The organism is Altibacter lentus (assembly GCF_000746845.1).
GTDB classification, from domain to species: Bacteria; Bacteroidota; Bacteroidia; order Flavobacteriales; family Flavobacteriaceae; genus Altibacter; species Altibacter lentus.
Genome location: NZ_KN050846.1, coordinates 1,434,069 through 2,356,814, shown reverse-complemented (window position 1 = coordinate 2,356,814; position 922,746 = coordinate 1,434,069). Strand labels below are relative to the sequence as shown.

Below are 922,746 nucleotides of genomic sequence, written 5' to 3'. Positions count from 1 at the left end.
CCCGTTTGGAAAGGGTTGTGTCCGGATCCGAATCTGTTGTTCAAAGACCCCGAGCTTGTAACACGCTATCCTGCCCTTCAAGAAGACCTTATCCACTTCAGAAAGGAACATTTGGGCAGAAGTTTGAGTCTGTCGTACGATTCCCCGCTTCATATTGTTCGGGGTCAGGGTACATACCTCATCGATGTTTGGGGACGAAAGTATTTGGACACGGCCAACAATGTGAATCACGTAGGGCATCAACATCCGAAAGTAGTAGCGGCCGGCCAACGACAAATGGCTGTCCTTAACACCAACACCCGGTATCTGCATGAAGCGATCGTTCAATATGCTGAAGCCCTCTTAGAAAAGCTGCCAAAGGAGCTTTCGGTATTGCATTTTGTCAATTCGGGGAGCGAGGCAAACGAACTGGCAATTCGAATGGCCAAAGCCTGCACAGGCGCGAAAGACCTGCTCGCAATTGAAGTGGGCTATCACGGAAATACCAATGCAGTTATCGACGTGAGTTCTTATAAATTTGATGGAAAAGGCGGAAGCGGAACACCCAAAAACACGCACATCTTGCCCTTGCCGGACCCCTTCCGTGGAAAACATACCGAAGCTAATTGCGGCGTCCGTTACGCCGAGTATGCAAAGACAGTCCTCGACCGGCTAAAGAATGAAGGAAAATTTATTGCAGGTTTTATTGGAGAATCTATGATAAGTTGCGGCGGCCAGATTGTTCCTCCTAACGATTATTTTCAGAAAGTGTACAGGTATGTAAGGGAAGCAGGCGGTATTTGTATTGCCGACGAAGTACAAACCGGTTTTGGAAGGATGGGTAAGACCTTTTGGGCTTTTGAACTGTACGATGTGCTTCCCGATATCGTTACCATGGGCAAACCGGCCGGCAATGGACATCCCTTGGCAGTAGTTGCCTGCACACGTGAAGTAGCAGACAGGTTTGATACGGGGATGGAGTTTTTCAACACATTTGGCGGTAATCCTGTGTCCTGTGCGATTGGTCGCGCAGTACTGGAAGTGATCGAAGAAGAAAAACTACAGGAAAACGCTCTGGAAACAGGCGGTTTCTTAAAAAATGAACTTCTCTCGCTTCAAAAGGACTTTCCAATCATAGGCGATGTACGGGGCGAAGGGCTCTTTCTAGGTTTTGAATTGACCAATTCAAAAAAAGAACCGTTACCGGAACATGCTTCATATTTGACGAACAGAATGAAAGCATTGGGTATTCTCATGAGTACCGACGGCCCGGACCATAACGTGCTGAAAATAAAGCCCCCAATGATTTTCAGTAAAGAAAATGCTCAAGAGCTTATTTTCAGACTAAAGACTGTTTTTGCAGAAGACTTTATGCTGGCGTTTTAAATAATAGGTACCTTACTTTGAATTCTAAGTGGTCAAAAATTCATTCTTTTTTCTTTATCAGATATGCATAGGCTTCCATCCCTTTGGTATATTCAAAAATAACCTTTAAGACTCCAATTACGGGAAGTGCGATAATGGCGCCTACCATCCCCCAGAGCATCGAAAAAAGTATGATCCCGAATACGGTGATAAAGGGGTTCAGATTAGTTTCATCACCAATGATCCAGGGTGTAAGAACGTAATTCTCTATAAGCTGCGCTGCCGAGATCACGCCGATAACAATAAGCGCCGGCGTTGTCCCGGAGTAGAGATATGAAAGGATCACCGCCATACCTCCGCCTATAATATTTCCAACATACGGAATGATAGAAAAGAGCGCTGCAAAAACTGCTAAAAACAGAGCGTACGGAACCGAACCCAAACTAAAACCCAAATAATATATTCCGAAAAGAAAGATCATAATCTTACCTTTCCCCAGAAGATATCTACTTATGATCTTTGAAGATCCCTTCAAAATTGAGGTCATGGCAGCTGGGTTTGAAGACAGTTTCTTAAAAAAATCAATAAACATATTTTTCTGCAGCAACAACAGAACTACATAAACGAAGACAATAAGCGATTGTGACAGTAGGTTCATAACGCTCGACAAAAAAGAACTGGCAAGACCTTCTGCCTTTTGTACCAAACGCTTGTTGTTCTCAATATAATTTTGATAGTCCCAGTTCAACCGTTGGTTGGCCCATTCGGAGAGATTGTTCAGCTTAAGGCTTGCTTTGTCTTTGATGGTAGGCCAATCATCGGCAATATTGCTTATTTGTGAACCGATAAGCCAAGAGAGTAGAAAAAAAATAATAATCATCAAGACAAGGGACAAGGTTATGGACAACCAGTTGGGCAGCCCCCATTGCTTAAATTTTTGTGTAGGCTTATCAAGTAAAACGGCAACAATAGCCGCAACCAACAGCGGCATCAAAAGACTTTCTCCTATATAGCAAAGCGTTAAAAGACCCCCTACAATCAATAGTGTTTTTATTACGTAGCTACCGGAAATATTTATTTTGGAATCGTTCAATACAGCGTTTTTTGATTAACTAATTAGTGTTTTTCCCTTGGGCGTTACGTAAATTTAGCTGAATTTTTCCTATTCTCCTTCCGCTGAAAATATTAATTTTAAACGCATTACCCATTAACCGCAAAAGTTCCCTCTATGAAAAAACTACTCTTACTTTTTGTTTTAATTTCTACGATGAACGTCGTTTCACAAAACGAAGCCCATGATAAAAAAGCGATCCTTTCCGTATTGAAGACACAGGAGAAGGCCTGGAACAGTTACGATCTTGAAGGATTCATGCAAGGCTACTGGAAGAGTGATTCGTTGAAATTCTATGGCAGCAGTGGTCTCACCCAGGGCTGGCAGCAAACCCTTGAGCGCTACCAAAAGGGATATCCTACCCCAGAGCATTCGGGAGAATTGACATTTACAGTTCAGGACATTTCAAAGATTGATGAAGGAAGCTACTGGGTGATGGGGGCTTACGATTTAAAGCGGACTGTGGGTGACGCCAATGGGGTCTTCATTATCATTTTCAAGAAGATCGACGGGGAGTGGAAGATCGTAGCCGATATGTCCTGCTAACAAAAAAGTCGCCACAAGGGCGACTTTTTAAAGGTTATGTTCAGGTTATTATTTGGACAATTCGGCTACCAAGGTATAAATGGAGTCTCCGTGTACGGGAGTAAAGTATTTTCCCATTTTCTTGCCCCAGGCTTCGCGTTCGGCTTTATCGGGCCAAGCCGCTTCATACAGTTCCGGTAACTTTTTTAACATCATGTCAAGATCGGCCAATGAAGTAACAAAGAAAGCTTCTACTACTTCGGTCCTATCTGATCCCCAAGCATGCACAGCCGGGTAATACCCTTTAATGTATTCATTCTTGTTGATCACATTCTTAACATCCTGGGCGTGCAAAGTGTTGAACTCTTCTTGAGTGCCGTCTTCCGGAAATGCAAAATGACTTCTTCTTACATACAATAAGAGGTCCTCTGTATTGTTGGCGGGCAAAGGTTTTGCATTAGGAAGTGTCGCATAGATCTCATCGGAATGTTCATGCGAATAATAAGCCTCTCTTTTCTTTAAGAAAGCCATTCTGGCTTTGTCATCGGGCCATGCCGCTTTTGCCAGTTCCTCGTTTCGAGCTGCTGCTTTTCCCATGGCTTCCCAGTTGGGATAGGATTGAACGTACATCAGTTCAGAATTGTCCTCGGTAAAGAAGTGTAGGTAAAAGGAGGCACTCATTACATATTCATTCTTCATGGTGACCTTCTCCAAATACTCTTTTTCTACTTTTTTCCATTCGTCCATATCAAAGGATTCATTGTCCATATTCCAATGCATGGTGGTCACCGAAAGGAATTCGGGACGGGCATTATTGTTTTGGGCTGCGGCCCACGTCATACTGAATACTAGCAATACGCTGGCAATAATCTTGTAAAAAGGCTGGGTTGTTTTCATGCTGTTTAATTTTGGTTAGTATAGAATTATTAATTGTTACAAAACAAAATAATTCGGGGCATGATTAAAGCAACGATAAATGAAGAGGAGGTAGCGTTTGGGATAACTGATGTTAAATGTACATATAATATACTTAATTACAGTAAGTTATGCTCGCTTAAAGTACTGTGTCAGAATTTTCGGTCAGGATGAAACGCATCTAGAGGGATGGAAAGGGGTTTCTCTGAAAGCATTTCAGCAACCAGCTTACCCGTTGCCGGTGCCATACTCCACCCCATCATGGCATGACCTGTCGCTATGGTGAGATTCCTGCACTTATGAGATTTCCCAATATACGGACGGCCATCCGGGGAGACGGGCCTCAATCCGCAAGCGGCTTCTTTCTGTTCACTTATAGGAACTTTTACATTAGGATAATAGGTGCTTACTGCCGAAGCAATGGCTGCCACCCGTTCGGGACGAATGGTATGATTAATGCCCGCGATCTCCATCGTTCCGGCATACCGTGTAAAACCATTCATAGGAGTAATGGCTACCTTGGCCTCGGCTAATATGGACGGGATGGTAATTCCCGTAGGCTGATAGGAGTTGATACGATAGCCTTTCCCGGCCTGCAAGGGTATTTTTATTCCTAACTTCTTACTGAGTAACTGACTCCACGAGCCTGCTGCAAGAACAAACTCATCAGCCACCAACGTACGTTGATCTGTACGAAGCGAGATGATCGAGTTCCCTTGCGTATGCAGATCCAAAACTCGTTCCTGCTTCAGGAATTGTACATTATTGAGCGTGAGATAGTGCTTTAGTTCGGTCATGAACTCTTGAGGCGTGGTGTGCCAGTCGCATTGGTAGTGGGTAGCTCCCACAATATCCATGTTGACATTGGGTTCCATCGCTTTTAACTCCTGCAACGAAATGCTTCTCGCTTCCAGTCCTTCTTCGGAAGCGGTCTTAACAAGTTTCAGCTCCTTTTCGAGCATCGCATACGTCTTGCAAAGCATAAGCAGTCCTTTATTTTCCAGTTGAAATGTGAACCCTTCCGAAGCTCTAATTTCAGAAAACAACCGGCTGCTTAACAAGGTGATCTGCTTGATAGCCTTAACCGAGCGCTCCACATTACTATGAGAACAGGACTTATTAAAGGCCCAGGCCCAATCCATAAAACTCTTTTCTAACCGAGGTTTTATATAGAGCGGACTGCTGGTATTGAACATCCACCTCAGTCCTTGTTTCACCACGCCGGGTGCAGCAAGCGGAATGATATGACTGGGACTCACGTAGCCTGCATTTACATAGGACGCACCAAAATCCATCGCCGATTGATCGATCAATGTGACCTCATGCCCTTCTTTTTGAAGAAAATAAGCAGTACACAGGCCTATAACCCCGCCCCCTATGATGGCAACGCTTTTCATCTACTAGATTACAAAATTATTCATAGTTCTTTTTTATAAGATGAATAATCTGTTGTACGCCACTTTCTTCTGATAAAATTAGATAGTATATTCCTTCTGAAAGATTTTCTAATTCAAGCTTTGTAATAGCATGGTTTATATAAGTCTCCTTAAAAACGGTTTGTCCCAGAGCGCTGATTATTTCAATATCCAAAAACTCTTCTTGATCATTTTCACTTTTTACATACAAGGTATTCTGAAAGGGGTTTGGATAAACAATCTTTTGTTTTCCGATAAAATCCTGAACACCTAAAACTTTATCAGCATATTCTGCGTAATCTCCATTGGGAAGGTTTAATGTTAAGTACAGTCCTTCATCATTATTATCCACTATTATAATACTGTAAGTAAAGGTTTCTAAAAGATTATCTAGAAAGAAATTGAAGTAAACACCTTCAAAAATGCTATTTACAGGATTATTGCATTCTATCAATGTTTGGTTCAATCCATTTAAAAACTGAAAAGAAGTAAACGGATCAACAGCTTCGATATCTCCAAAAAGACTATTACAAACACTGGTTGTAAAATGATCACTTACTTCTGAAAAAGTCAGAGGTACCGATGTTAATTCATCATTTGTAGGAGGATGATAAATTGTTTCGTTTACCTTCATTTCATAAAGATACCATTGAACATCATACAATAATGGTTCAATTTGCGCGTGGGTACAGTTGTAGTAAAGAACTACCAACAACAGAGGATATAGTTTCTTCATACAGAGTGAGTTTATATTAAAGATAGCAAAAAACAATTAAGTTTACTTTAACTCCTCTTGCACTTTCTTCGGAAGTTTGGACACAATCAAATCGTAGGAATGGTCGATCAGTTCCAAGAGCAGATCGTGGGGCAGGTTACTGTCGATCAATACCGTATTCCAATGAATCTTGCTCATGTGATATCCGGGTAAGATGAGCCCGTCGTACTCCTCCCGAAGCGCCACAGCACGTTCGGGGTCGCATTTCAGATTGGCCTGAGGCGGTAGTCGTTCCAGTCCGCAAATGGTAAAGATCTTGCCCATTACCTTAAAGACTAGGGTCACATCATCAAAAGGAAAACTTTCTGTTACTCCTTTCTTCGACAAACAATACTCGCGAAATTCTTCCACATTCATCGTTACTTGATTTTATATCCTAAGGCAGGTGCATCATCAAAATATATTACCAGATTCTCTCCTCCAATCTCCAACGGCACATCAAACTGAAGTCGCGTCCCGGACTTCTCCATATCCCGGACCGGTTTTTTTTCGCCACCAAAAGAATAGGTCACCGTGTCCGGATCCACGTTCGCAATGGTGAAAGAGACCACATCGAAGTACTCTTCCGAATAAATAAGTCCGCTAAGTGGTTGTTCTACGTCATTCATTGTGAGCTCTTCCAGTATAATGATAGGCATCTGGGCAAAGACTTCCTTCGAGATTAGCCGGTCCATGAATGCATCTTCGTACATATCGGGGTAATGTGTCTTAAAGAAAAGTTCGGGAGGTGTCTTGTAAAAAAAATAAGATGGTTCTTTTATAAATTTGCCATTGTAACGACCGGCACCCCAGGTTGGATCGAACAGATAAGGTGTTCCGTCGAGCGTTACTACATTCCACATATGGACTTTAGCAAAAGGCCTTCCAATATCATTAAAATTCGTTTTAATGTCCCCTCGCACCAAATAATTAGGTATCCCCTGCAATTCGCAAAGCTTTTCGAACAACATGGCATAGCCTTCGCACACGGCGATCCCTTTTTGAAGCGTTCTCTCTATGATCTTCTCCCGGGTCTTCTCCTCCTTCTCGTTGCGTTCCCTATAATTCTTGAACGTGAAGTTGAACTGTTTGTATTCATCGGGTTCATAAGCAATATTCTGAATGATCCAACTGTAAATGGCACGTACCTTTTCCTCATCGGTAGTGAAATCACGCGTAATAAAACGAGAAAGTTCTTGTGGTGTGTCCACACGTTGCGGGTACAATAAAATGGTAGCATCGATACGCTCGTAATCCTGTGCAATGCTCATAAAAGCAAGGCAACACATAAAAAGAGACACTATGTATCGAGCGCTGTTCATTTTATGCTGAAGGGATCTGTTTTGTGTTTTCTGAAGTTTCCAGAGCCGAATAATCCAGTTTCCAATTAATGGTCTCGACCAAGGTCTCCATCAGTTTAATGGTCTCAAGTGCCTGATTGGACGCTTCTTGAAACAAGCCACTTTCCGGAACTTTATCGATAATGTGTTGTTTTGCTTCCCTATTGATCTCGGTGAGATCAGATGCGGTAAACGGATTTGCCCAGCCTTCTTTCTTGTCGTAGTATTTGAAATCGGTTTCGATGGTAAGCATTTCGGGTTGGGGAAAGTTGGTCAATGTGATGGTTCGGGTTTGTGTATCTGCCGACATCTTGATCTTGGTAAGGTCGAAGCCAATATGAGCTTTGGCGTCGATCAGGATCAAGGCTTTCTTTTTTCCCAATACAATATTGAGCCATTTATCCTTTACATTCTCATAATGATAGATCTCCGAAAAATCACCTTCTACGGTAATGAACTTACAAACACTTCGAATCTTTTCCATGAGGATTACAGACTGGGTCGTTGTCTTCTCTTTCTTCCTGTTGCGTGAAAACCCGGAAAAAAGAAAATAGGCAACAATCGCTCCGGCGGCCAATCCTATAAATAGTAATTCCATATTATTTCTTTCCTATTGTTCCCAAATGGGTGTGTTTAAAACTATCTTGATATTTTAATCCGTAGCCAAAAACCCGGTCCATACTGGCATGAGCAAACATGATAACGCCTACTAATGTATAAAAATCTCCTAACAACATCATCCCCAATAATATAAAGGCAGTCGCAACAGCCTTATGGTGCAGAAGGTTATACGTGAGGGCTCCTGTCTTCGGACCAAACACATAGCCCAACATGCCAATGTCCGGAAGAAGCAACAGCAAAGGAAACCAATACCATGCATAGTCGAGCCATGAAAAGAACAAGACTCCCAATGCAAATTGTGCTATTTCTTCAATTCTCAAGGTTGTTTTCATTTAAAGTAGTTTAAACAACACCGGTTTACTTGGTGCTGCGTCGTTGTGAAAAGAAGCGATCTGTAAATTCAACAGGTAGGCGCCATCGGCAACAGCATTGGGAACATAGATGAATTCGGTAATGGTTGCATCATAACGTGGGGCTTCCGGGTAATTCCAAAACGCTTTGTGAGCCAGCAGTTTTCCTTCGTCCTTTTCTTTGTCTACCGAAGGAAGATCGATAAGCAGGTGTTTCACCCCCAGTTCTCTAAGATAGGTAGCCGCTTCTTCGTGCAAATACGGCCAGTTGGTATGTGAGTAATGTCGTGTTCGTTTTGAAGCAGTATTCGGAAGGGTGCGCAGTACAAGTGCTTCAGGGTGTTTCCCTTCCAGCAGGGTCCTTAGCTCCTTAGCGGGAATGATCTGGTCTTCGCCCACCGTTTCCGGCGCTACGGAAATTACTTCGGCAAAAAAAAAGAAATTTGTCAACGCATCGTTCACCGAATGAAATGTTTCTGAAATATGCCCCACACACTCGGTATGGGTCCCATGGGCATGGGGATTGAAATAAATATTGTTGAAATTCACCGAAGCTCCTTCGCTCACCTTCCCTACCCACTTATCCATAGTAACAGGTTCGATGCTTGGAGCATCCAGATACCAGGCCAAAGGATTTTCGGAAGAACCCTTTAACACCATAGAGATATCCAATGGTTTTGACAGGTCGACCGTAACCAGCTGCTCGCCCTTCTTAAATGTTGCTTTCAAGTTGTTGTTTTAGGAATCTAAATTTACTAAGAATAAACCGGATGCGATTCCATCACTCAAGAATTTTCCCTTTCTGCTAATTTTCAGGAAGGGTGGCGACAGCAGCAACAATCCTTCATCCATATATTCTTTGGCTTGTTGCAAAACATATTCACGGTATTTCAAACCGAAAAGTGTCTCGATCTCCGCTAAAGAAGCCCCTTGTTGTGTTCGCAAGCGGGTCATCACATATTCGTTGTATTTATCCCTCGTGGAGAGCTGTTCCCGCTCCAGTGGCAGGTCGCCCTCAAAGATCTTTTGAATATATTTAGCGTTATTACTCACATTCCAACTGCGGGTATCCCCGTTGTAACTATGTGCCGAAGGCCCTATCCCCAAATACGGTTTTCCATGCCAGTACGCAGTATTGTTCCTGGAATGAAACCCCTTTAATCCAAAATTCGAGAACTCATAATTCGCGTAGCCGGCTGCTTCGGTGCGTTCTACGAGCGCTTCGTAATGTGCCTGCGCCACGGCATCATCTACCGGAGCCACAACCCCTTTTTTTATAAAAGCTTCCAAAGCTGTTTTTGGTTCCACCGTAAGGGCATAGCAGGACAGGTGGGGTACCTCAAGGGAAAGTGCCGTTTGCAGGTTTTCCTCCCAGCGTTGAAGGGACATCCCCGGAATGCCATAAATGAGATCGATGCTGCAATTGTTGAAATACCGTTTTGCAAGTTCGATACTTTTTAATGCTTCGGAAGCGTTGTGAGCGCGATTCATAAGCTTCAGGTCTTCCTCAAAAAATGATTGAACCCCGATGCTCAAGCGGTTGATGGCCGTTTCAGAAAGTTCTTTCAGGGTCGCTTCGGAAAGGTCGTCGGGATTGGCCTCAAGGGTGATCTCGGGATCCGGAGTTACCACATAATGCTCGTAAACGACGGAAAGGATGGTTTGCAGTTCGGTTTTAGATAAGAGACTTGGTGTCCCGCCGCCAAAGTAAATCGTTTCAACCGGTTGTGGCAATTCGCTTTTCCGAAGCACCAGCTCTGTATGAATCGCCTTTAGTAGCTCGTCCTTTTTCTTTAGGGACGTTGAAAAATGGAAGTCACAATAATGACAGGCTTGCTTGCAAAAAGGGATGTGTATGTAAATGCCTGCCATGAGAGGAATTATTGGATGTGGTTCAGGTGTTTTTACTGTATTACTGTGGTTCTATTTGTCAATACGGCCTTCGTTCTGCTTCACGAAGGCTGCCCAGCCGGTATAGCTCTTCCCGATCTCGGTCTTACCCGAATTGTAGAAATGACACACCGCAGCCGCCAGACCATCGGTGCTGTCCAGGTTCTTAGGTAGTTTTTCTAATTGGAGCAGGCTCTGGAGCATCTTTGCTACTTGTTCTTTACTGGCATTCCCGTTCCCGGTGATAGCCATTTTGATCTTTTTTGGTGAATATTCGGTGATGGGGATCTGCCTGGAAAGTCCCGCAGCCATGGCCACCCCTTGTGCTCTTCCCAGTTTTAACATGGATTGTACGTTCTTTCCGAAGAAGGGTGCCTCAATGGCGATCTCATCGGGATTGTGGGTGTCGATCAACTCAATGGTACGTTCAAAAATGAGCTTTAGCTTCAGGTAATGATCGTCGTACTTGGTAAGGATCAACTCGTTCAATTGCATAAAATGCATTTGCTTTTTTACCACTTTTATAAGACCGAATCCCATGATAGTGGTTCCGGGGTCGATCCCTAAAATGATTTTTTCAGAATTCATACACCAACAGCTTGCTTGTAAAACGAAACCAAGTAAAAAGTAGTACTTTCGTTTTTAATGATCCGCATTTCAGACAAAGCTAAACAATATCTGCTTGCAGCCCTAAAAGTTTTTATTCTTGTGGCCATCTTTTGGTTTATCTACACGAAAATAACCGCCACCGATTCACAGACACTGGAAGCTTTTTCGAACAGCATGCGAGGCAAAGCATTGTGGGTCCTACCCTTGTTCTTAGGTCTGGCGGCCCTTAACTGGTCGCTGGAGATCCTTAAGTGGAAGACGGTCATACAACCGGTACAAACACTTTCTTTTCGGGAAGCGGCGCAGCAAAGCCTTACAGCCCTGGCCGTATCTTTAGTGACCCCCAACCGCATTGGAGAATACGGTGCGAAGGCTTTTTATTTTCCTCCAGAAAAGCGAAAACAAGTGTTGCTGCTCAATTTTGTGAGCAATACCGCTCAAATGGCTGCCACCGTGTTCTTTGGAAGCATTGGAATGCTTATGGTAGCTACTACCTACGATCTCTCCTTTTCTACCCCTCACCTTCTTGTTTTCGCCATGGTTTTCTTGGTTCTTATCCTAGTGGGCTGGTATCTGAAAGAACGGGAATTGCTTATTAAAGGGTTCTCCCTTTTCAAGGTGTGGAAGTACATCAAAAAGATACCCTATTCCATAAAGCGGAAGGTAGTTGTTCTCTCTGTGCTGCGGTATTTGTGTTTTTCATATCTGTTCTTAAAATTGCTCCGTTTCTTTGAGGCAGACCTGTCGCTATCCCAGGCCTATCCACTTATCTTTGCCATGTACCTTCTGGTATCGGTCATTCCCACCATCTTTCTGTTTGATGTGGTGGTGCGCGGAGGTGCCGCCTTGTGGCTCTTTTCCATGGCGGGAGTTCCCGAACTCACTGTTCTTTGCACGGTTCTGGCCATGTGGGTCTTGAATTTTGTACTCCCTTCTATTCTGGGAAGCTATTTTTTATTCACGTACAGGAATAGAACATGATACTGGTCTTTATATGTATTGGCTTAATCTATCTCATTAGTTTGGGACTCTTGCTCATTGGCAATTTGCAGCTGGGTGTGTTCTCTTCGGAAGCAGTTACCCCGTTGACCCGCTTTTCGATCATAGTTCCGTTCAGGAATGAGGAAAAGACACTTCCGAAGCTTGTACGTACTTTTCAGCAGCTATCCTATCCGCCGGACCTGTATCAGTTGATCTTTGTGGACGATGCTTCGGAAGATGCTTCAGTATCAATGCTGGAAGTGATGCTGCAGGATCGATCGAGACAACGGGCCCCTTCTTTGATTCTTTCCAACGAGCGTCACAGTAGATCTCCAAAGAAAGATGCCATTACCACGGCCATTTCCGAAGCCAAGCACGAATGGATCATCACCACCGATTCCGATTGCTCTGTTCCAAAAGGGTGGCTGGACACTTTCGATGCTTTTATACAACAGAACGAAGCCCGGCTTGTTGCAGGACCTGTACGTTATGAAACGAACGGAACTATGGTCCAAAACTACCAATATCTGGACGCACTAAGCCTTCAGGCAGTTGCCATGGGGAGTTTCGGGCTGGGACACCCTTTTTTGTGCAACGGAGCCAATCTCGCCTATCACAGAAAAGCTTTTGAAAGCGTTGGAGGATTTGAAGGGAATGACCATATCGCCAGCGGAGATGACCTGTTCTTATTAGAAAAGATCCAACAGGCCTTCCCAAAAGAAGTCCACTTTCTAAAGTCCCCGGAAGCGATCGTCACGACACAACCCGAAACAACCTGGAGCGCAGTTATGGCCCAACGCATTCGCTGGGCATCGAAAACGGCCCATCAAAAGAGCATGGAGTCCAAAGCACTGGGAATTATTGTGTTTCTCACAAATCTTCTTATGCTGGCAGGCCCTGTTCTCTGCTTGTTCAACAGCGCATGGTGGCCGGGATATATATTTCTTTTGAGCACAAAATTGGTCATAGACTACGTTGTTTTGATACGAACCGAGCGTTTCTTTGGGCAACAGACCTCAGCAGGACGATTCTTACTCAATGCGCTCCTTTATCCTATGGTTACTGTTACCGTTGTATTTGGCAGCATCACCGGCTCGTATACCTGGAAAGGGCGTTTGCATAAAAAACATGTAAATTGAATTAATTTTTTACCTTTAGCAGTACTAAATCAAGCCCTTATGAAACACCTACCGCTCCTCTGCCTGTTCTTAATGCTTTTGAGCTATCCTGCACTACAGGCGCAACAAAACTATACCGTCTCGGGAACTACCTATAGTTTGAAGACCGAGGTGGAAGGAACCCTTACACTCCTTTGGAACACCATCGATGGTGAATATCGTTACTTTTCAAAAAAGGGGAACGACATTGTTGAACTTAAGAATACCAAGACTGACGGTGACTATCAGGAAGAATATAAAGAAGTACTGAGATCGCAGACCGCAGATGCTGTGGTAGCTGTGGAGGATGTAAACCTCACCCTTCCCAGTTTACGTGCTTTCTTTATTGCTTATAACAAAAAAATAGACCCTACCTATTCTGTAGAAACCGTCTCCATTCAATTAAAAACCCGACTGGGAGGTTTTGCCGGATTGTCGAACAACGCCTATTTTTTCAATCCCGACAATAGCTTCTTACCTGTTTTGGGTGTGGAATTCGAGATCATAGACGAGGTGCGATTGCGGCGGCATGCCATTGTGTTTCAGTTTCGGCAACTTATAAGCAGTTCAGATTATGACTTCTCTTCCTCGCAGGTTTCTTTTAACTATCGCTTTAAATTCATAAAAACAGATCGGTTTGATGCTTTTATCAACGCCAAGCCGGCTGCCTTCACGAGCATTTCCAGAAATCAGATATTGGTGGAAGGAGAGGAAGTGACCACCTTCTCCGGCGGAAGTGAATTCCAGTTCCCCGGTTCTTTTGGGATTGGATTTGACCACGCCTTGGGGAACGGATATCTTACCTTTCTGTTCAATGATGTAGTGGCGATCAATCTTGACGACAACGGAGAGTTTCCCTTAGAACTTACTTTAGGATATAAGTGGAATCTATAATTCCTGCGTTTTAACGATAATGGGCAAGGTGAATTCAGTTTTTACCGGAATCCCCCTTTTGTAGGCAGGGGCCTCTAATTTTATGGCATCGATACTTTGCTGGATCCAGCCTTCCAGCTTGGGGAATTCTGCCTTGATGACACTATCGATCTTTACGGTATCCACGGTTAAGGTCGCATTCCTGTTTACCGCAAAATCCAGGAACAGCGTATCGTTCAGGTCCTGTAATGCCTTCATTTGTTTGGTGTAGAGGTATTCGTAGATCTTGGCAGACAAGGTACGTTCAAAACAACTCTTTTGCTGCAGTTTTTCGGTTTCGAGCTCGCATTCGGTAAAGGTGGGATATTGATCCACCTCTTTCCAATCGATCGTACGCACTTCTTCTTCGTAAAATGTTTCCGTAGAGATCTTTTCAGTTTCGAAGAACTGGCATGAAGAAATTAACGTAACAAGGACAAGAAAGTATGGATAGTTTTTTATCATCGCAATACAACTGCTTTCGAAATTACGAATTTTACCGAAACTATGCCTTTCTACCTGTGTGCTTTATTTCAATGAATTTGTATTTTGCAGGACCTAATCCGTTTTCATGGACCTTCTTCTTCTCGCTATTGGCTTTCTATTGATGTTCGTTGGTATTGCGGGCAGTCTGTTGCCTGTAATTCCCGGGACTCCTGTAAGTTGGCTGGGACTACTGGTGCTGTATCTCGCGCCGGGTATGACCTTCGACTGGCTCTTTATTATCCTAACCGGTGTGGTAGCCATAGGTATCTATATTCTGGATTATATCATTCCTGCCGTTGGTACCCGGAAGTTTGGCGGCAGTAAGGCCGGAGCCTGGGGAACTACCATTGGATTGCTTGTTGGTATCATTGCCCCTATTCCCATGGGTATTCTCATAGGACCTTTTGCCGGAGCTCTCATAGGTGAGTTGGTATTTAACAAGACACAAGGAAAGCAAGCCTTTCGGGCGGCGGTTGGTTCTTTTATAGGATTCCTGGCCTCCACTTTTATAAAATTCATGGCCACCCTGGTGTATTTAGGATTATTCCTCTACAAAGTCTGGGTACATTGGGACGTGTTCTTTTAGACCCATTCCGTCTTTTCTTCAATAGACGAATTTCGGAAACCTTCGGAAAGCGGACCGTCGTATTTTCCCATAAAGAAAAAACCCAGACAACGTTCTCCCTCTGACAGCGGGACGATCTCCTCCAAGGAATGAATAGCCGCAGGGGAACTCCAGTACGCCCCAATATTAAGTTCATGCGCTGTGAGCCACATGTTCTGTACCGCCATAGCGGTAGCGGCCACCTCTTCCCATTCGGGAACGGATGCGGCAGGGTCGCGCTGCATGCAAATGGCAATGACGCAACCCGACTGCAAGGGTTTTTGCAGGGTCTTGTTGTGTTTAAATTCTGAAAAGTGGGATGCGGTCGCCCGATACTTTTCTCCCAGAAACGCACTTAACTTCTCTTTCGCAGGTCCGTAGAAGACCTTAAACCGCCAGGGTTCGGTGCGTCTGTGGGTGGGTGCCCAGTTTGCTGCCTCTAAGACTTGTTGTATCTCCTCCTTTGTGATTGCTTCGGTGTTGTACTGTACAGGAAAAACTGCACGTCGGTTGCGGATGGTATCGTGAATCATAGTTGCCTTTTTTGAATCGGAAAGATACTAAAAAGTGAGCAGGCTATCTTTGAAAGGTAGGTACTTCAAAAAGAATGTGCTGTTGTTTGAGCACGTCCACCACCAGCGCAAAATCTCCTTCCATTGCGTTTACTGAAGCAGGTTGGGTGAAAAGGGACTCGATGTGCTGCTTCATGTCTGCATTGTGATATTCCAGCAGCAGTTCGTTCTCCCCCAGGGTCACAAGGCAGTCGTTCTCTGTGAAGTCGAAGGTGGCCTGCGGATTGACCCGCAACAGCTCTTCCTGTTCGGGGTAGGCACGTTGTAATACTTTGTACAATGCTTCCAGTACCCGGTCTACCGTGACCGAGTTGAGGCAGATCTTATGATCGCAATTGAGGATGACATCGTAGTTGCATCGAATGGCACAGACCCCTTTCTTTCCCCAGATCAACTCATTGTGTTCGGCAAAGCTTCCCCAGCTTCCCGGTCCGGTGGGACCATAGATCCCTACCGAAGGCACATTAAAGGCCCCCGCTACGTGTGTGATCCCGGCGTCGTTCCCTATATGGAACAGTGCTCCTGCCATGGCCTCGCCCACGTCCAGCATACCCCCGGTCACAAAGGACACATGCGGCAGCTCTTTGGTGAAATACTGAGCGAGATCGGGATCGTCGGGGCCCATGATGACCTTGCAATCCAGATGGGGATAAATGGTTGCGAGACGTTCTATGAGTGCCGCGAACTTATCGGTAGGCCAGATCTTCAGTAAGAAGCCGGCACCATGATGCACAACAAAGTAAGGGTTCGTGGAATCCTTCTTGCTTTTAAAGTAGGGGTAGCGTTCCAGATGGTTATCGATGTCCTTGTGCAGCTTGGCCGCCGTATCGATATAATGCTGAATGGCGTGTTGCTTCACCTTTTTATGGGTGGGATATTTTAAAGCGTGTGGCAGGTGGTACCCGCGAAATGCCGGATAATTCCCAAATTCGTAGATGTGGTCATACCCATCCTCCTGTTCCCGTACTTCCTTTTCGTTCACCACCTTGATACCGGGCAGGTGTTTGGCAAAGAAGTCCACCAGACGGGGTGCCACCGCGAAGTGTAAACTCCCGGATACTTCCTTGATCTTATAGATCGCCGGAATGGCAAAGAAGATATCTCCCAGTCCGCCGTAACTCTTATAGACCAGTACATTCCCCAGAGAAGGTGCTTTGGAGGACGCTTCAGAAGTGGTCAATATCCCTTCCACCGATTTCCAAAAGACCTCGGGAGCCTGTTCCATTTCTTTTTTGGCCTGTTCCTTGTCGTTCGGATAAAAATCGAAAGAGAAGGTCCCTACCCTGTCATTAGCGATCATCTCACAACCGGAGAGGAAGGCTTCCGCGGCGAGTCTGCCGGAAGGTTCGGGCCATACCGGTTTGCAGAAAAAGCGTTTGGTCTTTCCGAGGATGTCGAGCACTTCTTCATTGGAAACAGGATCGTGAAAGCTCATATTCTGTGGCATCTCCCGTCGCAGGCGGTTCCTTCCGTAGACAGTAAAACGGGTCTCGGGGTGTTCTTCGGCGTAGGTGACAAATTCGTGTCCGCCCTTTAAATAATTAAGGTCTCCGAAAAAAGGAATGGTATGGTCCTGCTTTTCTTCCGAAGGGTTTAAAAGCGACACTTCTACCGTAGGCGGCATGATCAATTTACTGGTTACCGCTTCGCCATAGAATTCGTAATGTGACTGGAAGTGTTTGGGGGATTGAAAGACATTGAGACGAGCGTTGGCGAAAAGCTTTCGGAACCAGTGGAACTTATCGGGGTGGCAGCAACTGCGAACGTTTCGGTCGACGGTGCAGAGGATATTACGCCGAATGCAGAAATTGTAATCGTATTCTACCTTCACGTAGGGCGTTTCGTTTTCAACCAGGTGTTGTACCAGTTCCAGTTCGAAGGTACAGCGGGAGGTACTGTTCAGAATAACAAGATCGGCTTTTTGGATATGAGATTTGGTATCTTCCAGATCCTTAAGGTAGTCCAGCAAGACCGTATGCCCCCGCTCCTCACCCAGGCGGATCAATTGTTTTATGGTAAGTTCGGCGCCTCTTGGGGTGGCCAGGCCGGTGTCATGTAAGAATAGAACTGTGCTCATGCAAACGCAATAAAAAGGACACTCCACTCATAAGAACAGGGATGCTGTACTGATAAAATGGACTGTCCCGTTAGAAATATATCTTCCGATTATAGTTTTTCGAAGACGAGGATATCGGTTCCGCCGCCGCCGCCACTTACGTCACGGACCTCCACGCGGGTGGGCTCTACACTAAAGACATCCCACTCGTCATTGAACTCATCGAACGGTGAGCCGCTAAAGGCCAGGTTCAACTGTTGTCCGTTGCTGCTTACCAGCCAGACACCGTTATTGGTGTTCGACCCGTTGGTAGCCACCACATTATTGGCGGTCATGAAATCGACGTTGTAGCCTGCATAGGTGGCCGTTTGGTCGCTTCCGCTGTCTATATACATCTGTACAAACCAGGTACCGTCCAACAGAATATCGATCAATTCCTGAGCGTCTCCGTAATAGCCGTCGTCATAGTAGCCATCATCATAATAGCCGTCGTCGTAATACCCGTCATCGTAGTATCCATCGTCGTAATAACCGTCGTCATAATAGCCATCGTCATAATAGCCATCGTCGTAGTATCCGTCATCGTAATACCCATCGTCGTAATACCCGTCATCGTAATAGCCGTCATCGTAGTAACCATCGTCGTAATAGCCATCATCATAATACCCATCCCCATAATAGCCATCGCCATAGTAGCCGTCCCCGAAGAAGTCTTCGGAACTTTCGGGCGTACAAGAGGTAATGAGATGGCCTGTTATTGACACTGTAGAAACTGCCAGTAAGGCCTGCCCCGATTTCTTAATAAATTTTCTGCGTTTCATATTGTGTGTTGTTGGGTCCCTTTTTGAACGGGTTAATCGTCGTAGTAACCATCATCATAATAGCCGTCATCGTAATAACCGTCGTCGTAGTAGCCGTCATCGTAATAACCGTCATCATAGTAGCCGTCATCGTAGTAGCCATCATCATAATACCCATCGTCATAATACCCGTCGTCGTAGTAGCCATCTCCGTAATAGCCGTCGTCAAAGAATGTATCGTCGTCTGAACTACAAGAAGCGATAAGGCTTCCTGTAATTGAAATGGTGGTGGCGGCTAGGAGCGCCTGTCCCGATTTCTTAATAAAATTACGTCTTTTCATGTTGTGGCCTTTTTATAAAGTTACATAAAAATAAGATCACTTTCAAATACGGAGCTTATCCCTATATACGTACAACAGTTCAACTTGCGTTTACCCTACCCTCTTTTTTAAAATTTTTTTCGTTATAGAAGGTGAGGCTACACAAAGCGCAGCAAAAAAACGTTAGAAAGCTACTCTCCCGCCCATTCCTCCAGCAGTGGCAGGTTGTTGATGGTCTTATAGACCACTAAGGGATCGAGGCCCAGGTATTGGGAGAGTTCACAGACCGTCACGGCCTGATGTTCATTTTTACCGGAGTGTTGCTTGATGGATTGAATGATCCTTCGGGCGGAGCGCTCTCCCTTGCCGGTAAGCAAGGAGACGTCGGTGTGGTAAATACAAATGCGTTGTTGTCTCATGTCTTTCTTTTTTTAGGATGCCCATCCATTGGGGCGGTGGATCTGCATCGGGTGAAACTTCATGGGGCTTGTCGCATATACTATGCACGCATAGAACAAAAAACGTTTGTCTGAACCCCTTTCGTATAAATTTTAACACATTCTAGAATTTTCGTACAGTTTTAAGGTCTCTGAAGGCCATGTTAGGTATGAGGGGTTTTTTAGTGTATCACCTACATGTCACATCGTGTTAAGCCCTTTTCTGACGCGGCTTTCGATCGTACACTGCCTTCTATTGCAGCCGCCTTATGACCGATGTTCACCTTGCTTACAGCCAAGGTATAGCCGAAGTATACCCGAATTAAAGCCGAAGTAAAGCTGAATTAAAGCTGAAGTAGTAGGTTTTTGTTTTTAACCAGTTTTCTTCTATTATTCAACTTTCTTTTATTCATGCGTTTATATTGCTTTTTAAAGGAATTCATGAATGCTTCGCATTTGCTGGTATAAAAGAAATAGTGCCTTCCTCTCGCTATGCTCGTCGGAGGCAGTCGAAAAGTACCTTTTTTCCTTTTACTCGCACTTTTTGATTTGATATTTCGGTGCTCGTGAATCTTCGATTTCATAGGCATTTTGAAATGCTCACGCATTCCAAACCAATGCAAAAACTCGGCGTTCGCTATGCTCACTGAATCTCCGAGCTTTTTTAAAATGCCTTCCTCTCAGTGCCTTTGGCACCTCGTCGGAGGCAAGGCTGATAAAAAGGATGTTCTTCAATTAATCATTTAGATGTCACTTCGAGTGATGCGCCGGAGGTGCATTGTATCGAGAAGTATTGTTTTTTTTTATTTTTTATTTTCTTTTTTTGCTCCTCCAAAAAAAGAACGAAAAAAAGGAGGCCTTTTACGAGGAATTTCCCGGCCTTTGATGCCGGGAACCGCCCCCAAAACTCCGCGTCAGCCACCGGCGGTGGCCTCCTGGATCTCGAAGTTTTGTGTGCATATTCTGGCGTAAAAGGGTTGTCCTTCGTATCGTAATATTCAAACTAGATAAATATTCTTACTTAGCAATAAAAATTAAAGCTAGCTGTTTAATCCGAAGTACAGAAAAAACCATTCCATTCACTCTTCACCACTCACCATTCATCACTCACCACTAACCATTCACCAATCACCAATCACCATTCACCAATCACTACTCACTCCCCGGGGGTAAGGTGGGGATAGCCTGGGGATAGGTATTTTGGAAAAAGCGGTCAAAAACGGACAAAGTGACCAAAAACGGACAAAAACGGACAATAGTGGACAATTCCGGTAAAGTGTGTCCAAAAGCGGCCAAATCGGACAGGGGTGTTTGGATGTTTGAAAATGCCGTTCTATGTTTGACCTGTTGGTGTTCGAAAAAATGCCCTGTTCGGGAGGGTGCTGCAGACTCCTTTTGACATGGCATTCGCACACCGGCATTTATGTTTAACTTTTAAATCCTAGAAATTATGGGTACACAAAAAAGTTTTATCAAGTTAGAAGGAACCTTTGATGATCTAACGTTCTATGAGCGAAAAGGAAAGCAACTGGTTCGGAAAAAAGGAAGTTTGAACAAGCAACGTATCGAGAACGATCCGAAGTTTCAACGGACTCGTGAGAATATGAACGAGTTTACAGGGGCAGCCTTGATGTCGATGACCTTGCGGAAATCGTTGGGTTCGTTGATCAAAAGGATGGGTGGCACGACCACTTCGGCCCGACTGACGGGGCTCTTTAGGCGGATGAGTTCTAAGGGACCCGGGAAACGGGGCAGGCGTTCCTTTATCATGGGGGCGAACAAACCGTTGTTCCACGGCTTTGAGTTCAATAAAGAACGGGCGTTTGACAGTGTGTTTTCGGCACTCTATGATGCGCCTTCCATCGACGCAAACCGCTCTGTAGTGACCTGGACGGTGCCGGCCTTTGAGATGGAGACCGAGCTGAAACTGCCGGAGGGTACCACCCACTATCAGTTTGTATTGGCCACCACCTTGTTGAGTGACCATGTGTATGATGATGCGTTCCAGGCGTATGTTCCGGTGGAACCAGAACTGAACGGTAGCCGACAGGTGACCTTGGGGGAATTGCTCCCGGCGGATGTGACTACCACGGAGGAAGCAATCCTGACCACGGATCTGGGGCTGACCGAGGCGCTGCCCGATACGGTGGTGTCGCTGAGCGTAATTGGCGTGCTCTTCTTCCAAGAGACCGCCGATGGCGAGTATTACCCCTTACAGGGGGCACAATCCCTAGCGATCGCTACGATTGCTTAGTCATGATGCGAAAAGGGGCGGGAAACCGCCTCTTTTTTTGTAATTAATAAATTTTTCTGAAGCTAATCTTCATTACAAGATATATCTTAATGTTAAAAGTATATTCTAAGAATTTACAATTGCTAAAATATAATCTCTGATAGTCACAAAATCATTATTCTCAGCATTTAACCATCGTTGTAAAAACTGCCTTTGAACACTTAAAATAGTCTCTGCATTGCTTCCTCCCTGAATCAGGTCGGAAACGAAAGCGAATTTTTGCTTTGTTACTTGAATGGTCATGAGTTCTACCAGCTTCTGTTCTATTATTGTGTCATCCTGGATAACTCCTTTGATCAGGGCTTCTGCGAATACATCGTTCCAAATAATATCCTCTGGAATTTGCTTTGGAAGATAGAAGACGTTGGACAAATAATAGTCCAAAAATAATTTCTGTAATTCCAGTTGTTGGGGTTGATTTCCTGCTCCTTGGCTGCCATCAACAGAAAACTTAATCTCTTCACCGGTTTGTTCTCGAATCTTTGATTTGAGATTTTCAACAGTTAAGTCAGCCATTGGAATAGTTTTCCAGTCGAGATGTGAATTCTCTGGCTGTTGATCTCCGTCAAAGAACACGAAGTCCTGCGAATTTTGTTCTCGACAAAAGACAGTGATAAAATCTTTTTTGATCACGGATTCTCCACCGGGATTGAACTTTACATTAAATAGATTTTCCGTTTCCTCACCCATTTTACTCAATACCCCGGAAACAATTTCCTGTGCCAGTACATCTTCCACAACAATGTTCTTTCGGTTTTCAATCGGAAATTCGATGTAAAAAAACGCTTCTTCAGGGGTAAGGTTTTCTTTTACCAAGAACCTTCCATTTCCGGGGTTCTGATAGAACACCTTTATCGCCTCCTTAGGAAGACCTTTTACAATGGATGGTGAATGACTGGTTAACACCACTTGGTGTTTTTTGCTCTTGATTTGGTTGAGTAGGAATAATTTAAGTCTGGTCTGCGCTCCGGGGTGTAATGATACTTCCGGTTCGTCCAATAATATTAATGAATAGCTTTCTGCAGCTAATACTTCCCTAACCAACCTTACCACGGCAATTTCACCGCTTCCCGCAACAGCCTCCGAGTATTTGGCAAAATTAGTTTGAAACAGCACGGAATAACCTTCGTTTCTGAACAGCTCATGTAAGACCGAAAGTCCGCTTACATATTGTCTTCCTAAAACAAAGGAAATCCATTTGAGCTCATTAGCTGATAGTGTCTCTAAGGGATCATTTAATGCTCTTGTTTTGGAGTTAATTATGGGCTTCTCACCTGTAAATATTTTGTTCAGAGAGGATGATCTCCCTCTTAGGTATTCTTGTTTATTTCTCGCTCGGCTAAATTTTAGATTACCAAAATAGAAATATTTATCAAAGGCGCTTAACTCTGAACGAAAATCAAGGTAAACTACATTTTTGACAATGGGACTATCTCTCTCATTTCGATTACTTCTCGTCCCCATTCCTGCCCATGCCAAGGGTCTGCTGGTTTCCCAATAATTCGGATCGTTTTGCCTCTTAATTCTCGCTTTAATTACCTCTTTGGTTTGTTTGCCTTCCTGAAATGAGTACCAAAAGGAATGTCGCTTACGCTGTTCATCATAATAATTTACGGGATCGACTTTGGTATCGAACCAAAATTTATATGGAGTGTATCTGTCAGGTGCTCCATAGAGGGCATGTAAACAAGAACTCTTGCCACAACCGTTTTGACCGATAAACACGGTCAACGGGAAATCAAAAGTTATCCGTGTATCGATTTCTATGTTACGGTAAAAGGGGAATTGGATGAAATCAATGTATCGTTGAAATTGATTTCCTGACTTGATGTGTTTTATTGTCTCTATCAGTGTGTATAATTCGCTCACAATTTTGGTTACTAGATAATTTGAGCCAATGAAACACCAACCCTGGCAGGGTAGCTTAATGCCTTATTGGCAATACGTTGAGCAAAATTTTCCTTAATACGACCCAAATGTTCCAATTCGAACCATTCGTTTTGATAACACACTTTTGAAAGACTACCAAGCTTAGGAGTTCTAACGTACATTGAAAACGGTTTACATTCGCCCCAATCTATACATAATATTCCATCTTCCAAACGTAAATAGGAAATATACTTTCCTTCAGCCTTTTTCAAGGAATTTAAATAACTTTCAATTACTGTTTCATATCTTACAAAAAAGTATTGTCTTTTTATCTTAACTGGATCGGCACAATCACACAACGGAGTGATGCACATTACATATTCAATGGTGTTATTCCCTTTTTTGAGTTTCAACACATCACCGAAACTCAATAGTTCTTCGCCCTGCGGGTTAAATCGTAATTGATTGTAGAAATTATTGAGCTTAACAAGAGCCTCTTGAAATATAAGTTCGGATTGGATTTGCTGTTCAAAATCATTTACCTTACTGTCGATATTATTGTTAGCCTTATATTCTTCCAAAGTTGAGTACAATGTAGGCTCATCGGTACTAAGAAAGTGTGTAGCTTGATCTACCCATAATTCCCTTAAAAATTCGTAGAAAGCATCTTTGGGTTGGATGTTTTGGTGGTGATAGAAGAATGCTGTTTCGTCTATTTCGTCCAATTCCTTTCCAATGAAGCCGGAGCCTTTGCGAAAGGCATTTCGCATTTCCAAGCCTAGGAGGGTTAGAAAGATATTGTGCTCATCCACAATGGAGTTTTTAAACTCTTCATAAAAAAGCTGTTCTTGAATTGAGTCTTTATTAGCAATAGCTATAATCGTATTATTCACATACAAACGCCAGTTGTCGGATTCGGTCTTTCTAATGCGAATTCTGTGTGTAATCTCGCAAATTGGAATGGATTGTTCTTCAAAAGCATAAGCCAGGGCAGCGAAAGAACGACCTAAGTCTCCTGTAATTTCCCTAACCCCATTTCTGATTTGTTGGAAATCTGAAAATGACTCTTTCAGATAATCCAGTATCTGTTTAGTTAGTTCACGCTTTTTTGTAGAGTCGGTTGAGTAAAGAATATATTCCCTGAACAATGGGTTCAGGACTGCAATTACTTCTTCTGAATCCAAGCCTTCCCCATCACAAAAACCGATGAATTGCTTCCTTATGACGCTAAGCTCGGCACCGGTTAATTTTATGCAGTACCCGAAGTAGTACAGTACGGGAAAAATAATCTTGTCAATAAAAGCATTTGGGTTGGTATCCGTATAAATACAGCAGAAATGCAGGCTGTTGGTTTGTACAGCTTCCTGAAGTATGGCGAAGGTATCCGAATAGGTATCTTGATTTTTTCGCAGTTGCCAGTCCAAAATGAGGAGGTCTCTATTGTTAAACAGAAAATTTGCTTTCGTTCTCCATTCATTGCCAAACCGGTAAAAGGACAACGTGCATCCCCTTTCTTCGAATGGGGCTATGAGGTTGCTATAGTCCAAAATATCGGGATCGGTTTTAGCTTCAAATGGCAGGAGCACTCGATCATCAATAAAAATGGCCGACTTTATCGAATTCTGTAGAATAGTCGAAGCAATTGTGTCAAAATTAGGATTCATGATTTTCTTCGTAAATAAGGAAACAGGCTCCGTCCAATTGATTGTATTTCGGATCCTGTGTCGCGGTTATTTCATAGCCAACACTGTTTAGAGTCGTTTTAGCCAAGTACAAACCTATCCCTCGACCTTTGGGTCGCCTTGAGAAGAATGCCTTGAATAAATCTCCTTCTTTTATATAAACCTCGTCAATAGGTTCTCCAGAATTGGCAATTACAATTTTATTATCGATGAAGTCGAAAAGGAGTTTACGATCTTCAACCGAATTGAGCCAATATACTGCATTGTTGATTACATTAATAAAAACAGGTTTTAGAATTGACTCATATGTAAAGAATGACGCCTTTAAAAACACAGGAGTACCGACCACATGAATTTCTTTTTCACGGAATTCTTTCCCAAAGAATTTTTCTACATAATCAAATATATCCTGCCCGGAAATATCTTTTCGTATTCGGTTAGTGGTGCGGTAGAGTGGAGTGAGTAGCTTGTAGTTATTTTCCAGATGTTCGAATGTGGTTCGAAGAAGTGCGTATGTAGTTGCACTATCTTCTCCATCAATAACGAATCCCTTCATGGCGTCTATGATCTTCGCTAATTTCGAATAAAGGGCGTTAAACTGATGGTCAATGATTTCTACGGCAATCCCCAACTGAGCCAATTCCTGTGTTTCCTGCCATTTCTCTCGCAGTTTGAGAAATTCCAACTTATAATAACCTACCAATGCATCTTCATCCAGTCCTATGGACAAGCGCGAAAGGTGTTCTACAAAGGGCTGTATTCGATCTTTTATGCGCTGTGATCTGCTTTGATGGATTTCCTCTATTGCCTTTAGATTGGAATATATTATTTCTCTATTTGATGTGGCAGGTTGAATCACTCCATATTCTTTTCTAAAAGCCTCCAGTTCATCGGATTTTTCTTGATGAAATTCGGCTTGCAGACGATTGAAAGAGATCTGAAGTTGTTCTTCGTATTCCTGAATGATGGATATCAATGCTTCTTCATAGGCTGCAAGTTTGCGTCGGAATTCGGCTAACAACTCTTTTTCTTTAAGCTTACCTTGCGCTTTCACAATAACGGCATTCGCATGGCTAACTGTTTTGCGCTCTATAGACTCTCGTTGCTTTCGGTAATCGTAAAGTTGTTTGCGCTGAGAATCATTAGGAATAAATTTCTTGGGTGGTTCAAGCTGAAGCTCGTTTATTTTGATTTTGATTTCATCAATCCGAGCCAAAATATTTTCTATCTTCTCATATCCTTCGAATAATTCACCAGTTTTTTTCTCAAGCTCCTCTGTTAACCGATTGAGTTCATTTTGTAACTCTTCAAGTTTATTAGGATACGCTTTAAGGTTTGCGACAAACTGCTTACGTTCTTCTTTCTCCCTCTCTTCTTCCTGCTTTTGTTGCTCAATTTTCTCTTGTTGCTCTGTTTTTATATCAAACTCAGCTCTTTTACCGTAGTACTTTCTAGCAAGGTCAATGAAGAAGAATACCAAAGTAGCTTTAAATTCTCTGTAGGCCTTATTATTGATAAGCCCTTCCCGTCCTGCCTTGTCAATCAATCGGCTATTTTCCTCCCGAGATAGTTCAATGTACCCCCACATTCTTCGATAACTGAAGAAATAATGACCGGCTCCTCTGGTTCTTCGTTCCTCAAATTGTAAAAAATCCCAATCTTTGCGGCCATAAGGTAAAATCCTGAATCCATCTCTATATAGATATAACCCGCCAACACGATCCAGTTTGTCATTCATCTTTTTGTATAGCTCCGGGTTCAAAAGTGTTGGCTGACCCGCCCCGGGAATGGATGCAATTTTAATATGGAAAGGTCCAAAAGAGGTCTTTGCCTTTTTTTTGTTTGGTTTAAACAAATGGTTTTTCACCTCCTCATTGTAGATTTTCAGATTACCGGTAAATACACCGTAATCATCAAAAGAACCTTCAATCAAGTGATCGGCATATTTAAAATCCTCGTGATCAAAAAACTCCCGTTGGTGAATGAAATCCGTTGGTATTTCGGAATCATAAATCAGAAAGGAGGTGTCAAAAACAGGCTTTTCTTCCTTGAACACATTGGACATACCAGATAACCCGGAGCGAATGAATTCGATAGTGTCCTCATTTTCTTCATCGGGCTTTGCATGATTCTTTAGAAAATGCAATTGATCGATGGGATCAAAAACCACAAATTTAGTACCATGTGCGGTATTGGAACATAGCGGCTCGATTACTTCAGATAGAAAGTACGTTGGCACCTTAATGTTACCCAAATCTTTCAGTATTTCAGTCTTTAGATCAGGTTGTTCTTCCCACTTTTCCTGCCTTGGATCATCATCTTTTAAGGGGAAGTTATTTTTGTAGTCCATTAGTAATTCTTTCCAAGCAGAATCAAATTCGGAAGCATCTTTGATAGGCCGTATGGGTATTTCGATGTCATCAATGTAGAGGTGATAGTTTTCCAGTATGCGCCAATCAAAAAACAATGCCTGTAGCGGTTCATTAATTTTCTTGGTCAACATTAGCATTTGATTTCCCAAATACGCCACTGATAATCTCCCTATCCCTTTCTCGCCGGTTGGCATCCGTGGGGTTTTGTTTAGCGTAGCTAACGAAGGCTTTTCAGGAATAGTTTTTCTTGTTTTGGAGTCGGTTCCTAAAACAATCCATTTTTCAAGAATGTCGGAATTCGACATACCTACTCCATCATCGCTTAAGACAAAAAAAGGTGATTGTGTGTCTCTATAACCAGAAAGAAAGAGACTTGCACTTAAATGATCGCCATAGGCGTCGTATCCATTCTTCCAAAGTTCGGTAATGGCGGTCGGTAGGTCGGCAATTTGGCCTTTCCCCAAAAGTTCTACTGCTCTTGCCTTTGCTCTAAATTTTGCCATTCAGTCCAATGTTGTAATAAAGAATTTCCAATTGCCTCAGCCAATTTAGGAGGAACAGCATTTCCAATCATTGTAGCAATTGCGCCTTTGTTTGGTGAATAAAAGTTGTAATTCAACGGGAAGGACTGAAGCGTAGCACCTTCTCTTAAAGAAAGTGCTCTGTCCTGTTCAGGGTGAGAATATCTTCCAGTACTGGTGTAAATAAACCTTGTTGTCAGAGTAGGAGCAGGTCTGTTCCAATGCAAGCGACCATAGACATCATAATGACCATCATGATTTTTGTAACACTCTAGCTGAAGTCTCTCATCATTCTCCCAAGCTTTCCGGCTACCCCCGTTTTTAGGTGTTCTTTGAACACGCTCTAAGTTCAATGGAGATAACTTGGAAACAGAATGAATAAATTTTGATTTATCTTCATTTCCTGCTTTAACAGCTGGGAAAATCTTGTAGTCTCCAATAGCATCAGAAACGCTCACGGTATTATCCTTGCTCCTAACTTGTTTTGGCAACTGTACCTTCGTTAATCTGCTTGCGATAAGTACAAATCGCCTTCTATTTTGAGGAACACCGAAATACTTAGCATTTAAAATTTTCTGATCGAAGGAATAACCTTCGCGTCTTAATGCTGACTTGAACTTATGAAGGGGACTGCCCTTCTTAGTTTCAAGCCCAGGGACATTTTCTATAAAAACAAAACCGGGTTTGTAATAGAGAACAAATTCTTTAAAATCATCTAACAGAAGCCTTCCTTTCTTAGACTTTGTCTTATCCGATTTAAGATTAGAGTAATATTGACAAGGGCTACAACCTACAAACACCAAGTCGTCTTGATTGGTGAAAATAGGTAATAAATCCTTCAAACTCTCTGGAGCCAAATTAGAAACATCCTTATTCAGAAATTTCGCTTGATTATTTTCCTCGTATGTTTTTTCAAACTGTGGGTCTATGTCTATCCCACCTAGAACTTCAATTCCAATATTCTTAAACCCACATGTTACCCCTCCTGCTCCACAGAAGAAGTCAACTACTTTTAAAGAGGACTGGTTTTTTATGCCTTTTTTAATTTTTGTCATCAACTAAAGTTAGCAAATATTAAGTTTAAGATTATTATAATGCGAATTAGTTTGTTATCTGAGGTAAAAATTTGTTGGAATTTATAAAGACATTACTAATTCTTTTCACTTCCACAAGACAACATTTTTAAATAAAATTTATATCGAGTAAATAGAATCTATCAAGTCACTTAATATCGACTCAAATGTACAAAATGTAATGTATTTATTCACTTCTGGCGATATTTTATCTCATTGGAATTTTAAATGTACTTATGACACTATAAAATTGGGGCATACGTTTCCCTAAACATGCTAAAGAAAAGTATTGAGTTTCCTCTTGTAGCGAATACTACGATAACATGAATCAACCCGTCTAATTCGCATTTACCAAGCACCATTATTCCTCTACTAAAAGATTTTTATGGCATAATAAGGAAGTGTATGTGATTTAGGCTATACGGTTTATTTGTCTTTTACAATGACTAAATAAACTTCAAGCCTAAAAACGTGAAACAAATTTTTTTGCTATCTTGTAACAAAGTTACTCTCTCCCAATTAGTTAAAACTCCCTAATAATAGTAGGATGTATTTCAACATATCCTTTAAAGATGGTAAAAACAGTAGTTAAATAATTAATCTGTACTAATCTTTAAAACCAAAACTATGAGGAAATTTTTTCTAATTATCATGTCGTCAATTTTTTTATTGGCTGCAGAAATGAATGCACAAACTAATATGTTTGCATACACAACCGTGGATGTGTTCAACGCTAATGGGCAGAATCCACATGACTTTATATTTTCATACGATGTTGTCAATGGATTTCATTCCTGTGTTAACAACTTTGAAATTGTTAGCAATGTGGATTATCAGACTGTTTTTAGGTATGAAATTTATTTAAACGGAGAACGGGTCTATATAGGGTCTGCCAATGTAGCACCGTTTGGCAGCGTATTTTTTAATGACGCTTTTAACTATTGTAATTCTCTAAATGCAACTGTGAGGGTAAATATCATTTAGAGACCTAACTCCCTAATTATTAAGTTTTGATGCACTACGCTATTAAAAATTGTGCCCTTAATGTATACACTACCCTTTACGGTTCTTCAATAACCGTCTAGTAAAGGTTGCTTGCGGGATTCCTATGACTACGCCAATCCATGCCTTTCTGTTATTTCCTGAATAGAATTATTAAAATCCTGCCTATATGGGACACAAGAAAATTCCGTTCCCAAGCAGGCTACACCCTATGTATTATCTCCTCAATTCTCTTTCCCGGAGGTCGTGGTGATGGTATAGAGGTGAAAGCGTTCGGTATTGGCATCTGCATAGTAAATGATCGACCTGCCAAGGTCCAAGGTGAGGCGTACATCGGGGCCTTCGCCCAGATAGATGGTAGTGTCGTCGCGTTTTAAGAGTTTAAAGGTCCGCTCATTGTCGTTGTTTATTTCCACCCATTCCGTGGCCGACAGCTCTTTAAAATAGCCGCCGTCATACGCTACGCGCGTCACGTTCCTTCCGGTAAGCGGCTGTGCCTTTACCACCGTCTCCACCACGTCCGCCGGTTTGTTCTTAGTTGTTGTCTGGCTCTTCTCATTGGTCGTACTTCCATTGGATGTTCCCTCCCCGGAGGTGGTGGAGGCTGCCGGGGTAGTGCCATCGACCGTATCTATGGCAGTTGTCGTTCCGGCATCCCCGCCCATGGCCTTTAGGAAGGAGATGCGATCCATGGCTTCGTCCTGATGCGGACAGGGTGCATATAATTCGATATGCCTGCGTAGGGCCGCCAATTCGTTGAAATCTTCCCCACCGGACATTTCAGTTTCCAGTTCGGTCCAATCTGACTTACACAATGCCATTTTATCTGTGCCTTGTCCGGAAGTGAAATGGTACACCGCCCATATCGCTGCTACGGCGAGGAGGGCGATCCCTATATAGAGAAAAGGCTTTCGGGAGGCGGCCGCGGAGGGCGTCGCTTCCCTATGTATGGGTGCATTTTGTACTTGGGAGGGCGTGGCGACCCCGGGATCGGCTGTTTTTGAAGTGCCCGTTGTTTTTTGGGTTTCGGCCACCGTTTTGGCCAGGGTGGATCCTTCGGCTACAGGGGCCACTTTATCACGATCCAGATCCAGAGCCGCGATCAACACTTTCATCCCGTCTTCCGGATTCTGACTGAAATCGGCAAACTGCAAGCGCCGCAAGCGAAAGGGGACGTCACACTCTTCCAGCAGTATGGGCAGCACTTTTTTACCCTCTTCCAGGGCGTACGAAACTTCATCCATCACGTTATTGGATTCCACAGAAGCTTTGGATAGTACCACCATGAGGACATCTGAGGCAGACAGTGCCTGCTCAATGGACTTGTCCCAGCGCTCCCCTGTTTTAATGTCTAACTGGTCCAGCCAGACCAGGGCGCCGGCATTTCGGAGTTTCTTTGCGAGTTCGAGTACGAAGTCGGAGTTCTCTCTGGAGTAGCTAAAAAATACGTGATGCTTGTTCATAGGTGTCTTATTTATGAGCCTTCTCCCCTTGTATCCGTCGCGGAGGCATAAGGTATCTACTATTCTGAAAACAGAACGTCATGTCCGCTCCCTTTTTTTTAAGTGCGAGGGTCTCTTAGAATGGCAATCTATTTCAACAGAAAGCGATTCCGGTTGAAAAAGTTACGATAAATATCTCATTAATAAGTAGTTTACAAAAAACTTGCCCTTGGTGGATGAAAGGTCCCGTCTTCTCCCACCAAATTGTCATTGGTTTTGACACCAACTGTGGGAATTGGCACTCCTATGTGTGCCTTCACCACCCGGCAGATATCTAACGATCTCATGAGCTTCCGGTGTGCTTTTACGCAGCATCCTATAAAACCGTACGATTCTTAATTTGAAATAACTTCAGTATTTATCACTTATCTGCTTGAAATACACTACCTTACAACTATACTACACAAAAAACTAACTAAACCAACAGATCATGAAACTTTTCAACACACCTTTAGCGTTTGTGATGGTAATCACACTCGTTCTTATGTCATCGTGCAAACAACCGGAAGAACCGAAGGTTGTATTCCCGGAAAATGATATTCCGGTAGGGGCAACCACCGATGAAGCCTTAGAAGCCTTTATGAAAGGCTTACAACTATACGACGAGGGAGATATCGTCAATGCCCGGCCTCATTTTAAAAAAGCCGTAGCGCTGGACCCGGATTTTGTGAGCGGACATATGTATGTAGCGTTTACCAGTAGTTCGAATAAGGAATGGGCAGAGAACAGGGATGCGTTCCTTGCGATGCGCAATAAAGGAAGTGAGGCGGATCTTCTAAACATGGACCTGCTGGAAGCCGGTATGGCCGATGATTCTGATAAAGAGCTAGAAATAGTTACTACCATGGTCACAAAGTATCCTAAGTCGGCCAGGGCTCTGGATTATTTAGCGGGCTATTATTCGGGCCGGGATAATGAGCCAAAGGCCAGAGATTTATGGAAGCAGGCCATTGAACTGGATTCCAGTTATACTCCGGCCGTCTCCATTCTTGGCAATTCGTATTTGTTTATCTCCCCAAAAGATTTTGAGGAAGCACAGCGTTATATGCAAATGTGGGTGCATAAATTGCCGCAAAGTTCGCAGGCCAGAATTGGATTGGGTGATACGTATCGTGCGCAAAACAATCTTGAAATGGCCCTTGAAAATTATGAAATGGCTGCCAAACTGGACCCAAAGAACGAAGTTGCACATTCAAAAGCGGGGCATGCCAATACCTTTATGGGGCACTATGATCTTGCACGGCAAAATTTTAGAGATGCCCGGGCTGTTAGTGAGTTTGGCACCGGTTCTTATAACTTCGAAGCTTATACGTACCTGTATGAGGGGGATCATAAAAAAGCATTGGCCTTTCTTGAGGAAGGGGCAAAGATGTTCGATTCTATGGATATTCCCGAGAGCAATAAAAATGGGGTGAAAATGGGATGTGTTTCAGATTGTGCAATGATCGCGATGCACTATGGTGATGGCGAACACCTCAAGGAATTGGTGGCTATGATGAAACCGATGTCCGATCAAATTAGCCGTGAAGTAAACAGTCCTATTACAACCAAGTACCAAACCGCATCTATGCATTACTGGGACGCTATTGTGTCTGCCACACAAGGTGACTACAAAGAAGCTTTACTGAAAGCCGATGCCATCAAAGAGATCCTGAAGGATGTAGATAATCCGAATAGGTTCAGATTGTATCATCGGGTTCATGCCGTGGTTAATTACGAACAAGGTAATTACGAGAAAGCGCTCGAACATCTAGCGACATTGAATGAGGATAATGTCTATGTTCAATACATGATGGCCAGAACGTATAAGATGATGGGTGACGAGGCAAAAGCTATGGAGTTATTTAATGAAGTTGCTCATAATAATTTCAACAGTGTGGCGTATGCGCTTGTTCGCAATGAAACAAAAGAATTGATCGCTTCAGCCAACTAATATTACCGTATTTCCTTAACAATTTTGTTAGGTAAATTAGTGATTATATTGGAAGTTAGCCTTCTTGAATTAACGTTTGAGAGGGCTAGCTTTTTTTTGGTATGGCGGCGGGGTTCCTTCGACTACGTGAATCGAAGATTCGCTGTCTCACTAAATAAAAACCTCACCATTAATAGGAAAAGTCTTTTTTAGTATGTGTTTATTATATTTTTCTTCGTAATAAATCTCTTGCGGAATGATGTATCGTCAATATATCAATCCGATCATTATCAACTACTTTATAAATAATTCTATAATTACCTTCAATCAACTCTCTAATATTCTGTTTTTCAATCTCAGGAACAATTTTTCCGGCGTAGCTTCGAGACTTCAAAACTTTTGTCCGTGATTTAATTCTAATGACTTGAAATCTTGCATACTTCTTTGAGTCTTTTGAAATATACTCAGCAATATTTTTTAAATCAGTGGTAGCCTGTAAAGTCCAATTTATTCGAACCATTTTTCAATCTCATTATCCAAATCTGATTCTGAAATAGTTTCTCCATTCTCAGATTGAAGATTACCGCGTTCAATTTTTTCAACTAGTATTAATCGTTCAACAAGTTCATCTATCGAAAATTCCTCGGGAAAATTTTCAATCTGTTCTTTCAATTTTGATTTCGTCAACATATCATTTTCTTTATACTACCAAAATACGAATTATATCTAAATAAAGTTGCCGGAACAGTTCTTCTCTTACTTGTATAATATAGTATCTATCTGTTCATAATATTTGATTTATGGTGACTATTGATGCGCTTAAGCTTAAAACAGATGAATTTTTTGATACTTTTTGGTGTTTGGATGTTAATCGTCCTGTTTGGTCATCACCATGGTATTTTAAAGGTGAATTGCCCCATAATGAACGAAAAGGCTGTTATGCTCTTTTACTGGGTAATGAAGTGACCTATGTTGGGTTAGAAATAGGTAAAAGTTATGGTGGCAGCGGATTAGGTTCTAGAATAAGCCATAGGGACAACACAACTTCACTATTATCCGCCGTTATCAACGCTATTGTGGATAAAAGATCCCGCTTGCAGCGGGATTCCTTCGACTACGTGAATCATAGATTCACTGTCACGGCAAGGCTATAAAAGATTGAGATCCCGATAGCTATCGGGACAACACAACATCTTAATGCTTCACGATCGTGTTATTTTCAGAATGATTAATTATTCCTTTTAAGCTAACACCTATGGAATTGTTTAATAGATCTTTTGGATTACTATCAATTGATAAGGATTCATAGGCACTAATTCGATCGAAATTAGTAAGATGAAATTCACAGAACAGCTCTGTATTTAATGATTTATCTATTGTCCCTTCTAACTGTCCTTTGTCCAAAAGATCTTTTATAATTCCAAAAATTATTTTGTTGCGATTTTGGTCATAAACTTTATAACTATCAGCATAATATTTTTTTAAATCTAAGTAAAAAGTAGGAGTCACTTTCATTAGGTAATTTAATGCATATTCATAAATCTTTTTTATCTTTTGGATTGAGGAAATATTATCATCTATTATTTTGGTTATAGCTGTAAAGTGTAATTTAAAAAGAAATTGAACGACCTCCTTTACTAATTCTTTTTTTCCAGTAAAATGTATGTACAATGTTTTTTTTGAAATACTCATTGTTTCAGAGATATCATCCATTGTAACCTGTTTTATACCATAAACTTCAAATAATTCAAGTGATTTAATAATTATTTTATTTTGAGGATTCATAAGATTTAAAATCGTGAATAGGTTGTGCTTATCAAGCGATATTAACTAACTAGTTTATAACTATTAAATAATCCGTCAAACGAGAACTTTCCACTACCGAGCATAAACAAAGTTAAATAAACAATTAAGTAAAGAATTCCCAATTCTTGTTTTACAAAAGGATCATTGCCGTGAATTACAAGCACAGCTGTTAACATAGTTACTATCAAGGGAATCGTCGCAAACCTTGTTAATAAGCCTATAAGAAGTAAAATTGAACATACAACTTCTGCAAAGACTGCTAAAAGCAATGAAATAGTTGGACTCATTCCCATAACACTTGGAAATTGAATATCACCAATAATCAACATTTCTAGTTTTGGAATGCCGTGACCCAGCATCAATAATCCAATTCCAACTCTTAAAACCAATAATGTAAAATTTACTGCACGTGACTTAAAATCAATAGTATCCATCATTTATAATTTTGTTGTTCTAACCTATTTTAACAGAAGTCATTGTAAGTGCTCCACCAACAGGTTTATCGTTAAATAATTCTATAGTTTCATTTTCTTCTTTTAATGCCAATGTATATAACAGAGGCATATAATGTTCTGGTGTTGGGATAGCTAAATCAAAGGCCTTCCCTTGTGATTTATAGTCTATAAGACTTTGATGATCTCCATTTAATATAAAACGTTTCATCTTTTCATTCGCTTCAATAGTCCAGCTATATCCGAATTCTTCATTGAGCCTGTTCCATTCCACTTTACGTAGGTTATGAACCATATTTCCACTTCCAATAATTAAAACACCTTTATGACGTAGACTGTTAATTTCTTTTGCCAACTCATAATGGTATTTGGAGGGCTTCGTATAATCAATACTCATTTGTATAACAGGAATGTCTGCATTAGGATATAAATGTTTTATAACGCTCCAAGCCCCATGGTCAAGTCCCCATTTATCGTCAAATCCTACGTGTGTGCTATTAATGATATGTTTCGTTTCTTTTGCCAATTCCGGACTTCCAGGAGCGGGATACTGGACATCAAACAGAGCTTGAGGGAAGCCTCCAAAATCGTGAATAGTTCTTGGGTTTTGCATAGCGGTAACATAAGTCCCGTTGGTTTCCCAATGTGCCGAAATACAGAGTATCGCATTTGGTCGTATCAGCTCTTTTCCTAATTGTCTAAAACTTGCCACAAATTCGTTTTCTTCAATAGCATTCATAGGGCTTCCATGACCCAAGAATAGTACAGGCATTTTTCCTGTACTATTCATGGAAGAGGTCATTTTATTTAAATCTTTCAAAGTCATACTGAAGCCTAATAATGGTAATAGCGCCATGGATTTGACAAATTGTTTTCTATCCATTTCATGGATTATTATGACACTTGTTTTACAAATTGAACTTCTGCATTAACCTTAATTTCATTTCCAACCATAACACCACCGGCTTCTAAAGCCGCATTCCAGTTTAATCCAAAATCTTTTCGGTTAAGTTTTCCATTAATGGAAAAGCCTGTTTTTTCATTGCCATAAGGGTCTTTCATAAAACCTCCAAATTCGGTGTCTAATGCTATTTCTTTGGTAGTTCCTTTTATGGTTAAGTCACCAATTAATTTGAATTCGTTGTCATCAATTTTTTTTAGTGATGTACTCACAAATGTGATTTCTGGATATTGCTCAACCTCAAAAAAGTCGGGACTTTTTAAATGTGCATCTCTGTCATCATTATTTGTTGAGATAGAAGTGGCATCAATATTTACATTAAAATTGGAAGACCTAAAATCTTCTCCGTCAATGGACGCATCAAAAGTTTTAAACTCCCCCTTTACGTGAGAAATCATAAGGTGTTTTACCTTAAAAGTTATTTCACTGTGTGCCGGGTCTAATACCCATTTTGTCGCTTTCATAATATTTGTTTTTACGTTAGTAATCTGATACAAAGATAGTTCCTGCAGGAGTCCTAGTATTATAGTTTTAGGTAATTGAATTATAGAATTAGGAAACCAGAATATTTTGACCCATCTTTAGAGTGACATTATTACCCTCACACACTTTTTCGCTATATTATATTATTTATAGACTTCCTCTAAATATTCATAGATGGGTTGTGTTTTTCTTTTTAGTACAGTTTCCAAATCATTAGATTGTTGATCAAACTCTTCATTTGCTATGCCTAAACTAAATGCACTTAACATACCAATTATTGAAACTGGCATGTCTAATTCTGTCATTTTTGTCACAAATTGAGAATTAGTTAGGGATATATACTCAATAGGGACTTTAACAATTTTAGAAATGGTCGCTGCAATATCAACAAAGTTCAATTTTTCGCTACCGTTAAACTCTAAAATCTCATTTTCATAATTAGTTAAATTCAATAGAATATTTACTGCTGCTTCTGCAAAATCATTTCTTGGCGCAAAAGCAACAGAACCCAACCCAGTTGGTAAATAAATGGTTTTAGATTTCAACAATTGTTCTTTATCCCCAATAAACATTTTAATTACTTCAGAATATAAATTATGTTTTAATATGGTGTACGTAATTCCGGATGCTTTGATCCATTCTTCAGTTTGTTTGTGTGACCCAACGACTGTGGCTAAAGGAGCTGTTTTACTGTCATCCTTTCTGACAGTGCTTGTGTATATAATATTTTTAATACCAGCACTTTTTGCAGCTTCTACAACATGCTTGTGTTGTGGTAAACGGTTTTCGATATCATTTCCTGAAACAAAATATAACACCTGTATATCATGAAAGGCAAGCTTTAGACTAGCCAAATTATCATAGTCAGCAACTCTCACATCAAAGTTTTTGCTTTTATATTGTTTTATCAATTCCTCATGTTTGTCTCTTAACAGTACCGCTATATTTTTAGCATATATTTTTTCCGCTAAAAATTTCACAACACTTTTTCCTAATTTTCCCGATGCTCCAGTTATTAAAATTTTTCTCATCATTTATTATTAATGGCTTGCATGTTATTAATTTCCTAAATGTTTATTTTATTTGAATGAAAGGGCCGCAAATCAACCAACGCATGTCATCAAACAAAGGCTGCGGATAGATTTAAAACTAACTACGAGGCTGACATTAAACTAATCAAACCCATACACCCTTATTAACTGTAATTAGTTAGCGACCCTAATAATTATGCGTTCATTCCTCCATCAATTACCTGCGTGGTGCCAGTAATAAATTTACTTTCTTCACTTGCCAAAAATTGAACGAGTTGTGCAATTTCAATCGGGTCTGCGTATCTTCCTAATGGAATTGAATTTTCAAAAGTCTTCTTCATTTCAGTAGCATCATCAGGATTATAGCCAGCTTCCAACGAGCGCATCATTCTATTATCAACAGGCGATGGGTTGATGGTATTTACACGAATTTTACGTGGAGCCACCTCTATTGCAAGGTTCTTCATCATTCCTACGACAGCGTGCTTACTTGCGATGTAGGCTGTGACATTCGGACTGCCTGCAATTCCTGCAACCGAGGCTGTAAGGATCACACTTCCACCGTCATTCATCTTTGGCAAAACGTACTTATTTCCAAGAAAAACACCCTTCACATTGACGGCAATCACTTTGTCAAATACATCCTCCGGATACTCTACGGTTGGTTTCACTACGCCTTCAATGCCGGCATTATTAAAGAATATATCTATGTTGCCAAATGCATTGACGGCTTCAGTTACATAGCGTTTTACATCTTCTGACTTGGTAACATCGGCTGCAGCATATTTAATGTTTTTACTTCCTAAATCATCTGCTACCTTTTTTAGTGAGTCCTTATTGAGGTCTACCAAAAAAACTTTTGCACCCCGTTCTAAAAACAGTTTGGCTGTTGTTTTTCCAATACTGCCAGCGCCACCAGTTATAATGGCCACTTTATTCTCTAATCGTTTCACATCTTTTCCCATAATATATATTTTTATGTTATTACTTTTTAATGAAACAAAGTTCGTAATTAGGGTAGTGTTATAACTTACACTTTTAGGCAGGAAGATTGTAATATTGGGAAACAGAAGGTCTAATAAGTCATTCCCACGGTTAAAAACACTTTGAATTTTAGGTAGTGGTATAAATTGACTATTGTTGAGTAATTTTAATTATTTAAGTTTCCTTTAGTAAACTATACTATTTGATATGCTTATCAAGTTTCGAAACCAGTTCGGCTGATGTTGTATCCGCATAAATCCCATAAGCATTTACCAATAAACCTCTCGCATCGTATAAGGTGGAGGAAATAGCATATAAAATGCTCTCATTGTCAACATCAGACATTTCTTGAAAACGATGTACCTCATCAATTTCAAATTCATCAGGTTTAATTTTCAAATGGTTTGTCATGCTCTCAACACTATCGCTTTTTAAATTGAAGTTGATAGTGTAGCCTCTTTGAGTTAAATCGTTGATCGCTTCTGTTAAGGTTCCGTATGCTTTCATTGTATTAATATTATACAATTAAATTACTCTAAAAACATTCATTAGGTAAATGCATGTCTGTTCTTACAATAGGTTCTATAAATTGAACAGGAATAATACATATTCCTGTGTATTCATTACAGTACTCCGGGTATTTAGTATATCTAGGTTTCATAACATATAGCATAATCACAGGCTATATAAATTGCCATTCTTGGTTACTGTTTTTTTTAGTTGTTTTTTACTGCTCAACGATTCAAGAGTTTGCTTCGCTACGAGAATGTTGATATTTGACAATTCCGCATATTCCTTCACTGTGAGTGATGGATAATGGGCCATCAAATTGTTCAACGAATCATCATAGAAGTTTTTCTTACTTGTGGGTAATAGCTTTTTAATAGCCATCTCATAATCCGTGTAAGGTTTTGACCCGTATATAAGTTGTTCATTGCCATCTTCATCTATAAAAATGATTGTTGGAAATCCACGAATGCCTAATTGACGGCCAAGTTCCAAATCCTCAAGAAAATCTCTTTCCGCAATTCCGTTTTGATAATCTTTTTTCAATTGATTCACGTCCAACTGTGAGTAAAGTGCCGCTTGTTTAACATGTTCCCATTTGGTAATGTTCTTCTTCTCAAGAAACAACAGTTCGCGCAGTCGTCGCAAAAATACTATTGCCTTTTGGTCGTCCTGCAGCTGTGCAGCTTTAAAAGCTGTCGAAGGCGGATAAGAGGAATACAAAGGGTCTTCCAGCCATACATCACCATCTATAGGCATTTGTAAATAATAGCTGACTTCGTCCCAATGCTGCGCAACATCTTCCGGTTTACCAATACCACCGCTGTTATAATTCCAGTCGGGTAATAAACCACCCATTCTATACTCAAAGTTAAGTAAATGTCCATACTCTAGTTTTAACTTTCGCAATTGAGGTTCTATGCCCCAACAGCTTGAGCAGATGGGATCTGTATAATAAATCACACGAACGGGCTTCAATACAGCCTTAGTGGCTTCTACTTTTTGAGAGTTAGGCGGAACAGCAGGAACTTCACAAACACCAGTATCTGGGTCACAAATCAGTGTATTTTTTATTTCAGATTTCATAGATTACGATTTTCTAATTATTATTTAAATCTTTTGGTATTCATTTACAAAAACGGGTTATTTATTTATCTGGATAAAACCTTGATTTTAGCATACTCTTTTCTACTATGCCGGTGAATAATAATATGCCTGCTAATATTAGTAGAAAGTAGAATGAAAATCCTGTCAATTGCCCTGTTAAAACTATTAATATTAAGAGAGCTGAAATGAAATATCTTACATACACGTCTTCTTTACTTATCTTTTGGATTCTAAAATTTTTCATAATTTCTAAATTTAAATTCTATTAAACTTTTATTTGTTTACAAATTTATTTAGAATGATTATGCTTTGTATTACACTTTTCGGTAGTAGAAGTGTAACTTTAGGAAGTTAAAAGACTTCTCATCTCTTCCCTAAATTCACCGGGTGTCTGTCCAGATTTTTTTTTGAAGACATTCGAGAAGTAAGAGTTTTCATTATAGCCCAATTCGTATGCTATTTCGGCGATGGTTTTGTCGGTGGAAGTTAATAAGTTCTTGGCTTCAATTAACTTCCTGGTTTCAATGATTTCAGACACACTTTGTTGAAGAATATTTTGGCAAATTAAATTAAGATTCCGAGCGCTCATAAATAGCTTTTCTGCATAGAAACCAACACTTAAAGGACGGCGAAAATTTTCTTCTAAAATAGAAAGAAAATTAGTGAACGTTTCATTTTGATTTGTAGAAATAACTGCACTCTGTTGCTGCTGTTTTTCTGACATTACAATCGATATAACAGCATTAAGCAAGTGACGAATAATGGAAAAACTAGGGTTTGCTATTGTTAATTCATTATACATCATTTCAGTCAAAACTGGTAGTCGTCCCGTAAGTCTTTCAACAGGCCAAAAAATATTGGAATTGTTATGAAAGGCGGCGTAGAGTTGAAAAATAATTTCAGCCACAAATTCACTGTGGAATCTTATGACCCAAACATCGCACTTGCCATCTTTTAAAATTGGTTTTACTCTATGAACCTTACCTTTACTTACAAAACAAACGTATGGAGCGTGAACAATTGTAGTCTCAAAATCAATAAAATGTTCTATAGAACCATCCATGCCGATAAGAATTTCTTCAAAATCATGAGTATGAGGCTCGTTACTTGATGAAGCAACTTTTACTGCATCTTCAGTATTAAACCTAAATATCTTTATCGGCTGCTCCATTTATATATAATTGATTCATCTGTCAAAGACTAAATTTACAATTTTGGAATTATTTCTTTACTTCTTTGCTATAGTAATTGAATTATTATAATTCATAATATTATGTAAAATAAAAATTATCATCAAATCCATTTTTTTATCTCCATCGATACTTGCTTAATTTAATGTACATCCTTTTTTTAAGTTGCGTAAATTCTTGAATGAAAGCAGAATTGACATCTCGTTTTTTTTCATGCTCTTTTGCCCGAGTTACATTGTATTCTTTTTTTCCGAATTCATATTCCGTATTCAGTTCTTGTTCATATCTGCAAAGAGTTCCCATTAATAACGTGTTCTTTCGGCGTAAACCCTGAAGATCAACGGTGATAGAATTATCCTTAATGAGCTGCTTATCAATAAGTATTAAATAACCTAACTCAACATTAATGCTGGATAGTGTATCAATCCACTGGCTCAATTCAATAAGATCTTTTTTGATACAAAGTCTTCTATGAGCGTTTGCTCGAAATGTTAATTCGATTGCCAAATGACACTATGTTTGGGTAGTGAGATTCAGTAACGTAAATCTGCCCTGCACCTTACTAAAAAATTCATCCTTTAATCTTCTATATTTATCCAAATGGTATAAATAGCTTCTTCTGTAACTTTCATGCTCATTAATATATGCCATGTCACACTGGGTATCTTCACACTCTATGATTTCGCTTCTTGCGTTCATATATTTATATAGCGCAGATAATAATGCATCATTTTCATTTTCTTTCTTCTGAAATTTTTGTCGTACTTCTATATCCTCCAATCGTTGGTCCAGATTTGTATTACAAAGGCCAATTAAATTATTTAGCTCTTTCTTGATGTATTTTAGATGATTGATCCAGTTGTCCAATTCAATCGAGTTGATCTTATGTGTTACGTCAATATCAGAATCGTGACTGTATATTTCATTCTGAAAGGTTTCCATAGTCTAATTTTTATAAAAAGATGTTTCAATTTTTTTTTTCTTTTCATTTTGTGTAACTGTTACAATCCTTATTTGCTGTTTGCCAGAAGGAAAATCCCATTCTATGGTATCTCCTTGTGAATAACCAAATAGTGCTGCCCCCATAGGGGTAAGGATGGAAATTTTATCCTGCTTGGTATCTTTTTCGGAAGGGATGACCAACTGAAGTGTTCTTTCCCAACCATTTTCCGAATACACCATAATTTTACTATTGAACCGAATTACATCCTCTGGCATTTCCTGCTCATCTACAATTTGGGCATTCCTAAGTTCCTCGCTCAACCGTTGGAGTGATTTCTGAGTTTCAAAATCTTCTGCATAGCCAGATACATTGAGTATGCGTTTTAAGTACACATATTCTTTTTTTTCTAATATTAAGCTTCCATATTTCATGATGTTCATTTTTAAATTTTATTATTAAGGGAAAATCCCACGTTGGATATAGGCTTTTTCTATACGCTTTATAGCGATACAATACGCTGCTGTCCGTAAATCAATTCCTTCCTTTTGTGAGTATTCATAAACCTTATCAAAAGATTCTTTCATCTTCTTATCCAGCTTAATCATTACATCGTCAAGTTGCCATAGCTCTCCATTACGGTTCTGTAACCACTCGAAGTAACTTCCAATCACCCCACCTGAATTACAAAGGATGTCCGGTAATATAGAAATACGACGATTTAATAAGATTTTCTCACCTTCGACATTGGTTGGTCCATTGGCACCTTCAGCAATAAGACGGGCTTTTATTTTGGGAGCATTCTCCTTGGTGATTTGATTCCCGAGTGCGGCTGGAATACAGATATCACATTCAGAAGAAAAGAATTTATCACCGTCGAGATCAAAAGCCTCTGGAAATCCAGCAATACTTCCTTTATTCGCTTTTGTATAATTGAACAAATCCTCAACGCTAATTCCATTTGTATTTCTTATGCTACCGTAAGCGTCCTGAACTGCTACTAACTTAGCGCCTTCTTTTTCAAGAAAATACGATGCCCAATATCCTACATTTCCGAAACCTTGTACAATAAATTTCTTATTTTTAAGAGATTCATTATTACGGTCAGCCCAGAATTTGATATTTAAGAAAACTCCGTAGCCCGTTGCACGATCACGACCTTCAAGACCACCACTACCCTCGGGTTTACCTGTAACCACGTGTTGATTTGCTGTACGTTCAGCAGGCGGTCTTGTGCTCATATAGGTATCTGCAATCCAAGCCATTGTTTGGCTGTTAGTATTAACATCGGGAGCCGGAATGTCGTGTTCCGGACCTATGTTATCCGCAAGCGCAAAAGTGAATCGACGTGTAATTCGTTCTAATTCGCCTTGTGAATATTTTGAAGGATCCAGTTGGATTCCACCTTTACCACCACCATAAGGTACTCCAGCAAGGGATGTTTTCCAGGTCATCCACATTGCAAGCGCCCTAGCTGCCTCGATATCTACGGTTGGATGGTAACGCAACCCCCCTTTATAAGGGCCCAATGCGTTGTTATGCTGTACTCTGTAGCCCGTAAAAATTTCGACCTCACCACTGTCCATTTTGACTGGAAAATGCACAACGATCTCATTATTGGTAATACTCAATATCTTTCTGATATTTGGATGAAGCTCAATGTGATCTGCGGCGCTGTTAAACTGCTCCATCACATTATCCATCATACCTCTGACAGGCGCTTGCTTCTTCTTCTTCTTATTATTTAATTCTGCTGCTATAGTTGTCATAATTATAAATCGTTTAAAGCTGATTTTTTTTAGTTGTGGTTATTTAAAAAGACGATTGACAATACTTCTCTCTCGATACTTTTCTATGATATACTTGTTCGTTGGTTTTTTGGTTTTAAACTTTTGAGAAGCCTTGCATGCTATTGTTGATAGTGCATTCATAATATTATTATTTAAAATGGATTGATTATTAAGTCTCTATTTCTTAAATGACGCTTGCTTGTAAACCTATATGGGCTTGTCCCAAGGGTATTAAATTTTAGTTTTTTTTGTTCTTCGTTCTTACTAACTAGGAAAATTTTTAATTCGTAAAAAATCATTTCTTTTGTTTTCTAATGTTATGCCATTGCCATTTCGGGCCGGTCTTTTTTATCATTTATAAGTGCGATCTCAACTCGTGTTTCGGGTGCTAATTCGTCGTACTCACTACAAGACCACACTTGATTCTTTGTATTGGTGATTACGCAATATTCCCTGTGGATGCAAGTAGGACAAATATTGAATGTGTTTGTTTTCATAGGACATTGTTATTGTTTATATATCTTATGCCAAACTGTATGCCAGTGATTGTGCCAGAAATGTACATAATCACTAAAACCCTTATTGAATAAGGGTTTTAGTGATTATTAGAGAGCAATGGTCATTGTATGACCCGGGGCGTAATTCCCCAACTGAGTGAAAATGAACCGATATTCAAGTGTTATAGATATACAGGAAATTTAATTAACCCAGTGATTGAAATACGCAATATGCGTTGTGATCGACTGTCGCTGTCAATTATGATTTGTCTCGAAAAACTAAAAAAGACTAAATATGAATGAACTTACCGCCTCTTTTATTTTTTTGTTATTAGCAGCCAAAGTTTGAAGAATAGTTGGTGATGCTAGTGCCGGTATCATTAGTAGAGTAACGAGGGTAATTTTGTCTGCCGTTCCTGTAGCAAATATTACAGATGGAATTAAAGAATCATTTAACTTCTAATAATTGTTTTATTTCAGAGCCTATAACAATGTCATATTAATAATTCGAATCCTATATACTTACGATTAGCCCTGGAGTTTTTGCCGGATAGTCTTTCTATCGATTCCAAGTATCTCGGCTGCCTTCGTTTTATTATTATTAGTTGCGTTGAGGACTTTTTGAATATAACGTTTCTCAATTTCTTTTAAAGGAAGTAATTCATCCTCGGGAAAGTCTATCGTGAATTTTAAGGAATCGGGTAGGTGCTCCACATCTATTATCCTATCACACATAATAACAGACCGCTGAATCACATTTTCCAATTCACGAATATTCCCAGGCCAATCATAACGTTGTATAATAGACGAAGCTTCTGGACTTATTTTGATAAATCGGTCTTTATATTCAACACCATACTTAAAAAGGAATTTCTCCACCAATAAAGGAATATCTTCTTTACGCTCTCTAAGGGGGGCAACGTCGATCTCAACAACCGTAAGACGATAAAACAGATCTTCTCTAAAAGTTTCTTTTTTAATCATTTTCTTTAGATCGCTATTGGTTGCAGCAATGATACGCACGTCAATCTTTTCTGCCTTTTGAGACCCTACTTTTACGACTTCTTTTTCTTGAAGCACGCGTAGTAATCTAGATTGAACCGCGGTAGAAGCATTTCCTATTTCATCCAAGAATATAGTGCCGCCGTTTGCTGCCTGAAAAAATCCATCACGGTTTTTTTCAGCTCCTGTGAACGCTCCTTTGGCATACCCAAATAATTCGGACTCCAATAAATTTTCAGGAATACCGCCACAGTTTACGGCAATAAACGGTGCTCTGGAAAATTTACCCTGATAATGTATAGCCCGTGCAACTAATTCTTTTCCTGTACCACTTTCGCCTTTGATAAAGATGGTAGCTTTGTTATCCTTAACACGTTCTATGATCTGGATTACGTCATTAATCTTTTCAGAATTACCTATGATTTCACCATACCCTTTGTCTTTCTGAATCTGTTGCTTTGATAATTCTGTTTTGGTGTCGTGTTTATTTATTAAAGATTTATCGATAGCTTGTCCCAATTCATCCTTGGTAAAAGGTTTGGTTAAATAGGCCACCACACCAGACTTTATGGCAGCTAAAGAATCTTGAACGGAGGGATAGCCCGTTACAACGAGTTTAGGTAATTTGGGATAATGTTCTGATACAAATTTGATCAGCTCCGTGCCATCGATCTCTGGCATTTTCAGGTCTGTAATTAGCAGATCAATTTTCGTGTCTTTTAAAATTTGAACGGCTTCCTTTACCGAAATCGCCTTGTATGTATGATAGTCCCAAGATTGCAAGTGCCGTTGCAATAATTCTAATATATTGATATCGTCATCTACTATTAATATGTTCTCTTTTTTAAGTTGCATAACTGTTACAAAGTAATTAAGATTTTGGGAGTTTTACGGTGAAGGTAGCCCCTTTATTTGGGTTGTTTTCTACAACTATGGCCCCGTGGTGGCTTGCCACAATCCCATGAACAACGCTCAAGCCCAATCCTGATCCATCTCCGGTTGGTTTGGTGGTGAAAAAGGGTTGAAACACTTTCTCCAAAGCTTCATTTGAAAGTCCAACACCTTCATCAGTTATTTTTAAGACAATGTCATTATTTATCTCGAAAGCTTCTATGGTAACGATTCCATTTTTCGGTGAGAAGTAAATTGCATTAATTGTCAAATTAAAAATAATTTGAGTTAGTTGAATGATATCTGCTCTTAAAAAAAGTTCTTCATCCTCAATTTTTACGATATATTTTACTTCAGCTTTTTTGAAGGAGGCATCAAGTAGCGCAATAGCACTTTTGATGCTTGGAACAATATTGACTATCTTCATCTCCTGAGGCATTTCGCAAGCAAAAAACATTAGTTTTTTAACAACTTCACGAGAAAAAATAGCATTCTGGATAATTTTATCTATATCATCTGTTGCTCGATTATCTTTGTTTAGGTCATCCTTCAATAATTCTGCGAAGCCAAGAATATTGGCGAGGGGGGTATTTAATTCGTGTGCAATACCAGCGGTAATCTCACCTAAAATTCCTAGCCGATCTGCCCGCTCCATCTGTCTTTTTAAAGAAGTTTCATTTTTCTGGATTTCAATACGCTCCAATAAGTTGCCTAATTTAATTGCAACGTTGTCCAATAAAGGTTGCTCTTCGTTTAGAAATGAAGATTTCGAACTATTGTGAGAAGCTACAATCTTACCTTCAATTTTGTTGAAAATAGTAAGATTAGCCGTAACACTATTTTCAAGATTAATTGCCCCTGTTTCATAGTTAAAGATCGGTGTTTCTATAGCTATCTCAGTTTCGCTTGGAAATTGAAATCCTTTTTTTAAACTCAACGCAATAGCCCGTATCGTATCCTCAATTGCAACCGCATCTGTGTTCGCGATGATGGATGAGACTTCATACAGACATGTAAGCTCTTTGATCCGCTCATTTAAAGCTTCTTCGGTACTATTCATTTTGAAATTCACTTTTTGAATTAAAACATCACTACTTTTTCAACTTGTAGTCATATAATAAGATAATTGTCATAAAAGGTGTCCTATAAAAATTACTCTTTATAATTTAAAAGTCGTAACAGGCAACTGTGCGCTGTTGGCAAGTTCTTCAGAAATACTTCCTTAAAAAATGATTTAGTCCTTTTCTTGCATGGGTACTTACTATTATACAATCTGCATTAGTCGCTTCGGCATATTGAATTAAACCATCCTCAACAGGATGCCCGGTAATAAGCTGAACCTTTTTGGTACCACCTGCTCGAGCAAATGCATTTCGTTTTTCAATAAACTCTTTTGAACTTATGAATCCATTTTAAGATCTATTAACATATACCGAGTTGACATTACTCTCTAATGTGGAAAATAAATTTACTGCTTTTTTATAAGCAGGAATGCTTTCTGCCTCCAAACTTGTGGCGTAAACTACAATTTGTAAATTAAAATCTTTGGGTTCTGTCTTAACAATTAGCACATGAGTGTTGCTATTTCGAACCATTTTTTCGGATTTGATCCAGCAAATTTAACATCCTGTGGAGTAAGACCTTGGAAGCCCATTATAATTAAATCTGCGCATACAGCTTTAGAAACAAGATCTTCTTCGTTGTAAACCTTATAACGCTAAATTAGAGGTTCGACTGTTACTTCTTCTAGATAACCTTTTTCCAAAAATTGTTTAAATTTCTTTTTTGCCAGTGCCGATAAAAACAGCATTTCTTTTCTGTTTTCTGAAGTAGACTGAGAAATTAAAGAATCGGAAAGCTCCAACATATGAAGCACATGTAGCTTTGTATCGTATTTCTTGGCTAAAATGGCACCGGTTTGCAATGCAAGCTCAGATTGTTGCGAAAAGTTGATTGGAATGATGATGTTTTCATTATAGATATATTTTAAAAATCAAATTATTTGTCCTTTTTCAGAACGATATTTCTATACGGGAATGGAATTTCTATACCTTCTATGTCAAATCGTTTTTTAATACTCTCCAATACGGCATATCGCAATAAAAATGCGTCAGTATAATTTTTTGTCCATGCCCATGCTCTTAGGGTAACCGAAAAATCATTCAGGCGTATAACAGCCGTTTTAACAACTGGAAGCCTTTCTTTTTTTTCAGCTTTCGTGCGATTATCGAAGATAAGGGGGTAATTTTCACATTCTTCTTGCATTATACTTTTTGCTAAATCTATATCGCTATCATATGAAATACCGATCTCAATACGCTCACAACATTTCTTTTCAAGCAAGTCATAATTAATTATCTTCTCTTGGTTAATTATAGCATTTGGAATAACTATCATTTTATTCTCAAAGTTTCGAATAATCGTATGACGTAAGGTAATATCGATTACAGTACCCACCATTATATCCGTAATCTTTATCACGTCCCCAACCTTAAATGGTTTGAACAATATTATGAATACACCTCCTACAAGGTTAGATAAAGCCTCTTGAGATGCGACACCAATTATTATTGCAATTACACCTGCACCACCTAATAGAGCTTGCGCCAAACCTTTAAATGAAGGAAAAGCCAGTAGGATTAATAGAAGCCCAAAACAATAAATACCAAATACAGCGAGATACCGCAAAAACTTGAAATTTGTAGGGTCGTCTTTGATTTCAATTTTATTTTTTATGCCTTGTTTAAACCACAAATTGACCGTGGTTGCAGCTACAATTGTTACTACAGCTATTATTCCCAAATAAAGGACCAAGTCAAAATGACCTCTTAAGGCATCATGCTCTTCTTCTGGGATTATTATAAAACCAAGTGATATCACACCTAAGACCAGCCATAAAGCATTTAGAATTCGTTTAATCATAGTTACCGGAGTGGCCTTTTCGTTTGGGAATTTAAGACGTTCCTGTTTTAATAGCCATTTATGTAATATTTTGGTTAAAAAGTGAAGGAGTACAACGAGGATAATAACGACTGTTGCCCAGATAATGTCTGATTTGTGTATGCTGAAAAATTCTTCCATCTGAAATTAATTATTATATAATTTTATTTACTTAGTAGGCAACTCCATCGACGTTAATCAAATGTAATTTTCAATCCGCATGCCAACTAATTAATAGATTGAACAAAATAACATAAAATCCTGTTTTACAGTGCTATAGTAATAAAAGTAAACAAAACTAAGACGACGGATCGGGGAGTAATGTCCCAAATGATACTTTTTTCCTCAGTAAATCAGGCTATAAAAGATTGAGATCCCGCTTGCAGCGGGATTCCTTCGACTACGTGAATCATAGATTCACTGTCACGGCAAGGCTATAAAAGATTGAGATCCCGCTTGCAGCGGGATTCCTTCGACTACGTGAATCATAGATTCACTGTCATGGTAAGGCTATAAAAGATTGAGATCCCGCTTGCAGCGGGATTCCTTCGACTACGTGAATCATAGATTCACTGTCATGGTAAGGCTATAAAAGATTGAGATCCCGCTTGCAGCGGGATTCCTTCGACTACGTGAATCATAGATTCACTGTCACGGCAAGGCTATAAAAGATTGAGATCCCGCTTGCAGCGGGATTCCTTCGACTACGCGAATCGAAGATTCGCTGTCATGGTAAGGCTATAAAAGATTGAGATCCCGCTTGCAGCGGGATTAGTTCGACTACGTGAATCATAGATTCACTGTCATGGTAAGGCTATAAAAGATTGAGATCCCGCTTGCAGCGGGATTAGTTCGACTACGTGAATCGAAGATTCACTGTCTCACTAACAAAAAAAGCCCGTCTTCTCAGACAAGCTTCTCATTGGTAATCCTATAAAGGATTTAACCACATCCCGATAGCTATCGGGACAACACAACATTTTAGTTGCGGTCTGGACGAGACTCGAACTCGCGACCCCCTGCGTGACAGGCAGGTATTCTAACCAACTGAACTACCAGACCAATATTCCAATCCGTTGCCGGACACCAACTACAGTTGGTCTTATGGATATTGTTGCTTTCAATCTCGGGACAAGGTCCCTTGCTATCATAGCGGTGGCAAATATACCACTCCATTTCATTATGACAAACAATTTTTTTAAAAAAATAGTGTAATTTTTAATTTGGGCACACCTGCTTCCCTATTTCCTTCATAATGAGCCCTTACTCCCTATCCGAACTTCTGCCGTTCGACCAGATAGGTGGTGAGGATCTTGTTGAAGGATTCCTTGATATCGACCGCCACATACTTGATGCGATACTGCCCGCACTTTAATTTGAGATCACTGAAATACTGCGCCACCGCTTCTTCATAGGACGCCTTGATGGTATCGGCATACAAATTGACATGGGCACCGGTCTCTACGTCTACAAATCGCTTGGGGCGGTTGTTGAAATCGAAGTGGATCTCCTTCTCCTTATCGTAGGTGTGGAAGAGTACGACTTCGTGTTTGTTGTACTTTAAATGCTGAAGGGCCTCAAAGAGCTTTTCTTCTTCGGCGTCGCTCTGAAACATATCGGTGAACAGGAATACCAGCGAACGTCGCTTCAGCTTTTCGGCAATGAGGTGCAAATGGGTGTAGGTCCTGGTAGGGACCTGCCTGCGTGTTCGCGTCAAGGCTTCGGTTAATTGATGCAGCAATAAATGATGGTGGCGCTCGCTCCCCTTTTCCGAAGCATAGAACTCATACGTATCGCTGTAAATACTCATGCCTACCGCATCCCGTTGCCGTTTTAAGAGGTTCATGATGGCCGCACTTGCCAGTACCGAAAACCCTATCTTGTTCAACGACCCGATCCCAAACTGCTTTACAGGCGGATAATGCATGGAGCTGCTGTTGTCCAGGATCAAATGACACCGTAAATTGGTCTCTTCCTCATATCGCTTGGTATATAGCTTGTCGGTCTTGGCGTACAGCTTCCAGTCGATGTGCTTGGTACTCTCACCGTTGTTGTAGATCTTGTGTTCGGCAAATTCGGCAGAAAACCCGTGGAACGGACTCTTGTGCAAACCGGAAATAAACCCCTCCACTACCTGCGTGGCGAGCAGCTCCAGATTCTTGAAGCCGGTAATTTCGTTTATTTCCTTTTCGATGTTCATTTAATGGTGAGTAGTGATTAGTGATTAGTGAATAGTGATTAGTGAATAGTGATTAGTGAATAGTGATTAGTGAGTAGTGAGTAGTTAAGCGTTCGTTTTTCTTATATAGTTTCGGGTTCCTAAAAGTAATTTGCGTACTGAAACGATTCGTTCATCAAGTTCTTTATCTTCTTTACTATATCCCAAGCGCATCGCTAGCAAGTATTGAGTTTCTACTTCCGACCAAGAGCCTAGCGCAATATTTATAAACTGTAAAAACTCTTTATTCCCTTTCCTTGCAGCACCTTCGGCTATATTAGACGGAACTGACACAGCCGCTCTTCTTATTTGATTTTTAAGGCCATAGGTTTCTTCAGATGGAAATTCATTACTGATTATATAAATCCTTTCAACCAGATCCATACCCTTATTCCAAACATTCATTTCCTTATGATCCATAAAAAAACTGTCATATTATCCAATCACCCTTCACCATTCACCATGCACCCGAAATTGCTTTCTGCTTACTTAGCAATCTTATCCACAATACCATAATCCACACTTTCCTTTGCGCCCATCCAGTGGTCGCGGTTAAAGTCCTTCATCACTTTTTCGAAAGTCTGTCCGCAATTATCGGCGAGGATCTTGGCACTCAGCTCTTTGGTTTTAAGGATCTCCTGGGCTGTGATCTCGATATCACTGGCCGGTCCGCGTGCACCGCCGCTGGGCTGATGGATCATCACCCGTGCATGAGGCTGTATGTACCGCTTCCCCTTTTCCCCGGCACTAAGCAAAATGCTTCCCATGGAGGCTGCCAGACCCGTGCAAATAGTCGCTACGGGACTCTTTAGGCTTTTCATGGTGTCGTAAATGGAGAACCCGCTGGTCACGTAACCTCCCGGACTGTTGATATAGAATTTTATTTCGTCGTGATTCAGGGAATCCAAATACATGAGCCGGTCTACAATGTGTTTGGCACTCTTATCATCGACCATCCCCCATAAGAAGATCTTTCGCTCCTTGAGCAATTGCCCGTCGATGGTATCCTGAACCTTAGTTACTTTTTCCATAGAATTGTGCTTGTGTTAATGCTGTTGAAAATTAAAAAAGGCTCAGCATACTGCCAAGCCTTTTAGAACTTAATTTCTTTCTTTTTCTATAAAAGTGAATCGATCGCTTCGGCATAGACGTTCTTAGGTGCAACACCTACTTGTCTGCCTACCAGTTCTCCGTTGTTGAACACCAACACGGTGGGGATGTTCCGCACCCCGTACTTGGCGGCAAATTCCTGGTTGGCATCTACGTCTACCTTACCAACGACAGCCTTGCCGTCGTACTCTTCACTTATTTGATCAATGATGGGACCTACCATACGACATGGACCACACCATGCTGCCCAAAAGTCTACCATCACTGGTTTATCACTTTTTAAGACCGTTTCTTCAAACGTTGCGTCTGTTATTTCTAAAGCCATTGTATTGATTTTAAATTGTTACACAAAAATAAGTAAAAAAACCCCGAAAGCGTACCGCCTTAACATTAGTTTAGACAATAGCGGTATTCCTTTTTATTATGCGGGCTCTCGCGATGTCGCTCGACCGGGCTTTCCGCGCTACACGCCTGCCCTCCTACACGCCCCAATCCAGGCGGGGTAGCCCGCTCCAATCCCTGCCCGGATGTTTTCCAGACGGGCCTGCCCGATCCCAACCATAACACCCCTTCCTTTGAAGGAAGGGGCCGGGGGATGGATGTCCCTAATTCAGCTTATACCGTACCTGCTCTTCCTCCAGAGCACGTAGCAGCTCTTGCGAGATGGCTACTTTGTGTTTCCTGCTGGGCATGTTCAACTTTACCTGGTCTTCTACCTCGTAGATCACAAAATGCAATTGCTTGTCTCCTTTATGTGCTCTGAACAGGTCCTTCAAATGCCGGATGCGTTCTTCCTTCAATTCCTGAACAGGCATCTGTATGGTCAACTTTTTTGCCTGACTTTCCATGACATCATGCAACATTTGCATGTGATTGTATTGCAGTCGGGGTTCTCCCTGTTTCCCGGTATCTCTGTTCACCCATCCTTCTTTTACAAACACACGGGCATGGATAAAACTGTTCGGCACCAGGAAATGTCGCCATTTAAGGTATTCCTCCCCAAAGATCTTGAACTCAAAACTATCGTCGTAATCTTCCACGGTAAAGATCGCCCAGCCTTTCCCGGCCTTGGACTCCCTGTGTTGTACATCGGTTACGATACCGCCAAAACACAACTCCCGGTTCACGAACAGTTCCAGATGGTGGAAGTCGGATACCCGGCAATTGGTGAAATTCTTCATCTCGGTCTTAAAGTCATCCAGCGGATGCCCCGAAATATAGATCCCAACTACTTCTTTTTCCTGTTTTAATTTCTTCATGGTGCCCCATTCCTCACAGGGCGGTACTTCGGGTTCCGGGATCTGTACCTCACTGGCATCCCCGAACAAACTTACCTGAGCAGAGTTCTGTGTTTCCTGATACTTCGCCGCATAGCGCAATACCTTTTCCACGAACATCACACCGTCGCCGTCGTCGTGCAAATACTGGGCGCGGTGGGTGTCGAAACTGTCGAAACCGCCCGCCAATGCCAGGTTCTCGAATGCTTTCTTATTGGCTGCCCGAAGATCGATGCGTTTGGCAAGATCGAACACCGATCTATATTTTCCGTCCTTTCGTTCTTCCACGATGGTGGCAACGGCATTTCCGCCCACGCCTTTTATCGCGCCCATCCCAAACCGAATGGCACCCTGATCGTTCACCGTGAACTTGTAAAAGGATTCATTCACGTCGGGGCCCAGTACCTGTAATCCCATACGGCGGCATTCTTCCATAAAGAAGGTCACCTGCTTGATGTCACTCATGTTGTTGGACAGCACCGCAGCCATATACTCGGCCGGGTAATGGGCTTTCAGGTAGGCTGTCTGGTAGGCGATCCAGGCATAGCATGTAGAGTGCGATTTGTTGAAAGCATAACTCGCAAAGGCTTCCCAGTCCTTCCAAATCTTTTCCAGTTTTTCGGGATCGTGGCCTTTGGCAGCCGCCTGTTCTATGAATTGCGGCTTCATCTTGTCCAGCACCGCTTTTTGCTTTTTCCCCATCGCCTTCCGAAGCACATCTGCCTCACCCTTGGTGAAGTCTGCCAGTTTTTGTGACAGCAACATCACCTGCTCCTGGTATACGGTGATCCCGTAGGTCTCTTTTAAATATTCTTCCATGGCCGGCAGATCGTAGGTGATCTCTTCCTCTCCGTGCTTTCTGCGGATAAAGCTGGGGATGTATTCCATGGGGCCGGGTCGGTACAGCGCGTTCATAGCAATGAGATCGGCGAAGACCGTTGGTTTGAGGTCCTTCATGTGTTTTTGCATACCCGCCGATTCGTACTGAAAAATCCCTACGGTCTCTCCGCGCTGGAACAATTCGAAGGTCTTTGCATCGTCCAGCGGAAAGGTATCCGGGTCCAGATCGATGTTGTGCTTATGCTTCACTAGTTTCACCGTATCCTTAATAAGGGTAAGGGTTTTTAGTCCCAGGAAGTCCATTTTCAGCAGCCCTGCACTCTCCACTACCGAGTTGTCGAATTGCGTTACATACAAGTCTGAATCCTTGGCCGTGGCAATGGGTACGAAGTTGGTGATATCGTCCGGGGTGATGATCACACCACAGGCATGGATCCCGGTGTTGCGCACGGATCCTTCCAGGATTTTCGCCTGATTGATGGTCTGTGCTTCCAGATCGGATCCTTCAGAAAGGTTCAACAGTTCGTTGACCTTGGGCAATTCATCACTTCGGAATTTACTTCGCAATTCCTGATCGCTCAAACCAAAGATCTTGTTCAGCTTGGTCATGTTCGGAATGAGCTTCGCGATCCTGTCGGCATCGTTCAACGGAAGATCCAGTACCCGCGCCGTATCCCGAATGGACGACTTGGCCGCCATGGTACCGTAGGTTATGATCTGTGCTACCTGATTGCTTCCGTATTTCTGAATCACATAGTCCATGACACGGCTACGCCCCTCATCGTCAAAATCAATATCGATATCGGGCATGCTCACCCGGTCCGGATTCAGGAAACGCTCAAAAAGCAGGTCGTATTTAATGGGGCAGATATTGGTGATCCCCAGACAGTAGGCCACGGCACTTCCTGCCGCCGATCCCCTTCCCGGTCCTACCGAAACATCCATCTTACGGGCCTCGGCAATGAAATCCTGTACAATTAGGAAGTAGCCCGGATAACCGGTATTGGCAATGACATCCAGCTCAAAATCCAATCGCTCCCTGATCGCTTCGGTAAGTTCTCCATAGCGCTTTTTGGCTCCTTCATAGGTAAGATGCTTCAAATACGCATTCTCCCCGCGCTTGCCGCCATCGGCATCTTCGGCATGTAAGAACTCTTTCGGGATCGCGAAATTAGGCAGTAATACGTCTCTGGCCAGCGAAAACGAATCGATCTTTCCAATGATCTCCGAAATACTGCTAATCGCCTCCGGAAGGTCCTTGAACAACTCCTTCATCTCTTCCTGAGACTTGAAATAATACTCCTGATTGGGGAGTCCGTAGCGGTACCCCCGCCCCCGCCCTATGGGCGTGCCTTGTTTCTCACCGTCCTTAACACACAACAGAATGTCGTGGGCATTGGCGTTCTCTTTTTCGATGTAGTAGGTATTGTTACACGCCACCAGAGGCACCTCGTGCTTTTTTGAGAATTCAATAAGTACGGTATTTACCCGGTCCTCATCCTCCTGATTGTGACGCATGATCTCCAGGTAGAAATCATCCCCAAAAGTAGCTTTCCACCAGAGCAGCGCTTCCTCTGCCTGATGCTCGCCTACATTCAGGATCTTACTTGATACTTCCCCGTACAGGCTGCCCGACAGGACGATGATATCTTCCTTGTATTTTTCAATAACGGTCTTATCGATGCGTGGCACGTAATAAAAACCGTCGGTATAAGCAATAGATGCCATCTTCGCCAGATTGTGATAGCCGTTCTTATTCTTTGCCAGTAGTACGATCTGGTAGCCGTTGTCCTTGTGCGATTTGTTGTTATGGTCCTCACAGACAAAGAACTCACAGCCTACGATCCCTTTTAAAGCCTTGTGCTGTTCTTCTTCAGGAAGACTGCTGTTGTAAGTGTTCACCGCTCTTACGAAGTGAAAAGCACCCATCATATTACCACTGTCGGTCAATGCAACGGCAGGCATTTCAAACTTCACCGCCGCATTCACCAGGTCCTGTGTACTGGAGGTGGATTGCAGAATGGAGAATTGTGAATGATTGTGCAGATGTGCAAAAGGGGCTTCTTCCAGCACCGCGATATTCTCTTTGATCTCTTCGGAAGAGATCTCCACAGTTTCAGACTGTGCCTCTAACTGCTGCCGGATCTTCTTGGAAGCTTTCTTCAGGTTGATGTGCTCCAAACCCAGAAGCTCGATCGCTTTCGGATTCGCCTTGCTGAACTTTTCAAAATAATCCGGTTGCACGTCCAGTTCTTCAGCCGTATAGATCCCGCGGCGCACCAATTCCAAAAAACAGCGTGTGGTAGCCTCTACGTCTGCCGTGGCATTGTGTGCTTCTGCGAAGGGTTCGCTAAAGAGGTACTCATGCAATTCGGTGAGGGTAGGCAACTTGAACTTTCCGCCGCGACCTCCCGGAATCTGACACAGCTGCGCGGTTGTTTCAGTACAGGTATCTAGCACCGGATAGTTAGGCAATGGATTTTCCAGTGAGAGGCGCAAGAATTCGGCCCCCATGATATTGAGGTCGAAGCCTACATTTTGACCTACCACAAAGGTCGTTCTGGCGAGTGCTTCCGAGAATTTTTCAATCACTTCGGCTAAAGGGATACCTTGCTGTTGCGCAAGTTCGGTAGAGATCCCGTGGATCTTTTCGGCATCGAACGGAATATTGAATCCTTCCGGTTGCACCAGATAGTCCTGATGTTCCACGATGTTCCCCATCCCGTCGTGAAGCTGCCACGCTATTTGAATACATCGCGGCCAGTTGTCGCTGTCGGTGAGCGGTGCATTCCAATTCCGGGGTAAGCCGGTGGTTTCGGTATCGAAGATCAAGTACATGCTAGGAAATTTGTGTGGTTGCCTGAGAAAGTAAAAATAGAGAAATCACACAAGAACAGGAAGTAAAGTTATACACAGTTTGGTGCTTTTATAAACAAAAAAAACCGAGCTGTAGCTCGGCTTTTCCTTTTCATAGCTGTATCGCTTAGGATACGACTACTTCAAAATTCTTGGCGCTTTGCAATGCTGACTTAATACTTTCACGCTGCTTTGTCAGCAAGTTCTGCGTCGTTGGCGGAAGGGTGATATCGTTAATGATCTCATCATATTCTTCCACCGCTTTTTCTTCACCACGCTGAACTTCGTTCAAGATCGCTTCCTCATCGTTTGAAGTGAAGGTAGACTTTATGTCCATCCACGTACGATGCAAATCGGCGGTGGTGCTTGTCCCTTTTTCGGGAGTTTCACCATAGTTTCTGATCTCGGTCTTTAATTCATGACCAAAATCGTAGCGGTTTTGCGCCTGCGATTCGAAAAATTGCTTCAATTTGGAGTTGTCCACAATTTCGGCAGCTTTCTTGTATCCTTTTTCAGCGTCGTAATTCTTTTCTAATAATTGATTCAACTTATTCGACATTTTCTCTGTATACTTCATCTTCAATAGTTTTTTAAATTCTTGCGAAGAAAATTTGTTTTTCTATCAAAACCGAATCTTCGCTCTTCGTTGTTTCGATATACCTCAATATACCGTAAATAAAGGGCTTACACAAATAATTAACCCAAGCTTAAGAGGTTTTAACAGAGTTTAACCTTCGCTTGGGTTGTTATTGAAATGGAGTAAATTCTCTACCTAATAAGAGACGTTGAACTGACCTACGGTCACACTGGCAGAAGCCGTCTCGAACGAAAAAGTTCCTTTAATTTTTTTAGCGGCCGTATCGTGTTCGATCACAATAATGTTACCGGAAACGGCTGTTTCCTGATCGCCACCTGCAGCATAACTGGCGCCAAAACCGGGTGTTCCGGGCAGCGGATAGCTTCCGGCAGTTACGTCAAAAGGCATTCGGAGGGTAAGCGTTGTTGAAGTAGACGAACCTGTAACAATAATGTTATTGCCTGTATTGGCAGCGGCCACGTTAAACGGACTAAAAGGCACATCGTTAATCCTTGCCACAAACGTTCCCGCATTGGTCGCAGGGTCATCTGTGGAGGCTACCGGGAAGCGGACTTCGAAGAAAATCCCTTTATTTACATTCACGGTATCAATACCCGGAAGGATGGCCTCAAAGTTAAACGATCCCGATAATGTCCCGCAGGAAAGGCAACGGTCACTTAACACTATTTCACCGGAACCACCAATCTCGGAGGTATAAAAATTTCCATTCCGATCCTCGAACGTGGCATAGTTAGGCGTTCCTTCCCCTACGGGATACACACCTAATTCGGCTTTTCGAATATGAAGGGTAAGTGTCTCGAATTCGGTGATCCCTACAATATCAAAAGATTCGTCCTCTTGACTGGGGATTGCTCTGGCGTCATTCGCTCTAAAGAAGATATCGTCAATCTCTCCCTGCAAGGCAGGGGAATTGGTCTCGGTGCTTTCACACCCAACTAATGCGAATGCTGCTAAAAAAAGTACATAAATGTGTTTCATAGTGATTTGGGTCATTATGGGTTCGTCACAAATGTAAAATAAAAAGTTTAATCTATTGAATTTCAGAAAAAAATTATACTATCTTTGCCGTCCTTAATTATAACCGGGGTCGGGTACCCCAAAAATTAATTTTTATGCCTGTAAAAATAAGATTGCAAAGACACGGTAAAAAAGGGAAGCCTTTTTACTGGATCGTAGCGGCAGATGCCCGCTCAAAAAGAGATGGTAAATTCCTTGACAAATTAGGTATTTATAATCCAACAGTTAATCCTGCACAGATCGAGATCAATGTAGACAGTGCAGTACAATGGCTTCAAAACGGAGCACAACCAACCGATACCGCTCGTGCGATCCTTTCGTATAAAGGTGTGTTGCTTAAGCATCACCTTGCCGGAGGTGTTCGTAAAGGTGCGTTGACCGAAGAACAAGCAGAAGAGAAATTCAATGCCTGGTTAGAGGAGAAATCGAAAGCGGTTGATACCAAGCGTTCGAAGCTTTCAGACGCTAAAGAAAAAGCGAAGGCCGAAGCGATCGCTGCCGAAAAAGCAGTAAATGAAAAACGTGCTGCCGAAGCTGCTGCTGCCGAAGCTCCTGCGGAAGAAGAAGTTGTTGCCGAAGAAGCTACTGCTGAAACGACTGAAGAAGCTACTGCCGAAGCAACCGAAGCTCCAGCTGAAGAAGCTGTGGTGGAAGAAGCTCCTGCTGAAGAGAAGAAGGAAGAAGAGTAATTTTCTAACGATGCAAAAGGAGAAGTGCTTCTACTTAGGCAAGATCGTTAAAAAATATAGCTTTAAGGGTGAGTTACTTATCAAGTTAGATACCGACGACCCCGAAGAATTTGTTGAAATGGAATCAGTTTTTGTGGAAGTACACAAAAATCTGATTCCATTTTTTATTGAAGAGAGCTCCCTACACAAATCGGAGTTGCTGCGCATAAAATTTGAAGATGTAGACAGCGAGGCCGATGCCGACGCCCTATTGGGCGCAGCACTTTACCTGCCGCTCACAGCCTTACCCAAACTAACCGGCAATCAATTCTATTACCACGAAGTTATTGGTTTCACGATCTCCGACCAGCGTTTCGGAGTTATCGGTACTCTGGTTTCTATCAACGATTCCACCGCCCAAGCGTTGTTTGAGATCGATCACAACGGAAAAGAGGTGCTCATCCCTATCAATGATTCCTTTATTAAAAAAGTGGATCGAACCACTAAGTCCATTCTACTGGACGTTCCGGAGGGTCTTATTGAGTTGTACCTATAGCATGTCCAAGCCTTTTACATTCAAACAATTTACAGTCCAGCAGGACCGCTGTGCCATGAAGATAGGTACCGATGGCGTATTGTTAGGTGCCTGGACCCCGGTTACGCCCGATACCGCATCTATCCTGGACATTGGCGCCGGCACCGGCATCATAGCCTTGCAGCTCGCACAACGCAGCCATGCCCCGCTTATCGATGCCATTGAAATAGACGAAGCAGCTTATGAACAGTGTGTGGAAAATTTTGAAGATTCCCCCTGGAGCGACCGCTTGTTCTGTTATCATGCGGCCTTTGATGAATTTGTGGAAGAAATGACAGAGGAACGTTATGATCTTATCGTTTCGAATCCGCCATTTTATTCTGAAGATTATAAAACTGAAGACAGCGCCAGGGATACAGCGCGTTTTTCTGAAGCTTTGCCTTTCGAGCTCTTGTTGGGCGGAGTATCTCAACTTTTGGCGGAAGAAGGCACTTTTGCGACCATTATTCCGAAGAAGGAAGAAGAACGATTTATTGGTATCGCTTCAGAAAGGGGTCTTTACCCAAAAAGGATCTGCCGTGTACGAGGCACTTCCGAAGCAGAAGAAAAAAGAAGCCTGATGGAATTTTCCTTCCGAAAAAAAGATCCTATCCATACTGTCCTTGTTATTGAAAAAGAACGCCATTGCTACACGGAGGACTATAAAAATCTCGTGCAGGACTTTTACCTAAAATTATAACCGACTCCTTTTAGAAAACGGGATGCTTCTCCCTTACAAAAAGGGGTCGCCTTTTCCGACGTCTCCTGACCCAATTACAGCAGTCAAGTTGTGAAAGATTTTTAGAGATTTGAAGAGGTTATTCCTTGGCAATCCCTAAATTTGTGCATCCAAAAAAAATTTAGATGAAACCTGATTTATTTGAAGCTCCGGATTACTACAACATTGACGACCTGCTTACCGAAGAACATAAATTAATACGGGATGCAGCCCGTGCCTGGGTAAAGCGCGATGTGTCTCCCATAATCGAAGAAGCTGCACAAAACGCAGAGTTCCCAAAGTCGATCATTCCCGGCTTGGCTGAGATTGGAGCATTTGGCCCTTATATTCCTGAAACCTATGGTGGTGCGGGACTGGACCAGATCTCCTACGGATTGATCATGCAGGAAATAGAGCGGGGCGACAGCGGTGTACGTTCCACAGCTTCGGTACAATCTTCGTTGGTGATGTATCCTATTTGGAAATATGGTACCGAAGAGCAGCGTAAAAAATATTTACCAAAGCTCGCTACCGGCGAATGGATGGGATCCTTTGGATTGACCGAACCGGACCATGGTTCCAACCCCGGCGGTATGGTGACGAACTTTAAGGATGCCGGTGATCATTACCTGCTAAACGGAGCCAAACTCTGGATCTCGAATTCTCCTTTTTGCGATGTGGCCGTGGTGTGGGCAAAGAATGAAGAGGGACGTATTCACGGATTGATCGTGGAACGTGGTATGGAAGGATTCAGCACCCCCGAAACCCACAACAAATGGTCGCTTAGAGCCAGTGCCACCGGAGAGTTGATCTTTCAGGATGTGAAAGTGCCAAAAGAGAACCTGCTTCCTAATAAATCCGGTCTGGGAGCCCCGCTGGGCTGTCTGGATTCGGCTCGCTATGGTATTGCCTGGGGAGCGATTGGTGCAGCGATGGATTGCTACGATACGGCACTTCGCTATGCCAAGGAACGTATACAGTTTGGGAAACCTATTGGAGCGTTTCAGCTTCAACAAAAGAAATTAGCCGAAATGATCACCGAGATCACAAAGGCACAACTGCTGGCCCTTCGATTGGGACAATTGAAGAATGAGGACCGGGCGACTACGGCACAGATCTCCATGGCAAAGCGTAACAATGTGGAAATGGCCATTAACATTGCGCGAGAAGCACGTCAAATTTTAGGCGGAATGGGGATCACAGGCGAATATTCCATTATGCGACACATGATGAATCTGGAAAGTGTGATCACGTATGAAGGAACGCATGACATCCATTTGCTTATCACCGGTTTCGATATTACCGGTTTGAATGCATTTAAGTAGAAAGTGACCTTTAAAGAACAGGAAAAGGCTTCAGCAATGAGGCCTTTTTTTATTTTGGTATTTCATATTCAATTCAAATTGTATCTTTAAAGAAACAATTTGTATGTCCTCACAGAAAAGATTCAGTCGTGCCTATAAAAATGCCCGTCGCATCTCTTTTTCAGATACTTCCAAATTTATCATCTTTAGTGATTGTCATCGCGGGGACAACAGTTTTGCAGATGATTTTGCGAACAACCGAAACATTTACTTCCACGCATTAAAACATTATTACAAAGAGGGGTTCACTTATTGCGAATTGGGTGACGGGGACGAACTTTGGGAGAATATAGAATTCAAATCGATCTTCGAAGCACATCAAAACGTCTTTGACCTTCTTCGGCTGTTTTATAATGAAGAACGACTCTACCGGGTTGTGGGAAACCACGATATGGTCTATTTGAACGATCGTTATGTGGAGAAGCACCTTTACAGCTATTTCGATAAGGTAAGCGGTAAGGATGAACCTTTGTTTCCCGGACTTTCCTTTACGGAAGGATTATTACTGAAGCATGAAGAATCCGGTCAGGAAGTTTTTATGGTCCATGGCCATCAAGCCGACTGGATGAACTATCACGGATGGAAGTTCAACCGATTTATGGTGCGGGCCTTATGGAGACAGCTGCAGATCTTTGGCATTGGTGATCCCACCAGTCCTGCAAAGAATTATAAAGAGCTTATTAAAGTGGAGCGGCGTACTAAAAAATGGATCATCGACAACGAAAACCTTTTTACCATTACCGGTCATACGCACCGCCCTCGTTTTCCCGAACCCGGAGAAATCGCATATTTTAACGATGGTAGTTGCGTACATCCCCGAAGCATTACCGGACTGGAAATTGAAAATGGTGCTATCTCCTTGATAAAATGGAATATTGCGACCACAGAAGATGGTACGCTTAAAGTAATACGAATTTTATTGGAAGGGCCACAACGGTTGTCGCATTACAACACCGAATGAACCACGACCTAGGCTTCAGGCGCCAGTTGCACTTTAAGTCCTTCCATTTCAGGTTTTATATGAATTTGACATCCTAACCTGCTATTGTCCTGTACGTTGAATGCTTCTGCTAGCATCAAGTCTTCATCGTAGCTCATTTCGGGTAACTCGTGATCTGTCAATACATAGCATTGGCAGGAAGCACACATGGCCATACCGCCGCAAATACCAATGGTTCCTTCGGGAGCTAGTTCATAAGAACGAACAATTTCCATTAGGTTCATATTCATATCGGTAGGGGCATCTACTTCGTGAGGTGTGCCATGGCGGTCTATGATGGTGATTTTAATGTCCAAATTAAGTTATTAGGAGTTAGGGGTTAGGAATTAGTCATTGATTTAATTAAACCGTAAAGCATTCTTGATATTTCATTCGACATTTCAATTAACGTATCTGCAATATCACATTGCAAATAATTTAATTTCTTTGATAAATAGAGCATCGATCTTACTTCGCTATTTGAAGCTAATGCAATGTATAAAAATCTTACAAAATCTGCATTTGAACCTCTTTCAAATCCTTCAGCAATATTATTTGAAATGGATACTGATGCCCTTGTAATTTGATCTCTGAATCCAAAATCTTTAGAAAGATTAAAATTTTTATAAATTGAAACAGCTAAGTTTTGAGACTTTTGCCAAGCAATTATGTCTTCAAATTTATGTATAGACATTCCCTTTTTTTATTACCTAATCCCTATCTCCTATAGACTAACCCCTGCTTTCTTAATCAATAGACTTTATTACAGCTTTCGGAGCCTCTTTTTTACTTCCGTCAAATCCTTCCACTCCGCCTACGGTGGTATATTTCATTACATAGCGTTTCTCGGGGAAAATACGTTGGTATGCACTTTGACACATCAATGTCGCTTCGTGGAATCCACAGAGAATAAGTTTGAGTTTCCCCGGGTAGGTGTTCACATCACCAATGGCGTAGATCCCAGGAATGTTTGTTTGGTAATCGAGGGTGTTGTCTACTTTAATGGCGTTCTTTTCTATCTCTAAGCCCCAATCGGCTATAGGGCCTAGTTTAGGTGCCAATCCGAATAACGGAATAAAATGATCACAGGATCTATTAAATACATCTGCGCCTTGTTTTATCGATACGCCTTCCACTTTGCCATTTCCTACAATATCGATAACCTCAGCCGGCGTGAGTAACTCGATACGCCCAAGATTTTTAAGTTCCTGGACTTTTTCTACACTATCCAACGCACCCCTAAACTCATTTCGACGATGGATCAAGGTGACACTCGCAGCGATATCGGTTAAAAAGATACTCCAATCCAAAGCAGAGTCACCGCCTCCGGCAATGACCACGTCCTTTCCCCGGTAGATCTCAGGATCGCGAATAATGTACTCTACTCCTTTGTCTTCATAATCTGAAATATTGGTAATGGGTGGTTTTCGCGGCTCGAAACTGCCCAGGCCTCCTGCTATCGCTACAATGGGAGCGTGATGTTTTGTTCCTTTGTTTGTTGTAACAATAAAACTGCCGTCTTCCGTTTTTTCAATGGTTTCTGCCCGTTCTCCCAGGGTAAATCCGGGTTGGAACGGTTCAATTTGTTTCATCAAATTCGCGACAAGTTCTCCGGCAAGTATTTCAGGAAAAGCCGGAATATCGTAGATGGGTTTTTTGGGATAGATTTCGGCACATTGTCCGCCGGGCTGTGGCAGTGCATCAATCAAATGGCAACGCAACTTGAGTAAGCCGGCTTCAAAAACAGTAAAAAGACCCGTAGGTCCTGCTCCAATAATAAGTATGTCGGTTTTAATCATGCAATAAATAGGTCATTTAACAAAGGTAAAAAGCAATTTGAAGTTGGTACGTGACAATTATCAGTTTACTTCCACATTCACCACTTTTTCAATTTGAGGCGCATGCTTCTTAATGGTCATTTCCACACCGCTTTTCAGTGTCATCTGGTTGACCGAACAACCCACGCAGGCCCCTTGTAATTGGACATGTACAACAGTTCCATTTTCAATGGACAACAAGGATATATCGCCTCCGTCACTTTGTAAAAAGGGGCGGATCTCATCCAGCGCTTCCTGTACCTTTCCGGTTAATTCTTCCTGTGTCATATTATTTTTTTACGGCGCTACAACCTGCCATGGTCGTTATTTTAATTGCTTCGGTTGGGGGTAATGATTCGTTTCGTCGTACAGTCTCTTCAACCACATTTTTTGTTAGCCGTTCAAAGGCCTCTTCCAAAGGTGTTGCGGTCTGCAAGGCTGCCGGGTGTCCTGCATCTCCTGCTTCCCGAATGCTTTGAACCAAAGGTATATCTCCTAAGAACGGGACATCAAGATCGTGGGCAAGGTTCTTTGCGCCCTCTTTTCCGAAGATATAATACTTGTTTTCCGGCAACTCTTCGGGTGTGAAATACGCCATATTCTCGATGATCCCCAATACAGGCACATCGATATTTTCTTGCTGGAACATGGCCACACCTTTTCGGGCATCAGCCAAGGCAACGTTTTGTGGCGTACTTACCACTACGGCACCGGTAATGGGCAGCGATTGCATGATACTTAAATGAATATCACCCGTTCCCGGAGGAAGGTCGATCAACATAAAGTCCAGTTCCCCCCAGGCTGCATCAAAGATCAACTGATTTAAAGCTTTTGCGGCCATAGGGCCTCGCCAGATCACGGCCTGATTTGGTTGTGTAAAGAACCCTATAGAGAGCACCTTGACCCCGTAATTCTCGATGGGTTTCATTTTACTTTTTCCATCCACATTTACCGACAGCGGTTTTTCCATGGCTACATCGAACATGATGGGAATAGAGGGACCGTAGATATCGGCATCCAAGATTCCAACTTTAAAGCCCATTTTTGACAGGGTCACAGCCAGATTCGCCGTTACCGTAGATTTACCCACTCCTCCCTTTCCGGAAGCAACAGCGATAATGTTTTGAATCCCCGGAATGGGTTTCCCTTTTATTAAATTAGGGTTTTGAGGTTTTGCAGGTGCTTCCACTTTAATGTTCACTTGCACCTTGGCATTTCGATCTACTTTTTCATGGATCGTTTTGATCACATCGGCCTCTGCACGTTTTTTAATATGAAGTGCCGGCGTGGATAGCTTGAGATCCACGATCACCTCATCTGCAAAGGTTACCACATTCTGTATAACACCACTGTCAACCATATTCTTCCCGTCTCCGGCAACACTAATGGTTTCCAATGCACTTAAAATCTCTTTTTTTGTAATACTCATATTCTTTTCTTCTTCATAAAATCTTAGCCTCGCTTTGTGATGCTTGCTAATATACAATCGAACCCGCCGGCACTATTTATAGCACTTCGCTGCGCCAAGTAAGAATGCCTAATTTAGATTCATTCTAAGTGCAAATATAACAGGAAAACTTCAGATTATGAAAGCGATGGATTGAAATGATTTATACCATAATAGCCGACCTATTGGAACAAGACATATTACTAATTTTTGAAAAGTAAGACCCGATTACAATTCCTTAGCCGGATCCCAAAACAACTGTTCAAAATTTTGGATCTGATTTCCCCGTACTGAAATACCTTCGCTCTCCAATAATTGTTGCATCAGGTTGGTTCCTTCAAAATGATGTTTGCCGGTGAGAAGTCCTTTTCGGTTCACGACGCGGTGTGCCGGGACATCTTCTTTCCCGCCGCTGGCGTTCATAGCCCAACCTACCATTCGAGCACTTCCCGAAGCGCCCAGGTGTTTCGCAATGGCTCCATAGGAGGTGACCCGTCCGTAGGGTATCTGGCGGGCAATATGGTACACTTTTTCAAAGAATCCTTCCTCCTTCATTAGAAGTCATTTAAGATCTTGATCGCTGTGATCACCGAGATAACGGCCGTGATGAATCCTATAATGTAATTCATATTGACGGAAAGTCGTCCCTGATCTTCTTTTCTTCGGAAGTATTGCACGTAAATTAAAAGCATGACAAAGGTTCCGATCCCTGAAGCGACTACGGCTGCCCATAATTCCATGGTTGTAAATTCGAACCACCCAAAACCGGCAAAGGTAACACTTATATAGACCCAATACGGAAGCGGCAGTAAGTTGAGAGCACCCAGAAACATGCCCGAAAAGAACCTATTGGTCTTAGATTTATTCATGTCTTCGGGAAATTCCCGCCGGGTATCTTTTGCTATAAAAAAGAAGAAGATGGTTATACAAATAAAGATCCCCAGTGCTACCTTTTGCAGCATATCCACAATTTCGGGGTTCATATCCAGATAACGTGCGAACAATAAAGCGATATAGGTCTGTATCATGACCGTAACGCACACCCCAATAGAGAACAGGAGTCCTTTCTTACGCCCCTCATTCATACTGATCTTCGCTGCCGACATGTTTAGCAATCCGGGGGGGATCACGCCAACAAAAGAGGCTAAAAAACCAATAATGAAGTTTAAAATAAGCGCCATTCAAGCTAGGTTGGTGGTGTGAATATAAACAAATTTACGTGGATGTGAATCTGAACTTAATGTAGGTGATCTTTTTATCTACCTCCAGATACTGACTTTCATAGAAGGTTTGGATCCTGGTAACTTCTTCCGGAGTATGGTCATTCCCGTACACATCGTGATGCGCATACAGTATCTCTTCTTCCAGTCCTTGCAGGAGACCCAGCGTATAGCCGTGCATGAACTCACTATCGGTCTTTAGGTGTACGATCCCTTGTGGCTTAAGGATATTCTTGTATTTCGTTAAGAATTCCCGATTGGTAAGCCGGTGTTTGGTACGTTTATATTTGATCTGCGGATCGGGGAAAGTGATCCAGATCTCATCTACTTCATTTTGGTCGAACACATGCGTGATCAGCTCGATCTGCATACGCAAGAAACCTACATTCTTTAGATCGTTTTCCAGCGCGGTCTTGGCACCTCGCCAAAAACGAGCCCCTTTAATATCGATGCCAATAAAGTTCTTCTCGGGATATTGTCGTGCTAAATTAACTGTGTATTCTCCTTTGCCACAGCCCAGCTCCAGTACAATGGGATGATCGTTCTTAAAGAAGTTCTTGCGCCAATTTCCTTTTAGTCCGTGGGTATCTTGAAAGATCTCCTCACGGGTTGGTTGAACGACATTTGCAAAAGTCTCATTTTCCTTGAACCGTTTTAATTTATTCTTGCTGCCCACTGTGGTAACTATTTCTTATTCTTACTTTATGAATTGGTAAAATTAAGGAAATATTGTACGGCGGCTATTATACGTACCTTTGTTTTTATGGTGAATACCAAAACCATTCTAGTAGCACCTCTTCACTGGGGACTGGGTCATGCAACACGATGCATTCCCATAATTCGGGCGCTACTGGAGCATGGGTACAGGGTAATGATCGCTTCAGACGGACCGGCTTTGCTATTGCTTCAGAAGGAATTTCCACAACTCCCTTCACTGGAATTACCTTCCTATGATATCACCTACCCTAAAAAAGGAGCTTATTTTAAATGGTCCATACTTTCGAAGCTACCCCATCTTCGGAAGACCATCTCCGCAGAAAAGAAATTGATAGCAACTTTGGTTGCTGAAGGAAGGATCGACGGACTTATAAGTGATAACAGGCTTGGCGTTCGCAATAAGAACATCCCTTCTGTTTTTATCACGCACCAGCTGAATGTATTAAGTGGTGATACTACCTATTTTAGCAGCAAACTGCATCAAAAAACCATCAAAAAATTTACGGCATGCTGGGTGCCCGACGTCGCTGAAAGTCCCAATTTAAGCGGAAAGCTGGGACACCTCAACGACCCGAAGTTTCCCGTTACCTACATTGGCCCCCTAAGCCGTATGCAACAAAGGGATCTGCCTGTCAAATACGATATTCTTGCGCTTCTCTCCGGCCCCGAGCCCCAGCGGTCGTTACTGGAAGAGATCTTAGTGCGCGAACTTCAGGATTGCGGAAAGCGTGTACTGGTAGTCCGGGGAAAAGTTGAGGCCGTTCAAAAACGAAAGACTATAGAAACGCTGGAGATTGTAAATTATATGAATTCTTCGGAACTGGAAACAGCGATCAACCAAAGTGATGTAGTGGTCTCTCGCAGCGGGTATACCACCCTCATGGATCTTGCAGCGCTTCAGAAAAAAGCATTCTTCATCCCTACTCCGGGACAGTACGAACAAGAATATTTGGCAAAACGCCTGAAGGAACAAGGTCTTGTGCCGTGTTGTAAACAGGAACGATTTACTGCGGCTAAATTATTGAAGATCCCGTTCTATAAAGGCCTACAGGAATTTAAGCCGTCAGCTAACTTTAAAGAACTATTTCGACTTTTCGAGGGTGAATGAGAATTCTGAGCCCACGCCAAACTGACTTTCGACATAGATCTTTTCGCCGTGTGCTTCCACGATATGTTTTACGATGGAGAGTCCGAGGCCGCTTCCGCCTTCCTTTCGGGAGCCGCTTTTGTCTACACGATAGAATCGTTCGAACAACCTTGGAATATGCGCTTTCTCAATTCCCTCGCCATTATCTGTCACCCGAACGATCACTTTATTTCGAATGAGACCTTCAATACTTACCTCCGTGGTACCATCCTTCTTCCCGTATTTTACGGAATTTACAATAAGGTTGGACAGTACTTGCTGGATACGTTCGCGATCTGCATTGACAAAGATGGGTTCTTTGTATTCAATATCGAACACAAGGGAGATATTCTTCTTTCCGGCCTTCATCTCCAGAAGATCGAACACATTCTGGATCAATTCGATAATATTGAAGTCTTCTTTATTAAGATTAAGGTCCCCTACCTCCAACTTCGTGATCATGTCAAGGTCTTTGATAATATAGATAAGACGTTCCACTCCCTTGTTTGCCCTTTGTAAGTACTTTTTACGAACCGACTTGTCCTTCATTGCACCATCCAGCAAAGTGAGAATATAGCCTTGCACTGTGAAGAGCGGGGTTTTAAGTTCGTGAGAGATGTTTCCAATGAACTCTTTACGATAATTCTCCCGTACCTTTAGACCTTCAATCTCCAGTTTCTTGTCGTGGGCAAAACGCTCCACCTCTTTGGTAAGCGATTCCATATCGGTCGTAATCCGTTGCGGGCTCAGCGTACTGGCATCCAACAGTGTGACATCATCATAGATCTTCTTGATCCGTTTGTAAATAAAGCGCTCTACCCTATACTGAATGGTAAAAAAAGAAAAAACATAGCACACCGCGGCAAATCCTACAAGAAACCAGTAATTGATACCTTGGTAGAAATAAAAAAAGACACCCATGGCGAGTGTCAAGAATAAGGTGATAGCTGCAGAAGTGTAGGCAGCGAACTTATATGTTTTTTTAAAGATCCCGGCCATTAAATCACAAACTTATACCCTACTCCCTTCACGGTTTTGAAACGATCGTCTCCTATTTTTTCACGAAGTTTACGTATATGGACATCTATTGTACGGCCGCCAACAACCACTTCATTTCCCCAAACACTATCAAGAATGTCTTCTCGTTTAAAAACCTTTCCCGGTTTCGAGGCAAGCAGCGCCAATAATTCGAATTCCTTTCGCGGGAGAACGATCTCCTCTTTTCCTTTAATGATCTTGTATTCCTCTCTATTAATAACCAGATCCCCTAATTTCATCTTGGCCTCTTCTTCTTCGGGCTCCTTGAATCTACGTAAAAGTGCTTTTACTTTACTAATAAGTACTTTAGGCTTTACCGGTTTAGTAATATAATCGTCGGCACCCGCATCAAAACCGGCCACCTGCGAGTAATCTTCGCCTCGTGCCGTCAAAAAAGTAATGACCGTTTCGGAGAGGTCCGGGATGTTTCGCAATTTCTCACAGGCTTCGATGCCATCCATTTCGGGCATCATCACATCCAAGATGATTAAATGAGGTTTGTGCTTTTTGGCCTGAGAGATCGCTTTTACGCCATTTTCGGCAGTGATCACTTGATACCCCTCTGACGTTAAATTATATCCAACGATCTCTAAGATATCCGGTTCGTCGTCGACCAATAGTATTTTTGTGTCTTTCCGTTTCATTTATAGGTTATCTTTTTGAAGTGTTAAAGATACTATTTATTAATTTTCACCATTCTGGTATCATCATTGTTAACGATTACATAACATACTAAAGATACTCTTTTTCTAAGAGGAAGTAACAGCAGTGTTACCGAATCGTTAAACTCGCCAAAACACAGGAATTTTAACAAAAAGAAAGGAATACAATTATGTATCTTTGCACCAAATAAAAAACAATCTAATGATGAAAAAAATTACTTTATTGGCAGCGTTTTTTGCGAGCGTTGCTTCTTTTGCACAAATTGCCGGCACTAGTTTTGAAGAACCGGGAATTTTCACCGTACAATACGTTGACACCGGAGATGCCAATGTTGCGCATGACCTGGTGAACAATCCAAATGAGCCTTTTGTAGATTATACATCCGCAGGAGGTGAACTTGGCTTCAACGCGAGATATGAACCCTATGACACTCCCAGCGATGGTCTTACAGATGGGGATTTTGTAGGTGTTACCGACTTTGCACCTTCTTCTACAGTGGGTTATACCGATGGAGTACAAGGATACCAAATTAGCGATGCCGACGGAAACTTCATCCTCGAATTTGATACTGTAGATCTTACAGGAACCACCACACCGGGACTTACATTAGATTATGCTCTATCGATCAACGGCGATGGCACCAACGGAAACTACGAAGGAGACGGAACTGTTAATGAATCCGGTTCAGACAGACTTCGTATTTACGTAAAGGATCTTACCAACAGCACAGAGATCGATATTCTTGATTCAACAGGAAGTGATCTTGATGACTTTGTACCTACTGACAGTGGTACCGGAAATTACATTGTGGCATGGCAAACTGGAACTGCTTCATTGTTGCCAAACACTACGGTTCAATTGGTCATCGAAGCCCGTATGAATGCAAGTGGAGAAGCTTTCTTTTTTGACAACATTCAAATAAGTGGCCTTTTAGGAACAGCAGACGCGCAGGAAAGTCAGTTTTCCATGTACCCTAATCCTGCTTCAAATTTTGTGAACATCGCTTCAAAAATTGCGGGAGCGAAGCAAGTTTCAATTTTCGACGTATTAGGGAAGCAAGTAATAAACACTACCCTAACCAACGATCGTCTGGATATTTCTGCTTTGGACAGCGGCGTATATATCGTGAAAATCAAACAAGGAAATGCCAGTACTACCAAAAAATTGGTTGTTCGTTAAGGCATAGTATACCACAATAATTTAAAAAGCTTCTGTGTTCGCAGAAGCTTTTTTTATTCCCTATTTTTGAATGAAATTTTCAGGGATCTGTCGTATGCTCGAACAAGACATTTTTGCTATTTCTTCTTCGGAAGATTTCACAGCAGCCGCACTGCGGGTCTTTCAGTTTCAGTATGACAACAACAGTGTTTACCATGAATTCTGTGAGTATATGAAGGTCAAACCTGAAGCTGTTAGGTCGGTAACGGACATCCCGTTTCTCCCCATACAATTTTTTAAAAGCCACAGAATTATTTCCGAAGGTTATTCGCCGCAAGTCACTTTTACAAGCAGCGGCACTACCGGTGCTACAGTAAGTTCACATTATGTCGCCAAAACACAGGTATACGAGACTTCGTTCACAAAGGCTTTTCAATTGATGTATGGCGAAGCGTCTCAGTACGCAATTTTGGCATTGCTGCCTTCCTATATGGAGCGAGAGGGTTCTTCCCTTATCTATATGGTAGACCATCTTGTTAAAAAGAGCCATCATCCCGATAGCGGGTTCTACCTTCATGATCTTTCAGCACTGGCTGCAAAGATCGAATACTTGGAAGCAAAACAACAGAAAACGCTTCTTATTGGCGTTTCCTACGCCTTGCTGGACCTTTTGGAACATTATTCATTTTCGTTGGAGCATACCGTGGTAATGGAGACCGGCGGGATGAAAGGCCGACGTCAAGAAATGGTCAAGGAAGCGCTGCACGATCAGCTAAAAAATGGATTTGGTGTCTCAAAAATACACAGTGAATACGGGATGACAGAACTGCTTTCTCAAGCTTATTCCAAAGGACATGGCATCTTTGAATGCCCTCCATGGATGCAAGTTTTAACCCGCGATCCCGAAGACGCCCTTACCCTAATCCGCGGTAAGACGGGAGGCATTAACGTCATCGATCTCGCCAACTTGTATTCCGTTTCGTTTATTGCCACTCAAGATCTTGGAAAAATACATGCAGACGGGTCTTTTGAGGTATTGGGAAGGTTCGACAACAGTGATATTCGCGGCTGTAATCTAATGGTGCTGTAATGAATAAGCCTGCCCGCACATCGCCTCAAGGCTGTCTCTGGACATTATTGGTCATGGTCATCTGCGGGATCGTCTTTAGCGGTTTACAAATAGCGACCCACTTCCCACCATTTTTAAACGTTATTATTGGATTGCTGGTTGGTATTGCAGTTACGTACAGCTTTTTGGGGAAACCAAAAATTAAGCGTGTGCTTCAAAATTTCCTACTGGTTTTTATTGTATTCATAGTCCTGAAAACCCTGTTTGGAATGCTCATTGATCTGTGGGGGGCGCACAGGGAGGATTTGACGTTCACTTCAGAAGAAAAAGTGCTGCAAACCACAATAGTTGAAGGCACTGACACCATTCCTGTATTCTCCAGTATCCGAAGATGGACTGATAACTACGGAAATTCTTTTGAAGGAGATCTCACCGTACGAACCAACGATTACTATGCCTTAAAAGACTATATCGCCAATTACCGAAGCAGTACTCGTGGTAATTTTTGGGGAAATCTTTACGACCATATTGAACGCAAGGATCGTCCCGGCCTCGATCTGGTGATCCAGAATTTTGAACGCATCCGTGCCGAACGAAACCTGAATCAGATGGAATTTGCCGAAATGGTGGTCAGCTGTATTCAGGACATTCCTTATGCCTTCGTTTTTTCACAGGAATGCCTTCCGGCCGACAGATATGAATCGTCCATTAAGGCAATACTGGAACAATGCCCTCAATGCTGTATTGGGAATATCGCGTATGGCATACAAAATCCGGTCTCTTTCATTCAAAATTTAAAAGGGGATTGCGACACACGCACGGTATTAATCTACTCCATCTTAAAATATTTTCAATACGACGTCGCCATTGCCAACAGTGACTTCTATAAACACTCGATCCTCGCGATCAATTTACCTGCCAGTGGTTTATTTAAGGTCCACAACGGAAAGAAATATATCTTGTGGGAGACCACCGCCCCCTATTTTCAGGCCGGTTATTTGTCTCCAAATTTCGACGACGTCACACATTGGAATATTGTACTAACCAGTAAATAGCACACTATGAACACACAACTTTTCACCCTTGCACTTTTGGAGATCCTCCTGTCGATCATCATCACAGTACTGATCATCTTTATCTCCTACAAATTGTTAAAACGCCTTTTCTTTAAACAGGAAGAACTCGCAGGAAGTAATCTTTCGTTTACCATATTTACCTCGGGAATTGTCCTTTCCATAGGTATTATTTTAAGCGAGATCCTTCCATCGATCACCAATGTAATACGATTGTCACTAAATCACGTGGATACGATAGACGCGATCACTGTAGCAAAATATTCGGGAGTCTATCTATTTATTGGTTTTATCATGGCGGTCTTTATCAATTTGACCGTTTTTTTCCTCTTTTCGATTCTAACAAAGGGAGTGAACGAATTCAAAGAGATCCAGAAGAACAACCTCTCTGTAGCCATTATGGTTGTTGCAATCTTGATAAGTATCACACTAATTGCCAAAGATAGTATTGCGCTGCTTATAAGCGCATTGATCCCGTATCCCGAGGTTACAAATTTTTTGTAAAACCGTTGTAAGGTTTTTACCGTATATAAGACCAAATAACTGTTATGATAGCAAGTTAAGCTTGTTCATAATTTTGGTTGGTTAGTTAATGTCGAAAATCCTTATTTCTCTTGAAATAGGGATTTTCTTCTTTTATACGATTATACGGTTATACGGTTATACGGTCTTAATGATAAAATAGTTTTTCTTCCCACGCTGAAGCAACACGAATTGACCGTTAATTAAGTCTTCGCTCCTAATTGTATATCCTTCGGAAACTTTTTCCTTATTCACCGAAATAGACTGTTCCTTAAGGGCTCTTCTTGCTTCGCCGTTGGATTTTAGGAAACCGGTGCGCTCGGCAAGTGCGCTAATTATATCAAGTCCTTCTGCTACTGTTGAAGCTTCGACCTCTCCCTGCGGCACACCTTCAAAGACGTCTAAGAAGGTTGCCTCATCCAGTTGTTTCAGCTGGGCAGACGTGGCACGTCCAAAGAGAATTTCCGAAGCTTGTATCGCTTTTTCCAAGGCTTCCTTCCCGTGAACGGTGGTCGTTACTTCTTCGGCCAATCGCCGCTGTAATAATCGAAGGTGAGGGGCTTCAGCATGTTCTGCAACAAGCGCCTCTATGGTGGGCTTATCAAGAAAGGTGAATATCTTTATATATTTTTCGGCGTCTTCATCACTGGTGTTCAACCAATATTGATAGAATTTATAGGGAGATGTACGCTTGGCGTCCAACCACACATTACCGCCTTCACTTTTACCAAATTTACTGCCGTCACTCTTTGTGATCAAAGGACAAGTTAGTGCAAATCCTTTGCCTCCGGCGATACGCCTAATCAGCTCTGTTCCGGTGGTGATATTTCCCCATTGATCGCTCCCGCCCATTTGCAAGGTGCAGCCTTGTTCCCGGTACAAATGCAAAAAGTCATATCCCTGCACCAACTGGTACGTGAACTCTGTAAAAGACATCCCTTCTGTAGCGTCACCTGAAATTCGATTCTTTACGGAGTCTTTCGCCATCATATAATTGATGGTAATATGTTTTCCCACATCCCGGATAAAACCAAGGAAGGAGAAATCCTTCATCCAATCGTAGTTGTTCACCATGACCGCTTCATTAGGAGCTCCCGACGAAAAGTCGAGAAACTGCGAAAGCTGCGCGCGGACACATTCTTGATTATGGCGCAAGGTAGCTTCATCCAATAAATTTCGTTCGCTGGACTTTCCAGAGGGATCCCCGATCATTCCCGTGGCGCCACCTACTAACGCTAAGGGCTTGTGGCCACAACGCTGATAGAAGGCCAATAGCATGATGGGCACCAAATTACCTATATGAAGGGAGTCTGCAGTGGGATCAAACCCCACATAGGCAGCTCGCATTTCCTCCATGAGATGAGCTTCAGTATCGGGCATCACATCGTGGACCATGCCACGCCATTGTAGTTCTTCGACGAAATTCTTTACTTGCATTTTTCAGACTTTTGGCAAAGATAGTCGGAAGCTTTAAAAGAGGAAAGCGTATTGCAAAAAAGAGTATTTTCGTAACATGATATTAGTAACCGGAGGCACGGGCTTGGTAGGTTCACATCTGTTGCTGGCATTGGTGCAGCAGCAACAACCTGTTCGTGCGATACACAGGACTTCCAGCGACCTCAATGAGGTGCGCAAGGTGTTCCGGTACTTTAGCCACGAGGCCGATGCACTTTTTGAAAAGATCGAATGGATAGAGGCCAATATATTGGACATCCCGGCCCTTACGGATGCATTTCAAGGAATCACCAAAGTATACCATGCTGCGGCCTACATAAGTTTTAATACGAAACATTATCGCAAACTGAAGAAGGCCAATGTCGAGGGAACAGCCAATATCGTTAATTTCTGTCTGGCAAACAACGTCACAAAATTATGTTATGTGAGTTCGGTCGCCACGTTAGGTTCCAAAGCAGGAGGGCTTATTGATGAAACCACTTTCTGGAACCCGGAAGCAAAAAATAGTGTGTATGCCATTACAAAGTACGGTGCCGAAATGGAGGTTTGGCGTGGCACCCAAGAAGGACTGCCTGCGGTGATTGTGCATCCCGGGATCATTTTAGGAGAAGGACACTGGTCCTCCGGAAGCGGAGCCCTGATAGCGCGTGCAGCCAAAGGATTAAATTATGCTCCCACGGGCGGAATGGGAGTAGTAGACGTAAAAGATGTAGTACATGCTATGATTGCCCTTATGGATGGCTCGTTCCGGAACGACCATTTTATTCTGGTAGGTGAGAATGTAACGTATCGAACATTACTAACAGATCTGGCGGTACGCTTCGGAAAGACCCCGCCACAAAAAAAACTGCCCAGATGGATCATGCTCGTGTTATCGAAGCTGGATCGGCTTTCGGCATTGCTATTCGGCACAAAAAGAAAGCTTCCCAAGGCTACGGTACGTTCTATGTACAAGGAATCGTATTACGATGCCTCTAAGCTTGTAAAGGCATTAGACTTCCGGTTCACACCTTATGCAGCAACCCTAGATCGCATCACTGAAAACTATTCTTCCGGCGGTAAGGAATCTGATGCCACCGGTTGAACGAGTGTTTGTTCCTGTTTCACACTATCGATCTTTTGCTGAAAGCCCTCTTCTTTCTGAAACACTTTTTGAAGGCTATCTTTCTCTTCTTTAATGTCCTGTAATCTCGATTCAACCTTTGTAAAAAGATCGATATAGCCATTGAGATTGGCCGTATAATAAGCATTGCTCTTCACAAACTGAAGACTGTCTATAGCATATTTTTTATAGAGGATGGAATCCAGTTTAATGCCGCTCTCGTTGATGGTTTGTACACTAATACTACGTGCGGCGTTCATAAGATACGCATCGACAAATATGTCTACCATTTTTTCTTCAGAAATAAGGTCGTCGGGACGTTCGGGGCGTTTAACATCCTGGCAGGCCATAGACATAAGAAGAACTAAGAGCGCGAAATACCTCATTTTCCTCTGTTGAAAGTTAAACGTTCACCCAGACTTCTGTTAGGATATTTTCCATTCTCATAAGCGATCACTCCATTAATGAGCGTGTGCGTAACTCGCGATTTGAAGGTCGTGCCTTCAAAAGGCGACCAGCCACATTTATACCCAAGGTTATCTTTGTTCACCGTCCAGGGGGCGTTGGGATCCACAAGTACCAGATCTGCCTTATACCCCTTTTTAATATACCCTCTATCTTTTATTTGAAACAGGATCGCCGGATTATGCGCAGTCTTTTGAACAATTTTTTCTACAGAAATCCGACCCTTGTGATGCATTTCAAAAAGAGCCTCCAGTGCATGTTGCACCAACGGCCCTCCTGAAGGAGCTTTGGTATATACAGCTGCCTTTTCTTCGATAGTATGCGGCGCATGGTCTGTAGCGATCACATCGATTCGGTCATCATTCAGCGCTTTCCACAAGCCATCGCGGTCCTTTTCGGTCTTGATGGCAGGATTCCATTTTATCTTGGTGCCTTTCGCTTTATAATCGGCATCGGTGAACCAAAGATGATGCACACATACCTCGGCTGTGATCTTCTTCTCTGCGAGAGGTTTCTTATTACTGAACAGCTGAGTTTCCTTTTCGGTAGAAAGGTGAAAAACGTGAAGTCGGGCACCGGTCTTCTTAGCTAAAGCGACCGCCTTGGAAGAGGATATATAACAAGCCTCCTCACTTCGTATCTTTGGGTGCATCTCAATAGGGATGTCATCACCATATTTTTTCATATAGGCTGCCAGGTTCTTTTGAATCGTCGCTTCATCTTCACAATGAACCGAAATAAGAAGTTTGGTCTTCTTGAAGATCTCTTCGAGGACCTTTGGATTGTCCACCAGCATGTTACCCGTGGAAGATCCCAAGAATAATTTTAGCCCCGCAACCTTTGTTTCATCTACTTTTAATATCTCGTCCAGATTGTCGTTGGTACCGCCGAACATAAACGAGTAGTTGGCCCATGAAGTTCGTGCCGCAATATCAAACTTATCTTCTAAAAGTTCAACAGTTGTGGCTTGTGGCACTGTATTGGGCATCTCGATAAAGGAGGTGATCCCTCCGGCGACTGCCGCCTTTGATTCGGTCTCGATCGTGGCTTTATGGGTAAGTCCGGGTTCGCGAAAATGCACTTGATCATCGATCATTCCGGGAATAAGGTACATCCCGTCTGCATCGATCACCTTAGTGTCGCCGGATTTAACGCTAATGCTGTTAGACACTTCCACGATCAAATCCTTTTCTACAAGGACATCCCCTCGAAAGATGACTCCTTCGTTTACAATATTTGCATTCTTAATTAAAATTGGTTTCATTGAAAATCGTACCTCTTAAACAAGCTTTTAAACTTCATTTTTATCACTCCAAAAATTGCTTCGGAAATAATCCCCCCGCTCATTTTTGATTCTCCTTTGGTTCTATCTGTAAATACTACGGGAATTTCCACGATCTTAAATTTCCGAAGATGCGCTTTAAATTTCATTTCGATCTGAAATGCGTAGCCTACAAACTGAATATTGTCCAGATTTATTTTCTGAAGGACTTCACTTTTATAACATACAAAGCCAGCCGTCGTATCGTAAATGTCCATCCCTGTAATGATGCGCACATATTTGGAGGCCAACCATGAAAGCAAAACCCTGCTCATGGGCCAATTGACCACATTCACTCCTTTTACATAGCGCGAGCCAATGGACATGTGATATCCTTCCTTTGCACAAGCATTATACAGTCGTATTAGATCGTTTGGGTTGTGCGAAAAGTCGGCATCCATTTCGAACATATATTCGTACGATCGTTCCAAGGCCCATTTAAAACCGGCAATGTACGCCGTCCCCAATCCCATTTTCCCTGAACGCTCCAGCATGTGGAGCTTATTAGGAAACTCATGCATCATGGATCGGACTTGTGCTGCGGTTCCATCGGGAGAGTTGTCATCGACGACCAAAATATCGAAAGCACGTTGTAAGGAGAAAATATTGCGAATAAGCCGTTCAATATTTTCGATCTCATTATATGTGGGTATTACCACCACAGCTTTGGACATACTCCCTTTTTTTTGAGCAAATGTACCCTTTTTTGCGCAAAATTATGTGAAGGAAAATCTAATTGCGCCGTTTCGGCGAAATTAAATTTGCTGTACCTTTACTTGAAAATTGGGTATGGATTACATCGAGCGGAATTTCGTTTCACAAGATTGGATCATCGTATTAATGGTGATCTGTCTCGTGCTTTACGCCCTGGCCAAATATCTATATCCCAAACGTTTTGAGGAATTTATAATGCTGCCTATTACCAACAAGTATTTTATGGTGCAAGGCAGAAACGACGAGATCAACCACCCATTTAACTTACTATTGCTTGTAACTCAAGTGGTTTCAGTATCTCTTTTTATATTTCTTCTAATTCGCATCAACAGCCCTAAGGTACTACAAGAGAATCCCTGGCTGTTCCTTCAAATTTGTACCGGTTATGTTGTTTTTGTGGGCATTAAGTTCGCCATCGAGAAGATTATTGGGAATATTTTTTCAATCGATGCCTTGGTAAATAGCTATTTATATCAAAAATTAAGTTATAGAAACCTTATCGCCATACTTTTTTTTATGGCAAATCTTGTCTTCTATTTTGTCTACCTCCCCTCGTCAACAGTGTTGCTCATCTTCGTTTTGGTCGTTTTGGCCTTAAACAGTATTGCCCTGTTTTACAGCTACAAAACAAACGGAAACACGATAATGCGTAATTTCCTTTATTTTATTTTGTATCTTTGCGCACTTGAAATTTCACCGTATATCATCCTCTATAAAACGTTGGTATGATCGGAAAAACCAAAAATCCAGTTGTCTATGAAAGTGAAAACTATTTTAGTTTCTCAGCCCGAGCCTAAGGTTGAAAACTCTCCCTATTTCGATTTGATTGAAAAACAGAAGGTTAAAATAGATTTCAGGCCTTTTATACATGTTGAAGGAGTTTCAGGTAAAGATGTTCGCTCCCAAAAAGTTGATCTCACAAAATATTCTGCAGTAGTACTTACAAGCAGGAATGCAGTAGATCATTTTTTCAGAATCGCTGAAGAATTACGGTTCAAGGTGCCGGACACGATGAAATATTTTTGTCAGAGTGAAGCCGTGGCTTACTATTTGCAAAAGTATGTAGTCTACAGAAAGCGTAAAATTTATGTTGGGAAACGTACGTTCACCGAGCTTTCTCCCTTGATCAAGAAATACAAGAACGAGAAATTCTTACTGCCTTCATCCGACAAGTTAAAGCCGGAAGTTCCCATGGTTCTCAACGAACTTGGTGTAGACTGGAAGCAGGCAACCTTTTACAAAACTGTAGTTAGTGACCTTTCCGATCTTCGCGATGTCTATTACGATATTCTGGTGTTTTTTAGTCCCAGCGGAATTGAATCGTTATTACACAACTTCCCCGATTTCAAACAAAATGAAACACGTATTGCGGTCTTTGGAAATACAACTGTGAAAGCAGCTACTGAAAGTGGTTTGCGAGTAGACATCCAAGCACCGACCCCGGAAACACCATCTATGACCATGGCATTGGAGAAATATATTAAGGAAGCAAATAAGAAATAACCATTTACGTACTGAATAAAAAAAGGCTCCGGATTTCTATCCGGAGCCTTTTTTTATTCAAATTATAGACCAGTTAATTTATAGGAGCTCCCGAAAGTATTTCGTCATTCGCAAATTCTTCGAACTTTTTGAAATTCTCTTTAAAGGAAGAGGCCAGTTCCTGTGCCTGGATATCATAGGCTTTCTTGTTTTTCCAGGTCTCCTTCGGATTTAGCACTTCATTGGGAACGTTAGGGCAGGATTGCGGCACTTGAAGTCCAAAAATTGGATGCTGCTCGTACGGCACATCCTTCAGATCACCATTAAGCGCTGCCGTGATCATCGCACGGGTATATTTTAATTTCATTCTACTTCCCACACCATAAGGGCCCCCGGTCCAGCCGGTATTGATCAACCAAACATTTACGCCGGCATTCTTCATTTTCTTGCTTAGCATTTCCCCGTATTTCGTAGGGTGCAACGGCATGAACGGAGCTCCGAAACACGCTGAAAAATTTGGTGTTGGCTCATTGATCCCTTCTTCGGTACCTGCTACCTTAGCCGTATAACCGCTTATAAAGTGATAGGCCGCCTGTCCCGGTGTTAGCTTGGAAATAGGAGGCAATACCCCAAAGGCATCGGCTGTTAAAAAGAATATGTTCTTAGGATTTTCACCAATAGACGGCTCCTGTATATTATCGATGTGATAAATAGGATAGCTCACCCGTGTGTTCTGTGTGATGGACGTATTGGCAAAATCCACATCCCCTTTTTCATTGAGGATGACATTTTCAAGAATCGCACCCGGTTTAATCGCGTGATAGATATCCGGTTCATTTTCTTCGGAGAGATTGATCACTTTGGCATAGCATCCGCCTTCAAAATTGAAAATTGTATTCTCTGCGGTCCAACCGTGTTCATCATCACCAATCAATTTGCGATTCGGATCTGCAGAAAGCGTTGTTTTTCCTGTTCCGGACAAACCAAAGAAGATAGCTGTTTCACCATCGTCACCCACATTTGCAGAGCAGTGCATTGGCATTGTGTTCTTGTCCACAGGAAGTATAAAATTAAGTGCAGAAAATATTCCTTTCTTGATCTCACCGGTATAGCCCGTACCTCCAATAAGGGCGATCTTCTTTGTGAAATTAAGGATGGCGAAGTTGTGCTGTCTTGTTCCATCCACTTCGGGATCGGCTTTAAATCCGGGAGCATTTACAATAAGCCACTCGGGGTCGAAGGATTCCAATTCAGCTTCCGTTGGTCGCAGAAACATGTTGTGCGCAAACATATTCGACCAAGGGTATTCTGTAATCACTCGAATGTTTAAACGGTATGCATCATCGGCACAAGCATAACTGTCTCGTACGTAGATTTCCTTTTCAGAAAGATAATCGACCACTTTATCGTATAAAGCGTCGAACATGTTCGTAGGAAAGGGAATGTTGATATTTCCCCACCATACTTTGTCCCGTGTGACATCGTCTTTCACTATAAAACGGTCCTTTGGAGAACGCCCGGTGAACTCTCCAGTATTTACTGCGAGGGCTCCGCTGCTGGATTCTACTCCCTGTCCTTTTTGAATGGTTTCGTTATGAAGTTCTTGTGAAGATAATTGATACTTAACTTTTGCATTTTTGATCCCGTATTGATCTACGGAAATCATTTTCGTAGTTTGGTTTTTACCGACCATAACTTATTTTAATTGTTGTGATACAAAAATAATAAAACTACTACAGATTCATCCTTTAAAAAAACATAATTATCCCGACTTGATTGTTAATAAACCATAGCACCATCGAATCCATCCTGAAATTAACAACAGACCTCCCAATGGCGTTACCGGCCCCAGAAAAGAAACAGAAAATGGCAGTACTGCTTTCAAGGCCAAGACATAGATAGAACCCGAGAACAATACGATTCCCAGGATGAAGAGTCGAAATACCCATTTTCGAGTGGCTGCCGGCACTTGAGTGGCAAAGCCAAGGATTAATAACGCGATGGTATGGTACATTTGGTAGCGTACCCCGGTCTCAAAAGTTACCACTGCATCCGTTGGTACAAAATTTTTTAGTCCGTGGGCACCAAAGGCGCCGATAGCGATTGTAACAGCCCCCAAAAGGGTAGCTGTAACCACAATTTTTTTATCGAAATCCCGCATTAATTAAACATACAATTAGTACTTTCGCTTCGTAACATATCTACTACAAAGTTAACGAAAAACCTACGGATGAGAAACATTTTGATAATTGGAGCCGGCCGTTCGGCAACAAGTTTAATTCAATATTTATTAGATCGATCTGAAGCCGAAGAACTCTTTATCACTATTGGTGATATTTCTATACAGAACGCTCAAAAATTCACAGATGGTCATCCCAATGCCCGGGGGATCTTGCTGGATGTATTTAATGAATCTCAGCGCAGGCGTGCGGTAGAGAACAGCGACCTAGTGATCTCCATGTTACCCGCGCGTTATCATATTGAAGTAGCAAAAGATTGTATTGAATTTGGAAAACATCTGGTGACTGCTTCCTATGTAAGCGACCAGATGCAGTCGTTGGATACCCGAGCGAAAGCAAAGGGGCTGGTGTTCATGAACGAGATTGGACTAGACCCGGGAATTGATCACATGAGTGCCATGCAGGTGATCGATCGCATTCGGGCCAAAGGAGGAAAGATGCTGTTATTCGAATCCTTTACAGGCGGATTGATCGCTCCCGAAAGCGATGACAACCTTTGGCATTACAAGTTCACCTGGAACCCTCGAAATGTCGTACTTGCAGGACAAGGCGGCGCTGCAGAATTTATTCAAGAAGGGACGTATAAGTATATCCCCTATCACCGTTTGTTTCGAAGAACAGAGTTTTTAGATGTAGAGGGACATGGTCGTTTCGAGGCGTATGCCAACAGAAATTCTTTGAAATACCGGAAGGTATACGGACTGGAAGATGTGCTCACCCTCTATCGAGGAACCATTCGACATGTAGGGTTTAGTAAGGCCTGGAATATGTTCGTTCAACTGGGAATGACGGATGACGATTATACCATCCCCAATTCGGAAGCACTTTCCTATCGGAATTTTGTGAACCTGTTCCTGCCTTATTCCCCAACCGATTCGGTAGAACTGAAATTACGTCATAATTTGAAGATCGATCAAGATGATCTTATGTGGGGAAAACTGGAAGAGTTGGATATCTTCAATTCAGAAAAAAAGATAGGCATTAAAGATGCAACTCCGGCGCAGGCCCTTCAAAGGATATTAGAAGATAAATGGACCTTGAAAGCAGATGATAAAGATATGATCGTGATGTACCACAAATTTGGGTACGAATTGAACGGGGCCAAATATCAAATTGACAGTAATATGGTGATAAAGGGGGACGACCAAAGTTATACTGCCATGGCAAAGACCGTTGGATTGCCGGTTGCTATCGCCGCGTTAAAAATATTGAACGAGGAGATCACAACGCCCGGAGTACAACTACCCATCGCTAAAGAAGTCTACGAACCTATACTGAAAGAGCTGGAAGATTTTGGCATTAGTTTTACTGAAAGTGATGTGCCATATTTAGGTTACAATCCGAATAATGTTGCAGGTTAAGAACTAACCGCTTCGAGCATTCGCCACAGGCGAAAACACAACGCGCAAAGGATGTCCTTTGCGCGTTGTGCGTTTTTCACTTTGTGAAAAACACTCGAACCTTCGTCCTTATCGTCTGCCTAAGAAAATACTAATGAAGTACAGTAAAGTAGCCAAAGATCCCAATGCAGAAACCACATAGGTGCGTGCCGCCCATTTTAAGGCATCTTTCGCTCCGGCATGCTCTTGTGGCGTCACCATATTGGCACTTTCCAGCCACGCAAGCGCACGTTTACTTGCATCAAATTCCACCGGGAGTGTAATGAATGCAAACACAGTGGTCAATGCAAAAAGAAGTATCCCTATCAAAAAAATGGTGTTTCCAATAAGCGAGCCTGTAACCGAAAGCACTAAGCCTGCCATGATCACAAAATTTGAAAGCTTGCTTGAGATACTTACCGCCGGTACGATCGCCGATCGCATTTTCAACCAACTATAAGCAGTAGCATGCTGAACAGCATGCCCGCATTCGTGTGCTGCCACGGCGGCTGCAGCTGCATTTCGCTGCATGTATACCGGTTCACTGAGGTTCACGGTTTTTTTCGCGGGATTATAATGGTCTGTAAGTTGTCCTGCAACCGAAATCACTTGTACATCTTGTATGCCATTGTCGCTCAACATCTTCTCTGCGATCTCCTTACCGCTCATGCCGTTGCGCAAATGGACTTGCGAGTATTTTTTAAATTTACTCTTCAGTTTGTTGCTTACATACATACTCACCAAAAAGATGATCCCAGCTAATATATAATATCCAATCATTGTATTTTTTTGTTTTAAATGTACAAAGGGAATAGCAAAAAGTGTGCTAAAATTTAGCCAACAATATTTACAATCTTTCCGGGTACGATAATCACCTTCTTTGGGCTGCGACCCTCCAGATAATGGGCGGTCCTTTCATGTGACATGACGGCAGCCTCGATGGCATCCTTTGATAAATCCAAAGGTAATTCCAGCGTAAAACGCATCTTTCCGTTAAATGAAATAGGGTACTCTTTGGTACTTTCTACCAAATGAGAAGGCTCGAATTTTGGAAAAGAAGCTGTTGAAATGCTCTTACTGTGCCCTAATTTCTCCCATAGCTCCTCGGCAATATGCGGCGCATAGGGTGAGATTAGTATTAAAAGTGGCTCCAGGATCTCCCGGGAAGTGCATTTTTGTGCCGTGAGCTCGTTCACAGCGATCATAAATGTCGATACTGAGGTGTTAAAACTGAAATTCTCAATATCTTCCCGCACCTTTTTAATGGTCTTGTGGAGAGTCTTCAAGTTTTCTTTGGTAGCTTGTTCTTCGCTTACAAAAAAAGTATCGTTGGAACTACTGTGGTATAATTTCCATAATTTCTTTAAAAAACCATGAACACCGGTGATCCCGGCAGTATTCCATGGTTTGGCTTGTTCCAATGGTCCTAAGAACATCTCGTACATACGCAAGGTGTCTGCTCCATACTGACTGCAAATATCATCGGGATTCACGACATTGTACTTGGATTTGGACATTTTTTCGACCTCGCGAGCCACTTTAAAAGATCCGTCTTCTTCAGTAATAAATATAGCATCGGCAAACTCAGGTCGCCAGGCTTTAAACGATTCGATATCTAACTCATTTTGAAGATTCACAAAGGAGACATCGGCATGTATTGGCTGAATTTCTTCGCCACTATACTTTCCTTTAGAGATAAACGTATTTTTTCCTTCTATGCGATACACAAAAGCGCTTTCCCCAAGGATCATTCCCTGATTGATCAATTTCTTAAAAGGCTCTGCTACCGGTAATACCCCGCGATCGTACAAGAACTTTACCCAGAACCTGCTGTAGAGCAAATGCCCTGTGGCATGCTCGCTTCCCCCTACATACAGATCGACGTTCTCCCAGTATTCCATTGCTTGTTGAGAAACCAAGACATGATTATTTTCGGGATCCATATAACGGAACATATAACAGCTACTTCCCGCCCAGCCGGGCATGGTATTCAATTCCAGTGGAAATACTGTTTTATGGTCGATCCGGTCGTTAGACACCACGGCACCCGCATTTTCATCCCACGCCCAAACCTCTGCACGTCCCAAAGGGGGTTCTCCATCTTCGGTGGGGAGGTATTTTTCTACTTCCGGAAGGGTGAGCGGCAAGTGCTTTTCCTCAATTAATTGGGGTAACCCATCCTTATAATACACAGGAAAGGGCTCACCCCAGTAGCGCTGTCTGGAGAACACGGCATCTCGCAACCTATAATTGATCTTACCTTCTCCTGCACCCTTTTTCTCAAGTGCTTCGATCACGCGCTGTGTCGCTTCAGCATAGGACAAACCATCAAGGAAATCGCTGTTGGTAATAATGGTATGCTCTTTATCAGAATAGGCTTCTTCAGAAATATCCACATCCTTGAAAATATTCGGGATAGGAATAGCAAAGTGCTTGGCAAAGTCGTAATCACGTTGATCACCACAAGGAACACTCATAACGGCACCCGTTCCGTAGCCTGCCAAGACATAATCCCCTATCCATACAGGAATGGCCTCTCCACTAAAAGGATGCTCCGCATAAGCCCCCGTGAACACTCCGGTAATGGTTTTTACGTCTGCCATACGCTCCCGTTCACTTCGCTTTGACGTAGCTTCTATATAATCTTGAACCGCTTGTTTTTGATCCTCGGTAGTGATCTTAGGAACCAACTCATGTTCCGGCGCCAAGGTCATAAAACTAACGCCATAAATTGTATCCGGTCGTGTGGTAAAAACTTCGATACTTTCGTTGTGATCCTTTACTCTAAAGGTTACGGTTGCTCCTTTTGAACGTCCAATCCAATTGGTTTGTGAGTCCTTTAGGGGTTGCGGCCAGTCGATCGATTCCAAGCCATCCAACAATCGTTGTGCATAGGCTGTAATACGCATGCTCCATTGTTTCATACGCTTTCTAACCACAGGATAGCCTCCGCGTTCGGACACGCCGTTCACGATCTCGTCGTTGGCCAATACGGTTCCCAGTTCTGGACACCAGTTCACTTCGGTTTCGGCAAGATAGGTAAGGCGGTATTTAAGTAGTTCTTTTTGTTGTGTTGCTTCGGAAAAGCTTTTCCATTCTTCGGCTGTAAAGCTTCGAACACCGGTATCGCAAGCAGCTTGAACCTCTCCGCTTCCTTTTTCAGAAAAAATAGCCCTCAGTTCTTCAATGGGGCGCGCCTTGTCTGAAGCCTTGTCATACCAGCTCTCAAACAACTGCATAAAGATCCATTGGGTCCATTTGTAATAATCGGGATCGGACGTGCGCACTTCTCTGCTCCAGTCGAAGGAGAATCCTATCTTGTCCAACTGCTCTCTGTATCGGGCTATGTTCTCCTCTGTGGTCTTTCTAGGATGCTGATCGGTTTGAATGGCATACTGCTCTGCAGGAAGTCCAAAGGAGTCATACCCCTGCGGATGTAATACATTAAAGCCTTGATGACGCTTATATCGCGCATAGATGTCACTGGCAATATACCCCAACGGATGTCCGACGTGAAGCCCTGCCCCTGAGGGGTATGGAAACATGTCCAGCACGTAATATTTGGGTTTTTCGCTGTTATTCTCGGCGTGAAATGTCTTATGTTCTGCCCAGTATTTTTGCCATTTGGCTTCGATAGCGTTGAAGTGATAATTGCTCATGCGTCGTTCTATATGTATGCCTCCGGTTGGCGTAAGGCAGGTGCAAATTTAAGCCTATTGTACGAAAGACAAAAGTTTAAACGTTACATACTTGCAGATGCAAAAATCATTGTATTTTTACATCAAATTCCCGCAACACTATGGCTTCTACTTTTGAAAAGTATCAAAAACGCAGACTCATCTCTTCCTACTTTTCCGTAGTGATAAGTATATCGCTTGTATTGTTCTTACTCGGGTTGTTGGGTCTTTTGGTTCTTAATACTAAAAAAGTAGGCGATCATTTTAAAGAGAAGATCGCCCTTACGGTCTATTTGAAAGATACTGCAAAAGAAGTGGAGATCACCCAGTTAAAGCAGAGTCTGGCGATGGCCGAATATACAAAATCGGCAGAATTCGTATCGAAGGAACAAGCTGCAGAGGAACACAGTGCTACCATTGGAGAGAATTATATGGAATTTCTTGGGTACAACCCACTTCAAAACAGTATCGATGTTCATATCCTTGCCGACTTCGTCTCTCCCGAAAAGCTGGAGGACATCAGCAACGAGATCATGACCAAGGATTTTGTAGACGAAGTGTTATACGATAAACCCCTTATTGAACTGCTCAATGACAATGTAAAGAAGATAAGCCTGTGGATCTTAGTGATAAGCGGCCTGTTCACTTTTATCGCAGTGTTGTTGATCAACAGCTCGATACGCCTTTCGGTTTATGCCAAACGATTTACTATAAAGACCATGCAAATGGTGGGAGCTACCAAACGCTTTATTCGGCGCCCTTTTATTTGGAAAAGTGTAAAACTGGGAATGATCGGGGCGGTAATAGCTATGATTGGAATGGGTGTTGTATTATACTACTTGAACAAGAACTTTCCGGAGTTACAATTATTAAAAGATGAGCTCTTGCTGGTAGTTCTGTTTCTGTTCGTTTTCCTTATGGGCCTTTTTATTACCTGGATCAGCACGTTCTTTGCAACGCAACGTTTCTTAAATCTTCGAACGGATGAACTCTATTATTAGAAATCTGTTCCTTTTAATAGCAATAGCTTTTCTTCTGAAAAGTTGTATCATTCATGATCCAAAGCCTGAGGGATGCGATGTGGTGACCATAACCGTTACCGAGATCGCTGAAGGCTCTTCCTTTGATATCGTATTGAAGGATTCCGGCTCCGACTACTATTACATTAACCGTGGACTGGAACGAGGGCTTACTGCAGAAGGACTGAAAGAAAAAATATTACATAAAAGTGTTACCTTGCACCTGCCAAAAGTTGGTGTGATACAAACAGAGCATATTGCTCAACTGGCCCTGAATACTAATATTCTGTATACAGAATTTTCGTCAGTTACACCTCAACGCACAAATTAGTTTACGTCATGGGAGAAAAAAAGCGGAAAGAAGAAGCGAGAAAAACAGAATTCATCTTTGAGAAGAAGAACTATGTGTTCATGTTGATTGGCGTTGCCTTTATCACTCTGGGTTTTATCCTTATGACAGGCGGCGGTAGTGACGATCCCAATGTCTTCAACCCGGAGATCTATAGCTGGCGGCGCATTCGTTTAGCACCTGCGCTCATCCTTATTGGTTTTGGCATTGAAGTCTACGCAATCCTTTTGAATCCCCATAAGAAATAAATTGCTATGGATGCATGGGAAGCCATCGTTCTTGGCATTGTACAAGGATTTACCGAGTTTTTACCGGTCTCTTCCAGCGGGCACTTAGAACTGGGAAAAGCCATTCTGGGTGACACATCCTTACCGGAAGAAAGCCTTCTTTTTACCGTGGTACTCCATTTCGCCACTGCGTTGAGCACAGTGGTTGTCTTTAGACGAGATGTTGTAACCATTGTTAGCGGTCTGCTTAAATTCAAGTGGAACGAAGAGACACAATTTACAGGAAAGATCGTCCTTTCTATGATCCCGGCTGTTGTCATTGGTGTGTTGTTCGAAGAAGAACTGGAAGCTTTTTTTGGAGGTAATATCGCCTTTGTTGGCGCCATGCTCATCGTTACCGCCATCCTGCTCTGGTTGGCAGATCGCGCAAAGAATACCGGCAAAAAAGTGAGTTTCAGTAATGCATTTATCATTGGAGTTGCGCAGGCGGTCGCAATGTTACCGGGAATATCCCGCAGCGGTGCTACCATTTCAACCTCTGTTTTGCTGGGCAATGATAAAAGCAAGGCAGCCCGATTCTCTTTCTTGATGGTTGTTCCTCTTATCTTCGGAAAGATCGCAAAGGATCTTCTGAGCGGGGAGCTCACATCCGAAAGCACCAACTTCACCACCTTGGGTCTTGGATTTATAGCCGCTTTTGTGTGTGGATTGATCGCCTGTACCTGGATGATCTCACTGGTGAGAAACAGTAAGTTAAAATATTTTGCAGTATACTGTGTGATTGTTGGGATCGCCGCTATTGCAGTTAGCTTTGTGTCATGATGACCGCGGAAGATTACAAGAACGGACAGGTGCTTTTATTAGACAAGCCGCTGGAATGGACCTCCTTTCAGGTGGTCAATAAAGTACGTTGGCTTATTAAAAAGGAATTTGGGTTAAAGAAGATAAAGGTAGGTCATGCCGGCACGTTGGATCCCCTAGCCACGGGACTCTTGATCCTTTGTACCGGAAGCTTCACTAAAAAGATAGACACCTATCAAGCACAGCATAAAGAATATACCGGAACCATTACCTTAGGTGCTACCACTCCCAGTTACGATCTCGAAACGGAGATCGATCGAAGGTATGACATTTCGGAGATCACTTCAGAAAAAATAAAACAAACCACCCTACAGTTCCTGGGCGAGATCGAACAACAGCCTCCGGTCTTTTCAGCATTGAAAAAAGACGGAAAGCGCCTGTACGAATTTGCAAGAGCCGGCGAGGAAGTGTCCGTCCCTACGCGTAAGGTTCATATCTCAGAATTTGAAATCACAAAAATCGAGCTTCCGCAGGTGGAATTTCGCGTAGCATGCAGCAAAGGAACCTACATTCGGTCTTTGGCGCACGATTTTGGCAAGGCACTTGAAAACGGCGCCTATCTATCGGCTCTTAGACGAACCAAGATCGGTGATTTTTCGGTGGAAGATGCGCTGTCATTGACGGCTTTTGAAGAGCGGTTTAGCCGTTAAAATAGACTTAATTTTCAGGCAGTTGTAAGGTTTTTCAGATAAAATTTCAGTACTTGCATTCATGAATTTCAATTATTCATATCGGGCTTTTTTAATTACTTCTTTGCTGTTCGGTATACTTTTCCTTGGTATGTACAGTATTAAATTATCTCGCTATACCGAAAAGGAGGAAGAGCAGATCGATATCGAATATGCTTTGGAAGAGCTATTACTGGAAGAATTAGAAGAAGATTTGGCGACCACCGCCCCCGAGCGGGTAAAAGTAGAGACCAATAAGGCCTATAATGAAGCAGAAAAGTTCATTGCCAATCTAGAGAACAGTCGAGAAACACCTGAAGAGACCACCGAAGAGAAGTTACAAGCCATGAACGAAGCTATTGGGGTTGCCAACAACTTCAACAATGACAATGAAATAGCAAAAGCCAAAAAAAGAATAAAGGATGCGCAAGAAAAAAGTGTTCTGGAGAAAAATAAAAAACCCAGAAGCAGCAGTGGCGCAAGTAGAAGAACTACGATCTCGTACAGTCTAAAGGATAGAACGGCCCTGCTACTTCCCAATCCCGTTTATACGTGTGAAGGCTTCGGAAAAGTGGTGATCTCCATCGAGGTAAATGAATTGGGAAGAGTGACCAAAATGAACTATAATAAAAGTGCCTCAACCACTACCAATGAATGCTTGATCGACAGTGCTCTTGAATATGCACGCGATGCCCGTTTCACAACGGCTTCGGGTATCGAAAAACAGCTGGGCACTATTTCGTATAATTTCCCGGGACAGCAATAATAGTATTTCTTAATAAATAGTATCTTTCTACCACTTTTATAAAATTCGAATGAATAAACAACGCTGTCCTTGGTGTGGGGATGACCCCTTGTATGTTGCGTATCATGATACGGAGTGGGGTGTGCCTGTCCTGGACGATGCTACGCTGTTCGAATTTTTAATTTTAGAGACCTTCCAGGCAGGTTTGAGCTGGATCACTATCCTTCGGAAACGCGAGAATTTCAGAAAGGCATTTGATGGTTTTGACTACAGAAAAATCGCCCGATATGGTGACAAAGATATTGAGAGGTTGCTTCAGGACGAGGGGATCATTCGGAATCGCTTGAAAATAAAAGCATCCGTAACCAATGCCATCGCCTATATGCAGATCCAAAAAGAGTTTGGAAGTTTCAGTACCTATATATGGGGATTTGTAGATGCCAAACCCATACAAAACAGTTATAAGAGTATAAAAGAGGTTCCGGCAAACACTGTACTAAGTGATCGCATTAGTGCCGATCTTAAGAAAAGGGGATTCAAGTTTGTAGGTTCTACCGTTGTGTATGCTCACATGCAGGCTACCGGCATGGTGAATGACCATTTGGTGGATTGCTTTCGCTATACGGAAGTTAACGCTTAATTGTCCTCCTTTTCCACCGTAGATAAATATTCGTTACTAGCAAGCGATATCTTTAATGCTTTTAACGTCTGCATGTACCGAAATTTTAAGGTTTCATCGGTGGGTTTTTCTACTTCAAAGAGTTTCTCAAAATACTTCTTTGCATTAAAGTGATCGTTCTTAAAGTAATACGCATTGGCTAGTTCAAGATAGATAAACGGGGTGCCGTAGCCTTCTTTTACTACTTGCTCATAAACAATGGTCACATCAACATCTGTATTGACATCAGTTTTTCGCTCGGTTGTAGCTTGTGCGTTGGCCGTACCGGAGAAAGCGATAATAGCCAGAAAAATAAGTAGTTTTGAAGCGTTCATAATTTAGGGGCTTTAAATTATTGAGGGTAAATATGTTATATATTTTAGAGTTTCGCAAATAAAATCGATAAAAAGCGTGCTTTTGTTCCATTTACCCTACCTAAAACAAAAAGCACCGCCCTTTATTGCGGTGCTCTTCATCTTTTGTATTTAGGGTAATTTATAGCTTAATCACTTTTTTGGTGACAGTGCCAAATTCTCCTTGAAAGGTTACGAACAATGTTCCTTTCCAATTAGCATTTAGATCCAATGAAATGGTTCCGTTGCCGTGGTCGATCGTGGTCTCATACAACCGTTGCCCTAGTATATTATGAATGGTAATTTTAATGGCTCCCGGGATATTGTTTAAATTAAAAGAAACGGCATCCCGGGTAGGATTTGGAAATGGTGCTGAGATATTATTGTAAGCCCACTCTGACACTCCTAAAATTCCAACATTCATAGTCCAATAGCCCTGAGGTGCTACCATTGGTCGTGTCATTGTCTTTCCGGAATTTGCTTCTGCAAAAATATAATATTCAATCGCCGAACTACCAACACTTAGATTCGCTGTCCAGTTATCTGCGCTTACCAGACTCATAGGAACTTCGCTATAGGAAGAACTTCCTTCTTCTCGCCAAAAAACCTTGGCATTCGAAATCCCGGAAGCGTGTTTTATCATAGCGTCTATACTCACGGTGCTGTTTTGATTTGCCTCATCAATGGGTTGGTGTACGATCCATAGTGGGTTCTCAACACCAATAGTATGTGTAATACAGTGAATGGCTCCTAGCTGCGAAATAAGGTTCTCTCCGGAGTTATCCACGTCGATCCCTACGATGTTGTATCCGGGCATTAGTTCCTGCCAATACGCCAATGCCGGACCATCTACCTCGGCACGATACGTAGGGATAATAATAGATTTGTTTACAAAAACTGCGTTTGTAAAGGTGCGGTAATAGCCACCGGTGTCTGGGTAATTACCGCCGGTACTGGGAGGTGCAGGAATCCATTTTACATCGTACGGAGTTCCGAACGCCGATTGAAAATTATTCAATACATACTCGATGTTCTGCTCGATTTGCGGACCGTCTGCCACGCCATCAGGATACTCACTAACCAGTAAGGTCTCTTCATCCAGCAACTTCATGTGCATATCGATATGATGAATCCCGTCGTAAGGAAGCGTTTCCATCTTCACGTACCGCTGAATACCCATATAATCTTCCATGATAGCATCGATCTGAGCTTCGGTCTTGGTAGAAACACCGTAGGGGTTTCCGGCCTCATTCTCTTCGAGGATCAATTCCGAAGCAAAGGCATTTCCTAGACCATCAGACATGAAATTTCCTCCGGTATTGACTAGATCATTGGTTCCGGAATCGGTCACGTAAATGGGCAAGCCTACCAAATTAGCATGCGCCAGAGGCATTACGTTGTCGTTGGGACGCGGACGGTTGTAGATCCAGTCGGTCAAGGAACGTTCACCCACATCGTTCGAGTAGATCGTATTTCCCGCATAATCGCGAATCCAGATACTATCCCAATCTTCATTCATAAAAATCACATTCGTAAGGTCGATCCCTCCTGCAGTAAGAAAAGAGGCTACAGAAGCCTGATTTTGTGTTGTGATGACCACTTTACATTCATTGACCCCTACGGCCACGATCTGCCTCAAAATATTCTGGAATCCGGGCTGCCAAGTGATCAACAGGTATTCTACCTCCTCCCACTCGGCCATGGTACGCACGGGACCGGTTGGTGGTGGTGTTTTTTTTGCCTGTGAAAACTCAAATTGAGAAATAAGCCCTTTTTCATTTTCTGAAAGTCCCTTGGGAAGGATCGCTTTCTCCTGTGCTTGCAGCTGCGGCGCTGCGATTGCTAATACGAAAAATAGAAGTAATGAGGGGTAAAAATGTTTCATTATAATTGTAATTTTATGCGGTACGAATATACTTTTTTTCTGAATGTATTCCTCAAAACATTGATACCTTAACAGTTGAGATAGTCTAAAAAGGCTGCTCTTGGGATCTCTACAGCTCCCAACCGCTCTAAATGTTGAGTGTAAACCTGACAATCAATCAAATTGTAGTGTTTCGCCTTTAATTCTTCCACTAAGAAAAAGAGAGCTACTTTTGAAGCTTCAGAAACCAGACTGAACATACTTTCTCCACAAAAAACGCCAAATTCGGGAAGGTCAACACCATACAAACCTCCTGCCAACTGTCCTTCATACCAAACTTCCATCGATGTAGCATGTCCTAGTTCGTGTAATCGTGTGTAGGCTGTTGTCATTTCTGAAGTGATCCAGGTGCCGTTCTGCCCGCTTCGCTTTACAGTGGAACACTGCTTGATCACCTCGTTAAAAGCGAGATTTTGGGTGCAGCTGAATTTTTTACTTTTTAATACCTTCCGAAGACTTTTTGAAACCTTTAGATCGTTAGGAAATAACACCATCCTTGGATCCGGACTCCACCATAAAATAGGGCTTCCGTGCTCGTACCAGGGGAAAATACCCGATCTATAGGCCCGCAGTAAACGCGCTGTGCTCAGATCACCTCCCATGGCAAGCAGGCCATCTTCTGTAGCTTCTGTCACGCCGGGAAAGGATAAAGATTCATCTAGAAAATACATTGCAATCGGTGCTGAAATTGTGTTAAAAATGTTATATCGGTTTGAAATCCAAAAAAAAAATTCAATCTTGGGACACTTTTTTGATCCAAAATTTGTTCATCATTGTTATAAATATCAAAAAGGGAATCTAAGCCACCTGACTAACCTCGCAACTGCGGGGTTATTCTTTTTTATAGCAACCACAACCCTAAAAGAAATACCACACTACCCACAACCATTAACAGTAATGTAAACGGAAGTATGTCCTTTGCTTTCAACTTCGTGATGCCTAATAATGGTAACGCCCAGAACGGCTGCAGCATATTCGTGATCTGATCCCCATAGGCCAGTGCCATTATCGCTTTTGGCAATGGCACACCAAGACGTAACGCAGATTCTATTACTATGGGCCCTTGAACAGCCCACTGTCCTCCTCCGCTAGGCACAAAGATATTGACCAATCCGGCACTAAAAAAGGTAAAAATAGGTAAGGTCGTACTCGAAGCAATAGACACAAAGAAATCGGCTATTTCGATCACCATCCCACTTTCCCGCATGATCCCCATGATCCCAAAATACAACGGGAATTGGATCAAGATACCGGAAGCCCCTCGAATGGCTTCTTCAAGGGCGTTGAGAAAATTCGAAATACTGCCATGCAACACCAGTGCGAGGCCAAACATAAAGAAATTGAGCAGGTTCGGGGTGATCGCAAAATCTAATACTTGTGGGTAATACTGGTAGCACAAAGCAGCGAGTACCAAAAAGCCAAAAACTACACCAAAATACTTCGACCGATCGATACGGTTCGAGCTATCGATTTCATCTGCACTAAGTTTCGATTCAGAATAAATGGGTAGATAGGTGGCCTGTGTTCTTACTCGTTTCGCCAGAAAATAAAGAAACCCGGGTAGGATAAATAATAAGCTTCCAAACAACAACAGGTTTGAACCGCTAAAAATAGTTTCACTAAATGAAATGGAATCCGGCAAAACACTTATAAAGGCAGCGTCTCCCACACCGTCCATAAGGCTGGCGAGATGTCCGTTCTCTGCAACCTTTAAGGGCGCCGAACCACTCATCCCTCCATGCCATATCATCAATCCCACGTAACCGGAAGCGCCCACCAAAGGGTAATTGATTTTAAATCCTCTTGTTTGCGCTGCTTCCGCTACTTTACGCGCCATGATCGCACCAAAGATAAGTCCCAACCCCCAGTTAAAAAACGAAACAAGCATGGTTGCCACACTTACCATGACAACCGCAGAGGAGGTACTATTCACCCTATCTGTGAGTGCTTCAATAAGGAAACCCATTGGTTTACTAAGCACAAGAATATGCCCTAAAACCAAAATGAGCAACATTTGGTATGCGAAAACCAGCAGCGCCTCATTCCATATACCGGTTTCCCAATAAGACAAGATAGCAAGCGCATGGGATTCGTTAGCAGGAGCTTCAGTAAAGAAGTAAGCCAAACCCATAGTGACCAATGTTAACAGGATCGCTATAGAAAAGGGCGAAGGTAAAAACCTGCTAAAAAGCACTTCTATGGATCTTGTTAGTTTCATTCCTGTTAGGACTATATGGAATTATACAAAGAACCCGCCAAAAGGCGGGATGTGTAAGCTAAACGCTGTGATGTTTAAAAGGGCAGATCGTCGTGATCTTCTTCGTTAAGTTCATTGGCCGGCTCAAAGGCATCCACAGGTGGCATTGGCGGCATGTTGCTTGCGGAAGCTCCGTCCATTGCTTCCACTCGCCATCCTTGAATGGAGTTAAAATATTTTACCTCACCTTGAGGGTTGGTCCACTCCCTACCTCTTAGATTAATACTCACTTTTACGTTTTGTCCAACTTGAAAATTATTTAAAAGATCGGTCTTGTCCTGAACAAACTCGATCATGATGTGTTGTGGGTATTGCTCTTCGGTGGTGATAACAAGCTCTCGCTTTCTAAACCCGTTGTTGCCATAGGTTTTTGTATCATCTATCATTTTAATCTTTCCTTGTACTTCCATGATGCTTTACTTTAATTTACTAGTTACTATATTGCTTTTTTTATTCTGAAATTTGACTACTGCGATACCAAAACCTCCCATGCTTCTGAAATAGCTCCGTTGCACAAGAACGTCTGCGCTTTCCTGTGTGCTTCTTCTGAAGCATTTACGAAACGTTCCGCTGCTTCCGGCAAGGATTCGATATTTGCTAACATTCCCAGATCATTTCCGGTTAATATCTTACTGCTTCGAATGGCTTGAGGCAAGGCATCCACACCAATTCCCATGGTTGAAAGCGGCTTCGGAACCTCAAAGAGACCTTCCTTTGCCCTGCTGTACCAGTTGCCGCCCAGACGCGCTACCGTATCGATCTTTCTAGGATCAATCTTTCCGTCATCATCAAGAATATCTTCATGTATATGCAGCTTCACTACTTCACAGATCACCAGATTTCCGGCACCACCGTCTGTTCCCAATGCTACCACATTTATCACCTTGCACTCCATTTGCACAGGTGCTTCGGCAACTCGCGGAGCTTTGACCACTTCCGAAGGTATTTCAGAAAAACCTGCCTTTACAAACTCATTCACCCCTTTTGGATACTCTGTGGAGGACAACGACATTTGCTGTACCATTGCGTAGGACACGATATTGATCACCACTTCATTGGTTTCGAGCACATTTTCCAGTGTATGTTTGGTAGAATTATCGCGTACACGACGTGCCGGCGAGAAGATCAATACCGGCGGATTCGCACTAAAGACGTTAAAAAAACTATAGGGTGAGAGGTTTACATTTCCGTCTTGGTCTACGGTACTCGCAAAACAAATAGGTCGTGGTGCCACCGCTCCCAGCAAGTATCCATGCAGGCTTCCAGTGCTAATGTCTTGTGGATTAATAGATATCATTGCCTGCAAATGTACCCAAAGTAACTAGCTTGTAAAAATTTGATCACACAATAATATTAACATATTTGCTTTATATTTAAAACCTAATAGTACGTATGCTCTATGCTAAATACAACTGCCTTTACCCGCTGGTTTTTTATTCTTGTCTCTGTCTTTATCATTACACTCATCCTTTGGAATACCTATGCGTTCTTTAATCAGCTAAAAGAAAGTGAACGCGGAAAGATGCAGATATGGGCTTCGGCGCAAGAAGAGCTCCAGACCAGTGATCTGGGCAGCGGCGAGATCAACAAGATCGTATTGGAAGTGGTGCAAAGTAATTCGACCACTCCTATGATCGTTTATACACATAAGGAAGACTCTTACAATGTTAGGAATATTGTTGAAAAAGAGATGGATTCGGCCAAGCTTCGCGAACACCGAAAAAAATTGACTGAGCAGTTCGCTTCCGAATATAAGCCGCTGGAGGTAACGTATAATGGAGAACTACTCCAAACCATATATTACGGCAACTCTCCTCTTATCAATAAATTAAAATACTATCCCGCCGTTCTTATCCTTATTATTGTTCTCTTTTTCGTTGCCGTTTATTTCTTCTATCAAACGTCTCGCTCTGCAGAGCAAAATAAACTCTGGGCCGGAATGGCGAAAGAAACAGCTCACCAAATTGGGACACCGTTATCATCCCTAGTGGGTTGGACAGAGATCTTAAAATCGGAGCAAGTAAATCCGGAATACGTGGTTGAGATCGAGAAGGATATCGACCGGCTTCGAACCATTACAGAGCGATTCTCTAAGATAGGATCTATCCCAAAATTGGAACGAAAGGATCTGGTTACCGAAACCCGCACTTCCTTCGACTATTTAAAAAGACGAAGCTCTAAGTTGATCCATTTTGAATTGGAAATCTTGGATGAACCGGTATGGGTTCAGTTGAATTCACAGTTGTTTAGTTGGACCATAGAAAATCTTGTAAAAAATGCGATCGACGCCATGAAAGGAAAAGGAACGATTCATATCACTATTGAAAGTGGGTCGAAATATGCGTTATTACGTGTGAGTGACACCGGGAAGGGAATTCCTAAAAAACATTTCTCCAAAATCTTTCAACCCGGATTTACAACGAAAAAAAGAGGATGGGGATTGGGTCTTTCCCTGGTAAAACGTATTATTGAAGAATACCATAACGGACGAATACGCGTTCTAAAAAGCACACCCGGCGTTGGGACCACCATGGAAATCTCGCTACGTCTGCATTCTTAATATGAAAAAAACATCCCACGTACTACATACCGCCAGGATCGCAAACAATTGCCCCGAATGCTATGCCAGCAATGGGCTGGAATTTACATTCAGTCAAGAGGTTATTGAAACGAAATGGTACAAAAAAGCAGAAAAAACGATTGCAGAGACATTGTATTGTCACACCTGTAACAGCACCATTTATCCTGTTACTTGGAATGATGATATAGAACGGGTACATGAATATCACCAAAAGTTGGTGGTTCCCCATACCACGGGCACACATCTCACATCGCTGACGTATATATTACTATTGGCAGGGATCGTGATCGTAGCCGCAGTGGTCTACTTGCTTATACGTTAAGTAATATTGTGCTTTATCTTTTCGGCGAGTGCTTCAAATTCTTTAGGAGTCATGGAAACTTTACGCCCAAAGGTCATGTCCTTCATTTCGTTAATAGGAATAAGATGTACATGTACGTGAGGAACCTCCAAGCCTATAACAGCCATTCCAACACGCTTACAAGGTACAGTCTTTTCGAGCGCTATGGCTACCTTGCGTGAAAATTGCATGAGTTGTAAGTACATGTGCTCCCCAAGATCGAAGATCTTATTTACTTCCTCCTTCGGAACACATAAGGTATGTCCCTGTGCATTGGGGTTGATGTCGAGAAAGGCAATAAAGTTCTCATCCTCTGCCACCTTGTAGGCAGGTATTTCGCCTTCGATTATTTTTGTGAATATCGTTGCCATATTAATCTCTTGAAATTTCCAGGATCTCAAACTTCATCACGCCATTCGGAACCTGGATCTCTGCCATTTCACCTACTTTTTTTCCCAGCAGCCCTTTTCCAATGGGAGAATCTACAGAGATCTTTCCACTCTTTAGATCTGCCTCACTTTGGGCTACCAATTTGTACTGCATCTCCATGCCATTGTTCTGGTTCTTTATCTTTACTTTGGAGTGCACCAACACCTTGGAAGTATCCAATTGAGATTCGTCAATCAACCGAGCGTTGGCTACGGTCTCTTCCAGTTTAGAAATACGCATCTCGAGCATTCCTTGTGCCTCTTTGGCGGCATCATATTCGGCGTTCTCGCTTAGGTCTCCTTTGTCACGTGCTTCGGCAATGGCCTGAGACGCCCTGGGACGTTCCACATCACGAAGCTGATCCAGTTCGTCTCGCAGTTTTTTTAATCCTTCGGCAGTATAATAAGATACTTTACTCATAACTTCATCGTTTGTATAACACCAATCTCACGTTGCAGTGATATTCCCTCTGCTTTCAAGTTTTTCAGCATCGTTCAAGATAGGGAATTAAAAAAATCCCATACAGGACGGGATTGGTTACACAAATATACTAAAAATTTAATTTTCGCCGTTTTATTGTACCTTCGTACCCACAATTTTTAAGCTATGAGACCCTTACTTTTTCTTGCAAGTTTTTTACTCGTTTTCACTTCTTGCAAAAAAGATGAGGGGGTTGACGATGACAACCCTTATCTAATCGATCCTTTAGTGAACCTCAACCTTAACTTGAACCTTCCCGAATACAATCCGTTGCGATTTCCCGGAAATAGTATTGTGATCAATCAACAGGGAGTTAAAGGAATCGTGGTCTATAATGTAAACAACGACCTGTATACTGCCTTCGACCTAAGCGATCCTAATCACACCCCTAATTCTTGTTCGCGCATGACCCTGGAAGGGATCATTGCCACCTGCCAGTGCGAAGATGATAATAGCTACGATATTGTCACGGGACAGCATCAAAACAATGAAAATCTCTATCCCATGCAGCAGTATTTGGCGCAGCGTTCGGGAAATAATATTTTGATCTCAAATTAGAATTTTACCGTAGCGCCTATCAAGAAATTGAATGTTGCTTGCGGATAATAGCCCGCTCCTTCTACTGTGGTAACAGTTCCCGGGACCGAAAAATCATCGTCATAGGTAAAGTAATATCCATTCGATACATATTCCGTATTGAAAAGATTGTTTAATAATGCCGAAAAAAGCACCTCGCGCACCCAAGGCAACTGCTTAAGTGTATAGGTTATGTTGAGGTCGTTCACAAAATAAGCATCCAGTTTAGAGACAGGACTTTCGGTATTTCCCATATACTGTGTTCCCACATATTTTGAAAGCAGGGCTAACTCCAACGACTCCACAGGCTTATATGCTAATCTGTTGGCTGCTATGAGTGACGGACTAAACGATATCTCTGTATTTCCGAGGTTTACCAGTGCACCATCGAGCGATGTCACAAAATCTACATTCTGGTTTTTGCTTATCGCCACATTGGGCTGCAGGCTTAGCGCTTCGGAAAGTGCGATCGATGCATCCATCTCGAGTCCGAGCCGGTAACTTTTTCCGCTGGTCGCCCTAATAGGTGCCCCTACATCATCCAAGGCACCGGTAAGCACCAATTGATCTTTGTAGTCCATATAGAACAGGTTGCTGTTAATCACTAGTTTTTCTGAAACATACCGCCATCCCAATTCAATATCGTCCAACTTTTCGGCTGTAAAGATCCCTTGTTCAAAATCACTTCGTCTGGGTTCTCTGTGGGCTCGACCGTAGGATGCGTAGAGCTGTTGTTCTTGTGAAAGTTTCAGGGATACACCGGCTTTCGGATTAAAAAACGAATAGGTTTCGTCTACCGCCAGCGGAACTTTTTCTGAAGTCAAGCCCGAAGTAGTGTAGCTCAGGAATCTACCCTGAAGGTCCCCAAATACACTCCAAACATCGTTTAACCGCCAGGTCGCTTTCGAAAAAATCGTGAATTCATTTTTGTCTCCTTCACCAAAATAATAGCGATCCCGGATCTCACTTTCACTGGCATAGCGTGCCCAGATCACCTCCCCAAAATGATCACCGTCATACAGACTAAAGAAGGCACCCGTACTTATATCCCAAGTGTTGTCCTTGTAATTGACATTCGCATTTATGGCATAGAAGTCATTGTCCAGCCAGCGACGACGAATAAGATCTGTGGAATTAATAGAATCAACACCTATGGAAATAGGCTCAAAATCGTAAAAGGCAAAATCTTCATCTTCCTTGTATTGTTCAAAATAACCCCTTCCGTAGGTATAATTGACTGCCACATTACTGCTCCATTGATTGTTGAAGCGTTGGTTCCAGAGTACTTGAAAATGATCCTGTGCATAGTTGTCTACTTCATTGTCGTAAAAACGTACAGTGCCATCACTATCGGTGTACATTCCTGCCGGATTATACGTTCGGTCATTCTCTAAGGTTTCAGCATCGATACCATACCAGGCCTGATAGGTCTCTTCGCGACCTCCAAAAGTAATGGCTTTTATAAGGGTATTATGGTCTGTAAAAGCAGCCTGAAGGAAGTACGATTTAAGATCAGATCGCGCCCTGTCTATATACCCGTCAGATTTAATTGTTGAAAGGCGTCCTGCGATCTCGAAATGGTCATTGAGCAGTCCGGTACTGAACTTTACCGTGTGCTTTCGGGTGTTATAAGAGCCAAAAGAATTCGCGATCTCGCCAAAGGACGTTTCAGAAACAGCATCGGTCAACACATTTAAACTGGCTCCAAAGGCACCGGAACCATTCGTGGAAGTACCTACGCCGCGTTGCAGCTGTAAACTTTGTACGGAGGAAGTAAAATCCGGTAGGTTTACAAAAAAGGTCCCCTGACTTTCGGCATCGTTAAAAGGAATGCCGTTGAGAGTGACATTGATGCGGGAAGCATCACTACCCCGCACTCTAATATACGTATAGCCAACACCCGCTCCGGCATCGCTGGTAGTAACCACCGAAGGTAAATAATTAAGCATATAAGGAATATCCTGACCAAGATTTCTTGGTTCCAGCTCTTCCTTTTCGATATTAGAATGCGTAATGGGCGAATCGGCTTTAACACGAACCGCCCTTACTAATACTTCTTCCAATGGTTCCACTTTTGTAGTGTCTGTAACTACTTCTTGAGCCATTAATGTAGTAGAAATGGTCAATAAACTTAATAACAAGGTAAAATTCTTCATTCGTAAATAAATTGTACGAATAAAAGGGGCGTTATTCTATGGTTAAATATTGATAATGATTTCGCATAAAAAAACCTATTAGAACCAAAATGATCTAATAGGGGTATATCATGCAGACACTTGGTGTCCTATTCCCTTGGCAGCATTATCCGCCCAGGTTCATTGGGTATAATCTCAGCTTTTTCTATTTCGGAACAGAAACAAAATCGGCACCCCTTTGAGATGTGATACAAAGATAAGGTTTTACTCTAATCTAGGAGGTTTCCTGTTCGATTTTTTTAGCGCCTGCTCCTTTTTGGTCTTCAGTCGGCGCTCCATGGCACTTTTTGATGGTTTTGTCTTTTTGCGCGGCTTTGCGACCTTAAGATGCTTCTTCAAAAGCGCAATAAGTCGTTCGATCACAAGTGCTTTGTTCTTATGCTGACTTCGGGTTTCTCCGCATTGCAACTGTATGGCTCCTTCTGAAGAGATTCTCGATTCCAATTTCTTCTGAAGGCGTTCCTTTTCTATGGAAGTCAATGCTTCCGAAGCAATTATATTAAAAGTGACTTCTACTTTCGAAGCAGTTTTATTGACGTGCTGCCCTCCGGGCCCGCTACTTCGCATCGCTTTAAAATCGCACTCTTTAATGAGTTTTTCAGTGTTCATCAGGCATTAGGTCGGTGCTCCTTTTGAAGGAGGTCATTTACTGTTTTCACAGGGTTAAAGGTCGATAACGGGACTTCAACAAATGCGGTGTTCCATTGCGCCATGCCCCCGTTCCACAGTCCCGGTAATTCGAGTGCTTTCAATAACTTTCCATGTTGCGACTTCGTAGCGATAAATCCTGCTTTCGGGTCTGTGAACTTCGTAAGATCAAACTTCTCCCCTTTGTAATTTTTCAATCCACATACTATATCCACCGGATTAAAATGGGTCGCTTCGTTCACGATCGCTTTTTGTCTTGGATCATCCAGATCGATTTGAGCCATTTCCACGATCTGCAGGGTGGTATTACCTGTTTCTGACTTCACCCAAAAAGGACCGCCGCCGGGAGCCCCTGTATTACGCACCACGCCGCACACACGGAGAGGCCTGTTTAAAATGTATTTTAACTCCTGTATGGTCTTGGGAATATCCTTAATGCTTAACTCGTTCCAGAGAAAGGAGCTGACCTCTTTAATTGATTCTTCGCCGTTCTCCTGCTCAAAATATTCCAAATAGCTAAAGATTTTTTGTTGCAGCCAAAGAAGTTTTCCGGCAAGTACTTTCTTAAAATAAGCGATCTGCTCGACATATTCTTCGGCGACCACGTTATCAATGTTCTTTATAAAGACAAGATCGGCATTTACTTCATTCAGGTTTTCCAGCAAGGCTCCATGACCGGAGGGCCGAAGGATCAAATTGCCTTTATCATCCCTAAAAGGTCTGTTCTCTTCGGTCACGGCAATTGTATCGGTTTCTTTTTTCTGAAACGAATACGAAATGTGGAACTGTGTTTTGGTCTTTTTACTAACCCGCTTTTGAATGTTGTTGAATTCCTCCTTAAAATAACCTACATGCGCTTCGCTAAAGGTAAAGTGCAGGTAGGCATCATCTTTTGACGATGCATAGTATGCACTCTCGTAGAGTTGTTCTTCAAAAGCTGTGGTAGCATATTTAGTATACTTGTGAAAAGGGATAAGACCTTTGGGAAGATTCCCAAAATTAAGTCCGTCCCTTTCCAGCATTGCCTTTACAAAATAGTAGCAACGCTGCCCCTTTTTACAATGTTTGTAATCCGGATAATTATGACGTATGACCTTTCTAACATCGTTGACAAAAGCAAAGTCCTTGAGGGCGTTCAAGAAAGTGGTCAACTCCTTACGCTCCCCTTCCTTTAAGTATGTATTGAGCTTTTCGTTTTTGGGATCGTAGGTATCCAAAAATTCGTGCAGAAACTGGAACATGCGAGTGGCCGCTCCAGATGCAGGTACAAATTTAACGATCTCTAATCCGTCCTTTTCGGCTTCGTACCGCGCGATCAATTTTTCCTGGACATTTTGCGGTATAACCTCTATTCCGTTGCCTTTGGAAGCTGCAGTGATGATGTGAACCGGAGGAATCCCTCTAACAAAGGTTTCCAGTTGTTTCACTACAGCATCAACAGTAAGTCCATGGTCCTTTATTTGCTGTAGGTCTTTATTTGTGAGCATGCTATGTAGTTTCCTTCAATAGTTTTTCAATTAGTTCAATAGCGCTTTGCAAGCGCTGAGTGTTGGAACCTCTTAAAATTGTATAGGGGAGACCTTGGTGTTGAAGTTCGGTTTCAAAAATACGAAATAGAGTTGACCTGTCATGTGGTCTGTCCCGCAAATTATCGGAAACCCACGGGGTATCAATATAGGTGAGAAAATAATGCTCATAATGGTTTTTTATTGCATATTCTTTAATGAGCGGAGGGCAAAAACCATCGTAGTAATATTCCGAATACACCTTGATCTCCAGCAAATTAGTATCACAAAAGAGCAACCTATCGGCTTCTTTGGCCGCCTTGTTTTCGTAACTCATCTGCCCTTCAGCAATAGGTAAAAGATCGTCTTTTGTAATCTTCTCTTGCTGCTGCTCCCACTTCTTTTCTAAGTAGGTTCGCATATATTCGGGCACCCAACGCGTATTGTAATGAGCTGACAGTTGTTTTGCCAATGTGGTCTTACCCGTGGATTCGGGACCGAACAATACAATTTTTAAGCAGTCTGAAGATTCTTGTTCAAGTGTTTTTTCCATGCCAGATAACCGTAGATTGCGATAATGGTAAAGATAAGATACTGAAAACTGGTAAACGTAAACCCTTTATAGAAATACAACGGCACCGAAATAATGTCGCCTACGATCCAGTAGATCCAATTCTCTATCTTACGTTTGGCCATAAGCCACATTCCCACAAAGAAAATAGCCGTAGTAAGGGTATCGACATAGGCTGTCCAGTGGTTCCATTTATCGAAAGCGGTATACACCAGATACACGAAAACAAGCGTTGCCAGAAAGATGAGAAGTGAATATTGCTTTTCTTGGCTCGTTGTTTCAGAAATGGGCGTGACGTGCAAAGGATCTATTTTCCGGGTCCATATATACCACCCATAAACGCTCATGATAAAATAGTATCCGTTGATCATCATATCCCCGAGCAGGCTCCACTTAAATAGCAGGTAGACAAAGATAGCAGTGCTTATCATTCCGGTAGGAAAGACCCATATCTTGTTCTCTTTTGAAAACCACACCGAAAGGAACCCAAAGACAACCGCAATGATCTCGAGAACAATGTCTATGGGTGCGTAATCTGAATATTGACCAAAAAGAAATTCAAAAATGGGGTTCATATCCACTTCTATCGGATTTTACTATTTTTATGTAGAGTAGTCCGCGCTCTACCGCTTCCAGCGCTGTTTTGATCTCCTTCTGAAGCACCTTCATTACGGCATCGTAATCTCCATAAACCTGTGTGCTCAAAGGATTCTCTAAAACGGTCAACCCCGATTCGCGTAGTTTTTTGATAAATTGAATGATGGCAGGTTCAAAATCATCCTGTAAGGGTGTAAGGGTAAGTTCTACTGAAATTTGCATTGTATTTTTATTGTTATGTTTGCTTGGTACTTGTCAACTTGATCACTTAAAATGCGTTTGGCCTTTCTTATGTCTTTTCAAACGCGGTCCCCATTACTACAAGGTCGGCACCGGCCGCAAAGGCCTTTTCGCGTTCCTTGGCAGTGCGAATACCGCCTCCTACAATTATGGGGATCTGAAGCATTTCTTTAACGGCAGAAATCACTTCGGGTTTTACCGGTTCTCTAGCCCCACTCCCCGCCTCCAGGTAGATCACTTTTGCCCCCATATAGGCTCCGGCCAAAGCGGTGTGGACAATTATTTCCAGTTCGGTCTGCGGCAAAGGTACGGTATTCGTCACACGTGCCACTGCAGATTCGGTCCCTCCGTCCAGTAGGATGTAGCCGGTTGGGATGATCTCCAGGTTGGATGTTTTTAACTGTGCAATGGATTTTACCTGCTGACCGACTAGATATTCGGCATTTCTACCGGACAATAAGGACAGGAACAGCAAGGCATGGGCCGAGGGAGTGATCTGTGTGTGATCCCCGGGAAATAAAAAGATTGGCAGCGTACTGTGTTGCTTCAGTGCGAGCACGGTTGCTTCGGTGTGACCGTTAGTGACACTGCTGCCTCCTACAAAGAGATGTGTGGTTTCTTCCGGAAGGGTTTTCAGAAAAGAAACTGTATGAGAAAGATCGAACTTGTCAGGGTCCACCAGTACGGCCAAACATTTGTGACCTTCGGCAATACGGGTGAGCAAGGTTTGATAATGCTTTTGCGTCATGGCATGTTCTCTTCGGCAATTAAGGCATAGGCCATTGTGAAGCCTTCAAATTCCAAGAACCATACACAATAGCGTTCTTTTTTGTCCTCAAAACGTACATTGGCAGTAGAATAGAGGTCCTCTAAGTGGAAATCCTCTACATAAATATGTTGCAGAAAGCTCACTCCGGGTCGGGCAAAGCTTTTGTAAAGTGATTCCTTGGCACCCCAGACCATGGTAAGTTTTCGCATGATGGCATCATCATTGGCAAGGGTCCTGTATTCCTCAATAGGCGTGAATTTGTGTGCGATCTTCAGGATCTTGGCACGTTGCTTCTCTATATCGATACCCACTTCGGCAGAACTGATAATAATAGCTGAAAAGATGAACGAATGGGTTATGGATATATGCTTCCCGTCGCTAAGATGCGGTTTTCCCAATGCATCATAATACAGGTCATGGTCTGTATATCCTTCTGCTGCGAGCAAATGTCGCACACTCATAAATCCACGACGGTGGAGGTCGCTTTTCATGTTGTCCACGCGTTCTCTACAATGTTTTGTAAGGATGATCCCTTCGGAAAGTTCTTCGAAGGATTCTTCGATCTTCCAAATGAGCACTTTAGTGCCGGAATCAACTGTTATAGTTTTGTAAAGTGGCATGATATATTGCGGATAATGTGTATTTTTGCAGTCCGAAAAACCTTCGGAAACGTATAAAATATAAATTCAAATATAGTAATATGTCTACTAAAACAGTGCCTTACACGGCGTATAAAGTAAAAGATATTTCCCTTGCAGATTGGGGGCGTAAAGAAATTGAACTGGCCGAGGCAGAAATGCCCGGATTGATGTCCTTGCGTGAAGAATACAAAGATGAGCAACCTCTAAAGGGAGCTCGTATAGCAGGGTGTCTCCATATGACCATCCAAACAGCTGTTCTTATCGAGACCTTGCAGGCATTGGGAGCAGAAGTAACCTGGAGCTCTTGTAATATCTTTTCAACCCAAGATCAAGCCGCTGCTGCGATCGCTGCAGCCGGAACTGCTGTGTATGCCTGGAAAGGTATGACCGATGAAGAGTTTGATTGGTGTATCGAGCAAACCTTGTTCTTCGGGGAAGACAGAAAGCCTCTTAACATGATTTTGGACGACGGTGGAGATCTTACCAATATGGTCTTTGACAAATATCCTGAACTGGCCAACGGCATTAAAGGTTTATCTGAAGAAACCACTACCGGCGTTCACCGTTTATACGAGCGTATGAAGAACGGAACCCTTCCTATGCCCGCTATTAACGTTAATGACAGTGTCACCAAATCGAAATTCGACAATAAATACGGGTGCCGGGAAAGTGCTGTAGATGCTATTCGTCGTGCTACTGATGTGATGCTTGCAGGAAAACGCGTGGTTGTGTGTGGGTATGGAGATGTAGGAAAAGGAACTGCCGCTTCTTTTAAAGGAGCAGGCTCTATTGTGACGGTGACCGAGATCGACCCGATATGCGCCCTTCAAGCAGCTATGGACGGATTTGAAGTAAAACGTCTTGAAACGGTTGTAGGCAATGCAGATATCGTGATCACAACTACCGGAAATAAAGATATTGTTACTGGCGAGCATTTTAAAGCAATGAAGGACAAGACCATTGTTTGTAACATTGGTCATTTTGATAATGAAATTGCGGTGTCTTGGCTGAAGCAGAACTACGGAAGCTCGAAAGTGGAGATCAAACCACAGGTAGACAAGTATACGGTAGACGGAAATGATATCATTCTGCTTGCTGAAGGACGTCTGGTAAATTTAGGTTGTGCCACAGGTCACCCAAGTTTCGTAATGAGTAACTCCTTCACCAACCAAACGTTGGCCCAGATCGAACTTTGGAAGAACAGTGACAACTACGAAAATAAAGTGTATATGCTTCCGAAGCATTTGGACGAGAAAGTAGCGAAATTGCACCTGGAGAAAATTGGGGTGGAACTCACCGAACTTCGTAAAGAGCAAGCCGATTATATTGGCGTGGAAGTAGAAGGACCTTTTAAACCCGAATACTACCGATATTAGACTAAATAATTAGTTTTAAATTTTGAACCCTCACTATTAAAAGTGAGGGTTTATTTTTTAATTAGTGTAACTCCGGCACGTTCATTAGTTTCTAAGTTTGTAAGTGTTCGAATAAAATTTTTCGAATCTATTATTTCAATTCGAACAGTATTAGGGGCTGAAGTTCCCACATTGAGTGCAAGCACTTCAATAAGAGTTGTCTCATCTTTTAGATCAATCATTATCGTTTTTTTCTTTCGAGTAACTGTGAAGTTGTCGAGCACCTTGCTTCCAGCAATTGCAAGATCAATTCTATCACCATCTTCCTTTCCGGCATCGTAAATAACCAATGTCACTTTTTGATCTTTCGTAAAAACACTGAGTGTTTCTCCTTTATTAATCAAATTCATACTTAAAGTGTCCAAAGTTTTTTTCATGTTAATACGATCTTTATCTTCTTGTTTTACGAAAATACTTCTATCGATTTTTCGATCTACTTTCTCGGCCCGTTCCACTATTCGCTCAAGATTTGCTAGTTGAATCTCTCCATTAACACATTCTTCTCCATTATTATAAAGACCTTTAAATGTTCCTTTGATTTGTTGCCGTTTATTAATTTTCTTTAATCTCCCCGTGAAATTAACATAACAAAAATCAGCTTGAGTAATCGATGATTTTGTATAAATGATTCCACTTTCCTTGAAGATAAGTAAATTCTCAGCATCATTAAAAGTTCCTGTAAGTAGTGATTTTGTTTCATGGGGCCCATTCAAATCGGTTATAGAGTGGCCAGTGATGAATCCATTATTTTCAGAAAAGATAATTTTATAAGAAATTAATGAGCTATCACTTAATTTGATAACCCCCAGATATTCATTATGTTGTTGAGCAAATAATGTAACATAAGAAAGTAAAAAGAGTATTAGGCACAGATAACGTTGCAACATTTGTAAAAATTATTTTTATCTTCACAAGATAACTATAAAACTAAATAATTATGAGATTAAAAATTATTCTTTCTATGCTTGTTATGGTAATGACCTATAGCTCCAGTTATGCGTCCTTTCCAGTTCAGCGAACTGTTACTTCCGCAGACACATCGGTAATGACAACTGTCGCCGATGAAGAAAAAACGCCTGTGTCTCCAGCTGCTACATCTGCTGCTTCAAAACAAATGTCGACAGCGTTGTTGCTTTGGTTTTTTCTTGGTGGTTTTGCGGGACACCGATGGTATTTGGGAAGTCCTGTAGGGTGGAATATTTTATTTATTCTAACTTTTGGAGGACTCGGTATCTGGTGGATTATTGATGGAATAGATATTATGACGGAAAAGTACCCCGGTCTTTAATTTTTGATAAAAAAACCCTCAACACATGTTGGGGGTTTTTCTTTTAGAATAGTTCCGGTTTAGTTTCCAACTGCGGTCATTCCTTATCTATAGTCATAGACCTCTTTATTGATCTTCGCCAGTCCTTCTTCGCGTGGTGTTGTAGGGTCCAACTTGATCTGCTCTCCGTTTGGAAGGTGATATACGATCAACCCTTCTTCAACAGAAGATAATTTGATCAATTCTCCGTTCTGCTTCACAGCATTCCAGGATTTTTCAGAAGGCTTATAAACAAGGTCCACACGTTCTCCTTTACGTTTCCCGTCGAGGATCTCGATCTCAAAGCGGTTCTTGCTGGCTTTCATCTCAAGCTTCGTGCCTTTGTGTTCTACGATCTGTGTTTCATACTCTCCTTCGGCCATGGCAATAGGATTACTCCCGCTCCAAAATTCGATCACGTTGAAGATCAGCACATCTCCAACAAAGAAAAGGGAATAAACAGGGATGATATTCAATCCCCAAAAAACCAGGTTGTTTACAAATTTACTGTCGCTTAGGTCGTTGTTCCAGTCCTTTAAATTGTTGAAGGCGCTAAACGAACCTAAACAACTTGAAAATAGTACTGAAGATGCCAGGGCACCACACATAATAAGTTTTCTCATAATAATTGGTTTTATAGATTATAGAATCAAATTACAAAAAATAGGGACCCGTGCTATTGGTTATAACATTTTATTAACCATATAGAATAGCAGTGTTAAGGTCAATAAAATGCTCAATAAAGAGGCAACTCCTGCGTTATCAATTAGATCTAAGTACTATTTGTGTTACATGAAACCGTTTTACCTCATCTTTATTTTTAGCTTTTGTATTCTTAATACACCAATAAGCAGCTTCGCCCAAGCTACGGGAAATAAATCGCTGAAGCCGGAAAAAGGAAGTACAACAACAGGTCAGTTGGCGAGAGCTATCACTAAAAATGCAATCTCAAGTGAGGAAAAAGCATTGGCAATTTTTAAGTGGATCGTGAGAACGATCGATTACGATCATGAATTGAGCGCAAGTACTACCCTGCAAGAACGCATATATACTTCAGAAAAAAATATTATCAAGAATGCCTTGGAACGTAAAAAAGCCCTTTGTGGCGGATATGCCTTTTTATTTCAAGAACTCTGTGCACAAGTAGGAATTTCTTCGGAAGTGATCCACGGTTACACCAAGCAGTATTCTTCCCAAGCAAACAGAAATAAAGTAAACCACACATGGAATGCGGTTAAATTAGATGGGAACTGGTATTTACTGGATATTACCTGGGCCAAAAGTCATGGAAGTGGCTATGAGCCCGATACATTTTGGTACCGCACAGCACCAAAGGATTTTATCTTTACACATTACCCCGAAGACACCAAATGGACCTTATTACGGCATCCCATCTCCAAAAAAGAGTTTGAAACACGTCCCGCACACTAAGACCTTATCCCATAAAAAAAGCCCCAATACAAGATTGGGGCTTTTTGTTCTTTAAGAAATACAATTCTTATGCTTCAGCATTAGGAATGATAGAAACATAGGATTTGTTATCCTTCTTCTTGGTGAATTTCACAACACCGTCCACTCTGGCGTGTAACGTGTGGTCTTTTCCACCATATACGTTCTCACCGGGATGGTGCGTATTTCCTCGTTGTCTTACGATGATATTTCCTGCGGTAGCAGCTTGACCACCAAAGATCTTTACGCCAAGGCGTTTCGATTCTGATTCTCTACCGTTCTTAGAACTACCAACTCCTTTTTTATGAGCCATTTTCTTTCGGTTTTATGTTCCCGTATCGCTACAGGATGTGTTATACAAAAGCCGGAACGCTTATTTCTCGATCCCGCCGTCTAATTTTTCTTGTAAAGCAGTCAACTCGTCCCATTTTCCTTCAGCCGCCAACTTAGCCTGTTTTGGCCAAGTATCTGTCACAAGATGTGACAAACGTGAGCTTGCTTCGGTAAGGATCTCTGCGATCGCTTCTGGTTTTGCCTTTGCTACTTTCGCAAAAGTGTCCAATCCGGCATTGACCATTGCTTCAGCAGCCTTTGGTCCAACTCCTTCGATCTTCTTTAGATCATCGGCCTTATCTGCTTTTTTTGCAGCAGCTTTGGGAGCGGCAGTTTTGGTTTCTTTTTTAGGTTCAGCCTTGGCTTTTGCCGGTGCTGCCTTTGTTGCTTCTTCTTTCTTTGGAGCTGTTTTTTTCTCTTCCTTCGCTTTTGAAGTAGTAGATTTCTTTCCTCCTGAAGCTACAATGCTTTCAATAACGATCTCAGAAAGGGATTGTCTATGACCATTTTTCTTCTGGTATCCTTTTCTACGTTTCTTTTTGAAAACGATAACTTTGTCACCTTTAAGGTGTCTAACGACTTTTGCTCCAATAAGAGCGCCGTCTATAGCCGGGGCGCCAATAGTGATCTTGTCACCGTCACCTACCAAAAGGACATTGTCGAACTCGACCTTGTCACCTTCATCGGTAGCTAAACGATTTACAAAAACCTTCTGGTCTTTCGCAACTTTTACTTGCTGCCCTGCTATCTCTACAATTGCGTACATAGCGTAATCGATTATATAATTAGTTATACAAAGCTTTCACTAATCCAGTAAAAGCGTTTTTCTCACCAAAGCGAACAGTGCTCGCAAAGGCGGGTGCAAATATAATTCTAATTAATTAAACCGCAAACAGTTTCTTTAAAATTAAAGGGTGTGATTAGGATTTGGTATTCCAGGATTCTTTAAGTAATTGCATAAACGCCAATGTAAGGACCAATGTGGTTGCAAAGCCCATGATCACCAAAGACATAATTACAATAAGACTCCCTTTATTGTAGCTCAATCCCCAAGAATCTAGAATGGCCTCGGCAAATTGGGTGTCGATTTGGAAGATATAAAGCGACATGAACGCGGCAAAAAGAACAGTAGCAATACCGCCTGAAAAAAGCCCGATCTGAAATCCTTTTTGGTATTTGAAATTCGTTTTATCTGTCTTATATGATTTCATGGCCATCAAGATCCCGGCGCCAAAAATAACGCCATTGGCAGCACTTAAAATTGGATATTGATGTAAGCCTAAAAGTTTGGTCAAAAGAAAGTAGGCAATTAATGCAATGGCGATTCCAATTCCGTATTTTATATAATATTTTCCCATAATTTGATGCTTGTAAGTGGTATAAATTTCGGGAAAATATTTCAGAATGGCGGGCCAATTAAAATTTTATTAACCTTTTCCGAAGAAATTTAGTCATCCAAAATTGCAGCAAAACACGAGCTAGACAAGGCTTATTCTTTCCATGTAAGCGTTTCCATTAGATGCCGGATGTCATTCCGAAGATACACCGCTGCCGGATAAATGGAGTCGAAATTAGGCTTTGATTTGAAGTAGAGAGATCCCGTAACAAAATGATTAACACTGTCGGTAGCATAGAACTGCGCCTGAGTCGCAGCATTTCCGTTAATGGTGTATAACATCCCGTAGACCTTGTTATCCGGATTCACAAATAGTTTTTCGGGGATGTCTACTGCTTTAATAGTGTGGTCGTACGTAAGTTTTTGAGCATCATACAAAAGAGAATCCAAGTTGTTGTTCTTCACTTCTCGATACGACAAATAGATGGTCGCATTCATGCCGGGATATTCTAAGTTCAACCAGCAATTGTTCTTGAGCACAAGCGATGCCTGCTTATTCATATCAAACGTATAGGGACACGCAACTCCCGCGTCTTTATAGTTTGGAGCAGGATATTCCAGCCGGAGTGCGGCGCTGGGTTTAACCACAACAGTGTCTTCGCACGAACTGAAGAGGATAAGAGCAATAAGTAATAAAAGAGAACGCATGCTGTTAGTTTATGGATAATTTCACTTGTTTGATACGCTTGTTGTCAAACGCTTCTATGGTAAACGCATAATTGTGAAATGTTATTACCTCGTCCTTCTTCGGAAATCCTTTCGATATCTCCAAGAGGAATCCGGCAAGCGTTTCAGACTCTCCTTTTTCTTCTTCAAAAAGCTGATTGTCTTCCAGTTCGATCACTTTGTAAAAATCCTTTAAGGGGGTCTTCCCTTCAAATACAAAGGTGGTCTCATCCAATCTGGAGAAGATAAGGTCTTCATCGTCAAATTCGTCACTTATCTCCCCTACGATCTCCTCAATGATATCTTCAAGAGAGATCAAACCACTGGTTCCTCCATATTCGTCCACAACAATAGCAAGGTGCATTTTCATATCCTTGAATTCATTGAGCAAATCATCCAATTTTTTATTCTCGGGGACGAAGTATGCCTCTCGTTTTAACGTGGTCCAATCCAATATCTTGCGATCTATAAATGGCATGAGGTCCTTGACATATAGAATCCCGGTAATGTTATCGATACTATCCTTATAAACGGGTATACGGGAATATCCTCGTGCGATAATATCCGGCATGATGTCCTTAAAGGGAGCCTCTTCATTTAGGGCGAAGATCTCCATCCTTGGCTTCATCACCTGCTTGGTATCTGTATTTCCGAAGGTAACGATTCCTTGCAGGATCTTTTGCTCTTCGTGGGTGGTGTCTTCTTCTCTGGTTAACTCCAAAGCCTGTGACAACTGGTCTACACTAAGATTGGATTTTTGCTTCCCAAACTTTGCATGTATATAAATGGTGGCCGCCCGCATTGGCAAACTTAACGGAGCAAACAATGTATCCAACACATTTAAAGGATACGCCATCAATACCGCAAATGAGATCCTGTTCCTGCTGGCGTATACTTTGGGAAGGATCTCCCCGAATAATAAGATAAGAAAAGTAGCAACCCCGATCTTTAATAAAAATACCGAGTCGATCTCAAAATAATAGAGATTCAATTTGTAGTTAAGCCCCTGGAACCAAACCGAACTAAGAGATTCGAACAAAAGGACGATAGCGATATTTATGGAATTGTTTGCCACAAGGATCGTGGCCAGTAGTTTCTTTGGTTTCGCGAGCAACCGTTCTACGATGCTCAACTTCTTAGTGATTGCCTTGTTCTCATTGCCTTCAAAATCACTGGTGGTCAACGAGAAAAAAGCCACCTCGGCCCCCGAGATAAGGGCAGAGCAAAGCAACAGTAATAACAATAGAACAATACTGGTTATATGGACAGCACTTACTAAAGGAAGAAACAATAAACTAGGAGGCTCTAGATCCAAGGTGTTGGTATTCGTTAATAATTAGAACGGAAGATCGTCATCTTCCTCTCCAATAGGAGCTTGTTGTTGGGTATTCTTTACATTTGAAGTCTCCGTAGCGCTCTGTGAATGTTGGTTTGCAGATGAGCCGGAATCATTCGATTCGCCTTTAGGAGTTAAAAACGTAAAATCGGTACATTGTATTTCGGTGCTGTACCGCTCATTTCCTTGATCATCTTGCCATTTTCGGGTCTTTAGTCGGCCCTCAACGTAAATCTTATCACCTTTTTTTAGGTATTTCTCACAAATTTCAGCGGCTTTATTTCGCACCACAATGTTATGCCATTCGGTATTGACCACTCGTTCGCCTGTGGTTCGATTGGTGTAGGATTCGTTAGTAGCCAGTGGAAATCTCCCGATACTGCCGCCTCCCTCAAAATAGTGCATTTTTACGTCATCACCCGTATGCCCAATTAGCATTACCTTGTTTAATGTCCCACTCATGATCTTCTAATTTTTAGATTCGTACAAAGGTATAGTATGAGTTTTAAATATAGGACTTTTTTCAATTTTTCATGCCGGAAAAATTTGAAATGAAATTTTCAATAAGCACAGGAACTGCGTAGTCGTCCATGCTTGAAATAGCAATAGCATTCGCTGGTATTTGTAAGCATTCCACGATCCAAAACCACGTGTACAGGTGTTGATGCGAAAGTTTGTGGACCACAGGCTCATTATTATACAGTGAAATAGCGGTTATGTTTATTTCTTCTGAAATAGAACGATACCCTTCCAACGATTGCAATTGCTTCAGCGTTACTTCTGAAGCAGTTTCAATAAGAGGAAACTCATACAACTGCTGCCAGATTCCTTTTTGTTTACGCTGTTGTAATATGGTTTGTCTGTCTTCAGAAAGAATGACCATATAGTTGAAATACCTTTTTTTGATCGTGCTTTTCTTCAACTTCACAGGCAACAGACCCACCTTTCCCGTCTTGTACGCCTCGCAACGGTCGCTGAATATACATGTTTGGCAAACCGGATTTTGAGGAACACAATATTGAGCGCCAAATTCCATGATCGCCTGATTGTAAGTACCGGGCTGTGAGGGGTCCAACAACGCCTGTGCCAGCGTTTTGAAGTCTTTAATGCCCTGAGTAGAATTAATAGGTGTTTCCACTCCAAAAACACGGGAAAGGACCCTGTACACATTCCCGTCGACTACAGCAGCAGGTTCCGAATAGCATATAGAAGCAATGGCACTGGCCGTATAATCTCCCACTCCTTTAAGCTGCAAGAGCTCCTTATAGGTTCCGGGAAATGCACCCTCCAGATCGTGCACCACAAACTTGGCCGCAGCGTGAAGATTGCGAGCTCTGGAATAATACCCTAATCCCTGCCATAATTTTAAAATTTCGGCTTCATTGGCTTCAGCAAGCGATTCTATTGTAGGAAATGCCTTAATAAATTTTAAATAGTACGGAAGTCCCTGGGCAACACGTGTTTGCTGTAGTATTATTTCAGAAAGCCAGATAAAATACGGATTGGAAGTGGTACGCCAAGGAAGCATTCTTCTATTCTGTAAATACCACGCTATGAGTTTGTTAGAAAAAAAAGGGGAGATTTTTGGCATTTGACAAAATTAGCCTTTATCTAATTATAATTTAACGGTTTATGGTTTGAATTATTGATTTTAAAATTCTTATATTTGCCCTCTTGAAAAAATAAACCTAACATAATAATTAAAAAAAGTAATAGAATGACGAAAGCAGATATCGTAGCGAAAATTTCAGAGAAATTAGGAATGGAAAAAGGTGATGTTCAAGCTACAGTAGAAACCTTTATGGACGAAGTGAAGAATTCTCTTGAAAGTGGAGACAATGTATACTTAAGAGGATTTGGAAGTTTCATTATTAAGAAAAGAGCCGAGAAAACCGGCAGAAATATTTCAAAGAACACAACTATTAAGATCCCCGCCCACAACATTCCGGCGTTCAAACCTGCAAAAGTATTTGTAGAAGGCGTTAAAACGAATGTTGAAGTAAAATAATAATAACCGTTCGCAACGTGTGAACAACTAAAAAAAGTTAGTATGCCTAGTGGTAAAAAAAGAAAAAGACATAAGGTAGCAACGCATAAGCGCAAGAAAAGAAGACGCGCGAACCGCCACAAGAAAAAGTAGTTTTCCAACTACTTTTTTCGTTTAGAAAAAATACCCGGCTGCCGCCGGGTATCTAGAAAACGTTCTTTGAAAACGAGATCATACCGCTTTTTTACCTTAAAGCTGTTGGTTTCAACGGGTTTTTTCCTACAATATGTAGGAACTATTAAAACCTGTGATAAAATTTTGTTTAATCCATTTGTCCCGATAGTTATCGGGATGGATAAAAATTAATTAAAAGTGAACTACGAATTATTCATTAGATCCAGTTCACAAGAAGTTGATTTTGCCCTTTTAAAAGATGGAAAACTAGTCGAATTAAATAAAGAGGAAGAGGACAACAAGTTTTCGGTGGGAGATATCTATCTCGCTAAGATCCGAAAAACCGTCCCCGGTCTAAATGCCGCATTTGTGAATGTGGGTTACGAAAAAGATGCTTTTTTGCATTATCATGATTTGGGACCAAAGGTTCTTTCTCTTTTGAAATTCGTAAAACGTGTAAGCACAGGTAAACTTAAAGAGTACTCTTTAAAAGATTTCCCATTTGAAAAGGAGATTGATAAGAATGGAGGCATTAACGACGCCCTTAAATCCAATCAATCTATTCTGGTACAAATCGTAAAAGAACCCATTTCCACCAAAGGACCCCGTATTAGCTCCGAGCTTTCCATAGCCGGTCGATACATTGTGTTGGTCCCTTTTTCCGATCGTGTTTCTATTTCTCAAAAAATAGAATCCAATGAAGAAAAAGAACGGTTAAAACGCTTGATAACAAGCATTAAACCAAAAGGATTTGGCGTTATTATACGCACTGTGGCAGAAGGCAAAAAAGTAGCAGAACTGGATAGAGATTTACAAAATCTCACAGATCGCTGGACAGCGATGTGTAAAAAGCTACAAGGGGCTCACCACCCAAGTAAGGTGTTGAGCGAATTAAGTAGAGGAACTTCGATGATTCGAGATGTATTCAACGATTCATTTTCGGCAATACACATCGACGACGAAACCCTTTATTTACAAATAAAAGATTATGTGCAAGAGATTGCACCTAATAAAGAGCATATCGTAAAGTATTATGACTCCAAAGTTCCCATTTTTGAAAAATTTGGGATCGAGCGTCAAATTAAAACTTCTTTTGGAAAAACGGTCTCCGGCAGTAAAGGAGCCTATTTGGTCATTGAACACACGGAAGCCATGCACGTCATAGACGTAAACAGTGGTAACCGAAGCAACAAGTCCAAGAATCAAGAAGACACTGCGCTCGAAGTAAATATGATCGCCGCCACCGAAGTGGCACGACAATTACGCTTACGAGACATGGGAGGAATCATAGTTGTCGATTTTATCGACATGGGCAATGCCAATAACCGTAAAAAACTCTACAATCACCTGCGTGATGAAATGAGCGATGACCGGGCAAAGCACAAAATCCTTCCGCCAAGTAAATTTGGATTGATACAAATTACACGCCAACGTGTGCGGCCCGAGATGAACATTAAAACTCGCGAAGAAGACCCTAACAATATTGGAGGGGACGAAAGCAGCGAGATCGAAGCGCCAATCATAGTGGTCGATAAGATCAACGAAGAGGTGAAACGCCTGTTCCAAAAAGACTATAAAAAGATCACGCTCAATGCGCATCCTTTTATAGCGGCCTTTTTAACAAAAGGTTTTCCATCTGTGCGAACCAAATGGTTCATGGAGCACAAAAAATGGGTGAAAATTCAACCTAGAGACGCTTACACGTATCTTGAATATCATTTCCACGATAAGAACGGGGAATTGATTCACTAATAATAGACCCTCCTTTGCATTAGCGATGGAGGGTTTTTTTATACCCCTTTTTTTAGTAAAAGCATACGGGCGTTCCCCCTCCGGCGTTACCACTTGGTCGGGGTCGGGTCATCCGCTGTATCGCTCCTTCCCGCCTGCGGCGCAAAGGAGAGGATGCCGCTGCTACCCCTAACGCAACCCATACGATCCGGCAAATAACGGTAACCACTATAGTCATAGTTTCCGGAACGCTGTAAAAAAACGAAATGATGTAACTTTACAGGGTGAAAACCTATAAAACATATTCACTTACTGAAGCGACCCGGCGTATGGAACGCTATTGCGCTTACCAAGAGCGTTGTCATAAAGAAGTACATACCAAGCTTCAAGAGATGCGTATGATCCCGCAAGCCATCGACCAGATTATCCACCATTTACTACAACACAACTTTTTAAATGAGACCCGCTTTGCCCTGGCGTTCGCAAGAGGGAAGTTCCGTACTAAAAAATGGGGCAGGAAAAGAATCGTCAACGAACTGAAACTTCGGGAGATCTCACAGTATAATATAACCCTCGCGCTTCGGGAGATCCCCGAAATCGAATACCTTTCAGCTTTTCACGATCTCGCCGAAAAACGAATAAAGCAGCTGGCTTCAGAAAAAGACCTTCAGAAAAAGAAAAAAAAAGTAGCCGACTACCTATTCTATCGCGGCTGGGAGAGCGATCTGGTGTACGAGAAGATACGGGAACTTATTCCTAAATGATCCCCAACTTTCTGTGAGTACGCTCGATAGCCTTCTCATTCTTGGCGTCGATCCACGCTTGTCCTTTAAGACGTCGCATCACATTGTCATAGTGACGCATAAAGAATATATTGTACAGCGCCTTTCCTAAATTTTTGGGATTGCGGGCCAGGGCTCGCAAGCTCATCGAGAATCCCGGTGTTAGGTATCGCATATAATGCCAATAACCTTCCGGCATGTACAACACATTACCGTGTTCAAGATGCGTGATATAGCCTTCGGCTTTTTTCAGTGCCGGCCATCGTTCGAGATCGGGATCGGCAAAATTGATATCTTCTCGGGTGATCAAGGAATGTGGGATCTTGTACAAATAATCATTCTGGTCTTGATCAAAAAGGATCACCTGCTTCTTTCCGTGGAAGTGAAAATGAAAGATATTCGCCAGATCGATGTCGTAATGCATAAAGGTATAGCTGTCCTTCCCGCCAAAGAATAGCATAGGAAGCCCTTTTAATAGTTTTAGTCCGAAATCGGGATACGTAAAATCCTTTTGAAGTTGTGGGACCTCTTTAAGGATGTTCCAAAGGAAAATTCGGTATTTGGTAGGCTCCTTCTTTAGCAGCGCAATATAATCGCGCATCTTCATTGTTGCATGCGGCTCGTTGAACCCATCTTTGTAATCTACGGGTCTGTCATCGTACAACGGGACGGTCTTATCGCCTGCCGTTGCTGCCATATAATCAAGATCCCATTTGGAAAATGCAGGCCAGTCTTCAATAAAACGTTCGATGACTACAGGTTTTTGCGGCTTAAAATAGTGTTTCAGGAATGCTTCCTGGGTAATGGTTTCTACTCTGTCTATTTCCTGTAATCGCATAGTAAAATTAAAAGCCCAAAATTACAAAAGTTAACCCTAACGTGATGTTAATTTAATAAATCATCATGATCGAGCCATACAATTCATTTATAAACATAAAAAAAGACCGATGGTTCACATCGGTCCTTTTAAAAATCATACCAAGCAACATTTAATTATTGGTTGTTATAACCAGAGCTGTAGTCCATTCGCTAAACCCATCGGTTCCGCAATTGGCTCGTACATAGATCTCGTAGGTGGTAGAAGGTGTTAAACCGTCAATCCGGTAATTACTTTGTGAGGTAGCTTCCACTGTCCCAGTTCCTGCAGGATGGCCCACAGGACCATAATCCACTTCCCAGGCAGTCTCATTGTTCTCGTCCCATGTAATATCGATAAATGTTGATCCAATTTGCGTGCGTTGCAGATTGGTAGGCGCATTACAGGTTACTACAGGTTCTGATGTGATAAATTCCTTACTTATATACTCACTAAAGCCGTTGCTTCCGCAGTTATTCCGAAGAAACACAGTGTAGGACGTTGACGGCATCAACCCATTGATCAAATAGCTGGTTTGTGAGGTGGACACGACGGTTCCCTGGCCCAATTGAAAACCGGTAGGACCGTATTCAAATTGCCAGGCCGTTCCATTGGTGGCATCCCATTCAAAAAAGATGGAGGTACTGTTTATTTGTATGGAGGTAAGCGAGGCAGGGGTAGCGCAATTGGCATTACCGCCATCATCATCTTTATTACATGAGATCACAGCCAGAGCCATGAATGCTAAAAAAAGGATTTTCTTCATAGAATGTTGTTTTTGTTGCTTCTTAAACGGAAGGAATACCGAAATATTTAAAACTGATGTAAATTATATAGAAATTATTTTGAAGCTTTTGCCTTTTCGCGAGCTTCTTCATTTCGATCGATACTGTGACCGGGGCGCGTCCATCTGGGCTTTTCTCCAAGAGGTTGATGAACAGAAGATGCTGCTTCTACCGTTTCCGGTTGTGCCTTTTTTACAAAAGGTTTTTGTGGAACAAGCCCCAAGGTCTTGAACATTTCCATATCCTCATGAACATCGGGGTTGGGTGTGGTTAACAATTTATCTCCTGCAAAGATGGAATTGGCTCCTGCAAAGAAACACATGGCTTGACCCTCTCTGCTCATTTGGGTGCGCCCGGCCGATAACCGCACTTGTGTGTGTGGCATTACTATTCGGGTGGTAGCGACCATCCGGATCATCTCCCAGATAGAGACAGGCTCGATGGCTTCCATGGGGGTTCCTTCTACAGGAACAAGTGCATTAATGGGAACGGATTCAGGCTGCGGACTTAAAGACGCCAATGCGACCAGCATGCCCGCACGGTCATCGAGTTTTTCTCCCATCCCAATAATACCCCCGCTGCAAACCGTAACATTCGTCTTCCGTACATTCCCAATAGTGTCCAACCGATCTTGATAAGCCCGGGTCGAGATAACATCTTTATAATAATCTTCGGAAGTGTCAAGGTTATGATTGTAGGCATAGAGTCCTGCTTCGGCTAATCGCTTTGCCTGATTCTCTGTGATCATTCCTAAGGTGCAACAAACCTCCATATCCATTTTATTGATGGTACGCACCATTTCCAATACCTGATCGAACTCCTCGCCGTCCTTGACATTTCGCCAAGCAGCTCCCATACATACTCTGGAACTTCCGGAAGCCTTCGCACGCAGCGCCTGTGCCTTGACCTGTGACACGCTCATTAGGTCATTCCCTTCTATATTCGTGTGATAGCGTGCCGCTTGCGGACAATAGCCACAATCTTCGGGACAACCCCCTGTTTTAATGGAAAGCAGCGTGCTCACCTGCACCTGATTAGGATCGTGATATTGACGATGTACGGTTGCAGCTTTGTACAACAATTCCATCATAGGTGTATTGTAGATGTCCAGTATTTCTTCTTTGGTCCAGTCGTATTTGATGTCGCTCATAGATTCAAAAATAATTAAAAATAGAAAAGTAAATCATGGTTTGGATATAATTATACTAACAGCATTTCCTCCAAAACCTACAGCATTGACCATCACACTTTTTAGCGTTGTTGGAGCATGACGTTGATTGGCAAAAAAAGGGTTTTCAATAAATCTATTGTGTTTCAATAACATCACAGCCAACTCCAAGCTTAACATGCCGGACGCCGCAAATGTATGTCCCACAAGCCATTTGTTGGACGTAAGCAAGGGCAGCTGCTCCTTAAATACAGCGCTAATCGCATTGTACTCGGCGGTATCGCCCTGTACCGTGCCCGGTGCGTGCATCACAATACAATCAACGGTTTCCAGCGATGCTTTTTTAAGAGCCATGCGCATGGATTGTTGAAAACAGTCGGCATCCTTGGTAATTGAACTGTTGTGGGTAATTATTTCTGAAGCAATCCCGTAGCCTTTCACAACCGCTTGAGTGCGTTGTGAAATTCCTGTTTCGATCACTGCGACAGCCGCCCCTTCCCCGAGGACCATGGTGTTTTTTGTTTTCTGAAGTCGCAAGGATTCGCACGCCATTTTGTTCGTGGAAGCAGAATACAATCGAAGCGCCTGCATTTGCGCAAATGTGAACGGGGTGAGTGCAGCCTCACTTCCACCCACTACAAACGCATCTGCCATACCGGCCCGCAACCAGGCGATCCCGTTCAACAGTGCATGCAATGCTGTAGAGCAAGTGACCGAATGTTCAATTTGTACACCTTTGGCACCCAAGTCCTGCCCTACCCAAGACGAGATGTTCCCTAATGTGGTCGTGGGTGAAGTATAGGTAGAAACCGAATTTTCCTTAAGAAATGAACTATGATACTGCTCAAACAATTGTGTCGCCCCACGTGAAGATCCAATGTTGATACCCGTATTCTTTTCTGAAAAATGCTTTGGAAGTACAGCCTTTCTAGCCGCAAGAATTGCAAACAGTACCGACCTATCTACCTTTTTATATCTCGGATCTTGCTGAAGAACCCGCAATTCACGGTCTGCTTCCGAAGCGATCTCCGAAACCCATAATACGGAGTCCCCAACAGCCTTTTGTGTAAATAATGGTATTGCGTCTCGATAGCTTTTCCAAACTTCTTCAGAAGAAGACCCAAGGGCAGAGACTGAAGCAATGCCGGAAATTGAAATAGGGAGTTCCAAATTTTTGTATTTTGGCACAAAAATAAGGGTTCTCACTTTTTAATCAACCTTAATTGTACATTAAAATGGACGAAACGATCGATCACCGAAATTGGTTTCAGCGCAACTGGAAATGGGCCGTTCCAACGGGAGGCTGTCTGCTTATTATCATCCTTTTTATTGCCTTCGCCGGCACCATGATCATGGGCGTTACCTCTCTCTTTTCAGATTCTGATCCGTATAAAGAAGGCGTGGCCAGAGCACAAAGTAACCAAGCAGTGACTGCCGCCTTAGGAACTCCGGTTGAAACCTATGGCATGACCAAGGGAAGCATCAATTATAAAAACGGCGATGGACACACCAACCTCGAGATCCCCATCAAGGGACCAAATGGTAAGGGTATTTTAATGGTAGTGGCCGACAAATACACTGAAACTTGGGAATACAGTGTCATGGAGGTCATCGTGAACGATACCGGGGAGAAGATCTCGTTACTGGAAGATACAGAGGCTTTAGACGAGTGGTAAACACGATTCAATGGCATCGTAAATCTGTTCCAGTTGCCGGTTGGTGATAACGAAAGGGGGCAGAATGTATATGGTATTTCCCAACGGACGAAGGAACACTCCTTTTTCCATAAAATGATCGAACAATTGGTTGCGAAGCATTCCATATCGATCTGTTGCAATGTTCAGGTCCATGGCGAAGATGATTCCCAGGGTACGGACTTCCGCTACCTTTGGATGATCCTTTACACGTGCGGCAAATTCAAGATGTCTATTACGTATGCGCGCTCTGTCATCTTTTATGGCTTCGGAAGTAAGTAGTTCCATGCCGGCAATCGCAGCGCTACAAGCTAAGGGATTGGCACTATAAGTGTGGGCATGGAAGAAACCCTTCGCAATAGTATCATCTAAAAAAGCATTGAAGATCTGCTGCGTACAGGTGGTAACGCTCATAGCCGCAATTCCTGCGGTAAGTGCTTTACTTAAACACATAATGTCCGGCGGAATGTCAAGATACTCTGAGGCAAAATTCTTCCCGGTCTTACCAAAACCTGTCATTACCTCATCGGCGATACACAATACCTCATGGTCCTTAAAAAGCTTCAGCAGTTTTTCCAAACCTTTCTTGTCGTGAAACTTCATTCCTGCCGCACCTTGCACTAACGGCTCGTAAACAAAGGCAGCACAGGCATGAGTGGCCAATAGTTCCTTTACACTTGTTAATAGTTCTTGCGGTTCTTCGGTTTGGGGGGTTGGGATACGGATCACCTTCAGAAAAAATTCTTCGAACGGACCGTTGTATACCGAAAGCCCTGAAACACTCATTGCTCCAAAGGTATCACCGTGAAATCCTTCCTCGAACGCAATGAGAGTATCCCGTTTCTCTCCTTTGTTATAATGGTATTGTAACGCCATTTTTATTCCTGCCTCCACAGCTGTAGAACCATTGTCGTTAAAAAAAAGCTTTTGCTGATTTTGCGGCAGAATAGCCATGAGCCGTTCTGAAAGTTGTACTGCCGGTTCGTGCGTAAAACCCGTAAAGACCACTTGGTCCAGTTCTTTAAGCTGCTTTGAAACGCTTGTAATAATAAGGTCGTTACAATGACCGTACATTGCCGTATACCATGATGCGATCCCGTCAATATATTGGTTTCCATCCTCATCCCACAATAAAGCACCTTTTGCTTTCACGATAGCAATGGGAGGTGCCGCAGTTTGGTGCTGTGTTAGCGGATGCCAGATGTGCTTCTTATCTCTTTGCTGTAAGTTCATGATTAAAAATTTCTGCGTAGTCCAAAACGACTCGTGCATCCATGTAAGGTTCTGTGTCGATACGTCCCAAAATTCGGACTCCGGTCATTTTTGAAATAACCTCCTCTGTGGTTGGTGTTTCGGGCCCGTTAAAGATGATCCCAAAAATGGAATATTTTCGCTTTTTCAGGGCCTCAATGGTTAACAACGTATGATTGATACTTCCCAATTCGTGTTTGGACACCACGATCACCTGATCTGTTGGAAGAATGAGATCCATGATGGTGTCACGATCATTCAAAGGGACCAGGACACCCCCGGCACCTTCGATCACGAGCGTATTCTTCGTTTTTGGGCGTAGAATACTTTCGGTATGTATGGCAAGCCCGTCGAGAGCCGCTGCCGCATGCGGACTCATAGGTGTATTCAAGGCATAGGCATTGGGATGAAAGATCGTTTTTTTATTGCTTACCAGGCGTTGGACCGTTTTTGCATCACTTGCATCCAGATCTCCTGCCTGTATCGGTTTCCAGTAATCGGCGTGAAGAGCCTCCGTTACAATGGCAGCTGCTACTGTCTTGCCTACGCCTGTTCCGGTTCCTGTGATAAAAAAACTTGTATTCATGCTGTAAAAATAGCCAATAGTTCTAGGACCTGCGCTATTTCTTCCCTCGAATTAAAACTATGAATACAAAAGCGCAGCCGCTCTTTTCCTAAGGGAACCGTTGGCGACAAAATAGGTCTTACGTCAAAGCCCTCCTTGTGTAACTCAACTGCAACTGCTTTCACTTTTTCATTTCCCGGAAGGAGATAACTGTGAATGGCAGATTCGCTTGGCAGAAAAGAACCGGAGCCTCCATTCGCTTCCACAAGGGTGCGAAACAAAGCGATGTTGGATTGCAACTGCAATATGGCCGAATGTTTCCGATCCTTATAAGTTGACGAAAGCGCTTCATACGCTGTTTGCACCGTCGCTACCGAGTGAGGAGGTAAGGCCGTGGTATAGATAAAACTTCGTGCGAAATTGATGAGGTAATCGCAAAGAGCTTTACTGCCAAGGATAGCAGCGCCATGACACCCCAATGCCTTTCCGAAGGTCACGATACGAGCAAAGACAGAACTTTCAAGCTCGTATTCCTGGACACTTCCAAAACCGCATCCTATCACACCAACTGCATGCGCTTCGTCAACGACCAATAGAGCGTTCGAGCTGTTACAAATATGTGCCATGGCAACAAGGTCGGGACTATCGCCATCCATTGAAAAAACAGCTTCGGTCACCACATAGACCTGCGTGCCTTCCTTTTTATGTTGGTCTAACAAACGCTCTAGATCGGTACTACTATTATGCCGAAACTTAAATGCCCTGGCATGACTTATCGCAATCCCCTCTCGAATAGACGCATGGGAAAGTTCATCGTAAAGGATTACATCGCCACGTTGCGGCACACAACCTAAAAAACCAACATTGGCATCATACCCGCTATTAAAGAGCAGGGCGGCTTTGGCCCTGTGGACTTTGGCTATATAAGCTTCGGTTTCTGTATATAAACGATGGTTACCGGTAAGCAGGCGGCTTCCGGTTGCCCCATTGATCTCCAAACTCTTCTCGTACAGCAATTGGGAAGCGCGTTTAAAGATCGTTTCCGAAGTACTAAAACCCAGATAATCATTAGAGGAAAAATCTACCAAAGGAGCATCTCCTCCTAAACTTCGCAAGGAATGATCGGTTTTACGCTTGTTTAATTTACGCTGAAGTTTTTCCGGGAGCATGAGCCAAAGATACTAAAGCTACCCAAAAGCAATTGAGGAAATCTGCGCCGAAACACCAATTAATTTTGAACGACACTTCTAAATAAAATCATTTGAATTTAGTAACTTTAAATTAGTATCCTTGGTTATGGAAATATACGAGTTTGCCATTCGAATAGGTTGTGCCATTGGCGCAGGGCTTCTTATAGGTATTGAACGTGAGTACAAGAAAAAGAGTGCCGGGCTAAAAACCAATATGCTGGTCTCATTGGGCGCAGCAGTCTTTATTTTGCTTTCCCTTCGTTTCATGGGTGAGGAGCATGTTGATATCACCCGTGTGTTAAGTCAAGTGGTGATCGGGGTGGGGTTTTTAGGAGCCGGAACCATTATGCAACGCGGGAAAGACATCTATGGGCTTACCACAGCGGCAACCATTTGGTGTAGCGCGGCTGCGGGCTGTATGGCAGGTTTCGGGCTCTTTTGGGAATTGGGCATTTTAACCGCTGTTGTTGTTCTCATTAACTATGTGTTCGGCATCATCGACAGTAAGATTGGTAAAGATAAAAATGATGATTCCTAAAGCCTTACCACAGCCATGATTCACTATACCAGGGTCACTCGAAAAGCGGAGCTCGAGCAGATCCTTCAGCTTCAGTTACAGAACATGCCCGCAGCCCTTTCTTCCGAAGTGAAACAAGCCGAAGGCTTTGTTACCGTACAACACGATCTGGATCTCCTTACGCGCATGAATGATCGCTGTGCACACATCGTTGCGAAAGAGCAGCATAAGATAGTGGGATATGCGCTATGTATGCACCCACACTTTCGGGAAGAGATCGAGGTGTTGAAACCTATGTTCACCGAAATTGACCGTGCCTTTGGAGCAAATACTCCATATATGATTATGGGCCAAATTTGTATTGACAAGAAGTACAGGAAGCAAGGCATTTTTAGAATGCTCTACAAGACTATGCAAGAAGCTCTTTTACCGGAATTCACTACCATAATCACAGAGGTGAATACAGCCAATTCTCGTTCGATACAGGCACACTATGCCGTGGGCTTTAACAAATTATCTGTTTACGAATCTCAAGGGGTGCGTTGGGAATTGATCGCACTAACAAAAAACGCTCCCTAAAAGAGAGCGTTTTTATTACATAAGATCGTGAATGATGCCGATTAATCTGCCAATACGATCACTTTATTGTCTTTGCACTCAACCGTTCCGCCGCTGATCTCCAAGGTCCATTTTCCCGAACTGTCTTTTTGGAACTTGTTCTCAAATCCTTCGGCAATAACCGGATTTCCCTTAAACGTCACTTTTCCTTCTTGTAATAAAGAAACAATAGGGGCGTGATTGTTCAACATTTGAAAAGATCCTTCCACTCCCGGTACGGTTACCGATTCTACTTCACCGGACACGATAGAGGCTTCGGGGGTTACAATTTCTAAGTACATTTCTTCTGTTTATGAATTTTTAGGCTTCTGCCAACATCTTTTCTCCGGCCTCGATCGCTTCTTCGATAGTACCTTTCAAGTTAAAGGCTGCTTCAGGAAGGTGATCCAATTCGCCATCCATGATCATGTTGAATCCTTTGATGGTCTCCTTGATATCTACCAATACTCCAGGGATACCTGTAAACTGCTCAGCTACGTGGAAAGGCTGCGACAAGAAACGTTGTACACGACGTGCGCGACCAACGGCCATCTTATCTTCTTCAGACAATTCCTCCATACCAAGAATAGCGATGATATCCTGTAATTCCTTATAGCGTTGCAACAACTCTTTTACTCGTTGTGCACACGCATAATGCTCTTTTCCTAAAATATCTGCCGTAAGAATACGCGATGTTGAATCCAATGGATCTACCGCAGGGTAGATACCAAGTTCGGCGATCTTACGAGACAATACGGTAGTTGCATCCAAGTGGGCAAAGGTAGTTGCCGGTGCCGGGTCGGTAAGGTCATCTGCAGGTACATATACCGCTTGTACCGATGTGATCGATCCTCGCTTTGTTGAAGTAATACGCTCCTGCATGGCACCCATCTCGGTTGCCAATGTTGGTTGGTATCCTACCGCAGAGGGCATACGACCTAAAAGAGCCGATACCTCTGAACCTGCCTGGGTAAATCTAAATATATTATCTACAAAGAAAAGTACGTCCTTCCCTTGTCCGTCTCCCGCTCCGTCACGGAAATATTCTGCAATCGTCAATCCTGAAAGGGCCACACGAGCACGTGCTCCGGGAGGTTCGTTCATCTGCCCGAATACAAAGGTCGCTTTCGATTCTTTCATAGCAGACTTGTCTACTTTTGAAAGGTCCCAACCTCCGGCTTCCATAGAATGCATGAAATCTTCACCGTAGCGAATAATCCCCGATTCTAACATTTCACGTAATAAGTCATTTCCTTCACGGGTACGTTCTCCAACACCTGCGAATACCGAAAGACCTCCGTGTCCTTTTGCAATGTTATTAATAAGTTCCTGGATCAATACAGTCTTACCAACACCTGCTCCACCAAACAATCCAATCTTCCCTCCTTTTGCGTAAGGCTCGATCAAATCAATTACCTTGATCCCGGTGAACAATACTTCGGTAGAAGTAGAAAGGTCTTCAAATTTTGGTGCTTCACGGTGAATTGGCAAACCGTTGTCTCCGGCTTTTGGTAAGTTCCCAATTCCGTCGATAGCATCTCCAATTACATTGAACAATCGGCCGTACACCGCTTCCCCAATAGGCATCTGGATAGGAGCACCCGTTGCCACAGCATCCACCCCGCGGCTCAAACCGTCGGTAGAATCCATAGAGATCGTTCTTACCGTGTTCTCACCAATGTGGGATTGAACTTCAAGAATCAATAAATTCCCGTTGTTATTTACTTCTAACGAATCGTAAATCTTAGGAAGCTCTGCTCCGCTTTCAAACACAACGTCCACAACCGGACCAATAATCTGTGCAACTTTACCTGTAACTTTTGACATGAGAAACTATTTATTTTTTAGTTATCCAAGGGCATTAAAAGCCCCCTGATTTTCAACGGTGCAAAGATAGTTCTTTCTCTTAGAAATATGCAATGGGAAAGCGGAATTTTTTAATGCAATTATTTGGCGGGTTTCTCCTTGTCTGCCGCCACAGCCTTGTCCAAGGAGAACCGCGCTATTCGCTGTATCCCATCGCCGCTGTCGCTTTGTGGGGATGCCGCTGCTATCGCTACCCGGGTCTGCTTCTACAAGGGCTCGCAATAACTTCTTACCTTGTCTTTAAACAGCGTTATAAGTGCTGCCATGTGCGGATCGGTTTTAGGAATGGCCCGCCCGTCGATCTCCACCACAGGTGTTAATTCTCCCATAGTGCCCGTAGCAAAGACACCATCGGCATTGTACATTTGAGACAGGGTAATGTCCTGCTCAAAGATCTCAATATCATTTTTTTGGCACAGTTCCATGACCGTAGCTCTCGTAATTCCCGGCAGGCAGGCGTGTGCGTAGGGCGTAAATACGCTACCTCCCTTTACCATAAAAAGGTTACTCCCGTTGAGCTCGGCTACAAAACCTCGGTCATCCAGCATGAGTCCGGCGTCCTTACCTGCTACATTGGCCTGTATCTTCGCAATGATATTGTTCAGTAAATTGTTATGATGGATCTTACTGTCTAAGAATTGCGGCGCATTACGCCGCTGGCTTGTACTTATTACTTTGATCCCCGAGTTATTGTCGTAGACCAAAGGTTTCCACTCTGCAAGCACGATAAGGCAGGAACCGCTTTGGTTCAATCTTGGGTCCATCCCGCTGGTGATCTTCTCACCTCTGGTAAGTGTCAATCGAATATGGGTCTCATCGGTCATTCCATTGGCTTCCAGAGTTTCGCGTATCGCTTTTTTAATGGTCTCCTTTGACGGAATATCGGAAAAAGCCAATGTCTTGGCACTTTCCTGAAGACGGGTGAGGTGCTTGTTCAAACAAACAATTCCTTCGGGATAGACACGCAGCCCTTCCCACACGGCATCACCTCCTTGTACACTGCTGTCGAAGACAGAGATCTTCGCTTCCGCCCGGGGATACAGGCGATCCTTTATAAAGATTTGTATCGAATCGTTCTTAGGGTTGGAGGTCTGGAGCATGGGTATCGTTTTTTAGAATGTAGTTTCTTAAGGTGTTGTAATAAGGCATGGCTTCGGCCAGTAGTGGTTCAAATCGTTGCGGCAGCGGTTGTGTACTGCTCTTTTGTAAGGTGAATCCCGTGGAATTATGAACATTTTCATACCAATGGGATGCCCAAATGCCATCCTCGGGAATGCCTCCTTTGGGCCAGGAAAGCATAGCCCTCTCAAACGGAAGTTTCAGTGTTGCACACAGTTTCCGAAGATATCTTTCAGGAGCCTTTAAAAGCTCATCACTATCGATCACGATGGGAGTTCGGTTGTTTTCTTTAAGATATAAAAATAATTCTGCAGCCTTCTTGATACCAATATCCTTCAATCCGGGTTCTTTTATCACCTTTGAAAAGGAGGCGATGAGCTTTTTAGGATGCCGGATCAGGATCACATTGTTCCAATTCAAAATAAAGGAAGGATCGGACTGTAAATAATGATGCGCCATTCCTTTTACAAAGACGTGAGACTTGTAAGCAAGCTGGTCAATGCCATGGATTATCTTGGTATCCTCCAGCTCCATAGTACGGAGAATCTGTGCTTCGGCCGGATGGGAAACAACTTCTTGGGCGTGTTGCAAATAATAGCCATAGAAAGGTTCGTCCAGCACCGTACAGTCACTTCGCTGTGCAAAAGCATACATGATCGCCGTAGAAAGGTTTCGGGGTCCGGAAATGAGATTGATGACAGATTTCATTCCGATAAAAATAATATAAAATGCGGGAAGTTTGGTGCTGTATTCTATTTCGGGTTCTTAGTGAGGTTGTCTTCAGAAAAACAGCTAAGTTCCAAAGTGGTGAGCAGCCTCCTTTTATTCAACCGTTACAGACTTTGCCAGATTTCGCGGCTGGTCGACATTTCTACCCAGCATGACTGCAATGTGGTAAGACAACAACTGTAAAGGGATTGTGGTTACTAATGGCGTTAAGGTTTCCGGGGTAGGTGGAACTTCCATGATATAATCGGCCATTTCTTTAACCGTTGTATCACCCTCGGTGACAACGGCAATGATCTTTCCTGCACGTGATTTGATCTCCTGAATGTTACTTACCACTTTTTCGTAATGGTTGCTGTTAACGGCAATGACCACTACCGGCATGTGCTCATCGATCAAGGCGATAGGCCCGTGTTTCATTTCGGCGGCAGGATAGCCTTCGGCATGGATATACGATATCTCCTTTAGTTTTAAAGCACCTTCCAGCGCCACGGGAAAATTATATCCTCTCCCTAAATACAGGAAGTTTTTGGCATTTTTAAAGATCTCGGCGATCTTTTGGATGTTCTCATCTGTTTTTAACGTCTCTTCTACTTTGGCAGGAATAAGTTCCAGTTCCCGAAGATGAACCATATAATCCCTATGGGAAATTGTTCCTTTTTTCTTGGCCAGTTTCAAAGCGATCATGGTCAATACTGTGATCTGTGTCGTGAATGCTTTGGTCGACGCCACTCCAATCTCCGGACCTGCGTGGGTGTATGTACCGCTGTGGGTCTCGCGGGAAATCGTTGATCCCACGACATTACAAATACCATACACAAAAGCACCTTTCTCCTTAGCAAGTTTGATGGCCGCCAAGGTATCGGCTGTTTCGCCACTTTGTGAAATAGCGATCACGACATCTTTTTCAGTAATGATAGGATTGCGGTATCTAAATTCTGAAGCGTATTCTACTTCAACAGGAATGCGTGCCCAATCTTCAAAAATGTATTCGGCTACCAGTCCTGCGTGCCACGATGTCCCACATGCCACCACAATGATCCTGTCTGCCTGAATGAACTTTTCGATATAATCTTCAAGCCCTCCTAATTTTATAATGCCCTCATTAACAAGCAAACGACCTCGATACGTATCTTTAATTACCGAAGGTTGTTCGTAGATCTCCTTCAGCATAAAATGATCGAAGCCTCCTTTTTCAATTTGTTCAAGATTTAACTGAAGCTCATGCACATAAGGAGCTACCAAGGAATCATCCTTGATCTTTCGAACTTTTACGTCACGTCCCAGGCGAATGATCGCCATCTCCTCATCCTCGAGATAGATAGCATTGTTTGTAAATTCGATAAAGGGTGAAGCATCACTTGCTACAAAAAATTCGTCATCCCCTATTCCAATGGCTAGCGGACTACCTAGTTTTGCTACAACGATCTCATCGGGTTTGTTCCTGTCAAATAAGGCGATCGCATACGCTCCCACCACTTGATTGAGTGCGATCTGTACGGCCTTACCCAGTTTTACCTTTTCCTTTTTCTTAACATCTTCAATAAGGTTTACCAAGACTTCGGTATCGGTATCAGAGGTGAACGAATACCCTCTGTTGAGCAATTCTTTTTTAAGCGCAGTGTAATTCTCGATGATCCCGTTGTGTATAATTACCAGGTCACCACTGTTCGAGTAATGTGGATGCGAATTGATATCGTTTGGCACACCGTGGGTTGCCCAACGCGTATGACCCATTCCTAAATTTCCTTTGGAAGAGATTGATCTTTCAACTTTTTCTTCCAGATCGGAGACCTTGCCTTTTGTTTTACACAGCTGGATTTCGGACCCGTCAAAAAGTGCGATCCCGGCACTGTCATACCCTCTATATTCCAAACGCTTTAATCCATTAAGCACAATGGGATAGGCATCTCTTTTTCCAATATATCCAACAATTCCGCACATGACGTTCTCTTTTAGTTAGGCTTCGTATAGAAGATCTGAAGTTTCAGCCTTTTATCTGAATTGGTTGTATTATTCCCAAACAGAACTGTCCCTTGAGGCGACAGTATTGTGGCTGCAGGAACCTTATCGATTCCCGGTGATTGTGTATTTTCCAGATCCTGAAAATCTGTCACCAACACATTTTGTGTGACCATAAGTCCTAAAGGCACATTCAAGGAATCTCTTCGTATGAGGTTACTCAAATGTGTAGTGATTCGGATTTTATAGAAATCCCCGTTCTCATCACTGCCGCGCTCCAGCCTACCCAGGTGGTCCACAACAGCATTGACAGGTTCTTCGCCTATGGTAGGATCGAAATCGTAGTCTGCAAGCAATGTTCCTTCCGTAATATTAAACAGCACAAGTCTTTCCGGCTCTGTGGCTCCTCCCGGGATCTTCGATTGATTTACGTAGAATATGAGATTCGCTTCGTTGATCAACCAGTTTTCCAAACGCAAGGAATCCAATTCGTCCGGGACTCCGTTCTGCCCGTCTACCAGGACTCCGTCCAAGATCTTTTTGTTATCGATGTCTCCGAAAAGTTCGATCACCGAAATGATCCCATCCCCGCCTCTTAGGTACAGGTTCTCTTCTCCATTTTCAACATCGGGAGTGATCAATTGTGAAGCGATAACAGGATCCAGCTCATTATCGAAGGTGTTGACGTTGATCCCTTTAAAAGATAATTCGAAATCGGCATCATTGCGCTCTGCGTCTGGATCTGCGCCAATAGTTTTAAAGGTATACTCCAGTGTTATTCTGGCGGCAGCCGCATTGAAAAGGAACAGACTCCCATCATTATTTGGTGAAGAAACTTTAAAATAGATCCCTCTGAAATAATTCTTGAAATTATTATTGTTCAAAAGTTCCGGTTCGCCTTCTTTGTCGATAATCTTTTCTTTAAAGAACTCAATGGGCAATTCTACTCGAAGTCCGGGAGGCAGACGTTCTTCCTCATCTTCTTCGGTTTCCGGATCGTCCTCTACAGCTATAATTTCATCGGCACTAGGTGTAAATTCCTCGACCATCCCGATGACCGGACCTAAGAATTTTTCAAATAATGGTCCTTGATTCGAGTAATACTTCTGGGGTACTTCAAAATTTGTGTTTGGGTCGAAGTCCCGCAAAAAATAATTAGACTCATAGAGCGTGATATTGATTGGGGCATCTCCGTATACCGAATCCAGCTCGTAGGTAGTGACATCGTTTGACACGGTGCTGGTACTAAAGAATGGAATATATAAAAATACCTTTTCCAGTTCGGTGCTATCGCCAAACTCAGGATTTGGCACTTCCATGGTCACTTGAGACAACAAATTAATGGTCGATCGACCGTATACCTCGTTGTTATAGATCCCTAACTGGTAGCTGGGTAAATTGTTGGTTTGCACCGGAAACAGTTTTCTGCTGAAGGATACCAAGTTGTCTGTGACATACAGGTCTGAATTGAAGTTCTGTGCCCCAATAATTTCAGAATTGATTGGCGACAGGTCCTCTTCACAGGAAGAAAGGGCAATTATAGATAAAAGGATTGCCGTTAATTTTGGCAATAAGTTCTTGATATTCATGTGCAATTTTGTGTGTTATACCAATACTTTCGATTGGTAAAAATCTAAATACGCCTGGGAAAACTCATCCATATTGTGATAGTTTAACACAGGTTTTTCAATGGTCTTGATAAATTTGTTCAATTCCTCGGGAATCTCTTCAGAACCAACGATAACAGCGTCTGAGTTTCGAACAGCTACCTTCATCATATTGACGTAAGTAGGGTCTTTCAGTTCTGCCACTGCTTCTTCGGGGATCCCATCGAACTTTATTTTTTCAATAACTTCCTTATCTAACGTATCATCGAATCCCTGATTGTATAGTGAAGTAACTATTTTACTGTTTTCGAACAATGGCTCGTTATCGTAGTAATTGCGAAGGTATAATGGCAGAAAGGACGCAAGCCATCCGTGAACATGGATAATGTCCGGGGACCAGTTTAATTTTTTTACCGTTTCAATGACTCCTTTGGCAAAGAAGATGGCACGTTCATCATTATCGGAAAAGAAATTACCGTCCTCATCGGCGTAGGTTGCCTTACGTTTAAAATAGTCTTCGTTATCTATAAAATAGACTTGCATACGCTCTTTGGGTATGGACGCTACTTTAATAATGAGTGGCATATCGATGTCGTTGATCACCAGGTTCATACCCGAAAGCCGAATCACTTCGTGCAGCTGGTGTCTTCGTTCATTGATGTTTCCGTAACGTGGCATGAAGATTCGAATTTGACCTTCATTATTGTTTACCATCCTTGGGGCTTCAAACGACATTGAAGAAATCTCGGTCTCCGGCAAGTAAGGAATTACTTCAGAAGACACATACAAGATTCTCTTTTCTTTCATCTATTTACGTATTTTGTTTCGGTTATATGAAAAGAATCGAAAGAAAAAATCATCCAACAAGAGGATGTTTGCTTCCGAAGAAATCCTTCATAAAAAATTTATTGTTTTTGGCTTTACCCTTAAAAACACGCAAAATTACGAAAATTTATGAAGATTGTCCTTAATATCTTAATTTTGCTCGCTCTTAAAAAAGATTTATGAAAATCTATACACACGGTGCCGAACTCAAAAATGCACTATTGGAAAACGGCGGCAGAGGCTCTATTGGCTTTGTCCCTACAATGGGCGCATTACATCAAGGACATCTGGCGCTTGTGCAAAGAGCTTTGAAGGAGAACTCACTTGTGGTAGTGAGTATTTTTGTAAATCCTACCCAATTCAACAACACGAAAGATCTTGAGACCTACCCAAGGAATCTTAAGGAAGATGTCGCTCTTTTAGCAACACTTTCCCAAGAAATTATTGTTTTCGCTCCAAACGTTGAAGATATCTACCCTAACAAGATCACATCCAAATCCTTTCGATTTGGCGGGTTAGAGGTCGTGATGGAGGGAAAACACAGGGAAGGCCATTTTGATGGTGTGGGAACTGTGGTAAACGCCTTGTTCGAGATTGTTCAGCCAACGAACGCATATTTTGGAGAAAAAGATTTTCAGCAGTTACAAATTATAAAAAAAATGGTCCGGCAGCAGGAGCTCGATGTCAACATAATAGGTTGCCCCATCGTGAGAGAGCCCCATGGTCTTGCCATGAGCTCCAGGAACAAGCGATTGTCGCCGGAACAGAGAAATGAATCGGCTTTAATTTTTCAAACTTTGAAAGAAGTTAGGAAAAAGTTCGACTCACATACAATTCCTCAGCTTAACAAATTGGTTGCGGAACGATTTTTGAATAACGCCCATTTCCGGTTGGAGTATTTTGAGATCGCCAACGAAGCTACGTTGAGAACGGCGCAACGAAAGCTTCCGGGAAATACTTACCGCGCATTTATTGCAGTTTTTGTAGGACCCGTGCGTTTAATAGATAATATGCCGTTAAATTAATACCTTTGCACCATGCAAATACATGTAGTAAAATCTAAAATTCACAGAGTCAAAGTTACAGGTGCCGACCTTAACTATATTGGCAGCATCACCATAGATGAAGATCTTATGGACGCAGCGAATATTATTGAAGGTGAAAAAATACAGATTGTCAATAATAACAATGGCGAGAGATTTGAAACCTATGCCATCCCGGGAACCCGTAATAGTGGTGAAATAACATTAAACGGTGCCGCTGCTAGAAAAGTGGCTCCGGGCGACATCCTCATTCTAATCACGTATGCAATCATGGAGGTAGAAGAGGCTAAGAAATTTAAACCTGCACTAGTGTTTCCTAACGAAGAGAATAACTTATTGACCTAATATTGAAAAAGTCTGTCACTAAGTTCCTTAAGATCGCAATACCACTGGCATTAGGGATCTTTCTTATCTGGTACTCCTATTCAAAGTTTACGCCAGAACAGCTTCAAGAGATCCAGGTACATTTCGAGAATGCCAATTACTGGTTTATCTCATTCGCTGTATTCTTAGGGTTATTAAGTCACGTATCGCGTGCGTATCGCTGGAATTTTATGCTGGAGCCATTGGGATATCAACCTAAATTGGCCAATAACTTTATGGCAGTCTATATCGCCTACCTCATGAACATCTTTATACCTAAGAGTGGTGAGGTCTCACGCGCCGTGGTATTGAGCAAGTATGAGGACGTACCTTTCGATAAAGGGTTCGGCACCATTATTTCTGAAAGGATTGTCGACCTCATCTTTCTGTTCGGTTTTACAACAGTAGCACTTATGCTTCAGTTTGATGTGCTCTACGCGTACCTCACTGAGATCATTCCGGCAAGAAAATTACTTGTGGCCCTACTTATCATGTTGGGCTTGTCAGCACTATTTTTATTGTTTCTGAAGTATTCCAGATCCTTACTTCAGCAAAAATTAAAAAGTTTCTTCAGCGGATTGAAAGAAGGCGTGTTAAGCATTCTAACCATGAAGAAGAAAGCTATGTTTATCCTTCATACCTTCCTTATCTGGGGACTATATCTTCTTTCGTTCTATGTAGCGACCTTCGCCCTTCCTGAAACCTCAAACATTGCCATGGGAACGATCATTATCACCTTTGTGGTAGGGAGTTTCTCATTCGCTTTTACCAACAGTGGCTTTGGGTCTTACCCGTTCTTTGTCGCCGGCATTCTGGCCGTTTTTGGAATCGCAGAGACTGTGGGCACGGCTTTCGGATGGATTGTATGGACCTCTAACATTGCATCTATTATCTTCTTCGGCGGTCTCTCATTTATCATGTTGCCCATTTATAATCGGGTAGGAAAGTAGTACGACTTCGGACATACAGGAAATTCAAAATTTAGTATCTTTCGATCCTTAAAATCTCCATTGTATGAAGAAATATGTCCTTATATCACTTTCACTATTAGTAGGATTCGCATCGCTGGCGCAATCGAAGATTCTTTACGAAGAATTCAATTCATCGAAACTTGCCGAGTCCAGACGACTTAAAATACAACTGCCACGCGATTATGAGACCAATACTGAAAAGGTGTACCCAATTATCATCGTTTTAGACGCAAATTATCTGTTTGAACCTGTAGCGGGAAATGCCGATTACTTTGCCTATTGGGAAGATATGCCCGAATCGATTGTGGTAGGCATCATGCAGGGCGACAGCAGGTACGAAGATTGTGATTACGACGACACCAATTTTCTACCCGCCGATAAAGGAGCCGATTTCTTCGAGTTTGTAGGTCTGGAGCTGATCCCCTATATCGACCAGAACTACCGTACAGCTAAGTTTGCCATTGCCGTAGGACATGATTTTACAGCAAACTTCATCAATTATTACCTTTTTAAAGACCCGCCATTGTTCAATGGTTATATCAACCTTAGTCCCGATCCTGCTCCCATGATGATCGATCGTCTTGCCGAGCGGGTTCCCGCCATCCCTTCTAAGATATTTTACTATTTGGCCACCGGCACCGACGATATCAAGGACCTGATGGAAAACGCCGAACGTCTCAACGCATTGCTTAAACCTCAGGCGAGTAAGGAGTTTAACTACTATTATGATAATTTTGATGGTGCAACGCACTATTCGCTGGTGGCCCGTGCGATCCCTTCAGCAATGGAAAAGATATTTTCGGTATACCGCCCTATCAGCAAACAGGAATATACCGATAAGCTGTTGAAAATGGAAACTCCCATCCATCAATATCTGGTAGATAAGTATAAGACAATAGAAGATCTTTTTGGTATCACAAATCCTATTCGAGTAAATGACTTTATCGCAACCTGCAAAGCTGCTGAAAAGAAAAAACAATGGGAATCGCTTCGTGAGATCGCCATCTTGGCACAGCGACAATATCCCAATACCGTTCTGGGAGATTACTATATGGGTCGCTATTATGAAGAGACCGGGGATGCCAAGAAAGCCATGCGTACGTTCCAAGGGGCCTATGACAAGGAGGAAGTAGATTTTATCACTATAGATATTATGCTCGACAAAGCAGATAAGATCAAAACCGATTTTGGGTATTAGTGTCTGTAGAGCTCACTGTTAAAAGAAAAACCCTCCAAAAGCAACTTGCTTTGGAGGGCTACATCTTTGGTTAATCAGTCTATTTTACTCCTCAATAAAATACCGTAATCGATAGTGCTAAGATAATAGAAATCTTAGTCATTCGGTATACGTGAAACTACGTAATTATTACGTAGCCACTCGTATCTACTAAATTTCAAGAATGGTATTTTTGTGCGCCAATGCCCACCGCGTCAAAGCATTAGTACCCCCTTCCAACTCAAGTTTCGTAATGATGTTGCTGCGGTGCTTTTCTACGGTTCGGGAGGAAACAAAAAGATTTTCGGCTATCGTATTCGTATTAATCTGTTGCGCGATAAGCTTTAAAATAGTTATTTCTGAAGGAGTAAGTAATTGTAGTTTTTTTATCTCTTCCGAAGCATTTTTAAGGGTAAGGGCGTCAAAGGACATACTGAAATATTCTTTATCGTCAAGAACGGCTCTAATGCAGTTTTCAATTTCTGTAAACGAGTCCTCCTTCAATAAGTAGCCATTGATATGTAAGGCTTTGGCCTGTGTAATGTATTCGGTTTCCTTGTGAAAGGAAAGAATGATAAATTTTGTACTTACGCCTTTATCCTTGGCCGTTTTTATAACTTCAAACCCGGTGAGTAAAGGCATGTCAATATCCAACAGCCCGATCATGGGTTGATGCAATAGTATCAATTGCAACGCTTCCATCCCATTGGTTGCTTTGCCTAGGATGTTGTAGCCGCAATTTTCCAACTCGTCGTGTAATCCGGCGAGCAGCAGCGGGTGGTCATCGGCTATTACTATAGAAATATTCTTTTTAATCACGTCTATGTTGGAATTTCAAGGAATATGGTGGTTCCTGTGTTTGGCATACTGTCTACACGCAATTGTGATTTCAGGATCTTGGCCCGTTCCAAAATGGTTTTCATCCCCAAATGCTGTGTACCATTTAATTTTTCTGAATACGAAAACCCTATACCATTGTCTTTAATGATCGCTTCAATGTGGTCGGATTTTCGTTCTATGGTGACAGAGGCTGCTTTCGCATCGGCGTGTTTTACCATATTGTTCAATACTTCTTGAATGATCCTGTACAAATGTAAGGAAGCTTCTTTAGAAAGGAGGTCGTCAATATTCTCTATTTCATTGGTAAAGAATATATTGGTGTTGGCATCTACCTCATTGATCATCGACTCGATCGCCTTCGTTACCCCTAACCGTTCTAAATTGGCAGGGTAAAGCCCGCGAGAGATCATTCTAAGTTCTTCGAGCGTACTTCCTGCCAGCAGATCCATTTCCGGATCTTCTTTCATCTTTGTCTTTTTAGTAAGCAACATCAACTTTTGGCCTACGCTATCGTGCAGTTCTCTGGCGACACGCGTGCGCTCCTCTTCCTGAGCCCGTATAAGTTCGTGTGAGAATGATTCCTGAAGCCGCCCTCTTCGCCTGGCTGCATTGCGCGACCGAATCAAAACTACACCTGCGAACAAGGTAAATAGACCAAATCCCCCAAACCACAACCATTGATTCTGCAGCCTGTTCTTAGTCGCTAAAAGTTCAATGTCCTTCTTCTGAGAAGCGATCTGTGCATCGCGTTTACCGGTTTCATATAAGGTTTGATAATAAGATAATGCCTTTGTTTTTTGAATGCTGTTGATGGAGTCCTTTATTCTTGAAAAGTTCTTGAAATGAACAAAGGCTTGCTCCTTATTTCCCATTGCCTCGTAGGTATCAGCCAGGAACTTCTCTGCCCCTTGGATCTCTTCGTAGTGGGTTCCTTTCTGTTTAATCTCCAAATGCTCCTTCCCATAAGTAAGTGCCTGGCCATACTTGTTTTTTGCCAAAGCGATATGTTTTAGTGCATCCAAGTAGGGCTCTCTGTTCCTTCCCTGTGTAAATTTCTCTGGCGCAACTTCAATAGCCGAAAGAAAATCATCTGCCAGTTCCAAGCTATCCACTTCGGCATAAGCGATCACATGAGCCGCTAACAGCCCGGGGGCATAGTAATCAGGATTACGCGTTTTTTGTGAAGCTTCCAGTGCTAATTTCAAATTGGCGATACGTTCTTCGTGTCTTTCTTGTTTTCGAGCGTCTGTTGCAGCATTATAATAGAAGGAAACGAGATGTGCATAGCTTTGTATTTTCTGCGCTAACGCAATGGCTTCATCCCGTTCTGCCTTTGCCTCTTGAAAGAATGCATTTTGACCGTACAGGATGGATAAGGAGTTCTTAGCGCTTATGCTGTTGAATGTATCCTTCTCCTGCGCAAAGATCTTACCGGCCTCCTGCAGTACCTGTGATGCTTCAGAAAAATCACCCAAGAAACTAAGAGTGCCTCCCTTGTATAGTTTGGCAAGCCCAACGTATTTTAAATTATTAGCCTTTTGCGCATACGTTTCCGCCAGGTCATAATAGTAAACAGAGGTCTTGTGGTCTTCTAGGAAATAAAAGCTGTCTGCTCCTTCCAAATAGTATTTAGCTAAGGTATTGGCGTCCTTGATCTTTCTCGCCGTAGAAAGGAATTCCTTAAATATTTTATTCCCTTTTTCGGGATCTCCTGTAATATTATTCTGAAAGTAGATACGATTAGCCATGTGCCATGTAGCTATCCGCAGCGAGTCTATGGCTAGTGCGTGTTGTACGGTCTCTGCAACGATGGTGTCGCTTGTGAAGGTGGTTTTTGAAACAATATAAGTAGATAGACTATCCAGCAATCGAAGTTTTTCTCCTCCTTTGACTCGTTGGATTTGAGAGGTAAGAGAACGAACTATTTCTTCGGAAGGATTTTCTTGTGCCCTCATTGAAGTGAGGATAATAAATACACAAAAAAGTAATCCTACTTTCATCATAAGGCAACCAATATTCCTGTAAATATAACTATTTTAGCACTAGATTATGGGGAAGACAAAAACTACTTTTTTCTGTCAGAATTGCGGCGCACAGTTTGCCAAATGGCAAGGTCAATGCACCTCATGCAAGGAATGGAACACCATTGCCGAAGAGGTGATTCAAAAAGCTGAAAAATTTGTTTGGAATACGCAAGAGAGTACCTCAAAACGTGTTGCCAAACCGCAACGCATCTCAGAGATCTCGGCACATTCCGAAGCACGGCTGGACACAAAGAACAACGAACTCAACAGGGTATTGGGCGGCGGAATAGTTCCCGGTTCCCTTACACTTTTGGGCGGTGAACCCGGTATTGGAAAAAGCACATTAATGCTTCAGATCGCCTTACAACTTCCTTTTAAAACGCTGTACGTTTCGGGAGAAGAAAGTGCACAACAAATCAAGATGCGGGCGGAACGGATTCAGCCTAACGCCACCAATTGCTATATTCTTACAGAGACCAAAACGCAGTTGATCTTCCGGCAGATAGAAGAGGTACGCCCGGATATTGTAGTGATCGATTCTATTCAAACCCTGCATTCCGAGGCTATTGAAAGCAGCGCCGGGAGTATCTCGCAGATACGTGAAACAACGACCGAACTTATAAAGTTTGCGAAGGAAACCGATACGCCTGTAATTCTAATTGGTCATATTACCAAGGACGGCACCATTGCCGGGCCTAAGATCCTGGAACACATGGTGGATACTGTGTTACAATTTGAAGGAGACCGCAATCATATTTATCGCATTCTTCGGGCCAATAAGAATCGTTTTGGAAGCACCAACGAATTGGGCATTTACGAAATGCAAGGAAACGGTCTGCGCGAAGTTTCAAATCCATCAGAGATTTTAATTTCCAAGAACGAAGAAGACCTAAGCGGAACAGCCATTGCGGCAACTTTGGAAGGAATGCGCCCGCTCTTGATCGAAATTCAGGCATTGGTAAGTTCTGCCGTATACGGAACCCCTCAACGAAGTGCAACAGGGTACAATGCCAAACGACTCAATATGATCTTGGCAGTGCTTGAAAAAAGGGCCGGCTTTAAATTAGGAGCGAAAGATGTCTTTTTAAATATTACCGGAGGGATCACAGTAGATGATCCTGCGATCGATCTTGCTGTAGTTGCTGCGGTTCTTTCTTCCAATATTGATGTCGCCATAGACAAGACCATGTGTTTTGCTGCAGAAGTGGGACTCGCCGGGGAAGTTCGCCCCGTCACCCGGGTGGATCAACGTATCCTGGAAGCAGAAAAACTGGGATTTACCAGTATCGTTATTTCGAAGTATTGTAAAGTAGAGCGAAAAGATTACGCCATTAACATTCTTAAAGTTTCCAAGGTTCACGATGTCGTCCATCATCTTTTCGGGTGACATCGTTTTAACAATTCTTTGTGTCTTCTAAACCATTGTAGCAAGTATCTTTAGTTTTTACTAAAGCACTTCTTATGGCACTTTTCCGAAAAATCAAGCAAACCATTTCTCTTTTACGCAATGTTGATCTCGATGCGCTGGGTAAGATCTCTCAAAAAATAGATCTCCCACAGGTAATGGCCGCGGTTGGTGAACTCGACGACCGACAGTTACAGGGATTGATGAAGATGCTGAAAAGCCAAAGCAAGAAAGGACAACATAAACTACCTCCTATAGATGGTGATTTTTATGACCTGAGTTTAAAATTAAGTCCGGAGCAAAGAGAGATCCAGTTGAAAGTGCGCAATTTCATGGAAGACGAGGTTAAGCCCATTGCAAATGATTTCTGGAATCGCGCCGAATTTCCCCACCACATTATCCCAAAAATGGCCCAGCTTAATATTTGTGGCATGGCTTACGAAGGCTACGGCTGTCCGAACCAGACGTTCTTAATGGAAGGCATTATGGCTATGGAACTTGCCCGTGTTGATGTTTCCATATCTACATTTTTTGGCGTTCACAGCGGATTGGCAATGGGGTCTATTTATCTCTGCGGAAGTGAAGCGCAAAAGAAAGAATGGCTCCCAAAAATGCAACGCATGGAATGTATCGGCGCATTCGGACTTACGGAACCGGAAGTGGGATCTGCTGTGGCCGGCGGACTAGGAACCACCTGCAGGCAAGAAGGTGATGAATGGGTCTTGAACGGCCAGAAGAAGTGGATAGGGAATGCGACCTTTAGTGATGTAACTGTCATCTGGGCGCGGGATGAAGTTTCCAATAAGGTGAAAGGATTTTTGGTGCGTAAAGACACTCCGGGATTCACTGCGGAAAAAATGCAGGATAAAATGGCACTTCGTACCGTTCAAAATGCGCTTATTACGTTGAGCGATTGCCGTGTAGCCGAAGCAGATCGCCTTCAGAAATGTGACAGCTTTAAAGACACTGCCAAGGTGTTGAAGATGACACGTGCGGCGGTAGCATGGCAAGCTGTAGGTTGCTCACGCGGAGCTTATGAGAGCGCATTGAAATACACGAAAAAAAGAGAGCAGTTTGGAAGACCCATTGCCTCCTTTCAGTTGATCCAAAATCATCTGGTAGAGATGGTCGCCAACCTTACGGCAATGCAAACGCTTTGCTTTCGCCTTTCAGAATTACAGGACCAGCAGCTATTGACCGATGAACATGCTTCACTGGCCAAAGTGTTTTGCAGTATGCGTACCCGAGATGTCGTGAGTCGGGCACGCGAAGTGATGGGCGGAAACGGCATCCTTCTGGAATATGATGTAGCCCGTTTCGTGGCCGATGCAGAAGCCATATACTCCTACGAAGGGACCAAGGAGATCAATTCCTTGATAGTAGGAAGAGCCATTACAGGGTACAGCGCCTTTGTAAGTTAAGGTGCAGGATTGGGGATCGATGCATGCACGGCGTTGATGGCTTTTATAGTTTCTTCGGTAAGGCTTACAGAAATGCTTTCGATATTCTCTTTTAACTGTGTCAAGGTCGTGGCACCAACAATAGTAGAAGTGACAAAAGGCTGCTGCCTTACAAATGCCAGGCTCATTTGAGTGAGACTCATTCCGTATTGCTGAGCGATCTCTTGATACTGCCTGGTGGCTTCAAAGGACCCTTCTCCATGATATCGTGAATAGTTTGGAAACAGGGTAACCCTAGCATGCTGAGGAGTCGCACCGTTTAGATATTTCCCGGTGAGCATCCCGAAGGCCAAAGGGGAATATGGCAAATACCCAAGTTTTTCTCTTAGAATCACTTCCGATAGGCCAATCTCATCCCTTCTGTTCAACAAGTTGTATGCGTTCTGTATCGAGACCATTTTTGGCGCTCCCTTTCGTGCCTCCTCCATATAACGCATGGCTCCCCAGGGTGTCTCATTGGACAGTCCCAAATATCGTATCTTACCTTGTTTCACATAAGATTTAAGGTGCTCCAGAGTTGCAGCGATCGAATCTTCCCATGCCGCGTCATGTACGTAGTCCCGGCTGCCAAAAATATTCACTGTGCGTTCCGGCCAATGCAGCTGATACAGATCGAGATAATCGGTCTGAAGGCGCGCTAAACTCTTATGCAATGCATCATCTAACGCTGTTTTACTAAAAGACAGGTCTTTTCGAATGTGTTCAAAAAAACGATTAGGACCCGTAATTTTAGATGCCAGAATTACCTTGTCCCTCTTCCCTGTCTTGGCGAACCAACTTCCAATAATACGTTCTGTACTGCCTTGGGTCTTTGGATTACCGGGTACCGAATACATTTCGGCAGTATCGATAAAATTCACGCCGTTCTCTAATGCCAGATCTATTTGTGAATGGCCTTCAGTTTCAGTATTCTGTTGGCCCCAGGTCATGCTGCCAAGACATATTCGGCTCACTTTTAAGCTGGTATTAGGCAGTAAAGTATATTGCATAGTATCGCCTTTTTATGGCTACAACTCGTTTAACAATTTTGAGATCTCATCCAGTTTTGGTGTCAAGATCACTTCAATACGGCGGTTCTTAGACCTTCCTTCTGAAGTAGTATTGGTCGCAACCGGAGCAAACTCTCCTCGACCGGCTGCTGTGAGGTTGTCTTTTGGAATACCGGAATTTTCAGTAAGAATATTTACAATGGCAGTCGCTCGCTTGGTAGAAAGATCCCAGTTGTCGCTTATGTTCCCATTACCTCCGTAAGGTACATTATCGGTATGACCTTCAATGAGAACAGCGATCTCCTTGTTCTGGGCCAATACCTTGCCCAATGCTACTACAGCTTCTCGTCCCCGTGCATTCACAGCCCAGCTTCCACTTTCGAACAACAATTTATTCTCCATGGAAACATACACCTTGCCATCCCTTTGTTCTACGGTGAGACCATTGCCTTCAAAATTAGTCAGTGCCGCAGAAATGGCCTCTTTAAGGGACCTCATCTTTGCATCTTTGGAGGCAATGATCGCCTCCAGTTCTTCTACTCGTTGTGATCGAGCTGCGAGGTCTTTTTTAAGTTTCTCCAATCGCTCATTTTCCAGCGCCAAAGCTTTTTCCTTCGCTTCCAGTTGCGTCAACAATTCTCGGTTTAAGGCTAAATTATCGCTAAGCGCACTGGAACTGTTTGCCTCAAGCGCATCGTACGATTCTTTAAGGCGGTTATAGTTATTTTGACACGCGGAAAGATCCATGGCCAATCTGCTTTTTTCGGCATTCAGTTCTTCAATCCTGTCTTTTAAAAGATCCACAGAATACACCTTTCCATCACTGGCGGCATTGTCCAATTGTGCCATCAGTGCTTCGTTCTCGGCTTTCAACATATCGTAACGAGATTTAAGATCGTCGTAGATCTTTGATGAGACACAGGAGCTCGTGAGCAGCAGGACGGAAATTCCAAAAATTCCCTTCAGAATCATTTTCATAATAAGTATTTAAGTAGGTTTATAAAATAGTTCGAGCGTGTAATCATAATACTCCGGCTGAGAGATCCCTTGTGCGTAGTATATATTTTTAGCTTCATTATACCGAGAAAGATAAGCCGCATCGATTTTAGCATGGACCGCATCTTCTTCTGGAACCTTCTTCCCCGTAACATTCAGAACGACATCTCCAAATTTTAATTGTCCTACCCCTTCTTTCAAAAATGCCGTATACCAGCTTTTTTCACTTTTGTTCCAACTTCGCGCAAATACCCTGCCGCTAACGGCGACCACCCAGATCTCCAAGAAGGTCTGTCTTTCAAGTCCTCCTTTTATCTCTGTATAATTATGCATATTGAGGTGTGCAAAAAATTCGTCCGGAAAATCCATCGTATCTATAAGGATAGTTCTACTAAATGCGGACAATGATCACTGTGATAGGCATCCGGTAATATAACAGCTCGTTTAAGTTTATCTTCCAAAGGTTTTGCCACCATGTTGTAGTCGATACGCCAGCCTTTATTGTTCGCACGTGCGTTGGCGCGATAACTCCACCACGTATAATGATGGGGTTCCTTGTTGAAGTGCCGAAAGGAATCTATAAATCCGCTTTTAATAAATCCGTCTATCCATTTACGCTCTACAGGTAAAAATCCCGATACGTTCTTGTTGCGTACAGGATCGTGAATATCGATGGCTTCGTGACAAATGTTATAATCTCCACAAATAATCAGGTTGGGGATTTCCTTCTTCAGGGTATCTATATATTTCTGAAAATCTGCCATGTAGGTGAGCTTATGATCTAAACGGTCCAGATTCGTACCACTTGGAAGGTATAAGCTCATTACTGAAACCTGGTCAAAATCGACACGTAAATTTCTTCCTTCGGCATCCATATATTCAATCCCGGTCCCATACTCTATATGGTTGGGTTTTATTTTTGAAAAGATCGCGACACCGCTGTATCCTTTCTTCACGGCACTAAACCAATAGTGGTAGGGATATCCCGCCGCTTCGATAGCTTCAACCTCTACTTGATCGAAATTTGCCTTAGTTTCCTGAAGACAGATCACATCGGGGTTGGCCGCCTGCAACCATTCTAAAAAGCCCTTTCGCATTGCGGCTCGAATGCCATTCACATTGTATGAGATAATCTTCATATCGTATCCTTCTTTATACCGCACTAAATTAAATAACATTGTATTTTTACAAGGAACATCGGCAAAAAGATTTTAAAAAACAATCAACAAAATAAAGTAGGCTGTGTTTAGTTCTATACCTAATGAAGTACTATCTTACTCTTATTCTCTTTGCAGTGACCTACACGGTGGTTGCTCAAGACGTTACTTCCAATTACAGGAGTAAGAAAGTAGCAGTTCAAGATACGATACAAATAGACAGTGTAAGCATCAATCCCAGCCGTTTCTATGTGGAAGGTGTTGCCGGCGCAACGATCGATTCGGTGATGTATAGGGTTGATTACAGTAAGGCACGGCTCATTCTTTCCGAAGCAGCCCAGACAAGTGACTCTATCACGATTCATTATTTGCGATATCCAAAATTCTTAGTACAAGAGTATTATGCCTTGGACCCTAAGATCATATCCGAAAGTACAGGAAGTATCGAAAAACTGTATTCTTTGGATCAATCCAATCAACAAGACGCTTTTACTCCTTTTGACGGATTGAACACCGTTGGTAGTATCTCCAGAGGCGTCACGATAGGAAACAATCAAAATGCCGTGGTAAATTCTGAATTGGACCTGCAAATCACAGGTCAATTAAGTGATAAAGTATCTATACGAGCATCCATACAGGATGCCAACATCCCCACTCAAGAAGGAGGTTATTCCCAAAGTTTAGATGAATTTGACCAAATATTCATTGAACTGTATAGTGACGACTGGAACATTCGAGCCGGCGATGTAGACCTTCAAAACACAACGAGTTACTTTGCCCGGTTCAACAAAAAGGTACAGGGGATCTCGCTGGGCGGAACGCTCACACATAACGATGGGTCCAGGACCACTGCATTTGCAGCCGGTGCACTCGTGCGCGGGGTTTTTGCCAAGAGTAATTTTGTGGGGCAGGAAGGAAATCAAGGCCCATATAAACTTGTGGGGCCTAATGGCGAGCTTTTTATACTTATTGTATCGGGTAGTGAGCGTGTCTACGTGAACGGTATCTTACTAACACGTGGCGAAAATGAAGATTATGTGATCGACTATAATGCGGGTGAGATCAAGTTTAACCCTATCTATCCGATCACAAACAACATGCGGATCTCGGTAGAGTATCAATACACCGACAGGAACTATACTCGTTTTATAGGATATGGGGGAGGTAGCTACAGCACCGACAATCTGGATATTGGTGTGTATGCCTATTCTGAAAACGATGCCAAGAACCAACCTTTACAACAAAATCTTTCAGAAGAACAGGTTACCATCCTGCAAGCTGCCGGAGACGATCGTGATAATATGACCGCTCCTTCGGCCGTGCCGGATACCTTTTCAGAAAATAAAATCCTTTACAAGAAGGATATTGTTGATGGTGTCGAGATTTTTGTATTCTCGAACGACCCTGAAGATGAGTTGTTCAACGTTCGATTCACTTTGGTGGGCGCCAATATGGGTAATTATGTAATAAGCGACGCTAGTGCCATTAGCAGGATCTTTGAGTACATTGCGCCCTTAAACGGCATTCCCCAAGGTAATTACGAGCCAATTATTCAATTGACCGCACCTACAAAGCTGCAAATTGGGGGATTAAAGGGAAACTACCATCCTTCTGAAAAAACCATACTTGATTTTGAAGTAGCGGGAAGCAAGAACGATCTCAATTTGTTCTCGTCGATTGATGATGGCAATAACGATGGTTTTGCGGGTCGTTTAGCGGCAAAACAAACGCTCTTAACAACAACCGATACGTTAAAGATAGACGGCTTTGCTTCGGCAGATTATATTAATCAAGATTTCCGAAACATCGAGCGCGTCTACAACATCGAGTTCAACAGAGACTGGAACCTTATTTCTCCCATGGGCGACCAATCCTTCATCATTTCGGGTGTTGAAGCCTTTCACCCAAAACACGGTAGCGCCCGTTATGAGTTTCAGCAACTGGATTTTTCAGAAAATTATTCCGGCTCTCGTCATGTAGGAAGCACGAACTTACGATTCGATAAACTACAGGTCTATTCGCAGGGGAGTTACTTAAAAGGCACCGGAGATTCGTTGGAGTCGAAATTTGCCCGGCTTAATTCCTTGGTGACGTATTCTATGAAAAAATCTTGGTTGGGCGGAAAAATTGCCTTCGAAGACAATGAGGTTAGTATCGTACAATCTGACAGTCTTTCGCCCGTGAGTCAGAAATTTAGGTCGTATGAAGTGTTTTCAGGCGTAGGCGACAGCACTAACATCTTCGTGGAGGTGGGTTACAGAAGACAATCGAATGATAGTTTGCGCCAGAATTTTTTACAAAAAGTGAATAGTTCCAATACATACTTTTTGAAATCACGACTGATCAACGGGCAGGATGCACAGCTCTCGGTATTTGCCAATTACCGTATTCTTAAAGATGAATTTGGAGCCAAGGAAGATGAGAAATCCTTGAATTCCAGAATTCTTTACAATCAGAGTATATGGAACGGAGGCGTTAGTTTGAATACCGTCCTGTCTTCCAATAACGGCGTGATCCCAAGACAGGAATTCACGTATGTAAAGGTAGATCCGGGACAGGGTATCTATACGTGGAATGACTATAACAACAATGGTATTCAGGAATTAGATGAGTTTGAGATCGCACAATTTCAAGATGAGGCCGAGTATGTTCGGATCCTGTTGCCTAACCAGATTTTCTTGAAGATCCGTCAGAATCAATTTAGCCAGATCCTTACACTCAACCCACGCTCGTGGGAGAACAAAGAAGGCTTCAGGAAATTCCTTTCTCATTTTTACAATCAAACCTCCTACATATTAGACAGAAAAGTACAGCGAAGGAATGACGGATTTAACATCAATCCTTTCGAAGACGGTGGTGACGATCAATTGGGCTTGGTCCTTAACTTTAGAAATGCTTTGTTCTTTAATCGCGGGAAACAACACTATACAACCAGTTATACCTATATAGCTACATCCAGTGATAATTTGCTTTCGCTGGGACTTCAGAAGAACCGACTGGAAAGTCATCAACTGGCGTTCAATCATAAAATATGGGAAAGCTGGTTGGTGAATCTACGAAGTTCTCTGGGTTCTACTGAAAGTACTTCAGAAAATTTTGGATCACGAAATTATACTATTGACAGCTATGAGCTTGCTCCCAAACTATCCTACCTTCTTAATGCCCAGACGCGATTTGACGTTTTTTACAGTTACGGGAACAAGGATAATCAAGTAGGTGACATGGAGGCGCTATTACAGCAAAAAGGAGGGGTTTCTTTTGGATACAGCAATGTAGAGAAGATCTCGCTCAATGGAGAATTTAGCTATATTGAAAACACTTTTGACGGAAGCGCCTTTTCCCCGGTTGCATACCAAATGCTGGAAGGACTTCAGCCCGGTACTAATTTTACCTGGAACTTATTACTTCAAAAGCGTATAACAAAATATCTTGATGCGAATTTGTCTTACTTCGGAAGGAAAAGTGAGACCTCCAAAACTGTACATACGGGAAGTATACAACTGCGTGCCTTCTTTTAATAAAAAAACCCTCAATCGCTTGAGGGTTTTGATTACATAAACAATTACTTCCGAAGCAATTAACGAACGATCAATCGTTTTGCACTTCCGTATTGATTGTTTCCAATTCGAACGATATACACGCCCGTAGCTGCATAAGACATATCCAGATCATAAAAATATCCTTTACCATCCACATTGTCGAGTCTGTAGCTTAACAACTTTTGACCTAATAAATTGGTCACAGTAAAGGTCATGCGTTCAGTTACGGTAGTAGTAGGAAGTTGGATTTGGAATTGATTGTTCCCCTGCTCAAGAATCACCAATTCGCTATTATCGATGAAATTATCATCCAGTCCTAATGGAACATCTTCACATAGTTGAAGTGACCAGCTATTAAGAGTTCCTCCATCAATATTGGCATCATCTGTAATTTCCAGGGTCCAGTCTCCAAGAGATGACAACCCATCAAAATCTGACAAGTTCCCTTCCGGCTGGAAGCTACCTGTAAACGGTGCTGTTCCCGTGGTTATGGATGTAGGTGCTTCATCGTCAAACACAGTGTTTATCATGTTGTCTCCGGATCCGCCATTATCTGTAGAAAGTTCCACACGAGTTCCGTCCGGTCCTTCTAGGAAGATATCCAGATCTCCCGTAAAAGTATGGTTGAGATTAATCGTTACATTCACATCATTAATAGTCACATCATTCGCAATGCTAATAACCGATTCGGTTACACTTCCTCCATTGGGTCCAATAGGCATAGAAGTTGCATTGGTCTCTGTATTACAGGACAAATTAATAACCTCCTTAGTAGTAGCATCATTTGTATTGTCACCATCTGCGGCCAATTGAGTGCTTGACTCAATGTTGTATGTGCCTGCCGCCGAAAGATCTGCCAATGTAGCAAACGTATAGGAAAGAGTTGCTCCCGGAGCGATCGGTCCCGCAACGGTTTCAACTACCGGCGTTCCTCCATTGATCGAGTACGACACGTCAAAATTAGATTGCGCCGCAGTTCCGAAGTTCTCCATCGTGATCGTTACGGTCTCGTTTCCAAGCCCTTCTCCTGTATTTGGAGATGTTATAGCTGTTGCTCCAATATCGGCCGCAAGAATATGAGTGATGTTCTCTGTGGTGCTATTATTGGTGTTGTCCTCATCACCCACAAAGTTAGTTGCTACAGTCACTTCATAGGTTTGACCTTCGGTCGACATATCTACGGTAGCTGTAAATGTATACTGCGCTGAAGTAGAAGATGGAATGGTTCCTGCAAATACTTCGTTTGCCACCAAACTTCCATCGACCGTTAACGATAAGGGAATATTTGATTGGTCGAGCTGTCCATAATTAAATATGGTAACCGTTATCTGTTCGGCGTTGGAAAGATCGCCATCCACCGGGCTATCGATGGAAACAGCACCAAGATCAATGTTAAAATTAGGTGCGATCTTGAAAACTCCCACTACATCCTTTCTTCCGTTATTCATATATTCATTGATAAACCAAAAGGTCTTGTCATCGTCTGGGTCAATATCGATCTTGCTGTAATCCCCGTATCTTAATCCGGGAATGTTAGCATTTCCGTTTGCGATAAGCTCTTCAGCAATAGTCATGGTATTAAGTGGATCGGAAGCGAAACGCCCTGTGTAGTATGAACTTACACGAACTGTTGACGGCGTAGTTGGTCCGGACATAGAAGAATATCCCATTCCAATATTTCCTTGGATGTCCATCATCATACTCGCATGCCAAGCATGTCTCCCATCGGGTGCGGTATAGGTTCCCTCTTGGTGGATCGTCCATGGTTGGCCGTCCCCGGCCTGGCGAAGTTCGAACCATCGCACACCGGCTAATTCTCCGGCAGAGGCATCGGTATCAACCACAAAGTTAAAGACAGCAGAGTTGTGCCCGCCAAACTTTCTGAATTGCGCTTGATTCATGATCGTTGCCTGTAATGCATCGATTGCGATCCCACCGCCCGGTTGTGTAAGGTTGGAAAAGCTTCCTCCATCGAACACAGAAATAAAAGGGGTAGTATTAAGTTGATTTGGCGCAGAAACTGTTGAGTTGGCAGGTGTATTCCAATCCACATCGATCGTCCATACTTTAATATGATCTTGTGTAACACCGGCCCAAGCATCATCCTGAAGGTAGATCACAGGAAGGCCTCCCGGAGCAGGCATATTGTCATCGGTCACATTCAATGCTTGTGGACTATAGAAACCACTGGTGGCAATTCCGGGAAGGTTAAAACCCTGAATTCCTGCAGCAGGATTTCCAAGAAGCATTTCGTCACGCTCCATCGCCCAAACCTTATTTGAAGATGAGGTATTATCGGTTAAATAGTACCCATCACTCCAAACCGATAATTTTTGGTAGTCATTGATCTGACTAATGGTATAAACGAACCATCCGTCGTTGATCGGGTCCGGCCCGTCTGATACCGCTATTTGAGCACCGGCTCCTAAGAAACTTACCACCCATCGATCGGCAGCTTTGTCGTAAGAAACTGTTAGATCACAACATCCTCCTGAAGGAAATATCGCAGGATTGGGTGATGTCTGTGGCAAAAGCTGATTTCCAGATTTATCATAAATAGTAAATCCCGTATTGAATACTACGAGTACATGGTTGGGTCCAACGGCCAGTGAAGGATCGGTTGGCTGTGAGCTTGAAGAAGCAGCATCGAATACAAGGATAGGTGCTTTTCCATTAATCTTTTGTGTGAGGGGATGTTGATTGCGAACAAAATAGTCGTCTTCTGTTTGTGCATCTTTCCCGATAATAACTTTGTTTCCGGAAGCTCTACCGTCTTGTGCTTCTTTGTCTGAAACTTCGGCTGGTTTTAATTCGGACATTCTTGAGGCGATCGAAGGAACATATTCCATCGAGCTTACCTTACCGGAGTAGAATGCTCCCTCCGATTGAATTTCTTGCGCTTTTACCATAAAAGTAATGGCAAAAAACATCAAGAAAAGAGAAATTTTAGATTTCATAATTTTGAATTTAATAATTACAATTTTAAGATTTGTTTAAGAAACCAAGATACTACCAATTTCTGAAATCTCCATACAATTAATTTACTATTCTAAAAATGCAATAGCCTTATTTAAAAGGACTTAACGGTTCTTTTCCCTATCAATCAACTAGAGATTTTTGAAATAAGTTATATTGCCTCGGCAGGAATCTTGACATTTGATCAAAAAAAAAGAGCGAAGGAATTCTTCGCTCTTTTTAAAACTAAAACTAATGTTGTAACGGAAGGACTACTTCACGATAATCTTTGCAGATTTTTCGAAAGATCCGCTTCCCATTTTTACAAGATACACACCGCTTGCAACATATGACATGTCAAGAGAGTACGTAAACTTGTTTCCTTGATTTACTAAATTATTAAATGCCAGGATCTTTCCGTTAATATCATACACGCTAATAGGTAATACATCGCGGTAAGATGTATTCAACAAGATCTCAAATCTCTTATTATCGGTAGAAGAAATGATCATTTCAGCATTTGCAATTTCAAGATCGGAAACAGATAACACCTCTTCATTACGAACATTCTCTGCATAGTAATCATTATCGGTAAAATTATCTCCTGCCAAATTTGTGTTGGTCTCTATTCGGTACAGTTGATTTGCACCAGAAAGATCTGCTTGCACTGTGAAGGTGTAGGTGTCTGTCGCACCGGCAGCAATAGAACCGGTATAGGTTTCACTTACCAAAGCTCCTCCATCCACACTATAGGTTACAGGAATACTTGTTTGTGTTGCGGTTCCGTAATTTTTAATTGTAACGGTAATATCTTCCGCATTGGTCAATGCCCCACTATCCGGAGTAATATTAACAATTGCAACATCGTTAGCCGGCAAGGTATTTTCTAAATTGAAAGCCCCTACGATATCTCTTCGGTTTGAATTGAAATATTCATCAATAAACCAAAAATCTCTTGCATTGGAAGGATCTACTGTTAAGTGAGTATAATCTGCATAACGAAGATTATTGTTGTTTCCGGATCCCTGACCAATTAAACCTTCGGCAAAGGTCATTGTTCCTAATGCATCTCCTTGTAAACGGCCCGTGTAACGAACTGAAACACTTTGAGCAGTACTTACCGAGCTATATCCTAATCCGATATTTCCGTAAATATCCATTGCCATACTTCCTGCAAAGGCATGTCTTCCGGCCGTTGGAGTTATATAAGTACCTTCTTGATGGATTGTCCAAGGCATCCCAGAGGCTGTTTGGCGCAATTCATACCATCTAATCCCAGCTAATTCTCCTGCCGTAGGATCTGTATCTACTACAAAATTAAATACAACAGAGTTATAACCATCAAACTGACGGAATTGGGCTTGATTCATAATTGTAGCCTGCAACGCATCGATATCGGGTCCGGATGGCTGACTTAAATTTGAAAAAGATCCGCCGTCAAAAACACTTATAAAATCTGCTGTTGTCAATTCCTGAGCAGCCGAAATAGTTGAATTCCCCGGGGTATCCCAATCAACATTTATCGTCCAGATCTTCAAGTGATCATCACCTACACCAGACCATGCGTCGTCTTGTAAATAAACTACATTGAAGTTTCCGGGTTCGGGATGTGACCCACCCGTGTGGTGAAAGCCTTGCGGACTAAAGAATCCACTTGTTACAATCCCTCCTAATTGAAAGCTTTGAAATTGTGCAGGATTTCCTTCCAGCATTTCCTCGCGCTCCACTGCAAAGACTCTGCGTGTTCCAATATTGGCAGTTACATAATAACCGTCAGGCCAAACAGAAAATTTTGTATAATCCGGAAAACTCCCGGTCCCAAAACCTGTAGTATATACATACCAACCATCATTAACCGGATCCGGACCTTGAGATACGGCTACGTTAAAACCATTTGGAGAGGCGTCAAATTCTGTAATAAGAAAACGATCGGCCATTTCATCGTAGATTACAATAGGATCCCCGATTGCATTCCCGGGAAAGATAGTAGCTAATGATGCCTCCGGAGTTAATGGATTCCCGGCTTTATCAAAAATTCTGAATGCCGTATTCCATGCAGCCACGTAGTGATTTGGCCCTACTGCTCCTGTAGGGTCAGATGGAGTTGCTTGTGAGATATCTGCCTCGAAAACGAGGAAAGGCGCTCGTGTATCACGGGTTCCGTGTGTGGTCTGTACAACAGGGTCCGGACCCATAGATCCTTTTCCTGGCACTACACTATTACCGTATTGTCTTTTAGGACGACCCTCTTTAGGTGTGTTGTCTGCAGCAATGAAGGTTCCATCGCTCATTTGCTTGGCGATGCTAGGAACAAGAATAGGGTCTGCTAAAAACCCTGTGTCGGTTGCTCCCGAATTCCCCGTGTCTTGAGCAGTCACGGATAATGTACATGCCGCCATTAGCAGTACAAAAAAATAGTTTTTTAGTTTCATTAGAATGATTTTTTTGAATTTATAAACGTTAAAAAGTTCATAAAAATAGTCATTCCGTCGCTTTTAAAAAAGAGAAAACTTCTCTATTTTATTGTAGCCAAGCCTTATATGAAATACTATTGTGAATTTTTTCTGAAATTTCTGAAATAGCAACGCGCTCTTGCTCCATGGAATCTCTGTGCCGAATAGTGACGGTCTGGTCTTCTTTAGTTTGATGATCTACTGTAATACAAAAGGGTGTTCCGGCTGCGTCTTGCCTTCTGTAACGGCGACCAACAGCATCCTTTTCATCGTATACAACATTGTAGTCCCATTGTAAAGAATCGATAATGGACTGTGCAATTTCAGGCAGGCCGTCCTTTTTCACTAGCGGTAATACTGCCGCTTTCACCGGAGCTAGGATAGAAGGTATCTTAAGAACCGTACGAGTGCTTCCGTCTTCTAAGGTTTCATCTTGCAGTGAAGTACTTAGCACCGCTAAGAACATACGGTCCAAGCCTATAGAAGTCTCTACTACATACGGCGTATAATTCTTATTGAGTTCGGGGTCAAAGAACTGCAATTTCTTTCCGCTGTATTCTTCGTGCGCTTTCAAATCGAAATCGGTTCTGGAATGAATTCCCTCTAGTTCCTTGAAACCAAATGGAAAATTAAACTCAATATCAGATGCTGCATTAGCATAGTGCGCCAATTTCTCATGGTCGTGAAAGCGATAGTTTTCGGCTCCTAAACCTAACGACAGGTGCCATTTCAATCTGGTTTCTTTCCAGTATTCGTACCATTTCATTTCCTCTCCGGGACGCACAAAGAACTGCATCTCCATTTGTTCAAATTCACGCATCCTGAAAATAAACTGTCTTGCTACGATCTCATTTCTAAAGGCCTTTCCTGTTTGGGCAATTCCAAATGGAATCTTCATCCTTCCCGATTTCTGAACATTCAGGAAATTCACAAAAATCCCCTGTGCTGTTTCTGGTCTTAAATATAGATCTGTAGCACTCTCTGCAGAAGCTCCCAATTTTGTTCCAAACATGAGATTGAACTGTCGCACTTCGGTCCAGTTCTTACTTCCTGTGTCGGGATCGGCTATTCCCAATTCTTCTATAAGCGCCTTGACATCGGCGAGGTTTTCAGAATCCAAAGAGCGCGCCATGCGCTCCAGGATCTCACGTTGCTCGGTCTTGTACCGTATAACCCTTTCATTGGTTGCGACGAACTGTGCTTCATCAAAGTTGTCTCCAAATCGCTTTCGGGCCTTTTCAATTTCCTTCTCAGCTTTCTGATTCAACTTTTCGGCATAATCTTCGATCAAAACATCGGCACGATATCTCTTTTTAGAATCCTTGTTATCTATAAGCGGATCGTTGAACGCATCAACGTGACCGGAAGCCTTCCAAGTAGTGGGATGCATCAAGATCGCAGCATCGATCCCAACGATGTTTTGGTGCAGGTATACCATACTTCGCCACCAATATTCGCGAATGTTCTTCTTTAGTTCGACACCATTTTGGGCATAATCGTATACCGCGCTCAAGCCGTCATAAATCTCGCTGGATGCAAATATGAATCCGTATTCCTTTGCGTGGGAGATTACTTTTTTAAATTGATCTTCGTTGTTTGCCATAGCGCAAAAATAAAAAAACCGCTACGATAACATCGTAGCGGCTTCTCTTTTTTAAATCAATTTTTTTTACTTGAGTTCCATAGTGGTCGTTGCCACTTGTTTTGGACCATCGAAAACGTTGATCACATAGCGCCCTTCAATGAGATCTGCCTCGGTTGCGTCCACCAAGACACACACATCAAGTTCTTCATTCTCATAGAACACTTTGGTGCTCTCACTATAGTTTAACATTCCGTTCTCAAATTCCAAGGTTGCCTTTTTACCCAATAAATTGTTACGTGGATTGATCACTTGAACATATAAGGTACGGTCGCCTCTTTCGGCAATAGGATTGGGTGTTAGGGTGAAGCAAGCACGTACTTTGTCGGCACGACTCGATCTTCTCGTATCCACCACCTTACCGCTACTTCTCACGATCACAGCCTCTCCACGAAGGTCTACAGCGTTTACCACAGAACCTTTTTTAATGGTTTCTGCCATAGCTACGTTCTTTTCATTTACAGAATCTACCACCTTAATAGTATTGCTTAGTACTACATTGGTGCTGTCACGTTCCAGCGCTAGCATCTGGTTGGCCGCAATCAAACTGTCGGCTCTCTTAAATAACATCTTGCGTTCTTCCTTAAGTCTCCCTACTTCAGCTTTATACCTTTCGATCAAGCCAACATTGGCCTCCATTCCTTTAACAGAGTCAAGTAAGACCTCGATTCTGGCACGTGCCGCTAACAGGTCTTTGTCCTTAAGTTCATTGTCTTGGATGATCTCATCGTAATTGGCGATAAGCTCTTCCAGTTCGGTTTCAATTTCTACCTTTTGTTTCTCTAGCCCGGTTACCGTATTTTTACTATCGTTGTAAAGGGTAACAGTGTACACAGCTAAAGCGATTAATAATGCAGAAAGCACACCAATTAAAACTTTAAATTTAGTGCTATTGGTTTCTGTGGTCATAATGTATGGTTTATAATAGATTTAGTGGGTAAAAGTACTACGAGAATCAACACCGAAACGTTTACGAAATGGTAAAATATATTAAATTATGTTAAATCTCTTGTTTCCAAAGGTTTGTGCGGCCTGCAAAAACACGCTATTACGTGCCGAAAAAATCCTTTGTGTACAGTGTTTACACAGCTTACCGCTGGCTTGTCACCATCGCAATGCCGACCCGACAATGAAGAACGTATTCTACGGACGTATTCCATTGGAGCAAGCCACCGCTCTACTGAAATTTGAGAAAAGAGGGCGTACCCAGGAAATCCTACACCAATTGAAGTATAGGGGACAACAGGAAATAAGTTCCTTTTTTGGTATGTGGCTGGGAGCAGAGCTCGGGGAGCTCGATGCATACCGATCTGTCGATATGGTCATACCCGTTCCTTTACACAAACAAAAATTACGAAAAAGAGGTTATAATCAAGTGGCTGGTTTTGGAAAAGCGATCGCAACTTCTCTACAGGTGCCTTATCGGGATGATATTCTACTAAAGATATCTAAAACTAACTCGCAGGTTTTTAAACAACGCTTCACACGCTTTAGCGGTGAAGCGCTATTTACCGTTAAAAATACCGAAGCGCTTACCAATAAACACATTTTATTGGTTGATGATATTGTGACAACAGGTGCGACTTTAGAAAGTTGTGGTGAACAATTGTTAAAAGGTTCGGGGGTGAAACTTAGCTTGGCGACCATTGCTATCGCATAAAAATACCTATTTTTGTCTTGCTATAATTCCATTCGTGTGAAACACCGCCTGCTCTACATTCCCATCCTTATTCTATTTCTACTGTCTTTTGTACAGTGTGCCAAAAAGGGAACTCCTTCGGGGGGTGCCAAGGATACGATCCCTCCTGTACTTTTAAGGGCCGTTCCCGAAAATTTTACTACGAATTTTTCAGAAAAGGAGATCAGGATCTATTTTGATGAATATATTAAACTGAAGGACCTTCAGAAAAACCTCATCATCTCTCCTCCTTTAAAATACCAACCCATCATTTCTCCTCTAAGTACGTCAAAGTACATTAAGATAACGCTTACCGATACACTTCTTGAAAACACTACGTATTCCATCAATTTTGGCAAAAGCATTGTAGACAACAACGAAGAAAATTCCTTCGATTATTACAAATATGTGTTCTCTACAGGTGCTTATATCGATAGTTTAACTGTTTCAGGAAAAGTGGAAGATGTTTTATTAGGAAAGGCCGAAACACCTACCACCGTATTGATGTATGAAGCAAACGAGGCATTTAAGGATTCGCTGATCTTTTCAGAAAAACCCATGTATATAACAACGACGCGGGACAGCACGAATACTTTTGAACTTACCAACGTTAAAGAGGGAAATTACATCCTCCTGGCCCTTAAAGACAGTAACAACGACTATATTTTTCAGCCTAAAACGGATAAGATTGGCTTCGCAGACAATGTGATCTCTGTTCCTAAAGATACATCGTATACACTTCGTTTGTTCAAAGAGATCCCTGCCTATCGTTTGGAGCACCCAAAGCACGAATCTAAACAGCACATTATTTTTGGTTTTGAAGGGGTCATTGACAGTCTTACGATCGACCTGCTTTCTACAGTTCCTTCCGATTTTAAGAGCACAATGTATAAAGACCCGAAGTCCGACACACTCCATTATTGGTTCAAACCTGCGGTAGCCGGCGATTCTCTGGTATTCCTTGCAAAGAACAGAACGGTAGTCGACACGATGACTTTACGACTCAAAAATCTCTATAAGGATTCTCTCACTGTCAATGCTTTGAACACCGGAACGCAGGTTCCGCAAGATAGCTTGCTGTTGCAGGCAAACACCCCACTAACTGCTTTGAAATTGGAAGAAATTTCTGTTTTTAATAGCGATTCTATATCGATCCCGGTTACAGGACGATTAAACAAAAGGAACAATCAACTAGCCCTTTTCTTCCCTAAGACCGAAGAACAAACCTATACTATAAGTGTTCTGCCCGGTGCGATCACTGATTTCTACGATAAAGAAAATGATAGCCTGTCGTATATAGTACGTACAAAAGCAGCATCAGATTATGGAACCCTACGGCTTACGGTGCAGAATGTCCCGCCGCAGCCTATTATTGTTCAACTTGTGAACAATAAATTTCAAGTAGTACGTGAATGGCCGCTGGGTGAGGACCACACGGTATATTTTGACTATATCCCGCCGGCTGTTTACTATATAAGGCTCATCTATGATGAAAATGCTAATGGGAAATGGGATGCCGGAAGTTTTTTGGATCGTCGCCAACCCGAAAAGGTCGTCTACTATCCATCTCCTTTGGAAATTCTTGTGAACTGGAGCTTGAACGAAACTTTTACGTTAGAGTAAAGTGATCTCTGTCTTGTAAAAACTGAAGGTGTTCCCGGTGCTTCTGCACATGTTCCTTTTCTAGGATTACCGTTGCAACGAACGCTTTCTCCGGCTCCGTTTCCAGCATGGACGCACCCAACACATCGTAGACCCCGCTATGCCCGGTATAGGCGTGTCCGTTTCCGTCTTCTCCAACACGGTTCACTCCTATACAATACGCCATGTTCTCAATAGCACGTGCCTTTAACAAAGCATCCCACGCAGCAATTCGTTTGGCCGGCCAATTTGCCACGAAAAGGAGAACATCGTAATCTTCTGTATTACGTGCCCAAACCGGAAAGCGCAGATCGTAACAGATTAAAGGACAAATCCTGAAACCTTTATAGTCTACGATAAGACGTTTGCCGCCTGCTGTATACGTTCTATGCTCGTTGGCAAGCGTAAAGGTGTGTTTTTTATCGTAGGTTTCATAATCCCCATTGGGAAGCACGAAGAAAAGCCTATTAAAATAATTTCCGTTTTCTGAAACGATCACGCTCCCGGTAACGGCAGCTCCTGTATTTTTGGCCTGCTGCTGCATCCATTCCAGCGTTTCCCCATTATTAGGTTCCGCCAAAGTTTTCGCTTTCATAGAGAATCCGGTAGTAAACATCTCGGGCAGCACGATAAGGTCTGTCGCTTCTGAAAGTGCCTCTATCGTTTCTGAAAACATGCTGCGATTAGCCCTCGCATCTTCCCAATGAAGACTTGTTTGTATCAATGTTACTGAAAGTGTTTCCTTTTTATTCATACGGCTGAAGAAGTGTAATTATTTCTTGATGCTGTTGCATCTTTGCGTGAGTTAATGCCGAATTCCCGCGATCATCGGTGATGGACGGGTCGGCTCCATGATGCAACAGCAGTTTTACGAGATCGGTTTTGGCAAAGGTAACTGCAAAGATAAGCGGTGTAGCCCCATTGGAGTTAACTGCATTAACATTAGCTCCGTGTGCAATGAGCTTTTGAGCCAACGGAACAAATCCTTTGAAGCATACGCCCATAAGCGCCGTGTTTCCCGAAGCATCGCGTGCATCGACATTTTGAGCATGCTTCAGCAGTAATTCTGTAACTGCTTCAGCATTGTAATACGTCGCCAGTAATAGCGGTGTGGATCCCCTTGCATCCTTTTCAGAAATCAATTGCGGCATCATGGTAAGGAGCTCTTCTACTTTCGTGGTGTTTCCTTCGCGTATGGCATTAAAAAATTCATCTTTCATATACCTTAAAAATAAGCAAAGAAAGCAACATGCATCGCTGTTGCTTTCAGAAAAAATATAAAATGCAAGCTCTTCACACTAGATGTTTACTGCTTTCCGGTTATTTAAGATCAAAGCGGTCGAGATCCATGACTTTCGCCCAAGCCGCTACAAAATCGTGCACAAACTTTTTGTTTGCATCGTCACAAGCATATAGTTCGGCCAACGCACGAAGTTCTGCGTTCGATCCAAAAATTAGGTCAACGCGTGTTCCTGTCCATTTTTTCTCTCCTGTAGTTCGGTCGCGCCCTTCAAACAGGTTTTGATCATCAGAAACGGCCTTCCAAGTGATTCCCATATCCAAAAGATTCACAAAGAATGCATTGTTCAAGGTGTCTGTTTCCTTGGTAAATACCCCGTGAGACGAGCCATTGGAATTTGTGTTGAGAACACGCATTCCCCCGACTAATACCGTCATTTCGGGAGCGGTCAATGTTAAAAGCTGCGATCTGTCCACCAAGAGCTTCTCGGCAGCCACCCCGTAACTATCTTTTAAATAGTTTCTGAAACCATCGGCACGCGGTTCCAGTGCGTCGAAGGATTGGGCATCGGTTTGCTCTTCCAGTGCATCTGCGCGCCCCGGAGTAAAGGGAACGGACATGTCGAAACCGCCGTTCTTAGCTGCTTTTTCTATGGCTGCACACCCTCCCAGTACAATGAGGTCTGCCATAGAAACGCCTTTGTTATCTGTCGCACTAGAATTAAATTCTTCTTTTATCTTCTGAAGCGTTTGTAGTACTTTCGACAGCTGTTTTGGGTTGTTGACCTCCCAGCCGTTTTGGGGTGCGAAACGTATACGGGCACCATTCGCTCCTCCGCGCTTGTCCGAGCCTCTAAAAGTAGAGGCAGAAGCCCATGCGGTCGAGACTAGTTCGGTAATGGAAAGACCGGATGACAAAAGTTGATCCTTTAATTTGGAAATATCTCCCTGAGTGATAGTTTCGTAAGAAGGTTTTGGAATGGGGTCCTGCCAGATCAATTCTTCCTTCGGAACTTCGGGCCCTAAATATCGATCGATAGGTCCCATATCACGGTGTGTTAACTTATACCAGGCACGAGCGTAGGCATCTGCAAACTCATCGGGGTTTTCATAAAAATGTCTTGAGATCTTCTCGTACGTAGGGTCCATACGGAGCGAAAGATCTGTTGTTAACATGAACGGCGCATGCTTCTTTTGCGGATCGTGAGCATCCGGAACGGTGCCGGCTCCTGCATTATCCTTCGGTTTCCATTGATGTGCTCCTGCCGGACTCTTAGTCAATTCCCATTCATACTCAAACAGGTTTTCAAAATATTTGTGGCTCCATTTGGTAGGCGTATCTGTCCAAGCGCCTTCGATCCCACTGGTAATAGTGTCGGCTCCTTTTCCTGTTCCGAAGGAATTGTTCCAACCCATACCCATGTTCTCGATACCTGCAGCAGCTGGTTCGGCTGCTACGTATTTTTCGGGATCTGCGGCTCCGTGGGTTTTTCCGAAGGTATGCCCTCCAGCAATAAGTGCTACGGTTTCATAGTCGTCCATCGCCATACGTCCAAAAGTTTCCCGAATATAATGTGCTGCTTCCACAGGATCCGGATTTGCGTTATGCCCCTCGGGATTTACGTAGATCAATCCCATGTGTGCCGCCCCTAACGGACTTTCTAATGTTTCCCCGGCATATCGGGATTCATTTCCTAACCATTCGGTTTCCGAACCCCAATAGACATCTTCTTCAGGTTCCCAAACATCTTCTCGTCCTCCGGCAAACCCGAACATTTCAAGACCCATGGATTCGTGCGCACAATTTCCTGCCAGAATGAGCAAATCGGCCCACGAGAGTTTTTTTCCGTATTTCTTTTTGATCGGCCATAATAACAAACGTGCTTTGTCCAAATTGGCGTTGTCCGGCCAACTATTGAGCGGTGCAAATCGTTGCTGTCCTGACCCACCCCCACCACGACCGTCGTGAATACGATACGTTCCGGCACTGTGCCACGCCATACGTATAAAGAACGGGCCGTAATGACCGTAGTCTGCAGGCCACCAGTCCTGACTGTTGGTCATTAGTTTGTAGAGATCTTCCTTCACCGCCTTTAGGTCAAGGGATTTAAATTCCTTGGCATAATCGAAGTCCTCCTCCATAGGGTCTGACTTTGGAGAGTTTTGACGCAGGATATTCAAGTTCAGGAGGTTAGGCCACCAGTCTCTGTTACTAGTCCCGCCACCGGCTGTTTGATTCAAGTCACCACTTAAAAATGGGCATTTTGCTGTTGATTCGTTTACATCCCAAGCCTCTCCCTGAGGGTTTCCGTTGTTATTTCTTTTAGTATCCATAGCTTACACTTATAATTTTTGAAATCGATAGCTATAAAGTTACCAATTCCTAATTGTAATGCCTAATACTTACATTGGATGTTTTAATTTTAGAATTGAATTTACTTATAGTGTGGTTATCATTATCATACAAAAGTCCCTAGATCGCACTCAAGATCCCGGCTGCTTCTTTTAGGGTATCATCGGTTTTTGCAAAGCATACCCGTATTTGGCGGAAGTCTGTTTGGTTTTCGTTAAAAGCTGAGGTAGGAATGGTCGCGATCTTGTGTTCTTTTGTAAGTCTTTCGGCAAAAGCGCGATCCCCTTCTGAAGAAATTTCAGAAAAATCCAATAATTGAAAATAAGTACCTGTTGACGGAATAAACTTAAAGCGGGAATCCTGTATCAACGATAAAAAAAGGTCGCGTTTTTTTTGATAAAAGGAAGAAAGTTCTAAGTAGTGTTTTGGCTCTTGAAGGTATGTGGCAAGTGCTTTTTGAATAGGATGATTTACACAGAACACATTGAACTGATGGATCTTTTGAAATGCTTTCATAAGCGGCTGCGGTGCTGCACAATATCCCATTTTCCATCCGGTATTGTGAAAGGTCTTGCCAAACGAAGCTGTGATAAACGTACGTTGTGAAAGGGCTTCAAATCGAGCAGCGCTTTGGTGTTGATGCCCGTCGAAAATAATGTGTTCGTATACCTCATCGCTAATAACCCAAATATTATGTTTTACGGCCAGTTCTTGAAGTTGGAGCATATCATTTTCAGAAAAAACCATTCCGCTGGGGTTGTGCGGTGAGTTAATAATGATCAATTTGGTCTTACTTGATATTTTGTTTCGTACCTCTTCCCAATTGGGGGTGTAGGAAGGCGCCTTGAGTTGAACCGAAACAGGTTTACCTCCAAACAAACGTATTACCGGATCATACGAGTCGTAGGCCGGAGTGAACAAGATTGCTTCGTCGCCAGACTGGATCACTGCGGCTATAGCGACAAATAATGCTTGTGTTGCTCCCGCAGTTATTGTGATCTCTGAAGTAGGATCATATAATTTATGATGTAGCGTTTCTGTTTTTTTTGAGATCTCTACACGCAATTGAAGGTCTCCCGGCATTGGAGCATACTGATTGTTTCCTTGATTCATCGCTTGTGACACAAGATCGATAAGTAAAGGATCGCTATCAAAATTGGGAAATCCCTGCGATAAATTGAGTGCTTTATGCTCGGTGGCCATTTTGCTCATCACTGCGAATATGGAGGTTTCAACGGTAGGAAGTTTTTGTGGAATCATACTTTTATAATTAGATAACTTGATAAATTTCAAGTGTTAAAACATACACTTTTTTATTGAAATTCTAGAAAAAGTGTATCTTGCCATCCCCAAATGTACTTAACCAATGAAGAAATATTGTTATTTCTTGTTGCTTTCTGTTGCCCTATTTTCCGCTGGCGGAGTATCTTCTTTATACGGGCAAACGAACGATCCTGATGCCTTAAAGAATAAGAAAGAGCGTTTCAAGATGCTCATGGATTCGTCGAATATTCATTATAACAATGGAGATTACCGTAAAGATCTCGCATTGAATTTCGATCTGCTGGAACTTGCGTTCGAGATCAACGAACCCTATTACATTCACAAAGGATATCGCAATCTGGCCTACGACTATCTTGTACTTGGAGATACGCTCCTGGCGAAGGAAAGTTTTGAAAAAGCTGAAAAACAAGCCCTGTTATCAAAGAATGATACCGTTCGTGCCCTTACCTATATGGACTTGGCGAATATCTATACGATCACCGGAAGTGGCCCTGAAGCAGCTTTCGATTATCATGACAAATCGATCGATCTATTCGAAAAATTAGAGGATTCCGCAGGACTTGCAAAAGCCCATTACAATGTAATTCTCACGGCACTGGAGGTTGACGAACTTACCTTGGCCTATACGCACATTATCAAAGCCCGCAAACTTATTCCATTTGGGGATGCTTCCTATGCCGCAAGTCTGGATAATTTAATGGGGCAATATCATTACTATAAGGAAAACTACGAAATGGCGAATACCTATTTCAAGAAAGCGATCGCTCAGGCCGAAAAGGAGAAACACAGTATCGTCCTTGAAGATGCTTATTATTACTACAGCGAAAGTCTCTTGGAGCAGGGCAATTACAAGGATGCCTTTACTGCACGACAGGAATATGAGGATTATTTGAGCATCAATCAGCAAAAAATAATTTCTTCAAACATCGAAGCTGTATCCACCAACCACATTGTAAAAGAATACCGAACCTATGTTCAACAGGCCGAAGAAAAGGCTGCGCTACAGGCCGAGATCGTAGCGAACAAGAGCACCTTGAACAATGTGTTACTTATCGCATTCTGTTGTTTCCTCGTTTTATTTGTTGTTCTCTTTCTGGCCTTTCGGAACAGAAAACAATTAATTAACGAATTGAAGCTTAAAAATCAAGAATACCTGAAAGCTAAAGAAGAAGCCGAACAGCTGTCTCAAGCCAAGAACAAGTTCTTTTCTACCATTAGTCACGAGCTTCGTACCCCCTTGTACGGTGTTATCGGGCTTACCACCATCCTGTTGGAGGATGCATCTCTTAAAAAACATTTAAAAGATCTGAAGTCTCTAAAATTCTCTGCCGATTATCTTTTGGCATTGATCAACGATGTCCTTCACATCAATAAGATAGAATCGCAGACTTTAGAAAACGAATTTACCGCTTTTAATCTTCGGGATTTAATCAAGAAGATCTCGTCTTCATTTGAATACATGCGAGTTCAGAATAACAATGAGATCCATATTCATATTTCCGAATCGGTTCCGGAAGTTATTTACGGAAACTCGGTGCGATTATCGCAGGTTCTTATGAACTTGATCGCAAACGCCTGCAAGTTCACCGAGAACGGAGATATCTATGTGATCGCCGAAACAACGAAAAATACACCGGATACTGCCGCTATTAAATTTTATATCCGTGATACCGGGATTGGAATTCCTTCCGAAAAGCAGGAACATATATTTGAAGAATTCTCACAGCTCAATACCGATAATTACAAATATCACGGCACCGGATTGGGGCTACCCATCGTGAAAAAATTACTCCAAATGGACCAGGCAGAGATCACTTTAAAAAGTGATGAAGGGAAAGGCTCTCTTTTTGTCTTTACCATAGAATACAAGATTGTTTACGAGGAAGAAGTTCAAAATAAGATTGAAGAGGTCATTGATGTATCGCTTTTAAAAGGGAAACACATACTGGTCGTTGAAGACAATCGAATCAACCAAACCGTAACCAAAAAGATTCTAGAAAAGAACGATATGCACTGTAGTATTGCCGAAAACGGTCAAATAGCCATTGACGCGTTGCAGAATACTCACTACGACCTCATTCTAATGGACATCAATATGCCTATTATGAACGGGATTGATGCGACTAAAGAAATTAGAAAATTCAATACCACGATCCCTATCCTTGCACTTACTGCCGTAGAAGTTGAAGAAATACGACATTCTATCTTTGAATGCGGAATGAACGATATTATTGTAAAGCCCTACGACATTACTCGTTTTATTCAAACGATCTACCGCAACCTTACCGACGTAAATATCTCGGTTTCCGGCACACCAGAATTAAAGGCTATGTAAGTCTATCCTTTTAAACTGGCACTAAGATATTCCCGGTTCATTCGAGCGATATTCTCCAAAGAGATACCTTTTGGACATTCTATTTCACAAGCGCCGGTATTACTGCAGTTTCCAAAACCTTCTTTGTCCATTTGCTCCACCATATTCAAAACACGGGTGGTGGCTTCCACCTTCCCTTGCGGCAAAAGTGCAAACTGACTCACTTTAGCAGCCGCAAACAACATAGCACTTGCATTCTTACACGCAGCCACACAGGCGCCACAACCAATACAGGTAGCAGCCGCAAAAGACTCATCGGCGTCTTCCTTCTCAACCGGTATGGCATTGGCATCTATGGTATTTCCTGAGGTGTTCACCGAGATAAACCCTCCTGCTTGCTGGATCCTATCAAAAGCACTTCGGTCCACAACCAAGTCTTTAATTACCGGAAATGCCGTGGCACGGAATGGCTCAATGACAATGGTATCTCCATCTTTGAACATACGCATGTGCAATTGACAGGTAGTTATAAGGCGGTCCGGACCATGCGGTTCCCCATTAATCTGCAAAGAACAGCTTCCGCAGATCCCTTCTCTGCAATCATGATCGAACACAACGGGTTCCTCCCCTTTTTCAATAAGATCATGATTCAATACGTCCAACATTTCCAAAAAGGACATATCCCCATCGACTCCATCTAAGGAATAGGTTTGCAAGCTTCCTTTTGCGGCGGCGTTTTTTTGACGCCATATTTTAAGTGTCAGTTTCATAATGGTTATTTATAGGAACGCGTTTTTACTTCAATATTTTCGTAGTCCAGATCTTCCTTATGCAAAACAGCATCACTAGGTTCTCCTTTGTACTCCCAGGCTGCCACATACATATAATTCTCATCGTCGCGTAAGGCTTCTCCGTCTTCGGTTTGGTATTCTTCCCTAAAGTGACCGCCGCACGATTCATTGCGGTGCAACGCGTCTTTAGCGAACAATTCTCCTAACTCCAAGAAATCGGCAACACGTCCGGCCTTTTCAAGTTCGGCATTCATTTCGTTCATTTCGCCGGGAACTTTCACATCCTTCCAGAATTCTTCCCTTAATTGTTTTATTTCTGAAATTGCTTCTTGAAGATCTTTGGCATTACGGGACATACCACATTTATCCCACATGATCTTTCCTAAACGCTTATGAAAATAATCAACCGGTTTCGAACCATTATTTTGTATCAACTTTTCAAGTCGTTCCCGAACGTTCTTCTCTGCCGCTTCAAATTCCGGCGATTCGGTAGAAATTGAACCGGTTCTAATGTCTTTAGAAAGATAATCACCTATGGTGTATGGCAATACAAAGTATCCATCTGCAAGTCCTTGCATTAATGCTGAAGCTCCCAATCGGTTGGCTCCATGATCGCTAAAATTGGCTTCTCCGGTCGCATAACAACCTTCAATGGTGGTTTGCAGATTGTAATCCACCCAAATACCGCCCATGGTGTAATGTACCGCCGGATAGATCATCATTGGGGTCTCGTACGGATTTTGATCTACGATCTTTTCATACATCTGGAATAAGTTACCATATTTGTTCTCTATGGCCTTTTTCCCAAGTTCTTGTACTTCGGCATCGGAAGGGTTGTGATTTCCTTGAATGGCAGCTTGTTCTTTTCCATAGCGTTCAATAGCAGAGGCAAAGTCCAAATATACCGCTTCACCTGTCTTATTCACTCCAAATCCGGCATCGCAACGCTCCTTTGCGGCTCTGGAAGCAACATCACGCGGCACGAGGTTTCCGAAGGACGGATACCGTCGTTCCAGATAATAATCGCGTTCTTCAGCAGAGAGATCGGTTGGTTTTTTCTTTCCTTCCCGGATCGCTTTGGCATCTTCTAGTTTTTTGGGCACCCATATACGGCCGTCATTCCGAAGTGATTCGGACATTAAGGTTAATTTAGACTGGTGTTCCCCGGATACCGGAATACAGGTAGGGTGAATTTGTGTAAAACAAGGATTTGCAAAGTAGGCACCTCGTTTGTGGATCTTCCAGTTAGCCGTTACATTGCTCCCCATGGCATTGGTGGAAAGGAAGAATACATTCCCATAGCCGCCGGATGCGATCACCACTGCATGAGCCGAATGACGTTCGATCTCGCCGGTTACCAGGTCCCGTGCAATGATCCCTCTGGCCTTGCCGTTCACAACAACAAGGTCCAACATTTCATGTCTGTTGTAGGGCTTGATCTTCCCTCGGTTTATCTGTCGGTTCATGGCAGAATAAGCTCCCAAGAGCAATTGCTGCCCTGTTTGTCCCTTGGCATAAAATGTTCTGGAAACCAAAACTCCTCCAAAAGAACGGTTGTCGAGCAGTCCGCCATACTCCCGTGCAAAAGGCACTCCTTGAGCGACACATTGATCGATGATGTTTGCCGAAACCTCAGCCAAACGATATACGTTTGCTTCCCTAGAGCGATAGTCGCCTCCTTTTACCGTATCGTAGAAAAGTCGGTAGGTAGAGTCTCCGTCCCCTTGATAGTTCTTAGCAGCATTGATCCCTCCTTGTGCGGCAATGGAATGCGCACGACGCGGCGAATCCTGATAGCAGAATGTCTTTACATTATATCCCAACTCTGCCAAGGTAGCAGCTGCGCTCCCTCCGGCCAGGCCCGTTCCCACAACAATCACATCTATGTTTCGTTTGTTGGCCGGATTCACCAGGTTGATCTTGTTCTTATGATTTGTCCACTTATCGGCTAAGGGTCCTTTAGGTATTTTGGATTCTAATATCGACATAGCATTTTTTTTAGTGGGGTAATTGATTAAAATGATGGTACAGGGCAATAAAAATGAACCCTAAAGGAATGGCTACTGCAAAAACCTGTGTAAAGCCCCGCAGTGCTTTTGAATACTTGTTGTTGAACCCGACACTCTGGAAAGCAGACGAGAACCCGTGCCAAAGGTGAAAGATCAACAATATAAATGCCAACACATAGATTCCTACCCTTACTGGACTTTCAAATTTATGAACTGTTTCGGCATAATACCTGGTGGCGTCTTCGGGATGGGATTCTATATATTTATGGACCATTTCCGGGATCCAGAAATCGTAAAAGTGCAGTCCCAAGAAGGCCAAGATTACCAATCCGGAAATGATCATGTTCCTAGAGGCCCAAGTAGAGTTTGTGTTTCCGTGGAATTTCTTATAAGAGATCGCACGAGCATTACGGTTACGGATCTCAAGAATAAAGCCCATCACAAAATGGAACACGACTCCAAAGATCAAGACCGGTTGTAATATAAATTGCACCAAGATGTTGGTTCCCATAAAATGGGACCAGCTGTTAAATGTGTCAGGCGCGATAACCGATGTAAAATTGATAGTAAAATGCTGGGCTAAAAAAAATACAAGAAACAAACCCGAAAGTGCCATAGCAACTTTTCTGGCGATTGAAGAGGATAGTATTCCCATTATGGTTTTCTTTTCTAGAATTTACATGACAAAAATACGGCTGCTTACCCTTTTAGCCAAACATTCGCATTTCTTTTATTGATGATAGTAGCAACAATTCTTATTTAACTTCCAAATCGGTTTGTGCCGATCTGCCCCCTACTTCCACTACAACCGTGTAACTGCCCTTAGGCAGGTAATAGTTGCCATTTTCGGCTTTACTTACTTTTGTTCCGGCTTTGTCCAATACTTTTATTCCTTTTTCTGAAAGAGTTAGATCGTAGACTTCCACATTGATCCCTTTGGCAGCGGCTCCTGTAAATTCCTGAATCACTTTTCCGGCTTCTGTTTCAATTCTGAAGGAGACTTCACCGGCTTGAGGCGCATAATATTGCAGGGTTACTGATGGTGTATATGGCTCGCTCCAAGGACTGAAGCTTCTTCCCCAGCGTCTGGATGACTGAACCGGTTCAATAGTGCTCAGCAATACTTCAGCACTGTTTTGAGCATTCATGCGTTGAAGGAGCGATATATCTGCAATATAGATAGAGCGTCCGTGTGTCCCCACAACCAGATCCTTTGCCTCCGGCTGAACGACCATATCGTGAACGGCCACATTAGGCAGTCCTTCAGAAAAAGGTGCCCATGTGCCTCCCTTGTCAAAAGAAACGTAGGCTCCGTTGTCGGTTCCTAAATAAAGAACGTTCTCGTTCACAGGATCTTCACGGATCACGTTTACAGGAGACGCAGGCAAATTTGCTGAAATATCCTTCCAGCTATTTCCGTAATTCTCGCTCACATATACGTATGGTCTAAAATCATCCCAACGATATCCGTTCAATGTCACATAGACACGTTCCTTTTTATGGGCCGAAGCAATCACTCTGCTCACCCAAAGATCTTTTGGGAAGCTAGTGGAAACATTCACCCAATTTCCACCGGCGTCTCTGGAAACATATACCATACCGTCATCACTTCCGGTGTATAATAATCCGAATTGGAATGGCGATTCACTAATGGAGGTGAGGGTTCCGTAAGCAACATTCCCCTGCTTTCCACCCTGTGTAAGGTCGCCGGAAATTGCCGCCCAATCATTCCCCTGATTCATACTTCGCATAAGTTTGTTTCCGCCTAAATAGAGTATGTCTTGATTATGCGGACTGAGCAAAATAGGCGTTTGCCAATTGAAGCGATAAGGACTTTCTCCCAGTTCGTGTTTTGGCTGAATATAGGTAGTTTCATTCGTGTCGCGATTGATTCGGTAGTAATTCCCAAACTGAAACCCTGTATAGACGATTGCACTGTTACGGTTATCGATCTGTACCTGCATGCCATCTCCACCCATGATCGACTCGTAGGGATATTGACCACTTTGCTGCCAGTACGGGCTTGCTTCATATTCATGCGAGCCAACCCATACGCCGTTATCCTGTAACCCTCCGTATACATTATACGGTTGTTCGTTGTCCACATTAATGGCATAAAACTGTCCCACGGCAGGCGTATTGTTCTTGATCCAGGTAGCGCCATCATCGTAACTTATATTTATCCCTCCATCATTCCCGTCGATAAGATGGCCAGGCTGCTTCGGATTGATCCACAGCGCGTGATGATCGGCATGTACGTTATCGGCATCGATAGAAGTAAATGTTTTTCCACCGTCCTTCGACTTGAGGATAGGGACTCCATAGATATAGATGCCGTCCTTATTCCCGGGGTCTACATGGATCTTTCCGAAGTAATATCCATAGGAATAATAAATGCCGTCCAAATACCCCTCGTGGGTCTTCTCCCAGGTCGAACCACCATCGGTACTTTTATAGACCTCTGCTCCAATCACCGGAGTATCGAACAACAGCGAATTGGCATCTTCCAGATACTTCGCCAGATCGACCGGTTGGACCGTCCCACCGCGCACCATATTCTTTACATTTTCTGCTCTGTATTTCTCTTGAAATCCGTTCATGCGCAAAAATTGATTGAGCTTATTATTGTCCAGGTTTAAGAACTCAATTGAGGTCATGGTTTTAAAATCGTCTTTGGTCAAAATGTCAGAACTTTCTTCGGAAGCTGTATCATCGTCTCGCCGCGCCTGATTATCGTGAATTGCGTATACCGTGTTGGCATCGTAAATAGCAAGTCCGATACGCCCTACACCGTCCCCGGTGGGAAATCCACTGCCCGCAACCGAGACTTTTGTCCATGTATTTCCGGCATCGGTACTTTTATAGATGCCGCTTCCGGAGCCGCTTCCGGTAAAATTCCAGGCCTTTCGGTCTTTATCCCAAGCCGCAGCATACATTAAATTATAGTTTGAAGGATCTCGAACCACCTCTATGATACCGGATTGGTCATTAACAAACAAGGTTCGGTTCCAGGTCTTCCCGCCATCTACTGTCTTGTATATCCCACGCTCGTTATTTGTTGAGTAGAGGTGTCCCACAGCGCCCACAACAATCTCATTGGCGTTTTCAGGATTGATCAAAATACTGCTAATATGGTGAGAGTCTTTCAATCCCAAATTTTCCCACGTCTTTCCATTGTCAGTCGTTCTTAATAAACCTATTCCTGCGTAGGACGAGCGGGAGGCGTTCACCTCTCCCGTTCCTACATACAGGATATTGTTTTTCCAGTCCATGGAGACACTTCCTACATTTTGTGTGGGGCTATTATCTAAAATTGGTGTGAAACTGGTTCCGTTGTTCTTTGTATGCCAGACACCGCCACTTGCATACCCTACATAAAATTCGATAGGGTTGTCGGGGTTCACGGCGAAATCAACCACCCGTCCACTCATGACCGTTGGGCCAATATTCCTGAATGGAAGATTCTTTACAATGGAATTTTGTGTGGCGCTTTCCTTTTGCTGAAGCGCATTTTCCACTACTGAAGCTGGCGTAGCAGGTTGTTGGGCAAAGGTGTAAACAGAAAGAAAACAGGCAAACAGAAAGGATCGTTTTTTCATCGAATGGAATTTATAAGGCGGAAATTACTGAAATGCCTTTGCTTGGCAAAATTTAGTTTAGAAAAAGACGGTGGTTTAGGGACAATTAGTCTTGCGAACTACTTTTTGCTGTGATCCTTGTATAAAGAAGAAAAAATCTTCTGAGGTATCCTGGGATCCAAAGACATCCATCCCCTAACCCCCTCCTTCAAAGGAAAGGGAACGTAGCCCCTCTTCAGAAGAAGAGGTTTGGGGGGAGATGTAAAAAATCCTTCATTTCTGAGCTCTTTTAGGTACTCGTATAAAATTTTTTGAGGTATTAGCAAGTAGTGGTATTATTTCTTTTAATTTTGAAGAAATTCAGAAGTACAAATAATGAAATACAACCCGATCAACCGTCAATTATTTATCAAGAACCGAAAGAATTTTATGGCACAAATGAAGCCTAAAAGTATAGCGGTGTTTAACAGTAATGACCAATATCCTATTAGTGCCGACAGCACTATGCCATTCCAGCAGCATCGTGACATCTTTTACTTAAGCGGTGTGGATCAGGAAGAAAGTATTTTGCTCCTTTTTCCCGAAGCTGCCGATGAAAAAAATCGTGAAGTATTGTTCCTAAAAGAAACGAACGAGCATATTGCAGTGTGGGAAGGAGAAAAACTCACCAAGGAACGTGCTTTGCAAGTAAGCGGTATAAAAACTGTGTATTGGCTTAAAGAATTCGACAAAATATTCTTTGAATTGATGACACAGGCCGAGACCATCTATTTTAATACTAACGAGCACTACCGGCAGGCTGTCGCCACTGAAACCCGTGAGGACAGGTTCATTAAAACGACAAAAAATAAATTCCCGGCACACAGTTGGGCAAAAAGTAATCCTATCCTGCAACGCCTCCGATCGATAAAGGACTCGATTGAGCTGGAGCTAATGCAGCAAGCATGCGACATAACAGAAAAAGGGTTCCGACGTATACTTTCCTTTGTAAAGCCCGGCGTGTGGGAATATGAGATCGAAGCAGAATATATGCATGAATTCCTTCGAAATCGATCCAAAGGATTTGCGTACACTCCCATTATTGCCAGTGGCAATAATGCCAATGTGCTTCACTATATAGAGAATAACCAGCAATGCAAGGATGGGGACCTCATCTTAATGGATGTAGGTGCCGAATATGCCAATTACAGCAGTGACATGTCCCGTACTATCCCCGTTAGCGGGTCCTTTACCAAACGACAACGTGAAGTCTATAATGCTGTGAATCGCGTAAAGAATGACGCGACCAAGATGCTCGTCCCGGGCACCCTGTGGAAAGAATATCATGTAGAAGTAGGAAAATTAATGACCTCAGAATTGCTGGGTCTTGGCCTGTTGGACAAAGCCGATGTAAAGAATGAAAACCCCGATTGGCCTGCTTACAAAAAATACTTTATGCATGGCACCTCGCATCATATTGGGTTGGATACCCATGATTACGGTATATTATGGGAGCCTATGAAACCAAACATGGTCTTTACCGTGGAACCCGGCATCTACATCCCGGAGGAAGGGTTTGGCATTCGCCTGGAAGACGATGTGGTTATACGGGAAAAGGGAGAACCTTTTAATTTAATGCGAGAAATTCCTATTGAAGCCGAGGAGATCGAAGAGATCATGAACTCCTAGCACCGGAAGTCACTCATTAGGCTTCTTTTTTTCTGATGAGACCGATTAGGCCGTTCGTGAGCAGGAAGGCTATGGTTGCAGGTAACACCCATCCCAAGCTATACGTTGCCAATGGAATCCAGGATTTTAGGGATATTACAATTGCTTCAGAATTGATCGATTGTAAAAAATCGGGTATGCTGAAAAGTAGCGTTGTGATGGTCACTACCCTAAATACCGTTGCACTTGCCCATTTCTTCGGAAGGGCATTCAGTATAATCAAAACAATGGTCACGGGATAAATGAACATTAATGCGGGAACCGCTACATCGATTATATAGGCTACATTAAATTGCCCAATTATCACGCCTAAGACACATCCCAATATACCGGTAATCGTGTAAGCGATTTTTGAACCGCCAACTATTCCCTTCACGAAATCGGCCGTTCCCGTTACAATTCCAACGGCCGTGGTAAAGCAGGCAAGCGCCACCAAAACTGCCAGAAATGCGGTGCCAATAGATCCCAAGGTGTTCGTACTTAGCAAGGTGAGCAATTCGGTCCTGTTTTCTATGAGTACCGTGCCACTGTGTAATGCGCCTAAAGCTATAAGTCCTCCATAAATTAAGAAAAGTCCTATTCCTGCGAGTAATCCTGCCTTGGCGATCATCCCCTTCTTTTCTTCGTAACTATACTTCCCCTGAATGGCAAAAGAGATCACAATTACACCTCCCACGACCACGCCGCCAATAGCATCGAAGGTTTGATAGCCTTCCAAAATTCCTGCCGCAAGTGCATTATCAAAAATTGATGCGCGCACCGGAGCGACGTCAACAAAGATGCCAATGCCAATGATAAGAAGCAAAATAACAATGATAAGCGGTGTAAGAAACTTACCTATAATGCTCAAAATTTTATTTCTGTTCAATACAAACAAAAGTACCAATCCAAAATACAAGGAACTCATGGCTAAAGGCGACATGGAAAAGTATGGTTGTATGGCCATTTCGTAGGTGACCGAGGCAGTTCTTGGAGAAGGCAGGGATACTGAAATAGCATAAATTAAGATTGCATAGACCAACGCAAAAAAGGGGGATACTTTCTTGGCAAAATCCAATAAGGTTCCTTGTAAACGTGCATGACCGTAGATAGCAAGGATAGGGATCACTACAGCAGAGAATGCAAAACCAATGGCAACCCACACCCAAGCCTCGCCCGCATTATAACCTAAAAAAGGTGGAAGGATAAGATTTCCGGCTCCAAAAAACAGAGAGAAAAGTGCAAAAGCAGTAACAAAGGTTTGCTTGCTGTGTTTCATTAGCAGATATTTGTTCGCCGAATATAGAAAAATGAAGCTGAAGTTTCATCATACCTCTCTTTTTTATACAGTAACAGGTCGTGGTCCGGCCATTGTCCTGCTCCACGGTTTCTTGGAAAGTGGCAGCATGTGGCAGCAGCTTGCTCAGATACTTACCAAAGAACACACCGTGATAGTCATCGATCTGCCGGGTCATGGCAAGAGCGGTGTTGTGGACGAGATACACACGATGGAACTCATGGCAGAGGCGGTTCATGACATTGTAAAGCATCTTGGCGTAACCTCTATTTCAATCCTTGGACATTCCATGGGTGGCTATGTTGCATTGGCTTATGCTGAATTGTTCCCTTCGGAAGTGGAAGGCCTCATTTTATTAAACTCCACTCCGGCTGAAGACTCCCCGGAACGAAAGGCAAACAGAGATCGGGCCTTAAAAATGCTGCATGACACACCTAAAGTATTTATTCGAATGGCGATTGCAAATCTTTTTGCTGAAGAGGACCGTTTTCAATATGCCTCGGCGATAGAACAGCTAAAGGAAGAAGCATTGCAGTTTCCGCTGGAAGGAATCACCGCTGTGGTAAAGGGAATGCGCGATCGAAAGGACCGCACCTCCGTACTGAGGCAGTTCGCGGGACCAAAGTACATGATTTGTGGCACGAAAGATCCTATTGTACCGCTGCCCATTTCAGAAATACTAGCGAAACACTGCCATACAGAACTCATAAAAGTTGTAGGAGGTCACTTACTTTTAACTGAAAATTATGACGAAATAATTAAAAAGATGCATTTCATCGATTTTTTAAGCTTTTAAACGATTTTTATAACTTATTTTCATATATTGGTCATAACAAAAAAGCCAATCTGATGAAAAACACTTCCCCAAAAGCGACGATCTCTCTACTCGGCGTGCTCTGTACCACCTTTGGTCACGATTATATAGTGACCCGAAAAGTAACCAACCATATCAACGAATACAAATGCACCAACTGCGGCCGTGAAGTCACGGAAAATCAAAGTGGCAAGCTGGAAGCATTGACACAAAAGATCAAGGAAGTCAATACAAACGTTGCCGAATTCTTTCAGAAGCGAACCAACAGGGTTTCCCTACATTAGTATGAAGCAATTTTCATGTAAATGGAAAGGACATCGTTTTTCTCTCATTAAAAAAGAATCCCATTTATTTCCTGAATACGAGTGCACGATATGTAAGGCGCAATATACCAAAGATGGTTATGGGCGCATGGTTCGACTTACAAGCTTTTGGATTGAGAACCACCAATATTTTGAATCCTTCGTATCGAAACAGAAGGCCTTCTAATTAGTCTTCAGATTGCAGCGCATTCCATCCGCGCGCTACCAAAGGGATTTTTGTTTGCGCACGTGTAATAAGGTGTATGCCTTCCTTTTTATGGGTCATGTGACCAAGTACTGTTAAATGCGGATTTGCCTTTATCTTCGGAAAATCTTCCGTAGCAATTGTAAAAAGTAACTCATAATCCTCTCCTCCGCTTAGCGCTACTGTAGTGCTGTCTAAATGAAATTCTTCGCAAGCACTTATTACTTGGGGGTCCAGTGGTATTTTTTCTTCGTAGAGATTACACCCCACGTCTGACTGTTTACACAGGTGAAGCACTTCCGAAGAAAGTCCGTCACTAATGTCGATCATAGCCGTAGGTTGCACGTCAAGTTCCGCAAGTAATTTTGAGATATCCTTTCGTGCTTCAGGTTTAAGTTGGCGTTCTATTAAATAGGTATACGCGTCGAGATCGGGTTGTGAATTAGGGTTCACTTTAAAGACCTCCTTTTCACGCTCCAATACCTGAAGTCCAAGATACGCCGCTCCCAGATCTCCGGTAACTACTAAAAGATCGTTCTCCTTGGCTCCGCTTCTGTATACAATTCGCTCCTTGGGTGCATGTCCAATAGCTGTGACACTTATAAGAAGTCCTGTAGTCGATGAGGTAGTATCCCCTCCAACCACATCTATATTATAGATCTTTGCCGCCGTAGCGATACCCGCATACAATTCTTCCAATGCCTCTACCGGAAACCTGTTGGAAACGGCGATCGACACAGTGATCTGGGAAGCTTCAGCATTCATGGCGTATACATCAGATAAGTTTACGATAACTGCCTTATATCCCAAATGCTTCAGCGGAACATAACTCAGGTCAAAATGCACACCTTCCACGAGCAGATCGGTAGTGACGACCCATTGATCGTTCTTTTGCGAGGCTATTACAGCCGCATCATCGCCTATACCTTTCACCGTGGTTTTTTGAGAAATAGAAAACTGTTTGGTAAGATGGTCAATAAGACCAAACTCTCCTAATTGAGAAATATGGGTTTTACTTGGGTCTTTACTTTCGAGCATATAGCTTGTATTATGTAGGGACAAAAGTACAGTTTCACCTTTAAAAAACGATCAAAAAAGCCTGAATTCAATGGTCTAGTAAAATAATAGGGTGTTATTTTTTTTAAAGTAATGCAATTAGTAACTATATAAATTAGTAGTTTTACGTTCTTTACTATAGAAAATGAAGCAACTTTTACTCTTGGCTTTCGTACTATGCAGTACGGCAGCACTGGCCCAAACCCCGTGTATTGGCGGATTGGCGGGCTCATATCCTTGTAATGGATATGATTTACAATCGCACATCCCCTTATCAACAATGAACACTACAGGAGCCAATGATTCCTGGGGGTGGATTGATCCGAACAATAATGATGAATACGCTCTTGTTGGTCTGGAAGATGGAACGGCTTTTATTGACATCTCCAATCCAAATGCTCCTGTATATTTAGGGAAACTACCAACACAAACCAGCTCCAGCCAGTGGCGAGATATTAAGGTCTACAATAATTATGCTTTTATCGTAAGTGAAGCCTCGGGTCATGGAATACAGATCTTCGACCTTACTCGCCTTCGAAACGTGAGTAATCCGCCTGTCACCTTTACCGTCGATGCCCATTTTAACGGTTTCGGAAGTGCTCATAATATTGTTATTAATGAAGATACGGGCTACGCCTATGGGGTAGGGGCCGACACCTACGTAGGCTCACACTTTGTAAACATTCAAGATCCTTTGAATCCTATAGATGCCGGCGGGTTTAGCGGAGATGGGTATACCCACGATGCGCAAGTGGTTACGTATTCGGGCCCGGATGCCACCTACTTGGGACGCGAGATATTGATAAGCAGTAGTGGTTCAGATTCTGTTGTTTCTATTGTTGATGTTACCGACAAATCGAATCCGCAAAGTATCGCCACTATTTCATACAGCAATGTAGGTTATACCCACCAAGCTTGGTTCACTGAAGATCAGCGATATCTATTATTAGGAGATGAGTTTGACGAATCGGCTGTAGGTTTCAATACACGAACCATTGTTTTTGATCTTTTGGATCTGGACAATCCGGTAATGGATTTCGAATATTTTGGCCCCACTGCGGCAATCGATCATAATGGGTATGTGGTAGGGAACACCTACTTTCTTGCGAATTATTCTGCCGGAATGCGAGCCATAGACATAAGTGGCATAGGGTCCAACAGTATGAATGAGATTGGATTCTTTGACACCTACCCTTCCAATAACAACGCCAATTTTAGCGGTGCCTGGAATGTATATCCTTTCTTTAACAGCGGAAACATAATGATCTGCGATAGAAGCGGGGGATTTTTTTTGGTGAAATCCTCATCGCCGGACACGACCGATCCCGTTGCTGTGTGCCAGAACATCACCATCGCTCTGGATATAAACGGAGAAGCCGTTGTCAATCCTGCACTTGTGGATGGAGGTTCTTTTGACGACAGTGGTTTCTTTACCTTACAACTTAGTGAAAATACATTCGATTGTTCGCAAATAGGACCACAGGCTGTAACCCTTACAGTGACTGACCCTTCAGGAAATACAGACAGCTGTACGGCGACGATAACCGTGGTAGATGATCTCGCTCCTCAACTGGACTGTCTCTCGAATGCTACCGTAGGATATGATCCCGGAGCGGATTATTACACACTGCCGGATTATGCGCTTAACGGAGACATCACGGCAACTGACAATTGCGATGGCACTCCCAATATTGTGCAAACTCCTTCAGCCGGAACCCAATTAACGGAAGGAACCTACACTATCAATTTTGATTCGAGCGATTCCGCTGGCAACAGCAATAACTGTTCTTTTGTACTTACTGTACAGGAAATATTGACTGTCGATGATTTTTCTTTCGAACGTGGCATCACCATCTTTCCGAATCCCGCAGCAGAGACTATCACGGTTGGGTCGCAGCATATCCCCATTACCTCAATTAAAGTTTTTGATGTCACCGGAAAACAAGTGTATTCACAATATAACATGGGCACATTAAGTGAAACGGTCGCTATAGACTCTTTTTCAAAAGGTTTATACTTTATTACTTTAAATGGCTTGGTGACAAAGCGGCTTATAAAAAAATAATCAACATTGTAAATTATAAAATTTTTAACGACTAAGCGTAGTGAAATACACTATCTTATAAGAGTTTACGTTCGAAATAACGTATATTCGCTCAAATTTAACTCTCAAATACATCATGAAAAAATTAGTACTCCTTTTAATTTCCTTTTCAACAGCATTAACTTTTGGACAGATCCCGTGTAATGGTGGGGTTGCCGGTGGATTCCCTTGTGACGGATACGATCTGCAATCGACCATTTCTCTAGCTGAATTAAACGCTAGTGCAGGTAACGATTCTTGGGGTTGGACAGACCCGGATACCGGGAAGGAATATGCGTTGGTAGGATTAAACAATGGTACGGCGTTTATTGACATAACAGACCCTATTAATCCTATCTACCTAGGAAAATTACCAACACACACCAGTAACAGCACCTGGCGGGATGTTAAAGTGTACTCCAACCATGCTTTTGTGGTGAGTGAAGCGGGGGGTCATGGAATGCAGGTTTTTGACCTTACAAGACTACGCACCGTGTCAAACCCTCCCGTAACCTTCAGTGAAGACGCTCATTATGACGGATTTGGCAGGGCTCACAACATTGTAATTAATGAAGAAAGCGGTTATGCATATGCCGTAGGAACGTCGGGTTTTAATGGAGGTCCACACTTTGTAAATATTCAAAACCCTACAAACCCTGTTGGCGCAGGAGGATATAGCACGAATGGATATAGTCATGATGCGCAGGTAGTTACCTATAATGGTCCTGATTCAGACTATACAGGTCGTGAAATTTTAATTGGGAGCAACGAAGATGAGATCGCGATTGTCGATATCACCGATAAAAACAATCCGCAAGGCATCTCAACCATAAGCTATTCGAACGTAGCCTATACACACCAAGGCTGGTTTACCGAAGACCAGCGGTTTTTTATCGTAGGTGATGAATTGGATGAACTGAACATTGGTGGCTCCACCCGAACTATTATTTTCGATTTCAATGACCTTGACAACCCGGAATATCATTTTGAATACTTCGGAAATACCCCTGCCATAGATCACAACGGATATGTGAGAGGGAACAAATACTATTTGGCCAGTTACAGAGCAGGGATGCGTGTGATCGATATTTCGGATATAGAAAACAAGAATATAGTGGAAGAAGGTTTCTTCGATAGCTATCCAGAAGGAAATAGTGCAAGTTTTGACGGCGCATGGAACGTGTATCCATATTTTGCCAGCGGAAATATTGTTATTAGTGATATTGACCGTGGATTCTTCTTGGTAAGAGATCCTAATTTCTTAGGTGTTAATGACCAAGAATTTGCAGATTTCACAATGGTTCCCAATCCTGCAGATACTTATTTAACTATCTCAACCAATGAGACCCCTATCAATAACATTGAAATCTATAATCTTTTAGGGCAACATATCATCAACAAAGAAGTAAATAATACCGTATCAGAACGTTTAGATATCTCAGCGTTGCCTTCAGGTACGTACCTCATCACAATCAACGGAACCACTACGAAACGATTGCTTGTGAAGTAAACCCCCATACATCATGCTATTTAAAAAGAACCTACTACCTAGTTACCTCGCGCTAATTGCGATAAGTGTCTTCTATTCTTGTAATAAAGATGAAGGCCCTGCCGAACCAGATCCTACAGGATTCCTTGGTGAAATCGACTTCGTTAGAACCTATGGTGGATCTGGCGAAGACGACGCAACCTCTATGGTGATCGCAAACGATGGTAACTATGTGTTATTGGGCTATACCGACAGCAACGATGGAGACATCACAGATAAGACCGGGACAGATTTTGACTACTGGGTGACCAAAATAACTCCCGCCGGAGAATTACTTTGGAGTAAAACCTATGGGGGCTCCGATGATGATAAAGGCGCGAATATTTCTAAAACGTCTGACGGAGGCTACCTATTAAGTGGTTATAGTTCCAGTGCAGACGGCGATGTGTCTAACAATGCCGGATTTCAGGACTATTGGATCGTAAAAATAGACAGTCAGGGGACACTCATGTGGGACAAGAGCTATGGGTTTTCCGGTGTCGATCAGTCCTTTGATGCTTTTCAAACTAATGATGGCGGTTATTTTATCACCGGATTTTTAGATGTTACCGCCAGTGGCGGTCAGGGAAATGATGACGGAAGAAACCCCCAACACGGTGTTGGTGAATTCTGGGGAATAAGACTGGACGCAAACGGAAATACCATTTGGAGACGTTACTTTGGAGGAACAAACAACGACCGAAGCTATGGAGCAGTTCAAACAGCCGATGGCGGTTTCTTAATGACAGGGTCTTCAGAAAGTGATGATTTTGACATTACCGATAGTAAAGGTTCGTACGATTTCTGGGCTGTTAGATTAAACAGCGCCGGAGATAAATTATGGACAAAATCTTTTGGCGGAAGTGAAATCGATATAGGCTATGCCATGAGCCATTCGAACGACGGAAATTACATCATGGTAGGTGATACCCGAAGTTCTGACGGTGATGTGACGAATCCTTTAGGAAATGCCGATGCCTGGGCTGTCAAGTTCAATGATGCCGGGACCCTTATCTGGCAAAAAACGTATGGCGGATCCCAATTTGAGTCGGCACGAAGTATTGTCCCTATAAGCAACGGAAGATATGTGGTTGCCGCCTCTACCCGCAGCACAAATGGAGATCTTACGGCCAATGTGGGACTAAATGACGCGTGGACCTTTATTATTAACGAGCAGGGAGGAATCGATTTTCAAATGTCTGTAGGTGGCTCTAAACTGGATTTTGCCAATAAAGCTATGGAAACTGCCGATGGTAAATTGGTAGTTATTGGTAATTCTGAAAGTAGTGATGTTGATATCCCACAAAACCGCGGAAAGATTGACCTCCTATTTATCCAAATAAAATAATCTTATCTAATATTCAATTAAAAAAAATGAAAAACATTGCCCTCTTAACCTTGATCGTCTTGGTAGCTTTTGGCTGCAATAATGACGATGACGCGACTCCAACACCGGCAAGTGTCGATCTAAGATTCACTCACAATTGGGACGGAGATGCTATTGAGAATTCAGACTTCGATCAAATACAATACACCAATGCCCACGGTGAACAATTGAGTCTTTCAAAACTGGTTTATCTTATTTCTGATGTAACTTTCACAAATTCAAACGGAGTGGCTTTCGATGCAGGTGATTATAATCTAGTGAACGTGCGTGAACAGTCTAATCTTACCTTTACTCCCAATGTACAGATCCCGCCGGGCGATTATAACGTTACCTTTACTTTTGGTTTTGATGACGAAGACAATATAGACGGTGTGTATCAAGATCTTAACTCCGCAGACGGAGGATGGAATGTACCTATGATGCTAGGTGGCGGTTATCACTATATGCGCATGGAAGGAAAGTTTATCGACAACACATCTGCCGAAATTGGTTACGCATACCACACCATACGTGCGGCCGATACGAGTACGACACCGGTGACAACACAAGATACTTCTTTTGAAGTTGATCTTGGCACAGTATCTATTGGTAATGATACCGAGATTGAAGTGAAGATGAACGTGGCCGAATGGTATAAAAATCCCAATGAGTGGAACCTGAACGATCTGCACACCGTATTGATGCCTAACTTCATGGCTCAGATCATGATGTCTCAAAACGGAACTTCTGTCTTTAGTAGAGGCGCCGTGACACAAAATTAAAAAATCTTTACAATGCGCTTTTTAGCACTGTTCTTTATATCAATACTATGTTTCGCTTGCACCGAATCTGACGATACGGGACCTTCTTATGAGGCTACACCAAGTCCTTTGGAAATCCCACAGTTGTTTCGTGATAAGTTGATTCCTCCTGTCGTTCCTGCAGATAATCCGCAAACGGTTGAAGGAATTGCGCTAGGCAAAAAATTGTTTTTCGACCCTATTCTCTCTGCCGACAGGACTCAGGCGTGTGCCACGTGTCATAATCCGCAGAACGCCTTTTCAGACGAAAGACAATTCAGTATTGGTATCGATGGTATTGCAGGAAACCGCAACTCCATGCCAATATTCAATATGGCCTGGAACTTTAACGAGCAGTTTTTCTGGGACGGGAGAGCCACCTCTTTGGAAGCCCAGGCTTTAGAACCTGTCACAAACCCTATTGAGATGCACAACACCTGGGAAAATGCTTCTGCCAGTCTTTTGGCAGATGCAGAGTATCCCGAATTGTTCGAAGCGGCCTTCGGAACAAGAACCATAAACAGCGATCTGGCCACAAAGGCATTAGCGCAGTTCATGCGAACCCTGATCTCCGCAAATTCAAGGTTCGACCAGCATCTTTTAGGAACATTGGAGCTGACCCCTTCCGAAGCTAACGGACTCCAAGTATTCATGGACGAAAGCAGAGGGGATTGCTTTCACTGTCACGGCAACCCGAACAACCCGTTGTGGACCGATAATATCTTCCATAATAATGGTCTTGATGCCACTATTACCGATAAAGGAAGAGGAAACGTAACCGGCGACCCACGTGAATTTGGATTGTTTAAAACCCCTTCGCTTCGGAATTTGGCTTACACCGCACCGTACATGCATGACGGTAGGTTTGCGACTTTAGATGAGGTGATCGATCATTACAGTGAAGGACTTGTTTATTCTGAAACGATAGATCCACTTATGAAAACCGTGGCTGAAGGCGGCGTACAACTCACAGAACAAGACAAAGCCGACCTGAAAGCATTCTTACTTTCACTATCGGACCCGTCGTTTATAAATAACCCGGATTTTCGGGCTCCGGACTAATAATTAGATATATGTTACCACAACTCACAAATCCTTTTTCTAAGCGCTGAAAAAGGATTTGTTAATTATTAGCTAAATCTATAATAGTATAAGGCATATTTCGTAATGAACTATGGTTAAAACGGGCATTTACCGTATATTTGCACTCTAATTTAGAACAAATCTATATAAATAAATGATAAAAGTTAGTGAATCAGCTAAGTCCAGGATCTCACAATTAATGCGAGAGGATGGCTATGAAGTAGACAATGACTTTGTACGCGTAGGTGTAAAGAGTGGTGGTTGCTCCGGCTTATCGTATGAGCTTACTTTTGACAAAGCGTTGAGTGAGACCGATAAGCTTTTCGAGGACGCCCCGGTAAAGATCGTGGTCGATAAAAAAAGTTTTTTATACCTCGTAGGGACCACCTTGGAGTATAGCGGCGGCCTCAACGGAAAAGGATTTGTTTTTAACAACCCGAATGCCAACAGGACTTGCGGTTGTGGAGAAAGTTTCTCATTATAAAAATGTGCTGAAAAAGGAATATGGGTAAGTTTACTGAAGACGATTTAAAGAAAGAACTCGAAACCAAGGAGTACGAATACGGATTTTATACCGATATAGAATCTGAAACATTTCCTGTGGGGTTGAACGAGGAGATCGTTCGCGCCATTTCAATGAAGAAGGAAGAACCGGAATGGATGACCGAATGGCGTTTGGAAGCCTTCCGCTACTGGCAGGCCATGGTCGAACCGGATTGGGCAAATGTGACCTATGAAAAGCCTAATTTTCAGAATATATCATATTATTCTGCTCCCAATAAAAAACCTAAGTACGATAGCATAGACGAGGTAGATCCGGAATTACTGGAGACCTTTAAAAAGCTGGGGATCTCTCTTGAAGAGCAAAAGAAATTAGCAGGTGTGGCTGTCGATATCGTCATGGATTCGGTTTCGGTAGCAACAACTTTCAAAAAAACACTGGCTGAAAAAGGAATTATTTTCTGCTCTATTTCCGAAGCGATAAAAAAACATCCCGAATTAGTAAAGAAATATATTGGAACGGTGGTTCCGCAGCGAGACAATTTCTACGCTGCTTTAAATAGTGCCGTATTTAGTGATGGTTCTTTCTGCTACATTCCGAAAGGAGTGAAATGTCCCATGGAACTGTCTACTTATTTCAGAATTAATCAAGCAGGAACAGGGCAGTTTGAAAGAACCCTGGTCATTGCCGATAAAGGGAGCTATGTGAGTTATCTGGAAGGATGTACAGCGCCGAGTCGGGACGAGAATCAATTGCACGCCGCCGTTGTAGAACTGATCGCTTTGGAAGATGCCGAAATAAAATACTCAACCGTTCAAAACTGGTATCCCGGAAATAAAGAAGGAAAAGGCGGAGTGTACAATTTTGTGACCAAACGCGGAATTTGCGAAACCAATGCCAAGATCTCTTGGACACAGGTAGAGACAGGAAGTGCCATTACGTGGAAATACCCAAGTTGTATCTTAAAAGGGGATAATTCCATTGGAGAATTCTATTCCATTGCGGTGACGAACAATTTTCAGCAGGCAGATACCGGCACAAAAATGATCCATCTCGGCAAGAACACTAAAAGTACGATCATTTCTAAGGGGATCTCAGCCGGAAGATCGCAAAACAGCTACCGAGGTTTGGTTAAGATTAGTCCCAATGCCGACAATGCCAGAAACTTTTCTCAATGTGATTCTCTGTTAATGGGGAACAAATGCGGAGCTCATACTTTCCCGTATATAGAAACAAAGAATAAGACCGCACAAGTAGAGCATGAAGCGACAACCAGCAAGATCGGGGAAGACCAGATCTTCTATTGCAATCAACGTGGCATCGATACCGAAAAGGCCATAGCTCTTATTGTAAATGGATTTAGCAAAGAAGTGTTAAACAAGCTTCCCATGGAGTTTGCCGTGGAAGCACAAAAATTATTAGAAATAAGCCTGGAAGGCTCTGTTGGTTAACTTATGAAAATTATGAAAAAAATCATTTTTGTTATCGCCTTATCAACGGCGTTCATTTCTTGTAAGAATTCTGAAGAAAAGGCTCCTGCCGAAACTACCCCTGCGGTAGAAACTGAGTCTGTAATAGATAATGAAGGACGGCCTAATATTTTGTATAAGGGGGAGTTTATTTATTTAACTGATGGTGCCGTATTGAAAGGGGAGAACTTCATTTTTGGGGTGAAACTAAATGAAAAAGCCTTTGAACTCTCAAAAATGGTAGCCCCCATAAAAAAAGATGAATTTGATATGGTTCCCGTTGTCGTAAAAGGAAAAATGGGAAGAAAACCAGAAAATGAAGAAGGATGGGAACAGGTGTTGACCATTACCGAAATTGTTAGTGTTAGCGATACCCCTGCCACTCCTGATGTTAAAATAGAAGCAAAGAAAAACTAAATATGTTACACATTAATAATTTACACGCCGGTGTCGAGGGAAAAGATATTTTGAAGGGCATCAACCTGGAAGTAAAAGCCGGGGAAGTCCATGCGATCATGGGTCCCAATGGCTCCGGGAAGAGTACTCTGGCCTCTGTAATCGCCGGAAAGGAAGAGTTTGAGATGCACAAGGGTGCCATCACGCTAGAAGGTGAAGATATTTCAGAATTGGACCCGGAAGAACGTGCGCACAAAGGAATCTTCTTGTCATTCCAATATCCGGTAGAGATTCCGGGTGTGTCGGTCACTAATTTTATCAAGACTGCTATCAACGAAACACGTAAGGCTAAGGGACTCGAAGATATGCCTGCCGCCGAGATGCTAAAAATGATAAAAGAGAAGGCCGATATGTTGGAGATCGACCGTAAGTTCTTATCCCGGTCCTTGAACGAAGGATTTTCGGGAGGTGAAAAAAAACGTAATGAGATCTTTCAGCTGGCCATGATGGAGCCTAAACTTGCGATCCTGGACGAGACCGATTCGGGCTTGGACATCGACGCCCTTAAGGTTGTGGCCAATGGGGTCAACAAATTGAGAAGCCAAGAGAATGCCGTAGTGGTCATCACGCATTATCAGCGTTTATTGGATTATATCGTACCGGATTTTGTACACGTACTAATGGACGGCAAGATCGTGAAATCCGGCGGAAAAGAATTGGCCTACGAACTGGAAGAAAAAGGATACGACTGGATTAAAGAAGAAGTGAACGCCTAAGCGTACTATGAAGCAGCAAACACTATGAGTTTAAAAGACAAATTACTTTCCTCTTACCTCGCCTTCGAAGACAATTTGGAGCAGGACTCTCCTATTCATGATCTTAGAAATGAGGCTATTAAAATTTTCGAATCGAAAGGATTTCCATCGAAAAAAGAGGAAGCCTGGAAATACACTTCGCTTAACGCCTTGCTGAAGAGCGATTACAGTGTTTTTCCCAAGCAACTAGAGCGTTCTATTGAATTCAAGGAAGTTAAAAAATATTTCCTTCACGATCTCGATACCTATAAAATTGTATTCGTCGATGGTGTATACAGTTCGTTCCTTTCCGAAACGACACACGACAAGCTAGATGTGTGTTTGATGTCTTCGGCATTGAACAAAGCAAAATACAAACCCGTAGTTGAAGCGTATTTCAATAAAGCTGCCAAGCAAGAAAGCCTTACAGCACTCAATACTGCTTTTGCAAAAGAAGGAGCCTATATCCACATCCCGAAACATAAGGAGGTAGAGAAACCTATCGAGATCATTAATTTCTCAACAGGAAATGAAGCTGCCGTCTTCCTGCAGCCGCGTAATTTGATTGTTGTGGGCGAAAATGCCCATGTACAGATTATAGAACGACACCAAAGTCTTTCTGAAAATGAGGTTCTCACTAACTGTGTTACCGAAATCTTTGCTGAAAAACGTGCCCATGTAGACTACTATAAGATACAGAACAATGTGGCAACCGCCTCCCTTATAGATACAACCTATATTTCGCAGGAGCGTGACTCAGATTGTAACGTACATACGTTTTCATTTGGAGGCAAGCTCACACGTAACAATTTAAATTTCTATCAAGAAGGTGAACATTGTAATTCTACACTAAAGGGAATTACGATACTTGAAGACAATCAACATGTGGACCACAATACTTTGGTTCACCATATCGCACCCAATTGCGAAAGCCATCAAGATTATAAAGGAATATTTGGCGACGCTTCTACAGGCGTCTTTAACGGTAGAGTGATCGTTGAGAAGGATGCACAGAAAACAGATGCTTTTCAGCAAAACAATAACATCCTTATTGATGACAAAGCAACGATCAATGCAAAACCACAACTAGAGATTTTTGCAGACGATGTAAAGTGCTCGCATGGATGCACCATTGGCCAATTGGATGAAGAGGCAATGTTCTACATGCGTTCTCGAGGCATTGGTAAGAAAGAGGCCCGTGCCCTGCTTATGTATGCGTTTGCCAACAACGTATTGGAAAGTGTAAAAATACCGGAACTAAAACGACGCATCAACAAGCTTATTGCAAATAAGATTGGGGTAAGTTTGGGCTTCGAAATTTAACCCTAAAACCTCAGTTATGGCGTTGGACGTCCAGAAAATACGAGCCGATTTCCCCATCTTGAAGCGCCAAGTGAACGGGTACCCATTGGTCTATTTGGACAATGCAGCCACCTCTCAAAAACCTCAGATGGTTATTGATGCCATTGTAAACTATTATTCTCACTACAATGCCAACATTCACCGAGGCGTGCACAGCTTGTCTCAAGAAGCGACCGACGCATATGAGGCCGCGCGAAAAAAAATACAACAGCATTTTGGTATTCAGCATGCTCACGAAGTGATCTTCACGGCCGGTACGACTCATGGAATCAATTTAATAGCATCAGGATTTTCATCGCTCTTAAATAAAGGAGACGAAATCATTGTTTCGGCGTTAGAACATCATTCAAATATAGTCCCGTGGCAAATGCTATGCGAACGTACAGGAGCGACCTTGCAGGTGATCCCCATGAATGAGGATGGAACCCTTGCTATTTCTGATTACAGCAAGATCCTTTCAGAAAAGACCAAACTGGTATTTGTCAACCATATTTCAAATGCGCTGGGAACCATCAATCCAATCGAGATCATCATACAAAAAGCGCACGAAGTTGGTGCTGCCGTTCTAATTGATGGCGCACAGGCCTGCTCGCACGTTAAACCTGATTTTGCGGCGTTGGATGTTGATTTCTATGTAACCTCCGCACACAAAATGTGCGGCCCTACCGGTGTAGGCGTTCTTTACGGAAAGGAAACATGGCTTCGTAAATTACCTCCGTATCAAGGCGGTGGAGAAATGATAAAAGAGGTTTCTTTCGAAAAAACCACCTATGCCGATCTTCCACATAAATTTGAAGCGGGAACTCCAAACATTGCAGGAGGTATTGCGTTTGGCGCGGCAATTGATTATCTTAACAGTATTGGTTTTGATGCCATCGAAGCACATGAAAAATTTTTGCTGGAATACGCCACCAAGAAGCTTTTGGAAATCGAAGGTTTACGCATATACGGAACAGGCACAAAAAAGACCTCTGTGATCTCCTTCAATATTGAAGGCATACACCCGTACGATATTGGTACGATTGTAGATAAATTAGGAATCGCGGTACGCACCGGACACCATTGTGCGCAACCTATAATGGATTTTTATAAGATTCCCGGCACAGTGCGGGCATCTTTCGCTTTTTACAATACAAAAGAAGAAGTAGACCGGCTGGTAGCAGCTGTGTCGAAAGCAAAACAAATGCTCACATAAAAAAAAGAAAATGAAAACACTATCATTAGTAATCGCATTCGCCCTCTCATTCGCAATCATGGGGTGTGACGAAACAAAAAAAGTAATAGACGTGGCTGGAAATGTTCAACTTTCGGGGGTTTACAACATCACTTCGGTGGATGGGATCTCCGTTCCCGGAAATTCAGAAAAAAATGTATTTATTTCGTTCGCAGCCCTGGACAAGTCCGTTCGTGGAAACACAGGTTGTAATACATTCTTCGGAAATTACACCTTGGACCTCTATGCACTATCGTTTAAAGACATTGCTGTAACCGAAATGGCTTGTGAAAAACCAGTTATGGACATTGAACAAGGCGTATTAGCAGCACTCCGAAACACGGGTTCTTACGGTCTTCAGAATAACGTTCTTACTCTTTATTCCAAGAATGACCGAAGTGTACTTTTAACAGCACAAAAAGATACGAAAGAAGCGAATTAATTATGACTATTGAAGCCATACAAGAAGAATTGATCGATGAATTCGCCATGTTCGAGGACTGGATGCAAAAGTATGAATACATGATCGAGTTAGGCAAGACCCTGCCCCTTATCGACCCGTCTTTAAAGACGGAAGATAAGTTGATTAAGGGCTGTCAATCTAAAGTATGGTTGCATTCAGAATTGAAGGATGGAAAGATCGAATTCACTGCCGACAGCGATGCGATTATTACAAAAGGGATCGTAGCGATCTTGGTGCGAGTGTTTTCAAAACAATCCCCGGAGGCTATTTTAACAGCCGACACTTCCTTTATTGATGAAATAGGGCTAAAAGAACACCTATCCCCTACACGGGCCAATGGATTGGTATCCATGATCAAGCAAATGAAACTGGATGCTATCGCCTATCAAACCCAGCTAAATACTTAAACTATGGAAACAACACCTATTGATACTACAGAATTAGGAGAAAAGATCGTAAAGGTCTTAAAGACCATTTATGACCCTGAGATTCCTGTCGATATATATGAATTAGGCCTTATCTATGATGTGTTTGTCAATGAGGACGCCGAAGTTAAGATCTTAATGACCCTTACAACTCCAAACTGTCCTGTCGCCGAAACTCTTCCGGTTGAGGTAGAAGATAAAGTAAAGTCGATCAAGATGATAAAAGATGCCGAAGTTGAGATTACTTTCGACCCGCCTTGGACTCAGGACCTTATGAGTGAGGAAGCCAAATTAGAACTCGGAATGCTGTAATGGAGAAGGAAATAATAAATAGGGTCGCAAACAGCAAACTAATCACTATTGATCTCGAAGCATATTATCCCGCAGGAAACCGCATTCAAATAGATATCGCTCCGTGGTTATTGGAAGGTATCGTTTTAAAGGAAAATGACTTCCGAAACCATGTTTCAGAGCATAATTGGTCGCAATACAAAGATTGTTTTGTGGCCCTTTATTGCAGCACCGATGCGATCATTCCCGGTTGGGCGTACATGTTGCTTAGTATCGCTTTGGCTCCTTATGCCAAGAAGGTCACTGTAGGTTCTCTCGACATGCTGGAAACGGCTATCTTTTCAGAGATTGTTGGTGATCTTTCGGTTGAGGAATATAAAGATAAGCCGGTGATCATTAAAGGCTGTTCCCATAAGGCCATCCCTCCGGCTGCTTATACGCTTCTTGCTCAAAAGCTTCAGCCTATTGCAAAGAGCATTATGTATGGTGAGGCGTGTTCGTCTGTACCGCTTTTCAAGAAAAAGCGTCCTTAAATCGATTCTCTGCACGACGCTTAATAACATGCTATTTAGAGGCTATTTTATTTCAGAAAGTAAAAAGAAAAAGTATTTTTGTTTTACCAAAATCTAAACAATGAAAAAACTTACATGCTTGTTTCTCCTGTGTGTGCCAATATCACTTTTCGCTCAAGGAGCTGAAGAGAAAGAAGTTCCAAAGGATGGTTGGACAAAAGGAGGGAATATTTCATTACTGTTTAGCCAAGCGGCATTTAATGAAGAATGGACCGGCGGAGGCACATCAAACTATGCGGCCAATTTAAACCTGACGTATGACTTCAATTACAGAAAAGGACCATTAGTTTGGGATAATCGTATCATTGCAGATTACGGGGTGACAAAAACAAAGGAACAGGAGTTCACACGAAAAACAAACGATCGTTTAGAGTTGAACTCCGTTCTGGGGAAACAGATAAAAGAAACCAATTGGTACTACTCCTATTTTTTGAATTTTAAAACCCAGTTTACCTCCGGATACGAATACGGAGAAGATGTAAATGACAATGAAATACGTACCGAAACCACTAAGTTCTTATCCCCCGGATACCTTCAAACAGGTCCGGGACTTCTATGGAAGAAAAACGATGATCTTAGCGTGAACATATCTCCCGCTACTGCCAAACTAATCTTTGTAGATAATGCCTTTACAAGTTTACCGGGTTATGAAGACGGCGATTACTTTGGTGTGGATATGGGAGAGTCCACCCGTTTTGAGTTTGGTGCCTCTATAAACGGATATGCTAAATTTGACATAATGAAGAATGTAACTGTGGAGAATATTCTTAACTTGTATTCAAATTATTTGGAGGACCCCCAGAATATTGATATTGATTACACCCTTAATCTAATTATGGCCGTCAACAAATTTATTACCGCCAATGCAACATTTCAAGCAATATATGACGACAACGCGGTACAGGCATTTCAGATCAGGGAAGCACTGGGAATAGGTGTAACCTATGGTTTTTAACTTCAAAAAAATTGAATGAGCAGTAGCGCTATATGAACCGATCGATGTTTTTATATCTTTGGTTAGTTAGTCTTCGAAAGGTTCATGCTACAAATGAAAAGCCGTCATCTCTGACGGCTTTTCTATTATAATTATTCTGTGTATTCATCATACAGGAAATGGTTATAAGGGAACCTACTTACGTGGATCTCTTTCACCTTTTCATAAACAAGACGTCTAAACTCTTCGAAATTTTCCTTTTCCAGTGCTGAAATAAAGATGGCTTCGGGGTTTGCTGTATGCATCCAAGTACGTTTCCAGTCTTCCAGCGAGTAATGTGCCTTGGTCCTTTCGGTCATCAGGTCATCTGCTTCGATGGTTTCAGGTTCGTAAGCATCAATTTTGTTAAAAACCATGATCGTTGGCTTATCGGCACTTTCAATTTCATCCAAGATCTTATTTACCGAGGCTATATGATCTTCAAACGACGGGTGGGATATATCGACCACATGTAGGAGGAGATCGGCTTCTCGAACCTCATCCAAAGTGCTCTTAAAGGACTCAACCAATTGAGTGGGTAGCTTTCTAATAAACCCTACGGTATCTGTCAACAAGAATGGTAGGTTGCCAATAACTACCTTACGAACAGTAGTATCTAAAGTAGCGAACAGTTTGTTTTCTGCAAAAACTTCACTCTTACTAATAACGTTCATCAATGTAGATTTCCCCACATTAGTATATCCTACCAAAGCCACGCGTACCAAAGATCCCCGGTTACCGCGTTGCACCGCCATTTGTTTGTCTATTGTTGTGATCTTCTTCTTTAACAATGCGATTCGGTCGCGAACGATCCGACGGTCGGTTTCTATTTCGGTTTCTCCCGGACCACGCATTCCAATACCCCCTCGTTGTCTCTCTAAGTGGGTCCACATACCTGCCAGTCTAGGCAATAAATATTCATACTGTGCTAATTCTACCTGAGTTCGCGCATAACTGGTCTGAGCGCGTTGCGCGAATATATCTAATATGAGATTGGTACGATCAATGATTTTACATTGAAGGATCTTCTCTATGTTCTTTTGCTGAGCGGGTGATAATTCATCGTCGAAAATTGCAACGCCAATATCGTGCGCTTCTACAAATTGTCGCACTTCCTCGAGTTTCCCTGTACCAATAAATGTTTTAGGGTTAGGCATTTCCATCTTCTGCACAAAACGTTTCAGTACCTCCCCTCCGGCAGTATAGGCTAAAAATTCCAGTTCGTCCAAATACTCCTTAGACTTGTCCTCATCCTGCTGTTGGGTGATAAGGCCAATGAGTATGGTCTTTTCGTAATCTAATTCGGTTTTTTCAAGCATATCCTCAATTTCTTTCACAAAGGTACAAAACACATTGCACTGCTTTTTTGTATTTTACATGCAATTAACAGTCGTTGCATGGAAACTCCTTAGTATAGAATCCCAACCTACACCATGAGTAAGTTTAAGGAAATTGATAACTATTTAGTATTATCACCACACGGAAATGCTTCACTCCTCTTATGGTAGTTTAAATTATTATGAGAATAGAAATCCTTTTGATTAATTTTATTTTTCACAACTCTATTCAAGAAATTCAGGAATTAATCCGCTAGAACATATCTCAGATCTTAACTTACACAATTTTAGGTTGTTTGCAGGAGACAGAGAGTGAATCCTTTTAGAACTTTTACAGGAAGAAAATATTTGGCAGGAAATAGTGATCACTTTATGGCCTGCACCGCTTGTACATTTCATGAAAATTAACGTATATTTAACACGGCTTTAATCGGAAAATTCTTGCGGTACGTCTAAAAAATATCACAAGAATTTTATAATTGATAAAATTATATAATTTAGTGCGCAATAACAACCAACCTCAACTATATGGATTTACTTTTATCCCCTAAATTAACTTCTAACCTTTCCAAAATGTTAACACATAACACCATGAGTGCTAAAGCCTATTTAGCGCTTTTTTTATTTTTTACAACAGCACTTACTTTTGGTCAAACCACTGTTGATTGTACCGCAAGTCCGTTGAACAATACGTTTTGTTATGCTAATAATGACAATTCATCGTTCGTATTCCAAAGTTCCAATGGATTTCCTCTACGTATTGTATTTAATTCGGGTACCGTAGAGAATAATTTCGACGAGGTGGTGATACTCGATTCCAATGGGATTACCGACCTTAATGAAGAAACTCCTTATGGAAATAACGGTGATCTTACGGGATTGACCTATACTTCTTCAGGAGATACTATTACATTAATGATTACATCGGATGTGTCGAACAGCTGTCAGTCCGGCGGGCAGACCGCCTGGGACTATGATGTTTTTTGTACTACCTGTCTTAATCCTGAAGTAAACTTTGCTGCGGAAGGAAATTGCGATGGTGACGGCGAGTTTTTTATCAATGTTGACGTTACGGATTTGGGCTCAGCCTCAGCTCTGGAAATAACAGACGATCAAGGATCCACGCCTGTAAGTGCTCCAGGTACGGGTACATATCAAATTGGGCCTTATGTGCCTTTCACCAATGTCACTGTCACAGTGACGAATTTGGACGACACCAGCTGTGCTGTTAGTAGTGACCCGCTTACCTTTGTTTGTATAAGTGACGGAGGTTGTGAACTACTTAATGCAGGGCCGGATGTAGTACTCTCCTGCGAAACGCCTTGTACCGAACTGGAAGCAGAGATCATTGCCGTCCCACGGCTAACAACTTCTTCATATTTAGTTCAAGGACCTATATGCGATCTTCCACCTGTTTCCGGTGGAACTCCTACAAACTTGGTCATTGATGACCGATGGAGCGATGTCATCACGATCCCCTTTACCTTTAATTATTTTCAGAATGATTATACGCAACTGGTAATGGCTGCAAATGGCCAGATCTCGTTCGATACCTCACTGGCCAACCAATTTAACGGATGGAACAGTGCCCCGGAAGATCTTCTACCGTATACCGATAGCAATTTCCCACTAAATACAATTTATGGGGCTTTTCATGATTTGAATCCTGCGGTGAACCCGGATCCGGCAAGAATCAACTATTTTGTTACGGGAGAAGCTCCGTTCCGGATTTTTGTGCTCAATTTTGATAATGTCCCTCATTTTGGAAGTTCTTGCGATAGTACTTTTTTCACGACGCAACAAATCCTTCTGTATGAATCCCTGAATGTAATTGATGTAAATCTTATCAACAAGCCAAGCTGTCCGGGTTGGAATGAAGGATTGGCTACCTTAGGTATCATGGGGAATGACTTAACCGAGTTTAGTGTGCCGCCGGATCGTAACACAGGAGTATGGGAAGCAACGAATGAAAACTGGCGTTTTGTACCTAACGGGCAGCCTACGGGTGCAAGTTCTTTCCAGTGGTTGGATCCAACTGGAGCAGTCATTGGCACATCACCTAGAATCACTGTGTGTCCAACCGAAGATACCGTCTATACCGCAGTGCTTACTACCGAACTTGAAGACGGCTCAACCGAAGTACGTATGGATGACGTGCTTGTTGAGCTCGAACTCTCCTTCGCTATTGAAGTGACACCGGATGTACAGGCGTGTGACCAAGAATCGGCAGATCTTTCTGTAACAGTTAGCGGCAGTGGCGCCCCCAATGCAACGATTCTTTGGAGTACTGGTGAAACCACCCCAACCATCACTGTAAGCCAATCCGGCGATTATACTGTTACGGTAACCGTCGAAAATTGCAGCCTTGAAAAAACGATCAATGTTCAGCTGGAAGATAGTCCGGTGATCGACCTGGGCGCAGATATCGAAACCTGTTTCGAAGAACCTGTGATCTTGGATGCCTCTCCTACTAACTTCGATCCCGCGACTGCTACTTATGAATGGAGCAAGGATGGTGTTGTTTTAGCTTCAGAAACCGATGCCACACTGGTGGTCACCGAATTGGGCGAATACAGTGTTGTCGTAACAGTTGGCTTCTGCTCTAGTACCGATAGTATTTTGATAGAACCCCGAAGTGACCTTGAGGTTACGGTAGGTGACGACTTTAAAACCTGTGCCAGCGATATACGAACCATCACAGCTAATACAGATGAGACTGACGTTTCCTACCAATGGCTACTAAACGATGAACTTATTCCAGGGGAAACCGGAAGCAGTATCGAAATTTCTTTCGAGCCGAATACCGTGGGAACACAAACCTATACGGTGATCATTACAAAAGGTGATTGCACCGGCACCGATAGTGTAGATGTCACTCTTTACAATATTGGTCAATGTGTGATTTCTGAAGGGTTATCTCCAAACGGAGACGGGATGAACGATTGTCTTGATCTGGAATATCTGGTCGATCGTACCGGAGCTTTTTCAGTAGAAATATTTAATCGCCTGGGAACAAGCGTTTATACTCAATCCAATTACTTGAACGAATGGTGCGGACAAGACAATAACAATGCCCAATTACCCACAGGCACTTATTTCTATGTTATTAAGTTCGATCAACCCGATCAAGAATTCGGTGCCGTGAAAAGTGGTTGGATCTACCTAAATACCCAATCTAATTAATACCGAAAACGAATGAAAATAAAACTATTGATTCTAATATGTTTGAGTTCCTTCATCACACAGGCCCAATCGATTGTGGTCAATGATGTGAACGATCCTCAAACAGATCTTTCAGCCGAAGCACTCATTCAGGAAGTACTGGTAAGTGGCAGTTCCTGTGTGGATATCGAGTTGACAAATTTGGCTGATAACCCCGACGGAGCTTCCAATATCAATGAACGCAGCTGGGGTTATTTTAGAGATGGAGGTTCTAGTTTCCCTTTTTCTGAAGGGATTATCCTTTCCTCCGGATTTGCCGTAAGTGCCGAAGGCCCTAATGATAATACGGGAACATCAGACGGGAGTTCTTTGGACTGGCCCGGCGATGTTGATATTGAAGCGATTTTGAATAATCTCTACGGAACCACGGTGGATACCAATAACGCAACCGTATTTGAATTTACCTTCAGCTCAAGCCTTACGGAGATCGATTTTGAATTTATATTCGCTTCGGAAGAATATGAGGACCAATTTGAATGTAGTGACCTCTTTAGAGATGGATTTGTATTTCTTCTGAAGGGTCCCGGAATTCCGGATGATTCCGGCGCTCCGTTCGGTGGAACAAATATCGCTGCCATCGAGGGGTCCAACAATGTCTTGGTGAGTACCGCCACAATTCACTTAGATCCGGCAGATGACCCCGTAAACGGGTTTCTATGCGGCGGAGAAGTCCCCGGTGTAAATTACTTTCCCGAGTTCTATGTAAGTAATGATAATGACAATACCAATGATGTGCCTATTCAGTTCGACGGACTTACGGCCTCATTGACAACTGCAACCGTAAGTATTGTACCAAACGAGATCTATACCATAAAATTGGTGATCGCCGACAGAGGAGATGCTTCATTTGACTCGGCTGTTTTCTTAAAGGCAGGAAGTTTCAATATTGGAAATGTAGACCTGGGAGACGATATCTTATTGGGCTCCGGTGATGCCGTTTGCGAGAATACCGAAGTTACCTTGGACGCAGGTTTTGTGGACGGAGGTACCTACAAGTGGTTTAAAGACGGTGTTGAAATACCTAATGAAACAAACCAAACGCTTGTAATAACCGAGACCGGATTATACAGCGTAGAGATCGAATTGAACAATTCCGAATGTGTATTAAACGACGAGATCCTTGTAGAGTTCTTTCCAAATCCTGAATTCGACCTGGGAGATGATCGCCTTGTTTGTGAAGATGAGACCATCATTTTAGACGCTACGGTAACAAATCCGGGCGAACTTTCGGACCTAGGCTACAAATGGTTAAAAGATGGGGTGGAGATACCGGGAGAGACTAATAGTACACTTGAAGTTTCAGAAACCGGAACCTACAGTGCTGTTGTCACAGGAAATGGTTGTGAGATCACGCAAGAAGTTTTTGTAGAGAAGATAGTTTTCACCGTAGATATTGGAGACCTCATCGAACCCTGTGGCGATTCCAGTTATGAGATCGTCCCTGTGATTGTAGGTCAAGATCCTGCTAACGCAACCTATGTGTGGAGTACAGGTGAAACAACTCCTACTATTACTGTAACCGAAGACGGTGTCTACAGCGTGGAAGTTACTATTTTTGGGTGTGTGGAAACAGATGATGTGACCATAAACTTTAGAACCCTTCCCGAAGTAGAATTGGGAGAAACCATTATTAAATGTGCCCAGGATGTGGCGATCTTGAATGCGACACCTATTAATGCCGATCCAAATTCAGTGACGTATACATGGTTCTTGGATGGTGGTGTAATTGAAGGTGCAACTGGCACCATGCTGGAGGTTACCGAAGCCGGGATCTATACCGTAGACATTAATGACGATGGTTGTATTGGCTCTGATTCGATAGAAATAACTTTTTACGACAATGAGAATTGTGTGATCACCCAGGGGATATCCCCTAACGGCGATGGTCAAAATGACTTCTTGGATCTTACCTTCTTGGACGATAAAGAAGACATTAAAAAACTCTCCATTTTTAACAGAGACGGTCGCATTGTATATGAAAAGACAGAATACATAAACGAATGGACCGGAAATACCACAGACGGAGCAGAACTTCCTGTGGGGACGTATTACTATGTCATCGAATTAAATGCTAACGATCCGGTAACCGGATGGATCTATCTAAACAAATAACCAACTAATAATAAAACAATCTAGTATAATGAAAAAACTATCGCTATTAGTACTCTTAGTAAGTATACTGTGTATCGATTATGCTTCGGCTCAGCAAGACCCGCAGTATACACAATATATGTACAATATGAATGTGGTCAACCCTGCCTACGCAGGAAGCAAGGAAAGCTTATCGGTCACAGCTTTGTACCGTAAACAATGGTCTGGATTTGAAGGCGCACCAGAGACCATCACCTTTGCAGCACATTCTCCCATAAGCGACAAAATAGGCCTGGGACTCTCCGCCATTAAGGACGAATTAGGCCCTATTAAAGAAACCAACGTATTCGCAGACTTTTCCTATACTCTACAGGTAAGCGAAAGCCTTAAACTGGCTCTGGGATTAAAGGCAGGAGCTACGTTTCACGATGTGGGATTGGTGGATCTAGAGCTACAGGATCCAAACGACCCGTTCTTCTCTCAAGACATTAATAACACCTATCCCAATGTGGGGGCAGGAGCCTTCTTATACGCAGAGAACTTCTATTTGGGTCTTTCAGTTCCTAATTTATTGAACTCTGTTCATTTGGACGAGAATGGAATTAAGTACGGAAGTGAGACCAACCATTACTTCGCTACAGCAGGTTATGTGTTCCAGGCTTCAGAGAATGTAAAGATAAAACCTTCGGTTATGGTGAAATCGGCTTTTGATGCGCCGGTATCATTCGATGGGAACCTCAATGCACTATTTTATGAGAAATTTGAAATAGGAGCTTCCTATCGACTGGACGATTCATTTAGTGGACTCGTAGGATTCCAGGCGACTCCGGCCATTCGTATAGGGTATGCTTACGATCATGTCGTTTCAGATATTAACGTAGTAAGTGATGCCTCTCACGAGATCATCCTAACATTCGACCTTATCTTTAACAAACGTGCAATGCGTTCACCCAGATACTTCTAATCACTAATTTAAGTTCATTCAAAATGAAAAAAATATATACATTTCTCTTACTTATAGTGGTCAGCACTACCGTGGCCACGGCACAGAATAAAGACACTAAAAAAGCAGACGATCTGTACGATAAACTATTGTACACCGATGCCGCCGAAGCATATCAAAAATTGCTGAAGGATGGAAAAGCCGGACGTTACGTGTTCGAGCGTTTGGGAAACAGCTACTATTATTTAAATGATACTAAAAAAGCCGAAACCTACTACCGCCGCGTCGTGAAAGGCAAGGACGTAGATGCCGAAACGGTCTACAACTATGCTCAGGCCTTGAAAGCCAACGGTAAATACAGCGATTATACTACGTATATGCAGCAGTTCGCCGAAATGAAACCTGGTGATTCCCGCGCAATGGAGTTCATGAAGAGTCCAAATTTTGTCCCTACACTGGCAGAAACCGAAGCAAAATTCTCTGCAACAAATTTGAAGGATATCAATACCGAATATTCAGAATTTGGAGGGACCGTTATAGGAAAGACCTTCTATTTCTCATCTGCAAGAAATACCTCCCGAAAAAAATACGGGTGGAATGAAGAGCCATTCTTGGATATCTATAAAGCCGATATCGTGGGAGGTACTGTTAAAAATGCCACTTTAATTGAAGGCGGTGACCTCAACACAAAATACCATGAAGGCAATGTGGCTATTTCACCGGATGGCAAACGTATGTATTTTGACAGAAACGATTACTTTAACGGCGATTACGAGACCAGCGAGAGCGGGATCAACCAGATCAATCTGTACTACGCCGAAAACATTGATGGTGTATGGCGTGGAATCCAATCGGTTCCCTTCAATAACAGCGAATATTCTACAGGACATCCGGCCCTTAGCCCTGACGGAAATACACTTTATTTTGTAAGCGATATGCCGGGCGGGAAAGGAATGAGCGACATCTACAAGGTCGCCGTAAATAAAGACGGAAGCCTGGGAACACCTGTTCGGTTAGGAGATCATATCAATACGGAAGGAAAAGAAGTATTCCCTTCTGTGGACAGTAACGGTACCTTGTACTTTTCCAGCAACGGCCACATGGGAATTGGAGGACTGGACGTGTTCGCCGCAGAAGCTTCAGGAAGCGATTTTGGAGCACCTAAAAACTTAGGGAATGGTGTGAACAGTGCCGACGATGACTTTGCATTTACATACGATCCTGCTACAAAAGAGGGATATGTTTCCTCCAACCGTAAAGGCGGAAAAGGAAGCGATGATATTTACGCCGTAAAGGAGATCGAAGTCCCTTGTATCGTCACGATCAACGTTCAAGTAATGGATGAATATACAGACACTCCAATAGCTGGCGCACGTGTTGATCTCTATGACGCTTTTGAAAACAAGATAAGTTCAAAAACTACCGGCGATGACGGAAAGGTTGACTTCTTGGCTGAATGTGATAAAGAACATGTGGTACAGGCATTGGCAAAAGGATTTGAACCAAATGCCATTACAGAAACCAAAGGAACAGATAAAGAGGTTCGAAACAGTATGATCGAATTGCGTCCAATTGAAGCCATTATCGTAGACGACAAAGTACAATTGGATCCTATCCTTTTCGACCTTGGAAAACACAATATCAAGCCACAAGCTGCCTTCGAATTGGATAAATTGATCGCGATCATGCAGAAATATCCAAAAATGAAAATTAAAGTTGAAGCGCATACCGACAACAGAGGAAATGATGTTTCCAATCTGGAACTATCTGAACGCCGCGCTCAAGCCACTGTGCAGTATGTTATTTCAAAAGGGATAGATGCAAGTAGAATTAGCGGTGAAGGATTTGGAGAGACCAAACCGGCCGTTGACTGCGGTACCAACTGTAGCGACGCCGAATACCAAAAGAACAGACGTTCCGAATTTATAATCGTGGAACGCTAGGTCATTTTCAACTAAATAACCAACCATCAACCAAAACCCCTTCGTAATTGAAGGGGTTTTACTTTTACGGACTTCACGTATAGCTCCTTTACTTTTTCTGAAAGGAATTGCTTCAGCTGTTTCCGGCTGTTTCAGAAACGGGAAAGCGGAAGTGACTTTTCTATTCTTCTGAAAAGACCCTCCAAATACTAAACTGCTTCTGTTTCCGAAGCATTACACATCCGCAGAGTAGTCTGCTTTAAGAATAGAGACCTTCAGAAAAAGCATCGCATAAAAAAACCTCCCTAACATGGGAGGTTTTAATTTTATAATGATCGAGTGTTTAGTTCGAACGAATTTCGATCTCATCAAGCTCGTAGGTTCCGTCAAACTCTGCTTCACCACTACCCGTGTACTTCCAAGCAATGTGCCCGCTTCCTGTGATACAGGACAGGTCTACATTTCCTGAGGTAAACCAGTCACCAAAGAACTCTCCGTCTGCTACAACATAAGCATCGGAAAGCAAGCTCCAGGTAGCCGAGGTGATGGTTGCAGGATTTCCGTCCCAATCATTTGAGAAAAGGACTTCCAGTGTGCTACCGTCACTAAAACTGTTGGAGGTTTTAAAGGTTATGGTTTCACCGTCCTGAGCATCGAAATTAACTTCAGGAGTGATCAACCATCCTATAGATGCATCGTCACCACTGTTAAATGAGCCCATACGTGCAGAGATACCTAAAGATGCATTGGTCCCATCGTCGAAATATGCTTCCCACGTTTCGGTTCCCGCTTCAATATAATTGGTCCAACCGTTGCCTGAAATTGGCGACCCTGTACTTTGTGTTTCGAAAAAGTCACTAAAAAGCACATTGGAACCAACGCTGGATACAAGTCCACAATTCACCTCCATAGGATCGCAACGTTCGGTGCTGTCAAAATTAATAGCTGACGGCTCGTTTACAGTAACGTTCAACTCATCCCCGAAGAAATTATATGTCAACAATCCGTCCAAGGTACCTCTCCCGGTTGGGAGTAACAACGATTTATAATCGGCGAAGGTAGAAGTGCTAAAAATAACGGTTGCGCCAGTTGCGCAACTTTCTAATAGTCGTTCCCCGTCAAACTGATCATCAGGTTCTGCAGCAAAGGTCTTTGGATCTGCTCCAAGTACTTCGTTACGGTTAAACTGTACGTCGTTTAAACGAATGTACAGGTTTGTCAATTCTGCATTAAAATCGTTGATTGAAAGTGGCAACGGCACAATTTCTTTAACTTCGGGATCTCTGGTGATCACGTCGAACAGATTGGATTCTGCGATCTTCGCAACATCGTTCCCGTCACGAACGCCCAGTGCCAAAACACCACTGTCGAAAGCAACACTTAAGTTCTCTAACTTCACGAATACTTTTCTCCCAAACTCGTAAGTGGTAAACAATGGATTGACATCTGCCAATACCTTAACACCCGCATTTGGATTTTGAAAATCGTTTTGAAGAACAAGTTCTTCGAAGAAATTTCCTGCTTCATCACTGGAGATCACGTACCCAACAATGTATTTGTCGTTATCGGGATTATCTTCATTGAAAGTAAGTATATTGTTTCCGTTACTATTGATCTCTTGTTCCAAAAGGTCGCGTAATGTTGCGATCTCGATCACTTTTGTTTGATCTATTGTAACCGGCTCAATCTCTTGAGAAGGCACATCAAATTCGTCATCCTTTACACAAGACACTACAACTACCAGTGCCAGGATAAGGGTAAAAAGTTTATAAATATTTGCAGTTTTCATTAGGTATAATTTATTTTTTATTTTAATTAGAATCGAACGTATAGGTTAACATAATAGGTAGTTCCGTTTCCAAAGAAGTAACGGGAACCAAATACCGGGGTATCGCGTTTGCTTTCTTCCAAAAGCGATCGGTAGTCTGCATTACGGGAATCTTCAAATCCACCTGTAATGTATTCTTCTCCAAGGATATTGTTGATTGTTGCAAAGAACCCAACATAATAATCTTTGATCTTCCATGATTTCCCTCCCACAACATTAAAAAGCATGTAATCATCGAACTCTTCTTGTTGTAATAAGGTACGAGCTATCTCCTCATCGTAATCGTTGAAAGGTTGTCCTGCGAAATCGGTCGTGAACCCGGCAGATCTTCTCAATGTACTTACATCAATATACGCATTTGAAAAATAATTTCCGGTAACGCCCACCCACCAGAAATCAGGATCGCGATATTCAAAACCTAGCTGATAGGCTCTTTCCGGGCCTCCTGCTACATGGTAGTTCTCCAAGTTTGTTGTCCCGTCACCAAAGATTAGTTGTCCGTTGTTGATTCCCGGAACGTTGTTCACGCCTAAGAAATCTTCCGAAGTAAAATACTGGTTTGGATTGTTTGTGTACACATTTTGTCCCACAGATGCAGCCGCTTTCAGTTTTACGGTAGTGGTCACTTGTGCTTCCACGCCCAGTTCGGCTCCAATACGGCGACTTTCGATACCCGTGATAATTTCCTGTAGAAACGCAGCCCCGTCTTCTGTGCCACGAGCCGATTCAGTAAAATAGAAATTAATATCGGTTTGATCTGCAATGGTGTTGTAGTAACCTGTTAATCGCGCCTTTACCAAAGGAGAACGATAGATATAACTCGCATCTACATTTTGGATCTTTTCGGTCTCAATTCCTACAACCACATCGTTATTTTGTCTCGCATTGCTAAAAGTATTTCGCAAATTAGGTGCTTTGGTCAAATACCCTGCATTAAAATCCAACAAATGGCGTCCTGTGATCTTGTAGGTAAGACCTCCTTTAACCCCGTAATCGGTGAAACTAACTTCTTCGCTGGGGCCAAAAGATGCAGCTCCGGGGAAGTTCCCGTTCTCGAATAATCCAACACGTTGATAGCTGGTTTGTCCGGCTGAGGCCGCCACGTAGAAGTCGACAATGCTGTACTCGAACTGAGCTTGTGCAAAACCGGAGATCACGTCGGCATTAAGATCGTAGTTGTATTTATAACGATCTCCTTCTTTTACGATCCTGTTAGGATTTCTAAGGTCACTCTGCGCAATGTCTGTAACTACTTCATTGCTTTCTCCTTCTGCAAAGAAGTCCACATCCAAATAACCGGTCCCTCCCAAAAGGTCCTTCAACTCTGCAAAGTTCTCGCTTTTTAGATTGCGGTAGTTCACTGCACCGTTAATAGTGATATTTTCTGAAATACGTGTATTCAAAACAGAATTCACGCTCAACTGAGTATCGTCATTTCGGTCATTTTGAATCGCGTAGATTGAATTTCCGCCATTTGCTGAAGCAATAGCATTGGCACGATACAGTGACTCCCAATCCAGTTGCCCGTCATTAATGAATTCCTGTTCTGCCTGATACGCTAATTGATAGTCGTAAGCCGAAGGATTCTCGAAACGCAGAAAATAACTTGGCAGTCTTTGGTAATAATTTCCGAAGGGATTACGAGCCCCACCTATATACGCATTCTGTCCGTTGATCGTAACGAGACGGGTTCCTCCGTTATCGATACGGGTGTTCCCCACTTTCCCAAACTGATAACCAATATTGGTGTTAAGTGTTGTATTCTCTCCCAGGTTCCAGTAATGGTTTAACATTAATACTGGTTCTTCTATCTCACGAATTCTACTGTTGCGAATCTCTCCGTCTTGATATCCCCAGTTAGGATTATATCTAATTCCTTTCAGGTCCCGAGCCTCTTGTGTGATCGCTGTAGAACGACCTCTTCTGTTTGGTGTATAAAACCCTGTAAAGTTAAGACTATGGTTTTCGTTGATCTTTTTTTCTACAGAAGCAAAGAACGAATTGGCATCGTAGAGGGTCCCGTCTTGGTACCCTTCATCGCCAAAGCGACGTGAAGCCAATACCGAATACGCCCATCCATCTACACTAAGACCACTGTGATAGGATCCCATCACCCTGCCTTCATAACTTCTGTTGGCCATGGCATATGAAACGCGTCCGCCTTGACGGTATTGAGAAGCTCTCATAATAATGTTGGTCGTCCCGGCAACGTCTCCAAAGGCATAATCATTTGCCTTTAAACCCATAGAAAAGACCCGGTTTCGTTGTACATCGTTCAATCCTCCCCAATTCCCCCACTGTGGGCGACCGGTGAATTGCTTGTTCATTTCGATCCCGTTGATCAATACTTTCCCATTGGCATTGTCTAACCCTCTTGGGTTAAAAAAAGTAGCGCTAAAATCGAAAGCAGCCGCATTTAGGAAAACATCATTAGAGGCCTGTAGTAGTCCTGAGATATTAAAAGAAGTTCCCTCGTCCTGGTCGAGCTCGTTGTCGCTAAGGCTTATAATCCCTATTTGTGCCTCTACTTCGGTGAGATCCACTTCCAGAAGAATAGGATCTAAATTTACTGTTGCACCGTTCTGGACAGTAATTGGGATACGCTGGGTAATATATCCATTCTTGTTCACGACAAGAACCTGCTCTCCTTGAGGGATATCGGTTCCTGAAATAGTGAAGAGACCTTCCGCATCGGTCATGGTATTGTAAATACTTCCCAAAATGCGAACTTCCACATCGGGAATAACCTCGCTGGAATTGGTATCCACTATTCTTCCTTTTACGATAGCATCTTGTGCAAGTCCCGAAAAACTACAGAAAAATGCCACGCATAAAGTAACAATGAGTTGTTTCATTCGTAATTTTTAAAATTTGTTATTAAGAAATCATTATAAATCGCGTGCAAAACTACATTTTTTAAATGAAATTCCTACTTTTGGCGCGGCAATTGTAATGAAATTTACACAAACTTAATATCACGCTTTAATGAAGTTACAATATCTATTTATTACCCTATTCTTAGTGTCAATAACCCTTGCAAGTGCTCAAGAGAAGAAGACTTACAAGGTGAATACCATCGCATTTTACAATGTGGAGAATTTATTCGATTTTGAAGACGATCCCCTCACTTTTGACGACGACCGAACTCCAACAGGAAAAGATCATTGGACCGAAGAAATCTACAATGCGAAATTAGCCAATATGGCTCAGGTCATTTCTGAAATTGGAAGTGATGTCACGGGCACGGCTCCTGCGCTCATAGGTGTTTGTGAAACCGAAAACAGAAAAGTTTTGGAGGATCTTGTAAATCAAGAGCCTTTAAGACAAAAGGATTACGGGATCATACAATTCGATTCTCCCGATCGCCGGGGAATCGATGTAGCCCTTCTGTACCAGAAAAAATTGTTCACACCCACCAACTACGAAGCTGTTCCCTTATATATTTATGATGATAATGACACTACGAAACGCGTTTATACCAGAGATCAATTGGTGGTAAGCGGTATGCTGGATGGCGAGAAGATCCACCTCATCGTAAATCACTGGCCTTCCAGAAGTGGCGGAGAGGCCCGTAGTCGTCCAAAGCGCATCAAGGCTGCCCAATTGAACAAAAAGATCATCGATTCGCTGTTTAGTGAAGACCCTTATGCCAAGATCATTACCATGGGGGATTTCAACGATGATCCTACCAGCCCGAGTGTCAAGGAGATCCTTGAAGCCAAAGAAGATCGGGAAGAAGTTAAGATTAAGGAACTTTACAATCCTATGGAAGAAATGTATCGAAAAGGATTAGGAACACTTGCATGGCGGGATGGATGGAATCTTTTTGATCAAATGATCGTTTCTTCCGAATTACTTAAGAAGGATTATTCATCTTATCGCTTCTATAAAGCCGGAATCTATAATAAGACCTATCTTGCCAATCCAAAAGGACGTTATAAGGGATATCCGTATCGAAGTTATGCCGACGGAGGTTATACCGGAGGGTACAGCGATCACTTCCCTGTGTATCTGTATCTCATTAAAGAGGCCGAAGACGAACCTGCAAATGACTAAAAGAAAAAACGCTCCTTACGGGAGCGTTTTTGGTATCTAAGCAGTAAATCGATCCGGAAAATGCTTTTCCAGGATGTCGTACAGTCTATCTCTGGTAAGCGGTTTGTTCTCAAACCGATTGATGTTTGGGTTTTGAGATGCCTTGACGCGGTCTTCCTCGCTGCTGGAAGTCGTCAACATAGTGATCACTATCCCTCCTTTTTTGTCGATATGCAGATCTTTATAATGCTCTAAAAACTCCCAGCCGTTCATGCCGGGCATATTGATATCTAAAAAGATAAGATCGGGTTTGGGATATTCCTTTTCAACCAATGTTGAGAGATATTCCAACGCTTCCTCTCCTGAGTATTTAATAATAATCTCTTTGGCTACATTTTCCTTTTTAAGCAGTCGCTCATGGACGAAATTATCTGATTCAGAATCGTCGATGAGAAGAATTTTTTCTAATCTGTTCATATCACGAAGTTAAATCTTTTTTTAGAATAACCATAAACGAAGTACCCTCCCCTTCCTTTGAATCCACTGAGATGATCCCGCCGTGCAGTTCGGTGATTTTTTTGCAAAAGGCTAACCCGATTCCTTGGCCGCTATAGACTGTTTCACTGTGGAGACGGGTAAACATATCGAATATTTTTGTTAGGTATTTCCTTGGGATACCTATGCCATTATCTCTAATTGTTATTTGATAATTGTTCTTCGATTCGTAAACTTCAATGTGAATAACTGGCTTTCGGTCTTCAGGAACAAATTTTAAACTATTCCCTATAAGGTTTGAAAATAGTTGTTTCAGCTCGATACGGTATCCTTGTAAGGTGGGTAATGCTTCGGAATGGATCACGGCGCCGCTTTCTTCAAAACGCTGCGAAAAGTCTTTTTTAATATTCTCTAAAATAATATTGAGGTCCACTGTTTCTATTTCACCCGATCTTCCAATCCTGCTGTATTGCAGCAAACCATTGATTAGGTTGCGCATACGGGTAGTCGCGCCTTTGATAAATTCGAAATAGGTATGTGCCTCTTCGTCTAACTTTTGGGCATAATCTTCTTCAAAAATGGTCACAAAATTATCTACTGTACGCAAGGGTTCTTGCAAATCGTGGGAAGCGATATAGGCAAATTGGTTGAGTTCTTTGTTCTTTTCCTGAAGCTGTTCAATGAGTTGTTCATTAATAGCCATCTGTTTCTGTCGTAATTCGATCTCAGTATTCTTTAGATCGATCTCTTTATTAAGGATTTCATTCGCCTTGTTGAGTCGCCCCACAATAGGAATTAATTGCCCTTTAATACGCGAGAGGCCATACACCATATAGCCAATTCCCAAAAGCACTAATATAATTGTAGCGTAATAATAAAGGTTGAAATTTTGATTCCTCCCGGCGAACATTTCCTCATTAAGATCGAGCATATTATCGACCTGATACGCAATATCACTTTTAAGTTGCAGGCGCGAAGGAGAAGTTACAATTGCCACCGCTTCCTCTTGATTTCCACTTTCAAAGAGAAGTAGTAAACGTTCCATCTCTTCTTGTTTTAAACGAAAGAGCGAGTCCAGTTGATAGGCATTTTTCTTTTGCCGATTATTCAAAGAAGCACTCTCGATAAGATCCTTTATTTTGACCGTAGCGAATAAGTCGGCTGCTTTGTATCGCTCTTTATTGACCTTTTCACCGGTTATAAGGAACGTCTTGTTTTTGCTTTCTGCGTCCTTTATAGCTGCGTGTGTTTCCAAAATTTTATTTCGCACTTCGGAAACCCTTAGAAGCCAGTTCTGAGACTGATAGCTCATCACTAAGATTACTCCCAGTAGGACAATGATCCCTAATAATGTTAAGAGATTTAAGTAGATGGATTTGACTATTTTTTTTGCGTGTTTTCTATGCATAGGGCAAACTAGCGTGAAAAGAGGCGTTTAAAATAATTGATAATCCCGGGCTTTTTTTCTCCTTTCGCTCCGTGCTGTCTAAAATAATCAGAATTTTTGTGATAAGAATCGGTTTCAACCCGCTGTTTGCTGATCTTTAAAAGTGCGTCCTTCTTTTCCTCCAGCAAACGAACAAACAGTGGTTCCAGCTTTTCATGCAATTGATCCATAGGATCTTTCAGAAAGAATCCCGAAGCACCTTTTTCAATAAGTGTTTCGGCACTTTCTTCTACTTTAAGCTGTCCGGTAATTACGATCACGGGGATGATCGCATTGTAATCCTTTATGATCTCGATGACATCAAAGGCATCAAAACCATTCAAATTGAAATCACAAAGAACAAAATCGGGTACATACGACTTCAACGCATTGATAAGGGAAAGTTGGGAATCTGCAAACCGAATCTCAGGGTCCTCACACGCCTTCTTAAGTTGCCGTTGCAGCAAGAAGGAGTCGGAGACCATGTCTTCCACGACTAGAAAATTAATCTTTTGTTTAATGGGCATACTCTTGTATTAGGTTGTTACTCCTAAATTACCTCATTTCTCACTGCCGTTATGCAAAAATAAGCACGTTTACTAGCTTATTTCCTAATTTATTTCTCCTTATTAATTGAACCATTGTTGCCAAGGAATCCGACTTAACATAAGTACCAATCCTAAAGCGTAGAAAATAGATAACATCTTGAACTTTGGCTTAGAAACCAGTTTCTTTTTGTGTTTTGAATAGCCAATAGTGATGAGTACTACAGTAATGATCATAATAAGCGGATGTTCCACTGCGTAAAGTCTGAATTCTGAATTTTTCATTACCGCACCCATGCCATTGTTGGATATATTCTGAAGGCCCAAAGGTGATATAAAATAGAGGATAAGACCTATCAAGAACTGAAGGTGCGTCACGATCAAGGCAAATAGTGCGATCCTAAAGTCCTTCGGATTGTATTCCTTGTTCCCTACATAACCCGCCAATGCGTTGATGGTAGCAATGAGCACTACAAAAAGAACGAGGTACGCCCACCAGGAATGAATTAGTTGAATGGTTGTATACATGGTGTTTTTGTTTTGAGTATCGTAAAGATAGTTCATATTTATAAAAGAACCGCTTCTTTCTCAAGAAGCGGTTCTTAATTAATCAATACGTCTTTTTACTAGAAATCGTACCGTAAGCTTGCATTATACGTTCTTCCTATTCCGAAGAAAATTCCAAATGCATCTTGCTGACTGATATATACCTCATTAAAGAGATTGTACACATTCCCGCGGAACGTAAGCTTGTTGCTTCCAAACAAGAATCGATAGGTAAGTCCGGCGTCTACCAAATTATAGGAACGTAGACGTTCCGGTTGATAGGTCATTCCTGCTTGCGCCGCTTCGATCACATCGCTTGGGTCCACAAATCCATAAAGATCTGCATAGATATTATAATCGGCGTCCACGCTTAGACCATCGGTAATGTTCCAGCTGGCTCCTGCTCCAAACGAAGTTTGTGCAGCGTTCCCCACTTTCGTTCCTGAAAGATCCAGCGTTCCGCTTTGAATGAATGCTCCTGTATCGTCGTTTTGACGGGTGAAAGGCGTTGATCCTTCAAACTTCCAGTTACCAATAGAACCAAAACCACGTAATTTCCAGCCTCCACCATCGGGACGGTATTCAAAATCGAATTCAACTCCTTGGTGCAACTGCGTTACGTCGGTATAACGATCGGTAAAACCAATAGGGTTATCCGGATCTGAGCTGTCTACACCCCCATTAGCTAAGAAACGATTACCCCATTCGGTTCTGTATATATCAAGGTTCAATCTAAAGTTTTCATTTTGAAAACGATACCCCCCTTCAATTCCGGTAATAGCTTCGTTGTCAACTTCCGGCTGGGCCAAGGCATTACTATTTCTTATATCGGCAAAGATATTGTCTAAGTAAGGCTGACGCGAATAATATCCGGCATTTGCAAAAATAGAGTGGTTCTCGTCAAAAGCATAGCCAACACCACCCTTCAAATTGTATCCGGTCTTGTTGAGCTTTTCAGACTCCCCTAACCCATCGGGAGATGCTTCAAACCGACCTTCTCTCTGGAAAGACTGGTTGGAAAATGCCCCTTGAAAGAAAGCAGAGAACCCTCCGCCAGTGTATTCCACTTGTCCAAAAACTCCTTGATAATTGATGTCTTCTGAATAGTCGTACGCAACACGTTCTTCTTCAGGAGCAAAATCGCTTAAGGCACTCCACGGGTCTGCGCCATACTCGTTAGTCAATACCCTGCCGTTATCCATAAAACCGGTCAAGCCCAGCAGATCATGAATTTGTCTAAAGTGATCCCCATGATATAAACGCACATCGAACCCTACGTTGAATGACCAATTCTCATTGGCTTCATAATTTAGATTAGAAAGTGCTCCATACCAGTTATGGTTATTAACGGACGCACGGATAAGGCGCGAGCCACTACTTTCTCCAATCCCATTCTCTGCATTTGCAATGTTATTTGCCACTAACTGGTCGAAATCTACCTGCCCAAACTCATTTCGTGGTGTCGATGCACGACCCAGGTCTCCGGTTCCTCCTCCACGTCCCCAAGACGCATACAGCACCGTGGAAAGATCGGTTTTTTCGTTGATATCAAAATCCCAATTCAAGTTAAGTACGGGTTTATGGTAATAATTTCTTCGGAAGGTTTCGCGGGTTCCGTTCAAGAATCCTGAATTCCCGTTGTATTTCTCACCGTACAATGCATAATCTTCCAGTGATTTTGAAAAGTTCTGGTCGTGATACTGTGGTGCTCCCGTGATCAAAAAGTTGAACGCGTGTTTATCGTTAGGCTTGTATCCTACTGAAAACAAATAGTTTTGACCTTGTCCTGCCGTTCCTTCAGCAAACTTTCTGTGTGCCTGCCAATAGTCCAAAAGAAACGAGAACGCCCAGCCTTTTTCATTAAGGCCGGTATCGTAAGCTGCCGTTCCTTTAAAGTAACTGTCATTACCTGCCAAGAAGCGTGTAAAACCACCTTGTTTCTTGTCGGTCGTTTTAGAGATAATGTTTACTGTACCCCCAACAGAAGAGATGGCCAGTTTTGAAGAACCCAAACCACGTTGGATCTGGATCGCATTGGCAACATCTGCCATCCCGGCCCAGTTGGACCAGAAGATACGACCGTCTTCCACACTATTGATGGGTTGACCATTTAACAGATAGGCAGTATTCGTATCGTCAAATCCACGAAGAAATACTTGGCTATCCCCAAAACCTCCGGCCTGATTGGCAACGTAGACAGAAGGAGTGTTTTTCATAGCTTCTGTAAATTCTACGTTACCCGTCGCTTTCGATTGGATCTCTCTGGCGGTAATGGTTGAAACAGCCACCGGTGTTTTGCGGTCGTCTGCCAAGTCGATAACCCCACTCCCTACGATCACGATCTCACCCAATGCATCAGCGTCGAGTTCTATCGAAATATTTCCTAGATTGGCAGTGCCGTTCGTCAAGGTATAGTTTACCTTCTTAGGTGCATAGCCCACAAACGAGATCGTTATTGAGCCTTGATCCTTAGATACATCCAAGGTGAAGTTTCCGTCAAAATCGGAAACAGTTCCGTTTAATGTGCCGGTCTCTACGATATTGGCCGTAGGCAAAGCATCACCGGTCTCATTGTCAATCAAGGTCCCGGAAACGGTTCCTTGAGAAAAAGCAGTAACACTGCCTAATAAAATAATGATGAGTAAGAATTTTTTCATGCGTGTTAGTTTTGGTTACAAATTTTGCGGCAAAAGTATCTCAAAAACAAACATCTTTCACCATTTGAAAGGTTAAGAAATCAACAATAAAAAATCATTGATTAAAAGTAGCATGAAATAGGTAAGATATTAATTAACAGTAGTTTAATTAATAACAAGGTTATCAACAAATTGGCTGAGTGTCTAATATTCAATACAATCCAGTTGGTCCTTTAACGGGTGCATGAACTGAAAATAATCCTCGTGATATTCTGCAGGAAGTGGTTTAGAGAAAGGCAAGTCTTCTTTAAATGGGTCTACTTGTTTGCCGTTTTTCCAAAAACGATAACAGACGTGCGGGCCTCCGGTATTTCCGGTCATCCCAATCCATCCAATCACGTCCCCTTGACGCACATATTCTCCCACGCGAACATTTCGCTTCTTCATATGCAGGTATTGGGTTTCGAACGTGCTGTTATGCTTGATCTTTACATAATTCCCGTTACCCCCGCGATGTTCCGATTTGGTCACTGTGCCATCGGCAGTAGCTAGGATGGGTGTTCCTAAAGGAGCAGCAAAATCGGTCCCTTTGTGAGGTCGTAATTTATAACCGTAGTATTTAATACGTCGGTTCAAATTGTATCGGGAAGAGATCCTGAAGTTGAATTTAATAGGTGATTTTAAAAATGCACGACGCAGATTATCTGCTTTATCATCGTAATAATCGGCAATATTATTGATACTATCGGTTTGGTAGTTGAAAGCATAAAGCGGCTTCCCTCGGTGTTCAAAATACGCAGCCTTAATATCCTCCAAACCTGCCGAGATGGTGTCATTGATAAACTTTTCGGTATAGACTACTTTAAACCGATCTCCTTCCTGAAGGTGGAAAAAGTTAACCGTCCACGCAAAGATATTCGCCAAACGGTCTGTCATATACGGACTTAAATTTCGATCCTGCATGGTTTCAGAAAGCGAGCTAGTGATCACTCCCGAAGCTACACGTTCTTCAAATCGAATGGGTTTTGTATCATTATAACAATTCACAGAATCGCGAAAATCCACGACCGCAAAATCTGTCTTGTTCTTTTCGTAAATAAATACTTGGGTCGTATTCAGTGAGTCTTTTGAATTGAGAAGTACGTAGGGTTTTCCAACCACGATACGCCGTACATCAAAACTATCCTTGAACTTGTTCGCTACTTCAAAAATCTTTTGTTGAGGCACCCCATTTGCATCCAAGATCACGCCAAAGGTATCACCGGGGCGAATGGTGTCGCGTATCACGTTGAAATCGTTGAGCGTATAACCGTATTCTTCAATGAGGGGGATCTCTTCAATTAGTTCTTCTTCGAGGATATCATCTTTGGTCGACTCGCAACCAATAAAAGCGAAAATTAGGGGGAGTAGATATGTTAGTTTCTTCAATTTCAGTATTCTTTTTCTTTGCTATACATTCTTTCCCCAATCTTTTAATTCCTGCTCGGTCCATACTTCGGGGAAAAAGATGCGCCGCTGGTATTTTGGATGCATGTATTTGGTCCATTCGCTCCCTCCTGTTGCTTCTACCGCCTCATTATTCATGTTTAAATACTTATTGGCCGTATTGTAATGAGACATTACCCATGTAACGTTGACCGTGTAATCATAATGACGCATCGCATCCCTTAATTTTGGGTCCTCTTTTACTTCTTGAGGGAGCTCTTTAAATTTTGCGTACAAATTTATAGTATTATATTCTTCTGCAAAGGTTATAAATTCGTTTTTATACTTTTCTTCAAAAGCCTTTAATAAATACGACTTTTTTCCGGTTTTGTAATCTTTTCCTGCAGCTTGCCAGTAGAGATGTTCCAGTGCATGCTCAAAGGGTGTGTTTCGATCGATGGTTTCCCGAAAACGTGCGTCGATCAAATTGATGAGATCGGTGGATGCGAATTCGATCTTTCTGTATTGTGCACTCTGAAAACCACTGGCCGGAGTCAAGGTAGTTCGAAATTTCATATATTGTTCTACTTCCATTCCTTCCCCCATAATGGTGAAGGATGAAGTGAGCATATCGAAATAACGACTGATACGCATCAATTTAGTCGAAAAGAATGAGGCCGTTATCTTCTTTGTATGGGCCACCTGGTTGATCTCCCAAAGGATCATCTTGAACAAAAGCTCATTGATTTGATGGTACATGATAAACACCATCTCATCGGGCAAGGTGGTGCGTTGCGTCTGTAGGTTTAAAAGGGCATCGGTTTGGATATAATCCCAATAGGTCATGGGTTTACCATACAACAGACCTTCTAAATGCGTATCTAGATCCTGGCCTATTGCATTGTATTTGGCATCGAGCTGTTCCAGTAATTTTTGGGTCTCGGGGGTTATCTTCATAGATTAGTCTGCAATAATTTTAAACGGATGTTTTAATCCCTTAAATTGAATTAATGTTGCTTTTAACGAGCCTACAGCAAGATCGGCCTTGATGAGCATTGGCATTTTGTTTTCATCGTCACTCACCCACACCGTCAAACTCTCCTTCTCTTTAAAAACCCTTCCTGCTTGCACATAGGGTCGAAAGATTAGACACTGCACTTTCCCAAAGGTAGTTTTTAAGGTTTCTCTGCCCAAAAATTTTAATCGAAACTTGTAATTCTCTTTATCGAAGAACATGTCCATATCTACGGTGTCGCCTTCCTGCAAATTACTTACGTCCAAATTATTTCGCAAGTAGTAAAAAGAAGATACCATGTCTTGGGCGTTCTTCGGAAAGGAAACTAAGTCCTTTTCATTATGTTTTTTATTATATACCAGCGCTTTATTGGTATCGTGATTGAAATCGATCTGAATGTCCTTGGTGTGCCCCCCTTCGTCGATCTTTCTAATAAACCGATAGGGGATATCCTTCTTCTTATCCACATAGGATTGGTAATAATCTTCTACCGGAAAGAACCACTTGGACATACCTATGGTATGACCTTCTCCCTTGATATGATAGACCTCTTTACCGTTTAGGAAAGCATTGTCGACTCCCAATGTGGCATAGCCTGCTGTAACAAACCCATAATGTACCCGAAACTTGAACCATTCCCCATTATCATAGGCTTTGTTCTGGGCCATCACGGTCCCGACCGTACAGAGAAGTAGTATTATAAGTAGCTTTTTCATAGATTTGGGTCTTTGGTACTTTGTAGCACATACAACATCTGTTCCAAATTGGAGAACCTCACCTTACTAGACGATGGGATTTTAATATTGTTACATCGTGTTATAGCGTTCCACGCTGCGCTTGCTCTCGCTCTATAGACTCGAATAAAGCCTTAAAATTACCGGCGCCAAATCCTTTGGCTCCCATACGCTGAATGATCTCAAAGAACAGAGTAGGCCTGTCCTCCACAGGTTTTGTGAAAATCTGCAACAAATAGCCTTCCTCATCGGCATCGACTAAAATAGAGAGCTTTTGAAGTTCCTTCAGGTCTTCTTTCATAACATCCATGTGAGCTCCCAGGCGTCTCGGGATATCATCGTAATACGCTTGTGGTGGTGGCGGTAAAAATTCCACCCCTCTGTCTTTTAGTTGGGCAACGGTTTTTATAATATCATCGGTAGCAACAGCAAGGTGTTGTACACCTGCACCTTCATAGAAGTCCAAATATTCCTCAATCTGAGATCGCTTGGCACCTTTTGCAGGTTCGTTGATCGGAAATTTAATACGTCCGTTCCCGTTGCTCATCACTTTGCTCATAAGCGCAGAATATTCGGTGTGTATTTGTTTGTCGTCGAAGGATAAGAAATTCACAAATCCCATCACCTCCTCATACCATTTTACCCAGGTGTTCATTTGGCCCCAACCCACATTGCCTACCATGTGATCTATATATTTTAAGCCCGTGGGTGTTGGGTTATAATCGCTTTTCCATTCTCTAAAGCCGGGAAGGAAGGTTCCTTTGTAGTTTTTCCGTTCTACGAACATATGGACCGTTTCTCCATAGGTATAGATCCCTGCTCGCACCACTTCCCCGTTCTCATCCTTCTCCACGGTTGGTTCCATGTAGCTCTTAGCACCTCGTTTGGTGGTTTCCTCGTATGCGCTTCGAGCGTCGTCTACCCATAAGGCGATGACCTTAACACCATCTCCGTGTTTCACGATGTGGTCGTTGATTGGTGAACTGCTGTTAAGTGGTGTGGTAAGCACCAAACGAATCTTGTCCTGTTTAAGAACATAGCTCACGCTATCTTTGGAACCGGTCTCCAAACCTTTATATGCATACGACTGAAAGCCGAATGCTGTTTTATAAAAGTGTGCCGATTGTTTGGCGTTCCCTACATAGAATTCTACGTAATCTGTTCCTAAAAGCGGCAAAAAGTCCTCCGCTCCTTCAAAGATCTTTTCCAATCCGTAGTCTACTGATTTTATTTCTTTACTCATTGTCCTTATTTTAGATTCAAGAAGTAAGAAAATGACTTGGTAGTTTATTTTGAAAAACCGATGGTCATTTTCTGAAATCTAATATTTTTTCTTGAATTCGTGTTTACTTTTCTTGTGTATTATATTTTCGATTAAAACTATAATTAGCTCTGTTTCAAGTTAAAATGACGGCCCTAGTGCTAATATTTTAACTCTAGCGCCTAGCCCCGATTGAAGCGGCATCCTCCCAACACAGTTGGGAGATACAGCTGAAAGCGGGAAAAAGCTCCTAATGCTTATTCTTCAAGCCATGATTGGTAATAGGAGTCATCGGCTATCGATAAGGCTTCTTCGGTTACTTTTAATGGTTTGAACGTGTCGACCATAACAGCTAATTCGTCGGTCTTTGTCTTTCCTATACTTCTTTCGGTGGCTCCCGGATGCGGTCCATGGGGTATTCCTGCGGGATGTAAAGAAATATGCCCGGCATCAACATCGTTACGGCTCATAAAGTCGCCATCGACATAGTACAGGACCTCATCACTGTCTATGTTGCTATGGTTGTACGGGGCCGGGATGCTCAATGGGTGATAATCGTACAATCGCGGAACAAAACTACATACCACAAAGGCATCGGTCTCGAAGGTTTGATGTACCGGTGGCGGTTGATGAATGCGTCCCGTGATTGGTTCGAAATCGTGGATAGAGAAGGCATACGGATAGTTATACCCATCGTATCCCACTACGTCAAAGGGATGGCTCGCGTATACCATTTCAATGATCTCATCCTGTTTCTTGACCTTTATAAGGAAATCTCCGTTCTCATTATTGGTTTCCAGCACTTCCGGCTTTCTAATATCGCGCTCACAAAAAGGGGCGTGCTCTAACAGTTGTCCAAACCAGTTGCGGTAGCGTTTTGGGGTATAAATAGGTCTGTTCGACTCTACTATGAACAAGCGGTTATCCTCCGTATCGAACTCCATTTTATAGATAATCCCTCGTGGCACTAGGAGATAATCCCCGTACTTAAACTCAAGATTTCCCATATGGGTGCGTAGGGTTCCGGTGCCTTTGTGAACAAAGATGAGCTCATCTGCATCGGTATTCTTGTAAAAATACTCGGTTTGGGAATGTCTGGGAGCGGCCAGAATGATATTACAGTCACTGTTGGTGAGAATCACCTTCCTGCTTTTAAGATAATCGTTTTCCGGGGGAACTTGAAACCCGCGAAACCGGTACGATTGTATATTGTTAGGCTTTGCGACCTTTGGCGCGATGCTGTATTGGTCTTTAATCTCTTTTACCTGTGTTGGGCGTTGTTCGTGATAGAGGTTGCTATACATCCCATCGAAACCGATCGTCCCGAAAAGTTGCTCGGCATAGAGGGACCCATCCGGTTTTCGAAATTGTATATGTCGTTTGGGCGGTATCTTTCCCAAGCTGTGATAGAAAGGCATATTGTGTTGATTTACTACACAAATATCGGAAAAATAACGCGGAGTTTTGGTAAGATTTTATTAAAACCTGAATCCTACACTTACGTACCAATTGCTTTCGTCTAACTCCGGTGAATAGGCGTATTTAACCTCCATAGGACCCAGGAAGGTTTCCAGACCGTACCCCAATGCAAACCCACTGTAATCCACCCCATCGATCCATTGGCCGGTAGTAAAGAGACGGTCTCCCACGTTGGCGATGTTCCCCGAAATATTGAGATGGTTTTTTTTGAAGAGTTCATAATCCAGCGTAAGTGTGGATTTCAAATAAGTATCACCGCGTAAGCTCATTGCTTCATAGCCATAGAGTGAAATGAGGTTGTTCAAATTCCTGAAACCGTATCCCCCCACAAAAAAATCTAATGAATTGGTCGTTGAGCCACCTATTTTAAATCCGCCTTCGGTAGAGACGATCATTGAAAATTTGGGCGTAAAAGAGGTAGCATACGCCATTTTAGCTTTGGAGATGGAAAATTGATCGAAGTTGTTATTAATACCTTCAGCAAAGACGTAGAGGTGAAAGTCTCCCTTAAAGAAGAGCCCATCGTTTGGAAAATAACTATTATCGAAGGTGTCGTATTTTAGATAACCGTAGGCACTAAAGTAGTTGGTGTTCTCGAAAATAGTTCTTGGGTTGTTCTGGTCGTCTATCCCGATCGTCTCAGAAAGGTAGCGAAGCCATTTGTGCTCTACCCCCATTCCTAAAAGAAAGGTTCTTCGGAACAGCGTTTCTACATATACCTGATTGGTAACGTCGCCATATTTTAGCGAGATCTGATTAAGTTGTGTGTCGGTAGGCGAAATGGATTCATTGGTGATAAAGTCGATAGGTACGTCTTTATCAAAAAAACTAAACCTTGAGTTCAACCCGATGCTCCAGTAATATCCCTTATCGATATAATAGTCGAAGTTATACCGGATGTTGTCCCCAACGATGAAATCGAAGGAAACGATGTCATTATTTGTAAACAATCGTTTTCTTGTTACGTTGATAAGAGCAGCCGTTCGAAACAGGTCGTCGTAATGAGCTCCTAATCGCAGCAAGGTGTTCGATGCACTTTCACGCAAATTGAGCAGCACACTTGTTTTACCATTCTCATCCTCTTCGAGACGATAATTAATGTCTTGGAAATTTCCTGTTGCCGATAGGTTATTGATACCTTCATTAAAGCGTTTATAGGATGTCTTCCCCGGTGTAAAAAGTTTCAGTTTTCCCAAAACATAACTTCGTGTGTAATTTTTAAGACCCTCGATCTCTACATTCTTGATATATAACGAATCCCTCGTAACAAAATCTACCGGTTCTCTAAGGTTCCCTTTTTGACGGGCGGCAATCTCCAGTAGCTCCTCCCTGAAGGATTGAGCTTCCCGCTCCCCGGCAGAGACAATACTGTCTCCTTGATTAAACGCTACTACAGTGAATTCATCGATATTGGGATGTATGTAGATGTCGGTACGTTTTCGCTTCTTTGCCATATCGTTGATGGTGCGGTAATTATTAATTTGTACCAGCACATCGAAAGCCGATTTAAGTTTATCCCTGCTACGAAGACTGTCTTGAACATCTACTCCAATCACAATATCGGCTCCCATGGCGCGTACCTCATCCACAGGATAATTATTGACCACCCCGCCATCCACCATGAGAACACCATCGATCTCAACCGGACTGAACAGCGATGGCAAAGCACCACTGGCAGTGATCGCCCGGGGCAAGTAGCCCTTATTAAGGATCACTTCTTTTCCTGTCTCCACGTTGGTCGCCACACAGAAGAACGGAATGGGTAATTTATTGAAATCTTCTATGGTACTTACATGGGCTGTCAATCTAGAAAGTAGATTGTAGACATTTTGACCTTTTGAAAGTGCGCTGGGAAAGGAGACCTGAAATTTGTCGAACGGAAGGGTCAATGCGTACTTTTCGGCTTCGTCCTTCTCATAAAAGGTTTTTGCGCTACGCGGAATCTCATCTTGGATCAATTTATCGAAATCGGTATTGTTGAAGATCGAATCCAATTGTGTCGCACTATACCCCGAAGCATATAAAGAGCCGATGATTGCTCCCATACTGGTGCCGCCAATATAGTCGATGCGCACCCCTGCCTCTTCTATTACCTTTAAGGCTCCAATGTGAGCCAAGCCCTTGGCACCGCCGCCACTTAGCACCAGACCTACTTTAAGGTCTTCGTTAGCTTCATTCTGCGCTACAACCCATCCTGAGAACAGGATACATACTATAAGAAGGAGTTGTTTCATGCTTGTGTTTGAAAGTGAGTAATTATCTTTTTTGCCCGGCTCGCCCCTACTACAGCGGCCAGATCCTCAAAACTGGCTGAGGCAATACGCTTTGTGCTCTTAAACTTTTGAAAGAGTTCTACAACTGTTTTTTCACCTATCCCCGGAATACTTTCTAGCGATGTGTTCAAGGCTTCCTTACTGCGTTTATCTCTGTGAAAGGAAATTCCGAAGCGATGTGCTTCATTTCGCAATTGTTGAATGATCTTGAGCGTCTCCGATTTTTTATCGAGGTACAATGGGATGGGGTCGTCCGGATAGAAGAGTTCCTCCAATCGCTTCGCAATCCCTATGATCGCAATCTTGCCTCTCAATCCCAAAGCATCCAAACTTTTTAATGCAGATGACAATTGTCCCTTTCCTCCATCTATGATGATCAATTGTGGTAAAGGTTGCTCCTCATCCAGCATTCGTTTGTATCGCCTGTAGACCACTTCTTCCATCGATGCAAAATCATCGGGGCCTTCTACCGTTTTTATATTGAATTTACGGTAATCCTTCTTGCTTGGTTTCCCGTTCTTGAAAACCACACATGCCGCCACAGGATGTGACCCTTGAATATTACTGTTATCGAAGCACTCTATATGTCTTGGCTCTTCCGATAGCCGAAGATCCTTTTTCATTTGCGCCATGATACGTTTCTCATGCCTGTCTGGATCGACGATCTTGGCTTGTTTAAAGCGTTCCATGCGATAATATTTGGCATTTCGAAGGGAGAGGTCTAAAATCTGTTTTTTATCGCCTGCTTTAGGAATGTGAACCTTTACTCCTTCTTCAACCGTAATTTTAAACGGCACGTAGATCTCCTTGGATTGTGAATGAAAACGCTGCCGCAATTCTATCACTGCCAGCTGCAACAATGCCACGTCTGATTCATCCAAACGCTTTTTGATCTCCAAGGTATGAGACCGAATGATCGCCCCAAACGATAACTGTAAAAAATTAACATAGCCATAGCTCTCGTCTGAAACGATAGAAAAAACATCGACATTATTTATTTTGGGATTGACTACTGTGGATTTCGACTGGTAGTTCTCCAAAATATCGATCTTCTCCTTGACACGTTGAGCATCTTCAAATTTCAGTGCTTCCGAATAACTTCTCATTTGTTTTTTGAATCGCGAAAGTGATTCTTTAAAATTACCCTTAACGATGTTTCGGATCGCCTCTATATTTTCGTTATACACTTCTTCAGAAAGTAATCCTTCACAAGGACCCAAACAATTTCCCAGATGATACTCGAGACAGACCTTATATTTGCCGGCACGAATTTTTTCTTCAGCCAGATCGTATGTACAGGTTCGCAAAGGATACAATCCCTTTATGAGGTCCAAGAGGGTGTGAACCGTTTTCATGCTGGTGTATGGCCCAAAATACTCAGAACCGTCTTTGATGAGCCTGCGTGTAGGAAACACACGAGGAAAACGTTCGTTCTTGATACAGATCCACGGATAGGATTTGTCGTCCTTGAGCATCACGTTGTACCTGGGCTGATACTTTTTAATGAGATTGTTCTCCAGAAGTAAAGCGTCTGTCTCTGTGGCAACAACAATGTGCTTAATATTCTTTATTTTCTTTACCAGTAAGCGCGTACGGGCGTTGTCGTGTTGCTTTGTAAAGTACGAATTGACCCTCTTTTTAAGGTTTTTTGCCTTTCCCACATACAGCAGCTTTTCATCCTTGTCGTAATATTGATATACCCCCGGAGACTCGGGGAGTGTAGAAATTTGTAAAGGTACAGATGCCTCGGCCATAGCTCAAAGATAGAAGCTATTTTGCTTTTTTAACAAGACCGTGGTTGTATTTAATGTTAAATGTGGGTTAAACCGAGCCGTGACAAAGACACGCTAAACAATCACGCTGTTTTTTTGTTAAATTGCACCGGCTAAACAGGACACATGAACATAGCGATCTTATCCCGGGGCGGTAACCTCTACTCCACCAAAAGTCTTATTCGCGCTGGCGAAGCAAGAAATCACACGATGGAAGTTCTAGACCCGGACTTGTTCCAGTTATCAGTAGAAGAGGGTAATGCAATGCTCTTATATGATGACGAACCAATTGACGACCTTCATGCTGTGATCCCACGTATTGGAGCCTCAAATACCTACTATGGCAGCAGTCTGGTAAGACAGTTTGAAGCCATGGGGATTTTTACCGTGGTAGCAGCCGAGTCTATTTTACAGTCTCGAGATAAATGGACAAGTTTTCAAATCCTTTCAAAAGCAGGGGTTGCTGTACCTAAGACGGTGCTGGTGAATTCTATAAATTTTGAGTCCCAACTAAACTGTTTTCAAAACGAGCCCATTATTATAAAATTGCTGGAAGGGACTCATGGTCACGGTGTGATCCTTGCAGAGAATGCCCATACCGCATTAGCGACCATTGAGACCTTGCATACAACCGGCGTTAAGTTTCTTTTACAGGAATTTATTGCAGAGTCCAAAGGAGCCGATGTGAGAGCTATCGTTGTGGATGGCGTCGTGGTCGCCAGTATGAAACGTCAGTGTAAAGAAGGAGATTTTCGGTCAAATTTGCACCGCGGGGGTTCCTCTGAAGTGATAAAATTAACGTACGAAGAAGAACATCTTGCACTGCGCGCGGCCAAAGCATTGCGATTGGGTGTTTGTGGTGTCGATATTCTCCAATCGCAGCGAGGCCCGCTGGTCTTAGAGGTCAATTCAACACCCGGTCTGGAAGGTATTGAAACGACTACCGGGAAGAATATCTCAAAAAGCATCATTGGCTATATCGAACGGAATAAGCGATAATTTTTAAATGAAGGATGCTGAAGAAGTCATGTCGCTGCTCAAAATTGGAAGTACATTTTAGTATCTTGCCCTTTAATAAATAAAAAAAACCTTTGAAACGAAAAATTGGCAGAATTGACAAAGCAGATTTTCCCTCGCTCAATCTGTTTGATATAGAAGTGAAGATAGACACCGGAGCGTATACTTCCACGATCCACTGTAAGAATATGGTGGTTGAGGATAACTATTTGAAATGTGTATTCCTCGATGAAGAACATCCGGCTTATCATGAAAAAGAGTTTATTTTCGATCAATATGACGTGAAAGTAGTGAAGAGTAGTAATGGGCAATCTCAGGCTCGGTACCGTATTTTAACCGATATAACGTTGTTTGGAAAGACATACCCTATTTTTCTTACCTTGAGCGACCGGGAAGAGATGCGTTATCCGGTGTTATTGGGTAGAAAATTTTTGACGAAACGATTTGTGGTGGATATTAATAACACCAATCTTTCCTATAAACTAAAAATGAAAAATGAACATTAAGATATTATCTGCAAATCCGCATTTGTATTCTACCCAACGGCTTGTTGAAGCAGCAAAGAAGCGAAAACATGAGGTTGATATTATTAATCATACCAAATGTGATATTGTTATTGAAAAGAAGAATCCCTTTATTATCTACAATGGAAAAAAGTTAGATCATACCGATGCCGTCATCCCTCGTATTGGTGCTTCTGTCACTTTCTACGGAACGGCAGTAGTGCGTCAATTTGAGATGATGCGTGTTTTCACCACCACCGAATCTCAAGCCTTGGTGCGATCACGCGATAAACTGCGAAGTTTACAAATACTTTCCCGAGCTGGACTTGGGCTGCCAAGAACGGTCTTCACCAATTATTCCAAGAATGTGAAAGAGATCGTGGAACAAGCCGGAGGTGCGCCGGTCATTATCAAATTATTGGAGGGTACACAGGGAATTGGAGTGATCCTTGCAGAGACCCGAAAGGCTGCCGAATCTGTGATAGAAGCATTCAATAATTTACAAGCGCGTGTGATCGTACAGGAATTTATTAAAGAAGCCGGGGGAGCAGATATTCGTGCCTTTATTGTGGATGGCCAAGTGGTAGGAGCCATGAAGCGTCAGGGTAAAGAAGGTGAATTCCGATCCAACCTACATCGCGGCGGACAAGCAACTGTCATCGAACTTAGTGATGAAGAGGAGATCGCAGCCCTAAAAGCGGCAAAAGCAATGGGATTGGGGATCGCAGGTGTCGATATGCTTCAAAGTGATCGCGGGCCCTTAATTTTAGAAGTAAATTCATCACCGGGTCTGGAGGGTATCGAGAAAGCTACCGGAAAAGACATCGCGACCACTATTATAAAATATATTGAACGACACGTATAATTATGGCTACAAAGGGCAATAAGGAACTTAGTATTCTTGGTCACACCATTGGTTTGGGTGAAAGCAAGACCATCGATTTCAGTATTGCCAAATTGTACACTGCCACCAAGGTAGAAATACCTGTTATCATTGAACGCGCTAAAATTCCCGGACCTGTGGTGTTATTAACGGCGGGCATTCATGGAGACGAGATCAATGGTGTAGAGATCGTACGACAGATCATCGCAAAAAAAATGAACCGCCCAAAGAAGGGAACGATCATTTGCATCCCTATACTCAATATTTTTGGATTTCTCAACGCAGATCGTGCATTTCCGGACGGTCGTGACCTAAATAGGGTCTTTCCGGGGACCAAAACCGGTTCTTTGGCAAGTCGCGTGGCTTATCAGCTCACCAAAAAGATCCTTCCTCATATTGATTACTGTCTGGATTTTCACACAGGAGGTGCCAGCAGGTTCAATGCGGCTCAAGTGCGAGTACGACCACAGGACGAAGAGTTAATGCAACTGGCTAAGGTCTTTAGTGCTCCGTTCACCGTACTTTCTGCCAATATTGACAAATCCTTCAGAACGACCTGTGCAAAGATGAATATCCCTATTTTACTGTTTGAAGGAGGAAAATCACAGGACAGCAACAAGCACATAGTGCGACAGGGCGTTGAAGGAGTGTTAAGGTTCCTCAATCATCTGGAAATGTTAAATCCGAAGCATGCCGTCCCGGAAGTAACTTCAGAAACCGTTCTTATTGAAAAGAGCAAATGGATACGCGCCCAAAAGAGCGGATTGCTTCACGTAAAGATCGAATGCAATAAACTGGTCCAAAAAGATGAGTTCCTTGCGACCATAACAGATCCTTATGGAACCAAACGGTTCAAGGTTCGTTCTCCCAATGAAGGCTATATTATAAATGTGAATCACGCCCCCATTGTACATCAAGGAGATGCGATCTTTCATATTTCCACAATAGATTCGGCGACAAGACCTCCGGAAGAAATGGATCACGAATGAGCAAAGAAGAGCTTCGACATACGTATAGACGGCGTCGCATGGCGCTTACTTCCGAAGAAATTGAAACCCTAAGCATGGCCATTGCAAACAACTGTCTCAAACTTCCTGTTTGGGAGAAGACCTATTACCATCTTTTTCTTTCTATTACTGAAAAAAAAGAAGTGAACACCGAATACTTGTTGCATATTATTCAAGGTAGGGATAAAAGTGTGATCGTCTCGAGATCTGATTTTAGATCGGGGGACATGAAGCATTTTCTGCTTCAGGAAAATACGCCACTGCGCATTTCCCCTTACGGTATCCCGGAACCCACCGAAGGTATCGAACTCCTGCCACATCAAATAGAAGTAGTGTTCGTTCCCCTACTGGCTTTTGACAGGCAGGGGCATAGAATAGGGTACGGCAAGGGGTTTTACGATCGATTCTTATCTCAATGCTCCACTCGGGCCATTTTTGTAGGACTTTCATTCTTTGAACCGGAAGCTGAGATCTTTTCAGAACCCACGGATGTGTCCCTTCATTTTTGCGTGACCCCGGAAAACGTCTATTCATTTAAGAAAACGTAGTATATTTATCTACATCTAGCCGCTTCAATATGGAACAAACTCATAATCGCGTGCAGCACCCCCCCGACAATAATTTAGTTTGGGGCATCTTATGCACCGTCCTTTGTTGCATTCCATTTGGTATCGTTTCTATTATCAAGGCCAATAAAGTGAATCAGCTATGGATGATGGGAGACCATGAAGGAGCATACAAAGCGGCTCGTGCCGCTAGAAATTGGGCCTTATGGGGTGCTTTGCTGGGCCCTGTGCTCATTATATTCTTTTATATTGTTTTCTTTGTGATCTATGCAGGCATCCTCTTTACATCCTATTAGGTTTTATAAAACAGTCTTGTTATTTGCATTGCTGGCAGGAATATTATTGGTGTACTACTCGTTTGACCCGTCCGAACATGCATTCTTTTTACCCTGTCCCTTTCATTATTTAACCGGGTTTCTCTGTCCCGGGTGTGGGTCACAACGTGCCATCCATCAATTACTGCATGGCCACATTGGACTCGCCTATAACTTGAACCCTTTGCTTGTACTTTCATTACCCTTTTTAGCGTATGGCATCTACAACAAAGTTTATAATTATCTTTTTAATACCCAGCGGCGTATCTCGCTCTTTTACAGCAACATATTCATTTACGGCTATACTGGATGTATTCTGTTTTTTTGGATCTTCAGGAATATAAGGGCTTGATCGTTTTGTAGGAGCTTGTAGGAATTTTTGAAAGATTTTACCTACATGTAATGAAAATATTGTTATATTTCGCCTCTGAAATCTAACTAATTAATGAATTTTTTGGCTCAAAAGAGAAGTAAAATTCTCATTAAAGATATCCAGAATACCCATAGACCAACGCCCCCGGTTGATGATTTCTACTATAAGGAAATCGCTCAATTGACGGCGGCAGGCGGTTTTAGTGTAGACTTTCAGGAAAAAACAAGTTTTCTCGATCCCGAAGCAAGACGTATCCTTCGCACACCTTCAGATTACAGAGCCTCTCTCAACGGGGCATTGGAGTTCTTCGCTGAAGATCACAGAGAAGCTGTACTAAAAGCATTTCAAGGAGCTGCAGCCGGAAAGTCGTATAAAGGCACAATTAAAATGCTCACCTACGATAAAAAAGAATTTTGGGCTCGAGCCATTGGCAAAGCAGTATTTAACAGTGCAAATGAAGTTATCGGATTTCGAGGTGTTTTTCAAGACATTTCTGAAGCAAAAGAAAAAGAGCTGGACCTGGAAAGTTCATTGAAGGTGATTGAGTCACAAAACACACGCTTATTCAATTTTGCAAATACCGTATCGCACAACTTACGATCGCATGCGAGCAACCTTCAGCTAACCGCCGAATTATTAGCTTCTGCCGAGTCTGTCGATGAAGAGAAGGAGTTGAAGCAAAATTTGAATGAAATTTCAGAAAATATTACAACTACCATTCGTCACCTCAACGAAATAGTCGCGATACAGGTAAAAGCAGGAGATGACAAGAAAGTAGTTTCCTTTCGGGAAACCCTGTTGCGCGTTATGCACGCCATTCAAAATCTGATCTTCACAACGGAAACGGAGATTTTCTCAGACTTTTCTGAAGTACCTGAGATCCCGTATATTCCTGCCTATATGGAGAGCATCTTTCACAATCTTATTACCAATGCCATAAAGTTCAAGCATCCCCACCGAAAGCCGGTGATCGATATTTGTACCTATAAGGACGAAGAGGGTCACACCCATCTTATGGTAAAGGACAACGGTCTGGGAATTGATCTGGAACGGTTTGGAAGTAAGCTATTTCACATTTACGAGACCTTTCATTCCAAAGAGCATGGGGCCGGCGTAGGGCTCTTTATCACTAAAAATCAAGTAGAGGCGTTGCAGGGCGTCATTGAGGTAGAAAGTACAGTGAATATTGGTACTACATTTACCATTCGCTTTGCTCAATAAACTACAGACCTTACACTTCCCTCCTTATTCCTGTGTTGACTCCTCTGTCTCCTTTTTGGTGGGAAAAGCGCGTTTATTGAAAATAATAAGTAGCGCCACACCTATACTGATACTGGAATCGGCGATGTTGAATACCGGTTCGAAGAACGTAAAATAATCACCTCCCCAAAATGGGATCCATTCGGGTAAATATCCCTTCCACAGCGGAAAATACAGCATATCTACCACCTTTCCATGAAAAAGGGTTCCGTAACCCCCGGCTTCGGGCATGAAGGCAGCAACCTGATGGTGGCTGTCACCAAAGATGATCCCGTAAAAGACCGAGTCGATAATATTCCCGAAGGCTCCTGCAAAGATCAAGGAAACAGAGACAATGAGTATGCGTGAGGCATGCTTTCGTACAGCATCCCACAGCCAATATCCAATCCCTACGATGGCTACTAATCTAAAGAGCGTTAGAAACAGTTTTCCGTAGGTCCCGGGAATCTTAGCTCCCCAGGCCATCCCCTCATTCTCAACAAAGAGAATACGAAACCAGTCGAACACCCTAATTTCTTCTCCTAAAACAAAGTGAGTTTTTATATAGACTTTTGATATTTGGTCAATCAACAGGACCAATAGAATGATGATGGTAGCTTTTTTTAAAGACATTGCAGGTTTTAATTATGTCCAAGGGCCGATTTCGATTGGGCGGACAAAGTGCACAAAAATAGTAATATTATTTGGTTTGTAGCAGTTGAATTGTGCCGGTGCGACTTTCGGCATTGATCTTATAGTCTCCCGTTGTCGGAAGTAAGTTAATCACCTCCCCTTTTTTAGAGACAGCCGTGCCGGAAACGCCTTGTGTGGCATAGACCACAATAGCACCCGTTAAGGTTTGCAGTGTGGCATTTCCCGTAAATTGCAACAGTTCACAATCGCCTTGCTCCAGTGCGACCTCTAAATGGGTAAATGTCCCAACGGCCTTCACAGATGCCAACGCCGAATGTAGTGATACCCTAAGTTTTTTAGGCACCTTAAGCACCATTTCAATTCCCAATACCTTATGAGCCGCCAGTTTATCGTTCTCAGGAACAAAATACGGGGAATATCCTGTGGACAGATGTAAGACCCCTGCTTCCTCCGTTGCTTCGATCAGGACATTTTCAAAGGTTTCTCCTTCAATGGTGGTTATCAAGTTGATAGTATTGATTTCTTCGGAAAGGATCTGCACTTTATAAACCACATCGCTCTGTAAGATCACACTGTGAATCCCGGCCACATCCCATTCTTTTTGAAGCATCTTTTGTGCGGTCAAAGCACTTGTGATACTACAAAAAAAGATGATATAGAAGACTGTTCGGATCATAAAAAAAGCCCCGAGAATTTACAGGGCTTATTATTGTGTTGTTGCAATATAATTATTTTTGCATGTTCTTGGCCTCAATGCTCAAAGTGGCATGCGGAACCAATCTGAGACGGTCCGGATTGATCAATTTTCCGGTAACACGACAAATACCATACGTCTTGTTCTCAATACGCACCAAGGCATTTTTAAGATCTCTAATAAACTTTTCCTGACGGATCGCCAATTGCGAATTTGCCTCTTTGCTCATTACTTCGCTTCCTTCATCAAATGCTTTGAATGTTGGAGAGGTATCGTCGGTTCCGTTGTTGCTGTCGTTCTTGTAGGAACTCTTGATCAACTCAAGCTGTTCTTTTGCTTTTTCGATCTTTTCCTGAATTAATTTCTTGAATTCCGCTAACTCAGCGTCGCTGTATCTATTTTTAGTTTCTTCTGCCATGATTTAATGTTTTTTAATTCGTAACCGGGTTGCGATATCGTCAAAAGCAATCTCTGTACCATTGCTTATCTCGTCTTCAAATTGCAATACCTCGGTCAAGGTTTCTTGTTTAATATACTCTAAATTCTGCGTTACCGCAGTTTCTAATTGTTTTTCTTTCTGAAGGATGACATCCACCCTGTCTGTCACTTCAAAACCAGAGTCCTTTCGCATGTTTTGGATACGATTTACCAACTCTCTGGCAATGCCTTCATTTCTTAGATCCGGTGTAATGGTGACGTCTAAAGCTACCGTAATTCCATTGGCGTTCGCAACCAACCATCCTTCAATATCCTGAGATCTAATCACTACATCGTCGAGGGTCAATGTAATATTTTTTTCGTTAACAGAAAGTGATATTTCTCCTTCTTTTTCTAAGATTATTATTTCCTCCTGACCAAAATTGGTGATGGCCTGTGCTACCATTTTCATATCTGGACCAAAACGAGGCCCCAGTTTCTTGAAATCTGGTTTTATCTCTTTGACAAGGATTCCGGAACCCTCATCGATCAATTCGATCTCTTTGACATTCACTTCAGACTTTATAAGATCTGACACTGCCTCGATCTCCTTTCTAGATGCTTCGCTCAATACCGGGATCATGATCTTCTGCAGTGGCTGCCGCACTTTGATCTTCTCTCGCTGTCGTAACGATAATACCAAGGACGATATTGTTTGTGCCTGCTGCATTTTATGTTCCAAGGCACGGTCTATATAAGACGCATTTGCCAACGGAAAGTTACTTAAGTGTACAGATTCTTCTCCATTTCCTGTAATTCCGGAAGTAAGGTCCTTATAAAGGCGGTCCATAAAGAACGGTGCCACCGGAGCTCCTAGTTGTGCTACCGTGACCAAACAGGTGTATAAGGTCTGGTAGGCAGATATCTTATCGTCTCCATAGCTGCCCTTCCAAAAACGTCTTCGGCTAAGGCGCACATACCAATTGCTCAAATTTTCTTGTACAAATTCACTAATGGCCCGAGTTGCCTTGGTAGGCTCATAGTCGGCGTAGTATTCGTCCACGCGTTGCACCAAAGTATTCAATTCTGAAAGGATCCAACGATCGATCTCCGGGCGTTGTTCCATAGGAATATCTGCTTCAGAATAGTTAAAACGATCCAGATTGGCGTACAAACTGAAGAAACTATAGGTGTTGTAAAGTGTTCCGAAGAACTTATTACGCACCTCTGAAATACCGTCGCTGTCAAATTTTAGATTGTCCCACGGATTGGCATTGCTTATCATGTACCATCGGGTGGCATCCGGTCCATACGTATCTAATGTATCGAAAGGATCGACAGCATTGCCAAGGCGTTTTGACATCTTTTGACCGTTCTTATCTAACACAAGCCCATTTGAAACAACATTCTTATAAGCCACATCGTCGAAAATCATCGTAGCAATAGCATGAAGTGTATAGAACCATCCCCGAGTTTGATCCACCCCTTCTGCTATAAAATCGGCTTTACGCCATGTTCCTTCCACCTTTTCTTTGTTCTCGAAAGGATAGTGCCATTGTGCGTACGGCATGCTTCCGCTATCGAACCAAACATCGATCAGATCGGCTTCTCGTCTCATGGGGGCACCACTTTCAGAAACCAAAACGATCCCATCCACAATATTTTTGTGAAGATCTACCTTTTCGTAATTCGCTTCAGAGAAATCCCCAACCACAAATTCTTTAAAGATATCGGACTTCATCACTCCCGCATCCACGGCTTTCTGCATTTCGGCTTTCAATTCCTCAACACTGCCTATAATCTTTTCTTCTTTTCCGTCCTCGGTACGCCATAAAGGCAATGGGATTCCCCAGTAGCGTGAACGCGATAGGTTCCAGTCGTTCGCATTGGCAAGCCAATTTCCAAAACGTCCTTCTCCTGTGGCCTTAGGCTTCCAGTTGATCTTTTCATTGAGTTGGTGCATGCGATCCCTGAACTCTGTAACCTTAATAAACCAAGAATCCAGCGGATAATAAAGGATAGGTTTATCGGTACGCCAGCAATTTGGGTAACTGTGCGTATATTTCTCTACGTGGAAGGCCTTATTGTCAATCTTTAATTTGATGGCCAGTTCTACATCAACACTTTTTTCCGGGATATCCTCCTCGTTATAATATTCATTCTTAACGTATTTACCGGCAAACTCGCCCATCTCCGGTCGGAATTTCCCTTGCAGATCGACCAATGGGACCAGTGCTCCGTTCTCGTCTTTCACCAGTAGCGGCGGGACTTCGGGTGTTGCCTCTTTCGCAACCTTTGCATCGTCCGCACCAAAAGTAGGCGCCGTATGTACAATTCCGGTACCATCCTCTGTGGTTACAAAATCTCCGGCAATCACCCGAAACGCATTTTCGGGCGTATGATACGGTTGTGCAAAATCCAAAAGTTGTTCGTAACGAATTCCAACAAGATCGATCCCTTTGAACTCCGCTGCAATAAAATAAGGGATCAGCTTATCACCTTGTTTGTAGCTTTCCAGAACCTCTTGGTTGGGCTTTTCTTCGTACTTATTACCAAACTGCTTGGGCACCAAACTTTTTGCCAACACTACATTGATAGGCCGGAAGGTGTATTGATTATAGGTTTGTACCAGCACGTAGTCTATTTTTGGTCCCACCGTTAAGGCCGTATTGCTGGGCAAGGTCCAGGGAGTGGTCGTCCATGCCAGGAACCATATATTGTTTGAAACCTCCGCAAGGAAATTTGGTAAGGTCTCCGGAACGGCTTTAAATTGTGCCACTACGGTAGTATCGGTGACATCTTGGTAAGTGCCGGGCTGGTTGAGCTCATGAGAACTAAGACCGGTACCTGCTTTGGGAGAATACGGTTGGATGGTGTATCCTTTGTAGAGCAGCCCTTTATCGTAGATCTGTTTCAACAACCACCAAACCGTTTCCATATACTTGGACTTATAGGTAATATATGGGTCTTCCATATCTACCCAGTAGCCGTACTTTTCGGTTACTTTGTTCCACACATCGGTATACCGCATCACTGCCTTTCTACAAGCTTCATTATAGGCTTCTACAGAGATCTTCTTGCCAATATCTTCTTTGGTGATCCCCAACTCTTTCTCAACCCCTAGTTCAATGGGGAGCCCGTGTGTATCCCAGCCGGCCTTTCGGTCTACTCTATATCCTTTTTGTGTTTTATACCTGCAGAATATATCCTTGATGGCACGTGCCATAACATGATGGATTCCCGGAAGTCCGTTTGCAGAAGGTGGTCCCTCAAAGAACACAAAAGGTTCGGCCCCTTCGCGAATGGAAATACTCTTCTCGAAAATGTTCTCACGTTTCCAAAAATCGAGTACCTCTTCACCCAGTTTGGGGAGGTCTAAGCCTTTGTATTCTTTAAATGTTGTGCTCATAAACGTTGCTGCTTCAATAAAACTTGTCTCCTTTTGCAGACAGGCTGCGAAATTACGGAATTTTAAAGAAATAGACTATCCCATTTTAAACATGAATGTTACGGTTTTGTAAAAAAGTATATCTTTAAGTCGTTAACGATCCTTTTGTGAAAAAAATCCTTCTTGTTGCCCTACTCCTTCCCCTTTGCCTGCATGCTCAGGAATATGTTGATCTAATCCGCATCGGGTATGGACAGACCTTCAACAATACCTATGTGGATGCACCGGGAAACACTTTTGTAAAGTCATTCGAGGCCGACATCACCCTTCCGGTCGTTCTTAATGAAAAACATGCATTTATTACCGGAATTGCGTTTAGCCGTAACAATTTGCAACTCTATCCTAAAACCGATGCCGATATATTCTACTTTGGCGTAGGTAAAAATAATTTTGCTTCCCTCTACAGCACCACACTCAAGCTGGGATTAGCCTCTGCCTATAACGATGTATGGAGCAGTACCATTGTATTACTTCCCAAGATCGCATCGGATTATGAAAAGATCACGGGAGACGATTTCTACTTTGGCGGACTCGCTCTACTGAAATATCAAAAGACCGAAAATCTTAAATATCGCTTCGGGTTCTATGCAACTTCTGAAGCATTTGGGCTCTTTACCACGCCTATTGTGGGATGGTACTATTTGAGCCCTAGTACGAAGTTTGAAATGGACATGTCCCTTCCCATCGCTGCAGACATTAGTTACAGTTTCGATACCGTATCTGTTGGATTGGATTATTTTGGGATAGGCCGAAGCTTTCGGCTATATGGCGAAACAGAGACCTCTCAAGCCTATGTAGATCTTAGCTCTTTGGAATTTGCGAGTTACGTGCAGTTCAACACCCTTCAGAAACAAGTATTGCTTCGCGCAAAATTTGGCTATTCCAGTAATAATTTTGAAGTATATCCAGACGGAGAAACCATCGATCTGGGGCTCTCCGCCTTCAGCTTTGGAGACGATCGCACCCAGCTAAATCCCGATCTGAACGGAGGGTTTTTCTTGAAATTTGAAGCTATTTATCGCTTTTCAATCGCTTCAGAAGAAAATGAAGAAAACCTACCTCGCGAAGACAATTGATTTAATATAATTTCAATTTCTTATCTTTGGGTAAACTCCCCTTACTAATGCTGATTAATTTGAAGAATGAAATCTGGAAGGATTACAAAAAGCCTTTCTGGAGACCCAATGAAATTTATAAAATATCGAACCACGGACGCGTCCTTAAGTTTAAATCCGACCCTGACGGAAAGCTTTTAAAACCCTATATTCTTGGAGGTTACGAAGTGTTTTCGGCAATGAAGAAGAGCGGCAAGACCGATCTGGTTTATGTACATCGCGCGGTAGCAGCGCTTTTTCTTGAAGAAGAAGAAAAGCCTTACGTAATTCATAAGGATTTCGATAAAAGGAATAACCTGCCTGCAAATCTGGCTTATGTCGATAGAAAGGAGCTGGCGGCGCATAACAAAAAAAATCCGTTGGTGATAAAGGCCAAAAATAGAGCAAAACTAAACCCTAAATATTCAAAATTAAGCCCCGGAAAAGTACGAATGATAAAACGTAAGATCTTCGACCCCAACCGTAAGACCCGAATGCGCCTTATTGCAAAGCAGTTTGGGATCTCCGAGATGCAGCTCTACCGTATCAAATCGGGGGAGAATTGGGGTCATATCGATTATTAAGTATGAATAGGACCTGTCCCGAATGCGGCACTAAGATCATTGGCCGCGCCGATAAGAAATTTTGTAGTGATGCGTGCCGGAACGCGCATAACAATTCCCTTAATAAGGACAGCAAGAACCTCGTTCGAACCATCAATAACCGCTTGCGAAAGAATTACCGTATTCTGGAAAAACTCAATTCAAAGGACAAGACCAAAGTCACCAAAGAACGATTGTTACGAGTTGGATTCAGTTTCGATTATTTTACCAGCATTTACACAACCAAAACCGGTTCTGTGTACTACTACCTCTACGACCAGGGGTATCTCGCCTTAGATAATGACTATTATCTGCTGGTAAAGAATGAAGTTTTCCAGTAACAAACCAATAGCAAATTAAAATTTTTAAAAGAATATTTCAATTTGTGTCATATTGTTAGGATTCCTTACTATATTTGTTTGCGATCTTGCATTAACTTAAAATTTTTAATCATGAGTAAATCTGTTTTTTATCACGCCGGTTGTCCTGTATGTGTTAGCGCAGAACAAGACATTGTCAATTTAATTGGTGAGAACCATATTGAAGTCGTTCACATTGGCGAAAATCGATCCCGAATTAACGAAGCCGAACGCGCTGGTGTGAAGTCGGTACCAGCGTTGGTAACCCCCAACGGAAACGTACTTCACATCAATTATGGCGCATCCATTGAAGATGTAAAAGCCTAATTAACCAATTATTTAATTAGGAATACTAACTTTGCCTGTCGGGTAATCCTTCGACAGGTTTTTTATGAGCAAAAGTCCCTTTAATCCTGAGTATCAAAATGATGATCTATCGAACAAGGTCATTGCGGGTCTTGAACGTATTTCTGAAACATTCAAGAAATTATTATGGGAACAAGCGAAACAACTAAAAGTAAGTCCTATTCAGATCCAACTGCTCATCTTTATCGCCTATCATAAGCAGGAACTTTGCAACGTTAGCTATTTGGCCAAAGAATTTAACGTGACCAAACCCACAGTGAGCGATGCCGTTCGGGTCCTTGTGGCAAAAGGGTTGATTCTCAAAAATTTTTCGTCCAGTGATAACAGAAGCTATTTTGTGGAACTCACCCCACTGGGGAAATCCTTTGTAAAAGAGACAGAGCATTTTGCCAAACCATTACAAGATCTCTTTGACAAAAAAGAATCTTTTGAACTGGAGAAGCTCTTTACCACCATAACATCCTTGATCTATCAATTGAACAACAGTGGTATCTTAACCGTTCAACGCATGTGCTTTGGGTGTAGGTTTTATGATTCTACTTCAAACCGAAGTTTTTGTAATCTTCTTCAAAAGGAACTGAAACCCACTACAATTAGGCTGGATTGCCCGGAATTTGAAGAAAAAACGTAAGTTTTATCGTACCATTTCCCCAATCACACGATAAAAGATACCCCTGGATTTATTATTAGAAGTACCTTTTACTTCCAGGTCTGTCCCTTTAACTTAAGTGCGGCTTTTAACACATCTTTCTGGCTTATAAGACCTACCAGCTTGCCATTCTCCACGATAGGGAATCGCCTGTGGCGGGATTCCAGAAATTTATTGGCTGCATCAAAAACATTCATATTCCCGTCGATGGTTTCAACATTCTTCGCCATGTGTTCCCCCACCCTCACGTCTTCCATGGGGTGATTGTAATAGCGGCTCTCACTAATCTGCTTCATACAGTCTCCTTCTGAAATGATTCCCACTAGCTCATTTTTAGTGTTCACAACGGGCCCTCCGGAGATCTTTTTCTTGATGAGTGTTTCCATGACCTCCAAAACCGATTGATCTTCTCTAAAGGTGGTGAGATTCCTGCTCATATAGTCCGACACCGTGATATTCTCACTACTCCCTTTTTTAGGTTTGGCTCGACGCCCCATAAAACTTTTAATTCCCATACCTTTTTTATTTATGCCGTTCTAAGATAATGATTTTGCAACAATTTCTTCTGAAATGTTTCTGAAGGGTAGCTAACTTGGCTTAAAATTGTACTTTTAGTACAACTAAAACTCCACCGATGAAAAAATTCAGTGCCGTTATTTCCCTACTCCTCATTCTAGGTCTCGTTTATTTTAGTTTTTACAGTTTGATGCCTCGCAGTGGTACTTCTGCTACCATTTCTGAAACCAAATTCTCTACCCAGCGGGCTATTGTGCCTCTCAAAGAAATAAGCAAAGCGCCCCATTATGTTGGCTCCGCCGAACATGAACGCGTTCGGTTGTACCTCATCGATCAATTGCGTGCATTAGGAATGCAAGTGGAGGAACAATCGGGTTTTGTACTGCAAACAGATGGCAGAAGCCTTGTAAAGCCCACAAATATCCTTGCGAGAATTCCCGGGTCGGGTTCGGGAAAGGCTCTTCTTTTATTGTCTCATTACGACAGTGCTAAAGTCCCTTCTTATGGCGCAAGTGATGCCGGTAGTGGAGTGGTTACCATACTCGAAAGTCTACGGGCTTACCTTGCCGGCGGTGCAACCCCAAAAAATGATATCATCATCTTATTCTCAGACAGTGAAGAATTGGGGTTGGACGGAGCGGTTCTTTTTGTGAAGGAGCATCCTTGGGCCAAGGATGTGGCCCTGGTGCTTAATTTTGAAGCACGCGGTAGCGGCGGACCCAGCAATATGATCTTGGAGACCAACCAGGGGAACGCTAATTTAATAAAGGCCTTTGCCGAGGCCAAACCCGAATATCCCGTGGCTTCTTCACTCATGTACAGTATCTATAAGATGCTTCCTAACGATACCGATTCTACGGTGTTTCGCGAGGAAGGAGACATCGACAGTTTCTTCTTTGCGTTTATTGATGATCACTTTGATTATCATACGGCGAATGACACCGTTGAGAACTTAAACGAGAATACCCTGCAACATCAAGGAAGTTATCTTCTGCCCTTGTTGCAGTATTTCGCAGATGCCGATCTCGCTTCATTGAAGTCCAATCAAGATCATGTCTACGTTAATTTTCCATTCTTGAAACTAATCCATTATCCTTTCTCTTGGATTCTAAGTATGTTATTGATCGCCATTGCAGGATTCTTTATCCTCCTCTTTTATGGAATGATGAAAGGAAGGATAACCGGAGCCGCCATTGGAAAAGGCTTTATAGCACTTGTCGTAGGTCTTATTGCATGCGGTGTTCTGGGATATTTTGGCTGGCAGTTGTTGTTAGTGCTGTATCCGCAGTACAATGAGATCCAGCATGGCTTTACGTATAACGGCCACACCTATATCGCTTTTTTTGTGCTGCTATCTCTGGCCATACTATTTGCGATCTACCGGAAATGGGGCAAAAAACAGGAAGCCGCAGGCCTCTTTGTAGCTCCCCTAACTATATGGCTTGTAATAAATACTGTGATCTTCTTATACCTAAAAGGGGCTGCCTATTTTATCATTCCCGTTTTTTTTGCACTCCTGTCCTTTTGGATGCTTATAAAACAGGAGAGACCCCATCTTCTATTACTCACGCTGCTGGCGACACCGGCACTCTTCTTTTTTTCGCCGCTCATTCAATTCTTTCCGGTGGGACTTGGTCTAGAAATGCTGGTAATTAGTTGTGTATTCACAGTTTTAACCTTTGGTCTTTTGGTTCCAGTATTCCATTTTTACAGTAAAAAGCGTCTTCTTGGCATCGTGTGTCTTGTGGTTGCCATTGGATTTTTTATAAGTGCCCATCTATCCAGTGATTTTTCTGAAACACGACAAAAACCGAACAGCCTGGTCTATTACCAAAATGCCGATGACAACACGGCTTATTGGGTTACCTACGACCATCTGCTGGACCCTTGGACTAAAGGATATTTAGGAGAATCGCCAACCGAAGCTTCTACGTTTATCAGCAATGCTGCCGGAAGTAAATATAACACCGGGTATTCGTTTGCTGCGGAAGCTCCTGAAAAGGACATCGCTTCCTTCGAGATCCAATTAAAGCAGGATACACTTATTGGAAATGAGCGGAATGTGTCGTTTACCTTGGTTCCGAAGCGGAAGATACATCAACTATTGCTTTTTGCCGATACCACGCACGTATTCAAGAAATTGGTTTTCAACGGAAAAAATGTTGCTCCAGATAGTACCGGGTATGCTTTTGGCACACGCGACCATAACGGACTTTTACGCTATTTTCTGGCCAACAATGAACCTTTAGAGGTTTCGTATGTTTCAAACAGTCCTTCTGTTGAATTTACCGCCTTGGAGTATTCTTACGATCTACTGGAGCATCCGCAGTTTAGTATCCATAAGCGCACAAAAAACATGATGCCCAAACCTTTTGTGGTTACAGATGCGATCGTGGTTAAAAGAAGTTTTAATATAGATTCGCTGCCTGCCAGAAATGTAGATTCGGTGTCTTATCAAATACAAGTGCCTTATGAATAATGCGATCGCCATTGCAGGTATGGGCTGGTTAGGTCAAGCATTCGCACATCATCTTATGGTATTGGGTTACCGCGTAAAAGGTTCTGTGACCATGGCCGAAAAAGCAGCCGAAATGCAAAGCAGGGGATTTGATGTCTATCCTGTCGAGATCACCGAAAGCGGCGTGCGAGGAGAAGCGCAGGCCTTGTTAGAGGGGTGTAGGGTGTTATTTATTATGATACCTCCCGGCTTACGCAGAAATGCAGGTGCCGATCATGTGTTAAAAATGCGTCATTTCCTGCAGGAAGTCGAGCGTTCGGGGATTGAAAAAGTGGTCTTGGTAAGTAGTACTTCGGTATACGATGATCGTCAAGGGATTGTGACCGAAAAAGTCCTTCCCCGTCCCGCAACCGATTCTGGCAGACAATTGTTTCAAGTGGAGCAATTGTTTTTCAATGCGCCCTTTCTTTCCACCACCATCGTTCGGTTTGGGGGTCTTTATGGCGGAAGCAGACAGCCGGTTCGATATTTGGCGGGGCGAACCGAGCTCAATGATGGTGCTGCACCCGTAAACTTGATCCACAGGGAGGATTGTATCGGGATCCTTTCAGAAATTATCAAGCAAGAAGCCTTCGGACATGTGTTTAACGCTGTTGCACCCCAACATCCTACTAAAAAGGAGTATTACACTCAAAAGGCAAAAGAATTACAATTGGAACCGCCGCACTTTTCAGAAGCGAACCCTGCTGAAGTCTATAAACAAGTAGATTCTGTAAATGTTCCGCATCGGTTGCGCTATGTATTTAAACACAACGTATAAAAAAAAGGACCTTGTTACAGGTCCTTTTTTATTTCAGTTTAAGAATAATTACCAGATACGTACGCGGTCTTCAGGCTTTATGTACATGGCATCCCCTTCTTTAATATCGAATGCTTCGTAAAAAGCGTCGATATTCTTTAAAGGCTGCGTAGCGCGGTACATTCCCGGAGAATGCGGATCGGTCTTAATTTGTGTTTCAAGGGCTTCATCACGCTGCTTGGTGCGCCAAACGGTCGCCCAGCTCATAAAGAAGCGCTGCTCCGGGGTAAAACCGTCGATCTTGCCCGGTCTTCCGTTCTTGGCATAGAACTTCTGCAGTCCGTCATACGCACCTAAAAGTCCGCCAAGGTCTCCAATATTCTCTCCGGATGTAAATTTCCCGTTGATGAACACACTATCCAATACCTCAATACGGTCATACTGTTCGGCCAGTTTATTGACACGACCTGTAAAATTCTCAAGATCGGTCTCTGTCCACCAGTTCACCAAATTCCCATCGGCATCAAAACGAGAACCGCTGTCATCGAAAGCGTGCGAGATCTCATGTCCGATCACTGCTCCGATTCCGCCGTAGTTCACAGCCTCATCTGCTTTATAATCGTAGAAGGGCGGTTGCAAAATAGCTGCGGGGAATACGATCTCATTATTGAATGGGTTGAAGTAAGCATTCACTGTTTGTGGTGACATCCCCCACTCGGTACGATCTACCGGCTCATCAATACGGTCCAAGTTGTCCTTTAGACCCCATTGGGCTACAGCTACCATATTATCATAATAGGTATTCCCGGGAGTCACCTCCATAGAAGAATAGTCCTTCCACTTGTCCGGATAACCAATTTTTACTGTAAACTTATCCAACTTTTCTATGGCTTTTACTTTGGTGCTGTCGCTCATCCAGTCCAGTGCGTTCACACGATCCTTGAAAGCATCGATCACGTTAGCGATCATAGTTTCTGCCTTGGCTTTAGCCTCTGGCGGGAACATTTCGTCCACGTATAATTTACCAAGTGCTTCTCCTACCGTGTTGTTTACCGTAGCTAAAGCACGTTCGTTCGCCGGACGTTGTTTTTTCGCGCCACTAAGATATTTGCTGTAGAATTCCCAGTTTGCCCTTTCGATATCGGTTGTAAGCATTCCTGCAGCATTGTTGAGGGTTTGCCAGCGCATTACTGTTTTCCATGTCTCGATATCCTTTTGTCCAAAGGTGTTTTGCACCACTTTCATGTAATCGGGTTGCATCACGATAACGGTATCCAGTTCCTTGGTTACGCCAAGATCCTTGAAAGCCTGTTCCCATTGGATCGCCGGCACCATTTTTTGAACCTCGGTCATGGAACGCGGATTGTTGAAATTTCTAAAATCACGGCTCGCTACTTTGTCCAGACGCGGCACTGCCAATTTGGTTTCGAAGGCCAAAATGGTTTCAGCTTGTTTACGGGCGTCAGCCTCATTATCCCCTAAGAATTGTAGCATGCGTGTAATATGATCCACATATTTCTCACGGATCTCTACCGATTTTGGGTCGGTGTTAGTATAGTAATCACGCTCCGGTAATCCTAAACCGCCCGGTGTGATATAGGCAGAATTGATTGCGCTGTTGTTAGGATTTGAGAACGCAGCGATCCCGAAAAAGGGCTGAGAAACCTCAACTGCATGTTCGGTCATGACCTTTTGGAAGTCGGCAACGGTCTTGATGGAAGCGATCTTGTCCAGCGCAGGTTGCAATGGTGTGATCCCCGCTTGGTTTCTCGCTACGGTGTCCAGTTCGGTTTCAAAGATCATCAAGGCTTTAGCCTGGTCGGTCTCCGGTGCGTATTTGTCGCTTTTTTGTGCCTTATCGATAAGTGCCAACACATCGTTGTCTGTCTTTTTCCGAAGCACATTAAACCCGCCCCACCGCACTTGGTCATCGGGAATTTCGGTAACTTTCATCCAGTTCCCGTTTACATAATTGTAAAAATCGTTTTTAGGGCTCACCGTGGTATCCATATTGGCCAAAATGATCCCTCTCGGCTCATTGTCGACTTCGGCCATCTTCTTGTCCTTATCGCCACAAGAACTTACAGCTACAGCGATCAAGGTTGCTGCTACGCCCGTTGTTAAAATGTTTGTTTTCATTAGTTGTAGATATTTATTAGTGGTCATACCTGTTATTGGGTACTTATAAAATTGTGATACTTTTTTCTGAAAGCATATCCTTCAAAAATCCGTTGAAGGATATGTCATTTTTTTGGTCCGTTTGTTACAGCTTTACTGATTTTTATCTCGAAGTTCTGCCTGATAGACCGAGTCTAAAAAGCGTTGTTGTTTCTTTAGTTCCTGCTCCTCATTCTCTTTTCGTTGCAGATCGATGGCGTCCTTTTGAAATTTTTCGTTGATCTGAAGGATGAGATTACGCACCGAGGTGTTCATTTCACGAATGGCACGGGCCGCCTGAGTAGAATCCACGATGGTCCTATGAAACACCTGGTCCAGCATTTTAGCACGGGTACGAACAACCGTCAACCGCGCGAGAATACCGTTCGTGTTCAATGTATCGGGGATGGTCTTTGAAAGTGAGTCTGAAAAGATCACCAGCTGCTCACTGGCCCCTCGTAGCTTTTCCAGATTTGCCCCGTTGATGGCCTTTACATCGTATTCGAAATCTTCAAATGCAGGCCATTGCATGGTAATGGATCGTGCCTTATCGGTTAAGACCGGAAAGTTAAAATTCTCTATCCCATACGACCGTGTTGCATTCTGAACCGGATTTTCTGTCATTTCTTCCCCTTCCGAAGCAGAATTACATGCAGTAAAAAGCAACGCACTTAAGATAAATAACCTTAGAAAAATGGGGAAACGCTTCATTATCATTTGGTAAAGGAGCACAAATATAGCAGTTCTTTTGGCAATCAAAAGTTATTTTTTGAAAAGAAAACCTTCGGAATATGCCTATATTTATCGGCTTAAATCACATTTCAGCATGAAAAAGAGAATTTTGATCATTGGCGCTTCAGGACAAATTGGAACAGAACTTACCGTATCTCTTAGACAACGTTACGGCAACCATAAAGTGATTGCCAGCGACATTGTAGAAGGAGATGCCGCCATGCTTGCCGATGGTCCTTTTGAGATCCTGGATGCTATGGATTATGATGCCGTACAGGATGTGGTAATGCGCCATGAGATCACAGAGGTGTACCTAATGGCTGCCATGCTCTCTGCCACAGCCGAGAAGTTTCCTATGAAGGCCTGGAACCTCAATATGAACTCCCTTTTTAATGTTCTTAATTTAGCACGTGACAAAAAGATAGAAAAGATTTTCTGGCCTTCCAGCATTGCCGTTTTTGGTCCAACTACGCCAAAGACCGATACGCCACAACGCACGGTTATGGAGCCTTCCACGGTGTACGGGATAAGCAAACAAACGGGCGAGCGATGGTGTGAGTATTACCACAAACGCTTTGGGGTAGACGTGCGCAGTATTCGCTATCCCGGGCTAATTAGCTATACGGCACCTCCGGGCGGTGGCACGACAGATTATGCCGTGGATATCTACCACAAAGCACTAAAACATAAGAATTATGTGTGTTTTTTAAAAGAAGACACCACGCTGCCCATGATGTATATGGAGGATGCCATTAAAGCAACGGTTGGGATCATGGAAGCTCCTGCCGAATCGATAAAGATTCGCAGTGCTTATAATTTGGCTGCTTTCAGTTTTAATCCTGAAGAGATCGCTGCGAGCATCCGCAAACATATTCCCGATTTCAAGATCTCCTACGAACCAGATTTCAGACAGGCGATCGCCGATTCCTGGCCTCAAAGCATCGACGACTCCGAAGCAAGGAAAGATTGGGGGTGGTCCCACGCCTTTAGTTTGGAAGAAATGACCGCAGTGATGCTTAAGAATTTAAAAGCGGTAAAGTCGGTGTAAGAAGTTATCGCTTGCCTCGTATCTTTTTATCCCACCAGACATACCCGCCAAAGAGCACTACACTTACTGCCGATCCCCAGATAAGTCCGTTTTGCAAGCTGTCGGTGCTTCGCCCCATGATGGCCACGAAGATGGTGAGCGGAGTGATCCCCAGCATGGTGGCTCCTATAAATTTCCAGTAATTCATTTTTAAGATGCCCGCTACAAAACTAATGGCATCGTTCGATAACAAGGGGTTGAAGCGAGTGACGATCACGGCCCAGAAGCCATAATCCTCTATAAAGTCTTCAATCTTGTCTTCAGTCTTTGGACCTATCAATTTGCTCACAAGTATCGGCCCAAAATAACGCCCAATCCCATAACCTACTGTTGAAGCAGAAAAGACAGCGGCGTAAACGATTACGCTTCCCCATATAGGACCATAGGCCAGGATGGAGACCACCATAAGTGCAATGGAAGGGATCACCAAAAGAAACATTTGTACGATCATGGCCAATATGAGCACTACCGGACCCATCCAGCCAAAACCGTCTACCCATTCCTTTATGCGTGCTTCATCCTCACTGGTAAGTACATTCCAGGCATTGTTAAGAAAATGCTGCACCTCAGGTATTAAAAAATAAGAAGCTGTCAATACCAGTACAATGCCAAGGGAAATGTACAAAGGAGCTTTACTCTTGGTGACCGAAGTAGAATTTGAAGAATCTTTAGACAAGGTGTTTAAATAATTTTCAGGGAATATAAAACAAAAATCCCAACCTGAATAAGGTTGGGATTATGCTCCTCTTCTTGGGCTCGAACCAAGGACCCTCTGATTAACAGTCAGATGCTCTAACCAACTGAGCTAAAGAGGAAGGTATTTTTCGCTTTAGCGGATGCAAATATAAATTATTTTCTAAGGGCTACAAAAAGATTTGATATTTTTTTACCCTCCAAAGATGGCGCGGTAAATATCATTTCCGTTGGCAAACAGTACAAGTGCGATCAATAAAAAGAAGCCCACCATTTGTGCGTACTCCATGAACTTATCGTTGGGTTTTCTCCCACTTACCATTTCGTACAACAGGAACATGACATGTCCTCCGTCCAGCGCCGGAATAGGCAGCACGTTCATAAAGGCCAGAATGATCGAAATTAAGGCGGTGGTGTGCCAAAAGGCAAGCCAGCTCCATTCGCCGGGAAACAAGTTACCAATAGCACCAAAACCTCCTACTTGCGTAATTCCCTCCTTTGTGAATACATATTTAAACTGCTTCACATAATCCTTTAAAATATTATACCCGTATACCGTTCCCCCTGTGATACTCTCTCCCAAACCATAGGTGAGTTTGGTGCCTCCCGTTTGAAGTTCTTTACCAAAATTATTGATACCGATGACCCCGTTTTCATTAGGTGTTACACGCAATGTGTCCAGAGCACCATTTCTGGAAACAACCAATGTATTCTCAGCCTCTTTGAGCAACGCATTTTGAAACTCGTGCCAGTATTCTACCTTTGTATCGTTGACCGAAACAATACGGTCGTCCTTTAAGAATCCTGCCGCTGCTGCGGGATAGTCCGGGTCTACAGTGTCGATCACTGCCTGACGCATGGCCTGGAATGGTACCATGACCCCCTTCTTGAACATTTGTTCGCCTATGTCTTCGGGAATACTCAAGGTTTCAACAGAACCATCTGTACGTTTTACGGTTACTGAAGAGACATCTCTTAAAAAAAGGTATTTGTTTATATCTGTAACATTCTGAAAGTCGTTGCCGTTTACCTTTAAAATATTATCCCCATCCTCAAATCCTAGCTCTTTGAACTCCTGGGCTACCGCAAATCCTTGTGGAAGGTCTTCTACGGTGGTAATATCTCTTCCGTAGAAATAAAGAATGCTGGCGTAGATCACAAAACCAACAATAATATTAACGGTTACACCTCCCAGCATAATAATAAGTCGCTGCCAGGCCGGCTTGCTTCGAAATTCCCAGGGCTGCGGTGGTTGTGCCATTTGCTCCTTGTCCATACTTTCGTCGATCATTCCGGAGATCTTTACATACCCTCCCAGTGGCAACCATCCAATGCCGTAGACCGTTTCTCCTATTTTCTTCTTGACCAAAGCGAATTTTACATCAAAGAAGAGAAAGAATTTCTCAACGCGAGTCTTGAATATCTTTGCAGGAATAAAATGTCCCAGTTCGTGCAGAACGATTAATATAGATAAGCTTAGTAACAGCTGAAGGGCTTTCACCACAAATGGACTCATAGTCTTAAAAATTAAGGCACAAAAGTAATCTATTCTACCTTGTTAAAAAAATTATTGGCAGCTTGGCATAGGTCGTTTCAAACTTTAATACGTTACATCCTTCAAAAAAGTATTTTAGGTAGTAATTTTGCACAAAATTGTGTTTGAAGATGCTTCAGTTCTTTGCTAAATATAAATTCTTCGGGGTGGTTCTCCTGGTGCTTTCGGCGATTATCATCACGATCATCTATCATATCCTTAAACCAACGGTTGTCCTGCCGGTATATCAACCTTCGGAGGTGAATGCCGAATTGGTCGACAGTACCCTTCAGCATGTAAAAAAGTACCACACCATTGCAAATTTTGCCCTTACAAATCAAAACGGGGAGCGCATCACGCAAGAAGACTATAAGGATAAGATCTACGTTGCCGATTTCTTTTTTACCACCTGCCAGACCATTTGTCCCATTATGACCGATCACATGGTCCTTATCCAGAAAGAATTGCAGAATGATGCCGAAGTATTATTGCTTTCCCATACCGTGACTCCGGAGATCGATTCTGTGCCGCAACTTAAGCGGTACGCAGTGGAAAAAGGAGTAGACGATGCGAAATGGAATTTGGTCACGGGCGACAAAAAGCAAATTTATGATCTGGCGCGTAAATCGTATCTGGCCGCAAAAGACAATCCGTATAGCCCGGATGACCTTATACATACAGAGAATTTTGTACTTATCGACTCCAAAAAACGCATTCGGGGCTTCTACGACGGAACCAATCCCGAAGCCATTTCACAGCTACTGGAAGACATCAAAATCCTTAAGAAGGAAGATTGATCTTTTTTGGACTGAAAATGTTTTTCCAACTGCCTTTTTTCTGTTACTTTTGCCTTGTTTAAAATCAATCTAAATAAACTTAATGCTAACGATCGCCTCATTGAAAAAAGGTCAACGCGCTGTCATCAAAGAGTTTTCGGTGGAAGTAGTACCATTGAAACTCTTGGAAATGGGATGTCTTCCCGGCAATGAAGTGTTTTTAGTGCAAACAGCTCCTTTTCAGGATCCTATGTACTTAAACATCAACGGCAGTCACCTAGCCATTCGAAAAGAAACGGCCGCACAGATTGAAATTGAATTGATACCTTAATGGCCCGACAAATAAATGTTGCTCTTATTGGAAATCCGAATACGGGAAAGACCTCTGTGTTCAACAGACTTACGGGTCTCAATCAAAAAGTGGGGAACTATCCCGGGATCACGGTAGAAAAAAAGCAAGGGGTTTGTAAATTGGATCGTGGCCTAAAGGCTCATATCCTCGATTTGCCCGGCACCTACAGTCTCAATGCTTCCTCTTTGGATGAGAACGTCGTTATCGAACTTCTGCTCAATAAGAACGATAAGGATTTCCCCGATGTGGCCATTGTAGTGGCAGAGATCGAAAACCTAAAACGGAATTTACTCCTTTTTACTCAAATTAAAGACCTTGGAATTCCAACCATCCTTGCCATCAACATGAGCGACAGGATGAAACGGAAAGCGATCACCTTAGATATAGAACGCCTGGAAGCAACTCTTGAAACCAAGATCGCACTTATTAGTTCACGTAAGAATCTAGGTTTCGAGAATCTCAAGGACCTTATCACCAATTACGGTCACCTATCTACCGCTCCCTGTGTGAATGCATCGTCCATTGCTCCCGAATATTTTGACCGATTGCGAAAAGCTTTTCCGAAGCAAGACCTGTACAAACTCTGGCTGGTCATAACACAAGATGTGAACTTTGGAAAATTAGACCGACAGGAAATGCAGGGTGTGGCCACTTTTCAAACCGAATCGAAGAGCAATTTGAAACGGCTTCAGCAAAAAGAGACCATTGCCCGTTATCAATTTATAAATAACGCTCTTAAGGAAACCCTTACGGTAGATACTGCCAACGCTAAGGACCTTAGAAGCAGATTGGACCGCATTCTTACCCATAAAGTCTGGGGGTATGTTATTTTCTTCGGAATCTTACTGCTTATCTTTCAAGCCATCTTCGATTGGAGCAGCTATCCTATGGACTTTATTGACAGTTCTTTTGCGCGTTTTAGCGAATGGACCAAAAATTCGCTTCCTGCGGGAGATTTTACCAGTCTCATTGCCGAAGGTATCATTCCCGGTCTGGGAGGTATCGTGATCTTTATTCCGCAGATCGCCTTTCTTTTTCTGTTTATTTCTATCCTGGAAGAAAGCGGGTACATGAGTCGGGTGGTCTTCCTTATGGACCGGGTCATGCGACGCTTTGGTTTAAGTGGAAAGAGCGTAGTGCCCCTGGTCTCCGGAACAGCCTGTGCCATTCCTGCCATCATGGCCACTCGAAATATTGAGAACTGGAAGGAGCGTCTCATTACCATTTTAGTAACACCTTTTACCACTTGCTCTGCCCGTTTGCCGGTCTATCTCATTATCATTGCGCTCGTTATTCCCGATCAACGCGTCCTCGGTATTTTCAGCCTTCAAGGACTCACCTTAATGTTTTTATATCTATTAGGCTTTGCTTCCGCGATCTTTTCGGCCTATTTGTTGGATCGTATCCTAAAGATCCGCAGTAAGACCTTCTTTGTCGTGGAGATGCCCAACTACAAATTGCCTATGTTCAAGAATGTAGCCATTACTGTGGTTGAAAAGACAAAATCGTTTGTATTGGGAGCCGGAAAGATCATTCTAGCTATCTCTGTGATCCTATGGGTACTCGCCTCCTATGGCCCGGGTGATTTCAATAATGCTGAAGCCATTGTGACACAGCAACTGGAAGGCACGAATCCTTCCGAAGAAGAGATCGAAACACACATTGCTTCCTATAAGTTGGAGCATTCCTACATTGGGATCCTTGGAAAAGGAATAGAACCGGCCGTACGCCCCCTTGGGTACGACTGGAAGATCGGGATTGCCATAGTAAGTTCTTTTGCCGCAAGGGAAGTATTTGTGGGAACCCTTGCAACCATCTACAGTGTGGGAAGCGAGGAGGAAGAGACCATAAAGAATCGTATGGCAGCAGAAGTGAACCCGGTACTGGGTACTCCGTTGTTCAATTTTGCGAGTGGTGTTTCGCTATTGCTGTTCTATGCCTTTGCCATGCAATGTATGAGTACGCTGGCAGTAGTTAAAAGAGAGACCAATAGTTGGAAATGGCCGTTGTGGCAGTTGGTGGTTATGAGCAGCATAGCCTATGTGGTGGCACTGGCAGCCTATCAATTTTTAAAATAATATCTTTGTAGTATGCAAACTATTCTAGTACTTATTACATTCTGTTTGGCGACCGGCTACTTATTAAAGAAGTTCGTCTGGAATCCTATTTTTGAAGGACGCCAAAAAACACCGGGAACTTTAGACGGTGGTAAGACCAAATGCGGCAAAAAAGATTGCGGTTGTCATTAGGATCAGCGCATTTTTTCAGAAACCAATAACACATACGCACGGTCACCGTTATCTTCACTGGTAGGGTACGGCTGGACGGCTACGGCTTCCAAAACGCTGGTATTGGTGCTGTAAATTTCTGTAACTTCCACTTCCCCGGGTTTGGTTGCTCCCAGCAATAATTCTTTTAGAAATGCCGTCTTTTGATCTACTGCCACTCCTATTTGAAGTCGGATGCGTCCCGCCCAAATGCAATTAACATCTTTGGGACAGCGAGAATCTTCGAGAACTTCCCTGAATGTGATCGAAATATCTCCTATATGAACGGTTTCTCCCAACGGAACTTTAACGGCAATGGTGGGAACTTCTACGGGTGTTTCCGTTTGGGCATTTAATAAAGAAGTGAGCAGAAAGGCACTTAGCAAAAGTATTTTTTTCATAGTGGTAAAATTTACGTTTAAAGATACGATCTAAACATTAACCGCGAAAAAGAAAGAAATCATCTTTCATGGTTTCAATACGTTCATCTTTATTGGTAAGAATGTATTCGAGTGCACGTTGTGTAAAATCGTTCCCTTTCGCCGTGAGTGAAACTATTTGGCCTTCAATGGTGATCATATTATTCTTGAGGGCAAGATCTACAACTGTTTTCGATCGCACCTTTTGCCAATTGATATGTTCATTTAAATGGTTGAGGTGCCGTTCGTTTTCTTCGGAATGATTGTTCAAGTGAAGTAAAAACGTAATGAGAGAAACTTCCGTGCGTTGTTGTTTCTGTCGGTAGAGTACGGCCAACAGCCCTTTTTGAGGTGCAAAGAGGTAGACGCCCAGAAATAGCAAGCCCAGCACGGTTGTCATAGAACCCGAAATGGAAGCATCCAGTAGATGTGCTACCCAATAGCCGCCAATAGCGGCAAAAATTCCGAAACCTATGGAAAGAGCGATCATGCGCTTCAAGTCACTGGTGAGTAAATATGCCGTTGCCGCCGGTGCAATCATGAGTGCGACCACCAAAATGGCTCCTACAGCATCAAAAGCCCCAACTACGGTAACGGATGACACCGACATCAAACCATAATGCATAATGACCGGCGAGATCCCCAAAGCCGAAGACAACCCGGCATCGAAGGTACTTACCTTTAGTTCTTTAAAGAATAGAAATAACAGGCTTACAGTAATCAAAAGGATGCTTCCCATAAGCCAAAGCGACTTCGGACCTACATCCATTCCCGATATAATAAGTCGGTCAAAAGGCGCAAAGGCCAGTTCCCCTAAAAGTACAGCATCAATATCCAAATGCACATCATTGGCATTCTTTGCAATAAGGATCACTCCTATGCTAAAGAGGGCCGGAAATACCAGACCTATAGCGGTATCTTCCTTCACCAGCCCCGTCTTTTGGATCGATTCCACCAGAATAACGGTAATAACGCCTGTAATAGCAGCCAACAGGATCAACAACGGAGAGTTTAGGTCCTGTGTGATAAAAAACCCCGCAACAATCCCGGGAAGGATAGAATGACTAATGGCGTCACTAATAAGTGCCATTTTCCGAAGGACTAAAAAAACCCCGGGGATCGCACAGGCAATGGCGACAATAGCGGCTATTAATTGTATTTCGAGCTGCGGACTAGTCATGCGTTTTGTTATAAAGGTTCATCGCTTCATTGAAGCCCTTACTGGTTAAAGCCCACTGTTGTCCATTGATGGTGATCCATTCCTTATCCTCCATTTGCTGAAGGGATTTTTTGGTGAACCCTTGAAAATTGTTAAGAATCCGAATGGCATGCGGGTGTGAGATGTTGTCGTGTGTTTTGGCGATCCCGTACATAAACTGAAGCGTTTTCTTTAGCTGAAGATCCTTTCGGTTATTTCTGAAACGAATCTCTCTAAAGAATAAGCCTCTTCCCGGGGAAAATATAAATGAAAAAACAACAAAGACTGTTGCCACGAGAACGATCACAGGTCCCGTAGATAAGTTATTCTGACTCGCGCTAATGGCCGTGCCCAACACCCCGGAAAGAATCCCAAAGATAGCCGCCAATAAGATCATCATACTTAAACGATTGGTCCATTGTCTGGCGGCGGCGGCGGGAGCCAATAACATGGCACTCATTAATACCACGCCAACGGTTTGCAAGCCCAGCACAATGGCCAGTACAATAAAGAAAGTAATCAGCACATCAATGAACTTGGTGTTAAAACCAAGTGTTTTGGTATAATCGGCATCGAAGAGCAATATTTTAAACTCCTTCCAAAAGAGCAACAAGATACAGAGACTAATGCCTGTAACGATCAGCATTAGGCGCACATCATCCTCAACTAAGGTTGCCGCCTGCCCGAACAGGTATTTGTCCAATCCTGCCTGATTGGCATTGGGTTGTTTCTGAATAAAGGTAAGTAACAACATCCCGAATCCAAAGAACAGAGAGAGTACAAGACCCAGTGCTGTATCACTTTTAAGGTGGGTTTTGGACACCATCCCCTTGATCCAAAACGTTCCGATCAATCCACTCACCAAGGCTCCCAGCAATAATATATTGGTATCCTTGGCTCCTGTGATAAGAAAAGCCAAAGCGATGCCCGGCAAAGCTGCGTGTGAGATCGCATCGCCTAAAAGGCTCTGCTTCCTAAGCACGGCAAAACTTCCCAACATTCCGCAAATGGCCCCCAGTACCGCTGTCCCCAAAGTGATGGTGCGAAGGGTGTAGTCGGTAAAAAGAAGTTCGAAATATTCTGTTAGGCTCATACAAGATTCCTAATTAATGTTTCAGCTTTAAACGTTAGAGGCATAATCTCAAATAAAAGCTGCAAGACAATACGTCAAATAACACAACGCCGCCCAATTACTTCATTCTTTACTTATTAATAGCCACCTTATAATTTATGCCGTACGTCTTGGTCAAATTGTCGTCGTTAAAGATCTCCTTTACGGGGCCGGTTGCTATTTTCTTTACATTCAAAAAGGTCACCCAGTCAAAATATTCGGGGACGGTTTGTAGGTCGTGGTGCACGACAATAAGGGTCTTTCCGGCCTTTCGAAGTTCCTTTAAGATATTAATAATGGCGATCTCGGTGGTTGCATCCACCCCTTGAAACGGTTCGTCCATAAAATAGATGGCAGCATTTTGGACCAATGCTCTTGCCAAAAAAACACGCTGTTGTTGACCGCCACTCAATTGACTTATCTGTCGGTTCTTGAAAGAAAGCATGCCTACTTTTTCCAAGGCTTCCAGAGCTGCTTTCTTTTCTTTTTGACCGGGTCGTTTTATCCATCCCAGACTCCCATAGGTCCCCATCATCACTACATCCAGTGCGGTTGTAGGAAAATCCCAATCCACACTGCCTTTTTGTGGAACATAGGCTACTAATTTTCGCTGTTCTTCGTAGGGCTTGTCATAAATGGAAATACTGCCCGCAATAGGTTTGATGATCCCCAAAATGGCTTTTATCAAGGTAGATTTCCCCGCACCATTGGGGCCCACGATGGCCATGAGTACCCCTTCGGGTACTGCAAGATCGATATCCCAAAGCACCGGCTTATAGTTGTAAGCTACGGTTAGGTCATCGACTTGAACGGCGAGTGGAGTCTTCATCTATTTAAGTGAATTAACAATAGTGTTCACATTATAACGAAACATACCAAGATACGTTCCTTCTTCGGTGCCGGCATTGCCAAGCGCATCGCTATACAAAGAACCGCCTATGGTCACTTGGGCACCCTTGGACAATACGGCTTGCTGCAGTGCTTCAATAGTCCTTCGAGGCACAGAACTCTCCACAAAGATAGCTTTCACATTCTTTTCGATAATAAAATCAGATAGCCGCTGTACGTCCTGCACTCCGGCTTCGGTGGCCGTAGAAAGACCCTGCAGCCCTACCACTTCAAAATCGTATGCCTTTCCGAAGTAATTAAATGCATCGTGCGCTGTGACCAGAATACGTTGTTGCTTCGGAAGTGATTCTATCGTGGATTTGATCTCAGCCTCCAGTTCCTTCAATTTTTTGATGTAGTTCTCTTTGTTCTTCTGAAAGGTTTCGGCATGCTCTGAATCGGCTTCAGAAAGTATTTCGGCAACCTTTTCGGCAAATTGAATATAATACTGAATGTCAAACCATACATGCGGATCGAAATTGGAGGCAAAATATTCAGAACCGATCAAAGTATTTTTGTCCAAATATTCGGCCAGTGCGACCTGGGTCTTATTTTGTGTCTCCATTTTCTCAAAAACCTCAACCAACTTCCCTTCCAGATGCAAGCCGTTATAGAAAATGATATCGGCATTGTAAAGTTTGGAAACATCGCCCTCACTCGCCTTATAGAGATGCGGATCCACACCTGCGCCCATAAGACCTTGAACGTTCACCGCATCTCCTCCAATATTCTTAACCAAGTCGGTGATCATGGTCGTTGTGGTCACAATATTCAGTTTATCGGACGACTGCTTTGTCTCTTTGCAGCCGAAGAAACCAATAATAAGTAAAAGTAAAAGAACTCTTTTCATAATAATTAATTTGGTAATCGTATGCTTAGGCCCGCGCTTAACAAAATGTCTTGTCCATCGGTAATACTTCTTCCCACTGTGGCATCCAGTTGAAGGTTGGATGCTGCAAGAAATGTGAGTCCCGCATCCCAATAATGATTGGCTTTACTGTCTTCGGGGAGATCACCGTATACTTCGGCATACAGGGCCCATTGTTCCGTTAGTTGATAGCCGTACACCAACGTATACACATAAGCAGCTTCCGGGCTGTCATTACCCCATTGGGCACCAATATTATATGCGAGTCCGGCGCGTTCTGTTAAGGTATGTGCCATGGAGAACCGAAAATCGACTCCTGTTGTTTCGGGACGATAGTCATTTCCTGCCGTGAATGGGAGGTAGAGATGTCCCAAAAGGCCAATCTCTGGAAGCCAACCATTTTCTTCGGCAATTTCAACCTTCATTCCTAGCAGCAGCGGCGAGAAACCTGAAAGCACATTTTGACCTTGCACTGAATCGGTCGTGGTTCTAAATTCTTCAAAATTCCACCCCAGCCTTAGCTCAAAATTCTTTAGCACTCCGTAGCGAAGCAGTGTAGTATTATAGCCCAAGGTTTCCATTTGCATTGCACCTTCATCAAAAGATTCATAAAAGGCTCCGGTCTCAATTTGAAGCATTGCTTTAGGTACCGTATTAGGAGATTCGGTTGCATCCGGTCGGTCGGTTATCATTTCTGAAACGACCCCCTCTTCTTGGCATACTAGCTGTAAAGTAGTAAGGCTTAAGAAGCAAAATAACACTGTTCTTAGGTTTTTCATTTTAATTGGTCTGTACATAGAGATTCTCTGCTATCTTTTGGGAAATAAAGAATTGATCACTGCCCACCTGAATGATCATGGAGCCATCGAAGAATTCCTTACCAAGGACTTTTATTTTAGTTCCGATACTTATCTTACGTTTATCCAAATACTGAAGGAATTCACCACTTGATTCTTTCACTCCTACACATACACCTCTTTGGTTCTTTTCACATTCGGAAAGCAATTTCTTTTCGGTACGTTTTACATTTCCATGCTTATCGGGTATAGGATCCCCATGTGGATCGAAATCCGGACTGCCCAAGAATTTATCTAAACGGACAATAAGTTCATCGGACTGGATATGCTCTAATTGTTCGGCGATCTCATGAACCTCATCCCAGTGGAAATTGAGTTTTTCTACCAGGAATACCTCCCACAACCGATGCTTCCGGATGACATTTGCGGCGATCTTACGCCCCGTGGGCGTGAGCAGGGTTCCTTTGTATTTCTTATAGGAAAGTACTTCCTTTTCGGCCAATTTCTGTACCATGTCTGTCACCGAAGACGGCTTGGTATCCATACGTTCGGCGATAGCATTGGTACTTACTTCCCCCTGGTTCTCGTGCTCCAAATGATAAATAGCCTTTAAATAATTTTCTTCTGCTAATGAAAACATAGGGCAAAGGTAAAACTATTTTTCTATTTATACTATAAATATTTTTACCCTTGTCTAAAAATATAGATTAAAAGGAGCTTGCACAGGACATTTGAACTCTCATTCCTTTATTAAAACCCGCGTTCCTTCTGAAGTTGTTCGTACGCTTCCTGAACCTTTCGGAATTTCTCTTCCGCCCCTTGCTGATAAGCTTCATCCATATGTTGCAGCTTATCCGGATGATATTTTTTGGCCATGGTACGGTAAGCGGCCTTGATCTCATTGATAGACGCTGAAGGATCGATCTCCAGGATCTTGTAGGCACGATCGGGGTTTTTGAAGAACATGGCCTTGATGCTTTCAAAATCAGGATGCTGAACCCCCAGGAATCCTGAAATTCGATGAATCTCCTGCACCTCCCGATCGGACACATGCCCGTCGGCATTCGCAATACTAAACAAAAAATGCAGGATCTGTAAACGAGACTCATAGCGTGTTCTGGAGCGAAGTAACGTACAAATATTACTTGCAGAGATCTGCCGCTTTTTGATCACGTCATTAAATACTCTAAAGGTCGCATTGGCGCGCTCTGTTCCGTATGCCTGTACGAAATACTGACGCACATAATCCAACTCACTCTGGTTCACAGTGCCATCTGCTTTGATAACAAGAGATGCCAGAGACAATAAATTCAATTCAAAATCGGCAGGAGAAACATGATCCCTCCGTTGTTGTTGGAAGACTTGCTGGAAAGAGCCGCCACCGGTTCTTTTGCTGGTGAGATTGTCCAATAGACTTCCAAGTAAAAACCCCAGAATAGCTCCGGGAAAACGAAAAAAAGTATAGCCAAGAATGGCTGCGATCCAACGAATCATGTATGTGTAATTTCAATAAATAAAATGCGACCAAAGATAACCAATTCAACAGAGAGTTTTGACCTTGTAAGCTGCTAAGATCCCCTTAAAATTGGTTATCTTTGCATTAAATTTGTTACACAATTAAAAGTTAAATACTATGTATCCACCAGAATTAGTAAAGCCCATGCGAGAAGACCTAACAAACATAGGTTTCAACGAGTTATATACTGCCGACGATGTAAATGCAGCCTTGCAGAAGGAAGGAACCACTTTGGTGGTGGTCAATTCGGTATGTGGTTGTGCTGCTGCTAATGCACGCCCGGGAGCAAGGATGTCACTTCAAAACGCAAAAAAACCAGATCATTTGGTAACTGTATTTGCAGGGGTAGACCGGGAGGCTGTAGATGCAGCCAGAGCACAAATGGTTCCATTTCCTCCAAGCTCACCTTCCATGGCTTTGTTTAAAGACGGGGAATTGGTTCACATGCTTGAACGGCATCATATCGAAGGCCGACCCGCCGAAATGATCTCCGAAAACCTTAAAGGCGCTTATAACGAGTATTGTTAATAGACTCCAGCCTATACATAAAAGACCACCGCTCTTCCAGTAGGTGGTTTTTTTATATTTTTATAGCACCATTGATCCTCACTCAGGTATGAAACAAGCATCCAGAATATTGAGCTATCCGTTCTCGGTAATCTTTTATTTTTTTTTCGGTCTCAACCTTCTATTGTTTCATCCCACACAATGGATCTGTCTTCATTTTTTTGGATATCAAGCGCATAAAAGCAGTGTAGATTACTTCAATTGGTGGATCCTGAGATGTTTAAATATCTTGGGGACTCGATTTACTATGAACCTTCATACGAGTATCCCTAACAATCTTCCCATTATTATCGTTTCTAATCATCAAAGTATGTGGGATATCCCGCCCATTATATGGTATCTTCGTAAGTACCACCCAAAATTCATCTCGAAAATTGAACTGGGCAAAGGAATTCCTTCCATATCATTTAATCTGAAACACGGCGGAAGTGTGCTTATTGACAGAAAGAACCCAAAACAAGCGACAGAACAGATCATTAAGATCGCCAAATATATTTCTCACTACAACCGAAGCGTTGTCATATTCCCCGAAGGCACCAGAAGTCGTGATGGCAATCCTAAACCATTCAAGCGCCGCGGCCTCGAGACATTGTTTAAATATGCCCCCGAAGCGTATGTGCTTCCGATAAGTGTTAGCAACTCATGGAAATTACAACGTTATGGGATGTTTCCTATGCCTTTGGGTGTTCGATTGAAATTTATAGCACATCCTGCCATTAAAGTTTCCGACTATAACACGAACGAATTGATCGACAAAGTTGAAACCATTATCAATTCGGGTGTTGAAGTTTAAGGTTCATCGAACAATCTTAGTTGTGGCTTTTTAAGGGATTGGTAAAGTGTGGTATTTAATGGAGCCATAGGGCCTTGCTTTAGATATTTTTTCTTGGCCAGTTCCATTGTATCCTTGATTTGCATGGCAAAAGTTCCTTCGCCGCGCATGCGCCTTCCAAATTGGCTGTCGTTTAGCGTTCCTCCGTGGCATTCTGCGATCTGATTCAATATCCGCTCTGCGCGATCCGGAAGGGATTTGTGGATCCAATCGGTAAAGATCTCTGCAATCTGTCCGTTGAGCCTAACGACCGTATAGGCCACATCACGAGCTCCAAGTGTCGCTACTTCTTTTACCAAAGGCAAGATCTCATGACTGTTAAGGGAAGGAATGATGGGTGCCATCATTACACGCACCGGGATATTATTTTCTGAAAGTACTGCTACTGTCTTTAATCGTTGTGCTATGCTTGCGGTTCTGGGTTCCAATAAGCGTCTGGTAGCTTCAGAAAGGGATGTAATGGAAAGATTCACCTGAATTAAATTGTCCCTGGCGAGTTCCTTTAAGATATCAAGGTCCCGAAGAATGAGGGAATTCTTTGTGATGATACCCACCGGATGTTTCTTTTCTAAAAATACTTTCAGGCAGTTTCGAGTGATCTCAAGCTTTCGCTCTATAGGCTGGTAACAATCTGTATTCCCCGAAAAAACAATAGGATGTGCCTCCCATGATTGACTGTTCAGTTTCTCTCGCAATAACTGGGCAGCATTGCGTTTTACCAAAATAACCCTTTCAAAATCCAAGCCTGCACTGTAGCCCCAATACTCATGACTGTTTCGGGCGTAGCAATAGACGCAGCCATGTTCGCACCCCTGATAAGGATTCGCAGAATAGCCCATCCCTACATCGGGGCTTTCCACTGTGTTCACCAGTGATTTTGGGAAGACATCAATATATTTGGTTTTATTGGGGTCTGCCACCTCTTCTTCAGCATGACAAAAATTCAAAAAATCATCCCGAATTTCGTGATGATGCTCGAAAAAGCGGTTATGAACATGTTTTTGGGCACCCCGGCCTTTTATAGAATCTTGGGACATGAATATTGTTTGAGTATGAGCATTCAAAAATATTCATAATTTGGAAATATTCCTATTTATTTTGGAATTACTCCAAGTTATTTTCCAGGAAAATTAGCTTTACGTTTCTCCAGAAATGCCTGTGTCCCTTCTTGAAAATCGGCCGTCCCAAAACACTTTCCAAACTGCGTAATCTCTTCTTCAAAACCGTTCTCCCCGTCTTCATAGCCTGCATTAATAGCAGTAATAGCAGCTGCAATGGCTACGGATGAATTACGCATGATTTTTTGTGCGATCTTTTGTGTAAACTCCATAAGCTCATCGAGGGATGTAACATGATTCACCAGCCCATATTGGAGCGCCTGATGTGCATCGATCATACCGGCAGTCATGATCATTTCCATCGCCCTTCCTTTGCCTACCAATTGAGGAAGCCGTTGCGTACCTCCGTATCCCGGAATAACACCCAAAGAAACCTCGGGTAACCCCATCTTGGCATTTTCGCTGGCAATCCTAAAATGAGCAGACATCGCAAGTTCAAGGCCTCCGCCCAAGGCAAAACCGTTCACGGCAGCGATGACAGGTGTGGAAAGATGTGCGACAAAATCAAACAATTTCGCTTGGCCTTCTGCGGCCAATCGTTCTCCTTGTGCCACCGAAAAATCTGCAAATTCGCTAATATCGGCTCCGGCCACGAAAGCTTTTTCGCCACTCCCGGTAAGGATAATAACTTTTATGCTTTTGGCAGCATCTGCCTCTTTTAAAGCATTATGTAGTTCTTTGATCGTAGCGCTATTGAGAGCATTGAGCTTGCTGGGCCTGTCGATCGTGATGATAGCAATTCCTTCTTTTTTATCGAAACGAATATTTTCGTATGTCATGGTAAAAGTTTTTGGTGGTATTTGATTTTTTGTCTTCTAAAATTACTATAATTTTCTGGGGAATGCTACTTTAAAGGTGGTTCCTTTTCCTTCTTCAGAATCAAAATAAATGGTTCCCTCATAGGTTTCAACAATCTTTTTTACCATGCCCAGTCCAAGTCCCATTCCGCTGGTTTTGGTAGTAAACTTTGGTTCGAACACCTTGGCTTTGTTTGCCTCAATAACCCCTATTCCGTTGTCTTGCACCGTGATCACGGCATTCGCTCCCTCGGGATAGACATGAACTTCAATACGTGGATGCTCCGGGGCACGCTGTTCTATGGCATGTATACTATTCTTGACCAAATTTGTAATCACACGAATAAGTTGTGTTCTGTCGAATTTAGCAATGAGATCTTCTTCTTCGGAAAAGAAATAGATATAATCTTCATTGAAGATATCCAAAGCGAGTTTGGTAATTTTAACGACATTCAAAGTCTCATCCTGCTGGGCCGGCATCTGCGCATACGTTGAAAAAGCCGAAGCAATAGAACTCATCGTATCGATCTGTTGAATAAGCGTATTACTGTATTCCTCTAATTTCTTTACTACATCCGGATCCCCGGGATCGAATTTTCGCTGAAAGCTTTGTACCGTAAGTCGCATTGGGGTTAAGGGGTTCTTTATTTCGTGTGCCACTTGCTTTGCCATCTCTCTCCACGCAGCTTCCCTTTCGTTTGCCGCCAATTGGGCTGCACTGCTCTCCAACTCGTCGATCATACGATTATACGCATTTACGAGGGTAGAGATCTCTTGGGTAGTATCGTTGATGAGTATACGCTTATTGCGCTTGTTAAGGCGCGTCTCGGTGATCTTTTGACTAATGGCGTTGAGCGATCGGGTAATGTATTTGGACAGAAAATAGGAGATCGCAATGGCAATAAGCAACATGAAAATATATGCATACCCAAGCCGTGTTAGATTTTCTTTTAGCTCCTTGTTTAAAAAACCGTCATCTTCTATATAAGGGAGGTTTAGGATCGCCAGCGGCTTGAAATAGCTGTCGGTGATATACGAATACGAAGACTGATATTCCTGACCATCTTCAGAGAATTGCTCTACAAAATGTTTTGTCGGTGAGTTTTCCAAAGCCTCTATCACATAATCGGGTAAGGTCGTATCTGTAGTGTCCTTATAAAAAGTTGCTTTGGAAGATTTAAGCAGGTTCCCTTCCAGGTCGTATAGATACAGTTCAAGATTGTGTATGTTCTTGATCTCGTAGATCTTATCTTTAAAAATCAAAGGAATGTTCTCGGTATCTACAGGATAGGTTGTGGTCTTTAGGGCATAATTTATATTCTCACGAATGGCAGTTTCCTTTCGCAACAAACGCTCCCGATGATAATCTTCGGCCTCTTCACGATATTGGTAGATGGTTACGGCCGCAATAAGTATGGATGCGCCTATTACAATAAGCAGCATAGAAAGAAAGATCCGGAAACGTAAGGATTTGGTAAATCTCATTATTGTTAATATGTTTCAGAAAGATAACAATAATTACACCAAAGCGGTTTCTCTCTTGCATTGAACCGGTCGGGAAAGAAACGCAACAGAGAATTTTCAGCATTTCTCATTCGCTATCCTCGTTGCGTTCCCGCCATCTTTTGTAGAAGCGATATCCCAGCATAAGGAGGAGTGAAAAGAGCACGATGCCTACTACTCCGTAGATCCAGTTCACTGCATTTTTCAGAATCACCAGAAAAACGACCGCAAAAAGAATGATCGTAGCCCCTTCATTGAACAGTCGCATAAAGCCGGACGAATAGCGAACCTTATCCCTTTGAAGCTCATTATAGATGCTGTGACATTTAAAATGGTAGAATATCAAAGCTATTACAAATCCGAGTTTTACCTGCATCCAAGCATCGGTAAAGTAAAAAGGACGCAGTGCGATTACCCAAATGCCAAACCCCAGCGCTAAGATCATACTAGGCCAGGTGATGATGGTCCAAAGGCGTTTGGACATGAGTTTAAGCTGCTTGCCAAGGATCTCCTTTTCCGGAGATGCCTTATGAGCCGCCTCTATTTGATACACAAAAAGCCGGACGATGTAGAACAATCCCGCAAACCATGTAATCACAAAAATGAGGTGCAGCGATTTTATATAATTGTATTCCATTATTCCTTGGCTTCTTCAACAAACAAATAATTTAAATTCTGGGCGTTGAATGCATCGTTGAATTCCTTGATCTCGTTGGATACCAAGGTTTCGAATTTCAGTAGTTCTGCATCGATCTGCTGTGTAAGTTCATTCTTTACTGCAATATCCTGCCGAGTTGGTGGAAAATCATCCATCCCTACCAAACTATTTAAATGCGCTAATTTATTTGTAAGTCTTATCGGAAAATTGAGGGGGTCTTGTCCACTCTGATTTTGTGTTTGATACAATGCCTTTTCTATATTGCCAAACTCCTCACTAAGCGATTTTGCCTTTTCCACTAAGGACTGCACGGACTTATTGTCTTTGTATTGTTTCTGAAAGGCTTCCAGTTGCTCATTGATCTTTCGTATTTTCTTGATGGACTTATGGGCCTTGTCTACCGTTGCATTGACATCTGTAATAAAATCGAATTGTCGCTGCATCCCCTCTTGATCGGTTTCGGCATTTGCATCCGGCAGGATCGTGAAAGACTGTGATTGCATATCATCCCCTACTTCCAGAACCACTTTGTACGTTCCCGGCACTGCCTGTGGAGCTTCAGTACTGGCCCACCACAATATCATACCTTTGAGTCGTTCTGCGCCTTCGCCGCGAAGGTCCCAGATATGGAGGTTGGCCCCTTCTTTTACCTTCAACTTGTCTTCGTTGCTTTTTGTACTGAAGGTCTTGATGGTATCATTCTTTGCGTTGAGATAGCTCAATCGTATCTCTTTTTCTGAAGGATCCTTCACATAGAAATACGTCATCACTCCGTTAGGGTGATTCATTCCGCTGGTAAGAGATCCCGAACGTGAATTTCCATCCATACGGTATGTATCCTTTGGTTTGAACAGGAATACATCTTTGTCTTTTGCACTAGCCAATTGATGGATAACGGTAAGATCATCAAGGATCCAAAGGCTTCTTCCCTGTGTAGCAACAATAAGGTTATTATCCTTCAGCGCCAGATCGGTGATTGGCACGATGGGCAAGTTAAGCTGAAAAGGTGCCCAGTTGCTTCCGTCATCAAAAGATATGTACATTCCGGTCTCGGTGCCGGCATACAGCAACCCTTTTCTTTTTGGATCTTCCCGCAGCACACGGGTAAAATGTTCGGCGGGAATTCCATTCGTGATCTTCTTCCAAGTCTTTCCGAAGTCATTAGTTTTGTACAAGTAAGGGGCAAAATCCCCTGTCTTATACTTGGTGCCTGCAATATAACAGGTTCCTGCATCGAACACCGATGGTTCCACACTATTGATCATCATCCACTCCGGCATACCCTTGGGAGTTACATTCTCCCAGGTCTTTCCGCCGTCACGGGTAACATGCACCAGACCATCATCACTTCCCGTCCAGATGACCCCCGGAGTCACCGGCGATTCGGCTGCGGCAAATATGGTTCCATAGTATTCTACCGAAGTGTTATCCTGAGTGATGGGCCCTCCCGAAGATTTTAGTTTGGTAGGGTCATTGCGTGTAAGGTCCGGGCTCATCACATCCCAACTTTCTCCCTCGTTCATAGTGCTGTGCAAATGATTGGAAGCTGTGTACAACTTGTTCGGGTCATGGGGCGAAAAGAAGATTGGAAAATTCCATTGGAACCTGTATTTCATGGCTTCCGCTCCATGTCCCATGGGATTGTCCGGCCAGACGCTAACACTTCTCACCGTACCCGTCTCATGGTTGTAACGGGTCAGGAAACCATCGTAACTTCCACCGTATACAATATCATTATTTTCGGGGTCTACCGCTATATGAGCACTTTCTCCACCGGCGGTAGATTCCCAATCATCTTCATCAATACTCCAGCCCTCATTTCGGTGTTTGATGCGAATGGTGGAATTGTCTTGTTGGGCAGCATAAATTCGATAGGGAAATGAATTATCTGTGGTGACGCGGTAGAATTGTGATGTAGGCTGATTGTAGTAGGTGCTCCATGTTTCGCCGCCATCGTAGGTGACCTGTGCGCCTCCGTCGTCACCAATGATCATTCTATTGGGGTTCTCCGGTGCGATCCACAGGTCGTGATGGTCGCCGTGTGGTGCATTGTAGGTTTCGTAAGTTTTCCCTCCATCGGTACTTTTGTGATAATTGACATTAAGTACGTACATCACATCTTCATCAACAGGATCGGCGTAGATACGTGTGTAATACCATGCTCGTTGTCTCAGTTTGCGTTCACTGTTTACGTGATCCCAGGTCTCTCCGCCATCGTCACTTCTATACACCCCGCCTTTATCTTTATTTTCAACTATGGCCCACAGCCTGTCACTATTGGCCGGAGACACAGTGATCCCAATGATCCCTAGCGTATCGGTTGGGAACCCCTTATTCTTTGATATTTCTTTCCACGTCTCTCCACTATCGGTACTCTTCCACAAAGCAGAACCGTCTCCCCCACTACTCAAACTATAAGGTGTTCGCTGTACATTCCAGGTGGAGGCATACAAGATGCGCGGATTATTAGGGTCCATGATAAGGTCTACGGCTCCGGCTTGTTCATTGGCAAAAAGTGTTTTCCGCCATGTCTTTCCCCCATCGGTGCTTTTATATACGCCCCGATCTTGTGTAGGTTTATAAATATTTCCCAGAACTGCGGCATATACAATGTTATGGTCTTTTGGGTGTATCGCTAAACGAGGGACATGCCTACTTGTTTCAAGACCCATTTGCTTCCAGCTCTTACCGGCATCTTCAGATTTCCAGATCCCGTAACCGGATGAAACGTTTCCTCGCACAGTTTTTTCCCCTCCACCTACATAAATCACATTTGGATCATCGGCAGCAACTTCGATGGCTCCTATGGAACCTCCAAAATAACCGTCGGAGATATTCTTCCAGTGTCTTCCTCCATCTTTTGTTTCCCAGATTCCGCCGCCTGTTGCTCCAAAATAAAAAAGATTCGGTTTGCCGGGAACGCCTGTCACCGCAGCACTTCTTCCGCCACGGAAAGGTCCAATAAGCCGGTACTCCAAAGCATCGTATTGTTGGGAATTGTAGGTTTGTGCTGAAATCTTTTCAGAAGGGATTCCGAAGCAAAGAAAACAAAGAAAAAGGACACATTTAAAGAGATATCGATTCATAAGAAGCATGTAAAAAAGTTTGTTTAAAGATAATAGTTCCCTTCGGTTTCAAAAAATCTATACGATCATTTTCCGCACTTCACGATTCAAATAATAACCGGTCACGATGGTCGAGAGCACATCGGCAATAGGGAATGAGATCCAGACGCCCCAAACGCCAAAATATTGTGGTAGTATTAAAACCAAGGGAATGAGGAAAAAACCTTGTTTTGTTAAACTAAGCAGCAGGGCTGGAATTGCTTTTCCAATGGCCTGAAAATAAGAGGCTCCAATAAGCTGGATCACGATTACGGGAGTCGCAGCAAAGACCCAACGCAAAGCATCGGGGGTGCGCTGTAAAATCTCCGCGTTGTTCGAAAGGGTTTCGGCATCCAGTCCTTGGTTGTTACTAATAAAAATGGAAACGATATCGGTTGGAAAGACCATGATAATGGCAAAAATGAGCAGCGCCAGGGCTCCGGAGTATTTAATGGAAGTATTGATCGATTCGCGAACGCGTTGATATTGTTCGGCTCCGTAATTGTATCCCGCTATAGGGAGAAATCCTTGATTGACGCCAATTACAGGGAACAGTGCGAACATGAGCATCCTACTAATGATACCGTAGGTAGCTACATCCAATGCATCCCCGTGGGTGATCAACACATTGTTAAGAAGAACGGTCATCACGGCGATGGTTCCTTGACGTGCCAAGGTTACAAAGCTCAAGCTGCTAATTTCGGAAACCAGTCTTTTGTGGAGGGTAAATGATTCCCAGCGAAGTCTGAGTTCACTTTTAGCAAAGAAAAACCACAAGATAAACACAAAACATACGGCATAACTAATAAAAGTAGCCCAAGCAGCACCTTCCATGCCATAGTCCAAAACGTTAATAAGAATATAGTCCATGAATATATTCCCGATGGCAGGCAGCATCATGGCATACATTGCGAACTTTGGTTTGCCTTCGGCGCGGATCACATTATTGCCCATCATACACATGGCCAACATAACGATACCATAGAGCACGATTCGATAATAGACCAGCGCCAGGTCCTTAAAGGACTCATCGGCACCAAAGAATTCAATAAGATCGTGTTGAAAAATAAGTCCGAGTACAGCCAACAAGCCAGAACTTAAAAAAGTAAGTGTGATCTGGTTTCCGAAAACCCGAAGCGCTTTTTCTTCATCCCCCGCGCCTAACGCTCTGGATAGCACGGAGCTTCCTCCAATTCCTATAGAGAGCCCAATGGCCCCAATGAAGAACGTAATAGGGATCACTACGGTAATGGCCGAAATCGCCAAAGGACCGATCCACCTTCCAACGAAAATAGTATCGACGATCATGTTCAACGACATGACCAGGATCCCAATGGAGGCAGGTACCGCCTGACGTATCAATAGTTTACTGATAGAATCTTTACCAAGCGTATCCGATCTCCGTTCGTTGGCCATTAAGCAATTGCTGATTTAACATCCACGATGCGCCATTCATCTATCCAGCCGGTAAGAACCTCTGCCCAGTCATCGCGATCGTTCAAACAGGGTATGGTCGTAAATTCCTTACCCCCTACCTCGTGAAAGATCTCTTCGCCTTCCATAGCGATCTCCTCTAAGGTCTCCAAGCAATCACTAACAAAGGCCGGTGTTACAACAACCAGTTTTTTGATTCCTGCTTTCCCCATTCGTTCAATGGTACGATCTGTATAAGGTTGAAGCCAAGGATCAAATCCTAAGCGCGACTGGAAGGAGGTAGAGAATGTCCCCGGAGTGAGATCCAATTTTTCGGAAACCAAACGAGTGGTCTCATAACACTGGTGGCGATAGCAGAACTGATGCGCCGGAGAGGGCATGATACAACAACTATTGTCTATGGTACAATGCGATTTAGTAATATCACTTTTTCGTATATGGCGTTCGGGAACCCCGTGATAACTAAAAAGGAGATGATCGTATTCTATGTTAGTTAATGTTTCTGAAATGCTTTTCGATAACACATCAATATACTCGGGTTTGTGATAGAATGCCGGTAGGGAGGTGATCTCTAACTCCGGAAAGAATTCTTTTTTAAGCGCAGCAATGGCAACTTCGATCGTTTCGGTTGTAGCCATGGCAAACTGAGGATACAAAGGTGCTACAAGTACATCATCTACCCCCTGGTCCACCAATTCCTGAAGCCCTTTTTTCAAGGTCATACTGCCATAACGCATGGCCAAGGCAATAGGTGCTGTGGTCCGGGCCTGTATTTTTTTCTGAAGCCGTTCTGAGATGACAATAAGCGGAGAACCTTCTTCCCACCAAATACGTTCGTAAGCAGCAGCCGATTTTTTGGGTCGTGTGTTCAGGATGATTCCTCGTACCAACAAGATACGAGCCCACCGAGGAACATCAATGACTCTTGGATCCATTAAGAATTCATCCAGATATCTTTTAACATCCTTCGGGTTGGTGCTGTCGGGTGAGCCGAGATTTACAAGGAGGACTCCTTTCATGGTACTATTCTTTATTTCGGAACAAAATTAGTTTTTAAAAATTCAAGCGTCAAATCGCACACCTATTAAATACCAATCTGCCCATTAGTTATTTTTATGCGGTAAGGCTCATCAAGTATTTTTTTGGAGTGGTCCCAAACCGTTTTTTGAAAGAGGCTATAAAATGACTTGCCGTACTGTACCCTACCTTCAGTCCGACTTCATTCACGTTGTGATTCCCTGACGCCAAAAGCTGTCTGGCCACTTCCATCTTATAATCGAATAAAAAACTAAAGACAGAATCGCCATAGATTTGTTTGAAACCCTCTTTTAATTTGTTAATGGGCAGTTTGATCTCTTCGGCCAACTCCTGTAAGGTAGGGGGCTCTGCCATTCGTGCAATGATAATCTCCTTCGCCCTTTTTATTTTAAGTACATTATCCTCATCTGCCAAAAAAGGACATTGCTCCACGTTCGCTTCCGCAGGGCGATTGAAGTACAAGCTAAGTAATTCGTACGCCTTGGCTTTAAAATAGAGCGGTTTGATGGATGGATGTAAGTTGTAATTCATCAATTGATTCAACACAATTGCCATAGAGGGTGATATGGTAGCATCTTTGTAATACTTCCTATCCTTATTCTCATCACTTAAAAAGTGAATGTAGTTAGCTTCTTTGGAGAAAAGACTGTGGAATTTCTCAATAGGTAACAACATGGAAAGCACCCAGGACTGACTGTTCACCCTAAGGTCTAGGGGAAGATCGCGTTGCGGATTATACAACAACAACGAGCTGTCCTCTTGCAAGGGCAGGCTGTACGTCCCCTCGTTAAAGCTAAAGTGTGCAGCGCCCTTTACACAAAAATGAAACTGAATGAAGTGAGCCCCGATCTCCCGGGTAAACACTTGGCTGTCAATAGTTTCATTGTTAAATTTTAGTATAAAAAAACTAGTATCTACCGATACTTCTTCATAATAACTTTGAGCGACATTTTTTTGTACTTCCATACGGTGGATAAGCTATTTTATTTAGAATCTCTCTAAATAAAAAATGATCTAAAAATTGTTAGAATCGCGAATTTACAGCATAAAAACATGACAAATATCAGTTTTTAGGCAATTTTAACAGCCAACGACATAATTGATACCGCTGGCGTTATTTTTTAAGTTAGATTGCGATTACATTTGCGCCATCAGGTATGAAAAATAACGGTATAAAAACATCTTCGCTTTCTTCGGAAGGGAACTTTTATGCGATCGGGTTAAACTATAAGAAGGCCGATGCAGAAATTAGAGGACACTTTAGTATTTCTGAAGAAGCTCAGGTCAACATGCTTACCCAAGCCAAGGAGGAAGGCATAGTATCTTTGAGCGTCATTTCTACGTGTAATCGAACCGAGCTCTACGGAATTGCCCAGCATCCCTTTCAACTTATAAAACTCTTGTGCCAGCACACCAATGGTACGGTAGAGGAGTTTGAGAAAGTGGCATATATTCACAAGAACAAGGATGCGGTGAGCCATCTGTTTAAAGTTGGTACCGGTCTGGACAGTCAGATCCTTGGCGATTTTGAGATCATTAGTCAGTTGCGCAACGGGTTTCGACGTTCCAAGAGCATGGGTGTGATGGATCCTTTTTTAGAACGTTTAGCCAATGCCGTGATCCAGGCCAGTAAACGTATTAAAAATGAAACTGAGATCTCTACCGGGGCTACTTCAGTGAGTTTTGCCGCAGTACAATACATTATGGCTCGTGTTCCTTATGTTTCAGAAAAGAACATTTTACTCTTCGGAACCGGAAAAATTGGACGAAATACGTGTGAAAACCTTATAAAACACACCAAAAACGAACATATCACCTTAATCAACCGTACAAAGAACAAGGCCGAAAAGATCGCCGGAAAGTTTAATTTGGTTGTAAAAGATTACGCGAATATTCAAAGTGAGATCGCACAAAGTGATATTCTTATTGTCGCCACAGGAGCACAACATCCTACCATTTCAAAGGAACTGTTATTCTTAAAAAAGCCATTACTTGTTTTGGACCTTTCCATTCCGAAGAATGTTTCAGAAGACGTTACCAAGAATCCTTTGGTCACTTTGGTCCACTTAGACAATCTTGCTTCCGTAACCGACAAGACCTTAGAAAGACGGGCGCAGCAAATCCCTATGGCAGAAGCGATCATAGAGGAAATTATGACCGATTTTAACAATTGGGCAGAGAACAGGAAATTCGCTCCTACTATTAAAGCTTTAAAATCGAAGCTGGCAGAGATCAAGGCCGGTGAGATCGATTTTCAGCGAAAGAAAATCGATAATTTCAACGAAGAACAGGCCGAGATCATTAGTAACAGGATCATCCAAAAGATCACCACACATTTTGCCAACCATCTTAAGAACGATTCCATCTCCACTCCGGAGAGTGTCGAATTGATCAAACAAGTCTTTCAACTTTCAACCGCAGAGGCGTGAACAAAACCATTCGAATTGGAACAAGAGACAGCCAGTTAGCTTTATGGCAGGCTGAAACGGTCCAGTCACAATTGCAGGAGCTGGGCTATACTACGCAGTTGGTTCCTGTAAAATCGACCGGCGATCTCGTTTTGGACAAACCTTTATATGAGATGGGGATCACGGGCATCTTCACCAAGACGTTGGATGTTGCTATGCTGAACGGAACAGTAGATATCGCAGTTCACAGCATGAAAGATGTTCCCACCATATTGCCAAAAGGAATCGTACAAACCGCTGTTCTGCAGCGCGCTTCCTCAAAAGATATTTTGCTTACAAAAGGGGCTTTCAATGCAGAAGCTCCTGCCACAATTGCCACAGGAAGCCTTCGCCGAAAAGCACAGTGGCTCCACCGTTATCCGCATCATAAAGTGGTGGATCTACGCGGGAATGTAAACACTCGATTACAGAAGCTGAAAAATGAGCCTTGGCAAGGCGCCATTTTTGCGAAAGCAGGTTTAGAACGAATTGATTTGCTTCCTAAAGATTATATGCCCTTAGACTGGATGGTCCCTGCTCCGGCGCAAGGTGCCATGGTCGTGGTTGCCCTTGAAAAAGATACCTTCTGTCGCGATGCCACAGTACAACTTAATCACAAGGATTCAGCCTTGTGTACTCATATTGAAAGAGAATTCCTCAATGTTTTGGAGGGCGGCTGTACGGCTCCTATAGGTGCGTTCGCTCAAATTTCAAACACTACGTTACGCTTTAAGGGGGTGCTATTCTCCTTGGACGGTACGACCAAAATAGAGATCGAAAAAGATGCCGAAATAGAGGCTTGTGATCACTTCGGAAGGAGATGTGCAGAAGAAGTATTGAAAAATGGTGGGGCGGAATTGATGAAACAGATAAAGAATGAGTCAAAATAATGGTACCATACTTTCTACGAAAAAACTTTCGGTCGCTCAAAAAGAATTGTTCTTGGGGGCTGGATTCGGATTGGTGGAATACAATGCCATAAAAATTCAAATTTTAAACTTTTCTGCACCCAAAAGTATCAAAAATGCCATTTTTTCAAGTAAAAATGCCATAAAAGCGATAAAAATCCATCGCCCTGACCTTTTTGATAACAACATTGAAAATTGTTTTTCCGTAGGTGAATCGACAACGATGCTTTTAGCCAAAAATGGGCAAAAAGTGACTAAAACAGCTCAATATGCTTCAGAATTAGCCGAATATTTAGTAAAAACCCACAAAAACGAAGCGTTTTATTTTTTCTGCGGAACAGAACGCCTCGAAGAACTTCCTGCAACCTTGAAAAAGGCGAAAATGACCCTTTTTGAGATAAAAGCATATAAAACTGAGCTAAATTTGAAGCAATTCCATCAAAATTTCGACGGAATCCTGTTTTTTAGCCCGAGTGGGGTTCGAAGTTTCGTGCAACAAAATGAATTGAGCACCGGTATTGCGATCTGTATTGGAAAGACGACCGCTTCCGAAGCAAAAAAATATACAGAACACGTTGTAGTGGCAACTACAACTTCGGTGGAAAGTGTGATCGCGAAAGCGGTAAAAACCTTAAAAGAATTAGAAAAGAAGTAATTACAATATGATTAAGAACGATCTATTTTTAAAAGCGCTTCGCGGTGAAACTGTGGACCGACCTCCGGTTTGGATGATGCGACAAGCCGGAAGGTACCTGCCGGAGTTTCAGGAAATAAAAGCCAAATACGATTTTTTCACGAGGTGTCAAACCCCTGAACTTGCTAGCGAGATCACGGTGCAGCCTATTCGCAGATACGGCATGGACGCCGCTATTTTGTTCAGTGACATCCTAGTGATCCCACAAGCGATGAACATTCACGTAGAGATGAAACCGGGTGTAGGTCCCTGGCTCCCGGAACCTATCCGTTCTCAAAAAGACCTGGACAGGGTGATCGTACCGGATATTAATGAGACGCTTGGCTACGTCATGGAGGCTATAAAAATGACAAAGGAAAAATTGAACGATGAGATCCCGTTGATCGGTTTTGCCGGTAGTCCGTGGACCATTCTGTGCTATTGTGTTCAAGGGCAGGGAAGTAAGAATTTTGACAAAGCCAAGGAATTTTGTTTTACACAGCCTGCGGTTGCACACGAACTGCTTCAAAGAATCACAGATACGACCATTCACTACCTAAAAGAAAAAGTGAAAGCAGGAGTGAATGCTGTTCAAGTGTTTGACAGTTGGGGAGGCATGTTATCGCCCACCGATTATCAAGAATTCAGCTGGAAATATATCCAACAGATCATTGATGCTTTAAAAGACGAAACCCCGGTAATAGCCTTTGGAAAAGGGTGTTGGTTCGCCTTAGATACTATGGCCAAAAGTGGTGCCGCAGCTCTGGGTGTCGACTGGACCTGTTCTGCCCGCAATGCCAGATATCTAACAGGCGGTAACATTACATTGCAAGGAAATTTCGATCCCACCAGATTGTTCAGCCCTCCTTCAGAAATAAAGAAAATGGTTACACAAATGATCAATGACTTTGGAAAAGACCGTTATATCGTAAATCTGGGGCATGGGATCCTGCCAAATATTCCTTTGGAAAATGCCGGGGCCTTTATAGAAGCCGTAAAAGAGTATAAGGCTGAAGTGTGACAATTTGGGCGCGCATACAAAAATTGAGTATAGGCCAACTATGGAAGTTGTCCCTTCTTTTTTTAAGCAGACCGCGCTTAATTGGTCCTACCCTGCGTGCCACGCGAAAAACCATGGACATTTGTGACAGGTTGTATGGAAAAGCACATCATAAGAGCACAAAAGGAAACGCATTTCGACATGCCCTTTGGAATTATTTGATCTGCCATGAACATTATAAAATAGCCGAAAACAAACAAAAAGCAGTCGTTTGGGCAAAAAAAGTGACAACTTTATATGAAAAAGTGACTCAAAACGCAATTATCGACGAAAAAATGGATTTACACAATAATGAGATAGGACGCCGTGAATTCCATTCCAATATTCTGTTAAAACAAGAAGAAATAGTATCTTTTTTCTCTGAAAAAACCCAAAAAGCAGTAAAAATTACCCCCGAAAGCAGAAATTACCCCAAAAATGAATTGGTTTACATCGTAGAATTATGATCCGAAACATCTTAAAAGGTATACAGGCATACCGAACGGCTTGGCCGCTCATCAACAAACTAAATCTGTGGCGCTATTTCGCTGTCCCCATGGTCATTAGTTTTTTTACTGCATTGCTCATTGGATTTTCGGCATGGGGGCTTTCGGACAATCTGGGAGCATTCCTCTCTTTGGCCTGGGTGTGGGAATGGGGTGCAGAAGTCGTTCGTACCATAAGCGAAATACTGGCAGCAGTGCTCATTGTTGCCTTAGGACTTATTTTATACAAACATATTGTCATGGCGATGAGCGCCCCTTTTATGTCTCCTGTTTCTGAAAAAATTGAAGCGCATCTCATGGGCGTAACGCATAGCCACAGAAATACCGGTAATGCGAGTCAGTTATGGCGAGGAATAAGGATCAATGTTCGAAATTTAGGCATGGAGCTACTCCTTTCTATCCCTATTCTTTTGCTGGGCCTTATCCCGGTAATAGGCGTTGTTGCTGCCTTCCTTCTGTTTTTGGTTCAATCCTTCTATGCCGGCTTCGGAAATATGGACTACACTTTGGAACGTCATTTTTCCTACACCGAAAGTATACGCTTTGTCAAGAAACATCGTGGAATTGCCATTGGGAACGGGATCGTCTTTATGGCGATGTTATTCATCCCTGTGCTTGGAATTATCCTTGTGCTTCCTTTATCGGTTACGGCAGCTAGTACAGAAACCATTGCTATCTTAAGAGAACACGAGCGGTTTTCTCCTAATAAGTCCACACAAAACCTACCGAAATGAAAGAACAATTTGTCGCATACATACGCTCCCTTCAGGATACCATAACTACTTCACTTGAAGCGATTGATGGCGTTGCTACGTTTACCGAGGATCCTTGGGAGCGACCCGATGATAGTTCCGGACTTAACACCGGAGGGGGCGGTGGCCGAAGCAGAGTGATCGAGAACGGTGCCGTGTTTGAAAAAGGCGGGGTGAATATTAGCGAAGTGCACGGCAAGCTGCCGGAATCCATGCAGCAGTACTTTGGTGTGACCAACGCCGACTTCTTTGCGTGTGGATTGAGTTTAGTCCTCCATCCTAAGAATCCTTTTGTTCCCACCGTACATGCTAATTGGCGGTATTTTGAATTATATAGCCCAGATGGCAGCATTGTAGAACAATGGTTTGGTGGCGGACAGGATCTCACCCCCTATTATATTTTTGAAGAGGACGCAAAGCATTTTCACAGTGTGTGCAAAGCGGCCTGCGATAACCATCATCCCGATTTCTACGAACAATACAAAAAAAGATGTGATACTTACTTTTACAATGCGCATAGAGAGGAGGCCAGAGGGATTGGCGGTTTGTTCTTCGATTATTTGAAAACAACCGATGACATGAGCATGCAAGATTGGTACGCCTTTGTGACAGAAGTGGGTAATAGCTTCTTAAAAAGCTACGTGCCAATTGTGGAAAAACGAAAGGAGCTCCCTTATTCTGAAGCGAACCGCAAATGGCAAGAGATACGACGAGGACGTTATGTAGAATTTAATCTCGTTCACGATAAAGGAACGTTGTTCGGACTAAAGACCAACGGCCGGATCGAAAGTATCTTGATGAGCTTGCCTCCTGTAGTGCAGTGGAAATATAACAACCATCCCGAACCGGGCAGTGAAGAACAAAAATTAGTAGAAGTACTGAAACATCCGCGTGAGTGGATCGATTAATAAAAATGGCCATGTGTTTGTTCTCCCCGGAATCAATCCTTTAAGGATCACATGAACAGATAAAAAAACAATTATTATGTACCCATTAAGAAGAAACAGAAGATTACGAACCTCCGAAACCATTAGAAGTCTGGTACGAGAGACTATCCTTTCACCTAAAGATTTCTTAGTTCCTCTCTTTGTAGTGGAAGGAAAAGGCATCAAAGAAGAGATCGCGTCCATGCCTAACTATTACCGGTACAGTCTGGACCTTTTAGCACACGAGGTGAAAGAGCTGGCTTCGCTGGGATTGAGCTCGGTGCTGTTGTTTGTAAAGGTTCCCGAAAAGCTTAAAGACAACACCGGAAAAGAAGCCCTCAACGCCGAAGGACTTATGCAACGTGCCATAAAAACCGTGAAAGACGCAGTCCCGGACATGCTGGTAATGACCGACGTGGCCTTGGATCCGTATTCACAATTTGGCCATGACGGGATCGTTTCCGAAGGAAGTATCGTGAACGATGACACCAATGCAGTCCTTGCCGAAATGGCACTTTCGCATGCAAAAGCCGGTGCCGATTTCGTTGCGCCCAGCGATATGATGGACGGGCGCATCTTTGAAATTCGCTCACTACTCGAAGATGAAGGATTTCACGATACAGGTATCATGAGCTACAGCGCTAAATACGCCTCGGCATTTTACGGGCCTTTCAGGGATGCGTTGGATTCGGCGCCGGTGAACTTACAACATGTACCCAAAGACAAGCAAACCTACCAAATGGATCCCGCCAACAGGAAAGAGGCGATCAAAGAGACGCTCATGGACATACAGGAAGGCGCCGATATCGTAATGGTTAAACCCGGGTTGTGCTATTTAGATATTGTACGAGATATTCGTGAGGCGGTAGATGTTCCCGTAGCAGTTTACCAAGTGAGTGGGGAATACGCCATGGTAAAGGCTGCCGCCCAGAAAGGATGGTTGGACCACGATGCGGTGATGTTAGAACAACTTACCGCTATTAAAAGAGCCGGAGCCCATGTGATCGCTTCTTATTTTGCAAAGGATGTGGTGAAATTATTGTCCTGATCCGGTTTCAGCAGTTTTGGACATATTTCTGCGGAAAAGGATACAATAATTTTGTATGTTTAGAAGATGAAACATATTTTTCTTTGCCTCTTCATGAGCTGCGGAATGGCTCTTTTTGGCCAACAAACCACGGTAAAGACGGCCTTTCTCGAAAAATGGGAAAACTCTAAAGACTATCTGCTGGCCATAGCCGAAATCATGCCGGAAGACCAATACAGTTTTAGCCCTACCGAACGACAAATGACGTTTTCGGAACAGTTGCTGCATATTAAAGGGAATATGGACTGGCTCTCTACCACCTATTTTACTGAAAAGCCGTACCTAAGACCCGAAGCTACTGAAACACCCAGTAAAGAAGAGATCGTTGTATTGCTTACCGAAGCATTTGAAACCGTGTCGATGGTACTTCAAAATACCCCAGACGATGCCTTGGAGGAAGTCGTAACGTTTTTCAGCGGGCCCAAAAGTAAATTGCAGATCCTCAATCTGCTTCAAGACCATGTCACGCACCATCGCGGACAATTGATCGTATACTTGAACCTCAACAATATAGCCCCGCCGCCGTATATAGGTTGGTAACCTCTGGAAACGTAATATTTAGCAAAACTTTTACATTCCGAATTGGTTTTTCACATACATTTACCGCGTGAAACCGAAACAATATTTTAGCTTTTTCATACTGTTGTTCGCCCTATTGGGAAGTACAACATCGTGGAGCTATTCGTTGCCTGTAAATGCTTCGGAAGGGCAATTTGTTTCTGAAGCAGATTCGTTCAAGGACTTTCCTGCCAAATCCCTTACCATAGAGCATCAACTGCTTTCTGAAGGTTCTCAAACCACTTCAGAAGAAAGAATTGGTTCCCTTGTATGGTTTTCAGCAAATGAAAGTCTTTCAGAAAAAGAATTCCGAAACAGTGTTATAGCTACGTCTTTTTTTCATACTCAAGACCGGCGTCGTTTGCTTTCACTTCAAATTTTTCCTTTCCATTTTTTTTGGTGATCGTTGAAAATACCATTCGTCATTCCCGGTAAGGGAATACCGGTTGTGGACCTTATCCATAACTAAAATTCAACATAATTCACTATAAATTCATTCAAAATGGAAACAAGTTCTGTCATTATTGACATCATTCTACTATCAATTATTATTGTCCCTTTAGCGTTTTTAGTTATTTATACCACCCGTGGTGAAAACAAGGCTAAAATGAGATTAGAACGCCTTTGTAAGGAAAAAGGCATCAAGTTATCAGCCTTTGAAATTAACGGAGATACATTATTAGGCTTGGATACTGAAGGAAAAAAATTGATTACTTCACACCGAAAAGATATAGAAAAAGAGTTTCAGGTGATCGATCTTCAAGAACTCAAAGAATGCCGCTTAAAGACCATAAAACTATCTAAGCATACCTTGGACTGGGTGGGACTGGAATTACTTTCAGCTACCATTAAAAAAGACATTCCTTTTTATCTTGAAGAAGATGAAGAAAGCCCTTCCACGGATTCTTTGGTGTGTTTGCAACGGGCAACCAAGTGGGAAAAGATGATAAAACCCCTGCTAAAAGCATCCTAAACGAGGAAAAGAGCGGTAAATACCGCTCTTTTTTTGTAATTAACATTCCATTATAGTATAAAAGCGTTTAAATCTTTAATTTAGTCGAAACTTATATTATAGCAATGACGTTACTTATCGTATACGCTTTACTCTCTATTTTCTTTTCTTTTTTGTGTTCCATACTTGAGGCGGCATTATTAAGCTTCACGCCTACGTTCATAAGGGTGAAAACACAAGAAGGCAAGGGCTATGCGACCACATTGGCGAATTTCAAAAAGGATATCGATAAACCGCTTATTGCGATCCTTACACTTAACACCGTGGCACACACGGTAGGAGCCATCCTGGTAGGTGTTCAAGCCGAAAAACTTCCTTACAAGATAGATGTATGGGGCGTCAATATCGTTGGAATCGTTTCGGCCATCATGACATTGCTCATCTTAATTGTTTCAGAGATCATTCCCAAGACCATTGGCGCTACGTATTGGAAACGACTGGGTCCTTTTACGGCAATTTTTTTGAATGTTATCATATTCCCATTAAAGTATACGGGGCTCCTTTGGTTGTTGATGCTTACTACAAAGGTGATTGGGAAATCGGCACATGTAAGCACGATGAGCCGTGAGGAATTTATAGCCATCACCGATGCTGCAGAGCAGGAAGGCGTATTTGAAGAGAATGAAAGTGCCGTTATCAAGAACCTGCTTATTTTCAAATCGGTTACGGCTAAAAATGTAATGACCCCATTCCCGGTGGTCACAAGCGAGGACGAGTCCATTACCTTAAGCGAGTTCCATGAATCACATAAAAATCTGCGGTTCTCACGAATTCCTGTTTATAAAGAAAAAAGTCATAACATCACCGGCTTTATACTTCGGGATGACCTGCTCGAAGAGATCGTGGAAGATCGCGGGAGCAAGACCCTTAGCGACATTAAACGCGAAATGAACATTGTACAGGACGATACTCCTATTCCCAATTTATTCGACACCTTTATAAAAGAACGCGCTCATATTGCCATGGTTGTGGATGAATTTGGTAATACGACCGGGATCGTGACCATGGAAGATATTATTGAAACCTTGTTAGGTCTGGAGATCATGGACGAAAGCGACGCCATAGAAGATATGCAGGCACAAGCTAGAAAGAACTGGGAGCGCCGTGCACAACGCATGGGCATACAATTACAGGATCCCAATCTAGAAGAGAACGAAGAATGAAAACCGGCTGGCTCGAAAGTCCGATAGGGCTATTACAATTAAAAGGTACTGCTTCGGGGCTTGCCAGTGTTTCTTTTGTTTCCGCTTCGGAAGGGATAGCTTCGGAAATTCCTTCGGAACTGGAAGAGGCAGCACAGCAACTTTCGGCGTATTTCGCAGGAGAACGCACTCATTTTTCGATACCGCTTGCGCCGGAAGGGACCGTCTTTCAGAAAAAAGTATGGCAATTACTTAGCCGGATTCCCTTCGGAAAAACAGTTTCCTATCAAAGTATTGCCAACCAACTTGGTGATCCTAAAGTAATACGTGCGGCTGCCGCAGCCAACGGAAAGAATCCTATCGCTATTGTGATTCCATGTCACCGGGTTATTGGAAGTGACGGTTCGCTAACAGGCTATGCCGGTGGTTTGGACCGAAAAAAGTGGTTGCTGGCACATGAAAATCCCGTAAAGCAAACGTCATTATTCTAAGCAAATGAAAAGATTCCTTCTTTGGTTTGGGGGTATTTTAACAGTAATGATATTGTTGTTATTTATAACCGATTATAACTATATCTTAAAGGGCGTTCGGGTAGTGTATCTTACAGGACATACCACAGCGTTTATTGATGATCATGTATATTTTGTGAACGACACGATCCCTGCCGGTGTTGCACCACAGCCGTGGCCAAAACATTCCGTGTACAACGAGGTGTCCCCCACCGAAAGGCTTTCAGAAATAAACAAAGCCTTGGGAACTGTTGCTTTTTTAATTATAAAGAACGATAGCCTTTGGTACGAAAACTATGCCGAGGGTTATGGCCCTACATCCCAAACCAATTCCTTTTCCATGGCCAAGAGCATTACATCGGCCTTGTTGGGAAAGGCTATAAAAGACGGGTATATTACAGGTCTCGAACAGCCGGTCTCCCACTTCTTTGAAGAATTCGAGGGTAGCCGTTTGACGGTCGGGGACCTCTCCTCCATGTCCTCCGGACTCGATTGGGACGAATCCTACACCAGTCCCTTTAGTGTGACCGCTCGTTCCTACTACGATGATGATCTGGCCGAGACCATTCTTTCTTTACAAGTAGTGGACACTCCGGGAAAAAGTTTCAACTATTTAAGCGGGAACACTCAACTGCTTGGGATGGTGATAGAAAAGGCTACCCAAAAGCGCTTAGCACATTATCTTTCTGAAAGTTTTTGGATTCCCATGGGATTTGAGCAACCGGCCTTATGGCAGGTAGATGATGCAACACATCAACTGGTAAAATCGTATTGTTGTATCGCCGGGAATGCTCGGGATTTTGCACGATTCGGTAAGCTGTACAGTGATCATGGGCGTTGGGACGGTAAGCAACTGTTAGATTCCTCTTTTGTAGCGCGGTCGATCGTTCCCAGATTTGAAGAGAGTCCCGAATACGGCTATGGCTTTTGGCTGAGTGATCATTTGGACAAAAAGAGCTTCGTGATGCGAGGCATATTAGGGCAATATGTCATCACAATCCCAGAAGATGATCTTATTATTGTTCGTTTGGGACATGACCGCGGAGAGAAAAACGAGTTGCCTTTTAGTCAAGATTTCTACACATATCTGGAGGAAGTCTATAGAATGATCGGGCTCAATTAGATTTTTTTGTATTTTTAAGGTAGCAACTTCCCTTTTATTTTTCGCATCATGATCACACGCCTCCATTTGGAACATATCCTATTTTTGGATATAGAGACCGTTCCACAACACGCTCAATACGATGAGCTCGACGCTACGGCCAAGTCTCTTTGGGAATTAAAAACACAATATCAACGCAAGGATGAGTTTACGGCCGAAGCTTTCTATGACCGTGCCGGAATCTGGGCAGAATTTGGAAAGATCGTTTGTATTTCTGCGGGATATTTTATTCTAAAAGGTGATGTCCGGCAATTTCGTGTCACAAGTCTTCACGGTGAAGAAATCAAAATTTTAAAGGATTTTAAACTGCTTTTGGAGTCTCATTTCAATAAACCTCAGCACGTATTGTGTGCGCACAACGGGAAAGAATTCGACTTCCCCTACATCGCCAGGCGCATGATCATTCACGGGATACCGTTGCCGTTCAAGTTGGATCTCTTCGGAAAAAAACCATGGGAAGTTCCACATCTGGATACCATGGAACTATGGAAGTTTGGCGACTATAAAACCTTCACATCGCTGAAGCTTATGGCGTATGTTCTTGGCATTCCGTCACCTAAGGACGATATCGACGGAAGTCAGGTTCGCGATGTGTATTACAATGACCGGGATGTCGATAGAATTATTGAATACTGCGAAAAAGACACCATTACCGTTGCTCAAATATTTTTAAGACTTCGTAATGAGCCGTTATTGAATGAGGATGAGATACGCTCTGTGTAATCCATTTTACATCTCAAAATGAAGAAAATAGGCTAGTTCCTCCTTTTTTTTGTAGTTTTAGGGCTCATTTATAAAACGAAGTTATGAAAGAGATACATTTTTCGGCTAAAAGAACAGCGTTGGTATTGAGCCTATGTGCTTTTCCCTTGTTTTTTGCCTGTAAAGAAGATTCTAAAAAAGAAAATCCTGCTACTGAAACTACTTCCGAAGCAGCTGTAAAAACAGAAGCTGTGACTCCAGCCGGCGATGGTGATGTTGCTTTAAATCCGGCCCACGGGCAACCGGGACACCGTTGTGACCTTCCTGTGGGAGCACCGTTAAACGCAACCAATGTCAATACGACAACCAAAAGCCAATCGCCATTGTTGGATAATTCAGGTTCCGGTGAAACAACCGCAAAGGTTAATCCGCCACACGGACAACCGGGTCATCGTTGTGATATCAAGGTTGGTGATCCACTTTAATTCAAACTACTCATAGGATAAGAGAAATTACCATCCTTAAATAAAAAACCCCTTGATGTACATCAAGGGGTTTTTTGCTATCTGAACGTATCATCATTCTTTTATGAAGCGCTCGATGAATTTTTGATCACCTGCGTTCACTTCAATGATATATGCTCCTGTTTGTAGTGCCGATACGTCAATAGTATTGATAAATGCACCTTTTAAGATTACTTGTCCCACAAGATTGTAGATCACGTAATCGGTAGCAGTTGCTTGCAATACCTCAACATTCAGCAATCCTCTCGTTACAGGGTTTGGATATATAGAAAATAGCCCTTTAGCATCCGGAGTGTTCCCCTCTGTCGCTAATGGAGATTCTCCGGCATCGTCATTCGAGTTGTTTCCTGCTCCAATCACAACCGTATAGTCTTCTACTTCCCCATAGGTGAAGGATTCACAAGCGGTAGGAATTGCGTTGTACTTCATAGACACTCGCATTCTTGTTGGCCCAACTGAAGCTCCTGCCGGAACGGTAAAGGATCCCGAAATAGGTGTCGCCGTAGACGCCGCTCTAGAATATACAAGTTCGTTAGCATCTCCAAAATCACCGTCTCGGTTATAATCGATCCAAACAGCGTAGCCTTCAGCATAGATCGTCCCGGTCCAAGCAGGAGTGATCGTTATGGTGTTGCTGGAATTCAAATTGGTAGATAAAGAGGTAAAATCTCCATAGCCGCCTGCTGAAGCTCCAGTTGCATTGTTAATGCTTCCCAGTTGTACTCTTTGGATGTATTCATCGGAAGTATTATTCCCGTTAGAAGCACAATATCCGGTTGGCGGAACCAATCCTGCCGTTAGTGAGATATTGTCTATAGCAATATCTGCCTGCCAGGTAGAACCGGTAACACGGTTAAATCGCAACTGAACACTCCCTCCGGTATATGCGGCTAAGTCTATATTTGCATTCAACCATGCATTGCCTTTGTTCCCGGTCTGGCTCCAAATACTGGTCCAGCTTGCACCGTTGTCATCACTTGCCTCCAGAGCGATACTTCCCATATCGTTTGCTCCATACATATGATAGCTGAAATTAAAACTCGCAGCAGTTTCACCGCTTAGGTCATAACATGGAGAGTTCAAGATCGCACGTTTATTTGGGTAATTTGGGGACGAAGCTTCAACATACATATACCAAGCCCCGGCTGCACCGTTTGAAGGACCTGTATTACTGGAAGGCGTTCCTCCGGAATCACGTGTCCAATTGATATCATCGGCTGTAGATTGCGTCCATGCACCCAGTCCGCTTTCAAAACTTTCAGTATAAGGGAAGCCGGTTATACCGCCGCTACAACCTCCTGTACTTCCACCTGTGGTGGTAATATTTACCGTATTGCTTGCTGCGGAAATGTTCCCTGCAGCGTCTTTAGCCCGTACGCTGAAAGAGTATGCCGTTCCTGCCAATAAGCCGGTAACCTGAGCTGATGTCCCGGTAACAGAACCAATATTCGTAGCTCCTTGATACACGTCGTATCCGGTCACTCCCACATTATCTGTGGATGCATTCCAGGACAGATCTACAGTTGTATCTGTAATATTAGAAGCCGACAAACTTGTTGGAGCCGAAGGCGCCTGGGTGTCCGGCGGCGTATTTGTGGTTACATTTACGGTATTGCTATAACCCGAAACATTCCCGGCGGCATCGCGTGCACGCACACGGAACGAATACGCTGTAGCAGCTGTGAGACCCGTTATTTGAGTCGAGGTTCCGGTCACTGTTCCCAAGTTCGTTGATCCTTGATACACGTCGTAGCCGGTCACTCCCACATTATCTGTAGATGCATTCCAAGATAGGTTCACGGTCGTTTCGGTTACACCCGAAGCTGATAGTCCTGTAGGATTAGACGGTGCTTGCGTATCCGGTGTCGCACCCAAAATGTTCACAGTATAGTCCTCAACTTCACCATAGGTAAAAGTTTCGCACGAAGTTGGAATCCCGTTGTATTTCATTGAAACACGCATCCTAGTATTTCCATCTGCAGCAGAAGCAGGAATTGTAAAACTTCCGCTCACAGGTGTACTTGTAGTTGCGGCCAGGCTCCATACTTGTTCTCCGGAATCCCCGAAATCACCATCCTGATTGTAGTCTATCCAAACGGCATAGCCTTCAGCATATACAGTCCCCGTCCAGGTAGGTGTCACAGTAATCGTAACATTATCCGATTTCGTAAGGTTCGTACTTATATTTGTGAAATCTGAATATCCGTTCCCCGAACCACTGCTATTATTAATAGTTCCCAGTTGTACACGGCTAATATATTCGTCATTGACATTGTTCCCTTGTGAGGCACAATAGTTAAGCTGTACCTGAGTGGTGGTAAAGTTTACAGAAGCCGAATATGAAGAGGTCGTTCCGTCGTTACATTTGCTTCGTACTTGTGCTTCGTAAGAGGTCTCGGGATTCAATCCGTTCAAAGTAGTGGAGGTTGACGCTGAAGCAACAACAGTCCAAGGACTTGTTCCTGTTACTCTGTATCGCACATCGTATGTTGCAGCCGATACTGCGTCATAACTAATTATGGCCGAGTTCGATCCAATTCCGCTTACATTCACATTGCCCGGAGTCGTTGCGGTACACACAGCGCCACTGTCAATGATACCGGTAACGATCAAACTGTAATTCTGGCTTCCTCCGCTAAGGGATCCTTTGTGAGTGATCGTAATGGTATAAGTTCCCGAAGCATTCGCCACCGAAATTCGTTCAAAAGGATCCACGTTGTTATCCCCCAGTCCATTCGTAGTAACGCCGGTTAAACGATATGGAAAGTAGGTGGTACCGCCCTTAGAGACACGTATATCAAGGTCGTTTACCAAACGAGGAGTGTTGGAATTGGTTTGTGTGGTGGCTGTTCCGGCAGGATCGGTCCAGGAGATGGAAGCCATCAAGGCATTAACGCCGTCTGAGTCTACGTTAATAGTATACGTTTGTCCTGCAGTTAACGTCAATTCTTCGATTTTAGAATTTACCCCTTCGGCGGTGATCGCTTCGGCTGCGCGCTTGGCGTTCAAAAGTCCCCATCCGTAAACAGCATCAGGGCCCGTAGGTCCTGCATCATCTGCCGTATGTAGTGCAAGCCCTTTTAAGGTCGCTGCCCTCATATAATTTCCGAAGGTATTATTTGCGTGTTGTTGTAATAGCAAAAGTGTTCCTGCTACGTTGGGGGAAGCCATGGATGTTCCAGAGATGGTTCCGTAGGCCGAATTGCTCGAATCGTAGGTTGAGGTTACTGAAGTACCGTTTCCGGTAATATCCGGTTTAATACGGTAATCGTCGGTGGGACCTTCACTACTGGAGCTGCTAATGGTCACACTTACTAAATTACCACTACCATCGATATTGGCATCCTGACCGTTTGCCACTACCAGATTATTCTTGGAAGTGGAATGACCTGTAAGTTTATCATATGCCGAATTACCATCCAGTGGGGCGCCGTTGTAACTGTTGTTGTTCCCGTCGTTCCCGCCTGCCACTACCATAAGGTAATAAGGTGCGTTATACATGATCTCATCCCAATCGCGAGATTCGGTGATATAAGCTCCAAAATAATAGTCGGGAACCAGATCTGAGCGATACCCGTAACTGTGGTTGGATAGTAACATCCCTGCTGCCGCGGCAGCGGTTGCTTCTGCTTTATCGTCATTCCACATGTACCCGCGTACACGTGAATGCGGTGCCATTCCTTTGGCATTCGCTTGTACCCCCGAAGCTGTAATGGTTCCGGTTACGTGTGCCGCATGGTAATTGAGTTGCGTACCTCCTTCGGAAGCAGCATCTTCTACAGTAACACGGTTGGTCCCGCCGGGGCCATCATATTCCTGGTGGGAAACGCGTGCGTGACCTCCGTCCCATACATAACAGATCATGCTTTGGCCGTCAAGCGAAAGACCTAGTCCGCCGCCACTATTTAAATAATTCGCCCTGGTGGAGATCGCAGCATTCACGTTGAATGTACGGTAATAGATAGGACTCCCGTCCGGAGCGATGTACTGAAGTTCTGCAATGCCCCCGTCCGGAAGGACCATACGCTGTTGTAAGTTGCGCTGTTGGGCGATGGTGACTGCCTCCTGCTTTTGTAAAGTTGCTTTGGAGCGTAGTGTGTTTTCCAGTTGATCCAATGCCTGAGCATCGTATCTGCTGGTGATCTTTGCTCGCTCTGTAGGTGTTTGGGCAAATAGCATCCCACACGTTAAGAGTGCCGAAGCGACTAGAAATTGCTTCGGAAAAAGAAGTTTTGTTCTCATAATGTTAGGTTTGTTTTAAATTAAACATGTTCGTGATCTATTTACAGAAATTAAAGTCGAATAAAAAGCAATATTTTTGACACTATGCTTTCTAATTGCTAAGGATAGGGAGTATTTATAAATAAATCCGTACGAAAAAAGGAATTTAATTACGAAATTAAAAATCTTTTCGACAAACTACATTAAGAATTTATTAACAATGAACTATTTAGCATGTAAAACCCTATGGTTTTAGTGGGATACTTCAAAATTTTAAAGTGTGACCATAAAAATCCTATCTTTGGTTCAATGTTGCAAAATCCACTATTAGCAGTACGGGACCTGTCTGTTTCCTTTGGCCCTAAAAAGTCCAAAGTGACTGTTATTCATAACATTTCTTTTGATGTTTCTGAAAATGAGATCGTTGGAATTGTAGGCGAATCGGGGTCGGGTAAATCGGTTACTTCTATGGCCGTGATGGGGCTCCTTCCCAAAAAAACCGCACAATGTACCGGCGAAATAATCTTCAACGGAAAAGATCTGTTGAAACAAGATGCTAAAGCGCTGCGTAAATTAAGGGGTAAGGAGATCGCCATGATCTTTCAGGAACCCATGAGTGCGTTAAATCCTTCGCTCACCTGTGGGTTTCAAGTTTCAGAGATCCTTCGGCAGCATGAGAAGTTGAGCTTTTCCGAAGCAAAAAAAGAGACCATTTCTCTATTCGAGAAAGTAAAACTTCCACGACCTCGAGAGATTTTCAGCAGTTATCCGCATCAAATTAGCGGGGGGCAAATGCAACGCGTCATGATCGCCATGGCTATTGCCTGCAAACCGAAATTATTGATTGCCGACGAGCCAACGACCGCTTTGGACGTCACCGTACAAAAAGAGATATTATTATTGTTAAAATCGCTTCAGAAAGAGACCAATATGAGCCTCCTTTTTATCTCTCATGATCTTAGTCTTGTGTCGGAGATCGCAGACAAAGTGGTTGTCATGTACCAAGGTGAGGTTGTAGAAAAAGGAAGTGTAACGCAAATTTTTAAAAGTCCTCAAAATTCTTATACCAAAGCATTACTGGCCTCGCGACCTACACTAAACAAACGCTTGGCAAAACTTCCCACCATTGCCTCATTGGCGAATAAAACATTTGTGCCTTCCGAAATAACGCCGCAGCAACGCGCTATGCGACATAAGGAGCTCTATACCAAAGAACCTCTCTTAGAGATCCATAATTTAGAGAAGGTTTACTATAGCAATACGGGGCTATTTCAGAAAAAAAGAATTGTAAAGGCCGTGGATGGGGTGAGCTTTAAGGTCTTTGAAGGAGAAACCTTAGGACTGGTGGGCGAATCGGGTTGTGGAAAATCTACTTTAGGAAAAGCCATTTTACAATTGGACAAGGCTACAGCGGGAAAAATACTATATCGCGGGAAATCTCTTTTAGAACTTTCAAATACAGATATTAGGAGGCTGCGAAAAGAGCTTCAGCTTATCTTTCAAGACCCCTATTCTTCCTTGAACCCCCGAATACTTATTGGAGAAGCATTAATAGAGCCTATGAAGGTACACCGTATTGGTCGCGACAAAAGGGACCGAAAAAAGAGGGCCCTCAATTTGTTGGAACGTGTGGGACTGGACGAGTCGTACTATTACCGATATGCGCATGAACTTTCCGGTGGGCAGCGACAACGGGTAGGAATTGCCCGTACCATTGCCATGGAGCCAAAACTGGTTATTTGTGACGAATCGGTCTCGGCTTTGGATATTTCGGTACAAGCACAGGTGTTGAATCTACTAAATGAGCTAAAAGATGATTTTGGATTCACTTATATCTTTATCTCCCATGATCTTGCGGTAGTTAAATATATGGCAGATCAACTAGTGGTGATGAAAGAAGGCGCCATTGTAGAAGTGGGTGATGCCGACGAGATCTATGCCAATCCTACCCATGCCTATACCAAGAGATTGATCGAAGCCATCCCGAAAGGAATCTAATATGTAAAAAAAAAGCCCCGTTCTAACCTCACAAAGAACGGGACTCACTATTTGAATCATGAAAGATTCGGGGGTAATGTACTCTCTAAAAAATTACATCAATAAAAAAACTTTTTTCGCTACGTACAATACATTTCGCAAGAGACGCATGGTACTTTTAATTGAACTTATAACGGGTTTCATAAGTAGGTTATGTTAGTTACGATTGGGACTGCTAAGATGAAAACTTTTTTAAATAAAAACGATTAAATGCATTATTATTCGATGTAATGCATTTTATTTTAACATTAATGAAATACTATTAAGGTTTTTCTTACATTTATGAAATAAAAAAACCAATGTTCTCACATTGGTTCTCCTTCTTTTTCAGTTGTTTAAAAGGCGATTTCGGGAATGGTCCCTTCCACAATAAGGTCTCCCTCGGTAGCTTCTTTAATTTGTTCCACGGTCACACCCGGTGCCCGCTCCAATAATTTAAAGGTATTGTCTACGATTTCAAGAACGGCCAGATCTGTAACGATCTTCTTAACGCAGTTCACTCCCGTAAGAGGAAGGCTGCAGCTCTTTAGCAGTTTTGATTCGCCGACGCGGTTGGTATGCATCATGGCCACAATAATATTCTCTGCAGATGCTACCAAATCCATTGCTCCGCCCATCCCTTTCACCATCTTTCCGGGTATCTTCCAATTGGCTATGTCTCCATTTTGAGCTACTTCCATAGCCCCCAGAATGGTTAGGTCGACGTGCTGACCGCGGATCATTGAAAAGCTCATGGCAGAGTCGAAGAAGGATGCACCGGGTAAGGCGGTGATCGTTTGTTTCCCCGCATTGATAAGGTCTGGGTCTTCTTCGCCATCGAAGGGGAACGGTCCCATACCCAAAATACCATTCTCACTCTGAAACTCGACTTCAATATCATTGCGTACAAAGTTCGCAACTAAGGTTGGTATTCCTATTCCAAGGTTCACATAATAACCGTCCTTGACCTCTTTTGCGATACGCTGTGCGATCTGTTCTTTGGATAAACTCATCTTTACTTTTTTCTTACGGTTCGTTGTTCTATTCGCTTCTCATAATGTTCGCCCTGGAATATACGTTGCACAAAGATACCGGGGATGTGAATGTGATTAGGGTCCAGTGTGCCGGCGGGAACAAGTTCCTCAACTTCGGCTACAGTGATCGCTGCGGCACCACACATATTCGGGTTAAAATTGCGTGCGGTCCCTTTAAAGATAAGATTGCCTGCTGTATCGCCTTTCCATGCTTTTACAAAGGCAAAATCGGCTTTAAAGGCATGTTCGAGAATATGCATCTTACCGTTGAATTCTCTAGCTTCCTTGCCTTCTGCTACTTCAGTTCCATAGCCCGCAGGAGTATAGAATCCGGGAATCCCGCTCTGTGCTGCCTGGCAACGCTGCGCTAGTGTTCCTTGAGGGATGAGCTCTACTTCCAGTTCGCCACTTAACATCTGTCGTTCGAATTCGGCGTTCTCCCCAACGTAGGAGGAGATCATTTTTTTAATTTGACGCTTCTGAAGTAATAGCCCCAGTCCAAAATCATCCACCCCCGCATTGTTGGAAATACAGGTAACGTCTTTTACGCCGCGCTTCACAAGTTGCGCGATCGCATTCTCGGGAATACCGCTAAGGCCAAAGCCTCCCAGCATGAAGGTCATACCATCTGCAATACCTTCGCATGCTTCGGAAACATTGGCAACCGTTTTATTGATCATATTCGTAATTTTTTCTGAAAAAACCTCCGGCGAAAGGCACCGGCAGATCTGTTTAATATTTTATAAAAATACTGAAATTGCTTCAGAAAAACCCAGATTAGAAACGTCCATTTATAAAAAACCCGATCGGGAGATCGGGTTGCTAATTTTTTCAGAATTACTAGAAATCCAACTCGTCGGGAATGCCTTCCACATCCGAATTCCCTTCCCGGAATGCACCACAATCTGTAATAATGGAAAGATTGGACGGTCTTGGGAATCGACCGGTAGAAACCCCCAGCTCTTCATTTTCGTAGCATTTACGCATATAGATCGCCCATATAGGGAGGGCCATTGTTGCTCCTTGCCCGTAAGCGGTCGATCCAAAATGTGTCGCACGGTCTTCACCACCAACCCACACCCCGGTTACCAAGTTGGGAACCATGCCCATGAACCATCCATCACTATTGTTTTGGGTAGTTCCGGTCTTTCCGGCTATAGGGTTTTCAAATTTGTACGGATATCCGGTAACGGCATTCTTATATACGGCAGCACCTTCACGCCCCGAGCCTCGTAATCTGCTTCCCGATCCTGCTTGTGTGACACCCTCCATAAGACTAACCGTAACGTAAGCAGTCTCATTTCCAATGACGTCCCGTGTCTCCGGAACATTTTGGAACAAGACTGTTCCGTTTTTATCTTCAATGCGAGAGATCAACGTAGGTTTTACATACACCCCTTCATTGGCAAATGTGCTGTAGGCTCCAACCATCTCATACAATGACACGTCTGGTGTTCCCAAAGCAATCGATGGGGCCACCGGCATGTCATTTGTATCCACATCCATCTTCTTGACAAGGTCGATCACCGGTTGCGGACCTACCCTGTCGATCAAGCGGGCTGTAACCGTATTAATGGATTGTGCCAAGGCACTGCGCAAGGAGACCATACCCCCGTATCCTCCGCCGGCATTTTTGGGGGTCCAAGGTTTTAGCAATCCGTATTTACCTGCCGGTATGGTATACATGGTATTCGGCAAGGTGTCACAGGGTGACATGTGCATTTGATCGATCACAGTAGCATAGACAAAAGGCTTAAAGGTAGACCCAATTTGACGCTTGCCCTTCTTTACCATGTCGTATTTAAAGTGCTTATAATTAATACCGCCAACCCACGCTTTTACTTCGCCAGTTTGTGGTGTCATAGACATCAAGGATGCCTGTAAGATGGATTTGTAGTACCGAATGGAATCCATAGGCGTCATGGTTGTATCGATATCACCTTTCCATGAAAAGATGCTCATGGGTGTTTTCTTTGAAAAACTCTTTATGATCTCTGCTTCAGACTTACCTTGTGCTTTCATCACTTTCCATCGATCACTTCGGCGCATGGCAGTATTCAAGATCATTTCGGTCTCTTCGGGAGTAATGTCCCGAAATGGAGCCGTCTTGTTCTTCTCGTTCTGCTTGGCAAATTCCTTTTGAAGGTTAGCCATATGCATGGTCACCGCTTCTTCGGCATATTCCTGCATCTTAGAGTCGATGGTAGTATAAACTTTTAGACCGTCGCTGTAGATATCGTAGAAGGACCCGTCACTTTTTGGATTTTCTTTAATCCAATCTGCCATGAACGCTCGGGCATACTCCCTAAAGTAAGTAGCAATACCTTCGTCGTGCCCCTGTGGTGTGAATTTGATGTTGAGGGGTAATGCCTGCAATGAATCTTTAACTTGTTCGGTTATGTAATCGTATTTGGCCATTTGTGCCAACACCACATTCCTGCGATTGCGAACCCCTTCCGGATTACGACGCGGATTATACAGTGAAGAGTTCTTGAACATCCCAACCAGAACCGCCGATTCTAATGTCGTAAGGTCTGAAGGATCCTTTGCAAAATAGATGTTCGCCGCCGATTCGATACCAACCGCCTGATTAAGAAAATCGTATTCATTGAAATACATCGTGATGATCTCCTCTTTGGTGTAGCGTCGTTCCAGGCGGGTTGCGATGATCCATTCCTTTATTTTCTGAATACCACGCTCTAATTTATTCCTAGAGACCTGCTCCGTAAAGAAAAGTTTTGCCAACTGTTGTGAGATCGTACTGGCACCTCCTTTTGAGCCTAAGAATGCTACTGCTCGAACGGTACCGCGGGCATCGATCCCGGAATGATCGTAAAAACGTACATCCTCGGTGGCGATCAAAGCGTTAATCAAGTGGTCCGGAAGCTCCTCATATTGCACAGGCGTACGATTCTCCTGATAGAATTTTCCAATCACTTTCCCGTCCGAAGCAATGATCTCTGTGGCCAAGTTCTTTTCAGGATTCTCTAAGCTGGTTTCATCGGGAAGACTTCCAAACACCCCCCAAGAGGCGAGTAAAAATATCAATAATACCAATAAGAGGAAGCCTCCAAAGATCTTCCAAAACGTTTTAATATGACGCTTTTCTTCGGGTTGCACTGCTGTTTTCTTCTTTGTGGATTTCTTTGCCATACGATCGTTACTGTTGGTTGGCCTCTTCTATACTATAGCCAATATCTGTAATGCCCTCTAGTTGGGTAACGCCTTCCACATCACCGTTATTGCGAACTGCATGTGTTATAGTTATGTTATAATTGCCTTCTTCTTTAAAAGAGACGTTCTCCTTATACCACAGCTTGTTGTCTTTCACACTCCCAATGCCTTCTCCTAACCAGCTACCGTCGGGATTTGCCATGCGGTACTCCAATGTATCTACCAGTGTCTTGCCCTGCGGAAATTCCATAGAGACGATTAAAAATATGTTATTGAAAGGATAATCGTTCGTGTTCCGAAGCTGCAAAAAGACGTTGTATCTTTTAAGGGAATCCAGTTGTGGGATGTTAAAAGAAACCGCGTCTGAAGCTTTCCAGTATCCCGGCAGATTCTTTGTTTCGCTCACCATTGTGTCTGAACTACAGGAAGCGAAACTTACAATACACAATAATACAATTAGAAATCTAAGCATTCTTTTTCTTTGTATTTCTCTTTCTATTCTTGTTTTTGTTCGGGTTTTGTTTGTTGCCCTGATTTTTATTCTGCCCCTTATTTTGATTTTTGGATCGACTGCGTTTCTTGTTTCGTGAACGCTTAGGTCTGTCGAAACGCGTTAAACTGTCTTGACCTACGACATTGCTGTAGATCTCCTCTTCGGGTTTTTCGATATCAACAATAAACTCTTCGAGACTGGCAACTTTTTTCCCTTTCTTATTAAGTTCAATGATCTCATTGACCTTATCCAAATCCAGCGGATGCCAATTCATGCCTTCCTTTTCGTAGGCATACCAAAGCATGCGTTTAAAGATATCTGATTTTTGACACACGGCGGCACCTTTTTCGGTGAAGAGTTTTACGTCACTCTTCGGAAACTCTTCCAGCGCCTCCAGATAGGTATCCAGTTCATAATTGAGGCAGCATTTTAATTTCCCGCACTGTCCCGCTAATTTCTGCGGATTCAAAGATAACTGTTGGTATCGCGCAGCTGAGGTGTTCACCGATCGGAAATCGGTCAACCAGGTAGAACAGCACAATTCCCTTCCGCAAGAGCCAATGCCTCCCAAACGCGCGGCTTCCTGACGAAAGCCTACTTGTTTCATTTCAATACGGGTACTGAAAGCACGGGCAAATTCCTTGATCAATTCCCTGAAATCCACGCGCTCCTCGGCGGTGTAGTAAAAGATCACTTTCGAGCCGTCTCCCTGAAATTCAACGTCGGAGATCTTCATTTGCAATCCTAATCGAATTGCGATCTCACGCGAACGCTTTTGAACCTCTGCTTCCCTGTCCCGTACTTTTTGCCACATGTCTATGTCCTTTTGAGAGGCTTTCCGGTATATCTTGGGCAATGCTTCAGGATTGGGATTCTCCTTTTTCTTTTTCATCTGTACACGCACCAGTTCGCCGGTAAGTGTTACGATACCAATATCGTGACCGCTGGTTGCTTCCGTAGCTACTACATCACCAATACTTAACGTTATCTTTTCGGGATTTTGATAAAAGTGCTTACGGCCGTTCTTAAAGCGAACTTCAACGCCGTTGAAAGGTTCCTGATTCCCGGGAAGTGACATGTTGGAAAGCCAGTCGAACACCGTTAATTTATTGCAGCCATCCGTTCCGCAAGTACCATTGTTCTTGCATCCCTTTGGCTGACCATTGGCACCCGTGGCACAGCTTGTACAGCCCATATTTTTTATATATAGCTCTTTTTCAGAAGAAAAGAGACGTAGATTAAACATTCTATTTAGTAGGTAAAGATACCTATATTAATTCTGAATTCTGAATTCTGAATTCTGAATTTTCACGATCCCTCTGAAACTATCGCCTATTTTTTGAACTTTAGCTTTTCTGAACGACCCTTTTTAAAGATCTTATTGCTGTTTGGAATGCCTTGACGAAGTCGTTTTTGCTCTTCATAGGGCAATTGGATGATTTCTTGACAATCTGCAGAACAGCAATTTTCCATTTCTGAAGCACATGATTCGCATTGAATAAAGAGCAAATGACAAGCCTCGTTCGCACAGTTGGTGTGTGTGTCGCAGGCTGCACCGCATTGATGGCATTGTGCAATTACATCTTCTGTGATACGCTCACCCCTGCGGTGGTCGAATACGAAGTTCTTTCCAATGAATTTATTCTCCAGGCCCTTGTTTTGCACCTGCCTGGCATACTCAATAATACCACCTTCCAGCTGATAGACCTGTTTGAACCCTTTGTGTTTGTAGTAGGCACTTGCCTTTTCGCAACGTATTCCTCCGGTACAGTACATCACCAGTTTCTTATCTTCCTTATGGTCTTTTAGGTCGGCTTCGATAATATCCAGAGAATCTCTAAATGTATCCACATCGGGGGTAACCGCATTCTTAAAATGCCCGATCTCACTTTCGTAGTGGTTTCGCATATCGACGAGCACGGTATCGGGATCTTCGATAAGCCGGTTGAAGGTTTCGGCATCGACATGCACGCCTTTGTTTCGAACATCAAACGTATCGTCATTGAGGCCATCGGCCACGATCTTATGACGCACTTTTACTTTCAGTTTCAAAAACGATTTCAGGTCGTGCTCAATGGCAATGTTGAGTCGGACGTCTTTCAGAAAATAAATACCGTCCAGGAATGCCTTAAATTCATTGAACCTTTTTGCCGGCACCGAAAGTTGCGCATTGATCCCTTCATGGGCCACATAAATGCGTCCCAGGACCTCCATAGCGTCCCAAGCTACAAACAAATGGTTTCTAAAAAGGTGTGGATTGCCAATTTTGGCATATTGATAAAAAGAGAGGGTGAGTCGGTCTTCGCCGGCCTCTTCCAATAAGGCTTCCCGCTCTTTTGCACTTAAGGTATTGTACAGTTGCATGCTATACTAATTTTGAGTGTAAAAGAATTAGATTTAAAAATCATGCAAAAATACCACTTTCTGTGTTGTTGACAAAAAACCCTGCAAGCGGTTTTTTCCTTTTGGGGCAGACCTAAAGAAATGTTACCTTAGCTGATTAGATTTCTCACTAAATATTTTTGAATTCATGAGCACCGAAAAAGACGCAAAATTAAAAGCACTAAAGCTTACTTTAGATAAGTTAGATAAGACCTACGGAAAAGGCACAGTCATGAAAATGGGTGATTCGGCCGTACAAGAGGTGGAAGTGATCCCAACCGGCTCTTTGGGCCTTGACGTAGCCTTAGGCGTAGGAGGGTATCCGCGTGGACGGGTGATCGAGATCTACGGACCGGAATCTTCCGGTAAGACCACATTGACCCTGCACGCGATCGCGGAAGCACAAAAAAAAGGAGGCATTGCCGCATTTATTGATGCAGAACATGCCTTTGATCGTTATTATGCCGAGAAGCTGGGCGTGGATATCGAGAACCTCATCATCTCTCAGCCCGACAATGGAGAACAGGCGCTGGAGATCACCGACAACCTTATAAGAAGTGGCGCCATTGACATTATTGTGATCGACTCGGTAGCTGCATTAACACCAAAAAGTGAGATCGAAGGAGAAATGGGAGACAGCAAGATGGGACTGCATGCACGTTTAATGTCTCAGGCTCTTCGGAAATTGACAGGCTCTATAAGCAAGACCCATTGTACCGTTATCTTCATCAACCAATTGCGCGAAAAGATCGGGGTAATGTTTGGAAATCCCGAAACCACTACCGGTGGAAATGCCTTGAAATTCTATGCATCGGTACGCTTGGACATTCGACGATCTACTCAAATAAAAGACACAGACAGTAACGTAAAAGGAAACAAGACCCGAGTAAAGGTTGTAAAGAACAAGGTCGCGCCTCCCTTTAAAACAGCTGAATTCGACATTATGTACGGAGAAGGGATCTCTAAAGTTGGAGAGGTGATCGATCTTGGGGTTGATTTCGAGATCGTTAAAAAAAGTGGTTCCTGGTTTAGTTATGATGAGACCAAGCTGGGACAAGGTCGCGATGCCGTAAAAGCTCTGTTGCTGGACAATCCGGATCTTATGGAAGAACTGGAACAAAAAATCAAAGAAGCCATCAAAGCTTTGAACGCATAAATTTTAGGTTGGCACGCAACCCTTTACACCATTCGGCATCTACGTACTGTAGAACCCTCAATTATTATGGTTGCCCGTGCGATACTGTGTGATTACTAATAATTTTAGGTACTGCATTTGACTTTAGACGAGCTCATACTACAATGTAAGAAGCAGGATGCAAAGGCACAAGGAGAACTTTATAAACGCTATTCGAACACGTTGTTCTCTATTTGCCTGAAGTATTCGCCCAACCATGCTGAAGCTGAAGACAGCCTACAGGATGCGTTTCTTACCATTTTTAAAAAGATTGAGCAGTTTAAGGACAAAGGTTCTTTTGAAGGTTGGATGAAACGGATCACCGTGAATACAGTGCTTCAAAAATACCGCAAACAACGTGTTTTTGACATACCCAACGAGGAGCAACTGGAAGCCGCAGAGGAAGAAATAGAAGATGCCGGTGTTCCTTTGAACTTTTTGCTGAAGATCATTCAAGAATTACCGGATAGGTATCGGCTGGTTTTCACCATGTATGTTCTGGATGATTATTCTCATAAAGAGATCGCAGATATGTTAGGAATCTCAGACGGAACGTCTAAATCAAACCTGGCAAGAGCACGAATGATATTAAAGACAAAGATTGAAACCTATAACACGGTAACAAAAGCAGAATAAATTGAATGAAAGACAAAAAGCACATAGACGAGCTTTTTAAAGACCGCTTTAAAAATTTTGAAGCAACCCCTTCCCCACGCGTTTGGGAAAATATCCAGGCGCAATTACAAGAGGAGAAAGAGGACCGCAAAGTCATTCCTATTTGGTGGAAAGCCGCCGGGGTGGCAGCTTTGCTTGCCTTGCTGTTGACCATAGGTAACGCTGTGTTCGACCCCTTTGCTCCTACTACAAGTATTTCTTCGGAAGAGACCTCGGTGCCGGAATCAACCGATGTTGAAACCAAGAAAACTCCCATCTTAAAGGATGCCCCGTATAAAGAAGGGATCGCAACCGAAGCATCTTCACTTCCTGAAAACAATAATGAAACTTCAGAAAAAGAAAAGAAAAAAGCGGTGAATGCGACAAAAGACCCTGCTTCAATTACTGCGCGGGAAGCGGTGGCAACGACAACTGCTTCAGAAATACAAAAGAATAAAAAGAAGAACGCTATAACAGACCCCCGGATCGGGCAAGATACCGAAACTGTAACCGCAGCCAAAAAAGAAAAAGAAGCGATCGCAACTGTTTCAGAAAAAGAAAAGACAACTCAAAAAATAGCCGAAAAGAATGACCCGCTCATTAAAAAAGAGCTGAAGATCGACGATGCGACTGCGATAGGAGTTACAGAAAAGAATACCAAAGAAGCCGGTGATAAAAACACTTCCGAAGAAACAAAAACCGAAGAGATCAAAAAACGCTCGTTGCTGGATGCCATCAATGAAAAGGACAGCGAAGAAGCGGTCGTTGACACAAAGAAAGAAGCAACCGATCGCTGGGACGTTGCTCCCAATGTGGGACCTGTTTATTACAGTAGTATTGGACAAGGCTCTTCCATCGACCCCTCTTTTTCAGATAATGCGCAAAGCGGCGATGTGAATCTAAGTTATGGTGTGCAAGTAAGTTATGCCCTTAGCGATCGTTTGAGTGTTCGCTCCGGTATAAGCAATGTAGACCTAAGTTATGCAACCAGTGGTCTGGAACTGGGAACAGGTCCTGTTTCTTCAGCTCTGAGATCCATAGACTACGGCGGGCGGCAAACAGTCCTTATTGCCGTGGATAAAGGCACCCTCGGAATGACCTCCGAAGGAGGAAACCCCTTGGACAACGTTACACCTAAATCGACTATGGGCGAGGTAGAGCTAAGACAGAACATTACCTATTATGAGGTTCCCTTAGAACTGAAATATGCCTTGTTAGACACCAAATTAGGTGTGAATGTAATTGGCGGGATGAGCACGCTGTTTTTAGGAAATAATGACGTATCGGTGCAAGCCGGTGATTTTAGAGATACTTTGGGGGAAGCCAACAATCTATCTTCTGTAAGTTTTACCACGAATGTGGGGATTGGCTTCGATTATAAAATAAGTAAAAAGCTAAAGTTTAATATTGAGCCTATGTTTAAATACCAGCTCAACCCGTATACAGATTCGTCTGTAGATTTTAAACCCTACTATGTAGGTGTTTACAGCGGATTGAGTTTTAAGTTTTAGGTTAGTTTTTTAGTTGGTTAGGTTTGGAAATACCAAACAATGATGACAGAAAAAACCGTTCTTCGCCATAGAACGGTTTTTTTATACCGTTGGTTTTTGCAGCTCCTTTAGAATAATGTTTCGGGTTTGCTCTCGCAGCATCCGACGGTCCTCCATCTCCAAGATCCCTGTGGGTATGGTCTTATGTACCTTCACGCGCATCCGTCCCGGGCCTGCTTTAAGAGAGGTAAAGCGATAGGAAAATCGTTTTTGGTTATCATGAAAGGTCATTGGAGCTATTGCGATATGATGCTCTATTGCCAGTCGAAACGCCCCATCCTTAAATGTATCAAGTAGCAGGTCTTGAGAATCGTCGGGTACACCGCCTTCCGGGAATATACAAACCCCCAACCCTTGATTGAGTTTGTGTTGCGCCTGCTCAAACACTTCTTTTCTGCTTTTAGGACTGTTCCTGTTCACCAAGATACACGTACGCTTATAGAAGAATCCGAATAATGGGATTTTGGCCAATTCCATCTTCCCGACAAATACAAAGGGGTTCTTAGTTACATACAGCATTAGCATAATATCTGTCATAGAGGTGTGGTTAGAGACAAATACATAGCTCTTTCCTCGCTCGTAACGCTCCTCGCGACGTACTTTAGGGTAAAACCCCATCCCGAACAAAATCAAAATCGCCCACAGACGAGCCAATTTGAAGAAAAAAGGGTACCACGACTCCCTTAAAATACTAACTAGTAATACAGGAAAAAGGACAATGATAGGAACTGTGACCAACACATAAAACCAAATGCGATAGAAAAAGTTAAAGATGTGTCGGAGTACGATCATAGAAGGTCAAAAATAGTGATTTGGAACAGGAGAATAGGCGAAAAAAAGTAACTTTGCCAAAATTTAAGCAAGAACCATGTCCAGAATACTCACCGGGATACAAAGTACAGGAACTCCGCATTTGGGAAATTTATTGGGAGCTATCATACCGGCTATTGAAATGGCCAATGATCCTAAGAACGAATCCTTCTTATTTATTGCGAACATGCATTCTTTAACACAGATAAAGGATGCAACTACCCTAAGGACCAACACGTACAGTACGGCTGCAACCTGGTTAGCCTTTGGACTTGATATTTCAAAGACCGTTTTCTATCGCCAGAGCGATATTCCGCAGGTCACGGAACTCTCGTGGTACCTTAGTTGTTTTTTTCCGTATCAACGTCTTACACTGGCACATTCGTTCAAGGACAAAGCCGATCGATTGGAGGACGTAAACGCCGGATTGTTCACTTATCCAATGCTTATGGCAGCAGATATCTTGTTGTATGATGCCGAAATAGTTCCCGTAGGCAAGGACCAGTTGCAACATCTGGAAATGACCCGAGATGTAGCCTCTCGATTGCATGCACAAATGGGTGAAGTATTCGTCCTTCCTGAAGCAAAAGTACAGGAACATACTATGTTGATCCCCGGCACTGATGGGGAAAAAATGAGCAAATCGAAGAACAATATCATCAATATCTTCTTGCCGGACAAACAGTTGCGCAAGCAAGTAATGGGCATAGAAACAGACAGTACGCCGCTGGAATCCCCTAAGAATCCCGATACATGTAATGTGTTCGCTATTTATTCCCTTTTAGCGACACCGGAAGCAGTTGCAGAAATGCGCAAAAAGTACGAAGCCGGAGGATACGGGTATGGTCATGCCAAACAAGCTTTATTTGAACTTATCACCGAACGCTTTTCCGAAGAACGTAAACGTTACACCTATTACATGGAGAACCAACAGGAGATCGAGAATGCACTGCAAGTAGGAGCCAAAAAAGCAACTTCGGTTGCAGAAGGCGTCTTGCAAAGAGTGCGAACTGTACTGGGGTACTAGATCACTTCAAACATTTTCCCCGGTAACGGTCTCACAACCCCTTTTAGTTCTAATTGCAGCAGTAAGGATGCTGTTTGGTGGGTAGGCAACTTACATTCCAGAGCAATCAGGTCTAATCCCTCCTTTTCTCTCGTTTTTAAGAACTGATGTATCTTGTTCTCATCGGTGGTAAGATCTACAAATAACTGGGTTTGGCGAGGTTTCGGGGCAGGTACCTCCAACGCCCAGCCTAACATATAAACAAGGTCTGCTGCCTGGGTGAGCAGATGTGCCTGTTGAGATTTGATGAGGTTATTACAACCCTGACTTTGAAGGTCGGTCGCACGGCCGGGAACGGCAAATACCTCACGGTTGTATGAGTTGGCGATATCTGCTGTGACCAAGCTGCCGCCTTTTTCGGCAGATTCGATCACCACCGTAGCTTCACTAATACCTGCAATAATGCGGTTTCGCTTTAAAAAGTTTGTGCGATCAAAAGCGTCACAGCTCCAAAATTCGGTGATGAACCCTCCGTTCTCTTCTACCATTTTCATATACTTCTTATGCGTCTTGGGATAGATCTGTTCAAAGCCATGTGCTAAACAGGCTATGGTTTGAAGGCCACAGTCCATGGCCATTTTATGTGCCTCAATATCCACCCCATAGGCAAAGCCTGAAACAATAACAGGTTTTAAGGGCGCCAGTTCTTCGATGAGCTGTGCGCAGAAGCTGCGACCGTAGGCAGTAATGTTTCGGGTGCCCACGATACTCACGATATGTTTTTGCTGAAGATCGATATTTCCTTTGTGAAAAAAAAGAATGGGCCCGTCAAGACAGTGCTTTAATCGTGTGGGGTAGCTTGTGTCCTGAAAATAACTGAAGGAAATTCCTTGCGTTTTCAGGAATTGTAACTCTTCTTCGGCCTGATCTAAAAATTCTGCTTCCCGAAGGTCCTTTATTTTATGAGCTCCAATCCCGTCGATCTTGAGAAGCCGATGTTTCTTTTCTTTGAAAATACCTTCCGCAGAACCAATAATATGGATTAATTTTTTTGCAGAAGCGTCCCCTAAATTTGGAATGCGTTGAAGGGCAAGCGTGTACCTTAATTCGTTTTCAGATAGCATATGGAATGTTTAAACGAACCGGGGAGTCTTTAAAAATACGAAAAATCTGTTGTTAATAAGTTAGCGAAATTCTCATTGAATGAAACTCAAAAAAAAATTAAGTTTGTTATCGATGCAGTTGACAACCTACATAAACGATTTATTGTACCGTTATGAATGTGTGATCATTCCCGGGTTCGGGGCATTCTTGACACAATATCATTCTGCGCGTATTGATTCTGAAGACCATACGTTTTATCCACCGGGAAAGACATTGGCTTTCAACAGACAGCTACAAACCAATGACGGACTGCTTGCCAGTTATGTGGCTTCAGTAGAAGGTTGCAGCTACGAAACAGCACTTCAGAAGATCCGAAACTTTACCGGCAAACTCTCTTTACAGCTTTCCGAAGGTGAGACCGTGGTGCTTCCAAAAATTGGCGAATTTGAGTTAAACACGGAGCGTTCCGTTCAATTCATCCCCAGCGATTCAGAAAATTATAGTGCAGCCTCGTTTGGGCTAAGCTCCTTTATCTCTGCGCAAATCTCTCGTGACGTCCATAAAAAAGAAGTGGTCAACAAGGAAGAAAAGGCTCCTCTCGTGCTCTCGACAGAAAAGAGAACCGCAGTACCGTACCTGAAATATGCTGCCATCGGGCTTATCGCTGTGGCACTTTCAGGCTTTGGCGGCATGAAATGGTATGAGAATGAAGTCCAGAAACACAATTTCGCCGAAAAGCAAAAAGCCAATACGCTGGTTGAGAATCAAATTCAGGAAGCCACTTTTGTGATCGAAAATCCGTTGCCTACTTTAAGTCTCACACTCCCGAAGGAGACAGGGAAATATCATGTAGTAGCCGGTGCTTTCCGCATAGAAGAGAATGCAGCAAAAAAAATACTTCAACTTACTGATAAGGGATTTACCCCGCGGCTAATAGGCAAGAACAGATATGGCCTCCACCAGGTGATCTACAGTAGTCACGAGCAGCGACTTGACGCCTTGCGTGCGCTGTATACTATTCAGCAAACAGAGAACAAGGACGCTTGGTTGCTCGTACAAGAGCTCGATTAACCACTTTTCTTTTACATAACTATTTTTAGCTCTAAGGGAAATACTACCTTTGCAAAAAAATAGCTAGAATGGAACCAAAAACACCTAAAGAATCCCGAACTGTTATTACAGACCTTGTCCTCCCCAGCGAGACCAATCCCATAGGGAATATGTTTGGAGGCGAACTTCTGGCTCGTATGGATCGAGCTGCTAGCATTGCCGCGAGAAGGCATAGCCGACGCATCGTCATGACCGCTGCTGTAAATCATGTTGCCTTTAACAAAATGATCCCCCTGGGAAGTGTGGTAACGGTAGAAGCTCATGTTTCCAGAGCTTTTAACAGCTCTATGGAGGTTTTCATGGATGTTTGGATCGAGGACCGCGAAAGCGGAAGGCGCAGTAAGGCCAACGAAGGTATTTATACCTTTGTTGCTGTAGATGAAATGGGAAATCCGGTACCTGTACCTCAATTAATCCCCGAAACCGATCTGGAGAAAGAAAGGTTCGATGCTGCACTGCGAAGACGGCAACTAAGTTTGGTCCTTGCGGGAAAATTGAAGCCAAAAGAAGCCACCGAGCTTAAGGCATTATTCAAATAGGTTCTGCCACACTTATGTAGCCCTTTAGTGGTGTCAATCTAGCTGTTAGCTAGCGTTTTATTTTTACTTCCCTACTAGGAATTAACTTTTTTTCTTGTGGTTTTTTTAACACAATTGAATATATTTGAAATTCTTAAAAATTTCTTAACCGTGCATGATTCATTCTGCATTAGATAATTAAAAATGATTCCTATGAAAAAAAGTACAAAATCAACAAGTTTTACATCGAGATTTGTTGCAGCTATGGTGATGCTGTTAATGGTGTCACTGTCCTTTGCTCAAAACCCGTATGCCATTCAGTTACAAGGGGATGCCATTGAGATTCCTGAGAATATTTCAACATTCCAGTGGAGTGACATGCCTGACTCGGCAAGGTTAAATGATGGATATGTAGGATGGATTCAATTTTTTCAAACCCCAACGCAGCAAATTCAAAATGATTTTAAAGCGCGTGGCTATCAGTTATTGAATTATATCCCAAACAAAGCGTATTTGTTTTATTTCCCTTCTGAAGTTTCTGTAAGTTATCTTCAAAATCAAGGGGTGCGATCCATTGTACCTGTGGTAAGCAGTTTCAAGCTGTCTACTGCCTTAAAAAATCCTCCTTATGAAGATTATGCCATGGACGGTGATAACATCTTGGTGACCTTAGTTCACAATAAGAATGTAAGCACAAACTATGTTATTCAAGATTTGGCACAAAAACAAATTGCGCTTGTAGCGAGATTAGGGAACTCAACTAATTTAGAGCTTTCTATTCCTAACAATTGTTTGAATGAACTTTCAAGCCTTCCTTATGTAGAATGGGTTGAATTGATTGCTCCTCCTGCAGTGCCTGAAGATATTCGTGGTAAAAGCCTTCATCGTTCTAGTGGTTTAGACACTCAAACTACTGCCGGACGCAATTATACCGGTGAAGGAATAGGAGTAATGGTAAGAGATGATGGTCGTGTAGGACCCCATATTGATTTTGAAGGAAGAATCACTAATTATACAAATTCCACAGCGGGTACGCACGGAGACGGAGTTGCCGGAATCTTATGTGGTGCGGGTAATATTTTTCCGTATCGAAGAGGAATGGCAGCAGGAGCCGATCTTCACGTTGTAAATTATATTTCAAGCTTTTTGGATCCGGCAACCACTAATCTTATAAATGACGGAACGGTTCAAATTACTAATTCATCTTATGGAGATGGTTGTAACGATGGTTATACCACGCGTGCAAGAACCGTTGATATGCAAATGAATACAGAGCCTACCTTATTACACGTGTTCTCGGCAGGAAATTCGGGAACTTCAAATTGTGGATATGGTGCCGGAAGTGGTTGGGGAAATATTACCGGAGGTCATAAGCAAGGAAAAAATGTTATTGCAACAGCAAATACAGATTACAGAGGTGTTTTAGAGAACAGTAGTAGCCGAGGTCCGGCAGCTGACGGACGTATTAAACCCGATCTTACCGCAAACGGGCATTTACAAATTTCTACAGCGCCTAATAATTTATACCAGACCTTTAGTGGAACCTCGGGAGCTGCTCCAGGTGTTGCCGGAGTTGCAGCTCAACTTTATCAAGCCTATGCGGATGCTAATGGTGGAACACTTCCTCCTGCCGCGCTTATTAAGTCGGCAATGATGAATACTGCCCAAGATAAAGGAAATGCGGGTCCCGATTTTCAGTTTGGATGGGGTATCATCAATGGTCTTCGTGCCGGTTTACTTATTGAGGACGGTCGATTCCTTTTAGATGATGTGACTCAGGGAAATAGCAATTCTCATACTATTGCAGTTCCTGCCAATACAAAAGAAGTACGCTTTATGGTATACTGGAACGATCCTGCCGGAGCAAACGGCGCAAATCCTGCTTTGGTAAATGACTTAGACATGATTGTAACAGATCCGGGGTCTACAGATCATTTCCCGTACATATTGGATTCCACGCCCAACGCGGCTGCTTTAAATCAACCCGCTACAAATGGTATTGACCATTTAAATAATATGGAGCAGGTTGTGTTGGACAATCCGGCTGCAGGAAATTATACCGTAGAAATTACAGGTTTTAACGTTCCTGTAGGTCCGCAAGATTATGTTATAACATACGAGATCATCACAGATAATCTGGTAGTGACCTATCCAAATGCCGGAGAAAAGTTTCCTTCTGGAGTACCAAGAACAATTCATTGGGATGCTGTAAATACGACTGCATCCTTTGTAATCGATTATTCTATAGATAATGGTGGAAGCTGGACAAATCTTGGAACCGTGCCAAACTCACAACACTATTTCGACTGGACCGTTCCTGCTGAATTGAGCGGAGAAGCTCTTGTACGTGTAACAAGTGGGGCTTTTCAGGATGTAAGCGACGGAACGTTTTCAATAGCACCGCTGGTTACCGGTCTGGTACTTACGGAGGTATGTCCTGACAACACAGCCTCATTCCAGTGGAACCCGATAGCCGGTGCTGAAATGTACGATCTGTATATTTTGGGAACAAAGTATATGGAGGTCGCTGGAAGCACTTCCAATACTGAGATTACCGTACCTGTGGCTGATTTCGATGATACGATCTGGTATGCGATCGCCGCTAGAAGTACTACGGATGGCTGGGAAACTGAACGAAGCGATGCCGATGATTATGCAGGAGGTGTTTTAAATTGTGTGCTTTCGGTAGAGGAATTTGCTGCAGATGCGATCTCTATGTACCCTAATCCGGCAACGAACGAAGTATTTATCGCTCTAAAAGAAACCCTTTCAGAAACATTAAGTGTTCGTATCGTGAACAGTTTGGGACAGCAATTACAACAGGTAGAACGTGCTCCAAACGGATCGAACGAGATCTCATTAAATGTATCTCAATTGCAAACAGGATTGTATTTCGTGACCATCGAAAGTGGTACTCAATCGACTACCAAAAAGTTACTTATTGAATAAGAATAGTATAATAATTATTGAAAAAGGGCTGTTTATAACAGCCCTTTTTTTTTACATCTGGAAGACCCAATCGGCCGGGTTCATTCGATCCCTGTTCTGGTAGATCAAGAATTTTAAAATTGTTTTTCCTGTGGCTGCATTGGTATAGACCGTTCCAATATTCTGTTTGGTACTTACTTTGTCTCCTTTTTTTACAGTTATATTGATCAAATTATTATATACCGTAATATAACTTCCGTGTTGGATATACACAGCCATATTGGCGCCCTTTAATTGCTGTATCTCCATTACTTCGCCGTTAAAGACAGCTCTAGCTTTTGCATTCGCTTCGGTAGCGATCTCCACACCACTGTTAAACGTAGTTACATTGGCTAATTGCGGATGTTGCTGTTTCCCGTACCGCCTTACAACGACACCCTTTTCTACAGGCCAGGGAAGTTTCCCTTTGTTATTTGTAAAACTTGCGGCCAACGCCTTGGCTTCGGCTGTAAGGGCGAAAGCCGTTGAAGACGTCTTTACAGCAGTTGTGGTAATAGATTCTTTATTCGATTTAGCTATGGCAGCGCGAATGATCTCTTCGATCTGTCTGTCGATGGCATCGGCTTCCTTTTGTTTGTCACGAATCTGCCTGGAAAATGTTCCCTCTTCTTTCTTGAGTGAAGCAATAAGTTCTTGATGGTCTTTTTTTTCACTATTCAGTTTTTCTCGTGCCAATCGGTTTTCTTCTATCAAGACCTGCTTTTTTTGTTTTTGTTCGGTTAGGTCCTTGTTCAAAATTTCAAGTAAAATAGTTTTCTCCTTGATACTCTCTCCTTGTTCTTTACGGTGTTTTGCATACTGCTTCATATATTGCAATCGCTTGTAGGCTTGTAAAAAGTTTTCCGAAGACAACAAAAACATGACTCTGCTCTGTTGCGATTTGCTCTTATAAGACTTATTGATCATCGCAGCGTAATCCTCTTTTAACACTTCCAACTCGTTCTGCAGCTCGGATATTTTTGTACGATTCTCATTGATCTCACGCGTTAGAAGATTCGCTTGTTGATTGGTCACCTTGATCAAATTCTCCCGCGCAGCGATGCGATGATTCAAATCCTCCACGTTGGTGAGAATGGATTTCTTCTTTCCTTGTGTCTTAAAGAGCAGCGAATTTATTTGCTTGATCTCTTCAAGAATTGTTTGCCGTTTTTCTTCGAGCTGTGCTTGTTTATTAGGCTGTGCTATCGCACTCCATCCTGTAAGTATACAGAAAAAGAAAAGCCCTAAAATGACCTGTTTGTTCATACTTTATAACTGAATTTCTTCATACCCTTCCGGAATAGTAAACGGAAAACTTAGCGAAACATTGAGGTCGATGTCTTTATAATTAAGTTCGATCTTTGTATTTGTGTCTTCTTCCGAAGCATTTATTAGAATATCAGAAGGATAAAAGTCATTTCCTATCTGTTGATACTCCCCATACCGAATAGTGAGCAACCGCTTTTCTGAAGGCTGGGATAGCGACCCCGATGCCACTTTATAATTCTGTGGGTGTAACAGCAAATAATGTATAAAATCCAAAGGTTGTTTCTTAGGGGCCACCTGGTATTTATTTTGATACACCTTGGAAGTGTAGGTGGCAGTATCAACGTTAAAAATAGACTGTCCCAAAAGGATCGCTTGTGCCTTCTCAAAATTGATCTCGGTTCCCAGCCATGTACTCAACAAGGAGAAATCTCCGTCAAAATAGGTGTTCCCAATGGTTTCATAATAACTAACGCGATCCGGGGTGATTAGCACTTTGGACAAAGTGATCCCTAGTAAAGAGGCCTTGATCCAAATGGTCTTATCCTTTTCCATACGCAAGCTCACGGTAATACTTTGCAACTTACTGTCGTCCTCGTACACCACTTGAAGTCGTGCCGCAAGGGTTGAGAAGTTAGGCGAAGCCATTTGGTGTGCAGCCATGATTTCCTTGACCGAAAGAGCAGCATTGGCGTTGTTACCGGCTCCTGCTCCTTTTCCTGCCCCGCAGGAACTTAGTAAATAGACGCAAGCAACTAAGAGTATAAGTGGGTACTTCATAGCATTAATTAGTGTCTTTAACTTGAGCGGCCTTTGTCGCGAATGCATCTGCTTTCTTTTGATCCCCTTTTTGGGAATACGCTATGGATAACTGCTCATAATAATCCTTTTCCATTTTTGGATCGTCTAAGAGGTAATCCAACCCTGTTTCCAGTTTCTCAATGGCTGTATCAAGATTCCCCAGTGCAATATTCGAGACACCGCTTACCAAGTATAAAAGGGGTTGGGAAGGAAATATCTCTAAAGCGTCCGCACTTAAGGTGGCGGCTTCGTTGTGTTTTTCAAACTGAATTTGCAGGAGTAAGGTGTTTTTGAGCAAATTGTAATTGTCCGGGTCCCCTTGTACACCTTTCTCATAGAATTTAAGCGCCGTTTCCCGCATCTCTTTGGAAAAATAATACCCTCCCAACTGTTCGTATACCTTAGCGTTATTTTCTGAAGAGAACAAGGCCACTACAGCATCCAGGTCTTTTTCATATTGAGGGTTGGTATTCACAAAATTTAGAAAATCACTTAGAACCCTGTACTTACTTTCATTGTCAATCTCTGAAGCTTTAAAGACAATTTTCATCGAGTTTAGTGCCTCTGTAGTTTGTTGTTTATCTAAATAGAACTTATAGAGCGCCAGATGTACCAGTTGTGAATCAGGTTTGTTCTTGAGCAATTCCTGAGCTGTTTCGAAAGCTTTTTGGGAGTTTCCCTGATCGCTGTATAAAAAGATCAAATTAAGATAGTCCTTTTCGTTCCTGGTATTGGCGATAACCTTTTCTTCCAGCTTTTCAATCTGCCCTGAAGTATCTCCGGTTTCACGATAGATCTGAGAGCGCAGCGCGTCGCGATAGTCACTCTCACCCCAAGTGTCATCCAGTTCATCCAGTACCATAAGTGCCTTGTTATATTGCTTGGTACGGGCGTACAGATTGGCCAGATCTTCCTTGTAATCGTCGTCATAGACCGTAAGCTTTTGTACCAATGGGATCGCCGCCTGATAATCCTGCTCGAGATAATAAAGGTCATAGAGAGCTTCGAGTACATCCAAGCGATCTCCTTCCGATCTCAATACCTTGTTGAAATTAGCCTCTGCTTCGTCATAACGCTTTAATTGGGTAAGGTTCTTTCCCATTTCAAAGTAGACAACGGCCTCGTTCTGGGCATCCTTTTGTGCCGCTTTTTCGGCCTTTGCCAATGCTTCTAGGGCCAGTTCATAATTCTCTATCCCCTTTTGCTTTAAAGCTTCAAAAAAATTCTCTTGAAATGCGTCACTTACATTGCCCAGATCATCGGTGGGTTGTTCGTCGGTTTCAGTTGGGATTACCTGTGCAAAAAGGAACTGCGGAACTAAAATAATTCCGAAGAGAAAAAAATACCAAATGTTGCCGTACTGTTTCAAAGTGTTGTTTGCGGTGTCTTCTTACTGTCTCAATTAATTTCTAACCTTTTGTTCCGGATTCTCCTGAAACCTATACTTATTGTTTCAATTCGCTATAATCCCCAATACTAACATTGTTGAATTTGCCATCGAAGGTTGCATGATTCCCTATCATTGCATTATCTAAAGTAGCATTTTTAACCACTGCGTATGTTTGGATTATACTATTTTTAACGTTACTATCCTCAATTATTGTGCCCTCTCCAATTGAAGCAAAGGGGCCCACGGTACAATTTTTTAAAGTTACTTCATCCCCAATAAAGCAAGGTTCTATAATGGTGGCATCCTGAGATCTGATTTTATTGGAGATTAGGACTTCGCCGCGTTCTGCCAAAAAGCCCAGCATACGCCGATTCGTCTCTACCGTTACTTCCTTATTGCCGCAATCCATCCACTCGTCTACCGTGCCTGTTTTAAATACTTTTCCTTCGGCCATCATCCTTTTGATACCATCATTGATCTGGTATTCCCCTCCGTTAAGAATATTGTTATCCAAAACATGTTGAAGTTCTTTCTTTAGGTCTCCCACCTCTTTAAAATAGTAGATTCCTATAACGGCCTGGTCGCTCACAAATTGAGTGGGTTTTTCTACCAACTCGGTGATCTCATTACGTTCGTTAAGATTGACAACACCGTAGGCTTCCGGATTTTCTACTTTCTTTGTCCAGATCACACTGTCTGCATCTTTATCAAGATCAAAGTTGGCCTTTATGAGCGTATCGGCATAAGCGATCACGGCAGGCCCCGATAGTGACGGTTCTGCGCACATGATGGCATGGCCGGTTCCTTTTGGATCCAATTGTCGATAGATGCTAGCTTTTGCCCCCAGATCATTTGCTAATTGTTTTAAACTCTCGACCACCTCTTCACCAAAGAATGCAGGATCACCCAAGATAAATGCGATCTCTTCGATCTCTTCTTCCAAGACGTTTACAATATCGGCTACTAAACGATGAACAATAGGTTTTCCTGCTACCGGAATAAGAGGTTTTGGAACCGTTAGAGTGTGAGGGCGAAGGCGAGAACCGCGACCTGCCATGGGAACAATGATCTTCATTACTGTATTGTAGGTTTAATTATACGTCATTATTTCAATCCGGTACTGCCAAATCCTCCGGATCCTCTTTCTGTTTCTTCCAGGACTTCTACTTCCTCCCAATTGGCACGTTCGTGTTTGGCAATGACCAATTGCGCGATCCGTTCTCCATTCTCAATGGTAAAATCTTCGTTGGATAGATTCACCAGGATCACGCCTATCTCTCCGCGATAATCAGCATCGATGGTTCCCGGTGAATTAAGGACCGTGATTCCCTTTTTCGCAGCCAGACCACTTCGTGGACGCACCTGAGCTTCATAGCCAATGGGAAGTTCGATAAACAAACCTGTCTTTACAATTGCGCGTTGCAACGGCTTGAGTGTGGAGGGCTCAGGAACACTGGCTCTTAGATCCATTCCTGCGCTGAAAATAGTTTCATAAGAAGGCAAGGCGTGTTGCGATCTATTTATAATTTTAATCTTCATCGGTTCATTATTCTAAGTAGTTCTTTTTTTTCAGCAAAAAAGAGCACGGACAAAAATACCAATAATAATACAGTCCCTATGATTAAATCTCCGTCAAATACATAAAAGGAAAGTGCAGAAAATCCAATGGACAACAGCAAGTAACCTCCTATTCGTTTTAGGTTGTAAGGGATCGCATAGAGTCGTTGCCCAAAAACATAAGATAGGACCATCATGCTACCGTACGCTGCGAGTGTAGCAATGGCAGACCCTATATAGCTTATATAGGGAATTAAAACAAAGTTGAGAACAATGGTCAAAATCGCTCCCACCACCGAAATATACGCTCCAAATCGTGTCCTGTCCGTGACTTTGTACCACACCGAAAGATTGTGATAGATGCCTAGGCATAGGTTCGCCAATAGGATGATAGGTACAATGGATAGCGCTTCCCAATAATCGGGGTTGGTGATCAGAATCCGCTTAAAGAAGTCTATATAAACAACTACGAACAACATGATAAGGCTCCCGAAAACCGTGAAATATTTGGTGATAGTCGCATAGGTACTCTTTGCGTTTGCACTGGCAGCATGATTGAAGAAGAAGGGCTCGATACCAAGGCGAAAGGCTGTGGCGAATAAGGTCATGAAGACACCTAGTTTATAGCAGGCGGCATATACCCCTACTTCTGCTTCGGCGATAGCTTCTGGTAATAAATATTTCAGCAGGATCTTGTCGAAGGCCTCGTTCACTGAAAAAGCGATCCCAGCAATGAGTACAGGAAATGCATATTGGAGCATTCGTTTCCAAAGCAGCGTATTAAATTTGAACCCGATACGCACATACAGCGGCAACAAGACGAGCAGCGTGATCGCGCTGGCGATAATATTTGCGATAAACACGTACATTACTTTGTTTTCTTCAGAATAGATGTCATTCCAAAAAGAGGCAGGATCTCCTTCGGCCCATCCGGGAAGCATTAAAAAGAAAAAGACATTGAACCCAAGGTTTATAAGCACATTGAAAATCTTGATCACTGCATATCGGGTAGGCCGCTCGTTGGCACGAAACCAAACAAAAGGAAGAACGGCCCATGCGTCGAGCGCCAGGATCAAGAGACCATATACTACATATTCAGTCTTGAACTCCAGTAGCCGGGCCAAGGGTTCACTAAAGAAAAGCGACAGCCCCAAGAACAACAGTGTTGTTACGGTAAGCGAAGTGAGGGCTGTAGACTGAACGAGATCACGTTGAGCAGATTCTTTGTTAATAAAGCGAAAAAAAGCCGTTTCCATTCCATACGAAAGAAATACGTTCCCCAAGATAAGATAGGACATGATGGTCGCATAGACCCCAAATTCTTCCGGGACCAGTACCGACGTATAGAGCGGGACGAGTATAAACGCCAGCGCGCGAGGCAGGATCGTGGCGAGGCCGTAAATAAAAGTTTGTTGAAATAGCTTTTTAAAAACGCTCAAGAGCTTAGATATTTGAACACAAAAGTATTGAAATTACACTTGTGATACGAAGAAATGTTAAGGGGTGTTCTTCGTGTTGCTTTGGGGGTAGGCAAGCATGGGTTTTTGCTCTATTTCTGAAATAAGTGTGTATTTAACTTCCCCTTGTTGCAAATACCCTATCACGGCTTCATCGTCCTTTAGATCGAATGGAAATGCCTTAGGCGGACTGTTCTTTGCTTCCTCGAGCGGGTCACTGTCCATAATAACATCCCCACGAACCATGTTTGTGAAATACCCAACATATTTGTTCCGGTTTTGAGGTGAAAGCTGTGCATTTGTTTTCTTATTTCTGAAGAAGAATGTCTGTATCACAACATCCTCTGAAAATGTTTCGAAGGTAATATGAAGTTGAATACCAGAGCCTCCTTCCGGGATTCCGGCAGTCCATGGCTGCGAATATGCCTCTAAGATCGAAAACGGCGGATCTTGGGTTAGTACATACGCTGAAGCTTCCTTTTTCGTGCTTTTACAACTATACAGGCCAGGTGCTATTGGAAAAAGGGTTAAGAAGTAGATAAAAAGGTGTCTATAGTTCATGCGATCGGATTCTTATTGGGAACATTGCTTCTGTCCCTAAAGATACAAAAAAGCCTTCTGTATAGAACAGAAGGCCTTTTCACATAAAGTAGGTCGTCTATTGTTAACCCGCTAAGGCTTCGGCTCCACCAACGATCTCCAAGATCTCATTGGTAATAGCGGCCTGACGTGCTTTGTTATATTGTAATTTCAATGCATCGCGTAATTCGGTTGCATTGTCTGTTGCCTTGTGCATGGCAGTCATACGAGCTCCGTGCTCACTCGCCACACTGTCACGCAAGGCCTTAAAAAGCTGGGTTTTCAAGCTCTTCGGAATAAGACCTTCTACAATGGCTTCTTTGGAAGGTTCAAAAATATAATCGGCCGAAGAAGTACTTGTTTCTGAAACTTCCGGAGGAAGAATGGGCAAAAATTGCTCTTTCATTACAAGTTGTGTCGCAGCATTCTTGAAGTGGTTGTATACCAGAATGATCTTGTCGTAACTTCCGTTTGCGAAAAGTTCCATCAATTTTTCAGCGATATCGGCTGTCGCTTCAAAGGAAAGGTCATCAAAAATTCCGTTATTATTTTGATAGATGGTCCCGGTCTTTTTCAAGATATCGTTCCCTTTCTTTCCCAAAGTCATAAAATCGACCTGCTTACCGGCATAGGTTTGGGCAGCCAGCTGCTTTGCTTCCTTTACGATATTACTGTTGAAAGCTCCCGCCAAACCACGGTTTGAAGTAATCGCCACAACCAAGACCTTCTTCACTTCTCGCTGATCGGAATACTTACTTCCCGTATCGCTGTCTAACGTAGCGCTAAGGTTTTGTAGTAATTCCGTAAGCTTTTCAGAATAAGGGCGCATAGCGGTAATGGCATCCTGTGCTTTCTTCAACTTGGCAGCAGATACCATTTTCATGGCACTGGTGATCTGCATTGTTGATCCTACCGATGATATCCTGTTTCTTATTTCCTTTAAATTCGCCATGTTTCAATTATGAATTGTGAATTAAGAAGTATGAGTGTTCATACTTCTTAACTCTGCATTCTTAATTATTTTTTATATTTCGCCGAAAGGTCAGCTGCTACGCTTGATAACACATCGATCACTTCATCGGTAAGCTTTCCGGCCTTCAAGGTGTCGAGGGTGTCTCTGTGTTTGGCATTCAACATTTCCAGATAATCTCTTTCAAATTCCTTCACTTTCTCTACGGGAACATTTCGCAACAAGTTTTTTGAACCTGCATAAATAATAGCGATCTGATCTTCTACGGTATAAGGATCGTTCTGAGCCTGTTTCAAGATCTCTACATTACGTCTTCCTTTTTCAATCACATTTAAGGTTGCAGCATCCAAATCACTACCAAATTTAGCAAACGCTTCCAATTCACGGAACTGTGCCTGATCCAGCTTCAAGGTACCGGCTACCTTCTTCATCGATTTGATCTGTGCATTACCTCCCACTCGAGATACTGAAATACCTACGTTAATCGCCGGACGTACCCCTGCGTTAAAAAGATCGGATTCCAAAAAGATCTGTCCGTCGGTAATGGAGATCACGTTGGTTGGAATATAGGCCGAAACGTCTCCTGCCTGTGTTTCAATGATAGGAAGTGCTGTTAATGATCCTCCTCCTTTAACCATAGGCTTCAATACTTCCGGAAGGTCGTTCATTTCTTTTGCGATATCGTCATCGGCAATGATCTTAGCCGAACGCTCCAACAAACGGGAGTGTAAGTAGAAAACGTCTCCTGGATACGCCTCACGTCCCGGTGGACGACGAAGCAACAACGATACCTCACGATATGCAACCGCTTGCTTTGAAAGATCATCATAAATGATCAATGCAGGACGACCCGTATCTCTAAAATACTCTCCGATCGCCGCTCCGGCAAAAGGAGCATATACCTGCATAGGTGCAGGGTCGGAAGCGTTTGCCGCAACAATAGTTGTATAGGCCAAGGCTCCTTTTTCTTCCAATACGTTAGCGATGTTCGCTACCGTAGACGCTTTTTGTCCAATCGCAACATAAATACAATAAACAGGCTCTCCTGCATCGTAAAATTCCTTCTGATTCAAGATGGTATCGATACAAACGGTCGATTTACCTGTTTGACGGTCACCAATTACAAGCTCACGCTGTCCTCTACCAACAGGGATCATCGCATCGATAGATTTAATACCTGTTTGTAACGGCTCGGTTACCGGCTGACGATAGATTACCCCAGGTGCTTTACGCTCCAGTGGCATTTCGTAAGTGTCTCCGGATATAGGTCCCTTTCCGTCGATAGGCTGTCCCAGGGTGTTTACAACACGCCCTACAATACCTTCTCCCACTTTAAGAGATGCAATTCGCTGCGTACGCTTTACGGTACCGCCTTCTTTGATCTCCTTAGAAGGACCTAACAATACCACCCCAACGTTGTCTTCTTCCAGGTTCAAAACGATCCCTTCAAGACCTCCTTCAAATTCCACAAGTTCTCCGTACTGTGCATTTGAAAGTCCGTAAACGCGAGCAATACCGTCTCCTACGGTTAATACAGTTCCTACTTCGTCTAATGAAGCGGTTGCTTCAAAACCTGAAAGTTGTTGCTTTAAGATTGCTGATACTTCAGCTGGTTTAACTTCTGCCATGTTGTTACATTATAGGTATAGTCTCTAGCTTGATCGCCAAATGACTACAATGATTTACTAAATTCTCTTTTTAAATTTCCTAACTGATTCGCGATGCTTGCATTGTACTGCAAATCTCCCACCCGAAGAATAAATCCTCCAATGATAGACGCATCAATTGAATTCTCGAGAGTAACACTGTCGCTCCCGGTCAATTCTTTTACTTTGGCCAATACTTTTTTCTTCAATTCTTCCGAAAGGGGTACGGCTGTGGTCACTTTAGCAACCTTCACTCCTTTAGAGTCGTTGTACAGGGCGATATAGCTTTCGGCCACGGCGTCCAGAGTTTCAATCCTTTTGTTATCCACTAATACCTTAATAAGGGATTTGGTTTGATCGGATTGGGCCGAAAATATTTTAAGTAAGGCCTCCTTTTTGTCGGATGACTTTACTACGGGGCTCTTGAGCACCGCACGTAATTCTTTACTGCCTGTAATGGTCGCGTGTACAGATTGCATATCCCCAAAAACCACATTGGCAAGATCTGCCTCGTTGGCCTGCTGAAGGACTGCTTTTGCGTATCGAACGGCTGCTCTGTTACTCATTTTGGCTTAGTTTAAAGTTGCATTATCAAGCATGTTACGAACCAATTTCAATTGCTTTTCATTATCTGAAAGTTCGGCCTTAACGACTTTTTCGGCAATTTCTATTGAAAGACTGGCCACCTGCTCTTTTAATTCTGAGATCGCAGCTTTCTTCTCGCTCTCGATCGCTGCTTGAGCGTTGGTAATTATCTTGTTCGCAGCTTCTTGCGCTTCATCTTTGGCATCGGCGATCATTTTGGCTTTGATCTCGCGTGCTTCTTTCATCATCGTCTCACGTTCTGCACGTGCACTTTGAAGCATCTTTTCATTATCTGCCTGCAGATTGGCCATTTCTAATTTTGCTTTTTCTGCCGAAGCTAATGCATCTTTAATGCCTTCTTCACGTGCATTAACAGCGTTTAAAATAGGTTTCCAAGCAAATTTGCGCAGCAACAAAAGCAGTAACACAAAAATGATGATTTGCCAAAAGAAAAGTCCGAATGAAAAGTCGTTAACTAATTTTTCCATATTTATGCCCGCAAAAGCGGGTATCTTTTTAATTCAACGTAATGACTAAATTTTTTAACAAACAGCTGTAACCAACCGTCACAGCCGTTTGTCAATTTTTTTGATTACCCTGCGAAAATCGCTGCGAAACCAATACCTTCAATAAGCGCCGCTGCAATCAACATCGCTGTTTGAATCTTTCCGTAAGCCTCAGGCTGACGTGCGATCGCTTCCATAGCTTTCCCACCGATCATCCCGATACCGATACCGGCACCGATTACTGCTAAACCTGCTCCTACAATAGTTGGAATTGTCATAATATATATATTTAAAAATTAAACACTCGTAATTATAAATGCTGGATTTCACCCTCGTGCTCTTCGTGATGCTCGTGGGATACACTCGCAAAACCGAAATAAAGGGCTGCCAACATGGTGAAAATATATGCCTGTAGCAATGCGACCAATAATTCAATAAGCATGATTGCAAATGCTAGTCCGAAGGACAAGGGTCCGCCAATCCAACTTTTGAAAATAAATATCAGCCCGATCAAGCTCATCATTACCACGTGCCCCGCTGTCATGTTGGCATACAAACGGATAAGCAGTGCGAACGGCTTAATGAACATTCCTAAAATTTCAATTAATACTAAAATTGGATATAAAGCCACTTTACCATACCAAGGCAAGCTTTTACCTAATGGATCCACTATATGTAGCCAATAATCTTTAGTTCCAGTAAAAGTTGTAATAAAAAATACAATTATAGCCAAAGCAGTGGTAACTGCAATGTTTCCGGTAACGTTTACACCAAGTGGCGTAAGGCCGAACATATTCAAAAACCATATAAAAAAGAATACGGTTAAAAGGAATGGCATGTATTTTTTGTATTTGTTCTCCCCGATGTTTGCAATAGCAATATCATCACGAATGTAAAGCACAACAGGCTCGAAAAAACGGCCAATACCGCGTGGAATACTTCCGTTTTTCGCGTAGCTTTTTGCAAGGCTGCGGAATAACCATACAAGTAAAAGACCAACCACAAGCATCATTAAAACACTTTTGGTAATTGAGAAATCTAAGGGTCGAACGTTTGTTGGATGATGCGATTCATCATAATTGATGGTTCCGTCAGCATCAGTCCTGTATATTTTGCTGTGGTAAAGTTTGTAGTAGTTTCCGTTTGACTCAACCACGCTTTTGCCATGATCAAATTCAGAAGACATAAAGGTGTGAAGCCCTTCATCCCAAAGAATGACCGGAAGTGGAAAACCGTAATGGTGGGTTTCTCCAGTTTCTTCATCTGTGGATCCGAAAAGATTAAAATCATGCGAATCCATCAGGTGGTGGTTTATAAATTCCTTTATTTCTTCTTTCTTGGTTTTAGTGGCCGGTAGGATTTCTTTAGCCTCCTTCACGTGCTCATCTTGTGCCACAGCAGAAAACGAAGTGATAAACAATAAAACTGAAAGTATTCTAACCAATGTGTTTCTTTGCATTTCCGAACAAATTAAAGTGTCCTTAAAATCGGTGCAAAAATAGGGTACTTTCGGAGAAAGAAAAAACTATTTTATTTCTTTTTTTTCCGCAAGAGCTAATCAGAATAAGACTGATTATTAAGCAGTTTCGAGAGATAGTAAACTTCAGAAATGAGACATAGAGCGTAAGGCACGAAAAACGCTGCAAATTCAACCCTTCCCATGGTATCGTCTTGTTGATAGAACGGATAGAAAAACAAGAAGAATACTAAAAATTTTATTCCGCTTCCCAGCATGAAGATAAAGCCGGTATAGGATGATTTTTTGTTTAAATTGGATTTCACCAACCATAAAATGATGGCGGCAAGCGCAAAATTGATGAGATAGGAAGGAATAATTCTTGCTTCGAACAGGGGAAGATCCAAATAGTTAAGAAGTCCAATATGAATAAAAAAAGCAATGAGCAATAATACAAACAGCACCCCAAGAAACACAATACCTTTACCTGTCATGTTCACCTTATGAATTCAACCGGTTGGTTTGTTTCACCACCAGAAAAAGGGAAATACCAACCCCGGCCAGGGTACAAACAATGGTGAAAAGTCTGCCGTCACTATACTGGCTGTCCAACCATTTTCCCAATTGCACAAAAAGATAGATGATGACTCCCATTTCAAGCGCTATGGCTGAAAGAATGGCCCATCTTTTTAATGAATTCTTTGGGTCTTTGGAAGGTTCCGGACTCACTCTGTTTTCGATTCTGCCTTAACCGACTGTACGCGCTGCGACCTGTCGAAAGGATGGTTCTGACCTTTGATATCTTTGTCGAGAGTGATGTTGGCTTCTGCTCCCAGACTCTTTTTGGTACTGCCCTTCATAGCGCATGTTGCATTAAAAGTGGCTCCGGGCTCTACCGCAAGTTTTCCTACTACTACCTGTCCCTCAATATGAGCCGTTTCCTTTAAGGATAGTGTGCCAGAAACGTGTAGTTCGCCTTCAAATCGACCCTCGATATCTGCGTTCTCACAGGTGAGCGTGCCATTGATGAATCCGCTTTTTCCAATCACTACTTTAGAAGGAGTGTTCACATTACCTTCAATTGTCCCGTCAATTCTGAAAAAACCCTGAGACTGGATGTCGCCTTTTAGTTTGGTTCCTTCATTAATACGATTTTGTCCTGTGGTGGGTTCATTCATACTCTTCTCTTTTTTGTCTGAAAACATAGTCGTTACTTTTGGGGATTACTATTCTTCTCTTCTTCTGAACTTCGGTTCAAATAGTCTTCGAGATTCTTATGAATCTGAATGGTCTTATAATTAGGTGTTGCTATTTCAAAGTAAGGTCTTTTGATCTTGTACTTTTTATTCTCCTTTAATATCTCTGCAAATCCTTTGCTGCCCATCTTGGAATTTAGACCATGAATAATCACAAACAGAGTATTGGGGTCGTAATAGTCAATGGAGGTGCTTAAGTTGGTATACCGGTACTCTTCGATGGCGCCGTCCAGCTTCTCTTTTAAGGCTTCCGCAGCTTCCTGTTCTTCTGAAGCGAACGTATAGACCGCTTTCCAGCTATTACTTTCTTCTTCGGGAAGAAACTCTTTATTGGCAAGCGTAGGCAGAATAGTGGCATAAATAAGCTGTGCTTGTTTTCCTTCTTCAGAATTAGGATAGTTCAATGAAACGTAATTCAAGGCTTTTTTATATGCTTCAAAACCATCCTTTCGAGCAATGGCTGTTGCTTTTAGCATTTCAAGTTTCGGAACAATATCATTCCCATTATAGAGATCTATATAGTCGTCACTGGTATCAATAACGTATTGATACTTCCCTGCCTCAAACTCTTTATACAGTGCCTTGTACTTAAACTCGGGGCTGGATTCGTCGGTTGCCAATTGCGTATTAGGATTCTTTAGAATTTCGGCATATCGCGAATTAGGGTGATTGTTAATAATGTCGTTCTTGTACTGGTCTGCCAAGTCGGTCTGTTCGGTTTGGTTATATATCTTGTACAAGTTATACTTTGTTGGAAGAATCAATCGTTCTTCCGGATTGAGCGTTAGTAGTTTCTCCAGACGATTTGCAGCAAGGCCGTATTCCTTGAACTTTTCCTTGTATATCAATCCTAATTGGTAATATGCAAAATTACGATCCTTTGCTAAACTATCGATCACGGTTTGATCGGTTGGGATCTTCGAAATATAGGTTTCTGGCTTGAACAATTCACTTTCTGAAATCACCACTGCCTCTACAACAGCTTCCTCTTCATTGCTAATGCCTGTTGATTGCTTGCTGGAACGTCTCCAGTTATCTTCCAGTTTTCGGTCTCCCCAGGTCTTTTTGAACTCTTGTCGTCCAAAGGCCAAGGTGGTGGTGTTATAGAAATAAAAGGAGCCTCCTGCCTGTGGGTTATTTCCAGAAGCTTTTCCCTGTTTCTTATAAAACTCTTTGTTGGCAAACGCTTTTTCCTGTTTCACATTAGCAATGGAATCAGCGATCGCTTTTTCTTTCAGCTCCTTAGTGTATTCAGTAAAATAGGCCAATTGCTGAGCCTCTGTCATATTAGCAAGCTGCAGTATACTATCATTGGTAGTGGCGATGTCCTCGTACTTGATCACATCGTCCAAATTCTCACGCTTCTTCTTCACACGACGCCAGGGACGCGTGTTTTCCTCCAAGAAGGTAAGGGTGCTGTCGTAATATGCTCCTGCGTTCTTATATTCGGCTGCATCAAAATTGATCTCTGCCAAAGTCTGGTAGTTCACAGATTGAAGCACGCGATCTTCCTTAAAATTCTTGATGGATTTATTGTAGAACATCACAGCCGTGTCTATATTCTTGGTGCTGCGATAATATTCCCCCATCTGGTTATAGATCTTGTCCAGAAAAGGCCGATTCTCGCGGTTCTTCTCAAGGTCTTGTAGTAACTCCAACAACGCAATTCGGTCCTCTTTGTCGTAGTTAAAATTCTTTGCTTTAGCGATGTAAGCGTTGATCATATATGCCCTTGGCGATTTTCTGTTGAGCTCGATCACTTCATCGAAAGCCAGGTTCGCACTATCCTTTTGCCCCAAGTGGTTGTACAATTGCCCTTTGATATATGCATAGCGTCCTTTTAGTTCATTGTCTTGCACGTATTCTGAAGCCATTTTAATATAGGGCACTGCTTCCTCTATAGAATCTAAGTTGATATATGCCTGTGCCATGATAGCAGCTCCGTCTGCCAATTCCTCATCGTCCAGATCGGCATTCTTGAACATATCCTGAAGCTCTTCCAGAGCTACATCCTCGTTCTTTAAGCGAATGTTGGTCTTCGCTTTCCACACTTTAGCACGGTTGATATTGTTACTGGTGGGGTATTTATTCAGAATAAAATTAAAAGCGTCCAATGCCGGCACGAACCGCTGATCGTAATAGCGTGATTTTCCCAATAACATATACGCTTCATCGATCTGTGGATTATATTCCTTACCGTCAATATAGATAGCGTGTTTTTGGATCGCTTTAGCCGATTTCTCCTCGGCGCGATTAAAGTCGGGGTTCTTAGAATCTCCCGGCAACATCGACTCTTCATCGAGCTGAATACGCTCGACGGGAAGGATCTCCCAAAAGTTATCGCGATAGGTAAGCGCAAGTTGCTCTTTCCCGTTCTCGAACGCTAACTCTCCATTGTATAATGTGTTATATTCGGCGGTCACCGCATGAAAATTGCGGCTCATAAAGGTGTTTTTCTTTCTGGAACAAGCTGTTAGCACAACCACAGCCAGCAAAATAAGTGTAATGGTATACTTCCCTTTCAAAATACTTTCAGTTTATATGATACTGTAACTTAAAAGCTTCGGTTTTAGTATGTAAAAACGCAGCGGAAGCGTAAAAATACGTTTCTTTTTAATATCTCATGGAGATTCGGTTAAAAAATCAATAAGAATCAGTGCTTCGGAATGAAAAGGACTATTTTTTGGAAGCACCTCGCCTGTACCTATTTTATCACGCTAAACCTATTACCTAATAGTGAGTTTTAGTACTTTTGCCAAAAATTTTACTATGAGTGCCTTCTATGCGTTACGTGTTTCAGAAATACAACAACAAACCCCCAATTCTGTGTCCGTTACTTTTAAGATCCCTGCCGAACTAAAAGAAACGTTTCAGTTTGAGTCCGGACAATATATTACCATAAAACACATGGCGAACGGAAAAGAGATGCGAAGAGCATATTCTATTTGTAATGCTCCGGGTGGCGATACAATAACTGTAGGGATAAAAAGAGTGGAAAATGGAGCCTTTTCGGTGTATGCGAATACCCGGTTAAAAGAAGGTGATATGCTGGAGGTAATGCCCCCAGAAGGGAAGTTCGTTCTTAATCCTCATCCTCAGTCCCAACATCATTATGCCGCTTTTGTGGCTGGAAGTGGGATTACGCCGGTGCTTTCCATAATTCGTACTGCACTTATAGAAGAACCCAACAGCACCTTTGTTCTTGTCTACGGAAACCAAACCTTACGAGAGACGATGTTCCACAGTGAGCTTTTATCACTTCAAAAACAATATCCCGATCGATTCTATTTACAGTTCCTCTACAGCCGAAAGCAGGAAGAGAATGCCATGTTTGGAAGGATCGAACGGTCTACGGTAAATTTTGTCCTGAAGAACAAGTTTAAAGACCGAAATTTTGAAACCTTTTACCTTTGTGGTCCCGAACCTATGATCGATGCTGTTTCGGCGGTGTTAAAGGAGCATGGGGTGAACGAAAAACAAATACGCACGGAACTGTTCTCCACTGCTGAAAAGGGACTGCTTCTTGAAAGTCATGATGGCAATACTACCTTGACTGTTACAGTAGACGATGAAACACAAACCTTTGTAATGCCTCAAAAGAAGTCGGTGTTGGAAGCTGTCCTGGATCAAAAGATCGATGCCCCGTACAGTTGCCAGGGAGGGATCTGCAGCACATGTATCGCTCGTATCGTTGAAGGCAAGGCCGAAATGCGGAAAAACCAAATTTTAACAGACAGTGAGATCGCAGAAGGTTTGATCTTAACCTGTCAGGCACATCCATCAACCCCCACGCTGGTGGTGGATTATGATGATGTGTAAGGAGCACTGAGGAATTAGAGCCGCGTCTTTTCTGAAGTAAGTTTATGGATTATAGCAACTCTTTGATTTTTGTGACAATCCGATCCGGAGCAATTGTTTCCATAGCATTTTCATACGCCGAAGGATATTTGTTCCCGTAAACCGATGTAGGGATCTTTGGATATTTGGAGCGGTCTGCCAACAACTGATTGGTTTCCGGCTGCCGAAAAGGAACGAAGCCGGCATACGGATGGGTCACGCCCCATAAGGTTATCACCGGAATCCCGAACATGGCCGCCAGATGCCCATTGCTGCTGTCCATGGAAAGCATAAGGTCCAGATTAGAAATGAGTGCAAGCTCCTCTTCAATGGTCAATTTACCTGCCACATTCGTGACACTGGGAAATAATAACGCCAAAGTGTTAAGGTCTGCGATCTCTTCTTTACCGCCACCAAACAAAAAGATGCGATACTTTTCACTTGCATCCAGCTTCTTTACAACATCCTTCATAAGCTCGAAGGGGTACACTTTGCTTTTATAGGCTGCAAAAGGTGCAATCCCTATCGCTTTTTGAGTGTGATTTCCCATAATGTCGTGTAATCGGGAGGTAAGCGGTTTACGCTCCGGGAAGACCTGTGTTTGGAGATCCAAAGGATATCCAAGTTGCGCAAAAACATCGGCATACCGTTGATGCGTGCTTTTTAGTGGGGTAAGGGCTGCTCCCTTTGCTTTGATCAATTTCTTCTTTTGGGCACGACCTTTATTTAAAGTAGCCGTTCTAACTCCCATGGCCCACAGGTATTTAGTGATAAATTTTGAACGTATCACATTGTGCAGATCGGCTACTGCGTCAATGCCGTTACTTTTCGCATCGCGGGCCAGATGAAAGAGCCCCAAACCTTTGTGTTTTCCGTAGACATCTGCCTCTAAAACCTCCACATTCGGGATATCATCAAAAAAAGGTTGGTAGAAAGGACGAGTAAGTACGGTGAGCGATACATTGGGATAGGTCTGTGCAAAGGTGCGAAGTACAGGAACGGTCATGGCCACATCCCCCATGGCAGAAAGGCGGATGACCAGTATGTGCTTGGGTTTAGACATGGTTGTTTTCAGCAGCAAAAAAAGGATTTATTTTTCTCCCCGTAATACAGGATTAAGCTCGTCGTCGTTGTACATTTTCATTTGTTTGTACACCTTCATATATTTTCTTCCGTGTGCAATATCGTCCAATAACTGGTCGATGGCAGTACTTAAGTCCACGCGTTGTTCCAAGAGGACGTTCAGTTTTGTTTGACACGCTTTTCTATGTGCTTCGGAAGCAGAGTTTCTGGTTGCTTCTTCGTTCATGTGATAGATCTTTAATGCCAAAATGGACAGCCTGTCGACACCCCATGCCGGACTTTCGGTATTGATGCGTGCATTTTCCTGTACCGAAACATCCTTGTACTTTTCCAAGAAATAACTGTCAATATATTCGACCATATCGGTACGGTCCTGATTAGAGGCATCGATCAATCGCTTCAATTTCAAGGCGGCTACGGGATCGATGTTGGGATCCCGAATAATATCCTCATAATGCCATTGAACTGTGTCGATCCAACACTTTCGGTATAACAAATGCTCCAAAAGATGGCTCTTCTCGTTATACGGGTTGGAAAATGGTTGTTCTACGGTATTCACAACATGATAGGTTGTGATCACTTCAGAAAAGATTTTATTGGCTTTTTCGCTAAACATAACTACAGTGTTCTATATTTTCAATACTAAAAAACGGACCCATTGGCTTCGAAAACCAAATTAAATACGGCCCTTGTGAAGGTGTATACCGATCCGCCCACAAAGGTATCATATTTTGTGAAAGTACGGGAATAGGGAGTGCTAATTGCTTATAAGAAGAAGAATAGTACAACAGGAAGCAGAACCGTTAAGGCCACAAGCAATTCTTTAAACCAAAACTCCTTTAGGTGTTCTATGTAGTTGGTAATAATTATGGCAGCCGGTGCCAATAGAAAAAGAACTTCGGCTCCCGTCTTTACGGGGCTGGCAAGGGCCATGACAATTGCGACTCCTGCCATAAAGACCATGAGCAAATAGTTGGGCCGCTCTTTTTTTGATACCGAAGAAAAAGAGATCACGCGATACACCCCTGTCCAAACCATAAGCGTAAGCAGCACCGTGGTAGGAATTAAAATCGAGGCTGAATTATAAATAGAAAAATCGAAGCTTATACTCTTGCGCCATGAGAAATACCAGTCAAAAGAATCATCCCACAAATATTTATAGGCAGTAACTACTATAAAGACTCCAAAGAACCCGACCAGCGGAATAAGCGTGTGTTTATAGGTAGTGTGCTTTTTCCGAAGGATGGCAATTATCAGTACGGCAAAGAAAAGAATGGCATAAAAATAGAAAAAGGCACCTATTGTGATCCAAAGGGTCGCATCCAGCACTTTCTTTTCGGTGTTCTTTTCAGATTTTAAGCTTAGAATCCTTCGCGTGGCGAGTAACAAAAAAACATTGGCAAGAAGTATATCTACTTCAGAAAAAACCGCAGGAAACATTACTAAAAAGCAACTAAAGAACAAGATCCCGTACGTGTTGGAGCGTGTGAGACCGTTTTTACGAATGATAAAATCTACAAGTAACATTGAAAAAATGCAAAGTACAATCACCACTATCGAACGAAGGGCAAAGGACCAGCTAAAAACCTCAGGAAGCCCATGAAGCAGGGTCACTAAGCATCCTAAGAATATAAAGATCCCAAGCAATAAATAATTCACGGGATTAGATTTGCCAAAAAAGCTTGTAAGCATGAAGGGTAATTTATACTTTTGCGTTATAAATATAAAGATATGACTTGGAAAGGGTTTTTTGAAGGAATACAATCATTTGCTGAAGATGTTTTGTTTTTACCCTATGATGCCTTGCGTTTAGGTGTTGATAGCTGGTGGATTTCTAATATCGTGAGTTGGTTGTTGATGTTAATTGGCGTTGTTGCCTTTATCTACTGGATGGGTCAATTGAAGAAATTCAATGACAATGGTGAGGAAGATAAAAGTTCGACATCTCATTCATATCTAGGATAGATCAAAACCGATATCGGTTCTATAATACATCCTGTCAAAAGATAGTTTTTCTATGTTTTGGTAGGATTTTTTTAGCGCTTTTCTGAAATCACTATCCAAAGAGGTTACTGCGAGAACCCTGCCCCCGTTCGTTACCACCGCTCCGTCTTTTACAGCCGTCCCCGCATGAAAGACGATTGAATCTTCAACAGAGGAAATACCTGAGATCTCCTTCCCTTTCTCGTATGCCTCCGGATATCCTCCCGAAACAACCATCACTGTGGTCGCTGCCCTCGCATCGACTTCAAGTGCAATACGGTGCAACTCCTTACGGTAAGCGGCTTCTAACAGATCAACGAGATCGGTCTTTATTCTGGGCAAAACGACTTCGGTTTCCGGGTCTCCCATGCGTACATTGTATTCGATCACATACGGCTCATCCCCCACTTTTATAAGTCCGATAAAAACAAAACCCTTGTAATCGATTTTCTCTTTTTTCAACCCCATTATGGTAGGTTTTACTATGCGCTCCTCTATCTTGTTCATTAAGGTAGTGTCTGCAAAAGGCACCGGCGAAATGGCTCCCATCCCTCCTGTGTTGAGACCTTTATCTCCTTCTCCTATTCGCTTGTAATCTTTGGCCGTAGGAAGAATCTTGTAATCCTCACCATCGGTGAGTACAAAAATTGACAGTTCTATCCCGTCCAGAAATTCTTCAATGACCACCGTATTACTTGCATCACCAAATTTTTGATGTGCCAGCATATTTTCCAGCTCCTGTTTGGCGTCATTGATGTCTTGTAGGATCAATACACCTTTTCCGGCAGCCAGTCCATCTGCTTTTAGAACGTAGGGAGGTTTTAAGGTGTCGAGAAATGCTTTACCTGCATTCAATGATTCCTTTGTAAAGCTGGCATAGGCAGCTGTGGGAATGGAATGTTGCAACATGAATTCTTTGGCCCGTTCCTTACTGCCTTCGAGCAAGGCTCCCCGTTTTGAAGGACCGATGAGCAGTATGTTTTTTAAGGCTTCTGTTTCTGAAAAATAATCGGCTATTCCTTGTACCAAAGGATCTTCGGGACCTACCACCACCATGCCTATGTCGTTCTTTAGTACACATTCCTTAATAGCCTCGAAATCGGTTACAGAAATGGGCACATTGGTCGCTATTCTTGCCGTTCCGGCATTTCCAGGTGCGACATAAAGTGTATCGCATCGATCACTTTGTGCGAGCATATAGGCAAAGGTATGTTCTCTTCCGCCAGAACCAAGTACTAATATATTCATGTTGTCAAGCCGTTTAATTCGGTTCAAAAATACGGGATTTTTATACGTTAACAATGATGGAACTGTCCTTTTCGAAACGCATCCGGTCATCCTAATTTTAGAAAAATAGCCGGATGTCTTTTTTTCGATATAGAGTTTCAGTACCTTGAGCTATTAATACTTTTTTCGGTTGAATCTTTTCGAACTTACGTTACGGTTAAAAGGTTTTCCCATTGCGGAAGCTAAAAAGCGATTGGCGAAGATCCAAGACATCTCCACAGACGATTATCCGACTTATTTGTCACGCCTAAAAAACGATATCGTCGCATATCATCAACGGGAAAATCCATGGTATCAAGAGTTTGCCGGATCCCGGCCTTTTACCGATTGGAACAGTATTCCCATACTTTCAAAAAAAGACTTACAACGACCCCTTACCGAACGCTTATCACATGGTTTTACACCACAGAACGTTTATGTCAATAAAACTTCAGGATCGAGCGGACATCCCTTTATTTTTGCCAAAGATCGGTTTTCTCACGCGCTAACCTGGGCAATTATCATGGACCGGTATAAAGGTCACGGCATTGTGTATTCACAATCGTTGGAAGCCCGTTTTTACGGGATACCGCTGGATCGCAAAGGATATCGCAAAGAGCGTTTGAAAGATTGGTTAAGCCGCCGCTATCGCTTTCCGATCTTTGACCTTTCAGACATTAAGTTAGAGGGCTTTCTGGAATCCTTCCGAAGAAAACAATTCGATTATATCAATGGCTACACAAGCTCTTTGGTGCTATTTGCAAAATTCCTTCAGAAAAAAGGAATTCACCTTAAAGATGTATGTCCGTCGCTGTGTCATTGTATCGTAACCAGCGAAATGTTGTTCGATGAAGACAAAGAACTGTTGCAACGTGTCCTTGGCGTGCCTGTCATCAATGAATATGGTGCCAGCGAATTGGACCTCATCGCATTTACCGGTATAGATAACCGGTTTTTAGTGAACAGTGCTTCGCTCTTCGTGGAGATCGTAGACTCGAACGACCAACCCGTGCCTAACGGTACAGCTGGACGCATCGTGATCACCTCTTTGTATAATCGTGCGCACCCCATGATTCGCTACGATATAGGAGACACAGGTATATTAGCTGCGGAGAGCACGCTTAAAACCCCTGTATTGCAGCAACTCATTGGCCGAACGAATGATGTTGCGATGTTGCCTGACGGAAAGACCATCCCCGGACTTACCTTTTACTATGTCACTAAGAGTGTGATAGAAGACGATGGCAATGTAAAAGAGTTTGTCGTGGAACAGACCAGGCCTTCCACCTTTAAAATAATATATGTTTCTGAAAGACTTTTGAAGGATGAGGAGATCGATACGATTAAGAACGCGTTGCACCAATACGTAGCACCCCAGCTCACCTTGGAGTTCGAGCGTGTTCCGGTGCTCGACCGAAGCAGCCGGGGTAAGCTGAAACAATTTAATACCTTGCTGAAGTAGTCACTGCTGTGCTTATTTCTTATTTTTGAACCAATAACGAACAGAGACCTCAATGAGAATTACGATTGTCGCCGGTGCACGTCCCAATTTTATGAAGATCGCTCCCATTATTCATGAGATCGAACGGCAGCAGGAAGCCGGGGCGTCTATATCGTATCGATTGATCCACACCGGTCAGCACTACGACTCCAACTTAAGCGCAACATTCTTTGAGGAGCTCAATATTCCTGTGCCGCATCAAAACCTGGAAGTTCATAGTGGTACCCAGGCAGAGCAGACCGGCGGAATTATGGTAGGATTCGAAAAAGAACTGGAAGAAAATCCTCCCGATCTTGTACTGGTGGTAGGCGATGTTACGTCAACCATGGCCTGTACCTTAGTGGCAAAGAAAGCTCATGTAAAAGTTGCACATGTAGAAGCAGGAATTCGTTCAGGGGATCGATCCATGCCGGAAGAGATCAATAGAATTGTTACAGACAGTATCACAGACTATTTCTATACAACTTCCCAACAGGCAAGCGAACATTTACAAAGCATAGGGACTCCGAAGGAGCAAATCCATTTTGTAGGCAATGTCATGATCGACACGCTAAAGAACAATCTACATCGTATCAAAAAACCCTCGTTTTGGGAGGGACTGGCCTTGGCGGCTAATGAGTATTACGTCCTCACGTTGCATCGCCCTTCCAATGTGGACGCTTTGGAGGCTTTCACTTCACTGCTTTCACATATTTTAAAGAATGCCAACGGTGCGCCGGTAATCTTTCCTGTTCATCCCAGAACTCAAAAATTATTGCGTGACACTTCCATGTCCTTTAAAAATTTACACTGTATAGAGCCACAAGGGTATCTGCACTTTATCTATCTGGTAAAACACGCCAAAGCCGTGCTTACCGATTCCGGGGGAATCACCGAAGAAGCCTCCATTCTTAACATCCCGTGCCTAACCTTTAGGGACAGCACCGAGCGACCCGAAACGATCACGCAAGGAACCAACACTTTGGTCGGTACAGATCCTGAGGCCATAGACAGAGCGTTTCGCACGTTGGAAGCCGGCCAATGGAAACAAACACAGCCCATTGAAAAGTGGGATGGAAAAGCTGCACAACGTATTGTAACGCATATCTTGCAATGCTATGACCACTAAAGACATCTTACTTGTCACAAACTATTTCCCCCCGGAAAAAGGAGCTGCGGCCAATAGAATGGAGTCCCTGGCGTATGCGTTAAAGAATGCGGCATACCATGTTCATGTTGTGTGTCCTTTTCCTAATTACCCTTCTGGCACTGTTTTTAAGGACTTCCGCGGAAAGCTATACCAAAAGACCGAAATGGAAGGAATGGTGATCCATCGCCTGTGGGTATGGCCCAGCAACTCAAGCAACAAAGTAGTGCGCTTGTTGTCCATGCTCTCCTTTGCTGTAAGTTTAAAATTATTTTTTCTTCTGAAGAAGCTTCCAAAAAAGATACTCATTCAATATTCACCCGTGTTTGTTGGGTTCACGGCTGTGTTTTGGTCATGGTGCTTTCAAAAACGAATTATATTAAACATATCGGATCTCTGGCCTCTTGCAGGTTTGGAAATGGGATTGTTAAAGAAAGGGTTCTACTATTCCATTCTGGAAAAGATGGAGCGTTTTTGTTACCGCAAAGCGCATTTAATCTTGGGGCAATCTGAAGAGATCCTGCAACACGTGGCTGTATTGGAGCCAAAGAAGAAAAGCTTCCTCTACCGGAACATTCCCGACTTCTCTGTTCCCGAAATTTCAGAAAACGATGGAAAAAGCACGATATCTCTCGTTTATGCGGGATTACTTGGGTTAGCGCAAGGAGTTAAGGCTATTTGTGAAAAAATTACTTTTCCTGAACACGTTACATTTCATATATATGGTTCCGGTCCGGAGGCTAACAGTATTAAAAACGCATCGTACAACCAAGTGATATATCACGGAGAAATATCGAGAGCAGCACTTCACAGCGTAATCTCCTGTTATGACATGGCATTCATTCCATTGACCAGCCGTATTTATGGTTCGGTTCCTTCAAAGATATTCGAGTATACACGTTTGGGTCTGCCTGTACTTTATTTTGCAGGGGGAGAAGGTGGTGATCTGGTGCGTGATCATGAACTGGGCTGGGTAATTCCTGTGAATAATATACAAGAGCTTCAATCTTTTATAGATTCTCTTTCTTTTGAAACACTACAAAAGCATCCAAAAACAGCGGTTCAGGAATCCTCTGTATCGGCATTTCAATTTAACAAGCAAATTGAGGCACTCATTCAGGCCATTGAAGCCGTTTAATACGCCTTCTCTTCGCCTCGCAAGGCATTGTAAATCGTTTGGAAAACAACTTTTAGATCTAAGAACATAGACCAGTTTTCGAGATAGAAAATATCGTACTTCACACGGTTGATGATATCATTATCACTTTCCACTTCTCCACGATACCCACTTACCTGCGCCAGACCTGTGATCCCCGGCTTTATGAAGTGGCGTACCATGAACTTATCGATACGTTCGGCGTACATGTGGGTGTGGCTTACCATGTGAGGTCGGGGGCCGACCACAGACATATCGCCCTTGAGCACGTTAATGAATTGCGGCAGTTCGTCTATACTGGTCTTTCTAATAATTCTACCCACGCGCGTAATACGTTCGTCCCCTTTGCGCACCTGGTGAATGTGGGCTAACGGATTGGGCTTCATAGAACGAAATTTATAGCAATAAAACTCCTGATAATCCAGACCGTTTCGGCGTTGTTTAAAAAACACCGGCCCCTTGGATTCCAGCTTTATGATCAATCCCAAAATGGGGGTGAGCCACGATAGAATCCCAACGATCACAATTAACGATAAGAGGATATCGAAACTTCGCTTAATAAACTTATTGAAAGGCTCGTCCATAGGAATTTTCCGAAGGGATAAAATGGGAAGAAAACCATAATAGCTAAAATCCAGCTTCTTGCTGTAGATCTCTTTATTATCCGGAAGGAATTTTAGTATCCGTAGGTTATTATCGGCAAAATCGATGAGTTTGATAAGGTCGCGGTTGCTTATTTGTGCTACGGAAGAATAGATCTCTTCGATCTTGTTCTCAATAATATAATCGAAGCAATCTTCGATGGTGGTCTTCTCCGGGCCGTGTAAATCGAACGTATGTTTTAGTTTATACCCATACGAAGGATTGTCGTTGAAAAATTTGCGTAACTGGTCGGTTTTTTGATTCAGCCCAATAATCACTACCTTTCTGGAATTACCTCCCAGCAACAATCGATACTTTTTAAGCAGGTAGTAGATAGTCAGTTTTACTATGGAGATCAAGAACATGGCCAACGCCACGTATTTTAAGATATCTATGGGTCTATTGTCCAGATCCTTATAAAAGCCAAAGAAGGAAAAAACAATTAAGAAAAAGACCACTCCCTGTTTTCCAACAAGCGACATGATCTTGGTCACGTGTGTAAAACGATATATTTCGTAGAAATTGGATTTAAGCGACAGGATGATCCAGGCAATGCTTACTAGCAAAACATATTTGATAAAAGGAATGGAATACCCAAAGAATTGATAGGCCAGAATATGAATGATGGCCAAATCGATCCCATATGAGATAGGTCGCAGAAATCCTGAATATCTTCCTCTTTTAAATAACATTGCTATTGCCTAATGTGCTTTGAGAAATCCTTATGTTCGCTTTTGAACAATTCTTCTTTTGAAAGCTTCTTAAAATATTCAAATGTTTTTTTCATCCCATGTTCTCGAGACACCTTTGGCTCCCATTGAAGTATTTCTTTCGCTTTACTAATGTCCGGCTGGCGCTGTAAAGGATCGTCTTTCGGGAGTTCTTTATAGACGATCTTTTGCGATGAAGCGGTAAGTTTCAATATTTCTTTTGCAAACTCCAGGATCGTAATCTCATGCGGATTCCCGATGTTTACAGGCAGACTGTAATCGCTTAAAAGCAATCGATAAAGTCCTTCTACCTGATCATCTACATAACAAAAAGATCGGGTCTGACTTCCATCACCGAAAACGGTAAGGTCTTCTCCGCGTAACGCCTGTCCTATAAAAGCCGGGATCACGCGTCCATCGTTGAGCCTCATTCTAGGGCCGTAGGTGTTGAAGATTCGGGCGATCCTTGTTTCAAGTCCGTGAAAGCGGTGATAGGCCATCGTAATGGATTCCTGAAATCGTTTCGCCTCATCATAAACGCCACGAGGTCCAATGGTATTTACATTTCCATAGTACGCTTCGGTTTGAGGATGTACAAGCGGATCTCCATACACTTCCGAAGTAGAAGCGATAAGGATACGTGCCTTCTTCTCCTTTGCCAATCCTAAAAGATTGTGAGTGCCGAGAGAGCCCACCTTCAATGTTTGGATGGGAATCTTTAAGTAATCGATGGGGCTGGCAGGCGATGCAAAATGCAAGATGTAATCCACCTCCCCGGGAACATGCACAAACTTGGTAACATCGTGGTGATAGAACTCGAAATCCTCCAACTTGAAGAGGTGTTCGATATTTTTAAGATCTCCGGTAATAAGATTATCCATTGCGATAACCTGATATCCCTCTTCGAGGAATTTGTCGCATAAATGAGACCCAAGAAATCCTGCCGCTCCTGTGATTAAAACTCTTTTCTTCATTGATGAATTGCTTTCCTGCCAATTGATATATAGGTAAATCCTTCTGCTTCCATATCGTCTACATTGTAAAGGTTTCTACCATCAAAGATGACCGGATGGCTCAATCGTTGCTTCAACTCCTTATAATTTGGTGTTCGGAAGATACTCCACTCTGTGCAGATCACCAAAGCTTCAGCATTATCCAGAGCCTCGTACATAGAGGCTGCATAGGTAAGCGTGTCTCCAAACTGCTTTTTGATATTTGGCATGGCCTCTGGATCGAACACTGTCAATTGCGCCCCTTGATCGAGTAGTGCTTTCATAATATCGATAGAAGGAGCCTCACGCACATCGTCGGTTTCCGGCTTGAAAGCAAGTCCCCAGATCGCTATTTGTTTTCCTTTTAGGTCGTTTTTAAAATAGGCTTGAATTTGCGGAACTAATATCGTTTTTTGTCTGGCATTCACCTCAATCACGGCATTTAAGATCTTAAAATCATAAGCCTCATCTCTCCCTGCCTTTTGAAGTGCTTTTACATCTTTAGGAAAGCAAGATCCTCCATAACCGATCCCGGGAAATAAAAAACGCTTCCCGATACGGCTATCGGCTCCAATTCCGGCACGTACTTGATCCACATCGGCTCCTACTTTCTCGCAGTAGTTGGCAATTTCGTTCATGAAAGTAATCTTGGTGGCAAGAAAGGCATTGGCGGCATATTTTGTGAGTTCTGCCGATTTCTCATCCATAACAATAATAGGGTTGCCGGAGCGTACAAAAGGACTGTAAAGCTTTTGCATCAATTTGGTGGCCCGTTCACTGCTGGAACCAATAATAATACGTTCTGGCTTTAAGAAATCGTCCACCGCAAAGCCTTCACGCAAAAACTCGGGGTTGGAGACCACGTCAAAATCACAACCGGCACGTTTCGCAATCACCTCCCTGACCCTATCGGCAGTGCCTACTGGAACCGTACTTTTATCTACAATTACTTTGTAATCCTTAATTAATGCACCAATTTCTTCGGAAACATTCAAAACATATTTAAGATCTGCCGACCCATCATCTCCTTCGGGAGTAGGAAGGGCAAGAAATATAATATCACCATGTTCAAGGCCTTCAGCCAAAGAAGTGCTAAAGCGCAATCTGTTGGCTTTAATGTTTCTTTCAAAAAGGATATCTAAATGTGGTTCATAAATAGGAACGACCCCGGCGCGCATTTTCGCAACCTTTTCTTGGTCGATGTCAACACATATAACCTCATTACCTGTCTCGGCGAGGCATGTTCCTGTCACCAAACCAACGTATCCCGTACCAATTACTGCTATTCTCATTCACTTGATCCTCTTACTACTTTACGGGTTCACGTTCTTTTAAAAACCCAATAAAAGCAAATGTTAGTAAAAAAATGATGGGTTGATTTGCACTTATAATAAACCCGCTGGCAAAAAAGCCTGCTATTAAATAGATAACCAACATGCCTATTAAAAAGGTGCCGGCGTTAAAAAACCGCATCATATCTTTTAAAAGCCACGCAAAAATACATATACCTACTATCCCAAAAAAGAAATAAATGTCAAAAAACTCCATTTCAGGTCGGTGGTTGTAGAATTCTGAGCCGCCTAGAATGTAGTTCAAAAAGCTCCATTTTGGCAAGACAACCTGGGAGATGGTATTGGACAATTCGATATTTCGGGTACTTGTAATACTTGTGATCAATCCCTGTTCGTGGTAAATCTCTACCAGTACTTTAAATTTATCGGTTATAAAACTACTTATCGCCCTATAAAAAACAACGCCCAAACAAATAATACCCACAAGGCCAATCCAAAACCACTTTTGCAGATACCGCTTAAAATAAAAAAAGTCGAATGCTAAAAGCAAGGGAAAGAAAAAATACATTTTCTTGGTTCCAAGCAGTAAGGAGCAGGCTACCGCTATAATTAATTTATAAGGTTTGCAGGATAGAAAGAGCGTTTTATAATAGTAAACCGCGATCATGAACATGAAATAGAAACTCGCCTGATTGTTCGAGTTGTAAATCCCCATGTAGCCATAGCGCTTAAAGCTAATGTAGGTGCGGAACACATGCACGTCGAAAATGGCGCCAACGATCATAAGACCGCAATTGATGAAAAAGAGTATTTCAAAAAACCGAAATAGCTTGTTGACTTTTTCCTCGCTCTTCAGCAAGGGAGCGAATATTAAAAACGTGATAGGTAAGAACAAGAGCCTGGACAGATAGACCAAATTCTCTCGAATGCGATACACGTATGCGCTGGTATCGTTGATGACAGCTTGGGACAGCAAGAAGGTAACGATCAAGACTCCAATGGCATACAACAGATAACGACTACGTTTCTCTTCTTTATACATTCTGAAAAAATAGGCGAGTACCACACCGTAGCACGCTAAAACAAATCCTTTTGAAATTGCCGTATACCGAACAAAATTGTCGTGTGAATTTAAGGCCAACTTTCTTGAGATGTCCCCAAACAAGAAGATGATCAAGGTCGCAATAAAAAGATAAAAGAGCACTTTTAAACGCTTGTCATCGATTGAAGCTAGGGTCATTTGTTAAGGATTTGCCGTAAGGCAAGGTAAAAAAATTTCGTGTTAGTGTACAGATACCGCCTAAACATTCTTTTTGGCTCCATAATGAGTCGATAAAACCATTCGAGTCCGCTTTTTTGCATCCACAGCGGCGCCCGTTTTATTTCCCCTACAAATACGGGAAAAGCACCCCCCACACCATAGAGTGTGGCATTGATCTTTTTACTGTGTTCAAACATCCACCGCTCCTGTTTTGGACAGCCCAAAGCCACAAATACCATGTGAGTATTAGAGGAGTTTATCCTTTCTACATAGACCTCATTATCCCAAGTCGCATTGAAGGGAGGAGAAACGGCAAACGTAATCTCAATATTCTTAAATTGTTCCCTCACTTTCTTTTGGAGTGCTTTCAAGACCTCCGGTGTTGCACCCACGAAAGCAACCTTTAGCGATTCTTCATTGCACCGTTGTAACAAATATGGAAAAAGATCCATTCCCGCTATGCGCTCTTGAGAAACTCCGTATAGCAACTTAAACATTTTGGCCACCGGAGTCCCGTCCGGAAAAGCCATGGTTGCAGAATTCACCACATGCTGAAAACCGGTGTCATCATACCCTTCGATGAGCATGTGTACGTTGGTAAGACAAACATAGCTTGGCGTATGCGATTTAGCGAGCGCCAGGAGGTGAGGTGTTTGTTCTTCAAGACTTCCTTGATTAATGTAGGATCTAATTATTTTCCGCTTCATGGGTCGCTAGAACTTCTTTATAGATGTGCATCAAAGAAGTGTAATTTTTCTCGTGAGTATATTTTGCTTCAAATTTTCTTCGGGCGTTCTCGTAGTATTTCAAAGCGTTATTTTGTTCAAAATATTGTATCGTCTTTCGAAGGTCTTCAGAATTGGAGACCTGAAAGAGCTGTCCGTCCAGGCCATCGTCTACGATACTATTGATGTTGTCTATGTTTGAAGCTATTACAGGGGTGCCGGCAGAAAACGCTTCAATAATGGTATTTGGCAGTCCTTCGAAGATAATAGAGGAAAAAACCAGTGCTTTGGCATGTCTTACTTTCTCACGCACCACCGAAGCGGGCTGTTGTCCCATAAACTGAATTGTAGTATTGGCACGTGCTTTAAGCTTCAATTCCAGTTCCCCCGTTCCTAAAATGAACAGTTTTAAATGAGGAAGTTCATTAAAGGCATCGATGAGAACCTCAACTCCTTTTTCTTCTGAAAGACGCCCCACAAATACATAGCCATCTCTTTCCTCTGGTGGAATGATCGCATGCGATGTGCCATCGGTGCTGTTGGGTTTTACAGCAATCTTATCCGGCTCCACACGTAGTGCTGAGCTGGTTATCATCTTTTTTGCGAAAGGCGTAAGTACAATGAACTTGTCTACCGTCGCGGCCCAAGTGCCAAAGACGTTGTGAGCGAACAAGGAAGCCGAGAGGGTTGCAGATTTAAGATAGGAGTCTTTAAAACATTTGTGCTGAATGGCCGGAAAGGGAAAGGTTTTGTTCTTACACTTTATACACACTTTGTGATCTCTTAAGAACATGGCATTAGGACATATCAAACGGTAATTATGCAGTGTCATTACCACCGGTATCCCCTGTCGCTTTGCCACATACAAAATGCTGGGAGTGGCTTTGTAGAAAAGATTGTGCACGTGAATAAGGTCCGGTTTAAATACTTCTAATTTCTTTTGAAGGATTTTTGCCGAAGAAGTGTTGTAAATAAGTTGTAACGGATTTACCGACGTATTGTCGAAAAAAAGGCGTTCGACCTCTACCCCATGGGACTTTAGGATCGCATACTCATTTTCGACCACCGTGTCCTCACCGCCGTCAAAATGGTATGTGTTATGTATCTGAAGAATCCGCAAGTGCCTCTGTATTATTAGTATATATGAATGTGCTAAAGAACGCCAAAAATAAAACTCCTGCATTAACCTGCAAAAAAGATTCGGTCATTCCGGAGGCTACAAAGGTTGCTATAAAAATAAGATACAGGTAATTTTTTTTGCGTTTTGCCGTCCATGCCGTATAGATAATAAACAGAAGGAACAAGAACAGCCCTATGAGTCCGGCCCGAACCGCGGCCTGCAAAAATATGTTATGAGCATGAAATGTTTTTCCTGCCACCAATAACTGATTTCTCATGTATACCTTATAGCAAAGGGTAAGTTGATCGATCTCATCTCCCACACCTACTCCCATAACAGGGTCATTCGCTACCACTTTAACAGCGCAGTCCCAAATTAAAAGGCGCATTCCGGTGCCCCCCCAATAACTATCCTCGGGACTTTCCTCGTTTTCGAAATTATATACTTCGGTCCAGCGCTCTTCAAAAGTTTGGCTGTTGAGCAGAAAAAACGTACACCCCGCCACAACAGCAACGACCACAGTAGTTGGAACTAAAAAATTGCGATGTCTTACAGCAGAGTATAAAGCGAAAGCAAAGAGAAACAGTGCCGTAACGAAAATAGACGTCCGACTTCCTAAGACCAACAAAGCCCCCGACAAGAAGACCATGAGCACTATGATAGCAATAGTATACTTTCTTTTGAATCTAAAGGACATATCTACAAAAAGCATATAACTACAGGCGATCACAGCAAAGGAGGCATATAGTGACAGCGAAAGATACTGAATGCTTATAACTGCTGTGGAAAGGCTGTTCCCTACCAGGTATTGCAATCCCTGCTCGGAATCTTCAAAGTAGACAGGAAGCTGTTTCAGAAGTGAAAGGAGGACTAAAACAGCCACAGAAGTGCTAAAACCCAGTAGTATAGCGTAAACGGTTTTCTTTGACAATGTGTAGGGCAGGGTAAAGAATAGTACAGGGAAAAACAGTAAAAATCCTTGCATGGTAAGTTTCCGTTGAAAGAAATCTACATTTTCAGAATAAAAAAAAGTAAGTAGGTACCATAAGAAATAACCTATGAAAATAAGGATTGCACCTATTCGCTTTTTAGATAGTGTAAGTTTTCCTGTCGCCAAATGAAGCAACCAGAACAAACCTAAGAGCCCCACCACAATGTTGGGTATTGCCGGTCCAAACGGCAATACGACAGCAAAGAGGAGCAGCAATAACCCCCATATCTTACGATTCAAGAGTTGGTACATCTTCTTTATTTTGAGAATTTAGCAAGTCTACTTCAATAAGTTTTACCATGAGCAGCATAGGAAATACGATCTCTATCACTTCCAGATAGTACTGAAACAAGAATAAAATAAGACAGTAATAAAAGATAAACTTCACAAAATTGGATGTTTCTTTCCTGGTGGTGGCCTTTCTTACCCTTCGTATGCTTGAAAAGAACAAGAAAAGGATTATCGATCCAAAAATAAACCCATACTCCAAAAGTACGGAGACGAGCGATGAGAATGGCTGATTTCTTGTACCGTCATTCCACATGGTATTGGCCAGATACTTCCTGTTCAATATCGGGAGCACATAATCGTGGTGATACTCGGTTTGATAATTAAATAGTTTTTTATAGGTCTTATTCTGAATAAAATCGCCATTGAGATAAAATGCCACCCGGCTGTTAAAAGTACCCGGCGAAGTCCCTAAGAAGAAGACTTTAGCATCACTGAAGAACAACCGTCGAGAACCGTCAAGAAAGGTGATGTAACGAGGGATATAGGTTCTGCGGTGTTCTTTCATCTTCTCGATCTCATATTTGTAATCGTATTCTTCAAAAATGAGTTCGGCGTAGGCAATATTAACCCTTATGTACTTAAAATTGGCAGGGTTAATAAGATAGACCACCGAAAAGAAACTTACGGCAATAAATACGATCTTGAGCGTGGTCGCTACGTTCTTCAGCAAATAGGGTAAAATGACCAATCCGAAAGCGATCACATAGATAAAGAGGCCTTGTCCGTAAAAGCCAAGGATCCCGCAAACAAAGAAAAAAGCAAAATTCTTATACTTCTTTTCGAAGAAATAGTAAGTCGCCATCAAAAAATTAATGACCGATAAACTGTGAGAACCAAAGCCCCCCTTACCGTACAATCCGGTGAACACATCTTCAGGATAATCTGCTGTTGCCAAGACCAGAACAGCATAGATGGCGGCCGAAATATTGACGATTACCAGAAAATAGGAGAATATTTTAATGAAGGATTTAAAGTAAGCCTTGTCTTTAAAGATATCCCGCTGCACCGGTTTGGCCGTGGCAAATATCAACGTAGTAATGATCAAATAGAGTGAGAAGACGAGGTTGTAAATAAAAAACCCTTCAATGATCATAGAAATAATTCCGGCAACTATAATAGCCAAACACGCCAGACCTACGGTTTTATTTAGGCGTAGTTTCAGCAGCAAAAAAAACAGAAATACAAGGATGGGATATGTAAACAGCAGTAGCGGCCTGAACAAGGTCAAACACAAGAAAGTTACTACGATAAATAAAAATTTCACGTGTACTGTTTTTGATTATTGGAACGCTACATCAAAAAAGTTAAGTTTGAATATCCTTCCTTCCTTGGCGTCACATACCATTCCAAGCCGAATCTCCTCAAATCTAAACTGTTCAAGCTTTATTTCACGCATAAAGACCAATTTACCTTCCCCGGGAACGCTTTTAAGATCCATATTTACCAAATGGTTGCCCTCTTTTTTGGGATATGCGTGAAAAAAGAGAAAACATGTGTTGCGATACCGCTCTGTATTTCCTTCATAGACGGCCTTTAGGGTGATTACAGAATCTTGTCTTTTATAGGTAAGTGACTCTAGTCGCACTTCTTCTTCCTCAAAAATATAAGGATGTTCAATAAGGCTGTTCTCTTGGGTTTCTTTATTGTATTCGTCAATTGTATATAAAGAAGTATCGTAAGGTTTTCCTCCTTGGCAGGAAACAAACAGTCCTATAAGGAAAAACAAAAAATACTTCATAGTGCGAATATAAGGATTAGCTTTTTTTAACCTTACCAATAAACAAATGTCTGTTGATCTCTAATTCTTCGTCCAGGTGGTATTCAAAATGTGATGAAAACGCCTCTTTAAACCACTGGACCGTATAAAAATCGGGTACAGGAGGTGTGGTATTGAGGTCTCCGGCATACAGCCCAAGCGGCATGAATTCTACCACTACATACCTATCGGCTAAAGATTCAAGTATATTAAAGATATGTTTTAGACCTATCTCCTGGGTTAAGATAAGATGGTGTGTAACGGCCAATGCCATGACCACATCTGCCTTAATGCGGTCTTGAATCCTGGCATCGGTAATACGGCCGTTAGGGCGCACAAAATCGTATACCAGGGGCAAAACATTATTAGATCCTTTATTGTTCTTGTATATCGCATCTACCGCATTCTTATCATAATCGGTGGCGATCACTCTTTCTATCTGGGAATTTGCCAACAGATGGTTCGCAAATTTTCCCTGGTTGGAAGCCAGTTCTATAAGGCTTTTGGCATCTTTTAGATCACTGTTAATAAGTTGAGTGATGCGTTGGAACCGTTTATTGGTGGCAGGGTCGATCTCATTGTGATAGTTCATCCAATAGGATTCGAATTTGCTGTTCTTTAGCCCTTTCATCAAGCGGCGCGCCTTTTTGATGCTGAAAATATTCTGAAAGTTATTCTTGAAGAAAAGAATGTACTTGCTGTATTTGTGCTTGCCAAACTTTTCCACGACCCGAAAGTGTCTTGCGTTGGCAAGTTTTCTGGCATTATAGTAGAATTTGAACACCAGATTCGACAACCACGATCCAAAGAATGTCGCGTACTTAAACCGAAGGTTGAAAAAATCCTTCTCGCTATAGTAGCCGTGAAACAACTGTATGCTTTGCGGCAGGTCTGAATACCCTTTGGTGTAGAGGTACGTGGGAATGTAAAAGGCGTTGTAAAAGCTTAGGTAGCCGGTCCATGATCTTCCGTCGTTGGGATCCCTTCTGAAAAAGCTTCCGAGGTCGATAAATTTTGGTGTCCCCATGTCGAATACCACGTTATGGGAATGGACATCAAAAAGTTCAAAATTATAGGATTGTGCAATTTCAGAAATATCCAACACCGTGTTTGCAGCGTCCTTCAGCATAGAGAACGACCATTCATAAGGATAATTCCAAAAAGATACTTTTTGATGCTCTACCACCAGGTTAAATCCTTCGATCTTAACATCGGAGATCCACGAGTTGATAAGAAGATCCTTCTCGATGAGCTCTTGCATCATCCCGCTGGAGAACATCTCTTGCACCTGCGATTCGAAGGGTGTATTGATCGCGCGAAAAACACGGTCCTTGTAAAAGAACAGCTGGCATACTTTATCAATTGAAAAGCCCACTGTCTTTAAATCCTTCACTTTCAACTCACTTTCTAAAATGGCTTTATCCATGTTCTAATCTTGAAAAAATGTAAGAGCGAATACGTTTGTAAATAAAAGTTCGCTCGTGTACTCTTAAATAAATAATTTACAAAATACCCCGATATTGAATAAGAGACCAACGTTGCGTAAGCCGCCCCGGTGAGACCGTACAATTCAATAAAATAGATATTAAGTGCAATATTAATAACTGCTCCAATAATAAGTCTAAGGCTTGCAAATTTCTCCAAATTCTCATTTAAATAATAACTCCAAGAACCATTACTTAAAAACACAAAGACAATCGACCAGATGTAAATTATCACGACCTCAACACTTTCCGCGTATTCATTTCCAAAAAGGAAGGTCACGATAAAGTTTGCAAATATCGTATACAATACTGAAACAACGATGGCAATTTTCATTAAAAGGTCATATAATTGCTGCAAACGTTCTAAAAATTCCTTTCTACTTCGTTTCCGAAGAGCTACCAAGGTAGGAAACACAGACTGTGTGATCGCTACAGTGACGAAAAGCCAGATACTGCTCAGTTTTACAGCCACACTGTACAGACCAACGGCTCGTTCGTCTAAGATCTCCTTGATCATGACCTGATCTATCTTAAAGTACAAAGCCGCAGCAATGGCTCCAATGATTAAAAACCAGCTCTTTCTTAGCAGATACTTAGACATGTCAAAACTAAACTTCCATTTTAAAGCTGAAAGTTTTTTATAGGAATAGCTTAGCAACAATCCAATGGCTATTAACACAGCCTCCCCTACGTATACATAGGCAAAGTTAATAAGGTCGGCCTGTGTGAGAATGAGTGTCACTTTGGCCACAGCAGCTATTCCCACAGCGACACTGTTGGTAATAACCACATATTTACTTTTTATTTTACTTTGAAAATAATAGTCGATACCGCTGAAACTCTTAAAGAACACAGAACAGGCGATAATTAACACTATACTGTTGGTAAGCGCATCGTTGTCGAGCCATTGTAGTGTGGTCCAAAGTAGTGCTAGCATGATCGCAAAGCCAACTATACGCAGAACAAAGGTTGTCCCAAGGATCTCATTTTGCCTTGGTATGTCTTTGACCAACTCCCGTACCACTATTTGATCTAAACCCATAGCCGCAACTGCCGTAAACAGATATACCATAGACTCGGCATAGCTCAAAACACCAAACTGCTCTGGTCCAAGGTATCTTGCCAACCAGATACCAATAAAGAAGGCGTCGAGAATTCGCAAACCTTTCTCCATAAGAAGCCATGCCGTATTTTTAAAATACTTGGCGTAGCGTTGGTTTAAGAAAGAAAGGTTGCTTAGCATCGTTATTTTAATGAAAGAGGTCCAATGTTAAGGGGTGGCTGTACCACTTCTAATGTTTCGGCATTTTGAAAATATAAGAGAATTGTTTCATAATCGGTGATTTTTGATGCAGGTATCTCAAAAATCAAATATTTGGTTCCATCCAATTCCTTTAAAGCAGGGCGGCCATACCAGATGTTTCGATCGCGATCTTTTAATTTTGCTTCATTAGATAAGTATCGCTTCTGAGTCTTAACTGGTTTCCCATGAAACTGAACTATATATTCTTCTCCGGTTATTTGTAAAGGTGTTTTGAGCTCTAAAATGATCTTGGTAACTGTGGAGGGCTTAGCATGGACATAAAACTTTGCTATCTTCAGACTATCCCAAACAGTATATTCGACTTGGGTAGCGGGTAGTCTGTCCATTAACTTGGGTGTTTTTAGTACGTATTCAAAGTTTTCACTTTGATTTCGCATCCAGATGCTATCGTTTCGACGGTCCTTAAATGTAAAGTCCTGTTCTTTAAGGTAGGATGCAAAAAACAAAGAAACTTTTTCTGCTCCAATGGAGTTGACATGAGCCACATCTTTGAAGTCTGAAAATTCCAAAGGTAAAGCGACGTATTGTTTATTAAAATTTAAATATGGAATGTCCAGGCTATCGCTCATTTCTTTGATTGCGGCTGTAAACTCATAGTAATTGCCATTGGGATCTTTATACCAATCCAGGTAAGGTGTAGAAACAAACATAAGCTCCACATTCTTTTCGGCTGTAAGACTGTGAATCTGCAGTATTAGTTCTTTCACTCGTTCCGGCAAAGAACCGGATACAGTGTCGTATACAAAAGTTTTAGTGTTGAAATCTCTAAAACTATTCTTGCTCTCGTCTTTCACGTGATGGCCGGGGTTATTCGTGTAGCCTCGAACAAATTCTGCCGCGGCCTTCGTATTGCCATTCCTATTAAAAAGTTTGTCGTTCCAGTCTTTATGATTTCGAATTGTCGGACTTAATACGCTGGAAAATTCACGAATTGAATATATTGACCTTAAATACTTCAATTTTTTCAGATTATTTTCCAGATTATCAAAAACTTCCAACTGAAAACCTTTGGCGGTGGGAGCATTGAGGTGATAGTTATTCCCCGGAAATACGTCCAACACGATTAACTTAGGATTATACCGCTCTAAGATATCGCTTAATAAGAAGGCTGTGGTCTCAAGATTCTGTGCCCCGCTTCCTAAGTTTATACTGTTCAGGTGTAACTCTTTATCGATAATTTCGGGATTGAACGCTGTGAATACATGAGAGCTTCCGCAGAAAAAAATATCCACCTCGTCCGCCTCATAGCGATCCAGTTCGCGCATTGTTCTGTTAAAATGCGTGTCGGTAAGGAACAATCGATCCATTACACCCAACAGAAGCACCAGAACGATGATCGTGAAAAGCGTAGATTTTAAGAGCAATTGTTTCATTAGTAATTAAAATTGAAAATAAATAAATTCTGATACTTGATCGTCTCCATAAATACCAAACAGAAGCAGAGAGAACACAACTACAAGGTATAAACTCCAACGCACATAAATGGGTCGGCGTGCAATATAATGCGCCATTGGTTTTGTTCTATGCCTAAGCTCAAAGAGCACCAACAGCACAATCAAAACTAATAATAAATATATTTCTGACTCCGCCAATCCCATCGTGCCCAACCCCCCATGAAAAAGTTTTCCATAATTTAGATCGACACTGTTCCTTAAGATTAGACCAGCCTCTCGCAAACTTTCCGCTCTAAAAAACACCCATGCTACACAAACAATAAAAAAGGTTACTAGCAAGGACCCAAAGGCGTATAGTTTGCTAAGTTTTAATTTCTGAAAGCCGTTCTTTAAATTCTCCCTTTGTTTCGTAAATGCTTTTTCCAGTACGATGATCACGCCGTGTATCGCCCCCCAGATCACGAAGGTGAAGGCCGCCCCGTGCCAAAGTCCGCTCACTAGAAAAACGATGAATAGATTTGCATAGGTCTTATAGGTTCCTCCCCTGCTTCCGCCCAGTGGAATGTACACATAATCCCGAAACCACGTAGACAGGGAAATATGCCAGCGCCTCCAGAACTCGGTGATGGATTTGGAGAAATACGGACTGTCGAAATTCTTCATTAGATCGAAGCCCATGGTGCGCGCGATCCCAATGGCAATGTCACTGTATCCCGAAAAATCGCAATAGATCTGAACGGCAAAAAAGAAGGTGGCGACAACCAATTGATAGCCGTCATAACTACCGGGGTCGCCATATACCTGGTTCACAAGTATCGCTGCACGGTCTGCTATCACCATTTTTTTGAACAACCCAAAAGCCATCAATAACAAACCCGATTTTACCTGATGGTAATTGAACTTATACGTTTTAAAGAACTGGGGCAATAGATGCGATGCGCGTTCAATAGGCCCGGCAACCAACTGCGGAAAAAATGCAACAAAAGTGAAGAAAGCCAATGCGTTGTTGGTAGGCTCTAATTTTCGTTTGTAAATGTCTATGGTGTAACTAAGCGTTTGAAAGGTGTAAAAGCTAATCCCTACCGGAAGGATGATCTGAAGAGGTGCAACTTCTAGGTCCTGTCCAAATAAGCGGAATGAGTCGACAAAGGATTCTATAAAGAAATTAGCATATTTAAAATAGGCCAGCAGACCAATATTCACCGAAATGCTGGTCCAAAGTAAAACCTTGCGCCTTGTGTTGCCGGTAGCTTTGTAAAGATACTTACCAACAAAAAAATCTACCAAGGAGCTAAAAGCGATCAAGAACAGGAACCGCCAGTCCCACCAACCGTAGAAGAAATAACTGGCAGCCAGAAGGAAAGCGTTGCGAACCGTTAGGTGTTTTGCAAATGTCCAATACAGCAAAAACACAACCGGAAAGAAGAGTGCAAAGTCTAAGGAGTTAAAAAGCATAGGTTACTCTTTTGCTAAGTACCATTCATACATTTTTTGAATGCCATCCTCCAACGCCACCTTGTGTTTCCATCCAAGCGCGTGCAATTTTGTAACATCTGTTAACTTGCGCAGCGTACCATCCGGCTTGGAGGTATTGAACTTGAAATTCCCTTGAAAGCCCACCGTCTTTTTAATGATCTCTGCCAGGGCTGCAATGGAAATGTCTTCTCCGGTTCCAATGTTGATATGTGTATTGCGTATTTCTGAAGGATCTTCGATCACCTGTTTAAAATCTACTTCTTCCATGATATAAACACAGGCATCAGCCATGTCTTGTGACCATAAGAACTCACGTTTGGGCCTTCCGGAGCCCCAGATCTCCACACTATCTTCAGAAACACCAAATTGTTGTAAGATCTTTTCCGCTTCCTGAAAATTAGGAACCCCCAGATCGTCCAGAATTGCCTGTTTGTTATTTTCTGAAAGTAACTTCGCCAAATGGATCTTTCGGATCAACGCCGGAAGCACATGTGATTTTTCAAGATCGAAATTATCGTTGTAGCCATATAGGTTGGTTGGCATTACTGAAATAAAATTCGTTCCGTATTGAATGTTATAACTTTCACACATTTTTATTCCCGCGATCTTGGCGATCGCATAGGGTTCATTGGTGTATTCCAGGACATTGGTAAGCAGTGAAGATTCCGGCATAGGCTGCGGTGCCTCCTTTGGGTAGATACACGTGCTGCCTAAAAAAAGCAACTTTTTAACACCATGCCGATAACTCTGGTGAATGACATTGTTCTGGATCATCAGATTCTCGTATATAAAATCGGCCCGGTATACATTATTCGCCACTATCCCTCCTACTTTGGCTGCGGCCAGAAATACATAATCGGGTTTGTGTGTCTTAAAGAAGGTCGCAACGGCCGTTTGATCTGTTAGGTCCAATTGCGCATGTGTTCTGGTGAGTATATTAGTATACCCCCGGGCATTTAACGCCTTTACAATGGCGCTTCCTACCAATCCTCGATGTCCTGCCACATAATAGGTTGCATTCTTATCCATAGGCTTCTATTCGAAATAGTTCATGATCTTATAGCCGCCATCTTTTAAATAACTTTCTTTTCGCATCAATTTAAGGTCCCCGGCCATCATCTCGTCGACCAAGCCCTGAAGTTCATATTGCGGTTTCCAGCCCAGTTTTTTGTACGCCTTGGTTGCATCCCCTATTAAAAGATCCACTTCGGTGGGTCTGAAGTACTTTTCATCAACAGCAACTACTTCCTTCCCTATCTCAAGTGTGTATGCAGGATCGTTACATTTTTTTACAATTCCTTTTTCTTCCACGCCTTCCCCGGTGAACTCAAGCTCCACGCCTATGTGCTGAAAGGCCATTCTAACAAAATCCCGTACGGCCGTGGTCTTTCCGGTAGCGATCACCCAGTCTTCGGCTTCATCGGCCTGCAGGATCATCCACATCATCTTTACATAGTCCTTTGCGTGTCCCCAATCTCTTTTCGCGTCGAGATTTCCTAAATACATCTTATCCTGAAGACCTAAAGCAATACGTGATGTGGCGCGCGTAATCTTTCGCGTAACGAAGGTTTCTCCCCGAATGGGAGATTCGTGGTTGAACAAGATCCCGTTACAGGCAAACATATTATAGGCTTCCCTGTAATTTATTGTTGCCCAGTAAGCATACAGTTTGGCGACGGCATAGGGACTTCTTGGGTAGAAAGGAGTCGTTTCGGTTTGTGGTACTTCCTGTACCTTTCCGTATAATTCGGATGTAGAGGCTTGATAAATTTTTGTCTTCTTCTCTAAGCCTAGTATTCGTATGGCTTCCAGTATTCTCAATGATCCCAACGCATCGGTATTGGCCGTGTATTCCGGCATCTCAAAAGAAACCTGCACGTGACTCATTGCCGCAAGATTATAGATCTCGTCCGGCTGTACTTCTTGTATGATTCGGATTAGGTTGGTACTATCGGTAAGATCCCCGTAGTGTAAAAAGAAGTTTTGGTTCTCAATGTGCGGATCTTGATAAAGATGATCGATCCTGTCTGTATTAAAAAGCGAAGATCGCCTCTTGATCCCATGTACAATATAGTCCTTCTTTAATAGGAATTCGCTTAAATAAGCCCCATCTTGACCGGTTACCCCTGTAATTAACGCTACTTTCTTGCTCAAAATCTTACTTTTTCTATCGGTTGTTAAAAAATGAATGCCTTATAGGCATTCCTGCACAAAATTACAATAATTATTGTGTTAGTTAGCCCTTTGCTGATCTGCAATGAGCTTTTTCAAACTCACTTTCCAATGTGGAAGTATTATATTTCCAATGGCTTTTATCTTTTCCTTGCTCAATACACTATACACCGGTCGACGGGCCTTTGTTGTAAAGTGATCCGTACGCTGTAAGTGAACATCGCTTTCTGGGTATTCTTCAAAAATCATTTCGGCAAAATCAAACCAGGTAGCTTCTCCTTCATTGCTCAAGTGATAACACCCAAACGGCAGCACTGCATCTGTTATAATTTGCAGGCTCACCTCCGCAAGAACATTTGCATTGGTAGGCGTCCCGCGCTCGCCGATTGTAATGGTAAGGGCCTTTTGTTCATTCGCCAACCGCAACATCGTGGTATAGAAATTCTTACCGTATTGCGAATACAGCCAGGATGTTCTAAAGATATAAGCATCGGCTCCCGATGCCGTGATGGCAACTTCTCCTTTGCGTTTTGAAGCTCCGTACACATTGATTGGATTTGTAGGGTCTGTTTCGGTATAGGGTGTCCCTTTACTACCATCAAAAACATAGTCTGTAGAAAAATGCATCAAAGCCATGTTCTGTTCCTTACAGATAGCAGCCAGATGTCCCACCGCAATATGATTAGTGCGGTATGCCGCTTCAGGGTCTTCCTCTGCTTGATCGACGGCGGTATAGGCCGCGGTATTGATCACTAGGTCGAAACTATGGGTCTCTAAAAATGCTAAAACCGCTTCCGGGTCATCAATATCAAGTTCATCTCTGGTCGCCAAGTAAAGTTCAAGTTCGGGAAACCGGTGTGCCGCATCTGCGATACAGCGTCCTAATTGTCCGTTTGCTCCTGTTACCAGTACTTTTTTCATCGAATCACCTCCTTGAAGGTAGGAAGTTGCAGGTCTTTTTCTGAAATGATCAAATCTTCCTTGGGAAGATGCCAATCCAGCGATAAGGTTGCGTCATTATAGATGATACCTCCTTCGGAAGCCTTATCGTAATAATTATCGCACTTGTATGCAAACACCGAAGTTTCAGAAAGTGTTACAAAACCGTGAGCGAAACCTTTTGGGACGAACAACTGTTTTCCTTCCGAAGCATTTAAGATCATTGAAAAATGCTTTCCGAAGGTTTTAGATTCCTTCCGAAGGTCCACCACGATATCCAATACTTTCCCTTGTAACACCCGCACCAATTTTGCCTGCGCACCATTCCCCACCTGAAAGTGAAGCCCGCGCAGTACCCCGTATTTTGAGGTAGACTGATTGTCCTGTACGAAATTAATCGTAAGACCCGTGATGTCTTTAAACGTCTGTTGATTGTATGTTTCTACAAACTGCCCCCTTTCGTCCTTAAAAACAGGCGGAATGAGTATAAAACAGTCTTGCAAAGGTGTGTGTTTCAGTTCCAAATCGTATTACAATTGCATTAAATGTTTGCCGTAGCCGCTTTTTAACAAGGGTTTGGCCAATTCGATGAGTTGTACTTTAGAAATAAAGCCCATTTCGTAAGCAGCCTCTTCAATGGCTCCAATTTTAAGTCCTTGCCGTTCTTCGATCACCTCAACAAATTGTGCTGCCTGCATGAGAGATTCGAATGTTCCCGTATCCAGCCAGGCAGTACCTTTATCCAAAATACTCACACGCAATTTCCCGCTTCTTAAATAAGCGTTGTTCACATCGGTGATCTCGAGTTCGCCCCGTGCGCTGGGTTTGATGTTCTCTGCGATCTCGATGACACTATTGTCGTAGAAATAGATGCCGGGTACGGCATAATTTGATTTAGGTTGTTTGGGTTTTTCCTCTATCGACAACGCTTTTCCGTTACTGTCGAAGGCCACAACGCCATAACGTTCCGGATCGTGCACATGATAGGCATAGATGATCCCGCCATCGGGATCATTATTTGCCTGAAGGAGTTCTTTTAGGCCCGACCCGTAAAAGATATTATCTCCTAGAATTAGAGCTACCTTGTCTTTCCCTATAAAATCCTTTCCAATAATAAAAGCTTCTGCCAGCCCATTAGGTTGTGGCTGCTCGGCATAGCTGAATGTACAACCAAATTTGCTGCCGTCACCAAGCAGTTTTTTAAATAAGGGAAGGTCTTCCGGTGTAGAGATGATAAGAATTTCGTGGATACCGGCATACATAAGTGTTGATAGTGGGTAGTAGATCATGGGTTTGTCGTATACAGGCATTAATTGCTTGCTCACGGCAAGGGTGATGGGGTGTAAGCGGGTTCCGGAGCCACCGGCTAGGATAATTCCCTTCATAATCTATCTGTGTTTTTTAGGTACCATTGTACTGTCTTTTCAATACCGCTTTCAAAATTCTCTTTCGCCTGCCAGCCTAACTCGTTTTCAATCTTTGTAGCATCGATCGCATAGCGAAAATCATGACCCGGACGGTCACTTACAAAGCTAATCTGTTCTTTATACGGACTTTCTTTTGGTTTTAACCGATCCAGCAGGTCGCAAATGGTGTGAGCAATGTAGAGGTTTTCACGTTCATTTTTACCACCAATATTATAAGTTTCGCCCAAACGTCCTTTTTCTAACGCAAGATGGATACCGGTGCAGTGGTCCTTTACATACAACCAATCCCGCACATTCTTGCCATCGCCGTAAATGGGGATAGGCTCTCCAGCCAGGGCCTTGCGAATAATAGTAGGGATCAACTTCTCCTTGTGTTGGTGGGGACCGTAGTTATTGGAGCAATTGGTAGTCACAACGGGAAGCCCATAGGTGTGGAAATAGCTGCGCACTAAAAAATCGGATGAAGCTTTTGAAGCACTGTACGGACTGTTGGGTGCGTAAGGTGTTTTTTCGGTGAACTCTCCTGTCTTACCTAGTGTTCCGTAGACTTCATCGGTAGAGATGTGCAAAAAACGTGCATGTTCGAAATCGTTCTTTACTGTATTGGGTGCTTCCATCCAGGTCTTATAGGCGGCTTGCAGTAATGTAAATGTCCCCACAATATTTGTTTGAACAAAAGTGCCGGGCCCCGTGATGGAGTTATCGACATGAGATTCTGCAGCAAAATGGATGACTTTGGAGAATTGATGTTCTTCGAATAATGATTCCACCAAAGGAGCCTCACAAATGTCCCCCTTAATAAAATGATATTTAGAATGAGCGGCAATGTCCTCCAAATTTTTCAAATCCCCAGCGTAAGTGAGCTTATCCAACACAAAAACAGAGTCATTTGTGTTTTGAAGCGCATAGTGAACGTAATTTGAGCCAATGAAGCCCGCACCCCCTGTAAGTAAGACTTTGTTGTTATTCAAAATTAATTTTTAGTTGCGCCTAAATGGATATTTAACATTTTTGAACGCAGATTTTTATTGTTTTTCGGCTTCGTTGGTTTCGGCTATTCCCTTTACCTGAATATAGAGGTATCGAATAAATGCTGCTAAAAGAAACAAGGAAACCAAGAAAAAAGGATAAAGGAATTTTAATCTTCCATCGGTGAATGCGCGAACCTTCACAAGATCTGCATTGCTTAAAAGCACTACAGAATCTGTACTTTTTAAGAGTTCTGATTCGAGCATTTCCGTTTCTGTTTGCAGTTCCAGCTTTTTATCAAAAAGCTTATCAATCTCCATATTCTTTTCAACGACAAACTGCGCCGGAAGACCTGTAATGCTTGGGCGATCCTTTGCAAAGCTTTCAATAACCGCATCTATTTGAGATAACGTACGTTGATTGGCTACGATCCTATCCTTTACGTTTTCAAAATAGATTGCTCCCATTTCGGCAACAAGTTTATTTGCATTTATATAGGCTATGAGCTTATCCACCACATCCGGAGTGGCAGCAGGACCTGCGATTATTTCAATGCGGTGGTATTTGTATTCTTCAAGAAATGCCTGCGACTCCAGCATTTTTTCTTCTTCCTCTTCAAAAGGAACCACATCTACAAACACATCAAGACTTCTGTTATTTACCTCGTCGTATTTGTCTATCAAGTTATTAATATTTACAACTGGTGTTGATACCACAGCGATCAACTCGTTCCGTCCTTTATCAAAGCCATGCGCTTGTAGAAACAGAGAGTCCTTATCTTTAATCTTTCTATCTAATTTTTCCAGCGCATTATAAGCGTAATTTACGTTGTCGTTATTGATTTGAACAAGCAGTGTCGATTCTTTATAACTGCGTTTGTTGGCATCGGAATAAAATCCCCAGGCTGCGCCAATTATGATCAACACCACAACCACGATCCAAAATTTCAAAACAAACTGAAATGCCCGGAACAATAAGACCAAGCTCTTTTTAAATGTATTGGAAATAAATTCTAATACCGCCTTTAAATCCAATTCTTCAGACTTGTAATTCTCGTTATTCATAGTGATTAGTTTTTACTTAAAATTTGTTTTAATATTTTGTCGGTTATTAAATATGTAGGCTTCACTCCTGTAGTTCCCAGACCCCCTGAAGCAAGGGTACTCCCTGTTTCCAAAGGATTATCGGAAGCGTAATACGCATAGCGCACAGCAACATTGGAGTTTATGCTGCTTCGTATCTTAGAGGCGGCCTGTATCGCTTTATGATAGTGTGCTCCTTCCATTTCAAGTCCAATGACATTCCAGGTGGAGTTATGGAAGAACTTTAAAATATCTCTGTTCTGAAGGGAGGTCCCCAGTACGGTGATCATGGCTCCTGTACATACATGTACGTCATCGTCTTCGAACATAGACTTCTTTAACTTGTTTTTAAACGGATAATTGTCCGCTGTGCCTTCAAAGACGTGAGCGGATGGGATCATAATGTCACCTTTCCCGCCTTCCAAGATACCCGCTTTTCCCATAATCGAAATAGAGGCTACATTAAGAAAATAGCGTGTTTTATTCTTTTCGTAAGGTTTTAACAGTTCATCCATACTTTCATAGGCCTGTTCTCCAAATGCATAATCCATCACAATAATTACAGGTTGAGAATCTGCGGAAGCATTAGTGTTTCCAGGCAATTTCGAGGTATCGACAATCTGGACATCAATGTTTGTCCCGCTGGTATCTTCAATAAAGGTCATCCCGTTCTGCAACGCAGTCTTGGTTACTTTTTCACGTAATTTGACATTGGTGCTCTTACTTAGAGATTCAAATATCTCCAAAGGTTGCTTTTTCTTGAATTCTGAAGCCAAGGCTATGGGTGCATACAGACTGTTCATAACACTGTGCATATTTGCACTAATGATGTGAAGTGGTCGTGCGAGTAACCCTTTCTCATCGAGTGTTCGCTTAATATCCAAAGCCCAACGTTCGCCGTGGATATGATGGCCCAGACGCTCCCGAAGCACAGGACTGAACGTTATGATTCTTTTATTGTCGTCAATAACTTCTTCAATAGCAAATTTCCCTAAATAATAGATAATACTTAAAAACCTGTTTTCATCTTCACTACATGCAAATTTGGGGTAGATATCGTTCACTTCTTCAAACGTCCTGCCTAGAAAGTTTGCGGTGTGCGTGAGAGCAATCTCTTTGTCGTTCTGACTTAACTCCCCTTTCTTTAAAATGGCTTCTTCAAGTTTCTTCCAATCCCGTATCACATCACCCTTATCATTGATAAGTACCTGCTTCATGATCTTGTGGGACTCGATATAGAGAAATGTAAGGTGTGTGAGAATATCATATATCTCAGAACGTCCTCGTGTGATCTCTATATTCATCTGCTCTTCATCGATGCGGTAGCAATTTCGGCGTCGTTTTGCAGGAATAATCGCCTTAAAATGTGACTTCTTATATCCTTCATCGCTTGTAAGATTCACGAATCGGCATTCTTCTATACCGTAGGGCAGGCGGTCCATGACATACAACAATCCCTGAAGTTCTATTTTCTCTTCGGCAATAGAGCCATAGATCTCAGGTCGAAGGATAAGCAGTGCTTCGCGCAAGGTTTCTCCGGAAACTCCCATGGGTTTATAATACCCCCGATTAAAAAGGTGCCGCATGGTAATGTACATGCGCTCTATAGCCCCGGAACTCTCTTGGGCTCTTGTTCTAGTATGGGTATTGAGAGATTTCATGCTGCTGCAAATATAAACTAATTTTAACCTTGCATCTTTACAAGTTCGTCGGCTATCTTTCGATCATTGGACAATCGGGGAGTTTTGTTCTGACCTCCCAATTTCCCTAGTGATTTCATATATCTTGTAAAACTGTCCTTAGACAAAACCGTTATTTTTAATGGCTGAAGGACACCTCCATTAATCAAATCCTCGTAATAGCTGTTTTGCGCCTGCATCGACGCATCTATGACTGCTGCGACCTTCTGAAGCTCTTTCGGCGGTTCCTCAAATTCTATAAGCCACTCATGGTACGGTAATTCTCCTGTTTCGGGAGTGGTTTGCGGAGCTACGGTAAATTCAGAAATAGAAAAGCCAAATTGATCCATAGCTACATTCATTGCCTCCTCAACCTCTTTCCCTATCACGTGCTCACCAAAGGCCGAGATAAAATGCTTGATGCGTCCGGAGACAATGACCCTATAAGGCTTCAGCGAGGTGAATTGCACTGTGTCACCCACGTTGTAGGCCCACAAGCCGGCATTGTTAGACACGATCATAACATAATTGACATCCGTCTTTACGTCCCCGATCGTAAGGCGCGGAGGATCGTTATCAAAAAACCTTTCAGCCTCAACAAATTCGTAAAAGATGCCCGAGTCCAACAGTAGCAGCATTCCTTTCTGGGATTGTGAATCCTGAAAGGCAAAGAAGCCTTCACTGGCCGGATAGAGCTCAATGCTGTCCACACGCCGTCCAATTAATTTTTCGAACTTCGCCCGATACGGCTCGTAGTTAACCCCTCCATAGATGAACAGCTGAAAGTTTTCAAAGAGGTCTCCTACCTTCTTGTTCGTTGCTAGCTGAAGGCGTTCAAAGTACATCTGTACCCATGAAGGTATCCCGCTAATCACTGTCATGTTCTCGTCTTTTGTTTCCGCAACAATAGCATCTACTTTGTCCTCCCAATCTTCAATACAATTGGTCTCGAAGGTGGGAAGTCGGTTTTTTTGCAGGTACCCGGGGACATAATGCGCAGCGATCCCCGAAAGTCTTCCCAATTTTATTCCGTTCTCTTCTTTTAGCTTTGGGCTTCCCTGAAGGAAGATCATTTTACCGTCCACAAAACGTGCATTGCCTGTTTCATAGATATAGCATAAGATCGAATTTCGTGCGGCCTCAATGTGGTTGGGTATTGAAGCTTTGGTGAGGGGAATGTATTTGGCTCCGCTCGTGGTTCCGGAGGTTTTAGCAAAGTAAAGTGGTTTCCCCGGCCACAGGATATCGGGCTCCCCTTTTACCACCCTATGGATATAGGGAGTCAAATCTTCATAATCTCGTATTGGCACCTTCGTTGCGAAACTTTCAAAGCTTGTGATCTTTGCAAAATCATGGTCTCGTCCAAAAGCAGTATCCTTGGCGGTGGCGATTAGTTCTTTAAAGACCTTTTGTTGGGTCTCTATAGGTCGATGTGACCATTTGTGGATTCTACGAACCACATTACGCGCAAACAATTTAGCAGCAAAGGATTTTAACGACATAATTGTTTAATCAAAATCTATGAAATTAGTGGGATTGATGGGATAACCGTCGCTCCATAGTTCAAAATGAAGATGCGGTCCAGTAGAAAGTTCTCCTGTGTTCCCTGCAATGGCAATCACTTCCCCCGCTTTCACAAGTTCTCCCTGCTCTTTGTTGAGAGAAGCATTGTGTTTATAAACTGAAATCAAGTTGTTGGAATGCTCGAGAATAATCACGTAACCCGTTTCTGCAGTCCAGCTGGCAAAGATCACGGTCCCGTCTGCGGTTGCTTTTACGGGAGCGTCCTTTACAGTAACGATATCTACTGCGAAATGCTTCTGCTTAGGGTCATATCCTTCAGAAATAGCTCCTTTGGCAGGCGCGAAGAGTGCAAATCGCTTTTCTGCTCCGGTTATCAAGGGATTGTATTTATCCTCTTGAATTACTTTTTCCCGCAGTAAAGAATCCTCTCGGGAAGCCGAGAGCTTTATTTTAGAAAAATCCTGGTTGGCTGCTTCGATAATAGAATCTTTATTAAAATCGACCGTTTTAACGTCTCCTGTGAGCACTTTTCGTATTGAGGCAAGGTATTGTTCATTTACATTGATAACCTGCTGCAGAGAGTCTGTTTTAAAGGTTAGATCGGTAGCTCGCTTCTTCAAAGTAGTAGAAGAATAACCGGGAATGTATTCTCTTAAGGGAGTAAAAGCGATGATAACCGTAGTGACTGTTATCAAGAAAACCGCGAAGATCGTGCTAAATACAAAGACGTTTAAGCGATTTAGCTTGAAGGAGAAACGTTCTTCAAAAGTATCCTCATTAAGCACCACTAAGCGGTACTTGTGCAATAACTTCTTTTTAATCTTTTTAGCGCGTTGCTCTTTTTTTGCCATTGCCTTTACTTCTTGATGCAAATATAAAATAAAGTCCAGCGTCCCCATGCTAAACTTAGACTGAAAACGTTATATCTAAGTAATTCTTGTTACATTTGCCGTATAAATTTTATAGAAATGAATGCATTAGTACTCCCTTTAGCCATTGGCCCCTGGCAAATCGCCTTAATCGTAGTGATCGTGTTATTGTTATTTGGAGGACGTAAAATCCCCGAATTAATGCGCGGTTTGGGAAGCGGAATCAAAGAATTTAAAGACGCTTCTAAAGAAGATAGTGATGATAAAAAGATAGACGAAAAGAAATAAAATCCTTGTCGATTCTTATACAAAAAAGCCTGCTCATTACAATGAGCAGGCTTTTTTTGGCCCTTACTTTATTTTGGCCGACCTCAATATGGCTTCCAACTCGAACTGGAGGTCCCGTTTTGTTTCAGAAGGGGCATAGGTGAAGCCCTCCATGATAAGATATCTGTCGTTGGCCTCATCCCGTATAGCATAATTTAAAAAGGGTCCGGCCATATATTGATCTTTCACCTCCCAGGTCCCTTTGGTCTCATACGCAAACTTGCCATCGATCTCGCTGTTGAATAAATAAGGAGCATAGGCTTCCTCGGTAATAAATCGGCCTTCGTCCTCCACAGGTAAATAACCTGCGCCTATAGAGTCCCTGATCTTGATAATGTCGCTCACTACGGAATCCTTACCAATAAGCCCCATAGGAACCTCATATATGATGACATTTGTACTTCCGGACTTCAGGTCCTTACGAAACCAATAAAAGTCGTCAGTGGCAAGGGCCGTGCGGTAAGCCGAAGGCATTTTAAGAGAAACTCCCAACCTATCTTGAAGCGAGTCTAACTTCTTTAGCGAGATGTTGATTCGTCTTTGCTTTTCTGTGATCTCAGATGATTTAAAAGCCTCCAATATCTTATTTTTATTCTCCGTGATAAGTTCTGCCAGACGCTGCGGTGACTTTGCGGTTACAAAAACCCCTGTTTGTGGCTTGGCGTAGGGATCCTCCTTTATGGTAACTTCTTCGGCTGCACCAAGTGTCACATGCAAGAAAATTCGGTTCTTTCGTGCAAAACCGGTGTAGGTAGACGGCGGCATTTGATTGATGGAGTAGAGAGGCTCTTCTTGTGGGAGCCCATCTGCAGGCGCCGCCAAGAAATCCCTAATCACCCCGCCAACATCACCATTCCAGAGATCATTCTCGATGATCACTTGAAGCGAATTGATATTTCCCAGAGACTTAGGTAGAAAAGAAGTGTCCTTTTTGCCGTTATTATTGCATGAGAGCAGAATAAACGCAAAAAGCACTCCTAGAGATAACGATTTCATTGTAATTGATTTTGAAGGGAACTAACCTTGAGAAACCCTTAGTTTCATTCCCGGTTTTAGTTTCGTACCACTAATATCGTTCCATTTTTTTATATTCTGAACGGTAACGCCTGGAAATTTTTGTGAAATACTCCATAAAGAGTCTCCGCTTCGTACTGTGTACATCTCTACTTCTCCCTTTGCCGAAGCTTTTGCCTGGGAGATACTTCCGGAAGAGGCGGTCTTTTTTGTGTGGATGGTAAGCCGTTGTCCAACCTTTAAACGGTTGCTTCGCAGTCCGTTCCATCGTTTGATCTGACTCACTGATACACCGTATTTTTCGGCGATCCTGCCTAAATAATCCCCGCTACGTACGCGGTACTGAACACTATTGGATTCTTCAAAGAATTCAGGCAGCGGTTTTTCTCGGTCATTGAACTCTTTTTCAGCAAAAGCATAAACTGCCTCTTCATTGGCAACGAACTTTCCAACGGCATCCAGAGGCAATCGCAACACATAATTTTCATTTTCAATAAAAGGGATGATATCCAGCTTATACGACGGATTTAAAAACTGGAGTTCCTGCAGATCGACATTTGTGATCTTAGCCACCTGCTCTAAAGTGATCATGCGTTTCACGTGAAGAGTATCTGTAGCAACATAAGGAATGGCCGGGCCTTCACTTGTAAAGCCATGCTCTTTGGCAAACTCGAATATATACATAGTGGCCAGGAACGCCGGAAGATAACCTGCCGTTTCACGGGGTAAATGATGGCGAATGTTCCAATAATTCGTGTATCCGCCTGCACGACGCAATGCTTTTGCCACATTTCCCGGACCCGAATTGTACGCAGCTAAGGCCAGGTCCCAGTCACCAAGACTGTTGTACAGGCTTTTTAAATATTGACTTGCCGCTTCTGTAGCTAATAGAGGGTCGGATCGTTCGTCAACATAGGAGCTTACTTCCAAGCCATAGATCTTTCCTGTATTGTACATAAACTGCCAAAGCCCGGTGGCGCCTACCCGTGATTTTGCTCTTGGATTCAAGGCAGATTCGACGATCGCCAGGTATTTTAACTCCAAAGGAAGGTTGTGCTTGTCCAATGTCTCTTCGAACATTGGAAAATAGTAATCGCTCAATGCCATAAGTCTTCCCATGGTTCTTCTGCGATTCTTCAAGTAGTGTTTGATGACACTTTCAAGGGAAGGATTGTATTCTACATTAAAAGGCGTTCGGGCATTGAGTTGTGCCAACCGTTCTTTCAATACTTCGGTGGGTAGTTCTTCATATTCAACCGCTTCATAGGTTTGATTGGTTATGGTTCCGTAGACATCCTCGAATAATTCGGACTTATAGAGTTCCTGAAGCCATAGGCTGTCTACTATTCTGGCGCGTTTAAGGTCTTCCAACGCGAATACAACAGTATCCTTGGTCTTGGTAGCCACTACGGTAGTAGGCAACTCATCTGAAATTTGCTGCACCGTTATGGAATCGACAATTTGGATCTTCTTTGTCTTTAAAGAAGACGTTGTATTTTTCTCTTGGCCATATAATACTGCACCGACCAACAGAAACAACACAAAGGGGATGAATGTTTGTTTCATAATGAAAATAACGTAGGTTATTGGGCAAAATTTTGCTAAAATTAATGAAATGAGGTTTCTAGGCAAATTTTTAACACTCCAAACCTACTCATGTATCGCTTTTATCCCGGGTAATTCTTTGCCTTCCAGCATCTCCAACATCGCTCCGCCACCGGTAGACACATAACTCACTTTGTCACTAAAATTGAACTTTTTCACTGCCGCCACGGAATCCCCGCCGCCAACCAGCGAAAACGCACCATTTCTTGTGGCTTCGGCAATAGCCTCCCCCAATGCAATGGTTCCTTGAGCGAAAGGTTCCATCTCGAAGACACCCACCGGGCCATTCCAAAGAATGGTCTTGGATTGAGCGATAATCTCGGCAAACAAATCGTTGGTCTTAGGTCCTGTGTCCAAGCCCATCCAGCCCTGTGGGATGTCGTTTACCGGATCGATCTCTGTACTTGCAAATTCTGAAAAACTATCTGCAACCACGGCGTCTACCGGCAAATGTACCTGTACCTTTTTCTTTTTAGCTGCCTGTAATATTTCCAATGCCAATTTTTGCTTGTCTTCCTCCACCAACGAGCTGCCAATACTGCCGCCCTGCGCCTTGATAAACGTAAAGGCCATACCACCGCCAATAATTAAGTGGTCTATGGTGTCCAATATACTCTCGATGATGGTGATCTTAGAAGAAACCTTAGCACCGCCAATAATTGCCGTGACCGGTGATTCACCGTGCGTTAAGACTCTTTGTACATTCTCAATTTCTGATGCGAGCAATAATCCGAAGCATTTATTCTTCGGAAAGAAATCGGCTATGATCGCTGTAGAAGCGTGTGCTCTGTGTGCTGTTCCGAAGGCATCATTCACATAAATATCTCCCCATTGCGATAATTTTTTAGCAAAATTCCGATCTCCTTTTGTTTCTTCCTCATAATACCGAAGGTTTTCCAGCAGCAGGATCTCTCCGGGTTGCAGGGCATTCACTGCTTCTGCAGCTGCCGGACCTATACAATCTGAAATGAATTTAACCGTCACGCCTAGTATTTCAGATGCACTTTTTACAATATGTTGCAGTGAAAATTCGGCTTCCTTGTTCTTAGGCCTGCCAAGATGTGACATGAGAATACAACTGCCGCCATCCTCAAGAATCTTGATGATCGTGGGTTTTGCCGCCTCGATTCGGGTTGCATCGGTTACCTCCATATCGTCATTGAGCGGGACATTGAAATCTACCCTAATAAGGGCCTTTTTATTCTTAAAATCGAAGTCATTTACTGTTTTCATAGGCGCTATTTACAGCTGCAAATATACAGTATTGCAGACTCTTTTGTACTAGTAAAATTTGCGTAGTTTTGTGCATGGATTTTTCCGAAGTTATTGGTCAGAAGCACCTGCACTCACATCTTATTAAAACCGTTGAGAATGGTCGTGTTCCTCACGCTCAATTGTTTGTTGGTAATAGTGGAAGCGGCCTTTTGCCAATGGCGATTGCGTATGCACAACACTTACTTTGTCAAGCCCACGAGCCTGGTAGTATTGACCGGCAACATTGCAAGCAGAAAGTTGCTAAATTGGCACATCCCGATCTTCATTTCGTATACCCTGTAAACACGAACGATGTTGTAAAGAAGAATCCTGTTTCGTCACTTTTTTCTGAAGAATGGCGTGCTTTCGTTCTTTCGAATCCTTATGCATCGCTATTCGATTGGTTCCAAACGCTCGGCATAGAGAACAAACAAGGGAACATCAATGTGAGAGAAGCCGAAGAGATCTCCAAACGACTCTCATTAAAAGCGTATGAGGGTGGCTATAAGGTTATGATCATTTGGATGGCAGAGAAAATGAACACCGAATGTGCAAATAAGATCCTGAAGCTGGTGGAAGAACCCCCCGAAAAAACAGTCCTTTTACTCCTTACGGAGCAAGAGGAACAGATCCTTGCCACTATAAGGTCTCGTTGTCAAAGGCTGCATTTCCCGCTGCTTCCCGAAGAACAAATTGCCAAGGCGCTACAGACCAAACATGCGGTTTCAGAAAATGTAGCAAAGAAAATTAGTCGTCAATCTCATGGCGATTTCAATAAGGCGCTACACCTATTCCAACAGGATGGGGACGACAAGGTTTTTGAAAAATGGTTTGTACAATGGGTGCGAACGGCATTTAAAGCGAAGGGTAACAAGGGGTCTATCCATAGCCTCATATCGTGGAGCGAAACCATTGCTGGAGAAGGCAGAGAAACCCAAAAAAAGTTTCTCACATTTTGTTTAGAGCTTTTCCGGCAAGCCATGTTACAGAATTATAAGGCAGACAGCCTTATATTTTTCGAAGCGCAAGAACCCGGGTTTTCCATTCAGAAATTTGCTCCCTTTATTCACCAGAATAATATTTATGCTATCACACACGCATTGGAAGATGCGATTTATCATGTAGAGAGAAACGGCAATGCAAAAATTATTTTTACAGATCTCTCCATCCGGCTTACACGCCTTATTCATGCCCCAGAGCAAGTATAGGTATTATTTATTGTATGACCCACAAGCATAAGATCGCATTATTATTGTTCGGGCTTTATTTACAAGTTTTCTCGGGCTTTCTTTCATCGGACTATGAAATAGTCTTTACAAGCCCTAAAACAGTCTTAAAAGAGCTTAAAATCCCTATTTAGCCTTTCGATAACAGTAAATCAAGGAAGAATATTCCTTTGTTCTCCAAGCTGAGATATTAGATCGCAATCCAATTAAAAAAGGTCGAATTGAAAAAGACATCTTTTGTCTTTTATATTTTTCAGAAAGAAGGCTTACATAAAAGGAATCAAAAAGCATTGGCCTCACTTTTTCTAAATTCATTTCTTCCGAAAATAACGTCCGCATAGAATCACGGGAAAAATGCCACAAATGTCTGGGGGTATCATACGCTGCCCAAAACGACCCATAATATCGTGCATCGAAAGATCGGTAGTTGGGAACCGCAATAATCAAAAAACCTCCTGGCGCTACCAACGATTCGATTTTAGCAATAGTGTTCTCAAGGTCCGGTAGATGTTCCAAGACATGCCATAAGGTTACAACCTCGAACTGGTCTCGCGTAATTGCATCCCAGGTCTCAAGAAGTTCAATATTCTTTTGAAGGGATAATGCCCTGGCTGTTTCATTTGGCTCGACTCCCATTACATCCCATCCCTTACTCTTCGCTGCTTTTAAAAAATCTCCTGTGCCCGCACCAATATCTAGTAATCGTCCCTTGTCTTTATACAAGGAAGAGATCAAGTTTACTTTTTTACGTAGTGCGTATTTTTTTACTATTTGATATATGCTATCGAGCCAACTCGATCTGCTGTCCGTATGGGAAATATAATCTGAGCTTTCATAATACCCGGAAAGTTCTGAAGCATCCGGCTGCGGATGCGTGAAGAGTACATCAAGCCGGGTGTCGTGTCGAATCTCGAAAGGTTCCCCCGTAACAAGATGGTCTTTGGTGCGGATAAAAACAGAAGTGTCCTTTTCTTTAGAACTCATAATTTTTAGTGTTCCACGTGAAACATACCACCTAGCGCCCCATATATACTAGCATCACAGAAATATCATTTGGAGACACTCCGCTAATTCGGCTTGCTTGAGACACGGTGGTTGGTTTGATCTGTGTTAATTTTTCCCTGGCCTCATACGACAGCGATTTAAGGCGGGAGTAGTCAAAATTCTCCGGTATCTTTATGCCTTCCAACCTATTCAGTTTATCTGCATTGTTCTTTTCTTTTTCTATATACCCTGCGTATTTCACCTGAATTTCGGTTTGCTGAAGCACCTCGTGATCCAAATCATTTTCTAACACATAGTGTTCTACTTCCTCAATTGTCCTCATATCTTCCATAGTAATATTGGGTCGGGAAAAAAGTTTGAACATCTTATCACTTTGGGTAACCAATGCGGAATCCTTTGATTCCAGAATGGGGTTTATTACTTCGGGCGCAACGCTGGTCTCTTTAAAGAACTGAACAAAAGCTTTTGATCTGTTCTTCTTCTCTTCCATCTTTCGCATTCGTTCTTCTGTAGCCAGTCCTATCTCAAAGGATTTAGGTGTAAGTCTGAAATCGGCATTATCTTGACGCAACAAGGTTCGATACTCGGCACGGGAGGTGAACATTCTGTAGGGCTCTTCTGTTCCCTTTGTTATAAGATCATCCACTAACACCCCAATATAGGCCTCGTTTCTTTTTAAAATAAACGGATCCCGTTCCTGTACTTGCAAAGCGGCATTAATGCCGGCCATGAGTCCTTGAGATGCAGCTTCTTCGTATCCGGTAGTTCCGTTGATCTGTCCGGCAAAAAACAATCCCGAAACAATCTTGGTTTCCAGGGTGTGTTTTAGTTGTGTGGGCGGAAAGTAGTCGTATTCTATTGCATAACCCGGCCGGAAGAACTTGACATTCTCGAAACCGGCCACCTCCCGTAATGCTTTAAATTGCACATCTTCGGGCAAGGAGGTCGAAAAACCATTAACGTAATACTCTACGGTATCCCAGCCTTCAGGTTCTACAAACAATTGATGGCGGTCCTTATCTGCAAAACGATTGATCTTATCTTCAATTGAAGGACAATATCTCGGGCCAATACTTTGGATTGCTCCATTGAACATTGGAGATCTATCGAAGCCCTCCTTTAATAGTTCGTGTACATGAGTACTGGTGTAGGTCATATGGCAAGGACGCTGTTCTTTTAAAGGTTTTGTGCTGTCCAGGTATGAAAATTTTTCAGGGTTGTCATCTCCCGGCTGTACGATCATTTTCGAAAAATCCAAAGACCTTCCGTCAACGCGTGGCGGGGTTCCCGTCTTCATTCTGCCCGCGTCAAATCCCAGGTCGACCAGATCTTTTGTGATTCCGGTAGCAGCACGTTCACCGGCCCTGCCTCCTCCAAATTGCTTTTCACCAATATGGATCAATCCGTTTAAAAAAGTACCATTTGTCAGCACCACGGTCTTTCCTTTGACCTCAAGTCCCAAAGAAGTTCTTACGCCGGTAATGCGATCTCCTTCCACCAAGATCCCCGAAACCATCTCCTGATAAAAATCCAGATTCTGGGTTTGCTCCAGCATGATGCGCCAAGTTTCAGCAAACCGCATACGATCACTCTGTACTCTAGGACTCCACATAGCAGGGCCTTTGCTTTTATTGAGCATTTTAAACTGGATGGCCGTTTTATCGGACACTATTCCACTATAACCCCCCAGGGCATCGATCTCACGAACGATCTGGCCCTTAGCAATTCCTCCCATAGCGGGATTGCATGACATCTGGGCAATATTTTGAAGATTCATGGTGATAAGCAAGGTCCTTGCTCCCATATTCGCTGCGGCGGCCGCTGCTTCAGATCCTGCATGCCCTCCTCCTACTACAATAACATCATATTCCTTTTCAAACATATTTCATATAGTGTTCCACGTGGAACATTTTAATTTTAAATCACCTTTAATTTTAGGGCTGCAAATATACTGTAAATTCCTTAGAATCAACGCGTTAAAATTATAAAAACTTGATTATCAGACAACTATAAGAAGGTTCTGGACGCAAGAGCTTCTGTTTCACGCGCCCGCATCTTTTCCTGTTGTGGTTTTGTCTTGTCCTTATACCCGCACAAATGAAGTATGCCGTGTATCATCACTCTGTGCAGCTCATCTACAAAAGAATCGGAGTATTGTGTTGCATTCTCCCGCACCCGCTCTACAGAAATATAGATCTCCCCGTGCAGTTGTTTCCCAAAACTGTAGTCGAAACTAATAATATCTGTCAATGTATCATGATCCAGATATTCAAGATTTAGACGCAACAAATACGAGTCATCACAAAAAACAAAAGAGATATCTCCTTCTTCGCAACCTTCAGCGACAATTATTTCAGAAATCCACTTTTTTACCTCTTCGGGCTGTGTGATATCGAACCGGGTTTCAGAAAAAAAATCAATCATCTTTTGACTTAAAATAAAGCTGTACCTTCTCTTTATATCCCTGTCGCAAAGGTAGTGACTCTCTATTGAGAATCTCAGTCGCATTAAAATACTTCTTTACCTCATCCGGATTCAGGCGCAGTGTGTTTTCAAAGCTGTTTCTGTTGGTGCGTGATTCGCGACGCGACTCCTGTCCTTGTTCAAAATCCGCCTTATCTAGTTTTAATAGTTCGTATTTCAGATTAAGCATCTTTTCGAGTGTACGTTGATTGAAGCCTTTATCCAGCAGTTGTTGTTCGATGTCCTCCATCTTTCGAAGCAGTTCTCCTCCCCTTCCGTTCAGACCTTCTTTGCTTAGTTTGTCCTGCAGCTGTTGCCGCAAAAGCTGTTGTTGTTTATAAATCTCATAAAGTTCGCCGTTCATATCTTCGGTGTCTCCTTCACCGTCGCCATTTTCGCCCTTGCTGTTGCCGTTCTTACCATCTTTACCATCACCGTTACCCTCACCGCTACCTTCTCCTTGTCCTTCTCCCTCACCCTGACCCTGGCCCTCTCCTTCTCCCTGGCCTTGACCTTTTCCATCTTTTCCTTTTTGCATTCCTTCTTTCATCTTATCCCCCAAACTTTCCTGCTTTTGAATAATATCCGGCAGTTGGAATCCGCGACCCTGACCTTCTCCCTCACCTTCTCCTTGTCCCTGCCCGGAACCGGACCCCTGCATTTGCATGGCATTCTGCATCGTGTTCAGCAATTCACTTAAAAGTATCGCTAGTTCGTTGGCGCCGGTTACGGTGTACTGTTGACTGGCCAAGCCCTGCCGCATCTCGTTCTCTGCAAGCCGTTCTAACGCCTTGTCCATGTTGTATTGAACTTCAGTAAGAGATTCATTAATCGCATTACTGATCATTGGTTGTCTTAACGAAAGGCTAAACAAGCTGTCATCGATATGCTGGAAATTTTGCTTTAGATCGTTTTGTATAGTAAGTTTTTTTCCGAAGATAGGATTGCCGTAATCTGTTACTTTGAAGGCTTCCATTAAATTTTCCTGTTCAAATGAAAAAACCACCAAATTATCAAGGATCTGCCGAAGCATTTCTACATCTTCCTGTATAGTTTCCATTTGCCCCGACTGCATCTGCATTTGCATTTGCTGTCCCATTTGTTTCATTTTCTTGCCTGCGTTTTTCTGATTTTGTGAGGCACCCTTCTTGTCCTGTTCTTGTAATTTATCTGAAGCTTTTTGCTGTTCCTCATCTACCTGTTTCTCTCCAGATTTATCCTGAGGAATGTCCATAGGGTTCTTTAAAGCTTCGTTCTCCTTTTTAAGGGCATCCATCTCCTTCTTATAGGCCTCGAACTTTTCGTTGAGTTCCTCTTGCTTCTCCTTGGTATTCTTGTCTTCGGGAACATCTGCCAGCTTTTCCTGTTCCTCTCCTAGCTTATAGATCTCTTCTGCCAGCTTTTCTGCTTTTTTGGTAACATAATATCGTTTGGTCAATTCTAACAGCTGCTCCAAGTTCTTCTCTTGATTCTTATTTTGTTTCGCTAATTTTTCAAGTTTCTCTGTAAGATCCTCCTTTCTAATCTTTTCTTGAAGTCTTTCCAGCTCTTCCAGAAGTTTTTCATTCTCCTCCAAACGTTCTTCGTTCTCCTCCAGGCGTTCCTTTAATTGTTCTTTAAATGCATCCTTTTCTTCATTCTCCGGCTGAAAGTTCTCTAAATTATCCTTTAATTCTTTGGAGAAATTCTTCATCATCTGCTCCTGCTGTTTTTGTTTTTTAATAAAGTTCTCCAGCTTCTTTTTATCATTCCAGTTGAGCTCGTTCTTCTCTTTTTGGGTCTTTGAAATGTCCTCCAGTTTTTTTTCTTGATCCTTAAGCTCTTCTAACGACTTATCCAGCCCTTTAATAGAATTCTCCTGATTTTGAAGCTGTTCATTCTCCAGTTCATCTTGGGTAAGCTTCCTAAAGGAGTATACGGCAGATTTACTTGATTTAAAATTATGGATCGCATCATTATCGAACACTTCAAAATAATATTCGTAAGCCACCCCTTCGGTTAGTGAAAGTGTCCCCGGAAATGTATGAACAAATTGTTCGAAGTTCGATCTGTTCAACGGCAATTCGCTTGTCTTCTTTAGTTCTTCCTCTCCTTCAGGATAATATACGAGTCTAAGCTTTGTAAGACCGTAATCATCACTTACTCTGCCCAAAAAGAAGTACTGCTGCGAATCTGTACTATCTTGCTTAGACTGAACCGTGATCTCGGGATATTCATCCTTGATCACCCCTAGTGTAAAAGCAAGATTCTCGTAATTTTTAAGTTGACTGTTGGAGGTAGTGATGGCATAATCAAGTTTTGAAAAAACCCCTTTATTAAAAGAAAAGCGTTCCTTGTCTCCCTCAAAGGTATAGACCGTATCCTTGGTTTGAAGGTGAACGGAGCTCGTGTGCTGTGTTGCTACCTTCCATGTAACACGTGTCCCTTCAGGAATCGTAGCATTTCCGGTACTTTTCAATATTTCATCGCGCTTTCCTGTATACGCCGGATAGTCCAAAACCATTTCAAACCCTGTAAGAGAAGGTGTTTTGACCACAACCAAGGTGTATTCTCTGGAAGTGACCGAGTTGGCCGACACAGTAAAGTCTATGGCTTCTAAAGGCTGTAGGAATGTATATTCAAAATGTCCGGGTGCTGTTTGTTGCAGATAGTAGGTCTCATTATTATAGGCAATACTGGCGTTTTCCGGAACCAGCGTTCCTTGAGCACGCACTTTTAACGTAAAGGGTTTGTTCTCAATGGCCTGCAGGGTGTCATTCAAAATAAAAAAAGAAAATGGCGCGGGGGGCTCGTAGGCCGTATCGTAATTTACAACCCGCTTATAGCTGTTGGAAAAAAGACCTTCCTCTCCCAAGAGAGAAACCAAAATAAAAATAAGCACCGGTATGGCTGCATACTTCAAATATTTTACATTCTTCTTGAAGTTAACTGCGCCCGCAAATGGAATGGGCTGTAATGCTGTTGCTTTTTGGTCGATGCTGGCGGCAAGTAATTCACTCTCCCGAATGTTTCGGTTTAGCTGAATTACATTGAGAAGCTTGTCATTTACCTGTGGAAAATGACTTCCGATAATCTTGGAGGCTTCTTCGTGTGAGATTCCCTGTTGAAGCCGAAACAATTTCGCTAGAGGAAACGCAATAAACCTTATAAAAAGCCCTATTTCTACGCCCACAAAGGTCCAAAACAAAACTGTACGCCCGTTGGGACTCAACCATAAAAAATATTCAACCAGCAGTGTGATCAAAAAATACAAGACGCCAATGGCAAAAAAGAGAATGCTTCCCTTGATCAACTCATTGGTGTAGTATTTTTTAATAAACTGTTCCAGCTTTTGCTGAATAATGCTGAATGAACTCATTCGATGGGTGTATAGTATCAGAACTTCGAAAATACAATATTATTTTGTATCAAAAATAGCTCCAAATTGCCCCAATTCCTGAAGTATCTGAAATATCTTTTCAAACTTACCCTTCCATTTACATATTCCCGGTACATTTTACCATCCTCGTATCATTTCCACTGCGATAACTCCAGATAAGAAGGAGGTGCTTCCCGTGGTTGTTCTCTTACATAATTAGTACCTTTGTGCCTTTAATAAAGTTAACCCAAAAAAGATCCCGTAGCTTCGGGAAATATCTATGGCCAAAAAAGTTCGTGTACGTTTTGCTCCCAGCCCTACCGGTCCCCTTCACATTGGAGGCGTCCGCACCGCTTTGTTCAATTATCTTTTCGCTAAAAAACACGGAGGAGATTTTCTGCTTCGTATTGAGGATACAGATCAAACCCGTTACGTAGAAGGTGCCGAAGCCTATATTGCGGAAGCCCTGGAGTGGTTACATATCCCTTACGACGAAGGGCCCGGTAAGGATGCCGGTTTTGGTCCTTATCGTCAAAGCGAACGCAAGCACCTCTACAAACAATACGCCGATGCCCTTATAAAGACCGGTGACGCCTATTATGCATTCGATACCGCCGAAGCATTGGATGCGCAGCGCAGCGCACACGAAGCAGAAGGGAAGACATTTATCTACAACTGGCACAATAGAGCAAAACTAAGCAATTCATTATCGCTTTCTCAAGCAGAAGTTCAAACAAAACTTAACGCCGGTGAGCCTTATGTTGTTCGTTTTAAATCCCCGGAAAATGAAATCCTTCATTTACGAGATAGTATTCGGGGTACTATGGAAATAGATACCAGTATCCTGGATGATAAAGTATTGTTTAAAAGTGACGGAATGCCCACCTACCACCTAGCCAACATCGTTGATGATCATCTTATGGAGATCACTCATGTGATCCGTGGTGAGGAGTGGCTGCCATCCCTAGCATTACACGTACTGTTGTATCGTGCTTTTGGATGGGAAGCACCTCAGTTCGCACACCTGCCGCTTATCCTTAAACCGGAAGGAAAAGGGAAATTGAGCAAACGAGACGGTGATAAGATGGGCTTTCCTGTATTTCCTTTAGCCTGGAAAACGGACGAAGATGAAGTCTATTCCGGTTATAGGGAAGACGGATACCTGCCGCAGGCTGTCGTGAACATGCTTGCCTTCTTAGGCTGGAATCCCGGGACCGAACAGGAGATTTTTAGTTTGGCAGAACTTATAGACGCTTTCGAGCTCGAGCGCGTTAATAAGGCAGGCGCAAAGTTTGATCCTGAAAAGACCAAGTGGTTCCAACACCATTATTTTCAAGAGTTGGACGATGCAATCTTATTGGATATGTTTACCGGCTTTTTGAAGACGAAAAATGTTGCGATCCCAAGCAACCTTTCTACCATTGTATCGCTTCTGAAGGAGCGTGCTACCTTCGTGCCGGATCTTTGGGAACAAGGCAGTTTCTTTTTTGAGGCTCCTTTGTCCTATGACGAAAAAGCTTCGGTTAAAGCATTTAAACCGGGCACGCCCGAAATTCTTTCAGAAATTATCGCGCTTTTAAAAAACGAAACTGACTTCTCTGCCTCACGTCTTTCCGATACTATTAAAGGATGGATTACACAAAACAATATTGGGTTTGGCAACGTAATGATGCCTATGCGACTTGCATTGGTGGGTGAAATGAAAGGACCCGATGTATTTGAGATCGCAGCCATCCTGGGTAAGGATGAAACCATTCGCCGACTTGAAGCTGCAAAGAGCTCGATTGCTTAGAAATAGAGGATCGCTGCGATGACTATGGTCGAGCTGTGACCTTCGAATTCAGACCCATTGTTCTCGATCTCTTTATCATTGAGATTGTCAAGCATGTTGGTCACCCCATATTGATAATGTGCGCTTATACGAAAACTTTCCAGACCGCCGGTAATTCCACCCATAAGATGAAAATTAATCTTTGAAATATCTTCAATATCCCCTGCGGTAAGGGTTTCATAGCCGCTCACAACATAATCCTCAAAGCTGTCATCTTTTAAGTTCATTTTGCCGTTGACATTAAGCAATGGACCAAATTCCAAACTCAGATGATGCTTTATGATATTGTAGCTCCCCAAAAAATTGATCTGTGCCGATTGAATAATATATTCTAAAGGGCGTTGCTGAGCGGTGGTTGGTATACCTGCGCTAAAAGCATTGATCTTTACGGTATTATTGTAAAAGTTAATACCATAAATAAGGTCGAAATTATTACGGAAAGAGCCACGTGTTGTGAAACCTACCATGAATCCTTCTCCCTGACCAGTATCAAAATTATCCGTATTGATATCAAAAAGGGTCAAACCACCATTTAGGCCTAATCTGTTGTATTCTTCGTAGTTTCGTTGACTGTGAGCTTGTTGAATAATAAGTGTAAAAAAAGTAACAATAAGTAGGTTTTGCAGACTCATAATTAGGTTCGGTTGATAAGGGGTCAAAAATAGCTTTAATTTCGTATCTTCAACGAACTTATTAATTTAATATTTCAAACAACAATGGGTGGTTTTTTAATTTTAATGGTTCCGATAGGAATAGTTCTTTTCTTTTTATTGTTGTCCTCCTTCTTTACTGTAAAGCAGCAAACAGCAGCTATCGTGGAGAATTTCGGTCGCTTTAGTAGCATACGTAACTCCGGATTACAATTCAAGATCCCTGTGGTACAGCGTATTGCGGGACGCATCAATTTAAAGATCCAGCAATTGGATGTGTTGGTAGAGACAAAAACAAAAGATGATGTTTTTGTACGCCTTAAGATCTCGGTACAATTTCAAGTGATAAAAGAGAAAGTTTACGATGCTTTCTACAAGCTTGAGAATCCGCACGACCAGATCACTTCTTACGTGTTCGACGTGGTGCGTGCTGAGGTGCCTAAAATGAAACTAGATGATGTTTTTGAGCGAAAAGATGATATTGCCATTGCGGTAAAACAAGAATTGAACGATGCCATGATCAATTATGGATACGACATCATTAAAACGCTGGTTACAGATATTGATCCGGACGTACAGGTAAAGGCCGCCATGAACCGTATAAACGCGGCAGAACGGGAAAAGGTCGCCGCAGAATATGAAGCAGAAGCAGAACGTATCAAGATCGTTGCCAAAGCAAGGGCCGAAGCAGAAAGCAAGCGCTTACAAGGACAAGGTATTGCAGATCAGCGACGAGAAATCGCAAGAGGACTGGAAGAAAGTGTTGATGTGTTGAACAATGTGGGGATCAATTCACAAGAAGCTTCTGCTCTTATTGTAGTGACCCAGCATTACGATACCCTTCAATCGATTGGGGAAGAGACCAATACCAATTTGATCTTGCTTCCAAACTCCCCTCAGGCAGGAAGCAATATGCTAAATGACATGATCGCTTCGTTCGTGGCAAGCAATCAAATAGGAGAACAAATGCGCAAGGAGAACGAGGCAAAGGGTATTGGCAAAACCACTCGTAGGAAAAGAACACCGCCGCCGCCCCGAGCTGCCGAAGGCGATGATTTAAAGTACTAAAGAAAAAGCCCTTTTAAAAAGGGCTTTTGATATATATAAAGGGAAGCGTTCGTAAACTTACTCTTCCTCGTATTCCTTTTTCTTTACAGGTTTTATCCCCACTAATAGATCCACCATTTTAAGTACAAAGGCTTTTTTAGCGATAGAGGCCACGGTATTCGCTATTAGGTTGAAAGGAGAAAAGGTTTCAGAAACAGTATCTTTTGTTTCAGAAAAACCCAGCTTCAGCTCTTCTTTGTCAATTTGCGACTTAAGCTTAAGGTATTTAAGGTCCCTGTCTATTTCTTCAAAAGTAGTGTATCGTCTCATAAGCTCTCCACGGGTTGATTCTTTTCCAGTTGTTCCAATTCACTTTCGGCCATTTGTTTGGGCGTAAGGTCGTCTTCATCGTAGAGAAGCACAGAGAATTTATAGAGCATTTTTCGTTCAATTGTTTTCCTTCCAAAAGCATACATGAGGATAAGGATCACCCCATAAAAAGCACCAACGATAAAGAAGCCAACAGAAACTGTTCCTATACTGTTCCCTATTAGAAAGGCGGCCCCAACTGATAGAAAAAGAAGAACAAACAGAAAAATGCTTCCGAAGACCAATAAGTTCACCAACGAGATAGCTCCCTTCATGGAAGATTTAAATAGGCGGAGTTTATAGTACTCCGCCGTACTTATTCCATATTCCTGGAACTTATCGCTTATTCTTTCTAAGCTATTGGTGAGACGCTCGAAGGCCATCTTATGCTGTTACTTTTTTGGCTGTGGTTTTGGCTTTAGCCTGTGTGGTTTCCTTTTGGAGTTTCGCATTTTGTCTGCGTAGTGCTTCCAATTTGTCTTCCATTGCAACCAAGATATCATCGGCCTTATAGCTGGCAGAAGATAAGGTGTCTTCTAATTTCTGTTCGAAACTAAGTCGTGCCTGCTGCGCCTTTGTACTTAAGTTGCTGGTTGTTTCTTTGATCTGTTTGTTGAGTCTCTTCTGAGCTTTTTTGGTTTCCTTGCTGATCTTACTGCGAGTTTTTGATCCCTTATCCGGTGCATATAAAATTCCAATACCTGCTCCAATTGCAGCTCCGGTCAATAATGCTAATAAGGTTTGTCCTGTATTCGATGCCATAGTTATACTTGTTTTTAAATTGTTACTATTTAAATTGTCTCACAAAGTTACTTATAGCATCAGCTATTCGCTGTTAATAACCGGTTAATAGTTGATTTGCAACACACAAAGAAATCTTAAAATGATTCTTTTTTAGCCAATTATTCTTAAAATTAATCATAAAATAAATGGAAAGACACACTTTGGCATCTTTCCATAACTTTTAATGTGGAAGAACTATCAGGCCAGCTTAGCCCAAGAATCTCGCAGGGGAACTGTTCTATTAAAGACCAATTTATCTTCGGTACTATCCCGATCTACCACGAAATAGCCTAATCGTTGAAACTGAAAGCTTTCTTCGGCTTTCGCGTCTTTAAGGCTGGGTTCTACGTAGGCGGTGATCACCTGCAGCGATTCCGGGTTAATAAATTCCATAAAATCCCTATCCTTGTGAGCATCCGGAGCCGGCTCGGTGAAGAGGCGATCGTACAGTCGCACTTCGGCCGGGAGGGCATGAGCCACGGAGACCCAGTGTAGCGTTCCTTTTACCTTACGCATGGAAGCTTCGGTACCGCTTCCGCTTCGGCTTTCGGGATCGTAGGTGCAGTGGATTTCTGTAATATTCCCTTCGGAATCCTTTACTACCCGTTCCCCTTTTATAATATAGGCATTCTTCAGCCTCACTTCTTTGTCCAAGGTAAGCCGAAAGAATTTCCTGTTTGCTTCCTCCTGAAAATCCTCTCTTTCAATAAATAATTCCCGTGAAAACGGCACTTTGCGGCTACCGGCAGATTCGTCCTCCGGATTATTTTCGGCTTCCAGCCACTCTGTTTCACCTTCGGGATAATTGGTAATGACCAATTTCACCGGATCCAGCACGGCCATAACGCGAGGGGCCTTTTTATTGAGATCTTCACGCACATTGAACTCCAGATGGGAAACATCAATTAGGTTCTCTCGCTTTCCAACACCAATGCTGTCGGCAAAATTCTTTATAGAATCTGGTGTATAGCCGCGACGACGAAGCCCCGAGATCGTGGGCATACGGGGATCGTCCCAGCCGCTTACAACACCTTCCTCCACCAGTTTGGCAAGTTTGCGTTTGCTCACCACGGTATGACTTAAGTTGCGGCGTGCGAATTCACGTTGTTTGGGTCGTAATTTGTCGGCATCGTACACTTGATCCAAAAACCAATCGTACAACTCTCTGTGCGGCAGGAACTCCAGGGTACAGAAAGAATGTGACACCTGTTCGATATAATCACTTTCTCCGTGCGTCCAGTCGTACATAGGAAATATCTTCCAATTCGTACCTGTGCGGTGATGGTGTTTATGAAGTACTCGATACATAACGGGGTCGCGCATTAGCATATTGGATGAGGCCATGTCTATCTTCGCGCGCAGCACGTGTGCTCCTTCTCCCACTTCACCGTTCTTCATTTTCTCCAGCAATTCTAAATTTTCTTCTACAGATCGATCTCTATAGGGGCTTGCCGTTCCGGGTGTGTTGGGAGTTCCCTTTTGTTGCGCGATCGCTTCGGAAGTTTGAGAATCTACATACGCCTTGCCCTCCTTGATCAATTGAACGGCCCAATCGTAGAGCTGCTGGAAATAATCTGAAGCATAACACTCCTCAGCCCAAGTAAAACCAAGCCATTCGATATCACGCTTAATAGCATCTACAAATTCTTGTTCTTCCTTTGCGGGGTTGGTGTCGTCGAACCGTAGATTGACGGGTGCGCTGTATTTCTCTCCCAGTCCAAAATTCAAACAGATAGAAGAGGCGTGGCCAATATGTAAATACCCATTGGGTTCCGGGGGAAATCGAAAGCACAGATCACTTTTGTTGTGCGTTGTTCTTAAATCTTCTTCTATGATGTGCTCAATAAAATTGAGGGATTCTTTTTCTTCGGTCATAGTATAAAAAATATGTGCAAAGTTAATGAAAAACAACCCCTCAAACGCATTCCGTTGGCTCAATTTTCGGCGGTAGGAAGCTTGGAGAGTGGAAATTTCTATCTTTGCACAAAACTTGTTTATGAGCACCATTCGGTTAAAGAACATTAAGATCTATGCATTTCACGGGTGTTTGGTCGAGGAAGAGAAAATTGGTAGTGATTATCTGGTAAATCTCGAAGTAAAGGCCAATTTGGTAAAGGCGGCTACTACAGATCATTTATCGGATACTGTTGATTATGTGCATCTTCAGAAAATAATAAAAGAAGAAATGTCCATACGCTCTAAGTTGTTGGAGCACGTGGGACAACGCATTATTAATGCTATCTTTTCTCAACTCCCCTTGGTGGCGGGGGTAAAAGTAACCGTGGCAAAAGTGAACCCTCCTATTGGCGGTGATGTGGAGGAAGTAAGTGTCACCATGAAATCTGAACGGTAAATAGGTTTTTATAGGAATTTTCAGTTTAATCTTTTTATATTTGCCGAACCTATTTTGGGTAGAAGGGCATCATGGCCGAGTGGCTAGGCAGAGGTCTGCAAAACCTTCTACAGCGGTTCGAATCCGCTTGATGCCTCGAAAGAACCTTCAGTTATCGCTGAAGGTTTTTTTATTTAAAGTCTTCCACCGGAGGAATGGGGTTGTCTACAGGATGACCCTGCCCCGGAATGCGCTCCAGACCCGCTTTTACCTCATTAGGGAAGATCCCCTGAAGAAGGAGAAGGACACCAAAACCAATGATAAGAATACTCACCCATTTTTTGGTTTTAAAGATAAAGCGAGGGGTCATCTTGCTTTTAAGCTTCTTTGCAAGAGTTATTTTCAGTAGATCTGTAGCAAAAAAAGTAATGAGAACAGTACTTAAAAACAGGAGTACGCCGTTATCAGAAGAGGTAAGGGCGTTTGCCATGATGATAGTCCCAATCCACCCTGCCAACACCCCGAAATTTACAAAATTAAGCAAAAAGCCTTTCAGAAAAAGACCGCTTAAATTCTTCTTCACCTTGACTGCATAATGCTCTCTTGCGATCTTGATAAATGATTTAGCCGTTCTTATATAAGAAATAATCCCATAAGCGATCAATACAGCACCGCCAAAAATAAGCAGCCCCGGATCATCCTTTACTTTTTCCAGGATCTTACTGGTACTGTAATACGCAATGAGAATAAAAATGATATCGGCAAAGATGGCGCCAAGATCAAAGAACAATCCTGCTTTGAAGCCTTTAGTGATACTGGTTTCAATGAGTGTAAAAAACACCGGTCCTACTGCGAATGCAAGTAGAAATCCATAGAAGGCGGCGTACCATAAACCATCAAACATAGACAGTAAAAGTACAAATTATTTTATCCTCTATTACGAGGTTGGTACTCCTTTCGATGTCCCAGCATGGTAAAATCCAAATGTTTCTTTACAAGGTCTGCATTTTTCACTCTTACATATACTTCATCTCCAAGACGATACACATTCTTGGTGCGTTGTCCAATAACGGCATATTCATCTTTATCAAAGGTATAACGATCATCTTTTAGATCTTGAAGACGCACCATTCCTTCACATTTGTTCGAGATAATTTCTACATATACGCCCCATTCGGTCACTCCGGAAATAACCCCCAAGAACTCTTGGTCCTGATGGTCTTGCATATATTTTACCTGCATGTATTTAATACTGTCCCGTTCGGCATTGGAGGCAAGATTCTCCATATCACTCGAATGGCTGCACATCTCTTCGTACTTGTCTTCCTTAGCCGATTTTTTACCATCTAAATACTGTTGCAAAAGTCGGTGAACCATAACATCCGGATACCGTCTTATAGGCGATGTAAAATGTGTGTAATAATCGAATGCCAGTCCGTAATGCCCAATATTATTCGTGGTATAGATCGCTTTACTCATAGACCGAATCGCCAGGGTATCGACCAGATTCTGTTCTTTTTTGCCTTGAACGTCGTGCAGCAATTTATTAAGTGACGCTGCTGTAGTACTACGATTCTTGGTATTTAATTGATACCCGAAGCGTTTGATTATATTTTCCAGGGCTGCTATCTTTTCATCGTCCGGTTCATCATGAACACGATAGACAAAAGTCTTTTTCTGACTTTGTTTTCCCACGAACTCTGCCACACTCCTGTTTGCCAAGAGCATGAATTCTTCGATCAACTTATTGGCATCTTTACTTTCTTTAAAGTAGACCCCTTCCGGATTGTTCTTTTCATCTAAGATAAATTTAACTTCTACCTTATCAAAAGATATCGCTCCTTGACGCATTCTCTTTTGCCGAAGGATCTTTGCGAGCCGGTCCATTTCCAGGACTGCTTCTGCAATCTCTTTTTTAACGGTATAGTTTTTATTGGTGATAGAAATTTCCGAAGGGATTGTATGAGAATCAGCTTCAGGGTTTTCTATAATATGCTGTGCTTCTTCATAAGCAAACCGGGCATCGCTGTAAGTCACCGTTCTTCCGAACCATTGTTTTACCACTTCAGCCTTAGGTGTTATTTCAAATACAGCAGAAAAAGTGTATTTTTCTTCGTTAGGTCGTAATGAACAAGCGCCATTGGAAAGAATTTCAGGAAGCATAGGAACCACCCGATCCACAAGATACACAGATGTAGCGCGTTCGTAGGCCTCATCGTCCAGAACAGTACCCGGTCTAAGGTAATGAGATACATCGGCTATATGGATACCGATTTCATAATTTCCATGTTCGAGTTTGGTAAATGATAAAGCATCATCAAAATCCTTCGCATCTTTAGGATCAATGGTAAAGGTGAGATCCTTACGCATGTCACGTCGTTTATCGATCTCTTCTTGATGAATTTTGGTATCTAATTTATTAGCATACGCTTCAACTTCGGGAGGGAAGTCATACGGGAGTCCGTATTGAGCCAAAATAGAATGAATCTCTGTATTATGCTCTCCCGGCATCCCCAGTACCTTCAGTACTTTTCCATAAGGAGAATCGGCTTTTTCCGGCCAGTCTTCCATAGCCACTAGCACCTTTTCACCGTTCTTTGCATTTCCAATATTCGCTTTCGGAATAAAGATATCGGTATACATTTTATAATCGGTCACTTCCACAAAAGCGAAGTTTTCCATCACCTGGATGGTACCTACAAATTCGGTTCGTTTCCGCTCTAAGATCTTAGTGACCTCCCCTTCGGTCTTTCCTCCTTTTCTTCGCTTAAATACATATACCTCTACAGTATCCCCTTGCAATGCTTTATTGAGGTTCTTGTTCTTTACCAGAATATCTTCTTCCAGCTCTTCCACGATCACATAACCTTGACCGCGACCTGCAATGTCCATTTTACCGGTATAATAATTTTGAGATGGTGTTATTATATATTTACCGCGTTCCACCTCTTGAATAGTTCCTTTGCCTTGTAATCCTTTTAGTTTCTTGATGATCTGGTTACGACTGCTGGCATCATCCATTCCCAACTTTGCTGCTATCTGTTTGTAATTATAGGGTTTGGAATGGTCCTTTCTAAGGATGGCTAAGATACTTTCTGTAAGTGCTTCTATTTTTTCTTTCTTTCTTTTTTTATTCTTCTGAGGCATGGTTATCTATTAATGATGGTAAAAGTACATTATATAAAGCAATCAACTTCCCTTATTCACAAAGATTTAGTACCTTGGTAAGACAGCATCCTACATGATGAAAAACTTTAAAACCATAGCAATATTTACCTTTCCAAGCGAATATACCGTCTTACGGCATTTACTGGAACAACAGGAAATAAGGCACGTTTTTCTTCATGAAACCATGATTGGAGTGCTTCCTTTCCATTCCAACGCTTTTGGAGGGATCCGACTTCAAGTACATGAAGAGGACATCCCTAGCGCACAAGAGATCATCAATAAGCTCAACGATACTTCCTCACTACATATCGTTTAAATCTTCTTATCAACATTAATTACATATACATTTTTTCTTTTTTAAAATTTTAAAATAAAATGATGATGATGATAGCTTGTTGATATGTACAATAACTTTTATCCAATTGTTTTTGTATTTAAGTTATCGCTATTTTTTGAAGGGTTATCAACAGCTTTTAAGCTATCAACTCGTGTGATTTTTAAGGTTTTATTCGATGTCATTAACAACTGTCAACAAACACTATTGACAGTTATATTTTAATAAGATTTTAATAAGAATTTGTTAGGAATCGAAAAATGAAGTCTCATAAAACTAAGATAAAACACGACGCTAAAATTTGCATACTGTTTTAAAAAATCGACTATATACAAGTATTAAAATCTTGCAAGTTTTTTTACTGAATTTCTACGAACAAATATGAACATAGTTATTAACTTTATGTTTAGGTAAACATTAATAAATAGTAAACTTCAAGATTTACAATATCTTTGAAAAAAATACAGGCCATGAAAATAGCTATTGGAAACGATCACGCGGGAACCGCTTACAAGAGAACAATTGTTGAATATCTTCAAAAGGAAGGCCATGAGGTGATTAATCACGGCACAGATTCTAATGACAGTGTGGATTATCCCGATTTCGTCCATCCCGTTGCAAAAGATGTAGAAGCCAAAAAGGCCGATTTTGGGATCATTATCTGCGGAAGCGGTAATGGTGCAAACATGACGGCGAACAAACATCAAAATGTGCGCTCTGCGTTGTGCTGGACCAAAGAGATCACCGCTTTGGCTCGCGAACACAACAATGCCAATGTATTGAGCATTCCGGCTAGATTTACCAGTGAACCACAGGCTTTGGACATGGTAAAAACCTTTTTAAATACTGCTTTTGAAGGAGGAAGACACGAGCGTCGCGTCGCTAAAATTGCATGTTCGTAAATTTACGAGATGGATCATTCGCATGCCGCACATACCCATTCCCAGGACCTAAAAGGAAAAAAGCTCCTTTTATCCATTCTACTAAACATTATTATAACCATATCTCAGGTGATCGGTGGATTGCTCTCCGGCAGTCTTTCACTGTTAAGTGACGCCCTGCACAATTTTAGCGATGTACTTTCCTTGATAGTAAGCTATATTGCAGATAGATATTCAAAAAAAGAAGCCTCATTAGATAAGACCTTCGGTTATAAAAGAGCAGAGATCATCGCAGCGTTCGTCAATGCCGTTTCTTTGCTAATTGTTGCGGCCTATCTTATTTATGAAGCCATCCTTCGGTTTTTGGATCCGCAAGAAATCGAGAGCGACTTGGTTATTTGGTTGGCGTTGTTAGGAATTGTCGCCAATGGTTTTAGCGTTCTGTTGCTTCGGAAGGATTCTAAGGAAAACATGAATATGCGTTCGGCCTATTTACATTTATTTACAGATATGTCTGCTTCGGTTGCCGTATTAATAGGCGGATTGCTCATGATGTATTTTGGATGGTTCTGGGTAGACAGTGTGCTTACGGTGCTTATTGCTGTTTACCTGTTATTCATGGGATATTCCCTTCTGAAAAGTTCTTTCAGTGTATTGATGCTTTTCACACCTGAAGCTATAAATCTTGAAAAGATCAATGATGCGATCACTTCTTTTTCAGAAATAAGGAATGTACACCACATGCATGTATGGCAACTTAACGAGAATGAAACACATCTTGAGGCACATGTAGAATTTATTCAGGACATCACCCTGTCTGAGTTCGATGTAATATCAGACCGCGTTGAGGAAATGCTCTATAATAAGTTTGGTATCAATCATGTAAATTTACAACCAGAATATGAACGTGACGATCCAAAAGACATCGTTGTACAAGATTAATCCATGGAGATCACTGTAAAGACCTTTGAAGAGCTCACCGTTCCGGAACTATACGATCTTCTGCAACTGCGCAGCGAAGTGTTCGTGGTCGAACAAGATTGTGTGTATCAAGATATTGACGGAAAGGACCAGAAGGCGCTTCATATTATTGGAAGACATGACAACAAGCTTGTTGCCTATACACGCTGTTTTCCGCAAGGAGTGTATTTTAAGGAAGCGGCCATTGGAAGGGTGGTGGTGGCACAATCCTACAGAAAATACGGCTATGGTCACGAGATCATGCAAGCTTCGATAGCGGCTATAAAAAATAGGTTTGAAACAGAAAGCATTAAACTTTCAGCACAAACCTATCTTATAAAATTTTACGAATCCCACGGATTCACCACCACCGGCGAGGGATACCTTGAAGATGGTATTCCACACATTGCAATGGTTACAACTTAATTAAATTCTTTTGAAGGTTAAGGTCATCCAGCATTTCGTTCGTGAACTTGTAGTGGCCGCGACGTGTAATAATTCTAAATCTTTCGTTTCGCATTCGGGTTAAAACATCCAGAAAACGCCACTTCGACTTTAACAGTGTGGGCTTCTGAGATTTCAAACTAACCTCAAAATAATGCTTAATTCCGGCACGTTCTGCGACGATATCCGGAGTGATAATTTCGTCACTTCCCTTTTTTCGATACGACTTAGGAGTCTCGTAGCCTTCAATATCGGCCTTGATATTCTCAAAACCTTTGCTCTCTAAATACGTTACAGAATGTTTGATAACTTCTGTACTTTCTGCTTTATCAACTTGTACCATAACTCACAAAATACGTAGAAAAGAGGAGAATCCCTGTTAATGGGGTGTTAAGACTTTTTTGAGACCACACGCTTATTGAACGGAATTCGCAATTGAACTCCAAAATTCTCATCATCGGTATGGTCCGAAATGTCCAGTCCATATTGTATGTCGTCTACATTCTCATAGCTAAAAGTACCAAACATTCGATCCCATATCGACAGCATATTTCCGTAATTGGTGTCGGTCCAAGGAAGTTGATAATGATGGTGGAATTTATGCATATTTGGCGTCACTATAATGTAGCTCAATGTTTTATCCAGCCACAACGGCATACGAATGTTCGCGTGTGTAAAATAAGTAAATAACACGCTTAAGATCCTGTAGAAAAAATAAAATGAAATGGGCATTCCCATAATAATGACCGCCAGTAAGGCAAAAGATTCCCTAAGGATAAAATCCAAAGGATGATGTCTCGTTCCTGTAGTGGCATCCACATGCTTATCGCTATGATGCACGATATGCAATCGCCAAAGCGACGGAACTTGATGTAGCAAATAATGAACTCCGTATTGAGCGATAAGGTCCAAGACCATGATCGCCAGCAGGAGTTCTGCCCAAACAGGCAGATCAAAAAGATGTAATATCCCAAATTGATTGGCATCCAGCCACACGAAAATACCTACTGTTAGAATTCCGAAAACGGCATTGATGATCATCACTAGGACCAGCAATAGCATATTGACTTTGGCATGCTTCCATTTCTTGTACTTTTTTACAACCAGCGCATAATAACCTTCCAGAATCCAGAAAACCGCCAAGCAAAAAAATACCCATCCGGCTTTCATCCAGATGGGCATGGTTTCAAAAAAATTCAAAAAGGAATCCACTTTTATTTCAAGATGTTTCTATATCTGTTTTCATTGGACAGAACAGCGATCGCCTCTAAAATTTCAGGATTATTCTCTACCTGATAATTGTAAAGACCATCCCGATAAAAATAGCGCTTCAGTATTTCATCACTCAACAATGATTTGATCTCTGCTTTTTTTGCTACGATTGCTTTGTCCTTGGCTACTTCAATAGCCGCCATTAGCGCGTTATAACTACTGTTGATCTCCTTCTTAAGGTCATCATCTTCCGAGCGTCGTAATGCTTCGGCGAATTCCTTTTCGGTCTCTGTCTCATAGCTGAAATTATTTTGCTTCAGAAACGATAGAAAATCCTGAAAATCGGATTCAGAAAAAGTAAAGTTTTGCCAATCAGCCAACTGGTGACTATAATAATACTTAGTAGCGTAATTGAATATTACATTGTCTTTTAATAAAGCTGTAGTAATTGGGCTAAAAACGGCTGTTTCCACTTGTACATCGGGCATGATCCCACCCCCGTCATACACAGTGCGTCCGCCCTTGGTCTTAAATTTATTGTACTCTTTGGCATCTACCCTAATAGGATCGCCATTCTCGTCCCGGTTCCAATAATCCAGTGCTTGAATGCAACGCCCGCTGGGAGTGTAATATCTAGAAATAGTAACTTTTAGTTGTGTCCCATAGGTTAGTTTTTTAGGACGCTGTACAAGTCCTTTCCCAAAACTGCGCGCACCTACCACCACAGCGCGGTCCAGATCCTGCAGTCCCCCGGAAACGATCTCGCTGGCCGAAGCACTGCGACCATTCACCAGCACCACCAGGGGGATCTCAGTATCTATGGGATCCTGCATGGTCTTGTATGTCTTATTGTATTTTTCAATCACCGATTTAGTGGTTGTAATCACTTCTCCTTTCGGAACAAAGAGGTTTACGATATTGATTGCCTCATTAAGTAATCCGCCGGGATTTCCTCGCAAGTCCAAAATAATTTTTTTCGCGCCCTGTTCTTTCAGGTCTTCCAAAGCCGCTTTGGTCTCAACGGTCGTTTTGCGGTTGAAGGTGGTAAGTACGATATAGCCAATATCATTATTGATAAGCTTGTAATACGGGACTGCCTTTACATCTACAGCAGAACGTGTGATTGTTGTTGTGTTGGTTTTTCCTTGGCGGAGGTACGTAACCTCCACGGTCGATCCCGGTGCACCTTTCAGCAATTCGCCCGCATCATCTTCAAAATCGGCGAGACGTACATTACCAATTTTAATAATCTCATCACCCGCTTTTAGACCGGCCTTATCTGCAGGATAATCCTGATAGGGCTCTACAATAACGATCTTATCTTTTTCTGAACGCGCAGCTGCACCAATTCCCGTATACACGCCGGCATTGTTGATTCGCGCATCCTCGACGGCTTGCTCGTTCCAATATACCGTATACGGGTCCAGGTCCTCCAACATGCCCTTAATGGCTTTATCCATAAGAATGGCAGGAGTTACTTCGTCCACATAATTCATATTCAACTCCTTAAAGAGGGTTGTAAAAATTTCGATCTGTTTTGCGATCTCGAAGAAATCGCTTTTAAAACTTGCAGTAGAGACCAGAATACCAATTGCTAAAACCGGAATTAAGAGTCTTTTTTTCATCATCTTCATGTTAGTTCTTTTTTCTTCTTCGTATAAATCTACGGATTATCAATAGCGCCACCAAAACGATAAGGAATAAGGGCCATAGGTATAACAAACCTAAAAAGAAGATCGAGATACCGTCCCAGCCGCCTTTAAGCGCATTCAACATCTTCTGGCCGTACGATTGGGTAATACCTGTTTCTGAAGTGAGCTTATAGAATTCAATATGTATGGTGCTCATGGAAACACGACTTTGCAGGTATTGTAAACGTCCCTGCTTAGCTTCTATCTCCTCCCGAATGTTAGACAGTTCACGTTCAATTTCCAACATTTCCTTCACGTTCTTTGCCTGTTTCAGCAACTCGAGATAGCGGGTTTCCAGTTCGCGTTTCGCCTTGAGACGGGCTTCCAGATCCACAAATTCTTCGGTGACATCCTGTCGAGAAATATCCCGTTGATCGAAATAATCAACCCCTTCAGAAATACCATCGATAAACGATTGAAAGTGCTCCGTTGGCACACGCACCGTCATGTTCCTAAAAATGCGATTGTAGCCTTTCCCGCTATTGTCGTTCTGCACGATCGCCTTGAATTGTTGCGCCAGCTGAAGCACCTTCTGGTGCGTCTCATCCGGTTGTTGGGTCTCAAAAACAAGCTGGGCCGTTTTAATGATCTTTTGTTCCTGAACTGCTGTATTTTCTGAAATAGCTTCGGAAACACTTATTTCTTCAGCCATGGATACATCTTCGTAATCGGCCGCTTTGCTTTCAGCTTTCTCAAAACTGTCGCTCTCTCCGGAAGGCCCGCCGCAGGCCATAAAGAATAGAATTAAAAGGAAACTAATTGCTTTCATCGATGATCTTGTTAAGAATCGTGCGCATGGAACTTTCCAGAAGCACGTACTGTGGTTTATCTTTACTAATGTATAGAAATAACAACGCAAATTTTGGGCCGTTATTAGCGGCTAGCAGCTGTTTTTGAAGCCGATAGGCTTCCCGAAGCTGCCTTTTTATTCGATTTCGCTCCACAGCCGATTTAAAATTTCGCTTAGGAACCGCAAAAGCCGCTCGATTGGCAGCAGCTTCGGAGAGGGGCATATAGAAGGCCTTCAAGGGAAATTTTGTGACGGAGCGCCCCTCCAAAAACAGCACTTCGATGGCTTTTCGGCTTTTTAGTTTTTCGCGTTTTGGGAAACGAAGGTTCATCCTATAAATGTACAATAATACTGTATAAAAAAACCCGAATCAGAAGAACCGGGTTTTCATGTGAATTTTAAAAAAATTCTTATTCCATTCCGAAGGAATTATTCTTCGGATTGATATCTGCCATGCGCTGTGTAGCATCGATCACCATGATCTGTACTTTTTTACCATTGGTGATCTCAAATTGATATGTTGGATACGCCCACGCCCAATCCGGAAGTACGGTCCAATTTATTTGCGGAAACGGATTGTCCTTTTCGGCACGTGCCATCTGCAACGGAATATGGAAGACTTGTTCAGACCCGTCTTCGTAGCGTACATAAAGATCGATAGGCATTGGCATTAAGCCGATACGCTCTAGTTGAACGGTCGTTTTTCCATTTTCTTCAGAAACAGAACTAATTGCGTAATCAATGGTATTCGTGGTCTGCGTCCAATCGGTTAGGTACCAGTCTAACTCGAACCCGGACACTTTTTCGGCCACACGAATAAAATCGTTTGGCGTAGGATGCTTAAACTTCCATTCGCTGTAATAGCGCTTTAATGTTTCTTTTAAGTGTGCTTCACCAATAACATAGCCTAATTGTGCGAGGAACACAGCGCCTTTGCTATATGCCGAAATTCCGTACGCACGATTGCTGTGGTAACGATCTGCATGGGTAGATTGAGGCTGCTCCTTTCCGCTGGTCGCCAAAAAGCCATACCCTCTATAAGAACCGGCCTGCGGATTAGGATTCTTTTGATCCATAACAACATTCATTGCCTCATCAGAGATATAGGAAGTGAAACCTTCATCCATCCATTCGTGTTTTGCTTCGTTTGTTGCCAACAGGAACTGGAACCAGCTATGCGCCAACTCATGGGCGGTAACGCCTACCAGACTTTCAAATTTTCTTTCACCGGTAATTAAGGTACACATGGCATATTCCATACCACCGTCACCTCCCTGGATCACAGAATACTGCTTGTAGGGATAGGGGCCAATATGCTCGTTGAAAAAGGCGAGCAGCTCTGCAGTTTTAGGCTGAAGGTTCTTCCAGTTCTCCTTGATCTCCGGGTTGTTCTTATAAAAGAAATGCAGGTCGACCCCATTTGGACCTTTGTAAACATCATGAATGTATTCATCGTCTGCTGCCCAAGTGAAATCATGAACATTGGGAGCCACAAAATGCCACGTATATTTTCCATTCTTAGGCTTCATGGTCTTTTGGCCGGGCAGTTGATAACCATGACCAATCTCTGCGGGATTCTGAAGGTAGCCGGTCCCGCCAATAGTATAATCGGCATCAATAGTGATCTTAACATCGAAATCTCCCCATACCCCGTGGAACTCACGAGCAATATAAGGGTCAGCATGCCATCCCTCAAAATCATATTCTGCCATCTTAGGATACCATTGCGTCATGGAGAGGGCCACGCCTTCACTACTGTTTCTGCCGCTTCGGCGTATCTGCAAAGGTACTTGAGCATCCCAAACCATCTCGAAGGTTGTACTTTGTCCCGGCTGGATGGGCTTGTTCAACTGTACTTCCAGCACCGTACCAACGACTTCATACGTAAGTGCCATCCCATCTTGTGTTAATGAAATAAGCTTAATGTATCCTATTTCCGAAGGAGACAACTTCGAAATTCTATCTTTTACGCGATCATCGGGATCGGCGATGGTGCGCGAGCGCACGTCCATTTCACTTCCCGGCTGAAAGGCATTAAAATAAAGATGGTAGAACACACGGTCCAATGTATCGGGGGAGTTGTTCGTGTATACGAGATTTTGTGTCCCTTTGTATTGATAGGTTTCTACGTCCATATCAATGGTCATTTTATAATCGACCTTTTGTTGCCAATAGCCCAATGTGTTTTGAGATACGGCAGTTGTGACGATCAACAACGCAAGTACACTTCCAAATAACTTCTTCATTATCGAGACATTTTATCTGCCATGATCAAGGCGTTATACAAATTCACCATTTTACCTCCTTTAGAGATATTCGTGAAATTATCGGTATTGGAAGGGTCGCCGCCCAATACAACAGGGGTCTTAGAAGACAGACCGCTGTTCATAAGGATATCTTTTACTTGTTTTGCTGAAAGATTTGGGTAGTAAGAACGTATCATAGCTGCTACTCCGGCGACAGCAGGAGCGGCCATTGAGGTGCCCTGAAGGAATTCGTAGGTGTTTAAGGGTGTTGTAGACCAGATCTTCACACCGGGAGCAAACGCATCTACGTTCGATCTTCCGTAATTTGAAAAATCTGCTATCAGCTCACTTCCATAATCATAATTAAGCGCTCCAATAGTGATAAAAGTTTCACCCATTTCGGCTTCAACACCTTTTTGGTCATTAGGATACACTTGAATGGTGTCTAGGTTATACCCTTCATTTCCGGCAGCGTTCACGATAAGTACGTCCTTGTCTGATGCATATTTAATAGCATCCCAAACCCATTCCGGGTGTGGTGAATAATATTTTCCAAAACTTGTGTTGATTACTTTCGCACCGTTGTCTACCGCATAACGAATGGCTAAAGCGATATCCTTATCGTATTCATCACCGTCCGGAACGGCACGTACTACCATAATTTCTACGTTCTGTGCGATTCCATCCATGCCTATGCCATTGTTTCGTTGGGCTGCAATAATACCCGCAACGTGGGTTCCGTGTCTGGCATCTTCTTTTTTAGGATCCGGCCCGTCCACATCTGCATTTCCGTATACCCTGTCATTGATATCGTTAGGATCATCGCCCAAGACCGTTCTAAAATCTTTTTCAAGATTAAAGTGTGTGTCCAGTCGGCCACCAAAGTAGTCAATGCCGCTTTTAAGCTCTTTCATAACAGCAGGCACAGATTCCCCAAATCCGAGCATTTGTGTAAGCATCGCGATTTGTTGTTGCTCTTGAGCCGATGGGTTTTGGATAGCCGCTAGATCTTCTTTGGTGTAGGTTTCTTTCCCAAGTTTTTTACTCATGGTTTCATGTGCAGGCGCTACTTGCGAAAGAATTTGCTCGTATTGCATCTTGTTGGCCAGCGCCTGTTGATATTCTTTTTCATATTCTGCCTTTGCTTTTTGAAACAATATGAAATCTGCACGGTCTGCTGCACTAACAGAAGCTTCGGTCTTACCTTCAAACTTAGGCCCCAATTTTTTTATGTAGCGAACATACTCCATGTTCTCTGCAACAATATCGCCAAGGAAATTCCATCCGTGGATATCATCTACATATCCATTGTTGTCATCATCGATCCCATTCCCGGGAATTTCATCATCATTTACCCAAATAATATTTTTTAGGTCTTCGTGTTCGATGTCAATTCCGCTATCGATCACCCCGACGATCACCGTTTCACCTTTGCGTTTCGGCAATAATTCGGTGTAAGCTTTGTTCACGCTCATTCCGGGGATGGTGTCCGTTAAAAGGTCTGCGGAGCTCCATGATTTTAATTGTATGTCGGTTAGGGGAGCCGATTTCAAAGGAAGGGTGTCAATATTCTCAACCGGTGTTGCAATAATGGGAGCAACACTGCTTCCGCAGCTGCTCAATAGGATCGCTGCAGTAGCAGCGATTAAAGGCATTTTAAAGATTTTCATAGTTTCAGTTTAATTAAAAATATCAGAACAGTGAAACACTTGGTCCATTCGGACGCCTTTATCGGTATGTTTTACTGTGATTATTGGATTGTGAGCGTCGTGCTCTAAAAATAAATAATAGTTATGGTTTGCCGCAGCAGTTAAAAACTTTTCTTTTTCAGGTAAGGTTAGCAATGGCCGGGTGTCGTATCCCATTACAAATGGTATTGGTATATGCCCCGCTGTTGGCAATAGATCTGCCATAAAAACGATGGTTTTTTCTTTGTATTTTATATGAGGGATCATTTGCTTATCGGTGTGTCCATCTGCAAAGAAGATACCAAAGTCAAGTTCATTCGCTTCAGCAAAGTCCGAATCGGTATCTGATACAAATTTCAATTGTCCGCTTTCTTCCATTGGAATAATATTTTCCTTTAAAAAAGAAGCTTGCTCTCTGCGATTGGGCTTAGTTGCCCATTCCCAATGCCGTGCGTTGCTCCAGAAAGTAGCATTTTTAAAAGCGGGTTCGTAGCCGGTGCGTTGTTTGTTCCATTGTACACTTCCGCCGCAATGATCGAAATGAAGATGCGTCATAAAGACATCTGTAATATCGTCGCGATGAAACCCGATCTTTTGCAAGGAAGTGTCCAGATCATGATCTCCCCAGCGATAGTAGTAACCAAAAAATTTTTCAGATTGTTTATTCCCCATGCCTGTGTCAATAAGCGTGAGCCTGTCGCCGTTTTCAATGAGCAAGCATCGGGCCGCAATATCGATCATGTTATTGGCATCGGCGGGATTTGTCTTGGACCACAGTGTTTTTGGAACTACGCCAAACATGGCACCTCCGTCCAATTTAAAGTTTCCGGCTTCTACAGGGTATAAATTCATTAGGCATTAAAAGAGACGCAAAATACTAAAACCGTTAGAGAATGGTGACTTCGGAATAAATTAATTATACTATTTTTAACAAAAACTTAGCGTTTAACCGAAGCGAATGCGCTTTATTTACCAAAATCAAAAAATATGCTCGAACTAGCCGGAATTATCATCCTGGGAATCTTGGCTCAATGGGTCGCCTGGAAGTTTAAAATTCCCGCCATTTTACCGCTTATCCTAATTGGCCTGTTTGTAGGTCCCATATCAACGCTTATTTCGGAAGATGGCTCCCAATGGATAAAACCTATATGGGATGGCAATGGATCGGGAGGTGGATTGTTTCCGGGAGAGAATCTTTTCTATTTTGTTTCCCTCGCTATTGGGATCATATTATTTGAAGGCGGACTTACCTTAAAGCGTGGAGAGATCTCCAAGGTAGGACCTGTTATTGGAAAATTAATAAGCCTGGGATCTGCTGTTACATTCGTAGGTGCAGGAATTGCCGCACATTATGTATTCGGATTAAGCTGGCGCGTTTCTTTTCTCTTTTCAGCCCTTATCATAGTTACCGGACCTACGGTAATCACACCTATTTTACGAAACATTCCATTGAAGAAGGATGTTTCTGCTGTTCTAAAATGGGAGGGGATCCTTATCGATCCTATTGGGGCCTTGGTCGCAGTATTGGTCTTTGAATTTATTAGTGTTGAAGGCGATTCCGGATACACAAAACAGGCGCTCATGGAGTTTGGAAAGATCATCGTGATCGGTTTTGCTTTTGGGGTCTCCGGAGGATTTGCTTTATATCAAGCGGTTAAAAGAAAGGTCATTCCACATTATCTGCTCAATGTAGTGTCCCTTTCTATGGTGTTGCTCATCTTCGTTGCGAGCGACCTCTTTGCACATGAGTCGGGATTGCTTGCTGTTGTAGTAATGGGAATGTTTCTGGGAAACAGCGACCTACCAAACTTAAAGGAGCTTCTGTATTTTAAAGAGTCACTAAGCGTGCTGCTCATCTCTATTCTGTTTATTTTATTGGCGGCCAACATTAGCTTAGAAGACCTGCTTTTGGTATACAATTGGAAAACAGCCATCCTTATAGCTATCGTGATCTTTGTACTGCGTCCCTTAGGGGTATTTTTGAGTACGATAGGTTCATCCCTCAAGACCAACGAAAAGATCTTTATAAGTTGGGTAGGTCCTAGAGGGATCGTGGCAGCGGGAATCGCTTCACTTTTTGGGACGAAGCTCGTAATTGAAGGCGTAGCAGGAGCTGAATATATAACCCCATTGGTTTTTGCCGTGGTTTTGATAACGGTTTTGTTAAATGCCACTACGGCACGATTCTTCGCTTCGGTGGTAGGGGTGTTTTTAAAGACTTCCGAAGGAGTTATGATTGTGGGCGCTTCAAAGGTATCAAGGCTCATTGCCACATATCTTCAAAAGAACGACAGGCACGTAGTATTGGTGGACTCCAACCGAAACAACGTCATGATGGCCAGAGAGCTGGGTCTCGATGCCATTACGGCGAACATTTATTCTGATGACCTTACGGACAACATTGAACTAAATGATGTAGGTTACTTATTGGCCATGACCGGAAACGACGAGATCAATAGACAGGCCATCAATCGCTTCGGAAAGGTTTTTGGAGAGAATGGAACCTATCGCCTTCTAACGGCAGAGGAGCTAATGAATCCCAACCAAAATATAAATGGCGAAGGAATCTTTTCAAAAACACATGATTATATTAAGTTTACCGAGGTGGCCAGAGATTTTCCTTCTATCCAAGAGATCCCTGTGGATTCTGAAAATCAATTCATGCGCATTCTGGGAATTATTGAAGATGCCGAAAATGCGATCGCTCTGTTTTTAAAGGATGCCAAAGGGAAGATCGAACTGATCAAAGATGCCTCCAGCATGCAAGTATCAGAGGATAGTAATTTGGTGTATTTAGGTAAACCTATGGATTTTGAGGACGTTATTAACGCAACGAAAGACGAAGCTGAAATAAAAACAAAGAAATAAAATGACGCACCCCCACGTTAGCCATGTAGTAACACTTTTATTTTGAAAAACACCTTTTTTATATTGCTTTTTTTCCTGATGGCTTTCTCCTTGTGGGGATGCAAAAAGGATGACGGAAGGGCTTGTACCACCTGTAATTCTCCTCAAACCGCCAACTTTGAAGTTTGTGATGATGGCGATGGAAACGCCACTGTTAACGGCGAAAATACCGGAACTTCTTTTGATGTGTATATTGCAGATCTCGAAGCCGCCGGAGCGACCTGTGGCGGCTAGTCGTTTAGCTTCAGGACGGCCATAAATGCCTCCTGTGGAATCTCTACATTACCAACTTGACGCATCCGTTTTTTACCTTTTTTCTGCTTCTCAAGAAGTTTTCGTTTTCGTGAAATATCCCCGCCATAACATTTTGCAGTTACATCTTTCCGAAGCGCTTTTACGGTTTCACGAGCAATGATCTTAGCACCAATCGCCGCCTGAATAGGGATGTCGAATTGCTGTCTGGGGATCAATTCCTTTAGCTTCTCGCACATTTTCTTACCAATGTCATACGCATTGTCTTTGTGCAACAAGGCCGAAAGCGCATCTACCCCATTTCCATTTAACAAGACGTCTACTTTCACCAACTGCGATGTTCGCATTCCAATAGGCGAGTAATCAAAGGAGGCATATCCGCGCGAAACGGTTTTAAGGCGGTCGTAAAAGTCAAATACAATTTCAGCCAAAGGCATGTCGAAAGAAAGCTCAACACGCTCGGTAGTGAGGTATGTTTGATTGGTTATCTCACCTCTTTTCTCAATACAAAGCGACATCACGGGACCAACATAGTCGGATTTGGTGATGATTGTCGCCTTTATATATGGTTCTTCTACTCGATTTAATGAGGAAGGCTCTGGAAGATCCGAGGGATTATTGACTAGAATTATGGTGTCCGGCTCCTTGTTTGTGTATGCATGGTACGATACGTTGGGCACGGTGGTAATCACCGTCATATCGAACTCGCGCTCTAAACGCTCTTGAATAATTTCCAAGTGCAGCATTCCCAGGAAACCGCAACGGAATCCGAAACCTAAGGCCGCAGAACTTTCGGGGATAAACACTAAAGATGCATCGTTAAGCTGCAACTTTTCCATCGAAGCCCGAAGCTCTTCATAATCTTCAGTATCAACAGGATAGATACCCGCGAATACCATGGGTTTCACATCTTCGAAACCTTCAATCATGTTGGTCGTTGGGTTCTTAGCGTCGGTAATCGTGTCGCCCACTTTTACTTCTTTCGCTTCTTTGATCCCTGTGATGAGGTATCCTACATCACCGGTTTTTATAACTTCTTTTGGCTGCTGTTTAAGTCGAAGTGTACCTACTTCATCTGCATAATAAGACCTGCCGGTAGCCATGAACTTTATATGCTGCCCTTTTCTAATCTCACCGTTGAGTACACGAAAATAAGTTTCAACACCACGGAAGGGATTATAAACAGAATCGAAGATGAGTGCTTGTAAGGACTCTTCCGGATTTCCTTTAGGGGCGGGGATTCTTTTTATTATAGCTGCTAGGATCTCATCGATCCCAATTCCCGTCTTTGCACTGGCCGGAATCACCTCATCGGCGTCACACCCTAAAAGATCTACGATATCATCGGTAACCTCTTCCGGATTGGCGGAAGGAAGATCCACCTTGTTCAACACAGGGATGATCTCAAGGTCGTTTTCCAAGGCTAAATATAAATTTGAAATGGTTTGCGCCTGAATACTCTGCGCAGCATCTACTACCAATAAGGCTCCTTCGCAGGCCGCTATCGAGCGGGAAACTTCGTACGAAAAATCAACGTGACCCGGGGTGTCTATTAAATTGAGAACGTAAGACTCCCCTTCATACACATAGTCCATTTGAATAGCATGGCTCTTAATGGTAATACCACGCTCGCGCTCCAGATCCATGCTGTCCAGCAATTGATCCTGTTTTTCGCGACTGGTCACAGAACCTGTTGCATCCAGCAACCTATCGGCCAAAGTGCTTTTACCGTGATCGATATGTGCGATAATGCAAAAATTTCGAATATTCTTCATAGCAATTCGTCTCAATTCGTTTGAGGCTGCAAATATAACTTAAAAAGACAGGAATATTCAATTAACCTTGTTTTCAGCTTAAAAATCTGAATATAGGATAATTCCTGTTAAAAAAAAATGCCATCTTTGTAGTGCAGCGGTCACAAATTCCACAACCATTTTTTAATACCCTTTCAATTATAATCAATTATGCAGGCTGCACCCTAACATGAAAGCAATTAGATCTTTTATGGTATTTTTGCTGTGTTCGATTCCCCTCTTCGCACAAGAGTATTCGGTTTCGGGGAAGGTGGAGAATGCTTCAGGGGAACCATTGCCATATCTTACCGTATTGGTTTTTTCAGAAAATAATACAACAATACCTTTTGCCGGGACCACCTGCGATGAACAAGGAACGTTTGTCATCACGAACCTGGCTGCGCAACCATATAGGATCACCTTCAGTTTTATTGGCTATGAAACGCAAGAGCAGTTCTTTGAACTCTCGAATAATACGACACTTCCCACCATAACAATGAGAGAAGCTACCGAAGCGCTGCAGGAAACTGTAATCACAGGAAGAAAGCCAATGCTCCAAAAGGAGCAGGGAAAATTAATCTTTACTGTGGAGAACAGTTCGATTGCCACCGGAAATACAATGGAACTGCTTAGCAAAACACCTAGCGTGTTGATCCTTCAAGACAAGATCACCATAAAAAACATGCCGGCAACTATTTATCTTAATGGAAGGCGGGTTTATCTATCTGAAACGGAAGTAGCCTCTTTCCTTAGAAACATGGATGCCTCAAACATAAAAAGCATTGAAGTGATCTCCAATCCTTCCGCAAAGTATGATGCCGAAGCTGTTTCTGTACTGAATATTATTACCGTTCGGCCAGTTTCAGTAGGATATAAAGGCTCTGTTGAAGGGCGGTATGAACAAGCTGTATACGCTAAATATTCGGTGGGTACTTCTCACTTTTATAAGAACGATTGGTTAGACCTTTTTGGAAGCTATAGCTTTAATCCAAGAAAAGAATTTAAAGAACAGTTTGATGAAATTCGCTTCTTCAATGTAGATGAAATCACCACCCGCTCTTTTTGGGAAACAAACTTCACAAGGACTACCAATTCCTATGCCCATCATGGTAATTTGATTGCAGATATCACACTCAATAAAAGAAACTCCTTCAGTATTGCTTCTAACATCTTCATTTCTCCAAATACGGCCTACCACAACACCGTATATGCTGAACTATTCAATGCACAAAGACAATTGGATTCAACCTTCCGAACAACAAGCGATTTGGAGAATGATCAAAAGAACCTGTCGTTCACTGCAGAGTATCGTGCGCTTTTGGATGATACAGGAACAAGCCTGACCACCACTTTGAATTTTATTGTTTACGACGACCAGCAGCACCAAAGTGTATTGACCAACTACTTTCTGCCGAATGGCAGCAGCCTTCGAAGCAATAGTTTTTTTACCGATGCCTTGCAGGACAGTGACATCGCAACCGGCGCCATCGATTTGAAAGTTCCCGGTGAATCACAGGAGTGGGAAACAGGTATAAAATACTCTAATATCGATTCGCAAAGCGGACTCGATTTTTTTAATACAAACAATAATGTGATGGAGTTCGATCCGGCCCTTTCCGACGAGTTCACGTATCTAGAATCCATCTTCGCCGGCTATATCAATTTTTCCAAACAATGGCAAAAATGGGATCTTGTTGCAGGCCTTCGTACAGAGGTTACAGCCGTCGAAGGAGATTCAAGATCTCTGGGTCTTGTGAACAATCAAGAATATCTAGAATTTTTCCCGTCCCTTTCCTTGCAATATACTGTAAACGACTCGAATTCTTTAGGCGTTAGTTTTGCACGCCGTATCGAACGACCACGATACCAAAGCCTAAACCCATTTAAATATTTTTTGAACGAAAACAATTTCAATGGAGGTAATCCAAATTTAATGCCTGCGATCGACTCCAAATTCACCATAAGCTATAATTATAAGAGCAAATGGTTTGTCGACGTCTATTATCACCATACAGACAATGCCCTAAGTACGTTGCGGTTTCAGGACAATGAGAATTTTGTGATGCGAACTGTCGACGCCAATCTCATTGAGGATTTTCAATATTCTCTGGACATCCTGCATGTTTCCTCACCTTTTCCCTGGTGGTACCTTAGCGCCTATCTTTCCGGATTTTATTTTGAAAATGAATTCTTTGCGCTAGAGAGCCAACAGGAAACGTATTCTAACAGCACATATGGTTTTTATGGGAACATAAACAATAATTTCACCTTGTCCAAAGATAAGAGCTTTACCGGGGATGTTACGGCGTTCTACTTATCCGATTTCATTTACGGCTCGTATGATTACGGCAACCAATTTTCCTTATCATTTTCGCTTCGGAAGTCATTTTGGGAGAACACAGCGAGTGTTAGCGCAGGAGTTTCGGACGTTTTCAACACCTACAATGTACCCGTCTTTTCAAATTATTACAACCAGCAAAACAGCTACTTTGCCAAACCCGAATCACGGTTGTTCCGAATGAGCTTCAAATATACCTTCGGAAATGCACGACTAAGGGATAATAATCGCGAAAGTAAACCTGAAGAAACAGACCGACTGGAGAAGAACTAACCGCTCCCAATTTCAGAAGTACTAAAAAAACAAAGTAAATTCCTTATTTTTGCAGCAGCTATGGCAAAGATAGGTACCATTGACGTGGGAGACTTCCCCTTACTACTCGCTCCTATGGAGGATGTGAGCGACCCCCCATTTCGAGCACTTTGTAAAGAACAAGGAGCCGATGTGGTGTATACCGAATTCATCTCTTCAGAAGGACTTATTCGAGACGCAGCGAAGAGCGTGATGAAGTTGGATATCTATGAGAAGGAGCGACCCGTCGGGATCCAAATCTTTGGTGCCGTTCTGGACTCTATGTTGCAAAGCGTCGAGATCGTTGAAGCGAGTGGCCCGGACATCATCGATATAAATTTTGGTTGTCCCGTGAAAAAGGTTGTGAGCAAAGGCGCAGGGGCCGGAATTCTAAAGGATATCGACCTCATGGTTTCTTTGACCGAAGCTATGGTAAAGCATACCAAATTGCCTATAACGGTAAAAACGCGTTTGGGTTGGGACCACGACTCTATACGCATTGTAGAAGTAGCCGAACGCCTGCAGGATGTTGGTTGCAAGGCACTTTCCATTCACGGTAGAACACGCGCACAAATGTACAAGGGAGAGGCAGACTGGGCACCCATTGCCGAGGTAAAGAACAACCCGCGAATGCACATTCCTATTTTTGGGAATGGAGATGTAGATTCCCCGGAAAAAGCAAAGGAAATGCGAGATGTATACGGACTTGACGGCGCCATGATAGGCCGTGCTAGTATTGGTTATCCGTGGTTCTTTAAAGAAGTAAAGCATTATTTTGAAACAGGAGAACACGCTCCTCCACCTACCATGACAGAGCGCGTGGCTGCTGCGAGGAGACACCTTCAAATGGCTATTGATTGGAAAGGGGAGCAACTGGGTGTTTTTGAAACCCGACGTCACTATACCAACTACTTTAAAGGAATTCCAAATTTCAAGGAGCATCGAATGAAGATGGTCACAAGTGACGATGCCGCTTCGGTCTTTGAAGCGTTCGATGAAGCTCTTGCATTATTTGGCGACTATCAGTTTGCCTAATTAAGAAGTTTTTCTCTAACCCTGCCAGAAGCGATCTTAGAAGCGATCAAGCCCAAGATCGTGATCGTAGCAAAAACCACCACCACATTTATCAGTTTTAAAGAGACGGGATAGGGAAGGGTGGCCGTAATATTAACAAATTCGAACTGTAGTTGCGCACCTACGGCAAGTACGCCGAGCAGAATTCCCAGCAGTCCGCCAAAGGTGGTCAACAGGGTGCCTTGTAAAAAGAATATTTTTCGAATATCCCGTAGTGTAGCACCTAAATTATACAGCGTTTTAATATTCTTCCGTTTATCAAGGATCATCATAATGATAGAACCTATCACGTTAAAAAGCGCAATAATAAGTACCAAGGTGAAAATGAGGTAGACGGCAATATTCTCAGTATTCAACATTTTATACAGGGCGTCGTTCTGTTGTATTCTATTCTTGATGATTATTTCTTCTGAAAATAGCGGCTTCAGTTGTTCACGAATGTTTTCTTCGGAAACCCCCGGAAGGAGTTTCAACTCTATCGACGACACCGCGGCACTATCCATTTGAAGCAATGTCCGCGCGAATTCGATATCGGAAAAAACATATTTCGAGTCCAGATCTTCGTTCACCTGATAGACACCGGACACTACGACCGACTGTTTTGTAAAGGCATTGGAAGGGTCCAGCGCATTGATCTGTCCGGTCCCCGGTGTTGGCACATAGATCTCCAAAAGATCGATGTAATCTTGAATACCAATGGAAAGTTTGGCGGCGGTTCCTAAGCCTATAACGACTTCCGGCTCTCCATGCGCTAACCAATTGCCAAAATACAATATGCTGTCAATAGGATTTACGGACTTATAGTTTGTGTCGGTTCCTTTTATATAGGCAATATGATTTTTTCCTTTATACTGAAGAAAGACACGCTCTTCAATAGTTTTTGAATAAGAGGCTACACCCAACATTTCCTTTAATTGCAGCTCTTTTTCTTCAGAAAAGGAAAGCGTCTTTCCCCGCGCAGGAAAGATCTTAAGGTCACTGTCGAACACATTTGTGAATTGTAAACTGAAATCTTTTAGTCCCGAAAATCCTGAAAGGACTATAAATAACGACATCGCTCCAACAACGACCCCAACCGCAGCGATACCGGTTATAATATTGATGGCATTATTGCTGCTTTTTGAGAATAAGTACCGCTTTGCGATGTACAAAGGGAATTTCACCTTAACTCTTTTTGCGTTTGGGTAAAATATTTGGATTTTCAATAGGGTTTTCGTCGCCTTTTACTGCTTTTTCAATTCGCTCTATGTATTCCAAGGAGTCGTCATTATAAAACTGGAGATCGGGCATTTTGCGAAGCTGGTGCCGCGTGAGTTGCGCAATTTGATGTTTGATCTTTGCCTTTAACACATTGAGATCCTTGGTGACGCCTTCGGCTTTATCTGCAGGAAACACACTCACATAGACCTTAGCAATTGAAAGGTCGGTTGTAACGGTTACTTTGGATACTGAAAGGATGATTCCCAACTGTCCTGCTTCCCGAAGCATGCTCTGTAATACATTGGCGAGGTCGTTTTGTAGAACGCCTGCAATTTTCTTCTGTCTGTTGCTTTCTTCCATAATACAAAAGTAGCATATTTAAAGGTTTGATATTTTTTTAATTAACGATACATTTACAATTATGAAGAAAATAGAACATCTTGGGATCGCGGTAAAAAATCTTTCCGAAGCCAATGACACCTATTCACGGTTATTAGGAAGCACTCCATACAAAACAGAAACAGTAGAAAGCGAAGGGGTGAACACATCTTTTTTCGTTTGCGGCGAAAGTAAGATTGAGCTTCTAGAAGCTACAAACCCAAATAGTCCCATAGCAAAATTTTTAGAAAAGAAAGGGGAGGGGATCCATCATGTAGCTTTTTACGTAGATAATATTGAAGCGGAAGTAAAGCGATTAAAATCGGAAGGGTTTCAAGTATTAAACGAAACGCCCAAACGCGGCGCAGACAATAAATGGGTTGTCTTTGTACATCCAAAGTCTGCGAACGGAGTACTGGTGGAGTTGTGTCAGGATGTGGATCCTATTGATCGATAACCTAATAATAACCTAAAATAGTTTTGCATTAAAAGCAAAGTGTTTTACATTTGCAGACTGTTTTAGGTCCCATAGCTCAGCTGGTTAGAGCACCTGACTCATAATCAGGGGGTCCATGGTTCGAGCCCATGTGGGACCACTTTTTTGTTTTTGGGCGCTAATTAAAATAGTGATTTTGAGATTTATAGTGCTTTGAATTTGCCCGAAGGCTGCGTTGAGCGAAGTCGAAGTGAGCCCATGCGGGACCACTTTAATTTAGACTCAGTATAACTAAAAGTATAATTTGGTCGCTGTCCTTTTTGTAAAGTCGGGAGCTACAAATCACAATCTAAGAAGTCCGTGAGGGACTATTTTTTTTGGTGAGCGTTATTTGAAGCCATGGAATTTAAAAGGATCGAGAAACCTAGAATAGCAGGAATAATTTAATAACTTGCAAATATTGCGGGAATAGTTCTCGATAAAGCATGTTATTTATTCAAAACGAAGCAATTAAATTAGAAAAATTGAGTTAATAAGTTTTGGATAAATTGAATTTTTATTTGATGTTAAAAAAAAATTATTACATTAGCCCCTGAATATGCGACCCCAAATCGTCATAAAAACCATCATGGTACTTTGTTTACTTACAAGTACCTCTATGCTTGCACAGCTTTCGGGCGGTGACTCAGGCACACCCCCTCCACCCAAAACCCCACCACCAGAATTACCTTTGGATAGCGGAATTATACTATTGCTTCTGGCAGGAATTTTTTATGGGGGTTACGTTGCTTACACACGATTAAGGTCTGCTAATAGCCGCTCATAAGTCGCTTTACGTATTTCCCGATCACATCAAATTCCAAGTTTACAAGATCTCCTTTTTTCAGCAAATTGAAATTAGTGTGATGATATGTATAGGGTATGATGGCCACACCGAAAGAATTTTTCTTGGCATCCACCACTGTGAGACTTACTCCATTAACAGTGATCGACCCCTTCTCTATGGTTAGATTCCCCAGCGAGGCATCATATTCAAAACCAAAATACCAACTACCATTCACTTCTTTTATTTCTGAACAAACGGCTGTTTGATCCACATGTCCCTGAACAATATGGCCATCTAAACGGTCCCCCAATCGCATGGCACGCTCAAGATTCACTTGACTGCCCAACGTGAGGCGACCTATGTTGCTTTTGTCTAAAGTTTCTTGTACTGCTGTAACGGTATACGTTTCAGGAGAAAGATCCACAACGGTAAGACACACTCCATTATGCGACACACTTTGATCGATTTTTAAATGAGAACTTAGCTCGCTTTTAACTTGTATATCCAAATTTCCATCCTTAGGGGAAAGGTTGGAGATTTCACCGATTGCTTCAATAATTCCTGTAAACATGCTTACAATTAGTTACATTTGTATTGCAAAAGTAACAATAAAATAAAGGGATTTACTACGAATGAATAAGCAAGATAAAATTGTACTGGGAATTTCAATAGGAGATTTGAACGGCATTGGAAGTGAAGTCGTACTCAAAACTTTTGAAGATTCTCGGATGCTGGAATTTTGTACTCCGATTATTTTTGCATCAGTAAAGCTAATGTCCTTTTTCAAAAAAGTGTACGAACTGGATATTTCTTTTCATGGCATTGATACTGTAGAAGATGTGGTTCACAAAAAGATAAACGTATTGAATGTTTGGAAAGAACCGGTAGATGTCGAATTCGGAAATGACGACAAGAAAATGGGGGCCTATGCTTTACAATCTTTGGAAGCTTCGGTTGCAGCACTCAAGGCGCAAAAGATTGATGTCTTGGTTACCGCACCTATAAATAAATCGAATATCCAGTCTGAAACATTTACCTTTCCGGGACATACAGATTATCTCGCAAAAGAGCTGGAAGGCGAGAGCCTTATGCTAATGATTTCCGAAGGACTTCGCGTTGGGCTACTCACAGACCACGTAGCAGTGAAAGATGTTTCCAAAACAATAACCCGAGAACTTATAGAGAAAAAAATCAATATTATCCACCGAACATTGATTCAGGACTTCGGAATTGAAAAACCGCGCATTGCCGTTTTGGGCATTAATCCACATGTGGGGGACAACGGAGTTATTGGGGATGAAGATGACAAGACCTTAATACCTACATTGGATAATCTGCGTAAAAACGGGAAGATAGTTTACGGCCCTTATGCAGCCGACAGTTTTTTCGGTTCTGGGAATTATAAGAATTTCGATGTAATTGTCGCATCGTATCATGATCAGGGACTTATTCCTTTTAAAACCCTTGCTTTTGGCTCGGGGGTAAATTATACCGCAGGACTAAGTCGAATCCGGACCTCCCCCGATCACGGGACAGCCTTCGATGTAGCAGGTAAGAATCAAGCCAGCCACGACTCCTTTAGAGAAGCAGTCTTCGCCGCCATCAATATCTACAAACAGCGCAACGAATACGAAGAAATAGCGAAAAATCCGCTGCAAACAAATCGTAGAAAACAGCTTTCAAAAAAGAAAGGATAAATTATTTTCCTATTCAATTAATTTTTTATCTTTGCACCCGCCTTATTGCTAAGGTGAAAGCGTAAAATTGGTGTGATCATGAAGGAATTGAAAGAATTTACCATCCCTTTCGTGGGATTGAAATTAGGAGAACATCACTTTGATTTTACCATCGGCCCTTCGTTCTTTGAGCATTATGAGTATGACGAATTTAATGACGTAGCCATTAAACTCGATGTTGTATTGATCAAAAAAACAACTTTATTGGAATTTACACTGTCTTTTAACGGATATGTAAATGTCTATTGTGATAGCACCAATGAGCCCTATGATCAGGATATTTCCGGAGAATATCATTTTGTGGTAAAATTTGGGAATGAATACAACGACGAAAATGAAGACCTGTTAATACTTCCGCATGGAAGCTATGAGGTAAACATTCAACAATATGTGTATGAATCTATTGTGTTGGCATTGCCGGCGAAAAGAATTCATCCGGGTGTTGAAGATGGAACATTAGAAAGCGACATACTTGTTAAACTTGAAGAATTAAGTCCGAAGGAAACAAAAGAAGAAAAGGCTCCCGAAGGTGATGAAACCGATCCACGATGGGACTCATTAAAAAAACTATTAACGGATAAATAAAATACAGTAATGGCACATCCTAAGAGAAAAATCTCGAAAACCAGAAGAGATAAGAGAAGAACGCATTACAAAGCAACAGCTCCTCAAATCGCAACCGATCCAACAACCGGAGAGGCTCACTTGTACCATAGAGCACACTGGCACGAAGGTAAATTATATTACCGCGGGCAGGTAGTGATCGATGCTACAGAAGAAGTCGAGGCATAATTTGCTTCCATATAATCTTTACAGACTCTCACACTCATGTGAGAGTTTTTTGTTTTTTCCAGGTTAAACTTCAAAAACAACCTCTTTTTGAGCCGTTTTTGATTAAATTTTAGTAATTTTCATTCCTTTTAAAGGGTTTCGACCAATTACCGAATCTAATTCAAATATATGAGTACAATCACAGCAGCCATCACAGCTGTAGGAGGCTATGTACCGGACTACGTTCTCACCAATAAGATCCTTGAGACGATGGTGGATACCAATGACGAATGGATTACCACAAGAACAGGGATTAAGGAACGCAGGATTTTAAAAGATAAAGATAAAGGCACCTCCTATTTGGCAATTCAGGCTGCCAAAGACCTACTCGCTAAAAGCAATACCAACCCTAAGGATATAGATATGGTCATTATGGCAACGGCAACTCCGGATATGCCCGTTGCGGCCACAGGAGTGTATGTTGCTACAGAAATTGGCGCAACAAATGCATTTTCTTTCGACCTAGTGGCTGCTTGTTCCAGTTTCTTGTATGGAATGTCTACCGCCGCCCGCTACATTGAGTCCGGGAAATATAAAAAAGTATTATTGTTGGGTGCCGATAAGATGTCTTCTATTATCGATTATGAAGACCGAACCACCTGTATCATCTTTGGTGACGGAGGAGGCGCATTGCTGTTTGAACCCAATACTGAAGGATTTGGAGTCTTGGATGAATATCTTCGAAGTGACGGTATTGGAAGGCAAAGTTTAAAAATTGATGCCGGGGGCTCTTTGTTACCTCCTTCGGCTGAAACCGTTGCCAAAAAACAACATTTTGTCTTTCAAGACGGGAAAACTGTATTTAAATTTGCAGTGTCGAACATGGCAGATGTAAGTGAGAAGATTATGGCACGCAATAACCTAAGCGGGGATGATGTCGATTGGCTGGTCCCGCATCAAGCCAATAAACGTATTATTGATGCCACTGCAAAACGCATGAGACTCCCGGAAGAAAAAGTGATGATGAACATCCATAAGTATGGGAATACTACATCAGCAACACTTCCACTTTGTATAAGAGATTACGAAAAACAATTAAAAAAAGGCGATAATCTTGTCTTTGCTTCTTTTGGAGGCGGATTTACCTGGGGCGCCGTCTATGTGAAATGGGCGTACGACCCAAAATAAAACAAACAGAACGATAATAAACACCAAAATTATGGATTTAAAAGACATTCAGAATTTAATAAAGTTCGTGGCCAAGTCCGGAGCTAGTGAAGTGAAACTAGAGACAGACGATGTAAAAATAACCATTAGAACAGGCAGCGAGAGCAAGGGAGAAACGACCTATATTCAGCAAATTCCCACCATGGCGGCCCCACAACAAACTGCACCGGCACCAGCCGCTGCACCTGCGGCCAACACTGCAGCCCCAGCAGCTCCTTCAGACGAATCTTCAAAATATATTACCATCAAATCACCTATAATTGGAACATTCTACCGAAAGCCGTCACCGGACAAACCAATGTTCGTTGAGGTGGGAAGCAACATAAATGCAGGTGATGTATTATGTGTGATAGAAGCAATGAAGCTTTTTAATGAGATAGAAAGTGAAGTTTCAGGGAAAATTGTTAAAATATTGGTTGACGACGCTTCTCCGGTAGAGTTCGATCAACCGTTATTTTTGGTAGACCCTTCGTAAATTGTCAAATCCCAAATCCTAAAGATTAAATTCCGGACCATACCTGGTATTTACTGTTTGCGGTTTGAAATTTCAATGAATTATGTTTAAAAAGATATTAATAGCAAATAGGGGAGAGATTGCACTGCGTATTATTCGTACCTGTAAGGAAATGGGTATTAAAACCGTGGCAGTCTACTCTAAAGCCGATGAGGAGAGCCTACATGTTCGTTTTGCAGACGAGGCCGTTTGTATTGGACCGCCACCCAGCAGCGAAAGCTACCTCAAGATTTCAAATATTATCGCAGCGGCAGAGATCACAAATGCCGACGCCATCCACCCGGGCTACGGGTTCTTGGCAGAAAATGCAAAATTCTCCAAGATATGTGAAGAACACAATATTAAGTTTATTGGTGCTTCTCCCGACATGATCGAAAGAATGGGGGATAAAGCAATGGCGAAGACTACCATGCTGGCTGCAGGAGTGCCCTGCGTTCCGGGTAGTGAGGGAATCATCCCGGATTTTGAAACCTGTAAAAAGTTGGCCAAAGAAACGGGATATCCGGTTATGTTAAAGGCCAGTGCAGGTGGTGGTGGTAAAGGAATGCGTGCCGTTTGGAAGGAAGAAAACCTTCAGGCAGCGTGGGAATCAGCACGACAAGAAAGTAAAGCTGCTTTCGGAAATGACGATATGTATATGGAAAAGCTTATTGAAGAGCCTAGACATATCGAAATTCAAGTAGTAGGGGACAGTACAGGAAAAGCCTGCCATTTGAGCGAACGTGACTGCTCCATTCAACGCCGTCATCAAAAATTAACCGAGGAGACGCCCAGTCCGTTCATGACCAAAAAGCTTAGAAACGACATGGGAATGGCAGCTGTAAAAGCAGCAGAATACATTAAATACGAAGGAGCAGGAACTGTAGAATTTCTTGTGGACAAGCACCGTAATTTCTACTTTATGGAGATGAATACCCGTATTCAAGTAGAACACCCTATCACAGAACAGGTGATCGATTTCGATTTGATTCGGGAGCAGATTCTTGTGGCTGCTGGCGTTCCAATCTCCGGAAAGCATTACACTCCTAACTTACATTCTATAGAATGTAGGATCAATGCGGAAGATCCTTATAACGATTTCCGTCCTTCACCCGGAAAGATCACCGTGTTGCACGCACCGGGAGGACATGGGGTTCGTCTGGACACGCATGTGTATGCAGGCTATGTCATTCCGCCTAATTACGATTCAATGATCGCTAAGCTTATTACGACGGCTCAAACTCGCGATGAGGCGATCAATAAAATGAAGCGCGCATTAGACGAGTTTGTGATCGAAGGAGTAAAAACAACTATTCCATTTCATCGTCAGCTAATGGATCACCCCGATTATGTCGCGGGGAACTACACCACAGCTTTCATGGACAATTGGAAAATGGACGCTCCCGAAGAAGAATAATCCCGTATAATATTTCTAATAAAGAGCACCAAATCCATAAAAAATGATGGATTTTGGTGCTTTTTTGGTCTAAACAGGCCATTTTTTGTCCCTTTATCCATATTTCCAAGAAATAAGGATGCTTAAAAATAAGTTTTAATACAGTATCTTCACAGAGGACATATCGTAAATTAATTTGAAAATGAATCTTTCTTATTGGGAACGGAATACCTGGCTGCAAGAAATTGACCATGCGATAATTGGAAGTGGTATCGTAGGGCTAAGTTGTGCTTTAGCACTTCGGAAAAAGAATCCAAAAGCCAAGATCGTTGTCTTCGAGAAGGGATCTCTGCCCAGTGGAGCAAGTACTAAGAACGCCGGATTTGCCTGCTTTGGAAGTGTTTCAGAAATTTTGGAAGACCTTAAAACACATACCGAAACCGAAGTACTGCAATTAGTCAACGATCGTGTAGCGGGGCTTGAATTACTTCGAGAAACACTTGGGGATAAACAACTCGATTATGTCCAACATGGTGGATATGAGGTATTCACAAAGGATGATCCCGAATTATATGAAGAGTGTCTTATAAAGTTGCCTTACATTAATGAACTACTAAAAAGCGTGTTTTTGTCCAAAAATGACATATTTTCGATAAAAAACAATGAATTTGGCTTTAAAAACGTCCAAAATAAACTTATTTTCAATCAATTTGAAGGTCAGTTGGATACGGGACAAATGATGGTAACGCTGCTTCAAAAAGCCTCAAAAGAAGGGATTTTAGTGCTAAATTGTTCAAAAATAGAGTCATTTGAGCAAAAAAATGGTGAAATACTTCTAAAAACATCAAATTCTGAAGATATTTCAGTCGCATCCTTGTTCATCGCAACAAATGGTTTCGCAGCGCAATTTATGAATGATGATGTTCAACCGGCCCGAGCACAGGTTTTAATTACCAAACCTATAGCCAATCTTACGCTGAAAGGTACGTTCCATCTTGATAAAGGATACTATTATTTCAGAAATATTCAGAATAGAATCCTCCTAGGTGGAGGCAGGAACTTAGATTTCAAAGCCGAGGAAACTTCCGAAGCAGGCCTGACAGCGCTAGTGCAAGACCGTTTGGAAGAATTACTCGCCACAACCATCATTCCTGACCAAACGTTCGAGATCGACACACGATGGAGCGGTATCATGGGCGTTGGCGGCCAGAAGAAACCTATTCTAAAGGAGTTGTCACCTAATGTCTATTGTGGTGTTCGTCTGGGGGGCATGGGAGTTGCCATTGGTAGTTCCGTAGGACAACAATTAGCTAATTTGCATCATACATGAAACGATTTTTTAGATGGATTCTCAAAGGTATTGGATGGTTTGTTGTGCTCACCGTCCTTTGGGTACTATTGTATGGAGCCTTACCCGTACCCTATACCCCGTTAATGGGTATCCGTACTATTACGGCCGAAGAAGGATTAGACACGAAACACGATTGGGTGCCGCTTACGCAAATTTCACCTTACTTACAATTAGCCGTGATCTGCTCTGAAGATCAAAATTTTACAAAACATAACGGATTTGACGTAGAATCTATTAAAAAAGCATACGAAAGTAATAAAAAAGGGAAAAAGCTAAAGGGTGGAAGCACCATTTCGCAGCAAACAGCAAAGAACGTTTTTCTATGGCCTCATAGAAATTGGTTCCGAAAAGGGTTGGAAACATATTTTACTTTTTTGATCGAGACGCTTTGGACAAAAGAACGAATCCTTGAGGTATATCTAAACAGTATTGAAATGGGAAAAGGGGTCTACGGAGCAGAGGCAGCAGCGAATTATTGGTTTCGTAAACCGGCAAACAAACTTGGGCGTGAGGAAGCTGCCGCAATTGCTGCAATCCTTCCGAATCCGCAGAACTACAAGGCAAACCCAAGATCAAGATACATTCAAAATAGAACGACTTGGATTGTAAAACAAATGCGGAATTATGGTACTTTTGACCTAAAAGAATAAGACTTGAAATGACCGTGATAGAACTTAAATCTGCCCTAAGGGATCAATGTGTTCTCGTAGTGGAAAAGCGATTTCAGAAGATAAAACAATCGATTACCGACATTGAAGAATCTTTGTTGGAGGAGTCGAAGAACAGCAGTGGAGATAAGCATGAAACCGGCAGGGCCATGCTGCAGATAGATCGCGAGAATGCAGGCAAGCAGCTACAAGAGATCGAGAATCTTCAGTCTTTGGTCAAAAAAATTGACGTCAAGGCAACTTCAGATTATGCCCGCTTAGGAAGCCTTGTCTATACCAATCAAGGTACTTTTTTTATTAGCATTTCCATTGGCGCCGTAGAGGTAAATAAAACAACCTATTTTTGTGTCGCTCTTCATTCGCCTATTGGAAACTTCCTCTCCGGAAAGCGCAAAGAGGATAGATTTACATTCAACGAAAAAGATTATACAATTTCAAGTATAAAGTAAGCTAACGCCATCGTTGTTCTGTTTGTGTCGCATCCCAGATCTTTATTTTCAGGATGGCGGCCATGTCCTTAGCCATGGCGAACGCTGCATTGGAATCGTCTGACACATACGCCTCGATGTGTTTATTGGAGGCGTAAAACAAATTTACTTTATAGACTTCAAACCCCATGTGGGCTTCGGCAGTGATCACGCGTGCTCTGCTGGTCTTTTGCGTCTTAAATACCGAAACATACTCAATGGCAGGCAGCGGTCTCCATTTGCCAAAATCAAACGCCAAGATGGAGTGTAATTTTCTGTACCGCATTTTTTCAAGATCAAGCTCAATACCTTCTATATACGAGAGGCGTAATGCAGCACCTAAAAGCACAATGCCAAAGAGGGTTCCTTCATAGAACAGATAGACCGCTGCAATTGAAAGCACGATGGAAAATACAATTTTTGCAGGGGAGAGGGAAGGTAGATTTTTATAAGTCAATGGTGCTGTTTTTTTAATTCTTATGAGATCTGCTTTTTTGATTCTACCGTAATAGCAGATCCTTCAGCTAACATTACAGAGATCGGTTCTTGTTGATTGAGCATGGCAAACGCGGGACCGTAATTGGCGGTAAAATCAATATTACTTTCAAATGTAAGGATGGGATATTGAAGCCATCTGGGGTGTGTTACTTCGTACTCGTTCGTGGTATGATCGTTCACTTGTGCGTACCCCCAATAATGCTCGGTAATAAATTCGGCTTCACTTCCGGGTTCGATAGGTTTTGCGTTAGCTTCGGCAGTGCCTTGCAAAAACTGCCAACCACTATTCAACCGCCAATGGTAAGATACCTCCAGATGGCTTTTGTCCTCGTTCCATACATGCTTCATAGGATGTGTCTCATAGCGTTCCTTGTAAAAAGTGTTGGCCACCCAGGTGATTGCAGGTTTTGGAACGATCTCTTTCACGAAAACAACACCTCGCTTCCATTGACCCATTTCTTCTCGCTTTACGTAGAATCGCAGGTTTACCTCTTCAAAAGTAGTGTGATACGGAATTTTTAAACCGCGCAACCGGGTATTTACAAATAGAAAACCTACCATACTTACATAGCAACGACCTTTCCATAGGTCTAACTCGGTGCCAAAAGGAAGGTATTTTGTAAGTAGCGAAGGAGGAACCTCATAATTCGCCAAGAGCAATTTGCGCCATTCTGCAGTTAAAAAAGACATATTACGAAATTACGTCCTCTAAAAGGAATGATTCTACATCCAAGTCTTTATCTGTATGCAAAACGCTTACATCACCTGTGGTTTCAAGGATCACGGCCTTTGCCTGTTGAAGACTTAGCACGTTTGCTTCGCGAAGTTTACCCCGAAGCTCATCTTTGGTGACTTTGCTTCGTTTCAAGTTATCTTCCAAAAAGGCTCCGTTCCGCATGAGCAGGATGGGGGAATTGTCCAATGCATTTTGAGCAGCGTTACTTTTAAATTGCAGCAACGAAATAAGATAATTCAAAAAATATAGCAGACCAATAAGCAGACCGCCCACCAATAATTTAGGATTGCCGGTTCCAATACTCATAGCAAACAGATTTCCTATGGCAATGGTAGTGATAAATTCAAAGCCGGTCATTTTACTAAAACTTTTTAGTCCGAAGAACCGCGTGTACAAAATTAGAGCACCATAAAGGAGCAGTGTTCCTAACAATACAGAAGCTAATGACTCCCAAGAAAGATCTTTCGTAAAGTACTCCCAGCTCATAATATTTTATGTTGATATGAACTTAAAGATACGGATAATGCTGCTAGAAAGTGCCAAATCCAAAACAATCTTTATACCGGTCAATTGGGTAAGTATCTCTTCGGAATGGGGGTTTCCGGGGTTTCCGGCGTCCAATAAATGTTCACGACCCACCATCGATCACCATCGTGAAATAACTGTATGCTATTAATACCTCGCATAAATGGCGTCTCATCTGTTTCAGAATAATAGGAAGCGTAAGTGCTAAACACATGGGCAATGTTGCCGAAATGCTCTTCTATGCGAAAGATTTCTTTCTCGAAGAAGCCATTGTCCAGCAGCCACTGTTCGGACGCGGCGATATACGCTTCCGGGGTCATGTAACGCAACGAAGAAACTCCGCTGGCAGCCTTTCCGGTTGGGATGAGCTTTGCTTCGGAAGCAAAGAGAAACCGGAACAATTCCCAGTCTCGGTTATCTCCTTTTTCTCCTGAAATCACTGCGTATAACGCCGTGATCGTACTTTCAATGGTTTGCACTTTTTCCAGGTACTTTGGATCGTTCTTTTCTTGGGCCCACAGAGAACCGGCGGCCAACATAAGGAGAGTAAAGAAAATAAAGATTCTATACATGATATCGAAGATAAAGTGATGTCTCGGGCTCAATGGCTTCTGAATGAGTAAACCAAACGATCGTGTCCTTCATTTTTGACTGAACGAGATGATAGCTACCCTTAAAGTACGATTTTTTTACTACAACCTGAAGCGGGGTGGCCGACTGGCAGGGAATTAATTGATGGGGGAGAACGATCCTCACTGTTTCGGAAGCAGTTTCCGAAAATAACACCTTTTCGGGAAGTTCGGAAAAGTCCCCAAAAAACCCCGCCTGATAGGCTGTCTTAAGTGACTTAAAGAGTGTTTGGGGTGAAGCGATCCTGTCTAACGAACCGTCTTTCAGTATAAGGATCCTGTCTGAATACGTTAAGGCTTCTTCAGCATCATGGGTGGCTGTGATGCAGCTAATACCGTTCAGCTTTAAATAGGCAAACAAATTTCGTCGCAAGGTATTCTTTCGGAAAGTGTCAATATTGCTAAAAGGTTCGTCCAACAAAAGCAGCTGGGGGGTATTTGCCAGCGCCTTTGCTAAGGCTACCCTTTGCTTTTGTCCGCCGCTAAGATGCTTCACCATTGTCTTTTCGAATCCCACGAAATCGACTACCCTTAGTAACTCTTGGATGCGCGCATGGTCTTCTTCCTCTTCAAGCCTTGTGAGGTGACTGCCCACATTTTCCCATACGGTGCTAAAGGGCATGATATTGAATTCCTGAGCTACCAGCTTTATAAAAGCCTCCCCGGGAATAAGATGATGCTTAGGCCCTAAAAGAGGGGTTTCGTTCCATGAAAGAACTCCTTTTTCAAGGTGTAATAAGCCATAGATGATGTGTAAGAGCGTCGATTTACCACAACCGCTTTCTCCCAGCACGGCAAGATGTTCTCCTTTATTTAATTGAAAAGAAATATCCTTCAGAATTTCTCTGTCTGAATAGGAAAAGGATTCAATGGCGACGTTTAACATGCTAGATGATAAGAAAAGGTTGTTAGCTTTCCTAAAAAATAGAGAACTAACAACCTTTTTTAATGAGTTCTTAAGGGTTTATTCCTTCACTTTGTCATTCACCTTTTGCGGGAGTACCTCGTAGCCCATATTATAGAGTGTAAACCCAAAGATATCGGCGTATTCTTCTATGGTCTTACTAATTGGGGTTCCGGCACCGTGTCCTGCATCGGTTTCGATTCGAATAAGCACAGGATTATTTCCTGCTTGTTTTTCTTGAAGTTCGGCAGCATATTTGAAACTATGTGCAGGAACCACACGGTCATCGTGGTCACCCGTTGTCACTAATGTGGCGGGATATTCCACACCTGCTTTTACATTGTGAACAGGAGAATATCCTTTTAAATATTCGAACATTTCTTTGCTGTCCTCTGCGGTGCCGTAATCATACGCCCATCCTGCTCCCGCAGTAAAAGTATGATAGCGCAACATATCCATAACACCTACGGCAGGTAAAGCCACCTTCATGAGGTCGGGACGCTGTGTCATGGCAGCACCAACCAAAAGACCACCATTGGATCCCCCACGTACCGCAAGATAATCCGGGGAGGTATAGTTGTTATTTATTAAATACTCTGCAGCAGCGATGAAATCGTCAAAGACATTTTGTTTTTGCATCTTGGTCCCTGCCTTATGCCATTCTTTGCCATATTCCCCACCACCACGCAGATTGGGAACGGCGTAGATACCCCCCTGTTCCATCCAAACGGCATTGGTAATACTAAAGCTGGGGGTTAATGAGATATTAAATCCGCCGTAACCGTATAATATGGTGGGGTTTTTACCATCAAGCTTCAATCCTTTTTTGTGTGTTATGATCATGGGAACCTTTGTTCCGTCCTTAGATGTATAGAATACCTGTTTACTTTCGTAATTTTCGGGGTTGAAATCGATCTCAGGTTTTCTGTACAGTTGAGAAGTACCTTTTTCAATATCGTATTTGTAAATGCTTCCCGGGGTCACGTAATTGGTGAACGAATAGTATAGCTCGGTTTCGTCTTTCTTCGCACCAAAGCCTCCCGCACTTCCCACACCGGGAAGTTCTATTTCTCGAATACGTTTTCCGTTATAGTCATATTGATATACCTTAGAGACGGCATCTACCATATATTCGGTAAAAATGTAACCACCTCCGGTGGAGGCAGAAAGCACATTTTCGGTTTCAGGGATGATCTCGACCCAGTTATTAGGGGTTGGATTGTCAGCATCTGTGGTAACGATCTTCTGGTTAGGTGCATTGAGGTTGGTTACAAGAATAAGCTTCGTTCCTATATTGTCTAACACAAACGTATCACTGTCTGTATGGTCCAGAATGGTAACAAATTTGCTGCCGGGGGTTGACAGATCTTTTATATACAGTTTGTTCCCCGAAGTTGAGGTCTTGGCTGTTACCACCAGATATTTATTGTCTTCGGTGACATATCCATTCACATAGCGGTGTTTTTCCGAGGGAACACCACCAAAGACCAATGCATCATTTTGTTGAGGAGTGCCTAGTTTGTGGTAGTATAATTTGTGTTGATCGGTCTTGGCAGACAGTTCGCTTCCTTCGGGTTTGTCGTAGCTGGAGTAGTAAAAACCATCGTTACCTTTCCAGGAGAGGCCGCTAAACTTTATATCCACCAAAGTATCTTCAACCACTTCTTTAGTTTCAGCATTCATTACCAAGATCTTGCGCCAGTCGCTGCCGCCTTCGGAAATACTGTAAGCCGCTGTTTTCCCGTCTTCAGAAAAACTAAGTCCGCCAAGGGAGATCGTCCCATCCTCTTTAAAGGTATTCGGGTCTAGAAAAACTTCTGCAGTATTAGGATCCTCGCCAGTTTTATATCTATAGACCACATATTGGTTTTGAAGTCCGTCATTTTTATAAAAGTAGGTGTACTCTCCTTCTTTAAACGGAGCTCCTACTTTTTCGTAGTTCCATAATGACGAGAGCCGCTCTTTCAATGCTTCCCGAAACGGAATATTATCCAAATAGTCAAAAGTGACTTTGTTCTGTCTTTTTACCCAGTCCTCTGTTTCAGCACTTCTATCGTCTTCAAGCCAGCGATACGGATCGTTCACATCTACACCAAAATAGGTGTCGACGGTGTCAACTTTTTTGGTTTGCGGGTAAGTCACAGCAATGGATTCTTTTTTAGTTTCTTCTTTACAGGCCACAAAAATAAGTGCCATAGAAAAAGGGATAAGATATTTGTTCATCTTTTTAAATGGATTAAGAGCCGTAAAAATAGTAAAAACTACTCGTTCAAACAGTTATAATACTGTTAGAACCTTAAAATGGGATGTAATTTTAGCTAATACTGAAACAATGGGCGGTAGGCACGCCAATATTTATAAATAAGGATCGCATTAAAGACCGAGATCACAATGGCTACAATGACATCTGAAACATCCAAGAACAAATGGAAGAGCAGAATATTTATAGAGATAGGCGCAAAGAGGATCAAGGCAAAGGGAACCCATTTATTGATCAACAACAGAAGACCTACGGTGATCTCTAGGATCGCCACTACATAAAAGACATAGCCCGAACTCTTAAGAGATTCTAAAAAGTTTGCTGCCGCATTAGGCATTTCGAACATGGGCATAAAATCGATGAACTTATTCAAACCGAAAAAGAGAAGAATGAGACCCAAAAGTATGCGAAGGATTTTAGTAAAAGTTGAATTCATAGGGATGGCGATTAGTGTTAAACAACTAAATATAAACAAAATAAAAACACGCAGTGAATTTGTGTGCTGCGTGTTATACAAATTTTATAGCCTATATCAACCTATACCAGCGAATTTGCCACTAGATATTCGGCGATCTGAATGGCATTGGTCGCCGCTCCTTTGCGCAAATTATCACTCACGATCCACATATTAAGTGAATTTGGCTGCGTTTCATCCCGGCGAATACGGCCAACGAACACATCGTCTTTATCATGTGCGTACATGGGCATGGGGTAGGTGTTCGTATCCGGATTGTCCTGTACGGTTATCCCGGGGACCTCATGAAGGATGGATCGAACCTCGCCGAGTTCAAAATCGTTGTGAAACTCTACATTCACTGCTTCACTATGGCCGCCGGCAGTTGGAATTCGAACTGCGGTAGCCGTTACCGAAAAGCTTTTATCATCTAAGATTTTTTGCGGCTCACGTGCTAACTTCATTTCTTCTTTGGTATAGCCGTTGTCCTCAAAAACATCACAATGGGGTAATGCATTCTTGTGTATAGGATAGGGATAGGCCATTTCACCCTTAATGCCCTGTATTTCGTTTTCAAGTTGGTGTACGGCCTTGAGTCCGGTTCCTGAAACCGACTGGTAGGTAGAGACCACCACGCGTTTCATGCGGTATTTTTTATGTAACGGAGCAAGTACCATCACCATTTGAATGGTGGAGCAATTAGGGTTTGCGATGATCTTATCATCTTTAGAGAGAAGGTGAGCGTTTATCTCAGGAACGATCAATTTTTTTGATTGATCCATTCGCCAGGCAGACGAATTATCAATAACGGTTGTACCTGCAGCCGCGAATTTTGGCGCCCATTCAAGCGACGTCTCTCCTCCGGCCGAGAAAATCGCGATGTCCGGAACTGCGCTCACTGCCGCTTCCAAACTTACGATGGTATGTGGTTCCCCTTTAAAAACGACCTCGTTCCCAACAGATTTTTCCGAAGCAACAGGAAGAAATTGTGTCACAGGAAAATTGCGTTCTTCCAACAGTTTCAACATTACGGTTCCTACCATTCCGGTGGCACCTACCACAGCTAATTTCATACGTATTTCAATTTGGATTCAAAAATACAGCTTCGCAAGAAGAATTTTCAGAATAAAATGCAAAAAAAGACCCTTCTCCGGTCAGGAAGAAGGGTTTGGTTAAAACTATGTAGTGTAGCGGTCGCTAACGGTTATTTTTTTCTCAATTCGTCACGAATTTGCATCAATAGTTCTTCTTGAGTAGGCCCGGCAGGAGCAGCGGGTGCTTCTTCTTTCGGTTTTTTACTCTTATTATATGCTTTAACGATCATGAAAAGTACAAAGCCAACGATTATTAAATTAATAAGTGCATTCACCCATTTTCCCCACATGATGGCGTTTTCGGGTTTTTCTATGGTTCCATCGGCGGCAACGATAGCTTCAGAAAGCACAACCTTAAGGTCGGAGAAATCAACACCTCCCGTAAAGTGACCTACGATTGGCATCATAATATCGTTAGTAAATCCGGAAACTACGCCTCCGACAGCCGCGGCGAGGATAACGGCGACCGCTAGATCTATGACGTTGCCGGTCATGATGAAATCTTTGAATTCTTTTAACATGTCTTGATGGGTTTAGAGTTAATATCGACTAAGTTAATCAAAATTGTAAGTTCACATACAATAAGATGGACACAGCGCTCTATTTTCGATAAACGACTCGTTTTATTCGTTGAGAAATGGCTGTTAACAGTTCGTAGGGAATGGAACCAATAGCCGCAGCGAGTTCTTCGGCGGTAGGATTATTACCAAAAACGATCACCTCATCGCCTTCTTTACACTCGATGTTCGTTACATCCACCATGATCATATCCATACACACATTCCCCACGATTGGGGCTTTTTTACCATGTATGTTTACCCACCCTTTACCTTTTCCATAGGCTCTGCTAATACCATCAGCATGACCAATGGGAAGCGTAGCCGTCCTGCCGGCCTTTGAAGTAGTGTGTCCCATATTATAACCCACATTTGCTCCCTCAGGCAGCTCATGGATCTGTGATATCACCGTCTTTAGGGTTGCCACGGGAGTGAGATGTGTTCTTTCCTTTGGGTCGTTTCCAAAACCATAGAGTCCAATACCGCTGCGCACCATATCGAATTGTGCTTCGGGGTAATTGAGAATACCCGAAGTATTTAAAGTGTGTAACAACGGACGGTAGCCAATGCCTTGGATGACTGCTTCAGAATGATTTCTGAAAGCTTCAATCTGCCGAAGTGTAAACGTTCTTTGCTCCTTATCTTCGGTGGCCGCCAAGTGAGAGAACATGGAGCGTACTTTTACTGAAGCTGTTTCTGAAAGTTTTTCGACAATGAATTCGAGGTCCTCTTTTCCGAAGCCTAACCTATTTAAGCCTGTATTGAACTTAAGATGGATGGGATATTCCTTTTGCTGTTGTTTTTCGGCAAAAGCAATAAAATCGGTGAGCATTTTCCGCGAATAGATACTGGGTTCCATACAGCGCCGTACGATTAGATCGAAATTAGCAGGTAACGGGTGGAGGACCAATATAGGTGTCTCGATAGCCCCGTCGCGAAGTACTTCACCCTCCCAGGCATACGCTACGGCAAAATAATCGATGCCCAAAGCAACAAGTTCCTTGGCCACAGCAACACTGTCGCTTCCGTATCCATAGGCTTTTACAACAGCCAGCATCTTTGTTTTCGGGGCTATTTTAGAGGTAAGGTAACGGTAGTTATCGCCCAACGCGGTCAGGTCGATCTCCAGAAGGGTTTCGGTAGCTTTTGGCATGCTTAGGCTTGCTTTTTTGAAGGGATTTCTTCGGGATCCTTCACTTCGATCTTACTTACTTTTTCTCGAAGCATCGCTTTAAAGTACGCTGCCCTGCTTAGTGGTTCGTACTCTTCGGTCTCACCCAGCAGCACCAGATCATCGCTTTTTGATTTTCGATAGCTGTAATTGGCAAGATTTCCTGTTCGCGTACAGACGGCGTGTACTTTGGTCACATATTCGGCAGTGGCCATAAGCGCGGGCATCGGTCCAAAAGGGTTTCCCTTGAAATCCATATCCAAACCGGCGACGATCACGCGAACACCCCTGTTTGCAAGGTCATTACAAACTTTAACGATCTCGTCGTCAAAGAATTGAGCTTCATCGATCCCAACGACATCGCAGTTATCTGCCAAAATAGGAATATTCGCTGCGGCAGGTACGGGAGTAGACCGAATCTCATTGCTATCGTGCGAAACGACCATGTCTTCATCGTACCTGTTATCGACATTGGGCTTAAAGATCTCCACACGTTGCCGTGCAAATTTTGCACGTTTTAAACGCCGGATGAGTTCTTCAGTCTTTCCCGAAAACATCGACCCGCAGATCACCTCAATCCATCCGAATTGTTCTTTTTGATTTACAGTATTTTCGAGAAACATAGGTAAATTTTAGACGAAAACAGAAATAGTTGACGTTTACATAAAGGTTGCGTAAATTTATAAAAACAAAATAGAGAATAAGAGATTAATTTCAAAAGTTATGAAGAAGAAGCTGTACGAAGAGATCAAGACCTTGGCGTCACAAATTGCATCGCAGGATGCTTCCTTGGCAACAACAGGATTGAAGAAAAAAGTTAGAGAATTGTATGAAAAATTAATGGTCTTAGAGTATTTAGAATCTCAAATTGATGAAGGTTTTGAGCGAAGCAAGAAAGAAGGACTCGACTCTAAGAGCTTTCGCGAGGAGAACTGGTTTAAAGAACCCGAACCTGTTCCACAACCTGAGAACAAAGAGGAGCTTATCGAGCCTCTCATTGAAAAAATAAAGGACATTGTCGCACAAATGCCCGAGGAGTCGCAAGAAGTCGATGAACTTTTGGAGGAAGTAACGCCGAAGCCAAAATACATGAAAAATGATCTTGAAGAATTTGCACAGGCATACCAACAGACCCCCACATTCGAAAGAAAGGAACCTACAAAAGGAGGTGAGATCCCAAAGAAATCCTCCAATTTGGTTCCGGATGCCGGTATTACAACACACAGACCTCGGTCGTTAAACGATTCCGTCCCTCAGGGGCTTAGTATCGGACTTAATGATAGGTTGGCATTTGTCAAGCATTTGTTCAACGGGAACTCTGAAGATTATACCAGAGTCCTTTCCCAGATCAACACCATGAAATCCTTTGAGGAAGCCGCTACGTTCATAAAAGGAAAGGTGAAGCCCGATTATAACTATTGGCTTGAAAAAGAAGAATATTCAGAGCGCTTCATGCATCTTGTTGAAAAAAGTTTCAATTAATACGAATGGGAAAACTTTATATGGTACCAACGCCCATTGGCAATCTAAAGGACATGACCTTTCGGGCGGTTGAGGTATTAAAAGGGGTGGATCTCATACTTGCTGAAGACACCAGAACAAGCGGTAAATTACTCAAACATTTTGAGGTAGGCACCCAAATGCATTCTCATCACATGCATAATGAACACAAGACCACGGAAGGTATTGTAAAAAGAATAAAAGCAGGTGAGAACATTGCACTTATAAGTGATGCCGGAACCCCTGCTATTAGCGACCCGGGCTTCCTCTTAACGCGTGCTTGTGTGGAAGCAGGCATAGAAGTAGATTGTTTACCGGGAGCGACCGCTTTTGTGCCTGCGCTTGTAAACAGCGCTTTGCCGAACGATCGTTTTATATTTGAAGGCTTTTTACCAATAAAGAAAGGACGGCACACTCGACTTCAAGCCATTTCCGAAGAACAACGAACCGTTATCTTTTATGAATCTCCTCACAAATTGCTGAAAACACTGGCGCAGCTCATCGAGTATGTAGGTGAAGACCGGCCGGTTTCTGTTTCTCGGGAGCTTTCAAAACTCCATGAAGAAACGATACGAGGAAGCGTTAAAGAGGTGCTTCAACATTACACTGAAAGGCCCCCTAAAGGAGAACTTGTTATCGTATTGGGAGGAAAAAAATAATGCAAACCTTACTAAAGGACATACGGGCTTGCGAGATATGTAAAGCACATCTGCCGTTAGGACCACGACCCGTAGTGACTGCCCATCCCGAAGCAAAGATCGCTATTATTGGTCAGGCACCCGGAAGGAAAGTCCATGAGACCGGGATCCCTTGGGATGACCCTAGCGGAAAACAGCTGCGGAATTGGTTGAATGTCACACCCGAAGTATTCTACGATCCAAAACAAATTGCACTTATTCCTATGGGATTCTGTTATCCGGGTAAGGGGCGAAGTGGGGATGTTCCACCGCGACAAGAGTGTGCCCCTCAGTGGCATTCGGCGCTACTGCCGCTACTGCCTAATTTACAGTTGACACTTTTGGTGGGGATGTACGCCCAACGATATTATTTGAAAGCGAAAGCGGCATCAACACTTACAGAAACGGTAAAGAACTATAAAGAATATCTCCCGCATTATTTACCATTACCGCATCCTTCACCAAGAAATCGATTCTGGTTGTCTAAAAACCCTTGGTTTAACGAAACGGTGCTGCCGGAATTGAAACGACGGATAAGAGAAATAATACAGCACTAAGATCCAACCAAAGAAAACAGCTGCCTACGCATGCTTTCCTTTTTCCCAGCCGTGTTTGCCAAGGTATTGTTCGCCACTATCTACGGCGCCTTCTTCAATGGTAGTTCCCATCGAATCATTCCATCGGTTTAAGTAGCCGAACAAAGAAATAACGCCTAACATCTCAACGATTTCACCTTCATCCCAGTGCTCATACAACCTTGTTTTAATGTTCGCATCCACAGCATTTGGAACCTGGGACGCTGCCAGTGAAAAATCCAGAGCCGCACGTTCTGCTTCACTAAAGGCCGGATGGGTACGGTATTCCCAAATATTATCCAACTGTTCCTGCTCGGCACCGTAGCGTTCTGCAGCGCGAATGGCATGAGCCTGACAATACCGGCAACCTGAAGCATTACTGCTCACCCATGCGATCATTCGTTTTAGGGCAGAGGTGACGCGTCCTTCATTAGCCATGACTGCTTTGTTCAGATTAATAAATGCCTTGCTAATGGCAGGACGGTGTTGCATGGTAAGCACACTGTTAGGGCAAAAGCCTAAGGTCTCATTAAAAAAAGCTGCAAGGACCTTGGTCTCTTGATCGTGGTCGGGATCTAAGGGTGTAACGAGTGGCATACTATTTTTTGAAAGAATTAGTCTACCAAATTACGAACATCTTTCCATACAAAAAAGCTGCAGGACACCAAAGTACGAATGCCCCACAGCTCAGTCAACAAAAACAATCTTTTATCGGCAAAACAACACCCGATCCCAGATACCTTGGTGTTGTGTTTCACCGTTGGTCAATAACAGGGAGGCGTTTAGCCGAATCTCATAGGCACACTTCTTCAATGCCCCGAAGTTTCCGGTATAGCTTGAACTGCCGTGAGCTTCTTCCCCCGGAGTTGGGAATACGATAGGGTCGAAGGAATTTGAGGCTCCTTGTCCGAAGAATTGCAGTGATACATCGCCGAGGTTCGGATTTGCAGCGGTGTAGTTTACCGTGATCGAATTAGTGATCTTATTACAACCGCCTCCTATCAATTCCTGAAGGTCCAACGTGGCGATCCCCAGCTCCTTACTGCTTGTGGGTAGCCAAGAACCTCCTTGCGGAACATTGTCGTAAAGTGTATTGAAAATGGCTAAGGGACGGGAAAAACCGGCGGTGACCTTAGTAGCATCGTTTCCTAATTCCCGTTTCCACATACGCAATGCAAAATACCGGTTCTTCTCTAATGGTGCGGCACTGTTCCCGGGAGTGAGTCCAGACTTGTCTACGGTTCCACTCGCTAGATTGTTGGAGATAAGCTTTATCAACGATCCATTAAAGTGGATGTTAAAGCCACTTCCCGAATATTGCGGTGCCTGTATCCAATTTCCGTTGAACTGCACTTCCACTTCGTTCCCTGTGGGAGTTGGAGCACTCGTTCCATGAATTACATAGGACTCGTGCTTTATCACCGGAAAGAATTGCGTTAGGCGCGTAGCGATCTCGGTTTTGGCAATATCGGCAGGTGTAACATCTTTCCAGTTAGCTTCGGGAATGGTTCCAACATCAACCGAAGGGCTGTTCACTTTTGCATACTGAAATTTATACTCCACAGCTTGCCCGTTGAGCTTTTGCGATAAAGAACCCCGAAGGTCCAAAGTGCTGTAGAACGCTTGGTTGTTCAACCCGGCATCGGCTTTTCCGGTAGTTCTTCCCGTAGATGGGTCGATATTCAACACAGGATGATACTTTCGGGCATATCCAATTTGATAAAAAGCTGCCGGAGGATCCAACGGTGTGGTAGGAGCATCTTTCAAACATAGTTTGACACATAAACAATTACCTACATTCTTTCTGCTTGATTTTTGAGCTTCGGAAGGATTTTCGGCATAAATTTCAGATCCGCCCACGGAAAATTTGAAATAGATGTCGGGACCGTTATCAAAGCTGAAAGGAGGTGTGGTTTCCACATTGATCCAAGGCGACAGAAACGTCTTCTTAAAATCAATAGAGCGATAGTAAATACAGAACCTTCCATTGCTGTCTGTCGTGGCACTTCCTAATCGGTCGTCGGTTATAATATCATCGTCCATAGCGATAACCTCAATTCCGGGCAGCGGTTCTTGAGACTCACAGTTTCGAAGTGTTCCACAGATCACCCAAATGTCCAGTCGCAAAAGAATATAACACCAGATACGACGCAACAGGGTGTAATTGAAGCCCGCCACCAAACCATTGTTGGTTTCACGCCACTTGGGTTGAATAATATCTAATAACATGGCAAACGGTCGAAATCCTTTGGGTGGTTTGGTACTTTCCTGACCATATTCGGGAATAGCATCGTAATAAACAACAACCGCAATAAGTCCACCATTATAGCCGGTCTTTTTTGGATCGATGCTACATTCGTATGCGCCTCTTGCGTCTGTAGTGGTTTCTGCAATAAGACGTTTTTCACGGTCCTTAAGGTCTTTTTCTTCAAATACTTGAATAAGTTCTTTGCTTTGAGCAGCGGCATAGGCCGTTGAAGCATTGGTCTCTTCTTCCAGTTGGTACAGGCGTACCTGTGTAAATGGAAGGGGTTTCTGTTGATCGTCGCAAATTGCACTGTGTAATTTGCCTTTTAAAATGTAGTTCATGATATGGGTTTTATAAATGAATAAAAATACTTTTATGAACTGCTAAACTACACTCATTAGGTGCTGTACAACTACATGAAACAACTGATTATATGACAATTAAAACCTGTATTTTCTTGTAGGAAAAACCCTCAATCCGTGAATGATATTTTTTATATCCATTAGGAAAAACCCTTTTTTCATTTAGATTGAAAAGGATTTTTGTAATTTTATACAGCTCCCCAATAATCGCTTCGAGAATACATGCGCTGGACCTTACAACCAAAACCACCCACTCAAAAAGTTGAGCAGTTAGCCAATGCCCTAGGGGTTGAAAAACCAATCGCTTCGCTATTATTACAACGTGGCATTGAGACCTATGACGATGCGAAGAAATTCTTTCGTCCAAGTTTGGAGAACCTACACGATCCTTATTTAATGACGGATATGGAGAAAGCTGTTTCACGCATTGAAATGGCTGTAGAAAACAAAGAGAATATTCTTATCTATGGAGATTATGACGTAGATGGCACTACAAGTGTGGCCCTTCTTTCATCCTATCTATTAAGTTATTATCCCAATGTTGCCACCTATATTCCCGACCGATATGATGAAGGCTATGGTGTATCGTATCAAGGTATCGACTTTGCAGCCGATAATGATTTTTCTTTGATCATTGCCCTAGATTGTGGTATCAAAGCATTGGATAAAGTGATTTATGCTTCGGAAAAAAACATCGATTTTATTATCTGTGATCACCATCGTCCCGGTGATGCTCTGCCAAAGGCGGTAGCTGTGCTCGATCCGAAGCGTGATGATTGTAACTATCCTTATAAGGAACTATGTGGTTGCGGGGTAGGCTTTAAATTGGTACAAGCACTCGCCGCCCGAAGGAATCAAACGATTGAAGATCTATTGTTATATCTGGATCTGGTCGCGACGGCTATAGGGGCCGATATCGTACCCATAACAGGTGAGAACAGAATACTGGCCTACTACGGTTTAAAAGTGATTAACTCGAATCCGCGTACAGGCTTTAAAGCCATTCTTCAGCAGGTAAAAAAAGAAACGCTGAACATCACAGATGTGGTCTTTATTTTGGCTCCGCGCATCAATGCAGCGGGCAGGATGAAACACGGCAATCATGCGGTTAGATTACTAACGGAAACCAACGAGGCTCTTGCCGAACGTTGGGCCGGGGAGATCGAACAGTTCAACTCCGACCGTAAGGAGGCCGATCAACAAATCACCGAGGCGGCACTGCTAAAGATTATAGAGAACAAGGAACAGGACCGAATGACCACAGTTGTCTACGACGAACATTGGCATAAGGGAGTCATTGGTATTGTGGCCTCACGACTTACCGAAACCTATTACAGGCCCACCTTGGTTTTTACAAAAAGCGGAGATAAATTGGCAGCTTCGGCACGCTCGGTAAGGGATTTTGATGTGTACAATGCATTGGAGGCCTGTGCAGCGCATATAGAGCAATTTGGCGGACATAAATATGCTGCCGGGCTTACTCTATATGAAGCGGATTATGAGAAGTTCAAAGCGGCTTTCGAAGCGGTTGTTGCTCAAACCATTGACCCAAAACTTTTGATCCCGGAGATCCGTATCGATGCAGAGGTCGATCTGGAAGATATTACCCCAAAGTTCTATCGCATTCTAAAACAGTTTGCTCCATTCGGACCGGGAAACATGACCCCGGTCTTTATGTCGCAACATTTAAAAGATACAGGATGGGGAAAATGTGTTGGAGAAGACAAAACACACCTTCGGCTTACTGTGAGACAGGGAAACTCCGCTCCATTCACCGCAATTGGTTTTGGAATGGCAGACAAACAGGACGTGGCATGTTCAGGGGATGTATTCAAGGCAGCATATACCATCGACGAGAACGAATGGCAGGGGACGGTAACGCTTCAGTTAAAATTAAAGGATATTATTCCGTAAATTCTTTCAATTGCAGGGAATTGCCGTCAAATTCGCCATAAGTATAATGTGAGATCCAATCGCCGAGATTGATGTAGGTGGCTTTTTCAGAAAGGCGAATTTCCATGGGAAGATGGCGGTGTCCAAATATAAAATAATCGTAATGTTTTGCTTCGAGCTTCCGCTTTGCATACTGTGCGAGCCATTCCTCATCTTCACCTAAGAATTTTTTGTCCTCATCACCCGAAATCAATTTGTTCTTTACTGAAAGATACTGCGCGAGACGCATTCCAAGTTCGGGATGGAACCAACGGAACAACCAATTAAACACGGGGTTCGTAAAGACTTTTTTCATGCGTTTATAGCCCTTGTCACCCGGACCTTTACCGTCTCCGTGACCGATCAAGAACACCTTTTCATTAATAACAAATTCTTTGGGCTCCCGAAAGGTGGGAATGTTCAATTCTTTTTCAAAATAGTCGCGCATCCACAGATCATGATTGCCAACAAAAAAATAGATAGGGATGCCTTGGTCGCTCAATTCTGCAAGTTTGCCTAACACACGAACAAATCCTTTGGGAACCACAGTCTTATATTCGAACCAAAAATCGAAAAGATCACCTAACAAAAAAATAGCTGCGGCATCATCTTTTACCATGTCGAGCCAACGTACAAACTTCTTTTCGCGCGGAAGGCTTTCTGCCGGTGTCGGTGCGCCAAGGTGGTTATCGCTCGAAAAATAGATTTTCTTTCCGTGTGGGATCTGCATAGGTCAAAGATAGAGAAAAAAGCTCCTTTGGAGCATATTAAATGGAAAGGGCATGGAAGGGCACAGCTATTATGATCTACTCATTGTCAGACGCGAACCATTCCGCATAACTGGTCGCCGTTTCCTGAAGCTTCAAAGAATGCAGTCTGATTGTTTTGGGAAGTCTTGTCTTGATCTTTTCGGCAAAATCGATCACCATCATTTCACTCGTAGGTTGATAGTTCACCAGTAACACATTGTGTCCGCGATCCTGAAGCTCATTCGCCAATTCCACATGTGGGGTGTTCTTGTTAAACACGGTTGCATGATCGAATACATCCACGATCTCCTCCTTAACGATCTTTTTAAGGTCACTAAAATCGATCACCATCCCGTATTTTACGTTTCCGGTGTTGGAGATGGGGGTTCCAATAACTGTCACGGATAACCGGTAGCTGTGGCCATGTACATTACGGCATTTCCCGTCATAACCGTAAAGGGCGTGCCCGGTTTCGAAAGAAAATTGTTTGGTGATTCGTATCTTATTCATACAATGGGTTTGTGGGCAAAGATACAGCATTTCCAAAAATCAACATTTTTAGTTTTCGAATCGTTTTCTGAAGTATATTTGCCGGCTTTTTATACGTTATGACACAGGAAAAAGAATTGTTTGAGCAGCTGGATTTTGTTGAGAATCCGATATTTGAATCCATTATCACCCAGCTTTTAAAAAAGAAGTATGCGATCGTGGATGATTTTTTCGATGCTTCGGAAGTGATCACGCTTCGTGAAGCACTTTTGGAAACGTACGAAATTAAAGGATTTAAGAAGTCGGCTATTGGGAATTGGGTTCAGGAAGAGGTTGACAAGACCGTACGCGGGGATTTTATTTCATGGATCGATGAATCGAAAATGACACAAGCAGAAGAAGTATTCTTTCAGAAGATAAATACATTAGTGAATTACCTTAATAAAACGTGTTTTTTGGGGATCTTTCAGAAAGAGTTCCATTATGCCATCTACCCGACAGGAACCTTTTACAAACGACATTTGGATACTTTTAAGAACGATGACAGGCGAAAACTATCCATGGTGTGTTACTTGAACGAAGCCAATTGGCCCGCTTCCAATGGTGGAGAACTAACGTTGTATCCTACAGAGGATGCACTTGATATCCTACCGTTGCCGGGGCGTATGGTGATCTTTGAAAGCCAAACGTTAGAACATGAGGTAAAGGAGGTAAAAGCCTCACAACGCCTTAGCATTACAGGGTGGTTAAAAACCCGATAACTAGCGTTTCTTGAACTTTTTATAGAGTACCACGACCACCAATAAGATACCGATCACTAAAAAGAGTCCGGGGCCGCCTAAAAATCGTAAAACATCCATATCGCTTTTTTTGTAAATGTATCAATTTTGCGAAAGCGGGCGATATTTTCTATTGAACTTTATAAATAGCGCCACAGCCCTGTACCCGATCCATATTAAGATCGCACCCCAAATACCCAACAACCCCCACTCCATGAAACGGGAAAAATATAGAAAGGGGACAAACCCTAGGAAGGTAGCTCCTATAAGTACGTTTCGCAGGTATTTCATTTCACCCAGCCCTTTAAAAATCGCATCCAGCGTAAAAGCCAGTGCATTGATTGGCTGACTTATCAATACCATAAAGAACATTCCATAGAAGATACTTAGCACTTGAGCATCCTTATTGAACAAAAGGCCCAATTGCTTGTAACACAAAAGCCCTATGAGCACCAGGAACACAGCTACGCCAAGATTGTAAAGATTGACACGTTTCGTAAGTACATATAATCCCGAATAGTCCTTTGCGCCCAATAATTTTCCGCCAAGGATGTTTCCCGCGGCACCATAACCGTCAATAAAGAAGGCGGAGAACAACCAGATATTAATTGCGATAGCATGGGCGGCAATATATTCTTTTCCTAAACCGGTGGCTTCTCTTACAGCCAGTAATAAGGCAATGTTAAGTGCCAAGGATCGTACAAAGAGATTAAAGCTCATGGACACCAAGCGACGAATCTCCGGGTGGAGCGGAAACTGCAATCGCAGCGAAACCGTTGTTTTCTTCAGTAAAAAAATAAGAGCTAACAATGCCATAACCCCTTGAGAGATTAGACTTGCCCATGCAGCACCTTTAATGCCAAGTGCCGGAATATACTCTTCAACACCGTACACCAGGATAAAATCCAATGCTATGTTCAATGCGGCGCCTAATGTAGCAATGATCATGGGCCAAAATGTGTTCTGTAGACCTCGAAAGAGTCCAAATACAGCAAAGGTGAACAAGGTGAGCGGGAAACCCCAAACACGAATGTTGTAATAATCGATACTGTATTGTAAGATAAGACCTTCAGCATTGAGCAACGTAAAAATCTCCTCTACAAAGAAATACGTGGAGCATAGCACAATAAGACTTAACGCAATATTGAAATAGATCGCCTGGGCAGGAAAGCTATCCAGATCACGCAGCTTACCGGCTCCAAGGTTTTGTGATACAATGGCCGAAATGGCACTGCGGCTTTGCGCAAGAATCCAAATGAGCATGGAAAGAAAAGATCCCACAATACCCACTGCAGCTAGCGACTCTGTGCCAAACTGCGGAATGTTCCCTACAATGGCAGCATCGGTGCTTGACAAAACCGGTTCTGCGATACCCGATAGAATGGCGGGTACGGCTAATTGCTGGATGCGTTTAAATGAGATGTTGGTCCTTTCCATGCGAAAGCTGCAAAATTAGCCATTCAAGACCAATTCATAGCAATAAAAAGGCGCATCACTTTGTTTCGGGAAATAGATGGAGCCCAATCGGGTGTAACCGCGTTGCTCGTAAAACCGTTGATTTCTTTTATTTAAGCTGAACGTGTCCAGACGTACAGAAGCGACATGATCCACTTTCGCTTTTGTTTCGGCGAAGTCCATAAGCTGTTGCGCATGCCCCCGGCCTTGATGGGAAGGATGCACCGCCAGTCGATGTATGTAATATTGATAAGTGTCCTGTGTTAGCCATTGCACATCATTATATTCCGAATCTTTTTCCGAAGCGATACAAATACAACCAATCACTTCATTTTTTTCGAGCAGGACGTATAACTCCTTTTGATCCAGGTCTTTCTGAAAGGCTTCAAGCGAGGGATATTCTTCATTCCACTGAAAGATCCCCTGCGCCTGCATATGCGCCGCACACGCCTGTGTAATTGTTATTATTTTCTCAATTTCTGAAGGTTTCGCGTGCCGTATCATATTTAAGATTTAATTTTGCAGCAGGTTCCGTCATTGGAAGCGGATGATTAAAGATAACCGAATTGGAAAAACGATGAAAAATATTTTGGTGCCCATTGGGTCTTCGGAAAACTCAGTAAGCAATTTACAATATGCCATTGATCTCGCAAAGGTGGTTGATGCGACCGTTTATGTGGTTTCGGTTTTTCAAGAATTGTCCAGAGTGGGCGGACTTTCTAAAGTGAATACCTTACTAAAGGAAGCTTCTGAAGATCGTTTGGAGGAAGTACTGTCTAAAGTGGATAAGAAGGGTGTTCCTGTGATCGCCCACCCCATAAAAGGAGAGGTCTTGGAAGGCATCAACCGTGTGAACCAGCAAATCCCCATTGACCTTATGGTTTTGGCTCCTCGAAGCAACTCTATTAAGGAAGGTGTCTTTTTAGGAAAGACCTCAGGCAAGTTGCTAAAGCAAACCAATCTCCCAATATTGGTAGTTCCCGAAGGGGTTTCATTTTCGGCTCCAAAGAAGATCCTGATGGCGTTTAAGAATGGCAATTTCGAGAACGATCAATTGCTGGAGCCACTTCAAAAATTCATACGTCAATTTGGAAGCGAAGTACATGTACTTCACGTAGAAACTCCGGAGAGTACGCCGGAAATTCTGGAAGTAACTAATAATTTGAAGCAACTGCAATCCTCGTACACCCAAACCGAGAATGCGACGACCTTTCAAGCGGTTCTGGAACATTTTCAGGGATTTCAGCCGGATATGATCTGTGTAGTGCGAAGAAAACGCGGATTCTTTAAGAAGTTATGGGAAAAGAATGAGATCATGAAAAAAGAATTTCATACAAGCAAACCTTTATTGGTTTTACCCGTACAAGATTAAAAAATTTATTATTTTCGCAGTTCTAAGTCGGGGGATTAGCTCAGCTGGCTAGAGCGCTACGCTGGCAGCGTAGAGGTCATCGGTTCGACTCCGATATTCTCCACTGAATAAAAAAAGCAACGTGAACACGTTGCTTTTTTGTTTTTATAAGGATATGTAGCAGCGTTTTGCACAATACCTCTGCACGGGAAACCTCCGGAAAGGCGGTAAAATATGTTTACTGAAAGAACTCAATTGTCTTCTCAACGGCTAGGGCCATGTCTTTTGGAAGTTGGTTTTTGTCCCAAGGATGGCTTGATCCAAATACATGATCGGCTCCATCGATTATGTGCAATGTACTTGCAGGATTCCATAGCTGTAAACGCTGAGCTTCTTTTACTGAAACGGTCGTATCCTCGGTCCCGTGAACAATAAGCATTGGTTTGCTAAGGGCGGCAACTGCTCGTTGAATGGTGAGGCGTTCTTCATGCGCCATAAAATCTTCGTAGAATTGCCAGTCATGCGGCATTTGTTGTTTGGTGCGTGCGTTCTCAATGTGGGTGCGCCCTGTGATCTTCCATTGTTGAAAAGCTTCGGTGTTTTCCTGAAAGCGTACCTTGAAATCGCTTACACCTGCCCAAGTTGCCACTTTTTGAATGCGCGGGTCTTCTTCAGCTTTAATAAGCGCGATTCCGCCACCTCGACTGTGTGCCAAAAGATGGATCTGTTCAAGGTCTACCGGCAGATGGTTCTGTCCTTCAGTAACTATAAAATTCAATACCCGATCCAGATCTTCTAATTCTCGGGTAAAATTATTTTGGGCAAATGCTTCCAGATCAGGAAAATCAATAGGCTGGGTGACGGTGCCCCCATTGTGTGAAAAATTAAATTTGAGAAAGAAGAACCCGGCTTTCGCAAAAGCTTCTGCTACCAGGTGCCAAGCACCCCAATCTTTGAAACCTTTGTAGCCGTGACAAAAGACGACCACCTGCTTAGCATGGCTTGAACCGTCGTGGTATATATCATACAAAATGGGTTTTTTGTTTTTTAAAGGAAGGATGTTATTCTTTTCAATATGCATACGAATCAATTTCTTTTTCGGTAAATGGAATATTGGGATCACAGATCTCAAAGATCAATTTATTTAACTCTTGGGTGAAAGATTGAAGGACTTCTTGTGTTATTAAAAAATCCTTTTGCTGACTTCTGGGTGAGGGTTTTGTAGCGAAGGGAAGAAAACCGCTCCCAAGATTCTTAAACGAAATAATCCCTGCGGTTCCTTTGGTTATAGGGTTTTCGTCATTAAGCATCAAGGCATAAGACAGCACTTGCAGCGCTTTACTATATTTATAGTCGGTTGTGATCGCTTCCCAGTCGACTACTTCCAGTTCCCCTTGCCGCACAAGACCTGTCTTATAATCCACAATACGCAGCGTGCCGTCATATTCATCGACCCGATCCACTTTTCCGCCAATATGTATGGGGAATTCAAGTCCAGGGACGGTGATAGGCACATTAAGGTCGTTTTCTACGGCGATTAATTTAATGTGGTGCCCGTTTTTTATTTCTGAAATTTCAAGGCTGATAAAGTTATGGATATATCGTTTTGCAACTTCAAAAACAATAAGGTTCTTACCGCTTGAAAAATCTCCTTCTTTAAAAGTTTTCTTAAACTGAAGCCTCACTTCGGCATCGATCTTCTCTTTGGCTTCGGTAAGGTGCTTGATCGTAAGCAATTGTCCAATAAGAGGACTGTACAGTTCCTGAAGGGTATCATGCACGATCGTTCCCAAAGTGTTCGATGCGACCGTCTCCTCGATCTCCTGAAACTCATTGACCTTAAGAACTTTTTGATAATAGAAATCCAGCGGGTTGCGAACGTAGGCAGCGAGCGCCGAGGGAGAAAATCCCTTAGCGGCTATGGCGCGTATCCGTTCGATGACCTCTGGTGTCTTGGCAATAGAAATAAGCGATCTGGGAGTTGTTTTCACTACCGGAGAAATACTGCTTTTTCTAATTGTGTGTTGCGGTTGTTTTTCGAGATCGAGTTGTAAGAGAAAGCGGCTTTTTTCGCCTAACGACAGCCCATCGGAAAACGAATTATAAAGCAGCGTGATATGTTGGGCACGGTGCAATAAACGGTAGAAATGATACGTATAGATCGCATCCTTTTCGGTATAAAGCGGTAAATTGAATTGTTTTTTAAGATCGTAAGTAATGAACGAGGCGTTGGATTTTCCTGAAGGGATGATGCCTTCATTTACAGACAGCATGATGACACGTTCAAAGTCCAGAACTCTAGTCTCCAATACGCCCATGACCTGCAAGCCGCTATAAGCATCTCCCTCAAAATCTAAGCTGGTTGTGGCTATAAGCTCATTAAAGAGCCGCTGCACTGTCTTACAGCTTTTAAGATGCGGGAACGCTTTGTTCAAGGCACTAATCTTTGTAAAAATTGTATGGATATGAAACAGAACGATGCGGTCGAGCCGATTCGTGCGCTCAGCATCTTTAAGACTGCCGATAAGAGTCAGACATGCATCAATGGCCTCACGGCTCTCATTTTTCCAATCTCCGAAAAGCCAATCTAAAAAAGCACGGTCTTCTTCATGCGCAAAGGATTTTAGGCGTTGTAAGGAAAAATGTGTAAGGTTCGATTGGACGATCTGTTCGATTATTTCTCTTGATCCTGAAATTAATTTGCTGACAAGAGGATCCTGGATGAGATTGATCACATCTTTATAATACAGCGTATCTAAAGACTTTGTGTGCAGAAGCAATAAGGAATCAAAAAACAAGGCTGCAGGGAACGAACGCAGTGGAGCACCCATTGTTACGTTTATACTAGGTACGGAAGCAGGGAGCGAGTGTAAAAGGGGAAGAAGGAGTGATTCGTCTGCGAGGACAATGGCCGTTTTGGAAAGCTCTTCTTCCGAAAAATCTTTCAGAATGGATGCTACGTATTTTACCTGTCCTATGTTTTTTTGAGCCTCTACAATATGAATGTGCTTAGGGGACGTGAAATTATCCTGGATGGAAGTAAATTCATTTGTTTTGAAATAATTCCATGATGATTTATACCTCCTTAGAAACAGCGAAGCACTGTGCTTTTTATCATTCATGAATACTACATCTGCATCCCAATAGATCTCAGACGGACCCTGGGTGAGTAGTGCTTGGATAATTTGTTGTTCGGCTGTGTTTAAGGCGTTGAAGCCTATAAATATATGCGGTTTTGATGCGTGTTTGGATAGGTAGAATTCTATATCTTCAGCTGCTTTGCGATACACGAGACCTTGATACCCTATACCATCCTTCAACAGTTGTTGGGTAAGGGACTCATAAAAATAAGGCAATTGCTCCCAAAATTTTAGATATGCATCAATGAGCGGTGTTTTTTCTTTGTCGACGTTCCATTTTTCCAGGGATTTAATGCTACCGAGGTAACTGAAAAAGGGAGCGGGATCCACGAGATACCGGTCGATCTCATTGAAATCATTCAGCAGGGTGGTTGCCCACGAAGAATAAGACTCGAAGTTTTCCTTTTCTGAAGCAGTATCGATGCTAAGATAGGCTTCAAAGCTTCTGAAGAGAAGTTCGGTACTATCGACGATTTTAACATCGGATAAGGTTTCAATAAATTCTTCAATACTTATAATCGTTGGCGCAAAGGTTGTCGTCCGGATTTTTTCCCGAAGGTAATTTTTAAGAAATCCTCCTGCGCGCTTACTGGGAAGAATTAGGGTTAAGGCCGCGAGATCCTCGTGTTTTTCTATAAGGGTATCAAGCGTTTCTTCAAGAAATGTTTGCATACCACTAAAATAAAAAACGCCTCCGTAAAAGGAGGCGTTTCTTCAGTATTTAATTAGCGTGTTTTCTTACTTGTTCAAAGAAATCTCAACACGTCTGTTTTGCTGTCTTCCGGCTGCTGTATTGTTTGTAGCAACTGGTCTTTCTTCACCGTAACCTTCAGAAGTCAATCTGTTGGCTGGCATACCAATAGTGGTTAAGTATGTCATAACTGAAGATGCTCTTTCTTTAGAAAGCTTCATGTTATAAGCATCAGAACCTCTACTGTCTGTGTGACCTTCAATGTGGAATACTGTGTTCGGGTATTCCTTCATTACGTCTGCAATGCTCTGAAGTGCAGAGTAAGACTCTTGACGGATGGTCGCTTTGTCGTAATCAAACAAGATCGTTTTAGAATACTCATTCAATTGCTCAATTACTTCTACAGTAACTTCAGGACAACCGTTGTTAGCTACAGTTCCAGGAACATCAGGACACTGGTCGTCTTTGTCAAGTACACCGTCACCATCTCTGTCTTGGTAAGGACATCCGTTGTTAGCTTTTGGTCCAGCTTCGTTAGGACACTCATCCTCAGCATCAGTGATACCATCACCGTCAGCATCTGGACAACCATTTAAGGCAGCGATACCGGGAACAGTAGGACATGCATCTTGAGGATCTGGGATTCCGTCACCGTCAGTATCAGGACATCCGTTGAACTCTGCTAAACCAGGAGTGTTAGGACATGCGTCATTTCTATCTTCAATGCCGTCACCGTCGGTATCAGGACATCCGTTGAATTCTGGTAAACCAGGAGTTTCAGGACACTCATCATCTTGATCGTAGATTCCGTCACCATCGGTATCTTTTCCACCGAATTTGAACATGATACCAGCAGAGTGCTGGAAATGCTGGATACCATAGGTATCTTCGAATGCATACTTATACGTAGACTGGAAGTTCAATGCAATGTTTTCAGCAACCCAAAGACGGACGCTGGCAATACCATTTGCAGTACCAAATCCAATATCGTCTACCCAAGTATAACCACCACCAACACCGATAGATGGATCAAACCATCCACCTTCGCCGTTGATCAAGTCTCTAAGACTGTACTTGATCTCACCGTCGGCAGAGTAATACGTTAAATCGTCAACGCGTACGTCACCGATCTTGTCAATTTTGTTAATTGCTCCAGCAGCAGTGAAGGTAAATCCACCTCCAATGTATCTACCAATAGATACTCTGGAAACAGAAGGCAAGATGCTCCAGTGGTCGTTTACGTTAAAGTACTCATCAAAGAGTTCTCCTTTTACGGCCATTCCGTTGATCATTGATGGAAGCCTTCCTTTGTCGTCAATACCAACTGGGTAAACATCAACAGCGTTTACACCAACTTCTACTGCCCAAGGATTGTTTTCGTCTTGTGCGTTTGCTAACCCAACTCCTAGTAACAGGAGAGTAGCAACAAAAAAAGTGTTAAGATGTTTCATATTCGATTGTTTAATTTTTAAGTGTTAATTAGAGCAAAAGTAAGTTGTTAAAACTTATAAACAAAAGCAAATCTATTAAAATTTTCACAAATACAATGCTTTAGGAGCGCAAAAAAAGGGCGTTAGCCTTTAATTATTTCCAGTTCTCTTCCCACTTTTTTGAATGCCTTTATCGCCTTGTCTAAGTGTTCTTTTGTATGTGCTGCGGAAAGTTGCACGCGTATACGTGCTTTTCCTTTGGGAACCACGGGATAGAAGAAGCCTATTACATAGATTCCTTCCTGCAAAAGCATATCTGCCATATTTTGAGAAAGTTGTGCATCGTACAACATTACAGGAACGATTGCCGAATCACCGTCTATGATATCAAAACCGGCATCTTTCATGCCTTTTTTAAAGTAAGCAGTATTTTCTGCCAGTTGGTCCCTAAGGCTTGTGTCATTCGCCAGCATGTCGAATACCTTAATTGATGCACCCACAATTGCAGGAGCCAAAGAATTGGAGAATAAATAGGGTCGTGAACGTTGCCTTAGGATCTCAATAATCTCTTTTTTGCCCGTTGTATAACCTCCCATAGCTCCTCCTAAGGCTTTTCCAAGAGTTCCTGTAATAATATCGATCCTGCCCATCACACCTTTTTCTTCAAGGGTGCCCCTGCCGGTTTCCCCAATAAAGCCTGCAGCATGACACTCATCGATCATCACCATGGCATCGTATTTTTCTGCAAGATCACAGATCTTGTCCAAAGGCGCTACCAGGCCATCCATAGAGAACACACCGTCGGTAACAATAATCTTAAACCGCGCTCCTTTTTTATTGGCATCGATCAATTGTTGCTCTAAATCCTCCATATTGTTATTCTCATATCGATATCGGGCGGCTTTACACAGTCGCACCCCATCTATAATAGATGCGTGGTTCAGTGAATCTGATATGATCGCATCTTCGGGACCTAGAAGCGGTTCAAAAACCCCACCATTGGCATCAAAGGCAGCAGCGTATAAAATGGTATCTTCGGTTTGATAAAAATCGGCGATCTTTTGTTCCAAGTCCTTATGGATGTCTTGTGTCCCGCATATAAAACGAACAGAGGACATCCCGAAACCATGCGAATCCAGAGTATCTTTCGCTGCCTGGATCACGTCTTTATGAGACGATAGACCCAAATAGTTGTTTGCACAAAAATTGATCACTTCCTCGCCGGTGCTAATTGTAATTACTGCATCTTGAGGTGAAGTGATAATACGCTCCTTCTTATAAAGACCGTTGTCTTTAATCTCTTGTAATTCTTTATTTAAATGGTCTTTGATTTTTCCGTACATAATGCATTGTTTTTTGGTAGTACAAAGTTAAAGTTTATTTACGAGTATCTCTGTTTCTGAAGCATAAACCAGCAACTTTTCAGTAACCTTAAATTGCATTGCTTCCAAAGCCGAAGCATAGTTCAGCAACTGATATTCGTGCGATTCAAGAGGTGTACCCGTTTTGTAATCTACAAGACTTACCGATTGATTTGAGTATATGTTCAACCGGTCCGGACGCACCAGTTCACCCGTTTGAGTAATGATCTCTCTTTCGGTTACCACTCGTCCATTGCCGGCAGCAAACAGATGCTCAAGTTGTGGATGACCAACAATGGCTGTCACCTGCTCTAGGAGAAGATCTATTTGTGCTGATGGAACGACAGACCGATGTCTCATTTCCTCGAACACCATCGCAACATCTTCTTGAGTTTTGATCTGTGCCATAGTATCGTGTAATAAATTTCCTGAAAAGAGTGCAGAAGCTGCATCGGTACCCCATAAGCTTGCATCACGCGAAACAACAACGAGGTCATGCTCTTCGGGAAAATGAACGGGGTAGGATGCTTTTACCGGTTTTTCGGAAGGGGGTATAGTGGCGGCAACGGATCTTTTTGGAGATCCAATGGTCACGATTGCAGAAGAGTCACTGTAGCCATGATGCGCTTTCAGAAATGCAGCAAATAATTGATTGAATTTTGTAGGGCCTTCCTCTTTCATAGCCGAAGGAGCTGTAGCGAAGACGTATAATTGTTCTATGGCTCGGGTAAGCGTGACGTAAAGCAAATTAATATTGTCTAACTCTAGCGTGTTCCGCCGTTCTTCATACAACTCGGCTCCGTCATTGGAGTAGGAGGCAACTTCTTTTTTGAAATTGATATAGACCTCGTCAAACTGTTGGTCTTCCCATGGATACCACGCTTTTGCGTTTTGTTCTGCATAAAGATCAACATCGGCATAGGGAAAAATCACTACCGGAAATTCCAGTCCTTTCGATTTGTGAATGGTCATGACCTGAACTGCCTGTACGCCGCTACTTGCAGGCAGTCCGGCAGTTTCCTTTTTAGAGTCCCAAAACGATAAAAAAGACGCTTTCCCGGCCTGTGGTTGTTGCTGAAATTCAAAAATGAGGTCCATAAAGCCAAAAAGATAGCCGTTGTCTTCGGTTGCCAGTTCAAAATTTTTGATGATGTATTCGCAGGATTCATACAAGGATAAGGAAGTGATCGCCTCAAAACTGAAGAAGATCCCATAAGTAGCGAGTTTCTGCTCAAACGAATAGGTGTCGAGTTTTAGAAGTGACCTGAAAAAGCGGTGTTTTTCTTCAGAAATCTTAAAATGCCCGTATAAGAAATTAAGTAAAGCCACCTTTGCCTCTTCATTGGCAGGATGCTGATGCATGGTTAACGTATTCACTAGACATTGAACAACAGGGGAAGTCGCCAGCAATAATGTTTCCGAAGAGATCACAGGAATATCCCGTTCCATTAAATAGGCAGCCACGGCAACACCCTCTTTACGGGTGCGGGTGAGAACGCAGATCTCCTCTTTAGCAAAACCGTTGCCAAGCACCTGTTGTATGGTTTCAAAAACCTTACGACCGTACAATTCGTGTTCTTCTTCTTTGTTTTCGGCTTCAATAAATTCAAATTGTATAAGTCCGCCGTCTTTACGCGTATACTTTTGCTTATTCCCTTGGCGGTATAATCCGGCATAGGAAGGTTCTCCCAGAAACTCAGCTATAAAACTAAAGAAGGCATTATTAAAAGCTATAATATTGGAGCAGCTTCGGTAGTTGGTATCCAACGACAGGACATTTTTTAAACCTCCGGCAAACGGATTTTCATTATTATACAGATCAATGAATTGTTCGGGAAGGCCTCCCCGCCATCTGTATATGGATTGTTTTGCATCACCCACCAGCATTAAAGTACCCTGTGTTTCTTCAGAATTTTGTTGTGATAAGGCATTATCGATCAATGGAATTAGGTTTTGCCATTGCATCGAAGAAGTATCCTGAAACTCATCAATAAAGAAGTGTCTGTACTTTTCTCCTAAACGCTCATAGATAAAAGGAGCCGGCTGATCTTTTATCTCATTATGAATTAAAGAATTGAACTCAGAAATAAGAAGCAGGCCTCTCTCTTCTTTAATAGCGGCCAGTTCTTGATTCACCAAGTTTATAACCGATAAAGGGGTGATGTTTTGAAGGATATTGCTCAATGCCAGATACGTATGTACCTGTTGTTTTGTGAGCTCAAATGATTCGATAATTTTTGGAGCAATAGCTTCTATCACGGGAATAATTTCCGGCGAATCCTTTATGACCCTTGTGGGGTATAACGGCTTTTCCCCTAATTCTTCCTGCCATTTTGTACCCCATGAAACCGAGGTGTCACTATTTGCCAGTTTCTGAAAATGTTTAGGCAGATAAGACCTGCTAAAATCATCAAATTGCAATCCGCTTTCTTCAATAAGCTGTAAAATTTCCGAAGCCGTCTCCACTAAAGCCGATTCCACTTTGTGTTGTTGGGCGAGCAATCGCTTTTTAAATTCATTAAAGTCTGTAAGTGACTTATCTTTAAGTTTTGCCACATGAGGCGCATCATTTTCGTTGACAATAACTTGTGAAGCGAGGGCAATATCCTTCGCAATATCCCAGGACTTGTCATCGTCTATTTTTTCTAAAGCGAAGTCGAGTAGTACACGGGTGATGAGCGCATCTTTTCCGGCCTTGGTGATAAGCTGGTCCACAGCTTCGGAAAGAAGTTGTCCTACCTCGAGACTTACTTCAAAATTTTGAGGAAGCTTCAGGTCACGAGCAAACGTTCGCAGTAACTGATGGTTGAAACGGTCGATGGTCACCACATTAAAACCGGCGTAGTGGTGCAAGAGATGCGTAAGGATGTTCGAAGCGCGGCGGTTTAGTTCAACGATACTGAGGCCTGTTTCATTCGCAAGTTGCAATAACATGGCAGAAGGTGAAGTAACCGCTTCCGAAGCGGCGAAAACGATCAAATTATCAATGATGCGTTCTTTCATTTCGGCCACGGCCTTGTTTGTAAAGGTAATGGCAAGCAAATGCGCATAGTAACCTTCGTTCTGCGACAAAAGGAGTTTTTTCAAATACTCCTTGACCAGAGTAAAGGTTTTACCACTTCCGGCAGAAGCATCGTAAATAGTGAATGAATGGTCTTGCAATAGATGTCTTTTCCACGAAGATATTAAAAAGCCAGTCGATACGAATGCTGCTATCGATAGAATCTATACTGAAATAAAAATCTTATAAAATCTATAACACTTTTCCGTTTTTTTAATCCGTACTTTTGAGGTAGTTAGTTAAGTAAGAACCAAAAAAAGAAACTATTATGTCTTTCGAATTACCAAAATTACCATATGCTCATGATGCACTTGAGCCACATATAGACGAAAAAACCATGAAAATACATCATGGGAAACACCACCAAGGCTATACTGACAAGTTAAATGATGCCATTGACGGAACAGACATGGAAGGTAAGACGATCGAAAATATTTTGATCAACCTAGACATGGAAAATAAGGCTGTACGGAATAACGGCGGCGGCTATTACAATCACAGTTTGTTTTGGGAAGTGATGTCTCCTAACGGAGGAGGAAGCCCCTCTGGAGAATTGGCAACAGCCATTAACAGCGCTTATGGAAGTTTCGAGGACTTCAAAGAAAAATTTGCAACGGCAGCGAAGACACAATTCGGATCCGGATGGGCTTGGTTGTGTGTTCATAAAGGAGGGAAAGTAGAAGTATGTTCTACTCCAAATCAAGACAACCCATTGATGCCCGGCATAGGATGTGGAGGAACACCTATATTGGGACTGGATGTGTGGGAGCATGCCTATTATTTAAATTATCAGAACAGACGCCCAGATTACGTAGAAGCTTTCTTTAACTTGATCAATTGGGAAGAAGTGGGTTCACGATACAAGAAGAATAAATAGAACACCCGCTCCATATATATAAAGCCGCTTTGCCAAAGGAAAGCGGCTTTTTTTATTACGTTAATTCTTTAAAGAATAATAGAAACGAAGACGTTCCAAATTAAAAAGGGTTGAGATATCAGTTTAGGCTTCCCACAAGCAGTTTTGAGGTTATAAACAACTCGCCATTCTTTTTAGTATAATGAAAAATTACAAAAAAGAATTGGCTCGTTACCCCTCCCGATAACTATCTGGATTTGGGGCATAAAAAAAGGTAAACAAGTGTTTACCTTTTTTTGCCCCAAATCTACCATGAACTTAACCTACTTATGCTATGGTATGGGTCAAATATATAGGATAATTTGATTGACAAATTCAACTTTTAGATTAAGAGCAAATATTTTCGTTGAACAGCACCCTCTTGTGTGATAAGTCCTATAAAGTTGCTAGGATAATAGGCAGCTTCGTATACATTTTAATGAATGATTGGTGATCAACGGTCATAGTGCTATCGCTTTTAAAAGTATTTCCGGTATATCTAATATAGCGCATATATACCCCGAAGTAATTGAAATTGTAACCGGCTCGCACTAACAAAGAAGTTCTAATATGAACCGTGGGGTAGCGCAATGCAACTGTTGTAAGATAAAGTTTAGTTGTATGAGAAAGGTACCCCGAAGTAATTGAAATTGTAACCGGCTCGCACTGACAAGAAAGTTCTAATATGAACCGTGGGATAGCGCAACGCAACTGTTGTAAGATAAAGTTTAGTTGTATGAGAAAGCTACTCCGAAGTAATTGAAATTGTAACCGGCTCGCACTGACAAGAAAGTTCTAATATGAACCGTGGGATAGCGCAATGCAACTGTTGTGAGATAAAGGTTAGTTGTATGAGAAAGGTACTCCGAAGTAATTGAAATTGTAACCGGCTCGCACTGACAAGAAAGTTCTAATATGAACCGTGGGATAGCGCAATGCAACTGTTGTGAGATAAAGGTTAGTTGTATGAGAAAGGTACCCCGAAGTAATTGAAATTGTAACCGGCTCGCACTGACAAGAAAGTTCTAATATGAACCGTGAGATAGCTCGCCACCCCGTTGCGATTTGGATAAAAATAAAAAGGTAAACCGAAGTTTACCTTTTTGCCCCAAATCTTACCATGAACTTAACCTACTTATGCTATGGTATGGGTCAAATATAGGACAAATAAAACTACTAAATACAGATTTTTCCTACTTTTGGATAAAGTGATTTTTATATTCGATTAACGGCAACTTTTGTGAGGTTTTTCTGCAAATTTTAGCCTAATAGGCACGCTCAGGGTTCCCTTCATAAAAATTAATGTAAGCTTTATTGACGACCCGATTTCCGCCGGGAGTAGGGTAATCACCCGTAAAATACCAATCTCCAAGGTTTTTAGGACACGCCTCATGAAGGTCGCTTACCGATTGGAAGATAAGTTTCACCTTTGCATTAATGGTTGCATCGCTAATGATCTCAGCGATCTTGTCCGATATCTCTTCATCACTAAACGGGGCGTAGAGCTCTTTCACGTGATTGATCACTTCGGTGTCCTGAAGTTCCAGTTGTGCTTTGCACTTGTAGTAAATCTCTTCTACAATTTTAAAAGTACCACGATCCTTATGTAGCTCGAGTGCGGCATTAAAAGCGACAAGATGCTCCAAACGAGCCATATCAATACCGTAGCAATCCGGATAGCGTATCTGGGGAGCCGAAGACACAACAACAATTTGTTTCGGATTCAAGCGGTCCAGCATCTTAAGAATACTCTTCTTTAAGGTAGTCCCTCTAACAATACTATCGTCAATGATCACCAAATTATCGGTAGGTTTCACAACGCCGTAGGTAACATCATACACATGCGCCACCAGATCGTCCCTGCTACTGTCGTCTGTAATGAAAGTACGCAGCTTTACATCCTTGATCGCGATCTTTTCGGTACGGATTTTATGGGCCTGAATCTGTTCCAAACGGGCGGTAGACAGATGACCTTCCTCGCGTAGGATAGCTTCATTCTTTTGTTTGTTCAGCTCGTTCTGTGCAGCATCCAACATACCGTAGAATGATGTTTCAGCTGTATTCGGAATAAAGGAAAACACAGAGTTTTCGGTATCGTAATTAATGGCCTCCAATACTTTAGGCATAACGAGGCGTCCTAGTTCCTTCCGCTCTTGATAGATCTCTGCATCACTTCCGCGGGAAAAATAAATACGCTCGAAGGAGCAGGATTTGCGCTCCAAAGGAGCTAATATTTCTGAAGTAGAAAAACTACCGTCCTTTTTTATGATAAGTGCGTTGCCGGGTTCAATTTCATTAATAGACTCGAATGGAACGTTGAACACGGTTTGAATGGCGGGTCTTTCTGAAGCCACCACGATCACTTCATCGTCCTTGTAATAATAAGCGGGTCGAATTCCGGCCGGATCGCGTAAAACGAACGAATCACCGTGACCCAATAACCCGGCCATGGCATAACCTCCATCCCAGTTTTTAGCCGATTTCCGGAGAATCTTTGTAAGGTTCAAATGTTCAGCAATATAAGGAGAGGCCTCGATCTTGGTCATTCCCTTCGCCTTTGCTTTTTTGTACAATTTCCGAACTGCATCGTCCAGGAAATGACCTATTTTTTCCATGACCGTCACCGTATCTGCCTTTTCCTTGGGATGCATTCCTAACTTGATGAGGTTGTCGAAAAGTTCGGTGGTGTTCGTCATGTTGAAGTTACCGGCAATAATAAGATTCCGGTGCATCCAATTGTTCTGTCTTAAAAAAGGATGAACGTTCTCAACGCTGTTAATTCCGAAGGTTCCATAACGCACGTGTCCTAAAAAAAGCTCTCCGATATAAGGAATGTGTTTTTTCTGTGCTGCAACATCTTCTTTGAATTCGGGATGCATTTTAAACTCTAAATTGATACGCTCGTTGATTTGGGCAAATATATCCTGAATGGGCTGTGCCGCATTTGAACGTACTCTGCTAATGTATCGCTCTCCGGGATTTACATCCAGTTTGATGCTCGCAAAACCGGCACCATCCTGCCCGCGATTGTGCTGCTTCTCCATCATCAAATACATCTTGTTGACACCATAGAAGGCCGTTCCGTACTTTTCCTTATAGTATTCTAACGGCTTAAGGAGTCGAACCAGTGCAATTCCACATTCATGTTTTAAAGCGTCGCTCATAGTGTGTTCCCGGTATTAGTAGTAAAGCTACAAAAAAAGCCCTGTAATTTCAGGGCAGCTTGTTATGTGAGTTGTATATCGAATTGTGTTAAACTTTTAAACTGTTGGATGCGCTGGTGTACTTCTTTCTTCGGAAGGTCGATCATACGTTCTGCCCCAAATTTCTCCACACAAAAAGAAGCCAAAGCCGAACCATAGATAATGGCTGTCTTCATATTCTCGTAGCTGTAATCCCCGGTTTTCGCCAAATAGCCCGAAAACCCTCCCGCAAAAGTGTCGCCGGCTCCTGTAGGATCGAAAACTTCTTCTAAAGGCAGGGCGGGCGCAAAGAACACATCGTCCTTATGAAACAACAATGCGCCGTGTTCTCCTTTCTTGATTACCACATATTTTGGTCCCATGGCCATGATCTTTTGTGCAGCGACCACCAATGAATATTCTCCGGTAAGCTGTCGCGCTTCTTCATCATTAATAGTGATAACATCTACTTTGGCAATCACTTGCAGTAATTCCTCCAAGGTGTTATCCATCCAAAAATTCATAGTGTCTAACACCACAAGCTTCGGATTGTTCATTTGGTCGATAACACTCAACTGAACTAACGGATGTAGGTTTCCTAACATTACAACCTCTGCATCCCTGTAGTCTGAAGGAACATTGGGGTTGAAATCTGCCAATACATTCAACTCTGTTACCAAGGTATCCCGGGAGTTCATATCATTGCGGTATTTCCCGCTCCAGAAAAAGGTCTTTCCTTCTTCCACAACCTCCAGCCCCGAAACATCCATGCCGTGGTTTGAAAGTAAATCGATGTATTCCTGCGGAAAGTCTCCGCCCACAACAGATACGATGGCTCCGTCCACACCAAATTGAGACGCGGCTAATCCTATATAGGTGGCAGCTCCTCCTAAAATTTTATCTGTTTTTCCAAAAGGGGTTTCAATGGCGTCGAACGCTACGGTTCCAACGATAACAAGACTACTCATACACAGCTTTTAAAAGAAGGTGCAAAGATACAGTTTTGTCTACAGAAAAACTAACGGTTACAGCGGATTACTTTCTCCCAAAATCGGCAGGGATTTCCCCCCAGGCTTTGGTTTCCCATTTCACGATCTTCGTGCTGTACGAATTATTCTTTAACCATTGTTCGGCTCGAGAGACAAGCTCAAACAAATAAGCATTCTTTGCAGTTTGTTTCAGCTTGGTATTGCACTTTTTACGTTTCACCCATCCCATGGCAATGCGCGAATCTGTGTAGATCATTCGGTCGCTCTTTTTTTGTTTCAGAAAAGCGAGTCCGTGTACGATCGCAAGAAATTCTCCAATGTTATTGGTTCCCTGCTGAAACGGCCCCTGATGAAACAATTGCTTGCGCGTTTGTGTATCTACACCGCGGTATTCCATTTTTCCTGGATTGCCACTAGAAGCCGCGTCCACAGCAATAGAATATAAATTGGGATCTCCGATCCTTGCGCGTTCCACGGGGCTGAGGGTTTTCTTTCGGGCTGTTTTTCCTTTATAGTCGGCGTATTCTTTATCGAAGGCAATTTTTGCTTCTGCCAGTGTAGAGAAGGATTTATACTGAGCACCTTTTACTCCTTCGATAGCGCGCTTGCATGCTGTCCAACTGTTGTAGATCCCTGCAGGATTCCCATACCACACCACATAGTATTTTTGAGTCTTTTTAGCCATGTTTTGGAGGAGAATGAGGGAGTGGAGGGGTCTGGGGGTTCAGTAACAGGCCTTCGATCACTTGAGGGAAATGAACACGCTCCAGTTGCTGTACTTTTTTGGCGACAGTTTCCGGATTGTCTTCTTTTGAAAGGGCCACGCTTTTCTGAAAGATGACAGCGCCTTCATCGTACTGTTCGTTCACATAATGTATCGTGATGCCTGTAACAGCCTCTTTATTGGCTACCACGGCTTCATGAACATATTTCCCATACATTCCTTTTCCGCCATAGTTGGGCAGGAGCGCCGGATGGATATTGATCACTTTGTGCGGAAATTCCTTCAGAATGTGTTCCGGAAACTTCCATAAAAAACCCGCAAGTACAATAAGGTGAGGTTGCAGTTCCTTTAAGGTTTGAAGCACTCCGTCTTCAGAAAGAAGAGAGGCTTTACTGAAAAATAAGTTTTTGACATTCAACTCTTTAGTCAGTTCCAAGACCTTGGCATCCTTCTTGTTTGAGAGGACAAGAACAACCTCGGCGACTTCTCCTTGCCGGAAGTACTGAATTATGTTTTGAGTATTGGTACCCTTACCTGAAGCAAAAATTACAATGCGCTTCTTCATGAAAAGTTTCTTTGGACGTTTAAAGAAGTAATTAATCTAATAAATAACAAAAGTAAGGTAATAGGGTTTTACTTCGCCCAAAATTGTTTAATTTGGTGATACATTTTAGGTATTAAATAGTGTTTTAAATTAAAAAATTTTATTTTTGCCACTTATAATTAAATTTAAAAAACAAGAATTATGTCAGACATTGCATCAAGAGTAAAAGCGATTATCGTGGACAAATTAGGTGTTGACGAAAATGAAGTTGTGAACGAAGCGAGTTTCACAAACGATTTAGGAGCCGACTCTTTAGACACGGTTGAGCTTATAATGGAATTTGAAAAAGAATTCGATATTCAAATCCCAGACGATCAAGCTGAGAACATTGCCACAGTAGGTCAAGCAATTTCATATATCGAAGAAGCGAAATAAAAAACTTCTTCTATGGAATTAAAGCGAGTTGTAGTTACTGGTCTTGGAGCCCTTACCCCTATTGGAAACAATATATCTGAATATTGGGACGGATTGAAAAATGGGAAGAGTGGCTGTGCGCCTATAACGTATTTTGATATTGAAAAATTCAAAACAAAATTCGCTTGTGAAATCAAAGATTACAATCCAGAGGATCATTTTGACAGGAAGGAAGCCCGAAAATTAGACCGTTTCGCCCAATACGCACTCATCTCATCCGATGAAGCTATCGTTGACGCAGGAATTAACCTCGATATGGTAGATAAATTTCGTGTAGGAGTGATCTGGGGAGCGGGAATTGGAGGTTTGAAAACCTTTCAAGATGAAGTAATAAATTTTGCAGAAGGGGATGGAACGCCACGTTTCAACCCCTTTTTCATTCCTAAAATGATCGCCGATATTGCTCCCGGTAATATTTCGATCAAACACGGTTTTATGGGACCTAACTACACCACGGTCTCTGCCTGTGCTTCTTCTGCCAATGCCATGATCGATGCACTTAACTATATTCGGTTAGGACATTGTGATATCATTGTCACGGGCGGAAGCGAAGCAGCGGTAACACCGGCAGGAATGGGTGGCTTCAATGCCATGCATGCACTATCTACAAGAAATGAAAGCCCCGAAACAGCCTCAAGACCTTTCGACGCTACCCGCGACGGATTTGTACTGGGGGAAGGAGCAGGAGCACTTATCCTTGAAGAATATGAACACGCAAAAAAGCGTGGGGCGAAAATCTATGCCGAAGTGGTTGGCGGAGGAATGTCCAGTGATGCCTATCACATGACGGCACCGCATCCCGATGGAATTGGGGTTGAGCGTGTAATGCTTAATTGTCTTAATGACGCCGGAATGAAGCCGGAAGATGTTGATACTATCAATACTCATGGAACTTCTACTCCTTTAGGTGATGTAGCCGAGTTGATAGCGATAAGTAAGGTGTTTGGCGATCACGCAAAGACCATCAATATCAATTCTACAAAGTCTATGACAGGTCATTTGCTAGGAGCAGCGGGGGCTATTGAAGCGATCGCATCCATCCTGGCCATGAAACATAGTTTGGTTCCTCCTACCATCAATCATACTACCGTCGACGAATCTATTGACCCTTCATTGAATCTAACGCTAAACACAGCTCAAAAGAGAGAGATTAAAGTGGCCATGAGTAATACCTTCGGATTTGGAGGGCATAATGCTTGCGTCCTCTTTAAGAAAATGGATGCCTAATTTCCCTCCATGGCCTCAATAAAGAACATATTTAATTCTCGTGTCGAAAAGCACGGGGATTTTTTTTATGCCATAAAAAAAATTCTAGGGTTCAAACCCAGAGATATCAACATCTATAAAGAAGCCTTTACCCATCGCTCTACCAACGAAAAGAACAGTGATGGTCACTCCCAAAATTATGAACGACTTGAGTTTTTAGGCGATGCCATGTTAGGAGCGGTGATCGCTTCACATCTCTTCAAAAAAGTGCCGGGCGGGAACGAAGGATATTTAACCAAAATGCGCTCCAAGGTGGTAAGCCGTGAACATTTAAATGAACTGGGCCGGGACCTTAATCTTATTAAATTTGTAAAGACCACCATACCTACACAACAATTTGGAGGAAATATACACGGGAACGTATTTGAAGCACTTATAGGTGCCATCTACCTCGACAGGGGATATCCCTACTGTGAAAAGTTCATCAACAAACGGGTGATCAAACCGTATGTGGATATTGAAAAGCTGGAAGGGAAAGTAATAAGCTATAAAAGTTTGTTCATCGAGTGGTGCCAAAAAAACAAAAAACGTTTCAAATTTTCGATCTACGAAGATACTGGGAAGGATGCATTAAAGCACTTTGCAGTAAAACTGCTTCTGGAGGATGAGGTCGTTTCAAAAGCCAGGGCAACTTCCAAAAAGAAGGCCGAAGAACGCGCCGCAAAACGCGCCTATTTTAAACTTCAGAAAAAAATTGACCGCCAGCGGGAATAATCTTTTTGAATACGCTGCAGATACCGTACTTTTATAGCTCGCACAGCTATGGTACATCACAAACTGGTTCTCGAAGATGATTTTAAGGAAACCTATTCCTTATTGGCCATTCACTGCAGTGAAGAAGCCTATAAGGTGGCCTATTTGATCAATCAATTTGTGGGTCTCAAATTACAAAGGAACAACCGCGATCTCGAATTTTCGAATAACGGACTTGAAGTATCCTTCCCGCGATTTATTTATGACAATGAAGAGCAGTATACTACCTACGATCTGGTCGCCAATAAATGTCGTTCGGTGGTAGCTAATGTGCACAGCTCGGGAGGGTTGTTTACCGAAAATGCTTCGGAAACAGTGACAACCCGTTTAATCCCTGAATTTAAAAAGGTAGATTATTTTCTGAAGATCATTTCCGATTTCGAATTAATTCCGCTTCGGAAACTCATTTCAGATATCAATGAAATAAAACAAGTGATTTCAGCCTATCCCGTAGATGTGGACTCGGTGAAATCCAAACGAAACTTAATATTCGACTAATGCCTACAGAGAAGAAAACAAAAATTGTCGCAACCCTTGGCCCGGCATCAAGCAGTAAAGAAGTGTTAAAGAACATGATCTTGGCCGGAACGAACGTGTTCCGTGTGAACTTTTCCCACGCCGATTATGACAATGTTAAGAACACGATCAAGACCATTCGTGAGCTGGGGAAGGAGCTGAAGATCTCACCGGCCATTCTAGCCGATCTTCAAGGTCCCAAACTTCGAATTGGCACCATGAAGGAGGAGGTTGTGGTAGAACCGGGAGACGAGCTCTTCTTTTGTACAGGAAAGGAATTTGAAGGAACACGCTCCAAGGTCTATATGAACTATGACGATTTCCCTAAAGATGTCAATCCGGGAGAGCGTGTCTTACTGGATGACGGGAAGCTTATCTTCGAGATCCTAGAAACAAATAAAAAAGATGAGGTGAAAGTGGTGGTGATACAAGGAGGCCCGCTGCAATCGAAAAAGGGAGTTAATCTGCCCAATACTAAACTGTCCCTGCCGGCGCTTACTGCAAAGGATAAAAAGGACGCCATTTTCGCGATCTCCCAACAGGTAGATTGGTTGGCGTTGTCTTTTGTGCGAAGTGCAGACGACCTTAAAGAACTACAAGCGCTTATCGAAGCACACAGTGAGTATAAAATACCCATTATCGCTAAGATCGAGAAACCGGAAGCTGTGGAGAACATAGATAAGATCGTCGCTTATTGCGATGGTATCATGGTGGCTCGTGGTGACTTGGGCGTGGAAGTCCCTGCCGAAGAAGTGCCGCTTATCCAAAAAGAACTGGTACTTACCGCAAAAAGGGCTCGTATCCCCGTGATCATCGCTACCCAAATGATGGAGACCATGATCACCTCCTTGACACCTACCCGCGCCGAAGTGAACGATGTTGCCAACTCGGTAATGGATGGGGCCGATGCCGTGATGCTTAGCGGCGAAACCTCCATTGGACGTTATCCGGTGGAAGTGATCAAGACCATGTCCAACATTTTGAAGAACGTGGAGAACTCGCCTTTAATACGGGTACCCCAAGAACCACCCCACGTAAGGACCAACAGGTACATCACAAAATCTATTTGTTATCATGCTGCTCTTATGGCCAATGAGATACAGGCACGAGCCATTTGTACTTTGACCAACAGCGGGTATACAGCCTTTCAGATATCGGCTTGGCGACCCGCGGCGCATATTCTGGTCTATACGTCCAACCGACGTATCCTTTCCAGACTCAATCTCTTGTGGGGAGTAAAGGCCTTTTACTACGACAAGTTTGTAAGCACCGACGAAACTGTAGACGACGTAAACAGGATCGCCTTTGAAAGCGGTTTCGTTTCCAAAGGCGATTATTTGATCAATCTTGCAGCCATGCCCATTGTTGAAAAAGGAATGGTCAATACACTGCGGGTGTCGCAGGTGAAGTAGCTTAATCCGCTACATCTGTTCGCTCTAACTTCATTGCATCTCCTTCTTGGGAAATGGTTACCGTATACCCAAACCCTTCGGTGCGATAGCTATAGATAATTTTTTCCAGCTGGTCATTTTCTCTGTTCACGAGAAGTTGACTGGTCCATACCCCACTTTTGGGTTTGGTCTCTTTGACGACCTCTTCGTTGCTGCCTTTCGGCTCCGGAAACGCGAACTCAGTTGGGATCTCGAACAACTGTTTAGCAATATAGAACGCCTCGTGCCACTGTGTGGTAGGAAGGAGCAAGCTGGCTGTATTTGAAGGATTGCTAGCCGTACCTCCGGTGGTTTCAGAAAAGGAAACCTTAGGAAATTGTTCTTTCAATGCTTCGGCGTAGGCTTTGGGCTTCATGTCCTCGTCGGGAGGAAAAAAACGGGACAAGTAGCCGTTAAAGGCATAACCGGAATGCTGATTGTATTCTACTTCATGCATACCGCCTTTAATACCTCCTACGGTCATGGTCGTTTCTTTTTCTTCGGAAATAATTTTCACCTTGGTCCCGTAAGGCATGACAGCAAGTTTCTCACTGTTTAGATTATTGTGCTGTCTAAGGGTAAGTCCGCTGGAAGCGGTAACATAAAGGTATTCGGGACTTGTCTCTTCTGAAGCTTCAGCGACAGCAAGATCTTCCGGAAGGGCTTCTGTTTCAGATTTTGTTTCGTTCTTGCAGGCGAAGAAGGCGAAGGTAAGGACCAACGCAACGATGGGAAATGCTACTTTTTTCATAATTCTGTGGGTTTCGTTACTATTAAATATTAAGTAGTCCTTGTCTCATCTAGAATGCTAATTTTAATTGTACATCAATGGTCTTTTCAACAGGAACCTTCGAAGATTTTTTCTCCTCGTTGTTGAGGTTCGACAAGGATATACCCAACAAACGTACCGATTCTTTCATTTTTTCTTGGAATAACAAATCTTTAACAGTCTCCATGATAAGGGATTGACTCGAAATATAAAGCGGGAGCGTTTTACTTCGTGTTTGGAGTGTAAAATCACTGTACTTTATTTTTAATGTTATCGTCTTTCCTGCCACTTTACTCTTGCGCAACCGCCGTTCCACTTCTGCTGCGATCTCTTCCAGGCGCTCCAGCATAAAGACTTCCGAAGAGATATTCTCATGAAAGGTACGCTCTGCCGCCAACGATTTTCGAGTGTGTTCGGGCTTTACTTTGCTTTTATGGATGCCCCTTGAAACATTGTAATAGTAGTTCCCGCTCTTCCCGAAATGTTCTTCCAAGTATTCCACCGACTTACTTTTAAGGTCCTTTCCCGTGAAAATGCCCAAGCGATACATCTTCTCTTTCGTTACTTTTCCCACCCCGTAGAATTTTTTGACATCCAATTGTTCCAGGAAAGGAACAACCTCTTCCGGAGGGATCGTTTTTTGTCCGTTGGGCTTGTTGATATCACTGGCGACCTTGGCGATAAATTTATTGATCGATATCCCGGCCGAGGCATTCAACCCTGTTTTCTGCTTGATCTTCTCCCTAATTTCCTGCGCAATGAGCGTAGCACTGGGATTTCCTCTCTTGTTTTCTGTTACGTCCAGATACGCTTCATCGAGCGATAGCGGTTCTACTAGATCTGTATATTCCAAGAAGATACTGCGAATGATCTTTGAGACTTCGTGATACCGTTCAAAATTAGATCTTACAAAAATAAGTTCGGGACATAATTTTTGCGCCAACACACTGCTCATGGCACTACGAACACCGTATTTTCTTGCTTCGTAACTGGCTGCGCTCACAACGCCACGTTTCGAACTGCCGCCAACAGCAATAGGTTTTCCTCGCAGCTCAGGCCGATCCAGTTGTTCTACACTGGCGTAGAACGCATCCATATCTACATGAATAATTTTTCGTATGGGAAGCACCATCTCCATCCCATAAAATTATAATATCTTAGTGAGATACAATTCTCAAACGATCAGTTAATGTCAAAAACTGCTATTCTCTTAGGGGCTACCGGATTAACGGGAGGTATCTTATTGGATTTCCTTCTGAAAGACGACACCTTTAATCAAGTGAAGCTCTTTTCAAGAAGCCCCGTTGTGCACAAGGACCCTAAAATTGAAGAGCACCTTGTCGATATGTTCAACCTCGAGGAGCATAGCGATTCTTTTACTGGAGATGTGGTTTTTTGCTGTATAGGGACTACCCAGGCCAACACACCCGATAAAGAGACCTACAGAAAGATCGATCACGGAATTCCGGTCACCGCTGCGAAGCTGGCAAAAGAGAATGGTATCGATACCTTTGTAGTGATCTCCGCTATGGGTGCCGATGTGAAAAGCAGTGTTTTTTATAACAGAACAAAAGGCGAAATGGAACGAGATGTATTGTCTAAAGGAATTCCCAACACCTACGTGCTTCAGCCATCCCTAATTGGTGGGGATCGTGATGAAAAACGTACGGGAGAACGAATGGCTCAATTTTTTATGGGAACCTTTGGATTCTTAATTCCGAAGAAATACAAAATAATACAGCCCGAAACTATTGCAAAGGCCATGCAGCGCCTTTCCAAGAGTGAAGCTGCCGAAACACGCATCACCTCCGAAAGAATCAAGGAAATTGCCAATGGTTGAGATCGAACGTAAATTTTTGGTCACTTCGGAAGCTTATAAGAAAGAAGCCTTTCGCAAAGAGCGAATTGTCCAGGGATTTTTGAACACACACCCCGATCGAACGGTTCGGGTGCGCATCAAAGGACCACTTGCCTTTCTTACTGTTAAAGGCAGATCGAATGCAGCGGGTACCATAAGATCCGAATGGGAAACCGAGATTTCCCTGCCAGACGCACAACATTTGCTCACGCTGTGCGAGCCCTCTATTATTGAAAAGATCCGTTTCGAGGTGAAGGTTGGAGCCCATATCTTTGAAGTGGACGAATTCCTGGGAGCGAACGAAGGATTGTCCATTGCCGAGATCGAGTTAGAAAGTGAAGACGAAACGTTTGCAAGACCTGATTGGTTAGGGGCAGAAGTAAGCGGTAAAATTCAATACTACAATTCACAACTAAGTTTGAAACCTTTTAAATTCTGGAAATAGTGAGACGATTCTTTATTCTTATACCAAGCACTGTGATACTTTTATTTACAGCCTGTAAACAAGAGTTTGATCCTTCAAAAAAGGCGAACACACTCCATAAAGTTTCAGCAGATACTGTCGCAACCGAAAACCAAAGATCGGTTGCAGCAGTCAAAAAGGAATTAACGACCCGGGGGTATCAGGTGTTCGATTATATAGATGCGAAAACGGGAGATACAACCTTAATGCAACAGTATTTTATCGCTTTCCTAAAACGGGGGCCCAACCGTTCACAGAACAAAGCAGAATCCGACAGCCTACAGGCCTTGCATCTTGCACATTTGGGGCGTATGTACGAAGAAGGCTATGCCGATATTTCCGGCCCTTTTGGGGATGACGGAGAGGTGCGGGGCATCACGATTTACAATGTACCAACCTTGAAGATGGCCGATAGTCTTGCCAATATGGATCCAATGGTAAGAGCAGGGAGACTTGTTATCGAGGTGCGTCCTTGGTGGGCGGCCAAAGGTTTTCCGCTGCGTTAGAGCGGGGCGCTATGAATTTCAATTTGCTGTCTAACGGTGTTTCCGTCTTGATCGGTTGCTGTGAGCATGTAGGTGCCGGGCGTGGGTGCTACGGCCAATTCGTGAAAGGTAGTGGTAGCCCCTATATACGAATTGTCAAGATACCAGTATACCACAGAATCGGGGATACGATGTGCCAACTTAAAGATCACTTCGTTCACTTTTTCATCAAATCCTTTAGGAAGGAGAACCGCTTCATTTTTCTTCGGAAAAATAAAATCCATGGTTTTTTCTCCTTCTTGTATACAGTTTTCGGTGAAAGAGGGCAGAGGCCGGTATTCGGGATGCAACGGGGCGTAGTAATACTCCATAAGCGGTGGCAGCACGAACCAGTTCTTCTGAACCATGTCTTCTAGCGCATAACACGATGTATTAACCTGTAAATTTTCCGAAGCATTTAAAAAAACCTGTTGATGGTAACTACAACTTTGGGTACGCAATCCCGCCTGTGGGATCCATTCTTTTTGAACCACGTCACAGTAGAACCCTGCTAGATGCCCGCTTTTTTCACACACCGAAACTTCGATGAGCGCATCGTAGGGCACCGTAAAATCATTGCTAGAGGGAAGGACATTCAATACATCAAACAGAACAGGTGCTGCCGCTTGAATTCCCGTGAGTCCCGGGCGCCCTTCCCCGTCGGCATTTCCCACCCAAATCCCGATTGCGTATCGGGACGTCACCCCCACGGCCCAGGCATCCTTAAAACCAAAGCTCGTTCCGGTTTTCCATGCGATTGGCTGTGAGTTACTAAAGAAATTCCAATTGATCTCACCTTCCGGACGATTGACCCCCTGGAGTGTTTTAAGAGTATGGTAAATGGCGCCTGCGTCAAAAACGTGAGGTTTCGCCTGTTTTTTTCCGAAGGGAATCATACCCCCCTTTATATAGATAGGTTTAGAGAATTCTCCGGCTCGGTATTCACTGGAGCTTTGGTTGAAATACAAAAGGGTGGAAGCCATGCCGGCATACGCATTGGTGATCTCCCACAAGGAGCTTTCGGCCCCTCCTAAAATGAGAGACAAGCCATAAAAATTGGCAGGACGATCGATACCATTGAATTGAATTTTCTTGAGTTGTCTGTGAAAACGTTCCAATCCAAACTCCCGAAGCATTCTCACTGCCGGGACGTTCAACGATCGGGATAAAGCTTCAGAAGCAGGTATGGCACCGTGAAATTTCTTGTCGAAATTTTCGGGATTATACCCATTAACGGTGGTGGGAATATCTGCGACCATTGTATTTGGTAGCATTTCGCCGGCATCTAGCAAAGCAGCATACAAAAAAGGCTTTAATACACTCCCCGTGCTTCGGTTTTTATCAATAATGTCCACATAATTATGATGCTCCAAAGATGTGGGAGCATTCCCTACATACGCTAATACCTCCTTTGTATTCACATCCAGAATGAGGATGGCCAGATTGTGAATTTGATTTTGTGATAGCGTATAATGATGTTCTTGTGCAATTCGATTCGCTTTGCGCTGAAGGGAATATGAAAGCGTGGTTGTAACAAGTTCTCCGGGATTCTCTTTCCGAAGTCGTTCTGTAAGATGAGGTGCGATTTCCGGAAGGAGGAAAGGTTTTCCGGGAAGGGATTCTTCCAATGCTAACTCGTAGGTGGTTTGATCTATGATCTCTTTCTGAAATAATTTCAGTAATAGACGATCCCTTTTCTTGCGCAACAAGACTTCATTCTTTCCCGGGAAGATAAGTGACGGGGCATTGGGTAGAACGGCTAAGGCCGAAGCTTGTCCCCAACTTAGCGAATGAGAAGGGATGCCAAAATAGCGCCACGAGGCTGTTTCCAACCCTACCACATTTCCGCCGAAAGGTGCATGTGAAGCATAGAGATTCAATATTTCTATCTTGGAATAACCGGCCTCCAAGCGGGTGGATTGAACGATCTCGATGAATTTTTCGGTGTAACTTCTTTGTGTGTTCTTTCGCGACAGTCTAATAACCTGCTGGGTGATCGTACTGCCTCCCCTACGGTTGTTGGTAGTGAGATTTTGCCAAAACGCTTTCGCCATAGCAACAGGATTGAAACCGGGATGCTGATAGAAATATTCATCTTCAAAGAGAAGGATGGCTTGCTCAAAGCGATAGGGAACTGAGTCCATTTTTGGGAATCGCCACTGGCCGTCCTTTGCGATCCGTGCGCCCAGCATCACCCCTTCTGAACTTTCTATTACAGTGGCCGTTGGATCATGGAACAAGGGTTTGGGTAAACAAAAGAGCCAGACCAGGAATACACAAAGGAACAAGAGGATCTTGAGCTTGTGTTTTTTAATAAAATAGCCTGTATGTAAGCGCTTGCTTTTCACAAAATCAATGCTTTATTGTGAGACCGTTACCCACATGCCCTTGTTTCGTGCATAATACGTATTATCGTACATGGCTTCCACCTGAGTTCCCGGCAAATAATAGGTGCCCAGATACGATGCATTGAGCTTCACCGTAAAGGTCTTAGATTTCTTTGCATCGAGATCAAAATAGAAATCTACACGATCATCCCTTATATCGACATAGCGGGCAGTGCCCTGGGCCCCACCTCCCAACCGGGTAAAACTGGTATTTACGATTTCCCACCCACTGGGAAAGATCTTTGTAAGGGCGACATGTTGTATGGGATCATTGGAAGTGTTGGTAACAACTACTTTTGCAGTGATCTCCGTAGCTTGTCTTAGATCTGATATATCAAGCGGTTTGCCTTCTCCGTCCAAATAACCGGACTGTATGCTCAAATTTCGTTTTTCGGCCAACTCTTCTCCAAGAGGAAGTTTCCCTTTTTGAATAAGGGTTACATAAACCACATTGCCTTTTTGGTTGGTCACCTTAACCAAATTGTTTTCCATAGCAATTCCAAGCGTTCTTTGTGCAACTGCTTTATCGGTTTTTATGGTGACCGATTTTCCGTTTTGAGTGTATGTTAGCTCTAGTGCTTTTCCTCCATTCTCTTCTACCATTTTCGCCATGGCCAATAATCCGTATGCTGTTTCCTGCGTACTGTACCATTGCTGTGACGATAACGACCTGGCTAAAGATACGGCCAGATCACGTTGGGCAGGATCCTTTAAAAGGACCATGGTTTCCAAAGCCATGGCACTATTTCTAAACGGAGATCCATACGTATAAGCATCGTTGCGATCGGGTTTAAAATTGATATTTGCTGTACCGGCGATCTGTTTTGCCACTTGTGCTTTTCCGGCGAGGGCATACGCAGCTGCCAGACGCCATTTCGCATCATTGCTGAGTCGATTGGATTCTCTTAGCCGGTTCATGGCGGCCAGTTCGGGTTTTCCGGCCAAGGCTAGGGTATATAGGCGGTACGCTTGTGTTAAGCTGGAATTGTAGCGTGTTTCGCTGTTGCGCCATTGCCGGGCTTCGTTTTGCTGAAAGCGCAGCCAATTACTCATAAAACTTATAGGCAGTGCATACCCTTTTTGCTTTGCTTCCAGCATAAAATGACCCACGTAGTTTGTGCTCCAGGCATCACTTTCCCTTTCTCCGGGCCAATAACTCAATCCGCCGCTGGTATTTTGATAGGCACCTAATTTTCTGATCGCAGCCTCCACATTTTTTTGGATCTCCTGTTTTTTATCGAAGGTGATATCAAATACATCCCCAAGGAACAACTGTGGAAATGCAGCTGAAGTCGTTTGTTCAACGCACCCATGCGGATAGCGGATAAGGTACTCCATCCGTTTCGCGAAATCCATGGGAGGAAGTGTAGAAAATTCCAGCAACGCTTCGTTGCTCCCGGCCACCCCAAACGTGTCGTACACAATATCTTTTGATCCGTTTTCTGAAAGCGTATAGGACACTGCTTTTTGAGAGATGGGATTGGGATTTTCAATATCTATCTCCACCTTATAGCTTGCGGTCTCTCCATTTCCGGAAGCAGTGACCTCAATCACCTGAACCGTATTGGTGGGAAGTACTTCAAATTCAAAAGCCACGATCTGCTCACCCGGTTCTTGAAAGGAAATACGTTGCTGTGTGCCGTTTATAGGGCGCAGTCCGTCACCAACTTTAACGCTAACGGAAGCATTCTTCACTTTGGGTTCCATCGCAAACACCGTGACCGGCAGGGTGACTTTTTCTCCCGGCGATAGTTTCCGTGGAAGCGAGGCAAGTACCATTAGTGGTTTTCTAACAGGAGTTGTGACATCGGTTTTTCCATAGGCACTGGTTTTGTTGTTCCCGGCAATAATCATAGTGCGTACAGAACCCACATAGTTGGGCATAGTAAGCTCATGTTTGGCCTTTTGCCCTGCTTTAAGCTCGAACGGACCCAAGTAGGTAACCACCGGCTTGAAACGATCTGCCTTTCTGTTCTTGGCGCCCGCAGCAGCATCTCCTCCGCCAATTGCATATATAGAATTCACACTACCGGAATACGCTCCAATCACATAGTCGTAGCAATCGAACGTTTTTACGCCCAAGGCTTCACGAGTATAAAAAGCTTCATGGATCTTTGGTGTTTCGAAACGAGTAAGATCTAAAAGACCTTCATCGACCATGGCCAATGTGTAGGTCATGGCCTTGTTTTTTTCTTCGGAAACGGTCACTGTAAATTTTTCTTTGGGTTTGAGAACCTTTGGAACCACCAATCTTGGGTTCAGTATGGTCGACGGGTCTTCAACCAACAAAGGTATAACGCCATACAACCGTATAGGAAGATCATTCTTTGTCTGTTCGTGCGGCTGAAGCAGCGATATATTCACATATACATTTGGAGCCATCTCCTTTGTGATTTTCACCGCCGCTTTGGTCTCTCCTTTTTTGGTTTTGATCCATTGCGTGGAAAGGACTTCGGTGCCATTCTCTATGCTCAAGAGCGCACGTCCTTCACTACCTGAAGGAAACGATATAATAGCTTCATCTCCCACGACGTACTTTTCTTTATTTGCTGAAAAAACCAACATCTTGGCACTTTCGGCATCTCCGTCCATGGGAGCATTCCACCAATTCTTATAAAAATAAGCAATCCTGCCTGTGGCATGTCCCGATGCTTTATCGATCACCCGAATAAGGTAGCGGCCACCATCATCCTCAGGAATATTGAGCGTGAACTTTCCTTTGCCGTCATTTCCGGTGGTCACCATCATCTCTTTAACAGGGCGGTGCACTGTGGCTGTTTCATATCGGGAAAGATTGTCATCGCCGCGGTTCCACCACCATCGCCATTCGATGCGAAACACCTTCACTTCCAGTTCTCGATTAGCGGCGGGATTTCCCTGAGCATCTACCGACATAAGGTCAAAGACCGTATTGGCACCTGTGTCGTATGAGCCGTAGCGCTGAGTTTCAGGAGAACGCAGTCCCACAAAATGGCTATAAGGGGCAAGATCCTTAGAGAAAACATCGATGGAAAAATCGCCCCCGCCTTCAAATATTTTGGTGAGAAAGGTAGCTTGCAACATGCCGGGAGCCTTATCGCTGAGTTCTATTTTTTTTGAAAAATCGACAATCCCTTCCGAAGAAAGCTTGCTATCGAGTACAGGAATCTCGACTTCATTAAATTCCCGCACCGGATCGTTAAAGGTGTACTTGGTAAACGATTTAAAAGCACTTTGAGTGCTTCTTAAGGTAGCGGTCATCTCGATCTTCAAGTTTCTGGCAGGAGCACCATGAAGCCAGGACCCTGTGGCTTTTCCGGTTATGGGTTCATTGGCCTCCAAAATGGCGTCGTCAAAATCCAGCTTGATCTTAAGCCTGTTGGGTTTAATGGTCGCCACTTTTAGTGTTCTGTTAAATGTAGCACCGCCAACGGTAATGAGGGCATTCCAATTACCCGATGGAGCAGCAGTTTCGGTCTTAATGGGGAAATAATAGAATCCGTTCACGGGATTTCCTGCAATATCACGATGCACTAATTTTCCGCGGGCATCGGTAACTTCCAGTGTAACAGGATGTTCTTTTGGTAACGGATTATCTTCGTCATTCAATACAAAGGTTAAATGAATACTGTCGCCGGGACGATAAACGCCTCTTTCTGTGTAAATAAAGCCTTTAAGTCCGCGTTGCAATTGCTGCCCCGAGACGTCAAAATTACTTAAAGAAAGAGCATTGCCATCTTCCAATTTGGCATAAGCGTAGTGATCGTCCTTTTGGGCCACTGCAAAGGCAACCGTTTTATTACTGTCATATAATGTAAGCCCGTCGCTTTCGGTGGTGATGGTTTCAATAAGTTGTTGTTGAAAATTGTATAATTTTATTTTCACGCCACCTTCCGGAGCCGTAGTAAGTAAATTGGTAGCTGCAAAATGATAGGACCTGTTATTGCCTTTTTTAACGATAAGTCCAAGATCACTGCCCAGTACATTTGCACTTACAATGCGGTCTTCATTATAATAGGCTTCGTGACAGGGATTATCGCGCTGTTGCCAGTTATAGGTAAAATTGCGCCAACGGTATATTTCATTATCCCAGTAACGTTCCTCGCGTTCATCTTCATCACCGGAAAAATTATCGGCATAGTCCTCTTCGTAATAATATTCCTCCTCTTCTATTTCATTATTCTGCGATTCGCTATTGGCACAATCATACAAACTGTACTCCTTAGAAAAACTTAGCTCTATGCGATACAAGGCACCCGGGTCTGCAGCGAAAAAATCGGATAGATTAATAGCATACGCCTTCCACAATCCATTAGTGCCAATACTGTTTTCCTCAAGGTCGATGGTCTTTTTAGCGACCCTTCTTCCCACACGGCGGATGTCGTAATAGTTGGGATTATTGAGATTAGATGCCTGCAAGAACTGAAGCATGTTGTTCTCAAAAATCTTCACGACCCTTACATCAACAGCTGTTAGATTCACTGCTTCAAAATAAATGGGGGTAGCGGCAGCGTTTGGTAAGATGCTTCCGCTGGACAAAAGGCGCACGGCAGGTTTTAACTGTTCGAACGAAACTAATTCAGAAAACTCTTTTTTCAGTGTAAGTCCTTCGGTATTTTTTATGCCTTCAAAAACCGTTACCCTCACTTCTCCTATTACCCTGTTAGTAGGATAGACGTGTAATAGATTTCCATCTACCTCAAAGCGCAGTTCACTGGCATTCTCTATAGTTATTAAACCCGCAAAATCCTGCTCTTCTTTTATAGGATCTGAAAAATTAATAGACAGAGAAGCTTGAGGAGCGACCGTACTCTTTAGATCCACCACTTTAAAATTGTTTCTTCCGGGAATAGGGAAGGTGGTGCTTCCTTTAGCGTCGCTGTCAATGGGGTCGCCGTCCCAGCGTATCTTTATGGCGCTGTCCTCTGCGGTTCGTTGAATGCTGTCTATAATAAAATTGAAGAATGTGGCCTGCCCCTCTACAGCAGACCATTTTATAGAAAGCTTCTTTTTCCCCTGGATGGCCGTCACCAGCTCCTTTGCTTTAGCCGGCGAGATAACATCGGAGGTTTGCAAGGTCCCTTCTAAATACTGCCATTGTTTGCTGTACGATTGAAGTGCCGAAACATCGACCTTAAAATTAGGAGTAATCGTTTTAAAGCTAAAGACATATTCCCGAAACTCTTTCTCTATATCCTCATAGAGTTTGTGGAGTTTGACTGAGACAGTATATTCGGTGTCGGGCTTGAGATATTCTGAAGGTTGAAAAACAAGGGTTCGACCATTCTCTATTGTAAGCACTCCTTCGGTCTTGGGAGTGATCTTTAGATAGTCTGAAGGGATCTCCTGTGTGACCTCATATTGCTGAAGCGGTTGTGCCAGCTCGATGCGTATGGGAGTTGTAATGGACTGATTTCCGTAGGTATTATAAGCAATATAGTCTTTGAACTTAAACAGATTATCAGTTTCTGAAGTATCATTTTTATCGCCGCAGGCGTAAAGTAAAAGTAGGGCGAAGATGAAAAATAGACGATGCAAAGCATTCATACACGATGGTTTAAAAGAGAAACTTAAAGTTACAAAAAGGGATGTTCAATAAGTATTCGATCGTCATGTTTTATCATGAGATGCTTTCACCCCAAAGTCTTATGACTTCGAATTTCTAAATTGAACGGTAAAGGAAGGTGGAGGTCTTTGAACGTTAGTAGCGCCGGATATCGTATAAGGAATACCGCAATTTGTGAATAGTTTAACAGCGAAGTACCATCAAATAGAGTTCGTATCGCGTTGAAATGCGTATTCCCGTTCCACTTTACAAACACGCACGGTGTATGAATCGTACCAATGGGATTTCCCCAATTTTTGAGCTTCAGTATGTGCCAGATTAGATTTCCAATCTCTTATTGCATTCAGGTCTTTCCAATAGCTAATAGTTATTCCTATCTCACTTCGCGCATGGTCCATCCCTAAATAACCTGGCTGGCGGGCAGCAAGTGTTTCCATGGCTTCCGCCATCTCGGTATAGCCGGCTGTATCGGTTGAATGCCGACTGGTAAAAATTACTGCGTAATACGGAGGGGTCATTTATTCGTCTTTATAAATACCAATTATAAGTTCTCCTGCGGCATTCATATGAGCGCGGTACATTCCGGCGGTATTAAATTCCATAGCTACATTCCCGTGTTTATCTATGGAGACAATGCCGCCGTCGCCGCCTAAAGCGGGTACCTTTTTCTGAATGACCTCGGCAGCGGCTTCCTGCAAGCTTAATCCCTTGTATTCCATTAGCGCTGAAATATCATGGGCTACCATGGCGCGTATAAAGAATTCTCCCCAACCTGTAGAAGAAACTGCACACGTAGCGTTGTTTGCGTAGGTTCCTGCGCCAATGATAGGAGCATCTCCAATGCGATTCCATCGTTTATTGGTCATACCCCCTGTGGAGGTGCCTGCTGCTAAGTTACCGTTCTTATCCAGAGCGACGCAACCCACTGTTCCAAATTTTGAATCTTTTATAAAGGGATCTGTGAACGCCGTCTTGCCGTCGTGGTCCAGTTCGGTCTTCTCTTTATCTTTTATACGTTGCAGCGACTGGAAACGGTTCTCTGTATAAAAATAAGTAGGGTCCACGAGTTCGAAACCCCGTTCCTGGGCAAAGGTTTCTGCCCCTTTTCCGCTAAGCATTACATGTGGTGAATCGTTCATTACCGCCAAGGCCAGATCGATAGGATTTTTTACCCGTGTCACTCCGGCAACGGCTCCTGCGTTCAATGTGGCGCCATCCATTACCGATGCGTCCAACTCATTTATGCCTTCGTGTGTAAACACGGCGCCTTTTCCGGCATTGAAAAGAGGCGAATCTTCCATGATATTAATGGTTTTGGTCACGGCCTCCATTGCAGTGCCTCCTTGCCTCAAAATTTCATGTCCAACACGAATAGCCTCTTCGAGTTTCATTTTATACGCCATTTCTAGAGAATCACTCATATTTTCCTTAAGAATGGTACCCGCGCCTCCATGAATAACGATCCCAAAGTTTTGGGAAGGATTCTCTGACTTATCTGTTAAATTGTCAGAAATTTCTGAGCTATTTGATTGATTTTTACAGCTAAAAAGCAACAAAAAACCGATTAAAAGTGTTAAAGTTTTGAAATTCTTCATATTATGAATTTAGGTAACTAAGATAGCGCAAAATCCTTTGTTTTCCGAAGCTGAAGCGAATAATTGTTGTAGGAAATTTTAATCATTTCTACATAAAATATCGACAAAAAGCACAATAAGTTCGACTAAATGCATTTTGTGTAAGAAAATTTTCTATATTTGAAGCAGCATCATGCCCCAAATTTGATGCCCCCCGTATTATGAACCTACTTAAAACCGGCCTATTGGCTATGGCATTTGTATGCTTTGCTACCTCTTGTCAGAAAGATGAGGGCGTTGCACCCGAAGAGATCAATTATTCTATCGATCTTAATCTCGCTCAGGAAACAGACTGGGTGATGGCAGAGGAAATCTTGGATCTTATTAATGCACACCGAAGATCGATTGGTCTTTCAGACATTCAAAAAGACCAACAATACGCTTCGGCCTATGCGGTCGATCATACGCAATACATGATCGACATCGAACAGATCAATCACGATAATTTTGGAATCCGTTCTCAGGCGCTAAAGCAAAGAGGCGCTCAAGTGGTGGGTGAAAATGTCGCTTATGGTTATGAAACAGCGGCCAGTGTGGTAAGTGCCTGGCTTAATAGTGAGAGCCATCGTAACATCATTGAAGGCAATTATACACACTCCGGTTTTGGTGTCATGCAATCAGATAAAGGACGTTACTACTTTACACAACTTTTCTATAGAAAGTAAAAGAAATCATTTCTTTTTCTTTTAAAGCATTTGCCGTATTTTTATGCAACTCATAAATATACGGCTATGGCTATTAAAGGACCTTTCAATTTAAATAAATGGGTAGAAGAAAACCGGGATCTGCTCAAACCTCCTGTAGGTAATAAGAATCTCTATACAGATGCCGGTGACTATATTGTCATGGTCGTGGCCGGACCCAATGCACGGAAGGATTATCACTATAATGAAACGGAAGAACTTTTCTATCAACTGGAAGGAGAGATCGAGGTACATGTGCAGGACGAAGGAAAAAAGCGTACTATGAGGCTTGGCCCCGGAGATATGTATCTACATCCGGCAAAAGTGCCACACTCTCCGGTTCGAAAGGCCAATTCCATTGGCTTAGTAGTAGAAGTTAAACGTGCCGGAACCGATGCCAAGGACGGATTGCTTTGGTTTTGTGATAATTGCAATAACAAACTGTATGAAGTATACTTCCCTTTGGATGATATTGAGAAGGACTTCCTAAAACACTTCAAGAAATTCTACGGCAGCAAAGAGCTGCGCACCTGCGATAATTGTGGTGAAACAATGGAAGCCGACCCGCGATTCACGCAAGACACATAATCCTGCTCAAAGTCCTTCGGTTTCATTTTACAATCTACGGCATATTGTGTACCTTCGCTGCTCACAAAATAGCGAATAAAAAACATACAATTTATGTCAACTGTAGCAACCTCTTTCGGGATTGAAGAAGCCCTGAAACAATTAGGAATTAAAGAAGTAAATAAAGGAACCTCCACCGGGAACGATTGGTTCTCGAACGGAGAAGAAATTGCTTCTTACTCTCCGGTAGATGGGAACTTAATAGGAAAGGTCACCACCACCTCAAAAGACGATTACGAAAAGGTAATGCAAGCGGCAACCTCCGCTTTTAAAACATGGCGTGTCATGCCCGCACCGCAGCGAGGAGAGGTCGTTAGACAATTTGGAGAAGAACTTAGAAGGCTTAAAGAACCTCTTGGTAAACTGGTTTCCTATGAAATGGGGAAAAGCTATCAGGAAGGTCTGGGAGAAGTACAAGAAATGATCGATATCTGTGACTTTGCAGTTGGACTTTCCCGGCAGTTGCACGGGTTAACAATGCATTCTGAACGTCCCGGACACCGCATGTACGAGCAATACCATCCTTTAGGTGTGGTAGGGATCATTTCGGCATTCAACTTTCCCGTAGCAGTATGGGCATGGAATACTGCGCTGGCTTGGATCTGTGGTGATGTTTGTGTTTGGAAACCCTCAGAAAAAGCACCATTGTGTGGTGTTGCTTGCCAAAGGATCGCTGCAAGTGTCTTTAAAAAGAACAACCTTCCGGAAGGTATTTCTTGTTTGATCAATGGCGATTATCGTGTAGGAGAATTTATGACCACCGATAAGCGAATACCCCTTATTTCTGCAACAGGCTCCACCCGAATGGGAAAAATAGTAGGCAGGACCGTTGGTGAGCGTTTAGGGAAATCGTTACTGGAACTAGGAGGTAATAATGCGATTATCGTTACACCCGATGCCGATATAAAGATGACGGTCATTGGTGCTGTCTTTGGCGCCGTGGGAACTGCCGGTCAGCGATGTACTTCAACCCGACGTTTGATCATTCACGAAAGCATCTACGATAAAGTTAAAGACGCAATCGTTGCGGCCTATGGACAATTGCGAATAGGAAATCCTTTGGATGAGAACAACCACGTGGGACCGCTTATCGATACAGATGCGGTGAAGATGTATCAACAAGCATTAGATAAAGTGGTAGAAGAAGGCGGAAATATAGTTGTAGAAGGCGGCGTGCTTCAGGGTGAAGGCTACGAAAGTGGCTGTTATGTAAAACCTGCGATCGCCGAAGCAAAGAACAACTTCAGCATTGTACAGCATGAGACATTTGCTCCTGTATTGTATTTACTGAAATACAGCGGCGATGTTGAGAATGCGCTCGAGATCCAGAATGGAGTGAACCAAGGATTATCCTCCGCTATCATGACCAACAACCTAAGAGAAGCCGAGCGATTCCTTTCGCATGCGGGAAGTGATTGCGGGATCGCAAACGTGAACATTGGAACCTCGGGTGCCGAGATCGGCGGTGCTTTTGGAGGAGAAAAAGAGACCGGTGGCGGACGCGAAAGTGGAAGTGATGCCTGGAAGATCTATATGAGACGCCAAACGAATACTATTAACTATACTACAGAATTACCCCTGGCGCAGGGAATCAAATTCGATCTGTAAAGAATATTTTGGAAAATAGCAATGAAACCGCTTCTTAGGGAGCGGTTTTTTTATACGTTTTAAACTGAAAAAGCGTTCTATTAGGACAAATATGAAACGCGTATATCTCATATTACTTCTTGGTAGCCTTATGGCGTGCTCTAAAAGCAACACCGATGATGCCATTACGTGTACCGAAGAATTCGTCTACGGTTTAAATGTAACGGTACGTGATGCCAATACCGATGTGCTTCTTACCGATGCTGAGGTTACCGTACAGGCACAAGACAATGATTATAATGAAATGCTGGAGTTCAATGCAGTTGTCTTCTTGGGAGCGGGCGAGCGACCCGGAACATACACATTAACTGTGGCAGGGATTAATTATGAAACTTTTATTAGCGACCCCGTTGCCATTGCCCTTACAGAGGACGAATGTCATGTGGTGCCTCAAGCCATTGAATTACGCATACAGCCCAATTAATTTCTTCCTTCTTCTTCAGGGTACAGCTTCCAGACAGGATCGCTTTGCCAGACTTCTTTTGTCGTCACATCCATAACAGATAACGGTCCTTTGAAGGCCGCACCGGTATCTATGTTCCACACATTGGCAAAGCGCAACGGCTGGGTCGAACCCATTCGGGTAGTAGGCGTATGGCCAATGTAGATCTCGGAGAATAATTTTAAGCGCTTCGGATAGCGATCGGATTCCGGGTGGATGTTAGGATCTAAAGAAGAGGCCATTTCCCAAAGTGTGCGATCCCAATAGACCGTATTGGGATAATACTCATGCTCTGGGCCGTGCAAATTTGTGAACCCGGCGTGAAGAAATAATCTGTTCTCTCTATCAACCCAGTAATTCCGAAGGTCTTCTAAAAATGCAATATGTTTTTTTATGGTTGCGTCGGAAAGATTTGCATAGCTTTTTTTACTGGATTCGCCTCCATGGAGTAACCACGTTGGATTGTTGTCGTCGTGCTTCAGAAAATTGTATAACAATTCGTCATGATTTCCTCGCAGGAAAAGACAGCTGTGTTTTTCGGCAAGATCGATCAAAAAGGAAATTGTTTCCGAAGATTCACTCCAGCCATCCACATAATCACCCACAAAAATGAGTTCATCTACCCGAGAGAGCTTTACCCTTTCCAGTACTTGTTCCAATGCGCGTAATCCTCCGTGTATATCTCCAACAACCAGTGTTCTCATCATTGTAAAAATAATACAATGAGTGCAAGAACAAAAAGGATAGCAAGCACAAAAAAGAATATTTTCCAGAAGGAATACGGCCGTTGTCCCGAAAGTACGCCGGATTGCCCATTTACGAAGAAATTGTAGCGTTTGCCTTTATATCTATACGCACTTATATACACGGGAAGCAGAATGTGTTTAAAGGTTTCTTCGCTTAGCGTCATGTTCAAGGAAGATACTTGTTGTGTATCGCCGCCAATATCACGTCGTACCCAACGGTGAGCGATCTTCTTTGCCTCTTCATTAGATTCAACATGGCCTTCCAATAAGGGGATGGTGTATTTTTCGGTGACAAAACCTGCGAGGTAACTGCTGTCGAAATCCTGTAATTTACTAAGGTCCCATCGGGCGATCTTTTGCGGGATTACCCCACTGCGTTGTTGAGAGGCCTTAATGAGGGTGTCGTCCACAAATCCGCTGACATTTCCCGAAACCGGAGTCCATCGTGTGCGTCTTTCCTGTCGCATACGCGTCACCGTTTTTCCATTCACCGTGGTTGTATACGGAACACTCACATAATAGTAGTCGCCTCGCTGACCGCTATATTGGGCATAGAGCTGCGCATCAAAGGTCCAGTAGGGCGCATACAGACCTTTGGTATTTTGAGGATCGATCGCAGCTTTTTTAAGATTGTTAGGGGCAAACCAAAGGCCGTCTACCCATTTTTTAAAACGGCGATGGGCTTCCTGTTGGTCGATTTGAAACGGTAAGACCGCACCGGGAACGATCCAGTCTTCCTTGTACATATCCTCAATGATGAGCGGGGTACTGCAATACACACAATGCAGCGATTTATAATTTTCTTCCACATGTTGGTTAGCGCCGCAATTCTTACAGTGCAACATGGTGATGGTTTCGCTGTGTGAGGCTGTTCCCAAAGCTTCCAGATAAGGTTTCAATTCCAGCTCTTCAAAACCGCTTTCGGAAGGAGGGATCTGTTGTGTATGCCCGCAGTAAGCACACTCCAGTTCTGTGGTACCGGGGGCATATACCAGTTCTGCACCGCAATTGATGCAGGATTTCTTAAGCTCTGATTTTTGTAAAGGAGTGTCTTGCATTTACTTTTTAGAGAACGTCTCCGCAGGCATCATGGATAGGTAAACAAATGATTGTATCACGTTTGTGATTCCTACCCAATATGCCTTTGGAACAGTATAACCATCAATTATTATCCCGGTAGGGGCGGTGGCGTATTTCCGCCCAAGAAAGCTTTCAGTTCTTCCACTTCGCTTAACGCTGTCCAGTTTTGCATTCCCTGTTTCCACACAAGCGTATCTTTATTCACGGTGCGGTTGGCGAATAAAGTTTTTAATTGTTCAAAAGAGACAGGCCCGGCCTGCTGGCCGTTGCTGGCATAGTAGTATTGCACCGAAGCCGGCATTGGCGGCGGCATAGCGCCCCCTTGTTGCATGGGAACTTGTTGTTGCCCTCCTATTTGCGGGTTCATCATTCCACCCATTTGCTGTGCGAGCACGAACCCCATCCCCATACCCATTCCGGCGCCGGCGGTTCCTCCTTCGTTTGCAGCTGCAGCCTCGATCGCCTTAGCGGTTTTAAATTTGGTCAATTTGTCAAGATCCAGCTTGTCGATACGGCTGTATTCAAAGATCTCCTTTTTGAGATCTTCGGGCATGGAAACATTTTCGATGTAGAATTTTTCCAGTGAAATACCAACACTCTTAAATTCCGGTTGCATCACTTCTTTGCAGGTTTCGGAAAGTTCGGTTGTATTTGCCGCGTAAAGTTCGATGGGCAGATTGGCTTGGCCTACTGTATCTGTGAAACGAGTGGCGATCAAACTCTTTAAATGTTCATTGATCTCAAAATTGGTAAAGTTATTGTCGGTACCAACAATGTCGACGATAAATTTACCTGCATCGTCAATTCGGAAGGCGTAGGTTCCAAAGGCCCGTATTTCAACCAAACCGAAGCGTTCATCCTGAAGTGTAATTGGGTTCTTTGTCCCCCACTTTTCATCTGTGAAGAGGTGAGTGTTTACAAAGTAAACTTCTGCTTTGAACGGACTGTCAAAACCGTATTTCCAACCTTTAAGCGTGGTTAGGATAGGAAGGTTTTGAGTGTTCAACGTATAGGTACCCGGTTTAAAGACATCGGCAAGTTGTCCTTCGTTCACAAAAACGGCCGTCTGTCCTTCACGGACTATAAGTTTAGCGTTGTTCTTTATTTCGTTCTGGTAGCGTTCAAAGCGATGACAAATCGTGTCATCGGTATAATCCAGCCACTCAATGATATCAATAAATTCGTGACTTAATTTTTCTTTGATCTTGTCGAAAATGCCCATGAGAGTCTTGCTTTTAAAGTTGGTGATTAAAGATAGGAAATTTCAATGCAACAAAGGTTAACTGTACTTTACCTTCCGAAGGATTCGAACTGTTTCCTTAAACGATTGGTATACATTTCCATTAATTTGTTTCAAATAATCTTTGGCTTCGTATAATTTTTCCTTGGCATCGCTAAAATCATTCAGATAACATATAAGATAGGTTGCCGGTAAACTTTGCAGATCTTTCTCTTCGGAAGGAGATAAAGGTATCTTCTTCTGAAGCTTCCGAAGCAAGGCATTGTTTGCATTGTAGATGTGAAACAGGGTTTTCTTGTTAAAGCGCGGGGGTTCAAAAATAAGTTTGGAGTCGATCTGGTGCGAACCGTTTTCTTTGAAGGTTATTGTCACCTCTTCCAAAGGATAGTATTTAAATTGATTGTTCAAGCCTAAGTGAACATACTCTGTGATCTTGAACTCGTCTTCAGAATAGACAATACTCACCTCATCCAATGCCGAATAGAACAGTCGAACCTGCTCATTGATCAATTCTATGTCTACTCTGGAGTAATAGGTGTTCTCTTTTACCTGTTTTGTGTAACCTGCCCAGCACACCACAAAAAGCTCTTTAAACACTTTGTAATGCGATTCCAGGTCGGCATGACGATGATTAATGAAATCGATGACCCCATCAAGTGTTAGTTCGATGTTGTTTTGTGCATTGGTCTCTATAGAGTTCACGATCTCGGAATTGACGTCCTCGATCACAATGTCAAAATTTTTTGGCATTGAGATACTGCCATCACGTAAAAAAATGGAGCCGCCCCAATACTTCCAAATATTCTTGCGCAACGAGGTAATTTTTCCGTTGGGTCGTATCGTGACCAATCCAACCACTTTGTCTTCGGGCAAATGAGGAAAGGCAACATTTTCGTAGACTATTAATGGCGCATGGGTAAGGTACGCATTAACCAGGTTTTGGATCTTACTATCGTCAAAGAAATCCACGCCACGGATCTCGTTGGTCTCATCCTCGACCCCAATTACTATGTACGAATTGTTCTTTGGGTTACTATTGCTTAATGCACAAATATGCTTTAAAAACTTCGCCTTGCCTTCTTTGCTTCCCAGATCGATGCTTCGCTTCTTGTCATAAAAACTGCTCTCATCGTTATGAGCAAGTAGATTTTTAATTAAGAGGCGTTTGTTGATCATTGGAAATATGTGTTTACTCGCTGCAGCGTAACATTTAAAAGTTATTCTTGCCGCTTATTTACAATTGTGCTACTGGCCTGGTCCAGACACATTACGGTAAGATCTGCGATGTTGACGTGAGGTGGTCGGGTGATTGCAAACCAAATAACTTCAGCAATGTCTTCTGCTTGTAAGGGCGTAAATCCTTTGTAAACATTTTCGGCGCGTGACGTATTTCCCTTGAACCGTACTTCGCTGAACTCGGTCGCTACCAAACCCGGATTGATAGCCCCTACCTTTATTCCTGTACCATTGAGATCTAACCGCATCCCTTGATTAATGGCATCCACCGCATGTTTGCTTGCACAGTATACATTGCCTTTGGGATACACCTCTTTCCCGGCGGTAGACCCGATATTGATAATATGGCCTGTACCTCGTTCGATCATTTTCGGGAGGATAGCCTTGCTTACATAAAGCAATCCCTTTACATTAATATCCAGCATAGCGTCCCAATCTTCTGTATTCCCATCCTGAATGGGATCAAGCCCGTGTGCGTTTCCCGCATTGTTGATAAGGAAATCTATTTCTGAAAAAGGATGCGGAAGGGACCCTAGCAATTCAAAAACGTCGTTTTTATTACGAACATCGAAAGACAGAAGATGAACCTGAGTGTGTTTGCCCACTTCTGAAGCGATCTCTTTTAAACGGTCTGTGCGTCTCCCACAGAGAATTAGATGTACACCATTTCTGGCAAAGAGCCGGGCGGTCGCAAGACCAATTCCCGATGTGGCTCCCGTGATAAGTGCTGTTTTATGTTTCATGCTCAATTTTTTCCTAAATGTAAAATTTCTTTAACATTTTTTAAAGTTAATTGGCAGTTAAATGCAGAGTTAATCATTGTTAACGACCGAGCGATAAACCCCATATGGAGTTAATTTTATACCTGTCTTGCTGTTGTAGCGAAGATTATGAAGATCACAATGACGGGATAACACCCATAACCTAAAAGATAAAGCCATGAAATTTATATTCAACCTTATAGCACTTACATTTATTGTAGTTGCGGTAAATGTATTCGACTTTGCAAAAAGTGAATTTCTTTCAGAAGAAGATAATAGCATAGAGCGAGTACCAGCTAATGAAGAGGACACTCCCACAGACGGAGCCATTTTGGGAAGCATAATAGCGCCCGATGCTCAGGTTGTGATCAAAGGTTCCAACGGGGAAGAGAAAATTATTGGAATGGCCGATTCCAACGGAGAATTCTTTATTAATGGATTCGATGCGGGAATCTACGACATCATCATAAAAGCACTCTCAAAAGATGAAATAAAGACCTATACTTTTAAAGACGTAGAAATTCGCACCGGAGAAGTTACCGCACTAGGAACCGTAACTTTGGAATAACAATAGGAAATACTAAGAAGACAAGGGGAAATAACATATTTCCCCTTTATTTATTTTAACCAATTATTAACAGGATTTTTATACAGAAATCTCCAATTTGCGTGGTTGTTAGAAACCAGATATATACCGCTAGATTTTTGAGTATGGAACAAACAAATACTGCCATGGATATTGGCGCATTGAATGAGAAAATTGAGAAGGAAAGTGCTTTTGTCGACATCCTGTCCTTAGAGATCAACAAAGTAATTATAGGTCAAAAACACATGGTGGAGCGATTGCTCATCGGTTTGCTTGGTCAAGGTCATATCCTGCTGGAAGGAGTACCCGGGCTGGCAAAGACTTTAGCAATTAACAGTCTGTCCAAAGCTGTACACGGCTCGTTCAGTCGCATCCAGTTTACGCCCGATCTGCTTCCCGCAGATGTGGTGGGAACTTTGATCTACAATATGAAGCTCAATGACTTCAGCATAAAGAAAGGACCCATTTTTGCCAATTTTGTACTTGCCGACGAGATCAACCGTGCTCCTGCGAAGGTACAATCGGCCTTACTTGAGGCCATGCAGGAGAAACAGGTTACCATAGGGGAGACCACATTTACCTTAGACAGGCCTTTTCTTGTAATGGCAACTCAAAACCCCATTGAACAGGAAGGAACCTATCCCTTGCCCGAAGCGCAAGTAGACAGATTCATGTTGAAAACGGTCATTAAATATCCACAGATAGCCGAAGAGCAACTTATTATTCGCCAAAATCTAAAGGAAGGATATGAGACCATAAATCCGGTAGTAACACTCGAACAAATAAAAAGAGCACAGGCATCGGTTCGTGAGGTCTATATGGATGAAAAAATTGAAAAATACATTCTCGATATCATTTTTGCGACACGTACTCCCGAAAATTATAGGCTCTCCGACCTGAAACCACTTATTAGTTTTGGGGCTTCTCCTCGGGGAAGTATCAATCTGGCCATGGCTGCAAAATGCTATGCCTTCATAAAACGCCGCGGATACGTGATTCCCGAAGATGTTCGTGCCGTTGTTCACGATGTATTACGTCACCGTATAGGGATCACCTATGAAGCTGAAGCAGAGAATATCACTTCGGAAGACATCATCAATAAGATCGTAAACGAGATCGAAGTACCGTAGCAGGTAATTCAAGACCGGACTTCGGCAGGCAGTTTTTCCAATTGCTATTTTATGATGGATTATAGAACCACCAATAAGCACCTCCAACCGCTTACGAAAGAAAATGGACACGAAAGAGCTTCTTAAAAAAGTACGAAAGATCGAGATCAAAACACGTCGGCTTAGCGACCACGTCTTTGGTGGCGAGTATCACAGTACCTTTAAGGGGCGAGGGATGACCTTTAGCGAAGTGCGGCAGTATCAGTTTGGAGACGATGTGCGCAATATAGACTGGAATGTAACGGCACGTTATAACGAGCCCTTTGTAAAGGTCTTCGAAGAGGAGCGGGAACTTACCATGATGCTCTTGGCCGACATTAGCGGTTCTGAATTCTTCGGAACGGATACGCAGTTTAAAAATGAGATCGTAACCGAAATCGCCGCTACCCTTGCATTTTCTGCAATGCAGAACAATGACAAAATAGGACTTATCCTGTTTTCAGATACCATAGAATTGTTCATTCCTCCTAAAAAAGGAAAGTCGCATGTCCTGCGTATCATACGGGAACTACTGGAGTTCAAACCTCAAAGCAAAAAGACCGACCTCGCTCAGGCACTTAAGTATTTAACAAACGTGATGAAAAAAAAGGCCATTGTGTTTGTTCTGTCCGATTTCATTACCGATGGTTATAAGGACACCTTAAAGATCGTGGCGGGCAAACATGATGTTACCGGGATACGCGTTTATGACAAGCATGAGGAGTTCATTCCTAATCTAGGGATGGTGAACATGCGGGATGAAGAGACCGGAGAACACCTTTGGGTGAATACTGCGTCTAAAGCCGTACGCAATTCTTATTACACTTATCACAGAGATCGCGTAGCGTATTTTGAAGACGCTTTTCTGAAAAGTGGCGCAGGTGCATTGAGTTGCCGGGTAGATGAAAGTTATGTAAAAAAATTATTAGGCTATTTCAAGCGACGCTAAATGACAAGAGGAACACTCCATATAAAACATGAATTGTCCCGAAACATCCTTCGGGCTTTCTTATGTGTCCTTCTGTGGATCACGGCACAAAATGTTTCGGCTCAAGTTCGGTCTTCTGTAGATAGCACTTCCATTAAAATAGGCGAGGAGATTCAATACACCATCGAAGTGGTTGCAGACACCACCGATCTGGTGGTATTTCCCAAAGGACAAACCTTCCTGCCCTTGGAGGTGATTGAATCCTATAAGATCGACACTACTTACGAACAGGCAAAATACAGGCTCATAAAAAAGTATGGACTTACCCAATTCGATTCGGGATCGTATACCATACCTCCACAGCGGGTGGTTATTAACGAAAGGACAGCTGCAACCGACTCCCTTCGTATTGAAGTTCGGGATGTTGCGGTAGATACCACCCAGCAAAAGATGTTCGACATCAAACCGGCCATGGATGTAGCAGATGCACCCTACGATTTTCTGAAAGTCTTGTATTGGCTGCTTCCGTTTTTACTTTTACTTGCGGTTTTGGGCTATGTGTTCTTCCGAAGAAAAAAAAGGAAAGAGGCCGAAGTAAAACAACTTCCTCCGTATGAAGAGGCAATCGTAGCTTTAAAAGCGTTGGATCATTCCGATCTTCTGAAGCAAAACAGATCCAAAGAATACTATTCGCAACTTACCGAGATCGTTAAGCGGTATCTCGATCGGGAAGTAGATGATGCGGCTCTGGAAAGTACGAGTGACGAGCTGATCGCGCGCCTTCAGTTGCACAAGGATGCAGGACATTTTGATTTCGACACTGAAACGATCAAGCATCTGGATGACGTATTAAAACGAGCCGATCTTGTAAAGTTTGCGAAGATGCAACAAGCTACGGGACAAGCCGAAGCCGACAGGAAAACGATAGAATCTATCATTACCGAGACCCATGAGGTGATCCCTGAACCTTCGGAAGAAGAACTGCTGCGCAACGAGGCCTATGCCGAGGCTGCAAGAAAAGAAGCGAGATCCAGAAAGAGAAAACGACTTATTGGGATTGCTGTCATGGTAGTCTTGGTGACCATCACGGTGAGTGGAGTTACACAGGGATGGGGAACCATGTGGGAAAACCTCTTTGGTACTGAAATGAGCGAACTGGCCAAGGGGCGGTGGATAAAAAGTGAGTATGGCAACCCTGCTGTCATTATAGAAACACCGGAGGTATTGGTTCGTAAAGAACTGTCTGTACCCGATGAGGTGAAGGATGTCGTGAGTGCTTCTCAGTATTTTGAGTTTGGCAACAAAGATGTTTTCTATATTTCTGTAAACACAACTACTTACAATTCAAAAATGATAGAAGATGAGGACATGGATCTGGATGTGGCCTTAGAAGGGGGGTTAAAAGGAATCGAAGCTCTGGGAGGGATCAATATTGTCACCAAGACCGAAGAATTTTCCACAGATAAAGGCATCACAGGACTTAAGGCATACGGCGAATTTGAATTATCGGATAAAAAGGATAAGAAAATTGAATACGAAATGCTGTTGTTCAAACAAAACAAGGGACTGCAGATCATTACGATAATCTATGAGAAGGATCTCAAACATGCCGAAAAGATGAAAGAACGCATCGTGCGATCTGTAGAACTAGAAATTATGGAGGGAGCGTCATGATGGGGAATAATTTCGAGTTTGTAAATCCGCAGTTCTTTTGGCTTTTATTGCTTCTGCCTTTATTGATAGGATGGTATCTATGGAAGCGTAAACAGCAAAATGCAGCTTTACATATTTCAAGCATCAAAGGGTTTAAAACCAGTAAAAATTGGCTTGCACGACTGCGACCCTTGCTTTTCATTCTTAGAATGATCGCCTTGGCCGCCATCATCATTGCCATGACCCGCCCTAGAACAGTGGACGAGTCTACCCGCATAAAGACCACCAAAGGAATTGATATTGTCATTGCCATTGATGTTTCTGCGAGTATGTTGGCCAGAGACCTGCGGCCTAATCGGCTGGAAGCTCTAAAGACAGTCGCTGCTAGATTTATCAATGACCGCCCCAACGACCGTATAGGCTTGGTAGAATACGCGGGCGAAAGTTTTACAAAGACGCCCTTAACCAGTGACAAGAGCATTGTACTTTCGTCTTTAAGCAGTATAAAGTATAATACCATAATAGAGGGCGGAACTGCCATTGGAATGGGACTGGGAACCGCAGTGAACCGTTTAAAAGATAGTCGTGCTAAAAGCAAGGTCATCATTCTTCTCACCGATGGAGTGAATAACAGCGGGGTGATCGATCCAAAGATCGCTAGCGAATTGGCTGTTGAATTTGGTATAAAAGTGTACACAATTGGATTGGGGACCAACGGCATGGCCCAGTCTCCCATCGGGATCCGGCCAGACGGCAGCTTTCAATACGGTAGCGTACAGGTGGAGATCGATGAAGAACTTTTAAAGGAAATAGCCAAAACCACGGGGGGACAGTATTTTAGAGCAACAAGTACTTCCAAACTGGAGGAGATCTACGAAGAGATCAATAAATTAGAAAAGACAGATATAGAGGAATTCAAATACCGTAACTACGACGAAAAATTTAGACCATTGGCCCTGTTAGCCTTTGGATTGCTGTTTTTTGAACTGTTGTTGCGCTACACGATTTTCCGAAGTTTTATTTAAATGAAAAGAAAGTGTATCAATTAGACGCATCCGCATACTTTTATTTGCTAGCCGCTATTCCTGTGGTGGTTCTGCTATTTTTGTTGGTGCTTTTATGGAAGCGAAATACACAACGAAAATTTGCAGACCCCACCTTATTGCAGAAATTGAGCCCGAACAAATCAGTGTTTAAGTCGGTGTTAAAAGTACTTATGGTTTGTTTAGCCCTTGTCTGCCTCAGTTTTGCTTTGGTAAACCCTAAAGTGGGGACGAAGCTGGAAACAGTAAAGAGAGCAGGAGTGGATGTGGTCTTTGCACTGGATGTCTCCAAAAGTATGCTGGCAGAGGACATTGCCCCCAACCGTTTGGAAAAATCAAAGCAACTTGTCACTCAGATCATCAATAGTTTGGCCGGAGATCGTATTGGGATCATTGGCTATGCTGGAAGCGCATTTCCGCAAGTGCCCATCACAACCGATTTCTCTTCAGCGAAGCTGTTCTTGTCCTCCATGAATACCGATATGGTCTCTTCACAAGGGACGGCCATCAATGAAGCGATCGAAATGGCCCAGACCTACTATAATGATGAAGAACAGACCAACCGCGTACTCTTTATTATTAGCGACGGGGAAGATCACGAAGGCAATGTGACCGGTATCGCAGAAGAAGCAGCGGCTATGGGGATACGAATCTATACCATTGGCGTGGGAACGGTGGAAGGCGGCCCCATCCCGATCAAACGAAACGGTACGCTACAGTACTATAAGAGGGACGAAAATAACGAACAGGTGATTACTAGACTAGGGGAAGCAACGCTTAAGGAGATCGCGGCAGAAGCAGACGGAGAATATATTGACGGCAGCAACACCAAGGAAGTGGTTGACACAGTGACAGCAATTCTTAACGGAATGGACAAAAAGGAATTTGAAGCCAAGCAATTCACCGATTTCAAGGACCAATTTCAGTGGTTTTTGGGAGGGGCATTATTTTTGCTGTTACTGGATGTACTGTTTCTAGAACGTAAGACAGCATGGGTAAGGAAACTGAATTTATTCAATGAAAAGAAATCCTAAAATAATAAGAAGTATGTTTTTTTCTGAAAAACGATCCGGGCGAAGCCTGTTCTTTTTCTTCGGAATGTTCTTCATGACATTTTATGGAGCGGCGCAAGTAGATAAAGAAGAGCAAAAATTGGTGCGAGCGTCACAAGAGTTTTTAAGCGAAGCCTCCAAAAATATGAAGGAGGATAATTTTCCAATGGCCGAAGCAGACTATCGCAAAGCGATTGCTTTGAATCCTGTAGATGAAACCGGAAAATACAATCTGGGGAACGCATACTACAACAAAGCCTTTAATTCGGAAGCTATGAACCGCTTCAAACAAGCGGCATCGGTTGCGACCACCAAACCCGAAAAACACAAAGCATTCCATAATCTGGGGAACACGTTTATGAACGCCAAACAATATAAGGAAGCTGTGGAAGCGTATAAGAATGCGTTGCGCAATAATCCTTCCGATGATGAAACGCGCTATAATCTGGCCCTTGCAAAAAAGATGCTCGAGGAAGAACAAAAGAATGGTGGCGGGGACGATGATAATAAAGAAGATAATAAGGACCAACAGGACCAGGAGAATAAGGACAACAAGGATGATCAAGGGAAAGATCAAGAAGGAGACGACAGCGAAGATAAGAAGGAGCAGGACAAAGGCGATCAAAAAGACGAAAATAAAGACGGGGAGGATAAGGAAGATAAAGGAAAACCCGAACAACCTAAGGATGGTGAGGGAGAAAAAGAACAGCCACAGCAGCAACAGCCGGTTCCCGGACAACTTTCCCCACAACAAATAAAGAACTTGTTGGAAGCAATGAACAACGAAGAGAAAAAGGTCCAGGACAAGATCAATGCAACAAAGCAAAAAGGAGCAAAAGTAAAATCGAATAAAGATTGGTAGTGATGAAGATCAAAAAAGGTATCTACATTCTATTTTTCCTCCTTAGCTGCGGAATGCTTCAGGCACAGGTGCAGTTTGAGACCAAGGTGAGTAAGACACGTCTCGGGATCAATGAGCGGCTGCGTGTAGATTTCGAAATGAATCAGGACGGGGATAATTTCAACCCACCCAACTTTCAAGGTTTTCGCGTCGTGGGAGGTCCTAATCAGGCGATTAGTAATTCCTATATCAACGGGAAACGAAGCTACTCCAAAACATACTCTTATTTTCTATCACCACAATCCAAAGGAACCTTTACCATAGGTCAGGCCACAATCGAGATCGATGGAGAGACCTACAAAACAACCCCGGTTCGGGTGGAGGTGACGGCGGCGGTAGAAGTACCAAAGGACGGTAATAACGCCGAATATGTAGCGAGTGAAAACGTACACTTGGTCGCAGAGGTGAGTAATTCTAACCCCTATCTCAATGAAGCGATCACTGTAACCTATAAAATGTATGTCTCCCACGATGTGAGTATTACCAGCAGCTGGCGAGAGATCGATACGCCCAAGTACGCCGATTTTTGGAGTCAGAATATCGACAACCAGGGAAATTTCAAGATATACGAAGGCAAATACGAAGGAAAGGATTACCGCTATGTGATTCTAAGAACCACGGTGCTGTATCCGCAAAAAACCGGAAAACTCGATATCGAACCGCTTACGCTGGACGTGCCCATAGACGTGCAGAGCAACAGACGTGATCTTTTTGGACGTCGTTTGATGACGCGAGTCAACAAGACCATCTCTGCCGGAAACCGAACCATTAATGTAAAACCCTTGCCTCTTGAAGGTCGTCCAGACACCTTTACCGGTGCCGTGGGGACCTATAATTTTAATGTAAGCGCTAACAAGACCACCTTAGATGCTACTGAATCTCTGGAACTCACAGTAAAAGTTTCGGGAGAAGGAAATATCAAGTTGTTTGATTTTCCTAGTCTGAAACTCCCTTCGGCGCTGGAAGTGTATGAGCCGGAACGTTCGGAGAATGTACGCACGACCGCTTCGGGCATGAGTGGAAGTATTAGTGAGGTCTATACGGTCGTTCCCCAGTTCAAAGGCAATTATCCTATTCGGCCTATTACTTTTTCGTATTTCGATCCGAATACGCAGCAGTATACCACGCTTTCTTCCGAAGAGATCGTACTCAATGTGGAGAATGGACCGCTCACGGCCGGAGGCACCACTCCTTCTGAAGGGAACAATGGAAAAAAACCCGTGGTGCTTTCAAAAGAACAGTTTAAGTACATACAGCTTTCTGCGAATTTGCAGCCTATGAACGAGACCCCTTATTTTAAGTCTTTGTTATTCTGGTTGCTGCTGGGAGGCCCCTTATTGTTGATTCCAATATTTATCCTTATCGGCAAAAGACGCAGTGCACGCTTACAGGATGTAGAGGGCAATCGCTTAAGGAAAGCAGATCGTCTTGCCAAAAAATACCTCGCTGAAGCTAAGAAGCACATGCAGGATAAGGCGGTGTTTTATGAAGCCATGGAACGAGCACTTCACAATTACCTTAAAGCAAAACTCAATATTGAAACAGCCGAGATGTCTAAAGACAGGATCGCTCAATTATTGGAGGAACGAAATGTTTCAGGGACAACCATTTCGAGCTTCAGAGAATTGCTTAAAAGTTGTGAATTTGCACGATACACACCGGCTTCCAGTGGCACGATTCAACAAGATTACAATAAGGCGGTGGAAACACTTTCAGAAATTGATAAACAAATTCAGTAAAGAGGACATCCCATGAAAAAGATTCTAATAGTTCTTATGGTTCTTATATCGATCTCGGGCTTGGCTCAAAACGATGCGCTGTTCGACCAAGGGAAGGAATTGTATAAGGCTGAAAAATACCAAGGTGCGTTGGATTCGTGGATGAAGATACTTGAGAGGGAGCAACATTCGGCCTCTCTATATTTCAATATTGCCAATGCCCATTACAAGCTCAATAATATCGGGCCGAGTGTCTATTATTATGAAAAGGCACTTCAACTGGATCCCAACGACAGCGATATTAAGAACAATCTCGCTTTTGCAGAAAACGCCAGGATCGACGTAATAGAACCGCTGCCTCAAACCGTGTTCAAGCGTTGGTATCAGCGCATTTCCGGGATCATGAGCTTTGACGGTTGGGCCGCAACAGCCACGGTGTTTTCCATACTTTTTGTGCTATTGTTCCTCGCCTATTATTTTTCGGTTTCAGAACGAAGAAAACGTCTGTTCTTTACAACGGCCATCGCAAGCATCTGTGTTGTTTTTGCAACTTTGGTGTTGGCTTTTAAAACCTACGATGATGCGCAACGGTATCGTCCGGCCATTATTTTTGCTGAAGAGACCGAAGTGCGTAGTGAACCTACCATGGGGAGTGAGCCAGCTTTTTTGCTCCATGAAGGAACGAAGGTAATGATCAGAGACCGTGAAGGTGACTGGTTCCGTATCTCTTTAGCCGATGGGAAGGACGGGTGGATTCCCGCCTCCGAATTGAAGGAACTGTAAAACTTAGGCTTCAGGAAGCGCTTCTTCTTCCTGCTCTGTTTCGTAACGATCCACTTCTCTTAAAATATGCGGAAGCACCATGGGAGCCAAGGACGCTATGGGTTCATATAAGACAGATTCGGCTTTGCGCTCTTCAGAGATCACATATCCGCTTAAGCTCGAAGAGGCACTCACGAACATGAACACGACACTAAGGATAAAGGCGTAGGCCAATGTACTAAAGATACCTCCCAATACTTTATTAATGATACCCAACATGGCAAAATCGGCTATCTTGGTAAGGAACTTGCCGGCAAGAGAGATCACAAAAACGATCAAAAGGAAGGTCACGGCAAAAGCAACTAATTGTGTGGTTTGGGGACCCCAATCGAACCATTGCGAGATGTGGGCCGCGGCGAAGTCTGAAAAATACAAAGCACCGTACACTCCCGCCACGATACCTACAAGCGATGCCAAGGCTACAAACAGCCCTTTTTTAAAGCCGGAAAAGAAACCCATGATTAAAATAATCCCTAAAATGATATCGACTATGTTCATACAAAGTATTTCGGCTAAAGATACAAAAACTGTTTCGCAAGAAATGTATCTTTGCAGCTGCAAGGGAATGAGAGGCAAAAGCTTCTTTGAAAATATAGAATATGGCACGAGATGAAAAATTGAGAGAACGCTGGGAAGGGGTCGTCTCACTGCTTAGTAACCGCTTTGCCGATGGACAACCACTGGACCTCGACGCCGTTATTTACCTGGTGGGAGTTCAGGAATTGGGGCAGTTGCACCGTAAATTTAAGAAAGACGAAAAGCTGAACCTCATGCACATCGCTATCTGTAGGTTGTTAGAGCCTTTTGGATATTACGAATTCGACTATTTCGACGAGCAGGGATGGCCACATTACAAGATCGTGGAACAGCTACCGCCTCTTAAGGCAGGAGAACAAAGTGTATTGATGAAAGAAGCCATTGTCCAGTATTTTTTAGAAAAGGAAGTGATTGAATAGAAAATAAGTAGTTTTGCGCTGCTGAAGTATACGCAGGATCATGATTGAAACGATAAAAAAACACATTGCCGAAGTAGAGAAGTTCTCTGCGGCCAAAAAGGAAGAAATTGAGACCTTCCGAATTAAATATTTAGGAAAGAAAGGATTGCTTAACGAATTCTTCGCCGAATTCAAGAATGTGCCCAACGATCAGAAAAAAGAATTCGGACAGGTGATCAACACCTTGAAAACAGCTGCTCAGGAGAAGGTGAATGCCTTGAAGGAAGCACTGGAGAACTCTCAGGAAGTGGTGGGAGCGTATGGTGATCTATCGCGCCCGGGAGAACCTATTGCTTTGGGATCTCGTCACCCTATTTCCATTGTAAAGAACAAGATCATCGATATTTTCTCGCGTATTGGGTTCAATGTTTCTGAAGGTCCGGAGATCGAGGATGACTGGCACAATTTCACGGCGCTCAATCTTCCCGAGTATCATCCGGCGCGCGATATGCAGGATACTTTTTTCATCCAAACAAACCCAGATGTGTTGCTGAGAACACACACATCTTCGGTGCAGGTGCGTTATATGGAGAACAACAAACCTCCTATTAGAACGATCTCTCCCGGTCGTGTATACCGTAATGAGGCCATTTCGGCACGCTCACACTGTTTCTTTCATCAGGTGGAAGGCTTGTACGTTGATAAAGGAGTAAGTTTTGCCGATTTGAAGCAGACCTTGCAATATTTTACTACTGAAATGTTTGGCAAATCGAAGATTCGCTTACGCCCTTCGTATTTTCCCTTCACCGAACCAAGCGCCGAAGTAGATGTTTATTGGGGACTGGAAACGGAAACCGATTATAAGATGACCAAAGGTACCGGCTGGCTCGAGATCATGGGTTGCGGTATGGTAGATCCAAACGTACTGGAGAACTGTGGGATCAATTCGAAGGAGTATTCGGGTTTTGCCTTCGGAATGGGGATCGATCGCATCGCCTTGTTACTTCACCAAATACCGGATATTCGCATGTTCAGTGAGAATGATATTCGATTTCTGGATCAATTTAAAAATGCCGATTAATACCGAACAGGGCATCGTTTCATGAAAAAGGATATTGATTTTCACGTCGCACAAAAGATACAGATCGTTGCTGTTAAAGAATGGGACAAGGATTTTCTTGCACAGCACTGGAATGTCTATCTGCTCAATCTGCGCGAGGATACCATAGAGACGGTTTTAGTACTATCTCGCGGGAACAGCAGTGATAGAAAAACATCCACCCTGCGTCACGGACTCGGAGATATGGCCGGAAATACTGCGTCAAAAGTTGAATTGATCACAGACGAAGTCCTGAGCTTTAAAAACGAATATCTGGTAACTTTCTTTGCCGAAGGAAAATTGTTTGAGCGCTCCTTTACATTTCTACCCAATACCATTTCCGAAGCGACCAAAACACCCATACAGTTATTGGATGCACACGGAGTTGTCGCTACTTAAGTAAGTTTGTCGGTAAGTTTTTGAAAGACTTTTTTCGGATTCTTGTTTTCGTATAGTATACCGTAAACGGCATTGATAATTGGGGTCTTCGCCTTTTTCTTACCTTTTAGCTGGTTGAGGTTATATGCACTCTTGGTAGCATAATACCCTTCGGCCACCATGCTCATTTCCATTTGTGCGCTCTTGACCGTATACCCCTTGCCAATCATATTTCCGAACATCCTGTTTCGGCTAAAGACCGAATAACCCGTCACCAAAAGATCCCCTAAGTACGCCGAATCGTTGATGTCGCGCTTCATTTTGTGCACTTTCTTCACATAGCGCTTCATCTCCCGTATGGCATTGCTCATCAATACACTCTGAAAATTATCGCCATAGCCCAGACCGTGAGCGATCCCGGCAGCAATGGCATAGATATTCTTCAGCATGGCCGCATATTCGGTGCCGATCACATCGTCGCTGGTAGAACACTTAATATAGTCGCTGCTTAAATACTGTGCCACGATCTTGGCTTTCTCCTCATCGGCCGAAGCGATCGTCAAATACGAAAGTCGTTCCAGCGCAACTTCTTCGGCGTGGCAAGGCCCTGTGATCACACCAATATTATGAAAAGGGACGTTGAGATGGGTATTAAAATGATCGCCAACGATCAAACTCGTTTCGGGGACGATTCCTTTTATGGCTGAAAACACCACCTTCTCATCCAGCGAAACCGTTAATTTTTCGAGTTCGGTGTGTAAAAAGGCCGATGGGATCACAAAAATGAGGTAATCGGCATAAGAAACCATTTCATTGATATCATTGCTCAACCGAAGCTGCTTCAAATTGAATTCGACCGAGCTTAGATAATTGGGATTGTGCTGTTGTTTTTTGATGTGCTCCAGCGCGTATACGCTTCGCATGTACCAGCCAACTTCGGTGAGGTTCTCACAAAGCATCTTTACGATGGCCGTAGCCCAGCTTCCGCCGCCAAAAACGGCAAATTTTGGTGTGTTCGACATAAAGGAAATTTCAGTAATTCAAAAATAAGCAATAATAATGGATTGTATATAGCTGAAAAACAGAGGATTAAAATTTTGGCATAGCTTTTGGAATTTGGTTTAACGAATATTTAAATACAACGTTATGAAAAAACTTAAAGTAGTACTCGGATTTATGATGCTAACCATCCTCTTTACTTCTTGCTACACCGAAGTGATCGTAGAAGATCCCTATGTGGATGAAGTACCTTCCATAACGTTAAGCGAACTGGTTTCTTCCTACGAATTGTGGTACGTCGATATCGACAGGGCTACAGGAAGCAGCTATATCCCCTTTTTGCAAAAAGCATTTACCGTTTCATTCCGAAACGGAACACTCATGGCCAATAATAATTTAGTGGGTATTGGCGATCAGGGAAACGGATTCGGGATACCGGTGGGTTATTACGACACCTTCGATTTTATTTTGGATATAGACCACGACTTGGACGGGTTCTATTCCTTTGATGTTACGCAATTGAGCAATAACGAGATCGAGCTGTATTTTCCGCAGCAAAACGTATCGTACGTATTGGTGGGGTATCAACGAAGCAACTTCGACTACAATGCATTGTTCTACGATAATATCCATTATTTCCTGCAAGAATACGTCACCTGGGAAAAGACCTTTACCAGCGATTACGGAAACTTGAACGAGTTCGACAATGAAAACTTTGTACAGTTCCTGCCGGGAGGCGGTGACGGGAACTTCAGAAGCTCTCAAGACCCGAACGGGACAGACATTAACAATATTTATTGGGACTATGAAGGGATCTATAACGTGGACGATGTGCCCAACGACCGTTACCTGAAATATTTAACATTGGATTATGATTATCTGGGCAATGAATACTTCGATCTTAACGTTATAGATGACAACACGATCGAGTTATTTCACGATGCTTCGGGAACGCTCTACCGCTTTAGAGGCCGCGGATATATTCAGTATAAGAATAAAGACGGGAAGTTGCGGGAATCGAAGGCAACCATGGCCAAACAGATGAAGAAGATCAGTAAGTTCTAACACTAAAACGCATTGTAACCGCAATGCACAATAATACATCAACCCGTTAGGGAACAAACAATTTTTTGGTTGGTTATTTAGTTGAGGCCACAGGCTGCGAAGCATTACGCACGCAGCCTGTCCGGCCGAAACTATTAAGATGAAATTTTACATTTTCTTGCAAGTATAAATGAATGCCGCTCCAAAGGCAGTTTACCGGTGGAGCGGTATTGTTTTTTTGTATATTTATTTTTTCTCCCCTTTGACTGTTGATATAATTCCTTTAATTAATTTTAATTTTTTGCTTTCGCCTATGAAAACTTCAATTCTTTTGATGTGTTGTTTGGTTGTATCAACTATAACATTCGCCCAATTTGGTCCTCAGCAAATAATATCTTCTAACGTAGATGGTGCTCAAGCTGTTATTGCAGGCGATGTAAACGGAGATAGCGATATAGATGTTTTCTCGGCATCTTATTTTGACAATAAGATAGCATGGATGAGAATACGGGACAAGGGGTCTTTGGCTCTCAGCAAATTATTACCACCGATGCTGACCAAGCGAGGGATATTGCTGCGGCCGATATTGATGGTGACGGTGATTTGGATATTTTTTCAGTATCTCAAAATGACGGAAAGGTTGCTTGGTATGAAAATACAGACGGGCTTGGAACTTTTGGTCCCCAACAATTAATAGGTACTATCTCAATAGGGGTATTATCTCTCTCTGCCGCAGATTTTGATAGCGATACCGATATTGACCTTGTTGTGGCAAACGCAAGTACTGATACTGTGACCTGGTATGAGAATACCAACGGACAGGGAGCTTTTAGCGGCCCGCAACTTATTTCCAATACACTTGACGGACCTATTTCGGTCTATGCCGCAGATCTCGACGGGGATCTGGACCAGGATGTGGCAGTTGCTAATTTTACGGGTGACAGTATCGTATGGTTTGAGAACACTAACGGGCAGGGAACCTTTGGTCCGGCACAGGTCATTTCTTTAAATACAATAGCGGCCAGAAATATTAGCGCTGGTGATCTTGACGGGGACGGGGATATAGATATTCTATCAGCTTCTGAAGGAGATAATAAGATAGCTTGGTATGAAAATACCGATGGCATTGGGATTTTCGGAGCTCAACAAGTTATAGATATTGTTACTGGCAATGCGGCTTCGGTATATTCTATAGATTTCGATGGGGATAGTGATTTTGATGTAGTTGCAACGACCACTAATGCTATTGTTTGGTATGAAAACTTAGATGGGTTGGGTAATTTTAGCTTGGAACAATTGATTGATAACAGTGTGTCATTTGCATTTTTTGTTTCTGCTGCTGATCTAGATGGCGATAGTGATATGGATGTACTTTCTGGAGACGATAATGGTGTATTTTGGTACGAAAACCAACACCCTTTAGCAGTTGCCGATCATGAAATAGTGCCTATACGCTGGTATCCCAATCCCACAAGCGGGTTGGTTTATCTTCAGCATGAACCGGGGATACACATTCGTTTTTTTACACTTTTCAATACCTTGGGACAACGCATTTTAAGGGAAGATGGCATAACAGTGTTAGATCTTTCTTCTCTGGCGAATGGAGTATATTACGTAACTGTAGCAACCAATACTGGAACGATAACCACTCAATTGGTAAAGGAATAATTATTTATAAAAATTCATCTCATCCAGATAGGTCCAGACATTGTGCGGGAGCAAGGGGCGTATGTTCTTTCCGGCTTTGATCCCTTTTCGAATAAAGGTGGACGATACTTCAACAATGGGAGCTGCGACCCTTGTGATCCGGGGATGGTCCACAAATGCCGTTTCCAGAGTTCCTTCCGAGATTCTGGGATAGACGTACAATGCATACCGTTCTAAAATAACTTCGTAGTTCTTCCACTTATGAAACCCTTTCAGGTTGTCCTCGCCCATGATCAAACTGAAGTGATCCTCGGGAAATCGTTCTTCCAGATGTACCAGCGTGTCTACGGTATAATTGGGTTGCGGAAGGTCGAATTCGATATTGCTGGCCTTGAGTTTGGGGTAATCTTCCACGGCAATGCGCACCATCGCGAGACGATGGATGTCGTCGAGCAGCGTTTTCTTTTTCTTATGCGGATTGTGCGGCGTCACCACCAGCCATACCTCATCGAGATCACTAAACTCTACCATGTGATTGGCCAGGATGAGGTGTCCCACATGAATAGGGTTGAACGTACCAAAATACAGCCCGATGCGCTTTTCCGTTGTCATTCGCTTGCTTCGGAAGGGGTTTTTTTCTGAAGGAAATCGGCCACCAGATCATGCGACTCCTGCAGTGCCTTCTTCAAATTGTTGTTTTCAATGATATAGTCGAACTGGGGGGCGGTCGCCAATTCTACCGAAGCTTTTGCAATGCGCATATTGATACGCTCGTCACTTTCGGTCTTTCGTTTCTTTAACCGGATCTTCAGCTCGTCGATACTGGGGGGCTTCACAAAGACCGCCAGCGTTTGTTCGGGATATTTCTTCTTAATACGCAAACCGCCTACCACGTCAATATCAAAGATCACATTCTTTCCCTGCGCCCAGATGCGTTCCACCTCGCTTTTTAATGTTCCGTAGAAATTATCGCGATATACTTCTTCCCACTCGAGAAAATCACCGTTCTTGATGTGTTGTTTAAAATCCTTCAGACTTATAAAATAATAATCTTCGCCGTGTACCTCGTCGCCCCGGGGATCCCGCGAAGTCGCCGACACCGAAAAATCCAGATTGAGATCTTCCTGTTGCAGTAAATATTGTACAATAGTCGTCTTTCCACTTCCGGAAGGCGCCGAAAAAACAATTAATTTTCCTCCTTTTTTCATTACAATACGTTGAGGGCTTGTTCCTTGATCTTCTCCAGTTCATCCTTCATTTGTACCACCAATTGCTGCATGGGAGCGTAATTTGCCTTGGAGCCTATCGTGTTGATCTCCCGACCGATCTCTTGCGAGATAAAACCCAGTTTCTTCCCGTTGGAATCGTTGGACCGAATGGTTTCGGTAAAATAATCCAGGTGGTTCTTTAAGCGCACCTTCTCTTCGGTGATATCGTATTTTTCCAAATAATAGATCAACTCCTGCTCAAAGCGATTCTCGTCCACATCTTCTTTTAGTTCGCTCACTGCTTTGCGAAGACGCTCCCGTACATTTTCAATACGATCACCGTCCATGTCGATGATCTGTTTCAGCAAAGCCGAAATGTTCCGGATGCGTTGTACAAAATCTGCTTCCAGCGCACGTCCTTCGTCACTTCTGTATGCATTAATTCCCACCAATGCTTCATGGATGGCTTCAAGGATGGACTTATACTCTTCTTCGTCGATCTCATCCCGCTCTGTTTTAAGCGCATCGGGCATGCGAACGGCCATTTTCAATAATTCCACAGGATCACCGTCTACCACTTGAGCCAGCTGTTTGATATATTGTTTTACAACGGTCTCGTTCACTTCGGTATTAGTGGCCTCTCCCGTAATCTCAATAAAGAGATTAAAATCGACCTTCCCCCGGGTGAGTGCACTCGAAAGCTTGTTTCGCATGTCCAATTCTTTTTCTCGATAGGAAGAAGGAACCCTAACATTCAGGTCGAGGTTTTTGCTGTTCAACGATTTTATTTCAACCGTGATTTTCTTAGAGGGCAATTGTATCACCGATTTGCCGTAGCCGGTCATGGACTGGATCATAGAGTATGTTTAAAGGAGCAAAGGTAATAATTTTAGGTGGGCGGTACAGGACTTCCGGCACTTAATGAGCGAAGCGATTCAATTCTCTTGGAGAAATTGTAATGCCCTATTTTCGCTGTAATAAGCGTCATTGGTTTGGTGAAACCCAACGTGTCCGCCATGTTCGGGGGATTCCAGATAGATGTTACCGTTGTTGTTGGCAATTGCTGTTGGATAACAGTCCGGTGAAAGGAAGGTATCATTTTTTGCGTTCAGTAAAAGAACGGGGATGGTTATCTTCGGAAGGAATTGCAGGCTGCTGTTCTTTTGGTAATATTCATAGGCATCCTCAAAGCCGTGAGCCGGGGCAGTATATAGGTTGTCAAAATCGAGTAATGACTTAATTTTCTTAAGTTCCGAAGAGGTCATTCGTTCCGGAAACTGAAGCATTTTCGTCTTGTACTTCTTTTTCAAGTTGTAAAGGAAGGAAGTTCTGTAGACCCAATTGTAAAATTGGCTGAGGGACTCCAGAGATCCTTCTAAGCTTAAAGGTGTGGAGATGGCCACTCCTTTCTTTAATTGCTTCGGAAGGGTGTCACGTTCTCCTAAATACTTCAGCATAAGATTTCCTCCCAAACTGAAACCAATAAGAGCGATCTCATCGTAGCGGTCTAATGCTAAGATGTGTTGAAGGATAACATGCAGGTCCTGGGTAGTTCCGGCATTGTAAGAGGGATACAGAAGGTTAGGCTCGCCACTGCAACCTCTATAGTTCATGGCAACCACATCCCATTGATGTTTTACGAGCATCCGGGCCTGTCCTTTCATATACGTACGCTGGGCATTCCCTTCCAATCCGTGAAGTAATACAGCTACTTTCGAAGCGGTTGAGGAGGCGTAGGACCAATCAATATCCAAAAAATCACCATCCGGAAGATCGATGCGCTCCCGTTGTTGGACCAAAGTTGGAGATGGCCGAAGCTTCGCCGAATAAATGGTAGAAAAATGACCATTTCTGAACAAACGAGGAGCAATGTAAGAACTCTTTACTAAAGGCATGGAAAGCACTAATTTTAACAGAATCTAAACAAAAGAGCGCAGTTTAGAAGGCGAAAGTAGGTTAAATTTGCAAAAAAAAGAGCCATGTATACAAAAGAGTTTGAAGTGCGATGGAGTGATGTAGATGCCAACAGGCATTTGCGCAATAGTGCATATATTGATTTTATGAGTCATACCCGTATGAGCTTCTTTTTAGAAAAGGGTTTTGGGCAGGTTCAATTGGCGAAAATGAACCTGGGTCCTGTTGCACTGCACGAGCACATGTATTATTTTAAAGAAGTTTTTCCCGGAAAACCCGTGCGCGTATCGTTACAACTAAAAGGAATTTCAGAAGACGGTATGTTCTTCGAATTCTTACACAATTTCTATGATCCCAACGGGCGTAATTTGGCACGCTGTGAAATGTTAGGCGCATGGATCGATCTTACCACTCGCAAATTAACGCACCTCCCCGAAGATCTGTTCCATTACCTAGAAGGTTTGGATCACACAGATGATTTTAAGATTCTCACTAAAGAAGATACCAGAAAATATGGACAAACTCCGGTAGATTTTGGGGCTATACCGACAAAATAAAACTATTGAACTTTATTTTTTTGGTGTTGAACTGATGTCCATTTGGTCAATAATCCACTTTAAAACATGCGAATAGCTTTCCATGGTTTTCACCCAGTAGGACTCACTATGAACCGTGTGAAAATAGGTCATTTGTTGAACGACTTGCATGTAATTGTTTTGTCGTAACCAAATGAAATTGCTAAAAATAGTATCTGCAGAGAAAGGATTCAGTTTTTCCTTTTTGGACAACTCATGATTTATCAAGAAAGATTCTTTATTTACAAAGTAATTTGAATCATTCATAAGTGATAAAAAGCGGTTGGATTTATTCATCATAAATGCGTAAGAGATTAATTTTTGTAGAAACTTGGGGCTATTAAAGAAAACAGTATAAAGGAATTTTAATCGTGGTGTTGTACTCACCTTCCTTCCTTTTAAATGTTCTTTAAAAATGTCAAAATCGATACGCCTATCAAAATCTTCAAAATTGAAATGTGGCAAGATCATTCCATTAGCAGGACAGTAGAAAGTATTTTCTTCCCATTTGTGGATTGAATATAACGCATCAATAAAATTTTTATCAAAAAAATTATCTGAATCTAAAAGAATAAGCCAGTCGTTTTTGGCATAGGAAGCAGCAATGGCTTTATTTTTATAGCAGCCTCCCGAATTAACGGTATTTCTATGAATCTTAATTTTAGGAGCGTTTAATTCTCCTACTTTGCGGCTTAACTCTTCAAAATCATCACTGCCGTCATCCGATATAACGATATCGTCAACACGCTCGTCGAGGATGGGATAGCGAAGCGCATCCTGAATGAAATTTGCAGAGTTATAACAAGGGATGGCGATGGATATTTTTCTTTTCTCGATAGCTGGCATTTCTCTCCGAATAGACCTAAATATAGGGGAATATTACGAAGTAATCGGTCTGGAATTCCAGAACCTACGCGTTATTCTGAAATATTTTTCACCCGATGTGTTTAATTGTTTGATTTGTAGAACTTAAGAAATTCTGGGTTTTCGTGTCGATAAGAAAACCCCGATAAAGATCAATGCGGCCGCAAGTACACGCAAGGGCGTAAGTGTGTCAGATCCCACCAAGACCGCAATCAGTGTAGCAAGCAGTGGCTGTAAATAGATAAATGCCCCAATGGTGGACGGACTCAATTGTTTTAATGCGTAGATATTAAAGAGATAGGTAAGCACTGTGGTACAGATCACCACGAAGCCCAATCGCCAGATCGAGCTCCAATCCAGTGCGCCCCAAGCTACGCTAGAAAACTCTTGGATACCAATTGGGAGGTTCATAATTACTGCGAACAGAAAGAACAATTTCATAAGAGTGATGGAACTATACTTTGCTACCAGAGGCTTCACTAAGATAAGATAGACCGAATAGGATGCTGCATTCACAACAAACAACAAATTTCCTAAAGGAATGTTGGGAGCATTGGGTTGCATTTTGAGTCCGAAAAGGATCAACAATAGAGCACCTGCCAGCCCAAGACCTATCCCAATAGATTTGAGCCAGGTAATTCGTTCTTTAAGAAAGATGGCCGAAAGAATCAATAACAGTACCGGAGCCAGAGTTATCACTACCGAACTGTTTATTGGCGTAGACAAGCTCAATCCTTTAAAGAACATAAGCATGTTAAGGACCATTCCAAAAAAGGCACAGGCCACTATGCGAAACCAATCCCGGCGATCGACCTTTTCCGAAGGTAGAAAAAGGCTTATCGCCCAAAACACCAAGGCTGCTCCCGATACGCGAAGCAGTATAAACCCGAAAGGCTCTATCACGTGCGGCATTAGCCCTTTGGCGATGGTATGGTTGGCACCATAGATAGCACTTGCGGCTGTCGCTGCAAGTAAGGCAAGTACGCGTTTGTTCATCAATGCTTCTGTACAGATTTTTTTGCCGCTGCTATGGTCTTTTTACTATTGCCAATAAAAATTTGATCGTTATTGACCAACACAGGGCGCTTTAAAAAAGTATAATGCTCGAGCAATAAGTTTTTAAAATCCTCTTCCAGCAAGCCTTCCTCTTTGAGGTTTCGCTCTTTATAGAGGCGCGCCCTTTTACTAAAAAGGTCTTCATAGCTGCCTGCGAGGTTGTACAGCTCTTCTAATTCTTCTTCGGTGATGCCTTGAGTTTTGATATCCTGTTTAATGAAGGACTGCGGAAGTTCCAGTTCGTCTAAAATGCGTTTGCACGTGTCACAGGAAGAAAGGTAATAGATCTTTTTCATGACTTAATTTTTAAGTAAGTTTCGGCTTCTTTTCTTGGAATTAACACTTCAATGGGACCGGCGGCATAACTCGCGATGTCGTATTGATTGTATCGTAAAATTATGTGTTGGTCGGTAATACCAATATATTCGGGCAATGTAAATGTATCGTTCTCAAACCAGAAACCTGTAGTGTTTATATTTTCTGAAATTGGGATGCCGTTCGCTTCACGGAACTTTTTCTCAGCGAAAGCCTTGAAACCGTTGAGATCTTTAAAGAGTGCTTCGGAAGAAATTTCTGCTCCCGTTAGCGGATCTACATGCAGAAAAATAGTACTCCCATACCCGTGAGCCCCGCCGGTGAACAAATAGTTTTTCAGTTCGAAAGAAAGAAGATGGGGAGCGTGAAATGTTTCGGTCACCGAAACATTTGCAAAATAGGCGGCACCCATATCGGGAAATTCTGCACTGTGAATTCGGTACATCTCAATAAAATGAGTAATGGCTTCAGCAACAGTTGCGGCCTTGGGCTCCTCTTCGGGATCTCCCAAGTTCAGTGCCTTAATTATAAAAGTTTCGATCTTTGTATTGATAGTTTCAGCAATAGAAGACTCCCCCGAAACGATCACGTAGCTCACGGTTACTTCCGGACAAAACGCATCATCACACACGGCGACGTCTGCTTCCGTAAGATTGTTTGGGCTAACAGTGAGCACATTCTCTTTAGCACAACTCAAACCCATAAGGGACCACAGTAAAACGACCAAAGATTTGTTATTCATTCGTTAAAAATACTATAGATTTATTTATCATAACGGAATCATGTACTTTTGTTTTTCAAAATTGAAATTTATGAAGTTTAATACCAAAACAATTCACGGTGGGCAGGAACACGACAAAGCGTATGGCGCGGTCATGCCCCCTATCTACCAAACAACAACCTATGCACAATCAACCCCCGGAGGGCATAAAGGGTTCGAATATTCACGTACCCATAACCCTACCCGTTCTGCCTTAGAACGTGCCTTTGCAAGCTTGGAGAACGGAGATCACGGGCTGGCTTTTGGAAGTGGTTTGGCTGCCATCGATGCAGTGATGAAATTGTTAAAACCCGGTGATGAGGTGATCTCCACGAACGATTTATATGGAGGTAGTTATCGCTTGTTCACAAAAGTGTATGAAAATTTCGGCATAAAGTTTCATTTTATAGGAATGGAGAATGCCGCGAATATTGCAGACTATGTGAATGAGAATACCAAGCTCATTTGGGTAGAAACACCAACCAATCCAATGATGAATGTCATCGATATCAAGGTAGCGGCGAACATTGCCAAAAAACACGATCTGCTGTTAGCAGTGGATAACACGTTCGCAACACCATATCTGCAAAGACCGCTGGATCTGGGAGCCGATATCGTTATGCACAGTGCCACAAAATATCTTGGAGGACACAGTGATGTGGTGATGGGTGCTTTGGTCGTGCGTGATCAAGACCTGGCAGACCGATTGTACTTTATTCAAAACGCGAGTGGAGCTATTTGTGGCCCTCAAGATAGTTTCTTGATGCTACGGGGCATTAAAACACTGCATGTTCGAATGCAGCGCCACTGTGAGAATGGAAAAAAGGTTGCAGAATATTTACAAAACCATCCAAAGATTGAGAAAGTTTATTGGCCGGGATTCGAAAGCCATCCCAATCACAAGATCGCAAAAGAACAGATGGACGATTTTGGAGGGATGATATCCTTCGTGACCAAAGGCAATAATTACGAAGAGGCCATTCGTATTGTGGAGAATTTAAAGGTCTTTACACTAGCGGAGAGTTTGGGCGGTGTGGAAAGTTTATGCGGTCATCCGGCAAGTATGACCCATGCCAGTATTCCTAAGGAAGAACGGGAAAAGACCGGAGTGGTCGATTCGCTTATTCGACTGAGTGTAGGGATCGAAGATGCCGATGATCTCATTGATGATCTTAAACAAGCCATTGGCTAAGTCCAAGACGCATCTATCAAGACGCATCTATAATGATAAAGCCCCGAAATTTCGGGGCTTTTTATATAAAGTGAATTTTTTAATCGAGGTAATATATGTAACCAATGTTGAGCCAGTAGATCCAATCATTCGCTTTGTTTTCGGGAACTTCTACCACCTGGTTGTTCTCGAAAGACGGGTTTAGTCCATCCACCCAGTTAGAAAAGTAATATTGCCAACGGCTGTCGAGCATTAGATCGCTCAAAGGGGTTAATTTATAACGAATCCCTACGCTCATAACCACAGACCACGTGGAGTCACTCTCTTGCTGAAAGGAGTTAAAATACTTTCTCGGAGTGGTGATAGGCGTGTTTAGGGGGCCTAATTCGCTATACACCTCGGGATCATAATTTACCCAGTGCACACCAAAACTGGCAAACGGAGCTATCTTATAGCCACCGGCTGCAAAATCACGAATGCTTAACGGAAAATATTCTAATTGAGACCCAATATCAAATACGGTGGTAGAGCCTTTCATGGCTCTAAGTTGGTCGGCAGTAATACTTGTTTTGTCCGGATCTACCCATTTTCCAAGGTGTTCCAAATTGGTTTTGTGATAATCGATTTCATTTCGTAACTTAAAATGGTCATTGAAATACGTATCACGGGTATAACAGTTACAATCTGCGCGGTATGAAAAGTTTAGGTAGTGAATCAATCCCACGCCAAAACCGATATTTCCTGAATTGGTTTCTAGGTCGTTACGTTCTCCAAAGTCGGAATAAAAGGCAACAGGTCCTGTAATGATCCCAACCTCGTGGGAGAAGCCAAATTGGCTGTAAACTTCCTGCTTACAAAGCATCAAGAAGAAAAATACCAACAGCAATATTCTGGTATTCATTATGTTTTCGGTTTAGATTGAGACGTAACAAATATATAAAAACATCTGTAACAGAGAAATATTCTATTGTTTTTTAGTGTATTCGCAAAAAAAGCATTCGCTTTTTTGCCATATACATTATATTTGTTCCCTAAATAACGAAAACCTCGAAGATTAAGTATATTGAGTGGAAAGAACGTGATATTCAAGGAATAACGAGGATCCTTATTTTAAACGATTTTTTATAAATAGTAACAAATACAAGCAGATGAAACAAAGCATTAAAGACTTCATTTCCTACGTAGAAAAGTCCAATCCCAATGAGCCTGAATTCATGCAGGCCGTTACCGAAGTAGCCGAAACTGTTATCCCGTTCATAGAAGAGAACGAACAATACCAAAACAAGATGTTACTGGAGCGCATGGTAGAGCCGGAGCGAACCATTATCTTCCGTGTACCATGGACGGACGACAATGGTGACGTACAAGTGAATCGCGGGTATCGCGTCGAGTTTAACTCGGCTATCGGGCCCTACAAAGGAGGATTGCGTTTTCACCCATCGGTTAATTTAAGCATTTTGAAATTCCTTGGTTTTGAACAAACCTTCAAGAACAGCCTTACCACACTGCCTATGGGTGGTGGAAAAGGAGGATCGGATTTCAACCCAAAAGGGAAAAGCGACAATGAAGTAATGCGCTTTTGCCAAAGTTTCATGACCGAGTTGGCCCGTCATATTGGACCAAATACCGATGTTCCTGCGGGAGATATTGGTGTTGGAGGAAGAGAGATAGGATATATGTTTGGACAATACAAGCGCATTCGAAACGAATTTACCGGAGTACTTACCGGCAAGGGAAGGTCTTACGGGGGATCGTTGATTCGTCCGGAAGCCACAGGATACGGAAACGTATATTTTGCTAAGAACATGCTGGAAACACGCGGCGAAAGTTTCAAAGGAAAGACCGTTGTGATTTCCGGTTCCGGAAATGTAGCGCAGTATGCTGCTGAAAAAGCCATGCAATTTGGAGGAAAGGTGGTGACATTTTCAGATTCATCGGGATATATTTATGACGAAGAAGGAATAAATACCGAAAAGCTAGCCTTTGTTATGGAGCTGAAGAATGTGAAACGCGGAAGAATTAGCGAATACGTAGACAAGTATCCTTCAGCAAAATACCATGAAGGAAAACGACCTTGGGACGTATTGTGTGACATCGCATTACCATGTGCTACTCAAAACGAGTTGAACGAAGCTGAAGCAAAAACATTGGTAAACAATGGTTGTACCTGTGTGGGTGAAGGAGCCAATATGCCATGTACCCCGGAGGCCATTGCAGTGTTTCAGGATGCAAAGATTTTGTTCTCTCCCGGGAAGGCATCAAATGCAGGTGGTGTAGCTACCAGCGGGTTGGAGATGTCTCAAAACTCACTTAGATTAAATTGGACCGCCAAAGAAGTAGACGAACGTTTACATGCTATCATGAACGATATTCACGCGGCTTGCGTAAAATACGGAAAAGATGGTGATGGGTATGTGGACTATGTAAAGGGAGCTAATGTGGCCGGATTTGTGAAAGTTGCCGATGCAATGCTTGCTCAAGGCGTTGTTTAAGAAGCAGCATAGTTTTAAAAAGGAACTAATTTTCATTCTAATACATTCAAAAAAAGGCTGTCTAAAAAGGCAGCCTTTTTCATTCCAATCCTGCAATAAATAGTATTTTAGCATGTTATACTATCTGAAAAAACAATACCATTTATGAAGTATTTTGCTTTTCTCTTCCTCACCTTGTTTTCCGCAGTAAGCACAGCGCAAAATTTCGAAGACCAATGGGAAGGATATTTTTCTTACGCTTCGGTAATAGGAATTTCACAAGGAAATGGCAAGATCTATGCCGCTGCAGAGAATTCGGTGTTTCATTACGATTTAGGTTCCCAGGAGCTACAAACAATTTCCAGTGTCAATGGACTTTCTGCCGAAGCGATCTCGACGATCTATTACAGCGAGAATTTTGGAGTCCTCGTTGTGGGGTATGAAACAGGTCTCATTGAAATTGTAATCGACGGGGAGGACAATGTACTTTCAGTAGTAGATATTTTAGATAAACAGACCATACCGCCTAATAAAAAAAGGATCAACCATTTTAATGAGTACGAAGGGAACCTTTACATTGCGGCAGATTTTGGAATATCTGTCTTCGATTTAAGTGCATTGGAATTTGGAGACAGCTACTTTATTGGTCCGCTGGGAACTCAAATAGATATTAACCAAACTACCGTTGTAGGGGATTTTATCTATGCGTCCTCATCGCAGGGCGGGGTATTACGAGCTTTGGTTGACAATCCAGATCTAATTGATTTTGAAGAATGGTCTACGGCTATCAGTGGTTTTCATCGAGGGGTACAAGGCTTGGGAGATAAGGTGTATACGCTTCGTAATGACAATGCGGTATTAGAACTTTTTCCGGGAGGAGGTTTTGTAAATGTGGGAAACTTCAGTGAAGCCGTAGTTGGTTTCACAACGGTAAATGATCTGTTGACAATCACTACTACCAATACCATTCAAGCCTATGCAAATGGTTTTGTACAACAGGCTGCAGTCAATTCGGTTCCGGGATTCGAGTATGAATTACAAGCAGGAATTGCTGTTGATAACAATTTTTATTTAGGAACTACCCAGATTGGAATGCTTCAAGTGCCTTTTGGGACGAATACTGGAGAACAGATCTTGCCCGGCGGCCCTCTTTTAAATCGCCCTTTTGCGCTGGATGTAACACCGGGCCAAGTATGGGTCGTCTACGGAGATATTGATGTAAGCTATAATCCATTTCCCAGAACACGAGAGGGAATTAGTAATCTGCGTGAAGAAACATGGACGAATATTACGTATGATGACTTGTCTGCAGCGGTGGGCGGGGAGATCAACGATTTAGTTGAAGTTACCATTAATCCTTCTAATACAGATGAAGCTTGGATATCTTCGTTCGAGAGAGGACTGCTGAAAGTAACGGGTCTGGAGGACTTCTTACTTTACAATCAAAATAACAGTCCGTTGGAGGAAGTTTTTGTACCTCCGAACAATGATAATGCGGGAATACGTGTCTACGGTTCAGATTTCGACCGAAGCGGTAATCTTTGGACCTTGCAATCCTTTACAGACGATGCGCTCATAAAAGTATCTCCGGGAGGACAATTTCAAATTATAGATGTATCTACTATAGTGGACGGAGACAATGAAGTAGGATTCAGCGATCTTAAAATAAGCAGAGAAGGCTATGTGTTTTTTGGGGCTTCAAAAACCGGATTGATAGGATATAACCCGGCAAACGGACAGTTCAATAGCATTAGTGACGATGTTGGAAACGGGAACTTGGTTAGTACAGATATTCGCAGCCTTGCATTTGATAATCAAAATCGTCTGTGGATAGGATCCACAAGGGGGCTTCGTGTACTTTTCAGTGTTGGGAACTTCTTCAATGACGAAGCCAACAACGATGCGCAGCCCATCATCTTCCTGGAGGATGGCGTCCCGCAAGAACTGCTCTTTCAGCAATCGATCACAGATATTGAGGTAGATGGTTCCAATAATAAATGGATAGCAACGAGTACCACCGGGGTTTTCTATTTATCGGCTAACGGACAAGAAACCCTGCTTCGTTTTACTAAGGATAATTCGCCTCTGCCTTCCAACGGGGTCCAGGATATCGCTATTGATCCTTTGGACGGGACAGTATATTTTGCAACGACCAATGGCTTGGTTGCCTATAAAGGAACCTCCACTGCTCCTCGCGATAACCTCGAAGAAGTCTATGTTTTTCCTAATCCTGTGCGCCCCGGATTTAGTGGCAATGTGACCATCGACGGACTTACTGCGCGAGCGAATGTCAAGATCACCGACATCGAAGGAAATCTGGTCCATGAAGACACCAGTGAAGGAGGAAGTATACAATGGGACACGACCGCTTTTGGCAGATACAAGGTGGCTTCGGGTGTATATTTAGTCTTGATCACTACCGACGACGCCCTGGAAACCAAAGTGTCGAAAATCATGATCATTCGCTAATGGTTCTCACTACCCGCGCCATTGTACTTTCCGCTATAAAATATTCCGAAGCCGACCTTATCGTAAGTTGCTTTACCGAGCAAAGCGGACTAAAAAGTTATTTGCTTCGAGGGGTGTTAAAGTCAAAGAAAGGAAAACTGAAAGCATCTCAATTTCAGCCCTTGACACAGCTTGAACTGGTTGCAAACCACAGGAACAAGGGATCGCTTGAGCGTATTCAAGAAGCCAAAGTGTCACACCCTTACCGGTCGCTACACACCCATGTGGTGAAAAGTGGATTGGTATTGTTTCTTTCTGAAATACTTCGCAACAGCATTCAAGAAGAGGAACCAAACAAAGAGCTTTTTCAATATCTGGAACAATCACTCCATTGGCTGGATCACCATGACAGCATTGCAAATTTTCATATTCTGTTCCTCATTAAACTTAGTGCTTATTTAGGCTTTTATCCCGATGCCTCATCGATTGACCTTCACTATTTTAACTTAGCTGAAGGTAATTTTCAGAAAAACGCTTTTGGAGTGTATTCAGAAAAAGGCCCGCAAATAGCTACATTCAAGGCTTTCTTCGGCATAGATTTTGATGCACTACCGCAAATTAAATTGACCAAAAAAGAACGGGCCGAAACGCTGGATTTGGTATTACGGTATTACCAACTTCATATACAGGGTTACAAACAACCGAAATCTCTTTTGGTACTCAACCAACTCTATTGAATTTATGAACCGATCCTTACTCTTAACCGTATTTCTTTTATCCTTTTGCGCAGCTACCGCACAAACCATTCAAGTGCTAGAAAGTGACTCACAAGAACCCATTCCCGGGGTGGCAGTCTATAATACCGGTAAATCAAAAAGCGGAGTGACCGATTTTGACGGGATGGTGGATATCTCGGCGTTTTCAGAAAATGAGGTCATCTTTTTCCAACATATTTCGCATCTTAAGACATCTGTTACTAAGAGTAAAATTATAGCTTCAGATAACAAGGTATACATGACCACCGACGCCAGTAGCCTGGAAGAGGTAGTGCTTTCGGTATCAAAATTCGGCTTAAAGAAAAAGGAACTGCCACAACAGATCGTGACCGTTACCTCCGAAGATATCCAATTTCAAAACCCACAAACTGCCGCCGATCTTTTAGAAAACAGCGGACAAGTCTACGTGCAGAAAAGTCAACTTGGCGGAGGTAGCCCAATGATACGTGGATTCTCCACCAACCGTTTGTTGATCACCGTGGACGGAATTCGATTCAACACTGCGATCTTTAGAGGGGGCAATGTGCAAAACGTTATCTCCATCGACCCGTTCGCAGTAGAACGTACCGAAGTAGTACTAGGTCCCGGCGCTGTGGTATACGGGAGTGATGCGCTGGGCGGGGTGATGAACTTCTATACCAAACGACCTAAATTTTCTTTTGAAGATGGGATGTCTTTCAGTGGAAGCACCACCGCAAGATACGCTACCGCCAATGAAGAAAAAACAGGACACGTCGATTTCAACATAGGTCTTAAAGAATGGGCTTTTCTAACAAGTGTTACTTACAGTGATTTTGGCGATATGCGAATGGGGGAACACGGACCTGACGACTATTTGAGGCCGGAATACGTGGAGACTATAGACGGTACAGATGTAGTGATCACAAATCCCGATCCTAGAGTACAAGTGCCCACGGGATACGACCAGATCAATGCCATGCAAAAAGTGCGTTTTATGCCTTCGGAAAAATGGGACTTCGGCTTGAATCTTTTTTATACAACCACAAGCGATTATTCGCGATATGATCGATTGATACGAAGAAGAAACGGAATGTTGCGTTCTGCGGAATGGTATTACGGCCCACAAGAGTGGCTGGCAGGAAATCTGGAAGCCCGTAATACTGCTTACGAGGGCGGGATCTATGATGAGAGTATCATCACAATGTCTTATCAGCGGTTTAAGGAAAGCCGAAACGATCGTGACTTCGGGGAACCAACACTTTTTGAAACCGATGAAACGGTTCATGCCTACAGTGCTGCCTGGGATTTTGAAAAAGACTTCAGTAAGGGAAAGTTCCACTATGGGTTGGAATATGTATATAACAAAGTGAACAGTAACGGAAGCCAGACCGATATCACCACCGGGATCTCTCAACCTGATGCCTCACGCTATCCGGACGGCGCTACTTGGCAAAGCATCGCAGCGTATAGCAGCCTTCAGTATCAATTGGCTGAATCACTCTCGTTTCAAGGCGGCCTGCGATATAACCATATATTACTGGACGCTACATTCGATGAGAGGTTCTATGACTTTCCATTCGACGATGCCAACCTAAGCACAGGGGCATTGACCGGAAGTGCCGGGCTGTCCTGGCAAGCCAGTGAGATCCTGCGTTGGAAAGCAAACTTTTCCACTGCATTTAGAGCACCCAATGTAGATGATGTTGGAAAGATCTTCGACAGCGAACCGGGAAGTGTGGTCGTGCCTAATCCGGACCTCAAACCGGAATATGCATACAATGGTGAACTGGCCGCTACACTGTCTTTTGATAACGTAGTGATCATTGAGTTGGCAACATACATGACCGAACTAAAGGACGCATTGGTCCGCAGGGACTTTAGCCTGAACGGACAGACCCAAATCGAATATCAAGGGGAGTTGAGTGATGTACAGGCCATTCAGAATGCTGCAAAGGCAGAGATCTACGGATTTGAAGCGGGAATTGAAGTGAATTTCACACCGCACTGGAAATTGTCTTCTCAATACAATATTACCGATGGGTACGAAGAAGATGACGATGGAAGTCGAAATCCCATTCGTCATGCAGCACCACAATTTGGAAATACACGGCTCACTTTTGCAAAGGACAAATGGAAATTCAATGCTTCGGCAGAATACAACGGACAATTCGACTTTCAGGATCTGGCACCCAGTCAGGCGGCGAACGACTTTCTATATGCCAAGGATGCATTCGGAAATCCATATTCACCGCGATGGTATACCTTGAATCTAGCAGCACAATATGCCGTTACGGAAGCGCTTCAGTTAAATGCGGCTTTAGAGAATATCACAGATCAGCGTTACCAGCCTTACAGTTCCGGCATCACGGCTCCCGGCCGAAACTTGATTGTAGCGGCAACCTATGCATTCTAAGGAATCCTTAAAAGAGAAATAACGCTATCTTTGCCGCTCTAACCACTTTTTGATTGTTATGAGATGGATCACGCTTGACGATTTTATAGATATTTATTCAAAAGTAGCCCAGCGTGGAGGTGATTTTTTCCTGAGTAAATTTACACTGGACAAAAAATCCAGAACCAAAAGTGCCTTTGATGATACCTTTATACAATCCTCGAATTGGTGGATCATTCCGAAGGTGCGCAAACGCTGGAATACGCTTATTACCGGTGATCCGGATATCAACTATAAACAACATTTTATCGCTAATTATTGTCAGGAGCGCAGTGATCTTCGCCTCTTGTCCCTTGGCGCCGGCACCTGCTCCCACGAACTAGAATTGGCACGATACCCTCAGTTTGCAGAGATCGTTTGTGTAGATCTTGCCGAAAACCGTTTAGCACAAGCCAAAGAAATAGCAGAAGCGCAACAGCTTTCCAATATCCACTTTGTGGCAAGTGACCTCAATACGTATCCTTTTGCCGAAGAATATTTCGATATCGTTCTCTTCAATGCTTCGTTGCATCATTTTGAACAGGTTGAGAAACTGCTTACATCACAGGTGAACAAAACATTAAAACCCAACGGATATGTAGTGATCAACGAATATGTGGGGCCTGATCGCCTGCAATACCCTAAATATCAAATAAAGGCGATCAACAACGCTTTAAAAAGTATCGATCCCGAGTATCGTAAACGTTTTAAGACCCGTTTTCCAAAGAATCGCTATTATGGCAGTGGCGTTTGGCGAATGATCATGGCAGATCCCAGCGAATGTGTAGACTCGGCAGGGATATTACCTGCCTTACATGCTCATTTCATCACATGCGAAGAAAAAGGGTACGGCGGAAATATCCTTATGAGTGTTTTAAAGGATATCTCGCACCACTTTGTAACGCCAACGGTGGAACAGGAAGCGATGCTTCAAAGGTTGTTCGACCTGGAAGATACCTATCTCACATCCCATGACAGTGATTTCGTGTTTGGGGTGTATCAAAAGAAGTAACCATTTAATTTTTAGTTTTTCTGAAAAGGGATGTACTACAGCCTTTTCTTTAAAGCACATCTTCAATAATGGCATCGACCACCTCCGGATTGAGAAGGGTGGAAATGTCGCCTAACCGGTCAGTTTCACCGCAGGCGATCTTCCGAAGGATACGCCGCATGATCTTGCCGGAGCGTGTCTTGGGTAAACCTTTGGTAAATTGGATCTTATCCAGCTTGGCAATAGGGCCTATATGCTCGGTGATGATCTGGTTGATCTCCTTCCGAAGATTAGCAGGGTCCCGTTGTTCTCCGGTTTCCTTCAGAATAACAAAACCGTACAACGCATTTCCTTTAATTTTATGCGGAAATCCCACAATAGCACTTTCGGCAACAGCCGGATGTTCATTAATGGCGTCCTCGATGGGTGCGGTCCCCAGATTATGACCGGAAACAATAATAACATCGTCCACACGGCCCGTAATACGGTAATATCCCGTTGTGTCGCGCAAAGCACCATCCCCGGTAAAGTAATAGCCTTTAAAAGCAGAAAAATAAGTATCCTTATAGCGCTGATGGTCTCCCCAGATGGTTCGCGCCATGGAAGGCCACGGAAACCGAATGCACAATCGCCCACTCACCGAATTGCCGCTTAACTCATTTCCTATTTCGTCCATAAGGGCGGGTTGGATCCCGGGTAAGGGTAAGGTAGCAAACGTGGGGATGGTTGGAGTAGCATGGGGAATAGGAGAGATCATGATACCTCCGGTCTCTGTTTGCCACCATGTATCCACAATAGGGCAACGCTTTTTCCCAATATTGTCATTGTACCAATGCCAAGCTTCTTCATTGATAGGCTCACCCACGGTGCCTAAGATCTTGAGGGAGGAAAGGTCGTGGTTTTCAGCAAAATCCAATCGCTCTTTAGCCAAGGCCCGAATGGCCGTAGGAGCCGTGTAAAACTGATTTACTTTATGCTTTTCCACAATAGCCCAAAACCTGCTCCAATCGGGATAGGAGGGCACTCCCTCAAAAAGTACGGTAGTGGCTGCGTTTGCCAAAGGCCCGTAGACAATATAGCTGTGGCCTGTGATCCATCCTATATCGGCAGTGCACCAATACACATCCTTTTCTCTGTACTGAAATACATTTTTGAACGTATACGCACTGTATACCATATATCCTGCAGTGGTGTGTACCATTCCCTTGGGTTTTCCGGTCGATCCCGAAGTATAGAGTATAAAGAGAGGATCTTCGGCATCCATTGGTTCAGGTTCACAGTGATTTGAAGCGCTGTCGAGTAACGGTTGTAGCCACATATCACGGTTTTCTACCATCGGTATTTCTGAATGGGTGCGCTTGACCACGAGAACGGACTTTACGCCTTTACAGCTTCCCAGTGCCTCATCCACAATAGCTTTAAGGTCTATGGTCTTTTCACCTCGGAAAGCCCCGTCGCTTGTTACTACCAAAGTACAGTCGCAGTCATTGATACGGGTTGAGAGCGCCGTAGCCGAAAATCCTGCAAATACCACCGAATGGATCGCACCGATGCGTGCACAGGCTAAAAGCGCTACGGCCAACTCTGGTATCATGGGAAGGTAGATACAGACCCTGTCTCCTTTCTTAATTCCTTGATCCTTGAGGACATTGGCAAATTTACAGACCCTTTTATGGAGTTGTTTATAAGTAATATGCTGTGATGTTTCAGAAGGATCGTTGGGTTCAAAGAGGATGGCTGTTTTCGATCCGTGTGCATACAGGTGCCGATCGATACAATTTTCGGTGATGTTGAGTTTGGCGCCTTTAAACCAATTCACCCGAGGCACCGTTAGATCGAAATCAAGTACCTGCTGCCAACGTTCCTGCCATACAAAATTCTCTTCGGCTATTTCCTCCCAAAAGGTTTCAGGGTCCCGTACCGACTTACGATAGACTTGAAAATATTCTTCCAGATTTTTAATATGGTAATTACTCATGAGGCTCCAAAATCTATAATTTCCTCTAAGATAGCATTTTTTGAAAAAGATATTTTTTCTGAAGAAGTATTTGTAAATAGCAGAAAAACAATGATTAAAAAGGCATCTATATACATTAGGGGACAAAGAAAAAACCACCTCATCCAGCGAATAGGTTAAAGAAAATTTTTAAGGTTGGTAAGGTAGGTTTGTAAGAAAAATATCGTTTATTACGACAAAGTTGTTACCTTTGTGAAAAGAAAAAGGGAGCATCCCGCTAAGAATAACTCCCCTTTTGTTAGTAATCTTTGGCTTGTTTAGGTCATTTCCTTATGAGAGAAAGCCTAATTTAACTTGCAACCGTTATATGTCTGACGGTCTTTTGATTACCACTTGAAATTTTGGGAGAAGGAGTTTTGGAAGCTCCTTCGCTGTTTTAACTTTACACCTTATTAGTTTTGGAAGCTAATAAGTTTCCCGGTAAGCTATCTACAGTTTTTCCCTTATATTTTTAAGACCACTCTTTGAGTGGTTTTTTATTGGTTTTATATAGTATACTGATTAAAGCTTTTTTTGTTTTAATTTCATCAAAAATATATTTAAAAAACTGAAAAATAAAACGCTATAAGGTTGATTTTTATGTTTTTATTTCTCATACTGCCAAATCTTGGATTATTAGTTTTCATCTTCATCTAAAAATAAGTCTAATTGGTCGCCATGAGCAGGATATGCTCTTTCAACAAGTGAAACATATTTTTTCCAAGAAGTAGATGCTTTGGCAAGAGCTATGAGTCCCCCAAAAAATTCTCTAAGTTTTGGTTCTCCTATTTCATCTGTTAAAAAAGAGAAGTGCTTATGCTCTCTATAACCTTTATCGTTTTTGGGATTTATTATTTCTAATTCCTTTAATAATCCCGGAGCCATTCTATCATAAATATATTTGTTTGTCCATTTGCCTAAAACGCTTGGTCTTTTTTGAGCGTTTTCTGGCTTCCATTCCCATCCATTCAGCCTAAACCATTGTTTGTAGAGTTCAAGAGGAAATGTAACCTCATATTTTTTTGCTTCTTGCAAAAGAAATTTGTCTAAAATCTGTTGCAAGGCATTTTTTACTCTTACATCTTGATAGCCTGTCGCCTCGTCTACTAAAGCCTTTATTCCAATATTAGACAATCCAATAAGAAGTATTTCGCTCGCCCTTGCTAAAGGAAGTTGGCTGTTTGTAATTTTTTTAAATTCCCTTGCATCTAAATAAACTTTGCAAAGCCTTGGAAGTATTTCGGCATTGTATCCTTCAGTTAAATTGCCGTTTTTTGAAACGTATTCTATTGGGTTGAGCACCGCCTCTAAATCCTCGTCAATAAAGGGCTGAAGGTTTTTTGCGTCAATAAAAGCGGGCCTGTTGAGCACCCTTATATCATCCTTTGCTCGACCTCTTTTTGTTCGTCCAAATGCTTTAAAAACAGCCGATTGTGTTATTATTCTTGTTTCGTCATCTAAAACAGCAACATTTAACTCTCTTTTACCAATATTTATCTTCCCTTCATGAGTTGCTTTTAAAAGTTTATTCTCTTTCATAGTTGTATATTTTTTGAATTAAAACATCCTGCTTGACAACGCTTTCTTTAATTTTATTTGACATTCTTAAAGCTGTATCTTTAGTGACACCTAATTCGTTCCCTAAGTTTCTTAATGAGATGCTCATGTTTGTCCCAAGAATTAAATGTATTAGATAAAACCATTTTTGCAGGTCTACTTTTGTTTTGTGCATTGCTGTATTGACCGTTACTCTGTAAGATATATTACACGTATTACAATGGTATCTATTATCCTTTATTGGGGTTTGACTATTTGAAAGACAATAAGGGCATTCGGGTTCTCCATTCCATTTTAGCTTTTCTAAAAATCTAATACAACTATCTTCATTCGGAAACTTTTTATATATATCTTCTATTGTCATTATTAATGGTAGTGAAATTGAAAACAAATTTAAGTAAAAAATCACAACTTTACTACCATTAACTATGACATACAATATTTTTTTATTATATTTGTAGAGTAAAATGTTAGAAACCATGAATTTCAAATCACTACCACAGCTTTTAGACTACTTTAAGGAAGAAAGTACTTGTATTGAATACTACGAAGGTATAAGATGGGGTGGTAATCCTGCTTGTCCTCATTGTGGTAGCTTGAACCCTTATAAAACTACAAGAGGGTATAAGTGTAGTGATAACGAGTGCTACAAGAAGTTCACTGTTAAGGTAGGAACTATTTTTGAAAACTCTAAAATCTCATTTAGAATATGGTTTGCAGCGATCTATTTAGCTACTTCTCATAAAAAAGGAATCTCTAGCGTACAATTAGCTTTAGATTTAGGAATTACGCAAAAAACAGCATGGTTTGTATTGCATAGAATTAGAGAAATGCTGAAAGAGAAAGCTCCGAAAATGTTAGGCGAGAAAAATATGGTAGAAATCGATGAAGCCTATATCGGTGGCAAAGAAAAAAACAAGCATACGAGTAAAAGTCGTTCAGATGTATACCCACATTTGAAAAACGACGGGACTCCTTATGTCCCTAAAACTATGGTAGTAGGGCTTATTGAACGTGGGGGAGATGTAGTGATTAAGAAAGTTCCTAGAGCCGTTAATTACGAAATTCAGCCCATCATTGATAAGCATGTAAAAGCGGGTTCAGAGATTCATACAGACGAAAGCCATGTTTACCGCAATCTAGGCATTACCTATGACCATTCAACAGTAGTACATTCCGCTAAACAGTATGTAGTAGGCAATGTACACACCAACACCATAGAGAACTTTTGGAGTGTTTTAAAGCGTGGTTTGTATGGCGTGTATCACCAAGTAAGTGATAAGCATTTTGAGCGTTATTTAGACGAGTATGCAGCGAGGTTTAATACTAGAAATTTGACCAATCAAGAGCGTTTTGAGAATTTCTTAGTTCAAAGTGAAAGTGTTTTGAGATATAGGGATTTAATAAAATTTACCTAAGTGTGTGAAATTTTAACGCTTTGATAAGAAACACTTTATTAAATACCCAGTCTTAGATAATGTTAGCAAAACTCATTATTTATGTGGCATAAAAATTGTATGTTTAATATAAATTTAATACTTTTGCGCACTCTTATATAGATTTTTTTTCTATATTTAGAGTAGGGAAAAACTAAAACTTTTAATTATGGAAATTCGAGTTGATACTAATGGGACCATTCGTCTAGTTTCGGATAAACCATTGTCAGAGGAAATAAGAGCTAAAATCGTTAAGCGATTAGAGAATAAGAAGGAGACGTTAGATCAAATGACCGCTGATTATAAAAGTGGCAGATTTGACGAAATCTTTAAAACTATTTAGAATGCATTTATATTCAGAACGTGAGAGCCAAAATGGCTCTCATTTTTTTATTAAATCAAATACAGAATGTCAATACCTTCTTTTAATTAAGTCTACTGAAGAAGAGTATGAAGTAGATTTTTTAGAAAATCATATTCAAAACGCTATTCTAAACAAATTTACCATTGATAACTTTCCTAAATTTTGTGAATGCGATGAGTTAATATTGACAATCAGAAAGATTATATTCAATCACGTTAAAAATAATGATGTTGTTGTAAAAATAGAATTTGAACAGAATAATTCTAGAAGAAAGATAATTGACAAGTACTTTAAAGATAGGCCGTCATACATAAATGGTTTAACTCATATTGTCAATGGGAATGCGGTGTACTATTTCTTTAGCAATAAGAATATTGATTCAGCAGACCTTATAAAAAGCCTTGTTTCTGAATTTAACCCCCCAGAGGATAAAAATGACGAGGAAGAATAAAGAAAAATATAAAAAACCTAAGACTAAGGAATTACCTTTAAAAATAAACACTTCATTAGATGACGTTTTAAAAGTTTCCATCCCTAAAAAGAAGGAAAATAAATAGTATTGCATTTGGGAAAGCCCTTAATTGTAGTTCACATTTCTACAGGATGCAACCCGTTCTTACACTTAAATTACCAAAACTTGAATAGACTTTAACTAGCGTTCTGTGAAAATAGGTAGCAGTAAAGGGTACTAATCTCTTTGAAGTTAAAAAAGTTTTACTTTCCAAAAAAAATTCATCCGAATTTCTCTAAAGCCTTGTTTCTAGGCTTGTCCCCTAATGTATATAGATGCCATTAAAAAGTTTACAAACGCTTACAAATAACTATAAACGATAGTAAATACGTACCAACCGACTCGTTTTGGGAAGCTGTTTCATATTTGCAGTGTTGAATCGTTGGAGTGACATTATTGTGTACAGGTAATACAACTGGTGACGATTCAGGCTAAAAAGATCCGGGAGACACCCGGGAATTATCTTAACTGTTTAATCTTTAAATTTTAGAAATTATGAGCACACTTAGAAACAAAGTACAGTTGATTGGAAACTTAGGAAATGACCCCGAAATCCTAACCTTGGAATCCGGGAAAAAATTGGCAAAATTCAGTATTGCCACCAATGAGAGCTACAAGAATCAAAAAGGCGAGCGGGTTACCGACACCCAATGGCACAATGTCGTTGCCTGGGGTAAAACTGCCGAGATCGTAGAAAGCTACGTGACCAAGGGAAAGGAAGTGGCCGTGGAAGGAAAATTGACCACCCGCTCCTGGGATGATAAGGACGGCAACAAGCGATACACTACCGAAGTAGTCTGCAACGAGCTGTTACTGTTAGGAAGTAAGTAATAGTTCCTATTATGTAAGGAAAACCCCCGCTGCTATCTGCTGCGGGGGTTCTTTATTTAAAAGAAGAGTTCTTGCGCCAAACGGAATGTGTTTGCATGGGCTTCAATGATCGTCTTTATTTCGGGGGAATAGCCTCCGCCCATGCTTATTTGAAGCGGAATGTGATGTGCTTTACAAGTTTCAAGCACGTACCTGTCACGCTCTTTGCAGCCTTGCAGGGAACAACTCAACCGACCTAATTTATCGCTTTCTAAAATGTCTACCCCGCTTATGTAGAAAACAAAATCGGGTTGCTGTTCTTCTATAAGTTTTGGGAGTGTTTCTTGTAGGATTGAAAGATAAGCTTCATCATTGGTACCATCGGGCAGCGCAATATCCAGATCACTTTTTTCCTTTCGGAAGGGATAATTACCTGCCCCATGCATGGAAAAGGTGAAAACAGAAGGATCATCTCTAAAAATCACTGCAGTTCCGTTTCCTTGATGAACGTCCAGGTCTACGAACAATATCTTTTTTACTCTTTGATTCTGCAATAAATAACGTGCGGCAATTGCCTGATCGTTAAAAATACAAAATGCTTCGCCATGTTCCGGATATGCGTGGTGTGTCCCTCCGGCAATGTTCATGGCAATGCCATTTGTTAGCGCATGTTCACTACCTTCAATAGTTCCTTGTGTGATGACATATTCCCTGTTAACAAGGGCTTCAGAAAGTGGAAAACCTATTTTTCTAGCTGCTCTTTTATCCAAGGTAAGATGTTGCAGATCGTGTAGATAGCTCGCTGAGTGTACGGCCAGAATCGCCTCGTCTGCACTTCGGGACGGTGAAAAAAAATTGGCCTCCACACAGGTGCCTTCGTGCAGCAACTGGTCGTGTAACAGTTCGTATTTAGACATCGGGAATCGATGTCCTAAAGGCAGGTTGTGTTTAAAAATAGGGTGATACGCTATTTTGAGCATCAATTGATCGTTGCCCCGTTTTCAATGCCCTCCCCATCCGGATTGACAAACATGAGCTTGCCGTCCGGAGTTTCCGTCATAAGGATCATTCCTTCACTGTCTACCCCCCGCAACGCTCTAGGCGCCAGATTGACCAAAACAGTTACTTTTCGTCCAACGATCTCTTCCGGGGTAAAACTTTCGGCGATACCCGAAACGATGGTCCTCACGTCAATCCCGGTGTCTACTTTAAGCACAAGTAATTTCTTCGCTTTGGGCATTTTTTCGGCTTCCAGAATGGTTCCTACCCGCATATCGAGTTTTGTAAAATCATCAAACTGTATGGTCTCTTTTTGAGGTGTCACATCTTTTTTGGCAGCTTCATTCATTTTTTTACTGGCTTGAAGTTTTTCTAATTGTTCTTGAATTTGTTCGTCCTCTATTTTGCTGAAAAGCAATGTGCCTTTTCCAATAATGTGCTCCGGTTTTAACACGTTTTGATCTTTTGAAACCGAATCCCATGTGTGTGCGCTATCACCTTCAGAAAGACGAAGCATGGCTTTTAGTTTTTCCGAAGTAAAAGGCAAAAAGGGCTCGCTTAATACGGCTAAAGCAGAAGCCACCTGTAAAGCGACGTACATCACGGTTCGCGTTCGGGCTTCATCTGTTTTAATGGTCTTCCATGGTTCTTCATCGGCCAGGTATTTGTTCCCCAACCGGGCAACATTCATCAATTCCTGTTGCGCTTCCCGAAAGCGGTAACGCTCGATAGAACTGGCTATAACAGCCGGATAGGCCCGGAGCTCTTTCAGGGTTTGCGTGTCTGCTTCAATAAAGGTAGTAGGCTGCGGCACCTTGCCTTCATAATATTTATCGGTAAGCACCATGACACGATTGATGAAATTTCCGAAGATTGCCACCAACTCATTGTTATTACGGGCCTGAAAATCGTTCCACGTAAAATCATTGTCCTTAGTTTCCGGAGCATTCGCAGTGAGTGTATAGCGAAGCACGTCCTGCTGATCCGGAAATGCTTCCAGATATTCGTGCAACCACACCGCCCAGTTCTTGCTGGTCGAGATCTTATTTCCTTCTAAATTGAGGAATTCATTGGCAGGAACATTGTCCGGGAGGATAAAACTACCTTCGGCTTTGAGCATGGCAGGGAAGATGATGCAATGAAATACAATGTTGTCTTTTCCTATAAAATGCAATAATTTGGTTTCGCTGTCCTTCCAGTAGGGTTCCCAGTCTTTTCCTACTTGCCGGGCCCATTCTTTGGTAGCAGAGATATATCCTATGGGAGCGTCAAACCAAACGTAGAGAACTTTTCCTTCGGCACCTTTCACAGGAACGGGAATACCCCAATCCAGATCGCGCGTGACCGCCCGAGGACGAAGTCCGTCATCGATCCACGATTTGCATTGTCCGTAGACATTTGTTTTCCAGTCCTTTTTGTGGTCTTGTAAGATCCACTCTTTTAACCAGGATTCATATTGGTCCAACGGCAAGAACCAGTGTTTCGTTTCTTTGCGAACCGGTTTGTTACCGCTTATCATACTCTTCGGATTGATAAGATCGGTAGCGTTATGAGAGGTGCCACAATTTTCGCATTGGTCGCCATAGCTTTCTTCAAAACCACACTTGGGGCAAGTTCCCACAACAAAACGATCTGCTAAGAATTGACCGGCTTCCTCGTCGTAGAGTTGCTCTGTGATCTCTTCAATGAATTTGCCGTCTTCGTACAGTTTTTCAAAGAAGGCTGAAGCGGTATCGTGGTGTATTTTTGCAGAAGTTCGCGAATAATTATCGAAGGAGATCCCAAAGTCGTTGAAGGACTTTTTGATGATCGCATGGTATTTATCCACTACCTCTTGTGGAGTGATTCCTTCTTTTTTTGCTTTTATGGTAATAGGAACACCATGTTCATCACTCCCGCATACAAAGGCAACATCATTGCCTTGCATTCGTTGAAAACGGGCATAGATATCGGCGGGAACATAGACGCCGGCTAAGTGGCCAATATGAACCGGGCCGTTGGTATAAGGAAGTGCTGCGGTGATCGTGTATCGCTTCGGGTGCTTCATAAAATCTTTCTGAATGCCCCATTTTATTCGGGCAGCACAAAAATAAGGATTTTATCTTCGGAAGCGGTTATCTGTAAAGAGAAAAGTCTTCTGTTCTTAAAGTCTTTCCGAAGCCTTCTTACTACTATTTAATAATTAGGGATGCACTGTAAAATTGACCTCCCAAAGCGATTCGGTACAGATACTGGCCGTAACTCATTCTGCCCTTAACCGCAGCTTTCACATCGATACGATGCCTCCCCGAAAATAGTATCTCATTCTTCAGTGTGGCTATTTCTCTTCCGGTTATATCATAGAGTTTGATATCCACATGGGCCGTAGCGGGCATGTGAAGCTCGATGTAGGTACGGTCATTTTGGTAGACACCCGCATGCGACAGACGTGTTGTATTACCAAAGTCTGTAACAGACAAGCTCTCGCAGGAGAGTCCCAGATCGAGATGCTCGTACGTTTGATTGAGTAAGATGGTACTCACTACCGAAGGATCCAGACAGAACCAATCGGTTAAAACGGTGGAATACACATCGCGAAAATCGGTTGAAGGAAGGAGGTTGTCATTGTTGTCCCACACACTCAAATCCGGATGTTCCCCTACAAATCCGCTACCGTTCAAGCCGGGCCCGAACAGCATTACCGGAGAAGCAGCACCGTGATCTGTCCCGTTGGAACCATTCTCGTAAGGGCGACGCCCAAATTCGGAAATGGTCATGGCCAACACATTGTTCTGCATTCCCGTGGCCGAGAGGTCGTCAAAGAAATTCTTCATCGAATCCGCAAGATCTTCCAATAGGGTTCTATGGTCGTTCACCTGATTGGCATGGGTGTCGAAACTACCAAGGGTCACCATATATACTTTGGTGCCCAATCCTCCTTTGATCATTCGTGCAACGATCGCCAGTTGATTTGCCAATTGTTCATCGGCATAAGCGACATCGTTGTTCGAGGCCATATAGGCATCGTTGATCACGCCGGCATACGTAAAGGTGGTATTGGCAGTAGCCCGCATAAAGAGAAGTTTATCGCCGTATACGCAATCCGGGATGTCGAGGACATCGTGCAAACTTCCGTTTTGTGCTACATTGGCCAACTGGGCAGGATTTGCGACCGAAAAGGCATAATTACTATTTACCCCGTCAAAGATGAGGTTGCCTAAGCTTCCAATTTGTACTGCCGGAGGTGTTTCGGGTGGATTGATGAGGTAATCGGGATACAGGTCTTCAAAATAACGACCCCACCAACCGGTGGGCTCAAAATTAATATCGTCTGTAGAAGCCCAGATTTCCGAAGAACGAAAATGGGACAAATTCTGTTGCGGATAACCCACGCCGTGGATCACTTTCATATTCCCGTCACCCCAAACCGACTGCAAACTGTTCATATAGTTAGGAAGGGCGAAATCTGCATTTAGATTGAACAGGTCCGAGGTGTTATGTTTAATGGTTGGGCGAAGGTTTGCGTATGTTGCATAATCGTAAACAGGGACAACGGTATTGAGGCCGTCGTTCCCTCCTTTTAGTCGTATAAGAACCAGAATATTTTCATTCTCACTTTGAGATAAGGCTACGGAAAGCGGAGACGGCTTTGAAGCCGACACAGCACTATTGGCAAGTACCATGCCGCCGGCGCCCGCGAGTCCCAAAGCTTGTATAAAGGAACGTCGGTTCCAGGTAGCATGCTCTTGTTCGTGAACCTTTTTATCTTTCTTTGAAGCAGAAGGACTTTTAGGGATATGGTCATGATCACACATAGCAGTAGTTATTTAAGTTGAAATTCGGGCATGCGAGCAATATGCTTTAACAGCAGGAAGACTTGATAGGGCGCCTCGGACCAGCTGAGGTTCCAGATACCATCGTCATAGTAATTTTGAGGGATCTCCCACTTGAAAATGGTGGTTGCGATCGCATAATCACCTAGCGAATGCAAAGGTTTGGCCATAAAATGGTCTACCAGTACTTGCGTGATAAAATCAGGATCATTGCTGTCGTTAGTCAGGTCTCTTGCGAGATCGGTAAATGTAAAGTCGTACCCATTGTAGAAAAGATAATCCAGATATACTTCCATGAGTTGCCATCGGCCGGTGAGTGTGGACGTATTGATCCAGGTCTCATCCCTTTGCCAGCCTGAAACATCCGGCGGATCAAAGAGTTCTTGGCCCATAAGTCCCGCATAATAGATAAAAGCATCCATGATGGAATCGTCGTAGAAAAAACCTGTCTCGTTCGCGAAGGTGAACATGACGTCGAATGGGCTTTTAATCACAACTCCCAGCACGCGTTCATCAAAAAAATGTTCACTTTTAAACAATTGTTTTAAAACGGGTACCAATTCGAAATTATTCGTGACAAAGGTTTGGGCAAGCGGAATAATAACATTCTGTTCTACTATGGCGTCCACATCTGGACTCACAAAGAATTTATAGAGTTTTCTACAAATGTTTGTAGCGATCTCTGTACTGCGCTCCTGAAACAGGATGTTGATTACGTCCTCATAACCCCATGGCCCTGTTTGTCCGAAAATGGTCTTGTTTCCCGCATCGTGCGTGATCGCATCAAAATAGATGGCAGCTCCAGGTTCGCTCCAGTGATTATATCCTGTCAAGGCTCGGGATGTTTCGGTGATATCGGTTTCGGTGTAGCCGTTGCCCTCTCCCAGTGTGAACAGTTCGAAGAGTTCGCGGGCATAATTCTCATTGGGGTTGTTATTGGTATTCTCAAACCCGTTAAGATACACGAGCATGGTGGAGTTGATCCCTATAGCTTGTACAAAATCCTTGAAATTACCCAGACAGTGGGTTTGTAGAGTGTTGTAATACTGAAACAAATAAGGGGCGTAAAAATAGGTTTCGAGTTCTGTGACAAAATGATTGGCCCAAAAAAAGGTGAGTCTGCCTCGCAGTTTTTCTGAAATGAAATCGTTGCCGGTCTGTACACGCCAATCTTCGATGTATTGATTATTTTCAGCTTCGTAATTGGTGAAATCACTCACGGCATAATACCCCCAAACGGGTGCCGGGGTCACAGGCAGGCCGGCGGCGGTATCGACCAAGGAATCGATAAAATCCCCTGGGCTCATAGCCAAAACAGCATCTATTTCCGGTTGCGGGGCACCAAAACCTAGGCGTTTAAAAGCATGTTTTACTTTACCGGTGTTCCAAGGATTGGCTCCGCTGGGAACGTAAGGAATAAGGGTCGACGCATTGCAGGAGAAGGTAGCAATCGTTTCCATAGGCGATAGGTTTTGCAGGTTTGAGGCTTCTAAAAATACTGAATTATAGCCTTTTGAGTCCAATCATGTATAATTTTAACTAAAAAGTTTGTCGATTAATTGCACGGAAAAGTAATTTTAACACATGCAAACACCTCAATATTTGTCCCCCGGTGATCGGGTTGCTATCGTGTCAACCGCCCGTAAAATAACAGAGAAAGAATTGGATCCTGCCTTGGACCTTCTAAAAAAATGGGATCTCGAGGCTGTTTTAGGGAAGAGTATAGGTGCCGAAGCCAATCAATTTGCCGGAAATGATGAAATTCGCGCGGCAGACCTTCAGTGGGCGTTGAATGACCCTTCCGTAAAAGCGATCTGGTGTGCCCGGGGTGGCTACGGAACGGTACGCATTATCGACAGCTTGGATTTTTCAGCATTTAAAAAAAACCCTAAATGGATCATTGGCTACAGCGATATTACGGTCTTACATTCGCACATTCACAAGATGGGGATCGAAACGCTGCACGCTCAAATGCCGTTGAATATTGAAAAGAGGTCTGAAACATCCCGACAAAGTATTCGCGAGGTACTTTTTGGAAAGGAGTACTCCATTGCATATGCTTCGGAAGAGTCCTTAAACCGTCCCGGCAGGGCGAAAGCGCAACTGGTTGGTGGAAATCTATCGATACTTTATTCTCTCTGCGGAAGTGCTTCAGCAATAGATACACTGGACAAGATCCTGTTTCTTGAAGACTTAGACGAGTATTTATATCATATCGACAGGATGCTTCAGAATTTAAAGAGAAATGGAATGTTGGGGCATTTGGCCGGTTTGATCGTTGGAGGAATGAGCGATATGAATGATAATTCGGTACCTTTTGGGCAAACCGCAGAAGAAATCATACGGGAAGCCGTTTCCGAATACGACTATCCTGTTTGTTTTAATTTTCCGTCGGGACATATAGAAGATAACAGAGCCTTGGTTTTGGGAAGAGAAGTAGATCTTGTTATCACAAATAATAAAATAACATTGAGTTTCATCTAAAAAGCATTCTTGCCTTTGCGGGCAGTACTATGGCCACACACAACGAACTTGGAAAGATTGGAGAGCAACTGGCAGTAGAACACTTGCTGCGCAACGGCTATGCGATTTTGGAGCGAAATTTTGTATTTGACAAGGCTGAGATCGATATTGTTGCACAAAAGGAGGCAGATACCGTTGTGATGGTGGAGGTAAAGACCCGAAACAGCGATTTTTTTGGGGATCCGCAGGAATTTGTCACAAAAAATAAAATTAAACTATTGGTTAAGGCCGCAAACGAATACATGATTAGCAATGAGCTTGACCAGGAAGTTCGTTTTGACATTATTGCGGTGTTAAAAAATGAAAAGGTTGCAAAGATCCAGCATTTTGAAAATGCATTCTATCATTTTTAACACCGGTACTTTTAATTAAAAATCCTTTACAATTTAGCTCACCAGATGTTCTGGTGCCTTCATTTTAATGAATGATTCAATTTTATAGAGCAGAACGATCTGCAGAAGCAAGGCAGGGATCAAGAATATTAATCCGAGTAATACCGTAAAAATAAGTATAAAAAATACACCGCTTGCAATTTCCAAGCCTCCGGCTATCTGTGGCACTATCCCCATGGGTTTATGCAGACGGAGTAGTGCGAATCCAAAGATAAAACTTCCAATCCCGCGAAAAATGGATTGTGTTACCAAAACATATTCCATATAGAACGGTTCAAAATACAGGGATGCCATATCGTAACCATAAAACAGGATCGTGGTACCTATCAAGAAATAGGCGCCTATTTTCAATAAATAGTTATTGAAGAGGCTCCCGCTAATAACAAATCCCCACATAAAATAGATGTACGCCAGCATCACAATGAATTTCATGCTTATATATGCTGCCGGAGATAGAATAAGTTCATTTTCATAAAACCGTGCATAGTCCACGGCAAATTCCACAAATCCTGAAAGAAAATAAATAAGTCCGCTAATCCAGGCCAGTTTTATATAAAATGCTGAAACCCCAACCTCTCTATGTATAAAATTCTCTTCATGGGAAGGAGGGTCGTTTAGATTTTCCAAATTTTCACCTAAGGCATTCAGAATTGTTTTTAAGGTGAAACTTCTTGGGGTCACTTCCCCGGCTTCAATGCGTTGAATGGTTCGCACATTGATGTTGCACTGCTCAACCAGTTCTTCTTGAGTAAGCCCTTTTTGCCTGCGCAGTTCCAAAATTTTCTGACCAAGTTCGGGTTGTTTCATCTGTGTAAAATTTATGAAGCAATAGTACGATAGGAGTAAATATACTGCAATATTTTTAGGAGAATTTCACCCGACATTCACCCGACATTTGTTTTGTGGAAGGAATTAAACCGAAAAAGATTCGAAAGTCTTTAATGCCTTTTCTACCGAAGTAATACGATCGAAGGTTAATAACAACCGTAATCCATTTCGGGTTTCCTTTTCCTTCATCTTTACAGTTTGCGAATGACTTTGCACATATTGCAATACTTTACCAAAATTCGCGCTTTGGTAATACGCACTTTGTTGATCCCTTACAAAGTAACCTACCATTTTACCTTTTTTCAAAACCACCCGCTCTAGTCCCATGGCGATAGCAGCCCATTTGATTCGAACACTATCCAGCAAATCTTGTGCTTCTTCCGGAAGCGGACCAAACCTATCGATCACGTCACGCTCAAATTGTTGCAGATCTCTTTCAGTTTTCAACTCATTGAGCTTGGTGTAGAGGTTGAGTCGTTCGGTAATATTATTTACATAATCGTCCGGGAAGAGCAATTCGAAGTCGGTGTCGATGACCACTTCTTTCACAAAATTCTTTTTCTCATGTTCGGTGCCGGCATACAGGTCTTTAAACTCTTTTTCTTTTAGCTCGTCGATCGCTTCTGAAAGGATCTTTTGGTAGGTTTCAAAACCAATCTCATTGATAAAACCGCTTTGTTCACCACCCAGAAGATCGCCTGCGCCACGGATCTCAAGATCCTTCATGGCGATGTTTAGACCGCTGCCCAATTCGCTAAACTGCTCCAGCGCGGTAATGCGCTTTCGGGCATCATCTGTCATGGCCGAATAGGGTGGCGTGATAAAATAACAAAAAGCTTTCTTATTGCTTCGCCCTACACGCCCACGCATCTGGTGGAGGTCGGAAAGACCAAAATTATTGGCATTGTTGATAAAAATAGTGTTCGCATTAGGGACGTCCAGACCACTTTCAATAATGGTCGTAGAGACCAACACATCAAACTCATTGTTCATAAAGGCAAGCATGAGGTTTTCAAGCTTCTTGCCATCCATTTGGCCGTGCCCTATGCCCAGCTTGGCATCGGGGACCAGGCGTTGTATCATACCTGCTACTTCTTTAATATTTTCAATGCGATTGTGTACAAAGAAAACTTGACCGCCACGTGAGATCTCGTAGCGTATGGCGTCTCGTATGGTTTCTTCGGAAAAACGTATCACATGGGTCTCGACCGGATAGCGGTTGGGAGGGGGTGTGGTGATGACCGAAAGGTCACGCGCGGCCATTAAACTAAACTGAAGCGTTCTTGGAATGGGCGTTGCCGTAAGCGTTAAGGTATCTACATTCTCTTTTATGGTCTTCAATTTATCTTTAACTGCAACTCCAAATTTCTGTTCCTCGTCAATAATAAGCAATCCAAGATCTTTGAACTGCACCGTTTTGTTTACGAGCTGGTGCGTGCCGATCACAATATCCAGGGTTCCGTTTTTAAGGTCTTCCAGAACTGTACGACGTTCTTTCGCGGTACGAAAACGATTGAGATAATCCACCCGAACGGGCATTTCTGCCAAACGTTCCGAAAAGGTCTTGTGGTGCTGAAAGGCCAGAATCGTAGTAGGCACAAGGACAGCTACCTGCTTTCCGTTATCGACCGCTTTAAAGGCTGCACGTATGGCTACTTCGGTCTTTCCGAAGCCTACATCCCCGCATACAAGACGGTCCATGGGTCGCTCGTTCTCCATGTCGCGCTTCACATCCTCTGTTGCAGTCACTTGGTCCGGCGTATCTTCGTACAGAAACGAGGACTCCAGTTCCAATTGCAGATAGGAATCAGGGTCAAAGGCAAACCCTTTCTGTAATCGTCGTTTTGCGTAAAGTTCAATCAAATTGAAAGCAATTTCCTTAACGCGCGTCTTGGTTTTTTGCTTCAGTTTTTTCCATGCGGCACTTCCTAATTTATAGATTTTAGGAGCCGTACCGTCCTTACCATTGTATTTTGAGATCTTATGAAGCGAATGGATGCTGAGGTACAAAATATCGCGTTCTCCATAAATAAGCTTTATAGCTTCCTGTTGTTTGCCTTCAACATCTATTTTTTGCAACCCCCCAAACTTGCCTATTCCGTGGTCAATATGGGTAACGTAATCGCCTACTTCAAGATTGGTGAGTTCCTTGAGTGTGATCGCCTGTTTCTTGGCATATCCGTTCTTAAGCTGAAATTTATGATAGCGCTCAAAGATTTGATGGTCTGTGTAACAAACCACTTTGTTGTCATCATCAATAAAGCCTTGATACAATGGGAAGACCACCGTTTCAAAATGCGCTACTTTTTGTTGAGCATCCTCAAAGATGTCATGGAAGCGTTGCGCTTGTTGTTCACTGCTGCAAAATATATAATTGGTATACCCATTAGAAGCTTTGGTGTTCAAATCCTCAATAAGAAGATTGAATTGTTTATTGAAGGAAGGCTGCGGCCTTGTATGAAAACCTATCAAACCGTTAGTTGCAGGACTTTTCCCGGTCGAAATCACTACGTTAGTAAACCTCTTCAATTGCTCATTCAAGAGGCCCGATGTACAAAATAGCTCCTGGGGTTCACTTTGTTTGATTTCGCCTTTCGTTTCTTGATAGGCTACCGCAGCTTTTTGAAAGAGCGTATCGATGCTGTTGCTTAGCAGCTCTTCATTTTTCAGAAAAACAACCGTTTTGGAAGCGATATAATCTAAAAAACTCTCCCGTACACTCAAGGAGGTTGCGCTTTCATCCATCCTCTTATTTTCCACATTGGGAATAATGGAGATCTTTTTTACCTGTTCCAGTGAAAGTTGAGTCTCCACATCGAACGTACGGATACTGTCGACCTCATCTCCAAAAAATTCAATGCGATACGGCTCATCATTACTAAAAGAGAAAACGTCCAGGATCCCACCACGTACGGAGAACTCCCCCGGTTCTGTGACAAAATCGGCGCGCTTAAAATGATAGGCAAAGAGCACTTCATTCACAAAATCGATGGATAGGGTGTCGTTCAAGGCGATCTTAAGCGTGTTCCTTTCCAGTTCCTTTCTGGTGACCACCTTTTCGAACAAGGCTTCGGGATAAGTAACGATAAGCGCTGGTTTCTTTCGTGAGTTGATACGGTTGAGCACTTCCGAACGAAGCAACACATTGGCGTTATCGGTCTCTTCTATTTGATACGGTCTGCGGTAGCTTCCGGGATAGAACAATACATTCTGATCGCCTAACAAATTTTCCAGATCATTGAGGTGATAGGCGGCTTCTTCCTTGTCATTCAGAATAACCAAAAAAGGGAGTTCTGTTGCTTTAAATGCAGTCGCGATCACTAAAGATGTTGCTGAACCTACCAGACCGGTAATTTCGGTTCTTGCTTGAGAACGGGCAATAGCTTCCTCCAGTTTTCGGGTGGCCGAAGACTGTGAAAAAAGGGTAGAGACGAGTGCTTTACTCATGGTCGGCAAAGATAGGGTGTTCCGCTTTTTATTTACAAGTTCAAAAGAATATTTATCATTTTACTAACACTATTCTCAAGAGGCATTCCCTACTTTTAAAAAATGAGTATAAAGGAATTTGACGTTTTTGTCATTGGTACCGGCACAGCCGGAAAGAGTGTTGCATACGATTGTGCTGCGGAAGGAATGACCGTCGCCATTGCCGACAACCGAGAATTTGGCGGCACCTGTGCTAATCGCGGTTGCGATCCGAAAAAGGTGCTGGTGGGGATCACGGAAGCTTTGCATATAACGAAGAATCTTACCGGGAAAGGCATTACTTCTGTGCCCAAGATCGACTGGCAGGAGGTGCAAAATTTCAAAGCCGGTTTTACAGATGCTGTCCCTGCGAGTACAGAAAAAGCCCTGCGCAAGGCAGGAATAACCATGTATCATCAATCGCCGGTTTTTATAGATGAACAAACACTTTCGGTGGAAGGAAAGGCCGTAAAAGCAAAGAAGATCGTGATCGCAACGGGGCAACAGCCTTTAGAATTGAAGATCCCCGGAAGAGAACACCTTCAAGTAAGCGATGACTTTCTAGAATTGGCTGTGCTTCCGGAAAGTATGGTGTTCGTGGGTGCCGGCTACATTGGGATGGAATTTGCACACATTGCGGCACGCTGTGGGGTAAAGGTGACCGTCATAGAATTCAAAGAGCGACCTTTGACACCTTTTGAAGGAGACATTGTGGAACATCTTACAAAAGCTTCGGAAGCATTGGGGATCGATTTTGTTTTCAATGCTGAAGTAACTGCCGTGGAAAAACTACGAAAGAATTACCGTGTCCATTTTCAGAAGAACGGAAAAAAGCAGTCCCTTAAAACCCGAATGGTATTTAACACCGCCGGAAGAGTACCGTCTATTGCAGCACTTGCGCTCGAAAAGGGGAACGTTGCATACGAAAAGGGCGGTGTTTCCGTGAATGCGTTTCTACAAAACACGACCAATCCCAACGTATATGCTTGCGGAGATGTTTCTGCGAGCGGGTCCTTAGCACTAACCCCTACGTCTTCCCAGGAGGCGCGCGTTGTGAGCTTCAATATTATAAAAGGGAATACTACCAAAATGGATTTTCCGCCGGTACCTTCGGTGGTGTTCACCATTCCGCAGTTGGCGAGTATCGGACTCACAGAAGCTGAAGCAAAAGATAAAGGTTACGACATTCGGGTGGAATACAAAAGTGTACCGCATTGGTACAATGCCAAACGAATCAATGCAGATGTTTATGCCTATAAGACCATTGTCGATACCAAGGGCGATCTCATTCTTGGGGCACATATTATTGCACCTCACGCTGCCGAAATGATCAATTTATTTGTATTGGCACTTTGCGGTAAATTGAAGCCGGAGCATTTAAAGGCCATGATATTTGCCTATCCTACATGGGGGAATGATATCAAGGGGATGGTGTAATTCAGTTTACAGCGCTGCGTAAACAGGATATTAATTGCTGTAAATCGTCCTCGGTATTGTACACATTCGGGGAGACGCGAATCGCTTTTCCACGATAGGAAACCGAGATATTTTGAGCCGCGATACGTTGCTTCAAATTAGGGATGGACAATTCACCTTTGGTATAGATTCCGAAGAGATGCTGCGCTCTGAATTTGGGATCTTCAATATAAAAATACTTCTTCGGAAGCGTTTTCAAAACATCTTTCGTGATATTCCTGCAATAGTCCTGAATGACTTCCGGGGTCCATTCCAATAACTGACGAATACCTTCTGAAAGCATTGGCACCAATATAAAATTACTCGATTCGCCTACATCGAAACGCGTAGCCTTGGCTTTAAAGCGTTCGTTATAATTCACGAGATTGGAGAAATTCTCACTGCCTTCATGGTTCATCCAATTATTCTCGATGGGGATCCCCTCATAGAAGCGCTCCCCATAGTAAGCGACTCCCAAACCATACGCTCCTAATAACCATTTATAGCCACCGCTAATGAGAGCATCGGGAGCGATATCTTGCACCGAAAAAGGCAAGGCACCTACACTTTGAGTGCCATCCACAATGAGATAGGCGTTTACCTCGTTGGTGCGTTTTCGAAGCAGGGAGAGATTAAATAAGGTCCCGTCGGCCCAATGAACATGAGGCACGGCAACTACTTTTGTTCTTTCTGTAACAGCTTCCACTAAAGCTTCGTTCCAACGCTCGGCCCTGCCTGTTTCCACAGCCGGTGCAGTAACTATCTTGACCAGTACGCCATGAGAGGCCTCGAGTTGCTTCCAGGCATAATAGTTACTGGGAAATTGTTCCTGAAGGAGTATGATCTCATCACCTTTTTCAAAAGTAATATTTCGTATCACATTGGCAATCCCGTACGAAACAGACGGGATGATGGCAATCGCTTCCGGATCGGGAGCGCTAATTAGTTGCGCAAATCGTTCTTTCAATACCCTCTTTTCTGAAAAGAAATCGGCTTCAGAGATCTCGTAAGGGCGGTTCTTCTTTTTAAGATTTTCAATTCCGATCTGTGTTACCGATCTTAATTGAGGTGACATGTAGGCACCGTTGAGGTATATGTGATCCGGATCGAGATCAAAGCGGTCTTTTTGTTGGGCTATCATGAACGTTTTCGGTATTGAGAATATTTGATAATAGGGCTAGTATCGCGATTTTTAAATCCGTGTATACTGCTGCTCCCAAAAAGTACGGTTGCTACAAGAATGGCAGTATATGAAACTTCTTCATGAGCGCCCCAATTCGCTACGGCGATTGCCGCTAAGGCCCAAACGCCTACTAGGGCGAATTCGCGCATATTACGGCTCCAGGTGACCCAGAGATTGATACACCCTGCAATGCAGATCATGATAATTGCCCAAGTGCTTTCGGAAAATCCAAAACCTTCCCATCCTATTTTTACGAGATAAGCCGAAACATTCGCAATACTCGCTACTGTTACCCAGCCGCTGTAGATCACAAAAGGCCACCACAGGAAGGCAATGACAGATATAGGCGCATCCCACAGCTCCATATCGTTGTTAAGTACGATACGGATCAAGGAGTATAACAGGACAAATATGCACAGTACAGAAAAATTGATATAACCGTATAACCAAAAGATCACCCAAAGGCAATTTGCTATACAAGAAAGTACAAACCACCAACCTGTCTTTAAAATAAAAGCGTCGTCCCTAACGGTTGTAAAGAGACTTCTGCTTTGATACACAATAAACCCGAAAAGAAGAAGATAGATCACTCCCCAAATAGCAAAGGCGTAACCCGCTGGTGTGAAGAGGGTGGTAAGTGATTCTGAAACCGCTCCAATCGTGGTGTTGTTGATAGCTCCTGTGTTTGAGGCATAATTGACCAAAACAGTTGCCACAAAGGCAATGATATTTCCAATTTGTAAGGCTCTTTTCATTTTTTTTCACTTTAAGGGTTAGCTGAAACACATACAACCTGACCTTCAACGATTGCATATACAATGTCTTCCGGTTGCGGACGTATAATATGCTTTCCTGTAAAGGTACCAAAAGCCGGCAAAATAAATTGTCCTTTTCGTTTGTAGAAACATGCTAATTTAATGGATTGCCGCCCTACTCCCAGCAGTCGAATTCCCGGATGGACATGTCCTGCAATATTGAACAAAGCCTCGTTTGCCGTGGGATGATGTGTAAAGAGAAAATCATCGAGACGCAACTCATCCCTCACTTCCAGACCCAAATCCTGATATAAGTAGGAAGGAATGATATCATGATTGCCGCTTACCAAAATAATCTTTGCTTCTGTTTCCTGCACCCATTTTTCAAATTGTTTCCATTCGCTATTCTTTCTGCTGTGGAAAAGGTCACCCAAAAAGCAAACAGTCTTGGGAGAATAGATTGCCACGACATCACGTAGTTTTTGGAAATTTTCTTCTGAAGATTTCAATGGAACGGCAGCACCGTGTTTTCTGAAGTGGGTCACTTTTCCAAAGTGAACATCGGCGATCAAAAGCATATTTTGGCGTTCCCAGTAAACTGCCCCGCTTGGGTGTAGTATAAATTCCTGCTCGTGTATGTAAATCGATGCGGTCATTTTTCGAGTTGAAGGGTCATTCGTTTGATCCGGTCGGCTAATTTTTCGGAAGATAACTTTTCCCGTAATCGATCGGTAATGATAGGAAAACTAAATGGAGTTGGTTTCATACACGGCTTCCAAACGATGGTTTGCGTATTGATGCGTTCCAGGGCCTCTCGAAGTCGCCCTTCCTCCAACTGATGCTCGAAAGTTTCTCGAAACGCTTGTAAATACAGGAGGTTATTGGGTTCATAGTCTCTAAATACATCAAACAACAATTGAGAATTGCTTTGAAGGTGTTTGGTTTTAATGGTTTTGTTAGGGTATCCTTGAAAGACCATTCCGCTTATAACTGCAATATCCCGAAATTTTCTTCGGGCAAGTTCTGTCGCATTGAGACTCTTTTGTAGATCGTCAAAGAGGTAATCTGCAGAGAACAAATTATTATCAATTATTTGCTGTATGTCTATGGGGCGATCGCTCAATAGCTCAAAACCATAATCGTTATAGGCTAATGAAAAAGTAACGGGCGAAAGCAAACTAATACGGTAAGCCAGCAATCCGCTCATAGCTTCGTGAACAAACCGGCCTTCAAAGGGGTAACAGACACAATGGTATCCTTCTCGGGTTTTAAAACTTTCGATTAAAAACTCATGGGCTCCGGGAACAACCGATTCGCGACGTTGTCGTTTAAAGATAGGTTCCAGCGCCTTTAGTTCTCGGCTTTGAGCAGGGCGTTCTTCAGCAGCCATCGGCACACTGTTTAATTCTTCCCGCAGGATCTTACTCATTTGGGAAGAAAGGGGTAATCTTCCCCCCATAAAACTAACTACATTCGTACTGGTTTTTTTTGCGGCTCGTACTTGGGCCTGCATGTTTCGTAATCGCACCAATTCTAAAGTTCTTCCTGCAAAAACAAAGGTGTCGCCGGGCTTCATCTTGCCAATGAACCATTCTTCGATCGTGCCTATAAATCCGCCGGAAACATATTTCACGAGCAGCATGGCATCACTAACAATGGTTCCAATGGACAAGCGATGCATCATTGCGATCTGCCTGCTCTCTACTTTAAACAAACCTTGAGGTGTAACGGTCACTTTTCGGTATTCGTCATAGGCTTGAAGACTTTGACTCCCTATCGTGATGAAGTTAAGACACCATTGCCACTGGTCGTCTGAAATCCCTTGAAAGCAGAAAGTGGTTTTAATTTCTTTATAGATCTCCTTCGGAAAAAATCCATCACTTACCGCAAGTGTTAGGAGGTATTGTATCAACACATCGAAGCTTAAGAGATATGGAATCCGATCTTCCATTACGTCTTCTTGAACTGCTCGTTTTAAGGCCGAAGCTTCCACAAGTTCGAGTGCATGTGTGGGTAAAAAGTAAATTACACTGGCTTCGCCCGGACGATGATTGCTTCTGCCGGCACGTTGTAAGAACTTAGCAACTCCTTTTGGCCCCCCAATTTGGATAATAGTCTCTACCGGAGCAAAATCCACTCCCAGATCTAAGCTGGAGGTTGCAACCACCGCTGTTAGAGATTCGTTTCGAATGGCTTGTTCGACCCATAGCCGCGTGTCTTTTGAGATGCTTCCGTGGTGCATTGCGATCGCTCCTGCCAATTCCGGATACTCCGCCAATAGCTTCTGAAACCAGATCTCGCATTGCCCACGGGTGTTGGTGAAAATTAAGGTCGTTCTGCTTTTTTTAAGGATAGGAACAACTTCATCCAATAGGTGTAATCCTAAATGGCCTCGCCAGGGGAAGGTTTCCATTTTTTTGGGGATGATAGACTTAACGATGACCTTCCGTTTATTTTTCGCCTTTATAAGCACCGCATTCTTTCTAAAAGAACTATCCATTCCCAGCAGTACATCTTGTGCTTCTTCCAAATTTCCTATTGTCGCTGAAATTCCCCAAATTCGAAGCCGGGGACATATGGTTTTAAAACGGGAAAGCGCTAATTCCATTTGCACTCCTCTCTTGCTTCCCAATAGCTCATGCCATTCGTCTACCACAATCGCCTGAAGCGTTGAGAACGTCTTTGCATAGCCTTTACTCGCTAATAGAAGCATCAGACTTTCAGGAGTGGTAATAAGCAAATCGGGCATGTTCTTTTTTTGTCTGGCACGTTCACTTTGAGGGGTGTCTCCTGTACGTATTCCTACCGTAAGCCCGGTATCAAGTTCGTCTGCAAATCGTTGTGCAGCTTGTTGTATTTCAACTGAAAGTGCGCGAAGCGGCGTGATCCAGATGGCTTTTATGCCGGGGGACCTTTTTGTCTTATAATCGGGATGATCCTTTATGTACTGCAGAACAACGGGGATCCATAAAGAATAGGTTTTTCCGCTTCCTGTAGGAGCATTTAGAAGACCGTGTTTGCCTGCTAAGAACGCTTTCCATGTTTTTTTCTGAAAAGGAAAGGGCTTCCAGCCTTGCTGCCGGAACCATGTTTCGGCTATGTCTATCAATTCGTTCACTTCGGAATAAGGGCTTTTAGATCGTCTAACGTATTGGCTTCGGCAATTGGTTTGTCTTTCCTCCAGCGGACTATCCGCGGAAAGCGGGTGGCAATACCGCTTTTATGTCTTGTGCTTTCTGCGATCCCTTCAAAAGCGATCTCAAAAACGTGATGCGGGGTAACACTTCGAACCGGACCAAATCGTTCTAAGGTATTCTTCTTGATCCAGGCATCCACTTGCCTGAATTCAGCATCGGTAAGCCCGGAATACGCCTTTGCAAAAGTGACCAATTCTCCTTTATCCCAAAGTGCAAAAGTGTAATCTGTATAGAGATTTGCCCGTCTCCCGTGTCCGCGCATAGCATAAGTTAGCACAGCATCGATGGTAAAGGGATCGATCTTCCACTTCCACCAATCTCCCTTTTTTCGTCCCACCAAATACGGACTCTCTTTTTGCTTTAGCATGAGTCCTTCGCTACGCTTCTCTCGAGAACGGGCCCGCTCTGCGGCGGCAGCTTTCCAGGATGTGAATTCCATGGTGGTACTCAGGTAGAGTCCAATGGCATCACAATCACAATCCTCAATAAGTCTGTCTAGCAGCTTTCGTCTTTTTGAGAAGGGTTCGAGACGAATATCCTTACCCTGCCATTCCAACAGATCGTAAGCAACCAAGATAACCGGGGTTTTTTCAAGGAGTGCCTTAGAAAGGTTCTTACGTCCAATCCGGGTCTGTAAGGCATTGAAGGTTCCAATAGAACCGTTAGAAAAAGGAAGGATTTCGCCATCCAGAACAGTACCGTTTGGAATAACTTTTAAGAATCTTTGAAACTCGGGGTATTTATCGGTAACCAGTTCTTCTCCCCGGGACCACACGAATACTTCGTCGTTACGCAAGATCACCTGCGCTCTTATACCATCCCATTTATGTTCAAAACTCCATTGGTCGATTGGGTCCAATTCTTTCTGAAAATCATTCTCCACGGCATAGGCAAGATAGAAGGGGTAAGGCTTCGATAAGTAATCGTCTTCGTTCTCTTCCAGGATCAATTTTTTGTAAGTTGTCGTTTCCGGAGTCCAATCGCCCATTAGCTTGTATGCAAGAATATCTTCGTCGATCCCGGTGGCCTTGGACAAGGCCCGCGTCATTAGTTTTTGACTTACTCCAATGCGAAAACTTCCGGTAATGATCTTGTTAAATACAAAGCGTTCAAAATAGTTTTGCTGTAACCAGTTCTCTTGAAGGTACCTTTTTTTCCGGGCCTCAGGAAGGTCTTTTAGCGCACTTATTTCTGAAATATACTGTGACAATGATTTATCGGTTTGCCCTTCTGAAGAAGGGACTACAAGTGCGATCGTTTCGGCAAGGTCTCCAACAATGTGATAGCTCTCTTCAAAAAGCCATAGAGGAATCCCACTTATTTCTGTGGCCCATTGACGCAGCAGTGTTGTATTTACGGGGCGCTTGGGGCGTCGATGTGAGAGGATGGCAATGGTCCAAAGCTTGTCGGCATCGCCGGCTTTCAGAAAATAATCGGTTAAAGCTGCAACCTTTCGGGTAGTTTTATTGGTGCTGTCAAGTTTCTTGATAAGTTGGGCGAAGGCTTTCACGAATCCACCTCCGTTTCTTGTTTAGTTCCCACTTCGGCACCCTCCTCTTCATATTGTGTTTTTTCTGTTCGAGCGTCCAGTCCCATTTCTTCACGAAGATAACGCGCAAAGATATCGGTATAGCCATGCGTGGCGATCACTTTTTCGCAGCCTGTTGCCTTGATCGTTTCTAAAAGTCCTTCCCAATCGGCATGATCACTCAGCACAAAACCGCGATCGACGGCACGTCTTCGGCGGGCCCCCCGAAAGGTCATCCACCCGCTTGCCGAGGCAGTCTCGTACGGGACCATCTTCCTAATCCATGTACTTCCATGTGCGCTGGGAGGAGCGATCACCATATTCCCTCGAAGTTCTTCTTTTGTTGTATCACTGCCTACTTTTATGGTCTTCGGAAAGGTATAGAGCGAACGAAGAACGTTGGTCATATTTTCCACGGCACCATGGGTGTAGATCGCTCCAATAGAAGTGTCCAGATGTTTGAGTAGTCGCTGTGCTTTCCCTAAGCTATAACCAAACAACACAGAGGTCTTTCCTTCGGCTTTGTTTTCGGCCCACCAGGAATTGATATCGTCAAACACTTGCGCTTGTGGCTCCCAGCTAAAAGCGGGTAGCCCGAAGGTGCATTCGGTAATAAAGGTATGGCATTTTACCGGTTCGAATGCTTCTGCCAAACCATCGTCTTCGGTCTTGAAATCGCCTGTAAAGACCCAAATCTCGCCCTTGTATTCCACACGAACTTGCGACGATGCCACAATGTGCCCGGCGGGGTGCAGTGAAAATTTAACACCGTTGATCACAAAGGTCTCGTTCCACTGTTTGCCGGTGACGGAGATAGCGCCCAAACGATGTTTAATAATTGGAACATTGTTGGCGTGTGTAATATACTGTTGATGTCCCCAGCGGCTGTGGTCTGCATGCCCGTGTGTGACGATGCATTTCTTTACGGGACGCCACGCATCGATATAAACATCGGCTCGCTGGCAATAGATTCCGTTAGCATTAAAGACGAGTAGTGGTGCGGTCATGGATTCTTTTCAGTAGCAGTTTAAAATTACCATTTTGCGTTGTATTTATTTCAGAATTAAGAAAAGTTTAGCGTCCATACTCGCTTAAAAAAATGAACAAAATATGATAGGAATCATACGCAAGGCTGGCAAAAGTTCTATATTTGTGGTATAAAATTCTACTATGTCATTTACAGATCTATTTGAAAGCGGAGAACACGCGAGAAACTTGGGTCATTTTGCCTCTATTGCAAATATTGCGGCTATTAACGGTGCATTAAATCCTGAGGAAGAAAGATTGTTAAAGCGATTTGCCAGAAAATTGGACATTCGGGAATCGGAGTATCTTGAAGTATTAAAGAACCCTCAAAAATATCCTATCAATCCGCCAAACTCTGCCGATAAACGATTGGAGCGTATGCATGATCTGTTTGAAATGATCTTTGCAGACCATGAGATCGATGATCACGAACGTTTTTTAATCGAACGGTATGCTATTGGCCTTGGTTATTCTACCGAATTGGCACAAACACTCATCAAGCGTTCCATTGAAATCTATCAAGGAGGTTTGGATTTTGAAGACTACCGATACCTTCTCAATAAAAAAAAGAAGTAAAGTCCAACGTTTAACAGGTACGAAGTTTAGTTACTGCTTTGCTGCATGAACTCTTCGGCTTTCTCAACCATTTTTTTGCTTCCGCAGAAGAAAGGCACGCGTTGGTGCAAGGTAGTGGGTTGAATATCCAAGATGCGCTCATAGCCGTTACTAGCCTTTCCTCCTGCTTGCTCGGCAATATACGCCATAGGGTTGCACTCGTAAAGTAAGCGTAGTTTCCCGTCGGGGTTCTTGGATGTATTGGGATAGATATAAATACCTCCTTTGATCATGTTTCGGTGAAAGTCTGAGACCAGAGAGCCAATATAGCGTGATGTATAGGGGCGGTCTTCTTCTTCCTTCTGGCAGTACTTGATATAATCTTTCACTCCCTGCGGAAAATGGATGTAATTTCCTTCGTTCACCGAATAAATGGAACCGGTTTCAGGAAATTTCATGTTGGGATGTGAAAGGTAGTAGGTTCCAATAGCGGGATTCAAGGTAAATCCGTTTACACCATGTCCGGTGGTATAAACAATCATTGTTGAGGTCCCATAAACAATATAGCCCGCTGCCACCTGTCTGTTTCCGGTTTGTAAAAAATCTTCCAGGGTAACCGGCGTTCCTTCCGGGGTGATCCTTCTGTAAATGGAAAATATGGTCCCGACAGATACATTCACATCAATATTGGATGAGCCGTCCAGCGGATCTATTAACACGACGTATTTATTGTCATTCTTCTTATTACGCCCTTGGATAGTAATAAAATCGTCTTCTTCTTCACTGGCAATTCCGCAAACGATCTCGCGATTGGTTAGGGTTTTTATAAAGATCTCGTTAGCGTAAACGTCTAGTTTTTGCTGATCTTCACCTTGTATGTTGGTGTCTCCGGCCGCCCCCAGAATATCCACTAGTCCGGCTTTATTCACTTCATGGTTTACGACCTTGGCAGCTAACCTAATGGAATTGATGAGGCGCGAAAGTTCCCCCGAAGAGTACCTAAACTCGCTTTGGTTCTCAATGATAAATTCGCCTAGGGTCTGATTTTGTTTTGCCATGATGAAGGTTAATGGAATGTGAATTTGCTGCAAATATCGGGTTTTTTAAGAAATTGAACCGATATTTGTGCCTCAAAACAAGGCGTATGCAGATAACTATTCGAAATGCCAAGAAAGCGGACATGTCCAAGGTGCGTGAACTCATTGTAGAACTAGCCGTTTTCGAGAAGGAACCGGATGCGGTGGATGTTACTGTAGCAGATCTTGAAAAGGCCGGCTTTGAAGCCGAACCTCTCTTTCGTTGTTTTGTGGCGGAAGTTGATACAAAGATCGTAGGAATGGCACTGGTCTATTTTCGGTTTTCTACATGGAAGGGACGCGTACTGCATTTAGAAGACCTTATCGTGACCAACGCCATGCGAGGGAAGGGAGTGGGGGAAAAACTCTATGCTGCGGTGCTTGAATACGGACACTCTCTGGGATGTAAAAGAGTGCAATGGGAGGTCCTGGGATGGAATGAAGGAGCCATTAAGTTCTATGAACGTAGTGGCGCAAATGTGTTGCGGGATTGGCATGTGGTACACATGGATGAACAAGGGCTTACCAATTTTTTAAATACATAATAGTAGTTATAGACAGGAACGATAATAAATGAAAGTATTCAAATTTGGAGGGGCATCGGTCAAGGATGCCGAAGGGGTTAAAAATCTTGTAAACGTAATCAACATAACCGGGGAGAAGGATCTTTTGGTTGTGGTGTCGGCGATGGGGAAGACCACGAACGCACTGGAAACAGTGGTTTCTCACTATTTTTCAAATCCTTCGGAAATTGAAGCTGCTGTTATAAGCGTGTATGAGTACCACTTTGAAATCTTACAGGGATTATTTCCTGCGAGCGCTTCGGAAGTATTCGCAGATGTAAAAGAACTTTTTAAAGAATTGAAGGGTTTTCTGAAGCGTACCAAATCCAAGAACCATGCTTTTGTCTACGATCAAGTTGTGTCCTATGGCGAGTTGGTCTCTACCGCGATCGTTTCGGCATATCTTTCCGAAGCAGGCATTAAAAACACTTTGCTGGATGTACGAAGCTGCATTGCAACCGATGCCAATTACCGTGATGCGAATGTGAATTGGGAAGCGACCCAAGAACGTATTGGCAGTAAGGTGTCTAAAAAAGGAATTACGATCACTCAAGGATTTCTTGGCGCTGAGAACACCAACAACTTCACAACTACGCTGGGAAGAGAGGGGAGTGATTATACTGCTGCAATCTTTGCCTATTGCCTCAATGCTACGTCGGTTACAATTTGGAAGGACGTCGCCGGTGTCTTAAATGCAGACCCAAGGTTTTTTACAAACACAACCTTGTTACACCACATTTCCTATCGGGAGGCCATCGAATTGGCTTTTTACGGAGCATCTGTGATCCACCCTAAAACACTTCAGCCATTACAGCGCAAGGAAATTCCGTTGTATGTAAAATCGTTTGTAAGTCCGCTGGACCCCGGAACCTGTGTGGGCAAAGGAGTGGCTCTGGACCCTGAAACATCCTGTTTTATCTTAAAAAAGAACCAAGTACTCATTTCACTGTCGTCCTTGGATTTTAGTTTTATGATGGAGAATCACATTGGCGATGTCTTTAAATGGTTGCACGAATATAAAATGAAGGTAGAGCTCATACAAAACTCTGCCATTAGCTTTTCGGTATGTGTCGATAATAAATACGACACGCTTGAGCCGCTGCTGGCAAAGCTTCGGTCGAACTTCAAAGTAAAATGGAACGAGGGAGTTACCCTGTATACGGTGCGGCACTCAAGACCTTCAGAAATCGAATCCCTTGTTGAAAATAAAACGGTTCTTTTAAAACAAGAAAGCCGTGAAACGGTGCAGTTGGTCGTAAAAGAATAGTACAGATTGTTTCGCTATATTTGTGACTCGTAACAACCAAAACAACCTCCATGGGATTAGTCAATGCCAAAGAAGTAGCGAAAGCTATCAATGTCGATAAATTCGGCTTTTTAGGCACTTCCATGGGCTGGGTGTTAATGAAGCTGCTCAATATTTCTACCATGAACAAAATCTATGATAGGAATAAGCATTTGAGCGACCTTGAATTTATCAATGCACTCTTAGACGAATTCGAGATCAATTTTGAGATCCCCGAAGAAGACCTGAAACGGTTACCTAAGACAGGAGCCTTTATTACCATATCCAATCATCCACTAGGAGGTATCGATGGTATTTTACTGCTGAAATTGCTACTGGAACACCGTCCGGACTTCAAGATCATTGCCAATTTTTTACTACATCGAATCGAGCCGTTAAAGCCGTACGTCATGCCTGTAAATCCTTTTGAAGAGCGCAAGGACGCCAAAAGCAGCGTGATGGGTTTTAAAGCCTCCCTAACACACCTGCGCGAAGGGCATCCCTTGGGAATTTTTCCGGCCGGTGAAGTCTCTACCTATCGCGATGGTAAATTGGTGGTGGACCGTCCCTGGGAGGTAGCCGCCATGAAGCTGGTGAAAAAGGCTGAAGTGCCCATTGTACCCATTTATTTTCACGCTAAAAACAGTAAATTCTTCTATAGATTGGCGAAACTCAGCGATACGTTGCGTACCGCTAAATTACCTTCGGAATTGCTCACGCAGAAGGAACGTGTGATCAAGGTACGTATTGGAAACCCCATTGGGTTAGAGGACCAAAGAGAGCATGAATCGCTGGATGCATTCACAGAATTTCTTCGGAAAAAGACCTATGTTCTCGCGAATCCTTTTCAGAAGAAAAAATTATTGGATACACTTCCAAAGAATTTAAAGTTCCCTAAACCTCCCAAAAAGATTGCCGGTGCCATCTCGGTAGAGAAGATGGAAAGCGAGATTGCTGCCCTTCGTGCCGATGATAAGCGTTTGCTTATTAGTAAGAACTACGAGGTGTTCCTAGCGCAGGCCGATCGTATCCCCAGTATCATTCAAGAAATCGGGCGTTTACGCGAGATCACATTTAGAGAGGTAGGAGAGGGCACGAACAACGCAACAGATTTGGATAAGTTCGACAGCTACTATCATCACATGTTCCTGTGGGACAACGATGCGCAAAAACTTGCCGGAGCCTATCGTATGGGATTGGGATCGCAGATCTTTCCGCGTTTTGGGATCGATGGATTCTACTTGCAGGATCTGTTTCGTTTTGAACCCGAGCTTTATCCTATGATGAGCAAGTCCATTGAAATGGGGCGCGCGTTCATCATTAAAGACTATCAGCAGCGGCCCATGCCTTTATTCCTGCTTTGGAAGGGCATTGTACATACTACTTTGCGTTATCCGGAACATCGCTACCTTATTGGAGGAGTGAGTATTAGTAATAAATTTTCTGAATTTTCGAAATCGTTGATGATCGAATTTATGAAATCTAATTATTACGACCCGTATGTCGCTCAATACATCAATCCGAAAAAAGAGTTTAAAGTTAAATTGAAGGATGCGGATAAGGATTTTATTTTTGACGAAAGTGAGGCCGATCTTAATAAGTTCGATAAGATAATCGATGAGGTAGAACCCGGAAGCTTGCGTTTGCCGGTACTTATTAAAAAATACATCAAACAAAATGCAAAGGTAGTTGCCTTTAATGTGGATCCGCTTTTTAACAATGCAGTAGACGGGTTGATGTATATACGTATAGCAGATCTACCCGAAAGTACTGTGAAACCTGTGATGGAAGAATTTCAAGCTGAGTTGGAGCAACGATTTGCCAATGGGCAAAAAGATGAAGTAGCCGATTAGTTTACGTTCAAACTACTGTATTTGGACGTGATCAACATAAAGACTCCATAGACTATTAGCCCCACTGCAATGATGCCCATAATAGTTTGTCCGAAGGTATCCTGAAGGAAATTGAACACGTCTACTTTTCCTACATCAGACTTACTGCCCTGGTATGCCGCTCTAAAGAATAGATAGGCCATGATACCCGATACGATGCCGCGTGCGGTATGCCCTATTTTGCCAACATTTATTACCATTTTTTTAGCCTTTTCCTTAAGGTCACTCTCGTCCACGTGTTCCCTGAATTTTCCCGAATAGGCTTTATAGAACTCATAAAGAGATTTAATGAGTACAATAACGCCAATGACAATTAAAAGAGTAGTAGCATACGCAGAACTTAGAAGTGAGGCCACGATAGATTTGCCGTCGCTGCCTGCACCTATAACCCGTTTTATAGCACTTATAGCCAGCAGCCCATAAAATAACCCGCTCCCAAAATAGGCGATCCTTTTTACAACAGCCTTAGAGGCACTTGATTCCTGTTCGAAGGAGGTAAATGCTTGATACCATCGCCAAAACACATAACCGATTAGACCAGCGGCGATCGCGCCCAAAAGGACCTGTCCAAATACCTGTCTTGAAATAAAATCCAATACATTGCCACTATTCGCTTTTTGACCCCCTAAATTAAAAGCTGCGAGTGCCGTAAGACTTCCAATGAGTAAGTAAACCACCCCTTTGGTGGCAACCCCGAAACGCGCGAAGTTTCTTTTTTTATTAGACATGTTTGATTGAATGATTACTTCAGTAAGATATAAAAATATCAAGTGGCGGTGTCAGAAGGAAATCATAAAAGAAGTGAGAAGAAAATTGTTCTTCCGTTATTTCATGGGGCGTTTCTTGATCATTCCGCCTTTTGCATCCTTTATACTATGCATTACAATAAAGGCGTTCTTGTCGATCTTGTCTACCTCGGTTTGTAACTTTGCAAGTTCTAAACGGGTGATCAAAGTGTAAATAATATCAGTTTCTTGCAGTCTGTCCCCTCTTTTTCCGTACCCTCTTTTCCCTGAATAGATGGTGCAGCCCCGTCCCATTTTTTCGATAACCGCCAGTCTTATTTCTTCGCTGAAGTCTGAGATGATGGTCACCCCTACATACTCTTCGATCCCCGAAACCACAAAATCTACCGTCTTTGACGCCGCGAGATAGGTAAGCATTGCATACAGCGCTATTTCTACGGAAAAGATATAGGCGCCCACACTAAAGATAAGTACATTGAAGAGCAGGATAACGTCGCCAATGGTAAGCGCGGTCTTTTTGCTAATAAAGATTGCCAATACCTCGGTGCCATCGATTACTGCACCCCCTCGAATGGCCAGCCCGATTCCCGCACCCAGAAAGAATCCACCAAAGACCGCAATCAATAACTTGTCGTCTGTAACGGTTGGCGCTTCAATAAAATGCACCGATATTGCCAATATCGCTATGGCAAAGAGGCTGCGTACTGCAAATTGTCTTCCTATGGTCGAGAATCCCAGAATAATAAAGGGTGCGTTCACAATCACTAAGAAGGCCGAAAGGGAATATCCCGTGATCTCTGTGAGGATAAGTGAAATTCCTGTCACGCCCCCATCAATAAATTGGTTAGGAAGCAAGAATCCTTTAAGTCCAAAACTGGCACATATAACTCCTAAGAGGATCATAGCGCTGTCCTTGAAAAAGTGGGAAAGCTCAACCCTGGTTACTTTCAGTTCTTTTTCGAGCAATACACCCGTTAATGCTTCCGTTCTGTTTTTTAAACGGAAATTTGTAAGTCGAACAACAATATTTCGGATGAATGAACCCATGATGAGATGTAGGTGTAATTTTCACGAAACTACTAAAAATAAGAGGGTTTGTGCTACTTCAATAGGTTAATTTCTTTTAAAATATTTTAAGAGGCGAAACCTGAAGCTATTATCGATATTCGGGATTTTCAAAATTCCACCGGGTACCGTCGTCCCAGTCACCACGGGAATTTCCGTATGCAGGATAGCCTTCGGACGCTTTCAGCATTTTTGCCAAATGAAGGAGATTATAGGTCATGAAGGTAGTATTCCTATTCGTGAAGTCGTTGTTTTTGGCGTTGCTTGCTTCGTCCATATAACTAGGCCCGGGACCGGCTTCCCCGATCCAACCACAATCTGCTTGCGGAGGAATGCTGTACCCCACATGTTGTAAGGCATATAAAATTCCCATGGCACAATGCTTAATTCCATCTTCGTTGCCAGTAATGATACAGCCGCCAACTTTTCCGTAGAAATAATACTGCCCTTTGTCATTTTGCTTGCTGCTCATTGCATACAACCGTTCTATTAGTTTTGACGCTTCTGAAGATTTTTCACCCAGCCAAATCGGCGTTCCAATAATTAGAATATCTGCGGCATCCACTTTCTTCCAGATCTCCGGCCATGCATCGGTAGCGGCGCCGTGCTCAGTCATATCGAAATAGACACCCGGCGCAACGTCGTGATCCACGAACCTAAGGTATTCGACCGAAACACCCTCTTCTTTCATTATGTTCAAGCTAACATCCATTAAGCCCTTGGTATGGCTCATTCGCGGGGATTGCTTAAGAGTGCAATTGATATACAGGGCTGTAAGATTACTGAAGTCTAGTGCATGTGAAGTCATAAGAAAAGTTTTTGCGATCTTTAAAGATAAAGATTTTCGCATGTCGTTCCAAGTGAGGGAACTATGAAGGCTCAGCCGGGCTTTTAAAGCGTAGAATAAGATAACCGGTTATTCCAGAGAGTAAAGAGCCTATAAGGATTCCAATTTTTGCCGAATCTATAAAAACAGGAGATGTTGCAAAAGCAAGGTTCGCAATAAAAATAGACATGGTGAATCCTACTCCTGCCAAAAAAGCGACCCCAATAATTTGCCATACTGTCATTCCGGGAGGCAGCTCGGTTGCTTTTAACTTCACACCCAATATTGCCATTACCGTCACGCCTACACAATTGCCTACATAGAGCGCTATAACTATGGTAATTACCAAGGGAACCTCTATAACTGCAGCGCCCGCAAAAGCAACCCCTGCATTTGCCAAAGCGAAAATTGGCATAATGAAATAAGCCACCCAGTTATGTAGTTTGTGTTCCAAATGCTGCAGTGGTGATTGTACCTGGTCTGTCCAGTCTTCAAGATTGTCAATCTCTTCGATCTGTTTTTTTGAAAGCATTGACACATTAGGGTCTTCAGCATTTTCAATATTTTCAGCAATGACAACGAGTTTTTGAGTATACTCTTTTGCATTTATCTTATTCCGAATGGGGACGGTAAAAGCAAGCAGTACCCCGGCAATGGTGGGATGGACACCGGATTTCAGAAAAAAGAACCATACAAGAACACTCAACAGAACCAATACTGCTTTGGAATAGATCCTTCGATACGCTAGCACAATCAAAATAGCTAAAGGAATGGCAGCATACCCCAACATGGCCAGATCGATCTTTGCACTGTAGAACAAAGCGACCACCAATACTGCGCCCAGATCGTCCACAATAGCAAAGGCAGTTAAAAAGATCTTAAGACTTAACGGGGCTCTTTTCCCCAAAAGCTTCAGAATGGCTAGCGTAAATGCAATGTCGGTAGCCATGGGAATGCCCCAGCCATTTTCAGTTTCGGGATTTGTATTTAGCAGTAAAAAGACCGAGAGTGGAACGAGCATTCCGCCCAAGGCAGCAAAAAATGGGAACGCTGCCTTCCGAAGACTGTTTAGTTCTCCCAGGAGTAATTCGCGCTTGATCTCTAAACCTATCAGAAAGAAAAAAACTGCCATCAATCCATCATTGATCCATAACAGCAATGGTTTTTGTAGCGAAAACCCATTGGCTTCAAGACCTATTTGGTAATTCCAAAGGGATTCGTAGCTGTCGGCAAATGGCGAATTGGACCAAAGTATTGCGATGAGCGTCGCGACAAAAAGCAATATGCCACTAAAACTCTCAATCTTGACAAACTTTTCAAAAGGAGTAAGTAGTAATTTCTTAATCATCACGGTCAATTAGCAACAGCCATTCTATAGTGCAGGCCGATTAATAGCTTAAAGATACTTTTTTTATGGCAGAATCGATCATCTCCAGTGCCGTGTCGATAGTAGCCAACTTCGTTCGGAAAGAAAGCAATGCCATGCGTATCACGAATTTTCCGCCTATTCTTGTAGAACTTAAAAAAACCTGTCCGTTGGCATGAAGTTCTTTCAAAAGCGCCTGATTAAACCTGTCTTCTTGTGCGGTTTCCTTTGGGAACCAAAAATAACTTACAGACAGGTCCGGCTCTGGTCCAACCGCAAAACCACGGTTTACTAACTGCTCTCTAAAATATCGGGTTAGCAATAATTTTTCTTCCAAACATGAAATAAAAGGAGTAATGCCGTGTAATTGTAGCGGAAGCCATAGTCTCAGTCCGCGAAAGTGCTTGGTGAGTTCGGGCGAAACATCGGCAGGATTGATAGGGTTGTGCTCTTGAATGGCATCCTGCATGTAGTTGGCGGTATAGTGATGTGAATAAAAGACCGCATCCTTGTTCTTTACGAGAACGGCACCCAGCCCGTATGGAAGAAAAAGACTCTTATGAGGATCGATCACTAAAGAATCGGCCATTTCAATACCTTTCAGCATGTCTTTCTTCGATTCGGTAAGTATAAAAAAGCCTCCATACGCACCATCTACGTGATACCAAAGATCGTGTTCTTGTGCGATACACCCAATAGCTCGCAGCGGATCTATGGCCCCGGTATCGGTGGTTCCGGCAGAAGCGATGATCAAGAACGGGTGCAGATCATTTTCAAGATCTTCCGCTATCATTTTAGAAAGCGCCTCGGCTTCCATACGATGCTGTTCGTTGAGAGGGACATACCGAATGATCACAGCTTCCAGGCCAATGATTCTTAGCGCTTTTTGGATACAGTGATGCACCTGCTCACTTACATAGATCACACTGGTGGGGATACGATCAAAACGGACGCCATGATGATCTCTGGCAGCGGTCAAAGCGATCAAATTCGCGATAGAACCGCCCGAGGTTAGGTTTCCGACAGCTTCCTTTGGAAACCCAAAAACAACTTTCATCCAGTCGATTAATTCGTTCTCTATGGAAACGGCACCAGGGGAAGCATAATACATCCCGGAATATTCATTGGTCACATCTGCCATATAATCGGCAAGAGCAGCTGTAAAGATACCTCCCCCCGGAATGTATCCAAGATGCCCGCCAGAAGCAGCATTAATCCCTTTGGAAGCTACTTCTTGCTCGTATAATGCAAGTAGGGATTCAAAAGATCTAGGGGTAGAAGAAATAGCCAATGCACCTTTGGTTTCTTTGGCTGAAGTATATGCAGGATTTATGGAAAGCCCATTAATAAAACGATTGGCGAAAGTACTTAGCTGAGAAGTATAGTTATTTCTTTGTTCTTCTGAAGGTTCAAGAGCTTCTGAAGATTCTTGAAGTGCTTTAATTCTTTGGATAAGGGATTCCATAGTGTCTATTTGAGTAACGGTAAAGTTACTTTATATCCCCTACATGATAAAATTACTAAGAGTGCAAACCGTTATATCTTTTGCTTGCTAATATTTCAGCAGGTACCTTATGAGAGATACGTAGCTGCAAAGTCTTTACTGTACGCCTTTATTTCCTCTCGAGTGCTTCGGAAAGCAGCGGCAATTTCGGCCTCTGTTCCCTGTACTTTTGATGGGTCGGTAAAATTTTGATGCAACCGTTTGGCTGAAGGTGCAGGAATATAAGGACAGTGTTCGTTAGCATGATCACATACCGTAATAATAAAATCCCACGCGATACCTTCGTATTCGTCCACGTGATTGGAGGTGTGGGTAGAAATATCAATACCGTCTTCTGCCATAAATTTCACAGCATTCGTATTGAGGCCGTGTGTCTCTATGCCTGCACTGTAAATCTGCGCTGTATTTCCTGCAAAATGGGCAATATAGCCTTGAGCCATCTGACTTCGACAACTGTTTCCGGTGCAGAGAATTAAAACATTTTTCATATAATTAATTTTTCGTTCGTTTTTCCAATAAGATATTATCGTGCCAAACACCATCGCGCTTCGCAATTCTTTCGCGGGTACCCACCCTTCGAAATCCACAATGGAGGTGAAGGTTTAAACTGGTAAGGTTCTGTGGGAAAACAGAAGCTTGTAAGGTCCAGAATCCATTGGCCTCGCTATTTTCAATCAAATGTAATAAGAGCCTTCGGCCCAATCCTTTACCCTGATGCTTGGGTGAAATATAAATGGTATTTTCTGCAACACCGCTATACACAACCCTTTTAGATACAGGACTTAAAGCACACCATCCCAGTACAACGTCATTGTTTGTAAGTACAAATCGGCACCGATCCAGAAATTTTTCATTCCAGGCGTCCCAGCTTGGCACCGTCGTTTCGAAAGAAGCGAGGCCGGTCGCTAAGCCTTCTTTGTAAATTTCGGCCACTGCCGGAAAATGGTGTTTTTGTAGTCTAATGATTTCCATTTAACAGCAGCCGCTTTCGGGAGCGCAGCAAGTTTCGTGTGAAGCTGTCACAGCAGGTTCGGGAACCCCGCACACCTCTTTGGCTTTGCAATCGGTTTGTTTGACCCCCAAGTGCAGGTGTATCTCATCTTCCTGGATAGAATACCCCAACACGTACAATTGAGCCGTGTGAAACGAGTCATTTCCATATTCGAACCTTACTTCAGATGAAAGATCGTACGGTCTCATCTTTCCTACTTTCTTTAGAATGCCCAGTGCTTTATAGGTGCTCATAAAACTGGTCTTTCCTGCTTCCGAAGGACTTTCCCACAATTGGATAATTGTCTCTTTCCAGGCGTCGGTACCGGCTCCGCAATCTACAGAGTCGATCGCAATGTGTTTTACTTCGGTGATGTGATAATTCGCGGCCACATATTGTTTCGGGGCATATTCAAAGAGCAATGCTTTCTCACTATGCGCGGCTAATAGGTCTAATAGTTCCTGTGTTTTCATCTAATTGTGATTTTTAACAGCACGAAGCTGATGTTGTATTAAAAAATGAGGTAAATATTTTTTGCAGTTCTTTAAAGCGTTCTACGTCCAGGCAATAGCAGAGGTTTCGGCCTTCAAAATTTCCTTTTAAAAGTCCGGCTTTTCTAATTACCTGCAGGTGTTGAGAAATGGTAGGCTGTGCGAGACCAACCTCATCCACTATATCGTTGCAAATACAACCTTCCTGTTTGCTAATATATTGCAGGATGGCGACGCGAGCAGGGTGAGCCAATACTTTTGCGATCTCGGCGATTTCTATTTGTTCGGTTGTGTGAAGTGATATTTTTGTAACGCCCATAACTGTTAAAGTAATATTGCAATATTACGATGAATAGCTGTAATAAAAAAGTCTTTGAGGATATTTTTCAAAGACTTTATGATTTTTCTAGAACCAAGGCTTCTTACCCACCTGATAGGTTTGGTAGAATTCTTCATCACTTTTAGTTAAGTAAATGATCCCTTCTATAAGTCCGATGATAATTGGAATATAGATCGTAAAGGCTCCTACTATAATGCACATTAACGGAAATGAAATTACAAAGATACTTAACAGTATGATGCCCTCTTTGTTATATCCAAGAATGAACTTATGAACTCCCAAACCGCCAACAAATATGCCGAGAAGACCGGCTAACAATTTTTTGTTCTCACCGCTGTTGGTAGCTTGATTCCAACCTTCCTTGAATTCGTTGGTTGTTGATTTTGCTTCGTTCTCTGTGTTGTTCGCAGCATCGTCCATTGGCTTTTTTGTACTGTCGAAACCTTCGTTGGTATTGTTTTCTTCCATGATTTTATTGGTATTTAGTTGATTGTTAAATGTATAAAAAATTATTTAGCTGTCTATCCTTGAAAACCTATATTTTGAGTACTTACTTACGACCTATAAAAAAGCACTGTCCACCGGCTCCCACAATTCGATCTTATTTCCCTCAGGATCGAGGATCCAGCCAAATTTCCCATATTCGTATTCTTCCATCTCACCTACTACAGTTACTCCTTCTTTTTTTAGCACTTCTAATAACCCTTCAAGATCGGCAACCCGAAAATTCATCATGAACTGCTTTTCGCTGGGCGCAAAATACTTCGTGTCTTCCTTAAAAGGGCTCCATTGTGTAGAACATTTGTTGCCCGCTTCATCTTTCCACCAAAAAGTGCACCCATAAGCATCTGTATTTAATCCCAAATGCTCGTTATACCAATTTTTGATGTGATCCGGGTTCTTCGTTTTGAAGAAAAACCCTCCTAATCCGGTTACTCTGTTTTTCATATTGATTGTTTATGAGAATGATTTAAAACCTGTAACGATCTTATCTGCGATCACTTTTGCTAATTGCTCTTTACTTTCAACTGTCCATCCTGCGACATGCGGACTTATGAGCACATTATCCAAGGCAAGCAATTGTTTTAAGGCTTGCGGTAATTCTTCGGAATCAAACAACGACTCAAAAGATGTTTTTTCAAATTCGAGAACATCGAGGCCGGCACCCAAGATCTTACCACTTTGCAACGCTGAAACCACATGGGAGGTCACAACACTTTTCCCGCGGGCCGTATTAAGGAGCCAGAACGGTTTTTGAACAGCCGCAATGAATGTATTGTCTATCATTTTATCGGTAAGCGGCGTCCAGGGGGTATGCAAACTGATCACGTCTGCCTTTTTTTGAAGTTCTTCCAAACTCACCTGTCTTGCATTTTTATCACCCATATTGGGCTTGATGTCGTTACATAACACCTCGCAATCGAACCCTCTCAATTTCTTGGCAAATGCTTTTCCCATATTGCCGTAGCCGATAATACCTACCGTTTTCCCGTCGAGTTCAATACCGCGATTGGCTTCACGGTTCCATTGACCGGCCTTCACCTCTTTGTCGGCTTTGTTCAATTTATTGAAAAGAGACAATAACATTCCAAGGGTATGCTCGCCCACGGCATTGCGATTGCCTTCCGGCGCCGAAATAAGTTGAATGCCTCGGGATTCGGCATAGGGGACATCGATATTTTCCAGCCCGGCACCTACCCGAGCGATGAACTTGAGGTGGGTAGCAGCATCCAGGAAGGATCGATCAATCTTGAACCTACTTCGAATCACAATACCTTGATAGTTATGAATGGTCCTTTTGATCACTTCTTCTGAAGTGCTGTAGTCCTCCACATTTTCAAAGCCTTGTGCAATCAAGGTTTCAAGAAGCAAAGGGTGGTTTGTATCGATATGAAGGATTTTCAAAAGCTAAACTTTAGGGTACAAGCGCTTTGTCTTTTCGTGGGTGACATTACCGGTATGTTTGGTCGTATTCTTCTCAAACAGCAAAACATGTACTTCTTCTCCACCTTGTGTCTTGGGACAGTGTTCTACACCTTTAGGAACAACGATAAGTTCCCCTTCCCGAACGATCTCGGTCTTGTCCCTGAACTGCATTTCCAATGTGCCTTTTTGAACAAAAAACAGTTCATCCTCTTCTTCATGCTTGTGCCAAACGAAGTCGTCCTTCAGCTTAGCCAATAATACTTGCATGTCGTCAACCACCGCAATTTGATGTGGATGCCAGTGCTCGCTGAAGCGGGTAAATTTTTCTTGGATATTAATGACGTTCATGGCGTGAATTTACGTAAACAAGGTAATAATTTCTTCGGGGATTTTAATAGGACGATGGGTTTTTCCCTCTAACAGGCACCATAGGGTTTTGGCCTCCACGATGGTAGTCTTATCTTTTGGCCGAACGATCCTATAATGACGTTCACTTTTGGCACCATCATTCGTCTCGACCCAGGTGTTGATTTCCAGTTCTTCTCCTTCGAACGAAGGGGCTTTGTAGGAGATAAAATGATTAAGAACTACCCAAACATACTGATTGCGCATTGCTTCGGTAGTTTTTGAGGTCCAATGTGCTTCAGCCGCATCGAGACACCACTGTAAATAAGTCACATTGTTTACGTGCCCCATGGCATCAATGGCCGCGGCAGGAACCGTAAACCGATGCGAAAACATTTCCGACTTCAAAATCCGAGCACTACTTTAGAGATGTAAAAGAACAGGAAAATTCCGAAGATATCATTACTGGTTGTAATAAACGGACCGGTGGCAATAGCTGGATCGACCCCTCTGCGGTCTAGGATGATTGGCACGAAAGTTCCTACAAGAGCGGCAACTATAATCACCGATAGCATGGAAATGGCAATGGTAATGCTTACCAATTGATCTTGGCCCACTATGAATCCAAAACCAATGACCAACAGCCCTAATGCTGTTCCGTTGATGAGCGCCAGTCCTACTTCCTTGATAAGCCTGTTGAACAGACTTCCCTTAACATTGTCGTTGGCCAAACCTTGTACGATGATCGCGCTGGACTGCACACCTACATTTCCGGCCATCGCCGCAATGAGTGGTGTAAAAAAGAAAAGGATGGGAAAGCGTTCCAATGCCTCTTCAAAGCCTTGCATGATGTAGACACTGCCCAAGCCCCCGAAAAGACCTAAGACCAACCATGGAAGGCGTGCGCGGGTTAGTTCCCACACACTGTCGTCTGCTTCAACATCCTGAGAGATACCTGCTGCCAGCTGATAATCCTTTTCGGCTTCATCCTTGATGAAATCGACGATATCGTCAATCGTGATTCTACCAACCAGAATACCGTCCTCATCTACTACAGGAATCGCTTCCAAGTCGTATTTTTGCATGATACGCGCCACTTCTTCGTTATCGGTGTGTACGGTTACATAATCGACCTTTGGGATAAACACTTCGCTGATCTTGGTCTTCTCTCCGGCAGTGAGCAGGTCTTTTAATGAAAGCCTGCCTGTAAGTTTTCCTTCTTTGTTGGTCACGTAAATAGAATGAACTCTGGTGACATTCTCGGCTTGTCGCCGCATTTCCCGAACACATCCGGCAACCGTCCATGTCTCTTTTACTTGAACAAGTTCTTTTGCCATTAAGGCTCCGGCAGTATCTTCGTCGTAGTTAAGAAGTTCGACAATATCGGCAGCATGTTCTTCGTCTTCTATCTTCCTAATGACTTCTTTTTGGATATCCTCGTCAAGTTCTGCGATGATATCGGCAGCATCATCGGTATCCAGCTCTTCGAGTTCCTGGGCGATTTCTGAAGGGGAGAGACGATCTAAGATCTTTTCCCTAACATCATCGTCCAGTTCCATCAATGCTTCGGAAGTAAGCTCGCTCTCAAGTAATTTTATAATATAGGTAGCATCATCACTTCCCAGTTCTTCCAGAAGTTCGGCGATGTCCGCAAAGTGAAATTCTTGTAACAGCTCGCGTAAGGCATTGCCATCCTTTTGAGCAATGAGCTGCTCAATTTTTGCGATAAAGTCAGCTGTTATTTGAAATTGCATCCTTTTCCAGTTTTTGGGTGAGTTCAATAAATTGCGCTACCGTGAGTTGTTCGGGGCGTTGTCCAAAGATAGCATCTTCTTTCAATTTATTGGAGAGTTGGAAGGATTTTAAGCTATTACGAAGGGTTTTCCGGCGCTGCTGAAAGGCGATTTTAACAACGGTAAAGAACAGTTGTTCGTTACAAGCCAAGGTGTAGTTATCCTTTCGAACCAGCCGGAGTACGCCACTATCTACCTTGGGCGGTGGTTGAAAGACACCGGGAGGAACGGTAAAGAGGTATTCGGCATCGTAGAAAGCCTGTGTTAGAACCGACAGGATCCCATAGACCTTATTGCCTTCTTTGGCACAGATACGCTGGGCTACTTCTTTTTGGAACATTCCAGAAAATTCCGGGATACGATGTCGATGCTCTAAGGTTTTGAAAACGATCTGGGTTGAAATATTGTAAGGAAAGTTTCCCGTGATCCCAAAGGGCGCACCACTAAAAAGAGACGAAAGATCCGTTTTTAGAAAGTCGGCTTCTATGATAGTGATATTGGGTTCTTTAAAATGTGCTTCCAAATAGGCTACGGACTCGCTGTCAAGGTCCATAGCGATCACTTCAATATTTCTTTCAATAAGGTATTTGGTAAGCACTCCCATTCCCGGCCCAATCTCCAGGACATTGGTATAACCGTTTAAATGAAGCGTGTTACCAATCTTTTTGGCGATGGTTTCATCTTTCAAAAAATGTTGTCCCAGATGTTTTTTGGCCCTTACGTTCTTTTCCATTAGTGCTCGCTAATGATTTCCAGTTCGGTTCTAAATGCTACAAAGGAGCCTTCAAAGGGTTTGCCTTGTGCCCTAAGGGTTTCGGCATCTTCGGCATAGTACTTTTCCAGGGTAGCTTTACTGTCTGTTGTATACTGCACCGAATAGGTCATCCCGCCCATTTCTTCCTCTATTTGAACACGAGACATGAGTGCTTTACTGAACTTCCCTGTCTTCAGCATGGCAGGTATGTGTTCGGTCTGCATCCAATGAAGCCATTTCTTATGAACTGCTTCATCAATATTTATGGTGACATTATAGATATACATAGTAAATAAACTTTTTAAGTGGCTCAATTCACGGGATTGGCTCTTGGAGTATAGGATTCTAAAAACTCGTTGGTCTTCTCCAGTATCTCTTTCTGTTTGGCGATGCGATTCTTCATCATATAATTATAGGTCGCAAGAATATTCAAGTACGATTTATTATCATAAACCGAAATATCCTGTGGTGACCCGGCAATAAGATCAAAATGTTCTGCGACATAGGGATAATAGTAGTTGGAATAATTCTCTAGTGATGCCTTATCGATTCCTTCGGCCCAGGCATAGTACTCGTATAGACTAATGATCGCATCTCGCAGTTCAAGATTTTCAAAAAAACGGATATCCCCCGAGGTGACCATAGTATTATAGGCGGTTTTTTTGTAATATGCATTGTTATAGCTCAATACACGCAACCCTAAGTCATTAATAGACCTTAAATCGCCCTTATTACCAATCAAAGCGATCAGAGAATCGATATTTTCACTTAATCGTTCCGATGCTTTAATTGTCTGTTCAATATTTTCCCTGTTAAAACGTGCTTCTTGCACCACGTTTTCTACATGTCGATCTATAAGAAGCTGTTCTTTCTTTTCTTCGGAACAGGTGTTGAGTTGAAAAGCGATCAAAATTCCCACAATCACCACGATAAATTCCAGGAAATGATTGAGCCAGTCGATTTTTTTTGTTCCCCGCATCGTAGGTTTAATTTATAGCGTCCCCTCGTAACGTTCGGAATTTTTTACGTGCTTCCACAAAAAAGATGCTATCTGCAAAATTGAAGATGATCTGTTCGTAGAATTCCTTTGCCTTCTCCGGGAGTTGCAAGTTTGTTTCATATAATTTAGCAAGCCTGAAATGAGCGTCGTCTGCCAGGATATCATCTGCATAAAATTCAATAAGCTTTAGGTAATTCGCTTCGGCTTTAGAGAATTGATTCGTGCGTTCATACAGTTCTCCCTGTTTCAACAGGGCTTCATCTTCGATCTTCTCTCCCTTGTGATTTACAAGGATATCCTCCAGAACGGTGATAGCATCTTCATTTTTATTCTGAAGGGCCAGCAGATCTGCCCGCGCATATTTCTTCAAGGCAGTTTGTGTAGAGTCTTCCAGCGTATTGTCCCGAATCATCAAACTTAGTTGCATGGCATCATTTGCAATAAGTTGTGAGGCTGATTTCTTCAATACGTCCAGCTGCACCTGCGCCCATTCAAAATCTCCTTTGAAATAACTGGTTCGGGCTACTTTAAAGCGGGCTTCCTGCGCCAAGACATCGCTGTTTATCTTTTTCTGAATTTGTGAATAGTAGATGAGCGCTTGATTGAACTTTTCATCAAAAACCAAGATATCCGCCAATTCCATTTTTACCCGTGCCTCTTGATAGGCGGTCAATCGTTGTGCGATCAATTCTTTTAAATTGGTAATGGCTGTTTCTTTTTTACCAACCTTAAATGCTAAAAAATGATTGTACTCAATTTGAAGTAAATAGGTTTGTGGTCCGCGACCATAGGTGTCGAATAATTGCTCGAATTTGGAGGCAACACTGGCGTAGTCTTCAGGTTTGGCAGTGGCAAGCTCAATTTTCATGAGAAATTGATGTCCTTGTAATTTTGCTTCGGCGGTGGCGGCATTCTCAATAACAAAATCCACCATAGCTCTTGCATTTTCGTAATCTTCTTCAGAAATAGCAATCAGTGCCACGTCAATAATACCATTCAAACTTTCTTCGCCTTGTCGTTTGTAGATCGCTTTTTCCTGCGTAAAGGCTTTTTTGAATTCTTTTTGCTGAATGAACAACCAACTCAACAACTGATTGTAAATGATCTCCGGCTGCTGTTGTGACTTCTGAAGCAATGTCTTGCGCAATATCTCGTTGGCTTCGTTAAGAGGATCCTCATTGATATACAAACTAAAATTGCGTTGGGCCACCGCTCTGTACGCCGGATTACTTATCATAAGATCCAGATATTTGGAGAACATTTGCGCTAAATTCCCTTGTTCGCCATAGATACGTGCCAATTGCGCATTGAAATCCTTGGTAGGGTCTTGGGCCATAGCTTCTTCGTAGACCGTCACGGCCTCGTCCAGAAGACTGTGCCGGGAGAAGGCATCACCAATGGTGTAGGAGTAATTAGGATTTTCCTTAGCATATTGAACGGCTTTCGCATAATTCTCATTGGCCTCGGTTTCGTTGTTTTGCAAGGAAAAATTATAGCCTAATTCTACAAAGAACACAGGGTTCACGTTGCGCCGGTTCAAGCGGTCGGTGATGAGTTGAGCAGCTTCAGAAAAACGTTCCATTTGCTGGTTCGATTGTACCAATGCCATGAAGTAGTCCATACGACCCGGATTTTGCTCGTACAGTTTTTGGTATAAGGATAAGGCCTTTTCGTATTCCCCCTGCTCGAAGTAATTTTTAGCAAGCAGCTCATTTTGAGCAAAACTTGCCGCAAAAGTTAAAAAAAGGAAACATGTGATGAGATATCGCATTCGGTAAATATAACGATTTGCTTTCTGAAATGTATAGCAAAAATAAAGCCGTAGTTTTTCTTAAATCCAAGAACTACTGCAACACATCTTCCGAAGAAAGTTTAGTCGATTGTATCAAACCCGCAATAAGGCACCAATACTTTAGGAATCTTGATTCCGGAAGGTGTCTGGTAGTTCTCCAGGATACCGGCCAGCACACGCGGCAATGCCAACGCACTTCCGTTAAGTGTATGGACCAACTTATTTTGACCATCGGTATCTTTGAATCGAAGCTTCAGGCGATTGGCCTGAAAGGTCTCAAAGTTGGAAACCGATGAGATCTCCAGCCATCGGTCTTGCGCAGTGGAAAAGACTTCAAAGTCATAGGTAAGCGCAGATATGAAGCCCAAGTCGCCCCCACACAAACGAAGGATGCGGTAGGGCAGTTCCAGTTCGCGCAGGATCTCTTTTACGTGTTCCACCATGCCGTCCAGGGCAGCATAACTCGCATCGGGGTGTTCGATACGAACGATCTCCACCTTATCGAATTGATGCAGTCTGTTTAGGCCGCGAACGTGTGCGCCATAACTTCCCGCTTCTCTTCGGAAACAAGGCGTATAGCCCGTGCACGTGATAGGCAGAACATTGTGAGCTAGAAGATCGCCCCTAAACATATTGGTTACGGGCACTTCTGCTGTAGGAATAAGATAGAGGTCGTCGATTCCTACATGATACATTTGGCCTTCTTTATCGGGCAATTGGCCTGTACCAAAACCGGAAGCTTCATTCACCAAATGGGGTACTTGATATTCGGTATAGCCGGCGGCAGTATTCTTATCGAGGAAATAGGCGATCAAAGCACGCTGCAGGCGTGCGCCCTTCCCTTTGTAGACCGGAAATCCCGCACCTGTTATCTTCACACCTAGTTCAAAATCGATAAGGTCGTATTTTTTTGCCAGTTCCCAATGTGGGAGTGCTTCGCTGTCCAGAGTAGGGATATCGCCCTCCCGAAATACCTCTTCATTGTCGTTCTCATCGGTTCCTGCCGGTACGAGTTCGTTGGGAATATTTGGAATAGTGTACAATAGCTGTTGCAGGCGATCGGAAGCCGCTGTAAGTTTATCGGTAAGCTCTTTAGACGCTTCCTTAAGCTGTGTTGTTTTCTGCTTTAACAGATTTGCTTTCTGGGTCTCTCCACTTTGATAGAGTTTTCCGATCTCTTTTGAAAAGGTATTGGACTGTGCCAAGGTTTCATCCAATTGAAGTTGTGTATTGCGTCGTTCTTCATCGGCTTTCAACACTTTCTCAAAAAGGTCTTCGGCGGCAACGCCTCGTTTGGCAAGCGCTGCGATATATGCTTCTTTGTGTTCCCGAATCTCTTGTACCTGTAACATGTGTGGTGCTTTTAGGGCAGCAAATTTACGGAAATAGGCTTATTTATCGCTAGACTTTTTATCATATTCCCGCTCCATATAGTTTTTAGGTGAAGGGAGGATCCAGTCGTGATGTTTAAAATGGTACCATTTCTCTGCAGCGAGATCTACAGTAGGTTCAATTAGGGCAAAATAGGCGCCCCCGTTTACCCGTATACGCGCATCCATATAGACCTCTACATCTCTTCCGGCGGCGGCTTCTTTTTGCTCAATGCGTTGTGCCAATTGCCAAAGCAGATCGGGTTTGGACTGGACGGCCCGCAATTGTTTTTTTGATAAAAGTGTGTGATGCGGATAGCGAACCCGTTTTCCGGTCTCCTTGTCCACGGTCCATACTGAGAGACTTCCGCTTTTACTGCGCAGCATCATACGCCAGCTAAGGCGGTGCCCTTCCTCGGTCCAAAGGACATCATCTTTGAAGAACCAATGTCGCAGTGGTAGTGCCATTTGTACCATAAAATAGACTGAAAGCACACCGATTAGGAGTTTTTTATGCTTCGGAACAATGATCTCCCCTTTTGTATAGGGTGTTTTTTTGGGTAAGAATCGCTTCTGAAGTATTTCAGGAGAAAAGAAAAAAAGTGCAAAGGCGATCGACATATAAGGAAAGATGCCGATCTGAAATACGAATGAATTGAAAAGATGAAAGAAGATCGATATAATAAAACCAAGTAAGCGGGTGCGCTTCCACAACATTAGCGGAACGATAAGAAGGTCGAATAATATACCAACATAAGCGATCGACCAGTGTACCCAGTTTTCCTGAAGCAGACCACCAATAAGCCAATAATCGCTTTTGCCTTTCATAAAAAGGGCCGGCACCGAAGCATTTAACCAATCCGGGTACCATTTTGCAACCGATGCATACGTGTAAACGATCCAGACTTGAAGAATGAGGAACCACAATACCCATCTTGGCATAGACGGCGATCTTAGATCGGTATTTTGTTTAGCATCTAAGGAGAACCAACGATGTGCCGGAAGGAATACCATGATCCAGCACAGCAACATCATAAGATAATAATGGTTGTTGTAGGAGGTCTTTTGCATAAGATAGACGCAGGTCCACATGAGGGCATAAGCCGCCATACTGTATCGATACTTATATCCTAAGGTTACCATCACCCCAAACACTCCCATGAGCGCAAAGTAGTAATACATGCCGGGGCCGGGCAGGGGTTGCAGGAAATCGAAACCTATAAAATTGAAAGTGAATTCCGGTTCGACCAGGGTGCGGCGAACCCAGCCTGTGGCAATGGCGCCAAAGGCTTCAACAGTGATCAAGAAACCAAATATTACCCGAAAGAGGACGAGTCCGGTATTGTCAATATGTTTGAACAACCATTTATTCATGTTCCTCCAAATAGCTACGTGCAAATTGCTCGTCCTTTTCTATAGCCTGCTTCAGGCGGTCGACATCCTTAAAATGCGCTTCATCGCGAATATGCGTTAAGAATTCAATACGCAAGGGTCTGTTATAAAGATCTTTGTCAAGGTCCAGAAAATAGGTTTCAATAGTTGTTTCGGTGCCTCCCACCGTAGGATTTGTCCCGATGCTGGTTATACCATGAACAGTGATTCCGTCAATGTTCGATCGAACCACATATACTCCGTTTTTAGGGATGAGCTTATAATTTTCAGGAATTTCAAGATTTGCCGTAGGATAGGTTAAGGTTCTTCCTATTCGTTTTCCGCGTATCACGCTTCCCGTAAGCATAAAGGGATATCCTAAAAAGTTATTTGCCGTAGTGATATCCCCGGCAAGTAGTGCCTTTCTTATTTTGGTAGAACTCACTGCTACTTCGTCCAATTCCTGGGCACTGATTTCTTCGACCTCAAAATGATACGTTTTTCCGAAGTCGCGCAGATCTTCGATGGTCGCAGTTCGATTTCGGCCAAAACGATGGTCGTATCCAATAATGATCTTTTTGGCTTTTAATTTGTTGACCAGAATATCCCGAACATATTCAACCGCAGTAAGTCGCGAAAAGGCGTGCGTAAAAGGATGGATCACAAGGTGATCAAGACCAGTTTGTTGGAGCAATTCTTTTTTTTCAGAAATGGTATTGATAAGCTGAAGGTTGGTATCGGTTTGCAGCACCATTCGGGGATGCGGGAAAAAGGTAAGCAATACCGAATCCAGATCTTCTTTCCTGGCGGTAGCGACCAACCGCTGTAAGATAGCCTTGTGGCCAATGTGAACACCGTCAAACGTTCCAATGGTCACCACGGTTTGACGCTCGTTGGTAAATGCTGCTGCTGAAGAATATTCTTTCAAATCATTTTCCGTTAAAAGTGTTCATAGTAAGTGAAATTCCGGCCAATCCAAAGGATTCGATCACGTCGCAGCCTTTTTCCAGACGCTCTGGTAGTTGCTGCAGTTCTTGTTCGTCCCACGTTCCCAAGACATAATCGACTTGCCTTCCTTTGGAAAATTCGTCACTAATTCCAAAACGAAACCGGTTGTATTGGGTGGTTTGAAGTGTATTTTGAATATCTTTTAGCCCGTTATGCCCGCCATCACTTCCTTTGGTTTTAATGCGAATGGTGCCGAAAGGCAGATTGAGATCGTCTGTAATGACCAACAGATGCTCCAGGGGTATTTTTTCTTTTTCCAGCCAGTAAGCCACAGCTTTCCCGCTAAGGTTCATATAGGTATTCGGCTTTAAAAGAAGAAAGGAGCGTCCCTTCTTTTTGTGGGTGGTAACGTCTCCAAGACGTGCCGTTTCCCACGTAAGGGATTCTCGTGCGGCCAGGTGATCCAACATCTTGAAACCAATATTGTGACGTGTGTTTTCGTATTTAGGACCAATGTTTCCCAATCCTGCAATAAGAAATTTCTTCATAGGGTCGCCTTCGGTGTAAGGATGATCTTTTTTGGTTGCAAAAAGTTTCTTTAAAAAAGCAAACATAGCAATTGTTTAACTTCAGTAAAAATAAAAAAAGCATCCCGATTCCACGAGATGCTTTTCATTTATATTCAAGATAAGAAAGTTATTCCTTAACAGCTGCTACGTCGTCTGTTTCAGTTGCCGGAACATCTCCTGCTTCAGTTTCTCCTTCTTCTCCTTCTTCATCGGTTTCTTCCTCTTCAAGATCCGCAATAGCTGTTCTAGAAGTTCTAATCTGGCAGATAACCGTGTTGTCCGGGTGTAAGATCTTATAATCGTCTGTCTGTACCGCAGTAACATACATTTTTGCGCCAATCTTCATTTCTGTAATATCGGCTTCGATAAAATCCGGTAAGTTTTCAGGCAAAGCCTTGATGCGCAACTTACGTGTTACTACGCGCAATACACCACCATTTCGTACACCACGGGAATTACCCACAATACGAACAGGAATCTCCATCATCACTTCTTTATCGTCGTAGATTTGGTAGAAGTCCATGTGAAGGATTCGGTCATTTACCGGGTGGAATTGAATGTCTTGAAGAATGGCGTTCACTTTAGTTCCATCTTCTAAGGCAATTACAACTGTATGTACATCGGGGGTGTACACTAAGTGTCTAAATGCCAGTTCATCTGCTGAAAAGTGAATAGGCTTATCCCCTCCGTATACTACGCAAGGAACCTTTCCAGCATTACGTAAGGCTTTGGTCGATGCCTTGCCCACGCTTTCTCTTTGAGATCCGTTAATTGTAATTGATTTCATTGTAAAATATTAGTTATAAATGTGTTTTCCCGTTTAAAAGGGGTGCAAATGTAGGGATTTAATAAATAAGAGTAAAGAAAAATTCTAAAAGAAAATGCAGGGCTTCGCTTTACACGTTATGCCTTGTGACAAAGCCATTCCCGGGTCTTTCGCTTTTTCGATCAGTCTGCTTATACACGGCTACATCAAGAACTTAGAACTGATCGACTGATTGGTATGGACGCTCAACATGACGTCGGCAAAAAGATTTGCACAACTCAGTACCCGAATTTTTTTACTTTCTTGTCGTAATGGGATAGAATCGGTAACAATGAGTTCTTCCAGTTTCGATTTCTCCAGTCGATCGTACGCACTGCCGGACAGAATGGGATGTGTACAGATCGCGCGTACACTCAAAGCGCCGCGTTCCATCATCAGGTCGGCTGCTTTAGTAAGTGTTCCGGCAGTATCTACCATGTCGTCTACCAAGACCACGTTCTTGCCTTCCACATCCCCAATAAGTTCCATATGAGAGATCACATTGGCCTTTTCACGTTGTTTATAACAGATCACCACATCACTTTCCAAAGCTTTGGAATATGCATAGGCACGTTTGGATCCGCCCATGTCGGGAGAAGCGATGGTGAGATTGTCCAAGTTTAATTTTTTGAGATAAGGCAAAAAGATGGTGGAGGCGAACAAGTGGTCCACGGGTTTTTCAAAAAACCCTTGGATTTGATCGGCGTGAAGGTCCATGGTGATGATTCGTGTCGCTCCTGCCGCTTCCAGCATTTTGGCAACCAACTTCGCTGCAATAGGCACTCTGGGTTTATCTTTTCTATCTTGACGTGCCCATCCAAAGTAGGGCAATACGGCAGTAATATGTCTTGCAGACGAACGTTTGGCCGCATCCAGCATCAAGAGCATTTCCATAAGATGATCGCTGTTGGGATGCGTAGAACCAATAATAAAAACCCTGCTTCCGCGCACCGACTCCTCGAATGACGGTTGGAATTCGCCATCGCTGTAATGCGAAGTGATCACATTTCCCAGAGGAGTTCCAAAGGCTTTGGCGATGGACTCTGCGAGTACTTGACTTTGTTTACAGGCGAAAATCTTGGGTTCCGGAGTTTGCGTTGGCATAGCGTTGAATGAGATAGCGGTTGGTGAACTGCAAATGTAAATGAATAGCAATGCTTTCAAAAAAAATGATAGAAAGAATTACTAACAAATTACAATTTATTGTTTATTTTTGCCATCCGTTTCTTTCGGAGACTGCGTTGCGGTCCTATGCTCGAGTGGCGGAATTGGTAGACGCGCTGGATTCAAAATCCAGTGACTTCGGTCGTGTGGGTTCGATTCCCACCTCGAGTACAAAATCCCCTTACGATTGTTCGTTTGGGGATTTTTCTAAATACCCGTATATGTTTTTTGTTTATGCTATTTCAAGTTTGTGCAGAAACTATATCTATGTTGGAATGACTGATAATCTTGAACGTCGGGTTCAACAGCACAACGATGGCAAGAAAAAGACTACAAAGCCATACCTACCATATATTCTTCTTTATTCTGAAAGTATAGATAATAGGATCGATGCCAGAACACGTGAAAAGTATTGGAAGTCTGGAACAGGCAAAAGGCAGCTTCGCCAAATGAGGGAATCACTAAATAAATAACCTGGATTCAAAATCCAGTTCTTTCGAGAGTGTGGGCCTGCCTGTCGTGCCTTGGCAGGCAGGTTCGATTCCCACCTCGAGTACAAAAAGTGCTTCTTGTAAAAAGAGGCACTTTTTATTTTTTAATAAATTTCTGAAGATCTCTTCCTATAGCAGTAACCATCTCCAAAAAGTACAATCCTTCCGAAAGTGCTGAAACATCCAGCACGCTTGTATTTTCAGTAAACTCCATTACTTTCTTTCCCGAAACGGCATACACCGAAAGCGATTCGATCGCTTCCCCTTCCGAAGTAATAAAAAGTGATTCCGTCGCCGGATTGGGATACAACGTGAAGGTTTTCTTTTGATTATCGGGTATTGAGAGCGGAGCATTGGTAAACCACAACTCAAAGCCGGGTGCACTGTAAAGCAATAAATTTTTAACTCCGGAACCATCGTTATAAGCCTCGTACGTATAAGCCGCACCTTCCCAAAAATAACCGAAATAATCATCTTCCAGAGTCACATGGGAGGCCGGAGGATTGGTGCAGGTGCCACATAGGCAAATATCAAAAAAGTCCAATACCAATTTGTCATTGGAACTGTTGTAACTAAAAAAACCTCCGTACTCATTACAAACGATACCTGTAAAATTTAGATTGGAGTCAATCACTAAAGTAGGATTAATACGCGGGCTTACATCTTCTACATAAAAAGTATCACCAAGATCATAGCTGTATGATTTAAGATACCAAGTGTCGTAAAGCTCCGCATCCTGGGCAATGCATTGAAGGCTTAAGCACATTGCTACAAAAAGAGAAAAACAATTTTTCAAATCTACTCTTTTATAAATTTTTGAATAGCTTTTCCACTTGAAGCAGCTATTTCTATAAAGTATACCCCCGGCGATAGACTTGAAATGTCAACACGGTTTGACTCAGCTTTTAAATCAACCATTTTCTGCCCAATCATGGAATAGATTGAGATGGATTCTATAAGTATTCCCGTGGCAGCAATAATAAGTTCATCCCCCGCAGGATTTGGATAAAGGGAGAATGTAATCTCATTATGGTCTTTAACCCCCAGAACAGGTGAATTTTGAAAATTCATATATCCTGCGGCGGTATTGGTTGTATTTAGAAAAGCTCTTTCGGTCGTAGTGTCGTATGCGGTAAAGAACAAATTACCACTTTCGGCAAGTACTTTTTCATAATCTTCTTCGAATGTTATGTGGTCCGCGTGCGAACAATCGTTATTGGTCTTAGAAAAATTATCAATGTAATACCCCCCGTTGGTTGTATCTTCTATAAAAGTTCCACTAAATGTATTACAGGCTGCTTGGGCTGTGAACTCATAATTGGGCATAATCACCAAGGTTGGATCAATAGGAGGTTCAATCTCTAAAATATTTAAACTCTCCTCCATATCATTATAATAATTTCTTAAGTACCATGTGCCAGGAACAGTACCTTCTGACAGGAATGGTTCACGCTGAAATACAAGACCAAATCCGGGGGCAAAATCTAATTCCAAAAATTCATTATCATTAGGATCTGTGTAAAGCCAATAACTTACTATTCCTTCATAGCTATATTCACCACTAATGACACCGAAAAAAAAGTCCTCATTATTATTTTGCGTAGGAGTTCCACAGTCAAAATTGGTTCGTGTAAAGGAAACAGGAATAAAATGTGGATTACCACTGCCTTCCTCATATTGTCCCGAATATGAATTACAATTAACAGCACCCTCATAACTAAGGTCTGTATTTAAAATGAAGTAAGGATTATTACCACCAAAGTCTTCATGATTTATATACCAAAAAGGCCCTAAGTCTCCTACTGTTGCAAACATATACCATGTGCCATAGAGGTTGGGGTCTTGCGAAAAACTCTGGAAAGTACACCCCATCCCGAGTATGAAAAGTAACAGTTTTTTCATAGGCATAAAAATTAAAACCGGGGAGTTCGTTTAAAGATATGAAAATTCTCACATATTGCATATATTTGACGAAATCTAACACCCCCAAAACTCCATGTCCGATTTCTGGTTATATTTTAAACTGGGCTTAGAACACGTTCTCGACTGGAAGGCCTACGACCATATCCTATTTTTGATCGTGCTTTGCGCGGCTTATACATTCAATTCCTGGAAACGGTTATTGTTACTGGTCACCTTATTTACCATAGGTCATACCATTTCACTCCTTATGGCCAATTACAACGTGGTGAGTGTCTCAACACGCTGGATCGAATTTCTTATCCCGGTAACGATACTGGTAACGGCCTTATTCAATTTATTTACAGCAGGGAAAGAAAAGCGAGCAGAAAAACTGGGTCTCTTCTACATTGCAACCGTGTTCTTCGGACTTATTCACGGATTTGGATTTGCTTCGTATTACAAAATGATCAATGCGGACAATGACATACTCCCATTATTGGAATTTGCATTAGGCGTGGAAGCGGCTCAAATAATTGTGGTTATAATTGTATTGATCCTGGCGTTTATTTTTCAAATGTTATTCCGGTTTAATAAGCGGGACTGGGTATTGGTAGTATCTTCCATAGTGATTGGAATGATCATTCCAATGCTTATCGAAAACTGGATCTTCTAACACACAACAAACTTTTATAAACATTTAACAGCCAGAATTTTTGATAGGCTGTAACTTCGGCTTAATTTCGCTACTTATTATTTAATATGGCTCCCAAAAAACAGCACAAGTACGATGTTGCCTATCTTCGAATGGCACAGGAATGGAGTAAGTTGTCTTATTGTCTTCGGAAACAAGTTGGCGCACTTATTGTTAAGGATAAGATGATTATTAGCGATGGATACAATGGAACACCCACCGGTTTTGAGAATTTTTGCGAAGATGAAGAAGGGTATACAAAATGGTATGTGCTCCATGCTGAAGCGAACGCGATCTCTAAAGTAGCTTCATCTACCCAATCCTGTAATGGAGCAACATTGTATATTACCATGTCTCCGTGTAAGGAATGCAGCAAATTAATCCACCAGGCAGGAATTAAGCGGCTGGTTTATTTTCAGGAGTACAAGGATAATTCCGGCGTGAAATTTTTAGAGAAAGCAGGCGTTAGTATAACGCACATCACAGATCTAAATAGTTAGCCTATGGGCTTCGATAGAAAATATCTTCCTTTATTGATTGGTGCGGCAGTAGCCGCAGGCGTCTTTATTGGCTCTAAACTCAACTTTAACGATACCACCGAAAAGATATTTGCTACCAATTCAAAAAAAGACAAGCTTAACCGTCTCATCGATTATATCGACTACGAATATGTGGATCAGGTAAATACCGATAGTATTGTAGATGTCACAGTGAACGGGATCTTGGAAAATCTCGATCCGCATTCGGTCTATATCCCACGGGATGATTATGCCGACAACGCCGATGACATGCGCGGAAAATTCGTAGGCATAGGCATAAGTTTTTATACCTATAAGGATTCTATCGCGGTAATTAGAGCCATCGAAGGAGGGCCGGCAGCGAAAGCCGGGATCAAGGGAGGAGATCGCATCCTTTACGCCGATGGGAAAAAGATGTTCGGAGATAGTTTGAACAGAGATAGCATTTCTGCATATTTAAAAGGTGAGATTAACACCAAGGTCAATCTAAAGGTGTACCGGGCGGGAAAACCCAAGTTACTGGATATAAAAGTAAAGCGAAAGGAAGTCCCTTTGGTAAGTGTCGATGCGGCATATATGCTAACCGATAATTTAGGCTATATCAAGATCAATCGTTTTTCTGAAACGACCTATAATGAGTTCAAGAAGGCTCTTTCAGAATTAAAAGACAACGGTGCATCCCGCCTGGTGTTGGATCTGCGGAATAACCCCGGAGGCTATATTTCCACCGCCGAACGGATCGTGGATGAATTCCTGGAAGACGACAAGCTTATTCTTATTACTCGTAACAAAAGCGGCGAAGAGAATCATACCTTTGCAACACGTCGCGGGGATTTTGAGAAAGGGAAGTTGTACGTTCTCATTAACGAGAATTCTGCTTCGGCGAGTGAGATCGTGGCCGGAGCTTTACAAGATAACGACAAAGGGACGATTATTGGCAGACGTTCTTTTGGTAAAGGCTTAGTTCAACGTGAAATGTCGCTTGGTGATGGCAGTGCGGTGCGTCTCACCATTGCGCGGTACTATACACCTACAGGTCGTTCCATTCAAAAACCCTATGGGAATGGAAATGATGCGTATTACAAAGATTACGAAAAGCGATACCGCAACGGGGAGCTGATTAGTGCGGATAGTATTAAGGTGGCAGATTCCCTTCGCTATGTGACTCCTAAGGGAAAAGTAGTCTATGGCGGCGGCGGGATAATCCCGGATATCTTTGTCCCCAAAGACACCAGTGTGGAGAACGAAACCCTACAGTATTTATCCCGCAGCGGATTTATGAGCTATTTTATCTTCGAATTTTTAGAGCAGAACCGAAAGATCTTTGGTAAGATGACCTTCAAGGATTTTGTGAATTCATATCAAGTGGAGGATCAATTGGCTCAGGACTTTATTGCGTATTCTCGTTTCAGCGAAGCACAGATCGATATGGGGAAATATTCCGAAGAACTCAAAAAAGCGCTTAAAGCAAACATAGCACAACAACTTTTTGGCCCTAATGCTTATGAGTACATTCTCAATGAAGGCGATTTTATGATCTCAAAGGTACTGGAGCTAGAGGCGCGTTAATCCTATTTCTTCTTTTTTGCGATACGTTGTGACGTACGCAGGATCAATATAAGCAAGATGGCACAAGCCGCAGCTAACACGCTAATCACTGCCACACTGCTGTCACCTTCAAAGGGAGCACTGTAGTCGATCTTAGTGAGGTTGAAAATAATAAGACCAATGGCGATCGCGATAAGGATATAACTAAAGATTTTCATAGTACTTCGGTTTTGAACACCCCATGATTAGTTGAACAACTCTTGAATGTTCGAGGTAAATAATTTTACTGCAATGGCCAAGAGGATCACCCCAAAGACCTTTTGTATCACGGCAATTCCATTCTTTCCTAAAAAGCGCTGAATTCGTGCCGATGTCTTGAGCACGATAAAGATAACCACAATATTTACAATAATTGCTACAATGATGTTCTCGGTCTGGTATTCTGCCCGTAAGGATAACAACGTGGTCAAACTCCCGGGTCCGGCCAGAAGTGGAAATGCCAATGGGAAAATGGAAGCCAGATCGGGACTGGTGTGTTCTTCGTCCTTGAACAAGGTAATACCCAAGATCATTTCCAGCGCAATAAAGAAGAGGATGAGAGCCCCTGCAACCGCAAATTCGTTTACGTTGATCCCAATAAGTTTTAAAATGCTTTCCCCCAGAAATAGAAAAAGCGTCATCAGGATCGCTGCGATTATGGATGCCTTTCCGGAATTAATATGACCCGCTTTTTCACGTAAATTGATGATAATGGGGATGCTGCCAATGATGTCGATGACTGCAAAAAGGACCATGGTGGCCGTCGCTATTTCCTTAAAATTTAAATTCATGGAGAACCTTTCAATTTAGGCGTAAAATTAGTGATTCTCTGCGGGCTTTTGACAGGGAAGAAAGCAATTTTTAAATTGCGCTGTCGCATGTTGCCGAAGTGATAGCGGAGAAAAGTCGTCTTTCCACTTCTGAAACTTCAGTGGTGGCAGCTTTTTTTCTTCGGGAGGATATGCTTTGGATGCGCTATAAAAAGTATCTTTGCCGGATGTTTCAGCTAGGTAAAACAATCATTTCCGAAGACCTTATAGAAAAGGACTTTGTCTGCAATCTCACGGCATGCAAGGGAGCCTGCTGTATCGAAGGAGAAGCGGGAGCCCCTGTTACCGAAGCAGAAGTGGCCATACTGGAAGAGATCTACCCAAAGGTAAAACCCTTTCTGCGTCCCGAAGGAATTGCTGCGATTTCGGAACAAGGAACACATATTGTAAGTGCGAACGAAGAGTTGGAAACCCCCTTGGTCGGGGGGAAGGAATGTGCCTATGTCACTTTTACGCCCACAGGTACCGCAAGTTGTGGTATTGAAGATGCCTATAACGCCGGTGCGATCGATTTTAGAAAACCAATTTCGTGTCATCTGTATCCTGTGCGCGTTCAGCAGTATAGCGAATTTGCTGCTGTGAACTATCACAAATGGCCTATTTGCAATGATGCGTGCGTACTTGGGAAAGAGCTCAAAGTACCGGTCTATAAATTTGTAAAAGACGCCTTGATCCGCAAATTTGGAACGCATTGGTATGCTGAACTGGAGAAGGTGGCTCAAAAAATGGCGTAATCCGTCTCTTTACGTACTTGCTTCGGAAGGCTTCTTCAAGCCTATTCTCAACATTTTTTAGAAATCACCCGAACGGGTATTGGTTAGCAATCTGATTATTAGTACCTTAGTTTGATGTTAATCGATTACTAACCAATGCATCAAATTATGAAAAAATTACTCGTATTAATTACTGTGGCTTCTATAGGATTTGCCTGTGACAATCCGGTTTCTAAAAAGATCAAGGAGACAAAGGAGAGTGTTACTACAACCACAAAAGCCGTACAAGAAATGAGCAATATGCAGGAGGATATACAAGAACTTCAGCAACAGGAACCGCTCACAAACGACGAATTGAAAGCATGGTTACCGGAGGAGATCAACGGGATGAAACGCACCGCCTACAAGGCCGGTCAAATGGGCATGGCTCAGATTGCAAGTATTGAAGCTACCTATGGCAATGAGGATAAGTCCAAAACGTTTAAGATCGAAGTGATCGACGGCGCCGGACAAATGGGAGCAGCCATGACGGCCGCCATGCGAATGGCCTTCGCCTCTCAAGATTTTGAGGAAGAAGATGAGTACAAAACACGCCGAACAGTAAAGAAAAAGGGCGTAAAGGCCATTGAAGAATACCACAAGAACAACAATCGATCAGTAATAGAATTTTTTAAAGAGGATCGGTTCTACATGAAAGCTACTGGAACGAACATGGATATTGAAGCGACCTGGGAAGCGATCGACGAATTGGATGCCAACGATCTGGGATAGATATTATGAAATAATAAAACCGGCCGTTCCTGAAATTTTTTAGGAGCGGTTTTTTAATTCAAAAATTCAAAATTGACGTCCGGAATGTTAAATTTGAAAAAATGAAGTGTTTATATTTTGTTGAAAATTAATCGACGGAATTGCCTTTCAAAACCGCTAGTAAACTCCTGTATAATCGAAGTCCATAAGGGTTTTCAACGAGTATTTTTTAAATTGTTCATAACAATTGAAAGATAAATTAAACAGCTATAAATGAGGGATTTAAGCCATGTTTTTAACAAAACAATAGTAACACTCGTAAAAGAGCCGTGTTGAAAACTTTGTTGAAAACCCAACTCCCATTTTCGGTTTTTTGCCTTTTAAATTTTTCATATTTGTTAGTCCCTAGTAATCAGAAATAATAAAAATTTAAAACGAAGGACAATGAGCGCAGTAGAACCCATTTTACAAGAAAACAAGAATCGATTTGTAATCTTTCCAATCCAACATCACGATATTTGGGAATGGTATAAGAAATCGGAGGCTAGTTTTTGGACGGCGGAAGAAATCGATCTTCATCAAGATCTTACCGACTGGACCGGGAAACTAAACGACGATGAGCGCTATTTTATAAAACACATCCTTGCCTTTTTTGCAGCCAGCGACGGTATTGTAAATGAGAATCTCGCAGAGAATTTTGTGAATGAAGTGCAATACAGCGAAGCAAAGTTCTTTTATGGGTTCCAGATTATGATGGAAAACATCCACAGTGAAACCTATTCATTGTTGATCGACACCTACGTTAAAGACGATAAGGAAAAGGATCAATTGTTTAATGCCATTGAGAACTTCCCTGCCATCAAAAAGAAAGCAGACTGGGCGTTGAAATGGATCGAAAGCCCCAGTTTTGCGGAGCGACTTATCGCTTTTGCTGCTGTGGAAGGGATCTTCTTTAGCGGAGCCTTCTGCTCTATTTTCTGGTTGAAGAAACGAGGCCTCATGCCCGGCTTGACCTTCTCGAACGAGTTGATCTCTAGAGATGAAGGAGTACACTGCGACTTTGCCGTGCATCTGCACAATCAGCATTTGGTCAACAAAGTGCCAAAGGAGCGCATCCGCGAGATCATCGTCGATGCATTGAACATTGAACGAGAATTTATTACCGAATCACTACCGGCCAGCCTTATTGGAATGAACTCAAAGCTCATGACCCAATATTTAGAGTTCGTAACAGACCGCCTTCTGGTTGAGCTGGAATGTGAAAAAGAATACAACGCCACCAATCCATTCGACTTTATGGATATGATATCGTTACAAGGAAAAACGAACTTCTTCGAGAAACGAGTATCTGAATATCAAAAAGCAGGCGTCACTAACATGGACAAAGAGTCGAATAAAATAAGTTTCGACGCAGATTTTTAGAAGAGCATCCGCTTTCTCCCCAAGAAGCGGGCTTTTCGACATAAAATGCTGATTGAGTGTTGTTTATAAACTTCACCACGGCACCTTTTTTCAAAAAAAATAAGTAACCTCATAAAGTAGAACAGAATGAATGTAATTAAAAGAGACGGCCGCAAAGAACCTATCATGTTCGATAAGATCACCGCACGAGTGCGAAAGCTGTGTTATGGTCTAAATGAATTAGTAGATCCGGTAAAGATTTCAATGCGAGTTATTGAAGGCTTGTACGACGGGGTAACCACAAGTGAGCTGGATAATCTGGCAGCCGAAGTAGCGGCCACAATGACCACATCTCACCCCGACTATGCACGTCTTGCTGCTAGAATCTCTGTCTCTAACTTACACAAGAATACCAAGAAATCGTTCTCTGAGGTGATGACAGACCTTTATACCTATGTAAATCCGCGTACCGGAAAGGATGCACCATTGCTAAGCGATGAAGTTTACGAGGTCATCAAGAAAAATGCCGAAGAATTGGACTCCACCATTATTTATAATCGTGATTTTGGATACGATTACTTCGGTTTCAAAACATTGGAGCGATCTTATTTATTGAAATTAAACGGGAAGATCGTGGAGCGTCCGCAACACATGTTGATGCGTGTTTCTGTTGGAATCCATCTTGACGACCTGGCCGCTGTCAAGGAGACCTATGAGCTCATGTCCAAGAAATTCTTTACACACGCAACACCTACTTTATTCAATAGTGGTACACCAAAACCACAAATGTCATCTTGCTTCCTATTAACGATGAAGGATGACAGCATTGACGGTATCTATGACACACTGAAGCAGACTGCCAAAATCTCACAATCGGCCGGAGGAATTGGATTGTCAATTCATAACATCCGTGCAACCGGTTCCTATATCTCCGGAACCAATGGAACTTCCAACGGAATTGTTCCTATGCTTCGTGTGTTCAATGATACCGCGCGTTACGTAGATCAGGGAGGGGGTAAACGAAAAGGCTCTTTTGCCATCTACGTTGAGCCATGGCATGCCGATATTTTTGACTTCTTGGACCTAAAGAAAAATCATGGAAAAGAAGAAATGCGTGCTCGTGATCTCTTTTATGCCATGTGGATCCCGGATTTGTTTATGAAGCGTGTACAGGAGGACGGAGAGTGGACCTTGATGTGTCCAAACGAATGCCCCGGATTGTTCGATTGTCACGGCGAAGAGTTTGAAGCTTTATACCACAAATATGAAGCAGAGAACAAAGGGCGTAAGACCATTAAAGCACGGGAGCTATGGGAAAAGATCATGGAGTCTCAAATTGAGACAGGAACGCCCTACATGCTTTATAAGGATGCCGCCAACCGAAAGAGCAACCAAAAGAATTTAGGAACCATTCGTTCCTCTAATTTATGTACAGAGATCATGGAGTATACCGCGCCGGATGAGGTCGCGGTATGTAACTTAGCATCCATTGCGCTACCCATGTTTGTAAAGAACGGAGAATTTGACCACAAAGAATTGTTCCGGGTGACAAAACGAGTAACCAAAAACCTAAATCGCGTTATCGATCGCAATTATTACCCGGTTAAGGAAGCAGAGAACTCTAATTTCCGCCACCGTCCGGTAGGCCTGGGAGTACAGGGATTGGCAGATACCTTTATCATGTTGCGTCTTCCTTTTACGTGCGATGAAGCCAAAAAATTGAATCAGGAGATCTTTGAAACACTCTATTTTGCAGCTGTTTCTGCTTCTATGGAAGAAGCCAAAACAGATGGTGCTTACGAGACCTATAAAGGTTCACCTATTTCTCAAGGATTGTTTCAGCACAACCTTTGGGGAATTAAGGATGAAGAACTAAGCGGTCGCTGGGACTGGGCAAAACTTCGGAAAGATGTGAAAAAGCACGGCGTGCGTAACTCTTTGTTAGTAGCGCCAATGCCAACCGCATCAACCTCTCAGATCCTCGGTAATAATGAGGCCTTTGAGCCCTATACCTCCAATATCTACACCCGAAGAGTCCTTTCAGGAGAATTCATTGTAGTAAACAAACACCTGTTGGAAGACCTGGTGTCACTAGGATTGTGGAACGAGGACCTCAAAGAACAGATTATGCGTGCCAATGGCTCCATACAAGACGTAGATATCATTCCGCAGGAATTGAAAGAACTCTACAAGACCGTGTGGGAATTGAGTATGAAAGATATCATCGACATGTCCCGTCACAGAGGATATTTCATCGATCAGTCACAGTCACTCAACCTCTTTATGGAGAATGCGAACTTTGCAAAACTTACCTCCATGCATTTCTATGCTTGGAAGAGCGGTCTAAAGACAGGAATGTATTATTTACGTACAAAGAGTGCGGTGGATGCTATCAAGTTTACGCTTAAGAGTGAAACCAAAAAAGAACCGGTTGCAGCTGTTGCCGCAACCACTGCGGTGGATGCCACTTCGGCGACATCCAATCAACCGCTTACGCCCCAAGAATTACGCGAATTGTTAGCCAAATCTCGTACAGCCGATGAGGACGATGATTGTCTTATGTGTGGTTCTTAAATTTTAAGTGTTTTATGATAAAAAGGAAGGCGTTTCGCCTTCCTTTTTTTATGGATTCTTTTATATTAGCTTTTTTAAAGCTACGTATGGAAGAAATCTTGATCCCCGCAGTACATTGCTCTCAATGCGACACCCAATTAATCGAGAAGCAGGTATTCTGTACCGCTTGTGGTTACCCGGAGCGAGGCTCCGAAGCACAGCGATCTGGTTTTCATGCCAAACGCGTTATCGCGAATCAAACCTCTCAAAATGCATCCAAACGTATCAAATCTGCACGAAATAGTTTGTATGTAGTGGCCGGACTTTCGTTGTTTTGGGGGTTGATCTATTTTTTTCGCTTTGAAGACAGTGCGACCTTGATCGCAACGGGAATTTTAGCAGTGATCTATCTCGCACTAGGATATTGGTCCCAAAAGCGGCCGCTCATTGCACTAGTTCTTGGATTGCTGGTCTTTCTTACCATTGTGGTGATCGATGCGATCCTGGACCCGTCTACGATCTATAAAGGGATCATTATAAAAATTCTGGTGATTGGGTACCTTGCTAAGGGGATCAACTCTGCCATGCAACTTCGAAATATTTAAGATCCATCCATGGAGAGCCGTTGTACCCGTTGTAAGAACTTACTGCCTCAAACAGCGCGCTTCTGTGGTCATTGTGGCAATAGGGTCGTAACCCGACAAGCTGTGAAGGAAAGAAGGAGCATACAGCTCATCATCGCTTTTTACGGTGCCTATCTATTGTATGCTGTTATTGCCTATGCCGTTTATGCCGAAAGTGATTCCCTCTTTACCGAAATAGCACTAGAAAGTGTCTTTATACTGCTTACGGTATTGTTTACCTTCTTTGATGTCAGAAATGTCTTCTCTCTCTACAATGTCGTAAAAGTTGAGTGGAAAGGGGTGCTGTTCTCTGTTCTTTTTCCCTTCCTCACCGGGCTCAGTGTGTATTACAGCGTAGATTGGTTGAATACAATGCTCTATGATGAAGATACCAATTTGTTCTATGATTATATGTTTTATGACAGTCCCTTCTTTTGGGCCTTTGTGTTTTATGTGATCATTCCCCCAATCTTTGAAGAGCTGGCTTTTCGGGGTTTCCTGTTCAATCAATTACAGATCGTTACAACACCCAGGATCACTATTTTGGCAACAGCCTTTATATTTGCATTGATCCATTTTTCATTGCTGTCTTTTGTTTGGATCTTTCCCTTCGGAATTGTACTAGGGTATCTACGGCATAGATACAGCACATTATGGCTGGGAATGCTGATACATTTTATCCACAATTTGATCATTGTACTACTGGACTATTATTATTTTGAAGGATTATCCTTTTCAGAAATCTTATAAATACTGAAGCAGATAGCCTAACAAAGCCCCTAGTACGATCACCCAGATCACACTCACTTTTTGAAAGCGAAATACAAGAACAGAACTTATTGCCAGAATGAGCATCGTCCGCCAATCTACCAATGTCTCTGAAGCCATAATGTACAAGACGGCCAACATCACCGCTACGGCAGCTACATTCACACTATCTAAAAAGTAGCCCAGCAAAGACGAACGTCTCATCCTTGGCACCAACGGATTTAGGATCCAGACGAAAAGAAATGAAGGAACGAATATACCAGTGGTGGCTGCTACGGCACCCCAAAACCCACCAAGTTGATAGCCAATGAAGGTAGCGGTAGAAAGCACAGGACCGGGAGTGAATTGTCCTATACCAATGGCTTCAATGAGTTCGGGACGCGTTAAATAACCTGCCGTGACCAATTCGGCGTCGAGATAGGCGAAGAGCACATACCCGCTGCCATAGAGGATGCTTCCAACCTTCAGGAAGATCCAGAATATCTTAAGAGTTGACAGTTTTGCAAAAACTTCGGCAGAAACGAAACATATCAAGAACGGGGCAAATTGAGCGTGAGGGGATCTCCTTAAAGTGTCTTTCAGAAAAAAATAAAGGAGTCCTGTGATTCCGCCCAAAAGGAGTGCAACCACTTCATTAACGCCTAAAAGGGCTGCAGTAAGCACCAAAAACCCCAGAATTCCCAACTCCCAGTTTTTCACTGCCTTCTTGCCCAACTTAATAATGGCAGAAGCTATTATGGCGAGCACGGCGGGTTGAATGCCTTTTACAAAAGGGGCGACCTCCGGAAGAGTCCCGTAACGAACATATAAATAGGCAAGCGCGCCGGTTATTACAACAGCCGGCAGAATAAAACAAAGACCCGCCACAACAAGTCCTTTTTTACCGGCTCTTTCATGACCACAATGCATGGTCATTTCGGTAGAATTGGGCCCCGGAATAAGATTTGTTGCACCCACAAGATCTAAAAAATGTGCGCGTGTCATCCACTTTCTTTTAGAAACGACCTCTTGTTCCATCATGGCAATATGTGCCGCCGGTCCGCCAAAAGCGAAGCAGCCAAGTTTAAAAAAGACTACGGCTACTTCTTTAAGATTTTTTGAAGACGATATATTCATGCGGTTGCCGTTAGTTGGTGTGATACAAAATTCTGATTCTTTCAAAAAGCCCATTAAAAAATCCCGTTACTTGAAAGATGCTCAAGATAACGGGATTTTTTCAGAGGAATCATGCTAGTTACTCTTTGCTGTAACTCTTATAATACTCCTCCATTAGGTGCATTAGCGCAGTAACCAGATCTTTTGTTTCGAGCAACAGACTAAAATAAAGGGTCGTATTTTTAGGACTCGATTCTTCGGTACGAGTTCTTGTGATCTGCTTTTCGATCATTGCCGAAATGTCATCGAACGCTTTCTTCTTGCGAACAAGGATTTCTCCCAGTTTTTCAAACTCCCGGTTCTCAAAGATCTCTTCAATGTCCTTCAGCAGCGACTCGAACGAGTTGTCGATCTCTTGAAGGTCCTTGATCTGATTAAATCGAAGTGCCTTGTGATTGTTATGAACGTGTTTATAGCTCACTTTTGCAATGTACTCCAACGACTGTGTGACATCTGTGAGGTACCCGAGAATAAGGATATAGAAATTACTTCCGCGTACACTACCTTCGTCAAGATTCTTGATGAAGTAGAAGATATTATTACGAAGGTCATCCACCTCATCACTGAGTTTGGAAACACGCTGTTTACTCTTCTTGAGTTTAGAGCTTTCTTGTTTTGCAAGACCGGTAATAATGGAAGAATAGATCTTATTGGTCCTTGCAACTGCTTTCGCAACATTGTCGGCGCTTTCTTCGATGATCCCTTGAACGGTACTGCTTTCAGCTTTTTTCAATTCATCGTGTGGAACTACTTTATTGGATTTATTTTTATGAGAAATATAGTTTCTAATCAATAGTCCAATGGCCAACAACAATAGAATGGCGATCGCGGTACCTTTACCTAAATAGATTAGGTATGCCATAGTTCCGGCTGCTACAAACGCACTGAAAGCCGTAAAGAACCAGCCCCCGATCACATTAAGCACTCCGGCGACACGGTAGACAGCACTTTCACGTCCCCAGGCACGATCGGCCAATGAAGTACCCATGGCAACCATAAAGGTTACGTAAGTAGTAGAAAGTGGCAACTTCATTGAGGTTGCGATGGAAATAAGCACCCCCGCTACGACAAGATTTATCGAGGCGCGGATCATATCGAAAGCCGGCAATTCGTAGGTCTTATGCTTCGGAAGTTGTACCACGGGTTTCTCAAAACTCGCGCTAATCTTATCTTGTGTAGCCTGAGGTATCATGCCTCCCAAAGCCGAAACTAATTTGGTACTTCCCTTCACTACGGCACGTGACAGGACGTTCGGACTAAATTTTTCGTGACCTTCACCTTGTCTGGACAGCCCGATCTCTGTGTCGGTTACGGTCTTTGCCTTTTTCGAGAACCACAGCGTAAGTACCATCACCGCCCCGGCGATGAGAAGTAGAAATGGCTCTGCGGGGACCTTAGATTCCAAAATCTCCATGGAAAAGGTAGAGGCGGCCTCTCCCGAAGCGATCCAGGCTTCGTAGGAATGATAAGCGGCCATAGGCACTCCAATAAAGTTTACAAGGTCGTTTCCGGAAAAGGCTAAGGCCAATCCGAAGGTTCCCACAGCAATAACAACAATAAGGATGCTTTTCTTGAAAAGCTTCATAAATAAGAAGGAGAACAAGGTCCAAAAAACAAAACTACCGGCGACAAGCAGGAGCGTTTGCTCTTCGAGCACCCACTTGAAATCATCGTAATATGGCGTTCCTTTTAATCCTTTCAGAAAAATAAAATAGCCTATAGCTGTAAGTGCTACCCCGCCAAAAAGAGCACCAAAATTTTTGATCTTCTTCTCATAGTGGAAGGTAAATATTAAGCGGGAAAGCCATTGGACCAGCGCTCCAATGGTAAAGGCGATCACGACAGATAGAAGAATCCCCGAGATGATCTCGGTGGCCTTTTCAGTATTAATATAAGTTCCAAGATTTGCAATCGTTTCGGTGTCTGATGCACTAATTTTTATAAGCGCCATCACCACGGCTGCACCAAGTAGCTCAAATACAATAGAGACGGTTGTAGAGGTAGGCATTCCAAGGGTGTTGAAGAAATCCAACAGTAAGATATCTGTAATCATTACTGCCATAAAAATGATCATGATCTCTTCAAAATAGAACTCTCCGGGAACAAAGATTCCTTTACGGGCCACCTCCATCATTCCACTGGAGAAGACCGCTCCAATAAAGATACCTAAACTCGCAACGATCATAATGGTCCGGAATGAGATCGCTTTGGATCCAATAGCGGAGTTCAAGAAGTTTACTGCGTCATTACTTACGCCAACTACGAGGTCGGCAACCGCTAAAGCGGCAAGGGCAACGAGCATTAATAAATAAATGTTTTCCATGTTATCTAATAGTTATTAGTGGTGCAAATGTCACAATTAAATTAAGTTTCCTTGTTACCAAATTGTTATCTCTTTCGGTTTAAAAATGAAGGTCGAAACCAATCCTGAACTCAATAGAATCGGGTTCTCCGGAAGAAGTAGTGTAACTTACATCCGACTGTACTTTCAATTTATGGCCTACAATATATTTAGAAACCCCCACAGTGTATTGTTCGGGGTTTGAAGTTTCAGTAATAGCGGCATAATCCACAGTGGTAAATCGCCCTGCAATCTCATAATTCGACTCGAATACATATCCTGCTTGAAAATTATAAGCGTTTCCAACAAGAACGACATCTTCGGTTAAATTTCCTTCCTCATCCATTGCAGGCATCCCGTTAAGTTCTGTAGCAACAGGAGCATCTGCCTCTCGCGCCGCAAATTCACCCATAAAAGAAAAACCCTTGTACTTGAACATCGCATCCACGAAAATCGTCGAGATATCGGTTTCGTAGAAGCCGGTAGAGGTAAGCATATAATCGCCGAGATTGCTTCTCGTTTTTACGGCATTGTCATTAAAATCGTAGGTTACGCCCACCATTAATTTTGGAGATTGTTCCCGGCTCAAATCGCTTTGTATATAATCTCCTTTTCCTTTAAAGGTTCCAAAAGGGAGTACCTCCAGTCGACCGGTATATTGAAGGCCTCCAAGATTGCCGGTTGTGATATTTCGTCCCTCCCCTTGAGATAATGCAAATTTTTCGCGAAGTACAATCGATTCTGAAAGTTTTGTTTGATGACGTAATTGGATCCCTATATCTCGATCGATATTAAAACGACTGTTAAGTAATGACCGATCGATCAACTGAAGATTTGCCGAGGAGACAACACGCTCTACATTTCCCGGTAATTTAGTTTGACCCACCCATAGTTCGAAATTTTCGTAGAAATTCCACATCACCACGGCATCCAAAATATAGCGTGGGGCATCGCTTGTAAAACGGCTTGCTCCGGAGATATCTCTGTTGGAAAGCCCAAGCTCTATCTTATATTTTAATGTAGGGGAGAATGCAAAACCATCAAATTTTAATCGGGCTCTTCGAATAAGAAAATTATATTCGGGACTACCGTAGGAGTCACCGTCATGGTCCCATTGGGAACCGGCCCTAAACTGGATGCGAGGTGCGAATTTAACGCTCCATGAACTGTCCTTTGCAACTACATTCAACATTCCCTTGCCAAAAGAGGTTTCAGTAATTTCCTGAGAATGGGCTGTGTGCAGTACCAAAGATACCGCAGCTATCGCTAGGTAGTGAAGTCTCATTAAAAATCGTTTATAGTTTTTGTCGCTGCAAAGAACCTACTTCTATGTTAAGTTAACGTTAAGGCTACGTAAATAAAAAAAGAAATACTGCAAACCCATTTGATGGATATGAATTTTAAAGGTTTTTTAACAGTTCTCGCTCGCAACTATCTCACATTTGCGGTTATATTTGTCCAAAACCAATCCAAATTGCTTAAACAAATACCCATATTCTTTATAAGTATGGCGATGGTAGTAGCCATTCTTGCGCCGCCGGTGTTAACATTGTTAAACATGGATACGAACAATATTGTTCTGGTTGAACTCACCGAAGAAGAGCCGCAACAAAAAAGCAAAAAACAATTGGAAGAGAATAAGATCGTTCAGCGACTTCCTTCCTATATGTCGTTAGCGGCTTCTCAAAAACGCTCCAAATCATATATTTACTATAAGGAAGATACTTCTACCTATTTTTCGGAAATTTATTTGCCCCCTCCCGAAGTACACTCGTAATACCTTGAATTTCATTAATTTAGTACACGGTCCTGCATTTGGCAGTGACTGATCATTCATTTTAATACAACTCAATGAAGAAATTATTCGACTTTTCACATTTTCGAGGCGATCTATTTGGTGGAATTACCGCCGGGATCGTTGCCTTGCCTTTGGCACTTGCCTTTGGAGTAAGCTCCGGATTAGGACCTAGTGCGGGACTCTACGGAGCTATTTTTGTAAGTTTTTTTGCAGCCCTTTTTGGAGGGACTAATACACAAATTTCAGGTCCTACGGCTCCTATGACAGCGGTAAGTATGGTTGTGATCGCGGGGATCATTGCTGTAAATGACGGCGATGTTAACAAGGCATTACCTGCAATTCTTACTGTCTTCCTGCTCGCGGGGCTTATGCAAATTGGTTTGGGTGCTGTTGGATTGGGGAAATACATTAAATATATTCCTTATCCCGTAGTGTCCGGGTTCATGACAGCCATCGGGATCATTATTCTTTTCACTCAAATACTTCCTGCTGTGGGATACTACCCAAAGGAGGACATAGAATATGTTCAACAATTCAAGCCTATGGCCGAAGAGATGATTTTAGATAATATTCTGAAAGAAGAAGCGGGCGAAGGTATCTTGGTCTTAGAAGATTTTAGAGAAACCATCAAGCGTGCCGAAACGATCAGTCAGGATGACATTCTAAAAGAGTCGCAAACGCTTGCCGCATCTGAAGCATCCGGGGTGATAGGAGCTATTAAAATGATGCCGAAAGCCTTTCAGAATATAAACTGGCTGGAGCTAATGCTGGCATTAGGAACCATCTTCATTATTTATGGCTTTAAACGCATTACAACGGCTGTTCCAAGTACTTTGGTAGCGCTTTTGGTTGTTTCTGGAATTGCCTTTGGTTTCAATCTGGACTACCGACCTATCGAGCAGATCCCAAGCGGTTTGCCTATTCCCAATCTTGAGATAATAACGGGCTTTAGTCTGGGGTCTATAACTCCTTATATCTTTACAGCATTGACATTAGCGTTACTGGGAGCGATCGATTCTTTGCTTACTTCGGTGGTGGCAGATAATATGACAAAGACCAGACACAATCCGAATAAGGAACTGGTAGGTCAAGGAATTGGTAACAGTATTGGAGCCATTTTTGGCGGAATTCCCGGTGCAGGAGCTACCATTCGAACTGTCGTGAACATTAAGTCCGGAGGTAAAACCCGTTTATCGGGGATGATCGCAGGAGTACTGTTATTAGTGATTCTGCTATCGTTGGGTCCTGTAGCCTCTCAGATCCCGGCAGCCGTATTGGCGGGGATTTTGATCACCGTAGGGATTGGCGTGATGGATTATAAAGGGTTAAAAGCGATTCCTAACATGCCAAGAGCCGAAGTTGCCATTATGATCATTGTATTGGTGCTTTCTTCAGTGTGGAACTTGGTATATGCAGTAGGAATTGGACTTGTGATTGCTTCACTCATGTTTATGAAGAAGATGGGAGATCTCACATTTGAACGTTCTGATGTGAAACCCCTGCTGAAAGAGCAGAAATGGGATGATGAGCACAAATTTCCTGAAGCACTCAAGGAAGAGGTATTTATCAAGCATATCAAAGGACCGCTTTTCTTTGGCTCCACAAGCGACTTTCAACAATTGGCTACGCAAATACCATTCACAGCCTCGGCGGTTATTATTCGTATGGGTAGGATGCAGTATATCGATCAATCCGGACTGTATGCATTGGAGGATGTCCTGGTGGACCTGTCACAACGAGGGATAAAAGTGCTGTTTGTAGATGTACTGGCGCAACCAAGGTATATGATGGAGCGTATCGATATTATCCCGGACCTTGTGCCGGAGGAACAAATATTTCCAACCTTTAAAGAGTGTTTAAAGTGGATCAATGCAAATGTTAAGGATAAATATTAAATAAAAGATGAACTGTCAGATTTCTGACGTAAAAAACATATAGAAAAATGAAAGCACATACAAGAGAAACACAAGCCACTATGACTCCGGAAAAATCCCTTCAGTTTTTAAAAGAAGGGAACGAACGGTTTCAGAATAATTTAAGAGCAAATAGAAACCTACTTCAGCAGGTGAATGACACTGAGGACGGACAGTTTCCTTTTGCCACTATTTTAAGCTGTATCGACTCCAGAGTTTCTGCAGAGTTGGTATTCGATCAAGGGCTGGGAGATATATTCAGTATTCGGATCGCAGGGAATTTCGTGAACGAGGATATTTTAGGCAGTATGGAATTTGCCTGTAAGTTGGCGGGCACAAAATTGATTGTAGTCTTAGGTCATACCAGCTGTGGAGCTGTAAAAGGAGCTTGCGATCATGCACGATTAGGTAACTTGACCAAGTTGATAGAAAAGATAGAACCTGCTGTGGAGGCTGTTAAAGAACCTTCGGACGAAAGTAAACGAAACAGCAGCAATTTAGATTTTGTTGATCGAGTCGCTACTAAGAACGTTCAATTGACCATAGCGAATATTAGAAAAGAGAGTCCTATACTCGCTGAAATGGAAAAGAACAATGAAATAATGATCGTTGGAGGAATGTACGATATAAGCACCGGAGGAGTTACCTTCGATCTATAATATTTTCCACTGAAATAAAAAACCCGCAAGCAATTGCGGGTTTTTTTTATGACAGAGGCCACCCTTAGGTAGCCTCCACACTTCTAAAATCAAGTTGACAAAAACTAAACGATTTTATCAAAGTGTGTTACAAAGAAATAGCACGAATGTAGTTTTAGTGTCAAGGGAATATTAAAATAACATTAAGAAAAACACTCTATTATACATTTCCAATGTTAAGTTTTACATATCAAGTAATTGATTTACAGCCCAATATAAGTTTAATGTAAATTTAACGTTAACTAAACCTTTCTTTATTGTTACCAATTTTGTACATTTGAGTATCTATAAAAATCGTTACCATGAAAAAGTTGATCTTAGTATTTACAATGATATGCACCATGGGTGTTGTAATGGCGCAAGAAGCTCAAAAAAATGATTATGTCTTGAAAGGAGATCTAATTGAAGCGACCTTGTATCATGACAATGGTAAAGTCGCTCAAACAGGATTTTACAACTTAGAGAACAAATTGCAGGGGGAATGGATCAGTTATGATGCCCAAGGAAATAAAACAGCCGTTGCCTATTACAATAATGGTGAAAAGGCAGGAACTTGGTATTTTTATCAAGGAGCTACCATGAAACAGGTTACGTACAACGATGCAAAGATTGCTGAAGTTAAAACTTGGGAAGTAAAAGACACGCGCGTAGTTGCGAATTAACAACACAATATAAAAGAATAAAAAAGAGCTCCCGTTGGGAGCTCTTTTTTTTGGCTAATTCAAATAAAAATATAATTCCTTCTTACAATCTGGCATTGATCCAGGCCCATCCGGAGATGTCCACAGCGGTACCGCTAAACACATCATCCACAGGTGAACTTAATGGCACTCCGTCAATAATTACGTTTCCGATAGGTCCATTGTCGCGCATATCCACGTTAGTAGTATACCCTGTAAGTAATACATTGGTCATAGTAGCTCCAGACTCTTTTTTAAACTGTAACGCAGTTCCACCAGTACTGGAGATAGCCGTGAAGTTTGTAAAGGTTGGATTATTGTTTATCCCATCGGCTTCAATAGCTGTAGAGAATCCTTCAATAGCATGTAATACATAGGTATTGGTCACAGTACCATTCCATCCTTCGGTCCAGTCTACGGAATCATCTTCGTTGTTCTCAAAATACAAATTGGTAGCATTTACTGTTCCGCCAAAGAATTCAATTCCATCATCTGCGCCATTGATCACGGCCAAATTGTTGATACTTGTTTGGTCTCCAACAGCATACAGCGATACGCCATTGTACTGTGACTCCGAGTTGATCTGAGCTCCTGTTCCCAGAATGACCAGATAATCGATATTCCCGGAATCGTCGTTTGGATTATTACCTCCGTAAATGAAACCTCCCACTTCGGCCGTGGCATTTACACCTTCGGTGGTAGGAGCATCACCACAAATGGTCAATCCGCCCCAGTCGCCGGGTTGTGCAGATTGTGACGACATCACCACAGGATTAGAAGAAGTCCCGTTGATCTCGATGGCTCCTCCTTTTAGAACGGCAATATATACCTCTGTCCCACCATCACGTGCAGTGATCTTAGTTCCTGCAGGGATGATCAATTTTCCGCCGTTTTGTACGATATAGGCATTGTTCAATAGGTAACGTTGCGCAGGATCCAAGGTAACCGTGGTTGTTATACTACCTTCCAAGATTGCAAATTCAGAACCGGATTGATTAGAATTTACCCAGGCGAACATAGAAACATCTACGGTAGGTGGTGCGATATAGGTAGTATTGGGGTCTCCAATCTCACCGTCAATAATCACATTGGATAACGGACCATTATCTCTCATATCAATAGAAGTCTCATATCCTGTTAGCGACAGGCCTGTAATGGTGGCCCCGGACTCTTTCTTGAATTGTAAGGCCGTTCCTCCGGTACTGGAGAAAGCGGTGAAGTTCACCAACTTTGGATTGCCATTTACACCATCGGCTTCAACAGCAGTAGAGAATCCTTCAATAGTGTGCAGGACGTAGGTGTTGGTTACGGTTCCACTCCAGCCTTCAGTCCAGTCCACAGCATCGTCTTCGTTGTTCTCAAGATAAAGATTGTTTACAGAAACCGTTCCGCCAAAGAATTCAACTCCGTCATCTGCTCCATCGATCAAAGCTACGTTATCAATGGTCGTTCCACTTCCCACGGCATATAAGGTTAAACCGTTGTACTGTGATTCTGAATTGATCTGAGCACCGGCGCCTTGAATAATAAGGTAGTCGATATTTCCCGAACTGTCGTTATTGTTCGTCCCTCCGTAGATCAATCCACCTACTTCTGCAGTTGCATCCACACCTTCGGTGGTAACGGCGTTACCGCATAGTAACAAACCTCCCCAATCACCGGGCGCATTATTTTCAGAACGCATGATCACCGGAAGGGTGGACGTTCCCTGAATATCGATCTCTGCTCCTTTTTCAACCGCAATGTAGCGATCTTGGCCTACTTCAGAAACGATAACGGTTCCCGCAGGGATGGTCAATTTCACTCCCGATTTTACTAAAAAGGGGCCGGTCACGGAATATTCTACCGACGGGTCCAATACGCGGTCCTCGGTTAAGTTTCCTGTAAGATCTGTCGATCCAGCTGGATCATCGTCCACAGGAATTGTATCATCATTGCTGCTGCAACTTGCAAAAGTCACGGCGGTTAGAACAGCAAACATGGCTGCTATGTTTTTCATAGTTTTCATACGTTTTCTTTTTGTGTTATACATTAGTAATTTTAGAATGAATAGTTAAGGTTAAAGCCTATCTGGATTCCTTTCGTATAGGAAAGGACAGTTTCTTCAGTTTCTATTCCGGTGGTACTTGGGCGGATCAATTGTGTTCGCTCGATCTCCGGGTTTAAAAGGTTCTTTCCTGAAAGTCCTATCTTTAAATTCTCATTTAACTCTTTACTTAGAATAAGATCAAGCCGAACAAAACCTTTTTCAACAATCGCATCGTTGTAGTTGGTTTCACTGGCTGTTTGAATTTCGGGTGCTCCTAAGGCATACACTTTATCTGAAGCATAATTACCGGTAATGGCTGCTTCAAAAGGGGTTTCAGTATTGGTAGAAAAATTAAAGGTGGTATTCACGATCCAGTCCGAAGCTCCTTGAAGATCGGTCTCTGTCAGCCCCTTGTATCGAAAGGTTCTCACGAAGTTTCCATTAGCATCGAAGATCTCAAGCAGATCTTGTTTGTGCCACATGCGTGACGCATTTAGATTAAGCTTTAAGCTGGGCTGATCTTCTACATTTAAAATATTCACCCGGGTTTCCAATTCAATACCATATACCTCGGCTCTTTCTCCTGCGTTGAAATATGAGAATACGCCTGCCGAACCTCTATCCTGTACCTTGCTAATAGGATCCTCGATCTTTTTGTAAAATCCGGTCAATGAGAACAATTGGTCTGTAGTAGGAAAATATTCCCATTTTAAGTCATAATTGTAATTAATAGACGCTTCAATATCCGGGTTTCCTCGGGTTACCTGACCTACAGGAGAGACGTATTCAAAAGGAGCGATCTCCTTAAATTCGGGTAAGGTTGTCGTAGAACTATTTGCAAATCTAATGCTGTGATTTTCGTTTATGGCATATTTTAAGTTCACCGAAGGATACAAGCGGCGGTAATCCTTAGACTCACTTCCTAAACGCCCCGGAATGTTCCCCACATCATATCGAACATCGATGTCGTCCTTCTGGAAGCGTAAACCTGCAGAAACAGTAAATTTACCTACGGTGCCTGTTGCATCTATAAATCCGGCAACAGACTGCAAATCTCCTTCGTATCGGTCTGCTTGTAGCGTATTCAGTTTAAGGATCCCGTTCTCAAAACGCGACGCTGTAAAAATGTCTGAAATAGCATCGATGGATTCGGGATTGATCGCATTGGTGAATGCTTCTTCCACACCAAAGAATTGTGATTTAAAATCTCTTGTCTTATTTCTGAAGTTCACCCCCCCGGCCAATTGAAAAAGGTCGTTCTCGCCTTCATAAAAGGTATGGACATCGGCCAAACGACCGTTATACTCAATATCCTCTATACGCTGAAGACTTTTTCGTTGTTGAAAACCTCCGGTTCTTCCCAACTGAACGATCTCATCGTTGAAGTTCACCTCGTTACGGATACGCTTTGGCTCATCGGCTCCAAGAAAGTTATACCCTGCAGCCCAGTCTAGGGTGTTCATTTCAGAGAAGTCGTGCGTTCCGCTTAATTGTGTTACAGAGAGTAAGGTTTTCTTTAGATTTTGATCTCTAATAAATTGTCCAAGTCCTTCAGTGGGGTCTGTCTCCTCAAAGATCACGGCATTACCACTTCGGCCACCTTCAAAGACTTGATCCTGTACTTTGTTAATGAACAATGAATTGAAACGGATCACATGGTTCTCGTTGGCTTTTAGCTCAATATGTCCCAAACCTGAAGTTGTTAAAGTGCGTGACCATGTAATCGCATCGGGAATAATATCGTCTAAGAAGTTAGAGCGATACTGGCGGAAGGAACCGTCACGGTATTCATATTCGTCAGATTGACCGGCTGTGATAAGAACGCGCAAATTTTCTCCAAATTTCTTCCCGGCGGTAAGACCGAACGATCTGTTGACAGGTGCCGAGATCACTTCGGGACTCCAACTTTGCTGTGTGATCGCATCGCGGGCATTCACATCGCTTGAATAAAAGCCTAAAGTAATATCGCTGTTGTTTGGTGAAACTTTGAAGTTGTCGAAAACCCCTTCAGAAACCACGTTCGAATTTGCAGACCCGCTTATATTTACTGAAAGCAATTCACTTTTATTAAGTTGCTTGGAGCTTATATTAATGTTTCCTGAAGATTGATCTGCAGAGATGCCGGGAGACGTTGTTTTGCTTACTGAAACGCTTTCGATCAATCGTGTAGGGAATAATTCAAGATCGATGTTCTTGCGTTCTATATCGTCTGATGGGACAGGAAGCCCGTTTAAGGTGGTCGATAAATAACGGTCTCCCAAACCACGCACATAGACGTCACCTCCGGAGCCGTCGGTTTTGTTCACTCCTGAAATTTTAGTGGTAGCAGCCGAAGCATTACTCACTCCTAATTTTCCCATTTCTTCGGCGCCAATACTTTCTTTGATCTCCACCGCTTTCTTCTGTTCCAATAGAAGTGCTTCAACTCGTTCTCTACTGGTCTGTACTCTGATAAAGACCTCATCAAGTGCCGCGGCACTTACACCAAGAGCCGCATCCACACGTGTGAACTTTCCAGCTTCAACCGCAACGTCGGCAATTTCAAGTGTTTCGTACCCCACAAAACTGAATTCAAGGATATAGGTTCCTGCCGGGACATTCTCTAGAATATAGTTTCCGTCAAAATCGGAAGTAGTTCCTGTGGTGGTACCTTTAATTATAATATTGGCAAAGGGGAGCGGTTCTCCAAGGGCTTCTTTATCGGTTAAAGTTCCTTCGATCGTTCCGGTTTGCGACATGGCTAAAGCGCTAAAAAACAACGCGATAAGTAAAACTATTCTTTTCATTAATTATTCTTAATTTGTATGCCGCAAAGGAACCTCAATTGTACTGCCGGGCAGTTAGCTAAACGTTATGTTTCCTTTAGCTAATTGTAACATCAATGTTAGCTAAGTGTTAACAAGGACGACTGCTTCAGTGTATCCGGCAACAAAAGTAAAGGGGGTGCATTATGCCTGTGTTAATTCAGTTTTAAGAATGAAATAAATTTTACATTTGTTCCTTTCAGTATAATTTGTAACTCAAAAATCTATGATGCAATGGGAACGACTCTTGTCGCTGCGACGACAAGGGGATACCAATAAACGCTTGCGTATCGAACAGGACGAGACCCGATTGGGTTTTGAAGTAGACTATGACCGTGTGATCTTTTCGGCGGCCTTTAGAAGCTTACAGGACAAAACGCAGGTAATACCTCTTTCTAAAACCTCTTTTGTGCATACCAGACTTACGCATAGTCTGGAAGTATCTGTGGTGGGACGTTCCTTGGGGCGAACCGTTGGTAAAAAGATATTGGAGAAACATCCACAGTTGCAGACGGTGCATGGGCATCAGTTTAACGATTTTGGAGCCATTGTGGCAGCTGCAGCGCTGGCACACGATATTGGGAATCCGCCCTTCGGACACAGCGGCGAAAAAGCCATTGGGAATTATTTTCTGAATGGGAAAGGCAAGCGTTTTAAAGATCAATTGACGGACAAGCAATACCAAGATCTTGTAGATTTTGAAGGGAATGCCAACGGATTTAAGATATTGACCGAGACAAGGAACGGTGTGACCGGAGGTCTGAGGCTTTCTTTTGCCACCTTGGGAGCCTTTATGAAATACCCAAAGGAATCCTTACCCAAAAAACCAACTAAACATATAGCAGATAAGAAATACGGAGTGTTTCAGTCTGAAGCGGAATTCTTTCAAGAAATTGCAACCGATCTGGGGCTTGGAAATCGAAGCGATACCGGTCACCTTTCCTTTAACAGGCACCCTCTTACCTTTTTGGTAGAGGCAGCCGATGATATTTGTTACACCATCATTGATTTTGAGGACGGGATCAACTTAGGATGGATAGAAGAAGAATTTGCCTTAGAATATCTTATAAACTTGGTGAAGGAGCATATCAATACCAAGAAATATCAACAGCTTACACAATCTTCAGACCGACTGGCATACCTTCGGTCGTTAGCAATCAATACCTTGATCGCTGAAGCATCTTCAATTTTCCTCGAGAACGAAGAAGCGATTTTAGCCGGAGATTTTTCCGAATCATTATTAGAGAAGAGCCGCTTCAAAGCACAGATCGACGATATCTTGAAGTTAAGTATCGAGAAGATCTACCGAAGCCCCGAAGTGATCGAAAAGGAAATAGCAGGATATAAGATACTAACTTCATTACTGGATACTTATACAACCGCTTTTGAGAACAGTTATACCAATACCGCTACCCATTACGATACTTTAATTGTTCGTTCTTTCGAAAGGAATCATGAACCACTGCAGTCGGTGTATGAGTATTTAATGTTGTGCTGTAGTTTTATTTCCGGTCTTACCGATGGAAATGCATTACAGCTATTCAAACGAATACAGGGGGAACCCTGAAAAGTAATTTTAAAGTGAATACTGTTAATTTTGGTCAATACATTAGGTTGTTTAATTTTTTACGGTATTTTTAGAACAAAATTTTAATAGACTTATTTAATCATTTAAAAATCAGCATGAAAAAACTACTACATGTGGTGGCGTTACTGGTTGTAACCCTTAGTGTCGCTCAAAATTTCGAAACCCAAATCACTTCTTACTTAACTGCGAACAGGGCACAATTAGAGCTTCAGCCGGAGGACATAGCAGATGTTCAAATTACTTCTAACAGTTTTTCAAAGAGCATGGAGCTGGAAAATGTATATGCTTCACAAAGGCACAACGGTATTGCCGTGTATAATTCCTCTTCTAGTTTTGCAATAAAGAACGGTCAGGTTATCTATGCGGGTGTCAATTTTACTTCCGGTCTTCGGCAAAAAGTAAATACTACTACCCCTTCCATTTCACCTGCTGCCGCGATATTAAAAGCAGTTGCCGCCTTAGGTCTTTCTAATCCTTTAAATCTTGAACTTCTAGGGCGTGATGGTAACGAATATCTGTTTTCAAATGGCGGTATCTCATTGGAAGCTATTCCGGTGACCTTGGTCTACCAGAAAACCAATGACGAGCGCCTGCGATTGTCCTGGGATCTAAGGATTTACCTGTTGGATGCGAGCCACCATTACAGTATGCGAATTGATGCTGTTACGGGTACCGTATTGGAAAATAACGACTGGGTGATAAGTTGTAACTTTGGAACTGCACCACACCGTCATGGAAGCCCCGTAGCAGTACCTCTTGAAAGTATATTGTTTAAAAAAGAATCGAATGTGGAGTTTTCTGTGGGAGGAGCACAATATCGCGTGTTCCCGCTTCCTTTGGAAAGTCCTTCGCATGGATCTGAGCAATTAGTGGCAGATCCTTCCAACGCTGTTGCTTCTCCATTTGGATGGCATGATACGAATGGAGCACCTGGAGCTGAATATACCATAACACGAGGTAATAATGTATGGGCTCAGGATGATATAAATAATAATAACGGCACCGGAGCCTCGCCAGACGGCGGTGCCGGTCTTAATTTCGATTTTCCTTACGATTTCAATACAGCTCCGGTAAACATGCTGGATGCAGTAACCACCAATCTTTTTTATTGGAACAACATCATGCACGATGTTTGGTATCAATACGGATTTGATGAAGCTAGTGGAAACTTTCAGGAGAACAACTATGGAAACGGAGGCGCCGGTAGCGACTCTGTAAATGCCGACGCACAAGATGGTGGCGGACTCAACAATGCCAATTTCAGTATTACGGTAGAAGGAAACAATCCAAGAATGCAAATGTATTTATGGTCTGCTTCAAACTACCTGGAACTTCTTACAATTAACAACGGACCTCTCGCCGGAGGACATGTAGCTGTAGCGGCAAATTTTGGGGCGGCGATTCCGGCAGCTCCGCTCACTCAGGATCTCGTTCTTGTTGAAGACGACGATGCAGGAGCTTCTACAGATCCAACCGATGCCTGCGACACTATTACCAATGGCGCAGCAATTAATGGAAAGATCGCTGTGATACGCAGAGGGGGATGTGAATTTGGCTTTAAAGCCTTGGCGGCTGAGACCGCCGGAGCTATAGCTGTGATCGTAGTGAACAACGAACCCGGAGATGCTATTGTAATGGGGCCTGGTGCCCAAGGAGGCAGTGTGACCATTCCGGCCATTATGGTAAGTAAGAGCGTGGGAGATGCGATAATAGCCGAATTACTTTCTGCAACCGTTAATGGAACTATTCAAGACGTGCCTCCGGGACCGCAATTGGATGGGGATTTAGACAATGGCATCATCGCACACGAATATGGACACGGGATCTCAACACGACTTACCGGTGGGCCCGCAAATCCTGCATGTCTCTTTAACGAAGAGCAAATGGGAGAAGGATGGAGTGATTATTTCGGACTTGTACTCACAATGGAGCCGGGGGATGCTGGAACCGATATTAGAGGTATTGGAACCTATGTTAATGGACAAAGTACAGAAGGAGGCGGAATTCGTGAAGCTCCTTATAGCACAGATTTTGCCATCAATGACTATACCTACGCCGATACCAACAACAATGTATCTCAACCACATGGTATTGGATTTGTTTGGGCAACCATGTTATGGGATATGACTTGGGATCTTATTGATGTATATGGTTTCGATCCAGATGTTTATAATGGAACCGGAGGAAATAATATTGCCATGCAATTGGTGATCGACGGACTTAAGTTACAAAACTGTAGCCCCGGGTTTGTCAATGGACGGGATGCCATTATAGAAGCCGATGAGATAACAAACGGAGGGGCGAACAAATGTCTTATTTGGAACGCTTTTGCGCGCAGAGGCTGTGGTTTTAGTGCAAGTCAAGGCAGCAGTAATAACCGTACAGATCAAGTTGAGGCTTTTGATCTTCCTGCAGAATGCTCTTTAGGGATTGAAGATTTAGAAGGCGTTCAAAAGAACTTTGTACTCTATCCAAATCCTTCTACTGGAACGATTAATATCGCTTCACGACGTCCTGCTGGAGATGTGACCGTATCCATTTTCGATTTAAACGGACGTACGGTATTTACACAACAATTGGAATTGCAAACCACCGGAACAATTCAAGCCGAAGGTTTGAACGCAGGAATGTATCTGGTAACCATTGAAGGTCAAACCGGAACGCAAACCGAGAAATTAATTATCAAATAAGGATAAATAGATTCAGAAAAAAGAGGCTTTCGGGCCTCTTTTTTTATAAATATTCTTTAAGGGATGTGATAATTTTTTCGGAAGTGATCCCCACATGTTCCTTGAGTTGAAAAACGGTACCGTGTTCAGGAAAAATATCGGGAATACCCAACATTTCCATAGTATTGGAATACTTATTCTTTGCAGCAAACTCGGCAATAGCGCTTCCGAAGCCTCCATGGACCACTCCGTCTTCCACGGTAATTATAGTTTGATATTTCTGAAAAACCGAATGCAATAATCGTTCATCCAATGGTTTGATAAAACGCAGGTCGTAAGCTCCTGTTTTTTCTTTTTCTGAAGAAGAGAGCGCATCTATGGCTTCTAGTACTTCCGAAGCAATTGTACCAATAGCCAATACCGCTATCTTATTACCCTCTTTTAAAGTGACGCCTGTTCCTATTGCGATTGCTTCAAATGGCAGCTGCCATTCTAATATATCTCCGTGACCGCGCGGGTAACGGATGGCGATAGGGTGATCGAGCCCTAATTGGGCCGTGTACAAGATATTCCGAAGATCGATGGCATTACGAGGCGCAAATAAAATAAGATTAGGCACACATCGCAGATAAGCTATATCAAAGATCCCATGATGTGTGGCTCCGTCCTCTCCCACTAGTCCCGCTCTGTCCAAACAAAAGATCACCGGAAGGTCTTGCAGACATACGTCGTGGATTAGCTGGTCATAGGCTCGCTGCATAAATGTTGAGTAGATATTGCAAAACACTTTAAATCCTTGCGTTGCAAGTCCCGCAGCAAAAGTTACGGCATGTTGTTCGGCGATTCCCACGTCGAAAGCACGATCAGGGTAGGCTTCCATCATTAATTTGAGCGAACTCCCGGTGGGCATGGCTGGTGTGATTCCAATGATGGTGTTATTTGAACGTGCCAGTTCAACGAGGGTTATTCCGAAAACATCCTGGAATTTTGGAGGGGCGTGTTCGTTATTCTTTGGCAGCAATTCACCGGTTTCTGCATTAAATTTACCGGGGGCATGGTATGTAACCTGATTTTCTTCAGCTTGTTTAAGTCCCTTCCCTTTTTTTGTGATGACATGAAGTAATCGTGGACCGGGAACTTTCTTTAGATCTTCCAATGTTTGCATCAATGCGGGTAGATCATGGCCATCTACAGGACCTGAGTATTTAAACTTCAGGGCTTCAAATATATTATCAGTGTCCGGTGTTTCAGCGAGGTTCACCTTTGTGAGATACTCTTTGAGTGCACCAACACTGGGGTCGATCCCAATAGCGTTATCGTTCAAGATAACCAACAGATTGGTATTGGTAACACCGGCATGGTTTAAAGCTTCAAATGCCATTCCGCTGGTGATGGAAGCATCTCCAACCACAGCGATATGCTGCCGGGCTGAATCTCCTTTTAATTGCGCTGCAATGGCCATTCCCAATGCAGCAGAAATAGAGGTACTGCTATGTCCGGTGCCGAAGGCATCGTATTTACTTTCAGTGCGTTTAGGAAAACCACTAAGGCCATTCCATCGTCTATTCGTTTGAAAGATGGATTTCCTCCCTGTAAGGATCTTGTGTCCATAGGCTTGATGCCCCACATCCCATATTAAGATATCTTCAGGCGTGTTAAATACATAATGCAAGGCTATGGTCAGTTCGACCACACCCAAACTTGCCCCTAAATGCCCTTCTTTAACGGCCACTATGTTAATTATGAAGTCGCGCAGCTCTTTCGCCAGTTGAGGTAACTGGGACGGTTGAAGATCGCGCAATTCTTTAGGGAACTGAATTGTTTCTAATAACTTCTTTGACACCTTGCAAAGATACATTTTGCTTTTGTACTTTTACTTCGCTTAAGGAAATTGAATGAACGAACTTACACCTTACGATGACACCTATTTTATGAAGCGCGCACTGCAAGAAGCTGAAGCTGCGTATGAGAAAGGAGAGGTGCCTATTGGAGCCGTTGTGGTGATCAACAACCAGATTATCGCCAGGGCGCATAATTTAACAGAAACTCTTAACGATGTCACTGCGCATGCCGAGATGCAGGCCATCACCGCAGCGGCGAATTTTTTAGGAGGTAAATACTTGTTAAATTGTACGCTTTATGTCACGCTTGAACCATGCCAAATGTGTGCTGGGGCTTTATTTTGGAGTCAGATATCGACCATCATTTACGGAGCGAGAGATTCGCAACGCGGTTGTATCGCCCTTAATACAAAATTACACCCTAAGACCACCATGCGAGGAGGTATCTTAGCCGAAGAAACATCACAATTGCTGAAACGCTTCTTTGTAGAGAAGCGGAATCTAAATTAAAAAGGCCCGCTAGTATAGCGGGCCTTTTTTCGGTCAGTTGTTAAGATATATATCTTAGTCGTGGATCACGCGCACCTTTGCGGCAACCATTCCTTTTCGTCCTTCTTCTTCAACATATTCAACTTTGTCACCTTCGTTAAGGGCTTCGCCATTAAGTCCGGTTACGTGTACGAAAATGTCTTTTCCGGTTTCGTCGTTGGTGATAAACCCGAAACCTTTTGACTCGTTAAAAAACTTTACTGTTCCTTCCATTGTAAATAAAAAAATAAATTAATAATGAACAAATGTACTATTTTTATGACCTCAAAGGTTAAGAAAATCTTAATTTTTTTTAAAACGAACTGATTTATAGCTTCTTGTCCTTGCTGTAATTTCGCATCTTCTCTATGTTCTCTTTGGTGAGCATATAGTCTTTTACATTCCTATGCTTCCAACGTCTGTAGATGAATACGGGCATGGTAATAAAAAAGGTCACTGCAATGGAGATCCCAATAAGAAACTCACCGGTTTTTGGATCTGCATCCCGGATATAAAATCCTGCACAGCACGTTACAATAGCGGCTAGAACTAAAAAAAGGAGGAGATATTTCATGTAAATTTATTTTCCTGAAAAGTCAATTAACTTTCGTCTGTAAACAGTTAATAGTTTCGATTTCGAAACAAAACCATAGTATTTTCCATCTTGAGTAACAGGTAGATTCCAAGCGCCTGTGTCCTGGAACTTCTTCATTACGTGGGTCATTTTGTCTTCGTCTAAGATAATAATAGCTGGCGGATTCTGCATTAGGTGTCGGGCTGTAACTTCATTATAAAGGGATTGATCGAACATTACAGGGCGCAGGTCATCCAGTAAGATGATCCCCTCCAGAGCACCGGTGTCAGGGTGAATTACCGGAAAAATGTTCCGATTCGATTTTACTACAGCTTGATGTACGATCTCGCCTAAGGTCATGTCGGGATAGAGTGTTGCAAAATTTTGCTCCACAACCGATTTGATATTCATCAAGGTTAAGACTGCGTGATCTTTATTATGTGTTATTAACTCACCTTTACGCCCCAATTCCATTGCATAGACCGAATGCGGCACAAAGTATTTGGTTATTGAATAAGAAATTGCCGCTGCGATCATTAACGGGAGGAACAGTTCGTAACCGCCGGTAACTTCAGCAATTAAGAAAATAGCCGTTAAGGGTGCGTGCAAAACTCCTGCCATGAGGCCTGTCATGCCAACCAAGGTAAAATTGCTTTCAGAAACAGGGGTAGCCAGCAGGTTGGTGGCATTTAGTATTTTGGCGAGACAATAACCCATGATGCTCCCCATGAACAGGGTAGGTGCAAATATCCCTCCAACACCCCCCGCCCCAAAGGTGAGTGAGCTGGCGATTACTTTAAAGACAACAAGTCCGCCCAGGAGCGCGATCATAACCCATACATTGGTAAGATCCAGATCGAAGAAGTTATTCTCTAATGCTTTTTCGGGATTTCCCTGCACTAAATTATTGATCACGTCGAAACCTTCTCCGTACAGCGGAGGAATAAAATACACGAGAATTCCTATACCCATGCCTCCAATTATTAAACGTTTTATTGGCGAACCGATCCTTTCGAAGAATTTCTGAAAGCGCTCATAGGTTTCAGTAAAATAAATGGAAACAAATCCTGCTACCGCTCCTAAGAGGATGTACAGCGGAATGTCTTTCAGTAAAAATTCATCTTCAATGCTAAAAGGGAGCAGAATATCATTTCCGAAGAAAAAATAGGAAGTAATGATTGCAGATACCGAAGCTAGGAGTAGCGGGATCAAGGATACCAGGGTGAGGTCCAGGCTGATTACTTCTATAGCAAAAATGATGGCTGCAATCGGTGCTTTAAAGATCGAGGACATGGCACCGGCCGCCGCACATCCTATCAATAAGGTGCGTGTTGCCTGATTCATGTGTAACAGGCGTGACAAATTAGAACTCAATGCGGCTCCCGTAGCAACGGTAGGTCCCTCCAGTCCAACAGAGCCTCCAAAACCAACCGTGATAGGAGCTGTCAATAAGCTTCCATACATTTGGAATCGTCTCATGATACCTTTTTTCTTGGCGATGGCGAATAAGGTGGCCGGAATACCCTGGGTGGGTCTATTGCGTATAATGTAGGTGAGGATGAGATAGGTGAGTGTTAATCCAATAATTGGAAAGATAAAATAGAATGCGCTATGATATTCCTTAATAAGTTTACCCTCAAGAAGTAGTTGAATAAAATGCGTTCCGTTTTTTATAAGGACAGCACCCATTCCCGAAAGAAACCCAACCAATATGCTCACAATAAGAATGAACTGCTTGTGCGAGATATTTTTCAATCGCCATATAAGGAATCGCGTGAGCAAAGTTCGTCTTTGTGCAGACATTTCTACGGTATTAAAAAATCCTGCCGAAGCAGGATACATTTAATCTTTTATCTTAAGTTGTAAACTAAGTTCTTCCAGTTGCGCGGTATCGATAGGGGCCGGAGCATCGATCATGACATCACGTCCTGCATTGTTCTTCGGAAACGCAATGAAGTCCCGAATCGTCTCTTGTCCGCCCAAAATTGCCACCAACCGGTCCAGTCCAAAAGCAATTCCTCCGTGAGGCGGTGCACCATACTGAAAAGCATCCATTAAAAATCCAAATTGCGCTTTGGCTTCTTGGGGGGTAAATCCTAAGTAATCGAACATAAGCGATTGAGTTTCCTTGTCGTGTATACGAATAGAACCTCCTCCAATCTCATTTCCGTTTAATACTAGATCGTAAGCATTCGCCTTTACTGCTCCCGGATCGGTTTCCAATAACTCAAGCTGTCCGGGTTTAGGAGAGGTGAATGGATGGTGCATAGCGTGGTAACGCTGTGATTCCTCGTCCCATTCCAATAAAGGAAAATCGACCACCCACAAAGGGGCAAAAACCTTTGGATCACGAAGGCCTAGCCGCTGTGCCAGTTCCATTCGCAGTGCACTCAACTGGGAGCGCACCTTATGCGCCTCGCCAGAAAGCACACAAATAAGATCTCCGGGCTTCGCGCCTGTGATCGCTGCCCATCTTTGCAGATCCTCTTGATCGTAAAATTTATCGACAGAAGACTTAAAGCTTCCATCTTCGTTATAGCGACAATACACCATCCCCATGGCGCCTATTTGCGGGCGTTTTACCCAATCGATAAGGGCATCGATCTCTTTTCGGGTAAAGCTGTTTCCTCCCGGAACGGCGATTCCAACGACCAGTTCTGCTTGGTTGAAGACATTGAAATCCTTGTGCTGTGTAGCAGCATTCAATTCGCCAAACTCCATACCGAAGCGAATGTCCGGTTTATCATTTCCATATTTTCGCATGGCCTCATCGTAGGTCATTCTTGGAAATTCTGAAACACCTACACCGTTGATCTCCTTGAGTAAATGGCGTGTAAGTCCTTCGAAGGTATTTAAGATGTCTTCCTGCTCAACAAAAGCCATTTCACAGTCTATCTGAGTGAATTCCGGCTGACGGTCGGCACGTAGGTCCTCATCCCGAAAACATTTTACGATTTGAAAATACTTATCCATTCCTCCCACCATAAGCAACTGCTTAAAGGTTTGTGGGGATTGAGGTAAGGCATAGAACTGCCCTTCGTTCATACGAGAGGGAACTACGAAATCGCGGGCTCCTTCGGGGGTGGATTTAATGAGGTAAGGGGTCTCTACTTCCACAAAATTCTTTTCAGACAGGTAATTTCTAACTGCCATGGTCACTTTATGCCGAAACACAAGATTTTCACGCACAGGTTTTCTTCGGATGTCCAAATAGCGGTACTTCATTCGAAGATCTTCTCCACCATCGGTTTCATTTTCAATTGTAAAAGGCGGTGTTAGGGACTTATTAAGTACTGTAATATTCTTGACAAGGATCTCTATATCGCCGGTAGGCATATTGGGGTTCTTGGACTCTCGTTCGATCACGGTCCCATCGATTTGAATCACAAATTCTCTGCCCAGTTGCGAAGCAATTTCCATAACCTCTTTTGAGGTACGTTCCTCATCGAAGATAAGTTGTGTGATACCGTACCGATCTCTAAGATCTACCCAGATCATAAAACCTTTATTTCTAATTTTCTGCACCCAACCGGCAAGGGTGACCTGTGTATTTATATGCGAGGCGTTTAATTCGCCGTTGCTGTGCGTTCTATACATTGTTTTGTAAAAATTAGGTGCAAATTTAGGAAGATTAAAGAGCAATTCGCACTATTTTTTAAACTTTACTATGCTCAGCCGCAAGATTTTGTTAAGAAACTGTTTGTTAATATTTCTCACTACGTTAAAAAATGATTAAATCTTCACTACCTTGGTAGGAACAATCAAAAACTTATAATTATGAAACAAAAAAACTCAAACAGCAGGATGCTCCTGTTTGTTCTTTTAATTTTTCCGTGTTGGGTGTTCGCACAGACCACTTTAAGCGGGAGTGTAAAAGAACCCGGCGGTAAGACTGTTCCCTTTGTTAATGTCATTGAGAAAGGAACCACCAATGGAACGACTACTGACATGGATGGAAATTTCACACTCGCTGTGAACAATTTGCCCACGACGCTTATCTTTTCATCTATTGGCTTTGAAACCGTAGAACAGTCTGTGTCAAGTACCACTCCAATCAGTGTTACCATTTCTGAATCTGCGGAATCATTGGAAGAGGTGGTGATTACGGGACTTGCAACATCGGTTAAACGATCCAACGCAGCCAATGCTGTTGCTTCGATTTCAGCCGAAGAATTAGCAGGAAGAACACCGCCACAAACACTCGATGGAGCCCTGGCCGGAAAATTCGCCGGAGCTTTGGTAACGAAAAGTTCGGGAGCTCCTGGAGGGGGAATTTCGGTTAAACTAAGAGGGGTCACCTCCATTAACGGAAATTCTCAACCATTATATATTGTAGATGGAGTGTATGTTAACAATAGCAGTGTCTCTGCGGCAGGATTAAATTTTGTGTCTCAAGCGGCTTCCGGAGGGAATGCGTCCAGCCAAGACAACCCTTCCAACCGTATTGCAGACATCAACCCTGACGATATTGCAAACATTGAGATCCTAAAAGGAGCTTCAGCTGCGGCAATTTACGGTTCTCGTGCTGCCGCCGGGGTGGTTATCATTACAACCAAAAAAGGGAAAAGAGGAGAAACAAAGGTTTCTTTTTCCCAGGAAGTTGGTTTTAACAGAATCATTAATTTGAAAGGACAGCGGAATTTTACTGCGGAAATAGCAGAAAACAGCTTTGGTGAAGGCCAAGGAGCATTGTTCTTAGCAGCCCAAGCGAACGGAACCTTGACAGATTATGAGAAAGAAATATACGGAGAGGATGGATTTATATCCAATTCTACCGTGAATATTTCCGGAGGATCAGATAATACTTTGTTCTATGCTGCTTTCTCTAATAATGAAGAAGCAGGTATCGTAAAGAATACGGGATACGACCGAAAGTCCATTCGGTTGAATCTAGAACATACCTTCTTTAAAGATCGGGCAAAACTTTCCGTAAATAGTAACTACATCAACTCTACGGCAGACCGAGGATTCTTTAATAACGATAACACAGGGACCACCATTGGGGTTGCATTAACGTCTACGCCGCCTTGGGCGCAATTGTTTCCTGATGAAAACGGAAATTATCCCGACAACCCGTACGGGGGTTCTAACCCTTTACAAACAAGAGACCTTGTGACCAACAGAGAAGACGTCAATCGTTTTATTACGGGAGGGACTTTAGATTTTGATATTTACAGAGCCGATAATTCTAACTTGAAACTTCAGCTTAGAGCAGGGGTGGATTATTACGAATTGGTCAATACAGCGATATTTCCCAAGGAACTTCAGTTTCAAAAGCCATCCAACGGTGGTTTGAATGGAGTAAGCGCTCTTACAACTACTGAGAACAAAGACGCCAACTATTCGGCATTCTTGGTACACAATTATTTTACCGATAATGAATTGAATTTCACAACGCAAGCTGGTTTAACAAAGCAAACGTTTAGTGTAAATACCGTTCGTAATATTGCCACCAACCTTCTAGCTTCAGAAACAAACCTGGATCAAGCAGCAAATATTTCAGTTGCCCAGTTTAGACAAGAGCAAGAAGATGCCGGTTTCTTTGTGCAGGAAGAAGTGAATTTTCAAGATAAATTTATAGCAACTGTCGGGGTTCGAGGAGATAAATCCTCTAATAACGGGGACGCCAATGAACTATTTTATTATCCAAAAGGATCTCTTGCTGTTAATTTTCATAATTTCGGTTTTTGGAATGATGGCTCCCCATGGAACCAGTTTAAAATCCGAGCGGCTTATGGTGAAGCAGGAAATTTTGCACCAAACGGAGCCTTATTTACTGCTTATGTGAGCTCTTTGATCGATGGTATACCGGGAATCGTAGTTCCGGGGACTTTAGGAGACCCAACGATCTCTCCCGAAAGACAAAAGGAATTGGAATTTGGTTTTGATACCGGATTGTTTGGGAACAGAGTAAATCTGGAATTCACGTACTACAATAAAAATGTCGATGACCTTATTTTATTGGCCAACAATGAATCTTCTTCAGGATTCGTTTCAAGATTTGCCAACGCGGGGAATTTAGAGAACCGAGGTTTTGAGATAGGATTCAATGCCGATGTGTTCCAAGGAGATGCATTCGAATGGAATACGGGAATATTGTTCTATAAGAATACTTCCGAGATCACTCGATTGGATGTAGATCCATTCAACTTAGGAGGTTTTGGAACGGGACTGGGAACTTTCAGAATTGAAGAAGGCGCTAGTGCCACTCAAATTGTAGGAAACAATGCCGATGGAGAACTAGTGGTTCTTGGTGATGCCGAGCCCGATTTTCAAATGACCTTTAATAACTCGTTTAGGTACAAAAACTTTGACCTGTCTTTCCTATGGCACTGGAAAAAAGGCGGTGATAACATCAACCTTACCAACTTATTGACAGATTTTGGGCAGACAAGTCCGGACTATGATGATTTTACCTTAGACCCTTCAGGACAACTTAACAACGGAGACTTTCGTATTTCAGCATTTAGAGGAGGTTTTGCAACACCGTTCGTAGAAGATGCGTCTTATTTGCGTTTACGGGAGATTGGTCTTTTCTATACGTTTTCAAACAAAGTACTGGAATCAACATTCAATGGTTATGTATCCAACATAAAAATTGGGTTCTCGGGAAATAACGTGATCAATATTTTTGATTATAACAGTTATGACCCGGAGGTTTCTAACTTTGGTTCCAATGGATTATCCACTGGGGTAGAGGTGACTCCGTTTCCATCCTCAAAACGTTACTTGTTTCACCTAAAAGTTGACTTTTAATCTAAAAAAATAACCTTATGAAAATTATAAAGATATTTCTAACACTTATTCTTACCGGTCTAATCACAGTTTCTTGTGAGGTAGAAGAAGGTCAGAATTTAAATGGACCCACTACCGACACGGTAAGTGATGACCTCTCCAGGGGGGAACTACAGGAGGCTATGGGAGGTGCCCTGTCTGACATGCGTGAAAGACTTGGAACGCAAGTCGATGCCATGTCTGTAGCTGGACGCGAATATTGGAGGATACAAAGTTCAGATCCTCGCTGGACCGCCGATTTGTTGACAGGTGTTTTGGACAACAATACATTCTATACCACGAATCCGTATGCCGCCAGATATGCGACCATTAAGGACATCAACCTGCTGTTAACTGGTTTGGAGAATACCACGGCCGATTTTTCGAATCAAGAGATCGCAGCCACTCGTGGATTTGCGAACACGCTAAAAGCGCATGAGTTATTGATGGTGTTAAACCATCAGTACAAGAATGGAATTCGAATTGATGTTTCGGATCCCGATAACTTAGGACCTTTTGTGCCTTATGAAGAAGCATTAACAACGATTTTTCAGATGTTGTCCGATGCTGCTGCAGATCTTTCAAATGGAGGTGGCGAATTTCCTTTCTCGATCCCTTCAGGTTTTGCAATTGCATCAACGCCTTCAGATTTTTTGCAGTTCAACAGAGCTTTAGCAGCGAGAGTTGAGGTGTACAGAGGAAACTATGCTTCGGCAAATTCCCTGCTTCAAAATTCATTTATGGATCTTAGCGGAAATTTGGATAAGGGGGTATATTTCACTTTCTCTTTAACAGGAGCAGACATGACGAACCCCTTATTTTTCGCGCTCAATTCTACTGTCGCGAATGCACGCATAGCACATCCCACATTTATAAATGATGCTTTGCCTGGAGATGATAGAGTGAACAAGGCGGTACTTCGGGATGAACCGCTTACATCCGATAACCTAACAGGATCTTACGATGTGTTCGTTTATCAAAGTAATGAGGATCCTGTGGCAATTATTCGAAACGAGGAGTTGTTACTTCTTTATGCTGAAGCTAACCACATCTCAAATCCTGCAGTTGCAGTGGCAGCCATAGACGTTGTTAGAACAGCAGCCGGTCTGGATCCGTATACCGGCGGAACAGCTCCTGCAGACCTTGTGGATGAGATCTTATACAACCGCAGGTATTCGTTGTTTGCTGAAGGAGGACATCGATGGATCGATCTTCGTCGATTCAATAGATTAGGAGTGCTGCCTATCGATAGGGCGGGAGATGCTATTTTTGAACAATTCCCGATTCCGTTAACTGAAAATCAGTAGGAATCCACCTATTATATAAAAAGAAAACCCTTTCCATCGGAAAGGGTTTTTTTATTACACAGCCGAAGAATCGGCAGGTATAGGTACTTCGGTTTTAGGTTTTGAACGCCAGTTTCGAATTCGCAGCTTCGCCTTGTGCACTATGTAGAATAACACAGGAACAATAATCAATGTCAAGAAGGTCGCAATGATCAATCCGTAGATCACAGACCATGCTAATGGTCCCCAAAAGATCACGTTATCACCACCAAAATAGATCTTGGGATCGAATTCAGAAAAGAGTGAAAAGAAGTCGATGTTAAATCCAATGGCAAGAGGGATAAGTCCTAATACTGTGGTGATCGCCGTTAGGATCACAGGACGTAAACGCGCTTTTCCTCCTTTAATAATAATGTCCTTCACTTCTTCTTTTGGAAGTAATTCTGAATCGTCCATCTTCAATTCTACCATGCGTCTGTCTATGAGCAACTGGGTGTAATCCAAGAGCACTACACCATTGTTTACCACGATCCCTGCCAACGAAATAATACCCATCATGGTCATCATGATCACAAAAGAGGCGCCTGTAAGAAGGATACCTCCAAAGACCCCAATAAAGCTCAAGAAAATGGCGATCATGATTATGGTGGGTTTCGAGATAGAACTGAATTGAAAGATCAATATAAGCATGATCAACCCCAGCCCCGAGAAGAAGGCGCCCATAAGAAAGGCCATTTGCTTGTTTTGCTCTTCTATTTGACCGGTATAATCGATCGACACACTCTTGGGTAATTCCTCAAAATTCGCCATCTCGGTTTGGATCTGGCTCACAATAGCACCGGCATCGGTATAACCCGCTTCTAATGCAGAATATACGGTAACCACCCGTTTTGTGTCCCTGTGTTTTATAGCACTAAAAGAAGAGGTATTCTTTTGTGTTGTTACTGCCGAAACCGGGATCTCCTTGATCTTTCCGGTTGCCTGATCCCGAAATGTGATGTTTTGATTAAAGAGCGCACTTTTGTTGTATTTATTTTCTTCATTAAAACGCACATAGATGTCATAATCTTCACCATCATTCTTATAGACACCGGCTTTTTCTCCAAATAAGGAACGTCGCAGTTGATTTCCAACTTGTCCTGCAGACACACCAAGTTCCCCTGCTTTTTCTCTGTCAACATACACCTGCATGGCCGGTTTCCCCTTGTTGACATCAATCTTGAGTTCGTCGATACCTGCAATATTTCGGGAGTTGATAAAATTTCGCATCCGTTCGGCCACTTGTATCAATTCATCATAATCACTTCCCTCAATTTCAATATTGATAGGGTATCCTACAGGAGGACCTGCGGCATCTTTTTCTACTGAAATAGCCACTCCCGGATAGATCCCTTTAAGGGTTTCCTGTACTTGCTTGCGAAGGGCTTCACTGTCTTCTCCTCTTCGGAATTTATACTCCCGCATGGTAGCTGTGATCTTACCACGATGAGGCATTTCTGCCGCCGAACCACCATCGGTTTGAGGATTTCCGGCACCTTCTCCTACTTGAGATACGGCAGATTCCACCATAAAGTTATAACCGTCGTCCATATAACGAGGCGCATTGAGCACGTCATAGACACGGGTCTCTATGTCCTTAGTGATCTCATTGGTTTTCTCAATATCCGTTCCTTGAGGATATTCTATATACACGATTATTTGGTTGGGTTTATTATCGGGAAAGAATTCCACGCTGGTACGCTGACTTGCAACCGAGGCTCCAAAAAGTCCGAACACAACGATGAGCAGTAAAAATGTACCTCCCACAAAAGCACCCGCCCGCCAACCGGTAAGTGCGAATTCTAGGAATTGTTTATACCTGTTTTCCAGTCTAGTCAAAAGGTTTCGCTGAAAATAGATAGCCCAACGCTTCAGAAAATATTTATAGATCCAGAAAAGCAGCGCTACGAGGATCATTAAGTTTCCAAGGGCGCTCATCTCACCGCCAAATAGAGAGATAAGAAGACCAATACCTCCCAAAATGATGGAAAGTCGGATGAGTTGTTTTCGGCTTAGTTCTTTTTCTCCGGTCTCCATGAACTGAGATACCAACATCGAATTAAAAAAGATAGCGACAAACAATGACGACCCCAGTACTACCGAAAGGGTGATAGGAAAATAGATCATGAATTCACCCATAACACCGGGCCACATTCCCAAAGGAACGAAAGCCGCCACGGTGGTCGCTGTTGAAATAATAATAGGGAAGGCGATCTCTCCAATCCCCTTCTTTGCAGCTTGAATGCGGGACATACCTTCTTCGTCCATCAACCTATATACATTCTCTACAACCACGATACCGTTATCCACGAGCATTCCCAATCCCATGATCAATGCGAACAGGATCATGGTGTTCATGGTGTAACCTAATGCCGAAAGGATCATAAACGACATGAACATGGACATAGGGATCGCAAATCCTACAAACAGTGCATTCCTAAACCCTAAAAAGAACATTAACACGGTGACCACCAGAATGATCCCGAAAATAATATTGTTCACTAAATCATCAACCTGGTTTATGGTCTTTACCGACTGGTCGTTAGCGATGGTGACTTCAACATCTGAAGGAAACACGTTCGCTGTTGCGTCGGCTACGATCTTCTCTATCTTTTGAGCTGCTTCCACCATGTTCTTTCCGGCACGTTTCTTCACGTCCAGCATGACAACGCCTTCCCCAAATTCGCGGGCATAGGTGGTCTTCTCTTCTTCCTTAAATCGAACAGTGGCGATATCCTTTAAATAAACAGCACCGTCCTGCGATTTTACTACAAAGTCATTTAATTGGTGCGGTTGTTCTACCTCTCCTAATATTCGAATGGTTCTTCGTTGGCCACTGGTTACCAGATTCCCGGCCGAAAGCGTCATGTTCCCATTTCGAATGGTATTGATAACATCGTCGAAGCTCACTTGCGCGGCCATCATTTTATAAATATCAACGGCAACTTCTACTTCCTTGTCTTGGGCGCCACGAATATCGGCTTGTTTGATCTCAGGAAGGTCCTCGATCTCATCTTCTAAATATTCGGCAAATTCTTTCAGTTTTTCAGTAGGATAATTCCCTTTAATATTAATGTTACTTATGGGAGCTTCTTCAGAAAAATTAAGGTCAAAGACATTTGGTTCTACCTTGGCATTGTTAAAGGTGGGCCAATCTTCACTGGCTTTTTCACTGTCTACTTCATCCTTTACCTTTTGTTTGGCTTCTTCGACAGCTATGTCTTCATCGAATTCAACTGTTATAATTCCGTAATCTTCTTGTGAGGTTGAGATAATCTCTACCACATTACTTATGTTCTTCAACTTATCCTCCAAAGGATCAACGATAAGGCGCTCAATGTCCTCGGCAGTATTTCCGGGATACGGGGTACTAATGTAGATCTTGGTTTCCTTTATTTCGGGAAAACTCTCACGGGGCATACTGCTATAGGCCGAAAAACCTAACACCAGAATAATCCCGATCATTACATATATGGTCGTTTTATTATCGATCGCCCAAGACGAAAGACGAAACTCTTTATCGACACTCTTTTGCTTCTTACTCATTGTTCTCTACACTTTTAAGTTCGACTAATTGTCCATCTTTTACACTACGGGCTCCTTCTTTTATAATGGTGTCGCCATCCTTTAAACCTTTAAGTACTTCCACATAATCTCCCTGAGTTTTACCCGTTTCTACGATCACACGTTTTGCGATCGCTTCATTGGAAGCCGCTGTTGTGGTCGTGACATAGACATACTGCTCACCGTTGGCATTTTCTGAAATAACACTTTGAGGCACCAGAATGGCTTCGGGATTTGTATAATCGTTGATCTTTACCTTGGCTGTTAGGTTGGGTTTAATCGTTCCATTCTTATTGGGAACATTGATCTCTATCTTAAACGTGCGGTTGTTGGGGTTAATGTAATTCCCAACTTGGGCAACCTTGGTCGTTACTTTTTCGCCTAATACAGGGAAATAGACCTCGACATCTTTATTTTCTGAAATATTTGGCAGATATCCTTCCGGAACGTCGGCTTGAATATACATATCACCAAGATTAACAAGTCGGAAAACGGAAGTTTGCCCCGCAGAAACCACAGTTCCCTGTTCGGTCAATACATCGTCAATAATCCCGGAAAAGGGAGCACGAATATTTGTTTTTGCCACTTGAGACCGCAGTTGATTCACCATCTTTTGCTGTCCTTCATAGTTCGCTTTTGCCTGTAGATATGCGATCTCACTGCCTATCTTTTGTTCCCACAACCGCTGTTGACGTTCGAAAGTAGTTTTAGCAAGATCGGCTTGCACTTCCATTTGTGCCAACTGCTGGGAAAGCCCTCCATCGTCAATCGATGCGAGTAATTGACCCGAAGAGACACGTTGCCCTTCTTTTACATAGACACGGGTGAGCAGGCCGGAATATTCGGGGTATAAAAGGATATTTTTCTTAGTCTCAACGCTCCCCTGAAGTTCCAAATAGTGATCGAAGGTTTCCTGCTTGGCAGCAAAAGCTGTAACTAATGGAAGTTTTTTTACCGTATCCAATCGAGACAATGCGGCATCGATCTGGTCTAGCTGCTGGTTGATCTCTTGTTGTTGAAGCACGATCTCTTCCCGCTTTGCACGGATCTCTTCCAAGTTTCCGGATTCGACAATGCTTTCCACCGATTTCGAATCACCCCCACAAGAGGTAATGGCCAAGGCAGTTACAAGTAGTATGAATAATTTTTTCATGGGTTTTTGTTTTCAGTGTGATTGGTTTATTCTAATGATTTTAATTGCGGTGTATTCAACAAGGTTTCTAAATTTGCCTTGGTATTGATTACTTCAAGCATGGCTTGAAAATATTGTTGTTGCGCAGTATAGAGCTGTGTCTGTGCCTGCCGAAGATCAAAACTCGTACTAAGCCCTTCGGTAAACTTTACTTGATTCTTTCCTTCGATGCGTTCGGCCAGCGAAAGGTTCTTCTTTGCGTTCTCGTAATTTTCAATGGCGAATTGGTAATTGCTCTTAGCCGAGTTCACTTCCAGCCTCACGGTTTGGATGGTTTGCTCCAATTGCGTCTCTGCCTGGTCCAAAGCTATTTTAGCACGTTGTGTCCTTGCTGCTCGCATCCCACTACTAAAAATAGGGATGTTCATGTTTACACCCAGAACAGACGACTGGAACCAGCGTTGGTCGTTATCGAAAAAGGTAAAATCGTTGCTGTTGGCCATGGTTCCATAATTTAAAAAAGCCGAAATACGAGGCAACGCCTTGCTTTTTTCCAATTTGAGCTCTAGGGATCGTTGCTCTGTTAGATTGTATGCGATCTTATAATCTACATTCTCTTCAACGTTCAGAGAACGGTCCAGAAATCCTAATTGAGTGTATTCCTGAGCAAGTTGATCTAAAGAATCTTCAAAGATCACAATGGCAGACACATCAATTCCCAAAGCTACATTAAACATTTGCCGAGCAATGCTTGCACTGCGCTGAGCATTGTTTAATTGTGTTTCAATATCGAGTAATGTTACTTCCAATTGCTCTACGCTCTCTTCCTCGGTGAGTCCATTCTCGTAGATCTTTCGGGTTTCAAAAAGATTCTTTTCGAGCGTGGTTTTGTTTTTTTCGAAGATGGCAATGAGTTCTTCGGAAAGCAACACACTTCCGTAGGCATTGATCACACCTTTTCTCACTTCCAAATTGGTTTTTTCTGAAGCATTTTCAGAATAATCCAAAAAAGCACGCGCTGCTTGTAAACCAACCAGGTAGCTGCCATCGAAGATAAGTTGATTGAGAGTAGCTGTGGCCGAAGCATTTTGCTTGGTGCCAAAGGTAACAGGCACGAAGGTGCCGGGTTCCCCACCGGCTATCTCTCCCGGAATTAATGTCACGGGTTGCTTCAAGTTATTTTGATAGGCAATATCTGCACTAATTTGAGGCAGTCCGCTGGCGGTCGTTTCCCATTTTTGCTTAATGGCTTTTGCAATATCACGCCGTGCATTTATAGCCGTATAATTGCTGTCTAAGGCAAAGGTGATCGCTTCCTGCAAATTAAAACTATAGGTTTCGCTCTGTTGTGCAGATCCAAAAGTATGGAGCAGCAAAAAAGCAGGTAGGATGAAAAGATACTTCATTAGTTAGTCTGTTGATTTATAAATTGATTGAGAATTTTAAGTCCGTTAGCTGTTACAATCCCTCTAAGGTGATATTCCAGATAATCCTCCATAAGCTTGGCTTTTGGAAACTGCGACATAGGGAATAATTGATCATCCTTAATGCCACTCACACCAATAAAATAGATACGTGAAACAAATTCAATATCCAGATTTTCACGGTACAGTCCCATGGCAACGCCACGTTTTAGGTTGCTCAGGGTGCAATCGGCCATTTTTTCGAACTGTCGCTGCTTTAATGTTGCATAAATTTCGGGATAGTACTTTTGTAATTGATATTGAGGCGAGGATTTTTCATTCTTGAGCTGCTGTAAAGCGAACTTCTTTATTTCGTAAAGTTCTTCAATAGGATTTTTTTGCAAAGCCTGTATATGATCAATCCCACAGGTGATCTCATGAAAAACAGCGAGTACTGCTTCAAGAACCAGTTCGGTTTTATTATTAAAGTGTGTATAGATCGTTTTCTTGGATATGCCCATTTCATTAGCGATATCGTCCATAGTAACACTCTTAAAACCAAGGTTCAAGAACAATTCTGATGCTTTTTGAATAATTTTTTCTTTCATAATCGACGGCAAATGTACAACGAGGAAACTATAAAAACAATTAAAGTTTCCAAAGTTTTACAATTATTTAACATTACACTCGAGCGAGCTTTACTAATTCATTTTATCATTTATTTATGTTTGTTCTCAGCATCAACTCGTATTTTAGCGACAAATTATTTTTTTGAATGGAGGTATTAAAGGAATACAGTCAGGCTCTCGAGAAACAATTACAAACTGCGGTTGGAGTTAAGGAACCCGTGCAATTGTACGAACCTATTCATTATATTATATCCTTAGGCGGGAAACGATTGCGTCCCATATTAACGCTGCTCACCTGTGATTTCTTCGGAACTGATTTTAACAAGGCGATGAATGCGGCCCTGGCGGTAGAATTATTCCACAACTTTTCCTTGATCCATGATGACATCATGGACGATGCACCCTTGCGCAGAAGCAAGCAAACCGTGCATGAGAAATGGGACCTCAATACGGGCATCCTTTCCGGTGATGCCATGTTGATCCTGGCCTATCAATTGTTTGAAGAATACGAAGCGCCTCTTTTTCAGGAATTGGCAAAGCTGTTCAGTAAGACGGCACTTGAAGTTTGTGAAGGTCAGCAATACGATGTCGATTTCGAAACCAGAGACGATGTGACCCTTTCAGAATACATTCAAATGATCGACTATAAAACCGCAGTATTGCTGGGTGCCGCGATGAAAATGGGAGCCATAGTAGCAAATGCTTCAGAAGGCTGCAAGGATGCGATCTACGCTTTTGGACGCAATCTGGGAATCGCTTTTCAATTGCAAGATGATTATCTGGATGTCTTTGGGAACCCAAAGACCTTTGGGAAGCAGCCTGGGGGCGATATTATTACAAATAAAAAGACATTTTTATACTTAACGGCTGTTTCACTAAGTGTTGCTTCGGAAGCGGAAGCCTTGCAGCATTTATACAGTATTTCTCCTGCAGATCCTTCGGATAAGATAGAGACCGTGAAGGGGATCTTTGAGATTTCCGGTGCCGCCGAAGCCATTCAGAAAGAAATAGAAATCTATACCAATAAGGCGTATGAAGTGCTGGAGACCATTCAGCTTTCGGAAGAAAAAAAACAAACACTGCGTGCCTTTGGCGATTGGTTGATGCAGCGAACCGTTTAAAAATATACTCTTACAAAAGGAAGCCAGGGGTTGGCGTAGATGCTTTTTTCTTCATCGTATAACACATCATACCGAATTCCGGCAGTAAAATTACCTGCCCGAAATCCGGCACCAAAAAACAAGGCAGGATACCAATACAGATCATTGGCTATACCCAAGCCGGCATCGTAGGAGCGGGAAACGTTCAATGCTTCAAGTTCCGTCGATAATTGTATCTCCGGAATTACATTGTAGAGTCCAATTAGGCTCCCGCCAACGATCGTGGTATTATAACGATTTTTTTGGGAGTTATAGGTAAAAGTCGTTCCCACGCCCAAAGCAAATTGATCATCGAATTGGTAAATAGCACTGGGAGCGATCGTTCCTCCAAAAAATCCATTTCCAAAGCTTAATCCCAGACCGCCTCCATAACGTACCTGAGACCAAAATGAAGGAGGTTCTTCTTGGGCGGATATTGGGAGGCAAATCAGCAATGTTAAAGCAGTTAGAAGTAAGCCGTAGTGGGTCGTTTTAAAGGCAATTTTCATTAGGAAATATTTAAGACTTTTCTATTATAAATATATACATTCCAATCAGGTAGTTTATGGATTTGTTGTACTTTTGTAACGTTTTTAGTAAAAAGACCATTTTATTCCTATTATGGATAGATTTTCATTTCTCAATGCGGTTCACCCGGCGTATATCGCAGAACTCTACGATAAATATTTACAATTTCCAGACAGTATCGAGCCTAGTTGGCGTGCCTTTTTTCAGGGGTTCGATTTTGGGATCGAGAATGGTTCTTTGGAAGCATTGGGAATTGAGCAGGAGGGGACAGACGGGTCTCAAAAAGTACTTAAAGAATTTCAAGTTCTTAAACTAATTGATGGATACCGAACCCGCGGACATTTGTTCACCAAGACCAATCCGGTTCGGGAACGCAGGAAATATACCCCTACTCTTGATATAGAGAATTTCGGACTTTCGGAAGGCGATCTCAATACCTCTTTTAAAGCGGGAGAAGTCCTGGGGATAGGTGAAACCACATTAGAAGAGATCATTCGTCATTTAAAAAGTATTTACTGCGATTCTATCGGGATCGAATATATGTACATTCGGAAACCGGAAGAGATTGAATGGATCCAAAAGAAGCTCAATGTTAACGATAATCAGCCAAAATTCTCTTCGGAACAGAAAAAACATATTCTCAAGAAATTAAACGAAGCTGTCTCTTTCGAGACTTTCTTACACACGAAATATGTGGGTCAGAAGCGGTTTTCACTCGAAGGAGGGGAAAGCTTGATCCCGGCATTGGACGCTTTAATCGAAGGCGCGGCAGAGCAAGGTGTGGAAGAGTTTGTTATGGGAATGGCACACAGGGGCCGTCTTAGTACATTGACCAATATCTTTGGGAAAAGTGCCAAGAACATCTTTAGCGAATTCGATGGGAAAGACTATGCCCAAGATATATTCGATGGGGATGTGAAGTACCATTTGGGTTGGACCTCAAAACGGAAAAGTAATTCCGGAAAGGAAATCAACTTGAATATTGCGCCAAACCCCTCCCACCTGGAGACAGTAGGAGCGGTCGTGCAAGGGATCGCACGTGCGAAACAGGACGATCACCATAAAGATAATCCTAAAGCAGTTTTACCTATTATAGTACACGGGGACGCCGCCATCGCCGGACAAGGACTGGTCTATGAGATCATTCAAATGGCACAACTGGATGGATACAAAACAGGAGGGACCATACATATTGTTGTGAATAATCAAATAGGTTTTACCACCAATTATTTGGATGCGAGATCCTCTACCTATTGTACCGACGTCGGGAAAGTAACTTTGTCGCCCGTGCTGCATGTGAATGCCGACGATGCCGAGGCAGTAGTTCATGCCATGTTGTTCGCTCTGGATTTTAGAATGGAATTTGGCCGTGATGTATTTATCGACCTGTTAGGATATCGAAAGTATGGTCACAATGAAGGAGACGAGCCCAGATTTACGCAACCAAAACTCTATAAGGCAATTGCCAAACACAATAATCCACGGGATATCTATGCCGAAAAGTTGTTTAAAGAAGGTCTTATTGACGAAGGATATACTGCAAAATTAGAACAAGAGTACAAAGACAAGCTGGAGGAAAACCTTGAAGATTCCAGAAAGGAAGAAAAGACCGAGATCACGGCATTTATGCAGGATGAGTGGCAAGGGTACATTTATGCCGAAGAGGATAAGATGATGGAAGAGGTCGACACTCGCGTCGATCTGGATACTCTTACTGAAATTGCTAAGGTGATCACACAATTGCCTAAGGATAAGAAATTCCTCCGAAAGATCTCCAAACTTATTGAAGCGAGACATACTATGTACTTTGAGGACAATAAGCTGGATTGGGCCATGGGAGAATTATTGGCCTATGGTACCCTTTTAAAGGAAGGCCATGATGTACGTATGAGCGGTCAGGATGTAGAGCGGGGAACGTTTTCACACCGCCACGCTGTTCTTAAAGTGGAGGAGAGTGAAGAAGAAATCGTATTATTGAACGAACTAAAAGGGGAGCAGGGAGATTTTTATATTTATAACTCGTTGTTATCTGAATTCGGCGTTGTAGGATTTGATTATGGATATGCAATGGCAAGTCCAAAAACGCTCACTTTATGGGAGGCACAGTTTGGAGACTTTAGCAATGGAGCCCAGATCATGATCGACCAATATATCTCTGCTGCTGAAGATAAATGGAAACTTCAAAATGGATTGGTGTTGTTGTTGCCTCATGGATATGAAGGACAAGGCGCCGAACATTCCTCGGCAAGAATGGAACGTTATCTTCAATTATGTGCAAAGGATAATATGTTTGTAGCAGATTGTACGACCCCTGCCAACATGTATCATTTACTACGCAGACAGATGAAAGTACAGTATCGCAAACCGCTTATTGTATTTACGCCAAAGAGTTTGTTAAGACACCCCAAGGTAGTTTCAACCAAAGAAGAACTTGCCAACGGTTCTTTCCAGACGATCATTGATGATTCCGAGGTGAAGGTTGCTTCGGTTACATCGTTGGTTTTTGTAAGTGGGAAATTTTATTATGATCTTCTTGAAAAAAGAGAAGAATTAGATCGTATGGACGTTGCCCTAGTGCGGGTAGAACAATTATTCCCATTACCTACAGAGGGCATGAAAGCGATCATTAAAAAATACAAGAACGCTCAGGATGTGGTTTGGGCCCAAGAGGAACCCAGAAACATGGGGGCGTATGCTCATGTGTTGATGCATTTTGAAGAAGCCAAGAATTTTAGAGTGTGCAGTAGAAAAATGTATGCAGCACCTGCCTCTGGAAGCAGTGTCCGTTCAAAATTGCGTCACGCTAAGGTGATCGAAAGTGTTTTCAATCGCGAAGTAGAATAAAAATAAAAACTCCTTTAAGGAAAATAGACATATTATGGCATTAGAAATGAAAGTCCCGTCTCCGGGAGAATCCATAACCGAAGTAGAAATAGCACAATGGCTCGTTGCCGATGGCGATTGGGTGGAAAAGGACCAAGCCATTGCAGAGGTAGATAGTGATAAAGCGACCTTAGAGCTTCCTGCCGAAGCCAGTGGAATTATTACACTAAAGGCGGAAGAAGGGGATGCCGTGGCCGTAGGCGATGTTGTTTGTTTAATTGATACTGAAGCGGCACGACCTGACGGTAAGGAAGAAGTAGAGACCTATAAAAACCCGGGTGATGAATCCGGTGGAGAAAATGCTGGACCGGACATCGATAAGCAGCATGCCCAGCAAAAGGACACTGGAGAGAAAGCAGCACCTAAAACCGAAACACCTTCTAAGCCCTCGACGCAATCACAGGCGCAGGATACAAAGACTTATGCAACGGGCACGCCCTCACCTGCTGCCAAGAAAATCCTTTCTGAAAAAGGGATGGATGCTTCTACTGTAAAAGGATCCGGCAGAGATGGAAGGATTACGAAAAGCGATGCCGAAAACGCAACGCCGTCCATGGGAACACCGGGTGCAGGAGGACGTGGAACGGAACGCAAAAAACTATCCATGCTTCGTCGTAAAGTAGCAGAGCGATTAGTGGCAGCTAAGAACGAGACAGCTATGCTTACCACGTTCAATGAAGTAGACATGGGGGCCATTTTTGAAATTCGTGAGGAATACAAAGAGAAGTTCAAGGAAAAACACGGCGTGAGCTTAGGCTTTATGTCCTTTTTCACTCTGGCGGTTGTCCGTGCCCTGAATCTGTACCCGGATGTTAACTCTATGATCGATGGAGACTACCAGATAAAACATGATTTTAAGGATATTTCTATTGCAGTGTCGGGTCCAAAGGGACTTATGGTTCCGGTAATTCGCAATGCAGAGAATCTCACCTTTAGAGGCGTAGAAGCCGAAGTAAAACGATTGGCGATTCGTGCACGTGACGGGCAGATCACTGTCGATGAAATGACAGGAGGGACCTTTACCATCTCCAATGGGGGTGTCTTTGGCAGTATGTTATCGACCCCAATCATCAATCCGCCGCAATCAGGTATCCTTGGCATGCACAATATTGTAGAACGTGCCGTAGTAAGGGATGGGGCAATTGCCATTGCGCCTGTGATGTTTGTAGCACTTTCCTATGACCACAGAATTATCGATGGAAGAGAGTCTGTTGGATTCTTGGTGGCCGTAAAAGAAGCACTGGAAAATCCTACAGAACTGCTTATGAATAATGACATAAAGAAGGCCTTGGAATTGTAGATATTAGGCACACCTTATATAAAAAACCCGATGCAAATGCACCGGGTTTTTTCATTAGATTAGTTAGTTGAAACTCTAATCAAAAACTTATTTATAAGAAACAAAATAATTTATAAGGTTCAGTAAGACGATGGCGACGATGAAAATGACCAGAAGAACCACAACAACTCTTTTGCTCCGATCCTTCTTATGTCTTTCTTCGCTTATCAATATCGAATCTTTCATATGGTAAAAGTGAGAAATTATTGACAAATTTGAAATACGTGTAAACACGTAAATTCGATAAATAATTGAAAAACAACAGTTATATAAGCTTATCGTGATGCTCTTTTGCCCAAATAAGGAGGCTGTTGGTCTTATGTTCCAAAGCAAGTTTTGAGATAATATTGCTTCGGTGTTTCTCGACGGTTCGATACGAAATAAAAAGAAGGGAGGCGATCTCTTTATTGGTTTTGTCGTTGGCTATTAGTTTTAATATCTTTTTTTCTGAAGGGGTCAAGTCTTTCAAAGCCTCATTCTCTGCATTGTGATCGCCCAAGAGTTCCTTTATCTTCGGACTAAAGAATGGATTGCCTTCAGAAACCATTTTAATACACGTTTCAATTTCTTCCAACGCAAATTCTTTAAGTACATAACCAAAGATATTTAGATCTTGAGCCTGTTCATACAATTCCTTCTCTTTGTGAAGAGTGATAAGAATAATCTTTGTGTCAAAACAATTCGTTTTACATTTTTGTGCAATTTCCAAGCCCGACATAAACGGCATTTGAATGTCTAAAATGGCAATGTCCGGACTTAATTTGGTGATAAGATTATACGCTTCGCGCCCGTTATTTCCACTTCCAATTATATTGTACTTTTTTTCCGCCAAAAAATCATTCAGCCCTTTCAACAAAAGCGGATGATCGTCTGCAATAATGATGGTGTCCTTTTTCATTATACGGGAAATTGAAACTCTAAAGTGGTCCCACCATTGATCTTGGATTGCACTTTCATTTGACCTTTTAAGAATTTGGTTCGCTCAAGTAATGTCTTTAATCCAAGTGAGCGTGTGTCTTGAAATTTTTCGGCAAAATCGAAACCTATGCCATTATCGCGAATAGAGATAACAATATTGTTGGTTAGTTTCTTGATGGAAACCTTACTCGCTTCAGCTCTGGCATGTTTTATCACATTGTTCAAACTCTCCTGTACGATCCGGTATATGTTCACCTCTTGTTCTGGGGTAAACAAGTTGTCTATATTATCTATTTCCGAAGAGATAAAAAGCGTGGTGTTCTCATCGATCTGGGTGAGTGTATGCTGAATTGCCTTGGTGATCCCCATCTCCTGAAGCTGGAAGGGATGTAGATCCCGGGATATAGTACGCACTTCATCAATGGCACTGTCGACCATTTTTTTGGTATCGTCATCACCATTGGAAACAACCTTGTTCTTTAACAGGAGCAGGCGCTGCCCAAGACCGTCGTGCAGGTCTTTAGAAATTCTTTTTCGTTCTTCTTCCTGAGAGACCAATAATTTCTGGCTGAATTTTTCCTGAAGGTCTTTGTTGTTCTTTAGATTTTGTTGATTTCTGAAAAGCAGGATCAATCCAAAGAGCAGCAGTACGGCCAAACTTGAAAAGGCGACGACTTTTTTAAAGGCCTCATTGTCTTTTTCCAATAACTGAATATTTGTGTTCTTTTCAACCAGTTCCTTTTCGTTCTTTTCGGTTTCGTAAAGCGTTTGGTAATAGGCCAAAGCGTTCGCAGTGCTTCGGTTGTAGATAGAATCGCTTATGGACGTGTACGCATCGCGGCTTTCCAGGCTTTTCTTATAATCTCCTTTTGCGGCATAGATCTTGGCCAACAAGCTATATGAGTCCAGGATCGCGTCCATATAATTATAGGATTTGGAACCCGCCAGTTTTAGGTTTGCGTATTTTAGAGCGACATCCAGCTCTCCCAAGGCAAAATGATAGTGAGCCAGCGCTCCGTAAAAACTAACCTGAGTGTTGAGGTCGTCTATGTTAACAAACCACTTTTGCAAGAGTCTCATTTGCTCGGTGGCTTTTTCAATGTCTTTCTCGGTGGCGTAATACTCTACTAGTTTTGCATGAACATAAATTGATTGAAGAAGATCACGTTCTTCGGAAGAAGATTGGTCTAAAATGGCAACCGCTTTGTTGAGGTATTCCAGCTGAAGCTCTTTCTCTCCCATCTTCTTAAAATCGAGGGCCTGATTGTAATATTCTAAAGCGATATAATCGTTGAGTTGAAGGTCCTGAAGTTTTTTAATGATGTTTTCACGCTCTTCAAGGGCTTTCTCATAGAATCCGTTCATGCTGAACATGGTAATAATCCCCTGCTGTGCATGTACCATATAGGGATAATCCTTTAGTGCCTCGTAATAATCGTATGCTTTTCTATAGCTTTCTCCTGCCGGAACAAAATTTCCCAAGTTGGAATACGCCTGCCCTCTAAAGAGATACGCGTCTGCCACATAAATAGAGTCGTCTTCTTTGGAGAAATTTTCTAAAGCCAGGGTGTAGTCTTCGATCGCCTCTTTAAGGTCTATACGGTAGTTGGCACCACCTCTTTTAAGATACAACCCTCCCAACAAAAAACTATCTTTAATTTTATACTTATGAGCCAAGACACCATTGATAACTGAAACGGCTTTCCTGGGCTTATTTTTTTTATTGGTTAAAATGAATTGCAGGTTCATGGCCTTGCGAGCGGCCTGCTCGATACTGTCGAGATCCTTCGCCAGATCTATATATTCCAGACTGTATTGTACAAAATTGTCGTCGTCTTTTCTGCGAAATGAATTTATAATAACCGAATCCAGCATTTCCAGTTTTATTAGGGGGTCACTTGCTGTATCCGCAGCCTTTTGGTAATACCCAATATCCTGCGAATACCCCAAATAAGGGTATAAAAAGCTAATGACGAGAAGAGCCAGGAGTTTAATCAAAATTCGTTAGGTCGTTAGGTAATATTTAAAAGTAACAAGTTTTTTTAAAGTAAACTGTTAATATTACGCTTTTTCTACTTGACATACAGACAATTTCGACCATAATCGATCACTGCTCTAGCATCTTTTAAAAAATCGGCACCTATAATCCCATGAACCGGCCCTTCCTCCACTTGTCGCAGGGCTTCGTTTACATGAGAGAGGTCGAACAATACAAAATCCACCTTCTTTGTAGACCAAAGGCCAATGATTATATGATTGTTACGTGCCACTTCAGTCTTCATATTAACGGCACCTGCTCCGGCTGCCGTTACATCACTTTCTTCATTATTTAGTTGAAAGTAATCGATACTCTCAAAACCAATACAGCTTGTGGAAGCCCCACTGTCCAGAATAAAGACCCCCGAATTTTTATTAATTTGAACTTGAAAGCAATAATGTCCCGATTTCAGTTTTTTCAAAGGAACTCTGTAAAAACCTTTGGTTTCTAATAAATTTCTTAGCTGCATTCCACAATTTTTTTCAAAGATAGGGAACAAAATAGTTAGCTTTGCCAACATGTTGACAGATACCCACACTCATTTATATAGTGAGGCTTTCCAAGAAGACCGTGATGCAATGATGGAGCGTGCCATTGGTGCAGGTGTGAAAAGGTTTTTTATACCGGCCATCGATAGCACATATACCGAAGCGATGTATACTTTGGAGCAGAATCACCCCGAAACGGTGTTCTTAATGATGGGGCTGCACCCTACTTCGGTGAAGGAAGATGTAGCAGCGGAACTTCGTCATGTCGAAGCCCAGTTCCAAAAAAGGAGGTTCTATGCCGTAGGGGAAATTGGAATAGACTTGTATTGGGATACCTCTACACTAGAACTTCAAAAAAAAGCTTTTCGGCATCAAATACAGCTCGCCAAAAAATACAAGCTCCCCATTGTGATCCATTGCAGAGAGGCATTCGACGAGATCTTTGAAGTCTTGGAAACAGAGAAGGATGATGATTTGTTCGGAATTTTTCACTGCTTTACAGGGACTTTAAAGCAAGCCCATCAAGCGATCTCTTATAATATGAAGCTAGGAATAGGAGGCGTTGTTACCTTTAAGAATGGTAAAGTAGATACGTTCTTGAATCAGATCGATCTAAAACACATCGTATTAGAAACAGATGCCCCGTATCTGGCGCCGGCACCACACAGAGGAAAACGCAACGAAAGCAGCTATCTTTCATTAATATGTAAGAAAGTGGCAGCGCTCTACCAATGTTCTGAAGCAGAGGTCGCAGCCGTTACAACAGCCAATTCGAAAGAAGTCTTCGGAATATAAAAGAATATAACAGTTTACTAGCCTATGGATACCAAAGCGAACATACTCCTAATATATACGGGCGGAACCATTGGAATGATCAAGGATTTTGAAACCGGTACCTTACGCAACTTTAATTTCAAAGACCTTTTAAAACACATCCCCGAATTAAAACTGCTGGACTGTACCATTGCAACAACAAGTTTCAAGCAGCCCATAGACAGCTCCAATATGAATCCCGGCTATTGGGCAGATATTGCCACGATCATTGAGGAACGCTATGAGGATTTTGATGGTTTTGTAGTCTTACACGGAAGTGACACCATGTCGTACACCGCATCTGCACTTAGTTTCATGTTAGAGAATTTGAGCAAGCCGGTTGTCTTTACGGGTTCTCAGTTGCCTATTGGAGATTTGCGCACAGACGCAAAGGAGAATCTAATTACATCCATTCAAATCGCAGCGTTGCGTGAGAAGGGCCATTCTAAGATCGCTGAGGTATGCCTTTATTTTGAATATAAATTATACCGTGCTAACAGAACAACCAAGATCAATGCCGAACATTTTGAAGCTTTTGCATCCTTAAACTATCCTGCACTGATTGAAAGCGGGGTAAACCTTGTTATTAATAATGAAGCATTATACCGGCCCAATAGAAGAAAGAAATTACGTGTTCATAAAGCGATGGAATCGAACATCCTTTTGGTAAAGATGTTCCCGGGCATTGATGAAACGACGATTTCACACCTGTTTAGTTATCCTGAAATAAAAGGACTTGTGCTCGAGACCTACGGTAGCGGTAACGTTACTAACGAACAATGGTTCATTAGCGCATTGAAGCGTTTGATCGCAAAGGGGATTCCTGTAATAAATGTAACACAGTGTTCGGGTGGAAGTGTGGCCATGGGCATGTATGAAACAAGTATCGAACTTAAAAGGATGGGAGTTATTTCTGCGAAAGATTGCACGACCGAAGCTGCGATAGCAAAGTTGATGTATCTGTTAGGTCAGAAGGTTTCTCCTAAGAGTTTCAAAACAATTTTTGAAACTTCCTTGCGGGGTGAAATGATATAAATTAACAGTCGAAATAGTTGTTTTGACCCGTTTTTTTTTGTTATTTGCCACCCCTTTGGCGAGACCGTCAAATGAAGGAAATAGAGAGGTGGCCGAGTGGTCGAAGGCGCACGCCTGGAAAGTGTGTATACGCCAAAAGCGTATCGAGGGTTCGAATCCCTTCCTCTCTGCGAATACATTTGCGAGTAAGAAAATTTGTCGAAGCTTGCTTCAGCAAATTTTTGCACGAGCAAATGAAAGCCGCGCAGCGGATGCTCATTAATGTATTGCCAGCATTTTAATTTGGGATCATCGGTTCGCCGAAAGCGAAGCGATACTCCCATCGAAGCTTGCTTCAGCAAATTTTTGCACGAGCAAATGAAAGCCGCGCAGCGGATGCTCATTAATGTATTGCCAGCATTTTAATTTGGGATCATCGGTTCGCCGAAGGCGAAGCGATACTCCCATCGAAGCTTGCTTCAGCAAATTTTTGCACGAGCAAATGAAAGCCGCACAGCGGATGCTCAGTATTAGGATGTCTATATTTCAAATAGAAAGCGCTAAAAAACAATGCGTCATGCATCTTGAAACGTGGGTTAGCTCTTTAAAATGTGACAGCTTGAACTTCGTGTAAGAGCGCGCCTAAAGAAATTAGCCTAAAATTAGGAGTAAAAACGACAAAATTAGTGTACTTTGTCTCTTTAGATTACGTTTCAACTTATATTGAAGGCATTACCTCGAAATTATAGTGATTACGGGCGTAGAACAAATTTTATTCTTGGAGATTAACTAAATTATTTTATATCTTTAAACCTTTAACTAAAATCAAACTTTAAGTCGATAGCAATGAAAAAATTATTTTCTATTTTGGCGATTTCTGCATTCGTTTTTGCGGGATCCATGAACGCAAATGCAACAGCTGCACAAACTCTGCCTACTAATGTACAGAGCTTGGTAACGGCGGCCACTGTAACTATTATTCAGGAGGAAGAAGCAGCGGCAGCTTCCGAAGAGTCTTTAGGATGGCATCAGGAATTGAAACAACGTTTTATTGAAGGAGGCCCGGAATTTATGGGAATCGTTCTTCTTTGTTTAATTCTAGGGTTGGCAATTGCTATCGAGAGAATCATCTATTTAAATCTTTCTACCACCAACACTCAAAAATTAGCCGAGAACGTTGAAGATGCTCTTAACAGCGGTGGAATCGAAGCGGCGAAGGAAGTTTGTAGAAATACAAAAGGGCCGGTTGCTTCTATTTACTACCAAGGATTAGATCGCGCAGACGAGAGTATCGATGCTGCCGAAAAGGCGGTAATTGCATATGGAGGAGTACAAATGGGTCAATTGGAAAAGAACGTTTCTTGGATCTCCTTGTTTATTGCCTTGGCGCCTATGCTTGGTTTCATGGGTACGGTAATTGGTATGATCTTAGCATTCGATAAGATTGAAGCAGCAGGAGACATGAACCCTTCCTTGGTAGCCGGAGGTATTAAAGTAGCATTATTGACCACAGTATTTGGTCTAATTGTTGCTATTATCCTACAAATCTTCTACAACTATATTATTGCAAAGATCGATAGTATTGTGAACAGTATGGAAGATGCATCTATCACCTTGATAGATATGCTCGTAGACTACAAAAACAAAAGATAATTATAAAAACCAATAGAATGGGTTTACATAAAATTTTAAAAATAGTAGCAATACTGCTAAGTCTGGCCGGTATCGTGTTTCTAGCCATGATCCTTTCAAAAGGAGGAGATGTGGTGACTCAAACGGGTGAGGGTGTAGACGGATATTTATACATTGCGTATATTACCTTAGCGATAACACTGGCGTTTGTTCTGGTATTCGTACTTAAGGGTGTCTTTTCAGGTAACGTGAAAAACACACTTATCTCCATTGGAGCTTTTCTTTTGATCGTTATTATTTCTTATGTCCTTGCCGATGGCACCGAGACAGAACTTAAAGATGGTCAAATGCTTTCAGCCAGTGGTTCGAAATGGGTATCTACTGGACTGTATGTCTTTTACATCATGGCTGTGTTAGCTGTTGGTGCAATGATCTTTAGCGGAATCAAAAAAGTTTCAAAATAATGGCAAGAAGAGCAACACCCGAAGTCAATGCGGGGTCTATGGCAGACATCGCTTTCCTACTACTTATTTTTTTCCTGGTGACAACCACCATTGAAAAAGACAAGGGGATTGCGAGACAGTTGCCACCCATGGAAGAAGTGGAGCCGGAAGATGTTATCATCAAGCAAAAGAACTTGTTTGTAGTGAATGTGAACAAGAGCGATCAATTGCTTGTTGAGGAAGAATTAATGGACCTTAAAGACCTCCGACAGGCAGCTATCGCCTTTTTGGACAACGGTGGTGCACCGGCAGGAGATCCTTTGTATTGCAGTTACTGTAAAGGACAGCGAGATCCTGCGTCCTCAGACAATCCTGATAAGGCAGTTATCTCCGTTCAAAATGACCGATTGACCTCCTATAAGATGTATATCGCTGTTCAGAATGAATTGGTAGCGGCATATAATTTTTTAAGAGACAGAGAATCGCAGCGTCTTTACGGTTGGAAATTTACCGAGGTTAAGAAAGCAATCGACGAAGGAAGTTTTCAAGGAGATGAAGAGGCTGTGCAGGAAAAACTAGAGAATATACAACAAATGTTCCCTATGAAACTGTCTGAAGCGCAACCAAAGAAGCAAGGACAATAAACAATAAAGAACATGTCAAAATTCACAAAGAAAAAAAGTAGCGAAGTACCGGCAGTTAATACAGCGTCCTTACCGGATATTGTATTTATGTTGTTGTTCTTCTTTATGGTGGTAACCGTTCTGCGGGACAATAATTTATTGGTTCAAAATACCTTGCCTAAGGCAGATCAGGTTGAAAAACTGAAAAAAGACCGTTCTATTTATATTTATGCAGGGAAACCCAGTCAACGGTACCAAGATAAATATGGAACTGAAGGTAAGATCCAGATTGGGGATAAATATACCGATGTTGGCAATATTAAATTCGCCTTAACCGAACTACGTGCTAAACTGCGACCTGAACTTCAGGATAAAGTGATGGTGGCTCTAAAGGTGGATGAAGATACCAATACCGGATTAGTTTCCGATATTAAACAAGAGCTTAGAGAGTTGAATATGTTGAAAATTATCTACATTACAACGCCGGGCAACGAAACCGAGAACTAAGTAACATTGCATCACTAATATTTGAACACCTTGATATATTCAAGGTGTTTTTTTATTTTGGATATTGGCAAATACAATTATCTTTAACCTATGTCTCGCAGTCAACTATATTACGCACTCCTTCTTACTCTTTTAGCACTGTCGAAGGGTATAGCACAAGACACATTAGTTAAAAAGGTAGACTCTTTGTATAGGGAAGATCAATTCTATCTTGGGATCACTTACAATTTTTTAAGCGCAGTGCCGGACGATGTTTCAATAAGAGGATTGTCCGGGGGATTACATTTCGGGTATTTTAGAGATATGCCTGTTAATAAAAGAAGGAACGTTGCTGTGGCCGTGGGAGCAGGACTGGCATTCGATCGTTTTGGACAGACACTTTTTATAGGTGAATTGGAATCTGAAGAGACCTTATTCACCGTGCTTAATGATGATATCGATTTCGATACGAACAGACTTAGTCTGGCTACCGTTGAAGTTCCTGTCGAGTTTAGATGGCGTACTTCCACACCCGAAATCTATAAATTTTGGAGGATCCACGCCGGATTCCGGGTGGGCTATACTTACTGGTATCGTTCCACCTTCAAGCAGCCCGGCAATGAGGTTATCCAGACCGATATTCCACAATTTCAACGAATACGTCTGGGAGCTACGCTAAGCTTTGGCTATAATACCTTTAACTTCTACGGGTATTACAACCTGGCTCCATTTTTTAAGGACGCTGTCACTACCGATGGGGAACCTTTCGACTTTAGCACTATTAAAATAGGACTGATGTTCTACATCCTATAACCAGAAAGAAACTAAAATGAGCTGTGGGATCAATCCCACGAAGAAACCTACAATTAATTCGGGGTAGGTGTGCGATTCAGTATGCAGTCGTGAAGAAGCGACCCATCCATTACTGAAAAAGAAAAACCCTATCCACAAAAGCATATTCACTTTAAAATGTATACTCAATGCGATAAGGAACATCGTAAGACCTGCGATACCCATCTGATGCAAGCTCAGTTTAAATTTAAAGAAGACCAGAAAAAGAGCCGTTATGGCCGAAAAAAGGATCCCAATGAAAAAGTAATACATTTCCGGACTGTCATAAGGATCAAAGACCATCTTGATAATGAGTAAAAGCAATACACTTTGGATCATCAAAGGGACCTTACGTTCTCTTACCTCCAATAGGTGTATGGATGCTACCACACCTATATTCTTCAGTAAAAAAAAGGTAATAAGAGGTATAAATAGGGTGATGATCGCAACAGCAGCCACCTTTGCCTGTATGAGCTCCGGTTCTACATATCTAGGAGTAATGCCAAAATAGAGCAGTGTTCCAAAGAGGGGCATGAGAAGCGGGTGCATTAAATAGGCTGCAAAGCGCAAGAAATAGTCCATTAGATCTCTTTTCTAAGCCGAGCCACCGGCAGGTCAAGTTGCTCTCTATATTTGGCGACCGTACGTCGTGCTATGGGATATCCTTTATCTTTTAGGATCTTTGCCAGCTTATCGTCTGTAAGGGGCTTTCGTTTGTTTTCTTCGGAAATAGTGATCTCTAGAATCTTTTTGATCTCGCGGGTTGAAACATCTTCTCCTTGGTCGTTCTTCATCGACTCACTGAAAAATTCCTTGATCAACTTGGTTCCGTAAGGGGTGTCCACATATTTACTGTTGGCAACTCTGGATACTGTAGAAACATCCATGCCTATCTTATCGGCTATGTCCTTTAAGATCATCGGCTTCAGTTTTCGCTCATCGCCGGTTAAAAAATACTCCTCTTGATGATGCATGATAGAATTCATGGTAACATACAGGGTTTGTTGACGTTGTTTAATAGCATCGATAAACCATTTTGCCGCATCCAATTTCTGCTTAATGAACATAACGGCGTCCTTCTGCGATTTCGATTTTTCCTTGGCGGCCTTATATCCTTTCAGCATATTGGTATATTCCCGTGATACATGTAGTTCGGGAGCATTTCGACCGTTTAAAGTGAGGTCCAATTCTCCATCTACGATCTTAATGGCAAAATCAGGTACCACGTGTTCTACAATTCTATTATTGCCCGAATAGGTTCCTCCCGGTTTTGGGTTCAACCCCTCGATCTCTTGGATCGCATCTCGTAACTGATCCTCTGTTATATCGTATTTCTGAAGTAATTTCTTGTAATGCTTTTTTGAAAAATGGTCGAAGCTTTCGTCTATTAATTGCATCGCTAAGGCAACCGGTGGCGACTGCTCTTTTCGCTTCAGTTGAATGAGCAAACATTCCTGAAGACTGCGAGCCCCCACCCCTGCAGGATCCAGATCTTGAACGATCTGTAAAACCTTTTCAATTTTTTCTTCAGAAGTATATACATTTTGAGTAAAAGCAAGATCATCTACAATATCCTCCAGATCCCTTCGAATGTAACCGCTTTCGTCTACACTTCCTACTAAAAAAAGGGCGATCTCCTCTTCTTCTTCATCCAGCCGATAGGTGTTTAGCTGCTGCATGAGATGTTGTGTAAAGGATGTCCCGGAGGCATAGGGGGTCTGCTTGTCGTCATCGTCTGCACTGTAATTATTGGCCGCCAATTTATAACTGGGGGTCTCGTCGTCACTAAGGTAATCGTCCACGTTGATATCGGTCTCGATCACTTCAGACCCGTCATCGTAGTCCTCTTCATACGAATCTTGATTGTTTAAATCATCATCAAACGTGTCTTCATCATCCTTTCCTCCTTCTAAGGCAGGATTTTCCTCCATTTCCTGTGCGATACGTTGCTCAAAAGCCTGAGTGGGCAATTGGATGAGCTTCATCAACTGGATTTGTTGCGGAGAAAGCTTTTGCGATAATTTAAAGTTTAGCTGTTGCTTTAGCATGATTGTTTATAGTGACATATAAAGTTAAAAAAAACCAGCCACTAAAGAATACAAGTTGCTGGTTTTAATAAAAGCTTGTGATTTATAACTAAAATTCGGCATTGCCGGGTGTTCGTGGGTATGGGATCACATCCCGAATATTGCCCATCCCGGTTACAAACTGTACCAGTCGTTCAAATCCAAGGCCAAATCCGCTGTGTACGGCAGTTCCAAACTTGCGCAGGTCCAGGTACCAGTATAATTCGTCTTGAGGAATACCCATAACTTCCATTTTTTGCTTCAAGACATCATAGCGTTCTTCTCTTTGTGAACCACCTACGATCTCTCCAATTCCCGGAAAGAGAACATCCATCGCCCGAACCGTTTTTCCGTCATCGTTCAATCGCATATAGAACGATTTGATATTTGCCGGATAATCGAAAAGGATAACGGGACATTTAAAGTGCTTCTCCACCAAATAACGCTCGTGTTCACTTTGCAGATCGGCACCCCATTCTTCAATGAGATATTTGAATTTCTTTTTCTGATTGGGTTTGGAGCGTTTCAATATTTCAATGGCTTCGGTATAGCTTACACGCTTGAAATTATTCTCGAGGACAAACCGAAGCTTCTCCCTAAGGGACATTTCACTTCGCTCAGTCTGCGGCTTGTTCTTCTCTTCGTCCAGAAGACGGTTCTCCAGGAACTCCAGATCGTCCTGACAGTTGTCCAGCGCAAATTGAATTACATATTTTATAAAATCCTCAGCAAGGTCCATATTGCCGTCCAGATCGCAAAAAGCTACTTCAGGTTCGATCATCCAGAATTCAGCCAAATGGCGTGAGGTATTTGAATTTTCTGCCCGAAACGTAGGTCCGAAAGTATATACTTTTCCAAGCCCCATAGCAAAGGTTTCGGCTTCCAACTGCCCGCTTACGGTAAGATTGGTTTCCTTTTCAAAAAAGTCTTGCTTGTAATCGATATTACCTTGTTCATCGAGTGGAGGATTCTTAGGATCGAGAGCACTCACACGGAACATCTCTCCCGCTCCTTCTGCATCGCTACCGGTGATGATGGGAGCGTGCATGTAATAAAACCCGTTTTTCTGAAAGTATTCATGAATGGCAAAAGCCAGTTTCGACCGTAAACGCATTACGGCACCAAATGTATTGGTACGTACGCGAAGATGTGCCTGCTCCCTTAGGAATTCCATGCTGTGACGTTTCGGTGAAAGTATTGTGCGCTTTACTTCTTCCGGGTCGGCTTCCCCAAGAACCTTGATCTTTGCAACTTGTATCTCAACAGCCTGTCCTTGGCCTTGACTCTCTACCAGATGTCCAATAACCTCGATAGCAGCACCCACAGTGATCTTTTTCAGAAGGGATTCTTCGAAACTTTCAAAATCGACCACACATTGTAAATTATGGATGGTGGAACCATCGTTTAATGCAATAAATCGATTGCTTCTGAAACTTCGTACCCAGCCGCGCACCATAATTTCGTGTAACGAGGGCTCGGTGCGTAAAACCTTGATTATTTCTGTATGCTGCATGTTCAAAAATTTTAAGGGCATAAAGATACTTCTTAGCTACAAAAGGAGCAACTAAAGCATAGCCTCATCTTCGTCCTCTTCTTCAGAATCGGGAATGATCTTCAATGCGGGTTGTCTAAGGGTTTCTTTGTTGGCAATGCTCTTCTCTAAAGACAAAAGCAGTGACGGGAGTAGTAATAAGTTGGCCAGCATGGCAAACAATAACGTGGCAGATACCAAGGCCCCTAACGCCACAGTGCCTCCAAAGCTTGAAATGGTAAATACCGAAAACCCGAAGAACAATACTATGGACGTATAGAACATACTCACACCTGTTTCCTTTAAAGCTGCGTACACCGACTTCTTAATGCGCCAATTGTTTGCAATAAGCTCTTGGCGATATTTGGCCAGAAAGTGAATAGTATCATCTACCGAGATACCAAAAGCGATACTAAAGACAAGAATGGTAGAAGGTTTTATTGGGACTCCAATAAAACCCATAAGACCTGCGGTTATTATTAAAGGGAGGAGGTTGGGGATAAGAGAAACCAAGATCATTCGTAAGCTTCTGAACATCCATGCCATGAACAATGCAATGAGAAAGATGGCCAGCGACAGCGAAATGATAAGATTATTGACTAAATATTTGGTTCCTTTTTGAAATACCAGCGCTTTCCCCGTTACGGACACATCATATCGATCCGGAGGAAAGATCTTATCGATCTTGGACCTGAGGTCTTCTTCTATCCTTTCAAAACGCTCGGTTTTGGTATCCTTCATAAAGGTAGTGATACGGGCATATTGCCCGGTGGAATCAACGTAACTTGACAAGAGATTGGTGCGATCTGCACTTCCCTTTGCATACGAAAGTAAAAAGGTGCGCTCCTGGCTGTTGGGTAGTTGGTAATATTCCGGGTTGTTATTATAATACGCCTGCTTCGAGTACTTTACAAGTTCGACAATCGAGAGAGGCTTTGCCAGTTCCGGGATCTCTTGAAGGTATTCTTGAAGCTCGTCCATGCGTTTTAATGTGGCAAGTTTCATGACGCCTTTTTGACGTTTCGTATCAATGAGGATCTCGAGAGGCATGATCCCTTCATACTCACTTTCAAAGAACTGAATGTCTTTGAAAAAATCTGCTTTTTTAGGCATATCCTCAATGATACTTCCCGAGATCTTGATGTTGTACATCCCTACAATACTCAAACAAAGAAGACATACCGCCGAAATGTAAATGGCGATACGATGGTTCTTTACCATGCGTTCCATCCAGTTTACGAACTTGCTTATCCATTCCTTGTTCAAATGCTTTAGGTGTTTGTACTTCGGAATGGCCATATAGCTGTATACGATGGGTATAATGAACAAGCTTAGCAGAAAAATGGCAATAATATTGATGGACGCGACGATCCCAAATTCTTTTAATAACTGACTATTTGTAAGGATGAACGTAGCAAAACCCGAAGCGGTCGTCACATTGGTCATCAATGTTGCATTCCCTACCTTGGCGATCACCCGTTGCAATGATTTTGCCTGGTTCCCGTGCTGTTTGATCTCCTGCTGGTACTTATTGATCAAAAAGATACAGTTGGGAATTCCAATAACAATGATCAACGGCGGAATGAGGGCGGTCAATACCGTGATTTCGTAATGTAACAGTCCCAATGTTCCAAAGGCCCACATCACACCAATGATCACCGTGGCCATGGAGATGAGTGTCGCACGTACAGATCTGAAAAAAAAGAAAAAGATAAGAGACGTAACCAACAATGCGGCGCCAATAAACATACCGATCTCGTCGATGATGTTTTGTGAGTTGAGCGTACGAATATATGGCATCCCCGAGGTATGTACTTCGATCTCGGTTTCCAGCTCAAACTGTTCTATTCTTGGAATAAGTACGTCAACAATAAAATCCTTTCGTTGGGGCGTATTGACAATATCCTTTTTTAAATAGACGGCTGTTCTTACCGATTCTTTGCCGGGGCTGTAGACCAGACCGTTGTAGAAAGGGAGTTTGTGGAACAGTTCATTCTTATATTTGGCAAGCGTTTCGGTTGTGAAAACGGTGTCTTGTATAAAAGGAACAAGCTGAAAACCTGCACTGTCCGTTCTTTTTTCCAGTTTCTGAAGGTCGCCTAAGGCGAGGGTTAGTTCTACTGCTTCAGAAGTGCGAAGGTCATTAGATAACTGTGCCCAGGCATTGAAGACTTTAGGTGTAAAAATGGCCGAATCCTTAATTCCGAGAACAATAAGGTTGCCTTCTTCTCCAAATTCAGAAAGAAATTTATTGTATTCGACATTGATCTCATGGTCATCCGGAAGCAAATTCGCTTCGGTGTAGGTAAAGCGCATGTGTTTCCACTGCAAAGCGAAGAATACGGTGATAAGTGCGATCGCAATAAGCAACAGAGTTCTATTCCGAAGAATAAATCGCGCAACCGTACTCCAAAAACCGATGCTGAAAAGTTTGTCCAATAGATGCCGTTTTGGGCTGTGCAAAGGTATGAATTCCCCAGAAGGATAAAATTCTTTTTAGCGGCGTTTTTTACAATTTGAGATAAAAAGTGAACTTAAAGGAGATGTTATCTTCAAATTTTGGCAAATGGTAGAAACCGTAGCGATAGGCGAAACTAAGACCGAAACCAAAGAGGAGTTTGTTGAGCTCAAAACCCGATTCGGAATAGACCTCGTCCAGGGTGTTGAATGTAATACCCAGATGCTCCTCGGGTTTTTCTAGGGTTCCCAACGCATGCCGGGTAATAAATACCAGTTCCGGTTGAAAGCGAGACCCGAAATTGAAACGTCGTAAACTGTGTTTTATCTGGAGCGTGGCCAGCTTGTCTGAAAAGAACTCTCCAAAATACATGGTCTCGAAACTGCGGCGTCCCGCCACCGAGAATCGTTGCAAGATCTCATCTTTGGTGGGACTGTTAGGATACGCATGGAACAGGTGTGTTAGCGGGATATCCCCCGTGGCATACGAACCCTCCAGCAGGATGTTGGTAGAGGAGAGGTCGGTGCGCTTTATGTAGTAATCTAGTTTTAGACCCAGTTTGGTATAATTGAAATCGCTCTTGGCGATCCCTTTCACACCTTGTGTTATCTGAGCACTAATTTTTGGAAATCCGTCAAAATACTCAATGCGGCCGTCCTTAGTAGTAAAGAAGTTTTGTTTTGGCGAGATACGTATGGCAGCAGTTACCTCTGCTAACTCATAATTGCCATAGGTTTGCTCGTCTGTTACAAATTGATAATTCTCAATTTGGTCGATCCTGCTGCGGGAAAGGCGTACTTCGGAAAGGATTTTAGGAGTGAACTCGTGTTGAACATTTGTTTGCCAGGTACGGTGCTTATAAAATTGGGTTACATTCACCAAGCGTGGTTCAAATACCGAATAAACACGGGCATCGGTCAAATAACTGAAACTTCCTATCTCATTGATATCATCGTTATAGTATACGTTGAGCCATGTATTGTGCGGGTCGTTGAGGCGAATACTTCCTCCAATACCAAATTTAATATCTTGATCCTTAAAACCGCGGGCGACATATCCGCCAATCTTGAAATGTTCAGATAAACGGTCGTTGGTTACACCGCCTACACCCAAGCGGATTCCTTCGTAATTGTTGTATTTTATTAAATAGCGCAGGTCAAAATCGAAGAATCCCAACGGATAGAAGCCCGTATTAAAGGGATTTTGTTTTTTTTCATTTCGTGTTGCGGTGGTGTCCTGTTCGGTCTTTATGGCCGGTTCTTGCGCATACAAGGAATATCCCAGTAAACATAAAAGGATAAGGTAAACATGGCGCATAGCGAACGGATTATTGGGGGTTAAAAGTAAAAAATATAGCGGCAAATCGCCGCTACATTGTGTTTTGTTTAACGTATAAAAACGAAGTCTAGACCGTCATGATCTCTTTCTCCTTTCGCGCCAATATCTCTTCAATCTTAGTGATATGTGTATCTGTCATTTGCTGAATATCGATCTCAAGGTTCTTTTTAAGATCCTCCGAAATATCTAAATCTTTAATTTCATTATTTGCGTTCTTACGATCGTTTCGCACACCGATCTTAGCTTCTTCTGCTTCGGCTTTTGCTTGTTTTGCAAGGTCACGTCGGCGTTCTTCGGTAAGTGGGGGTACATTAATGATCACGCTCTCGCCATTGTTCATAGGATTGAAGCCTAAATTAGCATGATGGATCCCTTTCTCTATCTCCGGGATAAGATTTTTTTCCCAGGGCTGGATGGTGATCGTCATTCCGTCCGGAGTATTTACATTGGCTACTTGGTTGAGGGGCGTAGGACTACCGTAGTAATCGACCATAACACTTCCCACCATAGACGGACTTGCTTTTCCGGCACGTATATTAACTAATTTTTTTTCTAAATGAGTGATCGCTTTCCCCATTGCTTCACGGGTACTGTCGATAATAAAATTGATTTCTTCTTCCATGGTTACTTTTCTATAATCAGTTTTCAAAAATTGCGCTATTTGAAACGCAGTAGTGGCAGCTGTTATTATAAATTCACTTTGGTTCCTATTTTCTCTCCGGAAACCACTTTCAATAAGTTTCCTTTTGTATTCATGTCGAAAACAATAATTGGCAATTCGTTTTCTTGGCTTAATGTAAAGGCTGTGGTATCCATGACCTTGAGTCCTTTTTTAAGCACATCTTCAAAGGTAATAAAATCGAATTTTGTAGCAGTGGTGTCCTTTTCCGGGTCGCTCGAATAGATACCGTCCACGCGCGTTCCTTTCAGGATCACATCGGCACTTATCTCAATGGCGCGTAATACTGCTGCAGAATCTGTAGTAAAGTACGGGTTTCCGGTACCTCCTCCAAAGATCACTACCCGGCCTTTTTCCAAATGCCGAATGGCTTTTCTTCGGATGAACGGTTCTGCTACTTCGTTGATCTTGATCGCTGTTTGCAAGCGGGTGGGTATTCCTTCGTCCTCTAGGGCACTCTGAAGCGCCAGGCCGTTGATCACCGTGGCCAGCATCCCCATGTGGTCTGCCTGAACCCGATCCATCCCGCGGCTGGCTCCCGCCACACCTCTAAAGATATTTCCACCTCCTATCACTATGGCTACTTCCACGCCCCGGTCAATAAGCTGCTGAATCTCTTCGGCATATTCTTTAAGACGCTGGGGGTCAATTCCGTACTGACGCTCGCCCATCAAGGCTTCGCCGGAAAGTTTCAAAAGTATCCTTTTGTATTGCATAGTGTGAGTTTACAGGGGCAAAAATAAAGAAAAATGTTGGATACAGTGTTTAAAATAAAAAACGCCTTCAAATAATTTTGAAGGCGTTTTTTATTATTGTGTGTAGGTGTACTACATCAAAGAAACACGTTTGAAACCAACCACTTCTACATCGCCGTATGTTTTTACATATTCGGCAACGCTCTTTTTATCGTCTTTGATAAAATTCTGGTCCAGTAACGCTTTCTCATGATCCAAGGTAGTATTGTCTGAAATAAAACGCTCGATCTTTCCGGGCAGGATACGATCCCAGATCTGTTCCGGTTTTCCTTCGGCCTTCAGTTCGGCTTTTGCGTCTGCTTCAGCTTTTGCCAATACCTCATCTGTTAATTGTGATCTTGAAATGAACTGAGGCACATTCTTCAATGTTTTCCCCAAACGGCCCAATTCAATATTCTCTTTTTCAATCGCTGCTATACGTGCTTCGGTTTCAGAAGCCACAAATTCCGGCGAGAAATCTTTATAAGACAAGGTAGTCGCTCCCATAGAAGCAACTTGCATAGAAACGTCTTTTGCCAGTTCTTCGGCATTATCCACATTTTTAGACAAACCGGTTAATGCACCGATCTTGTTACCGTGGATGTAACCTCCTACGAAAGGAGCCTCCAAGATCTCAAAACCGCCGATCTCGATCTTTTCTCCGATCACCCCGGTTTGCTCGATCAATTTTTCTTCTACGGTAATGTTGTCGAATTTTGCCTTTAAGAACTCTTCTTTAGAAGAAGTATTTAAGGCGATATCGGCCATTTTGTGCGCCATTTCAACAAAAGAGTCGTTCTTAGCTACGAAATCTGTTTCGCAGTTTAGAGAGACGATCACTCCTTTGGTGTTGTCATCGTTCACTTTCGCGATCACAGCACCTTCGCTGGAATCACGATCTGCTCTTTTTTCTGCGATCTTTTGCCCTTTTTTTCTAAGGATCGCGATCGCTTTATCGAAATCACCTTCTGCCTCGACCAATGCCTTTTTACAGTCCATCATTCCGGCTCCGGTTGCTTGTCTTAATTTATTTACTTCTGCGGCTGTTATGTTTGCCATCGTATTAAATGTTTAAGTTATGTATTAGTAAAAAAGTCGTTTAATTTATTTTCAGAAGAAAAAGAACCAAACGACTTTTATATGTTTATTAGGGTATTCTTTATTCTTCTTCTTTGGAAGCTGCTACAGCTGCTTTTGCTTTTTTAGCCTTAGGAGCTTTTGCTTCAGCCGGTGCATCCTCATCTTTTCCACCTTTGCGTTCTGCCAAACCTTCTATGATCGCTTCAGAAACAGAAGCCATGATCTTTTCGATAGATTTTGAAGCATCGTCGTTTGATGGGATCACGTAATCGATCTCACGGGGATCGCTGTTGGTATCCACCATAGCGAAAATAGGAATGTTCAGTTTTTGAGCTTCCTTCACCGCAATATGCTCACGGGTAGTGTCCACAATGAACAATGCCCCGGGAAGACGGCTCATATCGCTAATAGAACCAAGGTTCTTCTCCAGTTTTGCACGAAGACGATCTACTTGCAAACGCTCTTTCTTAGATAGAGTGTTGAAAGTTCCGTCTTGTTTCATACGGTCAATAGACGCCATTTTCTTGACCGCCTTACGGATGGTCACGAAGTTGGTCAACATCCCGCCGGGCCATCTTTCGGTGATGTACGGCATGTTGGCATTTCCTGCTTTTTCGGCTACAATGTCCTTTGCTTGTTTTTTGGTAGCAACGAAAAGGATCTTTCGTCCGCTGGCTGCGATCTTTGAAAGTGCTTCATTTGCCTCTTCCAGTTTTGCAGCTGTTTTGTAAAGATTTAGGATGTGGATCCCATTACGCTCCATATAGATATATGGGGCCATGTTCGGGTTCCATTTTCTGGTCAAGTGACCAAAATGTACGCCTGCGTCGAGCAGGTCTTTTACTTCTACTTTTTTTGCCATTTTTGTTTTAGTTTACGTTCTGCGTGTTTAGATGGTCAACCTTCCGGTGTTTTCTTAAGATATTTCTTCAGAAAACGTTGGCTTGATTTAGATACTAAACTAATCGCTACATCTTCCCGACATGCTTAGCAAGGCGAGAAGATGTAGCTAACAGCTTATTGATAATTAAATGTATGAACTTTGTTTCCGAATCAAGTTCGGAAGATACTTCTTAAAAAGAATTCAAGTTTCTTGAATCCTGAGCTCATCAGAGGATTAACGTTTAGAGAACTGGAATTTCTTACGCGCTTTCTTCTGTCCGAATTTCTTACGCTCCACCATTCTAGGATCTCTGGTCAATAGTCCTTCCGGCTTTAGGATTCCTCTGTTCTCATCGTTCAACTCGCACATAGCGCGAGAGATCGCCAAACGAATCGCTTCTGCCTGTCCTGTGATGCCACCGCCAAATACATTTACGGTAATGTCAAAGGTCTTGTCATTTTCGGTAAGTGCTAACGGTTGTTTTACTTTATATTGTAAAGTAGCGGTTGGAAAGTAGTTCTCCAGTTCGCGTTTGTTCACAGTAATGTTTCCCTTTCCTTCTTGAAGGTATACACGAGCTACAGCGGTTTTTCTTCTACCTATTTTGTGAATAACTTCCATTACTTGATATCGTTAAGGTTAATGGTTTTTGGTTTTTGTGCCTCTTGATCGTGTGATGCACCGGCATATACTTTTAAATTTCTGAAAAGCTCAGCGCCTAATTTATTTTTTGGCAGCATTCCTTTGATCGCTTTTTCTACAACACGTTCCGGATTTTTGCTTCTCATTTCAGTGGCAGTCAAACTACGTTGTCCGCCCGGATAGCCGGTATGACGAATGTACGTCTTGTCGGCCCATTTGTTTCCTGTAAGGTTGATCTTTTCGGCGTTTGTAATAATTACATTGTCACCGCAATCAACGTGAGGGGTAAAGTTTGGCTTGTGCTTTCCGCGAAGTAATTTTGCAACTTCACTGGCAAGACGTCCAAGGGTTTGCCCTTCAGCATCTACGTGTAACCATTCTTTGGTCACAGTCGCTTTGTTTGCTGATATTGTTTTATAACTTAGTGTATCCACTTTTATTAATTTTACCACCTGTCTTCACCTACAGGCAGTGTTAAACATTCCTTCTTTTGGATAAATCGGGGTGCAAATGTAGTATTATTTATTTGAAAAACAAGGGGTGTAAACTATTTTTCTATAAATGAATAAACACCTAAAAAAACACCAAATAGGAAAAACGCACCAAATGTTAAAATTATCTTAAAATCAAGGCCGAACTGTCACTTTTCGAGGAATTGTATGTCCTTTAAGGTATCAATCAACAACAACCAATCATCCATGTTCCTTAAAACCACCTTCTCACTGCTGTTGTGTATTGCAAGCAGTTCCTTCTCGTGGGCTCAAACAGAAACAACATCTGCAACAAACGAAAGCAAACCCGAAAAAAGAGTATATACCACACGATCCATTGAGGGAAAGGAACCCATTGTGATCGATGGAAAGTTAGAGGATGCTGCTTGGAATGAAGTAGATTGGACCACAGACTATGTAGAGTTCGAGCCTGATAACGGGACTCCTCCCACCGAACAGACAAAAATGAAGATTGCCTACGATGCAAGAAATCTTTACGTTGCTTTTCGATGCTATCAAAAGGATCCTTCAACAATCGAACGCCGTCTGGGGAGACGTGATGATTTCCCGGGGGATTGGGTAGAGATCAATATTGACAGTTATGGTGACGACCGTACAGGTTTTTCCTTTACGATTTCTGCCTCCGGTGTAAAAGGGGATGAGTTTATTTCCGAAAATGGGAATTTTGACGGAAGCTGGAATCCAATCTGGTACGTAGATACTCAAATAGATGCTGAAGGCTGGACTGCAGAAATGCGCATTCCCTTAAGTCAGTTGCGTTTTAGCGCGGCCGATGAACAAGTTTGGGGTCTTCAATCCACCCGAAGGTATTTTAATAACGAAGAGCGCTCCCTATGGCAGCCCTTATTGCCCAGTCCGCCGGGTTGGGTAAGTGAGTTTGGCGAACTACGAGGTATTAAAGGGATCAAACCTCAAAAACAGATCGAGATACAACCTTATACCGTGGCACAATGGGATACCTATGAAGAAGAGCAGGGCAATCCTTATAGAGATGGCAGCGATGGCCGACTTACCTTCGGACTGGATGCAAAGATTGGGGTGACAAACGACCTTACACTGGATGCCACGATCAATCCGGATTTCGGTCAGGTGGATGCAGATCCGGGTGCAGTAGCGCTGGACGGATTCGAGATCTTCTTTCAAGAACGGCGTCCTTTTTTTGTAGAAAATAAAAGCGTGTATGACTATCGTGTTGGGGGAGGCGCAGACAACCTGTTTTTTTCAAGACGAATAGGAAGGAGCCCACAGGGCTCCCCTTTTGGTCCTACCACAGTATATGCCGATCAACCCAACAACACCACCATTCTTGGAGCAGCCAAATTCAGTGGTAAAACCAAAGAAGGATGGACCATAGGAATTTTGGAAAGTGTGACCGATAAGGAATTTGCCGATGTGATCAATGAGGACGGCAGTGAGCAGGAAACCTTGGTAGAGCCTCTTACAAATTATTTTGTGGGTAGGGTTCAGAAGGATTTTAACGATCGGAAGAGCAATGTAGGGGCTATTTTTACGGCAACCCATCGGAATATGGATCCCAATGTTTCCTTTTTACATTCTCAAGCTTATTCCGGGGGACTGGATTTTCAGCATAATTGGAACGAGCGAAAGCACTATATTACTGGAAAAGCCACTTTTAGTCATGTACGAGGAAGTGCAGAAGCTATTACGGCAACCCAAACCTCACTTACACATTTGTTTCAGCGTGTGGATGCCGAGCACGTTTCCGTAGATCCCAATAAAACCAGCCTAACCGGTAGCGGAGGGAATTTTGAGGTTGGAAAAGGCGGCGGCGGCAACTGGCGTTATTACTTTGGAGGTAATTGGAAATCTCCCGAATATGAGCTCAATGATATCGGATTTTTACGTCAGGCAGATGACATTCGGCAATATTCAGGGGCACGATATCTTTGGAACAAACCTACCTCTTGGTTTCGCCAGGCGAACGTTCGTGCCGATATTTCGACGGCATTCGATTTTGAAGGAAATTACAACCGGATCCAGTATGAAGTTGCGGGTTATGTGAATTGGAAGAATAATTGGTGGAGTGAACTTGGAGGGGCACACAAGCCCCGAATATTTGTCAATACCTTCTTGCGTGGAGGGCCAAGATGGAGGTATAATGAAGAGAACTATGTGTTCTTTTTTTCGGGGACCGACCAGCGAAAGAAGCTGAGTTTTAGAGCCGGACATGTACATTCGAGAGCCACACAGGACCAATTCTCATTTTACAATTATGAAGTAGGAGCCCGCTATCAACCACTTAACAGCTTGAGCCTGTCTGTGGATCTCAATTATGAGGAAAGCCCCAGTAAAACACAATATGTTTCTCAAGCAGATTTTAATGGGACGACTCGTTATATTCTGGGGGAGATCGATAACGAAGCACTTAGTGCGACCTTGCGTGTGAATTACAGTATCAATCCGAACCTTACCATCCAATACTACGGACAGCCTTTCATATTTAGAGCGAAGTATTCCAATTTCAATTTTGTGAACAATTCCGTAGCCGAAGATCTCAACGAAAGAGTCTCCTTGTACGGGAACGACCAAATTCTTTTTTCTGAAGGAAGCTATCTGGTAGATGAAGATCGCGATGGTACGACCGATTACCAATTTGGAGATCCCGATTTTGCTTTTGTACAATTCCGGTCTAATCTGGTAGTGCGCTGGGAATACATTCCGGGATCCGAGATCTTCCTAGTATGGTCACAAGGGATCACCGGACTTGGCGATCCGGACAACCGGTTCTCGACCATAATCGATAATCAGATCCTTCAGCAGCAACCACAGAATACTTTTCTTATAAAAGCGACCTACCGCTTTGTGTTATGAGACGAAAAATAAAAAGGATTAATGCGCTTCCAGCCAGTTCTCGCCCACACCCAGCTCAACTTCTAGGGGCACTGAAAGTGGATAGGCTTTTTCCATTTCTTTTTTGATCAATACCTTTAGCTCTTCCAGCTCGGGTTTGTAGACATCAAAGACCAATTCATCATGCACTTGTAAAAGCATCTTGCTTTTATACCCTGCTTTTGTCATCTTTTCATGAATACGAATCATCGCGATCTTGATGATGTCTGCGGCGCTACCTTGAATGGGTGCATTCACCGCGTTGCGCTCCGCCGCACCGCGAACAACGGCATTACTTCCGTTAATGCCGTTGAGGTAGCGCCGTCGTCCCAATACGGTTTGTACGTAGCCATGCTCCCGGGCGAAATCGATCTGTTCACTTATGTAATTTCGAAGCTTAGGATAGGTCTTATAATAGGTGTCGATCAACTCCTTCGATTCACTTCGGGATAGGTCGGTCTGGTTGCTCAACCCAAAGGCAGACACTCCATAGATGATCCCAAAGTTCACCGTTTTTGCATTGCTTCGTTGCTCGCGGGTCACCTCAGCCAACGGAACATTGAACACCTTGGCGGCGGTAGAGGCATGAATATCTTCCCCGTTTGTAAACGCCTGTATCATGGTCTCTTCCTCACTTAGGGCAGCAATAATACGTAGTTCGATCTGTGAATAATCGGCTGCCAGCAATACGTGTTCCTCGTCACGAGGGATGAATGCCTTCCGCACCTCACGTCCGCGTTCGGTACGAATCGGGATGTTCTGTAAATTCGGGTTATTGCTGCTCAATCGGCCGGTCGCCGCTACCGTTTGCATATAATCGGTGTGAACCCGCTGGGTCGATGGCTCCACTTGTTCCGGCAACGCATCGACGTAGGTGCTTTTTAGTTTCGACAATCCGCGATATTCCAGCACATCCCGAATGATCTTATGGTCCTTGGCAAGATAGGAAAGCACATCCTCTGCGGTAGAATATTGCCCCGTCTTGGTCTTTTTCGGTTTATCGACGAGTTTCATCTTGTCGAAAAGGATCTCGCCCAACTGTTTGGGAGATGCGATATTAAATGTTTCTCCGGCAGCTTCATAAATGGATTTTTCGAGTTTTAGGATATCGTTGTCCAATTCCGAAGAAAGGTTCTTCAAAAATCCTTCATCCAGATTGATCCCTTCCAGTTCCATATCGGCTAACACGCGAAGCAACGGGATCTCGATCTCGTCAAATAGTTTTTGGGTATTCGCCTCGCCCAACTCGTTTTGAAAGTGTTCTTTAAGCTGAAGCGTGATGTCTGCATCCTCTACCGCATATTCGGTTTGCTGTTCTACAGGAACGTCCCGCATATTGCCTTGGTTCTTTCCCTTCTTTCCGATCAATGCTTCAATTGCCACGGGGGTATAGTTGAGGTAAGTTTCCGCGAGAACATCCATGTTGTGACGCATATCGGGATTGATAAGGTAATGTGCCAGCATGGTATCGAAAAGTTTTCCTTGAACGGAAACATTGTACTTGGCCAATACTTTGATGTCGTATTTTAAATTCTGACCGATCTTCTCAATAGCTTCAGACTCAAAAAAGGGCCGTAATTGTTCGATAAGTTCCTGTGCTTCGTCCTTACTTTCCGGGAAGGGAAGATAAAACCCTTTGCCGGTCTCCCAAGAGAATGCGATGCCTACAAGTTCCGCAGTTAAGGGATTCAAACCTGTAGTTTCTGTGTCGAAACACACGCTGTTTTGTTTTAATAGGTTCTGAAGAAAGAGCCTGGTGCCCATTCCTGCTTGCACGGTTTGATAAAAATGTTCGGTCGTATCAATCGTCTTTCGGGAATTGTATTCTTTAATATCCGAAGCAGGTTCGCCATCGCCGCCAAACAAGGAGAATTGACCACTTCCGGCAGTGGATTTGGCAGTTTTCTTAGCCGATTCTGAATTGGAGATCTGTGTGACCTCTTCTGAAGCACCTTCGGAAGAAAATAACTTTAGGAATTGTTCCTTTAAGCGTCTAAATTCCAGTTCTTCAAAAATCTGCTGAACCTTTTCTGCATCGGGCATAGACATTTCGTAATCCTTTTCATTGAAGGTGACATCGCAATCTGTATTAATGGTTGCCAATTTTTTGGACAGCAATCCTAATTCGGCATTGTCCTCTACCTTCTCCTTCATCTTTCCGGTGAGCTTATCGGTATTGGCTAAAAGCGCTTCCATAGAACCAAATTCGGCAATGAACTTCTTTGCGGTCTTTTCACCTACGCCTGGTAATCCGGGGATGTTGTCACTTGCATCACCCATCATTCCCAGATAATCGATCACCTGTTCGGGTCGTTCCACACCAAAGCGTTTCTTCACTTCGGGGATCCCCCAGATCTCGATGGCGTTCCCCATACGTGCAGGACGGTACATAAAGATATTTTCTGAAACCAACTGCCCAAAATCCTTGTCGGGAGTTACCATGAAAACCTGATAGTTCTGTTTTTCGGCTTGCTTGGCCAAGGTGCCGATGATGTCGTCTGCCTCCATACCTGAGATCTCCACACACGGAATGTGCATGGCCTTTATAAGATCCTGGATAATAGGTATTGATTGTTTGATCACATCCGGTGTGGCGTCACGATTGGCCTTGTAGGCCTCAAATAGTTCGGTGCGTTCCGTGCTTCCGTCCTTATCGAAACAAATGGCCAGATGGTCCGGTTTTTCTCTTCTAATCACATCGAACAAAGAGTTCATAAAACCCATGATAGCCGATGTGTCCTGCCCCTTCGAATTGATCCTGGGGTTCTTTATCAGGGCATAATATCCGCGAAAAATCAATGCATACGCATCAAGTAGAAAAAGTCTTTTTTGATTGGCCATGGGTTATACTATTGAAGAGTATAAAACTACAAAACTTCTTTCGCCAACCGAAATTAATTGAGATGCAATTCGTATTTTTCGTCATTGAATAAAAAACGTATGAATCCTATCTCGATTGCAATTCACGGCGGTGCCGGAACCCTTGTAAAAGGACAAATGACTTCAGAAAAAGAAGTTGCTTACAAGAACGCGTTAGACATGGCCTTGGAAACAGGATACGCTATGCTGCATGAGGGCGGAACAGCGGTTGATGCGGTTGAGGTCGCTGTGCGATCGTTGGAGGATTCTCCTCTGTTCAATGCCGGGAAAGGCGCTGTCTTTACGGCAGAAGGAACTCATGAGATGGACGCAGCAATTATGGAAGGCAAAGACCGAAAAGCCGGTGCGGTTTCTCTGGTAACAGGAATTAAAAACCCAATTGCCTTAGCTCGTGATGTGATGAACAAAAGCGAACATGTTTTTCTGGCCGGAGAAGGGGCCATGCAATTTGCGAAAAAGCTGGGGTATACTCTGGAACCTCTCTCTTACTTCTATGATGCACTCCGTTATCAACAATGGCAGGAGATAAAAGGAACCGATGGTTTTCAGCTGGATCACAGCCTGAAAAAGGATAGTAAATTCGGGACTGTGGGGGCTGTGGCCTGCGATAAAGACGGAACTGTGGCTGCAGCAACGTCAACAGGCGGGATGACGAATAAGAAATGGGGTCGCGTAGGCGATAGTCCTATGATTGGGGCAGGGAACTATGCAAACAACAAGACCTGTGCGGTAAGTTGTACGGGTAGTGGCGAATTTTTTATTCGTGGAGTGGTCGCTTATGACGTATCCTGTTTGATGGAATACAAGGGCTACTCTCTGGAGAAGGCGGCTTCGGAAGTGATCCGAAATCGATTAGGAGAACTGGGTGGAGATGGCGGATTGATAGCGGTCGATGCGAAGGGCAACATTGCTATGCCATTTAATACCGAAGGCATGTACCGAGGATGTAAAACTTCCGAAGGGCGTAAAGAAGTATTGATCTATAACGATTGAGCGTCTGTCACCGAAATTCCCAACGGCGATACCCTTACCTTTTTCTTCTTGATATTGAAACGGTCTCCGTTTGCCAATATATGTGTTTTCAAATTAGTGAGTGACATGGGGGATCCTTTGGACACCGATTTCCTGTTGTTGTGCTTCGCTTTTCGGGCGTTAAAAACAATCACCATCCCAGAGCCTACCACCTCAAAAGTATCTCCGTTCTTAATAATAAGTCCGGTGTCTTCTGCCAACCCTATACCTATGATCTTTGGGAATTTAGCAACGGCTTCTGCCAACCTTCCGAAGCGTCCTCTGCGAATAAAATGAGAATCGATAATAAGGTCCGGAATAAAACTCATGCCTTTGCCCATGCCTGTTGCGCCCTTGGTAAACGCTTCCTTGATGCCCCCGCCTGTGATCATTTCCTTGCTCATACACATGGCGCCGGCACTGGTTCCGGCAATTACAAACTTTTCGTTCTCATATCGCTCCAGCATGATCCTATGCAGTGTGGTACCACCAATTTCACGTGTGATGTTGGACTGATTTCCACCGGAAAACATCACACAGTCGGCTTCTTGTATGCGACGGATATTTTCGGGATCTTCAGACTGTGATCGTTCACGGATGTCCATCACATAAAGATTGGTACATCCTAACTTCCCAAATGCCTGCAAGTAATTTTCTCCAACCTCTTCGGGAATACTGGAGGCTGTAGGAATGATGATAATGGAAGCTTCTATGCCGCCACTTTCTTTCACAACACGCGACAAGATCCCTTCCTGTATAAATTCTAAGTGATAGATCTCACTCGTTTCAATGCCTTTGTCTTCGTTTCCGCCGATGGGGATTAGAATTCCTTTTACACTCATGCAGTCAATTTATTGACGGCAAAAATAGCGGTTTTGTTCTAAAAAATATTATATATTTATAATCTTTCACCTTTTAGAAATAAACTAACCCAATATGAGAATACGTGAGATTAATGCCATGCGCGGGCCCAATTACTGGTCGGTGAGACGCCATAAACTAATTGTTATGGTACTTGACCTAGAGGAAATGGAAGAATTACCCTCTAATAAGATTCCCGGTTTTGGAGATCGTCTTAAGGCAATGTTTCCCAGTATGTATTCTCACAGGTGCAGTGAAGGTTGTGAAGGAGGGTTTTTTATGCGGGTGGATGAAGGCACCTGGATGGGTCATATCATAGAGCATATTGCTCTGGAGATTCAGACTTTGGCAGGTATGGATACCGGCTTCGGAAGAACCCGCGATTACGGAGAAAAAGGGGTGTACAATGTGGTCTTTTCTTATATGGAAGAAAGTGTGGGCCGCTATGCAGCAGAAGCAGCGGTACGCATTTGTGAAGCATTGATCGCTTCCGAAGAATACAACCTGGAGGATGATATTCAGAAGATGCGGGAACTCCGTGAAGTTGAACGTCTGGGACCCAGTACTGGCTCCATTGTGGAAGAAGCTGCCAGTCGTGGTATTCCGTGGATCCGGCTTAATAAATACTCGTTATGTCAGTTAGGATATGGAGCAAATCAAAAACGTATTCAGGCGACCGTTACTTCAGAAACCAGTAGCATAGGTGTAGAGATCGCCTGCGATAAAGAAGATACCAAATACCTGCTGGAACAAGCCGAAGTAGAGGTGCCAAGAGGAGACATCATTAGTAGAGAGGGCAGTTTGAAAGAGGCCTGTGACTATGTAGGGTATCCTTTGGTTATCAAGCCCATTGACGGAAATCACGGCCGTGGCATTACGGTGGATATTTGTTCGTATGAAGAAGCCGTCGTGGCTTTTCACGCTGCAAAAGAAGTTTCACATCGTGTAATCGTTGAAAAATTTATTACGGGAGAAGACTACCGTTTGCTGGTGATCAATAATATACTGGTCGCAGCCGCCAAGCGTACTCCGGCGCATGTGATTGGTGATGGAAAATCGACCGTTCAGGAGTTGGTGGACAAAGTGAATGAAGATCCAAGAAGGGGCTACGGACATGAAAATGTCCTTACCATGATCACTATTAACGATCTTACCAAGACCATTATTAAAGATGCAGGTTATACGGTTGATTCGGTGATTCCCAAAGGGGAGCGTCTTATTTTAAAGGATACGGCAAACCTTAGCACAGGTGGAACCGCCGAAGATGTGACCGACATCGTGCACCCTGCAAACGTTTCAATGGCCGAACGTATTTCGAAGATCATTGATCTGGATATTTGTGGGATCGACATTATGACCACAGACATAAGCAAACCGCTCTCGGACACCGGAGGTGCCATCTTGGAAGTAAATGCCGGTCCGGGCTTTAGAATGCATCTTGCGCCAACTACAGGATTGCCTAGAAACGTTGCTGCTCCTGTGGTAGATAAACTTTTCCCGAATGCGGGAGATACAGGGCGGATTCCCATTGTGGCCATTACCGGTACCAACGGGAAAACAACTACTAGCCGACTTGTAGCTCACATGGCAAAAATGAAAGGCTATCGTGTAGGCTATACTACCAGCGATGGTGTCTACATCCAGAATCGACTCTTGATGAAAGGAGATTGTACAGGACCTGCTAGTGCAGAATTTGTACTCAAAGACCCAACTGTAAATTTTGCCGTCTTAGAATGTGCCCGGGGTGGCCTGCTACGCGCCGGTTTGGGATTCCACAAATGTGATGTCGCCATTGTTACGAATGTAGCAGCAGATCACCTGGGGCTGAAAGGAATTCATACCATAGAACAACTGGCAAAAGTTAAAGGGGTCATTCCCGAAACGGTACTTCCGGACGGGTATGCCATTCTCAATGCTGATGACGATCTGGTGTATGAAATGCGTAGAAGTATTAATTGCAACTTGGCACTATTCTCCATGGACGAGGAAAATCCGCGTATTCAGGCATTACAACGAATGGGTGGCATTACCGCGGTATATGAGAATGGCTATGTAACCATTTGCAGGGGGGCTTGGAAGATGCGGGTGCTAAAGGCAGAAAATATTCCCTTAACCTATGGAGGGAAAGCAACGTTCATGATCCAGAATGTGTTGGCAGCAATACTGGCTGCTCATGTACGAAACATAAGTATTGAAGATATGAAAGTGGCATTGGAAACCTTTATTCCTTCAGCCTCTCAAACACCCGGTCGACTGAACTTGTTCGAATTTCAAAATTTCACGATTCTTCTCGACTATGCCCATAACCCGGCAGGGATGAGGGCGCTTCAGAAATTTACAGATGCGCTGGAGGCAACTGTAAAGGTTGGTATTATAGCAGGCGTAGGTGACAGGCGTGAAGAGGATACAAACGAGATTGGTAGCATCGCTGCTGAAATGTTTGACGAGATCATTATTCGTCAGGATAAACGCTTGCGGGGCCGCACGGAAGAAGAGCTCATCAAGATGTTGAACGACGGGATACAAATGAAGGATCCGCATAAAAAGACAACCATCATTCCTTCAGAAAAGGAAGCGATCACCTACGCGGTAAATAATGCCAAGAAGGGATCTTTGATCATTTTGTGTAGTGATGTGATTCCTGATGCGTTGGATCTTGTGACCCGGTTTAAGGAGCAAGAGGCACGTGGGGAAGTAGTCTTTGCTCAATAAAAAAGCCCCTGCGCTGGCAGAGGCTCAACCACTCCTCCTCAAAAGCGGTTGTGTCTTTAGTTGGTGTTTTTATTGTACTCCGGAAGGAGGGATGTAGCTGGGAACCACATTCTCAATAGGTTCAATGGACATCAAATACGCGTACATGGCACGCAGGTCTTCGTCCTTCAATTCTCTGAAAGATTGCCAAGGCATCGGTGGCATAAGCGGTCGAGAATTCTCCATGCCCTTGAACTTTCCTTCGGTCATAGCTCGCTTAAATTGTTCATAAGACCACGAGCCGATCCCGGTATCATCGGGGGTTAGGTTTGCACCAAAACTTGTTCCCCAGGGGCCCACTGCAACCGTGAGATCATTATTCATGAGCATCCACTTCCCGGGTCCTATAACATTTTCCGGAACTTCGGGAACCGCTGCGTTGGCAGGATGACCCATGAGCCAACGATCCATATCTGGCACGGGACCTTGATCGGTCATTTTCTTTGGCGTGTGACAATGGTCGCATCCAATGATCTTGACCAGGTACTCTCCTTGTTTAATTTGGTCTGCTTCTGAAGTTTCCGCCATACTATCCACTTCTGTCGAGATGTAGGCAGCCTCTTCTTTTTTCTTGGACATACATGCCGTAATCGTGAAAATGAAAAAAAGCATGAGGATGGGCCGTAATGAGTTACGCGTTTTCATAATGGTTGGTTTTTAGATAAACATGTAAGTCTAGGTGGGTTAGACTACCAAATGAGGGGAGTATTAAAGGTAACAAAATAACAAACACCTTGTATCTATGATTTCATGGATTTTTGAAAGTATGGGAATTCATAGAGGGAACGTAGAAGGAGACAAAAAATAGAAAAGCCATCACGAGTGTGATGACTTTTCGCCCCAAATTTGATCGATAACCCAGGTTATCAACCTACTTATGTCATGTAAAATTACAAAAATAATTCAATTGAAAGCCTATTTAAGAAAATTATATGACTTTTAAATTCGTATTACGGCCTTTCTAAAATACTTGTTTTCAGTTTTTTATATCCAAAAAATACAATGTAGCCATAACATACAATTAACAAGATCAGTGCCCATTTAAAACCTACTTGATCTGTAATAAAACCATACAAGGGAGGTACAACCGCTCCTCCCACAATGGCCATGCATAACAGCCCTGATGCTTGAGGTTTTAGATCACCAAGTCCGCTCAAGGTGAGAGTGAAAATGGTTGGGAACATCACGGAATTAAAAAGTCCTACACCTAAAATACTCCACATGGCTGTCAACCCTTCCGAATTCATGGAAATAGACAATAGCAATATAGCGCCAAGCGAAAATAGTGTGAGGACCCTTGCCGGAGAGATCACTTTGGTGAGATAAGCACCTAGGAAACGACCAATCATGGCACCGCTCCAGTAGAACACTACAAACGACCCTACAATTGCCTTTGCGTCAATCTGCGTGATGTCTTGATGCAAGAGCCTTTCAGAGATATTTCGCATTAAGGGAGTTTCTCTAATGGTCGCGGCTAGGTTCATATCTAAAAAATAGTTCACCAGATAACTTCCTATGGCCACTTCGGCCCCTACATAGAGAAAGATGCCGATTACACCCAGTAAAACCATTTTATTCTTTAACAAGATGAAATATCCCGATTTGGGACTTTCCTGAATAAGCTTCGGAAGTTTTAAGAACACAAAAAGAAGAGAGAGTACTCCAATAAAAGCTGCAATCCACAAAAAAGGTTGTTGAACAGCATTCGCTTCAGCCGAAAAATAAGCTTGTTGTTCAGCTTCAGATAAAAAAGAGATCTCTTCAGAATTCTTTATCGTATCGCTCAACAAGAACAAGGCACCAACCACAGGAGCTATGGCAGTTCCAAGGGAATTGAAGGCCTGCGAAAGATTCAAACGACTGGCGGCTCCGGTCTCTTTACCCAACACCGAAACGTATGGATTGGCGGCCACCTGGAGGATGGTGATGCCTCCTGCTAAGGTGAAATATCCCAGCAAAAAGAAACTGAATACACGATAAGAGGCCGCTGGATAGAACAAGAGACATCCCACTGCCATGGTGACCAAACCTAATATTATTCCTTTTTTATAGCCTATGCGTGATAAGAGATAGCCCGCAGGAACAGAAAATAAAAAGTAAGCGATAAAAAATGCAAATTGAACCAACCCGGCCTGAAAGTAACTTAACTCAAAAACATCTTTTAATCTGGGAATAAGGCTATCCACCAATACCGTTATAAATCCCCATAGGAAGAAAAGAACTGTAATGATGATGAACGCCGTACGATAGTCTCTTTTTTGATCCATATCAGCACCTTATTTTTTATGATAAAAATCGACTGCTATAGCTTCATTTTCTTCGTTTTGATATTTCATCATCGTAAAGCCTTCATGGATACAATACGCGCCGGTTTCACCGTCTTTGTTCAAAGCAATGTAGGCGACCTGAAAATCCATAAAGTTCTCGTTCTTGATAACGATGCGCCTCACTGCCTCTTCGCATGCAGCTTGAGGCGATAGCCCATTTCTCATAAGTTCTACAATAAGGAAGCTGCCCACAGTTTTAAGGATCTCTTCTCCCATTCCCGTAGCCACGGCACCTCCTACTTCATTATCCACAAAGAGACCGCTTCCTATAATTGGGGAATCCCCTACGCGGCCCTTCATTTTATACGATAAGCCGGAAGTGGAGCAGGCTCCCGCAATGTCCCCATTTGTGTCTAAAGTTAACATTCCAATCGTATCGTGATTCTCAATATTTATAATTGGCTTGTACTCGCTGGTCTTCAACCATTCCTGCCAAGCCTCTCTAGCCGTATCTGTTAATAGGTTCTCTTTTTCGAAACCCTGTTCATAAGCGAAAGCTTCGGCACCTTCTCCGGCCAACATCACATGGGGCGTTTCCTCCATAACCTTTCGAGCCAATGCAGCTACATTTTTAGTCGTAGATACACACAAGACCGAACCGCAGTTTCCATCAGCGTTCATGACGCAGGCATCTAATGTTACATTGCCTTCGCGGTCCGGCGTGCCTCCTATACCTACAGTAGTGTTCTTTAGGTTCTCTTCTTCAACTTCCACACCTGCAATAGCTGCGTCCAATGCGGCTTTTCCTGCTTTTAAGGCTTTTCCTGCAGTAGCATTTGCTTCTGTGAAACGCCAGGTACAAATTGCGATAGGGGTAGGTTTTTTCGTCTGTTTCATAGCGGGCTTTTCAATTATTTCTTCGGAAGGATTCTTACAACTTATTGCGGCGGAACTGGCTACCACGCCTAAACCGGTTAGCGATGCATTCTTAATAAAGTTTCGTCGTTTCATAAAGGTCTATTTTATAATGATCTCGTCTACAAAAATCCATGCCTTCCCATCTAAAGTAGCACCCAGATGCCATGCGGGCAGCGCTCCTAGATTGGCCGCTTTAATCTTTAAATATCGACCGCTTTGACCTTTTAGATCGAATGAAATGGTCTTTATGTCAATGTTTTCTGAAGGAGTTTCCGAAGCGATGATTTCTGATATCTGTGGCGTACCAAAATTATGAGTGTCTGACACATAGCACTCGACTTTAGTAGGATAAAAGATCCAACTTCGCTGATCTTGTAAGAAATTAATTTGCACCATATCCAATGGTTGAATGCTCCCCAGATCAATTACCGCAATGAGGTCTGTATCTTGGTATCCCTGCCACGCACCAGTTCTAAAATCCTGCGCACCAAAAATTCCATCGATTAAGGCGGTAGGCCCGCCACCATTATACTCATTCGCATATTCGGTGTGCAGTTGAATGCTTCGGTTTGGGTCGATCATGAAGAATTTTGTGGAAATCACACTGCTTTTTATGCCGTTATCTTCAGCGTAGATATGAAGGGTACAGGCTTCCTTGATGGTGATAGGACTTTCATAGCGTTTAAAAGTGGTGTCGTTGATGCTATAATAAATAATTGCCTCTTCTTGTGCACTCCCCAAGGTGACAGTAGTTTCTTTTTTGAAGGTCACATCTCCCGAAGCAATGTAAGGAGCAGAAGTAATGGGGTGAACGTTGATCTCGGTTTTCGGGATCTCATTGTCTTTGGTGGCCCAGTTCGATGGTGTGTCTGTCATCTCGAACCTCAGGTCACCTCCCTTTATTAGTTCTTCATGCCATAGGTAACTGCGAGTGAGCGGGTCACCATTTAATGTAGCCGATGCAATGAATTTATGCTTCGGACTGTGATTAGTAGCTGTGATTGTAAATTGATTTCCATTTTCGAAGTGCATGGTAGCCTTTTCAAAAAGAGGGGTGCCTATAATGTATTGGTTGCTCCCCGGGGTCACCGGATAAAAGCCCAAAGAACTCAACACGTACCATGCGCTCATTTGCCCACAATCTTCATTGCCGGAGATCCCATCGGGACTGTTATGATATAAGCTTGTGAGGATTTCATGTATTTTTTCTTGCGTCTTATAGGGTTGATTCACAAAATTATATAGATATGCCATGTGATGACTGGGTTCATTCCCGTGAGCATATTGACCAATAAGGCCGGTAATATCGGCTTGATCCCTTCCGGAGGTGGTTGAAGTAGTTTCAAATAAAGTGTCTAGGTGATTGGAAAATATTTTCTTGCCTCCCATTAGCGTGATAAGACCGGCGATGTCTTGCGGAACGTACAAACTGTATTGCCATGCGTTGGCTTCGGTGTAATTGAAGTTAACCTCAAACGGATCGAAAGGAGCGAACCACGTATTTCGAAACCGTCCTTGCATGAAATTTGTTTTCGGATTGAAACTATTCTTATAGTACTGGGCACGTTCAAAAAATAATTTTTCGTCGGCTTCTTTACCCAGAGCCTTCGCCATTTGAGCTATCGTCCAATCGTCGTAAGCGTATTCCAAAGTTTTAGAAACCGATTCACTTTCGGCTTCCACAGGAATGAATCCGAAGCTTTTGTAAGACGCCAATCCCAAACGATCCTGCATGGCACTGTGTTTCATGGCTGCGAATGCTTTTTCAGCATCAAATCCGCGAATGCCTTTCAAATACGCATCTGCGATCACAGGAACCGCATGGTAGCCTATCATACAACCTGTGTAATTGCCGGAAAGGTCCCAGATAGGGAGGATACCGCCCTCATCGTATTTTGCAAGGAACGTATTGATAAAATGGTTGGTTCGTTCTTGCTCAATAAGTGTATAAAGCGGATGGGTTGCCCGATAGGTGTCCCAAAGCGAAAAGACCGTATAATAGTCAAATGCAGAAGTTTGATGGATTTTCAGGTCCATCCCTCGATAACGTCCGTCCACATCCTGATAAAGATTAGGAGCTACCATGGTATGATAGAGTGCTGTATAAAAATTGATGTTATGAGTGTCGTTCTCCGTTTCGATCACGATCTTTTCGAGTTGCTTTTCCCAGACAGATTCGGCTTCTCTTTTTAGTTGTTCAAAATCTTTATCTGCAATCTCGGCATCAAGATTTTTCTGCGCCCCTTCTATATCTACCGCCGAAATCCCAACGGAAACGACCACAACCTCATTCTCCGGATTTTCGACCTGAAATGCAGCTTTTGTAGGGGAAATTCCTTTGTTTGGAGGGTAGGTTACTGTAACCGGATGTGAAAATTTGATATGAAAATACAGACGCTGGTCTTTTGCCCAAGCTTCAGAAAAACGATAACCGTTAAATTCTGTCCTGGAAAGTTGTGAGAGGGTATGCCCTAAAAGCTTGTCGCGGTGTTCCAGATCCAGGATAACGAATTGGTTTTCCGAAGAAGGAAACGTATACTTATGCATACCGGCCCTTTTGGTAACGGTAAGTGCTACTTCTATATTTGTACTGTCCAAAATTACATGATAGTAGCCGGGAGAAGCTGTTTCATTGCTATGTGAAAATGGTGCCCTGTACCCTTTTTTTCCGTCTGCCCCGTTATGAAAGTTGATCTCGTTGGTAGGCATTAACAGTATATCGCCATAATCGCTCACGCCGGTACCGCTAAGGTGTGTATGCGAAAAACCATAAATATAAGTATCGCTGTAATGATAACCGCTGCAACCATCCCACCCATCTAGTCGTGTATCTGGACTTAGTTGCATCATCCCAAACGGAAGGGTGGCGCCGGGATAGGTATGGCCATGTCCACCAGTGCCAATAAAGGGGTTTACATAGGAGAGAAGTGATTTCTCTTTTTTTGAAATTGTAACAGAAGAAGTGTGTTTGCAACTAATGAGCAGCAGCATACAATAACCAAGATAGAAAAGCTGTTTCATAGGCGTTGACTTGCGAAAGATAGTGAAAACCGTTAAAAAAAAGTGAATCGCTAGAGCACCCTTTAGAAACGTAGTATCTTTAAAAATTAACTCAGTAACTTCCATGATACGTTGGATCATCTTTATTGTAATTTATATTCTAGTTGACTTATATGCCTTTCAGGCGATACGCACGGTAACGCGAAATGTCTGGCTTCATTGGGGTTATGTAATCGTATCTCTGGGTGTCTTGGCAATGTTTATTTATCAATTGACGGCAGGGAGCTCTACGCGTACTATGACTCCGGAGCGCATGTATGTCTTCGGGATCTTTTTAGTAGTCTTTATTCCGAAGCTGGTATTGATCATCTTTATGTTTGGCGAGGATATCTTTAGGGTTTTCGCCGGATTGTTCTCCAAACTGGGATTTTCAGATACTTCGGAAGGATTTCACATTCCTTCACGTCGTAAGTTCCTAAGTGCCATCGCCTTGGGAATCGCAGCCATCCCTTTCGTATCCCTGCTTTACGGAATGTACCAAGGAAAATACAACTACAAAGTATTGAAATACGCTTTGGAGTTCGAGGACTTGCCCGAAGGATTTGACGGGTATACCATAACACAAATTAGTGATATCCATAGTGGCAGTTTTGACAATGCTGAAAAAGTGCGCTACGCGGTAGACCTTGTCAATGCGCAGAAAAGCGACATCATCCTTTTTACGGGAGATCTTGTGAACAATTTGGCCGAAGAGATGCATGACTGGAAGGATACCTTTGCTTCGTTAACGGCCAAGGACGGTGTTTTTTCAGTATTGGGGAATCACGACTATGGGGATTATGTACGATGGGAGTCTCAAGAGGCCCAAGCTCAAAATCTGGCTGATTTAAAAAATTTACAACAAGACATGGGGTGGGACTTACTTTTAAATGAACATCGTACTTTAGAAAGAAATGGTGAAGCTATTAAATTAATAGGCGTTGAAAATTGGGGTGCCGGGGGTTTCAAAAAAGCTGGGGACCTCAATAAAGCGAGCGAAGGGATTGATGCCAAGGATTTCAAGATCCTCTTAAGTCATGACCCGTCTCATTGGCAGGAACAGGTAAAACAAGACGATCGTAACTTTCAACTCACATTAAGCGGACATACGCACGGAATGCAATTTGGAATTGAGATCCCGGGTTGGTTCAAGTGGAGCCCGGTAAAGTATCGATATGAGAACTGGGCAGGGATCTATGAGGAATTTGGTAGGTATATCAACGTAAACCGCGGTTTCGGCTTTTTAGGGTATCCGGGACGCGTTGGAATTTGGCCCGAAATTTCTGTGATACAACTTAAAAAACGACGCACTAACGCTTAATTTGTGGGAAATGCTATATTTGTAATACAATTGTTGAAGTAACACATTAAATAGATGTCAAAATTTGGGGAATTAATTGAAACGAGAGTTCCTGTATTACTCGACTTTTATGCCGAATGGGATGAGGCATGTAAAGGAATGCACCCGGTGCTAAGGGACGTGGCCGCAGCGCTAGGTGATAAGGCCCGCGTCATAAAGATTGATGTAGAAAAAAATAAAGAACTGGCCGATGCTTTGCGGGTGAAAGGACTTCCAACACTCATGATATATAAGAACGGAGAAATGAAGTGGCGACAGAGTGGTGAACAGGACGCCAATACCTTAATCGGTCTGGTAAAGGAGTTCGTTTAGAAAAATAATACACATCAAATAAAAAAACCAGAAGCATCAGCTTCTGGTTTTTTTATTTGTAAAAACTTGATTGTCAGGAACATGTAATTTATTTCTTACAATTTTGTTAATTATGATGAAAAAAATCGGCAAAATGTTTATTTTTTACGACCAAAGTTAATTTATTTGCGCAATATATTAACCCCACAAATCTAAACCTATGATACTTAGTATACCTCACACTTACCTTTATAAAAAAGGTTTGTATCTCACTTTCGCCTTATTTATTACCGTGCTAACTTATGCTCAAGTAGGGATTGGCACCACTGCACCGGATCCATCTTCTGTTTTTGATGTCACCTCCACAACTAAGGGACTTTTAACACCTCGTATGACCAGTGTGCAGAGAGCTGCGATTTCTTCTCCTGCTGAAGGATTACTTGTTTTTGATACCGATGTAGACGCTTTTTACTTTTATGATACGAAATCGTCTTCATGGAAAAAGCTTCTAAGTGACAGGCTTGAACGGAATAACTACAAACTAGTCAAAAGTCAGGCCGATTTCCCTACGCCGTCCGGTGGAATCATTACGCTTGATGAAAACACCTATTACGAGATCAATGGAACAATTGCTTTGACTAATTCTATCAATTTGAACAACGCCTATATTAGCGGACTTGATGCTGATGAAGATATTTTATCTTCTTCAGGAACTGTTTTTGTTGGTAATATGGGAGGTAGCGTTCGAAATATAACAATTACTGGGGGAGGAACGGCTTTCAATTTAACAGGAGGGACCTCACTATTGCTCCAAAACACAATCATTGATGGGATGAACAGCGTTGGAACAATCTCAGGACTGGGACTCTACTTCTCGAACATCGTTCAATATGTAAATAATACAAATGGAGTGACCTACAATAACATTGGAAACTTACTATTAAGCAATCAAGGATGGTTTTCATCCAACGCGGGTACCTATGAGAGATTAACAGGGTCCTTTGCTTTAGTACAAAAGGTAAGTGGTTTTAGCACGGTGAATGGTGCAGCAATAGGAGTTGATGTGAGTGGGAACCCTTCCGTTGGAAACGGGGTAATGTTTGGTACCGCTTTTTCCGGAACAAGCACACAATATGTAAAGCGATACACTGCTGGATCGTTTCCGGGCTATAACTTTACCAATGCATGGACCGTGAACTGCCCCGGGATCCCAAGGGAGTCGGACGATGTTGCTGCGGGTAACCTGTACTATAACGGAACGATCACCACAGGATTCGTACAATCTGTGACCAACAATAGTGAATTTAATTTAACCGGAAATTCAGGTAGTAATTCTACCACTGCGGTAAACCTATTTCGTGTCACTTCACCACAAAATAACCGGATCACGTATACCGGAAGAAAGACACGAACCTTTCAGTTCAATGCAGCCCTATCGGTTAGAGGGAACAGTGGTACAGGAGACTTTTATGCGTTCTTCATCAAAAAGAATGGAACGACCACCCTTACTGAAACGAACACCCTTTTTAGAGTGAACAACACCGCCGATATTTCCAGTAACTCGATCTCGGGAACCGTGGAACTCGCACCTAATGAATATATTGAGATCTGGGGGCAACGATTGGTAGGAAGTGGAACAACCTCCATTACCGTTTTTTCATTGAATCTCAGTATCAAGTAGGGTTTTTAACTAGAACTACAATAGGTAATTTAATGTAGCACAGACAGTTGTCTTAAGGATGTAATATTTAACATATTCTTATAACAAGCTGACACTTTGTAGTGTACATTCGCACGATTTTTTAAAACATTAATTGCCTTATGAATAACCCTTTTTCCTACTTATCGTTGGCGCTATTATTTATCTTGGTGCCCGTTATGGTTACCCAAACCACTGCCCAAATTGGTATGGGCACGACCACGCCAAATCCTTCGTCGATGCTTGAGATTAGCTCATCGAATAGCGGATTGCTCGTCCCCAGAATGACCACGGCACAGCGAACTGCTATTTCGACTCCTGCCAACAGTCTACTGGTGTTTGATACAACTATAAGAGCTTATTTCTATTATGATACCACAATCACCTCATGGGTGAAAATGGCTTCAGATACAGACAAAAGAAACAACTACAAGCTTATCAAATCAGCGGCAGACCTAGCTCCTGAGCTCACAGCCGGTGGTGGTACAAGATACCTCCTTACAGCAAATACCTTGTACGAAATTAATGGGACGGTCGCTCTGGCCGCTCCCATAGAAATGAACAATTCTTACATTACGGGACGCGATACCAACGAGGATATTCTTCTACGTTCCGGAGGTGTTTTGTTCACAGGAGCCACTGGAGGGAGCATACGTGGTCTTACATTGTCGGCACCGGGAGCGGGCGGAACTGTATTTCAACTTACTGGAACCCCTGCCCAAAATATCATCTTTAGAGACTGTGTGGTGGCAAGTTCGAACTCGGTTGGGACTATAAGCGGTTTCGGACTCGTGTTTTTAAGTATTGTACAGTATGCAGGTAATACCAACGGAATTACCTACACGAATATTAGTCGTTTATTGCTTAGTAATGAAGGTTGGGACTCCAATAATACAGGGACTTTCGAAACATTCACCGGGACTTTCGATCTGATCCAAAAGGTAGGAGGCTATAGTAATGTGCTAGCCGGGAGAACCGGTATACGAGTGACTGGTATTAGCTCTATTACCAGTGATGCAATTTTAAAGGATGTTGTATTTTATGGAGGAGGAACTTACGTAGTAGGAACATCTCCTTATGTGGGTTTTAATTTTTCCAAAAAGTGGACGGTCAATTCGCCTGGAATTACGGTTGAAAACGATGACGTAGCCACCGGAAATATTTACATCACAACACCGGCTACAACCAATTTTACGGCAACGGGGGCTGCAGGGAGAACCAAGATCTTAGGAACTACCGTGTCCACAGAACTATTTAGAACTACGGCTACAGTAAATAACCGAATTGCCTACGATGGTACAAAAACGAGAAAATTTAATATACAGGCATCATTCACCGTGGATGCTTTAGGAAGTAACAAGTTCTTTACCTTCTTTATCGCAAGGAACGGAGTTATCTTGACACCCACCGCCGTGTCGACAAAAGTAATCGGGGGCGGTGATGTGCGAGCTGTTTCATTCACGGGGACCACTACACTGGCACCTGGAGATTTTATAGAAGTGTGGGCACAGAATGATAGTGATACTACCGGCTTGATTGTTCCGTTCCTAAATCTTTTGATCAATTAACGGATAACGGATGTCTTAAGTCCGTTCGCGTTTAGAAATTCCAAGACCTTCGGTAAAGCGTACCGAAGGTTTTTTTGTGCTTTAATACTGTCGTGAAATACAACAATACTGCCGGGTTGGATATGCTTCAGTACATTCTGAAGACATACTTCTTCTGAAACGTTCGCATCAAAATCGGCACTTAGTACATCCCACATCACGATGTAATATCCCTTTTTCTGAAGCGCTTTCGCTTGAGACGAACGCAGTTTTCCATAGGGTGGACGAAAAAAGAGCTTGTTGGGGACCTTCTTATCTTCAGTTTTGAAGATAGCTTCAGCCCTAAGTACTTCCTGAAGATAGGCTGAGGTGTCTAACTTCCATCCGTTCACATGGTGAAAGGTGTGATTTCCAATGGTATGTCCTTCGGCAAGGATTCGTTGAAACAGTGCAGGGTGTTTCCTTGTGTTATCGCCTATACAAAAAAAGGTGGCCTTCGCATTGAATTGCTTCAGAATATCCAGCACCCAAGGCGTTACTTCAGGAATGGGGCCATCGTCAAAAGTTAGGTAAACGCTATTCGATTCTTGTGGAAACGCCCAAATTCTTTTTGGGTAGATCCACCGAAAGAATTTGGGCGTTTTTATAAAATAGGGTCTCACTGTTTAATTTTCGGCTTCTATCGCATCCATCAAGGCAGAGTCCAGGACCATTTGCATGGAATCTTCAACAGGTGGTTGCTTGTTGACATCCACACCTTCACTTTCATCATAGAAATGGCGGAACAGCTTTAAATAATCATTGAACTTTTGAGCCTCTTGCTTGGCAAATTCTTCAGTATCCATTACAATTAGAATATCTACCAGACTTCGGTATCGTTCCATATTACTTATGATCTCATCGGCCAGGGCATATTGACGATTCACTTTCATACCGCTAAAGAACAGCAAATGCTCCTGGTATTTTTTCGCTACAGATTCGTACACAGCACGTGCTTTTTTAGGGGCTCCCACTTCATAATAACCCAATACATAAGGCTCCAGCAATGAATAATATTCAAAATACTCCACCGGCATTTTTTCCATGGCGAGGTCCAGCACTTTTTCGGCCTTTTCCTCTTTGCCTTCATTAATGAGTGTTTCGGCTAAACGAGCAAGATTGCTGCGGTAGGTAATACCATTGCGGCGCGTTTCGGTGTCGTGATAAATATCGGGACTGCCACTATTGCCCCAATCCCAGCTCATGACAATATCGTACATTTTGTCGCTGTCAATTCTACCCATGTCGAACGGATTTCGTTTGTCTATTTCGGTCCTAATAGGAACCAGCTTATAGACCACTCCATCCAACTGAAGATAATCCTTCATCCACAGATAATCATCATCGCCAAATGCTCCTCCACTGAAATAGATAGGACGTTCCCAATTGTTATTGGCAATAACATCCAGCATCATCATTCGGTTTTTGTATAGGACATCCCCTTTTAATTGAATGTCGATATAGGGTACGATCTTATCTGCGTCCTCCGGAGCTACGATACCATTTCGTAAAACGGCTTCTTTGTCCACCGGGATGCGAATGATCTTTGACGGAAACGTGTTGGCCATTTGCCCGCTTTGTAATTCCACCTGCGTCGCCGGGCTGTCGTTCGCAATCCAGTTCATCCATGTCTTTATATCGATGGTATCTTGTTTTGTTTCCTGGAAGAAAAGGAAATCACGAGCGCCCACCCTGTATTTATCGTGGGTAAGCTGTGAAGGGATGGGATCACTACTGAAAGCCTTTTTCTTCATATCGTCTATATACCAATCTGTTTGGAACAGACTGGTATTCACGATGCGAACATCCTGCCGGTAGCCTTCCACATTCTGAATGTACCATAAAGCAAACGTATCGTTGTCACCAATAGTAAATAATATGGCATTTTCATCTACCGAGTCCAGATACATTTTTCCCATAGACTGAGCAGTATAGCGGTTGGACCTATCGTGGTCATCCCAATTTTGTGTTGCCAGAAGTACCGGCCCGGCCAGTGTGGTTGCTATAAGGACGACAGGGATGGCAATTTTTGGTTTTACGTAATCTTTAATCACTTCGTATAATGCGTAAACGCCGTAGCCTATCCATATAGCGAACACGTAGAACGAACCAACCAAAGCATAATCGCGTTCTCTGGGCTCAAATGGGCGCTCATTTAAATAGACCTTTAGGGCGAGCCCTGTAAAAAGGAAGAAGACCAGCAAGACCCAAAAGCTTTTAAGGTCGTTCTTGGCATGAAATACAAGACCTAAGATCCCAAGGATAAGGGGAAGGAAATAATACGTATTACGAGCTCGATTGTCCTTCATGTCACTAGGCAAATTATCTTGCGATCCAAGCCTTAGTTCATCAATAAATTTGATCCCGCTGATCCAATTACCATGCAGATCGGTGTACTGACCTTGAACATCGTCCTGTCTGCCTGCGAAGTTCCACATAAAATAGCGCCAATACATATATCCGAATTGATACTCGAACATAAAACTCATATTATCCCAGAACGATGGCTTTTCAATATCCAGAAAGGGACTAAAGTCCGTTAAGAAATTATGATAGTCTTCACTGTCCACCAGACCATTGGCATGAGCTTCCCTAAAGGCATTTACCTCATCGATTAATCGTTGTTCGCCGCGATATTCTCTTTTAATGCTAAAGTCCACTCCGCCTGTAAACTCAATATAGTTCGCATTGTGCTCCAGACTCCACATCCTGGGGAGAATTGCCTTTTGGGCATCGTCTGTATTTTGACTGGCGTTCTTATAGTTATTGACGATCACATATTTTCCAAGTGCTTCATCTTTTTCATATTTGGGTTTGTCGTCCTTATAAGGGTTGTCCGGATCCAGACCGACGTAGGCTTCAGTAAAAAGGGGGCCATAGAACAAATGAGTTTCGGGGTATTGCTCACGATTGTAATATGCCAGCAATTCCCGTGCGTTGTTTGGATTGTTCTCATTGATAACGGTTCCGGCATTGGCGCGAATGGGCAACATAAGCCAACTTGAGAATCCAATAAAAATAAAAAGTATACAGAGGAGCATGGTGTTGAGTTGCGCATACCCTTTTTTACGTGTATACTTCAGTCCAAAATAGAACAAAGCGATAAAAACGAGGCCGGCAATGACCGTTCCTGAATTGAATGGCATACCTATACTATTAACGAAGAACAATTCCGAAGCACTAAAGAACTTCATCGTCATTGGAAGCAAGAGCTTGAATATAAATAGCAAAATGGCAACAGTAACAAGATTTGCAATAATAAAATTCCTAGTGGTTACAGTTTTATAATTCTTGAAAAAATACAAGAACCCAATGGCGGGAATTGTAAGGAGTGCCATAAAGTGCACACCGAATGTAAGCCCAATCAAAAACGCGATAAGAATCACCCACCTATCGCCGCGTGGGGTATTCATTTCTTGTTCCCATCGCAATGCCGAATAGAATAACACTGCCATGATAAAAGCTGCGGAGGCATACACTTCAGCTTCCACGGCACTATACCAAAAACTATCGGTAAACGCAAAGGCTAAGGCACCTACGGCAGCACTTCCTAAAATAGCAACGGCGTTGTTCTTTGTAAGTTCTTGGTGTTTGGCAACGATATTCCTTAAAAGAAGCGTGAGAGACCAAAACATGAATAGTATTGTAAAAGCACTCGCGAAAACCGACATAAGGTTTATTGTTAAAGCGATGCTGGTAGCTTCCATCGCAAAAATGGAAAAGAAGGCCCCTAATAATTGATAAAGCGGAGCTCCGGGAGGGTGTCCTACTTCCAGATTACTGGAGGTAGTTATGTATTCGCCGGCATCCCAAAAACTGGCAGTGGGTTCCACAGTCATCCAATAGGTAATAAGTGCCACGGCAAAAACGAACCATCCTAAAATGTTATTCCATTTGGTAAAGTGAAAGGAACCCATATGTTTATATAATTTTGTTGGGACGAATTTACTAATAATATGATTAGCCCCAAATATGAAATAGTACTAACGTAGTTAGAATGCGGGATATTTTAAATAAGCGTATTGAAAAACATGCTTTTTTGCGAAAAATGTTTGTACAAGACAAAGTTTGTTTTAAATTTGCACCCTCCTTCACTCAAAAGTGTTGGAGCTTCGGAGGGCTTAGCCCTCATTTTATTGAAGTATTGGCCCATGGTGTAACTGGCAACACGTCTGGTTTTGGTCCAGAAGAGTCTAGGTTCGAGCCCTAGTGGGCCAACGATTTAACCCGAGCATTCGCTCGGGTTTTTTTATGAATATACCCGGGCTCTCACCTGCCTCTGCGGCAATCTGGCCCCATCGCTAAAAATGTCCACCGGACATTTTCTTAACGCTTGGTCCGGTTCGAGCCCTAGTGGGCCAACGATTTAACCCGAGCATCCGCTCGGGTTTTTTTATGTATATACACGGGCTCTCCACCTGCCTCTGCGGCAATCTGGCCCCTTCGCTAAAAATGTCCACCGGACATTATCTGAACGTCTCGACCGGTTCGAGCCTTTGTGGGCCAACAAAATGTTAATCCCGCTCATGAAAGATTTCAGGATTTTTGTTTTTAAGAATTTTCCCAGAAGATTGGTTTACTCCTGCCCTCCTCTGTACGAATATTTTCAGCACATGCTTGCAAAGCTCTTAGACTAAGAGTGTGTTGGTCAAATACTCAAGAACGATTTCTTCATTGAGGTGCTTTTATAGTTATTATTGAAGTTATTGCTGAAAATCAATCGTTTATAATTATGTTGTATCTTTAAAGGGCTCCCCGCACACACTTTTAAGGTATTACATTATGACACTAGAATGGTTTACAGTTTTCTTTTCGGTGGTGACCGCAGGTATTGGATATTATGCACGACACATTATTGAAAAAAGGAAAGAGCTTCAAAATGAAGTAAACGTAGAACGACGCGCAGTGTATCAAAAATTTGTAGATATCATTGTTGAAGATCTGCATTCACAGAGCGAACCGGACAAGCAAGATTTTAAGAAGGTCAATGATGCGATGTTCGATTTTTACAAGAAATATATGCTTTATGCATCTCCCGATGTTATAAATGCCATGGGGAATTATCGGCAGTATAATTTTGCATTACTAACGGGTAAGGAGACTATGAATCCGAGAGTCCATTATGAAAAACTTTCGAAAGTGCTGTTGGAGATGCGGGAGGATCTGGGTTTATCAAACAAAAATCTAGGGGACAATGGCGAGCGTGCTTTTAAGACGATGCTTATGGATTATCACGATTATTTTAATTGATTATTGTTTCAAATAAGGGACACTTTCCCTTAGCAATCGCCACGTGTAACCAAGATCACTTTTTGCGTCAAGATCGAATACCGAATAATATCGAAGCATATAACCTGGGTTTGCCGGGTCTACAGTAATAGGGATCAAGGTGTCATTTACATGACTTCTGTGAATGGCGAATCGGTTGACGACCATTTCCCAACGGCCGTTTCGGAATTGATACAAATAGTACTTATTGAAATTGGGATCCTTGATCTTGGCAGTGACTAGCAGGAGGTCGCTCTCAAACTCGTTGAATCGAAGACTTGACAAGGATGCGCCCACCGTTTCGGGAATTCGTATAGCAGGAATAGCTGCGTCTTCGAACGCGATCTCTGTAATGTCTAATGATTTATCCACTCCTTTCACATAGGCATAGAACGGTGTTTTTTTTGTAATGTAATTTGCCGTAACGGCACCTTTCGGAAGTATAGGTTCAGAAATCACGGGAGTTTCTATCACCGTTTCAGTCTCTGTATTCGGCTCCGGATCTCCTATTATATTTTTTGGCCCCTGAGTGGTCGAGCCGCCACAAGCTTGAAGCATTATAAGCAATATTCCACAGCCAATAGTTCGGGTCATCGTATCTTGAATGTGATCACCGGCATCTTGGCATGATTTACAAGGTCTTCGCTAATACTTCCGTTAAAGAAATGAGAAAGCCCTTTGCGCCCGTGGGTGCTCATTCCAATGAGTTGAGCGTTGGTATCCCTGGCGTAGTTCAAGATTCCTTTTTCTACGGAAGTGTCATTATAAATGTTCAAGGTATATTGACTTGCATTGGTCCCTTTCACAAACTCTTGCATCATCTTTTGAGCTTCAGCACTGGTTCTAAAATCATTTGGAGTGTTAATGTAGAGTAGATGCAGTGTAGCTCCTACCGCTTCAGCAAAATTCAACGCATCGTTGAAACTTCCTTTACATTCTTCAGCAAAATCTGTAGCAAATACAAAATCTTCAATATTGAACACAGGATGATTGTTCTTGATCACCAAAACCGGAATTTTAGAGGTGCGCACCACTTTCTCTGTGTTGCTTCCTATAAACATCTCTTTAAAACCGCTGGCTCCGTGTGATCCCATAACTATAAGATCGATGTCGTTTGCCGCAACCGCTTCGCTTACATCTTCATAGATCTCGGCATGACCTATAGCCTCGCGAACTTCTACATCCTGCAGATAAGGTTTTTGCAAGAGCTCTTCAAAATTCTTTTCCGCCAATTTTATGAAGTAAAGGGATTCGGGGAGACTTCCGCCGCTGCCCGATCTCGCTAAATGCAAAGGAAGATCCAAAGAGTGTAATAAATAGATCTGGCTCGCATGTTTTTTTGCCATTTGGACAGCGACCTGCAATGCATTTTCAGCTTGAGAAGAGAAATCGGTAGGGACTAAAATTCGTTTCATATAAAGTGATTGTTTCGATTAATTTGTAACTATTAAATTACAAAAATAAAACGGGTGTCGCCTGTTTTTTTAATATTAAAAATTGTAGTATATTTGCACCGAATTTGATACGTAACTAGCTGAGGGGACAAAAAAGTCCCCTCTTTTTATAGTTGAAAATGATGCGGGAAAAGGTAACACAACTTCTGGAACAGGCGTTAGAAAAGAACAAGTCTTTATTTTTAATTGATTACAGCATTTCTGAAGCGAATCATATTCGTGTTATTTTGGATGGAGATAAGGGCGTTTCGGTTGAAGATTGTATTGCAGTAAGTCGCGAGATCGAACATAATCTGGACAGAGAAGAAGTGGATTTTTCTCTGGAGGTAATGTCGGCAGGGGTTTCTGAACCTCTTAAATTACCCAGACAGTACAAAAAGAATGTAGGTAGAACGCTAAAACTTAGAACGAAGGACGACAATGCTTTTGAAGGCACGCTCGTTTCGGCTACAGAAGAGGCTATCACCTTGCAGTGGAAGGCCAGAGAACCAAAACCGGTTGGAAAAGGAAAGGTCACCGTACAAAAAGAAACGGTGTTACCCTATAAAGATATTGCGGAAGCAAAAGTGATGATAACATTTAATTAAAGGATGATATGGAAAATTTAGCGTTAATTGATTCTTTTTCAGAATTCAAGGACGATAAACTGATTGACAGAGTAACGCTTATGGCGATACTGGAAGACGTTTTTAGAAACGCTTTAAAGAAGAAGTACGGAAGTGACGATAATTTTGATATTATTATTAACCCCGACAAAGGAGATTTGGAAATTTGGAGGAACCGTGTCGTGGTAGCCGATGGTGAAGTTGAAGATCCTAACGAAGAGATCTCTTTGTCTGCAGCTCGTAAGATCGAGCCCGACTTCGAGATCGGAGAAGATGTTTCGGAAGAAGTGAAATTGATAGATCTGGGTCGCCGTTCGATCCTGGCCTTGCGTCAAAATCTTATTTCTAAGATCCATGAACACGACAACACCAATATCTATAAGCAATTTAAAGAGTTAGAAGGAGAAATCTACACCGCCGAAGTACACCATATTCGTCACAGGGCAGTCATTCTTTTGGACGACGACGGGAACGAGATCATTCTGCCTAAGGATAAACAGATCCCGTCAGATTTTTTCAGAAAAGGAGATAACGTACGTGGTATTATTGAAAGCGTTGAGCTGAAAGGGAACAAGCCCACTATCTTGATGTCTCGTGCAAGTCCGCTATTCCTTGAAAAATTATTTGAACAGGAAATACCTGAAGTATTCGACGGATTGATCACTGTTAAGAAGGTTGTTCGTATTCCGGGAGAAAAAGCAAAGGTCGCTGTCGATTCTTACGACGATCGGATCGATCCGGTAGGCGCATGTGTTGGTATGAAAGGATCCCGTATTCACGGAATCGTTCGTGAACTGGGCAATGAAAACATCGATGTGATCAATTACACCAACAACCTTAACTTATTCATCACCCGTGCTTTGAGTCCGGCAAAGGTAACTTCGATCAAGATCAACGAAGAAACGAAACGTGCTGAGGTGATTTTAAAGCCGGAAGAGGTTTCTAAAGCTATAGGAAGAGGTGGTCACAACATACGACTGGCAGGGCAGCTTACAGGCTATGAGATCGATGTGTTGCGAGAAGGAGCTGAAGAAGATGTGGAATTAAGAGAATTTTCCGATGAGATCGAAGATTGGATCATTGCCGAATTCCATAAAATAGGTTTGGATACCGCAAAAAGTGTTTTGGAACACGACATCAACGACCTTGTAAAACGTACCGACCTCGAGGAAGAAACCATTCGGGACGTAATAAGTATATTAAAAGAGGAATTTGAAGAGTAGTATAAAGATTAACTACTTTTATCATATATTAAGAGAATAACAGGAGAAAGCATTTTTATGGCTGAAGTAAAAACGATAAGGCTTAACAAAGTATTACGCGAATTCAATATCTCATTGGACCGTGCCGTGGAATTTTTAAGTTCCAAAGGACACGAAATAGAGGCACGTCCTACTACGAAGATCTCGGGAGAAGAATACCAAGTGCTATTTGAAGAGTTTCAAACCGATAAGAGCAAAAAGGTAGCTTCCAAGGAAGTAGGGGAAGAAAAGCGTAAGGAAAAGGAAGAGCTGCGTTTGGCGCGGGAACGCGAGTTAGAGGAAAAAGAGAAAAAAGAAGCTTCCAAAGTTATTAAAGCCGAGGCAAAACTGGGCGGACTCAAGCAGGTTGGGAAAGTAGACCTTGAGGGGGATAAGGCCAAAAAAGAGGACGTTGCCGAAACTGTTGCAGAAGTAAAAGAACCTGCTAAGGAAACGCCTAAAGCCGAAACACCGGTGATTGAAAAACCTGTTGCCGAGCAAAAAGAAGAAGCGCCTGCAAAAGTAGAGGCCAAAACCGAAACTCCTAAAAAGGAGACCCCAAAAACGGAAGAAGCTACACCCAAGAAGAACGATGTCGTTGAAACCAATTATAAGAAATTGGATGGCCCTAATTTTACTGGGGAAAAGATCGACCTTACCCAATTCAAAAAACCTGAAAAGAAAAAAATCGAGAAAAAAGACGATAAATCTTCTGAAAAGAAAGGACGTCGTCGTCGCATAAGCAAAGAACCTTCCAAGGGAGGCGGAAACTTTAGAGACAATCGAGGTGCCGGACGTAAAAGTGGTGGACGCTCTAATGTTCCTAAAGAGGAGCCAAGTGAAGAGGAAGTACAAAAACAAGTGCGAGAGACCCTGGAAAAACTTCAAGGGAAATCTTCCAAAGGAAAAGGTGCAAAATACCGAAGAGAGAAAAGAGACAGTCACCGTCAAAAAACAGAGGATGATCTGGCACAACAGGAAGCTGCAAGTAAATTACTTAAAGTGACCGAATTTGTAACCGTAAGTGAGGTTGCAACCATGATGGACGTTCCCGTTACAAAGGTAATTTCGGCTTGTATGTCCTTGGGAATGATGGTGACAATGAATCAGCGTCTCGATGCTGAAACACTCTCTATTGTTGCCGATGAGTTTGGCTATGAAGTAGAATTTGTTACTGCAGATATTGAAGAATCTTTTGTCGAAGAAAAAGATGCACCGGAAGATCTGGAGCCCAGAGCTCCAATTGTAACAGTGATGGGACACGTAGATCACGGAAAGACTTCCTTACTGGATTACATTCGTGAAGAAAACGTAATCGCCGGGGAATCCGGAGGGATCACTCAGCATATCGGCGCCTATGGTGTGCAACTCGAGAACGGTCAAAAGATCGCTTTCTTAGATACACCAGGTCACGAAGCCTTTACTGCGATGCGGGCAAGGGGAGCTCAGGTTACCGACTTGGCCATTATTGTGGTAGCAGCAGACGATGATATCATGCCGCAGACCAAAGAAGCCATAAGTCATGCGCAGGCAGCAGGAGTACCTATCGTGTTTGCGATCAATAAAATCGACAAACCAACTGCCAACCCAGAGAAGATCAAAGAAGGGCTGGCACAAATGAACTTGCTGGTAGAAGACTGGGGAGGAAAGATCCAATCGCATGATATTTCAGCAAAAACCGGACAAGGAGTACCTGAATTATTAGAGAAAGTATTGCTTGAAGCCGAATTACTTGAGCTAAAAGCGAATCCTGACCGAGCTGCCTACGGAACCGTAGTCGAAGCCTTCTTAGACAAAGGTCGTGGGTACGTATCGACCATCTTAGTACAGGGAGGAACCCTGAAAGTAGGAGATTACGTCCTTGCAGGCCAAAACAGTGGAAAAGTGAAAGCCATGCACGACGAGCGCGGGAACAATATCAAAGCAGCCGGGCCCTCAACACCTGTTTCTATTTTAGGACTCGACGGTGCACCTCAAGCAGGTGATAAGTTCAATGTCTTTGAAGATGAACGAGAAGCCAAGGCTATTGCTACCAAACGTACACAATTACAGCGCGAGCAATCGGTTAGAACACAGCGTCATATTACGTTAGATGAAATAGGACGACGAATTGCATTAGGAGAGTTTAAGGAGTTGAACATTATTCTTAAAGGGGATGTGGATGGTTCTGTAGAAGCCTTAACAGACTCCTTCCAGAAACTTTCTACTGAAGAGATACAAGTGAATATCATTCACAAGGCAGTAGGACCTATTACCGAAAGTGATGTATTGTTGGCATCTGCTTCCGATGCAATTATTATTGGATTCAATGTGCGTCCTATGGGCAATGCACGTCAGATTGCAGATAAGGAAGAAATCGATATCCGAACGTATTCTATTATTTATGATGCGATCAACGATCTTAAAGATGCGATGGAAGGCATGTTGTCTCCTGAAATGAAAGAGGAGATCACCGGTACCGCCGAAATTCGCGAAACCTTCAAAATATCTAAAGTAGGAACCATTGCAGGATGTATGGTTCTTAGCGGCAAGATTTTCAGATCTTCCGGAATCCGATTGATACGAGAAGGGGTAGTCGTTTATACAGGAGAACTGGAGTCCTTAAAACGATTTAAGGATGACGTAAAAGAAGTTTCAAAAGGATACGATTGTGGGATCCAGATTAAAAACTACAATGACATTCAGGAAGGTGATATTATCGAAGCTTTCCAGGAAGTTGCTGTAAAGAAGAAACTAAAATAATAACACATCCATACACAATAAAAAAACGCCTCCAACGGGGGCGTTTTTTAGTTTTAGCATGTAAGGAGCTCACCTTTTATCGTGACCCGTCATTTATGAATGGCGACATTTAAATGGCTGAAACACTGTAAAAAACACAGACGTTTTTTTGGATTTAAAAAATCTTGTCCTACATTTAGAATGCCAATAGGCTTTATTTTCTCCCCGGTGATTGTCAAAAAATGGAAACCAGCACAATGGTATTCCCAATAACGACAGTACTAATTCTAAACACCAAACTTATGAAAACATGTTTTTGCACCGCCTTGTTCGCATTCATCTTCATTACGATTAGTCAGGCACAGATCGTCTCTATTCCCGACACTCATTTTAAGAATAAACTTCTTACCCATGACCCTATCATCGATACAAATACAGACGGCGAGATACAGTTAAGTGAAGCTCAAGCACTCACCGGAGGCCTTTTTGTGAACGGAACCTTTGCCAACCCCGGTCAAATTAGCGATCTTACAGGAATTGAAGCCTTTGCAAACATTACAGAGCTGGATTGTTCTATCAATCAGATTAACGGACTTCCTTTGTCCGGAAATCTACTCTTGGAGAAAATAAATGCACGGGACAATTTGTTGGGGGCTGTTGACGTAAGTCCGCACACTGCTCTTATTGAATTAAATGTAGGGAGTAATAGTCTTATAGCGATAGATGTATCCAACAATACAGCACTTGAGGTGCTTTATTGCAACTCCAATGCTATAAAAGATATAGATGTTTCCGTTAATACGGCATTAAGGTATTTAGAAATATCCGCAAATCAAATTAGTGCTCTGGATCTAGAGACCAATTTAAATTTAGAAACCTTATCTGCAAATTTTAACCCCTTGGGAACATTGGACCTGAGCAATCAATCGCAGTTGGAGCGACTGGACTGTACTTTTTGTGAACTTACATCCCTTGATATTTCTAATAGTAACGATTTAGAAAATTTATATGTGCCCATCAACCAGTTAACTTCTCTAAACCTTTCGAATAAGCCGGTATTGGAGTTTGCAAGATTAAGTCAAAATCAACTTACATCGCTTGGCCAGATAAATAGTCCTTTACTTACCTCGCTCTTTGTCGATGAGAACGATCTATCAACGTTGGATATAAGTAACACAGGGGTATATCGAATTACCTGTAATGACAATCCCAATCTTTCGTATATCAATTTAAAGAACGGGATCAACCAAGATTTCGATACTTCTGGGTCTTCCAACAACGATTTTACGAACTTACCAAATTTAGAGACCGTATGTGTGGATGATGATACTTCGGCTTTAACTGTATTCATTGAAAACCAAGTGGGGCATGCTGTCAATTTTACTGAAGAGTGTTTACTGGGTGTTTCGGGATTAGAAGTGTCGCACGTGGTTTTGCACCCTAACCCTACAGATAATATCGTTCAAATTACATCCAGTTTTCCTGTAATAGAGGTTTCAGTATATAATTCCATTGGAGCGCAATTATTTCAGTATTCAAAAAGCGATGGTATAAAGAATATCGATCTTTCATCATTAAAAAGTGGATTATTCTTAGTGAAACTCGTGGATGCACAAAATCAAACAACAGTCGAAAAGATTATTAAAAAATAACTCATTAAAACGGTTAATATGAAACTAAAGTTCTTTTTTATATTATTTATAGTGGGTTCGACAATGACTGCTCAGGAAAAGTTCAGTTATGGATTTCACGGGGGAATAACCTATGCGGTATTAAAAACTCCGGGATTATCATTCGATGATTATTTCTCCACAAGTAATGGTTTGTTATTGGGAGTGCATGGTAATTACAATGTAAGTAAGCACAGTTCTTTTGTTGCAAATCTTACGTTTGAGCAAAAGGGTGCAACGACAAATTTTGCAGAAATAATTGATCCTTCTACCGACATGCCTTTTGGCAACAATGGTGAGATTAAGCTGAATTATTTGGTGGCCCCAATTTTATATAGACATACCATAGGTGGAGGTAAACTAAAGGTTTTTTTGAACGCAGGACTATTTCTAGGAATCCTGGTTGACTCGGAAACAAACAATCATCCCGTAGAAGAATTTGACACAACAGATTTCGGATTCTCAGGAGGTTTGGGATTCGATTATGACTTTTCAGAAAAGAAAAGAATTTTCATTGAGTTTCGGTCAAATATTGGATCGAAATCTATTAGTGCTTTAATGAATTCTAACAACACAAAATTGGAGTCTGGGAGCAATAATATTGTGCTCGGATTCACATTTCTGTAAATGATTTTAATATTTTAAAAAGCAGATTCTTATGAGAACAACAGTTTTGCTACTTAGTATAGTAATAGCCTTACAGATAGGGTGCGATAAAGCAGATGATAATTTTGTCCCTCACTTACCCCTTATTACACAGACGGGGGAGAACACATTTGGCTGTTATATTGATGGAAAGATACTCATTCCTAGAGATGGTGAAGGGACGTTTAACACGCCCGATCCCGGAATGCGATTTGTCGGATTGGGGAACCCGCCAAATTACGAATACATAGATATTAAAATTAGGGATTTTAAAAGTGGTAATGGAGGGCTTTTAGATATACATATACCAAATTTACACCAAATAGGTGAAGGAACTTTTCTAATTAACGAGAGCAATTGTGAGGATAGTGTATATGCACTAGACACAGTGAACATCCGATGTCGTTGGCTAGATGAGACAAGCCAATCTTATAAATGGTATTGTTCCTTACCCGATAGTGGCCTTCTTATTATTACGAGATATGATTTTGAAAATCGTATTGTGTCTGGAACTTTTAGTTGTCGAGCAGTAAATCGTGACGATCCCACAGACTTTATAGAAATCACAGAAGGCCGTTTTGATATAAAATGGGATGATTTACCGGGCAATTTCCCTTAGAGTTGACACCAACAAAAAAGGGCATCACTGCAATGACGCCCTATGCAAATAAATAAAACCGTTTTCACTCAATGTTTCACTTATTAACACCTTAAAATTATGAGAAATTTATCATTTCTACTCGCTTTTCTCCCCATTTTAACATTTATTCAGGCACAAAATCCACTCCCAACCAAGATCGACAGTATGTTGGTGGAGATTGATCAGTCGACATTTACATCAGGAGTATTATACGACAGGACAGTTGGATGGTCGAACCTTACATCATTTAACGAAGAGGATAAAATCGCAAATGCAGACTACTTTGAGCAGGCTTTATTGGACATGTATAAAGCGTCGAATGAACAGAAGTTTGTATCTCATTATGCTTTACGTGCTAATTATACTTCTGATACAATTTATGATGTAGTTGATGTGGGAATTCTAAATGCAACTTTTCATAAATTAAACTACAAACCAGAAAATGAACAGGAAGGTGCTTTAAACAAAGTTGAAGACCAATTTGAAAAAATTAATAATGATCAACCCGTTTTTATGGAAAAGCATGCCTTTGTTGCTTCGCCTTTAAAAAGAGGGGTTATTGGAAATACTATTACCTTTAAATTCGGCGATTCATTTTTGTTTAACGAAAGCTCTTCAGCACAACTTCAAAACCTTGTAGCAAATTTTGATACTAACGAAGATTTCTTAATCTTCGATAACGGACAATTTATTACGAATACTATTTCAGTAGATTATAATGAATCCGGTTATAAAACGATAACATTTGAAGCCACATTTAGCGATGGAACCTCAAAGATAACACAGGCAGCAATTCATGTTGAGCGGATACTTTACATACCACCTAATCCCCAGATTGAAAATGGAACAATAGATGCCGAGTTGCCTTTTCAGGGTTACGACGAAGCAACACCTAGACTTGGAAGATTAGATTATCGTATCTTTTATAGTACTCCTAATCCCGTCTTAATGAAGCCTATTATTATCATTGATGGCTTCGATCCCGGAGATAAAAGAAAAATTCAAGATACCGATCCTCACCCAGGAACCACCAATGAGGATCATGTTTCTATTGAAGAAATGATGAGCTATATAGACAGTTCAGGTATTCAGCATTTTTTAATACCTGAATTAAATTCTCTAGGATATGATGTAGTCATTGTTAATCACCCAAGTTATTCCAGTATAAGCGGAGGTGGCCAAATTGATGGCGGGGCCGATTATATCGAAAGAAATGCACTTACCCATATTAAATTGTACCAAGAACTGAACTCAAAATTAATTCAAAATAACAGCTCAGAGCAACTGGTCATTGTAGGACCGAGTATGGGAGGGCAGATCTCCCGGTATGCCTTGGCGTATATGGAGAAGAATAATTTACCGCATAATACACGCCTATGGGTAAGTGTGGACAGTCCTCATATAGGAGCTAACATTCCTATTGGTCTGCAAGCTATGGTAAATCAAGTAGCATCAAGTGGTAATGTCATGGCTCAAGATTTTGTGGACAATCAATTAGGTACTTCAGCTGCCAAGCAACAAATTATTGAACAGTTCAACGGCTGGAACGGCAATCAATTAAGACAAGAATTTTTCAACTCACGAGCAATAGGTCAAGGTTTTTCAGAAAATAGAGGGCATCCTTTTTTTGTTGAATTTTACAACAACCTATATAATAACAGGACAACGAATAATAGAGGCTACCCAGAGAATTTAAGAAAAATTGCGCTTGTAAATGGTGCTCTAACAGGAAAAAGGGATTTCTTTAATCCCTTTACTCAAGAATTCGATTCTTTTATAAACAATAGTCAAATAGGAGCAAATCTAAGAGCTTTTCAAACCGTTTGTTCTCCCTGGCCTATATGCTGGGATATTCATATAGGGAGTTCAGAAGCTTATAATATGCCTGGATTCAATGGAAATGGAAAGGTTTCTAGATTTAAGCTCCTTTTTAATGATCAATCAAAGTACGCTACCAATATAAACTCAAGAGGCAATATGGACAATGTTCCCGGCGGCTGGTTCCCAGGTTTTGATACAGTAGTTGGAGATAGGGACGGTACCGATCCCATAGTCCCTTCTGGTGGCTTTTGGGCATCTTGGGAAGGAATTTTTTCAACGATATCCTCAATTCTGTCCGACGTTGCGGGAGGTGCTGAATTAAATGTTTATAATAATGAGCACACACATTCATTTATACCCACAATAAGCTCCTTAGGGTTCTTCAATCCCGATTTTAATTGGCACGAGAGGTTAAATCGAAATCTGGCTTGTACCAACGAAATTCCTTTCGACAGCTATTTTGGTCCCAAAATCAACGAAAGACATACTTCCTTTACCGAAGAAAGCATGGCTTGGCTTATGGAAGAATTGGCAGGTAATCCGCAACCGCCTACCGTTTATTTGGAAGGAGCCGACATGAATGGTCCTGCGGCTGTATGTGCCAGTGGACCCGCCACATACGATTTTGACACTTGTGTGAGTCCGCCTGTAGAAAGTTGGGAGGTATCCGGTAATTTGCAGATCCTCACCTCCGACGATACTTCTGTTACGGTCCAAGCCATTAATGGTACTGTGAGCGGTAGTGGATTTATAAAGGCTATTTATCCGTATACTGAAGTTAAAAAAACAGTGTGGGTAGGAAATCCAACACAAGCTCCTGTAATTACTGCGCTCACTCAAAATTTTCCGGATTCTCCCGTGAATTATACGTTTGAGATCGACCCAAGTATTAGTACCGTACAGGGAACGGTGCTTGAAAGAGAATGGGGAATCTTCCCGACCTACATGGTACAGATTATGAATGAAGATCAGGTGATGATCACGACACCGTCAAATGAAGGGATATTGTTGGATTACTATTATAAATTCAGAAATGAATGTGGATGGAGTCCGCAGTCTGAAGCGCATGGTCAAACCGTTGAAGATCCTAATGGTGGCGGTGGTATCGAATCGGAAGTTATACTCTTTCCAAATTCTTCAGACCAGGAATTGCATATAGATTTACGCACTACTGCCAACGACACATATATTCTGGATTTATACGATCAATATGCTAATTTGCTGCATCATTCAGAATGTACCAATATTCTAAAGACCATTGATACCTATAGTTTAGATAATGGCATTTATTTTCTTCATATTTCCAATGGAGAAGAGCTTGTTATAAAACAAGTGGTCATCAATCATTAGTAGGATTGCTATACATGCAAAAAACGCCTCTTCAAGAGGCGTTTTTTACTTTCTGCGTTCAGGTTTTAAAATAAAAGCCGAAGGAAAATTTCGCTGTATCTCGACCAAGGCTCTATCAGCATCCAACCGGGTACCATAGTTTCCTACCCAAACCTTGTAATTGGGTGTTTCATATTCGATGGACGCCGGCCAGTTGGTATAGGAACCTCTGTATTTCTTGATCACATAATTTGCTTCAGTGAGCTCGCCATAATACAACTGAATAGTATACCCGTCTGATAACTTATTATCCTTTTCCAGCGACTTCTTCAACTCCAGTAATGTGGCGATTTTAGCATCTTGGTTTACGGTTAAAGTAGCTTGTTGGGCCAAAGCACTTCCGCTTAAAAAAAGAATTAGTATACTGAGGGTGAATGATTTATGTAGTGACGATATTTTCATGTATTTTTGTCTTTAATGCAAATGTAAACCTTAATAACTTTTAGAACGGCAAAATTATTATTTAGAATAAATATAAATTAATCATTAACACTTTATTTGCATTTCTAAAATCGACTTTAAAGCTTACTTTTGTGCCGTTATTTATGGTGCGTTTTGCGAGCTATTAACCAACATAATGGTAACCAATTACGTGCCAAACTATTGACAATAATTTAATCATTAGTATGAAAAAGGTGAATTACCGAAATCTACCCTCACGATTGTCACTTCTCTTGTTAGTGTTCTTACTAACGTTTTCAACTACCATTTTTGCACAGGAAGATAGTGCTAACGAGGCGGAAGCCACGGAAGCACAAACACCGCCAGCCGAAGGTGTTGGGGATGTCGCCGCAGGTGAAACTCTGTTCAAGGCAAATTGTGCTGCGTGTCATAAGTTGGATAAGAAAGCAACCGGGCCGGCCCTTAGAGGTGTTGCTGATAAATACGATAGAGAGTGGTTGTACAAATGGATTAAGAACAGTCAAGAGTTGGTCCAATCCGGTGATGCGCTTGCCGTAAAGCTTTTTGAAGAGAACAACAGATCGGTAATGACTGCCTTTCCGGCATTGACAAACACCGATATCGATAACATCTTAGCTTATACCAGTGCCCCGAAACCCGAACCAACTGTAGCTGAAATTCCTGTTGGAGGAGGAGGCGAAAGTGATGGTGGTGTTTCGAACAATATTATCTTGGGCGCTTTAGCATTGGTCTTCTTGTTGTTGGTGGTGATGTTATTCCTGGTGACAAGTACTCTAAAACGAATTGCAGAAGCAAATGGTGTTACCTACGAAGAGAAAGAGAAAAAAATGCCAATTTGGAAAGCGTTCGCTCAAAACCAGTTCTTGGTCTTGGTGACCTCTATCTTTCTATTACTGGCTGCCGGTTATTTTGCGTATGGTTGGATGATGCAGGTAGGTGTGGACCAAGGGTATGCTCCGGTACAGCCAATTCATTACTCACACAAAATTCACGCAGGAGCAAATCAAATAGATTGTAACTACTGTCACAGTTCGGCTCGAAAAAGTAAGCACTCAGGTATTCCATCGTTGAATGTCTGTATGAACTGTCACAAAAATATTGCAGAGTATAACGGCGAGGTAGATCCGGAAAATGGATATACCAAAGAGTTTTACGATGCCGAGATCCAAAAATTATACGCCGCAGTTGGCTGGGATGAGGCCGAACAAAAGTATACCGGTGAAGAAAAACCGGTTAAATGGGTTCGCATTCACAATCTGCCGGATTTCGCTTATTTTAATCACTCACAGCACGTTACAGTTGCCGGGATCGAATGTCAAAAATGTCATGGCCCTGTAGAAGAGATGGAGATCATGTATCAATTTTCCCCATTGACCATGGGGTGGTGTATCAACTGTCATAGAGAGACCAATGTAAATTTAGCGGGTAACGAGTATTACGCTAAGATTCATGAAGAACTGTCAAAGAAATACGGCGTTGACAAATTGACGATCGCGCAAATGGGCGGATTGGAATGCGGAAAATGTCACTATTAAAATTTTATAGATAATTACAAGTAACGATATGGCATCAAACAAGAAATACTGGAAAAGTGTTGAAGAGCTAAATGAAAACAGCTCTATTGTTGAGACCCTGCAACAAAATGAATTTGTAGAAGAAATACCTACAGATAAATTTTTGGGAGACAAGAATGTCTTGGAAGCAACTTCAACAACACGTCGCGATTTCTTAAAATATGTTGGGTTTACAACGGCTGCGGCTTCACTTGCTGCTTGCGAGGGACCTGTGATAAAATCCATTCCTTATGTGGTGGCACCCGATGAGATAGTGCCAGGGGTAGCTAATTATTATGCTACTGCTATGGCAGATGGTTTTGATTTTGCGAATGTCCTGGTAAAAACACGCGAAGGCCGACCTATAAAGATCGAGCGTAACGATCTTTCTAAAATGGGAGGCGTCAATGCCAGAGTTCATGCATCTGTATTGTCGCTATATGACGCACAACGATTGCCAACACCTTTGATCAACGGAGAAGAGGCATCTTGGGAAGAATTCGATGTTGCTGTAGCTCAAAAAATGAATGAAATGGCGGGTAAAGATGTTGTCCTGTTGACACAAACCTTTGCCAGTCCTTCCACAACAAAACTTATAAAAGAATTCACTGCCAAATATCCCAATGTTCGTCATGTAATTTACGATACCGTATCTTCTTCGGAAGCTTTGGATGCCTTCCAAAGCGTGCACGGAACTCGAGGTCTTGCCGATTACGATTTTTCCAAAGCTGAAGTAATTGTCTCTGTAGGAGCAGATTTCTTAGGCGATTGGCAAGGCGGTGGTTATGATGCCGGTTATGCTCAAGGACGTATTCCGAAGAATGGAAAAATGTCCAAGCACATCCAGTTTGAAGCGAACATGACGCTTTCTGGCGCCAATGCAGACAAACGTATCCCTGCAACACCGGGACAACAAATAGAGATTTTAAAGGCCTTGACCGGAGGTTCTGCAGTGGGATTACCTCCTGCTATGGCCGAAGCGGTTTCAAATGCCAAAGCACAATTGCAAAAAGCAGGTAGTAAAGGAGTGATCATTACAGGATTGCCAAACGTTGCCGCACAAAAGGCCGTTCTTTCCTACAATGCCAATAGTGAAGTGATGGATGCCACAAAACCTCGACTTACCGCCATGGGGAACAGCGCAGAGGTTCAACGCGTCATGAGCGCGGTTGCTGCTGGGGTGGTGAAAGGATTGATCACGGTAGGTGTAGACCCTGTATATTCATTCCCAGACAACGATTCTTTTGTTGAAGGGTATAAGAACTTAGAAATGTCTATGGCATTTGCCATGAAGTTGGACGCCACTGCCTCATTAGCGCAATTAGTAGCCGCCACGCCTCATTATCTGGAGTCCTGGGGTGATCTTCAAATGAAAAAAGGCAGTTTCAGTTTAATACAACCTACCATTCGTCCATTGTTCAATACGAGACAATTTCAGGATTGTTTACTGAAGTGGACTGCGAATCCGAAGAATTATTACGATTATATAAAAGAAACTTGGGCATCTGTTCTGGGAGGAACTTCATGGAATCAAGCATTGCATGATGGTGTACTGCTAAGTGATGCTTCAGTTGAAACAGATACCACAGCATCTCCAACAGACCAGATTTCTGAAACGCTTGAGAGCAATTCTGCCAATGGGGCGCTGTCTTCAGCGTTACAAGAAGGAGACCTGTGGCTTACCTTATATACAAAAACCTCTCTAGGTGATGGCGCACAAGCCAATAACCCATGGTTGCAAGAAATGCCCGATCCTATTACCAGAACAACGTGGGATAACTATGTAACTGTTTCTGCAGAAGATGCTTCAGAAATGGGCTTAGAGAATAACCACGTGGCAAACGGAGGATTGAACGGAAGCTATGTGAACGTTCGTATGGGTGATGTGGTAATTGAAAATGTACCTGTAATAATTCAGCCGGGCCAAGCAAAAGGTTCTGTAGGATTGGCATTAGGATATGGGAAGAAAGAAGGAATTCAGGAAGAAATGCAAACCGGGGTGAATGCTTATCCCTTGTACAAAGATTTCTCTTCAGTTCAAAAAGTGAGCTTGGAAAAAGTTCCCGGTGTTCACGAGTTTGCTTGTGTTCAGCTTCACAATACTATGATGGGACGCGATATCATTAGAGAAACGTCTCTTGAGATATTCAATACTAAAGATGCTGAGGTATGGAATCCTATGCCTATGGTATCAAAAGATCATCAGGAAATTCCGGTAACCTCACCCGATGCAGACCTTTGGGAAGGATTTGATCGCTCTGTAGGACATCACTTTAACCTTTCTATCGATCTTAACGCATGTACCGGATGTGGTGCCTGTGTTATCGCTTGTCATGCAGAAAACAATGTTCCTGTAGTAGGAAAAGAAGAAATGCGTAAAAGCCGTGATATGCACTGGTTGCGTATTGACCGCTATTACTCGAGCGAGGAAACTTTTGAGAACGATTTTGAGAAAAAAGATAATATTTCTGGATTGGGAAGTTCTCTATCAGAATACGGTGAAATGGAAAACCCATCTGCCAATCCACAGGTTGCTTTCCAGCCGGTAATGTGTCAGCATTGTAACCATGCACCATGTGAAACCGTGTGTCCGGTTGCGGCAACTTCGCACGGACGTCAGGGACAAAACCACATGGCGTATAACCGTTGTGTAGGAACCCGCTACTGTGCGAACAACTGTCCTTATAAAGTACGTCGTTTTAACTGGTTCTTGTATGCAGAGAACGATGAGTTCGATTACCACATGAACAATGATCTTGGACGTATGGTACTGAATCCGGATGTGGTGGTACGTTCCCGAGGTGTGATGGAGAAATGTTCTATGTGTATTCAAATGACACAGTTGACCATTTTGGAAGCGAAACGAGATGGAAGAGAGATCAAGGACGGAGAGTTCCAAACTGCTTGCTCTTCGGCATGTGATAAAGGAGCAATGGTATTTGGAGATGTCAATGACCATGACAGCAAGATATACGAATTAGCGAACAATAATAGAATGTATCACTTACTTGAAGCGGTAGGTACAAAGCCGAATGTGGTGTACCAGACGAAAGTGAGAAATACAAGCGAAGTTTAAACTAACTAAGAAATAGTAAATAAAGATATGGCGTCGCATTACGAAGCACCTATTAGAAGACCCTTAGTTACAGGCGATAAATCCTACCACGATGTTACTGTGGATGTGGCTGCCCCTGTGGAAGGCAAAGCCAATAAATCTTGGTGGATAGTATTCACTATTGCCCTAGTAGCCTTTTTGTGGGGAGTGGGATGTATCATTTACACTGTCTCAACTGGAATTGGAGTCTGGGGATTGAATAAAACCGTGAATTGGGCTTGGGATATTACCAACTTTGTTTGGTGGGTAGGTATTGGTCACGCAGGAACCCTGATATCTGCGGTACTGCTGCTCTTCCGTCAAAAATGGAGAATGGCGATTAATAGATCTGCGGAGGCAATGACCATTTTCTCGGTAATACAAGCAGGTCTGTTCCCAATTATTCACATGGGACGTCCGTGGTTGGCTTATTGGGTATTGCCAATTCCAAACCAGTTTGGATCTTTGTGGGTGAATTTTAACTCACCATTACTTTGGGACGTGTTTGCGATCTCTACGTATCTTTCGGTATCATTGGTATTCTGGTGGACTGGTTTATTGCCCGACTTTGCGATGATACGTGACCGTGCAATCACACCATTTACAAAACGAGTATACAGTATTTTATCCTTTGGATGGAGTGGACGTGCTAAAGACTGGCAACGCTTCGAAGAAGTATCTCTGGTATTGGCCGGTTTGGCAACACCGCTTGTACTTTCGGTGCATACCATTGTATCTTTTGACTTTGCTACTTCGGTAATACCGGGTTGGCATACCACCATCTTCCCACCGTACTTTGTGGCCGGAGCGATCTTTTCGGGATTTGCAATGGTGAACACCCTCTTGATCATTATGCGGAAGGTATCGAACCTTGAAGATTATATCACCGTACAGCATATCGAATTGATGAATATTGTAATTATGCTCACCGGTTCTATTGTAGGGGTGGCTTATATTACCGAATTATTCATTGCCTGGTATTCAGGAGTAGAATACGAACAGTATGCGTTCCTCAACCGTGCTACCGGACCTTACTGGTGGGCATATTGGGCAATGATGACGTGTAACGTTTTCTCTCCGCAGTTTATGTGGTTCAAGAAACTACGTACCAGTATTATGTTCTCCTTCTTTATTTCCATTGTCGTGAATATTGGAATGTGGTTTGAACGTTTCGTGATTATCGTTACGTCATTACACCGTGATTACCTTCCGTCCTCATGGACGATGTTCTCACCAACCTTTGTCGATATTGGAATCTTTATTGGAACCATAGGCTTCTTTTTCGTGTTGTTCTTATTATATTCTAGAACATTCCCTGTGATCGCACAGGCAGAAGTAAAATCTATTTTGAAATCTTCCGGAAGTAAATACAAAGCATTACGCGAAAAGCACGGAGACGATGTAAAACATTACTCACCTCTAGTGCGTGAACCGAAAGCCAATACGGTGCAGATGGATGAAACGAGCACCGATTATACCGATACGGTAAGTGCTGGAGCGGTAGCCGACACAGAACTTCAGAAAGAAAAAACAGAAAGCCTGTTAGATAGTATAGGCCGTTTCGATCCTGCCACTCAAACACAAGACGATCTCAAACTAATAAGTGGTGTCGGACCTGTCATGGAACAGAAATTACACCAGTTAGGAATCTATACATTTGAGCAGGTAAGCCGAATGACAGACAGAGAATACGATTTATTGGACAGCATCATCGATGAGTTTCCCGGAAGAGCGAAACGTGACGACTGGGCCGGCCAAGCAGCTAAACTTAAAAACAACTAGTAGTATGGCATCTAAAGTAATTCACGCTATTTACACAGATGACGACATCTTAATGCAAGCCGTTAAGCAGGTTCGTGGTGAACGTTACCATATTGAAGAAGTATACACACCATTCCCGGTACACGGATTGGACAAAGCAATGGGATTAGCTCCCACACGAATCGCCATTACATCTTTTATGTATGGATTGGTTGGTCTGTCTGTTGCGATCGTGATGATGAATTACATCATGATTCAAGATTGGCCACAGGATATTGGAGGAAAACCAAGCTTTAGTTATATTGAGAATATGCCCGCTTTTGTTCCTATTATGTTTGAAATGACCGTCTTTTTTGCAGCACATCTTATGGTAATAACCTTCTACATGCGAAGTAAATTATGGCCGTTTAAAAAAGCTGAAAATCCCGACGTACGTACTACAGACGACCATTTCCTAATGGCGATCGATGCAGGTCATCACGATGTAGAAAAACTTTCAAAATTTTTGTACGATACTGGAGCATTGGAAATTAGTTTAATTGAAAATGACGAAGACCACTAATATGAAGAAGATCTTAAATATAAGCCTTACCCTTTTTGTGGCAGCTCTTTTGGTTTCATGTTTCGATTCCAACAGACCTAACTATCAATACATGACCAACATGTATGAGCCTGTTGGGTATGAAACCTATGGAAATTACGATATTTTTCCGGGAGGTCAGGAAGCTATGTTGCCTGCTGAAGGTTCCATTCCAAGAGGATGGCAACCGTACGATTACGAAAATTCTACGGCAGGTCTCGAACTAGCGAGAACAGAATTAAAAAATCCGTTGGAAGTAACAGAAGAGAACTTGGCTGCCGGAAGCCAATTGTATACTATCTACTGTGCTGTTTGTCACGGTGATAAAGGAGACGGCCAAGGCATCTTGGCACAGCGTGAAAAGTTTTTGGGAATACCAAGCTACGGTGATCCAGGAAGAAATATTACCGAAGGAAGCGTGTATCATGTTCAAATGTTCGGTCTTAATGCCATGGGATCTTATGCGTCGCAAACCAACGAGCTTGAGCGCTGGCAGATTACACAACATGTCATGAACCTTACTGCAGCGCTTAAAGGAGAACCTTTATTGGAGCCTGCAGGAAAGGATAGTTTGAATGTCAAAACACCACAAATGGTAACGACTTCAGGAATGTCTGAAGCTACAACGGGTGAAGGTGAAGATAATAATTTAGAGAATTAAGAGATTTTATAAAGATATGTATACGCTACCGAGTAAACTGAAACTTTTTGCGATCATTTTCATGGTCGTTGGAGCCATTGGTATTATTTCCGGCTTTCTCACAGCTCCAAGCACAACTGCGGAAGTTAAAGAAATGATGGCAGGGCATCATGAAGAGGGTCATGGAGAAGATCATGATACTGCTACTATGCACGATGTAACAGCCGGTTCGGCCACTGCCGGAGATCATGGAGATACTGCCCACGATAGCGAAGAAGCGCACCTTGAACATACATTACATCAAATGCAGAACCGACCTTGGTCTGCCTTGTACATTGCTTCCTTCTTCTTCTTTATGATCGCCTTGGGTACATTGGCGTTCTACGCGATACAATATGCAGCGCAAGCAGGATGGTCTCCGGTGCTCTTTAGAGTAATGGAAGGAATTACCGCATACCTGCCCATAGCTTCTGTAATCATCTTTGTCCTATTATTGCTTTCAGCATTTCATGTAAATCATATTTTTCACTGGATGGACCCCGAATTGGTCAATCCGGAAAGCGAACACTACGATAAATTAATCGCCGGTAAAAGCGGTTGGTTAAACGTTCCTTTCTTTTTGATACGTGCCGCTATTTACGTACTGGGATGGAATCTTTACCGATACATCTCTCGCAGAAATTCGTTGCGCGATGATACTGCAGAGGATAATCGATGGTTCAAGAAGAACTTTAAATTGTCAGCCGGATTCTTGGTATTCTTTATAGTGACCGAATCTATGATGTCATGGGACTGGATCATGAGTTTCGATCCGCACTGGTTTAGTACCTTATTTGGATGGTATGTATTTGCCGGAATGATGGTCTGTGCAATTACAGTGATCGCTATGGTAACCATCGTATTGAAATCGCAAGGATATTTGGAATTTGTGAATGATAGTCACATTCATGATTTGGCTAAATTCATGTTCGCTTTCAGTATTTTCTGGACCTATTTATGGTTCTCACAGTTTATGTTGATCTGGTATGCGAACATTCCTGAAGAAGTCACCTATTTTGTGACACGAATAGAGGACTATAATCTTCCATTCTTCGGAATGCTGGTAATGAACTTTATATTCCCGGTACTTCTTCTTATGAATAGTGACTACAAACGAGTAAACTGGTTTGTGATCCTTACCGGAATTGTAATTTTATTAGGACATTATGTAGATGTGTTTAACATGGTAATGCCCGCAACGGTAGGTACATCATGGTATATTGGCTTACCTGAAATAGGTTCCATCTTATTTTTCTTTGGACTGTTTGTATGGGTCGTCTTCACGGCACTTACAAAAGCACCGCTATTGGCAAAACGCAATCCGTTCATCAAGGAGAGTAAGCATTTTCATTATTAATTAAACGTATAGAAGACAGATAACGATGACCGCATTTTTAGTAGTATTAGTAATCATTCTTTTTGGAGTTGCTGCCTTGCAAATGAGCAAGATATTTAAAATGTCTAGAGGAAAGCAAACAGACACTTCAGAAATCGCCGACGATAAGGATAATAACATTAACGGTTACCTTATGCTTGGGCTTGTCTTGTTCACTTACTTACTCCTCATTGTATGTTTCTGGAAATGGGGCGATGTATTGCTTCCTAAAGCAGCTTCAGAGCATGGTACAGGAATAGACAACCTCATGTTGGTTTCTATGATCCTTATTTTCATAGTGGGGTTTTTTACTTTATGGTTGCTTAGTTACTTTGCTTTTAAATACAGAGGTAAGACAGGGCAAAGAGCTACCTTCTTTGCAGATAATGATAAACTTGAATTTATCTGGACCATTATTCCGGTAATTGTACTGGCAGGCCTTATTATCTACGGATTGTTTACCTGGACAGACATCATGAATGTGGATACCGAAGACGACCCAATGGTGGTTGAACTGTATGCTTATCAATTTGACTGGAGAGCTCGTTATGGCGGAAATGATAATACCCTGGGAGAAGCAAACGTTCGATTGATAGAAGGAGTGAATCAATTAGGTGTGGATGCTTCCGATCCTAATGCACAAGACGATATTGTGGTGAATGAATTGCACTTACCTGTGGGTAGAAAAGTAATCTTCAAGATGCGATCTCAGGATGTATTACACTCTGCATATATGCCGCATTTTAGAGCACAAATGAACTGTGTTCCCGGGATGATCACCCAATTCGCTTTTACACCAACCATCACAACTGCCGAAATGCGCCAAGATGAAGAAGTTGTTGCGAAAGTTCAAAAGATCAATGAACTAAGAAGAGAAAAAAGTGCAGCTTTAGCAGCTAAGGGTGAAGAGGCATTAGAACCTTATGAATTTGATTATCTGCTTCTTTGTAACAAGATTTGCGGAACCAACCATTACAACATGCAAATGAAGATCGTAGTGGAAACACAGGAAGAGTATGACGCATGGATCGCCCAACAAGCGACCATTGCCGAAGCTTTAAAACAATAATAAAATAGCTTAAAAAGATATGTCAGCACACGCACACGACCACGCAGTAGATCATCACGACGATCACGGGCATCATCATAAAGAGACGTTTATCACTAAATATATCTTTAGCCAAGATCATAAAATGATCTCAAAGCAATACCTAACTACCGGATTGTTTATGGGGATCATCGGAATTGCCATGTCACTTCTTTTTAGATTGCAACTCGCATGGCCCGATAAAGAATTTACCATTTACGAAGTTCTTCTTGGCAAATGGGGTGAAGGAGGAGTTATGGATCCAAGTGTCTATTTAGCTTTGGTTACCATACACGGTACGATCATGGTATTCTTTGTGCTAACGGCAGGTCTAAGCGGAACCTTTAGTAACTTGTTGATACCACTTCAAATCGGGGCACGCGATATGGCTTCTGGTTTCTTGAACATGGTGTCTTATTGGTTGTTCTTCCTTTCGAGTGTCATCATGGTTTTGTCTTTATTTGTTGAAGCAGGTCCTGCATCGGCCGGGTGGACCATCTATCCACCGTTAAGTGCATTGCCTCAGGCCATCCCTGGATCGGGAGCCGGTATGACGCTTTGGCTCGTGTCCATGGCGATCTTTATTGCCTCATCCTTGCTTGGTTCTTTGAACTATATTGTTACCGTAATTAACTTGCGTACAAAAGGAATGTCTATGACACGCCTTCCTTTAACTATTTGGGCTTTCTTTGTAACAGCGATCATTGGAGTAGTTTCCTTCCCGGTATTGCTTTCAGCAGCCTTAATGCTTATCATGGACAGAAGTTTCGGAACATCGTTCTTCCTATCAGATATTTATATAGCAGGTGAAGTATTGCATAACCAAGGTGGATCTCCGGTATTGTTTGAACACTTGTTCTGGTTCTTGGGTCACCCCGAAGTATATATTGTAATCCTTCCCGCTATGGGAATGGTTTCAGAGATCATGGCCACCAATGCCCGTAAACCCATTTTTGGTTACAGAGCGATGGTTGCTTCCATTCTAGCAATTGCATTCTTGTCCACGATTGTTTGGGGGCACCATATGTTTATTTCTGGAATGAATCCGTTTCTAGGCTCGGTATTTACCTTTACCACGCTTTTGATCGCAATTCCTTCCGCAGTAAAATCATTTAACTGGATCACAACACTCTGGCGAGGAAATCTACAAATGAACACCGGAATGCTGTTTTCCATAGGATTCGTGTCGACCTTTATTACGGGTGGTTTAACCGGTATTATTTTAGGTGACAGTGCTTTGGATATTAACGTGCACGACACCTACTTTGTGGTAGCGCATTTCCACTTGGTGATGGGTATTTCTGCCCTGTACGGATTGTTCGCAGGAGTTTATCACTGGTTCCCTAAAATGTTTGAAGGTCGTATGTTGAACAAAAAATTAGGATATGTACACTTTTGGGTAACTGTTATTGGAGCCTATGGGGTATTTTTCCCAATGCACTTCATTGGAATGGCTGGCCTACCAAGACGTTACTATACCAATACCAATTTCCCTTATTTTGATGATCTTGCAGATGTCAATGTAGTGATCTCTATTTTCGCATTCATTACAGCTGCAGCGCAAGTTGTCTTCTTATACAACTTTATCCATTCAATGTTCTACGGAAAGAAAGGACCAAAGAACCCATGGAGCGCCACGACTTTAGAATGGACTGCCGAAGTAAAACATATTCACGGAAACTGGGATGGTCCAATTCCTGAAGTACACAGATGGGCCTATGACTATAGTAAGCTCAATAAAGATGAATCTGATTATGTGATCCCCGGACAAGATTTCGTTCCGCAACACATACCCATGCAAGAGCATGAAGAAGAAATGCATCACTAATATACCTCAAGTACATTTAGAAAAATCCTCTCAGTTTTGAGAGGATTTTTTAATTAATTACGTGATTTCCCGTATTGTATTCAGCTCACAGTATCTTTAAATTTGTTGGAGGTTTAATTCTATTAATGTTCGAATAGAACATTAATATAAAGGATCCGAGAGCAGCAGTTCTCGGATTTTTTACTTTCCTCCTCTAGCCGGGTAGTTTTCATCTTTCACGAACTTTATCGCTTTTATCAACGCATCAAACTCTGGCCTTGCAAACGGCATTGTTTGTATCGACGAACTATAAAGCGTCCTGTCCGAATGTATAAGAAGCAATCCGGGTTCTGAAAACACTTCTGGCTCTTCTTCTTTGATCGCGTGCGAAATATAAAGACCAATGGTGCGAGCAGTGTCTTCATCCAATCCGTATCCCAAGGGTACATCCTCGATGTCCCATTTTTCATAGGTGTCTTTGGCCCTCTTCTCAGAATCCATGCTAATCGCTATCACATTCACACCCAAATCTGTAAATTCAGTAAGTTTGGTTTGAAGTCGTTCCAAATATTTTTTGCAGACTGGGCAATGAAGACCACGATAAAAGATCATCATTGTAAATTGGTCCGGACGTTGATCGGAAAGAACCCAGCGTGTTCCGTTTATGAGATCAATGGAGAGCGACGGTACTTTTTCGGTTGGTTTTATCATAACAGTTTTATTCTCAATATAATGCTTATCATTGCTATTGTCTCCCAAACCTTTATTAAATGGCTGTTAATTCATTGTGAAGAAATGTATTGTTCAAAAGCTACAAATACGGCACACTGTGAATCTTGTTGGTAAACACTTCGTATATTTGTGAAATGAACGAACACCTCGATCCATCCGGTGAGGATCTTTCTCCTCAGGAACTCGAAATTGAAAAGAAATTGCGCCCATTGTCCTTTGACGATTTTACTGGACAGGACCAGGCATTGGAGAATTTACAGGTTTTCGTTCAAGCGGCCAATTTACGCAACGAAGCATTGGACCACACGCTCTTCCACGGCCCTCCCGGTTTGGGAAAGACGACCCTGGCTCATATTTTGGCCAACGAGTTACAAGTGGGGATCAAAGTAACCTCAGGCCCTGTGCTGGACAAGCCCGGTGATCTGGCTGGGCTTCTCACCAATCTTGATGAGCGCGATGTATTGTTTATTGATGAGATCCATCGGCTTAGCCCCATTGTTGAAGAGTATTTGTATTCGGCTATGGAGGATTATAAGATTGATATCATGATCGAATCGGGACCTAATGCTCGATCGGTACAGATCAACCTTGCGCCGTTCACATTAGTGGGGGCTACAACACGGTCCGGATTATTAACGGCACCCATGCGTGCGCGTTTCGGGATCGCTTCACGATTACAATACTATACCACCGAACTGCTCACTACCATTGTACAAAGAAGTGCGGGGATCCTGCAGGTTCCAATATCCATGGAGGCGGCTATTGAAATTGCAGGCAGAAGCCGTGGAACACCTCGAATTGCAAATGCATTGCTAAGACGTGTACGTGATTTTGCCCAGATCAAAGGGAACGGCACCATCGATATCAAGATCGCCAAATTTGGTTTAGAAGCATTACATGTCGATGCACATGGCCTGGATGAGATGGATAATAAGATATTAACCACTATCATAGACAAGTTTAAAGGAGGTCCGGTGGGGATAACAACGCTTGCAACGGCTGTTTCTGAAAGTTCCGAAACCATAGAAGAAGTGTACGAACCCTTTTTGATCCAGCAGGGATTTATCATGCGTACACCGCGCGGGCGTGAAGTTACTGAAGCTGCCTACAAGCATCTCGGAAAGATAAAAGGAGGCACGCAAGGCGGATTGTTTTGAGCAGAATCGTCTACTTTATCATTTGAATACAAAGCATAAGCATACAGAACTGGTAAAGGCCGAAGCAAAGCGTCTCGGATTTTTTTCATGCGGTATCAGTAAAGCCGAATTTTTAGAAGAAGAGGCGCCGCGACTCGAGAATTGGCTCAAGATGAATCGCCATGGGGAGATGAGCTATATGGAGAATCACTTCGACAAGCGGCTTGACCCAACCTTGCTGGTTCCGGATGCCAAAAGTGTCATTTCATTATTACTGAACTATTACCCTTCCGAATTTCAAAAGGAGGACACCTATAAGATCTCAAAATATGCTTACGGAACGGATTATCACTTTGTTATCAAAAACAAGCTCAAACAGCTCCTCCATTTTATTTCTGAAGAAATTGGAGAGGTACATGGTCGTGCTTTCGTCGATTCAGCACCGGTACTGGACAAAGCCTGGGCAGCCAAAAGTGGTCTGGGATGGATGGGAAAACACAGCAATCTCCTCACAAAACAAGTAGGATCCTTCTATTTTATCGCCGAATTGATCCTTGATCTGGAATTGGAATATGACAGTCCCGTAACTGATCATTGTGGTGCATGTACCGCATGCATCGATGCTTGTCCTACTCAGGCCATCGTGGAGCCCTATGTAGTGGACGGGAGTAAGTGTATAAGCTATTATACCATAGAATTGAAGAATGAGATTCCACAACATGCAAAAGGACAGTTTGAAGATTGGATGTTTGGATGCGATATTTGCCAAGATGTGTGTCCGTGGAACCGCTTCAGCAAAAGCCATAGAGAGCCCTTGTTTCAGCCCAAACCCGAATTGCTTAGTATGAGTAAAAAGGAGTGGGAAGAGATCACAGAAGAGGTCTTTCAGAAACTATTTAAAGAAAGTGCTGTGAAACGTACTAAATTCTCAGGCCTCAAGCGCAACATTAAGTTCCTAAAAGATTAACGGCGAATCTTTCTTCATTTCGGGTAACCTCTTACCTTTGTAAGTACATGAGCCAACCATTATGAGTAAACAGAGCAGACGCCGTGAGGCACTTTTATATCACGCAAAACCGAAACCGGGTAAGATCCAAGTGGTCCCTACAAAGAAGTATGCAACTCAGCGAGATCTGGCATTGGCGTATTCACCGGGCGTGGCAGAACCTTGTCTGGAGATCGAGAAGGATGTCAATAATGTGTATAAGTATACAGCTAAAGGGAATCTTGTTGCCGTGATTTCGAATGGTACAGCGGTTTTAGGACTCGGGAATATTGGGCCGGAGGCCTCTAAGCCGGTGATGGAAGGAAAAGGGTTGTTGTTCAAGATCTTTGCCGATATCGATGTGTTCGATATTGAGATCGACACCGAAAACATAGACGAATTTGTTGCGACGGTTAAGAATATTGCACCCACCTTTGGAGGGATCAACCTTGAAGATATTAAAGCTCCTGAAGCGTTTGAGATCGAGAGAAGATTAAAGGCTGAACTCAATATACCGGTAATGCATGATGATCAGCACGGTACAGCGATTATTTCGGCGGCAGCTTTGCTGAATGCTTTGGAAATTACTGAAAAGGACATCGAACAGGTCAAGATCGTAATAAGCGGTGCCGGAGCAGCTGCTGTATCCTGTACACGCTTGTACAAGGCTTTTGGGGCTAAAGCTGAAAATATTGTCATGCTCGACAGTACCGGAGTGATACGAAAGGATCGGGAGAATCTCTCCGAAGAGAAAGCAGAGTTTGCAACGTCCAGAAAGATAGATACTTTGGAAGAAGCGATGCAAGATGCCGATGTATTTGTTGGACTTTCTATCGCAGATATAGTGACACCTGATATGTTAGTTTCCATGGCCCTTAATCCTATCGTCTTTGCCATGGCAAACCCCAACCCGGAGATTGAATATAACCTGGCAGTGGCGACTCGCGAAGATTTGGTCATGGCAACCGGACGAAGCGATCACCCCAACCAGGTAAATAATGTATTGGGGTTCCCATTTATCTTTCGTGGTGCGTTGGATGTGAGAGCTACAAAGATCAATGAAGCCATGAAGATGGCAGCTGTAACAGCTTTGGCCGACCTGGCCAAACAGCCCGTGCCGGAGCAGGTAAATATCGCTTATGGCGAGACCAAGCTAAATTTTGGCAGGGACTATATTATTCCCAAACCTTTTGATCCTCGTCTTATTGCTAAAATCCCACCCGCAGTGGCAAAAGCAGCCATGGAATCGGGTGTGGCAACAGAGCCCATCACCGATTGGCAAAAATATGAGGATGAACTTTATGAACGGATGGGGAGCGATAACAAGATTGTTCGGTTACTTGTTAATAGGGCGAAAACAAATCCCAAACGAATCGTTTTTGCGGAAGCAGATCATCTGGATGTGTTGAAGGCAGCACAGATCGTGCATGAAGAAGGAATTGGTTACCCTATTTTATTAGGACGGAAAGAGATAATCCATGAACTTATGGAGCAGATCGATTTTGAGGCAGATGTAGAGATCATGGATCCCAAAAGTGATGAACAAACCGAGAAGCTGAACGAATATGCTGAAAAGTTCTGGAGGTTACGAAGACGAAGCGGGATCACCCTCTACGCCGCACAAAAACTCATGCGCGAACGCAATTATTTTGGTGCGATGATGGTCAATGAGGGGGATGCAGATACCATGATCTCCGGCTATTCCAGATCATATCCTTCGGTAGTTCGACCTGTGCTGCAAACTATTGGAAGATTTGAAGGGGTGAGCAAAGTGGCCACCACAAACCTAATGCTTACCAAACGCGGGCCCTTATTTCTTTCAGATACATCTATCAATATCGATCCTACGGCCAAAGAGTTGGCCAAGATCGCACAAATGACCAATTACACCATGAAGATGTTTGGTCTGGAACCCGTTATTGCCATGATCTCTTATGCTAATTTCGGATCTTCAAAGGATCCGCATGCTTCTAAAGTTCGAGAAGCAGTGGCATTATTGCATAAATCTAACCCCGACATGATCATCGATGGAGAGCTGCAAACCGACTTTGCCCTGAACCCCGACATGCTTCGCGAAAAGTTTCCCTTTTCAAAATTGGCAGGTAAAAAGGTAAACGCTTTGATCTTTCCAAACCTCGATAGTGCCAACAGTAACTACAAACTACTGAAGGAGCTAAACAATGTTGAATCGATAGGCCCTATTATGTTAGGTATGAAAAAGCCCGTACATATTCTTCAGCTGGGAGCCAGTGTGGAAGAAATTGTGAATATGGCAGCTGTATCGGTAGTCGATGCCCAACAAAAGGAAAAACGAGAGCGGGACCTTAAAAACCGCCAATCCTAGTGTAGATTTTTTCATATTTTCAAGCGTGCCGACTCGAAATAATTATACTATATTTGAGCCATTAACTTTTTATTAACGAATGATTACCCACATTGAGGGCAGACTGGTAGAGAAGAATCCAACGGATGTAGTGATAGACTGTAATGGGGTAGGGTATTTAATACATATTTCGTTGCATACATTTTCCGAACTCCCCGCTAGTGAAAATGTAAAATTATTTACGCATTTGCAGGTTCGAGAAGATGCCCATACGTTGTACGGGTTCTCATCGGCTGCGGAGCGTGAAATCTTTAGATTGTTACTATCCGTTTCGGGTGTTGGGGCTAGTACAGCGAGAACAATGCTTTCATCGTTGTCACCTCAGCAAGTAACCGAAGCCATTGCGTCAGAGGACGTCGCAACAATTCAATCTGTAAAGGGGATCGGTGCAAAGACCGCACAGCGTGTTATTTTGGACCTAAAAGATAAAATTTTAAAAGTATACGGTTTGTCACCTATTTCTGCCGTTTCGAGCAATACGAACAAGAATGAAGCGTTATCTGCTTTGGAGACATTAGGCTTTGCTCGTAAACAAGCCGAAAAGGTTTGCGATAAGATTGTTCAGCAAAACCCGGACGCAACAGTGGAGATGATTATAAAACAAGCTTTAAAAAATTTGTAAAAATTGGGCGCAAAAAATTACGATTACAACCACGGCTTTATCAGGCTTTTTTTAGTTATAAGTATCATTTTTGGCAGTTTTACTGCAGCCGTTGCACAAGATTCTACGGCTACGGGTTCTTCTATGGGGCGTATTGACCTGCCCAACCCTCCCAGCATTCAAGATTTATATACCTACGACCCTATTACAGATCGTTATATCTATACCCAAACCTTAGGGAATTTTAACATCACCTATCCCATCATTTTGACTCCTGAAGAATACAGGGAGCTCATTATGAAGGAACAGATGAAAGCCTATTTCAAAGAAAAGATCGATGCTGCCGATGGCCGCAAAGAAGGTTCTGAAGAAGCCCAAAAAAATCTACTCCCTACCTTTTATGTGAATTCTAACTTCTTCGAGTCGGTTTTTGGCGGGAATACCATCGAGGTTATCCCGCAAGGTAGTGTAGAGATGGACTTGGGGCTATTGTATACCAAACAGGATAACCCTGCTTTTTCTCCACGAAACCGAAGCAATCTCTCTTTCGATTTTGACCAGCGTATTAGTTTAAGTTTACTGGGTAAGGTGGGAGAAAGGCTTCAGGTTACGGCCAACTACGATACACAGTCCACCTTCGATTTTCAAAATCAAATAAAACTGGAATATACTCCTACCGAAGACGATATCATTCAGAAGATAGAAGTGGGAAACGTAAGTATGCCGCTCAACAGCTCGTTAATTCAGGGAGCGCAAAGTCTCTTTGGAGTGAAAACACAGCTTCAGTTTGGAAAAACGACCATTACAGGGGTCTTTTCTGAACAAAAATCGGAAACACGCTCTGTCGTAGCCGAAGGGGGTGCCACAGTCACGGATTTTGAACTATATGCTTCAGAATACGACGAGAACAGACACTTCTTTCTGGCACATTATTTTAGAGATAATTACGATCGGGCCCTGCGCCAATACCCTTTCATTAACTCGAACGTACAGATCACAAGGGCAGAGGTGTGGATCACCAACAGGACAAATCGTACAGACGATGTGCGAAATATTGTCGCCATACAAGATATTGGGGAGTCCGATCCTACCAATATTGGGCTTACAGTGCCTCCCGGAGGTTTCATCAATAAGCCCAGAGGGTCTTTCCCGGATAACTCGAACAACGATTTTAATCCCTTCGGAATAAATAATCCCGGTGTGCCAACAGTACTCAATGAATCAATTCGCGACATCGCTTCGGTTCAGGCCGGTTTTAGTGGTGTTCCCGTAAGTGAAGGCACCGATTATGTGACGCTGGAGAATGCCCGAAGACTTACCCAAAGCGAATATACCTTAAACACACAATTGGGGTATATTTCCTTGAATCAACGTTTGAATAATGATGAAGTACTTGCGATCGCCTTTCAATTCACGGTCAACGGGAAGGTCTTTCAAGTGGGAGAATTCTCCAACGACGGGGTAGATGCCTCGGGAGGAGAGATTCCCAACAACGATCCAAATGAACCGCCGGTAGTAGGGATCGCCCAGAATTTGGTCGTAAAACTACTCAAGAGCAATATTACCAATGTAAACGAGCCAATTTGGGATTTAATGATGAAGAACATCTACCCATTGGGCGCTTTCCAATTGGAACAGGAGGATTTTCGTTTAAATATTTTATATACCAGTCCGTCGCCACTAAATTATATAACCCCGGTTCCCGGAAGTCAGTCTTGCGAGGCTCCTTTACCCAATGGTGAGATAAAGGACAATGTCCTTTTGGACGATATTTTATTGAAAATTTTCAACTTAGACAGGCTAAATACCAATGGAGACCCCCAACAGGGTGGTGATGGGTTCTTCGACTTCTTGCCGGGAATTACCGTAGACACACAAAACGGACGTATAATCTTTACTAGTGTAGAACCTTTTGGAGAGTATCTTTTTGATCAACTACAAGGGTCGGTTTGTCCCGAAAATGCCGGAAGCCCGGACTACGACATTCCTTCAAGTTATAATGCCAATCAGGAACGATATGTGTATAGATCCCTCTACCGAACTACAAAAACACAGGCAGAGCAGGATGACAGCGATAAGAATTTCTTTCAGTTGAAGGGTAGTTATAAGTCTACAGGGGCCGATGGGATTCCTATCGGGGCGTTTAACATTCCTCCCGGATCCGTTACGGTGACGGCCAATGGGCGTACCTTGGTGGAAGGTGTCGATTATACCGTGAACTATCAGCTAGGACGTGTTCAGATTCTGGATCCTGCCTTGTTGAACTCTAATACGCCTATAAATATCTCTACGGAAAATAACACCCTATTTGGTCAGCAGACAAAACGATTTACCGGATTGAACGTGGAGCATAAGTTCAGTAACAAGTTTCAGATAGGGGCAACCTATTTAAATCTGAATGAACGCCCGTTAACGCAAAAGTCCAATTACAATGTTGAACCTATCAACAATACCATATTTGGTTTTAATGCGAATTATTCCACAGAAGTCCCCTTCTTAACCCGATTGGTAAATAAATTACCGAACATTGACACCGACGTGGCCTCTAATGTATCCCTGCGTGGGGAGTTTGCCTACTTAATGCCCGGAGCGCCTAAAGTTTCAGACTTCAACGGAAAGACCACGGTCTATGTGGATGATTTTGAAGCCTCGCAAACCGCACTCGATATAAGTAGTCCGCTTTCGTGGTTCTTGGGGAGTACACCTGTAGGGTTTGGAGGAGAAGCCGCTAATGGTAATCTTGCCTACAATTACAATCGGGCAAAATTAGACTGGTATACCATCGACCCTATTTTCTATAGTACTCAAAGACCGGACGGCATCTCGGATGACGACCTTTCGTCTCCTTTTACACGTCGTGTTTTCAGAAATGAGATTTTCCCTGAACAGGATATTATTCAAGGACAAACACAGGCGTTGTTCACTTTGGACCTTTCCTATTACCCCAGTGAGCGAGGACCTTATAACTATAACCCGGCGGCAAACGGGACTAATACATTGCCCAATCCGGAGACGCGATTTGGAGGTATTACGCGAGCCCTGACTACAACCGATTTTGAGCGTTCGAATGTAGAATACATTCAGTTTTGGATCATGGACCCTTATTACCATGATGATTCTATTATAGACGATGGAGAATTGTATTTCAACTTGGGGAACATTTCGGAGGATGTTCTTAAGGATGGAAGAAAACAATATGAAAATGGCTTGCCTGAAGACGGCGGCACCATGAATACAACGCCAACCGTTTACGGAAAAGTGCCAACCAACCAATCGTTGGTATATACGTTTGACACGCAAGGACAAGAACGTATCAATCAGGATATTGGATATGATGGTATCAACGATACCGGCGAAGCCAGTATGTTCCCGTTGTTTGGAGGCATGCCGGATCCTGCACGGGATAATTACTTGTATTTTCTTCAGGCGGAAGGGACTATCATCGAGCGATATAGACAGTATAACGGAACCGAAGGGAATTCTCCGGAAGTGGTCACGAACGACAATCGTGGATCTACCGCACAGCCTGATGTAGAAGATATTAACCGTGACAATACCATGAACACGGTAGACAGCTATTACGAATATCGTATCCCGATCTCTCGTGATATGAGTAGTGCCAACAATGAATTTATTACAGACGAAAAGATAATTACCGGATTAACCCTCCCTAACAACGATCAAATAGATGTGCGCTGGGTACAATTTAAAGTGCCTATCGATCAAGCAGATCGTGCTGTGAACGGAATATCCGATTTTAGATCCATTCGTTTTATGCGTATGTATGTAACAGGTTTTGAACAACCTACCGTACTGAGATTTGGGACCTTGGAGTTGATACGGGGCGATTACAGGCGTTACGCAAACACCCTGGATATCTCAGGAGAAGATCCAGATCAGGACGACACCTTGTTCGAGGTTGAGACCGTAAGTATCGAAGAGAACAGTGGGATCTACGTTCTGCCTCCGGGAGTAATACGCGAAGAATTGAACAACAACAACAATATCATACGCCAAAATGAGCAATCCTTGGTACTGAGAGTATGTGGCCTTGAAGGAGGTGACGGTCGCGGGGTGTATAAGAATTTCAATGTCGATATGCGACAATATGAGAATTTGGAGATGTTTATACATGCGCAAGCATTGGATAATGAGACTGTTCCTTCAGATGGGGATCTGGTGGCGTTCATCCGTTTGGGAACCGATTTAGACCAGAACTTCTATGAGATAGAGATTCCGTTGAATATTTCTCCCGAATCGTTAAGCCCGGAAGTGGTTTGGCCTATTGAAAACCGATTGAATCTGCCACTGCGTCTCTTACAAGAAGTAAAAACGAGAGCCTTGGGCGATCAAAATAACGATCCGTTACAAATTACCTATTTCAATCAGGAAGACCTCGATCCGGATTCTGCAGCAGGACCCGAGAACGATCTTCGAATTGGGATCAAAGGAAACCCCAGCTTCGGAAATGTACGAACGATCATGCTGGGACTTAAGAACCCCAATACCAATGAAGTGTGTGGAGAAGCTTGGTTCAACGAGCTTCGTCTTTCAGAATTAAAGAACGAAGGCGGATGGGCTGCTTTGGCTAATATGGATGCCAATATTGCCGATTTCGCTACTGTAAGTGCGACGGCGGGACGTAGTACTGTTGGTTTTGGATCTATTGAACAAGGGCCTAATCAACGCAGTCGAGAAGACGTGCAGCAATACGATGTTGTGACCAATGTGAACTTAGGGCAATTACTTCCGTCCAAATGGGGAATTCAGCTACCGTTCAACTATGGTCGGGCCGAAGAGTTGATCACACCTCAGTTCGATCCGGAATTTCAGGACATCGAATTGGAAACCCGAATAGACAATACCGAAGATGAAGCCGAAAAAGATTTGATAAAAGAACAATCTGTAGATTACACAAAAAGACAGAGCGTCAATTTTATCGGGGTTCGCAAGGATCGTACCGGTGATGGGAAGCCAATGCCTTATGACATTGAGAATTTTACATTCTCTTACTCATACAATCAGGTGGACCATCATGACTTTGAGATCGAAGAATCTCTGGATCAGAATGTACGCGTTGGTGCTACCTATAACTACAATTTTGTTCCTGTGACCGTAGAACCGTTCAAGAAGAATGATTCGCTTTTCACGGGTAAATACTGGCAGTTCTTAAAAGATCTCAACTTTAACGCACTGCCCACCAACATAACAGCAAGTTCAAATATTATTCGTCAGTACAACGAACAGAAATTTAGAGAATTAACGTTGCAGCCCGGGAATATTGGACTTCCAACACTATATCAACGTAATTTCTTGTTCGATTGGCAGTATACCTTGAATTACAACTTGACGAAATCCTTACGATTCAATTTTAATTCTGCCAATAATCGAATTGTAAATAATTTTATTGACGACGAAGGTGTAGTGGACAATTCCATTGGAATTTGGGACGGTTTCTTTGAAATAGGAGAACCCAACCAGCATTTCCAATCACTGCAGGTGAACTATGACCTTCCTTTTAGCAAGTTCCCATTTTTGAAGTTTATTCGTGCTACATATTCCTATACGGGAGACTTCCAATGGCAGGATGGAAGCGATCTTTTTAACAGTATTCCTATTACTTTGGCCGATGGAACCACCGAAACATTCGATCTGGGGAATTCAATACAGAATGCGAGCACACACCGTATCAATTCCAGCCTCGATATGAATAATTTCTATCGGTATATTGGTTTGACCAAGATAAAGCCCGGCCGAGCAGGTGCCGGTGATAACGGAGGACCTACCGGTGCCAAAGGCGGTGATATTCGCGGAGGCGGTGCCAAAGGAGGCAAAGCAGGAAAAGGCGGAGACGACAGTAAAGATGAAAGTGGCGGTAATAGCCTAATGAACAAGGAAGGACAAGACACTTCCACAGGAGGTAGTGGAGGGGCTAACAACGTTGGCGGAAGCTTAAGTGGCGGAGATAAAGCTGTAAACACTTTGATCGGACTCGTGACTTCCATTAAGAAAATTCAACTCAACTATCAGGAGAACAATGGGATCTTCCTACCGGGTTATACACCTTCCATTGGTTTTGCAGGGACCTTAAAGCCCACGGCCGGATTTACGTTTGGAAGTCAGGCAGAAATTAGAGAATTAGCAGCACGAAAGGGTTGGTTGACCTTATATCCAGAATTTAATGAGCAATATACCGAGGTAGAGAGCAGACAATTGGATGTGCAGGTAAATATGGAGTTGCTTCCCGATTTGAAGATCGATTTTAACGGAAGCAGGATTTATTCTGAAAATTATACCGAAAACTATATCGTGGAAAACGAACTGTATCGTTCTTTAACGCCTAATACCTTCGGAAACTTCAGCATCTCGACCTTACTTATTAAAACAGCTTTCAGCAGCAGTGATGAAACCAGTTCTGCAGCTTTCGACGATTTCCGAAGCAACCGATTGGTCATTGCAAACCGTTTGGCGACGGAGTATTACCAAACAGCAGATTTCCCGCGTGACGACGAAGGATATCCTATAGGGTTTGGTAAAACGAGTCAGGATGTGTTACTGCCTGCTTTCTTAGCAGCGTATAAAGGAAGCGATGCGTCCAATGAAAAGACGGGGATCTTTAGAGATGTGCCGCTACCCAACTGGGATGTGAAATATACAGGATTAATGAATCTGGAATGGTTCAAAAAACGTTTTAAACGTTTCTCGGTACAACACGGGTACAGAGCAGGCTATACTGTAAACCAATTCCAGACCAATCTGGATTATGACAGGAATGACCCTGAAGCAATCGATCAAGCAGGTAATTTCAAAAGTCCGGTGTTCTTGACCAATGTGAATTTGACAGAGCAATTCTCTCCGCTTATTAGAATTGATTTCGAAATGAAAAATTCGATTAAAATCCTAGCAGAGCTACGAAAGGATAGAGCTCTTTCATTGAGTTTTGCGAACAACCTGTTAACCGAGATCAAAGGAGATGAAATTGTTTTAGGATTAGGATACCGCATCAAGGATTTAAAAATAGGGACTAATTTTGGTGGGAAGAAGAAAATCCTTCAAAGTGACCTTAACTTTAAGGTCGATCTTTCACGACGCGATAATAAGACGATCATCAGGTATCTGGACATTCAGAACAACCAAACCACAGCGGGGCAAACAATTTACGGGCTTCAGTTCACAATGGATTATGCCTTGAGTAAGAATTTAACGGCCTTATTCTACTACGACCATACGTTTTCAGAATATGCCATATCTACGGCTTTCCCGCAAACAACCATTAGAAGTGGGATCACACTTCGTTACAATTTTGGAAACTAAATAACAATAACTATAAGTATTATGAGCGTACCTTCTAACCTAAAATATACCAAAGACCATGAATGGGTCGCTATTGACGGTGATATCGCTACTATTGGAATTACCGATTTCGCACAGGGAGAATTAGGAGACATTGTTTATGTTGAAGTAGAAACGGTTGATGAAACTCTAGACCGAGAAGAAGTGTTTGGTACGGTTGAAGCCGTAAAAACAGTATCAGACTTGTTCTTGCCACTCTCCGGAGAGATCATTGAATTCAATGAGAGCCTGGAATCGGAGCCGGAAAAGGTCAACTCCGATCCCTATGGCGAAGGATGGATGATCAAATTAAAGCTATCGGACCCTTCCCAAATCGATGACCTATTAGATGACGCCGCGTATAAAGAACTTATCGGAGCGTAATTCACTTCTAATAGTTGGGATTTTTTATACAGTGTTGGTCACTGTGGCCTTCTTGTCTCCCGCCACCGACCTTCCGGGTATTTCCGTGCCTTATTTTGATAAGTTAGTTCACATTATAATACATTGGATCTTACTTCTTATTTGGCTGTGGTATACCAAGTTAGCTGACCAAAGTCATATTTCAAACAAAATTATAGTGGTAGTTTTAATGACGTGCTTCTTATACGGTTGTAGTATAGAAGTGCTTCAGCTCTGGTTCACCACTTCGCGTAACTTTGACGTATTCGATATCGTTGCCAACGGAATAGGCAGTGTGCTAGGGCTGATTTCTTTCAGACTCCTTAGAAATAAGGAGGTGAAATAGTAATGTCACCTAAAAACACCGCATATGGAAATCAAGAAGAACCCTAGTTTCGACCTTGGCAGACGCAGTCTACTTTTCTTTCAGATAGGGATGATCGTTATGCTTTTTATTACATGGCAAGCCTTAGAATGGAAGAGCTATGATCGCCGCACCGTAGAACAAGGTCAGTTGGAGATCTCAGACGCTATTGATGAAGTCATCCCAATTACAGATCCTCAATACGTGCCACCACCGCCACCTCCTCCATCTATCACTCCCGTAATGATACTGCAAGTTGAAGACGAGGCAGATGTTGAAGAGTCGATCATTGAATCTACAGAAACCAATCAAAATGATGATATCGTTGACATCCTTGCCGTAGAAGAGATTGAAGAAGAGACGGAAGAAGAGGAAATTGTAAACGTGCCTTTTGCAGTTATTGAGAATGTACCTATCTATCCAGGTTGTGAAGATGCCGGAGATAATAATGCTAAGAAGAAATGCATGTCGGATAAGGTGGATGCCTTCGTTCGAGATCGCTTCCGTACAGATCTGGCCACAGAACTCGGTCTTGAGGGGAAACAAAGAATCTTTGTGCAATTCAAAATCGACAAACACGGAAATGTGACCGACGTGCGTGCGAGAGCACCACATCCAAAACTGGAAGAAGAAGCGGTAAAAATTATCAAGTCACTGCCAAAAATGATCCCGGGCAAACAGCGAGGGGTTCCTGTGGGAGTACTATACGGTCTTCCTATACTGTTCCAAGTAGCAGATTAGACACTTAGAATTACTTCAAAGTAAGGCCGGTACACTGTACTGGCCTTTTCTATGGCATAATAATTGATACTTAATAGATAGCTAAAGACAACGTGTTAGTGTTATTTCTGAAGGTGTCTTTCGATGATACGGTACTTTTTTCTGAAGCAAATCACCGAAATACTTTTTTTCGCACGTTAATTTTTATTTTCGCTTTAGAATACAATTGTTTTTATATATTTTAGCAACTGCATAAATACTCTATTATGGAACCTAAGAAAAACCCGAAAGCCGATTTAAGCAGAAGAAGCATGTTATTTTTCCAATTGGGAATGATTTTGATGCTCTTTCTTGCCTGGCAGGCTATCGAATACAAGACCTACGACAGGTCTTTAGAAACCGATACATTAGCGGTTAGTGATGAACTGGAAGAAGAAATCCCCATTACACAGCAAATTGAACCGCCACCACCGCCACCGCCACCGCCACCAGCTCCCGAAGTGATCGAGGTAGTTGAAGATGAGGAAGAGGTAGAGGAGACCATAATTAAATCCACAGAAACCAATCAAGAAGAAGAGATCGTAGAGATCGAAGAGATTGAGGAAGCCGTGGAAGAAGAGATTGCAGACGTTCCATTTGCAGTGATCGAGAACGTACCGGTTTATCCCGGATGTGAAGGTGCTAGCGGTAACAATGCAAAGAAAGCATGTATGTCTGAGCAAGTTGACAAATTTGTTAGAAAGAAATTTAATGCCGATCTCGCAGGCGATCTTGGACTGGAAGGTATCCAGAGAATCTTCGTGCAATTTAAGATCGACAAGAATGGAAATATTGTAGATGTAAGAGCGCGGGCGCCACACCCTAAATTAGAGCAAGAGGCTGTGCGTGTGGTAAGTTCACTTCCTAAGATGATCCCCGGAAAACAACGCGGAAAACCAGTAGGAGTGCTCTATTCATTACCTATTAGATTCCAAGTAGAGTAGGTTCTTTCTTGAATATAGAATAAAAGCCCCGAGCAATATGTCCGGGGCTTTTTTTTGTGGCACAACAGTTGTAATACATAAAGTACTACTAATCCTTAAATACAACTGTTATGAGATCACTTGTAAACATTTTTAAAAGCAACCAACCAAAAATGCTTTCTAAAAGAGAGGATAAGAAACGTATTAATATTAATTGGAACTCGAGATTGTTCTTCCAGTTAGGGATCATCGCAAGTTTACTTGCCGTTTTTGTGGTTATGGAAAGTACCATCGGGCTCACCCCCGTAGATAGAACCATCGCAGATGATTTCTATTTAGAAGAACCTCCTATCTACGATATTGTGATCCAGAATGAATCGCCCGCACCGGTAGTTCCTCCAAAGAAGGAAGTAAAGATTACTAAACCGGTCAAGAAGGTTCCGTTGGTGAATATTAAACCTATTGACAATAGTTCACCTGCGATCTCTGAAAGCCCGGCCGAACCTACAGACGTAACTCCTAAGGACCCGGTGGTGGTTGCCACACCTCCTGTGGCCGTCACACCTAAAGATACCAATCCAAAAAGTATTCTTGGCGTGGAATTCGCACCGGTATTTCCCGGATGTGAATCACAGTCTAATAACAAAGAACGAGTAGATTGTATGTCGTCTAAGATCAATCAATTTATTAGTAAAAAATTCGATGTCGATAAGTTTTCCGGGTACGATGCTAGAAATCCTTTACGTATTTCTGTGACTTTCAAGATCGATGAACAAGGTTATGTAACCGATATTCGCGCACGTGCCGCCGATAGCAAGCTGGAGAATGAAGCCAAGCGTGTAATTGACCAACTTCCAAAAATGCGTCCCGGAAAGCAAGGGGATGAGAATGTATCGGTTCTTTATACCGTGCCTATAACACTTAGAATTCAATAAAAAAAGACACACTATTCATATTTAACCGCTCACGATACTCCCGTGGGCGGTTTTCTGTTTAATCATGGAGCGCAAAGTAAAAAAACGTATCTTTCCGTTTTATTCCAAATGTCGTTATTCATGAAAAAACTTGCCCTGCTTCAGGTTTTGTTGATGTCCCTTATTGGTATTGCACAAAATAATACTTCCAGTTTTGAAAAATACCCCGTTTTCCCGGAATGTTCAGAAGTCTCAGTGAGCCAGTTGGAGGCATGTTTTAACACTACGCTGCAGCAGTTTGTATATAGTAATTTCAAAGTCCCTCAAGTAGTTGCCTCAGAAGATTACACGGGAGAAGTGATCGTTTTTTTTGAAGTGAACGCCGAAGGCGCCTTCAAGGTGCTTTATGTAGAAGCCTTTTATAACGAATTGAAAGAAGAAGCACGCAGGGTTTTTGATCTTCTGCCCACCATTTCCCCTGCTACATTTAGCGGCAAACCCAGCTATGTGCAGTTTACCATGCCTATTAAAATACCTTTGGTGATGCCTTCTGAAAAGGAAGCCGAAAATCCTTCAGCAAAACCAGATCAGTCTTCCGAATCGGAAACCATAACATCCTTAAAAGGAGAATACGATGCTATTGTAAACCTTCCTTATACGAATGAAAAATTCAGCAGTAATATAAACATTCCCTTGTCTCACCATCAATACAGTCTCTTCGACCCCGCCTTGAATAGAGTAGGGCAGAACAACCATACCGCTCAAAAACCATACGTTTACAGTGAGGTTAATACGTATTATAATTTCGAGTCCGCACAACAAAAATTACTAAAGAACAAAACATCTTGGCTGGGGAGAAAGTGGTGGAATGAGCACATGGTCACTATAAAGGGTGACGGTTACTGGCTTACCTTGGATCCCGGTGTAGACCTTCAAGTAGGACGCGATCTGGATACGGATATAGATACCTACAACAATACCCGATTGGTCTATACCCAGGGAGGCATTGGAAAACAGATCAATTTTTTTGCAGTTGTCTATGAGAGTCAGGGACGATTTGCCGATTATTTCAACAGGTATGCAGAGTCCATTAAACCCGATGGAGGCAACCCTGCAATCATTCCCGGAAGAGGAATTGCCAAAACATTCCGAAGTGATTCTTACGATTATCCCATAGCGACGGGCCATGTTTCTTTTACTCCTTCAAAACACTTTAATATTCAATTGGGACACGGAAAGAACTTTATTGGAGACGGTTACCGGTCGCTGCTGTTTAGTGATAATGCAAGTCCGTATCCTTTTTTCAAATTGAATACAACGTTTTGGAAACTTAAGTATACAAACACCTGGATGTCGTTGCGTGATGTCCGCTCCGAAGTAACACAAGATGGTTCCTACCGCACAAAGTACATGGCAAACCACTATTTAAGCTACAATGTGACCAAACGCTTGAACATAGGGCTTTTTGAATCGGTGATCTGGGAGAATGACAACGACAGGGGTTTCGATTTCAATTATGTCAACCCTGTGATCTTTTACCGAGCGATCGAATTTTCTACTGGATCCCGAGGCGGGAATGCGCTTATTGGCTTGAGCGCCAAATACAAGTTCACAGATCGTGTGAATGCTTATTCGCAGCTAATAATCGATGAATTTTCATCCGGAGATATTTTTGGAGGTGAGGGAAGCTATAAGAATAAGGTCGGGTACCAAATAGGTGCTAAGTATTATGATGCGTTCGGATTAGAGAATTTTTATTTACAAGCAGAATACAACCGCGTACGACCCTACACTTATTCACACAATTCGATTGTATTGAACTACGGCCATAACAATCAGTCCATGGCGCATACATTAGGGGCTAATTTTTCAGAATTCATTGGTATTGCGCGCTATCAATATGGAAGGGTTTTTGGCGATCTAAAGGTAATTGTGGCAAAACGAGGCCTGGAGGTGAATACCACAGAAGATCCTTTCTTCTATGGAGGCGATATCTACGGGACGGAAGATAACAGGCCTTCGGACCTTGGCAATGAACTAGGACAGGGTAATACCACCGATTTTTTTCATGCTGAAGTACAGGCAGGGTATCTTATAAATCCTTCAACCAATTTAAAGGTGTATGGGAGTGTGATCTTCAGGGATTTTAAACCGGAATTTAATACCGAGACCGTCTTTGAAAATCAAACCACCTGGATCAACTTTGGAATTCGCACCGATCTCTTCAACTGGTACTACGATTTTTAGTTATCGTTGTTCCCTGCTTCCAACTTTTCCTTTGGAATCCCATATTTATCTTGTGTTTCGGCATATAGCATTTCATGAAACTGTGCTGTCTTGATATAACCATCGCCATACCCTTTAGCATCATATTCTTTGGTAAGGTTTAATTTTGAAATTTGATCCTTACTTTTCTTAGACATGAAATGATAGGCGTATTGTTCGGTAAGATATCTCAGCATTCCTATAGATTCCTTTAGGTCGCTAAGTGTTGCTACAGGGCCGTGTCCCGGGATGATCTTTGTGTCCTCATTGATAAGCATTGTGATCTCATTCAAAGCTTTTAGAGCGCCATACACATCGCCTCCGTGAGCAACATCGATGTAGGGATATTTTCCGTTAAAGAACACATCGCCTGTATGGAGCACATTGCTTTCAGTAAAATAGACCAGTGCATCACCATCTGTATGTGCTTCATGTACGTGAAAGACCATGATTTTTTCCCCGTTGTAGTGAAAGGTTAGGTCTGTTTCGAACGTTACCACGGGTAGGATCTGTTGATCAATCTCTAGGTAATCCCCAACCTCACCTACCGATTTCTTGGCCATTTCTTTGGCGCGCTCATTTTCGCCTCCGTCTGAAGCAGCTTTTGTCAATGCTTTTTCATAGGCAGCATTGTATTTTTTTTGGGCCTGCTCCATTCCCACTTCCAAAAGTCTTTTTCGCGCATTTTCGTGAGCAATGATAGCCGCACCCTGCTGCTTAAAATTTGCATTACCTCCGGTATGATCACCGTGATGGTGTGTATTGATCAAAAACTGTATGGGTTTTGAACTTAGAGATCTAATCCGGTTAAGGATTATAGGGGAAGCCTCCGCAAATTGGTCGTCGATCATAAAAACGCCGTCATCGCCAACAGAAAGTCCAATATTGCCTCCCTTGCCTTCTAACATATAAATGCTTTCGGCAACTTTTGTAAGCTTTAACCCATCATTCTCGGCCTTTATGGCAGCAGCTTTTTCTTTTTCATCATCGGTGAGTTCACTCGATTTTTTTTGAGCAATGGCTGAAAGAGATATGGAAAAAATAAGGCAAAAGAATAAAATGGAATGTCGCATAACGGTATTTTTTAATTCACGGCAAATTAGTAAAAAAACTAGAAATATTGCGGTAACAATATGCAATATATATTGCGGAAAAATGCTGGGTAGTGTATCTTTGCAGCCTGAAATATCTAGGTATTCATTTAGGTGTTTCGCTAAAAACAAATAAGTGGCCATTACCCATTCACAGTCTGTATCGAAATCGCTTATAAGTAACTTTACCGAGATCACAAAGGTGCGCTTATCGGTTAGTGTTGTTTTTTCTTCAGTGGCGGGCTATTTGTTAGGGGCTGAGACTATCGATTTCTTTACATTGTTCTTGCTTGTTATTGGCGGGTATTGTATGGTGGGCGCCAGCAATGCCTACAACCAAATAATTGAAAAGGACTTGGATGCCTTGATGGATCGTACTAAAAACCGACCCATTCCGGCTGGGCGCATGCGCGTTTCAAGTGCCTTCATATTGGCCAGTGCCCTTACCATTACAGGTATCGTGGTGCTGTATATAATTAACCCTCAAACAGCCATGTTTGGTGCGATCTCCATCTTTATGTATGTGAGTTTGTATACACCGCTTAAAACCAAGACCCCACTTTCAGTATTTGTGGGAGCATTTCCCGGAGCTATTCCTTTTATGTTGGGATGGGTGGCTGCTACCAACGATTTTGGTATCGAGCCGGGCACCCTGTTCATGATACAATTTTTTTGGCAATTCCCTCACTTTTGGGCTATTGGGTGGTTCTTGTTTGAAGATTACAAAAAAGGAGGCTTCTATATGTTGCCTAACGGAAGAAGAGACAAAGGAACCGCCATACAAGTAGTATTGTACAGTATTTGGACAGTACTGGCCTCCCTTATACCAGCTGCAGGGGTTACGGGCGATCTTTATATTACACCGGTTTCGGCACTACTAATAGGTCTCTTGGGTGTAGGGTTCATTTATTACGCGTTAAGGCTATATAAACTTAAGACTGAAAAAGCGGCACGCCAGCTCATGCTTATTAGCGTAAGCTATATTACACTGCTGCAAATTATTTACGTACTCGATAAATTTTTAAGATAATGGATTATACCGAAGGAACCGAGGATAAGAAGATACGGAGAGCAAAGAAGATGATGTTGTGGTTTGGGATCATAAGTCTGTCTATGAGTTTTGCAGGTTTGACGAGTGCCTATGTGGTAAGCAAGGAACGACCCGATTGGTTGACCGATTTTGAAATACCAAATGCGTTCTATATTAGTTTGGTCGTTATCCTGTTAAGTAGTGTGACCATGCATTTGGCGAAAGTCAATGTCGGTAAAGAGAAGAATTCCTTGGGAATGTTCTTGCTTGTAAGTACGCTGCTTCTGGGAATAGGGTTTGTTTGGTTGCAGTTTTTGGGATTTTCACAGATCATTGAGAACGGGTATTATTTTACCGGAAGTGAAAGTACCATCACCACCTCATTTATTTACTTGGTGGTGCTTATGCACTTGGCTCATATCGCGATGGGCCTCATTGCTTTACTGGTTGTAATTTATAATCATTATAAACTAAAGTATACAGGTGGAAAGACCCTTGGGGTAGAACTTGCGGCCACTTTTTGGCATTTCGTTGATATTCTGTGGATTTATCTGTTTTTGTTCTTTTATTTCGTTCGATAATTCTACTTGTTTTAAAAGAATCACAGAGGCGTGACTTGCCCTAAATCTGTTGGATTTCGATAAATTAAAGGTGGATGTTTCGTTAGATAAAAATAATACCTATTTTTGTGCTTTATTTAACACCAAATTCTCAGTATGGAAGCTACTGTTGCTAAAACAGGTACCGAAGGAAAAACATGGGGTGGTGGTAACCAACCATTGAACGCCAGCTACGGAAAAATGATGATGTGGTTTTTCATCGTTTCAGATGCCTTAACGTTTTCAGGATTCTTAGCCTCTTACGGCTTTTCTCGTTTCAAATTCATAGATTCTTGGCCTATCGCAGATGAAGTGTTTACCCACTTCCCGTTCTTACATGGGGTAGATGCTCCTATGTACTATGTGGCTTTTATGACCTTTATACTTATATTTTCTTCCGTGACCATGGTACTTGCGGTGGATGCAGGTCATAAAATGCAGCAAAATAAAGTAATCCTCTATTTGTTCCTTACCATTATAGGCGGTGCTATTTTCGTAGGATCACAGGCGTGGGAATGGGCAACATTCATCAAAGGAGATTACGGGGCAGTAGAGACCAAAGGAGGTAAGATCCTCCAATTCTTAAACACCGAAGGCGAGCGCGTCGCAATCGCCGATTTTGCAACGAAGATTCCTACGGCTCGTAACGTTCATGAAGAAAGCAATGGGGTTTGGTACATGGCAGAACCTACTCAAACAACGTTTAGCTTTGAAGAAGTAAAGGCCGGATTTTTGGCGGATGAAAGTCTGTTGGTCCGTACTCAGTATCTGGACGAAAATGGTTTCCCAACCGTTTTGAGCAGGGAAGAATCAATTGCAAAAATTGTCAACGATGGAAAAATAGTGGTTGAAGGAGCAAACCTGAGACATAATGAGTACGGGACACCTCTTTTTGCCGATTTCTTTTTCTTCATTACAGGGTTCCACGGGTTTCACGTATTGTCCGGGGTTCTTATTAATATCATCATCTTTTTCAATGTAGTGATTGGTACTTACGAACGTCGGGGAAGTTATGAAATGGTTGAAAAAGTAGGATTGTATTGGCACTTTGTAGATTTGGTTTGGGTATTTGTATTTACATTCTTTTACCTTGTTTAAGCAGCAAATTCGTTAAAAATGGCACACGAACATAAATTAGAAATTTTTAGAGGACTTATAAAGTTTAAGTCTAACGAAGCAAAAATCTGGGGTGTATTCACATTCCTGTCAATTGTTACCATCATTGAAGTTGCTTTAGGTATCATTAAGCCCGAGGTGCTTATCGATAATCGCTTCTTGGCGATGAAATTGCTCAACTGGATATTCATCATCCTTACTTTGGTAAAGGCCTACTACATTACCTGGGACTTCATGCACATGCGCGATGAGAAGAAATCATTACGGCGCGCGGTGGTATGGACAGCCATTTTCTTGATCTGCTATCTTGTTTTAATACTCTTGATCGAAGGCGATTATATCTTCGATGTATACAAATCCAACTACGTTAAGTTCGATTTCTAAAAAATTCATCAAACCTTAAGAGCCCTGTTCATCAGGGCTTTTTTTATGCCTCAAAAACAAAAAATTAACCTCGAAAGGTTGCTAAAAGACTGCGCAGGCCGTATTTTTGCCATTCAAAAAATTGACTCATAAAAATGAAAAAGTATTTAGTTCTCGGGGTTTTGTTCTTACTACCCATAACGGCATACATTTTCTTTGCTTCGGGAGTCAATAACTTCGCGAAACTTCCTGTGCTTACTCCTGGGGTAACAGAGCTTACGAAGTTCCATACCTTGGAGGGAAATCCTGTAGTGTTGAAAGATCATATTACCGTGTTAGGTTTCTTCGGAAATGAGGTGGCTTCCAAACATGGCAACGCTTTCAATCTTATCCAGAAGATCTATAAGAAGAACGAAGGTTTTGAAGATTTTCAACTGGTCATTCTATTGGAGAAGGGGACTGAAATTGAAGCGAAAGCACTTCAAGTAAAGTTAAAAGAAATGGCCTCGATGTCTAACTGGAAGTTTGTATTTGGAAGTACCGATGCTATTCAGCAGGTATTCGATTCACTCAAGACCGATCATGTCCTCAGATCCGATTACAGTACGCCCTATGTCTTTATAATAGATAAGGATCGAGGACTTCGCGGAAGGGATGATGACGAAGATGTTGGGGTGTTGTATGGTTTCGATGCCCGCGATGTGGCCGAAATAAATAATAAAATGAGTGATGATATTAAGGTAATCTTGGCAGAGTATCGTCTGGAATTGAAAAAATACAAAGCAGATCGAGAGATTTAAGATTGATGAAAAATTATTCGTACATAGGCATTAGCTTGGTCATTTTGCTCTTCGGAATTTGGGCCGTTCCAAAGATCGTAGCTAATTATTCAAAACCCGATCTGGTTGTTATTGGCGATGTTCCTGCCTTTAGCTTTACCAATCAAAACGGAAAGACAATCACTAACGAAAACTATGAAGGAAAGGTCTACGTTGCAGAGTTCTTCTTTACAACCTGTCCGTCGATATGCCCGATCATGAATCGCAATATGGTGAAAATTCAGAATGAATTTTACGGAAATCCAAACCTTGGGATCGCATCTTTCAGTATCGATCCAATATACGACACACCGCAAATATTAAAAGAATATGCCGAAAGCTATGGGATCACTAACCCGAATTGGCACCTGTTGACGGGAGAGAAGGATGCTGTTTTTAAATTGGCCAACGAAGGTTTTAATCTGTATGTAGGCGAAGCTCCTAATGTTGAAGGCGGCTTTGAACACTCGGGTTTTTTCGCTCTTGTGGATCAAGAAGGTAAGATCCGTTCTCGTATCGACGAAAACGGGAATCCCATCATTTATTACGATGGTCTGGAAGAAGAAAGTATAAAAATGCTCATGGAGGATATTAAACAGTTATTATAGTATGTCACAAATTTCAACAAGTACTTCAAAAAAATACACCGTCTGGATTTGGATTCTTTCCATAGCTATTCCACTTGCGGTAGCAGTACTTTTTACTATTAGAATTCCCGGTGTTGAACGTCTGGGGTTTCTGCCGCCTATCTATGCATCCATCAACGCTCTTACCGCAGTCTTGTTGGTGACTGCCGTGATACAAATAAGAAGAGGCAACAGAATTGCTCACGAACGACTTATGAAGATAAATATAATGCTCTCCGTTATCTTTTTGGTAATGTACGTTGCGTATCACATGACATCAGATTCCACTCCTTTTGGAGGGGAAGGCGTAATTAGGTATGTATACTATTTTATTTTATTGAGCCATATCCTTTTGTCGATCGTGGTTATCCCATTTGTATTGATCACCTATGTACGTGCCATCTCAGGAAACTTTTTTGCTCATAAAAAGATTGCACGAATCACCTTCCCGCTGTGGCTCTATGTTGCGGTTACGGGCGTTATTGTGTATCTTATGATTTCTCCTTATTATTAGAAACATGAACCGAACCGGCATCCTTTTTTTCCTGATATGCGTACTGTGTGTACTGCCCGCTGAAGCGCAATGTGCCATGTGCCGTGCTGTTTTAGAAAGTGAAGAGGGTGGACAAGCTGCTAAAGGGATCAATAACGGGATCGTCTATTTAATGATATTTCCTTACTTGCTCATTGGCGGTATTGGATATGTGATCTACCGTAGCAGGCAGAAGGCAAAGACCGAAGCGTAATTCTTGTGTCGTCACTGGGTGTGAGAAGATTATTTTTTGTCAACTTTGTAACACATTGGTCGATCACTAGACAAATTAGCAATTACCCACTTTATGAAGAATTATATAGCCTTATTCTTTTTCCTTTGTTTGGGAGTTTCGAACTTCGCACAAGAGAAGAACTGGACGCTTAAAGAATGTGTAACGCACGCTCTTGAGAATAACATATCTGTAAAACAAAGCCTCCTTGATGTTGCTTTAACCGATGTTGAAAAACAGGATGCGATAGGTAACTTCTTACCATCCATTAATGCCAATGGGTCGGTTTCGAAAAACACAGGGTTAAGTTTGAACCCCACCAATAACGAATTGGAGAGTACGACTTTCTTATCAGCCTCGGGTTCTATTAACGCCGGATACACCTTGTTCGACGGTCTGCGTAATATTAGACAGGTACAACGCGCAAAACTTTCGGCTTTGGCAAGTCAATACAGACTTACCAAAATGCAAGATGATATTGCTTTATTTGTTGCAAATGCATATTTGCAGATACTATTGAACAAAGCGAACTTGGAAGTGATCAAAGCACAAAATCAAGTAACAATATCTCAAATAGAACGCACCAATGATCTTGTCGACGGCGGCGTGCTTCCGCGAGGCGATCTGTTGGAGATACAAGCAACCTATGCGAGCGAACTACAGCAGATCGCCATTGCCGAGAATGCACTTACCATTTCAAAAATAAACCTTGCACAATTACTATTGGTAGAGGATTATCAAAATTTTGACATCGCAGACGAAGATTTTACAATAATTGATGAAGGTGTTTCAGCACAGGATGTGACTACCATCATCACATCGGCGAAAGAAAATCGTGCTGAAGTAAAGATCGCAGAGAAAAATGTAGAATTGGCAGAAAAGGACCTTCAAATAGCCCGCGGGGCGTATTATCCAACCCTTTCAGCCTTCTTTGGATACAATACTCGATATGCAGATAATGACCCCTTGGAACGTGATTTTACGGAGCAATTGTATCTTAACGACGGAATTGGGTACGGCCTGCAACTTAATGTACCTATCTTAAACGGATTGTCGGTTCGTGGTAATGTGCAACGTAATAAGATCAATTTGCAGCGCAGTAAGTTTCAGTTGGAACAGGCAGAATTGGACCTGGAATCGAATGTCTACCAGGCCTATGTCGATGCAAAAGGAGCGCTAAAATCGTATGAGGCGGCGAAAGCAGCATTAGAATCACAAGAATTGGCTTTTCAATATGCCAGGGATCGTTATGACGTGGGATTGACCAATGCATTTGATTTCAGTCAGTCGAAATTACGATACGACAATGCACAAATTGAAGTGAATCGAGCGAAATACGATTATATTTTTAAACTAAAAGTACTCGAATTGTATTTTGGAGTACCCGCAACCGAATTAAAGTTCTAATTATGAAGAGAAAGACACTTATCATTATTGTTTCAGTAATAGCAGTGCTCATTGTATTACTTATTGTTGGTAAAAAGGCCGGCTGGTTCGGTAAAACCGGCAATGTAAAAGAAGTGGAGATCACCAAGATCGAGCCTCTTGATATCATTGAAACTGTCGCGGCTACCGGAAAAATACAGCCCGAGGTGGAGGTGATGTTATCTTCTGAAGTATCTGGCGAGATCATCGAATTACCCATAAAGGAAGGACAACAGGTAAAAAAGGGCGACCTATTGGTAAAGATCAATCCGGACCTTATTCAATCTGCTTTAAGCCAATCTCAAGCAGGTTTGCAAAACGTACGGGCGCAATTGTCACAGGCTGAAGCCAGTTTGCGAAATGCCGAACTTAACTATAACCGGAACAAGACCTTGTTCGAAAAAGGGGTGATCTCTAAATCGGAATGGGACCGCTCTGTAGCCGATTATGAAGTGGCACAGGCGAATAAGCAGTCGGCGTACTACAACGTTCAAAGTGCTGCGGCAAATGTAAAACAATCCAGAGATAACTTATCACGTACGTCCATTTTTGCGCCAATGGATGGTACCATATCAAAATTGTCTGTTGAGCTGGGTGAGCGCGTGGTAGGAACGGCGCAAATGGCCGGTACCGAGATTGTACGGGTGGCTAACTTGGACAATATGGAAGTTGAAGTTGATGTGAACGAGAATGATATTGTGAAAGTTTCCTTGGGAGATTCCACAATTGTGGAGGTGGATGCTTACCTAAAGCGCGAATTCAAAGGGGTCGTTACCGAAATTGCAAACTCTGCACAAAGCGCCTTGTCTGCAGATCAAGTGACTAATTTCAAAGTAAAAGTTCGAATTCTCGCAGAATCTTATAAAGATCTTACCGAAGGAAAACCCGAATTCTATTCTCCTTTCCGTCCCGGAATGACAGCCACAGTAGACATCATTACCAATAAGAAGAAAAATGTCATTGGTGTACCCATCAGTGCGATCGTGATCAAGAATGATACTAGCGACGTGAAAAAACCGGCCATGAGCGAAACTACTTCAGTGAACACCGAAAAATTTGAATGTGTCTATGTAAAGAACGGAGATGAAGCGAAGTTACGTGTTGTAACAACCGGCATACAGGACGATTCCAATATTGAGATCACTTCGGGGTTGACAAAGGACGATGTGGTCATTACAGGACCGTATAATACAGTTACCAAAACACTTAAATCCGGAGATAAGATAGAAGTGGCAGCTCCTGCCAAATTAGAAAAAGAAACAGAAGAGAACTAATGGCTACTATATTATGTCTTGAAACTTCCACCACAAATTGTTCAGTAGCGCTTTCAGTAAATGGAAGCGTTATTGCATTACAGGAAGATATGGAAGGAGGGTATTCTCATGCTGAAAAGTTACATCCCTTTATTGAAAGCGTTCTTGCCGAAGCAGATATCGAAAAGAACAAACTGGATGCAATTGCCGTTAGTAAAGGCCCGGGGTCGTACACAGGTTTGCGAATTGGAGTATCTGCTGCCAAGGGTTTGTGTATGTCCTTGGATATTCCGCTTATCTCTGTTGCAACCTTGCGGTCACTGGCATTGCAGGCGAACGATTCGAAAGCTCGGTTTTGTATCCCTTTGTTGGATGCAAGACGTATGGAAGTCTATGCTTCGGTATTTGAAAATGCTTCCGAGATTCGAGCGACCAAAGCCGAGATTCTTACCCCTCTTTCATTTTCAGAATATCTTGAAAAGGGAACCACTGTTTTTATAGGAAACGGGGTCCCAAAGTTTAAAACAATATGTCAACACTCCAACGCTGTTTTTATGGAAGATTATCTTCCTTCGGCAGCGCAAATGAGTTCAATTGCCGACGCTAAGTTCAAGAAAAACGATATCGAGGATGTCGCGTATTTTGAACCGTATTACTTAAAGGATTTTATTGCGGGATAATCTAAGTCGTAGAGCTACGATTTTGAATCACTTTCTGTTTTATATAAATGTACATCTCTTTGCGGAAACGGGATTACAATCTCGGCGGCTTCAAGCCGTGCCTTTCCTTCTTCAAGGATATGCCAGCGCAGATTCCAGAAATCTTCGTTCTTGGACCAGTACCGTACCGACAGGTTTACTGAGCTGTCTGCCAATTCTGAAACTACGACCATAGGCATCTTGTCCTCTAACTTTAATACTGTCTCCTGCTCCATGACCAGACCTAACAGTATGTCTTTCGCTTGTTTGATATCACTGTCGTATCCAATGCCAAAGATGATCGCTTCTCTGCGAATTCCTTCTTCGGTGTAATTTATGATCGTATCGTTGGACAATTTTCCATTGGGAATTATAGCGAGCTGATTCCCAAAAGTAGTTAAGTGCGTATTGAATATAGATATGGTCTTTACAGTACCTTCCACACCTTGTCCTTTTATAAAATCACCTACTCTAAAAGGCTTCAATAGCAGGATAAGCACACCCCCGGCAAAGTTTGCCAGTGAGCCTTGGAGGGCAAGACCTATCGCCAATCCGGCGGCACCAATGATCGCTACCAGACTTGCAGATTCCACCCCTAGTTGTGTTATAACTAATACGAATAACACGATCTTGAGCCCCCAATTGATGAGGTTTGCTGCAAACCTTTCCAAGGTGACATCAAACTCCTTCTTCGCAAAAAATTTGTTGACCAGGCGATTGATGAACTTTATCACCCACAAACCTATAAGCAACAATAGTACGGCACCAATTAATGAAGGTAAGAAGTCGATAAACTTTTCTCCGTATTCTTGAATGTAGGTATCTATATCTTTGAATTTTTCCATCGTTCTTTAAAAATTTTTAATTGTTTCAATTGCCTTTTCTACTTCCTTCACCGGTAATTTACAGGTGTTGTTCACACATACATAGATGTATGTTTCACCTTCCACAAAGCGTCCTTCCAGAAGATAGCCGTCCTGCTGTGTGGTACTTCCTGCAATTAGCATATTAGGGATGTAGTACGTGTGAAGCGCAGCTATTTGTTCTTCAGCTTCAGGGCCAACCACCACCACTTCAAAGTACTTGGATTGATAATTCCTGAGCAGGTCCATCCAGTTGGAAAAACCGGATGGGTATTGTTCCAGTTCAGGAAGGACATTCTTCAGCATTTGTTTGCTGGTCTCTCCGTACTTCGGTTTGTCGAAGTAATGGGACAACTTAAAGAGGTTCTTGGCCATAATGGAGTTGGAGGCAGGAATGACATTATCCCTGTACTCAAAAGTACGTGTCATGAGTTTGGCATCTTCTTTTGAAGTAAAGTAGAACATGTGCTTTTCTTCATCAAAGAAATACGAGAAGGTATAATCTGCTAGGCGTTTTGACCGCTCTAACCAAACAGCATCCATGGTTACCTCATACAATGCCAAGTATCCTTCTATCACCGCTGCGTAGTCCTCCAGATAGCCATTGATACTGCTTTTGCCGTCCTTATACGTGTGGTACAATGCGCCGCTGGATTGTAATTGGGTCGAGGCGATGAATTGCGCATTTTTTAAGGCAGCTGCTAAGTATTCTTCTTTCTGAAAGGCTTTATAGGCATCTACATAAGCCGTTAGCATCAGCCCGTTCCACGAAGTTAGTGTTTTGTCGTCCAGTCGGGGTTTTGGGCGTTTGTTTCGGAATTGGGAAAGTGTCTTTTTCCATGTTTCTTTCTTTTTCTGAAATGCTTCAGTCGTAAGTCCGAAATTTGAGGCAAACGTAGCATCGTCCTCATTCCGAAGCAATATATAATGATCTCCTTCCCATTTTCCGAAGCTATTAATGTTGTAATATTCACTAAAAAGCGTAAAATCATCCTTTAACAACGGTTTTAACTCTGCTTGTGTATAGATATAATAGGCTCCCTCTTCAAGCTCCCCCGAAACTGTTTCACTGTCGGCATCCAAAGACGAATAAAATGTACCTTCGGCTGTGGTCATTTCCCGCTGTATATAATCGAGCGTTTCTTGAACGACCTCCTTATAAAGTGCTTTCTTAGTAACCAAAAATGCATCACTGTACAGGCTCACAAGCTGCGCATTATCGTAGAGCATCTTTTCAAAGTGCGGCACATGCCAGCGCTCGTCCACGCTGTAACGCGAGAAACCGCCACCTATCTGGTCGTAGATCCCCCCGTAGGCCATTTGATCCAAGGTCAAGGTCACGAACGCAAGGAGTTCTTCATTTTCAGTTTGTACGGCTTCACGTAATAAATAATGATAGTTGTTAGGCATCATGAACTTTGGCGCTCTTTTATACCCGCCATATCTGTGGTCGAAACCGGCCGACCATTTTTCGATTACTTTTTTGGTATCATAGCTTGTAAAGTCAACAACGTCCTTATTAAAAGTGACAAGATCCATGCTCTTTACACCTTCTTCCAGTTTAGCGGCATATTCTTCCAGTTTGGCCGGTTCGTTTTCGTAGATCTCCTGTATTTTATTGATAGCTGCTATCCATTCTTCCTTTTTGAAGTAAGTGCCTCCCCAAACGGGACGACCATCGGGTAAAGTGATCACATTTAGTGGCCATCCTGCGCTACCGGTCATAAGCTGTACCGCATTGATATAGATTTGGTCGACATCCGGACGCTCCTCACGATCCACCTTCACCGAAATAAAATGCTGGTTCATCACCGCTGCAACAGTAGAATCCTCAAAACTCTCACGCTCCATTACATGGCACCAGTGGCAGGCCGCATACCCAATACTTACAATCATAAGTTTGTTCTCCTGCTTAGCTTTATCCAGTGTTTTCTCATTCCAACCGCGCCAGTTCACGGGATTGTGGGCGTGTTGAAGCAAGTAAGGACTTGTCTCGTCTATAAGTTCATTGGTATATTGATGTGTTTCCAAAGATTTTTTATTTGAAGAATTACACGATAAAAACAGAAGAGAAATAAGGACTACGGGAAAAAGATAGCGCATAGGTTGAAAAATAGAAAAACAAAAATACGCTTTTGATCATCAAAAGCGTATTCATGTAAAAAAGTCTTATAATTTAATTGACTTCAAATGTAATTTTCACATTCACCCGAAACTCGGTAATATCGTTATTGTTCACTATGGCACTTTGTTCGTGCACATAGACAGACCGGATGTTCTTTACGCTCTTGGCGGCATGTTTTACTGCATTTTTGGCAGCATCTTCCCAACTCTCATTGGAGTTTGCCAATACTTCTATAACTTTTAATACAGCCATCTTCTTAGGTTTTTATGTTAGTTACCTAAAATACAATTTTAAGTGCCAAAAGTTGTCAAAATATCGTTAAACCTTGCTCTGCAGAGAGAAAATAAACAATTATGCGTTAATAGCCTCTACTTTAGTGACACGCCCTTGTAGCATCTCATTAAGCATGGTCTCAATACCATTCTTTAAGGTAATGGTGGAAGAGGGACAGCCGCTGCAGGCACCTTGCAACAAGACGCGAACCGTTTTAGTCTCTTCGTTGAAAGAATCAAATGCAATATGGCCACCGTCACTGGCAACGGCCGGCCGCACGTACTCATCAAGGATGGCGATGATCTCTTTATCGATATCCGAATAGTTGTCGTTTGTCTCTTTGTTTACTTCGGAAGTTGTCGCTGCTGTGTTACTCTCTTTCTGAAGCATTTCATCCAAAAGTACAGGTTTGTCGCCTTCAATATATTTTCGAATAAACTCGCGAATTTCCATTGAGATTTCCTGCCATTCAGCAACATTGTATTTCATTACAGAAACATAATTCGCACTAATGAATATTTCCTTCACAAATGGAAAACTGAACAATTCCTTGGCAAGCGGTGCATGTACTGCTTCATCGATATTCTTAAATTCGAAAGTGCCGGTTACCAAAGGCTTATTAGCCACAAATTTCATAACCGAAGGATTTGGGGTACTTTCAGCATAGATAGTGACAGGCACCTTCTTAGGTGCGTTGGTTTCGAGAATAACCGCTTTACCCGAATTCAAATAATCGCTAATAGCCTGAGAAACTTCGATTTCTACATCTTTCCAAGTGACGATATTGTATTTTTCAATCGCAATAAAATTTTGAGAGATGTAAATAGTCTTCACAAAGGGCAAATAGAATAATTGCTGGGCTAATGGACTCGCAGCTGCCTCGTCAATATTCTTAAATTCGTAGCTAGTTGCCTGTGTTAAAAAGGAATTGACTACAAATTTTACAATATTTTCGTTATTTGTGGGTTGTATATGAATGTTAAAATCAGACATTTAATAGCATTTTTTGCAAAAATATAAAAAGAAAATCAATGTAATCAATATATTTGACGTCTTAACACCTACTTTATGAAGAAAATTTTACTCCTCCTCATGCTGGCATTTTCAGCAGTGTGTTTTTCTCAATCTATCGTAGTGAATGACCCTGCAGCGCCGGAAACATCCTATACTGCAGAAGAGTTGATTACCAATGTACTTATTGGTGGTGGTAGTTGTGTACAAGCTGAATTAACCTTTTTACAGGAGAACCCCGGTGGGGTCACAAATATTAATAACAGAAGTTGGGGTTATTTCGATGCAGCAGGTACAACGTTTCCTTTCTCCCAAGGGATCATCCTTTCCACAGGACATGCCGTAGATGCCGAAGGGCCTAATAATGCGAGTGGTACCACAGGAACCGGCGCAGGATGGTTGGGTGACAACGATCTAAAAATTATTTTGGACAATCAAAGTGGAGACAACGTAGGCACTAACAACGCCACGGTCTTTCAGTTTACTTTCGTTCCGGTGATACCTAATGTATCGTTTGATTTTATTTTTGCTTCTGAAGAGTATGAAGATGATTTCGAATGTGATAGTCAGTTTCGAGATGGTTTTGCCTTCTTGTTACGAGGACCTGGTATTCCGGATGATTCTGGAACTCCCTATGGTGGAACTAATATTGCCGCAGTCCCGGGATCGATGAATGTTCCTGTAAGTACGTTGTCCATTCATGCCGATACCTTTATGTGTGGTACTGAGATTCCCGATGTGAATTTCTTCCCTCAATATTATGTGAGTAATTCTGGTCCTAATAATTTAAACGAAATTTCATTCGATGGGTACACTACCTCATTGACCGCTCAAGCCACATTGACGCCCGGACAAACCTATGAGCTCAAGATGGTGATCGCAGACAGAGGTGATTCCAGTTTCGATTCTGCAGTATTCTTTAGAGCAGGATCGTTTGATATTGGAAGTGTCGACCTAGGCTTGGACCTCACGGCCAGCGACGGTACAGCTCGCTGCGTTGGCGAATCGTACACTATTGTTCCTAATATAACCGCACCTCCCGGAACTACCTATGAATGGCAATATGAAAGTCCGTTGGGCTCAGGAATCTTTGTGCCTTTTGTTCCTGCTGAAACAGCTCCAAATTTAACCGTTACCGCTACAGGACGATATAAACTCATCGTGGATTTTGCAGGAGTTTGTACTTCTGAAGGAGATGTATATATCGAATTTGTACCACCTCCAACAGTCAATTCCAACCCGGACCCTTTAGTGGTATGTGATGATGATAACAATGGTCTGGCCATGTTCACCTTACATGACGCCGATATGGATATTACTATGGGCGATCCTAATCTCACGGTTCGTTATTATGGTACGCAACTCAACGCAATCAACGAAATAGATGAACTGTTCGATCCATATACTAACGACGATCCATATATGGATGAGGTCTGGGCACGTGTAGACAGTAATATGAGTGCATGTTTTGAGGTTGTAAAACTAGATCTTGAAGTCCGCAACACGCCGGATATCATTGCTCCGTCTGCTCCGCTTCGCGAATGCGATTACAACAATCCTGGTGATGGTTTTGAGACCTTTGATCTCACTGAGGTTGAGCCTGAGGTTCTCAACGGTTTGGATCCAGCGAACTACGATATTTATTATTACGAGCAAGAGGTGGATGCCATTGCGGCGGGCGATAGTGTCCTTGCCATGCCTCCGGGTGATTTTTCAATGGCCATAGGCACTCCGGGAGCCTACCAGAACGTTGTTGCTTTTTCCCAGACGGTGTATGTTCTGGTGGTGGGTAATGCGGGCAGTGTTGATCCGGGTACGACCCCTGCTTCTACGGGGGAGAGCTGTTACAGTATTGTGGCGTTGGATCTTATTGTGGATCCGTTGCCGGTGGTTGTTCAGGCGGCACCTTATGAGCTTTGTGATGACGAGGTAGGGGGTAGTACCCCTACGGATCAGTTGAGCACTTTTGATCTTACCAGTCGTGTTGGAGAGATCACCGGTGGTAATTTGAACTATCAGGTGATGTGGTTTGAGACCTTGGCCGATGAGGCGTCTGATACGCCCATCGTCACTCCGGGAGCATATCAGAACCGTACGATCGCTCCGGCGACTCAGCCCACCCCCCAGACGATCATTGCGCGTGTGACCAACCAGTTTGGTTGTAAGAGACTCACTACAGTTACATTAGTAGTTTTACCTAATCCGCAAGCAGCCACTCCCACTCCTTTAGAGGTTTGTGATGACAACAACGATGGTTTTGCTGATTTCACGTTAACTGACAAGGATCTTGAGATCGCCAATGGTGAGACGGATGTTACGGTGCTCTACTACCAGACCCAGGCTGAGGCTGAGGCTGGTGTTTCCGGCACTGAGTTGCTGAGTCCTTATACGAATGATGATCCTTTTACTGATGTTGTTTGGGCTCGTGTCACTCGTATAGTGACGCCTCCCAGTACTTCTCCTGCCTGTTACAGTGTTGTTGCTTTGGATCTTATTGTGAACCTTCTGCCGGATGCGCCTGTCTCCGGTTTTGGGGATCTTATCTCTTGTGACACTACCGGTGGAGGCAGTGCGGTGTTCAATTTAGAAGACAACACGCCTTTTGTAACGGGCGGGACCCAGCTTCCTCCGGATTACAGTGTGAGCTACCATACGAGTTTTGCCGATGCCGATGGGGGCATCAATGCCATTATCAATACCACTGCTTATACCAGTGGCGGTGAGACGATCTGGGTACGTTTGCAGGAGAATGCCACGGGTTGTGGTCGTATCAGTTCCTTTGATCTGATCGTTGGGGTGTACCCCCTCATTAATGACCCTGCGGATAAGGCGGTGTGTGATGATCAGGCCAGTGGCAGTGATACGGATGGTGTGACGCTCTTTGATCTTACGTCTTACAATTCAGAGATCACGGGCTTTAACCCGGATCTTACGGTATTTTATTACGAGACCCCTGCCGATCAGGCTGCGGGTACGGCCATTAGTCCCGCCACTTCGTACGCCAATACGGCTACCCCTCAGACGTTGTATGTGAGTGTGTTCAACAGCACGGGCTGTGAGGCACGCACGACCCTTACCATTTCGGTGCTTCCGGTCCCTGTGGCGGCAGACCCTACCCCTTTGGTGGTGTGTGATGATGACAATGACGGGATCGCGTTGTTCGATCTTACGAGCAAGGATGCTGAGATCACCTCTGCCATGGGTGCTACGGTGACCTATCATGAGAGCCAGAGCGATGCCAACAATGGTGTGTTCCCTATCTCGAGTCCTTATCAGAACATTGTGGCCAATGTACAGCCTGTATGGGCGCGTGTGGCCTTCACCCAGGCCCCTAACACCTCGGGCTGTTATACGGTGGTTACCTTCGACCTTATTGTAAATCCGTCCCCTTTGGTACCCAACAGTCTTCCTTCCCTGGTGGCCTGTGATCAGGGGACCACTTCGGTCTTTGATCTTACGGTGTATGAGCCAACGCTTTTGGATCTTCAGCCGGTCTCTGATCCTCCTGTGAGCTATAGTTTCAGTTATCATACGAGTTTGGCCAATGCCACGGCGGGCACCCCAATGATCACTACCCCTACGATGTATACCAATACTGTGAACCCTCAGACCATCTGGGTTCGTTTGGAGAGTGGTGGCAACGGTTGTTTTGCCATTGTGAGTTTTACACTTCAGGTCAATACGGGTCCCTTGGCGAACGCTCCCACGCCTTTGTCAGAGTGTGATGACCTTGGGGAGCCTAATGACGGGGTCACCCTCTTTGACCTTACTGCCAAGAGTGATGAGATCACGGGCGGCGCTGCAGGTGTAGAGGCTTATTATTACGAGAGCCAGCAAAACGCATTGGACGATGAGAACCGCATTGTCCCTGCCACGGCCTATGCCAATACGAGTAATCCTCAGACGGTGTATGTACGAGTGTTTGATACCAATACGGAGTGTGAGAACTTTACCAGCCTTGAACTTCGGGTGGTTCCTAACCCTCAGCCCAATACGCCGGATCCTATCGAGAAGTGTGACTACACCGATGCTGGGGATGAGAAGGAGTTTTTTGATCTTACCATTCGTGAGGGGCAGATCAGTACCAACCCTAATGTTGTTTTCTCTTACCATGAGAGTTACCAGCAGGCGGTGGACAATGACCCTATTGCGGGTGATATCACCATGTATGAGAATTTGGAGAATCCGCAAACGATCTATGTTCGGGTGACCAACAATGCCAGTGTAGAGGCGTGTTTTGAGATCGTTGAGTTGCTACTTGTGGTCAATGCGCTTCCGGATGCGACAGCTCAGATCAGTGATCTGGTAGTCTGTGAGGTGGACAACGATGGTTTTGCTTTCTTTGATCTTACCGATCGGATCGATGAGATCTTGAACGGTCAGGACCCCCTTATCCATCAGGTTAGTTTCTATGAAACGCCGGGTGATGCAGCTTCGGGAAGCAATCCAATAGGAGATGTGACCAATTACCAGAATGATGGTAGTGTGAGTCCTCCGGGCCAGCCTATCTATGTCGGGATCTTGAACACCCAGACCACGTGTTACATTGCCAGTGAGCAGGACGCTGAGGGGAACTATTCTTTAACCTTCAACCTTCAGGTATTGGAGGGTGTTATTGCCAATGCTCTTAGTGAGCCGTATGTGCTTTGTGACCAGGAGGGTCCCAACGACGGGTATACGGTCTTTGATCTTCCTCTAATTGGTTTGGAGGTCCTTGGAGGCCAGCCTTATGATGTTGATTTTTATGAGAGTCTGGAACAGGCGCAGTTGGGAGATACGGCTAATGCGTTGCCGGATGCCTATACCAATATTATCAATCCGCAAGTGATCTATGCGCGTGTGACGCATCCTGAGACGGGTTGTTTTGATATTACCGAAGTTACCTTAAAGGTGGAGCAGCTACCTTTGGTGGTCTTGGATGAGACCTATCGTCTTTGTGTGGATGCCAATGGGAACCCGATCGATGCTGAGGAAGGGGGCGCTTCCCCGCCTGTGATCGATACGGGTCTGGAGGCTACCCTCTATAGTTTTGAGTGGCAGTTGGATGGGGTGACGCTTTTGGGACAGAACGGTCCCTCGATCATTGCCTTGGAAGGCGGTGTCTATACGGTGATCGTTACGGAGAATGCTACGGGTTGTAGTATGGAGGTCACCACAACGGTGATCGTTTCTTCGCCTCCCATTACCTATAGTGCAGAGGTGACCAGTGGGGCCTTTGCCAGTTCTCATACCATCGATGTGATGGTCACAGGCGATGGTGATTATGTGTTCCAGCTGGACAATGGGCCTTTCCAAGAGGAGAGTACTTTTACCGATGTGGACCCCGGGGTTCATGTGGTGACTATAAAGGATGCCAATGGGTGTGGTAGTGTGAGTTTGGAGGTTAGCATTATTGACTATCCTCGATTTGTCACACCGAATCAGGATGGGTACCACGATACGTGGAATATCATTGGCATTGCCGGTGGTGACCCTACGGCAAAAATTTATATATTTGACAGGTTTGGAAAGCTCTTGAAGCAGATCAGTCCGCAGGGTCCGGGATGGGATGGTACCTATAACGGGAATCCATTACCTTCGAGCGATTACTGGTTCGTGGTGGAATACAAAGAGAACGAAACACAAAAGGAATTTAAAGGCCACTTTACACTAAAACGATAGATCCATATTATGAATATTAAGACAACCTACTTATTACTTCTATTAATAATTGCCCCATTTGTTTATGCACAAGACGGGATCCCGGTGTATTCTAATTATTTTGCAGACAATTACTATTTATTACATCCATCCATGGCAGGAGCAGCCAATTATTCAAAGCTACGTGTAACTGCAAGACAGCAATGGTTTGATCAAGATGAGGCTCCCAATATACAAACGGTGACTTTTAATACTCGGCTTAATGATCGATCGGGAGTTGGAGCTATTCTTTTCAATGATCGAAATGGCTATCATTCACAGGCTGGAGCGTATTTAACATACGCACATCACATATCTTTCTCGCGAGGAAGTGACGTTGACCTTAATCAATTATCACTGGGATTGAGCGGAGGTTTCATTCAATCGAAATTAGATGAAACACAATTCGATCCTAACGATTTTGATCCAATTATTGCAGGGATCATACAGAGTACATCTTACTATAATATTGATGCAGGTGCGTCGTATAATTTTTTAAATTTTTCGGGTCATTTTACTATTAAAAACCTAATCTTTAAAAATAGAGGTCTTAACGATGAAGGATTCGAATCGAATAACCAAAGGCGATATATGATAGCCGGGTCCTATAATATAAGTAAGTACGGCTCTTATTGGATGTTTGAGCCCTCGTTCCTTTTTCAATTTCAGGAGCGCACAGGGGAACAAGCTATTGACATTAATTTTAAGGCGTACAGAGAGTTGGAAGAAGGAAGAATTTGGGGAGGTCTTTCTTATAGAAGATCTTTTGACGGATCGGAATATTTGGACGGCACTGAGATCAAAGATCAAAAGCTTCAGTATTTCACGCCTGTTCTGGGAGTTAATTATAAGAAATTCGTCTTCGCATATATGTATTCTTACCAAACCGGCACAGTACGATTTAGAAGTGGCGGGTTTCACCAAATAACCCTTGGGTATAATTTTGTGGAAGGCAAGATACGGCGTTGGTCACAAGACATGAGGTACAACGGAATGTTGCGACCTAATAATTAAAAAATGCCCCGTAATCGGGGCATTTTTTATTCCCAAGTATAATTTTTCTTACCGGCTTGTTTCTTCAATGCTTGTATCATGGCGTTTTCCAGCCCGTTTGCGGCATCCTTAGATTGGGAGACAACAAATTTTCTGCGTTTTTCATTCAGTTCTGAAATCTGCTTTTGAATACGTTCTCTTTCCGCACGCTGTTCGGTTATATATCTCTTAAGTTCTGAAGCGGTCTTTTTTTGTAACTCCTTCGGAAGATCCTCTTTTTTTAATTCAGCATAGCTAAAATCTGCTTCAGCTTCAGCATCTATTAAATCCCACGTAGCGTTTTTATACAAGTGTGAACTTTTTGTTACGGTCCTGCTTACCGCATTGGCTTTGCTGTATTCGGCCGCATTATCATCTTGCTCCATTTGTAAGGCCACTTTGCGTTTCCCGCTGGCTCCGTAAGGCACATACGTTTCATTTAACTGAATATTGAGCTGTAAGATGACATCGTCGTAAGGCGAGGCAATATGCACGGTCTCGACATTGTGATTAATGGCCATATAGTCTCCATAGCTAAGCTGGGCCCCGTCCTTCCAGTAGGAGGAAATTCCATGTTTGTAATCCCCACAAAAAATAGTATTAACGACCACGTTTTTTTCCTTCGCATTTAATGAAGCGTCCTTATAGTGGATATCTCCTTGGGTAAAAGGCTCGTTACCCGCAATGAAAATCATTTTCAAGTCGTCTGCATCATTCCCCCAATCCAACTGTTCTAACGAAGCCTGTATTACCGTGCCGCAGTATTCGCTTCCGCCGTTGGTAGTAAGTGAGAATAGTTCTTTTGACACATCATCAAGATCTTCGGTAAAACCAAGGATCTTTCGTATGTATCCCTCTCGTGCATTGAGATTGTCATTTCCATATTCGTACAAGGCGATTTGAAGTGAAGGTCTTTCGTTACGACATTTCGCATAGGAAAGCTCATTAACGATCTCCCACAACTGTGCTTTTGCTTGATCGATCAATCCGTCCATGCTATTGCTTGTATCCAGCAATAGTGCAACTTTTATATAGTGTTCTTTTGTAATTGGAGGGTGAGCTGTTGTAACTGTTTCAATGGAGCCAATACGCTTGGGCGTGTCTGCCTTACACGATAAGACGCTTATAAACGCCAGAATGAATGTGAAAAGGTGCATCGTTTTCATAAGGTTTTAGATTATATTTATAGAGTAAACATACTACCAAGGTATTTACTGTAAAACGTGAACTGAGGGAACGTGCCATCTCAGTTAGTTAAGTGGAATCGTCCGTTAGGGAAGTTAGTTTTTTGAATGAAAAAGAAGTCACTATGCGCCCGAGGGGGTTTTCGGGATTGGGGTAAAGTACGTATGTTTACGGTCAAATACGACGCATGAACCGAGCTTTTTACTTTTTTATCCTCCTCTTGTTTTCAGTAATAGCTGTCGCCCAGGGCCAGACCTTACGCAAGCAACAAGACGAGTTCACGCTCTCCGGAAAGGTTCTTGAAGAAGAAAACGATATGCCCATTCCAAAAGTGAATGTAGAGATCCTTGGGGGTAAATATACCACTACCAATGACAGGGGTGAGTTTACGATCACAGCCAGGATAGGAGATGAACTTATTATTAAAAGTGACGATTTTGAGACCGTTTACCACACTATACGCGATAAACAACAAGTAATGGTAAAGGTAAAAAAAGCCGAAAGTGAAGCCATGCCGGTACAGTCAACATCCAACGTAGCTTCCCGAGATCTTTTTAAACAGTATATTGATTCATCTAATTTTTTTCTGAAGAAAAATGCTCAAAAAAGCATAGAATATGTAACACGGGCTTTAGAATCTGTTAGGTCTAAAAAAGCTTCAGACGCCCAAAATGCCATAGCGTTTCTTACTCTGGGCAATATAAATTCCTATTGGGGACAGTACGATCTCGCTGTAGACAACTATAAAACAAGTATTTCATTCAATCCTGCTCGTAACACCCGAATAAAGTTGGCTTCCGCCTACATGGACAATAAGAATTATCAAGAAAGCATCACTTCCTATAAAAGTTTATTGCAGGAGTCGCTTTCTAATTATCAGCGCGTTGAAGTCTATGAAGGATTAGGGGACACCTATAAGGCGATCAATGATCCCGTAAAAAGTGTTTTTAATTATCAAAAAGCCCTTGATGTTGCCAACGCACACAGCATAACACCTAAGATCACCGACCTCAACTCGAAGATAGGAGAGGCCTATGCGCAGGGTGGAGCCGTTCAAGAAGCTGAAGCGTATTTTGATAATTCACTAAGTCTTGCCAAAAAGGAAAATAAGAAAAGGGCCGTTGCCGAGAAGAACAAAGTAGCCGATTTCTATAATCAGAATCGGAATTTCGACAAGGAGATAAAACTGCGAGAGGAGGCCTTGAACGAGATCAAATCTTTAGATGATGGAGATGTAGAAGAAGACCTGTCAAGTCCTTTGACGCCGCAACGTCAAAATTATAAGATCGCCAATGCCTATGTGGGCCAGGAAAGATACGAAGAAGCGATCCCTTATTTGCAGCGCAGTATCACTGAAGCAGATAAAAAAGAAGATCTACTCGTACAAAAGGATGCGACCCGAAAACTTTCAGAGATCTATCGTGATATTGGAGATTTTGGAAAAGCTGCCGAGACCTACGAACAGTATGTAGAGGTCGTAGACGAACTCTATGTAAAAAAAGAACAGGAGATTTCCCAGGCAGCACGCTTTAATAGAGAGATCGCTTTGAAACAGAATCGAATCATTAGCTTGGAAAATGAACGCAAGCTCAACGAAAGCCGATATCAGTTGGCTTTTGAGAATCAAGAGCTCATACAAAAGAATAATCGAGTACAACAGTGGGTGATAGGTTCCTTAGTTCTTATTGCACTATTACTGCTGCTGATCGCCTATACTCAATACAAAAGTGTCAAACAACAGAAGTATGCGAACAATCTTTTGGCATTAAAATCATTACGAACCCAAATGAATCCGCATTTTATTTTCAATGCGCTCAATTCGGTAAATAGTTTTATTGCCAGTAGCGATGAGCGTGCAGCCAATACCTATTTAAGCGACTTCTCTCAATTAATGCGCTCTGTTTTAGAGAACAGTGAAGAGGATTTTATCCCCTTGGCCAAAGAGATCGAATTGCTTGAATTGTACGTGCAACTGGAGCATATGCGGTTTAAGAACAAATTCGATTACGCCATCACGGTAGATGAATCATTACAGCTTTCGGAGTTCGTTATTCCGCCCATGCTGTTGCAGCCCTATGTAGAAAATGCGGTTTGGCACGGACTTAGGTATAAGGAAGATAAAGGCCTGTTAGAGATACACTTTGCACAGATCGACCCCGAAACTGTTTCAATAACCATTAGTGACGACGGGATTGGACGTAAAAAATCGAAAGAGCTAAAGACCGAGCATCAAAAGAAGCAAAATTCCAAAGGGATGGGTAACATTCAAAAAAGAATTGCAATCTTGAACGAAATGTATAAAGATAAAGTAGATGTTTCTGTCGAGAATATTTTTGAAAACGAAGAAGGAACACGCGTTGTTCTAATTTTAAAGAAAGACTAATGAAGTTACGTGCCATAATTGTTGAAGACGAAGAGAACAGTAGGGAAATTTTAAAGAATTACCTTACCAAGTACTGCCCCAGCGTTTCCCTTACAGGGGAGGCTTCGAATGTAGAGGAGGCGCTGCTACTTATACGAAACAATCCTCTGGATCTAGTATTCTTGGATGTGGAGATGCCCTACGGAAATGCCTTCGATCTTCTGGATAAGGTAGGGGACCGTCAGTTCGAAACCGTCTTTGTGACGGCCTATAACCATTACGCCATCGATGCACTCAATGCCCACGCATCGTATTATCTGTTAAAGCCTATCTCGATCGACAAATTGATTGAAGCAGTGGACTATGTCTCAGAAATAAAAGAAAAGGAAAACAGGCTGGAACATTCGGTACTACAGCCAAAGCATCGTCATGTCACCGGCAAGATCACCATTCCATTACAAAACGGCTTTGAGGTATTGCAGGTAGCAGATATTTTATACTGTCAAGCCGACGATAATTACACGAACATCTTTTTAAAGGACAGCAAAAAATTGGTTAGCAAGACCCTGAAGTATTTTGAAGATCTTTTACAGGATAATGGCTTTGCTCGTGTGCATAAATCTTATTTGGTGAACGTAAATGCCGTGACCGAATATAATAAAGGTAAAGGGGGAAGCGTGGTATTAAGTAACGGAAAGCAAATTATGGTAAGCCCTTCAAAAAAAAAGGAGCTATTATCGTATTTTGGTTAAAAATAGAATTTCAAATGATCATTAAAGCTGTTAACGGAAAGTACCCGGAGATCCCGGAAGATTGTTATATCGCCGAGAATGCTACTATAGTGGGCGATGTTACCATGGGAAGGCTCTGCAGTGTATGGTTCAATGCCGTAATACGAGGAGACGTCCATTTTATTAAAATGGGAGATAAGGTAAACGTACAGGACGGGGCTGTGATTCATGCCACATATAAAACATCCCCAACGACCATAGGTAACAATGTATCTATTGGTCACAATGCCATAGTACACGGGTGTACGGTGCAGGACAATGTTTTAATAGGTATGGGAAGTATTGTAATGGATGACTGCGTGATAGAAAGCAACTCAATTATCGCAGCAGGTGCAGTCGTGACAAAAAATACGGTAGTAGCATCCGGAAGTATCTACGCAGGTATTCCGGCGAAGAAGGTCAAGGATATATCTAAGGAATTGTTACACGGGGAAATTCATCGTATTGCTGAAAACTACGTGTTCTATTCGGGTTGGTTTAAATCTTAAAAATCTTTCTCTTCTACTGAAATGACCGCTGCGTACTCACGCAGTAAGAATTGCAAGGTATCTTTTGAAGCGTTTGTGAAGAACTGAAGCCTTGGAGCACCTGTTTCCTCGTTACTAAGACCATTTGTTTTTAGCAGATTCTTTGTTTGGCGCGCCACAGCCTCGCCCGAATCGATGATTTTTATATGCGACGGGACGATCTTTTTTAATTGTGGAATGATATAAGGATAATGACTACACCCTAGAACAATATAATCGACGTTGGCAGCGAGCATGGGAGCTGTGTGTTTTTGAAGTAGCGCATACATTTCGGGACTATCGAGCTGGCCGGCTTCAATAAGAGGAACAAGGCCTTCTCCCACAGTCTCTATCACTGAAATATCTTTTGTGAAGGTATGTGATGTTTGGTGAAACAGAGTACTGCTAAGGGTTCCTTTGGTCGCAAGGATCCCAATACTCTTGGATTGTGTTTGAAGCGCTGCAGGTTTTATAGCAGGTTCTATACCTATAATGGGGAGCTCATACTGCGTGCGAAGCAGATCAATAGCGTTTGTAGTGGCCGTATTACAGGCGACTACAATCATTTTGCATCCTAAGGCGATAAGGGCTTCTGTGTTCTTAATACTAAGGGCACGTATTTCGGCGGCAGATTTTTGTCCGTAAGGCGCATTCTTACTGTCGGCTAAATAAATGGTATGTTCATTTGGGAGTAAGGCGTGGATTTCCTTCCATATGGAAGTGCCGCCTACCCCGGAGTCAAAAATACCAATTGGTTGTGCCTGTTTCATAACCATAAAAATAAAAACTGCTCCCTATAAAGAGAGCAGTTTTTAATTATTTTTTCTGAAAAAAATGGAATTAGATACCCAATTCTTTCTTAACATCCGGCAACAAGTCATATCCGTCTGCGAGGATCACTCCGTTTCCGGTAGCAGAATCCAATACATATTGATATCCCTTAGCTCTGGCAACTTTTTGGATCGCTGCACGTGCTTTCTCTAAAAGAGGCTGAAAGATATCGATCTCTTTTTGCTGAAGGTCTTTTAAAGCTTGCTGTCTGTAAGATCCAATGTTGTTCTGCATTCCTTGTACTTCTTGTACGCGTTTTGCATTCTCTTCATCGGTTTTGCTTTCTGCTTCTCCTTCGTACAATTTGATCTTGGTGTCAAGTTCTTTCGCCATAGCTTTGATCTCTGTATCGTACGTTTTTTGAAGCTTCTCAAGCTGACTTTGTGCTGCTTTCATTTCGGGCATGATCTCTACCAAAGCCTGAGTATCGATATGAGCCACTTTTGACTGTGCATTCACAAAACTTGTAGCTCCTATAAAAAGTACTACTGCAACTGCAAATAATTTGAATTTTTTCATTGTAATTGTATTAAAAATTAAGTGTTATAACTATTAGGGTTTAAATTATTTTTAAATATTATCTTCCGCCGCCGTCACCGTCTTCTTCACCATCTCCGGCTCCCGGTGGATTGTTTCTGTTTTGTCGTGCTTCCAAGATCGAATCCTGTCTTCTTTTGCGTTCATCCAACAAGCGCTGTCTTCTGGTCTCAAATTCTAATTTTTTAGCTTCACGAATCGAATCACGCACACGCTTGCGCTCATCCATGATCTTTTCGCGCTCATCTTTCTTAGCTTCAATAGCCTCTTCGCGTTCGGTCACCGCTGCATCTTCTTCCATGGAAAGATCGTCCCGTGCTTCAATCTCACGCTTATCTTTCTTGTTAAGAGCTTCGGTTCTTTTTGCAGCTCTGTTAATGCTACGCAATACTTGATCGCTAATATCATTTCGCTCTGCTGCGAAAAGCATGACCACATCTGCAGATTTGTCAAAGATGAAATCGAATTTTTTAGCTTCGGCAATTTCTTGCACAATGTTGAATACCTGATCCTGAATAGGCTGCACCAATTGGCGCCTTTGGATCATTAGATCTCCGTTTGGTCCGAAACGATCCTGCTGGTATTGTAACATCTCGTCTTCCTCGATCTTTATTTCTTCTTCTCTTTCTTCCACCAACTCTTTGGTGAGCAAAACACGTTCGTTACTTAAATTGAGTTTCATTTGATCGATGGCTTTTTGCTTCTTCTCAATGTCCTGTTTCCATCGCTGTACCTTGCCTTCCAATTGTGTAGAAGCTTCTTTGTACTCAGGAACATTTTCCAGAATATATTCCATATCAATATATCCAATACGAACACCTCTCTGTGCTTGGGCTGTAAAGCTTATGCATAACATGACAAGTGCGAAAAAAAGTAACTGTTTCGTTTTCATAATTGCTGGTTGTTGTTTAAGAAAATATCGTGCCAAAGTTAAAATTGTTGTCCAATGATAAAATGTGTCTCCCATCCGTTTTTCTCGGTTCCACCAAGAATAGGATCGAATCCATATCCAAAATCAATCCCCAATAATCCAAATGCAGGCATAAATATACGTAATCCTACGCCAGCAGAACGCTTAATACTGAATGGATTATAGTTTCTGAACCCATCGTAAGAGCCTCCACCTTCTACGAAACCAAGTACATAAATAGATGCCAGCTGCTTTAAAGTAACGGGGTACCGTACTTCTAACGAAAATTTATTGTAAATGGTATTTCCGTCGGTGTCGGATAATGACTGATTCGGATATCCACGCAATTGAATGACCTCCCGACCGTCTAGGCTAAAGGCACCAAGGCCGTCTCCTCCCACAAAAAATCGTTCGAAAGGAGGAACACCCCGATCGCCATTGTAGGCGCCTAAGAAACCAAATTCGGTAGCGGTACGAACCACCAGATCTCCGGTTAGCTTAGTGTACCATGTTCCTTTGAATTTTACTTTATAGTATTCCAAGAACTTAAAACGCTCTTGGTCGATCTCTGCAATACGCTCTCGCGCATCTACAAAATCCACATCGGTAGAGGGAACTGCATTTAGCACCCTGCGTTCGTCCGACAATGCATCATAATCTACACCATTAAAAGCAGAATAGGGCGGGGTTAGTTTTGCCGTAATGCTGAACTCAGATCCAGATTTTGGGTAAATAGGATTCGTGGCGGTGTTGTTTCGGCTTAAACCAATGGTGTAAGCAAAGTTGTTTGAATAGCCATCACCAAAGGTAAATAACCCTGTGTTATAGTTTTTAAGATTGTAGTGTTGAAAACTCACTGCTTGCGACAGTGTGAAATAATCGTCCGGCCATTGTAATCGTTTGGCGATCCCTACAGAACCCCCGGTGATCAAGAAACGCCGATCTCTATCTGCTTCTCTATTTACGAAATCGTAAAAGTACTGCACGGTATGAGAGAACGAAGTGCTCAATTGCACGGGTTTCTTTCCGCCTAACCAGGGTTCTACTAAAGAAAGGCTGTAGGTCTGGTAAAAACTACTTGCCTGTGCCCGAAGCGAAAGCTTTTGTCCGTCACCCATAGGCAGTGGTTTATAAGCTTCACCATTGAAAATGTTACGTAGCGAGAAGTTGTTAAACGAAAGCCCCAGTGTTCCTACAAAGCCGCCGCCGCCATAACCTCCTTGAAGTTCAATCTGGCTCGCACCTTTTTCAACCACAGAATATTCCATATCCAGGGTTCCGTTGTTAGGGTCCACATTCTTGAAGTTAGGCCCGATCTGTTCGGGGTCAAAATACCCTAATTGACCAAGCTCCCGAATGGTTCTTACCACATTTCGCTTGCTGTAGATTTGACCGGGACGGGTTCGAAGTTCCCGATAGATCACATGATCGTTCGTCTTGTCATTTCCTACCACAGTTACGTGATCAAAATACGCCAGTTTTCCTTCTATGATTCGAATTTCAAAATCTATAGTATCATTACGCACCGCAACTTCCACAGGGTTGATACGTGAAAACAGGTAACCATTGTTTTGGTAGAGGTTGGTTAGATCGTTTGCTTCAGGATTTGTGGCATCTTCAATACGCTCTTGAAGGAGCACCCCATTGTAGGTCTCTCCTTTTTTTATCCCTAGTACCTGCCGAAGAATATTATCGGTATATACACTATTTCCTATGAAGCGAATGTCCCCGAAATAGTATTTTTTTCCTTCTTCAATGTCTAGATTCAAGGCAATAGTTTTTTCATCTTTTACAATGAGGGTATCATCCAGTATACGCGCATCGCGGTACCCATTGGCCTTATATTTTGTGATGATCGCCTCTTTGTCCTCCTCAAAGCCTTCTTCACTAAATTTTGAACGTTTGTAGAAGCGCAAGAAATTCTTGCGTTTTACATTCTTCATGGCCGCACGTAACTTCTTGTCTGATAGCTCTTGGTTGCCGTCAAAAGTAATAGAGGCTACTTTTACGCGCTCTCCCTTATCCACACGAATGAGCATGTTCTTCCCGTCTTCTGTGCCGGTAGAATCGATGTTAGGGGTTGTGGAGATGACTACCTGGGTGTTGAGATAACCGTCTTTTTTAAATCGGTTAACAATGTTGTTCTTAGTAGTGGTAAGTAAATTTTTTGTGATCTTGGTTCCGGGTTTCAGATCATTGTCTTTTAGGATCTCTTTTGTCTTTCCCTTTCGAAGTCCTTCGATGGTAGCTTCGTTCAATTTAGGAAGTTCTACAATATATAATTCGAGGTCAACAAGATCGCCCTCCAACTTCGTTACATAGAATGCGATGTCACTAAACAGGTTCTGTTCCCAGAGCTTCTTAGTAACAGAGCTCAATTTTTCTCCTGGAATAAATAAGCGATCGCCTTCTTTTAAGCCTGTAAAGGCAATTACGGTTTGTTCGTTGAAACTTTGTTCGCCCGTAACTTCAATTTTATTAATAGTATATTTCCTACCACTGTCCAACTCTTTTTGTTGGGCCGTAAGATTAAAAACCGAAAGTATTGTAAATACGCAAATACAATAACACTTTTTGTAACCAAATAATCGTGGACTCTTACGTAAGCTGTTCACTTGTTTTTCCAAATCTTCGTTCTCTGTTTTGATAATTTATGATTGCTTCAAAAAGATGGTTTTTTGTATAATCGGGCCAAAGTGTTTCGGTAAAGTACAATTCGGCATAAGCGATTTGCCATAATAGAAAATTACTGATACGCTGCTCACCACTGGTGCGTATCAATAAATCTACATCCGGTAAATTTCGCGTGTAAAGATGATTATTAATTACCGCTTCATCAATATTCGACGGCGAAATTAGGTTATTTTTAACTTTAAGGCTAATCTCTTTAATAGTTTTTGTAATTTCTTCTCTGGAACCGTAACTCAAGGCCAAAGTGAGGGTCATTTTAGTATTGTTCTCGGTCTTCTTTATAACATCCAGCAATTCTTTGTGTGCTTTCTTGGGAAGTGCCTCTAAGTTTCCTATGGCGTTCAATTTAATATCGTTTTCCTCAAGCGTTTTTATTTCTTTCTTCAAAGACGAAACTAATAACTTCATAAGAAGTTCTACCTCCATTTTTGGGCGATTCCAGTTTTCAGTAGAAAAAGCATACAGGGTTAGATAAGGGATGCCAATTTCACCACAGCCTTCTACTATTTCCCGAACCGCCTTAGAACCCTTTTCATGACCAACCGTGCGGAACAACCCCTTCTGCTTTGCCCAGCGACCATTGCCGTCCATGATCACTGCCAAGTGATGGGGTAGTTTGTTCTTATCGATTTGATCTTGTAGTTTCATTACATTTTAAAAATTACAATAGCAGGGTTTGCGTCCAAAGGTAAATGTTAGGGTCACTCCTGTAAACACGTACCAGTCATCGCTGTTAGTGTTCCCAAATGTAAGGTTTTCTTCGTCGGCCAAACCCTTTACAGGTTGGCTGCTGTCCAAGGCGTCTGTAAATGTATATCGCGCTCCTACCTCAAAACCCAATACCATTTTAGTGCCCACTGTGGCCTTAAACCCAACGACCATTGGGATTGCAACATTGCCTGCAGTGTCGTATTTAACAATGACATCGTCACTGCGTTTGTACAGAGCGTTGTATCCAAAATAGGTAAGTCCCGTATACAAATACGGTGTAGAGACGGGCTTGCCGCTATACATGTTAAAATCCCAGAAGGTATATTCAATTCCTAGAGAGGCTTCGGTGATCGTGTTTTCAAAAGAATAACCGCGCTGCTGGCGTCTGGTTTCGTTCGATTCTGCATCATCACCCTTTATATTTGCTACCAGAATAGAAGCCCTAAATGCGTGTCTGGCACTGCGATTCCATTTAAAAAGACCGCCAAATGCAAATGAATTTGGATTTATATAATTAGTCTTTCCCACATCACCTATATAATTAGACCCTCCCAGCATTCCTCCTATCTCGTAGGTTTGCGAATGGCCGATAAATGTGACTATCATAAAAAAAATGAGGGCTGTGAAATACTTCATATACCTTAAAAGTTTGCAAATATAGTAATAAACTTTGGGTCACCGCATTCGAAGCGGATTTGTCTCAGTTGATAAACAAAATTTAAGGTATTTTATTGTTTAGTTGCGTTTGTCTTCTCCCCACAATAATTTCTTCCGAAGCGTTTTTATAAAACTTTCTTCATTGAGCTCAACCATCTTTATGGTAAAAGGAGCTCTTTTAATGATCATTGTGGTTTCATTCTCTAAGGTAGCGATACGAGAATCCAGGGAAACAAGATACGATTTTTCCCTTCCTGAAACTTTTAGCGAAATTACTGTATCGTCTGAGACGACCAAGGGGCGCGCATTGAGATTATGAGGCGCGATAGGGGTGATTACCAGACTATTTGTGCTTGGCTCTATCACAGGACCTCCGCAGCTTAAGGAATATCCCGTGGAGCCTGTGGGCGTGGCCACTATAAGGCCGTCACTCCAATAGGAGGTAAGGTACTTATCATTGATATAGGTCTCCACCTTGATCATGGAAGTTGTATTCTTTCGGTTGACAGCCACTTCATTAAGGGCAAAGTTCAACGGCATGATCTCTTCGTTGTGGGGTTCGGTTGAAATAGTAAGTAAACTTCGTTCCGAAAGAGAATATTTACCATTCAGTATCAAATTAATGCTGTCTGTGATTTCTTCTTTCTGAAGCGTTGCCAAAAACCCAAGTCGTCCGGTGTTGATCCCAACAATAGGAATGCCTAGATCTCCTACATAGGTAACCGATTTCAAGATCGTTCCATCTCCTCCAATACTGAAAAAAAGATCGTACGAAGCATCCAGTGAAGTAAAGGTCTCAAAGCCCGAGAAATTCTTGGTGATGTCTTGATGTTCGTTGATAATGTCAAGAAAATTAGACTCGATCACGATAGTCACCTGCTTTTTTTGTAGCGCATCCAAGATCAACTGAATGTAGGTCTCAGAGTTTTTATGATAGAATTGACCGTAAATACCTATTTTCATATCATTACATGTTTAGGTATTTATTGAGATAATCCGATCGTTCTTTCAGATCTTCCAGGAAGGTATCCTCATCGTGACTGGAAACGACTTCATAATTGTATCTTCGAAAGGTCTGGACAATGGAATTCATTCCGGTGTGTCCAATTTTTATAGTAACCTGTACAACCTCGTTCTCGATTTTTGAAACAAAAGCCCCTAAGATCTTGGTATCATTGGATTCAACGATCTGGCATATCTCACTAAACGAATAATCCCGTATTCCCTTTTCAACTACAATAATTCCTCCGGCTTCATTTAAAAAGGGCGTATCGTTAAACAAATTAAGGATGTCGCCTAATTCGTAATAACCCAAGTATTCATTGTTCTTGCCCATTACGGGCATAATATTACTGTTATGCAGGGCAAACGCTTCCAGGATATCCAGCCAATTGGTATTGTTTCGCACGTAGAACCCTTCCACGGCATACGCATATTCGTGAATGGACTTTGTTCCGTCAAAACAATGTGCATCGGTTTCACTTAAACACCCCAAATAAGTGCCATCTCGTTCTACAGGAACATGGGTATAAGTAAGCTGATTGAAGGCAAGCTGCACCTCCTTTATATCAGAATCTATTGAAAAAGGCTGAATATCGTTAATGATGTAACTTCGTGTGTCCAATGGCAAATTTTTATGCAAATTACTTAAAATATAGACGCAAAACCGAGCATCAACTTTGTATTTTTGTGTGATCAAAGCTGAAACATGACGAAATTAAGTGTAAATATTAATAAAATCGCCACCCTTCGCAACGCCCGAGGCGGAAATGTCCCCGATGTGATTCAAGTCGCCAGGGACGTTCAGAAATTTGGCGCACAGGGTGTTACCATTCATCCAAGGCCGGACGAACGTCACATTCGGTATCAGGATGCATACGATCTTAAGCCGGTGGTCACATCCGAATATAATATAGAAGGAAACCCTATCGATTCGTTTTTGGGAATGGTACTGAAGATTCAACCCACACAGGTTACACTCGTACCCGACGCAGTAGATGCTATAACTTCCAATGCAGGATGGGACACTATCACGCATAAGGACTTTCTGGTCGAGATCATTTCAGAATGTAAAAGGAACAATATTCGGACTTCAATATTTGTGGATCCGGAATTAAAGATGGTAGAAGGTGCTTTTCACACCGGGACTGATCGCATAGAATTGTACACCGAAGAATTTGCCAAACAGTATGCGCTTGGTAATAAACAAGCGGTTCAACCCTATGTCGATTGTGCTGTTTTAGCACATCAGTTAGGCATTGGTGTTAATGCCGGGCATGACCTGTCACTGGACAATATTCGTTTTTTTAAAGAACAGGTGCCACATCTCCTGGAGGTTTCCATAGGGCATGCACTTATTTGTGAAGCACTCTACAATGGGCTTGAAAATGTGATTACAGACTATCTCCAAAAATTGAAGTAATGAAAGTACACTCACAAATAATAGGAGAAGGAGCCCCGCTTGTTATTCTACACGGTTTTTTAGGAAGTGGTGACAACTGGAAGACATTGGGCAGTCAGTTTGCCGAAGTAGGCTTTGAAGTGCATTTGGTGGACCAGCGTAACCATGGTCGTAGTTTTCACGATCCTGAATTCTCTTACGACCTTATGGCCGGCGACCTGTATCACTATTGTGAGGAACAGGGACTAAAGGAGATCATACTCCTGGGGCATTCTATGGGAGGTAAGACCGCCATGCATTTTGCGACTACCTATCCTGAAAAAGTGCAAAAGTTGATAGTGGCAGATATTGCTCCCAAAGCGTATCCACAGCACCATCAGGATATTCTAAAAGCTCTGAGTAGTTTGGATTTTTCTGAAATTAAATCGCGGGGAGAAGCAGAGGAAGTACTTTCAGCATATATTAAAGATATAGGTACGCGACAATTCTTGCTTAAGAACCTCTATTGGAAAGAAAAGGGACAGTTGGCATTGCGTATGAATTTACCTGTGCTTAGTAAAGAGATCGAGGAAGTGGGAAAAGCTTTGCCGGAATCGGCGCTGTTTTCTAAAGCCACACTCTTTTTAAAAGGAGAGAAATCTGGTTATGTGGAGCCTATGGATGAAATATTGATAAAAAAACATTTTCCGAAGGCAAGTATTCAAAGCGTTAAAAACGCCGGACATTGGTTGCACGCCGAAAATCCTTCAGAATTTTACAAAAAAGTGATAGATTTTTTATAACATTGCAATGATAGTTTTATTATGTATGCATAATATTCCATAAATGCCCATTAATATTGCGTAATTTTAAAGCCATCCATAAAACCAAACATTTAATCTAACTTAATTATTATGAAGAAAGTAGTACTTCTTGCTGTTTTTGTACTAGGAACAGCAATAACGTATGCCGGAGGATACCGTGTAAGTTTGCAGGGGCAAAAGTCTTTGGCTATGGGACATACAGGAGTCGCTGTTATCAATAGCAGTGAGCTTGTGTTTTTCAATCCTGCCGGGTTGGTCCACCTAGAGAACAAATTGAATATTTCTGCCGGGGTAAGCGGCGTGTTCTCGAATGTAGCTTATCAAAACGAAATGACCGGAGAATCTGCTGTGACCGACAGTCCAACAGGAACCCCGCTTTATTTATACGCATCTTATCAGGCCAATGACTGGTTGGCTTTTGGTATTGGAGTGTATACGCCCTTTGGAAGCACCGTTTCGTATGAAGATGATTGGGCAGGATCTCACTTGGTTAATAACATCGACCTCCAAGCGATCTTCATCCAACCAACGATCTCCTTCAAGATTGGTGATTACTTAAGTATTGGTGGTGGTCCTATTTATGTGACCGGTTCGGTGAACTTTAACCGTAACTTGAACAGAACACTCACCGATTTGGACGGAAACAGAGCTGAAGTGACTATAGATGCTTCAGGAATTAGCAACTGGGGATGGACTGCAGGAGCTATGTTCAAACTTAGCGAAGACCTAACATTGGGAGCAAATTACCGTTCTCAAATAAAATTAAACGCTGAAGGCGGGGACGCAGATTTCGAAAATGTACCTAACTCTCCTCTAACGCCTTTTCAAGATACTACCTTCGACGCTACCTTGCCATTACCTGCAGAAATGACAGTTGGAATCTCCTACGAGTTCTGTGATAAATGGTTGTTTGCATTCGATTTCAACAGAGCATTCTGGGACGTTTACGAGTCATTGGATATAGATTTTGCCAATGAGAATATACCGGATTCTCGCAATCTTCGAAACTATAAGAATGCGTCAACATATCGTTTCGGACTCCAATACGAAGCTACAGATATGTTCACCTTGCGAGCAGGGTACTATTTTGACGAATCTCCGGTTCGTGAAGGCTATTTTGCTCCGGAAACACCGCGTAACGATAGTAACGGGTATACTGCCGGACTTACGTTTAACGTAGGCGACAGCTTCCAGGTGGATGCTTCCTTCTTGTACCTTCATTTCAAGGAAGTGGATGCATCATACGACTACTATTTTGAGAATGGACAAGCAGCTCCGTTTAGCGGGCGCTATAAGTCCAATGCGTTTATTCCAGGTTTGGGTGTAACGTATAAAATGTAATTGAAAAAATTCAGAAAAGATGAAAAACACACTAAAAATATGTATTGGCTTACTTGCCATCGGGTTTGTAAGCTGTGAGCCAGAGTTCGATACTCCGGTGGACTCAGAAGGATTTTACAGTAGCGGAAGCGCAAATCTTTCAAACTTTGTAGCAGTAGGAAACTCATTAACTGCAGGGTATGCAGATGGAGCGCTTTATATTACAGGACAAGAAAACTCTTATCCTAATATTATGGCACAGCAATTTGCTTTAGCAGGTGGCGGCGATTTTACGCAACCACTTATGGCCGATAATCTAGGAGGGCTGTTGTTAAACGGAACCCAGATTCAGCCTAATCGCTTGGTGCTGTCTGTAGACGCAAACGGCAATCCGGGACCCGTAGTTTTGGAAGGGACCCCCACTACAGAGGTTACGACAAGTGCCACAGGGCCTTTTAACAACATGGCCGTACCAGGAGCAAAAAGCTTCCACTTAAATGCTCAGGGATATGGAAATCCTGCCGGTATTGCATCGGGAGCTGCGAACCCATATTATGCTCGTTTTGCTACAAGTGCAAATGCCAGTGTGATTCAGGATGCCGCATCGCTCAATCCCACATTCTTTACACTTTGGATTGGTAATAACGATATCTTGAGTTATGCTACTTCCGGAGGTACCGGGGTTGATCAAACCGGAAACCTTGATCCTACCACGTATGGTAGTCAGGATATCACAGACCCGAACGTATTTGCTGCTTCGTACAGTGCGCAAGTAAATGCATTAATGGCTTCAAGTACCGGAGGTGTATTGGTCAATATTCCCGACGTAACTTCCATTCCTTATTTTACAACTGTTCCTGTGCGCGCCATTCCTTTAGATGCCGCAACCGCCGGAGCTGTAAATGCCCAATTCGCTCAATACAATGATGTTATCCTTCCTACCTTGGTGACATTTGGTATTATCACACAAGCTGAGGCAGATGCTCGAAAGATAAATTTCGCTGCAGGTGTAAATTACCCTATACTTACAGACGATGATCTTACGGATGTAAGTCAGGTTTTGCAAGGACCTCCGGCAAATCTTCCTCCGGATCTTGCTAATTTGCTTGGACAGTTACGTCAAGCAAACGACAACGACTTGGTTGTACTTCCGGCATCTTCGGTGTTGGGAACTACACCCGATCCTAACAACCCTTTGGGTGTAATAGGGGTGTCTATCCCGCTCGGAGATTCGTTTGTATTAACGGAGGTAGAGCAAGGACGTGTTTCTGCAGCTGCTACAGCGTACAACGCCGTGATCGAAGGATTGGCAAACGCTAACGATTTAGCCTTTGTTGATGCAAGAGCTGCGCTTGCACAAGTAGCCGCAACCGGAGTTGCCTATGACGCAGGCGTGTTAACGTCAACGTATGTAACGGGAGGCGCCTTTTCTTTGGACGGAGTGCATCCTACACCAAGAGGTTATGCGTATACTGCCAACTTAATGATTAATGCGATTAACAGAAAGTATGGCGCTACCATTCCTCAGGTGAACATTGGAAATTACGGCACAGTGACGGCAACTAATAATTAAATTACCGAATAAGATATGTTAAAACCACCCACTTTTAGGGTGGTTTTTTTATCTTTATATAAAAGGAAATCATGAAATTTATTCTACGACTTTTATTAACGGCTGTCGCTGTGGTCATCTTGGCCTATGTACTGCCCGGTGTGGCTGTAGATGGCTTTGTGTCTGCTATAATAGTTGCTGTGGTACTGGCGCTTTTGCGATTTATTGTAAAACCCATACTGATAATTCTTACTCTGCCGGTCACGATTTTAACCCTGGGTCTTTTTCTTTTAATTATCAATGCACTTATTATATTGATGGCTGATTATTTTGTGGCTGGTTTTGCAGTGTCTTCCATATGGTGGGCACTCTTGTTTAGTCTTCTTCTTTCTTTTTTACAGTCTATCTTATTTTCTATGCTCGATGATGAAAAATAAGCCACTGTATAACAGTAGTTAAAAGCTTGTTGCATTTCATTAAATATCGTACTTTTGCACCCGCCTTCAAAGGAAGGACGAAAGAGACGTTATACGGAAAATTTTTTCAGAAAAATGAACATTACAAAAAAAGAAATTGATAGCCTGAATGCGGTAGTAACCGTGGAAATATCGAAAGAGGATTATTCGGCAAAAGTGCATAAAGTATTGGATAATTATCGTAAGAATGCCAATATTCCTGGCTTTAGAAAGGGACATGTTCCTATGGGAATGGTGAAAAAACAATACGGTACTGCTGTATTGGTAGAGGAAGTGAACAAGATCCTTCAAGACTCTTTGCATAAGTTCCTTACGGAAGAAAAGCTGGATGTTTTAGGAAATCCCCTTCCCAAGAATGAAGCAGAGATCGATTGGGCTTCCGACGATTTTTCGTTTCAATTTGATTTAGGACTTGCTCCCGAATTTAAAGTAGATGTCACCAAAAAGGCCATTACTAATTATAAGGTAATCGCAGACGATGCTTTCTTGGACAATCAAGTAAAGACGATTCGCAAACAATACGGTAAATTGATTTCTAAGGATACCGTTGCTAAAGGCGATGAAATTACAGGTACTTTTTTGAATGCTGACAAAGGTATTGACAAAAAGGCCACTCTGGAATTGGATAATATTGCCGGAAAAACACAAGGAAAAGCGTTGTTGGGGGCCAAAGTGGGCGATGAGGTTATATTGAAGACCAAAGGATTGTTCGCAGATGACCACGACAATCAGAAATATTTGGGGGTATCTCACGACGAAGCGCATGGTTTGGACGTGGAGGTCACTTTTAAGATCGAAGAAATCAACACCAGAGAAATGGGAGAACTCAATCAGGAGCTTTTCGATAAGTTGTTTGGTGAAGGGGTCGTCTCTTCAGAAAAGGAATTAAAACAGAAGATAAAGGAGGACGCCGAAAAACAATTTGAGCAACAAAGCGATCAAAAATTATTAAATGATGTGGTAGAGTCGCTTATTGAGAATACAAAGTTCGATCTGCCGGATCAGTTCTTACAACGTTGGATCCAAGTTTCAGGAGAAAAGCCAATGACCGAAGAGGCGGCAAAAGCCGAATATGAGCGAAGTGAAAAGGGATTGCGCTACCAATTGATCGAAGGAAAATTAAGAGCTGAACATAACCTTCAAGTTACTTTCGATGAGTTAAAAGATTATGCAAAGAACATGATCAAAGCTCAAATGGCTCAATTTGGGCAAACAAACCCTTCAGAAGAAGAATTAGATAACATTGCAGCGAGAATTCTTTCAAATGAAGAAGAGGTGAAACGAATGAGCGAACAGTTGAATACCAACAAGTTGCTTCAGTTCTTTAAGGAAAATGCAAAACTGAAGACTAAGGAAGTAAACTATGACACTTTCATTAAGGAAGCTTACGAGTAATTCAACAAGAAAATAGTTATATTTAGGCGTTGAATGGAATCATTCAGCGCTTTTTTATTTCAGAAAAAGAAAGAGTATTTATGAACTACGGAAAAGAATTCAAAAAATTTGCCACCAAGGATCAAGGGATCAACAGTATGTATTACGACAAGATCGTGAGCAGCATGATTCCGGTGGGTCTTACACCTAATATTATTGAGGAGCGTCAAATGAACGCAGTTGCGATGGACGTTTTTTCACGTTTGATGATGGACCGCATCATCTTTTTGGGAACGGGTATCAACGATCAAGTGGCCAATATTGTACAGGCACAATTGCTGTTCTTAGAAAGCACCGATGCTTCTAAGGACATTCAAATATATATTAACTCTCCCGGCGGTAGTGTTTATGCCGGTCTGGGAATCTACGACACTATGCAGTTCATTAAACCCGATGTTGCCACCATTTGTACCGGAATGGCAGCGTCTATGGCAGCTGTGTTGTTGTGTGCGGGAGAAAAAGGCAAGCGAAGCGGTCTTACCCATTCGCGCGTCATGATCCACCAGCCTATGGGCGGAGCTCAAGGACAGGCGAGCGATATCGAGATCACTGCCAAGGAGATTATTTCCCTTAAAAAAGAATTGTACAATATTATTGCCAAACATACGGGTCAAACCTACGAGAAGGTCTACGAGGATAGTGATAGGGACTATTGGATGAAAGCCGACAAGGCCTTGGAGTATGGAATGATCGATGAAATTCTCTCAAGAGGATAATTTCAGTTTAAGAATAAGAATTCAGAAATATGTCGAAAGAAGATCTAGAATGTTCGTTTTGTGGTAGGAAAAAGGCCGAAACCAATCTGCTAATCGCAGGTTTGGACGCCCATATCTGCGATCGCTGTATCGAGCAGGCGCATGGTATTGTAGTCGAGGAAGCGTTACATTCTACAAATAGTGAGCTTAGTAAGGAGTTGATGCTAAAAAAGCCGAAACTCATCAAAGAATTTTTAGATGATTATGTCATTGGGCAGGAACACACCAAAAAAGTAATGTCAGTTGCTGTTTACAATCATTATAAGCGTTTGTTACAGCCTAAGACCGATGATGATATCGAAATTCAAAAAAGTAATATCATAATCGTAGGGCAGACCGGTACCGGAAAGACGCTCGTGGCGAAGACCATCGCCCGTATGCTGAACGTTCCCTTGGCTATTGTAGATGCTACAGTTCTCACCGAAGCCGGATATGTTGGGGAAGATGTGGAAAGTATTCTAACGCGATTGCTTCAGGCTGCAGATTATAACGTGGAAAAAGCACAGAACGGGATCGTGTTTATTGATGAGATTGATAAGATCGCTCGAAAAAGCGATAATCCGTCCATCACCCGCGATGTAAGCGGGGAAGGCGTACAACAGGCACTGTTGAAATTACTGGAAGGAACCACTGTGAACGTGCCGCCCAAAGGAGGTAGGAAGCATCCCGACCAGAAGTTCATTGAGGTCGATACAGAGAATATCTTGTTTATCGCCGGAGGAGCCTTCGATGGTATAGAACGTCATATTTCCAAACGATTGAATATGCAGGCTGTAGGGTTTAGTGCTTCCAAAAAGGAAGATTCCCTGCAACGGGACAATATGTTGCGATATATCATTCCGAAGGACTTAAAAGATTTTGGATTGATCCCCGAGATCATTGGTCGTCTTCCTGTATTGACTTATATGGACCCCTTGGATAAAGGAACCTTGCGAGCAATACTTACGGAGCCTAAAAATGCCATTATCAAACAATATAAGAAGTTGTTTGAAATGGATGGGATCGATTTCGTGATCACTCATGAAGCACTTGATTTTATCGTGGAGCAGGCAATTGAATATAAACTAGGCGCGCGAGGACTTCGCTCTTTGTGCGAAGCGGTTCTAACCGATGCTATGTACGAACTACCCAGCACCGAAGATAAAACGCTCAATGTAACTAAAGAATACGCCCAGGAAAAACTAAGTAAATCCACTATTAAGAAACTTAAAGCGGTTTCTTAATAGTACTCTATTAAACGTAAAAAGCCTCTATTGAAAAATAGAGGCTTTTTACGTTAAGATCGCAATGCCTAAGGAGTTGCAATTACTGTCTTATGTTTAGTGTTCAATATTTTTTGCTGCATCAATTCCGCTTTATTCTTTAACGTATACCCCGCAACTTCAGTACTGTCATTACGTAGCCCTTGTGTTGTTCCACATGAAGAAATAACGCCACAAAACAATACTATACTACTTATGTAAATAATTCTTTTCATTAGCCCCAACTATGAAATTTTTATACGTCAAACGTACGAAGTAAGAAAAGGACTACCAAAACTTTTAGTTGAATGCACGAGAAATTCGTTGAAGTGCATTTTATAGGATAAAAAAATGTAATTAGCTTATCGGGGCTCTATTGTTTTGAGTTGTGCGTGAACTATACTGCACTACAATCACCCCTTAGCTGGTTTAGGGAGAGCAGTTCTTCCACATAGACCCGCGAGTTAGATAGACGTGGCACCTTGTGTTGACCCCCCAATTTATTCTTTTGTTTCAACCAGTCATAAAACAGTCGTTCTCTTGCACAGTGGATGGTTGGCGCCTTTAAGGTGGTGTTGTTAAATCGCTTTGCTTCGTAATCACTATTTACCTCTTGCAGGGATTTATCAAGAAGTTTTGAGAAATCCGTGAAATTAGATGGAGGGGTTTTAAATTCTATGATCCATTCATGTGCCCCTTTTTCCTTACCATTCATAAAAATGGGTGCGGCCGTGTAATCTACGATCTCGGTATTGGTTAGAAGGGTGGTCTTTCGCAATGCTGCTTCGGCATTCTCAATGATCAATTCTTCTCCAAAAGCATTAATGTGGTGTTTGGTGCGACCTGTTACTTTTATTCTGAAAGGATTGGTGCTTGTAAAACGAACGGTATCTCCAATCTTGTATCGCCAGAGCCCTGCATTGGTAGTGATCACTATGGCATAGTTAACTCCTTCTTCAACTTCACTAAGCGGAATGATCCGCTCCTCCGGGGAGCCGTAGGAATCCATTGGGATAAATTCGTAGAAGATGCCGTAATCGAGCATGAGAAGTAATTCTTTATTCGCATTCCTGTCTTGAATAGCGAAAAACCCTTCCGAAGCATTATAGATCTCATAATACCGAAAGGAATCCTTAGGCAATAGCTTGTTGTACTGTTCAATATAAGGGTCGAAACTAACACCGCCGTGAAAATAGACCTCCAAATTAGGCCAAACTTCAAAGAGGTTGGCTTTTCCGGTTGTCTCCATTACGTTGTTCAATAAAACCAACATCCACGAAGGGACACCCGCCAAACTGGTGACATTCTCATGGATGGTCTCATTCACAATGGCCTGCATCTTGACCTCCCAATCACTCATCAAAGAAACATCATTGCTTGGGGTGCTGCTAAATTCGGCCCAAAAAGGCATGTTATCGATCAAGATCGCAGAAAGGTCACCAAAAACGGTTCCGTTCTCCTCGTAAAGTTCTTTACTGCCGCCCAGTCGCAAGCTCTTTCCTAGAAAGAGTTGTGAATGCGGATTATTATTGAGGTACATACATAAAAGATCCTTGCTGGCTGCATAGTGACAGTTCTCAAGGGAATCGCTGCTCACGGGTATGAATTTGCTTTTGGCGTTTGTAGTACCGCTGGATTTCGCGAACCATTTTATAGGAGTAGGCCAAAAAATATTACTTTCTCCCTTCCTGGCACGTTGTATAAGGGGCTCGTTCTCTTCGTAGGTGGTTACCGGGATCCTGCTGGCAAATTCGCGATAGGTCCGTATGCTGTCAAAATCGTAGGTTTTGCCTATTTCAGTATGTTTTGCTTTCTGAAGCAAAGCGAACAATAGCTCATTCTGTACATCGATAGGGTATTTCAAAAAGAGCTCGATTTGATGAAATCGTTTCTTTAAAAACCAGGATGCAATAGAATTTACAATGGGTATTGGCATATATTTGGCCTATCTTTATGCAATAAAAATAACAATTTTCCTCCAATGAACTACGAAGGTGTCTTAACAAAAATGCAGACCGAGAATGGTTCTCCTATTCAGTATTATCTAGTTTTTGAGAATGATTTCCTTAATGTCAATCAGTTACTGGACAAAACAATTTCCATTAATTTTTTAAGATATCATTGTTTGAACTGCAGATTGGAGAAAAAAATATTCCGTCAAGGGTTCTGTTATGACTGTTTTTACGCTATCCCGCAAGCAGCAGACTGGGTTATGCGCCCCGAATTGAGCACCGCACATTTGGACAAGGAGGATCGCGATCTGACCTATGAAAAAAAAGTGCAATTACAACCGCATGTCGTCTATTTGGCAAACAGCAGCTCCGTAAAGGTGGGGGTTACAAGAAAAAGTCAGGTGCCCACACGCTGGATCGACCAAGGAGCACACGAGGCCATTGAAATCGTTGAAGTTCCAAATCGATATTTGGCCGGAATCACCGAAGTAGCCTTAAAAGATCATGTTTCCGATAAGACCAATTGGCGTACCATGCTTAAAAACGAAGTTAAGGATGAGGATCTGGTAGCATGGCGAAATAAACTGCGCCCCTTTATCCCCCATGAAGCAGCCGAATATTTTATTGAAAACAATACAGAGACGAACTTGCAATTTCCTGTCTTGCAATACCCAACTAAACTAAGCAGTTTAAATCTTGAAAAATCTCCTTATTTTGAAGGAGTTCTCAAAGGAATTAAAGGTCAATACTTACTGTTCGAGGACAATACCGTCTTCAATGTTAGAGGCAGTGAAGGCTATGTCGTTTCCATCGGGGTTCAGTAAGGCTAATTACCGTTAATCGAATCTTTCTTTTTCTTACCGCCGCCAAAGATACCACCCAAAATGTCTTTAACCGCTTGAGTCGTACTTTCTTGCGTTGTGGTTTTTGGCGTGGTAGTACCGCCCGTTGCTGTAGTATCCTTTGGCGTAGTTCCGCCGCCAATAATATCCCTTAAAATATCGGTTCCTTTATCCTTCAGGTCCTGCTTCTGCTTATCGATGAGTTTTTGGGTAAGTGTTTTTACGGCTGCTTCGGTGTTTAAAGAGATCTCCGGATTCGTAAATGTACCATTAAAACCCACAGGCAAGGCTACTGTAGTAGTCTCGGCATCCTTAGGATCTAATTTGGCGAGCAGTTTTGCTACATCACCACCTAAATAGCGCGCAGGAACATCCAGTGTAAGGTCGTAATCAATGGTTTTATCTAACCCGTGGCTTCCGGCGGCGGTCACTTTTATCCCTTTAATATCAAAATCGAAAGGTTTTACTTGAATCTTTCCGTTGTTGAAGGTTAGCGCTGTACTTAGGTCTCGCAGGCTCAACCGGTCCAAATTCAAAAAAGATACTTTTTCGCCCAATTTTGAAAGTAGCGGGGCTTGCTGCGGGTTCACTTCGGCAGTAATGATCTGCGCAAAAGCATCTCCTACCAAGCTCGTAAGTACGGGGGTAAGGTCGTTGTTTAAATTTCCGTTCAGCTTGATCGTGGTATTCAAGTCACCGTCCAGCGCACGAGCAATAGGAGCAAAAAAGGTTAGAAGTTCCAATTGACTAAATGATTGTGCAATATCGATCTTATTGAGGTCGAGGTTCATCGCAAAGGTAGGGGTGGTCCCTTTGGTGGATACATTCCCGGACAACGCAATATTCCCTCCAAAAAGCGAGGTCGTCACGTTACTAATGTTTGCCGTTTCTTCCTGTATGCGCAATGTCCCTTTTGCATTATCCAGCGTAAGGTTGTCGTAGATCAATTTTGTTGCTGAAAAATCCACGGTAGCATCGAGAAAGTCGGGTATTTTAATAGCATTCTTTGTTGAGGTTGCTTCGGAAGCTTTTGTGCCACTTTCTGAAGCAGTCGCTTCGGAACTCATAAAATCATTTAAACTGAAGGTATTGGACCGAAGGTTGAAACGCCCCTTTAAATCCTGTTTGGACATAAGGAAAGGGATAAGGTTTTGAATGGTCCCCGATGCCTGTATGTCGGTTTCCCCCGAAGTGGCCGAAAGGCCCTTAAGTTGAATATTGCCGGGGGTAAAGGCCAAGTTGGCATTAGAGATCTTGACAGGATTCTTAAACCCTCCGTCATTATATGTAAAATTTGTAAGACTTGCGGTTCCTTGGCTCTTTATGTTTTGGTACTGCTCGTTCTCCACAGAGTTCATGTCGAAATTGGTGGTCACATCTGCTTTAAATACACCACTGAGTTCCTGTTCCATTTCTACCGGAAGTACCTTCTCAATGTTCGCAAGGTTCAAGGTGCCTTTTAAGGCAAGGTTCACCAATGCGTTTTCTGTCAAGTTCCGAATGCTACCATTGGCTGTGAAGCGCTCATCATCGATCCTAAAGCTTAGTGCGCCAATGGTGAGATAGGTGTCTTTTACTAAGCCTGTATCGTTTTGAAGTCGGGCGTCTATGGAGATGTTTTGAACAGCCTTCGGAAGGTCGGGATATTTGAAGGATGCATTGTCACTGGCGATCTTAATGTCCATCTTCGGGATGTATGTATCGTCCACAACTCCCTTCAGCATGCCATCCACGGTAAAATTACCAGTGGTGGTAACGCCATCGAGCTCTTTAACGTATGTCTTGGGAATAACGGCAAGAAAATTTTTGAAATCGGAGGAAGGTGTTTTAAAGGTAAGGTCGATCTCGTTGTTCGTTTCGTTCACCTTTACAAAGCCGTTAAAGGTAAGTGGTAGTGCATTGACACGAGCTTCATTCTCCAGGAACGTATATTTTTGATTCTCAAGGTCCATTTGGAACACGGCGTCCAGGGCAACCTCGTTCTCACTTAAATATTCAATGTCTTCGATCTGTAAGGATACCAGTGCGGTAGTTTCTGTGTCCAATTCCGATTGGGCCAAAGAGAAATCCCCCGTTCCTGTATGGTTCACGTCCGTGAGCCTGATAAACGTTTTTGTTTTCTCGTCCAAATAGTTGATACGTGATTCTTTCAGCTCATACCGTTTCAGGTCGAAGGTAAAGCTATTGTTCGTTTGCGTGGAATCGGTAAGGGGAGCATCAGATTTTACAGCGATATCGTAATTGGTCTGTCCGGTGGAATCAACCCGTATATTGACAAAGGTTTTTTCAAAATAAAGCGCGTCTACGATAATGGGTTGGTCGCCACTTTTAAATAATTGTGTGATCCCCATATCGAGCTTGAGCAGTTCCCCGCTAGCCAGGGTGTCGCCCGCAAACGGGGCTCGGTTTACTACGCTAAAATCCTTGATGGTAAGTGCTGCGTCCGGAAAGCTTCGGAAAAGACTTAGATCGAAGTCTCCCCAGGCTACATCGGCATTAAGATTGTTGTCAATGGTTCTCTTCACCAGCTTTTCCATAGTGCTTTCAAAGAAAAGAGGTGAAAGGGCCAACAACAGGAGTACAACTCCTAAAAATATGCCTATGATTTTTAAAACCTTCTTCATATATACGTTAACTTATTTTATTAGTCTAATTCTTGCAATTCTTCTCCTTCTTTTAATTTGAATCGTCTTCGGAACAAATACACCGCAGCATATAGCAAGGGTGTGTCCAGTGCCGCCACGATCACTTTAAACAGGAAGCCGCTTAACAGCAGCATACCGAAAAGGGCCCAGTCGATCTTTCCGAAGCTACACAGGAGGAACAAAACGGTGAATGTATCTACAAACTGCGACAGGAAGGTGGAGAAATTATTCCGAAGCCATAAATGTTTTCCTTTTGTGAGGCGTTTCCAAAAATGGAAGATGGAAATGTCGATGTATTGCGCCATCAAATAGGCCATCATCGAGGCAAAAACCGCCACCGCGGTAGCTCCAAATACCTGATCGAAAAGGGCATCGCTAATAGGGCTCCAACTTGTGGCCGGAACCGCACTCGAAACATACACGATCAACAAAGAAAAGAACGAAGCAAAAATTCCTGCAGTCACCACCTGATTCGCCTTTTTTTTACCGTACACTTCACTAATAACATCGGTAATGAGAAATGTAACCGGATAGGGAAGAATACCTACAGAAATTTCAAAAGTGTACCAACCAAAAGCATCCCAATAAAAGAATTTTTGAAAAATTAGATTGGACACTACCAAGGAAGCGATAAACAATGCACCCAATATCAAATAAATACGTTGTGCTGCTAAGCGATCCTTAACCGTAAGTGCTGCCAATTATCCTTCCTTTACTCACAAATATAATGGTCAGTCTTTTTCTTTTCCTTAATTTCGTCTTAAATGTTAACATATCAAAATCAATAACTCGTTGCAGCACATTTATCTTTCTTTAGGGAGCAACCTTGGGAATCGTTTTGAATATTTACAACAGGCAGTAGACGCTATTTTTGTGGAAGTAGGGACTGTTTTGAAGATCTCCTCTGTGTACGAAACGCCCGCTCTTGGGTTTGACGGGGAAGCCTTCCTGAATTGTGTGATCCTTATCCAATCCGGGATGTCGCCGGCCAAAGTGATGGAAACACTACTAGAAATAGAAAAGGGAATGGGACGCGAACGTTCACCGGGAGATCAATACCTTTCCCGTCCTATCGATATTGATATTCTGTTAATCAATGACCTCGTGCTTGAAAGCAAGAAATTGATCGTACCACATCCTGAAATTGCAAACAGGAAGTTTGTACTGCAACCCTTGGCCGAACTTAACTCCAAGCTGAAGCATCCCGTTCTTCAAAAAAATGTGATCAAGCTATTAGCAGAAACGCCGGATAAGAGTGCGATTTCCAAACAATCCAAATGGCTCATACATCCAAAAAAGGACTACGATCTTTCAAAATTCAATTATATAGCCATCGAAGGAAATATTGGTGCGGGAAAAACGAGTTTGGCCACACAGATCGCATCCGATTTTAATGCGAAACTTATTCTTGAGCGTTTTAAAGACAATCCTTTTTTACCAAAATTCTACAAGGATCAACATCGGTATGCGTTCCCTTTAGAGATGTCCTTTTTAGCAGACCGCTATCAGCAATTATTGGAGGATATCAAGCAAATAGATTTGTTTCAAGATTGTGTAGTTGCCGATTATGATGCCTATAAATCACTAATCTTTGCTAAAGTAACCTTGCAGGAAGAAGAATTTGAGCTGTACAAAAAACTCTTTCATCTTATGCATAAAGAATTACCCAAACCCGATGTGTATGTCTACCTATATCAAAATACAGAACGACTTCTGGAGAATATCAAGAAACGCGGCAGAAGATATGAGCAAAGTATTGAAGCTTCCTATCTTCAAAAAATTAACGAAGGCTATTTGGATTTTATTAAGACGCAGCACAACGATACCATTAAGATCATTGATATATCCAACCTAGATTTTATCAAGAATCGCAAGGATTACCTCACCATACTCAAATCGATCGTATCGTAATTACAGGCGTTTTAGCTTGCTGAAGAAATCCCAGAGAACAACTCCTACACTTACCGAAATGTTAAGCGAATGTTTTGTTCCGTATTGCGGGATCTCAATCACCGTATCGCTGGCGGTCACAACGTTTTGCTGCACCCCTTTTACTTCGTTCCCAAAGATCACCGCATAGGTAAGCGAACTTTGAAGGGAAAAATCATGCAGGGACACTGCCGCCTCGGCCTGTTCAACCGACGCAACGAAGACGCCTTGCTTTTGTAATCGTTCCACGACTTCTAAGGTGTTCTCCACATATTCCCAGGGGACACTCTCTGTGGCTCCCAGCGCGGTTTTTTGAATGTCCTTGTGCGGAGGTTTTGCGGTAATCCCGCAGAGATAGATCTTTTCGATCAAAAAAGCATCGGCTGTACGAAACACAGCCCCAATGTTGTTAAGACTGCGAACATTGTCCAGAATGACAATAAGCGGGGTTTTTGATGCCGATTTGAATGTTTCGGCGTCAATTCGATCCAATTCGCTGTTCTTAAGTTTTCGGTGTTTCATCAGTTCAAAAGTAATTTTTTCAGAAGAAAAAACAGACCATTTGTTTTTAAAATATGTTTCTGAAAAACGTGTTCGTTGTTGATAAATGACGATAAATGGTTTCACATCCTTTCAATAATCCAATTGATATTTTTTATTTTTATCGTTCAAATCTCAGGGAATTACCTTGTAGCTCGAATTACCACTCCATGTCCAAGAAAGTCACCCCTTTAATGAAACAATACAACACCATCAAGGCGAAGTACCCTGATGCGCTGCTGTTATTTCGCGTTGGGGATTTCTACGAAACATTCGGGGAGGATGCTGTTCGGGCCGCAGGCATCCTGAACATCACCTTGACCGCACGAAATAATGGAGGTGATGATGTGGCATTGGCGGGGTTTCCTCACCATTCTTTGCATACTTATTTACCAAAACTTGTAATGGCCGGATGCCGGGTTGCCATTTGTGATCAATTGGAGGATCCCAAACAAACCAAGACCATTGTTAAAAGAGGGGTGACCGAGCTTGTCACCCCGGGAGTTGCGTTAAATGACGACATCCTGCAGTCTAAGACGAATAATTTTTTGGCCGCAATTCATTTTGGGAGTACGGATCTTGGGGTCTCTTTTTTAGATGTCTCTACGGGTGAGTTCCTTACAGCTCAGGGATCTGCGGAATATATCGACAAACTTCTTCAAAATTTCAATCCTTCGGAAATATTATTCAGTAAACAAAAGCGACGGTTGTTCGCCGAAACTTTTGGAGATAACTATCACATATTCCATCTCGAGGACTGGGTTTTTCAAAGCGATTATGCGCTGGAGAGCCTGCATAAACAATTTGAGGTAAAGAACCTTAAAGGATTTGGGATCGATCATTTGGATGCAGGGATCATTGCTTCGGGAGCCGTATTGCACTATCTGGGGGAAACACAACACAAAAAACTCTCCCATCTCACCAAGATCTCTCGCATCGCCGAGGATGAATACGTTTGGATGGACCGTTTTACCATTCGGAATTTGGAGCTGTATCATTCGCAGCATCAACAGGCGGTTACATTGTTGGATGTAATCGATAAGACCATTTCGCCCATGGGAGGCCGAATGTTGAAACGTTGGATGGCGCTTCCGCTAAAGGATTCAGAAAAAATTACACGCCGGCATGAGGGGGTAAGTTATTTGCTTGCCAATGAGCCCACGCTCCAAACAATTCAGCAGCATATCAAGTGCATAGGAGATCTGGAGCGACTGGTTTCGAAAGTTGCTACGGGAAAAGTGAATCCTCGTGAAGTGATTCATTTAAAGAATTCACTGGAAGCGGTAGTACCGGTGAAAGTAAAGGCCCTTCAGTCTGAAAACCAATCGGTACAGCGTATTGGAGAACAATTACAATTGTGTGAGTCTTTGCGGGAAAAAATCAAGGAAACCTTGAACGATGATGCGCCTGTACATATTCTTAAAGGAAATGCAATTGCTAGAGGTTTTCATGAAGACCTTGATGCCTTGCGTGCCATATCAACCGGCGGCAAAGAATATTTGGATGACATGCTGGAACGGGAAACCCGGCGAACAGGAATCACTTCTTTGAAGATCGCATCCAACAATGTGTTTGGATATTATATCGAGGTACGAAACACCCATAAGGACAAGGTGCCGGAAGACTGGGTTAGGAAACAAACCTTGGTAAGCGCCGAACGTTACATCACCAATGAACTTAAGGAATATGAAGCTAAGATCCTGGGTGCCGAAGAGAAAATTGCAATCCTGGAACAGCAACTGTACAACGATCTCGTGGAATGGATGCTGCCTTTTATTGGAGCTGTCCAGCAAAATGCCGTATTAATCGCAGAACTGGATTGTCTTTGTTCTTTTGCGACCCAAGCCAAACAAGCCAATTATTCCCGGCCTCTTTTGGATGATACATTCGACTTAGATATAAAAGAAGGGCGTCACCCGGTGATCGAAAAACAATTACCGCCGGACTCACCATATATTGCCAACGATGTCTTTTTAGATAGGGAGAATCAACAGATCATCATGATCACGGGACCAAATATGAGTGGTAAATCGGCGATACTTCGGCAAACCGCGCTCATTGTACTGCTTGCTCAAATGGGGAGTTTTGTACCCGCAACAGCGGTTCGAATGGGATGCGTGGATAAGATCTTTACGCGGGTAGGAGCCAGTGACAATATTTCAATGGGAGAGTCCACATTTATGGTCGAGATGAATGAAACGGCCAGTATTTTGAATAATATTTCAGAACGCAGTCTGGTATTATTAGATGAAATAGGAAGAGGGACCAGTACCTACGATGGTATTTCTATCGCGTGGGCCATTAGTGAATACTTGCACGAACATCCGTCTAAGGCCAAGACCTTGTTTGCAACACATTACCACGAATTGAACGAAATGACCGAGACTTTTTCCCGGATCAAGAATTATAATGTTTCGGTAAAGGAGCTTAAGGATACCGTACTGTTCCTTCGGAAACTGGTGCCGGGTGGTTCACACCACAGTTTCGGGATCCATGTAGCAAAAATGGCAGGTATGCCACCCGCTGTGCTGCACCGCGCCAATAAGATTTTAAAACGACTGGAGAGATCACATTCTTCGGAAGAGCTCACAGAAGAAATGAAGGCTTTATCCAAAGAAGAAATGCAGCTTAGTTTTTTTAAGCTGGACGATCCCTTACTGGAAGAAATTCGCGATGAAATCCTTGATATTGATATCGATACACTTACTCCTGTAGAGGCTTTGATGAAGCTAAACGAAATTAAAAGGGTGTTGCAGCGAAATGCTTCGGTAAAGATGAAAAAGTAAGCGAATTTAGAGCTCAATTTTTTTAAGAAATAGCATTGCTTTTGAAGTAAATATTTTAAATTTGCACCTCCTTGCCGCTGAGGCAGGCACACTTTGCAAAAAGTGTATTTTTGAAAAACGCGAAAATAGCTCAGTTGGTAGAGCGCCACCTTGCCAAGGTGGAGGTCGCGGGTTCGAATCCCGTTTTTCGCTCTTTACTAAGATTGCTGCTGAAGTGGTGGAATTGGTAGACACGCTGGACTTAAAATCCAGTGGACAGAAATGTCCGTACGGGTTCAAGTCCCGTCTTCAGTACAGATGAGAAAGAACCAGATCGAGAGATCTGGTTTTTTTGTTTTGAAAGATCCTAATGTCTGCAGACCGTGATTTTGAATCAAAAAACCGGTGGGTTTACCGAGCCGGTTTTTACTATTAAAGTGTTGATGTGTAATTCGAAAGGAAGAGACGTCCCGTCTTCAATACAAAAGCTTCTGTCTGGGAAATTTTTTATAGATCGTCACTCAGTATTTTTTTGATTTCCTCATCCACATCATTTTTGAGATCATCTGATGCAATACTCCTTTTGCTTATTCGGTAAGAAATATACATAAGAAAGAAAAGAATGGGTAGGATCGCCGGCAGGGAATACCAGAAATCGAATTCGTCGATATACTGGATCTTGTAATTGATAACCCCCGAAAGTTGGAATAGGAACATGGTGAGGGGTACCAAAATGGCATATTTCCACCAATTTCCGGATGTTAGGAACCAGATCCCGGTCAATAAGACGAACGTTATTTTTGTGAAAAGTGCATGCAAGTAGGCCTGTACGTTGCTAAATCCGCCGGAATCAACTGTGCCAAATGGGGTTTCCCACGTACTTGTCTCGGCAGGAGCATACTTATATATATAAAATAAAAAAGGTGTTGCTATCAAAAAAGTAGATAGCAACACCCCATTGATAATATTCTTTTTTCTATCCGTTTGGTGGAACTTCGTATTTGTCTTTGTCAATTTGTTGCTCATCTGTGCTTAATGCTTCTGGGGTGCAACTTGCTGCAAGAGCAAGTATCGCTAAAATAAACATAAGTTTTTTCATAATAACTGTATTTGTAGGTTAAATTCTTGACGAAGATATACAGTTATTAGCAAATTTCTAATAGTGCAAAGAAACTAAGTTTTTAGTACTTTTATCGATTTTATTTACTTTTTATCGATTATATGATGATAAAATTTATTAACAATTGTGTTTCCTAACGGGAAATAGAAAGCGAAAAAGAGGGCCATTCCAAGTGCGAATACGTGAGAACCGAAGATGCGGTCTAAAATATTGTTTGGGTAGATATAAGAGGTTTGTAAAGCATATCCTCCAAACTCAAGAACTCCCATAGCCACAAGTCCGTAAGCATATTGGGTGAAAAAATTGTACTCCTTTAAAAGTATCGAGATCGGTACCATATAGAAGATATAGGTGGGAACGATCTGCCACCAGTGAGTAAATTTGGCGATCTCAGTAAGTATGCCAATATAATTCATTAGGACGCCCCATACAAAATATACCAGAATGTAGATATATACTCTGGTTCTCTCAACCGAGCGCAACCTTTGGTACATTTGTGTCAAGGTGTCCTTCATAGAAAAAGTATTTTACAAATAGTAAATAAAAAGCCTCGCATCGCGAGGCTTTTTATCTTTTAATAAAGAAACATCTTACATGGCGTCATCATTGCCTTCTACTTCGTCCTCTACTTCCTGAGCAGCGTTCTCCATGGCGTCTCCGGTTTCCTCAGCAGCATTTTCAATTGCGTCTCCGGCGTCATCCATAGCATCTTCGGTATCGTCTACCATTTCTTCCATAGCGTCTTCCGCTTTTTCTTCTTTGGTCTCTCTACAAGAGTAGATAGAGAATACTAAGCTTAAAGCAGCAAATGATAAAATAAGTTTTTTCATAATTATTGTGATTAGTGATTAATATGAAGTAAATGTACTATATTTTTTAATTTTTGTATATCTCAGGATCAATTTTCATTCATGTCATCCGTTCCTTCCAACTCTTCTTCGATCTCTTCCCCTGCATTTTCAATGGCTTCTCCTGTTTCTTGCATTGCGTCTTCAATGGCCTCACCGGCCTTGTCCAGATTTTCTTCGGTGTCTTGCGCTGCCGCTTCAATGGCTTCTTCGGCTTTCTCACCTGTAGTTTCGCGGCAGGAATACGTGGCGAAAAGTAAGCTAAGCGCAGCTGCAGATAGAATTAGTTTTTTCATATTTGTGATTTTTAGGTTATTAACTTATAAAATTAAGTAATTTTTTAGTTAAGGACGCTTTTCACACAAATATTTCCATTAGGGGTCCGATCATAACATCAATAAAAGAAATATAGCCGGTCACACGTAAAGGCCTCTTATGGAAAGATGACAAAAATATGGAAGATATCCAATTAAATAGGAATAATTCCATGATATGTTTGGATAATTTCCAAAAAAAATGCACCTTTGGGTATGGATTCAAAATTGTCAATAGAAGCCAGACGTTTCAAAAAAGTGCGTGAGGAACTCAATCACACACAGCAGTCCTTTGCCGAACTCCTGCAAATTGGTGCGACTACAGCCGATATAGAACGAGGTAAAACGAAACTTAGTGGAAAAGTGGTGATGGAACTCTTGCGTCAATTCAACATCAATCCGTTGTGGTTGTTTGGTGAAAGTTTTACGCAACGTGTAAACCTAAATGGGGGTGATGTAAGTCCGAAGGTGATCACGCTCGATATGGAATCCAATGATACCATTCTTTTGGTGAATCAAAAGGCAGCCGCAGGATATCCGCATAACATTCAAGACGTTGACTGGTATGAAACGCTTCCTTCATTCTCCATTCCCTTGCCGCAATATCGCAATGCCACATATCGTGGCTTTCAAGTGGAAGGAGATAGTATGCTGCCAAATATTCGTCCTAACGAATGGGTCTTGGGGCGAGCAGTTCCCAGTATTTCCGAAGCGAACGACAGCAAGATCTATATTGTGGTTTTGCAGGATTCAGTGTTGGTAAAGAAACTGCAAAAAACGCCCAACAACCCTCAAAAAGTAAGGCTGCTTTCCTTAAATCCGGAATACCTTCCTATTGATGTAGAGGTATCTAGCATACAGGAATTATGGTTGGTGAACAGTAAATTGACATTTGGAATTGACGAAGCTTCGGAAAGCAGTTTACTGCAACAATTACAACAATCTATGCAAGAGTTAAAAGGGCAGATTTCTAATTTAAAAGCATAAAAAAGGCGACATTCCTGCCGCCTTTCTACTACAAACATTTTGTTTGATTAATTGTCGTCGTTGTCGGTTTTTACCTTGATCTTGGTATCACCATCATCTTCTTTGATCTTTACCGATTTTTCTTCGGTTTCCATCTTGATTTTGGTGTCGCCGTCATCTTCTTTCACTTTTATCTCAGCGCCTTCTGCCTCCATTTCTTGGATCAAAGCTTCGCTCTCAGTCATTTCTTCTTCTTTCTTTTCTCTGCAAGAAGTAAAAGAAGTGCCAATAAATAGCATGGTTACTGCAATAATTGCTAATTTTCTCATAATTATCTGTTTGATTTATTTAGTAGGGATTATGCGTCGTCTTCTCCGCCTAATCCTGTATTTTCTTGTGCTTCATTCACACTTTCCTGTAAGGTGTTTTCAACGGGATCTGAAGCGTCATCATCCGCCGTATCTTCTACATCGTCGGCAACGTCTTCAATATCATCTGCTTTTTTCTCTGTCTCTCTACAAGATAGGAACGCGGTACTTAGAACCACCAGCAGTGCCAGACTAACACTTATTTTTCTCATGAATAGCGATGTTTTGATTAATCGTCGTTACCAATTTTATCAATCTCTTCATTGACCTCTTCATTGATCTCTTTGTCAACTTCCTTGGCAGTGCGCTCTAAGATTCCTTCGGATTCTTCCACGGCTTCATTGGTTTCTACTTCTACTTCGCGTACTACTTCTTTAGTTTCTGTTTTGGTTTCTCTACACGATGTCGTGGCCAGAGCCGCTATAACGATCGCAATTGATAAGGCTGTTTTTTTCATTTTAAATAGGTTTGTGTTAATAGTTAAAACAAATCTACATGTTTTAACATTTGGTACTTGGTAAAGTTTTATTAAAGTTTCTAAATGAAATCTTATCTTTTTAAAACAGCATTGGAAGTAACTATAAGAAAATAAGGCTATTTGATTCTCTTGGCGGCTTTCAAATCTTTGAGGTATTCCATCACTTTTGCAGTGGCCCCTGTATTCTGATTCACAAAATGGCCGCAGATCATCCCGGTCTTGTCTCTAAATGATTGGTCCGCTACAAGTTTTTGTTCAATTTTTATATACGTTTCTGAAGAGTGTATCGAAAAAAGTCCGGCTAGTTGCTCCAGTCGTTGCGCTTCAGGAAAAGTTGAATAATTTTTTCCTATAATAATAGGAATGCCAAAAGTTGCCGGCTCGAGGATATTATGCAAACCGGTGTTACCCATGGCGCCACCAACGAAGGCAATGTCACCATAGCTGTAAATTTTTGTGAGCAGACCAACCGTATCCACAATGAGAACTTGATATTCTGAAAGGTCTTTTCCTTTTTTTTCTGAATAAAGCACGCTGGGCTTCGTTATTTTTTTTCTGAACGCATCGATCTTTGAAACTTCAATTTTATGCGGGGCAATTACATATTTTACAGTCGATTCAGACCTATTGATCGCGCCTAAGAGGACTGCTTCATCTTCAGGCCAAGTGCTTCCGAATACTACACACAGAGAATTTCCTTTAAATTGCTCCATGAAATCAAGGGCATTGTCCTGTTCAATTTGATGTGATACACGATCGAAACGTGTGTCACCACTTATGGTTACTTGAGTGTACTGAAGCTGCTTCAACAATTCTTTTGAGACCCTGTCCTGAACAAAGATATGTTCAAAACGGTGTAGTGCTCGTCTCATAAAACCACCGTACCATTTAAAGAAAGCCTGATCTCTTCGAAACAATCCCGAAACCAGGATCGTAGGTGCTTTCTTTTTGCTCAACGCCCAGAGATAATTGGGCCAAAATTCGTATTTCACGAAAATGACAAGCGAAGGATGGATGGTCTTCACGAATCGGGCCGCATTCTGTCGTGTATCCATAGGTAAATAGACGACAACGTCGGCCAATGGAGTATTTTTCTTGACCTCGAAACCCGATGGCGAAAAGAAAGATACCACAATCTTATGATCGGCAAATTCTTTTCGAACGGCCTCCATGATAGGCACTCCTTGCTCAAATTCACCCAAGGAAGCACAATGGAACCAAATGGTTTTATCTTTTGGATCGATATGTTTTTCGATCGTTTCAAAAGTGTAAATCCTACCTTGAATGAATTGCCGCATTTTCTTACTGAAAAACTGTGCAACCCACATATGAACGTAAGCAATTCGAGTTAAGAAGCTGTATAAAATGCGCATGTATATTTCCTGAAATGCTAAAATACGAATTACATTGTTTGCCGTTTTCAATTTTCGTAGTTTTACGGGAAGATTAGAAATCCAGAGTTCTTCAGCAGCATGAAAAAAATTCAAATGGTCGACCTTAAAGGTCAATACGAACATATAAAAGATAGGGTAAATGCTTCAGTGCTCGATGTGATCGAGTCCACCGCCTTTATTAACGGTCCCGAAGTACATCAGTTTCAGAAAGAACTGGAAGAATATCTGGATGTAAAACATGTAATTCCCTGTGCAAACGGGACGGATGCCCTCCAGATCGCCATGATGGGTTTAGGACTCAAGCCGGGTGATGAAGTCATTACTGCCGATTTTACTTTTGCGGCAACTGTGGAAGTGATTGCATTATTAGGGCTAACTCCGGTTCTTGTGGATGTGGATCCTGTAACCTTCAACATAGATGTAGAAGCAATCCGCAATGCCATAACTCCTAAAACCAAAGCAATCGTACCCGTGCATTTGTTTGGATTGGCGGCCGATATGGATTCTATCATGGAAATTGCCACGGCTCATGATCTTTACGTTATTGAGGATAACGCCCAGGGCATTGGTGCTACCTATACAAGTAAAGCTGGCTCCAAGAAAAAAGTGGGTGGGATCGGCCATGTGGCTTCTACCTCGTTCTTTCCCTCCAAAAATTTAGGCTGCTATGGGGATGGAGGAGCAATTTTCACCAATGACGATGCGCTTGCACATACCATACGCGGGATCGTAAATCACGGCATGTACATACGCTATCACCATGATGTAGTAGGTGTTAACTCACGTTTGGATTCCATACAGGCAACCGTTCTTCGTGCCAAGTTACCCTATCTCGATTCGTATAATGCGGCTCGTAGAAATACCGCCCGAAAATACACCAAGGCGTTTGCCGGAAACCCGAGGATAATTACCCCAACAGGTTTTTGTGATGCGGGTAATTCAATTTGTGAAGTATGTGACTGTCACGTATTTCACCAATACACATTGCGTATCATTGATGCAGATCGCGATGCTTTAGTTCAGCATTTGAACGATCACGATATCCCGTGTGGCGTCTATTACCCCATTCCGTTGCATTTGCAAAAAGCCTATGCAGATGAGCGTTACAACGAAGCCGATTTTACAGTGACAAATCAGTTGGTGCGAGAGGTGATCTCACTTCCTATGCATACAGAACTCGATGACGAGCAAATAGATTTTATTACATCTACTGTTAAAAATTTCATCGATCAACAATGAAAAAAATACTTGTAACCGGAGGCTTGGGGTATATTGGATCGCATACGGTAGTCGAACTTCAAAATTCCGGCTTCGAGGTGATCATTATAGACAATCTTTCCAATTCAAGTCTGAATGTGCTCGAAGGGATCACTTCGATCACAAAGAAGCCACCAATTTTTGAACGCTTAGATCTTAGAATAAAGGCAGATGTTATAGATTTTTTTCATCGGCATGAGCAAATTGCCGGAGTCATTCATTTTGCAGCAAGCAAAGCGGTTGGGGAAAGTGTGGAACAGCCCCTTCATTATTACGAAAATAATATAAGCACCCTTATCTACTTGTTGCAGGAATGCAAAGCTCACGGCATACATAACGTTATTTTCAGTTCTTCTTGTACCGTATATGGAGAGCCCGATAGATTGCCTATTACCGAGGAAGCTCCTGTGAAAAAGGCAACTTCGCCCTATGGCAATACAAAACAAATTAGTGAGGAGATCATTGAAGACACCTGTGAGGTAGACCCGCAATTAAAATGCATCGCCTTGCGGTATTTCAACCCAATTGGCGCACATCATTCTGCAATGATAGGGGAACTTCCCGTAGGGGTGCCACAAAACCTTGTACCGTTTATCACGCAAACAGCTGCAGGTGTGCGTAAAGAACTTTCTGTTTTTGGAAATGATTATGAGACTTCAGACGGCAGTTGTATTCGGGATTATATACACGTGGTCGATCTGGCGAAAGCACATGTTGTTGCACTAGAACGCCTGTTACAGAACAACAATACTTCAAATTTTGAGATCTTTAATGTAGGCACGGGTAAAGGGACTTCAGTATTAGAGGTTATAAAAGCTTTTGAAACCGTTACCGGAACGAAGCTTCCGTACAAGGTCGTAGAAAGACGCCCGGGGGATGTAGTGTCGGTGTACGCAGATACCACTAAAGCTAATGAAATACTGGGTTGGAAAGCTGAAAGGTCCATGGAGGATGCGTTATCTTCAGCCTGGAAATGGGAACAACATATTAGAAACATATAATACGATACTCATGAAAAAATTAATACTTATTGCGCTGTTGTTGAGTTTCTTCGGAAGCAGTGCTCAAGAAACTTTATTGCATTGCGGAAAAATTATAGATACCAAGAATGGCAAAGTACTCACGTCGAAAACCATTGTCGTTTCGGGCAAAAGAATCGTTCGCGTGGAAGATGGCTTCAGGAATCCGAAAGCAAAGGACAACGTCATTGATCTGAAAAATAAAACGGTTATGCCCGGACTTATCGATATGCATGTCCATATTGAAGGAGAGACGAACCCAAACCGATATCTGGAAGCTTTTACGCTTAATGATGCCAATGTTGCTTTCAACGCCGCAGAAATCGCCGAACGTACGCTGCTGGCAGGCTTTACCACCGTGCGTGATCTTGGCGGTAGTGGGGTAAATGTTGCCCTGCGAAATGCCATAGCGAAAGGCAAGATCGTGGGACCTAGAATCTTTACGGCAGAAAAAGCACTGGGAACCACTGGAGGTCATGCAGATCCGTCCAATGGACAAAAGAAGGAGCTTATGGGCGATCCGGGACCAAAGGAAGGGGTCGTCAACGGAGTGGCAGATGCCTATAAAGCAGTGCGTCAGCGATATAAAAATGGTGCCGATTGGATAAAGATCACCGCTACCGGAGGGGTGTTAAGTGTTGCGAAGAACGGCCAGAATCCCCAATTTACAGAAGAAGAAGTTGCCGCTGTGGTTCAAGCTGCCAAAGATTATGGAATGAAGGTCGCAGCTCACGCCCACGGAATAGAAGGAATGCAACGTGCCATACGTGCAGGAGTTACAACCATAGAGCACGGCTCACTAATGGATAAAGAGACTGCCGCCTTAATGAAACAATACGGAACCTATTTGGTACCCACTATTTCTGCAGGGAAATTCGTGGCCGAAAAGGCAAAGATCGATGGGTACTATCCGGCCATTATTGTGCCCAAGGCATTGGAGATAGGGTCTCAAATTCAAAATATGTATGCAATGGCCTATAAAGAAGGCGTGAACATTGCCTTTGGGACAGATGCCGGGGTCTTTCCTCACGGAGAGAACGGGAAAGAGTTTAGGTATATGGCCGAAGCAGGAATGCCTGCTATGGCAACGTTACAATCTGCTACCATTACCAATGCAAAAGTACTTGATATGGAAAACGAACTTGGCCAGTTGTCTGCCGGTTTCATTGCAGATATCGTTGCAGTCAATGAAGACCCTACTGAAAACATTCAAACAATGGAAAATGTAGTTTTTGTGATGAAAGAAGGTGTTGTCTACAAGAATTAACGCTGGTTTAACGAAGCTTTAACGTCCTGTGCTTGGGTTTGCTTCATGACCTTTGTTTCTTTGCAGCCAATGAAACGTTGTATTATGAAGTTGGTGACCATTAAAAGAAAAACAAGAAAAGAAAAGAGATTCACAGAACATATGGGAATGCTCACCGCAAAGGTGGTATACATTCAAAAAGCATTTTTACGTGTTCCGTTTAAAACAATCCACAAGTACCGAGAAACGTATTACGGAGAAATAAAGGACTGCAATGACTGCAGATTAAGTGCCTAATAAAAAGCCCTCAAGATGAGGGCTTTTTTTATAGGGTTGCTTTTTCAGTCTCTAAGGAAGGGTTAATCTTTTTTACCAGTCCCTGAAGCACATTACCGGGTCCTACTTCAATGAAGTGAGTGGCTCCATCCTTCACCATATTTTGAACGCTCTGTGTCCATTTAACGGGGGCTGTCAATTGAAAGATAAGGTTCTTCTTGATCTCTTCCGGCTTGGTCACTGCAAAAGTAGATACATTCTGATAGATAGGGCAGGCCGGGGCTGTAAACTGCGTTGCTTCAATAGCAGCTGCTAGTTCTTCTCGAGCGGGTTCCATCAGTGGACTGTGAAATGCGCCCCCAACCGGCAATAAAAGAGCACGGCGAGCGCCTGCCTCTTTAAGAGCTTCACAAGCGTTATTAACGGCTTCTATGTCTCCGCTTATCACTAACTGTCCGGGACAATTATAATTTGCCGCAACCACGATTCCTGTGGTATCTGCACAAATGGCTTCCACCAAATGATCATCCAATCCCAGAACGGCAGCCATGGTAGAAGGCGTCTCCTCACAGGCTTTTTGCATGGCCAGCGCACGCTTGTAAACCAACTCCAATCCATCACTAAATGCAATGGTCCTGTTGGCAACGAGCGCAGAGATCTCTCCTAATGAATGCCCGGCTACCATATCTGGCTGAAAGGCATCACCCATAACTTCTGCTAAAATTGTAGAATGTAAGAATATTGCAGGCTGTGTTACCTTAGTTTCCTTTAAAGCATCGGCTGAGCCTTCGAACATGATCTTGGTGATATTGAATCCTAGTATGTCGTTGGCTTGATCAAAAAGGTCTTTTGCTTTTGCCGAAGCTTCGTATAGATCTTGACCCATACCCGTGAACTGGGCACCCTGTCCCGGAAACATATATGCTTTTTTCATTTTTGATTGGTTTTTGAGGTTCATTGACGCTTCAGTACGCCGAAAGTGTAAAATTATAACAAAAATTCCCCTTTCCGAAGTTTCAGAAAGAGGAATTCACAGTACCCCCGCTTGAGCTATAGTTTCATTTTTCCGGTAACACCAATATCTTGATTGTCTCCGGTTAGTACTGCTCTTGCCATTTTAAAAAGAACGACCAGTCTATTTTCATCTGAATCCCAGTAGGCCGCTTCTTGCGGAACGAATTTTATCGCAGTGGTATTGGAATCTTCCGGCCCATTTAAATAAGCGTTATCGGCACTGTCGTAAATGTCCTCGATCGCTTCTGTATCGGTTATGATCTGTGCTTCACCATACACGCTTAGGAACTTCCTATCCCCGGGGCCGCTATATAGAAGTTGTACGGCGCTGTCGCGCAAGATATTTGCGTTGTGATCACTGTCCATTCCGCTTAAGAACCAAATGTTACCGTCATCATCTACTTTTTTTGTATCCATAGGGATGGCAGCCAAGGGTTGTTTTCCTAAATTGGTGACCATCATGGCTATACTAACGTCGTCCACAATTGAACGTAATTTTTCTCGGGCTTCCTCATTATATAGGTTCTCTTTACTCATAATTCTGGTTTTTCTTTTAAAGATACCGGTAAATAGTACGGATACTAGCCAAAGCTGTGCTAAAGTATTTTGAAAGTTTTGTTAAGAATATCGCGACAAGATCGCTTGAACTTGATTGAGATAACCGCTTCCGAAGAGATTTAAATGTACTAAGACATAATACAATTGCCAAAGTTGGATCCTGGATTCCCAGGACTTTTCGAGCGGAGCACAGTTGGCATAAGCCGAAAAAACGGTTGCGGGGAACCCTCCAAATAATTGCATCATGGCGAGGTCCATCTCTCGCGACCCGAACGCCACGGCAGGATCTATTACCACGGGCGTTCTATCCTCTGCGATAAAGCAGTTTCCATTCCAAAGATCTCCATGAATCAACGAAGGTCTGTGGTTGGGGATTGCTTCGGAAATTACCTTGTAAAATGCCCCCAGGTTCTTGAAGTTGTATCCTTTTTCGGAAGCATGCCGGAATTGTGGTTCCAATCGTTGCGTTATATAGAAATCTGCTGCTGTAACTTGCCAATTATTGTATTGCGGCAAGCTGCCGATATAATTTGAGTGGTCCAGCCCAAAACGTTCATAACTTTGTGAGTGTAATTTCGAAAGTGCTTCAGCGAAGGATTCCCATGTATCTGCAGTTGCATCACCGGAAGGGATATATTCCATTAAAAGATAACAATGGGTATCTACAGTATCGTGTCCAATGACTTTCGGGATCTTAAAACTGTTGCTTTGTCTTAATAGGTCCAAGCCTTTGGCTTCGGCTTCAAACATACCGGGATAGCGCAATGATTGGTTTAACTTCAGAACAAATTCTTCATCAGGAGTTTTGAGATGGTAGACCTTATTGATGTCTCCGCCGGACAGAGGCGTTACCGTTTTTATACTCAGGAAATACTTTGAAGCGATATGTTCCATGATGTGTTTCATGATCTCAGGAGAGCTGAACCGGCTGCTATTTCCGCATCCAAGTCTGATAGCTGAAGGCATAGGCATGGCGCTCGTCTTTTTCGTGATGCACTTCTTTGATCAATTCCCAATCGTTCAAAGGAATTTCAGGAAAGAAAGCATCTGCATCGAAACTTCCGTGAACTCTTGTGAGTTCGATCCTGTCTGCAATAGCCATACTCATCTTGTAGATCTCACCCCCGCCAATAATGAATGGCTGCGCATCTCCGCTTGCTTTTAAAAGAGCCTCGTCCAAACTATGGACCACGACCGCTCCGTCTTTTTGGTAAGCTTGATTACGAGTAATTACAACATGGGTGCGGTTGGGAAGCGGCTTGGGAAAAGATTCGAACGTTTTACGTCCCATAATAATGTGGTGCCCGGTGGTAAGTTGCTTGAAGCGTTTAAAGTCATCGGGAAGGTGCCAGACCAAGTCATTGTCTTTTCCCAATTCGTTGTTTTCGCCGGCCGCTGCTATTAATGTGATCATTGTACGTCTGGGGGAAGAGGATTTGAAGGTTTGTTTTTTTTTAATTCCGGTAGTTGTAGTTCGTTATCTACCTTTTGCTGAAGCTCGCTTATACGGGCTGCTTGCTTGGCCTTTAGTTTTTCCAGTTCACGGTCTTCCCATTCTTTTCCCATAAAGGAATTCATAATAAACACATTGAATACGTGGATAAGGAACAGGAATGCCCAAATAAGTATGGCCCATACAAACCAATTGTTAATGAAGAAATCGTTCCCTATGCCTAAGACAGGATTAATGATAATAAGAAATACCGAACCGACCAGAAAAACGATAAAATGTTGCATTAAACGTTTCTTCTGTTTTATCCGCGCCCGAGCATATTCGTACTGCTCTCGCTGTTCCGAATCGATTCTTTCTTTTTTATTGGTTTTTGAAAACATAGTTGGTTACTTTTATAGAATTGCCGTTTGTTGTGTTCCGGCAACAAACAGCTCACCGTAAATTTACCTAATTTTCATTGTTTAGACCCGTGTCTTATGGAAGATTTAAGAAAAGAGTTGCCTGTGCTCTCAAAATATACCTACTTGAATACTGCCTCTTCCGGACTTATTTCAACATCTTTAGTGCAATGGCGGCACGAACATGATCTAAAGTTAATGGTAGACGCAAGTGTTTTTAGAGATACACACAGATCCATCCTAGAGGAGGTGAAAAGGGAGGTCGCTCTTTTTTTTGATGCCTCACTTCATGAGATAGCACTTGTGCCTAACTTCTCTTTTGGATTGAATACTTTGCTGGAAGGACTCCCACAAAAACAAAAAGTACTATTGCTGGGTAAGGACTATCCTTCTGTAAACTGGGCTTTTGAGCATCGTGATTTCGATGTATGCTATGCTGCCATTGACGAGAATCTTGAACAAAATATAGAACGTGCCGTGGTAGAACATCAGCCCGATATCTTTGCGTTTAGCCTGGTACAGTATCTTAACGGCGTCAAGATCGACCTTAATTTCTTAAAGCAACTGAAGGCATACCATCCGGGGCTTCTGCTAATTGCAGACGGCACCCAATATCTAGGGACCGAGGTATTCCGTTTTTCTGAAAGTCCTATCGATATCTTGGGCGCAAGTTGTTATAAATGGCTTTTGGCCGGCTACGGAAACGGTTTCTTTATCGTGAAGGATGCCTTGCACTCTAAAATTTTTCCGTCGACGATTGGGTTTAATTCGGCTGAAGCAATGTTCAGTAAACGGGAAGAGATCTCTTTTATGAAACATTTTGAACCGGGACATCAAGATACGCTCAATTACGGAAGCTTGGGATTTGCATTGCGACAGCTTCAAGCGATCGGTATGGAAACTGTTTCAGAAAAAATCGAGGCTATTTCAACCAAAGCCAAAGAGCGATTTACACAATTGGGGCTGCTCGAAGCTACGGTAGTGCAGCGAGAGCAGCATTCTAACATCTTCTCTATAAAAGGGGATGAGGCGCTTTTTCAGAAACTAAAAAAGGAAAATATTATCTGTTCGCAACGGGGTCAAGGTATACGGGTTAGTTTTCATTTTTATAATACCGAGGCAGAACTCGATAAATTGGTGTCTATTATTACTTAAGCGACCACTTCCACACCTTTCCAAAAGGCTACATATCCTTCAATGGGTTTGGCCGCAGGGGAGGTTTTAGGATAATACCAAGCGGCATCCTTGTTCGTTTGTCCGTTTACCTCAATAGTATAATAGAAGGCTTCTCCTTTCCAAGGACAATGTGTATGTGTTTCGCTCTTGGTAAAGTACCTGGTATTGATAGCATCCGGAGGAAAGTAGTGATTGTTCTCAATGACCACTGTATTTTCACTTTCGGCGATGATGGTATTGTTCCAAATAGCTTTCATTGTCGAGTATTATTTTTTCCGAATGCCTTGTGTGGTAAAGGAAATTCCTTGTTGTCCGCGCGTTGAGATCATCACGGCTTCAAAGAAAGGTGCCAGTCTTTGCTTTCGCACGGCCCACTCAAATACAAAATTTGCCCCGCTGCCTCCGGCCTTGTCGTCTTCATTGACAACGATCTCGATGGTCTCCATTGGCTTGACGATCACAGGAAACTCCAAATAAGTGCGTATTCGCTCTCCGTGGGTGTTAAAGTAATCGGCTTTATAAAGATAGACGGTATCGATTAGACTAATATTGCGAATGCTAACTGTAGCCGTAAGGTCGAAAGTAAAATTTTCATTGCGTTGATAGATCTCCGAATAAACCGGAAGATAGGTACTTCCTTTCTCCAAAAGGCTGTCAGCTACCAGTTTGGTTGCCTTGCGCTCTGACCAATTGTTCTTTGGGGGATTGGAGACTTCTTCCTTTAACGGACTCTCACATCCTACCGCGGCAAGAAGTAATAATACAAGGAGATGATACTTCATAATTAATTATGCTTTAGGGTCCTTCATTTTTTTGAAGGCATAGTTCTTATAATAATTGTGGCTGTCTGTAAAAGAGGTTTCGATCCTCAATCCGGATGCTTCTGCCAACCAAGCTACGATTTTATCGGTATATTTTTGGGAAATTTCTGTATGAATAGTCTCCCAAGCATCAAAACTAATATCGAGATCTAGGGTTTCCAATCGAACACGTTGTGCCTCGGTGGCAACCAGATAGCTCTTTGCTGTACCGGTTTCAGGATCATATACTTCCCAGTGCTTGAACTTCGAAATGTCAAAGTTGCCTTCCAGTTCTCTGTTGATTCGAACCAGGAGATTTTTATTAAACGCAGCAGTAACCCCGGTTGGGTCGTTATAAGCATCCAAGATGGTTTGTGGATCTTTTTTTTGATCGAAACCCATGAATAAAATGTCGTCGCGGGACATCGTTTCCCCTAATTTAGTTAGAAACTGGATGGCTCTTGGGTGTAATAAGTTTCCAATATTCGAACCTAAAACCATGATCACCTTTTTGCGGGACTTAAAATTTTGCAATCGTTCGAGTACTTCAAAATACTCGCCGGTCTCTCCATCTACATTTACCTCCGGAATTTCTTTGGCTAAGGTACGGGTGAGGCCGTCTATAGCATTCTCACTGATGTCAATGGGTTTGTACGTAAATTCGATCTGGTTTTTTGAAAGATGATGTAACAATACCTTGGTTTTCTTTCCGTCTCCGGCACCTAATTCAATAAGATCGAAACCGTTTGCATCCCCTTTAAACAAATTGGCAATAGCTTTTGTGTGTAGCGTTAAGATCTCCAGTTCGCAATTTGTGAGATAATATTCCGGTAACGCCATGATATCCTGAAAGAGCTTATCGCCGGCCTGATCGTAAATGTATTTTGAATACAAATATTTAGGTTCGCTGGTGAGTCCTTCGAACACATCTTTCTTAAAGGGTGTATCTAGTTGGGTGGCGCTGGATAATATCATATAACAAAAGTGGTGATTATTTGGCCAGCCGTATTCCGGTAAATTGCCAGCGTAAATTCGTTTGAAAAAAATTGCGGTACGTAGGTCTGGTATGCTTTTTAGGCGTCGCTACAGATCCGCCGCGTAATACTTTTTGATTGACCATAAACTTTCCGTTGTACTCGCCAATGGCTCCGGGAGCTTTAGTATATCCGGGGTACGGTAAATAGGCGCTTTCGGTCCATTCCCAACGGCTTCCCCAGTTAAAATTATGTTGGGCGGCTTCCCATTCAAATTCGGTTGGAAGTCTGCATCCTTTCCACTGCGCATAAGCGAATGCTTCAAAGTAGGAAATATGCGTTATTGGCGCCTCTTTTTCTAGCTTCTGAAGGCCTTTTAGTGTGTATTGACACCATTCCCCGTCAATAGAATGCCAATACATAGGCTGCGTTATCTTTTCTTGCTGAAGCCAGTCCCAGGCTTCCGCATGCCATAAAAGGGGGTCTTTATACCCCTCCGAAGCGATAAAATCAATATAATCTTTGTTGGTGACAAGTTTACTTGAGATGGAATAGGGCTGCAAATATACTTTGTGTACTCCCAGCTCATTGTCATAGCAAAATTCGTTGGCAGTATCATGGCCAATTTCATAGATACCTTCTTCCATAGAGATCCATGCGGCGGGAGCCTTCTCAATAGGATTTTCTGAAAATGAACTGGAATAGGGAGGCAGCAACGGATTGTGACCTAGAATATATTTAATATCCGTCATCAACAACTCTTGATGTTGCTTTTCATGATGGATCCCAATAAGAAGGACCTCTGTAAGTTCTGAAGCTTTTTCCGTCTTCAAAAAAGCCTCAAGCTCGGCGGTCACATAGTGTCTGTAATCGTATACCTTTGCTACGCCGGGACGGGAAAGATTGCCGCGATCACTTCGTACCACCCGCTTGCCTACCGACTCGTAATAACTGTTGAAAACAAAGGCAAAATCTTCATGGAACAAGGTGTAGCCGGGTTTGTGAGGCTTCAGAATAAATTCTTCAAAGAACCAAGTGGTATGTCCCAAATGCCATTTGGGCGGGGATACATCCACAATGGGTTGGACCACATAATCCTCGATCTCAAGCGGTTTGCAAATTGCTTCGGTATGTTTCCGGGTTTCCAAGAAAAGGGAAACCAGATTTTCAGTTTCAATCATAAAAAAAGGAGTTGGTTCTTACCCACTCCTTAAAGATATTAAAACTAAAATGTAAAGATGTTTAGAGAATGTTAAAGCTAATTCCCTTTGCTGGCGCGCTCACGCTTTAATCGCTCCCGCTTTTCTTTTTTAGATTCTTCCACTTCAAATACAATAGGCAGAGAATAGAGTACATTTACGGTCTCGCCTTTTTGCATTCCGGGTTTCATCTGTGGAAGTAATTCCATCACCCGAACCGCTTCCAGCTCTAAGATGGAATGAGGCGCCCGTGCACGAATATTTACCACGTTACCTGTTTTATTTATCGTGAATTGTACAAAAATTCGCTGTTTCCCGGCCGGGAGGTCCAACGCTTCTGCCAGCGACTTGTTGAAATTTTGCATTACGTGTGCAGAAATCTTTTCAGACATACAATGCTTTAGCGCTATGTTATCTGAGCCGGTACAGCCCGGATAGACCGGAACATTTTCAATAATTGCAAATCCAACATTCTCGTTGGAAGTGTCTTCATTTTGTCCAAACGAAAGGCATGAGCCCAAAAGAAAGACACTTAATAGCAAGCGCTTTATCATTCTTATTTTCCTGTTTTAAATGTGAATGGCACTGTATATTTAATAGCCCGAGGTTTGCCGCCCATCATTCCGGGTTTCGTCATTTTGGGAATCGCTAGAATATTTCTTTTGGCCTCCGCCTGTAAAGCGGGCGTTCCTCCACTTACATTTTTAACCTCGACGATCCCTTTTTCATTGACGATGAATTCTACGATCACCTTACCCTCCACATTGTTCTTGTACTCTTCTGCAGGGTATTTGAAGTTCTTTGAAATATGCTGTGCCAATTTCTGATTGAAACAATTCTTGCGGACAGTGACACTGCCACTTTCGCAGCCGGGCCATATAGGTGGTATCTCACTTAGGGTTACCGTATTCTTTTGAATGTTTCCCCATTCTTCTTGGGCAAAGAGCGTGGTGGAAAATACGATGCAAATAATCAATAATACTTTTTTCATGTAGGATTTTTATTTTAAGTTCAGAGGACTAAATAGCAACCGCGCCTTTAATATGAGGGTGCGGATTGTAATCTAAGAGTGTAAAGTCCTCAAATTTGAAGTCAAATATATCTTTTACATCCGGATTTAGCAACATTTTTGGCAATGGTCTTGGTTCACGTGATAATTGAAGCTCAACTTGTTCCATGTGATTACTATAAATATGTGCATCTCCAAAGGTGTGCACAAAATCGCCTGCTTCGTAGCCACACACCTGAGCGACCATCATCGTAAGGAGTGCATAGGAAGCAATATTGAAAGGTACACCCAAAAAGATATCGGCACTTCGTTGATAGAGCTGACAGGATAATTTCCCGTTGGCAACGTAGAATTGGAAAAACGCGTGACAGGGCGGGAGGGCGGCTTTTCCGTTGGCTACATTCTCACTAAACGGCTTGGATGTATCGGGCAGCACACTGGGATTCCACGCACTTACCAACATGCGTCGGCTATCGGGGTTTTTTTTCAAAGTTTCGATGATTTCTTTAATCTGGTCGATCTCTTCGCTGTTCCAGTTCCGCCATTGATGACCATAAACAGGGCCCAGATCCCCTTGCTCATCGGCCCATTCATTCCAGATTCGAACGCCATTCTCCTGAAGATATTTGATATTGGTATCTCCATTAAGAAACCACAATAATTCGTAGACAATTGATTTTAAATGAAGTTTTTTGGTTGTAACCATTGGGAATCCTTCGCTAAGATCGAAACGCATTTGATAGCCAAACACACTTTTGGTCCCGGTTCCCGTGCGGTCTTCTTTAAAATTTCCATGTTCAAGGACATGCTTTAAAAGGTCGTGGTATTGCTTCATTTTGAAAATTGTTGGGGTTTAAAAATAACCAATTGACATCTTTTTGAAAACGAATTTAGAACGGATTTATTGATGAGTTATTAACCAATTCTCTAAAACCTTGTTAGACAAAAACTAAAAACATTCAAATTTGAATAAAAAAAGACCTTAAGGTGGAAGCGCAATATCAATTAAGTACCGCACCCTTGGAGTGTTTTCCTATGCACGCCATATTCCATTTTACAGGCCAAAGGTATGATCTTCCTAAAGCCTTAGCGTTTACCAAGGTGGTAGATTTACATTACCGTAATCGTAAATTTGTGGTGATCTCTAATCGTGCCATCACCAAAAAGATCAATACGGAGGTGTACACTACATACGTTTCAAAATCAGTCGTCGTCTTAGCAATTGTTTCAATGTCTGATGATGTTCGAGAAGAGGCCGTGGCAGAACAATCTTTATATGATGGTGCTTTTACCTTCTTCCATTCCTTAGAAGATGCCGTTCGCTGGGGCGAAACCGTAGTAAAAAAAGTTAGCCTATTAGCATTCCGGCGATAGTGGCTGTTAACAAGGCCGCCACTGTACCTCCAATGAGCGCTTTAATCCCAAATCGGGCCAGGGTCGTGCGTTGACTTGGAGCCAGTACGCCAATTCCCCCAATTTGTATTCCGATGGAGGCAAAGTTCGCAAAGCCACATAACGCGTAGGTGGCAATAACGATGGAGCGATAGTTAACGATAGCTCCGGCTTGCTTGAGCTCGCTCAACGACGCATACGCGAAGAATTCGTTCAAGATGGTCTTCTCTCCAAGTAATTGCCCTACTACACGAATATCTTCTGCGGGAACCCCTATGATCCAGGCCACCGGCGCAAACACATTCCCTAAAATATACTGCATTGAAAATCCGTCATAACGCCCTCCCGTACTGGCTGCGATCTTATCGTTTAGGCCTGTAGGGCCGCCAATCCAGTCGACGGTGATCCAGTTGAACACCGCAATCACAGCCGTGAAAACCAAAAGCATCGCACCTACATTTACCGCCAGTTTCAAACCTTCGGTCGTGCCGCGCGATATGGCGTCCAACACGTTGGAACCGATCTTATCTTTTGAAATATCCAGCTTGCGGTCCACTTCTTCAGTTTCAGGATATAACATCTTTGCAATGATGATAGCAGCAGGTGCCGACATGATCGAGGCTGTCAATAAATGCTTAGCAAAGATGATCTTTTCAGCATCGCTGTCTCCGCCCAAAAAGGCGATAAATGCTGCCAATACGCCTCCTGCTATGGTCGCCATGCCACCCACCATAAGGCAGAGCATTTCAGACTTGGTCATACGGTCCAAATATGGTTTCACGACTAAGGGTGCTTCGGTTTGTCCTATAAAAATATTGGCTGCGGCCGCGAGACTTTCTGCTCCCGAAAGGCGCATGGTCTTGCTCATCACCCAGGCAAATGCTTTTACAAATTTCTGAAGGATGCCCAAATAGTAAAGTAGAGAGGTAAACGCCGAAAAAAATACAATAGTGGGCAACACTTTAAATGCGAAGATATAGCCGAAGGTATCCATGTCTGTCACCAAGCCCCCAAAAAGGAATTCGGCTCCTTTTTCACTAAAATTGAGAAACGTAACGACTTTGTCCGATATCCAGTCGAAAAATGAGGCAACAAAAGAAACCTTTAGTACTAAAACAGCAAAGAGTACTTGCAGACCCAGTCCTGTTGCCACCAGTTTCCAATCGATCTTTTTTCGGTTACTGCTCAATAAAAAACAAATGAAAAGCAGAAACACCATCCCGAGAATTCCCCGCAGAACACTATTGGTACTAACCCCCATGCCAACATTGGGATCCAGGGCGATGCTGCCATCCTCGATCGCTTCGGAAACAACCTGTGTGACCTCAGTTTCGGTAGGAGCGGTAAAGGAATAAACCGTTTTATTTTCTGAAAACACCAGCATGGAGTCGGTTAGTTTTGAAACCCGATAGCGACGTATGGTATCGTTTGGCTGATCGTAGAAGAGGACTAATAAATTATTCTGAAAGATATAATCCCCGGATGCTTTGAGGTTATCCTTTGCTTCCAGCCGGTATTCGAAAGTTCCGTCTTTCAGTGTAAAAAAATCTGAAGCCTCATTGATCGTAAAAAGCGATTTACCGTCGTGCGATTCGATGGTAGAGAACTTCCATTTTTTTTCAAGTGTTTGTCCGAAGCCAACTGCTTGCAGAAGGAGCAGCATTGCGAGGAGTATGTAAGTGCGCATACGCTATTTTTGCCTTTTGGAGATTTCATCCCGAATTCGGGCCGCTTTTTCATAATCCTCATTAGCGACAGCCTCATCCAGCATTTGATTCAATTCTTTGGAAGTGAAGGAGGTGTAATCCTCGCCCGTGACCTTCACAGACTCCTTATCTTCTCCCATGATCAACTCTTCGATCACAACTTCTTCCGATTTAGCACTCTCGTCCTTTTTACGTTTGGGAGTGGTCTTTAAATAGATACCTGCCTTGTCTAAAATATTCTTATAGGTGAAGATAGGTGCGTTGAAACGAAGCGCCAATGCGATAGCGTCGCTGGTGCGCGCGTCGATGATCTCTTCTATCTTATCTCGCTCACAAATAATACTGGAGTAAAAGACACCATCAACCAGTTTGTGGATGATGACCTGCTTGACCACGATATCAAATCGATCTGAAAAATTCTTAAAAAGATCATGTGTTAAAGGGCGCGGTGGCTTGATCTCTTTTTCCAGCGCAATTGCGATCGATTGAGCTTCAAAAGCGCCAATGACAATAGGTAATTTTCGGTCCCCGTCCACCTCACTCAAAATTAGGGCATAAGCCCCATTTTGTGTTTGACTGTATGAAATACCTTTTATGTTAAGTCGAACTAAGCTCATATTTCAGAATCAAAAAAGCTGTTTAAACAAGGACGTTTCCTTCTCTAAACAGCCCTTTTTTCAAGGCACAAAATACTAAAAATTATGCGTTTTGTGCCTTAAAGGCTTTTAATTTTTCGGTGAGTTGAGGAACCACTTCAAAAGCATCACCTACGATCCCGTAGTCTGCTGCCTTGAAAAATGGTGCTTCAGGATCGTTATTGATCACTACCTTTACTTTTGAGGAATTGATACCCGCCAAATGTTGTATCGCACCGCTAATACCAATAGCAATATATAAGTTTGATGCGACCGGTTTCCCGGTTTGACCCACGTGTTCACTGTGTGGACGCCAACCCATATCACTTACAGGTTTTGAACAGGCGGTAGCTGCACCAAGGGTTTCGGCGAGTTCTTCGATCATACCCCAATTTTCGGGACCTTTTAATCCGCGACCTCCCGAGACCACGATCTCTGCGTCGGCAATGGTCACCTTGTCGGTAGCTTTATCAACGCTAACGACCTTTACTGAAAAATCATCCTCACTCAATTGAGGTGAAAATGCTTCAGACGTAGCAGCAGCGCTTTTTTCTTTTAACCCGAAGGCATTCTTTGCCAATCCAATCACTTTCACATGGGTAGTGATCTCGGTAGTGGCGAACGCTTTGTTGGTGAAAACACTATGTTTCACCTTAAAAGGAGAAGTGCCGGCGGGAAGTTCGGTCACGTTAGGTACGTAGCCGGCTTCCAGATTTACAGCTATTAAAGGAGCCATGAACTTAGCATTGGCGCTGGAGGTTAAGACCACCACTTTGGCATCCTCAGCTTTAGCAGCCTGCGCAATGACATCGGCATAGGCTTCCGCATTAAACTTCGATAATTTGTCGTTGGAAACTTCCAGGACTTTATCTGCTCCGTACGTTCCTAATTGCGATGCATCTCCTCCATTAACAGCGAGAGCTGTAACAGTGGTTTCCATCATCTCTGCGATACCTGTCGCATAGGAGACAGCTTCCAAAGCGATCTTTTTAAAATTTCCTTCTTCTGATTCGGTATATACTAAAACTGACATTTGATTTTTGATTTTAGATTTACGAAGATGAATGCTTTCGTAAATTATTGTTTTTATAGTTTAAAATTGTGGTGGTGAGTGAAGTCGAGACCTTAAATTACCTTGGCTTCGTTATGTAAAAGATTTACCAGCTCATCAACACTGTCCACCAATTTTACGGCACCTTTAGGCGCGGGTTTCTCAAAGTTTGTTGTTTGAGTTTCAGCCGAAGCGTCCACGGGTTCTTTCACGTTTAAAGGCTTTGAGCGTGCCTGCATGATACCTCGCATGTTCGGGATACGCAGATCACTTTCTTCCACCAAGCCTTTTTGACCGCCAATAACCAGAGGTAATGATGTGCTAACCGTTTCTTTACCTCCGTCGATCTCGCGTACGGCAGTTACCTTGTCTTCATTTACTTCAAGATTAATGCAGGTATTCACAAAATTGGCACCTGTTAATTTGGCAACCATCCCCGGGACCATCCCCCCATTGTAATCGATGGATTCACGGCCGGCAATCACAAGATCGTACCCGCCTTCTTTTACCACGTTAGCTAGTTGTTTCGCCACAGAGAAACCATCGGTAGCGGTGGTATTCACTCGAATCGCCTCATCGGCTCCAATAGCCAAAGCCTTGCGAAGTGTGGGTTCGGTTTCGGGGCCGCCCACATTCACTACGTGCACTGTCGCACCTTGTTTTTCTTTGAACCACATGGCGCGTGTCAATCCGAATTCGTCGTTTGGATTGATCACAAACTGCACCCCGTTGGTGTCGAATTTGGTATCGTTCTCTGTAAAATTGATCTTTGAAGTCGTGTCCGGTACGTGACTAATACAGACTAATATTTTCATAAATAAGCAGTATTTGTAATTGTAAATTTTTACATATTGGGAAGCAAACTTGGCTTCCGATTTTTGCGGTACGAAGATACAGATATATTTCGAAATTTTCCTGTGCGTGCATAATAAAATTTGGTTAAAACTTTATATTTATTATACCTTGACGTTTAAATAATAGTATTTTTGTCCTTCTTGTCTCATAAGTATATGAGATTTCAGAAAAAATGAATCTATTACAACCCTAAAGATACCCGCTATAGCGGGAAGCCGTATGAAAACACTCCAGTTCAGAGAAGCCGTTTGCGAAGCCATGAGCGAAGAAATGCGACGGGATGAAAATATATATCTAATGGGCGAGGAAGTCGCCGAATACAATGGTGCTTATAAGGCCAGTAAAGGGATGCTGGACGAGTTTGGCGCTAAACGTGTTATTGATACCCCCATTAGCGAATTGGGTTTTTCGGGTATTGGTGTGGGTTCTGCCATGAATGGCAACCGTCCTATCATCGAATTTATGACCTTCAACTTTTCACTTGTAGGTATTGACCAGATCATTAATAATGCGGCTAAAATGCGGCAGATGAGCGGTGGACAGATTAATATTCCCATCGTATTCCGAGGTCCGACTGCTTCTGCAGGTCAGTTAGCGGCTACACACTCACAAGCATTCGAGAGCTGGTATGCCAATTGCCCCGGTCTAAAGGTGGTTGTCCCCAGCAATCCTGCCGATGCTAAAGGTCTTTTAAAAAGTGCTATTCGTGATGACGACCCCGTGATCTTTATGGAAAGCGAACAAATGTATGGGGATAAAGGGGAGGTGCCCGAAGGCGAATACCTGATTCCTTTGGGAGTTGCAGAGGTAAAGCGGAAAGGGAAGGATGTAACGATCGTTTCCTTCGGAAAGATCATTAAAGAGGCTTACAAGGCGGCCGAAACACTGTCTGAAGAGGGGATAGAGTGCGAAGTGATAGACCTGCGTACCGTTAGACCTATGGACCATGACACTATCCTGGAGTCTGTTAAAAAGACCAATCGTCTGGTCATCCTCGAAGAGGCCTGGCCATTTGGCAATGTAGCCACCGAGATCACATACCGGGTACAGAGTTTAGCATTCGATTACCTAGATGCTCCTATTGTAAAGATCAATACTGCAGATACCCCTGCTCCTTATTCTCCCGTACTTTTGGAGGAATGGTTGCCTAACAGTGAAGATGTGATAAAAGCAGTAAAGAAAGTAATGTACAAGTAATTACAGCGAACTACATTTTTCAAGAATTAATTCGTTACCCAAATTTGCAAGGAGCACCTTATTATGAAGCACTACTTTTCTCTATTTTTTTTTCTGCTTTCTATAGTAGTTGTTGCTCAAACAAAAGTAAGCGGTGTAATTATAGGGGATGGCGGCGAACCTATTCCTTTTGCGAATGTTATATTCAAGGATTCTAATGAAGGTACGATCTCTAATGAGGATGGACGCTTTTACCTCGAAAGCGACGAAACCTATTCAACCGTGGTCTTTTCATTTATTGGTTATTCCAGCAAAGAGGTGCCACTTACCCAGCGTTCTACGTATAACATGACAGTGACACTGGGCGAAGAAGCCGCTGCGTTGAACGAAGTCGTCATTATAAGCGGGAATCAATCCAAAAAGAACAATCCGGCCATCGATATTCTTAGAAAGATATGGGAGAACAGGAGAGAGAATGGTACCAAGAAGTTCGCTCAATACCAGTATGACAAATACGAAAAACTGGAGTTCGATCTTAACACCATCGATTCTTCGCTAATAAAGAGCAGGATCTTCAACGGAATGGAATTTGTTTTCGATCAGGTGGATACTTCAAACGTGACGGGAAATACCTACCTGCCCATCTTTATTAACGAAGCTTTTTCAAAAGTCTATGGAGATAACGTACTCAACGAAGAGAAAGAAGTGCTGGAAGGAAACAAGAATTCGGGTTTCAGCAACAATCAAACACTCATCGCTTTCGTAAAAGACCTTTACAGCGAATACGACGTCTACGATAATTATCTTAAGTTCTTCGATAAGGCTTTTACGAGTCCGCTCTCACGTACCGGGATCGATGTCTATAATTATGTGCTGCTAGACAGTGCTTATCGCGGAAATAAATGGTGTTATAACATTGTCTACTACCCGCGTCGAAAGAATGAACTGACGTTTAAAGGCGATTTTTGGGTCAATGATACCACGTGGGCGATCAAGGAGATAAACCTTCAAGCCTCGAAAAGTGCCAATCTTAACTGGGTGCGGGAGGTCTATATCGAACAAGAGTTTGAGGTGCTGAACGATTCTATTTTTCTTATTACAAGAGATTATTTTTTAAGTGATTTCAGTCTTCGGAAGAAGGAAGGGGCGCGTGGTATCTACGGAAAAAGAACCACCCTATACGATAACTATGTTTTCGATATTCCGAAGGATAAGAAATTCTATAGCGAACAGGTAGATCCTTATCAATATGAGGTCTATAATCGACCGGACGAATTTTGGGAACAGAATCGAATGGAACAACTAAGTAAGGACGAAAAAGGCGTTTATAAGATGCTCGATACCTTAAAGACAGTGCCTCGGTTTAAGACCTTGTACAATCTTGGGGCAGTACTGGCGTCGGGATATTATGAGGTCAACAATTTTGATATAGGTCCCGTATTCTCTGTCTTTGGGTTCAATGAAGCCGAAGGACTGCGGATCCGTCTTGGAGGAAGAACGTACTTTAGTCAGAACGATCCATGGCGTATCGAAGGGTTTGGTGCCTACGGTTTCAAAGACGAGCGCTTTAAATATGGGATCTCCGCAAAATTACTGTTGGATCGAAGGACAAGACTTACGGTATTTGCCGGGAACAGAAAGGATGTGGAGCAAACCGGAGCCAGCCTTACCAATAGCAATGATGTCTTAGGGCGCAGCCTGGCATCCTCTTCACTTATTTCGGTGGGGGCCAATGATAGGTTGTCGCGTATTAATCTTACTACTGCCGGATTTTCCATCGAACCTTCCAAGAATTTAATCGTTCGCTTAACGGGGTCCTATCGTACGTTGCGATCGGCTACAGATACGTTTAGTATCGATTATTTCGTAAAGGAGGATGGAGCGTTCACCGGCGAAATACGAAGTGAGATTTCACAACCGGAAATAGAATTGGCCTTCAATTTTACGCCCGGGCGTAAAACTTCTGGCTATGGCGTAGAACAAACGGTGATCAATGACGGTGATTTCCCTAGTTTTTATTTAGGATATACATATGGTTTAAAAGATGTTTTTAGCGGGGATTTCGAATACCAAAAACTACAGGCGCTATACACACAGCCCTGGAATATTGGCGGATTGGGAAGATTATATTCTACCGTTGAGGTGGGAAAGACCTTTGGCGAGGTGCCGCTAAGTTTGCTCAATCCTATTCCGGGAAATCAAACCTATTTTAGTTTGTACAATACGTTTACACAGCTGGATTTTTATGAGTTTGTTAGTGATACGTACTCGTCCCTCCATTTACAGCATAACTTTGGCGGACGGTTGTTCTCCCGGATTCCCGGACTTCGCAAGTTGAATTTGAGGGAAGTGATAGGCTTTAGAGCGGTGTATGGAGAAATTTCCGACAAAAATATAGCGCTCAATGCTTCAGGGATACCTTACAGGGCTCCAAATGATATTTACTACGAGTATAGCTTCGGAATAGGCAATATATTTAGGATATTCCGCCTGGACTTCAACTTCCGAGGAAATTATTTAGACAATCCCGATGCCCGAAAATTTGGGATTACAGGCATCTTTGGATTCTCATTTTAGATTTTTTTGTACATTTAAGTAGATTCCCCGCATACAAACAACCTGTTTAGTGATTTACCTAACACATTTGTTTTCAAGCGAAGGAGTACCGGATATTGAGAAAACAGATTCCTAAGATCTGAAACTATTTTGATTTATAGTTTATATTGATTTAAGCGGGCTTGCAAATTATTTGTGAGCCCTTTTTTTATTCAAACCATTCTATTTGTGTATTTTTGCACTCCCAAAATCTGTACCCTTTAACATACATATAATGACCACTGAAAAGAAACGCACCTTCGATGTATTGATTGAAATTCCTAAAGGAAGTCGCAACAAATATGAATACGATTTTAAACTGAAGAAAATTCGTTTCGACCGGATGCTGTTCTCTTCCATGATGTATCCGGCCGACTATGGTTTTATTCCCGAAACCCTGGCTCTCGACGGAGACCCCTTAGATGTCCTGGTATTGGGGGGAGAACCAACGTTTCCAATGTGTGTGATGGAAGTAAAACCTATTGGGGTGTTTCACATGGCCGACGAGAAAGGACCCGATGAGAAAGTTATTTGTGTTCCTGTATCCGATCCTGTTTGGAATAGTTTGAATGATCTTTCTGATGTCAATCCCCATATCGTCAAGGAGATCGAGCATTTTTTCCAAGTGTACAAGGACCTGGAGAAAAAGCGGGTAGATGTAGGCGGCTGGGGAGATGCTTCTGAAGCCTACGACATACTCCACAAGTGTATTGATCGCTACGATACCAGCGATCATAAAATGAATAAAAACTTCACGATTTAATAAACGGCTCTTAATTAATTGAAAGCCCTTGTCAATAAGCCATAGAAGGATTTTTTAATTCCGCCTAATTTCCTACTTTTGCAGTCGCAAATTTGAAATGATTTCTAATTAACTAAACTATAATGGAACAGAACATTATTTATGTGCCAATTGCACTTTCGGTCCTCGGACTCCTTTTCATGCTCGTTAAAATGAGCTGGGTAAAAAAGCAAGCCGCAGGAAGCGAGCGCATGCAGTTTATTTCAAAAAGTATTAAAGAAGGTGCACTGGCATTTTTAAATGCTGAATACCGTCTTTTGGTAATATTCGCTGTGATCGCAGCTGTATTACTGTATATTGTTTCTACAATGGTAGAATCGACCAGTTGGATGATCGTACCAGCGTTTATCTTTGGTGCAATATTTTCGGCTTTGGCCGGGAATATAGGGATGCGTATTGCTACGGAAGCAAATACGCGTACCGCCGAAGCTGCCAAGACCAGCTTGCCTCAGGCATTAAAGGTGTCGTTTGGCGGTGGAACTGTTATGGGATTAGGTGTTGCCGGATTGGCAGTATTGGGTCTTAGTTTATTCTTTATGTTCTTTGTGAGTCAGTTCATCGTGGACGGCGGCGATTTCTACGGGCAGATGACCATCGTTCTGGAGGCCCTTGCAGGATTCTCTCTTGGAGCGGAATCGATCGCTCTTTTTGCTCGTGTAGGCGGTGGTATCTATACCAAAGCAGCCGATGTAGGTGCCGATCTTGTTGGTAAAGTAGAAGCAGGAATTCCGGAGGATGATCCCAGAAACCCGGCGACCATTGCAGACAACGTTGGTGATAATGTGGGGGACGTAGCAGGAATGGGTGCAGACCTTTTTGGTTCTTATGTAGCCACAGTTTTGGCCGCTATGGTGCTGGGAAATTATGTGATACGCGATATGTCCCTTGACGGACAATTTACCGATGCCTTTAGCAACATGGGACCCATCTTACTTCCTATTGTAATTGCCGGTGTTGGAATTTTGGCTTCCATTATTGGAACCTTCTTCGTGAAAATTAGCAGCAACGATGCGAAAGAATCACAAGTTCAAAAGGCGTTGGATATGGGGAACTGGGCTGCGATCCTTCTAACGTTGATAGCAAGTTATTTCTTGATCGACTGGATGTTGCCGGAGACCATGAACATGAAGTTCTTTGGCGAAGGATATAAAGAAATTGCCTCGATCAATGTATTTTATTCAGCATGTATTGGATTGGCAGTAGGGGCATTGATCTCCTTTGTAACTGCATACTACACCAGTCTGGGTAAAAAACCTGTAATGGATATCGTTAAGAATTCATCTACGGGAGCTGCAACCAATATTATTGCCGGATTAGCAGTAGGGATGAAATCTACTTTTGCTTCGGTATTATTATTTGCCGCTGCCATCTACGGATCCTACGAGCTGGCAGGGTTTTACGGTGTTGCATTGGCGGCTTCTGCCATGATGGCGACAACAGCTATGCAACTTGCGATCGATGCTTTTGGTCCTATCGCAGATAACGCAGGGGGTGTTGCCGAAATGAGCGAACTCGAGCCGCATGTACGCGAACGTACAGACATATTAGACTCGGTTGGTAATACAACAGCCGCAGTAGGAAAAGGTTTTGCGATCGCATCGGCAGCGTTAACTGCTTTGGCCTTGTTCGCAGCCTATGTAACGTTCACAGGTATAGACGGAATCAACATTTTTAGAGCCGATGTTTTGGCGATGTTGTTTGTTGGAGGAATGATTCCGGTAGTGTTTTCGGCCATGGCCATGAAATCGGTTGGAAAAGCAGCGATGGAAATGGTGCAGGAAGTACGTCGTCAGTTTCGCGAAATACCGGGAATTATGGAAGGAACCGGAACACCTGAATATGCTAAATGCGTGGACATCTCTACAAAAGCGGCTTTAAAAGAAATGTTGCTTCCGGGCCTTTTAACTATCATCACACCTATCATCATCGGATTGATCTTTGGCGCAGAGCCTTTAGGAGGTTACATGGCCGGAGTCTGTGTGAGTGGTGTAATGTGGGCAATCTTTCAGAACAATGCGGGAGGTGCATGGGATAACGCCAAGAAATCGTTTGAAGCAGGGGTAATGATCAATGGAGAAATGACCTACAAAGGCAGTGATGCGCACAAAGCAGCTGTTACCGGAGATACTGTTGGAGATCCTTTTAAAGATACGTCGGGCCCTTCTATGAATATCTTGATCAAATTAACGTGTTTGGTCGGATTGGTGATCGCACCAATTTTAGGGAATCACGGCACTGTAGATACGGATGCTGCGGAAAACATTTCCGAAGAAATGGTTTTTATTGATGAAGACGGAAATGAAACCATCCTCACCAATGCTGAAGCGAAGCAAAGCGGAAGTGCTGCTGTTATAACCAAGGAGGTTCAAGTAGAATTTTCTGTTGATGGAGATGTGACAACGGCCAACGTGACTATTGAGACAACTAAAGACGGTGAGACCACAAAAGATACTCAAACCTTTACAGGATCTGAAGCAGAAGTGAGAGCTAAGGTAGATGCCTTAACAGAAGAAGATGGAGAACCTACTCAAAAGAAGGTTGTTAAAAAGATCGAAAAAGAGACGAACTAATCTTCATTTGGTACAAATTCCTAAATTATACTTAAAACCCTGCTACTCGCAGGGTTTTTTTTTGGATTTCACTATCTTAGTCATACATGAACTACGAAGACCTTATTACTTTAGGGATTGCTTTTGGACTGGGATTGCTGGTAGGCGTTCAACGGGAACGCACAGACAATAAGATGGCCGGAGTTCGTACTTTTACGCTTATTTCTATCTTAGGCGTAGTCTCGGGCTTTCTCACACGAGAATTCGATAATCCCTTTATCTTACCGGTATTGGGACTCTCCATCACGGCACTTTTGATCATGGCCAACGTGATCAAAGTCAAAAAACTCAATGATATCGATATTGGTCAAACTACCGAGGTTGCTGCCTTACTTATGTTTGCCATTGGCGCCTATCTGGTCATGGGAAGTCAGGTGATTGGGGTTATTTTAGGAGGCACACTTGCTATTTTATTATATGTGAAGGAGCATTTACACAACTTTATCGATCGATTAAAGGACAAGGACCTGGCGGCCATTATGACGTTCGCCGGCATCTCGCTGGTGATCTTACCTATACTCCCTAACCAAACCTACGGACCGCTCGATGTGCTCAATCCGCGAAATATATGGTTTATGGTGACCCTAATCGTTGGGATTAGCGTAGTTGGTTATTTTATCTATAAGTTCGTAGGAAAAAAAGTGGGGATTATCTCCAACGGAATTTTGGGGGGGCTTATTAGCAGCACGGCCACTACGGTAAGTTATGCCAGGAAAACGGCCGACTCTAAAAATATTAATAAGATCGCAGCCTTTGTGATCACTGCAGCTTCAGCGATATCCTTTGTACGTGTCCTAGTGGAAGTTGGTATAGTGATACCTGAAAAATTACCACAGATCATGCTTCCAATAATTATGGAGTTTGTGATCATGGTACTGCTATGTTTTGGGCTTTTCTACATGATCAATAAGGATGGGGGTGATGACGAAATGCCCGAACCTAAGAATCCTGCTCAGTTTAAAAGTGCTTTGATCTTTGGATTGCTCTACGGATTCATTCTCCTTGCTGTGGCCTTTACCAAAGAAGAATTTGGTAACAATGCGTTGTACATAGTTTCGATCATTAGCGGTCTTACAGATGTGGATGCTATTACCCTTTCTCTCTCGCAGCTTATGAAAGGTGACGGATTAGAGGTTTCCACCGGATGGCGGCTAATCTTATTAGCAGGACTTTCAAATCTCCTTTTTAAAGGGATCATGGCAGCAGTATTGGGTACACGCCAGTTAGCAAAATGGGTTGCTCTTTCGTTTGGGATCTCGATCGTCACCGGATTGTTGATCTTGTGGTTATGGCCCGAATCTTGGCATTTTTAGTATGGGATGGTTCAAAAAAGATCCTCTTCAAATAATTGTTTTCCAAAGCTATGGGACCAGTTCCCACCTTTACGTTCGGGGAAGAGCATTGGAAGATGAAAATATCGATCTTTCCAAAAAAGGATTTTTCAGTTTACTGAAAAATTCGATAAAACGTTTTGAAACCGATGAGGTTGCCCATACCAAACTAAGAATCAAACTCCCCGATGACAGGGTCTTTTATACCACCACCGATGCGAAAGGCTATTTTAAATTTTCTGAAAGTATTCAAGGGCTAACGGCATTGTGCAATGAAGAACACTGGTTACTTATAGAACTGGCTTTTGAAAATGATCACCCGGGTTGGGTTATAAAGAATAACAACCGTTTCCCCGGCGAGGTCCTAATTCCGAATAGCAATATAGGTTTCGGCGTGGTGAGCGACATTGACGATACGATTATACACACCGGAGTGGCTTCTTTTTTAAAGCTGAAACTGGTATTCAATACCTTTTTCAGAAATGCAGAAAGCAGATCGCCTTTGGAAGGCGCATCACAATTCTATCACCTGTTACACCGGGGCAAGGACGGCGCAAGTGCAAACCCAATGTTCTATGCGAGTCATAGCCCCTGGAATCTTTACCGATATCTGGAACTGTTCTTGAAAGCAAACAATTTTCCAAAGGGACCAGTACTTTTGCGAAACCTACCTTCTCCATTTGCAAGGAAGGATCTTTCAGAAAAACCACAGAAGCAGCGAGAGATCTTGGATATTCTTGCCACCTATCCTGCCATGAAATTTATATTGGTGGGAGACAGTGGAGAGCACGATGCCGATATTTATATAGAGATCGCCAAAAAGTTTCCCGATCGTATCTTGGCAATATACCTGCGAAGTGTAAAGCACAAAAAGAAGGTGCTACGCGTAAAGAGTCTGTTTTCAGATTACAAGACCACCCCGGCGCTCTTGTTAGAAGACAGTACACAGGCTATTGAGCACGCCCGTTCACATGGCTTTATTCAGTAGATTTTTTAAAATAATCGTAGGTGGCTAATTGCGATTGTATAGCGGGTTTTACATGCGGGACATAACAGTTCTTCTGCTCAGCATCGATGATACGAGCCTTGACATTATCATTCCATTCGATCTCGAGCAGGTCTTTGATGGTCTTTTGATGTGAAGCTTCGTAAATAGGCGTCACCACTTCTATGCGGTGATTCAAATTTCGGGTCATCCAATCGGCAGAACCGATATACATCTTTTCCTCACCGTTATTACCAAAGACATACACTCTTCCGTGTTCCAAAAAACGGTCCACGATAGAGATGACCTCAATGTTCTCGCTCTGTCCTTTGATTCCGGGAACCAATGAGCAGATTCCGCGAATAAGCAATTTAATTTTTACACCGGCGATGCTCGCTCTATACAACAACTTGATCATGCCTTTGTCTTCCAGACTGTTCATCTTTAACATGATATAGCTGTCCTTTCCGGCATTGGAAAACTCGATCTCATTATTGACCAACTCGGTGAACTTTGAACGGGTAGTGAAGGGAGAAACCAACAGTCGTTTGGTTTTAGGTACAATGATGGTACGTTCAAGCACCAAAAAAACTTTGTTGAGTTCTTTGGTGATCTTTGGGTGTGCCGTCATTAAACCAAAATCTGTATAAAGACTAGCCGTCTTCTCGTTAAAATTACCGGTTGCAATATATGCGTAGCGCTTAGGTTTTTGTTCTTCGTCACGTTCAATATAGAGGATCTTAGAATGAACTTTAATGTCCGGGTAACTGTAAATTACCTTCGCACCGTGCTTTTCGAAGGTTGCACCCCATTTTAAGTTATTGTGTTCATCGAAGCGGGCTTTTACCTCAATGAATACAATCACTTTTTTTCCGTTCTTGGCAGCTCTTGTAATCGCATCATTTAACCGAGATTCACTGGCTGCGCGATAAATAGTAATCTTGATCTTAGTGACATACGGATCGTCTGCTGCTTCTTCCAGCAATTGTATCACAGGTTCGAAGGACTGATACGGGTAATGTAACAGTTGATCGCTCTTTTCGATAGCTTTTAGTATGGAGCCTTTTTTTAATACAGGATGTGGTAACGGTGCTAAGGTGTCGTTTGATAGATCTTTGTTGGTAGGATTGGGAAACGCAAAGAAATCCTTGAAGTTGTGATACGGTCCGCCGAAAACAATATCGGCGTTACTTGCATCCAGCGCATTCTTCAGTATTTCTACAAATGTTTTAGGCATCGCACTATCCACCAGCACACGTGTTGCTTGGCCGGTGGCCCGTTTTGGCAGCGATTGTTCTATTTTGTCTTTTAAATTCCCCGAAAATTCATCTTCAATATACAACTCGGCATCTCTGGAGATCTTTATGCAAAAATAGACGGTCTTTTCTTCTTTCTCGGGGGTTTGGTTGAGGTTGTACTTTAAAATATCATCTATAAACGTGATATAGTATTTTCCCTGCATCTTCGGAAAAACAAAGAAACGGGGTTCGTCCTTTGGGATCTCCACCAGTTGGTATTGTGTTTCTGAAACGATCCCGGCCAAGTACAGCGCTTCATTCTCTACAAATATCGGTTCCGAATGCTTGAAATCGAATTTTTTGGTATTCAGAGAATCTTTCAGTGTGTCGCAATAATAAGATTTGGCAATTTCCTTTTGTGTTGCGGTAAACTGTTTGTGATGGATCAAGAAGATATTTTCTTCTTCCAGATCAGGCATTATTTGCTTCTGAAAGATCTGTCCAAATTCATCTTGCTGTAGATCCACTTGTTTTTTGATCTCGCGAAGAACCTTATTGGGCTTGGTGATCAATTTCTTCCGAAGCGGTTTTTCAACACTTTTTATTTGTCGTATATCTGAAACACGTACCCGAAAGAATTCATCCAGATTAGAAGAGTAGATCGCTAAGAATTTGATGCGTTCGTAAAGCGGGTTCCTTTTATCTGCCGCTTCCTGAAGCACCCGGTGGTTGAACCGCAGCCACGAAAGATCACGATGATAGTATTTGGTATTGTAGAGTGATGCCATAAGTCACCGCAAAGTAAGCGATTAAAAAGGCTGTGAAGTGTAAGAGAAATGTTAAGTTTTAAATAAACCGTGCAGCTCTGCATCGATCTTGTTAATGACCTCTCCCAGATGCTCCGGATTGTCAACAAAATCAAGACTGTCAACATCCAGCACGATCAAATTGCCCTTGTCGTATTCGTGTACCCAGGCTTCATATCGTTCGTTCAAACGGCTTAGGTAATCGATACTAATGGTATTTTCATACTCCCGACCTCGCTTGTGGATCTGGTTTACGAGATTGGGTATCGAACTGCGCAAATAGATCAAAAGATCCGGTCCCTCGGTAACACTTTCCATAAGATCGAACAGCGAGCGATAGTTTTCATAATCCCTGTTGGTCATAAGGCCCATCGCGTGAAGATTGGGCGCAAAGATATAGGCGTCTTCATAAATGGTGCGATCTTGAACGATATCTTTCCCGCTTTTGCGAATATCCAGTATTTGCCGAAACCTACTGTTTAAAAAATAGATCTGAAGATTGAAAGACCACCGCTCCATCTGGTTGTAGAAATCGTCCAGATACGGATTGTCCTCAACGTCTTCAAAATGGGCCTTCCATTTATAATGTTTTGCCAGTAAACGAGTTAACGTGGTTTTTCCGGAGCCTATGTTCCCTGCAATCGCGACGTGCATAAATCTTACTGCTTTGGTGGTGTTAGTGAAAAAGTGAGAATATTAATTCCGTCATAAATATACAGTAAATCTTGACTAAGCTGCAAGTCTTTTATAGGGTTTTCGGGCAGTGTGATTTTTATGGGATGAATGGTTTTTTCTGAATTTTCCCCGGGAAGCATTTGTACCATATACAACGCATTGTCTTTTAAGGCCAACACATTTTCGTTCTGCTGAATGATCTTGTCGAAGTCCATAGCTTCCATTTCAGAAAGAATGCTTCCATAGACATTGAAAGCCCGCAGCTTGCGCTCGGTCAACATAAAACAATAGTTGAAATTACTAGCCTGTGACAATAATTTACCCGAAAAAGGCTGGGAAACGATTGTCTTTCTGCTACTTCTATAATCATACAGCTCGAGTTGTTGAGTATCTACATTAAAAATCCAAAGACGGTTATTTCCTGCGTTGGTCGCTGTACTTATGGTTACAAACTGAGGCAGGTTGTTAAAGTTGATGCGTTCTATCTCATTAAGCCTGTTATCAACAAAGACCACGGTATTCACAGTTTCGTAAAAGATCACGACCTTCAACGGGTTGATAATATCCACCGAACTTATTTTCCCCAACTGGAAATCACTAAATACATATACTCCCTCCGAACCTTGCTTATGAAGAATGTTGTCTTTAATGAAATACAGTTGCTTGTAGCCGTCAAATCCAACAAATCGGTCTGCTTGTAATGGGATTGTGGCCACCGGTTTTAGTTCTTGACCAAAAACACAGGGCAGGGAAATAAAAAACAGAAAAACGAACATTTTCATAGGAAACCCCAAGGTACAAAATGAACCGCTATAATAGTAAGTTTGTACCTTGCAACGTTGAAAAAAATCGATCGTCTTTTTAAAAACATTATATAACCATGCTACTAAAACACTTTTTATTCATTTTTTTTATGATTTTATCTTTCGGGTCCGCGGCCCAAGAGTTCAATGGGATCGCAACCTATAAGACAGATAGAAAAGTCGATCTAAAGATGAGCGATGATGCTTCAGATGCTGTGAAGGAGCAACTGGCAGCGCAGTTGAGAAAACAATTTCAAAAAGAGTATACTCTTACTTTTACAGCCAATGAATCACTTTATAAAGAAGTTGAAAGTCTTGAGAAGCCCCAAGCAGCTTCAACGGGAGGAATTAATATTGTTGTGCGGGGAAATACGGACGTTCTGTATCGAAATATTTCCGAAAACCTGTATCTCAATGCAACAGAGATCATGGATAAGCCCTTTTTAATAAGAGATACGCTACAAAAGCCACAATGGGAATTGCAAAAAGAGACCAAGAACATAGGGGAATACACCTGTTTTAAGGCAATAAGTTCGCGAGAAGTGACCGAGCAGATCTTCGATAGTGCTACTGACAGTCTGGTGGAGGTGAAAAAGAACCAAATCACGACGGCATGGTATACCTTGGATATTCCGGTGCTGCACGGTCCGGACAATTACTGGGGGCTGCCGGGTCTTATTCTGGAAGTGAACGACGGCGACCTTACCATTCTTTGTTCGAGGATCGTCATGAACCCCGAGAAGGGAATGGATATCGAGCGTCCAAAAGCTGGGAAGGAAGTGAGTCAGGCAGAATACGATGTAATTCGAGATAAGAAATCCAAAGAAATGATGGAACAGTTCCAGAGCAGTGGTCGTCGCGAAAAAGGCAAGAATGTTCAAATACGTATTGGCGGTTAGACCAATGTTGATGATTAAACTTTCGAACGGAATAATAGTCGAAGGATAGTGTAACAAAATGTGTACTTTGGTACCTAACAGTATATCCTAATATGTAATCTATGAAATTTCTTGCTCTTCTGGCACTTGGTTGCTGCTCCCTTACCACATTCGCTCAAAATATTAGTGGTCAAGCTTATTACGAATCTAAAACCACTATAGACATGGACAATTTTGGGGGTCGTGAGATGAGTGAGGATATAAAAAAACAGATCGCCGAGCGCATGCGTAGTATGTTGGAAAAGACCTACATACTTACCTTCAGTAATAACGAATCCATCTACAAAGAAGAGGAAAAACTGGAAGCCGGTGCTGGTAATGCAGGTTTTGGTATGATGATGAGCAGTTTCTCTGCAGGCCCTCAATATAAAAACATCGAGAAGAACATCTTGTTAGAGGAGCGGGAGTTCTTCGGAAAGCAGTTTCTTATCACCGATTCACTTACTACGCTCGATTGGAATATCGAGAAAGAATCGAAACAAATAGGTCAATACATTGCGTTCAAAGCAACTGCTGTTAAAAAGATCGATCCTAATGATGTGAGTATGGCGCGTCCCAGGAACAGGGACCGTGGGGCTACTGAGAAAAAGGAAGGCGCAGAGACGCAGGATACTACAAAGACCGAGAATGAGGATCCCTGGGAACAGATAGAGATCCCTAAAGAAGTGATCATTACGGCATGGTTCACACCACAGATCCCCATAGGAAACGGTCCGGCCGAGTACGCAGGATTACCCGGTCTCATCTTAGAATTGAATGTCTACAGAACCACATTGCTGTGTTCAAAGATCGTTATGAATCCGAAAGCGGCCGAAACCATCCAGCCACTTACCAAAGGAAAGGAAGTAACACGTGCGGAATTCAACCAGATCGTAAAAGAAAAGACCGATGAAATGCGGGAGAATTTCCGCGGTGGTGGAAGACGAGGCGGCGGGATGCGTTTTGGCGGACAGTGATTGCGGTTAAGGTTTCAGCAAGTAGCCCAATGAAAAAACATTACACCAACTAATTATGAGAATCCTCTTCGGAGCACTGCTGCTCCTTTTTTCCGTATCGCTTTCGGCACAAACTGTAAAGGTGCGTGGGTTTATTAAAGACAGTATTGGAGAACCACTGGAATTCGCCAATGTGATCGCTTCGGTCAAGGAGAGCGGCGATATTGAATCTTATGCCATTACCAATTACGAAGGACGCTATCAATTAGATCTGCCGGCCAACAATACGTATGTGCTGCGCGCGAGCTTCTTAGGGTATCAGACGAAAGAATACGAGATCTCTGTGCCGGAAAATTCAGAAACCATTCAGCAGGATATTGTTCTAAATCCCATAGCCGATGAACTGGACGGAGTTGAGATCGTCTACGAAATGCCGGTTGTTGTTAAAGGAGATACCATTGTCTACAACGCCGATTCGTTCACAACCGGTGAAGAGCGAAAACTTGGTGATGTGATGAAGAAATTACCGGGGGTGGAAGTGAACGACCAGGGCGAGATAGAAGTAGAAGGGAAGGCCGTGACCAAGGTCATGGTGGAAGGAAAGGATTTTTTTGACGGTGACTCCAAACTAGCCACTAAAAATATTCCGGCAGATGCTGTGGATAAGGTGGAAGTGCTCCGCAATTATAACGAAGTAGATCAAATGCGAGGCTTGGGGAATGATCAGGATAATGTTGCTATCAATATTAAGCTGAAGGAAGGAAAAAAGAATTTCTGGTTTGGAGAAGTGGCCGCAGGAGGAGGCATCGCGGGAGAGGATGAAACGGGATATCTGGTCCATCCGAAGCTCTTTTATTACAGTCCGAAATACAGCCTTAATTTTATTACCGACTTTAATAATATTGGCGAAGTGCCTTTTACTTTTAGGGATTATTTCAATTTTACGGGCGGGTTTAGAAATTTCAATCGCGGTGGAGGCACGAATTTCGAGATCAGTGAAAGTGACCTAGGCTTTGCTGTTGCACAGAACGATCGCGCCAATGCCATAGAGACTAAATTTTTGGCAGGTAATTTTAGCTGGGCCGCTACAAAAACACTGGATCTTAGTGGGTTCGCCATACTTTCAGACAATAGTACGAATATCGTGAACAATTCCATACGCCAGTACATCGCTTCCGGAGCCACAGAGAATACCAATGCCGTGAGCGATCAACAGAGTAAATTGGCGATGTTGAAACTAAGCGGAGTGTATAAACCCAACACGAACTTTCAAATGGACTACGATGCCTTGCTGAAAACTTCAAAGCAAACGGAAGATGATACTACACTTTCCACGGTCATGGGTCGTGTCAATAACATTTCCGAAGCAAAAGAGAATCAACCCGTTTCGGTGAACCAAAATGCCAATATCTATTATACGCTGGACGAGAAGAATATTTTTGCGGGGCAGGTACAACACCTGTATCAAGATGAGGATCCGTTCTATCGTGCTGTGCAGGATTCCATTCCCTTTCGCGGGATCTTTACCATGTTCGATCCCGCCGATCCAACCAACGAGACCTTTGATCCTCTGCAGCCGGCTGACCGATACAATATCAATCAGACTCGAAATGTAGTGACCAGTAAGCTGGACGCGAAGGTGGATTATTACTATGTACTGACCAATACCAGTAACCTGAACGTGACGCTGGGAAGTACTTTAAGTAATCAAAAATTCAAATCAGGGATCTTTCAGATTTTGGATAACAGTGCTGTGAATCCATTTGCTGCAACCGATTTCAACAACGATGTGGTCTTTGGTTTTACCGATGCATTTTTGGGATTGCACTATAAAGTAAAGACCGGAAAATTCATCTTTACACCCGGTCTTACCCTACATAATTACAATGTAAAGAACGAACAATTAGGAAGTACGATCACTCAAAATGACTGGACGCTCCTGCCGGACATGAACATCATCCTGGAATTAAAGAAAAGTGAAAGCCTTCGCTTCAACTACAGCATCAATGCGCAATACACCGATGTGAATGATTATGCCCAGGCGTATGTATTCAATAATTACAACCGATTGTTTCGAGGAAATCGGTTCCTGGAGAACGCGTTGTCACACAATTACAATCTAACATACTTTAGTTTCAACCTTTTCAATTATACCAATATTAGCGGATCTTTAAATTATTCAAGACGTATCAACGGCTTTAAAAGTAATTCAGAGATCATTGCGATCAACCAAGTGAGCAGCCCGTTCAATATTGACAGCAACTTTCCCGACGAAACTTTTTCGGCCGTAGGCCGTTTCAGTAAAAGAGTAAAGAAGTTGCAGTTCAATCTCACGGCAAATGCCTCTTTAAGTCGGTCGAACAATCTGGTAAACGACCAGGTGCGGGAGAGTGAAAGCTTCACACAGAATTATCGTGCGAGTGTGCGTTCTAATTTCCGGGAATGGCCCAACTTTGAAGTCGGGTACCGTCTCACATTGAACGATTATGATAACGGTGGCTTGCAGCAAACATTCCTTACGCAAAGACCGTACATGAATGCCGATATAACGTTCTTGAAAGATTTTACGTTGAGTGCAGAGTGGGATTACTATAATTATACCAACGACGCCAATACGGTAGAAAATACGTATTCCTTCATTAATGCCGACCTATATTACCAAAAAGGGGAAAGCAGCTGGGAATTCCAATTGCAGGCAACCAACCTGCTGGACACCGGTTTTATTAACAACGATAGTTTTAATGAAGATTTCAATACCACGAGTCAGTATTTTGTGCTCCCCCGTATTTTAATGTTCATCGTGAGATACGAATTGTAGTTTTTAGTATCTTTCTGAAAAACCTGTAACAATGCGAAATATCCTCCTAGGAATAGTACTGGCCTTGCTTATTGTGTTTGGGCTGCGGTATTGTGAATATCAAAAGGAAAATCGTGAGCAACTGGAAGCAAATACGGCACTTATCCAGAAACAGCTGCAAAATGTTGGGAAACTCATAGTGACCGAAGGAAACTACGCCCAAGTATTCACCTACGAAGATTGGAAGAAATTTTACATCGATGTACTTTCAGCGCGAAAGAAAGCGCTGGTCGTAGTGAATGCAAAAGCTACCATTGCGTACGATCTAAGTGCCGTAAAGACACAGATCGATGAGGCAAACAAGACGGTGACCATTACACACATCCCGGAGCCTGAATTGTCCATCAATCCTAACATCCAGTATTATGATGTACAACAAGATTATTTCAATCAGTTTGAAGCATCCGATTACAACAAGATCAAAGACAAGATAGAGGTATCGCTTCGCAAAAAGATAGAGGCGTCAGAATTGGTCACAAATGCCCAAAACCGCTTGATTTCTGAGCTTCAAAAGATCTATATCCTTACCAACTCGATGGGCTGGACGCTTCAGTACAAGGAACAGGTGATCTCTTCAGAAGCCGATTTGCAACAGATAGATTATTAATATTGCAACCACTTTAACTTTACAAGCCGGGGTATTTTCTCTCTAGATTATCCGCCAGACAATTAAAACCTGTGTTCTAACTTGAAACGGATCGGGACCTTACAACTTCTTGCTTAAACTGTGCCAGCCCCCGCCGTTCATGGCCTCGATACCGTTGCTTTTTAAGATGGCCGTGGCACTACCGCTTCGCATGCCACTTGCGCAACATAAAATAACGGGTTTATTCCATTTCTTTATTTCGGAGAGCTTGCCGGAAATCACCGGCAACGGAATGTTCTTTGAGCCGGGAATGGCCCCGCCGGCGTATTCTCCTCTTGACCGCACATCTACGATCACCGCATCGCGAGCGACGAAGTCTTCAATTTTTTTTGCTTTATTTCCGAATATAAAATCTAATAGTCCCATAATAAGTTTTCCAAACAGGAATGATATTAATTAATACCTATGTTTTGTTTCTCTATAAGAAGTAATCCGTCGTCGATCAAATGAGAAACTTTCGGTCTGCGCTCTTTTAACTGAATAAGATGCTGCAACACCGCTTCGGCTTTGGTACGTTCGTACAGCTCCAGAGGCAACAACCAATCGTAAGGATGATCCTTTTGCAAGGCTTCAAAAATCTCCATGCATCGCGACTTTATCATCCCATTACTGCGCATGTCACGAATCTCTTTGTAATAATCATTCAGCATTTTTTCTTCTTCGGAAAGTGTTACCCGAATGGTCTCACTGGAAGGATTGTGGGTCACCAGATCGAAAGAGCGATAGTCGGCGGCACCGGCAAAGGCAGATAAGATCTCTTTTCCAACGGCCATATCAAAATCTCCCATGTCCGGCCGAAACAACACTTCCTCTTTATAGCGCACCGTGCAATCTGTAAATTGAATAAGCATTAGTTCACCTCGCAGGTTTCGAAGTCCCGTAACATTCAAACCTTCTACAGTGATCCCGCTTTCAAATTCGAACGAAATTGGTTTTCCGTCATAGAAATTATAGGCCTGAAGATCTCTGGGACCCATATTTTCGATCGCAAGATTTATGCCTTTCAGTTTGCCCAAAGGCGACCGGAAGCCTTTACTGTGTCTGCTTACACCGTGCCCAATAACTTCCTTCTCACGATAGGACAATGCTGTTTCGCCTTCGGTTTCAAAGTAGACCACCTCATTGTCTTCATTTTGTATCATACGTGTAAAATGACCGCTTACCTGCAGCCCGGTGCTCAGTTCGATCGTGCCCAATTGTTTCGACTCGATCAATTTCTTGAGTCCCCGCCAACCGCCCTTACGAACGGCCATGGTGTTGGCAAACTCCTCCAAAACTTCTTGCAGATAAGCAAAATCGGGAGTTACGTACAACTGCGGTTGGGGTTTGGTTATATCAAAATCCTGATAGGCCGCTTCAATGGAATAAGGGATCTTTTTCACTTCATCTTTCATACACCAAACACTTTCGCCAATAGAAGAAAGCAAACCCGCACCGTAGATCTTGGGCGCTTCGACGGTTCCTACGAGACCGTATTCAACGGTCCACCAATGTAGATTTCTAATGAGCGCGATTTCTGAAGGGGTCACCTTTTTATTCTGCAACTGTAACACCCTGTGCTCTGCTGCTTCTATCCGTTCTGTCGAAATGCCTTCGGCTTCCTTCAAAATAGAAAGTTCCCGTACCGCATCATACATATCGGTATCGTGTGCACTCGAGATCGCTTTGGCACCTATCTCTCCAAAACGCCTTAGGTATTCTGCATAATCGGGACTGGCGATAATGGGTGCATGACCGGCCCCCTCATGAATAATATCGGGAGCAGGGGTGTATTCAATATTTTCAAGTTGTCGTATATCACTGGCGATCACAAGTACTTTATACGCTTGGAATTCCATGAAAGCATTGGGGGGTATAAATCCATCTACCGCCACCGCTGCCCAGCCTATTTCTTTCAAGATACGGTTCATGCCGTACATGGAAGGGATCTCGTCTATGGAAATACCTGTCCTTTTCAAGCCTCCTACATAGCTCTCGTGGGCCACGGCACGCAGGTAATCTACATTCTTACGCATCACATAACGCCACACTGCCTGGTTGATAGGGGTGTACTGCTCGTAATTTTGCGGTTTGATATATTGCTTGAGATGCGGGGGTAATCGGTCCAGCAACTCATTGGTTTCTACAACTGTGTTCATACGTTCTCAAAAATAGTATTTTTTTGGGCGTTACCCGCAGTTTTGAAGATTCAAAAAAGCGGGTCGGGCTTTACGCACTACAGGGTAGTTTGCTGCAATCCCTAACGCAAATTATTCACATAATTGCTATCTTGCATGGCCATGAAAATACAGACCCGAAAAGAAGAGATCATTGCTGTAGCCTCACAACTGTTTAAGGAGAAAGGCTATAGTGCCGTTTCTATGCGGGACATTGCGCAGGCCATGGGGATCAAAGCTGCAAGTCTCTATAATCACATCACAGGAAAGCAAGAGATCCTTTCCACCCTCATCTTGGAAGTAGCCCACGAGTTTACAAATGGAATGCGGGAAGTGCTGGAGAGACAGAATAGTCCGTTACAAAAAATACAGGAGATTATAGAGCTGCACATCGATATTACGGTAAATGCTTCCGAAGGCCTGGCAGCACTCAACAATGATTGGATGCACATGGAAGTTTCACAAGTGGAAGCGTTCGTGCAAATGCGGGAAGATTACGAGGAAAATTTTAGAAAGATCATCAAAGAAGGTATAGAAGTAGGTGAGATCCAGCCACGACACCCCGAAGTGATATTGTTCTCTATCCTCTCAACTCTGCGTACGCTCTACCTCTGGTATCAAAAACGAGGAAAGCTGGACGTCAATGTGTTAAAGAAAGATTTGGTGTCGGTTTTTCTGGATGGCATTGTAATAAAAAATTAACTTGCAAACCTTACTAACAAACGTTAGTTTTGTGTTTTTAATACGACAAAAGATACGTGGCAAAATTTTATAAGATCAAAGTAAAGGATATCTATAAAGAGACGGATGATTGTTCGGTCATCACGTTCGATATGCCTCAGGAACTTGCGAAGGAATTTACCTTCCAGCAAGGACAGCACCTTACCCTCAAGGCAGATATTGATGGGGAGGACATTCGTCGTTCTTACAGTTTATGCTCCAGTCCTGTCGACAGGCAATGGAAGGTGGCTGTGAAACAAATTCCAACCGGGAAGTTTTCTACCTATGTTAACAATACCTTAAAAGCGGGAGATACCCTTGAGATCATGGCTCCCAGTGGTGCGTTTGGGGTAGATGTACATCCCGATAAGCCAAAGAATTATCTTTTCTTTGCAGCCGGAAGTGGGATCACACCTATTCTTTCGATGATCAAAACACACCTCGCTTCAGAACCGCAATCCACTTGTAAGTTGTTTTATGTGAATAGAACAGCCAAATCCATTATCTTTAAGGAAGAATTAGAGCAACTTCGCAATACTTACTTCGGGCGACTGGAAATCTACTATTTCCTTACCAAAGAACGACGTGATATAGATTTGTTCAACGGGCGCTTTGACGATGATAAAATGAAGGTACTTTCAAAGACCTTCATTGATATACCCGATACCAGCGAAGTGTTTTTGTGTGGTCCCGAAGACATGGTGCATTATGTGAGTAACTATCTGGTGGAAGCGGGATTGCCTAAAGAACTGATTCATTTTGAATTGTTCGTAAGCGGACTTTCAGAAGAAGATAAAAAACGAGCCGAACGCCTAGCGCAGCAAAACGTCGAAGGAGTCGAAGTAACTATTGTAGACGGAGGAAAGGAATTTCAGTTTACAATGACCAACGATTACGACAATATCCTAGACGCAGCCTTAGGAGCCGGAGCCGACCTGCCCTTTGCATGTAAAGGCGGTGTATGCAGTACCTGTAAGTGTCAAGTCTTGGAAGGTACAGTGGAAATGAAAATAAATTACGCCCTGGAAGAAAAAGAGGTAGCCCAAAATTTTGTGCTGAGTTGCCAATCGGTGCCTACTTCCAATCGTGTAAAAGTAGATTTTGATGTGTAACAGCCTGTATCTTCAGGCGCAAACATACAGCTATGAGTGAAAATGAAGTAAAAAATTTGGAAGCGATCTTTGAAGCGCGGATCGCGCGTGATGAAAAGATAGAGCCTAAAGACTGGATGCCGGAGAAATACAGACAGACACATATTCGTCAGATCTCCCAACATGCACATTCCGAGATCGTAGGAATGTTGCCGGAAGGAAATTGGATCACCCGCGCACCATCCTTGAGAAGAAAAGCAGCATTGTTAGCTAAAGTACAAGATGAAGCCGGTCACGGATTGTATTTATATTCCGCCTGTGAGACCTTGGGGATCTCACGTGACGAACTTTATGAGCAATTGCATAGCGGAAAAGCAAAATACTCTTCTATATTCAATTACCCCACAGTTACATGGGCCGACATGGGCGCGATAGGCTGGTTAGTGGACGGAGCAGCGATTATCAATCAGGTGCCACTTTGCAATACCTCATTTGGACCGTATGCCCGTGCCATGGTGCGAGTGTGCAAGGAAGAGAGTTTTCATCAGCGTCAAGGCTATGAGATCATGCTTACTCTATGCAACGGTACACAAGAACAAAAAGAAATGGCACAGGATGCCCTTAACAGATGGTGGTGGCCCAGTTTGATGATGTTAGGTCCTACCGATGATGCTTCAGTACATACCGAGCAATCCATGAAATGGAAATTGAAGCGTAAGACCAATGACGAGCTGCGACAGCAATTTATCGATCAAACGGTACCTCAGGCAGACCTGTTAGGTCTAACTATTCCCGACCCCGACCTTAAATTCAATGAGGAAACGGGTCATTATGACTTTGGTCCTATTGATTGGGACGAATTCTGGCAAGTAGTTAAAGGACATGGACCTTGTAACAAAGAGCGGATGAACGCGCGGGTGAATGCATGGGAAGAAGGTGCCTGGGTAAGGGATGCCGCCATGGCATACGCCGAAAAACAAACAGCTAAGAAAGTTGCGAAAGCAAGTTAGTAATAATTTCAACATTAAATCTATGACTAAAAATTGGCCACTTTGGGAAGTATTCGTTCGCAGTAAGAACGGACTGGAGCACCGTCATTTTGGGAGCCTGCACGCAGCCGATGCCGAAATGGCAATGGAAAACGCAAGAGATGTGTATACACGTCGTAATGAAGGCGTAAGTATTTGGGTGGTTGAAAGTAAATATATTACTGCCTCCAACCCTCAGGATAATGGAGAACTTTTTGAGCCTGCTCAGGACAAGATTTACCGTCATCCTACTTTTTACGATCTGCCGGATGATGTAAAGCACATGTAATATGAAAAATGAAACATTATATCAATATATTCTTTGCATTGCAGATAATTCACTGATCCTTGGACAGCGTCTGGGGGAACTTTGTGGTCACGGACCGAGTCTTGAGACCGATATAGCGATCACGAATATTGCTTTAGACCTCATTGGTCAAACCAGAAGTTACTATCAATATGCCGCGAGATTAATCGATGAAGAAAAAACAGAAGATGATATCGCATTTCTAAGATTGGAGCGGGAATATAAGAATGTACTTTTAGTAGAACAACCCAATACGCACTTTGGATATGTGATGGCCAGACAGTTCCTGTTTGATGTGTATCATCTCATGTTTTTGGAGAAATTACAATACAGCAAGGATGACCAATTAGTGGCTGTAGCGAAAAAAGGCATCAAGGAAGTTAGCTATCATAAACGGTTTTCAAGTGATTGGGTAAAACGTTTAGGCGATGGTACAGAAGAAAGTCGTCAAAAAATGCAGGAAGCTGTGGACGATCTTTGGCGCTTTACAAACGAATTGTTCCTTATGACCGATGCCGAAAAAACTATGGCAGCGAACGGTATAGGGGTAGATATAGCTCAATTAAAAGAGGAATATTACAAAGAAGTGTCCGATGTGTTGAAGGAAGCCACGTTGACTGTCCCCGAAAATACCTATTTCACAAAAGGTGGCAAAGAAGGTATCCACACGGAACACATGGGGTATATTTTGAGCGAGTTACAATACATGCAACGCACCTACCCCAATATGACGTGGTAAATCACAACAAATACGACTGTTGTAGAAGAATACCCATAAAATGGAAAACATGACACTTGTAGCTCAAACCAATATTGAAGATCACCTTCGCCCGATTTTAGATAAGGTGTCAGATCCCGAAATTCCGGTGCTAACTGTATTGGACCTCGGAGTGATTCGCGAAGCGATAGAAAAAAAGGGGACCGTCTATATAAAATTGACCCCAACCTATTCGGGATGCCCTGCCATGGATGTGATCGGCGATGATTTAAAGGCAGCTTTTGCGGAGGCAGGTATGAATGCTAAGGTAGAATTGGTGCTGGCACCTGCCTGGACAACCGACTGGATAAGTGAGCAAGGGAAGCGAAAGATGGAAGCTTATGGAATTGCGGCTCCATTGGAGGAAACTGCCGATAAGGAAGCGCTCTTGGGGGATGCAAAAGTAGTGAAATGCACCAATTGCGGAAGTACCAATACTCATCTGGTGAGCCAATTCGGGTCCACGGCCTGTAAAGCTTTGTTTAAATGTGACGAGTGTTTAGAACCTTTCGATTACTTTAAATGTCTCAAATAATGCTGGGATTACGTACTACTATATACATTGTGCCCGAGCTAGCCCAAGCAAAGAAATGGTACGCCAAGGCTTTTGAGGTCGATCCGTACTTTGATGAAACATTTTATGTAGGTTTTTCTATAAAGGGCTACGAATTGGGGCTATTGCCGGAAGGAGGAGCTTCAGTTGCCCGGGGTGAGAACGTACTGTCGTATTGGGGCGTAGATGATATTGAAAAAGAATACAAGCGTCTCATTACATTAGGGGCTACCAAGCACGAAGAACCCACGAACGTAGGAGGCGAACTCATGGTTGCCTCGGTAAAAGATCCATGGAATAATGTAATTGGGTTGATCTATAACCCGTCTTTTAAAATTAACTAGTCTTCCTTTACTTCGGAAAAAAATTTCGAAGACTTGACAGGAAGCGAAAATAACAGGTATGAGCCAGGATTCAATTGAACTTAAAATTGAAAATAATACAGCGTGGATAACGCTCAACAGACCGGATGTGTTCAACAGCTTTAATCGTGAGATGGCGTTGCGTCTTCAAAAACAATTAGACCATTGTGCGTCCGAAGCTACTGTACGAGCGATTGTCATTACCGGAAGCGGAAGAGCTTTTTGCGCAGGTCAGGACTTGAAAGAGGTCACCACTCCCGAACTCAATCCCGGATTTAAAAAGATATTGGAAGAACATTACAATCCCATTATTCAACGTATTCGCACCATTGAAAAGCCAGTTATTGCAGCTGTAAACGGAGTAGCGGCCGGTGCCGGGGCAAATATAGCCTTGGCTTGTGATGTGGTAGTCGCTTCAGCAGGAGCAGGTTTTATTCAGGCATTCAGCAAGATAGGATTGGTGCCGGACAGTGCGGGAACCTTTTTCTTACCACGCCTTATCGGTTTTCAGAAAGCATCAGCATTGATGTTATTAGGAGATAAGGTCTCTGCCGAAGAAGCCGAAAAACTTGGAATGGTCTATAAGGTTTTTTCTTCGGAAGATTTTATTTCCGAAGTGACCGCCTTAGCTGAAACACTGGCAAAAATGCCAACCAAAGCCTTAGGGATGACGAAACGATTGCTCAATCAATCTATGACGAACGATTTAAAGGCACAGCTGGAAATGGAATCGAAGCTTCAGATAGAAGCGGCTCAAAGTGATGATTACAACGAAGGTGTAGATGCCTTTGTGAATAAAAGAAAACCAGAATTTAAAGGGAAATAAAAACTTTAAATGACAAACCGAAAAATTTAAAATGTAAGAGTGAATAAAACTTTCTTCTTTTAAATTTTACATTTAGAATTTATGATTAAAAAAGTTGGAATAATAGGCTCGGGTACCATGGGAAGCGGCATTGCGCAGGTTGCAGCTACTGCCGGCTGTGCGGTAAAGCTATTTGATGTTAATAGCGATGCGTTAAAAACCGCCGAAGCCGACCTGGAACGAATATTGGCTCGCTTGGTGGAAAAAGGCAGAATAGATGTCGGTGAAAAGAATAGAGTTCAGACTAACATTCAGTATGTGAGTAGTTTGAAGGACCTGGCAGATTCACACTTGACGATCGAGGCCATTGTGGAGAATCTGAAAATAAAAAAGAATGTGTTTCAGGAGTTGGAAAGCTATGTTTCTGAAACATGTATTATTGCTTCCAATACTTCTTCTTTATCGATTGCTTCAATAGCATCTTCCTTAACTTTACCCGAAAGATGTATTGGGATTCATTTTTTCAACCCTGCACCTTTGATGAAACTGGTGGAAGTGATTCCTGCGATCCAGACTTCAGAAAAAACCTTGCAAACAGCTGTACAGACCATAAAAGACTGGGGAAAAACCGTTGCCATTGCTAAAGACACTCCCGGATTTATCGTAAACAGGGTGGCACGGCCCTTCTATGGAGAAGCTTTGCGGATTTATGAAGAAGGTATTGCAGATTTTGCTACCATCGATTGGGCATTGAAGACCAAAGGTGGATTTAGAATGGGTCCTTTTGAACTCATGGATTTTATTGGGAACGATGTGAATTATACCGTAACCGAAACCGTGTTTGAAGCCTTTTACTACGACCCCAGATACAAGCCGGCCTTTACACAAAAGCGTTTTGCAGAGGCGGGATATCTGGGTCGAAAGTCGGGCAAGGGATATTATAATTACACCGAAGGAGCAGAAAACCCTACTCCTCGCGAAGAGGATGTGCTGGGGCATCGTATCTTCGATCGTGTATTGATAATGCTTATTAACGAAGCGGCAGACGCCTTGTTCTTGAATATAGCATCTGCCGAAGATATTGATAATGCCATGACCAAAGGGGTGAACTATCCCAAGGGATTGTTGGCCTGGGCAGATGAGAAAGGCATCGAATGGTGCGTTCAGAAAATGGACGCATTATACGCAGAATATCATGAAGACCGCTACCGATGCTCGCCATTGCTTAGAAAAATGAAAAGAGAAAACAAAACTTTTTATTAATGAAAAATGTAAAATCGCAAAATAGCAAACGTAAAAGTGTCTTGACCTTTATGCCTTTTAATTTTTACATTTATTATTTTAAATTATAATGGAAGGAGCCAAAATTCCATATAAAATGCTCTCTCAGGACGCTTTTAGTCAGTGGCTTGGAATAGAAATTCTCGAATGTGAGGTAGGACGGTGTAAGGTAGGCATGAGGGTGCGTCGAGAAATGCTGAATAGTATGAATAAGGCACACGGGGGAATTAGTTATTCTCTGGCCGATACAGCATTCGGTTTTACTGCCAACACACATGGAACGTATGCAGTGTCCATAGAGACCTCTGTGAATCACATTTCGGCATTGGAAGAAGGAGACTATCTTACGGCTGAAGCAACCCTCGATGAAAAGCGCACCAAACTAGGATTTAACATTATTGAGGTAAGAAGAGGAGATGAGTTAGTTGCACTTTTTAAAGGTGTTGTATATAGAACCACAAAAGACTGGACGGAATAAAATGTAAAACAGCAAAATTCTGAAATGTAAAAGTGAAAAGTAATTCAAAATACGATTTACAAGACAGGTTAGTTAATTTTACAACAAGTATCAAAACAACAAATCGAATTAAGTAGAAATATAAACCATAAAATGTTTAATAATAAAGTCTTTGCGCTTTAGCCTTTTGCATTTTGTATTTAAAATTTTGAGTTTGAAAGAAGCATATATTATTGATGGTATTAGAACGCCTATTGGAAGTTATCAAGGGTCTTTGAGTGCTGTTAGAACAGACGACCTAGGAGCCTTGGTCATCGCTGAGATCGCTAAACGAAACCTTGGCATACCTAAGGACGCTTATAACGATGTTATCTTAGGTTGTGCGAACCAAGCGGGGGAAGACAATAGAAATGTTGCTCGTATGGCGCTGCTGCTGGCAGGCCTGCCATTCACCGTTCCCGGTGAAACAGTCAACAGACTGTGCAGCAGCGGACTCTCCGCCATAATACACGCAAACCGTGCGATCAAAGCCGGAGATGGGGATCTTTTTATATCGGGAGGCGTTGAGAATATGACCCGGGGTCCGTACGTGATCGCTAAACCTTCATCGGCGTTTGGTACAGACGCAAAAATGTACGATTCAAGTTTTGGATGGCGATTTGTAAACCAGAAGATGCATGATTTGTATGGAACAGATGGTATGGGAAATACTGCCGAGAATCTGGTGGAAAAATATAACATCACTAGAGAAGATCAGGATGCATTTGCCTATGCGAGTCAGATGAAAGCTGCAAAAGCACAGGAAAGCGGTCGTTTGACAAAGGAGATTGTTCCGGTTGAAATTCCGCAGCGAAAAAAAGACCCCATTATCTTTAAAGATGATGAATTCATAAAACCGGGCACTACCAAAGAAATTCTGGCGAAACTTCGACCGGCCTTTAAGAAAGATGGAAGCGTAACGGCAGGAAACAGCTCCGGACTCAATGACGGTGCCGCTGCCACGATCATCGCATCCCAAGATGCCGTAAAAAAATACAATCTCAAACCCATGGCGAGAATTGTAAGTTCTGCAGTGGTAGGGGTGGAGCCAAAAATCATGGGGATCGGTCCGGTACAGGCTTCTAACAAGGCATTGGAGAAAGCCGGATTGACCATGGATGACATGGATGTGATCGAGTTGAACGAAGCCTTTGCATCTCAGGCCCTCGCATGTATCCGCGAATGGGGATTAAAAGATGACGATCCACGCATCAATCCAAATGGAGGTTCTATCGCCATAGGCCACCCATTGGGTGTCACCGGGACACGAATTGCCTATTCGGCAGCATTGGAGCTTCAGCTTACTGGTAAACGCTATGCGCTCATCACCATGTGTGTTGGGGTAGGACAAGGATATGCGGCGATTATTGAAAATGTAAACCTGTAAGTATGAAAATCCTCATTATCGGCGGGAATGGAACAATTGGAAAAAAAGTAACCGAACGCTTTTCGGAAAAGCACGAGGTAATCATTGCCGGAAGAACTTCTGGAGACGTGACGGTAGATATCGCTTCGTCAGGTTCGATTGCTGAAATGTTCAAACAAGTTGGCAAAGTAGATGCTGTTGTGAACATTGCAGGTGATGCAAAATGGGATAATTTTAATAACTTATCGGAAGAAGATTTCTACATAGGCATTAAAAGTAAGATGATGGGACAGGTGAATGTGGTTAGATTAGGACGGAAATATCTTAATTCGTCTGGTTCTTTTACATTAACAACTGGGATCTTAGCAGATGAACCTGTAGATATGACCACCAGTGCTGCCATGGTAAATGGTGCGATCCAAAGCTTTGTGAAAGCCGTTGCCCTGGAACTGGAAAACGGACATCGAATAAATGTTATTTCTGCAAATTTGGTGGAAGATGCCTTTGAAAAATACAAAGATTATTTTCCCGGCAATACCCCTGTCTCCATGCGAAAAGTGGTGGACGGATATGTGAAATCTGTAGAAGGAAAAATTAATGGAGAAATAATTAGAATAAGAGCATAAGGATGAACAAAACACAACATTATGTAACAGGAAAATGGGTTGACGGAAGTGGAGAAGGGAATCCCATCCTCGATTCGATCACGGGAGAACATTTTACCAGTGTTACCACAGAAGGTTTGGATATTCCGAAGATCCTTCAGTACGGGAGGGATAAAGGCAATGTGCTTCGCAAGATGACCTTTCAGGAACGAGGGAATATGCTGAAAAAGCTGGCTTTATTTCTTACCAAAAAAAAGGAAGCCTTTTATGAACTTAGCTACCGTACGGGGGCAACCAAGATCGACAGTTGGATCGATATTGAAGGAGGTTTTGGAAATTTATTCGCCAATGCGTCCCTTCGGAAACTATTTCCTAACCAGTCCTATCACGTAGAAGGAGACCCTATCGATCTCTCACGAGGCGGCCGTTTTATGGCACATCATATCATGGTGCCCAGAGAAGGGGTGGCAGTGCATATCAATGCTTTTAATTTTCCCGTTTGGGGAATGCTGGAAAAATGTGCGGTGAACTGGATGGCAGGAATGCCCGCTGTCGTGCTTCCTGCGCCACAGACCGCCTATCTTACTGAAGCAGTTGTAAAGGAAATAGTGGCCTCAGGAATCCTTCCGGAAGGCGCCATTCAACTCATTAGTGGTACAGCCCGTAATATTTTAGATACAGTACAATCGCAAGATGTGGTGACCTTTACCGGTTCTGCAAGTACGGGAAGAAAGCTCAAGAATCATCCGCAACTCATTGAAGAATCTGTCCCCTTCACCATGGAGGCCGATTCTTTGAATGCTTCTATTTTGGGAGAAGATGCTGTTCCGGGAACCCCGGAATTCGACCTGTTCATCAAAGAGGTTCGGAATGAGATGACTGTTAAATGCGGACAAAAATGTACGGCGATCCGCAGGATCATCGTTCCCGAGAAACTAGTGGAAGATGTACAGATCGCTTTAGGAAACGCATTGGATAAAGTTACAATTGGCGATCCGCGACTCAAAGAGGTTCGTATGGGATCGTTGGTGAACGACGCACAACGCACTTCAGTAAAAGAACAAATTAACAAGATCGCTAAGACCGCACAAATTGTCTACGGAAATGTAGAAGAGGTGACAACCGTTGGTGCCGACGCGAAGGCGGGGGCGTTCATGAAGCCTATACTGCTTAGAGAGGACGATCCGTTAAAGAATGAAGCTGCTCATATCACGGAAGCATTCGGCCCCGTAAGTACCTTGATGCCTTACAAGAATTTGGAAGAGGCCATTACGCTTTCTAAGATGGGGAAAGGTTCGCTGGTGAGCTCTATAATAACCAACGATAATAAGATAGCAAAGGAATATACCGTTTCCGCAGCTACTCACCATGGAAGGATCCTGATTTTGAACAGGGAAAGTGCCAAACAGAGTACAGGTCACGGTTCGCCTTTACCCAACCTTATTCACGGCGGTCCCGGACGTGCAGGAGGAGGTGAAGAAATGGGAGGTATGCGAGGTATTAAACACTATTTACAACGGTGTGCTGTTCAAGGGTCACCAACCACCTTGACCGAAGTTACAGGGATCTATCAACCCAAAGCAGATTATAAAGAAATCAGCAAACATCCGTTTGCCTATCATTGGGAGGATATCCAGCCCGGAATGTCCCTTCAAACTCATAAACGCACGATCACAGACGGTGATATCGTCAATTTCGCAAACCTTACCTGGGACCATTTCTACGCGCATACCGACATCACTTCGCTGGACGGTAGCATCTTCGAAAAACGTACCGCCCACGGCTATTTTATTTTGGCAGCCGCTGCAGGGCTTTTTGTATACCCTAATAAAGGTCCCGTCGCTGCAAATTACGGCCTGGAAGAATGTCGCTTCCTGCGCCCCATTTACCACAACGATACGGTGTATGTGCGACTAACCTGCAAGCAGAAGATAGACCGTGATCCGCGAGGCAAAGAACTCCCTAGCGGAATAGTAAAATGGTATGTTGAAGTATTTGACGTGGAAGATGAATTGGTGGCCATAGCAACCATTCTTACCATGGTTCAGAAGAAGCAAACCGTTTTTACCGAAATGACTTCGGAAAAAATTGAAGAAATGCTTCAACGTCTTTCTGAAGATACAAAACCAAAATGGGGCATCATGACACCGCAACACATGATAGAACATCTCGAGTTTACGTACCGGATAGCTTCCGGAGAGGTACAGGATTTTGAGGTGGCCACTCCAGAAAAATACTTAGAGAAAACGCATGAGTCGTTGTACAATTATCAAAAATTCCCTCGAAACACAAATTTCCCCTTACTGGAGAAGGAAACACTGGAGCCTTTAAAACATCCCGATCTGGAAACAGCAAAAAAGAAATTTTTGGAAGCACGGGAAGACTACCTTGATTATTTTAAGGAAAATCCTGATGCTACATTAAAAAACATCGTTTTTGGTGACCTCAACAAATTTGAGTGGTATCTTCTGGAGCGGAAGCACCTCAATCATCATTTTGAGCAATTCGGATTAATATAAAACTAAAAAAACCTAAAATCTATCATTTGAACATGACACAACCATACGTAAAACAAAACATTGCTAACGGAATTTCAACCATTGAATTCTTTCATCCCGCGCACAACAGTCTGCCGGGGGATATCCTTCAAAAATTAGTGGATGAGATTAACAGCGCAGGTGCGAACGATGCAGTAAAGGTGATTGTATTAAAAAGTGGGGGTGACCGCACCTTTTGTGCAGGTGCGAGCTTCAAAGAGCTTATAAACATCAATGATGCGGAAACGGGACGTATATTTTTCAGCGGTTTTGCTAATGTGATTAACGCCATGCGAAAGTGCCCTAAATTTATTATCGGGCGTATTCAAGGGAAGACCGTCGGCGGAGGTGTGGGTGTGGCATCTGCCACAGATTTCTGTATGGCCTCGAAATTTGCTGCTATCAAACTAAGTGAACTGAATGTAGGTATCGGACCCTTCGTTGTAGGCCCTGCCGTAGAGCGCAAATTAGGTCTCAGCGGAATGTCACAAATAGCTATTGATGCCGATAGTTTTTACGATGCCGAATGGGCGAGACAAAAAGGATTATACGCTCAGGTGTTCGAATCTATCGAAGCTCTGGACGAAGCGGTTACTGCCATGGCTGAAAAATTATGCACCTACAACCCCGAAGCGATGAAGGAAATGAAAAATGTGTTTTGGCAGGGAACCGAAAACTGGGATGACCTGCTGGCGGAACGAGCGGCTATTAGTGGGCGGCTGGTGCTATCAGAATTTACAAAGGAGACATTAAAAAAGTTTAAATAATAAACCACAAAATGTAAAAGTTCAAAGTCTTCTATATTCACTTTTTACTTTATCATTTTACATTTAAAATGTATGATCTATTCCTTTAAAGGACATATTCCGGTAATTCACGAAAGCAGCTTTGTTCATCCGTTGGCTGCGGTCACCGGCAATGTGATTATTGGTAAGAACTGCTATATTGGCCCTGGAGCGGCCATTCGGGGAGATTGGGGAGAGATTATTCTGGAAGACGGGGTAAACGTGCAGGAAAATTGCACCATTCACATGTTTCCCGGGAAAAGTATCGTTCTCAAAGAAAGTGCGCATGTAGGTCACGGAGCGATAATTCACGGAGCGAACTTAGGACGTAATTGTCTTATTGGGATGAACAGCGTCATTATGGATGATGCTGAAATAGGAGACGAATGTATTGTTGGCGCTATGAGCTTTGTTAAAGCTGAAACTGTTTTTGGTAATAGAAAGTTGATCGTTGGCAATCCTGCGAAAGCGATAAAAGATATTTCCGATGAGATGATCGACTGGAAAACCGCCGGAACAAAATTGTACCAACAACTGCCACAAGATTGCCATGAAACACTGGAAGAAGTTGAGCCGCTTAGACAGCTACCCAAAAACAGACCGGTTCAAGAAAATTTTTATAAGACTTTGGAAGAATTTAGAGCCAAGAGTAAAGGAAAAAGACCATAATTTAAAAAATGTCACCCTAAGTTCGACAAAGGGCCATTGAAGCACGGAATTTTAATAATTATGAACAGAGTGGAATTTAAGATGCCAAGAATGGGTGAAAGTATCACCGAAGGGACCATTATTAATTGGTTGATTCAGGAAGGGGATGCTTTTGAAGAAGGGGATATTCTGGTAGAAGTAGCGACCGATAAAGTTGATAACGAAGTCCCTGCTCCCGCAGCGGGAACGATGCTGGAACACCGTGTTTCAGCTAAGGATGTGGTTCCCGTGGGGGCGGTGATCGCATTGTTGGATCTTTCTGAAACATCTTCAAAAAAGGAGAAGGTGTCAAACAAATCGGTGACTCCTTCCGCAGAAAAACAAAACGCAACACCAAAGGTTGTAAAACCCTTTTCACGAAATGCCGGGTCCTCTTCTCAATTCACGGTCAACAAAAATGTGTTTGTGAGTCCGTTGATCGACAGTATCGCTCGAAAACACCATGTGAGTTATGAAGAATTGGCACGTATTCCGGGAACAGGAAAAGACGGCCGGTTGCGAAAAAGTGATCTGCTTCAGTATATTTCAGAAGGAAGGCCCTTCCAATTCGCACAAATGGTTCCCGAAGTGTCAGGGTTTCAGGTACCGGATCTAAAGTTCGATAAGGGTACAGGGAAAATCGTTGAGATGGATCGTATGCGTCAAATGATCGCAGACCACATGGTCTTCAGTAAGCATACAGCACCTCATGTTACCGCCTATGTGGAAGCCGACCTCACCGAAATGGTGCAATGGCGGAACGCAAACAAAGAAGCTTTTCAGAAAAAATACAACGAAAAACTCACCTTTACACCTCTTTTCATTGAGTGTGTTTCCAAAGCGATACAAGCGTACCCCATGATCAATTCTTCTATGGAAGGGAACACGATTATCGTAAAGGATGCTATCAATATTGGAATGGCCACTGCTTTACCTAGTGGGAACCTAATTGTTCCGGTGGTAAAAAACGCCGACAAAAAAAAGCTTGAGGAACTTGCGGCGACGACAAACCTATTGGTGGCTAAAGCAAGGGATAATAAGTTAAAGGGTGATGACACCAAAGGGAGCACCTTCACTATTAGCAATGTGGGAACCTTTGGAAGCCTCATGGGAACCCCTATAATCAATCAGCCGGAAGCCGCTATCTTGGCCACCGGGATCATTAAAAAACGAGCTGAAGTGATGGAGCGCAAGGATGGTGATTCTATTGAAGTCCGTCACATGATGTATCTGTCCTTGTCCTTTGACCACAGGATCGTTGATGGGTATCTGGCCGGCTCCTTTTTGCGTCGTATCGCCGATGAGATGGAGCAATTTGATACAGGAAGGAAATTATAATAAGAACGGGAAGAAGTCGTAATTAATTAAAATGAGATTTTGGGTCACGCCCGTAATGAAAAGGATTAACAGAGTATTACATGAGTAAGATAGATAAAAGCATATTAAAGAAAGCCTTTAAAAATCTGGTCACAGCCAAGGCCATGACCGAGATCTATGAAGAAAATTTCAAGGTCGTTTCCAAATATGTGCATGCGACCTCAAGAGGTCATGAAGTGATCCAAACGGCTTTGGGAATGCAACTTTTGCCACAGGATTATGCTTTTCCGTATTACAGGGATGACAGCATGCTATTAGCGCTGGGAATGAAGCCGTACGATCTAATGCTGCAGGTTCTAGCCAAAAAGGACGACCCGTTCTCCGGCGGAAGGACTTATTATTCCCATCCCAGTTTACGAGATGAAGACAAACCTAAGATCCCACACCAAAGCAGTGCTACAGGAATGCAGGCAATTCCGGCTACGGGAGTAGCACTGGGTTTCTGGTATAAGGAATCGGAAAGTCTGCACGATCCTAATGAAGAACAGCCTTTTGTGATTTGTTCGTTAGGAGATGCTTCTGTTACTGAAGGAGAGATCGCTGAGGCCTTTCAAATGGCGGCCTTAAAACAGTTGCCTATCCTGTATTTGGTACAGGATAACGGCTGGGATATTAGTGCGAACGAAGCCGAGACACGCGCCCAGAATGCGTACGAATATGCGGCAGGATTTCACGGGTTAGAGGCAATTTCCATCGATGGCACCGATTTTGAAAGTTGTTATTCAACCTTGACGGAAGTAATTAAAACCATCCGAACTCAGCGCCGTCCCTTTTTAGTACATGCCAAAGTTCCGTTACTGAACCACCACACTTCGGGAGTGCGCATGGAATGGTATCGTGATGACCTGGATGAGGCCCGTAGCAGAGATCCGTATCCTAAGATGCGAGCTTTATTGTTGGAGAATGGTTTTTCTGAAAAAGAACTAGATACCATTGAGGCATCCGCCAAAAAAGAAGTAGCTGCGGCTCTAAAAAAAGCACTTAAAGCCGAAGATCCCAAACCTGAAGATCTGTTTACACATGATTTTGCTCCCACCGAAATTACAGAAGAGAAGGGGGAACGCTCGCCCATAGGGGCAGAAAAAGTGGTGATGGTGGATTGTGCCCTGTTTGCCATCGAGGAGCTTATGGCAAAGCATAAAGAATGTTTGTTGTATGGTCAAGATGTCGGCGGACGCCTGGGTGGTGTCTTTCGTGAGGCTGCAACTTTGGCGCAAAAATTTGGAGATAACCGAGTCTTCAATACACCTATCCAAGAAGCGTTTATTATAGGATCTACGGTAGGGATGAGTGCCGTGGGATTAAAGCCTATAGTTGAGGTACAGTTTGCCGATTACATCTGGCCGGGCTTGAATCAATTGTTTACCGAAGTGAGCCGAAGCTGCTATTTGTCGAACGGGAAATGGCCGGTATCTATGATCCTTCGTGTACCAATAGGAGCCTACGGCAGCGGAGGACCTTATCACTCTTCCTCCGTAGAAAGTGTAGTAACGAACATTCGCGGTTTAAAGATCGCGTATCCAAGCAATGGTGCAGATCTAAAGGGGTTATTGAAAGCCGCTTATTACGACCCTAACCCTGTGGTGATTCTCGAACATAAAGGGCTCTATTGGAGCAAGGTGCCCGGGACAAAGGGAGCAACCTCTGTAGAGCCTTCAGAAAATTATATACTTCCCTTCGGAAAGGCCTGGGTGCTTCAGGAAATTTGGAAGAAGGAAGAAGAAGAGACGCTTTCCATAATTACTTACGGAATGGGCGTACACTGGGCGATGAATGCTTCAGAAGCCTTAGATATGAAAGACCGGATTGAGATAGTCGATCTGCGCACGTTACACCCGCTGGATTACGAAACTGTTTTCAGGTCCGTTCAAAAATGCGGAAAATGTCTAGTAGTTACCGAAGAACCTTCAGAAAATAGTTTTTCAAGAGCCTTACAAGGGCGAATACAGGAGGAGTGTTTTCAACATTTAGATGCGCCTGTCATGGTGATAGGTTCAGAAAATATGCCTGCGATACCATTAAACAGCACACTGGAACAAACCATGATCCCGTCTACCGAGAAGGTAATAGATAAGATTAAGGAACTGCTGGATTATTAGGGTTGCGATTTTTTCTACATTACGCACTAAATAAGTAATAAAAAAAGGGAGCTTTAGAAGCTCCCTTTTCATTGGATAGTTAGTGGTTCAATGTTATAACTTTACCAATTTCACGGTCTTAACAGCCTCACCAACGGCTACGTTGGCAAAATAGGTCCCGGAGGTCTGACCGGATAGATCCACAACCATTTTAGTATTGTCGCCTTCAATATCCAGTATCTGCTGTCCCAGAACATTAAATACAGTAACTCTTGATACAGGCGTTTCTGCCTTAAACGTGACCATGTCGTTTACCGGATTCGGGTAATATTCAAAACCTTCAATAACAACGTCTTCTGTGCTCAATGTAGGATCGTATATTAGAAGATCGAAGGTGGCTCCAACAGGCATGGCTGATTGGTCTTCTGTATAAATGGCCCAATTGGTACCGGTGTACCAGACACCAAACGTTTTATCTAACACGACGTTGGAGGTATCTCCTGTCACTCCCCAATTATGTGTGGCAACAAAAACCGCATTAGGGTCACCGTCTAACAAGGGGTGTGAGATCATTGTCCAGTTAGCGGAAATGTTTCCTGCATCTGCCTCATGGCGCATGCTTTGCACTCCTTCTCCCTCTACCACAACAAAAAAGGCGGCATCTGTGGGAATAGCGGTGAGATCTTCGGCATAGATTATCCAATGATCTGTCCCTGGGGTATCATCATACCAAAATCCATAATTATGGTCGTTATAAACACCGTTTGCATTCCAATAGGTGGTAAGTAATGCAGTAGCATTGGGGTTTCCATTGAGGGCAGGATCGTTAAGAATCGTATAAGCCGTACTGGTTCCTTGATTACCTGCGTTGGAAATATGGGTGAATGCTTCGGTTCCTTGGGCAATATAAATATTGAATGAAACATCGGGTTGCATAGCCGAGTTATCCTCGTTGAAGACACACCATTTGTTTTGCGTGGTGCTGTAAAACGCTCCGGTCTTTTTGTCGTTATAGACCCCGGTTCCGTTAGACGGATTCCAATTATGGGTCACGAGGATCTTTGCTGTAGGATTGTTATTGAGACCGGGATGATCAATATAGGTCACTGCAGAGGCGATGTTCCCTGCATTTGCGGTATGCACGAACATGTGGGGTTGTGCGAATGCGATTGTTGTCCAGACAACAAGTAAAAAAGTAATGATTGTTTTCATGATAATTGATTTATAGTTATTATTTACAAGGCAAACCTACGGCCTAAGAAGCTGTAAATCAATAGTTAAACAATCCATTTTAAAAGAGTGTTTTTCCTCTTAATCAAAGGAAAAAACCTTAATATCTCAATGCTGGGAAAGAGGTAGTGAATGGTAATAACAATGCTCTAATTATATTGAGAAATTTAAGAACCTAGGTGGCTGCTGGAATTCAAAGAAGCTGAATGATAATTTAAGAAATAAAAAAACCCTCATTTAAATGAGGGTTTTTACTGTTACTTGATCATCGTGCCCGGAGGATACTTGGCCAGTATCTCATTGACAATCTTACGAATTCGTTCTTCTTTTTTATCAATATCTCGTGTAACGAGATTGGAAGTCCCCATGCCTTGCCATACCAACTCATTGGTTTTAGCATCGATAAGGTCTATGTAAAGAGTACCCTCCGTTCTTGTAGAGACAGAGGTGTTGTAACCATTGCCAAACCACCATGGATTCCATCCCCATCCGAATCCAAAATTATTATTGTATACATCGACGCGCTCGCGCTCCTTTGTGAAGATACTCACAAGCAGGTCTGGTGATTCCGATTTGTTCATGCCCTTAGCCATAAGCTCGGTATCTATTGCCCGAAGAATACGTTTCTTGTCAAGATCGGATATCTTGGCTTTATCGATCCCGGGCTTATAAAACGCATAGGTGTTATACGTGCTGAAATTTGCTTCTCGGTCATAATCGGTGGCAACCCTTACAGTAGAGCACGAAGCAACCACGAAAAGCAATAAGAGGGGTAAGAATTTTAAAACTTTCATAGTAGATCTTTTTATTTATAATAAGCTGTCATCAACAAAATTTGGAAGCGTTACAACGAGTTCCGGAGTCTGTTCCATCGCTCTTTTTATCGCAAAAATGGCTTCCTCATTTCGTGCCCAACTGCGTCGTGCGATCCCGTTATTTACATCCCAGAAAAGCATGGACTCCAGACGCCTCTGCGCATCTCTACTACCATCAAGAACCATACCAAATCCTCCGTTAATAACCTCGCCCCAGCCCACGCCACCACCGTTGTGGATGCTTACCCAAGTAGCGCCGCGAAAGCTGTCGCCAATGACATTATGGATCGCCATATCGGCAGTGAACCGGCTTCCGTCGTAGATATTGGAAGTTTCACGATACGGGGAGTCGGTTCCCGAAACATCATGGTGATCCCTCCCCAGGATTACGGGGCCGATCTTCCCTTCTGAAATAGCTTTGTTAAATGCTGACGCAATATTTATCCGGCCCTCGCTGTCGGCATACAGGATGCGTGCTTGAGACCCCACCACCAGCTTATTCTCCTGTGCTCCTTTAATCCATTTTATGTTGTCGGCCATTTGCTGCCGGATCTCCTCCGGAGCATTCTGCATCATTGTTTCCAAAACAGTGCTGGCAATAGAATCGGTTTTAGCAAGATCTTCTTTAGTGCCGGAAGCACATACCCAACGAAAGGGGCCAAAACCATAATCGAAACACATAGGGCCCATAATATCCTGAACGTACGAAGGGTATTTGAAATCAATGCCATTAGAAGCCATAATATCGGCTCCCGCACGGGAAGCTTCCAAAAGGAAGGCATTTCCGTAGTCAAAAAAATAAGTACCCTTGGCAGTATGCCGGTTGACGGCTTCAGCATGTCGACGCAGTGTACTTTGAACTTCTTCTTTAAATTTTTTGGGATCTTTTGCCATAAGCTCATTGGCTTCATCATAGGTCATCCCCACCGGATAGTACCCCCCGGCCCACGGATTGTGTAAGGAAGTTTGGTCACTTCCCAGATCGATATGGATGTCCTCTTTATCAAAATGTTCCCATACATCAACCACATTTCCATCGTAAGCAATAGAGACAGTTTCTTTGGCCTGCAAGGCTGTCCGTACACGGGTGCTTAAGGTATGGAGATCTGATATTACTTCATCTACCCATCCCTGGCTGTGTCGTGTGTGGGTTGCTTTTTTATTCACTTCGGCACAAACCGTAACACATCCTGCAATATTACCTGCTTTGGGTTGTGCGCCGCTCATACCCCCTAATCCCGAAGTAACAAAAAGCCCTCCTTGTGGCGATTTTTTGATCTTTCTAAAACCATTTAGAACAGTGATGGTAGTGCCATGAACGATCCCCTGCGGACCGATATACATATAGCTTCCTGCCGTCATTTGTCCGTATTGCGTGACCCCAAGGGCATTGAACTTTTCCCAATCATCGGGTTTGGAGTAATTAGGGATCATCATACCGTTAGTAACCACCACCCGGGGTGCCTCTTTGTGCGAAGGGAACAAACCCAGTGGATGCCCGGAGTACATCACCAGGGTCTGGGTTTCAGACATTTCTGAAAGGTACTTCATTACAAGTCTGTATTGTGCCCAATTTTGAAATACCGCACCGTTGCCGCCATAGGTGATCAACTCGTGAGGATGCTGTGCCACTGCGTGATCAAGGTTGTTTTGGATCATAAGCATGATCGCTTTGGCTTGTTCGCATCTTCCCGGATATTCGTTTATAGGCCTGGCATAGATCTTATGATTGGGCCGGAAACGATACATGTAAATCCTTCCGTATGTTTCCAATTCTTCTTTGAACTCCGGTAGGAGAGTACCGTGATGTTTTGGTTCGAAATAGCGTAACGCATTTTGTAAGGCGAGCTTCTTTTCTTCTGCGGAAAGGATCTCCTTCCTTTTTGGCGCATGGTTAATCGACGGATCGAACGGTTTTGGCTGTGGTAATTGAAAGGGGATTCCTTGTTGTATTTCTTCAGAAAATGTCATGAAATGCTTACAAATTTATGGTTACTGTATCGATGTGTCCGCAAAGCGCACTGTTCCTATTATTCTCGCTTTTTGCTATGAGTCTTTTGGTTGAATCCGTACGGGCAATGACGGCAGCCGCTTTCACAGCAATAACCTCTTTTTAAGTGGTATTGCTCGGTAAAACACCTATAGCCTTCAGGGGTGATATAATAATCACCTTCCTCAAGAGGGATATTTTTCTTTGGGAATAACATCTTACAAAAGTAACATTTTCTTACCTTGAACAAATGATAGTTGTGGTGAATCGTTTTTTGCTTCGGAAAAGTTTTTCGGGAATTACCCTGTGGCCTTTCATTATTCTGAAACATAGTGGTCTCCGGAAAGATTTAGTTTTTTTGAATCACGAACGAATCCATTTTCGGCAACAGGCAGAATTACTTGTACTGCCTTTCTATGTATGGTATATGTTGGAGTATGTTATTAGGCTTCTTCAGTATAAAGACCGCTACAAAGCTTATAAAAACATTAGTTTTGAGCGTGAAGCCTATACACATGAAAAAGACCTCGATTATTTAAAAAAGAGGTCTTTTTGGCGCTTTATCTATTTCCTGAATTAATTTTCTTTTTCCATAGTGGAGTTTGTATCACTTTTCTCCTTTGATAGCATTGCACTATCGTTTTGATTCGTTCTTTTCTTGGGAAGGTCTTTTTTGCTGGTCTCCATAATAGTAGCTTCTTTTAACAGGATCGAATTATTCTGCTCTGCCTGAAGCAATATCGTTTCAGCTTTTTCAGCATTAGATTGCAATGGTCCGGGTCCAACGGGCAGCCTTAAACCTACATGTTTGGATGTTACTTTGCCTGAAGCATCCTTGGTGTCTGCTCTATTGGCAACTAACTGCCATGAGAAAGGTACATTACTGGTCCCGCCTTGCAATTCCTTGACCGTAAATCCGTCCGCCGACTTATCGGTTACATATACGCCATTGCACTCTCCCTCTAAAGTAACGAATACTTTAAGAGGATGCTTATCATCTACAAATATGGCTTCTTTCAGTATAGGATCTATGTTAATCCGTGCTTCTCCATTCACTAATTTTCCTGTACCGTAATCCTGAAAAAGAATTTCCGGTGTTTCGGGCGCATACATGATACGTGGAATGCCTTGTGCATCATTTATTAGGGTTGAGACCGATCCCGGACCGATAATTTTATAATCGGTGCCGGAGCTTCCGGCGGCATTCGTATTGTGCCGCAAGCCTACAAAAGCATAGCTGGGTGTTGCATTGTTCACATTTCCGCCGCTAAAATAGCCGCCAAAATAACTGTCGGCAGCAGTAAGCACCGGTGGTGATCCTCCCGTTCCGGCAGCAGCGATGTTGTCGAAACCGGCGAGCACGGCCGTTGCTCTTGTACCGGTGTTTGTTGCATTCGTGGTAATATCATTATCGGTATCCAGAATAAATTGCCCCCCGTAATTCCCACGGTTCCCATTTACACGACTTCCAAGTCCTGCGTAACCGTATACGCCCAGACGAGTACCTGAAGCTGCAATTCCTGCGCCGTTAACTGGCATTACAATGTTTGTGCTATTGTTACCTACTGCGACTATACCAATACCGGTGGCGGCATTACTTTGAGCGTAAACTCCCGAATTACCGGTCCCTGCCACCCCCGATCCAGTTGTTAAAGTGGTAATACTTGAGCCGTTGTTTCCTACGCCACCTATACCTGTTCCCGTCGCGCTGGTTGAAAAACCTACGCCACCCATGCTACCATTCAATGTTGCACCGGTACCAGACAAACTTAAGAGGCCTGCATTGGAACCTGAAGCAACCAGACCCACTCCGTTCGTGCCTTGATTTCGTATATAGCCGCCAAAGCCAGAGTTGTGATTTGCTGTTCCAAACACGCCTACCCCGGCACCATCTACCTGTCCTTGAATTCCGGTGCCATTGGCTGAGTTATACCCCATGGCGCCCCGACCGGTTCCTGTGTTTTGTCCTATGACTCCGTTACCGACTCCTACACTCGCTCCAAAAACTCCAATTCCAGTAGCGTCGTTTTGCCCCTGCACTCCATATCCGGAGCTGGTACTAAAACCAATCACACCCCGACCTGTGCCGGTGTTGTCGCCTACAACACCATAGCCACCACCCGTACTGGCTCCAATAACCCCAAAACCGACGGCTGTATTTCCGTAAAGGCCTACACCATTAGTAGTCGCATTTTCGCCGTAGACGCCAATGCCATTTCCTCCGGTAGCGTAACCGTTTATAACCGATTCATCACTTGTGCCGTTCACTGTAAAGCGATCGCCAGCGATTGGCCCGCCGTTGTTGATGGCGATCTGCCCGTTTGCCAATAATCGAAGACGTTCTGAACCTGCCGTAGCGAATAATAAGATATCCGGATTGTTGCGATACATGCCGGTGTTGGGATCTGAACTCCAAGAGTAGATGGGGGATGCTGCAGTTCCGTCGGCATATGCCCATAGCCTGCCGCCATTTGCCAGCGTAGAGCCGCTGCTTATTTCAAATCGATCCAGCGAATTGGTTTTGATACGCATCGCCATATTATCGGAAGTTCCTAAAAAGTGCGTTGTATTAGATGTTCCCGGATTACCTAATTTTGTCCAATCATCACTAGGTACTGTAGCAGTTGCAATTCGAACCCAACTGCTTCCGTCATTGTAATAGTACCCGGGTGTAACATCGGCAACGGTGTTCTTGTTATAGACGACCATCCCCTGAATATTTGCTGACAAAGGGGACGGATTATTTGTAGCGAGAAGATCTACCCTAGGTAGTAGTAGTCCTTTGGTATTGGTGGTAGCATCTCCAATTTCCAACAAGGCGTCCGGATTGGGATTTGTATTTCCTATCCCTACTTGTGAATACAAACTAATATATGGAAGGAGTAAAAAAAAGAGGTATAAGTGCCCTCTGAAACAAAATGACATTGATCGTTTCATGGCTATTAATTAGGAAGTTGATCCATAAAGATAAAATGAATTGCTTACAAATGTCTTGTAGTCAACATGGTATTCGATAATGTGTCAGTATTATCGACAATTGTAAAATTTAATAGATTTGTGTGCTATAAAATCAGAAAAGCCTTCAGATTTCTGAAGGCTTTTCTTACAAATTGATAAGCGGGGGTTAGCTAGATCCTATTTTTTGATGACTTTTTTAGTAATAGAACCAACTTCGGTAGATACTTTAACAAAGTAAATAGCTGTCTCTAGATCGGATAGGTTCAACACATAATGATGGTCTTCTTTATTCATAATCTCAACCACTCTTCTGCCTCTTAGATCGAACACCTCAATATCATTTATCACAGCGTTCGGGGAATAAATCGTTACCACATCATCGGTAGGATTAGGATAGGTTGTAATCGAAGCTAATATACTTGCAGCTGTGTCTAATACAGTGTCACTTTCGAACATGAGTGTAAAGCGCTGATCGAACGTTCCTTTATTGCTTTCAAATTCATAAGTGGACTCACTTAGATTTGTAAGGATATTTGTTTCATTATCCAACAGATATACGGTAGTGGCTCCAATATGCATTCCTTCCATATTTTCAAGGGAGATGGTATATACTGCGTTTGCATTGACCTGACTGGCAAACCCCATGGAGATCTTGGTGCTTGGGTCAAAAGATTCTCTTGTTTGAATACCCAATTGAATAGGGTTATTGTCCATATGAGAATACAATGATATAGCAGTGGCCAATCGCTGACTGTCGTATCCGGCATCCCACTGTGGTGTTGCTGTAGGATTGAATGCAATCAATGCGTTGCTTCCTATTTCGTACTCGGCGTTACGAACGTTTATCCAAATCCTGTCGATTTCAAGCTCATCTGCCGGGTTACGCAGTGTGGTATTTCCTGAAGTAAGGCGCATACTGTTGTCGAAAGTCACAGCTCCTGCAGCCATTGCTTTAATAGCGAATCCTTGTCCGGTGGAAATAACACCATTAGGCGTTGTTGAAGCACCGGGATCGTTTGCTGCTTTCACCCCGCCGGATAAATTATACATAGAAATATCATCCATACTAAAGTTAATGCTTCCGGCACCGGGGATGCCTGGACTTGGAGCTGTTAAATGCTCCCAGAAATAGATCTCATTGATCAACGGGTTCGCATTGATCAGATCGATCGCAGAGATCGCAGAAGGGTATGGGTTTGCCAAAACGTTAGGCGTTCCGTCGGGATTACTTCCCAATCCGTTAAAAAATATAGGTCGGCTTACAACTCCATTATTCAATGTCCCTTTAGTGTATGTCATTGCATAAGTGTGATTTGCAGGGTCGGTATAACCGGATTGCGGACGAACAATATATCCTTTTCCTACATCAATACTGCCAGAATAGGAAGTCCAAAAATTGTTATTGTCATCAGCAAAGTTAGTTCCGCCGGCCGGAACCCCGGGATGAGGGATAAAATTCCCCGGATTCTGGTTCAGTACTAAAAATGCATTAGTGAAGACATCATTTCGCGTTTCAGCCGTCATGGGACTACCCATTACCATAAAATCGCGGGTTTGTAGGATGGGGGTTTCTAATGCAACACTAATACTGTTTCCATTGTTGTTCACAGTGGCCGTATCATCGGTTTGCACGACACTTCCGGTATGCTCTACTACAAGACTTCCGTTCACAGTGATATCTTTAGTTATATTAATATAATCCCCGGCAGAGACCGTTAAGGTTCTGGCAGCGTCCACTTCACAAGTACACGCATCAATGCTGGTATTTAAAGGGTTTAAGATATCGGTAGTTTTATAATCTGTACTAATTTTAGCATTCGACCCAATACCCGGGGCTCCATTGCTCCACGATCCGCCTCCTAAGTAAGCGGTTGTTTCAGCAGCAACTGTAACCGTGGCAACACAGGAAGCTTTATTTCCATAGTCATCTTCCACGGTAAGCGTTACATCGAAAGTAGATCCCACATCGTCACAGGTAAAGGTGGTCTGGCCGGTCAAAGTTCTGCTTACTATGCCTTTATTGTCCGTAGATCCGCCGTCTACATCCAGGGCCGAAATTGTAACAGATCCGGTATTCTTATCAAGGGTAGCGGTAAAAGGTTGACATACCACGACTGGGTCTACATTATCGTAATTTGGATCCTTCACAACAAAGAGTCCGCGGTCGTAATTACTAATAATGATATTACCACTCTCAAAATACGGATATACGTTCCATGCACCGTTAAAATTCGCCGTATTATTTGGCGTGTATGTATCGAAATAGGCCACCTCCTGAATGTTTTGATTTGCAATGTCTGAAATTTTGATCACACGCATCCCGGCAGAATAATTTGCTATATAAAACCGATTCCCGCGTACATAACCGTTATGGTCAATTGCCAGAGTAGCACCAAAATGCTGAAAGTGTTCTACCGGATTATCTAGGTCGCTAAAATCGAAGATAATGGTACGCGTGTTATTACCTGCGTTACCTCCGGAATATTCATCCTGTTCGTCACCTAATAGGAAATACCGTTGATCTTCGGTAAACCATCCCTGGTGCGTGTATCTTTTATAGCTATAATCTAAGTTAGAGATATGCTGAATGTTGGCTTTATTAGTAACGTCCAGGATCACCACCTTGTCCTCGTTACTGCCAATGTAGATCTCACGACCTGTATAATCTGTGTCCGGGCCGTTATAAGTAATTACCTGTGCATCATGGCTATAACCCATGCCCGCATAATATGCTGCGAATGTCGGGCTTGTTGGATTCTGAATGTTCAAAACAATTGGGCCACCGTTTCCGTTCGCATTGGCACCTAAAATATAAGCGAAGCCTGAATCTTCGTTAATGATGATGTTATGCGCTTTTCCGAAGCCATTATAATGTGCATCATTGGTAAAAACACGATTCTTGTTTTCGCTTAACCCTCTCAACCGTTTAAGATCGAACACCTGCATACCATGATTCGATGCTTCACTTACAATGAAAGCATGGTTTTGATATACTTTAACATCTCTCCATGAACTGCTTGACGTATGAGTAGGAAGTTTCCCTAAATGGCGAAGGCCTCCGGTAGCGGTAACTTCTAAGAAAGCGGTACCATTATCCAAGCCAACAATAGCATATTCCTTTCCGTCTTGAGGGTCGGTCCATCCCCATGAATCATTCCCGGTTGAAGAGGCACCAAGTCCCAATGTTCCGGTAAGTGGTTTATACGCTTTAAGGTCAAGCCCATTACAGGGATAGCCGCCGGCAGTTCCTCCCGAACATGGGGCTTGCGCCATGATGATCATACTGTTAAGTAAAATGGCAAGTAGTATTAATTTTTTCATTAGATGAGGGTTTATTGTGATGATTCTTTTCAATATTGATTTTAGTCGATAAATGTAAATTCTACAGTACAGGGCAACCCTACACCTACATGACCTCTACCATCTCCGGAATTACCGGAATTCTCAAAATGGTCAGCAACGAATATATCTATTTCTAAACTAAAATAGTAAGATTGTCCCGCCGTTAGATGAACGTAAAGGATCGTATTCGTGTCATGCTTTAGTTGCTCGTAATAAGTACCGCCTCCAATGCCTCCATTGTATAATCCATAAGAATGGGTGTAAACTACATGGGGAGTTCCGTCAAATGTAAATCTGAAGAGCCCTTCCATGGTGGCCATCTCAATATTTCCTGAAACAGGCAAATTGATCTTTCCGGCGGCAAAATTGGTATTCACTTTAATTCTATAAGTTCCGGTATATTTTGGAACGAAATATTTGTCGGCTCCTAATCCGGGAACTTCCGCCCAGTCTGATGAAGCATTGTTATAGGAAGTGCTGCCGGTTACCGTCCTAAAATCCAAAGTGGTTTGTTCGTACAAAGCCGAATCCTGCCGCAGGAATTGAGGGTTCCATTGTGTTCCGCTCCATGCGTAGATACCCGGTGAAACATCGTTTGCTCCAGTTGTTGTAGTGGCAGTGTTGAAAACAATGGTTCCGGCAACTAGTGCACCACCATTCGGGTTTACAACAGGCGCCATAGATGCAGTGGATGTTAGTGCAACTTTTGGGAATACAAACCCGGTAGCATTATTATTTTGCAGATCCAGCATTCCTTGAGGAGCACTCGTTCCAATTCCTACTTGCGCCAAAACGGTATTTATTCCGAAGAACGAAAGGATTGTAATAAGAAGTAAGTAATTATATCGTTTCATAATGATTTCGGTTAAATTATAATTGGGTTGTGGGGACATCTTAGTTTTCATCGATATACGATATTTCGACAAAACAAGGGATTTCTGTACCCACATAGCCTCGTCCATCTAATGCACCAATCAAGTTGCCATTCCCCTCTAATCCGGGGGCATCATATTGATCGAATTCTAAGGAAAAATTATAGGTCTGCCCGGCGGTTAGGTTTACATATATAGTTTTAAATGTCTGCCCCCAAATATTGGTGAAATCAGTTCCGCCATTATAAAAAGCATGGTAGGTTGAAAATGATTTTACGGGGATAATATGTGGTGTTCCGTTAAAGGTAAAACGAAAATCCCCTTCCGCAACGGCAGTATTTACATCGCCATTATTAACCATTTTACCGCCACCGTAGTTCACTCGTACCTCAATGCGGTAAAGTCCGGAATAGGCTGCTGTAAATGATTTCAAACTAAGTGGCCCTAATCCGGGAACCGATTGAAATCCTAGGGAGGATGAACTTCTAAGAGAGCTTGTTTGCTGGTGAAGTTCGTGCTGTCGGATAAAGAAATGCGTTACCCATTTAGTGCCATCCCAGGAATAAATACCCGGCTCAACATCGTTGGCACCTGTGTTGGTGGTGTTCGTATTGTAGATGGTGGTTCCAACTGCTAAAGCACCGCCAAGCGGATTTACCACAGGGGCTGCTACATTGGTAGCGGTCAATGCAGCACTGGGGTAGACTACTCCGTACTGCGAACTGTTAATATCTAAAATCCCATTTGGAGTTGTAGTACCAATACCCACTTGAGCCAAAGAAAGATGACTCATGATAAGGAAAAGTATACAAAGGAATTGCGTTGTAGTTTTTTTCATGTTAGTCAGTTTTATTAGTCTCTTACGTAAGTGAATTCAACATAACAAGGTACGTGGTCCGGAATACCAATATATCCCCTACCTGTTCCTGAATCGCCGTTATTTTCGAACCCCGGCGAAGCCAATTGGTCGAATCGTAGACGCCAAGAATAGTTAGTTCCGGCAGTAAGTGTTACATATACAAAATAAGAATGCTGTTGCCAGATCGCATAGTAGCGCGTTCCTGAAGTGGAATACACACAGTTGGTTTTTGCGGGAATTAAATGGTTGGTCCCGTTAAAGGTAAATTGAAAATTCCCTAATTGTGCCGCGACATCGGTGCTGGTTGCTGACAGATCTCGTACATATCCTCCACCGTAATTTACGCTTACTTCAATTTTATAAGTTCCTGTATATTTTGGAGTAAAAGTTTGTGCCGTCATACCGGGGATGTTCTGATAACCTCCTGTGGATTGAGGTTGAAACATTGAGGTCTGCTTTACGATCTTAGATTCTTTCTTCGGAAATTTGTTAAACCATTCCGAACCGGTCCATACATAAATCCCGGGCACAACATCTCTGCTTCCAGAAGTTGTAGTGTTAGTGTTATAAACAACCGTTCCGGGAGCTAAACTGCCGCCTTGGGGATTTAACACCGGTGCAGCGATATTCGTTCGGGTTAAGGCAACACGCGGAAGCACAACACCTAAATTGGGACTGTTCACTTCTAAAATACCATTGGGAGTTGTGGTGTTAATACCTACAGTTTGTGCTGTAGTTTCTTGGGGGGCGAATAAAGCTAATGACAAGAATAAAAAACTTAGCTTTATAGCATAAGTAGGTCTCATAATGTACTTTTTATCAATTTGGTTACGACAAGTATACGTAAGAAAACCGATTAAGGTTCAAAATATTCGACCAAAAGCATAAAAAATTAACATTTATAGGAAAATACACACAAATAAGCAACCCTTTGTGTGTATTTCCCTCTTTAAAAGTGACTTAGGTCACTATTTTTCTTTTGAAACAGCAGCAGTTAAAGATGGTTTTGAGTCTGCGGGTGAATATTCCTTCATTTGCTTGGATTCCAATACATCTGTTTCAACCGGAGATGGAGCATCCGGGAAACGCAAATCACTATAGTTCGATCTTTCGTCTATAGCGCCACCGCCTTCGTTTTTACGATTTGCAACGATATGCCATGAAAAGGGAACGTTGGCAGTACCTCCTTGAAGCTCATTGACCACAAAACCGGTGGCCGACTTGTTTGTAACATACACGCCGTTACAATCTCCTTCTAATTGAATGAAAACTTTTAGCGGATGGCTGGCGTCCACTACTATATTCTTTGAAAAAATGGGGTCAATAGAGATACTGGCAGTACCGTTTACCAATTGTCCCGTTCCATAATCTTCAAAAAGAACTTCGGGCGCTTCAGGAGCAAACATTACCTTTTTAGTGTCACCCTCTCCATCTACAATGGTGGATACAGTACCATTTCCTATAATCTTATAATTGGTTCCGCCTATCCGGGCTCCGGCATAAGCATACGATGAATTACTATTAGATCCGCCACTGTAAAAGTACCCGCCATAATAAACATTTTGATTCCCAATAGGAGTCGTGGTATTTGTAACGTACCCTGCCAATTGTGCACGGGGATCCCTTGAATCCGGAAGCAGAGGGTCACCGGTATAGTTGGATTGAAAGCGTCCGGCTTCGGTAGTACCGTTGCTTGTAATAGGACGTTCTGTTAAGGCATATAAAGCAAGATCTGTAGCGTTGGTGTTCACACCAACATTCATGACCGTGGAAGAAGAGATGGATGTTGTACTACCCGATACAGCGCGTAGCCCCATATTGGAAGCCGATGATACTATTTTATCGGTTACGGCCAGAACACCATTGGCACCATTGAGGCCTGAACCCCATCCTATGATTCCTCCTGTTAAAAAGGCACCACCTGTATAGGCCGTAGTTGCATACATACCGTGTGTATTGGCGGCATATCCAAATACACCCAGACCTGTACCACTATTTTGACCGGACAGTGCATCGCCGCTACCACTTTCCAGAGCCATAACGCCACCCCCGGTACTGGAAGTTTCAGTAACAATACCAAAATCAGATCCATTATTCACTCGTAAGGCCACATTGTTATACGGGGCATTTCCGAGACCAGCATTTCCTGCGCTTGAGAAGCGAAGCCGCTCGGTGTCATTTGTACGTAGAACAAAATCTGTATTATCGGTAGTACCAATAAAGTTAATTCCTGCGTTCGTTCCGGCATTACCTTCAAGAGACCAGTCCTTTCCGCCGGTTCCTCCCATGGCAATCCATCTTGATCCGTCCCAGTAATAGAATCCTGGAAGAACTTGTGTACTTCCCGCGCTGGCATTGGCCGTGTTGTAGACCAGCAATCCGGTAGCGGGACTCGTGACCGGAGCAGCAGAATTGGTTGCGTTAAGTGCCACCCGGTTGATCAAGATCCCTTTATTGGTATCGGCAATTTCAAGTTGTGCACTGGGATTGGGTGTGCCGGTCCCCAACCCAATATTATCATTGGCACCATCTACAAACAACGCATTTGTTTCATTGGCGGTTTCAATGCGGGTATTCATATCCACACCTGTGTCGTTGATAATTAGAGCATCGTTAGCATTCTCTTGTAAGGATAGAAATTCTAATCCACCGGCTCCAAGATTCAATTGGTCGTCGGTGCCACGAAAAATCCCTGTATCCGAATCAATATCCCAGGACAATAAAGGGGTGGTCGCCGTTCCGGCAGTGAATGCTCGAAAAAGTCCGCTGTTGGTGATCTCCAATCGCTCAATGTTATTGGTGCGAAAACGAAGACCCACATTATCTATAGTTCCAATAAAATCGGTGGCGGGATTGGTTCCTACATTTCCACCTTGTTTCCAATCCTTACTTAGTATAGGGATCCAAAGACTTCCGTTCCAATAGTGAAAACCCACACCGGTTGTGGTGTTGGTATTGTATACAAGAAGACTTTCGGTTGCGCCGCCGGTAATGGGAGCGATGGTTGCTAAATTTGCGATATTGACCCGCGGGACCAAAAGGCCTTTATCTGCGGTACTTATATCTAAAATTGATCCAGGTTGAGGTGTCGTAGTGCCGATACCTACCTGTGCTGTCGAGAAATTTATACAGCAAAAGAATAAGAAGGTGACCGTACAAATTTTAGGGAGTAATTTTTTCATCATAAGTTTCTTGTTAGGAAATTTCCTACAATAATATGATAATAAATCGCTGAAATACAAAATTAATCGACGAACAACATAAAAGTTTAACAAAATCCGTAAGAATGTGTTAATTTTATCTGGCGTTGTAGGCGAATTTTACGCAGTGTTCATTAAAAGATTAATTGTCTGATACATAAAATATTAGGTATCTTTTAAAGAGTTATTGCTATCCAATGTGTTTTTTGCGTTATTTGTAAAATATTCGAATCTCGATAATCGCCAGGGTTGTATGACACTGAATTCCATCCTTTTTTCTGAAACTCCGTCAATTCCAACTCAAGAAATTCATTTGCCCGTTCTTACTGCTAGAGAATGCACCCTTTCCATTTTAAGGGAAGATCAACTTCACCCTATCATTTCAGGAAATAAATACCGAAAACTAAAATATAATATAGAAAAGGCCCGGAATGCGAACTGTACGACTTTGCTTACATTTGGAGGGGCTTACTCCAATCATATCGCTGCCGTAGCCGGAATCGGTGCTATGTTTGGTTTTAAGACTATAGGGATTATTAGGGGTGAAGAACTTGCAAAAAAGTATGATAGTAATCCCACACTTTCCTATGCTGAAACACAAGGAATGAAACTGGAATTCATTTCACGGGAGATATATAGACAAAAGGAAGATGCCGGTTATATAGAATTGCTTCGGAAGAAATATACGGAAACTTACATCATTCCGGAGGGAGGGACGAATTCATTAGCGGTACAAGGATGCGCCGAAATACTCACCTCGGATCATGAAAAGTACGATGTAATTTGTACATCGGTGGGAACGGGAGGCACTTTGGCAGGTTTGGTAGAGTCATCCTATTCACATCAAACCGTGCTAGGATTTTCGGCATTACAGGGAACATTTCAGAAAAAAACAGTGAAACAATATACGACGAAGACCAATTTTTCGATTACCGATGCGTATAGTTTTGGTGGTTACGCCAAAATAGATGAACAATTGATTCGTTGTATAAATAACTTCCGGGAGGATACTGGGATATTGCTGGACCCGGTCTATACGGGTAAAATGGTATTTGGTATTCTGGACTTGATAGAAAAAGGGTATTTCAAAAAAAATAGCCGTATTTTAGCGGTCCATACAGGCGGTTTGCAAGGGATACCCGGAATGAACCAACGATTGAAACAAAGGAACTTACCTCAAATTATTGTTTAATATGCTATACAGAATACTTACGATCTTGTGCATCACCTTACTTCTTGCCACTGGTTGTAAATCGAAAAAAAGGGTAACTGAAACCCGTAAAAAACCGCGTACCGAAAGAATTGTGGTGGAACGAAAAACGACAGAAAAGACTACATCCTCACTTGAGGAAACGCCTAAGACCGAGATCATTGTTCCAAAAAAGGATGCTTCCTATGCCGAAATCGTTTCAGCATATATCGCCAGCTACAGCACCATTGCAATGGAAGAAATGTTGCAGTATGGAATTCCGGCCAGTATCACACTGGCACAAGGTATTTTAGAGAGCGGTGCAGGAAGAGGAGAGCTTACCAGTAAAGCGAATAATCATTTTGGTATAAAATGTCATAAGGAATGGACCGGTGACCGTGTGTATCACGACGACGATGAGCTCCAAGAATGTTTCAGAAAATATAAGGACCCTAAATATTCATTCAGGGATCACTCCTTGTTCCTTACACAGCGCAGTAGATATCAAGATCTCTTTAAATTGAGAAAGGACGATTATAAGGGTTGGGCGAAAGGACTTCGGAAAGCAGGCTATGCGACCGATCCCAAGTATCCTGAAAAATTAATTAGTATCATCGAGCGTTATGATCTCACCAAGTTCGACAATGAAGTGCTTGGTACCAATGCGAATTTCTTGAACCCCGATGATTCAAAGATCGGAACCTATGCGGTGCAAAAAGGAGATACATTATATAGCATCGCACGCCGATTCAACATTACCGTTGATACGTTAAAGGAATACAACGGACTCGTTTCTGATACGATTTCTATTGGTCAAGTATTATATTTGCACCCTGTAAAGAATCACTAAGTTTTCTATGATCTATAAAAGAAGCAGCGCATTGTTCGCTGAAGCACAACAATACATTCCCGGCGGAGTCAATTCTCCGGTACGGGCCTTTAAGGCCGTAGGCGGAGATCCCATCTTTGTTGAAAAGGCGAAAGGAGCCTATTTGTATGATGCCGATGGAAACAAGCTTATCGATTATATTAATTCGTGGGGGCCCATGATCCTGGGTCACGCACATCAACCCGTAGTGGATGCCGTGATCGAAAAAGCCCAACAAGGAACATCCTTTGGAATGCCAACCGAGATAGAAACCTCTATTGCCTCCTTGGCTGTGGCTATGGTGCCAAATATTGACAAGATACGTTTTGTGAACAGTGGTACCGAAGCATGCATGAGTGCGGTTCGTCTGGCAAGAGGGTTTACCGGAAGGGACAAGATCATAAAATTTGCCGGATGTTACCACGGTCATAGCGATTCCTTTTTGATTCAGGCGGGGAGTGGTGCGGTTACTTTTGGCAGTCCTAATAGCCCCGGCGTTACTCAGGGTACGGCAAAAGATACCCTGCTTGCCAGATACAACGATATCGGGCACGTACGGGAGATCATTTCAGAAAATAAAGGAGCGATCGCGTGCATTATTGTTGAACCGGTGGCCGGCAACATGGGATGTATACCCCCTGCGGAAGGATTTCTTGAAGGATTACGCGATCTTTGCGATACCAATAATATACTCCTCATCTTCGATGAAGTAATGACCGGTTTCCGATTGGCGAAAGGTGGAGTACAAGAATTGTATGGTATCAAGGCCGATATTGTAACTTTTGGAAAGGTAATAGGAGGCGGGCTTCCCGTGGGTGCTTTCGCGGCACGCAATGAGATCATGGAATATCTGGCCCCCTTAGGCCCCGTTTATCAGGCTGGAACCCTTAGTGGGAATCCGTTGGCGATGGCCGCCGGACTGGCTATGTTGCAGGAATTGAACGCGAGCCCCGAGATCTACACTTCACTACAGGAGAAAACCGAATATTTACATCGAGGACTGGCCAAGGTTTTGGCGCAGCACTCAATACCTCATACTATAAATAGAGTAGGTTCGATGATCTCGGTCCATTTTTCTGAAATACCTGTAACAAATTTTGAAACAGCGGCACAAGCCAATAGTAAAGCGTTTAAAACATTCTTCCACGGAATGCTTTCTGAAGGGATCTATATTGCACCCAGTGCTTTTGAAACCTGGTTTCTTTCCGAAGCACTTACCTACGAAGATCTGGATGCGACCATTGCGGCATGTGGCCGAATAGCACCCCGTTTAACATAAAAAAGCCCTCCATGAAATGGAGGGCTTCTCTTTTAATAGCAAATTGGCTATAACTTTTCTATGGTAAGCCACTTTTTATACTGGGCTTCCGTCAAAGTTTTTCTGGCGCTTTCTTTTAAGGCCTCTTCATATTTTTTCTTGCTTGTAACAACGTCTGCATTGTTAGAATCCTTTCCTACAATATATTTTCTATAATTGGATTCATATGCCGTATACGCTCTAAACAAAGCTCGTTGTTGGTCGCCGTTCAGATCTAACTGTGACGTAAGTTGGTCTGCTTTCTTTTTAGCAACCACTTCCGGTCTGTCTTGATCCTGAGATAGTGTTTGTGCGCTCATGGCACCTGTACCAAGTACGAAAATGAATGCAAAGGCAACAACTTTAAATAGATTTTTCATTGTTTCTAAAATTAAATTTAAGGTTACTAAAGTAACTAATTTAGTAACAATTAACCAAGAATTACGCCAAAAAACTAATTTGACTATTTATTTTTTGAATCGCCTTTCTTTTTTGCATGTTTTTTCAAGCCTCTTCCTCTGTTCGCCGACATTTTCTCCCACTTTTCATATTGAGGTTCGGTTAAAATCTTCTTCATTTTAACTTTATAAGCGATCTTTTCTTCCATCATCATCGCTTTATGCTCATACAACTCAGTAGTGGTCATTTCAGTTCGATCTTTACGATCTGCAGAACGCGCTTTCCTTTTTATAGCTTCTTCAAGCGCCAATGATTTTATCTCTTTTTGCTGGGCTTCAGAAAGGTCTAATGCCAAGGTGAGTTTCTTGGTTTGTAGATCTGCCGCCTGTTCGGGTGTAAGATCCTTCATTTTTTGTCTCATCTCCTTACGCATCTCCTTTTTATCGGTGTCCGGCGTTTGTGCGATCATGGTCATGCTTATAAGCAATGTTAGTGCTATGATTGTCTTTTTCATTGTATTACGGTTTAAGATTTATATATAGCTATGACCTTTTTATTTCAGATTGGTTTAAAAGTGTTTTTCTGAAAAGTAAAAAACATTAAAAAAGCTGCCAAAGGGCAGCTTTCTCTATATTAATCAAATATCACCTAGTCTTCAATCGCCTGAAGATAGTCCAGTAACATTGCTACTGCTTCGTCGTGTACAATGGTACGCCCCAGCTGTGGCATACGATAGGTGGGAAGCGTACTTTGAATACGTGCCTCTATCTCTCCGCGATTCGGGAAGATGGCAGTATCATCGAAGGGGGTTTCGTAGCGAAAATCCAGATTGAAGTTGTTAACGGTTCCGCCCGGTTGGTGACAATGTGCACAATTTACGTCGATATAGGCTCTCCCTCTCTCAAAGATATCGTAGGTTGCATCATCTGTCCAATCGGGAAGGATAGTGACACTCGAAGCGCTTGGAAGACCTTCTAGCAGACCATTGTTGGCGAAATAATCCAACTGGTTCATGGAGGTATAGCTGGGCACAAAGTTCATACTTCGCAATTTCATTCCAATAGGGAAGGTTGTACCATTATTGTTATGACAGGTAAAACAATCTTGCTTTGAGGGGATCAAATAATCGATATTCTGGGTATTCCCGTCGCTGTCTATCCAGCTTATAGGGATCTCGCTGCCTGTTTCGCGATAGACGGCTTCGGTCTGGGAAGCATTCCAAATATAATCACCAACTTCCCATGTTCCGGAAATTTTCAGAAAGATACGGGTCTCAATGAGCTGTTTTCCAAGGGAAGGGTCGCGATCGTCTATATTGTAATAAAAGGTTTTGGCTATCAATGTATTGTCCGGAAAAACAGGTAGGAAGTTGCCGTCGTATTTCAGCATTTTTCCTTCCGGTAAACGAATCAACCGCTGTTTGGCTGCATAATCGGTAAAAAGGGTACTGTTTATCTCATACAATTGTACACCGGTAGCAGGGCTAATGTTTGACAAGTTTCCTGTGAAGACGCCCATTTCAGAAAGATTAGTCTTGAATTCTAAGGGAGTAAGTGCTGTAGTCAGCTCTATCGTATTGCTCTCGGCAGATTCGTTTCCAGCAGCATCCACAGCGGTCACATAATATTTGTAGGCCGTATCCGGCATAAGACCGGTGGCGTTATAAGTCGTGATCGTTGGTCCCACCGAAACAACCGTCCCGGATATCTCTTCATACACTCGGTAGCCTGTAACTGCAATATTATCGGTCGCTGCTTCCCAATCCAGTTGCAAGGACATGTCGGTAACATTCGTCGCTGTTAAATTCAACGGTGTAGAAGGGCTTTCGCCATCTCCGCTCACTTCATCATCCTTTCCGCAGGAAATCAAGGTTACAAATAGTCCCAAGAGAACTAAAAGACTGATATTCTTCATATTTGTTCAATTTTTTGCTAAAAATAGGAAAATCAACCGAAAGTGAATTCCTTCAACGGTTAAAATTCTAACCTTCGGCAAAATATAGTTTCCCTCAACAAAAACCCCATTTCCCTAAAACGACCTTTTTCCATTAGATACACTGCCGTAGTTTCGGAAGGAATTTAAAACCACACACAATGAGAACTAAATTGATCTTACTCACATTTCCGCTGCTGCTTGCAGGTGCTATATTCACTGTAATTACTTCTGAAGCGGATTCCTACCCGGAAACAAATCGACTCCTGACTCCTATTGACGGTTGTGTATTCATGACTGTAATGGGGGAACAATCTTCACAGGATTTCGATGTCTTCAAAACAGACGAGAACCTACAATTATCTGTTCGCGACGGACTCTCTTGGCTTTCTGAAGCACAATTGCCTGGCGGAGGTTATGGCGCCGGAAGCCACAACGCACAACATATTAGGGATCCTCATGCCGTACCGGCAGATCCTGCTACGACCGCCATGGTTGGGATGGCATTTTTACGAAGCGGTACAACGCTTCAAAAAGGGATGTACGCCAACAACCTTAAAAGAGCAATGAATTTTTTGCTGGAAACGGTAGAAAATAGCGGAAAGGACGATCCTTATATCACAGATGTTCGCAACACTCAAATCCAATCGAAACTGGGTCAAAATATCGATGCCGTGATCACGGCACAATTCCTTTCCAATCTGTTGGATCGCGATCTGCAAGGAATGGATAAAAAACGAGTGGCACGTTGTCTTGATATTTGTGTAGCCAAGATACAGCAGGGTACCGATGCTTCAGGGAAACAGACCGGAGCAGGTTGGGCAGGTGTTTTGCAAAGTGGTCTGGCCAATAGCGCATTGGAAGCGGCAGAGTCGGTGGGTGCCGATGTCGATAAGGCGGTCTTAGAGCGCACCCGAACTTATCAAAAAGACAATTACGATGAAAAGACCGGAAATGTAAATACCGAGGACGGCGCCGGTGTAATGCTCTATGCGGTAAGCGGGAGTGTTCGAGCCAGCGCAAAAGAAGCACGTAAAGCCGAAGAGATGCTCAACAAGGCCAAACGAGAGGGTAAAATTAAGACAGATGCTCCTATTTCTGTGGAGAATCTTAAAAAAGCAGGCTTTTCAGAAGCAGAGGCAATCGATTACAATACTTCCTATAATGTCTATAAGGCCGCAAAAGAAACTGCCCAACGCGAAGACGTACTAAATGGCTTTGGGAATAATGGAGGAGAGGAGTTCCTGAGCTTCTTACAAACCGGAGAATCACTTTTGGTGAATCAAGACAAGGATTGGAAGAAATGGTATAACGATATGAGCGGGCGTATCCTGAAGATCCAGAACGAGGATGGAAGTTGGAACGGACATCATTGCATCACGAGTCCGGTGTTTTGTACAGCCACAAGCATTTTACTTCTTACGGTTGAAAACGATATTGAATACCTGAGCAAGGTAGGCGAATAAAATAGGATTTAGGTTGGTGGAAGACACCGTTCTCCCTTATTAAAAGGTGAGGGCGGTGTTTTTATACTAGTTCCACAAATAATCCTTCCCCTGTCTTTTCTACCTTTGCGAGCTTATTCTTTGTGAGATGCTTGATGCTCTTGTCCCACTTTTTGTTGCTCAACCCGCTTTTTTCTTTTAATGCGTTAAGGTCTATGGGCGAATGTGTTTTTAGTAGTGCAAGGACCGCTTTCTCTTCTTCGTTGAGCTCGACCTGCACCGCTTTCTTCTCCGGGCGCATTTGCGGGAAGAACAGTACCTCTTGTATAGAAGCATTGTTGGTCAAGAACATGACCAATCGGTCCATTCCTATTCCCATTCCCGAAGTTGGCGGCATCCCGTACTCTAAAGCGCGTAAGAAATCGAAGTCGATGAATTGGGTCGCCTCATCATCGCCTTTTTCGGCAAGTTTCAGCTGGGCTTCAAATCGTTCTCTTTGGTCGATTGGATCGTTCAACTCACTGTAGGCATTGGCGATCTCTTTTCCGCAGACCATCAATTCGAATCGCTCGGTAAGCTCGGGATTGTCGCGGTGCTCCTTACACAATGGACTCATCTCTTTGGGGTAATCGGTGATAAAAGTAGGCTGTATAAAATTACCCTCACATTTTTCACCAAAGATCTCATCGATCAATTTTCCTTTCCCCATGGTATCGTCCACTTCCACCCCCAGTTTTTTGGCGGCGGCACGAATCTCGTCCTCCGTTTTTCCGGTGATATCGAATCCGGTATACTTCTCAATGGCATCGGCCATAGTGATACGCGGGTAGGGCGCTTTAAAATCGATCTCGTATTTTCCAAATGTCGCTTTTGTGGTTCCATTCACTTCCGTGGCACAAAATTCCAGCAGTTCTTCACAAAAATCCATCATCCAGTTGTAGTCTTTGTACGCCACATAAATCTCCATAGCAGTAAATTCCGGATTATGCGTACGATCCATTCCTTCATTTCTGAAATTCTTAGAGAACTCATAAACACCATCGAAACCTCCCACGATCAATCGCTTCAAATACAATTCATTGGCAATACGCATGTACAACGGAATATCCAAAGCGTTATGATGGGTCACAAAAGGGCGTGCCGCAGCACCTCCTGGAATAGGTTGTAAAATTGGTGTTTCAACTTCAAAATAATTGCGTTCGTTAAAGAAAGTTCGCATGGCGTTGAAAAGCTTGGTGCGTTTCTTAAAGACCTCCTTTACATGTGGATTCACGACCATGTCTGCGTATCGTTGACGATACCGTTGTTCAGAATCGGTGAAGGCATCGTGCACTACTCCTTCCGAATCAACCCGGGGCTGTGGGAGTGGTTTTAATGCTTTGGAAAGGAGTGTGAACCTTTTAACCAATACTGTTTTTTCTCCCACCTGTGTCGTGAACAACTCTCCTTCCACACCCACAAAATCACCAATGTCCAATAGTTTCTTGTAGACCTCGTTATAGTGTGTCTTATCTTCACCCGGACAAATCTCATCCCTGTTGAAGTACACTTGTATGCGTCCTTCGGCATCCTGTAACTCTGCAAACGAAGCTTTCCCTTGTATACGTCGTGACATTAACCGTCCCGCAATAGTAACCTGTTTTCCTTCTTCAAAATCCTTTTTTATGGTTTTGGAAGTGTGGGTAACGGGATATAAGGCCGCCGGATATGGATCGATGCCCAAGGCGCGCAATTGATTCAGTTTTTCTCTTCGGATGAGTTCCAGTTCAGAAAGTTGCATGCTTATTAATTTAAGCTGCAAAATTAGCCTATTTGTTAATTTTATTTCCTAAAAGAATCAAAAAATACAGCTATTCCTGTACTTTTTGTGTTACATGGGCAATGGTGGAACGCAAATTTTCATTTTCAGGATCCAATAACAGTGCCTGGTGGTATACCTCGAGTGCTTCCTGAAATTTTGAAAGGAAATATAACTTGTTCGCCAAACCCATAAATACTGAAGCTTCCGCAGGGTAGAGTTTTGTGTTGATTCTTGCAACCACCGTACTTTCCCACGTCTTCCCTGCAAAGAATAGTACGTTCGAATAGGTGGTAAGCTCGTACGGGCTGCCGGTAGTTTCTTTTAATTGTGGAAGTAGCTCCAGGATCTTTTCTTCAACATCTTCCGAAGCCATTTCAGAAATGAGTTGATGGACCAGATGTACCGTCCTGTATTTTGGCACATATCCATTTTGGACAATGGCAGCAATATCCTCTTCTAAGGAAGCCACCGGAGATTCCACAATACGGTTGACCTCTTTGCCGTCCTTGTAGAAGATAAAGGTAGGTACTCTGTGGATATTAAGACCTTCTTCTTCCCCGCCCGGACTTTGCTTGTAATTATCCTGTTCGTTGTGTACAGCTACGACTGTAAGTCGGTCCAAGGGAAATTGTGCTGCTTCCAAGATCTTATAAAAATGTGGCACTTCGCGTTTACTGTCGCCGCACCAGGTACCCATAAATGCCGTGATGGTGTATTGAGATAGCGTTTCTTTAAAGCTATCTACTACAACGGTATTAGGATGGTAATTTTGAAAATTCTCTACATACCATGAAGCATAGGAATTTTGGGAAAGAGCCTCATTATTGATCTTTCCAATAAGTAAGGGTGTTGTACCTTCGGTCGCGATCTCCTTATTAAACGATTGCCCCAGGACCGTGATGCCGGACCATAGGATTAAAAAACTGAAAAAAAGGAATGTTCTCATCGATGTTCAAATTTTGTGATTAGATCACCGAAGATTCAGAAAATGAAAAGAAAATGGAAAGATCTACAGGGTTGAAAAGAGGACTAGACCCCCGGTTGAAATTGCACTCCCTGCGGAAAAAGCTGCTTCACTTCCTCGCGGGAGGTGACCTTCAGTTTTTTGTAGAGGTTGTTGATATGGGTCTTTACCGTACTTACACTCACAAATAACAAAGAGGCGATCTCTTTATTGGTCTTATTTGCAAGAATAAGTTCGAGCACTTTCTTCTCTTGCTCGCTAAGGGTAGATTCTTCGGAAACGGACCGTTGTTTCAAGCGGGCTATCCTTCGGAATAAATAAATATTAACCGCCAAAGATACCAAAGCAAGAATTCCCGCAAGATAGAACCACAGGTTGTTGGCTGCCGGTTTTTCTGAAGCAACCAAGAAACGATCGGCTGCTAATTCGCTTTCGTATTGCCGGGTATAGGGAGCGTTCGGGTACTTTTCTTGTAATCGCAGTAATAGCTCGTTATAATAGGAGTTGGTTTTTAGATCTTCCAGATAATAGGCGTACAGATTATGGGTGCGATCTGAAAGAAAAGCATAGCTGTACAGTTCGGCCAAGGGTTCCTGTAGTTGTTCTCCATAATTCTGGAAGATGGTGAACCACTTCTTTGAATTCAATTTTCTATTGGCTTCACTTCGGTAACTCCCAAACGCAAAACGCATATCGTGTTTTAAGGAATCAATTCTTAAGAAAGCGCTGGCGCGTTCATCTTTAGAAATTACCCTGCAGAACATTTCATTGTCGAAAGAGAACGGTAGGAATACGGCTGTAGAATTATTAGCAATAAAAATGATCTCTTTGCTATTAATACAATGCCCGTCAAAATGCGTGGTCGCTTGTATGTCATCGGAACAGGTGTCGATATGAATACGATAGATCTTATTCTCCAATGACAGGTTATTGCCCGAAAATGAAAAGAACCCTGTGCTGTCTGCTTGGGTCTTTGCAAGGATCTGTTCCGGGTAGACACCCGAGATCTTACGGTAATCCTCCACGACCGATAGGTAAATATCGGCATCCACACGTTCTGCAGCTACATAGCCGGTAAAAGTGTATTGCGCCAGTGTTGTGGAGGCACACAATAGGAAGCAGGAAAGAGCACAAATTAAAAAGCGCATGGTCGTTTTAAAAGACTAATATAGTGACTCTCCGGTTCTCAACCAATAGCTGTAACAAAACCAATAATCAGCTACTTATAACTAAAGTATTAATCGTAAATTTGTATTCATGAGTATTTGGAGAGTATTGCTTTCTATCCTTTTTCCGCCTTTAGCGGTGATCGATAAAGGTTGTGGTTCGATCTTAATCGTGTTGATCCTAACGATCTGTGGGTGGATCCCGGGCGTTATCGCTGCACTAATAATCTTAAATAATCCGAAATAATGACAGTATACAAATTACTTTTAGGAGGTATCATGGCCCTGTGTTTGGTGAGTTGTCAATTTACCGAAACAATGGAGCTGCAAGAGGACGGTAGCGGTCGTATGACGCTCGAGATGGATATGAAAGAGATGATGGCCTTTGGCGCAGGAATGGACAGTACGCTTACCAAAACCGACACCATCATTTCATTCAAAGAGGTACTTGCAGAGAAAAAGGACAGTATTGCACGCCTTCCGGTAGCACAACAAACACAATTGAAGAAAATGGAGAACTTCATGATGAAGCTCTTTATCGATCCGGATACCAACGATATGTTCATCAATATCTTTACCGATTTCAAAAATGTGAACGAAGCGAACGAATTGATGAACGGACTGGGTGAATCCTCGGGCTTCATGCCCGGAATAAAGCCATCTTCAGAAGAGAAACAAACAGATTCTGAAGATTTTATGGGTGTTTCCTATTCGTTTGCAAAGAATACCTTTGTGAGGGATGCCTTCATTAAGGACAAAGTAAAACATCAAAACCAGTTGGATAGTTTAAAAAGTTCCGAAATGTTCCTTTCGGGGACCATGTATACATTGCGTTATACCTTTCCGAAGAAAATAAAGCGATCGAGTATTGAGAACGCCAAATATTCAGCAGACGGAAAGACCATTGAAGTAGAGCGGAGCTTTTTGGATTATATGAAGGATCCGGATATTTTGGACCTTAAAGTAGTATTAGAAAAATAGATTTGAACAAACACATAGAGATACAAGAACTGGGCAGAAAGGATTACAAGGTCACCTGGGACTATCAGGAACGGCTTTTTAAAGAGATCCTTGACATCAAGATCAAGAACAGAAGAGAGGGCACAACGCTGGAAACACCTAATTATTTCCTGTTCGTGGAGCATCCACATGTATATACATTGGGGAAAAGCGGGGACATTTCCAATTTGCTTATTTCTGAAGAGAAATTGAACGAGATCGACGCTACCTTCTACAAGATCAACCGCGGCGGGGACATTACGTACCACGGGCCCGGCCAGATCGTGGGGTACCCTATTATCGATCTGGAGAATTACTTTACCGATATCCACAAATACCTTCGATTTTTGGAGGAGATGGTGATTCTCACCCTCGCGGAATATGGCCTGAAAGCCGAGCGCTCTAAAGGAGAGACCGGGGTTTGGCTGGATGTTGGTACACCCTTTGCCCGAAAGATCTGCGCCATGGGTGTTCGTGCCAGTCGTTGGGTGACCATGCACGGTTTTGCACTCAATGTAAATTCGAATCTTGGCTATTTCGACCATATGATACCCTGCGGAATCAAGGGGAAAGCCGTTACCTCCCTCCATGTGGAATTGGGAAAGAGCGAAGTTTCCATGACTGAGGTAAAGGAAAAGTTACTGAAGCATTTTATACGATTGTTTGACGCAGAGGTTTATATAAAAACCGCCCCCACTTTCAAGTAGAGACGGTTTTTCAGGGAACATTAGTTGCCGGGATTAACGGCTAAATGCCGTAAGTAAACTGCTACTCAAAACTTTACCGCTATTATTGTAGTCTTCTTGTTTTACCATGCCCACGCCTTCGGCAATCCATTGCGTTGCAGTACCCCTGCGGTTCATTCCCATCTTCATTTCTGAGGTATAGGAGATCACAAAACAATCGAAGGTTCCGGCAGGAGTGGTGACATTTTCTTTTCCAATCACCTTACGATCTTTCATCGCAACATTCATGTTCATATTGATTCCTCCCATATCGATCTTCATTTGCATATCAGCATCGGGTAAGGATTGCCCTACCGAAAGATCGTTGGGAAGGTCGATATTAGTGCCACTAATGTCATATTTCATCTCCCCGAATTGCTCAAAAATCTGTGGATTCATCATGGATTTGAAATCAATGGAGACCATATTATCTCTGCAAATGATGTCGTAGGTAGTTTCGGCAATGAGTGCTCCTTTATCATCCTTAATTGTTGAATTGACGGAAGCCACTTCCGCATTACCATTATTATTCACATTGATAACCGTATAATTTACGACTGCGGCCGTTTTTCCTTTCTTATCGTAGGTTGTTATTTGAGATGTAACACCTTCAGAAAAAGGATAGAATTTGCTGCACTCAGTTTGAGCGAGGGCAAAATTCATTGAAAAGAGCGATAGTAATAGTACAAATAAAGTTTTCATATGGAGTATTTTACAGTGATTAGATTCCGCATTTTTGTACAAACATTGATTATTTAAACATCCTTCTGTATAAAACGATGAACAAGGTCAAACCCATCCATTTTTTCCTAATATCTAAACTTTAATTGTGATATGGATCCGACATGCCTATTTAGATTAAACGGCTATAAGTTACTTAAAGATACGCAATTATATAGAAATTAGAGCATTTGCCTTGGTGCTCTTGTAACCAATATGTGTTTCTTGATTACAACCTATTTTAGAATATAAATCACCACTTCTTTGGGTCCGCCTTGTACCACTAAACTGTTGGCTCCTTTTTTTGAAGCGTTCCCGAGACGGGCAACGGAAGATCCAAACACCGGAAAGCCATTTAATAGTTTCCCTGCTTTTGTATAGACGTATACTTTGTTCTCTTGCATTTCTGTAACTGAGACATAGGTCTCCCTATTTGCATTGAACACTTCGGGGCGTGAATAGATTCCAAAAGGAAGTTCAATTAGTTTTCCGTTAATGCGAAGCTTATTGTCGTCCATGGTGACCTTGGTTGTTCCTTCGATCAAAAAGGAATAGCTGCTGCTCACGTCCAGGGTTTGGGTAGAGGTCTTGCCGTTTTGATCGATCTTTATCTTAGATCGATCCTTTTCGATGACAACAAAGGCATTATCTTCTTCGGCGATGGGTAGTTCAGAAAAGTCGAACTTTTTGGACACATTCACACGAGGTTTCCCAACCCTGCTTAAAATATTGAGTGTTCCGTTGGATTCGGCGATCACGATATAATCCTTGTTCCCCATGCGTATGTGCTGCGGTGTGAGTACGATGTCTGTCTTTGCCTTTTTAAATGTGAATCCATTTACAATTTTGCCGTTAGAATCATACATCAGCACATTTTTTCCTTGGGTCACCAAGAAGCGGTATTTTCGGTTGTTATCGTAATCAAAAACAGCCAGTGGTTGTGTGATATTATCTTTGAACTTCAGCGGGAAGGGAGCAACGGCATTTCCGTTTCGGTCCAGGACGTGAAATGTATTCTTCGTGACAAAGGCAAGTTGTTTTTTCCCATTCCGAAGTAAATCGACCTCATGGACCTTTCCAAGGATGGGACCTTCCAGATTTTTTGTCCAAAGGATCTTCCCGCTTTCAGAAATAAGATAGAGTGTGTTACGAATATCCTGAACCACAATGTCGGTTCCCTGAGTACGGTGATTGCTAAACAATTGAGGAGGGCCAAGCAGCTCATAATCCAATTGAGCACTAACTTGTTGGGTAATGCCTCCCGGATTTTCGATTCCTTTTGAAAGTTCCTTGCATACTAGATTGACATGTGCGAAATCACGGTCATAACTAAATTGAAGTGCAGCAAACGGAAAGTTTTTGGGGGATACCGAAGCGATCTCAGATTTCACTGCAGGATTGAAAAAAGAAGCGATCGCCGTGGAGATCGCTCCGTTCATTTTATAGATAAGAAGCGAAGAAGAGGTGCTTAACCGCGCTGTTGCCCGTTCAAAATATCCAGATTTCTGTAAAACGGTATTGCTGTGAAAAGCCGTGATGATCTCTTGTGCAGCAGCCTCACTTTCAGAAAAAATAAAGAACTGGTCCAGTTGGAATACAAATACCGGAGCAATATCATTCACCAAAGGAGCAAAGGCATCTGTAAACAAGGCTGGTTCACTAAAACTACTAATGGTTTCTTCCCGAAAGCTACTGTGCTCAGACATATATTTCAATAAACTTTCTTCAGTTAGCATGGGGTCAATACTTTTTATGGCAATGGCCTTGCTTTCTGAAAGCTGTATCAAGCCGATCTCATTGACCGATTCGAACAGAGGGTTCACAGTACTTGTATTCTCAACCCCATTAAATGTGCGGAGGTTGTTGTAAAATTGTTCGGCATCATTATAGGTAAAAGACACCGCTCCAACTGCATCTTTTGGGATCACCTTGGCGATCTCATTTTGTCTTGGCAAAAGACCTTTAAATACCGAGAGCAATTGAGGAACACTATCGCGTGCCAACGCCACGCCGGTTGCAGCAATACCATCTGGGGTGAATTGTGTTTCCAAAGCTGTCCAAGAGGCAAAATTGACCAACGTACTGTCGTTTAGCGCAACCGTTTCCGCCCGTAGCATTGTGGTAACCTCCCCCCCGGAATTAAGTGTAGCGATCTTCTTGAACGTAGGATCCTTTTCGGTAGTGCCTTCGAGGATCTGCTGGAGTACGGTCTGGGAAGAGGAAGCGATAAAGATACTGTCTTGCACAGCAGTAAATGCCACCTGGTCGCTAAGGGTAACCCGTTGTAATGAAATATTATTGTAAGTGAGGGTCTCCACACTTATATTCTTTAAAGAATCGGTTTTAAAGAGTTGAGGTGTGTGGCGAGTGATAAAAGTATACACCGTGGTGCTGTCGGTAGGGGTATTGATACAAAATAAACTTTGAGACGCGGGTTTAAGATGGTGTAGCAGGGAGTTCGCTTCGGAAAAGTAGCGATAGGGCTGCGTGTTCTTATAGGCTGAAAATAAATTGTTACTGGCCAGATCCCTTTTAAAGGTCTCAAACGCTGCTTGCCCCGCAGAAGAATTCCCTATGGAGATAACCAAGACCGGATCTTTGGGGACAAAATCAATGAGTTCCTTTTTATCTGAAGCACTATCACCGCAACCCCAAACAAGCAGTGCCATGAGCACTAAAAAGATGTACTTACCTATGTTCATAACACAAAAATAGACAACAATACGAGGCATTACGGTGAGAAAGAAAAGAGTTTATTGACGTGTTTTCAACAAAGACACATGCAGGCGGCCATTTGCTACAGAAAGGCACAATATCCGTTAAAGTTTTAGTTTTAATTGTTCGGGAAGTAATTTGAAGCTTTTCCGGTGGTATGGAGTTGGGCCGTATTCCTTGATCGCCTCGCGATGCTCTGCCGTTGGATAACCTTTATTCTTTTGCCAGTTATAAACAGGGAACTCTTCATGAAGGATGTGCATATATTCGTCACGGTAGGTCTTGGCGAGGATGGATGCCGCGGCGATATGTAAATATTTGCTGTCCCCTTTCACCACACATTGGTAAGGGACTTTGCGGTACGGTTTAAATCTGTTGCCATCTATGGCAATAAATTGAGGTGTTGTTTTTAATTGGGCGATCGCTCTGTGCATACCCAGGATTGAGGCATTAAGGATGTTAATTTGATCGATCTCCTCCATCATTACATGAGCCACGGCAAAAGAAAGGGCTTCGGTTTCGATTACCGTTCTTAGGAGGGCCCTTTTTTTTTCTGAAAGCTGCTTTGAGTCATTCAGGAAAGGGTGGTGAAAATCGTTGGGAAGAACGACAGCCGCCGCCGTGACCGGCCCCGCGAGGCAACCACGTCCGGCTTCATCGGTTCCGCATTCTAATAAGTGTGAATGAATTTTTAAGGATAGCATGGAAAATTAAAAATACGGAATTCCGTTTAAAAATATACCTTTGCTATGAAAGAAAACAATACATGAGATCAACACTTTTGCTATTACTTTTGTTAGGTGCTTCGGCATCAGTGTATTCTCAAACGACGCCTTCAGATCCGGTCGAAAAACCGCCAATCGATCTCTACCGGATCATTTCAGCAGATCGTGATACAACCTATGTGGATACGACGCTCTCTATTCAGAAGGAATATAAATTCAATTACTTAAGGGAAGACACATTCGAACTGGTGCCGTTTTCTAATGTAGGACAAACCTACAATCGCCTGGCGTATAATTTCAATTCAACCCATTTAAAACCGCTATTCGCAGCCCAATCACATCATTACAATTATATGGAGGTGACCGACATGTCCTATTACCATGTCCCTACACCCTTAACGGAACTGTACTTTAAAACGGCATTCGAGCAAGGGCAGCAGTTGGATGCATTTTTTACGGTAAACACTTCTGAACAGTTTAATTTTTCCATCGCGTACAAAGGCGTGCGCTCGTTGGGAAATTACCAGAATATTTTAACAAGTACAGGAAATTTTAGGTTTACTACAAATTATTACACCAAAGACAAAAGGTATCGCCTTCGTACACATGTGGCTGCGCAAGATATTTTAAATGAAGAGAATGGTGGTCTCACACCAAACTCTATTGTATTGTTTCAAAATGACGACCCCCAGTTTGAGGATAGAGGACGATTGGATGTGCTTTTCGAGGACGGAGAAAATAAATTGGAAGGACTTCGGTTCTATGGTGACCAGGAGTATGATCTTATCTCAAAAAAAGACAGTCTTGATTATTCAATAGTAACGCTGGGGACAAGCATCATGTACGAGGACAAGTTCTACCAGTATAAGCAAGGAACGGCTTACTTGGGATTTGGTGAAGCGTACAACAGTACCAATTTGAAAACCAAAGTAAAACTGGAGGATTTTCAAGCCAAGGCATGGGCGCGCTTCGACAACTCGGTATTGGGAAGTTTAACGGGTTTTGTGGGTTATACCGATTACAACTATGGATACAACGCTTTACTCATACTCGACGATGGAATTATAACGAACCGCTTAAAAGGATCGATCGTCGAAGCGGGAGCTGTCTATAAAAAGCAATATCGCGGATTTGAGCTCCACGGAAAGGGAGCGATCAATGTTTCCGGGGATTTTGACGGTAATTACCTAAGCGGGGCGGCATCGTTCGCATTCGACAAAGAGAATAAGGCCGAAGCCTCCATCACTATCCATTCCGTAGCACCCAATTTTAACTTTCTTCTTAATCAAAGCGATTATGTCAATTACAATTGGCAGAACAATTTTGACAATGTAAAAACACAGGAGTTAAAGTTCGAACTTCAATCTAAGAAATGGGCAGATGCTTCTGTGAGCTATACAGGAATTGATGATTATACTTATTTCAAGATTCAACCCAACGATTCTACGCCTACACCCCAGCAATATGGTGAGCGGGTGGATTATTTAAAAGTGAAGGTAGAACGAGCGTTTACGTATGGGAAATTTGCTTTGATGAACACTTTGTTATATCAAGAAGCGGTTGGTGGTGACGAGGTTTTCAACATTCCTCAATTCGTTACACGCAATTCGTTATACTACCAGGACCATTGGTTCAAGCGTGCACTATTTTTGCAAACGGGGGTCACTTTTAAGTATTTTACGAGCTATAACATGAACGGCTACGATCCTGTATTGGCCGAATTTTATGTTCAGAACAATGAGGAACTGGGAGGTTTTCCTTTAGTGGATCTTTTCTTCAATGCGAAGATACGCCAAACACGAATCTACTTTAAGTATGAACACGTTAATGCCTTGTTCACTAATAAAAATGATTATTTTTCGGCTCCGGGATACCCGTATCGTGATCCGGTAATCCGCTTCGGATTGGTCTGGGATTTCTTTTTGTAATTGCTGCTTACGTCAAATAGACAACGGCTTTTTCTGTTGGTCACACTGAGCTTGACTCAGCGTACGTTTACATCGCCTTAATCTCTAAGCAATCCTCTTGATATAACGATCTTTTGTATTTCACTCGTGCCCTCATAGATCTGAGTGATCTTAGCATCCCGCATCATACGCTCCACATGGTATTCTTTCACATAACCGTTACCGCCGTGCACCTGCACCGCTTCAACCGTCACATCCATCGCTACCTGCGAAGCATATAGTTTTGCCATTGCACCACTCATGTCGTAGTTGTTTCCTTGGTCTTTGTCCCAGGCCGCTTTCATGACCAAATGACGCGCCGCAGTAATAGACGTATGCATATCGGCAAGTTTAAATGCTATGGCCTGATGGTTGCAGATCTCGGTCCCGAAAGCCTTACGTACTTTGGAGTATTCTCGAGCCAGTTCATAGGCACCGGAGGCGATCCCCAGTGCTTGCGCAGCGATGCCAATTCGGCCGCCACTAAGTGTCTTCATTGCAAACTTAAATCCGAAGCCATCTTCTCCTATCCTGTTTTCCTTAGGGACTTTAACGTCATTGAAGATCAATGAGTGGGTGTCGCTTCCTCGAATTCCTAACTTATCTTCTTTTGGGCCGATCTCAAAACCATCCCAGCCTTTTTCAATAATAAGGGCATTGATCCCTTTATGTCCTTTTTCCTTGTCGGTCTGTGCAATTACAAGGTAATAGTCTGCCGTACCGCCATTCGTGATCCAGTTCTTAGTACCGTTCAAGACGTAGTGATCTCCTTTGTCAATAGCGGTTGTTTTTTGCGAAGTAGCATCACTTCCGGCTTCGGGTTCACTTAAACAAAAAGCACCGATAGATTCACCCGTTGCAAGTTTGGTAAGGTATTTTTGTTTTTGCTCTTCCGAACCGTAGGCCTGAAGACCGTAACACACCAACGAATTGTTCACCGAAACAATAACCGATGCAGAAGCATCGACTTTGCTTAACTCTTCCATGGCGAGTACATAGGAAACAGTGTCCATACCGCCACCGCCGTATTTTGGATCTACCATCATTCCCAGAAATCCTAATTCCCCCATTTTCTTTACCTGTTCATGTGGAAATTTTTGATGCGTATCACGCTCGATCACCCCGGGTAATAATTCGGTTTTGGCAAAATCACGAGCTGCGTCGCGTATCATTAAATGTTCTTCGGAAAGACTGAAATCCATAGTGCTAAACGAGTTATCTATTTATAAAAAAGAGCTGCAAAGATACCTTTAAAAAAGGAAAACTCAAATGATAAATACCAATTTAAAGGCAAATGACGCTTGCAAAATGCTTTTGATTACAAAGGATTGGTATTTATGAGTTTTGAATGGTACTTTTATTGAAAAATTTAGAAATTGAAAAAGGAGCTGTATCACGTATTGGGAGTTATGAGCGGCACATCGCTGGATGGGATGGATCTTGCTGAAGTATCTTTTTTTCTGAAAAAGGATGGTACTTGGGCGTATACGCTGGGGGAGGCTGAGACAGTTCCTTATCCCGAAGGCTGGAAAAAGCGCCTGCAAAAGGCTGTTGCGTATTCTGAAGCACGATTGCTTCAGTTGAACGAGGACTATACCCGGTACCTTTCAGAAGTCATAAACCGCTTCATCAAAAAACATGATATTTCAGGTCTGGATGCGGTGTGTAGTCACGGTCATACCATTCTGCATCAACCGGAACAAGGGCTTACTTTACAAATTGGCAATCTCCCGAAACTGGCGCAAGAATTACAACAAACGGTTGTCTGTGACTTTAGGGTGCAGGATGTCGCTTTGGGCGGACAAGGCGCACCTCTGGTTCCCGTAGGCGATCGATTGCTTTTTTCAGAGTACGACTACTGCTTGAACCTGGGCGGCTTTGCAAACGTTTCTTGTGAACGCGATAAAGAAAGAGCTGCGTACGATATATGCCCCGTGAACATTGTGCTGAACCGATATGCCGAAATGGAAGGACAAGCGTACGATGCGGGAGGCATGCTGGCGGCTTCAGGAACGTTGGATCGCGAATTGCTCGATACGCTCAATGCACTGGAATACTATAAACGGTCGGCACCTAAATCACTGGGAATTGAATGGGTACGGCAACACATATTCCCTGTGCTAGCTGCTTCAGAAGCAACGCCAAGGACCATTTTGCGAACCATGACAGAGCATATAGCCATGCAACTTGCGGCTCAGTTTTCAGAAAAAAGTACCGTCCTTATAACAGGAGGAGGTGCCTACAACCAATTTTTGATCGAAAGATTGCTGTCCCATGCGGCTTTAAATGTTAAGATTCCTGAAAATACACTTGTTGAGTTTAAAGAAGCTATTATTTTTGGGCTTCTGGGAGTGTTGCGGCTTAGAGAAGATATCAATTGTCTCGCCAGTGTTACAGGAGCGGCCAAGGACCACTCTTCAGGGATTATATTTAAATAGAGGATGGAAAAGGAAAAAACGAAAAAACCCGATCAGGTGGTATTCAACGAAGAAACAAATTCGTACGAAGCCGGGATCAAGCCTTATGCGACCAATGTGGGAGCACCGGCGATAGTGATGGAAGACGTAACTACTTGGAAGAATGCGAACGTTAAAAAGGTGAACCATCATTTTAAGACGCAGTTCGAAGCGATTAAAGCAAGCTACCAAGAGATGATGGACCAGTTTGAATATAACAATTTGATCTATCGAGCAAAATTCAGTTTTGAGCCTGTGGTAGGAGAGCAGTATCTCTATGCCAATAAAGGAGAGGAGCCATTTCTCTCCATCATTGCACCTTCCGAATGCAATTTTAAGCATTTAGGCAGTTTTAAATTGACCACCGATAAACTATGGGAACGTACGGATTCACCTGTGCGTAAATAATTCACTTCCTTGGTTTAAAATAAACTTAAAATAATACAAAGCCTATTGCATTTTTTTATATTTGCCTCTTAACTTACCCATTGAATGAAGGAGCTACTTACTAAGTACGAGAATAAGGAACCCGAGATTGTTTTTCATTGGAATGACCCAGAGACTGAAGCCGAAGGCTGGACAGTAATAAATTCGCTGCGCGGTGGTGCTGCCGGAGGCGGAACACGTATGCGGGAAGGACTTGACATGAACGAGGTGCTGTCCTTGGCAAAAACCATGGAGGTGAAATTTACCGTATCCGGACCAGCCATTGGGGGCGCAAAATCGGGTATTAACTTCGATCCGCATGACCCTAGAAAGAAAGGTGTGCTGGAACGCTGGTACAAAGCTGTTTCCCCTTTGCTGAAAGCATACTACGGAACCGGCGGCGACCTTAATGTGGATGAAATCCATGAAGTGATTCCTATTACCGAGGAAAGTGGGGTCTGGCATCCTCAGGAAGGTGTTTTCAACGGGCATTTCTCACCTACCGAAGCAGATAAGATCAATCGTATTGGACAATTGCGTCAAGGAGTGATTAAAGTATTGGAAAATATAAATTACTCTCCGGATATTTCACGTAAATATACCGTAGCCGATATGATCACAGGCTATGGTGTTGCCGAAGCGGTGCGCCATTATTACGACATCTACGGTGGAAATGTAGAAGGAAAACGTGCTGTGGTTCAAGGCTTCGGGAATGTGGGTGCTGCCGCAGCCTATTATTTGGCCCAGATGGGTGCCAAAGTAGTGGGCATCATCGATCGAGCCGGGGGTATCATAAAAAAGGAAGGGTTTACTTTTGAAGAAATAAAACAATTGTTTCTCCAAAAGGACGGAAATACGTTGAAGACCGCCAACATGATCCCCTTTAATGAGATCAATGAAAAAATATGGTCTTTGGAATGTGAGATATTCGCCCCTTGTGCCGCTTCCCGATTGATCACCAAGCAACAGATCGCCACCATGATCGAATCCGGTCTGGAAGTAATAAGCTGTGGTGCCAATGTGCCTTTTGCCGATAAAGAGATTTTCTTCGGACCAATCATGGAATTTACAGACGAACGGGTAAGTCTTATCCCGGATTTTATTAGTAACTGCGGTATGGCACGGGTGTTCGCATACTTCATGGAACGCAAGGTGCAAATGACCGATGAGGCTATTTTTAATGATACCTCAATGACCATCAAGAATGCCATTAGAAATACATTCGATAATAACAGTACAAAAACAAACATCAGCAAAACAGCTTTTGAAATTGCTTTGAATCAACTAATTTAGAAAGTGGTACGCCACAATCTCACTCGCTATGGAATCAATCATCATTTTAATTTTTGTAATTGGCTATCTCTCCATCACCCTGGAGCATCCTTTAAAACTTGATAAAACAGTGCCGGCCTTGATCATGGCGGCCCTTATTTGGGCGGTACTCGCCATTGGATTTCACAGTGGGTGGTTCGATGTGATCAACACAGAGGAGGAGGCCTTTAATTTCTTAAGTGGCGGCGAAGTGGCTGCCGAAGGTTTTAACGGCACCTTGTTGCACCACCTTGGAAAAACCGCAGAGATCCTGATCTTCTTGATTGGAGCGATGACCATCGTAGAGATCATCGACCTGCACCGCGGATTTGAGGTGTTGAAATCTGCCGTGAAGACAAAGAGTAAACGCAGACTCCTTTGGATCATTGGGGTGTTAGCTTTTATACTATCGGCTATTATCGATAACCTAACCGCCACCATCGTATTGGTTACCTTACTTCGTAAACTTATTCATGTAAAGGAAGACCGTATCTGGTATGCGGCCATGGTAGTGATCGCTGCCAATGCCGGAGGTGCCTGGTCACCTATTGGAGATGTTACCACCACCATGTTATGGATCGCCAATAAGGTAACGGCTGCCGGACTTATTGAGTTCGTCGTGCTGCCATCCATTGTATGCTTTGTGCTGCCATTCTGGATTGCAAGCTACCTAAAACCCTTTAAAGGATATATTGAAGTAGATGATAGTCCCGAGGATGAAGAAGCCGGAAGGCTGTTAAGCAGTCGCACGATGCTTTTCCTAGGGCTTGGGATGATCGTTTCAGTGCCGATCTTTAAAACACTTACACACTTGCCACCATATATAGGAATGATGTTGGCCTTGGGTGTCGTTTGGTTGGTTTCAGAATACATCCATCCCGAAGAGGATTTCAGCAAAGAACGCAGACATCTTTATTCGGCACATAAAGCACTTTCCCGAATCGAAATCTCAAGTATATTGTTCTTCCTGGGGATCTTATTGGCCGTGGCAGGTTTGGAAACTATGGTGTACGGAGTGGTAGACGGGGAAGCCGTGGGAACCCTTCGCTATCTGGCAGAAGTACTGCAAGCTGCAATTCCTAATCAGGATGTGGTTGTGATCCTTTTGGGTATCCTCTCCGCAATCATCGATAATGTACCGCTGGTAGCAGCTTCTATGGGAATGTATGAATCTCCTACCGATTCGGTGCTATGGCACTTTATTGCGTATTCGGCCGGTACCGGAGGAAGTATGCTCATCATTGGTTCTGCCGCAGGGGTTGCCGCTATGGGTATGGAAAGGATCGATTTCATTTGGTATCTTAAGAAAATAGCTTGGCTGGCCTTTATAGGGTTTATTGCCGGTGCTGGTGTATTCTTGTTGTTCGAGCGGGTGATATTTCATCACGTGTAACAATTTCTGGTATCATATCACGTTATTCAATTAAATTAAAAACAATCTATGCTAAACTTCTTTATTCAGGAGGGTGTCGACCCCGCCTTACAAGAATTGGAACCTGAAGTAACCGAAAAGACACTGTCTATCATGGAACTCCTTATGAATGGAGGCCTTGGAGGACAAATTATTATAGGAGTACTTTTTGTCCTGCTCTTTGTTGCAGTATACATCTATTTCGAACGCTTGTTTGCCATCAAGGCAGCTTCTAAAATGGACAGCAACTTCATGAATCAAATTCGGGATAATGTGGCTACAGGCAACATTCAGGCAGCGAAGGTACTGTGTGCGCAGCAAAATAGTCCTGTCTCACGTCTTACCGAAAAGGGGATCTCACGTATTGGAAGTCCCTTAGAAGATATCAATACGGCTATTGAAAATGCCGGACGCCTGGAAGTTTACAAACTGGAGAAGAATGTAAGTATTCTGGCAACCATCGCCGGAGCGGCACCCATGATAGGGTTCTTAGGAACGGTGATTGGAATGGTACTTGCTTTCCATCAACTGGCGACAAGTAGCGGACAAGCAGAAATGGGAACACTTGCCGAAGGGATCTATACAGCCATGACCACCACGGTGGCAGGACTTATTGTAGGGATCATCGCCTATATTGGTTACAACCATATTGTCGTGCGTACCGATAAGGTCGTTCACCAAATGGAAGCGAATGCTGTAGATTTCTTAGACCTGTTAAACGAACCTGCATAATGAATTTACGAGGGAGAAATAAAGTAAGTGCCGAGTTCAGTATGAGTTCCATGACAGACATCGTTTTCCTGTTACTGGTGTTCTTCCTGCTCACGTCTCCGGCCGTGACTCCGGACGCACTGGATCTTATCCTTCCTAAAGCCAAAGGGAAAAGTTCCAATGTGCAAAAAGCTTCCGTGAGCATCACGAAAGATGGAGCATATTATGTAAATAAAGAACGTGTTTCCGAATATAACATCGAAACCGAACTAAAGAACGCCCTCGCAGGGCAGGAGGAGCCTACCATCATCCTTCGGGCCGAAGAAGGCGTGCCAATCGAAGATGCCGTCTTCGTCATGGATATCGCCAATAAGAATAATTTTAAGGTAGTACTCGCTGTTCGTCCCAATTAGGGCGTTACCCCGCCGCCGGCAGGGTCAGGCTTTCGCTGCTACACGGTAGCTTAGCTCAATCCTTAACGCGGTCCCTATCAGTAAAAAATGGCATAATAAATGTAATTACTTCAACGATCAAAATTTGAGACCTTGAGCCTTTTAGACACCAAACATAAAAGAAAGAGCATGACGATCACGGTGGTCCTCCATCTCATCATACTCTTGCTGCTTTTTTATGTAGGGATGACCTACTTGGATCCGCCTTTGGAACAGGGAATTGCGGTTAATTTCGGGACGACCGATGAGGGCAGCGGAAACATTCAGCCTACCGAAGCGATCAACTCAGCTCCCAAGCGATCCGAGCCGGAACCGGTTGCTCAACCCAAATCCGAGATCAAGGAGGAAGTCGTTACTCAGGATAACGAGGACGCACCCGTGATTAAAAAGGAAGAGACCAAGAAGGAGCAGAAAGAAACACCCAAAAAGATCGAGCCTAAAAAGGAACCGCCAAAAAAACCCGATCCCAAACCCGATAAATCGACCAGCGATGCACTCTCAAGCCTAATTAACGGTCCAAAGAGCGAGGGTACGGCAAAAGGGGGTGAAGGAGACGACAATAAGCCCGGGGATAAAGGAGATCCCAATGGTGACCCCAATGCAAGCAGCTATTACGGTACCGGTAAAGGTTTGGATGGAGACGGGAATTACCTCTTAGGAGGCCGAAAAGCACTCAACAAAGAAAAATTTGTACAGGATTGCAACGAAGCCGGAATTGTGGTGGTAAGTATTGAGGTAGACCGAAGCGGAAGAGTTATAAGTGCAACTCCCGGTGTGAGAGGTACGACCAATAACTCTGATTGTCTTAAGGAACCGGCGAAGCGGGCAGCCCTGGCCACACGGTTTAATGCCGACGATAAAGCTCCGGCAAAACAGATAGGGAAGATCATCTACCGATTCAAACTTTCTGAGTAAATTTAGGGCCTCTAAACCCTGTATACCTATTAACTATACTAAGACCATAGCGTGGTTGTTCGAACAGCTTCCCATGTACCAGCGCGTGGGACAATCGGCCTATAAAGCCAATTTAGACAATACCCTGCAGCTGGCAGACTACCTCAATCACCCAGAAGGTAGCTTTAAAAGTATTCATGTCGCCGGGACCAATGGTAAAGGTTCCACAAGTCACATGTTGGCTTCGGTCTTGCAGGAAGCAGGATATAAGGTAGGTCTCTATACCTCACCGCATCTCAAGGACTTTCGCGAACGCATAAAGATCAACGGGACCATGATCCCTAAACACAAGGTCGCCTCCTTTGTAAAACAACACAAACCCTTCTTTGAGTCACACAGTCTTTCTTTTTTTGAAATGACGGTAGGATTGGCCTTCGATCACTTCCGAAGCGAACAAGTAGATATTGCTGTGGTGGAAGTAGGGATGGGAGGACGTTGGGACAGCACGAACATAATCACCCCGGAAGTTTCAGTAATCACGAATATTGGTTTAGATCACACCCAATTCTTGGGAACCACCTTGAGACGGATCGCCGGAGAGAAAGCTGGTATAATAAAGAAAAATATACCTGTGGTGATCGGGGAACGACATGAGGCTACTACAACTGTATTCGAGCAGATCGCTGGAGAGAAAAATGCACCAATAGTTTTTGCCGAAGACATCCCGTATCGCGACTATGCTTCAGATCTTAAGGGGACCTATCAGCAAAAGAACAAACACACGGTGATCACTGCGTTAAGAATCCTTCAAGAACAAGGATGGAACATTTCTGAAGAATCCATTATCAAAGGCATGGGCCGAGTGGTACGTAATACCGGTTTGATGGGAAGGTGGCAATTGCTAGGTACACGCCCAAAGATCATTTGTGACACGGCCCATAACAAAGATGGGATTCGGCTGGTACTCGAACAACTAAAAAAGGAAGTCTTTCAACAAATGCATATCGTTCTGGGAGTCGTGAACGACAAGGACCTTGATAGTATACTTCCGCTCTTTCCTACAACAGCCCGTTACTATTTTTGCACTCCCAATGTTCCCAGAGGTATGTCATCAAAAATCTTAGAGGAAGCCGCCAAGAATTATGCACTGTTGGGTATGGCCTATGCGAGTGTGAGTGAAGCACAGCAGGCCGCACTGAACAATGCCATGCCCGAGGACCTTGTTTTTATAGGAGGAAGCACCTTTACCGTCGCCGAAGTTGTGTAGCTAGTTTTTGGTCTTGAACCGCTTTTTCTTCTTTTTATCCGGATTAGTGAACAGCCGTTTTAAGAATCCATCCCGTTTGGTCGGCGGGCAATCCAATAATTGACGAACAGAAGGAGAAGGAGTGTCAAAACGGGCTTTTGAGATTGAGTTAAAAGAGGAGTCTTTATTTATTTTCTGAAAAAATTCTGCTACAATGGGTAAGGCTGCATTTGCTCCTTGTCCCGTAGCAGTGGTTTTAAACCCAATGCGGTGATCATCATGACCCACCCAAGTAAGAGCCACCAGGTTAGGAGTAAGTGCAACAAACCATGCGTCTTTGTTCGATTGTGTCGTACCAGTCTTGGCGGCGATATCATTAGGTAAGCCATAGGTGCTTTTTAAGCGCTGTGCTGTTCCGGACGTAGCTACGGCTTGCATCATGGAGATCATGAGTTGTTGATTGGTTTCCGAAAAAACAGGAGTCGCGGTTTCTTCCGGCGCGAATTGGGCAAGAACCGTGCCTTGGCTGTCCTCAATTTTCCGTAAGTAGTACGGGGTCGCAGCAATGCCTTTATGGGCAAAAGCGGTGTAGGCACTTGCCATTTCGAGCAATGATATTTCAGCAGTTCCTAACGCTAACGAAGGCACTTCGGGCAAGCTGGTTTTAATACCTAAGGCAGAGGCCATGTTGATCGTATTTTGAATACCGGCTTTTTCCAAGATCTTTACTGAGACTGTATTGATCGATTTACTTAAGGCGGCTGTCATGTTGTAATTCATATATTTTTCGTCCACATTACCCGAATTAGACGGAGACCAGCCCTCCATATTTTCATATACTACTTCCTGTGCCGAAAAATAATCGCAGGGCGATACACCTTGTTCCAGCGCTGTTACATATACTATAGGTTTAAAGGTAGACCCTACTTGTCGTTTGCTTTTGCTGATATGATCAAACTTATATTGTTCAAAATCGACACCGCCCACCCATGTTCGAATCGCTCCTGAAACAGGATCCAGCGATAACATGCCGGTATTCAAAAACTTTAAGCTGTGTTTAATGCTGTCGACGGTACTGGCCATGACAGTTGAATCTTTGGGAATGCCGCGCCACCACATTTTCCTTGGTTTCTCCAAAGAATCGCTAATAGCATTCTCTGTGTACCCTTGGTGTTTCAGTCGCTTGTAATGATAAGATCTTTGGATGGCATCGGTGATGATCTTTTTATTCGTTAACCACGGAGCCGTATTTCCGTATTCTTTTTCAAAACTTTTCTGAAGTTGCGTCATGTGCGTTGTCACGGCTTCTTCGGCATACAGTTGCAAGGTCTTATCAAGTGTGGTGTAAATTTTTAACCCGCTTGTATACAAATTGAGTTTTGTGCCGTACTTTGACTGCTCTTCGGTCCATTTCAGCAGATGATTCCGCACTTCTTCTCTAAAATAGGTGGCAATACCCCGTTCCTCATCGTAAGCACCGTAGTTAAGCTTTAGGGAGTCTGAAACGAATTTTTGGTAGGATAGGTCACTCAAAAATCCGTATTTTTTCATTTGAAAGAGCACTGTATTTCTTCTGGAGCGACTTCGTTCGGGATGATTTCGAGGATCGTAGGTAGAACTCGCCTTTAAGGTTCCTATAAGCGTGGCTGCTTCAGAAACAGAAAGCTCCTTTGTGTGTTTGTTGAAGAATTTTAATGCGGCACTCTCAATACCATAGGTATTACCGCTAAACGGTACAGTGTTGAAATACAGCTCCAAAATTTCTTCCTTATTGTATAATCGCTCCAAACGCCGGGCGATAATGATCTCTTTGGTCTTCACCACCGGGAGTGTTAAAAACCCGTAGTCCTTTCTGCTGAAGAGATTTTTCGAAAGTTGCTGGGTGAGGGTACTGCCGCCTCCACTGCTGGCATCTTGCAATAAAATGGTTTTGAAAAAGACCCTTAAGAAACTTTTTAGATCCACTCCGGAATGTTCGTAGTAACGCACATCCTCGGTTGCGATCAAAGCATCGACAGTATGCTGCGGAATTTGGTCGAAAGCGATGGGTTGACGATCTGCCAGATAGAATTTACCCAACAATTCATCGTTGACATCGTATATTTCTGAAGCTTTATATTGTGATAACTCCTGTAATTCTTTAGATGACGGAATAGGGCCCCACCCTCCAAAATAGACTGTAGCCACAAACAGACTAACTAAAAGCATAAGGATTCCTATACCTTTAATTAGATAGCCTAATGGCTTTTTAAGTTTCTTCGTGAAGTGCATTTATGTCCTTTGGGTGCTGCAAAATAAAGCAATAGAAGGAGGGACTCACAGCGTTTTAACGTAACTTTATAAGACGTATTGGAGGTGATGGAATAAAATGCTGCATTTTTTACTTTTTTTCACATTATTAATTTGCGGGAAATAAAAACTAACTTATATTTGCAACCGCTAACAAGTGGGGCAATTAGCTCAGTTGGTTCAGAGCACCTCGTTTACACCGAGGGGGTCGGGGGTTCGAATCCCTCATTGCCCACATCAAGCACAATCCCGATGAGAAACTCATCGGGATTTTTGTTTTCAAAATTCCCGAACTGAAAGTTCGAGGGAATTGAGAAAATAAAAATCTATAGTGCGCAGCACTTGGGGTTGTATTTGCAGTCGTGGTTTCATTGTAGGGATCACAGCGTAATCCCTAAAATTCCCGAACTGAAAGTTCGAGGGAATTGAGAAAATAAAAATCTATAGTGCGAAGCACTTGGGATTGTATTTGCAGTCGTGGTTTCATTTTAGGGATCACAGCGTAATCCCTAAGATTCCCGAACTGAAAGTTCGAGGGAATTGAGAAAATAAAAATCTATAATGCGAAGCACTTGTGATTGTATTTGCAGTCGTGGTTTCATTGTAGGGATCACAGGGTAATCCCTAAGATTCCCGAACTGAAAGTTCGATGGAATTGAGAAAATAAAAATCTATAGTGCGAAGCACTTGGGATTGTATTTGCAGTCGTGGTTTCATTGTAGGGATCACAGGGTAATCCCTAAGATTCCCGAACTGAAAGTTCGAGAGAATTGAGAAAATAAAAATCTATAGTGCGTAGCACTTGTGATTGTATTTGCAGTCGTACAGAGAGTATTTAAATAACTGAATATTTGAATTAAATTATAGGATAAGATGTTTCGGGGATTTTTTATTTTCGATATCTTTGAAGATCTGTAGAGGGCCATTAACTCAGTTGGTTCAGAGTGTCACGTCGACAACGTGGAAGTCATTGGTTCGAATCCAATATGGCCCACGAAAAATCCATCCTGAAAAGGATGGATTTTTTTATTTACGAAGACAAACATTTCTACTGTAATAGTTCCAGAATTCGCTCTAAGGCCATCCCTCTTGAAGCTTTAATAAGAATGAGGCTGTCCTTTGGTTTTATTGACGGGAATGCTTTTTTAAACGCATCGAACGTTTCAAAACGATGTATAGACGATGCAGTGGTCTTTGTTTTAGCAAAATTACTGCCAATGAGGTATGCCTCTCCAAATGCATGTCGTTCCAGATAAGAAGCGATAAACTGATGTTCGGTTGGGGCGTCATCACCTAATTCAAACATATCACCCAAATACATCACTTTATTGGCGCCTTTAGCCTGTTTCATGTTTTCAAGAGCCGCTAACATACTCGTAGGGTTCGCATTATAGGCATCCATAATAATAGTATTGGTTCCTTTTGCGATGAGTTGTGATCTGTTATTTGTAGGAATATACGCTTCTATTGCCTGTTTTATTTTTTCTGAAGAAACACCAAAGTGTTCCCCCATACTTATGGCTGCGGCGATATTATGAAAATTATAGGAACCGATAAGATTGGTTTGGATCTTCAGTTTATTATACGCTACCACCAGTTTATTGGATGCTTCCTTTAATTTAATAGTCATGTCCTGTTCGGATTCGCCAAAGGTGACACGGCGCATTTTTCTTGTGAGTTCAAGTTGTTTTTCATCCTGTGCGTTCACAAAGACCGTCTTTTTGTGGGCATTGAGGTATTGATAGAGTTCAGATTTACCTTTAATTACTCCTTCGATACCACCAAAACCTTCTAAGTGAGCCTTTCCAAAATTTGTGATATACCCGAAATCCGGCTGTGCGATCTCGCAGAGTGCGGCTATCTCTTTCCTGTGGTTTGCCCCCATCTCAACGATACCAATTTCCGTAGATGCATTCATGGTAAGTAAGGTGAGCGGTACACCAATATGATTGTTAAGGTTGCCTTTGGTAGCCACGGTATTGAACTTTTGGGATAAGACAGCATTGATGAGTTCTTTGGTAGTTGTCTTACCATTGCTCCCGGTAAGTGCAATTACAGGAAGTCCTAGTTTCTTACGGTGGTAAGCAGCAAGTTTTTGTAAAAGAGCAAGTGCATCTCCGTGCAGAATGGTCTCGCCTGTGTTCTTGTGATAGCGCATGTCATCGACAACTACCTTGTAAGCACCTTTGTCCAAAGCTTCTTGAGCAAACTCGTTTCCATTGAAACTATCGCCTTTAAGCGCAAAGAACAAGCATTTTTTAGTGATGACACGTGTGTCTGTACAAACACCCGAACTATTTAAAAAAGTTTTGTAAAGAGATTCTATTCGCATGGATTAAAAATACTAAAAAAGCCCTTTGAGCATAATGCTCAAAGGGCTTTCTTTTTAAAATATATATTGCTTAATTTCTTGGACGTTTTCCTTTTTTGGATTTTGATCCTACACGCGACATTGCACATCTGAATCCGATATAATCGGTTGCCATGTCCTGAGGGAAATAACGACGTTGCGCCGGATCTAACCAATAATCACGATCTCTCCATGAGCCTCCTTTGTAAACGCGAACCTCGTTGTCGATCAAAGTGGTTCTGCTGGAAGATTCATCGTACTTTCGTTCCAAAGTACCGGTGCTGTCTGCGTATACTTTGTGCTTAGGAGAGTTGTACATTCGCTTCGTATCTTCTTCTTCTCCTTCACTGTCATCTGCGAACGACTGATAGTATCGTGTTGAGCGTTTATCACCATCGCGATAATCTCTGTTATCACTGTCTGAGAAATTAGTTCTTAAGTACGTTTCAGTTTCGTCTACCGGAACCTGCAGGATTTCTCCGGGAAGATTTCTTGCTATAATTTTTCCGTTACTCAATGTGTCATAGACAATAGAATCTGCGGTGATTATCTTTACCTTTCCATCTTTGTCAATGGCATTCTTGGTATATACGTTTCCGCGATAATAGTTAAAATCGTTGAACTCATCATCAACAATAGGACGATATACATCGGCCACCCATTCTGCAACGTTTCCGGCCATGTCGTAGAGTCCGTAATCATTAGGTTCGTAGGACTTTACTTCCGCAGTGATATCAGCTCCGTCATCACTCCATCCTGCAATACCTCCGTAATCACCATCACCTTGTTTGAAATTTGCCAATTGATCGCCACGAGTTCTTCTGGAACCGGAACGTGTGTATTGACCATCCCATGGATATTTCTTTCTACCTCTGTATACATTGTAACTACGTAATCCAACAAGGCCTAAAGCGGCATATTCCCACTCAGCTTCAGTTGGAAGACGGTAATCCGGTAAAAGCAATCCGTCTTTTCTTTGAATATACAGGTTGGTACTGTCTTCACTTCTTTTCAGCAATGCTTCCGAACGCTTACCACCACGAGTAATAGAATCGCTTCCGCCGTAGGTTTGGGTAGGGGCATTTAGATAGGTATCTGTGTTGAAAGTTTGACCGGGTTCTACATCATATCGGGCATTACGAGCAGTAATTCCCTCTTCTTCCAAGATAAGTTCGTTCACGCGATCTGTTCTCCAGTTGCTGAACTCTACGGCCTGGATCCAACTCACACCAACTACCGGATAATCGGCATAGGCTGGGTGACGAAGGTAATTATTGGTCATTACTTCATTATAACCCAAACGGTTTCTCCACACAAGGGTGTCGGGCAGTGCTCCTTCATAAATTCTTCTAAAGTTTTCGTCTTCCGGAGGAAATACTCCTTTGATCCAGTCTAAGTATTCCAAATACATCAAGTTGGTTACTTCAGTCTCGTCCATATAGAAAGATTGAACGTGCTGCTGTGTTGGGGTGTTGTTCCAATCGTGCATAGGATCATCCTGCACTTTTCCCATAGTGTATGTTCCACCTTCAATAAAGACCAAACCGGGGCCGGTTTCTTGTTCCTTTGCTTTAGGGTTGTACTGGAAACCACCTTCTTTGGCGTTCATTTTCCAACCGGTAGCCCTTGAACTGTTTTTGTAGTCTCTAGACTTGTTGCAACTTACTAAAAGTGATACTGCAATTACTGCAATAAATAGCTGTAATGCTAGGTTTTTTCTAAAGTTCATAGTTTCAAAATATGAAAAAATTGGGTTCGCAATATAACAATTAACGATAAAAGTGCAATAATATTTTACACATTAATGCACTGTAAGGTTCGACCGCCTAAAAGCGACCGTGATAGTAACGTACTACTTCAATATTTATTATGTGCAAATGTTAGCATAAAAAAGTTTAAAACAAAAACAATACTAAGTGTATCTTTGAAGCGTTATTGCTTATGATGAAAAGAAAATTATTTTTACTGCTTTTTATGGCGCTGCCATTCAGTATACTGGCGCAGCAAAAAAACTTCACAATAAATTGGGAAGCTTCAAAAGAAGATTCCTTTGTCAACACTATAAAACGAAATAACGGTACTGTTATTGCCAGGGAGCAGATCGCTACCATAAATCTCACGGTCACTAAAACCCGGCTCAACTACGAACAACAGTGGCGTGATACAGGTTTTGCAGATCCAAATTCTGTTTCTGTCACCGGTATTCAATATGAGGCACTGTCGGCCGATGAATTGAAAATGATCGATGTGCAGCAAGTCCCTAAAGAACTTACGTACACCATTGAAAGTTCCAGAGGAGGAGATGTTATCTATACCATGCTTTCAATTTCTCCGGTGGTCAATGGTAACAGCGGACTTCGGAAAGTCCGCTCCTTTTCGGTATCTTATAATTATAGAAGTGAGAACCGTTCTGTTAATAGAATGCCCTTAACAAATTCGGTGTTGGCGTCCGGGAATTGGTACAAATTCAAGATCGAAGAAACCGGCGTATATAGAGTAGATAAAAGTTTTCTGGCCGATCTGGGTATGAATACCGACGGGATTGATCCCAGGAATTTGAAAATATACGGTCATGGTGGGAGGGCGCTTTCGCAACTAAATGCAGACAATGAGCCCATTGATCTGCCGGAGACCGCTATACAAGTAATAGGTGAGGAAGATGGTTCTTTCGATGCCGGAGACCATATTCTATTTTATGGAATCGGGACAAAGGGGTATGATCTTCAAAATGATACCAATGAGAATCCGTATGCCGATGAAACCTATTATTACGTGACGGCCGATGGAAGTCCCGGAAGACGCGTTCAAACACTAGTAGAGCCAAGTGCACCGGCGAACAATCCACCCATCACTACATTTCACGATTACAAATTTTTTGAGGAAAATGAAGAAAGCCCTTCTAAGCTTGGACGACGCTGGTTTGGTAATCGTTTTGATATTGAGAGTGAACAATCGTTTGAGTTTACCTTTCCAAATATAGTATCCGGAGCGCCACTTCATATTAAGGTAAAAGCGGCCGCGGCGGGAGAAAACAGCACCTCAATGGCTTTAACGATCAATGGTAGCAGCCTGAACCCTTTAATGTTTTCGGCATTAGGGTCTACACTTTACTTGTCTACTGCCAGTTTTGACACCATGGCAGATCAAGTGGTCATTCCTGCTTCGTCAGAAACCGTGACCGTTGATCTTACGTACAATAATGGAGGTAATCCATCAAGTATCGGGTACTTAGACTATATAAGCGTGGAAGCTTTACGCCAATTGGTGGGTGTAGACGGTCAATTGCAGTTCAAAAATAATTCGGTAAGAACCCTTTCGGGCATTAGTGAGTACCAAATTGGGAATGCATCACAGTTTACACAAGTATGGGATGTGACCAATCCTGAAGCAATTTCAGCAAAACAAAATGAGGGCAATAGTTCTTCTTTCGTTTTTAAAGCTGCTATGGGAGAACTTAGAAACTATGTCGCCATCAACCCAAACGATTATTATTCGCCCAGCAAAGGAAGTGAGACTCGTGTGGCCAATCAAAACTTAAAAGGGACGATTTTTTCAGATGGGTCCGGGAATTTTAAAGATGTAGATTACATAATCGTTACGGCACCTTTCTTAATTCAACCGGCTTTGCGCCTTGCTAACCTTCACCAAACAGTCAACGGCTTAAATGTTAAGGTGGTTACTACCGACCGTATTTATGAAGAATTCAATTCTGGGAAACAAGATATCGCCGCCATTCGAAACTTTGTTCGATACGTCTACAAGAATGCGTCTTCCCCCGATAAACGGTTGAAGTATCTGTGCCTGTTTGGCGACACTTCGGTGGATTACAAGAATAGGTTTGCTAATAATAACAACATTGTTCCCACATTTCATACGCTTCTAAGCACAAGTTCATCCAATTCATTTATGAGTGATGATTACTTCGGAAACTTAGATAGTAACGAAGGAACCATTGGTGGAGAAGTCCCTATTCCTTTTACTAACGACAGACTTATCGATCGTGACAAATTGGATATTGCTGTGGGAAGAATGATTGCTGATGAGGTCCTCGTAGCAAATCAGCTGGTGGACAAGGTGGAAAATTATCTCTCTAAGAGCTCTTACGGGAATTGGCGTACTAACTTTGTGTTGATCTCAGATGATGTGGATGAAGAGTATGAGTACGAAGATTTAGAAGTGAACCTCGATCGATTGGGGGACACCATCTCCGCTGAGAAACCATTTATTAATGTGAAGAAAATTCACAGTGATGCCTATCAGCAGGAAAGCTCGGCAGGCGGCGATCGCTATCCGGAAGTTAAGGAAGCCATCAAGAATGCTATTGAAGTAGGAGCGCTGGTAGTGAATTATTTTGGACATGGAGGTGAGGACGGCTTGGCAAAAGAATTTATTTATACGAAGGAAGTGGCCACCGGACTCAGAAATAAGGATCGCTATCCCTGCATCATTACCGTAACTTGTGAATTCACAAAGTTTGATAATCCATTTCGTGTCACGGCGGGAGAACTTACCTTCTGGAATCGAGAAGGGGGAGCGATTAGCCTTATCACAACTACAAGGTCCATCTTTGTTTCATTGGGTGTGGAGTTCAATCAAAAACTGGCATCCGAACTCTTCGGATTTGGCACTACCGATTATAATACCCCTGCCGAATCATTACGTCGTTCCAAAAACAGAATATCGAATAACCTAAGACGTGTGGTGTTTTACATAGGAGACCCTGCATTACATCTGGCTTTTCCGGCTCCGGAAGTACGTTTAACCGAGTTGAACGGAGTACCCATTGGCCAGGCGACAGATACACTTAAAGCCTTGGGACGCGTTCGTATGAAGGGTGAAGTCGTGGATGAATCCGGGGCCTTACTTTCAGACTATAATGGGGTGGTGGAGGTAAAACTTTTCGATAAGAAAGTTCAACGGCAGACCTTAGGGAATGACGGTGTGCGTGAAAACCCGCCAAACGGTCCTCTGCTCATTTTGAATTTCACCACCTTGGGTGAGATCCTTTTCAACGGTCAAGCAACGGCTACCAATGGAGTCTTCGAATTTGAGTTTGTAATGCCGCGAGATACTCAAATACCTATAGGCACGGGTCGTCTTAGTTTGTATTCTCAACAAAATAACGCATTGGTCGATCAAACGGGTTATAATTTAGACCTTCAAGTGGGAGGGTTAAATGAAAATGCTGCCGAAGATAATGAAGGGCCGCTTATAAGGTTGTTCATGAACGACGAGAGTTTTGTATCCGGTGGGGTTACCAACGATTCACCTATATTGATCGCAAAACTGGAGGACGAGAACGGGATCAATACAGCGAGTGGTATCGGGCATGACATGATCGCTATCTTAGATGGTGATGAAGCGAATCCTTTTGTGGTCAATGAATACTATCAAGCCGAGGTCGATGATTTTACGAAAGGAAAAGCGACCTATAGACTCAGGGATTTGGAAGAAGGTTTACATACCCTAACCTTTAAGGCTTGGGATGTGTATAACAATAGTTCTACAGCCGAGATCCAATTTATAGTAGCGGGAGATGACTCTCTGGAAATTACTCGGGTGTTAAACTATCCAAACCCTTTTGTAAATTATACCGAATTCTGGTTCAATCACAATCGTCCTTTCGAGCCGCTTGAAGTACAGGTTCAGGTCTTTACGGTTACCGGAAAAGTGGTCTGGACAAAGAATCAAATGGTCACTACCGATGGGTTCCTGTCGCGTGATATTGTATGGAATGGACTGGATGATTTTGGGGATAAAATTGGAAAAGGAGTCTATGTATACAAGATTACAGTGAAATCTACGTTAACCAATCAGCGGGTTGAAAAATTCGAAAAACTGGTTATCCTTTAAATATTAAAAATTATATTTGTCAAAATTTATACCTCATGAAGAAATTTCTGATACCAATATTGGTTGGTTTAGTAGTATGTAACCTTTCAGCACAAGACAATTCCACAGAAGAACAACGAGTTATCACCACAGCGGTGCCTTTTATACTAATAGCAGCCGATGCACGTGCAGCAGGTTTAGGAGATATTGGGGTAACAACGTCAGCAGACGCATTCTCACAACAGTGGAACCCGGCAAAATATGCCTTTGCCATTTCAAAGCAAGGGGTTGGGGTTACTTATACACCCTACCTTAGCAAATTGGTAAATGACATATTTTTAGGAAATCTTACCTATTATAACAGGATCAACGAGCGTAGTGCGGTAGCGGCAAGCTTGAGATATTTCAGTACCGGAGAAATCGAGTTACGTGAAACGGCAGATCAGGAGCCATTGATCGTAAATCCTAACGAATTCTTGTTTGATGTATCCTATTCGCTACGCTTAAGTGAGCGTTTCTCAATGGCTGTTGCAGGACGTTACATTAACTCTAATTTGAGATTCCCTTCACAAACTTCAGGTGACGCCAGTGCGGCAAGCACCTTTGCTGTGGATGTTGCAGGATATTACCAGAGTGAGGAAATTGCTTATAACGATTTTGACGGAAGATGGAGAGCCGGATTTAATATTTCTAACTTAGGACCAAAACTTAAGTACGACGAAACAGGACAAGAGAACAACCTTCCAACCAATCTTGCATTAGGAGGTGGTTTCGACTTTATCTTAGACGAATACAATAAGGTAGGTGTGTCTCTTGAATTGAATAAACTACTTGTTCCTACACCGCAAGATTTTGACGGTGATGGTGATATTGATGCTGAAGATGACCAAGAGTACGAGCAAATTGGTTTCTTTGAAGGAGTTTTTAAATCCTTTAACGATGCTCCCGACGGCTTTAGCGAAGAACTGAAAGAATTCACCTGGGCTTTAGGTGCCGAGTATTGGTACAACGATGTGTTTGCTTTCCGAACAGGATATTTCAACGAAAGTGACGTAAAAGGATCTAGAAAGTTCCTTTCTTTAGGTGCCGGCTTTAAGTATACTGCAATTAACATCGATCTGTCGTACCTTTTCTCTACTTCAAATGTAGTAAGCCCTTTAGAAGGGACACTCCGTTTCGGACTTACCTTCAATTTTGGGGATGAGTATGACGAATATTAGAAATGAAAAAAATAAAGATTGAAACTCATTTGGAGGTCTATGATTCGCTTCTAGAACTTCCAAAAGACATACAAGATCTTATGAATAAGGCGCAGCAAGCTCGTGAAAAGGCTTATGCGCCTTATTCGCGTTTTATGGTAGGTGCGGCGCTGCAACTGGAATCCGGTGAAACAGTCACAGGAAACAACCAGGAGAATGCAGCCTTTCCTTCAGGTCTTTGTGCAGAGCGCGTGGCCGTATTTCATGCAGGGGCTAATTATCCAAGGCAAACCATCAAACATATAGCACTTACAGTGCGGTCCCTAACGCATACGGTGAATACCCCTACACCTCCCTGTGGTGCATGCAGGCAAGCCTTGGCCGAATATGAAGTAAACCAGAAAAATCCCCTCGCTATCTATTTTATGGGAGAAACAGGACCTGTGGTAAAGGCTACTTCGGTCAAAGAACTACTGCCGCTTATATTCGACAGCTCTTATCTTTAATTATTCGACTAAAATTAAGAGATAGCTGTTTTGTAGTCCTTCAGAATATAGTATTTTTGTTATTCGTGCAATAGATTCCGTAATGGAACGATGACAACTGGTACATGAAAAAAATCACAAAGCAAACGTATCTTGACTGGTACGAACACATGCTCTTTTGGCGAAAGTTCGAAGACAAACTGGCGCAAGTCTATATCAATCAAAAAGTAAGAGGCTTTTTGCACCTTTATAACGGTCAGGAGGCTGTTCTGGCCGGATCCTTACACGCCATGGATCTAACCAAGGATAAAATGATCACCGCTTATAGAAATCACGTACAGCCTATTGGCATGGGCGTGGATCCTAAGCGTGTCATGGCAGAGCTTTACGGGAAAGCCACCGGCACCTCGCAAGGATTGGGAGGTTCTATGCACATATTCTCAAAAGAACACCGTTTTTACGGCGGCCACGGCATCGTAGGCGGTCAAATTCCATTGGGGGCAGGAATCGCTTTTGCCGACAAGTATTTCGAGCGTGACGCTGTGACGCTTACCTTTATGGGAGATGGAGCAACAAGACAAGGAGCACTGCATGAAACCTTCAATTTAGCCATGTTGTGGAAATTGCCGGTAGTCTTCTGTGTGGAGAATAACGGTTATGCCATGGGAACATCTGTGGCCCGTACGGCAAATCACACCGATATCTGGAAATTGGGTCTTGGATACGAAATGCCCTGTAAGCCCGTAGATGGAATGAAGCCCGAAGTAGTTGCCAAAGAAATGGACGAAGCTATTGAACGAGCACGACGCGGTGACGGACCTACCTTCTTGGAGATACGTACCTACAGATATCGCGGTCATTCCATGAGTGATGCACAGCATTACCGCACCAAGGAAGAAGTCGCAAAAAAGCAGGAAGAAGATCCTATCTCGTATGTGCTCAACAAGATCTACGAAAAGAAATGGGCCACGGAAGCCGATATCAAAAAAATAGACAAACGCGTTAAGGACTTGGTGACCGAGTGTGAAGAATTTGCCGAGAATTCACCATATCCCGAAAAGAATGTGATGTACGATACCGTATACGAACAGGAAGATTATCCATTTTTACCTCACAAACTATAAGCTATGGCCGAAGTAATAAACATGCCGCGATTAAGCGATACCATGGAAGAGGGAACCGTAGCCAGCTGGTTGAAAAAAGTAGGCGATACCGTTGCTGAAGGGGATATTTTAGCTGAAATCGAAACCGATAAAGCAACCATGGAATTCGAATCCTTCTATGAAGGGACCTTGTTACATATTGGTATTGCTGAAGGGGAAACAGCTAAAGTAGATACCTTGCTGGCGATCATTGGCGATAAGGATGAAGATATTTCCGAGCTTGTAAAAGGTGGTTCATCGGCTTCTGAAGCGAAAGAAGACAGTTCCAAAGCTGAAGCATCTTCAAAACAGGAAGAAAAACCTGAAACTGCTTCCGAAGAAAACAATACCGAGGATTCTGAAAGTTCAGACGACGGAAAATCCGAGCTGCCCGAGGGTGTGGAGATCATTACCATGCCACGCTTAAGCGATACCATGGAAGAGGGAACGGTGGCGAGTTGGTTAAAGAAAGAAGGCGACACCGTAGAAGAAGGTGATATTCTTGCCGAAATAGAAACCGATAAGGCCACTATGGAGTTTGAATCCTTCTATGCCGGAACCCTTTTAAAAATTGGTATTGCTGAAGGAGAAACAGCGAAGGTAGATGCCTTGCTCGCTGTAATCGGACCTAAAGGGACCGATGTTTCAGGTATTTTAGAGAATTACAAAAAGGGACCTTCTAAGAAATCCGCTTCAAAACCTTCAGAAAAAGAAGAAGCATCACAACCTTCTTCCGAAGCAAAAAAGACTTCAGAAACAACCGAAAAGAAAACCGAGAAACCAGCACAAACCCAACCGACAACTAGCCAAGATGGGGGTCGTATCTTCGCTTCTCCTTTGGCTAAAAAGATGGCAGAAGAGAAGGGGATCAATCTAAGCAGGGTACGGGGCAGTGGCGAGAACGGACGTATCATAAAGAGTGATATCGAGAATTACCAACCCGCAACGGGAGGCGCAGAAGCCTATACCCCGGTAGGAGAAGAACGTTTTGAGGAGATCAAGAACTCTCAAATGCGAAAGACCATTGCGAAACGTCTGGGAGAGTCAAAATTCACAGCACCGCATTACTACTTAACCATAGAACTGGATATGGATCATGCTATTGCGGCACGTACGGCGATCAATTCAAATCCGGAGGTCAAGATATCTTTTAACGACATGGTGGTTAAGGCATGTGCTATGGCGCTTCGTAAACATCCTCAAGTCAACAGTCAATGGACAGGAGAAGCCACCCGAATAGCAAAGCATATTCATATTGGGGTAGCCGTAGCTGTGGACGAAGGCTTATTGGTGCCTGTATTAAAGTTTGCAGACCAGATGACCTTTTCGCAAATAGGTGCTAACGTAAAAGAACTGGCCGGTAAAGCAAGAAACAAGAAAATCACTCCGCAGGAGATGGAAGGAAGTACCTTTACCGTATCCAATCTGGGGATGTTCGGTATTAAAGAATTTACATCTATTATCAACGCACCCAATTCCGCAATCTTATCGGTCGGGGCTATAGTGGAGAAACCTGTGGTAAAGAACGGAGCCATCGCAATTGGCAATACAATGACCGTAACTTTGGCCTGTGACCATCGTACAGTAGATGGTGCTACGGGAGCACAATTCTTACAAACCCTGCGACAATATATAGAGAATCCGGTAACCATGTTTGTATAGAGCTATGTTGCCATGAAAGCCGTCCCGCTATTTTCTAGTGTCATGAAAATAGCGGGATTTGTGTATATTTAGAATATGAAGAAGAACATCATTATTACAGGAACGAGCCGAGGTATTGGTTTTGAAATGGTTCAATTGTTTGCGAAAGAGGGGCACAATGTATTGGCACTTTCTCGAAATGAAACGCCGGTCTCCGGTTTGAATTTGAAATCCTGTAAAGCAATTTCATTTGATATTACAAATGTCAACGATCTAGAAAAGGTGACAACTTACGTAAAAGAAAACTGGGGTCATGTCGATTTGCTTATCAATAATGCCGGTTATTTGGTAAATGCTCCTTTTGCTGAAATAAGCATGGAAGCGTTTCAAAGATCTTACGAAGTGAACGTATTTGGTGTTGCTGCGTTGATCCAAAAAATGTTGCCCTTTATGAAACATGACGGTCATGTCGTGAACATTAGTAGTATGGGAGGGGTGCAAGGAAGTGTGAAATTCTCGGGACTTAGTGCGTATAGCAGCAGCAAAGGAGCCCTTTGTACACTTACTGAGCTTTTAGCAGAGGAATATAAAGAGAAGGGTCCTTCCTTTAATGTGCTTGCACTTGGTGCCGTAAAGACCGAAATGCTGGAAGAAGCTTTCCCGGGATACGAGCCGCCAGTCTCAGCATTGGAAATGGCACAGTATATTACAGAGTTTGCCAAGAATGGTCATACGTTCTACAACGGAAAAATCCTTCAAGTGTCTAGTTCAACCCCTTAATGAATGACCAAAATTCTTAGCACATATCTGCCGGAAATTGCTGTTCAACCCGTATTTGAACTGATTAAAGTTAACAATGTGCATTTAAAGATTGTGAACGAACGAGTAACGCGGCACGGGGATTACAGGAAGTTGCCCAATGGCCATCATCAAATTACGGTAAACGCGAACCTCAATAAATATCGTTTCTTGATCACGCTTGTCCACGAGATCGCACATTTGGTGGCTTTTCAAAAATATGGTCGAAGGATCAAGCCCCATGGAAAAGAATGGAAATTTACCTTCCAACAGCTCATGCTGCCATTTTTAAGACCTGAAATTTTCCCACAACAATTATTACCCCTGTTAGCACTTCATTTTAAGAACCCGAAAGCCACGAGCGATACGGATGCTACGTTGGCCTTGGCTTTAAAACAATACGACCCTGCCAACGATAAAAACTATATCTTTGAAATACCTCCAAACGGACTTTTTAGGTTACATAATGGAAAGGTATTTAAACGCGGTAATAAAAGAGTGAAACGATACGAATGTCTGGAAGTAGCTACGGGGCGTGTGTATTTGTTTAACCCTAATGCCGAAGTTGAATTTATACAATAAAAGAATGAATACAAATTATTATGCCGTGATCATGGCCGGAGGAATAGGCTCACGGTTCTGGCCGGTGAGCACTACTGCATTTCCCAAACAATTTCACGATATGTTAGGAACGGGGCAAAGTCTGTTGCAAAAGACCTTTTCTCGATTGAATCGCCTCATTCCGTCTCAAAACATCTATGTACTTACCAACGAACGATACTTAGATCTTACACTCGAACAATTACCGGAGATCAATGCCTCGCAGGTCGTCCTTGAGCCGGCAATGCGAAACACAGCACCTTGCATTTTGTTATCGGCCTTAAAGATCCAAAAGGAGAATCCGGATGCGCTCATGTTGGTTGCTCCCAGTGACCATTGGATAGAAGATGAAGCTGCCTTTATTGAGGATGTGCAAATGGGCTTTGACGCCTGTCAACGTCAGGATATATTGCTTACTTTAGGCATACAGCCTACTTTTCCCAATACCGGATATGGATATATTGAAAGTGTAGAAAAAGCAGCAAGCCCTATTAAAGAAGTAAAGCAGTTTCGGGAAAAGCCGGATTATGAAACGGCAAAGCAATTTATTGCAGACGGAAATTTTTTATGGAATGCCGGAATCTTTTTATGGAGCGTTAAAAGTATCGTTAAATCTTTTGAACAGCACATGCCCAAAATGCATGCTCTTTTTGCTGAAGGCATCTCGTCCCTTAATACAGAGGCCGAGTCGTCTTTTATTGCAGCGAAGTATGCCAATGCCGATAATATTTCGATCGATTACGGTATTATGGAAAATGCAACGAATGTATTTGTAAAAGCGGCTAGCTTTGATTGGAATGATCTGGGTACTTGGGGAGCCCTGTACGATAAAATGACTACTGAAAGTACAGAGAATGCTGTAGTACGCGCTATCCCACACCTTAAGAATACGAATGGAAATATGATCTATTCTGCTTCAGAAAAATTAGTGGTAGTGGATGGTATTAGTGATTATATTATTGTGGATAAGGACGAAGTGTTGCTTATCTTTCCGAAGAAAAAGGAACAAGACATCAAGGCCTTGCTTCAGGAAGTCGCGCAAAAGTTTGGTGAAACATACACGTAATTTATGAATACTTCAGAAAATAATAATGACATAAAAGTAACGCCCAACGACGAGCAGTTCGATAATGTAAAATTAACGACCTGGGAAGGGATCAAGAAGTTTCTGAGAGAGTTGCTAGACATTCGGGGAGATACAGATCGTGATGCGACCATCGAGGCAGTTAAAAAGGACATTTCCTTTAAAGGACATACGGCATGGATCCTTATATTTTCCATCTTCGTCGCTTCGATCGGGCTTAACGTAAGTAGTGCGGCTGTGGTGATCGGTGCCATGTTAATATCCCCGTTGATGGGTCCAATTGTGGGTGTGGGACTTTCAGTGGCGATCAACGACGTAGAGACTTTGAAACGTTCGCTCATTAATTTAGGTGTCATGGTGTTTCTTAGTGTATTGACTGCCTTTTTATATTTTAAGCTGTCACCACTTACCGAAGAGACCCCCGAACTACTGGCGCGTACCTACCCGACCATCCTAGACGTACTGGTAGCGATCTTTGGCGGATTGGCCTTGATAGTCGCAAAAACGAAAAGCGGGACCATTGCGAGTGTGATCTTTGGTGTGGCTATCGCCACAGCGCTTATGCCGCCTTTATGTACGGTGGGATACGGACTGGCCATTGGGAACTTGCAATACGCCGGTGGTGCCCTGTATCTGTTTTCGATCAATGCTACTTTTATAGCACTTTCCACTTTTATAGTTTCTAAACTACTGCGTTTTCCATTGGTTCGCTATGCCAATTCAAAACGCAGAAAACGAATCGCTCAAGTAGCATCACTTATTGCCTTGGTGGTGATGGTTCCCAGTATTATTTTGTTCTTGAATCTACTAAAGGTCCAAGTGTACGAAAACAGGGCGAAAGAGTTTGTAAAAGAAACGATTACCTATGACGGGGCAGAGATCGTAAAAGCCACACAAGATTTCGAAACTCAAACCATCGATGTATACCTTATTGGTCAGCCTGTTCCACAGACCAAGATCAACGAGTGGAATGCAACCTTAAAAGAAACCGAGCAATTAAGCGATGTGAACCTTCGTATCTTTCAGGGAACTGATCAAAGTGGTGCTTTTGCTGAAAAGCTTTCAGGGGAAGTAAAAGCAGGGATACTGGAAGATCTTTACGTAAAGAATGAACAGGTAATTAGAGACAAGGATGATCGTATCTCGTTCCTGGAGAATGAGATCGCTAATTTGAAGATCAAGAATGTTCCATTTCAGGAATTGAGCGAAGAAGTGAAGATCAATTATCAGGATATCGAGACCTTCAGTTATTCTAACAAGATTACAACCAATTTTAAAAAGACCGATACACTACCTGTAATCAATGTTAAATGGAAGAACGGTGTTTCCAGCAGGTCACGACGTGAACAAATGAAACGGCTTGAGACTTGGCTTAAGTTTAAAATGAAGCTGGACACTATAAGTGTTGCGGAATACCCTTAAATAAAAAAGGCACTCGATCGAGTGCCTTTTTTATATTTTGAATGAATGAAGTATTCCTATCGTTTAATGAACTTATAGCTTACAGCCTGATTTTCTACTTCAAACTTGGCAAAGTATACGCCGGTTTTAAGAGCAGCGACACTAATACTGTTTCCGGTGCTTATCGTAGTTTGGTTAACCACTTTTCCGGTAATGTCTACAATACTAACAGGCGTGTTCTCCAGCCCCTTAAGTGAGAAATTAAGAATATCACTGGTTGGATTCGGGAAAACGCGTATTCCTTCGATCTCAAAGTCTGTTACGGCCAACGGATTACTTCCTTCTACAACGATCAACGTTTCATTGATGTTTGGATTATCGATGGCATCCACAGTTCCGGAAGGCCAATGAATTACGATCTGATCGATGGTCGTGCTGGTCCCGATCCCGAAGTGTCCCATTAATGAGTTCATGTGACTAAAGCCTTGTCCCGAACGGATCTCACGTATTTGCATTCCCCAGTCTCCATAGATCTCGATACGGGCACCAATACCATTCAAATTACTTGCAACACCTTCCAGAGCAACTTTGATCCAGTTATTCGAGTTCCCGTTATTGATCCATAGATCACCATCATTGGCAACATCTAAGAATCCGTCGTTGTTGAAGTCGCCTATGGCGCCTTCGTCAAAAGGAAGATCAACACCTGTAAAGGTTAAATTACCGTTGTTCAAGTACAGTTCTCTTGATAGTTCAGAAAAAATATCGACAAACCCGTCGTTGTTAAAATCACCCGACTGGTTCTCCCATGCGCCTAAATCGTTTGCATTGATATTGGTTGTGGCGATAATATCTGTGAACACCCCGGTGCCGTCGTTAAGCATAAAACGGTTCTGGAAATCATGATTTACTATAAATGCATCGAAGTCACCGTCATTGTCGAAGTCCTCAAATACCGTTGCCCACGACTGTGCATTATCGCGCATATTAATATCCTGCCCGTTCTCTGTGAATGTGCCGTCCCCATTGTTGGTGTACATGGCGTTATCTCTGTTAGGGTCGCCCGGAGAAGCACCCCCGCGACACTTGGTGAGATACATGTCTTGATCACCGTCGTTATCATAATCCACCCAGATAGCGGCATAGTTCCCGGGTCTGTCTAAGGTTAGAAAAAAGTCTTGATCCAATGTCATAGTTTGTCCGCCGTCGTTTCTATAAGGATGGCTTTCGTCAATATCATGACAAACAAAAGCATCTATGTCTCCGTCGTTATCTATATCGGAGAATGTGGAACGCTGTGAAAAAATGAATTCAGGTCTTGCATCTTCGGTATAAGCGGTTCCATCAGAATTTGCAAATAAAAAGGAAACTCGTTGTCCGTTTCCTAACAGAAGATCGTTGTAACCGTTTCCGTCGATATCGGCTGCTGCAACGCTCCAGTTGGGAACATTTGCAATGGGCATGGTGATAAATGTAGATATAAAGCTGCCATCAGGTTGCTGGTAATCAATTCCAATTCCGTTATCGCTAACACGAACATAATCATCGAGGTAGTCACCGTTCATGTCCACGCCTACTTCAGAATAATCAGGGTAAGAACCAATAGCACTATTTTGATTGGTAAAAGAAACCTGCGCCATTAGGGACGCACTACACAAAAGAAATGTGCAGAAAAGTAAAGGGTTTTTCATAGTAGATTAATTTTAATGACGCTAAAAATAAGTTAAAATATTTGATAAATACAAAGTTACAGACTAAAAAATTAATTCTCTTTATTCTGAATTTCTCGTATTTTTCGGAATAAATCTGAAGAATAGACAAAATCTGTGACATCTTCGTTGTCAGTTTTAAAGATATCTTCATTTGTACCCTGCCACACCAGTTGTCCGTTTTTCAGAAGGACAATGTTTTCCCCAATTTCCATAACCGAATTCATATCGTGAGATACAACGACAGTCGTAATGTTATATTCGTGTGTGATCTCTTGGATCAAATTATCGATTACCGTTGCTGTTTTGGGGTCTAGACCCGAATTTGGTTCGTCACAAAAAAGGTATTTAGGCTTATTTACAATAGCCCGGGCGATCGAAACCCGCTTTTGCATACCCCCGGAGATCTCCGCCGGGAATTTTTTATTCACATTTTCAAGGTTTACACGAGCTAAGACCTCATTGACCCGGTGCAACATCTCACTTTTTTTCTGTTTGGTGAACATTCGGAGGGGGAACATAACATTCTCTTCTATGGTCATAGAATCGAAAAGGGCTCCTCCTTGAAACAACATCCCTATCTCTTCCCGAAGCGCTCGTTGCTCCTCGTCGTTCATGTGCTGTATTGCTTTATCTTCGTAATAAATAAAACCTTCTTCAGGTTTAAAAAGCCCTAATAAGCATTTAAGCATTACGGTTTTTCCGCTACCGCTCTGGCCAATGATAAGGTTGGTCTTGCCTTTGTGGAAGACAGTAGAAATACCCTTAAGGATCTCTTCTTCGCCAAATCGCTTATGTACATTTTCAACTTTAATCATTAGCTAAGGAGTAATTGGGTCACTATATAATTTGATAATATGATCAACACACTAGTCCAAACAAACGAATTGGTACTTGCCTTTCCAACCTCTAAGGCGCCACCTTTCATGTAATATCCCTGCCAGGAAGGAACCGTGGCCAGAATAAATGCAAATACAAAGGTTTTCACGAAGGCATAGGTAAGATGAAATGGATCGAAGGAATCCTGCAATCCTGCAACAAACTCCGGGGAAGAGGTAAATCCGCCGTAGACACCCGCTACATAACCGCCCATGATGCCCAGAAACATGGCGATCGCTATTACGAACGGATACAGCATGAGCGCAACGATCTTTGGAAAGACCAAATAATTGAGAGAATTGATACCCATTACTTCTAACGCATCGATCTGTTCGGTAACACGCATCGAACCAATACTTGAAGTGATAAAAGATCCTACTTTCCCCGCCATGATGATAGAAATAAAAGTAGGGGCAAACTCCAAAACGACCGATTGTCTTGTGGCAAACCCGATCAAGGATTTTGGGATCAAGGGATTATCCAGGTTCAATGCCGTTTGTATGGCAATCACTCCTCCCACAAAAAATGAGATAAACGCCACAATTCCCATAGAACCAATTACCAGATCGTCTATCTCTTTAAAGATAAGCTCACGCAATACAGAGCCCTTGGTGAAACTGCTGAACACCTTTTTAAGCATTAAAAAGTAGGAGCCGATGTCTTTAAGTTGTTTCATTGGCAACTTAACTTTTTAAGTGATTAGGAGATTGGATCATCAAATGGGTCATGAACAATGGGTTGATTTTGGGAGTGTAAAATATTTAAAAGTTAGTTCTGCTAAAGTAACAAAATTAACCGACTGTTGATCTATAAGTACGAAGAGGAAACTACCGGGTTTCCAATAATTCCATGATTTTATGAAAAACACCGGTGTTCTCATACACGCCGCCAAAAAGTCCTGCACCGGGCCCCTTGGCGAATATTGGAATTAATGTGGCAGAATGACCTGTGGTTGAAAACGAAGGTTTGATCTTATTATAATCGCCTGTATCTGTAGCAAGTGTAAACCCACCGGTCTCATGATCGGCAGTAACGATCAACAAGGTGTCGGGATTTTCTTCTATGTAAGCCAAGACAACCCCTATGGTCTTATCAAAATCCAGTTGTTCGGCGATCAGATAATCGGCGTCGTTCGAATGTCCGCCCCAATCGATCTGAGATCCCTCCACCATTAAGAAGAATCCATTGGTGTTTTTAGAAAGATGCTTCAGTGCAAGTTGTGTCGCTCCTGGTAAAAAATCGCCGCGGCCTTCCAGCATAGTAGGCAATGCATCTTTGGCCAGAAGGATCGCTTGTTTTTTTTCTGAAGGTTGCTTTGGAAGCGATTGTGTGCTAAGCTCAAAACCATGCTGTTCCAATTCGGAGATTAGGTCTCGCCCATCTTGTCTTTCAGAAAAGAATTTAAGTCCGCCACCGGCAAAAAAATCTACATCAGATTGCGGCAAGAACGTGGCAATTGCTTCGTAAGATCTTCGGGAAGCAACATGGGCATAAAAACTGGCCGGCGTGGCATGTGTGATGCTTGAGGTTGCGATCAACCCTGTGCTCATATCTCTTTCAGAAACAAGTTCCACAATGGTTTTTGCGGCTAAGGTATCTTGTGTCATTCCTATTGCGCCGTTGTATGTTTTGATCCCGCTTGCATATGCTGTGCCGCTTGCTGCCGAATCGGTGATAAGGTCGCTGGAAGCAGAGGTCTTTAACAATCCAACAACGGGGAATTGTTCGAAATTGGAAGGCTGGTCACTGTAAAAGAAACCAGCAGAAACCTGACTCAAACCCATACCATCACCTATAAGAAGGATGATGTTCTGTGGTTTTCCGGTGGTTGCATTATTAATATTATCGGAGGGTATTTGTGCAAAGAACGATGCACTTTTCAGCAAAAAAAGCAAAGCACAAAGTAGGGATAGAAGATGATTCATGTTTGGTATTCTTGAGGACTTCAAAAATACGCAGAAAGAACCGGGCAGCTGTTAAGGGAATGTTAGATATTATTAAAAAACCTTCTTTTTAATATTTTTCCAGCGAAGTGCTCTAATAAACGCCCCTTCATCTTCTGAAACTATATACGCAAGCTTGTCTCGCTTTGCTCTGCGATAACCTTTTAGGGCATCCACATAAATTGAGAAACGCTTCTTTTTCCAAGCCAGTTTGGCCGACGCGATATTGGTGAGAGTCCATCCATATCGCATTTTGTAAAAAGCAACCCCTTGCTTGACCGCCGCATCGACGCTGTAATTTGCTCCCGTGTGTTTTAAGTGTTTGACGTGAAGGGAAGGTTCGGTTATTACACTCCAGCCATGGTATTGTGCCAATAGTTCGTCTACAGTATCCCAGCCAATAGAAATTTTGAGCCCGCCAATAGCCTCAAAACAGGAAGATCGATATAACTTGATAGGACCTCGTGTTTTTGTTTTGGCAGATATATTTTCAAATTTCCAGCCTTGATTCGTCTCAATGTAGAGATTGCCTGAAGCGATTCCAATACAGTTATCTGAAGAAAAGAGGCGTATCATTTCTTCAAAATAGTTTGGAGGCAAGACAATATCGCCATCAAATTTTCCAATAAGATCATAATCTTCCTCTAGAATGGAGAGTCCCTTATTAAAGGCTTGAATTACTTTGCTTCCCGGGGAATGATTTTTAGCAGATGTGTTATAGACTGAAGAAATAAAAGGATATGATTTTGAGAAGGAATCTATGATTTGCTGAGTATTGTCAGTTGAATTATCATTGACGATAACGACCCTATCGGGAACATGCGTTTGTTTTGTGAATGAGCTAAGACAGCGCTCCAGATACTTCCCTTCATTATACACTGGAATGACCACACATATTTTCATTCGATAAAAATATGTATTAAAGAATATATTAATTTACCTTCTTTCTGCATATACCAAATAATAACGGGGAGTAAAGCGACGGAGAATAGGCCGGATTCCGATCTTTTTAACAGGATTGGTAAATTTCTCACGTTTCTTTATGGTCCAACCCGCTTTTTCCAATAACCAATCAAATTGCCAATCTTCAAATTCATGATAATGACGATCTCGTTCATCGGTCTTGCTTTTATAAGCCGAAGCAAACCATAAAGTGAGCGGTACGGAAGCAACCAGTTTCTTAGCTTTAATATCCTTGATTACATTATATGGAGAAACCAGATGTTCAAAAATCTCAAAAGCTGTGACCACATCGAAACCCTCCTTTTGGACTGCCAAAGTATTCGTATCCAGATCTTCACCTTGGGTGTTCGTTACCGAATAACCCTGTTGTTTCATGATATCTGAAAAAGGATTTTCCACGCCAAGGTCCAAGATCTTGGCAGATGAGGGAATTACTTCCTTTAAAAAACGCAGCGTATGCTTATATCTCTTTTTTGGGTACTTTCCTTCGTACATACTTAAACTCTGTAGACTATAGCATTGATGTTCATGCCGGCGCCTACACTTGCAAAGATCACGATATCGCCTTCTGAAACACTGTGTGCTCCAAGTTCCTTTCGACGAACCAGGTCATACAGTGTTGGAACAGTGGCCACACTAGAATTACCAAGTTTATCGATGGTCATAGGCATCACATCGGGTGGTGGCGTTTCTCCATACATTTTATAGAAGCGTTTTACAATGGCGTCATCCATCTTTTCATTGGCCTGATGAATAAAGATCTTTTTAAGTTCTTTAATATCGATTCCCGCATTGTCCAGACACTCCTTCATTGCCGAGGGGACATTATTTAAGGCAAACTCATAGATCTTCCTGCCATACATTTTTATATACCGCCGCGCATCGGTCAATTCTTGATTGTTCGATTCTCCAAAATAGATAAAGTGCGCCTCGTCGTAAGTAAAGGTGGCACTTTTATGAGAAAGGATACCGTGTGATCCTTCATCGTAAACTACTACTGCTGCTCCGGCACCATCACTGTAAATCATGGAATCACGATCGTGCTGGTCGACAACTCTCGATAAAGCTTCAGCGCCAATAATAAGGCATTTCTTTGCCATGCCGGCTTTAATAAAGGCATTAGCTTGAATCACAGATTCTACCCAGCCAGGGCACCCGAAGAGCATATCGTAGGCCACACAAGCAGAATTCTTGATCTTAAGATTGTGTTTTACCCTGCTGGCAATGCTCGGTACCGTATCACTTTGTACAGAGTCGTGCTTGACGTCGCCATAATTATGTGCGACGATGATATAATCAAGTTCCTCTTTATCGATACCGGCGTCTTCGATAGCTTTAATTGCAGCAAAGGAAGCAATATCGGAGGTGGTCAAACTATCTTTAATGTAACGGCGTTCTGCAATTCCCGTGATCGCCTTGAACTTCTCGATGATAACATCATTCTCGTAATCGAAACGTGTGCCATCTTCATTAAAGAAACGATGATTCTCGAAGGCGTCATTTCTGGCGATGCCTTCGGGGATATAACTCCCAGTACCTTTTATGATAACACCCATGTTTAATTAAATTTTGACTAAAATACTGAAAAGTACGTAGGTACCCTTGTAAAACTTACTGAAATAAATCCTTCTTACAATATTGAAAAATTTACATTTCTTACTACGCCTCCATATAGGCCTCAATGGCATCACAGGTGCAAATAAGATTTCGATCTCCGTATGCATCATCCACACGGCGTACCGTAGGCCAAAACTTATTATCAAGGATATGGTCTAGCGGATATGCGGCTTCTTTTCTTGTATACGGGAATTCCCAGCTATCACCTGTCACCATAGTAAGGGTGTGTGGCGCATTCTTTAATATATTATTGGGTTCATCCTTGTCCACAGCGTCGATCTCTTTGCGTATGGAGATCATCGCATCACAAAAACGGTCCAATTCTTCTTTGCTTTCACTTTCTGTTGGCTCTATCATTAAGGTACCTGCTACAGGGAAGGACACTGTTGGCGCATGAAACCCATAATCCATTAGTCGCTTTGCAATATCGGTTACCTCAATGCCTTTTTCTTTAAACGGACGACAATCAACGATCATCTCGTGAGCTGCTCTTCCTTTCTCTCCGGTATAGAGAACATCAAATTGTCCCTTAAGTCGCTCTTTAATATAGTTAGCATTAAGGATAGCGTATTGGGTAGCTTTCTTCAAGCCGTTCTCTCCCAGCATACAGATATAGGCGTAGCTAATCAAACATGCGAGGGAACTACCCCAAGGTGCTGCAGAGATTGCTGTAATGGCGTGTGAGCCTCCGGTTTCTATGACCGGGTTTGAGGGTAAAAACGGCACCAATTGTTGTGCAACACAAATAGGGCCTACACCCGGACCGCCACCTCCGTGAGGGATGGCAAAGGTCTTATGCAAATTCAAATGGCACACGTCGGCACCAATCGCCCCGGGATTGGTCAATGCGACTTGGGCATTCATATTCGCCCCATCCATATATACTTGTCCGCCATTCTCATGGATAAGACCAGTAATTTCGCGGATGGCCGATTCGTAAACCCCGTGAGTGGAAGGGTAGGTTACCATGAGACACGAAAGATTTTCTTTGTGCTCAATGGCCTTGGCACGCAAATCATCGACATCAATGTTGCCGTCTTCCGTTGCTTTTGTCACTACTACCTTCATTCCTGCCATAACGGCACTGGCCGGATTGGTACCATGTGCTGAAGAAGGAATCAAGCAAATATTACGGTGTGCATCCCCGCGAGATTCGTGATAGGCACGAATGACCATTAATCCGGCATATTCACCTTGAGCTCCCGAGTTGGGCTGTAATGAGGTGCCGGCAAAACCTGTGATCTCGGTAAGTTGATTTTCTAACTTCTTCAACATTTGTTGATATCCTTCTGCTTGTTCAACAGGAACAAATGGATGCATATTTCCCCACTGTGGGTCACTTAAGGGTAGCATTTCGGCGGCAGCATTTAGCTTCATGGTACAAGAGCCAAGAGAGATCATGCTATGGTTCAATGAAAGGTCCTTACGCTCTAGTTTCTTTATGTAACGCATCAACTCGGTCTCACTGTGATAGGTGTTGAAGACCTCGTTTTGAAGAAACAGGGTTTTTCGGTTTACTTCCTTCGGAATTTTATTCCCCGTTAGCAACTCGGTCACTTTAATGGTCTCCTTGTTGAAGGCTTCAGCAAAAACCTGAATAATTTTATTGAGATCCTTAAGAGTCGTGGTCTCGTTCACCGAAATCGATACTGTTTCATTGTCCGGATAATAGAAGTTCACTTCTTTTCCTTCTGAAAGATATTCGATCTTAGTAGCATCAGTCTTGATCGCAATCGTATCGAAATAAGTATCGTTTGCTTGGTAGAAGCCCAGACGCTCCAGTGCATCGGCAAGTGTCGCGGCAGTATTGTGGACTTTACTGGCGATATGTTCCAATCCCTTTGGACCATGATAGACTGCATACATTCCGGCCATTACAGCGAGTAAGACCTGTGCCGTACAAATATTGGAGGTAGCCTTGTCACGTTTTATATGTTGTTCCCTTGTTTGAAGGGCCATGCGTAACGCACGGTTACCGTCTGTGTCTTTGGTTACACCAATAATACGACCCGGGATACTACGCTTGTATTCATCTTTTGTGGCAAAATAAGCCGCATGTGGTCCTCCATATCCTAAGGGTATTCCGAAACGCTGGGTAGTTCCCACAACTACATCGGCTCCAAAATGCCCGGGAGATTCTAATTTCACTAAACTTAAAATGTCTGCGGCAACAGCAACTTTTATCTGTGCTTCTTTGGCTTTTGCTATAAAATCTTTGAAGTTGTGGACACGACCGGTTCTGCCGGGATATTGTAGGATTACACCAAAAAATTCTGAAGAAAAATCAAAGGTTTCATGATTGCCAACAACCAGTTCCACGCCTATGGGCGTAGCTCGTGTCTTTAATAGATCCAAAGTTTGCGGAAGGATCTCTTCCGAAACAAAGAATTTTGATGCATTGTTCTTCTTTTGCTCTCGTTCCCGCACCGCGAATAACAAGGTCATTGCTTCGGCTGCAGCGGTGGCTTCGTCCAGAAGTGATGCATTGGCGAGTTCCATGCCTGTAAGATCGGTGACCATGGTCTGAAAGTTCAATAAGGCTTCCAAACGCCCTTGGGCGATCTCTGCTTGATAGGGGGTGTAAGCCGTATACCAACCCGGATTTTCAAGAATGTTCCGCTGTATCACCGGAGGGGTAATGGATTGATGGTATCCTAAGCCAATATAGGTCTTGAACACTTTGTTCTTTGCTGCTAATTCGGTGATGTGCTCCAGATATTCATTCTCGCTCATAGCGGTGTCGAGCTTGAGTTCCTTTTGAAGCAATATCTCGTTAGGGATGGTCTCCAGAATAAGTTGCTCAAGGCTTTCTGCACCAACGGTTTTTAGCATTTCAGGGAGGTCACTTCTTCTAGGACCAATATGTCTAAGGGCAAAAGAATCTGTATTCATTTGTTGCTATTAAATTTAAGGTGCAAAACTACATATTTTAATGGACAAAAAAGGCTATTTTAACGTTGAGCAACCATAACTTTTCAACCAAAAATCCGGGTTGCTAACACTTTGTCTATTTTTGTAGTATGAAGGGCCTTAAGCGTGTTTTTAGTTTTTACATTCAAAGCAGTATTCACGTTGCTTTGGCCGTACTCGCACTGTTCTTGGTCACCCAAGTTGAATTGGAGCTGGAACTGCAGTTTTCGTTGCTGGGCTATGTTTTTTTTGGGACGATAACCGGTTATAATTTTGTAAAGTATGCCGCGATCGCCGGGTTGCACCATCGCCGGCTCACAGATTCATTAAAATCGATACAGATCTTCTCCCTGGGTTGCTTCGTATTATTGCTTTATTTCGCGCTTCAGCAATCGTTTCAAGTGCTCGCGGTTTCTACCATATTTGGCATCCTTACACTCCTGTATGCTATTCCGTTGATCCGGAAAAAAAATTTGAGGAATTTCAGCGGAATAAAGATCTTTATTGTGGCTATTGTCTGGGCAGGCGTCACCGTGATCCTGCCGGTGATCGCTTCCGAAGAAACCATTGACCTAGGTGTATGGATCAGTACGCTACAACGCATCATGATCGTTATTGCACTTACAATTCCGTTTGAGATAAGAGACCTTCCGTTCGATAAAAAAACCTTGGGAACCCTGCCGCAACGAATAGGTGTTTTTGCTACAAAGACTTTAGGGAGTGTACTTTTAGGTGTCTGCTTTTTGATCGAGTATTTTAAAGAGGACGTGTTCTTGCCCTATGCGGTAAGCTTGTTGATCGTTTGTGTACTAACGGCTGTTTTGATCCTTTTTTCTGAAAAAAAACAACCCGCATATTACGCATCGTTTTGGGTAGAAGGCATTCCTATTGTGTGGTATTTGCTATTACTATTGGCGATCCAGATCTTGGCCTAGACGTTGTTTAATGGCTTCTTTTTCTGAAGCTGTGAGTGTTTTAAGATTAGCACGCTGAAAAAGGTGCGTGAGTTTCGTGTTTCTTATGGCGTGCTGTCTGCAAATGCGACAATATATATGGTGTATTTTCATCGAAAGCCGTTCCCAAAAACCTGCCTCTTTATATTGAGCTTTATCGCATACGTGGGTTGCTTCGTTGCATTTCATGTGTATCTTCATACTACTATAACCAGTTTTTTTGTAGGCAATCGGCCATGGCAGTACGTGCCCTGTGAATGATCACCCAAAGGTTAGACGGTGTGATATTAAATTCATTACATATAGCCTCTGTGTCGAAACCATCTATGGTCTTCATCTTGAAAATGGTCGCCTGACGATCGTTGAGTCCTTCTAAGCAATTTAAGATCGCAAGCCCCAATTCCTCATTTTCCATTGTGTCTTCGGCAGTTTTATCCGAAAGGTCCTCTACGCGCTCTTCAAGCCAGTCCCCTTCGGCATCATCATCGGAATAGGTCATACGTACCTCTGCCTTGCCTTTGCGACTATTGGACTTACGATAATGGTCTATAATCTTTCGTTTTAAGATCGAAATGAGCCACGTGCGCTCACTGGCCTCACCTTTAAAGTTCTTTTTAGACTTCAAGCCGGCAAGAAATGTTTCTGAAATAAGGTCCTGCGCCATTTCATGATCGTTCACACGTACAATGGTGTAATTGTAGAGATAATCGGAATAACGGTCAACCCATAAATTAGGGTCCAATTCGACTTGAGACATACCTTAGGCAACTAGTTTTACCAAAAATAGAAAAGTTTCGCTAAGTAATTGAAACTATTAACGTTCTATTAATCCGGCCCGCTTGAGCAGGGCTTCAGGGTCGGGTTCCTGCCCTCTGAATTTAACATATAATTCCATGGGATCCTGCGTGCCTCCTTGGGAAAGGATAAATTCCTTAAATTTATTCGCGATGGTTTTACTGAAAATGCCTTCTTGCTGAAAATACGCAAAGGCATCGGCATCCAACACTTCGGCCCATTTGTAACTATAATACCCGGCAGAGTACCCACCCTGAAAGATATGTGAAAAGGAAGTGCTCATGCAATTCTCCGGAACGTCGGGATATAATTTTGTGAGCGCGAAAGCGCCTTTTTCGAATGCTTTAACATCTTTAACGTGGGAAGGATCACTGCCATGCCATGCCATATCCAGCATGCCAAAACTTAATTGGCGCAAGGTCTGCATACCTTCGTGAAACGTAGCCGATTCTTTGATCTTTTCAATATAGGTCATCGGGATCACTTTGCCGGTTTCGTAATGGGTAGCGAACAGTTCGAGGGTTTCTTTTTCGTAACACCAGTTTTCCAGAATCTGGCTGGGTAATTCCACGAAATCCCAGTAAACACTCGTCCCGGACAGTCCTTTGTACCGTGTGTTCGCCAACATGCCATGAAGGGCATGTCCAAACTCATGAAAGAGCGTTGTCACTTCGTTAAATGTTAGGAGGGAAGGTTTGCTGGAGGTAGGTTTTGTAAAATTACATACAATCGAAACATGGGGTCTTTCGTTCACGCCATCACGAATCTCTTGAGATTTGTACGAGGTCATCCATGCGCCTCCTCGTTTTCCAGGTCTAGGATGGAAATCGGCGTAGAAAATTGCAACCGGCTCATTGTTGTTGTCTGTAACACGATAGGTCTTTACATCCGGATGATAGACGTCTATATCGTCAATAGGGTTAAACTGTAGGTCGTAGAGCCTTTCTGCCACGGTAAACACACCATTGATCACATTCTTTAGTTCAAAATAAGGTTTTAATTTTTCATCGTCAAGATTAAAACGCTCCTGCTTTAGTTTTTCGGCATAATAGGCACCATCCCATTTCTGTAATTTGTCAATCCCGTCCCGTTCCTTTGCGAATGTTTCTAATTCACTAAACTCTCTTAAGGCAGCCGGTTTGGCCTTTTCCAGAAGTTCAAGGAGGAAGGACTGTACCTTTTTGGGTGTCTCTGCCATCCGTTCTTCAAGTACAAAATGTGCGTGTGATTTATAGCCCAGAAGTTGTGCTCTTTGATGGCGAAGATTTACGATGGTCAGCACGTTTAACTGATTGTCCAGTTTATCATTGTGAAATCCTTTCGCTCCAAAAGCGATGGCCAGTTCTTTTCGAAGTTCGCGCTTATCGGCATACATCATAAAGGGAATGTAACTGGGGTAATCCAAGGTAATGACCCAGCCGTCTATTCCTTTTTCGGAGGCTGTTTGAGCCGCTGCTTCTTTAGCCCCGTCGGGAAGTCCGGAAAGGTCTTCTTCATTTGTGATTACCAGCTGAAACTTGTTGGTTTCGGCCAAGACGTTTTCTCCAAAAGTTAGTTTCAGCTTAGCAAGGTCTGCATCGATCTTACGAAGGGTTTCTTTGTCTTTTTCTGAAAGGTTGGCCCCGTTGCGTGAAAAACTTTTGTACTGCTTATCCAAGAGCATTTGTTGCTCGGCATCGAGCCCTAACGAGTCTTTTTCTTCATATACGGCCTTCACTCTTTCAAATAAGGGTTTATTGAGTAAAAGATCGTTATTGAAATTAGAAAGGAGCGGTGAGACTTCCTGAGCGATCTTCTGAATATCGTCGTTCGTTTCTGCGCTATTCAGATTAAAAAAAATGCTGGTCACCCTATCCAACTGCCGTCCCGAATCCTCAAGCGCTTCCACCGTATTCTCAAAAGTGGGTGGCATTGGATTAGTTGCAATGGTTTCGATCTCCGACTTCGTTTTTTTGATCAATTCCTCAATGGCAGGAAGGAAGTGCTCATTCTTGATCTTTGAAAAAGGAGCTGTGTCGAAAGGGTGTAGTAGGGGATTCATGTAATATGATGTGTATTAAAATAAATAGAGAAGGAGGAAGTCCATGGTATGTTTATGGATTTATTTTCTTGGCACCTTCTTCAACTTTTAGTCTTAAACCTTCTTTGTAGGCGAGGACCTTGTCGAGCATACAACTGTCGCCGGAAGCGATGATCTGAGCCGCTAGGATACCTGCATTCTTAGCGCCGTTGAGGGCAACTGTCGCAACAGGAACGCCGCCCGGCATTTGAAGAATAGACAAGATAGAATCCCAGCCGTCGATTGAGTTGCTCGACTTAACCGGAACACCAATAACGGGTAGTGGCGAAAGTGATGCGATCATACCCGGAAGATGGGCTGCACCACCGGCGCCTGCAATAATCACGGCGATACCCCGTGTATGGGCATTTTTTCCATAGTTGAAGAGTTTATCGGGGGTGCGGTGTGCCGAAACGATATCAACCTCTACTTCTACGTCAAATCCTTTAAGGATGTCGATCGCTTCCTGCATGACCGGCATATCGCTGGTACTTCCCATAATGATTCCTACTTTACTCATATCTGTAATTATTTGCTAATAACGTTAATAGTTTTCTTAACTTCTTCGGCGACCAGTCTCGCTTTGCTGAGGTTTTCATCGACTATAGTCACGTGGCCCATTTTTCGAAACGGACGCGTCTCTTTTTTACCATAGATATGCGGTGTAACCCCTTCCATGGCTAAGATAGATTCTATATTTTGGTATTGTACCTCGCCGGTATGACCTTCTGCGCCTACTAAGTTCACCATCACTCCCCCCACCTTGCTGTCGGTCCTGCCTAACGGAAGGTCCAAGATAGCACGAAGATGCTGCTCAAACTGATTGGTATAAGAGGATTCGATGGTGTGATGTCCGCTGTTGTGAGGACGTGGTGCCACCTCATTGACCAGAATATCATCGTCTTCGGTCTGGAATAGTTCTACCGCTAACAGTCCTACGTGCTGGAACGCCTCGGAAACGTGGGTGGCAACGGTTCTTGCTCTGGCCGCTACAGTTTCGTCGATACGGGCCGGGCAGATCACGTATTCTACTTGGTTGGCTTCCGGATGGAATTCCATTTCGACCACCGGATAGGTAGTTACAGCACCCGAAACATTGCGCGCTACGATCACGGCAAGTTCATTCTTGAAGGGCACCAGTTTTTCAGCGATGCAGGCAGTGTCCGGCAAGGGAATAACTGCTTCGGCATCTCTAATGATGCTCACCCCTTTTCCGTCGTAGCCGCCTGTGCAACTTTTCCAAACGAACGGAAAATGCAATTCCTTTCGGACGATCGCTTCATTGAGTTGGTTCTTGTTGTCGTAGACTATAAAGGGAGCGGTGGGTATCTTATGGTCTTTGTAAAACTGCTTCTGAATCCCTTTATTTTGAATGTTTTTTAGAGTTTCAGAAGAAGGAAACACTTTTTTTCCTTCTTTTTCGAGTGCGGCCAAGGCATCAACATTCACATTTTCGATCTCGAATGTGAGTACATCGGTCTTTTTTCCGAAGCGGTACACCGTATCGTAATCCATGAGATCCCCTTGTTCAAAATGGTCGCAGGCAATACGGCAAGGCGCCTGAGCACTGGGATCAAGGACATGGGTTTTAATATCGAACTTGCGCGTTTCGTAGAGCATCATTTTGCCCAATTGGCCGCCGCCAAGAATTCCTAAAGTGAAGTCTGAAGAAAAAAAGTCTGTCATAAAGGTTTCTTTGCACAAAGGTACAATCTTCTTTGCAATTGTTATCTTTGCACTTTTAATTATGTGGCGATTTTTATCATCATTATTCAATCGTAAACAGAACCCTTCAGAAGGAGCGCCCATAACAGCCATTTCAGAAGGAAACGAAAGATCAAAAACGAATATGAAGAATATAGTATTGTTTGGCCCACCGGGGGCAGGAAAAGGAACACAAGCTGAAATTTTAAAGCAGAAATACCAACTCGTACATATTTCTACAGGTGATGTATTTCGATATAATATAAAGAATGCGACCGAGCTGGGAACCTTGGCAAAATCGTACATGGATAAAGGACATCTGGTGCCGGATACGGTTACCATCGACATGTTAAAAGCCGAAGTGGAAAAGAACCCGCAGGCAAACGGTTTTATCTTCGACGGATTCCCACGAACCGCAGCACAGGCTGAAGCATTGTCTCACTTAATGGACGATATGAATTCACAGATCAACGCCATGGTCGCTCTGGAAGTAGACGACGAGATCCTGGTAGGACGCCTTTTGGAAAGAGGAAAGGTAAGTGGAAGGGCAGACGATGCCAATGAGGCCGTAATTCGCGAACGTATTGCAGAATATTATCGCAAGACCGATATTTTAAAGGAATATTATCAAAACCAAAACAAATACCACGGCGTAGACGGTGTGGGCAGTATTGAAGATATTACTGAACGTTTGAGTAAAGTAATTGATAAACTATAAACCGATAAACGTAAAATTCAAGAGTTGAGTCAAATAGTTCTTGAATGTTACCTTTTGTATTTAATACTTTTATGACCGAAGGCAATTTTGTAGACTACGTAAAGATCCACGTAACTTCCGGAAAAGGAGGAAAAGGAAGTGCGCATATGCGTAGAGAGAAATATCTGCCTAAAGGTGGCCCCGATGGTGGTGACGGCGGACGTGGAGGTCATGTGATCATTCGAGCCGATAAGAATCTATGGACCTTATATCATTTAAAGTTCAAGCGTCATTTTCGGGCAGGACACGGGGAATCCGGAGGTAAACAAACTAGCACAGGTGCCGATGGGGAAGATGTCTATGTCGATGTGCCTTTGGGAACGGTTATTCGAGATACCGCCACACAAGACATACTTTTTGAACTTACCGAAGACGGGGAAGAGCGTATTATTGCCAAAGGAGGTAAAGGAGGTCTGGGGAATGACCACTTTAAAAGTGCGACCCGGCAGACACCCCGATATGCACAACCGGGGCTGGAAGGCGAAGAAATGGATATCACCTTAGAGATGAAGGTTCTGGCCGATGTAGGGCTGGTAGGGTTTCCCAATGCTGGAAAATCTACCTTGTTGTCGGTCGTGACCGCTGCCAAACCCAAAATCGCCAATTACGAATTCACTACGCTGAAACCGAATCTGGGCATTGTAAAGTATCGTGACTATCAAACCTTTGTCATGGCCGATATTCCGGGGATTATTGAAGGTGCTGCCGAAGGAAAAGGACTGGGGCATTATTTTCTGCGTCATATTGAACGTAATTCTACGTTGCTCTTTTTGATTCCCGCCGACGCTAAGGATATTAAAGAACAGTATGAGATCCTACTGGACGAGTTGCGACGTTACAACCCCGAATTGCTGGATAAACAACGCCTGGTCGCTATCTCCAAAAGTGATATGCTGGATGAAGAACTAAAGACCGAGATGAAGGCTTTGCTGGATAAGGAGTTTAAAGGCATTCCCTATCTTTTTATTTCTTCGGTGGCGCAACAAGGCTTAATAGAACTCAAAGACAAATTGTGGGCGATGCTTAATGCCTAGGACAGGGGAATTTTAACCCTTTGTTAAAAACTCTTGGCTGGATTTTTGCGTACTTTTATTGAAAGATTTGCCATGAGAAACCTATTTCTTTGTTTTTTTGCCCTATTGCTAATGTCCTGCGGTGCCGCAGTTGCAATAGATTACGACAAAAAAGCAGATTTCAGTTCCTATAAGACCTACGCTTTTTACCCTACTATCGATTCTGGCTTAAACGATCTTGATGATAATCGAATAATGAAGGCTGTCGACAGCGTACTGGCACAGCGACCAAACTTTAAAAAAACAGAAGATCCCCAACTCTTGATCAATTTTTTTGCGAAAGAATACCTCTCAAATTCAAGGAATACGATAGGTATAGGTGTTGGCGGAGGAGGCGGTAATGTAGGAGTGGGTGTAAGTGGCGGCATTCCTATAGGAGGCAAAGAAGTAAATCAAACACTTACCATCGATTTTATTGACGCTCAAACAGATCAACTGGTATGGCAGGCCGTTGTGGATGGTTCCTTCAAAGAAAGAGCGACACCTGCCCAAAAAGAGAGCTATTATTACACGGTGATCTCTAAGGCACTTAAAAAGTTTCCTCCTAAGGAGAATTAATTCCATACGCAATCCATTTTTATATAATGTTAACAATGAAAAATTTCATTTCCTTCTTAATCCTTTGTAGTGTTCTCACGCCGGCAATCCATGCCCAAGATACTTACTCCCAGGCCGAAAACTACTTTAAGCAGGAAAAATTCAGTAAAGCACAACCTATTTTCGAGCGATACCTCAAGGAACATCCGGACCATCGTAAAACGCAAGAATACCTGGGAGACATTGCGGGATATAAGAAAGACTGGGATACGGCCATGGAATACTACAAGTCGCTGGTAGATGCAGACCAAAAGAGTGCTAATTACCATTTTAAATACGGTGGCGCCATGGGGATGAAGGCTCTTGAGATAAGCCGAATCCGGGCAGTAACGTATATTGGAGATATAAAATACCATTTTGAGGAAGCGGCTAAATTGGATCCCAACCATATAGAAGTGCGTTGGGCTCTTGTGGAATTTTACATACAGTTACCCGGCATTATTGGCGGAAGTGAGCGGAAGGCCATAAAGTATGCAAACGAGCTCGCCCGAATTTCGCCTGTAGATGGCTTCTTGGCCAATGGCTACGTGGCCGAATACAGCGATCGTCCCAAAGACGCAGAACGTTTCTACAAAAAGGCCATTGAGGTGGGTGGGTCTGAACATACGTATGAGAAGCTCGCCAACTACTACGAAAAGAACAACCAGCCTAAGGAGGCGTTAGAAACGACCTCCCGCTCGTTGCAGGTCCACAAACGCAATCAGTTGAACTATCAAATTGGCAAGATAGCGGCTCAATACAATCTCGATGCAGAACTCGGCATTAACAGTTTACAGGCATATATCAAGAATCACTCTGCCAAAGACGGTGTTCCCAAGGACTGGGCCTACTATCGATTGGCACAGATCTACAAAAATTTGGGAAAAAAAGCAACGGCCCTGCAATGGATAGACAAAGCATTGGCCGAGCGACCCAATTTTGAAGAAGCCAAAAAAGAGAAAGAACGTATTCTGGCCTTGTAAATTTTTTTGGGCAATCCCTTACTTTAAGTAAAAGTAAGGGCGCGCTTTTGGCTGTAGTTTTGCTGTGCAAAAGCTACCTGCCGCAATCGCTATTGCGATTTAGAATATATATCTTTACAAAAAAAATAGAGCGAATGCGCATACATTTTATAGCCATAGGCGGTAGTGCCATGCACAATTTGGCAATGGCCCTGCATGATAAAGGAGATCAGGTAACAGGGAGTGATGATGAAATATTCGAACCCTCCAAGGGTCGATTGGCAAATCGCGGACTTCTTCCTCAAACCTATGGATGGTTTCCTGAAAAGATTACTAAGGAACTGGACGCCGTAATCCTTGGAATGCATGCCAAGAACGATAATCCGGAGTTACTTCGTGCCAAGGAATTAGGCATAAAGATCTACAGTTATCCGGAGTTTCTCTATGAGCAGTCTAAGCACAAAACCCGTGTAGTTATTGGAGGTTCGCACGGAAAGACCACCATTACGTCCATGATCCTACACGTACTTCAATATCACCACAAAGAGGTCGATTATATGGTGGGAGCTCAGCTGGAAGGTTTCGACGTCATGGTAAAACTTACAGATGACAACGATTTCATTGTACTGGAAGGAGATGAGTATCTATCCTCACCCATCGATCGCCGTCCAAAGTTCCATTTGTATAAACCCAACATTGCCTTGCTTAGTGGCATTGCATGGGACCATATTAATGTCTTTCCAACATTTGAGAATTATGTGGAGCAGTTCGATGTTTTCCTGGAGCAGATCACAGACGGAGGAGCAATCATTTACAATGAAGAAGACCCTGAGGTAAAAAAAGTAGTGGGTCGCACCGCCAGTCTTATAAAAAAGTACCCTTACCGTACGCCTTCGTATACCATCGAAAACGGCCAAACGCTTCTCGAAACCCCCGAAGGACCTATGCCTATAGAGATCTTTGGAAAACACAACCTAAACAATCTGGAAGGCGCCCGATGGATCTGTCAGTTGATGGGGGTGGATGCTAATGATTTTTATGAAGCCATCGCCACTTTTGGCGGAGCGAGTAAACGACTAGAGAAAATTGCCGAAAGTGGCACTGCAGTGGCTTATAAGGATTTCGCCCATTCGCCCAGTAAGGTAAAGGCAACTACACAGGCTGTAAAGGATCAATACCCCGATAGAAAACTAATAGCCTGTTTAGAGTTACACACCTACAGCAGTTTAAACCCCGAATTTTTAAAGGAATATCAAGGTGCCCTGGATGCGGCAGACAGTGCCGTGGTGTTTTATTCACCGCACGCAGTGATGATAAAGAAACTGGAAGAGATAAAAGGGGAACAGATCGATGAAGCTTTTGGACGGGATGATCTTATGGTCTTCACAAATCCCGCCGATTTCAAGACGTACTTGTATTCACAGGACTTTCAAAATACTGCGCTTCTACTTATGAGCAGCGGTAATTACGGAGGTCTGGATTTTAATGAAGTAAAGACATATTTTTAAAGAATACAATAAATTGATTCTTACTTCCGTTAAAAAAGGACTAACCGTACCGCCTATAATAGAGTTCTACCTAACCATTAAACCTTAAAAATTATGCTAAGAATATCGTGTTTTTTAGTAGTGCTACTATCTTTATTCACGTCATGCAAAGATGATGATTCCTCGGTAGAGCAATCAGATACGGAAAATTTTTATGCCTTAAAAATTGGCAATACTTGGACCTATAATTATTTCAGCAGAATTGGAGACTCAAACGATTTTGAAAATTTAAATGTAACAGAAGAGGTAGAGATCACAGGTACCACAACCGAAAACTCAGAAACATATTTTGTTTTTACGAGTACAACAACCGGGGATACTACCAATTGTCCCTTATGTCCTGACGAAGGTGTTACCAATCAAAAATTGAGAGACTCTCTTGGGTTTCTCGTAGATGAAACAGGAACGATCTACTATTCCAGAGAAAGTGTAAGTGACTATTTAATAGATGAATATGATTGGGGGAATGTCTACGGCGTTTTACAACCGGAGGACTTTTCGATAGAAGTCCCGGCGGGACAGTTTACTTGTTTAAATAATGAGTTGTATGCCATATTAAATGATGGAACTACTTCCCAAGGACGCGATGAGATCTACTATTCAGAAGGTATAGGTTATGTTTTTAGAAAATCTTCAACCGTTAATAACCCACAACATATTTTGGAAAAGCGACTTATGAGCTATGAACTGATAGAGTAGCTTTAGTGATATATACTATCAATAAATCCGGCAGCACTTTCGCCGGATTTTTTTATAAGTGCTTCTTTGGCATTCTGTTGATCGGCTTCGATCTTATCCTGCGATAATTTAAATTTTCCCTCCCACTTTGTAATAGTAATTGCAAAAGCTTGAATGTAATTCACGGCGCGGTCCATCCGTTCATTGTCCCGTTCTAAAATAAAACGTTGTTGGGGACCTTCTAAAAACTTAGTCATAGCGATCATGGTCTCTTTAGCGGCTTCAGGGTCGTTGATCAAACTCACGGTACCCGTTATATGGGCGATGATGTAATTCCACGTGGGTAATTGCTCTGTTGTATAGATGCTGGGAGATATATAGGCATCAGGACCCCGAAAGACAACGGTAACCTCGGCACCCTCTTTAAGGGTTTCAACCTGCGGATTGTATTTATCAATATGAGCGATCAACGCACCGCTTGCCTGATTATAGATGATTGGGATATGAGTAATAAAAGGCTTGCTTTCGAGTGCAGAAACGAGCATTCCCAAAGGATACGCCCGAATAAGGGCGATCATTTTTTGAATATCGGTAGATTGATGATAAGGCGGCGGATACATGACAAGGTTTTCTATTCAAATTAAAATTAAAAATACAACTACGCTTTGTATGCTATACTGTTTACGATAATATTTAAAATATTTAAAGAAAAATTTTTTATAGCAGGAATCAATTATTGATAGGCCCCTAACAAAGCGGTCGCTGCACACCTCTCTAAAGTACAATCCCCAATTTGGCATAAACGACAGTTTAGGAGCTTGTACCCGTTTCAGTCGGGTCCTCAAACACCAAATTGGCGTAAGTGATGGTCAAGATGTTTGTATTGCATTTGCCCCCACTGTGCGTTGGTGAAATGACCAAATCCGGGATGCGGTTTCCATGATTCACGGTTGCGTTCAGCATAATATTCGGCCATAAGGTCCAACAGATATTGCTTTTCCTTGTCAAAATCCTTGGGCGCCGTCACTACAAATTCTTTTGCCGTCCGCAAATTCTTCTTCCAGGGTTTATCATTGTACAGCAGCGGTTTAAAGCTTTTGATCATCAACTTCATTAAAATATTGGGCTTTTTAATGGTCGTTTTTTCAAGCGGGATCTCAAAAGGTTTTTGTGAATGGTGCAACATTTGAGCTGCATCCATACTGCCCCATTGGCGTTCTGACGAAGGACTTAATTTTTCAATGCGTGAGAGGAGTTCATTATAAGCATCTTCTTCAAATATTGATTTCATCGATTAAAAATTTAGTGAATAGGAAAGGTACGAACAAAATTTTAGTTTTATATCTTTGAAATACTTCAGCCTTCTATATACTAGTTGGTAACAACTCCCCGATACTATTTTTATTCAAATCGTATTCATTTTTCAGAAACGAATAAAATATGGGGAAAACGTCATCACCATTTTCGATAAAACATTGGAGTGAAAAGGACCGACCACGGGAAAAATTACTTCAAAGGGGGCATGCTGTTTTAAGTGATGCCGAGTTACTTGCGATCCTTATTGGATCGGGAAGTCGCAATGAAAGTGCCGTAGCGCTCTGTAAACGTATATTGGCGTCGACAGCGAACAACTTGAACGAACTGGGTAAGCTGGAATTAAGCGATCTCTTGCAGTTCAAGGGGATTGGAGAAGCAAAAGCTGTTACCATCTTGGCAGCCCTAGAATTAGGACGCCGTCGTCGTATGGGAGAAGCACTTCAAAAAAAGAAGATAAATTCCAGTACTTCGGTTTTTGAACTGATGCAACCCATCATTTCAGAACTTCCCCATGAGGAGTTCTGGATCATTTATTTGAACAATGCCAACAAGGTCTTACAGACCGCTCAATTGAGCAAAGGAGGTATTACAGGGACCTTGGTGGATGTGCGGTTGGCCTTTAAGAATGCCTTGCAGCTGGGAGCTGTAGCACTTATACTAGCACATAATCATCCGTCAGGGACGCTACACCCAAGTCAGGCCGATAAGGATTTGACCCAGAAACTCAAAAAAGCAGGAGAAAGTTTGGACATTAAGGTATTGGACCACCTTATAATTACCGAAAAAGCGTACTTTAGCTTTGCAGACGAAAACCTTCTATAAGTGTCCATATTATTAGTTTACACCCAAAAGGTCACACCCAGGATCACCTACATCTTTAAGCATATTTGTACCAGAATCCTAGGGTTGGAGGTGAATTTTACATCACAGATCGAAGATTTTATAGCTTTTGACGGAGCAAAACTATCGTATGGGAAACAACCCATGGGAAACGAACTTTTTATTCAAAGTCATGGTCTGCTCACACAGCAAGGTATCGACAGTGAGGAAATTACCGTAAAAGAATGGGAGGCGACCAAATGTTTTTTTGCAACAGGAGAAAAGAGCGACCTGCCGTTCGATATCTTTTCGGCCGGATTTTACCTGTTGAGCCGTTTTGAAGAATACCTCCCGCATGTAAAGGATGGAATGGGCCGTTACCCCGCCAACGAAAGTTTGGCGTTCAAAAACGGGTTTCTCTCTCAACCGGTAGTGGATATTTGGGCCTACAAGTTCAAAGCCGTACTCTTACAACAGTTTCCGAGCCTTATCTTTTCATTTAAGAGCATGACGGTTCACAATCTGGTAAAAGCGCGACAACCCTATGCGTATAATCAAAGGGGGGCGTTTCGCTCGTTGGTTGGCTACGGAAAGGACCTTTTAAAATTTAAAATGTCACGATTCTTAGAGAGGACACGGGTGATCTTGGGCCTACGGCAGGATCCCTTCGACACCTTCCAATGGCTTATTTCTGAAGCTCGAAAAAGCACGAATAAATTAACCGTATTCTTCTTGTTGGGCGAAGCCACCGTATTTGAAGAAAGCATCAATACCTACCGCCAGAAGTTCAAGATGTTGCTCAAGTATGTTTCAGATTATAAGGAGGTAGGTCTTATCTTTTCTTTTGAAGCATTGCAGGATTACGAGATGTTGCGCAGTGAGAAGAAACGCATCGAGAGCATCACCAACCGAAGCTTACAAAGCTCTATGAACGCCCAATATTTGGTAAATCTACCCGAATTGTACCGCAATCTGGTGGAACTGGAGGTGCAAAAGGATTTCACTATGGGCTATGAGAACGAACCGGGATTTCGAGCAGGTACTTGCACACCGTTCTTATTCTATGATCTGGACTACGAGATCAAAACACCTTTGATCGTTCACCCAATTACTGCGTCCACGAGATCGTTCAAAAATAAATATGCGTCCGATATCACAAAGAAGATAGACCAGTTGTGGGCTGCTGTAGCCGAGGTACACGGTACGTTTTCCATTGTTTTCACCAATAGAGATTTTACGCCAACGATCGGTAATACGATATGGCGTGAGCTATTCTCCAAAAAATTAAATCCAGATGCCTAATCCTTCCGTTACCGATATTTTCTTCGATCTTGACCATACGCTGTGGGATTTCGACCGTAACTCGATGCTGGCATTTCAACGGGTGTTCAAAAAACACAATATCGACATGGATGTGAAACATTTCGTAAAGATATATGAACCTATTAATTTTGAATACTGGAAACGTTTTCGGGAAGATCGAGTTACTAAAGAAGAATTGCGCCGTGGCAGGCTTACAGACACCTTCAATTCCTTTAAGATGCCTATGCCCTTGGAATTGATCGACCTAATGGCCGAGACCTACATTGTAGAACTACCTGTAGACAATCACTTGTTCGATGGGACCGAAGAAATTTTGGCGTATTTATCTGAAAGATATGTGCTTCATATCATCACCAACGGATTTCATACTGTACAGCATTTAAAACTCAAGAATAGTGGTATCGCTCCTTATTTTGAAACGGTCACCACTTCCGAAGAGGTAGGGTTAAAGAAGCCCCATCCTGTTATATTTCAAAAAGCACTCGAGAAAGCGGCTGTACAACCATCGGTGAGTCTCATGGTTGGCGATACGTTTGAAGCAGATATCTTGGGAGCCGAAGCTATTGGAATGCATACATTATTTTATAATTACCGAAATGAAGTGGTACCTCAAGGTTACAGAGCGATCCATCGCTTGCCGGAAATTAAAAAACATCTGTAATCATAATATTTACGTATTTATTACCGTTACTTACACGAACAATCCCCAGTCATGAAGAAGAACCTATTATTGCCGGTAGCGGCTGTATTTTTGAGTTTCCTGTTGTTTGCCTGTGTCAAGGACACCGATTTCGATCAGGCCGAGGATATTGCCCTTACACCTGTTGTTGAACTAGACCTTATCTATTTCAACCTAACAGCATCCCATTTTTTCGATTCTATCAATAACACCCCTGTACTCACCGTCACCGATACTACAGACATTCGCTTTCTGGACGACGCGCAAATTCAGGAAAGTTTACGAAGAGCCGAGTTCTATTTTAAATTCACCAATGGAATACCTAGAACGTTTCAGGTCGATTTTCAATTTTTAAGTGAAACCAACGACACGACCTACACCACACAAACCAATGTAATACAAGGAACCCCCCAAGATCCTGTTATTACAGAGTTTGAAGAAGTGGTCGAAGGGGATGATATCACACGGTTGACCGCAGCCTCCAAAGTGGTCGTATCGGTTACTATCCCGTCCTCCAACCAAACTTTGGAAGGCACCTTGAACCTACAATCTAAAACTACCTACTACCTGGAATTTTAATACAATGCGAGATCTAATAACATGTATCATCGCCTTATGGGCGTTCACGACTATTGCACAAAACAAGCAGCTTATCTATGGTGTTGAAGAGATTCCTCAATCCTTACTGCTCAATCCGGGAGGGAAAGCACCTCAAAGAATGCATTTTGGGATACCATTCTTGTCTCAGCTGCACGTTAACGGCGGTGCTTCAGGTGTTTCGGTCTATGATATTTTTGGGAAGTCTGATGTAGACATCAACACGCGCATACGTAACAAGATCTTTGAAATGGAGAACACAGATTTCTTTACCGCCACAGAGCAGTTGGAACTTATTAATTTTGGTTGGCGTGCTAAAAATGATATTTTCTTCTCCGGCGGAATCTATCAGGAGTTCGATTTTATTCTTTATTTCCCAAGAGACCTGGCAATCTTGGCATGGGAGGGAAATAGAGATTACTTGGACTATGAATTCGATCTGGGAGAGGTGAGTACCACAGGAGATTTTATGACTGTTTTTCATTTTGGTGCCAATAAGCAAATTACAGATAAACTCACTATAGGAGCCAGAGCTAAATTATATTCCAGTATGATTAGCTATCGCAGTACAAGCAACTCGGGTACCTTTGTCACTCGATTGGGAGATGGCAGTGTTAATATTTACGAACATACAGTACAAAATGCCAATGTTACGGTGGAGACCTCCGGAATCGCCTCTTTACGGGACCTGGACGGAGCTTCCCAAGTAACCAATGAGATATTGGGGAGAGCCTTTTTTGGAGGGAACATTGGACTGGGTATCGATCTGGGAGCAACTTACGACATTACCAATAATCTTACTGCCAGTGCAAGCGTCTTGGACCTTGGAACCATTTTCCATTCGAACGATGTGGAAACCTATCAGGCAAGCGGAACGTATACGCTTGATGGTATTGAACTTATTTTCCCGCCCTTGGCAGACGGACAAGGAACCTTGCCGTATTACGATGACCTTGAAGATGAGATCGAGCGGGAAATCCCAATAGACACCTTGACCAATTCGTACACCCAAATGCGTCCGTTAAAGCTAAATGGCGGACTCACCTATAAATTTGGGCGTATTGTTGGAAAAGGGAAAGAATGCGATTGCAGAAATCCCGGCGGGAGTATTGACAGGAATCAGTCTGTAGGGATACAGCTATACAGTATCTTTAGACCAAAGGCCCCTCAAACCGCGGCAACAGCTTTTTACTATAGACGGTTCACCGACTATCTTTCGGCGAAAGCAACTTATACGATAGATCCTTATTCCTCGTCAAATGTTGGTTTAGGACTGGTTGCAGACATTGGTAAATTCAACTTTTATATAGCTGCCGACAATTTGCTTCGGTACGGAAACCTTGCAAAGGCAAAAAGTATATCTTTGCAATTAGGGTTTAATATAAAATTTGACGAAGAATGAGACGATATGGCCTTCTTGTATTATTAACACTTTTATTTTGTATTGAGGGGAACGCTCAAAAAAACATTTCAGACTATCCATATGTCGTGGTTCCTGCTTTTTTTGAGTTTTTAAAAGAACCCGATCAATATCAAATGAACTCCCTTACAAAGTTTTTACTTAATAAAGAAGGACTCAATGCCGTTTTTGAAACGGAACTGCCCAACATTCCCCGTTGCGATGCGCTTTGGGCCGATGTAGAACTCTCTCCCGGATTTATCTGGACGCGAACTTATGTAATATTGAAGGATTGCAACGGAAATGAGGTGTATAGAAGTGGAGAGGGGCGAAGTAAGTTCAAAGAATATAAGAAAGCATTCCAGCATTCGCTTCGAAATGCTTTTGAAATATTCGACCCTAGTGCGGCTGTACTCGATACAGCTTCAGAAATAAGTACAACTCCTAAAACACTACCTGCTTCAGAAAAAGAAAAAGAAGCGCCAGAAAGCGTTACTGTGGTTTCTTCCGAAGCTGCACCAAAAATTGGAAGCAGCAATGCAACCTACGTGTATGGCGACTATACCTTGAAAGCGTTAGAGGGGGGCTATTCCATTCTCTACAAGAATGAGAAGATAGGCGAATTGGTCCCTACAGCACGGCCTAATAACTTTCTGGCCAAGACGAGTATGTTCAATGGGATTGGATATATCGTGGACCAGGGAATTATAATTGAGCGTGAAGTAGAAGGGATGGTAGAGCTGGTTCCCATGAAATTCGAAATGGTTAAGAACTAAAATACGAGGACCTCAATAGCCGTATTTGTCTTTCCAAAGTGATTTAAGGTAGCTTCGCAATGTGTTTTCTTTTGTGTTTGTACCCGGATCATAGAGCGTAGTACCCTTGATCTCCTCCGGCAAAAATTCATGAGCCACGAAGTTCCCTTCATAATTGTGTGCGTATTCGTAATTCTTACCATATCCCAGATCCTTCATTAGTTTTGTTGGTGCATTCCGAATGGAAAGAGGCACCGACAGGTCTCCGGTTTGTCGTACTAATTGCTGCGCTTGGTTTATAGCCGCATAAGAAGCATTGCTCTTTGGCGAGGTCGCTAAGTAAATGGTACACTGACTCAAAATAATACGGGCTTCAGGATATCCTATGATATTTACCGACTGAAATGCAGTATTTGCCAAAACAAGCGCCGTTGGATTGGCATTCCCAATATCTTCAGAAGCCAGGATCACAAGACGCCGCGCAATAAACTTCACATCCTCACCGCCTTCTATCATTCGGGCCAACCAATACACAGCTGCGTTGGGATCACTGCCCCGAATGGACTTTATAAAAGCCGAAATGATATCGTAATGTTGTTCTCCCGTTTTATCATACAGCACCGTATTCTTTTGCACTTTTTGCTGTACCATCTCGTTGGTCACCACGATGGGTTCACGCTCTTCTGAAAGTACTACAAGTTCAAGAATGTTGAGCAGTTTACGAGCATCTCCGCCCGATAAACGAATAATAGCCTCTGTTTCCTGCAGTTCAATCTTTTTTTGGACAAGTAGCGTGTCTTTTTCAATTGCGCGCTTTAAAAGAGCCTCCAGGTCGTTTTTGCTGAAAGCTTCCAGCACATAGACTTGACATCGCGATAATAACGCGGGGATGACCTCAAAGCTTGGGTTCTCGGTAGTGGCACCAATAAGTGTGATCCATCCCTTCTCTACGGCCCCTAGTAACGAATCCTGTTGCGATTTGCTAAATCGATGTATCTCATCGATAAATAGAATGGGGTTTTTGGTCGAGAATAAGGTATCACTTTTCTTTGCTTTTTCAATGACTTCCCGAACGGCTGCTACCCCACTGTCTACCGCACTTAACGTATAGAAGGGTCTGTCGGTTTGTTGGGCGATGATCGAAGCAAGTGTGGTTTTGCCTGTTCCCGGAGGTCCCCAAAAGATGATGGACGAGAGCATGCCGGAGGTCAATTGAGCGCGTAATGCTCCTTTGGGGCCAATTAAATGCTGTTGGCTCAAATAGTCTTCTAAAGATTTCGGTCGGATGCGTTCTGCCAGTGGTGCACTCATAGGGCAGTAAAATTACAATTTTTATACTTTCGCGAACCTGACAATTTATCATACATTTGAGGAAGGGAGCATTTTTTGAATAGGGAAGAATATGGCGACAAAGAATCAATTGTATTTTTCGAACGAAGTGATTGGATATCCCATTCTCTTTGTGGGTATTCTTTGGATCGTGTTTTGGGCCGAGATGCGCTTTGGATGGAATTTTAACTTTTTGGGGATCTTTCCCCAACGTTTGGAAGGATTACGCGGGGTTGTTTTTGGTCCCATGGTGCACAGCAGCCTAAAGCACCTATTTAATAATTCAGTCCCGTTATTAGTGCTTACTACGGCGCTGTTTTATTTTTACCGAAGTATCCGCTGGAAGGTGCTGGTTTTCGGTTTATTGATTACGGGGGTACTTACATGGCTTATTGGCAGACCAGCCTTACACATAGGAGCGAGTGGTGTAGTTTATATGTTGGCAGCATTCCTGTTTTTTAAAGGTGTATTCTCAAAGCAATTTCAGCTCACAGCCTTAGCCTTTATCGTTGTTTTTCTCTACGGAAGCTTACTCTGGTATGTGTTTCCCATAGATCCGAAGATCTCATGGGAAGGTCATCTTTCAGGTTTTGCCGTGGGGATCGTTTTTGCTTTCTTGTTCAAAGAACACCCCATTACCAATAAAAAATACGAGTGGGAGCAGCAAGACTACAACGAAGAAGATGATCCTTTTTTAAAACATTTTGATGAGAACGGTAATTTTATTGAGCAGCTTCCCGAGGAAGAAGAGCCTTTGGAAGAGTCGCCACGTATTACTGTGCGTTATACACTTCGGAAGGATGCTTCCAAGGATACCGACGTTTAGTTGCCCATTCGCTGGCGGACCACTTCATACAAAAAAGCGCCGCAAGCCACCGAAACATTCAAAGAATTGATCTCTCCCAACACCGGCAATGAAGCATTTTCATCCACCAGTTGCAATACAGATTTTGAGACCCCTTTCCCTTCAGACCCCAAAATGAGCGCAAGAGGCTTGTTGAGTTCCAAGGCATACAGGCTCTTTTGCGTCTTCTCCGTAGCGGCTACCGTAGTAATGCCGGAGCCTTGAAGGTAAAAGATGGCGTCTTTAATGTGGTCTACCTTACAAATAGGAATATTGAAAATAGCACCCGCAGATGTTTTTACGGTATCGCCGCTTACGGGCGCTCCGCCTTTTTTCTGAATGATCACGGCATCCACACCGGTACATTCTGCAGTTCTAAGGATAGCTCCAAAATTTCTAACATCACTTATTTGATCGAGAACCAAGAATAAAGGGATTTTTTCAGAGGCAAGCACTGCTTCTACGATCGTTTCCAATTCGTGAAATGCGATAGGGGAGGTGACGGCCACCACGCCTTGATGGTTCCCTCGTGTAAGTCTGTTAAGTTTTTCAACCGGAACGTGATTGATGGTGACGCCTTCCTTTTCGAGTGCGTTGACGATCTCTTCCAGTTTTGTATTGGGACTGTCTTTTTGAATGTAGACCTTGTCCAAAACAACCTCAGACTTTATTGCTTCTATAACTGGATAGATACCAAAAATGGTGCTTTCTTTTTTGCTCATAATAAAAAAATACCGCTGCTTGCTATGGTGCAAACAGCGGTACAAAATTAGGTAAATTTTATGGGCTTATTGGTTCAATGGCCACTCATAAAAATAAGCATGGCGTTCAAAGACCAAAAAATCTTCAAAATTAGAAGGATCATCCACAACGTGACCATCTGCATCCACACTGCGACCTCTAAAATACACACTTCCCGTTTCAAGATCTGTTACCGGAACACCTAAGGCTGTAGCCACATCTTGTTTCGTAAAGATCAATTCGGTAGGGAAGGAGGTAATGGTAGCTAACAACGCATCTGTTTCCAAAGGAGCAGTAGAATCATTACTATCAAAACCTACATATACCTCATGAGAGAGGATGTTTGGGTCCTGAGACCGGTATTCGATACGGACCTGATTTCCATTATCTTCTGCCACGAGGGTAAAGTCCCAGAAATTATTTCCTATGATCCCTTCAAGATCCTCGTTGCGATCTTGGATGGCGACATACGGATAATTGGACAGATCGTTAAAGATCGTATCGCCAAAAGGCGTTTCGTCGTTGTTGCAAGAAGAAAATGATACTCCTGCAAGAATCACACAAATGATTAAAAAACTAAATTTTTTCATATCGATAGATTTTAATAGTCAAGGTTAAACGTTGTGCCTTCAGCCCACCACACTTTCTCGCCTACTGAGGCTTTTTGTACTGCATCCGGATTGTTGTTGTTATTCACGTAAATCGCAGGATACAACATACTGTTGGTAAATGTTCCGGGATTGGGCACTACGGAAGGAGCAAGATCTGATGGATAACTCGTTCTGCGGAAGTTATTATAGATCTCTACACCATTCCCCCATGCAGATTTGTAATATTCGGTAATGATCACATCCAGTTTAGCCTCATTTCCTGAAGCAGCATTGTAGCGGGCAATAGCATCACTCACATAAGCGTCAACATCGGCTTGTGTGGGTTCAGGCGCACCTGAAGGTATTGCGAAGGATTGAAAGTTCATTACTTTGCTAATAGAGGCCCTAATACCATTTTCCATTGCAGTTAAAGCCGCACCACTATTATTATTAAGCATGAGCTGTGCTTCAGCAATAAGAAATTGAGTAAATGAGTTGGTCATGATAATAGAAGATCCGGCACCTGCAGCTCCTTGAGTGGCACTTGTTTGACCCGTACTTCCATCGTTATATTTTCCTCCTACGGGATACAATCCATGAACGGTAATGTCTCTAAATTCTGAAGCAACATTTGGTCCGGCATCTCCGTGTTCCCGACCAAAGATTTCTCCGTTTTGTAAGTAGAAATAATAATTAAAGCGAGGATCATCTTGCATTCTGCGAATAAAAGGTGCAGACATATAGATTCCGGCGCCACCTACATATTGCGACTGAAATAACGGATGTCTGCTTTCCGGTTCATCCTGAGTGTCTGAATAATTGAACTGAAAGTCCTGGTTGTTCTGGGAAATAAAATTTCCTCCACCTATTACTTGATTGGCTTGACTGGCTGCATTCGAATTGTTAAGTCTGGAATTTACCGCCAACTTAAGAAGGAGTGAATTCGCAAGTCGTTTCCAGTTGTCCATATTTCCTCCATAGAAAATATCAGAAGGTAGATCGACACTACCACCTGCGTCTATACGCTGGATAGCATTTAAAAGCAGTTCTCGAGCATCGGCATAGATCGCACTTCCTGCATCACGTCCCGGATTAAAGTTGTCGCTACCCTGTAACGCTTCAGAATAAGGAACGTCACCAAAAGTGTCGACCAAGGTAACAATTACATAGGCTTCCATGATCTGTGCCGCTGCGATAATATTATTTCC

At 42.7% G+C, this 922,746-nt stretch carries 836 protein-coding genes and 12 tRNA genes (2 of these 848 running past the window's edge); 374 read left to right on the top strand and 474 right to left on the bottom strand.

What is annotated here, in order from left to right; translation table 11 throughout:
• A protein-coding gene (locus JS40_RS10945) for an aminotransferase class III-fold pyridoxal phosphate-dependent enzyme (RefSeq protein WP_034260519.1) crosses the window boundary here: on the top strand, positions 1–1,365 show its 3' end. 1,620 nt of this gene lie to the left of the window's left edge; the window shows 1,365 of its 2,985 coding nt (coding positions 1,621–2,985); the start codon falls outside the window, past its left edge; the stop codon is at positions 1,363–1,365.
• A gap of 40 nt (positions 1,366–1,405) precedes the next feature.
• On the opposite strand, the gene JS40_RS10940 is transcribed toward JS40_RS10945, so the two are convergent.
• Positions 1,406–2,437: an AI-2E family transporter gene (locus tag JS40_RS10940; RefSeq protein WP_034260517.1), complete on the bottom strand. Its 1,032-nt coding sequence runs from the start codon at positions 2,435–2,437 to the stop codon at positions 1,406–1,408.
• Between the two features lie 135 nt (positions 2,438–2,572).
• Between JS40_RS10940 and JS40_RS10935 the strand changes: the two genes are divergently transcribed.
• Positions 2,573–3,001 carry a YybH family protein gene (locus tag JS40_RS10935; RefSeq protein ID WP_034260515.1) on the top strand — a complete coding sequence of 143 codons (429 nt, stop codon included), beginning with the start codon at positions 2,573–2,575 and terminating at the stop codon, positions 2,999–3,001.
• A 48-nt stretch (positions 3,002–3,049) separates the two neighbouring features.
• On the opposite strand, the gene JS40_RS10930 is transcribed toward JS40_RS10935, so the two are convergent.
• The 10 genes from JS40_RS10930 to ruvC all read right to left on the bottom strand — a co-directional run bounded on the left by JS40_RS10930 (position 3,050) and on the right by ruvC (position 10,853).
• A complete protein-coding gene (locus JS40_RS10930; RefSeq protein ID WP_152558172.1) occupies positions 3,050–3,877 on the bottom strand; it encodes a hypothetical protein in 828 nt (275 codons plus the stop codon).
• Between the two features lie 170 nt (positions 3,878–4,047).
• On the bottom strand, positions 4,048–5,292 hold the full coding sequence (locus tag JS40_RS10925) for an NAD(P)/FAD-dependent oxidoreductase (protein ID WP_034260512.1): 1,245 nt from the start codon (positions 5,290–5,292) through the stop codon (positions 4,048–4,050).
• A gap of 16 nt (positions 5,293–5,308) precedes the next feature.
• Positions 5,309–6,046 (bottom strand): T9SS type A sorting domain-containing protein, encoded by a 738-nt coding sequence (locus JS40_RS10920; RefSeq protein ID WP_034260510.1) that lies wholly within the window; start codon positions 6,044–6,046, stop codon positions 5,309–5,311.
• Between the two features lie 42 nt (positions 6,047–6,088).
• Positions 6,089–6,442, bottom strand: a complete 354-nt coding sequence (locus tag JS40_RS10915; RefSeq protein ID WP_034260508.1) for an MmcQ/YjbR family DNA-binding protein — start codon at positions 6,440–6,442, stop codon at positions 6,089–6,091.
• Between the two features lie 2 nt (positions 6,443–6,444).
• Positions 6,445–7,335 (bottom strand): transglutaminase domain-containing protein, encoded by an 891-nt coding sequence (locus JS40_RS10910; protein WP_034260506.1) that lies wholly within the window; start codon positions 7,333–7,335, stop codon positions 6,445–6,447.
• A gap of 52 nt (positions 7,336–7,387) precedes the next feature.
• Positions 7,388–8,002, bottom strand: a complete 615-nt coding sequence (locus JS40_RS10905) for a DUF4230 domain-containing protein (protein ID WP_034260504.1) — start codon at positions 8,000–8,002, stop codon at positions 7,388–7,390.
• Between the two features lies 1 nt (position 8,003).
• Complete coding sequence (locus JS40_RS10900) at positions 8,004–8,357, bottom strand: DUF4260 domain-containing protein (RefSeq protein ID WP_034260503.1); 354 nt, start codon at positions 8,355–8,357, stop codon at positions 8,004–8,006.
• Positions 8,358–9,104: a cyclase family protein gene (locus JS40_RS10895; protein ID WP_034260501.1), complete on the bottom strand. Its 747-nt coding sequence runs from the start codon at positions 9,102–9,104 to the stop codon at positions 8,358–8,360.
• A gap of 9 nt (positions 9,105–9,113) precedes the next feature.
• Positions 9,114–10,247, bottom strand: a complete 1,134-nt coding sequence (gene hemW, locus JS40_RS10890) for a radical SAM family heme chaperone HemW (protein ID WP_034260499.1) — start codon at positions 10,245–10,247, stop codon at positions 9,114–9,116.
• Positions 10,248–10,298: 51 nt separating this feature from the next.
• Positions 10,299–10,853, bottom strand: a complete 555-nt coding sequence (gene ruvC, locus JS40_RS10885) for a crossover junction endodeoxyribonuclease RuvC (RefSeq protein ID WP_034260497.1) — start codon at positions 10,851–10,853, stop codon at positions 10,299–10,301.
• 57 nt (positions 10,854–10,910) lie between these two features.
• On the opposite strand from ruvC, the gene JS40_RS10880 reads away from it, so the two are divergent.
• The 3 genes from JS40_RS10880 to JS40_RS10870 are packed head-to-tail and all read left to right on the top strand — an operon-like array spanning position 10,911 to position 13,906.
• Entirely contained in the window at positions 10,911–11,855 is a 945-nt protein-coding gene (locus tag JS40_RS10880; protein WP_051957566.1) for a lysylphosphatidylglycerol synthase domain-containing protein, read from the top strand.
• Entirely contained in the window at positions 11,852–12,994 is a 1,143-nt protein-coding gene (locus tag JS40_RS10875; protein WP_034260495.1) for a glycosyltransferase family 2 protein, read from the top strand. The genes JS40_RS10880 and JS40_RS10875 overlap by 4 nt, the downstream gene beginning before the upstream one ends.
• A 39-nt stretch (positions 12,995–13,033) precedes the next feature.
• Positions 13,034–13,906: a hypothetical protein gene (locus JS40_RS10870; protein WP_034260493.1), complete on the top strand. Its 873-nt coding sequence runs from the start codon at positions 13,034–13,036 to the stop codon at positions 13,904–13,906.
• On the opposite strand, the gene JS40_RS10865 is transcribed toward JS40_RS10870, so the two are convergent.
• The gene (locus tag JS40_RS10865) at positions 13,901–14,389 is read right to left on the bottom strand and encodes a hypothetical protein (RefSeq protein ID WP_034260491.1); all 489 of its coding nucleotides are present in this window, start codon (positions 14,387–14,389) and stop codon (positions 13,901–13,903) included. The genes JS40_RS10870 and JS40_RS10865 overlap by 6 nt on opposite strands.
• 106 nt (positions 14,390–14,495) lie before the next feature.
• Between JS40_RS10865 and JS40_RS10860 the strand changes: the two genes are divergently transcribed.
• Positions 14,496–14,996 carry a DUF456 domain-containing protein gene (locus JS40_RS10860; RefSeq protein WP_034260488.1) on the top strand — a complete coding sequence of 167 codons (501 nt, stop codon included), beginning with the start codon at positions 14,496–14,498 and terminating at the stop codon, positions 14,994–14,996.
• Here the strand turns inward: JS40_RS10860 and JS40_RS10855 are convergent.
• The 5 genes from JS40_RS10855 to JS40_RS10835 form a co-directional block, all read right to left on the bottom strand.
• Positions 14,993–15,547 carry a nitroreductase family protein gene (locus JS40_RS10855; protein ID WP_034260486.1) on the bottom strand — a complete coding sequence of 185 codons (555 nt, stop codon included), beginning with the start codon at positions 15,545–15,547 and terminating at the stop codon, positions 14,993–14,995. The genes JS40_RS10860 and JS40_RS10855 overlap by 4 nt on opposite strands.
• A 43-nt stretch (positions 15,548–15,590) precedes the next feature.
• Entirely contained in the window at positions 15,591–17,663 is a 2,073-nt protein-coding gene (locus tag JS40_RS10850) for a glycosyltransferase family 9 protein (protein WP_034260485.1), read from the bottom strand.
• Between the two features lie 89 nt (positions 17,664–17,752).
• Positions 17,753–18,463: a hypothetical protein gene (locus JS40_RS15540; RefSeq protein ID WP_201770361.1), complete on the bottom strand. Its 711-nt coding sequence runs from the start codon at positions 18,461–18,463 to the stop codon at positions 17,753–17,755.
• Positions 18,464–18,495: 32 nt separating this feature from the next.
• Positions 18,496–18,783 (bottom strand): hypothetical protein, encoded by a 288-nt coding sequence (locus tag JS40_RS15535; protein ID WP_051957565.1) that lies wholly within the window; start codon positions 18,781–18,783, stop codon positions 18,496–18,498.
• A gap of 170 nt (positions 18,784–18,953) precedes the next feature.
• Positions 18,954–19,181, bottom strand: a complete 228-nt coding sequence (locus JS40_RS10835; protein WP_034260483.1) for a hypothetical protein — start codon at positions 19,179–19,181, stop codon at positions 18,954–18,956.
• A 1,468-nt stretch (positions 19,182–20,649) separates the two neighbouring features.
• On the opposite strand from JS40_RS10835, the gene JS40_RS10825 reads away from it, so the two are divergent.
• The gene (locus JS40_RS10825) at positions 20,650–21,453 is read left to right on the top strand and encodes a hypothetical protein (protein ID WP_034260479.1); all 804 of its coding nucleotides are present in this window, start codon (positions 20,650–20,652) and stop codon (positions 21,451–21,453) included.
• 105 nt (positions 21,454–21,558) lie between these two features.
• On the opposite strand, the gene JS40_RS10820 is transcribed toward JS40_RS10825, so the two are convergent.
• From JS40_RS10820 to JS40_RS15645, 6 genes are all read right to left on the bottom strand, one after another.
• Positions 21,559–23,361 (bottom strand): ATP-dependent nuclease, encoded by a 1,803-nt coding sequence (locus tag JS40_RS10820; protein ID WP_051957563.1) that lies wholly within the window; start codon positions 23,359–23,361, stop codon positions 21,559–21,561.
• Between the two features lie 11 nt (positions 23,362–23,372).
• The gene (locus JS40_RS10815) at positions 23,373–25,025 is read right to left on the bottom strand and encodes a response regulator receiver domain (protein WP_034260477.1); all 1,653 of its coding nucleotides are present in this window, start codon (positions 25,023–25,025) and stop codon (positions 23,373–23,375) included.
• Positions 25,015–27,918, bottom strand: coding sequence for an ATP-binding protein (locus JS40_RS10810; RefSeq protein ID WP_034260475.1), 2,904 nt, complete (start codon positions 27,916–27,918; stop codon positions 25,015–25,017). The genes JS40_RS10815 and JS40_RS10810 overlap by 11 nt, the downstream gene beginning before the upstream one ends.
• Positions 27,885–28,991 (bottom strand): DNA cytosine methyltransferase, encoded by a 1,107-nt coding sequence (locus JS40_RS10805; protein ID WP_051957561.1) that lies wholly within the window; start codon positions 28,989–28,991, stop codon positions 27,885–27,887. The genes JS40_RS10810 and JS40_RS10805 overlap by 34 nt, the downstream gene beginning before the upstream one ends.
• Positions 28,992–30,235: 1,244 nt before the next feature.
• Positions 30,236–31,474 (bottom strand): toll/interleukin-1 receptor domain-containing protein, encoded by a 1,239-nt coding sequence (locus JS40_RS10795; RefSeq protein WP_034260471.1) that lies wholly within the window; start codon positions 31,472–31,474, stop codon positions 30,236–30,238.
• 191 nt (positions 31,475–31,665) lie between these two features.
• The gene (locus tag JS40_RS15645; RefSeq protein ID WP_160172969.1) at positions 31,666–31,800 is read right to left on the bottom strand and encodes a sedoheptulose 7-phosphate cyclase; all 135 of its coding nucleotides are present in this window, start codon (positions 31,798–31,800) and stop codon (positions 31,666–31,668) included.
• Between the two features lie 143 nt (positions 31,801–31,943).
• On the opposite strand from JS40_RS15645, the gene JS40_RS10790 reads away from it, so the two are divergent.
• Positions 31,944–33,446, top strand: a complete 1,503-nt coding sequence (locus JS40_RS10790) for a tetratricopeptide repeat protein (RefSeq protein WP_084677485.1) — start codon at positions 31,944–31,946, stop codon at positions 33,444–33,446.
• 202 nt (positions 33,447–33,648) lie between these two features.
• Here the strand turns inward: JS40_RS10790 and JS40_RS10785 are convergent, their stop codons facing one another.
• The gene (locus JS40_RS10785) at positions 33,649–33,945 is read right to left on the bottom strand and encodes a type II toxin-antitoxin system RelE/ParE family toxin (RefSeq protein WP_034260467.1); all 297 of its coding nucleotides are present in this window, start codon (positions 33,943–33,945) and stop codon (positions 33,649–33,651) included.
• Positions 33,933–34,115 carry a hypothetical protein gene (locus JS40_RS10780; RefSeq protein WP_034260465.1) on the bottom strand — a complete coding sequence of 61 codons (183 nt, stop codon included), beginning with the start codon at positions 34,113–34,115 and terminating at the stop codon, positions 33,933–33,935. The genes JS40_RS10785 and JS40_RS10780 overlap by 13 nt, the downstream gene beginning before the upstream one ends.
• A gap of 110 nt (positions 34,116–34,225) precedes the next feature.
• On the opposite strand from JS40_RS10780, the gene JS40_RS10775 reads away from it, so the two are divergent.
• Positions 34,226–34,579: a hypothetical protein gene (locus JS40_RS10775; RefSeq protein ID WP_034260463.1), complete on the top strand. Its 354-nt coding sequence runs from the start codon at positions 34,226–34,228 to the stop codon at positions 34,577–34,579.
• Between the two features lie 40 nt (positions 34,580–34,619).
• On the opposite strand, the gene JS40_RS14850 is transcribed toward JS40_RS10775, so the two are convergent.
• From JS40_RS14850 to JS40_RS10645, 27 genes are all read right to left on the bottom strand, one after another.
• The gene (locus JS40_RS14850) at positions 34,620–35,210 is read right to left on the bottom strand and encodes a TetR/AcrR family transcriptional regulator (RefSeq protein WP_051957560.1); all 591 of its coding nucleotides are present in this window, start codon (positions 35,208–35,210) and stop codon (positions 34,620–34,622) included.
• A gap of 41 nt (positions 35,211–35,251) precedes the next feature.
• A complete protein-coding gene (locus tag JS40_RS10765; protein WP_034260461.1) occupies positions 35,252–35,668 on the bottom strand; it encodes a DoxX family protein in 417 nt (138 codons plus the stop codon).
• Positions 35,669–35,684: 16 nt separating this feature from the next.
• Positions 35,685–36,509, bottom strand: a complete 825-nt coding sequence (gene ygiD, locus JS40_RS10760) for a 4,5-DOPA-extradiol-dioxygenase (protein WP_034262381.1) — start codon at positions 36,507–36,509, stop codon at positions 35,685–35,687.
• A 68-nt stretch (positions 36,510–36,577) separates the two neighbouring features.
• On the bottom strand, positions 36,578–37,108 hold the full coding sequence (locus JS40_RS10755; RefSeq protein WP_034260459.1) for a YceI family protein: 531 nt from the start codon (positions 37,106–37,108) through the stop codon (positions 36,578–36,580).
• A 162-nt stretch (positions 37,109–37,270) separates the two neighbouring features.
• The gene (locus JS40_RS10750; protein ID WP_233273962.1) at positions 37,271–38,161 is read right to left on the bottom strand and encodes an NmrA family NAD(P)-binding protein; all 891 of its coding nucleotides are present in this window, start codon (positions 38,159–38,161) and stop codon (positions 37,271–37,273) included.
• Between the two features lie 191 nt (positions 38,162–38,352).
• A complete protein-coding gene (locus tag JS40_RS10745; RefSeq protein WP_233273961.1) occupies positions 38,353–39,123 on the bottom strand; it encodes an SDR family NAD(P)-dependent oxidoreductase in 771 nt (256 codons plus the stop codon).
• Between the two features lie 217 nt (positions 39,124–39,340).
• Positions 39,341–39,649, bottom strand: coding sequence for a hypothetical protein (locus JS40_RS10740; protein ID WP_034260457.1), 309 nt, complete (start codon positions 39,647–39,649; stop codon positions 39,341–39,343).
• Between the two features lie 168 nt (positions 39,650–39,817).
• On the bottom strand, positions 39,818–40,735 hold the full coding sequence (locus JS40_RS10735) for a DsbA family protein (protein ID WP_034260455.1): 918 nt from the start codon (positions 40,733–40,735) through the stop codon (positions 39,818–39,820).
• A 364-nt stretch (positions 40,736–41,099) separates the two neighbouring features.
• Complete coding sequence (locus tag JS40_RS10725) at positions 41,100–41,927, bottom strand: helix-turn-helix transcriptional regulator (RefSeq protein ID WP_034260452.1); 828 nt, start codon at positions 41,925–41,927, stop codon at positions 41,100–41,102.
• Between the two features lie 136 nt (positions 41,928–42,063).
• The gene (locus tag JS40_RS10720) at positions 42,064–42,453 is read right to left on the bottom strand and encodes a hypothetical protein (RefSeq protein WP_034260449.1); all 390 of its coding nucleotides are present in this window, start codon (positions 42,451–42,453) and stop codon (positions 42,064–42,066) included.
• Positions 42,454–42,459: 6 nt separating this feature from the next.
• Positions 42,460–42,888 carry a hypothetical protein gene (locus JS40_RS10715; protein ID WP_034260447.1) on the bottom strand — a complete coding sequence of 143 codons (429 nt, stop codon included), beginning with the start codon at positions 42,886–42,888 and terminating at the stop codon, positions 42,460–42,462.
• Between the two features lie 3 nt (positions 42,889–42,891).
• Complete coding sequence (locus JS40_RS10710) at positions 42,892–43,320, bottom strand: GreA/GreB family elongation factor (protein ID WP_034262373.1); 429 nt, start codon at positions 43,318–43,320, stop codon at positions 42,892–42,894.
• A gap of 24 nt (positions 43,321–43,344) precedes the next feature.
• Entirely contained in the window at positions 43,345–44,655 is a 1,311-nt protein-coding gene (locus JS40_RS10705) for a Glu/Leu/Phe/Val family dehydrogenase (protein WP_034260445.1), read from the bottom strand.
• A gap of 338 nt (positions 44,656–44,993) precedes the next feature.
• The gene (locus JS40_RS15370) at positions 44,994–45,173 is read right to left on the bottom strand and encodes a hypothetical protein (protein WP_152558171.1); all 180 of its coding nucleotides are present in this window, start codon (positions 45,171–45,173) and stop codon (positions 44,994–44,996) included.
• Positions 45,174–45,701: 528 nt separating this feature from the next.
• Positions 45,702–47,030, bottom strand: a complete 1,329-nt coding sequence (locus tag JS40_RS10700; protein ID WP_034260443.1) for a sigma-54-dependent transcriptional regulator — start codon at positions 47,028–47,030, stop codon at positions 45,702–45,704.
• Positions 47,031–47,046: 16 nt separating this feature from the next.
• Positions 47,047–48,126, bottom strand: a complete 1,080-nt coding sequence (locus JS40_RS10695) for a sensor histidine kinase (RefSeq protein ID WP_034260441.1) — start codon at positions 48,124–48,126, stop codon at positions 47,047–47,049.
• 148 nt (positions 48,127–48,274) lie between these two features.
• Positions 48,275–48,397, bottom strand: coding sequence for a universal stress protein (locus JS40_RS15585; protein WP_233273976.1), 123 nt, complete (start codon positions 48,395–48,397; stop codon positions 48,275–48,277).
• A gap of 386 nt (positions 48,398–48,783) precedes the next feature.
• Positions 48,784–49,026 (bottom strand): universal stress protein, encoded by a 243-nt coding sequence (locus tag JS40_RS15580; RefSeq protein WP_262482558.1) that lies wholly within the window; start codon positions 49,024–49,026, stop codon positions 48,784–48,786.
• Positions 49,027–49,064: 38 nt separating this feature from the next.
• On the bottom strand, positions 49,065–50,147 hold the full coding sequence (locus tag JS40_RS10685; protein WP_034260439.1) for a mechanosensitive ion channel family protein: 1,083 nt from the start codon (positions 50,145–50,147) through the stop codon (positions 49,065–49,067).
• Between the two features lie 847 nt (positions 50,148–50,994).
• Positions 50,995–51,068: transfer RNA gene (locus JS40_RS10680), tRNA-Asp, on the bottom strand.
• A 208-nt stretch (positions 51,069–51,276) separates the two neighbouring features.
• Positions 51,277–52,206 carry a DUF58 domain-containing protein gene (locus JS40_RS10675; protein WP_034260437.1) on the bottom strand — a complete coding sequence of 310 codons (930 nt, stop codon included), beginning with the start codon at positions 52,204–52,206 and terminating at the stop codon, positions 51,277–51,279.
• Between the two features lie 84 nt (positions 52,207–52,290).
• On the bottom strand, positions 52,291–52,644 hold the full coding sequence (locus tag JS40_RS10670) for a four helix bundle protein (RefSeq protein ID WP_034260435.1): 354 nt from the start codon (positions 52,642–52,644) through the stop codon (positions 52,291–52,293).
• 65 nt (positions 52,645–52,709) lie between these two features.
• Positions 52,710–53,255, bottom strand: coding sequence for a ClpP family protease (locus JS40_RS10665; RefSeq protein ID WP_034260433.1), 546 nt, complete (start codon positions 53,253–53,255; stop codon positions 52,710–52,712).
• An 86-nt stretch (positions 53,256–53,341) separates the two neighbouring features.
• Positions 53,342–53,659 (bottom strand): thioredoxin, encoded by a 318-nt coding sequence (gene trxA, locus JS40_RS10660; RefSeq protein ID WP_034260431.1) that lies wholly within the window; start codon positions 53,657–53,659, stop codon positions 53,342–53,344.
• Positions 53,660–53,939: 280 nt separating this feature from the next.
• The gene (gene dnaE / locus JS40_RS10655) at positions 53,940–58,289 is read right to left on the bottom strand and encodes a DNA polymerase III subunit alpha (protein WP_034260429.1); all 4,350 of its coding nucleotides are present in this window, start codon (positions 58,287–58,289) and stop codon (positions 53,940–53,942) included.
• A gap of 145 nt (positions 58,290–58,434) precedes the next feature.
• Positions 58,435–58,884 (bottom strand): ferritin-like domain-containing protein, encoded by a 450-nt coding sequence (locus JS40_RS10650; RefSeq protein ID WP_034260426.1) that lies wholly within the window; start codon positions 58,882–58,884, stop codon positions 58,435–58,437.
• A 195-nt stretch (positions 58,885–59,079) separates the two neighbouring features.
• The gene (locus JS40_RS10645) at positions 59,080–59,883 is read right to left on the bottom strand and encodes a DUF6252 domain-containing protein (RefSeq protein ID WP_152558170.1); all 804 of its coding nucleotides are present in this window, start codon (positions 59,881–59,883) and stop codon (positions 59,080–59,082) included.
• 134 nt (positions 59,884–60,017) lie between these two features.
• Between JS40_RS10645 and JS40_RS10640 the strand changes: the two genes are divergently transcribed.
• The 5 genes from JS40_RS10640 (at position 60,018) to JS40_RS10620 (ending at position 64,207) form a co-directional block, all read left to right on the top strand.
• Positions 60,018–60,611 (top strand): 30S ribosomal protein S16, encoded by a 594-nt coding sequence (locus JS40_RS10640; protein ID WP_034260422.1) that lies wholly within the window; start codon positions 60,018–60,020, stop codon positions 60,609–60,611.
• A gap of 10 nt (positions 60,612–60,621) precedes the next feature.
• Positions 60,622–61,146: a ribosome maturation factor RimM gene (gene rimM, locus JS40_RS10635; protein ID WP_034260420.1), complete on the top strand. Its 525-nt coding sequence runs from the start codon at positions 60,622–60,624 to the stop codon at positions 61,144–61,146.
• 1 nt (position 61,147) lies between these two features.
• Entirely contained in the window at positions 61,148–61,864 is a 717-nt protein-coding gene (locus tag JS40_RS10630) for a tRNA1(Val) (adenine(37)-N6)-methyltransferase (RefSeq protein ID WP_034260418.1), read from the top strand.
• A 164-nt stretch (positions 61,865–62,028) separates the two neighbouring features.
• Positions 62,029–63,207 (top strand): acyl-CoA dehydrogenase family protein, encoded by a 1,179-nt coding sequence (locus tag JS40_RS10625; RefSeq protein ID WP_034260416.1) that lies wholly within the window; start codon positions 62,029–62,031, stop codon positions 63,205–63,207.
• Positions 63,208–63,310: 103 nt separating this feature from the next.
• Positions 63,311–64,207 (top strand): metallophosphoesterase family protein, encoded by an 897-nt coding sequence (locus JS40_RS10620; RefSeq protein ID WP_034260414.1) that lies wholly within the window; start codon positions 63,311–63,313, stop codon positions 64,205–64,207.
• An 8-nt stretch (positions 64,208–64,215) separates the two neighbouring features.
• Here JS40_RS10620 and JS40_RS10615 read toward each other — a convergent pair whose 3' ends face one another.
• The 8 genes from JS40_RS10615 to trmB form a co-directional block, all read right to left on the bottom strand.
• Positions 64,216–64,542 (bottom strand): 2Fe-2S iron-sulfur cluster-binding family protein, encoded by a 327-nt coding sequence (locus JS40_RS10615; RefSeq protein ID WP_034260412.1) that lies wholly within the window; start codon positions 64,540–64,542, stop codon positions 64,216–64,218.
• A 23-nt stretch (positions 64,543–64,565) separates the two neighbouring features.
• Positions 64,566–64,919 (bottom strand): four helix bundle protein, encoded by a 354-nt coding sequence (locus JS40_RS10610; RefSeq protein ID WP_034260410.1) that lies wholly within the window; start codon positions 64,917–64,919, stop codon positions 64,566–64,568.
• Between the two features lie 52 nt (positions 64,920–64,971).
• On the bottom strand, positions 64,972–66,024 hold the full coding sequence (locus JS40_RS10605) for an NAD(P)/FAD-dependent oxidoreductase (protein ID WP_034260408.1): 1,053 nt from the start codon (positions 66,022–66,024) through the stop codon (positions 64,972–64,974).
• A 60-nt stretch (positions 66,025–66,084) separates the two neighbouring features.
• Complete coding sequence (locus JS40_RS10600; protein WP_034260407.1) at positions 66,085–66,330, bottom strand: NifU family protein; 246 nt, start codon at positions 66,328–66,330, stop codon at positions 66,085–66,087.
• Position 66,331: 1 nt separating this feature from the next.
• A complete protein-coding gene (locus JS40_RS10595) occupies positions 66,332–67,471 on the bottom strand; it encodes an Mrp/NBP35 family ATP-binding protein (protein ID WP_034260405.1) in 1,140 nt (379 codons plus the stop codon).
• Between the two features lie 246 nt (positions 67,472–67,717).
• Positions 67,718–68,044, bottom strand: a complete 327-nt coding sequence (locus tag JS40_RS10590) for an MGMT family protein (protein WP_034260403.1) — start codon at positions 68,042–68,044, stop codon at positions 67,718–67,720.
• Positions 68,044–68,670 carry a lysine transporter LysE gene (locus tag JS40_RS10585; protein ID WP_034260402.1) on the bottom strand — a complete coding sequence of 209 codons (627 nt, stop codon included), beginning with the start codon at positions 68,668–68,670 and terminating at the stop codon, positions 68,044–68,046. Before JS40_RS10585 ends, JS40_RS10590 begins: the two co-directional genes overlap by 1 nt.
• Before the next feature lie 34 nt (positions 68,671–68,704).
• Complete coding sequence (gene trmB, locus JS40_RS10580; RefSeq protein ID WP_034260400.1) at positions 68,705–69,385, bottom strand: tRNA (guanosine(46)-N7)-methyltransferase TrmB; 681 nt, start codon at positions 69,383–69,385, stop codon at positions 68,705–68,707.
• A gap of 87 nt (positions 69,386–69,472) precedes the next feature.
• Between trmB and JS40_RS10575 the strand changes: the two genes are divergently transcribed.
• Positions 69,473–70,534: a glycosyltransferase gene (locus tag JS40_RS10575; protein ID WP_034260398.1), complete on the top strand. Its 1,062-nt coding sequence runs from the start codon at positions 69,473–69,475 to the stop codon at positions 70,532–70,534.
• Here JS40_RS10575 and JS40_RS10570 read toward each other — a convergent pair.
• Together JS40_RS10570 and JS40_RS10565 are read right to left on the bottom strand one after the other, a co-directional pair.
• Entirely contained in the window at positions 70,508–71,551 is a 1,044-nt protein-coding gene (locus JS40_RS10570; RefSeq protein ID WP_034260395.1) for a sensor histidine kinase, read from the bottom strand. The genes JS40_RS10575 and JS40_RS10570 overlap by 27 nt on opposite strands.
• A complete protein-coding gene (locus tag JS40_RS10565) occupies positions 71,551–72,234 on the bottom strand; it encodes a response regulator transcription factor (protein WP_034260393.1) in 684 nt (227 codons plus the stop codon). The genes JS40_RS10570 and JS40_RS10565 overlap by 1 nt, the downstream gene beginning before the upstream one ends.
• A gap of 220 nt (positions 72,235–72,454) precedes the next feature.
• On the opposite strand from JS40_RS10565, the gene JS40_RS14845 reads away from it, so the two are divergent.
• The 4 genes from JS40_RS14845 to JS40_RS10545 all read left to right on the top strand — a co-directional run bounded on the left by JS40_RS14845 (position 72,455) and on the right by JS40_RS10545 (position 76,057).
• Complete coding sequence (locus JS40_RS14845) at positions 72,455–73,432, top strand: T9SS type A sorting domain-containing protein (RefSeq protein WP_084677483.1); 978 nt, start codon at positions 72,455–72,457, stop codon at positions 73,430–73,432.
• 94 nt (positions 73,433–73,526) lie between these two features.
• A complete protein-coding gene (locus JS40_RS10555; RefSeq protein ID WP_034260391.1) occupies positions 73,527–74,501 on the top strand; it encodes a LuxE/PaaK family acyltransferase in 975 nt (324 codons plus the stop codon).
• On the top strand, positions 74,501–75,535 hold the full coding sequence (locus JS40_RS10550) for a hypothetical protein (RefSeq protein WP_152558169.1): 1,035 nt from the start codon (positions 74,501–74,503) through the stop codon (positions 75,533–75,535). Before JS40_RS10555 ends, JS40_RS10550 begins: the two co-directional genes overlap by 1 nt.
• A 6-nt stretch (positions 75,536–75,541) precedes the next feature.
• On the top strand, positions 75,542–76,057 hold the full coding sequence (locus JS40_RS10545; protein ID WP_034260387.1) for a DUF350 domain-containing protein: 516 nt from the start codon (positions 75,542–75,544) through the stop codon (positions 76,055–76,057).
• A 156-nt stretch (positions 76,058–76,213) separates the two neighbouring features.
• On the opposite strand, the gene tyrS is transcribed toward JS40_RS10545, so the two are convergent.
• Complete coding sequence (gene tyrS / locus JS40_RS10540; protein WP_034260385.1) at positions 76,214–77,512, bottom strand: tyrosine--tRNA ligase; 1,299 nt, start codon at positions 77,510–77,512, stop codon at positions 76,214–76,216.
• A 76-nt stretch (positions 77,513–77,588) separates the two neighbouring features.
• Between tyrS and JS40_RS10535 the strand changes: the two genes are divergently transcribed.
• The gene (locus JS40_RS10535) at positions 77,589–78,614 is read left to right on the top strand and encodes an NAD-dependent epimerase/dehydratase family protein (protein ID WP_034260383.1); all 1,026 of its coding nucleotides are present in this window, start codon (positions 77,589–77,591) and stop codon (positions 78,612–78,614) included.
• On the opposite strand, the gene JS40_RS10530 is transcribed toward JS40_RS10535, so the two are convergent.
• From JS40_RS10530 to JS40_RS10520, 3 genes are read right to left on the bottom strand one after another with little or no spacing between them, the layout of a single operon-like run.
• A complete protein-coding gene (locus JS40_RS10530; protein WP_084677482.1) occupies positions 78,575–79,018 on the bottom strand; it encodes a DUF4296 domain-containing protein in 444 nt (147 codons plus the stop codon). The two genes, JS40_RS10535 and JS40_RS10530, sit on opposite strands and share 40 nt — an antisense overlap.
• Positions 79,015–80,361: a dihydroorotase gene (locus tag JS40_RS10525; RefSeq protein ID WP_034260379.1), complete on the bottom strand. Its 1,347-nt coding sequence runs from the start codon at positions 80,359–80,361 to the stop codon at positions 79,015–79,017. Before JS40_RS10525 ends, JS40_RS10530 begins: the two co-directional genes overlap by 4 nt.
• Positions 80,358–81,092 (bottom strand): polyprenol monophosphomannose synthase, encoded by a 735-nt coding sequence (locus tag JS40_RS10520; protein WP_034260377.1) that lies wholly within the window; start codon positions 81,090–81,092, stop codon positions 80,358–80,360. The genes JS40_RS10525 and JS40_RS10520 overlap by 4 nt, the downstream gene beginning before the upstream one ends.
• A 115-nt stretch (positions 81,093–81,207) precedes the next feature.
• Here JS40_RS10520 and JS40_RS10515 point away from each other — a divergent pair, with 115 nt between their 5' ends.
• Positions 81,208–81,861 (top strand): DUF4271 domain-containing protein, encoded by a 654-nt coding sequence (locus tag JS40_RS10515; RefSeq protein WP_034260374.1) that lies wholly within the window; start codon positions 81,208–81,210, stop codon positions 81,859–81,861.
• Positions 81,862–81,888: 27 nt separating this feature from the next.
• A complete protein-coding gene (locus JS40_RS10510; protein ID WP_034260372.1) occupies positions 81,889–82,635 on the top strand; it encodes a uroporphyrinogen-III synthase in 747 nt (248 codons plus the stop codon).
• A 73-nt stretch (positions 82,636–82,708) separates the two neighbouring features.
• Here JS40_RS10510 and pckA read toward each other — a convergent pair whose 3' ends face one another.
• Both pckA and JS40_RS10500 read right to left on the bottom strand, forming a co-directional pair.
• Positions 82,709–84,307, bottom strand: coding sequence for a phosphoenolpyruvate carboxykinase (ATP) (pckA, locus tag JS40_RS10505; protein ID WP_034260370.1), 1,599 nt, complete (start codon positions 84,305–84,307; stop codon positions 82,709–82,711).
• 69 nt (positions 84,308–84,376) lie between these two features.
• Positions 84,377–84,775 (bottom strand): DUF423 domain-containing protein, encoded by a 399-nt coding sequence (locus tag JS40_RS10500; protein ID WP_034260368.1) that lies wholly within the window; start codon positions 84,773–84,775, stop codon positions 84,377–84,379.
• A 69-nt stretch (positions 84,776–84,844) separates the two neighbouring features.
• Here JS40_RS10500 and JS40_RS10495 point away from each other — a divergent pair, with 69 nt between their 5' ends.
• Positions 84,845–86,215, top strand: coding sequence for a saccharopine dehydrogenase family protein (locus JS40_RS10495; RefSeq protein ID WP_034260366.1), 1,371 nt, complete (start codon positions 84,845–84,847; stop codon positions 86,213–86,215).
• Between the two features lie 108 nt (positions 86,216–86,323).
• Here the strand turns inward: JS40_RS10495 and JS40_RS10490 are convergent, their stop codons facing one another.
• Positions 86,324–87,013, bottom strand: coding sequence for a zinc metallopeptidase (locus JS40_RS10490; protein WP_034260364.1), 690 nt, complete (start codon positions 87,011–87,013; stop codon positions 86,324–86,326).
• A gap of 53 nt (positions 87,014–87,066) precedes the next feature.
• Positions 87,067–89,892: a leucine--tRNA ligase gene (gene leuS, locus JS40_RS10485; protein ID WP_034260362.1), complete on the bottom strand. Its 2,826-nt coding sequence runs from the start codon at positions 89,890–89,892 to the stop codon at positions 87,067–87,069.
• Between the two features lie 140 nt (positions 89,893–90,032).
• On the opposite strand from leuS, the gene JS40_RS10480 reads away from it, so the two are divergent.
• The 7 genes from JS40_RS10480 to JS40_RS10450 all read left to right on the top strand — a co-directional run bounded on the left by JS40_RS10480 (position 90,033) and on the right by JS40_RS10450 (position 94,419).
• Positions 90,033–90,911 carry a cell division protein FtsX gene (locus JS40_RS10480; protein ID WP_034260360.1) on the top strand — a complete coding sequence of 293 codons (879 nt, stop codon included), beginning with the start codon at positions 90,033–90,035 and terminating at the stop codon, positions 90,909–90,911.
• Positions 90,895–91,260 (top strand): hypothetical protein, encoded by a 366-nt coding sequence (locus JS40_RS10475; RefSeq protein WP_034260358.1) that lies wholly within the window; start codon positions 90,895–90,897, stop codon positions 91,258–91,260. The genes JS40_RS10480 and JS40_RS10475 overlap by 17 nt, the downstream gene beginning before the upstream one ends.
• An 8-nt stretch (positions 91,261–91,268) precedes the next feature.
• Entirely contained in the window at positions 91,269–91,526 is a 258-nt protein-coding gene (locus tag JS40_RS10470) for a DUF3098 domain-containing protein (RefSeq protein WP_034260356.1), read from the top strand.
• 6 nt (positions 91,527–91,532) lie between these two features.
• The gene (locus tag JS40_RS10465; RefSeq protein ID WP_034260355.1) at positions 91,533–92,327 is read left to right on the top strand and encodes an undecaprenyl-diphosphate phosphatase; all 795 of its coding nucleotides are present in this window, start codon (positions 91,533–91,535) and stop codon (positions 92,325–92,327) included.
• Complete coding sequence (gene truB / locus JS40_RS10460; protein WP_201770368.1) at positions 92,327–93,016, top strand: tRNA pseudouridine(55) synthase TruB; 690 nt, start codon at positions 92,327–92,329, stop codon at positions 93,014–93,016. Before JS40_RS10465 ends, truB begins: the two co-directional genes overlap by 1 nt.
• Positions 93,017–93,146: 130 nt before the next feature.
• Complete coding sequence (locus JS40_RS10455) at positions 93,147–93,800, top strand: hypothetical protein (protein ID WP_051957558.1); 654 nt, start codon at positions 93,147–93,149, stop codon at positions 93,798–93,800.
• Between the two features lie 49 nt (positions 93,801–93,849).
• Positions 93,850–94,419, top strand: coding sequence for a DNA-3-methyladenine glycosylase I (locus JS40_RS10450; RefSeq protein WP_034260349.1), 570 nt, complete (start codon positions 93,850–93,852; stop codon positions 94,417–94,419).
• Here the strand turns inward: JS40_RS10450 and JS40_RS10445 are convergent.
• The 6 genes from JS40_RS10445 to JS40_RS10420 all read right to left on the bottom strand — a co-directional run bounded on the left by JS40_RS10445 (position 94,416) and on the right by JS40_RS10420 (position 100,268).
• Positions 94,416–94,772 carry a hypothetical protein gene (locus JS40_RS10445; RefSeq protein ID WP_034260347.1) on the bottom strand — a complete coding sequence of 119 codons (357 nt, stop codon included), beginning with the start codon at positions 94,770–94,772 and terminating at the stop codon, positions 94,416–94,418. The genes JS40_RS10450 and JS40_RS10445 overlap by 4 nt on opposite strands.
• A 160-nt stretch (positions 94,773–94,932) precedes the next feature.
• Positions 94,933–96,675 (bottom strand): agmatine deiminase family protein, encoded by a 1,743-nt coding sequence (locus JS40_RS10440; protein ID WP_034260345.1) that lies wholly within the window; start codon positions 96,673–96,675, stop codon positions 94,933–94,935.
• Positions 96,676–96,743: 68 nt separating this feature from the next.
• Positions 96,744–97,385 (bottom strand): leucyl/phenylalanyl-tRNA--protein transferase, encoded by a 642-nt coding sequence (gene aat / locus JS40_RS10435; protein ID WP_034260343.1) that lies wholly within the window; start codon positions 97,383–97,385, stop codon positions 96,744–96,746.
• Positions 97,386–97,555: 170 nt separating this feature from the next.
• Complete coding sequence (locus JS40_RS10430) at positions 97,556–98,932, bottom strand: short-chain fatty acid transporter (RefSeq protein ID WP_034260341.1); 1,377 nt, start codon at positions 98,930–98,932, stop codon at positions 97,556–97,558.
• Positions 98,933–99,006: 74 nt separating this feature from the next.
• Positions 99,007–99,381: a DUF3127 domain-containing protein gene (locus JS40_RS10425; RefSeq protein WP_034260339.1), complete on the bottom strand. Its 375-nt coding sequence runs from the start codon at positions 99,379–99,381 to the stop codon at positions 99,007–99,009.
• A 56-nt stretch (positions 99,382–99,437) separates the two neighbouring features.
• Positions 99,438–100,268 (bottom strand): flavin reductase family protein, encoded by an 831-nt coding sequence (locus JS40_RS10420; RefSeq protein WP_034260337.1) that lies wholly within the window; start codon positions 100,266–100,268, stop codon positions 99,438–99,440.
• 102 nt (positions 100,269–100,370) lie between these two features.
• On the opposite strand from JS40_RS10420, the gene JS40_RS10415 reads away from it, so the two are divergent.
• Together JS40_RS10415 and JS40_RS10410 are read left to right on the top strand one after the other, a co-directional pair.
• The gene (locus JS40_RS10415; RefSeq protein WP_034260335.1) at positions 100,371–101,531 is read left to right on the top strand and encodes a sensor histidine kinase; all 1,161 of its coding nucleotides are present in this window, start codon (positions 100,371–100,373) and stop codon (positions 101,529–101,531) included.
• A gap of 1 nt (position 101,532) precedes the next feature.
• Complete coding sequence (locus JS40_RS10410; protein ID WP_034260332.1) at positions 101,533–101,874, top strand: hypothetical protein; 342 nt, start codon at positions 101,533–101,535, stop codon at positions 101,872–101,874.
• Here the strand turns inward: JS40_RS10410 and JS40_RS10405 are convergent.
• Entirely contained in the window at positions 101,871–102,263 is a 393-nt protein-coding gene (locus tag JS40_RS10405; protein ID WP_034260330.1) for an HIT family protein, read from the bottom strand. The genes JS40_RS10410 and JS40_RS10405 overlap by 4 nt on opposite strands.
• A gap of 1 nt (position 102,264) precedes the next feature.
• Complete coding sequence (gene greA, locus JS40_RS10400; protein ID WP_034260328.1) at positions 102,265–102,741, bottom strand: transcription elongation factor GreA; 477 nt, start codon at positions 102,739–102,741, stop codon at positions 102,265–102,267.
• Between the two features lie 186 nt (positions 102,742–102,927).
• Between greA and JS40_RS10395 the strand changes: the two genes are divergently transcribed.
• Positions 102,928–103,359: a hypothetical protein gene (locus JS40_RS10395; protein WP_034260326.1), complete on the top strand. Its 432-nt coding sequence runs from the start codon at positions 102,928–102,930 to the stop codon at positions 103,357–103,359.
• Here the strand turns inward: JS40_RS10395 and JS40_RS10390 are convergent.
• From JS40_RS10390 to JS40_RS10355, 8 genes are all read right to left on the bottom strand, one after another.
• Positions 103,356–105,533: a TonB-dependent receptor gene (locus JS40_RS10390; protein WP_034260324.1), complete on the bottom strand. Its 2,178-nt coding sequence runs from the start codon at positions 105,531–105,533 to the stop codon at positions 103,356–103,358. The two genes, JS40_RS10395 and JS40_RS10390, sit on opposite strands and share 4 nt — an antisense overlap.
• Positions 105,534–105,776: 243 nt before the next feature.
• Positions 105,777–106,181: an alternative ribosome rescue aminoacyl-tRNA hydrolase ArfB gene (gene arfB / locus JS40_RS10385; protein WP_034260322.1), complete on the bottom strand. Its 405-nt coding sequence runs from the start codon at positions 106,179–106,181 to the stop codon at positions 105,777–105,779.
• Entirely contained in the window at positions 106,181–107,707 is a 1,527-nt protein-coding gene (locus tag JS40_RS10380) for a DUF4301 family protein (protein WP_034260320.1), read from the bottom strand. Before JS40_RS10380 ends, arfB begins: the two co-directional genes overlap by 1 nt.
• A gap of 1 nt (position 107,708) precedes the next feature.
• Positions 107,709–108,278 carry an AAA family ATPase gene (locus JS40_RS10375; RefSeq protein ID WP_034260318.1) on the bottom strand — a complete coding sequence of 190 codons (570 nt, stop codon included), beginning with the start codon at positions 108,276–108,278 and terminating at the stop codon, positions 107,709–107,711.
• Positions 108,239–108,871: a nicotinamide riboside transporter PnuC gene (pnuC, locus tag JS40_RS10370; RefSeq protein WP_034260316.1), complete on the bottom strand. Its 633-nt coding sequence runs from the start codon at positions 108,869–108,871 to the stop codon at positions 108,239–108,241. Before pnuC ends, JS40_RS10375 begins: the two co-directional genes overlap by 40 nt.
• Complete coding sequence (locus JS40_RS10365) at positions 108,855–109,115, bottom strand: thiamine-binding protein (RefSeq protein ID WP_034260314.1); 261 nt, start codon at positions 109,113–109,115, stop codon at positions 108,855–108,857. Before JS40_RS10365 ends, pnuC begins: the two co-directional genes overlap by 17 nt.
• Before the next feature lie 67 nt (positions 109,116–109,182).
• Entirely contained in the window at positions 109,183–109,881 is a 699-nt protein-coding gene (locus tag JS40_RS10360) for a phosphoglycerol geranylgeranyltransferase (RefSeq protein WP_034260312.1), read from the bottom strand.
• Complete coding sequence (locus tag JS40_RS10355) at positions 109,878–110,522, bottom strand: 4'-phosphopantetheinyl transferase family protein (protein ID WP_034260310.1); 645 nt, start codon at positions 110,520–110,522, stop codon at positions 109,878–109,880. The genes JS40_RS10360 and JS40_RS10355 overlap by 4 nt, the downstream gene beginning before the upstream one ends.
• An 80-nt stretch (positions 110,523–110,602) precedes the next feature.
• Between JS40_RS10355 and ahcY the strand changes: the two genes are divergently transcribed.
• A complete protein-coding gene (gene ahcY / locus JS40_RS10350; RefSeq protein ID WP_034260308.1) occupies positions 110,603–111,919 on the top strand; it encodes an adenosylhomocysteinase in 1,317 nt (438 codons plus the stop codon).
• A gap of 50 nt (positions 111,920–111,969) precedes the next feature.
• Here the strand turns inward: ahcY and JS40_RS10345 are convergent, their stop codons facing one another.
• Positions 111,970–112,845, bottom strand: coding sequence for a hypothetical protein (locus JS40_RS10345; protein WP_051957557.1), 876 nt, complete (start codon positions 112,843–112,845; stop codon positions 111,970–111,972).
• Positions 112,846–112,895: 50 nt separating this feature from the next.
• On the opposite strand from JS40_RS10345, the gene JS40_RS10340 reads away from it, so the two are divergent.
• Positions 112,896–113,246: a TM2 domain-containing protein gene (locus JS40_RS10340; protein WP_034260306.1), complete on the top strand. Its 351-nt coding sequence runs from the start codon at positions 112,896–112,898 to the stop codon at positions 113,244–113,246.
• Positions 113,247–113,329: 83 nt separating this feature from the next.
• Here the strand turns inward: JS40_RS10340 and JS40_RS10335 are convergent, their stop codons facing one another.
• The gene (locus JS40_RS10335; protein ID WP_034260304.1) at positions 113,330–113,887 is read right to left on the bottom strand and encodes a DUF3332 domain-containing protein; all 558 of its coding nucleotides are present in this window, start codon (positions 113,885–113,887) and stop codon (positions 113,330–113,332) included.
• 169 nt (positions 113,888–114,056) lie between these two features.
• On the opposite strand from JS40_RS10335, the gene JS40_RS10330 reads away from it, so the two are divergent.
• Entirely contained in the window at positions 114,057–114,695 is a 639-nt protein-coding gene (locus tag JS40_RS10330; RefSeq protein ID WP_034260302.1) for a transglutaminase domain-containing protein, read from the top strand.
• 67 nt (positions 114,696–114,762) lie between these two features.
• Here the strand turns inward: JS40_RS10330 and rpmA are convergent, their stop codons facing one another.
• The 7 genes from rpmA to mutY form a co-directional block, all read right to left on the bottom strand.
• Positions 114,763–115,026, bottom strand: a complete 264-nt coding sequence (gene rpmA / locus JS40_RS10325; protein WP_034260300.1) for a 50S ribosomal protein L27 — start codon at positions 115,024–115,026, stop codon at positions 114,763–114,765.
• A gap of 60 nt (positions 115,027–115,086) precedes the next feature.
• Entirely contained in the window at positions 115,087–115,812 is a 726-nt protein-coding gene (gene rplU / locus JS40_RS10320) for a 50S ribosomal protein L21 (protein WP_034260298.1), read from the bottom strand.
• Between the two features lie 154 nt (positions 115,813–115,966).
• Positions 115,967–116,404, bottom strand: a complete 438-nt coding sequence (locus JS40_RS10315; protein ID WP_034260296.1) for a DUF4199 family protein — start codon at positions 116,402–116,404, stop codon at positions 115,967–115,969.
• Positions 116,405–116,535: 131 nt separating this feature from the next.
• Positions 116,536–117,090: a gliding motility lipoprotein GldD gene (gldD, locus tag JS40_RS10310; RefSeq protein ID WP_034260294.1), complete on the bottom strand. Its 555-nt coding sequence runs from the start codon at positions 117,088–117,090 to the stop codon at positions 116,536–116,538.
• Positions 117,091–117,094: 4 nt separating this feature from the next.
• Positions 117,095–118,423 (bottom strand): gliding motility-associated protein GldE, encoded by a 1,329-nt coding sequence (locus tag JS40_RS10305; RefSeq protein ID WP_034260292.1) that lies wholly within the window; start codon positions 118,421–118,423, stop codon positions 117,095–117,097.
• A gap of 21 nt (positions 118,424–118,444) precedes the next feature.
• The gene (locus tag JS40_RS10300) at positions 118,445–118,906 is read right to left on the bottom strand and encodes a single-stranded DNA-binding protein (RefSeq protein WP_034260290.1); all 462 of its coding nucleotides are present in this window, start codon (positions 118,904–118,906) and stop codon (positions 118,445–118,447) included.
• 61 nt (positions 118,907–118,967) lie between these two features.
• On the bottom strand, positions 118,968–120,035 hold the full coding sequence (mutY, locus tag JS40_RS10295; protein WP_034260288.1) for an A/G-specific adenine glycosylase: 1,068 nt from the start codon (positions 120,033–120,035) through the stop codon (positions 118,968–118,970).
• A gap of 108 nt (positions 120,036–120,143) precedes the next feature.
• On the opposite strand from mutY, the gene JS40_RS10290 reads away from it, so the two are divergent.
• Complete coding sequence (locus JS40_RS10290; protein WP_262482557.1) at positions 120,144–120,452, top strand: HU family DNA-binding protein; 309 nt, start codon at positions 120,144–120,146, stop codon at positions 120,450–120,452.
• Positions 120,453–120,803: 351 nt separating this feature from the next.
• Complete coding sequence (locus tag JS40_RS10285; protein WP_034260284.1) at positions 120,804–122,357, top strand: Rne/Rng family ribonuclease; 1,554 nt, start codon at positions 120,804–120,806, stop codon at positions 122,355–122,357.
• Between the two features lie 52 nt (positions 122,358–122,409).
• Here the strand turns inward: JS40_RS10285 and JS40_RS15475 are convergent, their stop codons facing one another.
• Positions 122,410–122,574, bottom strand: coding sequence for a hypothetical protein (locus JS40_RS15475; RefSeq protein WP_160172968.1), 165 nt, complete (start codon positions 122,572–122,574; stop codon positions 122,410–122,412).
• 46 nt (positions 122,575–122,620) lie between these two features.
• On the opposite strand from JS40_RS15475, the gene JS40_RS10280 reads away from it, so the two are divergent.
• Positions 122,621–123,100 carry a regulatory protein RecX gene (locus tag JS40_RS10280; RefSeq protein WP_034260282.1) on the top strand — a complete coding sequence of 160 codons (480 nt, stop codon included), beginning with the start codon at positions 122,621–122,623 and terminating at the stop codon, positions 123,098–123,100.
• On the opposite strand, the gene JS40_RS10275 is transcribed toward JS40_RS10280, so the two are convergent.
• The 4 genes from JS40_RS10275 to JS40_RS10260 all read right to left on the bottom strand — a co-directional run bounded on the left by JS40_RS10275 (position 123,093) and on the right by JS40_RS10260 (position 127,115).
• Complete coding sequence (locus JS40_RS10275) at positions 123,093–123,956, bottom strand: cupin-like domain-containing protein (protein ID WP_034260280.1); 864 nt, start codon at positions 123,954–123,956, stop codon at positions 123,093–123,095. The two genes, JS40_RS10280 and JS40_RS10275, sit on opposite strands and share 8 nt — an antisense overlap.
• 151 nt (positions 123,957–124,107) lie before the next feature.
• Positions 124,108–124,740, bottom strand: coding sequence for a fibronectin type III domain-containing protein (locus JS40_RS10270; protein ID WP_084677480.1), 633 nt, complete (start codon positions 124,738–124,740; stop codon positions 124,108–124,110).
• 74 nt (positions 124,741–124,814) lie between these two features.
• Positions 124,815–125,909, bottom strand: a complete 1,095-nt coding sequence (gene bioB / locus JS40_RS10265; protein WP_034260276.1) for a biotin synthase BioB — start codon at positions 125,907–125,909, stop codon at positions 124,815–124,817.
• A gap of 33 nt (positions 125,910–125,942) precedes the next feature.
• Complete coding sequence (locus JS40_RS10260; protein ID WP_233273959.1) at positions 125,943–127,115, bottom strand: beta-ketoacyl synthase N-terminal-like domain-containing protein; 1,173 nt, start codon at positions 127,113–127,115, stop codon at positions 125,943–125,945.
• Between the two features lie 35 nt (positions 127,116–127,150).
• Here JS40_RS10260 and JS40_RS10255 point away from each other — a divergent pair, with 35 nt between their 5' ends.
• Positions 127,151–127,603, top strand: coding sequence for a cytochrome c oxidase assembly factor Coa1 family protein (locus tag JS40_RS10255; RefSeq protein WP_233273958.1), 453 nt, complete (start codon positions 127,151–127,153; stop codon positions 127,601–127,603).
• On the opposite strand, the gene bioA is transcribed toward JS40_RS10255, so the two are convergent.
• The 3 genes from bioA to JS40_RS10240 are packed head-to-tail and all read right to left on the bottom strand — an operon-like array spanning position 127,589 to position 130,606.
• The gene (gene bioA, locus JS40_RS10250) at positions 127,589–128,854 is read right to left on the bottom strand and encodes an adenosylmethionine--8-amino-7-oxononanoate transaminase (protein WP_034260274.1); all 1,266 of its coding nucleotides are present in this window, start codon (positions 128,852–128,854) and stop codon (positions 127,589–127,591) included. The two genes, JS40_RS10255 and bioA, sit on opposite strands and share 15 nt — an antisense overlap.
• Positions 128,832–129,458: a dethiobiotin synthase gene (gene bioD, locus JS40_RS10245; RefSeq protein WP_034260273.1), complete on the bottom strand. Its 627-nt coding sequence runs from the start codon at positions 129,456–129,458 to the stop codon at positions 128,832–128,834. The genes bioA and bioD overlap by 23 nt, the downstream gene beginning before the upstream one ends.
• On the bottom strand, positions 129,455–130,606 hold the full coding sequence (locus tag JS40_RS10240; RefSeq protein WP_034260272.1) for an aminotransferase class I/II-fold pyridoxal phosphate-dependent enzyme: 1,152 nt from the start codon (positions 130,604–130,606) through the stop codon (positions 129,455–129,457). Before JS40_RS10240 ends, bioD begins: the two co-directional genes overlap by 4 nt.
• 127 nt (positions 130,607–130,733) lie before the next feature.
• Here JS40_RS10240 and JS40_RS10235 point away from each other — a divergent pair, with 127 nt between their 5' ends.
• Together JS40_RS10235 and JS40_RS10230 are read left to right on the top strand one after the other, a co-directional pair.
• Positions 130,734–131,165: an MgtC/SapB family protein gene (locus JS40_RS10235; RefSeq protein WP_034260271.1), complete on the top strand. Its 432-nt coding sequence runs from the start codon at positions 130,734–130,736 to the stop codon at positions 131,163–131,165.
• 15 nt (positions 131,166–131,180) lie between these two features.
• Complete coding sequence (locus JS40_RS10230) at positions 131,181–131,723, top strand: GNAT family N-acetyltransferase (protein ID WP_034260270.1); 543 nt, start codon at positions 131,181–131,183, stop codon at positions 131,721–131,723.
• A 41-nt stretch (positions 131,724–131,764) separates the two neighbouring features.
• Here JS40_RS10230 and JS40_RS10225 read toward each other — a convergent pair whose 3' ends face one another.
• The 7 genes from JS40_RS10225 to JS40_RS10195 form a co-directional block, all read right to left on the bottom strand.
• Positions 131,765–132,043, bottom strand: a complete 279-nt coding sequence (locus tag JS40_RS10225) for a F0F1 ATP synthase subunit delta/epsilon (protein ID WP_034260269.1) — start codon at positions 132,041–132,043, stop codon at positions 131,765–131,767.
• A gap of 19 nt (positions 132,044–132,062) precedes the next feature.
• Complete coding sequence (gene atpD, locus JS40_RS10220; protein WP_034260268.1) at positions 132,063–133,568, bottom strand: F0F1 ATP synthase subunit beta; 1,506 nt, start codon at positions 133,566–133,568, stop codon at positions 132,063–132,065.
• 245 nt (positions 133,569–133,813) lie between these two features.
• Positions 133,814–134,707, bottom strand: coding sequence for an aminotransferase class IV (locus tag JS40_RS10215; RefSeq protein ID WP_034260267.1), 894 nt, complete (start codon positions 134,705–134,707; stop codon positions 133,814–133,816).
• Positions 134,685–135,434 (bottom strand): sulfotransferase-like domain-containing protein, encoded by a 750-nt coding sequence (locus JS40_RS10210; RefSeq protein WP_051957556.1) that lies wholly within the window; start codon positions 135,432–135,434, stop codon positions 134,685–134,687. Before JS40_RS10210 ends, JS40_RS10215 begins: the two co-directional genes overlap by 23 nt.
• A gap of 114 nt (positions 135,435–135,548) precedes the next feature.
• On the bottom strand, positions 135,549–137,396 hold the full coding sequence (glmS, locus tag JS40_RS10205) for a glutamine--fructose-6-phosphate transaminase (isomerizing) (RefSeq protein ID WP_034260266.1): 1,848 nt from the start codon (positions 137,394–137,396) through the stop codon (positions 135,549–135,551).
• A gap of 11 nt (positions 137,397–137,407) precedes the next feature.
• A complete protein-coding gene (locus JS40_RS10200; protein ID WP_034262362.1) occupies positions 137,408–139,003 on the bottom strand; it encodes a BamH family beta-barrel-assembly machinery protein in 1,596 nt (531 codons plus the stop codon).
• Between the two features lie 15 nt (positions 139,004–139,018).
• Positions 139,019–139,828, bottom strand: coding sequence for a glycogen/starch synthase (locus tag JS40_RS10195; protein WP_034260265.1), 810 nt, complete (start codon positions 139,826–139,828; stop codon positions 139,019–139,021).
• A gap of 197 nt (positions 139,829–140,025) precedes the next feature.
• Here JS40_RS10195 and panC point away from each other — a divergent pair, with 197 nt between their 5' ends.
• From panC to JS40_RS10175, 4 genes are all read left to right on the top strand, one after another.
• Positions 140,026–140,871 carry a pantoate--beta-alanine ligase gene (panC, locus tag JS40_RS10190; protein ID WP_034260264.1) on the top strand — a complete coding sequence of 282 codons (846 nt, stop codon included), beginning with the start codon at positions 140,026–140,028 and terminating at the stop codon, positions 140,869–140,871.
• A 12-nt stretch (positions 140,872–140,883) separates the two neighbouring features.
• Entirely contained in the window at positions 140,884–141,234 is a 351-nt protein-coding gene (gene panD, locus JS40_RS10185) for an aspartate 1-decarboxylase (protein ID WP_034260263.1), read from the top strand.
• 2 nt (positions 141,235–141,236) lie between these two features.
• A complete protein-coding gene (locus JS40_RS10180) occupies positions 141,237–142,202 on the top strand; it encodes a lysylphosphatidylglycerol synthase transmembrane domain-containing protein (protein WP_034260262.1) in 966 nt (321 codons plus the stop codon).
• Between the two features lie 64 nt (positions 142,203–142,266).
• Positions 142,267–143,421, top strand: a complete 1,155-nt coding sequence (locus JS40_RS10175) for an alpha/beta hydrolase (RefSeq protein WP_034260261.1) — start codon at positions 142,267–142,269, stop codon at positions 143,419–143,421.
• A 189-nt stretch (positions 143,422–143,610) separates the two neighbouring features.
• On the opposite strand, the gene JS40_RS10170 is transcribed toward JS40_RS10175, so the two are convergent.
• Positions 143,611–144,258, bottom strand: coding sequence for a response regulator transcription factor (locus tag JS40_RS10170; RefSeq protein WP_034260260.1), 648 nt, complete (start codon positions 144,256–144,258; stop codon positions 143,611–143,613).
• Between the two features lie 2 nt (positions 144,259–144,260).
• Complete coding sequence (locus JS40_RS10165) at positions 144,261–146,234, bottom strand: tetratricopeptide repeat-containing sensor histidine kinase (protein ID WP_034260259.1); 1,974 nt, start codon at positions 146,232–146,234, stop codon at positions 144,261–144,263.
• 94 nt (positions 146,235–146,328) lie between these two features.
• On the opposite strand from JS40_RS10165, the gene radA reads away from it, so the two are divergent.
• Both radA and JS40_RS10155 read left to right on the top strand, forming a co-directional pair.
• Positions 146,329–147,690, top strand: a complete 1,362-nt coding sequence (gene radA, locus JS40_RS10160; RefSeq protein WP_034260258.1) for a DNA repair protein RadA — start codon at positions 146,329–146,331, stop codon at positions 147,688–147,690.
• A gap of 74 nt (positions 147,691–147,764) precedes the next feature.
• A complete protein-coding gene (locus JS40_RS10155; RefSeq protein WP_034260257.1) occupies positions 147,765–149,129 on the top strand; it encodes an acyl-CoA dehydrogenase family protein in 1,365 nt (454 codons plus the stop codon).
• Here JS40_RS10155 and JS40_RS10150 read toward each other — a convergent pair.
• From JS40_RS10150 to JS40_RS10135, 4 genes are read right to left on the bottom strand one after another with little or no spacing between them, the layout of a single operon-like run.
• Positions 149,126–150,157, bottom strand: coding sequence for an aldo/keto reductase (locus JS40_RS10150; protein WP_034260256.1), 1,032 nt, complete (start codon positions 150,155–150,157; stop codon positions 149,126–149,128). The two genes, JS40_RS10155 and JS40_RS10150, sit on opposite strands and share 4 nt — an antisense overlap.
• Positions 150,158–150,175: 18 nt before the next feature.
• Entirely contained in the window at positions 150,176–151,129 is a 954-nt protein-coding gene (locus JS40_RS10145; RefSeq protein WP_394332692.1) for an OmpA/MotB family protein, read from the bottom strand.
• A gap of 15 nt (positions 151,130–151,144) precedes the next feature.
• A complete protein-coding gene (locus JS40_RS10140) occupies positions 151,145–151,522 on the bottom strand; it encodes a DUF2255 family protein (RefSeq protein ID WP_034260254.1) in 378 nt (125 codons plus the stop codon).
• A 5-nt stretch (positions 151,523–151,527) separates the two neighbouring features.
• Positions 151,528–152,292 carry an exodeoxyribonuclease III gene (locus JS40_RS10135; RefSeq protein WP_034262359.1) on the bottom strand — a complete coding sequence of 255 codons (765 nt, stop codon included), beginning with the start codon at positions 152,290–152,292 and terminating at the stop codon, positions 151,528–151,530.
• A gap of 122 nt (positions 152,293–152,414) precedes the next feature.
• Here JS40_RS10135 and JS40_RS10130 point away from each other — a divergent pair, with 122 nt between their 5' ends.
• Positions 152,415–155,828: a hypothetical protein gene (locus tag JS40_RS10130; RefSeq protein WP_034260253.1), complete on the top strand. Its 3,414-nt coding sequence runs from the start codon at positions 152,415–152,417 to the stop codon at positions 155,826–155,828.
• Between the two features lie 59 nt (positions 155,829–155,887).
• Here JS40_RS10130 and JS40_RS10125 read toward each other — a convergent pair whose 3' ends face one another.
• The 4 genes from JS40_RS10125 to JS40_RS10110 form a co-directional block, all read right to left on the bottom strand.
• On the bottom strand, positions 155,888–158,806 hold the full coding sequence (locus JS40_RS10125) for a proprotein convertase P-domain-containing protein (protein WP_034260252.1): 2,919 nt from the start codon (positions 158,804–158,806) through the stop codon (positions 155,888–155,890).
• Positions 158,807–159,076: 270 nt separating this feature from the next.
• The gene (locus tag JS40_RS10120; protein ID WP_051957553.1) at positions 159,077–161,236 is read right to left on the bottom strand and encodes a T9SS type A sorting domain-containing protein; all 2,160 of its coding nucleotides are present in this window, start codon (positions 161,234–161,236) and stop codon (positions 159,077–159,079) included.
• Positions 161,237–161,324: 88 nt separating this feature from the next.
• On the bottom strand, positions 161,325–162,860 hold the full coding sequence (locus JS40_RS10115) for a glycine--tRNA ligase (protein ID WP_034260251.1): 1,536 nt from the start codon (positions 162,858–162,860) through the stop codon (positions 161,325–161,327).
• A 66-nt stretch (positions 162,861–162,926) separates the two neighbouring features.
• A complete protein-coding gene (locus JS40_RS10110; protein WP_034260250.1) occupies positions 162,927–163,808 on the bottom strand; it encodes a hypothetical protein in 882 nt (293 codons plus the stop codon).
• 88 nt (positions 163,809–163,896) lie between these two features.
• On the opposite strand from JS40_RS10110, the gene JS40_RS10105 reads away from it, so the two are divergent.
• Both JS40_RS10105 and JS40_RS10100 read left to right on the top strand, forming a co-directional pair.
• Positions 163,897–164,559, top strand: a complete 663-nt coding sequence (locus tag JS40_RS10105) for a ComF family protein (RefSeq protein ID WP_034260249.1) — start codon at positions 163,897–163,899, stop codon at positions 164,557–164,559.
• A gap of 36 nt (positions 164,560–164,595) precedes the next feature.
• Positions 164,596–166,200 (top strand): Ig-like domain-containing protein, encoded by a 1,605-nt coding sequence (locus tag JS40_RS10100; protein WP_051957552.1) that lies wholly within the window; start codon positions 164,596–164,598, stop codon positions 166,198–166,200.
• On the opposite strand, the gene JS40_RS10095 is transcribed toward JS40_RS10100, so the two are convergent.
• The 4 genes from JS40_RS10095 to JS40_RS10080 form a co-directional block, all read right to left on the bottom strand.
• Positions 166,187–166,972 (bottom strand): amidohydrolase, encoded by a 786-nt coding sequence (locus JS40_RS10095; RefSeq protein ID WP_034260248.1) that lies wholly within the window; start codon positions 166,970–166,972, stop codon positions 166,187–166,189. The genes JS40_RS10100 and JS40_RS10095 overlap by 14 nt on opposite strands.
• Entirely contained in the window at positions 166,965–167,438 is a 474-nt protein-coding gene (locus tag JS40_RS10090) for an ankyrin repeat domain-containing protein (protein ID WP_034260247.1), read from the bottom strand. The genes JS40_RS10095 and JS40_RS10090 overlap by 8 nt, the downstream gene beginning before the upstream one ends.
• A 100-nt stretch (positions 167,439–167,538) precedes the next feature.
• Positions 167,539–169,791, bottom strand: coding sequence for a catalase/peroxidase HPI (gene katG, locus JS40_RS10085; RefSeq protein WP_034260246.1), 2,253 nt, complete (start codon positions 169,789–169,791; stop codon positions 167,539–167,541).
• 139 nt (positions 169,792–169,930) lie between these two features.
• Positions 169,931–171,070 (bottom strand): methionine aminotransferase, encoded by a 1,140-nt coding sequence (locus JS40_RS10080; protein ID WP_034260245.1) that lies wholly within the window; start codon positions 171,068–171,070, stop codon positions 169,931–169,933.
• 106 nt (positions 171,071–171,176) lie between these two features.
• On the opposite strand from JS40_RS10080, the gene JS40_RS10075 reads away from it, so the two are divergent.
• Positions 171,177–173,429 (top strand): tetratricopeptide repeat-containing hybrid sensor histidine kinase/response regulator, encoded by a 2,253-nt coding sequence (locus JS40_RS10075; RefSeq protein ID WP_051957551.1) that lies wholly within the window; start codon positions 171,177–171,179, stop codon positions 173,427–173,429.
• 2 nt (positions 173,430–173,431) lie between these two features.
• Here the strand turns inward: JS40_RS10075 and JS40_RS10070 are convergent, their stop codons facing one another.
• The 4 genes from JS40_RS10070 to JS40_RS10055 all read right to left on the bottom strand — a co-directional run bounded on the left by JS40_RS10070 (position 173,432) and on the right by JS40_RS10055 (position 179,807).
• Positions 173,432–174,178 (bottom strand): succinate dehydrogenase/fumarate reductase iron-sulfur subunit, encoded by a 747-nt coding sequence (locus tag JS40_RS10070; protein WP_034260244.1) that lies wholly within the window; start codon positions 174,176–174,178, stop codon positions 173,432–173,434.
• Between the two features lie 5 nt (positions 174,179–174,183).
• Positions 174,184–176,187 (bottom strand): fumarate reductase/succinate dehydrogenase flavoprotein subunit, encoded by a 2,004-nt coding sequence (locus tag JS40_RS10065; RefSeq protein WP_034260243.1) that lies wholly within the window; start codon positions 176,185–176,187, stop codon positions 174,184–174,186.
• Between the two features lie 10 nt (positions 176,188–176,197).
• Positions 176,198–176,863, bottom strand: a complete 666-nt coding sequence (locus JS40_RS10060; protein WP_394332685.1) for a succinate dehydrogenase cytochrome b subunit — start codon at positions 176,861–176,863, stop codon at positions 176,198–176,200.
• A 100-nt stretch (positions 176,864–176,963) separates the two neighbouring features.
• On the bottom strand, positions 176,964–179,807 hold the full coding sequence (locus tag JS40_RS10055) for a VPS10 domain-containing protein (protein WP_034260241.1): 2,844 nt from the start codon (positions 179,805–179,807) through the stop codon (positions 176,964–176,966).
• A gap of 354 nt (positions 179,808–180,161) precedes the next feature.
• Between JS40_RS10055 and JS40_RS10050 the strand changes: the two genes are divergently transcribed.
• Complete coding sequence (locus tag JS40_RS10050) at positions 180,162–181,454, top strand: aminopeptidase P family protein (protein ID WP_034260240.1); 1,293 nt, start codon at positions 180,162–180,164, stop codon at positions 181,452–181,454.
• Between the two features lie 16 nt (positions 181,455–181,470).
• On the opposite strand, the gene brnQ is transcribed toward JS40_RS10050, so the two are convergent.
• Positions 181,471–182,751, bottom strand: a complete 1,281-nt coding sequence (gene brnQ / locus JS40_RS10045; RefSeq protein WP_034260239.1) for a branched-chain amino acid transport system II carrier protein — start codon at positions 182,749–182,751, stop codon at positions 181,471–181,473.
• Positions 182,752–182,782: 31 nt separating this feature from the next.
• Between brnQ and JS40_RS10040 the strand changes: the two genes are divergently transcribed.
• Both JS40_RS10040 and JS40_RS10035 read left to right on the top strand, forming a co-directional pair.
• On the top strand, positions 182,783–183,565 hold the full coding sequence (locus JS40_RS10040) for an alpha/beta fold hydrolase (RefSeq protein WP_034260238.1): 783 nt from the start codon (positions 182,783–182,785) through the stop codon (positions 183,563–183,565).
• 53 nt (positions 183,566–183,618) lie between these two features.
• Positions 183,619–183,867 (top strand): hypothetical protein, encoded by a 249-nt coding sequence (locus JS40_RS10035; RefSeq protein ID WP_034260237.1) that lies wholly within the window; start codon positions 183,619–183,621, stop codon positions 183,865–183,867.
• Between the two features lie 205 nt (positions 183,868–184,072).
• On the opposite strand, the gene thiL is transcribed toward JS40_RS10035, so the two are convergent.
• Positions 184,073–185,128 carry a thiamine-phosphate kinase gene (gene thiL, locus JS40_RS10025; RefSeq protein ID WP_034260235.1) on the bottom strand — a complete coding sequence of 352 codons (1,056 nt, stop codon included), beginning with the start codon at positions 185,126–185,128 and terminating at the stop codon, positions 184,073–184,075.
• Between the two features lie 163 nt (positions 185,129–185,291).
• On the opposite strand from thiL, the gene JS40_RS15655 reads away from it, so the two are divergent.
• The 16 genes from JS40_RS15655 to JS40_RS09945 all read left to right on the top strand — a co-directional run bounded on the left by JS40_RS15655 (position 185,292) and on the right by JS40_RS09945 (position 200,448).
• Positions 185,292–187,211: a choice-of-anchor B family protein gene (locus JS40_RS15655; protein WP_084677477.1), complete on the top strand. Its 1,920-nt coding sequence runs from the start codon at positions 185,292–185,294 to the stop codon at positions 187,209–187,211.
• A 115-nt stretch (positions 187,212–187,326) separates the two neighbouring features.
• On the top strand, positions 187,327–188,739 hold the full coding sequence (locus JS40_RS10015; RefSeq protein WP_034260234.1) for a choice-of-anchor B family protein: 1,413 nt from the start codon (positions 187,327–187,329) through the stop codon (positions 188,737–188,739).
• 13 nt (positions 188,740–188,752) lie between these two features.
• Positions 188,753–190,105 carry a hypothetical protein gene (locus tag JS40_RS10010; RefSeq protein WP_034260233.1) on the top strand — a complete coding sequence of 451 codons (1,353 nt, stop codon included), beginning with the start codon at positions 188,753–188,755 and terminating at the stop codon, positions 190,103–190,105.
• A gap of 26 nt (positions 190,106–190,131) precedes the next feature.
• Positions 190,132–190,905, top strand: a complete 774-nt coding sequence (locus tag JS40_RS10005) for an MbnP family protein (protein ID WP_034260232.1) — start codon at positions 190,132–190,134, stop codon at positions 190,903–190,905.
• 12 nt (positions 190,906–190,917) lie between these two features.
• A complete protein-coding gene (locus tag JS40_RS10000) occupies positions 190,918–191,985 on the top strand; it encodes a cytochrome-c peroxidase (RefSeq protein ID WP_034260231.1) in 1,068 nt (355 codons plus the stop codon).
• A gap of 175 nt (positions 191,986–192,160) precedes the next feature.
• Positions 192,161–192,490: a HesB/IscA family protein gene (locus tag JS40_RS09995; RefSeq protein ID WP_034260230.1), complete on the top strand. Its 330-nt coding sequence runs from the start codon at positions 192,161–192,163 to the stop codon at positions 192,488–192,490.
• A 20-nt stretch (positions 192,491–192,510) separates the two neighbouring features.
• Positions 192,511–193,959, top strand: coding sequence for a Fe-S cluster assembly protein SufB (gene sufB, locus JS40_RS09990; RefSeq protein WP_034260229.1), 1,449 nt, complete (start codon positions 192,511–192,513; stop codon positions 193,957–193,959).
• A gap of 3 nt (positions 193,960–193,962) precedes the next feature.
• A complete protein-coding gene (locus JS40_RS09985) occupies positions 193,963–194,394 on the top strand; it encodes a hypothetical protein (RefSeq protein ID WP_152558168.1) in 432 nt (143 codons plus the stop codon).
• 2 nt (positions 194,395–194,396) lie between these two features.
• Positions 194,397–195,149, top strand: coding sequence for a Fe-S cluster assembly ATPase SufC (sufC, locus tag JS40_RS09980; RefSeq protein ID WP_034260227.1), 753 nt, complete (start codon positions 194,397–194,399; stop codon positions 195,147–195,149).
• Between the two features lie 24 nt (positions 195,150–195,173).
• A complete protein-coding gene (gene sufD / locus JS40_RS09975) occupies positions 195,174–196,490 on the top strand; it encodes a Fe-S cluster assembly protein SufD (protein ID WP_034260226.1) in 1,317 nt (438 codons plus the stop codon).
• A 16-nt stretch (positions 196,491–196,506) separates the two neighbouring features.
• Positions 196,507–197,724 carry an aminotransferase class V-fold PLP-dependent enzyme gene (locus JS40_RS09970; protein WP_034260225.1) on the top strand — a complete coding sequence of 406 codons (1,218 nt, stop codon included), beginning with the start codon at positions 196,507–196,509 and terminating at the stop codon, positions 197,722–197,724.
• A gap of 10 nt (positions 197,725–197,734) precedes the next feature.
• Positions 197,735–198,184 carry an META domain-containing protein gene (locus JS40_RS09965; RefSeq protein ID WP_084677476.1) on the top strand — a complete coding sequence of 150 codons (450 nt, stop codon included), beginning with the start codon at positions 197,735–197,737 and terminating at the stop codon, positions 198,182–198,184.
• A 2-nt stretch (positions 198,185–198,186) separates the two neighbouring features.
• On the top strand, positions 198,187–198,612 hold the full coding sequence (locus tag JS40_RS09960; protein WP_034260223.1) for a SufE family protein: 426 nt from the start codon (positions 198,187–198,189) through the stop codon (positions 198,610–198,612).
• Positions 198,613–198,615: 3 nt separating this feature from the next.
• Positions 198,616–198,942 (top strand): SUF system Fe-S cluster assembly protein, encoded by a 327-nt coding sequence (locus tag JS40_RS09955; RefSeq protein ID WP_034260222.1) that lies wholly within the window; start codon positions 198,616–198,618, stop codon positions 198,940–198,942.
• Positions 198,942–199,454: a DUF2480 family protein gene (locus JS40_RS09950; protein ID WP_034260221.1), complete on the top strand. Its 513-nt coding sequence runs from the start codon at positions 198,942–198,944 to the stop codon at positions 199,452–199,454. Before JS40_RS09955 ends, JS40_RS09950 begins: the two co-directional genes overlap by 1 nt.
• Positions 199,455–199,554: 100 nt before the next feature.
• The gene (locus JS40_RS09945) at positions 199,555–200,448 is read left to right on the top strand and encodes a DUF3078 domain-containing protein (protein WP_034260220.1); all 894 of its coding nucleotides are present in this window, start codon (positions 199,555–199,557) and stop codon (positions 200,446–200,448) included.
• Positions 200,449–200,579: 131 nt separating this feature from the next.
• Here JS40_RS09945 and hflX read toward each other — a convergent pair whose 3' ends face one another.
• A complete protein-coding gene (hflX, locus tag JS40_RS09940; RefSeq protein ID WP_034260219.1) occupies positions 200,580–201,785 on the bottom strand; it encodes a GTPase HflX in 1,206 nt (401 codons plus the stop codon).
• A 591-nt stretch (positions 201,786–202,376) separates the two neighbouring features.
• On the opposite strand from hflX, the gene JS40_RS09935 reads away from it, so the two are divergent.
• The 4 genes from JS40_RS09935 to JS40_RS09920 are packed head-to-tail and all read left to right on the top strand — an operon-like array spanning position 202,377 to position 210,002.
• Positions 202,377–204,986 (top strand): T9SS type B sorting domain-containing protein, encoded by a 2,610-nt coding sequence (locus JS40_RS09935; RefSeq protein WP_034260218.1) that lies wholly within the window; start codon positions 202,377–202,379, stop codon positions 204,984–204,986.
• Positions 204,987–204,998: 12 nt separating this feature from the next.
• The gene (locus JS40_RS09930) at positions 204,999–207,137 is read left to right on the top strand and encodes a choice-of-anchor L domain-containing protein (RefSeq protein WP_084677474.1); all 2,139 of its coding nucleotides are present in this window, start codon (positions 204,999–205,001) and stop codon (positions 207,135–207,137) included.
• Between the two features lie 28 nt (positions 207,138–207,165).
• A complete protein-coding gene (locus JS40_RS09925; protein ID WP_034260216.1) occupies positions 207,166–208,080 on the top strand; it encodes a PorP/SprF family type IX secretion system membrane protein in 915 nt (304 codons plus the stop codon).
• A 23-nt stretch (positions 208,081–208,103) separates the two neighbouring features.
• Positions 208,104–210,002, top strand: coding sequence for an OmpA family protein (locus JS40_RS09920; RefSeq protein ID WP_034260215.1), 1,899 nt, complete (start codon positions 208,104–208,106; stop codon positions 210,000–210,002).
• A 322-nt stretch (positions 210,003–210,324) separates the two neighbouring features.
• Here the strand turns inward: JS40_RS09920 and JS40_RS09915 are convergent, their stop codons facing one another.
• Positions 210,325–211,770 carry a DUF5689 domain-containing protein gene (locus JS40_RS09915; RefSeq protein ID WP_034260214.1) on the bottom strand — a complete coding sequence of 482 codons (1,446 nt, stop codon included), beginning with the start codon at positions 211,768–211,770 and terminating at the stop codon, positions 210,325–210,327.
• A gap of 26 nt (positions 211,771–211,796) precedes the next feature.
• Positions 211,797–214,664, bottom strand: coding sequence for a carboxypeptidase regulatory-like domain-containing protein (locus JS40_RS09910; RefSeq protein WP_034260213.1), 2,868 nt, complete (start codon positions 214,662–214,664; stop codon positions 211,797–211,799).
• A 130-nt stretch (positions 214,665–214,794) separates the two neighbouring features.
• Here JS40_RS09910 and JS40_RS09905 point away from each other — a divergent pair, with 130 nt between their 5' ends.
• Entirely contained in the window at positions 214,795–215,865 is a 1,071-nt protein-coding gene (locus JS40_RS09905; RefSeq protein WP_034260212.1) for an endonuclease/exonuclease/phosphatase family protein, read from the top strand.
• 36 nt (positions 215,866–215,901) lie between these two features.
• Here the strand turns inward: JS40_RS09905 and JS40_RS09900 are convergent, their stop codons facing one another.
• From JS40_RS09900 to uvrC, 12 genes are all read right to left on the bottom strand, one after another.
• The gene (locus JS40_RS09900; RefSeq protein WP_034260211.1) at positions 215,902–216,321 is read right to left on the bottom strand and encodes a response regulator; all 420 of its coding nucleotides are present in this window, start codon (positions 216,319–216,321) and stop codon (positions 215,902–215,904) included.
• A gap of 1 nt (position 216,322) precedes the next feature.
• Entirely contained in the window at positions 216,323–217,747 is a 1,425-nt protein-coding gene (locus JS40_RS14840; RefSeq protein ID WP_051957550.1) for a sensor histidine kinase, read from the bottom strand.
• 8 nt (positions 217,748–217,755) lie between these two features.
• Complete coding sequence (locus tag JS40_RS09890; protein WP_051957549.1) at positions 217,756–218,292, bottom strand: response regulator; 537 nt, start codon at positions 218,290–218,292, stop codon at positions 217,756–217,758.
• A gap of 102 nt (positions 218,293–218,394) precedes the next feature.
• Positions 218,395–218,838, bottom strand: a complete 444-nt coding sequence (locus tag JS40_RS09885) for a hypothetical protein (protein ID WP_034262344.1) — start codon at positions 218,836–218,838, stop codon at positions 218,395–218,397.
• A 98-nt stretch (positions 218,839–218,936) separates the two neighbouring features.
• Positions 218,937–221,513 (bottom strand): TonB-dependent receptor, encoded by a 2,577-nt coding sequence (locus tag JS40_RS09880; RefSeq protein WP_034260210.1) that lies wholly within the window; start codon positions 221,511–221,513, stop codon positions 218,937–218,939.
• Between the two features lie 183 nt (positions 221,514–221,696).
• The gene (locus JS40_RS09875; protein WP_051957548.1) at positions 221,697–222,920 is read right to left on the bottom strand and encodes a peptidoglycan DD-metalloendopeptidase family protein; all 1,224 of its coding nucleotides are present in this window, start codon (positions 222,918–222,920) and stop codon (positions 221,697–221,699) included.
• 21 nt (positions 222,921–222,941) lie between these two features.
• Positions 222,942–223,874 carry a tryptophan 2,3-dioxygenase family protein gene (locus JS40_RS09870; protein WP_034260209.1) on the bottom strand — a complete coding sequence of 311 codons (933 nt, stop codon included), beginning with the start codon at positions 223,872–223,874 and terminating at the stop codon, positions 222,942–222,944.
• Between the two features lie 3 nt (positions 223,875–223,877).
• Entirely contained in the window at positions 223,878–224,648 is a 771-nt protein-coding gene (locus JS40_RS09865) for a DUF3108 domain-containing protein (protein ID WP_034260208.1), read from the bottom strand.
• Positions 224,649–224,748: 100 nt separating this feature from the next.
• Positions 224,749–225,909 carry a 4-hydroxyphenylpyruvate dioxygenase gene (hppD, locus tag JS40_RS09860; protein WP_034260207.1) on the bottom strand — a complete coding sequence of 387 codons (1,161 nt, stop codon included), beginning with the start codon at positions 225,907–225,909 and terminating at the stop codon, positions 224,749–224,751.
• A gap of 275 nt (positions 225,910–226,184) precedes the next feature.
• Positions 226,185–227,345: a homogentisate 1,2-dioxygenase gene (locus JS40_RS09855; RefSeq protein ID WP_034260206.1), complete on the bottom strand. Its 1,161-nt coding sequence runs from the start codon at positions 227,343–227,345 to the stop codon at positions 226,185–226,187.
• A 60-nt stretch (positions 227,346–227,405) separates the two neighbouring features.
• Positions 227,406–229,640 (bottom strand): patatin-like phospholipase family protein, encoded by a 2,235-nt coding sequence (locus JS40_RS09850; protein ID WP_034260205.1) that lies wholly within the window; start codon positions 229,638–229,640, stop codon positions 227,406–227,408.
• The gene (gene uvrC / locus JS40_RS09845) at positions 229,637–231,433 is read right to left on the bottom strand and encodes an excinuclease ABC subunit UvrC (protein ID WP_034260204.1); all 1,797 of its coding nucleotides are present in this window, start codon (positions 231,431–231,433) and stop codon (positions 229,637–229,639) included. Before uvrC ends, JS40_RS09850 begins: the two co-directional genes overlap by 4 nt.
• Before the next feature lie 144 nt (positions 231,434–231,577).
• Here uvrC and JS40_RS09840 point away from each other — a divergent pair, with 144 nt between their 5' ends.
• The 8 genes from JS40_RS09840 (at position 231,578) to JS40_RS09810 (ending at position 237,335) form a co-directional block, all read left to right on the top strand.
• Positions 231,578–232,450 carry an ATP-grasp domain-containing protein gene (locus JS40_RS09840; protein ID WP_034260203.1) on the top strand — a complete coding sequence of 291 codons (873 nt, stop codon included), beginning with the start codon at positions 231,578–231,580 and terminating at the stop codon, positions 232,448–232,450.
• A 92-nt stretch (positions 232,451–232,542) separates the two neighbouring features.
• Positions 232,543–232,974: an ATP-dependent zinc protease family protein gene (locus JS40_RS09835; protein WP_034260202.1), complete on the top strand. Its 432-nt coding sequence runs from the start codon at positions 232,543–232,545 to the stop codon at positions 232,972–232,974.
• Positions 232,964–233,836 (top strand): 30S ribosomal protein S6--L-glutamate ligase, encoded by an 873-nt coding sequence (gene rimK, locus JS40_RS09830; protein WP_034260201.1) that lies wholly within the window; start codon positions 232,964–232,966, stop codon positions 233,834–233,836. The genes JS40_RS09835 and rimK overlap by 11 nt, the downstream gene beginning before the upstream one ends.
• Positions 233,837–233,838: 2 nt before the next feature.
• On the top strand, positions 233,839–234,843 hold the full coding sequence (locus tag JS40_RS09825) for a succinylglutamate desuccinylase/aspartoacylase family protein (protein WP_034260200.1): 1,005 nt from the start codon (positions 233,839–233,841) through the stop codon (positions 234,841–234,843).
• Positions 234,840–235,409, top strand: a complete 570-nt coding sequence (locus JS40_RS09820; protein ID WP_034260199.1) for a 5-formyltetrahydrofolate cyclo-ligase — start codon at positions 234,840–234,842, stop codon at positions 235,407–235,409. The genes JS40_RS09825 and JS40_RS09820 overlap by 4 nt, the downstream gene beginning before the upstream one ends.
• 29 nt (positions 235,410–235,438) lie before the next feature.
• Positions 235,439–235,723: a CD225/dispanin family protein gene (locus JS40_RS09815; RefSeq protein ID WP_034260198.1), complete on the top strand. Its 285-nt coding sequence runs from the start codon at positions 235,439–235,441 to the stop codon at positions 235,721–235,723.
• Positions 235,695–236,093, top strand: a complete 399-nt coding sequence (locus JS40_RS15670) for a DUF2752 domain-containing protein (protein ID WP_084677473.1) — start codon at positions 235,695–235,697, stop codon at positions 236,091–236,093. Before JS40_RS09815 ends, JS40_RS15670 begins: the two co-directional genes overlap by 29 nt.
• 93 nt (positions 236,094–236,186) lie before the next feature.
• Positions 236,187–237,335 carry a sensor histidine kinase gene (locus JS40_RS09810; RefSeq protein ID WP_051957547.1) on the top strand — a complete coding sequence of 383 codons (1,149 nt, stop codon included), beginning with the start codon at positions 236,187–236,189 and terminating at the stop codon, positions 237,333–237,335.
• 24 nt (positions 237,336–237,359) lie between these two features.
• Here JS40_RS09810 and JS40_RS09805 read toward each other — a convergent pair whose 3' ends face one another.
• From JS40_RS09805 to ileS, 4 genes are all read right to left on the bottom strand, one after another.
• Positions 237,360–237,986, bottom strand: a complete 627-nt coding sequence (locus JS40_RS09805) for a lipoprotein signal peptidase (RefSeq protein WP_034260197.1) — start codon at positions 237,984–237,986, stop codon at positions 237,360–237,362.
• Between the two features lie 67 nt (positions 237,987–238,053).
• Positions 238,054–238,683, bottom strand: a complete 630-nt coding sequence (locus tag JS40_RS09800; protein ID WP_034260196.1) for a hypothetical protein — start codon at positions 238,681–238,683, stop codon at positions 238,054–238,056.
• 52 nt (positions 238,684–238,735) lie between these two features.
• On the bottom strand, positions 238,736–239,119 hold the full coding sequence (locus JS40_RS09795; protein WP_034260195.1) for a TraR/DksA family transcriptional regulator: 384 nt from the start codon (positions 239,117–239,119) through the stop codon (positions 238,736–238,738).
• Between the two features lie 3 nt (positions 239,120–239,122).
• Positions 239,123–242,527, bottom strand: coding sequence for an isoleucine--tRNA ligase (gene ileS / locus JS40_RS09790; RefSeq protein WP_034260194.1), 3,405 nt, complete (start codon positions 242,525–242,527; stop codon positions 239,123–239,125).
• Between the two features lie 146 nt (positions 242,528–242,673).
• Between ileS and JS40_RS09785 the strand changes: the two genes are divergently transcribed.
• From JS40_RS09785 to JS40_RS09765, 5 genes are all read left to right on the top strand, one after another.
• Entirely contained in the window at positions 242,674–243,642 is a 969-nt protein-coding gene (locus JS40_RS09785; protein WP_034260193.1) for a DUF6268 family outer membrane beta-barrel protein, read from the top strand.
• A 47-nt stretch (positions 243,643–243,689) separates the two neighbouring features.
• Positions 243,690–244,244 carry an NUMOD4 domain-containing protein gene (locus tag JS40_RS09780; RefSeq protein WP_034260192.1) on the top strand — a complete coding sequence of 185 codons (555 nt, stop codon included), beginning with the start codon at positions 243,690–243,692 and terminating at the stop codon, positions 244,242–244,244.
• A 2-nt stretch (positions 244,245–244,246) separates the two neighbouring features.
• Entirely contained in the window at positions 244,247–244,603 is a 357-nt protein-coding gene (locus JS40_RS09775; RefSeq protein ID WP_034260191.1) for a DNA gyrase inhibitor YacG, read from the top strand.
• 111 nt (positions 244,604–244,714) lie between these two features.
• The gene (locus tag JS40_RS09770; RefSeq protein ID WP_034260190.1) at positions 244,715–244,948 is read left to right on the top strand and encodes a thioredoxin domain-containing protein; all 234 of its coding nucleotides are present in this window, start codon (positions 244,715–244,717) and stop codon (positions 244,946–244,948) included.
• A gap of 64 nt (positions 244,949–245,012) precedes the next feature.
• Entirely contained in the window at positions 245,013–245,618 is a 606-nt protein-coding gene (locus JS40_RS09765) for a MarR family winged helix-turn-helix transcriptional regulator (RefSeq protein ID WP_034260189.1), read from the top strand.
• A 68-nt stretch (positions 245,619–245,686) separates the two neighbouring features.
• On the opposite strand, the gene JS40_RS09760 is transcribed toward JS40_RS09765, so the two are convergent.
• Positions 245,687–246,151, bottom strand: coding sequence for a CBS domain-containing protein (locus tag JS40_RS09760; protein ID WP_034260188.1), 465 nt, complete (start codon positions 246,149–246,151; stop codon positions 245,687–245,689).
• Between the two features lie 119 nt (positions 246,152–246,270).
• Here JS40_RS09760 and JS40_RS09755 point away from each other — a divergent pair, with 119 nt between their 5' ends.
• Both JS40_RS09755 and JS40_RS09750 read left to right on the top strand, forming a co-directional pair.
• Entirely contained in the window at positions 246,271–248,631 is a 2,361-nt protein-coding gene (locus JS40_RS09755) for a M28 family peptidase (RefSeq protein ID WP_034260187.1), read from the top strand.
• Positions 248,624–249,430, top strand: coding sequence for an NAD(P)H-binding protein (locus JS40_RS09750; protein ID WP_034260186.1), 807 nt, complete (start codon positions 248,624–248,626; stop codon positions 249,428–249,430). Before JS40_RS09755 ends, JS40_RS09750 begins: the two co-directional genes overlap by 8 nt.
• A 48-nt stretch (positions 249,431–249,478) precedes the next feature.
• Here the strand turns inward: JS40_RS09750 and JS40_RS09745 are convergent, their stop codons facing one another.
• Together JS40_RS09745 and JS40_RS09740 are read right to left on the bottom strand one after the other, a co-directional pair.
• On the bottom strand, positions 249,479–251,548 hold the full coding sequence (locus JS40_RS09745) for a M13 family metallopeptidase (protein WP_034262335.1): 2,070 nt from the start codon (positions 251,546–251,548) through the stop codon (positions 249,479–249,481).
• Positions 251,549–251,680: 132 nt separating this feature from the next.
• Positions 251,681–252,277 (bottom strand): hypothetical protein, encoded by a 597-nt coding sequence (locus JS40_RS09740; protein WP_034260185.1) that lies wholly within the window; start codon positions 252,275–252,277, stop codon positions 251,681–251,683.
• A 115-nt stretch (positions 252,278–252,392) separates the two neighbouring features.
• Between JS40_RS09740 and JS40_RS09735 the strand changes: the two genes are divergently transcribed.
• The gene (locus tag JS40_RS09735) at positions 252,393–253,346 is read left to right on the top strand and encodes an NAD-dependent epimerase/dehydratase family protein (RefSeq protein WP_034262332.1); all 954 of its coding nucleotides are present in this window, start codon (positions 252,393–252,395) and stop codon (positions 253,344–253,346) included.
• A 4-nt stretch (positions 253,347–253,350) separates the two neighbouring features.
• Here the strand turns inward: JS40_RS09735 and JS40_RS09730 are convergent, their stop codons facing one another.
• From JS40_RS09730 to rseP, 3 genes are all read right to left on the bottom strand, one after another.
• Positions 253,351–254,061, bottom strand: a complete 711-nt coding sequence (locus JS40_RS09730) for a TVP38/TMEM64 family protein (RefSeq protein ID WP_034260184.1) — start codon at positions 254,059–254,061, stop codon at positions 253,351–253,353.
• Positions 254,062–254,126: 65 nt separating this feature from the next.
• Positions 254,127–254,200, bottom strand: a tRNA-Asn gene (locus tag JS40_RS09725).
• 71 nt (positions 254,201–254,271) lie between these two features.
• Entirely contained in the window at positions 254,272–255,594 is a 1,323-nt protein-coding gene (rseP, locus tag JS40_RS09720; RefSeq protein WP_034260183.1) for an RIP metalloprotease RseP, read from the bottom strand.
• Between the two features lie 149 nt (positions 255,595–255,743).
• On the opposite strand from rseP, the gene JS40_RS09715 reads away from it, so the two are divergent.
• The 4 genes from JS40_RS09715 to JS40_RS15470 all read left to right on the top strand — a co-directional run bounded on the left by JS40_RS09715 (position 255,744) and on the right by JS40_RS15470 (position 258,989).
• Complete coding sequence (locus tag JS40_RS09715; RefSeq protein WP_034260182.1) at positions 255,744–256,409, top strand: SCO family protein; 666 nt, start codon at positions 255,744–255,746, stop codon at positions 256,407–256,409.
• A gap of 82 nt (positions 256,410–256,491) precedes the next feature.
• Complete coding sequence (locus JS40_RS09710; protein ID WP_034260181.1) at positions 256,492–256,719, top strand: FeoA family protein; 228 nt, start codon at positions 256,492–256,494, stop codon at positions 256,717–256,719.
• Positions 256,719–258,818, top strand: a complete 2,100-nt coding sequence (feoB, locus tag JS40_RS09705) for a ferrous iron transport protein B (protein ID WP_034260180.1) — start codon at positions 256,719–256,721, stop codon at positions 258,816–258,818. Before JS40_RS09710 ends, feoB begins: the two co-directional genes overlap by 1 nt.
• A gap of 12 nt (positions 258,819–258,830) precedes the next feature.
• Complete coding sequence (locus JS40_RS15470) at positions 258,831–258,989, top strand: hypothetical protein (protein WP_160172966.1); 159 nt, start codon at positions 258,831–258,833, stop codon at positions 258,987–258,989.
• A 2-nt stretch (positions 258,990–258,991) separates the two neighbouring features.
• Here JS40_RS15470 and JS40_RS14835 read toward each other — a convergent pair whose 3' ends face one another.
• The 8 genes from JS40_RS14835 to JS40_RS09665 all read right to left on the bottom strand — a co-directional run bounded on the left by JS40_RS14835 (position 258,992) and on the right by JS40_RS09665 (position 265,782).
• A complete protein-coding gene (locus JS40_RS14835; protein ID WP_051957546.1) occupies positions 258,992–259,408 on the bottom strand; it encodes a hypothetical protein in 417 nt (138 codons plus the stop codon).
• 37 nt (positions 259,409–259,445) lie between these two features.
• Positions 259,446–260,606 carry a metal ABC transporter permease gene (locus JS40_RS09695; protein WP_034260179.1) on the bottom strand — a complete coding sequence of 387 codons (1,161 nt, stop codon included), beginning with the start codon at positions 260,604–260,606 and terminating at the stop codon, positions 259,446–259,448.
• Entirely contained in the window at positions 260,599–261,717 is a 1,119-nt protein-coding gene (locus JS40_RS09690) for a metal ABC transporter permease (RefSeq protein ID WP_034260178.1), read from the bottom strand. The genes JS40_RS09695 and JS40_RS09690 overlap by 8 nt, the downstream gene beginning before the upstream one ends.
• A 109-nt stretch (positions 261,718–261,826) precedes the next feature.
• Positions 261,827–262,564 carry a metal ABC transporter ATP-binding protein gene (locus JS40_RS09685; protein ID WP_034260177.1) on the bottom strand — a complete coding sequence of 246 codons (738 nt, stop codon included), beginning with the start codon at positions 262,562–262,564 and terminating at the stop codon, positions 261,827–261,829.
• Positions 262,565–263,473 (bottom strand): metal ABC transporter solute-binding protein, Zn/Mn family, encoded by a 909-nt coding sequence (locus tag JS40_RS09680; protein ID WP_034260176.1) that lies wholly within the window; start codon positions 263,471–263,473, stop codon positions 262,565–262,567.
• A 5-nt stretch (positions 263,474–263,478) separates the two neighbouring features.
• Positions 263,479–264,270, bottom strand: coding sequence for a transporter (locus JS40_RS09675; RefSeq protein ID WP_034262326.1), 792 nt, complete (start codon positions 264,268–264,270; stop codon positions 263,479–263,481).
• A gap of 1 nt (position 264,271) precedes the next feature.
• Complete coding sequence (locus JS40_RS09670) at positions 264,272–264,928, bottom strand: metal-dependent transcriptional regulator (RefSeq protein ID WP_034260175.1); 657 nt, start codon at positions 264,926–264,928, stop codon at positions 264,272–264,274.
• A 110-nt stretch (positions 264,929–265,038) separates the two neighbouring features.
• A complete protein-coding gene (locus tag JS40_RS09665) occupies positions 265,039–265,782 on the bottom strand; it encodes a TerB family tellurite resistance protein (RefSeq protein ID WP_034260174.1) in 744 nt (247 codons plus the stop codon).
• 139 nt (positions 265,783–265,921) lie between these two features.
• Between JS40_RS09665 and JS40_RS09660 the strand changes: the two genes are divergently transcribed.
• A complete protein-coding gene (locus JS40_RS09660; RefSeq protein ID WP_034260173.1) occupies positions 265,922–266,332 on the top strand; it encodes a BrxA/BrxB family bacilliredoxin in 411 nt (136 codons plus the stop codon).
• 88 nt (positions 266,333–266,420) lie between these two features.
• Complete coding sequence (locus JS40_RS09655) at positions 266,421–267,164, top strand: lysophospholipid acyltransferase family protein (RefSeq protein WP_034260172.1); 744 nt, start codon at positions 266,421–266,423, stop codon at positions 267,162–267,164.
• On the opposite strand, the gene JS40_RS09650 is transcribed toward JS40_RS09655, so the two are convergent.
• The 8 genes from JS40_RS09650 to JS40_RS09615 form a co-directional block, all read right to left on the bottom strand.
• Positions 267,161–268,240 carry a PA0069 family radical SAM protein gene (locus JS40_RS09650; RefSeq protein ID WP_034260171.1) on the bottom strand — a complete coding sequence of 360 codons (1,080 nt, stop codon included), beginning with the start codon at positions 268,238–268,240 and terminating at the stop codon, positions 267,161–267,163. The two genes, JS40_RS09655 and JS40_RS09650, sit on opposite strands and share 4 nt — an antisense overlap.
• Before the next feature lie 77 nt (positions 268,241–268,317).
• Positions 268,318–269,100 carry an enoyl-CoA hydratase/isomerase family protein gene (locus JS40_RS09645; RefSeq protein WP_034260170.1) on the bottom strand — a complete coding sequence of 261 codons (783 nt, stop codon included), beginning with the start codon at positions 269,098–269,100 and terminating at the stop codon, positions 268,318–268,320.
• A 45-nt stretch (positions 269,101–269,145) separates the two neighbouring features.
• Positions 269,146–270,603: a sensor histidine kinase gene (locus JS40_RS09640; RefSeq protein WP_034260169.1), complete on the bottom strand. Its 1,458-nt coding sequence runs from the start codon at positions 270,601–270,603 to the stop codon at positions 269,146–269,148.
• 106 nt (positions 270,604–270,709) lie between these two features.
• Positions 270,710–271,258, bottom strand: coding sequence for a CopD family protein (locus tag JS40_RS09635; RefSeq protein ID WP_034260168.1), 549 nt, complete (start codon positions 271,256–271,258; stop codon positions 270,710–270,712).
• Positions 271,258–274,365 (bottom strand): WD40/YVTN/BNR-like repeat-containing protein, encoded by a 3,108-nt coding sequence (locus tag JS40_RS09630; protein WP_034262323.1) that lies wholly within the window; start codon positions 274,363–274,365, stop codon positions 271,258–271,260. The genes JS40_RS09635 and JS40_RS09630 overlap by 1 nt, the downstream gene beginning before the upstream one ends.
• Before the next feature lie 57 nt (positions 274,366–274,422).
• The gene (locus JS40_RS09625) at positions 274,423–275,799 is read right to left on the bottom strand and encodes an MATE family efflux transporter (RefSeq protein WP_034260167.1); all 1,377 of its coding nucleotides are present in this window, start codon (positions 275,797–275,799) and stop codon (positions 274,423–274,425) included.
• Positions 275,799–276,836, bottom strand: a complete 1,038-nt coding sequence (gene hemH / locus JS40_RS09620) for a ferrochelatase (RefSeq protein ID WP_034260166.1) — start codon at positions 276,834–276,836, stop codon at positions 275,799–275,801. Before hemH ends, JS40_RS09625 begins: the two co-directional genes overlap by 1 nt.
• A gap of 94 nt (positions 276,837–276,930) precedes the next feature.
• Entirely contained in the window at positions 276,931–277,821 is an 891-nt protein-coding gene (locus JS40_RS09615) for an AraC family transcriptional regulator (RefSeq protein WP_034260165.1), read from the bottom strand.
• A gap of 191 nt (positions 277,822–278,012) precedes the next feature.
• Here JS40_RS09615 and hemA point away from each other — a divergent pair, with 191 nt between their 5' ends.
• The 16 genes from hemA to JS40_RS14830 all read left to right on the top strand — a co-directional run bounded on the left by hemA (position 278,013) and on the right by JS40_RS14830 (position 290,763).
• Positions 278,013–279,284, top strand: a complete 1,272-nt coding sequence (gene hemA / locus JS40_RS09610) for a glutamyl-tRNA reductase (RefSeq protein WP_034260164.1) — start codon at positions 278,013–278,015, stop codon at positions 279,282–279,284.
• Positions 279,281–280,192 (top strand): hydroxymethylbilane synthase, encoded by a 912-nt coding sequence (hemC, locus tag JS40_RS09605; RefSeq protein ID WP_034260163.1) that lies wholly within the window; start codon positions 279,281–279,283, stop codon positions 280,190–280,192. Before hemA ends, hemC begins: the two co-directional genes overlap by 4 nt.
• Positions 280,179–280,865, top strand: a complete 687-nt coding sequence (locus JS40_RS09600; RefSeq protein ID WP_034260162.1) for a uroporphyrinogen-III synthase — start codon at positions 280,179–280,181, stop codon at positions 280,863–280,865. The genes hemC and JS40_RS09600 overlap by 14 nt, the downstream gene beginning before the upstream one ends.
• 7 nt (positions 280,866–280,872) lie before the next feature.
• Positions 280,873–281,904, top strand: a complete 1,032-nt coding sequence (hemE, locus tag JS40_RS09595) for a uroporphyrinogen decarboxylase (protein ID WP_034260161.1) — start codon at positions 280,873–280,875, stop codon at positions 281,902–281,904.
• A complete protein-coding gene (locus tag JS40_RS09590) occupies positions 281,901–282,389 on the top strand; it encodes a DUF6973 domain-containing protein (RefSeq protein WP_034260160.1) in 489 nt (162 codons plus the stop codon). Before hemE ends, JS40_RS09590 begins: the two co-directional genes overlap by 4 nt.
• The gene (locus tag JS40_RS09585; RefSeq protein WP_034260159.1) at positions 282,386–283,162 is read left to right on the top strand and encodes an EI24 domain-containing protein; all 777 of its coding nucleotides are present in this window, start codon (positions 282,386–282,388) and stop codon (positions 283,160–283,162) included. The genes JS40_RS09590 and JS40_RS09585 overlap by 4 nt, the downstream gene beginning before the upstream one ends.
• On the top strand, positions 283,159–284,088 hold the full coding sequence (gene hemF / locus JS40_RS09580) for an oxygen-dependent coproporphyrinogen oxidase (protein ID WP_034260158.1): 930 nt from the start codon (positions 283,159–283,161) through the stop codon (positions 284,086–284,088). The genes JS40_RS09585 and hemF overlap by 4 nt, the downstream gene beginning before the upstream one ends.
• 76 nt (positions 284,089–284,164) lie before the next feature.
• Positions 284,165–285,154 carry a porphobilinogen synthase gene (gene hemB, locus JS40_RS09575; protein ID WP_034260157.1) on the top strand — a complete coding sequence of 330 codons (990 nt, stop codon included), beginning with the start codon at positions 284,165–284,167 and terminating at the stop codon, positions 285,152–285,154.
• 66 nt (positions 285,155–285,220) lie between these two features.
• Positions 285,221–285,733: a DinB family protein gene (locus tag JS40_RS09570; protein WP_034260156.1), complete on the top strand. Its 513-nt coding sequence runs from the start codon at positions 285,221–285,223 to the stop codon at positions 285,731–285,733.
• Between the two features lie 67 nt (positions 285,734–285,800).
• A complete protein-coding gene (locus tag JS40_RS09565) occupies positions 285,801–286,154 on the top strand; it encodes a hypothetical protein (protein WP_034260155.1) in 354 nt (117 codons plus the stop codon).
• A gap of 99 nt (positions 286,155–286,253) precedes the next feature.
• On the top strand, positions 286,254–286,724 hold the full coding sequence (locus JS40_RS09560; protein ID WP_034260154.1) for a hypothetical protein: 471 nt from the start codon (positions 286,254–286,256) through the stop codon (positions 286,722–286,724).
• 104 nt (positions 286,725–286,828) lie between these two features.
• The gene (locus JS40_RS09555) at positions 286,829–287,926 is read left to right on the top strand and encodes a CNNM domain-containing protein (RefSeq protein WP_034260153.1); all 1,098 of its coding nucleotides are present in this window, start codon (positions 286,829–286,831) and stop codon (positions 287,924–287,926) included.
• Positions 287,923–288,396, top strand: a complete 474-nt coding sequence (locus tag JS40_RS09550; RefSeq protein WP_034260152.1) for a methylated-DNA--[protein]-cysteine S-methyltransferase — start codon at positions 287,923–287,925, stop codon at positions 288,394–288,396. Before JS40_RS09555 ends, JS40_RS09550 begins: the two co-directional genes overlap by 4 nt.
• 4 nt (positions 288,397–288,400) lie before the next feature.
• Complete coding sequence (locus JS40_RS09545) at positions 288,401–289,537, top strand: serine hydrolase domain-containing protein (RefSeq protein ID WP_034260151.1); 1,137 nt, start codon at positions 288,401–288,403, stop codon at positions 289,535–289,537.
• 48 nt (positions 289,538–289,585) lie between these two features.
• Positions 289,586–290,299, top strand: coding sequence for a 3'-5' exonuclease (locus tag JS40_RS09540; RefSeq protein ID WP_034260150.1), 714 nt, complete (start codon positions 289,586–289,588; stop codon positions 290,297–290,299).
• Positions 290,300–290,382: 83 nt separating this feature from the next.
• Positions 290,383–290,763 carry a hypothetical protein gene (locus JS40_RS14830; RefSeq protein WP_051957545.1) on the top strand — a complete coding sequence of 127 codons (381 nt, stop codon included), beginning with the start codon at positions 290,383–290,385 and terminating at the stop codon, positions 290,761–290,763.
• Between the two features lie 93 nt (positions 290,764–290,856).
• On the opposite strand, the gene JS40_RS09530 is transcribed toward JS40_RS14830, so the two are convergent.
• Positions 290,857–295,044 carry a GEVED domain-containing protein gene (locus tag JS40_RS09530; protein ID WP_034260149.1) on the bottom strand — a complete coding sequence of 1,396 codons (4,188 nt, stop codon included), beginning with the start codon at positions 295,042–295,044 and terminating at the stop codon, positions 290,857–290,859.
• Between the two features lie 288 nt (positions 295,045–295,332).
• Between JS40_RS09530 and JS40_RS09525 the strand changes: the two genes are divergently transcribed.
• Positions 295,333–297,021 carry an ABC transporter ATP-binding protein gene (locus JS40_RS09525; protein WP_034260148.1) on the top strand — a complete coding sequence of 563 codons (1,689 nt, stop codon included), beginning with the start codon at positions 295,333–295,335 and terminating at the stop codon, positions 297,019–297,021.
• A gap of 374 nt (positions 297,022–297,395) precedes the next feature.
• Here the strand turns inward: JS40_RS09525 and JS40_RS09520 are convergent, their stop codons facing one another.
• The 6 genes from JS40_RS09520 to trhO form a co-directional block, all read right to left on the bottom strand.
• Positions 297,396–298,052, bottom strand: coding sequence for a CoA transferase subunit B (locus JS40_RS09520; protein WP_034260147.1), 657 nt, complete (start codon positions 298,050–298,052; stop codon positions 297,396–297,398).
• 2 nt (positions 298,053–298,054) lie between these two features.
• Positions 298,055–298,753 carry a CoA transferase subunit A gene (locus JS40_RS09515; protein ID WP_034260146.1) on the bottom strand — a complete coding sequence of 233 codons (699 nt, stop codon included), beginning with the start codon at positions 298,751–298,753 and terminating at the stop codon, positions 298,055–298,057.
• Between the two features lie 160 nt (positions 298,754–298,913).
• Positions 298,914–301,226, bottom strand: coding sequence for a penicillin-binding protein 1A (locus tag JS40_RS09510; RefSeq protein ID WP_034260145.1), 2,313 nt, complete (start codon positions 301,224–301,226; stop codon positions 298,914–298,916).
• Between the two features lie 7 nt (positions 301,227–301,233).
• Complete coding sequence (locus JS40_RS09505; protein WP_034260144.1) at positions 301,234–301,719, bottom strand: gliding motility lipoprotein GldH; 486 nt, start codon at positions 301,717–301,719, stop codon at positions 301,234–301,236.
• Positions 301,712–302,935 carry a PSP1 domain-containing protein gene (locus JS40_RS09500; protein ID WP_034262318.1) on the bottom strand — a complete coding sequence of 408 codons (1,224 nt, stop codon included), beginning with the start codon at positions 302,933–302,935 and terminating at the stop codon, positions 301,712–301,714. Before JS40_RS09500 ends, JS40_RS09505 begins: the two co-directional genes overlap by 8 nt.
• Positions 302,936–303,072: 137 nt before the next feature.
• Positions 303,073–304,104 carry an oxygen-dependent tRNA uridine(34) hydroxylase TrhO gene (trhO, locus tag JS40_RS09495; protein WP_034260143.1) on the bottom strand — a complete coding sequence of 344 codons (1,032 nt, stop codon included), beginning with the start codon at positions 304,102–304,104 and terminating at the stop codon, positions 303,073–303,075.
• A 166-nt stretch (positions 304,105–304,270) separates the two neighbouring features.
• Between trhO and recA the strand changes: the two genes are divergently transcribed.
• From recA to JS40_RS09480, 3 genes are all read left to right on the top strand, one after another.
• Positions 304,271–305,278 (top strand): recombinase RecA, encoded by a 1,008-nt coding sequence (gene recA / locus JS40_RS09490; RefSeq protein WP_034260142.1) that lies wholly within the window; start codon positions 304,271–304,273, stop codon positions 305,276–305,278.
• A 117-nt stretch (positions 305,279–305,395) separates the two neighbouring features.
• Complete coding sequence (locus JS40_RS09485; protein ID WP_034260141.1) at positions 305,396–305,932, top strand: RNA polymerase sigma factor; 537 nt, start codon at positions 305,396–305,398, stop codon at positions 305,930–305,932.
• A 5-nt stretch (positions 305,933–305,937) separates the two neighbouring features.
• Positions 305,938–307,461 carry an outer membrane beta-barrel protein gene (locus tag JS40_RS09480; protein WP_034260140.1) on the top strand — a complete coding sequence of 508 codons (1,524 nt, stop codon included), beginning with the start codon at positions 305,938–305,940 and terminating at the stop codon, positions 307,459–307,461.
• A gap of 81 nt (positions 307,462–307,542) precedes the next feature.
• Here the strand turns inward: JS40_RS09480 and JS40_RS09475 are convergent, their stop codons facing one another.
• Complete coding sequence (locus tag JS40_RS09475; protein WP_034260139.1) at positions 307,543–308,292, bottom strand: lysophospholipid acyltransferase family protein; 750 nt, start codon at positions 308,290–308,292, stop codon at positions 307,543–307,545.
• A 76-nt stretch (positions 308,293–308,368) separates the two neighbouring features.
• Here JS40_RS09475 and trpS point away from each other — a divergent pair, with 76 nt between their 5' ends.
• On the top strand, positions 308,369–309,337 hold the full coding sequence (trpS, locus tag JS40_RS09470) for a tryptophan--tRNA ligase (RefSeq protein ID WP_034260138.1): 969 nt from the start codon (positions 308,369–308,371) through the stop codon (positions 309,335–309,337).
• On the opposite strand, the gene dprA is transcribed toward trpS, so the two are convergent.
• On the bottom strand, positions 309,334–310,440 hold the full coding sequence (dprA, locus tag JS40_RS09465; protein WP_034260137.1) for a DNA-processing protein DprA: 1,107 nt from the start codon (positions 310,438–310,440) through the stop codon (positions 309,334–309,336). The genes trpS and dprA overlap by 4 nt on opposite strands.
• Positions 310,441–310,519: 79 nt before the next feature.
• Here dprA and JS40_RS09460 point away from each other — a divergent pair, with 79 nt between their 5' ends.
• The 3 genes from JS40_RS09460 to JS40_RS09450 all read left to right on the top strand — a co-directional run bounded on the left by JS40_RS09460 (position 310,520) and on the right by JS40_RS09450 (position 314,997).
• A complete protein-coding gene (locus JS40_RS09460; protein WP_233273957.1) occupies positions 310,520–311,491 on the top strand; it encodes an HU domain-containing protein in 972 nt (323 codons plus the stop codon).
• 68 nt (positions 311,492–311,559) lie between these two features.
• Positions 311,560–312,069, top strand: coding sequence for an acyl-CoA thioesterase (locus tag JS40_RS09455; RefSeq protein WP_034260136.1), 510 nt, complete (start codon positions 311,560–311,562; stop codon positions 312,067–312,069).
• Positions 312,070–312,261: 192 nt separating this feature from the next.
• A complete protein-coding gene (locus tag JS40_RS09450) occupies positions 312,262–314,997 on the top strand; it encodes a S8/S53 family peptidase (RefSeq protein ID WP_034262313.1) in 2,736 nt (911 codons plus the stop codon).
• A 51-nt stretch (positions 314,998–315,048) separates the two neighbouring features.
• Here the strand turns inward: JS40_RS09450 and JS40_RS09445 are convergent, their stop codons facing one another.
• The 17 genes from JS40_RS09445 to porW form a co-directional block, all read right to left on the bottom strand.
• Positions 315,049–316,281, bottom strand: coding sequence for a murein hydrolase activator EnvC family protein (locus JS40_RS09445; RefSeq protein ID WP_034260135.1), 1,233 nt, complete (start codon positions 316,279–316,281; stop codon positions 315,049–315,051).
• Between the two features lie 3 nt (positions 316,282–316,284).
• Positions 316,285–317,061 (bottom strand): lipoprotein insertase outer membrane protein LolB1, encoded by a 777-nt coding sequence (locus JS40_RS09440; RefSeq protein WP_034260134.1) that lies wholly within the window; start codon positions 317,059–317,061, stop codon positions 316,285–316,287.
• A 4-nt stretch (positions 317,062–317,065) separates the two neighbouring features.
• Positions 317,066–318,451, bottom strand: a complete 1,386-nt coding sequence (locus tag JS40_RS09435) for a tetratricopeptide repeat protein (RefSeq protein ID WP_034260133.1) — start codon at positions 318,449–318,451, stop codon at positions 317,066–317,068.
• 76 nt (positions 318,452–318,527) lie between these two features.
• On the bottom strand, positions 318,528–319,547 hold the full coding sequence (locus JS40_RS09430) for a sugar nucleotidyltransferase (protein ID WP_034260132.1): 1,020 nt from the start codon (positions 319,545–319,547) through the stop codon (positions 318,528–318,530).
• A 29-nt stretch (positions 319,548–319,576) separates the two neighbouring features.
• Positions 319,577–320,011: a dUTP diphosphatase gene (dut, locus tag JS40_RS09425; RefSeq protein ID WP_034260131.1), complete on the bottom strand. Its 435-nt coding sequence runs from the start codon at positions 320,009–320,011 to the stop codon at positions 319,577–319,579.
• Entirely contained in the window at positions 320,008–321,468 is a 1,461-nt protein-coding gene (locus JS40_RS09420; RefSeq protein ID WP_034260130.1) for a lipopolysaccharide biosynthesis protein, read from the bottom strand. Before JS40_RS09420 ends, dut begins: the two co-directional genes overlap by 4 nt.
• A 57-nt stretch (positions 321,469–321,525) precedes the next feature.
• On the bottom strand, positions 321,526–322,047 hold the full coding sequence (locus JS40_RS09415; RefSeq protein ID WP_034260129.1) for a hypothetical protein: 522 nt from the start codon (positions 322,045–322,047) through the stop codon (positions 321,526–321,528).
• Between the two features lie 103 nt (positions 322,048–322,150).
• Positions 322,151–323,017: an ATP synthase F1 subunit gamma gene (atpG, locus tag JS40_RS09410; RefSeq protein ID WP_034260128.1), complete on the bottom strand. Its 867-nt coding sequence runs from the start codon at positions 323,015–323,017 to the stop codon at positions 322,151–322,153.
• A 65-nt stretch (positions 323,018–323,082) separates the two neighbouring features.
• On the bottom strand, positions 323,083–324,663 hold the full coding sequence (gene atpA / locus JS40_RS09405; protein WP_034260127.1) for a F0F1 ATP synthase subunit alpha: 1,581 nt from the start codon (positions 324,661–324,663) through the stop codon (positions 323,083–323,085).
• Positions 324,664–324,707: 44 nt separating this feature from the next.
• The gene (gene atpH / locus JS40_RS09400) at positions 324,708–325,247 is read right to left on the bottom strand and encodes an ATP synthase F1 subunit delta (protein WP_034260126.1); all 540 of its coding nucleotides are present in this window, start codon (positions 325,245–325,247) and stop codon (positions 324,708–324,710) included.
• 6 nt (positions 325,248–325,253) lie between these two features.
• The gene (locus tag JS40_RS09395) at positions 325,254–325,754 is read right to left on the bottom strand and encodes a F0F1 ATP synthase subunit B (protein WP_034260125.1); all 501 of its coding nucleotides are present in this window, start codon (positions 325,752–325,754) and stop codon (positions 325,254–325,256) included.
• 104 nt (positions 325,755–325,858) lie between these two features.
• Complete coding sequence (atpE, locus tag JS40_RS09390; RefSeq protein WP_034260124.1) at positions 325,859–326,050, bottom strand: ATP synthase F0 subunit C; 192 nt, start codon at positions 326,048–326,050, stop codon at positions 325,859–325,861.
• A 32-nt stretch (positions 326,051–326,082) separates the two neighbouring features.
• The gene (gene atpB / locus JS40_RS09385; protein WP_034260123.1) at positions 326,083–327,231 is read right to left on the bottom strand and encodes a F0F1 ATP synthase subunit A; all 1,149 of its coding nucleotides are present in this window, start codon (positions 327,229–327,231) and stop codon (positions 326,083–326,085) included.
• Between the two features lie 95 nt (positions 327,232–327,326).
• Entirely contained in the window at positions 327,327–327,722 is a 396-nt protein-coding gene (locus tag JS40_RS09380) for a DUF6168 family protein (protein WP_034260122.1), read from the bottom strand.
• A gap of 7 nt (positions 327,723–327,729) precedes the next feature.
• Entirely contained in the window at positions 327,730–327,957 is a 228-nt protein-coding gene (locus tag JS40_RS09375; protein ID WP_034260121.1) for an AtpZ/AtpI family protein, read from the bottom strand.
• Positions 327,954–328,433 (bottom strand): bactofilin family protein, encoded by a 480-nt coding sequence (locus JS40_RS09370; RefSeq protein ID WP_034260120.1) that lies wholly within the window; start codon positions 328,431–328,433, stop codon positions 327,954–327,956. Before JS40_RS09370 ends, JS40_RS09375 begins: the two co-directional genes overlap by 4 nt.
• 5 nt (positions 328,434–328,438) lie before the next feature.
• On the bottom strand, positions 328,439–331,009 hold the full coding sequence (gene porW / locus JS40_RS09365; protein ID WP_034260119.1) for a type IX secretion system periplasmic lipoprotein PorW/SprE: 2,571 nt from the start codon (positions 331,007–331,009) through the stop codon (positions 328,439–328,441).
• Positions 331,010–331,253: 244 nt separating this feature from the next.
• On the opposite strand from porW, the gene JS40_RS09360 reads away from it, so the two are divergent.
• Positions 331,254–332,303 (top strand): ferredoxin--NADP reductase, encoded by a 1,050-nt coding sequence (locus JS40_RS09360; protein ID WP_034260118.1) that lies wholly within the window; start codon positions 331,254–331,256, stop codon positions 332,301–332,303.
• Between the two features lie 49 nt (positions 332,304–332,352).
• Here JS40_RS09360 and JS40_RS09355 read toward each other — a convergent pair whose 3' ends face one another.
• From JS40_RS09355 to JS40_RS09345, 3 genes are all read right to left on the bottom strand, one after another.
• Positions 332,353–333,384: a glycosyltransferase family 9 protein gene (locus tag JS40_RS09355; RefSeq protein WP_034260117.1), complete on the bottom strand. Its 1,032-nt coding sequence runs from the start codon at positions 333,382–333,384 to the stop codon at positions 332,353–332,355.
• Positions 333,385–333,411: 27 nt separating this feature from the next.
• On the bottom strand, positions 333,412–334,020 hold the full coding sequence (locus JS40_RS09350; protein WP_034260116.1) for a DUF4254 domain-containing protein: 609 nt from the start codon (positions 334,018–334,020) through the stop codon (positions 333,412–333,414).
• Positions 334,021–334,169: 149 nt separating this feature from the next.
• Positions 334,170–335,096, bottom strand: a complete 927-nt coding sequence (locus JS40_RS09345; RefSeq protein ID WP_034260115.1) for a DUF6427 family protein — start codon at positions 335,094–335,096, stop codon at positions 334,170–334,172.
• 39 nt (positions 335,097–335,135) lie between these two features.
• Between JS40_RS09345 and JS40_RS09340 the strand changes: the two genes are divergently transcribed.
• Positions 335,136–335,369, top strand: a complete 234-nt coding sequence (locus tag JS40_RS09340) for a DUF6341 family protein (RefSeq protein ID WP_034260114.1) — start codon at positions 335,136–335,138, stop codon at positions 335,367–335,369.
• Here the strand turns inward: JS40_RS09340 and purD are convergent.
• Positions 335,361–336,635, bottom strand: coding sequence for a phosphoribosylamine--glycine ligase (purD, locus tag JS40_RS09335; protein ID WP_034260113.1), 1,275 nt, complete (start codon positions 336,633–336,635; stop codon positions 335,361–335,363). The two genes, JS40_RS09340 and purD, sit on opposite strands and share 9 nt — an antisense overlap.
• Positions 336,636–336,804: 169 nt before the next feature.
• On the opposite strand from purD, the gene JS40_RS09330 reads away from it, so the two are divergent.
• Genes JS40_RS09330 through JS40_RS09320 form a run of 3 tightly spaced genes read left to right on the top strand, consistent with a single transcriptional unit; the run spans position 336,805 to position 340,418 of the window.
• Positions 336,805–338,115, top strand: a complete 1,311-nt coding sequence (locus JS40_RS09330) for a phenylacetate--CoA ligase family protein (RefSeq protein WP_034260112.1) — start codon at positions 336,805–336,807, stop codon at positions 338,113–338,115.
• 52 nt (positions 338,116–338,167) lie between these two features.
• On the top strand, positions 338,168–339,262 hold the full coding sequence (gene wecB, locus JS40_RS09325) for a non-hydrolyzing UDP-N-acetylglucosamine 2-epimerase (RefSeq protein ID WP_034260111.1): 1,095 nt from the start codon (positions 338,168–338,170) through the stop codon (positions 339,260–339,262).
• Complete coding sequence (locus JS40_RS09320) at positions 339,252–340,418, top strand: glycosyltransferase family 4 protein (protein ID WP_034260110.1); 1,167 nt, start codon at positions 339,252–339,254, stop codon at positions 340,416–340,418. The genes wecB and JS40_RS09320 overlap by 11 nt, the downstream gene beginning before the upstream one ends.
• Here the strand turns inward: JS40_RS09320 and JS40_RS09315 are convergent.
• From JS40_RS09315 to JS40_RS09205, 23 genes are all read right to left on the bottom strand, one after another.
• Positions 340,415–341,770 carry an exopolysaccharide biosynthesis polyprenyl glycosylphosphotransferase gene (locus JS40_RS09315; RefSeq protein ID WP_034260109.1) on the bottom strand — a complete coding sequence of 452 codons (1,356 nt, stop codon included), beginning with the start codon at positions 341,768–341,770 and terminating at the stop codon, positions 340,415–340,417. The two genes, JS40_RS09320 and JS40_RS09315, sit on opposite strands and share 4 nt — an antisense overlap.
• Before the next feature lie 2 nt (positions 341,771–341,772).
• Positions 341,773–342,762, bottom strand: coding sequence for a UDP-glucuronic acid decarboxylase family protein (locus tag JS40_RS09310; protein WP_034260108.1), 990 nt, complete (start codon positions 342,760–342,762; stop codon positions 341,773–341,775).
• Entirely contained in the window at positions 342,759–344,072 is a 1,314-nt protein-coding gene (locus tag JS40_RS09305) for a UDP-glucose dehydrogenase family protein (protein ID WP_034260107.1), read from the bottom strand. Before JS40_RS09305 ends, JS40_RS09310 begins: the two co-directional genes overlap by 4 nt.
• A 16-nt stretch (positions 344,073–344,088) precedes the next feature.
• A complete protein-coding gene (locus JS40_RS09300) occupies positions 344,089–345,312 on the bottom strand; it encodes a hypothetical protein (protein ID WP_034260106.1) in 1,224 nt (407 codons plus the stop codon).
• Positions 345,309–346,040 carry a WecB/TagA/CpsF family glycosyltransferase gene (locus JS40_RS09295; protein WP_034260105.1) on the bottom strand — a complete coding sequence of 244 codons (732 nt, stop codon included), beginning with the start codon at positions 346,038–346,040 and terminating at the stop codon, positions 345,309–345,311. The genes JS40_RS09300 and JS40_RS09295 overlap by 4 nt, the downstream gene beginning before the upstream one ends.
• A complete protein-coding gene (locus JS40_RS09290) occupies positions 346,021–347,178 on the bottom strand; it encodes a glycosyltransferase family 4 protein (RefSeq protein ID WP_034260104.1) in 1,158 nt (385 codons plus the stop codon). The genes JS40_RS09295 and JS40_RS09290 overlap by 20 nt, the downstream gene beginning before the upstream one ends.
• Positions 347,156–348,421 carry an O-antigen ligase family protein gene (locus JS40_RS09285; protein ID WP_034260103.1) on the bottom strand — a complete coding sequence of 422 codons (1,266 nt, stop codon included), beginning with the start codon at positions 348,419–348,421 and terminating at the stop codon, positions 347,156–347,158. The genes JS40_RS09290 and JS40_RS09285 overlap by 23 nt, the downstream gene beginning before the upstream one ends.
• A complete protein-coding gene (locus JS40_RS09280) occupies positions 348,399–349,724 on the bottom strand; it encodes a hypothetical protein (protein WP_152558165.1) in 1,326 nt (441 codons plus the stop codon). Before JS40_RS09280 ends, JS40_RS09285 begins: the two co-directional genes overlap by 23 nt.
• A gap of 15 nt (positions 349,725–349,739) precedes the next feature.
• Complete coding sequence (locus JS40_RS09275; RefSeq protein ID WP_152558164.1) at positions 349,740–350,198, bottom strand: hypothetical protein; 459 nt, start codon at positions 350,196–350,198, stop codon at positions 349,740–349,742.
• 16 nt (positions 350,199–350,214) lie between these two features.
• A complete protein-coding gene (locus tag JS40_RS09270; protein ID WP_034260100.1) occupies positions 350,215–351,642 on the bottom strand; it encodes a class I SAM-dependent methyltransferase in 1,428 nt (475 codons plus the stop codon).
• Positions 351,624–352,943 (bottom strand): flippase, encoded by a 1,320-nt coding sequence (locus JS40_RS09265; protein ID WP_034260099.1) that lies wholly within the window; start codon positions 352,941–352,943, stop codon positions 351,624–351,626. The genes JS40_RS09270 and JS40_RS09265 overlap by 19 nt, the downstream gene beginning before the upstream one ends.
• 2 nt (positions 352,944–352,945) lie before the next feature.
• Positions 352,946–354,397: a hypothetical protein gene (locus tag JS40_RS09260; RefSeq protein ID WP_034260098.1), complete on the bottom strand. Its 1,452-nt coding sequence runs from the start codon at positions 354,395–354,397 to the stop codon at positions 352,946–352,948.
• A gap of 6 nt (positions 354,398–354,403) precedes the next feature.
• Positions 354,404–355,873: an MBOAT family O-acyltransferase gene (locus JS40_RS09255; protein WP_034260097.1), complete on the bottom strand. Its 1,470-nt coding sequence runs from the start codon at positions 355,871–355,873 to the stop codon at positions 354,404–354,406.
• 3 nt (positions 355,874–355,876) lie between these two features.
• Positions 355,877–356,923, bottom strand: a complete 1,047-nt coding sequence (locus JS40_RS09250) for a GDP-L-fucose synthase family protein (RefSeq protein ID WP_034260096.1) — start codon at positions 356,921–356,923, stop codon at positions 355,877–355,879.
• A gap of 6 nt (positions 356,924–356,929) precedes the next feature.
• Positions 356,930–358,048 (bottom strand): GDP-mannose 4,6-dehydratase, encoded by a 1,119-nt coding sequence (gene gmd, locus JS40_RS09245; RefSeq protein WP_034260095.1) that lies wholly within the window; start codon positions 358,046–358,048, stop codon positions 356,930–356,932.
• Positions 358,049–358,126: 78 nt separating this feature from the next.
• Positions 358,127–358,987, bottom strand: a complete 861-nt coding sequence (rfbD, locus tag JS40_RS09240) for a dTDP-4-dehydrorhamnose reductase (protein ID WP_034260094.1) — start codon at positions 358,985–358,987, stop codon at positions 358,127–358,129.
• Complete coding sequence (gene rfbC, locus JS40_RS09235) at positions 358,984–359,508, bottom strand: dTDP-4-dehydrorhamnose 3,5-epimerase (protein WP_316932514.1); 525 nt, start codon at positions 359,506–359,508, stop codon at positions 358,984–358,986. Before rfbC ends, rfbD begins: the two co-directional genes overlap by 4 nt.
• Before the next feature lie 27 nt (positions 359,509–359,535).
• Entirely contained in the window at positions 359,536–360,390 is an 855-nt protein-coding gene (gene rfbA / locus JS40_RS09230) for a glucose-1-phosphate thymidylyltransferase RfbA (protein ID WP_034260092.1), read from the bottom strand.
• Positions 360,387–361,403 carry a dTDP-glucose 4,6-dehydratase gene (rfbB, locus tag JS40_RS09225; RefSeq protein WP_034260091.1) on the bottom strand — a complete coding sequence of 339 codons (1,017 nt, stop codon included), beginning with the start codon at positions 361,401–361,403 and terminating at the stop codon, positions 360,387–360,389. The genes rfbA and rfbB overlap by 4 nt, the downstream gene beginning before the upstream one ends.
• Positions 361,404–361,457: 54 nt before the next feature.
• Positions 361,458–362,465, bottom strand: a complete 1,008-nt coding sequence (locus JS40_RS09220; RefSeq protein ID WP_034260090.1) for a hypothetical protein — start codon at positions 362,463–362,465, stop codon at positions 361,458–361,460.
• Between the two features lie 5 nt (positions 362,466–362,470).
• A complete protein-coding gene (locus tag JS40_RS09215; RefSeq protein ID WP_034260089.1) occupies positions 362,471–364,144 on the bottom strand; it encodes a DUF6909 family protein in 1,674 nt (557 codons plus the stop codon).
• 23 nt (positions 364,145–364,167) lie between these two features.
• Positions 364,168–365,664, bottom strand: coding sequence for a GH3 auxin-responsive promoter family protein (locus JS40_RS09210; RefSeq protein ID WP_034260088.1), 1,497 nt, complete (start codon positions 365,662–365,664; stop codon positions 364,168–364,170).
• Positions 365,665–365,670: 6 nt separating this feature from the next.
• Positions 365,671–366,537 carry a M23 family metallopeptidase gene (locus JS40_RS09205; RefSeq protein WP_034262311.1) on the bottom strand — a complete coding sequence of 289 codons (867 nt, stop codon included), beginning with the start codon at positions 366,535–366,537 and terminating at the stop codon, positions 365,671–365,673.
• A 117-nt stretch (positions 366,538–366,654) separates the two neighbouring features.
• Here JS40_RS09205 and JS40_RS09200 point away from each other — a divergent pair, with 117 nt between their 5' ends.
• On the top strand, positions 366,655–366,843 hold the full coding sequence (locus JS40_RS09200) for a Sec-independent protein translocase subunit TatA/TatB (protein ID WP_034260087.1): 189 nt from the start codon (positions 366,655–366,657) through the stop codon (positions 366,841–366,843).
• A 63-nt stretch (positions 366,844–366,906) separates the two neighbouring features.
• On the opposite strand, the gene JS40_RS09195 is transcribed toward JS40_RS09200, so the two are convergent.
• The 3 genes from JS40_RS09195 to JS40_RS09185 all read right to left on the bottom strand — a co-directional run bounded on the left by JS40_RS09195 (position 366,907) and on the right by JS40_RS09185 (position 370,734).
• On the bottom strand, positions 366,907–367,878 hold the full coding sequence (locus JS40_RS09195) for a DUF4837 family protein (protein WP_034260086.1): 972 nt from the start codon (positions 367,876–367,878) through the stop codon (positions 366,907–366,909).
• 21 nt (positions 367,879–367,899) lie between these two features.
• Positions 367,900–369,462 (bottom strand): LysM peptidoglycan-binding domain-containing protein, encoded by a 1,563-nt coding sequence (locus JS40_RS09190; protein ID WP_034260085.1) that lies wholly within the window; start codon positions 369,460–369,462, stop codon positions 367,900–367,902.
• A gap of 84 nt (positions 369,463–369,546) precedes the next feature.
• Positions 369,547–370,734, bottom strand: a complete 1,188-nt coding sequence (locus JS40_RS09185) for a phosphoglycerate kinase (RefSeq protein ID WP_034260084.1) — start codon at positions 370,732–370,734, stop codon at positions 369,547–369,549.
• 74 nt (positions 370,735–370,808) lie between these two features.
• Between JS40_RS09185 and JS40_RS09180 the strand changes: the two genes are divergently transcribed.
• A complete protein-coding gene (locus tag JS40_RS09180; protein WP_034260083.1) occupies positions 370,809–371,963 on the top strand; it encodes a DNA polymerase III subunit in 1,155 nt (384 codons plus the stop codon).
• A 144-nt stretch (positions 371,964–372,107) separates the two neighbouring features.
• Here JS40_RS09180 and JS40_RS09175 read toward each other — a convergent pair whose 3' ends face one another.
• The 4 genes from JS40_RS09175 to JS40_RS09160 all read right to left on the bottom strand — a co-directional run bounded on the left by JS40_RS09175 (position 372,108) and on the right by JS40_RS09160 (position 378,807).
• Positions 372,108–372,965, bottom strand: coding sequence for a class I SAM-dependent methyltransferase (locus JS40_RS09175; protein WP_034260082.1), 858 nt, complete (start codon positions 372,963–372,965; stop codon positions 372,108–372,110).
• Between the two features lie 31 nt (positions 372,966–372,996).
• Positions 372,997–374,868: a tRNA uridine-5-carboxymethylaminomethyl(34) synthesis enzyme MnmG gene (gene mnmG / locus JS40_RS09170; RefSeq protein WP_034260081.1), complete on the bottom strand. Its 1,872-nt coding sequence runs from the start codon at positions 374,866–374,868 to the stop codon at positions 372,997–372,999.
• Positions 374,869–374,993: 125 nt separating this feature from the next.
• The gene (gene ybeY / locus JS40_RS09165; RefSeq protein ID WP_034260080.1) at positions 374,994–375,410 is read right to left on the bottom strand and encodes an rRNA maturation RNase YbeY; all 417 of its coding nucleotides are present in this window, start codon (positions 375,408–375,410) and stop codon (positions 374,994–374,996) included.
• Positions 375,403–378,807, bottom strand: a complete 3,405-nt coding sequence (locus JS40_RS09160) for a DUF4175 family protein (RefSeq protein ID WP_034260079.1) — start codon at positions 378,805–378,807, stop codon at positions 375,403–375,405. Before JS40_RS09160 ends, ybeY begins: the two co-directional genes overlap by 8 nt.
• A gap of 280 nt (positions 378,808–379,087) precedes the next feature.
• On the opposite strand from JS40_RS09160, the gene gltX reads away from it, so the two are divergent.
• Complete coding sequence (gene gltX / locus JS40_RS09155) at positions 379,088–380,599, top strand: glutamate--tRNA ligase (RefSeq protein ID WP_034260078.1); 1,512 nt, start codon at positions 379,088–379,090, stop codon at positions 380,597–380,599.
• Here the strand turns inward: gltX and JS40_RS09150 are convergent.
• Positions 380,596–381,270 carry a hypothetical protein gene (locus tag JS40_RS09150; protein ID WP_034260077.1) on the bottom strand — a complete coding sequence of 225 codons (675 nt, stop codon included), beginning with the start codon at positions 381,268–381,270 and terminating at the stop codon, positions 380,596–380,598. The two genes, gltX and JS40_RS09150, sit on opposite strands and share 4 nt — an antisense overlap.
• 105 nt (positions 381,271–381,375) lie before the next feature.
• Between JS40_RS09150 and JS40_RS09145 the strand changes: the two genes are divergently transcribed.
• Positions 381,376–382,356 (top strand): SPFH domain-containing protein, encoded by a 981-nt coding sequence (locus JS40_RS09145; protein WP_394332684.1) that lies wholly within the window; start codon positions 381,376–381,378, stop codon positions 382,354–382,356.
• A gap of 57 nt (positions 382,357–382,413) precedes the next feature.
• Here JS40_RS09145 and JS40_RS09140 read toward each other — a convergent pair whose 3' ends face one another.
• The 4 genes from JS40_RS09140 to JS40_RS09125 all read right to left on the bottom strand — a co-directional run bounded on the left by JS40_RS09140 (position 382,414) and on the right by JS40_RS09125 (position 385,362).
• Positions 382,414–382,665: a DUF6327 family protein gene (locus JS40_RS09140; RefSeq protein WP_034260075.1), complete on the bottom strand. Its 252-nt coding sequence runs from the start codon at positions 382,663–382,665 to the stop codon at positions 382,414–382,416.
• The gene (locus JS40_RS09135; protein ID WP_152558162.1) at positions 382,662–383,087 is read right to left on the bottom strand and encodes a phage holin family protein; all 426 of its coding nucleotides are present in this window, start codon (positions 383,085–383,087) and stop codon (positions 382,662–382,664) included. The genes JS40_RS09140 and JS40_RS09135 overlap by 4 nt, the downstream gene beginning before the upstream one ends.
• 1 nt (position 383,088) lies before the next feature.
• Positions 383,089–383,466 (bottom strand): YtxH domain-containing protein, encoded by a 378-nt coding sequence (locus tag JS40_RS09130; RefSeq protein WP_034260074.1) that lies wholly within the window; start codon positions 383,464–383,466, stop codon positions 383,089–383,091.
• Between the two features lie 219 nt (positions 383,467–383,685).
• On the bottom strand, positions 383,686–385,362 hold the full coding sequence (locus JS40_RS09125; protein WP_034262307.1) for a glutamine--tRNA ligase/YqeY domain fusion protein: 1,677 nt from the start codon (positions 385,360–385,362) through the stop codon (positions 383,686–383,688).
• Between the two features lie 121 nt (positions 385,363–385,483).
• On the opposite strand from JS40_RS09125, the gene folB reads away from it, so the two are divergent.
• Together folB and JS40_RS09115 are read left to right on the top strand one after the other, a co-directional pair.
• Entirely contained in the window at positions 385,484–385,840 is a 357-nt protein-coding gene (gene folB, locus JS40_RS09120; protein ID WP_034260073.1) for a dihydroneopterin aldolase, read from the top strand.
• A 65-nt stretch (positions 385,841–385,905) separates the two neighbouring features.
• Positions 385,906–385,976: transfer RNA gene (locus JS40_RS09115), tRNA-Cys, on the top strand.
• A 33-nt stretch (positions 385,977–386,009) separates the two neighbouring features.
• Here JS40_RS09115 and JS40_RS09110 read toward each other — a convergent pair.
• Both JS40_RS09110 and rnr read right to left on the bottom strand, forming a co-directional pair.
• On the bottom strand, positions 386,010–386,723 hold the full coding sequence (locus JS40_RS09110) for a LysE family translocator (protein ID WP_034260072.1): 714 nt from the start codon (positions 386,721–386,723) through the stop codon (positions 386,010–386,012).
• A 23-nt stretch (positions 386,724–386,746) separates the two neighbouring features.
• Positions 386,747–388,966, bottom strand: a complete 2,220-nt coding sequence (gene rnr / locus JS40_RS09105) for a ribonuclease R (protein ID WP_034260071.1) — start codon at positions 388,964–388,966, stop codon at positions 386,747–386,749.
• Between the two features lie 94 nt (positions 388,967–389,060).
• Between rnr and JS40_RS09100 the strand changes: the two genes are divergently transcribed.
• The 4 genes from JS40_RS09100 (at position 389,061) to JS40_RS09085 (ending at position 391,588) form a co-directional block, all read left to right on the top strand.
• Positions 389,061–389,303, top strand: a complete 243-nt coding sequence (locus tag JS40_RS09100; protein WP_233273955.1) for a DUF2007 domain-containing protein — start codon at positions 389,061–389,063, stop codon at positions 389,301–389,303.
• 488 nt (positions 389,304–389,791) lie between these two features.
• The gene (gene rpiB, locus JS40_RS09095; protein ID WP_034260070.1) at positions 389,792–390,223 is read left to right on the top strand and encodes a ribose 5-phosphate isomerase B; all 432 of its coding nucleotides are present in this window, start codon (positions 389,792–389,794) and stop codon (positions 390,221–390,223) included.
• Positions 390,224–390,232: 9 nt separating this feature from the next.
• Positions 390,233–391,144: a cation diffusion facilitator family transporter gene (locus JS40_RS09090; protein ID WP_034260069.1), complete on the top strand. Its 912-nt coding sequence runs from the start codon at positions 390,233–390,235 to the stop codon at positions 391,142–391,144.
• Positions 391,145–391,147: 3 nt separating this feature from the next.
• Entirely contained in the window at positions 391,148–391,588 is a 441-nt protein-coding gene (locus JS40_RS09085) for a GNAT family N-acetyltransferase (RefSeq protein WP_034260068.1), read from the top strand.
• On the opposite strand, the gene JS40_RS09080 is transcribed toward JS40_RS09085, so the two are convergent.
• From JS40_RS09080 to JS40_RS09045, 8 genes are all read right to left on the bottom strand, one after another.
• Positions 391,578–391,949 carry a hypothetical protein gene (locus JS40_RS09080; RefSeq protein ID WP_034260067.1) on the bottom strand — a complete coding sequence of 124 codons (372 nt, stop codon included), beginning with the start codon at positions 391,947–391,949 and terminating at the stop codon, positions 391,578–391,580. The two genes, JS40_RS09085 and JS40_RS09080, sit on opposite strands and share 11 nt — an antisense overlap.
• Positions 391,950–391,996: 47 nt before the next feature.
• Positions 391,997–392,806 carry a sterol desaturase family protein gene (locus JS40_RS09075; RefSeq protein WP_233273954.1) on the bottom strand — a complete coding sequence of 270 codons (810 nt, stop codon included), beginning with the start codon at positions 392,804–392,806 and terminating at the stop codon, positions 391,997–391,999.
• Between the two features lie 14 nt (positions 392,807–392,820).
• Positions 392,821–394,443: a S41 family peptidase gene (locus JS40_RS09070; protein ID WP_034262304.1), complete on the bottom strand. Its 1,623-nt coding sequence runs from the start codon at positions 394,441–394,443 to the stop codon at positions 392,821–392,823.
• Between the two features lie 10 nt (positions 394,444–394,453).
• Entirely contained in the window at positions 394,454–395,278 is an 825-nt protein-coding gene (locus JS40_RS09065; protein WP_034260065.1) for a DUF4349 domain-containing protein, read from the bottom strand.
• On the bottom strand, positions 395,265–395,630 hold the full coding sequence (gene rnpA / locus JS40_RS09060; protein WP_034260064.1) for a ribonuclease P protein component: 366 nt from the start codon (positions 395,628–395,630) through the stop codon (positions 395,265–395,267). The genes JS40_RS09065 and rnpA overlap by 14 nt, the downstream gene beginning before the upstream one ends.
• Before the next feature lie 79 nt (positions 395,631–395,709).
• Positions 395,710–397,545 (bottom strand): M1 family metallopeptidase, encoded by a 1,836-nt coding sequence (locus JS40_RS09055; protein ID WP_034260063.1) that lies wholly within the window; start codon positions 397,543–397,545, stop codon positions 395,710–395,712.
• Positions 397,545–399,215 carry a S8 family peptidase gene (locus JS40_RS09050; protein WP_034260062.1) on the bottom strand — a complete coding sequence of 557 codons (1,671 nt, stop codon included), beginning with the start codon at positions 399,213–399,215 and terminating at the stop codon, positions 397,545–397,547. The genes JS40_RS09055 and JS40_RS09050 overlap by 1 nt, the downstream gene beginning before the upstream one ends.
• Positions 399,216–399,224: 9 nt before the next feature.
• Positions 399,225–400,085, bottom strand: a complete 861-nt coding sequence (locus tag JS40_RS09045; RefSeq protein ID WP_034260061.1) for an MBL fold metallo-hydrolase — start codon at positions 400,083–400,085, stop codon at positions 399,225–399,227.
• A gap of 135 nt (positions 400,086–400,220) precedes the next feature.
• Here JS40_RS09045 and JS40_RS09040 point away from each other — a divergent pair, with 135 nt between their 5' ends.
• Both JS40_RS09040 and JS40_RS09035 read left to right on the top strand, forming a co-directional pair.
• Positions 400,221–402,101 (top strand): cation:proton antiporter, encoded by a 1,881-nt coding sequence (locus tag JS40_RS09040; RefSeq protein WP_034260060.1) that lies wholly within the window; start codon positions 400,221–400,223, stop codon positions 402,099–402,101.
• Positions 402,102–402,143: 42 nt separating this feature from the next.
• Positions 402,144–402,374 (top strand): hypothetical protein, encoded by a 231-nt coding sequence (locus tag JS40_RS09035; RefSeq protein WP_034260059.1) that lies wholly within the window; start codon positions 402,144–402,146, stop codon positions 402,372–402,374.
• On the opposite strand, the gene lepA is transcribed toward JS40_RS09035, so the two are convergent.
• Positions 402,371–404,167 (bottom strand): translation elongation factor 4, encoded by a 1,797-nt coding sequence (gene lepA / locus JS40_RS09030; protein WP_034260058.1) that lies wholly within the window; start codon positions 404,165–404,167, stop codon positions 402,371–402,373. The two genes, JS40_RS09035 and lepA, sit on opposite strands and share 4 nt — an antisense overlap.
• 208 nt (positions 404,168–404,375) lie before the next feature.
• Between lepA and JS40_RS09025 the strand changes: the two genes are divergently transcribed.
• Together JS40_RS09025 and dusB are read left to right on the top strand one after the other, a co-directional pair.
• Entirely contained in the window at positions 404,376–406,796 is a 2,421-nt protein-coding gene (locus tag JS40_RS09025; protein WP_051957543.1) for an outer membrane beta-barrel protein, read from the top strand.
• Positions 406,797–406,856: 60 nt separating this feature from the next.
• Positions 406,857–407,849: a tRNA dihydrouridine synthase DusB gene (gene dusB / locus JS40_RS09020; RefSeq protein ID WP_034260056.1), complete on the top strand. Its 993-nt coding sequence runs from the start codon at positions 406,857–406,859 to the stop codon at positions 407,847–407,849.
• Here the strand turns inward: dusB and JS40_RS09015 are convergent.
• Both JS40_RS09015 and rbfA read right to left on the bottom strand, forming a co-directional pair.
• The gene (locus JS40_RS09015) at positions 407,846–409,051 is read right to left on the bottom strand and encodes an ABC transporter permease (protein ID WP_034260055.1); all 1,206 of its coding nucleotides are present in this window, start codon (positions 409,049–409,051) and stop codon (positions 407,846–407,848) included. The genes dusB and JS40_RS09015 overlap by 4 nt on opposite strands.
• 1 nt (position 409,052) lies before the next feature.
• Entirely contained in the window at positions 409,053–409,448 is a 396-nt protein-coding gene (gene rbfA / locus JS40_RS09010; protein WP_034260054.1) for a 30S ribosome-binding factor RbfA, read from the bottom strand.
• A 61-nt stretch (positions 409,449–409,509) separates the two neighbouring features.
• On the opposite strand from rbfA, the gene mce reads away from it, so the two are divergent.
• Together mce and JS40_RS09000 are read left to right on the top strand one after the other, a co-directional pair.
• Positions 409,510–409,923 carry a methylmalonyl-CoA epimerase gene (gene mce / locus JS40_RS09005; protein WP_034260053.1) on the top strand — a complete coding sequence of 138 codons (414 nt, stop codon included), beginning with the start codon at positions 409,510–409,512 and terminating at the stop codon, positions 409,921–409,923.
• Between the two features lie 65 nt (positions 409,924–409,988).
• Positions 409,989–410,062: transfer RNA gene (locus tag JS40_RS09000), tRNA-Ile, on the top strand.
• A 649-nt stretch (positions 410,063–410,711) separates the two neighbouring features.
• Here the strand turns inward: JS40_RS09000 and JS40_RS08995 are convergent.
• On the bottom strand, positions 410,712–411,299 hold the full coding sequence (locus JS40_RS08995) for a riboflavin synthase (RefSeq protein ID WP_034260051.1): 588 nt from the start codon (positions 411,297–411,299) through the stop codon (positions 410,712–410,714).
• A gap of 61 nt (positions 411,300–411,360) precedes the next feature.
• Between JS40_RS08995 and pdxA the strand changes: the two genes are divergently transcribed.
• From pdxA to JS40_RS08955, 9 genes are all read left to right on the top strand, one after another.
• On the top strand, positions 411,361–412,425 hold the full coding sequence (gene pdxA, locus JS40_RS08990; protein ID WP_034260050.1) for a 4-hydroxythreonine-4-phosphate dehydrogenase PdxA: 1,065 nt from the start codon (positions 411,361–411,363) through the stop codon (positions 412,423–412,425).
• A gap of 78 nt (positions 412,426–412,503) precedes the next feature.
• Positions 412,504–413,049 carry a YceD family protein gene (locus JS40_RS08985; RefSeq protein ID WP_034260048.1) on the top strand — a complete coding sequence of 182 codons (546 nt, stop codon included), beginning with the start codon at positions 412,504–412,506 and terminating at the stop codon, positions 413,047–413,049.
• A 9-nt stretch (positions 413,050–413,058) separates the two neighbouring features.
• Positions 413,059–413,256: a 50S ribosomal protein L32 gene (gene rpmF / locus JS40_RS15265; protein ID WP_084677470.1), complete on the top strand. Its 198-nt coding sequence runs from the start codon at positions 413,059–413,061 to the stop codon at positions 413,254–413,256.
• A 168-nt stretch (positions 413,257–413,424) separates the two neighbouring features.
• Positions 413,425–414,423, top strand: a complete 999-nt coding sequence (locus JS40_RS08980; protein WP_034260046.1) for a beta-ketoacyl-ACP synthase III — start codon at positions 413,425–413,427, stop codon at positions 414,421–414,423.
• Positions 414,424–414,454: 31 nt separating this feature from the next.
• Positions 414,455–414,937: an acetyl-CoA carboxylase biotin carboxyl carrier protein gene (gene accB, locus JS40_RS08975; protein ID WP_034260044.1), complete on the top strand. Its 483-nt coding sequence runs from the start codon at positions 414,455–414,457 to the stop codon at positions 414,935–414,937.
• A gap of 82 nt (positions 414,938–415,019) precedes the next feature.
• A complete protein-coding gene (gene accC, locus JS40_RS08970; RefSeq protein ID WP_034260042.1) occupies positions 415,020–416,372 on the top strand; it encodes an acetyl-CoA carboxylase biotin carboxylase subunit in 1,353 nt (450 codons plus the stop codon).
• A gap of 181 nt (positions 416,373–416,553) precedes the next feature.
• Positions 416,554–417,681, top strand: coding sequence for an NAD(P)/FAD-dependent oxidoreductase (locus JS40_RS08965; RefSeq protein WP_034260040.1), 1,128 nt, complete (start codon positions 416,554–416,556; stop codon positions 417,679–417,681).
• Complete coding sequence (mtgA, locus tag JS40_RS08960; protein WP_034260038.1) at positions 417,678–418,352, top strand: monofunctional biosynthetic peptidoglycan transglycosylase; 675 nt, start codon at positions 417,678–417,680, stop codon at positions 418,350–418,352. The genes JS40_RS08965 and mtgA overlap by 4 nt, the downstream gene beginning before the upstream one ends.
• Before the next feature lie 8 nt (positions 418,353–418,360).
• Positions 418,361–418,819, top strand: coding sequence for a hypothetical protein (locus JS40_RS08955; protein ID WP_034260036.1), 459 nt, complete (start codon positions 418,361–418,363; stop codon positions 418,817–418,819).
• A gap of 1 nt (position 418,820) precedes the next feature.
• Here the strand turns inward: JS40_RS08955 and JS40_RS08950 are convergent, their stop codons facing one another.
• The 11 genes from JS40_RS08950 to JS40_RS08900 all read right to left on the bottom strand — a co-directional run bounded on the left by JS40_RS08950 (position 418,821) and on the right by JS40_RS08900 (position 428,288).
• Positions 418,821–419,294: a hypothetical protein gene (locus JS40_RS08950; protein ID WP_152558161.1), complete on the bottom strand. Its 474-nt coding sequence runs from the start codon at positions 419,292–419,294 to the stop codon at positions 418,821–418,823.
• Between the two features lie 20 nt (positions 419,295–419,314).
• Complete coding sequence (locus JS40_RS08945) at positions 419,315–420,025, bottom strand: YqjF family protein (protein WP_034260032.1); 711 nt, start codon at positions 420,023–420,025, stop codon at positions 419,315–419,317.
• Between the two features lies 1 nt (position 420,026).
• Entirely contained in the window at positions 420,027–420,557 is a 531-nt protein-coding gene (locus JS40_RS08940; RefSeq protein ID WP_034260031.1) for a DUF421 domain-containing protein, read from the bottom strand.
• An 80-nt stretch (positions 420,558–420,637) separates the two neighbouring features.
• The gene (locus JS40_RS08935; protein ID WP_034260030.1) at positions 420,638–421,168 is read right to left on the bottom strand and encodes a hypothetical protein; all 531 of its coding nucleotides are present in this window, start codon (positions 421,166–421,168) and stop codon (positions 420,638–420,640) included.
• Positions 421,161–422,111 carry an ABC transporter ATP-binding protein gene (locus JS40_RS08930; protein ID WP_034260028.1) on the bottom strand — a complete coding sequence of 317 codons (951 nt, stop codon included), beginning with the start codon at positions 422,109–422,111 and terminating at the stop codon, positions 421,161–421,163. Before JS40_RS08930 ends, JS40_RS08935 begins: the two co-directional genes overlap by 8 nt.
• Before the next feature lie 78 nt (positions 422,112–422,189).
• Positions 422,190–424,352, bottom strand: coding sequence for a prolyl oligopeptidase family serine peptidase (locus JS40_RS08925; protein ID WP_034260027.1), 2,163 nt, complete (start codon positions 424,350–424,352; stop codon positions 422,190–422,192).
• 95 nt (positions 424,353–424,447) lie between these two features.
• Positions 424,448–424,825 (bottom strand): DoxX family membrane protein, encoded by a 378-nt coding sequence (locus JS40_RS08920; RefSeq protein WP_034260025.1) that lies wholly within the window; start codon positions 424,823–424,825, stop codon positions 424,448–424,450.
• A 101-nt stretch (positions 424,826–424,926) separates the two neighbouring features.
• Positions 424,927–425,916: an aspartate-semialdehyde dehydrogenase gene (locus tag JS40_RS08915; protein ID WP_034260024.1), complete on the bottom strand. Its 990-nt coding sequence runs from the start codon at positions 425,914–425,916 to the stop codon at positions 424,927–424,929.
• Positions 425,917–426,047: 131 nt separating this feature from the next.
• The gene (gene mscL / locus JS40_RS08910; protein WP_034260022.1) at positions 426,048–426,458 is read right to left on the bottom strand and encodes a large conductance mechanosensitive channel protein MscL; all 411 of its coding nucleotides are present in this window, start codon (positions 426,456–426,458) and stop codon (positions 426,048–426,050) included.
• A 79-nt stretch (positions 426,459–426,537) separates the two neighbouring features.
• Complete coding sequence (gene alr, locus JS40_RS08905; protein ID WP_034260021.1) at positions 426,538–427,647, bottom strand: alanine racemase; 1,110 nt, start codon at positions 427,645–427,647, stop codon at positions 426,538–426,540.
• Positions 427,648–427,649: 2 nt separating this feature from the next.
• Positions 427,650–428,288 carry a thymidine kinase gene (locus JS40_RS08900; RefSeq protein ID WP_034260020.1) on the bottom strand — a complete coding sequence of 213 codons (639 nt, stop codon included), beginning with the start codon at positions 428,286–428,288 and terminating at the stop codon, positions 427,650–427,652.
• 100 nt (positions 428,289–428,388) lie between these two features.
• Between JS40_RS08900 and JS40_RS08895 the strand changes: the two genes are divergently transcribed.
• Genes JS40_RS08895 through JS40_RS08885 form a run of 3 tightly spaced genes read left to right on the top strand, consistent with a single transcriptional unit; the run spans position 428,389 to position 430,399 of the window.
• Positions 428,389–429,147 carry a hypothetical protein gene (locus JS40_RS08895; RefSeq protein ID WP_034260019.1) on the top strand — a complete coding sequence of 253 codons (759 nt, stop codon included), beginning with the start codon at positions 428,389–428,391 and terminating at the stop codon, positions 429,145–429,147.
• Positions 429,148–429,152: 5 nt separating this feature from the next.
• Positions 429,153–429,824 (top strand): 16S rRNA (cytidine(1402)-2'-O)-methyltransferase, encoded by a 672-nt coding sequence (gene rsmI, locus JS40_RS08890; RefSeq protein ID WP_034260018.1) that lies wholly within the window; start codon positions 429,153–429,155, stop codon positions 429,822–429,824.
• Positions 429,824–430,399 carry a uracil-DNA glycosylase family protein gene (locus tag JS40_RS08885; protein WP_034260017.1) on the top strand — a complete coding sequence of 192 codons (576 nt, stop codon included), beginning with the start codon at positions 429,824–429,826 and terminating at the stop codon, positions 430,397–430,399. Before rsmI ends, JS40_RS08885 begins: the two co-directional genes overlap by 1 nt.
• A 24-nt stretch (positions 430,400–430,423) precedes the next feature.
• On the opposite strand, the gene JS40_RS08880 is transcribed toward JS40_RS08885, so the two are convergent.
• Complete coding sequence (locus JS40_RS08880; RefSeq protein WP_034260016.1) at positions 430,424–431,014, bottom strand: carboxymuconolactone decarboxylase family protein; 591 nt, start codon at positions 431,012–431,014, stop codon at positions 430,424–430,426.
• A 111-nt stretch (positions 431,015–431,125) separates the two neighbouring features.
• Positions 431,126–433,006 carry a transthyretin-like family protein gene (locus JS40_RS08875; RefSeq protein ID WP_034260015.1) on the bottom strand — a complete coding sequence of 627 codons (1,881 nt, stop codon included), beginning with the start codon at positions 433,004–433,006 and terminating at the stop codon, positions 431,126–431,128.
• Between the two features lie 243 nt (positions 433,007–433,249).
• Between JS40_RS08875 and recJ the strand changes: the two genes are divergently transcribed.
• A complete protein-coding gene (recJ, locus tag JS40_RS08870) occupies positions 433,250–434,941 on the top strand; it encodes a single-stranded-DNA-specific exonuclease RecJ (protein WP_034260014.1) in 1,692 nt (563 codons plus the stop codon).
• Here recJ and JS40_RS08865 read toward each other — a convergent pair.
• Positions 434,931–435,689, bottom strand: a complete 759-nt coding sequence (locus tag JS40_RS08865; RefSeq protein ID WP_034260013.1) for a UDP-2,3-diacylglucosamine diphosphatase — start codon at positions 435,687–435,689, stop codon at positions 434,931–434,933. The genes recJ and JS40_RS08865 overlap by 11 nt on opposite strands.
• A 76-nt stretch (positions 435,690–435,765) precedes the next feature.
• Positions 435,766–436,218, bottom strand: coding sequence for a 6-pyruvoyl trahydropterin synthase family protein (locus tag JS40_RS08860; protein WP_034260012.1), 453 nt, complete (start codon positions 436,216–436,218; stop codon positions 435,766–435,768).
• A gap of 98 nt (positions 436,219–436,316) precedes the next feature.
• On the opposite strand from JS40_RS08860, the gene JS40_RS08855 reads away from it, so the two are divergent.
• The gene (locus JS40_RS08855; RefSeq protein WP_034260011.1) at positions 436,317–436,958 is read left to right on the top strand and encodes a 2OG-Fe(II) oxygenase; all 642 of its coding nucleotides are present in this window, start codon (positions 436,317–436,319) and stop codon (positions 436,956–436,958) included.
• A 120-nt stretch (positions 436,959–437,078) separates the two neighbouring features.
• On the opposite strand, the gene JS40_RS08850 is transcribed toward JS40_RS08855, so the two are convergent.
• Both JS40_RS08850 and JS40_RS08845 read right to left on the bottom strand, forming a co-directional pair.
• On the bottom strand, positions 437,079–438,413 hold the full coding sequence (locus tag JS40_RS08850; RefSeq protein WP_034260010.1) for an MATE family efflux transporter: 1,335 nt from the start codon (positions 438,411–438,413) through the stop codon (positions 437,079–437,081).
• A 15-nt stretch (positions 438,414–438,428) separates the two neighbouring features.
• Positions 438,429–438,935, bottom strand: a complete 507-nt coding sequence (locus JS40_RS08845; RefSeq protein ID WP_034260009.1) for a GNAT family N-acetyltransferase — start codon at positions 438,933–438,935, stop codon at positions 438,429–438,431.
• 73 nt (positions 438,936–439,008) lie between these two features.
• Between JS40_RS08845 and JS40_RS08840 the strand changes: the two genes are divergently transcribed.
• Positions 439,009–439,803 carry a universal stress protein gene (locus JS40_RS08840; protein WP_034262302.1) on the top strand — a complete coding sequence of 265 codons (795 nt, stop codon included), beginning with the start codon at positions 439,009–439,011 and terminating at the stop codon, positions 439,801–439,803.
• A 29-nt stretch (positions 439,804–439,832) separates the two neighbouring features.
• Positions 439,833–439,906 (top strand) — tRNA-Ala (locus JS40_RS08835).
• A 114-nt stretch (positions 439,907–440,020) separates the two neighbouring features.
• On the opposite strand, the gene JS40_RS08830 is transcribed toward JS40_RS08835, so the two are convergent.
• From JS40_RS08830 to JS40_RS08810, 5 genes are all read right to left on the bottom strand, one after another.
• The gene (locus JS40_RS08830; protein ID WP_034260007.1) at positions 440,021–440,863 is read right to left on the bottom strand and encodes an alpha/beta hydrolase family protein; all 843 of its coding nucleotides are present in this window, start codon (positions 440,861–440,863) and stop codon (positions 440,021–440,023) included.
• The gene (locus JS40_RS08825) at positions 440,853–443,594 is read right to left on the bottom strand and encodes a PD-(D/E)XK nuclease family protein (RefSeq protein ID WP_034260004.1); all 2,742 of its coding nucleotides are present in this window, start codon (positions 443,592–443,594) and stop codon (positions 440,853–440,855) included. Before JS40_RS08825 ends, JS40_RS08830 begins: the two co-directional genes overlap by 11 nt.
• A 66-nt stretch (positions 443,595–443,660) precedes the next feature.
• Positions 443,661–445,064: an OmpA family protein gene (locus tag JS40_RS08820; protein WP_034260003.1), complete on the bottom strand. Its 1,404-nt coding sequence runs from the start codon at positions 445,062–445,064 to the stop codon at positions 443,661–443,663.
• 122 nt (positions 445,065–445,186) lie between these two features.
• On the bottom strand, positions 445,187–446,386 hold the full coding sequence (gene kbl, locus JS40_RS08815; RefSeq protein ID WP_034260001.1) for a glycine C-acetyltransferase: 1,200 nt from the start codon (positions 446,384–446,386) through the stop codon (positions 445,187–445,189).
• Between the two features lie 27 nt (positions 446,387–446,413).
• Complete coding sequence (locus JS40_RS08810; protein ID WP_051957542.1) at positions 446,414–449,566, bottom strand: UvrD-helicase domain-containing protein; 3,153 nt, start codon at positions 449,564–449,566, stop codon at positions 446,414–446,416.
• 167 nt (positions 449,567–449,733) lie between these two features.
• On the opposite strand from JS40_RS08810, the gene JS40_RS08805 reads away from it, so the two are divergent.
• Positions 449,734–450,342, top strand: a complete 609-nt coding sequence (locus JS40_RS08805) for a superoxide dismutase (protein ID WP_034259998.1) — start codon at positions 449,734–449,736, stop codon at positions 450,340–450,342.
• Positions 450,343–451,625: 1,283 nt separating this feature from the next.
• Here JS40_RS08805 and JS40_RS08800 read toward each other — a convergent pair.
• The 4 genes from JS40_RS08800 to purN all read right to left on the bottom strand — a co-directional run bounded on the left by JS40_RS08800 (position 451,626) and on the right by purN (position 455,820).
• On the bottom strand, positions 451,626–453,524 hold the full coding sequence (locus JS40_RS08800) for an amidophosphoribosyltransferase (RefSeq protein WP_034259996.1): 1,899 nt from the start codon (positions 453,522–453,524) through the stop codon (positions 451,626–451,628).
• Positions 453,525–453,586: 62 nt separating this feature from the next.
• The gene (locus tag JS40_RS08795) at positions 453,587–454,510 is read right to left on the bottom strand and encodes a PfkB family carbohydrate kinase (RefSeq protein WP_034259994.1); all 924 of its coding nucleotides are present in this window, start codon (positions 454,508–454,510) and stop codon (positions 453,587–453,589) included.
• 67 nt (positions 454,511–454,577) lie between these two features.
• Positions 454,578–455,216 carry a ribonuclease H1 domain-containing protein gene (locus JS40_RS08790; RefSeq protein ID WP_034259992.1) on the bottom strand — a complete coding sequence of 213 codons (639 nt, stop codon included), beginning with the start codon at positions 455,214–455,216 and terminating at the stop codon, positions 454,578–454,580.
• Complete coding sequence (purN, locus tag JS40_RS08785; RefSeq protein WP_051957541.1) at positions 455,209–455,820, bottom strand: phosphoribosylglycinamide formyltransferase; 612 nt, start codon at positions 455,818–455,820, stop codon at positions 455,209–455,211. The genes JS40_RS08790 and purN overlap by 8 nt, the downstream gene beginning before the upstream one ends.
• 180 nt (positions 455,821–456,000) lie before the next feature.
• Between purN and JS40_RS08780 the strand changes: the two genes are divergently transcribed.
• Genes JS40_RS08780 through pyk form a run of 5 tightly spaced genes read left to right on the top strand, consistent with a single transcriptional unit; the run spans position 456,001 to position 460,220 of the window.
• On the top strand, positions 456,001–456,234 hold the full coding sequence (locus JS40_RS08780; RefSeq protein WP_034259990.1) for an acyl carrier protein: 234 nt from the start codon (positions 456,001–456,003) through the stop codon (positions 456,232–456,234).
• A gap of 12 nt (positions 456,235–456,246) precedes the next feature.
• Positions 456,247–457,500, top strand: a complete 1,254-nt coding sequence (fabF, locus tag JS40_RS08775) for a beta-ketoacyl-ACP synthase II (protein WP_034259989.1) — start codon at positions 456,247–456,249, stop codon at positions 457,498–457,500.
• Positions 457,501–457,509: 9 nt separating this feature from the next.
• Positions 457,510–458,253: a ribonuclease III gene (gene rnc / locus JS40_RS08770; protein ID WP_034259986.1), complete on the top strand. Its 744-nt coding sequence runs from the start codon at positions 457,510–457,512 to the stop codon at positions 458,251–458,253.
• Between the two features lie 48 nt (positions 458,254–458,301).
• Positions 458,302–458,790 (top strand): IPExxxVDY family protein, encoded by a 489-nt coding sequence (locus JS40_RS08765; RefSeq protein ID WP_034259983.1) that lies wholly within the window; start codon positions 458,302–458,304, stop codon positions 458,788–458,790.
• Positions 458,790–460,220 (top strand): pyruvate kinase, encoded by a 1,431-nt coding sequence (gene pyk, locus JS40_RS08760; protein ID WP_034259980.1) that lies wholly within the window; start codon positions 458,790–458,792, stop codon positions 460,218–460,220. Before JS40_RS08765 ends, pyk begins: the two co-directional genes overlap by 1 nt.
• A gap of 1 nt (position 460,221) precedes the next feature.
• Here the strand turns inward: pyk and JS40_RS08755 are convergent, their stop codons facing one another.
• Both JS40_RS08755 and dinB read right to left on the bottom strand, forming a co-directional pair.
• A complete protein-coding gene (locus JS40_RS08755) occupies positions 460,222–460,989 on the bottom strand; it encodes an SH3 domain-containing protein (protein WP_034259977.1) in 768 nt (255 codons plus the stop codon).
• Between the two features lie 49 nt (positions 460,990–461,038).
• Entirely contained in the window at positions 461,039–462,145 is a 1,107-nt protein-coding gene (dinB, locus tag JS40_RS08750; RefSeq protein ID WP_034259975.1) for a DNA polymerase IV, read from the bottom strand.
• Positions 462,146–462,196: 51 nt separating this feature from the next.
• On the opposite strand from dinB, the gene JS40_RS08745 reads away from it, so the two are divergent.
• The 3 genes from JS40_RS08745 to JS40_RS08735 are packed head-to-tail and all read left to right on the top strand — an operon-like array spanning position 462,197 to position 463,834.
• Complete coding sequence (locus tag JS40_RS08745) at positions 462,197–462,847, top strand: NAD(P)H-binding protein (RefSeq protein ID WP_034259973.1); 651 nt, start codon at positions 462,197–462,199, stop codon at positions 462,845–462,847.
• Entirely contained in the window at positions 462,840–463,310 is a 471-nt protein-coding gene (locus JS40_RS08740; protein ID WP_034259970.1) for a CYTH domain-containing protein, read from the top strand. Before JS40_RS08745 ends, JS40_RS08740 begins: the two co-directional genes overlap by 8 nt.
• Positions 463,310–463,834: a YciI family protein gene (locus tag JS40_RS08735; protein ID WP_084677469.1), complete on the top strand. Its 525-nt coding sequence runs from the start codon at positions 463,310–463,312 to the stop codon at positions 463,832–463,834. Before JS40_RS08740 ends, JS40_RS08735 begins: the two co-directional genes overlap by 1 nt.
• Here JS40_RS08735 and pbpC read toward each other — a convergent pair.
• The 4 genes from pbpC to JS40_RS08715 form a co-directional block, all read right to left on the bottom strand.
• Positions 463,831–466,200: a penicillin-binding protein 1C gene (gene pbpC, locus JS40_RS08730; protein ID WP_152558160.1), complete on the bottom strand. Its 2,370-nt coding sequence runs from the start codon at positions 466,198–466,200 to the stop codon at positions 463,831–463,833. The genes JS40_RS08735 and pbpC overlap by 4 nt on opposite strands.
• A gap of 12 nt (positions 466,201–466,212) precedes the next feature.
• The gene (locus JS40_RS08725) at positions 466,213–471,765 is read right to left on the bottom strand and encodes an alpha-2-macroglobulin family protein (protein ID WP_034259968.1); all 5,553 of its coding nucleotides are present in this window, start codon (positions 471,763–471,765) and stop codon (positions 466,213–466,215) included.
• A gap of 219 nt (positions 471,766–471,984) precedes the next feature.
• Positions 471,985–472,302: an antibiotic biosynthesis monooxygenase family protein gene (locus JS40_RS08720; protein ID WP_034259965.1), complete on the bottom strand. Its 318-nt coding sequence runs from the start codon at positions 472,300–472,302 to the stop codon at positions 471,985–471,987.
• Entirely contained in the window at positions 472,303–473,379 is a 1,077-nt protein-coding gene (locus tag JS40_RS08715; protein ID WP_034259963.1) for an isoaspartyl peptidase/L-asparaginase family protein, read from the bottom strand.
• A 200-nt stretch (positions 473,380–473,579) separates the two neighbouring features.
• On the opposite strand from JS40_RS08715, the gene JS40_RS08710 reads away from it, so the two are divergent.
• From JS40_RS08710 to JS40_RS08695, 4 genes are all read left to right on the top strand, one after another.
• Positions 473,580–474,083 (top strand): CAP domain-containing protein, encoded by a 504-nt coding sequence (locus tag JS40_RS08710; RefSeq protein WP_034259960.1) that lies wholly within the window; start codon positions 473,580–473,582, stop codon positions 474,081–474,083.
• A gap of 66 nt (positions 474,084–474,149) precedes the next feature.
• Positions 474,150–474,689, top strand: coding sequence for a 3-hydroxyanthranilate 3,4-dioxygenase (locus tag JS40_RS08705; protein ID WP_034259959.1), 540 nt, complete (start codon positions 474,150–474,152; stop codon positions 474,687–474,689).
• Between the two features lie 93 nt (positions 474,690–474,782).
• Positions 474,783–476,336, top strand: coding sequence for an L-piperidine-6-carboxylate dehydrogenase (amaB, locus tag JS40_RS08700; RefSeq protein ID WP_034259957.1), 1,554 nt, complete (start codon positions 474,783–474,785; stop codon positions 476,334–476,336).
• A 91-nt stretch (positions 476,337–476,427) separates the two neighbouring features.
• Entirely contained in the window at positions 476,428–476,799 is a 372-nt protein-coding gene (locus JS40_RS08695; protein WP_034259955.1) for a hypothetical protein, read from the top strand.
• On the opposite strand, the gene JS40_RS08690 is transcribed toward JS40_RS08695, so the two are convergent.
• The 5 genes from JS40_RS08690 to JS40_RS08670 all read right to left on the bottom strand — a co-directional run bounded on the left by JS40_RS08690 (position 476,796) and on the right by JS40_RS08670 (position 481,862).
• Entirely contained in the window at positions 476,796–477,524 is a 729-nt protein-coding gene (locus JS40_RS08690) for a metallophosphoesterase (protein WP_034259953.1), read from the bottom strand. The two genes, JS40_RS08695 and JS40_RS08690, sit on opposite strands and share 4 nt — an antisense overlap.
• The gene (locus JS40_RS08685) at positions 477,521–478,621 is read right to left on the bottom strand and encodes a TFIIB-type zinc ribbon-containing protein (RefSeq protein ID WP_034259951.1); all 1,101 of its coding nucleotides are present in this window, start codon (positions 478,619–478,621) and stop codon (positions 477,521–477,523) included. The genes JS40_RS08690 and JS40_RS08685 overlap by 4 nt, the downstream gene beginning before the upstream one ends.
• A 110-nt stretch (positions 478,622–478,731) precedes the next feature.
• Positions 478,732–479,865, bottom strand: a complete 1,134-nt coding sequence (locus tag JS40_RS08680; RefSeq protein ID WP_034259948.1) for an SPFH domain-containing protein — start codon at positions 479,863–479,865, stop codon at positions 478,732–478,734.
• A 57-nt stretch (positions 479,866–479,922) separates the two neighbouring features.
• On the bottom strand, positions 479,923–481,059 hold the full coding sequence (locus tag JS40_RS08675; protein ID WP_034259946.1) for an ATP-binding protein: 1,137 nt from the start codon (positions 481,057–481,059) through the stop codon (positions 479,923–479,925).
• Between the two features lie 41 nt (positions 481,060–481,100).
• Complete coding sequence (locus JS40_RS08670) at positions 481,101–481,862, bottom strand: SDR family NAD(P)-dependent oxidoreductase (RefSeq protein WP_034259943.1); 762 nt, start codon at positions 481,860–481,862, stop codon at positions 481,101–481,103.
• Between the two features lie 196 nt (positions 481,863–482,058).
• On the opposite strand from JS40_RS08670, the gene JS40_RS08665 reads away from it, so the two are divergent.
• The 9 genes from JS40_RS08665 (at position 482,059) to JS40_RS08625 (ending at position 491,692) form a co-directional block, all read left to right on the top strand.
• A complete protein-coding gene (locus tag JS40_RS08665) occupies positions 482,059–482,448 on the top strand; it encodes a carboxypeptidase-like regulatory domain-containing protein (RefSeq protein ID WP_034259940.1) in 390 nt (129 codons plus the stop codon).
• Between the two features lie 143 nt (positions 482,449–482,591).
• Positions 482,592–483,596 carry an AAA family ATPase gene (locus JS40_RS08660; RefSeq protein ID WP_034259939.1) on the top strand — a complete coding sequence of 335 codons (1,005 nt, stop codon included), beginning with the start codon at positions 482,592–482,594 and terminating at the stop codon, positions 483,594–483,596.
• Positions 483,597–483,699: 103 nt separating this feature from the next.
• A complete protein-coding gene (locus JS40_RS08655) occupies positions 483,700–484,563 on the top strand; it encodes a DUF58 domain-containing protein (protein ID WP_034259936.1) in 864 nt (287 codons plus the stop codon).
• Entirely contained in the window at positions 484,564–486,216 is a 1,653-nt protein-coding gene (locus JS40_RS08650; RefSeq protein ID WP_051957539.1) for a BatD family protein, read from the top strand.
• A complete protein-coding gene (locus JS40_RS08645; protein WP_034262288.1) occupies positions 486,216–487,220 on the top strand; it encodes a vWA domain-containing protein in 1,005 nt (334 codons plus the stop codon). Before JS40_RS08650 ends, JS40_RS08645 begins: the two co-directional genes overlap by 1 nt.
• A gap of 11 nt (positions 487,221–487,231) precedes the next feature.
• Positions 487,232–488,272 (top strand): VWA domain-containing protein, encoded by a 1,041-nt coding sequence (locus JS40_RS08640; RefSeq protein ID WP_034259934.1) that lies wholly within the window; start codon positions 487,232–487,234, stop codon positions 488,270–488,272.
• Between the two features lie 13 nt (positions 488,273–488,285).
• Complete coding sequence (locus JS40_RS08635) at positions 488,286–489,152, top strand: tetratricopeptide repeat protein (RefSeq protein WP_034262285.1); 867 nt, start codon at positions 488,286–488,288, stop codon at positions 489,150–489,152.
• A 2-nt stretch (positions 489,153–489,154) separates the two neighbouring features.
• On the top strand, positions 489,155–490,930 hold the full coding sequence (locus JS40_RS08630; protein WP_034259931.1) for a BatD family protein: 1,776 nt from the start codon (positions 489,155–489,157) through the stop codon (positions 490,928–490,930).
• A gap of 12 nt (positions 490,931–490,942) precedes the next feature.
• Positions 490,943–491,692, top strand: coding sequence for a tetratricopeptide repeat protein (locus JS40_RS08625; RefSeq protein ID WP_034259930.1), 750 nt, complete (start codon positions 490,943–490,945; stop codon positions 491,690–491,692).
• Positions 491,693–491,695: 3 nt separating this feature from the next.
• On the opposite strand, the gene JS40_RS08620 is transcribed toward JS40_RS08625, so the two are convergent.
• Positions 491,696–492,229 carry a CvpA family protein gene (locus JS40_RS08620; RefSeq protein ID WP_034259928.1) on the bottom strand — a complete coding sequence of 178 codons (534 nt, stop codon included), beginning with the start codon at positions 492,227–492,229 and terminating at the stop codon, positions 491,696–491,698.
• A gap of 101 nt (positions 492,230–492,330) precedes the next feature.
• Between JS40_RS08620 and JS40_RS08615 the strand changes: the two genes are divergently transcribed.
• The 3 genes from JS40_RS08615 to JS40_RS08605 are packed head-to-tail and all read left to right on the top strand — an operon-like array spanning position 492,331 to position 494,164.
• Entirely contained in the window at positions 492,331–492,687 is a 357-nt protein-coding gene (locus JS40_RS08615; RefSeq protein ID WP_034259925.1) for a hypothetical protein, read from the top strand.
• A 40-nt stretch (positions 492,688–492,727) separates the two neighbouring features.
• On the top strand, positions 492,728–493,747 hold the full coding sequence (gene pheS / locus JS40_RS08610) for a phenylalanine--tRNA ligase subunit alpha (protein ID WP_034259923.1): 1,020 nt from the start codon (positions 492,728–492,730) through the stop codon (positions 493,745–493,747).
• A gap of 21 nt (positions 493,748–493,768) precedes the next feature.
• The gene (locus JS40_RS08605; RefSeq protein ID WP_034259920.1) at positions 493,769–494,164 is read left to right on the top strand and encodes a hypothetical protein; all 396 of its coding nucleotides are present in this window, start codon (positions 493,769–493,771) and stop codon (positions 494,162–494,164) included.
• On the opposite strand, the gene JS40_RS08600 is transcribed toward JS40_RS08605, so the two are convergent.
• The gene (locus JS40_RS08600; RefSeq protein ID WP_034259919.1) at positions 494,161–495,165 is read right to left on the bottom strand and encodes an NAD(P)H-dependent glycerol-3-phosphate dehydrogenase; all 1,005 of its coding nucleotides are present in this window, start codon (positions 495,163–495,165) and stop codon (positions 494,161–494,163) included. The genes JS40_RS08605 and JS40_RS08600 overlap by 4 nt on opposite strands.
• Positions 495,166–495,289: 124 nt before the next feature.
• On the opposite strand from JS40_RS08600, the gene JS40_RS08595 reads away from it, so the two are divergent.
• Together JS40_RS08595 and JS40_RS08590 are read left to right on the top strand one after the other, a co-directional pair.
• On the top strand, positions 495,290–496,207 hold the full coding sequence (locus JS40_RS08595) for a hypothetical protein (protein WP_034259917.1): 918 nt from the start codon (positions 495,290–495,292) through the stop codon (positions 496,205–496,207).
• 474 nt (positions 496,208–496,681) lie between these two features.
• Entirely contained in the window at positions 496,682–497,854 is a 1,173-nt protein-coding gene (locus JS40_RS08590; RefSeq protein ID WP_034259916.1) for a T9SS type A sorting domain-containing protein, read from the top strand.
• On the opposite strand, the gene nadD is transcribed toward JS40_RS08590, so the two are convergent.
• The 4 genes from nadD to JS40_RS08570 form a co-directional block, all read right to left on the bottom strand.
• Positions 497,855–498,445, bottom strand: a complete 591-nt coding sequence (gene nadD / locus JS40_RS08585) for a nicotinate (nicotinamide) nucleotide adenylyltransferase (RefSeq protein WP_034259915.1) — start codon at positions 498,443–498,445, stop codon at positions 497,855–497,857. It abuts the gene before it with no gap.
• The gene (gene gmk, locus JS40_RS08580) at positions 498,442–499,041 is read right to left on the bottom strand and encodes a guanylate kinase (protein ID WP_034259914.1); all 600 of its coding nucleotides are present in this window, start codon (positions 499,039–499,041) and stop codon (positions 498,442–498,444) included. The genes nadD and gmk overlap by 4 nt, the downstream gene beginning before the upstream one ends.
• The gene (locus JS40_RS08575; protein ID WP_034259913.1) at positions 499,041–499,898 is read right to left on the bottom strand and encodes a YicC/YloC family endoribonuclease; all 858 of its coding nucleotides are present in this window, start codon (positions 499,896–499,898) and stop codon (positions 499,041–499,043) included. The genes gmk and JS40_RS08575 overlap by 1 nt, the downstream gene beginning before the upstream one ends.
• A 78-nt stretch (positions 499,899–499,976) precedes the next feature.
• Positions 499,977–500,936 (bottom strand): YheT family hydrolase, encoded by a 960-nt coding sequence (locus tag JS40_RS08570; RefSeq protein ID WP_034259912.1) that lies wholly within the window; start codon positions 500,934–500,936, stop codon positions 499,977–499,979.
• An 84-nt stretch (positions 500,937–501,020) separates the two neighbouring features.
• On the opposite strand from JS40_RS08570, the gene JS40_RS08565 reads away from it, so the two are divergent.
• Positions 501,021–501,512, top strand: coding sequence for an acyl-CoA thioesterase (locus tag JS40_RS08565; RefSeq protein WP_034259910.1), 492 nt, complete (start codon positions 501,021–501,023; stop codon positions 501,510–501,512).
• 12 nt (positions 501,513–501,524) lie between these two features.
• Here JS40_RS08565 and JS40_RS08560 read toward each other — a convergent pair whose 3' ends face one another.
• The 4 genes from JS40_RS08560 to JS40_RS08545 all read right to left on the bottom strand — a co-directional run bounded on the left by JS40_RS08560 (position 501,525) and on the right by JS40_RS08545 (position 504,507).
• Entirely contained in the window at positions 501,525–502,376 is an 852-nt protein-coding gene (locus JS40_RS08560; RefSeq protein ID WP_034259908.1) for a glycosyltransferase family 2 protein, read from the bottom strand.
• A 123-nt stretch (positions 502,377–502,499) separates the two neighbouring features.
• Positions 502,500–503,390, bottom strand: a complete 891-nt coding sequence (locus JS40_RS08555) for a DMT family transporter (RefSeq protein WP_034259906.1) — start codon at positions 503,388–503,390, stop codon at positions 502,500–502,502.
• Positions 503,390–503,746, bottom strand: a complete 357-nt coding sequence (locus JS40_RS08550; RefSeq protein WP_034259905.1) for an arsenate reductase family protein — start codon at positions 503,744–503,746, stop codon at positions 503,390–503,392. Before JS40_RS08550 ends, JS40_RS08555 begins: the two co-directional genes overlap by 1 nt.
• Positions 503,743–504,507 (bottom strand): DUF3298 and DUF4163 domain-containing protein, encoded by a 765-nt coding sequence (locus JS40_RS08545; protein WP_034259903.1) that lies wholly within the window; start codon positions 504,505–504,507, stop codon positions 503,743–503,745. Before JS40_RS08545 ends, JS40_RS08550 begins: the two co-directional genes overlap by 4 nt.
• Positions 504,508–504,577: 70 nt before the next feature.
• Between JS40_RS08545 and JS40_RS08540 the strand changes: the two genes are divergently transcribed.
• The gene (locus tag JS40_RS08540) at positions 504,578–505,717 is read left to right on the top strand and encodes a cystathionine gamma-synthase (RefSeq protein ID WP_034259900.1); all 1,140 of its coding nucleotides are present in this window, start codon (positions 504,578–504,580) and stop codon (positions 505,715–505,717) included.
• Positions 505,718–505,796: 79 nt separating this feature from the next.
• Here JS40_RS08540 and JS40_RS08535 read toward each other — a convergent pair whose 3' ends face one another.
• Complete coding sequence (locus JS40_RS08535; protein ID WP_034259897.1) at positions 505,797–506,597, bottom strand: THC0290_0291 family protein; 801 nt, start codon at positions 506,595–506,597, stop codon at positions 505,797–505,799.
• 247 nt (positions 506,598–506,844) lie between these two features.
• On the opposite strand from JS40_RS08535, the gene gdhA reads away from it, so the two are divergent.
• From gdhA to JS40_RS08510, 5 genes are all read left to right on the top strand, one after another.
• Positions 506,845–508,188: an NADP-specific glutamate dehydrogenase gene (gene gdhA, locus JS40_RS08530; RefSeq protein ID WP_034259894.1), complete on the top strand. Its 1,344-nt coding sequence runs from the start codon at positions 506,845–506,847 to the stop codon at positions 508,186–508,188.
• Positions 508,189–508,332: 144 nt separating this feature from the next.
• Entirely contained in the window at positions 508,333–510,636 is a 2,304-nt protein-coding gene (gene porZ, locus JS40_RS08525; RefSeq protein ID WP_034259891.1) for a type IX secretion system anionic LPS delivery protein PorZ, read from the top strand.
• Positions 510,636–511,352, top strand: coding sequence for a DNA repair protein RecO (gene recO / locus JS40_RS08520; RefSeq protein ID WP_034259888.1), 717 nt, complete (start codon positions 510,636–510,638; stop codon positions 511,350–511,352). The genes porZ and recO overlap by 1 nt, the downstream gene beginning before the upstream one ends.
• A gap of 4 nt (positions 511,353–511,356) precedes the next feature.
• The gene (locus JS40_RS08515; protein WP_034259886.1) at positions 511,357–513,765 is read left to right on the top strand and encodes a TonB-dependent receptor; all 2,409 of its coding nucleotides are present in this window, start codon (positions 511,357–511,359) and stop codon (positions 513,763–513,765) included.
• Between the two features lie 58 nt (positions 513,766–513,823).
• Positions 513,824–514,795, top strand: coding sequence for a class I SAM-dependent methyltransferase (locus JS40_RS08510; RefSeq protein ID WP_034259885.1), 972 nt, complete (start codon positions 513,824–513,826; stop codon positions 514,793–514,795).
• A gap of 49 nt (positions 514,796–514,844) precedes the next feature.
• Here JS40_RS08510 and acs read toward each other — a convergent pair whose 3' ends face one another.
• The 3 genes from acs to JS40_RS08495 form a co-directional block, all read right to left on the bottom strand.
• A complete protein-coding gene (gene acs, locus JS40_RS08505; protein WP_034259883.1) occupies positions 514,845–516,752 on the bottom strand; it encodes an acetate--CoA ligase in 1,908 nt (635 codons plus the stop codon).
• 654 nt (positions 516,753–517,406) lie between these two features.
• Positions 517,407–518,309, bottom strand: a complete 903-nt coding sequence (locus JS40_RS08500) for a P63C domain-containing protein (protein WP_034259881.1) — start codon at positions 518,307–518,309, stop codon at positions 517,407–517,409.
• A complete protein-coding gene (locus JS40_RS08495; RefSeq protein WP_160172965.1) occupies positions 518,296–518,691 on the bottom strand; it encodes a transposase in 396 nt (131 codons plus the stop codon). Before JS40_RS08495 ends, JS40_RS08500 begins: the two co-directional genes overlap by 14 nt.
• A gap of 115 nt (positions 518,692–518,806) precedes the next feature.
• Between JS40_RS08495 and JS40_RS08490 the strand changes: the two genes are divergently transcribed.
• The 4 genes from JS40_RS08490 to JS40_RS08480 all read left to right on the top strand — a co-directional run bounded on the left by JS40_RS08490 (position 518,807) and on the right by JS40_RS08480 (position 521,469).
• Positions 518,807–519,745 (top strand): IS1595 family transposase, encoded by a 939-nt coding sequence (locus tag JS40_RS08490; protein WP_160172964.1) that lies wholly within the window; start codon positions 518,807–518,809, stop codon positions 519,743–519,745.
• Positions 519,746–519,932: 187 nt separating this feature from the next.
• Positions 519,933–520,106, top strand: a complete 174-nt coding sequence (locus JS40_RS15465) for a hypothetical protein (RefSeq protein WP_160172963.1) — start codon at positions 519,933–519,935, stop codon at positions 520,104–520,106.
• Between the two features lies 1 nt (position 520,107).
• Positions 520,108–520,578, top strand: coding sequence for a hypothetical protein (locus JS40_RS08485; protein ID WP_034259876.1), 471 nt, complete (start codon positions 520,108–520,110; stop codon positions 520,576–520,578).
• A gap of 555 nt (positions 520,579–521,133) precedes the next feature.
• Positions 521,134–521,469: a single-stranded DNA-binding protein gene (locus JS40_RS08480; RefSeq protein ID WP_034259874.1), complete on the top strand. Its 336-nt coding sequence runs from the start codon at positions 521,134–521,136 to the stop codon at positions 521,467–521,469.
• A gap of 56 nt (positions 521,470–521,525) precedes the next feature.
• On the opposite strand, the gene JS40_RS08475 is transcribed toward JS40_RS08480, so the two are convergent.
• The 4 genes from JS40_RS08475 to JS40_RS08460 all read right to left on the bottom strand — a co-directional run bounded on the left by JS40_RS08475 (position 521,526) and on the right by JS40_RS08460 (position 527,719).
• Positions 521,526–522,428 (bottom strand): histone deacetylase family protein, encoded by a 903-nt coding sequence (locus tag JS40_RS08475; RefSeq protein ID WP_034259872.1) that lies wholly within the window; start codon positions 522,426–522,428, stop codon positions 521,526–521,528.
• The gene (metG, locus tag JS40_RS08470; RefSeq protein WP_034259870.1) at positions 522,428–524,494 is read right to left on the bottom strand and encodes a methionine--tRNA ligase; all 2,067 of its coding nucleotides are present in this window, start codon (positions 524,492–524,494) and stop codon (positions 522,428–522,430) included. The genes JS40_RS08475 and metG overlap by 1 nt, the downstream gene beginning before the upstream one ends.
• Before the next feature lie 124 nt (positions 524,495–524,618).
• Complete coding sequence (locus JS40_RS08465; protein WP_034259868.1) at positions 524,619–526,241, bottom strand: DUF1501 domain-containing protein; 1,623 nt, start codon at positions 526,239–526,241, stop codon at positions 524,619–524,621.
• An 8-nt stretch (positions 526,242–526,249) separates the two neighbouring features.
• Positions 526,250–527,719 carry a DUF1800 domain-containing protein gene (locus tag JS40_RS08460; protein WP_034259867.1) on the bottom strand — a complete coding sequence of 490 codons (1,470 nt, stop codon included), beginning with the start codon at positions 527,717–527,719 and terminating at the stop codon, positions 526,250–526,252.
• A 124-nt stretch (positions 527,720–527,843) separates the two neighbouring features.
• On the opposite strand from JS40_RS08460, the gene JS40_RS08455 reads away from it, so the two are divergent.
• On the top strand, positions 527,844–528,743 hold the full coding sequence (locus tag JS40_RS08455) for a S66 peptidase family protein (RefSeq protein ID WP_034259865.1): 900 nt from the start codon (positions 527,844–527,846) through the stop codon (positions 528,741–528,743).
• Positions 528,744–528,772: 29 nt separating this feature from the next.
• On the top strand, positions 528,773–529,135 hold the full coding sequence (locus JS40_RS08450; RefSeq protein WP_034259862.1) for a YraN family protein: 363 nt from the start codon (positions 528,773–528,775) through the stop codon (positions 529,133–529,135).
• 33 nt (positions 529,136–529,168) lie between these two features.
• On the opposite strand, the gene JS40_RS14825 is transcribed toward JS40_RS08450, so the two are convergent.
• Both JS40_RS14825 and mfd read right to left on the bottom strand, forming a co-directional pair.
• On the bottom strand, positions 529,169–529,981 hold the full coding sequence (locus tag JS40_RS14825) for a helix-turn-helix domain-containing protein (protein WP_051957536.1): 813 nt from the start codon (positions 529,979–529,981) through the stop codon (positions 529,169–529,171).
• A gap of 105 nt (positions 529,982–530,086) precedes the next feature.
• Positions 530,087–533,449: a transcription-repair coupling factor gene (gene mfd, locus JS40_RS08440; RefSeq protein ID WP_034259860.1), complete on the bottom strand. Its 3,363-nt coding sequence runs from the start codon at positions 533,447–533,449 to the stop codon at positions 530,087–530,089.
• A gap of 102 nt (positions 533,450–533,551) precedes the next feature.
• On the opposite strand from mfd, the gene JS40_RS08435 reads away from it, so the two are divergent.
• Positions 533,552–534,904 carry a dihydrolipoyl dehydrogenase family protein gene (locus tag JS40_RS08435; protein ID WP_034259858.1) on the top strand — a complete coding sequence of 451 codons (1,353 nt, stop codon included), beginning with the start codon at positions 533,552–533,554 and terminating at the stop codon, positions 534,902–534,904.
• A 1-nt stretch (position 534,905) separates the two neighbouring features.
• Here the strand turns inward: JS40_RS08435 and JS40_RS08430 are convergent, their stop codons facing one another.
• Genes JS40_RS08430 through JS40_RS08405 form a run of 6 tightly spaced genes read right to left on the bottom strand, consistent with a single transcriptional unit; the run spans position 534,906 to position 542,592 of the window.
• Positions 534,906–536,063: an aminotransferase class V-fold PLP-dependent enzyme gene (locus tag JS40_RS08430; protein WP_034259856.1), complete on the bottom strand. Its 1,158-nt coding sequence runs from the start codon at positions 536,061–536,063 to the stop codon at positions 534,906–534,908.
• Complete coding sequence (locus JS40_RS08425) at positions 536,060–536,860, bottom strand: hypothetical protein (RefSeq protein ID WP_034259854.1); 801 nt, start codon at positions 536,858–536,860, stop codon at positions 536,060–536,062. Before JS40_RS08425 ends, JS40_RS08430 begins: the two co-directional genes overlap by 4 nt.
• 11 nt (positions 536,861–536,871) lie before the next feature.
• Complete coding sequence (gene pdeM, locus JS40_RS08420; RefSeq protein WP_034259852.1) at positions 536,872–537,516, bottom strand: ligase-associated DNA damage response endonuclease PdeM; 645 nt, start codon at positions 537,514–537,516, stop codon at positions 536,872–536,874.
• Positions 537,513–539,978 (bottom strand): ligase-associated DNA damage response DEXH box helicase, encoded by a 2,466-nt coding sequence (locus JS40_RS08415; protein WP_034259849.1) that lies wholly within the window; start codon positions 539,976–539,978, stop codon positions 537,513–537,515. The genes pdeM and JS40_RS08415 overlap by 4 nt, the downstream gene beginning before the upstream one ends.
• The gene (locus JS40_RS08410) at positions 539,975–541,567 is read right to left on the bottom strand and encodes an ATP-dependent DNA ligase (protein WP_034259846.1); all 1,593 of its coding nucleotides are present in this window, start codon (positions 541,565–541,567) and stop codon (positions 539,975–539,977) included. Before JS40_RS08410 ends, JS40_RS08415 begins: the two co-directional genes overlap by 4 nt.
• Positions 541,564–542,592 carry a ligase-associated DNA damage response exonuclease gene (locus JS40_RS08405; protein ID WP_034259843.1) on the bottom strand — a complete coding sequence of 343 codons (1,029 nt, stop codon included), beginning with the start codon at positions 542,590–542,592 and terminating at the stop codon, positions 541,564–541,566. The genes JS40_RS08410 and JS40_RS08405 overlap by 4 nt, the downstream gene beginning before the upstream one ends.
• A 163-nt stretch (positions 542,593–542,755) precedes the next feature.
• On the opposite strand from JS40_RS08405, the gene JS40_RS08400 reads away from it, so the two are divergent.
• Positions 542,756–543,187 (top strand): tellurite resistance TerB family protein, encoded by a 432-nt coding sequence (locus JS40_RS08400; RefSeq protein WP_034259841.1) that lies wholly within the window; start codon positions 542,756–542,758, stop codon positions 543,185–543,187.
• 26 nt (positions 543,188–543,213) lie between these two features.
• Here the strand turns inward: JS40_RS08400 and fbp are convergent, their stop codons facing one another.
• Positions 543,214–544,224, bottom strand: coding sequence for a class 1 fructose-bisphosphatase (fbp, locus tag JS40_RS08395; protein WP_034259839.1), 1,011 nt, complete (start codon positions 544,222–544,224; stop codon positions 543,214–543,216).
• Between the two features lie 86 nt (positions 544,225–544,310).
• Here fbp and JS40_RS08390 point away from each other — a divergent pair, with 86 nt between their 5' ends.
• Genes JS40_RS08390 through JS40_RS08380 form a run of 3 tightly spaced genes read left to right on the top strand, consistent with a single transcriptional unit; the run spans position 544,311 to position 547,943 of the window.
• Positions 544,311–544,787 carry a GNAT family N-acetyltransferase gene (locus tag JS40_RS08390; protein ID WP_034262278.1) on the top strand — a complete coding sequence of 159 codons (477 nt, stop codon included), beginning with the start codon at positions 544,311–544,313 and terminating at the stop codon, positions 544,785–544,787.
• A 28-nt stretch (positions 544,788–544,815) separates the two neighbouring features.
• Positions 544,816–546,072, top strand: a complete 1,257-nt coding sequence (locus JS40_RS08385) for an aspartate kinase (protein ID WP_034259836.1) — start codon at positions 544,816–544,818, stop codon at positions 546,070–546,072.
• 50 nt (positions 546,073–546,122) lie between these two features.
• The gene (locus JS40_RS08380) at positions 546,123–547,943 is read left to right on the top strand and encodes a GNAT family N-acyltransferase (RefSeq protein ID WP_034259834.1); all 1,821 of its coding nucleotides are present in this window, start codon (positions 546,123–546,125) and stop codon (positions 547,941–547,943) included.
• On the opposite strand, the gene JS40_RS08375 is transcribed toward JS40_RS08380, so the two are convergent.
• The 25 genes from JS40_RS08375 to JS40_RS08255 all read right to left on the bottom strand — a co-directional run bounded on the left by JS40_RS08375 (position 547,940) and on the right by JS40_RS08255 (position 569,088).
• Positions 547,940–548,710 carry a DUF1206 domain-containing protein gene (locus tag JS40_RS08375; protein ID WP_034259832.1) on the bottom strand — a complete coding sequence of 257 codons (771 nt, stop codon included), beginning with the start codon at positions 548,708–548,710 and terminating at the stop codon, positions 547,940–547,942. The two genes, JS40_RS08380 and JS40_RS08375, sit on opposite strands and share 4 nt — an antisense overlap.
• Before the next feature lie 96 nt (positions 548,711–548,806).
• On the bottom strand, positions 548,807–549,775 hold the full coding sequence (locus JS40_RS08370; RefSeq protein WP_034259830.1) for a YitT family protein: 969 nt from the start codon (positions 549,773–549,775) through the stop codon (positions 548,807–548,809).
• A gap of 109 nt (positions 549,776–549,884) precedes the next feature.
• Positions 549,885–550,601 (bottom strand): flavodoxin family protein, encoded by a 717-nt coding sequence (locus tag JS40_RS08365; protein ID WP_034259829.1) that lies wholly within the window; start codon positions 550,599–550,601, stop codon positions 549,885–549,887.
• 61 nt (positions 550,602–550,662) lie between these two features.
• Positions 550,663–551,967 carry a Na+/H+ antiporter NhaA gene (gene nhaA, locus JS40_RS08360; RefSeq protein WP_034259827.1) on the bottom strand — a complete coding sequence of 435 codons (1,305 nt, stop codon included), beginning with the start codon at positions 551,965–551,967 and terminating at the stop codon, positions 550,663–550,665.
• Positions 551,968–552,007: 40 nt separating this feature from the next.
• On the bottom strand, positions 552,008–553,450 hold the full coding sequence (locus JS40_RS08355; RefSeq protein WP_034259824.1) for a pyridoxal phosphate-dependent decarboxylase family protein: 1,443 nt from the start codon (positions 553,448–553,450) through the stop codon (positions 552,008–552,010).
• 107 nt (positions 553,451–553,557) lie between these two features.
• Entirely contained in the window at positions 553,558–553,977 is a 420-nt protein-coding gene (locus JS40_RS08350) for an arsenate reductase ArsC (protein WP_034259823.1), read from the bottom strand.
• A 4-nt stretch (positions 553,978–553,981) separates the two neighbouring features.
• On the bottom strand, positions 553,982–554,461 hold the full coding sequence (locus JS40_RS08345; protein ID WP_034259822.1) for a GNAT family N-acetyltransferase: 480 nt from the start codon (positions 554,459–554,461) through the stop codon (positions 553,982–553,984).
• Positions 554,462–554,953 (bottom strand): DUF6428 family protein, encoded by a 492-nt coding sequence (locus JS40_RS08340; RefSeq protein ID WP_034259821.1) that lies wholly within the window; start codon positions 554,951–554,953, stop codon positions 554,462–554,464.
• A gap of 13 nt (positions 554,954–554,966) precedes the next feature.
• Positions 554,967–555,290: an ArsR/SmtB family transcription factor gene (locus JS40_RS08335; protein WP_034259819.1), complete on the bottom strand. Its 324-nt coding sequence runs from the start codon at positions 555,288–555,290 to the stop codon at positions 554,967–554,969.
• Between the two features lie 87 nt (positions 555,291–555,377).
• Complete coding sequence (locus JS40_RS08330; protein WP_034259818.1) at positions 555,378–555,779, bottom strand: TM2 domain-containing protein; 402 nt, start codon at positions 555,777–555,779, stop codon at positions 555,378–555,380.
• 93 nt (positions 555,780–555,872) lie between these two features.
• Positions 555,873–556,259: a VOC family protein gene (locus tag JS40_RS08325; RefSeq protein WP_034259817.1), complete on the bottom strand. Its 387-nt coding sequence runs from the start codon at positions 556,257–556,259 to the stop codon at positions 555,873–555,875.
• Positions 556,260–556,268: 9 nt separating this feature from the next.
• The gene (locus JS40_RS08320) at positions 556,269–557,216 is read right to left on the bottom strand and encodes a 2-hydroxyacid dehydrogenase (protein WP_034259815.1); all 948 of its coding nucleotides are present in this window, start codon (positions 557,214–557,216) and stop codon (positions 556,269–556,271) included.
• Between the two features lie 3 nt (positions 557,217–557,219).
• Complete coding sequence (locus tag JS40_RS08315) at positions 557,220–557,585, bottom strand: cupin domain-containing protein (protein ID WP_034259814.1); 366 nt, start codon at positions 557,583–557,585, stop codon at positions 557,220–557,222.
• A 9-nt stretch (positions 557,586–557,594) separates the two neighbouring features.
• Entirely contained in the window at positions 557,595–557,990 is a 396-nt protein-coding gene (locus tag JS40_RS08310; RefSeq protein WP_051957535.1) for an acyl-CoA thioesterase, read from the bottom strand.
• Complete coding sequence (gene mgtE, locus JS40_RS08305; RefSeq protein ID WP_034259812.1) at positions 557,987–559,336, bottom strand: magnesium transporter; 1,350 nt, start codon at positions 559,334–559,336, stop codon at positions 557,987–557,989. The genes JS40_RS08310 and mgtE overlap by 4 nt, the downstream gene beginning before the upstream one ends.
• Positions 559,314–560,108: a 16S rRNA (adenine(1518)-N(6)/adenine(1519)-N(6))-dimethyltransferase RsmA gene (gene rsmA / locus JS40_RS08300; RefSeq protein ID WP_034259810.1), complete on the bottom strand. Its 795-nt coding sequence runs from the start codon at positions 560,106–560,108 to the stop codon at positions 559,314–559,316. Before rsmA ends, mgtE begins: the two co-directional genes overlap by 23 nt.
• Positions 560,108–560,416 (bottom strand): DUF4286 family protein, encoded by a 309-nt coding sequence (locus JS40_RS08295; RefSeq protein ID WP_034259808.1) that lies wholly within the window; start codon positions 560,414–560,416, stop codon positions 560,108–560,110. Before JS40_RS08295 ends, rsmA begins: the two co-directional genes overlap by 1 nt.
• A 23-nt stretch (positions 560,417–560,439) precedes the next feature.
• Entirely contained in the window at positions 560,440–561,108 is a 669-nt protein-coding gene (locus tag JS40_RS08290; RefSeq protein ID WP_034259806.1) for a DUF6090 family protein, read from the bottom strand.
• A 7-nt stretch (positions 561,109–561,115) separates the two neighbouring features.
• Complete coding sequence (locus tag JS40_RS08285) at positions 561,116–562,900, bottom strand: tetratricopeptide repeat protein (RefSeq protein WP_034259805.1); 1,785 nt, start codon at positions 562,898–562,900, stop codon at positions 561,116–561,118.
• Positions 562,901–563,001: 101 nt separating this feature from the next.
• Positions 563,002–564,273, bottom strand: coding sequence for a serine--tRNA ligase (gene serS / locus JS40_RS08280; RefSeq protein ID WP_034259802.1), 1,272 nt, complete (start codon positions 564,271–564,273; stop codon positions 563,002–563,004).
• Positions 564,274–564,312: 39 nt separating this feature from the next.
• Positions 564,313–565,665, bottom strand: coding sequence for an HTTM domain-containing protein (locus tag JS40_RS08275; RefSeq protein ID WP_034259801.1), 1,353 nt, complete (start codon positions 565,663–565,665; stop codon positions 564,313–564,315).
• Positions 565,658–566,590 (bottom strand): bifunctional riboflavin kinase/FAD synthetase, encoded by a 933-nt coding sequence (locus JS40_RS08270; RefSeq protein WP_034259799.1) that lies wholly within the window; start codon positions 566,588–566,590, stop codon positions 565,658–565,660. The genes JS40_RS08275 and JS40_RS08270 overlap by 8 nt, the downstream gene beginning before the upstream one ends.
• Position 566,591: 1 nt before the next feature.
• A complete protein-coding gene (gene pth / locus JS40_RS08265) occupies positions 566,592–567,224 on the bottom strand; it encodes an aminoacyl-tRNA hydrolase (RefSeq protein ID WP_034259798.1) in 633 nt (210 codons plus the stop codon).
• Positions 567,225–567,306: 82 nt separating this feature from the next.
• Positions 567,307–567,966, bottom strand: coding sequence for a 50S ribosomal protein L25/general stress protein Ctc (locus tag JS40_RS08260; protein ID WP_034259797.1), 660 nt, complete (start codon positions 567,964–567,966; stop codon positions 567,307–567,309).
• A gap of 180 nt (positions 567,967–568,146) precedes the next feature.
• Entirely contained in the window at positions 568,147–569,088 is a 942-nt protein-coding gene (locus tag JS40_RS08255; protein WP_034259795.1) for a ribose-phosphate pyrophosphokinase, read from the bottom strand.
• 149 nt (positions 569,089–569,237) lie between these two features.
• Here JS40_RS08255 and JS40_RS08250 point away from each other — a divergent pair.
• Together JS40_RS08250 and JS40_RS08245 are read left to right on the top strand one after the other, a co-directional pair.
• A tRNA-Leu gene (locus JS40_RS08250) sits at positions 569,238–569,319 on the top strand.
• A gap of 50 nt (positions 569,320–569,369) precedes the next feature.
• Positions 569,370–569,621, top strand: coding sequence for a GIY-YIG nuclease family protein (locus tag JS40_RS08245; RefSeq protein ID WP_034259794.1), 252 nt, complete (start codon positions 569,370–569,372; stop codon positions 569,619–569,621).
• 115 nt (positions 569,622–569,736) lie between these two features.
• Here the strand turns inward: JS40_RS08245 and JS40_RS08240 are convergent, their stop codons facing one another.
• Together JS40_RS08240 and JS40_RS08235 are read right to left on the bottom strand one after the other, a co-directional pair.
• The gene (locus JS40_RS08240) at positions 569,737–570,435 is read right to left on the bottom strand and encodes a T9SS type A sorting domain-containing protein (RefSeq protein ID WP_152558159.1); all 699 of its coding nucleotides are present in this window, start codon (positions 570,433–570,435) and stop codon (positions 569,737–569,739) included.
• Positions 570,436–570,437: 2 nt separating this feature from the next.
• Positions 570,438–571,541, bottom strand: a complete 1,104-nt coding sequence (locus tag JS40_RS08235) for a T9SS type A sorting domain-containing protein (RefSeq protein ID WP_160172962.1) — start codon at positions 571,539–571,541, stop codon at positions 570,438–570,440.
• 94 nt (positions 571,542–571,635) lie between these two features.
• Here JS40_RS08235 and JS40_RS08230 point away from each other — a divergent pair, with 94 nt between their 5' ends.
• The 3 genes from JS40_RS08230 (at position 571,636) to JS40_RS08220 (ending at position 574,319) form a co-directional block, all read left to right on the top strand.
• Positions 571,636–572,214 carry a HupE/UreJ family protein gene (locus JS40_RS08230; RefSeq protein WP_034259786.1) on the top strand — a complete coding sequence of 193 codons (579 nt, stop codon included), beginning with the start codon at positions 571,636–571,638 and terminating at the stop codon, positions 572,212–572,214.
• 86 nt (positions 572,215–572,300) lie between these two features.
• On the top strand, positions 572,301–572,732 hold the full coding sequence (locus JS40_RS08225) for a deoxycytidylate deaminase (protein WP_034259785.1): 432 nt from the start codon (positions 572,301–572,303) through the stop codon (positions 572,730–572,732).
• A 3-nt stretch (positions 572,733–572,735) separates the two neighbouring features.
• Positions 572,736–574,319, top strand: coding sequence for a S41 family peptidase (locus JS40_RS08220; protein WP_034259782.1), 1,584 nt, complete (start codon positions 572,736–572,738; stop codon positions 574,317–574,319).
• Between the two features lie 2 nt (positions 574,320–574,321).
• Here JS40_RS08220 and JS40_RS08215 read toward each other — a convergent pair whose 3' ends face one another.
• Complete coding sequence (locus JS40_RS08215; RefSeq protein ID WP_034259780.1) at positions 574,322–574,516, bottom strand: hypothetical protein; 195 nt, start codon at positions 574,514–574,516, stop codon at positions 574,322–574,324.
• Between the two features lie 27 nt (positions 574,517–574,543).
• Positions 574,544–575,128 carry a MarC family protein gene (locus JS40_RS08210; RefSeq protein WP_034259778.1) on the bottom strand — a complete coding sequence of 195 codons (585 nt, stop codon included), beginning with the start codon at positions 575,126–575,128 and terminating at the stop codon, positions 574,544–574,546.
• Positions 575,129–575,334: 206 nt separating this feature from the next.
• Between JS40_RS08210 and JS40_RS08205 the strand changes: the two genes are divergently transcribed.
• The 6 genes from JS40_RS08205 to JS40_RS08180 all read left to right on the top strand — a co-directional run bounded on the left by JS40_RS08205 (position 575,335) and on the right by JS40_RS08180 (position 581,957).
• Positions 575,335–575,901, top strand: coding sequence for a DUF3109 family protein (locus tag JS40_RS08205; protein WP_034262272.1), 567 nt, complete (start codon positions 575,335–575,337; stop codon positions 575,899–575,901).
• 147 nt (positions 575,902–576,048) lie between these two features.
• The gene (locus JS40_RS08200; protein WP_034259775.1) at positions 576,049–576,651 is read left to right on the top strand and encodes a hypothetical protein; all 603 of its coding nucleotides are present in this window, start codon (positions 576,049–576,051) and stop codon (positions 576,649–576,651) included.
• Positions 576,652–577,074: 423 nt separating this feature from the next.
• Positions 577,075–578,052, top strand: coding sequence for a ribonucleotide-diphosphate reductase subunit beta (locus JS40_RS08195; protein ID WP_034259772.1), 978 nt, complete (start codon positions 577,075–577,077; stop codon positions 578,050–578,052).
• Between the two features lie 126 nt (positions 578,053–578,178).
• Positions 578,179–580,605, top strand: coding sequence for a ribonucleoside-diphosphate reductase subunit alpha (locus JS40_RS08190; protein WP_034259769.1), 2,427 nt, complete (start codon positions 578,179–578,181; stop codon positions 580,603–580,605).
• 86 nt (positions 580,606–580,691) lie between these two features.
• Positions 580,692–581,189: a zinc ribbon domain-containing protein gene (locus tag JS40_RS08185; RefSeq protein ID WP_152558158.1), complete on the top strand. Its 498-nt coding sequence runs from the start codon at positions 580,692–580,694 to the stop codon at positions 581,187–581,189.
• Between the two features lie 102 nt (positions 581,190–581,291).
• A complete protein-coding gene (locus JS40_RS08180; protein ID WP_160172961.1) occupies positions 581,292–581,957 on the top strand; it encodes a CPBP family intramembrane glutamic endopeptidase in 666 nt (221 codons plus the stop codon).
• Here JS40_RS08180 and chrA read toward each other — a convergent pair.
• From chrA to JS40_RS08165, 3 genes are all read right to left on the bottom strand, one after another.
• Positions 581,952–583,085 (bottom strand): chromate efflux transporter, encoded by a 1,134-nt coding sequence (chrA, locus tag JS40_RS08175; RefSeq protein ID WP_394332691.1) that lies wholly within the window; start codon positions 583,083–583,085, stop codon positions 581,952–581,954. The two genes, JS40_RS08180 and chrA, sit on opposite strands and share 6 nt — an antisense overlap.
• A 124-nt stretch (positions 583,086–583,209) precedes the next feature.
• Positions 583,210–585,453, bottom strand: a complete 2,244-nt coding sequence (locus JS40_RS08170) for an inorganic phosphate transporter (RefSeq protein ID WP_034259763.1) — start codon at positions 585,451–585,453, stop codon at positions 583,210–583,212.
• Between the two features lie 79 nt (positions 585,454–585,532).
• Complete coding sequence (locus tag JS40_RS08165; protein WP_034259761.1) at positions 585,533–586,756, bottom strand: porin; 1,224 nt, start codon at positions 586,754–586,756, stop codon at positions 585,533–585,535.
• Positions 586,757–586,945: 189 nt separating this feature from the next.
• On the opposite strand from JS40_RS08165, the gene JS40_RS08160 reads away from it, so the two are divergent.
• The 4 genes from JS40_RS08160 to JS40_RS08145 all read left to right on the top strand — a co-directional run bounded on the left by JS40_RS08160 (position 586,946) and on the right by JS40_RS08145 (position 590,542).
• Complete coding sequence (locus tag JS40_RS08160) at positions 586,946–587,248, top strand: hypothetical protein (protein WP_152558157.1); 303 nt, start codon at positions 586,946–586,948, stop codon at positions 587,246–587,248.
• A 74-nt stretch (positions 587,249–587,322) separates the two neighbouring features.
• Positions 587,323–589,164, top strand: a complete 1,842-nt coding sequence (locus JS40_RS08155; RefSeq protein WP_034259758.1) for a SulP family inorganic anion transporter — start codon at positions 587,323–587,325, stop codon at positions 589,162–589,164.
• Positions 589,165–589,211: 47 nt separating this feature from the next.
• Entirely contained in the window at positions 589,212–589,841 is a 630-nt protein-coding gene (locus JS40_RS08150) for a carbonic anhydrase family protein (RefSeq protein WP_034259756.1), read from the top strand.
• A gap of 341 nt (positions 589,842–590,182) precedes the next feature.
• A complete protein-coding gene (locus JS40_RS08145) occupies positions 590,183–590,542 on the top strand; it encodes a toxin-antitoxin system YwqK family antitoxin (protein ID WP_034259754.1) in 360 nt (119 codons plus the stop codon).
• Positions 590,543–590,624: 82 nt separating this feature from the next.
• Here JS40_RS08145 and JS40_RS08140 read toward each other — a convergent pair whose 3' ends face one another.
• Positions 590,625–592,568 (bottom strand): autotransporter outer membrane beta-barrel domain-containing protein, encoded by a 1,944-nt coding sequence (locus tag JS40_RS08140; RefSeq protein WP_034262270.1) that lies wholly within the window; start codon positions 592,566–592,568, stop codon positions 590,625–590,627.
• A gap of 32 nt (positions 592,569–592,600) precedes the next feature.
• On the bottom strand, positions 592,601–595,375 hold the full coding sequence (locus tag JS40_RS08135; RefSeq protein WP_034259751.1) for a TonB-dependent receptor: 2,775 nt from the start codon (positions 595,373–595,375) through the stop codon (positions 592,601–592,603).
• 247 nt (positions 595,376–595,622) lie between these two features.
• Here JS40_RS08135 and dgt point away from each other — a divergent pair, with 247 nt between their 5' ends.
• The gene (gene dgt / locus JS40_RS08130) at positions 595,623–596,960 is read left to right on the top strand and encodes a dGTP triphosphohydrolase (protein ID WP_034262267.1); all 1,338 of its coding nucleotides are present in this window, start codon (positions 595,623–595,625) and stop codon (positions 596,958–596,960) included.
• A 116-nt stretch (positions 596,961–597,076) separates the two neighbouring features.
• Positions 597,077–599,671, top strand: coding sequence for a T9SS-dependent M36 family metallopeptidase (locus tag JS40_RS08125; RefSeq protein ID WP_034259750.1), 2,595 nt, complete (start codon positions 597,077–597,079; stop codon positions 599,669–599,671).
• Positions 599,672–599,714: 43 nt separating this feature from the next.
• On the opposite strand, the gene JS40_RS08120 is transcribed toward JS40_RS08125, so the two are convergent.
• On the bottom strand, positions 599,715–601,493 hold the full coding sequence (locus tag JS40_RS08120; RefSeq protein WP_034259748.1) for a 1-deoxy-D-xylulose-5-phosphate synthase: 1,779 nt from the start codon (positions 601,491–601,493) through the stop codon (positions 599,715–599,717).
• A 52-nt stretch (positions 601,494–601,545) separates the two neighbouring features.
• On the opposite strand from JS40_RS08120, the gene JS40_RS08115 reads away from it, so the two are divergent.
• Complete coding sequence (locus JS40_RS08115) at positions 601,546–602,001, top strand: nucleoside deaminase (protein ID WP_034259746.1); 456 nt, start codon at positions 601,546–601,548, stop codon at positions 601,999–602,001.
• Positions 602,002–602,055: 54 nt separating this feature from the next.
• On the opposite strand, the gene JS40_RS08110 is transcribed toward JS40_RS08115, so the two are convergent.
• The 4 genes from JS40_RS08110 to aspS form a co-directional block, all read right to left on the bottom strand.
• Complete coding sequence (locus tag JS40_RS08110; protein WP_034259745.1) at positions 602,056–602,253, bottom strand: cold-shock protein; 198 nt, start codon at positions 602,251–602,253, stop codon at positions 602,056–602,058.
• A 94-nt stretch (positions 602,254–602,347) separates the two neighbouring features.
• The gene (locus JS40_RS08105) at positions 602,348–602,593 is read right to left on the bottom strand and encodes a hypothetical protein (RefSeq protein ID WP_034259744.1); all 246 of its coding nucleotides are present in this window, start codon (positions 602,591–602,593) and stop codon (positions 602,348–602,350) included.
• Positions 602,594–602,599: 6 nt separating this feature from the next.
• Positions 602,600–604,396 (bottom strand): chloride channel protein, encoded by a 1,797-nt coding sequence (locus JS40_RS08100; protein ID WP_034262264.1) that lies wholly within the window; start codon positions 604,394–604,396, stop codon positions 602,600–602,602.
• 39 nt (positions 604,397–604,435) lie between these two features.
• Entirely contained in the window at positions 604,436–606,190 is a 1,755-nt protein-coding gene (gene aspS / locus JS40_RS08095; protein ID WP_034259742.1) for an aspartate--tRNA ligase, read from the bottom strand.
• Positions 606,191–606,370: 180 nt separating this feature from the next.
• Here aspS and JS40_RS08090 point away from each other — a divergent pair, with 180 nt between their 5' ends.
• Together JS40_RS08090 and JS40_RS08085 are read left to right on the top strand one after the other, a co-directional pair.
• Positions 606,371–609,349, top strand: a complete 2,979-nt coding sequence (locus JS40_RS08090) for a SusC/RagA family TonB-linked outer membrane protein (RefSeq protein ID WP_034259740.1) — start codon at positions 606,371–606,373, stop codon at positions 609,347–609,349.
• Positions 609,350–609,366: 17 nt separating this feature from the next.
• Entirely contained in the window at positions 609,367–610,674 is a 1,308-nt protein-coding gene (locus JS40_RS08085; RefSeq protein WP_034259737.1) for a RagB/SusD family nutrient uptake outer membrane protein, read from the top strand.
• A gap of 54 nt (positions 610,675–610,728) precedes the next feature.
• Here the strand turns inward: JS40_RS08085 and JS40_RS08080 are convergent, their stop codons facing one another.
• From JS40_RS08080 to JS40_RS08065, 4 genes are read right to left on the bottom strand one after another with little or no spacing between them, the layout of a single operon-like run.
• A complete protein-coding gene (locus JS40_RS08080) occupies positions 610,729–614,238 on the bottom strand; it encodes an efflux RND transporter permease subunit (RefSeq protein WP_034259735.1) in 3,510 nt (1,169 codons plus the stop codon).
• Complete coding sequence (locus JS40_RS08075; RefSeq protein WP_034259733.1) at positions 614,231–615,409, bottom strand: efflux RND transporter periplasmic adaptor subunit; 1,179 nt, start codon at positions 615,407–615,409, stop codon at positions 614,231–614,233. The genes JS40_RS08080 and JS40_RS08075 overlap by 8 nt, the downstream gene beginning before the upstream one ends.
• 26 nt (positions 615,410–615,435) lie before the next feature.
• A complete protein-coding gene (locus tag JS40_RS08070; RefSeq protein ID WP_034259732.1) occupies positions 615,436–616,794 on the bottom strand; it encodes a TolC family protein in 1,359 nt (452 codons plus the stop codon).
• A complete protein-coding gene (locus JS40_RS08065) occupies positions 616,794–617,399 on the bottom strand; it encodes a TetR/AcrR family transcriptional regulator (RefSeq protein WP_034259731.1) in 606 nt (201 codons plus the stop codon). Before JS40_RS08065 ends, JS40_RS08070 begins: the two co-directional genes overlap by 1 nt.
• 167 nt (positions 617,400–617,566) lie before the next feature.
• Between JS40_RS08065 and JS40_RS08060 the strand changes: the two genes are divergently transcribed.
• Entirely contained in the window at positions 617,567–618,541 is a 975-nt protein-coding gene (locus JS40_RS08060) for a polyprenyl synthetase family protein (RefSeq protein ID WP_034259730.1), read from the top strand.
• Here the strand turns inward: JS40_RS08060 and JS40_RS08055 are convergent.
• The gene (locus JS40_RS08055) at positions 618,538–619,068 is read right to left on the bottom strand and encodes a hypothetical protein (protein ID WP_034259728.1); all 531 of its coding nucleotides are present in this window, start codon (positions 619,066–619,068) and stop codon (positions 618,538–618,540) included. The genes JS40_RS08060 and JS40_RS08055 overlap by 4 nt on opposite strands.
• Positions 619,069–619,180: 112 nt before the next feature.
• Here JS40_RS08055 and JS40_RS08050 point away from each other — a divergent pair, with 112 nt between their 5' ends.
• Together JS40_RS08050 and odhB are read left to right on the top strand one after the other, a co-directional pair.
• Entirely contained in the window at positions 619,181–621,931 is a 2,751-nt protein-coding gene (locus JS40_RS08050) for a 2-oxoglutarate dehydrogenase E1 component (protein WP_034259726.1), read from the top strand.
• A gap of 34 nt (positions 621,932–621,965) precedes the next feature.
• Positions 621,966–623,270 (top strand): 2-oxoglutarate dehydrogenase complex dihydrolipoyllysine-residue succinyltransferase, encoded by a 1,305-nt coding sequence (gene odhB, locus JS40_RS08045; protein WP_034259724.1) that lies wholly within the window; start codon positions 621,966–621,968, stop codon positions 623,268–623,270.
• Between the two features lie 304 nt (positions 623,271–623,574).
• Here odhB and JS40_RS08040 read toward each other — a convergent pair whose 3' ends face one another.
• From JS40_RS08040 to JS40_RS08030, 3 genes are all read right to left on the bottom strand, one after another.
• Entirely contained in the window at positions 623,575–624,207 is a 633-nt protein-coding gene (locus JS40_RS08040) for a response regulator (protein ID WP_034259723.1), read from the bottom strand.
• Positions 624,207–626,225 (bottom strand): ATP-binding protein, encoded by a 2,019-nt coding sequence (locus tag JS40_RS08035; protein ID WP_034259722.1) that lies wholly within the window; start codon positions 626,223–626,225, stop codon positions 624,207–624,209. The genes JS40_RS08040 and JS40_RS08035 overlap by 1 nt, the downstream gene beginning before the upstream one ends.
• A gap of 74 nt (positions 626,226–626,299) precedes the next feature.
• On the bottom strand, positions 626,300–626,734 hold the full coding sequence (locus JS40_RS08030; RefSeq protein WP_034262262.1) for a retropepsin-like aspartic protease: 435 nt from the start codon (positions 626,732–626,734) through the stop codon (positions 626,300–626,302).
• 49 nt (positions 626,735–626,783) lie between these two features.
• On the opposite strand from JS40_RS08030, the gene JS40_RS08025 reads away from it, so the two are divergent.
• The 3 genes from JS40_RS08025 (at position 626,784) to JS40_RS08015 (ending at position 628,771) form a co-directional block, all read left to right on the top strand.
• The gene (locus JS40_RS08025) at positions 626,784–627,548 is read left to right on the top strand and encodes a TatD family hydrolase (RefSeq protein WP_034259719.1); all 765 of its coding nucleotides are present in this window, start codon (positions 626,784–626,786) and stop codon (positions 627,546–627,548) included.
• A gap of 24 nt (positions 627,549–627,572) precedes the next feature.
• Positions 627,573–628,601 (top strand): asparaginase, encoded by a 1,029-nt coding sequence (locus tag JS40_RS08020; protein ID WP_034259716.1) that lies wholly within the window; start codon positions 627,573–627,575, stop codon positions 628,599–628,601.
• An 82-nt stretch (positions 628,602–628,683) separates the two neighbouring features.
• Positions 628,684–628,771 (top strand) — tRNA-Ser (locus tag JS40_RS08015).
• Between the two features lie 118 nt (positions 628,772–628,889).
• Here JS40_RS08015 and JS40_RS15460 read toward each other — a convergent pair.
• A complete protein-coding gene (locus JS40_RS15460; protein WP_160172960.1) occupies positions 628,890–629,066 on the bottom strand; it encodes a hypothetical protein in 177 nt (58 codons plus the stop codon).
• Between the two features lie 360 nt (positions 629,067–629,426).
• Here JS40_RS15460 and JS40_RS08010 point away from each other — a divergent pair, with 360 nt between their 5' ends.
• The 5 genes from JS40_RS08010 (at position 629,427) to JS40_RS07990 (ending at position 632,577) form a co-directional block, all read left to right on the top strand.
• On the top strand, positions 629,427–630,233 hold the full coding sequence (locus tag JS40_RS08010) for a MotA/TolQ/ExbB proton channel family protein (RefSeq protein WP_034259713.1): 807 nt from the start codon (positions 629,427–629,429) through the stop codon (positions 630,231–630,233).
• A 17-nt stretch (positions 630,234–630,250) separates the two neighbouring features.
• Positions 630,251–630,676 carry a hypothetical protein gene (locus tag JS40_RS08005; protein ID WP_034259711.1) on the top strand — a complete coding sequence of 142 codons (426 nt, stop codon included), beginning with the start codon at positions 630,251–630,253 and terminating at the stop codon, positions 630,674–630,676.
• Positions 630,676–631,299, top strand: coding sequence for an ExbD/TolR family protein (locus tag JS40_RS08000; protein ID WP_034259708.1), 624 nt, complete (start codon positions 630,676–630,678; stop codon positions 631,297–631,299). The genes JS40_RS08005 and JS40_RS08000 overlap by 1 nt, the downstream gene beginning before the upstream one ends.
• A 12-nt stretch (positions 631,300–631,311) precedes the next feature.
• On the top strand, positions 631,312–631,785 hold the full coding sequence (locus JS40_RS07995; RefSeq protein WP_034259706.1) for an ExbD/TolR family protein: 474 nt from the start codon (positions 631,312–631,314) through the stop codon (positions 631,783–631,785).
• Positions 631,786–631,875: 90 nt separating this feature from the next.
• Positions 631,876–632,577 carry a porin family protein gene (locus JS40_RS07990; RefSeq protein WP_034259703.1) on the top strand — a complete coding sequence of 234 codons (702 nt, stop codon included), beginning with the start codon at positions 631,876–631,878 and terminating at the stop codon, positions 632,575–632,577.
• Here JS40_RS07990 and JS40_RS07985 read toward each other — a convergent pair.
• The 11 genes from JS40_RS07985 to rplM form a co-directional block, all read right to left on the bottom strand.
• Positions 632,572–633,177, bottom strand: coding sequence for a hypothetical protein (locus tag JS40_RS07985; protein WP_034259701.1), 606 nt, complete (start codon positions 633,175–633,177; stop codon positions 632,572–632,574). The two genes, JS40_RS07990 and JS40_RS07985, sit on opposite strands and share 6 nt — an antisense overlap.
• Positions 633,177–634,643, bottom strand: coding sequence for an RNA polymerase factor sigma-54 (gene rpoN, locus JS40_RS07980; protein ID WP_034259699.1), 1,467 nt, complete (start codon positions 634,641–634,643; stop codon positions 633,177–633,179). Before rpoN ends, JS40_RS07985 begins: the two co-directional genes overlap by 1 nt.
• Positions 634,644–634,731: 88 nt before the next feature.
• The gene (gene asnS / locus JS40_RS07975; protein ID WP_034262260.1) at positions 634,732–636,174 is read right to left on the bottom strand and encodes an asparagine--tRNA ligase; all 1,443 of its coding nucleotides are present in this window, start codon (positions 636,172–636,174) and stop codon (positions 634,732–634,734) included.
• 51 nt (positions 636,175–636,225) lie between these two features.
• Positions 636,226–638,631, bottom strand: a complete 2,406-nt coding sequence (locus tag JS40_RS07970) for an efflux RND transporter permease subunit (protein ID WP_034259697.1) — start codon at positions 638,629–638,631, stop codon at positions 636,226–636,228.
• Between the two features lie 70 nt (positions 638,632–638,701).
• On the bottom strand, positions 638,702–639,967 hold the full coding sequence (locus JS40_RS07965; RefSeq protein ID WP_034259696.1) for a DUF5686 family protein: 1,266 nt from the start codon (positions 639,965–639,967) through the stop codon (positions 638,702–638,704).
• Between the two features lie 88 nt (positions 639,968–640,055).
• A complete protein-coding gene (gene frr, locus JS40_RS07960) occupies positions 640,056–640,610 on the bottom strand; it encodes a ribosome recycling factor (protein WP_034259694.1) in 555 nt (184 codons plus the stop codon).
• Between the two features lie 65 nt (positions 640,611–640,675).
• Positions 640,676–641,383 (bottom strand): UMP kinase, encoded by a 708-nt coding sequence (gene pyrH / locus JS40_RS07955; protein WP_034259690.1) that lies wholly within the window; start codon positions 641,381–641,383, stop codon positions 640,676–640,678.
• Between the two features lie 111 nt (positions 641,384–641,494).
• Complete coding sequence (gene tsf, locus JS40_RS07950; RefSeq protein ID WP_034259688.1) at positions 641,495–642,460, bottom strand: translation elongation factor Ts; 966 nt, start codon at positions 642,458–642,460, stop codon at positions 641,495–641,497.
• A 100-nt stretch (positions 642,461–642,560) separates the two neighbouring features.
• Complete coding sequence (rpsB, locus tag JS40_RS07945) at positions 642,561–643,343, bottom strand: 30S ribosomal protein S2 (protein ID WP_034259685.1); 783 nt, start codon at positions 643,341–643,343, stop codon at positions 642,561–642,563.
• A gap of 255 nt (positions 643,344–643,598) precedes the next feature.
• Complete coding sequence (gene rpsI / locus JS40_RS07940; RefSeq protein WP_034259682.1) at positions 643,599–643,985, bottom strand: 30S ribosomal protein S9; 387 nt, start codon at positions 643,983–643,985, stop codon at positions 643,599–643,601.
• Positions 643,985–644,440 (bottom strand): 50S ribosomal protein L13, encoded by a 456-nt coding sequence (gene rplM / locus JS40_RS07935; RefSeq protein ID WP_034262258.1) that lies wholly within the window; start codon positions 644,438–644,440, stop codon positions 643,985–643,987. The genes rpsI and rplM overlap by 1 nt, the downstream gene beginning before the upstream one ends.
• 264 nt (positions 644,441–644,704) lie before the next feature.
• Here rplM and JS40_RS07930 point away from each other — a divergent pair, with 264 nt between their 5' ends.
• Positions 644,705–647,350 carry a DUF5916 domain-containing protein gene (locus JS40_RS07930; protein WP_034259681.1) on the top strand — a complete coding sequence of 882 codons (2,646 nt, stop codon included), beginning with the start codon at positions 644,705–644,707 and terminating at the stop codon, positions 647,348–647,350.
• A gap of 18 nt (positions 647,351–647,368) precedes the next feature.
• Here JS40_RS07930 and polA read toward each other — a convergent pair whose 3' ends face one another.
• Positions 647,369–650,209 carry a DNA polymerase I gene (gene polA, locus JS40_RS07925; protein WP_034259679.1) on the bottom strand — a complete coding sequence of 947 codons (2,841 nt, stop codon included), beginning with the start codon at positions 650,207–650,209 and terminating at the stop codon, positions 647,369–647,371.
• 99 nt (positions 650,210–650,308) lie between these two features.
• On the opposite strand from polA, the gene JS40_RS07920 reads away from it, so the two are divergent.
• Positions 650,309–651,241 carry an isoaspartyl peptidase/L-asparaginase family protein gene (locus JS40_RS07920; protein ID WP_034259678.1) on the top strand — a complete coding sequence of 311 codons (933 nt, stop codon included), beginning with the start codon at positions 650,309–650,311 and terminating at the stop codon, positions 651,239–651,241.
• Here the strand turns inward: JS40_RS07920 and JS40_RS07915 are convergent.
• The gene (locus JS40_RS07915) at positions 651,229–652,101 is read right to left on the bottom strand and encodes a cyanophycinase (protein ID WP_034259676.1); all 873 of its coding nucleotides are present in this window, start codon (positions 652,099–652,101) and stop codon (positions 651,229–651,231) included. The genes JS40_RS07920 and JS40_RS07915 overlap by 13 nt on opposite strands.
• 94 nt (positions 652,102–652,195) lie before the next feature.
• Here JS40_RS07915 and cphA point away from each other — a divergent pair, with 94 nt between their 5' ends.
• Positions 652,196–654,832 (top strand): cyanophycin synthetase, encoded by a 2,637-nt coding sequence (cphA, locus tag JS40_RS07910; RefSeq protein ID WP_034259674.1) that lies wholly within the window; start codon positions 652,196–652,198, stop codon positions 654,830–654,832.
• Between the two features lie 69 nt (positions 654,833–654,901).
• Here the strand turns inward: cphA and JS40_RS07905 are convergent, their stop codons facing one another.
• The 4 genes from JS40_RS07905 to JS40_RS07890 all read right to left on the bottom strand — a co-directional run bounded on the left by JS40_RS07905 (position 654,902) and on the right by JS40_RS07890 (position 661,077).
• Positions 654,902–655,516 (bottom strand): c-type cytochrome, encoded by a 615-nt coding sequence (locus JS40_RS07905; protein WP_034259673.1) that lies wholly within the window; start codon positions 655,514–655,516, stop codon positions 654,902–654,904.
• A gap of 305 nt (positions 655,517–655,821) precedes the next feature.
• Positions 655,822–657,138 (bottom strand): sugar MFS transporter, encoded by a 1,317-nt coding sequence (locus JS40_RS07900; protein WP_034259671.1) that lies wholly within the window; start codon positions 657,136–657,138, stop codon positions 655,822–655,824.
• A gap of 9 nt (positions 657,139–657,147) precedes the next feature.
• A complete protein-coding gene (locus JS40_RS07895; RefSeq protein WP_034259669.1) occupies positions 657,148–658,149 on the bottom strand; it encodes an isoaspartyl peptidase/L-asparaginase family protein in 1,002 nt (333 codons plus the stop codon).
• Between the two features lie 6 nt (positions 658,150–658,155).
• Positions 658,156–661,077: a GH92 family glycosyl hydrolase gene (locus tag JS40_RS07890; protein WP_034259667.1), complete on the bottom strand. Its 2,922-nt coding sequence runs from the start codon at positions 661,075–661,077 to the stop codon at positions 658,156–658,158.
• A gap of 103 nt (positions 661,078–661,180) precedes the next feature.
• Here JS40_RS07890 and JS40_RS07885 point away from each other — a divergent pair, with 103 nt between their 5' ends.
• The 4 genes from JS40_RS07885 (at position 661,181) to JS40_RS07870 (ending at position 666,013) form a co-directional block, all read left to right on the top strand.
• A complete protein-coding gene (locus JS40_RS07885) occupies positions 661,181–662,416 on the top strand; it encodes a metallophosphoesterase (protein WP_034259664.1) in 1,236 nt (411 codons plus the stop codon).
• Positions 662,417–662,470: 54 nt separating this feature from the next.
• Positions 662,471–662,767: a thioredoxin family protein gene (locus JS40_RS07880; RefSeq protein WP_034259662.1), complete on the top strand. Its 297-nt coding sequence runs from the start codon at positions 662,471–662,473 to the stop codon at positions 662,765–662,767.
• A 199-nt stretch (positions 662,768–662,966) separates the two neighbouring features.
• On the top strand, positions 662,967–664,427 hold the full coding sequence (locus tag JS40_RS07875; RefSeq protein WP_051957533.1) for an autotransporter outer membrane beta-barrel domain-containing protein: 1,461 nt from the start codon (positions 662,967–662,969) through the stop codon (positions 664,425–664,427).
• A 140-nt stretch (positions 664,428–664,567) separates the two neighbouring features.
• Positions 664,568–666,013 carry a hypothetical protein gene (locus tag JS40_RS07870; RefSeq protein ID WP_034259660.1) on the top strand — a complete coding sequence of 482 codons (1,446 nt, stop codon included), beginning with the start codon at positions 664,568–664,570 and terminating at the stop codon, positions 666,011–666,013.
• Here the strand turns inward: JS40_RS07870 and JS40_RS07865 are convergent.
• Together JS40_RS07865 and JS40_RS07860 are read right to left on the bottom strand one after the other, a co-directional pair.
• Positions 666,010–666,654 (bottom strand): polysaccharide deacetylase family protein, encoded by a 645-nt coding sequence (locus JS40_RS07865; RefSeq protein WP_034259658.1) that lies wholly within the window; start codon positions 666,652–666,654, stop codon positions 666,010–666,012. The genes JS40_RS07870 and JS40_RS07865 overlap by 4 nt on opposite strands.
• Positions 666,655–666,657: 3 nt before the next feature.
• A complete protein-coding gene (locus JS40_RS07860; protein WP_034259655.1) occupies positions 666,658–669,948 on the bottom strand; it encodes a glycosyltransferase family 117 protein in 3,291 nt (1,096 codons plus the stop codon).
• 228 nt (positions 669,949–670,176) lie between these two features.
• Between JS40_RS07860 and JS40_RS07855 the strand changes: the two genes are divergently transcribed.
• Both JS40_RS07855 and JS40_RS07850 read left to right on the top strand, forming a co-directional pair.
• Positions 670,177–670,249: transfer RNA gene (locus JS40_RS07855), tRNA-Gln, on the top strand.
• 564 nt (positions 670,250–670,813) lie between these two features.
• Positions 670,814–671,281, top strand: coding sequence for a hypothetical protein (locus JS40_RS07850; protein ID WP_034259652.1), 468 nt, complete (start codon positions 670,814–670,816; stop codon positions 671,279–671,281).
• Here JS40_RS07850 and JS40_RS07845 read toward each other — a convergent pair whose 3' ends face one another.
• Both JS40_RS07845 and JS40_RS07840 read right to left on the bottom strand, forming a co-directional pair.
• A complete protein-coding gene (locus tag JS40_RS07845; protein ID WP_034259651.1) occupies positions 671,282–671,893 on the bottom strand; it encodes a hypothetical protein in 612 nt (203 codons plus the stop codon).
• Entirely contained in the window at positions 671,890–672,714 is an 825-nt protein-coding gene (locus JS40_RS07840; RefSeq protein WP_034259649.1) for a universal stress protein, read from the bottom strand. The genes JS40_RS07845 and JS40_RS07840 overlap by 4 nt, the downstream gene beginning before the upstream one ends.
• A 158-nt stretch (positions 672,715–672,872) precedes the next feature.
• Here JS40_RS07840 and rimP point away from each other — a divergent pair, with 158 nt between their 5' ends.
• The 7 genes from rimP (at position 672,873) to JS40_RS07805 (ending at position 683,446) form a co-directional block, all read left to right on the top strand.
• The gene (rimP, locus tag JS40_RS07835; protein ID WP_034259648.1) at positions 672,873–673,340 is read left to right on the top strand and encodes a ribosome assembly cofactor RimP; all 468 of its coding nucleotides are present in this window, start codon (positions 672,873–672,875) and stop codon (positions 673,338–673,340) included.
• Between the two features lie 8 nt (positions 673,341–673,348).
• A complete protein-coding gene (nusA, locus tag JS40_RS07830) occupies positions 673,349–674,581 on the top strand; it encodes a transcription termination factor NusA (protein WP_034259647.1) in 1,233 nt (410 codons plus the stop codon).
• Between the two features lie 57 nt (positions 674,582–674,638).
• Positions 674,639–677,341: a translation initiation factor IF-2 gene (gene infB, locus JS40_RS07825; RefSeq protein WP_034259646.1), complete on the top strand. Its 2,703-nt coding sequence runs from the start codon at positions 674,639–674,641 to the stop codon at positions 677,339–677,341.
• Positions 677,342–677,622: 281 nt separating this feature from the next.
• Positions 677,623–678,972 (top strand): T9SS type A sorting domain-containing protein, encoded by a 1,350-nt coding sequence (locus JS40_RS07820; protein WP_160172959.1) that lies wholly within the window; start codon positions 677,623–677,625, stop codon positions 678,970–678,972.
• An 18-nt stretch (positions 678,973–678,990) separates the two neighbouring features.
• Positions 678,991–679,617: a porin family protein gene (locus JS40_RS07815; RefSeq protein ID WP_084677465.1), complete on the top strand. Its 627-nt coding sequence runs from the start codon at positions 678,991–678,993 to the stop codon at positions 679,615–679,617.
• Positions 679,618–679,648: 31 nt separating this feature from the next.
• Entirely contained in the window at positions 679,649–680,254 is a 606-nt protein-coding gene (locus JS40_RS07810) for a Riean_0653 family protein (RefSeq protein ID WP_034259641.1), read from the top strand.
• Between the two features lie 99 nt (positions 680,255–680,353).
• Complete coding sequence (locus tag JS40_RS07805; protein WP_034259639.1) at positions 680,354–683,446, top strand: T9SS type A sorting domain-containing protein; 3,093 nt, start codon at positions 680,354–680,356, stop codon at positions 683,444–683,446.
• A gap of 45 nt (positions 683,447–683,491) precedes the next feature.
• Here the strand turns inward: JS40_RS07805 and JS40_RS07800 are convergent, their stop codons facing one another.
• A complete protein-coding gene (locus JS40_RS07800; protein ID WP_034259638.1) occupies positions 683,492–683,887 on the bottom strand; it encodes an SPOR domain-containing protein in 396 nt (131 codons plus the stop codon).
• A gap of 224 nt (positions 683,888–684,111) precedes the next feature.
• Between JS40_RS07800 and JS40_RS07795 the strand changes: the two genes are divergently transcribed.
• Genes JS40_RS07795 through JS40_RS07760 form a run of 8 tightly spaced genes read left to right on the top strand, consistent with a single transcriptional unit; the run spans position 684,112 to position 695,865 of the window.
• Positions 684,112–685,443, top strand: coding sequence for a c-type cytochrome (locus tag JS40_RS07795; RefSeq protein ID WP_034259636.1), 1,332 nt, complete (start codon positions 684,112–684,114; stop codon positions 685,441–685,443).
• A gap of 28 nt (positions 685,444–685,471) precedes the next feature.
• A complete protein-coding gene (locus JS40_RS07790; protein WP_034259635.1) occupies positions 685,472–688,537 on the top strand; it encodes a TAT-variant-translocated molybdopterin oxidoreductase in 3,066 nt (1,021 codons plus the stop codon).
• A 27-nt stretch (positions 688,538–688,564) separates the two neighbouring features.
• Positions 688,565–690,337 carry an NrfD/PsrC family molybdoenzyme membrane anchor subunit gene (nrfD, locus tag JS40_RS07785; RefSeq protein ID WP_084677464.1) on the top strand — a complete coding sequence of 591 codons (1,773 nt, stop codon included), beginning with the start codon at positions 688,565–688,567 and terminating at the stop codon, positions 690,335–690,337.
• Positions 690,338–690,341: 4 nt separating this feature from the next.
• Positions 690,342–690,878, top strand: a complete 537-nt coding sequence (locus tag JS40_RS07780) for a DUF3341 domain-containing protein (protein WP_034259634.1) — start codon at positions 690,342–690,344, stop codon at positions 690,876–690,878.
• Position 690,879: 1 nt separating this feature from the next.
• The gene (locus JS40_RS07775; protein WP_084677463.1) at positions 690,880–691,557 is read left to right on the top strand and encodes a c-type cytochrome; all 678 of its coding nucleotides are present in this window, start codon (positions 690,880–690,882) and stop codon (positions 691,555–691,557) included.
• A gap of 16 nt (positions 691,558–691,573) precedes the next feature.
• Complete coding sequence (locus JS40_RS07770; protein ID WP_034259633.1) at positions 691,574–692,932, top strand: hypothetical protein; 1,359 nt, start codon at positions 691,574–691,576, stop codon at positions 692,930–692,932.
• 25 nt (positions 692,933–692,957) lie between these two features.
• Entirely contained in the window at positions 692,958–694,019 is a 1,062-nt protein-coding gene (locus JS40_RS07765) for a cytochrome c oxidase subunit II (protein WP_034259632.1), read from the top strand.
• Between the two features lie 19 nt (positions 694,020–694,038).
• Positions 694,039–695,865, top strand: coding sequence for a cytochrome c oxidase subunit I (locus JS40_RS07760; RefSeq protein WP_034259631.1), 1,827 nt, complete (start codon positions 694,039–694,041; stop codon positions 695,863–695,865).
• A gap of 180 nt (positions 695,866–696,045) precedes the next feature.
• Here the strand turns inward: JS40_RS07760 and JS40_RS07755 are convergent, their stop codons facing one another.
• Complete coding sequence (locus JS40_RS07755) at positions 696,046–696,555, bottom strand: peroxiredoxin-like family protein (protein WP_034262247.1); 510 nt, start codon at positions 696,553–696,555, stop codon at positions 696,046–696,048.
• A 155-nt stretch (positions 696,556–696,710) separates the two neighbouring features.
• Between JS40_RS07755 and ruvB the strand changes: the two genes are divergently transcribed.
• The 11 genes from ruvB to JS40_RS07700 all read left to right on the top strand — a co-directional run bounded on the left by ruvB (position 696,711) and on the right by JS40_RS07700 (position 714,622).
• Positions 696,711–697,733, top strand: coding sequence for a Holliday junction branch migration DNA helicase RuvB (gene ruvB / locus JS40_RS07750; protein WP_034259629.1), 1,023 nt, complete (start codon positions 696,711–696,713; stop codon positions 697,731–697,733).
• A 22-nt stretch (positions 697,734–697,755) separates the two neighbouring features.
• Positions 697,756–698,679, top strand: a complete 924-nt coding sequence (queG, locus tag JS40_RS07745) for a tRNA epoxyqueuosine(34) reductase QueG (RefSeq protein WP_034259626.1) — start codon at positions 697,756–697,758, stop codon at positions 698,677–698,679.
• Positions 698,680–698,740: 61 nt separating this feature from the next.
• Complete coding sequence (locus JS40_RS07740) at positions 698,741–701,041, top strand: NADP-dependent malic enzyme (RefSeq protein WP_034259624.1); 2,301 nt, start codon at positions 698,741–698,743, stop codon at positions 701,039–701,041.
• A 79-nt stretch (positions 701,042–701,120) separates the two neighbouring features.
• Positions 701,121–701,702, top strand: a complete 582-nt coding sequence (gene ruvA / locus JS40_RS07735; RefSeq protein ID WP_034259622.1) for a Holliday junction branch migration protein RuvA — start codon at positions 701,121–701,123, stop codon at positions 701,700–701,702.
• 3 nt (positions 701,703–701,705) lie between these two features.
• A complete protein-coding gene (gene sov, locus JS40_RS07730; protein WP_034259620.1) occupies positions 701,706–708,995 on the top strand; it encodes a T9SS outer membrane translocon Sov/SprA in 7,290 nt (2,429 codons plus the stop codon).
• 21 nt (positions 708,996–709,016) lie between these two features.
• Complete coding sequence (gene gcvH / locus JS40_RS07725) at positions 709,017–709,397, top strand: glycine cleavage system protein GcvH (protein ID WP_034259618.1); 381 nt, start codon at positions 709,017–709,019, stop codon at positions 709,395–709,397.
• The gene (locus tag JS40_RS15665; protein ID WP_084677462.1) at positions 709,363–709,761 is read left to right on the top strand and encodes a VanZ family protein; all 399 of its coding nucleotides are present in this window, start codon (positions 709,363–709,365) and stop codon (positions 709,759–709,761) included. The genes gcvH and JS40_RS15665 overlap by 35 nt, the downstream gene beginning before the upstream one ends.
• Positions 709,762–709,785: 24 nt before the next feature.
• On the top strand, positions 709,786–710,520 hold the full coding sequence (locus tag JS40_RS07715) for an energy transducer TonB (protein WP_034259616.1): 735 nt from the start codon (positions 709,786–709,788) through the stop codon (positions 710,518–710,520).
• A gap of 245 nt (positions 710,521–710,765) precedes the next feature.
• Positions 710,766–711,482: an energy transducer TonB gene (locus tag JS40_RS07710; protein WP_034259615.1), complete on the top strand. Its 717-nt coding sequence runs from the start codon at positions 710,766–710,768 to the stop codon at positions 711,480–711,482.
• A 110-nt stretch (positions 711,483–711,592) separates the two neighbouring features.
• Complete coding sequence (locus JS40_RS14820; protein WP_084677461.1) at positions 711,593–712,396, top strand: energy transducer TonB; 804 nt, start codon at positions 711,593–711,595, stop codon at positions 712,394–712,396.
• A gap of 120 nt (positions 712,397–712,516) precedes the next feature.
• On the top strand, positions 712,517–714,622 hold the full coding sequence (locus JS40_RS07700) for a gliding motility protein RemB (protein WP_034259613.1): 2,106 nt from the start codon (positions 712,517–712,519) through the stop codon (positions 714,620–714,622).
• On the opposite strand, the gene JS40_RS07695 is transcribed toward JS40_RS07700, so the two are convergent.
• Positions 714,619–715,713, bottom strand: coding sequence for an MBL fold metallo-hydrolase (locus JS40_RS07695; protein WP_084677539.1), 1,095 nt, complete (start codon positions 715,711–715,713; stop codon positions 714,619–714,621). The two genes, JS40_RS07700 and JS40_RS07695, sit on opposite strands and share 4 nt — an antisense overlap.
• Positions 715,714–715,867: 154 nt before the next feature.
• Here JS40_RS07695 and cyoE point away from each other — a divergent pair, with 154 nt between their 5' ends.
• The 11 genes from cyoE (at position 715,868) to tsaB (ending at position 724,405) form a co-directional block, all read left to right on the top strand.
• The gene (cyoE, locus tag JS40_RS07690; protein ID WP_034259612.1) at positions 715,868–716,761 is read left to right on the top strand and encodes a heme o synthase; all 894 of its coding nucleotides are present in this window, start codon (positions 715,868–715,870) and stop codon (positions 716,759–716,761) included.
• Complete coding sequence (locus JS40_RS07685; RefSeq protein WP_034259611.1) at positions 716,761–717,342, top strand: cytochrome c oxidase subunit 3; 582 nt, start codon at positions 716,761–716,763, stop codon at positions 717,340–717,342. The genes cyoE and JS40_RS07685 overlap by 1 nt, the downstream gene beginning before the upstream one ends.
• A gap of 135 nt (positions 717,343–717,477) precedes the next feature.
• Positions 717,478–718,458 (top strand): cytochrome c oxidase subunit 3, encoded by a 981-nt coding sequence (locus JS40_RS07680; RefSeq protein WP_034259610.1) that lies wholly within the window; start codon positions 717,478–717,480, stop codon positions 718,456–718,458.
• 18 nt (positions 718,459–718,476) lie between these two features.
• Entirely contained in the window at positions 718,477–718,860 is a 384-nt protein-coding gene (locus tag JS40_RS07675) for a cytochrome C oxidase subunit IV family protein (protein ID WP_034259609.1), read from the top strand.
• A gap of 134 nt (positions 718,861–718,994) precedes the next feature.
• Positions 718,995–719,639 carry a hypothetical protein gene (locus JS40_RS07670; protein WP_034259608.1) on the top strand — a complete coding sequence of 215 codons (645 nt, stop codon included), beginning with the start codon at positions 718,995–718,997 and terminating at the stop codon, positions 719,637–719,639.
• Positions 719,640–719,644: 5 nt separating this feature from the next.
• Positions 719,645–720,265, top strand: a complete 621-nt coding sequence (locus tag JS40_RS07665; RefSeq protein ID WP_034259607.1) for an SCO family protein — start codon at positions 719,645–719,647, stop codon at positions 720,263–720,265.
• A 1-nt stretch (position 720,266) separates the two neighbouring features.
• Positions 720,267–720,797, top strand: coding sequence for a DUF420 domain-containing protein (locus JS40_RS07660; protein WP_034259606.1), 531 nt, complete (start codon positions 720,267–720,269; stop codon positions 720,795–720,797).
• A 4-nt stretch (positions 720,798–720,801) separates the two neighbouring features.
• Positions 720,802–721,029, top strand: coding sequence for a hypothetical protein (locus JS40_RS07655; protein WP_034259605.1), 228 nt, complete (start codon positions 720,802–720,804; stop codon positions 721,027–721,029).
• A gap of 93 nt (positions 721,030–721,122) precedes the next feature.
• On the top strand, positions 721,123–722,454 hold the full coding sequence (locus tag JS40_RS07650) for a TolC family protein (RefSeq protein WP_034259602.1): 1,332 nt from the start codon (positions 721,123–721,125) through the stop codon (positions 722,452–722,454).
• 2 nt (positions 722,455–722,456) lie between these two features.
• Positions 722,457–723,746 carry an efflux RND transporter periplasmic adaptor subunit gene (locus tag JS40_RS07645; protein ID WP_034259599.1) on the top strand — a complete coding sequence of 430 codons (1,290 nt, stop codon included), beginning with the start codon at positions 722,457–722,459 and terminating at the stop codon, positions 723,744–723,746.
• The gene (gene tsaB / locus JS40_RS07640; RefSeq protein ID WP_034259596.1) at positions 723,746–724,405 is read left to right on the top strand and encodes a tRNA (adenosine(37)-N6)-threonylcarbamoyltransferase complex dimerization subunit type 1 TsaB; all 660 of its coding nucleotides are present in this window, start codon (positions 723,746–723,748) and stop codon (positions 724,403–724,405) included. Before JS40_RS07645 ends, tsaB begins: the two co-directional genes overlap by 1 nt.
• 14 nt (positions 724,406–724,419) lie before the next feature.
• Here tsaB and JS40_RS07635 read toward each other — a convergent pair whose 3' ends face one another.
• The 4 genes from JS40_RS07635 to JS40_RS07620 form a co-directional block, all read right to left on the bottom strand.
• Positions 724,420–725,268, bottom strand: coding sequence for a mechanosensitive ion channel family protein (locus JS40_RS07635; RefSeq protein WP_034259593.1), 849 nt, complete (start codon positions 725,266–725,268; stop codon positions 724,420–724,422).
• Positions 725,269–725,274: 6 nt separating this feature from the next.
• Positions 725,275–727,317 carry a thioredoxin domain-containing protein gene (locus JS40_RS07630; protein WP_316932512.1) on the bottom strand — a complete coding sequence of 681 codons (2,043 nt, stop codon included), beginning with the start codon at positions 727,315–727,317 and terminating at the stop codon, positions 725,275–725,277.
• A 145-nt stretch (positions 727,318–727,462) separates the two neighbouring features.
• Positions 727,463–727,663 carry a dodecin family protein gene (locus JS40_RS07625; protein WP_034259588.1) on the bottom strand — a complete coding sequence of 67 codons (201 nt, stop codon included), beginning with the start codon at positions 727,661–727,663 and terminating at the stop codon, positions 727,463–727,465.
• A gap of 99 nt (positions 727,664–727,762) precedes the next feature.
• Positions 727,763–728,677: a NifU family protein gene (locus JS40_RS07620; RefSeq protein WP_034259585.1), complete on the bottom strand. Its 915-nt coding sequence runs from the start codon at positions 728,675–728,677 to the stop codon at positions 727,763–727,765.
• A gap of 75 nt (positions 728,678–728,752) precedes the next feature.
• Between JS40_RS07620 and JS40_RS07615 the strand changes: the two genes are divergently transcribed.
• Positions 728,753–734,356 carry a T9SS type B sorting domain-containing protein gene (locus JS40_RS07615; protein WP_034259583.1) on the top strand — a complete coding sequence of 1,868 codons (5,604 nt, stop codon included), beginning with the start codon at positions 728,753–728,755 and terminating at the stop codon, positions 734,354–734,356.
• A gap of 9 nt (positions 734,357–734,365) precedes the next feature.
• Complete coding sequence (locus JS40_RS07610) at positions 734,366–735,388, top strand: PorP/SprF family type IX secretion system membrane protein (protein WP_051957530.1); 1,023 nt, start codon at positions 734,366–734,368, stop codon at positions 735,386–735,388.
• A gap of 26 nt (positions 735,389–735,414) precedes the next feature.
• Here the strand turns inward: JS40_RS07610 and JS40_RS07605 are convergent, their stop codons facing one another.
• Positions 735,415–736,572 (bottom strand): VWA domain-containing protein, encoded by a 1,158-nt coding sequence (locus JS40_RS07605; protein WP_034259580.1) that lies wholly within the window; start codon positions 736,570–736,572, stop codon positions 735,415–735,417.
• A 206-nt stretch (positions 736,573–736,778) separates the two neighbouring features.
• On the opposite strand from JS40_RS07605, the gene JS40_RS07600 reads away from it, so the two are divergent.
• The 3 genes from JS40_RS07600 to JS40_RS07590 are packed head-to-tail and all read left to right on the top strand — an operon-like array spanning position 736,779 to position 740,232.
• Positions 736,779–738,974, top strand: a complete 2,196-nt coding sequence (locus tag JS40_RS07600) for a tetratricopeptide repeat protein (protein ID WP_034259577.1) — start codon at positions 736,779–736,781, stop codon at positions 738,972–738,974.
• Positions 738,974–739,705 (top strand): LytR/AlgR family response regulator transcription factor, encoded by a 732-nt coding sequence (locus JS40_RS07595; RefSeq protein WP_034259575.1) that lies wholly within the window; start codon positions 738,974–738,976, stop codon positions 739,703–739,705. The genes JS40_RS07600 and JS40_RS07595 overlap by 1 nt, the downstream gene beginning before the upstream one ends.
• Before the next feature lie 14 nt (positions 739,706–739,719).
• Positions 739,720–740,232: a gamma carbonic anhydrase family protein gene (locus JS40_RS07590; protein WP_034259573.1), complete on the top strand. Its 513-nt coding sequence runs from the start codon at positions 739,720–739,722 to the stop codon at positions 740,230–740,232.
• On the opposite strand, the gene murI is transcribed toward JS40_RS07590, so the two are convergent.
• The 8 genes from murI to JS40_RS07550 form a co-directional block, all read right to left on the bottom strand.
• Positions 740,229–741,020, bottom strand: a complete 792-nt coding sequence (gene murI, locus JS40_RS07585) for a glutamate racemase (protein WP_034262236.1) — start codon at positions 741,018–741,020, stop codon at positions 740,229–740,231. The genes JS40_RS07590 and murI overlap by 4 nt on opposite strands.
• A gap of 70 nt (positions 741,021–741,090) precedes the next feature.
• Positions 741,091–741,600: an OmpH/Skp family outer membrane protein gene (locus JS40_RS07580; RefSeq protein ID WP_034259571.1), complete on the bottom strand. Its 510-nt coding sequence runs from the start codon at positions 741,598–741,600 to the stop codon at positions 741,091–741,093.
• Positions 741,601–741,658: 58 nt separating this feature from the next.
• Positions 741,659–742,510, bottom strand: a complete 852-nt coding sequence (locus JS40_RS07575) for an OmpH/Skp family outer membrane protein (RefSeq protein ID WP_034259568.1) — start codon at positions 742,508–742,510, stop codon at positions 741,659–741,661.
• A gap of 38 nt (positions 742,511–742,548) precedes the next feature.
• Positions 742,549–745,155: a BamA/OMP85 family outer membrane protein gene (locus tag JS40_RS07570; RefSeq protein ID WP_233273952.1), complete on the bottom strand. Its 2,607-nt coding sequence runs from the start codon at positions 745,153–745,155 to the stop codon at positions 742,549–742,551.
• Complete coding sequence (locus tag JS40_RS07565) at positions 745,127–745,867, bottom strand: undecaprenyl pyrophosphate synthase (protein ID WP_034259563.1); 741 nt, start codon at positions 745,865–745,867, stop codon at positions 745,127–745,129. The genes JS40_RS07570 and JS40_RS07565 overlap by 29 nt, the downstream gene beginning before the upstream one ends.
• Positions 745,868–745,873: 6 nt before the next feature.
• Positions 745,874–746,566, bottom strand: a complete 693-nt coding sequence (gene porG, locus JS40_RS07560) for a type IX secretion system protein PorG (RefSeq protein WP_034259560.1) — start codon at positions 746,564–746,566, stop codon at positions 745,874–745,876.
• Positions 746,567–746,665: 99 nt separating this feature from the next.
• Positions 746,666–747,550, bottom strand: coding sequence for an NAD kinase (locus JS40_RS07555; RefSeq protein ID WP_034259559.1), 885 nt, complete (start codon positions 747,548–747,550; stop codon positions 746,666–746,668).
• Between the two features lie 4 nt (positions 747,551–747,554).
• Positions 747,555–748,211 carry a CBS domain-containing protein gene (locus JS40_RS07550; RefSeq protein ID WP_034262233.1) on the bottom strand — a complete coding sequence of 219 codons (657 nt, stop codon included), beginning with the start codon at positions 748,209–748,211 and terminating at the stop codon, positions 747,555–747,557.
• A gap of 84 nt (positions 748,212–748,295) precedes the next feature.
• Between JS40_RS07550 and JS40_RS07545 the strand changes: the two genes are divergently transcribed.
• The 8 genes from JS40_RS07545 (at position 748,296) to clpX (ending at position 756,551) form a co-directional block, all read left to right on the top strand.
• Entirely contained in the window at positions 748,296–749,009 is a 714-nt protein-coding gene (locus JS40_RS07545; protein WP_034259558.1) for a pyridoxine 5'-phosphate synthase, read from the top strand.
• Positions 749,009–749,770, top strand: coding sequence for an alpha/beta fold hydrolase (locus JS40_RS07540; protein WP_034259557.1), 762 nt, complete (start codon positions 749,009–749,011; stop codon positions 749,768–749,770). The genes JS40_RS07545 and JS40_RS07540 overlap by 1 nt, the downstream gene beginning before the upstream one ends.
• A 111-nt stretch (positions 749,771–749,881) precedes the next feature.
• Positions 749,882–751,132 carry an OmpP1/FadL family transporter gene (locus JS40_RS07535; RefSeq protein WP_034259556.1) on the top strand — a complete coding sequence of 417 codons (1,251 nt, stop codon included), beginning with the start codon at positions 749,882–749,884 and terminating at the stop codon, positions 751,130–751,132.
• Between the two features lie 19 nt (positions 751,133–751,151).
• The gene (locus JS40_RS07530) at positions 751,152–752,684 is read left to right on the top strand and encodes an SGNH/GDSL hydrolase family protein (RefSeq protein ID WP_034259554.1); all 1,533 of its coding nucleotides are present in this window, start codon (positions 751,152–751,154) and stop codon (positions 752,682–752,684) included.
• A gap of 71 nt (positions 752,685–752,755) precedes the next feature.
• Positions 752,756–753,100 carry a phage holin family protein gene (locus JS40_RS07525; protein WP_034259551.1) on the top strand — a complete coding sequence of 115 codons (345 nt, stop codon included), beginning with the start codon at positions 752,756–752,758 and terminating at the stop codon, positions 753,098–753,100.
• 114 nt (positions 753,101–753,214) lie between these two features.
• Complete coding sequence (gene tig, locus JS40_RS07520) at positions 753,215–754,534, top strand: trigger factor (RefSeq protein WP_034259548.1); 1,320 nt, start codon at positions 753,215–753,217, stop codon at positions 754,532–754,534.
• Between the two features lie 80 nt (positions 754,535–754,614).
• Complete coding sequence (clpP, locus tag JS40_RS07515; RefSeq protein WP_034262230.1) at positions 754,615–755,289, top strand: ATP-dependent Clp endopeptidase proteolytic subunit ClpP; 675 nt, start codon at positions 754,615–754,617, stop codon at positions 755,287–755,289.
• Positions 755,290–755,318: 29 nt separating this feature from the next.
• The gene (gene clpX / locus JS40_RS07510) at positions 755,319–756,551 is read left to right on the top strand and encodes an ATP-dependent Clp protease ATP-binding subunit ClpX (protein ID WP_034259545.1); all 1,233 of its coding nucleotides are present in this window, start codon (positions 755,319–755,321) and stop codon (positions 756,549–756,551) included.
• 415 nt (positions 756,552–756,966) lie between these two features.
• Here the strand turns inward: clpX and JS40_RS07505 are convergent, their stop codons facing one another.
• On the bottom strand, positions 756,967–758,505 hold the full coding sequence (locus JS40_RS07505; RefSeq protein WP_034259541.1) for a GH3 auxin-responsive promoter family protein: 1,539 nt from the start codon (positions 758,503–758,505) through the stop codon (positions 756,967–756,969).
• A 45-nt stretch (positions 758,506–758,550) separates the two neighbouring features.
• On the opposite strand from JS40_RS07505, the gene JS40_RS07500 reads away from it, so the two are divergent.
• Positions 758,551–759,345, top strand: a complete 795-nt coding sequence (locus JS40_RS07500) for a DUF2797 domain-containing protein (RefSeq protein ID WP_034259538.1) — start codon at positions 758,551–758,553, stop codon at positions 759,343–759,345.
• A gap of 2 nt (positions 759,346–759,347) precedes the next feature.
• On the opposite strand, the gene JS40_RS07495 is transcribed toward JS40_RS07500, so the two are convergent.
• Both JS40_RS07495 and JS40_RS07490 read right to left on the bottom strand, forming a co-directional pair.
• Complete coding sequence (locus JS40_RS07495) at positions 759,348–761,987, bottom strand: AsmA family protein (protein ID WP_034259535.1); 2,640 nt, start codon at positions 761,985–761,987, stop codon at positions 759,348–759,350.
• A gap of 20 nt (positions 761,988–762,007) precedes the next feature.
• Positions 762,008–762,709, bottom strand: a complete 702-nt coding sequence (locus tag JS40_RS07490) for a queuosine precursor transporter (protein WP_034259532.1) — start codon at positions 762,707–762,709, stop codon at positions 762,008–762,010.
• Positions 762,710–762,800: 91 nt separating this feature from the next.
• On the opposite strand from JS40_RS07490, the gene folK reads away from it, so the two are divergent.
• Entirely contained in the window at positions 762,801–763,919 is a 1,119-nt protein-coding gene (folK, locus tag JS40_RS07485; protein WP_034259529.1) for a 2-amino-4-hydroxy-6-hydroxymethyldihydropteridine diphosphokinase, read from the top strand.
• Here the strand turns inward: folK and JS40_RS07480 are convergent, their stop codons facing one another.
• On the bottom strand, positions 763,920–764,459 hold the full coding sequence (locus JS40_RS07480) for an RNA methyltransferase (protein ID WP_034259526.1): 540 nt from the start codon (positions 764,457–764,459) through the stop codon (positions 763,920–763,922).
• Positions 764,460–764,647: 188 nt separating this feature from the next.
• On the opposite strand from JS40_RS07480, the gene mutS reads away from it, so the two are divergent.
• From mutS to JS40_RS07465, 3 genes are all read left to right on the top strand, one after another.
• Positions 764,648–767,263 carry a DNA mismatch repair protein MutS gene (gene mutS, locus JS40_RS07475; protein ID WP_034259524.1) on the top strand — a complete coding sequence of 872 codons (2,616 nt, stop codon included), beginning with the start codon at positions 764,648–764,650 and terminating at the stop codon, positions 767,261–767,263.
• Between the two features lie 119 nt (positions 767,264–767,382).
• A tRNA-Gly gene (locus tag JS40_RS07470) sits at positions 767,383–767,455 on the top strand.
• 16 nt (positions 767,456–767,471) lie between these two features.
• A tRNA-Leu gene (locus JS40_RS07465) sits at positions 767,472–767,557 on the top strand.
• A 192-nt stretch (positions 767,558–767,749) separates the two neighbouring features.
• On the opposite strand, the gene JS40_RS07460 is transcribed toward JS40_RS07465, so the two are convergent.
• The 5 genes from JS40_RS07460 to JS40_RS07445 all read right to left on the bottom strand — a co-directional run bounded on the left by JS40_RS07460 (position 767,750) and on the right by JS40_RS07445 (position 769,506).
• Positions 767,750–768,256 carry a hypothetical protein gene (locus JS40_RS07460; RefSeq protein WP_233273951.1) on the bottom strand — a complete coding sequence of 169 codons (507 nt, stop codon included), beginning with the start codon at positions 768,254–768,256 and terminating at the stop codon, positions 767,750–767,752.
• On the bottom strand, positions 768,219–768,341 hold the full coding sequence (locus tag JS40_RS15640) for a hypothetical protein (protein WP_255396934.1): 123 nt from the start codon (positions 768,339–768,341) through the stop codon (positions 768,219–768,221). Before JS40_RS15640 ends, JS40_RS07460 begins: the two co-directional genes overlap by 38 nt.
• Positions 768,342–768,445: 104 nt before the next feature.
• Positions 768,446–768,877, bottom strand: coding sequence for a hypothetical protein (locus JS40_RS07455; protein ID WP_034259520.1), 432 nt, complete (start codon positions 768,875–768,877; stop codon positions 768,446–768,448).
• 75 nt (positions 768,878–768,952) lie between these two features.
• Positions 768,953–769,192: a hypothetical protein gene (locus tag JS40_RS07450; protein ID WP_034259518.1), complete on the bottom strand. Its 240-nt coding sequence runs from the start codon at positions 769,190–769,192 to the stop codon at positions 768,953–768,955.
• 68 nt (positions 769,193–769,260) lie between these two features.
• Positions 769,261–769,506, bottom strand: coding sequence for a hypothetical protein (locus JS40_RS07445; RefSeq protein ID WP_034259516.1), 246 nt, complete (start codon positions 769,504–769,506; stop codon positions 769,261–769,263).
• Positions 769,507–769,740: 234 nt separating this feature from the next.
• On the opposite strand from JS40_RS07445, the gene JS40_RS07440 reads away from it, so the two are divergent.
• Positions 769,741–770,511: an XRE family transcriptional regulator gene (locus tag JS40_RS07440; protein WP_034259515.1), complete on the top strand. Its 771-nt coding sequence runs from the start codon at positions 769,741–769,743 to the stop codon at positions 770,509–770,511.
• Between the two features lie 47 nt (positions 770,512–770,558).
• Here the strand turns inward: JS40_RS07440 and JS40_RS07435 are convergent, their stop codons facing one another.
• The 4 genes from JS40_RS07435 to JS40_RS07420 all read right to left on the bottom strand — a co-directional run bounded on the left by JS40_RS07435 (position 770,559) and on the right by JS40_RS07420 (position 772,760).
• Positions 770,559–770,819: a DUF4097 family beta strand repeat-containing protein gene (locus JS40_RS07435; RefSeq protein WP_034259513.1), complete on the bottom strand. Its 261-nt coding sequence runs from the start codon at positions 770,817–770,819 to the stop codon at positions 770,559–770,561.
• A gap of 29 nt (positions 770,820–770,848) precedes the next feature.
• Positions 770,849–771,070: a hypothetical protein gene (locus tag JS40_RS07430; protein WP_034259511.1), complete on the bottom strand. Its 222-nt coding sequence runs from the start codon at positions 771,068–771,070 to the stop codon at positions 770,849–770,851.
• Positions 771,071–771,087: 17 nt separating this feature from the next.
• Complete coding sequence (locus JS40_RS07425; protein WP_034259510.1) at positions 771,088–771,315, bottom strand: hypothetical protein; 228 nt, start codon at positions 771,313–771,315, stop codon at positions 771,088–771,090.
• Between the two features lie 137 nt (positions 771,316–771,452).
• Complete coding sequence (locus JS40_RS07420) at positions 771,453–772,760, bottom strand: 3-deoxy-D-manno-octulosonic acid transferase (protein ID WP_316932511.1); 1,308 nt, start codon at positions 772,758–772,760, stop codon at positions 771,453–771,455.
• Between the two features lie 48 nt (positions 772,761–772,808).
• Here JS40_RS07420 and JS40_RS07415 point away from each other — a divergent pair, with 48 nt between their 5' ends.
• From JS40_RS07415 to JS40_RS07405, 3 genes are read left to right on the top strand one after another with little or no spacing between them, the layout of a single operon-like run.
• On the top strand, positions 772,809–773,969 hold the full coding sequence (locus tag JS40_RS07415) for a DegT/DnrJ/EryC1/StrS family aminotransferase (protein ID WP_034259508.1): 1,161 nt from the start codon (positions 772,809–772,811) through the stop codon (positions 773,967–773,969).
• Positions 773,966–774,988 carry a UDP-glucose 4-epimerase GalE gene (gene galE, locus JS40_RS07410; protein ID WP_034259507.1) on the top strand — a complete coding sequence of 341 codons (1,023 nt, stop codon included), beginning with the start codon at positions 773,966–773,968 and terminating at the stop codon, positions 774,986–774,988. The genes JS40_RS07415 and galE overlap by 4 nt, the downstream gene beginning before the upstream one ends.
• Positions 774,989–774,998: 10 nt before the next feature.
• The gene (locus JS40_RS07405; protein ID WP_034259505.1) at positions 774,999–776,273 is read left to right on the top strand and encodes a metal-dependent hydrolase family protein; all 1,275 of its coding nucleotides are present in this window, start codon (positions 774,999–775,001) and stop codon (positions 776,271–776,273) included.
• Positions 776,274–776,577: 304 nt separating this feature from the next.
• Here JS40_RS07405 and fabD read toward each other — a convergent pair whose 3' ends face one another.
• The 5 genes from fabD to JS40_RS07380 form a co-directional block, all read right to left on the bottom strand.
• A complete protein-coding gene (gene fabD, locus JS40_RS07400) occupies positions 776,578–777,462 on the bottom strand; it encodes an ACP S-malonyltransferase (protein WP_233273950.1) in 885 nt (294 codons plus the stop codon).
• Positions 777,463–777,578: 116 nt separating this feature from the next.
• The gene (locus JS40_RS07395; RefSeq protein ID WP_034259501.1) at positions 777,579–778,079 is read right to left on the bottom strand and encodes a pyridoxamine 5'-phosphate oxidase family protein; all 501 of its coding nucleotides are present in this window, start codon (positions 778,077–778,079) and stop codon (positions 777,579–777,581) included.
• Between the two features lie 81 nt (positions 778,080–778,160).
• On the bottom strand, positions 778,161–779,066 hold the full coding sequence (locus JS40_RS07390; protein WP_233273949.1) for a fructosamine kinase family protein: 906 nt from the start codon (positions 779,064–779,066) through the stop codon (positions 778,161–778,163).
• Entirely contained in the window at positions 779,032–779,514 is a 483-nt protein-coding gene (locus JS40_RS07385) for a dihydrofolate reductase (protein ID WP_034259498.1), read from the bottom strand. The genes JS40_RS07390 and JS40_RS07385 overlap by 35 nt, the downstream gene beginning before the upstream one ends.
• On the bottom strand, positions 779,511–779,933 hold the full coding sequence (locus JS40_RS07380) for a 2TM domain-containing protein (protein ID WP_034259495.1): 423 nt from the start codon (positions 779,931–779,933) through the stop codon (positions 779,511–779,513). The genes JS40_RS07385 and JS40_RS07380 overlap by 4 nt, the downstream gene beginning before the upstream one ends.
• 96 nt (positions 779,934–780,029) lie before the next feature.
• On the opposite strand from JS40_RS07380, the gene JS40_RS07375 reads away from it, so the two are divergent.
• Entirely contained in the window at positions 780,030–781,106 is a 1,077-nt protein-coding gene (locus JS40_RS07375; RefSeq protein ID WP_034259494.1) for an aminotransferase class V-fold PLP-dependent enzyme, read from the top strand.
• On the opposite strand, the gene JS40_RS07370 is transcribed toward JS40_RS07375, so the two are convergent.
• The 7 genes from JS40_RS07370 to JS40_RS07340 form a co-directional block, all read right to left on the bottom strand.
• A complete protein-coding gene (locus tag JS40_RS07370) occupies positions 781,103–781,384 on the bottom strand; it encodes a DUF427 domain-containing protein (protein WP_034259492.1) in 282 nt (93 codons plus the stop codon). The two genes, JS40_RS07375 and JS40_RS07370, sit on opposite strands and share 4 nt — an antisense overlap.
• A gap of 9 nt (positions 781,385–781,393) precedes the next feature.
• Positions 781,394–781,909, bottom strand: coding sequence for a DUF3124 domain-containing protein (locus JS40_RS07365; protein ID WP_034259490.1), 516 nt, complete (start codon positions 781,907–781,909; stop codon positions 781,394–781,396).
• Between the two features lie 6 nt (positions 781,910–781,915).
• The gene (gene egtD, locus JS40_RS07360; RefSeq protein WP_034259488.1) at positions 781,916–782,902 is read right to left on the bottom strand and encodes an L-histidine N(alpha)-methyltransferase; all 987 of its coding nucleotides are present in this window, start codon (positions 782,900–782,902) and stop codon (positions 781,916–781,918) included.
• A 16-nt stretch (positions 782,903–782,918) separates the two neighbouring features.
• Positions 782,919–784,082, bottom strand: a complete 1,164-nt coding sequence (egtB, locus tag JS40_RS07355; RefSeq protein WP_034259487.1) for an ergothioneine biosynthesis protein EgtB — start codon at positions 784,080–784,082, stop codon at positions 782,919–782,921.
• A 77-nt stretch (positions 784,083–784,159) separates the two neighbouring features.
• Positions 784,160–784,654, bottom strand: coding sequence for an energy transducer TonB (locus JS40_RS07350; protein ID WP_051957527.1), 495 nt, complete (start codon positions 784,652–784,654; stop codon positions 784,160–784,162).
• 2 nt (positions 784,655–784,656) lie between these two features.
• Positions 784,657–785,091 carry an energy transducer TonB gene (locus JS40_RS07345; RefSeq protein WP_034259486.1) on the bottom strand — a complete coding sequence of 145 codons (435 nt, stop codon included), beginning with the start codon at positions 785,089–785,091 and terminating at the stop codon, positions 784,657–784,659.
• 28 nt (positions 785,092–785,119) lie between these two features.
• The gene (locus tag JS40_RS07340; RefSeq protein WP_034259485.1) at positions 785,120–785,944 is read right to left on the bottom strand and encodes a thymidylate synthase; all 825 of its coding nucleotides are present in this window, start codon (positions 785,942–785,944) and stop codon (positions 785,120–785,122) included.
• A gap of 152 nt (positions 785,945–786,096) precedes the next feature.
• Between JS40_RS07340 and JS40_RS14815 the strand changes: the two genes are divergently transcribed.
• On the top strand, positions 786,097–786,483 hold the full coding sequence (locus JS40_RS14815) for a hypothetical protein (protein ID WP_051957526.1): 387 nt from the start codon (positions 786,097–786,099) through the stop codon (positions 786,481–786,483).
• On the opposite strand, the gene JS40_RS07330 is transcribed toward JS40_RS14815, so the two are convergent.
• The 4 genes from JS40_RS07330 to JS40_RS07315 form a co-directional block, all read right to left on the bottom strand.
• Positions 786,458–788,188 (bottom strand): NupC/NupG family nucleoside CNT transporter, encoded by a 1,731-nt coding sequence (locus tag JS40_RS07330; RefSeq protein ID WP_034259484.1) that lies wholly within the window; start codon positions 788,186–788,188, stop codon positions 786,458–786,460. The genes JS40_RS14815 and JS40_RS07330 overlap by 26 nt on opposite strands.
• 3 nt (positions 788,189–788,191) lie before the next feature.
• Positions 788,192–788,824 carry a bifunctional nuclease family protein gene (locus JS40_RS07325; protein ID WP_034259483.1) on the bottom strand — a complete coding sequence of 211 codons (633 nt, stop codon included), beginning with the start codon at positions 788,822–788,824 and terminating at the stop codon, positions 788,192–788,194.
• Positions 788,825–788,906: 82 nt separating this feature from the next.
• Positions 788,907–789,875 carry an electron transfer flavoprotein subunit alpha/FixB family protein gene (locus JS40_RS07320; RefSeq protein WP_034259482.1) on the bottom strand — a complete coding sequence of 323 codons (969 nt, stop codon included), beginning with the start codon at positions 789,873–789,875 and terminating at the stop codon, positions 788,907–788,909.
• Positions 789,876–789,967: 92 nt separating this feature from the next.
• On the bottom strand, positions 789,968–790,708 hold the full coding sequence (locus JS40_RS07315; RefSeq protein WP_034259481.1) for an electron transfer flavoprotein subunit beta/FixA family protein: 741 nt from the start codon (positions 790,706–790,708) through the stop codon (positions 789,968–789,970).
• A 244-nt stretch (positions 790,709–790,952) separates the two neighbouring features.
• Here JS40_RS07315 and JS40_RS07310 point away from each other — a divergent pair, with 244 nt between their 5' ends.
• The 6 genes from JS40_RS07310 to JS40_RS07285 all read left to right on the top strand — a co-directional run bounded on the left by JS40_RS07310 (position 790,953) and on the right by JS40_RS07285 (position 800,249).
• Complete coding sequence (locus tag JS40_RS07310) at positions 790,953–791,945, top strand: pyruvate dehydrogenase complex E1 component subunit beta (protein WP_262482556.1); 993 nt, start codon at positions 790,953–790,955, stop codon at positions 791,943–791,945.
• A gap of 63 nt (positions 791,946–792,008) precedes the next feature.
• The gene (locus JS40_RS07305; protein WP_034259478.1) at positions 792,009–794,501 is read left to right on the top strand and encodes a DUF5686 family protein; all 2,493 of its coding nucleotides are present in this window, start codon (positions 792,009–792,011) and stop codon (positions 794,499–794,501) included.
• Between the two features lie 253 nt (positions 794,502–794,754).
• Positions 794,755–795,282: an inorganic diphosphatase gene (locus JS40_RS07300; protein ID WP_034259476.1), complete on the top strand. Its 528-nt coding sequence runs from the start codon at positions 794,755–794,757 to the stop codon at positions 795,280–795,282.
• A 122-nt stretch (positions 795,283–795,404) separates the two neighbouring features.
• Positions 795,405–797,891, top strand: coding sequence for a sodium-translocating pyrophosphatase (locus JS40_RS07295; RefSeq protein WP_034259474.1), 2,487 nt, complete (start codon positions 795,405–795,407; stop codon positions 797,889–797,891).
• Between the two features lie 86 nt (positions 797,892–797,977).
• Positions 797,978–799,243, top strand: coding sequence for an MgtC/SapB family protein (locus JS40_RS07290; protein ID WP_034259472.1), 1,266 nt, complete (start codon positions 797,978–797,980; stop codon positions 799,241–799,243).
• A gap of 1 nt (position 799,244) precedes the next feature.
• The gene (locus tag JS40_RS07285) at positions 799,245–800,249 is read left to right on the top strand and encodes an App1 family protein phosphatidate phosphatase (protein WP_034259470.1); all 1,005 of its coding nucleotides are present in this window, start codon (positions 799,245–799,247) and stop codon (positions 800,247–800,249) included.
• Here the strand turns inward: JS40_RS07285 and ppk1 are convergent.
• Genes ppk1 through JS40_RS07270 form a run of 3 tightly spaced genes read right to left on the bottom strand, consistent with a single transcriptional unit; the run spans position 800,239 to position 803,681 of the window.
• Positions 800,239–802,272, bottom strand: a complete 2,034-nt coding sequence (gene ppk1, locus JS40_RS07280) for a polyphosphate kinase 1 (protein WP_034259468.1) — start codon at positions 802,270–802,272, stop codon at positions 800,239–800,241. The genes JS40_RS07285 and ppk1 overlap by 11 nt on opposite strands.
• Before the next feature lie 51 nt (positions 802,273–802,323).
• Positions 802,324–802,944 (bottom strand): deoxynucleoside kinase, encoded by a 621-nt coding sequence (locus JS40_RS07275; protein WP_034259466.1) that lies wholly within the window; start codon positions 802,942–802,944, stop codon positions 802,324–802,326.
• Between the two features lie 5 nt (positions 802,945–802,949).
• Positions 802,950–803,681 carry a hypothetical protein gene (locus JS40_RS07270; RefSeq protein ID WP_152558156.1) on the bottom strand — a complete coding sequence of 244 codons (732 nt, stop codon included), beginning with the start codon at positions 803,679–803,681 and terminating at the stop codon, positions 802,950–802,952.
• A gap of 164 nt (positions 803,682–803,845) precedes the next feature.
• Between JS40_RS07270 and JS40_RS07265 the strand changes: the two genes are divergently transcribed.
• The 4 genes from JS40_RS07265 to JS40_RS07250 all read left to right on the top strand — a co-directional run bounded on the left by JS40_RS07265 (position 803,846) and on the right by JS40_RS07250 (position 809,105).
• The gene (locus JS40_RS07265; RefSeq protein WP_034259464.1) at positions 803,846–804,667 is read left to right on the top strand and encodes a GLPGLI family protein; all 822 of its coding nucleotides are present in this window, start codon (positions 803,846–803,848) and stop codon (positions 804,665–804,667) included.
• A gap of 101 nt (positions 804,668–804,768) precedes the next feature.
• Positions 804,769–805,662, top strand: a complete 894-nt coding sequence (locus tag JS40_RS07260; protein WP_034259462.1) for a GLPGLI family protein — start codon at positions 804,769–804,771, stop codon at positions 805,660–805,662.
• Positions 805,663–805,717: 55 nt separating this feature from the next.
• On the top strand, positions 805,718–808,459 hold the full coding sequence (locus JS40_RS07255) for a carboxypeptidase regulatory-like domain-containing protein (protein WP_034259460.1): 2,742 nt from the start codon (positions 805,718–805,720) through the stop codon (positions 808,457–808,459).
• 31 nt (positions 808,460–808,490) lie between these two features.
• Positions 808,491–809,105 (top strand): DUF4230 domain-containing protein, encoded by a 615-nt coding sequence (locus JS40_RS07250; RefSeq protein ID WP_034259458.1) that lies wholly within the window; start codon positions 808,491–808,493, stop codon positions 809,103–809,105.
• A gap of 99 nt (positions 809,106–809,204) precedes the next feature.
• On the opposite strand, the gene JS40_RS07245 is transcribed toward JS40_RS07250, so the two are convergent.
• On the bottom strand, positions 809,205–809,510 hold the full coding sequence (locus JS40_RS07245; RefSeq protein ID WP_034259457.1) for a rhodanese-like domain-containing protein: 306 nt from the start codon (positions 809,508–809,510) through the stop codon (positions 809,205–809,207).
• A 26-nt stretch (positions 809,511–809,536) separates the two neighbouring features.
• Positions 809,537–811,282 carry an aromatic amino acid hydroxylase gene (locus JS40_RS07240; protein ID WP_034259455.1) on the bottom strand — a complete coding sequence of 582 codons (1,746 nt, stop codon included), beginning with the start codon at positions 811,280–811,282 and terminating at the stop codon, positions 809,537–809,539.
• 141 nt (positions 811,283–811,423) lie between these two features.
• Here JS40_RS07240 and JS40_RS07235 point away from each other — a divergent pair, with 141 nt between their 5' ends.
• The 17 genes from JS40_RS07235 to JS40_RS07155 all read left to right on the top strand — a co-directional run bounded on the left by JS40_RS07235 (position 811,424) and on the right by JS40_RS07155 (position 828,156).
• Positions 811,424–812,002, top strand: a complete 579-nt coding sequence (locus JS40_RS07235; protein WP_034262217.1) for a TetR/AcrR family transcriptional regulator — start codon at positions 811,424–811,426, stop codon at positions 812,000–812,002.
• A 56-nt stretch (positions 812,003–812,058) separates the two neighbouring features.
• Positions 812,059–813,132, top strand: a complete 1,074-nt coding sequence (locus tag JS40_RS07230; RefSeq protein WP_034259454.1) for a 2Fe-2S iron-sulfur cluster-binding protein — start codon at positions 812,059–812,061, stop codon at positions 813,130–813,132.
• Between the two features lie 32 nt (positions 813,133–813,164).
• Entirely contained in the window at positions 813,165–814,121 is a 957-nt protein-coding gene (gene paaA / locus JS40_RS07225) for a 1,2-phenylacetyl-CoA epoxidase subunit PaaA (protein ID WP_034259452.1), read from the top strand.
• A 22-nt stretch (positions 814,122–814,143) separates the two neighbouring features.
• Positions 814,144–814,428 carry a 1,2-phenylacetyl-CoA epoxidase subunit PaaB gene (gene paaB / locus JS40_RS07220; protein WP_034259451.1) on the top strand — a complete coding sequence of 95 codons (285 nt, stop codon included), beginning with the start codon at positions 814,144–814,146 and terminating at the stop codon, positions 814,426–814,428.
• Between the two features lies 1 nt (position 814,429).
• A complete protein-coding gene (gene paaC / locus JS40_RS07215) occupies positions 814,430–815,185 on the top strand; it encodes a 1,2-phenylacetyl-CoA epoxidase subunit PaaC (RefSeq protein ID WP_034259449.1) in 756 nt (251 codons plus the stop codon).
• Between the two features lie 49 nt (positions 815,186–815,234).
• Positions 815,235–815,738: a 1,2-phenylacetyl-CoA epoxidase subunit PaaD gene (gene paaD / locus JS40_RS07210; protein WP_034262214.1), complete on the top strand. Its 504-nt coding sequence runs from the start codon at positions 815,235–815,237 to the stop codon at positions 815,736–815,738.
• 29 nt (positions 815,739–815,767) lie between these two features.
• Complete coding sequence (locus JS40_RS07205) at positions 815,768–816,100, top strand: VOC family protein (protein ID WP_233273948.1); 333 nt, start codon at positions 815,768–815,770, stop codon at positions 816,098–816,100.
• Between the two features lie 58 nt (positions 816,101–816,158).
• Positions 816,159–816,944, top strand: a complete 786-nt coding sequence (locus tag JS40_RS07200; protein ID WP_034259447.1) for an enoyl-CoA hydratase-related protein — start codon at positions 816,159–816,161, stop codon at positions 816,942–816,944.
• Between the two features lie 81 nt (positions 816,945–817,025).
• Positions 817,026–818,186, top strand: a complete 1,161-nt coding sequence (locus JS40_RS07195; RefSeq protein ID WP_034259446.1) for a 3-hydroxyacyl-CoA dehydrogenase NAD-binding domain-containing protein — start codon at positions 817,026–817,028, stop codon at positions 818,184–818,186.
• A gap of 88 nt (positions 818,187–818,274) precedes the next feature.
• On the top strand, positions 818,275–818,682 hold the full coding sequence (locus JS40_RS07190; RefSeq protein WP_034259445.1) for a PaaI family thioesterase: 408 nt from the start codon (positions 818,275–818,277) through the stop codon (positions 818,680–818,682).
• A gap of 193 nt (positions 818,683–818,875) precedes the next feature.
• Positions 818,876–820,087: a 3-oxoadipyl-CoA thiolase gene (locus tag JS40_RS07185; protein ID WP_034262212.1), complete on the top strand. Its 1,212-nt coding sequence runs from the start codon at positions 818,876–818,878 to the stop codon at positions 820,085–820,087.
• A gap of 2 nt (positions 820,088–820,089) precedes the next feature.
• Positions 820,090–820,692 (top strand): short chain dehydrogenase, encoded by a 603-nt coding sequence (locus JS40_RS07180; RefSeq protein ID WP_034259443.1) that lies wholly within the window; start codon positions 820,090–820,092, stop codon positions 820,690–820,692.
• A gap of 2 nt (positions 820,693–820,694) precedes the next feature.
• Positions 820,695–823,190, top strand: coding sequence for a phenylacetic acid degradation bifunctional protein PaaZ (paaZ, locus tag JS40_RS07175; RefSeq protein WP_034259441.1), 2,496 nt, complete (start codon positions 820,695–820,697; stop codon positions 823,188–823,190).
• 32 nt (positions 823,191–823,222) lie between these two features.
• Positions 823,223–823,975, top strand: a complete 753-nt coding sequence (locus tag JS40_RS07170; RefSeq protein ID WP_034259440.1) for an enoyl-CoA hydratase/isomerase family protein — start codon at positions 823,223–823,225, stop codon at positions 823,973–823,975.
• A gap of 72 nt (positions 823,976–824,047) precedes the next feature.
• Positions 824,048–824,662: an acyltransferase gene (locus tag JS40_RS07165; RefSeq protein WP_034259438.1), complete on the top strand. Its 615-nt coding sequence runs from the start codon at positions 824,048–824,050 to the stop codon at positions 824,660–824,662.
• Positions 824,663–824,722: 60 nt separating this feature from the next.
• On the top strand, positions 824,723–826,018 hold the full coding sequence (locus JS40_RS07160; RefSeq protein WP_034259436.1) for a dihydrolipoamide acetyltransferase family protein: 1,296 nt from the start codon (positions 824,723–824,725) through the stop codon (positions 826,016–826,018).
• An 80-nt stretch (positions 826,019–826,098) separates the two neighbouring features.
• Positions 826,099–828,156, top strand: a complete 2,058-nt coding sequence (locus JS40_RS07155; protein ID WP_034259435.1) for an alpha-ketoacid dehydrogenase subunit alpha/beta — start codon at positions 826,099–826,101, stop codon at positions 828,154–828,156.
• A 93-nt stretch (positions 828,157–828,249) separates the two neighbouring features.
• Here the strand turns inward: JS40_RS07155 and JS40_RS07150 are convergent, their stop codons facing one another.
• The 4 genes from JS40_RS07150 to JS40_RS15455 all read right to left on the bottom strand — a co-directional run bounded on the left by JS40_RS07150 (position 828,250) and on the right by JS40_RS15455 (position 832,387).
• Entirely contained in the window at positions 828,250–829,347 is a 1,098-nt protein-coding gene (locus tag JS40_RS07150; RefSeq protein ID WP_084677459.1) for a DUF7452 domain-containing protein, read from the bottom strand.
• Between the two features lie 275 nt (positions 829,348–829,622).
• The gene (locus JS40_RS07145; protein ID WP_034259433.1) at positions 829,623–830,159 is read right to left on the bottom strand and encodes a DUF4136 domain-containing protein; all 537 of its coding nucleotides are present in this window, start codon (positions 830,157–830,159) and stop codon (positions 829,623–829,625) included.
• Positions 830,160–830,174: 15 nt separating this feature from the next.
• Positions 830,175–832,151 carry a urocanate hydratase gene (locus JS40_RS07140; RefSeq protein WP_034259432.1) on the bottom strand — a complete coding sequence of 659 codons (1,977 nt, stop codon included), beginning with the start codon at positions 832,149–832,151 and terminating at the stop codon, positions 830,175–830,177.
• A gap of 59 nt (positions 832,152–832,210) precedes the next feature.
• Entirely contained in the window at positions 832,211–832,387 is a 177-nt protein-coding gene (locus tag JS40_RS15455; protein WP_160172957.1) for a C1orf53 family protein, read from the bottom strand.
• Positions 832,388–832,528: 141 nt separating this feature from the next.
• Between JS40_RS15455 and JS40_RS07135 the strand changes: the two genes are divergently transcribed.
• Positions 832,529–832,750 (top strand): hypothetical protein, encoded by a 222-nt coding sequence (locus JS40_RS07135; protein WP_316932510.1) that lies wholly within the window; start codon positions 832,529–832,531, stop codon positions 832,748–832,750.
• Here the strand turns inward: JS40_RS07135 and JS40_RS07130 are convergent.
• The 6 genes from JS40_RS07130 to JS40_RS07105 all read right to left on the bottom strand — a co-directional run bounded on the left by JS40_RS07130 (position 832,747) and on the right by JS40_RS07105 (position 843,386).
• A complete protein-coding gene (locus tag JS40_RS07130) occupies positions 832,747–835,107 on the bottom strand; it encodes a beta strand repeat-containing protein (protein ID WP_152558154.1) in 2,361 nt (786 codons plus the stop codon). The two genes, JS40_RS07135 and JS40_RS07130, sit on opposite strands and share 4 nt — an antisense overlap.
• Before the next feature lie 198 nt (positions 835,108–835,305).
• Entirely contained in the window at positions 835,306–838,449 is a 3,144-nt protein-coding gene (locus JS40_RS15255) for a choice-of-anchor B family protein (protein ID WP_084677458.1), read from the bottom strand.
• Between the two features lie 41 nt (positions 838,450–838,490).
• Positions 838,491–839,324: a hypothetical protein gene (locus JS40_RS14810; RefSeq protein WP_152558153.1), complete on the bottom strand. Its 834-nt coding sequence runs from the start codon at positions 839,322–839,324 to the stop codon at positions 838,491–838,493.
• Between the two features lie 40 nt (positions 839,325–839,364).
• Positions 839,365–840,180, bottom strand: coding sequence for a hypothetical protein (locus JS40_RS07115; protein WP_152558152.1), 816 nt, complete (start codon positions 840,178–840,180; stop codon positions 839,365–839,367).
• Positions 840,181–840,194: 14 nt separating this feature from the next.
• On the bottom strand, positions 840,195–841,007 hold the full coding sequence (locus JS40_RS14805; protein ID WP_152558151.1) for a hypothetical protein: 813 nt from the start codon (positions 841,005–841,007) through the stop codon (positions 840,195–840,197).
• Positions 841,008–841,169: 162 nt separating this feature from the next.
• Positions 841,170–843,386 carry an autotransporter outer membrane beta-barrel domain-containing protein gene (locus JS40_RS07105; protein WP_152558150.1) on the bottom strand — a complete coding sequence of 739 codons (2,217 nt, stop codon included), beginning with the start codon at positions 843,384–843,386 and terminating at the stop codon, positions 841,170–841,172.
• Between the two features lie 268 nt (positions 843,387–843,654).
• On the opposite strand from JS40_RS07105, the gene JS40_RS07100 reads away from it, so the two are divergent.
• Genes JS40_RS07100 through hemL form a run of 3 tightly spaced genes read left to right on the top strand, consistent with a single transcriptional unit; the run spans position 843,655 to position 846,737 of the window.
• Complete coding sequence (locus JS40_RS07100) at positions 843,655–844,593, top strand: 1-aminocyclopropane-1-carboxylate deaminase/D-cysteine desulfhydrase (RefSeq protein WP_034259427.1); 939 nt, start codon at positions 843,655–843,657, stop codon at positions 844,591–844,593.
• A gap of 1 nt (position 844,594) precedes the next feature.
• A complete protein-coding gene (locus JS40_RS07095; protein ID WP_034259426.1) occupies positions 844,595–845,440 on the top strand; it encodes a glucosaminidase domain-containing protein in 846 nt (281 codons plus the stop codon).
• Between the two features lie 7 nt (positions 845,441–845,447).
• The gene (hemL, locus tag JS40_RS07090; protein ID WP_034259424.1) at positions 845,448–846,737 is read left to right on the top strand and encodes a glutamate-1-semialdehyde 2,1-aminomutase; all 1,290 of its coding nucleotides are present in this window, start codon (positions 845,448–845,450) and stop codon (positions 846,735–846,737) included.
• A 47-nt stretch (positions 846,738–846,784) separates the two neighbouring features.
• Here the strand turns inward: hemL and JS40_RS07085 are convergent, their stop codons facing one another.
• The 3 genes from JS40_RS07085 to JS40_RS07075 form a co-directional block, all read right to left on the bottom strand.
• A complete protein-coding gene (locus JS40_RS07085; protein ID WP_034259423.1) occupies positions 846,785–847,135 on the bottom strand; it encodes a hypothetical protein in 351 nt (116 codons plus the stop codon).
• Between the two features lie 83 nt (positions 847,136–847,218).
• Positions 847,219–847,668, bottom strand: coding sequence for a hypothetical protein (locus JS40_RS07080; protein WP_034259421.1), 450 nt, complete (start codon positions 847,666–847,668; stop codon positions 847,219–847,221).
• Positions 847,669–847,802: 134 nt separating this feature from the next.
• Positions 847,803–849,068, bottom strand: coding sequence for a fibronectin type III domain-containing protein (locus JS40_RS07075; protein WP_051957522.1), 1,266 nt, complete (start codon positions 849,066–849,068; stop codon positions 847,803–847,805).
• A gap of 179 nt (positions 849,069–849,247) precedes the next feature.
• On the opposite strand from JS40_RS07075, the gene JS40_RS07065 reads away from it, so the two are divergent.
• Complete coding sequence (locus JS40_RS07065) at positions 849,248–850,552, top strand: prenyltransferase/squalene oxidase repeat-containing protein (protein ID WP_034259420.1); 1,305 nt, start codon at positions 849,248–849,250, stop codon at positions 850,550–850,552.
• A gap of 61 nt (positions 850,553–850,613) precedes the next feature.
• Here the strand turns inward: JS40_RS07065 and lysS are convergent, their stop codons facing one another.
• The 3 genes from lysS to JS40_RS07050 form a co-directional block, all read right to left on the bottom strand.
• Positions 850,614–852,311, bottom strand: coding sequence for a lysine--tRNA ligase (lysS, locus tag JS40_RS07060; RefSeq protein WP_034259418.1), 1,698 nt, complete (start codon positions 852,309–852,311; stop codon positions 850,614–850,616).
• 70 nt (positions 852,312–852,381) lie between these two features.
• The gene (locus JS40_RS15250) at positions 852,382–853,278 is read right to left on the bottom strand and encodes a thioredoxin domain-containing protein (protein ID WP_084677457.1); all 897 of its coding nucleotides are present in this window, start codon (positions 853,276–853,278) and stop codon (positions 852,382–852,384) included.
• A gap of 83 nt (positions 853,279–853,361) precedes the next feature.
• A complete protein-coding gene (locus JS40_RS07050) occupies positions 853,362–854,444 on the bottom strand; it encodes a LuxR C-terminal-related transcriptional regulator (protein ID WP_034259416.1) in 1,083 nt (360 codons plus the stop codon).
• 109 nt (positions 854,445–854,553) lie between these two features.
• On the opposite strand from JS40_RS07050, the gene JS40_RS15245 reads away from it, so the two are divergent.
• The 3 genes from JS40_RS15245 to lipB are packed head-to-tail and all read left to right on the top strand — an operon-like array spanning position 854,554 to position 856,168.
• Positions 854,554–854,709: a YqaE/Pmp3 family membrane protein gene (locus JS40_RS15245; protein ID WP_084677456.1), complete on the top strand. Its 156-nt coding sequence runs from the start codon at positions 854,554–854,556 to the stop codon at positions 854,707–854,709.
• The gene (locus JS40_RS07045; protein ID WP_034259413.1) at positions 854,709–855,443 is read left to right on the top strand and encodes a hypothetical protein; all 735 of its coding nucleotides are present in this window, start codon (positions 854,709–854,711) and stop codon (positions 855,441–855,443) included. The genes JS40_RS15245 and JS40_RS07045 overlap by 1 nt, the downstream gene beginning before the upstream one ends.
• Positions 855,444–855,445: 2 nt before the next feature.
• Positions 855,446–856,168 (top strand): lipoyl(octanoyl) transferase LipB, encoded by a 723-nt coding sequence (gene lipB, locus JS40_RS07040; RefSeq protein ID WP_034259411.1) that lies wholly within the window; start codon positions 855,446–855,448, stop codon positions 856,166–856,168.
• A 33-nt stretch (positions 856,169–856,201) separates the two neighbouring features.
• On the opposite strand, the gene JS40_RS07035 is transcribed toward lipB, so the two are convergent.
• The 3 genes from JS40_RS07035 to JS40_RS07025 form a co-directional block, all read right to left on the bottom strand.
• Positions 856,202–856,888, bottom strand: a complete 687-nt coding sequence (locus tag JS40_RS07035; protein WP_034259410.1) for a TapB family protein — start codon at positions 856,886–856,888, stop codon at positions 856,202–856,204.
• 254 nt (positions 856,889–857,142) lie between these two features.
• Positions 857,143–859,608, bottom strand: a complete 2,466-nt coding sequence (locus JS40_RS07030; RefSeq protein WP_034259408.1) for a hypothetical protein — start codon at positions 859,606–859,608, stop codon at positions 857,143–857,145.
• Positions 859,609–859,725: 117 nt separating this feature from the next.
• Entirely contained in the window at positions 859,726–860,325 is a 600-nt protein-coding gene (locus tag JS40_RS07025; RefSeq protein ID WP_034259407.1) for a ribonuclease HII, read from the bottom strand.
• Positions 860,326–860,387: 62 nt separating this feature from the next.
• Here JS40_RS07025 and JS40_RS07020 point away from each other — a divergent pair, with 62 nt between their 5' ends.
• Positions 860,388–862,274, top strand: coding sequence for a putative porin (locus tag JS40_RS07020; RefSeq protein WP_034259405.1), 1,887 nt, complete (start codon positions 860,388–860,390; stop codon positions 862,272–862,274).
• Between the two features lie 77 nt (positions 862,275–862,351).
• On the opposite strand, the gene JS40_RS07015 is transcribed toward JS40_RS07020, so the two are convergent.
• The gene (locus JS40_RS07015; RefSeq protein ID WP_034259404.1) at positions 862,352–863,494 is read right to left on the bottom strand and encodes an acyl-CoA dehydrogenase; all 1,143 of its coding nucleotides are present in this window, start codon (positions 863,492–863,494) and stop codon (positions 862,352–862,354) included.
• Between the two features lie 174 nt (positions 863,495–863,668).
• Between JS40_RS07015 and JS40_RS07010 the strand changes: the two genes are divergently transcribed.
• The 8 genes from JS40_RS07010 to JS40_RS06975 all read left to right on the top strand — a co-directional run bounded on the left by JS40_RS07010 (position 863,669) and on the right by JS40_RS06975 (position 871,220).
• Complete coding sequence (locus tag JS40_RS07010; protein WP_034259403.1) at positions 863,669–864,730, top strand: anhydro-N-acetylmuramic acid kinase; 1,062 nt, start codon at positions 863,669–863,671, stop codon at positions 864,728–864,730.
• A 3-nt stretch (positions 864,731–864,733) separates the two neighbouring features.
• Complete coding sequence (locus JS40_RS07005) at positions 864,734–865,156, top strand: DUF2452 domain-containing protein (protein WP_034259402.1); 423 nt, start codon at positions 864,734–864,736, stop codon at positions 865,154–865,156.
• A gap of 84 nt (positions 865,157–865,240) precedes the next feature.
• Positions 865,241–866,467, top strand: a complete 1,227-nt coding sequence (locus JS40_RS07000) for a Glu/Leu/Phe/Val dehydrogenase dimerization domain-containing protein (RefSeq protein WP_034259400.1) — start codon at positions 865,241–865,243, stop codon at positions 866,465–866,467.
• Between the two features lie 28 nt (positions 866,468–866,495).
• The gene (gene nhaD, locus JS40_RS06995) at positions 866,496–867,878 is read left to right on the top strand and encodes a sodium:proton antiporter NhaD (RefSeq protein ID WP_034259399.1); all 1,383 of its coding nucleotides are present in this window, start codon (positions 866,496–866,498) and stop codon (positions 867,876–867,878) included.
• A 48-nt stretch (positions 867,879–867,926) separates the two neighbouring features.
• Positions 867,927–868,628: a MotA/TolQ/ExbB proton channel family protein gene (locus tag JS40_RS06990; RefSeq protein ID WP_034259398.1), complete on the top strand. Its 702-nt coding sequence runs from the start codon at positions 867,927–867,929 to the stop codon at positions 868,626–868,628.
• Positions 868,628–869,020 carry an ExbD/TolR family protein gene (locus tag JS40_RS06985; protein ID WP_034259396.1) on the top strand — a complete coding sequence of 131 codons (393 nt, stop codon included), beginning with the start codon at positions 868,628–868,630 and terminating at the stop codon, positions 869,018–869,020. The genes JS40_RS06990 and JS40_RS06985 overlap by 1 nt, the downstream gene beginning before the upstream one ends.
• Positions 869,021–869,152: 132 nt before the next feature.
• Positions 869,153–869,974, top strand: a complete 822-nt coding sequence (locus JS40_RS06980) for an energy transducer TonB (RefSeq protein WP_034259395.1) — start codon at positions 869,153–869,155, stop codon at positions 869,972–869,974.
• A 28-nt stretch (positions 869,975–870,002) separates the two neighbouring features.
• Positions 870,003–871,220 (top strand): bifunctional folylpolyglutamate synthase/dihydrofolate synthase, encoded by a 1,218-nt coding sequence (locus tag JS40_RS06975; protein ID WP_034259393.1) that lies wholly within the window; start codon positions 870,003–870,005, stop codon positions 871,218–871,220.
• Here the strand turns inward: JS40_RS06975 and JS40_RS06970 are convergent, their stop codons facing one another.
• Positions 871,221–873,407: a transglycosylase domain-containing protein gene (locus JS40_RS06970; protein WP_233273947.1), complete on the bottom strand. Its 2,187-nt coding sequence runs from the start codon at positions 873,405–873,407 to the stop codon at positions 871,221–871,223. It lies immediately after the preceding gene.
• 241 nt (positions 873,408–873,648) lie between these two features.
• Here JS40_RS06970 and JS40_RS06965 point away from each other — a divergent pair.
• Positions 873,649–873,723 (top strand) — tRNA-Val (locus JS40_RS06965).
• 684 nt (positions 873,724–874,407) lie between these two features.
• Positions 874,408–874,482 (top strand) — tRNA-Val (locus tag JS40_RS06960).
• 54 nt (positions 874,483–874,536) lie between these two features.
• On the opposite strand, the gene JS40_RS06955 is transcribed toward JS40_RS06960, so the two are convergent.
• On the bottom strand, positions 874,537–875,820 hold the full coding sequence (locus JS40_RS06955; protein ID WP_034259389.1) for a UDP-N-acetylmuramoyl-tripeptide--D-alanyl-D-alanine ligase: 1,284 nt from the start codon (positions 875,818–875,820) through the stop codon (positions 874,537–874,539).
• 70 nt (positions 875,821–875,890) lie between these two features.
• Entirely contained in the window at positions 875,891–877,567 is a 1,677-nt protein-coding gene (gene gldJ / locus JS40_RS06950) for a gliding motility lipoprotein GldJ (protein ID WP_034259387.1), read from the bottom strand.
• A 215-nt stretch (positions 877,568–877,782) separates the two neighbouring features.
• Here gldJ and porU point away from each other — a divergent pair, with 215 nt between their 5' ends.
• The 9 genes from porU (at position 877,783) to JS40_RS06905 (ending at position 890,041) form a co-directional block, all read left to right on the top strand.
• On the top strand, positions 877,783–881,691 hold the full coding sequence (gene porU / locus JS40_RS06945; protein ID WP_034259385.1) for a type IX secretion system sortase PorU: 3,909 nt from the start codon (positions 877,783–877,785) through the stop codon (positions 881,689–881,691).
• A 35-nt stretch (positions 881,692–881,726) separates the two neighbouring features.
• Entirely contained in the window at positions 881,727–882,890 is a 1,164-nt protein-coding gene (porV, locus tag JS40_RS06940) for a type IX secretion system outer membrane channel protein PorV (RefSeq protein WP_034259384.1), read from the top strand.
• A 2-nt stretch (positions 882,891–882,892) separates the two neighbouring features.
• The gene (cdd, locus tag JS40_RS06935) at positions 882,893–883,375 is read left to right on the top strand and encodes a cytidine deaminase (protein WP_034259383.1); all 483 of its coding nucleotides are present in this window, start codon (positions 882,893–882,895) and stop codon (positions 883,373–883,375) included.
• Between the two features lie 104 nt (positions 883,376–883,479).
• Complete coding sequence (pdhA, locus tag JS40_RS06930; RefSeq protein WP_034259382.1) at positions 883,480–884,478, top strand: pyruvate dehydrogenase (acetyl-transferring) E1 component subunit alpha; 999 nt, start codon at positions 883,480–883,482, stop codon at positions 884,476–884,478.
• A 3-nt stretch (positions 884,479–884,481) separates the two neighbouring features.
• The gene (locus JS40_RS06925; protein WP_034259381.1) at positions 884,482–886,158 is read left to right on the top strand and encodes a pyruvate dehydrogenase complex dihydrolipoamide acetyltransferase; all 1,677 of its coding nucleotides are present in this window, start codon (positions 884,482–884,484) and stop codon (positions 886,156–886,158) included.
• Between the two features lie 75 nt (positions 886,159–886,233).
• Positions 886,234–886,917: an SDR family NAD(P)-dependent oxidoreductase gene (locus tag JS40_RS06920; RefSeq protein ID WP_034259380.1), complete on the top strand. Its 684-nt coding sequence runs from the start codon at positions 886,234–886,236 to the stop codon at positions 886,915–886,917.
• Between the two features lie 3 nt (positions 886,918–886,920).
• Positions 886,921–887,517, top strand: coding sequence for a SprT-like domain-containing protein (locus JS40_RS06915; protein ID WP_034259379.1), 597 nt, complete (start codon positions 886,921–886,923; stop codon positions 887,515–887,517).
• 4 nt (positions 887,518–887,521) lie between these two features.
• Positions 887,522–888,601, top strand: a complete 1,080-nt coding sequence (locus tag JS40_RS06910) for a mannose-1-phosphate guanylyltransferase (RefSeq protein WP_034262198.1) — start codon at positions 887,522–887,524, stop codon at positions 888,599–888,601.
• Positions 888,602–888,604: 3 nt separating this feature from the next.
• On the top strand, positions 888,605–890,041 hold the full coding sequence (locus JS40_RS06905; protein WP_034259378.1) for a DUF389 domain-containing protein: 1,437 nt from the start codon (positions 888,605–888,607) through the stop codon (positions 890,039–890,041).
• 56 nt (positions 890,042–890,097) lie between these two features.
• Here JS40_RS06905 and JS40_RS06900 read toward each other — a convergent pair whose 3' ends face one another.
• From JS40_RS06900 to gcvP, 8 genes are all read right to left on the bottom strand, one after another.
• Complete coding sequence (locus JS40_RS06900) at positions 890,098–891,711, bottom strand: FG-GAP-like repeat-containing protein (protein ID WP_084677455.1); 1,614 nt, start codon at positions 891,709–891,711, stop codon at positions 890,098–890,100.
• 71 nt (positions 891,712–891,782) lie between these two features.
• Positions 891,783–892,547 (bottom strand): ABC transporter ATP-binding protein, encoded by a 765-nt coding sequence (locus JS40_RS06895; protein ID WP_034259377.1) that lies wholly within the window; start codon positions 892,545–892,547, stop codon positions 891,783–891,785.
• Positions 892,547–893,284 (bottom strand): MlaE family ABC transporter permease, encoded by a 738-nt coding sequence (locus JS40_RS06890; protein ID WP_034259376.1) that lies wholly within the window; start codon positions 893,282–893,284, stop codon positions 892,547–892,549. Before JS40_RS06890 ends, JS40_RS06895 begins: the two co-directional genes overlap by 1 nt.
• A gap of 151 nt (positions 893,285–893,435) precedes the next feature.
• Positions 893,436–894,533, bottom strand: coding sequence for an alkaline phosphatase (locus JS40_RS06885; protein ID WP_034259375.1), 1,098 nt, complete (start codon positions 894,531–894,533; stop codon positions 893,436–893,438).
• A gap of 72 nt (positions 894,534–894,605) precedes the next feature.
• Entirely contained in the window at positions 894,606–895,454 is an 849-nt protein-coding gene (locus JS40_RS06880; RefSeq protein ID WP_034259373.1) for a glycosyltransferase family 2 protein, read from the bottom strand.
• 33 nt (positions 895,455–895,487) lie between these two features.
• Entirely contained in the window at positions 895,488–896,009 is a 522-nt protein-coding gene (locus tag JS40_RS06875) for a class I SAM-dependent methyltransferase (RefSeq protein WP_034259371.1), read from the bottom strand.
• Positions 896,010–896,011: 2 nt separating this feature from the next.
• Positions 896,012–897,070: a 3-oxoacyl-ACP synthase III family protein gene (locus tag JS40_RS06870; protein WP_034259369.1), complete on the bottom strand. Its 1,059-nt coding sequence runs from the start codon at positions 897,068–897,070 to the stop codon at positions 896,012–896,014.
• A gap of 103 nt (positions 897,071–897,173) precedes the next feature.
• Positions 897,174–900,023 carry an aminomethyl-transferring glycine dehydrogenase gene (gcvP, locus tag JS40_RS06865; protein WP_034259367.1) on the bottom strand — a complete coding sequence of 950 codons (2,850 nt, stop codon included), beginning with the start codon at positions 900,021–900,023 and terminating at the stop codon, positions 897,174–897,176.
• Between the two features lie 128 nt (positions 900,024–900,151).
• Between gcvP and JS40_RS06860 the strand changes: the two genes are divergently transcribed.
• Entirely contained in the window at positions 900,152–900,976 is an 825-nt protein-coding gene (locus JS40_RS06860) for a UbiA prenyltransferase family protein (RefSeq protein ID WP_034259365.1), read from the top strand.
• Positions 900,977–901,199: 223 nt separating this feature from the next.
• On the opposite strand, the gene JS40_RS06855 is transcribed toward JS40_RS06860, so the two are convergent.
• Genes JS40_RS06855 through purK form a run of 4 tightly spaced genes read right to left on the bottom strand, consistent with a single transcriptional unit; the run spans position 901,200 to position 905,534 of the window.
• On the bottom strand, positions 901,200–901,751 hold the full coding sequence (locus JS40_RS06855; RefSeq protein WP_034259363.1) for a sigma-70 family RNA polymerase sigma factor: 552 nt from the start codon (positions 901,749–901,751) through the stop codon (positions 901,200–901,202).
• Positions 901,752–901,808: 57 nt separating this feature from the next.
• The gene (locus tag JS40_RS06850) at positions 901,809–903,830 is read right to left on the bottom strand and encodes a M3 family metallopeptidase (RefSeq protein WP_034259362.1); all 2,022 of its coding nucleotides are present in this window, start codon (positions 903,828–903,830) and stop codon (positions 901,809–901,811) included.
• Between the two features lie 52 nt (positions 903,831–903,882).
• Positions 903,883–904,368: a 5-(carboxyamino)imidazole ribonucleotide mutase gene (gene purE, locus JS40_RS06845; protein WP_034259360.1), complete on the bottom strand. Its 486-nt coding sequence runs from the start codon at positions 904,366–904,368 to the stop codon at positions 903,883–903,885.
• Between the two features lie 8 nt (positions 904,369–904,376).
• Positions 904,377–905,534, bottom strand: a complete 1,158-nt coding sequence (purK, locus tag JS40_RS06840) for a 5-(carboxyamino)imidazole ribonucleotide synthase (protein WP_034262193.1) — start codon at positions 905,532–905,534, stop codon at positions 904,377–904,379.
• A 61-nt stretch (positions 905,535–905,595) separates the two neighbouring features.
• On the opposite strand from purK, the gene JS40_RS06835 reads away from it, so the two are divergent.
• The 6 genes from JS40_RS06835 to JS40_RS06810 all read left to right on the top strand — a co-directional run bounded on the left by JS40_RS06835 (position 905,596) and on the right by JS40_RS06810 (position 911,166).
• Complete coding sequence (locus JS40_RS06835; RefSeq protein WP_233273946.1) at positions 905,596–906,270, top strand: adenylate kinase; 675 nt, start codon at positions 905,596–905,598, stop codon at positions 906,268–906,270.
• 71 nt (positions 906,271–906,341) lie between these two features.
• Positions 906,342–907,343 carry a GTPase ObgE gene (gene obgE / locus JS40_RS06830; protein ID WP_034259358.1) on the top strand — a complete coding sequence of 334 codons (1,002 nt, stop codon included), beginning with the start codon at positions 906,342–906,344 and terminating at the stop codon, positions 907,341–907,343.
• Between the two features lie 72 nt (positions 907,344–907,415).
• On the top strand, positions 907,416–907,940 hold the full coding sequence (locus tag JS40_RS06825; protein WP_034259356.1) for a DUF4136 domain-containing protein: 525 nt from the start codon (positions 907,416–907,418) through the stop codon (positions 907,938–907,940).
• A gap of 35 nt (positions 907,941–907,975) precedes the next feature.
• The gene (locus tag JS40_RS06820; RefSeq protein ID WP_034259354.1) at positions 907,976–908,941 is read left to right on the top strand and encodes a tetratricopeptide repeat protein; all 966 of its coding nucleotides are present in this window, start codon (positions 907,976–907,978) and stop codon (positions 908,939–908,941) included.
• Between the two features lie 134 nt (positions 908,942–909,075).
• On the top strand, positions 909,076–910,428 hold the full coding sequence (locus JS40_RS06815; RefSeq protein WP_034259352.1) for a UDP-N-acetylmuramate--L-alanine ligase: 1,353 nt from the start codon (positions 909,076–909,078) through the stop codon (positions 910,426–910,428).
• Positions 910,429–910,521: 93 nt separating this feature from the next.
• The gene (locus JS40_RS06810; RefSeq protein WP_152558149.1) at positions 910,522–911,166 is read left to right on the top strand and encodes a hypothetical protein; all 645 of its coding nucleotides are present in this window, start codon (positions 910,522–910,524) and stop codon (positions 911,164–911,166) included.
• A gap of 2 nt (positions 911,167–911,168) precedes the next feature.
• Here the strand turns inward: JS40_RS06810 and JS40_RS06805 are convergent, their stop codons facing one another.
• Both JS40_RS06805 and JS40_RS06800 read right to left on the bottom strand, forming a co-directional pair.
• Positions 911,169–911,765 carry an FMN-binding negative transcriptional regulator gene (locus JS40_RS06805; protein ID WP_034259348.1) on the bottom strand — a complete coding sequence of 199 codons (597 nt, stop codon included), beginning with the start codon at positions 911,763–911,765 and terminating at the stop codon, positions 911,169–911,171.
• A 221-nt stretch (positions 911,766–911,986) separates the two neighbouring features.
• A complete protein-coding gene (locus JS40_RS06800; RefSeq protein WP_034259346.1) occupies positions 911,987–912,436 on the bottom strand; it encodes a DUF1569 domain-containing protein in 450 nt (149 codons plus the stop codon).
• Positions 912,437–912,585: 149 nt separating this feature from the next.
• On the opposite strand from JS40_RS06800, the gene radC reads away from it, so the two are divergent.
• Genes radC through JS40_RS14795 form a run of 6 tightly spaced genes read left to right on the top strand, consistent with a single transcriptional unit; the run spans position 912,586 to position 918,055 of the window.
• On the top strand, positions 912,586–913,284 hold the full coding sequence (gene radC, locus JS40_RS06795; protein ID WP_034259343.1) for a RadC family protein: 699 nt from the start codon (positions 912,586–912,588) through the stop codon (positions 913,282–913,284).
• A complete protein-coding gene (locus JS40_RS06790) occupies positions 913,285–914,583 on the top strand; it encodes a DUF7033 domain-containing protein (protein WP_051957518.1) in 1,299 nt (432 codons plus the stop codon). It abuts the gene before it with no gap.
• Positions 914,576–915,265, top strand: coding sequence for a YjjG family noncanonical pyrimidine nucleotidase (locus JS40_RS06785; RefSeq protein ID WP_034259342.1), 690 nt, complete (start codon positions 914,576–914,578; stop codon positions 915,263–915,265). The genes JS40_RS06790 and JS40_RS06785 overlap by 8 nt, the downstream gene beginning before the upstream one ends.
• Positions 915,266–915,316: 51 nt before the next feature.
• Positions 915,317–915,862, top strand: coding sequence for a hypothetical protein (locus tag JS40_RS14800; protein ID WP_051957517.1), 546 nt, complete (start codon positions 915,317–915,319; stop codon positions 915,860–915,862).
• 4 nt (positions 915,863–915,866) lie between these two features.
• Complete coding sequence (locus JS40_RS06775) at positions 915,867–917,282, top strand: DUF5723 family protein (RefSeq protein ID WP_034259341.1); 1,416 nt, start codon at positions 915,867–915,869, stop codon at positions 917,280–917,282.
• Positions 917,279–918,055, top strand: coding sequence for a hypothetical protein (locus JS40_RS14795; protein ID WP_051957516.1), 777 nt, complete (start codon positions 917,279–917,281; stop codon positions 918,053–918,055). The genes JS40_RS06775 and JS40_RS14795 overlap by 4 nt, the downstream gene beginning before the upstream one ends.
• Before the next feature lie 12 nt (positions 918,056–918,067).
• Here the strand turns inward: JS40_RS14795 and JS40_RS06765 are convergent, their stop codons facing one another.
• Positions 918,068–919,345 carry a replication-associated recombination protein A gene (locus JS40_RS06765; RefSeq protein ID WP_034259339.1) on the bottom strand — a complete coding sequence of 426 codons (1,278 nt, stop codon included), beginning with the start codon at positions 919,343–919,345 and terminating at the stop codon, positions 918,068–918,070.
• 91 nt (positions 919,346–919,436) lie between these two features.
• Between JS40_RS06765 and JS40_RS06760 the strand changes: the two genes are divergently transcribed.
• Positions 919,437–920,189, top strand: coding sequence for a rhomboid family intramembrane serine protease (locus tag JS40_RS06760; RefSeq protein ID WP_034259337.1), 753 nt, complete (start codon positions 919,437–919,439; stop codon positions 920,187–920,189).
• Here JS40_RS06760 and rlmB read toward each other — a convergent pair.
• The 3 genes from rlmB to JS40_RS06745 form a co-directional block, all read right to left on the bottom strand.
• Positions 920,186–920,929, bottom strand: a complete 744-nt coding sequence (rlmB, locus tag JS40_RS06755; protein ID WP_034259335.1) for a 23S rRNA (guanosine(2251)-2'-O)-methyltransferase RlmB — start codon at positions 920,927–920,929, stop codon at positions 920,186–920,188. The two genes, JS40_RS06760 and rlmB, sit on opposite strands and share 4 nt — an antisense overlap.
• 66 nt (positions 920,930–920,995) lie before the next feature.
• Entirely contained in the window at positions 920,996–921,538 is a 543-nt protein-coding gene (locus JS40_RS06750; RefSeq protein WP_034259333.1) for a hypothetical protein, read from the bottom strand.
• 11 nt (positions 921,539–921,549) lie between these two features.
• On the bottom strand, positions 921,550–922,746 hold the 3' portion of the coding sequence (locus JS40_RS06745; RefSeq protein ID WP_034259332.1) for a SusD/RagB family nutrient-binding outer membrane lipoprotein. It continues 357 nt past the right edge of the window; the window shows 1,197 of its 1,554 coding nt (coding positions 358–1,554); the start codon falls outside the window, past its right edge; it ends in the stop codon at positions 921,550–921,552.

Coding starts and splice junctions, on each gene's coding strand:
- JS40_RS07660 (WP_034259606.1), top strand. CDS start 720,267: ATGTCACAAATTTCAACAAGTACTTCAAAAAAATACACCGTCTGGATT.
- JS40_RS08655 (WP_034259936.1), top strand. CDS start 483,700: ATGGACACGAAAGAGCTTCTTAAAAAAGTACGAAAGATCGAGATCAAA.
- JS40_RS09635 (WP_034260168.1), bottom strand. CDS start 271,258: ATGGAATACAATTATATAAAATCGCTGCACCTCATTTTTGTGATTACA.
- JS40_RS15645 (WP_160172969.1), bottom strand. CDS start 31,800: ATGAGATCGTTAGATATCTGCCGGGTGGTGAAGGCACACATAGGAGTG.
- purK (WP_034262193.1), bottom strand. CDS start 905,534: ATGACAGACTTTTTTTCTTCAGACTTCACTTTAGGAATTCTTGGCGGC.
- fbp (WP_034259839.1), bottom strand. CDS start 544,224: ATGGCAAAACAAAATCAGACCCTAGGCGAATTTATCATTGAGAACCAA.
- sufB (WP_034260229.1), top strand. CDS start 192,511: ATGGGTAAGTTTACTGAAGACGATTTAAAGAAAGAACTCGAAACCAAG.
- infB (WP_034259646.1), top strand. CDS start 674,639: ATGGCTGAAGTAAAAACGATAAGGCTTAACAAAGTATTACGCGAATTC.
- JS40_RS08040 (WP_034259723.1), bottom strand. CDS start 624,207: ATGAAAAAGGACACCATCATTATTGCAGACGATCATCCGCTTTTGTTG.
- JS40_RS10815 (WP_034260477.1), bottom strand. CDS start 25,025: ATGAATCCTAATTTTGACACAATTGCTTCGACTATTCTACAGAATTCG.
- JS40_RS08100 (WP_034262264.1), bottom strand. CDS start 604,396: ATGTCTGCACAAAGACGAACTTTGCTCACGCGATTCCTTATATGGCGA.
- JS40_RS08490 (WP_160172964.1), top strand. CDS start 518,807: ATGAATTTCAAATCACTACCACAGCTTTTAGACTACTTTAAGGAAGAA.
- accC (WP_034260042.1), top strand. CDS start 415,020: ATGTTTAAAAAGATATTAATAGCAAATAGGGGAGAGATTGCACTGCGT.
- JS40_RS07260 (WP_034259462.1), top strand. CDS start 804,769: ATGAAATTTCTTGCTCTTCTGGCACTTGGTTGCTGCTCCCTTACCACA.
- greA (WP_034260328.1), bottom strand. CDS start 102,741: ATGAGTAAAGTATCTTATTATACTGCCGAAGGATTAAAAAAACTGCGA.
- JS40_RS09050 (WP_034260062.1), bottom strand. CDS start 399,215: ATGAAAATCTTTAAAATGCCTTTAATCGCTGCTACTGCAGCGATCCTA.
- JS40_RS10630 (WP_034260418.1), top strand. CDS start 61,148: ATGTCCAAGCCTTTTACATTCAAACAATTTACAGTCCAGCAGGACCGC.
- JS40_RS10470 (WP_034260356.1), top strand. CDS start 91,269: ATGGGAGAAAAAAAGCGGAAAGAAGAAGCGAGAAAAACAGAATTCATC.
- JS40_RS07315 (WP_034259481.1), bottom strand. CDS start 790,708: ATGAAAATATTAGTCTGTATTAGTCACGTACCGGACACGACTTCAAAG.
- JS40_RS09525 (WP_034260148.1), top strand. CDS start 295,333: ATGTTGCAAAATCCACTATTAGCAGTACGGGACCTGTCTGTTTCCTTT.
- JS40_RS07930 (WP_034259681.1), top strand. CDS start 644,705: ATGTTCCTTAAAACCACCTTCTCACTGCTGTTGTGTATTGCAAGCAGT.
- JS40_RS10110 (WP_034260250.1), bottom strand. CDS start 163,808: ATGACCACAGAAACCAATAGCACTAAATTTAAAGTTTTAATTGGTGTG.
- JS40_RS06860 (WP_034259365.1), top strand. CDS start 900,152: ATGAAGGGCCTTAAGCGTGTTTTTAGTTTTTACATTCAAAGCAGTATT.
- JS40_RS08430 (WP_034259856.1), bottom strand. CDS start 536,063: ATGATAGCCCAACAAAAAGACCGCTTTGATCTCGATCCGGATCACATA.
- JS40_RS07695 (WP_084677539.1), bottom strand. CDS start 715,713: ATGCGACATTCCATTTTATTCTTTTGCCTTATTTTTTCCATATCTCTT.
- JS40_RS06910 (WP_034262198.1), top strand. CDS start 887,522: ATGAATACAAATTATTATGCCGTGATCATGGCCGGAGGAATAGGCTCA.
- JS40_RS08230 (WP_034259786.1), top strand. CDS start 571,636: ATGTCCGATTTCTGGTTATATTTTAAACTGGGCTTAGAACACGTTCTC.
- JS40_RS08625 (WP_034259930.1), top strand. CDS start 490,943: ATGAAAAAGATTCTAATAGTTCTTATGGTTCTTATATCGATCTCGGGC.
- JS40_RS10880 (WP_051957566.1), top strand. CDS start 10,911: ATGATCCGCATTTCAGACAAAGCTAAACAATATCTGCTTGCAGCCCTA.
- tsf (WP_034259688.1), bottom strand. CDS start 642,460: ATGGCAAACATAACAGCCGCAGAAGTAAATAAATTAAGACAAGCAACC.
- JS40_RS10715 (WP_034260447.1), bottom strand. CDS start 42,888: ATGGAAACCTTTCAGAATGAAATATACAGTCACGATTCTGATATTGAC.
- JS40_RS09665 (WP_034260174.1), bottom strand. CDS start 265,782: ATGATTCGTTGGATCGCAGCCATTCTTGGCTATACTTTTTTTCGTTTT.
- rsmA (WP_034259810.1), bottom strand. CDS start 560,108: ATGGAAAAGAACGTAAGGGCCAAAAAACATCTGGGACAACATTTTTTG.
- rpiB (WP_034260070.1), top strand. CDS start 389,792: ATGAAAATAGCTATTGGAAACGATCACGCGGGAACCGCTTACAAGAGA.
- JS40_RS08650 (WP_051957539.1), top strand. CDS start 484,564: ATGACAAGAGGAACACTCCATATAAAACATGAATTGTCCCGAAACATC.
- JS40_RS08350 (WP_034259823.1), bottom strand. CDS start 553,977: ATGAAAAATGTTTTAATTCTCTGCACCGGAAACAGTTGTCGAAGTCAG.
- JS40_RS10450 (WP_034260349.1), top strand. CDS start 93,850: ATGAATAAACAACGCTGTCCTTGGTGTGGGGATGACCCCTTGTATGTT.
- JS40_RS09915 (WP_034260214.1), bottom strand. CDS start 211,770: ATGAAAACTGCAAATATTTATAAACTTTTTACCCTTATCCTGGCACTG.
- murI (WP_034262236.1), bottom strand. CDS start 741,020: ATGAAACAGGCACAACCAATTGGTATTTTTGACTCCGGGGTAGGCGGC.
- recO (WP_034259888.1), top strand. CDS start 510,636: ATGGTTCTCACTACCCGCGCCATTGTACTTTCCGCTATAAAATATTCC.
- JS40_RS08195 (WP_034259772.1), top strand. CDS start 577,075: ATGAGCGCAGTAGAACCCATTTTACAAGAAAACAAGAATCGATTTGTA.
- JS40_RS07100 (WP_034259427.1), top strand. CDS start 843,655: ATGACACTGAATTCCATCCTTTTTTCTGAAACTCCGTCAATTCCAACT.
- JS40_RS07575 (WP_034259568.1), bottom strand. CDS start 742,510: ATGAAAACGAAACAGTTACTTTTTTTCGCACTTGTCATGTTATGCATA.
- JS40_RS10645 (WP_152558170.1), bottom strand. CDS start 59,883: ATGAAACACATTTATGTACTTTTTTTAGCAGCATTCGCATTAGTTGGG.
- trpS (WP_034260138.1), top strand. CDS start 308,369: ATGTCCAGAATACTCACCGGGATACAAAGTACAGGAACTCCGCATTTG.
- JS40_RS10575 (WP_034260398.1), top strand. CDS start 69,473: ATGGTGAATACCAAAACCATTCTAGTAGCACCTCTTCACTGGGGACTG.
- JS40_RS08465 (WP_034259868.1), bottom strand. CDS start 526,241: ATGTGTGATCATGACCATATCCCTAAAAGTCCTTCTGCTTCAAAGAAA.
- JS40_RS10585 (WP_034260402.1), bottom strand. CDS start 68,670: ATGGCGCTTATTTTAAACTTCATTATTGGTTTTTTAGCCTCTTTTGTT.
- JS40_RS08220 (WP_034259782.1), top strand. CDS start 572,736: ATGGGCTTCGATAGAAAATATCTTCCTTTATTGATTGGTGCGGCAGTA.
- JS40_RS07300 (WP_034259476.1), top strand. CDS start 794,755: ATGACCACTGAAAAGAAACGCACCTTCGATGTATTGATTGAAATTCCT.
- JS40_RS06835 (WP_233273946.1), top strand. CDS start 905,596: ATGTGGCGATTTTTATCATCATTATTCAATCGTAAACAGAACCCTTCA.
- JS40_RS10010 (WP_034260233.1), top strand. CDS start 188,753: ATGCTATTTAAAAAGAACCTACTACCTAGTTACCTCGCGCTAATTGCG.
- JS40_RS08845 (WP_034260009.1), bottom strand. CDS start 438,935: ATGATACGGCACGCGAAACCTTCAGAAATTGAGAAAATAATAACAATT.
- JS40_RS10545 (WP_034260387.1), top strand. CDS start 75,542: ATGAACACACAACTTTTCACCCTTGCACTTTTGGAGATCCTCCTGTCG.
- trxA (WP_034260431.1), bottom strand. CDS start 53,659: ATGGCTTTAGAAATAACAGACGCAACGTTTGAAGAAACGGTCTTAAAA.
- JS40_RS10555 (WP_034260391.1), top strand. CDS start 73,527: ATGCTCGAACAAGACATTTTTGCTATTTCTTCTTCGGAAGATTTCACA.
- JS40_RS10595 (WP_034260405.1), bottom strand. CDS start 67,471: ATGAGTATTACAAAAAAAGAGATTTTAAGTGCATTGGAAACCATTAGT.
- JS40_RS10725 (WP_034260452.1), bottom strand. CDS start 41,927: ATGGAGCAGCCGATAAAGATATTTAGGTTTAATACTGAAGATGCAGTA.
- glmS (WP_034260266.1), bottom strand. CDS start 137,396: ATGTGCGGAATTGTTGGATATATTGGAAAAAGAGATGCCTATCCCATT.
- acs (WP_034259883.1), bottom strand. CDS start 516,752: ATGAGTAATTACCATATTAAAAATCTGGAAGAATATTTTCAAGTCTAT.
- mce (WP_034260053.1), top strand. CDS start 409,510: ATGAAGAAAATAGAACATCTTGGGATCGCGGTAAAAAATCTTTCCGAA.
- JS40_RS15670 (WP_084677473.1), top strand. CDS start 235,695: ATGCAGGCATCCTCTTTACATCCTATTAGGTTTTATAAAACAGTCTTG.
- truB (WP_201770368.1), top strand. CDS start 92,327: ATGACCGCGGAAGATTACAAGAACGGACAGGTGCTTTTATTAGACAAG.
- feoB (WP_034260180.1), top strand. CDS start 256,719: ATGGCCCGACAAATAAATGTTGCTCTTATTGGAAATCCGAATACGGGA.
- JS40_RS09540 (WP_034260150.1), top strand. CDS start 289,586: ATGATCACACGCCTCCATTTGGAACATATCCTATTTTTGGATATAGAG.
- JS40_RS10315 (WP_034260296.1), bottom strand. CDS start 116,404: ATGGGAAAATATTATATAAAATACGGAATTGGAATCGCCATTGCATTA.
- pdeM (WP_034259852.1), bottom strand. CDS start 537,516: ATGACCGCATCGATTTACATACACGAGCAGGAATTTATACTACACCCA.
- obgE (WP_034259358.1), top strand. CDS start 906,342: ATGACCGAAGGCAATTTTGTAGACTACGTAAAGATCCACGTAACTTCC.
- rimM (WP_034260420.1), top strand. CDS start 60,622: ATGCAAAAGGAGAAGTGCTTCTACTTAGGCAAGATCGTTAAAAAATAT.
- JS40_RS09480 (WP_034260140.1), top strand. CDS start 305,938: ATGAAAGACAAAAAGCACATAGACGAGCTTTTTAAAGACCGCTTTAAA.
- JS40_RS07450 (WP_034259518.1), bottom strand. CDS start 769,192: ATGAAAAAACTTATTTTATCATTTGCTGCTTTAAGCTTAGTATTCTCT.
- JS40_RS10445 (WP_034260347.1), bottom strand. CDS start 94,772: ATGAACGCTTCAAAACTACTTATTTTTCTGGCTATTATCGCTTTCTCC.
- JS40_RS09850 (WP_034260205.1), bottom strand. CDS start 229,640: ATGAAACAACTCCTTCTTATAGTATGTATCCTGTTCTCAGGATGGGTT.
- atpG (WP_034260128.1), bottom strand. CDS start 323,017: ATGGCGAATTTAAAGGAAATAAGAAACAGGATATCATCGGTAGGATCA.
- JS40_RS07850 (WP_034259652.1), top strand. CDS start 670,814: ATGACACTAGAATGGTTTACAGTTTTCTTTTCGGTGGTGACCGCAGGT.
- JS40_RS08010 (WP_034259713.1), top strand. CDS start 629,427: ATGAAAAAATTATTTTCTATTTTGGCGATTTCTGCATTCGTTTTTGCG.
- JS40_RS07405 (WP_034259505.1), top strand. CDS start 774,999: ATGAAAAAATTAATACTTATTGCGCTGTTGTTGAGTTTCTTCGGAAGC.
- clpP (WP_034262230.1), top strand. CDS start 754,615: ATGAACTACGGAAAAGAATTCAAAAAATTTGCCACCAAGGATCAAGGG.
- JS40_RS08245 (WP_034259794.1), top strand. CDS start 569,370: ATGTTTTTTGTTTATGCTATTTCAAGTTTGTGCAGAAACTATATCTAT.
- JS40_RS06905 (WP_034259378.1), top strand. CDS start 888,605: ATGAATACTTCAGAAAATAATAATGACATAAAAGTAACGCCCAACGAC.
- JS40_RS15640 (WP_255396934.1), bottom strand. CDS start 768,341: ATGAAAAAACTTATGTTTATTTTAGCGATACTTGCTCTTGCAGCAAGT.
- JS40_RS07860 (WP_034259655.1), bottom strand. CDS start 669,948: ATGGGTTCCTTTCACTTTACCAAATGGAATAACATTTTAGGATGGTTC.
- JS40_RS10200 (WP_034262362.1), bottom strand. CDS start 139,003: ATGAATATCAAGAACTTATTGCCAAAATTAACGGCAATCCTTTTATCT.
- accB (WP_034260044.1), top strand. CDS start 414,455: ATGGATTTAAAAGACATTCAGAATTTAATAAAGTTCGTGGCCAAGTCC.
- dut (WP_034260131.1), bottom strand. CDS start 320,011: ATGAAGATTAAAATTATAAATAGATCGCAACACGCCTTGCCTTCTTAT.
- JS40_RS07075 (WP_051957522.1), bottom strand. CDS start 849,068: ATGAAGAATATCAGTCTTTTAGTTCTCTTGGGACTATTTGTAACCTTG.
- JS40_RS09800 (WP_034260196.1), bottom strand. CDS start 238,683: ATGATCCGAACAGTCTTCTATATCATCTTTTTTTGTAGTATCACAAGT.
- JS40_RS06900 (WP_084677455.1), bottom strand. CDS start 891,711: ATGAAAAACCCTTTACTTTTCTGCACATTTCTTTTGTGTAGTGCGTCC.
- alr (WP_034260021.1), bottom strand. CDS start 427,647: ATGCCAAAAGCTACCGAAACCCTTCTGGAGATCGACCTGACCGCGTTG.
- JS40_RS07265 (WP_034259464.1), top strand. CDS start 803,846: ATGCTACTAAAACACTTTTTATTCATTTTTTTTATGATTTTATCTTTC.
- JS40_RS06815 (WP_034259352.1), top strand. CDS start 909,076: ATGCGCATACATTTTATAGCCATAGGCGGTAGTGCCATGCACAATTTG.
- JS40_RS10475 (WP_034260358.1), top strand. CDS start 90,895: ATGAACTCTATTATTAGAAATCTGTTCCTTTTAATAGCAATAGCTTTT.
- JS40_RS08140 (WP_034262270.1), bottom strand. CDS start 592,568: ATGAAAACTATGAAAAACATAGCAGCCATGTTTGCTGTTCTAACCGCC.
- amaB (WP_034259957.1), top strand. CDS start 474,783: ATGTCAACTGTAGCAACCTCTTTCGGGATTGAAGAAGCCCTGAAACAA.
- mtgA (WP_034260038.1), top strand. CDS start 417,678: ATGAAACGATTTTTTAGATGGATTCTCAAAGGTATTGGATGGTTTGTT.
- rpmF (WP_084677470.1), top strand. CDS start 413,059: ATGGCACATCCTAAGAGAAAAATCTCGAAAACCAGAAGAGATAAGAGA.
- JS40_RS10910 (WP_034260506.1), bottom strand. CDS start 7,335: ATGAGCATTGCACAGGATTACGAGCGTATCGATGCTACCATTTTATTG.
- JS40_RS09560 (WP_034260154.1), top strand. CDS start 286,254: ATGGAAACAAGTTCTGTCATTATTGACATCATTCTACTATCAATTATT.
- JS40_RS08145 (WP_034259754.1), top strand. CDS start 590,183: ATGAAAAAGTTGATCTTAGTATTTACAATGATATGCACCATGGGTGTT.
- JS40_RS10785 (WP_034260467.1), bottom strand. CDS start 33,945: ATGGTTCGAATAAATTGGACTTTACAGGCTACCACTGATTTAAAAAAT.
- JS40_RS08005 (WP_034259711.1), top strand. CDS start 630,251: ATGGGTTTACATAAAATTTTAAAAATAGTAGCAATACTGCTAAGTCTG.
- JS40_RS07290 (WP_034259472.1), top strand. CDS start 797,978: ATGAACTACGAAGACCTTATTACTTTAGGGATTGCTTTTGGACTGGGA.
- purN (WP_051957541.1), bottom strand. CDS start 455,820: ATGAAGAAGCGCATTGTAATTTTTGCTTCAGGTAAGGGTACCAATACT.
- JS40_RS08480 (WP_034259874.1), top strand. CDS start 521,134: ATGAGCACACTTAGAAACAAAGTACAGTTGATTGGAAACTTAGGAAAT.
- JS40_RS08865 (WP_034260013.1), bottom strand. CDS start 435,689: ATGCAGATCCCACACGGAAAGAAAATCTATTTTTCGAGCGATAACCAC.
- JS40_RS10015 (WP_034260234.1), top strand. CDS start 187,327: ATGAAAAAATTAGTACTCCTTTTAATTTCCTTTTCAACAGCATTAACT.
- JS40_RS06895 (WP_034259377.1), bottom strand. CDS start 892,547: ATGATTAAAGTTGAAAATGTACATAAGCGATTTGGCGAAGAAGAGATC.
- JS40_RS06955 (WP_034259389.1), bottom strand. CDS start 875,820: ATGCGAATAGAATCTCTTTACAAAACTTTTTTAAATAGTTCGGGTGTT.
- JS40_RS07995 (WP_034259706.1), top strand. CDS start 631,312: ATGTCAAAATTCACAAAGAAAAAAAGTAGCGAAGTACCGGCAGTTAAT.
- JS40_RS08285 (WP_034259805.1), bottom strand. CDS start 562,900: ATGCGATATCTCATCACATGTTTCCTTTTTTTAACTTTTGCGGCAAGT.
- JS40_RS14845 (WP_084677483.1), top strand. CDS start 72,455: ATGATGAAAAAAATTACTTTATTGGCAGCGTTTTTTGCGAGCGTTGCT.
- JS40_RS08930 (WP_034260028.1), bottom strand. CDS start 422,111: ATGTTAAACGTCGCCATTGAATCCTTTTCCTATTCAGACAGAGAAATT.
- JS40_RS10040 (WP_034260238.1), top strand. CDS start 182,783: ATGAAGCTGAAGTTTCATCATACCTCTCTTTTTTATACAGTAACAGGT.
- JS40_RS07190 (WP_034259445.1), top strand. CDS start 818,275: ATGGAAGGAGCCAAAATTCCATATAAAATGCTCTCTCAGGACGCTTTT.
- JS40_RS09795 (WP_034260195.1), bottom strand. CDS start 239,119: ATGGCAGAAGAAACTAAAAATAGATACAGCGACGCTGAGTTAGCGGAA.
- JS40_RS09040 (WP_034260060.1), top strand. CDS start 400,221: ATGCTCGAACTAGCCGGAATTATCATCCTGGGAATCTTGGCTCAATGG.
- ileS (WP_034260194.1), bottom strand. CDS start 242,527: ATGAGCACAACATTTAAAGAATACAAAGGCTTAGACCTCCCCAAACTG.
- JS40_RS07165 (WP_034259438.1), top strand. CDS start 824,048: ATGATCTATTCCTTTAAAGGACATATTCCGGTAATTCACGAAAGCAGC.
- JS40_RS07095 (WP_034259426.1), top strand. CDS start 844,595: ATGCTATACAGAATACTTACGATCTTGTGCATCACCTTACTTCTTGCC.
- JS40_RS09090 (WP_034260069.1), top strand. CDS start 390,233: ATGGATCATTCGCATGCCGCACATACCCATTCCCAGGACCTAAAAGGA.
- JS40_RS10765 (WP_034260461.1), bottom strand. CDS start 35,668: ATGATGGATACTATTGATTTTAAGTCACGTGCAGTAAATTTTACATTA.
- JS40_RS15655 (WP_084677477.1), top strand. CDS start 185,292: ATGAAGCAACTTTTACTCTTGGCTTTCGTACTATGCAGTACGGCAGCA.
- nadD (WP_034259915.1), bottom strand. CDS start 498,445: ATGACAACGGAAAAGCGCATCGGGCTGTATTTTGGTACGTTCAACCCT.
- JS40_RS09695 (WP_034260179.1), bottom strand. CDS start 260,606: ATGACTAGTCCGCAGCTCGAAATACAATTAATAGCCGCTATTGTCGCC.
- fabD (WP_233273950.1), bottom strand. CDS start 777,462: ATGAAAAAAGCATATATGTTTCCGGGACAGGGTGCCCAGTTCACGGGT.
- JS40_RS08170 (WP_034259763.1), bottom strand. CDS start 585,453: ATGGAAAACATTTATTTATTAATGCTCGTTGCCCTTGCCGCTTTAGCG.
- nhaD (WP_034259399.1), top strand. CDS start 866,496: ATGGAATCAATCATCATTTTAATTTTTGTAATTGGCTATCTCTCCATC.
- JS40_RS09395 (WP_034260125.1), bottom strand. CDS start 325,754: ATGGAAAAATTAGTTAACGACTTTTCATTCGGACTTTTCTTTTGGCAA.
- JS40_RS09760 (WP_034260188.1), bottom strand. CDS start 246,151: ATGGGAATTAAAAGTTTTATGGGGCGTCGAGCCAAACCTAAAAAAGGG.
- hemA (WP_034260164.1), top strand. CDS start 278,013: ATGAAAAATAACGGTATAAAAACATCTTCGCTTTCTTCGGAAGGGAAC.
- JS40_RS10905 (WP_034260504.1), bottom strand. CDS start 8,002: ATGGAATTACTATTTATAGGATTGGCCGCCGGAGCGATTGTTGCCTAT.
- JS40_RS10355 (WP_034260310.1), bottom strand. CDS start 110,522: ATGCCACTTTACAAAACTATAACAGTTGATTCCGGCACTAAAGTGCTC.
- JS40_RS08055 (WP_034259728.1), bottom strand. CDS start 619,068: ATGAAAATTGCCTTTAAAACGACCCACTACGGCTTACTTCTAACTGCT.
- JS40_RS09260 (WP_034260098.1), bottom strand. CDS start 354,397: ATGAAACAATTGCTCTTAAAATCTACGCTTTTCACGATCATCGTTCTG.
- JS40_RS08615 (WP_034259925.1), top strand. CDS start 492,331: ATGGCACGAGATGAAAAATTGAGAGAACGCTGGGAAGGGGTCGTCTCA.
- JS40_RS10175 (WP_034260261.1), top strand. CDS start 142,267: ATGAAGAAATATGTCCTTATATCACTTTCACTATTAGTAGGATTCGCA.
- JS40_RS14830 (WP_051957545.1), top strand. CDS start 290,383: ATGAAAGAGATACATTTTTCGGCTAAAAGAACAGCGTTGGTATTGAGC.
- JS40_RS15255 (WP_084677458.1), bottom strand. CDS start 838,449: ATGAAAAAATTAATACTACTTGCCATTTTACTTAACAGTATGATCATC.
- JS40_RS10640 (WP_034260422.1), top strand. CDS start 60,018: ATGCCTGTAAAAATAAGATTGCAAAGACACGGTAAAAAAGGGAAGCCT.
- JS40_RS07140 (WP_034259432.1), bottom strand. CDS start 832,151: ATGACATTTTCTGAAGAAATACAACAAGGAATCCCCTTTCAATTACCA.
- JS40_RS08105 (WP_034259744.1), bottom strand. CDS start 602,593: ATGAAATATCTCCTCCTTTTTTTAGTTCTAGCCGCTATTGTAACGTGC.
- JS40_RS08965 (WP_034260040.1), top strand. CDS start 416,554: ATGAATCTTTCTTATTGGGAACGGAATACCTGGCTGCAAGAAATTGAC.
- JS40_RS07015 (WP_034259404.1), bottom strand. CDS start 863,494: ATGGATTTCAGTCTTTCCGAAGAACATTTAATGATACGCGACGCAGCT.
- panD (WP_034260263.1), top strand. CDS start 140,884: ATGCAAATACATGTAGTAAAATCTAAAATTCACAGAGTCAAAGTTACA.
- JS40_RS07250 (WP_034259458.1), top strand. CDS start 808,491: ATGCGAAATATCCTCCTAGGAATAGTACTGGCCTTGCTTATTGTGTTT.
- JS40_RS07240 (WP_034259455.1), bottom strand. CDS start 811,282: ATGAACACAGTTGTAGAAACCAATGAGTTGCTGGACCGATTACCCCCG.
- wecB (WP_034260111.1), top strand. CDS start 338,168: ATGAGAATTACGATTGTCGCCGGTGCACGTCCCAATTTTATGAAGATC.
- frr (WP_034259694.1), bottom strand. CDS start 640,610: ATGGAAGAAGAAATCAATTTTATTATCGACAGTACCCGTGAAGCAATG.
- JS40_RS09555 (WP_034260153.1), top strand. CDS start 286,829: ATGACGTTACTTATCGTATACGCTTTACTCTCTATTTTCTTTTCTTTT.
- JS40_RS09680 (WP_034260176.1), bottom strand. CDS start 263,473: ATGAAAAGAGTTCTTTTACTTTTACTTATTATTGGTTTCTTCGGCTGC.
- rpsB (WP_034259685.1), bottom strand. CDS start 643,343: ATGGCAAAAAAAGTAGAAGTAAAAGACCTGCTCGACGCAGGCGTACAT.
- JS40_RS06760 (WP_034259337.1), top strand. CDS start 919,437: ATGGCGACAAAGAATCAATTGTATTTTTCGAACGAAGTGATTGGATAT.
- pth (WP_034259798.1), bottom strand. CDS start 567,224: ATGTTTGCTTTTTTAAAGAAACTTTTTGCAACCAAAAAAGATCATCCT.
- JS40_RS07340 (WP_034259485.1), bottom strand. CDS start 785,944: ATGAAGCAATACCACGACCTTTTAAAGCATGTCCTTGAACATGGAAAT.
- JS40_RS07890 (WP_034259667.1), bottom strand. CDS start 661,077: ATGAAACAGCTTTTCTATCTTGGTTATTGTATGCTGCTGCTCATTAGT.
- JS40_RS10050 (WP_034260240.1), top strand. CDS start 180,162: ATGAAATACAACCCGATCAACCGTCAATTATTTATCAAGAACCGAAAG.
- JS40_RS07285 (WP_034259470.1), top strand. CDS start 799,245: ATGGGATGGTTCAAAAAAGATCCTCTTCAAATAATTGTTTTCCAAAGC.
- JS40_RS10215 (WP_034260267.1), bottom strand. CDS start 134,707: ATGCTCCAGACCTCCAACCCTAAGAACGATTCGATACAAATCTTTATA.
- panC (WP_034260264.1), top strand. CDS start 140,026: ATGAAAATCTATACACACGGTGCCGAACTCAAAAATGCACTATTGGAA.
- JS40_RS08780 (WP_034259990.1), top strand. CDS start 456,001: ATGTCAGACATTGCATCAAGAGTAAAAGCGATTATCGTGGACAAATTA.
- JS40_RS09345 (WP_034260115.1), bottom strand. CDS start 335,096: ATGCTTACAAGCTTTTTTGGCAAATCTAATCCCGTGAATTATTTATTG.
- JS40_RS09900 (WP_034260211.1), bottom strand. CDS start 216,321: ATGAACAGATTAGAAAAAATTCTTCTCATCGACGATTCTGAATCAGAT.
- JS40_RS06870 (WP_034259369.1), bottom strand. CDS start 897,070: ATGGGTGTTATCATAAAAGGTACTGGGAGTTATATCCCCGAAGGCATC.
- atpH (WP_034260126.1), bottom strand. CDS start 325,247: ATGAGTAACAGAGCAGCCGTTCGATACGCAAAAGCAGTCCTTCAGCAG.
- JS40_RS10300 (WP_034260290.1), bottom strand. CDS start 118,906: ATGAGTGGGACATTAAACAAGGTAATGCTAATTGGGCATACGGGTGAT.
- JS40_RS07005 (WP_034259402.1), top strand. CDS start 864,734: ATGGAAAAGGAAAAAACGAAAAAACCCGATCAGGTGGTATTCAACGAA.
- rimK (WP_034260201.1), top strand. CDS start 232,964: ATGAACATTAAGATATTATCTGCAAATCCGCATTTGTATTCTACCCAA.
- ppk1 (WP_034259468.1), bottom strand. CDS start 802,272: ATGGCATCACTCTACAATACCAAATACTATCATCGTGATCTTTCGTGG.
- JS40_RS07395 (WP_034259501.1), bottom strand. CDS start 778,079: ATGAGTAAAGAGAACCTATATAATGAGGAAGCCCGAGAAAAATTACGT.
- JS40_RS06880 (WP_034259373.1), bottom strand. CDS start 895,454: ATGAAAATATGTGTGGTCATTCCAGTGTATAATGAAGGGAAGTATCTG.
- JS40_RS07320 (WP_034259482.1), bottom strand. CDS start 789,875: ATGTCAGTTTTAGTATATACCGAATCAGAAGAAGGAAATTTTAAAAAG.
- JS40_RS07625 (WP_034259588.1), bottom strand. CDS start 727,663: ATGGCTGTATTAAAAGTTATAGAAGTATTGGCAAACTCCAATGAGAGT.
- JS40_RS10740 (WP_034260457.1), bottom strand. CDS start 39,649: ATGAAAGCATACGGAACCTTAACAGAAGCGATCAACGATTTAACTCAA.
- JS40_RS07035 (WP_034259410.1), bottom strand. CDS start 856,888: ATGAAAACTTTATTTGTACTATTACTATCGCTCTTTTCAATGAATTTT.
- JS40_RS09070 (WP_034262304.1), bottom strand. CDS start 394,443: ATGAAAAAAAGACTCTTAATTCCGGTTTTAGCAATTGGTATTCTGGTC.
- JS40_RS09925 (WP_034260216.1), top strand. CDS start 207,166: ATGAAAAAACTATCGCTATTAGTACTCTTAGTAAGTATACTGTGTATC.
- JS40_RS06890 (WP_034259376.1), bottom strand. CDS start 893,284: ATGAAACAACTTAAAGACATCGGCTCCTACTTTTTAATGCTTAAAAAG.
- JS40_RS09970 (WP_034260225.1), top strand. CDS start 196,507: ATGGCGTTGGACGTCCAGAAAATACGAGCCGATTTCCCCATCTTGAAG.
- JS40_RS08590 (WP_034259916.1), top strand. CDS start 496,682: ATGGATGAGAATACGGGACAAGGGGTCTTTGGCTCTCAGCAAATTATT.
- JS40_RS09935 (WP_034260218.1), top strand. CDS start 202,377: ATGTTAACACATAACACCATGAGTGCTAAAGCCTATTTAGCGCTTTTT.
- gmk (WP_034259914.1), bottom strand. CDS start 499,041: ATGAAAAAAGGAGGAAAATTAATTGTTTTTTCGGCGCCTTCCGGAAGT.
- JS40_RS07840 (WP_034259649.1), bottom strand. CDS start 672,714: ATGAAACGAATTTTAGTCCCTACCGATTTCTCTTCTCAAGCTGAAAAT.
- JS40_RS08545 (WP_034259903.1), bottom strand. CDS start 504,507: ATGAATAACAAATCTTTGGTCGTTTTACTGTGGTCCCTTATGGGTTTG.
- JS40_RS07495 (WP_034259535.1), bottom strand. CDS start 761,987: ATGAAGAAGGTTTTAAAAATCATAGGCATATTTTTAGGAGTTGTACTC.
- JS40_RS09315 (WP_034260109.1), bottom strand. CDS start 341,770: ATGTTATTTAAAAGAGGAAGATATTCAGGATTTCTGCGACCTATCTCA.
- JS40_RS10810 (WP_034260475.1), bottom strand. CDS start 27,918: ATGGCAAAATTTAGAGCAAAGGCAAGAGCAGTAGAACTTTTGGGGAAA.
- JS40_RS10625 (WP_034260416.1), top strand. CDS start 62,029: ATGAAACCTGATTTATTTGAAGCTCCGGATTACTACAACATTGACGAC.
- JS40_RS09775 (WP_034260191.1), top strand. CDS start 244,247: ATGAATAGGACCTGTCCCGAATGCGGCACTAAGATCATTGGCCGCGCC.
- JS40_RS10230 (WP_034260270.1), top strand. CDS start 131,181: ATGATTCACTATACCAGGGTCACTCGAAAAGCGGAGCTCGAGCAGATC.
- JS40_RS08370 (WP_034259830.1), bottom strand. CDS start 549,775: ATGGGTTCATTCATCCGAAATATTGTTGTTCGACTTACAAATTTCCGT.
- JS40_RS10620 (WP_034260414.1), top strand. CDS start 63,311: ATGTCCTCACAGAAAAGATTCAGTCGTGCCTATAAAAATGCCCGTCGC.
- JS40_RS07275 (WP_034259466.1), bottom strand. CDS start 802,944: ATGCACGTCGCGATTGCAGGGAACATAGGCTCCGGAAAAACCACGTTA.
- pyrH (WP_034259690.1), bottom strand. CDS start 641,383: ATGCAATACAAAAGGATACTTTTGAAACTTTCCGGCGAAGCCTTGATG.
- JS40_RS08630 (WP_034259931.1), top strand. CDS start 489,155: ATGAAGATCAAAAAAGGTATCTACATTCTATTTTTCCTCCTTAGCTGC.
- JS40_RS09440 (WP_034260134.1), bottom strand. CDS start 317,061: ATGAAGTACCCACTTATACTCTTAGTTGCTTGCGTCTATTTACTAAGT.
- JS40_RS08945 (WP_034260032.1), bottom strand. CDS start 420,025: ATGTCTTTTTTAACTGCAGAATGGCGCAAATTGCTCTTGGCGAATTAT.
- nusA (WP_034259647.1), top strand. CDS start 673,349: ATGGAAAATTTAGCGTTAATTGATTCTTTTTCAGAATTCAAGGACGAT.
- JS40_RS08570 (WP_034259912.1), bottom strand. CDS start 500,936: ATGCCTTTAGTAAAGAGTTCTTACATTGCTCCTCGTTTGTTCAGAAAT.
- porU (WP_034259385.1), top strand. CDS start 877,783: ATGAAAAGAAAATTATTTTTACTGCTTTTTATGGCGCTGCCATTCAGT.
- JS40_RS09305 (WP_034260107.1), bottom strand. CDS start 344,072: ATGAGAATAGCAGTAATTGGTACGGGATACGTTGGTTTGGTGACAGGA.
- JS40_RS08840 (WP_034262302.1), top strand. CDS start 439,009: ATGAAAAATATTTTGGTGCCCATTGGGTCTTCGGAAAACTCAGTAAGC.
- JS40_RS08135 (WP_034259751.1), bottom strand. CDS start 595,375: ATGAAAAGAATAGTTTTACTTATCGCGTTGTTTTTTAGCGCTTTAGCC.
- JS40_RS07525 (WP_034259551.1), top strand. CDS start 752,756: ATGAAATTTATTCTACGACTTTTATTAACGGCTGTCGCTGTGGTCATC.
- JS40_RS08070 (WP_034259732.1), bottom strand. CDS start 616,794: ATGAAGTATCTTTTCATCCTACCTGCTTTTTTGCTGCTCCATACTTTT.
- atpA (WP_034260127.1), bottom strand. CDS start 324,663: ATGGCAGAAGTTAAACCAGCTGAAGTATCAGCAATCTTAAAGCAACAA.
- JS40_RS06920 (WP_034259380.1), top strand. CDS start 886,234: ATGAAGAAGAACATCATTATTACAGGAACGAGCCGAGGTATTGGTTTT.
- JS40_RS07590 (WP_034259573.1), top strand. CDS start 739,720: ATGATCATTAAAGCTGTTAACGGAAAGTACCCGGAGATCCCGGAAGAT.
- JS40_RS10780 (WP_034260465.1), bottom strand. CDS start 34,115: ATGTTGACGAAATCAAAATTGAAAGAACAGATTGAAAATTTTCCCGAG.
- JS40_RS09265 (WP_034260099.1), bottom strand. CDS start 352,943: ATGCTAAGCAACCTTTCTTTCTTAAACCAACGCTACGCCAAGTATTTT.
- ruvB (WP_034259629.1), top strand. CDS start 696,711: ATGAACGAACACCTCGATCCATCCGGTGAGGATCTTTCTCCTCAGGAA.
- JS40_RS07330 (WP_034259484.1), bottom strand. CDS start 788,188: ATGCGCACTTACATACTCCTCGCAATGCTGCTCCTTCTGCAAGCAGTT.
- JS40_RS09815 (WP_034260198.1), top strand. CDS start 235,439: ATGGAACAAACTCATAATCGCGTGCAGCACCCCCCCGACAATAATTTA.
- JS40_RS07245 (WP_034259457.1), bottom strand. CDS start 809,510: ATGGGACTATTAGATTTTATATTCGGAAATAAAGCAAAAAAAATTGAA.
- JS40_RS08460 (WP_034259867.1), bottom strand. CDS start 527,719: ATGGAAACGATTGCTACCTTCTCCTGCAATGCGTCGACCCTTATTCCT.
- JS40_RS10235 (WP_034260271.1), top strand. CDS start 130,734: ATGGAAATATACGAGTTTGCCATTCGAATAGGTTGTGCCATTGGCGCA.
- JS40_RS10330 (WP_034260302.1), top strand. CDS start 114,057: ATGAAACCGTTTTACCTCATCTTTATTTTTAGCTTTTGTATTCTTAAT.
- JS40_RS07710 (WP_034259615.1), top strand. CDS start 710,766: ATGGAACCTAAGAAAAACCCGAAAGCCGATTTAAGCAGAAGAAGCATG.
- JS40_RS10150 (WP_034260256.1), bottom strand. CDS start 150,157: ATGCAATATACTTTACTGCCTAATACCAGCTTAAAAGTGAGCCGAATA.
- JS40_RS08110 (WP_034259745.1), bottom strand. CDS start 602,253: ATGGAAGGAACAGTAAAGTTTTTTAACGAGTCAAAAGGTTTCGGGTTT.
- JS40_RS08375 (WP_034259832.1), bottom strand. CDS start 548,710: ATGTCTAATAAAAAAAGAAACTTCGCGCGTTTCGGGGTTGCCACCAAA.
- nhaA (WP_034259827.1), bottom strand. CDS start 551,967: ATGATTAAGAAATTACTACTTACTCCTTTTGAAAAGTTTGTCAAGATT.
- JS40_RS07430 (WP_034259511.1), bottom strand. CDS start 771,070: ATGAGAAAAATAAGTGTTAGTCTGGCACTGCTGGTGGTTCTAAGTACC.
- JS40_RS09910 (WP_034260213.1), bottom strand. CDS start 214,664: ATGAAACAACTCATTGTTACTTTATGCGTGGCATTTTTCTGTAGTTTT.
- JS40_RS09175 (WP_034260082.1), bottom strand. CDS start 372,965: ATGAGTTCTAAAGAAAAGGACACTTCTGTTTTTATCCGCACCAAAGAC.
- JS40_RS08065 (WP_034259731.1), bottom strand. CDS start 617,399: ATGAAAGAAAAAATTATTCAAAAAGCATCAGAATTGTTCTTGAACCTT.
- JS40_RS08995 (WP_034260051.1), bottom strand. CDS start 411,299: ATGTTTACAGGAATTATTGAAGCAATCGGTGAAATCTCCAACCTTTCC.
- JS40_RS06885 (WP_034259375.1), bottom strand. CDS start 894,533: ATGAATCATCTTCTATCCCTACTTTGTGCTTTGCTTTTTTTGCTGAAA.
- JS40_RS07775 (WP_084677463.1), top strand. CDS start 690,880: ATGAAGAAGATCTTAAATATAAGCCTTACCCTTTTTGTGGCAGCTCTT.
- ybeY (WP_034260080.1), bottom strand. CDS start 375,410: ATGATTGATTTTTTTTCTGAAACCCGGTTCGATATCACACAGCCCGAA.
- JS40_RS09205 (WP_034262311.1), bottom strand. CDS start 366,537: ATGGCAAAAAAAGAGCAACGCGCTAAAAAGATTAAAAAGAAGTTATTG.
- JS40_RS10105 (WP_034260249.1), top strand. CDS start 163,897: ATGTTAAATCTCTTGTTTCCAAAGGTTTGTGCGGCCTGCAAAAACACG.
- JS40_RS08675 (WP_034259946.1), bottom strand. CDS start 481,059: ATGATCAACAAACGCCTCTTAATTAAAAATCTACTTGCTCATAACGAT.
- porV (WP_034259384.1), top strand. CDS start 881,727: ATGAAGAAATTTCTGATACCAATATTGGTTGGTTTAGTAGTATGTAAC.
- JS40_RS07455 (WP_034259520.1), bottom strand. CDS start 768,877: ATGAAGGACACCTTGACACAAATGTACCAAAGGTTGCGCTCGGTTGAG.
- JS40_RS07985 (WP_034259701.1), bottom strand. CDS start 633,177: ATGGACTATTTCTTGCGCTTTGCAGCCTATTTAATGCACCCGCTTCTC.
- JS40_RS09960 (WP_034260223.1), top strand. CDS start 198,187: ATGACTATTGAAGCCATACAAGAAGAATTGATCGATGAATTCGCCATG.
- dinB (WP_034259975.1), bottom strand. CDS start 462,145: ATGGAGATGGTGCTTCCCATACGAAAAATTATTCATGTAGATATGGAT.
- JS40_RS07390 (WP_233273949.1), bottom strand. CDS start 779,066: ATGCCTTCAGCTATCAGACTTGGATGCGGAAATAGCAGCCGGTTCAGC.
- JS40_RS07345 (WP_034259486.1), bottom strand. CDS start 785,091: ATGAAAAAAGTATTATTGATTATTTGCATCGTATTTTCCACCACGCTC.
- JS40_RS08315 (WP_034259814.1), bottom strand. CDS start 557,585: ATGAACGTCATTAATATCCAAGAAAAATTTACCCGCTTCAGCGAGCAC.
- JS40_RS07665 (WP_034259607.1), top strand. CDS start 719,645: ATGAAAAATTATTCGTACATAGGCATTAGCTTGGTCATTTTGCTCTTC.
- JS40_RS10520 (WP_034260377.1), bottom strand. CDS start 81,092: ATGTCCAAAGCTGTGGTGGTAATACCCACATATAATGAGATCGAAAAT.
- JS40_RS07635 (WP_034259593.1), bottom strand. CDS start 725,268: ATGGAAAAATTCAAAGATATAGATACCTACATTCAAGAATACGGAGAA.
- JS40_RS15665 (WP_084677462.1), top strand. CDS start 709,363: ATGACGCCGCGTATAAAGAACTTATCGGAGCGTAATTCACTTCTAATA.
- JS40_RS09585 (WP_034260159.1), top strand. CDS start 282,386: ATGATCCGAAACATCTTAAAAGGTATACAGGCATACCGAACGGCTTGG.
- JS40_RS08705 (WP_034259959.1), top strand. CDS start 474,150: ATGGCTATTAAAGGACCTTTCAATTTAAATAAATGGGTAGAAGAAAAC.
- JS40_RS08535 (WP_034259897.1), bottom strand. CDS start 506,597: ATGAATACCAGAATATTGCTGTTGGTATTTTTCTTCTTGATGCTTTGT.
- JS40_RS09890 (WP_051957549.1), bottom strand. CDS start 218,292: ATGCCCATTAAACAAAAGATTAATTTTCTAGTCGTGGAAGACATGGTC.
- paaD (WP_034262214.1), top strand. CDS start 815,235: ATGACACTTGTAGCTCAAACCAATATTGAAGATCACCTTCGCCCGATT.
- galE (WP_034259507.1), top strand. CDS start 773,966: ATGAAAAAAATACTTGTAACCGGAGGCTTGGGGTATATTGGATCGCAT.
- JS40_RS08940 (WP_034260031.1), bottom strand. CDS start 420,557: ATGAGCTGGGAGTACTTTACGAAAGATCTTTCTTGGGAGTCATTAGCT.
- JS40_RS08805 (WP_034259998.1), top strand. CDS start 449,734: ATGTCTTTCGAATTACCAAAATTACCATATGCTCATGATGCACTTGAG.
- JS40_RS10210 (WP_051957556.1), bottom strand. CDS start 135,434: ATGAAATCTGTCATCAATCTCATTTCCGGACCCCGAAACCTTTCTACG.
- recA (WP_034260142.1), top strand. CDS start 304,271: ATGAGCACCGAAAAAGACGCAAAATTAAAAGCACTAAAGCTTACTTTA.
- JS40_RS07990 (WP_034259703.1), top strand. CDS start 631,876: ATGTCTCGCAGTCAACTATATTACGCACTCCTTCTTACTCTTTTAGCA.
- JS40_RS09965 (WP_084677476.1), top strand. CDS start 197,735: ATGAAAACACTATCATTAGTAATCGCATTCGCCCTCTCATTCGCAATC.
- JS40_RS14840 (WP_051957550.1), bottom strand. CDS start 217,747: ATGCATAGAAAACACGCAAAAAAAATAGTCAAATCCATCTACTTAAAT.
- JS40_RS07160 (WP_034259436.1), top strand. CDS start 824,723: ATGAACAGAGTGGAATTTAAGATGCCAAGAATGGGTGAAAGTATCACC.
- pdhA (WP_034259382.1), top strand. CDS start 883,480: ATGAAAAAAATCACAAAGCAAACGTATCTTGACTGGTACGAACACATG.
- JS40_RS09750 (WP_034260186.1), top strand. CDS start 248,624: ATGAATAATGCGATCGCCATTGCAGGTATGGGCTGGTTAGGTCAAGCA.
- JS40_RS08645 (WP_034262288.1), top strand. CDS start 486,216: ATGGGGAATAATTTCGAGTTTGTAAATCCGCAGTTCTTTTGGCTTTTA.
- JS40_RS08235 (WP_160172962.1), bottom strand. CDS start 571,541: ATGAAAAAACTGTTACTTTTCATACTCGGGATGGGGTGTACTTTCCAG.
- JS40_RS10380 (WP_034260320.1), bottom strand. CDS start 107,707: ATGCTCACAAATAAAGACCTACAGCAAATAAAGGACCATGGACTTACT.
- JS40_RS10090 (WP_034260247.1), bottom strand. CDS start 167,438: ATGAAAGATGAATTTTTTAATGCCATACGCGAAGGAAACACCACGAAA.
- pdxA (WP_034260050.1), top strand. CDS start 411,361: ATGAATAAGCAAGATAAAATTGTACTGGGAATTTCAATAGGAGATTTG.
- pnuC (WP_034260316.1), bottom strand. CDS start 108,871: ATGAACCCCATTTTTGAATTTCTTTTTGGTCAATATTCAGATTACGCA.
- JS40_RS08875 (WP_034260015.1), bottom strand. CDS start 433,006: ATGAACTACATTTTAAAAGGCAAATTACACAGTGCAATTTGCGACGAT.
- JS40_RS09360 (WP_034260118.1), top strand. CDS start 331,254: ATGAGTGCCTTCTATGCGTTACGTGTTTCAGAAATACAACAACAAACC.
- hemF (WP_034260158.1), top strand. CDS start 283,159: ATGAAAGAACAATTTGTCGCATACATACGCTCCCTTCAGGATACCATA.
- JS40_RS07045 (WP_034259413.1), top strand. CDS start 854,709: ATGACAGTATACAAATTACTTTTAGGAGGTATCATGGCCCTGTGTTTG.
- JS40_RS10535 (WP_034260383.1), top strand. CDS start 77,589: ATGATATTAGTAACCGGAGGCACGGGCTTGGTAGGTTCACATCTGTTG.
- JS40_RS10270 (WP_084677480.1), bottom strand. CDS start 124,740: ATGAAGAAAATCCTTTTTTTAGCATTCATGGCTCTGGCTGTGATCTCA.
- JS40_RS10005 (WP_034260232.1), top strand. CDS start 190,132: ATGAAAAACATTGCCCTCTTAACCTTGATCGTCTTGGTAGCTTTTGGC.
- gltX (WP_034260078.1), top strand. CDS start 379,088: ATGGCCAAAAAAGTTCGTGTACGTTTTGCTCCCAGCCCTACCGGTCCC.
- JS40_RS09370 (WP_034260120.1), bottom strand. CDS start 328,433: ATGTTTTCAGACAAAAAAGAGAAGAGTATGAATGAACCCACCACAGGA.
- JS40_RS09455 (WP_034260136.1), top strand. CDS start 311,560: ATGGAACCAAAAACACCTAAAGAATCCCGAACTGTTATTACAGACCTT.
- JS40_RS09660 (WP_034260173.1), top strand. CDS start 265,922: ATGTATCCACCAGAATTAGTAAAGCCCATGCGAGAAGACCTAACAAAC.
- JS40_RS08895 (WP_034260019.1), top strand. CDS start 428,389: ATGAAGAAGAAGCTGTACGAAGAGATCAAGACCTTGGCGTCACAAATT.
- JS40_RS10510 (WP_034260372.1), top strand. CDS start 81,889: ATGAAAGTGAAAACTATTTTAGTTTCTCAGCCCGAGCCTAAGGTTGAA.
- JS40_RS09820 (WP_034260199.1), top strand. CDS start 234,840: ATGAGCAAAGAAGAGCTTCGACATACGTATAGACGGCGTCGCATGGCG.
- JS40_RS10065 (WP_034260243.1), bottom strand. CDS start 176,187: ATGTCGATATTAGAATCCAAAATACCTAAAGGACCCTTAGCCGATAAG.
- JS40_RS10125 (WP_034260252.1), bottom strand. CDS start 158,806: ATGAAATCTAAAATTTCTCTTTTCTTGATGTTTTTTGCCATTACTTTT.
- JS40_RS07820 (WP_160172959.1), top strand. CDS start 677,623: ATGAAAACATGTTTTTGCACCGCCTTGTTCGCATTCATCTTCATTACG.
- JS40_RS10790 (WP_084677485.1), top strand. CDS start 31,944: ATGAAACTTTTCAACACACCTTTAGCGTTTGTGATGGTAATCACACTC.
- dusB (WP_034260056.1), top strand. CDS start 406,857: ATGGCAAAGATAGGTACCATTGACGTGGGAGACTTCCCCTTACTACTC.
- JS40_RS07020 (WP_034259405.1), top strand. CDS start 860,388: ATGAGATCAACACTTTTGCTATTACTTTTGTTAGGTGCTTCGGCATCA.
- JS40_RS09450 (WP_034262313.1), top strand. CDS start 312,262: ATGAAAAAAAGTACAAAATCAACAAGTTTTACATCGAGATTTGTTGCA.
- JS40_RS10375 (WP_034260318.1), bottom strand. CDS start 108,278: ATGGAAAAAACACTTGAACAAGAATCTTCAGACTGCTTAAAAATTGTA.
- JS40_RS10140 (WP_034260254.1), bottom strand. CDS start 151,522: ATGGATTTTCCGGACGAATTTTTTGCACACCTCAATATGCATAATTAT.
- JS40_RS06985 (WP_034259396.1), top strand. CDS start 868,628: ATGAATTTACGAGGGAGAAATAAAGTAAGTGCCGAGTTCAGTATGAGT.
- JS40_RS07200 (WP_034259447.1), top strand. CDS start 816,159: ATGAGCCAGGATTCAATTGAACTTAAAATTGAAAATAATACAGCGTGG.
- JS40_RS09570 (WP_034260156.1), top strand. CDS start 285,221: ATGAAACATATTTTTCTTTGCCTCTTCATGAGCTGCGGAATGGCTCTT.
- JS40_RS08355 (WP_034259824.1), bottom strand. CDS start 553,450: ATGGAATCCCTTATCCAAAGAATTAAAGCACTTCAAGAATCTTCAGAA.
- brnQ (WP_034260239.1), bottom strand. CDS start 182,751: ATGAAACACAGCAAGCAAACCTTTGTTACTGCTTTTGCACTTTTCTCT.
- JS40_RS07740 (WP_034259624.1), top strand. CDS start 698,741: ATGAGTAAACAGAGCAGACGCCGTGAGGCACTTTTATATCACGCAAAA.
- JS40_RS08255 (WP_034259795.1), bottom strand. CDS start 569,088: ATGCCAACGCAAACTCCGGAACCCAAGATTTTCGCCTGTAAACAAAGT.
- JS40_RS09180 (WP_034260083.1), top strand. CDS start 370,809: ATGGATTTTTCCGAAGTTATTGGTCAGAAGCACCTGCACTCACATCTT.
- JS40_RS08795 (WP_034259994.1), bottom strand. CDS start 454,510: ATGAGTAGTCTTGTTATCGTTGGAACCGTAGCGTTCGACGCCATTGAA.
- JS40_RS10075 (WP_051957551.1), top strand. CDS start 171,177: ATGAAGAAATATTGTTATTTCTTGTTGCTTTCTGTTGCCCTATTTTCC.
- JS40_RS08605 (WP_034259920.1), top strand. CDS start 493,769: ATGAAAAAGGATATTGATTTTCACGTCGCACAAAAGATACAGATCGTT.
- JS40_RS09500 (WP_034262318.1), bottom strand. CDS start 302,935: ATGGGCTGTACAAGCTGTGCCACGGGTGCCAATGGTCAGCCAAAGGGA.
- JS40_RS10705 (WP_034260445.1), bottom strand. CDS start 44,655: ATGACAACTATAGCAGCAGAATTAAATAATAAGAAGAAGAAGAAGCAA.
- JS40_RS10080 (WP_034260245.1), bottom strand. CDS start 171,070: ATGATTCCACAAAAACTTCCTACCGTTGAAACCTCCATATTCGCAGTG.
- JS40_RS09745 (WP_034262335.1), bottom strand. CDS start 251,548: ATGAAAACAAACATTTTAACAACGGGCGTAGCAGCAACCTTGATCGCT.
- paaA (WP_034259452.1), top strand. CDS start 813,165: ATGAGTGAAAATGAAGTAAAAAATTTGGAAGCGATCTTTGAAGCGCGG.
- JS40_RS09930 (WP_084677474.1), top strand. CDS start 204,999: ATGAAAATAAAACTATTGATTCTAATATGTTTGAGTTCCTTCATCACA.
- rnr (WP_034260071.1), bottom strand. CDS start 388,966: ATGCCTCAGAAGAATAAAAAAAGAAAGAAAGAAAAAATAGAAGCACTT.
- JS40_RS08915 (WP_034260024.1), bottom strand. CDS start 425,916: ATGAAATTAGCTGTGGTAGGTGCCACCGGAATGGTAGGAACCGTAATG.
- JS40_RS08060 (WP_034259730.1), top strand. CDS start 617,567: ATGGAGGTATTAAAGGAATACAGTCAGGCTCTCGAGAAACAATTACAA.
- JS40_RS10825 (WP_034260479.1), top strand. CDS start 20,650: ATGGGTACACAAAAAAGTTTTATCAAGTTAGAAGGAACCTTTGATGAT.
- JS40_RS09125 (WP_034262307.1), bottom strand. CDS start 385,362: ATGACCGAAGAAAAAGAATCCCTCAATTTTATTGAGCACATCATAGAA.
- JS40_RS09765 (WP_034260189.1), top strand. CDS start 245,013: ATGAGCAAAAGTCCCTTTAATCCTGAGTATCAAAATGATGATCTATCG.
- bioB (WP_034260276.1), bottom strand. CDS start 125,909: ATGAGCGACATCAAATACGACTGGACCAAAGAAGAAATACTGGACATC.
- JS40_RS10570 (WP_034260395.1), bottom strand. CDS start 71,551: ATGGCCGGGATCTTTAAAAAAACATATAAGTTCGCTGCCTACACTTCT.
- JS40_RS08820 (WP_034260003.1), bottom strand. CDS start 445,064: ATGAAACATCTTAACACTTTTTTTGTTGCTACTCTCCTGTTACTAGGA.
- JS40_RS09135 (WP_152558162.1), bottom strand. CDS start 383,087: ATGGCCTTCGAGCGTCTCACCAATAGCTTAGAAAGAATAAGCGATAAG.
- JS40_RS10430 (WP_034260341.1), bottom strand. CDS start 98,932: ATGAAACTAACAAGATCCATAGAAGTGCTTTTTAGCAGGTTTTTACCT.
- JS40_RS09185 (WP_034260084.1), bottom strand. CDS start 370,734: ATGAAAACAGTAAATGACTTCGATTTTAAGAATAAAAAGGCCCTTATT.
- JS40_RS15465 (WP_160172963.1), top strand. CDS start 519,933: ATGGAAATTCGAGTTGATACTAATGGGACCATTCGTCTAGTTTCGGAT.
- JS40_RS09210 (WP_034260088.1), bottom strand. CDS start 365,664: ATGTCGTTAAAATCCTTTGCTGCTAAATTGTTTGCGCGTAATGTGGTT.
- rfbA (WP_034260092.1), bottom strand. CDS start 360,390: ATGAAGGGAATTATCCTAGCCGGTGGCTCCGGAACCCGCTTACACCCC.
- JS40_RS08560 (WP_034259908.1), bottom strand. CDS start 502,376: ATGCCAGCTATCGAGAAAAGAAAAATATCCATCGCCATCCCTTGTTAT.
- JS40_RS08550 (WP_034259905.1), bottom strand. CDS start 503,746: ATGAAAAAGATCTATTACCTTTCTTCCTGTGACACGTGCAAACGCATT.
- JS40_RS09615 (WP_034260165.1), bottom strand. CDS start 277,821: ATGGAAGTACAAAAAAATGTCGCTCAAAGTTATTATGAAGAAGTATCG.
- JS40_RS07180 (WP_034259443.1), top strand. CDS start 820,090: ATGAAAATCCTCATTATCGGCGGGAATGGAACAATTGGAAAAAAAGTA.
- JS40_RS08500 (WP_034259881.1), bottom strand. CDS start 518,309: ATGAAAGAGAATAAACTTTTAAAAGCAACTCATGAAGGGAAGATAAAT.
- JS40_RS10565 (WP_034260393.1), bottom strand. CDS start 72,234: ATGAAACGGAAAGACACAAAAATACTATTGGTCGACGACGAACCGGAT.
- JS40_RS08365 (WP_034259829.1), bottom strand. CDS start 550,601: ATGACTTCACATGCACTAGACTTCAGTAATCTTACAGCCCTGTATATC.
- purD (WP_034260113.1), bottom strand. CDS start 336,635: ATGAATATATTAGTACTTGGTTCTGGCGGAAGAGAACATACCTTTGCC.
- JS40_RS10070 (WP_034260244.1), bottom strand. CDS start 174,178: ATGAAACTGACACTTAAAATATGGCGTCAAAAAAACGCCGCCGCAAAA.
- JS40_RS10155 (WP_034260257.1), top strand. CDS start 147,765: ATGGCACTTTTCCGAAAAATCAAGCAAACCATTTCTCTTTTACGCAAT.
- thiL (WP_034260235.1), bottom strand. CDS start 185,128: ATGCTCGAAAGTAAAGACCCAAGTAAAACCCATATTTCTCAATTAGGA.
- JS40_RS07150 (WP_084677459.1), bottom strand. CDS start 829,347: ATGAAAACAATCATTACTTTTTTACTTGTTGTCTGGACAACAATCGCA.
- JS40_RS07610 (WP_051957530.1), top strand. CDS start 734,366: ATGAATATTAAGACAACCTACTTATTACTTCTATTAATAATTGCCCCA.
- JS40_RS07780 (WP_034259634.1), top strand. CDS start 690,342: ATGGCATCTAAAGTAATTCACGCTATTTACACAGATGACGACATCTTA.
- cdd (WP_034259383.1), top strand. CDS start 882,893: ATGAAAAAAATAAAGATTGAAACTCATTTGGAGGTCTATGATTCGCTT.
- JS40_RS08880 (WP_034260016.1), bottom strand. CDS start 431,014: ATGCCACTCGTTACACCCTTAGATCCCGACCACGATCAAGAGACCAAG.
- JS40_RS09430 (WP_034260132.1), bottom strand. CDS start 319,547: ATGAAGATCATTGTTCCCATGGCAGGTCGCGGTTCTCGCCTTCGCCCT.
- JS40_RS14795 (WP_051957516.1), top strand. CDS start 917,279: ATGAGACGATATGGCCTTCTTGTATTATTAACACTTTTATTTTGTATT.
- JS40_RS09950 (WP_034260221.1), top strand. CDS start 198,942: ATGGAGAAGGAAATAATAAATAGGGTCGCAAACAGCAAACTAATCACT.
- JS40_RS09300 (WP_034260106.1), bottom strand. CDS start 345,312: ATGACCCTAGCTTCAATCGATGACAAGCGTTTAAAAGTGCTCTTTTAT.
- JS40_RS08695 (WP_034259955.1), top strand. CDS start 476,428: ATGAAACGCGTATATCTCATATTACTTCTTGGTAGCCTTATGGCGTGC.
- JS40_RS09640 (WP_034260169.1), bottom strand. CDS start 270,603: ATGAGATTTACCAAATCCTTACGTTTCCGGATCTTTCTTTCTATGCTG.
- JS40_RS09985 (WP_152558168.1), top strand. CDS start 193,963: ATGAAAATTATGAAAAAAATCATTTTTGTTATCGCCTTATCAACGGCG.
- JS40_RS10865 (WP_034260491.1), bottom strand. CDS start 14,389: ATGATAAAAAACTATCCATACTTTCTTGTCCTTGTTACGTTAATTTCT.
- JS40_RS15455 (WP_160172957.1), bottom strand. CDS start 832,387: ATGTTATTCCCAAAGAAAAATATCCCTCTTGAGGAAGGTGATTATTAT.
- JS40_RS09150 (WP_034260077.1), bottom strand. CDS start 381,270: ATGAGTCTGCAAAACCTACTTATTGTTACTTTTTTTACACTTATTATT.
- JS40_RS08210 (WP_034259778.1), bottom strand. CDS start 575,128: ATGAATTTAAATTTTAAGGAAATAGCGACGGCCACCATGGTCCTTTTT.
- JS40_RS09690 (WP_034260178.1), bottom strand. CDS start 261,717: ATGAGCCTAACAGAATATTTCGAACTTCTTTTTACCGACTACACCCTT.
- JS40_RS10345 (WP_051957557.1), bottom strand. CDS start 112,845: ATGTTGCAACGTTATCTGTGCCTAATACTCTTTTTACTTTCTTATGTT.
- JS40_RS09340 (WP_034260114.1), top strand. CDS start 335,136: ATGACTTGGAAAGGGTTTTTTGAAGGAATACAATCATTTGCTGAAGAT.
- JS40_RS10700 (WP_034260443.1), bottom strand. CDS start 47,030: ATGCAACTTAAAAAAGAGAACATATTAATAGTAGATGACGATATCAAT.
- JS40_RS06765 (WP_034259339.1), bottom strand. CDS start 919,345: ATGAGTGCACCACTGGCAGAACGCATCCGACCGAAATCTTTAGAAGAC.
- JS40_RS09870 (WP_034260209.1), bottom strand. CDS start 223,874: ATGAAGATAACCCCCGAGACCCAAAAATTACTGGAACAGCTCGATGCC.
- JS40_RS08575 (WP_034259913.1), bottom strand. CDS start 499,898: ATGATCCAGTCCATGACCGGCTACGGCAAATCGGTGATACAATTGCCC.
- JS40_RS08390 (WP_034262278.1), top strand. CDS start 544,311: ATGCAGATAACTATTCGAAATGCCAAGAAAGCGGACATGTCCAAGGTG.
- aspS (WP_034259742.1), bottom strand. CDS start 606,190: ATGTATAGAACGCACAGCAACGGCGAATTAAACGCCTCGCATATAAAT.
- JS40_RS07115 (WP_152558152.1), bottom strand. CDS start 840,180: ATGAAAAAAACTACAACGCAATTCCTTTGTATACTTTTCCTTATCATG.
- JS40_RS08980 (WP_034260046.1), top strand. CDS start 413,425: ATGAGTACAATCACAGCAGCCATCACAGCTGTAGGAGGCTATGTACCG.
- JS40_RS10410 (WP_034260332.1), top strand. CDS start 101,533: ATGAAAAAAACATCCCACGTACTACATACCGCCAGGATCGCAAACAAT.
- JS40_RS07755 (WP_034262247.1), bottom strand. CDS start 696,555: ATGATAAAACCAACCGAAAAAGTACCGTCGCTCTCCATTGATCTCATA.
- nrfD (WP_084677464.1), top strand. CDS start 688,565: ATGGCGTCGCATTACGAAGCACCTATTAGAAGACCCTTAGTTACAGGC.
- JS40_RS10600 (WP_034260407.1), bottom strand. CDS start 66,330: ATGACACAGGAAGAATTAACCGGAAAGGTACAGGAAGCGCTGGATGAG.
- JS40_RS09865 (WP_034260208.1), bottom strand. CDS start 224,648: ATGAAAAAGCTACTTATAATACTACTTCTCTGTACGGTCGGGACCGTG.
- JS40_RS09675 (WP_034262326.1), bottom strand. CDS start 264,270: ATGAAAAACCTAAGAACAGTGTTATTTTGCTTCTTAAGCCTTACTACT.
- JS40_RS09755 (WP_034260187.1), top strand. CDS start 246,271: ATGAAAAAATTCAGTGCCGTTATTTCCCTACTCCTCATTCTAGGTCTC.
- JS40_RS08485 (WP_034259876.1), top strand. CDS start 520,108: ATGCATTTATATTCAGAACGTGAGAGCCAAAATGGCTCTCATTTTTTT.
- JS40_RS07030 (WP_034259408.1), bottom strand. CDS start 859,608: ATGAACATAGGTAAGTACATCTTTTTAGTGCTCATGGCACTGCTTGTT.
- hflX (WP_034260219.1), bottom strand. CDS start 201,785: ATGCTTGAAAAAACCGAATTAGATTACGAAAAGACCATACTCATTGGC.
- JS40_RS09840 (WP_034260203.1), top strand. CDS start 231,578: ATGAACATAGCGATCTTATCCCGGGGCGGTAACCTCTACTCCACCAAA.
- JS40_RS07155 (WP_034259435.1), top strand. CDS start 826,099: ATGAGTAAGATAGATAAAAGCATATTAAAGAAAGCCTTTAAAAATCTG.
- sufC (WP_034260227.1), top strand. CDS start 194,397: ATGTTACACATTAATAATTTACACGCCGGTGTCGAGGGAAAAGATATT.
- leuS (WP_034260362.1), bottom strand. CDS start 89,892: ATGAGCAATTATCACTTCAACGCTATCGAAGCCAAATGGCAAAAATAC.
- JS40_RS10875 (WP_034260495.1), top strand. CDS start 11,852: ATGATACTGGTCTTTATATGTATTGGCTTAATCTATCTCATTAGTTTG.
- clpX (WP_034259545.1), top strand. CDS start 755,319: ATGTCGAAAGAAGATCTAGAATGTTCGTTTTGTGGTAGGAAAAAGGCC.
- JS40_RS10035 (WP_034260237.1), top strand. CDS start 183,619: ATGAAAAACACTTCCCCAAAAGCGACGATCTCTCTACTCGGCGTGCTC.
- atpE (WP_034260124.1), bottom strand. CDS start 326,050: ATGACAATTCCAACTATTGTAGGAGCAGGTTTAGCAGTAATCGGTGCC.
- JS40_RS08690 (WP_034259953.1), bottom strand. CDS start 477,524: ATGATGAGAACACTGGTTGTTGGAGATATACACGGAGGATTACGCGCA.
- radC (WP_034259343.1), top strand. CDS start 912,586: ATGGGGAAAACGTCATCACCATTTTCGATAAAACATTGGAGTGAAAAG.
- egtB (WP_034259487.1), bottom strand. CDS start 784,082: ATGATTGAAACTGAAAATCTGGTTTCCCTTTTCTTGGAAACCCGGAAA.
- rbfA (WP_034260054.1), bottom strand. CDS start 409,448: ATGGAAGAAAGCAACAGACAGAAGAAAATTGCAGGCGTTCTACAAAAC.
- JS40_RS08205 (WP_034262272.1), top strand. CDS start 575,335: ATGTTTCAGCTAGGTAAAACAATCATTTCCGAAGACCTTATAGAAAAG.
- radA (WP_034260258.1), top strand. CDS start 146,329: ATGGGGAAGACAAAAACTACTTTTTTCTGTCAGAATTGCGGCGCACAG.
- JS40_RS09445 (WP_034260135.1), bottom strand. CDS start 316,281: ATGAACAAACAGGTCATTTTAGGGCTTTTCTTTTTCTGTATACTTACA.
- JS40_RS07195 (WP_034259446.1), top strand. CDS start 817,026: ATGATTAAAAAAGTTGGAATAATAGGCTCGGGTACCATGGGAAGCGGC.
- JS40_RS10195 (WP_034260265.1), bottom strand. CDS start 139,828: ATGAAAGAAAAGAGAATCTTGTATGTGTCTTCTGAAGTAATTCCTTAC.
- JS40_RS06820 (WP_034259354.1), top strand. CDS start 907,976: ATGAAAAATTTCATTTCCTTCTTAATCCTTTGTAGTGTTCTCACGCCG.
- JS40_RS10860 (WP_034260488.1), top strand. CDS start 14,496: ATGGACCTTCTTCTTCTCGCTATTGGCTTTCTATTGATGTTCGTTGGT.
- JS40_RS10115 (WP_034260251.1), bottom strand. CDS start 162,860: ATGGCAAACAACGAAGATCAATTTAAAAAAGTAATCTCCCACGCAAAG.
- mgtE (WP_034259812.1), bottom strand. CDS start 559,336: ATGCAATTTCAAATAACAGCTGACTTTATCGCAAAAATTGAGCAGCTC.
- JS40_RS08740 (WP_034259970.1), top strand. CDS start 462,840: ATGGTTGAGATCGAACGTAAATTTTTGGTCACTTCGGAAGCTTATAAG.
- JS40_RS07805 (WP_034259639.1), top strand. CDS start 680,354: ATGAGAAATTTATCATTTCTACTCGCTTTTCTCCCCATTTTAACATTT.
- JS40_RS07050 (WP_034259416.1), bottom strand. CDS start 854,444: ATGCGCTTTTTAATTTGTGCTCTTTCCTGCTTCCTATTGTGTGCCTCC.
- JS40_RS09855 (WP_034260206.1), bottom strand. CDS start 227,345: ATGCCTTTCTATCACAGCTTGGGAAAGATACCGCCCAAACGACATATA.
- atpB (WP_034260123.1), bottom strand. CDS start 327,231: ATGCAAAGAAACACATTGGTTAGAATACTTTCAGTTTTATTGTTTATC.
- JS40_RS09630 (WP_034262323.1), bottom strand. CDS start 274,365: ATGAATCGATATCTCTTTAAATGTGTCCTTTTTCTTTGTTTTCTTTGC.
- JS40_RS08165 (WP_034259761.1), bottom strand. CDS start 586,756: ATGAGACTTCACTACCTAGCGATAGCTGCGGTATCTTTGGTACTGCAC.
- JS40_RS10135 (WP_034262359.1), bottom strand. CDS start 152,292: ATGAAGATTATCTCATACAATGTGAATGGCATTCGAGCCGCAATGCGA.
- JS40_RS09920 (WP_034260215.1), top strand. CDS start 208,104: ATGAAAAAAATATATACATTTCTCTTACTTATAGTGGTCAGCACTACC.
- odhB (WP_034259724.1), top strand. CDS start 621,966: ATGGCATTAGAAATGAAAGTCCCGTCTCCGGGAGAATCCATAACCGAA.
- JS40_RS08720 (WP_034259965.1), bottom strand. CDS start 472,302: ATGACCCCTCCGTATTACGCAGTAATTTTTACCAGTCGGCATTCAACC.
- JS40_RS08765 (WP_034259983.1), top strand. CDS start 458,302: ATGGTACATCACAAACTGGTTCTCGAAGATGATTTTAAGGAAACCTAT.
- JS40_RS08425 (WP_034259854.1), bottom strand. CDS start 536,860: ATGAAAAGAGCCTTACAAATTGGAAATATCATTGCCTTTGTGGCAACT.
- porG (WP_034259560.1), bottom strand. CDS start 746,566: ATGAAGTATTTCACAGCCCTCATTTTTTTTATGATAGTCACATTTATC.
- rplU (WP_034260298.1), bottom strand. CDS start 115,812: ATGTACGCAATTGTAGAGATAGCAGGGCAGCAAGTAAAAGTTGCGAAA.
- JS40_RS09515 (WP_034260146.1), bottom strand. CDS start 298,753: ATGATCAATAAAACGGTTGCCAATGTTTCCGAAGCATGCGAAGGTATT.
- JS40_RS07105 (WP_152558150.1), bottom strand. CDS start 843,386: ATGATGAAAAAATTACTCCCTAAAATTTGTACGGTCACCTTCTTATTC.
- JS40_RS09460 (WP_233273957.1), top strand. CDS start 310,520: ATGAAACTCAAAAAAAAATTAAGTTTGTTATCGATGCAGTTGACAACC.
- JS40_RS07595 (WP_034259575.1), top strand. CDS start 738,974: ATGAAGTTACGTGCCATAATTGTTGAAGACGAAGAGAACAGTAGGGAA.
- JS40_RS09255 (WP_034260097.1), bottom strand. CDS start 355,873: ATGCTTTTTAACTCCTTAGACTTTGCACTCTTCTTTCCGGTTGTGTTT.
- JS40_RS09220 (WP_034260090.1), bottom strand. CDS start 362,465: ATGAATAACGAGAATTACAAGTCTGAAGAATTGGATTTAAAGGCGGTA.
- JS40_RS09310 (WP_034260108.1), bottom strand. CDS start 342,762: ATGAAGAAAAGAGTTTTAATCACAGGAGCGGCAGGATTTCTTGGGTCT.
- JS40_RS08920 (WP_034260025.1), bottom strand. CDS start 424,825: ATGAATTCAACTTTTACTAAAATCCTTCGCATACTTTTGGGTCTCATT.
- JS40_RS10795 (WP_034260471.1), bottom strand. CDS start 31,474: ATGAACAAGCATCACGTATTTTTTAGCTACTCCAGAGAGAACTCCGAC.
- hemE (WP_034260161.1), top strand. CDS start 280,873: ATGATTAAGAACGATCTATTTTTAAAAGCGCTTCGCGGTGAAACTGTG.
- JS40_RS07885 (WP_034259664.1), top strand. CDS start 661,181: ATGATACGTTGGATCATCTTTATTGTAATTTATATTCTAGTTGACTTA.
- JS40_RS07000 (WP_034259400.1), top strand. CDS start 865,241: ATGAAGGAGCTACTTACTAAGTACGAGAATAAGGAACCCGAGATTGTT.
- JS40_RS09625 (WP_034260167.1), bottom strand. CDS start 275,799: ATGGCCAACGAACGGAGATCGGATACGCTTGGTAAAGATTCTATCAGT.
- JS40_RS07685 (WP_034259611.1), top strand. CDS start 716,761: ATGGATTATACCGAAGGAACCGAGGATAAGAAGATACGGAGAGCAAAG.
- JS40_RS09825 (WP_034260200.1), top strand. CDS start 233,839: ATGGCTACAAAGGGCAATAAGGAACTTAGTATTCTTGGTCACACCATT.
- rfbD (WP_034260094.1), bottom strand. CDS start 358,987: ATGAAAAAAGTACTGGTAACAGGAGCAAACGGACAATTAGGACGCTGT.
- JS40_RS06925 (WP_034259381.1), top strand. CDS start 884,482: ATGGCCGAAGTAATAAACATGCCGCGATTAAGCGATACCATGGAAGAG.
- JS40_RS09475 (WP_034260139.1), bottom strand. CDS start 308,292: ATGATCGTACTCCGACACATCTTTAACTTTTTCTATCGCATTTGGTTT.
- JS40_RS07370 (WP_034259492.1), bottom strand. CDS start 781,384: ATGAAAGCTATTTGGAACAATACCATCATCGCCGAAAGTGAAAATACA.
- gdhA (WP_034259894.1), top strand. CDS start 506,845: ATGAAACAAAGCATTAAAGACTTCATTTCCTACGTAGAAAAGTCCAAT.
- JS40_RS15475 (WP_160172968.1), bottom strand. CDS start 122,574: ATGACTATAGTGGTTACCGTTATTTGCCGGATCGTATGGGTTGCGTTA.
- JS40_RS07915 (WP_034259676.1), bottom strand. CDS start 652,101: ATGAGTGTAAAAGGAATTCTAATCCCCATCGGCGGAAACGAAGACAAA.
- JS40_RS07025 (WP_034259407.1), bottom strand. CDS start 860,325: ATGCTATCCTTAAAAATTCATTCACACTTATTAGAATGCGGAACCGAT.
- pheS (WP_034259923.1), top strand. CDS start 492,728: ATGATTGAAACGATAAAAAAACACATTGCCGAAGTAGAGAAGTTCTCT.
- JS40_RS10515 (WP_034260374.1), top strand. CDS start 81,208: ATGGATTACATCGAGCGGAATTTCGTTTCACAAGATTGGATCATCGTA.
- JS40_RS07715 (WP_034259616.1), top strand. CDS start 709,786: ATGGAAATCAAGAAGAACCCTAGTTTCGACCTTGGCAGACGCAGTCTA.
- JS40_RS07480 (WP_034259526.1), bottom strand. CDS start 764,459: ATGAAACACCGAAAACTTAAGAACAGCGAATTGGATCGAATTGACGCC.
- JS40_RS09270 (WP_034260100.1), bottom strand. CDS start 351,642: ATGGATAAAGCCATTTTAGAAAGTGAGTTGAAAGTGAAGGATTTAAAG.
- JS40_RS15470 (WP_160172966.1), top strand. CDS start 258,831: ATGCAAACTATTCTAGTACTTATTACATTCTGTTTGGCGACCGGCTAC.
- JS40_RS07615 (WP_034259583.1), top strand. CDS start 728,753: ATGAAGAAAATTTTACTCCTCCTCATGCTGGCATTTTCAGCAGTGTGT.
- JS40_RS10055 (WP_034260241.1), bottom strand. CDS start 179,807: ATGAAAAAACGATCCTTTCTGTTTGCCTGTTTTCTTTCTGTTTACACC.
- JS40_RS09055 (WP_034260063.1), bottom strand. CDS start 397,545: ATGAAGAAGTTATTTGGAAGTGTACTTGCGTTGTTGATCGTCACAACT.
- JS40_RS07965 (WP_034259696.1), bottom strand. CDS start 639,967: ATGCGCCATGTTTACCTTATCCTTTTATGTTTACTGGGATATTCCTTG.
- JS40_RS09275 (WP_152558164.1), bottom strand. CDS start 350,198: ATGAAGTATTTTTTGTTTTTCCTTATAGGACTGTTTGTTTCCTGCCAA.
- JS40_RS08665 (WP_034259940.1), top strand. CDS start 482,059: ATGAAATTTATATTCAACCTTATAGCACTTACATTTATTGTAGTTGCG.
- trhO (WP_034260143.1), bottom strand. CDS start 304,104: ATGCAACTGTACAATACCTTAAGTGCAAAAGAGCGGGAAGCCTTATTG.
- JS40_RS08790 (WP_034259992.1), bottom strand. CDS start 455,216: ATGGCTAAAAAGACTCAAAAATACTATGTGGTGTGGTATGGGAATCCT.
- JS40_RS10870 (WP_034260493.1), top strand. CDS start 13,034: ATGAAACACCTACCGCTCCTCTGCCTGTTCTTAATGCTTTTGAGCTAT.
- JS40_RS08050 (WP_034259726.1), top strand. CDS start 619,181: ATGGATAGATTTTCATTTCTCAATGCGGTTCACCCGGCGTATATCGCA.
- JS40_RS08900 (WP_034260020.1), bottom strand. CDS start 428,288: ATGTTTCTCGAAAATACTGTAAATCAAAAAGAACAATTCGGATGGATT.
- JS40_RS08335 (WP_034259819.1), bottom strand. CDS start 555,290: ATGGGCGTTACAAAAATATCACTTCACACAACCGAACAAATAGAAATC.
- JS40_RS07365 (WP_034259490.1), bottom strand. CDS start 781,909: ATGAAGTATCATCTCCTTGTATTATTACTTCTTGCCGCGGTAGGATGT.
- JS40_RS09770 (WP_034260190.1), top strand. CDS start 244,715: ATGAGTAAATCTGTTTTTTATCACGCCGGTTGTCCTGTATGTGTTAGC.
- JS40_RS10920 (WP_034260510.1), bottom strand. CDS start 6,046: ATGAAGAAACTATATCCTCTGTTGTTGGTAGTTCTTTACTACAACTGT.
- JS40_RS10095 (WP_034260248.1), bottom strand. CDS start 166,972: ATGAATAAAAAGGAAACACTTTCAGTAACATTGATACAAACAAGTCTT.
- JS40_RS09190 (WP_034260085.1), bottom strand. CDS start 369,462: ATGAAACAAACATTCATCCCCTTTGTGTTGTTTCTGTTGGTCGGTGCA.
- JS40_RS10925 (WP_034260512.1), bottom strand. CDS start 5,292: ATGAAAAGCGTTGCCATCATAGGGGGCGGGGTTATAGGCCTGTGTACT.
- JS40_RS09655 (WP_034260172.1), top strand. CDS start 266,421: ATGAAACAAGCATCCAGAATATTGAGCTATCCGTTCTCGGTAATCTTT.
- JS40_RS07620 (WP_034259585.1), bottom strand. CDS start 728,677: ATGTCTGATTTTAACATTCATATACAACCCACAAATAACGAAAATATT.
- JS40_RS09880 (WP_034260210.1), bottom strand. CDS start 221,513: ATGAAAAAATTCTTACTCATCATTATTTTATTAGGCAGTGTTACTGCT.
- JS40_RS08855 (WP_034260011.1), top strand. CDS start 436,317: ATGACACAGGAAAAAGAATTGTTTGAGCAGCTGGATTTTGTTGAGAAT.
- JS40_RS07765 (WP_034259632.1), top strand. CDS start 692,958: ATGACCGCATTTTTAGTAGTATTAGTAATCATTCTTTTTGGAGTTGCT.
- JS40_RS08000 (WP_034259708.1), top strand. CDS start 630,676: ATGGCAAGAAGAGCAACACCCGAAGTCAATGCGGGGTCTATGGCAGAC.
- JS40_RS07920 (WP_034259678.1), top strand. CDS start 650,309: ATGAATCCTATCTCGATTGCAATTCACGGCGGTGCCGGAACCCTTGTA.
- ygiD (WP_034262381.1), bottom strand. CDS start 36,509: ATGACTTTGAAAGATTTAAATAAAATGACCTCTTCCATGAATAGTACA.
- JS40_RS08435 (WP_034259858.1), top strand. CDS start 533,552: ATGAGTATAAAGGAATTTGACGTTTTTGTCATTGGTACCGGCACAGCC.
- metG (WP_034259870.1), bottom strand. CDS start 524,494: ATGAAGCACCCGAAGCGATACACGATCACCGCAGCACTTCCTTATACC.
- JS40_RS08075 (WP_034259733.1), bottom strand. CDS start 615,409: ATGAAAAAATTATTCATACTACTTGTAACTGCCTTGGCCATTACCTCT.
- JS40_RS06990 (WP_034259398.1), top strand. CDS start 867,927: ATGCTAAACTTCTTTATTCAGGAGGGTGTCGACCCCGCCTTACAAGAA.
- hemL (WP_034259424.1), top strand. CDS start 845,448: ATGATCTATAAAAGAAGCAGCGCATTGTTCGCTGAAGCACAACAATAC.
- JS40_RS14820 (WP_084677461.1), top strand. CDS start 711,593: ATGAGATCACTTGTAAACATTTTTAAAAGCAACCAACCAAAAATGCTT.
- mnmG (WP_034260081.1), bottom strand. CDS start 374,868: ATGTTTGAAAAGGAATATGATGTTATTGTAGTAGGAGGAGGGCATGCA.
- tsaB (WP_034259596.1), top strand. CDS start 723,746: ATGGCTACTATATTATGTCTTGAAACTTCCACCACAAATTGTTCAGTA.
- JS40_RS10610 (WP_034260410.1), bottom strand. CDS start 64,919: ATGTCTATACATAAATTTGAAGACATAATTGCTTGGCAAAAGTCTCAA.
- JS40_RS08325 (WP_034259817.1), bottom strand. CDS start 556,259: ATGAAAAACAGAGTAACCGGATTAGGAGGGTTTTTCTTCAAAACGAAG.
- JS40_RS09130 (WP_034260074.1), bottom strand. CDS start 383,466: ATGGCATCGAATACAGGACAAACCTTATTAGCATTATTGACCGGAGCT.
- JS40_RS10605 (WP_034260408.1), bottom strand. CDS start 66,024: ATGATTAAAACCGACATACTTATTATTGGAGCAGGACCTACGGGTCTT.
- JS40_RS09805 (WP_034260197.1), bottom strand. CDS start 237,986: ATGTCTTTAAAAAAAGCTACCATCATCATTCTATTGGTCCTGTTGATT.
- JS40_RS07375 (WP_034259494.1), top strand. CDS start 780,030: ATGGAAGATTTAAGAAAAGAGTTGCCTGTGCTCTCAAAATATACCTAC.
- JS40_RS10060 (WP_394332685.1), bottom strand. CDS start 176,863: ATGGGAATACTATCCTCTTCAATCGCCAGAAAAGTTGCTATGGCACTT.
- JS40_RS07440 (WP_034259515.1), top strand. CDS start 769,741: ATGGATTCAAAATTGTCAATAGAAGCCAGACGTTTCAAAAAAGTGCGT.
- tig (WP_034259548.1), top strand. CDS start 753,215: ATGAACATTACAAAAAAAGAAATTGATAGCCTGAATGCGGTAGTAACC.
- JS40_RS09045 (WP_034260061.1), bottom strand. CDS start 400,085: ATGAATTTATACCCTGTAGAAGCCGGAAACTTTAAATTGGACGGAGGT.
- JS40_RS07500 (WP_034259538.1), top strand. CDS start 758,551: ATGAACTACGAAGGTGTCTTAACAAAAATGCAGACCGAGAATGGTTCT.
- JS40_RS08030 (WP_034262262.1), bottom strand. CDS start 626,734: ATGCAGCTAAGAAATTTATTAGAAACCAAAGGTTTTTACAGAGTTCCT.
- JS40_RS07385 (WP_034259498.1), bottom strand. CDS start 779,514: ATGATCACATTAATAGCAGCGGCCGGCGAAAACAACGAATTGGGAAAA.
- JS40_RS10225 (WP_034260269.1), bottom strand. CDS start 132,043: ATGTACTTAGAAATTGTAACCCCCGAAGCCTCTATCGTGTCCGGTGAA.
- JS40_RS10935 (WP_034260515.1), top strand. CDS start 2,573: ATGAAAAAACTACTCTTACTTTTTGTTTTAATTTCTACGATGAACGTC.
- JS40_RS10500 (WP_034260368.1), bottom strand. CDS start 84,775: ATGCGGGATTTCGATAAAAAAATTGTGGTTACAGCTACCCTTTTGGGG.
- JS40_RS07555 (WP_034259559.1), bottom strand. CDS start 747,550: ATGAAAATAGGTATTTACGGTCAATTCTATCATAAAAACTCTGAGACC.
- JS40_RS07790 (WP_034259635.1), top strand. CDS start 685,472: ATGGCATCAAACAAGAAATACTGGAAAAGTGTTGAAGAGCTAAATGAA.
- JS40_RS09740 (WP_034260185.1), bottom strand. CDS start 252,277: ATGAAGCGTTTCCCCATTTTTCTAAGGTTATTTATCTTAAGTGCGTTG.
- JS40_RS10395 (WP_034260326.1), top strand. CDS start 102,928: ATGAGACCCTTACTTTTTCTTGCAAGTTTTTTACTCGTTTTCACTTCT.
- JS40_RS09905 (WP_034260212.1), top strand. CDS start 214,795: ATGAAGTTACAATATCTATTTATTACCCTATTCTTAGTGTCAATAACC.
- JS40_RS07325 (WP_034259483.1), bottom strand. CDS start 788,824: ATGAGCTTAGTTCGACTTAACATAAAAGGTATTTCATACAGTCAAACA.
- JS40_RS10275 (WP_034260280.1), bottom strand. CDS start 123,956: ATGCGATTACAGGAAATAGACAGAGTAGAAACCATTACCCAGGAAGCA.
- JS40_RS07815 (WP_084677465.1), top strand. CDS start 678,991: ATGAAACTAAAGTTCTTTTTTATATTATTTATAGTGGGTTCGACAATG.
- JS40_RS08830 (WP_034260007.1), bottom strand. CDS start 440,863: ATGCATATTGAAAAGAATAACATCCTTCCTTTAAAAAACAAAAAACCC.
- JS40_RS10415 (WP_034260335.1), top strand. CDS start 100,371: ATGCTAAATACAACTGCCTTTACCCGCTGGTTTTTTATTCTTGTCTCT.
- gldJ (WP_034259387.1), bottom strand. CDS start 877,567: ATGAACTTTAGAAAAAACCTAGCATTACAGCTATTTATTGCAGTAATT.
- JS40_RS07145 (WP_034259433.1), bottom strand. CDS start 830,159: ATGAAAGTTTTAAAATTCTTACCCCTCTTATTGCTTTTCGTGGTTGCT.
- JS40_RS08475 (WP_034259872.1), bottom strand. CDS start 522,428: ATGCTCAAAATAGCGTATCACCCTATTTTTAAACACAACCTGCCTTTA.
- aat (WP_034260343.1), bottom strand. CDS start 97,385: ATGTATTTTCTAGATGAATCTTTATCCTTTCCCGGCGTGACAGAAGCT.
- JS40_RS10340 (WP_034260306.1), top strand. CDS start 112,896: ATGAGATTAAAAATTATTCTTTCTATGCTTGTTATGGTAATGACCTAT.
- JS40_RS14850 (WP_051957560.1), bottom strand. CDS start 35,210: ATGAATCCTCAAAATAAAATAATTATTAAATCACTTGAATTATTTGAA.
- JS40_RS09350 (WP_034260116.1), bottom strand. CDS start 334,020: ATGTTTAGCGAAAAAGCCAATAAAATCTTTTCTGAAGTGATCACAACC.
- JS40_RS07870 (WP_034259660.1), top strand. CDS start 664,568: ATGAATAACCCTTTTTCCTACTTATCGTTGGCGCTATTATTTATCTTG.
- JS40_RS06855 (WP_034259363.1), bottom strand. CDS start 901,751: ATGTCTCAAGTCGAATTGGACCCTAATTTATGGGTTGACCGTTATTCC.
- JS40_RS09735 (WP_034262332.1), top strand. CDS start 252,393: ATGAAAAAGAGAATTTTGATCATTGGCGCTTCAGGACAAATTGGAACA.
- JS40_RS07295 (WP_034259474.1), top strand. CDS start 795,405: ATGGAACAGAACATTATTTATGTGCCAATTGCACTTTCGGTCCTCGGA.
- JS40_RS09195 (WP_034260086.1), bottom strand. CDS start 367,878: ATGAAATCGTTATCTCTAGGAGTGCTTTTTGCGTTTATTCTGCTCTCA.
- JS40_RS09885 (WP_034262344.1), bottom strand. CDS start 218,838: ATGTATACAACCATTCAACTAATTCATTCCTGGTGGGCGTACCTCGTT.
- JS40_RS08510 (WP_034259885.1), top strand. CDS start 513,824: ATGAGATGGATCACGCTTGACGATTTTATAGATATTTATTCAAAAGTA.
- JS40_RS08885 (WP_034260017.1), top strand. CDS start 429,824: ATGCAAACCTTACTAAAGGACATACGGGCTTGCGAGATATGTAAAGCA.
- JS40_RS10675 (WP_034260437.1), bottom strand. CDS start 52,206: ATGAACATCGAAAAGGAAATAAACGAAATTACCGGCTTCAAGAATCTG.
- JS40_RS07800 (WP_034259638.1), bottom strand. CDS start 683,887: ATGAAAATATCGTCACTACATAAATCATTCACCCTCAGTATACTAATT.
- JS40_RS07650 (WP_034259602.1), top strand. CDS start 721,123: ATGAAGAATTATATAGCCTTATTCTTTTTCCTTTGTTTGGGAGTTTCG.
- JS40_RS06850 (WP_034259362.1), bottom strand. CDS start 903,830: ATGAATCCCCTACTACACCCTTTCGACACAGCTCCTTTTTCAAAGATC.
- JS40_RS08330 (WP_034259818.1), bottom strand. CDS start 555,779: ATGGAAGAAAACAATACCAACGAAGGTTTCGACAGTACAAAAAAGCCA.
- JS40_RS14805 (WP_152558151.1), bottom strand. CDS start 841,007: ATGAGACCTACTTATGCTATAAAGCTAAGTTTTTTATTCTTGTCATTA.
- JS40_RS07350 (WP_051957527.1), bottom strand. CDS start 784,654: ATGATAAAGCGCTTGCTATTAAGTGTCTTTCTTTTGGGCTCATGCCTT.
- rnpA (WP_034260064.1), bottom strand. CDS start 395,630: ATGAACCTTCGTTTCCCAAAACGCGAAAAACTAAAAAGCCGAAAAGCC.
- rlmB (WP_034259335.1), bottom strand. CDS start 920,929: ATGAGCAAAAAAGAAAGCACCATTTTTGGTATCTATCCAGTTATAGAA.
- JS40_RS08455 (WP_034259865.1), top strand. CDS start 527,844: ATGCAAACACCTCAATATTTGTCCCCCGGTGATCGGGTTGCTATCGTG.
- JS40_RS07645 (WP_034259599.1), top strand. CDS start 722,457: ATGAAGAGAAAGACACTTATCATTATTGTTTCAGTAATAGCAGTGCTC.
- JS40_RS14810 (WP_152558153.1), bottom strand. CDS start 839,324: ATGAAACGATATAATTACTTACTTCTTATTACAATCCTTTCGTTCTTC.
- JS40_RS08290 (WP_034259806.1), bottom strand. CDS start 561,108: ATGCGGGGAACAAAAAAAATCGACTGGCTCAATCATTTCCTGGAATTT.
- JS40_RS08155 (WP_034259758.1), top strand. CDS start 587,323: ATGAAGAAATTATTCGACTTTTCACATTTTCGAGGCGATCTATTTGGT.
- JS40_RS10440 (WP_034260345.1), bottom strand. CDS start 96,675: ATGAAACATTTTTACCCCTCATTACTTCTATTTTTCGTATTAGCAATC.
- JS40_RS10665 (WP_034260433.1), bottom strand. CDS start 53,255: ATGGAAAAAGTAACTAAGGTTCAGGATACCATCGACGGGCAATTGCTC.
- JS40_RS07065 (WP_034259420.1), top strand. CDS start 849,248: ATGAGAACTAAATTGATCTTACTCACATTTCCGCTGCTGCTTGCAGGT.
- JS40_RS08755 (WP_034259977.1), bottom strand. CDS start 460,989: ATGAAAAAAGTAGCATTTCCCATCGTTGCGTTGGTCCTTACCTTCGCC.
- JS40_RS06915 (WP_034259379.1), top strand. CDS start 886,921: ATGACCAAAATTCTTAGCACATATCTGCCGGAAATTGCTGTTCAACCC.
- JS40_RS15370 (WP_152558171.1), bottom strand. CDS start 45,173: ATGAAAACAAACACATTCAATATTTGTCCTACTTGCATCCACAGGGAA.
- JS40_RS09670 (WP_034260175.1), bottom strand. CDS start 264,928: ATGTTTTCATTAGCAGAAGAAAATTATTTAAAGGCTATTTATCATTTG.
- JS40_RS07675 (WP_034259609.1), top strand. CDS start 718,477: ATGGCACACGAACATAAATTAGAAATTTTTAGAGGACTTATAAAGTTT.
- JS40_RS10670 (WP_034260435.1), bottom strand. CDS start 52,644: ATGGATCATAAGGAAATGAATGTTTGGAATAAGGGTATGGATCTGGTT.
- arfB (WP_034260322.1), bottom strand. CDS start 106,181: ATGAACACTGAAAAACTCATTAAAGAGTGCGATTTTAAAGCGATGCGA.
- JS40_RS10735 (WP_034260455.1), bottom strand. CDS start 40,735: ATGAAATCTGAAATAAAAAATACACTGATTTGTGACCCAGATACTGGT.
- ahcY (WP_034260308.1), top strand. CDS start 110,603: ATGTCTACTAAAACAGTGCCTTACACGGCGTATAAAGTAAAAGATATT.
- JS40_RS07080 (WP_034259421.1), bottom strand. CDS start 847,668: ATGAAAAAGACAATCATAGCACTAACATTGCTTATAAGCATGACCATG.
- JS40_RS07655 (WP_034259605.1), top strand. CDS start 720,802: ATGAACCGAACCGGCATCCTTTTTTTCCTGATATGCGTACTGTGTGTA.
- hppD (WP_034260207.1), bottom strand. CDS start 225,909: ATGAGTAAAGAAATAAAATCAGTAGACTACGGATTGGAAAAGATCTTT.
- JS40_RS08260 (WP_034259797.1), bottom strand. CDS start 567,966: ATGAAATCAATTACAATTAACGGATCTCAAAGAGAAAGCGTGGGCAAG.
- JS40_RS08080 (WP_034259735.1), bottom strand. CDS start 614,238: ATGAGTAAGAAGCAAAAGAGTGTCGATAAAGAGTTTCGTCTTTCGTCT.
- JS40_RS09215 (WP_034260089.1), bottom strand. CDS start 364,144: ATGAAATCTCTCAATACCCATACTAGAACAAGAGCCCAAGAGAGTTCC.
- JS40_RS07445 (WP_034259516.1), bottom strand. CDS start 769,506: ATGAAAAAACTAATTCTATCTGCAGCTGCGCTTAGCTTACTTTTCGCC.
- dprA (WP_034260137.1), bottom strand. CDS start 310,440: ATGCTATCTGAAAACGAATTAAGGTACACGCTTGCCCTTCAACGCATT.
- JS40_RS10850 (WP_034260485.1), bottom strand. CDS start 17,663: ATGAGCACAGTTCTATTCTTACATGACACCGGCCTGGCCACCCCAAGA.
- JS40_RS08150 (WP_034259756.1), top strand. CDS start 589,212: ATGAAAGCACATACAAGAGAAACACAAGCCACTATGACTCCGGAAAAA.
- JS40_RS07900 (WP_034259671.1), bottom strand. CDS start 657,138: ATGGATCAAAAAAGAGACTATCGTACGGCGTTCATCATCATTACAGTT.
- JS40_RS10120 (WP_051957553.1), bottom strand. CDS start 161,236: ATGAAACTAAAAAACTATTTTTTTGTACTGCTAATGGCGGCATGTACA.
- JS40_RS10685 (WP_034260439.1), bottom strand. CDS start 50,147: ATGGAAGAATTTTTCAGCATACACAAATCAGACATTATCTGGGCAACA.
- mutY (WP_034260288.1), bottom strand. CDS start 120,035: ATGCCAAAAATCTCCCCTTTTTTTTCTAACAAACTCATAGCGTGGTAT.
- JS40_RS08670 (WP_034259943.1), bottom strand. CDS start 481,862: ATGAAACATAAAACAGCACTTATCACGGGAGCCACATCGGGAATTGGT.
- JS40_RS08515 (WP_034259886.1), top strand. CDS start 511,357: ATGAACCGATCCTTACTCTTAACCGTATTTCTTTTATCCTTTTGCGCA.
- ruvC (WP_034260497.1), bottom strand. CDS start 10,853: ATGAATTCTGAAAAAATCATTTTAGGGATCGACCCCGGAACCACTATC.
- JS40_RS08090 (WP_034259740.1), top strand. CDS start 606,371: ATGAAACAAAAAAACTCAAACAGCAGGATGCTCCTGTTTGTTCTTTTA.
- JS40_RS10455 (WP_051957558.1), top strand. CDS start 93,147: ATGTACAGTATTAAATTATCTCGCTATACCGAAAAGGAGGAAGAGCAG.
- mutS (WP_034259524.1), top strand. CDS start 764,648: ATGTCCAAGAAAGTCACCCCTTTAATGAAACAATACAACACCATCAAG.
- JS40_RS08540 (WP_034259900.1), top strand. CDS start 504,578: ATGAAGTTTAATACCAAAACAATTCACGGTGGGCAGGAACACGACAAA.
- JS40_RS08085 (WP_034259737.1), top strand. CDS start 609,367: ATGAAAATTATAAAGATATTTCTAACACTTATTCTTACCGGTCTAATC.
- serS (WP_034259802.1), bottom strand. CDS start 564,273: ATGTTACAGGTACAAGAGATTCGGGAACACAAAGAAGCATATATCGCA.
- JS40_RS09145 (WP_394332684.1), top strand. CDS start 381,376: ATGGTTCCGATAGGAATAGTTCTTTTCTTTTTATTGTTGTCCTCCTTC.
- recJ (WP_034260014.1), top strand. CDS start 433,250: ATGCGCTGGACCTTACAACCAAAACCACCCACTCAAAAAGTTGAGCAG.
- JS40_RS08860 (WP_034260012.1), bottom strand. CDS start 436,218: ATGAATAAGATACGAATCACCAAACAATTTTCTTTCGAAACCGGGCAC.
- JS40_RS08495 (WP_160172965.1), bottom strand. CDS start 518,691: ATGACAATAGAAGATATATATAAAAAGTTTCCGAATGAAGATAGTTGT.
- JS40_RS08825 (WP_034260004.1), bottom strand. CDS start 443,594: ATGCAAACATTTCTTGAAGAAACGCTTGATACCCTTATAGAAAAACAC.
- JS40_RS07425 (WP_034259510.1), bottom strand. CDS start 771,315: ATGAAAAAAACAGCCTTATCAATTGCGATCGTTATAGCGGCTCTGGCC.
- JS40_RS08405 (WP_034259843.1), bottom strand. CDS start 542,592: ATGACCGCACCACTACTCGTCTTTAATGCTAACGGAATCTATTGCCAG.
- JS40_RS06750 (WP_034259333.1), bottom strand. CDS start 921,538: ATGAAAAAATTTAGTTTTTTAATCATTTGTGTGATTCTTGCAGGAGTA.
- katG (WP_034260246.1), bottom strand. CDS start 169,791: ATGGATACTAAAAGAAATAACAACGGAAACCCTCAGGGAGAGGCTTGG.
- JS40_RS08185 (WP_152558158.1), top strand. CDS start 580,692: ATGGAAGAAATCTTGATCCCCGCAGTACATTGCTCTCAATGCGACACC.
- JS40_RS09200 (WP_034260087.1), top strand. CDS start 366,655: ATGAATGCATTAGTACTCCCTTTAGCCATTGGCCCCTGGCAAATCGCC.
- JS40_RS08025 (WP_034259719.1), top strand. CDS start 626,784: ATGTTGACAGATACCCACACTCATTTATATAGTGAGGCTTTCCAAGAA.
- JS40_RS15250 (WP_084677457.1), bottom strand. CDS start 853,278: ATGAGAACATTCCTTTTTTTCAGTTTTTTAATCCTATGGTCCGGCATC.
- JS40_RS06875 (WP_034259371.1), bottom strand. CDS start 896,009: ATGTACGAAGGAAAGTACCCAAAAAAGAGATATAAGCATACGCTGCGT.
- JS40_RS09545 (WP_034260151.1), top strand. CDS start 288,401: ATGAAAAGATTCCTTCTTTGGTTTGGGGGTATTTTAACAGTAATGATA.
- JS40_RS08345 (WP_034259822.1), bottom strand. CDS start 554,461: ATGGAAATCATTAGACTACAAAAACACCATTTTCCGGCAGTGGCCGAA.
- sufD (WP_034260226.1), top strand. CDS start 195,174: ATGAGTTTAAAAGACAAATTACTTTCCTCTTACCTCGCCTTCGAAGAC.
- JS40_RS08745 (WP_034259973.1), top strand. CDS start 462,197: ATGTCAAAAACTGCTATTCTCTTAGGGGCTACCGGATTAACGGGAGGT.
- JS40_RS10650 (WP_034260426.1), bottom strand. CDS start 58,884: ATGAAGTATACAGAGAAAATGTCGAATAAGTTGAATCAATTATTAGAA.
- JS40_RS09650 (WP_034260171.1), bottom strand. CDS start 268,240: ATGTCCCAAGATTCTATAAAAGGCCGGGGTGCCCAAAAACATGTTCAT.
- JS40_RS09530 (WP_034260149.1), bottom strand. CDS start 295,044: ATGAGAACAAAACTTCTTTTTCCGAAGCAATTTCTAGTCGCTTCGGCA.
- JS40_RS07795 (WP_034259636.1), top strand. CDS start 684,112: ATGAAAAAGGTGAATTACCGAAATCTACCCTCACGATTGTCACTTCTC.
- JS40_RS08925 (WP_034260027.1), bottom strand. CDS start 424,352: ATGAACAAATATCTTATCCCTTTTTCTATGGCACTTATTTTTGTGGCC.
- JS40_RS07170 (WP_034259440.1), top strand. CDS start 823,223: ATGACACAACCATACGTAAAACAAAACATTGCTAACGGAATTTCAACC.
- rseP (WP_034260183.1), bottom strand. CDS start 255,594: ATGAGTCCATTTGTGGTGAAAGCCCTTCAGCTGTTACTAAGCTTATCT.
- JS40_RS07680 (WP_034259610.1), top strand. CDS start 717,478: ATGGAAGCTACTGTTGCTAAAACAGGTACCGAAGGAAAAACATGGGGT.
- JS40_RS10835 (WP_034260483.1), bottom strand. CDS start 19,181: ATGAGACAACAACGCATTTGTATTTACCACACCGACGTCTCCTTGCTT.
- hemW (WP_034260499.1), bottom strand. CDS start 10,247: ATGGCAGGCATTTACATACACATCCCTTTTTGCAAGCAAGCCTGTCAT.
- JS40_RS09645 (WP_034260170.1), bottom strand. CDS start 269,100: ATGACATACGAAAATATTCGTTTCGATAAAAAAGAAGGAATTGCTATC.
- JS40_RS07880 (WP_034259662.1), top strand. CDS start 662,471: ATGTCAAAATTTGGGGAATTAATTGAAACGAGAGTTCCTGTATTACTC.
- JS40_RS07565 (WP_034259563.1), bottom strand. CDS start 745,867: ATGAAACTACAAGATCAAATCGATAAGAACAAACTACCCCATCACTTG.
- JS40_RS08215 (WP_034259780.1), bottom strand. CDS start 574,516: ATGAAAATCTTTAGTTATATCCTTATCGCGATCGCCATTGGTCTTATT.
- JS40_RS08800 (WP_034259996.1), bottom strand. CDS start 453,524: ATGAGCGACGCTTTAAAACATGAATGTGGAATTGCACTGGTTCGACTC.
- rnc (WP_034259986.1), top strand. CDS start 457,510: ATGGCCTCAATAAAGAACATATTTAATTCTCGTGTCGAAAAGCACGGG.
- JS40_RS10915 (WP_034260508.1), bottom strand. CDS start 6,442: ATGAATGTGGAAGAATTTCGCGAGTATTGTTTGTCGAAGAAAGGAGTA.
- JS40_RS08710 (WP_034259960.1), top strand. CDS start 473,580: ATGAACCTACTTAAAACCGGCCTATTGGCTATGGCATTTGTATGCTTT.
- JS40_RS07895 (WP_034259669.1), bottom strand. CDS start 658,149: ATGAAACGACGAAACTTTATTAAGAATGCATCGCTAACCGGTTTAGGC.
- JS40_RS09780 (WP_034260192.1), top strand. CDS start 243,690: ATGCTGATTAATTTGAAGAATGAAATCTGGAAGGATTACAAAAAGCCT.
- JS40_RS08935 (WP_034260030.1), bottom strand. CDS start 421,168: ATGTATAGAATCTTTATTTTCTTTACTCTCCTTATGTTGGCCGCCGGT.
- JS40_RS07380 (WP_034259495.1), bottom strand. CDS start 779,933: ATGTTTTCAAAAACCAATAAAAAAGAAAGAATCGATTCGGAACAGCGA.
- JS40_RS06825 (WP_034259356.1), top strand. CDS start 907,416: ATGAGAAACCTATTTCTTTGTTTTTTTGCCCTATTGCTAATGTCCTGC.
- JS40_RS07505 (WP_034259541.1), bottom strand. CDS start 758,505: ATGCCAATACCCATTGTAAATTCTATTGCATCCTGGTTTTTAAAGAAA.
- JS40_RS09160 (WP_034260079.1), bottom strand. CDS start 378,807: ATGAGTTCATTCAGCATTATTCAGCAAAAGCTGGAACAGTTTATTAAA.
- JS40_RS08190 (WP_034259769.1), top strand. CDS start 578,179: ATGAATGTAATTAAAAGAGACGGCCGCAAAGAACCTATCATGTTCGAT.
- JS40_RS08565 (WP_034259910.1), top strand. CDS start 501,021: ATGTATACAAAAGAGTTTGAAGTGCGATGGAGTGATGTAGATGCCAAC.
- JS40_RS08635 (WP_034262285.1), top strand. CDS start 488,286: ATGTTTTTTTCTGAAAAACGATCCGGGCGAAGCCTGTTCTTTTTCTTC.
- JS40_RS09685 (WP_034260177.1), bottom strand. CDS start 262,564: ATGAAGACTCCACTCGCCGTTCAAGTCGATGACCTAACCGTAGCTTAC.
- JS40_RS07760 (WP_034259631.1), top strand. CDS start 694,039: ATGTCAGCACACGCACACGACCACGCAGTAGATCATCACGACGATCAC.
- bioA (WP_034260274.1), bottom strand. CDS start 128,854: ATGAACTTACAGCAAAGAGATAAGAAGCACATCTGGCATCCGCTAACA.
- pyk (WP_034259980.1), top strand. CDS start 458,790: ATGCCTACAGAGAAGAAAACAAAAATTGTCGCAACCCTTGGCCCGGCA.
- cphA (WP_034259674.1), top strand. CDS start 652,196: ATGAGAATACGTGAGATTAATGCCATGCGCGGGCCCAATTACTGGTCG.
- pckA (WP_034260370.1), bottom strand. CDS start 84,307: ATGGTCGGTAAAAACCAAACTACGAAAATGATTTCCGTAGATCAATAC.
- JS40_RS10390 (WP_034260324.1), bottom strand. CDS start 105,533: ATGAAGAATTTTACCTTGTTATTAAGTTTATTGACCATTTCTACTACA.
- JS40_RS10405 (WP_034260330.1), bottom strand. CDS start 102,263: ATGGCAACGATATTCACAAAAATAATCGAAGGCGAAATACCTGCCTAC.
- JS40_RS10750 (WP_233273962.1), bottom strand. CDS start 38,161: ATGATGAGAAAAATTTTAATAACTGGAGCATCGGGAAAATTAGGAAAA.
- JS40_RS10420 (WP_034260337.1), bottom strand. CDS start 100,268: ATGATATCTATTAATCCACAAGACATTAGCACTGGAAGCCTGCATGGA.
- JS40_RS09600 (WP_034260162.1), top strand. CDS start 280,179: ATGAGTCAAAATAATGGTACCATACTTTCTACGAAAAAACTTTCGGTC.
- JS40_RS10480 (WP_034260360.1), top strand. CDS start 90,033: ATGGCTTCTACTTTTGAAAAGTATCAAAAACGCAGACTCATCTCTTCC.
- polA (WP_034259679.1), bottom strand. CDS start 650,209: ATGGCCAATCAAAAAAGACTTTTTCTACTTGATGCGTATGCATTGATT.
- JS40_RS09025 (WP_051957543.1), top strand. CDS start 404,376: ATGAAAGCAATTAGATCTTTTATGGTATTTTTGCTGTGTTCGATTCCC.
- rpsI (WP_034259682.1), bottom strand. CDS start 643,985: ATGGAAGTTATTCACAAAATAGGTAGAAGAAAAACCGCTGTAGCTCGT.
- JS40_RS09505 (WP_034260144.1), bottom strand. CDS start 301,719: ATGCTTAGATTTCTAATTGTATTATTGTGTATTGTAAGTTTCGCTTCC.
- JS40_RS08295 (WP_034259808.1), bottom strand. CDS start 560,416: ATGTATATCTATAATGTCACCATAAATATTGATGAAGCAGTTCATAAG.
- uvrC (WP_034260204.1), bottom strand. CDS start 231,433: ATGGCCGAGGCATCTGTACCTTTACAAATTTCTACACTCCCCGAGTCT.
- JS40_RS09140 (WP_034260075.1), bottom strand. CDS start 382,665: ATGAGACGATACACTACTTTTGAAGAAATAGACAGGGACCTTAAATAC.
- JS40_RS10530 (WP_084677482.1), bottom strand. CDS start 79,018: ATGAGGTATTTCGCGCTCTTAGTTCTTCTTATGTCTATGGCCTGCCAG.
- JS40_RS10805 (WP_051957561.1), bottom strand. CDS start 28,991: ATGACAAAAATTAAAAAAGGCATAAAAAACCAGTCCTCTTTAAAAGTA.
- purE (WP_034259360.1), bottom strand. CDS start 904,368: ATGAGTAAAGTAGGAATCATTATGGGAAGTACCAGCGATATGCCGGTC.
- atpD (WP_034260268.1), bottom strand. CDS start 133,568: ATGTCAAAAGTTACAGGTAAAGTTGCACAGATTATTGGTCCGGTTGTG.
- JS40_RS10775 (WP_034260463.1), top strand. CDS start 34,226: ATGGTGACTATTGATGCGCTTAAGCTTAAAACAGATGAATTTTTTGAT.
- JS40_RS07530 (WP_034259554.1), top strand. CDS start 751,152: ATGAAAAACACACTAAAAATATGTATTGGCTTACTTGCCATCGGGTTT.
- JS40_RS08385 (WP_034259836.1), top strand. CDS start 544,816: ATGAAAGTATTCAAATTTGGAGGGGCATCGGTCAAGGATGCCGAAGGG.
- JS40_RS08200 (WP_034259775.1), top strand. CDS start 576,049: ATGAAAAAATTACTCGTATTAATTACTGTGGCTTCTATAGGATTTGCC.
- tyrS (WP_034260385.1), bottom strand. CDS start 77,512: ATGCAAGTAAAGAATTTCGTCGAAGAACTACAATGGCGTGGCATGGTC.
- JS40_RS07905 (WP_034259673.1), bottom strand. CDS start 655,516: ATGAAAACGCGTAACTCATTACGGCCCATCCTCATGCTTTTTTTCATT.
- JS40_RS09380 (WP_034260122.1), bottom strand. CDS start 327,722: ATGACAGGTAAAGGTATTGTGTTTCTTGGGGTGCTGTTTGTATTATTG.
- JS40_RS09550 (WP_034260152.1), top strand. CDS start 287,923: ATGAAAACCGGCTGGCTCGAAAGTCCGATAGGGCTATTACAATTAAAA.
- JS40_RS08380 (WP_034259834.1), top strand. CDS start 546,123: ATGGGATTAGTCAATGCCAAAGAAGTAGCGAAAGCTATCAATGTCGAT.
- JS40_RS09250 (WP_034260096.1), bottom strand. CDS start 356,923: ATGGATAAGAATGCAACCTATTATGTGGCAGGACATCGAGGATTGGTA.
- JS40_RS09810 (WP_051957547.1), top strand. CDS start 236,187: ATGAATTTTTTGGCTCAAAAGAGAAGTAAAATTCTCATTAAAGATATC.
- JS40_RS10755 (WP_034260459.1), bottom strand. CDS start 37,108: ATGAAAGCGACAAAATGGGTATTAGACCCGGCACACAGTGAAATAACT.
- gcvH (WP_034259618.1), top strand. CDS start 709,017: ATGAGCGTACCTTCTAACCTAAAATATACCAAAGACCATGAATGGGTC.
- JS40_RS10855 (WP_034260486.1), bottom strand. CDS start 15,547: ATGATTCACGATACCATCCGCAACCGACGTGCAGTTTTTCCTGTACAG.
- JS40_RS10000 (WP_034260231.1), top strand. CDS start 190,918: ATGCGCTTTTTAGCACTGTTCTTTATATCAATACTATGTTTCGCTTGC.
- JS40_RS15535 (WP_051957565.1), bottom strand. CDS start 18,783: ATGAAAAGACGTAATTTTATTAAGAAATCGGGACAGGCGCTCCTAGCC.
- JS40_RS08020 (WP_034259716.1), top strand. CDS start 627,573: ATGGATACCAAAGCGAACATACTCCTAATATATACGGGCGGAACCATT.
- JS40_RS10130 (WP_034260253.1), top strand. CDS start 152,415: ATGAAGTACTATCTTACTCTTATTCTCTTTGCAGTGACCTACACGGTG.
- paaC (WP_034259449.1), top strand. CDS start 814,430: ATGAAAAATGAAACATTATATCAATATATTCTTTGCATTGCAGATAAT.
- JS40_RS10365 (WP_034260314.1), bottom strand. CDS start 109,115: ATGCAAATTTCAGTAGAACTTACCCTTACACCCTTACAGGATGATTTT.
- JS40_RS07305 (WP_034259478.1), top strand. CDS start 792,009: ATGAAGCACTACTTTTCTCTATTTTTTTTTCTGCTTTCTATAGTAGTT.
- JS40_RS09295 (WP_034260105.1), bottom strand. CDS start 346,040: ATGAAGCGGAAAATAATTAGATCCTACATTAATCAAGGAAGTCTTGAA.
- JS40_RS08600 (WP_034259919.1), bottom strand. CDS start 495,165: ATGTCGAACACACCAAAATTTGCCGTTTTTGGCGGCGGAAGCTGGGCT.
- JS40_RS10145 (WP_394332692.1), bottom strand. CDS start 151,129: ATGATTCTGAAGGGAATTTTTGGAATTTCCGTCCTGCTGCTCACGAGC.
- JS40_RS10335 (WP_034260304.1), bottom strand. CDS start 113,887: ATGAGAAAACTTATTATGTGTGGTGCCCTGGCATCTTCAGTACTATTT.
- JS40_RS09285 (WP_034260103.1), bottom strand. CDS start 348,421: ATGTACCAACTCTTGAATCGTAAGATATGGGGGTTATTGCTGCTCCTC.
- dgt (WP_034262267.1), top strand. CDS start 595,623: ATGCAATGGGAACGACTCTTGTCGCTGCGACGACAAGGGGATACCAAT.
- JS40_RS08660 (WP_034259939.1), top strand. CDS start 482,592: ATGGAACAAACAAATACTGCCATGGATATTGGCGCATTGAATGAGAAA.
- JS40_RS10900 (WP_034260503.1), bottom strand. CDS start 8,357: ATGAAAACAACCTTGAGAATTGAAGAAATAGCACAATTTGCATTGGGA.
- JS40_RS10550 (WP_152558169.1), top strand. CDS start 74,501: ATGAATAAGCCTGCCCGCACATCGCCTCAAGGCTGTCTCTGGACATTA.
- JS40_RS07580 (WP_034259571.1), bottom strand. CDS start 741,600: ATGAAAAAATTCAAATTATTTGCAGTTGCAGTAGTACTTTTTATAGGA.
- JS40_RS06775 (WP_034259341.1), top strand. CDS start 915,867: ATGCGAGATCTAATAACATGTATCATCGCCTTATGGGCGTTCACGACT.
- JS40_RS07435 (WP_034259513.1), bottom strand. CDS start 770,819: ATGAGAAAATTAGCAATTATTGCAGTAACCATGCTATTTATTGGCACT.
- JS40_RS15540 (WP_201770361.1), bottom strand. CDS start 18,463: ATGAAACGCAGAAAATTTATTAAGAAATCGGGGCAGGCCTTACTGGCA.
- JS40_RS09710 (WP_034260181.1), top strand. CDS start 256,492: ATGCTAACGATCGCCTCATTGAAAAAAGGTCAACGCGCTGTCATCAAA.
- JS40_RS07255 (WP_034259460.1), top strand. CDS start 805,718: ATGAGAATCCTCTTCGGAGCACTGCTGCTCCTTTTTTCCGTATCGCTT.
- lysS (WP_034259418.1), bottom strand. CDS start 852,311: ATGCAACTTTCTGAACTGGAACTCATCCGAAGAGAAAAACTGAATCAA.
- rimP (WP_034259648.1), top strand. CDS start 672,873: ATGATGCGGGAAAAGGTAACACAACTTCTGGAACAGGCGTTAGAAAAG.
- JS40_RS10710 (WP_034262373.1), bottom strand. CDS start 43,320: ATGAAATATGGAAGCTTAATATTAGAAAAAAAAGAATATGTGTACTTA.
- JS40_RS08685 (WP_034259951.1), bottom strand. CDS start 478,621: ATGCAAGACACTCCTTTACAAAAATCAGAGCTTAAGAAATCCTGCATC.
- folB (WP_034260073.1), top strand. CDS start 385,484: ATGAGCACCATTCGGTTAAAGAACATTAAGATCTATGCATTTCACGGG.
- JS40_RS08275 (WP_034259801.1), bottom strand. CDS start 565,665: ATGAATAAATGGTTGTTCAAACATATTGACAATACCGGACTCGTCCTC.
- JS40_RS06970 (WP_233273947.1), bottom strand. CDS start 873,407: ATGCTTTTAGTTAGTCTGTTTGTGGCTACAGTCTATTTTGGAGGGTGG.
- JS40_RS08340 (WP_034259821.1), bottom strand. CDS start 554,953: ATGAAAACACAGGAACTATTAGACCTATTAGCCGCGCATAGTGAGAAA.
- asnS (WP_034262260.1), bottom strand. CDS start 636,174: ATGCAGCATACAGAAATAATCAAGGTTTTACGCACCGAGCCCTCGTTA.
- JS40_RS10745 (WP_233273961.1), bottom strand. CDS start 39,123: ATGGGAAAAGATGTGAAACGATTAGAGAATAAAGTGGCCATTATAACT.
- JS40_RS08985 (WP_034260048.1), top strand. CDS start 412,504: ATGAAGGAATTGAAAGAATTTACCATCCCTTTCGTGGGATTGAAATTA.
- JS40_RS08115 (WP_034259746.1), top strand. CDS start 601,546: ATGAACGAACTTACACCTTACGATGACACCTATTTTATGAAGCGCGCA.
- JS40_RS10240 (WP_034260272.1), bottom strand. CDS start 130,606: ATGCTCCCGGAAAAACTTCAGCGTAAATTAAACAAGCGTAAAACCGAT.
- JS40_RS08955 (WP_034260036.1), top strand. CDS start 418,361: ATGACCGTGATAGAACTTAAATCTGCCCTAAGGGATCAATGTGTTCTC.
- JS40_RS10695 (WP_034260441.1), bottom strand. CDS start 48,126: ATGAATAGTACCGAAGAAGCTTTAAATGAGCGGATCAAAGAGCTTACA.
- JS40_RS07085 (WP_034259423.1), bottom strand. CDS start 847,135: ATGAAAAATCTATTTAAAGTTGTTGCCTTTGCATTCATTTTCGTACTT.
- JS40_RS14800 (WP_051957517.1), top strand. CDS start 915,317: ATGAAGAAGAACCTATTATTGCCGGTAGCGGCTGTATTTTTGAGTTTC.
- JS40_RS07845 (WP_034259651.1), bottom strand. CDS start 671,893: ATGACCCGAACTATTGGCTGTGGAATATTGCTTATAATGCTTCAAGCT.
- JS40_RS10525 (WP_034260379.1), bottom strand. CDS start 80,361: ATGAAACCAATTTTAATTAAGAATGCAAATATTGTAAACGAAGGAGTC.
- paaB (WP_034259451.1), top strand. CDS start 814,144: ATGACTAAAAATTGGCCACTTTGGGAAGTATTCGTTCGCAGTAAGAAC.
- JS40_RS09080 (WP_034260067.1), bottom strand. CDS start 391,949: ATGGTACAAGTTGATAAAGCAGAAAGTACAGAAGTTATCAAACATTCT.
- kbl (WP_034260001.1), bottom strand. CDS start 446,386: ATGTACGGAAAAATCAAAGACCATTTAAATAAAGAATTACAAGAGATT.
- JS40_RS07810 (WP_034259641.1), top strand. CDS start 679,649: ATGAGAACAACAGTTTTGCTACTTAGTATAGTAATAGCCTTACAGATA.
- rsmI (WP_034260018.1), top strand. CDS start 429,153: ATGGGAAAACTTTATATGGTACCAACGCCCATTGGCAATCTAAAGGAC.
- JS40_RS10930 (WP_152558172.1), bottom strand. CDS start 3,877: ATGAAAACAACCCAGCCTTTTTACAAGATTATTGCCAGCGTATTGCTA.
- JS40_RS09955 (WP_034260222.1), top strand. CDS start 198,616: ATGGAAACAACACCTATTGATACTACAGAATTAGGAGAAAAGATCGTA.
- rpoN (WP_034259699.1), bottom strand. CDS start 634,643: ATGCTAAAGCAACAGCTAAACTTTAAATTATCGCAAAAGCTTTCTCCG.
- JS40_RS09100 (WP_233273955.1), top strand. CDS start 389,061: ATGATGAAAAACTTTAAAACCATAGCAATATTTACCTTTCCAAGCGAA.
- mfd (WP_034259860.1), bottom strand. CDS start 533,449: ATGAGTAAAGCACTCGTCTCTACCCTTTTTTCACAGTCTTCGGCCACC.
- JS40_RS07605 (WP_034259580.1), bottom strand. CDS start 736,572: ATGAAAACGATGCACCTTTTCACATTCATTCTGGCGTTTATAAGCGTC.
- JS40_RS09995 (WP_034260230.1), top strand. CDS start 192,161: ATGATAAAAGTTAGTGAATCAGCTAAGTCCAGGATCTCACAATTAATG.
- JS40_RS09510 (WP_034260145.1), bottom strand. CDS start 301,226: ATGGCAAAGAAATCCACAAAGAAGAAAACAGCAGTGCAACCCGAAGAA.
- JS40_RS10165 (WP_034260259.1), bottom strand. CDS start 146,234: ATGAGGGCACAAGAAAATCCTTCCGAAGAAATAGTTCGTTCTCTTACC.
- JS40_RS10465 (WP_034260355.1), top strand. CDS start 91,533: ATGGATGCATGGGAAGCCATCGTTCTTGGCATTGTACAAGGATTTACC.
- JS40_RS07670 (WP_034259608.1), top strand. CDS start 718,995: ATGAAAAAGTATTTAGTTCTCGGGGTTTTGTTCTTACTACCCATAACG.
- JS40_RS08680 (WP_034259948.1), bottom strand. CDS start 479,865: ATGGGCATTTTCGACAAGATCAAAGAAAAATTAAGTCACGAATTTATT.
- JS40_RS09945 (WP_034260220.1), top strand. CDS start 199,555: ATGAAAAAACTTACATGCTTGTTTCTCCTGTGTGTGCCAATATCACTT.
- hemH (WP_034260166.1), bottom strand. CDS start 276,836: ATGAAAGGAGTCCTCCTTGTAAATCTCGGCTCACCCGACAGCACCAAC.
- JS40_RS07600 (WP_034259577.1), top strand. CDS start 736,779: ATGAACCGAGCTTTTTACTTTTTTATCCTCCTCTTGTTTTCAGTAATA.
- JS40_RS09415 (WP_034260129.1), bottom strand. CDS start 322,047: ATGAACTATAGACACCTTTTTATCTACTTCTTAACCCTTTTTCCAATA.
- fabF (WP_034259989.1), top strand. CDS start 456,247: ATGGAATTAAAGCGAGTTGTAGTTACTGGTCTTGGAGCCCTTACCCCT.
- JS40_RS07545 (WP_034259558.1), top strand. CDS start 748,296: ATGACGAAATTAAGTGTAAATATTAATAAAATCGCCACCCTTCGCAAC.
- egtD (WP_034259488.1), bottom strand. CDS start 782,902: ATGATATTATCCAGCGCCACCCAACTAGATACACCCTTTAAGAAAGAT.
- porZ (WP_034259891.1), top strand. CDS start 508,333: ATGAAGTATTTTGCTTTTCTCTTCCTCACCTTGTTTTCCGCAGTAAGC.
- rpmA (WP_034260300.1), bottom strand. CDS start 115,026: ATGGCTCATAAAAAAGGAGTTGGTAGTTCTAAGAACGGTAGAGAATCA.
- JS40_RS07540 (WP_034259557.1), top strand. CDS start 749,009: ATGAAAGTACACTCACAAATAATAGGAGAAGGAGCCCCGCTTGTTATT.
- JS40_RS10425 (WP_034260339.1), bottom strand. CDS start 99,381: ATGGAAGTACAAGGAAAGATTAAAATGATAGATGATACAAAAACCTAT.
- paaZ (WP_034259441.1), top strand. CDS start 820,695: ATGAACAAAACACAACATTATGTAACAGGAAAATGGGTTGACGGAAGT.
- JS40_RS07235 (WP_034262217.1), top strand. CDS start 811,424: ATGAAAATACAGACCCGAAAAGAAGAGATCATTGCTGTAGCCTCACAA.
- JS40_RS08715 (WP_034259963.1), bottom strand. CDS start 473,379: ATGAAGAATTTCAAAACTTTAACACTTTTAATCGGTTTTTTGTTGCTT.
- JS40_RS07415 (WP_034259508.1), top strand. CDS start 772,809: ATGAAAAAAATTCAAATGGTCGACCTTAAAGGTCAATACGAACATATA.
- JS40_RS09520 (WP_034260147.1), bottom strand. CDS start 298,052: ATGAGTTTATCCAAAGAACAGATCGCACAGCGTATCGCAAAAGAGGTC.
- JS40_RS08620 (WP_034259928.1), bottom strand. CDS start 492,229: ATGAACATAGTCGATATCATTTTAGGGATTATTTTAATCATGGGTTTC.
- JS40_RS07875 (WP_051957533.1), top strand. CDS start 662,967: ATGATACTTAGTATACCTCACACTTACCTTTATAAAAAAGGTTTGTAT.
- bioD (WP_034260273.1), bottom strand. CDS start 129,458: ATGAATACAAGTTTTTTTATCACAGGAACCGGAACAGGCGTAGGCAAG.
- JS40_RS08725 (WP_034259968.1), bottom strand. CDS start 471,765: ATGAATGCTTTGCATCGTCTATTTTTCATCTTCGCCCTACTTTTACTT.
- JS40_RS09355 (WP_034260117.1), bottom strand. CDS start 333,384: ATGTCTAAACCCAAGCACATACTGGTCATCCGCCTTTCTGCCATGGGG.
- JS40_RS09065 (WP_034260065.1), bottom strand. CDS start 395,278: ATGAAAGCAATTAGTTTCCTTTTAATTCTATTCTTTATGGCCTGCGGC.
- JS40_RS09085 (WP_034260068.1), top strand. CDS start 391,148: ATGGAGATCACTGTAAAGACCTTTGAAGAGCTCACCGTTCCGGAACTA.
- JS40_RS07130 (WP_152558154.1), bottom strand. CDS start 835,107: ATGAAACGATCAATGTCATTTTGTTTCAGAGGGCACTTATACCTCTTT.
- JS40_RS14825 (WP_051957536.1), bottom strand. CDS start 529,981: ATGAAACAACCCGAACTTGGTCAGAAAATTTTGGAACTGCGCAGGCAA.
- ruvA (WP_034259622.1), top strand. CDS start 701,121: ATGATTACCCACATTGAGGGCAGACTGGTAGAGAAGAATCCAACGGAT.
- JS40_RS06800 (WP_034259346.1), bottom strand. CDS start 912,436: ATGAAATCAATATTTGAAGAAGATGCTTATAATGAACTCCTCTCACGC.
- JS40_RS09320 (WP_034260110.1), top strand. CDS start 339,252: ATGACCACTAAAGACATCTTACTTGTCACAAACTATTTCCCCCCGGAA.
- JS40_RS06810 (WP_152558149.1), top strand. CDS start 910,522: ATGCTAAGAATATCGTGTTTTTTAGTAGTGCTACTATCTTTATTCACG.
- dnaE (WP_034260429.1), bottom strand. CDS start 58,289: ATGTACTTGATCTTCGATACCGAAACCACCGGCTTACCCCGGAATTGG.
- JS40_RS10590 (WP_034260403.1), bottom strand. CDS start 68,044: ATGAAGGAGGAAGGATTCTTTGAAAAAGTGTACCATATTGCCCGCCAG.
- JS40_RS08555 (WP_034259906.1), bottom strand. CDS start 503,390: ATGAACAAACGCGTACTTGCCTTACTTGCAGCGACAGCCGCAAGTGCT.
- JS40_RS09715 (WP_034260182.1), top strand. CDS start 255,744: ATGCTTCAGTTCTTTGCTAAATATAAATTCTTCGGGGTGGTTCTCCTG.
- JS40_RS09110 (WP_034260072.1), bottom strand. CDS start 386,723: ATGTTTGATGGTTTATGGTACGCCGCCTTCTATGGATTTCTACTTGCA.
- JS40_RS10490 (WP_034260364.1), bottom strand. CDS start 87,013: ATGATTGGATATTATATATTAGCTGGGATCATCTTTTTGGTGAGTATG.
- JS40_RS10495 (WP_034260366.1), top strand. CDS start 84,845: ATGAGAAACATTTTGATAATTGGAGCCGGCCGTTCGGCAACAAGTTTA.
- mscL (WP_034260022.1), bottom strand. CDS start 426,458: ATGTTAAAAGAATTCAAAGATTTCATCATGACCGGCAACGTCATAGAT.
- JS40_RS07700 (WP_034259613.1), top strand. CDS start 712,517: ATGAAAAAACTTGCCCTGCTTCAGGTTTTGTTGATGTCCCTTATTGGT.
- JS40_RS08225 (WP_034259785.1), top strand. CDS start 572,301: ATGGCTCCCAAAAAACAGCACAAGTACGATGTTGCCTATCTTCGAATG.
- JS40_RS14835 (WP_051957546.1), bottom strand. CDS start 259,408: ATGAAAAAAATACTTTTGCTAAGTGCCTTTCTGCTCACTTCTTTATTA.
- gcvP (WP_034259367.1), bottom strand. CDS start 900,023: ATGAATACAGATTCTTTTGCCCTTAGACATATTGGTCCTAGAAGAAGT.
- JS40_RS08450 (WP_034259862.1), top strand. CDS start 528,773: ATGGCCACACACAACGAACTTGGAAAGATTGGAGAGCAACTGGCAGTA.
- JS40_RS07535 (WP_034259556.1), top strand. CDS start 749,882: ATGAAGAAAGTAGTACTTCTTGCTGTTTTTGTACTAGGAACAGCAATA.
- JS40_RS06805 (WP_034259348.1), bottom strand. CDS start 911,765: ATGTATCCGCCGCCTTATCATCAATCTACCGATATTCAAAAAATGATC.
- hemB (WP_034260157.1), top strand. CDS start 284,165: ATGTACCCATTAAGAAGAAACAGAAGATTACGAACCTCCGAAACCATT.
- JS40_RS10360 (WP_034260312.1), bottom strand. CDS start 109,881: ATGACGCAAAAGCATTATCAAACCTTGCTCACCCGTATTGCCGAAGGT.
- JS40_RS06785 (WP_034259342.1), top strand. CDS start 914,576: ATGCCTAATCCTTCCGTTACCGATATTTTCTTCGATCTTGACCATACG.
- JS40_RS15245 (WP_084677456.1), top strand. CDS start 854,554: ATGAGTATTTGGAGAGTATTGCTTTCTATCCTTTTTCCGCCTTTAGCG.
- JS40_RS07770 (WP_034259633.1), top strand. CDS start 691,574: ATGTATACGCTACCGAGTAAACTGAAACTTTTTGCGATCATTTTCATG.
- JS40_RS08125 (WP_034259750.1), top strand. CDS start 597,077: ATGAAAAAACTACTACATGTGGTGGCGTTACTGGTTGTAACCCTTAGT.
- lepA (WP_034260058.1), bottom strand. CDS start 404,167: ATGAAGAATATTCGAAATTTTTGCATTATCGCACATATCGATCACGGT.
- JS40_RS08850 (WP_034260010.1), bottom strand. CDS start 438,413: ATGGAAAGGACCAACATCTCATTTAAACGCATCCAGCAATTAGCCGTA.
- JS40_RS08400 (WP_034259841.1), top strand. CDS start 542,756: ATGTCATTTACAGATCTATTTGAAAGCGGAGAACACGCGAGAAACTTG.
- gldD (WP_034260294.1), bottom strand. CDS start 117,090: ATGCGTTCTCTTTTATTACTTATTGCTCTTATCCTCTTCAGTTCGTGC.
- JS40_RS08595 (WP_034259917.1), top strand. CDS start 495,290: ATGAAAAAACTTAAAGTAGTACTCGGATTTATGATGCTAACCATCCTC.